Below are 922,746 nucleotides of genomic sequence, written 5' to 3' on the forward strand. Positions count from 1 at the left end.
GGCGATTAGCACTCCTCCTGTTGCTCAGGCTGCCGCGCATGAAGCGGGCAAGCCCCAATTACGTAAATCATTAAAGCTTTGGCAGATTGTCATGATGGGCTTGGCTTATCTGACGCCGATGACCGTGTTTGATACCTTTGGCATTGTGTCTGGTATCAGCAACGGCCATGTGCCGATGTCGTATCTTTTTGCTTTGGCCGGCGTGCTGTTTACGGCGATAAGCTATGGCAAATTGGTGCGCCAGTTCCCGACGGCGGGTTCGGCCTACACCTATGCACAAAAAGCCATTAATCCCCATGTGGGCTTTTTGGTGGGATGGTCATCGTTGCTGGACTATCTTTTCCTGCCGATGATTAACGTGCTGTTGGCGAAAATCTATCTCACGGCGATGTTCCCAGAGGTTCCCCAGTGGATTTGGGTGGTCGGTTTTGTGGCGATCATGACCGCGGCGAACTTGAAAAGCGTGAGTCTGGTAGCCAATTTCAATACCGTTTTTGTTTTGGTGCAGATCTCGATCATCGTGGTGTTTATCTTTTTGGTTGTGCAAGGTCTGCATAAAGGCGAGGGGGTTGGCAAAGTATGGAGCCTTCAACCATTCGTTAGCGAGAATGCGCATTTGCTGCCGATTATCACCGGCGCCACCATCGTGTGCTTCTCATTCCTCGGTTTTGATGCGGTAACGACGCTGTCAGAAGAAACCAAGGATGCAGCGAAAACGATCCCACGGGCGATATTTCTCACCGCGCTGTACGGTGGCATTATCTTTATCTCGGTATCGTTCTTTATTCAGCTGTTTTTCCCTGATATCTCAAGGTTTAAACAGCCGGATGAGGCGCTGCCAGAAATAGCTCTTTACGTGGGGGGAAAACTGTTCCAGTCAATCTTCCTGTGCACCACGTTTGTGAATACGCTGGCCTCGGGTTTGGCATCGCACGCGAGTGTTTCGCGCTTGCTGTATGTTATGGGGCGCGACAACGTGTTCCCTGAAAAGATCTTTGGCTACGTGCATCCAAAATGGCGTACGCCAGCCCTGAATGTGGTGATGGTGGGGATGGTTGCTCTATCGGCTATCTCGTTTGATCTGGTGACGGCGACCGCGCTGATAAACTTTGGTGCGCTGGTGGCATTTACGTTCGTGAATATCTCGGTGATTAGTCACTTCTATGTTCGTGAAGGGCGCAATAAAACCTGGAAGGATCGTTTCCACTTCCTGATTTTGCCGATGATTGGTGCACTTACGGTTGCCGTGCTGTGGTTGAATCTGGAGAAAAGTTCGCTAACCATGGGGCTGATTTGGGCTGCACTTGGATTTGGCTATCTGGTGTTCCTTACCCGCCGCTTCCGTAAACCGCCGCCGCAGTTCGAAAGCCAACCGCAGGCGGAATAAAGATCTAAACAGTTATGTCGGGGAGCGAAAGCTCCCCGAATTTTTTGCGAAGCTCTTTCCAATCCTTTGCTTATGCTCTGACATCCCTTTATCGCCATGCTAGTTTCCCCCTCAATAAAAAGGTCATTTAAGCAGCAAAAATAACATGGAGTTTTATACCTAAATGGATATAATTGAGCGTATGGCAAGGCTTTATCGCAGACCTATTTTTTGGATTGCGGGGTGTAAAAAAGATCTGCAGCAATTGCCTGATGAGGTGAAAGATACGATGGGCTATGCATTGTATCTTGCTCAAATCGGGCGGAAGCATCCGCAGGCAAAGCCATTGAAGGGGTTTCATGGCGCGGGAGTATTAGAGATTGTCGATGATGATGGGTGTGGAACGTATCGCGCTGTTTACTGCATTCAATTCAAGCACGCAGTTTATGTGTTGCATGCGTTTCAGAAGAAATCATCTTCTGGGATTTCGACACCGCAGACCGATATGGAAAAGGTCAAAGAACGTTTAAAAGCGGCTCAACAACATGCAAAGGAAAATCACTATGAAAAATAATCTCGAGATCGAAGCCGGTGGCGATAGCGTCTATGAAGATCTTCAGTACGCTAACGCCGAAGAGATGCAGGTAAAGGCACAGTTGGCGGCCATTATTGCTGAGCTGCTACAGGAACGCGGCCTTTCTCAAACCGAAGCCGCCGTGATGCTGGGGATGACTCAGCCAAAACTGTCTAATTTGCTGCGTGGGCAGTTTCGCGGCATTAGCGAATTTAAAATGTTGTCATGCCTGATGTGTTTGGGCGGCCAAATTAACATTCAGGTCAAAAAACCGAGGCTAAAAACAACCCGTGGGCATTTAACTGTATCAGTGAGCTAAGCACATTAATGGCCCGGATGGTTTCTTTTGCCGCGCACCATATCGGTAGCCAAATGGCGATAGCGCCAGTGCTGCTGGAATAACTCGTAGACGCAGAATGCTAATCCTAACCAGATGAGGGAGAAGCTGATCATCTTCGGCATATTGATCGGCTCACCGAAGGCGAGCACCGCCAGTAAGAATTGGAGAGATGGCTCAACATACTGCGCAAGACCAATGACCGTCAGCGAGGTGCGCTTAATCGCTGCGGCGAATAGCAGTAGAGGAGCGAAGGTGACCGGTGCCGTCAAGGCATACAGAATATAGGTTTTTGTGCCGGAGCCCGCCAGAATGCTGCCGCCTGTGGCATGTAACCAAAAGGTGATGGCAATCGCGAGCGGTAGCATCCACAGGGTTTCTAACGTGAGTGCGGTCATGATGTCGTAGCGAATAAACTTACGCACTAACCCATAGAATGCAAACGTACTGCCCATTGCCAAAGCGAGAAGCGGAACGTGACCTAGTAAAATGACCTGATAGGCCAAACCCGTGATGGCAAGCGCCACTGCGATGCGCTGAAAGCGGCTGAGTTTGTCGTGTAGAAAAATAACGCCTAACGCGATAGAAAACAGTGGATTGGTGAAATAGCCAAGGCTGGCATCAAGTACCAGATTGTGGGTGAGCGCATAGATAAACGTGGTCCACGAGACGCTCATGATCAAGCCGCCTAATAGGCAACAGAACAGAGAACGTTTATCTTGCCAAACCTGTTGCCACGTCGTTCGGTTTTTAAATAGCAGACGTAGCAAAAGTAGCAAAGGAATAGACCAAAACAGGCGTTGCGCCAGCAACTCAAGCACGTTGGCATCTGGCAGCATCTTATAAAAAAGCGGTGTAATGCCCCACAAAATAAACGCGAGAACGGCCAAGACTGGCCCGTTTTTCAGCCACATATTTACGACCTGTTTTGAATAAAATCTATACCCAGCATGCTTCAAACTGCAATTGTTGGTCGCGCTTATTCATCCTAAGCACTAACTGGCTCGCCTCAATGCAACTCGAATTATTTTGGGTATGTGTATTGTAAAATAAAGAAAATGCGCCTTCGCTACCTACTTTAACCGTTGGTAAGAAAACCGAGGGTGATGTAGCTCACCCTCAATGATAAATCTTATGAATATTAACCGACTAACTGCTTTGCATATTCATACAGTTCTTTAAGCTGGGCCAATTTCTCTGGGTTTTCTTCATGGCGGTTATACAGCTCTTCCAACTGATGAATATAGGTTTGAACACGTTCAGGCGTTAGTGCTGCTTGGCGATGCAGTTGCCAGCGACGTTGTTCATCATCGGTAAGCGTCGCTGGGAAGTTACGTGCGCGATAGCGGAACAGTAAAGGTAGAACGCGTTTATCGTTAAACGTCAGGTCGAGAGCCGGAAGATTTTGCGGCAGGGTTTCTCTAATAATTTGCATTGCCGTTCGGTCTGCATCGCTAAAGAAACCATCATACAGCTGGGCGTCAACGTCTTCTGATGCTTTGAAAGGCTCGGCTTCTGCAAATACCGCGACAACTTTGTCTCGCAGCTCGGGATGGCTACGCAAAAGCTGTAAGTTATCCATGCAACGTTGACGATCGAGCCCTAATCGTTCGGCATTTTCAGGGCGCAGGGTCTGATCAGGCGCAAGAACCGGACATTTGTTGATATGCACCAGTTTGAGAGGAACGGGAGACGCGGTGCCAAGTTCGCTGCGGCGTGTATAGAGGCGTTCGCGCAGGGCATCGGTATCCAGATCTAACAGCGGAGACATATCGCCAGCCAGATCGCACATGATCACCGCATTTTTATTGTCAGGATGCCATGCCAGCGGCGCAACTAAGCTGGTGTTGCCGCGCAGAGCGCCAAACATGCCAGAAATATGCACCAGCGGTTTCATGTTGGCGATATCAATCAGCGCTGAAACTTTGTGTTTATTTCTGAGTTGGAATAAGTAATCAAACAGCTTGGGCTGGGCTTGTTTCACCAACTTGGCCAGCGCGATGGTGGCATAAACGTCGGCCATGGCGTCATGGGCATTTTCATGCTCGATGCCGTTGGCTTTTGACAAATGTTCTAGCTTAAAACTCGGTAAACCTTCATCGTTTTCCGGCCAGTTGATCCCTTCAGGGCGCAGCGCGTAGCAAGTGCGTAAAACATCGAGCAAATCCCAGCGTGAATTGCCGTTTTGCCAGCTGTATCCGTAAGGATCATAAAAGTTACGATAAAAGATATTGCGGCTGACTTCATCATCAAAACGAATATTGTTGTAGCCCATAATGCAGGTGCCGGGCACGCTAAACATCTGATTTATTTGCCGTGCAAACTCGGCCTCGCTAACCCCACGCTCTAAAGCCACCTGAGGCGTGATGCCTGTGATCATGACGGCTTCTGGCTGAGGAAGATAATCATCAGCAGGGCGACAATAGATCACCAAAGGTTCTTCAATGATGTTGAAATCAGCGTCTGTCCGCACGCCAGCAAACTGGGCAGGGCGATCTAGTGCCGGATGTTGACCAAGGGTTTCGTAGTCGTGGATGAGGAACGTGGGCGCGGCCTTGCTCAAAATAACATCTCTTATCAGAAAACAAAGTAGCGACTAGTGTAACCGCGAAATTGACGAAACCCAAAGGCTGGGACAAAACACGCGAGAAACATCGCATTAATTATTTATCTGGTTTCGCTAACCGGCGTTTGTTATTTAATTTTTTTTACGATATTGAGTACACTTAGCAAAGATAGGTATTTTCATGCGTTGTTATCCTTAAGGTATTCGCTGTGCGTCTCAATAGAGCAATTTCCCCCCCCCTCGAACATGTGATTTATGGTCACTACAAAGCCATCCACGGTATCCGTATGGCGATTGCGTTTGTCATCACCTTCTTGGCGATTCGCTTATTGCACGTACCCGAAGCCACGTGGCCGCTGATCACGATGGTGGTGGTGATGGGGCCGATTTCGTTTTGGGGAAACGTTATCACCCGCGCGCTGCAGCGCATTATGGGGACGGTTTTTGGTGCTGCCTCGGGGTTGGTTGCACTCTATCTTGAAGTCTTTTCGATGCCGTTGATGCTGGTGTGGTGCGCGGTCGTCATGTTTGTGTGCGGCGTGCTGGCATTAGGTAAACGGCCCTATATGGGGCTTTTGATCGGGATTACGCTGGCCGTGGTTTGCGGCGCGGGCCCTGGTGATATGAATACCGCCTTGTGGCGAAGCGGCGATGTGATTATTGGTTCGTTATTAGCCCTGCTTTTTACGTCGATATTCACCCAAAAAGCGTTTGTCCACTGGCGCCTAATGATGAGCAAAGAGCTTAAAAACATGAGCAGTTTTTACAGCGCTCACATATCTCCAAACGTGTTAGAACGGCCTCATTTAACCAATAAGCACCAGCAAATCCTGAATGAACTCGTCAAAGTACGGACGCTGATTTCACCGTGTGTGCGAGAAACGCGCATCGATAAAGATGTATTTGATGCCATTCAGGTGATGAGTCGTAATTTAGTTTCCACGCTTGAGCTTTTAACGGATGCCTATTGGGCAACCCGTGAAAGCCATTTCATTATGTTGAATGCGACAAAGCTGCGTGAATTTCAGAAACTGTCGGTCAATACGCTGAATGCGCTTTCCAATGCACTGCTCAGTGGAAGCATTGAAGCAAACTTGAGCGATCTGCCTGAAATGGTTGCGGTGTCCGGTGAGCTTAAAGCTTTAATGGAAAACGCCAAAGCAGCTGAAAATATTGAAGCCCCCATCTATGGTTATGTTTGGCTTAATATTGAACTGGCGAAACAGCTTGATGAGCTTAAAGATTTGATCGGTATGGTGTTAAGAAAATAATTTGATTATCCCCCCTGATAGGGGGGATCACTATACGTTATGGCTTAACGTTATGACTTATTTGCTGCCTGCTTTGCGGCATCGATCCAACCATCAAACGTGGCCTGATGTGCTTTAATCCAGCCGTTTACATGGCGCTCAATATCCGCTTCGGAGTTTTCACCCTGATGCATACGCAGGTTTTGCGCATTCACGTCAGCAATTGGCAATTTCATTTCAGCAAACAGTTTTGCCGCCGCAGGGTTTTTCTCGGCGAAGGTTTTGTTAGCCACGATCTGCATGTTGTTAACTGGGAAACCGTAGTTAGCGCCGTTTGGTAGCTTGGTATCAACATCTTTCAGGCTGCCCGGTAAGGCTGAGAACGGCACCTGTAGCCAAACAACATCACGTCCCGGTTTGAGCACGTCACTCACCCAATATGGCGTCCATGTGTAGTAAAACACCGGTTTGCCTTCTTTAAAGCGGGTCATGGTGTCGGCAATCAGCGCGGAATAGTTACCTTGATTGTGTTCAACCGTGTCATTCAAACCATAGGCTTTGAGCTGATAGTTGATAGACGCTTCACATCCCCAGCCCGGCGTACAACCGGCTAGGTCGGCTTTGCCGTCGTTGTTGGTATCAAACAGCTTGGCAATTTTGGGATCTTTCAACTGCTCAATATTGGTGATGTGATACTGATCGGCGGTTTTCTTATCGATCAAATATCCTTGCGCCGCGCCCGTTACGTACTGGCCTTCACGGTAGAATTTTTTATCACCGCCTGCACCGTTGTACATATCAGAATGAAGCTGATCCCAATTCACCGCGAGGAAGGTGGCATCACCGGCCGCAACGGAGGTATACGCAACGTTGTAATCCACTTCTTTGGTTGGCTGAACGTCATAGCCTAGTTTTGCTAGCGCCTTGCTCACTAGTTGGGTCTGGAAAGTCTCTTCGGCAATACTGCTCTGAATTGGCTGTACAGACACGCCTTTGCCCGGCAATTCTGCTGCCTGAGTGGAGAAGGAGATGGAAAGTGTGCCGAACGCCAAAGCAGTGACGGCAAGCATAGAGGCGATTCGTTGTTGAGTTTGGTTATGTTGTTTTGTTTGTGATGTCATGAATATTCCTGTTGGTTTTATCCCTGTTATTTTTGGCGTAGTGCCAGCTATGCAGGGTATAGATGGGAAATAGGGCTATCCGCGCTCTTCTCAGACGATGAAAAAAACCGAATAGAAGTTCGATATGCGCCTCCCCCAGCAAGAGGGAGGCTAAGAAGTGTTAACCGCGTTTAACAAAAATACGTGCGACTAAGCCTATTGGACCTGTCATATACCAACCCTGTGCGCCACGGCTGCGACGATCGCGGCCAACGGACTGGGTTAAGCGGTCGAGGATAATCGCTAGAATCACGATACCAACCCCACCGATGGAAGCCAGACCCATATCGAGTCGGCCGATACCGCGCAGTACCATCTGGCCTAAACCACCCACGGCAATCATCGAGGCGATAACCACCATCGACAGCGCCAGCATCAGTGTCTGGTTAACACCGGCCATGATGGTTGGCATTGCCAGCGGTAACTGCACTTTAAACAGCATTTGGCGTGGGCTTGAACCGAATGACTCAGCGGCCTCAATCAAATCAGCCGGAACCTGCTGAATACCCAAGCTGGTTAAACGCACAATCGGCGGTAGCGCAAAGATAATGGTGACGACGACGCCCGGCACGTTACCGATACCAAACAGCATCACGATAGGTACCAAATAGACGAATGCTGGCGTGGTTTGCATAGCATCCAGTAACGGTCTTATCACTCGCGCCGCACCTTTACTGCGTGCCAGCCAGATCCCTAAGGGCAGGCCGATGAGCATGCAGAAAAACAGCGATGTCAGTACCAGTGCAAGCGTCACCATTGCCTGCGACCAAGCGCCGATCGCGCCGATGGCGATGAGGCCAATCAAGGTCGCAGCTCCCATGCCAAACCCTGCGCACTGCCATGCAATTAAGGCGAAGACCAAAATCGCGATAGGTGCGGGCATGCCCAGCAAGATGTTTTGAAATCCGCTGAGGACGAAGTCCACCGGCATGCGAATGCCTTGAAAAACAGGGCGGCCGTGGCTGACCAACCAGTCGATACCATGCGTGACCCACGTATCGAAAGGCACCCAGGTATGATGGAACGGATCCATCAGATTAAAGTGTTCTGGCTCGGGCGCGGGGGCGCTGCTGAGCCAGTCGCTGCCTTGAGCGGCATGATTGCTTGCGGCATCAGTCGTGGCCGGTGATGAAGACCATGCGTCTGCGCCTTGCGATGCGGATGATGCGCTGGCGGCTGATTCTGCGGGTTCTGTTGCCCATGGATTACTCGTTGCGTCACTCATTGGCTAGGGCCCTCTTTGTCCAGTGCTTGTAATAGCGTACCTTTATTGATAATGCCGATAAAAATACCGTCAGCGGATGTCACCGGTACACCACATGGTGATTGGGCAACCTGCGAAATTAATTCGTTGAGCGAGGTATCTGCATCAACGGCTTCGGGAGCTGACAGCAGGGCAGAATCTAAAGACTGACCTTGAGAGAGCGCTTGTTTTAATGATTCAACAGAAACAATACCAATATATTTTTGGCCTCGTTCTACGACATAGCCATAATCATGATCTTCATCCTGCAATAATTTCAATGCAGCACGAGGTCCGAATCCCGGCGTTTTTCGAATCAATGAAAGATGTCTACGGCGAGCAATATCTTTCGCACTAAAGACTTGGCTAATATCAACGCCTTTGAAGAAAGTCTTAACATAATCATTGGCCGGATTATTCAATATTTCTTCAGGTGTCCCAACCTGTATAACTTCACCACCTTGCATAATGGCAATACGGTCACCAATACGCATAGCTTCGTCTAAGTCATGTGAAATAAATACAATGGTTCTTTGTTGCTGAGACTGAAGTCTAATTAGTTCATCCTGCATTTCCGTACGAATTAAAGGGTCTAATGCGGAGAATGCTTCATCCATTAATAGAATATCAGGGTTAATGGCCATTGCGCGGGCTAAACCAACGCGCTGACGCATACCGCCGGATAGTTCATCGGGATATGAGTTGGCGTGATTTTCTAATCCAACCTGACGCAAGGCATCCAAGGCTTTCTGATGACGCTCAGCCTGAGGCACTCCCGATAGCTCCAGCCCAAAGGCGGTATTATCGAGTACGTTCAAATGTGGCATGAGTGCAAATGATTGAAAAACCATACTGATTTTACTACGACGGATATTACGCAGTTTCTCTTCTGAAACTTGTGCAATATCTTCGCCGTCAATCATGACTTGGCCACGGGTCGGTTTAATCAGACGATTGAGAAGGCGTACCATGGTGGACTTGCCGGAACCTGAGAGTCCCATGATGACAAATATCTCGCCTTCTTCAATGGCCAGACTGGCATTTTTAACGCCAACGGTCAGACCTGTTTTTTCAAATATTTGGTCTTTATGCAGACCTGATTCAATAAGTTTAAATGCGCGGTCGGGATGTTCTCCGAATATTTTATAAAGGTTCTTAATTTCTATTTTAATAGTCATGCAATAATAGAGTGTCCTATATATAATGAGAAATAGTTCACAGATTATTTAAATCAAATAATCCAAATATTATGAGCGAAATCGTTTAATACCCTAACATAATGAGATGATGAGACAACCCCTAAATGCAGATTAATGCCGTAATTGGGGTTTACATAAGCATAAATATTCGTTATGGTAAAATGCTGCTGCGCTTTCGACCTAATTTTAATATCGACTGATTTTTAAGTTATTTGTGCTGTTAGGCCCCTTCAACGAAGCGTAATTATTCTGCTGAATATTCATAATTAAAATCATATTATTTGTTAAGAATGCTCCTAATATTTCTTGGCTTTAATCTATTTATGTAAACATTATTATCAACTGCTATTCCACCTGCATGACAGAATATCAGGCTGATTTTTGATGGTGAATATGAGAAAATAGGCCTCTGTTTCTTTCTGTATCGAGCATCAATGGCGCTTTCTTCCGCAACTAAAAATCAAATTACTCAATGGTATAAAGCCCTTTCTGAGCATATCCCTGATTTTATCCCACGTCCTCAGCAGCGCACGATGATTGCGGAAGTCGCGAAAACGCTAGCCGGTGATGACGCTCGTCATTTGGCCATTGAAGCGCCAACGGGCGTCGGTAAAACGCTGTCGTATTTGATCCCTGGAATTGCGATTAGCCGCGATCAAGAGAAACCGTTGGTGGTGAGTACGGCCAACGTGGCTTTGCAGGATCAGATATACAGTAAAGATCTTCCGCTGCTGCGCAAAATCATCCCTGATTTAAAGTTTACCGCGGCTTTTGGCCGTGGCCGTTATATCTGCCCGCGTAATTTAGCCGCGATGGCGAGCGCTGAAGGTATGCAGGGCGATCTGAAACTGTTTATTGAAGATGATCTACAGCCCAGCAGCGCGGAAGAAAAAGCGCTATGTCAAAAAATCAGCAAGCAGCTTAGCGGTTATCGTTGGGATGGCTTGCGCGATCATCTTGATGAGAATATTGATGATGCACTGTGGGCGAAATTAAGCACCGATCGTGCGAACTGCTTAGCGCGCAACTGTATGTATTTTCGTGAGTGTCCTTTCTTTATTGCTCGTCGCGAAATCGAGAGCGCTGACGCAGTGGTGGCAAATCATGCGTTAGTTATGGCTGCGTTGGAGAATGAGTCGGTTCTCCCTAATGCCAAAGATTTGCTGTTGGTGCTAGATGAAGGTCATCACTTACCCGATGTGGCGCGGGATGCGTTAGAAATCGATGGCGAGATCACCGCTATTTTTGTTAACAGTCAGGTGGAAGGGATCGCGCGGCACATTGAGCAGTGCGGCGCACAGTACAGCCCTAAAAATCGTCCGAAGCTGATGGATAGCGAGCGCCTGAAAGCCCATTGTGAAGAGATGCGGCAGCTAACCACGGATTTTGACCGCATGGCGTCATCACTGCTTCCCGTAGGCAGCAGTGAGCCAAACTATCGTTTCGAAATGGGCGTATTGCCTGAACCGATGGTCGATATTGCCGTCCGTTTATATAAATTGACGGACGGGCTGCGCGGCTTGGCTGAATTCATGATGAATGATTTGCAGGAGAAAACCGGCAGTCACGACATTATGCGATTGCACAAGGCCATATTGCAGATGAGCCGTAGTTTCAGCTACCTAGAAGCGATGACGAAGCTGTGGCGTTTGGCGGCAATGGAGAAAGCCTCCAATGCGCCAATTTCAAAATGGCTAACGCGTGACGTATTCGACAATGTGCAGCACATCTATATGCATTGCGTTGGGATCCGTGTCTGCGATCAGCTCGAGAAAATGCTTTGGCGAAAAATTCCTCATGCCATCGTCACTTCGGCCACGCTGCGATCCCTGAATAGCTTTAACCGAATCAGCGAACTCTCGGGATTAAATGAAAAAGCGGGCGATCGTTTTGTCGCGTTGGATTCCCCGTTTAACCATCCAGAACAAGGGCGTTTGGTGATCCCGCAGATGACGCTTGAACCTGCGATGGCACAGGAGGCGGAGCATTTACGCCAAATGGCACACTTTTTCCGCCATGAATGGGAAAGTGGAAAACATACCGGCATGCTGGTGCTGTTTGCCAGTCAAAGAGCGATGCACACGTTCCTTAGCTTCGTGCCTGCATTACGTCTAGGATTGTTGGTTCAAGGCGACCAACCGCGTTATCGCTTGGTTGAAGAACATTGCCGTCGCGTGCGTAAGGGCCAGCAAAGCGCCTTAGTCGGGCTACAGTCATTTGCTGAAGGTCTAGATCTTAAAGGTGAATTGCTTACTCAGGTACATATCCACAAAGTCGCCTTCCCGCCCATTGATAGCCCAGTGATCCTCACCGAAGGCGAATGGCTGAAAACGCTGAAGCGCTATCCGTTCGAAGTGCAGAGCTTACCTGGTGCGTCGTTCACGTTGATCCAGCAGGTTGGCCGCTTGATCCGAAGCCATGAGTGCAAAGGTGAGATCATTATTTATGATCGACGCTTGCTGAGCAAAAGCTATGGTGCGCGTTTGCTAGGCGCATTGCCGGTATTCCCGATCGAACAGCGCCCAATGCCCGAGGGCGAACTCCCCGAAATTCCTGTACAGAAGAGCGATAAAAAATCAGCAAATGGCTCGCGTGGCAAGCGCGGTGCTCGACGCCGAAGCTAAGGTTAGCGACAAGTACAATTGTCAGGGTAAATAATGCCACGTACTATCCATCATATGACGCAAATGTGAATTGGATGAGTACGAGGTGTTGCCGTGGATTATGCACAAATTATTAAAGAAGTAGGGCGAGGGAAGAATCACGCGCGTGATATCAGTGCTGAGCTAGCTGAGACGTTGTTTAGCGATATGCTGGCTGGCCGTATCCCTGAGTTGGAGCTAGGTGGCATCCTGATTGCTTTGCGTATTAAAGGTGAATCTGAGCAAGAGATGCTCGGTTTTTATCGTGCGATGCAGCAGCATTCCGCCAATATTACGCTGCCTACTGATATGCCAATGCCCATTGTGATCCCAAGCTATAACGGTGCTCGCAAGCAAGCCAACCTAACCCCGTTGTTAGCTATATTGCTGGCAAGGGAAGGTGTTCCCGTTTTGGTGCATGGTGTTAGCCAAGATCCAGGCCGGGTGACCAGCGCTGAAATATTCCAAGAACTGGGCATTACACCGACCCGCGATCTGCAAAGCATCGATTGGAAAACCGGTAAACCGGTTTTTATCTGTCTCGAAGATTTAGCCCCAGAGATGCACCAAGTGCTGTCATTACGATGGCGCATGGGCGTTCGCAATAGCGCACATACCCTCATTAAGATGATTAACCCTTTTGCCGGTGACGCTTTACGCCTGGCTAGCGTTTCTCACCCTGAATATATCCAGAGAATGGCGGGGTTATTCAATCAAACATTATCGACCGCGCTTCTATTGCATGGAACGGAAGGTGAGGCGTATGCAAACCCGTTACGTTGTCCGCAGATGCATTTATGCCGTGAAGGGGAAATGAGTACGCTAGTGACGCGTGAAATGGGAGAGGGGGATAAGCCAGAATTAGCTGAAACAAAAAGCATAGAGGAAACCGTGCGCTGGACGAAAAGCTGCCTTAGTGGTGATATTCAAATCCCGTTGAGCATTAGATTACAGCTTGAGGCTTGCTTGAGCGTGGTCGGCGTTAAGGGGATGTAATCGTTTTTATTTGCTCAAGATGAGCCGATATTTTAAGCATATTAAACGCCTATCTGTAGGCGTTTTCTGTTCATAAAATACATAGGAAAATGATAACTAACATAAATAAAAATAAAACATAGCTATATTTTATAGAATAAAATCTATGTGATGTTGATTTTTAAGGTGTTTTAACTGATTTTTTTATGTTTAATTAGATTTATATTTTAAATTTTTAAGATCGCAATCTGCGTAGTATCTATAAAAAAGGTTATCCAGTATCCTTTTTTTTAGAAAAATCCTATTTTATTAATCTTTAATTACACATAACAAAATGTGAATTTCATTGCAACATTATGACTACAATACACCACGAAAATCTTGATTCTGTGATCGATAATTCAAAGCCTGCATTCCAGTCTCCTTTCCTCCGTGATGATGAAATTGATTTGATTGAATGGTTACTTATCGTAATTAAATCATATAAAACAGTTTTAATTATAACGTTATGTTTTGGTTTAATGGGGTATGGCATTGCTAAAATTTTGCCGCAAAAGTGGACGAGTGATGCGGTTGTTGTTGCCCCGCAAACTCAGGAACTGACCTCACTGGATGAACTAAAGCCACAGCTTGCTGTTTTAGGCATCGATTTTAGCGTGGGTGAAAAAGAGCTGTTAAGCCTCTTCGTGCGTGATTTTGATTCTCAGATTTTGCGTCGCGAATACCTTGTGACAACCGATTTTTATAAGCGACTGATCGAGAAAGTCGGCCCTAATGATGAATTGGCTAAACGCCAGATACTTGACAGTTTGGCGACCAAATCCTTTACCTCTTTCAGCAGCGAACTGAGTAAAACCCCCTCGGACACGACTTATTCTTACAATAAACTGTCGTTTACCGCAGATACTAGTGAAGATGCACAGAAAACGCTGGAAGGCTTTATCTCAGTCGTTAATGCTTCGGTGGAAAAACATATCGTCGGTAAGATCCAGCGCCTCATCGATATTAATCTGAGCAGTGAAGAAGCAAAATATGATATGGCCCTTGCACGTTTAAAAAATGCTCAGGAAGTGAGTATTAATCGTCTTGGGTATTCGTTGTCTATTGCTGATGCGGCCGGCGTGAAACGTCCGCTGTATAGCAATGGCACTGCCATTAAAGATGACCCTGATTTTTCTATTGCGTTGGGCTCCGATGGCTTAAAACGTAAGCTGGAAATTGAGAAATCGATTACCGATCTGGCTCAGTTAAACTCCGGTTTGCAAGACAGCAAGATGATTATCAACAAGCTGCGTGAGCTAAAGTTAGCGGATCTCAATTTCACTGCATACAAGTACATGATGACACCTAATGAGCCAGTGAAGAAAGACAGCCCTAAAACAGCGCTGATTGTCTTGTTGGCACTTATTTTAGGTGTGATAACTTCGGTTGGTTTGGTGACTGTCCGCCATGTGATAAAAAGCCGCAAATAGCGTGTGTATTCATTTGATTTCTTAATAGTTTGGTAGAAATATCAGCTGTCAGAAATATAAAAAACGGGCCATACGGCCCGTTTTTTATTGGTTATTCGCGACTAAAGTCACTGATACTTATTGGGTGCTACGACGTTTGCGAATGAACATCCAACCCAGTCCTAGAATAACGAACCAGAGCGGCGTCACCATCAATGCCTGACGCGTATCAGCTTCCAGCGTGAGTAACACGATAACAAACGCAAAGAAAGCAAGACACACCCAGCACATCAGCTTGCCAAAAGGCATTTTGTAGATCGATTTTTCATGCAGGTGAGGACGCTGTTTACGGTAAACCATGTATGAGCACAGAATGATTGACCAAACAAACATGAACAAGATGGCTGATACCGTGGTGACCATTGTGAAGACGGTGACAACGTTAGGGATTAAGTAGATAAGTACCACGCCGCCCAACAGGCACACGCAGGAGAACGTTAAGCCTGAAGATGGCACTGCGCGCTTAGACAGCAAAGCAAAGCGTTTAGGCGCCACGCCATCCTGCGCTAAGCCATAAAGCATACGGCTCGTTGAAAAGACGCCGCTGTTGGCGGAGGAGGCCGCAGAGGTAAGCACCACGAAGTTAATGATGCTGGCCGCGGCAGGTAAACCCGCTAATACAAACAGTTCAACGAACGGGCTTTTATCTGGAACTACAGAGCTCCACGGCGTGACTGACATGATCATGATGAGAGCAAATACGTAGAACATGATGATGCGGATCGGAATTGAGTTAATGGCTCGCGGTAGTGATTTCTCAGGATCTTTCGTTTCTGCCGCCGTGGTTCCTACCAGCTCAATACCGACAAAGGCGAACACCGCTATTTGGAAGCCCGCGAAGAAACCACTTAGGCCTTTCGGGAACCAGCCACCGTCGTTCCACAGATTACTAAATGAAGCCACGCTGCCGGTCGGTGATTCAAAGTGCATTAACACCATGCCTAGCCCGATCAAAATCAGCGCAACGATGGCCACGATTTTAATCATCGCAAACCAGAACTCCATTTCGCCGAACATTTTAACCGTTGCCAGATTCAGGCCTAACAGCAAAAGCACCACGGCAAGCGAGGCGACCCAATCAGAAAGCCCAGGGAACCAAAACTGCGCATAGGCCGTTATCGCGACGACGTCGGCGATGCCTGTAACAACCCAGCAGAACCAGTATGTCCAACCGGTAAAATATCCAGCCCATGGGCCGAGTAAATCGGCAGCAAAGTCGCTAAAGGATTTATATTCAAGATTGGATAACAGCAGCTCGCCCATCGCGCGCATCACGAAGAACAACATAAAGCCGATGATCATGTAGACGAAAATGATCGAAGGGCCTGCAAGGCTGATTGTTTTGCCGGATCCCATAAACAGGCCGGTACCGATAGCACCACCAATAGCAATGAGTTGAATATGACGGTTGGTGAGATTACGCCGGAGATGCTCTTCCCCTTTTGCGGGGCTCGCGGCCTCAACTTTTACCTGCTCTACCATTTTGTCTCTTCCTTTTACCTGTCTGTAAGTTGCATGCCTTTTGCTAATGCTTCGCAGATGATGAGCTGCGGTGTAGTACATCATTTTGGGCATGTAGTTTTAGGCATAGGCTCTGATGGCCTTTATCTATACCCGCCATACTTCAAGTGCGCCATCACTGACTTGAGTAAGCTCATGGGGATGAGCCCACTCACCGCCTCACTGCAACTCGAATTATTTTGGGTATATAAATGCATTGCGAAAGAGAACGACTCATTCGCAGGGCATCAAAGATATTAGGGAAGAAAATAAGAATTGAATACAAATAGATTAACTTAATGTTAATTTTTTGTTTTTTATCGATCTCGATCCACAGTGATTTGTGATGTATTTCAAGACTCGCCAGATAAAACATCCGTCAGATCACAAAATCACCGCAATAATCATTCGGCTACAAGTAGGGATTACAGAATATTGTGAAGGTGCCGATGAGGCGAAGCAGAGGGTTTGCGGGCATAAAAAAACGCAACCGAAGTCGCGTTTTATTTGGCATTTAGGACAATCAGGTGTTTGTGCGTCTGGATTAGCTATGTGCCGGGTTGGTCAATACTCGGCGAGCTTCACGATAACGGCCTTTCCAGTAGCTATCATTCAGGCTTGAAATAGTCACACCGCTGCTGGTGGAAGCATGAACAAATTGATCATTACCTAAATAGATACCGACATGGCGTCCCGTTGAGCCTGCACGGAACAGCACTAAGTCACCGATACGCAGCTTGGTACGCTGAATTTGGCGGCCAGTATCTTGTTGTTCTGACGTAGAGCGGGGCAGATCCAAACCAAATTGTTCACGGAAAGTACGTTGAACAAATGCTGAACAGTCAATGCCACGTTTGCTGTCGCCACCGAGGCGATAACGTACACCTTTCCAGGTTGCGTATTGATCCATAATTTTGGATTTAATATCCACATTACGAACCATTGCTTCAAATTCATCCTGAGAAGCTTGAAGTAAAAGACCATCTTTGTCTTTAACTGCATGCGTATCAGTTTGTGCGTATCTATCAGATGAAGAATGGTTTGCACTACATGCCGACAGAAGTACTGCGGCGGCGATAGCAGGAGCTAATCGCAAGATATATCTCAGAATCGGTTGAGACTTGACCATTGTAGAAGATTTTCCTTTTTGTCCTTAACGACGGAGTCGCTATCTATAAATGCCATTCAAGAGACTAATAATAGGATCCACATGTGACAATGTTTACACATGAAATCTGTGCGGTGGAGCACACTTTTATCGCTATTATTCTCAAAAACTCAGAATCTATGCACAAACGTTGAAAGATTACCGGATCGAAATAGGTTTGGCGAGGCTTTTTGTTCATTTTAAAGAATAAGAAGCTGCTGTAATAATATGTAATATTTAAAGATTATTAAAAAAGATGTATGAGCAATGGAAAGATGAAAAGAAAGCTAGGTTGGTATAGGAATTATCTGAATGAGAACTTATGCAGTATCTAATTTATCCCCCTTAATCGCTTATGCGGATTCAGGGGGATGCAGTGGATTATTGCGGACGATACTTGCCGGGCATATGCCGGTCTAACAAGTTCAATAAGGCATCTGATGCGGGGGTGAGGAGCCACCAGCTTAGGCCAACCAGCACGACGCTGAGGGAGCCGACGGCGATATCACTGAACCAATGCGCACCAATCATGATGCGGGGTAAAATAAACACCACGAAAATCGCCAGCGCAATAATGAAAGAGCGAAGCGTAAAATAACGCAGCATGAATACGGCAAAAATAATCAGCATCATGCCATGGTCACCAGGGAAACTATCGCTTGAGCTATCTTTGGTGTTAATCCCAGTCAGCTCGCCCACCCGATGAATATCAGGGAAGTAGTTAGTTGGGCTAGCACGTTTAACGGGAAGAAAGTGACCTAGCTGATTTAAAACTACCGCCGTTAGCAAGATTACTACGCCTAAAATCAGCATCCGGCGTTTGCCGTAACCATCTTGTTTAACGAAAAATGAAAGATACAGCAGCCCCATACACAGCAGCGCTATAGCATCGAACGCACGATTATTGGTATAGGCGACTAAATAGAGAAAGGCGCGGTTGGTGACCAAGTGATCGTTAAAAAAGAAAAAGATCGACGAGTCTATCGGGAACCAAAATCCGTGATTTGGAGCTAAATACCAAGAAAAGAATAAAGCGATGCCAAGAAGATTACACAAAATAATCCACGGCAGATTACGACGAGTCATGTGCTAAGCCTAACCTGTAAAAATGAAAATATGTGTTTAAGAAGCTGTTTTAATACGTGCTTTTAAGAGCGCACTTTGTAATGTGTTCCAGTCGGTTTCTGCGTCATGAATTAACTCGATGCGACTGTCCAGCGGGGTGGTCTGCTGTGTTTCAATATGGAAATCAGCACCTTGTCGATTAACGATCAACGTTCCTTCTGGTATCCGCAAGCTTCCTTTCACGCGTACAACCGGTGCGAGACGTACCCATTCCAGTAAAGCGACAGTGTCGAAACAGGTATCTGAGTTAAATACCCATCCGCAGCTAAAATAGCCTTGTCCCTGATTCAGCGAGCGACGCCAGTTTTGTCCTTCAGGCAAGCGCAGAGCGGCGATGCCAGATGCCGGTGCTTTACCATGGTGGTGATGTTTCGCATTGGGTAACTCGACGACGTTTTCACGTGCGCTATCGAGCAATGCCACATCAAGCTGTCCATGCTGCGTTGATACCAAACGGCGTCCTGAACCTGCTTGTTGATACCAGTCGTCGAGCTTGTTGCGATCGTTGTCGCTATAGGTATCGTCTTTATTCGCCACAATGATATCCGCAGCGGCGAGTTGATCGCGGAAATTCTCGTTGCTGGTGTATTTGTCATCGCTAAGCTGGCGGGCATCAAGCACACAAAGCGTGGCCTTTAGCTCAAGCCAAGCTTGATAGGTATCTGATGTCAGCAGGTTTAGGATTTGTTTTGGATGTCCAAGCCCCGTGGGTTCAATCAGCAAGCGATCGGGTTTGGCTTGCTGCAACAGCATATTCAATCCAACCTGCATCGGTAGGCCGTTAACGCAGCACATACATCCACCGGGGATCTCTTTTAACACGGCTCCAGTATCGGCCAGCAGTGCGCCATCGATGCCAATTTCACCAAATTCGTTGACCAAAACAGCCCATTTTTCATTCTCGGATTTGTTTGCTAATAAGTGGCGTAGCGTGGTGGTTTTACCGCTACCCAAAAATCCAGTGATAAGATTTACTTTAGTCATTTAACGCCCCGATTTACCTGCTTTTCGACCAGAATATTACCATAATTACACACTATCTCAGGGGAGAGAAAGTGCTGCAAGGTTAAACCAAAGTTAAACAAAAAAGAAAATGACGACAAAATATTCGCTTCCATTATCTGCTTTGAGCCTGCCTGTTTAGCCTTATTAAACGCTAATAATTTTCTCTATAGCATAGTTACCTGCTGTATATCGCCTGAACGGCATTTTTTCTTAAGGTTTCCTGTTTTGCTGCCGTTGTGTTTTTCACAGACTGCTACCTTTAAATCACGCTCTATGCACAGGATTTGCATGGATTGATGTATTTACCGGCTAGCGTTTATTTGTGTGAAAATCCAAGAGGTGACCATGAATAAGGTTTGGTTATCAATGCTTTTCGCTGTCGGCTTGGGATTGCCATTGTTCGCTGGATTGATGCCTGAAGCTCAGGCTGGAAATACGGGGGTCATTCGTTTTGTTGGCTCGATTGTTGAAGATGCCTGTGACGTTGGCGTTGACAAGAATCATATAAAAACTCGCTGTGATAACGGTGGACGAACCGCAACGGTCAGCCGCCCAATTAGCCAAATAGGTACGGCACCCGTCGATCTCCCTATTTCAGTGGGAACCAGTCAATTAAATTGGATCAATTCCAAACATACTCTAGGTGTGTTAACGATCAATTATCATTAGATTTCTTTGCTCATTCTTTTCTCAAAATTTTATACGTTGGTGGATGCAAATGGGGTTTGGATTATGGTTATCCAGACCCCGTTGTTGATGTATTTTGCCAAGCTCATTTTTCTGCTGTGATATAATCAGACCAAATTAGGCAAGTGCTCCTATCATTTGGGGATTTGGTCTGGCCAATCGGTAAGCTAGACGATATTCGCCCACCTTATCGGTATAAAAGGTAGCAATATGAGATTGTATCAAGAAGTGGGCAATACTCTGCGTGAACTGATTGCGCAAGGAGAGTACCCAATTGGCGAGCGTTTACCGCCTGAGCGTGATATTGCGGAACAATTTAGCGTTAGCCGCAGCGTTGTTCGTGAAGCACTTATCATGCTCGAACTTGAAAAGCTGATTGATGTTCGTAAAGGTTCCGGCGTGTATGTTGTTGCTTTGCCGCAAAGTCAGCGACGAGCCGCGGTGACCGATCTCGATGAAAACACCTATGGTCCTTTTGAATTGCTTCAGGCAAGGCAGTTGCTGGAAAGTGAGATTGCAGCGTTTGCGGCAGTCCAAGCAACCAAAGCTGACATCATGAAGATGCGAAAAGCGATTGAACAAGAACGCCAGTCATTGTCATTAGGCACGGTTGATGAAAGTGCCGATGAGCTCTTCCATTGCCTACTGGCGCAGTCGACGCAAAACAGCGTGTTAGCCAGCATGGTTCACGACGCCTGGCAGGCAAGAAAACATAATCCAATGTGGAGTGGGCTGCACGTGCATACCAGCGATTTCAGCTACCGTTGGAACTGGTTGGACGATCACCAAAAAATTCTGCATGCCGTTTTACGTCGTGATGCCAAATCCGCAAAACAGGCGATGTGGCAGCATTTGGAAAACGTAAAAACGAAGCTGCTGGAAATCTCCGATCCAGAAGATCCAAGTTTCGATGGTTTTTTATTTGAATCAACGCCGGTGTTACAGAGCGAGTAAGCATTATACTTTTGTCAGTGCATTGGTGCGCTAATTGCTCGTTAGCAGCCCCGGTTCATCGTGAGCCTGTGCGGTAACTTCCTATATTGCGCAATAGATTAGCTATTTATGGTTGTTTTTCGACATAATAAAAATAATATCCGTCGTGAACTGCCGGTAATTGATATATGACACAGCTTTTTCGCACAGCGAGTTTCCGCCCTGTAGCAAGACTTTTTGTCTCTCTACTGGTCGTCATTTTAATTCTTATTATCGCCGTGTTGACTATTTCATGGCAGATTTCGCGTGGAATGGAGCGTGATATTGAGCAACGCTTACAGCGTGCGATATTGCAATTTGATGCGACGTTACAAAATGCGGAGACCGCTGCGAATGCGGTGCATGATTATTTAGGTAAGGCCTGTAACACTGAAACGCAGGACGCATTACGTTATCAGGTTACCGTTGTTCCAGATATCCGTACAGTTAATCTGGCTACTGGCGATAATGTTTACTGTTCATCTCTGGCGGGAAAATATTCCACTGGGGTAAGCACCAGTAAATACGTTAATGGGATGCTGTTGATGCTGAACGGTAATCCGGTCACGCCTAACCGCTCGCTTATTGCATTTCGCAAATCTTACGGAGAGCACAGCGTTTTAGTGGGTGTTGATGGCTATTATCTAAAAAATGTTTTGGAACTGCTGCAAACACCGACGGAAATCCATCTATTAGTCGGCACCAGTTGGATGGACAGTACAGGTCATGCGTCTGATAAGAAATTCCAACCCAATGGCACAAGCTATTTTCAGACATCAACGCGTTTTCCTTACACGGTTGCGACAGAAATTCCCACCAGCACCCATTGGGAATATGTCTGGGAGTACTCCTCCGGCAGCATTATTTTATTCCCACTCTTAGCCGCCTTATTGGGATTCATAACCTATCGTACAATGGGCCGCGTGAATTCACCTTTATCCGAGTTGAAAAGCGGGTTAAGGAATCATGAGTTTATTCCGTTTATTCAGCCTGTGGTCAGCGGTAATACCAACGACCTCACGGGGTGTGAAGTGCTCATGCGCTGGCGTCATCCGCAGATGGGGATGATTGCGCCTAACCAGTTTATTCCTTTAGCCGAAGAATCAGGGCTCATCGTGCCGATGACTCAAGATTTAATGGCGCAGGTGAGGGACTATTTTGCGCCGTTAGCGGAGCGTCTTCCTTACAACTTCCATTTCGGAATCAATATTAGCGCGAGCCATTTTAAAGATCTCAGTCTGGTTGAGGATTGCCGCCAATTTCTTGCCGCTTTTAAAGGGTATAAAATTCAGCTGGTATTAGAACTGACCGAGCGCCAGCTCATTGTGCCAAGCGAAATGACGTACCGCATATTCCATGAGTTACACGAGCTTGGCGTGCTCATTGCGTTAGACGATTTTGGCACCGGCCACTCAAGCTTGGCTTATCTGCGCGAATTCCATATTGATATTCTTAAGATTGACCAGAGCTTTATCCGCATGATCGGGTCAGATGCGTTATCAGGACATATCGTAGATAACGTGATTGATTTAGCTAAACGCCTGCAAATGGTAACGGTAGCAGAAGGGGTGGAAACACCGGAACAGGCGGAACATCTTAAGCAATATAACCTTGATTTTTTGCAGGGGTATTTATTCGGGTGGCCAGAAGAACTCAAGGTTTTTAGCGATAAGTGGCTGTTGTAGATAGCTTTAATATATCGATTGTATTATCAGATTAAATTTACAATATTGGCTATCCCATGTGGGATAGCCAATCGACATGAATTATTTAACCAGTGCTGCGCAGGTGTTAGCCGCGCCATTTTTCACGAGTGCTAAATAAGCATGGGTGACGGCTTCGACAAACGTAGCTTGTTTTGGCAACTCATCACCAAATACCGCTTTGATACCCAACAATGCCTGAACGCGGGCTTCGCCTTCTTGGCTTTCAGCAACCACCGCCTTTAATGTTTCCACCATAGGATCATGAATATCAATATCTTGTTGATGATCGTCTACGCCGCCGACATAACGCATCCAACCCGCCACACCCAGCGCCAAACACGGGAAAGCGCTATCGTGAGCGAGGTGCCAACGAATGGAGTCCAGCATACGCTGAGGCAGTTTCTGGGTGCCATCCATCGCAATTTGCCAAGTGCGATGTTTCAGTGATGGATTACTGTAGCGCTCGATCAGACGGTCGGCATACTGGCCTAAATCAACGCCGGTTACGCGTAGCGTCGGTGCCTGTTCTTGCAGCATCAAACGATGTGCCGCGGTGCGATAGGCCTGATCTTCCATGCAATCATTAATGTGCTGATAGCCAGCCAGATATCCCAGATATGCGAGGAATGAATGGCTACCGTTAAGCATGCGCAGCTTCATTTCTTCATAAGGCAGTACGTCACTTACTAGCTCTGCGCCAGCGATTTCCCACTGCGGGCGACCCGCAACAAAATTGTCTTCCACAACCCACTGAATGAAAGGTTCGCAAGCGATGCCGCAAGGATCTTCCACGCCAACGGCTTGAGCAACCTCAGCCAGTGTTTCCTCCGTGGCGGCCGGTACAATGCGGTCAACCATAGTGCTTGGGAAGGTGACGTTGGCTTCAATCCAAGCCGCCAGATTTTCATCGCGCGCTTTGGCCAATCCGAGAACCGCGTTTTTAACCACGTGACCGTTTTCAGGGATGTTGTCGCAAGATAAAACGGTAAACGGTGCAAGGTTGCGTTCATGGCGTAAACGTAAAGCTTCCACAATCACACCAGGCGCCGAAGTTGGTGCCAGCGGAGTGGCTAAGTCGCGTTGGATCAAGGCGTTATTGAGATCCAATTTTCCGCTGCCGGGTTCAATGCAGTAGCCTTTTTCCGTGACGGTCAACGACACAATGGCGACCTGCGGCTCTGCCATTTTCTCAATAACAGCCTGAATGCCATCGATTTCTGAGTGCAGCGATTCATGCACTGAACCAACCACCACGGCCTGATTATGCTCAGCGCCTTTTTCCAATACGGTGTACAGATGATTTTGCTCGCGCAGCTGTTCAATCAGCTTTTCGCCGCCGAACAGGTTAACTTCACAATAACCCCAATCTCCGCCTTGCTGATTAAGCACTCGGTCAGTCAGCAATGCCTGATGGGCACGATGAAAAGCACCAAAACCGAGGTGAACGATACGGCTTTTTAAGAGGCTACGGTCATAAGTGGGCTGTTTTACACCGTCTGGCAAAGAATGGTTGGCTAGGTTTTTCATGCTGAACTCCATTGAGAAGATGAACGTGGCAGACGGGAAAAAGTCTGTCAGCATCAGAACGGTAAAGCAAAAGATGTTAGACCACTTTGTCTCGTTAATGCTCACGGCATAAAAATGCGTTTATGGCCTGAGAATTAATGCGGTCTGACATCTTCTAAGATCACTAAAGTGGCTTGCAGTCTAAAGTCATATGACAGAAAATGAAATTGGTTAGTCCAAAATTCTAAAATATTCGTGAAGTGGATCAACCAATAGTGGATTGGGTTTTGACAGAAAACCAGCAAAGAGTAAGGTAAAAGCTAAATGATATCTGTGGTATTTGGTATAACAGCTTGAGTTTTTCGCTCACTATTTTGCTGGAAACATCGAGAAATTGCTGCCAAAGCTGTCACAGAAGAATTCCCTTAATCATGATAAATCGTATTTTCACCCGCAGAAGGTAGAGACAGATGGAACAAACTTGGCGTTGGTATGGCCCGAACGATCCGGTTTCTTTGGATGATATTCGTCAGGCAGGCGCAACCGGTGTGGTCACCGCATTGCACCATATTCCTAACGGAGAAGTTTGGACAGTTGAAGAAATTGAGAAGCGTAAGGCTATCTTGGCGGCAAAAGGGCTGACATGGTCCGTGGTTGAAAGCGTTCCGGTTCACGAAGAGATCAAAACGCACACCGGCAACTATCAGCAGCACATCGACAACTACAAACTGTCTCTGCAAAATCTCGCGGCCTGCGGCATCGATACGGTTTGCTACAACTTTATGCCCGTTCTGGATTGGACGCGTACCGATCTTGAATACGAATTGCCAGATGGCTCTAAAGCGCTGCGTTTCGATCAAATTGCGTTTGCGGCTTTTGAACTGCATATTTTAAAACGCCCAAATGCAGAAGCGGATTACACGGCGGAAGAACAAGCTCAGGCTAAAGCCTATTTTGACGCCATGAGCGAAGCCGATATTGCTAAGTTAACTGGCAACATCATTGCGGGTCTACCCGGTGCGGAAGAGGGCTACACGCTGGATCAATTCCGCGCTCGTTTAGCCGAGTACGACGGCATTGATAAGGCTAAGCTGCGTGAGCACATGGGTTACTTCTTGAAAGAGATCGTACCCGTTGCCGAAGCGTGCGGCTTGAAGCTAGCGGTTCATCCTGATGATCCACCGCGTCCAATTCTGGGGCTGCCACGCATTGTTTCAACTATCGAAGATATGCAATGGCTGAAAGAAACCGTCGATAGCATCTACAACGGCTTCACCATGTGTACCGGTTCATACGGCGTTCGCGGCGATAACGATCTGGTTAAGATGATTGAAACCTTCGGCGATCGTATTCATTTCACGCATTTACGTTCTACCTGCCGTGAGCAGAACCCGAAAACCTTCCACGAAGGCGCGCATTTGCAGGGTGATGTAGACATGTATTCCGTGGTGAAAGCGATTCTGACCGAAGAGCAACGTCGCCAGAAAGCAGGGGATATGCGCCCAATTCCTATGCGTCCCGATCATGGTCACCAAATGCTAGACGATCTGAAGAAGAAAACTAACCCTGGCTATTCTGCGATTGGCCGCTTGAAAGGCTTAGCTGAAGTGCGCGGCGTTGAACTTGCGCTTAAGCGTGCGCTGTTCCCTGAAATGAAATAGTCATCGCGTACTATATTGCTGAAGATAAGTTGCTGAAGATAAAAAAGGGACGCCATCGCGTCCCTTTTTGCTGTTTGGTGTGCAGAACCGTAATCAGTCCGCACGGCCCATAAAGCGACGTTCTTCAATATGGATGCGAATTTTTTCACCGCTGCTCAGATATTCAGGAACCTGAATTGTTAAGCCGGTGCTCATTACCGCAGGTTTGGTACGTGCGCTGGCAGAACCGCCTTTGATGCTTGGGCTGGTTTCAACGATTTCCATATCAACGGTCTGTGGCAGCTCAAGTGCTAACACCTGACCATCCATGGTTAATACCTGAATGCCAGGCATTCCACCTTCAGGAATAAACAGCAGTTCTTCTTCGATCTGATCTTTTTTGAAGGTATATGGCGTGTAGTCTTCGTTGTCCATAAAGACGTATTCGTCCCGTCAATATACGAGAAGTTAACCTGACGACGGCTCAGAGAGATCTCTTCCAGAATGTCATCGCCTTTAAAACGTTCTTCAACTTTCAGACCGGTACGGATATCGGAGAAACGCATTTTGTACAGCGTGCTCGCGCCACGAGCGCTTGGGCTTTGTACATCGATATCGCGAACCAGCAGCAGTTTGCCGTTTAAAGTGACCGCCATACCGCGTTTAATTTCGTTAGCTCTTGGCATAAAAAAACCTTGTTAATGAGTTTGCAAATTCAGTCTTTAGCGTGTGGCGACACGTTACCCGCGCGGCGTTTTCTAGGCAAGAGGGGAAGGTAAAAAAGCAGATAAATTTGACGCAAAAAGCCGGAGCGGGCGCTCCGGCATCACAGTTTTTGACGAGTTATTGATAAACGGGTAACAAGTTCATCAGTGACAGAATATGTGCCACGGCGTTAATCAAACCAAAGGCAATAATAAACAGAATCATTGCTGAACCGCCCGGTGCGCGATAGGTCGCCTGCGGGAAACGCTTACGGCTTGCTCGCGCCATCATCGCTGGCACGATGACGGCCCAAATGGTGGCGGCTAAACCCGCAAAGCCGATGGCATAAAGGAAGCCGTCTGGGAATGCCAGTGCGCCAATCGTTGGCGGTACGAAGGTGACCAATGCGGCTTTGGTGCGGCCAGCGCGGCTATCATCATACTTGAAGAAGTCAGAGATAAAGTCGAACAGCCCCAAGGAAACACCCAAGAACGAACTCGCCAACGCCATATAAGAGAACGCGTTAAGCAGCTGGTTGACAATGCTGCTGCTAGCAACGCTGCCCATCTGTTTTAGCAAACTACCAATGTTGCCGCCTTCTGCGATGATCTGCTGGAATGCCGCGCGGGTAATGTTCCCTTGGATCACATACTGCCAGAAGATGTAGATCGTCAGCGCGATAAGCGTACCGATAAACAGACTGCGAACCACTGACTTAGCGTCTTTATGGTAATACTTCACCAGCCCCGGAACGTTACCGTGGTAGCCAAAGGACGTTAGCAGGTAAGGAAGCGAAGCCAGCGCATAGGGCAGATAATTCGGCTTGTCTTCACCGGTATTAAACAGAACCGCGGGATCGACATGGGTGAACATATCACCGGTCGAAAGCAAGAAGGTAATCACCATGCCGCCAATCAGAATGGTGCTTAAGCGGTCAACCGCACGCGTCGATAACCAGACGATAAAGGCCACGACAATGGCGAATACCAAGCCTGCTGCGGTTTGTCCTACGCCAAAATAGGGTTCCAGCGTGTGGGTGATGATTGAGCCACCCGCTGAAATATAGGCATAGGTCAGAATATAGAGAACGAAGGTAATGGAAAGCCCGTTCAACGAGTTCCAGCCTTTGCCTAGCAGATCGCCCACCATAGTGTGGAAGCTCGCACCGGCCGGATAATTGAGATTGGCTTCTAAAATCATTAGGCCAGAGATATACATGCAGGCCCAGGTATAGATCAGCAGCAGGACGGAACCGGTAAACCAAACCCCAGCGGTGACGACCGGAATAGAAAACATCCCCGCACCGACGGCGGTTCCGGCAATAATCATCGCGCCCCCAAGGACTGACGGGCGGCGTATCGTTTGAGTCAAGGTATTCTCCATCGTCATGCTGTGCTCCTGATTAGCGGCATGCTAATTCTTATGTACTAGCGCAATGGTACATGTTGTTTGGTGAGAAGTAAACAGAGTAATGACGAGTGAGGTAAAAGAATTTGCCAGATTTTGTGCGAGAAAGTCGCGCTGAGGCAGAAAGTTACGCGTTTAACCGAAGAATGATGCCGATTTATCGGTGCTTTTGCTGCGAGCTTTTACAGCAGAAAAGATGAAAACCCTGTATAAGTGGAGAGCGGATTTTCCGCTCGCTGACTCTGTCGCAGCTCATTTCAGACAGCCCACCGGAGTACTTCCATGGACTGCCGTTCCGATTGCGGAGCTTGTTGTATTGCTCCCTCGATTTCTAGCCCGATCCCCGGCATGCCTAACGGCAAACCCGCTAATACGCGCTGTGTTCAGTTGGATGATGACATGCGCTGCAAAATTTTTTTATCACCGCTCAGGCCCGCCGTGTGTGGCGGACTTCAGGCCGCTGCGGATATGTGTTTTAGTCATCGAGATCAAGCCTTGAGCTATTTAATTCAGCTTGAAATAGCCACTGCGCCTTGATGCTGGTTCCCGCACATTAAGTTTTCGCGGTTTATGCTATGTTCAAAAATCGCGACTTAAGGGACGGATTAGATCTCAGCATGAAACGTATAGACAGAATTTGCCAGGAATTAGAACGCTTAACATTGGGTCTGAACCAGACCGATTTGCAAAACGACGTTGCTTTCACCGCTGAAAGTATTGGTTTTAATCTTGGCCTCGCGCGTAATTCAGTCAGTAAAGATCTTAACCAACTGTGGAGTGAGCAACGGGTCATTAAGGTGAAAACCCGTCCGGTTTATTTCCTCCATCGTGAGGTGGTAGAAACACTCATTGGCCATGTGCTACCGGACCATCTCACCGAGGTTCGTTTTGTCAGCGAATTATTGCCAAGTGAAGACCCACTTATCGCCAGCGACCCTTTTACCGCACTGATTGGTTACGACCGCAGCCTGAAACTGGCGGTAGAAAAAGGGAAGGCCGCGGTACTCTATCCCAGCGGGTTACATGTTTTGCTGACCGGCCCGTCCGGCGTAGGGAAAACCTATTTTGCCGAGCTGATGCATCAGTTTGCCTGCCAGCAAAGCGGCAATAACGCACTGCCGATGGTCTATTTCAACTGTGCTGAATATGCGCACAACCCCGAGCTCCTCTCTTCTCATCTTTTTGGTCATCGGCAGGGCGCTTTTACCGGCGCAACCAGCGATAAAACAGGGCTTATCGAGCAGGCTGACGGTGGCTATCTGCTGCTGGATGAAATTCATCGCCTTCCTTATGAAGGACAAGAAAAGCTGTTTGCCCTGTTAGATAAAGGTGAGTTTCGAGCGTTGGGTTCGAGTCATAAGGCGCGCGCGGTGAGTGTGCGCTTAATCTGCGCCACCACGGAGCCCGTGAATTCCACATTGCTACGCACTTTCCAGCGTCGTATTCAGGTCAGCGTCGATCTTCCCGCCTTACGTGAACGTTCAATGGAAGAGCAAATTGAGCTGATTACCGGATTCTTGCATCAGGAAAGTCGAAAAATTAGCCGCACCATTCGGGTAGATAAAGCGCTGCTGCTGTGGCTGCTAGAAAAACCGTTGGAAGGCAATATTGGCCAGTTGAAAAGCGACATCCAGTTCTTGTGCGCTCAGGGCTGGGCGGCCGGCATGGGGCAGCAACACGATGTGCTGACCTTGGACAAAAAGCTGGTAGAGCAATCGGTGATGCCGACTGCGGATCAACGCTTGCTGGTCGATAGTATATTTGGTCAACAACAATGGCTGGATATCAGCGCAGATACTTTGTCCGCGCTTAAACCCTCGTTAGGTGCTGCCGTTGGGCAAGAAGACAGCGACCTGTTTTACCGTTTTCTGACGCGTGAATATGTCAACCTACGCAACAGCAACGTGCCGCCGCAGGAAACGCTGGCTATCCTCAAAAACAAGCTGCGCTCGATATTTGAATATGGTTTGTACAGTCGTGACACTGCGACGGTCGGCTACAGCGGGCAGCTTGAGCAGCGTTTAGCGTTGCTGATTGGCTACGTTGAGCAGGTAGTTGGGTTTACGCTGCCAGAAAACATGGTTAACCATCTGCGTAAGCACTTCCTCACCTTGCTGAGCTATGTCCAGCGCGGTTTGATTCCTCAGCTTTACTCTTCAAGCCTGATATTGGATCACTGCAAAGACGAATACAATAACGCGATGCAGCTTTGCCGTCGCATCGATGAAATATTTAATATTCAATGTCCTGCGACCGAAGTGGTGTATCTATGCATGTTCCTGAAAGAGTGTCGCCAACACCGCTGTGAAATTGACGATAGCCCCGAGCTTGGCGTTATTTTTATTGCCCACGGTGCTACGACGGCCACCAGTATGGCGCAGTATGTTAATCAGGTTTTAGAGCGTGAACTGCTGACCGCGATTGATATGCCGTTCGAGCAGTCAGTGCATGACACCTTGGAAGTGCTTACCAACCTGATCCGCAGCCGTGGCTACCGGCGCGTGATTCTGATGGTCGATATTGGTTCGCTGGTTCATTTTGGCAGCGCCATCAGCAAATTGTTCCAGTTCGAAGTATTGCTGTTGCCAAACATGACGCTTACTAGCCTGTTGGAGATTGGTCTGGATCTGACCTATGAATCTAGCGATTTTGCCGCGCTGAATGCGCTAATGCAGGAGAAACAAATTCCGTGCCATTGGTGCTCGCCCGAACAAGCCGGTGCGGGGAAAGTGCTGGTGGTGTCCTGCATTACTGGTATGGGAACCGCAGAGAAAATCCATAAGGTACTGTCAGAGAGTTTTGGTGAACTGATGGCGCAGGATACGCGCTTATTAATTCTGGATTACAACGAAGTTCGAAGCCTAGACCGTATTCAGCAGGTTCTCGCTCCCCATGAACGGCTGGTGGGCATTGTGGGGACGTTCCAACCGGGATTGCCGGACATTCCCTTTATCTCGCTGGAAGAGATGTTTTCAGAGCAAGGCCCCGAGCTGCTGCTTAGCTTATTAAACCCCGACCTCAGCACTCAGGAACGTCGCTTAGAAGTTGAACGTAGCTCAATGCGGTTTATCAGCGCGTTAACGCTCGAAAGTATTATTAATCAGATTTCGGTTCTGAACCCTCGGCGCATTTTGCAGGAAATGGAGAGCGTCTTACAGCGGATCTGTCAGGCCTCAGACCTCAAACCGAGCCGACAAGTGACACTACGCTTCCTTATCCACTGTTGTTGCATGGTGGAGCGTATCGTTATTAGCCGTAAACCGTTACAGATGGCGCTGGAAACTCAGCAAGATATTGATGCTGCCGCGATGAGTGTCATCAAACAGGCGTTTGCCCCCATTGAGGAGGCCTATGCCATTCGTTTATCTGACGCAGAATTCATTTATATTTACGAGCTTCTCTACCGCTAGCCCGCATTCCACGAGCTTTCTCTGCATACCTCCTCGATAAAAAACGCGCCGTGACACAATGCTGGCACGGGCGTTGCAATACCCGTCATAGAAACCTTTTATTTCTTTGACTGAATGCCAGGAGGCTCATTTTGTCTACCACCGCTTCACATTCCCTACCACAGATTTTACTGCTCACTCACGGTGGCTGGGGCAGCCAGCTTTGCGCCAGTCTACGAATGGTTACCGGAGATATTCAAGGCGTGGCCGAAATTGCGCTCATGCCAGTAGATACCTTTAGCGAGTTTTTTCAGCGCGTTGAACAAGCCGTGATCGCCATGCCGAAAGGATCGTTGATCCTGACCGATTTTATCGGTGGAACCACGTCAAACGTGGCGGCTCGGCTGAGCGTGGATTATCCAATCGGCGTGATTTGCGGCCTGAATGCGTCGCTGTTGCTACAGGCTTTAGAGCTGCGCGAAACCGGTTTGTTGACCGATGTAATCGAAGAGCTGGTCGAGGCTGGGCGCGACAGTTGCCTCGACGTGGTGGCGCATATCAATAGCCTTCAGAACAACGCATAACCCATCAAATCCGAAATATAAAACCGAATAACGAAAAGGAAAATCACATGGCTAGCATCGTTTTATGTCGTATCGACAGTCGTTTAATTCATGGTCAGGTTGTTACTAAGTGGGTTGGGCAATCTCAAGCAAACCGTATTGCGGTGGTCAGCGACGAACTGGACGCCGATCCGTTTATGAAAAATATCTATCTGATGGCGGCACCGCCAAGCATCAAAGTGGATTGCTACAGCAACAGCAGTTTTGCCGCCGCGTGGAAAGAGAATCAGCTGGGCGAAGGTAAAGTACTGGTGCTGTTCCCATCGCTGACGGCGGTACAAGACGCCGTGCATCAAGGCTTTGATGTACAAAATATTCAGGTGGGTGGGTTAGGCGGAGGCCCGAGCCGCAAAGCCGTTTTCCAAAACATTACGCTAGACGATAAAGACGTGGGCATTTTGGGCGACCTGAAAGATCACGGCATTAAGGTGTTCTTCCAAACCATTCCAGAAGATAAACCGCAGTCGCTAGAAGACATTCTAAAAAAATACTAATCGTCTTTGAGTACCAACGTTGAGTGCCAACTTTGACTGTTGACCATTGATTTTGACCAGAGGAAATCACTATGGATACCTTGTTTATTGCTATCAGCATGGGGCTGTATTACTGGTTTGCCCGTTTACGTCTTGGGTACACCTTTTCCGGCATGCTGGTTCAGCCGATTGTTATTGCTGTGTTCGTTGGGGTGATTTTGGGCGATATGCAAACCTCAATGATTATTGGGGCGGGCATGCAGCTGGTTTATCTCGGCGTGACCTCAACGCCGGGTGGTAATGTGCCTTCCGATCCGGCACTTGCTGCGTGTATCGCGATCCCGATTGCCGTTCAGGCCCACATGGAGCCTAACTTAGCTATCGCGCTGGCGATTCCGTTTGGCGTGATTGGGGTCTTCCTCGACCAGCTACGTCGCACGCTGAATGCTGCATGGGTACACATGGCGGATAAATACGCCGAAGAGGCCAATACCGGCGGCATTATGCGCTGTGCCTTCTTATATCCGGCGCTTCTGGGATTAGTACTTCGTTTCCCAGTGGTGTTTGGTGCCAACTATTTCGGCCAGAGCGTGGTCGAGAAGTTCCTCGCCCTGATGCCGCATTGGTTAACGCACTCCTTTGAAATTATGGGCGGCATTCTGCCCGCGCTCGGTTTTGCCATCACCATCATGGTGATTGGTAAGAAAAGCCTGCTGCCTTGGTTCATCGGTGGTTTCTTCGCGGTGCTTTATCTCAAAGTCGACATCATGGCGATGGCTATTTTCGGCACCTGCGTGGCGTTTTTGGTGAAAGGTTTAGCAAAGAATGAAGGAGCATCATCATGAGTGAATCAACCCCAGATATCATGCAGCACGAATTAGTGGAGCGTGCCCGCCAGAGTTCGGCGCTCACCAAAGGCGATATCACCAAAGCGTGGTTTATTTATTGGCTGGGTGCTGAGGTTTCCAGCTCCTATGAACGTCTACAAAGCCTGATTTTCTGCGCCTCGATGACACCGATTATCAAAAAGCTCTATCCCGAAAAAGAAGAGAGAGCCGAAGCGTTGAAGCGCCATTTGAACTTCTTTAACACCGAACAAACGTTTGGTGCGGTGATCCAAGGCGTTGCCATCGCCATGGAAGAACAGAAAACGCGCGGTGAACCCATTTCTGATGCATCGATCACCGGGATCAAAACGGGATTGATGGGGCCACTGGCAGGTATCGGTGACTCGGTAATTTGGGCGGCGGTAATGCCTTTGCTCATCGCGATCTTCATTCCATTTGCTGCCAAAGGAAGCGCATTCGGCGGGATCTTGCCGCTGGTGCTTTACACCGGTATTACGCTGGCGGTCAGCTACGGGCTGGTACACAAAGGCTATACCCTTGGGCGCGATTCCATCATCACCTTGCTACAAGGCGGGCGAATCAAAGAGCTGATTTACGGTGCCAACGTGCTGGGGTTAATCATGATGGGCGCGCTATCGGCAAGCTACGTCAAGATAACGTCACCGCTCAAAATCAGCGCGCTTGAAGGGTCTGAAATTGTTGTGCAGCAGATATTAGATTCCATCGCGCCTGGGCTTTTGCCGTTGGCCGCGGTGTTCTCTATCTACTTCTATCTCACCAAAAAAGGCCCGCGCTATACCACGATTTTGCTTTCGGTGGTGGTGATTAGCGTGGTGTGTTCGCTGCTTGGTGTGCTGTAAGGAGAGTTGCAATGAGTCAAAATATTTACCAACGCCTAGGGCTAAAACGTGTGATTAACGCCTGCGGAAAAATGACTATTCTGGGCGTTTCAGCGGTATCACCTGAAGTGATGGCCGCCACGGCTGAGGCCGCAGGGGCGTTTGTGGAAATTGATGCGCTGGTCGATCGCACCGGCGAGCTGGTGTCAGAACACACCGGCGCGCAGGATAGCTATATAACCTCTTGCGCGTCGGCGGGGATTGCCATTGCGGTGGCGGCGGTTATCACGCGCGGTGAACCAGACCGCGTAGCGATGATGCCGGACAGCTCCGGCATGGCCAACGAAATTCTCATCCTGCGCGGTCATAACATTGATTATGGCGCGCCAATCACCAGCGCCATTCGTTTGGGTGGCGGGCGCATTGTTGAAGTGGGGCAGAGTAATTTGGCTGCGCGCTGGCAGCTTGAGAAAGCGGTCAGCGAACGTACCGCCGCACTGCTGTTTGTGAAATCTCACCACAGCGTACAAAAAGGCATGCTTACGCTTGAGGATTTTGTGGCGGTCGCTAAACAGTTCCAACTGCCACTCATTGTTGACGCCGCCGCCGAAGAAGATTTGCGCCAATACGTAGCTCGTGGCGCTGATATGGTGATTTACAGCGGAGCCAAAGCGTTCAATGCGCCAACGTCAGGCTTTATCACTGGCGGGCGTGAGTGGATCCGTTGCTGCAAAGCTCAGCATCACGGAATTGCGCGAGCGATGAAAATCGGCAAAGAAAACATGGTCGGCTTGGTGAAAGCGCTGGAGCTTTATGGCGAAGGTATCGCCAATATGATGCCAGAAAAACTGGCATCCACGGTTGATGCGATCTCGGCACTGCGCGGATTTAGCGCGGAGATTGAACAAGATGAAGCGGGGCGTGAGATTTGGCGCGTTCAGGTGCGTGTTCACCCTGACATTTTGGGTATAGATGCGCGGCAGGTTGAAGCGATGCTACGAACCGGTGACATCGCTATCTACACGCGTCGATACTTCCTGCATCAAGGTGTTTTCAGTATCGATCCCCGCACATTAGATCATCATGATTTAACCACGATCGTTGAAAGACTGGCACAGATCGCCGGTGAACAGGAAAAGCATTATGCAAAGCATTAATTTTTACCAAGGGCGCGTAGCCATCAACGTGTTGGCTAAAAATATTGAAAATGCGCGAGCGGTGTATGACGCCGCCGAAGGACATGCGGTCATTGGCGTGTTGTCGGCACAGTTCGACAATGTGGCGCAGGGCATTGAAGAGGTTAAACGCTGGCAGTTGCAGGTGCCTTCGATTTCAGTGGGATTGGGGGCGGGCGATCCTGCTCAATTTTATAAAGCCGCGATGATTGCCGCCGAGACCGGTGCCGCGCATGTTAACCAAACCTTCACCGGATGCGGTTTCGCCGCAGGCGCGCTGGCTCAGGCTGGGCAGTCGCATACGCATATCAATGCGCTAGTGAGTCCGACGGGAAAGATAGGGCAGGTACAAATTTCAACCGGCGAGCGCAGTGCCAAAGGTGACAAAGCCATTGTTTCCTGCGATAGCGCGGTGAATATGATGTTGGACATGGGCGCGCACGCGGCGAAGTTTTTCCCTATGGGCGGGGAGCGTAGCTTAGCTGAACTAAAAGTCTTGGCGGAAAGCGCGGCACGTAACGGCATGACGCTGATAGAACCGACGGGCGGCATTGATTTGGATAACTTTGGGGTTATTTTACAAACCTGTTTGCAGGCTGGTATGCCGCGAGTGATGCCACACGTCTATACCTCGATTATCGACCCACAAAGTGGTGAGACACGGCCAGAAGATATCAAACAACTGATGGATATGATCAAAGCCATTGTGTAGATAACGCAGTAATACACCGAAACGCTGGGATCTTATTTCCAGCGTTTTTGTTCCTATAGATCGTATTCCTATCAACCGTAGAGATTACGCTTCTTTGATTTTCCACATGCAGGCCACGCCCGCAATCAACAAAACCAGCGACACAAAAAATACGGCGTAATAGTTCCAGAATTCCGCAATAAAACCAGCCACAGAACCTGCAAATATCCAGCCGGTACGCCCCGCAGTAGTGAATAAAGTGGTGGCTGAACCTGCCTGACCGGGCATTAAATCCTGAAAATACAGCATGCCAATTCCGGCCAAAATACCGATAAAAACGGCATTGAGGAGTTGCAACGCCAGCAGTGCCCACGGCGCGGTTAAGAACAATAGGCCAGCATAAAAAGCCAAGCCTGCGGCGAGTGCAACCATCATCAAAAAGCGTTTACCGAAGCGCTTCGCATAATAGCCCGCGATGAGCATGGTCGGAATTTCTAAGCCTGCGGCGGTGCCCATCATCACGCCAGCTAATTTGTCCGGCAGATGCAGTTCATGAATGATGTACAACGGCATATTGATGAGATACATGCTGTTGCAGGTCCACATCAACGTACAGGCAGCAAAGAGCAACAGGGTGTCGCGACGATTGCGGCGCGGCGCATCCAGCACTTCAGTTGTGCGCACCACTGTTTTTGGCATTGAAGGCAGGGTGTACCACACAATCAAACCGCAGACTAAAAACGTCGCCATCGCCGCCATATACATAAACGGAAAGCCAAAACCGAGCGCTAGCGCGAACGAAATCGGTGGCCCAATCACCCACGCTAGAGAGACTTGCGCACGCAAAATTGAGCTGAACATCACCGCTTCTTTACCGGTTTTATCTGCGTATTCACGAGCCAGAGCAAACATCTGCGGGTTGGCGGTGGAGCCAAAACTGGTGAGCATGACGCCGACGACGAGCAATAAATAGTAGTTACGGTTATAGGCAAACAATAGACAGCCAGCGGCACCAAGGATGCAGCACAATAAAATCAGCTTTTTGCGATCGCCAGAGCGGTCTGAACGAGCGGCGAGAAACTGACTAACGATGATCCCAATCACCGCGCTGCCGGTATAAAACAACCCAACCATGAACGGGCTTTTAACCACTTCGGTGGAGAGAAACAGGCTGAGCGTTGGTGTTTGTAATGCGCCAGCAATACCGGTCAAAAAAGCCACAATCAAGAATGAGGTGGAGGTTAAATCGGGCAGACGGCGGAGTGCGGTCGAATACATGCGCATAGGTTTATCAGGGATCAGTCAGAGGTGAACGGAGAACTTCAGGGCGGGCATGTTACGCTCGAATGTTAAAAATGAAAAGCTGTTTCAGCCTCTCGAATGTAAGAAAGTCATACAAAAGATAGGGAATAGATTATGCACAATAATAAATGGATAGCAGGCTGAAAATAGTTTGCGAAGGGCATTCCACTATTTTTCCTTGGTTCTGACTTTTATCCGTAAAACGCAATAATGGCGGGAAGTATAAACACGGAGAAAGAAGGATGAATTCACTTATTTTGTGGCTACGATGTAGCTACATTTATGGTTATAAAACACTCAGTTCATGGAGCGAAGTTATGACCAAAAGTGATGTAGTAAGAGCCAGAGTTTCCCCTGCGGTTAAAGTGGCCGCCATGGAGAATGCCAGCGCGTTAGGAACCGATCTTTCAACGATCATCCGGTTATTAGTTAATCAGATAGCCGTGACCGGGCGAAGTACCTGCGGAATTGCTTAAGCCTAATGCAAAAACGCTGAAGGCGATCCGCGATCTGGAAGCCGGTATCGGTGTGACTCGGGCCAGCGATATTGATGAATTAAAGGCAGATCTCGGCTGGTAGCGAGTTGAGAAATCATGATGCAAGGATTGCTGTTTAATCGAAAAACGGGGCCGAAGCCCCGTTGGTGATATGGCTAAAGTACAGCGTTAGAAGCTATGCGCCAGCCGGTACCGCATGGGCGGTGTTAGTGAGCGCAGGCCCCTGATATTTTTCGATCTCAACCTGTGCCATTTGGCCGCAGTTACCTTGCGCCAAGCTGGATGAGCCAATATCAAATGTCAGGCAGTTCACGTTGCCGTTTTTACACAGCGATCCTGGTGTTGCAGGATCGGCCGGATCGAACCATGCCCCTTCGCTGATACGAATCACGCCCTGACGCACATCTTCAGTGACCACGGCGCCCACCAAGATCTGACCGCGATCGTTAAAGGCACGCACTAAATCACCGTTGCTGATGCCACGAGTTTTAGCATCAATTGGGTGGATTAGAATGGCTTCACGATCGGCAACTGCATATTTTTTACGCAGCGGCGTATTGTCTAGCTGAGAGTGCAGGCGGTTGATCGGATGAGCGGTATTCAGAGACAGCGGATATTTTGCGGCTTCAGGCCCTTTATACCATTCATGCGGCGGCATCCACGTTGGAATACCTTTGCAATCTTCATAACCCATTTTCTCAATGGCGTCAGAGTAGATTTCGATTTTACCGGACGGTGTACCTAATGGATTTAACAGTGGGTTTTCGCGATAGTCAGCGAAGCGTACCCATTGTTTATTCTCTTCTGGCACAGGGAAGCGAACATAGTTGTTTGATTCCCAGAACATATCAAACGGCGGCAATGCCACACGAGCTGCGCGAGCCTGCGTTTTCATGTCGTCATACATGCTTTTCAGCCACTGAGTTTCGTCTTTGCCTTCGGTAAAGGCATCCTGAACCCCGAGTTTTTCTGACAAACCTGCAAAAATATCGAAATCGCTACGTGATTCGAATTGCGGTGGTACGCACTGATGCATTGGGAAGACATACAGCTGAGAATAGTCACCGCCCATTTCCAGATCGTTTCGTTCGTAGCTGGTGGTGGTTGGGAATACGATATCCGCGTGTTTGGCCGTTGCCGTCCAATAGGGTTCGTTGACCACAATGGTTTCAGGTTTTTGGAAAGCTTTGACTAGCGCGTTTGTATCTTGATGCTGGTGGAAGGTGTTACCGCCCGCGACGTAAACCATTTTCACATCAGGATAGGTAACCTGAGCGCCATTAAAATTAATGGTTTTGCCTGGATTCATTAAACATTCGGCAATACGCGCAACGGGAATTGGCGTAGGCGTATTTTTCGGTGAGTTACCGGCGGAAATGCCCGCCAAGATCCCACCTTTAGCCGTAGGACTGCCGCCTGAAGAGTAGTGATAGCTAAAGCCAAAACCACCGCCCGGCAGACCAATTTGCCCCAACATGGCGGCAACGGTCACTAGCATCCAGTGTTGCTGTTCGCCGTGATGCTGACGTTGAATACCCCAGCCACCCATAATCATGGTGCGATTCTTCGCCATATCACGCGCTAGCTGGCGAAGTACGTCGGCATCAACGCCGCTAACCTCGGCTGCCCAGTTGGCGTCTTTGACGATGCCATCGTCCTGACCCATAAGATAAGCTTCGAATTTATCAAAGCCAACGGTATAGGTTTTCAGGAAATCAGGGTTATGCAGTTTTTCTGTCAGCAGTGTGTGCGCAATACCAATCAGCATGGCGGTATCGGTGTACGGACGCGGTGCGATCCACTGAGCATTCACGAATTTCGCACTGTCGTTATGTACGGGATCGATGCTGATGATCCGTGTCCCTTTTTTCTTCAGCGCCTCAAAGCCAGTTTGGCCAACGTGATCGGGAACGTTCCAGCTATTTTTTAATGTGATCATCGGGTTACATCCCCACAGAATCACTAGCTGGCTATTCTCGATAACGTTTGGCCATGCGGTTTGTTGTTCATAAACTTCCATTGAACCCACCACATGAGACATGATGACCTGCGCGGCGCCGGTCGAGTAGTCACCCGCATAGCCTAAGAAGCCGCCGCTTAGATTCATCATACGCTGAAGCAGTGTACGGCTATTGTGGAGCATACCCACGCTCTTCCAACCGTAAGAACCAGCATAAATAGACTGTGGGCCATGCTCCTTTTGCAGGCGTGCAATTTGATCGCTCACCAGCGTCAGAGCTTTATCCCAGCTCACGCGTACCCATTCGTCACGGCCGCGCAGTTCTGGTTGGCTATTGGCAGGGCCGCCTTCTAGCCAGCCTTTACGTACCATCGGGTACTTAATACGGTTTTCCGCATGCACCTGATAGGGCGCCATGGTAATGAGCTCATTCGGGTACGGATCGTCACTAATGGCTTTAACATCCACCATTTTGCCGTCTTTCACGATAGCTTCGAAAGCGCCCCAGTGTGCAGCGGTGAGTATGCCGGTCTGTGCCTGACGCAGCGCCGTAAACTGTGGCAACGCTTGGCTGATGGCCTGTGCTAATGCTGACTTAGGCCATAAACCTGCCAGCAATGGCACGCTCAATACCGCACCTGCGCCGGTCAGAAAGCGACGACGGCTGACTTGAAGCGGTTTCTGTTCGAAATCGCTAACGTTTTCAACGTGGGAGTTCAGATTTTTTTTCATTGTTATGGCTCCTTAAATCTTGTTCGACTGATTGGCAGGCATATCGCTGGCGTGTTTCTGAACGTATTGAGTCAGAACGCGCAGTTGTTCCTGCGTCAGAGAAGTACGTGGAGCCATACCTTTGACCACACCGATCCACTGGTTGGCGTTGAAGCGATCAAGCGCCGTTAAACCATGACAACCGGTACAGTTGGCAGACATCATGTCGGAGGCGTAATGCCAAATTTTTTGTTGGTCATCAACCAGCTGTTTTTTCGGCAACCAAACCTGCAATGAAACCTGATGCCAAACCAGCCCAGTTTCGGCGTCTTTAACCGTGCTTAAGGTTTTCAGCTGTTTGCGTGCATCTTCGCCCACTAACACGCTAAGGATACGCTTGCCTTGTGCGGCATAGAACACTTCCGCCACACCGTCTTGCTGCCAACCGGCAACGTCAGCTAATACGCGATCGCCTTGACGTTTCACCACTTTCACTTCGGTGGATGGCATCAAGTTACCTGCGTTGTGCTGGGTTTCGTCGGCGCTCAAGTAGAACGGTTCGGTAGCGATGGTGTACAGCGTAGTAGCACTGTCTGGCGTTTTCGCTGCGGCGTTGGCCAATTCGCTGGCACCGGCGGCGGCTAATCCGCTCATATCTGGCAGGATATGGGCAACACCTTTGTGGCAATCGATACAGGTTTCACCATTTTTGATGGCTACCGGATGCTGCTGACGCGCTTCTGGTTTCTGTGCGATAACGTCCATCGCGTCGTAGCTGTGGCACGAACGGCAGGTTGCGGAATCATTTTTCTTCAACGTATCCCACACGCTTTGCGCCATAGCGAGTTTATGCGCCTCATATTTTTCAGGCGTATCGATTTTACCGGTCACTTCGCCATACACGTCTTTCAATGCGGCAACTTTGGTGAGCAGGTAATCGATAGGTTGGTGTGGAACGTGGCAGTCAGCGCATTCGGCGCGGATGCCTTTGGTGTTCTGGAAGTGAATACTGCCCTGATATTCGGCGAGAGGCTGTTCCATGGTGTGACATGAAATGCAGAATGCTGTGTCACTGGTTTTATGCATAACGGTGGCGGTTCCTGCCAGCAGGGCTGCACCGATGATGATCCCCAACAACAAAAGCCACAGCCAGGCTCTGCTCCGGCGCTTGCCGGGAGTCTGATATCGATTGCTCATAGTTTATTCCATATAATTATTAATATAGTTTTCTTGCCATATTATTCCTGAATCGAATGAATTGATTATTTTCAATGCTATAGGATTCAAAAACTTGGTAAGTATAGAAAATTTTTGAACTAATTACCTATAAAGAAGTAGCAAAATTAAAAGCTTTTTTTATCGAGTTTGGGTTGCTGGTGATGTTTATATGAACGGTTTGCAGTCAGTAACACATTTCGTTAACAGCAAGCGGCGCACTACGGGTACATTGAGGGTGATAAATACCGCTATGATTAAACTGAATCTCTTGAATTGTTTGCGAATGTCATTTGAGCGGTAGGTTCCGGCATTGGCTGTTTGAAATCCTCAAAGGTTGAATTAATGAAGAATTTTGACTCCGCAACACTCATCTCCCAGCTACAACGTTCGCAGGCTCAGTTGGAAAATATCCGCCACGAATTTCATGCCAATCCAGAGTTGGGCTTTCACGAAACGAATACCTCTAGCAAGGTGTCTGAGTTGCTCAATCAATGGGGCTATGAAGTTGTTACGGGCGTCGGCGGAACCGGCATTGTTGCGAGTTTAACCCGAGGAACGGGAACAAAATCCATCGGCTTACGCGCAGACATGGATGCATTGCCGATTCATGAAGCCAGCGGGGTGAAATATCAGAGTGCCTGTTCAGGAAAAATGCACGCCTGCGGTCATGACGGTCATACGTCCATGCTGCTGGGTGCGGCGCAGTGGTTGGCGAGCGATAGCGCAAACTTCAACGGTACCGTTCGTTTGATTTTTCAGCCTTCTGAAGAAGATATGCGCGGCGCGCAGGCGATGATTGACGATGGGTTGTTCACACGATTCCCCATCGATGCCGTTTACGGTATGCATAATATGCCTGGGTACCCACAAGGGCATATGGCGTTTAAAGAAGGCGCGACGATGGCCGCGGTGGATAGCTTAACTATCACCCTGACAGGTAAAGGCAGTCATGGCTCAACGCCTGAAAAAAGCATTGATCCGATCGTTGCTGGAGCATCATTAGTGATGGCATTGCAAACTATCGTTTCACGGAATATTGCCGCGCAGGATCAGGCTGTGGTTAGCGTGGGAGCTTTTCAGGCCGGTGACGCAGGAAACGTGATCCCGCAGGAAGCGGTGTTGAGATTAAGCATTCGTTCCACTGATGAAGACGTGCGTAAAAATGTGCTGCAACGGATTCGAACCATTACCGAAGCGCAGGCCGTATGTTATGGCGTAACGGCATCCATCGAAAGCGCGGTGGCGGGCGTGGTGTTGATGAACACGCCGCATGAAACCGCGTTTGCCAAGCAGGTGGCGGTTGAGCTACTCGGCAGCGAGAAGGTTGTGGATATGCCTAACACGTTTATGGGCAGTGAGGATTTTGCGTTTATGCTCAAACATAAGCCCGGCTGTTATTGCATTATTGGCAACGGTGATTCGCCGATGCTGCATCACCCACAGTACGATTTTGACGACCGCAATCTGAGCGTGGGCGCAGCATACTGGGTGGCACTGACCCAATCTTATTTGGCATAACGGCGTGAATGAGTTGAGGTAGTTTGCCTACCTCAACTGACTATCTTTACTGCCTCGACGGTTGTATCCGCTGGCGGCCTGCTGCTTTTTGTCGATTTCCGCCTGACAGTTCACGCAAAGCTGTACTCCCGGCAGCGCCTTGCGCCGTGCTTCTGGGATTTCTGCGCCGCACTCTTCACAAAAATGAGCGCTTTCGCCGTGGCTCAGTTGGCTACGTGCACGCGCAACGGCGTCATCAACCGTAGCGTCAATTTGATCCTGAACTGCCCCATCATTTGCCCAACCACTGGCCATTATTCACCTCCGGTTATTTTTTAGGCTACATAAGTATAGATGGGGGTTTAAGACTCAGGATCAACCACGGCTTAAAAACTCAGCGTTGCAGATGTCATAATGAAATTCATATCCTTTAAATTGGCATGTTTTTCTAAGCTATGGCCAACGTCGAAATAGGCATAGGCGAATTTAAATTGCAGCCATTTTTCAGGCGTCCATTGGGTTGAAATCTGATACTGATTGCCAATAAAGCGGCTGCCTTGTGTGCTGTTTTTAACCGGTTTCATTGGGCCAAGATAAAATCCGTCCTGCTTTTGCTCTCGCCACATCGCATCCCAGCTAAGATCAACAGAGATCGTATCCGTTGGCGTTAGCGTGACTGACGGATGAATATCGATCAGGTTAGCCGGAGCCACCAATCCGTTTTCGGTCAAATAAGGCAATTTAGGGTACATGGCATTGAAGGTATTTAGTTCGCCGTCGTGCGGATTTTTGTCGCCGCTCGCTATCCCAATTTTGCCGCCGAAACGTGGCCGCCATATCCATGTAGACGCGGTATAGCCCGCATGCGCTGATGCGGACCACGCTTGAATCGTGTGTGATGCGCCATTAGGTGAAAACTCACCAAATTGATACGCGGCCTCATTATCCCAATCAAATCCCGCCGCAGCGCCGAAAATTCGGCTGCCAACGGTATAGCGGCGTTCACTGCCGCTGCCCTGCGTGTAGGTGGAATCGTTGCTTTCGAAGCCAAAGGTGTAGAGATCGATAGAAGAGGCGAGTGGGGCTACCGGCGTTGTGGCATATAGCCCCCAGATTTTTTGGCTATTGTCGGTGTCATCATCAAAACTGCCTTTTTTGATGTTCACCGGATGGCCAATAAATGCATCTACGCGATTTTTGGGTGTTGCCCAACTGGCGCGAACCGCATCGAACGAGCGACGCACGTTTGCTCCGTCACGCGTTCCCATCAAATGCAGTGAGCCGAGGGGGATCTCTTGCCGTCCCACCCGCAGCGTACCTAGACCCGCGTCGGTAGGTAATTTTAAATCGATGTATCCTTGCCCGACATAGGCGTGATCGTCATCCGTTGGCTTGCGTCCCTGATCGCGCGGCGTGGCAATCGACGAGCCAAGCTGAACATAGGTTGATAAATAACGGCCATAGTCGAGTTTGGAACCCAGCAGAAAACGCTGCATGAAGGTGCTATCTCGCCCTCCGCCATGGGCGGCCAGATCGCGTTGATCGCTCCATTCGTAGCGTTCACGCAGCGAGCCGTCGAAGGAAAGCGTCGCATTGTCAGTTAATGCGATCTGCTTCCATGCTGGTGATTCTTCGGCATGCAGATAAGGTGAGTGGACAATCGTTGTTAGCATCGTTGTTGCAACCAATGCCGGGAACCATCGATAAGATCGAAATTGATAAGAGTGTTGTTTATTAGATTGTGGCATGGGGATCGCTTGCTGAGGTCGCGATGCCAAATCAAGTTGGCATCGCGATAAGATAAAAATTATTTGGTGTCTTGATGGATTTCCGCAATATAGCCGCCAGGGAATTGCACCACGGCGCTAGCTCGTTTTTCGCCTGCGACCGACTGCCATAGGATTTTTGCACCGCTGGCCGTTGCTTTGCCGAGGGTTTCACTCAGATTAGCGACGCCATAGCCGGTACGTTCCTGCCCGAATGGATAGTTCAAATGTCCATCGGTGACAAAGATGCGGGTTTTTCCGAAGGCCGAGGACAAATTAACCACGCGAATAGCGCTATTTTTCTCACCGCCAATTACGGTAGCGCTTTGCTGTGAATCATCGACGACTTTGCCATTAGAGAATTTCTGATAGCTTTTAATAAAATCATCAACGCGATAGCGTGAAAGATAAATACGGTTTTCAGGAATAAAGCTCAGTGGCTGATAGTTAGGTGCTTTGGTATGCCAATACAGTTGCATATTGACGCCGCCCGGCCACTGAACAACAGCGTCACGACCAATAGGATCGTTAAATGGCTCTACGATTACGTCGGCTCCGGCTTTTTTGGCGCTCGCTATCGCGGCATCCATATCAGTGACTAAGAAACCATTACGTTCGTTGCCAAACGGATAAGGTACTGGTGTTTGAAAATCAAATACGGAAAAGCTTCCCGATGGCGTTAAGATCAACTGAGAATAGGTTTTGCTCGGCGTAGGGGTGACATCCGCTAAGACGCCCTGGGTCGCGCTTCCACCAAAAGTTTTCAGAATACTGTCGACGAAAGTATCCATTTTTCCCGGCTCAGCATAGACGTGGGTGGTGTCGTATTGCGGGCCTACGCCGATATCCGCCGCCCAACTGGCCGGAGATAAAGTCACTGTTAATGCCGAAGCGACGGCGAAGTAGATAGAAATACGCGCGGTTTGATTCATTTCAGTCCCCTTAATATTAAATGTTTGATGCTACCGGTTGAGTGCACTGCCGATGAACTGTTTATAAAATGCATATTACGGAGAAGTGAAATGAAGGATAGACAGTAATTTTTAACGTTTAATTAAAAATAACTAGGGTAAAATAGAGTTGTAATTAACGAGGTTAAAGAGTGGGCGCTGGCAGAATAGTTGAAAATAACCACGACTCGGGATTTAGCAGAATGACGGTCTAGGAATAGTTCTAAAAAGTATTTTTTTTATTTTGAAATTTTAATTTTATTAATGGCTTAGTGGTTCTAATTTCATTTGATAATAGGAGGGGAAGCGCCTTTCTCATCAAGCATAATTTTAGTGCTGCATTGCGATCTGCGTGAGTTGGCTAATATTTTGCGTTTGGGGGCTATTGGGATATGGATATATGCAGTTTGTAACGTCATCAATAATATGATGACGTTACAAATATAGACAGTTAAATACCGCGATTATTTCTCGTGCCGTTGACGCAGATTATTAATCACTGCGCTTAGGTCCAGATCTTGATCCTGTAGCAATACCATCAGGTGATATATCAGGTCTGAAGCTTCATTCACTAATTCGTCGCGGTCGTGCACCGTGGCGGCTAACGCGGTTTCCACGCCTTCTTCTCCCACCTTCTGCGCGATACGCTTGGTGCCGCTGGCGTATAGGCTCGCGGTATAAGAGCTTTTCGGATCGGCATTTTTACGCTCTGCCAGCAACTGTTCTAACTGGAACAAAAATGCCCAGTCGGAGGCGGCAGGAGAGAAACAGCTGCTAGTCCCTTTGTGACAGGTTGGGCCCTGAGGCTCCGCCAGCACCAGCAACGTATCGTTATCGCAGTCAGGCGTGATGCTGACAACGCTGAGGAAATGGCCTGAGCTTTCGCCTTTGGTCCACAGGCGCTGTTTGGTACGCGAGTAAAATGTTACGTGGCGGCTACGATTGGTTTCATCGAGTGCTTCGGGCGTCATATAGCCCAGCATCAGCACTTCGCCGGATACCGCATGTTGAACGATCGCAGGCATCAGGTTATCGACTTTGTTCCAATCTAATTGTTCTTTTTGTTGTTCAGATAAAAAGGATTCTTTTAACACAAGCGGATCTCCACACCTTGTTGCGACAGATAACGTTTCAAATCGCCAATATTGATAATTTGTTTGTGGAACACCGAGGCGGCCAGCGCGCCATCAACGTCGGCGTCGCGAAATGCTTCAAGGAAGTGCTCTGGTGTACCCGCACCGCCGGAGGCGATCAGCGGCACATGACATACGTCGCGGATCAGTTTTAGCTGGCGCAGATCGTAGCCGTTGCGCACGCCGTCTTGGTTCATCATGTTTAACACGATCTCACCGGCACCACGCTTTTGCACTTCTTTAACCCAATCAACCGTTTGCCACGTGGTGGCTTTGGTACGCTGCTCGTCACCGGTGAATTGATACACCTGATAGCTGTCGCTTTCGACATCAAACCATGTGTCGATCCCCACCACGATGCACTGCACGCCGAAGCGGTCGGCGAGTCGAGAAATTAAATCAGGATCGGCCAGCGCAGGGGAGTTGATGGAAATTTTATCGGCGCCAAAGGTTAAGATTTGCGAAGCATCTTCAATGCTTTTGATCCCGCCAGCGACGCAGAAGGGAATATCAATCACTTCTGCTACGCGTGATACCCAGCTTTTATCCACGACGCGCCCATCGGACGACGCGGTGATGTCATAAAATACCAGCTCATCGGCACCTTCCTGCGCGTAGCGCTGAGCCAGCGGTACGATATCGCCGATAATTTCGTGGTTACGAAACTGAACGCCTTTGACCACTTGGCCATCGCGTACGTCCAGACAAGGAATTATGCGTTTTGCCAACATGCGATAGCCTCTTTCACGGTGAATTTTCCTTCCAGCAGGGCGCGCCCCACAATAACGCCTTGAACGCCGCTGCCGCGCAGAGCTGCAATATCTTCTAGGCTACCAATGCCGCCGGATGACTGAAACGCTACCTGCGGATAACGCGCACACACTTCTTGATACAGCGCCACGTTGGAGCCGCTGAGCGTGCCATCGCGCGAAATATCGGTGCAAAGCACATGCTTGAGGCCATAAGGCAGAAACTCATCGACGATTTGTTCAAGCGTGACGCCGGAATCTTCCTGCCAGCCGCTAACCGCAATATTTTTGCTGCCGTCAGCCGCGATGCGCACGTCGAGCGCCAGAACCAGCGCATCGGCACCAAAACGGGTAAACCACTGTTTCACGACATCAGGTTGACGCACCGCCGTTGAGCCGATGACAACGCGTGCAGCGCCCGCTTCAAGCAGCGCCGCAACGTCGTCTTCACTGCGAATGCCACCACCGACCTGCACGGGAACGGAAACACCGGCCAGCAGTTTGCGCAGCAATGGGATCTGGCGCGCTGCCGGATCTTTGGCACCGGTTAAATCAACCAAGTGCAGAACTTCACCGCCTTGTTGCTGATAATCTTGCAGGCGCGGTAACGGATCATTGCCATAATCACGTTGCTGGCCGTAATCGCCCTGATGCAGACGCACTACTTTTCCGTCGATAAGATCTAATGCGGGAATAATCATTGGCGTGCTGCTCCTTAAAGTGACAATTCCAGAAAGTTTTTTAACAGCTGAGCACCGGCTGCGCCGGAGCGTTCAGGGTGGAATTGCACACCGAAGAAATTGTCTTTTTGCACCGCAGCGCTAAATGGCGCGCCGTAGTTCGCTTGCGCGATGGTGTTTTCGCATACGGGATAGGCATAACCATGCACAAAATAGAAATAGGCACCGTCTTCCAGCCCTTGGAACAGGCGATGACCGGCGAGAGCGGACACTTGGTTCCAACCCATGTGCGGCAAAGGCAGCCCATAATCTTTCATGGTTTCGACGGGAGTATCGATAATGCCTAATGTGTCGGTATTGCCTTCATCGCTGCGGCTAGCCAGCAGTTGCATGCCGAGGCAGATCCCCAAAACGGGCTGAGTACAGGCTTTGATCAGCTCAATCAGATTGCGTTCACGCAGCTGTTGCATGGCGGCTTGTGACGTTCCCACTCCGGGAAGGAATAGCTTATCAGCGGTGAGGACCACATCGGGTTCACGGCTGATTTTTGGCTCATAGCCTAGCCGCTGAATCGCATATTTCACCGAGGATAAGTTGGCACAGCCGGTATCCAGAATCACAACGTTAGTGTCGGCCATCATAAAACCCCTTTCGAACTTGGCAGGGTATCGCCCTCAACGCGAATGGCCTGACGCAGCGTGCGGCCAAAGACTTTAAATAAGCTCTCTACGCGGTGGTGATCGTTTTTCCCTTTGGTTTTCAAGTGCAGCGTGATCCCCATGGCATAGGCCAGAGATTGGAAAAAGTGCTCAACCATTTCGGTGCTGAGATCGCCTACCCGCTGGTGGGTAAACTCGGCCTTATAAACCAGATAAGGGCGGCCAGAGATATCCAGCGCGCAGCGCGCCAAACATTCATCCATCGGCAGCACAAAGCCAAAACGGGAAATGCCACGTTTATCGCCTAGCGCTTTTTTCAACGCTTCGCCTAAGGCCAGCGCGGTATCTTCCACGGTGTGGTGATCGTCGATATACAGATCGCCTTTCACCTCGATGTTCATGCGGAAGCCGCCGTGAGTGGCAATTTGATCGAGCATGTGATCAAAGAAGCCGACGCCGGTACGAATGTGGCTTTCACCTTCACGATCGAGCCACACGTCGACGTTGATTGCGGTTTCACGCGTAACGCGGTTCACCTGCACATGGCGGTCGCGTTTAGTCAACTCTTCGGCGATCTGTGCCCAACCGCTATTTTCGGCGTTGTAGCGAATGCCTGTGATGCCCATATTTTCAGCCAGCTGAACGTCTGTTTCACGGTCGCCAATGACGCGTGAGGCTGCATAGTCCATCACTTCAGGATTCAGATACGACTGCACCAGCTCGGTTTTTGGCTTACGGCAGGTGCAGTTGTCGGCGGGCAGATGTGGACAAATCAGCACGTCATCAAAGACCACGCCTTGTGAGGTGAAAATTTGCATCATCAAGTTATGCGGGCCGTCAAAATCGGCCTGCGGAAAACTGGCTGTGCCTAAACCGTCTTGATTGGTGATCATCACCAAACGATAACCGGCCTGCTGTAGTTTCAGCAGGGCAGGAATAACGGCAGGTTCAAACGCCAATTTGTCCATGCGGTCGACCTGAAAATCAACCGGTGGCTCGCTAATTAGGGTTCCATCACGGTCGATAAAAAGAAACTTCTGGCTCACACGGCCTCCTTGCTGAATTCTTTAGCGGCTACGGCATTGGGAAAAGCGCGCAGGGCTGCAATCACTTGGTTGTTTTCTGCCTGGGTGCCTATGGTGATCCTTAAGCAGTTAGACAGGCTAGGTTGTTTGCTTTGATCTCGTAAGATAATGCCTTGATCCCAGAGCGATTTAAACACCGCCGCGGCGGCAGAACAGCGAAAGACTAAATAGTTGCCTTCGCCGGGATAAACGGCTTCGACGCAGTCGCATTCGGTTAGGGCTTTTACCAGCAGTGCGCGGTTTTCTAGAATGGTTTGCACCCGCTGGCGCATCGCTGCCACACCGTCTGGAGAGAGCGCCTGTGCGGCGATATCGGCAACCGGCGTTGAAAGAGGATAAGGTGCAATCACTTTCAACAGCAGGGTGATCATTTCAGGGCTGCCGAGCGTGAAGCCACAGCGCAAACCTGCTAAAGCAAACGCTTTAGACAGGGTACGTAATACGACCATGTGCGGGAACTCAGTCAGCCAAGGCACCAGCGTTGCGTACGGCGCGAATTCGATATAGGCCTCATCAACGGCCACGATAGCTTTTCCTGCGGCCAGCTCTAACAGCTGGCGTAAATCGGTTGGGCTAAGCAAGTTGCCGGTTGGGTTATTAGGGCTACAGACGTAAATCAACTTCACGCCAGCCAGATTTTGTTCAATGGCCGGTAAATCCAACTGCCAGTCTTCACGAAGTGCAACCGTGCGGCGTTCAACGCCAAAGGTTTCAGCGCTTACGCCGTACATACCGTATGTCGGCGGGCAATACAGCACCGCATCCTGACCCGGTTCACAGAATGCACGGATCAGAAGCTCAATGCCTTCATCGGCGCCACGGCTGACTAAAACCTGATCGGCGTTGACGCCCGCGTAGGACGCATAGTTATTAATCACGGCCTGTGGCTGACATTCTGGATAACGGTTAAAGGTATCGGTACTGAGCTGATAAGCCGTGCCAATCGGATATTCGTTGGCGTTTAACCACACGTCGCCTTTACCGCCCAGACGGCGAGCAGACTGATAAGGCACTAATTTGCGCACGTTGGCGCGGGCCAATTCATCAATGCTGGAGCTCATTAGTTTTTCTCCTTCTGCTGAGACTGGAGCGCAGCAACGCGCAGGGTGACGGCATTTTTGTGGGCGGTGAGTAACTCTGCCGCCGCCATCGCTTCAATCACCGGCGCTAAGCCAAGTAGGCCATCGGCGCTAATTTGTTGAACGGTCATGCGTTTTTGAAAATCAGCTAAACCGAGGCTGGAGTAGGTGGCGGTGTAGCCGTAGGTTGGCAGCACGTGGTTAGTTCCAGACGCGTAGTCGCCCGCCGATTCTGGCGACCAGTCGCCAAGGAACACGGAACCTGCGCTGGTGATTTGGTCGATCCACTGGCGCGGCTCGCGAGTCTGGATAATCAAGTGTTCAGGGCCATAGCGATTGCTGATATCGATACACTCCGCTAATGACGAAGTGACAATCAAACGGCTTGAGTCCAGCGCCTGACGGGCGATGTCGGCACGTGACAGGGTTGCCAGCTGTGCTTCCACTTCAACGGCGACGCGTTTAGCAATTTCGGCATTGGGCGTGAGCAAAATCACCTGTGAATCAGGGCCGTGTTCGGCCTGAGACAGCAAATCAGCTGCGATAAATGCCGGAGTCGCTTTTTCATCGGCGATGACCAGAACTTCAGAAGGCCCCGCGGGCATGTCGATGGCCGCGCCGTCGATGCTTTGACTTACCTGACGTTTGGCTTCGGTGACGTAAGCATTGCCCGGCCCAAAAATTTTATCCACTTTAGGGATAGACTCGCTGCCGAAAGCCAGTGCAGCAATAGCCTGAGCGCCGCCGACCTGAAACACTTCGGTGATGCCACACAGCGAGGCAGCGTAGAGGATTTCGTCGGCAATCGGCGGTGGCGAACACAAGACTACGCGTTGACAGCCGGCGACGCGCGCCGGAATACCGAGCATTAATACGGTGGATAGCAGCGGTGCAGTACCGCCGGGAATGTATAAACCGACCGACGCCAGCGGACGGGTGACCTGCTGGCAACGTACACCAGGCTGCGTTTCGATATCAACCGCAGGCAAGATCTGGGCAACGTGGAATTTTTCGATGTTCTTGGCGGCCTGCTGCATCGCCGCTTTGATCTCTTCGCCTAAACGGGAGGCCGCTTGATCGATATCGCGCACGCTGACGCGCAACGTGGCGATATCCACTTTATCGAATTTGGCGCTTAGCTCACGTAGAGCTACATCGCCGCCGGATTTAACCTGTTGCAGAATATTGGCCACGCTGGCGCTAATGGCGTCAGACGCGGCGACCGCTGGACGTTGCAATAGCGCTTGTTGCTGCTGCGCATCGCATTCGTTCCAGAAAGTGATGTTGTTAAAGTTGGTTTTCTTATCAGCAGCAATCATCGCTATTACTCCATCATTTTTTCGATTGGCAGAACCAGAATCGAGCTAGCACCCAGAGATTTCAGCTTTTCCATGGTTTCCCAGAACAGGGTTTCACTGCTCACCATGTGCATGGCGACACGGTTTTGGTCACCGGCCAGCGGCAGTAATGTTGGACGTTCAGCCCCCGGCAACAGCTGAATAATTTGTTCCAGCTTGTCGCTTGGCGCGTGCAGCATGATGTATTTAGATTCGCGAGCTTGAATAACGCCTTGAATACGGGTCATCAGTTTGTCGATGAGTTCTTGTTTTGCGGCTGGCATTTCGCCATCGCGTTGGATCAGGCAGGCCTTGGAACGATAAATCACCTCAACTTCGCGCAGACCATTGGCTTCTAAGGTTGCGCCGGTAGACACCAAATCGCAGATCGCATCGGAAAGGCCAGCGCGCGGTGCGACTTCCACCGAGCCGTTCAGCAAGCATGATTTAAAGCGGATATTTTGTTTATCGAGATATTGCTTAAGCAGGTGTGGATAGGAAGTTGCGATGCGGGAATCTTGTAAACACTGCGGACCGTCGTAAGGAACGTCTAACGGCATCGCCAATGATAAACGACAGCTGCCGAAATCCAAGCGACGCAGCGTGAAGTAGCGCGGATCTTCGCCCTGAGCGCGGCGGCTCAACAGCTCTTCTTCCAAAACGTTCTCGCCAATGATGCCCAAATCAACAACGCCATCCATCACTAATCCAGGGATATCGTCATCGCGAACGCGCAGAATATCGATAGGCATGTTTTCAGCGAATGCGATCAAGCGTTGCTGCTGAAGATTAATTTTAATGCCGCAGCGCGCCAGAAGTTCCTGAGAGTCTTCGCTCAGGCGACCGGATTTTTGCATGGCGATACGTAAACGAGTTTTGTCTAACATGTGGCTTCCCTTAATAATTTTTAAATTCTGTGATGTCATTTAGCGATCTTTGGGCAACAAAAAAGCCCTCGGAAGATAATCTTCCGAGGGCTCTCTTTTGCGTTCTGCGCCACTGGAAGATTGTTAACCGTCTTCCAGCACTCATCGGCCTGTCAGACTAGTCAGGATGATGGTGATGATGGTGGCTGAACTGAACGCGAGTAAGCATTTTTTGTAATCCAATAATTTGGCAGACACGATTGTCTGCGTTAACTGTAAATTAACCTAAACCAAATGCAGGGGGGATGGCAACCCCTTTTTTGTGGTCATTTTTTGTTTTATCTATTGTTGGCACAGAGCGAGAAAAGTTTAATATTTCGTTTTTGTTTCATTTACCCAGCATGATTGATTATTACTGACAATACTTTACTGCACGATATAGCGTGGAAATTGTATAAACAGAGAGAGTGGCGTAGCCTGATTTATATGAATAAATTGTTTTCCATGCATAATTCATCGAAATAAATAGTGCGATCAGATCGCAGGTCATGCGCATTGAGAGGGCCGTAATGAAAAAAATATCAATAGTAGGACTTGGTTGGGTTGGTATGCCGTTGGCCCTATCTTTGCTGGGGCGCGGCTATCAGGTGGTTGGCAGTAAAACCACGTCCGACGGCGTTGAGGCTGCACGGATGAGCGGGATCGAATGTTATCCGTTGGTGATGACGCCTGAACTTGAGTGCGAGCAAGACGATCTCGAACAGTTGCTCGATGCCGATGCGTTAGTGATTACGTTGCCGGCCAGCCGTAAGCCAGAAGAGGGCGAGCGCTATTTGCATGCGGTTCAGCTTTTGGTGGATAGCGCTTTGGCGCACAACGTTCCACGGATTATCTTCCTCAGTTCTACCTCGGTTTATGGCGATGCCGTTGGCACCGTGAACGAACGCTCTGAGCTGCAACCCAATACCAGCGCTGGCCGTACGTTAGCTGAGTTAGAAACGTGGCTGCACGATTTGCCAAATACCTCGGTTGATATTTTACGCTTGGCAGGATTGGTTGGCGCAGGGCGTAATCCGGGGCGTTTTCTTGCGGGGAAAACAGGCATTTCTGGTGCCAACAGCGGCGTGAATTTGGTGCATCAGGACGATGTGATTGCGGCTATTCAAATGCTGCTCAAACTGCCGCAGGGTGGGCATGTTTATAACCTGTGTGCGCCGATCCATCCGACTAAAGCTGAGTTTTATCCGCCTCTAGCGCGGGCTTTAGGACTGGAGCCACCGCAGTTTGCCGATGAAGATAAGCCTTCGCAGGGAAAACTCGTGGATGGTAGCTTAATCAGCAAAGAATTAGGCTTCGAGTATCAGTATTCGAATCCGACGTTGATGCCATTGAATTGATATGCGCTTCACGTAAAAAAGCCTGTCATTTGACAGGCTTTTTGTTGCAGAACTCAGCGTGTTTATTAGGCGCTAACGCTGCCCCACATATCGTATTCATCAACGTTTTCGATGGTGACGTTAACCACGTCGCCGATCTTCAACGTGGTTTCACCGTTGAGGTAAACCGCACCGTCGATTTCAGGTGCATCAGCCATGCTGCGGCCAATAGCGCCTTCTTCGTCCACTTCATCAATGATAACGGGAAGGGTTAGGCCAATTTTGTCTTTCAGACGCTGGGCTGAAATTTGCTGCTGAAGCTGCATAAAGCGGTGGAAACGTTCTTCCTTCACTTCCTCCGGCACTTGGTCAGCCAATTCATTGGCGGTGGCACCTTCAACTGGGCTGAATTTGAAACAGCCAACGCGGTCGAGTTTCGCTTCAGTCAGGAAATCGAGCAGCATCTGGAAGTCTTCTTCGGTTTCACCTGGGAATCCAACGATAAACGTCGAGCGCAACGTGAGCTGCGGGCAAATTTCGCGCCAGCGTTTAATGCGCTCAAGGGTGCGTTCTACTGCGCCAGGGCGCTTCATCAGTTTCAGGATTTTTGGACTGGCGTGCTGAAGCGGGATATCCAGATACGGCAACACTTTGCCTTCTGCCATCAATGGAATAACGTCATCAACGTGCGGGTAGGGATAAACGTAATGTAAGCGAACCCAAACCCCGAGTGAAGAAAGCTGCTCGCACAGGCCGATCATGCTCGTTTTCACCGGCTGTCCGTTCCAGAATCCGGTGCGGTGTTTGACGTCAACGCCGTAGGCTGACGTATCCTGCGAAATAACCAGCAGCTCTTTGACGCCCGCATCAACCAAACGTTTTGCCTCATCCAATACGGAACCAATTGGACGGCTGTCCAGATCGCCGCGCATGGATGGAATGATGCAGAACGTGCAACGATGATTGCAGCCTTCGGATATTTTCAGGTAAGCGTAATGTTTAGGCGTGAGTTTGACACCCTGTTCTGGCACCAGACTGGTAAACGGATTATGCGTTGGTTTTGGCACATACTGGTGTACGTGTTCAAGTACGGCTTCGTAGCTGTGTGGACCAGTGATTTCCAAGACTTTAGGGTGAACTTCGCGGATCTGGTTCTCTTTTGCCCCTAAACAGCCGGTAACAATCACTTTGCCATTTTCGTTGAGCGCTTCACCGATAGCCTCTAACGATTCTTGCACGGCGCTGTCGATAAAACCGCAGGTGTTCACGATAACGAGCTCGGCGTCGTCGTAGCGGGGGACTACATCATAACCTTCGGTGCGCAGTTCGGTCAGAATACGTTCGGAGTCTACTAGGTTTTTCGGGCAGCCCAGAGACACAAAACCAATACGCGGTTGGTGCATATATTACGCTCACAAAATGTTCAAAGAAGAAAAACGGCTGCGATTTTACACGGGAATTTATTTTGCCTCTAGTTTTTATCATGATGGGTGCTTAGGCTAGATAAATTCGTCGTGATGTTGTCCGACATTTGGCGGCAGAGTGACCGATTTTTAAGGATGCATAGATGGTAATGCTCGAAACTCAAAGACTAATCATGCGGCAAATAAATGAATCAGACTGGGCGTTTTTCAGCGATCTTTACCGTGATCAGGAAGCCATGGCGCTGATTGCCGACACGCAAACAGAACAGCAGATTTTGGCTGCTTTCGAGAGCCGCTTACCTGAATGGCGCAAAGAACTGCCCCAATGGTTGTGTTTGGTCATGATTGATCGGGACTCGGGTCAGCGAGTGGGATTAACCGGCTTTGTTTCCGAATGGATGCCACATCGTATAGCTGAAGTCGGTTTTATCATTTCTCCTAGATTTCAGCGCCAAGGCTATGGCAAAGAATCTCTCACTGCGCTTATTGATTTTGCATTTTCACAATGCGGCTATCACAAGCTAAAAGCGGTGGTGACTTCAGGTAATGACGCATCGCGGGGATTGCTCATGCGCAGCGGCTTTCAGCAGGAAGGCTGCTTAAGACAGAATTATTTTCTACAGGGAAAATGGCATGATGACTGGGTTTTCGGCTTGTTGGCCGAGGAATATAGCAGGGGCTAACCCCTGCTATATCTTGATTCGATTAAAAAATTATCCTTAGTGTATGACTTGATTTTTTGGACAACCCAGCACGAAGCCAATACGCGATTGGTGCATGTATTACGCTCACAAAATGTTCAAAGAATCATCGCGGCTGCGATTTATACGGGAATTTATTTTGTCTCTAGTTTTTATCATTGTGAGGAGGCATCACTGGAGTTAAATTCAAGACTTGGTCGGTATTATTATTTTTATTTGGATTGCTATGCAGTTTCATTGCTTGCCGCAATGCGCTTGGTGTGAGGACAAAATGTTGAGCAAAACGGGCGCTAAAACGTGAGGCGCAGCTGTATCCTCCCTGAAATGCGATTTCTCCAATGCTGTGTGTACTGCTTTGTAGTTCATATAGCGCTTTTCCCATACGAACGCTTTCGAGAATGGAGCGAAAACCTTGATTTTCGGCTGCCAAACGTCGCCTCAGCGTTGAACTCCCTAAATGTAATTGCTGAGCAACATCATTAACGCTCCAGCTACGAGCGGGATCTCTGAGTAAAACCTGCTGTACTTGAGCTGTGAGAGGATCATTTCTATTCCGAAATAATATTTCGCCATGCCCAGAAAGTGATAATGCTAATAATACGCCGTAAAGCTGGTGCTGTTGGAGCTGCATTGGAGTGCCAGCTTGTAACGTATTTAATAGCCCCTGCCACATCAGTTGAATATTGCCATCAAAGGGAATACACAATTGGCTCATGCTGGGCTCTAATGTTGCAGGGGAGTACAATTGTCTAAATTTACGCAGCAGGAGTTCGGGGACATATATCATGTCTGAAATATATAATCCTTGCCGTGGTGTATTGGCGATGCTTATCTCAGCCCCAGCAGGGAACAGAATGAGCGAATGAGGGGTCGCTATTTCAACGTGATCCCCCCATTGCACTGTTTTGCTGCCGACACGAACATGACACAACGCAGGTGTGAATAAAGTGATTCTATGTAAGCTATGAGCGCAGCGTGCGATTATTTCTTGGTTAGTTAATCGTTGTTCAGTGTGGCTGATTGCATACATATTATCGCCCGTAGTTTGGAGTAAGTTCCGCGCGAGCTAAGACGTTTTCATTCAGCATGAAACCCACTAAAGCGCCGCTGGATTGGTTATCAATCGGTAATTTATCAGTTTTCAATGCCCAGATGGTAAAACGGTAGTCGTGTGGTTTATCGCCCGCTGGCGGGCAAGCACCGCCGAATCCGGCATAACCAAAATCATTGCGGCCTTGAACTGCGCCAGTCGGCATGTTTTTGCCATTTTGAGCTCCAGCATTAGCGGGTAAACTTCGAATATTGGCTGGAATATTTGCTACAGTCCAATGCCACCAACCACTGCTAGTTGGAGCATCAGGGTCGTATGCCGTAATGGCAAAACTCTTTGTGCCAATGGGAGGATTCGTCCAGGATAGTTGCGGTGATGTATTCTTTCCATCACAGCCAAAGCCTTTATATATCTGCGATAGTTTTAATGAATTGCCGTTCTGCATATCAGCACTGTGTAAAGTAAAGGTCTGGGCATATGCGCTTAAAGATGAAACTGTTAGCGCTATAGCTAAAATAGTTTTGTTCATTTTATGTCTCCCGTGGTTTGTATGAATACAATAACCAAAGAGAAAGACGTGAATTATGCAGAAACGCTCTGATCATATGCAGGAATGTGCATTAGGTACGATAAGCACAAAGATTTACACATTACTCATTTTTGAACAATGAATAGCAGGGGCTAACCCCTGCTATGATTCGATTTATTATTCAGCTAATTTCCTTTTCACAAATAGCTGAACGCAAAGAAGAAGCACCAATATTCCGGCGATAACCAGCAAATGCTCGATGCGGAAATGATCGGCAAGCGGGCCGAACAGCACCATACCCAGCGGCAAAGCGCAGCAGTTGGCGACCTGCACCAAGCTGAAAATTCTACCGTGCATTTCGGGTATCACTTTCTCCTGTAGCAGAGAAGTCACCGGCGCGTTAAAGCACGGCATGGTGATCCCTATCAGGAAATTAAAAGCCAGATAAATGCTGAATAGGGGCGCACAGCCCAGTGCGATCATGAAAAAACCATAGGCACCGCCAGCGAATAAGGTGGTGCGTAGGCGACTGGAAAATCCTCCCCACATCGCAATCAATATCCCGCCCGCAATAGCGCCGCTGCTAAAGGCCATTTCATTGATGGCTAATCGCCATGCCTCTGGGCCAAACGAACGGCTGACCATCAGGGGCGTCATAAATGCCGCAGGACTTATCAAGATCATCATGGCGATCAAGAACATAATCAGATAGCGGATAAACGGGTTTTGTCGCAGATAGTGGAAACCTTCACCGATAGCCTTGATGGTTGATTTATCGTCAAGATTGTCGTTTGTGAGTTTGGCGAGCTTTAACATCGACATCAACGCTAAGCCAATTGCGGCGGTAATGATGTCGGCGAAGAAGATTTTCTCGATAGAGAAATAAGCATACAGAACGCCACTGGCCGCTGGTGCAATCAGCATATTCAACGAACTTAAGGTGCTGTTGATTCCATTTATTTTTATCAAACGGTCCTTCGGCACCAACTGAGGAATGATCGCATTCACGGTTGGAGTTTGAATTCCCGTACCAAAGGAACGAACGGCCAATACGGCAAAGATCAGCCATAGCGGCTTGTATCCTAAGATAAATGAAACAGCCAGCAGCAGCGTCACCAGCGCGATAACCGCATCTGAAATCATGCTGACATACTTGCGGTTATAGCGGTCTACCCACACTCCGGCAAACAGCGAAATAATGAGCTGAGGTAAAAAACCGCACAGCGTCGAAATGGTGATCATCAGCCCTGAGGAGGTGGTCAGCGTGATATACCAAATAATGGCGTATTGCACGATGGATGAGCCAAGCAGAGTTACTGTTTGGGCTGAGAGGAAAAGGGTGATGTCCTTTTTCCAATGAAGTTGTTGCGTCATGGTATTGATACTCAAGTTTTTTCGATAAAAAAGCCGGTTCGCACTGCTGGCGGCCCGGCTTAAAGATTGTCTATTTCAACAATCCGTCACGGATGTTTTGCAACATCAAGGCCACAGATAAAGCGTGGCAAGAGACATAAACCCTTAATTTCAGCTAGCAGAAAGCGACGTAACTAAACGACAGATAACCTGCTGGCTGATGAAGAGTTTAAGCAGCGGATGGCTGCTGATTAGGCTCCGAACAACGCTTCATCTTTCGATTGCGCGGAGCTTCGTCTGGTGACGGACTTTTTGAAGTAGGTACAAACCATGAAAACACTCGATACCAAGAGATAAATTCTCTTTAGATTAGGTGCGAATTATATCTTCGGAATATGGTTTGGGCAAATCGTGGCCTTTTGATGGCTACTCGAGGCTGAGAATATCGCCGGTATTCAGTGGTTGGGCGTTTAACCAGAGGCGACCCCAGCCACCGGTACAGTGGCAGCCATAAATGAGGTTGATTTTTTGCTGTTGGAAATAGCGTCGGGTGCGGAGCATCTCTGGCAAACCAGCGCTGCGTAAATGCAGACCGCCGATAACGGCGCTGACTTTTTCTTCACCGGCGATCTGCTTGGCATAGTCAATGATATCGCAGATGCCTGAATGCGAGCAGCCCACAATAATCACTAAACCTTGGCTTCCACGCCAGATCAAACAGCTATCGTCTCTGACATAGTCAGTTTCATAACCCGTATTATTTTCAATTAAGCCGAAGCGTTTATTGGGATTGCTGCGGGGGATCTCTCCGGCAAAAATAAAGCGCGTGCCGATATTCACCTGTTGGCGTGAAAGCTGAAAGGGGAAATGGGTTTGCAGCTGCGTTTTGTTATTTTCAGGAGATATCTTTTTTATTTTAATGGCGCGAGAGCCAATGAATCCCCCCGCGTAGCGAGTGAGAAACACATCGGGGTGACAAATGACCTCTGGCTTGTGCGGTGTGTAAGGGATCAGAAAGGGGAGTCCACCAAAGTGATCGTAATGCCCGTGTGAAAGTACCACGGAAGAGGTGGTGCTTAAATCTATTCCTAAGCGTTGTGCGTTATGGCAAAAACGCTGATCCTGCCCCGTATCAAATAGTATCCGTTGTTCGCCATCGTCCAGCCATAAACTTAATCCTACGCCGCTGTTTAAATTAGCGTGACGAGTGTGATTTTCTAGCAGAACCGTAATCTTAAGCGACATCTGTTATTTGTCCGCACAGTTGATAACGACTCACCAAACTAGATGTGAATCAGGCAGCCGTTTTCTTCGAGCTGAGCCAGCCGCGCCGGATAGTGGCTAAATGAATTCCAACGCAGATCGAGTCGTTTAAGATTCTTGAGCGTATAGATACTGTCTGGTAACGACGTGAGATTGTTTGCCCGCAGATCCAGCGTTTGTAGCTGGGTAAGAGCGGCAATACTTTCTGGTAATTCAGACAGGCTATTAAATCTGAAATTAAGATCCTGCAAACGGCTTAATTGCGTTAGGGCATCCGGAATCGATTTAATGCGGTTACCCGATATATTTAGCACGCGTAGCTGAGTGAGCTGATTGATTTGGTCTGGGAACTGGCTGAGATGATTGTTCATTAAGTGCAGTTCTTTGAGATTGGTCAGCTCACCAATCTTTTCAGCAAACAACGCTATTTTATTATTGTATAAGCGCAGCTCTTCTAAGGCGTGCATGGAAAAAATGGTTTCAGGGATGCGGGTGAGATGGTTATCCGTAATATTCAGGTAGCGCAGATTATGTAACGCTGACAACGTTGCTGGAATATCGTTGAGCTGGTTATTGCTTAAATAGAGATAGACCAATTCAGTTAACTGCCCGAGCGTGCTGGGCAATTCAGATAACTTATTATGTCCGAGGTCGAGCATTTCCAGTGCGCGAAGCTGCCCAATAGAGTCAGGAATATGTGCGATTTGATTACAGGATATATTGAGCACCTGTAGCTTCGTTAAGCTGTCAATTTGCTCGGGATAGTGACGCAGCTGGTTGTTATAGACGCTAAGCCCCGTCAGCCCTTCATCCAATTTAATATTATCAATCTGCTCAAGTTGTTGATTATCAAGATTGAGAAACCGCGCGTTAGGCTGTTCAGTCGATGTTATTGAGCGTTGGTGTAATAGCATAGGGATGAATCCAATGAGTGAGGCTGGCAGAGGAGAACACTGTAGCCAGTTTGCCTCGCGATGGAAAGAAAAGGGGAGCAAAACTGAGGGTTCACAAGGATAAAATAAATCCGATGGCGTGTTGATAAACAGTGAGTTGGCGCACGTTGTTACGATGAATAGCTTCTCATAATGCCACTAACCATCATGTTACTTACGTTGACGAACTCGGGAAGAATAATGGAACCATTACATGCGGTTTGGGTCACTGTTGGGTTGTTTGTTCTCACCTTTTTTAATCCGGGCGCGAACCTTTTTGTGGTGGTTCAGACGAGCCTATCTTCTGGGCGACGTGCGGGTGTGCATACAGGATTAGGCGTGGCGCTGGGCGATGCGATTTATTCGGGTCTTGGCCTGTTTGGTATGGTGGCCTTGATGACCCAGTTTGAAAGCCTGTTCTCAATCATCAAAATAGCAGGCGGTGTGTATCTGCTCTGGTACGCTTACGGCGTTGTCAAAAATCAAAATGATATACAAATTGGCGCGTTGCATACGCTGGTTCCCGGCGAAGGTGCGGTATTTTTCCGCCGTGGACTGATTACCGATCTTTCTAACCCACAAACTGTGCTGTTTTTTATCAGTATTTTCTCAGTAACGCTGAGCGCTGAAACGCCGACTTGGGCTAAGTTATTAACGTGGTTTGGCATTGTGATGAGTTCGGTCATTTGGCGTATTTTCCTCAGTCAGGCTTTTTCTCTCTCGGTGGTACGCCGTGGTTATTCCCGCATCCAACGCGTAATTAGCAAAGTGATCGGTGCCGTTGTCGGGGCGTTTGCGTTGCGCCTGATTTACGAAGGTGGCCGCGAGCTTAGCCGTTAACGCGAGCTAGCCGTTAAATAGCATCACAGGGATAAGCCGCAACGCCTATTGATATTTCAACTATGCTGTTATTGGGCGAAAGACAGATATGTTGCGGGATGATAAGTATGACTAATTCACTTTGGGAGTGAGGTTGCTGCTTATTGGTATCGATCGCGGCTTAGGTCACTAAGACGATCGTTTTTTTGAGTTGTATGCAAAATTGTTAGATTTATGGTGGGTTATTTAATCAAATAATCAACATTTTGTGCGATCCGTCACACTTACGTAGTTATAAACGTCTAGCGATTGTTTTCCTCCCTAATCAGTAAGTTACCCGTAACAATTCATTTTATTCACGCCAAAACTGCCATTTCCAAACGTAGCGTAACGTAAATAAATGTTTCATAACAACACATTCAGCAAGGAAATGGTGTTAAATAACTGATAATATTTTGTAGATGGGCGATGTCATGGCAAATGAAAAATCTGGAAGCTCAAGAAGAGATTTCCTTCTAAAAACAATAACATTAGTACCCGCAGTGGCTATCGGTGGAACAGGTATTGGCTCACTGGCTGCTCCGATGGTTGCGCATGCAGCCGAACCTAAAACGCCGGAAAAGCATACGGCGCGTGATTACACTCCTACCTTTTTTACTCCTGAAGAATATGCGTTTGTGCAAGCGGCCGCTGCACGCCTGATCCCGAATGACGATCGCGGCCCCGGCGCGCTAGAAGCAGGCGTGCCTGAATTCATCGATCGCCAAATGAATACCCCGTATGCCACCGGTTCGCAGTGGTATATGCAGGGGCCATTCAACCCTGATGCGGAACATGACTTTGGTTATCAGCTGCCGTTAACGCCGCAGCAGATTTATCGCTTAGGCGTAGCCGAAGCCAATGATTACGCCAAAAAACAGGCGGGCAAAATCTTTGCTGAATTACCGCAGGACAAACAGGACGATCTGTTAAGCCAAATGGAAGGTGGAAAAGCGGAATTTACTCAGGTTCCGGCCAAGATCTTCTTCTCTTTCTTACTGCAAAATACCCGTGAAGGTTTCTTTAGCGATCCTATCCATGGCGGTAACCAAGGCATGGTCGGCTGGACGTTAATTAACTTCCCCGGCGCACGTGCAGATTTTATGGACTGGGTAGAGCGCGGTGAACGTTATCCGTTCCCTCCGGTGTCTATTCGCGGAGAAAGAGGATAAATCATGGCGAATGCAATGAAGAAAGTTGATGCGGTAGTGGTGGGATTCGGCTGGGCGGGTTCCATTATGGCGAAAGAACTCACCGAAGCCGGTTTAAATGTGGTGGTGCTAGAGCGTGGCCCGCATCGCGATACTTATCCTGATGGTGCCTATCCACAGGTGATTGATGAATTAACCTACAACACGCGCCGCAAGCTATTTCAGGATTTGTCCAAAAGCACCGTAACCATTCGCCATAACGTCTCTCAAACCGCGTTGCCTTATCGTCAGTTAGCGGCGTTCTTGCCAGGAACGGGTACCGGTGGGGCGGGTCTGCACTGGTCTGGGGTGCATTTCCGTATTGACCCGATGGAATTGCGCATGCGCAGCCATTATGAAGAACGCTATGGCAAAAATTTCATTCCTGAAGGGATGACGATTCAGGATTTCGGCGTTACCTATGAAGAGCTTGAACCGTATTTTGATAAGGCTGAGAAAGTCTTTGGTACGTCAGGTACGCCGTGGAGCGTGAAGGGGAAAGTGATTGGTCAGGGCAAAGGGGGAAATCCGTTTGCGCCAGATCGCTCTGACAATTTCCCGTTACCGGCTCAGAAACGCACCTTCTCTGCACAGATGTTTGCTCAAGCCGCGGAGTCTGTGGGCTATCATCCTTATGACCTGCCTTCGGCAAACACCTCAGGCCCGTACACCAATACCTACGGCGCTCAGATGGGGCCATGTAACTTCTGCGGATTCTGTAGTGGTTACGCATGCTACATGTACTCCAAAGCGTCGCCAAACGTTAACGTGTGGCCTGCTTTACGCCAGGAGCCTAAATTCGAGCTGCGCACCAACTCACATGTGCTGCGCGTTAATCTGACCGATGATAAAAAGCGCGCCACTGGTGTGACCTATGTGGATGCGCAAGGACGTCAGGTTGAGCAACCTGCTGATTTGGTTATTTTGGCTGCATTCCAATTCCATAACGTGCATCTGATGCTGCTGTCTGGCATTGGTCAGCCTTACAACCCAATCACCAATGAAGGGGTGGTTGGGCGTAACTTTGCTTACCAGAATATTTCGACCATTAAGGCCTTCTTCAATAAAGATATTTTCACTAATACCTTTATTGGTGCCGGTGGTGCCGGTGTTGGCGTGGATGACTTTAACGCGGATAACTTTGATCACGCCAAATATGGTTTCGTCGGTGGATCGCCGTTCTGGGTGAACCAAGCGGGGACTAAACCGATTTCAGGTTTGCCAACTCGCCCAGGAACTCCAGCGTGGGGAAGTAAATGGAAAGCCGAAGTCGCTGACGTTTATCCGCATCATGTCTCTATGGATGCGCATGGCGCGCACCAGTCTTATCGTGCTAACTATTTGGATTTAGACCCTAATTACAAAGATGTTTATGGTCAGCCACTGCTGCGCATGACGTTCGACTGGCAGGCAAATGACATCAAAATGTCGCAGTTTATGCATGGACGTATGCATAAAATCGCCGAAGCCATGAACCCAACGGTGATTAGCGGTTCGCCTAAAAGTGAAGGGACGCATTTCGATACCACCGTCTACCAAACCACGCATATGAACGGTGGGGCGATTATGGGCGACGATCCGAAAACCAGCGCCATCAACCGCTATCTGCAAAGTTGGGATGTGCCAAACGTATTTGTACCGGGAGCATCGGCATTCCCGCAGGGCTTGGGCTACAACCCGACCGGAACCTTGGCGGCTCTGACTTACTGGTCTGCTCGTGCTATTCGCGAACAGTATTTGAAAAATCCAGGACCGTTGGTGCAGGCTTAAGGAAACCAGAACATGAAAAAAATACTCTCAGTGCTGGTATTTGGCGTGTTTAGCATGAGCGCATTGGCTCAGGAAATGAGCGGCGCAGATTTGATTAAACGCGGTGAATATCTGGCTCGCGCCGGAGACTGCGTGGCCTGCCATACCAGCAAAGGTGGAACCCCGTTCGCGGGTGGATTACCGATGGCAACGCCAATCGGCACGATTTACAGCACCAACATCACGCCGGATAAGAGGAACGGCATTGGTGAATACTCTTTTGAGGACTTTGACCAAGCGGTGCGCCACGGCGTGGCGAAGAACGGCAGTACGCTATATCCGGCGATGCCATATCCTTCTTATGCGGTAGTGACCGAACCGGACATGCGCGCGCTTTATGCGTATTTCATGCAGGGCGTAAAACCGGTCGATCAGGCAAACAAAGACAGCGATATTCCTTGGCCGCTGTCGATGCGCTGGCCGTTATCTATCTGGCGCGGGATGTTTGCGCCAGATGTGCAGGATTTCAAACCCGCACAGGGTGAAGATCCGGTGCTAGCGCGTGGTCGCTATCTGGTGGAAGGTTTAGGTCACTGCGGTGCTTGCCATACGCCACGCAGTATCACCATGCAAGAAAAAGCGCTTAACAACGCCGAAGGTGATGTTTACCTCTCCGGCAGTGCACCGATTGATGGCTGGATTGCTTCAAATCTGCGCGGCGATAACAAAGATGGCTTAGGCAGCTGGAGTGAAAAAGATCTGACTGAGTTCCTGCGAACAGGGCGAAACGATCGTACCGCCGTGTTTGGCGGCATGACCGATGTCGTTGAACATAGTTTGCAGTACTTAACGCCTGAAGATGCCACGGCAATTGCGCGGTATCTGAAGTCGCTACCGGCAAAAGATAAAGATCAGCCAGCCTTTAAAGAAGACAAAACCGTCGCTAATGCGCTGTGGAAGGGCGATGACAGCAAAAAAGGTGCGGCGGTGTATGTTGATAACTGCGCGGCTTGTCACCGAACTGACGGTAGCGGCTACACGCGTTTCTTCCCTGAACTGCGTGGCAATCCGGTGGTGATGACCGATGATGCTACTTCGCTTATCCATGTAGTGTTAACCGGGAATACGCTACCGGGCGTGAAAGGGGCTCCATCCTCGATCACGATGCCTGCATTTGGCTGGCGCTTGAACGATCAGCAGGTGGCTGATGTGGTCAACTTTATTCGTACCAGTTGGGGAAATAAAGCCCCTGAAATTACGGCTAAAGACGTTGCCAAAGTGCGCGAGGATAAGGACATCATTCCCGATCCGAAACTGCTAGGCAGTCCTGAAATTGAAAAATTACAGGTCACACAGCAATAGCAATCAACCCCGGCGAGCCCGGGGTTTTTTGTCTGTCGTTATCAAGTAGCCTTGAATTGCTGCAAACTTGACCTAGCACAGCACAATGATTAAGCAAAAAATTGATTAGCGAGTTTGTGAGGTTGGATTATATTTAAAGGGTTAATAATCTAGGGTTTATTCTTTAAGTTAAAGCCGTTATGGTTCCAAGCAGGGGATAAACGCCCTTTGCGAAGGTAAAGATTAATTTTTATTTATCTGAATGGATACGCTGGCATCATCATGAAGAAAATCGCACTCAGTACGTTAATCAAAAAAATCACTCTCGGGGCAGGCCTGACGTTAATGGCAATCCCGATGACCTATGCGGATGAGGCTGCTCCGGCGGCCCCACAAGTCAATGCCAAAGCCTATGTGCTGATGGATTACGACAGCGGGAAAATCCTCACCGAGGCCAACGCCGATGAGCGTTTGGATCCCGCCAGCCTGACAAAGATCATGGCGAGCTATGTGATCGGTCAGTCTATTAAGGCCGGTAAAATCACACCTAACGATATGGTTGTGGTGGGTAAAGATGCTTGGGCGACGGGCAACCCCGTTTTACGCGGATCGTCGCTGATGTTCCTTAAGCCCGGCGATCGGGTTCCCGTTTCTGAACTGAATAAAGGCGTGGTTATTCAGTCGGGCAACGACGCCAGTATTGCGCTGGCCGACTATGTTGCTGGCAGTCAGGATGCGTTCGTTAGCCTGATGAACAAATACGTTGAAGCTTGGGGACTGAAAAACACCTCATTCAAAACGGTTCACGGGTTAGATTCTGAAGGGCAATACAGCTCGGCGCGCGATATGGCATTAATCAGCCAACGTCTGATTGCTGATGTGCCGGATGAGTATGCGTTGCACAAAGAAAAAGAGTTCACCTTTAATAAGATCCGTCAGATTAACCGCAACCGTCTGCTATGGGATAGCAGCCTGAACGTGGATGGCATTAAAACTGGGTTTACCTCAGGTGCTGGCCATAACTTAGTCTCGTCGGCGACCGATGGCCCAATGCGGTTGATCTCGGTCGTGCTTGGTGCACCAACGGATCGAATTCGTTTCGAAGAGAGTAAAAAACTGCTGACGTGGGGCTTCCGTTTTTATGAAACCGTCACACCAATTAAAGTCGGGCAGGCATTTACTACTGAAAAAGTGTGGTTTGGTGATAAGAGCGAAGTGGAACTGGGCGTTGATAAAAACGCCGGTGTCACTATCCCACGCGGGCAGCTGAAAAACCTGAAGGCCAGCTTCACCCTGAATCAACCTCAGTTGGAAGCACCATTAGCGAAAGGGCAAGTGGTAGGGACGATTGATTTCCAATTAAACGGCAAAACCATTGAGCAGCGTCCGCTGGTGGTGCTTAACGAAGTGAAAGAAGCGGGCTTCTTTGGCCGCATCATCGACTTTGTCATGATGAAAATTCATCAGCTCTTCGGCTCGTGGTTTGGCTAATTCATCCAGATATCAGCGTGCAACATGCACGCTGATTCATGCTTTATGCAATTCTCTTCGCAAGTCTTCATTGCAGTATGAAATACCGCTTTTCTCGCTGAAAAATCATCGTTAGCTTGGCTGCGGGTGCTTAGGGCTGTCTGCTTTATACCCTTCATATTTCAAGCGGCATTTTTGTTGGCCGCTTTCGTTCACCCGAATCACTTACTTGAGTAAGCTCATCGGGATTCACTCATTTGCCGCCTCAATGCCGCTCGAACTATTTTGGGTATATGCACTAGCTGAAAGCAGATAGAAAAAAGCCCCACCCGACTATAAATCGAAGTGAGGCTCAATCTTGTGGTGTTAGCATCAGTCACTAAGCACCCATACTATGCATCTATATTAAGCGCTCATATTAAGCGCTCATATTAAGCGCTCATAATAAGCACTTATAGAATGTGCAAAAATCAGCCGCAGGTTAGAACCTTGAGTGCCAAACCACCGCGTGAGGTTTCACGGTATTTGGCATTCATATCTTTGCCTGTTTCGTACATGGTTTCGATAACCTTATCTAAGCAAACGCGTGGGTCGCTGGTACGGCGCATTGCCATACGAGAAGCGTTAACCGCTTTCACGGCGGCGATAGCGTTACGTTCGATACAAGGTACCTGAACCTGTCCAGCAACGGGATCACAGGTTAAACCCAGATTGTGTTCCATAGCGATTTCAGCGGCCATACAAACCTGCGCAGGGCTTCCGCCCATCAGCTCAGTCAGACCCGCCGCAGCCATTGAACAGGCAACCCCAACTTCACCTTGGCACCCAACTTCAGCACCGGAGATCGACGCATTCATTTTGTACAGTGCGCCAATAACGCCAGAGGCTAAGAAGTAACGGGAGTACGAGTTGGTATTAACTTCACGAATGAATTTATCGTAGTAGGCTAATACCGCAGGAATAATCCCGCATGCGCCGTTGGTTGGTGCAGTAACCACTCGACCACCCGCCGCATTCTCTTCGTTAACGGCAAAGGCGTACATGTTGATCCAGTCAACAACGGCCATTGGGTCAACGCTCATTTTATCGTGAGTCACCAGCATGCGACGCAGCGCAGATGCACGGCGTGGAACGCGCAATGGCCCCGGCAAAATGCCTTCGGTATTCATGCCGCGCTCGATGCCGCTGCGCATAACATCCCAAACGCGAGTGAAGTGGGCTTCGATCTCTTCTTTGCTGTGCAAAGCGAGTTCGTTTTGCATCACCAAACCAGACAGAGACAGACCGGAAGTTTTGCAATGTTCCTGCAAATCCGCGGCGCTCTTGAATGGATAAGGAACCTGCACTTCGTTTTCAGACTGCTTACCAAAGTTTTCTTCGTCAACGATGAAGCCGCCGCCGATAGAGTAATAAGTTTTGCTATGAACGACGGTGTCGCCAGCCAGCGCAGTAATACGCATGCCGTTTTCGTGCAGCGACAGGTTGTCTTGGTGGAAATTCATGCTGGTTTCCAGCGGGAAATCCACTTCGTGCTGGCCTTTGGCCAACAACAGGCGTCCACGTTGTTCGACGTCTTTAATAAAACCGGGGATCATATCGATATCAACGCTGTCAGGCATATTGCCCGCCAAGCCCATAATGATAGCGAGATCGGTGTGGTGACCTTTACCGGTGAGTGAAAGTGAACCGTAAACGTCAACAACTACGCGGGTGACATCGTTCAGGATGCCTTTTTCAATTAAATCGTCAGAGAATTCTTTACCGGCTTTCATTGGGCCCACGGTGTGGGAGCTGGATGGGCCAATGCCAATTTTATAAATATCAAATACGCTAATCATGTCGCCTCCGTACGTTAAACAGGGCTATATCCTTCGTACTTGAAGCTGCTACCGTGCTGCAATTCCAATTACTGTGGATATAAAGAATGGTGCTGCCAGAGAAGGGGAGTGATACGGCCAGCGCAAGAGAAGAAGTGCGCTGGCCGGTAGAACATTAACTCTTACAGCGATTAACCGAACAGGGTGTACAGGATTGCAGAGATTGCAATCAGACCCATGATGACCACGAATACGTTGCTGATGTGGCCGCTGTATTTACGCATCGCTGGAACTTTATGGATAGCGTACATTGGCATCAGGAACAGGATCATCGCGATAACTGGGCCACCCAGGGTTTCGATCATACCCAGAATGCTTGGGTTCAGCGTTGCAACAGCCCAAGTGGTCAGCAGCATGAACAGCGCAGTGATTTTGTTCAGTTTGCTGGTTTCAATCGTTTTGCCTTTGCCGCGCAGAGACTTGATAACCATACCGTTGAAGCCTTCACGAGCACCCAGATAGTGACCGAGGAAGGATTTAGTGATCGCGATGAAGGCAATAACTGGCGCCATGTATGCGATAACTGGAGTATTAAAGTGGTTAGCCAAGTAAGACAGAATAGAGATGTTCTGTGCTTTTGCTTCAGCCAGATCCGCAGGGGACAGGCTCAGTACGCAGCTGAACACGAAGAACATAACGGTCAGAACCATCATGATGTGTGCGTAAGCTAGGATCTTAGAACACTTCTTCTCAGCGTCTACACCGTACTCTTCACGTTTCGCCACGGCGAATGCAGAGATGATTGGTGAGTGGTTGAAAGAGAACACCATAACCGGAATAACCAGCCACAGAGTCATCCACAGGCCGCTGCCGTTCATTGACTGAGTCATTGCCGCAGTTTCGAAGATAGCACCGTTCCAGTTAGGGATCAGGTACAGAGCCAGCATCATCAGTACCGCAACAAACGGGAATACCAAGATGCTCATTGCTTTAACGATGAACTGCTCACCCAAACGAACGATAGTCATCAGACCCAGAATCAGGATCAGAGACAGAATGGCGCGTGGCGGTGAAGACATACCCAACTGGTGAGTAATGAAGCTATCAACGGTGTTGGTGATTGCTACGCTATATACCAACAAAATTGGATAGATGGCGAAGAAGTACAGCAGGGTAATCAGTTTACCTGCGCCAACGCCAAAGTGTTCTTCTACAACTTCAGTGATGTCTTCGCCTGGATTTTTACCAGACAGCACGAAACGGGTCAGACCGCGGTGCGCAAAGAAAGTCATAGGGAAAGCGATGATTGCCATGATGATCAGTGGAATTAAACCACCGACGCCGGCGTTGATTGGCAGGAACAGTACGCCTGCACCAATCGCTGTGCCGTACAGGCCCAGCATCCACATGGTATCTGACTTGCGCCAGGCCGTTGCGGAACCAGAAGTAGAAGTAATAGTACTAGTCTGAGTAGTGTCCATAGGGTCTCCAAAGTGAACACGTTTAAAACAGTTTCTTATCAAAACAATTCTTTGTTCAGTCGTGATGTTCTACGAAAGAACTTTATTCAATTCAACGTACTGCGTGTGTTGCTAATTACCTGGTTATAAAAATGGATTCATTCCATTAAATAAAGCGGCTGCACTATACAACAGTGTATAAAAACAACTGTGTATAAAAGGAACGCATAAAGCTTACTTTTTCATGGAGCTTGCTTTGTCCTGCTCAGCCAAAATAAAAAAAGCGAACAAATAATAGTCCGTTCATAAAATGCTCTTTTTAATTGTTGGTGAGTTGCAGCTGTTTTCGGCGGGAAAGATATATTTTTACAGTTAAAACGTCCGTGATCCGGCTCTCAATTGCGATATTCACTCGATTTTATCGCGTTTTTTCTGATTTTTAGGCTAAAATAAACACACAAAATTAACATGGAAATTCATGCTAATTAACAGCATTAGGAAAAATAGTAAAAATTCGTTTCTTATATGAAATAAAAAACACGATTTAACTGAATTCCAAAAAACAAAGATTCTTATCACTTTGGTTATAGTCAACATGTGTATTATAAGTGATGATATTTTAACTTACTGTTTTACATGGACTTATGTAAGTTGGTTTATTGTTTTTTGTATGACGAAAATATATGCGTTTCAAACAATAAATTAGATTGAAAATGATTATTCCTTGAGCGCAACTAATAAACAATATTCACCTTGGAGAATGAAATTGGCCATTAAGTATGATTAATTAACTTATTGGTGAGAAAGGAAATGATGAATAGGGGAGAAAAAATTGGTAAATAAACAACCGAAGATAAGGATGAAATGACTACAGCCTCAATTATATTGAAACTGTAGTTCATAAATAGGATTATCAAAGTGATAATGATTATTAAATAGCGGCTAGCACAAAAGTTGTACGTTTTTTAGGATCAAGAACTGGCAAATTTCCGTTCTCGGCGCTTGATCGGTGATCAGCGTGGAAAACTCGGAAAGCGGGGCAATCCAGGCTGGTTTTATCTCACCAAATTTACTGGCATCCGCGATCAGCACCGAGCGGCGTGCGCGCTGAATGGCTTTTTGCTTAAGGGCTATTTCGTCGAGGTTGAAGCAGGTTGCGCCCTGTTTCTGGGTGATGCCAGCAGCGGAAATAAAGGCCAGCGTTGGGCAAAGGTTGTCCAACTCACTGCAAATCCCATTAGGAACGAAAATAGCGCTGTCTGGATTAAATGAGCCACCGCACAAGATCACCCGGCAGTTTGGCTTGGTACGCAATGCCATGAACGTGTTTAATGAGTAGCAGACGCCGGTAAAACTCAGCGATTCATCAAGAGCATCAATGATAAAAGGAACCGTGGTGCCGCAGTCGAAGAAGACCACGTCATCTTCTTGCACCAGCTGCGCAGCCAGCGTGCCGATGTGACGTTTTTCTTTGACTCGTTTTTCCTGCTGATCGGTGACGAAGTAGCGAGCGCTTTGATGGATTTTGGGGTCTAGCACCACGTAGCCACCCAGCAAAACCACGTCGCTGCTTTGTGAGGCTAAATCGCGGCGCACCGTCATTTCGGAGACGTTAAGTAACTCGGCGGCATCTTTGAGATGTAGTTTATCTGTTCGTTTGAGCGCCTGTGACAAGCGGTTAATACGATCGTAACGCCGGGTTTCCATAGTTTCTCTCAGTAAAGTGACCGGTACTTAAGCCGGGCAAGAATAATCGGGATGCCTTTTCCCATGAGATTCCGGATAAGGAACAACGTTCCAACGTGATGTTGGATGAGATAAATGCGACTACTTTCAACGAATTCAATCGTTCGCGAGGCCTTTCATCTTACCTCCGTGCCTGCCGAGGCGCAAACTCGTGATTAAGTCAATGTAGTCGAGTAAATACAAAAAAGCCCGCAAAACGGGCTTATCATCTCATTGCGCTTATTGTCTTACCCAGCCTCGTCGAATCGGCAAAGCAAAACTAAAGGTATAAATCTGGTGTAAGCGGCTCACGATGGTTCGGCCGATCATGCCCCAAAGCAGCTGTGTTACCGCGCAGCTCATTAGCCCCACGAGTAACCCGCCAACCATATCCAGCGGCCAATGCACGCCGAGATAGACGCGGGACCAAGCAATGCATACGCCTAATGCGAGTAAAATTACGCCGAATAACAGATGGTGATACCAGAACAAGAACGCCAGTGCGAAGGTAAAGATGCCGGTACCATGATCGCTTGGGAATGAGTTGTCTGGTGCGTGCGGGATAAATTGATAGCCGATACCATCAACAAACGGTCGAGCATGTGGAAATATCATGCCAATGATACGTGAGGCGAGTAGGGCAAAAATCAGGGCAAAGGTGGCTTTGGTTGCAAGAGTGCGGTTCTCGTCCATTGCCTTGCGTGGCCCCCATAGCCAGAAACTCACGATCAGTATTGGCACAATGGCGATCAAATCGTTGGCAAAAAACTTGGCTAACGCAATCAGCCAAGCGGGAGAGTTTGGTGTCGCGTTCACAAGCATAAAGAACGCTTGGTTAAACTGTTCCATATAACGTCTTACTCTTCTAACAAACCCAAAATAGGCATCTCAATGAAATAGCAGCTATTTTATCGAGTGACGCCCTATCAAAGCCGAGCAGTAAGGCCACATTGGCCCACATAAGTGACGGCAAAAGAGCGCATACAATAAAAGTCAGCTTCGCGGGAGTAAAGGCCAGTAATCTGAAAATTAGCAAAAAGTGTGGTATTCAGAATTTAAAGCAAAAAATGACGCGTCACCCCATATCGTTACCTTAACAATCACAGCTTAAGGGAACATTAAGGAGCGACGCACCATTCGTTTTGTATCGTTGTTTGTGAATGATTGTTTGTGAATGATTGTTTATGAATGATGGCTTGTGAGCGACTAGTAGGCTCTTGCCGGTGTAGTTGGGAACATCAACCCGATAGCCATAGCGCTAAGTGCAGGGAATAACGCCATCACAAACCAAGGCAGACCGGCAAGCGTCAGGCTATGGCGAGTGGCTTCCATTAGCTCGCCGATGATTGGGCTGCCAACTAAAACCGCAAAGCCACCGCTCAACGCCAGCGCTTGATAATAGGGCGCTGTATCATTGCCATTGGCGAAATAGTTCACGAGACGCTGGGTTGTGGGCACAACCAGGATTTGTCCACAGTTAATGAGGAATACAAACATCAACAGCGGCAAGTAGCCATGCCAGCCGGTGGTCTGATGGCGTATCGCGATAAATGCCATATAGATGAAGGCGAGCGACAGGGTCGAAAATCCCATCACCAAGAGCTGACTTTCTTTTCTGTTCGTAAAGCTGCGTAGGCCTTTCTGGACCAGCATTGAAATCAACACGGAAAACGCAAATAGCAGGCCAATGTATTCACTCTCACCCCCCAAATGACGCAGCGTCAGTGGAAGGGCCAAAAATAGCTGGCTGTAGCTGAGCAAATAGCTGCTGTAGGCTAATGCAAACACCAAGAAGCGGCGATTTTGTAACACGTTTTGCCATGCGCCTTTTTGCTTCGGCAACGCAGGGTAATAGAAACTCGCCGGGAGCTTTTGCGCTAACCAAATCATGGCGGCGACAAACACGAAAACGCCGCCCCATGCGAGGGTATGAAAACCAAGGCCGATTAACCAAAAGCCCAGTAATGGCCCTACGATAGCGCCTAGTTCACCCGCGATAGCCACGGAATTACCAAGTTCGACGACTTTGTCTGATTTCAGCTTATGGTCGCCTTCGCCCGCTTCATTCATTAGCAGACTTTTAGCTGGCGCAAACAACGCACCGCCAATACCCGTGAGTAATACCCCAGCGATGAGCAGGTTGGGCTGATTAGCGAATGCTAAGCACAAAAAACCACTCGCCTGTGTTAAACACCCGAGCAGCAAAAGATTTTTCCCACCGATAGTGTGGGCGAGTTGATCGTTCTTCATATACATCAGCTGCTGGGCAAAAAAGCGCAGCCCAACCACAAATCCGATGACCTCTCCAGATAAGCGCAGCGAGTCATGCATAAACAGCACAAGGAAAGGGATAACAAGATAAAACGCACCGCTGAACAGCGACTGACTCATGATCAGATCGCGTGAGCTTGCATACAGAGGAATTGAGACAATTTTATTTTGAGTCTTCATAGCATTACCAATAATGAGTGAAAGTCCATTAGGCACCACCTTGATAGAAGATGGCCTCAACCCGACTCATCATGAGAGCGGCTTTAAAATCACTGCGGGTTCAAATCTGCCTCGGTGCAAAAGCAATGAGTGCGACGATCTGAATAACAGAATACGTTTAGGATATAGCGAGTTGCTTAAGCCAACATTAAGGGAGAACGACTCAGTAGAGGGGAGATTCATGTAGGCTGATAGTTGACGGCACGAACGTGCTAGCTGTATTGGTGCCAGCTAGCACTTTGAATATTTTAACAATCAGTCGATTAAGGTTTCAGTTGAACGGCCTTCATACTCATTGTAATAGTCGACTTTGATTTTCCCATTTTTATGATTTTCAGGAAGAGCCAGCTTCTGTGCTGGATATAAATTCTTATTCGTCTTAATCCACGCGCATGTATCATCGTTGTTGGGATCGGCGCAGTAACCGACTCTGGATATCTTCAAATGAAAATTCCCGTCATTAATAATCTGGTTAGCACGGCTATCTAACGATAGTTTTATCGTTGGTTTGGAAGGGGGAACATGAACCACCACGCCCCACACCAAATCAATACCCACTTCGGTTTTCAGTTTATCGGTGTCTACTTTTGCTTCCCCATCTTTGGCGGGAAGAGACTCAATATATAAGCGATACACTTTTTCAGTGACCGGTAAATTCATTGTCACTAAGCGAATATTATGTTTTTGCCCGGCGGCCAGAACAAACTTTGACGGTGAAACGATGATGCTTTCAACGCTGCTAATACTTTCTGCGACTTCATTTTCCTGCTTAGTGGCAGGGTTTAATACCTGTTTTACGCTGGTTTGGATAAAACGCACGTCTTCTGTTTTGGATGTCACCGTTACCAGCGTCACCCCTTGTGGGGTAACGATAGCGCTCATCGGTGAAACATCAATATTTGACCAAGCAGGTACAGATACCAAAATAAATAGGCTTGTCGCCCAAGTTTTAATTTTAATATTCATCGGCATTTTCATCGTTGTATAAAATTATTACCACAGACTCGGCGTGAACACGACGCGGATCTTGCCGGTATAATGGCCGTTAGTTTTATCAACAATATTAAATGCCGGCGTAGTAATTTGCAGCGGCGTGGGCACACACAGCACCACATTGGAAATATTACTGGCCAAGCGAACGGCGCGAATATCGTCGGTATTTATATTAGGTAATGTATAGGTAGTACCGTTGACTACATCCTGAAAGCTATTACTTTCTGGGAAATACATTTTCACACCATAATCAATGCGGTTACTAACTTCATTACGATTGCCAATATCGTTATAAACGGAGAATTTACCACTCTGTCTTCCTTCAGGATTTTCTGGGTATTCTGGCGGTTCTGAAAGCTGTACCTGAAAACTGCGGCTGTTTGAGCCATAGCCGTCATATAAACACATATCCAGCGAAGTGCTACCGCTTAATCTACCTAAGATCTGCCGATCGCCACCGGGCAGGGGGCGTAAATTCAGATCGACGTGCGGTTGGGCGTCTTTTCCTTGGCCTGCACCAAATTCAGGGAAATAAATGGCCTGATTACTAACATCACTCATATTTAAAGCAAGTTTTGCATTCCAGTTACCCAGCGTTTTATAAGGGGTCCATTGTTTTAAATACAATTCCAAACTGGCTTCCCATATGCCGCCAAAGGGTATTTTTTTTAATTCTGCTTGTGTGATATATGCAGTGAATGCGGTACCATCGGATTTATACTTGATGCCACCACTAACTGTGCAACTAAGGTTTGCTGTGGTAGGAAATGGTAGGTAAAACGAATCTACATCAGTACAATAAATGGTTTGTGAATAACTATCCGTATGGTAGCTTGTCACGTTTAGCACAACGCTTAGCTTACTGCGTTTTTCAGTAAACCGTAGAGGTATGGAGCCCTTACCTGATCCTGAACCGTTGGACACTGTGGTGCATGATCCATTTTTAGGATCTGAACTCGATTTACATACTAGTGTATTTAATCCCCATAAGCTGGGGCTATCAGAATTATGACCACCACTTTCACCTGTCCATATATTAATTTGAGATGGGGCAGACTGCTTATCAAAATATTCTGTAATTTGAGTCTCTCGTCCTGTCGGTTGCTCAATATCGGCATGAGCACATTGCGAAATAATTAACGTAGAAGTTAAAAATAAAAGAGCGGTAACTATATTTTTTAGTCCATTATTCATCATTTATTTTCCTTCGCTCATATTAGCCGCAATATTGTTGTCTGCATTTTTATCGTGCAGGCCGTGAAGCTGGGCAACACTTTGTAATTCTTCTGGCAACGAAGCCAGCGTGGTTATTTCACAGGTGGTATCACCGACAAAGCGAATGACATCGCGTTTCGCCTTAACATTGACCTTGCACTGATAAATCTGGTGCTGGCTAAGCAGGTAAAGTGCATCGGCCTTTTTATTCATTTCAGCGGTAAAGCTGCCGTCGGCGGTGGACGCGTACATGCTGGCATTCAGCACCACGCCATAAGGAAGTGGCTTGCCTTCATGGCTGAACATTCTGCCTGCAAACGTATAGTGCGATTCCATTTTCACTTCGCGCACTTTCAGTTTACCCGGCAGCATAAACAGATTCTGTTTGCCTGAGCCGCTGGTGATCACCGCCGTACTGCCGCCTCTGGCCAGTTCGCTTTCCTCAACGGACACTTGGCTCATATTGAATCCGGATATTGGGAACAGTGCTTTCGAACCCGAGGCCATTTCAGCAAAACCGCCGCCGCCCACTGAGACATTCACTTTGGCATCCTGATCGTCATCATCCACACCGTCGGCAATTTTCACGGCCACGGCGGCGGATGGCATGCCACTGCCGCCCGGTCCCCAATATATGCCCGAGCGCGCAATCGCAAAGGAAGAGTTCCATGTGCCGCTAACGGAGGTGTTGTGCTTGTTTTCCTGATTGTCATAGCTGTCGGACAACGTAATGCTGGCATCGCCGTATTGGCCATCGGTTTTGCCATGCACTGAGCCGTTCACGTAGTCCGTGTTGGTGCCGCCAAGATCGATACCCAATTCCCGATTGTTGTTTTCACCCCAGTCCCAATTTTTGCTGGCGGTATATAACAGCTGATCGTCACCGGTTTTGCTGGTGCGATAGTCGGCGCTGAGCGAGGAGTTGGTTTGTGGCTGAGCTCGGTCAGTGTTGTTATTACGAGTTAAGGTAAACCCAATATAAATTCCGTTATCATCGTCATTGCCATCACCGCTCACGCGCTTATAGCCCCCAACGCGGGTGCTGATCATCAGACCGCTGAAGGAATCGGAGCGGTTGAGGCTGATCTGATAGGTATTACTGGTGCTGTTGTTTTGGGTATTGCGAATCATGTTGTCTTCAAACGGTACCGAGGTGTCGTAATAGTCGCTGACACGCGCGGTTTCGTTGTACGTCCACGCCAGCGACGCTGTCCAACCCCCGATAGGTACGGCGAAGTTGGCGGTCATTGAGGTGTAGCAGCCAATATCGACATAATCATCAACGCTATCGCCTGAGCAGGTGCTGGCATGGGCGTCATTGCGATAAAAGCTTAAAGAGAAACCATCGTTGTAGCTGATTTGCTGAACGTTTCCGTGTGAGCCATCGTTGCCATAGAAGTAGTTGCCCTGAATAGACAAATTGCCATCAATAAAACCGGTGGCAAACGTATGATCCCACTCCAATCCGCCCTCGGCATAGCTATCCGATGCCACCTTGGCAATGCCGACCGTCGCCACGAAGTTCTGCGGCAGCGGAGCCTTAAAGCCAGTCTGCACCACCTGATGGGTTGGGGGATCGGCAGAATCATCATCTCCCGAATCGCCTGATGAAAAGAGTTGGCGTTTGGCGGTTTGACCAACTTGCAGGAACCACTGCACCGTGCCATCACCGATACCGCCGCTGCGGGTAAACGGCTGATCTTCGGTACGCACTAAGTTATTGTCTTCGTAAATTTTTAGGGTGACCTGATAACTGCCCGTCGGGAAGTTGCTGGTATCCAGATTATTCGAACCGTTAGGGAGATAAAACGTCCCGAGCAGCTGATTGCCACGATAGGCGTCCACACGCGATTTCGTCGACAGCAGCACGGTAATCGGGGAGCCTTTCCCGGCTTCGGCCTGATTTAGATAGCTTAAAGATGTCCCTACACGTGCACCGGAAATCGCGCCCAGCGGCAGCATGGTAAAGTTAATATTGCCGCCTAAATTGCTCGACAAATCTCGGCTGTCCATCCGGCCAGCCTGCACATAGTGGCGCTTGCCGAGGCTATAGCGATAATAGGCATCGTCAACGTTGATGTTTTTTGAATCAACGCCGCTGCTAGAATACGAGGCCAGCGACCAGTCAAAACCGATATATCCGTCAGTCAGCAGGCCTAATGCGCCTGAGCCTTGCAATGACAGCGATTTATAATCTTTATCACCCACCACGTTTAGCATTTGCTGGTGAATAAAGGCGCTTTCTGTTTGCGTGGTTGGGCTGAAATAAAGCTCTTTGCCGTTCGATACGGGCAATATCAACGGATCGACAAAAACATTTATCTTGGATTCATTTTCATCATAAATAAGATCTATATCTTTGCTTTTAATATACCCACAGCCGGGTGCGTTATTATTACTGGAACAAGATAAATCACCATGACGGGGTAAAGGAGAAGATAATTTTTTTAATAGTTCTTGATAGCGTACATCATCGCTCTTGATCGGAAGGTTTAATGCCTTTAAAACTTCGGATGGATTGGAAAATTGTATGGTTTCAAAATTAACGTTGGCTTCAAAAATACCAACGGATTGCCCAAGCAATGAAACGTCAAGAAATAACTTTTGTCCGGTGACTAATTCTTCAAAACCGGCAGGAACGGTGATTGAAGCCATCAAAGATAATGTCATGGGTAATAAAAACAGGGCGCCAAGGTAAATTTTTATTTTCTTTTGACCCATGGAGTTTCACCTCGAACAACGAAAAAACGATTGCTATAAAAACAGCAATAATCAAAATGGAAAACGCAAAATAACCATTGCAGATAAAAATATCTGCAATGGTTTTAATGATTAGAATATATTTATCATACTGCTGGAGGAGTAGGAGCAGTCGTTGGTTGAGTTAATACAATACCCACCACGCCGGTATAATTACCAGCTGGTAGTTCTTGGCCTTGGTTCTTCTGAGTGAATCTCAATTCTTGCTCGATAGAACCTGTGCCAATTGTAGTTTCTCCTCCAGGGAAGAGAACGTCTTTTGTCATTGTAAAGCCCGCAGTAGTTACCTCTTTGTCCACGCCACCGTAAGTTACTTTGATTCCAACGGTATTAGCACTGCCTGCACGGTCATAAAGCAAAACATCATTTGCCAGTCTAATATTAACGTCTTTGTAGGCGTTAGACCAAATTTTGGTTTGCATTGCATATGGCGCCAGACCATGGCCAGTGCCAGGAATATATTGCATTAACACTGATGCTGGCAGCGGCTGAGCATCGCTGAGGGTCATATCCAGAGATGGATCGACGTTCGCATTAATAGTAATATCTTTCTGAACCGCCATCGCATTCAGAGAAAAACCCATGATAGCAATAGCCACAGCTTTCATAGCAAAGTTCATATAATGTCCTTAATATTAATTAAATAACCGAGTGAAAACTATCACTCTATTGTTATTACTTTCATAGGCGGCAAAAGCCACTTACAAGTAATTTAGTGTTAACCATGAAGATTATAACTGTCGTTCAAGCGTTGTTTGAGTAATGGTAGAGATGTATTTTATTTTCACCGTACTTCCCGGTGAAATAGATTGGGCTTCCGCACCTTGCAGTAATAGCGTTTTCCCTGGGTAAACGGTTCTGGCATCCTTAGTCCATTTACAATTATTGTTGTCACTGCTGGATTTACATACGCCCACTTCGCTTAATTTAATATGCACATTGCCGTTATTAACCAATTGGCGACCAACGGGCATATAAGAAATATCTTCCACCGGTTTCACAGGCGGAACAATGACTAATGCTCCCCATGTGATGTTGACGCCAATTTTAGTTTTTTGAGCATCATTAGGATTAGGCTCCTCATCGAGATTACTCACGGGGTCAAAATAGACGCGATACGCTTGTTCGCTTTCTGGCGGAACCATATTAACTAATCTGACGATTCGGGTAGTGCCTGCGCTTAAGCCAAATTTAGCGGGAGTGACTACGAGGCTTTCACCGGCAATAAGATCGCGCTCTTTTTCTTCCTTAGTACCCGGATTTTCAATGGTTTTTACTGTTACTTTAATAAAATCCATTTCTTTAGAAGCCGAGATTATTTTAATTTGCGCACCGCCTTGCTGATTAGTGGTAACGCTAATGGGATAAACACTGAATGCAGCTGATGCTATTCCAGAAAACAATGTTGAACATAATGCTAGGCTGGAGCTTAACGCGAGTTTTTCCAATGAATTTATATTCATACCTGATCTTCCATGACTTATAACCAAGGTCTTTTGATTAAGAATTATTTTATATGTGCAGATTGGTTTCTAAATATTCGTCTATCTGTTTCTTAATTTATGGATATGCATAGTACGCTAAAAAAAACACAAAAAAAAGAGTCGGAAAATTATTTTTTTATAAAATTCATATAGCGTATGAGATTGGTGTGTGATGTTTGTTTAAATGATCTTTTAAATAATTTTCATATAAAACAATGTATTGTGTTTTTTCTTTGAAAGAATAGATATCGAATTTTTCGGATTTTGTCGCCATAAAATTAATTTTAGTTAATTAAAAAGTTAGTTTTATTTAACTAAATTCAAGATGTAAGCGATCATTTTAATGAATGTATGATTGCTGAAATATTATTGTTTCTCTATGATTTTATCAAAAATTATATTTTTTGGAGTTTTGTTTAATCTATGTGTTAATATTATATGATGATCACTATCTCTGTGATTATTTAATTATTGGGCTGGGATTATTCTACATGCTGTTATTCATTAACTCTGTTCGAGGTGTTCCGGTGCAAAGTGTGCCTACTTCATGGTCATTTTAATGTCGCTATGTCCGAGAATTCTTTGCAGTACCAGAATTTTTCCCCCATTCATCATGAAGTGCGCTGCAAAGGTATGGCGCAAAACGTGAGTCAGTTGGCCACGGGGGAGGGTGATGCTAGTTTGCTCAATTAATGCCATAAAACTGAAATACAGATCATCAAACAGCTTGTCTCGTTTTAGTGCGTCCACCTCGTTATAGAGAGATTGGCTTATGGGAACGCTGCGGTTCTTTTTGCCTTGAGTTCTGGTGTAAGTGGTTTTGAATGGTGGCGGCTAATCGGTGCAATGGGGATGACAAAGAACTGGCGATGGTCTGGATCGCAGAAATGACCATGCAACTGATTGTGAAGCTGGATGAATACGACGAACAAGAACACCGAAGAGTGTTAGGGCCGTGCCAGTGAGTTGAATGTGCTATGTAATAAATCGATAGGGAGTATGAGGCTAGAGGTGCTTTTTGATAAATGGACTAATGAACTACAAAAGAAAATTGGCCCACAGTTTCCTGATGTGCGTTTCCGTACAGCAAGCTGTAGCAGCACATTGCTGCAGGTGACAGATACAAAAGACGAAACAGAATACCAATCTATCCAGTCGTAATCCAAGAAGTTTGATAGAACGGCCGGTGGATGCACTGGTTTGGTGATTCTAAGCAATGTTTTAAGTTTTACATATCATCTGGAACTTGATGATGCCCTTATATAAAATATGCTTGGTAGCGATGTACTACCGACAGATTAAAAATATATAGGGAAAGTATGAAAACTAATAAGATTCTTTTATCGATATCTCTTGCTGGAATTTTGACTGGTTGCGTTCAAAATGTTTCTCGTCCTGTGGGAACTTTAGTGGAGGTTGTTAAACCAGCTGTCGGGCAGACTGCTACGGCATATATGGGAAATCCAATAATCAAGTCTGCAACGGGGATAAAAACTGATGTTTTGGAGCTAGGGGCCGCTAATGGGGCTATGTCATCTATTGCTGCAGGCACTTACTGTAATGTAGGTAATGGAGTATACCGTAACTATCAGAACCAACAGGCTGTGGCTTTAAAAAATATTTATGGTCAAGTTGGCGGTTATGTCGACTACGTGAGCTATAACTCTGCGAAAAACGAAATCTCACCACCAAATGGAACATCTTATACATCTGCTGAAATATCTATAAAACGGGTATCAGATGGGCTGTGTAGAGTAGATAATTCGCTCGTAAAAACAATCGAGTATAATGGTAACGCTAGCGGGGTGATGAAGTTTACTTACCGTGAGTTCGCTAACGATATGGCTCGTGCGGCTTTTACCACTGATTTTTCCGTAGATTCCAAAGTCAGCGATGTTGTTACTTACAAAGGTGCTAAGTTTAAGGTAAATAACGCGGATAACTCGTCTATTTCGTATACAGTGATATCTGGTTTTGATGAGTCAACTAATTTCTAAACGAAGTCACAGCAGTACTCATAATGGGTTTTAATGTTGTGCATGGCTATGCCGCATGAAATCGCATGATCGTTTTAGGATCCGCTTTACTGAGGCCCGCCAGAACTGGCGGGCTTTTGCTTATATCATGCAACTGCATGAAAAATGATAGATCAAGCGGGTAGGCGTGGTGGGGCTATGATTGCGCGCAAATACATATAAGATAAATTTATGCTTTGTGATTCCTGCCCCACAATTTCTCAGTGCTTTTCTATACCTTGTTTAACCTGTGTTTATAAAAATAAGGTCATTGAGAAATGAAGTTGAGAAGTGTTAACGTTACGAACTTTCGTTCTATAGTAAATGGTAAGATAAACCTTAAAGACTACACATCGTTAATTGGACCAAACAATAGTGGGAAGTCATCTTTTGTAAAATCAATAGAATTATTTTTAAACCAATCTATGCCTCTCATTGAGGAGTTTAGTGAAGCAGAGCCTGAAGTCATCGAAACTCATGGTATTGAGATTAAAAAAAGAATTTTTAATAATATAATTATCGAGGGCGTATTTAAGGATATTGAGGATTGGGAGAGAAGAAAATCTGGCGTATCAGGAATAATATTTAATAACGAAATAAAATTAAGGGAAACAATTAGCGCACAACATGATCCATCGACCAATAAAATTTCCATGTCAAAAATGTATGAGGCATACGTAAGACGAGAGGTATTTACAGGACTAGATGAAAGTAAACTAGCAGAGTGCTCTGAAGAAATTAAGGTTATTGTGAGACGTGAGGGGTTTAATGGAACTAATTTCAAAACCAAGGTAAACATTAATATAATTAAAGAAAAAATAAAAGAAGAACTACCTGACTTATTCGCATATGGAGACTGGGAATGGAGTTCTGAAAACTTTGGTATAGATGCAGCTTTGAAGCAAGCAATACCGAATGCCTTAGTTATTCCAGCATTGACATCAATTGATGATGCATTGAAAAGTACACAATCATCTATTTTTGGAAAGCTTTTAAGTAAATTAATAATGCCAAAAGTGAAAGCTTGCCAGCATTACCATGATGTTACATCTTCATTTTCAAGTCTAGTTGAGCAACTCAAAAGTGATGAGTCAATTGAAGGTTTACGTGAGTTGCGTAATGATATAACGAATCGTATCTCTGAGATTATCGATGCAAAACTTATCCTTGGTTTACAGGAGCCTGAATATGAAAAAATAATGGGGGGTATTGTTGAATTGCGTCTTGATGATGGTAAAGAAACACCTGTATCTTTACAAGGTCATGGCTTACAGCGATCATTAATATTTACCTTGTTGGAGGTAATCGCGAAGCATGATGCTAAATCAGCAGAAGACGATGAAGAGTGTCGTTCTACAGTTTTGCTATATGAAGAACCAGAGTTGTTTATACATCCACACTTGATGCGTAAATTAAAATCAGTGTTGAGTAATGTCTCATCATCATCGCAATGGCAAGTTATAATTACTACTCATTCTCCATTTTTAATTAATGTTGCAGATGATCCTTGCTCTTTAGTTGTACTAAAAAAAGAAAATGGAGTTCCTCCCGTTGTAGCTCAACTAGATGATGACCCATTTGTAGGTGAGGAAAAAACTCGATTGAGGGCTGCGTTAGATTATCACCCATCAGTTTGTGAAGCCTTTTTTTTGCAAAAAGAAGTGTTCTAGTTGAAGGAGCCACTGAAGTAGCAATGTTTTCGGAGGCGAAAAAGCTTGTAGATATTTTTAGTGTGGTTAACAGTTTACATAAAGAAACCACAGTTGTTTCTTGTGGCGGGAAATGGACCATTACTGCGATCGCTAAGGTGATGAATGAGTTATCATTACCATATAAAGTTATTCATGACAGGGATTTGAAGAATTTAGATTCTAATAATCCTCAGCCTGAATCGGCTATACATCCATATAATGCAAATAAAGTAATTTCTAATGCGGTAGGTAATGCAGCTAATATCTTTGTAGTTGCCGATACGATGGAAGATATTTTATGGCCAGAAGGAAGGCCAAATCATTCTTCGGATAAGCCTTATAAGGCATGGGTTGAGCTTAAGAAGATTATAAAATCTATCGAAGGTGAAAATGATCCCGCTAATAAAGCAATCCTCTTAGCTAAGTACCAAAAACTGGGGGATATAGTAAGGTTCGCATATAATTAAATTTTAGTTACATTAATAACGTAAATGTTGGCTCTGAGGAAATAATATGAACCAACATTTACAATTATTGTTAATTAGCTAGTAATTGATACCGATATGTCCCGATCATCAACATTCAACCGATAATCTTCAAACCTCACAACCTCTTCCCCCACCCACGAATTTAATTCCAGCATCTGCCGCTGCAGCGGTATTAACTCATTGCGCACAAATACCTTACTGGCTTTGCCAACGTCGTAAAAGCCGCCCGTGTTGTTGGGGATAACCCCCATCATTTGCGGCGGAACGCGGTGCGCAGCCAGCATGTCGTCACGGTTGACGTTCTTGATGTTTAGGAATTCATCTTTTGCGGCCACTTCACTGAGTGGGATGATCTTAATGCTGTCTTTTTTCCCGCTGGGCGAATACATAAAAAAATTACGGAAATTGTCGGGTCCTTTCGACTGCTTTAGAACGTTATAACCAATGTACGAACATCAATTGCGGCCATACGTTTATCACTCATGAAACGTTTGTCGGTTCGATTATGATTCCGGGCAAAGTGATTGAAGCGCAGGCACATGCAAAGGGGCAACAACCGAGCCTATCGTTCTAAAGCGTTAAAATTATTTTTGAAGGGAACCGCCGCATTGGCGGTTTTTTTTATATCTGGGGAGTAGTGATTTTTCTCTGCTGCCACTTTGCTGCCATTAGTCTAAAAAGTCACTTTTAAGATATTGTTTTATATAGACTTAAATTTCAGGCAATAAAAAACCCGGTAGTCTTGAACCTAAGAAGGCGGGACTATCGGGCTCCTCAATATGGGGAACATCAAAGAAAAGCAGTGGCACTAATTAAGACTTTGTCGCGGATAGAAAGTTTCAGGCAAAGTGAAAAAAATCACAGTTTTTTTCTTTTTGCCTGAATTTTAAGGCTTTATTATCCGCCGATGCCGGGCCATATGATGACGATCAGTGTCCCCGCGAGCGTGAGCAGTACGTTGGCTATCGCGTATGTGCCTGCATAGCCCAGCGCTGGGATGTTACTGCGTGAGGCATCGCTGATGATTTCCATCGCTGGCGCACAGGTTCTGGCACCCATAATGGCACCAAACAGCAGGGCGCGGTTCATACGCAGCACGTAGGCACCAAACAGGAAGCAGATAACAACGGGCAGCAAACTGACTACTAAGCCGGAGAGCAGCATTTGCCCACCGATTTGTCCTAAACCGTGGTTCATGCCTGCGCCAGCGCTCAGGCCAACACCGGCCATAAACACCATCAAACCAAACTCTTTCACCATGTTCAGCGCCCCTTGCGGGATATAGCCGAAAGTAGGGTGGTTGGCACGTAGGAAACCCAGCATGATGCCAGAGAACAGCAATCCAGCGGCGTTACCGATGCCAAAGGAGAAATTGCTGAATTTGAAGGTAATCAAACCAATCATCAAGCCAATAATAAAGAAGGCACAGAAGGCCAGAAGATCGGTCACCTGACTGTGGATGGAAATAAACCCGATGCGTTCTGCCACGCTTTTGACGCGGCGCGCATCGCCGCTGACCTGTAGCACATCGCCTTTGTTGAGCACGATGTTGTCATCGATAGGCATTTCAATCTGGCTGCGAATTACGCGGTTCAGGAAGCAGCCGTGGTCAGTCAGTTTGATTTGGCTGAGGCGTTTGCCCACTGCATTGTTGTTTTTGACCACGATTTCTTCGGTCACGATACGCATATCCAGCAAATCGCGGTCGAATACTTCTTTCCCATTACGGAAACTTGGGTCTAAACGGGCATGAGCATCAGGGTAGCCGACCAGCGAAATCTCATCACCGACCTGTAAAACCGCGTCGCCGTCTGGCGTGGCCAAGATGCCGTTGCGGCGGATACGTTCGATGTAACAGCCGGTTTGGCGATAGATGCCCAACTCGCGCAGGTTTTTGCCGTCAGCCCAAGAAACCAGCTCAGGGCCAACGCGGTAGGCGCGAATCACCGGCAGGAAAACTTTGCGTTGTACTTCATTATCTAAACCGCGTTCACGCGCAATCTGCTGCGCCGATGTTGGCAGATCCTGATGCTGGAGCTTTGGCAAATAGCGTGCGCCAAAAATCAGGCTGACTAAACCGATGAGGTAGGTCAGCGCATAGCCGAGGCTGAGATTGTCTTGCAGGTGGGGAAGGTTAGGGTTGTTAGCCAGAGTTTGGCGCAGCGTATCGCCCGCACCAACCAGCACCGGCGTGGAGGTCATTGAACCCGCCAACATCCCGGCGGTTAAACCAATATCCCAATGGAAAAGTTTGCCAAAGCCCAGCGCCATCACTAATGCACTGCCAACCATCACGAGGGCCAGCATGAGATAGTTTTTTCCATCGCGGAAAAAGATAGAGAAGAAATTGGGACCGGCTTCTACGCCCACACAGAATATAAACAGCATAAAGCCGAGATTCAGGGCTTCCGTGTTGATGGCAAAATGTTGTTGTCCGAGAAGAAGAGAGACAACTAAAACGCCAATGGAGTTACCGAGTTGAACAGAACCCAGACGTAATTTACCGAGGCATAGCCCCAGCGCCAAGACAACGAACAACAGCAGGATGTAATTTCCTGTTAACAAATTTGCGACATCAATGTTCACGGCGAATAACTTATCGTTAACTAGCTTGCGCTTGATATGATTGACTATTGGAGATACATTCAACCATACAAAATAATAAATTTCATCTTTAACTCGGTTATCCCCAGTAATAGATGAAACCCCAATACGAACGGTGTATTGGCAGCTATTTTAGACGCGACTTGTGTGTTCGGCCAACAAAAAGCCGAAACACGTGGGAATGCGTCTTTTGCACGTTATCACGCTAGGGAATGCGTGGGCTCACAGGACTATTTGTTTCGCCAAGGGCGGTGAAAATGGGTGATTGCTGTGGGCGTATTGAATATCGCTTCTAAGGAAAGAGGGATTTTTGATGACAATGTATCGGCGTTGGTTGGGCGCGATGGTTGCTTTTGTCTTGGTCTGCTTGCTCTTCATGGTGTTAAAGCCGTGGGTTCACGCAGACGGCCCCAATATTGTAATGAAAGGTGAAATCAGCCTGCTTTGGTTTGTTATTCCAGGATTTATCGCGAGCTATGCTTCTGTGAGCGGCCGCATTTTTTATCCTTTTCTTGGCACCCTTTGTGCCGTGCTGGTTTCAACATTGATTCACTTGCTTTATGGAACAGAGCTCCGTAACGGATTACAGATGTTTGCGTATGGAACCAGCGCGCTTTTCTGGTCAACGTCAGGCGCGTTTCTTTATTGGTTTGTTGCGCTCGCCTGGCAGAAGAAGCGCTCGATTCGCGTTGAGCGCTATCGCTAGAAGTACATAACATTCTGTTCTGAGAGATAAAAAAAGGGCATCCAAGTTGGATGCCCTTTTTTCTAAGCAAAAACGATTACTGGAACAGTGCCAGATTTTCTTTGGCATAGGCTTCAAAATCAGTGCAGCCGCCAATGTGTTTCTGATCGATGAAAATCTGTGGAACGGTTTCAACAGGTTTACCGACGGTTTTTTCCAGATCGGCCTTAGTGATACCTTCTGCGTGGATATCAATATAACGGAAGTTGAAATCATCGCGTTCTTCGGTCAGTTTTTCAGCCAACTCTTTAGCACGGACACAATACGGGCAGCCCGGACGCCCAAAAATTACTGCAAACATGAGAACTCCTTGATGGATTTGAGCTTATTCACTAAATCTTGATAATGTTTAGCGCCGACTCACTTTAACTGTGTTTACTATGCCTGCTACGGCAGTTAAAAAAAAGTAGGATTTGCCTGTTACTTTGATAAATTTTGCCTATTTAGGGAGTGCGCATGAAGGCTTTAGGTGATTTACCTAAACCTGTTCTAATCTGTGAAGCGCTGGGAATGGTGCTGCTGGTGGTAGCCTATCTCAGTATTCACGATTATATTCATCTACCCGATCTGCTCGCGACACCGTTCGCAGCGGTCATCATGATTTTTGCCGGTGTTGCGTTGATGATACCGGCTGCCGTGGCGCTGATTTGGAGTTTGACGCACAGCAAAACACCGCTGTTTAGCTTAACGTCAAAGCCAGATGCGTCGGCGGCAAAACCTGAAACAAAATCTGAGGAGCATAAAAATGACGCCAACCATTGATCTTCTGTGTTCACATCGATCTGTCCGTGCGTTTACGCCACAGCCTATCGGTGACGCAGAGCGGGAGGCAATTTTTGCTGCGGCACGTGCAACGTCTAGCTCCAGCTTCCTCCAGTGCAGCTCGATTATTCGTATCACCGATCCTTCGCTGCGTGAGCAACTGGTTGAGCTAACCGGAGGCCAACAGCATGTGGCCGATGCCGCTGAATTCTGGGTTTTCTGCGCTGATTTCAATCGCCATAAAGAAATTTTCCCCCAAGCGGAATTAGGTCTGGCCGAGCAGCTGCTGTTAGGCACCGTTGATACTTCGTTAATGGCGCAAAACGCCTTTACCGCGGCAGAATCGCTGGGGCTGGGCGGGGTTTATATTGGTGGGCTGCGCAATAATATTGAGGAAGTCACCCAGCTATTAAAGTTGCCGCAAAACGTGCTGCCGCTGATGGGATTGTGCCTTGGATATCCGGCGACCAACCCCGCGCAAAAGCCGCGTTTACCTGAGGCGATGGTGGTGCATGAAAACTACTATCAGCCACTCGACCGTGAACTTTTGGCGCAGTACGACGCCCATATTTGCGCCTATTATCAAAGCCGTGGAAGCAACACACGCAGTGATACTTGGAGCGAGCAGATTAAGCGCACGCTGGCGAAAGAGAGCCGTCCGTTTATGCTGGAATATCTGCATAAACAAGGTTGGATCCTGAGATAGTTTGCCTACTGGCTTAAGAGGTTGGCCGTGAATATCGTCATACTTTCCCGTGATGGTTCCCTGTATTCATGTAAACGCTTGAAAGAGGCGGCGCAGCAGCGTGGTCACAACATTGATATTGTTGATCCGCTTTCGTGCTATATGAACATCAACTGCGCAGCACCCAGCGTGCATGAAAAAGGGCGCCAGTTGGAACGCTATGACGCGGTGATACCGCGCATTGGATCGGCGATTACCTTTTACGGCACGGCGGTTTTACGACAGTTTGAAATGCTGGGCAGTTTTCCGCTAAACAACGCCGCTTCGATTGCCAAAGCCCGCGATAAGCTGCACTCATTGCAGTTGTTGGCTCAGCAGGGCATCGATCTGCCTATCACGGGATTCGCGCATCGTCCTGACGATACCAGCGATTTGATTGAAATGGTCGGTGGTGCTCCGCTGGTGGTTAAGCTGGTTGAAGGCACGCAGGGGATCGGCGTGGTGCCTGCCGAGACGCGTCAGGCTGCGGAAAGTGTCATTGATGCTTTTCGTGGTTTGAATGCGCACATTCTGGTGCAGGAATATATCAAAGAGGCCCAGGGCGCAGACATTCGCTGTTTGGTAATCGGCAAGCGGGTGGTGGCGGCCATTGAACGACAGGCTAAACCGGGTGAGTTTCGTTCGAACCTGCATCGCGGCGGTACCGCCAAACGGGTGGCTATCACTGAACAAGAACGCGAGGTGGCGCTGAAAGCCGTTGCCATGCTGGGGTTATGCGTGGCGGGCGTTGATATTCTACGCTCTGCGCGTGGCCCGTTGGTGATGGAGGTTAATGCCTCGCCGGGGTTGGAAGGCATTGAAACCACCACGGGGAAAGATATTGCAGGTATGATGATCGATTACATTGAACGCACGATTGCGCGCAAAAAGCACTAAACCTGCACAAACTGATTGGTTGCAGGCTGATAGTGATATCCTGCCTGCGCCAATCGTTCCTGTAATCCACTCATCGAAATATCATAACGGCGGGCTAAATCCTCTAAGGACGGGCACTCATCGCGGAGTTTCATGTTGACGATGCTCATCAGCATCAATGGGTCCATGGTGGCATAGCGCGTCAGCGACATTGTGTACTCCTCTTTCCGCCAAGATTGATGAATTAATTGTCTTTGAGCATAGATAAAACGGGCAATTTTCCGTAAGCTATGCCCCTTTTCTACGTCTGTGCTTATTATCTCCTGTTTTATCATTTTTGTAAGGTAGGCCACTATGGATTCGCTAATCGTCCCGGATCTGGATCTTTTACGACGCTGGCTGGATCAACTGGGCATCACCTTTTTTGAGTGTGACTCCTGCCAAGCGCTACATCTGCCGCATATGCAGAATTTTGACGGTGTATTTGACGCTAAAGTCGATATGATCGATCAAACGATTTTGTTCAGTGCGCTGGCTGAAATACGCCCGACCTCGCTGATCCCCTTGGTTGCCGATCTCAGTCAAATGAACGCCAGCACCTTGGCAGTGAAAGTCTTTGTTGATATTCAGGATGACAATTTACCGAAGCTGATCGCGTGCCTTTCATTGAACGGCAGCGTCGGCGTGACGCTTGAGCAGTTTGCTGAGTTCATGAAACAGGGCGAAGAACAGCTTTCGATGATCATGATGGAGACGCGCGCCAATGGCATGTTGTTTCTCGGCGAAGGCGAAGAAAGCGACGCCGATTACGACCCAAACGCCATGAGCGGGCCTCTGCTACATTAGTGATAACGCGCCTGACAGTCACTGCGCTGACATGGTTCAACGGCACCTTTATGGTGCCGTTAGTTTTTGTATAAAAACCTCATAAATATTCTGCAAACCAATCAATCTCCCCGATATCTGACGCCATTAGCGGCTTGAATGGCGCACGACATAGATGCTATTGCATAGAAAATCGATAATTGACGTTTTTTCCACCGCTCAGTGGCTGGATAGGCCATCAGCAGTTATGCTTGATTTGCAGCGTACAGCCCAGATTTTCCTCATATTATTACTCGACATTTAAATGAAGAAATAACCGCTTTTTCTGATTTTATATGCATAACGATCTGCTGTCGCATGCCATCACTGCTGGTAAACGGGCTAGTGCGCGCCGTTTCTACATTATTTGGAGGGATTGACGATGATCAACGGGCATAAAAAATGGCTGGTAGGCGCTATCTCTGGGGCTTTAATGGCTACAGCGGCAACGGCCGCCGATCAGAAAACGCTGCATATCTATAACTGGTCTGACTATATTGCACCAGACACCTTGGCGAATTTCACCAAAGAAACCGGTATCAAGGTGGTTTACGACGTGTTTGATTCCAACGAAGTGCTGGAAGGCAAACTGATGGCTGGTAGCACCGGTTTTGATTTGGTTGTTCCTTCCGCCAGTTTCCTCGAGCGTCAGGTTGGCGCGGGCGTATTTAAACCCTTAGACAAAAGCCAGTTGAGTAACTACAAAAACCTCGATCCTGAGCTGCTAAAGCTGGTGGCTAAGCACGACCCAGACAATAAATATGCGATTCCGTACACCTTTGCGACCACCGGCATTGGCTATAACGTTGAAAAAGTGAAAGCGGCGTTAGGCAAAGATGCACCGGTGAATAGCTGGGATCTGGTGTTGAAGCCTGAGAATCTGGAGAAACTAAAAAGCTGCGGCGTTTCTTTCCTTGATGCCCCCGCTGAAATTTATGCCACCGTACTGAACTACATTGGCAAAGATCCTAACAGTTCAGACGCCAACGACTACAACGGCGCGGCGAACGACCTGCTGTTAAAACTTCGTCCAAATATTCGTTATTTCCACTCCTCTCAGTACATCAACGACTTAGCCAACGGTGACATTTGCGTCGCGGTCGGTTGGTCTGGCGACGTGATGCAGGCCGCTAACCGTGCCAAAGAAGCTAAAAACGGCGTGGATATTGCCTACAGCATTCCGAAAGAAGGTGCTCTGATCTTCTTCGATGTGTTTGCGATGCCCGCTGACGCGAAAAATACCCCTGAGGCGTATCAGTTCCTCAACTACTTATTACGCCCTGAAGTGATCGCGAATATCAGCAACCACGTTTATTACGCTAACGCCAATAAAGCGGCGACGCCGCTGGTAAATCCAGAAGTGCGGGATAATCCGGGAATTTATCCTCCGCCGGACGTGAGAGCCAAAATGTTCACGCTGAAAGTGCAATCGCCAAAAATTGACCGCGTGATCACCCGAGCTTGGACCAAAGTGAAAACCGGAAAATAAATCAGCGAAACAGTTACGTAGATAAATAATGTGGCTACGCTGAATACACAGGCAGAGAAAACCTCTTTGCCTGTGTGCTTTTACACTGCTCATTGAGCGGTATGTGTCGATGCAGCCGGGTCTGTATCAGGTACGAGAGCGAGGACGTCCCGAATGAATGATATTATTCCCCGTCAGGCACCTAAGGTGCATAAAGCGTTTACGCCGCTGTTGGAAATTCGCAATCTCAGTAAAACCTTTGACGGGCAGCTCGCCGTCGATGACGTCAATCTCACGATTTATAAAGGCGAAATTTTTGCGCTGCTCGGCGCATCCGGCTGTGGAAAATCCACCTTGCTACGCATGCTGGCCGGTTTTGAAATGCCCACCAGCGGGCAAATTGTGCTTGATGGGCAGGATTTAGCCCATGTGCCTCCCTATCAACGCCCAATCAATATGATGTTCCAGTCTTATGCGCTTTTCCCCCATATGAGCGTGGAGCAAAACATTGCTTTCGGTTTGAAGCAAGATCGCTTGAGCCGCGGCGAAATCAGCCAGCGCGTGGAAGAAATGTTGTCGCTGGTGCATATGCAAGAATATGCGAAACGTAAGCCACATCAGCTATCAGGCGGGCAGCGCCAGCGTGTTGCATTGGCGCGCAGTTTGGCCAAACGGCCAAAATTGCTGCTGCTGGATGAGCCTATGGGAGCATTAGATAAAAAGCTGCGTGAGCGCATGCAGTTGGAAGTGGCCGACATCTTAGAACGCGTGGGCGTAACCTGCGTGATGGTGACGCACGATCAGGAAGAGGCGATGACGATGGCGGGGCGCATTGCCATTATGAATCGCGGTAAATTCGTGCAAATCGGTGAGCCTGAAGAGATTTATGAGCACCCTAATAGCCGCTACAGCGCCGAGTTTATCGGTTCGGTTAACGTCTTTGACGGCATCCTAAAAGAACAGTTAGACGATGCGTTGCTGATCCAAAGCCCCGGCTTGTTGAATCCACTTAAAGTGGATCTCGATGCCGCCGTGGTTGAGGGCGTTCCGGTGCAGATTGCTTTGCGCCCAGAGAAAATTCTGCTGTGCGAAGAACCGCCGGAAGACGGCTGCAACTATGCAACGGGAGAAGTGGTGCACATTGCCTATCTCGGTGATTTGTCTATTTATCACGTCAAGCTGCTCAGCGGGCAAATGATAAGCGCCCAGTTACAGAACGGGCACCGTTTCCGTAAAGGCATGCCAACCTGGGGCGACCAAATCAAGCTGTGTTGGGATGCAGATAGCTGCGTGGTGCTCACCGTCTGAGGAGATAGCGATGTCTACACTGTTTACAAGTCGCAGCGATCGCCCTCCGGTTCAACGGGTGGGAAAATTCACTGCGTGGCTCTACCGTTTACGCGGGGTGCATGGCCGTAAACTGGTTATTGCCTTGCCCTATCTATGGCTGATCTGCCTATTTTTACTGCCGTTCCTGACGGTGTTTAAAATCAGTCTGGCCGAAATGGCACGTGCGATCCCGCCGTTTACCGATCTAATGACTTGGGCGGATGACAAGCTGGATATTGCGCTGAACTTTGCCAACTATTTTCAGCTTTTTGACGATCCGCTTTATGTGGATGCTTATCTTCAATCGCTGCAAATCGCCGCTGTCTCAACGATATGCTGTTTAATCATTGGCTATCCGCTGGCGTGGGCGGTGGCGCACAGCAGTTCATCGACGCGCAATATTTTGCTGCTGCTGGTGATCTTACCGTCTTGGACGTCTTTTTTGATTCGCGTGTATGCATGGATGGGCATACTCAAAGAGAACGGCGTGCTGAATAACGTTTTGCTGTGGCTCGGGGTTATCGATCATCCGTTGATTATTCTGCACACCAACACGGCGGTGTATATCGGCGTGGTGTACTCCTATCTGCCTTTTATGGTGCTGCCTATTTACACCGCGCTGACGCGTATTGATTACTCGCTGGTGGAAGCCGCGTTGGATCTTGGCGCTAGACCAATAAAAACCTTCTTTAAAATCATTGTTCCTTTGACCAAAGGCGGAATTATCGCCGGTTCTATGTTGGTGTTTATCCCCGCCGTGGGTGAGTTTGTGATCCCTGAATTATTAGGCGGGCCGGACAGCATCATGATTGGGCGCGTGCTGTGGCAGGAGTTCTTTAACAATCGCGATTGGCCCGTGGCTTCAGCGGTGGCGATCTTGATGTTGTTACTGTTGATCGTGCCGATCATGTTGTTCCACAAATATCAGAATAAAGAACTGGGGGCACACTGATGAATACTTTACCGGTTGTGCGCTCGCCGTGGCGTATTGTGATTTTAGTGGTGTGCTTTTTCTTCCTGTACGCGCCGATGCTGCTGTTGGTTATCTACTCCTTCAACAGCTCTAAGCTGGTAACCGTGTGGGCAGGGTGGTCAACGCGTTGGTATAGCGTGCTATTCCATGATTCGGTGATGATTAGCGCAGTGGGATTAAGCCTCACCAGTGCCGCTGCGGCGGCTACGATGGCGACCATTCTGGGCACCATGGCGGCGGTAGTGATGGTGCGTTTTGGCCGCTTTCGTGGCTCTAACGGGTTTGCATTCATGCTGACAGCGCCGCTGGTTATGCCCGATGTCATTACCGGGCTCTCGCTGCTGCTGCTGTTTGTGGCAATGGGACACCTGATCGGCTGGCCCGCAGAGCGCGGTATGCTGACCATCTGGATGGCGCATGTGACCTTTTGTACGGCCTATGTCACCGTGGTGGTCAGCTCCCGTTTGCGTGAGCTGGATAAATCGTTGGAAGAGGCGGCGATGGATCTGGGCGCTACGCCGCTGAAAGTGTTCTTTGTGATCACCATTCCTATGATTGCCCCTGCGCTGGTTTCTGGCTGGCTGTTGGCATTTACGCTGTCGCTCGACGATTTGGTTATCGCCAGTTTTGTCGCGGGGCCGGGCTCAACGACGTTGCCGATGCTGGTGTTTGCCAGCGTGCGCATGGGCGTTAACCCAGAAATTAACGCGCTGGCCAGTATTATCCTGCTGGTGGTTGGGGTGATTGGCCTGATTGCATGGTGGTTTATGGCGAGAGCGGAAAAGCAGCGGTTGAAAGAGATCAGAAAAGCCGCAGGTGGCTAACGGTGGCTATCTCTCTTATCTCAACTGACTGAATCACTGAGTGTGTGAATAAATAGGGTGTGTAACACGTTAATTTGAAACATAAAGATCATAAACCGCTAGCCTGAACAACATAATTTGTCCTATCATGAGTTTTTCAGGCTAGCTTATGGAATAAGATGTCAGAAATACTGCGTAACCGGCATGAAATGCTGAGGAAATGGGCTTTGGCCCCGGTACCTGTATTAATTGCCGGCACGGCAATGATCGGTATTCATACGCTTGGATTTTTGCTGTTACTCCATGAGTTGGGCTTTGACGGTTTAAGCGCGTTTATTTCAGATAGCGTACAAAATTGGGATTCCATGCTGCTTTGTATCGCAAGTATTGCGGTGCTGAGTATTGAAATTGCCTGTGGGCTTGCCGTCATTCAGGGAAAAAACTGGGGACGCTGGGGGTATTTGGGCTGCCAGATTACGGTGATAGGCTATATGTTGCTGGCCTCCCTTGGCTGGTTCCATCCTGAAATGTTCAGCGTTAACGGAGAAACCGGCGGTGAAATTTTCGCTGAGCTGGTGCGTTCAAAAATTCCTGAGCTTATGATTTTAGCCCTGCTGTTTGTCCCCCTTGCTAGCCGTCGTTACTTTGGATTGCAAAACCGCCGTAGGTAAAGTCAGCGCGTTATTTACCGTCTGTGTTTCGCCTGAACCTATGCCTTTATGCTACAATCCGCGCCGCCGTAACCCCATCTTTTCTTATTCAATAGAGTCTTTGTAATATGCACTGTGCCCTGTATCAGTCGGGAACCTGTCGCTCTTGTCAGTGGCTTGAAACGCCATATGCCCAACAAATTACCCAAAAACAGCAGCAGCTAGAAGCGCTGATGTCTGCCTTGCCGGTCGGGCGTTGGCTACCGGTTGTTAGCAGTGCAGAACAGGCATTTCGGAATAAAGCTAAGATGGTTGTCAGCGGCAGCGTAGAACGCCCGCTGTTAGGTATGCTGCATCGTGATGGAACCGCGGTTGATTTATGCGAATGCCCGCTCTATCCCGACGCTTTTGCCGCGGTGTTCGATACGCTCAAAGTATTTATCGCCCGCGCCGGATTAACGCCTTACAACGTTGAGCGTAAACGCGGTGAGCTAAAATATTTACTGCTCACCGAAAGCCAGAAGAATGGCCAACTTATGCTGCGCTTTGTATTGCGTTCGGAAACTAAGTTGGCACAGCTGCGTCAGGCATTGCCTTGGTTGCAGCAGCAACTGCCTCAGCTCGCGGTGATCACGGTTAATATTCAACCGGTGCATATGGCTATTTTGGAAGGGGAGACGGAGATATTTCTCACCGAACAGCAGGCGCTGGAAGAGTCGTTTAACCAAATCCCGCTGTATATTCGCCCGCAGAGTTTTTTCCAAACCAATCCTCAGGTTGCCGCGGCGCTGTATGCCACCGCGCGTGACTGGGTGCGTGAGCTGAATATCGGCAGCATGTGGGATCTGTTCTGTGGCGTGGGGGGCTTTGGCTTGCACTGCGCAACGCCAGAGATGAAACTCACCGGCATTGAAATTAGTGCGGAAGCCATCGCCTGTGCTACGCGTTCTGCGCAGCAAATTGGCCTGCACAACGTCCAATTCGCCGCACTGGATTCAACGCGCTTTGCCACCGCCGAAGGCGAAGTGCCTGAACTGGTATTAGTCAATCCGCCGCGTCGGGGAATCGGTGCCGAGCTTTGCGCTTATCTCAGCACCATGGCTCCGCAATACATTCTCTACTCAAGCTGCAATGCGCAGACTATGGCTGTAGATATTGCGCGCTTGGAAAATTACCGCATCGAACAAGTACAGCTCTTCGATATGTTCCCACATACGGCACATTACGAAGTATTAACTCTGCTGGTTCGTCAGGATCGGTAGCTGATTTTCTCCAGATCGAGCAAGGCTTTTTTGATCGGTAATCCGCCTGAATAACCGGTCAAAGAGAGATCTTTGCCGAGCACGCGATGGCAGGGAATAAGAATCGAAATGGGGTTTCTTCCCACTGCGCCGCCCACGGCACGCACGGCTTTCGGATTGTTTAACGCATTAGCAATGACCGAATAGTGGCTGATGGTGCCGTATGGGATGGTAAGTAATGCCTTCCATACCGATTGCTGAAACGCCGTACCAACGGGCGCGAGCGGCAGGTTATCAAAGCGTATTTTTTCCCCCGCAAAATAGGCATCTAAACAGTCGCGAATTTGGCGGTTGATGCTGAAATCCCCATCCTCAATCCACTCGGAAGGGCAGATCTTTTCTTCAATCTCATTAGGTAGCCACAGCTGGCGCAGCCCTTGTTCATCCGAAACTAATCTGAGCATGCCAACGGGCGAGGAATAAAGTGCGTGGTACATGAAGTCTCCCTGAGTTTGGTTTAGTCCACGTTGATTGGGCTAAGGTAGCAAAACGCAGCCAGGGAGGGTATTACCATGAAGGATAAGGGATAAAATTCAGAATTTCATTAAACCCTCTCCCGAGGCGGGAGAGGGAATTTTATTTATTGCGGGAACCACTGGTCGTTGATTTTTTTGTACGTGCCATTGGCTTTGATGTCGTCCAGCGCTTTATTGAGCTGTGCCAGTAGAGCGGTATTTTCAGGACGAACGGCAATCCCTAAGCCGGTACCGAAATATTGTGCATCGGTCACGTGATCGCCCACCGCGGCGAGATTAGGATTGCTTTTTAGCCATTCATTGACGACCGCAGTATCGCCAAATACGCCGTCCAAGCGGCCACTTTTCAGATCCAGAATCGCGTTCTGATAGCTGTCGTAGGCGACGGTTTTAATTTCAGGATGCTTATCCTGCAAGTATTTCTGATGGGTGGTGCCATTTTCCATCCCTACGCGCAGGCCTTTCATATCGGCGAAGGTTTTATATTTGCCTTTGTCCGCAATGATAATGGCGGAGTTAGCGTAATAGGGCTGGGTAAAGGTGACCTGCTTTTGGCGCTCCGGCGTGATATCCATGCCAGAAATAACGGCGTCATAGCGTTTGAATTTCAGCGCAGGGATCAGGCTGTCGAAGGCCTGATTGGTGAATGTGCAGGTCGCCTGCATCTGTTTGCACAGCGCCTTGGCCAAATCCATGTCAAAGCCAACGATCTGGTTGTTTGAATCCATGGATTCAAACGGTGGATAGGTGGCAGAAGAGGCAAAGCGGATCGTTTCCGCTGCGGTGGCGGTAAAGCTCATTCCTGCCAGTAATGCACAAACCATCAGCTTTTTCATCGTAAAACTCCTGTCTGAAATAGTATCTTTAGGCGACCGTCTTTATTTTGAGGTGTTCGCACGAACGGAACGATGTTTGTGCGGAATGACGGCTAAGTGAACAGAATTGACTTTGCCATTAAGTGAATTTATATGCAATATATTTGGTTAAATATTTATCGTGTGTTTTTTATAGACACAAAAAAGCCAGCGCGATGGCTGGCTTTTAGTAGGTATTCTAAATGATTAGGTTAGTTTCTGCGTTCGAAGGCCAGTGCACGGCGTTCAACCATACGCATAATTAACGTAAGTAAACCATTTACGCACAGGTAAATCACGCCCGCTGCGCCGAACACCATAACGTCGTAAGTACGGCCATACATCTGCTGGCTGTAACCCATCACTTCCATCAACGTGATGGTGTATGCCAAAGAGGTACTTTTAAAAATTAACACCACTTCGTTGGAATAGGACGACAGTGCGCGTTTAAACGCGAACGGCAGCAAAATACGTAGCGTCTGGCTGCGTGACATGCCGAGGGCTTCGCAGGATTGCCACTGACCGGATGGAATCGCCTTCACCGCGCCGTAGAACAGCTGAGTGGTATACGCCGCGCTGTTCAGCGCCAAGGCAACCATGGCGCACAGCCAAGGCTGCGATAGCATATTCCACAGCCATGGTGTTTGCTTTATCCAGTCAAACTGGCCAGGGCCATAGTAGATCAAGAAGATTTGCACCAGCAGCGGAGTACCGGTAAACAGCGTGATATAGCCCTGCACGAGCTGAGTCAGTACGATAGGGCGCAGGGTCAGCACGATGGTGAACAGCAAAGCCAGCACCAAAGCCACCAACAGGGAAACCACGGTTAACGTTAGGCTGGTTGGCAACCCTTGAATGATATCGGGAATGTACTCAAACATTAGGCGTTCCCCCGCTCAAAGCGCGTGGTACGCAGTTCGATTCGCTTCAGAATATATTGGCTGAAAAGGGTAATAATCAAATAAATCGCTGCGGCAACCATATACCACGTAAACGGCTCTTGAGTTCGGGTGGCAATACTTTTGGTTTGCAACATTAAGTCATTCACACTGATCAATGAAACCAGAGCGGTATCTTTCAGCAGTACCAGCCATTGGTTACCCAGTCCCGGCAGCGCATGACGCCACATCTGCGGCATGACCAAACGGAAGAAAATGGCGCTTTGGCTTAATCCTAATGCCTGACCGGCTTCACGCTGGCCTTCAGGAACGGCTTTCAGTGCGCCACGCAGGGTCTGAGAGGCATAGGCCGCATACAACATCGCCAGCGCAATAACGCCGCAAATGAAGGGGCTCACCTCAAAGTTTTCGATATTCAGCTGGATTGGGATCTGGATAAAGCCCAGATTCAGATTAAAACCGTCTGAAAGCACCATCAGCAACTGCGCTGAACCAAAATAGATAAACAGCACGACGAGAATTTCAGGGAGTCCGCGCACCAGCGTGACCCATGCGGTACCCAGCCAAGCCACCGGTTTAACCTGTGACGATTCCCATACGGCGAAAATCATGGCTAATATCAGCCCAAGAACTAATGCACAAAGCGCGAGGCCAACGGTCATACCCGCCGCGCTTAATAAAGGTTGAAATTCAATCATTGCTTGGAGCCTATCCCATCAGGCGCGATACACGCCTAAATGATACTTTTTATTACGCCTACAAAGATAGGCACTATACCCGTCATCTTTCAAACTGCAGGTGCGTTGGCTGCTCTCGTTCACCCGAATCACTTACTTATGTAAGCTCATCGGGATTCTCTCGTTTGCCGCCTTCCTGCATCTTGAAATCTATCGGGTATATTCTCTGAACCCGTGGATTGCCTGCAGCACTAAATACCTACGCGATATTACTGCTGGAACCATTTGCTATAGATGGTTTTATAGGTACCGTCTTGCTTCAACTGGTTCAGCGCGGTGTTAAATTGATTCAACAGCTCCGCGTTGTTCTGGTGCACTGCAATGCCCAGACCGGTGCCGAAGTAGTTAGGATCGGTCACTTTGTCGCCCACGGCGGACAAGGTCGCATTCTGCTTCAGCCATTCGTTCACTACCGCAGTGTCACCGAATACCGCATCCAGACGGCCATTTTTCAGATCCAGAATGGCGTTTTGGTAGCTGTCATAAGGAACTGGTGTAATTTCAGGATGTTTTTCCTGTAGGTATTTCTGGTGAGTTGAACCGTTTTGCATGCCAACGCGTTTACCTTTCAGCGCAGCGATGTCGGCAACTTTGCCTTTCTCCGCGATGAACAGCGCAGAGTTGTCATAGTATGGCGCGGTGAACGCAACCTGCTTCTGACGCTCTGGGGTGATATCCATGCCGGAAATCACCGCATCGATACGTTTGAATTTCAGGCTTGGGATCAGGCTATCGAAAGACTGATTGGTGAACGTACAGGTCGCTTTCATCTGTTTACAGATGGCATTGGCCAGATCGATATCAAAGCCCTGCATCTGGTTATTGGCGTCCATGAATTCAAATGGAGGATAAGAAGCTTCGGCAGCAAAACGAATGGTTTCCGCCGCTGATGCAGAGACGCTGATACCGGCTAATACTGTGGCAATTATGATTTTTTTCATCGCAGACTCCAACTTCTGTTAGCTAATAGTTTGGTCAAAAACGACCCTGTTAACGTGTCAATCTAGCCATTAGTGAGACAGGTAACCGGCAAACGCTTCGGTTTGCGGGTGAGCAAAATGACTGGCGTCACCGTGCTCAATCACTCTACCTTGTTCCATATACACCACGCGGCTAGCGGTTTTACGTGCCACTTCCACTTCGTGAGTCACGATAACCTGTGTGATGCCGGTTTCAGACAGCTCGCGAATAATGCTAACGATCTGAGCGGTAATTTCAGGGTCTAGTGCCGCCGTCGGTTCGTCGAACAGTAAAACCTGAGGTTCCATCATCAGAGCACGAGCGATAGCCACGCGCTGCTGTTGACCGCCAGAAAGATGCAGCGGGAAACGATCCACATAGTCTGTTAGACGCAGGCGTTGCAGCAATTTTTGCGCACGTTCCACGGCCTGAGCTTTGCTCAGCCCCAAGACTTTGCACGGTGCTTCAATCAGGTTTTGCATCACGGTCAGATGTGGCCACAGATTGTATTGCTGGAACACCATCCCGACGTTACGACGCAGCTCGCGGATCTGTTTTTCACCCGGCGTTTGGCTGAAATCGAACTGATTACCCGCAATAGAAAGTTGTCCGGAACGCGGCATCTCCAGCAGGTTTAATACCCGCAGCAGAGAGCTTTTACCTGCACCGCTCGGCCCCAGTAATACCAAGGTTTCGCCCGCAGGACATTCCAGTGTGATGTCGAACAGCGCTTGATGTGCGCCGTAAAAGCAATTAATGCCGTTTATTTGAATACTCATGCGCGTTTACTGAATAGCCATTGATAGGGCAAATGTTAACTTCCACAGAATACTTATGCAATCTTTGTGCGTTAAAATTTATTACCGCACCCCTTAATCGCTTAAGATTAGCACAATATCACCTTTTTACTGGAAAACTGGCACATTTGCCCAGCCTCGACTAAATCCTCTTGGCTGAATGCATACAAAGTGAATGAATAAGAGACTGCATTAGGTTTTATTTATGCGGCGCACTTCATTCAGTGACTGGCTAAGGTAGTCCAAAAAGGTTTTGAACAGCAGTGTCTGCCCGCGTTTAGACTCATACAAAGCGTGAATTGAGTGAGGTTCGTTAGTCCACTCGGGTAAAACATGCACAAGCGCACCGGAATCAATATGATCTAAGCAGATAAAACGCGGCAAACAGGTAATGCCGACACCATTGATTGCCGCATAAACCACCGCACGCATGTTATTGGTGATCAGGCGAGGAGCGACAGTGAGCGTCATTTTTTCTTTATGCACATTAATGAGACGCCATTGACGGCTATTGTCATCACTTTTTTTGATTATTGTTGCATGCTGTGCGAGCTCTGAAACATCGTTCGGCATGCCAAAACGCGCAATATAATCTGGGCTACACACTAATATTTGGTGCTCAATGCACAGGGGTTTGACGTGCAGGCTCGAATCGCGCAACGGGAGTGGCTCTGGGCGAATGGCAATATCAATGCCTTCCGTCGTTAAATCAACGTCTCGATTCATGGCTAACAGCTCAATTTCCACGTCGGGATATTTTTGAATGAATCGACACACGACCGGAGCCATAAATTCTTCCGTCATCATCACCGGCGCGGCGATTTTAAGCTTGCCGCTTGGGTAGGCCAATGCGTTGCTCACCAAATCCTCGGCAATTTGCGCCTGCTGCACGGCCAGACGGCACTGTTCAGCAAACTTTAGCCCCAAATCCGTGACGTTAAAGCGCCGAGTCGAGCGCTGCAATAGACGAACGCCAAGACTCTCCTCCAGCGCTGCAATACGGCGACTCAGCAAGGACTTTGATACGCCGAGCGCTTTAGCCGCGGCGGTATAGCCCTGATGATCGACGGCATGAACGAAGTACAGCATATCGTTGAGATCGCATTTCATTTTATTGTCTCGTTTTTGCAACAATGTTTCCGAAAATTAGATATTTCGCTCTGTAATTGCAACCATTAATCTAGCAGCAGTTAATTTTTCTTCAAAAAACGCATTTTTTGAAAACAGAATATCTTTAGGAATCTGAATGAAACTACTGCATATCGATTCAAGCCCATTTACTACCCAATCGACTTCGCGCGTGCTGAGCGCCGCTATCGTGACCCAGTTGCAGGAAAAACACCGCATTCAATCCGTCATCTACCGTGATGTCGGGCTCACACCGCCGCCGCATTTAACCGAAGCCGTATTCAACGCGATGCGAAATGGCGTCGAGGGATGCAGCGACGCGGTGATTCACGCGGTACAGGCCGCCAATCAGGCTATTGAAGAGCTGAAAATGTGCGATGCGCTGGTGATTGGCGCTCCCATGTTTAATCACTCCATTGTGACTAATCTCAAATCTTGGATTGATCAGGTTTGTCAGGCGGGAAAAACCTTTGCTTTTACCTCACAGGGAGCACAAGGGTTGATTGCAGATAAGCCGGTATTTATTGCTTCCACGCGAGGTGGCATCTACGCCGACGATGCTCACCGAGCTATGGATTTTCAGGAACCTTATTTAGTTTCGGCGCTGTCTTTGATGGGGCTAAAAAACGTCAAAATTATTCGCGCCGAGGGCGTTGATAAAACGCATCCGGGACGTTCTGAAGCACAGCGCGTGGCGTTGGAAGAGATAAAAAACACCGTTTGTATTGATTAAGACCGCATTCAAAAGGGAGAGAATAATGACAACACAACAATACGACCATCTCATTGTGACCGATCTGGTGAATTGGATTGAAAGCCATATCGACGACAAATTGTTAATTGATGATGTTTCACGCCAGTCGGGTTATTCCAAGTGGCATATTCAGCGTAAATTTAAAGCCGTCACCGGTAAAACCATTGCCAGTTATATTCGCAACCGCAAGCTCACACGTGCGGCGCTGGCGCTGCGCAAAACCGATCGTCGGGTGTTAGATATTGCCTTGTCCTGCGGATTTGATAATCAACAGACGTTTACCCGCATGTTCCGTAAACGCTTTGGTATTGCGCCAGGGTCATATCGCGCAAGTGCTGATGCCTCTGCTCAGAATTTCATCTATCCAATCTAAATAAGTTAAACGTAAAGAAAACAATCATTCGAACCACGATGATTTTTGCAGGCGAGCTCGGTTATTCATAACAGCGTTCTCTCTCCCAAACATAATTTCGCTATTATCTCGGTTATTGTTGTGACTTAGATGATGACTGCGCAAGCTAAAGGGAGAGTCGGCATGGAACCACTGAAAGAGAAGAATGTTGTTTTAAAATCTGTACCTCAGCCACAGGTATTTCCAGATGCTCAGCAGGTCGAGCTTCTGGATGAAACCCTTCAGCTTCGTCGAGATCGCGTGTTGGCGCGCATGAAAGCGTCTGGACATGATTATCTGGTGATTTATGCCGATAAAGAACACGGGGCTAATTTCGAATATCTGACGGGGTTTATTCCTCGATTTGAAGAAGCGTTATTAGTGCTCGCTGCGTCAGGAAAGGCATTTTTATTGTTGGGCAATGAAAACATGAAAATGTCCCAGCATGCGCGAATTGCCAATCAGGCCATCTGCGTACCTCATTTCTCGCTGCCTAATCAGCCGATGGATAACCCGATGACGTTGGCTCAGGCGCTGAAAGATACTGGAATTCATCACGCGTCCTCGGTGGGCATTGTGGGTTGGAAAATGTTCACCAGCCCAACAGAAAATAACGAACAGATTTTTGATCTGCCTTATTTCATGATGAATGCTATTCAGCGCGTCGTTTCTCCTCAAGCTAAGATTTGCAACGCGACGCATTTATTTATTGGCGGAGACAGCGGGGCGCGAGTCATCAATTCGGCCAACGAAATTGCCCATTACGAATATGGCGCAAATTTAGCCTCAACCTGTATGTTGCAGGCGATGAACGCGGTAGAACTGAATAAAACAGAAAAAGAGATTGGGCATTATCTCACGGCGGGCGGGCAGCCAAATAACGTGGTGACGATTGCCGCATTCGGTCAGCGGTTTAAAAATGCGCGTTTATATCCGGGTGAGAATCGTATTACGTTGTCAGATCATGCCTCGTTGACAACCAGCTACAAAGGCGGTTTATCCAGCCGTGGCGGTTACGTTGCTCATGATCAACATGATTTGCCGCCTGACCAACAGAATTACCTCAGCGCCGTGGCAAAACCTTATTACCGCGCCGTTGTTGCATGGCTTGAATATATCGCGATTGGCGTAACAGGGAATGATATTTATCAGTGCATTGAGACTGTGCTGCCTAAAGCGCAATACGGCTGGCACCTGAATCCAGGCCATCTGGTTGCCGATGAAGAGTGGATGAGTTCGCCGATCTATTCGGGTTCACAGGCTAAAATACACAGCGGTATGCTGCTGCAAATTGATATTATTCCCTCGGTTGCGGGCTACGCCGGTGCCAGCGCCGAAGAGTGTGTGGCTATTGCTGATGCCGAACTGCGCGAGCAGATTGCATGTGAATACCCTCAGGTTTGGCAGCGTACTCAACAACGCAGAGCCTATATTATTGAGCATCTCAACATTGCATTAGGTGAAGATATTCTACCGTTGTCCAATTTGGTGGGCTATTTACGGCCTTATTTGCTGAATAAAGAAATGAGCCTTTGCTGCGAGTGATGAAAACGCGTGAGGGCGGAATATTTCAGCCCTCACGCATTCATTTATTTCACCTTCACCGCGGTACCACTCACGCTAACCATTAACATGCTGCCGTCTTTTCCAACGGTTTCGTAATCAATATCAATACCAACGACCGCATTGGCGCCGAGTGATTTGGCTTGGTCATTCATTTCAGCAAAGGCTATTTCTCGTGCTTTGCGCAGCTCTTTTTCATAAGCGCCAGAACGGCCACCGACAATATCGCGAATGCCAGCGAAGAAATCTTTGAAAATATTGGCGCCGAGGATAGCCTCTCCGGTGACAACGCCGCAGTAGTCAACGATAGTAAGGCCTTCAAGGGATGGAGTTGTGCTATTGCGCATGGCATTGTTCCTTTAATATTGAATTACTGAATGATGGAGTTTAAGACATGCCAAAACGGATTGGGTTCGCAGCGATGGCAATATTGTTGGCAATCGGCTTAGTTGGGTGCCAAAACGCGCCGTCGCAGCATCAGCTGGTCAATCGAGGCACCTATCTGGTTGAAGATCGTCATCAGGCTCAGGGCGTCGATCAGCGCATCCGGTTTTTAGTGCTGCACTACACGGCGGAAGACTTTCATTCATCGCTTAAAACCCTGACCGATGAACACGTGAGCGCGCATTATCTGGTGCCGGCGCATCCGCCTGCGGAGAACGGTAAATACGTGGTGTGGCAGCTAGTACCTGAATCGCAGCGGGCATGGCATGCGGGAGCCAGTTCTTGGCGTGGACGGACGAGCCTGAACGACACATCGATTGGTATCGAAATCGTGAACAAAGGCTACCAGCAAGGCATGTTAGGCAAGATTTGGGTGCCTTATACGCCGCAGCAAATTGAGTTGGTGACCGCCCTAAGTAAAGACATAGTGCAACGTTACGCAATTGCGCCACAAAACGTGGTGGGGCATATGGATATCGCGCCACAGCGCAAGCTCGATCCGGGACCGCTGTTTCCGTGGCGGCAATTGGCTGAACAGGGTATTGGCGCATGGCCGGATCAAAACAGGGTAGATTATTATTTGGCGGGCAGGGCGAAAACGGCACCGGTCGATGTGTTAACACTACAGAAGAAGCTGGCTGCTTACGGCTATGATATCGCCCCAAGCGGCAACAATGATTCAGCGTCGCGCAACGCGATCGCCGCGTTTCAAATGCACTTCAGACCCGCAAACTATCAGGGCGAGCCGGATGCTGAAACCGAGGCGATGGTTGATGCGCTAATCGAAAAATACGGCAGCGTGGATCAATGACGATCGCGGTTTTGCAGACGGCCGTGATCTTTCAGCCAATGCGCAGTGCGAATAATGCCTTCATCAATGGAAATAATCGGATGATAGCCTAATTCAAGCTGCGCACGCGTGGTGTCGAGCGTCATATCGAAGTTGAGTTTTGCTACGCCATAGTGCGTTAGCGCAGGCTCTTTGGGGCTGTTGGCACCAATTTTTTCCATTCCGCGTGCCATCATATCCAGCATAGGATAAGGGATTGAGCGAATTTTGCATTTCACGCCCAGCTCGTCGATTAGATGCTGCAACAAGGTGTGCAGATGACGTGGCTGATGGTTTGAGATATTAAACGTTCTGCCCGAAGGTGTGCTTTCGATCTGCGTTGCCAACCACATGGCATGCACCGCATTTTCTTCATAGGTCATATCCACTAACGCATCGCCGCCGCGTGGCAGCAGCAGGGTGCCGTGCTTGCGCATTGCGTTAAGCAAGCGCGGTAGCAACACTTTGTCGTGCGGGCCAAACAGTCCTTGTGGACGCAGAATGGTGAAATGCGTTTGCGGATTAGATAATGCCAAGTTTTGGATAACGTCTTCACCGGCCGCTTTGCTGCGGGCGTAGTAATTGGCATAGCGGTTCGGCACAAAATCTTCTTTGATGTCACGATGGTGGCGATAATCAAAATAGACTGCGGGCGAGGAAATATGAATAAAGTTGCGAACGCCGTAGGCGGCGGCCCATTCGCCAAGGCGGCGGGTTGAGCGCACGTTGGCTTTCTCAAAGAGTTCTTCGGAGCCCCACGGAGAGGTAAAACCATCGCAATGCCACAGCGTATCCACATCGTTCAACATGGCCTTGGCCTGTGATGACACAAGATTGGTGAGATCGGCATGAATAAATTCCGCGCCCATTTTTTTCAATAGGTCGCCCATGGCCTGATTTTGTCCAGTAGCGCGAACGCTAATCCCTTTCTGACGTAAATATTCAACCGCATTACGTCCGAGACCGCTAGTTGCACCGGTCACCAACACTTTCATAACTTATCCGAATCCGCAGTGTGCCTAGGTTAATAGGCGTTTTATGGCTGATGTCAGCCAGCTAGTTCATTGCCCTTACTCAAAGGGAAAGGGCGCTCTCATTGCTAATTTGACCGCTTCTAGCAACAAGGGTGCCATTCTTCCGTGAATTTACTCTACATGCAATCAGATTACGGAGAGAGAGCGTAACAATTGTTTAGTTGCTCACAGGGTACGCGTTTTATGATAGATACGAGCCGTTGCCTCAGCAGGACTTATTATGCCAAGCCACGCTGAGGCAAGGTTAACTATCGCTGCTTATTTTCACGATCGTAGGCTTCGGCAAGCTTGGTTATTTTTTTGCTCATGCCTCGGAAAATAAATAGATGAGCGGGCATCATGGCAAACCAATACAACAGGCCGCTGAATCCTGCGGGATGCCACCACGCACGCACATCAAGAACGCGCTTGTCACCTTTGTCTTCAATGGTGAAGGTGAGTCGCCCAAGGCCGGGGGCTTTCATGCCAAACATCATGGCTAACTGGCGCAGGGGTTTTACCGTAATCACCTTCCAGCCGTCGACCAAATCGCCCAGCGCGAGAGAATCGCTATCAGGTCGGCCATAGACCACTTTATTGCCGATCATATCGTCCATTCTGGCGCGGATCGCCCAGAGAATATTGGCATAAAAATAGCCCTCTTTGCCGCCGATCTGCTGAACCACGTGCCATAAAGCCTCAGGTGAGGCACTGGTTTCTTGCTCATATCCGGCGTGCTTTGGATAGAAACCGTAGCCCGGCCGCCAGCGCTCGCGGGCTTCAGGATCGTAACCCCAGTCAGCGGAGTTCACGACTTCGGCCTCTTTATCCAACGTGTCTTGTACCGCCCGATCGAATTTGATCAGCGTTTGGGGAATGAGTCGCTCAATGGCGGTGCTGTGCGCGGGAAGATCGTGTTTCAAGCCTTCGATTAACGCACGGGAAATCGTGGTGGGAACCGACGTGATCATACTGAGGAAATAGACAGAAACCCAACGGGTTGGGATTGGCAGCGGGATCATCCAACGCTTTTTGCCGCTCAAGGCAATGAACCGTTCAAACATCGTTTGATAGCTGATGTATTCAGGGCCTGCGACGTCAAACACGCGGTTGCCGATGGCGGGATGATTGAGTAACTCGGTGAGATAGGTCAGTAGATTCTCAAGGGCTATCGGCGATGTTTTTGAACGTACCCAGCGAGGTGGCGTAAGAATCGGCAGGTTATAAACCATATCGCGCATCACTTCAAAAGCGGCGGAGCCCGGGCCGATGATGATGCTTGCCCGCAGTTCGGTCACCGGAATTCCGCTGGCGCGAAGTGCGTCACCGGTTTCTTTACGTGCCACTAAATGGCGTGATGAATCGCCGTTGGGCTGAAGGGCACCGAGAAAAATGATTTGTTTAACGCCTGAATCGCGCAGTGCTTCGCAGGTATTTTTGGCCGCATTAATTTCACCGGTCACGAAATCATGGCTATCACCCATGCCGTGAACCAGATAATAAACGACATCAATATCAGTCACGGCTGCGGGCAGAGTTTCTGGTTTATGAAGATCGACGTACTGGCATTCGACGCGTGGCCAAGCCTGCTCACGTAGCCAGTCAATTCGGCGTGCGGCGGCTCTGACTGAGTGGCCTTCTTCAACTAATTTGGGGATCAGGTGTTGCCCGATATAGCCGCTGGCACCCAGCACTAAAATCCTTTGTGGGGTCATAGTTAAACCTAAGCAGATGAGAATATATTTTATTATTTTAGGATGATGCCCGCATCGCTGTGATAAGCGTGCGGGCTATGACTTATATTAGCCGTAAATAGCCTTGCTGGCTGTGGTGCTGCTCTGAGTATTAATAGATTGTTTAAACTCTTTCCATAAGGAAACCAGTTTTTCTAGATCTGAACGTGACACGTCAAGATGGGTCACAATACGCGTAACCGGACCTGCGCTCATCAGCACGCCGCGCTCTTTCATCCATCCGCCTAATTGAGCGGCTTCATGCGCAGGGACTTTGAGGAACAGCATGTTAGTTTGTGCTCCTGGCGCCATGACTTCGACACCAATCGCACTGAGCGCATTGGCCAACCACTGCGCGTTATCATGGTCTTCGCGCAGACGTTCAACGTTGTTGAGCAACGCATAGCGTGCCGCTTCGGCCAATATACCGGCCTGACGCATGCCGCCGCCGACCATTTTGCGCCAGCGGCGCGCTTGCTTGATGTATTCAGCGCTGCCGCACAACAGCGAACCAATCGGCGCGCCCAGTCCTTTGGAGAGGCAAATAGTTAGCGTGTCGCAGTACTGTGTCAGCGTCGATAGCGGTACGTTAAGCGCCACTGCGGCATTCATAATACGAGCGCCGTCAACGTGCAGCGCAAGGCCTTTCTCACGCGTGAATACCCACGCCTGTTGCAGGTAGTCGAGCGGTAAAACTTTGCCGTTATGGGTGTTTTCGATGCACAGCAGCTTGGTGCGCGCAAAATGAACATCATCGGGTTTGATAACGCTGGCGACGACGTCGAGCGGCAACGTGCCATCGGCTGCGGCGTCGATAGGCTGTGGCTGGATACTGCCGAGAACCGCAGCGCCACCGGCCTCAAACAGATAGTTATGCGCCTTTTGCCCAACGATATACTCTTCGCCACGTTGGCAATGTGTCAGCAGCGCCACCAAATTTGCTTGTGTACCCGTTGGCAAAAACAGTGCGGCTTCTTTACCGCTAAGCTCGGCGGCTTCTTGTTCAAGCAGGTTAACGCTGGGATCGTCACCATAAACATCATCGCCGACTTCGGCGCGAGACATGGCTAAACGCATGGCGTCACTTGGACGGGTAACGGTATCACTACGAAGATCGATCACGTACTGCTCCTTAATCCCTTGGTTTTGCGCTGGCTGACGCTTGGCTTCAACGTGGGGTGTAGATTATTAAGTGATTAGAATAGGATTTTTATAAACCTTATTCTTTGTAGCATGCGCGTTTGTAGACTCAAAACTGAAAATGGCAGATAGCGAATGATCTGCGGCGATGACCGCAAATTAGATGAAAAAAGGCGCAGAATTTCTGCGCCGGATGAGTGAGTTCGAAAGTGAAGAACGCGAGGGGTTAGCGTAGCCAGTTGGTTTTGGCTAACTCCACCACTTCGTCCCCACGACCGTTGATAATGGCGCGTAGCATATAAAGGCTGAAGCCTTTTGCCTGTTCAAATTTAATCTGCGGCGGCATCGCCAACTCTTGCTTGGCAGTAACCACGTCGACGACGACCGGGCCGTCGTGGGCGAAAGCTTCAGCCAGCGCGCTGTTTAGCTCAGAGGCTTTTTCTACCCGAATGCCCTTAATTCCCGCGGCGTTCGCAATGGCGGCAAAGTCGGGATTATGCAGGTCGGTACCATCGGTGAGATAGCCACCGGCCTTCATTTCCATCGCCACAAATCCCAACACGCTATTGTTGAAAATAACGATTTTGACCGGCAATTTTTGCTGAGCCAGCGTGAGGAAATCGCCCATTAGCATGGTAAACCCACCGTCACCGCATAGGGCGATAACCTGACGATCGGGGTGGCTTCCCTGTGCGCCTAGGGCCTGTGGCATCGCATTAGCCATGGAGCCGTGGTTAAACGAGCCCAGCAACCGGCGTTTGCCGTTCATTTTGAGATAGCGCGCAGCCCATACGGTTGGCGTGCCGACGTCGCAGGTAAAGATGGCATCTTCGCTGGCCAGTTCGCTGATTTGCTGCGCCAAATATTGTGGATGAATTGGCTGGTCGTCGTTGGACGTCGCCAGTGCATCCAGATCTTTACGCGCCTTGTGGTAGTGCTCTAACGCTTGGTCCAAGAACTGGCGATCGCTGCGGGTTTCAAGCTTAGGCAGCAGCGCTTGGAGCGTTGATTTCACATCGCCGAGCAACGGTAAATTGACCGCGCAGTGCGAACCGATACTGGCTGCATTAGTGTCCACCTGCACGATGGTGGCGTTAGTCGGGTAAAATGCACGATACGGGAACTGGGTGCCGAGCAAAATCAATGTATCGGCGTTCATCATGGCATGGTAGCCGGAGGAAAAGCCGATAAGCCCAGTCATCCCAACGTCATACGGATTATCCCATTCCACGTGCTCTTTACCGCGCAGCGCGTGAACAATCGGCGCTTTTATCTTTTCAGCAAACTGGATCAGCTCGTCGTGGGCGCCTTCACAGCCGCTGCCGCACAGTAGAGTGATTTTTTTGCCGCTTTCCAGAATGTTTTTAAAGGCTTCCAGCTCACTTTCCGGTGGCAAAACGCGAGGCAGCAAAGGCGTGTGCCAAACGGGGTTGGCATCTTCCGGTGCAGGGCGCAGCGCCACATCACCCGGTAGCACAATGACCGAAACGCCTTTCTTAAGAATGGCCTGACGCATCGCCACTTCAAGCGCCTGAGGAAGCTGTTCTGGGTTGGAAATGAGTTCACAGTAATGGCTGCATTCACGAAACAGTTCTTGTGGATGGGTTTCTTGAAAATAGCCGCTGCCGATTTCACTGGAAGGGATGTGCGCCGCGATGGCGAGTACCGGAACGTGGTTGCGGTGACAATCAAATAGGCCATTGATCAGATGAAGGTTGCCCGGCCCACAGGAACCCGCGCAGACGGCGAGCTGTCCGGTGAGCTGTGCTTCGGCACCTGCGGCGAAAGCCGCAACCTCTTCATGGCGCGTGCCAATCCAACGTATGGTTCCCATTCTTAATAGGCTATCACTGAGGCCGTTTAAGGAGTCGCCGGTGACGCCCCAAATACGTTTTACGCCAGCCTGATCGAGTGTTTTAGCGACTAGGGCTGCAACAGTTTGCTTCATGAACACCTCCCTTGAATGAATTCAGGTAGCTCGCTCATTGATGCTTTCAGTGAGCGAGTGAAAGTCACGGCGCTGTCGGCAATGCCGAGTGCATTGTCTGCCATCGAGAACACCACTATACATTTTGTATTATAAATATTGTAGAAATGTTATAGCAATGAGGCATTACTGAAAGATATTGGAGACAGGGAGGTAGGAAAGTAAGCGGGCCATCTGTTGATGAAAAAACAGAACGACCCGGCTGATTAGGCAAAAACGTTAGGCAATAACCACATCACTATTTAGCTGGCAAGAGCAGGCGAGTACATACCCTTGTGCGATTTCGTCTGGCGTCAGCGTCATGGTGCTGCTGGTGGTGTAATCACCGCTAAGAATGCGGGTTTTACAGCAACCACAAACCCCTGCACGGCAGGCTGCCTGAATCGGAAGCTTGTTTTGTTCCATCGCGAACAGCAGCGTTGCGCCCACCGGTGCATGATAGGTGTGCAACGGCGTGTTGGTGGTGAGCTTGAGCGTTGCGCCATCGGCGTCGTTATCGGCCACCACTTGGAACTGTTCTTGATAGAAGTTTTGTGCAGGAACACCCAGATCGAGGGCGAGCTGTTTTACCGCTTTCATGTAAGGCGCAGGGCCGCAGGTCATCACGGTGCGGCTGGCAATATCAGGGCAAATCTGTTCCAGCGTTTCACGCGTAATTCTGCCGGTGAGAAACTCAGGGCTCGCGTCGCTTTCAGCCATGAGCGTTAGCTTCAGCTGTGAATAACTCGCATCGAGATCGCGCCACTCATTGGCAAAAATCACGTCGCGTGGGGTACGCACATTGAAAATGACCTGCACATGGACTTCTGGGCGATTCGCCAATAGCCAGCGGGTCATAGACATGATTGGCGTAACGCCACAGCCAGCGGCAAGCATCAGGTAGCGATCGGCAGGTGCATTGGCGCAGGTAAATTCGCCTTGCGCATCGGAGAGCCACAGCTGTTGCCCCGGATGAACTTCCTGTGTCAGCCAGCGCGAGCCTTCGCCGTCGGGTAAGCAACGCACGCTGATCGTAATGAATTTACTTTGCCCCGGAGACGAAGAGAGCGTGTAAGCGCGCAGCGTTTCTTCGCTATCACGAATGCTCACCAGCGCATATTGCCCCGGGTGATAACGGTAGAAATCGTGGCAAATAAGAGAAATTGTCCAGACGTCCGGCGTTTCCTGATGAATGGAATGCACCTGCATCTGATTAGGGCAGAGGGGAGTTGGCATTGTCATCATGTTTTCTCAATTCGAAAGCCGCAGACCCGAAGGGCTGCGGCTTTAAGGTGACATCAAGTGCGATTACGCGCCCAGAATTTCGGTCATATCCGCTTCAACCGTAGAGATGGAACGCATGCCGAATTTTTCATTCAGAATGGCCAGCAGGTTGTCGGTCAAGAAGCCCGGAGCCGTTGGGCCGGTGTAGATATTCTTCACACCCAGAGACAGTAAGGTCAGCAGGATCACGATAGCTTTCTGCTCGAACCAAGACAGAACCAAGCTCAGCGGCAAATCATTCACGCCACAGCCTAATGTTTCAGCCAGTTTCACCGCGAGCATGATTGCGCCGTAGGCATCGTTACACTGACCGACATCCAGCAAGCGTGGCAAGCCTTCCAGAGTACCGAAGTCCAGCTTGTTGAAACGATATTTACCGCAGGCTAAGGTCAAGATCAGGCAGTCTTGAGGCACGGCGCGAGCGAAATCGGTGAAGTAGCTACGTTCAGCGCGGCTACCGTCACAGCCACCAACCAAGAAGACGTGGCGCAGTTTTTTCTGTGACACTAAATCGATGACGGTATCTGCCGCGTTCAGCAAGGTCTGGCGACCAAAACCGACGGTGATCATGTGTTCGATTTCGTTGTATGGGAAGCCTTCGCACACCTGAGCCTGAGCGATGATCTGGCTGAAATCGTCACCTTCTAAATGACGCGCGCCTGGCCAGCCAACGATGCTACGGGTCCAAATACGGTCGGTGTAGTTACCGACGTTGGGATCGATGATGCAGTTAGAGGTCATCAAAATTGGGCCAGGGAACTTAGCGAATTCGGTTTGCTGGTTCTGCCAACCGCTGCCGTAGTTACCAACCAAATGTTTGAATTTTTTCAGTTCAGGGTAGCCGTGTGCGGGTAACATTTCACCGTGGGTATAGACGTTTACGCCGGTCCCTTCGGTTTGTTCCAGCAGCATACGCAGGTCTTTCAGGTCGTGGCCTGAAATCAGAATGGCTTTGCCTGCAACAGGGCGAACGTTAACGGAGGTTGGCGTTGGGTGACCGTAAGCGTCGGTTTCACCTTTGTCCAGAATTGCCATCACGTTGAAGTTCATTTTGCCGATGCCCATGGCATTATTCAGCAGGGTATCAACGTCGCGTGGCTGAGTACCTAACCATGCCATATAGGCGTGGAATTCAGCATAGATATCATCGCTGTACTGGCCGAGAACGTGGGCGTGTTCCATATAGGCCGCCGCACCTTTCAAACCATACAGGTTTAGCATACGCAGGCCGTGAACGTCGTCGCCGATTTCTGCTTTATCGTTGTTGAGCGCGAATTCTTCAGCCTGTTTGCGCAGCGTGGCAAGGTCGGAACCCGCCAGTTGCAGGTCAGCTAATGGATGATCAACCTGTGCGTTCGCGTCAACTGCGCGGCAGGCCACCATCAGCGCATCGCGCATTTCCAACGCTTCACGTGCATAGCCGACGATACGTTCGGAATCGAAGTTAACGTTAGTCAGCGTAGAGAAGAAGGCGCGAGGCACGAAGTTATCAATGTTGTGGTCGATAATGCCCAGCTCGCGCGCTTTCAGTGCCCATGCAGACAGGCCTTGTAATGCTGCAACCAGCAGGTCTTGTAGGTCAGACGTTTCAGCAGTTTTGCCACACATACCTTGGGCGAAAGAACAGCCATTACCCGCAGGCGTTCGGATGGTTTGTTCACATTGGACACAGTACATTCTGGGCTTCCTTTTAAAGTTGCATTTATTATGCTCGTTTTAAGAGTAGTCCCGTCCAGTGAGGTAAAAAAGGAATTTTTGAGGCAACCTTAGCTTTGTTTGATGTAGCGCAAATTAAGTTGTAAGTGAGAATTATTCAGAGGAAAAAGACTAAAACTTTTTAGGTATGTCATGAGGTTATTGGCCCCATGACATACTTTTTACGGCGGGAATTATGAGGAGAAAACGGCCATCAGAACCGGCGCGATCAGGCTTAAGGCAAAGCCATGAACGATGGCGGCAGGCACTAATTCTAAGCCACCGCTGCGTTGTAGAACCGGCAGCGTGAAGTCCATAGAGGTCGCACCGCACAGGCCTAACGCGGATGAGCGGCTGCGCTGTACCAGCGTTGGGATCATCATAATGGCAAATAATTCACGGGCCAGATCGTTAAAGAAGGCCGCGCTGCCGATCACCGGGCCAAAGGCGTCGGTCATCATGATCCCTGAAAGAGAGTACCAGCCGTAGGCAGACGCAATGGCTAACCCCGTTTTTATCGGCAGACCCAGCAATAGGGCCGCGATAGCACCGCCGACCAACGCGCTCACACACACCAGCACGGCGATAATCATGCCGCGGCGGTTAAGAATGATTTGTTTGAGTGACATGCCGCTATTACGCAGCTGCAACCCGACCAGCAACAGCAGGAAGATCAGCGCATATTCGCTGCCGTGAGAGGCGTAGCTGAGCCATGACCACTGCGTTAAGCCGAGCGCAAAACCACCGACCACCACGCCGCACAGCTTGAGTGACTCCAACGCCATGTGGAGACGTGAAGGGAGCTCTTCCTGTTTATGAGGCACAACCCAAGGGCGCTTTTTTTCCAGTAGCAGTAATGCAATAAGATTGGCAGCGATGATGCAAATAAAGAATACCGAAGCATACTGAAAAATAAGCCACAGATTTTCACTGAGGTTGTCGAGAAAGGCGAGGCTGATGCCCATAAAAAACAGAATGACGTAAACCATCCAGCTAAGCAGACGGTTGATTAATACCACTAAGCTCTTCTGGCGTAGAGGGATTAGGTAGCCGAGCAGAAGCGGCACCAAGATAATGAGCAGTCCCGAGTACATGGAAAACCTAAATTGCGGAGAATAATGGCGATACGCTACCCAAAAGGGTTTGGTGAGTAAAGCTTGGCAGATGAATTGATAAAACAAGCCGAATGGTTTGGCGTTTTACTCTTCACGATCTGAATAGGCAGAAGAAAATCGGGCATCACATCTCAGTGAGTGCTTGACCAGACAGCGTTTTTTTTTCATCCTCAGATGAATGCATCCGTAAGGGAGAGTATCAATGTATCTAGAACGGATCGAAATTGTCGGATTCAGAGGGATAAACCGACTCTCTTTGACGCTGGATGAGAATACGGTTCTCATCGGCGAAAATGCGTGGGGGAAATCCAGCCTTTTGGATGCGCTGACGCTGTGTCTGTCGCCCAACGCCGATCTCTATCACTTCGAATCGCAAGACTTCTATTTTCCTCCCGGTGATGAAGGCGCAAAAGAGCGCTATCTACAAATTATCTTTGTATTTTGTGAATCGGATGTGGGGCACCACAACGCACCCCGTTATCGACCACTTTCGTCGCTATGGCAAAATGGTGACGACCGTTTTCAACGCATCTATTTTCGTCAGGAAGGCGAGCTGTGTGACGATGGCACGGTGTGTACGTGGCGTTCTTTTCTCGATCAAAATGGCGAGCCGCTGCAACTGCATCACGTCGATAAACTGGCGCGTGAGATTGTTCGATTACATCCGGTACTGCGCCTGCGCGATGCGCGCTTTATTCGCCGACTGCGGCCCAACGTATTGGCAGAACGCCAGATCCCCGATCAGACTGAAGTGGCTCAGCAGCTTGACGATCTGACGCGTGAAATGGTGCGTAATCCGCAGAAGCTGAGCAACAGTGAACTGCGCCAGGGCTTGAATGCCATGCAACAACTGCTGGAGCACTATTTCGCCGAACAGGGGCAGCAGCCACAGAATTCGCGTCGCCGCAGGCGTCATAGTGACGAAGTTCACGGGCGTCAGGCGTGGCGCTCGCTCGAAAATATGAACCAAATGGTGGCTGAGTCCGGTAGCCGAAACATGCGGTTGATTTTGCTCGGGCTATTTTCAACGCTTTTGCAGGCTAAAGGCGCGATCACGCTCGATCCTCATGCGCGCCCGCTGTTGCTGGTGGAAGACCCTGAAACTCGTCTGCATCCGATCATGCTGTCGGTGGCGTGGGGTCTGCTCAATCAGCTGCCGCTGCAAAAAATCACCACCACTAACTCTGGCGAATTGCTTTCATTGGTTCCGGTTGATCGCGTATGTCGTTTGGTGCGCCAGTCAAACCGCGTGGCAACCTATCGTATTGGCCCGCAGGGGATGTCACCTGAAGATAGCCGACGGATTGCCTTCCATATTCGATTTAATCGGGCATCGACGCTGTTTGCTCGTTGCTGGCTGTTGGTGGAGGGCGAGACAGAAGTTTGGTTGCTCAATGAGCTCGCGCGTCAGTGCGGCTACCATTTCGAAACGGAAGGGATCAAAGTTATTGAGTTTGCCCAGTGCGGTATTCGTCCGCTGGTGAAATTTGCGCGCCATATGGGACTCGAGTGGCACGTGCTGGTGGACGGCGACGATGCGGGGCGTAAGTATGCCGCTGCGGTACGTGCGCTGACCGAGCATGCCAAGGAGAACGAACGCGATCGTCTGACCGCATTACCTGCGCCGGATATGGAGCATTACATGTATCGTGAGGGGTTTGCGTCGGTGTATCACGATATCGCGGGCTTGCCGAGCAACGTGCCGCTGTCAGCGCGTAAGGTGATTACTAAAGCGATACATCGCTCATCTAAACCTGACTTAGCCATTTCTGTGGCGGCACAGGCTGAAGTTTGGGGTAGAGACTCTGTGCCTGCGCTTATCAAAGGGATGTTTTCACGGGTGATTTGGTTGGCACGCGGTAGGGCGGAATAGCTAAGGCAGAGTAGCTAAGGCGGAGTAACACGATACCCGCCATTCATCTTAAGAATGGCGGATTCTGAGCAAGGTTTAGCGACTCAGCGCAGCGTGAGATGCCGCTTCTAGGTCGTCCAGCAACTGGTAACGGCGACGGTATTCTGCCCGTTTTTTGCTGGCGATCTCTTCCAACGATTTTCGGGCAATGGTTAATGGCAGGCGGAAATAACCTTCCTGCGTTGTTTCTGCGCCGATTGAGAGCCAGAAGCTGTCGTAATCTGACATCATCTTGCTGCTTTTCTTTTTGTTGTAGCGCCAGTTTTTATAAATATGGGTGTCATTGCCCACGGCTAATATCTGTTCGCATCCCACGCTGTTGGCAAATAAGCAAAGTGCCTGCATCAAAAGGCGCTTAGGGAATAAACCATGACATTCTTTGGTGGCCGTTTGAATAAGCTCATGCGGGACCGAACGTTTTGGCCCTTGTAATCCACCGACGAATAGCGTTTTTTTACCTAAATAGGTGAGCAAGGTAAAGGTGCATTCAGAAAGCATGGTGCCTTCATCGTTATAAAATAATAACGACAGCTCGCCTTCTTTATTCAGACTATCAATTGGGCTGATCCCGATGCGGAATAACTGGCCATTTTTTCCCGTTATTTCACACAGATAATACGGTTTGGCATTATATATTTTGCGCAAAACGCTTTGCGGCAGCGCATCATCTATCATCTGGTAATGCTCGCCAATCGCTTTGACGGTATCTTGGTGTTTGAAATGAACATTCAGATAGGGATGATGAAGCTTACACGGCAGGCGTGGCTGAGCTAGGAGCACATCCTGACAGCTTGGAATAGCCGCAATATTGTCCAGCAGCTTTATCGTCGTGAGCGGGGCTAACAGCGTTCTAAGCGCAAATTTCGCACGGTAATTTTTCGCATGCCAAAGACGTCCCGGCTTTAAGTCTCCTTTTACGAGAGAATTAAAGAGTTGGAAACCCGTCATGGATGAATCTGCTGTGCGTTCGACGCTGATTTGAGACATACGATATACCTGATAGAACGTTGGTGTATTTAATTTCTATCAAGTAGTTAAACAGGCTAAACCTCAACGGCAATTAAATCAGCGTGCTAGGTGAACGTATTTTAAATAATTATTTTACTGTCGTTGATGATTTATTTAGTGAATGGGCGAGTTGAGCGAGAAAATAACAATTAATGTTAATTATTAGACGGTTAATTAATCATAAGCGGAAGGACAGCACGTGGCCCTTGAAAAAAAAGGAAACGCCACTATCTATCAAAGAGGAAAAGAGCGTATTGCCATGATGGCGAGTGCTATAAAAACAATGCCAGCGCGGGGCTGGCATGGGGCTAAAGTGGTTCTTTCGAGCAGCGTAATGAGGACGTTAGGCCGTCATTTCTACTTCGATGGGAACGATGGCGTCGGCGTGGTTGCCCTTAGGACCTTCTTGCACATTAAATTGGACTTGTTGCCCAGCTTTCAGTGTGCGGTAACCTTCCATCTGAATTGAAGAATAGTGAGCGAAAATGTCTTCGCCGCCATTCACAGGACAGATAAAGCCAAAACCTTTAGCATTATTGAACCATTTAACGGTACCCGTCTCCATGCTTATACAACCCTCGCCATGCTGTGATAAGAGATTTGTACGATTGACCTAGAGTCATCGGCAAAGCTCGTTACGTATGTTATGAGATAAGATTGATGCCCTTCATTCTTCGAACCGTGGGTCTTGGTTGATGCGAAACCTCGGTTGAGTGCGAGGGCAGATACAGGACGTGTTCTTAAGATGTTCGGTTAACGCGCCACAGCGTGGTGCTGAACAGCTTAGGAACGCCCCCTACGGGTGCCGAAAAGATCTGTTAACTAAGGAATAATTCTCGATAGTTTGAAACAGAGACTTATCGGTCGAAATGGCATCGATTTGTATGAATCGCAGCCAGTTTACAAATTTACACTCTAGTGTATGCCGCTAGTTCGTCAAGCAATGGCTATTTTTAACACAGTGCATTGTGATGAAAGTTTGAAGCAGATAACGCTATTTAGATGAATTGGGTGAAATTTAATCACTTAATGCAACGCAAATAACACAACTGTGAAGATTTGTGTCACAGTTAAGTCACTAGCAAGAAAGACATGTGGTTATGCGATGGTGGTCTGTATCGCATGACTGTTAACAGAGAATGGGCAGGACATGGCAAACCAAAACGACTGGCTGAATTTCGAACAATTAGCCGACAGCAAACAAATCGATGAGGTAAAACCGCCGTCAATGTATAAAGTTATACTTAACAATGATGACTACACACCGATGGAATTTGTGATTGACGTCCTGCAAAAGTTTTTTTCATATGATATTGAACGTGCAACGCAGTTGATGCTTACTGTGCATTATAAAGGAAAAGCGATTTGCGGTGTTTTCACCGCTGAGGTGGCGGAAACAAAAGTCGCTCACGTCAATCGGTATGCGCGGGAGAACGAGCATCCACTGTTGTGTACGTTAGAAAAGGCCGGTTAACGGCCGCTTAAATGGGGGAGGTGCCTATGCTCAATCAAGAACTGGAACTCAGTCTCAACATGGCGTTCGCCAGAGCGCGCGAGCATCGCCATGAGTTTATGACCGTGGAGCACCTGCTGCTGGCACTGCTTAGTAACCCTGCTGCGCGTGAAGCGCTTGAGGCTTGCTCTGTTGATCTAGCCGCTTTGCGTCAAGAACTCGAAACCTTTATTGAACAAACCACACCCACGTTACCTAACGGTGAAGCCGAACGTGATACTCAGCCTACGCTGAGTTTCCAACGCGTTCTGCAGCGTGCTGTTTTCCATGTTCAGTCCTCAGGCCGCAATGAAGTTAGCGGCGCCAACGTACTGGTCGCGATCTTCAGCGAGCAAGAGTCTCAGGCTGCGTATTTGTTGCGTAAGCACGACGTGAGCCGCTTGGACATCGTGAACTTCATCTCGCATGGCACACGCAAAGACGAAACTGGACAGGCACCAAATGCCGAAAATCCAGCACCGGAAGAGCCTGCTAGCGGTGAAGATCGCATGGAGAACTTCACCACGAACTTAAACCAGCTTGCACGCGTCGGCGGTATCGATCCGTTGATAGGCCGCGATAAAGAGCTGGAGCGTGCGATTCAGGTGTTGTGCCGTCGTCGTAAAAACAACCCACTATTGGTTGGGGAGTCCGGCGTCGGTAAAACCGCGATTGCGGAAGGGCTTGCTTGGCGAATTGTGCAGGGCGACGTGCCTGAGGTGATGGCGGACTGCACCCTGTATTCACTGGATATTGGTTCATTGCTGGCGGGCACAAAATACCGCGGCGACTTTGAGAAGCGCTTTAAAGCGTTGCTCAAACAGCTTGAGCAAGATACCGATAGCATCCTGTTCATCGATGAAATTCATACCATCATCGGTGCGGGCGCAGCGTCTGGTGGGCAGGTTGATGCGGCTAACCTGATCAAACCGCTGCTGTCTAGCGGCAAGATCCGCGTGATCGGATCGACGACCTATCAAGAGTTCAGCAATATCTTTGAAAAGGATCGTGCCTTGGCGCGTCGTTTCCAGAAGATCGATATTACTGAGCCAACCCCAGATGAAACGGTACAGATTCTTAATGGTCTAAAACCTAAATATGAAGCTCACCATGACGTGCGCTATACCGCGAAAGCGATTCGTGCGGCGGTTGAGCTGTCGGTTAAATACATCAATGACCGTCATTTGCCAGATAAAGCCATTGACGTTATTGATGAAGCGGGCGCTCGTAGCCGTTTAATGCCGGTGAGCAAGCGTAAGAAAACCGTCAACGTTGCTGATATTGAATCTGTGGTTGCTCGCATTGCGCGCATTCCAGAGAAAACCGTATCAGCCAGCGATCGTGATGTGCTGAAAAGCTTGGGCGATCGCCTGAAAATGTTGGTGTTTGGACAGGATAAAGCCATCAGCGCGCTGACCGAAGCCATCAAAATGAGTCGTGCCGGTTTAGGTCAAGATCATAAGCCAGTCGGTTCGTTCTTGTTTGCTGGCCCAACTGGCGTAGGTAAAACCGAAGTCACCGTTCAATTGGCGAAAGCCTTGGATATTGAACTGCTGCGTTTTGATATGTCCGAATATATGGAACGTCATACCGTTAGCCGTTTGATTGGTGCGCCTCCGGGATACGTCGGTTTTGATCAGGGTGGTCTACTGACGGATGCGGTGATCAAACATCCTCATGCGGTTCTGCTGCTGGATGAAATTGAAAAAGCGCATCCGGACGTCTTCAACCTGTTGTTACAGGTGATGGACAACGGCACCTTAACGGATAATAACGGCCGTAAAGCCGATTTCCGTAACGTGATTTTGGTGATGACGACCAACGCCGGTGTGCGTGAAACTCAGCGTAAATCAATTGGTTTTGCGCAGCAGGATAACAGCACCGATGCAATGGAAGAGATCAAGAAGGTGTTTACGCCAGAGTTCCGTAACCGTCTGGACAACATCATTTGGTTCAACCATCTGTCGACTGACATTATTCAGCAGGTGGTGGATAAGTTCATCGTTGAACTGCAGGCTCAGCTAGATGCTAAAGGCGTTTCGTTGGAAGTGAGCGAAGCAGCGCGTTTGTGGCTGGCAGAGAAAGGCTACGATCACGCGATGGGCGCTCGTCCTATGGTACGTGTGGTGCAGGAAAATCTGAAAAAACCGTTGGCGAACGAACTCCTGTTTGGTTCGCTGGTGGATGGTGGCTCTGTCACCGTGGATTTGAGCGAAGATAAGCAGCAGTTAACGTATGAATTTTGTAGCGCACAGAAGCGTAAAGCTGAAGACGCCCTGCATTAACCGAAGTTAAAGAAGCAAAAGAAAAGAGCGCCAAAAGGCGCTCTTTTTTATGGCTGAAATTTAAGTTTTTCAGCTAACTCTCAGTGATATTCATGTGTCTCGTCAGACCGTCATATCACCGCGAGTATAATTTATGCCGCAGATGCGTGAACGCAGGTGCGCAGGGTGAGCCTATCAGCGGCTACGGAAGACAATGCGGCCTTTGCTCAGGTCGTACGGGGTCAGCTCTACAGTGACTTTGTCGCCCGTCAGAATGCGGATGTAGTTTTTACGCATTTTACCGGAGATGTGAGCGGTAACGACGTGTCCGTTTTCTAATTCAACGCGGAACATCGTGTTTGGTAACGTATCAAGTACGGTACCTTGCATTTCAATATTGTCTTCTTTGGCCATCGAATCCTCTAGGTATGAGTACCATATTTTTTAATCGGCAAGATAATGCCGAAAAACCCCGATTATGTAAAGGAGTGTCGGTGGTTCTTCATCCATTACGGGCAATTTTGATGGGGTTTTATCGCAAACTCGCGTGAAATAATAGTTTGGGGTTTCCAGCAGGTGGGATTAATTACCTTATTCTGGTCAATCCGTAAGTGGTGTAAATAATCACTGCGCGGGATATTACGCGCACCTAACGACTCAGTGTGCGCGTTAAGCACCTGACAGTCAATTAATGTTCCCCCAAACGACACAAAATGCTCACAAAACGCAATTAGAGCCGTTTTGGAGGCGTTTGTGGCGCGGCTGAACATCGACTCGCCGCAAAAGAGAGAACCTTGTAACACGCCATACAGGCCGCCTACCAGCCGATCTTCCTGCCAGACCTCAACGGAGTGCGCATGGCCTAGTTCATGCAACTTCCAATAAGCTTGCTGTACGTCCTCACCAATCCATGTGCCTTCTTCGCGTTGATCGGCGCATTCACGAATAACATCGGCAAACGCCTGATTAATCGTGACGACAAAATCGGGCTTACGTAAAAATTTCGCCATGCTACGGCTGATGTGCAACTCATGGGGGAATAAAACCGCACGTGGATCGGGCGACCACCAGAGGATGATATCCCCTGGCGTGAACCATGGGAATATCCCCGCACCGTAGGCGGCAAGTAGACGGGCAGGACGTAAATCCCCGCCAATGGCCAGTAACCCGTTCGGTTCACGCAGTGCGAGATCCGTTGGGGGAAATAGCGTTGATTGCCGATCCAGTTGCATGATGCGCATCAAAATATCCCAATCTGAATGAAAAACATCATAGGCCTTGTTAATGATTACCCGTATTAACTATAGCCGCTGGCACAGTTGATAATATCGGCCTTTTTCTTCCAGAAGTTTAGCGTGATGACCTTGTTCGACGATCTGACCATTTTCCATCACGCAGACCCGATCCATTTTATCTAAGCCTTGCAGGCGGTGAGTAATTAAGATCAGCGTTTTGTGTTGGCAGTGCTGCATGATCAGCTCAAGAATTTGCTTCTCTGTGTCAGCGTCTAAGCCTTCAGTAGGTTCATCCAATAGCAGCAGCGGGGAGCGATGCAGTAGCGCGCGGGCAATACCTAAGCGACGCTGTTCGCCGCCTGAAAGCGGTCGGCCGCCGTCACCGAGCCATGCATTTAGACCAGTGTCTTCTAACAATTTACCTAAGCCAACCTGTTCCAATACGGTTTTTAATTCCAGATCGGTCGCTTGGTCATTGGCGATTTTTAAATTATCACGCAGCGTTGAGCTGAAAACATGTACACGCTGGCTGACGACGCCAGTGGCTTGTCGCAGCGTTGCTTCATCAAAGGCAGGCAGCGGCATGTCATTTAGACGAATTTCGCCCTGAGAGCAGTCCCATGCGCGAGTTATCAGCTGTAACAGCGTTGATTTACCACAGCCGGTACGTCCGAGCAGGGCGATTTTCTCTCCGGGCTGTACAGAAAGGGAAATGTCGTTAAGCACTGAAACCGGCTGGTTCGGATAGCTGAAACTAACGTGGTCAATGTTAACGGCAATCTGTTCGCTCAGTGCGGGGCCTGATAGAGGGAATGTGACCTCGGGCTTTTGGTCGATCATCTGCGCTACGCGGGTTGCTGATGCTGTGACCTGTCCCAAATGCTGGAAGGCGCCGGCAACCGGTGCTAAGGCTTCAAACGCGGCCAGTGAGGAGAAGACAAACAGCGCTATCAGCGCCCCCGGCTGAGCATAGTGCCCAACGCCTCCGGCGGCGAGCCAGAGCATTAAGGTAAACGTGAGCCCCGATGCCAAAATCATCAAAGCCTGTGCAGCACCGGTTAAAGACGCTTGTCTCTGCTGTTGCTGTTGCCACTGGCGTTCTTTGGCATCCAGCGCCTGACGGAAACGGTCAGCCGCGCCGTAGATGGCGAGTTCTGCTTGTCCTGCGACCCACGTAATCAATAGGGTGCGGTAGTCGGCACGGAGTTCAGTTAACGCAATCCCTACGGGCTTTCCTGCTTGATAAAAACCCAGCGGCAAGCAAAACAGCAACAGCAACATGATGCCGCCCAGCGTGATTGCCAATGTAGGATCGAACCACGATAAACCAGCCGTAACGACCACGATCACCACGATGGCGCTAATCAGCGGAGATATCACGCGGAGATAGAGATGATCGAGGGTGTCTACATCGGCAACCAAACGGTTGAGTAACTCGGCCTGACGAAAACGCGCAATGGCTCCCGGCGACAGCGGCAGTATTTTACTGAAGGTAAATACGCGCAGATGGGAAAGCACGCGAAACGTTGCATCATGGCTGACAACGCGCTCGGCGTAGCGTCCTGCGGTACGGATAATCGCCGCGCCGCGGACACCCGCAGCGGGCAGCATATAGTTAAACGTCATCAGCCCCGCAAGACCAGCCAGCGCTGAGGCCGCAAGGAACCAGCCTGAAAGCATCAATAGTCCAATGCTGGCGAGAAGGGTAACGATAGCCAGAACCACGCCCAGTGAAATGAGGAACCAGTGGCGACGATAGAGTGCTAAAAACGGCAAAAGTACGCGCATGGTTATAGCTCCTTACTACGGGTTGCAAGCAGATCGGCAAAGGGCCCTTTTTGCTGGCTGAGTTCGGCATAAGCGCCGCGCTGAACCAGCTTGCCATTATCCATCACCCAAATTTGGTCGTAGGTACTCACATCGTCTAGCTGATGAGTCACCATCAGCGTGGTTTGTTGATGGGAGGCCTCAGACAGTGCCTGCATGACAAGCTGCTCGCTGTGTGCATCCAAACTGGCAGTGGGTTCATCCAACAACAAGAGGCGGCATGGACGAAGCAAGGCACGCGCCACGGCAACACGCTGTGCTTGGCCGACCGAAAGGCGAGCAGCACCCTCACCGATTTCTGTATCAACGCCAGCGTTTAGCAGGGGTAAAAACTCGGTGACATGCGTACGTTCTAATGCGGTGGTTAGCTGTGTCTCAGTGGCATGAGGAGCGCCGAGCAGCACATTGGCGCGCAGCGTGGTTTCAGGCAGATTGGGGTTTTGCCCAACCCAGCCGAGGAGCTGACGCCAGCTCGCAGGCGTTAATTCACGTAGCTCTTTCCCATCAACCAACAGGGAGCCGCGATAGGGCAGGAAGCCGAGCAAGACGTTAATCAACGAACTTTTCCCTGCGCCGCTAAAGCCTACCAGCGCAATTCTCTGTCCTGCATCAATGCTGAACGTCAGTGGTCCAGCCAGCACTTTTCCCTGTGGAGATAATACTTCTAGCTCTGAAGCGACAATGCTAACGGAATGCGTGCCCGTTAACTGTTCTTGGCCTTGGCCCTGCGTTGGGCTTTCCGCGTCTTCTGCTAAGAAAGTCACCAGAGATTCAGCCGCGCCCACCGCCTGCGCTTTCGCGTGGTAAAAAGTGCCCAAATCACGCAGCGGTTGGAAGAATTCTGGCGCCAAAATAAGCACCAGAAAACCAGCAAAAAGCGTCACGCTGGTGCCATAGCTACCAAAATTGAGTTCACCCAGATAAGAAAAACCAAAATAGACCGCCACTACGGCGATTGAAATGGAGGTAAAGAACTCCAGCACCGCAGAGGAAAGAAATGCCATACGTAGCACTTCCATCGTGCGGCTGCGGAAATCTTCCGACGAACGACGGATATTGTCGGTTTCAGCGGCGGCGCGATTAAACAGACGCAGCGTATCTAATCCGCGCAAGCGATCGAGGAAGTTGCCGCTTAAGCGTCCTAATGCCAAGAAGTTCCGGCGGTTAGCATCGGCGGCACCCATGCCAACTAGTGCCATAAACAGCGGGATCAGCGGCGCGGTGACCAGCAAGATCATGCCTGCGGCCCAGTTTATCGGGAATACGGTGATCAGAATCAACAGCGGGATTAGGGTGGCCAGATACATCTGCGGCAGATAGCGGGAATAAAACTCCTGCATGTCTTCAATTTGTTCAAGAATTAGCGTTGCCCAATGCCCGGCTGGTTTTCCTTGTATCCATGCAGGGCCGAGTTCATCAAGCCGATTGAGCACCAAGTGTCTGATTTGCACCCGCACGACTTGGCCACACTTAAAACCAACGCGTTCACGCAGCCAGCTTAAGGCCGAACGTAGCACAATGGCGGCAATCAGTAAGCCGAAAGGCAGCAGGAGAGATTGGCGCGGTACCTGCTCAATAATTAAATCATGCAGCAGTTTCGCCAAGATCCACGACTGAGCGACGATCAGAAGTCCGGATATCAAACCGAGGATCATAGAGATTCGAAGCCAACGGCGGGCCAGCGAACTGCGCTGTTTGAGCCATTGGGTTAATTCGCGTTGTCTGTTTTTATTCATGTGTTGCGATGGTTTCTAAAGCAGATGAAGCGTCGAAAAGAGTGCTGATGACCGGCCTATTTTATCTTTACTCACCGGTTCACGCGTAAGCGCTGATATTACAACGGCCTGCGGGGACATGAAACCAAAGGAAGGTAAATTCTGTTAACAACTGTGGGGGAGTTCAGATAACAAGTGACGATTTGAGTATAAACAGGTGAAAAAATACGGTGGCAACACGATGGTTACTAAAAAATAAGGGCCACCGAAGCAGCCCATATGATTTAAATCGAGATTGATTTATTGATTGGCGGCAGACAGCCCATCCAAATAACGCTCGGCATCAAGCGCCGCCATACAGCCGGTGCCCGCTGAGGTAATGGCCTGACGATAGATATGGTCCATGACGTCACCCGCGGCGAAAACGCCGGGAATGCTGGTTTGGGTGGCGTTGCCGCTCAGGCCAGATTGAACCTTGATATAGTCATTTTCCAGCGCGAGCTGACCTTCAAAAATAGCCGTGTTTGGCTTGTGGCCGATAGCCACAAACAAGCCTGTTACGTTCAGTTCTTCAACGATATCGCTGTCGGTCGCTTTTAAACGTAATCCGTTTACGCCCATGGCATCGCCTTGAACTTCATCCAGCGTGCGGTTGGTGTGCAGCACAATGTTGCCGCTCGCAACTTTGTCCATCATGCGTCCAATCAAGATTTTTTCGGCGCGGAATGTATCACGGCGATGTATCAAGTGAACCTTAGAGGCGATATTAGACAAATAAAGCGCTTCTTCAACTGCGGTATTACCGCCGCCGATCACCGCCACTTCTTGCTGGCGGTAGAAGAAACCATCGCAGGTTGCACAGGCGGACACGCCACGGCCTTTGAACTCTTCTTCAGAAGGCAGGCCGAGATATTGTGCGGAAGCGCCGGTTGCAATAATCAGTGCGTCACAGGTGTATTCCTGAGAATCGCCAAACAGGCGGAATGGACGATTCTGCAAATCGACACGCTGAATGTGGTCAAAAATAATCTCGGTATTAAATTTGGCCGCGTGTTCATGCATACGCTCCATCAGCAGAGGGCCGGTGAGCCCTTCGGGATCGCCAGGCCAGTTTTCGACTTCTGTCGTGGTGGTGAGCTGACCGCCTTTTTCAACGCCGGTAATTAATACAGGGTTCAAGTTAGCGCGTGCCGCGTAGACCGCCGCTGTATATCCCGCAGGGCCTGAGCCCAAGATCAGGAGTTTGCTGTGTTTGACTGTGCCCATGAATTCCTCTTTTCCAATTTTACCGGACAATAACTCGATTGTAGGGAAGTTAGCGCCTGAAAAAAAGTGTGCAAAAAAAATGTTATCAATTTGTTTGATAGTAGCTAGCTATCGATTAGTAAAAATCATGGCAGCAGATAATTTTTTTTAAACCTATTCCGATAACATTCTTGCCGAGAAAGCCCCCTAATAGCGCTTCTTAGCGACGCTTATTCGTCTGTTTTGACGGTTTATTTTGTTGTCGCCTCGAAAGCCTTCTTTAGAATAGTTGGCATGTTCGTCTGATTTTGCTTCTTTTGCTTTGACAATCGCCTGTGCATTTGCGAAAACATGGATGTAGGGAAGAACTTGTCTTTGGTTTTTGTGGCTTGAAAGGCATTTAGCAGAATTTTTATCTGCTTGAAGGCAACAAATAGCCTATTGACCTAAAACAGCGCTTTCTTCCCCTGATGTAATAAATACCGTGTATACGAAAAGAAATGTGTAGTGCTTAGATTGGCTTCAATGAGTGACGTTAGGGATCGTGGTCTTACGATATAACCTCTATGTGCATTGATTTGGAATCAGAGCAAAGCAATTATGCGAGCCCTCGCATGTGAATTAAGTGCAATCTGCGAAAACAGATGAAGTTGAAACCTAGCTTCGGCGGATTTATCCGGTTGTTTTCGTCATCATAAGCAATGGGAATTGCTGATTGACTGCAGGCATGGGGTTTTCGTTTGGGACAAATCCTTAACAAATTGAACTTGTTGAGGGGATGGCGAGCAGGGAAGGATATAAGAGAGACAATAAGATGGCAGACAATAAAAAGCGCCCCGGTAAAGATCTCGACCGTATCGACCGTAACATCCTGAATGAGTTGCAGAAGGATGGACGTATTTCGAACGTTGAGCTTTCAAAGCGAGTTGGTTTATCACCAACTCCATGTTTAGAACGTGTGCGTCGCCTTGAGCGTCAGGGCTTTATTCAAGGCTACACTGCGTTATTGAACCCGCACTATCTGGATGCATCCTTACTGGTATTTGTAGAAATTACCTTGAACCGTGGAGCGCCAGATGTGTTTGAACAGTTCAATACAGCTGTTCAGAAACTGGAAGAAATTCAGGAGTGTCATCTGGTTTCAGGTGATTTCGACTATCTGTTGAAAACACGTGTGCCTGACATGTCCGCTTATCGTAAATTGCTTGGTGAAACCCTGTTACGCCTGCCTGGCGTTAATGACACCCGTACCTACGTGGTTATGGAAGAAGTCAAACAGAGCAATCGCTTGGTTATCAAAACACGATAACGGTAGCAGGTGCAAAACCTGATTAATTTGGTTACACTCCTGTGTATCTATACAGTTTCAACGCCGAGGGTAGACTCTCTCGGCGTTGTTATTGGTATGAGTTTTACTGAAATATAATATTACGTGGCAATGCGTTGTTCTAAAGCGGCAATAGGCAATAATAGTGCTATGGTGAAAAACAGGAACCTGGAGAGCCTTTCTTGAGCCAGGAATACACAGAAGAGAAGGACGTTACTCTCAAACGAATGAGCAGTGGACGTCGGTTATACGAGGCGTTACTCATCGTAGTAGCGTTGTTTTCTATTTATCTTATGGTTTCGTTGCTGAGTTTTGACCCCTCGGATCCGAGTTGGTCACAAACGGCATGGCACGAACCGATCAATAATATCGGCGGCGGCGCAGGAGCATGGCTGGCTGATACCTTATTCTTCGTTTTCGGAGTGATGGGCTACGCCATTCCTCCCGTCATTATCGTTTTGTGCTGGTTTGCGTATCGCAAACGCGACGATAGTGGCTATGTCGATTATTTCTCTATTTCGCTCAAGCTTATCGGTATGTTGGCATTGGTGCTGGCATCGTGTGGCTTAGCGTCGCTGAACGTCGACGACCTTTACTATTTCGCCTCAGGCGGCGTGATTGGTAGCCTTCTCGCGAATGGCGTTATTCCTTTGCTGGGTAGCGTTGGCGGAACACTGCTTTTATTGGGCGTTTGGGCGGTAGGTTTGACGCTGTTTACCGGCTGGTCTTGGCTGACGATTGCTGAAAAAATCGGTGGTGTTCTTCTCGGCGGCATGACGTTTATGAGTAATCGTTCTCGCCGCGATCGGGATGATGACTACGACTATGAAGAAGATAGCCGAGAAGTCGTTGCAGCCGAGCGTGAACGTTCAGAAGGTGAGGGCGCAGATGATGATGTCTTGCTTAATACCTCCGCCGCTGAAGACGATGACGATATTCTCTTGGCTAAACCAGTCAAACAGCCTGTTGAAACGCCTGTTGCTGATGTAGATGCAGAAGACGACGATCCTTTATTGGGTAAACTCCGTCCATTGCACGAAGCTGAGAGCTCGCTGAATGATGTGGCTCAGCCCGCAGTTACACCTACGATGGCTCCAACTGCCGCGGTTTCTGCCGTTGGGGCAGCGGTTGCCGCCGCTCAGCCGGTGGTTTCTGCTGCAACTCAGCCGATGACTTTCAGTGCCTCAGAGCCAGAACCTGTGGCGGAAATCAAGCCGAGCATGCCTCCGCTTTATTCCTTTGAAGTGCCCGAAGATAGACCGTCTAACGTGGCCAATCATTCATCGCGCCCAACGCGCTCTGCTTGGGATGATGAAGGTCCACGAATTGGCAGTTTTGAGCCTGAAACGCCTGCATCACAAACAGGAACATCTTCATCGGGAATGAATTTCTCGGCCTCGCATTTTGATCGCGATGAGTCGCCTGCGACGCCATACATTAATCCTGGCCTATCGTCAGATGCGGTTCCGTTTGGCGCGGCCTCGCGTAACGATGTTGTTCCTGCAACCGTATCAACGGCCGCTGCCGCGGGCTCAATGTTTATGCCTGCGTTTAGCGCAACCGAAGACAGCAGCTTGCAGGTGAAACAGGGTGTCGGACCTGAACTGCCACGTCCGAATCCTGTACGTATTCCGACACGCCGTGAGTTAGCCTCTTTAGGCATTAAACTTCCTTCACAGCGAATGGCAGAAGAACAGGCGAAGAAAGAAGCTGAAGCCCAGCGCCTGCAAATGGAAGCCTCTCCAGAGCCGGAGCAGAATACTGCACAGCCGATGGATGAGGAAAGCCTTGCCCTGCGTCAGGCGTTTGCAGAACGACAGCAGCAGCGCTACGGTGAGCAACAGTATGCGCATCAGGCAGAAGATGAGCAGGCCGCTGAAATGGCGCGGTTGCAGAGCGAGTTTTCTGCTCAGCAACAGCAGCGTTATCAGTCACAACCTGTCGCAGATGACAATTCATCAGCGTTAAGCGGCGTTACCGCTTCGCGCAATGACCTGATGGATTTCTCTCCGGCGAAGGCCTTGAGCGAAGCTGCGTCTTCCAACCATAATGCTTTCAGCTTTACCCCTGTTTCAGACTTAGTGGACGATGGCCCTTCTGAACCGCTATTCACTATTACCCCTGAGCAGGAAGAGAGCGCAGCGCGTGACGACGATGCTTATGATGTTCCGTTTGGTCGCTATGATGAACCAGAGCAACCTGCGCAGTATGCACCGCGTCAGCAAGATCCACGTTTTGCACCGGTGCAACAGCAGCCATCTGCGCCGCAAGCGCCTCAGCCTCAATATAGTCAGCATAATAGCCAGCCAGCGCAGAGCGTGCATCAAACTGCCGCGCCACAGTATGCGGCTCCAACTGCCCCAGTGCAGCAGCCAGCAGTGACCCAACAGCCAGCAGGCCAGCACCCAGCGATGGATGGTTTGATTCATCCATTCTTGATGCGTGGTCATGAGCAGCCGCTGGAAAAACCAACTACGCCGTTGCCAACGTTGGATCTGCTCACCGAGCCTCCTGCCAACTCCGAGCCGGTTGATATGTTTGCGCTAGAGCAGGTGGGGAATCTGGTTGAATCACGTTTGGCGGATTATCGCGTTAAAGCCGAAGTGGTCGGGATTTCGCCGGGCCCAGTGATCACCCGTTTTGAGTTAGATTTGGCACCAGGCGTTAAAGCGGCGCGAATCTCTAACCTGTCGCGTGACTTGGCGCGTTCACTGTCTGCGGTTGCCGTGCGCGTGGTGGAAGTTATCCCGGGTAAACCTTACGTTGGATTGGAGTTGCCAAACAAGCATCGCCAAACGGTTTATCTGCGAGAAGTTTTGGACTGCACCAAGTTCCGTGAAAGTCCTTCCCCACTGACCATCGTGCTGGGTAAAGATATTGCTGGTCAGCCAGTGATTGCCGATCTGGCAAAAATGCCTCACCTGTTGGTGGCCGGTACTACTGGTTCCGGTAAATCGGTTGGTGTGAATGCCATGATCCTCAGCATGTTGTATAAGGCGACGCCGGATGAAGTTCGCTTCATCATGATTGACCCTAAAATGCTGGAGCTTTCGGTTTACGAAGGTATTCCACATCTGCTGACCGAAGTAGTCACCGACATGAAAGACGCAGCCAATGCGCTACGTTGGTGTGTGGGTGAGATGGAACGTCGTTATAAGCTGATGTCGGCATTAGGCGTGCGTAACCTTGCGGGCTACAACGAACGAGTTGAACAGGCCATTGCTATGGGGCGCCCAATTCCAGATCCGTTCTGGAAGCCGGGTGACAGCATGGATATGACGCCACCGGTATTGGAAAAACTGCCTTATATCGTGGTGTTGGTGGATGAGTTTGCGGATCTGATGATGGCCGTCGGCAAGAAAGTGGAAGAGCTGATTGCACGTTTGGCCCAAAAGGCTCGTGCGGCAGGTATCCATTTGGTGCTGGCGACTCAGCGTCCATCGGTTGACGTTATCACCGGCTTGATTAAGGCGAACATTCCAACACGTATCGCGTTTACCGTTTCGAGCAAAATCGACTCCCGTACTATCCTTGACCAAGGCGGTGCGGAATCGTTGCTAGGGATGGGGGATATGCTGTATATGCCGCCTAACTCGTCAATGCCGGTTCGTGTGCACGGCGCATTCGTTCGCGATGAGGAAGTGCATGCGGTGGTTCAGGATTGGAAAGCGCGTGGACGCCCACAGTACATTGATAGCATCCTGAGCTCTTCTGAAGAGGGTGAAGGTGGATTTGGGATGGATAGCGACGAAGAACTCGATCCGCTATTTGACCAAGCCGTTGCTTTCGTGGTGGATAAGCGCCGAGCGTCAATTTCAGGCGTTCAACGCCAGTTCCGTATCGGATACAACCGTGCTGCGCGTATCGTTGAGCAAATGGAAGCTCAGGGGATCGTCAGCTCACCGGGCAATAATGGCAACCGTGAAGTATTGGCACCGCCATCGCATGATATGTAATTTTGTCATTGCATAATGTCATGTTTACGGGCGGTGATTTCACCGCCCGTTTTATTTATCGATGAGATGCAAAAATAGACGAGTGTCTGTCAGCGAAAAGATGTGTAAATCACCGTCATTCAGAATGTTACCGATGATAACTCCATGTCTATTGGCTAAAGTTAGCGTATTATATTGTTCAATATAAAGCGTGGTGTAGCGGCTAGCGTGCCGTTGACCAGATGATAAAAATCAGCCGAGGTTATCTGTTTTTGCAGCTAACCATGACCGACAAAAGGTGTAGAAAATAATGAAAAAGCTGTTATTAGCGTGCTGTTTAATGACTGGTTTTGCATCGACCGCCGCGCTGGCGACGCCAAGCAGCGATTTGCAGACTCGCCTGAATAAGGTCAACAGTTTCCATTCAAGCTTTACTCAAACCGTAACAACGGCCGACGGCGCTGCGGTACAGCAGGGTGAAGGTGAATTATGGGTCAAACGTCCTAACCTGTTCAACTGGCACATGACCTCTCCCGATGAAAGCGTTTTAGTGTCCGATGGCAAAACTCTGTGGTTCTATAACCCGTTCGTTGAGCAGGTAACCGCGACTTGGCTAGATAGCGCGACCAGCAATACGCCATTTATGCTGATTACACGTAACGATGCGAAAGAGTGGAATCAGTACAATGTGAAACAAACCGGTGATACGTTTGATCTGACGCCGAAAAGCCAGAAAAATAATCTGAAGAAATTTACGATTAGCGTATCGCCAACGGGCACCATCAATAGCTTTACCGCCGTTGAACAAGACGGGCAAAGCAGCGCTTATAAACTGAAAAGCCAGCAAAGCGGCGTGGTTGATGCCAGCAAATTCCAGTTCACACCGCCTAAAGGCGTGACGGTGGACGATCAACGCCAATAGCCAAACAAAATAGATGAATGGGAAAAGCCAGTGAGTAATCTGTCCCTCGACTTCTCGCAGAATGAATTTCAACCACTGGCCGCGCGTATGCGGCCAGAAACATTGAAGCAGTATATCGGACAGCGTCATTTGCTGGCTGAGGGCAAGCCTCTGCCGCGTGCGATTGAGGCCGGACATCTGCATTCAATGATTTTGTGGGGGCCGCCAGGGACAGGGAAAACCACGCTGGCTGAGCTGATTGGTCGCTATGGCAACGCCGACGTTGAGCGTATTTCGGCAGTCACTTCTGGGATCAAAGAGATCCGCGAAGCGATTGAACGAGCGCGTAATAATCGTGATGCGGGCCGCCGAACCATCCTATTCGTAGATGAAGTTCACCGCTTTAACAAAAGTCAGCAAGACGCTTTCCTTCCGCACATCGAAGACGGCACCATTACGTTCATTGGTGCTACTACGGAAAACCCTTCATTTGAGCTCAATTCTGCGTTGCTTTCACGCGCCAGAGTCTACCTGCTCAAGGCGCTAACCAGCGAAGATATCGTTGAAGTGCTCAATCAAGCGATGGCCGATAAAGATCGCGGATACGGCGGACAAAATATTGTTTTGCCTGATGACACGCGAGATATGATCGCCGAGCTGGTGGGTGGCGATGCCCGCCGAGCGTTGAATACGTTAGAAATGATGGCGGATATGGCGGAAGTGGACGCCAGCGGTCATCGTGTTTTAACTGCCAATCTGCTGAAGGAAGTGTCAGGTGAGCGCAGCGCGCGTTTTGATAATAAAGGCGATCGTTTTTACGACCTGATTTCGGCGCTGCATAAATCAGTGCGTGGCTCGTCACCGGATGCCGCGTTGTACTGGTATGCGCGTATTATCACCGCCGGTGGCGATCCGCTTTACGTTGCACGACGTTTGCTGGCGATTGCCTCAGAAGATGTGGGCAACGCCGACCCGCGCGGCATGCAGGTTGCGATTTCAGCATGGGACTGTTTTACCCGTGTAGGGCCTGCAGAAGGCGAGCGTGCGATTGCACAAGCCATTGTCTACTTAGCCTGTGCACCGAAAAGTAACGCCGTATATACCGCGTTTAAAGCCGCGGTGCGTGATGCCAAAGAGCGTCCTGACTATGATGTTCCCGATCATTTGCGTAATGCACCAACCAAACTCATGAAGGAAATGGGGCTGGGGGCTGAGTATCGTTATGCGCATGATGAAACCAATGCTTACGCTGCGGGTGAAGTGTACTTCCCGCCTGAAATGTCACAAACCCGATATTATGTGCCTACTAACCGTGGTTTAGAGGGCAAAATTGGTGAAAAACTGGCATGGTTGGCTGAGCAGGATCAAAATAGCCCGACAAAACGCTACCGCTAATATTCCCATTGCGGTAAGGTTATCCCTGATAAAATACGCTTTACATTGAGCGCCTTGTGCTCAATGTATTGCTCATTATAACTCCCTCAATATAATCACAGGATTAGCATGCTAGATCCCAATCTACTGCGTAATGAGCTAGACGCAGTCGCCGAAAAGCTGGCTCGTCGAGGCTTTAAACTGGATGTTGACACTTTGCGTCAGCAGGAAGAACGCCGCAAAGTGCTGCAAGTTGAAACTGAAAGCCTGCAAGCAGAGCGTAACTCGCGATCCAAATCCATCGGTGCGGCTAAAGCGCGTGGGGAAGATATTGAGCCACTGCGTCTTGAAGTCAACGAATTGGGCGAAAAGCTGGATGCGGCCAAGTCCGAGCTGGATCAGTTGCTAAATGATATCCGCGATTTGGCGTTGTCCATTCCTAACATGCCAGATGATTCTGTGCCGGTAGGTAGAGACGAAAACGACAATCTGGAAGTTAGCCGCTGGGGCGAGCCTCGTCAGTATGATTTCGAAGTTCGCGATCACGTGACTCTGGGCGAAATGACTGGCGGGCTGGATTTTGCTGCCGCAGTTAAATTGACCGGTGCGCGTTTCGTGGTGATGAAAGGCCAAATGGCGCGTATGCACCGTGCATTGGCTCAGTTCATGCTTGATCTGCACACCGAACAGCATGGTTACCTCGAAACTTACGTTCCTTACTTGGTTAACCATGACACGCTGTACGGTACGGGTCAGTTGCCTAAATTCGGTGGCGATCTGTTCCACACGCGCCCACTGGAAGAAGAAGCCGATTCCAGCAGCTATGCGCTGATCCCAACGGCAGAAGTTCCCGTTACCAACTTGGTGCGTGGCGAAATTCTGGAAGAAGAATCTCTGCCGCTGAAAATGACTGCACATACGCCATGTTTCCGCTCTGAAGCGGGTTCTTATGGTCGTGATACACGCGGTCTGATCCGTATGCACCAGTTTGATAAAGTTGAGCTGGTTCAGATTGTTCGCCCAGAAGATTCAATGGATGCTCTGGAAGAACTGACTGGTCACGCCGAGAAAGTGTTGCAGCTGCTGAATCTGCCATACCGCAAAGTGCTGTTGTGCACCGGTGATATGGGCTTTGGCTCAAGCAAAACCTACGATTTGGAAGTTTGGGTTCCTGCGCAGAACACTTACCGCGAAATCTCTTCATGTTCAAACATGTGGGACTTCCAAGCACGTCGTATGCAGGCTCGCTGCCGTAACAAGACCGACAAAAAACCACGTTTGGTGCATACACTGAACGGTTCTGGTTTAGCTGTGGGTCGTACTCTGGTTGCTGTATTAGAAAACTATCAGCAAGCTGATGGTCGCATTCAGGTACCAGAAGTTCTGCGTCCGTATATGAACGGTTTAGAATATATTGGTTAATTCCTAATATGTTTAATAAAAGCGCCTACGGGCGCTTTTTTCATTTATAAACTCAAATATAAATTCAGATCCTATTTTTAATATTGTTGCGGCTGTATTAATTCAGTTTAAAAGTATTTAAGTTGACTGATAGCTATTCTCAATCGTAAGTTTTTGATTTTGATAAGTTGCTAATTGCATCACATAAACCGCTTGCGGCCTGCTTGCGCGTGCCTTTATTGACATCAAACAATATGAGTTACTCCCAAAGAAGTATTATCCATTTGAGAAAGTGGACGCTGATATTTAATGACCTTCCATTCCATATCATTTCATTCTAATTAATTGCGAGTTGACTATTTTCCTTAGTGTTTTGAGCACACGCTGGATGTTCAATTACGTAATAGGCCACTTTCTTTTTTGCTGACTAAAAAACGCTGACTTTTGTCTGCGCTTTTGCGGTCACATTTTTGATTTTGAAAGCAAACTGAGTGGGTATTGTATGAAAAATACGAAAGAGACAGGCTTATTGTCTGCGCAGGTAAGCCGCCGCAAACTGGTAAAATCCAGTGCCATTGGCGGTTTAGTTGCGGCAAGCGGTGGATTATCTTTGCCATTTGCCCGCAAGGCAGTAGCCCAATCAAACACAGCATCTGCTAACACCAATGAAAAAGTTATCTGGAGCGCATGCACCGTAAACTGCGGCAGCCGTTGCCCATTACGCATGCACGTTGTGGATGGCGAAATTAAGTATGTTGAAACCGACAATACCGGTGATGATAACTACGAAGGTCTGCATCAGGTACGTGCCTGCCTGCGTGGACGATCAATGCGTCGTCGCGTTTATAACGCCGACCGTTTGAAATATCCGATGAAGCGCGTTGGCGCACGCGGTGAAGGCAAGTTCAAGCGTATTAGCTGGGAAGAAGCCTTCGATACCATCGCGGCGAGCATGCAGCACATCATCAAAGATTATGGCAATGAAGCCATTTACCTCAACTATGGCACAGGGACGCTGGGCGGCACCATGACTCGCTCATGGCCACCAGGATCAACGCTGATTGCCCGTCTGATGAACTGCTGCGGTGGCTATCTGAATCATTATGGCGACTACAGCACGGCGCAAATAGCCGAAGGGTTAAATTACACCTACGGTGGTTGGGCCGATGGCAACAGCCCGTCGGATATTGAAAACAGCAAACTAGTGGTGCTGTTTGGTAATAACCCTGGCGAAACGCGAATGAGCGGCGGCGGGGTGACTTACTATCTGGAACAGGCGCGTCAGAAATCTGATGCGCGGATGATCATCATCGATCCACGTTATAACGATACGGGCGCTGGCCGTGAAGATGAGTGGGTACCGATTCGTCCAGGCACTGATGCGGCGTTGGCCTCGGCGCTAGCCTATGTGATGATCAAAGAAGATTTAGTTGATCAGCCATTCCTCGATAAATATTGCGTTGGCTATGATGAAAAAACCATGCCAGCCGGTGCGCCAGCCAACGGTCACTACAAAGCCTACATCCTAGGTGAAGGTGCCGATGGCATTGCTAAAACGCCTGCGTGGGCTTCAGCGATCACCGGCATTCCAGCCGATAAAATTATTAAACTCGGTCGTGAAATCGGTGCCGCAAAACCTGCGTATATCTCACAAGGCTGGGGGCCACAGCGCCACTCAAACGGTGAATTAGCCTCACGCGCTATTTCTATGCTGGCAATCCTGACGGGTAACGTCGGAATCAACGGCGGAAATAGCGGTGCGCGCGAAGGCTCCTACTCGCTTGATTTCGTGCGTATGCCAACGTTTGAAAACCCGATTCAGACCAGTATTTCTATGTTCTTATGGACCGATGCCATTGTGCGCGGCCCTGAAATGACGGCGAAACGCGATGGTGTGCGTGGCAAAGATAAGCTGGATGTGCCGATCAAAATGATCTGGAACTACGCAGGCAACTGCTTGGTAAACCAGCACTCTGAAATCAACCGCACGCATGAAATTCTGCAAGACGATAAGCAGTGCGAAATGATTGTGGTGATCGATAACCACATGACCGCCTCGGCGAAGTATGCCGATATTTTATTGCCAGACTGTACGGCATCAGAGCAGATAGATTTTTGCTTGGATGCGTCTGCGGGCAACATGTCATACGTTATTTTTGCCGATCAGGTGATTAAGCCTCGTTTTGAATGCAAAAACATTTACGAGATGACCAGTGAATTGGCGAAGCGCATGGGCGTGGAGGCGCAGTTCACCGAAGGACGCAATCAGGAAGAGTGGCTACGTCATCTGTACAAACAGTCTCAGCAAGCCATGCCGGGCCTGCCGTCGTTTGAAGAGTTCCGTCAACAAGGAATCTATAAGCAGCGCGATCCTGAAGGGCACCATGTGGCCTACAAAGCGTTCCGTGAAGATCCGGCTGCTAATCCGTTAACCACACCATCAGGCAAAATCGAGATTTACTCTGCGCAATTGGCTGAAAAGGCGGCGACATGGGAATTAGCCAAGGATGATGTTATCGATCCTCTGCCAATCTACAGCGCCGGTTTTGAAAGCTATGAAGATCCGATGGTTGAGAAATTCCCTCTGCAACTGACGGGGTTCCACTACAAAGCGCGTGCGCATTCTACCTATGGCAACGTTGATCTGTTGAAAGCCGCATGTCGTCAAGAGATGTGGATTAACCCGATGGATGCGAAAAAACGCGGCATCACCAACGGCGATATCGTGCGTATTTTCAACGATCGCGGTGAAGTTCGTATCAACGCTAAGGTGACACCTCGCATGATGCCGGGCGTTGTCGCACTGGGTGAGGGGGCATGGTATAGCCCTGACGCAAACCGCGTCGATCATGCAGGCTCAATCAACGTGCTGACTACCCAGCGCCCATCGCCGCTGGCGAAAGGGAATCCGTCACATTCGAATCTTGTTCAAGTCACCAAGGCATAAGGAGTAGCTGATGACAACGCAATACGGCTTTTATATCGACTCTAGTCGTTGCACCGGCTGCAAAACCTGCGAGCTGGCCTGCAAAGATTTTAAAAATTTAACGCCTGATGTGAGTTTCCGCCGCATTTATGAATATGCCGGTGGTGATTGGCAAGAGGATAACGGTGTTTATCACCAAAACGTGTTTGCTTATTACCTGTCAATTTCGTGTAACCACTGTAGCGATCCGGCTTGTACCAAGGTGTGTCCAAGCGGTGCGATGCATAAGCGCGAGAAAGATGGCTTTGTGGTCGTCAACGAAGAAGTGTGCATCGGTTGTCGTTATTGCCATATGGCCTGTCCGTATGGCGCTCCTCAATACAATGAGGAGAAAGGGCATATGACCAAGTGTGATGGCTGCTACGAGCGAGTAGAAGCCGGTAAAAAACCGATCTGCGTTGAGTCTTGCCCGCTGCGTGCGCTGGACTTAGCGCCTATCGAGGAGCTACGTGCCAAATACGGTGATTTAGCTGAAATTGCGCCGCTTCCAGCTGCGCACTTTACGAAGCCGAATATCGTATTAAAACCTAACGCCAACAGCCGTCCGGTCGGAGATACCACCGGTTATCTGGCAAATCCGAAGGAGGTCTGAGATGGGTATGGGATGGCATGAATGGCCGTTAATGATTTTTACGGTCTTAGGGCAGTGTGTTGTCGGTGGCTTCATTGTGCTGGCGCTGGCATTAATATCTGGACGTTTAGATAACGATCGCACGCGACGCGTTCATCTGAGTATGTTTTTTCTCTGGGTACTGATGGGGATCGGCTTTATCGCCTCGGTGATGCATTTGGGCTCGCCAATGAGGGCGTTCAATTCGCTTAATCGTATCGGTGAATCCGCTCTGAGTAACGAAATTGCCAGTGGCTCGGTATTTTTTGCCGTTGGCGGTATCTACTGGCTTTTGGCGGTATTAAACAAAATGCCTGCAGCGCTGGGTAAGCTTTGGCTTGCTGTGACCATGGTGTTAGGCCTGTTATTTGTTTACGCCATGTGCCGTGTGTACCAGATCGATACCGTACCTACGTGGCATAACGGCTACACCACGCTGGGCTTCGTACTGACGATGTTTATCGGTGGGCCATTGCTGGGCTTCTTGCTGCTGAGAGCTGCCGGAGTGTGCGGCTGTGCAATGCGTATTTTGCCCGTTGTTAGCGTGTTGGCAGTGCTTATCAGCGTTGCCTCTGTAGCGATGCAGGGTTTTGGCTTGGCTGAGATTCATAGCTCAGTCCAACAGGCTTCTGCGCTTATTCCATCGTTTGGTGCGTTGCTGGCATGGCGTTTGGCGCTGCTAGTGCTTGGACTAGGCTGCTGGATTTGCCCAATGATCAAAGGCAGAGCCCCATCTGTTGCCTGGCTGGTGATTGGTTTCTTACTGGTTGTCGCCGGTGAGCTGATTGGTCGCGGCATGTTCTACGGTTTACATATGACCGTGGGTATGGCAATCGCAGGATAAATGCGATTATCGCGGAGTGGGGCTCAGATCGAGCCCCACTATCCGTCAACTCACATCGGCTATGTTATTAGCACTGTTATTCGCATCGCGACAAAATTGATTTGGTATCCTCATGCTACAACCACAACAGCTTCAAGATATTGCCATTTCGGCCCGCTCGCTAGGGGCGCTTTTTTATTACTCCCCAGAAAGTGAAGCCTGTACGCCGCTGGTGGAAATCTTTACTTCATCTGAATGGTGTAGTGAATGGCCGTATGGCTCGGAAGTACAGTTAACGGAATGTATGGCTCAGTTGACGACTGCGACGAATGAATCTCTGGAAGATGCGTACCAGCGTTTGTTTATCGGGCCACATGCGCTACCGGCTCCCCCTTGGGGCTCGGTTTATCTGGATAAAGAGAGCGTTCTCTTTGGTGATTCAACGCTGGCGCTACGTCAGTGGATGCGCCAGCATCATATTGAAGGGCAGAGCGAGCAAAAGGAGCCGGAAGATCAGTTTGGTTTAATGCTGATGATGGCTGCATGGCTTGCTGAGACACAGCCTCAGGCGCTCGGCGAGTTTTTATCTGTTCACCTGTTGCCATGGAGCTCACGCTATTTGACGCTCATGATACAGGACGCTCAACATCCGTTTTATCAAGGGTTAGCAGAGCTTGCGATGTTAACTTTGGCAAGTTGGCAGCAACAGTTAGCGATTATGCCTGCCGCGTGTGAGCTTTATCGCTAATGAGTGAGCAAAAGGATCAAGACTACTACCGCGCTTGGATGTCTCATCGTACCGTTAGCCGCCGCGGGCTTTTCCGTGGCTTGCTAGGGGCCGGTAAACAGGCTCAGTTGCAGGTTGCACAAGAAACGGTGCAACGCGCTGTGGGTCGGCCGCCGCAGGCGGTAGCGGAAAGTCTTTTTCTGGCATTATGTACAGCATGTGGGGAGTGCGTGGGTGCATGTCCCTACGGCTTAATTGAAATTAAAGATGGTGCGGCGGCCGTACAGATTGATTTTTCATCCTGTGATACCGCTAAGTGCAACTATTGTACTGCGGCGTGCAAAACGGGAGCGCTGTCTCCGTTAATTCCTTCAGATACGGCATTAAGGCCAGTTGTCGCCAAAGGCTGCATTGGGCGAGGAAATGATGACTGCCGTTTGTGTGTTCGTGCGTGTCCTTCACAGGCGATAAAGTTTGACGAAGCCGACCAGCCAAGCTTTGACGAGGCCCGCTGTGACGGCTGCGGCCAGTGTAAAACGGCCTGTTATCATGGACATATTTTGCTGGTAGCAGGAAGTCCAAAATTAGCCAGTTTGTCAGAAAAATAAATTTCTCCGCCTAAGTATTAACAAATCGTGCTATGTCTAATCTATGGGCGATTGACTTTTAATTCACCAGTGGCATGATGCCGCCACTTCTCAATGCGGTTCGGTTTTAAATTCACATGTTTTCATACTCTCGCCCAGTGCTTTTATTGCTCTGCGGGCTCCTGCTGCTGACCGTTGCTATGGCGGTTTTAAATACTTTAGTTCCATTGTGGCTGAGCCATGAGCAGTTACCGACTTGGCAAGTCGGTCTGGTGAGTTCCTCATATTTTATGGGGAATCTGGTAGGGACGCTGGTTGCTGGTTCAGTAATCATGCATTCAGGATTTAACCGAAGCTATCATTATGCCTGTGCTATTTTTGCTATTTCGACCGCTGCACTGAGCTTTTCAACCGATATCTGGAGCTGGCTGGCCCTGCGTTTCCTTGCGGGCGTTGGCTGTGCGATGGTGTGGGTGATTGTTGAAAGCGCATTACTGCGTAGTGGAACGAACGCGAATCGTAGCCAACTGCTGGCTGCTTACATGACGGTTTACTATTTGGGCACCGTGCTGGGGCAACTGATGCTGGGCGCTGTGCCGACCGCGGTATTGCAGGTGCTGCCATGGGCAACGTCGCTGATGGTATTGGCTATGCTGCCGCTGCTGTTTGCGCGTTTTACTCGGCCAGAAGCACATACCTCGGTACCGATGTGGGCGATGTTGCGTCGTCGTAGCGCACGCCTAGGTATTCACGGCTGTATTATTTCAGGTGCGGTACTGGGTTCTTTATATGGTCTGTTACCGTTATATCTGGCCCATAAAGGTATGAGCGATGCGAATGTCGGGCTTTGGATGGCATTGCTGGTCAGCGCTGGCATCATGGGGCAATGGCCGGTTGGTCGCTTAGCCGATCGCTTTGGGCGTTTGGCGGTCCTGCGCGTGCAGGTGAGTTTGGTCATTCTCGGCAGCATGGCAATGCTGGGCAACTACGGCATTGTGCCAGCTTTATTTACGCTGGGATGTGCGGGATTCACGCTGTATCCGGTGGCTATGTCTTGGGCATGTGAAACTGCGGCTGCGCATGAATTAGTCGCGATGAATCAGGCTTTACTGATGAGCTATACGATTGGGAGCCTTGCTGGCCCGGCGACGGTTGCCGCGTTGATGCAGCAATACTCTGATAACGTACTGTTTTTGATGATTGCGGGGATCGCGTTGGTGTATCTACTGATGCTGATGAAAAAGACCGATCATCATCATGCACTGCCTGCTGCATGAGTTTTTAGTAGCCATAAACAAACCATAAAAAAACGCCCGAGATGGGCGTTTTTTGTATCTGTACTGTAGGCCTGCAATTAGTGCATGCGGCTTCCAGCTTGGATGCGAGAGCCCAGCATATTCTGGCTGGTTGCTTGCATCAGATGCTCACGGCAGTTATTCATCTCTAACCAACCTTCAATTTGCTGGTGCAGCGTGTTCATCTCGGCTTGCGTTCCCGCAGAGAGCACGATAATCAGGCTAACTTCACTGCCATTTTGCAGCATAACCGGTTTATCGCACTTCAGCACTGATGCTTCTCCGCGTTTACTGATTACCCCGTTTTCAGGCTGGGCAAACACCAGTAATACACCTTCGCTAACCACGAAATCCTGTTTATCCTGTTTAAGCGCATCGATGATATGCAGCGGGTAGCTTGCATTCACCTTGCTTTCGCTAATCAGCGGTTGGCAGGCTAAATGGATCGCGTGGCGCCAGCTCAGTGGCTGGTGGCAGTACTGCCAGCGTTGGTCGAGAATTGCATCAATTGACATAAAACCTCCGGTAACATTGCACCTGTAAATGGGGCGCCTGAAAAATTAAATAAAGGCTATCCATAGTGTTTATTTGATTCATCCACCTCTGGTGTTTGCAGCAATGTGCAGGCACAAGTCAGTATGAAAAAAAGTATTCACAACTCCGCAATAGACTGAAATTAAAAGCCTATCATTTAAGACCTATCGTTTGCGGGTGTATGGGCAGTGTATCGGGGCAAATCAGGGAAGTCACTGCTTAGAAGAAAGTCTAATAATCCACCCCATCTCATCACATTACTTAAATTCTGTTAGGAATATTAGGAAAATAATTTAGTCAGGCGCTTATTGGGTAGTATAAAATTCTGAATGTTAAATATTCATAAAAAATGACTACTAAGGCGGTTTGTGCTTATTTCTTCGTAATTATATTCAGTGGGGGATATTTCAAATAATAATAAATATCAATATGAAGGAGGGGAGGGAGTATTTCGGCTGAAAACCAAAAGAAATTATCACGGACGGAATAATTATTTGGGCTGGTATTTTTACCAGCCCAAAAGACATAAATCATTAATACATGACTTTATGCCCATAACTTTCGAGAATGTTTTTTACGCGTTCCATGGTTTCGTGAGTAGGTGGTTTTACACCACCTAATTTGTATTCCTCACCCATGGCTTCCCATTTGTGTTTACCTAGCTCGTGGTAAGGCAAGAGTTCGATCTTCTCAACATTCTTCGTGTCTTTCGTGAAGTCGCCTAGCAAGTGGGCAGAAGCATCATCATCTGACCAACCTGGCACAACCACATATCGGATCCACGTCTTTTGGTTACGCTTTGCCAAATAGCGAGCAAATTCCAGCGTGCGATGATTTGAAACCCCTACCAGATTCTGGTGAATATCATCGTTCATCTGTTTGAGATCTAGCATGACGAGATCGGTAACGTCGAGCAGTTCGTCAATGACTGGGTCATAGCGACGTACAAAGCCGTTAGTGTCTAAACAGGTATGAATGCCTTCTTCTTTGCACGCACGGAACCAGTCACGCACAAACTCAGCCTAAAGGACAGCTTCACCGCCGGATGCGGTTACGCCGCCGCCTGAAGCATTCATGAAGTGACGATAGGTCACGACGTCCTTCATCAAATCTTCAACGGTAATCTCAGTACCGCCATGTGTATCCCAAGTATCTCGGTTATGGCAATACAGGCAGCGCATAAGGCAGCCTTGGAAGAAGGTGATAAAGCGGATACCTGGGCCATCTACGGTACCGCAGGATTCAAAAGAGTGGATGCGACCTTTGAGTGACATTGCGGGGTTTTCTCCAAAATTGACTGATCAATAGCAGTCTAAAAAGGCAATGATATCGACAGCGAACATCAATAACTTGCTGATAACTGTTTTGCCTGATGTCCATCGGCATGCATGTTTTGAGTATAGGGCGAGCTATAGCAACCCGGCAAAACAGTTAAAGGGTGTCGTTTTATCACTGGGTTATTTTCGTAAAGCTGTTCGCTTAGCGAAACGACCCAATCATTATCTCATACTTAATAAAAAGGCCCCACCTAAGTGGAGCCTTTATTTTATGCCATTTTAAGCTGGCAGGTAATTACATGGACTGAGTGAAAGTACGAGTAATTACGTCCTGCTGCTGTTCTTTGGTCAAAGAGTTGAAGCGTACAGCGTAGCCAGATACACGGATGGTCAGCTGAGGATATTTCTCAGGGTTTTCCATCGCGTCTAACAGCATTTCGCGGTTCATAACGTTAACGTTCAGGTGTTGACCACCTTCGATGCTAGCTTCGTGGTGGAAATAACCATCCATCAGGCCAGCCAAGTTAGCTTTACGAACTTCGTCGTCTTTACCCAGAGCGTTAGGAACGATAGAGAAGGTATAAGAAATACCATCTTTAGCGTAAGCAAACGGCAGTTTAGCAACGGAGGTCAGAGAGGCTACAGCACCTTTCTGGTCACGGCCGTGCATTGGGTTAGCACCTGGACCGAATGGAGCGCCTGCGCGACGACCATCTGGGGTGTTACCCGTTTTCTTACCATAAACCACGTTAGAGGTGATGGTCAGAACAGACTGAGTAGGAACTGCGTTGCGGTAAGTAGTCAGTTTCTGAATTTTCTTCATGAAACGTTCTACCAGGTCACAAGCGATATCATCGACGCGTGGGTCGTTGTTACCAAACTGCGGGTATTCACCTTCGATGTCGAAGTCGATAGCCAGGCCATCTTCGTCACGGATAGTAGAAACTTTCGCATATTTGATTGCAGACAGGGAGTCAGCAGCAACAGACAGACCTGCGATACCACATGCCATAGTACGATATACGTCACGGTCATGCAGAGCCATCAGGGATGCTTCGTAGCTGTACTTGTCATGCATGTAATGGATGGTGTTCAGCGCGGTCACATACTGCTTAGCCAGCCAATCCATGAAGTGGTCCATACGTTCCATGACTTTGTCATAGTCCAGTACGGTATCCATCATTGGAGCTTCTTTCGGGCCAACCTGCATTTTCAGTTTTTCATCAACGCCGCCGTTGATTGCGTACAGCATGGTTTTAGCCAAGTTTGCACGAGCACCGAAGAACTGCATTTGCTTACCAACAATCATTGGGCTTACGCAGCAAGCAATTGCGTAGTCATCATTGTTGAAGTCAGGGCGCATCAGGTCATCGTTCTCATACTGTACAGATGAGGTATCGATGGAAACTTTAGCCGCAAATTTCTTGAACGCCAGAGGCAGTTTTTCAGACCACAGGATGGTCATGTTTGGCTCTGGAGATGGACCCATGGTGTACAGGGTGTTCAGGAAACGGAAGCTGTTTTTGGTAACCAGAGTACGACCGTCCAGACCCATACCAGCCAGGGATTCTGTTGCCCAGATTGGGTCACCAGAGAACAGTTCATCATATTCTGGAGTACGCAGGAAGCGAACCATACGCAGTTTCATAACCAGATGGTCAATCAGTTCCTGAGCTTCTTCTTCAGTCAGTTTGCCTTCTTGCAGGTCACGTTCGATGTAGATATCCAGGAAGCTGGATACACGACCGAAGGACATTGCAGCACCGTTCTGAGATTTAACCGCAGCCAGGTAGCCGAAGTAAGTCCACTGTACAGCTTCTTTTGCGTTTTTAGCTGGAGCAGAGATATCGCAGCCATATTTGGCAGCCATTTCTTTGATCTGGCCCAGAGCGCGATGCTGGTCAGCAATTTCTTCACGCAGACGAATAGTCGCTTCCAGATCTTCACCGTTTTCCAGTTTGGTCTGCAGTGATTGGAACTGAGCGTATTTGTCTTTCATCAGGAAGTCGATACCGTAAACGGCGATACGACGATAGTCACCGATGATACGGCCACGGCCATACGCATCTGGCAGACCAGTCAGAACACCAGATTTACGGCAGTTCAGGATGTCTTTGGTGTAAACGTCAAACACGCCCTGGTTGTGAGTTTTACGGTATTCGGTGAAGATTTTCTTGATCATTGGATCAAGTTCACGACCGTAAACTTTACATGAACCTTCAACCATCTTGATGCCGCCGAACGGAATCAGAGCACGTTTCAGAGGCGCATCAGTTTGCAGACCAACGATTTGTTCCAGGTCTTTGCTGATGTAGCCAGCATCATGAGAGGTGATGGTTGCAGCTACGTTGGTATCGAAATCAACCGGCGCATGGGTACGGTTTTCAATTTTGATACCGTCCATGACTTTATCCCACAGGTTGGTCGTCGCTTGAGTAGCGCCAGCCAGGAAGGATTCGTCACCTTCATATGGGGTGTAGTTTTTCTGGATGAAATCACGAACGTTGACTTCATTCTGCCAGTCGCCTTTAGTGAAACCTTCCCATGCGGCTGCTTGTTTTTCATTAAGCTCGGACATTTAACACCTACCTTCTAGTGTGGATTTCTTTGTAAACCCGGCGCTGTGGTAAAGCACGTAATTAGTGCTTATCGCCACCGCGCAGATAAATAACCCAGTATGTCAGACCAACCAGTAAGCCACCGCCGATGATGTTCCCAATCGTGACAGGGATCAGGTTATCGGTAATAAAGTGACTAACGGTCAAGTTTGAGAACTGTTCTGGTGCAGCACCAATGGCTTGCCAAAACTCCGGCGCTGCGAAATTCTTAATCACAATCCCTAATGGGATCATGAACATATTTGCAATGCTATGTTCAAAACCGCTCGCCACAAACATGGCCACCGGTAAAACCATTGCAAACATTTTGTCCATCAGGCTACGGCCGGAATAGCTCATCCAAACTGCGAGACAAACCATCAAGTTGGCCAAGATCCCCAGGCAAACGGCTTCAACAAACGTATGATGCAATTTGTGATCGGCTGTTTGCAGCACATTGAGACCCCATGCGCCATTCGCTGTCATGTGTTCGCCGGCAAACCACATCAGTGCCACAAAGAAAAGTGCACCAATCAGGTTACCAACATAAACATTTAACCAGTTGAGGCCTAACTGTCTCCAGGTAATGCGCCCACTGGCCTTGGCAACGACAATTAATACGGTTGAAGTAAACAGGTCAGCCCCGCAAACCACAACAAGCATCAGGCCAAGAGAGAAACAGATACCACCAACCAGCTTGGCAAAGCCAAAAGGTACACCAGCAGTGCCGGTTGTCGCGGTAATGTAGAAAACGAAAGCAATAGAAATGAAGACACCAGCCGTGATCGCTAAATAAAAAGTCTTCAGCGGGTGCTTAGTGGCTTTATAAACGCCAGCATCTTCGGCCACTTTGGCCATTGCTGCTGGTAGTAGTAGATCAAAGGGGTTGTCAGCTTTCACACTAACTCTCTCTTAATATTAATCAGCGTTGAGATACTAACAAAGCAGTATACGGCAAAAATTGATCTGGATCATGATGCGCAGAACTAGCCTACCCAAAATACCCCTAAAAACAGTAAGTTAAATAATAAACTTGTTGAATTCAAAAGGAAAAATATTTTTTAATTTTTACACGCTAAGTTGAATGAGCACGCTAACAGATAGTGTAAAAGGTAAATAAATAACTTAATAATTCGATCAAATTGAATATATTATTTTGCAATGCCAGCAATAAGATCACTTATATACAACAATTAAATTACATATAAATGACGACTTCATATATCAGTACATATAGTAGAAGAGCTCATCGGCCAAACTTACCGTGCAAAGACATACGGGTATGATAGTCGTTGTGCCTTTTTTACTGTGATGATAAGTGCGTTTGGAGGAAAGGAACCGACAAATTTGCGTATTTATTGGTCGAGAACATCTGCACCGGTATACGCGTGCAGATGTTCGCTTAGAGCAATGAGCCTATTATTTAGACCAATAACGGCGTTTTGCGGCCTGAAGTTTTTGATACGCCTGTAGCAGCGCTTGATGCGCAGGGAGGGCTTTCAAATCGTCGTCAATCGCAGGAAGACCATAGAAACGTTCTTCTCCGGCGATAATCGCCGAAGCGGCTTCGAGGGTTTCTGCGCCATACATGCGGCTGAATGCCTGATAGTACTGCGCAGGATCGCGTTCTTCTTCCATGCTTAATAGCAGCAAGGTTTGCAGACAGCGGTAGAAGTTGGCGCGTTCTGGGCTGAATACTGAGGCATTGAAATCCTGAGTCCATTCGGTCCATGTCAGCGCTTGCTCTAAATCTCCGCCCGCTAATGCCAACATCGCCTTCAATTCGCCCACGCGCAGGGTATACCAGCCGTTGTCTTTACCGGTTGCGATACCGAGCAGTTCGCGTACACGGGTGAAATCGTCAAGGCCTTCGTCATCGAGCTGTTCGATGATCTGTAAATACTCTTCTTTCGTCAGATTGGACGCTGGCAACTGAAGTAGCTGAGTACGTAAGTGCGCGCCCATGCTGTTGTTGGCTAACAGCAAATCTTCGGCAGGATAGATATCGGACATGCCCGGAACGATGATGCGGCAGGCATAAACATCAAGATGTTCATAATCTGCAATGTAAACTTCTTTATCTTCTTGTTCGAAGATACTCATTAAAGTGCTGAACTCTTCCTCGGTGGTACCTTTAAACGACCAATCGGCAAAGTCATAATCGGCGTCTTGCTTAAACATATCCCAAGAAATTAGACCGCTTGAATCGATGAAGTGGGTTTCAAGGTTGGCATGCTCGCCGACTTCTTCGTCATCAAAGGTAGGGGCGGTAAAGACATCGAGATCTTTCAGGCTGCGGCCTTGCAGCAGCTCAGTCACTGTACGCTCTAATGCGACGCCAAAGTCCGGATGGGCGCCGAAAGAGGCAAAACAGGTGCCGTTGGCTGGGTTGAATAGCACAACGCAGATAACTGGATATTGACCACCGAGCGAAGCATCGTAGGACAGAATAGGGAAGCCTTCCTGCTCTAATTTTGCAATAGCTTCAACCACTTCTGGATAGCGGTTTAAAACCTCGGCAGGAATTTCTGGCAGGCTGATGGATTCTGCAATGATTCGGTTTTTTACGTAACGTTCGAAAACTTCAGACAAACCTTGTACGCGTGCTTCGTTGCGGGTGTTGCCCGCAGACATGCCGTTTGAAACGTACAGGTTGCCAATGATATTCATTGGGATGTAGACAGTTTGCTGATCGGACTGGCGGGTAAACGGCAGCGCGCAGATACCGCGATCGACATTACCGGATTGCAGATCGATAAGATCCTGCGCGCCTACATCACCTTCAGGGTTGTAAAATGCGTGCAAACGCTCATCTAAGATGCCTTCAGGCAGGCTGTCGTCGGCAGGAACAGGGAACCACTTCTCATTTGGATAGTGAACGAAGTCCCCTTGCGCAATTTCACGGCCAAGGTAGAAATCAGCAAAGAAATAGTTGGTCGACAAGCGCTCAAAATATTCACCCAGCGCCGAGGCCAGCGCAGCTTTTTTGCTGGCGCCTTTGCCGTTAGTAAAACAAAGCGGGCAATCACGGTCGCGGATGTGTACAGACCAAACATGTGGAACAGGGTTTAGCCAAGAGGCTTCTTCAATATTGAACCCAAGATCGGTCAATTGCTGTTGGAAGCGTGCAATGGAATCTTCCAGCGCGGCATCTTTGCCGGGAATATAGGTCTGCGTCATTTGAGTCACTTGTTAGCTGCAAAAAACGGCATGATACGTTTTTTTAGCCTATTCCTCCATGAATTCCATATCCATAGGGAATGTCACATTTTTTTATGGATATAAAAGATAATTCATGCAGTTATCTAATAGGAGAAATCGAATGAAGTTGGTCAAAGTAAGTTTGCTAGCGCTGTTGGTTTCAGGATTTAGTGGCGCGGCTTTTGCGTTGCCTAATGTCACCATTTTGGCAACGGGCGGGACTATTGCCGGGGGCGGTGACTCAGCAACAAAATCAAATTATACCGCCGGGAAAGTGGGCGTAGAGTCTTTGGTTGATGCAGTGCCTCAGCTGAAAGATATCGCTAACATCAAAGGTGAGCAGGTAGTCAGCATCGGTTCGCAGGATATGAATGACGATGTATGGCTAAAACTTGCCAAAAAAATCAACGCTGACTGTAACAAAACCGATGGATTCGTGATTACTCACGGCACGGATACCATGGAAGAAACGGCTTACTTCCTCGATTTAACCGTAAAATGCGATAAGCCTGTGGTCATGGTTGGCGCGATGCGTCCATCAACAGCCATGAGCGCCGACGGTCCATTCAACCTGTATAACGCCGTTGTCACCGCTGCCGATCCGGCTTCTGCCAAACGTGGTGTGCTGGTGGCGATGAACGATACCGTGCTGGATGGTCGTGATGTGACTAAAACAAACACCACCGGCGTGCAAACATTCCAAGCGGTTAACTACGGCCCATTGGGATACATTCACAATGGCAAAGTGGACTATCAACGCTCGCCTGAGCGCAAACACACCACGCAAACACCATTTGACGTAAGCAAGTTAACCTCATTGCCAAAAGTTGGCATTGTGTATAACTACGCTAACGCGTCGGATCTGCCTGCTAAGGCACTGCTTGAAGCAGGATATCAAGGGATTGTGAGTGCGGGTGTTGGCAACGGCAATCTGTACAAATCTATCTTTGATACTTTAGCTACAGCGGCGCATAACGGCGTAGCCGTGGTGCGTTCATCACGCGTTCCTTCTGGCTCAACCACGGAAGACGCTGAAATTGATGACGTGAAATATGGCTTTGTAGCGTCAGGCACGCTCAATCCGCAAAAAGCACGCGTCTTGCTTCAATTGGCTCTGACACAAACTAAAGATCCAAAACAGATCCAGCAGATGTTTAATCAGTACTAAGTTCTATCTAAAAGGGGGAGCACTCTGGCTCCCCCTTTGTCTTATTCGTCACTTAAGGCCAATGGACATCCATTCAAAAGTCATCCCTCGCTCTAAAACGCATAGCCTCCAATAAGGTGCGGCTGGCTCACGTGTGTTAGTGGCAATGGATACTTAGGAGAGGTCTAGAATAACAGTCGGGTAAACTAAAAATAAACACAAAAAAGAATGAAAGTTTTTTGGTCTTACACCGATGCAGAACTTTATTTTTAAAACGCCTATAGTGGCTTGGTAACGCAGGGTTTATCGCGTTGGGGACAGTCACCAATAACCGTTGCAGCCTGAGCGTGTGAATGATAAAACCAAATGATAAAGTAAATTAGATGTGAATAAATTCGATATCAATGTGGGCTGTTCATCCTTATGGATGCGTTTGCCGACATGTAACCAATTGACTAAATATAGCGAAGAGCGGTGAGGCGAAATGACACAGGTGTACAATTTTAGTGCTGGCCCAGCAATGATGCCGGTAGAGGTATTGCGTCGTGCTGAACAAGAACTGTGTAACTGGAATGGCCTAGGCACTTCGGTCATGGAAATCAGCCACCGCGGCAAAGAGTTTATGCAGGTCGCGGCGCAGGCTGAACAAGATTTACGCTCTCTGCTGAAGGTTCCTGAGAACTACAAAATTCTATTCTGTCATGGCGGTGCGCGTGCGCAATTTGCCGCAGTTCCGTTAAATCTGCTCGGTGATAACAACTCAGCCGACTATATGGACGGCGGATACTGGGCGCATAGCGCTATCAATGAAGCGCAGAAATACTGCACGCCGAATATTGTTGATATAAAGACCACTGACGACAATGGCCTGCAAGCGATCAAACCAATGCGTGATTGGGCGCTGAGTGATAATGCTGCCTATGTGCACTACTGTCCTAACGAAACTATCGATGGTATTGCTATCGATGAAGAGCCAGATTTTGGCGATAAAATCGTTGTTGCCGATCTCTCTTCCACCATTCTTTCTCGCCCAATTGATGTTAGCCGCTATGGCGTGATTTATGCTGGCGCGCAAAAAAATATCGGCCCAGCGGGGATCACCGTGGTGATTGTACGTGAAGACTTACTGGGCAAAGCGCGTCAAGAACTGCCATCGATTCTCGATTACACCGTTTTGGCTGAAAACGATTCTATGTTCAATACACCACCGACCTTTGCATGGTATCTCTCAGGCATGGTATTTAAATGGCTGAAAGAGCAGGGCGGCTTGGTTGAGATGGAAAAACGAAATAAAGCCAAAGCCGATCTTCTCTATAGTGCTATCGATCGCAGTGATTTTTATCGTAACGGCGTTGCACTACAAAATCGTTCACGTATGAACGTACCGTTCCAGATGGCAAATCCTGCATTAGATCCGTTGTTCTTACAGGAAGCGAAAGCAATTGGCTTAGTTGCTTTGAAAGGCCACCGCGTGGCGGGTGGTATGAGAGCGTCTATTTATAATGCGATGTCGATTGACGGTGTTAAAGCACTCACCGACTTTATGGCTGATTTTGAACGCCGCCATGGCTAATTAGGCTGCATTGGTTTAAACCCCGGCATGCCGGGGTTTTTTGTTTGTGTATAAGAAAGATGACAGCCGTCACGAAAAACGGTACAACAATGTAATGATTTATTTGCAGTGATGGGATTCGCTGCATTAACTGAAAATTTGGAGTGAGTTTGATGCTAGATTCCCTGACTTTACAACCTATTGCACATTTTTCCGGTGAGATAAATTTACCCGGTTCTAAGAGCGTGTCTAACCGTGCGTTACTGCTTTCGGCTTTGGCGAGTGGAACGACATGTTTACATAATTTGCTTGATAGCGATGATGTTCGCCATATGCTGACTGCGTTGAAACAGCTGGGCATTCATTTTCAATTATCCGACGGTCATACCCGCTGCGAAATTACCGGTAACGCGGGCGCTTTGAAAGCGCATAGTGCGCTTGAGCTATTTTTAGGTAACGCGGGAACGGCCATGCGCCCACTGGCGGCCGCGTTATGTTTGGGGGATGGGGATGTGATCCTCACCGGCGAACCGAGAATGAAAGAGCGTCCGATTGGGCATCTGGTTGATGCGTTGCGTCAAGGTGGAGCCCAGATCGACTATCTGGAACAAGAAAACTACCCGCCTCTGCGCCTGCGCGGTGGATATACCGGCGGTGATATTGAGGTTGATGGTTCGGTTTCCAGCCAGTTTTTGACTGCGTTATTGATGATGGCGCCGCTGGCGGCACAGGACACCGTTATCTCCATTAAAGGGGATTTGGTTTCAAAACCCTATATCGATATTACGTTGGCGTTGATGCGCAGCTTTGGCGTTAGCGTTGAGAACGATAATTATCAGGTCTTCCGTATTGCTGGTGGCCAACACTATGTTTCCCCTGGAGATTATCTGGTTGAAGGGGATGCTTCGTCTGCATCCTATTTCCTCGCCGCGGCTGCGATTAAAGGTGGCACGGTGCGTGTCACCGGAATTGGTAAAAACAGCGTGCAAGGGGATATTCGCTTCGCAGATGTGCTGGAAAAAATGGGGGCAAAAATCACCTGGGGTGATGATTTTATCGAATGCTCACGAGGTGAACTGCATGGTATTGATATGGATATGAATCATATTCCTGATGCGGCCATGACCATTGCCACCACTGCGCTATTTGCCGATGCGCCAACCACCATCCGTAACATCTATAACTGGCGTGTAAAAGAGACCGATCGCTTATCCGCGATGGCCACTGAGTTGCGCAAAGTGGGAGCCGAAGTGGAAGAGGGCAATGATTTTATCCGCGTAGTACCTCCTGCACATCTGAAAGCCGCTGAGATTGGTACCTATAACGATCATCGTATGGCGATGTGCTTCTCATTGGTCGCGCTGTCGGATACGCCGGTAACGATCCTCGATCCTAAGTGTACGGCAAAAACCTTCCCAGACTATTTCCAGCAGTTCGCTCGGTTAAGCCAGTAGTCCGAATCCTAAAAAGGGCCTACGTATGTGGGTCCTTTCTTTTTATCGTTATGCCATATAAAGCCACCGCAACCGATTAACTAGGATTTTTCGCGTCTCATTGCATCGCTTTCGCCTAAACTATGGAACACGCGTGTGACTGTGGGTGCGAGTTTTTCCAGCAACCAGCATCGTTGAGGGTAACAGTGAGACGTTGATCGGCGTATAATGCGCGCCGTTCGATGTGTGTGTCCTGCTATGGTGAACCTGCCTAAATATAACAAATATATCGTCGCGCCATAGCAGAGCACACCCAAGTCTTCGTAGGCAAAGTCTATGCGGGCAGTTGTTTCCCCCAGAAAGGAGAGAAAAATGACGGCAATAGCTCCGGTAATTACCGTTGACGGGCCGAGTGGTGCGGGTAAAGGGACTTTGTGTAAAGCGTTGGCTGAATCTTTGGGTTGGTGTCTTTTAGACTCCGGCGCGATTTATCGCGTTCTTGCCCTGGCTGCGTTGCATCGTCAAGTCGATATTACGTCTGAAGAGGCTCTGGTGCCATTGGCTGCGCATCTTGACGTGCGTTTCGTTGCGCAGGATGGGCAGTTACAGGTCATCCTTGAAGGCGAAGATGTGAGCAATGAAATTCGCACTGAATCAGTGGGTAGCACCGCGTCTCAGGCCGCTGCGTTTCCGCGAGTAAGAGAAGCGTTGCTGCGTCGTCAGCGCGCGTTCCGTGAGTTCCCTGGTCTTATCGCCGACGGTCGTGATATGGGCACCGTGGTTTTTCCTGATGCGCCGGTTAAGATTTTTCTTGATGCTAGCTCTGAGGAGCGTGCTCGTCGACGCATGCTTCAGTTGCAGGAGAAGGGCTTTAGTGTTAACTTTGAACGCCTTTTGGACGAAATAAAAGAACGCGACTATCGCGATCGTAATCGTTCGGTGGCACCGCTTGTTCCTGCGCAGGATGCGCTCATGCTGGATTCAACCCAGATGTCTATCGAACAAGTGATTGAAAAAGCACTGGCTTATGCCAAGCAGACATTACAACTTTCTGCCGAGTAGGGCGGAAAGGAAAGCTTACCGTTAAAGGTACGCCGATAGCCATAATGTTAAACTACATTATGGCTATTGTTGTTATTGATAAATTTGTTCAGCTAATATTGCTGAACGATGTATAATATTACCCTCCCTGCCGCTATGGATTGTCGCGGGGCATGTTAAACAACCCCATCTAGCAGGATGCCTGATGGACGTTAAAATAAAGAACCCTGAAGATTATCAATATGACTGAATCTTTTGCTCAACTCTTTGAAGAATCCTTAAAAACAATCGAAACCCGCCCGGGTTCCATCGTTCGTGGCGTTGTTGTTGCTATCGACAAAGATATCGTACTGGTTGACGCCGGTCTGAAATCTGAGTCTGCAATCCCAGCAGAACAGTTCAAAAACGCACAGGGCGAACTGGAAATTCAGGTAGGCGACGAAGTTGATGTTGCTCTGGATGCAGTTGAAGACGGCTTCGGTGAAACTCAGCTGTCCCGTGAGAAAGCTAAGCGTCATGAAGCTTGGATCACGTTGGAAAAAGCTTACGAAGAAGCTGCAACTGTTACCGGCGTTATCAACGGTAAAGTTAAGGGTGGCTTCACTGTCGAGCTGAACGGTATCCGTGCATTCCTGCCAGGTTCTCTGGTAGACGTTCGTCCGGTACGTGACACTCTGCACCTCGAAGGCAAAGAGCTTGAGTTTAAAGTCATTAAGCTGGACCAGAAACGCAACAACGTTGTTGTTTCTCGTCGTGCCGTTATCGAATCTGAGAACAGCGCAGAACGCGATCAGCTGCTGGAAAACCTGCAAGAAGGTATGGAAGTTAAGGGTATCGTTAAGAACCTGACTGACTACGGCGCATTCGTTGATCTGGGCGGTGTTGACGGCCTGCTGCACATCACTGATATGGCTTGGAAACGCGTTAAGCACCCAAGCGAAATCGTGAATGTGGGCGACGAAATCACTGTTAAAGTGCTGAAGTTCGACCGCGAACGTACTCGTGTATCTCTGGGCCTGAAACAGCTGGGCGAAGATCCATGGGTAGCTATTGCTAAGCGTTATCCAGAAGGTACCAAACTGACTGGTCGCGTGACTAACCTGACTGATTACGGCTGCTTCGTAGAAATCGAAGAAGGCGTTGAAGGTCTGGTTCACGTTTCCGAAATGGATTGGACCAACAAAAACATCCACCCATCCAAAGTTGTTAACGTTGGTGATGTTGTGGAAGTTATGGTTCTGGATATCGACGAAGAACGTCGTCGTATCTCCCTGGGTCTGAAGCAGTGTAAATCTAACCCATGGCAGCTGTTCGCAGAAACCCACAACAAGGGCGACCGCGTTGAAGGTAAAATCAAGTCTATCACTGACTTCGGTATCTTCATCGGCCTGGACGGTGGCATCGATGGCCTGGTTCACCTGTCTGACATCTCCTGGAACGTTGCAGGCGAAGAAGCAGTTCGTGAATACAAGAAAGGCGACGAAATCGCAGCAGTTGTTCTGCAGGTTGATGCAGAGCGCGAGCGTATCTCCCTTGGCGTTAAACAACTGGCAGAAGATCCATTCAACAACTACATCTCTATGAATAAGAAAGGTGTAATTGTTACTGGTAAAGTAACTGCAGTTGACGCTAAAGGTGCTACAGTTGAATTAGCTGATGGCGTAGAAGGCTATCTGCGTGCTTCTGAAGCTTCCCGTGACCGCGTTGAAGATGCCACTCTGGTTCTGAACGTAGGCGACGAAGTTGAAGCTAAATTCACTGGCGTAGACCGCAAGAATCGCGTTGTAAGCCTGTCTGTACGTGCTAAAGACGAAGCTGATGAGAAAGATGCAATCGCTGTTGTTAACAACAAGCAGGAAGATGCACCTAACTTCTCTAACGCTATGGCTGAAGCATTCAAGGCAGCTAAAGGCGAATAATGATGAGGGCGGTTTCGGCCGCCCTGTAACGGTAGTTAAGCTGCAAAGTGCGTTCCCCAATGAGGGGAAATAGCTTGGAGGAAATATGACCAAGTCCGAACTTATTGAAAGACTTGCTAGCCAGCAACCACACCTGCCTGCGAAGGCGGTTGAGGATGCAGTGAAAGAAATGCTTGAGCATATGGCAACAACGCTTGCTGACGGTGAACGCATTGAGATCCGTGGATTCGGCAGTTTTTCACTTCACTACCGTGCGCCTCGCGTCGGTCGTAATCCTAAAACTGGTGATAAAGTGGAACTGGAAGGTAAATACGTTCCCCATTTTAAACCTGGTAAAGAACTACGTGACCGGGCGAACATCTACGCTTAAGCAACCTGCTTAGAGTCTAAAACGGCACCTTCGGGTGCCGTTTTCATATCTAAAATCCACTCTAGAATCGCTCACATAATTAATGTTCTTTTGATGAAACTTGCGATGCCAGTCGCGATAAAAAGTTTGGTCAAACTCTGTTGCTACGTTTCCTTTCAATCCCTTATGCATTGCTCAATGTAAGCCGTTTTTACTTTCACTAATTTAGGCCAACATCCTGTATCTGCTCAGAGAGAGGCGTTACAGGTGAGAATGAGATGGGATGAAGGTATGCACTGTGCAGCGTTAGGCTGCTTGCCGTTACTATTTCTTCCTAGCGTTCCTACAAAATATTTTGCCTATGGCATTCTGCCTGTTGCGTTGCTGCTCCTTTGCATGTGTTCTGGGCAATTTCGAAAAATTGCATTTGTGATACTGGGACTCGCATGGGGGATTATTTGTGCGCAGCGTGTATTAGCGCCTTTGGACTATGATATCTCCCGCCCCGTCAACATAACGGGATACGTCGTTAGCGCGGCGCTTGGTACTGTATCGCCTCAGGACAAGGTAACGTTTCGTGTCTTTACGGTGAATGGCCAAGATGTAAAAGATAGATTCGATATCACCTTATATTGGAACTCAGAGCGTTATTCATTTTGCTCTGGGCAGCGGTGGGCGCTAACCGCGCGCTTGCGTCCTGTTCATGGGCGTCTTAATCAGGGCGGGTACGATGCACAACGAGCATCGGTGAGTCATCATGTTGTTTTGCAAGGCATGCCGACGGCTTATCAACGACTGTCGAGTGGATGTGATTGGCGACAACAGATTATAAGCAGATCGGTAACAGCGATACCGGACTCATCCTCCAAAGCCATTATTGTCGCATTGGCTTTTGGTGAGAGAGGGCTACTTACGCGTGAACAGAATTCGCTATTTCGCATAAATGGTTTGTCTCATTTGCTCGCCATTTCGGGGCTGCACATCGCGTTGGCTGCGATGCTGGGCTGGTGTGTCGCAAGGGCGATACAGCTCTGTTTTCCTCTCCGCTGGATTAATCCTTATTTTCCAATGGCAATGATGATGGGCGTTGGCTGGGGTTATGTATGGCTTGCAGGCGCCAATCCTCCGGCTATTCGCGTTGGCGTTGCGATGATGCTTATCTCTGCATATGGCGTTTGGGGCAAATTTATCCCACCCAAGAAATATCTGCTGAATGTGGCCTGTCTTATGGTGGTTTGGGACCCGCTTGTATTGCTGTCTGACAGCTTTTGGCTATCTGTGATTGCAGTTTCCTGCCTTCTGTTTTGGTATTGGCTTGCACCATTGCCCTCATCGTTACAAATACAAAAACGATTCTTTTGGTTGAGGTTATTACATCTGCAATTTGGCATTGCTTTGTGCCTCATGCCCGTACAAATTTATTTATTTCATGGCATCAGCGGCAGTGCGCTGTGGGCCAACTTTTTTGCTGTTCCCTTGGTGACTTATCTTGTTGTACCGCTGATTTTAGTCGGCATAGGTACCTCTTGGTGGAGTGACCCACTAGGCGCATGGCACACGGCAGGGCATCTGCTAGATGTGATGCAATGGGGATTATCGAGTGGGCCTGTGTTCTGGGTAGATAGTAGTGCCGCTGGCCTCTGGATAAGCCTAAGCCTCCTGACACTGTTTGTTATTGGCTTTTCATTTTCTAAGGTAGGGTTGCCGCTTTGGTGTGTTGTTCAGGCGGTGATTTATCTTTGGATATCCGGTGCTAAAAAAAGTGATGATATTGAGTTGCGTGTTCACATGCTGGATGTGGGACATGGGCTGGCGGTGCTTATCGAACGTCGTGGCAATGCCATTTTGTATGATACGGGTAATAAATGGGACGGTGGCGATATTGCTACCAGTGAAATTATTCCCTACCTACATTGGCATGGACTGAAACTGGATGGCATGGTGATTAGCCATAGCGACTCAGACCACAGCGGCGGGCGATATTCTCTCAGTCATGCGTTTCCATTAGCGTGGGTGCGAAGCCCAGATCCTCGCGATTTTTCCTGCCATATCGGCAGCGATTGGGTCTGGCAAGGCGTGCGTTTTACCGTGCTTTGGCCACCTCGCCAGATTGCCGTTCCGAAAAATAATGATTCTTGTGTTGTCATGGTTGCAGTGGGGGAGCGCAAAATGCTGCTCACTGGAGATATAGAAACTGAAGTTGAAACCCAACTGGTACAGCGCTGGAAAAAGCAGCTTAATGCCGATGTCTTGCAGGTGCCTCATCATGGCAGCAATACCTCATCGAGTAGTTTGTTGCTGCGTAGGGTTAAGCCAAATGAGGCGATAAGTTCTTCTGCACGATTTTCTCCATGGCATTTTCCTTCACCAAAAGTGACTGCGCGTTATCGTGTTCAAAGTATTCATTGGCATGATACTGCACATGCCGGAGAGGTTATAATGACGGCAAAAACAGATAATTGGCGAATAAATGAACTAAAAACGCAATTAAATCCACGTTGGTATCACGGTTGGTTTGGCGTAAGGAGCCATAATGAGTAAAATGATCCGCTATTTCATCCTGAGCTGGTTAACTAAATGCTGAATGACAAAGATCTTTCGACCTGGCAAACATTTCGTCGCTTATGGCCATCGATCTCTCCTTTCAAGGCAGGCCTGATTGTTGCCTCAGTCGCACTCGTAATTAACGCGGGTAGTGATGCCTACATGCTCTCCTTGTTAAAGCCATTATTGGATGATGGTTTTGGCAAGACAGGGTCCGATATTCTGAAATGGATGCCATTCGTCGTTATTGGATTAATGATCGTGCGCGGGATTTCTGGTTTCATCTCCAGCTACTGCGTCTCTTGGGTGGCGGGCAAGGTGGTGATGAATATGCGTCGTCGCTTGTTCAGCCATATGATGGGCATGCCGGTTTCCTTCTTTGACCAACAATCGACCGGAACGCTGCTATCGCGAATCACCTATGACTCTGAGCAGGTTGCTTCTTCGTCATCAGATGCATTGATTACGGTTGTGCGTGAAGGTGCTTCGATTATTGCCCTGTTCTGCATGATGTTTTATTACAGCTGGCAGCTATCTCTGATTCTGATTGTTATTGCCCCGGTGGTTTCAATCGCTATTCGCATGGTGTCGAAGCGTTTTCGTAACATCAGTAAGAATATGCAAAATACGATGGGCACATTGACCACTAGCGCTGAACAGATGCTAAAAGGTCATAAAGAAGTGCTGATCTTTGGTGGTCAGGAAGTTGAAAGCAAGCGTTTTGACAAAACCAGCAACTGGATGCGTCAGCAGAATATGAAGATGGTCGCTGCGTCTTCGGTGTCAGACCCTATTATTCAGTTGATCGCCTCTTTTGCACTGGCGTTTGTGCTGTATGCGGCAAGTGTTCCATCGGTAATGGAAACTCTGACGGCCGGTACGATCACCGTAGTGTTCTCTTCAATGATTGCATTGATGCGCCCACTGAAGTCCCTGACTAACGTCAACGCCAAATTCCAACGCGGTATGGCGGCATGCCAAACGCTGTTTGCTATTTTGGATCTCGAGCAGGAAAAAGACACCGGTAAGCTGGAAGTTAAGCGTGCTAAAGGCGATGTTGAGTTCCGTAATGTCACGTTCAGCTATAACAGCAAAAGTTCACCTGCGCTGAAAAACGTCAGCTTTACCATTCCTGCCAATAAAACGGTGGCTTTAGTAGGACGTTCAGGTTCAGGTAAATCAACGATTGCGAATCTGTTGACGCGTTTTTATGACATCCAAGAGGGCGAGATCCTGCTGGATGGGCATGACCTACGCGAATATACGCTGAGTTCTCTACGTAATCAGGTTGGTTTGGTTTCGCAAAATGTTCACTTATTCAACGATACTATTGCGAACAACATCGCCTATGCGCGTAATGAAGTTTACAGCCGTGAACAAATTGAAGAAGCGGCTCGCATGGCATATGCCATGGACTTCATTGATAAAATGGATAACGGTTTAGACACCGTCATTGGCGAAAACGGCGTGCTGCTGTCAGGTGGACAGCGCCAGCGTATTGCCATTGCTCGTGCGTTGCTACGCGATAGTCCGGTTCTTATTTTGGATGAAGCCACGTCTGCGTTAGATACCGAATCTGAACGTGCGATTCAGTCTGCGCTGGATGAATTACAGAAAAACCGTACTTCGTTGGTTATTGCTCACCGTTTATCAACTATCGAAAAAGCCGATGAAATTATCGTTGTTGAAGATGGTTATATCGCTGAGCGTGGCGATCATGCAACGCTCTTGGCGAAGAATGGGGCATATGCTCAGCTGCATAGGTTGCAATTCGGGCAATGATTGAGCGTATCTGGTCTGGGCAATCGCCTTTATACCTGCTCCTGCTACCGCTCTCTTGGCTGTATGGCCTAGTGAGCGGTATCCGCCAGTTTTGTTATCGAATGGGTTGGCTAAAAAGCTGGAAAGCGCCTTGCCCTGTGGTTGTAGTTGGTAACTTAACTGCGGGCGGCAACGGTAAAACCCCCGTGGTTATTTGGCTGGTTGAACAGTTACAGACCCGTGGTTTTCGCGTGGGCGTCGTGTCGCGCGGCTATGGTGGGCGCTCAGATCATTACCCTCTACTATTGAATAATGAAACGTCAACGGCGCAAGCAGGAGACGAACCGGTTCTCATCTATCAGCGAACGGGGGCTTCAGTTGCCGTTGCTCCTAAGCGTAGCGATGCGGTAAAAGCCTTGCTTCAGCATGCGGCAGTAGATGTCATTATCACCGACGATGGTCTACAGCATTATGCGCTGGCGCGTGACGTTGAACTGGTTGTCGTAGATGGTGTTCGCCGCTTTGGTAATGGTTGGTGGTTACCGGCAGGGCCAATGCGAGAGAGAGTAGGGCGTTTGCGCCGCGTTGATGCCGTTATCACTAACGGTGGAAAGGCAGCGGCTGGTGAAATCCCCATGACGTTGGCGGGGCGTATTTTAGTGAATGTTCATACTGGTGAACGCCGTGCAGCCGATAGTTTAGCCCCAGCTGTTGCAATGGCAGGAATAGGGCATCCCCCTCGCTTTTTTGCCACGCTGAGTCAATTGGGTGCGCCAGTGATCAATACCGTCGCGTTTGCCGATCACCAAGAATATGACCAGCAGACATTAAGCGCGTTGACACCGGAAGGACAGCCGCTGTTAATGACAGAAAAAGACGCCGTAAAATGCCGTAAATTTGCGCAGTCTAATTGGTGGTATCTGCCCGTCAATGCAGAAATTCCGGCTGAACAAGGGAATGAATTGTTAGCAAAAATTACGAGTTTGATTAAAACTAATCTTTAATTTTCAAATGCTAACAAATAAATCTGCTGCTTTTATCTTCGGATGCATATAGTTTTGCGTTTAAATACTTCCGTAGCGTCATTTTTTTTAAAAGAAAGACTTGCTCATCAATCACCTTTATGAGTAAATGACTGCGGCCTGTGATATAGACCTATTTATGCACGACATGAGATAAAGCAGTTCCTCCTTAAGACGTTATCTTCCGATTCCGCTTGTTAGACGAACCACCTTCTTAGTGCCATCCATAAGTAATCTTTCTGAGCTCGGCCCCTACGCCTTAGGGCAAATTTTTTAAGTGATATCAGTTATAAAGGTAATACAAATGACTAAGAAGACCGGTCAGGTAAAATGGTTTAACGAAAGCAAAGGCTTCGGTTTTATCGAACAGCACGACGGCGGTAAAGATGTATTCGTACATTTCTCTGCTATCGCTAGCGAAGGTTTCAAAACTCTGGCCGAAGGCCAGCGTGTAGAATACACCATTCAGGACAGCCCGCGCGGGCCGGCTGCTGCGAATGTTGTTGCTCTGTAAGATTACAGAGAACTTGTTTTGATACTGAACTGATCGTTATCGCAGTAAGCTAGCCCCAAAGGTGTTAGCACGTTCTGCGGAGTCAGTAACAAGACCAGAAAGCCCGCCATTGGCGGGCTTTTGTTTTTAATAATCCGCTCGAAGAGGTTCTTAACGATAACTTGAATATGAGCTACACATCCTAATCTGAACTAGAATTTAGAGGGATGTAAATATAAGGTAAAAAATATGACACTGAAAATGGGTCTCGTAAAATGGTACAGCCAGTCTGAAGGCTTCGGTATTATCTCTCCACTGGATGGTGGAAATGATATCTACGTTAATCGTTCAGGCATTGCTAATTCACGCAAAAAATTACTGACAGAAGGTCAGCGCGTTGAATTCTCAACTTACCTAGGTAGTCGCGGTCTCACCGCAGAAGACGTCATCGCCTACTGATGACATCGTATCAGCCAGCGTTATTCCCTACGCATCTTCACGCTGGCTGAACTGTTTTCCCTTCCTTGCTGCAACTCAATAAGCTTTGCGTATAATCATCTTTCCGGCTTTCTCATCATGAGGTTCGTCTGGCTACGATGGCTGAAATATCCCTACCTTTAAGTGCGCTTAGAAACCTGCATCTTCATGCTCAAGGTTTAGATAAAACGCGCAGACGAAAAGCAACGCCCCTTGATGCGATCGCGTGTATACGTCAAATGAGTTTGCTACAAATTGATACGATCAACGTTGTCGCTCGCAGTCCCTATCTGGTGCTGTTTTCTCGTTTGGGTTTGTATTCCGAGCAGTGGCTAGATGAGGCTTTACGCAACGGTGATATTTTTGAATATTGGGCGCATGAGGCATGTTTTATCCCAAAAGAGGATTACCGGCTGGTTCGCCCGCAGATGATGGCACCGGAAAATATGGGATGGAAGTATTCCCCAGAGTGGCATCAGAAGCACCAAGATGACATTAACAAACTTCTCACACAGATCCGCCATAACGGACCGGTTAAAGCTACTGATTTTAGCGCGAAGAATAAAAAGACCAGTGGGTGGTGGGAGTGGAAACCCGAGAAACGACATCTGGAAACGCTGTTTTCCTGTGGTCAGCTGATGGTGAAAGAGCGAGTTAATTTTCACCGCGTTTACGACTTGCCGGAACGCGTTATGCCAGAGTGGAATGACGATGTGCACGGCATTAGCCCTGCGCTTGCTCAGCAACAAATGATGGCCAATAGCGCACGCAGCTTAGGTGCATTTAAAGCGCAATGGCTAGCCGATTATTATCGCCTGAAGAAAATTGATATCAAAAAGACGATACATAATATGTTGGATAACCAAGAGATAATTGCGGTGCGTGAACGGGAAACCCAAGAGCATTTCTACATTCATCATAGCCTTGCGCATTTATTAGAAAAGGCACAAAACAATGAAATAAAAGCAACGCATACCACGCTGCTTTCTCCTTTTGATCCTGTTGTTTGGGATCGAAGACGTGCATCTGAATTATTTGGTTTTGATTACCGCTTAGAATGTTATACCCCTGAAGCCAAAAGAATTTTTGGCTACTTTTCGCTACCGATACTTCAACGTGGTGCTTTAGTTGGCCGGATCGATGCCAAAATGCATCGTAAAGAAAAGGTACTAGAACTGAAATCGTGTCATCAAGAAAAACATGTACGCTTTACGGAGAAAAAGAGGGCTGAGTTGAAAGCCGCTATTACTCTTTTTGCGATTTGGCAGCAGGCGACCGAGGTTAAAATCCAGCAGCAGCCAGATGATTGGCGCCGTTATTGGGGTGACGGTTGGTTGCTGGATGGTGTATTACAACAGGGCTAAATATCAAAAAGGGCAATGGTTGTTTCCATTGCCCTTTAGCCAATCAGTTACTGTAATTGGCGAACATCGCGATGATTTTATGCAGCAGTTTCATATGTATCTTACTTTCTATGTTTTGCAGGAAATTGTGATGTGTATCACGTTTGATAATTTACTCCTCCGCCAAACCAACTGCAACATGTTTTATTTATGAGTGCTTGATGTTAATGAAAAGAAAAATCGGCACTGGGCCGATTTTACTTATTTACTTAGACAGATCAAAACGATCTTTAGTTTTTCAGCGCGGCATGAATCGACTGAATGATTGGTTGATAACCCGTGCAGCGGCAAATGTTGCCTTCAAGCGCATCCATAAGTTGCTCATCGCTGGGGCTGGGATGCTTAGCCAGCAATGCCGACGTGCTAACAAGAACGCCAGGTGTACAGAAGCCACACTGCACGCCGCCATGCTCAATAAATGCACTTTGAAGCTTTTGAGTCATAGGATCGTCACGTAATCCTTCGAGTGTGGTAATGTCGGCACCGTCGCATTGCTCAGCTAAAACTAAACAAGAGCAAACGGCGTTTCCATCCATAATAACGGTACAAGCGCCGCACTCACCAACGGCACATCCTTCCTTTGTTGCCGTTAAGCTCAGCTTATCTCGCACGAAATCGAGCAGGCGCATTTGCCCTGTTACCTGCGCATCAATCAGCTTGCCGTTTACCTTCACTTTGATATTGCTCATCATCAACTCCTTATGCCAGCTCTGATTGATAGAGAGAATCGGTGGCTTCCACCATCATGTCGCGGAACATATTAATAAACACAGGTTGTTTGTAGGCGGCAGACCAGCGCTTGCCGATAGCGGCATAAATCAGCTTTTCTAACAGCTGGCTGGCGAGATCGATTGTTTCCTGCGTGAGTCGGTGGCCCAGTAAACAGCGTTCGATATCGAGAAGCCGCTGAGGTTTGCTAAACAACGCGCCATCGACTAAACGGCAATAGTTCACTATTCCATCTGCGTCACAAGCAATTAGGCAGGTTAGGCTCTGACGAGTGATGTTCAGCGCATTTCTACGCCCCAATTGGTGATAGAAAGCGTGTGGCCTTGGGTTTGGCGGCGGTGGCAATATGACCTTAGTCATCAGCTCATTAGGCTTACGTTGTGTTTTATATCCTGATTGTAGGAACTCGCACAGCGGCATGCGGCGTGCGCCATCAAGCGACTGCAGCTCAATTTGGGCATCATAGATAATTGAGGGAGGCAATGAATCACCACAAGGTGCGGCGTTAACCATATTGCCGCCGATAGTGGCGCGGTTACGAATTTGGTTTGAGCCCACCGTTTTACATGCTTGAGCGAGCAGGGGATAACGCTCTCTAACCAACTCGTGCTCAACGATACGGTTAAATGTCACCGCAGCACCAATGACGACCGCTCCGTTATCTTCGGTAATCTGTGTAAGTTCAGGTATGCGCGATATATCAATGAGGTTCATGGCCTTGGTCTGCAAACGCCCTTGAACAATAACATCGGTGCCGCCAGCAATAATGCTAACGTCATCCTGAGCGAGCAAGGTTAACGCTTCTGGTAGCGTTTTGGCTCTTGTCACCGTGACATCAGTTAAACGTAAAACCTGTTTTTTGTTATCGGTTTCAACCATTAACTCACTTTGTCTGGCTGGCTTTTTGAGGTTATAGCCTAAAATAACCTGCTCAAGAGTCAGCGGTAGCTTGTTGAAACGTGTGTTCAAGGCAAAGCTAAGGGCGTTGTTAATGGCCGCTGCGGCTAATTCAGTGGCGGGTTCACCGATGCCTTTCGCGCCCAGAGGGCCTGCCTGATCGGGATTTTCTACACCGATAATAGTAATTTCAGGAATATCTTTAATGGTTGGCAGTAGATAGGTATCAAAGTTTTCTGACTTTACCTGTCCGTTTTCAATGTTGAAGTCTTCAAGTAACGCATAGCCAAATCCCTGAGCAATCCCTCCGCTGACCTGCCCATTGAAACCCACCGGATTAATAATATGGCCCACATCGTGTGCCGCCGTAACGTGGAGAAGATCCGTTTTCCCTGTGCTGGTATTGACCCGAACCTCGGCAATTTGACAGCCATAAACCCAAGTGAAATAAGGGCTGCCGGTTCCTTTTTCCTCGTCCCAGTGAATTGGTGGTGGTACAAACCAGCCATATTCGGTCAGGCTCACGCTAGCCCATTTGGTTTTGTTGACGGCTGTTTTGAAGTCTATCGCTTGTGATGGGTTGTTTTTGTTGCTGATAAACCCGTTTTGCCACAGCGTATTATCTAATTCTTTTGTGCCCAGCGCGTCGCCCACAACGCCTAAAATGCGTTGCTTAATTTTAACCGCTGCGTCAAGGATCGCGCCGCCGCCGACGAGCGTGCCACGTGTTGCGGCGGTAGATCCACCGTCGCCAATCACGGAGGTCGGTGGTTCGCTAAACATTATTTCGGACAGTGGGATGCCAAAAGCCTCTGCAGCGATAAGCGACATGGTGGTCTGCAGCCCTTGGCCATTCTCTGATACGGAAGTTGCAATGTTGACACTGCCGTCTTCGTTCACCTGCACCAGTGCGGTTGATGTATCGACACCTTCGGCACCAATAGAGCATCCGCGGTAGCTGAGGGCAAGGCCAATGCCATAGCGATAGACGCCGCTTTGTTGATTGAGTTGAGCATAATGCTGGCGCTTGCTATCAAACTCAGCTGAGGTAACCGCTTTGCTTAAAACCTCAAGGGCGGAGACGGTATGCTTGTCAAAAACTTGTCCTGTGATTGATGCATCACCTTGTTTTAATGCGTTAATCTGGCGAATTTCGACGGGAGATATCTTTAAATATTCGGCGATTTCGTCCATTAACGATTCGTTGGCATATACCACCTGCGGTGAGCCAAAACCTCTCATGGCAGAGGTATAGCTGTTGTTGGTGTATACGCCGGTCACATCGATACGAATATTAGGGATGCGATAAGGCCCAGCAGCCTGAACCGAGCTTCTCCAGGTAACGAAAGGCGTTGAAGCTGCATACCCTCCGCTGTCGGCGAGGATATCGACCTTCATGGCTAAGATCTGGCCCGAATCATCCAGCCCGACCTTATATTTCATTTTATAGGGATGGCGCTTGCAGCTTTCTAAAATTGAGTGCTCGCGGGTATAACAAAATTTAACCGGTCTGCCCGTTAGCGTTGTTAGTAGCGCAGAGCGGCAGGCAAGATGATCGATAATATCGTCTTTACCACCAAATGAGCCGCCCATCACCGCGCGTTTAATATTGATATGTCCCTGTGGGCAACCCATAAATCTTGCGACAAAGCTGCGTACACGGTGTGGATTTTGGATTGAGCCGGAGATAATTAAATGACGTTCAGTGGGATCGAGCCAGGTAAGCACCACTTCAGGCTCAATGTAAGCATGTTCTTGAAAACCAACTTCATATTCGCGCTCGAGAATATGTGCGCTGGCTGAGAATCCCGCGGAGATGTCGCCTTTAATCGTGTGGTGATACGCCGCGATGTTATTCCCTCTTTCCGGATGAATAAGCCGCGCATCGGGTTCTAGCGCATGCTCAACGTCGGTAATGGGCGCGTAAGGGGTATAAGAAATATGAATTTTGTCTGCTGCCAGACAGGCGGCTTCGTAGGTTTCTGCGGCGATAGCCGCAATTACGTCACCGTGAAAAACGACTTCATCTTTAATAATAGGGAGGTAGTCTTTCACCATGATGCCAACGACGGGTTCGCCGGGGATATCTTGATATGTTGCGATCTTGACGACGCCTGGAATCGCTAATGCTTCACTAAGATCGAGTTTATCAATTTTGCCTGCGGCAATATCGGCATAGCGGCACACGCCATACAACATTCCGGGTAGGGTTATGTCATTGCCGTAGACGGCTGTTCCAGTGACTTTTGCCAGTCCATCAACGCGACGGATTGATGATGAGGTGCTTGGCGCACTCATGGGTATCTCCTTACGTATTACGTAACGCTATTACGAACCAGATTGTTATGGCTGGTCATCAGAGTTAGCAGTGATTAAAAGTAATGAAAAGTGGCGAGTTTGAGGGGGCAATGCTCGACGCTATCCATGGCTGATTGAATTAGATTCAACACTTGTGCCACAACGGAAAAACGGACCATCGGTGCGCCTAATATGTGATTTGTCTCGCATAACAGCGGGATGATTGCGGTGAGTTGGTATGGTTTTTGAACAGTTTGGATTTCTGTGTTTCTAGAGAGAAAACGACCCAAACCCAAACAAACGTCATAATGAGATGTTGGGTTATCAATCTGATAGATAGAGCGGTTCATTAAACGGTTTTTAGCCGTATGGTCATACAAGCCGTGATAATTTTGCTGTTGCGGGTTATCCTTACATCATGCTTTTTCGCTGATACAAGAACTCGTTTAGGAACAATCATGGATCATCGTTTACTCGAAATTATTGCTTGCCCCGTCTGTAATGGAAAACTCTACTTCAATAAAGAAAATCAGGAATTAGTGTGCAAAGCGGATCGCTTAGGTTATCCGTTGCGTGACGGTATTCCAGTATTACTCGAGAATGAAGCCCGCCAACTTCCAGTGGATGAGAAATAATCTGATGAGTTTTATTGCTATTATTCCTGCTCGCTACTCTTCAACACGCCTACTGGGCAAGCCTTTAGCCGATATTGGCGGCAAGCCGATGGTTGTGCATGTTATGGAAAGAGCGCTGGAGTCTGGCGCTGCACGCGTCATTGTGGCTACCGATCATGAAGATGTTAAGCAAGCTGTAGAAGCCGCAGGTGGGGAAGTTTGCATGACGCGAGCGGATCATCATTCTGGCACCGAGCGTTTGGCCGAAGTGATTGAGAAATGTGGCTTTGCAGACGATGAAATCATTGTCAATATTCAAGGTGATGAGCCACTGATCCCGCCGGCAATTATCCGTCAGGTGGCGCAAAACTTGGCCGGTAGTGAAGCGGGTATGGCCACGTTGGCGGTGCCGATTACTACGAGTGAAGAAGCGTTTAATCCAAATGCGGTAAAAGTCGTTTGTGATAAAAATGGCTATGCGCTCTATTTCTCTCGCGCCACAATTCCTTGGGATCGCGATCGCTTTGCGGTATCTCGTGATGAAATCGGTAATGTTTTCCTGCGTCACATTGGTATTTACGCTTATCGTGCTGGTTTTATTCGCCGTTATGTTACTTGGGCACCTAGCGATCTTGAGCAGATTGAAATGCTCGAGCAGCTGCGAGTGCTTTGGTACGGTGAAAAAATTCATGTGGATGTTGCACAAACCGCGCCAAGCCCAGGCGTTGACACCATTGAAGATTTGGAAACAGTTCGCGCTATTTTTGCAGCAGCGCAATAGGCTGATTTATCGCCAGACGTTTATGTTTAAATTAAGAGCGTGCAAGTGCACGCTCTTTTGATCTAGTCGAATACAATACCTTGATAAATCCGCCATGATGACTTTCTATCTGGTGAAAAAAGGTACCGCGCAATGCAGCAAAACCTGTATCACAACATGGATCATTTAAAAGCCGAACTTAGCGTTGTTCTTGGTGAGTCAATTGGCCGCTTAGAACAGATCAGTGAACAGCCGTATGCCAGCCTTTTTGCCCTTTATAATCAGCAGGGCACGCCTTTACCCTTAGTGGCTAAAACCTTTTTATGCCAAGGAATTGCCCAACAGGAAGCGTACAAGCTGTCGATGCTTGCCCGACAGGGCGATATCCGCTTACCGACGGTTTATGGCGTTCTTACCACCCATCAGTCCCCATTCAAAGAAGTATTATTAATTGAGCGATTGCGCGGTGTTTCTGTTGAAGCGCCGACACGAACGCCGCAGCGCTGGTCGTGCTTAAAAGACCAAATTGCAGAAGGGATCCTCTCTTGGCATCGCATTGATAGCCACGGTTGTGTGGGTAACGTTGACAGCGTACAGGAAAATCGCTGGCCCGCTTGGTACGCACAGCGCTTGGAGGTCATCTGGGCCACGCTTGGCAATATGCCTACGTCTGACTTAAGCATTGAAGCTCGCCGTATTTTGTTTCGTAGTAAAGAGCAGTTGCCTGAGCTGTTTGCGGGCTTTGACGATAGCTGCGTGCTGGTTCATGGCAACTTAACGCTAAGAAGCATGTTAAAAGATCCCAAAAGCGATCAGCTACTTGCCATGCTGAACCCTGGAATGATGCTCTGGGCTCCGCGTGAGTATGATCTATTCCGTCTGAGCGAAGATGGTATGGCGACCGAATTGCTTCACTCCTATTTGCAGAAAGCCCCCGTGAGCGAGGATTTCATGGTACGCCGCTGGCTATATGTTCTGTGGGAGTCAATTGGGCGTTATTTACATACTGGCGTGGTAGATCGTCCGGTTGTGGAACGCGCTGCTCAGCAACTGCTCCCTTGGTTGGGTTAACTGTGGGCTGTATTTGAGCATGAAAACCAGCAGTCCATATCGGGTTGCTGGTTAATTATCAATCACTATGAGAGGTGATAATCTGATAATGATACAAACCGCTACCACTTTGATATTTTCGCTGATCTAATAACCTCCCTGTTTTATTCCTCTATGATGCGTTCGCCCGCTAATTTTGCTGAAATATAACGTCTTATTAAGTATCAAATGTGATACCGCCCGCAATTATTTCGTTTATCTCCCTATTTTACCTTCAATAAATAAAAGTTCGCATGCTCTGTGCATAGTTGGCATGTGCGCAAATAACTGATGTGTTCTATCAACTCTAAAACTATTTGCGCTGATGAAAACTCTGTACATCCGTAAATAGGGGAGCAAGGGCTCTCGAATCGTAGCTGGTTAACCCACCATTTAGCCGAGCCGTAAGGAGTGATGTGTCCATGAGCGTCATAAATCCGCATCTAAAAATAGAACACAGTAAAGGTATACCGCTAGACGATGCCGTCGAGCGCAGGCTGCCGATTGCACAGCTGTTTACCTTAGGTCTGCAGCACGTTCTTGTCATGTATGCTGGTGCCGTTGCCGTGCCTCTGGTTATCGGGGGCAGCTTAGGTTTACCCAAAGACCAAATCGCTTTTTTAATTAGCTCAGACCTTTTCTGCTGTGGCGTAGTGACGCTGTTGCAGTGTTTGGGGATTGGTCGTTTTGCTGGTATCCGGCTTCCCGTGATTATGTCTGTTACATTCGCTGCGGTAACACCGATGCTGGCGATTGGCGCAGATCCTAATATCGGGCTGACAGGGATCTTCGGCGCTACAATCGCGTCAGGTATTATTGCCACGTTACTCGTTCCCGTGATCGGGCGGCTGATGCCACTGTTTCCGACGGTGGTTACCGGTGTGGTTATCACCTCTATCGGCATTAGCATTATGCAGGTGGGTATTGATTGGGCCGCCGGTGGAAAAGGGAATCCTGATTACGGCAGCCCAATATATATTGGAACCTCGCTGTTAGTGCTGGTTTTTATTCTGCTAGTCACTCGTTTTGCCAAAGGTTTTCTGTGTAATATTTCCGTGCTGCTCGGTATTCTTTTTGGTTTTGCCATTGCTTATTCTATGGGGAAAGTGAATTTCGCGGGATTAGATAACGCCGCGTGGTTTGCTCCTATAAAGCCGTTTGCGTTTGGTATGCCTACATTTGAACCTGTCAGTATTCTTACGCTCACCATTATCATGTTGATCACCTTCATTGAATCGATGGGGATGTTTCTTGCCCTTGGCGATATTGTGGGAAGGCCAACTAAACAAGCAGATATTATTCGTGGTTTACGGGTTGATGGAATTGGTACCGTTATTGGCGGGCTATTTAATAGTTTTCCCCATACGTCTTTTTCACAAAACGTGGGCTTGGTTAGCGTAACCGGTATTTCCAGCCGCTGGGTTTGTGTTATGTCGGGCGGAATTTTAATTCTGTTCGGCTTGATCCCTAAAATGGCACTTATCGTTGCCTCTATTCCACAGTTTGTGTTGGGTGGTGCTGGTATTGTGATGTTTGGGATGGTGCTGGCAACGGGGATCCGTATTCTTTCACGCGCTAACTACAGCACCAATCGCTACAACCTTTATATTGTCGCCATCAGCATTGGTATCGGCATGATACCTACAGTGTCACATGATTTCTTTAGCCAACTGCCAGCGGCAATTCAGCCGTTGCTTCATAGCGGTATTTTATTAGCTACCGTGTGTGCGGTAAGCCTCAATCTCTATTTCAATGGCTATCATCCCGATAAAGAGTCAGATAGCGAAAAAGATGAAAATGAAATTGCAGAGGAAGTCGCTGAATAAATAGTGAATAAACAGATTTAACGGGGATGTAGAACATGGAGAGGGGCCATTTTCTACATACCATCAAATGAAATATCAAAATAATACTCGCAGATAGAGGGAGTTATTGTGAAAGCGATTAATCATATAGAAAATTATTTACAGGAGAGTCAAACCTCCCCTCAAAAAAAGCCAATGTTGACCCTGTCGATGAGATACTGCCGCTTGGACAAATGCTAGTTTACGGTTTTCAGCACGTATTGGTGATGTATGCCGGTGCCATTGCGGTTCCTTTAATTATTGGTAAAGCCGTTGGGTTTACGCCAGAGCAAATTATATTTTTAATTAGTACCGATCTCTTTATATGCGGCTGCGGCACGATCCTACAATCAATAGGCTTATTTAATATTATTGGTAGCAAACTCCCAATTGTTCAAGGGTGTACCTTTGCTGCGCTGATTCCGATGACGCTGATCGGCCAGCAGTATGGCATTGGTGGTATTTCAGGCGCGGTTATTGTCGCTGGGATATTCACGCTATTGTGCGCTCCCTTTGTATGTAAGCTAGTCCGCTTTTTCCCTAAAGCGGTTATGGGCACGATAGTGACGCTCATTGGCCTGTCGATCCTGCCGGTTGCCGGGGGATGGATCGGCGGTGGCGATTTGGATGCCGTAAGTTTCGGCAGCTATGGTTCGCTATTGATGGCCTTATTCACACTGGGCGTCGTGATGCTAATTTACACCTTCGGCAAGGGCATGCTGAAGAATGTGGCTGTGTTGGTGGGAATTATCATTGGTACGTTGGGATATTACTTCATGGGGAAACTCGACCTTTCCCAAGTGGCATCGACCAGTTGGATGACCTTCCCTTATCCGATGCGTTTTGCGGTTCCTGAATTTCATCTCTTTCCCGCGGTGCTGATGTGTATGGTGATGGTGGTGGTGATGGTAGAAACCATGTCATCGATGATGGCCATGGGGGAAATCGTTGATCGCCCAGCAGATCAAAAAACCTTAAAACGTGGCCTATACGCTTGCGGGTCTGCAACGTTGTTTGGTGGTTTTTTCAATATGTTCCCCTATGCGGCCTTTGCCCAAAACGTAGGGCTTGTCAGTATGACCGGTGTTCGTAGCCGTTTCATTGTTGGAGTGGCTGGCTGCATTCTTATCACCCTTGGCCTGTTCCCTAAACTCGCGGCTTTTGTTGTGGCTGTGCCGAAGCCGGTGCTTGGTGGGGCGGGGATCGTCATGTTTGGCATGGTTGCCGTGTCAGGCATTCGGACGCTATGACAGGTTGATTATCGTAATAACAATAATGGGATGGTTGTGGCGTTAACGCTCGGTCTTGGCATGTTACCGGTGATGGTTCCGCAGTTATTTCAACAAATGCCACAGGCCGCAGAGATGTTCTTACATAGCGGGATTACCATTGGTACCGTTGTGGCAATAGGCGCTAATTTGATTCTGAATGGCCGCGATAGACAAGCCAAAATCCCTGGGTGCAAAGAGTGCGAGCTGCAAGAGGTCAATGAAAATAGTATGGCCGCTCGAGAGGTCTTTAGCACGACGCGCGAATATATCGCTATGCGGAGGAAGAGACAAAATGCACAAAAGAACGCTGCTCTTTAAGAATGCGGAATTACTCGTCACGATGGATGACGAGCGACGAGAAATTAGAGGTGGTTGCCTGCTGGTGGAGGGAAATCGCATCGTTGCCGTTGGCGGTGACGAGCTTTGCGCTGCACCGGCAGATGAAGAGATAGACCTGCGTGGGCATATCGTTATTCCAGGACTGATCAACACGCATCACCATATGTTTCAGTCTTTGACGCGAGTGATACCTGATGCGCAAGATGGAGAGCTGTTTGACTGGCTAAATAATCTCTATCCCATTTGGGCGGGGCTCACCCCAGAGATGATCCGAATTTCGACCCAAACCGCGATGGCAGAATTGATGCTTTCTGGATGCACCACCTCCAGCGATCATCTCTACGTTTATCCCAACGGTTGTCGTTTAGACGACAGCATCGATGGCGCTCGCGAAATCGGCATGCGTTTCCATGCTTGCCGTGGAAGCATGAGCGTAGGGCGTAGTAAGGGGGGCTTACCTCCAGATGAATTGGTCGAAAATGAGCAGGCAATTTTAGAAGACTCATTGCGTTTAATTCATAGTTATCACGATGCCCAGCGCTATAGCATGCTGCGTATCGCGTTGGCACCTTGCTCGCCTTTCTCCGTTAGCCGAGAGTTGATGGTGAAAACAGCGCAGATGGCGCGCGAACAGGGTGTGTCACTTCATACCCATCTGGCTGAAAATGACAGCGATGTGAGCTACAGCCAGACGCATTTTGGTATGACGCCAGCGCAGTACGCCGAAGATTTAGGATGGGTCGGAAGCGATGTTTGGCATGCACACTGCGTCAAACTGGATCGCGCAGGGATTTCGTTGTTTGCGAGAACCGGAACCGGTGTGGCGCATTGCCCATGTTCAAATATGAGATTGGCATCGGGTATCGCGCCTATTCGTGCGATGCTTGATGAAGGCGTCTCTGTTGGCCTTGGCGTTGACGGTTCAGCATCTAACGATGCAGGTAACATGATTGCAGAAACGCGGCAGGCAATGCTGTTACAGCGGGTTGGCTTCGGCCCCGATGCGATGAATGCAAGACAGGCTTTAGAGATTGCGACGAGAGGCGGGGCGAAAGTACTTAACCGAGATGATATTGGCTATTTAGCCACGGGTATGGCCGCCGATTTTGTCGCATTTGATCTCAATACCTTGAATCTTGCGGGTGCCAAACACGATCCGCTGGCGGCGTTAGTTTTCTGTACGCCAGGGAACGTGGCTTTCAGCGTGATTAACGGGCAGGTTGTTATCCGTGAAGGGGTATTGCAGACCATTGACTTACCTTCGGTTGTGCAACAACACAATCGCTTGGCATGCTTGTTAGTGAACCGGCATCGGCTGTAATTGATACCATCTTCAGCGGCGTCTTTGTCTAAGCCAAGCATGGCAGAGACAATAGACGCCGATGGGTATCAGTAAAAGAGCAACTGCCGCAGCGATCAGTGCCATCACGGTGTTTAGCCCCGTCGTCCATCCGAGTACAAATCCCAACGCGCTAATAGCATTGAGCGGATTGAAGCTGACCGACATATTTTCAGCTTTAGAAAGCAAGTCGAGTAAAACCACCTGCATTTCAAATACGATAATTGCCGTAAAAAGGCTGATCAGTCGGAGTTTCATTTTTCATCCTTTGTCGTGATGATTGCCTGCCACCAACTCCCCAACGTTTCATACCATGCCCGTTCGCTATGACCAAGATAAAGCGATGAAGGTAGCCAGCGTTCCCAAGGATTTAACGGCGACGAAATCGCTAATTGATTGGCCGGAACCGGGATCGGATTAAGCCCCTCAGCCTTAAAGAAGCGTAATGCGCGAGTCAAATGGTTTGCCGACGTGACCAGTAATATTTTCTGTTTGTCTGTAATTTTAGCCACCTCTCTAGCCTCTTGTTGCGTATCGCGCGGCTTATCAAGCACAATAATTTTATCGGCTGGAACGCCTAAACTTTCAGCCACGGTGGCGGCAACGCGTGCGCTGCTCATCGGATTGCCAATGGCCGCAGCGCCGGTGAAAATAATCTTGGCATTGGGATTCATTTCTAGCTGGCGGATCCCTTCAGTGACGCGTGGCAAACTGTTGCTGATTAGGTTCGAGCTCGGTGCCCAGTCAGGATTAAAAGTATAACCGCCACCGAGTACCACAATGTAATCTGCATTGCTGGTTTGGTTTAATGTTGGATAGCCGTTTTCAAACGGAGCCAATAATCGATCGGCGACGGGTTGCAGACTTAACAGCAGGATCCCGAGCCAACCGAGTGAAATACAGATTTTTCCTAGTCGTGACCAGCGCGTCCAGCAGATAAAAATCAGGCCTACCGCGACGATCAGCAGCAACAGAGGAAGGGGCAAAAGTAGCCCGCCGATAAACTTTTTTAGCGTAAACAGCATGAATCAGGTGCCTTTCTGAATGAAAAAACGACATCTAGATAGAATATGTGGCCGATAAGATTCATTCTAAGCCAGCCTGTGTCAAAATAGCAGGTTTAAAGCGTCCCTCACGGGGAGATTTTTCTGGTGGTGCGCTGTGCAAATATTCAGGAGCCGACATATTCATGAGTCGAGGTACGCAAGATCGTAATTTTGACAATATCGCTGAAAAATTTGCGCGCAACATTTACGGCACGACCAAAGGAAAAATCCGTCAGGCAGTGTTATGGCAGGATCTGGAACAATTGCTGAAGCAGCTTCCGCAAAGATCCTTACACATTCTTGATGCAGGCGGTGGGCTTGGGCAGGTATCCTGTGAGCTTGCCGCACGCGGTCATCAGATCACGCTGTGTGACATCTCGGGTGAAATGCTCAAGCGTGCGCAGGCCTATGCTGAAGAGAAAGGTGTGATCCAACACATGCGTTTTGTGCAAAGTCCTGCGCAAGAGATGCATCAGCATTTAGAACAGCCGGTTGATCTGATATTGTTCCATGCGGTTTTGGAATGGGTTGCTGAACCTCAAGAAACGCTGGCATCTTTGATAAAGTGTTTAACGCCCGGCGGCGCATTGTCGTTAATGTTCTATAACTACAATGGTCTGTTAATGCGAAACGTGATCATTGGCAATACGGCATACGTCAATCAAGGGATGCAAAAACGTAAGACACGCACGTTGTCACCTGATCACCCGTTGGATCCACAAAAGGTGTACGGCTGGCTTGAAGACATTGGGCTGACAATTTCCGGTAAAACGGGCGTGCGGGTATTCCATGATTACCTACGAGACAAGACGCAACAAATTGAGGCTTTTGATGATCTATTAGCGCTGGAGCAGCGTTATTGTCGTCAGGAGCCTTTTGTGAGTTTGGGGCGCTACATCCATGTGATGGCGCACAAACCCGACACGAAGGACCAACTATGAGTGATTTCTCCCAGACTGTACCGGAGCTGGTTGCCTGGGCGCGGAAAAATGACTTTTCAATTTCACTTCCAACCGAACGTTTGGCGTTCATTTTGGCTATTGCCACTTTGAACAGCGAACGACTAGACGGTGAGATGAGTGAAGGTGAACTGATCGATGCATTCCGACACGTCAGCAAAGCTTTTGAACAAACACATGAAACGGTAGCCATCCGTGCCAACAATGCGATTAACGATCTCGTTAAGCAGCGCCTGCTAAACCGCTTTACCAGCGAGTTAGCCGACGGAAATGCGATCTACCGGTTAACGCCGTTAGGCATTGGCATTACGGACTACTACATTCGTCAGCGAGAGTTCTCAACGCTGCGCCTATCTATGCAGCTGTCAATCGTAGCGCAAGAGCTACGTAGCGCAGCCGAAGCGGCAGAAGAGGGTGGTGATGAGTATCATTGGCATCGTAATGTGTTTGCCCCGCTGAAATACTCTGTTGCTGAGATTTTCGACAGTATCGATTTAACCCAGCGCATCATGGATGAGCAGCAGCAGGGCGTAAAAGCGGATATCGCGGCGTTGCTGAATAAAGATTGGCGTGCAGCCATCACAAGCTGTGAAGTCTTGCTCTCGGAAACCTCGGGCACCTTGCGTGAACTACAGGATACGCTGGAGGCGGCGGGCGACAAGCTGCAGGCAAACCTGTTGCGTATTCAAGATGCTAACCTGAATAATCCGGATTTGGCGTTTGTTGATAAACTGGTGTTTGATCTACAAAACAAGCTAGACCGCATCATCAGTTGGGGCCAGTTGACCATCGATCTGTGGATTGGCTACGACAGACACGTGCATAAATTTATCCGTACCGCGATAGATATGGATAAAAATAGAGTCTTTGCCCAGCGTTTACGCCAGTCAGTTCAGAACTACTTCGATAACCCTTGGGCACTGACCATCGCCAATGCCGATCGTCTATTCGATATGCGTGATGAAGAGCTGGCCTTGCTGAATGAAGAGGTCACCGGAGAACTGCCTCCAGATATGGAGTACGAAGAGTTTTCTGAGATCCGTGAGCAGTTGGCGGCGATGATTGAACAAGAGCTGAAGATTTATCAAAAAGAACAGCGTCCATTGGATTTAGGCGCGGTTTTGCGCGAATACCTAACCCAGTATCCGCGCCAACGTCATTTCGATTTGGCAAGAATTTTGGTCGACCAAGCGGTCCGCTTAGGTGTGGCTGAAGCTGATTTCACCGGATTACCTGCTCAATGGCAGGCAATCAATGATTACGGAGCCAAGGTACAGGCCCATGTCATCGACAAATACTGAAAATATGATGCCAGCTAAACTGGCGCTAGCGGTGTTTAACCCGCTATTCCCTGCACTGGATAGTCAGCTGCGTTCCGGCCGTCACATCGGCATTGATGAGCTAGATAACCATGCTTTCCTGATGGATTTTCAGGACGAGCTTGAATTATTTTATAGCCGTTACAACGTTGAGCTCATCCGCGCCCCTGAAGGTTTCTTCTACCTGAGGCCGCGTTCGACCACCTTGATCCCACGTTCGGTACTGTCCGAACTGGACATGATGGTCGGGAAAATCCTGTGTTATCTCTACCTTAGCCCTGAGCGTTTGGCGCATGAAGGCATTTTCAGCCAGCAGGAACTCTATGACGAGTTACTGTCTTTGGCCGATGAAAATAAGCTGCTGAAATATGTTAACCAGCGCTCAACCGGTTCGGATCTTGACCGCCAGAAACTGCAAGAGAAGGTGCGTACCTCGTTAAATCGTCTTCGCCGCTTGGGCATGGTCTATTTCATGGGTAACGACAGCACGAAATTCCGCATCACCGAAGCGGTGTTCCGCTTTGGTGCTGATGTGCGTAGCGGTGACGATCCTCGTGAATCCCAGTTGAGAATGATCCGTGACGGTGAAGCAATGCCGTTAGAAAACACGTTGTCACTGAATGATGAAAACGAAGAAAACGAATCCAGTGCAGACGGTAGCGCGGACAACGCGGAGGATGAACAGGAATGATTGAACGCGGAAAGTTTCGCTCGCTAACATTGGTTAACTGGAACGGTTTCTTTGCCCGAACTTTTGATCTGGATGAACTAGTTACAACGCTGTCCGGCGGTAACGGTGCGGGTAAATCCACCACCATGGCGGCGTTTGTTACGGCGCTTATCCCAGACTTAACGCTGCTGCATTTTCGTAATACGACGGAAGCTGGTGCAACGTCAGGGTCACGAGACAAAGGCTTACACGGAAAGCTACGCGCTGGCGTCTGTTATGCCACGCTTGACGTGGTTAACTCACGCCATCAGCGTGTGTTAGTCGGCGTTCGCCTGCAACAGGTTGCTGGGCGCGATCGAAAAGTGGATATCAAACTGTTCACTATTCAAGGCTTACCAACGTCATTCCAGCCAACGGAAATCCTAACGCAAACCGTGGGTGAGCGTCAGGCTCGTGTGCTGCCGTTAAACGAACTGAAAGAGCGCGTAGAAGCCATTGAAGGCGTGCAGTTCAAACAGTTTAACTCGATTACCGACTATCACTCCTTGATGTTTGATTTGGGTGTGATCCCGCGTCGTTTGCGTTCGGCATCGGATCGCAGCAAGTTTTATCGCCTGATTGAAGCGTCGCTTTACGGTGGTATTTCCAGTGCGATTACCCGTTCCCTGCGTGACTATTTGCTGCCAGAAAACAGCGGGGTACGTAAAGCTTTCCAAGATATGGAAGCGGCTTTGCGCGAAAACCGCATGACGCTGGAAGCGATTCGCGTCACGCAATCTGACCGCGATCTGTTCAAACATCTGATCACCGAAGCAACATCTTATGTTTCTGCTGACTATATGCGCCATGCTAATGAGCGACGCATACATCTCGATCAGGCACTGTTGCTACGCCGTGAATTGCTGGGCGGCCGTAAACAGCTGCTGGCCGAGCAGTATCGCCACGTGGAAATGTCGCGTGAGTTAGCTGAGCAAAGCGGGTCGGAATCCGATCTCGAAACCGATTATCAGGCGGCAAGCGATCATTTAAATCTGGTGCAAACGGCAATGCGCCAGCAGGAAAAGATCGAACGTTATCAGAGCGATCTGGAAGAGCTGACCTACCGTTTAGAAGAACAGAATGAAGTGGTGGCTGAAGCGAGCGATCTGCATGCAGATTATGAAGCCCGTTCAGAAGCCGCGGAAGCCGAAGTTGATGAACTAAAAAGTCAGTTGGCCGATTACCAGCAAGCCTTGGACGTTCAGCAAACCCGCGCAATTCAATACCAGCAAGCGCTACAGGCGCTAGAGCGCGCACGCCAAGTGTGTCAGTTGCCAGACCTCAATGCGGATAACAGCGAAGAGTGGCTAGAAACATTCAGTGCGCGTGAGCAGGAAGCGACTGAAATTCTGATGCAGCTTGAGCAGAAAATGAATGTGGCCAGCGCAGCGCATTCACAGTTCGAAAATGCTTATCAGTTGGTGGTTAAGCTGGTGGGTGAAGTTAGCCGGAGTGAAGCATGGCAGGCGGGGCGTGATTTATTGCGCGACTGGTCTTCACTTCAGCATCAGTCAGAACGCGTGCAGCCGTTACGCATGCGTTTGGCCGAGCTGGAGCAGCGTTTGCGTTCGCAGCAAGATGCCGAGCGTTTGTTGCAAGACTTCTGCAAACGCACCGGGCAGCAGTATCAACCAGAAGAACTGGATGATGCGCAGCGCGAAATGGAAGAACGCATTGAAACGCTGACGATTGATGTGGCTGAAGCCAGCGAGCGCCGTATGGTGCTGCGCCAAGAGCTTGAGCAAATCACGGCGAAAGCGAAAGATTTGACCACGAAAGCCCCCGTGTGGCTTGCGGCTCAGGAAGCGCTGAGTCAGCTGAGCGAACAGTGTGGCGAAGAGCTGTCAGACAGCCGTCAGGTCACTGAACAGATGCAGCAATTGCTGGAGCGTGAACGTGAATCTACCGTTGAACGCGACGAAGTTGCTCATCAAAAACGTGAAATTGAAAGCCAAATCGAGCGTTTAAGCCAGCCAAGCGGTGCCGAGGATGGGCGTCTGATTGCCTTGGCCGAACGTTTTGGCGGCGTGCTGCTGTCTGAGATCTACGATGACGTCACCATCGACGATGCGCCGTATTTCTCGGCGTTATATGGCCCAGCACGACACGCTATTGTTGTTCCCGATCTTTCCTTGGTTCGCGAGCATCTGGCGGGGCTAGAAGACTGTCCAGAAGATCTCTATCTGATCGAAGGTGATCCGCAGTCGTTTGATGACAGCGTATTTGCCGCCGATGAACTGGAACGTGCCGTGGTGGTGAAAACCGCCGATCGTCAATGGCGTTATTCTCGCTTCCCTGAGGTGCCGCTGTTTGGTCGCGCTGCACGTGAAAGCCGTTTAGAAACGCTGTATGCACAGCGCGATGAGCTGGCTGAGCGTTATGCGAACCTGTCATTTGATGTGCAGAAAACCCAGCGTTTACATCAAGCGTTCAGCCGCTTCATTGGTAATCACTTAGCGGTGGCGTTTGAGCAGGATCCAGAGGCTGAATTACGTCAAATCAACAGCCGTCGTACTGAGATTGAGCGCGAGTTCAATAATCAGGATAACGTGACGCAACAGCAGCGCCAGCAGCTGTCACAGGCCAAAGAAAGCGTCGCGCTGTTGCATAAGCTCACGCCGCATATCGGTTTACTGGCTGATGAAACCTTACAAGATCGTGTCGAAGAGATCCGTGAAGAGCTGGAAGAGGCGCAGGAAGCTGCGCGCTATCTGCAACAGCACGGCACCAGTCTGGCTAAGCTAGAACCCATGCTGTCCGTATTGCAAAGCGATCCAGAACAGCATGAACAGTTACGTCAAGATTATCAGCAGGCTCAGCAGAATCAGCGAACGGCGAAACAACAGGCGTTTGCGCTAACGGAAGTGGTGCAACGTCGCGCACACTTCAGCTATAGCGACTCCGCTGGCATGCTGACGGAGAACTCCGATCTCAACGATAAACTGCGTCAGCGTTTAGAACATGCTGAGGCCGATCGCAGCCGGACGCGTGAACAGCTTCGTCAACAGCAGGCACAGCTGGCCCAGTATCATCAGGTTTTAGCCTCGCTGAAAAGCTCGTTTGAAGCTAAACGTGACATGCTCAAAGAGCTGTCGCAAGAATTACAAGATATCGGTGTTCAGGCCGATCCTAATGCGGAAGAGCGTGCACGTATCCGTCGCGATGAGTTGCACACTGCGCTAAGCAACAACCGTGCGCGTCGCAATCAGCTTGAAAAACAGATCATGTTCTGTGAATCTGAAATGGATAATCTGCAAAAACGCCTGCGTAAGGTAGAGCGCGATTACCATCAGATCCGTGAACAAGTTACCACCGCGAAAGCGGGCTGGTGTGCGGTAATGCGTTTGGTGAAAGACAACGGCGTTGAACGTCGTCTGCATCGCCGTGAGCTTGCCTATATGGACGCGGATGAATTGCGTTCTATGTCGGATAAGGCATTGGGCGCGTTACGACTGGCCGTGGCGGACAACGAACATCTGCGTGATGTGCTGCGTCTGTCAGAAGATCCTAAACGCCCAGAGCGTAAAATTCAGTTCTACATTGCCGTTTACCAGCATCTGCGCGAACGTATTCGTCAGGATATTATCCGCAGCGACGATCCTGTCGATGCCATCGAACAGATGGAAATTGAGCTGGCGCGTTTGACCGAAGAACTGACATCACGCGAACAAAAACTGGCAATCAGTTCGAAGAGCGTGGCGAACATTATTCGCAAAACCATTCAGCGTGAACAAAACCGTATTCGTATGCTCAACCAAGGCCTACAGACGGTGGCCTTCGGGCAGGTGAATAGCGTGCGTTTGAATGTTAACGTGCGTGAAGCGCATTCAACGCTGTTGACGGTATTGTCAGAGCAGCAAGAGCAGCATCAGGATCTGTTTAACAGCAATCGACTGACGTTCTCTGAAGCGTTAGCAAAACTGTATCAGCGTCTTAATCCACAGATTGATATGGGGCAGCGTACACCGCAAACCATCGGTGAAGAGCTGCTGGACTATCGTAATTACCTTGAAATGGAAGTTGAGGTTAACCGTGGCTCAGACGGTTGGCTGCGTGCGGAAAGTGGGGCGCTGTCAACGGGGGAAGCTATCGGTACCGGTATGTCCATTCTGGTCATGGTGGTTCAGAGCTGGGAAGAAGAATCTCGCCGCCTGCGCGGTAAAGATATTTCGCCTTGCCGACTGCTATTCCTTGATGAAGCCGCGCGTCTGGATGCGAAATCTATCGCGACGTTGTTCGAGCTGTGTGAACGTCTGGAAATGCAGCTAATTATTGCGGCACCAGAAAACATCAGCCCAGAAAAAGGCACCACCTATAAACTGGTGCGTAAAGTGTTCAATAACACTGAACATGTTCATGTGGTGGGATTGAGAGGCTTTGCTCCTGAGAAAAGTCCTATAGAATCAGTCGCTCAAGAAGAATCTGAGACATAACTTCTTGTAAATTCCGCATACTGAAATCATTATTAACGCAAACGGCCTTCATATAAGGCCGTTTTTTTTGGCAGAATATAGCCAGTGACGTATCATCATATAATTAACGTGCAATGTCTGGGTTGTTGACGCACCAACCGACAGTGAAACGGCAAAATGTCATTTCTATTTGTATAATTAAGCTAAGGTTCCGAAATTCGGTGCCTATGAGCTAACTAGGGAGCAAGGGATGGTGCTGAATAACAGATTCCGTCTAAGCCATATGGTTGTCGGTGGTTCAATAGCAATGAGTGCATTGGCGCTGAGCATCCTGCCAGCCTATGCCGAAGTTGCTAAGCAACCCGTGGTTTCAGTGGCGACCATGAGTGTACCGCAATCGCGTTCGGCGCTGTTGTCGCAGCTTCCGCAGGGCGTTTCACTGCGTTATTTGAATCAACTTTCTTCGCTCTACGCCGCTAACCACATGCAGCCAATGTGGCAAGATCGTACAGCCGTTCAGCAATTTCAACAGCAGCTCGCTGAAGTCGCACTCTCTGGCGTTCAGCCTCAGTTTACCCAATGGGTTCAGGCGCTGACTAATCCCGATGTCAGTGGCATGGCGCGTGACGCTGTTTTATCTGATGCGATGCTGGGCTATCTGCAGTTTGTCTCCGGCGTGAGCGCAACCAAAGGCAGTTGGCTATATAGCTCGGTGCCTTATGCGATGGCAGAACCATCGACAACGCTGGTGAATAACTGGCAGTTGTCGATCCGCGATGGCCGCTTAAATACTTTTGTTAAATCGTTAGAACCTGCGCATCCTCAGTATGCTGCGATGCATAAAGCGCTGAAAAATCTGTTAGCGGATGCGCGACCTTGGCCTGTAGTCAGCGACGGACCGAGTTTAAAACCGGGTGACCTGAGCGCGGATATGCCAGCGCTGCGTGAAGTGTTGCAGCGTACAGGAATGTTGGAAGGCGATTCCAGCGTGAAGCCAACACCGGTGCCTGATGCACAGCCGTTACAATCTCCGGCGAGTCAGGATCCTAATGCGGTGATCAGCCCATCAACCACCGCAGTGACTGATTTAACCAAGCAACAACCATCGCCAGAGGCGGAGCCAGCAAAAGCGTCATCCGTTTCGGTGATCGATAACCGCTATACGCCTGAGCTCGTTGAAGCCGTAAAACGCTTCCAGCAGTGGCAAGGGTTAGCCAGCGATGGGGTGATTGGCAAACGCACACGTGAGTGGCTGAATGTATCTCCACAAACGCGAGCTACATTGCTGGCGTTGAATATTCAACGCTTACGCATTTTGCCGGGAGAAGTGAATACCGGCATCATGGTCAATATTCCTAACTACTCGTTGATTTATTACCAGAATGGCGCAGAAGTGCTTTCATCGCGAGTGATTGTAGGGCGACCAACGCGTAAAACACCGCTGATGAATAGCGAACTGAATAACGTGGTGGTTAATCCGCCGTGGAATGTGCCAACCACGTTAATTCGTGAAGATATCATACCGAAGGCCATGCACGATCCAGGCTATTTCGAGCGCCACGGCTATCGCCTGTTTTCTGGGTGGAGCAACGATGCCGAAGTCGTCAATCCTTATATGATCGACTGGGCGTCTGTGTCGCCGCGTAATTTCCCGTATCGAATTCAGCAAGCGCCGGGAGCGAATAATTCGCTAGGTCGATATAAATTTAATATGCCAAGCCAAGATGCTATCTATCTGCATGACACGCCAAACCACGGATTATTTGAAAAAGATATTCGTGCACTGAGTTCAGGCTGTGTTCGTGTTAATAAAGCTTCGACGCTGGCAAATATGCTACTTCAAGATGCGGGTTGGAATGATGCGCGGGTTTCGTCTGCGCTGAAAGAGGGGAATACGAAATATGTACCGATACGTCACCGTATTCCTGTTCGTCTCTATTATCTGACAGCATGGGTTTCTGAAGACGGCAAGCCGCAGTTCCGCACAGATATTTACAATTATGATGACACTGTACGTTCAGGGGCCAAAATCGCTGCGCAAGCTGAGCGGCTTTTTCAACTGTAGCAAGCAGTTAGCAAAACCGTAGTTTTTGTAATGTTGTAAATAATAGCCATAAAAATCTGTGATAACCCGCCAACCTTGGCGGGTAGCGGGTTGACTCGATCTTCCATGGCGGTTATGGTGCCTGACGGTGCGCTTTGGTGCGTGATTTTCAGACATTTTGCCGAGTACAACTTATCTCATGGATCCAATTAATATTCATCGTCGCAAGTGGTTGGCTTTAGGTGGCGCTGCTATGGGAATGGCAATGCTGCCAGGGCAAGCGTTAGCAACGCTTTCTACACCACGACCTCGTATTTTATTACTTAATAATTTAAATACCGGCGAACAACTTAAGGCTGAGTTCTTCGACGGTAAAAACTATATTCAGGAAGAATTAGTTCGCCTGAATCATTTATTCCGCGACTATCGTGCAAATAAAGTAAAAAGCATTGACCCTCGCTTATTCGATCAAATTTTTCGTTTGCAGGCGATGATCGGCACACGTAAACCGATTCAACTTATTTCCGGCTATCGTTCCCCGCGGACTAATAATGAATTGCGCGAGCGTGGCAGCGGCGTGGCAAAACATAGCTACCATACGCTTGGACAGGCAATGGATTTCCATATTGAAGGTGTTCAGCTAGCCAATATTCGTAAAGCTGCATTGAAAATGCGAGCGGGTGGCGTTGGATATTACCCGCGCAGTAATTTCGTACATATTGACACCGGCCCCGTTAGAAATTGGTAATAGCGCTTTAAGACGGTATTATTGGGTAGTCAAAGAGATCCTGAACGTCGGCCTTTGCCGGCGTTTTTTATATTGGGGCAAACATGAAATATAAAATCATTCCCGTCACCGCATTCCAACAGAATTGTACTGTTTTATGGTGTGAGGACACGCTTCAGGCCGCGATCGTCGATCCGGGCGGCGAAGCAGCAAAAATTCAGCGTGAAGTTGAAGCGCTGGGTTTAACGGTGACTCAAATTCTGCTGACCCACGGGCATTTAGACCACGTGGGAGCTGCTGGCAACTTAGCGAAAAGCTTAAATGTGCCGATCTATGGCCCTCAGGAAGAAGATCAGTTTTGGCTGGAAGGGCTGCCTGCTCAGAGCAAAATGTTTGGCCTCAGTGATTGCGACCCCTTAGAGCCTACCCGTTGGCTAAACGACGGCGATACTTTGCAGGTGGGTAATGAGACGTTGCAGGTTTTCCATTGCCCGGGTCATACACCAGGCCATGTGATTTTCTTTAATGAGAAATCACGCTTGGCGCAGGTTGGCGATGTGTTATTCAGCGGCGGTGTCGGGCGTAGCGATTTTCCCCGTGGCGACCATCAGGCATTGATTAACTCAATTAAAACTAAACTGTGGCCACTGGGCAATGATGTTGCGTTTATTCCAGGTCACGGCCCAATGTCGACCTTTGGTCAGGAGCGCCAGACTAACCCATTTGTTCGCGATGAGCCTGCGGTTTGGTAACGTTGTTGAGAATGCTATTTACAGTATAAAAAAGGAGCCTTTCGGCTCCTTTTATCGTTTCAATATGCGTGCTATTTCAATACGGCGACGATGGCTTCACACAGCGGTGCCATATTGTCAGGCGTCATTCCGGCTACGTTGACGCGGCCAGAATTCACGGCATAAACGCCGAATTCATCGCGCAGGCGGATCACCTGATCTTTAGTGAGCCCACTGAATGAGAACATGCCGTTCTGCTTGATGATGAAGCTGAAGTCTTGCTCAGCGCCTTTTTCCTGCAGTGTGTTAACGAACAACTGACGCATACGTTGAATGCGTTGACGCATATCAGTGAGTTCTTGTTCCCAAATAGTACGCAGGGCTTCATTACCCAGAATAGTAGCTACCACAGAACCACCGTGCGCTGGTGGGTTGGAGTAGTTAGCGCGGATAGTCGCTTTAATCTGGCTGAATGCTTTATCGGCGGTTTCACTGTCAGCGGCAACTAATGTGCAAGCACCAACGCGTTCGTTGTAAAGACCGAAGTTTTTGGAATATGAACTCGCAACCAGCAATTCATCATGCTTAGCCGCAAAAATACGCAGGCCTTGAGCATCTTCTTCTAAACCGTTGGCAAAACCTTGGTAAGCGAAGTCAAACAGCGGCAACCAGCCTTTAGCAACAGACATTTCAGCCAGTGCTTCCCATTGTTCTGGCGTAGGGTCAATACCGGTTGGATTATGGCAGCAACCGTGGAATAGAACCACATCACCGGCTTCTGCTTGCTCTAAGCTGCTCTGGAGGGCTGCAAAGTCTAACTGATGATTTGCCGCGTCGTAGTAATCATATTCGCGTACTTCCAGCCCTGCGGCGTTAAATACGCTTTTATGGTTAGGCCAGCTAGGGTTGCTCACCCATACGCGCTTTGCTGGGGTTTTATTGGCAATAAAATCAGCGGCCACACGCAGAGCACCAGTCCCACCTGGGGTTTGAGCTGCATGAGCCCGTTTGTCCTGAATGATTGGGCTTTCTTTACCAAACAGTAATTCCAGCGTGCAGGTCGCGAAAGCAGGAATACCATCGATGCTCAGATAGTTTTTCGTGGTTTCGTTTTCCAGCAGATACTGCTCAGCTTTTTTAACGCTGGTCAGAACCGGTGTTTTACCTGTTTCATCTTTATAGACGCCAATACCTAAGTTGATTTTGTTGGTACGGGCATCGGCACGGAATAAATCGGCAAGACCTAAAATCGGATCCGCTGGTGCGGCTGGGATATTTTCAAACATGTAAGAGCTTCCATGTGTGGGATTGAGCCAGAGAACCATCAGGTTACCGCTACGCCGCGAGCTTGCCAACCGTTTGCCACAAAAAGAATACAAAGTTGTTACCTGAATGCTTCAATGCCGATAAAAGCACCAAAAATAAGAAGAAAACAAGAAAATCAGGTAGGAAATAGGGCGATAGAACACGGACTAAAAGAAGGGGATAAATCATCAGCGATACGTGGCACTAAATCCTAGACAACAAAAAGCAGAGCCGAAGCTCTGCCTTTGATCCTATTCTGCTACAACCGCAAGGTTGCCGTCAGATTAGAACTGGTATACCAGACCAACTGCTACGATATCGTCAGTGCCGATGCCGTTAGCTTTGGTGAATTCGTTGTCATCCAGCAGGTTGATTTTGTAATCAACATAGGTAGACATGTTTTTGTTGAAGTAGTAAGTCGCGCCGACATCAACATATTTAACCAGATCTTTGTCACCAGACAGATTGGTGTTCAGGTCTTTACCTTTTGACTGCAGGTAAGATACGGATGGACGCAGACCGAAGTCGAACTGGTACTGTGCAACAACTTCGAAGTTCTGAGTTTTGTTTGCAATACCGTCATCACCGTATGGAGTCATGTTGCGAGTTTCTGCATACATAGCTGCCAGGTATACGTTGTTAGCGTCGTATTTCAGACCAGCGGTCCATGCGTCAGCTTTATCGCCACCAGCAACGTTACCGTTAGCTACGCGACCACGAGTAACTTGCTCGTTGGTACGGTCAGAAGATGCGTATGCTGCACCAGCGCTGATACCCATGCCGAAGTCATAAGTCGTTGACAGACCCCAACCGTCGCCATTCTGGCTCTGGAATGCACGAGAGTTGTTAGACAGTTTGCTACCGTCCCACTCGCCAGTTGCTTCGTTGAAGTTATTACCGTCGTTTTTACCCTGATACTGAACAGCGAAGTTCCAGCCATCAACCAGACCGAAGAAGTTGTTGTTACGGTAGGTAGCAACACCGTTAGCACGGCCAGTCATGTAGTTGTCAGTGATGGTGTAAGTATCACCACCGAATTCTGGCAGCATATCGGTCCATGCTTCAACGTCGTACAGTACGCCGTAGTTACGACCGTAGTCGATAGAACCTGCATCACCGAATTTCAGACCAGCAAAGCCCAGACGGGTTGCGTTTTTAGAAGAACCGTTGCCTTCGGTGTTGTTTACTTTGATGTTGTATTCCCACTGACCGTAACCAGCCAGTTGGTCAGAGATCTGAGTTTCGCCTTTGAAGCCGAAACGAGCGTAAGACTGGTCGCCGTCTGCAGATTTATCATCAGAGAAGTAGTGCAGACCGTCAACTTTACCGTACAGATCCAGCTTGTTACCGTCTTTGTTATAGATTTCAGCTGCGTTTGCTGCACCGGCTGCTAACAGCGCTGGGATCACTACTGCAAGAATATTGCGTTTCATCATTGTTACCCTCTAAAGGAGTTATTTTTTTTTGACACCTGCCACTGCCTAATTTAATTCTGCGCGGAACTATTTCATCACTTACGGAACTAAAAGAGAAAGTATGGTGTCTTCCTGTGTCTGCATCGCAGTGTTCCATTCACTAGAGCGATAATCTACATCGAAAATGATACAAAACTATAATTCGAGTAACAGAACGCAATAATGTGTTTCAAAATGTAAAATTTTGGGAACTTTGTGACAGGGGTCTAAGTTTAAAAAAGAGAGGGGCCAGCATTGCCGGCCCCTTTTTTGTGAACAAAACGTTGAGATGTTGTTTTATTACTTAATTAGAAGGTTGCGTTTCTTGGGGTGCGTGGGAACGGGATCACGTCACGAACGTTTTGTACGCCGGTTACATAGGCGATTAAACGTTCAAATCCAAGGCCAAAACCAGAGTGAGGCACGGTGCCGTAACGACGAAGATCGCGATACCACCAATAGTCTTCTTTGTTCAGGCCCATTTCTTCTAAACGTGCATCCAGAACGTCTAAACGCTCTTCACGCTGAGAACCACCGATGATTTCGCCAATACCTGGCGCCAACACATCCATTGCAGCAACGGTTTTGCCATCTTCGTTCATACGCATGTAGAACGCTTTAATGTCTTTTGGATAGTTTTTCACTACCACCGGTGCTTTAAAGTGCTGTTCAGCCAAATAACGTTCATGCTCAGAAGACAGGTCGACGCCCCAGTAGACTGGGTTTTCGAAGGTCTTGCCGCACTTAAGCAGAATATCCACCGCGTCGGTGTAATCCACCTGTGCAAAGTCGGAGGTAACAAAACGCTTCAGGCGATCGATGGCGTCTTTATCTACGCGCTGAGCGAAGAACTCCATATCATCGGCACGTTCATCAAGAACGGCTTGGAAGACGTATTTCAACATGCCTTCGGCAACGCCTGCGATATCGTCGAGATCCGCAAATGCAACTTCAGGCTCAACCATCCAGAATTCAGCCAGATGGCGGCTGGTGTTCGAGTTTTCTGCGCGGAACGTTGGGCCAAAAGTATACACCTTAGACAGTGCACAGGCGTAGGTTTCGCCGTTCAGCTGGCCGGATACGGTCAGAAACGCTTCACGACCAAAGAAGTCTTCACCAAAATCGACTTTACCTTCGTCAGTGCGCGGCAGGTTTTCCATATCCAACGTTGAAACGCGGAACATTTCGCCAGCGCCTTCGGTATCAGAAGCGGTAATCAGCGGGGTAGAAACCCAGAAATAACCGTTTTCATGGAAGTAACGATGAATAGCCTGCGCTAGCGTATGACGAACGCGAGCAACTGCACCGATAAGGTTGGTGCGTGGACGCAGGTGAGCAACTTCGCGCAGATATTCGATGCTGTGGCGTTTTGCCGCCATTGGATAAGTGTCTGGATCTTCAACCCAACCTACGACTTTAACTTCGGTGGCTTGAATCTCGAAGCTCTGACCTTCACCCGGCGATGCGACCACTTTACCGGTGACTTCCAGAGAACAACCCGTTGTCAGGCGCAAAACATCACTTTCATAATTCGGCAGAGAATTATTAACGACGGCCTGTAACGGATTAAAGCAGGAGCCGTCATAAACGGCGAGGAAGGAGATACCAGCTTTAGAATCCCTCCGGGTACGTACCCAACCGCGCACGGTGACTTCAGTGTCTACCGCGGCACGACCTTGCAGTACGTCGACTACAGGCACTACGCTCATAGATTTCTCTCTTTTATTGATCTTGGATGATAAATAACCTACAGCCCAGATAATACGGGCATGTTGCTATGTTACTTGTCACGCAAACAGACACAAGAAGAAATCGCAGCCAAATCGCAAGAACTTGATGAGATATTGGGAGATTGAATGAAAAAAAGAAGAATAATCGATTTTAGCAGTCAAAATTGGCGTTTTTTAGGCAAAAAAAGAGGGCGTTGCATACGCCCTCATAATATTTTTTACGTTAACGATTAAGCCAAGCAATTTAACTGGCTTTTTTTACCAGCGGTAAATCAAAGGCTTTGCGCAGCGCTTTAACGAAAGCTTTGTCATGACAAATAGTTTTACCCGGGCTATCAGACAATTTGGCAACGGGCTTACCGTTGCACTCCACCAGCTTAATGACAATATTTAGCGGTTTGACCTGTGGAATATCGCAGGTTAAACGTGTGCCGATACCAAAACCAAGATTAATGCGGTTATGGAAATGACGATAGAGCTCCAAGGCTTTTTCGAGATCGAGGTTATCGGAGAACACCAGCGTTTTTGTCATCGGATCAATACCCAGTTTCTGGTAATGAGCGATGGCTTTCTCTCCCCATTCCATCGGTTCACCGGAATCATGGCGCAGCCCCTGATAGCGATTAGCAAACTGCGGGCCAAAATCGCGTAGGAAAGCATCCATCGTGATGCAATCGGTCAGGGCAATGCCAAGCTGATCGGGATATTCATCTAACCACGCTTGAAGGGCCGCTCGCTGGCTATTCGCTAATACCGGGCAAATCTGCTGGTGGGCTTGGAACCACTCATGAGCCTGAGTCCCCATCGGTGCAAGACTCAGCTGCTGGGCAAACTTATAGTTGCTGGTTCCCACTAAATGGGGGAAATCCGTTTTCAACGTTTCAATAATGGCACGCTGAACATCGTGTGAGAAACGGCGGCGGGTGCCGAAATCCATCAGCTTAAAGCCAGAAAGATCGATATCTGCGCTCAGTTGCTTAAATGAATCGAGTTTCTTACGCAGCTGCGCCACGGCCATTTCTGGCGTTGCCAGCGGTGAACGATCGCGGTGTACCACCTCACTGATAACAGCGAGCAGCGGCACTTCCCACATAATCACTTCACGCCAAGGGCCAGTAATGCGGATATTGAGATGGCCGTCTTCGTCACGGATATCGACCTGTTGCGGGTTAAAGCGAAAATCGCGCAACCAGTCTAGATAATCTTTTTTGAAGAAAGGCAGAGTGCTGAGATAGTTATATTCTTCATCGGTTAACGCAAGATTGCCCATTAAAGCAACCTGCTGAATAATTTCGTTGGCATAACTGCCCAGTAACTCGTCGCCACGGCAACGGAATTCAGCCGCTACGGAGAGATTGCGGTAACGATGATACACCGCCTGCTGCATATGCAACTTATAGGCGTCAGTATCCAATAATGAAGTTAATATCGGGGAAGCATGTTGAGTCATGGCGCGTTACTGCATCCTCGTCAGGGATATTCCACGTTCGGGATAGTCGGCAAAGTTGGAGGAGTATACCTAGTTTATCCCGAGATTGAAGCCTCATAACACCATATGGCATGTGATAGGTCGAGGATTAAACGTGCCATTTGCATTAGCACCGATTAAGTTACTGTGCAATTGTACAATATTCATACTTTGAACTTAATCGCGTTTCCTAAACAAATATCACGTATTTTTATCGTTAGCATCAAAGCTAATGAATCCACTCGGTGAATAAAAACTGACTTGGTTTTTACCACGTTTCTTCGAATAGTAGAGTGCTTCATCGGCTTGCTTGATAGAGTGGTTAATATTTTGATAGTCATCAAGACGCGCTAATCCACAGCTAATGGTAAACCCCACGCTAGGCTTATTTGGAATGGCAATGCGCAGCATTTCAGTACGATGGCGCACCGCATCAATAATTTTCATCGATTGCTGCATATCTTCATATTTAATTAAAATCGCGAACTCTTCCCCACCGTAGCGGCAATAAACCGTACTTTTCGGCAGCGACTGTTGCAGCATTTGGCTAAAGGCGATAAGCGCCAAGTCCCCAACGTCATGGCCATAACGGTCGTTCAATCTTTTAAAATTATCAATATCGATAAGGCAGAAGGCGAGAGGGTAGTCTTTCTCGGTAATTTGGCTGCACTGATTGAAGAATTTACGACGATTATAAATATTGGTCAGAGGATCGGTTGAAGAAGCTTCGAGTAGCTCATTGATAAGCTCCTGTTTTTCATTTTCTAGCAGATGCTTTTCTATTTGATTTTGGCGTAGCTGATTAATGGCATCGGATATCGCCGACAGCTCACCGGTCATGATTGAATTATCTGGCGATATCTCAAGATCGCCCTGAGATAACTTCATGATATTTTTATTGGTGAGCGTCAGCCACAGGCTAATTTTGGATGAAAAAACCAAAATCGGCATAACGATATAGAGCGCGAGCAGCCAGCACAGTGAAATCATGCCGTAAAGCTGAACTCGGCTGATGCTTATTTTCTTCTCTAACTCATGTAGCTCAAGGGCATAGCTGTTATTCACAAAGATAGCGGAAGCTTTATCAATGCTGATGATGTAGCGGTAGAAACCGTCAAACGCATTCGATGATCGACTTTGCATTACGCTGGTAAGGTCGGTGGTTAGATGCCGCATACTTTCTTTACTGAGCTTGTTTAATAGCTGTTCAATATTGGCCGATGGGTGTGCTCCACCCGGCGCGGTTGCAATAATAAAATCTACCCGCGAACGTAATGAGTCCAACACGCCAATCAACTCTATCGAACGTAGATAAGATTGATTGCGCTTCACGTCATCCGTTTTTATGTCGACTAACTGATCAATAAGCTCCGTTGCGGTTAACGTTAAGCGGTTATTCAAGCGAACACTTTCGATAAATTTGTAGGAGTGCGTGTCAGATAGCGTGGTGTTATAGACGTATAAGAAATAGAGCTTATTGAGCTCAGTAATAAAATAGTTACTCCTCAAATCGAGCTGAGCCTGCATCATCGGACCTGCAGCCGATAGTTCTTGATTGTCGTTGGCCGTGAGTCTGTAGACGAGAGACTTTGCCTGATTAAACATCGCATGGGTCTGTTGTTCTAATTCTGTCGCCGATTTGTCAGCAGGGGGGGAGAACCAGCGCTGCGGAGTTGAGTCTGACCTGTTTTTCTGCTGCAAGAATCTCATCTTGTGTAATGGAATCGCTGATAAAACTGATGCGCTTTAAGCGATGAACTAACAGTGCAGATTGGAAAACTTCAGTGAGCTCGCGCAGTCGTTTTACTTTGTAGAGGTTTTGCTGGTTTTGAGCGAAATCGACGTGTGCTTTATGCAATGAGCTATAGATAAAAATACCAAAAAAGAACACCAACGCCGTGGTGAAAATGTAGATAAGGTTTTTTAGCTTCATGCACGCTGTTTTCTGGTTTTAGAACTTCGAGGAGCTCATTGAATATATTACTGTCCGCTAAAGCGGGCGTAATGAACAAGAAACGTCAAACGATAAGGTAACTCTGATCATTATGTCAGAATATCGCCACTCAGAGTAAGTATTTAGGACTGAGAATAATCTTGCTCCATTATAGCGAATGTTTAGCTAGCCTTTATCCTTTATGGTTTCAATGCTGGGTTGTACACGCTTTTGATTGGGCTTTACTCTGGAAACTTCTGATGACACTTGCGTGAATAACAGGCAAACGCACCGGAGTTTCTAGGCAGAGCTTCGGTTTTTCGATCGGTGTGATACAGTTTAGTTAATGGTTGGTTAGGGTGCTGATTTTTAGTCAGTGGCTATTCAGCAATGGCGCGGTCTACCGCGATACCGCCTTCCTACAGCTTGAATTATTTAGGGCACATATTTTCGGCGAATCCTATAAGGGTATTTATGACACAACAACCTCAAGCCAAGTATCGTCACGACTATCAGGCGCCAGATTATACGATCACCGATCTGGCTCTGGATTTTGATTTGGACGCAGAGGTAACCACGGTTACCGCAGTCAGTCAGGTTAAGCGTCAAGGCGCTTCGCAGGCACCTCTTATCCTCAACGGTGAAGATCTCACCCTGAAGAGTGTTAGCGTGAATGATGCCCCTTGGGAGCATTACCGCGAATCTGAGAATCAGCTCATTCTGGAAAATCTGCCGGAAGCATTCACCTTGACGATTGTGAATGAAATTCATCCGGCGAAAAACAGTGCCTTGGAAGGACTTTATCTTTCCGGTGATGCGCTGTGTACCCAGTGTGAAGCCGAAGGTTTCCGCCATATCACCTATTATCTGGATCGCCCAGATGTTCTGGCTCGCTTCCGCACGCGCATCGTGGCGGATAAAGCGCGTTATCCGTTCCTGCTGTCTAACGGAAACCGTATTGCACAGGGGGAGCTACAGGATGGGCGTCACTGGGTGCAATGGGAAGACCCGTTCCCAAAACCAAGCTATTTGTTTGCGCTGGTAGCCGGTGATTTTGACGTTCTGCGTGACAGCTTTACAACGCAAAGCGGCCGTGACGTTGCACTAGAGCTCTACGTTGACCGCGGTAATCTGGATCGCGCAGGCTGGGCGATGACATCGCTAAAAAATGCAATGAAGTGGGACGAAACCCGCTTTGGCCTAGAGTACGATCTCGACATCTATATGGTTGTGGCCGTCGACTTCTTTAATATGGGCGCGATGGAAAACAAAGGTCTGAACATTTTCAACTCGAAATATGTTCTGGCTAAAGCGGAAACCGCGACTGACAAAGATTATCTGGGCATTGAAGCCGTTATTGGACATGAGTATTTCCATAACTGGACCGGTAACCGTGTCACCTGCCGCGACTGGTTCCAGCTCAGTTTGAAAGAAGGTTTAACCGTTTTCCGCGATCAAGAATTCAGCTCGGATTTAGGCTCCCGCGCGGTAAACCGTATTGATAACGTCCGTGTGATGCGCGGTGCGCAGTTTGCAGAAGATGCCAGCCCAATGGCGCACCCAATTCGTCCTGATAAAGTTATCGAGATGAATAACTTCTATACGCTAACCGTATATGAGAAGGGTTCTGAAGTTATTCGAATGATGCATACGCTGTTAGGCGAAGAAAACTTCCAGAAAGGCATGAAGCTCTATTTTGAACGTCATGACGGAAGTGCAGCGACCTGTGATGATTTTGTTCAGGCGATGGAGGATGCTTCAGGCGTTGATCTGACATTGTTCCGTCGTTGGTATAGTCAGGCTGGTACGCCAGAGCTGAGCGTGCGTGATGAGTATGATGCTGAGCATCAGCAATATCGTCTCTACGTGACGCAGCAAACGCCGCCGACCTCCGAACAAGCCGATAAGCTGCCGTTGCATATTCCGTTGGATATCGAGCTTTACGATCCGCAGGGTAACGTGATCCCGTTGATGATTGACGGCGAGTCAGTGAGTAACGTGCTTAATGTGACGGAATCTGAGCAAAGCTTCGCGTTTGATAACGTTCCGCATAAGCCAATTCCTTCTTTATTACGTGAGTTCTCGGCGCCGGTAAAATTAGAGTATCCGTATAGCGACCAGCAGCTGAGCTTCTTGATGCAGCATGCGCGCAATAATTTCTCGCGTTGGGATGCGGCTCAAATGCTGTTGGCAAAATATGTGCGCCTCAACGTTGCGAAATTCCAGCAGAATCAGCCTTTGTCGCTGCCAATGCATGTTGTTGATGCGTTCCGTGCGGTGCTATTGGATGAAACCTTGGATCCGGCACTGGCGGCACAAATTCTGACGCTGCCATCTGAAAATGAAATGGCTGAGCTGTTTAGCATCATCGATCCTGAAGCGATCGGTGCGGTGCACGCGGCTATCACGCGTCTGCTGGCGAAAGAAATGGCGGATGAATGGCTGGCGGTTTACAACAATAACCGCACGCCTGAATATCGCATCGATCATGCTGATATTGCCAAACGTTCGCTGCGTAATGTCTGCCTGCGCTATTTAGCCTTTGGCGAAGACGTGGTGCTGGCCGATGAATTAGTGGTGCGTCAGTATGAAAATGCGAACAACATGACCGATTCGTTAGCCGCGCTGTCGGCTGCCGTTGGCGCTGAGTTGCCGTGCCGCGACCGCCTGATGGCTGAGTTTGACGAACGCTGGCATCAAGATGGTCTGGTGATGGACAAGTGGTTCATGCTGCAAGCGACTAGCCCGTCTGCGCTGGTTTTGGACAATGTAAAAGCGCTGCTTAAACACCGTTCATTTACGCTGAGCAATCCTAACCGTATTCGCTCGCTGGTGGGCGCATTTGCACGGGCTAATCCGTCAGCATTCCACGCTGCGGATGGTTCAGGCTATGCGTTCTTAACCGAGATCTTGAAAGATCTGAATACCCGTAACCCACAGGTTGCGGCACGCATGATCGAACCATTGATTCGCTTGAAACGCTATGACGAAAGCCGTCAGGCTCTGATGCGTAAATCGTTGGAAGAACTGAAAGGATTAGAAAACCTGTCAGGCGATCTGTTTGAGAAGATCACCAAAGCGCTCAATGCATAACGATTAACCTAAAGCACTAAACTGAAGCCCCGCAGCATCTATTGCGGGGCTTTTTTTATTCATGGTTGGCCGCATGTTCTTTGGTGGCGAGAGATACCCCTCTGCGCTGAATGGCGGCATAAAATGTGGTGAGTGACTCTTCTAGGCGTTCTGCCAGAGCCGCCTCCAGCGTGGCTTCCCGTGAGGCGTAATCAATCTGTAGGCCGGTTGCAAAAACACCATGTAATACCTCTTGCGCTTTTAACGCGCTGAGTACGGGTTTGAGCGCGTAGTCCAAGGCTAAAAAGTGATTGGACGATCCTGCGGTAGCAAGCGGAAGCACCACTTTGTGTTCAAGTGCTCGTTCGGGAAGCAGGTCTAGAATACTTTTCAAGGCTCCAGAATAAGCGGCCTTATAAACCGGTGTCGCGACCAGAAGACCGTCTGCTCGGCTCAAGGCGTGGTTCAACGCCAGTATTTGTGGGCTATTAAAATTGGCGAATAAGAGATCTTCAGCCACGAAATCTTGCAGGCTAAAATGCACGATTTCTACGTTATGACGAGCGAGCCAGCGGTGAGCAACCGCCAGTAGTGCGGAAGAACGTGATGGCTGTTTTGGGCTACCAGCCAGCGAAACAATAACCATAGAAGGCTCCAATTAAGCGTAAATGGAATGTTAAATCTAAATTCCATTTCACCCTAACAGTCAAAATAAGTTATTAAAAATTTCTTTTTATTCTTTTAAGTTCAAAAATTTTATATAGGCAATCGGATATCTTGCCGCTATCTCAAAACCTAAACGTCACTAAATGCCTATAAATGAGTGGGTAAGGGTAATCGTTTGCGCTGAATGCGTTCTTTTTGTCTTTAATCAATTCCAATCTGTTGAAAGATACCGGATAATACCGCCCCGACTTGCCACCGGGACTCAGGAGATACCATGCTTTACCCCTTCGTTAGAAAGGCACTTTTCCAGCTCGATCCAGAGCGCGCGCACGAATTCACATTTAAGCAGCTTCGCCGTATTACGGGCACTCCGCTGGAGTTTCTGGTTCGTCAGTCAGTGGCTTCTAAGCCGGTAACATGCATGGGATTATCTTTCAAAAATCCGCTCGGCCTTGCCACGGGTTTAGACAAAGATGGTGAATGTATTGATGCGTTAGGCGCAATGGGATTTGGTTTTATCGAAGTTGGCACCGTAACGCCTCGCGCTCAATCGGGTAATGATAAGCCACGTTTATTCCGTCTTGTTGAAGCTGAAGGCTTAATTAACCGCATGGGGTTTAATAACCATGGGGTCGATAATCTGGTCGAGAACGTCAAAAAATCTCATTTTGGCGGCGTGTTAGGGATCAATATTGGCAAGAATAAAGATACGCCGGTTGAGCAGGGTAAAGACGATTATTTAATCTGCATGGAAAAGGTTTACTCCTATGCCGGTTACATTGCGATAAATATCTCCTCACCAAATACGCCGGGTTTAAGAACCTTGCAATATGGTGAAGCATTAGACGATCTATTAACGGCGATAAAAGCAAAGCAGATCGAGCTACAACAGAAACATCATAAATATGTTCCTATTGCGGTGAAGATCGCGCCGGATCTTTCTCATGAGGAATTGATTCAGGTCGCCGATAGTTTAGTTCGCCATAATATAGATGGGGTTATTGCCACGAATACCACGTTAGATCGTAAATTAGTTAACGGGTTTAATTATTGCGATCAGACGGGTGGACTTAGCGGACGTCCTTTACAGCTGCACAGTACGGAAATTGTGCGCCAGCTATCTAAAGAGTTGCAGGGGCGCTTACCGATCATTGGTGTTGGCGGGATCGACTCCGTCATTGCAGCCAGAGAAAAAATAGATGCCGGTGCTTCATTGGTTCAAATCTATTCAGGTTTTATCTTTAAAGGACCAGGTCTGATTAAAGATATCGTTAACTACATCTAATTATTTACCTGCCTATTTGCCCCGGGGGTTTATTTCTTCTTCGGGGTAGTCTATATTTCAACCGTTCTGCCAATTAATTGCCCAAACGAATCACGCTAATTTAAGCAAAGCATGATTTGGCCGTATTAATGATATGGGCAACAGTCGAATCACGATCCTGATGGTCGATGCAGAAGAGGGATGTTATGAATATAAAACCGGGCGATAACTGGCGCTGGTATTTTGATGAGGAACACGATCGTTTGATGTTGGATTTAGCCAACGGAATGATCTTTCGATCCCGCTTTGCGGCCAAAATGCTGACGCCAGATGCTTTTGAAGAATGCTCATTTTGTGTTGATGATGCAGCGCTCTATTACCAGTTTGAAGAACGAAGCCGTCAGACGGGATTAAAAAAAGAACAACGTGCAGAATTAATATTAAATGCGCTAGTTGCGCAGCGTTTTCTGAAACCGCTGATGCCAAAAAGTTGGCATTTTGCTCCACAGTCTTGTTCGGTAAGTCCGGCTTTGGGCGAAGTGGTTGCCGTGCAGGTTTCTAATACTGCCGAGCAGGCGCGTTTACTGGTGGTTGAGTCTGGAGATAGTGCCAGTTTATGTCTTTTAGCCCAGCCTTATTTGCAGCTGGCAGGCAAAGCCATGCAGCTTGGCGACGCAATTAAAGTGATGCACGACAGATTAATTGCCCTACAGCCATCCGCTGACGCTGAAGATATTTTGGCCTATGCCGTTTAATATATGCGGGCAGTAAATATCCCGCATATATCCATTATTAGAACAATAGCTATTATAGAACGACGACGATTAAGCTAATTTGATATCGCTTTTGGGAATGCAGCTACAGCTAAGAATGAGACCATTCTCGCCCACGGCGCTTTTCTTTAGCGGTGTAACTTCCCCTTCGTTTAGCGTTAATTTGCAAGAACCGCATAATCCTGCTCGGCAAGAATAGGGAATTCTGATCCCTTGAGCTTCCAGCTGCTCTAACAGAATCTGCTGGTTATTGCCGGTAAATACCTGCCCTTGATATTCAATTTTGACGCTTTTTTCGCCTGAATCTGGTACTGATAGAGATTCGTTTGTTTCTCCAGCGGAATAAAGGCGAGGAGGGCGAACGCTGAGTATTTCAACGCTATCCCCTTGGCGAATAACCCCACCGCTGCGTGCGATCATATTCATACCGAAATCCACATCGCCATTGTCTGCGGTGCGGAATGACTGCAAGGTTTTTAGCGGTTCACCTGCGGGGTGTTTACGGCCACGGTCGGTGCTCACGGTGGTAAGAATACAGCGGCTGCATGGTTTGACTAAATCAAAAATAATCTCGCCGATGCGGATAACCTGCCAGCTATCTTCATCAAAAGCCTGAGCTCCGCTAACGACAATATTCGGTCGAAACTGTTCAATACGAATGGCGCTTGGGCTGCGCTGCTGTAAATTCTGAAACGACGCTTCATTAATTAATAAAAAAGGGTAGCCGTCAGCAAACGTAAGCGGAATTTCTGGATGACGTTTTACGCGCCGGCTGAGCTCATCGCCTAGCCAACGAAGCTGAACGTCGCGCTTAAAATAGCGGCTAAGCCATACGTTTATCTGAGTCGGCGCAACCAGCGCGGTAAAATGATTGCCCCAAACTTCGGTAGGTTGTTGCTCATTAATAAAGTCACGCCATAACACCATAATACTTTCACCGTCTGGCGCGGTGAGAGCAATACCGTTTGGTAATAAAGACGGTGTGAATGTCACCATCTGTGGATTTTGGCGAGCGGTAATAAAGGTGCCGTCAGTTTCAGTTATCATCAACGCACGATCGAATGCTAAACCACTTGGCAAAACCTGAGCCTGTGAAAGCTGTAAGCCACGCATGGATTTTATCGGATGAACATACAGCTTTGATAACGTGATCATTTCAGCACTTCCTCGTTCCGTCGTTTTTAAAAGAATTTCAGCCGATCACTTTATGATACCTCGTTCATATTGAACAGATAGCGCAGCGTTTTCTTTTATGGGTACAGAACTATCGGTAGGTGTAGATGCGGTGGGGAAGAGATGCAGTGCCGATCGATAGATCTGCGACCGGCACTTAACGGTGAGTATTAACGCGCAATATAGGACTAGATAGGACTTAGTTCATCCCTAAGCGAACAAGATCGGTCGGAACGTAACGATCGCTGAGGTTATCAATATCCACGCATTTTGAACGACGGATTTGCGCTGAGGACAGGTTGTCACCGTGAATCGCGGTAATTACACCAATCTCACCGGTACCACTCACCATGACGCGGCTGCCAACTTTAATAGCGTTGCGGTTGCGATCGTATGTCATCACGCTTTCTTGGGTCATCTTCAGCTCCTCCTTCATCGTATATCATCGGTACATCATGAATTCGGCGTGAGATTTTAAAATTGTCATTTTGCAAAAAAAATGACTTTGATCAAATTTTTTATCACATATATATCTATGAAATCGTTAACTATAATTATTAATTGTGCTTATTTTGAACATTTTTAACAGAAAAGGAAAGATTGAAAATCACGCGTTAGGCAGCGCGTAAAAACAGGCTAAAAAGCGGGGCTGGCAAAAAGATAAAATGAAGGATGGCGGTTTTTCATAGAAAAGTATCAAATGTAGGGTCGTACAGGTTAAAATAGCTAATTAACTTACTGATATTCATTTGTCAGAACCTAGCAAACGGTGTGACTTGCTGCTTAGTTATAATGCATGGAGTTGCATAATCATTTGATTATTAAGCTTTTTCTGGCTTTTAGTCTCCGTAAATTCTCTTTAGTGATAGTGAAAACATGAAATCTCTGTTTGCCAGCACCGCGCGCGGTCTAGAAGAACTGTTAAAAAATGAACTCGAAGCCCTCGGTGCGCACTCCTGTCAAATTGTTCAAGGCGGTGTGCATTTCCAAGGGGATGATCGTTTGCTCTATCAGAGCCTGCTCTGGAGCCGTTTAGCTTCGCGCATTTTGATGCCGCTGAATGAATTTAAAGTCTATAGCGATCTGGATCTGTACCTTGGTGTACAGGCAATCGACTGGACTTCTATTTTTGGCGTCGATAAAACCTTTGCCGTGCATTTTACCGGCACCAACGAAGAAATTCGCAATAGTCAATATGGCGCGTTGAAAGTCAAAGATGCGATTGTGGATAGCTTCACGCGCAAAATTGATGCGCGTCCAACCGTTGCTAAACAAACGCCAGATATCCGCATTAACGTTTTCCTACAGCGCGAAACGGCCAGCGTGGCGTTGGATCTCAGCGGCGAAGGCCTGCATCAGCGTGGCTACCGCGACCTCACCGGTGCGGCACCGCTTAAAGAAACGTTGGCCTCGGCCATTGTGCTGCGTTCGGGCTGGAAAGTCGGCACTCCGATGGTCGACCCAATGTGTGGTTCCGGTACGTTGCTGATTGAAGCTGCAATGATGGCTTCCGATCACGCGCCGGGGCTGACCCGTCAGCACTGGGGCTTCACCGCTTGGAATGGCCATAACCCTGAATTGTGGCGTGAACTGATGTCGGAAGCACAGGTGCGTGCTCGCCGTGGTCTGCAAGAACAGGAAGGTCAGTCACGTTTCTTCGGTTCAGATAACGATCGCCGCGTGATTGAAATGGCACGAGCAAACGCCCGTCGTGCTGGCGTTTCCGAGCTGATTACGTTCAACGTAGCCGATGTAAGCAACCTGAAAAACCCGCTGCCAGAAGGCCCCACCGGTACCGTTCTGAGCAACCCGCCATACGGTGAACGCTTAGAAAGCGAACCTGCTCTGATTGCGCTGCACAATGCGTTAGGTCGCATCATGAAAGGCGCATTTGGCGGTTGGCAGCTCTCTTTATTCAGTGCATCTCCAGAACTACTGAGCTGCTTACAGCTGCGTGCCGAGCGCCAATTTAAGGCGAAGAACGGCCCGCTGGACTGTGTGCAGAAAAACTATCAGCTTGCAGAGAACCCGCTGGGTGCGCCAGCAGGTCAAATTGCTGAGGATTATGCCAACCGTCTGCGTAAGAATCTGAAGAAGCTTGATAAGTGGGCGAAGCAAGAAGGCATTGAATGCTACCGCGTTTATGATGCCGATCTGCCAGAATACAACGTTGCTGTCGATCGCTATGCCGACAAAGTGGTCGTGCAGGAATATGCGCCGCCGAAAACCGTTGATGCGCAAAAAGCACGTCAGCGTCTGTTTGACGTGATTAACGCTACGCAGTCGGTAATGAATTTACCGTCTAACAGCTTGATCTTAAAAACCCGTGAACGCCAGAAAGGCAAAAGTCAGTATGAAAAACTGGCACAAAAAGAAGAGTTCATGCTGGTTAAAGAGTACAACGCTGAGCTGTGGGTTAACTTAACGGACTATTTAGATACTGGGCTGTTCCTTGACCACCGTATTGCCCGCCGCATGCTGGGCGAAATGTGTAACGGTAAGGACTTCCTGAACCTGTTTGCTTATACCGGTACGGCTAGCGTTCATGCAGGGTTAGGCGGCGCACGTTCAACCACCACGGTGGATATGTCGCGTACTTACCTTGAGTGGGCAGAGAAAAACCTGCGTGCCAATGGGCTAACAGGACGTCAGCATCGTTTGGTTCAGGCTGACTGTTTATCTTATTTACATAACAGCGATGAACAATACGATGTGATCTTTATTGATCCACCGACGTTCTCGAATTCAAAACGTATGGAAGCCACGTTTGATGTGCAGCGCGATCATATTGATATTATGCGCAACCTTAAGCGTATGCTGCGTCGTCGCGGCACCATTATGTTCTCCAACAACAAGCGTGGATTTAAAATGGATCTTGAAGCGCTCGGCGCATTAGGTCTGGAAGCGAAAGAAATTACCGCTCAGACGTTGTCTCAGGACTTTGCCCGTAACCGTCAGATCCATAACTGCTGGCTGATCCGTCATGCTGGCGAGGAAAAGTAAGATATGTCGTTAATTAGTCTTTCCGGTGCATGGATTTCATTTAGTGATGCGCCGTTGCTCGATAACACCGAATTACACATCGAGCCAAATGAACGTGTTTGTCTGGTAGGCCGTAATGGTGCAGGCAAATCAACCTTGCTGAAAGTTCTGGGCAAAGAGTTACCACTGGATGATGGACGTATCATCTATGAGCAAGATTTAGTGGTTTCGCGTTTGCAGCAAGATCCGCCGCGTAATATCGGTGGAACGGTTTTTGATTTTGTCTCAGAAGGCGTTGCCGAGCAGGCTCAGCATCTGAAGGCTTATCATGATTTGCTGAAAAAGGTCGAATCCGATCCTAGCGAACAGAACCTGAATAAGCTTTCTGCACTGCAGGAGATCTTGGATCATCAAGGCCTATGGCGTATTGATAGCCGTATCAGCGACGTGCTGACCAAGCTGGGTTTGAACGCCGATACCGACTTGTCTGCGCTGTCGGGTGGTTGGCTGCGTAAAGCGGCTTTGGCTCGTGCGCTGGTATGTGAACCTGATGTGCTGTTGCTGGATGAACCAACGAACCACTTGGACATTGAAACGATCACGTGGCTGGAAGATTTCCTGAAGGAATTTACCGGCAGCATCGTCTTTATTTCCCATGACCGTTCATTTATTCGCAGCATGGCGACCCGCATCGTCGATCTGGATCGCGGTAAGCTGGTTTCTTGGCCGGGCAACTATGACGCTTATTTAATTGCGAAAGAAGAAGCGCTGCGCGTTGAAGAAATGCAAAACGCCGAATTCGATCGCAAGTTAGCGCAGGAAGAAGTCTGGATCCGCCAAGGGATCAAGGCGCGTCGTACCCGTAACGAAGGCCGTGTTCGCGCATTGAAAGCAATGCGTAACGAGCATGCCGAGCGCCGTAGTGTGCAAGGCAATGCCAAGATGCAGGTTGAAGAGTCTCTGCGCTCCGGCAAAATTGTCTTTGAGATGGAGAATGTTAATTACAGCGTGGCCGGCAAAACGCTGGTGCGTGATTTTAGCGTTCAGGTTAACCGTGGCGATAAGATCGCGCTGGTTGGGCCAAACGGCTGTGGTAAAACCACACTGCTGAAACTGATGCTGGGCCAATTGCAGCCAGACAGCGGGAAAGTGCGTTGCGGGACTAAGCTAGAAATTGCGTACTTTGATCAGCATCGCGCAGAGTTAGATCCGGATAAAACCGTGATGGATAACTTGGCAGAAGGTAAGCAAGAAGTCATGGTAAACGGTCGTCCACGCCATGTTTTAGGGTATTTGCAGGACTTCCTGTTCCATCCTAAACGCGCGATGACGCCAGTACGCGCCTTGTCAGGCGGTGAACGTAACCGTCTATTGCTCGCTAAGCTATTCCTGAAGCCAAGCAATTTACTCATCCTCGATGAACCGACCAACGATTTAGATATCGAAACATTGGAATTGTTGGAAGAGCTGGTCGATGGTTATCAAGGCACGGTTATGCTGGTTAGCCACGATCGTCAATTCGTCGATAACTCCGTGACTGATTGCTGGATCTTTGAAGGTAACGGCGTGATCAACAGCTACGTGGGTGGTTATTACGACGCGCACAAGCAAAAAGCCGATATGCGTTCTTTCAGCCAACAAGCCGCGTCTAAACCTCAGGCGAGTGCAAGTGCTCCTAAAGCTGAAGTAAAAAAGCGCAGCAATAAGATGAGCTATAATTTGCTACGTGAATTAGAGCAGCTTCCTGCCCGTCTTGAAGAGCTGGAAACCGAGCTGACGGCTTGGCAGGAAAAAGTGGCTAAACCTGACTTCTTCAACCAATCCCATGAAGAAACTCAGAACGTTCTGCAAAAGATGGCGGAAGTCGAGCAGCAGCTTGAAACGGCGTTTGAGCGTTGGGAAGAGCTAGAAGCAATGAAGAATGCTTAATCGATCTGCCTAAGACGGAATCAAGCCTGACTAACGCGGAGTGAAGTGTTGTGTCAGGCTTTTTTATGCATTTTATGTAGCAACCGAATAGTGGGAAGAAATCATGTGTTCTAAACATCATCTGGATTCAGAAAACAAAATATTATGCCCGCAATGTGACATGCTGGTGGAGCTGCCCGTATTGCCAGAGGGCTCTAAAAGTAGCTGTCCTCGTTGTCATACGACCTTAATGGTGAAGTGGCGAGAGCCGCGTCGTCAGCCCGTGCTATACGCCATCTGTGCGCTGTTTATGCTGGTGCTGGCCAACCTGTTTCCCTTTGTTAACATGTCCGTTGCAGGCATCCGCAATGCCATTACCCTGATTCAGATCCCGCAGGTGTTGGTTTCAGAAGACTATGCCAGCATGGCGTCGCTGTTTATGATTTTCGTTCAGTTGGTTCCTGCGTTTTGTATGGTTTCGATTATTCTGCTTAATTTGCGGGTACCGATGCCGAGAGAACTTAAGGTCATGATGGCGAAGATCCTCTTCAAATGCCGCTCGTGGTGCATGGTTGAAATCTTCTTAGCGGGGGTGTTGGTCAGCTTCGTGAAGCTGATGGCCTACGGTGACGTCGGTGTGGGTACCAGTTTCCTGCCTTATTGCCTATTTTGCGTTCTGCAGGTGCGCGTATTCCAAGTGATCGATAAACGACTTCTGTGGAGTGATATTGCGCCCGCGCCGCAGCATCCAGAAAATTTACGCGTTGGCCTGACCGGTCTTCAGCAAGGGCTGCGCTCTTGCTCATGCTGTTCGGCTATTCTACCCGCCGATCAGTTGTTGTGCCCGCGCTGTCATAGTAAGGGGCATGTACGTCGCCGTAACAGCTTGCAATGGACGATGTCCTTACTCATCACGGCAATTATGCTGTATATCCCCGCAAACGTTTTGCCCATTATGGTGACGCAAGCGTTGGGCACCAAGCTGACTTCAACGATTATGGCCGGGGTTATTTTGCTATGGGGCGAAGGCTCATATCCGGTCGCTATGGTTATTTTTATCGCCAGTATTATGGTTCCCACGCTGAAAATATTAGCGATAGGGTGGCTATGCTGGGATGCCAAATATGCCACTCGCGGTGACAGCGAGCGTATGCATTTTGTTTATGAAATTGTGGAATTTGTGGGGCGCTGGTCAATGATTGACGTATTTGTTATCGCGGTGCTTTCTGCGTTAGTAAATATGGGGCAATTGATGAGCATTTACCCTGATATTGGAGCGTTACTTTTTGCGATGGTGGTAATTATTACCATGATCTCAGCGATGACATTTGATCCTAGATTGATCTGGGATCGGGAACGTGGCTTAACGTACAAGGAGCCTCAAAGTGAATGAGCAAGAAACTGGCGTAGCTAAGGTTGAAAAAATCAAACGCTGGTCCCCTGTCTGGATTGTCCCTATCGTCACGGCACTGATCGGTGCATGGGTGATTTTTTATCATTTTAGCCATCAAGGACCGGAAGTGACGTTGATTACCTCTAGCGCAGAAGGGCTAGAAGGTGGAAAAACGGCGATCAAAAGCCGTAGCGTTGACGTGGGCATGGTGGAAACTGTCACGTTAAATGAGGATTTGACGCAGGTTATCGTCAAAGCACGTTTGAATTCAGGAATGGAAAAGCTCCTGCGCAAAGACAGCGTGTTCTGGGTGGTAAAACCACAGATTGGCCGTGAAGGTATTTCTGGGCTTGGAACGTTGCTCTCAGGGGCTTACATTGAGCTACAGCCGGGCTCAAATAAAGAGGATCGCGACGAGTTCAATTTGCTTGATCAGCCGCCGTTAGCGCCACCGGATGCGAAAGGGATCCGTGTAACGTTAAACAGCGAGCAGGCTGGGCAGCTTAGCCCTGGCGATCCCGTATTGTTCCGTGGTTTACGCGTAGGCTCCGTTGAAACTAGCCAGTTTGATCCGAAAAACCGCCAAATTCACTATCAGATCTTCATCTCTGCGCCATATGACACCTTGGTCACAGACAATGTGCGCTTCTGGATCGACAGCGGTGTTGCATTCGATATGTCTGCTCAGGGCATGCGTGTGGAAATGGGCTCATTAACCACGCTGTTTAGCGGTGGCGTAAGCTTTGATGTGCCACAAGGCTGGTCAGTCGGCAAGCCTGCGGCCAATCAGTCTCAGTTTGCTCTGTTTGATAACCAGCGAAGCATTCAGGAATCTCTCTATACCGAACATAAAAGTGTGCTGATGTTCTTTAGTGATTCTATTCGTGGTCTGCAAGCAGGGGCTCCGGTTGAATTCCGCGGTATTCGTTTAGGTACGGTGGCTGAAGCACCTTACTTTGTGACGGGTCTAAGCCAGAAACTGGACTCCGATTATCAGATTCCGGTCTTGGTCAATATCGAGCCGGGACGTATTCAGCAAAAATTGGGTGATAACTTTAACGTTGAGCAACACCTGTTCTCCGGCGTAGGGGAAGGTTTACGTGCATCGCTGAAATCGGCCAACTTGCTAACTGGCTCGCTGTATATTGATTTGGACTTCTATCCACAGGCTAAGCCGTGGAAAGGACCGCGTAAAATTGATGGCTGGCCGGTGGTGCCTACGGTGAGCGGTGGCTTGGCGCAGTTGCAACAGAAACTGACTGCGACACTCGACAAAATCAACTCGTTACCTATCGAGCCAATGATTAATGAAGCGACTAATACCTTGAAAGCCAGCCAGAAAACGATGGCAGAAACGCAGAAAACGTTGGATGCGTTGAATAAACTGGTTTCAAGTAAAGAGGCGCAGGCATTGCCAGCGGATATGCAGAAAACGCTAACTGAGCTGAATCGCAGTGTGAAAGGCTTCCAGCCTGGTTCGCCAGCCTATAACAATATGGTCGGTGACATGCAGCGCTTGGATCAGGTGTTACGTGAGCTACAGCCGGTACTGCGCACGCTAAATGAGAAGAGCAACTCGCTGGTATTTGAAGCGCCAGCTGGCAAAGATCCGCAGCCTAAGAGGACAAAATAATGAAAATCTGGATGCTGGGAGCGGCTGCGTTATTGCTGAGTGCATGCAGCGGCCAACCACAGAAAAGTTACTATCAGCTGCCTGTTCCCGTGGCTAGCACGGCGGTGGTGCAAGCGCCCGTTAACAGCGACACACATCAGCTATGGCTTGAGCGTGTGAACGTGGCGGACTTTCTGAGCGCCCTTGGCGTGGTTTATCAAACTAACGATGTGCAGTTTGTCACCGCCGGGAATAATCTTTGGGCAAGCCCGCTGGAACAACAGCTCCAACAAACGATGGTCGCGAATTTGAGTGTGGCGATGTCGGGTTGGATTGTTTCATCTCAGCCGCTGGGTAATGCTCAAGATACGCTAAATATTAGCGTGACAGGCTTCCATGGTCGCTATGATGGCAAGGCCGTTATCAGCGGTGAATGGATATTAACGCGTAATGGTCAACTGACTAAGCGAGCGTTCAACCTAGTGCTTCCTGTGCCGCAGGACGGCTATGATGCGTTGGTGAAGACGCTCGCGGAAGGCTGGCAACAGGAAGCGCAGCAGATCGCACGTCAGGTTCAGTAATACGCTAGGCTAAAAGTGTCTAAATAAACCCCGGTCAGAGCCAATATCGCTGACCGGGGTTTTCTTTATGTAGAACAGATGATTGTGACATATCGCGTTAAATACTGTTGTGCGGCGACGTCTTGTCGCTCACATTTGTGACACTGGTATGAATTTTGCGCATTGACCCTCAGGCTAAAAGCGGCTATTGATTATGTGTGATGGCGAAAAATCCATCACTGTTTTCTTTCCAGCAGAACTGAAAATGAGGGAAACGAGGCATGAAGAGACAAAAACGCGACCGCCTAGAACGGGCTCAATCACGTGGGTATCAGGCTGGTATTATCGGGCGCTCAAAGGAGTTTTGCCCATATCAATCGGTAGATGCAAGGTCACATTGGTTGGGAGGCTGGCGGCAGGCCATGGAAGACAGGTCGGTAATGGCCTGATGGTCATCGCTATCAATTCGGATTAGCAATAAAAACCTCTGTTCGCGCAGAGGTTTTTATTCAGTAGAACAGCTAGTTTATGAATATATACAAGATTCATTTATAATTTATATATAAATTAATCTCCTATGTTTTTAATTCTCAGTTAAATTAGGCTTTATTTTTTATAACCTATCAGATAATGTATTATTGAATGAATTATTATTGGAATATGAATTCATTCCATGGACGAATAATTTGGTTTTTCATATCTTAAATTATTATTAATTTAATGAATTGTATTATGCCAAAAATGGAGTTTGCTATTTGGAGTTATTGGGATGTTTGAACATCAGGATAGTTTAAAATCATTAAGGAAGTTTGACCTAAATTTATTAACGGTCTTCGAAGCTGTTTATTTTTATAAGAGCGTTAGTAAAGCCGCTGATATTTTAGGTATGACATCTCCAGCGGTAAGCCAGAGTATCCAAAGACTCAGACAGTACTTTCCAGACCCTCTATTCATCAGGGATGGAAAGGGGATATCTGCGACGGTTTTTGCTGATAGCATGCATGAGAACATAAAGGGAAGCTTAAATGGCATCATTGATATTTTTGCAGATAAGGGAGATAGCATCAGGAATCTGGTGATCTGGAGCGACCCTCACCTCGCTCAGCTATTGATACCAGATGTCTGCAACCACCTTATGTCGTCGGCCAAGATTAAGTGCCGAATCGCTCATAATCTGTTGCCTGAGGATCCTATCGAAGTAGAACATGCGTTGCTATACCATAAAGCAGACATCATTTTTGATATTGTCCCAATCTATAACTCGGCTATAGAATCTGAGCTAATTTATAGTGAGGATATTGTGATGGTTTGTGGTAAAAACCATCCAAGAATCAGTGGTGGCGTGGCGGGTGGCCGCATAATGGATGAACGTTATACAACAATTACTAAAAATAGAAAAAAAATTAATGAATTCAGAACAAAAATAGATACCCTCTTAGGAAGTAAAAGAACGGTGTCATTTGCATCGCCTTCTTTGATTACGGCTTTAGCCGTGATTGAAAAAACAAATGACGTCGGTTTTTTCCCTGAGTCAATGTATGAAAAATTTAAAGATATATATAATCTGAAGCGTCTAGATTGCGAGGTTGATTTAGGGACTTATGAAATCTATATGTCTTACAGTAAAAAGGCACAGCAGGATAAGGCGTTATTAGATCTCATTAATAAAGTTAAAGAGGTCTTGATTACGAATAACACCGTTGTTCATCGTTAGATAACGAAATGTCTCTTATTTAGAAAACAAAAAGCGCAGCAAGTTGCTGCGCTTTTATTATTCATTCATGGCAAGAGCCACAGATCCTAACGCATTAGAATGCGCTGGTATCTTTGAATAAACCTACTTTCAGATCAGATGCGTTATAGATCACCTGACCATCAACTAATACTTCACCATCAGCAATACCCATGATTAAACGACGGTTGATAACGCGTTTAAAATGAATACGGTAGGTGACTTTTTTCGCAGTAGGCAGAACCTGACCGGTAAATTTCACTTCACCCACGCCAAGTGCACGTCCTTTGCCTTCGCCGCCTAACCAGCCAAGGTAGAAGCCGACCAGCTGCCACATCGCATCTAAGCCTAAACATCCTGGCATCACGGGATCGCCAACGAAATGGCAACCAAAGAACCATAGGTCAGGATTGATATCCAGCTCAGCTTCTACATAGCCTTTATTGTAGTTACCGCCGTCTTCGGTCATTTTCACGACACGATCCATCATCAGCATATTGCCTGACGGCAGTGGTGGCCCACCAGCGCCGAACAGTTCACCGCGTCCAGACGCTTCAAGGTCTTCTTTAGTATAAGATTCGCGTTTATCTACCATAATTCTTGTAAGCCTTATTTTAATGAAGGGTGCATGTTAGCTAACACGTGTACGCTGAACAAGTCCGATCAGCCATGGTTGAACCAGTTTAGCCAGCGTAGTGGCCAAGGCAATTGGCGCTTATCCATTGGGCTGATAGCGGCAATTCGATCTTGTATTGCACCGATGAGGCTAGGCCCCGTCTCACTACGGTATACTACGCCGGTCAGAATTGGCAGTGCATCTTCTGCATTCTCGACGGCCCAAAGATGGAAGGTTCCAGCTTTAACCGCTTCGATAACTTCTGCACTTAAGCATAAATGACGAGCGTTGGTTGCCGGAATAATCACGCCCTGAGAGCCCGTTAAGCCACGACGCTGACAGGCTTCAAAGAAGCCTTCAATCTTCTCATTAACGCCGCCAATAGGCTGTACGTGTCCAAATTGGTCCACGGAGCCGGTGACTGCGATCTGTTGATTGATTGGCGCAAGAGAAAGTGCGCTGACCAATGCACAAAGCTCGGCAAGTGAAGCGCTGTCGCCGTCAACTTCACCATAAGATTGCTCGAAAACAATAGACGCAGAGAAGGGGAGCTGTTGCTCTAAATCTAATTCAGAAATCAGGAAGGCTTGCATAATCATCATGCCCTTGGCATGAAGATTCCCGCCCAGCTCCGCTTTGCGTTCTACGTCCGTAAATTCGCCATCGCCCAGATGCACCGCGCAGGTAATGCGCGAAGGCTCGCCAAACATCAGTGGGTGGCCTGGGTATTCTAATACCGACAAGCCGTTGATTTGGCCAATGACCTCACCCTCGGTTTCTATCAGGATTTGGCCTAGCTCAATTTCATCATGCATGCGTTCGGCAAGATAACCCTCACGCCAGCGGCGAGAGGCGATCGTTTCATTGAGGGCTTGGGCATCAATAACCTCGTTGCTATGCAACGCGGCTTCACGCAGCGTGCGTGCAATGAGCGTTGGGCTAAGCGGCAACGTGCCTTGATCGCCAATGGCTCGGATGGCCGTATTAACGAGGATTGGCCATGCATCTTCCGCAATGGGGGGAAGCTGATATTCGTTGGCAATGGTAGTCACCAATGAGCACCAACGCTGCATATCTTCGGTATCTACCAATGACATATCGGCTTCAAACTCACCGTAAATTGAGTTGAAGCATAAGTCAGGTTCCATATCCTGGAAATCAGCTAATCCTTCACGGTCGCTGACCAGAATGACCTTAAGATCGATTGGCATATCCGGAATGTGAACTGGCAGAGGCTTATTCTCATCAGGTGAGAACCATTTGAATTTTCTGCCGAGAACGATTTGTTTCAATCGCAGCCAAAGCAGCGGTTGAGCAAGCATAGTTCGCAACGACAGGATTAACACACCGCCGTTTGCTTTATGGACCATGCCTGGTTCAAGGGTGATTTTCCCATTGGATTGACGAACCGTGCCAAACAGCTGCTCACCTTCGTACCAGTCGGCAAAAAGTGACGTTGTGGTGGCTGCAAAATTCGCCTGAGGATTATCAGCTGGCATGATGCTGACATGCATACCATCGATGTGATATTGGCTGCCTCGCAAGGTGAGCTCCGGTAATAACTCTCCGGTCGCACGATGCAGGATTGCCAAATACTCATAGGTCTCCTCTGCCTTCAGGATCATAAAAGGTGAAGGCGATTGCGGATGACAGAAATGGGCCAAGCTGTTTTCCAAGCGTGGCTGATATTCTGAGAACGTCAGCGCAGGCTGTTGTGCCGCCGCAGAGAAAACAGACTGATAAGGTGTCGTATCGGGCAGTAGCGATTGCCAGTCGAGTCGATAATTGCTCAAAGTCGTCAATTTTATTGTCAGTAGGAAAACCGCAATTATACAAGATTCCACCGCCCTGCACAGGAAACAACGGCAGAAGAGTTAAAAGGAAGTGATTTCGAGGCAGCGCTGGATAAAAAACAATCAATAATAAAATATGAAATATCTGCAAAACTAAAAAAAGTTGTTATTCTTATGGGAAGTTACCGTGTCACTGGCAGATATCTCAATGAAATACCAACAGCTTGAAAATCTGGAAAGTGGGTGGAAGTGGAAATACTTGGTGAAGAAACACCGAGAAGGCGAAGCGATCACCCGTTATCTAGAAACTAGTATGGCCCAGCAGGCTGTTGATCTGCTGCTAAAGCTTGAGAGTGAGCCTGTTAATGTTCACGAGTGGATCAGGGAACACATGAATCCCGATCTGCAAAACAAGATGAAACAAACCATCCGTGCGCGGCGAAAGCGTCATTTCAACGCCGAGCACATGCATACGCGCAAGAAATCTATCGATTTAGAATATTTGGTTTGGCAACGTTTGGCTGGGCTTGCTCATCGGCGCGGCAGTACGCTATCTGAAACCATCGTTCAGCTCATTGAAGATGCAGAACGCAAAGAACAGTATGCCAACCAGATGTCATCGCTGAAGAAGGATTTGCAGTCATTTTTGGGTAAGCCCTCGGAATAACACCGATTTCACCCTTAGCTCCTGCCAATCGTGATTGCTACGCACAATGACCGCTAAGTTCAATGGTCAATAAGTACAATAACCAATAAATAAAACGCATAAAAAAAGCCTCGCAATGCGAGGCTTTTTGATTAAAGGACCAACGAGTTAACTTAAGCCTGTGGCTGAGTTACTACGTCTTTGATGCCTTTAACTTCGATTTCTACGCGACGGTCTGGAGCCAGGCAGTCGATCAGAGCTGCGCGAGCTTTAACGTTGTCACAGGTAGAACCAGTAACTGGGTCAGCTTTGCCCATGCCACGTGCAGAGATTTTGTCTGCAGGGATACCTTTAGATACCAGGTAATCTACAACGCTCTGTGCGCGCTGTTCAGACAGTTTCTGGTTGTATTGCTCAGAACCGATACGGTCGGTGTAACCCAGAACAACAACAGAACCGTCTTTAGGATCCAAGTTGCTCAGCTGAGAATACATCTGATCCAGAGCCTGCTGGCCTTGTGGTTTCAGAGTTGCTTTGTTGAAGTTGAACAGAACGTCAGACTTCAAAGTGAAACGCTTGGTTTCAACAACTGGAGCTGGAGCTGGTGCTGGAGCAACAACTGGAGCAGCTTCATCCTGACCGAAACGGTAGGTAACACCTACGCTCAGCAGGGTGTTGTCTGGACGTGCAGCAGTTTCGTTAGCATCACCAATGTTGCTTACGAACTGATAGTCAAGACGGGTAGCCCAGTCTTTGTTCAGTGCGTATTCAACACCGATTGCAGCCAGTGGAGAAACACCGGTGTCGTGGCTGTCGATGTAACGGTTGCCGTTCTGGTTTGCAGAACCGTCAGCACGCCATACCATACCACCCAGACGAGTGTAGATGTCCAGATCGTCAGCAATTGGGTAGCTCAGTTTAGCTGCCAGCTGAACGCCTTGAGATTTGAAAGCACCGTTGTTAGTACCACGGTATTCCATACGACCTAACCAGTCGTAGCCCATTTCAAAGCCCAGATATGGGTTTGCTTGGTAACCGAAGAACGCACCGCCGCCTAACTGGTCAGGACGAACGTTGGTGCTACCGAAATGGTTGATGCTGTTGTCGTAGTAGTGGGACCAGCCCAGTTTACCACCAACATACCAAGTATCATCTTTAGGTGCTGCTTGCGCTACGGTAGCGAAACCAGCGAGTGCCACTGCTAATGCGATAGCTGTCTTTTTCATTTTGCGCCTCGTTATCATCCAAATAGGCCAAAGAGCTAGATTGCTACAATTAGCCCTTGGTTAAAATCCTTTGCTAGGTTTTCGCTCGATTAAATACTGTGCCAATTTTCTCGGCGTTATAGAGCAACCTTCGCGATAACAAGTCTACAACGAGATTAGAAACTTACAAGTACGATGTGATATAGCTCAACAAAAAAACCGTTAATGTGTACACTTCGTTTAACGTTTTGTTCAAAAAATAAACGTCGTTTTTTTCACAAAAAAGAGCAGTAATGTAGGCGCAATGCGGGTTTCTGCTATAAAATTAAATAATTAGCAGTGAAAAAATAGTGCTGATAAGATTTCTCTTAAATTTACTTAATGAAACAATTTGGACTGAATTTTTAGCAAGTTTCGTTGTCCTTGGTCTGGATCCGAATTCAGATCGGGTTGCATCACCAGTCCAAAACACTCTCCATCTTGCGCAGCCTTTCTTAACCTTGCGCGTTCATTTTGAGTTAACGGCGGCAGCCAACCCAATACAACACTATAGTTGCCGCTGCGTAGTGCGCATTCCATTGCATAGATAGATTCAACAGGCTCGATTTGATTGAGCTGCATAACCTTACTTGCAGGTAAACCTGAATCGGCCAGCCATTGTTTGCTCAGTCTATGCTGCGGGTTCAACCAGAGTAACCAGCGAGATTGCTTACCGAGCTGACGCAGTAACGGAAGCAAAAGCAGAGACAACATAGGCTGATGTTCGCTATAGACCAATTCACTGATGACGCCAGCATAGGCATTCCCTTGCTCTTCAGTTTCGTGATGCGCTGACGGGCTTAAAAATGATGAGCGGTCGGTGTAATGATGCAGTGACTGTGTGCGCATGATATGTTCTCGCTGTGTGTACTGTATGAATATACAGTACATGGGTGATCGGCAGAGATCAACCTATTTTTTACAATGCTCTTCGCAAATCTGCGATGAAAACGAGCTAAAACTAACTTTCAGTTTGGATGCTTTTCGGTAATTCGCTATGTTCTTAATTCACTGTTATTACTAAATAAAGTAACTATTAGTATTGTGAATGCATATCAAGGGAGTTACATATGAAAGGATTATTGACTGAAAGGGCTGCCGTTGCGTATGAAGTTTTTTCATCGCTCGGAGCGGTGACTTTACGCTCGCAGTTTGGGGGATTTGGCGTATGGCTAGATAAAACTATGTTCGGGGTTGTCTCTGATGGGGAGTTATATCTACGTGCGCATGATGAACTGAAATCCCGCTTTCTAACGTATGGCATGAAGGCGTTCATTTATACCAAACGAGGGATCCCAGTGCGTTTAAGCTATTACCGCGTTGAACATGGCATGTGGGATGACCCCGCCTTTTTGCAGCATCTCGCGAATGCCTCATTAGAACAGTCAGTGATGCTTAAACGGTCATTGCGGGCGGCGGAAAGTACGGGTCTACGATCGCTGCCGAATATTAATAATATGATGGAGCGGCTGTTAGGCAAGATCGGTATTACAAGCCCCGAACAGCTGATTAGCCTAGGTGAAACAGAGGTCTTTATTCGGCTTAAGAAGATGAATGCCAATCTGCACAACCGCTTGCTCTTCGATTTGGCGGGGGCGGTAAGGAAATGCCATGAAGCCGCGCTCTCATATCAGGTACGAGCCACGTTAGATGAATGGTTGAAACAAAATACCTATCGCTGGCAAAAAAAATAGTGTGGTTTATACGATAACAGGGAGCCAAGACAAGGCTCCCGTCAGAGTAGTAAAAAGTGTCAGAAAAGAGCGGTTAGGCACAGATTAGGCTGGAATAAGTTCACGCTTAAGCTGCATCAGTTCAGGTAACACGCCCATCATCAGGCTTATCTGCTGCACTACAAGCTGTTCGGCGTTATCAGACGGAGAGGCATACGCTTCCAGTCGCTGCTTAAGGCTCTGTATAGCCACTTCGGTACGTTCAGCAATGCTATCGTCATAGTTGAGAGCATCGTCCATATAGCACGCGGCATCATCAAGCATGCTCAGCACTTCACCGTTATCCAATTTTTCCCGATGTGCACCTAATGCTGAGATATAGCTAAGCAGCGTATGGTTGAGACACAGCAGACGGAAAGCGGACTCTTGCGTTTGAGCATTGTTTTTCGGTTCTGCGGACATGTTCGAAATTACAGATGCCAGCTCCGCATCGCAGTTATGTGCGTCACGTCGTGCAATTCGATAATCTAACGCGTTGGATTTACCTTGATGATATTGCACCAGAATAGCGTCAAGATAGCGGCAGTCAGCGTTAAGGGTCTTTTGCACCACCGCAGGCAATGCGCGGAATTTCCAGTCAGGCCAGATAAAGGTCACCGCCGCCCATGCGATAGCACATCCCACCAGCGTGTCGAAAACTCTCGGCCCTGCAACTTCAAAGCCTTCGCCCAAGAGGTTAAAGCACAACAATACCAACAGCGTGATGAACATGGTGGCGTGCGCGTATTGCACATTACGAAACGCAAAGAACAGCACGCCGCTTATTACGATCAGCAGCATTTGGCCGTCGAGTGATGGCACAAAATAGAGGATCGGTAATCCCAATAACACCCCCGCCAGCGTACCAATGATACGCAGCGCTAATCTTCGCTTGGTGGCGTTGTAGTTAGGCTGGCAAACGAACAAGCTAGTCAGCAGGATCCAATAGCCGTGATTTAAACCGGTAAATTGAATAAATCCGTAGCCTACGCCTAAGACTATCGACATACGTACCGCGTGGCGGAAGAGGGCGGATTGCGGCGTGAGATGACGGCTGATCCGAAGCTTCATGTCATTCCAACCGCTGATGCGATCGTCAGACAGAGTATTTTCTTCTTCCCGTTCGGCAGCCAAAGACTGTTCAGATTCAATATTAGCCAGCTGAGCATCTATCGCTTTGAGATTCAGCAACAGATTAAACAACGACTTCACCAAAATATGCTGATGGCCGTGCTGCGTGGCAATGCGTTGCAGCGTTGCTTCTAAATGAGTAAAGACCCGTTCAAAGCGTAAATCATGCTGATATTTCTGCTGAAGCAGAATGGATTGTGATAGCTGCGAACAGGCGCGTGCTTGCAGCATCAAAAGACGCTGGAAGCGGAACAACACGTCGCTATAGCGGAACATCTCGCTGAGCTGTTGGTATTGAAAATGTGAAGAGCTGGCACGTTCGTGAATATCTTGCGCGACAAAATAGTAATGCAGGGTACGGCGTGTACCGCGCTGGCCTCGGTCGCCTTTTAAACGCGTGAGCAAAGACGCTTTAGTCTGGTTCAGCGTGGTAACCAAATTACTGTTAGCCATCGCCACATCAATCAGCGGCTGATTGAAGTTGCCTTCCTGATCGGGATCGAACAAATTGGATTTTGCATCAAGATAAACGGCCAGTTGACCATAGCTACGCGCTAAAGCCTCTTGCAACGGGCGGATAGGGAAAATCAGATGACCCAGCAGCGTTAAGACGTTGTACCACACCGCACCAACCACCAAGAGCAACGGCTGCTGATACCAAATGTGATACATCGAGGTACCCAGCATGGTGTAAATCGCGATCAGCAGCGCGCCGAATGCGATAGTCGCATAGCGTTGCCCTAACGCTCCCAGCAAAATAAACCCGATGGTGGACGCCATCAAACCGATGGCAAAGAACCACGGATAAGGGAATAAAATTTCAATCGAAGCGGATGCAACGAAAAAGCAGGTTAAGGTAATGGCTAAATTACGCAGCCGCCCAACCAGTCGATCATCAAGATCGGCTAAGGCCGCAGCCACAACGCCAAGCGTTAGTGGGATTGTTAACCGCGGCTCACCGATAAACCACGGAAACCCTGCCGCTCCAGCCAGCGCAATAAAAATACGAAAGTTATAAAGCAGGGCGCTGCTGTACGCATAACGCCTTAAACCAGGTGCAAAAGAGAGCACGTTGTGACCCTTTATTTAAAACGACGACTCGCATTGGCGATACGCATCTGCTGCGCGACTTCAACGGGCACGACACGGCGACCCACTGGCCATAATGCAATAGCAGCAATTTTAAAGTTGGCAATGCCAACTGGAATTCCAATGATAGTGACGCACTGCACGATACCCGCGGCAATATGCGACAAGCACAGCCACCAGCCGAAGAGAATAAACCAGACAATATTCAGCAAGGTTCCACCGGTAGAAAGCAGCGCGTTTTTGCGGTCTGGATATAAGTCATCCACATGAACGGCTTCATTACCAAACGGCAGCAGAGAAAGTTTGGTGATTTCCCAGCATGAGCGGGTTAAGGGCAGCGTGAAAATTAAAACAACGCTGACTGCCGTTGCTAATAACCACCCCAAAGTCGTGAAAAAACCACCCAGAACAAAATTAAGAATATTAAGTACAGTTCTCATAGATCTTTACCTAAATAGCATTATTAACAATACACATTTTACCGCGCAGTTTACCTTGTTTTGGCTTTCTCTGATATTCATCTGCTATACCCACAGCGTAAAAGAGGGAAAATTCATAAAGATAAGTCCCATAACGCAGGTTCTAGGTATGTTACTGGAACACAGGTAAACTATAGTGATACTGAAGAACGAAAATACAGTGGCGAAACAATGGAACTGAGAGCAACCAAAATGGGCCAACATCTGGCTCAGCATCCTTATAACCGTGTCAGATTGCTGAATGCGGGCGTTGAGGTGAGCGGCGATCGCCATGAGTACCTTATTCCGTTTAACCAGTTGGTCGCTATTCATTGCAAACGAGGCATTGTGTGGGGCGAACTCGAGTTTGAACTGCCTGAAGCCAAAGTGGTGCGTTTGCACGGCACCGACTGGCAAGAGACGCAGCGTTTTTATCACCACCTACAGCAAAGCTGGCAGGCGTGGAGCGATGAAATGGCGCAAATCAGCGCCGACGTGCTTTCTGCACAGGTCACCGAGCTGGAACAGCTTAATCAGCAAGACCGCTGGCTCAAGCGCAGCGAACTCACTGATATTTGCACCATGATTAAGGGCTGTTTCGAAGCCATCCCTTTGCCGCAGCAGCGCCTTGAAGAGTTTGATAGCTGTCGTGAACGCTACCGCTATTGCCTTAAGTGGCTGAACTACGGTCTAAAAATGGTTGATGAACGTAATCAGCAATGGACCACGCGCATGCTGTCAGAGCACGCCGAGTTCTTTGAGCAGGTAGAAAGCCAGCCGTTGAATTCTTCTCAGGCTCAGGCCGTGGTGAACGGTGAAAACGGCGTTCTGGTGCTCGCTGGCGCCGGTAGCGGAAAAACATCCGTGCTGGTGGCGCGCGCCGGATGGCTATTGCTGCGCAAAGAAGCCATGCCAGAACAGATCCTGCTGCTCGCCTTTGGGCGTAAAGCCGCAGAGGAGATGAACGATCGTATCAAAGAGCGGTTGCATACGGCAGATATTCAGGCCAAAACCTTCCATGCGTTAGCGCTGCAAATTATCAATCACAGCGGCAAGAAAACGATCAATATCAGTAAGCTTGAAGGCGATGCTCAGGCTCGGCAAAAGCTGTTGGTGAAAACGTGGCAGCAAGAGTGTGCGGCGAAAAAAGCGCAGGCTAAGGGCTGGCGCCAATGGTTAACCGAAGATCTGGATTGGCGGGTCGAAGAGGAAAACTACTGGCAAGACAAAAAAGCTCGCGATGCGCTTAGCCCTTAAACTGGAACGTTGGGTAGGGCTAATGCGTGAGCATGGCGGCTCGCAGGCTCAGATGATTGAAGATGCGCCGGAAGAGATTCGTGATTTATTCCAAAAGCGCATTCGCCTAATGGCTCCGTTGCTCAAAGCTTGGAAAGCGGCACTAAAAGAGGAAGGTGCAGTAGATTTCCCTGGGCTGATACAGCAGGCGATCGCCGTGCTGGATAAAGGGCGATTTATTAGCCCGTGGAAGCACATTCTGGTCGATGAGTTTCAGGATATCTCGCCGCAGCGTGCGAAGCTGCTTGAGGCACTGCGTAAGCAAAACTCACGCACAAACCTGTTTGCCGTCGGAGATGATTGGCAGGCTATCTATCGTTTCAGCGGCGCAGAACTTACGCTTACCACCGCGTTTACCCAGCATTTTGGCGACAGCGATCGGCGCGAGCTTGATACCACGTATCGCTTTAACCGCAGGCTTGGCGAGATCGCCAACGGTTTTATCCAGCAAAACCCCCACCAGCTACGTAAAGCGCTAAATAGCCTGTCTGAAGGGCCGAAGAAAGCGGTGACGATCCTGCCGCAAGAACGATTGGAAGATTTGCTAAACAAGCTCAGCGGCTACGTAAAACCTGAAGAGCGCATCCTGATTCTGGCGCGTTACCGCTACCTTAAACCGGATGTTTTAGATAAAGCCGCCACTCGTTGGCCTAAACTCAACATTGAATTCACGACTATTCACGCCAGCAAAGGACAGCAGGCTGACTATGTGATTATTTTAGGCTTACAAGAGGGCAAAGATGGCTTCCCAGCCACCACGGGGGAATCGGTTATCGAACAGGTTCTATTGCCACAGAGCGAAGACTTCCCAGACGCTGAGGAACGCAGGCTGCTTTATGTCGCGCTAACGCGAGCGCGCCATCAGGTATGGTTGATGCAGGATGTCGATAAACCGTCGGTGTTTGTTGACCAGCTCAAACGACTGGGCGCAGCGGTACAGCGCAAGCCATAAAAAATGGGGACTTCAGTCCCCATTTTTGCCTCTTTTCCCAGATTTACTTCAAACGCTCAGCTAAGTAGCGCTGATAGTCGGGGATCGCGATCTCGACTTCTTCTTTGAACATCGGAGAACTAATCAGGAAATCGGCCGTAGAACGGTTATTAGCGACGGGAATATTCCAAACCGTCGCCAAGCGCAGCAACGCTTTGACGTCGGGATCGTGCGGAACCGCATTGAGAGGATCCCAGAAGAAAATCAGCATATCGATTTTTCCTTCTGAAATCAGAGAACCCACCTGCTGATCGCCGCCCATTGGGCCACTTAGCATGCTGTTCACAGGGATGCCGGTTGCACGCTGGATAAGATTACCCGTGGTGCCGGTAGCAGAAAGCTGATGCTCAGCCAGCTGATCGCGGTTCGCCTGCACCCAGCTCAGCAGCGCCTGTTTGCAGTGATCGTGAGCAACAAGCGCGATGTGTTTTTTCTTAGCAATAGTGCGAGTGGTGAGTTCCATGTCTAGACCTTTAGCCAATCATATGAATTCACACACAATACAATAAGGTTGCTGACCATAATCAGACTAGACGCAAAAAAATAGGCTGCCTGATGATTAATTCATCATTTTTGTGTTTTTTTAACCAATGCAGGCAGAGCGGCTGAGGCGTCGGAGAGGTTATAGCGCTCCATCGCCTGTTCATAGTTTGCTAACAGCGGCTGGCTGATATGCAAAACATCAGATTTGTATTCCACCGGATTACCCCGGTTATTCAACAAATCGAAGCTGAGGCTTTTCTCAAACGCGCGAACGTCATGCTCGTTAAGCAGCTTGGGAATTTTGATGCTGATTGAGGTGTAGTCTCGTACATCAAATACCACCACTAAAGGTACCGAGGTAAACATTTGCTGGTGCTGGCCCGCAGGAGGAACCATTTTCTCGACGCGGAACAATATTTGATGAACACCGCCGTTGAGCTCTAGGCTATCGGCGCTTTTAAATAGGGCACTCGGCAACGGCTGACCATCGACGGCCAGAAGTTCGACTTCTGAGCTAAACTTTAAGGTAGTAGCAAAAACGGACTGGCTGAGCAAAAATAGCAACGCACCTGTCTGTAAAACGCGATATCTCATGAAACCCTCAACTATAGACTGTGCGAAGGACATTGTTCAGTAGCCAGCATGGTGTGTCAAAGTATTTTGTTATTAATACTTACTTACATGTTAGCCGATGAATATCAAATATACCCACAACCACGACTCACTTAGGCTAAGCAAAGTGATAAGAATGAACCGTTTCGCGCACTCTTTGTATTTGCCACTTATGGAGCCAGCATGACCGAACAACAGATTAAATCCATTCTGCAACAGGTAAAGCACATAGCGTTAGTCGGTGCGAGCGATAAGCCACATCGCGCAAGTTATGGGGTGATGGCCTATCTGCTTGAACAAGGCTATCAAGTCACGCCCGTCAGCCCTAAATTGGCAGGGCAAGACCTGCTAGGCCAAAAAGTGTATGCCACCTTGGCTGAAATTCCGCACCCAATTGATATGGTTGATGTATTTAGAAATTCAGAGGCGGCTTACGGCGTAGCGGAGGAGGCTATTGCGGTTAACGCGAAGGTGCTGTGGCTCCAGCTTGGCGTCATCAATGAACAGGCTGAAAAACTGGCAACAGAGGCCGGATTACAGGTTGTGATGGATCGCTGCCCTAAAATTGATATCCCGCGCTTTGGATTAGAAAAGGCGTAAAACATAGACAAAAAAGCCCAGAATACTGTAACAGCGTTTACTTCAGCTCGATTTTAGGGGGAGCACACCGATGGGGTCGTAGCGGCGTAAGCCGCCGTAGCGCCCCGCGGTGTGGTAGACCCGTGTATCTCGAGCTTTTAATGAACGATGTTATAGAATTCTGGGCTTTTAAATAAAAGAATTCAGAACGTTAGTTTCTCAGCCGTGGTGCCTGCAACTGGTGGCGGATTGATTCGGCCAAATCATCCATAGAAGGCTGTTCAGGATGGGCATCGCTGTTTTCACCATCAAGCTGCGCTTCAGCCAAATAGGTATGCACCGCTTCACCATCATCATTCTCCATCACAACGTGATACCACGGCATATGACGCAAATGTTCATTTGCGGCTAGCTCGTCGGCGTCGGGTGCGACTTCGAGTGAATATTCAGGGTCAATATCTACCACCACGCCCAATGAGCCTAACAGTTTGTGGCGTACCTGCTGTCCGATGCCAAATTTGCTGGTAATCATAATGACCTCCTGAGAAACCGTTGCTCTTTCCCCTGTTATTGCGGGTCGCACCAACAGGGTTTACCTATAAATATGTGGGCGGAGACGAACGTTTCAACCTTATCCATGGTATTTGCCACTGCCTGAAACCGTTCATGGCAGCGACAATCGCTTTTTGATTAACCGACTACACGACAAGCAAAGCCTTTCAGATACAGACCTTCAGGGTAAGACGCGATAACCGGATGGTCGGCTGCCTGACGGTACTGCTCTATAAATTGTACATCACGTCCAGCATCTATGGCGGCATCGGCTAAAATTTTCTGGAACAATTCTATTGGCATGAGTCCTGAACAAGAGAAGCTCAGCAAGATGCCGCCGCTGTTCAGCAAGTTCATCGCCAACATATTGATATCTTTATAGCCACGGCATGCGCCCGCCAGCTGACTTTTGTTTTCGACAAACTTCGGCGGGTCCATGATGATAAGGTCAAATTTACGGCCTTCATCGCGGTATTTGCGCAGCAGTTGGAAAACGTCGTCACGGACGAACTCAGCCATACTCAAATCTAGCTGGTTGAGCTCGACGTTTTGGCGCGCCACGTCTAATGCCGCCTGTGAAGTATCTACGCTGATCACGTGCTCACAGCCGCCCATTAGTGCAGATACTGCGAATGCGCCGGTGTAAGAGAAACAGTTCAGCACTTTGGCGTTGGCTGAAAAACGACGCGCCGCGAGTCGGCTATCGCGCTGATCGAGGTAAAAGCCAGTTTTATGGCCTTCTTTAATATCAACCAAAATCTGCATGCCGTGTTCACGGATAGGCAGTAAGGCTGGTGGTTCATCGCCCAGCACTAAACCTTGTGCCAGCGGTAAACCTTCTTTTTTACGCACCGCAACGTCTGAACGATCGTAGATAGAACACTCTGGATAGCAATGCTGCAGCGCGGCTAACAGATTAGCACGCTGGTATTCTGCGCCTGCTGAAAGCAATTGCAGGACGATGAAATTTTGGAATCGGTCGATGGTAATGCCCGGCATGCCATCAGACTCACCGGCGATCAGACGATAACCTGTTAAATCATCGCGCTCGGCCAGCCATGTGCGCCATTGCTGAGCGGTTTGCAGGCGATTGATGAAAAAGTCACGATCCACGGCTTCCTGCTGATCAAATGTCCAAACACGCGCACGGATTTGAGACTGAGGTGAAAAAGCGGCGCGGGCCAGCCATTTTCCCTGAAAATCGCAAACGTCGATGGTTTCACCTGAAGCAGCATTACCCTCAACGCGGGTCACTGCACCGGAGAATACCCATGGATGGCGGCGGAGTAAGGACTTTTCGCGTCCTTTGGCAAGAAATAAACGTGCGGTCATGTTAGTTTTCTATGATCAATGATGAATCAGACAAATAAGGTGCGACATTGTCCGGTTATGGGACAAGAAAAGCAAATACCCAAATCATTCGGAGCTTAGGGAGGCAATATGTCAAAAGTCAGTATGGCGGCGTATGTCGCAGGCAGCGTGCAGGGCGTGGGCTTTCGCTATAACACGCAGCGTCAGGCACGGGCGCTCAATCTCACTGGTTACGCCTACAACATGAATGATGGACGAGTGGAAGTGGTGGTAGAAGGTGAGGCTGACGCGGTAGAGCAGCTGATTGAGTGGATAAAGCAGGGCGGTCCACGCGGTGCCCGAGTCGATCAGGTACTCACAGAACCGCGTCCGCTACAGAATTTCAGCCAGTTTAAAATCAAATACTGATTAAATGCATTTCACCGGTTTCGGCAAACCCGCAAGCTTGGTGGCTTGTTTTGCTGGGCCCTTAGGAAATAGGCGATATAAATAGCGGCTATTTCCTTTCTCTTCGCCATACTTTTGAGTCATGGCTTTTACCAGCATGCGAATGGCCGGTGACGTATTGAACTCCATATAGAACTCACGTACAAAACGCACCACTTCCCAGTGGGCTTCGCTCAGCTCAATACCTTCTTCCATCGCCAGCAAAGGCACCAGCTCTTCGCTCCAATCGCTACTGTTCAGTAAGTAACCCTGCGCATCCGTCTCAATCTGGCGGCCAGCAAATTCTAACATTGGGAATGTATCTCTTATCGACAAATCAGCGGCTATTGTAACTCAAGGAGCGGCAGTGCAGCAAAATGAGCAACCTGAGAGGGGAGAAGCAGCGTTTAAACCTACCGTGCAGAAACAAGAAAGCCCCGCTTTTGGCGGGGCACATTTTATTGGGTAAAACATGTTGTTGGGTAAAACCGTTCTACATATTCAGCTGGGCTGAATTAGTTACTGCGTGCGAAACCCAAAATGCTCAACAGGCTGATGAACAGGTTATACAGGGACACATACAGGCCAACGGTGGCGCGGATGTAGTTGGTTTCGCCGCCATGAATAATGTTGCTGGTTTCCCACAGGATGGCACCCGTAGAGAACAGGATAAACAGCGCACTGATTGCCAGCGACAGCGCAGGGATCTGTAAGAACAGATTAGCAATCACGGCAACCAGTAAAATAACAAAACCTGCCATCATCATTCCGGACAGGAATGACATATCTTTGCGCGTAGTCAGCACGTAGGCCGAGCAGCAGAAGAACACCGCCGCCGTACCACCCAGCGCCAGCATAATCAGATCGCCTGCACCGCTTGCGATAAAGGAACTTAAAATCGGGCCAAGGGTATACCCCATGAACCCAGTCAGCGCGAACACCGCCAAAATACCGGCAGGGCGATCGGCTAAACGATAGGTTAAGAACATCAGGCCATAGAAACCAACCAGCATCAACAGCAGACCCGGAGCAGGCAACATCAGCACCGTGCTAGCCGTGGCGGTTAATGCGGAGAACGCCAGCGTCAGTGCCAGCAGAAAATAAGTATTGCGCAACACTTTATGCGTGCTCAGCAGAGAGTCGCGCGAAGATGAGCTGGAAACAACAATACGGTCCATAGAATTTTTCTCTTGTGTAATGAATCGATCGGAAAATTATTGATCTAGAGCAAAATAATAGAGAGGACAGCGCATACACGAAAGGCGTTTTACCCTTCTTTACTTTGATTACCGAGGGAAACTATCTAACAGAAAGGTGCGATAACGTTGATGTTTTCATCAGTACGCTGAAAAATAAAACAAACAAACTAATAATTGGTGATTTTATCGGCATTCGATCATTCTCGTGCTTTACAAGAAATTCGTGTGCCGTTATAGTTCGTCCCGTTGCGGAGGAGTGGCTGAGTGGTTTAAGGCAGCGGTCTTGAAAACCGTCGAGTGTAACAGCTCCTAGAGTTCGAATCTCTACTCCTCCGCCAAAATTCGAAGGCCACGCTTTTAAGCGTGGCCTTTTTGCTTTGGTATTTTGCCAACCCCAAATGTGTTATCTCACGAGGGAAATCCCCTTAGCGAAATACATTCGCCTGTGTGGCATGGGCGATGTACTCAATGGCTTCCTGAGCACGCACGCTGTTTCCTTCTTTATCCAGCGGCGGTGAATAGACCGCAACCGCATATTTCCCCGGCACAACGGCAAAAATTCCACCGCCAACGCCACTTTTAGCTGGGATCCCCACGTTATACAGCCATTGGCCTGAACCGTCGTATAGTCCCGCAATCGCCATTTCAGCCAGAATCTTTGGCACGTTCTCTTCAGCGATCAGACGTTTACCGCTATAAGGTGATTGGCCATGATTAGCAATCGTCGCGCCCATTTTCGCTAAGTCGAGGGTGGAGGCATCTACGGAACATTGGCGGGTATAAAGATCCACGGCTTCACGCGGATTGCTATACAGCCGACCGTATGACTGCATCAGCAAGGCGAGAGCCTGATTATGCTGATTGGTTTCTGATTCAGACTGATAAACTTCTTGGTTAACGTGCAGTTGGTTGTCGGCAAAGGCATTCAGATTACCGATAATCTGTTGCCATTTTGCGTCAGGGGTCTTGGCGTTAAGCAAACTCACCGAGCTAATGGCACCCGCATTCACCAGCGGATTCTGCGGACGCTCTGGGCGCAGCTCAACGGCTAAGCCTGAATTAAAGGGAAGTCCAGTGGCATTCGCACCCAGCTTATTCAGCGTCTGTTTTTGCCCTTGTTGCTCCATCACCAGCGCCAGAGTAAAGACCTTGGTGAGCGATTCGAGGGGGAAAAGAGCATCTTTATTGCCAGCGGAAAATATTTTCCCATCAACGGTGGCGATGACGATAGCGTAATTATCAGGGCTATACTTCGCCAAGGCGGGAATGTAATCCGCCACATCTCCGCGTTTATCATTCTTAAATTGCGTGTAGGCATTTTGCACGATGGCTGAATAGTCAGTGGTTGACGATTCAGGACTCGGTGCCGTTTTGGCGTAGCTATTTCCCATCAAACACGCGGCAACAAACAGGGCCGCGACAAACTTGGTATTGACCAGAACGGTCGTTTTTATAAGCGTCTTCATATCAGTTTCCTAGCGTGATGAACTGCTGTGAGGCGGTAAGGCAGGAAAAGGGAAACATGCACCGCGGCATGTCTCCCTACAGATAGTGATGGTGGCAACGGGAATGTTATTTAGCTTCAGCTTCAATAATGAATTGCTCTGAAGGTTCGTTATCATCCACCATGCTGTCGAGGCTCCTCGCGGTTCCGCGGCAGCCTTCACCGTAATGTTCACCTTCCCAACGGCCCACCAGCGCAGCACCCACGGCATTACTCATCACGTTAGTGGCTGAACGGCCCATATCAAGGAAAGGATCGACGCCCATCAGCAGAATCAAGCCCGCTTCAGGAATATTAAACTGGCTCAGCGTGGCAGCGATAACCACCAGCGAGGCTCTTGGAACACCTGCCATGCCTTTGGATGTCAGCATTAAGATCAGCAGCATGGTAATTTGCTCGCCCATACCCAGATGGATATTGCAGGCTTGCGCAATAAAGATAACGGCAAACGAACAGTAGGCCATTGAACCAACAAGGTTAAACGAATACCCAATCGGCAAGACGAAGCTGGCAATTTTGTTGCTGACGCCAAATTTTTCCAACGCTTCTAACGTACCCGGGAAGGCGGCCTCGGAACTTGAGGTGGTGAACGCCAGCAGGGCAGGCTCAGAAATACCTTTGATCAGTCGCAGGGTACAGCGGCCAATCAGCAATACTGAACAGCCAATCAGGATCACCCACAGGCCTGCCAGCGTGAAGTAAAACTCGCCCATGAAGATCCCGGCGCTCACTAACACTCCAAGACCACGCTCAGAGATCATCGCGGAGATGGCGGCAAAGACCGTCAGAGGCGCGAAAAGCATCACGTAGCCGGTGAGTTTCAGCATCAAATGCGCTAGCGAATCCAGCACGGATACGATTGGCTTGGCTTTATCGCCGATGGCGGAAAGGCTGATCCCCATAAAGATAGAGAACACCACGATCTGTAGAATTTCATTACGCGCCATCGCGTCAACGATGCTGGTTGGGATCGCGTGAGCAATGAACACTTTGGCCGAGAACGGTACTGGCTCAATGCCGTCAACGGCACCTGCGCCCGCTGCGACAAAGTTGATACCATCGCCAGGTCTTAACAGATTCACCACAACCAGACCCAGTAAAATGGAGATGAACGCGGCGCAGATGAACAAAAATAGAGTCTTAGAAAAAACACGTCCTAAGGTTTTGGCATCGCCCATTTTCGCGATCCCGACCACCAGCGTTGAAATGATTAACGGAGCAATAATCATTTTGATTAAACGCAGGAAAATATCAGTAAAAATAGAGATCTCGGAGGCGTAAGACTTAGCGAATTCTTGGCTACAGAACTCGTTTATTAAAAAACCAGCAATAACACCTATTATCAGACCCAATATGATCATTGTGGTTAGGTTTTTCGATTTCATAATGATTCCATTTATAAGTAGGGTAGTATCATTTCTCTAACGTTATTGAATAACGGAGCTGATGTTGTGCTTCATTGAATGAAATTTTTACCCACGGCATGTTTGTGTATTAAATACTTCCTCTTTATTGCCAAGTCATCATTACCAAGTTATAGGCAAAGTTGTGTCGTAAAGTGATGGTGCTAAAAATGCCGTAAAGAAAAACAGTACTTTCAGGTTAGAACGGTGCAAAGCACAGCGAACGACGGAGCGTTTTGCACCGTGTATTTCATGTTGATATTTAAAAAACTAAACAGCGAATTCGAGTTTTAACAGCGGCGCGTGCTGCTGAGCGCCATAAACATCGGTATCGCCCACCGAGCCAGACACAATGCCACGAGGCATCACGACTTTAACGGCGTTCGCGGGGTCGAACCACACGATGCGGTGAACTGATTTTGGATCTATTTTATAAATCTGAGCAATCAGCTCTTTTTTAAATTGTCCTGATTCTTTGATGTGGGAATATATTTTTTTATCCTTAAATAAAATATCCAATACTAATTCATAAGGACCCGCATTTTTAGATCTGACCACATGAGCCAAATCTAGAATTGATTGTTTCATGCGATCGCTCCTTCAGGCGTCACGTTTTCTAAACGGAACTTAAATTTAATCTCTGGGGTATATTCCATTAAATGATAAATGGAGAATTCATACACCACGCCGCCTTTAATATCCGACGGAGAGAATGGGAATGCCAAATTACCCGCGGTTGCAATTCGACCGTTATAGCCATAATGCAACAGGGTAGAGCGGGCAAGAGAGCAAATACTGTCGGCCATCGCCTGAGTTGGCGCAACGACGTCGAGTAAAATCCCCAGTTCATAAGAGGTGGTATCCGCCTCAGGCTCCATTTCACCCATCACGCCATTTTTGCCATAAAGATGGAAATTCAGCTTCACGGCATCAGGTGCGATGCTCAAGTTCTTCTCTACGCTCTGACGCACTTCCACCAAGATATCGTCAATGTTGGCAATCATGATCGGATCGCGCGTCCCTGCAATACTGAGCGTACGGTAGCCCACTGGGCGAGCGCCTTCCAGTTTCACGGTGTAAGGCGTTTCTTCATGCACCGAACCGGTCACACGGACTTGGCCATTTCCGGCATCCTTAAACTGACAGGCTTTCAGATTCAGCACACCACCTGGGCCCGGCAAGAAATAAGGGTCAGATTTCTCATAGAGCGTATGCGCTGCCGCAGATGTCTCAGTAAACTGACGCTTTTTGTTGAATGCTTTCAGGGTAAAACCGCTTTCGTCCAGAATGCCCATCGCGCAATCAGAACCTGACCCCGGCGTGGCCGCAATGGCCGCACACTCCAGTATTTTGCCGCAGTGCAGCGCCAAACCTTCGTCGAATCCCTGCATGATCGGCAGAGCCGCAAAGCAGGCGGGATCGTAGGCTCGGCCACCTAACACCACCTGAGCACCCGCCGCCAGCGCTTCTTGGAACGGTTCGATACCCATTTGCGCCACGATATAAGTGGTTGCATCGATGGCTTCGTGGGTCAGTTCAGGAACAAAATCCAGCGCGGTAATTTTTCCCGCGTCCAGCGCAGCGTGAACGACCGCCTTATCCACGTCGGCAGGGATCACCGCCATGGTAAATTCGAGCGCTTCCTCTTTGGCTATCTCAAGAATGATTTGGCGACACCACTCCAGATGCGGCGCGGCACCGGAACCTCCGGCGGTACCAATCACCACCGGAATATTGTGCTGAACACCGGCAGTGATCATATAGCGCAAATCACGCTTGACCCCTGCGCGGTCGGTGAAGGCTTTGCCTGCGCCGAGATAATGCGGGCCCGGATCGGAAGAACCCGCATCAACGGCGATCAAATCGGGAGATTCCTCCATCGCCAACATGAAGCTTTCTTCTGGAAACCCGTATCCCAGAATGGCGGTTGGCGACAAGATCTTAAACGTTTTAGACATGTTAGTTCGCCTTTGCATTCAACTGAGCGAGAGTACGAGACATCTCGTTAAACGCGATATTCATCCCTTCATCAAAGCCCATACCCGGCTTGATCAGCATGCGCATTGGACGTGAGGCGATGGCAACGTGCACGCAGGTGCGGGCGCTAACGTCGGTTTCGTTACAGGTACCGCCCTGATACGCTTCCATGCCTTTTTTATTGCAGTAAAGAACGGCGTCGACGATGTTATGGATACTGCCCAGATCCGGCGTTTTAATCTGAACCATATGGCAGCTGCCTGCGTCGGTAAAATCGATGATGTCTTGATAGGTATTGCACCATTCGTCGGCGACGATTTTGACCTTAGAACCCAGCTTTTTGAGATGATGGGTGATCTCGGTTAACAGGCGGATCTGATCGGGTTTATTACCGGCATCAACCGGACCTTCAATGTACAGTTCCAGATCGCCCGCTTGTTCTTGCAGACTGGCGATATATTCCGCGCAGCGGATCGGATCTTTATCAAAAATCAGACCGATGGTGCCGTAAACGTCAATATGCAGGTTCGGTTTATAGTTAGGATCGACGCGTAGATCGGCAATGCGTTTTGCCAGCCAGCTCACATACTCGCGCAGCTTCTCACCGTTACGGCCCAGTTTTTCATCGACGTTGTTAATCAAGCCGTGTGGCAGCACATCGACGCCTTTCACAATCATTTTGTCGACGGCGATGTAGCGATCGTCACCGCTTTGGCCAAACAGAGGGATAGATTCAGCGATAACCGGCAGATGCCATTCGTCACAGACCACTTCGGCTTTTAAACGTCCGGTGGCTAACGCGGTTGCGTCCAGCAACGCCTGTGACAGACCGTAGCGGATCGCCGTATGCAGCTGTTTGCCTTCAATGGTGACTTCGTCGAAGAAACGGGCGTTAAGCAAAAACTCATCCACGCTGCGGCCTTCAAGCAGCGGCTTAATGTGTTTTTCCAAGAAAGGAACAAAATTCGCCGCCACAAACAGCGGATCGCGACCGCCTGCGCCAGAGTATTGCACCGCCGCGCAGTCACCCACGGCCACCGCGCCGTTTTCTAAAATTAATTGGATAGAAACGCATTCACCGGCCTGACGAATCGAGGTAAACCCTGGCGTGACCGGCTTCCCTTTATAGATAAACCCATCTAACTGAGCGCCATTTTTAATCGCCTGCTGATCGTCAAAATAGAAGGATGAATTACCAGCGGTGAAGAGTGCGTGTTTGATTTTCATTATGGTCTTCCTATTAATTTGCTATGGGATACAGCGTTAATATCATCAATGATCATTTGGAAAGAGGGCTCGCGGCCTTCTTCCTTGGCGCGTTCGGCAACAAAATCGTGGTGCAGCGTCAAGACATCACTAGGCAGCGGCACAGAACCCGGATCGAATACGCGGATTGCCCCGTTGTTGTCGCGGATCGGCAGCATTTTTCCTGAGTTACAGGTTGCTGGCGCAAACGGCACATCGAGTACACCGGCTTCAAAGGCGCGTACCGTGCCGATCGCGATGTCACCGTTGCCCAACTCCAGCACTTTGTTCATCACGGCGCGTACTTCACGCTTAATCAGCTCCACTTCGCGATCGACTTCTAGGCACGGCGGGAATTTCTGATCGCGAACCATGTTCAGCATTTGATTCGAGGCGCGTAACCCTTGACCATTGGCCTCCGCGGTTGGGATGCCATAGGCCTCGTGCGGGCTCTTAGTAATCACCTTGGTGGCACCAGCCATTCCAGCAACCGCTGCGCCCCAAGAGATAACCGCGAATGCGCGGGACTCATCTTCAGGGAAACCGCCCATCCACTGATGGAAAACGGTGCTCAGCTCATAGTTTTCATAGCCGTTAGCACGGAAATATTCATGAGACAGATCGCGCAGCGACTTAATGGCGGCAATGTCTTGCACGATATTGCCAACCTGACCGTAGCCGACGGTAATAGAGCGAACGCCTTGCTCCAGCGCGAGCAGACCTTCAATGATGGCCACCGCATGGGAAACAAACGGCGGGATCAGCGTGCCGGTCAGTGGGCCGAACGGCTCGCGGTTGATCCGAATACCGTGCTCTTCATACACGCCGATCAAGCGGTCACAGTACTGCCAATCCCGGATGGATTTTTCGAGCGTCACGCGTTTCGCATAGGGAATGTTGTAGGAAATGCCGCCGCCTTCGTAGCTGGTAAATCCGCTGGCCATGGCGATCTCGGCTAACAGGCGAGCGTCGGGCGTGCCGTGACGGATCTGTAGCGGCTTGTCGAGCGATTCGGTAATGCCGCGGCAGGCTTTTACTCCGTGGTTAACGACCGGCAGACCGTTAAGCTTCGAGGTTCCTGCTTCAATGGATTTCTGAATGCCGATGGCGGCTTCTTCATAACGATTCAGACGGGTATAGGCATCAATGGTGGTTGGCAGCAGATCGCAGTCTTTTTGCAGCGTTTTAAGCAGCGCAATATGCTCTTCAATTAACGCCACTCCCGCACGTGGCTGGCTGAGCGTAATACCTTGGCTATCGGCTTCAAACAGCGCCTTGGCGAAGTTTTTTGATTCAGGGATCGTTTGCTGATATTTGACGCAGTCCTCAAATTTCTCAACATCCTTTCCGGTATGCCAGGTTTGTAAAACACCGGCACGCTCGGTCATAAAATCGTCTAACGTAATTTTTTTGTTTCGAAGTTCCATCATGACTCCAATTTCTATTTGTTCAAAATTTGAACGCTAGTCTGAGCGGCAGCTTTAGGAAAGCGGCGAGCGACATTGGCGAGTAGCGGAAGTAAACCCTGTGTATCTCGGTAATATTCAAACTGACTTGGCAGCAGCACTTGTTTGCCGTCATCGTCCAGATCGTGATATTTCAACCAGTGGTGAATATCGAAATCATTGGCGCGTGATAGCCAGCCGCCGGTGCCGATCACTTTTCTAATCGGATTGAGATCTCGGCCCACTTGGAGGTCGACATTTCCGGCGCAGGTGCAAACCTGTACTTTTTTACCCGCGTGGCGTTCAGCGGCGTAACCCACGCAGATCCCCGCCAGCAGTTGATCAAAGACGCGTTCTTCATCGGTGCGCGGCAGATACCCTGGATGCGCCACCAGATGTTTTAGGTAGTGATGAAAGGCCGCAATTTTGCTTTCTTGATGAGAAAAATAATGCGCAATCAGCGGTGCTCCGGTTTCACCCGCCGTGATAGCCGACACGCGCATCCCCAGATCGCCCTCCACCGTGCGTTTGACGATGGGTTCAGGTAATCCATGCATCACGGTGTCTGGTGCCAGACTGTTCTGGTTAGCCGAGTAAATATCTGTCGTGGCGCCCCCCATATCGATAAGCATGAAGGTTTCCCATCCCACGACATGGCGGCGGATTTGCTCCACCAGCTCGAACACGGAGTAGGGGGTCGGCAACGGTTCTTCACCAGTTTGCTCAACAATGACGTCTAAGCCTTTTCCCTTCACAATTTTATGCAGGAAAATATCGCAAATAGCGCTGCGAGCACCCAACGGGCTCGGGTTATCCAGACTCGGCAAAACGTTATCGACGATGGTTAAATCTTTATCGCCGAGCAGATCTTGAACCTCATCTTGTAGGTCGCGATTACCCGCATAAATAATGGCGCAGTCGAGATTAGATTTGGCCAACAGCTTGGCGTTGGCTAAACCATGGGAACAGTCACCGCCGTCGGTGCCTCCGGTAAACAGCAAAATATCGGGCGGCGTGGCTTCTAAAGCGCGCAGATCCGCTTTGTTCAGGTTATAAGCAAAATGCTGCGAAACCTTTGCTCCGGCAGAATGCGCCGTGACCTTCGCCGATTCTAGCGTGATGCTGGGCACCAGACCGATGGCAGCAACGGCTAGCCCACCTTTGGCTGACGAGGAATAATCAAGTTTGATTTTTCCCGATGCCAAGAGAGGACGAGCATCATCAACGTTGAGGATTTTATTCAGAACGGTAAAAAATCCTTCAGCCAGATGGTGCGGTGTTGTTGGGGATAATGCGCAGTTCTTGACTTCAATATGGTCATTATCTCCCACCTCGAACACTGCTCCTTTCGTCCAGGTGGAGCCGATGTCGATAGAGACGTTGATCATTGCACGCCCTCTGCCACGCGCTCGTTTTGCATTACGGGCTCAATGTCTTTTCTCATCAGCGAGCAGACCAGCTCGAGATCCGTATCGGGTGCGAAGACTCGGTTAAAGCCCATGCCTTTGAACTTGGCTTCGATGTCGCAAAAATCATGTTTGCCGATAACCAAATTGCCGCCCACGTAGAGCAGAATGTCGCCGATGCCGCGCTCAATGCAGTTTTCCCGCATGCCAATGCAGTCCACTTCACCGTGCCCATAAATAGAGGAAACGACGATAGCCTGTGCGCCGGTTTCAATGGCTGCGTCAATGTATTCATCTTGGCTAACCATTACGCCGAGATTAATGACGTTGAAATCGTGCATGGTGAATACGCGATCTAATACTTTGTTACCAACAGCATGGCAATCAGCACCGATGACGCCAATAACAATTGTTGGATTTTGCATGTTAATAAGCCCTCTATTTAGATAACGGTCCATATTTAGCTTGGTGACTGGAAAGTTAATGCCATGATCAGAATCATGACTAAAACCAACCAGAGGTTATTTTTGTGACATGCTGCATATAAAGTGTTGGCGATAACGCGACGATAAAAATGTAAAAATATCGCTGAATATTTGTTCATCTCAATGTGCTTTTTGCGCTGATTAAACACAATTGATATCTCGTCAGGAGTTCTTGAAAAATAAATAACTTATTGTATGAAAATAACTTAATGTCAAAAAAATCGTTAACAAACATGTTGTTACAGTGGTTTTGTTTTTAATTAAAATAAATAAAACCCACCAGCTTGATAAATTATTCTCTAATTTGTGATCTACTTAGTGTTTATTGAAATGTGACCCTTGTCATAGTTATTGGATATTTTTATAAATTAAAAAAGAAGAGAGAGAACAATCTAAGAATAAACTCACTGCTGATGAATAAATAAATTCATCTAACATCGATGCGACGCGTTGAAATATTCACTCAGCTATACTGAGTGACAATTAGTGCGAAATGAATAACGAGTTTAAATATCATCTCAATAGTCTATTTTATCTTGTAAATAATTGAGGTGCGTTAAGGTATTATTTAGGAATCGTCGCTAATGAACGCCACCGGCAACGGTTTTTACGATATGAATTTTCGGATAGCTTTCTGCTATTTTTCGCTCCTGCAATGCACTGACGATTTTGTCGATATCATGCTTACGCCGATCGCAGAGCAGGCCAACGACGCTTCCGCTGTGGGCGACATTCAAACCATAAATCCCCCAGTGTTCGACCAGATCGCGCAGGCGGTTAAACTCGGGCTTGGGCAATAAAGCCTCACTGGCGATCGCGCTAAGGGTAGTCGCTTCACCCAGGCGGTAGTAACAGCGGCGATGGTTCGCAAGGTGAAATTGAATCAGGGCATTTTCTAAATTCTGTGCCTGATTAAGTAACAGCGACCGGCGATCTCTGCGGTGAAACTCTTCGGTGATAATGCGCTGCGGGCTTTCTAATAGCACAATATCCAGCGTGGGCAGCCACAGGAAATGCCGCTGGGTTTGCGCCGTCTGATGGTCAAAAAGCGTTAGGTTTTTAAAGATGGTGCTGTCCGTAGGCTCGATGGCCACGCAAAGCGCGGCCAGCTGTTCGGCGCTCAGCGCGTGGTTAAGCAAACGCGCGGTAGCCACTGCCGTGGCGGCAATATCCGCGGTGCTGCTGGCTAGGCCTTTGGCTACCGGAATGGTTGAGTCAAACTCAATGCGCATACTTTCGGCAAGCCGTGGGGATTCACCGAAATAGGACAACACCTGCAAAAGCATTTGTCGCATTCGCGGGCGCTCGTGTGGGCTCGGTTTCCCTTCATTCACGTAAACGGTGCTATACCAGTTGATAGGGCAGGAGATCAGCTTTTCTCCTCCCTCCATCCATCCCTGTAGCAGTTCACCACATGAGGCCGGACAGGATGCTTCAGCCATAAATCACACCTTAATGCCGATGTTTAAACGTCTTCCCTTGGCTATATCGCCTGCAGCAACAACTCTTGGCTGATATCAACCTGACTGGAAGCAAATGACAGCATTTCGCTGAGATTGACCACTTGGCCAATGACCAACAGCGCAGGCGCGTGTAGATTCTTACGCTGAATTTCATCCTTAAGCGTGGTTAAAGTGCCTTTCGCCATCTGCTGTTTCTGCTGGCTGGCATACATCACAGCCGCCGCAGGCGTATCGGGGGATTTACCCGCATCGATCAACAGCTGGCAGATCTCCTCTTGTCGGGTCATACCCATAAGCACAATCAACGTGCCTTCCAGCTGTGCCAAAGCCTGCCAATTTTGCGGTTCGTTGCCTTGGCACATATGGCCTGTCACCACGTGAAAACTGGAGGCGTAATCACGGTGCGTAACGGGAATACCCGCATAGGCTAATCCGCCAATCGCTGAGCTGATCCCCGGAATAATTTCGAAGGGGATGCCACACTGAGCGAGGCTCTCGGCTTCCTCGCCGCCGCGACCAAATACATACGGATCACCCCCTTTGAGGCGAACAACGTTTTTTCCCATTAAGGCATGATCAATGAGGATTTGATTAATGTTCTCTTGAGGAACCGGATGATTGTTAGGTTTTTTCCCAACGTTAATAATTTGACAATTTGGTGCAGCCTGCGCAATCAGATCAAGATTAACGAGACGATCGTGAACAATAACCTGAGCCTCTCGAATAGCAATTAATCCTTTAACTGTGATGAGCGATGCATCTCCTGGTCCAGCGCCAACTAGTAAAACTTTTCCTTTCCTCATTAGGCAAACCTTTATGGCTAAAACTTATGACTGAAGTTTTGGGTAATGAAAATAACCACGCTATATATAATTATATAAATTCTCATGGGTCTTTCAGATGCGACGCTATTATTAATGACTCGGAAAAATATATGTTTGACGCCGCTCGCAATATTTAATCATTTTACGGAATGATCTCTTTATATTATTTGATGTTCTCGCAGTTTGTTTATATCTCATTGAAGTTTATAGCTAATTTATTTAGGTTTCATTTAATTTTTGAATTCTTATGAGTAAAGTAATTACTTTGAAAATGAGGTATTTAAATCTGCAATGTTCTTGGCTATGTTTTTGTTTTATAAATTTTGATTTTTTGTGTTGATTAATGAACTTTAATTATTATTAAGATGCTGGTCACAAAAAAAACGAATTGCTATGTTTGGTAATATGAAAGTGTGTATTTTAACTATCGAGAGTTTGATAACGATGAATATGCAGTAAATTCTGTTTCTAATATATTGCGCTGTAAAATTACTAGCGTATGGTCGCGTATTTTTTAAATACGACCACGGTTGTCATCTTTTATTTACATCGTCAATCGAATACGTGCGTTTTTGCGCAATAAACCGAGCGCGTAAACCCAAAATTTTGCAGCTAATTTTTCGAAATCAAATGTGAGAAACACAAAGCCTATAAATGAGCCAGTGGTGTTTGTTCACCGTGATAAGCCGAGGGTATTCAATGATGGAGTGGCATAAGCGAAAAAACGTGCGCAAGGGTTACACCACCGGGTCATGCGCAACGGCGGCGGCACGCATCGCAGCTTTAATGATCCTGCGCCAGCAGATTATTGAACAGATTTCGCTTACCACCTCGGCTGGCATCACGCTGTTTTTACCGGTCGAGCACCCGCTGATCGAAGGACAGCAGGCCACCGCGGCCATATGCACCAACGGTGGTAATGATATTGATGCCACTCACAACATGCTGATCTATGCACGAGTCAGTTTGAACAACAGCGGTGTTATTACGATTGACGGCGGTGAAGGGATTGGACGCATCACTCGCGCAGGGTTAGGGCTACATGTAGGAACCGCCGCCATGCATAAAACATCGCGCCAAGCGATTGAATCAGCGGTTCGTGACGTTATTGGCTCTGCTCGCGGTGCCGATGTTGTCATTTTTGCTCCAGAAGGAGAAAAACGCGCGTGCAAAACCTACAACGCACGTTTGGGGATCGAAGGTGGAATTTCCATTATCGGCACGCGTGATAGCGTTAATCCGATGTCGGCGGAGAGCTGGAAACGCGCCTTGGCGATTGAGCTGGAAACAAAGCGAACGCTGGGCTTAGAGCAAATCATTTTAGCTCCCGGCAACAGTTTAACGCTGAGCAGCGATGAAGAACGCTTGGTTGAAGAAAACCTGAGCATCAGTGCAGATCACGCGGCGGCGATGAGCAACTTTGTTGGCTACATGCTGCAAGAGTGCGTGCGGCTCGGCTTTCGTCATGTGGTTCTGGTCGGCGATGCAGGAAAACTGGTCAAAATTGCCGCCGGTATTTTTCATACCCATAGCCACGTTGCGGATTGCCAACGGGAAGTGCTGATTGCCAATCTGGCATTGCTCGGTGCGCCGTTTGAAATGCTGTATGCGGTGGAGCAGTGCACCACTACAGAGACCGCTATCGACCTGATTATTGAGCGTGGCTGGCAATCCGTTTTTGAATTAATAGCCAAAAAAATCTGTCAGCGCATCAATGAGATGTTGCGGTTTTCCCATAACCGGCCGGTATGCGACGCCGTCTTATTTTCCTTGGATAACCATTTTCTCGGCGCCAATCGCCCCATCAATGACATTTTGGCGGACTTCACTCGGCTTTCCCCATCAGGTGTTACGGCATGAGATCACACGAGGAGTGGTGTTGATGAAAGACGAATTATTTAAGCGCGAGTGCGGTGTGCCAATGACAAAAGAGGCGGTGAGATTACTCGCCTTAGAAAGGTTGGCTCTGGATAAGGCTCAGCGCTTTGTTGATGTGGGCGCGGGAACCGGCAGCATCAGTTTAGAAGCCGCGCTGCGTTACCCCGATCTCGACGTCATCGCCATTGAACGTAACGTGGATGCACTCGATCTGATTGCGAATAACAGCCAACGCTTTGGCTGCGGCAATCTGCGCATTTTGGCTGGTACTGCGCCCATGGCATTAAACGAGAGGGTTGATGCCGTTTTCATTGGCGGCAGCGGCGGAATGCTGCGAGAGCTGATTGACTGGGCGCTGGAGCGGTTAACGCCGGATGGCCGTTTAGTGATGAGCTTCATTTTATTAGAAAACCTCTCCCAGACCCTCGCGTATTTGCAGCAGTGCTCGGTCGTAGACCTTGATTGCTGTGAGATCCAGGTGAATACGCTCACGCCGCTGGGGCAGGGCCACTATTTCAAACCGAATAATTTCTCTTACCTCATTTCTTGCCGCAAGGAGAAGGGCTGTGCCTGAACGTTTTGATACCCAAAAAGTGTGGTTTGTTGGTGCCGGACCCGGTGATAAATCGCTGATAACTCTAAAAGGCTACCGACTTTTGCAACAGGCTCAGGTGGTGATTTATGCCGGTTCTCTGATCAATACCGAACTGTTGGAATATTGCCCAGCAGACGCACAATGCCACGACAGCGCGGGGCTCACCTTAGAACAGATAACCCAGCTGATGCTGGCGGGCGTTAACGACGGAAAACTGGTGGTTCGTTTACAGACCGGCGATCTCTCTTTGTACGGCTCCATTCGCGAACAGGGAGAAGTGCTCAGTCAACACGGTGTCGGCTTTGTCTCAGTGCCGGGCGTCAGCTCATTCTTGGGCGCAGCCGCTCAGCTTGGCGTGGAATATACCGTTCCTGAGATCGCACAAAGCCTGATTATCACGCGCATCGAAGGGCGCACACCGATGCCGCCGAAAGAAACGTTACAGGCCTTTGCGCGTCATCAAACGTCGATGGCCATTTTCCTGTCCGTGCAAAACATCAGCGGGGTGGTGAGCCAGCTGTTTGCCGGAGGTTATCCCCTTGATACGCCGGTGGCGGTGGTCTACAAAGCCACTTGGCCAGACAGCCAAACCGTGCGCGGCACGCTGGCCGATATCTCAGAGAAGGTGACTCACGCAGGGATTGGCAAAACGGCGCTCATATTGGTCGGCGCTTTTCTCGGTGACCAGTTCCACTATTCAAAACTCTACGACGCCGATTTCAGCCACGAATATCGTCAGGCTTAACAGCATGATCCCCATGATGACAGGAGTAACAACCGCATGTTGAGCGTAATAGGGATAGGCCCCGGCAGCGAAGCCATGATGACCCAAGAGGCCATCGCCGCCTTGCAAGAGGCCGATATCGTGGTGGGGTACAAAACCTACACCCATTTAGTCAAAAAATGGACTGCCGACAAAGAGGTGATCAAAACCGGCATGTGCAAAGAGATCGAACGCTGCCAGATAGCCATCGATCTTGCCGAGCAGGGAAAAAATGTTGCCATGGTATGCAGCGGTGATGCCGGTATTTACGGCATGGCGGGGTTGATTTTGGAACTGGTCAGCAAGCAACGCCGCAATGTCCAAGTGCGCGTGGTTTCCGGCATCACGGCCAGCATTGCCAGTGCGGCGCTGCTCGGAGCACCGTTGATGCATGATTTTTGTCACATCAGCCTCAGTGATTTGCTGACGCCGTGGACGGTGATTGAGAAACGCATTATCGCCGCAGCGCAGGCCGATTTTGTCATCTGTTTCTATAACCCACGCAGTCGCGGACGTGAGGGGCATCTTGCCAAGGCTTTTGAGCTGATGACGCCTTGGAAAGCGGAAACTACGCCGGTGGGAGTTGTTAAGGCGGCAGGACGGAAAAAACAGGAAAAGTGGGTCACCACCTTTAGCCAAATGGATTTCTCACAGGTGGATATGACCAGTCTGGTGATCGTTGGCAATCAATCAACCTATCTGAGTGATGGTTTGATGATTACGCCACGCGGGTACGTGATTTAGCGCGATACGGGCTGTGACGAAAATGAGTAACCACCTGCTAATCAAGGACATTTTCCATGAAACCAATATCTGTGGTGTGGTATCGCTGCGCCGAAACATATCAGCACCCAATCGCACACCCACACCTGCGAGCGTCGCTGAGCAACAGCTGTGCGGCGGTGGCGTTATGAGCGGCAAGCTATACGCCATCGGCGTTGGACCCGGCGCCAGCGATCTGATCACCGTTCGCGGCGCACGAACGTTGGCACAGCTCGATGTGCTTTACACCCCGGCAGGGAAAGCCGATGCGCAGAGTTTAGCGCACCGCATCGTTGCCGAGTACCTCTCCCCAAACACCGAAATACGCACCTATCACTTCTTGATGAAGGCTGAACAGGCGCGAAAAGAAGCCGTTTGGGATCGGGTGGCAGACGCCATGCAACGCGAAGTGGCGCAGGGCAAACAGGTTGGTTTCATCACGCTGGGCGACGCCATGCTGTTTAGTACTTGGGTATCACTGCTGGCGCGCATCGGCCATCAACCGTGGCTGGAAATTATTCCCGGTGTGACGTCCTTCGCCGCGATTGCCGCCAGCAGCGCGATGCCGCTGGCGATGGAAAATCAAACGCTGACCGTGCTGTCGTGCACGTCGCCAGAAAGCGAGCTGGAACAGGCTTTACGCACCCATGACTGCGCGGTGCTGATGAAGGTGTATGGGCGTTTCGCAACGATACGTTCTTTACTCGGGCGAATGGGGTTACTCGACCACGCCATCATGATGTCTGATGCCACGTTGCCCACCCAGCAGTGCTGGTATCACCTTGATGAGTGCGACAGACAGCTCGAACTGCCTTATTTTTCAACCATTTTAGTGAATAAAAATTGGAATGCTTCGAGGTAAGTCATGCAAAAGAGCTTAGAGAAATTTTCACTCACCGGCTTTGTCATTGCGGTGTTGTTGATTCTAGCGCCTCAAGAGGCGTTTGCGATGCACATCATGGAAGGCTTTCTACCGCCGATGTGGGCCATCGGCTGGTGGCTGATCTTCCTGCCATTTTTAGGCGCTGGAATTGTTCGGCTACGCCATATTGTGCAGCAAGACAGTAACCAAAAGGTCCTGTTGGCGTTGTGCTGCGCCTTCATCTTTGTGCTGTCGGCGCTAAAAATTCCGTCGGTCACGGGAAGCTGCTCGCATCCAACCGGCGTTGCGCTGGCTGTCATCCTGTTTGGCCCGTCGGTGGTTGCCGTGATGGGCGCCATTGTTCTGCTGTTCCAAGCGCTGATGCTGGCACACGGCGGAGTCACCACGCTGGGCGCAAACGCCATGTCGATGGCGGTGATTGGTCCGATGGTGGGATATCTCATCTGGCGAATTTCGTGCAAGGCAGGGCTGCGTAAAGACGTCGGGGTTTTCCTCTGTGCCTTCTTTGCCGATCTGGTGACCTACGCGGTGACCTCAGTACAGCTCGGCGTCGCGTTCCCCGATCCACAGCTGGGTATGACAGCGGCCATCGTGAAATTTATGGGGATCTTCTGCCTCACGCAGATACCAATTGCCATCGCAGAAGGCCTGTTAACCGTTCTTATCTATGACCAGTTGGTGAAAAGACGTTTAGTCCACGCATGGAGTTTCTCACAATGAAAAGAACATACATCTTAATCGCGTTGGTGATTGCGCTCTTTGTTATGCCTTTTTTTATCGACCACGGTGGGGAATATGGCGGTTCAGACGATCAGGCCGAAGCGCAAATCTTACAGATTGCTCCGCACTATCAGCCTTGGTTTGAGTCGATTTACGAACCCGCCAGCGGCGAGATCGAAAGCCTGCTTTTCACCTTACAAGGGTGTCTGGGGACGGCGGTGATCTTCTACGTCTTGGGCTATTACCGTCGTGGCCGCAACGAAAATGCTGAATCTTGAAACGCTGAGCTATCAAAGCCGCTGGTGTCATAAAGATCCGCGCATCAAGTTCGCGATGTACGTGGTGTTTATGACGCTAGCGATGGTTTTACCACCGTTAGGGCAATTTGCTGTGCTGTGTGGGCTCACCATTCTGACCTGCTATTTATTGCATATCAGCGTGCTCCGCTACCTCAAGTGGCTGCTGATCCCGATTGGATTTCTGAGCGTTGGCGTACTCGCCATTGTGCTCACGGGCACGCAACGCCCAGAAACGCTGCTGTGGGGATATCCCATCGCAGGTTACTGGTGGGGAATCGATGCCTTAGGCATACAGACCGCTAACCAAACGTTCTGGCGCAGCCTCGCATCATTGGCCGCCACCTTTTGGTTCATGCTGAACATGCCGTTTGAACAGCTCATTAAGCTGCTGAAGTTTTGTCGCGTACCGCATCTGCTGATCGAGCAAATACTGCTGACGTGGCGATTCATTTTCATCTTTGTTGAAGAGGCGGTGGCAATCCACAACGCGCAGGCGCTGCGCTTTGGCTACTGTTCGCTGGGGAACAGCTATCGCTCGTTAGCCATGCTGGTTTCGATGCTGTTTTCTCGCGTGCTGAGCCGCTACCAGCAAATGTCTGTGGCGCTTGAGCTCAAGCTTTATCAGGGTGATTTTCATCTATGAGTATGCAAACGGGCACCAAACCAAACATCGACGGCGGATTAGCCACGCGCACGCTGTGTTTTAGCTATCAAGATAAGCCGGTTTTAAAGCACCTGACGTTAGATTTCAGCCACTTCAACGTTACCGGCATTATCGGCGCGAACGGCAGTGGAAAATCAACGCTGTTTATGAATCTCTCGGGTATCTATCAGCCCCAAGAGGGCGAGGTGTGGTGGGACGATGAACCGTTGGTCTACAGCAAAAAAGGTCTGCGGGCGCTGCGCCAAAGCGTGGTGACGGTATTTCAAGATCCCGACCAGCAGATTTTTTACAGCGATGTCGAAAATGATATCGCCTTCAGCCTGCGTAACCTGGGGATTGAAGAGGCGGAGATTAAGCGCCGTACCGACTGGGCTTTGCGCTTGGTTGATGCCCAACATTTCCGTCACACGCCGGTGCAGTGCTTGAGCTTCGGCCAGAAAAAAAGGGTGGCGATTGCCGGTGCGCTGGTTATGCAATCCGACTATCTGTTACTGGATGAGCCGACTGCCGGACTCGATCCGTCGGGGCGACGCAAGATGCTGGCGATCATTGAGCAGATCGTGGCGCAAGGCAAACGCATCATTATTTCGAGTCACGATATCGATCTTATCTACCAAATCTGCGACGGACTGTATCTGTTGTCGAATGGCGAAGTGCTGAGTTCGGGGTCACCGCAGGAGGTTTTAGTGAATAAAACGCTGCTGGAAAGTGCCGGTTTAGAACAGCCTTGGCTGGTGAAACTGCACTGTGAGGCGGGTTTGCCGCTGTGCAAAACTGAACAGGAAATGATCGCGGTGCTGCGGCACTGGAAGGGGAAAGAAGAATGAGCATTTCGTTAATGGTTCAAGGCACCGCCTCTGACGTAGGAAAGAGCGTTTTAGTCGCCGGATTTTGCCGTATTTTTATGCAGGATGGTTATCGCTGTAAGCCTTTCAAATCACAGAATATGGCGTTGAACTCAGGGATCACCGCGCAGGGCGATGAAATGGGGCGAGCGCAGATTTTTCAGGCGCAGGCGGCGGGCGTTGCGCCCGATGTGCGCATGAATCCGGTGCTGCTCAAGCCGACGAGCGATCGCAAAGCGCAGGTCATTGTGATGGGAAAAGTGGCCTGCCATATGGATGCCGCGGAATACCATCACTATAAACCTCAGCTACAACAGCAGGTTAAAACCGTCTATCAACAGCTGGCGAGTGAATCCGACATCATGGTGCTGGAAGGTGCGGGTAGCCCTGCAGAGATTAATCTGCGCGATCGAGACATCGTGAATATGGGCATGGCTGAGGCCGCTGGCGCGCCGGTATTGCTGGTGGCGGATATCGATCGCGGCGGGGTATTTGCTTCTATCTATGGCACCTTAGCGTTGCTCAAACCCGAGGAAAGGGCGCGGATCATTGGCGTCATCATCAACAAATTTCGCGGTGATATTGCGCTGTTGCGGCCTGGAATCAAGCAGATTGAAGCGCTGACTCAGGTTCCGGTTCTGGGCGTTCTGCCGTGGCTATCGCTGGATCTGGAAGATGAAGACGGAGTGGCGCTACAGGTCGGAAAATATTCCTCCGCCAAAGCAGCCGATCTGGACGTGGTGGTGATTCAGTTTCCACATATCGCCAACTTCACCGATTTTAATCCGCTCTCGGTGCAGCCGGATGTGCGTCTGCGCTACGCCGTCGATCCGCAGGAAATTATGGGCGCGGATCTGATTATCTTGCCGGGCAGTAAAAATACGCTCGGCGATCTTAGCTGGCTAAGAGCACGCAGGCTGGATCGTGCGATTACAAAAGCCCACGGCGCAGGCGCCGCAATCATGGGGATCTGTGGCGGTTATCAAATGCTGGGTAATCAGATCTTCGATGAAGTGGAGTCCGGCCTAAGTCACATGTGCGGATTAGGCTTGCTGGATGTGGATACCTGTTTTGAACCGAGTAAAAAAACTGCGCAGGTGGCGGGCGTTTCAGGCTCACACCTCAACGGCCTGTTAGCTCAGTGCTGTGACCAACCTCTGACGGGTTACGAAATCCATATGGGGGTTTCTACTCTGGGTGAAAATGCCCGTCCGTTTGCGCATATGCAGGTTAAGAATGGCCAAGCGGAAGCGTGGTTCGACGGCGCGCTAAACCACGATGGCAGCGTAGCGGGCAGCTATTTGCATGGCTTGTTTGATCAAAATCGGTTCACCCGATCTTTACTCAATCAACTGAGGCAGAAAAAAGGTCTGGAGCCGCTAGACGATAAAAACTTCGACTATTCGCGCCATAAAGAAACGCAGTTTGACGCGCTGGCTTCCAACATGCGCGTGCATTTGGATATCGACCGTATCTACGCCTTGATGCGCCAGCATCAGGAACCACAGCGATGAGGCCGATTCACGGGAGCTATATCCAATGACGCTGACGATGTTCTGGGCCACGGTGCAATTTATTACCCGCCTGCCGGTACCAAGTCGCTGGGCCGAGGGGGCTGATTTTCAGCAATACGGGCGTGGTGTTCCTGCATTTCCTATCGTGGGGTTGATGGTGGGGATGCTGGCCGCTGGGGTTTCACTGGCTATTAGCCAGTCAGGCGGAGGGATTTTTATTGGCGCGTTGGGCTACGTGTTTGCGTTGACGCCGCTGACCGGTGGTTTTCATCTGGATGGATTAGCCGATACCTGCGACGGCATTTTCTCTGCCCGCCAGCGCGAGCGGATGCTGGAAATTATGCGAGATAGCCGCCTTGGCACCTACGGTGGCCTCGCCCTGATTTTCTGCGTGGTCACGAAAACGCTGGCGGTGGTGTCGCTTTCCCATTTGTCTCCATGGCTGTTATTTGGCTTTTTAAGCTGCGCCTGCGTGGCGGGGCGAACCGCGATGGTGCTGGTGATGTATGGACAGCGCTACGCCCGCCAAGGTGACGGCATGGGCAACATCTATATCGGTAAAATATCGCGTTTTGAGGCGGCGACGACGTTAGTCATCGGCTGCTTGCTGGTGGGGATGTTGGGCGGTCGTCAGGCGCTGGCGGCGCTGGTCATCACTTTCGCGGCTATTTATGCGCTGGCGCGTTATTTCCGCCATCACCTCGGCGGGCAAACCGGAGACACGCTGGGCGCGGCAGAAGAGATGGGCGAAATGATTTTCCTTTTAGCACTGCTTTGGGTTTAGCACCACCACAACACCGGATAATAACCTGCGCCTTATGCGCCACCATAACGAGAAAAAGCATGAACACATTGGACTCTATTATTCAAAGGATCCGTCCCTTAGATCAGGAGAAAATGGTGCAGGCTGCGGAATTTGTGGATGCGTTAGCCAAACCACCGGGAAGTTTGGGGCGCTTGGAACAGCTTGCGATTCAGCTGTCAGGCATGTCGGGGATTGCGGATTTAGCCAATCTCAACAAAGAGATTATCGTGATGTGCGCCGATCACGGCGTGTTTGATGAAGGGGTTGCCGTCACGCCTAAAAATGTCACGGCGATCCAGGCTCGAAACATGCAAAAGGGGCTCACCGGCGTCTGTGCGCTGGCCAAAAATAGCAATACGCACGTGCTGCCGGTTGATATTGGTATTGATGCCGAGCCGATCGCCAATCTGCGTTCGCTGAAGCTGGCGCGTGGCTGTGGGAATATCGCTCGCGGGCCCGCGATGAGCTACCCGCAGGCAGAGCAGTTGCTGATTGCCAGCGCTAATCTGGTGCAAGAGCGCGTGGCACAGGGGATATCAGTTTTTGGCGTCGGTGAGTTAGGCATTGCGAATACCACGCCCGCGTCGGCCATGATCAGCGTGCTGACCGATACCGATCCTCATGACGTCGTCGGTATCGGCGCGAACCTTCCTTTGGCGCGGGTGGCACATAAAGAAAGCGTGGTGCGGCGCGCCATCGAGGTCAACCAACCGAATGCACATGATGCCGTAGACGTGCTGGCTAAAGTCGGTGGTTTTGATCTGGTGGGTATGACCGGCGTGATCCTCGGAGCCGCCGCCGCGGGTGTGCCCGTTGTGCTGGATGGCTTCCTCTCTTATGCGTCAGCGCTGGCCGCGTACCGTCTGGCACCACAGGTACGAGATTACTGTATTCCCTCGCATTTTTCGGCGGAAAAAGGGGCGGCGGTGGCGCTTTCGCATCTTGACCTTATTCCGTATTTATATCTGGAGCTGCGCTTGGGAGAAGGCAGCGGTGCCGCGATGGCCATGTCGGTGATTAGCGCCGCCTGCGCCATGTATTGCGATATGGGGCAGCAAACGAGCAGTGGTTTTAGTTTACCGCCGTCGCCGTTACGTGACTGATTTTTTAATTATGAATTAATGGGTGTATCAACATGCGCTGTAAAATTCCTAAGACCGATCTATTAGTGACGTTTGAAGCCGTGGCACAGTATGAAAGCTACACGCGTGCGGCAGAGAAATTAGCGTTAACGCAGAGTGCGGTATTCCGTCAAATAACCGCCTTAGAAGAATTTCTTAACGTGTCTTTATTCCATCATGTGCGTAAACGTATTTTTCTTAACGACGCAGGCCGTTATTATCTCGACCTCGTCAGAGATACGTTAGAACAGATGGAACGCGATACGCAAAGTATTATGTCCTATCAATCTACGCAACAGATTTTGGAATTAGCGGTCACACCAACGTTTAGCACACACTGGCTGATCCCTAACCTGAGTGACTTTCATGAAAATAATCCGGAGATAGTGCTTAATTTAATTGCGCTAACCACACCCGCCGATTTTTTAAATCTACGCTATGACGCTGTGATTATGCGCGAAGACTTCTGTAGCCCTTGGGCTGAAAATGAACATTTATTTGAAGAGGAGTTAGTTCCAGTCTGTAGCCGAATGCTGTGGCGTGACGATAAAGAGGTGATGCGTGCGGATCAGTTACTGGATGAATTCACGTTGTTACACCAGACTACACGGCTGGATTCGTGGCACGACTGGTTTGCGTTATCCGGAGTGAGCAGCCCGCAGGTACGCATGGGGCCGCGCTTTGACCTACTCTCGATGCTGATTTCTGCGGTACGTTCCAATTTAGGCGTTGCGCTGCTGCCGCGCTTTGCAATTCATAAAGATCTTGAAAACGGCGATATGGTGATCCCTTGCGATTTACCCATGAGTACCGGAAACCACTTTATTTTAACTTATAAAGAAGGCAAGCGAGGATTACGCAGTTTGCAGAAATTTAGCCGCTGGGTGCATGAAAAATCGAATGACGAGGAATTAAAAAGAACAGGTGTTCACAGTTAAGCATCATATGTTGAAAATTGAACAATTGATTTTTAATTTAATAAAATAATAATTGGAATTGTTTTTATATTTTCAATTTTCAAACAATCTATTATTTGTTGCGCCCCATGGTTAGCAAGAACCTCTTGCGACTATTTTTTTAATTTATTGAGTAAAAATAATGCATAAAAATGATTTTTTTTACCAAGAGATATTTCCTCTTTCTGATGATAAAACTGAGTATTACCTCCTTACCGATAAATACGTGTCTACTTTTACGATTGATGGCAAGGAAGTGCTTAAAATAGAACCTGAGGCGTTAACGCTGGTTTCGCAACAGGCGTTTCATGATGCATCCTTTTTCTTACGCCCTGCGCATCAACAACAGGTCGCGGCTATTCTGCAAGATCCGCAGGCCAGCGAAAACGATAAATATGTGGCGTTACAGCTCCTGCGCAATTCGGAGATCTCGGCGAAAGGCATTTTGCCCAACTGCCAAGACACGGGAACCTCAACGATTGTTGCCAAGAAGGGCCAGTATGTTTGGACCGATACCGACGACGTTGAAGCGCTATCACGCGGTATTTTTAATACCTTCCGCCAAGACAATCTGCGCTATTCACAAAATGCGGCGTTGGATATGTACAACGAAGTGAATACCGCCACCAACCTGCCCGGACAAATTGATATTTTTGCCACCACCGGCGCGCAGTATTCATTTTTGTTCGTGAATAAAGGCGGCGGTTCAGCCAACAAAGCTGCGCTGTATCAGGAAACCAAAGCCATTCTTGAGCCGGAAAAACTCACCGCGTTTTTAATCGAAAAAATGAAAAGCTTGGGTACAGCGGCTTGCCCGCCGTATCACATTGCTTTTGTGATTGGTGGTTTGTCGGCGGAACAAACGTTAAAAACCGCTAAGTTGGCCTCAACCAAATATTTCGATGCGCTGCCGGTGAGCGGCAATGAGTACGGTCAGGCATTTCGCGATACGCATCTAGAACAGAGCTTGCTTGAGGCCTCCCGCGAGTTTGGTTTAGGAGCACAGTTTGGCGGCAAATATTTCGCGCATGATGTGCGCGTTATTCGTCTGCCGCGCCACGGTGGATCGTGCCCGATTGGCATGGCTATTTCATGTTCGTCAGATCGTAATATCAAAGCCAAAATCAACAAGCAGGGCATCTGGCTTGAGAAGTTAGAACGCCATCCTGAGCGCTACATTCCGCAGGCGATGCGCCAGCATCAAGAAGGGCAGGTGGTCGATATTGACCTAAATCGCCCGATGGCAGAGATCCAGCAAGAACTTTCGCGCTATCCGGTGTCGACGCGCGTGTCGCTCAACGGGCCGCTGATTGTGGCGCGTGACATTGTGCATGCCAAGCTTAAAGAACGCTTAGAGCAGGGCGAGCCGCTGCCGCAATATATAAAAGATCATCCTGTGTATTACGCAGGACCCGCCAAAAAACCAGACGAACATGTCTCAGGCTCGATGGGGCCGACCACCGGTGGGCGCATGGATAGCTACGTGGAGCTTTTCCAATCTCACGGCGGAAGCTTAGTGATGCTCGCCAAAGGTAATCGTAGCCAGCAGGTTACCGACGCCTGCGCACGGCATGGAGGCTTCTATCTGGGCAGTATCGGTGGTTCGGCGGCGATACTGGCACAGGAATACATTGAAAGCCTTGAGTGCCTTGAATACCCCGAGCTGGGCATGGAAGCGGTATGGAAAATGAATGTCAAAAACTTCCCTGCGTTTATTTTGGTGGATGACAAGGGCCATTCATTCTTCGACCAAATTCAGATGAAGGCATGCACAGGCTGTCAAAAATAGCCAATAGGAGCATTGTCATGAGTGAAGAACGCTATCAACAACGTCAACAGCAGCTCAAAGAGCGCGTTGAACAGCGGGTTGCGGCAGCCACGAAACGCTGCGGGATCGTAATTGTGTTTACCGGCAATGGCAAAGGTAAAACCTCTGCGGCTTTCGGTACGGCGGCACGGGCAATCGGTCACGGTATGAAGGTCGGCGTGGTGCAATTTATCAAGGGGGAGTGGGAGAGCGGCGAACGTAATCTTCTCGAACGCGCCGGGGCTGAGTTTCATATTATGGCCACCGGTTTTACCTGGGATACTCAAGACAAATTGTCAGATACGCGAGCGGCGGTAACGGCGTGGGAGCAGGGTAAGCGCATGCTGGCGGACCCTGCCTATGGGCTGGTTATCTTAGATGAACTGACCTATATGCTCACCTATGGCTATTTGGCATTGGATGAGGTGTTAACCGCGCTTGAAAATCGACCCGCTCAGCAAAATGTGGTGATCACGGGAAGAGCCTGTCACCGAGATCTCATTGCGTTGGCAGACACGGTGAGTGAACTACGACCGGTTAAACACGCCTTTGATAGCGGCATTCAGGCACAGGCGGGTATTGATTGGTAACGCTCGTCGAAATAACAAGGGCCACGCCACAGGGTGTGGCCTTTCTCTTGCTCTCTGAATAATTTCCCAATAAAAGCCATTAATCTGCACCATCCAAGTCACCAACAGTGCCTCTTCGCAAAAAAGAAATGATGAAATTTCCCCTCGCTTTGGCTAGACAGTGACTATAGTCAATGTATGCCTAGGCAATAAAGCAAGCAATTGGTTTGCTATCTCAGTGCAAGACCGTATTGCTTAAGCTTTTCTTATAGTGTTGTTTATCTCTAAGAACTTTCTAAATAGGATTAAATTTTGTTTTTTCTGGATGAAAAAAATAAATCCCTAACGGTTTGTGTTGTTAATGTTATGTGATTTATGCATGTAATTTATAAGGTTATTGATTTTTTTATTAAAAATCAATGGCATGACTAGTTATGATTAAAATTGAAGATAGATTATGACGATCAATTGAGCGATTTTGATTGGCTGTGATTGGTGTTGACGATCAATAGATCAGATTTGATCGAAATTGATTATCGAAATACCCATTGATAGAATGGGTGAATAATCTATCTTGTTAATGCGGTGTTGAGTGAATGCTTTGCTGAAGCACCCTGCTTGGGGGACATCATGGATGACGTATTCTTGTTCAGTCGCTCGCACTTCATGCAGTCGGCTATTGCGAGCATCACTGGATGCCGTACAGCGACACCTCGAACCAGCCCAAACTTCAAGTTTCAAAATCCCATACAAACTGCCGTAGCGGTTCTGATCATTCGGCCTAAACTACTGCTAATTGATACGGTGCTAACGTGCGCCGCTGATGTCCAGTATTTACTCCAGCGTTTGGCCGATGAAAGCTACCGCAGCCGTATCGTTCTGATCGTTGACAATAAAGACGCTCAGATAGCACATCGCTATCCGCTAGATTTCCCAGAGCTTAATATCGCGTGCATCGGCGACCTACAAGCGCTCTCCTACATCATTCAGAGCACTTCGCGTGGCTATTTAGTGAATACGCTGTCTTCGCAAATTTATCTTGGCTTGCAAAAGCATATCTCCAATAAATTTGCGGCGTTGTTGATGGACTGGGATGCTGTTTGTTCGCAGGCGAAAGATAAGGGCAACGGCTACAAAAATATCTTAAACCGACGCTCTTATCTCAAGAAGAAGCTAGGACTCAAGAACAAAACCGAGATTGACCTGCTGATTGGTATGTTAAAAGAGCCGAACAGCACCTCTGACGCCGCTTCCCAGCTGCATCAGAGCATCTAATAGCACGCTCCTGCGCGCCGTGTCAGTCCAACAGCCTGACATATTTAGCCTTGCCTTCTGCGAGGCTTTTTTATGTCTTAAAAACTATCGCCGCCTATTTTTTGATCTTTATTTTATCCCGCGAGCGAATGCACTTTATTGACTTTAAAGCTCAATATGCCAAACATATCGGTAAGTTCGCTATATGGGGCTGTATACAGCGAAAGGTTATATAAATGACTTATTACTCGTTTATTAAATTGGTATATACACTATCAGCGATAAACGGAGGAATATACTTTCGAGTTGTATATTTCAGATTATCCGCAATACCTGCAAGAAAACTCCTATTTTTAAACGTACTTTAAATGGAGAGTGATTATTTATCAGCGCTTAGAATGGGGGGCTAAAACATCCATATTATATGGACATATTGGTCGTCATTATCCGGTTTAAACAAAATAATAAACGTCTTTTGCCCGCTTGAATTGACGCTGTTCATTTGGGTTTTATATTTCAAACGCAAAGTTTCCAGTGTGGTTTGATAGTCATTTATTGGTTTATTCCATAGAGGAAATATCTTATTTTTTCATTCCGATAAATGACTAGGATTAAGCCGTGAATAAGGTGCCTTAAACCCTTGCAGCGCAAGGGTTATTGCTTTTTCACGTAAGAAATATCTTACATTTCAACTAGATGATCTACGTCACAAAACGATCTTTTCGTTACATTCTGTAACAGTTAAGTATTTCTTAATAATCTATAAAACTTCTTAAACTCCCCCATTGAGTATTTGCTTACTCATCTTTCCTCATGAATTAAATATGTACTAGAGATACTCAATATCGCCAATCGATGAACGTTTTGACTACGCCGTTTATTCGCAATTAACCCACCTGTATACGGTGCTTTAATTTAAGGCAGGGAATGTTTGTCACGACTGGCAGTTATCCTTAATTTTCAGTTGTAAGGGACAGTAAATGGCTTCATCAAGTTTCCAAAATGAAGTACCCAAGGCTCGCGTAAATATCAAATTGGATTTACATACCGGTGGAGCACAGAAGAAAGTTGAACTGCCGCTGAAATTACTGGTAATGGGCGACTATAGCAACGGTAAAGAACAACGTCCACTTTCCGAACGCAGCAAAATCGATATTAATAAAAATAACTTCAATAGCGTACTGGGTGAATTCCAGCCAAGCATTAAAATGGCGGTGCCAGATACTTTGGCCGGTGACGGCACAGATACTGCGGTATCTCTGACCTTCAACGATATGAAAGATTTTGAACCTGAACAGGTCGCTCGCCAGATCCCTCAGCTACGTGCACTGCTCGCCATGCGTAATCTGTTACGCGATCTCAAATCAAACCTGCTCGACAACGCCACCTTCCGCCGTGAACTCGAAAATATTCTCAAAGACGACGCTTTGAGCGATGAACTGCGTGCGGAATTGGCGGCATTGGCGCCGCAAGACTGTTAATCACCGGGTTGGATAAGAGAAGGAAATGCTGATGTCTGTACAGGAAAAAAATGCGCAGGGTAATGCTACCGCTGTGCTGGAAAATGAAGCACCTATCATGCAGGGCGTTTATGTGTCACTGTTTGAAAAAATCAATCTCAGCCCGGTTTCATCGCTGACCGGTATTGAAATCTTCCAAAATAACGAAGGGCTGGCAGAAACTTCCGCCGACGAGCGTGTTACCGCCGCCGTGAGCGTGTTTTTAGATCTGCTGAAACAGTCGGCACAAAAAGTCGAAAAACTGGATAAAACCCTGCTGGATGGCCACATTGCCGCATTGGATGCTCAGATTAGCAGCCAATTAGATGCCGTGATGCACCACCCTGATTTTCAGCGCGTGGAATCCACGTGGCGTGGCGTTAAATCCCTGATTGACCAAACTGATTTCCGCCAAAACGTTCGCATTGAGCTGCTGGACGTGAGCAAAGATCATTTGGCTCAGGATTTTGAAGACGCGCCAGAAATTGCCCAAAGCGGCCTGTATTCCCATACCTACATTCAGGAATACGACACCCCAGGCGGTGAGCCTATTGCCGCCACTATCTCAAACTATGAGTTTGGCCGTGGCCCGCAGGATATCGCTTTGCTGCGTAATATCTCCAAAGTGGCTGCTGCCGCGCATATGCCGTTCATTGGTTCTGTTGGCCCTGCGTTCTTCGGCAAAGACACTATGGAAGAAGTGGCTGCTATCAAAGATATCGGCAACTACTTTGACCGTGCTGAGTACCTGAAGTGGAAATCGTTCCGTGAGAGCGACGATGCACGCTACATCGGTTTAACCATGCCGCGCGTATTAGGCCGCTTGCCATATGGTCCAGACACTATCCCTGTGCGTAGTTTTAACTACGTGGAAGAGGTGAAGGGCCCAGATCACGAGAAATATCTGTGGACTAACGCCTCGTTTGCTTTCGCCGCCAACATGGTGAAAAGCTTCATCAACAACGGTTGGTGTGTGCAAATTCGTGGCCCACAGGCCGGTGGTGCCGTTACCGATCTGCCGATTCATCTTTACGATTTGGGCACCGGTAATCAGGTGAAAATCCCGTCTGAAGTGATGATCCCTGAAACCCGCGAGTTTGAATTCGCTAACTTGGGCTTCATCCCGCTGTCGTACTACAAAAACCGCGACTACGCGTGCTTCTTCTCGGCGAACTCCACGCAGAAACCGGCGCTGTATGAAACCCACGACGCCACGGCTAACAGCCGTATCAACGCGCGTCTGCCGTACATCTTCCTGTTATCGCGTATTGCGCACTATCTGAAACTGATCCAGCGCGAAAATATCGGTACCACCAAAGACCGCCGTCTGCTGGAGCTGGAACTGAATAACTGGATCCGTGGGCTGGTGACTGAAATGACCGATCCGGCTGATGACTTACAGGCGTCACATCCACTGCGCGATGCCAAAGTGACCGTTGAAGACATCGAAGATAACCCAGGTTTCTTCCGCGTGAAGCTGTTTGCGGTTCCGCATTTCCAAGTGGAAGGCATGGATGTGAACCTGTCTCTGGTTTCGCAGATGCCTAAAGCCAAAGCCTAATCGGGACCGAGCGCAAAGATGAAAATTGACCGTCCGTTATGGGCTGCTGGGACATTGCTGTCTCCGCAGCAGTTCCAACAGCAGGCGCGCTGGGAGGCGTACACCAATGAGTGTATCGCTCATCTGGCACTGGTTCACCCTTGGGGGATCTTGGCTGCTGAGTTTGACAAGGACGCATTACGGCTGGGCAAACTGAAAGCGGATCGCATTAGCGTCCGCTTTCAGGACGGTACGCTGCTCGACAGTGAACGGGCAGATCTGTTGCCACCTGCGCTGGATTTAGCGCAGGTGTTACCTGCCGACGCACAAAGTGCCACGCTGTTGCTGGCGCTGCCGCTGGAACATGCCAACGGCGGTAACTGCCTACCGACGGATGCCAAAGCCGATCGTCCCATTCGCTATCGTCAGGATTGGGCGTCAGTGCAGGACATTTTTGGTAACGATACCGAGTCCATTGCGGTGGCGCGTTATGCGCTTACGCTGCGTTTGGAAGGGGATGAAAACGGTGACTACCTAACCTGTCCCGCGGTGCGTTTAGTGCGCGACGTGCAGGGCGTTTGGGGTGTCGATCCGCAGTTTGTTCCACCGCTGCTTCAGTTCGGTGCGCACGCTGCGTTGGTGAGCTATTTGGATCGTTTATTGACCCAATTACATGCCAAACGCACGCGTCTGATGGGAATGCGCCGTGAAAGTAATCAGCGCATGGCCGATTTTGCCGTCGCCGATGTGTCGTTGTTTTGGCTGCTGAATGCGCTGAACAGCTATCAGCCGGTGCTGAATGATTTCCTCACCCATCCGGCGCTGCATCCCGAGCTGGTTTATCGCGAATTAGTGAAGCTGGCCGGTGCGTTGCTCACTTTTTCATTAGAGCACGATATGGATGCCATTCCGGCCTATGACCACGCGCGTTTAAGCTCAGTATTCCCGCCGTTGTTCAGCCTGATTAGCACGCTGTTAGAAGCCAGCTTGCCGTCACGCGTGATCGCCCTCGAACTGGAAAAGGTCCGTCCGAACCAGTGGCAGGCTGCGTTAAACGACGCTCGTCTGCGCGAAGAGGCGGATTTCTATCTTTCGGTTCGCTCAGCGTTACCGGCTCATCTGCTGCAAACCCAGTTCCCACTGCTGTGCAAAGTGGGCGCGCCGGATGACGTCAATAATTTGATCAACGTTGCCCTCAACGGCGTTCCGCTCATTCCACTCAGCCATGTCCCTGCTGCCATTCCGCTACGTCTGGAAAATCAGTATTTCGCTTTGGATCTCAAACATCCAACGGCGACGGCGATGTTGGCCTCTGGCGTGTGTGCGTTTTACGTACCGGGAACCTTATCGGATGTGCAACTTGAACTGTATGCGGTGCTGAGAGCATGAGTAAAAAGAGCGTGATTGATATCGACGAGCTGCTGCAAGACACGTGGCTGCTGGTGGTCCAACTGCGCCAAGGGATTCCGGTCGAGCATGGCCAAACCCTTTGGCAGCATTGCACGAAAAATATCGAACGTACCGAACAGACTTTGAAAGAAGCGGGCATGCATCAGAGTGCTATCGATCATATTCGTTACGCCCAGTGTGCTTTGCTGGATGAAACGGTGTTAGGGCGTCCCCAAGACGATGGCTACTCTGCCTGGCACGCGATGCCGTTGCAGGCCCACTTCTTTCAAACCTTACAGGCCGGTGAACTGCTTTATCAACGCATGCGCGAAGTGCTGCGTGAGCCCGCGCCAAACATGGCCGTGCTGACCTGTTTTCACCGTGTGCTGATGCTGGGATTTCGTGGCGTCTACGGCGAAAACGATACGCCGGAGCGCCAACAGTTGGTGGCTGAACTTAGCCAGCGCGTAGCGCCGCTGGACGTTGATCAAAGCGCACCGCTGCTGGTAAACGCTGCGGCTTCGCGACGTTATCGCTGGCTGCATTCGCGTTGGGTTCATGTTGTTGCGGCGGTAGTGATTCTGGCCGGTGTTTGGTGGGGCTTCCATAGCTATCTCACAACGCTGGTTACCACGCTGCTACCCGCCAAGCCATAAAGGGACGATGACATGAGCACCACCTATAAGCGCGCCCTATGGGCATGGGGCGGATTGCTCGCGCTGTTACTGTGTCTGGTTTGGTTGCCGCTGACGCTGTTGGGGCAAATTATCGCCATCGTAATGGTTTTACTGGTGGTGGTTATCGGTTGGCGGCGCGCAGGGCGTGTGAATGCCCATGTGATGGAGGCCACCGCTGATTTACCGCCTGAGCATTTCCGTCATCCGGTGGTGGTGGTGTGCGGCGACGGCGTTGATGCGCTGTTTGGCCTCGCCAACGTAAGAGAAACGCCGCAGGGCTGTTATCTGCGTTTACCGCCTGATCTTCGCTTGGTGGATTTTGTTGATTCTATGCTGGCGCAGCGTGCTGGTTGGAGTGAACAAATCAGCATCTTGCGGGTGATTAACCCACAGCAGCAAAGCGATACCGCCGTGCTCGCGGGGCAAATGCGTGAGCTCTGTTATCAGGTTTCACGCGTCAGCAAGCTGTGTGGCCGAGATACGCCGGTGCTGTTCACCAGCTATTTGGCTATCGCCAACGCCCATCAGCCCGATGAACTGTGGTTTGAGTGGCTGGCAGGGCAGGCGGAAAACAGCGTCGGCATTGGCCGTTCGGCACCGCGCGCGCTGGCTGACTGGCTTGTGGCGAATCGTAGCGATGAAGGTGACGCGCTGCGCGCTGAACGCTTCCAGTGTGCGGTCACGGTCAAAAGCTGGCGCGAATGGATGGCTGAATTTGTGTTGCCACACTGCCAGCGTCAGGAACATTCGGCTCCGGCCTGTCGACCGGTAGCGATTGCACTATCGCCGGTCGCGGCGCTGCCTGCATCAGCGGGTAATCACTCGCTGTGGCAGCAGTGGTTAGCAAGTAAAACCACGCTTGGCGATGGGGCGAATAGCGAAACGGTAAACGCTGAAACGAGCTCTGTGCTGGCTTTTCCCGATCGCTTACTCCGCCTGTTGCCTCAGCAGTCGGGGTTTACTCCGCTGCGCCGGACGCAGGCATGGGGCATTGGGCTATTTACGCTGGCAGCGATTGCGGCCTTAGGCAGCTCCGCGTGGCATAACCGCCAGCTTTTGCGGCAGGTAAGTGACGATATCCAGCGCTACAACGCGATTCGCATGACCGACTACGTGGCGAAAAAGCACGCGGTTGACGTGCTGATCCAAGACGAAGTGCTGTTGGATAACAACTATCGACAGGGTGTTCCGCTGCGCATGGGGTTAGGGCTGTATCCGGGTGAGCGCTTGCGCCAGCCGTTACTGGCGACGATTGCTACCTATTTGCCACCGCCACCGGAAAAAGTGCAGGAAAAAGCCAAGGTGGTGATCCCCAAAGCGGTGCGCTTAGACAGCCTGTCGCTGTTTGATACCAACAGCGCGAAGCTAAAAGCGGGTTCCACCAAGGTGTTGGTCAGTGCGCTAGTCGACATCAAAGCGCAGCCGGGCTGGCTGATTGTGATCGCCGGACATACCGATTCCACCGGTAATCCGCAGCGCAATGTCACGCTCTCCCAAGCACGCGCCGAAGCGGTACGCGATTGGATGCGCAGCATGGGGGATATTCCGATGACCTGTTTCGCGGTGCAGGGATATGGCGCAAGTCAGCCTATCGCCAGCAATGAAACCGACGTTGGCCGAGCGGCTAATCGACGGGTAGATATTCGTCTGGTGCCAGAGGCGGGAGCCTGCAAGCTGCCCGCCAAGGCATCAGATTTTTAACCAGCCGCCAGTGTGGCGGCTTACAACAGCGTACTTATCAGTACCCCAAGTGCCGATAAGTACCTCCCCAGTAACAAGGAGTTTTACATGGCAATTCCAGCATATCTGTGGCTGAAAGACGACGGCGGCGCAGACATTAAAGGTTCAGTAGACGTACAAAAACGTGAAGGCAGCATCGAAATGGTCGCGCTGGAACACTCTCTGTACATCCCTACCGACAACAACACCGGCAAACTGACCGGTACTCGTATCCATACTCCTCTGGTATTCACCAAAGAGGTGGACGCATCTAGCCCTTATCTCTACAAAGCCGTGACTTCTGGCCAGACCCTGAAGTCTGCCGAAATCAAATGGTACAAGATCGATGACGCGGGTCAAGAAGTGGAATACTTCAACACCAAGCTCGAAAACGTCAAAGTCGTGAAAGTCGCGCCAAAAATGTGGGATATCAAAGACCCATCGAAAGAAAAACACAACCATCTGGAAGAGATTGAGTTCCGTTACGAGAAGATCACTTGGACCTTCAAAGACGGCAACATCATTCATTCTGACTCTTGGAATGAGCGCGCTTCAGCGTAATACCTCAGGCAGGCGAGAAATCGTCTGCCTTTTCGTTTTTCTGCTCAGCGCCAAAACGGCCTTGTTCGGACGCTGAGCACAACAACAAACTGATTTAAAACAATTTAATTTGATGACCTTATGGGCCTTGGCTTCCAAGTATGGAAAACGGCTATGGGCGGTAGCGTGCCTAATAAGGCAATGGGCATAAACGGGAGAGAGAATGTAATGGGAAATAATTCAGCAAGCTTACTGCGTCGGTTAAATCCATATTGTGCTCAGGCGCTTGCCGCCGCCGCCACCTTATGCCAAACCCGCGCCCATGCGGAAATCACGGTAGAACACTGGCTGCTCAAGCTGTTAGAGCAGGGCGAAGGCGACATTACGGTGATCGCTCGCCGTTACGAATGGGACATGGACGGCCTATGGCAGGGGTTGCTGAATCATTTAGAAAGTCTTCCGCATACCATTCAGGGAAAACCACAGCTCTCTGACAAGCTCCAACAGCTGATCAAAAATGCGTGGCTAGATGCATCGTTGCAGGAAAATACCGACGCCGTGCGCTCCTCTCATCTGCTCGCCGCGCTGATTAATAAGCCTAATTTACTGGCGACGGACGCCGTTTGGCCGTTGCTGAGTATCAGCACCACGCAGCTTTCTCGTTTGCTGCCACTGTTAGATGCCCAGTCGGAAGAACGCCCTGAGCTGCAAACTGGATTGCAGCACTCGCAGCATCATTCTGAACATTATTCTGAAGCGCAGCCGACGCCGAATGCCGAATCGGCCTCGGGTCAACCCAACGCCAGCGGCGTTTCGCCGATGCAGGAAGCGCATCTGGCGGTGCTCAACAAATTCACCCTCGACGTCACCGAAAAAGCTCGTTCGGGCGGTATCGACCCGGTATTTGGGCGTGATATGGAAATTCGCCAGATGGTCGATATTCTTTCCCGCCGCCGCAAAAATAACCCGATTCTGGTGGGCGAACCCGGCGTGGGTAAAACCGCGCTGGTGGAAGGTTTAGCGCTGCGTATTGCCGAAGGCAATGTGCCAGACAGCTTAAAAACCGTGAGTGTACGCACGCTGGATCTCGGTTTGCTACAGGCGGGTGCGGGCGTGAAAGGTGAATTCGAACAACGGCTGAAAAACGTCATTGAAGCAGTACAGCAAGCGCCCGAACCGGTGCTGCTGTTTATTGACGAAGCGCACACCATTATCGGCGCGGGCAATCAGGCCGGTGGCGCAGATGCCGCTAACCTGCTGAAACCGGCGCTGGCTCGTGGTGAACTGCGCACCATTGCGGCCACTACCTGGTCTGAATACAAACAATATTTCGAGCGCGACGCCGCGCTAGAACGCCGTTTCCAGATGGTCAAAGTGGACGAGCCCGACGATGAGATGGCGTGCCTGATGCTGCGCGGTTTAAAAGAGCGATACGCAACCCATCACGGCGTGCATATTCAAGATGCGGCGGTGAAAGCGGCGGTCACGCTGTCGCGCCGTTATATCACCGGACGACAACTGCCGGACAAAGGCGTCGATTTACTGGATACCGCCAGCGCCCGCGTGCGTATGAGCTTGGATACCGTGCCTGAACAGCTCACCCAGATTAACGCCCAGTTAGCGTCGCTGGAGATGGAAAAACTGGCTATCGAGCAAGATTTAGTGCTCAGCAGCGGCGCCGACAGTGAACGACTTGGCACGATTGAAAAACTGAGCGCTGAATTGCTCAGCCAACAGGCGCAGCTCGATGCCCAATATCAGCAAGAGCGCGAGCTTACCCAAACGCTGCTGGAAGTGCGCCAAGATCTCAGCCGCCAGTCCGAACGCGCCGCTATTCAACAGCAACTGAGCGAAATTCAGGGCAATCAGCCGCTGCTTTCTCTCGACGTTGACGTGCGCACCGTGGCGAACGTGATCGCCGACTGGACGGGCGTGCCGCTGGGCAGCTTGTTGAAAGATGAACAAACCAGCCTGCTACAGCTGGAAGATCAGCTGGGCGAACGCGTTATCGGCCAACCGGCTGCGCTAGGCGCGCTGGCGCAGCGGTTACGCGCCGCAAAAACCGGTTTAACCTCGGAGAACGGCCCGCTCGGCGTATTCCTGTTGGTTGGCCCGAGCGGCGTGGGCAAAACCGAGAGCGCATTGGCGCTGGCCGATGACCTGTTCGGCGGCGAAAAATCCCTGATCACGATTAATATGTCCGAGTATCAAGAGGCGCACACAGTTTCCCAGCTTAAGGGCTCACCTCCGGGCTACGTGGGCTATGGTCAGGGCGGGATTTTGACCGAGGCGGTGCGCAAGCGACCGTACAGCGTGGTGCTGCTCGACGAAGTTGAGAAGGCGCATCGCGACGTTTTAAACCTGTTCTATCAGGTATTCGACCGTGGCTTTATGCGCGACGGCGAAGGGCGTGAGATCGACTTCCGCAATACTGTCATTTTAATGACCGCCAACTTGGGCAGCGATGAGCTGATGGCGCTGTTAGAACAACAGCCAGAGGCCTCGGACGGCATGCTGCAAGAGCTGCTGCGTCCGATCCTACGCGATCATTTCCAGCCTGCCTTACTCGCCCGTTTCCAGACTTTGATTTATCGCCCGCTAGACGCCGTGGCGCTCCGCCGCATTGTGTCCATCAAATTAGGGCAGGTGGCGAAGCGTCTTCAGCGACATTACGGGCTAACCTGCCACATCGAAGAGAGCCTGATGGACACGCTGGTCGAGGCCTGTCTGCTGCCGGATACCGGCGCGCGCAACATCGACAGCCTGCTTAACCAGCAGATCTTACCGGTGCTTTCTCAGCAGCTATTACAGCGTTTAGCGCAGCAGCGAAAACCGAACAGCCTGACATTGGGTTACAACGACGAAGACGGCATTACGCTGGATTTTGGTGAAAAAGAGAGCGGTGACGAAGATCGCGGTGATGAACTGAACGCTGACAAAAAGAATGCTAACTCAGACGGCGAGATAACCGCCGAAGCGAGGGTGACATGTTAAATACTGCGGCTCAACTGATGTTTGACCACAGCCACCATGTGCTGAAGGTCTGGGACAATACGGCTCCGCTGGACGTGTTGGCGTTCACTGGCGAAGAGCATCTCAGCCAGCCTTATCGCTACACCATTGAATTCACCAGCTCGGCCAAAGACATCCAGCCCGCGCAGATGCTGATGCAGGACGCCATATTCACTCTGAACGCCACGCCGAATGCGCTGGCCTCTTTAGGTGCCGCGTTGTCGATGACGCCGCCGGTTATGCAGGCGCTGCGCACGGTGCACGGGGTGATCCAGCGCTTCAAGCGTTTGTCGACTTCACGCGATGAAAGCCGCTATGAAGTCACTTTGGTTCCGCGTTTGGCGCTGCTGGCGAAAAGCCATCAGCACGCGATTTACCAAAACCTCTCGGTGCCGGAGATCGTGGAAAAGATCCTGCGCGATCGCCACGGTTTCAAAGGGCAAGATTTCCTGTTCACGCTGGCGCACACCTATCCAAAACGTGAACTGGTGATGCAGTACGGCGAAAACGATCTGCAATTTATCAGCCGCCTGCTGGCCGAAATCGGCATCTGGTTCCGCTTCACCGCCGACCCTAAACTCAATATCGACGTCGTGGAATTCTATGACGATCAACAGCATTACCAGTTTGGCACCAGCCTGCCGCTGCGTAATCCGTCGGGCATGAATGACGTCGGCGTTGAATCGGTGTGGGGCTTAACCAGCGCTCATCAGGTGGTCGAAAACCGCGTCACCACCCGAGACTACAACTATCGCCAAGCCCAATCGTGGATGGATGGCGACGTTGACGTTACCCGCGGCGACAAAACCACCTACGGCGAAGCCTATCACTATGCGGATAATTATCTGGCGGCGGGCGACAAAAACAGCCCACAGTCTGAGTCAGAGAGCGGTGCGTTCTATGCGCGCCTGCGTCATGAACGCTATCTGAATCAACAAACCCTGCTGCACGGTTTCACCACTTCGGCGGCGCTGTCGCCGGGGCAGGAGCTCAAAGTGGATGGCGATGCGCCCGAGGCGTTCCGCCAAGGTGCGGTGATCGTGGCTATCAGCAGCAAAGCGCGCCGTGACCAAAGCTACGAAGTTGAATTCACCGCCATCCCGTATTCTGAAAACGTCTGTTTCCGCCCAGAACCTAGCGCCAAGCCAGTGATGGCGGGCACCATTCCGGCTCGCGTCACCAGCACCGTGGTGAATGACACCTACAGCCACATCGACAAAGATGGTCGCTACCGCGTGTCGTTTGATTTTGACCGCGACGAGTGGCAGGCCGGATGTGAAAGCCTATGGGTACGCCAAGCGCGGCCGTATGCCGGTGACACCTACGGTCTACATGCACCGCTGCTGGCGGGCACTGAAGTGGCGATTGCGTTCGAGGAGGGCAACCCCGACCGACCGTACATCGCCTACGCGCTGCACGACTCCAAACACGGCGACCACGTCACGCTGCAAAACTACAAACGCAACGTGCTGCGCACTCCCGCTAACAACAAACTGCGCCTCGACGACGAACGCGGCAAAGAGCACATCAAACTCAGCACCGAATACGGCGGCAAAACCCAGCTCAACCTCGGCCATTTGGTTGACAGCCAAAAACAACAGCGCGGCGAAGGCTTCGAACTGCGCACCGACGACTGGGGCGCGATAAGGGCGGGCAAGGGGATTTTCATCAGCGCCGACGGCCAGCCAAAGGCGGGTGGGAAGGTGTTGGAGATGGATCAGGCGGTAAGCTTGATCAAGGGAGCCATAAGCCAAATGACGGATTGGGGAACCATCACCCAGTCCCATCACAATTTGCAGCCTGAAAGCGAGAGTTTAAAAAACTATCTGACACAAGCAACGCAGCTAACCGGTGCGGCACTTCTGATGAGTGCACCACAGGGAATAGGTGCCGTCAGCCCAGAAACCGTGATGTTACAAAGCGGCAAAGCGCTCTATCTGCAAAGCCAAGGAGAGATAAACTTAGCGAGCGCACAGCGTATTTCTGCAAATTCAAGTCAGGCAATATCGCTATTGGCTCAGCAGGAAGGTATGCGTTTAGTTTCAGGTAAAGGCGCATTAACCATTGAATCCCATGCTGATACGATGGCCTTAACCGCACTGAAAGACGTTACCATACAGTCGGTGCAAGGGCATCTACAGTTGACTGCAAAAAACGGTATCACTATTGGCTGCGGCGGGGCTTATATTCGTTTAACGCCACAGGGTGAGATTGAGATTCACGGGCCAAGCCGTTTAAGTTTGAAAGGTACACACGTTTGGGATACGCCTGCAAGTGAGGATTTTCCTCTACCCGAGCTCCCTCAATCGGTGTGCAAAGAGTGTTTGAAAAAGGCACAGGAAGAAGCTGCCGGATTTGTATTGCGTCAATAGAAGGAACGAAAACGTGAGTGAAAAACGCCAGCTTTGGCTGTCTCAAATCGAAAAAGTGTGTACGACGACGGATTTAAACTATATCGATATTCTTGTCGATCAGGCTGCTTGGCAGCAGCCCATAGTCTCGTCCTTGCAGCGTATGCAACCAGAAATAAAATGGTTTTCGTTATTCGATGATACGCCCGAAGAGGGGCTGCTTGAACAAGCCCCTTTGCTTATGCGTGTTCAACTGGATATATGGCAGCATAAAGCATGGCTGTCTGAGCTAATGGAACATTTCTCTGGAACCCCAAGACTGTTAATGCTGGTTTCACCACTCTCTTTTGATCTGCTGTGCGAGCACTTGAAAAAAATATCCGTCGCTAAATGGGGGGAACAATTTGGCCTGTTGCGTTTTTATGATACCCGCGTATTTCCTCTTTTAGCAACGGATGTTTTTAATCTTGAACAAAAGAAACGGCTAACGGATATTGCCCTTTTTTGGAGCTGGATGGATAGGGATAAATCACCGGTTTGGCTGGCTGGCAGTTTTAATCCAGAAGTGAATTTTGTCATGAGTGATTTTGAGATATCTCTGGATGATAATCAGTTTGAGAGAATTGCCTGTATGAGTGATGCCGAAAATATTGCCAGCTCAGAACGGTTTCGCAATAACGCCTTTTCCAAGGAACATAATTTCTCCCATTACTATCGTGTGGCAGTGCGCATAACCGAACAAGGTTTTCTTGGCGATATTGCTGACTTTATCGAGCAGCACCATTTAGAGTGCTAATACTCACTCATCTTTATAACAAGGACGTCATAAAATGAAAAAAACGATAGTGGTAAGAAATTTGGTCATGCTTGTCACATTATTAACCTCAGGGACGGTGGTTTCTGGTGAAAGCTCCAGTGGCGCAAATTTAACCGGAGTGAACCATACCCAAAAGGGAATTAGCAGTTTTATGGTCAATGATTATAGGGGGCAAATGGGCGGGTATAGCTGTTGTATAATGCTTCCTGATCAATGGCGGCCGGGTCTAAAAGTAGAAGTTAAATGGGTGTCAGACCCCAATCCCAACGAGAAACTACCACCACTGGGTACTGATGAATACAGAACCTCTTACGCGAAACATGCTGCTAATTATAAAAATCATAGTGAGGTAGTAGATATACCTAAATATAACCAAGCATGTGATTTAGTTATTCATTTTTTACCTTGCGATCAAGTTAAAGCAACGGCGATATGTTCCGTATATGGTAGAGAGGACTACCCAATAAAAGAACCATTGAATATGCCGGAGCCGAAAAAATGTCCGAGATAAATATCATGCGTACCATTATGACTATTTATTAAAATGTGGAGTAAATAACCATAATGGTGCTAATCCAAATAGGAGAGGGTGATGAATAAAACATTAAGGAATTGCGGTGGCATGCTGGTGCTGTTGACGCTATTGACGGCCGGTTGCTCATTCGCCAGTGACGATGATATGACTGGTGGGAATTTAAGGGGAGTGAATCATACAAAACAAGGGGTAACTCGATTTTCAGTAAATGGTTACGGCGGTTTTGTTGGGGGAAATACATGTTGTGTTTTGTTACCTAATAAATGGAATCCGGGTATGAGTGCGGTGGTTAAATGGAGTGTAGATCCAAAACCATATGAACGATTACCGCCTTTAGGAACGGACGAGTATAGGAAGGCTTATGCGGAGCATGCATCGCGTTATACAAGTCATAGTGCGATGGTTCAGATACCGAAATATGGCGAGAAAAGGTGTGGTCTAACAGTGCATTTTTTGCCCTGTAATAACGTTAAAGTCACAACATCATGCTGGGGATATGGTAGCCCCGAATACCCAATAAAAGAACCTTTAAATATGTCGGAGCCAAAAACATGTCTGAGATAAATGCCGTGAGTGCCATTATGACTATTTATTAAAGTGTGAAGTAAATAGCTATAATGGTACTAATCCAAACAGGAGAGGGTGATGAATAAAACATTAAGGAATTGCGGTGGTGTACTGATGCTGCTGGCTCTGTTGACGACAGGATTTACTGCAGCAGCGAGAGATGGAGCCTCTAGTGGAGCAAATTTAACCGGTGCGAATCACACTCAAAAAGAGATCACTAGTTTTACGGCAAATGGATATAGAGGGCAAGTGGGAGGCTATACCTGCTGTGTTATGCTGCCAGATAAATGGGTGTCTGGAATGAAGGTAAATATTGAATGGAAATCAGCTTCTAAAAATATACATTCATTTCCTGGCTATGCTGATGAGAAAAAATATAAAGAATGGGAAAAGAGTGTAAAGGATGATTATGTATTTCATTCTGCGGTAGTGAATATTCCTAGATATGATAATGATAGCTGTGGATTAACTGTGCATTTTTTACCCTGCAACAAAGTTAAAGCAACGACATCCTGCTGGGCAGATGGAAATAAAAACAATCCAATAAAAGAGCCATTGAATATGCCGGAGCCAAAAACATGTCCGAGATAAATACTGTTGGTGCCATTATGACTATTTATTAAAGTGTGAAGTAAATAACCATAATGATGCTAATCCAAACAGGAGAGGGTAATGAATAAAATATTAAGGAATTGCGGTGGTGTACTGATGCTGCTGGCTCTGTTGACGACAGGATTTACTGCAGCTGCGAGAGATGGAGCTTCTAGTGGAGCAAATTTAACCGGTGTGAACCACACTCAAAAAGAGATCACTAGTTTTACGGTAAATGGATATAGAGGGCAAGTGGGAGGCTATACCTGCTGTGTTATGCTCCAAGACAAATGGGTATCTGGAATGAAGGTAAATATAGAATGGAAATCAGCCTCTAAAAATACGCATTCGTTTCCTGGCTATGCTGATGAGAGAAAATATAAAGAATGGGAAAAGAGTGTAAAGGATGATTATGTATTTCATTCTGCAGTAGTAGATATTCCTAAATATAGCAAAGCGTGTGATTTGGTTATTCATTTTCTACCCTGCGATCAAGTCAAAGCTACTGCGGCATGTTCTGTTTACGGTAGAGGTGACTACCCAATAAAAGAACCATTAAATATGCCGGAGCCGAAAACATGTCAATAACAACTAATAAAAGCTCAGTCTGTGCTCCACCATTATTCCCTTCAGTAGGACGATTTCCGACGTCTAAACTTCAAGTTGAAGAAAACTATAATAAGCAAAAAAAAGAAGAAAATCGTTTTTTACTTCAATGCAGTGAGTCTGCAGGAAAAAAAACAGGCTTCACCTGCAGCCAAAGCTTGCATGTCAGCCTATTTTTTGATGGTACAGGGAATAATGATAAAAACGATAGTGAGAAGAAAGATGACAAGATCCCACATCCCACAAATATAGCGAAGCTTTTCCATGCATCGTTGTTAGCCGAAGATGCAAAGTTAAAAGGTTATTTCTCCTATTATATGCCGGGGGTTGGCACGCCATTTCCAGATATTGGAGAGATGGACTATAGCGGTGATGGTTTAAAGTATGCTTCTGGTGGAGAAGACCGAATTAATTGGGCATTACTGCAGCTAGTCCATGCACTTTCGATTTCGTTAGGTGATGCGCCTTTAGCTGCGGAAAAAATGAAAACAACGATTGCTGATATGCGTGCCCATTGGCCGCTTACCGGTGAGGTGAATCGTCGTAACGCGTTTAATAATTTGCTAGAGCCCCTTCGTAGCAAGATCGATACAGCAAATCCTAAAATATTGGCGATTAAACTTTTCGTCTATGGCTTTTCTCGCGGAGCGGCGGAGGCGCGCACCTTTGTAAACTGGCTAAGCGAAATGTTTACAACTCCGAAGGGCGCTGAACTGCCGGAGCAAACTATTTTAGGATTGCCGCTTAGCATTGAGTTTCTCGGTATTTTGGATACCGTACCCTCAGTAGGTATTGCGCACGTTGCGCCTTTTGCCGCAGGCCATATGGGCTGGGCGGATGGCACTCAGCAATTGCCTGATGAAAAAAAATATCCTGACTATGTGAAATGCTGCCAGCACTTCGTGGCCGCCCATGAGCAGCGCTTAAGCTTCCCCCTCGATACAATCCGCAGGCCAAATGGCACATACCCGAGCTATGCAAAAGAGGTTATATACCCGGGTATGCACTCGGATATCGGCGGCGGATATCCTAAGGGAGATCAGGGTAAGGCGACAGGCGGGGATGGTGAATTGCTATCGCAAATTATATTGCATGATATGTATGCGGCCGCTTTTGACTCAGGGGCACCTCTATCAGTCCCAGAGAATCTTATCCCTGAGGGGATTAAGTCTAAGTCGCCGTCGTTCGCAATGTCATCTGACTCACTTATTGAGTTTCATGTATCTCCAATATTAGTTGGGCGGTTCAACGCATGGCGTGAAACTATCCTTTCTGAAAAAGAAACGCAGCAGAGTGGTGAAACTAAGACGGCAGTGGGCTATAAGCCTCATCTATTAAGCCATTCACTTGAAACCAAGATTGAGGAGCAGATGGGGTGGATCACCGCGTGGCGTATTGGGCGTTATGCACGTGGTAGCTACCAAGTGCAGGGCTTTTATACAAATGCCACGCAGTGGGATGCTGAGACGCAAAAACGGAAGAAAGACGAATATGACGAGGCAGTAAGCGAAATCAAGCAATCTAGACAGACCAAGCGAAAAGATTCAAACGACTCTATCCCAACCGCAGGTATAAACAAGCAGGGTATTCCAGAGTTTGAACCCACTTTGGATAAGCAGCAGCTACGCGAAGCCGCCCGTGAGTTTGAACACGATTATTACGATTGGAATCGTGAGCAAAATAGCGTGGCACAGGTGATCCTCGATACGATCCCAAAATATGCCATATACCTTATTAACAGCGATGATGAGCAAGTTGAATACGACGAGATGAAAAAGGCTGGCGAGGGGTTATATTCCAAATTATTTATCGATCGACTGGGAAGCGTGACCAAAGATCCGCAAATGGCCTTGGTTTGTGCGCTATATGATGAGCAAATTCATGATTCCCGCGCGTGGTTTATGCATTCTACTTTAAATTCCCGAGAGCCTTGGGCAGGCTATTTTCGCTATCGCATGATCTACAGCGGTAATGAAAACAATAAAGATCTGTCTCTGATTGCCGTTGCAGGCCAAGTTGTTGGTGCGGCAACGTTGGTCGGTGGCGTGATTTATACGGTGAAGCAGAAAAACGTGCAGAACGTGCTCGGTGGCGTGGCGGGAACCATCGGCGTGATGTCGGCAGAGTATAAAATTGTTGATTTAGCGACGGGATTAGATGTGCCACTGCTCCCGAATGCGATGGATCTGCTTGCGCCGACCAAGAATATTGGTGCACTTGTCAGCAGCCAAAAACAGCAGGCGATAGGCGCTCAGCACAATCAGAGAATGGATTATCTGAGTAGCTATCTCGGCATTGATGAACCCAGTGATGTGACTAAAGTGGCATAGGGGGTTGAAATGAAAAAGGTGATTCGTGTGGGTGACACCTTGAAAGAATATGGTGGCAAAGTGACGGGCGGCAGTTATAACGCCTTCGGCAAGCCGATATCCTGCGTGGGTGACAGCGCGGTATGTAATAAACATGGTGCAACCCGCATTGCTCAAGGCGCATCGGGCAGCACGATTAATGGAAAGGCCGTAGCGTTGGACGGCCACCGTTGCGAATGTGGTTGTACGCTGGTTAGCTCGTTGGCTCAGATGGATATTGCACCATGAAATTTCCGCCAGAATACCCCGATTATATCACCCCTGGGCCTATTCGTTGGCGACGATGGGGCATATTGCTCGCTGCTATTTGGTTAATCGGTTCGTTTCTGGCACTACTTCTACGTTCAACAGAGCAAGCTCCCTCCGGTTTGGCCTTTTGGTTTTTCATCATAGGTTTTCCTTCGTTATTTTGGGCACTTGCACTTGCTATCCGCTACCTACTGCTACAGATTGGATTGAAGAATCGCAGCAGCTATCAGCAGGTTGTTGAACAAGAGCAAAATGATTGGTGGCAAGAACGTTCTTTAGGTATTGCCATTGAAAAGGTTTACTTAATAGGCCCTTTAGGTGACGAGCAATCGTTATATTCAGGAATAATGACAGGAGGAACACCTGCTCCCAATAATCCCACGTTGTTATCTCTACGCTACCCACTGTTATTAAATATGCCCACGGTACGAGAACAGGGTTTAGCACATCATTTGGCTCAGCAGTTAATTAATAGTCCAGAAATAAAATCACGATGGCAAAGCCTTGCTTATATTAGCTGGTTTGGCGATGAGGCAAGTTTCCAGATATTTATTGAAACAATAAAGTCTGCGGTCAATAACATTTCATTTATACGATTAGATTTAAAGTGCATTGATGATATGGACCACGTTATTGATGTTTTCCAGCAGAGTATCGATGCTAATAAATGGATGCTTTGCGCAGGCACTTATAGTTTATCTCAATCTGCTGACGCTATTCCTGCGGGAGAGGCCGGTTTTGCTTGGATAGCGAGCCAAGCAGGAAACGCCCTTTTGCATCGTGCTGAGGAAATCGACGTTGCATCGGATGTAGAATCTGGTATGGCTGCTCGTCATCTAGAACGCTATGCCCATTTGGATGACATGCCTGAATGTTGCCTCGCGATGGACCAGAAAAGTATGGCTGAATTTCAGCCTGGAGGATGGTCGGCCATTGAACATATTCTTGCCCCTTATTGGGGGGCGCTAGGTGAAATATCTCCTTATATAGCGATATCAATGTCGCTTCTTCACACGCTAGATACGCAGCAGCCTTGTGGCTGGATGAGTCAGTGTACAGAAAATAAAATGGTTATTGGAGTGACCGTTCCTCATGGCAACCGATAAAAAGATAATCCGAGTTCGTTGGTGCGTTTAGTTATAGGTTATTTAATCGTTATTTTCCTATTGGTGCTTATTGGCGTCCTTCTATATTTATTTGTTGGACCCTACTTTAAATTTCCAGAATTATCTTTGCCAACGTTATTATTATGGGGCGTAGGGTGCTGGTTTATACTGAGCTGGTTTTGTCCTTTGTTTATTTTTATTTGGGATAGGCTTGCCCGTTCACGTGTTTTGTCAGATATAAAAACGAAAAAAAATGTAGAGACAAAAAAAAGAAGGTGCTTGGGTACAACTTATCACCCACCTCCGCGCCCGCCACGGCCTCCTATGGCGCAATAAAATTCGTATCCTACTAGTCGTTGGGGAAAACGCGGCGGCGGAAGCTATCGCGCCGGGGTTAACCACTCAGCACTGGCTGGAGGGGCAGGGCACATTATTGCTGTGGGGCGGTGGTGTGCAGGCGGAGCCGGATGAGGCGTGGTTGTTGGGGCTGCGTAAGCTGCGCCGTCGCCGTCCGTTGGATGGCGTGGTGTGGGTGATGAATGAACAGCAGAGCGCACAGGCTGGCGTTATCGATCAGGGCTGTCGTCAGTTGCAAAAACGTGGGCAGATTTTAAAGCAGCAGGCACCGGTTTATCTGTGGCAGGTGTGTGACAGCGCGTGGCAGCAGGATGACCGTATTACCCAGCCTGTAGGGTGTTTGTTCCCCGAGAAAAACTCGCCCGAGAAGTTAGCCGCCAGTTTGCAGAAGCTGGTCGCGCCGCTGCGTCAGCGCGGTATGACGCAGGTGTTGTTGAAAAACAGCCATGACTTTTTATTACGTCTGGCAAATCGTTTAGAGCGTAAGGGCATTGTCCATTGGCAGCAGGCGTTAACGCCGATGCTGCGCGAATATGCGACGGCGCTGTCGCTGCGTGGGCTGATGTTTAGTTTGCCGCTGGCGGCGAAATCTGGCGTTGCTCAGCATGGCTGGTTGCCGGATGCGGCGTGGCAGGGCGTGTTGAACGATCGCGCAGTGCGCGGTCGTCGGGTCGGGTTCTCTTGGGAGCAGAGCGCTTATTATGCCGTGATGGCGCTGGCGCTGCTGTGGTTCGCGGGCAGTATCCTGTCGTTTTTCACCAACCGTTCACAGATTGCCACGGTGCGCGATCAGGTTGATTTGCTGAATAAATCCAATGCTAAACCGATGGAACAGCTGGTTGCGCTACAGCTGTTTGGTAATACGCTCGGCCAGTTACAGTATCGGGCTGCGCATACGGTGCCGTGGTATCAACAGTTTGGATTAAGCCAAAATGACGCGCTAGAAAGCGCGTTGTGGCCGCACTATGATGCGGCGAGTCTGCGGTTGATCCGCGGGCAGGCCGCCGACGAGCTGCATCGTAACCTCAGTGAAATGGCTGCGCTGCCGCCCGATAGTCCTAAGCGTGCCAAGCTGGCACGTGCCGGATACGACAGCCTGAAAGCCTATTTGATGATGGCGAATCCAGACAAAGCCGACGCCGAATTTCTTACCCGCGTGCTGAGCGCCAATGAGCCTACGCGCACCGGCGTTGCCCCCGGTCTGTGGCAGGGAATGGCGCCAAGCCTGTGGACGTTTTATGCCGAAAATCTGCCCGCTCATCCTGAGTGGCGCATTAAGCCTGATACCGCACTGGTGGCGCAGGTTCGGCAGGTATTGCTCAATCAGATTGGGCAGCGTAACGCCGAAGCCACGCTGTATCAGAACATGTTGCAGTCCGTCGCGCAAAACTACGCGGATATGGGGCTAGCGCAGATGGTGGGTGATACCGATGCGCAGTTGCTGTTTACCACTGAGCAGGTGGTGCCGGGGATGTTTACGCGTCAGGCGTGGGACGGTCAGGTGCAGAAAGCCATCGATGATGCGGTGTCGTCGCGCCGTGAAGAGATCGACTGGGTGCTGAGCGATAACAAACATCCTGCCTCGGCGGATGTCTCTCCTGACGCGCTCAAAGCGCGCCTTACCGAGCATTACTTCACCGATTTTAGCGGTGCGTGGTTGGATTTCTTAAACAGCCTGCACTGGAAGAAAGCACAGAATTTATCTGATGTGACCGACCAACTTACCCTGATGAGCGATGTACGCCAGTCGCCGCTGATCGCGTTGCTGAATACGTTGGCCTATCAGGGACAAACCGGACAGCGCGGCGAAGCGCTATCGGATTCGTTGATGAAATCGGCGCAAAACCTGCTGCATAAAGAGAAAACGCCGGTAATCGATCAGCGCGTCAGCGGGCCAACAGGGCCGCTGGATAGCACCTTCGGGCCTTTGCTCTCGCTGATGGGCAAGGGCACCACCACGAACGGCGTGATGAATGCCGATAGTTCGCTGAGCCTGCAAACCTTTTTAACTCGCGTTACGCGGGTGCGGTTGAAGCTGCAACAGGTGGCGAACGCGTCCGATCCGCAGCAGATGACTCAGCAAATGGCACAGACGGTGTTTCAAGGTAAAACGGTCGATCTGACGGAAACGCAGGATTACGGCAGCCTGATGGCGGCCAGTCTGGGCGAAGAGTGGAGCGGCTTTGGCCGTGAAATGTTTGTGCAGCCGCTGACTCAGGCGTGGCAAACGGTGCTGCAACCTTCTGCCGCCAGCTTAAATACCCAGTGGCAAACCTCGATTGTGGCGAACTGGAACAGCGCTTTTGCTGGGCGCTATCCGTTTGCCAGCAGCGGCAATGACGCTTCGCTGCCGATGCTCGGCCAGTTTATTCGCGCTAATTCAGGGCGAATTGAACAGTTCCTCACGCGCCAGCTAGCGGGCGTGCTGCACAAAGAGGGCAACACGTGGGTACCGGATCAAATCAACAGTCAGGGGCTTCAGTTTAATCCTGAGTTTTTACAGGCTATCAACCAGCTAAGCCAACTGGCAGACGTGCTGTTCACCGACGGCAGCCAAGGCGTGCACTTTGAGCTGCGCGCCCAGCCTGCGCGCAACGTGGTAGAAACTAATCTGGCGATCGACGGTCAACGCCTGCGCTATTTCAACCAGATGGAAAGCTGGCAGAGCTTTAACTGGCCGGGGGCCACCTACCAGCCAGGCGTGATGCTGACGTGGACCAGCGTTAACGGCGGCGCTCGCCTGTTCGGCGACTATCAGGGCAGTTGGGGGCTAATCCATTGGCTAGAAAAAGCCAAAGTCACCAAGCTGGACGAAAGCAGCTACCGCTTAGCGCTGGATACGCCGGATGGCCTAACGCTCTCGTGGATCCTGCGTACCCAACTGGGCAGCGGCCCATTAGCGCTGCTGAAACTGCGCGGGTTTAGCCTGCCGAGCAAAATTTTCGTGGTGAATGCGGGCGCGTCAGAGGCGATGGTCAGTAATAACAGCGCGTTGGAGGATGAATAATGCTACAGGGATTAATCGCAGCCAGCATGAACGGGCGCGATGCTTTGGCATTGGCGGGCGAGCAGGTGGCGCTGTGGGACAAATGGCTGTTACCGATTAGCGCTGATGCGCCAGCGGGGGAAGACCCGGGCTACGACGATGATTTTCAGCGCATGCGCGAAGAGGTTAACCGCCTGTCGGGGGCTGACACCGATCTTATCTGTCAGTTAGCCGAAAAGCTGCTGACTACCGCGTGCAAAGACGTGCGGGTGGCAACCTATTACCTTTGGGCACGCCTGCATCGCGATGGAGAAACCGGGCTTGCCGATGGCTTAACGCTGCTGGCGGGCGTGGTGTCTCGCTTTAGCGATACGGTGCTGCCGCTGCGTGCGCATAGCCGCAAGGTGGCGATGGAATGGCTGACCAGCAGCAAAGTGCTGGATAGCCTGTCGCGTTATCCCGAAGTGGTGAAAGCCGATGTGGAGCGCACGGTGGCCGCGTTGGCGCTGTTGGACAGCGCAATGCAGGTGTGGCCAGAGGAGGAGCGTCCTTCGCTCGGCGGACTTTATTCGGCGCTGGATGCACGTTTAGCGCAGGCGGGCGGTCTAGATGCGGTGGTGCCGCAGAACAGCGCGCCAGCGGGGCAAAAGGAAGAAGCCGGTTCAACAATGGGCTTACCTACCCTCAAGCAGATCCAATCAGGACGTGATTTGCTCGATCAGGCACGGGAGCTGGCGCGTTACCTGCGCGATCAGCCGCAGGGCTGGCTGTCGAGCAGTCGGCTGATGAAAAGCCTGCGTTGGGATACGGTGCATCAGTTGCCGCCGCAGGATGCCTCGGGCAATACGCGTTTAACGCCGCCGCGGGCGGACAATCGCGCCCAGCTTAAACGTCTGTATATGCAGCAGAGTTGGAATGAGCTGCTGGAACAGGTTGAGCGTATGTATGCCGAAGGCGTGAATCATTTTTGGCTCGATTTGCAGTGGTATGCCTGCCAAAGCCTGAGCAAACAAGGCCATCCTTATGACGCGTGGGCCGATATCGTGAAGCGCGATTTGGGCATGTTCTTAGAGCGTTTGCCGGGGTTGGAAGAGATGACCTACAACGACGGCACGCCGTTTGCCGACGAGGTGACGCGCGACTGGATTGCTCAGCATGTGAGCGGCAATCAAGAGCAGTGGGCTGCGCCACCGGCGTCGACTCAGCCGCAGGGCGATGACGACGTGTTAGCGCTGGAAGGTGAAGCGCTGGCGCAGGCCGATAGCGATGGCGTTGAAGCCGCGCTGACGTGGCTAAGCACCCGCTCGGGCATTCATACCCCGCGCAATCGCTGGCTGCTGCGGTTGCTGATGGCGCGCATTGCCGAGCAGTACGGCAAAAATGAGATGGCGCTGCATCTGTTAACCGAGCTGGATATCAATCCGTCCCAGCTGACGCTAGCGGAATGGGAGCCTGCGCTGAGTTTCGAAGTAAAAGCTCGCCTGCTGAAACTGCTGCGCTTGAAATCGCAGCGTAACGATAGCGATAAAGCGGCGCTGGCGCGGCGTATGGAAACCTTGTTAGCCGGACTGGTGAACATCGATCCGGTGAGAGCCGCCGTGCTGTGTGGCTGATGTTGCCGCAGATTATTGCCTGATTTTGGTTTTACCTCCCCCGATTTTTTAACCTTTCTCATGAGAACACAATTCGCATGGATGACTTAACTCTGCGCTATTTTGAAGCAGAAATGCGCTATCTGCGTGAAGCAGGTAAAGAATTTGCCGAAGCGCATCCTGACCGCGCGGCCATGCTTAATCTGGATAAGGTGGGCGCACGCGATCCCTACGTGGAACGTCTGTTTGAAGGTTTTGCCTTCTTGATGGGGCGACTGCGCGAAAAGCTGGATGATGACTTGCCCGAACTCACCGAAGGATTAGTGAGTCTGCTGTGGCCGCATTATTTGCGCACCATCCCGTCGCTTTCCATCGTGGAGCTCTCGCCGGACTGGTCGCAGATGAAACACAGCGAGCGCGTGGCTCGTGGTTTTGAGGTGATGTCGCAGCCGGTGGGGCAGCAGAAAACCCGCTGTCGCTATAGCACCACGCAGGATCTCGATCTGCTGCCGTTAAATTTGTCTAAGGTGGGGCTGAGCACTGAGCCGGATGGTCGTTCGGTGATCCGTTTTCGCTTTGAATGCAGTGAGCTGGCCGACTGGGCGCAAATCGATCTTAGCCGCCTGCCGCTGTATTTGAACGCGGATAGTCCGGTGGCGAGCGCCCTGCATCAGGCGTTAACGCTGCAAACGCAGGCCATGTATCTGCGCTTACCGGAACGGCCTGATCGCCAGCGCATCGACGGCTACTTTTCGCCGCTGGGATTTGGCGAGCAGGACGGTCTGTGGCCAAAAGGAGAAAGTGCTTTTAGCGGCTATCAGCTGCTGTTGGAGTTTTTTACCTTACGGCAGAAATTCATGTTTGTCGGTTTGAACGGGCTGGAGCAGCTTGAACTGCCCGCCGCACTGCCGTGGTTTGAAATTGAGGTGGTGCTGAGCGAGCTGTGGCCATACGACATGCCGTTTGACGCTGAAAATCTGCGTTTGCACTGTGTTCCCGTGATTAATCTTTTCCCGCTAGAGGCCGATCCGCTGCGCCTTTCGCCGTTGGAAACCGATTACCTACTGCGCCCGATGCGCTTGCAGGATGGGCATACCGAGATCTATTCGGTCGACAGCGTCGTCTCTTCGAAACATACCGGACACCAAACCTACGTGCCTTTCAGTAGCTTCCGGCATAAAGGCGGCATGATGCGTTACGACGCGCCGGAGCGCTATTTCCATACGCGGGTGAAACGCGGTGCTTCTGGGCTGCACGATACGTGGCTGATCCTCGGCGGCGAAGCGTTCGACAGCGATAAGCTGCTGGCCGAAGAAAACCTGTCGCTGAGCCTGACCGGCACCAACGGTCAACTGCCGCGTAAGGCGCTGCAAAGCACGCTGCTGGATACCGTAGTTCAATCGACGCAAACCAAACTGTCGGTGCGTAATTTGTGCGCGCCAACCATGCCGTGCTATCCGCCGACGCGTGACCGTTTCCACTGGCGAGTATTAAGCCATCTGGGTTCGAATTTCCTGCCGATGATGGATAACGCCGAAGTGTTGCGCGGCACGCTTTCGCTGTATGACTGGACGGGCGACGAGCTTAACCGCCGTCGCTTAGCGGCGATTGTTGACGTGAAACATCATCTGATCCAGCGCTTTGAGAAGGGCTTTTTGCTGCGCGGCGTGGACATTGAAGTCACGCTGGATAGCAACGGTTTTTCCGGTGAGGGGGATATCAGCCTGTTTGGTGAAATGCTCAGCCGCTTCTTTGCGCTGTATGCCGATATTCATCTGTTCAACCAGCTTACGTTGATACTGCAACCTTCAGGGAAATGTCTGCAATGGAAAGAGAATCACAGTCAGCGCATTCCGGGCTAATAGCGGCACTGCAAGGGCGCATGTCGGAGGTTAACGTCTATCGCTTTTGCCAACTGCTGGAGCGGGTGGCACCGGAAAGACCGGCGTTGGGCAGTACCGCCAGCCCGCATGACGATCCGGTGCGTTTTCGTCCTCATCCCGGTATGGGATTTCCCGTTAGTGAGCTGAAATCACTGGAAAGTGACGAGTTTCGCCCAGAGCGTCCACCGACGGTGCGCACTACGTTTCTAGGGTTATACGGCGTTGATTCACCGCTGCCGACCTCATACCTCGACGATATTGCGCAAAGGCGAGAAGGGCATGAGGCGCTGGAAGCGTTTCTGGATATTTTTAACCACCGTATCTTTACCCAGTTTTATCGTATTTGGCGCAAGTATTCCTATCCGGCCACGTTTCAAAGCGGCGGCACGGATGAAACCTCGCAGTGCTTATTGGGGCTGATTGGTTTAGGGATCCCCGGCACCTCTTCGCATATTGCCACGCCGGTATCGCGTTTTTTGGCGCTGCTGAGCGTAATGCGTTTACCCACACGCACCGCCGAAGGGGTGATGGCGTTAGTGAGGTTATTGGCACCGAACACCACGGCGGTGGTTACGCCGCACGATCGCCAGCAAATTGTGCTCAAACAGCCTGCCGGATTGGGGCAAGCACAGCGGGTTAATTTGTCGCAACGTGCCGTATTGGGTGCGACGGGAACGGATGTGAATACCCACTGTTGCTCACGCTGCACACCGCCGATTTGACCGAGGCGAAGGGCTGGCTGCCGAGTGGTCAACTGCATACCGACCTGATGGTTTTACTGCGCGTTTATCTGGGATGGCGCTGCAATGCGCGGCTGAAACTGGTGCTGCCGACCGCCATGTTGCCGCCGCCGGTATTAGGTAAAACGCCGGTTCAGCTCGGTTTAACCGGCTTGCTCGGTCTGCATGCCGCAGCTCCTGCGGCCTTAGCGCTACCCAACGAGATCACGGTTAACTTGGGGCATTATCAAGGATTACAGCCGAATACGGCGAACAGAGAGGTTAAGCATGTCAATTTTCGCTTCTAAGCCCCGTACATTACAGGCGGCAGCGATGGCGTTGTCCGTATTGGTATTGGCGGGCTGTGGCCTGACGCAGAGCGTAGCAGACGGCACGGCGTCGGTGACCAAATCGATATTTTATAAGCAGATCAAAACGCTGCATCTGGATTTCAGCGCCCGCGAGGCGCTTAACACCGACGCCAACGACATGAGCGCGCTGTCGGTGCCTACGCTGGTGCGGGTTTATCAACTGCGCGATAGCAAAGCGTTCGAACAGCTGGATTACCAAAGCCTGCTGGTGGACGGCGATGCAAGCCTGAAGGCGGATTTGCTCAGCGAACGTGAAGTGGTGGTGAAACCCGGCACCGGTGCGTCGCTGAATATGCCGATGGAAAAAGAAGCCAAGTTTGTGGCGGTCGTTGGGCTTTTCCGTATGCCTGATATGCAGAAAAATAGCTGGCGGTTGGTTATCGACCGCGAAGATTTGCTGCCTGACGATTCTCGGATTATTGAGCTGAGAAATAACGCGCTTAGCCTTAAACCGGTGAAGGACTAGACCATGACGTCTCAAAACCCTTCATTGTATGAAATGCTGACGCTGAACTTTGGCGGCGAGCTGGATTTGCAACGGGTGAACGAACGCGATCGGGTGATTTTATCGGTGCTCGATAACATGCAGCGCATCCTGAATAGCCGCGCTGGCACTTTGGCGCATCTGCCCGACTATGGTCTGCCCGATATGAGCCAGATCTTGCAAGGTATGCCGGGATCGGCGCATGGGCTGCTGTCGCTGTTGTCGGCGACGTTATTGAAGTATGAACCGCGCCTTGAAAGCCTGTCGATTACGCTGCTTCCCCAAACGCGCAGCGGCCATCTGGAATACACCCTTGAGGCTCAGCTCAAAGAGCTGGGTCTGGTGCGCTTCGGCACGGAGTTTGCGCCTGAGGGAAAAGTGTTGGTGCGCCATCTCAAACAGCAACAGTTTGTTTCCGCTTAGTTTTTCTTTCTTTTTACGGAGCTTCACCTACGCATGGCTTCTTTCTCCGAACAACATTTACGTACCGGCGGCGATCCGCGCACCCTGAGCGAATTTACCGCCCTGCGCGATGAGCTGAATAAGCTTACGCACCCCGCACGTCCTGACGTCGATTGGCAAAAAGTGGAACAGCTGTGTTTGGGGCTGTTTCGTCAAAACGGGGTTGAGCTGCAAACTACCGCGTATTACACGCTGGCACGCGCACATCGCGCAGGATTGGCGGGCATTGAAGAGGGGCTGGTGCTTGTCGATGGTCTGCTGACGCATCAGTGGCCGGTATTTTGGCCTGCGCAAACGCACGCGCGCATGGAAATTCTTGGCTGGCTCGCCACGCGCCTGCAACAGTTACTGCGCGGCTATGTGTTTAAATACGGTGACTTGCCGATTATTTATCGCACTGAAACGCTGCTGGAACACTTGGGCGAAGTGCTGGCGCGTCTGGAGCTGAAGCATCTGAGCCAGCTAGATGGTTTGTATCATCTAATGCATAACACCGCGCTTCGGCTGGAAAGTCTGGATGGTGATAATACGATTCAGGGCGGCAGCACGCTGGCGGCGCGCCCGTCGATGTCGATAGCCGGGCCTGAGATGCAGGATGATTCACCGCTGGTGTATGTGGTTCAAGCCGAAGCAAAACCGGTGATTATGCGGGTGGAAAACAGCGCGACCGGCATTCAGAAAAGTCATTGGGTTGGTTTTGCGGCGGGATTAATTTGCATGGCGCTGGTGGGCGGTGCAGGTCTGTGGGGCTGGAATACGTGGCATCAGGAGCCCGTGCGCAATGTGCTGTTGGCCACGGTCGAACCGTTGCCGCAGCCGTTATCACCCGCGCAGATGAATACGCTGCGAACCGAGAAAGCCGACAAGCTGCCAACGTTGACCAATGACATGGTGGCGGCAACGCAAAAGCAGTTGGAAAATATGAATTCATTACCTGCACTTTGGTCGCTGAACTATGCCTCTCAACTGGTTAAGCAGGCGCAAACGCTGTGGCCGCAGACGCCAGCGGTCGATCAGCTGGCCGCCGGTTGGCTGCTCAATTTGAATGCGCAGGCAGCCGCCAGTGATACGTTGGGTGATTGGCATATGGCACAAAGCCGTCTGCAACTGCTCGCCAATAAGCTCAATGGATTAGACGAGCAGCGCGGGAAATATATGACCGTTTCTGAGCTGAAATCATCTATTTTTGCCATTCAACAGCCGCTGGTGAAATCACCGCCGCTGGAAGAACTGCTGCGCCAACTGTCTGAACAGCAAAACGCCGGAAAAGTCTCTCCGGCGCTGGTTCGGCAGATCGACAATCGTTTTAAGCAGCTGCAAAGCCGCTATATGTTATTGATGATGGAACCGAGATCGTTATAAGTTCAGCGGGCTACATCTTATTTCAGGCGTAGCCCGCGGTTTTACTCTTCTGTGAGCGCCGCTGGCGCTCTTTCAATTACCATCGTCTGGCTCTGACTCAGATTGATGCCCGCCGCTCTTAGCCTTTTCAAAATCTCATACAATAAATCACTCTTCGTACCGCTCACCACGCGAGGGCTCGCCACATAGCCCGTGACGCTGAGCACAATACCGTTGGGCCCTAACTCCTTGAAGCTCACCGACGGTGCGGGCGCGGGCTGTATGGCAACATGCTGATGATAGGCGTCGAGCAGGAGAGCGCGTGTTTGTTCAGGATCGATATCCAGCGGGAAGGTGAGCGCAATTGTCACTACGCCCTGCGCATTACCCATGGTGGCATTGCGAACGTTTTGCGAAATGAGCTGTGAGTTGGGCACAATCACGGTGGAACGATCGCTGAGCTGGATTTCAGTCGCACGGACGTTGATACGGCGAATATCGCCCTCAACGCCGCTGATGCTGATTAAATCGCCGACTTTGACCGGACGCTCGGTCAGCAAAATCAGGCCGGAGATAAAGTTTTTCACAATCTCTTGCAGGCCAAAACCGATCCCAACCGAGAGGGCGCTGACGATCCACGCCAGCTTGTTCCACTCAATGCCGAGTGTGGAGAGCGTGAGTAAGATAATCAGCACGTAGCCGACGTTGGTAAACAGCGTTACCAGCGAGGCTCGCATGCCGCGATCCATCATGGTTTTTGGCAGGAAGTCGTTATCCAACCAACGGCGTGCGGTGCGCAGAATGTACCAGCCAATGACTAAGCACAGCACGGCATTTAGGGCGTGCGCAGGAATGATCGTGAAGCCGCCTAGCCCTTTGCCGCGCCAGATTTCGATCACTTTTTGTAGCAGGGCGAGCGGGGTGGTGGAGCCATAGGTTCCGCTCAGCAGCGCGATAACCGCAAACAGTACCAACACCGTTTTGCCCACCGCGGCGAACAATGTCGCGGCTAACGAAAGATGGCGATCGCTGAGGCTGAGCGTACTTTTGAGTATTTTTCCTGAGTGGTTGCTGGGCGTAAATACGCTTTCGCAGAGGTCGGTCATCAGGTGAATCAGCAGGTATAAACAGGCCAAAACCAGCCATACCCAGATCAGCTCATAAGTCAGAAAACGAGCCAGCAGAATGTAGCCGGTGAGCAGGGAGATAATAATGGCAAACGAGGTGGCGCTGATCGCCAGATGGATAAATCCAGCCAGCGCCGAGCGTGCGCTAACCTGCTCGTTATTGGTGTTTCGTCCATGGCGTAGTCGGGTAACGCGCACCGCCATGAAAATCGCAATCAGTGCCACCAACAGTGACAATAATCCGCTGCAAAAAACCGTGGCGGCGATGCTGGCACCGACCAAATTATTGAGCTGTTCAAGAATGCTGAAAATGAAAACGGCGGTGGCAATTAGCGTTGGAAAAGGCGCTAAGGCTTTGGCGGCGTTATCGGAGATGTTGGGCAGTCGCCAAGAAGGATGGCGATTGGAGAGTAATGCATTACCCAGTCCGGCAATCAGGCTGGAGAAGACGGTGAGCCGTACCAGCGTTTGTGCAAATTCAACCAGCATCGGCGAGGTGTCGGGCAGGCGAATGAGCAGATAGCAGAGAAAATGGGCGCTGGTGCCGAGCATGACGGCGGTGAGCACGGTGGTACTGAAGGCGAGAACGCTGCGGCGTAGGCGTCCTTCGGGCAGCCAGCGCTGCATCATGGCGCTGACCGGTTTATCTAGCACCGTATGGCTGAATACGCCAAAGGCCAGCGCCAGCAAGAGATAAAATACCGATCCAGCTTTCCAGCCGGGTTGCCAGGCGTTATCCCACGCGTCGCTGAGCTGTTGATTAAAATCGCTGAATTTATCCAGATCGTGATTCTGGGAATTGAGTACTGGGGACCAAAAACTTTGCCCCAGAATGGTGCCTGAGTTAAGGGCGATTTGAGATTTTAGCGCTGAGCGACGCAGGTTATTAATTTGGGTAGAGAGATTGGCAGCATTGGTTTTTACCGCATTAATTTGCTCAATTTGCTTATCTAGCTGGGTTTTGGTGCGGTTTAGCGACGTTCTTTGCTGGGTGACTTCCGGTGTTTCATCGGCGGCTTTGGGGCCGAGTACGTCGAGCTGGGCCTGAATCTGTGCGATTTCAGGGGTGAGTTCGGCGGCCTTGGCATCGGCCTCTTCGGCCAGCTGTAGCGTCTCGCTGTTGAGCTGGCCGAGTAATTTTTCGTGCTGGGCGTTGGCAACCTGTTGCTTGATGGTATCGAGTCTTTTCTGCAACACGCCGCTATCGACTTGCGTACTCGCTGTCACCTGTTGCGTGCTACCGTTCGCGGCATGACTCATGAGCGGCGTGGCGAGCAACATCATCAACAGTGCGTAGGTTTTTAGCATCTTCAGCATGTACAAAGGATCTCGCTTAGGCATTTTTATGATAACTATTCGTTAATTATAGGGAAAATAGTAGGCGTTTTGTGAATCATTTTGTGAACCTGTTTACATGTGAGGAAAGAACGAGGAGGAGCCAGCGGCAGCGAAGAGAGACTTTACTGCCGCGATTGGCTTAGGATTTGCTCGGTGTGGCTTCGGCCCTGTACCCGCCGCCGAGAGATTTGGTGAGGTTGATATCTGCGTCGATCCAACGACCGTGTAGTTCGATCAGCTTGGATTGTTCTGCTAACAAAGGAAGCTTAGCCTTGGCCACGTTAACGCCGCTGATTAAGCCTGCTTGAAAACGCATTTGGGTGAGTGACCAGATTTTTTGATCACCGGCGACGACTTCGGTTTGATGTGCGCTTTGATCTGAAATCGTTTGTATCTGGGTAATCCCTTTCGTGACGTCTGTAACGGCATTCACCACCGCTTTGTTGTAGCTGGCAATGTTCAGATTGCTGTTGCTTTGTACGATGCTGAGATTGGCGTTAAGCCGTCCGCCATCAAAAATAGGCAGCGTTAAACCGAATATGCCCCCCATTTGCTGTGCGGAACCCCGGAACAGGTCGCTGAGATGCAGCGCATCGTTTTGCAAGAATCCCATTAGGTTGATTTCCGGATAGAACGCGGCTTTGGCGGCATCCACTTGGCTCAGTGATGCGTCGATATACCAGTGCGCAGCCTGCAAATCGGGGCGACGAGCCAGCAGTTCGTAGCTTAAATTTTGTGGCATGGTGCTTATCACGTCGGGTAACGGTACCGTTTTAAGCGCAGGTAACGGCGTTTTTAGCCCGATAAGCGCCTGTAAGTTCGCCCGTAACAAGAGCAGATTGCCGCGCGATGCGTCGATTTGCTCATCGATTTTGGTGAACTGCGTTTCCGTTTCTGTTTGTTCGAGCGAGGAGATAATGCCTTCGTTGTAGAGCTTGCGATCCGTATCGGCAATGATCGCCTCTTGCGCTTTGACCTCAATCAGGATGTCCTGCAATGCCTTAACGGTTTGAATATCCCAGTAGATTTGGGTTACGGCGGAGGACACCAGCAGTTCACTTTCGGCCAGTTCCGCCTGTCGTGCTTTGTAAACGCCGAGCGCCGATTCTACCTGAGCGCGGTTTTTCCCCCATAAATCCAGATCGTAGCTGGCCTGCAAACCGAAGGTGCCGTTGGTATACCACGGCCCCGTGGTGCCCGCAGCCGGATCGTCAAGGGCAAAAGGCCCCATCACACCTTCAGCCGACATTTTCTGACGCTCAACGTCGGCGCCGAAATTCACGATAGGTAAATCATCGGCGCGCGCCCGCTCGGTCTGTGCTTTGGCGATTTCAACACGCTGGCGAACCACGGCAAGGCTCGGTGAGTCGGCCAGCGCTTGTTCAACCAGCTAGTTGAGCTGTGGATTATGATAATTTTGCCACCAGTGGTTTCCCGGCCATGCGCGAAGCGCGCCGGCGGGCGCATCGTTGATGTGTATTTGGCTGAGATCGGTTTGTGGCAACGGTGTTTTATTGGAATGGATCATCGCGCAGCCGCCGGTCGCTAAAGATAAGGCGATAAGCAAACTAGAGCGTAATCGTTTTTTGTTATGACGAGTCGAATAACTTTTTTATTGGCTTTATTCATGGCTTTGCTTGAATTAATAATAAATCAAAAATTCATTATTATTAGGGTGAAGTAGTGAGTGCGCGAACATTAAAGGCTTTTCTTATTTTTGTTTTATGCAGTTGTGCTGATGCGAGTTATTTCTTATGAAAATTAAATGTAGTGTTTATAATTAATTTGAATTAATAATTCATTCCGGTATTTCATGTTTATTATGAATGACTTTTTCTTTTATTTAATAAATTAACTCTATTATTAATACATTTTTAACCTAGCAAGGACATGGTGCTACTCGGCTATAAAATGCGTTTTCTTTGAATATTTTTGGTTGTGTGCTGATTTTTCATCCATGCTTAGAGTTCGGCCTTTTTTGGGGATGACTCACGATGAAAAAAACCACGCTGTTTCAGTTCTTTCACTGGTATTACCCTGACGGTGGGAAATTATGGCCAGAGGTGGCTGATAAGGCTGAGTATCTCTCTACGCTGGGAATAAGCCACGTCTGGCTTCCTCCGGCGTATAAGGGCGCCAGCGGCGGCTACTCGGTGGGGTATGATTCTTACGATCTCTTCGATCTTGGTGAATTCGACCAGAAAGGGAGCGTGCCAACCAAATACGGTGATAGAGCGGGATTAGAGCATGCGGCGCAGTGTTTGCAATCGCACGGGCTACAGGTGCTGTTTGATGCCGTGCTAAACCACAAATTGGGTGCGGATGAGAAAGAGCGCGTGCACGTGCGCCGCGTTGAAGAACACGACCGCAATGATATCGACGATAGCGCTTTTGAAGCATTAGCCTATACCCGTTTCGTATTTCCCGGGCGGCAGGGAAAATACTCTGAGTTTGTTTGGGATTATCGCTGCTTTAGCGGCGTTGACTATATTGAAGATCCGAATGAAAACGGCATTTTTAAAATCATGAACGATTTCGGCGAAGATGGCTGGAACGATGATGTTGATAAAGAAAATGGTAATTATGATTATCTGATGGGCGCCGATATTGAATTTCGTAATGAGGCCGTTAACGAGGAATTAAAATTCTGGGGGCGTTGGTTATTGGATTCTGTGCCCTGCGATGGATTTCGTTTAGATGCGGTGAAGCATATTCCCGCGTGGTTTTATTCCCAATGGCTAGATCATCTGCGTGAGCATTCTGGCCGTGAGTTGTTTACCGTGGCGGAATATTGGTCGCCGGAGGTTTCAGCGTTGCAGAACTATCTGCATGAAACAGAAAACAAACTGATGCTGTTTGATTCCGTGCTGCATACCAAATTTCATCATGCGTCTAAATCGGGCAGTGATTACGATCTTTCTACGCTGTTTGCTGACACGCTGGTGGCAATTGCGCCTGAGAATACGGTCACGCTGGTGGCAAACCATGACACTCAGCCGTTGCAGTCGCTGGAAGCACCGGTGGAACCGTGGTTTAAGCCATTGGCGTATGCGTTAATTCTGCTGCGGGAGCAGGGTGTGCCCTGCGTTTTTTATCCCGACCTGTTTGGTGCCACCTATACCGATAAAGGCGATGACGGAGAGGATTATGAAATTATCATGCCTGTTATCCCTGAGCTTGAAAAACTGATTGAGGCCCGTCAGCGTTTTGCCAACGGCGCGCAGCATGATTATTTCGATACACCGCAGTGCGTGGCCTTTGTGCGTGATGGCACCGAAGAAGCGCCGGGCTGTGTGGTTGTCATGACCAACGGCGATGTGGCGTCTAAGCATGTGCAACTCACTGAGGGTTTGGCGGGGCGTCGCTTCTATGATTTCCTCGGCAACCATGCGGATGTGGTTACCGCAGGCGATGATGCTAGCGCTGAGTTCCCCGTGTCGGCGGGGAGCGTCAGCGTTTGGGTTCTAGAACAGTAAACGAAAGCCTTAAAAAGCCACGTCGACCACCAGCGTATCGTTGTAAGTGCCTGCTGGTGGTGTGTTCTGGTTAGGAAATATTTTAGCCGTGTAATTATAGGTTTTGGTCATGGTATCCGTGCTGGTGGTGGTAGCCGAGGCACTGCCCCAGCGCTGGCTGCCGACCGAACCCCAGCGGTTATTGGTGGTTGATTGGTAGATATCGTAGCTTAGTAAATTTGTCGTTCCACTGTTGGTGTAGGACATATTGCGCACGCCGCCGCTGGAGTTTTGTCCATCGTTAATTCCTACGGTATATGTGGCTCCCTTGGTACAAACCAACGTAACAATACCGGGCTGGGTGCTAAAGCTACCCGCCACCGGCGCGCTGCCAAAGTTGATGTCTGGCGCGGTGATGGTCGCGCAGTCGTTAGTTACGTTTAGCGATATAGGGATGACTAACGTGTCACTACCGGTGTCGTTATCGTTACAGAGGACCAATATGCCAGCAGTGCAGATATTCCACGTGACGGTGAGTGTAATACTGGTTGCGTAGGAGCCTGCTGCAACTGATTGAGGAACGGTGCTCAACGTGAATGGCAGTGAGTATTGTTTATTGGCGAGTAATCCCAAGAACGTTGAGCTGGGAATAGATTTCGAATCTGCGACTTTCATTTCTGTGGCCGTTGTGCAGGTTTGACTTGTACATGTCAACTGGACAGGGATTGTATCGGTCGTGCTGCTGGTGAGGATTGCGCGTGAGTTGCTGGCGGTGGTGGCACTGGTATAAGCGATGATGATTGAACCCGGAGCTGCGATGGCAAGAACGATAGGGCAGCTTATCTGGATATTGAAGGTTTGAGACTGGGGCGTAGTATTCACGACGACTGAGCTGACAGTCCCATAGTTTATCAAGATCGGCTTGGTGAGTGTGCACGCGTGAGTGGTAGCCGCGCTGGCTGAAAACGAGAGGAATACCCCTGCGAGCAGAATAATAACGACGACAAAAAAAGCTCTCATTTTAGTTGTTCTCCGCAGTAGCGCTAAGTTGGCAGGTTAATGGCCCATAGGTACTTAACTTTTGTGAGTGAGTGTCGGGCAGGCTGAAATTGACGGTGCAGCTTTGTCCATTGGGCGTGCGTATGCGCAAGGTGTTTTGGTGCTCCAAATTTTCCAAATAGGCCAATCCGTCCCAGCCGACATAGGCATCCGGTTTTCCCTGCTGTGATACGGTACTCGACAGAGGAATAGCGGCGCCGGTTTGATCGTGCAAGATCACGCTGGCAGCGCGTCGTTCGCGTACCGGGAAATGCACTACGTAGCCACTGTTTCGGCGCACGGAAATGCGCTGTTCCGTGGTATCGGCGTAAATATCAGCTGGCAGACTTAGGGTATCAATGCTGAATTTAGACGGATAAAACGAGGAAACACCCGGCACCAGCATGTATCCCTGACGGTTAGTAGTGCCTTTAGGCTGGTTTTCAAAATTAACCCCAATATTGGGATAGCCATCGGTGCTGACGATGACAAAGGAGTCGTTGATCTGGTTAGCCGTCAGCAGCGTGTTGTCCATATACACCAACGCCCCCATCATCTCCCCCCCATTGGGTGTAATTATTCGACGGGCCATAAACGCCGCCCTGTAGCTGAACATGTTCGTTACGCCAGCCGAGTGTGGCCTGCTGATAATTGCTTTGCTGTGATTGATTGGCATAGGCCAAATTCCACTTAAATCCGCCATCGCTTGGCATCGCGTGGTCATAGGTGACGGTTTGCTGATTTTCTCCCGTCGCGCTGCGCTGCGCGGTGACGCTCACGTTGTCAAAGGTGCTGAATGGAATTTGAATAGACAGCGCTAATGCCCAATCTTGCTGTGAGGGATCGCGGCTGGCTGACACGTAAACGGTGCTATTGCCCCATAAACTTTTATTCCACGACAGGTTGAGCAACCGGGTTCGGTCGCCCGCGAAACTTTGGATATCGAAATAGGCCAAACCAAAACTGCCGAGTTGGTCTAGCGAAATTGCCGCAGAGTATTGATCGCTGCTTTTGCTGAGTGAATAAGAGGACTGATTGGAATTGCTCTGTGGCACATCATAGAGTGCGAGATTGCCAAAGTTTTTATCGCGGCGACTGTGCTGGGTGCCTATGTTGAAGCGTGAATTGCTGTATTGATATCCCCAGTCATACTGATTTCCGCGCTTGCCATACATGGTGCTAGTGGTTGCCGAGGTATTAAGCACGCCCAGATAGCCGAGTTTAATCACTGAACCGAGCCCGCCGAGAGCTAACTCTGACGCACCTTCCGCGTGGGATTCCAGCGTGAGGTAATCGTTGATGCCGTAACGATAGGAACCGCTGGCGGCGGCGTTTCCATAGGAGAAGTCTTTTTCACCATAATCACGACGTATTGCGCCAAGCGACAGGGACGCATCTGATAGTCCCGGTTTCAGTAAGGTGCTGGCGACGTAAAAAGGCTGAGTGGTGGAGACGCGTCGCCCTAGCGCATCGGTAGTGACTAACACCGCTTCTCCCGCGCCGTTAACGTAGGGCAAGTTAGTGAGCGTAAATGGCCCCGGCTCAAGGTTAGTGCTGGCCGATTGGTAACCGTTAATGAAGAGATCGGCCGTGGTGGGGACCGCCGTTTGCCCGTTAAAAGCAGGAAGCGGGTAGGTAATGATATCAGGGCGAACGGAGAAATCTCGCCCGATGGTGACGCCGCCTAACCGTACACTGTTGCTCCAACTGAGTGCTCCGGTGATTAAATCACCCACTTGCCAACTGAAAGCGTGCGCTTCGTTGACCCCGCTTAACGTGGTGTCGTAGCGACGAAAACCATCATCAATATCGCCGCTGTTACCGCCAAAGCTTTTGCGTAATATGCCCGTGCTGGACAGCGTTGCCTCAGGAGTAAAAATACGAAATTCGTTCCACGCTGACGAAAGGGTGGATTCGCCCTGAGTATGGCTGGTGTAAACGTCATAGTTGAATAGCGCACCGCTACCGGCAACGGCTTGAGTTTGTTGATTCGGATTGCCGGTGAATACCGATTGATTAGGTAGCCAGCCAGTGGGGACTTGAAGTAGCAGGCGCTGACCTTCGCTGTCATAGCGCGTGTCGATGTCTGTGTCGGCGGTTAAATCGGTTTCAGGGGCAGGGAATTTATCTGCTGGCAGGCCAAGACCAATGAGCTCTGACGAAGAAATGTAAAAATGGCCGTTGCGCAGTGTGACAGCAGCCAGTTTGCCAGTATCGAAACGGTTAATTACTAAGGCTAAACGAAAATGCTGCTCTTGATTGACGATGCTGGCCGTGGGCGGTGGCGGCAGCTCACTGCTACCTGATTCGCCCAGTGCGATACCAGGCAAACTTAATGTGACCATAAGCGGCACAGCGTGGCTGCGCCAAACCCTGATGGCTTTCACGACGATATCTTAACGGGCTGGGCGGCTATTGCGCCGGACCAGACTGCCAGATCTTGCTGTCGCTATTTACCTCGGCCTTTAGGGTTTCACCACGAGAGACTCCGGCCGGTAATGGCCATGTTCGATAGGAGCCGGGGAGGACGTAACCTAATAGTCCATCGGCTACCATTCTGCCGTTAATCGATACTTTGCTTAGACGCGCGTGAACCGTACCGCGGTTAGTGACTTCAATGGCTGGATGACCGTTATGCGTCGTCATTTTCCAGCTAAGCTGGCTTTGATTAAGGTGTACCGGCTCTGCCGCATTGCGCTGGAAATTAATGCCGTCGCCATATACAAATAAAGGCAGCGAATAGCGCATTAAAAGCGACACGCCTGCCTGTGACCCCGTGGAGCGTTCGGCAGGGGGAACTTCATCAATCAGAATACGGAACGCTTGTTCTTGCCCAGCCGGCGTTGGGGATTGGCGGATCAGTCTGATTAACTGTTTTTTCCCCGCTTCGATATTAACAATGGGCGGGCTTGCAACAACGTCTTGCTGGCTTCGATAGTTTTCTTCTCCCGCAACCTGCTTCCAACCCAGAACTCTAATTTGCATCGTGGCGGCCGTGGCGCCTTTATTTTCTAGCCATAGCTCAGTGGCATTATCGTTGGCACCTAAGGCGGGATCGATCGGCCAGATCAGCATATTTGTGGCAGCGTTGGCATTTATTGTCGCGACGGCGCCTAATAACGTGCTACCTAGAATAATGCAAAGATGACGCGTGGAGCGATGCAGGTTGCTCATTATTATCTCCTTGATTTACCAAGTGAGCGTCACCGTTAATGTATCGGTGTAGCTCCCTGAAGGGCTAAAGCCGTTAAGTTGTAATACGCCGTAAATCGGCAAAATAATGTTGTTATTGGAACTGGATATATTGAGCGGAACGTTTTGATTCACGATGATTTCATTGGTGTGCGCCGCATCGGTATAAATACGATAGGGTAGTTGCAAGCTATTTCCGCTCTGCATCACATTGCGCACCGTTGTGAAATTAGAGCCCCCATTAATCGCCATATTTAGCGTTACGCCGGGAGTACATGCCAGCGTTAGCGAGGTATTTTGGACAAAAGTACCGTTAACACCGCCGGTACCCGTACCAGGGTAGGTACCAAAACTTAGCGTGCCAAATAAGCTCCCCGTTCCCAAAACGGCGCACCCCGCCGTGATGGTAGCCTGTGCTTTAAACTGCGCAGTGATGATGGCGTTGGCGCTCTCCAAAGTGAGCCCCCACAGCAAAACCACCGCTAAAAGCGGCTGAAGCGCTATTTTTAATGCGCACCACTCTCGCTTTTTCACGGTAAATTAATAAGTAATGGTAATGTTTAAAGTGTCGGCATAAGCACCGGCTAATACGTTGGTGTTGTCTGCGACGCCAACGATTTTCCCCCATAGGGCATAGCTGCTGGTGTTTCCACTGGTGCTTACCGCGGTTAATGTGGCACCGTTGGCTAGCGCCGTGGTCATGGCTGATGTGCCATAAACGCTGTAGGCAATACCTTGCGTGGTGGCGGTTGGGCTGATCAAATAACGTCCCGGTGTTCCTACGGTGCCATAAACCGTGGTAGGGGCTGCGTTAAGGCTGCTGGTGAGTGCGACGGTATAGCTGGCGCCTGCCGTACATTGCACGTTAAATGTATTGCCGCCGGTGCCTCCGCCGGAAAATGTGGCCGACAAGGTGTCAAAGGTGGCGACGGATGTGCCAAAGTTCAAAGAGCCGAAGTTAACACCTGTCTGTGCAGGTGAGCCGTTAACCAAACAGCCGTTGGTGAGTGTTAACGTTACGGCAACGGTACCCGTTGTGGTAACTGCCATAGCCGGTGTGGCAAACAGCCCAGCGCCAGCTGCAATTGCGAAAATAAACCGTAGCTTCATCGTCCATCCCTCATGGTAAGTAGACAACTAAACAGCAATTAATTTCCGACTGGTGAAATGCGCAAAGAAAGCAGAAGCTTCAATAATTCTTATATTTCAGTCTTATGTTACAAATGTAGTCTAAGTGATAAAAAATCACCACTAGTATGTGACAAAACATAATTTACTGTTATTCAGGGATAAAACGATGAAAATGAGAAAAATTCTTGTTTTCTGAGCGTGACGGCCAAAAGAGGAAAAATAAGCAGTAAAGATTCATTAACGAAAGAGGGAATAAAGCTATCCAGCGAGGTTTTTTGTATTATCAATTAAAATTGATAATTTGCAGAAATATTTTCGGGGGAGTAGCATTGTTATACACATTAGTGGTCATGCCTGATGGGCAAATAGCTTATGCAATCCTTTCATGCTTTTCTTAAAAACAAATCTCAATTCATGGCAGCGTTTTGGTCGATAATGATTATTATCTGTGAAACCTCCATCGCGCTATACATCATTCGAAATATTTGATTACCGCACAACCGCCATACGGCGCATGATGACAGTTGAGTTAAAACGATCTATAGATTAGTTTAAATTCACTGTCGTTGTTTTCTGCGCGGGGGAGGTTAACGTGTTAACTCGAAAACTACTAGAATCGCAAGACTATGCTAAAACCTACTCAGCATTAGAAAACCTGTTCTGGACGCCAGCACAGCTGAATGCGTCTTTGAATCATGTGATCGAGAGCTGCCCTGAAGGGCAGGGGATTTGGGTCTTTGGTTATGGTTCACTAATTTGGAATCCGTTGCTTGAATTTGCCGAGGTGCAGCCCGCGTTCTTAAAAGGGTGGCAGCGTGATTTTAATATTCGCCTTCTGGCTGGACGAGGCTCTGAATGTACTCCAGGACGAATGCTGGGTTTAAAACCGGGCGGTGAGACGCGTGGATTAGCATTTCGCTTATCAGATGAAAATGCGCGTAGTGAACTGCAGGTGCTCTGGACGCGTGAGATGCTAGCGGGTGTTTACAGCCCGCAGTGGTGCTCATTGACTCTGGCTGACGGTCGAGAAGTAAAAGGCATTACCTTTATTACCGACCCTGAGCATCCGCTTTATGAGTCTTGTTCGGCGTTGAACACCGTAGCGGCGCTGATTTCTCAGGCAAGTGGCGTACTAGGCACCAACGCTGAGTATTTATTCTCACTAGACTCCGCGCTAGAGCAGCGCAGCATGCCCGATCACAACATCACGGAGCTGGCGCGCTGTGTACGCCAAATTCAGCAAACCAAGCCACTGTGATAAGCGATGTTTATTTCTTAATCGTTTCGTAAACCTAGGCGGACAGCAGATGCCCGCCTAGGGATTGTGTGATGATTGACGCAAGGGCCACGGAAGAGAATAATCACCGCCGTTGGGTCGTTAGCTCAGTTGGTAGAGCAGTTGACTCTTAATCAATTGGTCGGCGGTTCGAACCCGCCACGACCCACCAACAAATTCAATGAGTTACATCACTTCTTTCAGTTCCGCCATCTCCCCTTGTGTCGTATTTGTGCCGTAAACGCCAAAAACAACGTCGATCTGCTTAGCGTGTTCCGTTAGATGATTCGGTGACAGGTGTGCATATCTGCGAACCATTTCTACAGACTCCCACCCACCCATTTCTTGTAGTGCAGAGATAGGAACGCCAGACTGAACTAACCAACTTGCCCATGTGTGCCGGAGGTCGTGAAAACGAAAGTCTTCTATGCCAGCTCGCTTGAGTGCCGATCGCCATGCCTTATTGCTATCGACTCTCATTTTGCGTAACTTCGGAGCAACTTCACCGTTAGGTCGAATGCATGAGTCCTCATGTACGAATACCCACCGGTGATGCTTACCAATCTGACCGCGAAGAACAGAGCAGGCTGTGTCGTTGAGTGCCACCCCAATTGCTCGGCCTGCTTTTGCGTCTTCTGGATGTATCCACGCCATTTTTCTCTGCATATCTATCTGCGACCATTCCATATTGATGATATTGGAGCGGCGTAGACCAGTAGCCAAAGCGAAAATTACAACGCTGCGGAAATGCCCTGGCAATTCATCGAGAAGACGACGAGCTTCATCTTTAGTCAGCCAACGAATTCGACGGCCGCGCGGTGACTTGGCCTTTACTACTGGAACCGAATTTAGCCATCCCCATTCATTAGCTGCTATACGAAGTAGAGAGCGCATGAATGCCTGATGAGAATAGATAGTAGATTGCGTTACCGGTTTTGATTTGTATTCAGGAACCGGCTTTCCATCTCTCATCAGGCGGTCACGTAGCTTCTCCCATCTAGCTCGGTGAGACCGATTCTCCATTTTCGATAAGGTGGCCTGTATACGGTCGTTAGTTATTTCTCCGATCGGAACGCCGCGAAAGTGAAGAAGAAAGAAGCCGATCTTTGATTTATCGGCATCTAGCGATCGCTTATGTGACTTTTCATTCAGCCAGCGTAAACAGGCTTCTTCAAATAGCTTAACTGGCGCTTCACCCAGCTTCTCAGTTCGCCACATCTCAGCCTTTAGTTTGTCGTGCAACTCCTTTGCTTGCCGCTTGTCCGTTGTCCCAAGAGACTGTCTAATTCTCTTCCCACTAGGCGTAAAGAAGTCACAGTGGTAGACACCGTTTCTTTGTTTGATTGACATACAAGACCCTCATCCTGTTCGCCAACCGCATTCACGGCTTGATTGTTGATCCGTGGGCGAACTGATTCAATACAATCTGATTTCAATAGGCGGTAATCGCCACTCTTTCCATTTCTGCCGGTTCGCCCGGCACGCAACCTGCCAGACTTAACCCATGCATAACCTGTGCTCAAACTAATCTTGAGGAATGCGCAGGCCTCCTCGAGCGTAAATATTTCCTCGTTCATCATTTATCCTTATCCGTCACTTTCATGCAGTAGCAAGACAGCACCATCCACGGCTTAAATCTGCCGCATAGTGGCGCTATCTTTGCTGAATGCTTATCGAGTAACTGGCGGTATGTTTGAGAATTGTTTTTTGCTGCGGAGTTCTGTGAGAAGGGCTCTTGCTACATTGCGGATCGCGTTGTCTTGTTCTGCTGTCATGTCATGCCGCTTTCACTCCAGTCATAATGCCGCTGCCGATTGCGATCAGTTCGTCGCGTGATACGGTAGTAAATTGGCAACGTGGTTTGATGAATGGCCGCCAGATGAATAGCAGACTGCCTTTGCTGTTTCCGTTTTTACCGGGCTTGCCGGTGCCAGCGTTGATGAATGACAACCGGCCACCAGTGATTAGACGGACTTCATCAACAGACTCCAGCGCCAGAGAAAACCAACCGGTAGATGTATCGGCAGGGAGCAACATCACAATCGGCTGACTTTGTGCTTTGCACTGCTCTGCTGCCTTTTCTACCCACGGAGTGATGGCGGAGTAGGGTGGATTGCACCAGATAGCGCCGTAGCTTACCCACTCGCTATTCAATGCATCATCGCGCTCTGTCAGATATCTGGCACACAAGGTGTTTCCGTGGTCTGCTGCCGCGTCGAGATAGAAACCAAACTCAGCATCAAGCGCGGCGAATACCTCTATCGGCGTCTGCCACCGGTCCTTGTGCTCAAGTGGCGTATTGCTAGCAAATTCACTCATGCAACCCCCTCCGCTGACTCTTAGCCCATTGCTCCTTCTCCCAATCCTCTCTGCAATCACTGTCACAGAAGCACCCATTCAAAAGAGGGTGATCGCAGTTGTAGCATCGCCCAATAAATTGCAGACTTGGTTTTCTGTTCATCAATGCAATGTCGCGCTCTAACTGCTCAAGGTTAGAGGCGTTGTCGATATCATCTGGCATAAATCCTCCGGCAATAAAAAAGCCGCTGGTTAGCGGCTGTTAATCTTGAGTAACTGGATGAGTTATCGGATCAGTGATGTCTGTTTTCGCCATCTATTTCTGCTCCTGTGCTGTAGGCGCTTTAACGAAACACATCCAATGTGTATTTGCGCGCTTTCCGACCGGATGCCCGAACGCCGGCTTATGCTCAGTTAGTGCCAAAATTTGGCTTACGGTAATTTGTGTTTCATTCCATTTAAAAATCAATGTGCCGTGGCCACGCAGCACACGAAAGGCTTCGTGAAATCCCGCTTCTAAATCATCGCGCCATGTTTCTTTGTTAAGCACGCCGTACTTTTTGCGCTGCCAGCCGTTTTCACCGGCGCGCACTAGATGCGGTGGATCAAAGACAACCATGTTGAATGACTCATCAGCGAACGGCAAATGACGAAAGTCAGCGATCATATCTGGCTTAATTTCAAGATTGCGTCCGTCGCAAAGCGTGTGGCTTTCACTGCGAATATCACAAAACATCACATCAGGGTTTTGCTTATCGAACCAGAACATGCGGGAGCCGCAGCACATGTCTAAAATCGTCTTAGCCATGTTGTTCGCTCTCCTGTGCTGGGGCTGCGCGGTCTAAACGTTCAATTTCAGCGAGAATGAGAGCTCCGGCTTTAACTAAATCTCGGCGTGGGTTTGATGGTTTCCACCAAACAGGAGACCAAGGCCATGCTTCCGGCTCTGGAGCATCAGTCCAGTCAATGGACGAATTGGGCTGACAATATTCACCTGCATAATCAGCAACATTCTGCGCATAACCCGCCGCTGCTAAAGCGAGCTGGAAATCGTTATACTTATCGTCATGTTCCGGCGTCCATCCTTCCTCGCTGATTTGACGCTGACGCTCTGCAATAATGTCGTTTGCTGCTAACTTGTAAGGCTCGCTTACAGGTTGTGCTGAGACAGAATGCAGTGAGCGAATTCCCTCCGCTATTTCTGATAATGTCGTTGAATACTCGAGCTGTGCATTATTCCCGAACTCAAACGAGCCAGTTTCTGGATCGCTCTGACCGTGTTCGTTATCGTATGCATCGCGCTGATTCTCGACCCATTTAGCCGCCGCAATTATTCCATCACGATAAAATGAAATTGTTGGTTTTGGCTGTTTAGGTTGTGCGGGTGCTGAAACCTCAAGGTCTGAAATAATGTCAATCACAGAACTTAATCGAATAGCCATTGCCGAGGCTTTTTGAGTCGGAACTGGAAGCTCTTTTAATATCCAATTCAAGATTCTGTTTAGTATTTCCACTTGCTGACTCAAATCTACAAGTTCAGGCTGTTTAGGTAATACCGGTGCTGCATAGAGCGGAATGATGTTTCTGGCTTGACCTTCATCAATAGCCCAATCTGGAGGCGCCTCTCGCTCAATGATGCGATTAAAGTCCTGTGGACCCTCACATGTAATGTATGACGCCCACTCATAATCCCAAGCCACAGGATTCTTAGCTGCTTGCTCGTATGCCAGAAGCTGTCGAGCCATGACGCACTCTATTTCATCCGAGTCTTCTGGATATGAACCGATGATTTCTTTTAAGGTTTCAATTGTTAACTTAGTCATTGCTCTGCTCCAGCTTGATGATCGGTAGGTGTTTTGCTGCGCTGCGTACGCGATCAATATCTTCTTGCGGGTATCCCCATGTATTAGTGCCGTCGCCACGCGGCATCCCTAAATACCACTCATCAATCTGTGTGCCTTTTGAAATGTAATCACGCATCATTTCGACCAGCCCTCGCAGCGTTCCACCGTGAGAGAACCCACGCCATTTGTTTGAAAAAGACGTGCGATGCGTATAGATCAGCGTCCCTGTTCTGGCGTCGAAGAAGTAAATTTTTCCGTCTGGCGAACGGTGCATAAAGGCGACGCGCTCAGTATTTCCATCAAAAAAGAATCTGCGACCACATGAAGCAATAATCGAGATAAGGTGATTGGCGTGCTTAAGGCGCTCGTCTTTGCTGTTACTGTCCATGCGCTTACTCCCAAGTAATTCCAGCTTTAACCAGTGATCGACAGTGCTTAATGATGCCTGCGCGCGTGATGTTTCCGCCTAGGCGGAACGGTGAATAAAACGGGGATTCGTCTACTTGATTACCCGAACCCCAGCCGGCGGCATCATGACTTCGCAATTTTCAATTTCGATGCAGCTTTTGATTTTTTTCTCTAACAGCTCAGTTGTTAACTTAGTCATTGCTCTGCTCCTCATACCAGTTAGCCCACGCAATACCATCATCACATTCAATTACACCGTCCGCGCCGCAATCCAAGCACTGGCATTTGTCTTCTGCATATAGCAATTCTGGGTTGCCGTAAGTGGTTGTGACTTCAATATTGCTTTTGCCGCATAAGTCACATTCAAGCCAATTTATGATTAGCTTTTTCTCTTTGCTGTTACTGTGCATCATTAATCCCCTTGCGAAGCTGGTCGGCGTACCACACGGTTCCTTTATGGAACTCCTTGTTATGTTTGATATCCATGCTCACAGTGTCTTTGAACAGTTCTGCATACATATCGACACCTTTTGCCATCCACTCACGGGTGAATGCGTCGGTGGCTGGGGTTTCAGGAATGCAGTCACATGCATCAAAATATGTTTCGTTTTTGTCATCCCATGCCCAGCAATCAGCTTTTATAAATTTATTTAACGCTGCATTCTCAGCCACCACATCAGCCAGCTTCTTCTCCAGCGCATCACGCTGCTGAACTACTGATTCGTAGGTCTGAATTGGTAGGTTGTTCATGAATATCTCCTATGCGGCCATACTTAGCGCAGAAATAGCCGCGTCGATATCAACGTCAGGCTTTAGTCGGTAGATAGTTCCACCAAGATTCACATTCCCCCATGGCTCTGCGTCCAGATATGCTCTAATGCGGCCAATGTGGTTGTATTGGATGTGAGTGGATTCAAGAAAATTTCGCCATGTGTAATATGGCTCGTGATAATTCAGCGTCACCCCGCCAGTAGCACCGCCGCCCAATAGCTTGCCGCCCACTGAGTTAAGCGCTCTGTGGAATTCGGTGATGTTATTGTCGGGGTGCTGGCTGAGGACGCGCAGGATGCTCTGCGGCGTCATGATTGTTACCTGCTAGAAAGGAATGTCGTCATCGAAGTCCATTGGAGGTTCATTGCTTTGTGGCTGAGCTGCTGGAGTGCTCTGAGGGCGAGCCGCTGGCAGTAAGCCGCCGCTGAACTGATTACCCTGTGCCTGACCGCCGCCCATAGGCGCACCGCCACCTTGACGTCCACCCAGCATCTGCATGGTGCCGCCAACGTTTACAACAATCTCAGTGGTGTATTTTTCAACACCAGCCTGATCTGTCCACTTACGAGTCTGCAAAGCACCTTCGATATAAACCTGATAACCTTTACGCAGATATTCACCAGCAACCTCAGCCAGCTTTCCGAATAGCACTACGCGATGCCACTCAGTTTTTTCCTTCTGCTCGCCAGTCTGTTTGTCACGCCAGCTCTCTGATGTGGCCAGCGTGATGTTTGCCACTGCGCCTCCGTTCGGCATGTATCGAACGGTCGGGTCATCTCCCAAATTTCCAACAAGAATTACCTTATTTACGCCTCTACTTGCCATTTATGCCGCCTTTTTTAGCTCTGTAGCACGATGCTTAAAAACATCTACACATTTGGTTTGATGCTCTGCTGATGATGCAAGGGCATTCCATGTGGTTTTGTATATCCCTTGTAGCTCTGCCGCGCTTTGGCAGTCGGTAGCCTGTGCCGTGAAATCAGCTAGAATCTGGTCTAGCGTCTGCGGAGATGGGTTGTGAACCTGACTATCAGGATCTTGAGCTGTTTCCTCGGTCGGTATGCAGAACGCTTGGAATGCAGCGTATTTGTATGCGATAGACATGGCCTTGTTCGTCGCTTTGTCTCCGCTATCCATAGCTTCGCCATACGTGGTTACCGTGTGCTTTGAGTCATCCTCAATAGCTACAAAGTCGAATTCAGCTTTAACTACTACATAAAAGAGAACACCGCCTTTAGCTGTAGTGCGCTCGGTTACTGTGCGCTCGATGATTCTTGGAAGGATTACCAGACCATGTTTAACAAGGGCAGGGGATAGTGCGTTGTAAACATCATCAATTCCTCGGAACTGAAAACCTTGTTGCTGGTTACGCTTGTCTTTTGAAATCCCGACTTCTGACATATCCTTTGCTACGGCTGAGATTGCCTTATAAACAGCGCTCATGGTCACCTCGTATTATTCGTTGTTCCTGCTGGCCAGTGCGGTGATCTGCCACCGCTTCTAGTTGAGCAATCTGGTCGTTCATAACCGGAATCATCTCGGCTGATTGCATCCACTGGATTAGCAGTTGTTCCAGTGGGTCTATTGTTTCGTTCATGCTGCCACCTGCTTTTCGCTAACGCTGTAGCCGAGCTCGTTCAAGTATTCGAAAACGGCCGCCATATCGAGTTGAGTCATGATCTCTTTCGTATCTGTTTCACCGAAGAGAGCGGCATTTTCAGCAATCACTCGCATTTCTCCTGCTCGGTCACCGCATCTGGTGGTGACATTGCTGCATAAAAATTGAAGTTTCATGGTCTACCTTCCTGTCTCAATATATCGACTAGTTTGTCTAACCAGCTTTTACGAGGTGGTGGGGTGAAGCTGGCAGAGGTAAGGCGGTTAGATGGGTGATGCTGGATTTTTAACAAATAGTTGGTAGAGCAGCCCGATGCGGACTGCCCAGCAAGTGCAAGTTGCATATGGGCTATTCCTTGAATTTGATTAGTAGTTGATGCTGATTGCGGTGATGTTGCCTTTGGCTATTTCCGTGATGCACAGCTTGGCGCATTCTTCCGGCACACCTGCGGCGATAAGGTCTTGTAGTGCTTTGTTGTTTATTGTTTTGCGGTGTTCTTTATCAGCTGCGCGGCGAGCTTCTTCATCCTTGATGCGCTTCTCTTCAGCTAATCGAGCCTGCTCCTTCTGCTCGTTTTCACGCTTAATTCGCTCGGCTTCTTCGTGGGCCTTTCGTTGCTCTTCGGCAATGGCTTGCTGTTTGTCACGCTCGGCCTTTTCAGCGGCTTCTTTCTTCTCACGTTCGGCTCGCTGCTCCGCTTCGATGCGGTCGCGCTCTGCTTTTTCTGCCAGCTCTTTGGCTTCACGTTCGGCACGCTCCTTAGCTAATGTCGCTTCGCGCTCTCTGGCTGCTGCCGCTTCGATTTCACGCTTTGCAGCTTCGTCTGCTTCGCGCCGTGCTTTCTCTTCGGCCTCACGCTTAATACGTTCTTCATGCTCGCGTTTGGCCTGCTCGGCTTTCTGTCGTGCTTCTTCGCGCTCACGGTCTATCTTCTCGTTCATGAGTAAAGCCATTTCATGATCGGATTCAATCTTCGCCGCCAAAGCCGCGGCGCGTTCCGCTGTAATTTTGGCATCCAGCTCTAACGCCTCATCCCACATAGCGTTGAACTCTTTTTCTTTCTGCTCAGCCTCCCAGTCCGTCACAGGCTTACGAATCTCAACCGCAAGTTCGTCCAGTGAATCCCTAACCTTTTTACGGCTGGCATCGACAAGAGCAGGGCGCTTCTTCATTTCTGCAACTAACTTCTTACCAGCCTCGTCAATAGCTGTCTTAGTGCTACGGACATTCGCCGCCATGCTGATGTATGCACGGCGTCCCTTGGCTGTATTCAGGTCACCAACTACAGAAGATGCTTTTTCACGGATGTCTTTAATTAACCCTTCAATGAATTCGTCATTGATAAAAGCAGCCTCGAGTTCAGCCGGTACGCTCGGCAGAGTGACTAATGCAATTTCGTTCTTTTCCTCGCTCACTGGCGATCTCCTTTGTTGGTTTCATTGCAAAACGCCTACGCTTTGCGATGAATTGCAGGTATAAAAAAGCCCCTAACGAGAGGGGCAAATCAAACTCCGTGCGGATACGTATTCGCTCGCCAGCGTTACAGGCTACATAGCTCACCCCGTTATCTATCTGCCTATCATCGTATTGAGCGGGCAGGTGACGCTAAGAGAATTGCTCACAGCAGATACTCAGTGAATACCTGCGATGTGCATTACTCGCCACGGGCTTTTAGCATTGCGTCGGCAATGAAATAGGAATCTCCTGCTAACTCTTTGTACTGTGGTGATTCTGGGCCACCACCAAATGAATGGCCGTCATATCTGCGCACAATGGATGCCATTGCTTTAGCAGCGAAGTAATCACGCATTGTCATGCCTTCAATCGGGTAATTGTGTTCGCTTCCTGCAACTGGAAATGCCGGTCCCCCGTTATCACCTTTCATATCTATCTCCATTCTTGGTATAAAAAAGACCGCTAGGCGGCCTGTTAAATGCGGGTAGCGGTACGCAGGTTTTCATACACCTCACCGGCTACCACACGGTCACGGCCTAACGGCAATGCTGCGAAGTACTCATAAGCCGCAGTGACTGTCTTTTGATGCAACTGAAGCAACTCTTCTTTCATCTGCTTCAATTCTTCTTCTGTCTTATCCATCTCATTCCCCTTGTTCACCCAATAAAAAAGGCCGCCTTAGCGACCTGTGATTGTTTGTTGCCTGCTTTTATCCACATCAGGCGAGGTGGTTCCTAACTTTCCACAGTCAAGGAAAGCTGATACGTTGGTTATTCCACAGTCAATTAAAGGAATTAAAAGATGTCAGCCGTTACAGTCGATTTACTAATAAAGGAATTAAGCGCAAGAGTTGATGAGCTTGAAGCTAACAATACGGCTTTAAAGCATGCATTTACCGCTACTTTTTCATGCCTTCCCGCCGAGGTCACTCAGCAGACAAGAGAAATTCTACGTGAATGGTATGAACTCTCTGTAAAAGGCGCTCCGGCTTCTGTTGTTGACTCTTTTGATAAGAGCCGAAAAGAGATTGAAACCGTTGTTGGTTCTCTGAAATAGCCATTAAATCTTCTAAGAACTGGCCAGCTAACTTCTTGACCAGTTCATCACGTTCCTCGCTCATACCTACCTCTCTAAATTAAGGGAATGCTCTTCCCGCGAATCTTCTGGCGCCCCTTTATCTGCGCCAATAATGAGTGCCTGTACTGTCTTAACCACCTCAGACGGCAGTGGTTCGTGCCATTCCCCAACAGCAAAAAAAACGTGTAATCTTTCATCACCCCAACAGTACAAAGGATTTTAACGATGAAAGACTTTAAACAAGACCATATGCCACCACGTATGCAGCCGAAGCCTCAACCGAAGCCTCAGCCAAAACCAGAAGGTGGCAAATAGCTGAATCAGAGGAAAAATGGACAGAGAAGAACTGCTTTACAGAATTGAGTATTCATACAACTTCGAACACCTATTTAGTTCACTAACTTGGCGAATTGATAAGCTTATTTCGCTAATTCTTCTCATCCTCGGTTCGGCTGTTTTTTCAGGAGTCCAAGGTGCGTTTTGGTATGGCTTGGCTGTCGCTGTTCTGACTGCAATTCAAATGACATATCAGTTTGCTAAATCATCAGAACATTCATCTCGCCAAAGTAGAGAGTATTTGAAGCTCTTAACGCTGGAGAGCAGATATTCAGATGATGAGTTACTAGATAAGCTTGTAGAGTTAGAAGACAACGACCTAAGACCGTGGCTGATCCTTTCAGATATTGCATTGGTTAGAACAAATATCAGAAAGGGTTACGATGAAGACCAAGACCCGAACTTATCTCGGACGAAACGTTTTATTGCATGGTTTGCCGGAGATAACCCTCACCGGTAAATTGTTTAAGTGAACACAATGACCTGTAGAGATATAGTCCCTAATCACGCTATTCCCCGCCCAACACCTAAACCACCTAAGCCTAAAGGTTAGTAAAACGGGGTAGGAGACTACCTCGCGGTGATATTTTCACTCTTACGGTGACCTGCTGCGTATAATGAGGCAGGCAATGAAGTCCGGTAGTTGCAACCTGTAGCTGCTGCAATCATCCGTTCTTTTTCTCGTATCGCATGGCGCTTAGCCCTGCATCGTTCTCTTGCATTCATAAGAACCTCCATTTGTCCGGCACAGGCCGCTATATAAACGACCTGTAACTGACATTTTTCACACTAAACACCTTCTCGGCATAAAGTGGTAAAGCATCAGATTGTTAAAGAGCTGGCGGCTTCCGGTGATCTGGTGTGCTGCCGTGTTGATGTGGTTAAGATTACCTGCGGGTAATTTCATTGTCTATACCTGTGGGTAAATATTTTGGGTAAACAAAATTACCTCACTGAAAAGTAAGGTAATTTATTTTTTAGAAATTATTGAGGGAGTTCTGAAGCGTCTATGTATCGTGATGATTTTACAATTGCGGCAACATATGAGATCTGAGAAACATCTGTATGACGCATAGTTATTGGTGCATGTGATTGATTTACACTTACAAATTGGTAATAGCCATCTCTATCATAGCCTATTTTTTTTATCATGTTATGGCCGCTTGAAGTTCGGATGAATACTTCATCTCCAGCGTAAATGGTGCGACTTGGCTCAACAACAACAAATTCACCTGAATTTATTCGAGGGAACATGCTGTCTCCACGAACCTTTACAGCAAATGCTTTTGGGTCATCACTATAAATTCGGAGCCAGCCAGAAAGTTGCTCCATCATTTCTATTGAACCATCCACACCCAAAACGGCCTCCCCAATGACCTCAACAATTCCATTTTTTATACTGCCAGAGAACTCAATCTCCTCATTGTAGCTCATAGGGATATTTGTGTTAGACACAAGGTCATCCATCCATCCAGTTGGCAGCTTTAGCTTTGACTCGATGGTTTCTACCATTTCCTCCCCTATACGCTTTCTTCCTTTTTTGTCTTCAGGATAAAGCATTCTAGATACATAGCTTGGATCCACGCCTATCTCATTGGCCAGCGCGGAAGCTTTCCCATTAAATCTTTCATCTCGCAGCTGACGAAGTCGCTGCCTTCTAATCTCGAATTTATCCATCACTAAATTCTACTAAATGTTACCCGCTGGTAAATGACCTGCGGGTATTGCTTAATTGTATACCTGCGGGTAAACTAAATTTCGTATAGATAATCGGAGGCATGAAATGGAAGAACTACGCATTTACCTAAATGCAATGTCTTCGGATGAACAGCGACTCTTCGCTGAAAGATGTGGAACAACAATTGGGTACCTCCGCAAGGCTTTAAGTCGCAATCACGAATTAGGCGCTGCCTTGTGCGTGTTAATTGAAACAGCTAGCGACGGATCGGTAACTAGAAAACATCTTCATCCGCAGGACTGGACTCAAATTTGGCCTGAGTTAATGGCCGCTTAAGCAACACCGCTCTTTAAACAATCTGATCTCTCACCCTATGCCGAAAAGGCGTTTGGTGAAAACCCTAACCACCTAACCGGTGGTGTAACTATTTATTCAACAAAGGAAGTATCACAAATGGAACATGCAAAAACACGCAACAACTCACAAGAGATTGAAGTTCGTATCAGGGGGCTAATAAGCCGATTAGGTTTAGCTACCGTCGCTAAGGGTATGGGGCTGGATAAGTCTCAAATCAGCAGGATGCAGACAGGGAAGCAATGCTTTGTGGAGAGGGTGGCTAAGTTCTTGGAGGTCATCGGGTTCTGCAAAGAGGACTCGATCTTATCAATTGCAGGTGATGAAGCCGCTGAGATAGCGAAGTCACTACGAATGCTGAGCATGATTATCAACTCAGAAAAGAAAAAGTCGCCAACTGCGGGAACAGCTGACGACTCTCAGATCACTATGAATTTTTAAATACTGGATCAATTTACAGGAGTAATTATGCACCTAGAAGAACTTAAGTTGCAAACCACTGAAGTAAAAAAAATGTCTATACCTGAAGGTTTCAGGCTTGGAGGATGGGTTTATATCCTTAGCAACGAGCATATGCCCGGAATCTATAAAGTGGGAATGACCACAAATAGCCCAGCAATAAGAGCGAAAGAACTCTCATCCTCTACCGGAGTTCCTTCTGCATTCAAAGTTGAAGCCTCATTCCATTGCGATAACCCATCATTTTCTGAACGAGAAATTCACGCAGCTCTTAGCGGTTGTCGGGTTAATTCATCAAGAGAATTCTTTAGCATCGAACTTAAAGAACTCAAGGAGATTTGCGAGCAATCGTGCCAAGTCAGAGCTAATGAGCCAGTTGAATACATGGCAATGAACTATGACGTCATCTCATTTGAGCGACTCGCTGACCTCAATATTTTTGAATTGATTGAGGATACCGGATTGAACGTTTTTGGCGACCGGCTCGCTATCGCTGAACGTTTGATTCGGATAGGAGCAGAGAGAGTTTTTGAGATGAATGGCATGTATTGCTCAATGGTATTCCATGAGGGAGAGGGTTTCCTGATCCAAAACGCGGAATATCAATACGTGATGGCGCAACAGGAAGCAGAGCTGACTGCGGAGAAATGAGATGGGAGTTGTCAGAAAGGTAGATTTTAACGCAAAAGTATTGATACCAGATAAGTCAGGGGGGCGTATGGCTGACCTGTCCAATGGGTACACAAAGGTCGCCAACGAGATTCAACAGCTAAAACCACGCCTCAGAATGTCAGGTAGGGAATGGCAATGTTTCGAGGCGGTGATCTGGCTCACCTACGGATGGAATAAGAAACAGGACAGGGTGACGAACACCGTAATCGCCGAGCTGACAGGTTTGAGCGACACGCATGTATCGGACGCTATCAGGGCTTTAGCAGAGAGGAAAATTATCTTTAGCCAGAAGCAGGGAATGATGAAACTTGTTGGGGTAAACACTGAATTATCTGGCTGGATTTTAGACAAACCGGAAACGGGAAGAAAATTCCCGAAAACGGGAAAATCCTTCCCAGAATCAGGAAAAAGGTTCCCGAAAACGGTAGACACCCAATACAAGAACAAGAACAGTAATAAAAACCCTTCGTCCGATGATTCTCTCGAATCACCTGACAAGCCCATTTCAAAGTTTCTCTCATCTCATCCAGATGCGTTTGTTTACTCAGCTACTGGATCGAAGTGGGGGACTGAGGAAGACGATAGGGCTAGTCGCTGGATTTACGAGAAGGTCTGCGTGGTTGATGCATCAGCAAAAGAACCCAACTGGGCAGACTGGGCAAACGTAGTTCGACTGATGAGACAGCAAGATAACCGAACGCACAAAGAGATTTGTGAGTTATTCCTCTGGGCAAATCGAGATTCGTTCTGGTGCTCAAACATCCTATCCCCAGCAGCTCTGCGGAAAAAATGGGGAACCCTATCTGCCCAGATGGGCAAACCAAACCGAAGCCAACGACCAAGCGCTGATCCGGTACCACACTGGAACAGCAAAGAGTCATGGGAGGATTTCATATGACACATCGACTGATGAGTGCTATCGAAAACCGAGATGGTTCGGCGCTGGCCAGAATGTCCAACCCAGCTACACAGGCAATGCAGGGGGTTGTGAATCCTGATGCTGAAAACTTGGTTGACGCTCTGTTTCGCCAACTCAAACAGGTGTTCCCAGCGGCAAGCCAAACCAACCTGCGTAGACCTGAAGACGAGAACGCAGCAAAAAAACAGTGGATTGCTGCATTCGCTGAGAATGGAATCCGAACCAGAGAGCAGCTATCGGCTGGGATGCAACATGCCCGATCCAGTGAGTCTCCGTTCTGGCCTTCACCCGGTCAATTTATCGCATGGTGCAAGCAAGGTGTTCTGAAAGCTAACGGCTTGCCAAGTAGCGAGGAGCTGTATGGCCTAGTGATGGAGTATTGTGCTAACCGTGGATTGTATTCGTCACCCGAGTCCTATCCGTGGCCGAGCAACGCGGCGTACTGGATGGTGACAAAGCTATATTCGCAGATGCGCGGTAAGAACCAGTCGGAATCAGAACTCCGCAAGAGCTGCACTGAAGAGTTGGTAATCATGGGGCGGCGTATTGAGTCTGGTGAAGAAATACCAAAGCCAGTTGTTCAGTTGGAAAAGCTACACATTCCGATCAGCAATGAAGCTGGACTACAGAAAATTGCAGATATTCGCAAAAAGCTAAACCTTCCGCGTAGAGGTCAGCAATGAGCAAGTGTTGCATGTGTCACCAGTATCTCGAATACGGCGACGGCCTCACGTATCACGGATTCACATCATGTGAGACGCACTACGAAGGGATGGTTGATCGCGTTGATTCTTGGCGAGCGGATGCCTTTGAAACTGACACGCAAGAGCTGCATGGAGTTGATGAGCCAGAGACAACAATACAGTGGAGATAGTCATGAATAAATTAATCCTCATAGGTGCATTGCTTTTGGCTGGATGCACAGACCCAAATGAGGCTAGAAAGGTACTGCAGGACAATGGATATACCGACATCCGTATAGGCGGTTACTCATGGTTAGGTTGCAGTGAGAACGATCAGTTTTCGACTGAATTTATCGCCAAGGGGCCAACTGGCCGAGATGTTAAAGGTGTTGTTTGCTCAGGTTGGCTAAAAGGCTCAACGATACGTTTTCTCTGATGGAGATAGTCATGACAACCAGAGAGATTTTTCGTAAAGGGCAGATGGTGCCCAAAAGGCTAAGTATGGCCGTCACCCATAGGAAAGTGCAGCATAAAATTACGTTTGGTTGCGACACGATTATATGCGGTAGGACGCTGAGTCCGGCTGTTATTGGTGACGGTCCAATTTTAAATTTACCAGCGAACATTTGCAGGGTTAGACATAACAAAACAAAGCAGAAAGTATCTGTGGTTTTTTAGACATGCACTTTTCGTATTACAGCGTTGGGTTGGAGGTATCAAATGACAAGTCGTGAACAGTTTGAAGCGGCATGGGAAAAAAATAACGAATGCGAGCCTATGGATGGCTGGGAAAGTCTGCGTTGTGATGATGGTTACACGGACGAGATAATTGATGGTCAGTGGTGGGCATGGCAAGCAAGCCGCGAGGCGGTGGAAGTAGAGATGCCGCCTCAAGTTGATTGCTGCAACGTACCATTCGCCGCTCACTCATGGAATGCTTGTCTGGAAGAATCGGAAAAGCGCATTCGCGCCGCTGGCATCAAGGTTAAGGGGGAGTGATGGATAAACAGGCCTATTTCCTGATAGACCGACACCGACAGCAAAACGCAATCCAGTTCATCCAGTCACTTCCAGTTAATCCAGATTCACCCCTCGTAGTAACAATCCAAGAGCGAACCAGAACCCTAGACCAGAATGCGCGTTTGTGGGCAATGCTGAACGATATTAGCGAGCAAGTCGTTTGGCACGGTTTAACGCTCAGTAGCGAAGATTGGAAGCACATATTCACCGCATCACTCAAAGGCCAGCGTTCGGCACCGGGTATTGAGGGTGGGTTCGTTGTGCTTGGGCAATCAACTAGTCGAATGACTGTAGGTGAAATGCGTGACCTGATAGAGCTGATACAGGCGTTTGGTGCGGAGCATAACGTTAAGTTCGGTGATGATGCCATAGCCGCGATGCGCTGGGCTCAACAACACAACAGGAGTTCAGCAGCATGAGCAAACTACCTCGTAACTTCGGATGGGACAGGCACAAGCTAGCCACGCTCACATACGAAGAATTAGAAAGACTTGAAGCAGATGTGAAAGAGAACCATGAGTGCAGGAATGGGATTTATATCTACGATGCCGCGGGGAGGAAGAAACTGGATGCACTCAGTTGGGCTGTTTACTACAAGAACAAGGCTGACCGAGCTACCGACCCCGAGCCACCGGAGGCCGCATGAAGAAAACAGTTATTTCATGTGCAATCGCATACTGCATAGCAAGCACACAGAAAGAATCTTCGAAGATTGGATTATGGGAATCAGCGCCAAAAACATTTACTGACCATTACAACAGGAATGAACCATGGCGGGATAAGAAAAGAAAACCATGGAGGCGCAGATGAAGCGAACGTGGTTCACACACGAACCCATGACCACAGAAGAAGCCAATCAACTAATCGATAGATACAAAAACAACGGAGTGCAGGCCACTAAATCACTATCAGCAGACAATCGTCACTGGTTCGTTCAAGCACTTCTCCCTGAATCAAATTACCTACCTAATTCAAAAATACAGACATCCAAAATCTGGAGATAAATATGGCTAGGAGCAGAAGCAAATATAAACACAAGCATAAGTACCCAAAGAAAGAACAGGCAGCATACGTATCAACACCGATGATTAATCCCGCAACAGTAAAGACCATCATTTTCGCCATCGTGCTTTTCATCTGCTTTATCGCCGCGGTAACGCCGGAGGTGCCAATTGCTCAAGGCTAAAAAGCCGAAGCCAAAGAAATGCCCGATATGTGATAAAGAATTCATCCCTCGCAATACCATCCAAAAAACCTGCTTCTCATCATCTTGCTCTCTCGAATTTGTCCGGCGCCAAAATAAGCTCAAAGACGAACGCGAACAGCGCAAGCAAGCCAAGTTATCGCGCGCCGAAATACGTAAGCGTAAAGAGAAGCTAAAAACGGCATCAGACTGGAATAAAGAAGCCCAATCAGCAGTTAATCGGTTCATCTTCTGGCGAGATTATGGGAAGCCATGCATAGCCTGTGGAAAGCCACTTAACTATGGGGTTAGAGGTGGGGCAGTAGACGCGAGTCACTATCGGTCAAGAGGTTCGGCAAGGCATTTAAGATTTAATGTTTTCAACATCCACGCAGGATGCGTGAGATGCAACAGGGAGCTATCAGGAAACATCATTCCCTACCGCATTAACCTCATCGAGAAAATCGGCATAGAGCGCGTAGAGCGGCTAGAGCAAGACAATTCAGTAAGACGCTTCGACATCGAGTACCTGAAACGAGTGAAGTCCATCTTCACGCGGCGGGCTCGTCATTACGAAAAACTGCGAAAGAGATACTTGGAGGCAGCGTGAGAAAAATCACTTACCCATGTGAAACAGCGGCAATTTTCAATGATGTGGTTTTCGTGATCAGGCCAAACAGTGCAGAAGATTTAATGGAGGAATGTGATAAAGCAGAAACCTTTTTCCTGAACTTCTTTCCATATGCCACCCATGAAAACGTATTCGATGAAATTCGTTATAGCTTCGGCGGACTATATCTGAATTCGCTTGAAGTCTACAGGGAGTCAGCGTGATCAAACCAGAACACAACAAGCAGGCGGCAAGCATCATCAGCACCGTGTTCATGATGCCTAGCTTACGGTTCCTACGTCGATCGCTTCGGGCTCGTTATTGCTACGCATTGATACAGGGCGATCGCTATTTGGCTTTGGCTGATAAGGGGAAGCTATGAATGCCGAAATCCGAACCATACCCGACATGTTAGTCGATACATACGGTAATCAGAGCGAGCTAGCACGACGCCTACACATCAACAGAGAAACCATATCCAAATACCTCAACGACAAAGAGGCCAAGCACCACGCAATAGTGAACGGTGTATTCATGACAGCTCGTGGGGATAGTGGGAAAAACAGGTGGGGTAAGCGATGAATATCGAAAGCACAGTTAAGTTCCATTCACCGAAATCCACTCAGATCAGCGACTCCCCTCGCGCAACAGCATCAGACGCTTTAACTAACACTGATGTCATGTGCGCTTTGGGGATGGTGCAGAGTAGAGCCCCACTCGGATTTGCTGCCTTCAACGGGAAAATGAATATCAGCGAAAACGATAAAAAACGCTCGGTACAGTTGCTTACTCAATACGGACTTAAGCACTGCGATAAGGTTGCCGCCTTACGCAAGCTTGATATGAATATTAAGGTGAAGGTCGTGCAAACGCTCGCAAAGTTTGCATACAAAGACTATTGCCGCTCAGCAGCCGGAACCGAACTGTGCGATTGCTGCAAAGGTGCGCGAGTTATCAGGTCGAAGACCATGGTCATGAAACACGCCGGATGTGGGAAGACTCCTCCTAAGTATGCGGAGGAGGTTACCCATACGATGTGCCCGAAGTGCAACGGAAAGGGTGAGGTATCCGTGGCATGTTGTAAGTGCAACGGGCGCGGTGAAGCCGTTAATCGCGAAGAGACGGAGCGGCAGGGTGTGCCAGTGAAACATACCTGCAAGCAATGCTCAGGCCGTGGCTATGAACGCATCCCAACCACAAAAGCATTCAGAGCAGTATCAGTGCTTGCGCCAACACTAACCCTTGATGTGTGGAAGCGTGGAGCAAAGCCATTTTATGAAGAGCTAATTTCCCATATCGAAAAGGAGGAAAGTTTTGCTGATAGCCAACTCAAGAAAGTTACGAGCAGAATTACAGAAAGTTGAAATCCGACAACGATTGCTACTTGCAAAATGCACTAAACTAGAATAATCTAGCTCTAACACTAGAAATCCGTGAAGATGTTTAACGTGATTTCAAGAAAGGCTGGCTTAATCGCTGGCCTTTTTAGTTTTCAGCACATCACTCAGCGAAGAAGGGTAAACCGGAGCGTTTGGTGTGCTGCACAACTGCATGAGTGTTACTGGTGACGGAAACTAGCGAATAGCTCTAGAGGCCAAGGCGGTTCAACTCCGCAAGTGCTCATGACAGTTGTGGAGTGAAGAAATAAGTAAACATCGCACGCAGGGGCCATTGCCGCCTTGAGATGAAGCCCACAACCCAAACCCAAACCCAAATTCAAAGCCCTGAGTTAATAGCTCGGGGCTTATTGCATTTAGCGTCATCCAAAACCAACCAACCGCACTCACACATTCCTTGTCTGGCATGGATACGGGTGACGCTATTCCCTACACAAACACACAGCACCAGCCCTACGGGGAGGTGAGAGACTATGCGAATGGACGACCGTTACTCAAACGCATCGTACAGTAGCGCAGGTCTAGCAGCGTTCTTTGCCAGTCTGTCATTGCAGGATTGGGGCTTCATTATCGGTGTTGCCTTCAGTATCGCGCTTGGCATCCTGACATATCGTCTTAATCGGCGAGAGCAGATGAGACGCACGCAGATACTGCAAGACATACTGACGAAGACCAATACAAACAATCCATCGGCAACAGCACAAGTGCTAGCTGATTTAGGTCAGAAAGCGCCGAAGGAGATCTGATATGAACTCATCACTTCGTGCGCGAATATCCGCGGCTATCGGTGGCGGTGCCATTGCAATCGCAACGGTAATGCTAAGTGGTAAAGGCGGATTAGAGGGGCGAGAGTACGTTCCCTACAAAGATGTGGTAGGAATAATTACAGTCTGCGATGGGCATACCGCCAATGACATCATAATCAACAAGCGATATTCAGATGCGGAGTGTGATGCGCTGACTAAGGCTGACTTAGAGCGGATCGCTAAACAGGTAAATCCGAGCATCAAAGTTAAAACCACAGAAACGCAGCTCGCCGCCATCTACTCATTTTCCTACAACGTTGGGGCTAACGCCTTCATCAAGTCCACCATGCTTAAAAAGCTCAACGCCGGTGACTATGCCGGAGCATGTGATGAGCTCAAGCGATGGGTATATGCCGGTGGCAAGAAGTGGAAAGGCCTAATGAATCGGCGCGACGTTGAATATGAGGTTTGCACCTGGAGTCAGAGATGAGCAAGTTAACCACTGTATTGCTGACCCTGCTGGTATTGCTTGCTGTAGGAGTGGGTGTCCTCTGGCACAACAACGGAAAGTTGAACGAGAAAGTTAGCGATCTGGATGCAAGCCAGAAGAGCGCAGAGACGATCACTAAAAACGTCCTAACCACTGTCACTCTATTCAACCAAATCTCCGAGGCTAATCAGAATGCAAAAGCTCAGGACGCATTGGAGTCACAGAGAGCCGAGAATGGCATCAAGACTGCTGTTGCGAATGATGATTGCGCTAATCGGCTTATTCCTCCTGATGCAGTTAAGCGGCTGTGGGAGTACGCGGACGGTATACGTTCAAGCTCCGATAATCCCGCTACCTTCTAATCTGACTGCTGAAACGCCGAAACCAAAAGTCCCGAACTCAATGTCATGGGGTGGTAGCCTCCTGCTAAATGCCCGACTTTATTCAGCGTTAAAGCGGTGCAATATAGACAAAGCAGACATTCGCAAAGCTGAATTAGCCAGACAAACAAACACCCAATAGAGCCTCACTTCGGTGGGGCTTTTTTATATCTGAAGCAAACCATCCGCGCCACGCTCGGCGCAATTCTACCGTAGAACCTTTCAGGATAAGCCTTGAGGAGATCAGCAGTGGTCTGATGAACCCTCTACGGGCTGGTTCTTCCTGAGCGCAAGGTTTATCACTAAAAGGAAGTCATCATGCAATATCCAACGAATATTGTTATCGAAAATATGCCAGTTCGAAATACAGAATTTGGTACTTACAATCTTAATGATTTACACAAAGCGGCAGTGGCGGCTAAGAAGGCCAAGCTTTGGCAAAAGCCAAGTAAGTTCCTTAAAGCAGACGGTATCAAGGGTTATGTCGATGAAGTGACCAAGGAGCTAAAAAGCACCTTGGAACAAAATCAAATACTTAGAACCATTCATGGAGGCTCCGAGCGAGGTACGTGGGCGCATGAGCTTATTGCTCTCAGATACGCAGCTTGGTTATCTCCAGCATTTGAATTGAAGGTATATCAAACATTCAGAAGCGTGATATTAGGGCAGGTTAGTAAGTTTGCTCAGGCAAACCTGCTAGAGCTTAAATATCAGTCTAAAAAGCGTCGCGTGAGTACTGCCGCCAGAATAATGAACAAATGGGGTGTTGGTGGTGAGAAAAACCAATTGGAGTCTCAGCGTAAATTACTAGCTGAAGAGATTCAGGTTACGATCCCCGGTCTGCCGGAGGGAAAGCCATGATGAGTAATGAAACCTCATGTGATTTCTTCTGCTCTCGCGTGGCAGAGGCTTATTTGCTTCATCTAATGGCATTATGGCGTCGTCCAATCTACCGATATGAAACTGGGGATATTGAAGTAAGCGACTCATTCTTATGGGGTCTACTCGACGGATATCCAAAAGACCGAATGACAAGTAGCTATAGAGCAAAGTTTTACTCAAAGCTCCTGAAAAAATTTGATCCCACTCCAGCCAAAGGCGCAGTGATATGCGGCGGTAAAGTTCCAGAGCTAAGCAAGCGCGGCATAAAATATATGAACGCCTTAGTTCATGGATTTGGCGACATGCTAGAAGATATTGGCGACAGGGATGAATATGGGCTGCTAACGATACCCAAAGGTGAGCTCAATGACCAAATCTGAATACAATCGTATTGATTACATAGAAGAAGTCATGGGAAACGCATTTAAGCTTCTCGATACGGGAAGAGTGGCAGCGGCTAAGGAAATTATTCGCGCAGTAAATCTTCAATTACGAGTGCTAAAGCGCACAGGCGAAAAGCGATACGGTAATCCAAGTAAAGCGGAAGAATGAAGTCAGTTAGCACCTCTGCGAAGCGGGGCGAGTCTGGCTAACCAAATTCATTTACCGAACCAAAAGAAGCAGCAGGAGAGTATGCAAAAGAGGCTGACCGCGCTTATAGCGCCGGACGAACCTGTGAACGCATCTATGATTCCGCCGCAACAGTGAATCCTTAGATACCAACGTAATACCTTTGCAATACCGATCGTTTTGAACGATCGATAAACGATAATTGATCTATACAACCAATTTTAACCATAATCTTCATGCTGTTATCTTCGCTTTTATTTGGGGAAGGAACTCAGCGTGAAGTTTTCCAATGGTGTAAAAGCGGTATTTATATCGTTAGGTATTGGGTTGGTATGCATTATTGGTGCTTTAAACTGGGCTATAAACGGAACTATTTCTCGTGGTGGCAAGTTAGAAATGCCAAAGCCCCAAGGAAAAGAATTCAGATGCGGCGACCAAGCAACGGTGGTAACTCAAAGCCGGTTGTCTGAGATGTTGAATAGAGCGCCCCTCGGTATGTGTGTAAGTCGCATTAATGATGGTACGTTCGTCGTCAGAGAGATGGCGGTGATACAGAGATGATAAAGCCCGCCTCAAGTAGGCATAACAACATAGGTCACCGCTGGTGGCCTTTTTTATTGGAGAGCCGCCATGAATAACAAGAGCAATGGACGGACTGTAAAGCCCAAGCACCTCTTCTTACGCCCTGATACCCAAATCATTACTGATAGAAAAGGAAAGATAGTTGCGGTTATAGGCTGCCTCAAAGACATAAAACTAAATACCGGGATGCAGTCATCATTTAAAAAAGCGTTGTCCCAAAATTTTTAAGTTGGTGGCTTTGCTGACGTTATTTTATTTTCTGCTGATTTATAGATTTGACCATTCGTGCAAGGCTATTCAAAAACAATCAATGCAGGGAGTTTTATACCTTTTTACCCACGTTTTCGGAAAACGTCAGCCCGAGCAGGCAAAACGGCGTGACAGCTGCGAGAGCGCAGTTTTTACGATTTGCGCAAAAGCGCATTTACCTTTGGAGAAGTCGCCATGGCTAAACAAGATTGGGCAGCCAGGCAAAAGGAATATTTAGCCGCATTCATCAGCACTGGCGTATCACCGAAAGAATGGTGTGAAGCAAAAGAAATTAATTACACATCAGCCCGCCGGTATATCAAGAAGCCCACAAAGACTTCCGCAAAAACTGCGCAGAATAAAACTGCGCAATCTGCGCAAACACGAATGCGCAAAGCGCAGGCATCGAAAAGCGCAGCCATATTAATCAATGATGAAGACCTAAACGATCAGCAAAAACAATTTGTCATTGAATATCTAAAGGATAAACACGCCACGCAAGCCGCTTTACGCGCGGGCTATAGTCCTAAAAGCGCCTCTACACTCGGTTATCAGTTGCTACAAAAACCGCATGTTAGAGCCGCAATTGATAAGCAGCTGCGCGCCGCGGCCGAGTTATCGCTGGTTTCCGCGGCCGATGTTATCGCGCAGATGTGGCAATTAGCAACGCTCGATGCCAATGAAATTTCAGAGTTGCGCCGCGGGTGTTGCCGCCATTGCTGGGGCATTGGTCACGCTTACGAATGGACGGCCGACGAATACCGGTTGGCATGCGAGAAGGCGGAGCGTGCCGAGAAAGACGCGCCCGACTGCGCTGGCGGCCTTGATTACTTAAAGACGCGTGAACCTAATCCCGATTGCCCCGAATGCGGTGGTGAAGGTATTAGCCGCGTACACATACACGACACGCGCGAATTATCCCCGCTAGCCCGTTTGGCTTATGCCGGCGTGAAGCAAACCAAGAACGGGATCGAAGTCTTAACAATCAGCAAAGAAAAGATGCTGGAGAATATCGCCCGCGCATTAGGGGCGCTTGAATCACCGGAAGATAAGGCCATTAAACGCGCCCGCCTTGAGCGTGAAAATCTGGAAACTCAGAAGATACGCAACGAGCTTAGCCGGCCGGATGATCGATCAGGCTTCGAGGAAGATTACCAACTGCAAACGGTGAGCCCTGATGAACCAATCCCCGACGAGCCGATCCTCTAACTTAGCGCCTGTTTTAACGCCAAAGCAGGCCAATATTTATGCCTGGGGATGGCAGCCTAAAGCCCGTTTCCGCGATGCTGTTTGCGGCCGCCGCTTCGGGAAAACATTCTTAGGCAAAGCTGAAATGCGCAGAGCGGCGCGGCTGGCCGTGAAATGGGGCGTTAGTGTTGAGGATGAAATCTGGTACTGCGCGCCCACGTTTAAACAGGCTAAGCGCGTTTTCTGGCGCCGTTTAAAGCAATCAATCCCGCCGCACTGGCGCGCTGGCAAGCCGAACGAAACCGAATGCGTTATTACGCTGAAAAGCGGACATATAATGCGATGTGTTGGCCTGAACAACTACGACGACTTGCGCGGATCCGGTCTTTTCTTTGCGCTGGTCGATGAGTGGGCCGATTGTCCGTATGAAGCGTGGGAAGAAGTATTGCGCCCCATGCTTTCATCCTGTCGCTATTACGTGAACGGTGAAGAACGTCGCGGCGGCCATGCGCTACGCATCGGAACGCCGAAAGGGTTTAACCATTGTTACGATACTTGGCAAGACGGCAAAGACGGTGGTGAGCCCGATCATAAAAGCTGGCTTTATACGTCATTGGATGGCGGAAACGTACCGCCGGAAGAAATCGAAGCGGCCCGTCGCAAGATGGATCCGCGAACATTCCGGCAAGAATACGAAGCCAGTTTCGAGAACTACAAAGGCGTTGTTTATTATTGCTTCAATCGCGCGCTGAATCATACAGACGACACGATAAAGCCTGATGATGAGCTGCATATCGGGATGGACTTCAACGTCGAACATATGGCCGCCGTTGTGTACGTTCGGAAAGGCAAGAACGCGATCAGCGCCTTGGCCGAGCATATGGAGATATTCGACACGCCGGCGATGATCATAGAGCTGAAGAAGCATTATCCGAATCATAAGATTTATGTATATCCCGATGCTTCAGGTCAAAACCGAAAATCAAACAACGCCAGCCAGTCAGACTTGTCTTTGCTTGAAGACGCCGGCTTTATTGTGCGCGTTAACGATTCAAACCCTGCCGTAAAAGACCGCATCAACGCGGTTAACTCGATGTTATGTAATACCTACGATGAACGGCGCATGAAAGTTAATACCAAAAAATGCCCAATCTATACCAAGTGTTTAGAGCGCCAAATCTATAACGACGCAGGCGAGCCGGATAAAAAAGGCGGCTTCGATCATGCGGTCGATGCTGGTGGCTATACGATCATTAAACTCTTCCCACTTGGGCCTAAGAATATTTACGAAAATGATTTCATGGGGTCTGCGTACTGATGAGCAACAACAACGATGTAACCTTTACGCGGCCCGAATATCAAGCCGCATCAGAGCAATGGAAGAAAAACCGCGATGTATGCAGCGGGCCGATCGCTGTTAAAGCTGCCGGTAATGTTTATCTACCGATGTTGAGCCCGAACGATAAAACAGCGTTAAATCAACAGCGAAACGCGGACTATTTAAAGCGCGCCGTGTTTTACGGCATCGTGGGGCATACTCGGATCGGGCTTCAGGGTTTGGCATTCCGCAAGCCGCCGGCGTTAGAAATTCCCGACAAAATGGATAAGCTGAAAACTAACGCTGATGGATCTAACACTAGCATTATTCAGCAATCCCAATTCGCGCTCGAATCCGTTTTGGAAGTCGGCCGCCATGGTCTCTACGTCGATTATGCAGCCTCGGGAGAGCAGAGCATTATCGTAGCTTATCGGGCCGAGGATGTGCCGAACTGGCGCGTTGAAAATATTGGCGGCATGAATAAATATACGTTAATTGTTCTGCGCGAATGTATCGAAAAACCGGATGGATTCGGCTTCAAAGACGAAATTCAATATCGCGTTTTGTACCTTAAAGACTCCCGTTTTTTTGTCGATATTTGGACAAAAAGCAGTGAAGCTGCCGGCGCGTATTCTATTAGTTCAAAAATTGAACCTAAGCCGAAAGGAAAAACGCATTGGGACGAGATCCCGTTTACTTTTATTGGCGCTCAGAATAACGACGCCGTGATCGACGACGCGCCTTTATCGTCGTTGGTCGAAATCAACCTGGGCCATTACCGCAACTCAGCCGATTATGAAGATAGCGTTTTCTTTTGTGGGCAGGCCCAGCCTTGGGTAAGTGGCGCGGATACAGATTGGCGCGAATACATTAAGAAAAACGGCATCGCCTTTGGTTCACGTAATCCAATTATGCTACCCAAGGAAGGCTCTTGCGGCATCATGCAGGGCCAGCCGAATATGATTGTTCGCGAAGCCATGAACGATAAAGTTGATTACATGATTAAGCTTGGAGCCCGTTTGCTTGAGCAGAACGCCACGGCGAAGACTGCGACGCAATCTAGCGGCGAGCAAGCCGCGGCTACGTCAATTCTTGGCCTTTGCTGCGCTAACGTATCAGCGGCTTACACGCAGGCGCTTAAATGGTGCGCGCGTTACATGGGCCAGTCTGAAGAGAATATCAAGTATGAGCTGAATCAAGACTTCATCGCCAAGTTAGTAGATCCGCAGACCATCACGGCACTGGTTTCTGCCTGGATGAATAAAGCGCTTCCTATCGCTGATCTTATTCGACAACTGCAAAAGATGGACGTTATCGATCCTGGTAAGGATTTCAATGCAATCATGGACGAGTTAAACAGCGAAGGCCCGAACTTCATGGCCGGCGGTAGCAACGGCGCACAATAGCCAGCAAGGGTGAAACATGGCAACGGTAAACGAAAGACTTAGCGAGGAAGCAATCGCCCATACGTTGTTTGTAAGCCGTTATTCAACCGGCGTAGCGAAAAAGATGATTAAGATCCTTAATCAAAGCGATGCGGAGTTATCCGCCAAGCTTTTCGCCGCGCTGGATGAATTAGAGCCAGACAGTTTCACGGTGAAACGCCTTGAAAGCCTCTTAGGCGACGTTCGAAAGGTGAACGAAATAGCGACACAAAGCATGCTTGCTGGCTTGCAAACCGAAATCAAAGATTTTGCCAAGCATGAAGCCGGCTATCAGTTAGATTTGTTTTCATCTCTTCTGCCTGCGGAAGTGTTAGAGCGTTTCCCGTTGGCTGGCATATCGTTTGAACAGGTATACGCGGCGGCAATGTCTAAGCCGTTCCAAGGCCGCTTGCTGAAGGATTGGGCCAGTAACCTTGAGTCAGACCGCCTGAAGCGCATCACCACTGCCGTAAGTAATGGCTTTCTTCAAGGCGAAACCGTTGAAACAATTATTCGACGGGTGCGTGGTACCAAAGGGGCCGATTATAAAGACGGTGCCTTGCAGGTTAGCCGCGCCAACGCGGCAAGCATTATCAAAACAGCGGTTAACCATACGGCCGCGGAAGCGCGCGAGAAATTCGCTAAAAACAATAGCGATATTATTAAGGCGAAGCAGTGGAGCAGCACGTTAGACACGAAGACTTCGGCGCAGTGCCGGATCCGCGATCGTCTAATGTATTCACTCAAAAACAAGCCGCTCGGCCATAAAATTCCGTATCTACAAGGCCCTGGCAAAATTCATTTTTGCTGCCGCAGCAGCGAAAAGTTTGTTACTAAATCATGGCGGGAACTTGGTTTCAAAAAGGGCGAGCTAAGCGGTGCCACGCGCGCAACGATGGACGGACAGATCCCCGCCGAAACATCATATTTAGAATGGTTATCTAAGCAATCAGCATACCGGCAAGATCAGGTTCTAGGCGCTGAGCGTGGGCGGATGTATCGTGCAGGCGAAATTAAGCTTAGTGATATGTATACAGATAACGGCGAATGGCTAACGCTAGCGCAGTTAAAAGAGATAGAAACAGCCGGACGTAAGTCCGGTTTTTCTTTGGCTGATGCTAAAACGCTGCGTGATATTGAAAATGGCATGCAAGGTGTTATCGCTAACCAGTTGCATTTTCCCGATGGAACGCCAATTGAATCTGCTAAAGAAGCAGCGCAAGCGATGAGCGATGTGTTAACTAAGTTCAACCTTGCGCCGCTTTCTTCATTCAGCGAGCGAGAAGGGATGAAGGCATCTGCCGCAGGGGCTTACTTCAAGGAAAATCAGTCTATTCATATTTCAGCTTGGGCGTTAGAGCAACAACGATGGGACGAAATTCGTAAGAATGGATCTGATGTTGATTTTCTTTCTATGCTACCTATCAAACAGCTAGATATGGTTAATGTCGCAGCAGAGAAAGCCGCTAAGGGATTTGCTTTTGAATATGCAGCAAAGCAATCTGTAGCGGGTACTGTTACCCATGAAATGGGACATCACCTTTATTATTCTAATCTTGATGAGCTGGAATATCTTTCCACAAAAGCTTATCAGGCGGGCTGGTGGCGCCCCGTAAGCTACTATGCTGCAAGTAATGAGCGAGAGCTATTTGCTGAGGCCGTCGCGCTTTATATGTTGGGCGATGAGAGTGAGCATAAACGAATAAACCCGGAGCTTTTAGAATGGCTGAAGAAAAATTCCCGTACTTAAAACAGGCAACAGAGCTATACCACGCCAACCCAAGGCCAGATAACCTACTGGATGCCTTAGAAGCATTGAGCGATAAGGCAGGCGGAAATACGCCAGAAGCGCACATGATCGGGGGGTTGATTAGCGCGGCTGTGATGGATGATGTCAATAAAGACAGTTAATTAATCGAGGTTACATTATGACAGCATGCGAAATCAAAGAACGTATTGAGGCTGAAATAGGCGAGTTTATCGGTCTGAAATGCCGTGAATTGAAAGAGCAAACTGGTTTGAACGTGGTTTCAATGGAAGTTTTACCGCGCCCGATGCGCAATGACGCTGAATGGAAAGGCCCCTATGTAAGAATTACGCTAACCTAATAACAAATAATAGCGCTACGCGGGCTGCATTAGGCGAGCGCCGCTAAAGTAATGCAACTGCATAGCTTAAAATTACGCTTTGCCATAAAGCGCACAGCGAATAATAGAGTAGGTTAAAAATGGCTAAAATTGATATTTTCGTTAAAAACCTAACGCGCAATCCCGGCGGCATGGTGCGAGGTGCCGAACTTCATTACCGGATCATGAGCGGCGAAATGGTTATTCATGAAAATGTGGTATTCGGTAAAGCCGATGAGTATCACGCGATTTACATCATTGAAGGCGTTCCCATCGATAGCCTGAAGCTTTTTTACGGAAGCAATGCAGATTATGTAACGCTATCCGCAAACGAAGTTAAGGAAAGTGCAACCCGCATAAATGAATATGTAGCCGCAATGGCCGCGCCGATTTATACGCCGATCCCATGTGAGCGCGAAGAATACCAGCCGCACTAGTTAGCGGCATTACATCGAATCTTTTAAATGGCTGCCTAGGGCGGCTTTTTTTATATCTGAAGCACGGCCCCGCCTAAAAACGGGGCTTTTTTTATGGGCGAGGCCCGCAACAACTCCCGAGGGGAATGATCATGCTTTATCGCAATTTGTTTATTAAATACTACGCAGCAGCAGGAGAAGGCGAAGGCGCCGCGGGCGGCGAAGGTGGTGGCGTTGAAATTACGCCAGAAATCCAAGCGCTAATCGATCAACAGGTGGCTACTCACGTAACCGGCTTGAAATCGAAAAATAGTGAATTACTCGGCAAGCTTAAAGAGCAAGGCGATAACTTGAAGCGTTTCGACGGCATTGATCCCGATGCGGTGCGCACTATCTTGCAGCGATTTTCCGACGACGAAGAAGCCAAGCTAATCGCCAACGGACAGATCGACGAAGTATTAAATAAACGTACAGAGCGCATGCGCACTGATTCCGATAAGCAAATCAAAGCCGCAAATGACCGCGCAGATAAAGCGGAAGCGTTTTCAAACAAATTCCGTGATCGCGTTTTAGGCGATTCAATCCGCGCAGCTGCGCTGAAGGCTGGCGCAATCCCTGATGCCGTAGACGATTTAATCCTACGCGCTAAAGGGCTTTTCCAAGTTAACGAGGAAGGCGAGGCCGTAGCCGTTGATAAGGATGGTAACCAGTTATTAGGCAAGGACGGCAAAACGCCGCTTTCGCCTTTTGAATGGGCCGAATCAATGAAAGACACGGCGCCGCATTTGTGGCCGCGCGCTGAAGGTAGCGGAGCTGGCGCACACAAAAATGGCGGTGGCAATCTGAAACGCTCTGAAATGAGCCAATCGCAGAAAAACGAATTTATTCGAACTAACGGCCAGCAGGCCTATTTACGACTTCCGAAATAAGGATTTAAAGATATGACCACTACAGTAAACAGTGATCTGATTATTTATAACGATTTGGCGCAGACTTCCTATTTAGAGCGTCGCCAAGATAACTTGGATGTTTTCAATGCGTCTTCTAATGGCGCCATCGTTTTAGATAACGAAATGATTGAGGGCGATTTCAAAAAGCGCGCTTTCTACGTTCTCGGCGGCACTATCGAACATCGTGATGTTAATTCCGTTGATAAAGTAACCAACAAGAAGATCGGAGCGGGCGAAGCCGTAGGCGTGAAGGCACCATGGAAATATGGCCCTTACGCGACGACTGAAGAAGCATTCAAGCGCCGCGGGCGTGCGCTAGATGAATTCTCTTCCGTAGTTGGCACCGATGTTGCCGATGCGACGCTGGAAGGCTTTGTGAAATATGCCATTAGCGCCGCCGTTGCAGCCATTGGCGCTAATACCGATATGGTTGTTACTGCCGACATCGCAACCGATGGTAAAAAAACGCTGACCAAAGGCATGCGTAAGTACGGCGATAAATTCGGCCGTATTAGTCTTTTTGTTATGCATTCCGCTTCCTACTTTGACATTGTTGATGAGGCGATCACTAACAAGCTTTATGAAGAAGCCGGCGTGGTAGTTTATGGCGGCCTGCCTGGTACGCTGGGTAAACCGGTTCTAGTGACCGATACCGCGCCAGTCGATGTCATCTTGGGCTTGTTGCCTAACGCTATCGCGATTACCGAGTCGCAAGCACCGGGTTTCCGCTCTTTCGACATCAACGATGAAGAGAACCTGAGCGTTGGTTACCGCGCGGAAGGCACCGTGAACATTGATATGCTTGGTTATAGCTGGAATGAAACTACCGGCGGCGCTAACCCTGATTTAACCAAGATCGGCACCGCGGATAACTGGAAGAAATACGCCAAAGACAACAAAGTAACCGCAGGCGTGATGATCAAGCTGAAGGCGGCCAGCGCGGGGGAGTAACACTATCGGCGGATAAAACATCCGTCACCGCCGATGGAACTGATAGCGCTACAATTTCCCTAACGTTTACCAAAAACGGCCAGCCAGTAAGCGGGGCGGCCGTTACTTGGAAGACGACTGCGGGAACTTTGAGCACTGAATCAGGTAAGACGGGCGCAGCAGGTGGCGCTACGACTAAATTGTCGTCTAATGCCGCCGGCGCCGCAGTAGTAACGGCAACCGTTAACGGCGTTGAAGCCACGACGGAAAGCATCACCTTTAATGCGGCTAACGTTGCAGTAACTGGTGTAACGATTGATCCGGCTACTGCTGATGTGGCGATCGGTGCGAAAGTGAAATTAGCAGCAACAGTGGCGCCTACAAACGCAACCAATAAGGCCGTTAAATTCACCACGTCTGATGCGGCTATCGCTACCGTAGATGAAGCAACCGGCGAGGTTACCGGCGTTGCAGCTGGCGCGGCCGATATTACTGTTACAACTATGGATGGCAATAAAACCGCCGTCAGTAAAGTAACGGTACCGACAGCATAACTGATGCGTTTATAAACAAGGGGCTTCGGCCCCTTTTTCTTTGCAGGGGGATTAATGCTAGTCACCGATCCAACATCACCGGATTTTAATAGCTATGCATCAGCGGATGATTTGTCCAAGTACGCCGAAGGGCGCGATCTAGAGCTGCCGGAAAAAACAGAGCCGCTACTCATTAAGGCGATGGATTATCTAACCGGCTTAAACTGGCAGGGGCAGCGCACCAAAGACGATCAGCCGTTGGCGTGGCCGCGTTCTAACGTTGTCTTTGATGGTCGTTTATATCCTAAAGACAAGATCCCGCGCGAATTGGTCACCGCACAATGCATGCTCGCAATCGAAGCCAAAGAAGGTGATTTACTGGCTTCTAACCGTGAAGCCGCTATCAAGCGCGAACGCATTGAAGGCGCTATCGATACCACTTACGCGATCGCGGATGGCGAATCTTTCAAGCCGTCTTATCCGGCCGTTGATTCGATGCTGCGCGAATTCACCACTAGCACTTTTGAGGCTAACGCCATCGCGAGGCGCGCGTAATGACTACTATCGCTTTTGACGGTAAGACGCTTGCGACTGATTCGCTCGTCACATACGACGATATGCGAGCCGGCACCATAAATAAGATTGCCAATGTTGTTGGCGGGGTACTTGCCACCGCAGGGAATCAAGAAGATGGATTATTGGTCGTGCAATGGTTCAATGCAGGGCGCAAAGAAACCCGGCCGGTTTTAACAAGTTTTGTCGGTCTATTCATTCCTAATGACGGCAGCGCACCGCAGGAATTCGGTGAAAAGCTAATCCCAATGGCTATTCCTAAATTCCCTTGGGTAGCTGGTACCGGTAAAAGCTTTGCGTTAGCTGCCATGCTGGCCGGCAAGGATGCGGTAGAAGCGGTAAGAATCGCCATTCAATTAGATATTTATTCCGGCGGGGATGTGAATTGCTATGAAATGGATAAACAGCATCACTATAGCGTGGCTACATCTTTGGATTTGGATTCATGGGCTCGCAGCGCGGCGGCTGAGTCTGGAAAAATTAACTAGCTTGCTAAGGAGTTGCGGCCATGAACTACCTGAAAGCGCAGTTAAGAGCGGCCAAGTCAATCGCGAAGAATGGGAAGAAGTTTGCCCTTTGGCGTGGTGGCGGGGTCGAAAACATAGGCGGCATCGAGGTTGAAACGCCGGAAGTAAGCCTGGCGATCACCGGAATTGTGGTGCAGTACAAATTAAACGAAATCGACGGAACGCTAATTGAATCTGGCGATTTTCAAATTATAGCCACGGCCGAAACTGAAATTAAGATAGACGATTGGATCGATGTAGACGGCCGCCGCTATCGAGTTATAGCACCTAACCCCATCAAGCCGGCTGGCGTTCTCATTTTATATAAACCACAGCTAAGGGCCTAGTCATGGCAAATAGCGATCAGTTTATGGCATCTATCAATCTATTCGTTGATGGCTCGAAAAATAAGATGGACGAAGTAGTAAGGCGAACGGGGATAAAAATTCTTGCGCGCCTTGTAGATATGTCACCCGTTGGTAATCCTGAAATATGGGCCATTAATCAGACTGCGGCCCAATATAACCGCGCGGTATACGAGGCCAACGAGGCCGCTAAGCAGGATCCGGCTAATCTGACCAAAACGGGGCGACTGAAGAAGAAAGCCCGCGTTTCGGACAGTATGGATATTAAAGCGCCGGCAGGATATACCGGCGGCCGCTTCAAGGGTAATTGGCAAATAGGAATAGATCACGAACCTAGCGGAGAAACAAACCGCGTAGACGCGGGCGGATCTACAACTATGGCAACGGGGAACATGGTTTTAGAGCAATTCAAAGTAGGCATGCGTACCATTTATTTTGTGAACAACGTTCCCTATGCCTACCGGTTAGAAGTCGAAGGCCATTCACAGCAGGCACCGGAAGGAATGATCCGCGTAACCGTGAAGGATTTTCCAAGCATTTTTCGCGAAGTTATGCAGGAGGTTAACGGCTAAATGTCAACGACACTAATCACGCAGCTTTTAGAATCAAAGTTGGCCGGCGTGGCCGCGACGCTAGGCTTAGAAATCGCGATGGAAAATATCAGTTTCAAGCCTAAAGACAGCAAAGCAATTTATCTGCGCTCGCATATCTTGCCTGCTAAAACGCTTGGCATTGATATTGCCGGCGCGCTGCAAGTCTTCCGCGGCGTGTTTCAAGTGGATGTGGTAGCGCCTGCGGGCTCAGGCAAGACGAAAGCGGGAGAGGTGGCAGATAGTATCCTGAAAGCCTTTCCGGCCGGCTTGGAGCTAACCAGCGGCGAATTTACCGCATACATTGAATCGGTACCGTATCGAATGCGGCCGCTTCCTAGTGATACCCGTTATTTAATCCCCGTTAATATCGATTATCGGGCCGACACCGTTACAGGATGAAATAATCATGGCAGAAATTAAAATCAAAATTGATAGCAGCGATATTGACGCGGCGATCGCTAAGGTTTCGCATCTTCTCGAACTGGTTGAACGCCTGCCAGCTGGCTTGCTGGGTACTGGTACCGAATCGAAAGAGGTGCAATCCGAATCAGTGAAGGTTTTCATTAATGAAGCGTTTATCAATAAGAAGGCTGTTACAGCTGCCAACGTTAGCGAAGTTATCGAAAACGCGATCGCCAATAGTAAGGAATTTGAAAAGCCGAAAAATGGCGAGCCCGTCTACTATGCCCCCGCTTTCACTATTGAACAGGCGCCTTATGCTGAGGACTTGCCATTAGGGCAAAAGCAATTATCCAACGGAGATATCAATGCATTAATTCGCACTGGTATTTCAACGGCCTTACGCCCCGGCGGTTCTATCTGGCAAGCATTAAACGGTAGATAACATTCCGCACCAAGCAAAACCAAACACACCGCCATTAGGGCGGTTTTTTTATACCTAAAATTGGAGTATTCCCTATGGGCTTTGCATTGCCTAACGGCTCGCATGTTTATCTTGCTAAAACATATGCGGAAGCCGAAACCGTCACCGCAGCAACCAACGCGGCCGAAACTGTTTTCACTACTGCCGAAGCAACCAAGGCAAAAGCCGGCGATATTATTCACATCCGCTCGGCGTGGCCTGGTCTTGATGAGGTTATCGCGCGAGTTAAAGAAGCCTCTGAATCCTCTGTAACGCTCGAAGATATTAATACGTTGAACACCGGCGATTTTGCCGCTGGTGGCGGCGCAGGTAGCTTCCGAGTCATTAAGTCATGGGAGGAAATGTCTCAAATTACTGAAGTGGCTAGCTCAGGTGGTGAACAGCAGAGCATACAGCTTCAGTTCTTATCCGATACAACGCAGCGCAACGTAAACACGTTCAAAACTGCCCGCGTCCAAACATACACAATTGCCCATGATTCAAGCCTTCCGTTTTATGACCTATTGCGACAAGCGGATAGCTCGCAAGACACCTTAGCCGCTTACATGTTTGTACCGAAGGCAAAAGAGAATCGCTACTGGTCTGCTAAGGCATCCTTTAACGATATTCCTAATACTGCGGTGAACACGGTTGAAACGGTCACGGCAACGCTAAACCTTCAATCTGGTTTGACTGCCTATAAACAGGCTAGCGCTACTGCGCCAGCGAGCGCCGCCGCACCAAAAAAATAACAATGTTTATTTAATGCCAATAGCCCGCACTGACGGGCTATTCCTTCCGATATCCGAAATAATTTAATTCAATAGGAAACAATTTTCATGGCTAAAAAAGTCTGCTTCAACCCTAACCCTACCTTCTCCATTCCAGTGATGATTCCCCGTGCTGGAGATGATGATGGCGAACTGATCATTACATTCAAGAATAAACAACGCGCAGAGCTTGAATCCTTAGAAAAAGCGCTAAGCGAAAAGCTCGCCGTGCAACGTGAAGAGAATAAATTTACCAATGAGCCCACCGCGGATTATTTGATGGAAATTTGCCAAGGCTGGGAACTGCCGGAAGAGTTCAATCGCGATAATGTGATCACCCTTTTGGAAAACTACGCGCGCGCGTTTGATTCTATTTCCAGTGCCTACACCCGCGAAATGATGGCGATCCGCGAAAAAAACTAATAGCGCTTGCCGAGGCATTCTATACGCCTGAAATCCCCATAAATAACGCCTTTGGCTTTAGCCCCGATGATTACGATGATGAAATCGTGGAAATCTGGCCGGATATTGCACCCGCCTTTAACGTGTTCATATGCATGGCTACGCAATGGCGAACCGGCATGAATGGCGTTAGCGGCTTGGATTATAACTGCCTGCCGTGGCTTATGAAGGTGAAAGGCGTAGAGGATGAGGCAAGCGCGTTTAGTGATCTTAGAGTTATGGAAGCCGCCGCACTTCGGTTACTTCATAAAAACACCTGATTTAGCCCTGAAGAAACCAGACAAAAAACAATAAGGCCTCACTTCAGTGAGGTTTTTTATATGCATTTCCTGCGCATTCGCGTGCGCATATCCCAATGAGAGCTTTCCGTAGTGTGAGTCTGAGATAGGGCGGTGGATTTCATCGTTCCGCTCTCGGCCGCCCATATCTACGCGAACAGGCTCGCACCACAGAAAGGTAAATACGATGAGCGATGTTATCCCTTTAAATTATGACGGTCTCCGCATTCGCTTCAATGATGAGGGCTGGATTAACGCTACTGATGTGGCGGAAAAATTTAATAAAGAGCCAACCGCATGGCTTAGGCAGATCGACGCACTTGAATACATGTCTGCATTGAGTAAGAAGTTATTTGGTAAATCTGGCTTTCTGACAGAAATTAATGAAATCAGAGAGTTAGATACATCTTCTGCTTCGGCAAGGGCAAAGGTTCTGAGGCTAGTAAAGAGTAGTGGTCTAGTAAGTACCAAGACTGGACCTCAGGGTGGAACATGGATTCATCCAAAGTTAGCGATACGGTTCGCACGGTGGCTTTCAGTAGATTTTGAAATTTGGTGTGACGAGCAAATTGACTTAATCATTCGTGGGCAGGTAATTAGCTACACCGACAAGCAAATTATTGAACTCCTTACCCATCAAGAGGCAACTACATGGGAGAAGAGGTTTAAAGCTCCATTCTATTCAGCACTATCCAAATTAACGCGGCTTCCATATAACGGTCACATTGGCGGATGCCCTGCATTATTTGGGAAAATTACCGCTGATTGGGTGTATGGGGTAGCGCTCCCAGATGTTGTTTACGACTCTGTGAAAGGTAAAACAAACGGCCGAGAGAAAATTCACCAATTCCTTAAGCCTGAATTATTGGCCGCAGTAGAGTATCAACTGATGTCGGTGACGGCTCTTGCAAGTGGCTGTGTAGACTACAAAGATTTTGAGGCCAGATGTACCGCAGCATATGGGGTGAAAGGGCAACTTAAGCTTATTTATCCATCGTCAGCGGCATGACTCATTTAAATCTAAAAATCCAAGATGGAACGCTAATTTCACCATGGCGCTTAACCTGTTTACAAAATTAACAAGGCCTCACCTAAGTGAGGTCTTTTTTATAGGATAAATAAATTGTGAGGGCTATATGGCCGATGAAATTGGCAAGATTTCACTAGTAGCAGATACCAGTAGCCTAGAACGTGCTACCAACGAATTAGATAAATTCGCAGCTTCCGGCAATAAAGCGGCAACGGCAGCCGATAGCCTGAATGATTCAAACGCGCAAACATCGGCAAAAATAAAAGATGTAAACGCCGCGTTTGCAGCCGGTGCCGCAGTGAGAGAGCAAACCCGCCGATCTTACGAAGGAACAACGAAAGAGCTTCAAGGTTTACAGCGCGAGTTAGTCGCTATTCGTGGGCGGGTTGATCCGGTTGGCGTGGCATTCGACAACTTGGCGGCAATGTCAGACAAACTACGCGAAGGCTTGCGACAAAAGCTTATCGACCCGTCAGATTACGCCGCCAGTGTTAAAGGTATCGATAACCTAACATCAGCTTTAGAGCGATCAGTTTATGAGAGCTCAGCCGCAGGGAAAGCCGCCAAGGAAGCTGCGCAGGCTGATAAAGTCGCCACCGTGGCGAAAGAATCTTTTATTAGTCGATTGCGTGAACAAGCCGAAACGCAAGGAAAAACCAATTCCGAAATTATGGCCTATCGTGCCGCGCAGCTGGGCGCCACGAAAGAAGCCGCACCATTCATTGCAAGCCTTAAGCAGCAAGAGGACGCTTGGAAGAAAGGCACCATCTCGGCAGGACAATACCGCCAAGCAATGCGCCAACTCCCTATGCAGATAACCGACGTTGTAACGTCACTCGCATCTGGTATGCCTATCTATATGGTAGCTATACAGCAGGGTGGGCAGATTAAAGATTCTTTCGGCGGTATGGGTAATGCAGCCAAGGCTCTTATCTCTCAGTTAACACCAATGCGATTATTGGTGGGTGGGCTTGCAACTGGCGCCGTAGCATTGGCTACAGCCTACTACCAAGGCTCACAAGAAAGCCAAGAGTTCAATAAACAGCTAATCCTAACCGGAAACTATGCTGGCGTGACAACTGATCGCCTTAATGAAATGGCTAAAACGATAGCCAAATCAGGCGGAACGCAGGGCGCAGCAGCGGCGGCACTGGCTAAGGTTGCTGGTTCAGGTGCTTTCAGTTCGTCCCAGCTCGAGAGCGTTACGCGTGCAGCGCTGGCGATGGAGAAAGCCACTGGCCAATCAGTAGACGCCACGATCGAGAACTTCAAACGTTTGAAAGAAGATCCGCTTCGCGCTGCTCAAGATTTAGACAAACAATTACATTTTCTGACAGCAGCGCAGTTAGAGCAAATATCTTCACTAACTGAAGTCGGTAACATAACGCAAGCTGCACGTATCGCGATGGATGCATATTCAGATGCAATTCAAAATCGCTCAAGTGATGTTGTCGAGAACTTGGGGTTCATCGAAAGCGCGTGGAAGAATATTGGTGATGCGGCCGCATATGCTTGGGATACCGCAAAAAGAGTTGGAAGGGACTCAACGTTAGAAGAACAACTACAACGGTTACAATCAATAAGGCCAGCGGGAATCAATACTACCAGCATTGACGCTGAAATCGCCGCCGTTAAAGAAAAGATATATCAGCGTGATAGAAAGGCTGCTGGCGATAAAGCCGAAAAGGTTGAACAAGACCGGCAAAAGCGAGAGCTTTTAGCTACACAGGCCCTAAATAAGCAATACGAAACTGAGAAAGAAAAGCACCTACGGACAATAAGAGAAATAGAGAATGGCTTTGCAACAAAGGAAGCTAAAGACACCGCAATAGCACGAGAAAATGAAAAGTTCGCTGAATCCCAAGCGCGTGAGACTAAAAAGCCAGCGGCAGCAAAGACCATCACAGATGATGCCGCTACAAAGGAATTAGCGGCTAGCCAACAGCGTCTAGCTGTTTTACGTGGGCAGTCTGAAGCTACTGACAAAATGACACAGCAAGAAAGCCGCTTGCTTGAATTTAATCAGCAGATTGCAGACCTGAAAAATAAATCCATTCTAACCGCCGATCAAAAGTCTTTGCTTTCGCGTGAAAGCGAAATCCGCGCAAGCCTTCAGCTTGAAGCAAATATCGCCAAGGAGAACGCGCAGCGCGATAAAGCCGTAAAGGCTATGAAGACGATGAGCGATTACGCTAAAGAGATTGAAGAGCGTAATAAGCAAGCGGAGAAGAGTTTCGGGAAAACCACGAAGGGAACGCAGCGTGAAGCGCAAGAATCGCAGCTAAAGAAGACCTACAACAAATCACTAGAAGGCATTACCGATCCGGCTCAGCTAGAAAAATCACAGCCGAATATAACAAAGCCAAAGAGGAACTATATAAGGGATTTAGTGAGGCCGATGCTCGTGATCTGGACTTTGTTGGCGGGTTAAATCTCGGCATCGCCCAGTTTGCCGAAAATGCTCTTAATGTATTTCAGTCAACTGCACAGATAGGCCAAACCACAATGCAGGGCCTTTCAGACATGGCGACTGAAATGGCAACGACCGGCAGGGCAAATATTAAGGAGTTTGGAACATCAATCCTTAAGATGATTTTGCAGGTTATAAACCAGATGCTGGTGGCTTACGCGGTTCAGGCGGCGCTTGGATGGGCTGGCATGGGTTCCGCTTCAAAGGGGGCTGGCAATAATCCTGGCTCGGTTCCGATGGGGCTTAAATCTCTATCTAGTCACGCAGTGGGTGGATATACGGGTGATGGTGATAAGTATGAACCAGCCGGAATTGTGCATCGTGGTGAGTTTGTTTTTACAAAAGAATCAACCAGCCGGATCGGGACGGATAATCTTTATGCATTAATGCGCGGCTACGCAAATGGCGGGGCAGTTGGTGGCCCATCAATGAGTCGCGCCCCTATGTTTGGCTTAACTGGCGGCTCTGGTGCTGGTGGCGTTGCCGTTGATTTAAGCGGTATGAATATTGTCGTTCAAGGTCAGCAACAGCAACAGAACGGTAGCCCTCAGCAAAATCAGGCCATTAGCCAAGCAGCAAAAAATGAAGTGATAGCGATTGTCTCTCAGCAGCTAGATAGGGCTTTGGGTCAGTCAGGTCGCATAACAACCGCAATACAAAAAAAGGTAGGTCGATAGGCTGTTTTCTGCGTCACAAAATAAAATACAGATCAATTACTTCAATGAATAGTGGTGATAGGATGTCGCCACTTTTTAGCAAGGAATGGTAAACGTGAAAAAATCAATTGCATTAATCCTAGTTTCCGTATCACTAATGCTCTCTGGGTGCGCATCCATTGTTGGTGATAATGCGCAAAGCATAAATGTTAATAGTGATCCAAGCGGGGCGAATTTTGTAATTAAGGATGATAACGGAAAGGCTGTAAGCCAAGGAACTACCCCAGCTAGCATTTCATTGCAAAAATCAGATGGTAGTTATTTTGGCAAGAAACAATACAACATTACTTTCTCAAAAGATGGTTATTCACCAGTAACACTGCCGATAAAATCAAATGCTAATGGCTGGTATATTGCTGGTAACTTATTATTTGGTGGCTTGATAGGATGGTTTGCTGTCGATCCGTTTAATGGCGGAATGTATACGCTTAACCCAAAAGAGACAAACGCCATATTGGCTACAAAGCCTAACCCTATCGTGCAATAGGAATAATAAAAAATGAAAAAAATAATATTTTTGCTTGTCGGGGCGCTTTTGCTAAGTGGCTGCATGGCTACTCCTTCATTAACAGAAACCACCTCTGCGAATTATGGTCAATTACCAAGTGATTATAAAGAGATGATACAAAATGATATTAGCTACGCACTTAAAGATCCAGATTCAGCAAAATACGAATTCGGTGAGCCTAGAAAGGCTTATTTGCAAGGTGGGATAGCGGAAAATTTTAAAATGTATTACGGTTGGGTGATCCCTGTCTCAGTAAATGCAAAAAATAGTTATGGTGGTTATACTGGATTTAAAAAACGCTATTACATGTTTAGCAATGGGCAAATATTTGATGCAACGCTAAAATTTAATTCAGGATATGCAAAACCGATTTAATTAGTAACAGTTATAAAAAATATTAGTTACTACAGATAAATATAAGCCCACTTAGGTGGGCTTTTTGTTGCCTAAAACCTCTTCAGCCACTCTATCTAGTATCATTTTTATCTTTTCCATATCTAGCTGATCTTTATCGATTGTATCCTTACCAGAAATGGCGTCTTGAAGTATCTGGACTATCTCCGAGTTCATCGATCTGCCATTTTGCTTGGCTCTTTCTGCTATGTCATCACGTAATCCATCAGGCATCCTGACAGTAAATCTTTCAACAAAAGCTGGGTTTTCTTTATCGGTCATTTTCTTCAGCCATAATTATTTGTGCAAAATACAGTAGCATCATATTGACATCATCCACAATGACATCATAATGGTGTCAGGCATCAAAATGATGTCACACATAAAAGGAGAGGGTAAATGCAAGATGTACTTTATACCGGACGCAAGAACGATAGTTTCCAGCTTCGCTTGCCTGAACGCATGAAAGAAGAGATTCGCCGCATGGCAGAGATGGATGGTATTTCAATTAACTCTGCGATTGTGCAGCGCTTGGCTCGTTGCCTGAGAGAGGAGAGGGCGAATGGTCAGTAAAAATGGCGAAACCCCGCAGCGCGCTAACACAAACGGGGTTTCTAAGTCAGTAACCGTATGCAAGGAAACCAACATGAACAGCATACAGAACAAAGAATTAACTTTCCACAATACCAACTTCTCCTACATGGAGATGGCAGGGCAAATCTGGCTGACAGCCGCAGAAGTTGGTGAAGCGCTTGGGTACTCTGATGATAAAGCAATCCATCGTCTTTATCGCAAACATGCAGATGAATTTACAGTTAATATGACAGGGGTGGTTAAAGTGACCACCCCCGGTGGAGTACAGGATTCTAGGGTTTCTCACTTCGGGGCGCACATCTAATGGGGATGTTTTCACGCACCACGGTTGCCAAGGAGTTCCGCCGCTGGGTACTGGATATTCTGGATCGCGAAGTGGCGCAGGGGAACGTTAATCCTATCTTTAATTATGGAATGGATTTCTTTGATAAGTATCGCTGGATAGTTGGCGACAAGGCATTGAATGCGCCTTGGTTCTATTCACCAGAGATGCTTACAACAAACGGAGATTACCCGAACCCATGCGGGCGACTGCTGGCAGATATGAAGAATGCAGGTTACTCGGTTGAAGCGGCTATCTTCCAGCTAAAAGCATTGCAGCACCATTTGTGTCTTTGCTTACGCAAGATAGATCGAGTTCAACAAGCGGTAACACACTGATTTATGCGGAGACGCATAAAGAAAAACCGCCAGTGTGGAGCTGGCGGCTTACATCAACTAATGATTGGAGTCTTATATGCAACAATCAACATCAACTGCTGTAAATGTAGCAAACTATTTACCCTCTGTCGATCCTGATACTTTTCCAGTAATTGAATGGAATGGGGTTCGGGTGGTTACTACTGAGACACTGGCTGCCGGCTACGGTACAGACGAAGTAAATATCCGCAACAACCTATCTAGAAACCTCGATCGCTTCGGAGATGGTAAGCATTATTTCCTTTTAACTGGATCAGAGTTGAAGGAATTCAAGAACAGAGTAACTGACGGTTACTCTGTTGGTAAGCGAGCTAGGTCAATCACGCTGTGGACAGAGAAGGGCGCAGCGCGTATGTCAAAAATTATCGATACGGATGAAGCGTGGTGCTTCTTCGAGCGCTTGGAGGATTCGTATTTCAGACCAGCGCCCATATCAGGAATTCCGCTTACTTATGAGGAAGCTCTGGAAGATTTGCTAGCAAAGGTGAAAGAGAATCGCATTATCACTGAGCAGCGTGATCGAGCTGTAAAAGAAAAACGCTGGATTTCTGAGAAGCGTGAAGTTACCGCAATGACAACGGCATCTATCGCAGTTCGTGAGAGGAATAATCTAGCAGAGAGACTTGGTGAAGGTAAAAATTATGCGGCTATCATCCCAGTAGAGAAGAAACTGGGCAAGAAGTTCAAATGGCAGCCACTTCGTAGGTGGTGTCGTGAGAACGAGGTCACGCCGCATGATGTATACGACCCTAGATTTGGATCCGTTAAGTCGTGGCCTCGAGCCGCTTGGTTAGCGGTGTACGATGTGGATTTACGCAAGATTTTTTAATCGGCGGAAAAGTCCGCCAATGAAGAATTTAACCCGCTAAGTGCGGGTTTTTCTTAAATCCCACAGCGAATACCGCGTCAAATACAGTAATACTTGTAGTAATGGTATAGCCTTGGTTATACTCTTTACGTAAACCAAAGGTTAATTATGGAGATTGTATGAAGTACTTACGTTGCATGGCGTACCGTCAGGATGGCGTCTATGTTGCTGTTTGCTTAGATCTCTCCCTTGCCGCTCAAGCGGATACAATTCAAGAGGCGATGAGCAAGCTCGAGTCGCAAATCACTGACTTTGTAGAAGAGGCTATTTCAGAGCCCGAATTCACTATCGACCTACTGAACAAGAGAAAAGCACCAGTTTCACTATGGGTGAAATACTTTTCTGTATGGTTCCGAATGTTCTTTTCTCAAAAGAATGGGAAATTGTTCAATGAACCATGCAACATTCCATCTTAGTGGCTCACTACTATGTTTTTTGTAAAGAAACTCACGCCACTAAAATATGATGAAGTAATTTATGGATTAAGGTTGCTTGGCTTTGAGATGAAACCCAAAAAGGGAACATCTCATGAGCAATGGGTTGCGGTAAAAGAAAGAAAAAAATATGTAGTCACAGTCGACAAGCACCACTCACCCTTCTCAAGGGATCTGATAAAGTCGATGGCAAATCAATCTGGTGTTAACGCTAGAAAATTCCACGCCCTATGCCGAGGTGATGCAACACTTAGCGAGCTAGGCTTAGAAGCAAGCGAATAGATTTAAATGCTAATTCCCATAAACCTGCCTCGTGCGGGTTTTTTTACGACTGGAGAACGTCAAATGGCCTTAGAAACATTCACATGGCGAACGCAGGGACAGCCGGAAGGCTCTTTTAGTCAGCGCGTTAGAACGGTCAAGTTTGGCGATGGTTACGAGCAAGTAGCCGCCGATGGTATTAACCCAGAGCAACAAAGCTGGCCTTTAAGCTTCAGTGGCTTAGAAAGTGAAATGCTCCCGATCCTTTCCTTCGTTCGGCGCCATGTGATTAAGTCCTTTATCTGGACGCCGCCATATGGCAAACAGGGGTTATATCGCATTGCTAGTGACTCTATCAGGGCAACGCCAGTGGGCGGCAAAACAATGACGGTATCGGCTACATTCGAACAATCATACGCGCCGTAAAGCGCATCAATCGATCACAAAACAAAGGGCTATCTTCGGATAGCCTTTTTTTATGGGGTAATCATGGAAATTACTAGCGACGTTCAAAAGCTTGAACCAGGTAACCGCATTCGACTTATTGAAGTTGATGGCGAAGCATTCAACGCAGGGATCCTGCGCTTTCATAATGACACTATTCCCCATACACCGGAGGAAATCGCGGCAGCCGGCGGGGACGAGTCGAAATTAAAAGCGAAGTCGATATGGTGGCAAGGTAAAGAATATGGCGCGTGGCCGTGTGAGCTTTCCGGCCTTTCATATTCAACAGATGGAACAGCGGCAGAGCCTAAATTAACAGTAGCAAACTTAGACGGCACGATCGGCGCTATGTGCATTGCTTATCAAGATATGGTTCAAGCGAAAGTGACCGTTCACGAAACATTCAAACATTATTTAGATGCGCGCAATTTTCCAGAAGGTAATCCCGAAGCCGATCCAGAACAAGAATTTACGCAGGTTTTCTTCATCGATAGCCGAAGCGGTGAAAACGACGAACAAGTCGAATTTACGTTAAATAGCCCGATCGACTTACAAGGCCTGCGCATTCCTACCCGACAAATTCACTCGCTTTGCCAATGGGCCATGAATAACGAATACCGCACCGGTATTGGCTGCTCATATGCGGGACAAAACGGCATGTTTACCATGGACGATAAACCAACGGACGATCCCAGCCAAGATGCATGCTCAGGTTGTTTATCATCTTGTAAATTACGTTTTGGAGAAATGGCCGAATTAGATTTCGGTGGTTTTCCTGGTAGCTCTTTGATTCGGAGATAGACCAATGCAAGATAAAACGTTAGCGGCCATCATGGCCCACGCCAAACAGGCTTACCCGCTGGAGTGCTGCGGCGTAGTTGCCCAAAAATCCCGCGTAGAGCGTTATTTTCCTTGCCGCAATATCCTTCCATCGAATGAGAAAAAAAAGAAGGCCCCGAATACGGATTCATTCTGGCGCCGGAGGACTACGCCACGGCCGAAGATTGGGGAACAGTTACCGCTATTGTGCATAGCCATCCTGACGCCACCACGCAAGCATCGGAACGCGACAAAAATCTATGTGATGAAACAAAGTTGCCATGGGTTATAGCGTCATGGCCGGAAGGCGATATAAGAACGATTTACCCGCGCGGAGATCGGCCGCTCGTTGGCCGGCAATTCGATTTGGGCCATGCTGATTGCTGGTCTTTAATTCGCGATTACTTCCGCATGAATCATGAGATTGAATTGCCTAATTACAGCGTAGAGCATCATTGGTGGGAAGACGGACACGATGAAAACTTTTATCACGATTGTTGGTTTGAATGCGGCTTTCGTGAATTTGAAGGGCCGACGCGCGAAGGCGATATGGTCATGATGCAGGTACAGGCCGATAAATGGAACCATGCCGGCATTCTGGTTGAAAATGGGATGCTGTTACATCACTTATACGGCCAATTAAGCCAGCGCGTACCGTATGGCGGTTATTGGGTTGATCGCACAATGAAAGTGGTTAGATATAAGGATCTGATGTGATGAGCCAATTAAACGAAGGGCTAAAAACTATCCGACTTTACGGCGTGTTGGGTACCACGTTTGGCCGAGTACATCGGCTTGCGGTCAGAACGCCAAAAGAAGCCGTGAAGGCGCTATCAGTCGTTATCCCAGGCTTTGAAGCTTTCATGAATTCTTCTACCCAGCGCGGCATTGAATATGCCGTTTTTAAAGGAAAGAAAAATATCGGCGAAAGCGAATTAACTGATAATTCAGGAAGTCTAGAAATTCGCATCGCCCCAATTATTATTGGCAGCAAACGCGGCGGCATTTTTCAAACAGTTTTAGGCGTTGCTTTAATTGCCGTAGCTGGCTTTATGACGAGTGGCGCCGCAGTTGGCTTGCTTGGTTCTGCCGGCTTTGCCATTTCTGGCGCATGGGGTACCGCGGCGCTAGTAGGTGCGTCAATGGCAATCGGCGGCGTTATGCAGATGATAGCACCACAACCAACGGGCCTTTCAATGCGTGAGAGCCCAGATAATAAACCGTCTTACGCCTTCGGCGGGCCAGTGAATACCACGACGCAAGGCAATCCCGTTGGCGTCCTTTATACGCAAGACAATAACCGCGAAATAGGCGGTGCCATCGCTTCGGCAGGCATTTACGCTGAAGATCAGCAATAGCGTTAAAAGAATCAAATAGGCTGCCTACGGGCGGCCTTTTTTTATGCGAGGAATTATGCAATTAATCCAAGGTAACAAAGGCGGAGGCGGTAGTAGTCGCCAGCCTTCAGAATCACCAGACAGCCTACAGTCAGTTGCCCGCGCAAAGATTCTTTTAGCGCTTGCGGAAGGCGAGCTGGGCGGTACGTTGGATGGTAAGCATATCTATCTGGATGGAACGCCAATTATGAACGCAGACGGAAGCAATAATTTTCCGGGCGTTACATGGGAATATCGGCCAGGTACGCAGGCGCAGACCTATATCAAAGGGATCCCAAGCGTAGAAAATGAAATCACGATTAACACCGAATTAAAACAGTCTCAGCCGTGGATCCGCGCTATCAATAATACGCAGCTATCAGCCGTGCGCATTCGCCTTGGTTTTCCCGCGCTACAACAGCAAAAAGATAACGGTGATTTGATAGGTTATCGCGTGGAATATGAAATCGATTTGGCGACAGATGGCGGAGCCTATGAAACCGTTTTGAAAACTGCGGTAGATGGCAAAACGACGACGCTTTACGAGCGCAGCCATCGTATTAATCTACCTGCGGCTAATACCGGATGGCAAGTGCGCATTCGTCGCCTTACAGCTGATTCTACGAGTGCAAAAATCGCCAGCAAATCGACGATTGAAGCTATCGCAGAAGTGATCGACGCTAAATTACGTTATCCGAATACAGCTTTGTTATTCGTGGAGTTTGATTCCAAGCTTTTTTCCAATATCCCTAAAATTAGTTGCCGGCCAGATGGGCGCCTGATCCGTATTCCGACTAACTACGATCCAAAGATGCGCACTTATTCCGGCAGTTGGGACGGAACCTTTAAATTTGCCGTAAGCAATAACCCTGCGTGGGTTCTCTTTGATTTGATCATTGAAAAGCGTTTCGGCCTTGGCCGTCGTTTGACTATCGAGCAAGTTGATAAGTGGGAACTCTACCGCATCGCGCAATATTGCGATCAGATGGTACCGGATGGCCGAGGCGGCGATGGTGTGGAGCCGCGCCATATGTGCGATGTTTATATTCAATCGCAAGCTGACGCCTTTACCGTATTGCGCGACGTGGCCGGCATCTTCCGTGGCATGACTTCATGGATGAATAATCAGCTTTCAGTTATTGCCGATATGCCGCGCGATGTATTCCGCAACTTTACCCATGCAAATATTGTGGGAAAAATTAATTATGTAGGCGGTAGCCAACGCAATCGCGTTACCCAGGCGCTTATTAGCTGGTCAAATCCGGTAACGAATTATCAAGATGAAATCGAAGCCGTTTCAGATATGGCATTAATGCGGCGCTATAGCGTTAATCAGATTGAACTATCGGCCATTGGTTGTACGCGTCAAAGCGAAGCAAGGCGCAGTGGATTATGGGCCATTCTAACCAATAGCAAGGACGGTGCCGCCAGCTTCACGACGGGCTTAGAAGGCCAATTGCCTATGCCTGGCTATATTATTGGACTGCCGGATCAGCGCCGCTCGGGGCGCGTCTATAGCGGCCGTATTTCTTCGGTAAACGGTCGAAATATCAAGCTAGACCGCAAACCGGATGCCAAAGCCGGTGACCGCCTGCAAATCAACTTGCCTTCAGGCTCATTGCAGGCGCGCACGATAACCGCAATAAATGACGCCGTTGTAACAGTCTCAATCGCTTACACTGAAACGCCAGAGCCAGAAGCTATATGGGGTATAGAAGCTGATGATCTAGCTATTCAGCTTTATCGAGTTATCAGCATTGAAGATAACAACGACAATACTTTCAATATCTCATGCATTGAGCATGATCCAGACAAATATGCGCGCATCGATACTGGCGCAAAAATAGACGAGCGGCCGATCACGGTTATCCCGCCTGGTGTTCAGGCACCGCCGGCTAACATTCAAATCACTAGCCATTCAGTTATTAATCAAGGTATTGCAATAACCACGCTGCATGCTAGCTGGGATGCCACGGCTAACGCCGTTGCTTATGAAGCGGAATGGCGCAAGGACAATGGCAACTGGATCAGCATGCCGCGTTCTTCAGTTACTAGTTTTGATGTTGCGGGCATTTACGCTGGGCGGTACCTGGTGCGTGTTCGGGCGATCAATGCCAGTGATATATCATCCGCATGGGCCACATCGTTAGAAGTGCATTTAAAAGGCAAGGAAGGCGCACCGCCCAAGCCGTTAAACTTCAAAGCGGATCCCTTAGTCTTTGGCATAGCCTTATCATGGCTATTCCCTCAAGGCGCAGAAGATACGCTAAAAACGGAAATACAATATAACACCGCGCCAACGGAAGAAGGCGTGATGCTGTTATCTGATATTCCCTATCCCCAGCGCAGCTATCAGCAGATGGGGCTAAGTGCTGGCCAGTCATTCTTCTATCGTGCTCGATTGGTGGATAAATCGGGTAATCAGGGGGACTGGATTGATTGGCTTCTTGGTGAGTCGAGCGCTGATGTTGAATGGATAGCAGATGAAGTTAAAAAAGGCATTGAGGAGTCAGATGCATTCAAAGAGATCGACAAAAACCTAGTCGATTCGAATGCTCAGCTTCAATCCGCAGCCGATGCTGCAATACAGAATGCGCTGGCAAATGATGCCGATGTGCGCCGCTGGATGGCGCAGAACGGCGACCGTAAAGCGGAAATAACGGAAACCCGTCAGGTCATCGCTACGGAGTCGGAAGCGCGAGCGACGGCGGTTGATAAGCTAAACAGTAAAACGGACCAGACGGAGGCTGATTTAACCACGTTACGAGAAACGGTAGCGACAGATATTGAAGCTATATCAACCCAAGTTACCGGACTAACGTCTACCGTTGGCGAGAATACGGCAGCGATACAGGTTCGTGGCCAGACCATATTTAATCAAAATGGGACAGGTAGCGCGGTTTACAGCATTGGGACTGGGGTGACCTATAACGGCCAATATCATGCTGCGGGATTGTCCGTTGGTGCCGAAGTGAAAGGCGGTGTGGTAAGTACGAAAATCCTCGCCAGTGCTGATCAGTTCGCGGTATTAAACCCGGCTACTAACGGGTATACGTTGCCATTCTTCATTCAAGGTTCGCAAACCTTCATTGTTTCCGCGCTCATCCAAGATGCATCCATTGGTTCAGGTAAAATTACGAACTACTTACAATCAGATGATTATGTTGCAGGCCGTGCAGGTATGCGAATAGGCTTTAGAACAGGTTCTATTGAAATTAATGGCTCAAACTCATTGGGCATGATGAAACAAGATAATGTCACAATTAGTATTGCAAATAAATCAGGGCAATTAAAAGTCCAGCTAGGCTATTTAACAGGAGTATTCTAATGTCTGATTTTGGATTGGCTATTTATGGCGATGACGGAAATACACGGCTTAGGATAGATAAAAATACGGCAGGGCTCCTCAACTATATCGGAACCGTAAAAATAAAACACAACTCAGGGACGGGTACATCCTATAGTTTTAATCTTGGGTTTACCGCAGGGTCAACAGCATTATGCGTTCCAAGAGATGGGGTTCAGGTCGGAACTTCCTCAAGTTCATCACCTTATAATGATCAGGTTTATGCAATAACAGGATGGTCAAAGTCTGGAAATACCATCACTTTTAACGTTAGTCCCGCTGTACCAGGAATACAAGGTGGACTTCCAAATGGGTTTACCGTTGATGTTTATGAATACAACCAAGTTCCGGAAGCGCCATCAGGCCGATGGGGTCTAGCTGTGCAGGGAATGCGAGGTTATACAGAAATAAATGACACAATGAAACTAGGTTATTGTGTATATGCCCAAAAGGTTACTATATCAAATGGATGGTCGCTACCTAGCAATATACCAGGTTCGAATAAGAGAATATTTTGCTATTGGAATAACCCAGCCGCGATCGTTGAAATGGGAACGGATAATATCGTTCGGATCACCGGAGCGACTTCGTTAGAAATATATATATGTGCGTTTGCATCTGATTTTGCATTACAGTTGGATACATGGGGTCTTGCAATATGGAACGATAATAAACGGCTCGTGTTTTCCAGTAAATATGCCCCATTTAATTTAGGCGCATCCGTATCTATATCGAATGACTATAAAGATAGTGGAGTTGCTCGCCCCATGGTTCCTCTCGAGCGATCAGCAAAAACAGGAACACGCAGTGGTAGTGTCTGGACCCTATATTATATGGGGATGCAAATATCTGGTCGACAGATAAGGAGAGGTAGAGGCTCTATTGAAGGGACAATAAACACCGGAGGAGTTACATTACAGTTCCCTAATATTTCCACGCCATCAATAGTGATTGATGCAAGCGATTATTTCAAATTTTAAAGTCTGAATTATATGTTTTCTGGAGTAAATATTATGTCTTTATACGCGACAGGCACGATCACGGGCGCATTGAATGCAACCACTATTACCGGCACCGGTACAAAGTGGAGCGATGCTAAACTCGGCATTACAAATGGCTCAGTGCTGTTCATATCCTCTAATGCCGGGGTTGATGGCGTCTATCAAATTAAGCGTGTCATTAGCGATACGTCGATAGAGTTGGCCCAGCCAATCTATAAAACTTTCACTAATTCCAAATATTCGATCTTGGTGGCAGAGTCCGCCAGTACAGCGGCATGGTCTAATCAACTCGCGGCCACGCTTGGATACTATCAAGCACAAATGGACGGCTGGCAGCAGATTATGACTGGCACAGGCGATATTGCACTTACTGCGCCAGATGGCACGAAAGTCACGATTAAAAGTTTTACCGCACTTGATAATAATAAAGCAGATAAATCACCACTCGGCACCGCGGCTACCAAAAACACTCAAACCGCTACTAATGATGGCAATACGAATAATATCATGATGGTGGGCGGCTTTGGCGTTGGAGCGCAAAACCCAATAGCACTACCTCAGGATATTAGTGCAAGTAATACAAACTACCCCAACGGATTCTATGCAGCGCTCACACAGTGGGTGGGATCTCCCGCTGGGATTTCGGGTCAGGCTGTTGGTGTTATTAATTTAGGCATGCACCAGAGTGCGTCAACAACATGGCGTAGCCAGATAGCAACATCATACTCATCCCAAGGAAGGATGTTCTTCCGTGTGACGTCAGAGGGTAGTTGGAATACATGGCGTGAGTTATGGCATAGCGCAAATACAACGGTTGATTCGAGTGGATTTATCAAACAAGCCTCACCAATCATTAATATTTACCACGATGGTACATTCGGAACTAACGAGGAATCTGAAGGCGCGCAAGTTGTGCGTGAAAGTGTTGGTGTCTATAGGGTAAGTCACATCCTTGGACTGAATTCAGATAAAGCCTGGGGTGGCGTGGATGGTGGTTTTGAAACCCCCAAAGATCGCAATGGTCAGCGTTTGCTTTGGCTTGATTATGAAGTCGATGCTGATGGTTCTATTTTGGTAAAAACTTACCACCGCACCTATCCAGACGCCCCAGCATTCGCTAGAAATATCAAAGATGGATTTGAGGAAGGCGATCCCATTGATATACCGTCTGACCAGTTCGTTTCAGTTCGTGTAGAAATGCCACAAGATTCAGTCTGGAATCTAGCTCAAAAAGCAGCGCAAGAAGAAATGGCGCAAGAAGAAATTGCAGAAGAGTAATTAGGTTTGCGCCGGAGCGTATGCAAGACTCCGGCGCAGTGACAACATCAATAAGTAGCATGGCACCATCACTTGCATGGGTAACATCTGTGCTATGTCTCGATTCATGAGATGCATTTTTATTCCCTTCTTAATCATAATCTTCCCATATTTCTTCGCTGTACTCCTTCACAACCGCCTACGCCATAAATATACTGTATGCATAAACAGTATATTTTATAGGTGACATATGGGCTTTCCATCTCCAGCAGCGGACTACACAGACAAGCCAATCAGTCTGGACGAGATATTCATTAAAACACCGCACGCGACGTACTTCATGAAGTGCCCTGATTACTGTCCAAGTGCCGGTGTGCTCAAAGATGCGCTATTGGTCATCGACAGTTCTAAGCGACCGGTCCACGGAAGCGTGGTGGTCGCGTCCCTCTGCGGAGAGTTCGTATTGCGTCGGTTGCTGACAATGCCGGTGCCATGCCTAGCCAAGTTGGAAAATTATGATGATGTGACGTTTGCTGATGAAGAGACGGGATTTGAGATATTCGGTGTTGTGACGCATGTAGTCAACGATATGACGATGAGCGAGTTCGATGACAACCCGTGCATTTGAGGTGGATGGGGCATATATGGGGCAAAAAATTACCGCAAACCACCTTAGAGCACAGTAATGCTTTTCGGTACTTTGCGGTAATGCAGTGCCTAAACTCAAATACAATGTACATAACCACAGTACTGAATACCCATACATCACATTATGAATATGCAGGTTTAATCGTCTTAATTATCTGTTTTGTATCACTTCATACTAACCACTCAACTTTGCTAGGGAATATTGCCAACGGCGAGGTTGGGTGATTTATCTGGGTCTTTAAGCGAAATGCGGTGATAGTGGTAACTCATCGCGTGAGAAATACCCCAACAATTAAGTGGCAGCTTTTAATATTATAATGACTTCTCTAATTCATCATCTAGCCAATTGACATATTTGCCAACGTTCATAAATACACTGAGTTTATTTTTTATCACTATCTTATTTAATTCGTGAATGTAACTGCCGGTGTTTATTTATATATTTACTCTGTTGTTTAATTGACGTTGTGCTGCCAGCTATTACACTTGATATTAACAGCTTTTATTTTTTTACTGAGCATTATGTGAATGATGACCTTAGTTATGCCACGCATAGGGAGCGGGGCATTATCGGATTAGTATGATTGTAAGGTGTTCTTTGCATTGCTAGAATTTGAAGATAATAGTCGTAACCCATTGGGTTGGCTTCATTTCAGATTAGCATAGGTGACAATATGGGTTATAAAATCAAACAGAAGTATTTGCTAGTAGCGCTAGGTTCACTGTTTGGCGCAGCGGCTATCGCATTGATTAGTGTCTGTTTATCTGCTTTATAATTTTTAGACGACAATATTTCGCTGGTAATGAGTCCTCTGCACACGGTGGTTCGTCGAGATTACTTTCTATCGATATTCTTCATTCGAAACGGGCGTCGCTCAAAAACGCGCTAATAATGCGGAGAATCTCTCTACAGGTGAGTTGTATATAAAAAGAACGACAATCTATTTGATAGTGTGTTTTTTGCTCTCATTCAAATGAGAGGATTCCTAATTTATTTAGGTTAAAAATAGTACGATAAGTCATTCTCTATTTGATTTTTGTTCAAAAATACTATTCAGTATTTATAAATAATAATACGTTTATATTTACTTCTTAAGAGGTATGCACTTTCTTTTTTGTGTAAATAGAAAGGAGTATTAATAGGTTTTTACTTCCATATCGTTATAAATGCTTTTGTGATAATCGCTTAACGCTTTTCAATAAAGGGTATATGATATGCATCATATTCACATGTGCTGCCCATATTTTGGTTGGGCGGTAGTTAATATGAGGTTTAAAGATGCAACGCATTATTATACCAACTAACTATATTCATACACGAACCACGCCCCTGTGGACGAAAGAGACAGCCCCAGCCTCAATTTGGAAACGTCATCTGGATGCGGGAACTCGCCAAGGTGTTTATCCACGCCTATGTGTGATGCAGGGTACTATCCGTTATTATGGCTATGCTGATGAAACCAGCCCTGAAGCGATTGAAACGCTAACCATAGAGGCTGGGCAGTTTGGCGTGTTTCCGCCTGAGAAATGGCACCGGATTGAGGCTTTATCTGATGATACGGTGTTTAACGTAGATTTTTACGTTGATCCTACTATTTTATTAGAAGAGTAAGAGAGGGCGGATAATGACAGTTGAAAATGCAGTTGAGAATAAAGGTTATGCAATTGCTCTCTCTAACGAGAGTAACCAGCATAGCGTAGAGAAAACGTATCTAAAGCCGATGGCATTATACATTCCAGATGTCGCGACCGGCTTGGTGATGGAACTTATTAATAATCTCGATGATAAAAATAATAATGGTGAAGGTTTTACTCTGACGGTCACTAATAAAAATAATGGCGTGTCAGTGGATAAACATTTCCCAACGCTTGAAGATTTAAAAGATCCTGCGACTTCATCTGATGCGCTTAAAGATCTCATCAATATCGTTCGTGGCTATGACTCCGACGAAGAAACTAACGTGTGTGGTTGGTAACGATATCGGTTTGGAACAATATCATATTGTGGTTGGCATATCGGCACCTATGCTGACCAAAATATGATATTTGTTGTGCTGCAAAATTGAATTCAGTTGTAAGAGAGTCTACATATCTAACCCGATTTTAGATGATAAAATAATGACTTAACGTGCTGTTAAATATAACAGCAGTTTATAAATCAGATAAAATATACGGGATTTGATATGAAGGTTAGCTACATTAGTTACTATGAAGGTTTAGATGTTGATGGCGAAGTCATTTTTCAAGGAAATGGCTCGCATCTTGTCAGCGCGGAAAAAGAAGAGCCATCCCCGCATGAAATTTTGGCAGCGATTAATCAATATCTGATTAAAGGAGCCAAAGAAAACAATCCGGCCATTGCCAAAATTGTCATTAAAGGCTTGTTTAAACTGTAATCACGTGAGATGAAAAGACTGCGAAAGTGGTCTTTTTGCCTACAAAAAGAGCGTTATTCGTATTTATCTGGTTTATGGCTGAATCGCTTACGGCTATCATAAGAACAAAATTTGAGTGAGATTCTTATGAAGAAATATACCCTTCCTCCGTTGTTATCTATGTCGTTACCCGTATTGTTCTCTGTATTGCTACCTGCCGTTCTAGTCGGGTGTGTAAGTACGCCAGATGGTTTTGTGCGATTAGATGAGCATGAAGCCAATCAGGCCGTTATCTATCGTTACGATCCTGAAAAAGTGAATAAAGCGGCGATGGACGCCGATGCGTTGAGTTACTGCAAAGAAAATGGTTTTGATATTGCGACGCAGATCCCGCCGCTAGCCAGTTCGGTTCCAACGCTGAAACGTATGGCTTACACCTGCTCTTACGCGGTGAAAAAACGCTAATGTATTGAGCTTGCATTGGGCGTTTGCACTTTACATATACTCGCTATATAATCGTATATACAGCGATGGGGAATCGTTCAGTTTGCTCAAACCCATAGCTCATTGCTTCAGAACGTTTGTTTTCAAATTTCTAGTATGGTTTCCCGTGCCGTTTGGTGCGGGATTTTTTTTGCCTAGACGTTTTCGCTAAAAACAAAGGGTATAAAAAAGCCAGCCGTTTTTGGCGGCTGGCCATACTGTCTCTATTTTTATCGCTGTGGTTGGCTATTTCACGTCAAACATCGTCGCGTCGGTCGCCATGTTATCAATGACCGTTTTCAAATCATCTACGGTCAGCAGCTGATTTGAGTTAGATAACTGTTTGCCAGAACCTTTACGTACCACTTTCATGACCGTCTTGTTGGTTTGAGAGTCAATTAACTCACCTTCGAAGAACAAATCAGTATCCATGGTACGGTGGCCGGTGGCAGCTTGCGTTCCCGCAACAACCATCGCGATTGGGATCACTTCATAGAATTGCAATCCCTCTTTGCTGGTATCAACAGCGGTAATAGCGCCGCGGAAAATCAGCGTATTAGGACCCGGTTGTGTAACCAGCGTAGAACGCTGGGCTGCCGCCGCTTTTAGCTTGGTATTGGTATAGTTAAGCACACCATCTAATACGTTTTTGCCAATCTGCGTAGTAGGTTTAGGCTCAGGGTAATAGGTCACTGGGTTGTAAATCAGTTTGTCGTAGTGGCTGGATTTAAAACTAGGATCAACCCAGCGCATAATAGGCAAACCTGAAGATGACTTGGTTTCTGTTAGGTTTGAATAGTCTTTTAAAAAACCTGAATATTGTTCAGGTGTTGCAGTTTTGGTTGCACAGCCGGTTAGAGCCAATGCGCCGATTAAGAGCGCAGTTTTGAGATTACGAAGCGTAGCCATAGATCCTTTTCCAAATGAGAGAAGCGGCAAGCTAAGATATAGCAGAATCTCATAGGTTTACCTATAAATTGATTAGTTTTGTGGTGTTAGTTTCACTATTTTTAATCAATAAATTATTTCCAATAATGTAATTAGCTTATTTATTTATTTTTTATATAAAAAGTTAACGTTCTCAGCAATAAACCCTATAATGAACAGGAGTAATTACCTGATTCACTGTGCTAGAAAAACGATTATGTTTTTTGATTTTTTTAGGATGATAAACAAAATGATGAAAGTACGTATGATGGCGATTGTTGGGATGAGTGGTTTAATGCTGGCAGGGTGTATGTCAGGCAACACGGCTCCCGCCGCAGAAGCTACGCCGGCAAAGGGAGCGATTGGGATGCCAAATCCAGCCTCAGTGTATTGCCTAAAACTGGGAGGCAAAGAAATTAATAAAACAACGGAACTTGGCGTGAGTACAGACTGCTTATTGCCAACGGGGGAGAGAATAGATGAATGGGCACTATTCCGACGTGACCATTCCTAATTAATTCACCTGGGATATAATTTTTATTAAAAGTAATTATGTAGTTAAGCGCATTCGCTTTTTTACTAAAAATTAATGTTGATTATTAATGCCATAGCAATATGGCTGATATAATCATGAGTTGTTTTTCTTATTGAAATATTATTGTTTAAAGCGTTTTACTAAAATTTGTGCCTGAGTATGGAAATTACTGGTGTTGAATAAAAAAATTAAAGTAAATCGCCAGGATATCCTTCGCTGTCCGAGAACTGCCCGTAAGTGTGGGTGACCGCTTGTTGGCGTGAGGTTTTTCCTATTATCTGGCTCAGCTCATCCATACGCGCCTGAAGAAGGCGCTTAATTTCAGCTTCGTTATCGAGAATTTTAGCTAAAACGCGGCGCAGCTCCGCCTGCATCGCGGAGTCTACTTCGGAAATTGGCATCAGCTCGGTGGTTTTCGCCACCGCTTGCAGATATTCCAACTCCAGTTTAACGAGCGAGTCCCACTCTGAACGCTTAGCAAGTTCCAACATGCTTTCGCTGAGCGAAAGGATGTGACGGTACGCGTGTGACAAAGGCTGTATTCCGTACATTATAAGTGGTCCTGCTGAGTAGGTTGAGATTGTGGGCCGATCTGACGCCACGCATCGGCAATGTTATCTAACAGGTCCGTGACATGTTGGATTGTAACTTCATCATTATGAAGATTAGCATGTAACAGGCGTTTAACCATATAGTCATACAATGCTGATAAATTTTCTGCAAGCTCTCCGCCTTTTTCCAGATTAAGTCCTGCCTTTAAGCCATTATCAATGATGTTAATGGCTTTGGTAATTGACTGACCTTTGAGCTGCGTTTGTCCTGCCTGCATATGCAGGCGGGCGCGAACTAGGGCGCTATGCGCCCCGTCAAATAACATTACGATGAGCTGGTGAGGACTGGCGCTCATCACGCCACTCTCCAAACCAATCTCAGCGTAGGCTTGCGAGCCCGTCGCTTTATACATGTGTTGTTACCTGTGCTATGAGTTCATGGCGGTGAACTGCTGTGTTAAATATGAGCTGGTGCTGTTGAGTTTTGACATCATGGTGTCCAGCTGTACAAATTGAGCTTTGTAGCGGTCGATGGTTTCCTGAATGCTATCGCTGACGCTGTCGATACGAACGCTCAGGCGATCTAAGTTGGTATTAATGCTTTTTGTAGTTGATTCGATCACGCCGCCGGCCTTGATATAACTTTGAATTTCGCTGTGAATATTGGTTGCCATACCGCTATCTTTACCATTGCCAACAAAGAAGTTAGCTACTTGGTCTGGATGATCGGTAAAGGCTTTGGTGAGTTTGTCGCTGTCTACGGTTAATTTGCCGGTTTTACCATCGGTGGTAATCCCCAAATTGCCAAGACCTTTGAGTTCAGGGTTATCCTGAGCCGAACTCAATGCGCCTTTAATCGCTGCCTGTACGCCACGCAGGGTATTGTCACCCAACAGTGCACCGTTGGTTTTTGACTGCGCTTCACCCGTTTTTACTGGGGTGTATTTGGTCAGCGAGGTAAAGGTATCCAGCAGGGAGTTATAGCTATCTACCCAACTTTTAATTTTGTCCATCGCACCTGAGTTATCAGCGCTCAAAATCAGGTTCTGTGGCTCACCGTCTTTGGTTTTAGCTTTCAGCTCGATCGTCGTGCCCTGTGGGGCATCGGTAATGGTATTGCTACTACGCACAATTTCGGTGCCGTTCATGGTGATGATGGCGTCTTTAGCTTCTACCGTTTGCTTTATTGCCGTTGGTGAGCTTGATGGCGCGCTAGGATCAAAATCAAGCAGATCGCCCAGTTTGCTATCGCCATTCACTTTTACCGTCATCTGGTTGGCTGAACCCGTCGATGAAGAGGTTAACGCCAATTGATAGCTGTTATCGCCGACGCGAACGATACTGGCAGTGACTCCTGCTTTTGCACCATTAATAGCATCACGCATTTCCAGCAGTGAAGTTTGTCCATCACCTAAAGGAATGGTGGTGGTCTTCGGCGGGGTGCCTTGGGTTAGCTCAATGGAACGGCCGCTCGCGCCCGATGTACCGAGCTGTGCAGCTTGATCGGTAACCGTCTGCTGCGTGGTGAGGCTTTGTGCCTGTGCTAATTGCTTAACTTCAACGCTGTAGTTACCGGCAACCGCTTTAGGATTCGTCGTCACGGTAAACTGATCGTGAGTCGATGCTTTAGTCGTATTAAAGAAGTCGGCCTTAGCCAAATCCTTACTTAGGTTATCGAATTTTTCCAACGAGCTTTTTAACGTGCCATACGCCGTCAGCTGTGCTTTATAGCTGGTTTGCTGCGTGGTATAGGGCGTTAAGCGTTGCTGTTCTGCCGTAGACAGTTTGTCGAGCAGCCCGTTTAAGTCGAGACCTGAGCCGATCCCTAAAGAAGAAATAGAAGCCATCAGTATTTTCCTTATATATTTTCATGCGCTATACGCGTTATCGGCTCAGTAGGAAAAAAGTTTACAAAATAATATGAAAAAGTGATGGGACGATAGAAGACGAAAAGTGGGCCTTATTTAAGCGATTGTCGAAGCAGCGGAATTACGCAAAAAATAATTTAAAAATTTCCTAAAGGTTAGTTGGGGAGCGCCGATACCTGTGTGGACGGTGGCTGACGCCGTAGGGCAATCAGGCCCGACCCATTAACTAAGATGCGATTTTCGCAGATGATTCGTAAGGAAAGCTCACTATGGCACAAGTAATTAACACCAACAGCCTGTCTTTGATGGCACAGAACAACCTGAACAAATCTCAGTCTTCACTGGGTACCGCTATTGAGCGTCTGTCTTCTGGTCTGCGTATCAACAGCGCGAAAGACGATGCGGCGGGTCAGGCAATTTCTAACCGCTTCACCGCAAACATCAAGGGTCTGACTCAGGCTTCTCGTAACGCCAACGACGGTATCTCTCTGTCACAGACCACCGAAGGTGCTCTGAACGAAGTGAACGATAACCTGCAAAACATCCGTCGTCTGACCGTACAGGCTCAGAACGGTTCTAACTCTGATAGCGATTTGCAGTCCATCCAGGACGAAATCACTCAGCGTCTGGCTGAAGTTAACCGTATCTCTGAACAAACCGACTTCAACGGCGTTAAAGTATTAAGCGGCAACAACAAGCTGACTATTCAGGTTGGTGCTAACGATAACGAAACTATCGATATCGATCTGCAGAAAATCGATGCGTCAACGTTGAAACTGGATACCTTCAGCGTTGCAAACGGCGTTAACGTTGCAGGCGTTGGTGCTGCGGCAACTGACATTCCTAAAATGGGCGCACCATCAATTCAGGCTGATACCAATGCAGGCGCAAAAGTATCTGATGGCAAATTGTATACCACCGATGCGGGCGTAAAATTAGTTAAATCTGGTGCTGACTACTACGATGCAACCGTTGCAGCTGACGGTAAAGTAACTTGGGACTCAACGGCTAAAACCACAACTGGCGCTCCTGATTTAGCCACCGCGAAAGAAACGACTTCTGTCTCTGTTGGTGCAGCAACTCCAATCGACCTGACTAACATCCCAGCAGGCGGCACGCTGAAAAGCTATACCGATGCTAAAGGCGTTGCAGGTTACGTGATCCAAGGAACTGATGCAGACGGTAAAGCAACCTATACCGGCGCAACTGTAGATGCCGCTGGTAAAGTAACCGTAGGTAAAGCGCTGTCTACTACCCCTAAAACCACTGATCCACTGGCTGCACTGGACTCTGCGCTGTCTCAGGTTGACTCCCTGCGTTCATCTCTGGGCGCGGTACAGAACCGTTTCGATTCTGTTATCAACAACCTGAACAGCACCGTTAACAACCTGACTGCTTCCCAGTCTCGTATTCAGGATGCTGACTACGCGACCGAAGTGTCCAACATGAGCCGTGCAAACATTCTGCAGCAGGCAGGTACTTCAGTGTTGGCTCAGGCTAACCAGTCTACTCAGAACGTTCTGACTCTGCTGCGTTAATAATTCGCCAGCATGAAATAAAACAAACCCCGCGGTACGCGGGGTTTTTCACATCAACCACGTGATGAATAACTGAGCAATCTCGTCTTCCCGCAAAGGCAACGTGAGAAAAGGGGGCATTTTTGCTGACTAATCGCGCCATTGGCTTGCGCGTGAGGGTTAGATAATAGCCGGGCATCCATCAACCCGGGTTCTGTCAACGTGAGTGAATTGTATACCGCCGACGGCGTGATCGACAAAAATTCCCTGTGGCAGCGCTACGCTCCGCTAGTGCGCCATGAAGCGCTGCGTTTGCAGGTACGCCTGCCCGCCAGCGTTGAACTGGACGACCTGCTTCAAGCCGGAGGTATTGGGCTGTTGCACGCGGTCGAACGCTACGATGCCATGCAGGGGACGGCCTTTACCACCTATGCGGTTCAACGCATTCGCGGTGCGATGCTCGACGAGCTTCGCAGTCGTGATTGGGTTCCGCGCAGCGTGCGTCGAAATGCCCGTGAAGTTTCAGCGGCTATGCAGCGTGCCGAGCAGCGTCTGCATCGCGCACCAACAGAAACCGAAATAGCGCAAGAATTGGATATGCCTTTGGTGGAGTACCAGCAGATTTTGTTGGATACCAACACCAGCCATCTTTTTTCTTATGATGAGTGGCGAGAAGAGCATGGCGACAGCGCCGAACCTGTTTTCCAGCAGCATGAGGATGCCAATCCTCTCAAACAACTGTTGGAAGGCGATCTGCGCCAGCGCGTGATTACTGCGATTGAAGCATTACCGGAACGTGAAAAACTGGTTCTTACGCTTTACTACCAAGAAGAGCTGAACCTAAAGGAAATCGGTGCCGTGCTTGAGGTCGGAGAGTCTCGCGTCAGTCAGCTACATAGCCAGGCGATCAAACGCTTACGCACTAAGCTGGCTAGCCAAAGCTAATACGCCAACAGTTATTCAAAGAAATGGAAAATGTTGTCATGACGGCATCCCTACAAAAAAGACGACCATTGAGTCGCTATTTGAAAGATTTTAAACATAGTCAGTGCGATTGCTCTCATTGTGGTAAATCGCTCGATCGTATGTCTTTAGTATTTCGCGGGAAGATTCTCGATCGTGAAGTGCTGGCAGGTATGGATCAACTGATTGATGACCGAGTTTGGCAAGAGCTCGAGCAGGAAATCACCGCGCTGTGCCGTTTTTGCAGCGATGTTTACTGCCATTGTCATGCAGACTACTTCGATATTCTCGATTTTAAGCAATATTTGTTTGAGCAAACAGAAATGAGCCACAGCTCAATTCGTGAGTATATTGTGCGTTTGCGTCGTTTAGACGATATGCTGCGTGCCAATGATTTCCCCGTACAGAAGTTCTGCGGCACTGAGCAGCAGTGGGATATGATTGAGCATATCGCTGATGCGAATCAAAATAACTATCGCATTGCGCTGCGTAAGTACGATCAATATCTAAACTGGCAAAAAGAAGCGGTCTGTTAGACTGTTTGTCAGAATCAAAAAGCCATCGTTATGCGGTGGCTTTTTTGTTTTTTTATTCCATATCAATCTAACCTTATTCCGGCAAAATTTTTTATTCATCGCGATGAGTTGCTACAGTTGCGGTTATATCGGGTGAATGCGGCAAATCTGGCCTTATCCCTCCCCGTAAAGTATTAATTTTAGGCCTATCCGTTTAGGAGCTACAGTGAGCACTATTGAAGTAAAAAATCTGACAAAATCCTTTAACGGAAACACCGTGCTGCACGGTGTTGATCTGACGGTTGAAAAGGGTGAGGTGGTTGCGATTATTGGGCCAAGTGGTTCAGGCAAAACAACCCTGCTGCGCAGTATTAATTTATTAGAAGAGCCTGACGGCGGCACGATTCAAGTGGGCGACGTTACCATCCATGGCGATCAGCCGTTGGGGCGTCAGAAAGCCGCCATTCGCAAACTGCGCCAAGAAGTGGGCTTTGTATTCCAAAACTTCAACCTGTTCCCGCACCGCACGGTATTGGAAAACATTATTGAAGGACCGGTGGTGGTGAAGGGGGAAAAACGTGACGTGGTGATTGCGCGAGCGCGTGAATTGCTGGCGAAAGTCGGTTTGAAGGGCAAAGAAGATGCGTTTCCTAAACGTTTATCGGGTGGGCAGCAGCAGCGTGTTGCGATAGCGCGTGCGTTAGCCATGCAGCCGGAAGTTATCCTGTTTGATGAACCAACGTCAGCGCTCGATCCTGAGCTGGTGGGGGAAGTGCTAAGCACTATCCGTGCGCTAGCGGAAGAGAACCGCACTATGGTGATCGTGACCCACGAAATGAGCTTTGCCCGTGATGTGGCCAACCGAGCTATCTTTATGGACGAAGGCCGGATCGTTGAGCAAGGCGCGGCGAAAGAGCTGTTTGCCAATCCCCAACACCCTAGAACCAAACTGTTTTTGGAGAAGTTTTTAGGGGAGAAGTTAGCGGATGAGCCGTTGAGTTATATTTGAGTGGGGGGCTAGATTCGGTGAAGGTTTCGGCCGCCAGACGCTTATGTCACAACGGTTAAAGATTCCGCCTGCCTGTCCATATCGAGTTTCAATGCCGCATCGGTGAAGGCATACGGGCAGAGACCACCGGCGCGTGGTCTCTGCACTCTCGCGCTTTTATCCGAGACGCCATCTCCGCGCCGAGTCGGCATGCGCCATCCATGGCGCCTCCTCCTCTAACGCTAACATCCTGTTAGCGTTGCTCTTTCTCCCAAGACTTAAACTAAAAAACAGATAAAGTTTTAGTCTTTTGTCTTTTGTCTTTTGTCTTTTGTCTTTTGTCTTTTGTCTTTTGTCTTTTGTCTTTTGTCTTTTGTCTTTTGTCTTTGACCTTATCCGGCACGTTGTTCTTCAGCCGAATAGAGGAATGCAGGCTAGGATTTGCCGACCGGACGTCGGCAAAAGAGCGACGGAGGCATGGATGCCGATTGTCGCTCGTTCCGTTAAAGCCGGAATGACAAAATGAGGGAACCTGCGAAGCAGGCTGAAGAACGGTGCCAAGCCGGGTTGTTAGGGGGCGGCGATTGGCCCCCTAACACGGACGCCCGCACAATGCCTATGTGAGAAATAGTGCATTAGGCGGACGTAACTTACACCGGACGTAACTTAACACCAGACGAAACCTTAAACCGAACTAATCCTAAGCATCTCACCCTATAGTCATTAAACTCGCATTTCCCCCCGCAGCGGCGGTATTCACGCTCAGCGAACGTTCTAACAATAAACGCTCAAGCAGAATTCCTGTTTCACCGTGCGAGAAACCTTGTACGGACACAATTGCACCCGGACGTTCAGCGATTTGTTCACACAGGCTGCGTAGCTGATCGGAATCGCCGTGATAGATCACTGCATCAAACTCAACACCGTCGGCATCCCATGATTTAGCCACGTTGATCTGTTGCTGTATGGCTGCAGGCAGGCGGCGATAAAGGGTGCGCTGAACTTCGCTGTCTATCCACTGAACTCGGCTGCCGACAGCGAGCACGGCGGCTAACTGAATCAAGGCATCTTGTTCATTGCTGAATAGGCACAGCACGCGTTCACGTGGTAATAGGGCGTAGGTGTTGCGTTCGCCAGTTGGGCCTTGTAGTAGACGAACCGTGCCACCTTGTGACCAGTCACCAAACTTTTGGCAATGCTGGGCAAGCTCGGTCATTTTCTCTTGCTGTGCCCATGTTAGGAGTGCCTGATGCGCAGCCAATAGCGGTTGGCGCTGCGTTGTGTCGATGTTTTGCTCGCCGTCGTGGCGCGCCAGAGTACGGCATACGGCGTCGTTAGGACGGCTAGACAGCAGACGATAAACATACAGCGGCCCACCGGCTTTTGGCCCCGTGCCGGAGAGTTCTTCTCCGCCGAAAGGTTGCACACCGACTACGGCACCGACCATATTACGGTTGACGTACTGGTTGCCGACTTTAGCTTGCTCGGTCACTTTGATGATGGTTTCGTCAATACGAGTATGAATGCCTAATGTTAGGCCATAACCTGCCGCATTGATTTGCTCAATCAGCGCATCAAGATTCTGACGGTTATAGCGAACCACGTGGAGCACCGGCCCAAACACTTCCTGATCGAGTTCATCAAAGCTTTCAAGATCAATCAGCGTAGGTTTAACGAAGGTGCCACGCTGCCACTCTTGGCTATCTTGTGAATGGTCAAAGGCGGCCTGATAAACATCGCGCCCTTTGGCACGCATCGCCTGAATATGGCGGTCAATATTCTCTTTCGCTTCAGCGTCAATCACTGGGCCGATATCGGTTGAGAGGCGTTCAGGATTGCCCATTCGACATTCCGCCATCGCGCCACGCAGCATTTGCAGAGTGTGGTCGGCGATGTCTTCTTGGACGCACAGAATGCGTAGCGCAGAGCAACGTTGACCGGCGCTATCAAACGCCGAGGCGACGACGTCGGTAACGACCTGCTCGGTGAGTGCCGATGAGTCGACGATCATCGCATTCAAACCGCCGGTTTCTGCAATCAGCGGCGTAGTGCGACCCTGAGGATCCAAGCGGCCTGAAATATTACGCTGCAATAGGCCAGCAACCGCGGTAGAACCGGTAAACATCACGCCACGTACGCGGCTATCACCAACCAGCTTGGCACCTACGGTTTCACCTTCGCCCGGTAGTAGTTGCAGCACACCGGCAGGAACGCCCGCTTCTAACAAGATACGAACGGCCTGTGCTGCAATCAGCGGCGTTTGCTCGGCAGGTTTTGCCAATACGCTGTTACCCGCAGCTAATGCAGCGGCGACTTGTCCGGTGAAGATCGCCAGCGGGAAGTTCCATGGGCTAATACAGACCACTGGTCCCAGCGGGCGATGCGTATCATTAGCAAAATCATTGCGCACTTGTTGTGCGTAATAGCGCAAGAAATCGACGGCCTCACGCACTTCGGCAATGGCGTTGTTGAAGGTCTTCCCGGCTTCACGAGCCAATAGGCCTAACAGGCTTTGAAGCTGATCTTCCATTAAGTCTGCGGCGCGCTCTAAGACGGCGGCACGCTGGGCCGGAGGCGTTGAGAACCAGATTGGACCGGCGCTGACGGCGCTGGTCAGCGCGGCTTCCACATCGGCTTCGCTAGACGGCGTCACATACCCCACGATGTCTCGGGGTTCTGCTGGGTTAATCACGGGCTGAGGTTGTTCTTGGCTCGAGACATCCCCTTCAATGATTGGCGTGCAGCTCCACGGTGTGCTGGCGCTGCTGAGCAGTGCGCTGGAAAGCGACGCTAAACGCTGTTCGTTGGAGAGATCTAAACCGCGTGAATTGCGACGATCTTCGCCGTAAAGCCCACGCGGTGATGGAATGCGGGGATGTGGCAGCCCCACCGCGCCTTCTTTGGCCGCCATGGCTTCAACGGCGGAAACAGGATCGGCAACCAGCTCGTCTAACGGCAGCGTGGTATCGGCAATGCGGTTAACAAATGAGGTATTTGCGCCGTTTTCTAACAGGCGGCGAACCAAGTAGGCCAGCAGCGTTTCATGCGTGCCGACTGGTGCATAAATGCGGCAAGGGCGGTTGAATTTGCCGTCGGCAATTTTCCCGACGACCTGATCGTACAGCGGTTCACCCATGCCATGCAGGCATTGGAATTCGTACTGACCCGGATAGTAGTTTTGTCCTGCCAAATGATAAATGGCCGACAACGTATGGGCGTTATGCGTGGCAAACTGCGGATATATGGCGTTAGGCACGCCGAGTAGTTTGCGGGCGCAGGCCAAGTAAGACACATCGGTATACACCTTGCGGCTATAAACCGGATAGCCTTCAAGTCCATCAACCTGAGCGCGCTTAATTTCGCTATCCCAGTATGCGCCCTTCACCAAACGGATCATCAAACGGCGATGGCTGCGCTGTGCTAAATCGATCACATAGTCAATCACCGCAGGACAACGTTTTTGATAGGCCTGAATAACGAAGCCAATGCCGTTCCAACCGGCGAGGTCGGGTTCAAAGCATAAACGTTCAAGCAAATCGAGCGAGATTTCAAGGCGGTCGGCTTCTTCAGCATCGATATTAATACCAATGTCGTAACTGCGTGCCAGCAAGGTCAGAGAGAGAAGGCGAGGGTAAAGCTCGTCCATCATGCGCTCGTATTGGGCACGGCTGTAGCGTGGATGTAAGGCTGAAAGCTTGATTGAAATCCCTGGGCCTTCATAGATGCCGCGCCCGTTCGATGCCTTGCCGATGGCGTGGATCGCTTGCTGATACGAAATCATATAGCGTTGGGCATCGGCTTCGGTCAGCGCGGCCTCACCCAGCATGTCGTAAGAGTAACGGAAGCCTTTATCTTCATGCTTACGCGCATTAGCCAGCGCTTCAGCAATGGTTTCGCCCGTCACAAATTGCTCGCCCATCAAGCGCATCGCCATATCCACACCTTTGCGGATCAGCGGTTCACCGCTCTTGCCAATAATACGGTTGAGTGAGCTCGAGAGGTTAGATTCGTTGTGAGTTGCCACTAAGCGACCGGTCAGCAGTAATCCCCACGTTGCGGCATTAACAAACAGCGATGGGCTGCGACCCAGATGAGAATGCCAGTTGCCGTTGCTGATTTTGTCGCGAATAAGCGCATCGCGCGTGGCTTTATCTGGAATACGCAGTAAAGCCTCGGCTAAACACATCAGCGCCACACCTTCCTGTGACGAGAGTGAGAATTCCTGCAATAGGTTTTGCACTATTCCGGCACGGCCATTTGCACTTTTCTGATTACGCAGCTTTTCCGCAATTTTATACGCCATCTGGTGCGTTGACTGAGCAAGTTCCGGTGCCATGCGGGCCTGTTCTAGCAGCATGGAAACGGCTTCATTTTCAGGACGACGATAGGCCGCCGTGATCGCGGAACGTGAAACCGACTGCGGTAGAATTTGTTCGGCAAAATCGAGGAACGGCTGAAGAGGCTGCTCCTGAGGCGCGATAGTTTCTTCGGTGTCGTTAGAAATAGTCTCAGAAGCGGGGAGAGGAAGCTCCGGCAGGGCGCTACCGCTCTCTACTCGCTCAAGATAATTGAAAATGGCTTGTTTGATAACCCAATGCGGCGTGCGATCGATTTGCTGTGCGGCGGCTTTAATACGATCTCGAGTCGCTTCATCAAGTTTTACACCCATAGTGGTGGTGCCCATGCCGTCCTACTCCGTTTTATTTTTTTAAGGTAGAGCCTGAGCATATCCCGTTCATTATGAATGTTGCAACTTTGTGCAACCTTGTTAAATGACCTAAGTGTTCAATGTGTGAAATAGCGCAGGTTTTACGCTAACGGATAGAATGCGAACAATAAGGGCATGTCAGTTTGATGGTTGCACTATAAGATGAATAATTCATTATAATTTAAAGGGATATTTTTATGCTCAATCTGCGTTGGCGCATGCAAATGGATTTGAGTTGCAACCAGTCACCGCATAAAATGTGATGGGTGGTAAACTTTGTGTAACTTTTAGGTTAAAAAACTTGTTAATGAAACCCGCCTGTTCATAAGATGCCGACGTTTAGATTTTCCTTATTGGTTTTATTTGAGATGGGGTTCGGCCACGTCATCGTTCCGATGTGGCCGATTTTTAAAACGAAACAATTTGCATAAATAAGCCTGAGTCTTGGGCATAAATAAAATACGGAGACACCTGCATGATAAGTACACCGATGTTGGTGACCTTTTTGGTCTACATCTTGGGAATGATCGTCATTGGTTTAGTGGCTTATCGCGCCACGAATAATTTTGATGACTACATTTTGGGCGGACGCAGTTTAGGCAGCGTTGTCACGGCGCTGTCGGCAGGCGCTTCCGATATGAGCGGCTGGCTATTGATGGGGCTTCCTGGCGCGATTTATCTTTCAGGGATCTCTGAAAGCTGGATTGCGATTGGTTTAACCGTGGGGGCATATCTGAACTGGAAGCTGGTGGCAGGGCGTTTGCGCGTTCACACCGAGGCCAATAATAACGCACTGACGCTGCCGGATTATTTCACGAGTCGCTTCGAAGATACCAGCAAACTGCTGCGAGTGATCTCGGCAATTGTCATTTTGGTGTTCTTCACTATCTATTGTGCTTCCGGCATTGTGGCGGGCGCTCGCCTGTTTGAAAGCACCTTTGGAATGAGTTACGAGACAGCGTTGTGGGCCGGTGCGGCAGCAACAATTATCTATACCTTCATCGGTGGTTTCTTGGCCGTAAGCTGGACGGATACCGTTCAGGCCAGCCTGATGATTTTTGCTCTGATCTTAACCCCGGTTATCGTTATTTTAGCCGTGGGCGGTATTGATACCTCGATGTTGGTGATCGAAGCTAAAAACCCAGCAAACCTCGATATGTTCAAGGGGCTGAATCTGATCGCGATTATCTCATTAATGGGGTGGGGTCTAGGCTACTTTGGTCAGCCACATATCTTAGCGCGCTTCATGGCGGCTGATTCACACCATACTATTCGTAAAGCACGCCGGATCAGCATGACATGGATGATTCTGTGCTTAGGCGGCGCGGTTGCAGTTGGTTTCTTCGGTATTGCCTATTTTGAGAATAACCCAAGCCAAGCGGGAACCGTTTCTGAAAATGGCGAGCGTGTCTTTATCGAACTGGCGAAGATCTTATTTAACCCGTGGATTGCGGGAATATTGTTGTCGGCAATTCTTGCTGCGGTAATGAGTACGTTAAGCTGTCAGCTGTTAGTGTGTTCTAGCGCGATTACCGAAGACTTATACAAGGCTTTCTTCCGTAAAAAAGCCTCACAGCGCGAGCTGGTTTGGGTCGGACGTTTGATGGTGTTAGTCGTGGCGCTGATCGCGATTGCGTTGGCTGCAAATCCTGAAAACCGAGTTTTAGGTTTAGTGAGCTATGCTTGGGCAGGCTTTGGCGCTGCGTTTGGTCCAGTCGTTCTGATTTCGGTGATGTGGTCGAGAATGACGCGTAATGGTGCGCTGGTGGGTATGATTATCGGTGCGGCGACCGTCATTATTTGGAAACAGTATGGCTGGTTTAATTTGTACGAAATTATTCCTGGCTTTATTTTTGCCAGCGTTGCAATCGTGGTAGTGAGCCTGATGGGTAAAACACCGTCTCAAGCGATTCAAACGCGTTTTGCTGATGCAGAAGCGGAATTTAAAACCGTTTAACCATTAAGCGCTGTTGATAACGAAAGGGAATGCTTGAAAAGGCATTTCCTTTTTTATTTGGAGCAAAGCCTATTACCTTAAACTTTATCCGGCAGAATAACCTGTTTTTCAATCCGCAATTTATCCCCATCGGTTAATACGATAGTGACCTGCAGCCAGTCTCCTTGCTGAACGGGGAAGCTCATCTGGCCTAAGGCCTGCTTTTGATTTGCCATGAGCTGAATAGCACCTTTTTGCCGGGACGTACTTTCACCGTGGATGCTACGGCGAATGACATCAACATCAATATGACACAGGCACGACGTCGTGACAGACGCCATAGGTGTAAGAACATAATATTGACCATCTTGCGTAGTATCAAACCAAAGCTGGTTGGATAGCAGAGAAGCGATAAGCAATGTATGCATTTCAGGCTCCGAATAAAAAAATAAAACAGGGCTAGGCCCTGTTTTATAGAGGGAACGAGGTAACTAGTTTTGATTTACAGTTGATACGTTAAATGAGCCAACCTGATTAACGTTGGAGTACGATGCGTCGGAGTTCTGGCTGGTATAAGCATTGTTGGCAAAGCCATTTTGGCGGACCACAATCACAGCAGCATCAGCATTTTGGATGGTAGTGGCGCTGTTTGCGCCTACACTGGTTTGGATCACGGCAGTTTTGGAGAAGTTACCATTTTGGTTAGTCAAGGCGGTGCTACCTAAGAAGCTGTCTTGTTTCACTTCAGTGACGGATAGGTTGCCATTCTGGCCGGAAATCGCCTTATGTCCGCCTCCGGTTTGATCAATGTCAATCACGCTTAAATTGCCATTTTGGACTGCTGTAGCTGAGTTCAGCGCACCGTTTTGTGATACTGAGGCTTTTGACCAGAGAGCTGAGTCTTGCGCAACGTTGGAATTATTGCCTGCGCCATTTTGGTAAACTTGTACTTCACCACCGGCCCAAGCGGTTTGAGGCGTAAACTGGAAGAAATAAGGCGCGTTCGTTAATGCCATTGCATTACCCATAGCGAAGACAAAGCTTGATGCGGCGATGATTTTCCACTTATTCATGATGTTACCCCGTCGGTTATAGAATCAGATGTGTGTATCAGATAAACGATAACTAATGTTGTGTAACTCTAATGGCCATGCCTGATGCATTTTGCACAACACCGGCGGACCGGTTTGTGCCCGTTTGGTTAATTTGCGTTATATTGTTTTTCCCGCGAGAAAATATATAAGCAGAGTTACCAAAGCTGTCTTGAATGATGCTGTCATTATTCCCACTGCCGAGTTGAGCGATAACAGCGGTGTTATTGCTACTAAGCTGTGTTATATCCGCAGAATTACCTGTTCCACGCTGAGCAATTAACGCATTGTTATTGCTGCTGGACTGATTGATTCTGCCTTGGTTTCCGTTTCCTTGTTGAATAATAACCGCATGGTTATTAATTCCTTGCTGATTTGAATATGCTCTATTACTGCTGCCTATTTGATTAACTACCATGCTTTGGCTGTAATTACTGTTAATGTCACTAAACCCTGTGACTATTTCAGAGCGAGCAAAATCATTATTAGCTATCGCTAAATAAGGCGCAGTTAACAGAGTTGCTGCTAAAACAAACTTTTTCATGTTGCCGTCCTAACGTAATTCGGTCAGTAAGAAAACAAGCCAGAAATGTGCCCGTCTGATTTCCTGATGTGCTTTTCAGGAATATTCCGATTTACGATTTGAGTATGTGCGTAAGAAAAATTAAATACCTCACCTATAAGTTGTATTTTGATAAAAAAGGGTCATGAAAAAGAATTATTTCTGCCGTTTACTTATTGTTAGCAAAAGAAAATAAAAATTTTATTCTGCTGCCTGTCGGTTTGAGTAGAAAACAAGCGCTGTTTTTATGGAATGCTCGAGCCAACACACATCGCTTATGAGATCTTGCAAAACCGGTAAGCACGGCGAGCCTCGATATCAAATTCATGCGGAAGCATGATGCGCAGCCTGATGAATAATAACCTCTTAAAGATACAATCTTGATACCACTTACCTAAGGAAAATAAATGAATATATACAGAGCTAGCTAACTAAAAGTGAGTAGGGGAAGTATGAATGTCTTTTAATGTACTATTTAATAAGGTTTTTATTTTTACTTTGAATTTTACGATGAGTGATTCCGTTATTTTGAGCGTAGAACTGTGAAGGGAATATTAAGCGTTTCGAGTATTTAAATTAACCATAAGAATTATTTATAAATATCAAGAAACATTTTGAAACACAAATGGCACTTGCGCTAGATGCGCCAATGTCTAGATTGAATCATGTAATATGCCCGAAGAAAACGATGGTATATACAATTTAACTCTGTGCATCCTTAATTATTTTGTGCACTGCCTTTTACACAGCAGCGTAAATGTAGCGTGTCATCAATCTGTGTTTTATAAAACAGAGAGCGCTGCGCGTCGCATCTAGGTAGGTTGTTATTATGCTTAATGAAGCAGCGAATCAAAACTACTCATTAGTTCTCATTACTCGACCGTCTTTACAGGCGACTGCGCTACTACACCAAATTAAGTCCATGCTAGATGTAAATGCCAAAATACATAACATCAACAAATATTTAAACGATTCAGTGGACAATACATTATTTCTCTTCGATTTGATGGAAGCAGACAGGCGAACCACTGTTCTGTGGCAATCAGAACTGAGCCGCTGCCGAGAAAAAAATAGATTACTCCTCTTAAATACTCCTGATGACTATCAATATCAGGATATAGGTTCATGGCCAAATATTAGTGCTGTCTTTTATTTGTCTATGGACGAGGGCTCTTTAGTCGAGGGAATCAAAAGCGTCATTAATGGAGAATGCTATTTTAGTCAAAGTGTTGCAAGCTACCTTATTAGCCAATCTGCGCACTATCGTTATCACAGTCCAGAATCAACGGGATTAACAAATAGAGAAAAGGAAATTCTTAACAAATTACGCGTGGGTGCTTCAAATACTGAAATAGCGCGGCTTTTGTTTATCAGTGAAAATACTGTCAAAACACACCTTTATAATCTGTTTAAAAAAATCTCGGTGAAAAACCGGACACAGGCCGTTTCATGGGCTAACGATAATCTCAGGCGTTGAACGATGAAAAAAATACTTATTTTTATTCTCTTTGCCTTTTTAAGCTGCGGGGCAAAGCAGGTAACTGCGGCCGAAATTGAAGTTCCAGGTTTAATTACTGACCACACGGTAACATCCGTAGGGCATGCATTTTATCGAGATTTTAGTGATAACTGGGAAAGGGAATATCCGGGAACGCTAACCATTAGTGAAAGACCCAGTGCGCGCTGGGGAAGTTGGATCACGATCAAAATTGAACAGGATACAGTCTATCAAACCTTTTTATTTCCAAATAAACGTAGCTTTGACAAAGACGTCGCCGTGGCTATTGAGAGCGTTAGTGAGTCTTTATCACGCCGTACCATTGATAAAGCGCTACTCAACACGGGTGACTTAACCGCTGATGAGTTTTAAGGGGTACCCATGCGAGTTTCCTATATAGCATTAATCGCTTTGTTTATATCCCCCGTTTCTTGGGGGGGCAATATGGTTTTTCAGTTTGTTAATCCTAACTTTGGTGGAAACCCAAATAACGGCTCATTTTTATTAAATGAAGCCAATGCTCAAAATTCGTATAAAGATCCTAACGGCTATGATTTCGATACTTCAACGCCTTCACCGCTAGATAATTTTACCTCAGTGATTCAATCGCAACTGCTGGGAAATCTGATGGGAAATATTAGCCAAGGGAAACCTGGGCGACTAGTGACCAAGGATTTTATTGTTGATGTGAAAAATACCGATGGGCGATTAACGATGAATATTTTTGATCGCACGACGGGAAAATCCTCAACCATCGAAGTTGATGGACTCTCCAGCATTAAAACCAATTAAAACGGGATGATGAGCCATGCGCAGTTATTTATTGATCATTTCGGTACTTTTTTTAAGCGGATGTTTGACGGCACCGCCTAAGCAAGCTGCAAAACCAACGTTAATGCCGCGGGCACAAAGCTATCAGGATTTAACGCATTTGCCGGAGCCCGCAGGTAAGCTATTTGTTTCGGTTTACAATATTCAAGATGAAACGGGGCAGTTTAAACCTTACCCAGCCAGTAACTTTTCTACAGCAGTGCCACAAAGTGCAACCGCCATGCTGGTTTCAGCATTGAAAGATTCTGGGTGGTTTATTCCGTTAGAGCGTCAGGGATTGCAGAATCTGTTAAATGAGAGAAAAATTATTCGCGCTGCACAAGAAAATGGCACCGTAGCTGTAAATAACCAGCATCAGCTTTCTTCTTTAGTTGCGGCCAATGTTCTGGTTGAAGGATCGATTATTGGCTATGAAAGCAATGTGAAATCTGGAGGGGCAGGGGCTAGGTTCTTTGGTATTGGTGCCAGTACGCAATATCAGCTTGATCAGATTGCGGTTAACCTGCGCGTAGTGGATGTGAATACAGGACAGGTTTTGTCGTCAGTAAATACCAGTAAAACTATCTTGTCTTATGAAGTGCAGGCCGGCGTATTTAGATATATCGATTACCAGCGACTGCTGGAAGGTGAAATTGGCTACACCACTAATGAACCCGTTATGCTTTGCGTAATGTCAGCGATTGAAACCGGCGTTATCTACTTAGTGAATGATGGTATTAACCGCAATCTGTGGGCATTGAAAAATCCACAGGATGCGAATTCATCCGTGCTTGAACGCTATAAGAGTACGATTGTTCCTATCGCGTCGTAACATGCTCTATAGGAGCCAGCCGAATGGCTGGCTTTTTTATTTGATAATGATGTCAATGCGTTACGTTTTATAGGGCTTAGATTAAACGGTTTGCCTTCATAGTCTAATCCTTAAATTACAACATGTTGAGATTGTACAGGCTTGAAACTTTTGCCAAGCGATCCTATCCTTGGAGGCTACGAGCAAGTGGTAACAGAGAAACGTGTTCGGCGCCTCCATGTAGCGCGTGTCTTTTCGTGCCGAGTGCGTTTCATCTGTTAGCATTATGTGCTGTTTGATAGAGCTTACATAAACCTGTAGAGCGTTAGTTTAAGTTTCTTCTGGTATTGTTGGCTTAGCCCACGTTAACAGCGATCCATGCCTTTATCTAACTGCCGATGAAAACAAAACTACTCCTTATCCTATCCTGCCTCGTTGGATTCCTTATCTTCTGCTATATGATGGTTTTTGCCGTGGATAAAACTTGCGAAAGAATGCAGATTTTTACCGAAGTGTGTCAAAAAGCAGATATTTCTAAGCCGCATATCAATCCATAAAAAATAATGTGAATTTTTTCGACCAAAAAAGGCTATTAGTCAAAGATCGTATAGAATTTAACTATGCAGGTTATGTGAGTTGTTGCATAAATGGTGTCTATGTAATAGACATTAGATTAATAGACTGATTCCCAAGGTTATCTCAGAATAATCTCACTAATTTTTTCTTGAGAAAAAATGAAACTTGTGGAGAATACGTAAAAAAATTGGATACCTATTTAAATAAAGCTTATTTCTCAACACGGGACGTGTGGGAATTAGGTTTATTTTGACATGGATGTAAGAATCGTTTGTACGCGGAGAGAGTTAAGCAAGCGATCTTTTGCTTTTTATTTCATATAGAACATAGCCTGATCAAAGTGCCTATAAAAGATACGGTATTGGCAGCGGAATAAACATATCGCTGCTAATGAACCATTATTTTGATTGCTGAGGTAGTAATGTTTAAAAAATTATCGGCAGAGTTTTTTGGTACGTTCTGGCTAGTATTTGGTGGCTGTGGTAGTGCCGTATTAGCCGCAGGTTTTCCTGAGTTAGGCATTGGTTTCGCCGGTGTTGCATTGGCATTTGGCCTGACCGTTTTGACTATGGCGTATGCTGTAGGCCATATTTCTGGTGGGCATTTCAACCCTGCGGTGACTTTAGGCCTGTGGGCCGGCGGTCGTTTTAGCGCCAAAGAAGTTGTGCCATATATCGTCGCTCAAGTTATTGGTGGTATCGTTGGTGCCGCTATTCTTTATGTTATTGCAAGCGGTAAAGCGGGCTTTGATGCCACGGCTAGCGGCTTTGCATCTAATGGTTTCGGCGAGCATTCACCAGGTGGATTCTCACTGCAAGCAGCTATCGTCGCTGAAATTGTCCTGACCGCTTTCTTCTTGATCGTTATCCATGGTGTGACTGACAAACGTGCACCAGCAGGCTTTGCGCCGTTAGCGATTGGTTTAGCGTTAACCTTGATTCACCTGATCAGCATTCCGGTGACGAATACCTCGGTTAACCCAGCACGTAGTACTGCCGTTGCTATCTTCCAAGGTACCTGGGCGCTGCAACAGCTGTGGGTGTTCTGGGTAATGCCAATTATTGGTGGGATTATTGGTGGCTTGATTTATCGTCATCTGCTTGAGAAAAAAGACTAAATTTAGTTATTTCTCAAAAGAAAAGCCTGAGCATTAATTGTTCAGGCTTTTTTGTATATATAAAAGAGTGAGGGCGGGTCTTAATGTTGTTAATGTCCAAGTAAGATGAGATCTTGAGGGGCATAAGCATTAGGATCACCATTGCAAAGCACACATTTTGCCGCGCGAACTTTTTCTCTTGCCAATTTTTCATCGTTAATTGCTTTGATCACCATGACTCTGCGTGTGCCATTTTCAATAACATGAGCACCAACACGTAAGGGATTTCTGTTTCTATCATAGGCAATATTCATACTGACACTCCATCAAAAGTAAGCCATATTTCAAATGGTAGCCCCTAGAATTATGCAAATAAAGCGGCTGTTTAGTTTTATTTGTAATATGAATTAGCTCTTTAATTTTCGGATAGAATAAAACCGGAGATAGAAAATTCTTACGTGTAATTGACGGGATTTTATAAGGCTATTTAACTATTTCAGTGTTTGTTTTTTCGTCGAAACCTCTCTTTTTATCTGAAAATATAGCCTTGATAAAATGATAACCCTAAATGGTTAGCTTATTCCTTCTGAAGGTAGTTTAGGGGGCTTGGAAAGCGTATCCTTTAAAAAAGGTAAATATTTTCCTAACAAAAAATCACCTTCAGCAAATCACGCTGCCATTTTTAGGAGTGTCACCATGAATAAAACACCTCGCACGGTTACTTCCACCGAAAAAATTTGTCATAGGACGTGGTCTTCTTCAGCAGATGCATGATTACGTGAAAGATTTTGGCGATAATGCCTTCATTATCAGCGATGAATTTATTTTGCAGCGGGTGAATAACGAAGCTATCGCGGGGCTTGAACAAGCCGGATTGAAGGGCGTTAGTGAGAAATTCAATTATGAGTGTACCGAAGTTGAGATTAAACGCTTAGGCGCTTTAGCCGAGGCTCAGCAGGCCAATGTTATCGTCGGTATTGGCGGCGGTAAAACGTTAGATTCAGCAAAAGCTGTTGCTTATTACCACAAACTCCCCGTTATTTTGTTCCCAACGATTGCGTCTACCGATGCGCCTTGTACTGCTCTAGCCGTGATTTACACCGAACAAGGCGAGTTTGAGCGTTATCTATTCCTGCCACAAAATCCAGATGCCGTTATTGCCGATACCTCTATTATTGCCGCCGCGCCGGTGCGTTTCTTTGCTGCTGGCGTGGGGGATGCGTTAGCGACTTACTTTGAGGCTCGCGCCTGCTATGCGGCCGATGGCGTTAACCTTGTGTTGAAAAAACCTTCCCGTACCGGTCTAGGCTTAGCGCAGCTCTGCTATCAATTGCTGAGTGAAAACGTGGATGCGGCAATGGATGCGGTGAAAAACAAAGTCTCCACGCCCGCTTTGGAACAAACCATTGAAGCGACGATTTATCTCAGCGGCGTCGGCGCAGAAGCCGGTGGCTTAGCAGCAGCTCATGCGGTGAATAATGGTATGTCAGCGGTGCCTGATTTACATCGCGCGCAGCACGGTGAAAAAGTGGTGTTTGGCCTGCTCACGCAGCTGGTGCTGGAAAATGCACCGCGTGCAGAAATCGACGAAGTCGTGCGCATCATCAAAGTTGCTGGTTTGCCACTGACGTTGCAGGATATGGGACTGAAAACATTCGTTGAGGCTGAATGGCGCAAGGTAGCAGAAATTGCCTGCGCTGACGGTGATACCATGGGCAATATGCCAATGGAATTGACGGTGGATGATGTTTATGAAGCGATGGTTGCCGCGAACGCGCTGGCTGAACGCTACAAAAACGCATAACCAAGATTATTTATGTGAAGCGGCCTTAGGGCCGCTTTTTTGTGCGCATTACAGAAGTAATGTGCCACATTGAGATACCGATCGGGTTGTAGTGATTGTAATCATTGTGTTAACTGCGGGATAATAAATGTAGACATAAATAGTCTGTACCCGCAGTTCTCACCCTGTGAAACCGGAAAGCACCTATTCAAAAAGTACCCCTTTATAATTAGAGGGTATATTTTGGATTTAGCTCAAGAATCAACAGGCTAAAAACACGTAAGGTGGTGGTGTTTTCTTTACACAGTGAGCCGGCGAAGAACAGGCCGCGTGAGTGTGAATCTACTGAAGCTGATGTTGCAAGTGAGAAAAAAATGTCAAATAAGCCATTTCATTACCAAGATCCGTTCCCGCTGAAAAAAGACGAGACTGAATATTATCTGTTAAGTCGAGATCATGTGTCCGTTGCCGAGTTTGAAGGGCAGGAAATTTTGAAGGTTGAGCCACAGGCGCTGACTCTTCTTGCACAGCATGCTTTCCACGATGCTTCTTTCATGCTGCGTCCTGCACATCAGCAGCAAGTCGCCCAAATTTTGGACGATCCTGAAGCCAGCGAGAACGATAAATATGTTGCCCTGCAATTTCTGCGTAACTCAGAGATCGCGGCAAAAGGCATTCTGCCAACCTGTCAGGATACGGGTACGGCAATTATCGTCGGCAAAAAAGGCCAGCGAGTATGGACCGGCGGCGGTGACGAAGCGGCGCTGTCTCGCGGTGTCTACAACACTTATATCGAAGACAACCTGCGCTATTCGCAAAATGCGGCGCTGGATATGTATAAAGAAGTGAATACCGGCAGCAACCTGCCTGCACAAATTGATTTATACAGCGTCGATGGCGATGAATATAAATTCCTGTGTATTGCTAAAGGCGGCGGCTCTGCGAACAAAACCTATCTCTACCAAGAAACCAAAGCGCTATTGACGCCAGGCAAACTGAAAAACTATCTGGTGGATAAAATGCGTACTTTGGGTACGGCGGCTTGTCCTCCTTATCACGTTGCATTTGTTATCGGTGGCACATCAGCTGAGTCTACGCTGAAAACCGTCAAGCTGGCGTCGACAAAATACTATGATGGCTTGCCGACCGAAGGTAATGAGCATGGTCAGGCCTTCCGTGATATTGAGTTGGAACAAGAACTGCTGAAAGAAGCACAGAATTTGGGATTGGGTGCTCAGTTTGGTGGGAAATATTTCGCTCACGACGTGCGCGTTATTCGTTTGCCTCGCCACGGCGCATCGTGTCCAGTCGGGATGGGCGTTTCCTGCTCCGCGGATCGAAATATCAAAGCGAAGATTAATCGCGATGGTATTTGGATTGAAAAACTGGAAAGCAACCCGGGTAAATACATTCCTGAGCACCTGCGTAAAGCCGGTGAGGGCGAAGCGGTTAAGGTTGATTTGAACCGTCCGATGTCTGAAATATTGCAGCAGCTTTCTCAGTATCCGGTTTCAACTCGTCTGTCGCTGAGCGGCACTATTGTTGTTGGCCGTGATATTGCTCATGCGAAGCTGAAAGAGCGCTTAGATAACGGCGAAGACCTGCCTCAATACGTTAAAGATCATCCTATCTATTATGCGGGTCCGGCTAAGACTCCAGAAGGTTATGCATCTGGTTCTTTAGGTCCAACAACGGCTGGCCGTATGGATTCTTACGTTGATCTGCTTCAGGCTAACGGCGGCAGCATGGTGATGTTGGCAAAAGGTAACCGTAGCCAGCAAGTCACAGATGCGTGTAAGAAACACGGTGGTTTCTACCTCGGTAGCATTGGTGGTCCAGCGGCGGTTCTGGCGCAGCAGAGTATTAAGAGCCTTGAGTGTCTGGAATACCCTGAGCTGGGTATGGAAGCCATTTGGAAAATTGAAGTTGAAGATTTCCCTGCGTTTATTTTGGTTGATGACAAAGGTAATGACTTCTTCCAAGTGATCCAATCAGAGCAATGCACTCGCTGTGTGAAATAATCGATCGCTGATATAGCATCGAATAAAAAGCCCTGCTGATTACGCAGGGCTTTTTGCTATTAAACTGCTTATTATTAAACTACCTATTTTTAAACTTCGATCTTCAATAACAGGAGCTTCAATAACTGAAGCTACAATAGCTGTGAACGATCAGAATAAAATTTCTTGTAGGCAAGATAGCCCGCAATGATGGTGGAAAGACTGGCCGTTGAAAGCAGCATGAATGTCACCATGATTTGGTAGCGAATCGCTTTTACCGGATCGACTCCCGCAAAAATCAAACCCGACATCATTCCAGGAAGACTGACTAAACCAACGGTTTTAGCGGAATCAACGGTGGGGATCAGTGCTGCTTTTATACTGGCACGAATAATCGCCGCGGATGATTGCTTCGGCGTGGCTCCTAGGCTCAACATCTCTTGGACTTTCTGTTTTTCGTCGGCAAAGCGCTGACGCAGGTTGTTGTAGCATAATCCAACGGCAACCATCGCATTACCCGCAATCATGCCGGAGATGGGAATGACCTGCATAGGAGTGAACGTAATGGAGCCGCTGCCGATCAGAACGGCTAATGTGAGTGCGGTGCCGGTCACAATAGCGATGAGAGAAATTACGAAAGCATGGCTTAAACCTTTGCTGCGCTTTTTAGCGTTATAGGCCGCGTTGACGCAGATGAAAAGCACCATTAACAGCGTGAGCAGCGCGTGATCGATATTGAAAATATATTTCAGTACGTAGCCAACGATAATGAGCTGAATAATCGCACGGGTAACGCTCCAGATAATATCCTTCTCTAACCCGAGTTTTTCTTTACCGCTGATAAGCAGGGCAATGGCCACAAGGGCTAATGCCATGATTAACGATTGGTCGGTGATATTATGTTCGCTCATTGTTTGGCCTCTGGTGCTTCGTATTTTGTCATGCGCAGAAGGTTATGAGACTGGCTGATTTCGTCGCTGTTGTGGGTGACCCATAAAACGGCAATGCCGGCGCGTGTAATTAAATCATCAATCACCTGATGCACAATTTGCTTGTTTTTATCGTCTAGCGCGCTGGTTATTTCGTCTAGTAATAGGATCTCTGGCAGGTATTGGATATTGCGCAGCAAAGCAACGCGCTGTTTTTCACCGCCTGAAAGGTCATCGATTTTCTTATCTAGCGTGTGTAGCGGAAGGTCGAACTGTAGTAATCCACGCTTTATTTTTTCTAAATCAACTTTGTCGCCGCGGATTTTATAGGGAAACTGAAGATTGTCACTGACCGTGTCGCCGAACAGAACGGGGGTTTGAAAGCAATATGAGACTTGTTGGCGATACGTCTCTGGTTTTAGGGTGAGGATATTTTTACCTTTAAGGAAAATATCACCCGAAGTTGGAGGAAACAGCGAGGCGATAATTTTCAGCAGGGTGCTTTTCCCACAGCCTGAAGGGCCGGTAATAACTTTGAACTCGTTGGGCTGAAGCGTAAGAGAGAGATTATCAATAATGATCTGTTGGTCTGCGCTAAAGCAAATGTTTCGGAGCTCAAGTAGGTTCTCCGTATTATTCATTTCATCTTCCATTTTATTGAATAACCCACTCTGAGGAGTGGGTTAGTTTAACTTTTAGGTATCACTCTGTGCGCGAGTCTAGGCCTTTACCGTCCATTGAACGGTTTCACCAGCCAAGAATGGGATTAACGTATCATCGCCGCAGGGGATGGATTCTGCGATGGTAGCAGGCTCACGTACCAGTTCAATATAGCTGTCGTTAACGGGCAAGTTATAGAATGCCGGGCCATTGAGAGAGCAGAATGCTTCGAGGTGCTGTAGCGCATCTTCTTGCTCAAATACCGTAGCATAGGCCTGAAGCGCCGTTGGTGCATTGAATACACCCGCACAGCCACAGCTAGACTCTTTACGCTGCCGTGAATGAGGTGCTGAGTCTGTACCAAGGAAGAAGCGGGTGTTGCCGCTGGTCGCTGCCTTACGCAAGGCTTCTTGGTGGGTGCTGCGCTTCAATATTGGTAGGCAGAATAAATGCGGACGGATACCGCCAACCAGCATATGGTTACGGTTAAACATCAGATGCTGTGGCGTAATTGTAGCCGCGAGATACTCGTCACCTTCAGTAACAAACTCGGCGGCTTCTCGAGTGGTAATATGTTCGAAGACAATTTTTAGCTCAGGGAAGTTCTGACGTAATGGCAGCATCACCTCGTCAATGAAACGCGCCTCGCGGTCGAAAATATCAACATCATGCAGTGTGACTTCGCCATGAATGAGCAGAGGCATGCCGCTTTTCTGCATTTGTTCAAATAGCGGGTAAAGCCCTGGCACGGAGGTTACGCCATGTTTGGAATTGGTGGTTGCATTGGCAGGGTAAAGCTTAGCGGCGGTAAACACGCCGTTAGCGTGGCCAGATATTAACTCGTTGGCATCTAAGCCATCGGTTAAATAACAGGTCATCAGCGGTGTAAAGGTATGCTCTGCTGGAACAGCATCAAGAATACGTTGGCGATAGGCCTGCGCCTGAGCAATGCTGGTGATCGGCGGAACCAGATTAGGCATCACGATAGCACGGGCAAAGTGCTGGCTCGTGTGCGGCAAAACGGTTTTCAGCATTTCGTCATCGCGAAGATGGAGATGCCAGTCATCTGGGCGGCGGATCTTAAGGGCGTGCTGCATTACGGTCATTACAAGGCTCCGTCTGACAATGCTGTCATGAGTGATGTTGACGATACAGATCTTGCGAGACACATTCCAACAGGGGGATGGAAATGTGTTTTTGTGGCGGGGGATAAGGATAAGGGCAAACGGACTAAGATGCACTCGTTTGTTGTGATCTATTGATAATTCATATAATTCCAGCAGGATTTTGTGTGATAAAAAGCGTAGTCTGGCAGTAGGTTTTACATGAATTAATTCAGTGGACATAAAAAAGGAGCACCACGATGAGTGAAGTTCGTATAGTTGCAACTTTAATAGCTAAACCTGAACACAAAGCGGCTATTCACAGCGCGGTTGAGCGTGTCGTTGAGCCAAGCAGACAAGAAATGGGCAATATCCAATATGACCTCCATGAGGAGATTGGACATAAAGGAACCTATGTTTTCTTCGAGGTGTGGGCGTCACAGGAAGCGGTTGATCGTCATAATAGCACCGTTCATTTCCAGAACTTCGTAAAAGAAGTTGAGGGAAAACTGGAAACGCTCGATATTAAAGTACTACATCAGATTGCCTGATATATAAAGCTGGTGTGTTAATAACTATATATTTTGGCGTCTTTATATTAGGTGTGGAAATATAGTGTATTAGGTGCCCACTCTTTGATACAGACAGCATGGGCATAGCCAGTCTCCGGGGGCTAAGGTTTTCCTTAATGCCCATTGCATCATGCAGCCGGAGACTGTGCGGGCATAATACAGTGCGGTACTAGAAATTCTAGCCAAATTAAATTTCATCTGTAAGAAACTTATCATAGCTCAAACGATGATTAATTATTACGCTAATTAATTATAATATGTATTATTAAATGATTGAGAATGATTTTTGTTATTTGGTAAATATATTCCTACTCAATGTATCGATATAAAAAAACCCGCCATCGGCGGGTTTTTTATTTAATGCACTAGCTGATTAGTCAGTAACCGCTGGTGGCTTAGTCGCTGGAGCCGTTGCTTGGCTTACCGCAGCGTGTCCACCCGCACCGCCTTTGCTCTGCAAATCCAGAGTAGGGCGCTGCCAGTTGCTGACAGCAGGCGCAGAAGGTACATACTCTGGCGCTGGAGCTTTGGTCATTGGCGCTGATGCTACGCGCTGAGCCTTAGCTGCTACGACAACGACAGGCTTCGCCGCTACGGCTGGCTGAACAACTGGTTGTACGACTGACTCAACAACAGGTTCTTCAACTGCCGTTTCTTCAACCACTGGCGTTTCAGCCGCAGTTGCGTCAATGGTAGTTGGTTCAGCGTGAGTCTCTTCAGCCGCGTTTTCTTCAACAACAGTTTCTGCCACTGTAGTTTCTGTTACGACAGGCGCTTCAGAAATGGTTTCTTCAACCACTTCGGCTTCAACGACAACGGGTTTTTCATCTGCAACCGATTCTTCAACAACTGATGTTGTTTCTTCAACAGTAGCGGGTTCGTCATTGATGACTTGTGCAGGCGCGATGGCGTCAAACACAGCTGGAACTGCTGCCGCTGAGGTCGCAACGACCGATTCAACAACAGGCTCAGCATCTACTACAGGTGCAGCAACAGGTTCTTCAACGATGACAGGCTGTTCAGCAACATGCTCAGTCACAGACTCGTTAACCGGTGAAACAGGTGCTTGTTCAATCGGCTGTTCGATTGCGATCGGCTGAGTTTCAACTTCAACCTCAGAGATAGCCTGCTGTGCGACTGGGTAGCTAATCCACACTTTACCTGAAGCCATCTCAGGCGATGCTGCGGCGAATGCCAGCGGCATTGGTGACTGAGTTGGATAACGCTCATCACGATAACGACGACGACGTTGGCCACTCACACGCAGATGGCGAGGAGAGCGGCGTGAACGACGTGGCATACCGTTTTCACCTTGGCGGTTATCACGGAACCCTTCATCATCATTGTTTTGCTGCTGTGCTGGTTCAGCCTGTGGTGCAGTTTCTGCAACTACAGGGGCTGTGACAACGGCAGGAACGGATGCTTTAGCCAGAGCTGCTGCTGCATCGTCTTCAGCCTGAGTAGTAAAGCGAACTTTCTGAGTCAGTTGGCGACGCTGACGGCGCGGCATGTGCTGATTCTCTTCGCGGCTGTTCTCTTCAGCCTCATTCGCTACTGCGGCATCGTTGTTTTCCAGCGCTTTAACTTCCTGCTGGGCCTGACGCTTATCTTCAGTGCGACGACGTTGACGATCGTTATTGCGTGGTTCACGGCGAGGCTGCTGCTCATCACGTTGTTCAACGTTCGCTGTTTCAACGTTCACATCAGCATTAGCCGGTTGTGTTGACTGGCGACGGTTACGACGCTGGTCTTCACGGTTGCTGTTGCGGTCGTTATTACGCTCGTTGCTGCGTTCAGTACGCTCACCGCGGTCGTTACGATCGTTGTTGCGTTCGTTACGGTCGTTGTTACGGTCAGAGCGATCGTTACGATCACGGCGACCATTCTGCTGACGGCGGTTGTTGTTACGACGGTCTTGATTCTGACGGCGAGGTTCTTCAGCAGGCGCTGAAACTTCTACGGCTGGTTTTTGCTCAGGCTCAGAACCTGCAAACATGTTCTTCAGCGCAGAGAAGAAACGGCTTACCAAACCTGGCTGGGCAGGCGTTGTAGGCTGTGCAACGGTTTTAGCCGCAGGTGCTGCAACGACTGGTGCGGCTGTTTCAGCTGGAGGCGCTTCAACATCCAGTGAGAATGCCGCCAACGCAGGCTGTTCTGGGCGTTTACGCTCTAGAACCGGCTCTTCCTCGGCGGTTAGCGTTTCTGCTTCATGCAACTGAGGCAGCAGATAGCTGAGGGTGCTGGTTTCTTCACCTTTGCGCACACGAACTACGTTGTAGTGCGGAGTTTGCATCTGGTCGTTAGGAACCACGATAACTTTAACGCCGTCCTGACGTTTTTCGATGGCGCTAACAGATTCACGTTTTTCGTTCAGCAGGTAAGAGGCAACCGGCACAGGAACGATAGCGTGAACTTCATTGGTGTTCTCTTTCAGCGCTTCTTCTTCAATCAAACGCAGGATAGAGAGTGAAAGTGACTCGTTATCACGCACGGTGCCGGTGCCGTTACAGCGCGGGCAAACGTGGTGGCTTGACTCACCCAGTGATGGGCTGAGGCGTTGGCGAGACATTTCAAGCAGACCAAAGCGAGAGATGCGTCCAATCTGAATACGCGCACGGTCTTGGCGAACGGCATCACGCAGACGGTTTTCAACTTCGCGCTGATGACGAACTGGCGTCATATCGATGAAGTCGATGACAATCAGGCCACCAAGGTCACGCAGACGCAGCTGGCGAGCAATTTCATCAGCGGCTTCAAGGTTGGTGTTGAATGCGGTTTCTTCGATATCACCACCGCGTGTAGCACGAGCGGAGTTGATGTCGATAGCTGTTAGGGCTTCAGTGGAGTCAATAACAATGGAGCCGCCGGAAGGCAGGCGAACTTCACGTTGGAAAGCTGACTCAATCTGAGATTCGATTTGATAGTGACTAAACAGCGGGATTTCACCCGTATAGAGTTTAATCTTGCTGCTGAAATCAGGGCGTCCCAGCGCGGCGATATGTTGTTTGGCTAGATCGAGAATTTTTGGATTATCAATCAGGATTTCGCCAATGTCTGGGCGCAGGTAATCACGGAATGCGCGAACAATAACGTTGCTTTCCTGATGGATAAGGAACGGAGCAGGGCGGCCTTCAGCGGCTTTTTTAATGGCATCCCAATGTTTCAAACGGAATGACAGATCCCATTGCAGTGCTTCGGCTGATTTGCCAACGCCTGCGGTACGAACGATAAGGCCCATGCCGTCGGGTAACTGCAGAGAAGAAAGGGCTTCTTTCAATTCAGTGCGGTCATCACCTTCGATGCGACGAGAGATCCCGCCAGCGCGTGGGTTATTAGGCATCAGTACTAAGTAACTACCAGCAAGGCTGATAAACGTTGTTAGTGCAGCGCCTTTGTTGCCACGCTCTTCTTTATCAACCTGAACGATAACTTCCTGACCTTCGCGTAAAACATCTTTGATGTTTGGGCGACCATGTGAGGAGTAATTGTTTGGGAAATATTCGCGGGCAATTTCTTTGAGGGGGAGAAAACCATGTCGTTCAGCACCGTAATCTACAAAAGCAGCTTCCAGACTTGGCTCAATACGGGTTATTTTCCCTTTGTAAATGTTAGCTTTTTTCTGTTCGTGACCAGGGCTTTCAATATCCAGATCATACAGACGCTGTCCATCAACAAGGGCAACACGCAACTCTTCCTGCTGAGTTGCGTTAATCAACATTCTTTTCATCTTCAACTTACTCATTTTTTTTGCATTGGCAACTAAGCTGCGGGCAAAATAACGTCCTGACCGAGAGGAAGACCGATGACCCCGAGTCTTATCGCAAAGTCGTCAACCTCACGGTTGTCGCCTGCATAGGGGCGCATATTTCGGTAAGCCTATGTTTCTTAGCGAAAATACAGCTTTGTGAAACACAGCACTGTTTATCAGTCAATAATTGCAAAAATATGCAGCATTGCTGATTCCATGTTTTAGGTCAGACTGCTACCCACAGCCCGCTAATTACTTGATTTCACACTACGTCTTACGCCATTGCTGCATTTCTGTGGCATCAAGTAAACGTCAAATCCCGTCGTTTTCCCTGTCTTAATGAGAATTAACGCGGAAATCTTTGTCATTATTCCACTGCAACGGCCTCTATAGCAAGACGACTTTTACCCTTATCAAGAAGATTCTTGCAGTACTTCACAACAAGTGTGTCTGGTTGCTCGTATATTAGGCAGGATGCGGGCGCAAACGTTCTCCCAGCGCTCATAATTCTTACCATTCGCGATAATCTGCCGTTAGCTCAAAAAAGAAGTGGCATGCAGTTGAATGCCTCTTTAAAATCGCGCCCATGAATATGAATAACACCTCAGTAAAGTTAGTCACGATTGCCGCCGATGAGGCAGGGCAGCGTATTGATAATTTTTTGCGCAATCAGCTGAAAGGCGTGCCAAAAAGTATGATTTATCGCATCGTGCGTAAGGGTGAGGTGCGAATTAATAAAAAACGCATCAAGCCAGAATATAAATTACAGCCGGGTGATGAAGTTCGAATCCCGCCGGTGCGAATTGCCGAGCGAGACGAGGCTCCCGTGTCGGCGAAGCTGGACAAAGTGGCTGCGCTGAATGATTGCATCATCTTTGAAGACGATCATTTACTGGTGCTGAATAAACCATCGGGCACCGCAGTGCATGGCGGCAGTGGCTTAAGCTTTGGTGTTATCGAAGGACTGCGCGCATTACGTCCTGAAGCGCGTTTTCTTGAGCTAGTGCACCGCCTAGACCGCGAAACCTCCGGTGTATTATTGGTCGCTAAGAAGCGTTCTGCTTTGCGTGCGTTGCATGAACAACTACGCATGAAAGGGATGCAGAAAGACTACTTGGCGCTGGTTCGCGGTCAGTGGCAGTCACATTGTAAAGTCGTGCAGGCGCCGCTACTCAAAAATATTCTGCAAAGCGGCGAGCGCATTGTTCGCGTTAATGCTGAAGGTAAACCGTCTGAAACGCGCTTTAAAGTTGAAGAGCGTTTTGAGCACGCAACCTTGGTGAAGGCGAGTCCCGTGACGGGCCGAACTCACCAAATCCGCGTGCATGCGCTGCATGCTGGTCATCCGATTGCCTTCGACGATCGCTATGGCGATCGTGATTTTGATGCTGAGCTGAAGGGAACCGGCCTAGACCGCTTATTCTTGCATGCTGCCGCATTACGCTTTGAACATCCGAATACAGGCGAAACCATGCGGGTGGAAGCTCCTATGGACAAGAAATTGCGCCATTGTCTCGATGTGTTGCGTAAAACGAAAGCCAGCTAGTCGCTGCTAAATTAACGAAGCCGGATTATTCCGGCTTTTTTTATGCTTTATTTTTACCTTCAAGCAATGCGTTATAGCCAAACTTAAGCAGAATTTCGTTGAGTGCAATTAAAGGCAACCCCACTAATGCGTTAGGATCGCGGCCTTCAAGCTGGCTAAACAGCAATATACCCGCACCTTCGCACATAAAACTGCCTGCACAGTACAGCGGCATCTCGAGTTTAATATAGGCGTGGATTTCGTCATCGGTTAAGTGGCGAAAATGGACGTGAAAAGGTTCACACACTATTTCCTTTTGCATCGTATGGCTATTTAACACGCAGAGGCCGGTATAAAAGGTAATGATTTTGCCACTGGCGGCACGCAATTGTTGATGCGCATTCTCAATCGAGCCTGATTTTCCGACAATTTTCCCGTCAATAACGCAGACCTGATCGGAGCCAATAATAAAATGATTAGGGAATTTATCGGCCAGAGATTGCGCTTTTTCTTGTGCTAGACGCTGGACCAGTTCGGCCGCTGACTCGCCGTCTTTTGGGGTTTCGTCCGTGTCGGGCGCGGCGCAAATGAATTCAACGCCGAACTTTTCAAGTAAAGCTCGGCGGTAGGGCGAAGTAGACGCTAAAATTAAAGGTGACATATTTTTTCCATAAAGCATGGCGTAATTGAATCTGACATTTTAAACTGTCCGCCGCTCAGGAAGCGAATATTGGAGGGAAAGTGTGCCTACAAGGCCTTTTCCTTTGACTCTCGGTCTTTACAAAGTTAATATGCGCGCCCTATGCAAAAGGTAAAATTACCCTTGACCCTTGATGCAGTTCGTACTGCACAGAAACGATTAGATTACGTTGGTTTCTATTCGTCTGAGCAGGTAACACGAGTTGCTGAATCTGTGGTCAGTGTGGATAGCGATGTTGCCGTGTCGTTGTCATTTAATATTGATAACCAGCGGTTAGCGGTGATTACCGGCCATGCCGACGTAACGGTCACGTTATGTTGTCAGCGCTGTAATCAGACGTTCCAACAGCAGGTCCATACAACGTATTGTTTCAGCCCGGTCGCCAATGACGAGCAGGCTGAGGCATTGCCGGAAGCTTACGAGCCGATCGAAGTCAACGATTTTGGTGAAGTCGATTTGCTGGCAATGGTTGAAGATGAAATCATCCTCGCCCTGCCGGTAGTTCCGGTGCATGAATCTGAACACTGTGAAGTGTCCGACGCGGACATGGTATTTGGTAAACTACCTCCTGAGGTAGACAAGCCGAATCCATTTGCCGCATTAGCCAGTTTAAAGCGTAAGTAATCAAGGAGTAAGGTCAATGGCCGTACAACAGAACAAAAAAACCCGCTCTTGCCGTGGTATGCGTCGTTCACACGATGCGCTGACCACGACTACCGTCTCTGTTGACAAGGTTTCCGGTGAAACTCACCTGCGTCACCATGTCACTGCGGACGGTTTCTACCGCGGTCGCAAGGTTATCGTTAAGTAATACTTTTAGTATTTACAAGGCGATACTTTGACTCGTCTAACCCTCGCGTTAGATGCTATGAGCGGGGATTTCGGTCCTTGCATCACAGTGCCTGCAGCTTTGCAGGCACTGGCGTCTACTTCGTCGCTATACCTTCTAATTGTCGGACAACCCGACGCCATCGCACCTTATCTTGCTAAAGCAGCACCTGCGCTTCAACAACGTTTGCGTGTGATCCCTGCTGAATCAGTTATACCCAACGATGCTAAACTTTCGCATGCTATCCGCACCAGCAAAGGAACATCGATGCGTATCGCGCTTGATTTAGTGAAGAATGGTGAGGCTCAGGCCGTTGTCAGTGCGGGGAATACCGGTGCGCTGATGGGGCTGGCGAAATTGATGCTTAAACCGCTAGACGGTATTGAGCGTCCAGCGCTGATGACGGTGTTACCGAATCAGCAAAAGAGTAAGACGGTAGTGCTGGATTTGGGCGCTAACGTAGAAAGTACTAGCGCCATGTTAGTGCAGTTTGCCGTGATGGGTGCGGTAATGGCGGAAGAGATCGTTGGCATAAGCTCGCCACGCATCGCCCTGCTAAACATTGGTGAAGAAGAGTTTAAAGGTTTAGACAATATCCGCGAAGCCGCCGCTGTGCTCAAAAGCACGCCAGCGATTAACTATATCGGCTATCTGGAAGGCAATGATTTGCTGACAGGCAAAACAGATGTGTTGGTTTGTGACGGCTTCGTGGGTAATGTTACGTTAAAGACGATGGAAGGGGTGGTGCGTATGTTTCTATCCCTTCTCAAATCACCAGGAGAGAAGCGCAAGCGCTCTTGGTGGTTAAAATTATTGGGGCGCTTGATACAAAAAAGAATTGCTAAGCGTTTCGGTGATTTGAACCCCGACCAGTATAATGGAGCTTGTCTGGTAGGATTACGTGGCACCGTGATTAAAAGCCACGGCGCGGCGAATGAAAAAGCGTTCGCTGTCGCTATCGAACAGGCTGTGCAGGCGGTGCAAAGGCAAATTCCACAGCGAATTGCCCTGCGCCTTGAGGCGATATTACCCAAGAGTGATTGATCGTACATGTATACAAGAATTCTCGGTACGGGGAGCTACCTGCCCGTACAAGTGCGTACCAACGCCGATTTAGAAAGCATGGTTGAAACGTCTGATGAGTGGATTGTTTCCCGTACAGGCATTCGTGAACGTCGCATCGCTGCGCCGGATGAAAACGTATCAACCATGGCATTTGAAGCGGCGAAACATGCGCTTGAAATGTCTGGGCTCGATAAAAATGATATTGGCCTGATCGTTGTTGCTACCACATCGGCAACGCATGCTTTCCCAAGCGCGGCGTGTCAGGTTCAACAGATGCTGGATATCAAAGGTTGCGCGGCTTTTGACGTTGCCGCTGCTTGCGCTGGGTTTACCTACGCGCTGAGCATTGCCGATCAGTACGTTAAAAACGGCGCGGTTAAACATGCGCTGGTGATCGGCTCTGATACTTTAAGCCGTACCCTAGATCCGACCGATCGTGGCACCGTGATCCTCTTTGGTGACGGAGCGGGTGCTGTTGTACTCGGTGCATCTGAAGATGCGGGTATTCTTTCGACTCACATCCATGCTGACGGTCACTATGGCGAGTTGCTGACTCTGCCAAATCGCCAACGTTACACCGAAGATCAGGCTTATCTGACGATGGCGGGTAACGAGGTGTTTAAAGTTGCCGTAACTGAACTTGCGCATATCGTCGACGAATCTCTTGCTGCGAATAACCTTGAACGTAGCGATTTGGATTGGCTGGTTCCGCATCAGGCTAACCTGCGCATTATCAGCGCAACCGCGAAAAAATTGGGTATGACGTTAGAAAACGTGATCGTGACTCTTGATCGTCACGGCAACACGTCTGCGGCATCCGTGCCTTGCGCGTTAGATGAGGCCGTCCGTGATGGCCGCATTCAGCGTGGTCAACTGATTCTGCTGGAAGCTTTTGGTGGCGGTTTCACCTGGGGCTCTGCTTTGGTTCGTTTTTAATCGTTAAGATTTTCTGACGTTGGCATAAGTGTTGTTGCATTAGTTACGTTGTGACAACATTTAACTCGTTGGTTATAAAAAGAATATCAGGAAAACAAACATGTCTAAATTCGCAATGGTGTTTCCAGGTCAGGGTTCGCAAACCGTAGGTATGCTGGCCGATCTTGCGGCACAATTTCCGATTGTAGAGCAGACTTTTGCTGAGGCATCTGACGCGTTGGGTTACGACCTGTGGAAACTGGTTCAGGAAGGCCCTGCTGAAGAGTTGAACAAAACTTGGCAAACACAGCCTGCGTTGCTGGCGGCTTCCGTCGCGATTTATCGCGTATGGCAGCAGGAAAATGGTGCTCAGCCTGCAATGATGGCTGGCCATAGCCTCGGTGAGTATTCTGCGTTGGTCTGTGCCGGTGTTCTGGATTTCAAACAGGCTATTCGTTTAGTTGAACTGCGCGGTAAGCTGATGCAGGAAGCAGTACCTGCGGGTACTGGTGCGATGTCTGCCATTATAGGTCTGGATAACGATGCCATTGCTAAGGCCTGTGAAGAGTCTGCTCAGGGTGAAGTTGTTTCTCCTGTGAACTTTAACTCTCCTGGACAAGTTGTTATTGCGGGCAATAAAGACGCCGTTGAGCGTGCTGGTGCTGCGTGTAAAGCGGCTGGCGCCAAACGTGCGCTGCCGTTGCCTGTTAGCGTGCCGTCGCATTGTGCACTGATGAAGCCCGCTGCGGATAAGCTCGCCATTGCATTGCAGGGTATTGCTTTCAATGCGCCTCAGTTCCCCGTAGTGAACAATGTGGATGTTAAAACTGAAACCTCACCTGAGGCTATCCGTGATGCTTTGGTGCGCCAGCTGTATAGCCCAGTGCGTTGGAGTGAATCAGTCGAATTTATGGCGGGTGAGGGTATTGAGCATCTGCTGGAGGTTGGTCCGGGTAAAGTTCTGACCGGTCTAACCAAGCGTATTGTTGATACTATGACGGCAGCCGCGATTAACGACGCTGCGTCTGTATCTGCCGCGCTTGCACAATAAGAAGAGGAAAAAGATGAGCTTCGAAGGAAAAATTGCACTGGTCACCGGCGCAAGCCGTGGTATTGGCCGCGCTATTGCTGAGACTTTGGTTGCCCGTGGTGCACGCGTTATCGGCACCGCAACCAGTGATAAAGGCGCAGAAGATATTAGCGCTTATCTGGGCGAAAACGGCAAAGGTTTAAACCTGAACGTTGTTGATCCGGCTTCTATTGATGCAGTATTGAGCACCATCCGTGCTGAATTTGGCGAAATTGACATTTTGGTCAATAATGCCGGCATTACTCGTGATAACCTATTGATGCGTATGAAGGACGATGAGTGGGAGGATATCCTCGACACGAATCTGACGTCTGTATTCCGCCTGTCAAAAGCGGTTTTACGAGCTATGATGAAAAAACGCTGTGGCCGCATTATCACCATTGGCTCTGTTGTGGGTACAATGGGTAATGCAGGACAAGCAAACTACGCGGCCGCTAAAGCAGGTTTGATTGGCTTTAGTAAGTCTCTAGCACGAGAAGTTGCTTCTCGTGGCATTACCGTTAACGTCGTGGCTCCTGGTTTCATTGAGACCGATATGACACGTTCGCTAACGGAAGAGCAGCGTAAAGACATTCTGGCGCAGGTCCCAGCGAACCGCTTGGGTGAAGCAAAAGAAATCGCTAACGCTGTTGCATTTTTAGCCTCAGATGAGGCTAGCTACATCACCGGTGAGACCTTACATGTCAATGGCGGCATGTATATGATCTAAAAATCACGAAAATAATTTGCGTTTTTTGAGGGAATGACCGCAAAATAACGCAAAATCGTGGTTTGACCAGCCGGGATTTAGTTGCATCTTTTTCAACTTTCAATACACTACGAAAACCATCGCGAAAGCGAGTTTTGATAGGAAATTTAAGAGTATGAGCACTATCGAAGAACGCGTTAAGAAAATCATTATCGAACAGCTGGGTGTTAAAGAAGACGAAGTCGTGAATGCTGCTTCCTTCGTTGACGATCTGGGTGCTGATTCTCTTGACACCGTTGAACTGGTTATGGCTCTGGAAGAAGAGTTTGATACTGAGATTCCGGACGAAGAAGCAGAAAAGATCACTACTGTTCAAGCAGCAATCGACTACATCGAATCTGCGAACAAGTAATCGAACACATCTAGGCGGTCACTCGACCGCCTACGTTTTTTCCTGCTCTCATAGAGTTTCAAATTAAATTCCCTCCCTGGAGGACAAGCGTGTCTAAGCGTCGAGTTGTTGTGACCGGACTGGGCATGTTGTCTCCTGTCGGTAATACCGTAGATTCCACTTGGGATGCTATCGTAGCCGGGCAGAGTGGCATCAGCTTAATCGACCATTTCGATACTAGCGCCTATGCAACGCGTTTTGCTGGCTTAGTAAAGGATTTTAATAGTGAAGACTACATCTCGCGTAAAGATGCACGCAAGATGGATGCCTTCATTCAGTACGGAATCGCTGCCGGTATTCAGGCATTTAAAGATTCTGGGATTGAAGTGACTGAAGAAAATGCTCCACGTATCGGTGCCGCGATTGGTTCTGGTATCGGTGGGCTTGGCCTGATTGAAGAAAATCACAGTGCGCTTGTTAAAGGCGGACCGCGTAAAATCAGCCCATTCTTCGTGCCTTCAACCATTGTGAACATGGTAGCGGGTCATCTGACTATCATGTTAGGTCTGCGTGGCCCAAGCATTTCTATTGCTACGGCATGTACTTCTGGTGTGCATAACATCGGACATGCAGCTCGTATGATCGCGTATAACGACGCAGACGTCATGCTGGCAGGTGGTGCAGAAAAAGCGAGTACACCTCTGGGTGTCGGTGGCTTTGGTGCCGCACGCGCACTGTCAACGCGTAACGATAACCCGCAAGCGGCAAGCCGCCCATGGGATAAAGATCGTGACGGTTTCGTTCTCGGTGACGGTGCTGGTATTCTGGTTCTTGAAGAGTACGAGCATGCGAAAGCGCGTGGTGCAAAAATTTATGCTGAAATCGTTGGTTTCGGTATGAGTAGCGATGCTTACCACATGACTTCTCCACCGGAAAACGGTGAAGGTGCAGCACTGGCGATGGTGAATGCTCTGCGTGATGCAGGCTTGAATCCATCTCAGGTTGGCTACATCAACGCTCACGGAACGTCTACTCCGGCGGGCGACAAAGCAGAAACTCAGGCAGTGAAAAGTGTATACGGCGCAGACGCCGGTAAAGTGATGGTCAGCTCCACCAAGTCTATGACGGGCCACCTTCTGGGTGCCGCTGGTGCAGTTGAATCTATCTTTACTATTCTGACGCTGCGCGACCAAATTGTTGCGCCAACCATCAACTTGGATAACCCAGATGAAGGTTGTGATCTTGACTTTGTACCAGGCGAAGCTCGTCAGGTAAAAGGTTTGGAATATGCACTGTGTAACTCCTTCGGCTTTGGTGGCACTAACGGTTCTGTGATTTTTCGCAAGATCTAAGTCGCTTAAGTTTTGAGATGTTATCTGCATAAATCAAATGGCCCTTATGGGGCCATTTTTTTTACCTGCGCCTCTCAAAACGCTAAAATATGAGTACCGGATCGAGGCAGAACGCCTTGGTCATCGTCGGGAGTTGGTGATGTTTTGGCTTAATGGAACACCCGCAGAGGTTATTTCGCTCAGCGACCGTGGCTTGCACTATGGCGATGGTTGTTTCACCACGGCTCGTGCTGTGCAAGGGCGAATCGATGATATTCACGCTCATTTTAGCCGGATGCAGTTTGCCTGTTCGCGGTTACTGATTGAACCGGTTGATTGGACGGCTTGGCTTACAGAATTCCGTCAAGCGGCGGCTGAGACAGGGAATGGCGTAGTTAAAGCGGTTATAACTCGAGGCAGTGGTGGGCGTGGCTATTCCATTTCCGGTGCTGAAAACCCGTGTCGTATATTTTCAAATAGCGCAATCCCAGCTCAGTATGCCCAGTGGCAGAAGGATGGCGTCACGCTTGCCGTCAGTCCTATTCGCCTAGGCATTAATCCTTCTCTTGCTGGCATTAAACATCTTAACCGCCTAGAGCAGGTGCTGATTAAGGCAAAGCTTGCGCAGACGAACGCTCACGAGGCGCTGGTGCTTGACAGCGACGCTAGGCTAGTGGAATGCTGTGCGGCTAATTTATTCTGGCGAATTGGAAGACGAGTATTTACGCCAACGCTTGCCAACGCTGGCGTAGAGGGTCTAATGCGTCAGCGTATTATTCGTTTATTGGCTGAAAGCGAGTATGAATTAAGCGTTGTCTCGGCATCTTTAGACGTGCTGCGAGACGCGGAAGAAGTTTTTATATGCAATTCTTTAATGCCGCTGTTGCCGGTAAATGAAGCGGGGGAGTATCGCTTCAGCTCACGGCAATTGGCGGACTATTTATTACCACAGTGTTTACTTCCTGTGTATGAGTCATGATTTGGCGGTTGAATGAAGAAAAAACTGTTTGGACTTCTTGTTGTCTGCATTGTTGTTTTGTTAGTGGCGCTATTTTGGAGCTATCAACAAGTGCAGAAGTTTGCCCGAACGCCTTTGGCGATTACCCAAGAAACATTGTTTAAACTCCCAGCGGGCACCGGACGCGTAGCGCTAGAGGGCCTGCTAGTGAGAGATAAGCTCATTGCGCATCCCCGCTATTTCCCGTGGCTACTACAGCTTGAGCCTGAGTTGGCTAATTTTAAAGCGGGTACATATCGCATTACCCCCGGTATGACCGTGCGTGAATTTCTTGAGCTGCTTAAAAGCGGCAAAGAAGCGCAGTTCACCGTACGCTTCATTGAAGGAACGCGTTTTCAAGACTGGATGCAGGTGCTAGCGGCATCACCCAACCTGAAACATGCGTTGGCGAATAAAGATGAAAGCCAGATCGCCAAAATTTTGGGTATACCGGAAGGTCGTCCCATTGAGGGTTGGCTTTATCCCGATACGTACCATTACACCGCGGGTAATAGCGATGAGATGATACTTAAGCGGGCGTACAATCGCATGAGCAAAGAAGTTGACGAGATATGGCAAGATCGCGAGAAAAATCTGCCTTATAAGACACCAGAAGATCTAGTGACAATGGCGTCAATCATTGAAAAAGAAACCGGCGTTGGTGAAGAACGCGGCAAAGTGGCATCGGTGTTTATCAACCGCCTTCGCATTGGCATGCGTTTGCAGACCGATCCTACGGTAATTTATGGCCTTGGCAAAAACTATAACGGTAATTTGACTCGACGCGACTTACAGCAGCCAACCGCATACAATACCTACGTGATATCCGGGCTGCCGCCGACGCCAATTGCCATGCCGAGCCGTGCCTCGCTGGAGGCCGCAGCACATCCAGATAAAACGTCCTATCTGTATTTCGTGGCAGATGGGAAAGGTGGACACGTATTTACCACTAATTTACAGAGCCATAATCAAGCAGTACGCAACTATTTGCAGGTGCTAAGGGAAAAGAATGAAAAGTAAGTTCATCGTGATTGAGGGTCTGGAAGGGGCCGGTAAAACGACTGCCCGCGATACCGTAGTAGATGAGCTTCGTCAGCAGGGTATTGAGGATATTGTTTTCACCCGTGAACCGGGTGGCACGCCATTAGCTGAAAAATTGCGCGATCTGGTCAAGCAAGGTGTTGAAAACGAAAAACTGACCGATAAAGCCGAAGTGCTGATGCTTTACGCTGCACGCGTTCAGTTGGTGGATAATGTGATCAAACCGGCTTTAGCTCGCGGGGCGTGGGTGGTCGGCGATCGCCACGATCTTTCTTCTCAGGCTTACCAAGGTGGTGGACGAGGGATTGACGCCCGTCTGATGCAGTCGTTACGCGATACGGTATTGGGCGACTTTAAGCCTGACCTAACGCTATATCTGGACTTACCTCCAGCGATAGGTTTAGAGCGAGCGCGTAGCCGTGGTGCATTAGATCGTATCGAACAGGAATCGCTGGCCTTTTTCGAACGCACCAGAGCGCGCTATCTGGCCTTAGCCGAACAGGACGACAGCATTATCACCGTTGATGCTTCGCAAACCTTACCTGAGGTGACGGCTTCTATCCGCATCGCGCTTCAGGCATGGTTTAAGGATCAGGAGCAGCACGCGTGAATTGGTATCCTTGGCTGACCGCACCTTACCGTCAACTGGTTGCTCAGCACCAGAGTGGGCGCGGGCACCATGCTTTGTTGGTGCACGCGATTGCGGGCTGCGGTGATGATTCGCTGATGTATGCATTGGGGCGCTGGCTGATGTGTCAGCGGCCAAACGGTGACAAAAGCTGTGGTGAGTGCCATAGCTGTCGCTTGATGTTGGCGGGTAACCATCCTGACTGGTACGACTTACAGCCGGAAAAGGGGAAAACCAGCCTCGGCATCGAGCCTGTTCGCCAGATTATCGAGCATCTTTATGGTCATGCTCAGCAAGGCGGCGCTAAAGTGGTTCTGTTGCCGCGCGCTGAAACGCTGACAGAAGCGGCAGCCAATGCGTTGCTAAAAACGCTCGAAGAGCCACCAGAGAAAACCTATTTCTTGCTGGGCACACGTGAGCCCGCCAATTTGCTAGCCACATTACGCAGCCGCTGTTTTTACATGCACCTTGCTGTGCCTGACGAGTCATTAAGCTTACGTTGGCTTCAAAGCCAACAGCCGGGTGACGAGTTGGCTATGCGTACCGCATTACGTTTGAACGGTGGAGCGCCTGTGGCGGCTATGAGTTTGCTTGAGCCAAATAGCTGGAAACAGCGTCTTCAGCTGTGTCAGGGGTTGCAGCAAGCGATCCCTCAGCGTCAATGGATGCAGCTATTACCGCTGTTAAACCACGATAACGTGCATGATCGACTAACATGGTTATGTGCGTTGCTGCTCGATGCGATGAAGCTGCAACAGGGCGCCACCACGGCCATTGCCAACTTGGATCAACAGCCGCTGGTTTATCAATTGGCGTCGACTCAGGCAACGACGATTTTGCAGCAACAGCTAGAGCAATGGATTTTCTGCCGTCATCAGCTTCTCACTACCACAGGACTGAATCGTGAGCTCATGCTCACTCGGCAGCTTTGTCTGTGGAGTGACTCCTTTCCTCCTAGCGCGTAGCCATACCTTCGGGGTTATCTACGCGCTCCGTCATTAATATCAGGTCAAAATTTATGTACTTAGTTGACTCCCATTGCCATTTAGATGGTCTGGATTATGAAAATCTGCACAAAAGTGTCGATAGCGTTTTAGCTGATGCCAAAGCGCGCGATGTCGGTTTTGTTCTGGCCGTGGCGACGACGTTGCCGGGCTATCGCGCGATGCGTGAACAAATTGGGCAGCGCGACAACGTCGCTTTTTCCTGTGGCGTCCATCCCCTGAATCTGGACGGTGGCTATGACTATGATGAGCTGCGTCAGTTAGCGAACGTTCCTGAAGTAGTTGCGATGGGGGAAACCGGTCTGGATTATTTCTATCAGAAAGACAATATTCCTTTGCAGCAGGAGTCTTTTCGTCAGCACATCCGCATTGGTCGCGAACTGCGTAAGCCCGTGATTGTGCATACCCGTGATGCGCGACAGGATACGTTAGATATCTTGCGTGAAGAGCAGGTGAGCGAATGCGGCGGCGTGCTGCACTGCTTTACGGAAGATCAGGAAACAGCGCGTCAACTGCTTGATATGGGGTTCTATATTTCATTTTCTGGCATCGTGACTTTCCGCAATGCAGATGCGCTGCGTGAAGTGGCTCGGTATGTTCCTGTCGATCGTATGCTGGTGGAAACCGACTCGCCTTATCTTGCTCCTGTGCCTCACCGTGGTAAAGAGAACCAACCGGCCTATGTTCGCGATGTCGCTGAGTATCTTGCGGTATTAAAGGGGATGACCCCTGATGATTTAGCTCAGCAAACAACAGACAATTTCAGCCGTTTGTTCGGTGTGACGCTGCCAAAGCATGGGTAACACCTATTTATTTTATTGCTCGTAATTAATCGTTCAAGCAGGTATCTTGCTGTTCGAAAATGTTTACATGGCTATTTTATGAAACCATTTTGGTGATTTTTTTAACGCTTTTTTATCAAAAATGTTATTTAGATCTCTGTATTTATGGAAACGTGACAGCCATCAAACACCTTGCAGGGTATTTATTTTACCCTGCGTAAAAATTAAAGGAGTGCTAAGACACTTCTAGGCGTTCAGGTTCTCTTCCTGTTCGCGGCGTGACTCTCGGGCATACGAGGGCAGGCTAATAAAAGAGCACTATTTATTCAGGAGCACTCTCAACTATGTTCAAAAACGCATTCGCAAACCTGCAGAAAGTGGGTAAGTCGCTAATGCTGCCAGTTTCCGTATTGCCCATTGCAGGTATTCTGCTGGGTGTCGGTTCTGCCAACTTTAGCTGGTTACCTGCGGTAGTTTCTCATGTGATGGCTGAAGCCGGTGGCTCAGTATTCGCAAACATGCCGCTGATTTTTGCTATTGGTGTTGCGCTCGGCTTTACTAACAATGACGGCGTATCTGCGCTGGCTGCGGTGGTGGCTTACGGCATTATGGTGAAAACCATGGCTGTAGTCGCGCCTCTGGTCCTGCACATGCCTGCCGAAGAGATCGTCGCGAAGCACTTAGCCGATACCGGTGTGCTGGGTGGGATCATCGCGGGTTCTATTGCGGCCTACATGTTCAACCGTTTCTACCGCATCAAACTGCCTGAATATCTGGGCTTCTTTGCCGGTAAACGCTTTGTTCCGATCATTTCTGGTCTGGCTGCCATTTTCTTGGGCATTGTACTGTCCTTTATTTGGCCTCCGGTCGGCACCGCAATTCAAACCTTCTCACAGTGGGCGGCTTATCAAAACCCTGTTGTTGCCTTTGGCATCTACGGGCTGGTTGAGCGTTCTCTGGTTCCATTTGGTTTGCACCATATCTGGAACGTACCTTTCCAAATGCAGATCGGTGAGTTCACCAATGCGGCGGGACAGGTATTCCACGGTGACATCCCTCGCTATATGGCAGGTGACCCAACCGCAGGTAAGCTGTCTGGTGGCTTCCTGTTTAAAATGTATGGTCTGCCTGCGGCGGCGATTGCTATTTGGCACTCTGCTAAACCAGAAAACCGTGCCAAAGTCGGTGGGATTATGATTTCTGCTGCGTTGACCTCGTTCCTGACGGGTATCACCGAGCCGATTGAATTCTCCTTCATGTTCGTAGCACCAATTTTGTATGCGATTCACGCGATTCTAGCGGGTCTGGCGTTCCCAATTTGTATTCTGTTGGGCGTGCGTGACGGCACAAGTTTCTCTCATGGCCTGATCGACTTTATCGTTCTGAGCGGAAACAGCAGCAAAATCTGGCTGTTCCCGATTGTGGGTATCATCTACGGTCTGGTGTATTACACGATCTTCCGTGTGTTGATCACCAAACTGAACCTGAAAACGCCTGGTCGTGAGGATTCATCTTCCGAACAAAGCGCGCAGAGCAATGACGGTATGTCAGCTGCGCTGGTGGCTGCTTTCGGTGGTAAAGACAACATCACAAACCTTGATGCGTGTATCACTCGTCTGCGTGTGAGCGTGGCTGATGTGGCTAAAGTGGATCAGGCTGGCCTGAAGAAACTGGGTGCTGCGGGTGTGGTGGTTGCGGGTTCTGGTGTTCAGGCTATCTTCGGTACAAAATCCGATAACCTGAAAACCGATATGGATGAGTACATCCGTAATCACTAATTCTGTGATATCGCTAAGCGCGTATTAAAAAGGAGGCCATTGGCCTCCTTTGTTGTATCTGCGTTATATCAGCAATACGGTATCTTAATCGAGCAGGTGACCCATCTTTGCGGCTTTCGTCGACAGATAGCGTTCATTCTTAGGATTGCGGCCCACGATTAACGGCACGCGTTCGGTAATGTTGATACCTGCCTCTGTCAGAATTTCTACTTTCTTTGGATTGTTCGTCAGCAAACGCACTTTGTCAACGCCCAACAGTTTGAACATATCTGCGCAGAGGGTGAAATCTCGTTCGTCAGCGGCAAAGCCTAACTGATGGTTAGCTTCAACCGTATCCGCGCCTTTATCTTGTAAGGCGTAAGCGCGAATTTTGTTGAGCAGGCCAATATTGCGACCTTCTTGACGGTGATAAAGCAAGATCCCACGACCTTCTTCAGCAATGTGCTCAAGCGCCGCTTCTAGCTGAAAACCACAGTCGCAGCGTAGGCTGAATAGGGCATCGCCGGTTAAACACTCGGAGTGCACACGTGAAAGCACCGGCGTTGAGCCAGAGACATCACCATAAACTAATGCCAGATGGTCATGACCGGTGGCAATTTCTTCAAAGCCGACCATCAAAAAATCACCCCACGGTGTCGGCAGTTTTGCTTCAGCCACTCGTTTAAGCTGCATGTTGATCTCCACAACTACATCTTTTAGATACTGTCCATAACGGACATCGGTTATTGTGCGCCGCCGATGCAGGTGAGTGCAGGCACAACCGAAGTAAATCCGGTAAAACCGAATCGTTAATTGGGTTCCTATTTTGCCACAAGTCGCGTCGATACAGCAGTTTTCGCTGAAGGACACGTATTATTTGTTTCAACCGGTCAATAAAACACCGCTCGGCAATTCCTGATAGGCTTCATTGATATGGTGTTGCTACACTGAATAATCAATAGAAAGAAAGGATTAATTGATGTTACAGATTGCAAAACGTACCACTTTGGGCCTGATTGTGCTGCTGGCGATGCCGGTAAGCGTTTGGGTCTGCGGCTGGAAATGGCAGCCCGGTGATTCAGACAATGTGCTCAAAGCTCTCTTTGCAATGACTGAAACAGTGACAGCGCCATGGGGCATACTTACGTGCTTGATTCTTGGCTGCTGGTTTTTATGGTGTTTACGCTTTCGGATCAAAGCAACGATAACTTATTTATTATACTGATGGCAACGGTATTGGTGGGGCAGACGATCAAGTCAACGATAAAAGGCTGGGTGCAAGAACCGCGGCCATTTGTTTTGTGGCTGGAAAGTGAACACGGCGTTGATGCTCAGGCGTTTTATGCGCTCAAACGCGCAGAGCGTAGCAATCTTGTCACAGAACAATTGCAGCATGAAACACGGATTCCACAGTGGCTGAAAAGTCACTGGGCGTTTGAAACTGGCTTTGCTTTTCCATCAGGTCACACGATGTTTGCTGCCACGTGGGCACTGCTTGCGTTTGGCCTGCTGTTGCCGCGCCGTCATTATGTTTCAACGACGCTAATCACCGTTTGGGCAATAGGCGTGATGGGAAGCCGTCTGGTATTAGGAATGCACTGGCCTGTGGATTTAATTGTCGCAAGCCTGATTAGCTGGGCGCTTGTCACTCTTTCATGCGTGCTGGTACAGCGGTGGTGCGGTTCACTTGGTATCAGTGTGCCTGAATCTCAGGAGATCCGTGCGCGCACAGAAGAGTAAGGCTCAAGAACGCTTGAAGTTTTAGGCATTTGGCCCCATATGATCCTAATATTTATCTATTCTCCCCTGCGGTGCTTGGGTATCTCATGGGAGAATGGCATGATGTTGTTAGGGTGAGCACGCTGTTAAAACAGGGTTTTAGTGCTACGTGGGGTTTCCCTACAATATAACTAAATGATAATTTAACCATTCGGGTGCTGTTTTCTTTGGCATAATTCATCCGGTTAACCTGATTTACAGGAAGAAATGTGAAATATCTGCTGATTTTTTTGATCGTTTTAGCCATCTTTGTGCTTTCTGTCACCTTGGGTGCGCATAACGATCAGGTTGTTGCGTTCAACTATTTAATTGCTCAGGGTGAATATCGCCTATCGACGCTGCTGGCCACACTGTTTGCTGCCGGATTCATTTTGGGTTGGGTTATCTGCGGCCTGTTTTATGTCCGAGTACGCCTAGGTTTAGTGCGCGCTGAACGAAAAATTCGTCGACTGGAACAGCAGGCTGCGCCGACTGAGCCAGAAAACCTCGCGCCTTCTGCAACGCCGAAGGAATAGAGACTATGTTAGAGCTGCTGTTTCTGCTTCTTCCCGTTGCTGCCGCCTATGGTTGGTATATGGGACGCAGAAGTGCTCAGCAGGATAAGCAACAGGAAGCGAGCCGCCTTTCACGTGAATACGTGGCTGGGGTGAACTTTCTGCTTTCTAACCAGCAGGACAAAGCGGTCGACCTGTTCCTTGATATGCTCAAAGAGGACAGCAATACGGTCGAAGCGCATCTTACGTTAGGCAACTTATTCCGCTCGCGTGGCGAAGTCGACCGCGCTATCCGTATCCATCAGTCTTTGATGGAGAATGCTTCTCTGACTTTCGATCAGCGTTTGCTGGCCGTGCAGCAGCTTGGCCGTGATTATATGGCCGCCGGTTTGTACGATCGTGCAGAAGAAATGTTTAATCAGCTTATTGATGAACAAGATTTTAAAGTCTCTGCACTCCAGCAGTTGTTGATCATCCATCAAGCGACCAGCGATTGGCAAAAAGCCATCGACGTTGCTGAGAAACTGGTGAAGTTAGGCAAAGATCAGCAGCGCACTGAAATTTCGCACTTCTATTGCGAGCTGTCATTGCAGGCAATGGGCAGCGATGATTTAGACCGAGCAATGGCGCTGTTAAAAAAGGCGGCCTCTGCGGATAAGAATTGTGCACGTGTGTCGGTGATGTTTGGCCGTATTTATATTGCCAAAAATGAGCCTGCAAAAGCGGTTGAAGTGCTGTCTCAGGTATTGGAGCAAGACAAAGAGTTGGTCAGTGAAGTCTTGCCAATGATGCAGGAGTGCTACCAACAACTGAATCAGCCGGAGCAATGGGTTTCGTTTTTACGCCGCTGCGTAGAAGAGAACACCGGCGCAACCGCAGAACTGATGTTGGCTGAGGTCTTGGAACAAAACGAAGGTATCGAAGTGGCTCAGGTGTATGTGGGCCGTCAAATACAACGCCATCCAACCATGCGTACCTTCCATCGTTTGATGGATTACCATCTGGCAGAAGCCGAAGACGGTAGGGCCAAAGAAAGTTTGCAACTGCTGCGTGATATGGTGGGTGAGCAAATTCGAACCAAGCCACGCTACCGTTGCATGAAATGCGGCTTTACCGCACATACGATGTATTGGCACTGCCCGTCGTGTCGTGCGTGGTCAACCATTAAGCCGATTCGTGGGCTCGATGGTCAGTAATTCTTTAGCGTTAACATCTCTCTGCGCTAGGCACATTGTCTAACGCTGTGTACAATGCCCTCCCTGATAAAGGCCTTATTTCACTTACCGCCAGCTTCAGGGAGTCGCAATGTCCATTTCTACGCCATCTCAGGCAAATGCTATCACGTCACCGATCCTAGTCGCTCTCGATTATGCCGATAAAAATGCTGCTTTGGCATTTGTCGATAATATCGATCCGCGTGACTGTCGCCTTAAAGTCGGCAAGGAAATGTTTACCCTGTTTGGCCCGCAGTTTGTGCGCGAATTACAGCAGCGTCAGTTTGAAGTTTTTCTCGATTTAAAATTCCACGACATTCCAAATACCGCCGCCCACGCCGTAGCGGCAGCGGCCGAGCTGGGTGTTTGGATGGTTAACGTGCATGCCAGCGGTGGAGCACGCATGATGACAGCGGCCCGTGAGGCATTGCTGCCGTTTGGAAAAGATGCGCCGCTGTTGATCGCGGTGACTGTGTTAACCAGCATGGAAGCAGAGGATTTGCGCGGCATTGGGATTGAACTATCACCGGCTGATTATGCCGAGCGCTTGGCTCGGTTGACGAAAGAGTGTGGCTTAGACGGCGTGGTTTGCTCTGCGCACGAGGCAACTCGCTTGAAAGCGAGCTGCGGGCAGGCGTTTAAGCTGGTCACACCGGGCATTAGACCCGCTGGAAGCTCAGCAGGCGATCAGCGTAGGATTATGACGCCGGTTGAAGCTGCTAAAGCAGGCGTGGACTATATGGTGATTGGGCGTCCGATCACCCAATCACCAGCGCCAGCAGAAACATTGCGCGAAATATTAAAATCTTTAGCTTAAGCAGGACAGATTCCAACCATGCAAGACAAAAACAGCAGACTGGTTTATTCAACCGACATCGGGCGAATTGATGAAGAGAAGGCCGTTGTCGCACGTCCAAAAGGCGACGGCATCGTGCGCATTCAGCGCCAGACCAGCGGTCGTAAAGGCAAAGGTGTGTGTCTGATTAGCGGTTTGGATCTTGACGATACAGCCTTGCAGACCTTAGCGGCAGAACTGAAAAAGAAGTGCGGTTGCGGTGGCGCAGTGAAAGAGGGCGTGATTGAAATCCAAGGTGACAAACGGGATTTGCTGAAGCAACTGCTTGAGGCCAAAGGTCATAAAGTGAAGTTAGCAGGTGGCTGATTAGCCGCTTCGTTGTTTGAATAAAAATGGGCTGATATAAAAATCAGCCCATAGTTAAATCATATAAATCGTATTATTTGCCAACCTGATGGCCGATGATCCCACCAACAGCGGCACCACCCACGGTACCTAACGCGCTGCCATCGGTAAGAACGGCACCACCTAAGGCCCCCGCACCAGCACCAATCGCGGTATTACGGTCGCGTTTAGACCAGTTTGAACAAGCACTTAGAGAGGCAACCAGCGTCACTGCCAGTGCTGCCGCTGCAAAACGTTTCATTGTTGTATTCATCACTTACTCCTTTTAAGCTTCTGACGATTATATTTCCATATAAGTATAGGACATGGTTCGTTCAGAAAATTAGCTGTTGGTTATTGGTAATCCAGAACGTAATGCTTAATATCAGTCGCATAGGCAAAATATAATTCTGCTAACGGCCATGATGCTCATGAGACTTAGTATATTTATTTGCTAAATTCAAAATAGGTAAATATTCTTATTTTGAATTATTCCGATGAACGAATAGTGCTATCAATCCGGCTGCGCGTGCTCTCAATATCTCTCATTTAGCTAATTCCCCAGTGATTTGTAGCCAGTTTTCCCATACCCGCGATGAGCCTTGTTCAGGACAATGGCGCTATCAACGTGGGAGATAAGCGATGCTCGAAGAATTGAAACAGCAGGTGCTGGCAGCCAATTTGGCACTGCCCCAATATGGTTTGGTGACATTTACCTGGGGAAACGTCAGCGGTATCGATCGCGCTGCGGGACTGATGGTGATTAAGCCATCTGGGGTTGAATACGCCGGAATGAGCGCGGAGGATATGGTGGTAGTCGATGTGGTATCTGGCGCGGTGGTGGAGGGAAAATGGAAGCCTTCCTCGGATACAGAAACCCATCGTGGCCTCTATTTAGCGTTTGAGAATATTGGCGGAATTGTGCATACGCATTCACGCCATGCAACGATTTGGTCGCAGGCGGGGCGGGACATCCCAGCCTGGGGCACAACTCATGCGGATTACTATTACGGAAACATCCCCTGCACGCGCTTAATGACGCCTGAAGAGATTCAGTATGACTATGAATGGGAAACCGGTCAGGTGATTATTAAGACGTTCCAAGAGCGTGATATTGATGCTGAACAGATGCCTGCGGTTTTGGTGCATTCGCATGGACCTTTTGCTTGGGGTAAAGATCCTATTGATGCGGTGCATAATGCCGTTGTGCTTGAGGAAGTTGCCTATATGGGGATTTTCTCGCAGCAGCTAAGCCCTCAGTTACCGGATATGCAGCAAACGCTGCTAGATAAACACTACTTACGTAAACATGGCGCAAATGCCTATTACGGGCAGTAGCTATTTCTGATTTTCTCTCCCCCATCTCCCTCCAAAATGAGCGCTCTGGCGCTCTTTTTAATCGCTGGAACTTGGCAGTAATTAACTGATTTCATGGCTGAATAATAACATTGGTGAAGTTGTTTTAGCCTCTGCATCTGTTGCATTCCTGTTATTTCTTCTCATGGTGATTGTTCTGACGCTAATTAAAATTGCGATATAGATCACACAAGAAGGTTTTGTGCGCTGGCTCACATTGCAAGTTTATGTAAAGACGCTGACAATGTTACCGGTAACATCGACGAGGGTTTTGTATGCCAGCGTCAACAAAACACAAAATGTCTGGAGCCAGTCAATGAAAAACACACAAAAGCCCCATTACGTATATGTGGTTATGGGCGTATCGGGCAGCGGTAAATCGGCTGTCGCAAGTGCGGTGTCCCAAAAATTATCGTGTGGCTTTTTAGATGGCGATTTTTTGCACCCACGCAGCAACATTAACAAAATGTCAGAAGGGCATGCGTTGAACGACGAAGATCGTGCGCCTTGGCTGAGTGCATTGAACGACGCAGCATTTGCCATGCAACGCACCAACGATGTTTCAATTATCGTGTGCTCCGCACTGAAAAAACGCTACCGCGACCGTTTACGTGAAGGTAATGGAAATCTCTCTTTTGTGTATATGGATGGCGATTTTGATCTTATCGAATCCCGCATGAAAGCACGTAAAGGGCATTTCTTTAAACCTCAGATGTTGGTTTCCCAATTTGAGGCGCTGGAAGTGCCTGATTCAGACGAACAGGATGTTTGTGCCATTGATATTAATCAACCGCTCGACGCCGTCATTGCTGACACGTTGAAACACATCCAACAACGTTCTAATCAGGGATAATTCTGTGGATACCATGACTCTTGTCGGCACCGCTGTCGGCTCTGTACTGCTTCTCCTTTTTTTAGTGATGAAAGCGCGTCTGCATGCTTTTGTCGCGCTGATGCTGGTGTCGATTGGCGCAGGTATTTTTTCTGGTATGCCGCTGAGTAAAATTACTCAGGCTATGCAGGATGGTATGGGAGGCACGCTGGGCTTTCTGACTATCGTTGTGGCTCTTGGTGCGATGTTTGGCAAAATCCTGCATGAAACTGGGGCATTAGACCAGATCGCCGCCCATTTGCTGAAAAGCTTTGGTGAGAAACGTGCGCATTACGCGCTGGGTATTGCCGGTTTGGTGTGCGCGCTGCCATTGTTCTTTGACGTGGCGATTGTGCTGTTAATTGGTGTGGTTTTTGCCGTAGCGCGTCGTACTAACGGCAACGTGGTAAAAATGGCGATCCCACTGTTCGCCGGTGTTGCGAGTGCGGCTGCGTTCTTGCTGCCAGGACCGGTACCGATGCTGCTGGCTGCGCAGATGAATGCAGATTTTGGTTGGATGATTGCGATTGGTCTGGTGGCGGCGATTCTAGGGATGCTGCTGGCTGGCCCTCTGTTTGGTAATTTCATCAGCAAACGTGTTAGCTGGCCAATGCCAGAAGAAGAAAATGCGCCGGTATTAGACAAATCAAACATGCCGTCATTTGGCCTGAGCTTGGCATTGGTGCTTTGCCCGCTGGTCTTGGTGGGGATGAAAACCATTGGTGCCCGCTTCGTCACACCAAACACCAATTTATATGATTGGTTAGAGTTCATCGGCCATCCATTTACCGCGATCCTGATTGCCTGTCTGGTTGTTATCTACGGCTTGGCAAAACCACGCGGCATGAGCAAAGAGCAGATCATGTCCATTTGTTCTGCGGCGATTCAGCCAGCGGGTATTATCTTGCTGATGACCGGTGCGGGCGGTGTGTTTAAACAAATTCTGGTCGATTCAGGCGTTGGCCCTGCGCTGGGTGATGCATTGATTGGTGCTGGTTTGCCGATTGCCGTGGCGTGTTTTGTATTGTCAGCCGCAGTGCGCGTGATCCAAGGTTCTGCAACCGTTGCGTGTTTAACGACGGTAGGCTTAGTTTTACCCGTGACCTCTCAGCTTGGTCTGAACGGCGGTCAACTGGCGGCGCTGGCTATCTGTATTGCAGGTGGTTCGATTGTACTAAGCCACGTGAACGATGCAGGCTTCTGGTTGTTCGGTAAATTTACCGGCGCTAACGAACTGCAAACGTTGAAAACGTGGACCGTGATGGAAACTATTCTGGGCACCGTGGGTGGCGTTGTCGGAATGATCGCATTTACGCTCTTCTAAGCATCATGCGATGAAGAAGCCCACGGGAGTGATTCCGTGGGCTTTTTTTTGTCTCTATTTAACCTATCAATGTTCAATATCCATTCTGAATTAAACGAAAAATTAACAAAGTAGTGGCTGCTTAATGTGAGCTTCGGTATCCTGCTCACCTCACTTAATTATGTGATTTAAATCACGCTTTCTTGTGCGTTCAGCGCCAGAAATTTTCCAGATAGTAGAGGTAGCCATGTCTACACCAACGCCGTCAGCGGCACCATCACCCATTGTTCACCGGCGCGGAGCCGAGTTCGCGCTCGCCGTCGGTGGTTTTGGCATTGGTACCGGCGAGTTTGCCATTATGGGGTTGCTGCCGAATGTCGCAAAGGATTTGGCGATCTCAATTCCGCAGGCGGGGCACGTGATCAGCATTTATGCGCTGGGCGTGGTGATTGGTGCTCCGGTGATTGCGACTTTAGCAGCGCGGCTTTCTCGCCGGACGCTCTTGTTGCTTTTGATGGTGCTGTTTGCCGTAGGCAACATTGCCAGCGCATTGAGTTCTAGCTATGGCAATCTGATGGTGTTTCGCTTTATCAGTGGATTACCTCACGGGGCTTATTTTGGCGTAGCGTCGCTGGTGGCTGCATCGATGGCGGGCGTAGGACAACGTGCCAAAGCGGTGGGTCGCGTGATGCTAGGTCTAACGTTGGCTACGCTGCTAGGTTCACCTTTGGTAACGTGGATTGGCCAGTTAATGGGCTGGCGTGCGGCGTTTGTGATGGTGGGCGTGATTGGCGCGCTGACGGCGTTGCTCGTCATGTTATGGCTGCCAAAAGATAAGGTTGAGGAAGGTGCAAGCCCGCTACGCGAGTTGGGTGCGCTAAAACGTAAGCAGGTTTGGCTCACGCTCGGTATTGCTGCGGTAGGCTCTGGTGGCCTATTTGCTGTGTTTAGCTACATTGCGCCCACGCTTATTCATCAAACGGGCATGTCACCGTCGAGCGTGCCTCTGGTGCTGATTGTGTTTGGCGTGGGTATGATTTTAGGGAATATCTTCGGCTCCCGCTTAGCAGACCGTTCTTTGATGGGCACGATTGTTGGCGTATTGATTTGGAACGTGGTTATTCTGACGACGTTCTATTTGGTGGCGGATATTGCATGGGCCACCGTATTGGTTGTGCTGCTCACCGGCGGTAGTTTTGCTCTGGTTCCGGCCTTACAAACTCGCCTGATGGACGTTGCTGAAGATGCACAAACGCTGGCGGCGGCTTTAAATCATTCCGCTTTCAATATCGCAAATGCTTTGGGCGCGTGGCTCGGTGGTGTAAGCATTGCCGCAGGGTTTGGGTGGTCATCTACCGGCTGGGTTGGCGCGAGCTTAGCTGCCGGTGGGATATTGCTATTCTTGTGGTCATACTACTCAGATCCGGATATTAAACCTAAAAGGTCGCGCCGCAATAAAAGCATTCGTAGCATCGAACTTTAACATTATTGACTATTGGTTCGACGATGGCGAAGTGCAATAGGGTGGCAAGTCTCTGATTTTGAGCCAGACTTAGATTATGTTGTTCTGCCACAGCTTGGCAGAACCGCAACACACATTATGCTTATCGCAGTATCAATGGTGCTACGAGCTGAACAACATCAAGGAGTACTGATGAAGATCCGAGAACTCGTTTATCTTTTTGATCCGCTTTGTGGTTGGTGCTACGGTGCTTCGCCGAAAATCAGCCAACTGGTTAAGGATAGCGATTTTAACGTAACATTTCGTCCCACCGGGCTTTTTGCCCGTGAAGGTGCGCGAGACATGACGCCGGAGTTTGCCCAATATGCATGGCAAAATGATATGCGTATTGCGTCGTCAACGGGGCAGGTATTTAGCGAAGCGTATCGAGAAAATGTATTGAATCAGGGCGGCGTCTTTGATTCTTTTGCCTCGACGTTAGCAGTGATTGCCGCCAACACCATTGAGCCAGAGCGCACTGGTGATGTGCTTACGACGCTGCAAAAAGCCCGGTATGTGGATGGGCTTGATAACACCAGCAGCAAAAGCGTGGTTGAGATTCTGGAGCGGGAAGGGTTTGAGAGCGAAGCATTAGCGGTGGCTCGCCCCACCGAAGAGCTATTGCGTCGTTATGAACATTGCCTGCGTGAAACGCAAACATTGCTCGATAGACACAATATTAACGGAGTTCCTGCGTTGATCGTCGTAGGAGAACAAGGCCAGCGGCTAATTCCGGCAGCAAAACTCTTTGCGCCATACACGGAGTTAAAAGCGGAGCTGCTGCGGTACGAAGGTTTCTGAGAGGTCTTTTGTCCTGTAAGGCAGCAGTTGCAACCGATGTCTTACAGGACAATTGCGGAATTTATTGAGCGGGCGTTTGGCGTTTTTTGCGTACTACCACCACGATCGTACCTACCAATCCACTTACTAGCAGCACAATCGGTAAAATCATCAAACAGGTCATTACCTGATCTTCATGACGTTTAACAAACGGAATGTAGCTGATGGCTAATCCTACCCCGGTGACAGAGCAAACCCACAACAGCGCACTGAGCCAGTTGAATACTTGGAATCGCGCATTCTTCAAGCCAGAAATACCGGCAATGGTAGGCAAAATGGTACGAACGAAGGCTAAAAAGCGGCCGACGAGTAGAGCGACCAATCCGTGCTTATGGAACATATGATAAGCACGCTGGTGATAATGCGCGGGAAGTTGTACTAGCCATCCCTGAACCAGTTTAGTATCGCCAAGCCAACGACCTTGGATATAGCTCATCCAACATCCGAGACTCGATGCGATGACTAACACACTCAGGGTGGGGAAAAAGGGTAGTACGCCTTTGGCGATTAACGCCCCAGCTAGTAACAGCAGGCTATCACCCGGTAAAAATGCGGCAGGAAGAAGCCCATTTTCCAGTAGCAGCGTAGTGAACAAAATACCGTAAATTGCCCAAATCATTTTGGGATCGCTTAGCACACTGAAATCTTGTTCCCACAGTGCGTGTAGGATCTCTTTGATTACTTCCATTACTCTACCTTAATAACTGCGTATGCTATCCGCTCTAAAACGCTCAGCCCAAGTCTATTCATTGTAAGCTAAATGGCATGAAGTTTCGGAGATACCGCACATCAATTTATCGCTTATTGATGTTCATACTGACAAAGAGATTCTTTTTTAAATACCGCTTAGGAATGCTCAACCCCTAATGCAGGCGCATTTTACCATGTTTTTAGTATGACAAATGTAAATCTGTGGAAATAGGGTGTCGGGATGTGACTGCGATCGTAGTCGCAGATACAACAAGGCACCCAGAAGGGTGCCTTAAGATATTAGCTGTTTGAAAAACAATCGATATTAGATTTCGACGTTTTTCATCATGCGACGTACAGGGTAAATCAGTAGCGCTAGCGCCGCGGCGCAAATAATCAGCGCGATGGAGCAACGGGCAAACAGGTCTGGCAGCATATCAAGCTGGTCAGCTTTAACCTGACCGCCAATCAGGCCCGCAGCAAGGTTACCCAGCGAGCTCGCACAGAACCACAGTCCCATTACCTGACCGCGCATCTGATCGGGAGCCAGTAATGTCATGGTCGCCAGCCCGATTGGGCTTAGGCAAAGTTCACCCAGCGTTAAGAGCAGAATACTTCCCACTAGCCAGAACGGCGATACAGATTGGCTCGTGGCCAGTACATCCTGCGCGGCCAAAATCATGATGCCAAAACCTGCGGCGGCAAAAAGAATACCGATAACAAATTTCACCATGCTGCTTGGTTGCATCTGGCGACGACCCAGAGCAGGCCATAACCAGCTGAACAGCGGCGCAAGGATGATGATAAACAGGGCGTTCAGTGACTGGAACCATACCGTTGGGATTTCAAAATCACCAAACTGGCGTTGGGTGTAATCATTCGCAAACAGGTTGAATGAGGTTGGCTTTTGCTCAAACGCAGACCAGAAGAAGGCTGCAGAAACCAGCAGAATGAAGCAAACCAGCAAACGAACGCGTTCTTCCGATGCTAATCCCGCAAAGGCGAACAGATACACAAAGTACAGCGTCACGGAAGCGGCGATGACGTATACCATCACGCTGGCAATTAAGACCGGGTTAATGGGAATAACACCGTTTGCTAGCAGGCCGATCAAAACGATAGCGATCACGGCTAAGACAGAAATCCAGCGGCCAACGTTTTTGCGTTCTACAACGGCATGATTCCAGCTAGAACCCAGACCGACTTCACGATCGTAGCGGCGCATGGAAGGTACTGCGAAGAAGCGGAAAATCAGCAACGCAACCAGCATGCCTAGACCACCAATACCGAAGCCCCAATGCCAGCCTTTTTCACCCACGAGTAAACCTGTTACCAGCGGCGCAATGAATGAACCGAGGTTAATCCCCATGTAAAAGAGCGAGAATCCGCCATCGCGGCGCGTGTCGCCGTCTTTATAGAGGGTACCTACCATGACTGAGATACAGGTTTTAAATAAACCGGTTCCCAGTACGATGAGCAACAGACCCACGAAGAATAGGGTATTGCCCCAAAGCGCAGAAAGCGCGATGGCTAAATGGCCGAGTGCAATCAGAATGGAACCATACCAAACCGCGCGACGTTGGCCTAACCAGTTGTCGGCTAACCAGCCACCCGGCAGCGCCGCCAGATACATACTACCGGCGAAAATACCGACGATAGCCGAGGCTTGCTCACGTGGAATGCCCATTCCGCCTTCATAAACACTGGCGGCCATAAACAGGATAAGCAGCGGGCGGATCCCGTAAAAGGAGAAGCGTTCCCACATCTCGGTAAAGAACAAAGACCCGAGCGGATAGGGATGACCGAGGAAAGTACGGCCTTGCTGTGTTTTATCAGAGGATTGCATGTTGTATTCCCATTAACTATACGCAAAGAACGAGAGCGTATGATTGATAACTTAAAAACCTAATATTTAACTCATTGTATTTATAGTATTTATTAATGAACTGTTTGGCTTTTGCCATGTTATTCGAGTATTCATTAATAATACGGGATTTGGAAACTAACATAGATTTATAGGCGTGGTCATCTTTTTATCATCAAAATCGTTGTTTTGTGAACAGTTATTTGGGTTTTTGTAACGGAAATGAGGTGTAAAGCAGGGTAAACATCGTTAATGGTACGGTTTTTCTACTGTGAATCTCTATAGGTCGGCGCTTTTAACGACAAATGGCTTTCTTGCGGTGTATGAATTTAAGAAGGGATGTTTTGCAAAAGCGCTATTTGAAATCCTCAAATAGCGCTTTTGGATAGGACAAATTAAGCGAGCGGACAGGGGAAATTTGGCAGTATTAACGCAGAGCCTGATTACTGACGACAGAGTAACGCCCGCTGCCTAGCAGCATGATGATGATGCCACCCATGAAGTACAGCATTTCATTTTCCAGACCCCAAGCACCGACGTCGGTGAGGGTAAAGAATTTACCGGTACCCACCATCAGGGTGGCGACCAGCAGGTTAACGGCGTAAATCAGAGCCGCAGGACGTGTGAAAACCCCCAAAACCATCAGCACTGGCGTAACGATTTCGCCAATAAATACGCCATAGGCGACAAATCCAGGTAGACCCTGCGCCTGTAGCATCTCAGAAATCCAACCAACGCCGTGTTCGACTTTGGCAACGCCATGAAACAGCATCAATAGACCAAAAGTGAGACGCAGTAACAACTTGCCGCCGTCTGGGTGGTCGGTTAAACGTGTGAAAGCTTGATTCAGCGAGGTGAGCATACTTACATCCTTGGTAGAGGTGGTGCTAACGAGCACCGGAAAGTAAAATTTCTTGGCTAAACTGTATGGGTATTATCCGGTACTTCGCCCCCGCAAGTAACCGGATAACATTGATAAACAACATCAAAATAATTGATATATCACCACTTCATTTCGCCGGTATTCACCTTGGCGCTCAAATTTAGGCTTTCACCATCTTTCAGGTTAGGGTAGGCCTTTTGCATCGCGTTGATCACGCCAGCAGAGGTTTTATGGGTGTCTAGGACCTGTTCAAACTTTTTCAGATAGTCACGGCTAAATACAATCGCTGCGTCACCTTTTGGTGGTGTTCCTAAATAATGGCCAGGTACCACCGTTTGAGGGTGTAACGCTTGCATGCGATCTAACGCTTTAATCCAGTTTTCACGTGAGGCCTTTGTTTGGGTATCGGCAGTCCAAATATGTTGATTGGCTGAAACTAATACGCCACCCACCACGGCTTTGAGTGAGGGGATCCAGACATAGGTACGGTCTGGCGAGGCACTATCGAGATCTTCAATAACCAGTTTCTGGCCTTCCAACGTGATTTCATTGCCCTGAAGGACTTCTGGCGTAATGATTTTTGTTGGTGCCTGATCCTTCATTAAAGGGCCCCAATACTGAAGCTTGGCTTCTTGGGTTGCTTTAATGTGGTCAACGGTAGGCTGAGTCGCCACAATTTTAGCCTGCGGATAAGCCGCTGCTAGCGTTTGTAAGCCGAAATAGAAGTCAGGATCGCCGTGGCTGATATAAATTGTCGTCAGCGTTTTACCACTCTTCTTGATCATATTGATCAGCGCATTAGCGTCTTTTTTCTCAAATTGTGCATCAATCAGCACGGCTTCTTTATCGCCGACAATCAATTCAGAAGAGACGGGAAACAGGCTGGTCGCACCCGGGTTATAGGTTTGAAGTTCAAGGGCTTTAGCCTGTGCCGCAAAGGCGCTGGTGGTGAGAACTAACGACAAAATCAGAGATTTAACCGCGATGGATGATTGCATAAGACAAACCTTTATTATTAATGTGAATTATTACTGTTTGGAAGTATATTCAGCAATCAGTGAAAGAAATAGGCCAGAATAGTAGACATACTGTTTACCAAATCGAGCAAATCGTAGGAGAGAACACATGGATCGACTCAGTGCGATGCGGGTATTTGTTTGCGTCGTTGAGCAGGGCAGTTTGAGTCGCGCCGCAGAGAAACTGAATCTCTCGCGGGCCATGGTGTCACGCTATTTGGCAGACTTAGAGCAGTGGATTGGTGGCCGCCTGTTGCATCGAACCACGCGCAGCCAAAGCTTAACCAGCGCGGGCGAAGAAGTTCTTGTGCGCTGCAAAGCGTTGCTGTTGTTAAGCGAAGAGATTGAACAGGTGGTTGATAATAGTCAGCAGCAACCGAGAGGCTTGTTACGCATTACGAGCAGCCAGTCGCTGATACAGGCCTTTCTTACCGATGCGGTGTGTGACTACCTGACGTTCAATCCGGTTGCTCAGATTGATATATGCCGCCAAGAAAAAACGCTCAACTTGGTGGATGAACGTATCGATTTGGCGATCCGCATTACGAATCAGCTGGATCACAACCTGATAGCTCGCCGCTTGGGAACCTGTCATTCGGTACTGTGTGCGGCTCCTCGCTATTTCGAACACCATGAGCTGCCACAGAAAATTACGGATTTGAGTGAACATAACTGCCTGACGCATGAATACTACGCTCATCATCATTGGGGCTTTGTCTATCAAGGAGAATCCATCGCGGTACCGGTAAGCGGCAATTTAAGCGCTAACTGTGCAACGGTGTTAACGGCGGCAACGCTGCGTGGTTTTGGCATCAGCTTGTTGCCGCGTTATTTGGTGAATCAATTGCTCGCAGATGGGCAATTAGTTGAGATCCTGCCTGAATATCAGCCAGAAGATCTGGGAATATATGGTGTTTACACGTCGCGCCAGTTTCTGCCCGTTTCCCTACGCGCGTTCCTCGATTTCTTGGTTATTCGGTTTGCGTCGGATCCGCGTTTTGCCTGAGCCTCTTATTTGCTTAGAAGCCATGCTGTGCGCAATCATACCCAAAATAACCAGGGTAATACCGAGCAGAGAAATAGGAGAAGGCAGCGCAGCACCGAGGAAAAACATCTCGCCAAGCAGCGTAAACAAGACTTCGCCTGATTGTGTGGCCTCCACGGCGGCAAGCTGCGATGGATCATTACGCACGCGGTTGGTTGCAGCAAAGAAAAGCAGGGTGCCAATCACGCCAGAAAACAGCGCCACCAATACGGATTGCTCGACCTGCGGCGCGGAAGGAAGACCTACACGTGACCAAGCCACCAATGAAACCACCAACCAAAATGGCAGACTGGCGAGGGTCATGTTCAATACGCGTTGCAGCGTATCCACATTGTGGTGACAAATATTCATCATCTTGCGGTTGCCAAGAGGATACAAAAACGCAGCGATAACCACCGGAATGAGCCCCGCCAGCGCCTGAAATAGGCTGATATGTTCAGCCTGTTGCCACAGCATCAGTGCGATACCGAGTAAGATCAGCAGTGACCAACGTAGTCCAAACCACGGAATTTTATGCTTAGGTTCACCGCTTGCGCCCAGCCAAGGCACCAGCAACGATCCTGCAATAATGGTAATTTGCCACGTCCCCGCCACTAACCAGCCGGGACCATAGGCGCTCGCCAGCGTGACAAGTGCATAAAACAGCCTAAAGCCCAGCGTGCTCCACAGCAAATATGGGCGGATATTCTGTCGCAGATGAGCAATGCTCTGGCGTAACTGGCCGCGAAGGGCGACAAGCACCAATAGCATCGGGGCCATAAACCAAAATCGTAAACTGGCACTCCACATCCAGTCGCCGCCGCCGATTTCCATAGAACGATTGAAAATAAAAGTGAAGGCGAAGAAAAGGGATGAGATCACGCCATAGACAATAGCCTGCATGGGTAAGTCCGAATTTTTTATGTATCAGGATTGGTGAATGGCTTGTAGTAGGATAAACTTTTCACCGACTTGTGCGTTATAGCGCACGAAACAAGATTAGCATTGTGCGTTATAACGCACAACACCAATGAGAATAAATCATGACCGATCTTGCTCTTCATATTGGAAAAACGTTGCGTGAACTGCGTCAACGGCGAGGATGGAGTCTAGATAAAACGGCGCTGGCGACGGGGGTGAGCAAGGCCATGCTTGGGCAAATTGAGCGCGGCGAATCGAGTCCAACCGTCGTCACCTTGTGGCGGATCTCCAGTGGGCTACAGGCTTCCTTCAGTGAATTTCTCCCCCCGCAGTTGGTAGATGAAGAGCCTACGCTAAGCTTGCATCATGAAGATGAGGCGATTACCGCTCAAACCCAGCTTAGTTTTGATGCCCAACTGGGCTATGAAGTGCTTCTGATCACCTTGCATGCGGGGTGTATTCACAACTCATACGCGCACGAGCAAGGGGTTATTGAAGACATTCTCATGATCGATGGCGAAATAGAAGTACAGGTGAACGGCGTATGGCAGGCGGTGACAACCAGCAAGCCACTGCGCTTTGTTGCTGACCAAACGCACAGCTATCGCAATACGGGCAATCAAGCCGCTAAATTCTACAATATCGTTCATTACCCTCAATCGCGTGAGGATGAATAAGTAACCAGCAACATTTATTTATCTTTTTGTTAGCTATTTTTTAAATAACCACACGGTCTGTCGGTGGATTATTCATCAATGAATATCCATAATCGCCGCCCTATGGGGGCTGCCTCGGGTTATATGCCCGATGAGCCTGTGAGAATCTGAAAAACTAACATTGAGGAAATGAACACCATGCCAGTGTTACATAACCAAATATCCAACCAAGAATTAAAAGCCAAGATGTTGGCCGAAACTGAGCCGCGCACCACGGTTTCATTCTACAAATACTGCCGAATCGAAGAGCCACAGCTGTTTCGTGACGCTCTCTACATTGCGTTTCGTGATCTCGGTGTGTTCGGCCGTATCTACATCGCGCATGAAGGGATTAACGCACAGATTTCCGTTCCTGCAAGCCGCTACGAAGCGATGAAAAGCGCATTGTATCAGGCGCACCCTGATTTCGATGGGCTGCGAATGAACGTGGCGCTCGACGATGATGGAAAGTCCTTCTGGGTGTTACGTATGAAAGTTCGTGAGCGCATTGTTGCCGATGGTATTGACGATCCCAGCTTTAATCCTGCCAATGTGGGTCAATATCTAAAAGCGGCCGAAGTGAACGCCATGCTGGATGATCCTGATGCCGTGTTTGTGGACATGCGCAATCACTATGAGTATGAAGTTGGGCATTTCACCGATGCATTAGAAGTGCCTTCGGATACTTTCCGCGACCAGCTGCCGATGGCGGTTGATATGCTTCAGCAGGATAAAGATAAGAAAATCGTGATGTACTGCACCGGTGGGATACGCTGTGAAAAAGCCAGCGCCTATATGCTGCATAACGGGTTTAACAATGTTTATCACGTGGAAGGTGGCATCATTGAATATACCCGCCGTGCTCGAGAGCAGGGATTACCGCTGAAGTTTATAGGCAAAAATTTTGTCTTTGATGAACGTATGGGCGAACGTATCACCGATGATGTCATCTCCCAATGCCACCAGTGCGGGACGTCTTGCGATACGCACACCAACTGTCTGAATGATGGTTGCCATCTGCTATTTATTCAATGTCCGTCCTGCGCAGAAAAATTCAGCGGTTGCTGTAGTTCTGAATGCCAAGAAGAGCGAGCGTTGCCGGTTGAAGAGCAGCGGGCTCGCCGCGCTGGCCGTGAGAATGGCAATATGATTTTCAATAAGTCGCGCAGTAAGCCGCTTCGTTTGCGCATTCCTGGCAGCGACGAATAATCCGCAGAAATACTCTATCCTAAGCTTTGCCGGTGGACGAAATACCCAGTTCCCGGCAGGCTTTGCCAATAATCTCTAATGCTAACCGGATATGTCCCTGTGACAACGCGCTAAAGCCGAACAGCATCAGAGTATCCTGATTTTCTGCCAAATAGGCGTTCTCGGAACCATTGCACATGCTACCTAAGGTATCGAAACGCACGCCTTCGCGCAGGCAGCGTTCACGCAGTTGGCTAACGGTATGGGCAGATAGCGGCGTTTTTAACGTGATGTGCAGACCCGATGAGGTACCCAATAGCGTAGCTCGGGGGAATAGCGCCATTAATCCTTCACGTAACAATTTCTGGCGTGCGCCATATTCGATTTCCAGCTTGCGCAGATGGCGGTGATAACCCTGATCGTGCATAAAGTCGGCGAGGAATTGTTGATACAACCAGCTGGCACCGTGATTCCACAGGGCTTTCAGATTAAGAATTGGCGCCACTAATCGCTCTGGACACACCATAAAACCGATGCGCATGCCAGGTCCCAGCGTTTTTGAAAAACTGCTGAGATAGATAACGTTGTTAGCATTTTCCAATGATTTCAACGCCGGAAGAGGCTGTGTGCCGTAGAGAAACGTCGTATCGTAATCATCTTCAATCACGTAGGCGTTTGAGCGCCGCGACCAGTCCAACAACATTTTACGCCGCTCAAGCGGCAATGTTCCGCCCACCGGATATTGATGTGACGGTGTCACGTAAGCTAGCGCGCACTGCTGGTCTGGCAGGCCTTGGGTTTGCAACCCAAAATCATCAACCGGAATGGCGTGAATATGCGGGGTGCAGCTGCTGAACAAATTCCACGCGCCGGAATAGCAAGGGGACTCCACGGCAATATGCTCTTGCGGCGTTAATAGCGTGCGCGCAATCAGGGCTAAACCTTCTTGGACGCCGTTGGTGATGATGATGTGCTCTGCATCGGTATGAATGCCGCGCGCGTTAGCCAAGTATTTGACCAACTCTTGGCGCAATGACATCAGACCCGCAGGTGGGTGATAGCGCGTCATCAATAGATGTTTACTGCGCGAGGCTTTGTTATTCCAACTGCGCCAGCGCTGCCAGGGAAACGAGGATTCATCCGGATTACCCAAGCTGAAAAACATAGGGCTATCTACGTCAACGTAGGTGTCTGGAGCCTGAGTCTGCAAAACGCTGGGTGGATGATCTAAATCGCTTTGCGGTGTTTTAGACTCGGGAAGCTCTACGCGTGATGAAAGGATAACGTTGTATCCCACGCCTGGACGGCTGGCAATAAAGCCTTCGAGAACCAGTTTTTCATAAACGGCCGTAATGGTATTACGGGAAACCTGTAGCTTTTCTCCGAGCTCACGAATGGAAGGCAGGCGTTCGCCGTTCGTTAACACTCCGTTGTGCAGCGCCGTATGGATTTGCTGATAAATCTGTTTTTGCAGCGACAGAGAGTCGTGGCGATCGAGGTTAAACGACAGCATTCGGGATCCGGATCAAAGAGAATAAAACGCCAGTATACGTGATTCTAGCCAGCGGGATGGAGTATCCATCAATATGTTGACGCAAAATATATTACAATCAATTATTTAATTGCCACTATCAATGACCTCATTCATATTAATATTCTGAATTTAGTTGGTGGGTGGTTATCAAAAAATTCCTGCGATAATCTATAGAGAGTTACCGTATCTGGCTAGAGACAGCATCTGAAAAATGATGGGTGAGCAAGGGCTTGGATAGGCAACATGCGAACTGCCGGATCGGAAAGTGTCGATCAGGCTACATGACAACAAGGAATCACCATGTCCCGAACCGTATTAAGCGCGCAGGGTATTCGAATTGCGATTATGGCTGCGGCTCTGGTTATCGTCTTAGCCGGTGTAAGAGCCGCATCCGATATTATTGTGCCGTTTTTGCTGGCCCTGTTTTTGGCCATTATCCTTAATCCTCTGGTGACGGGGCTTATGCGGCTGCGTTTGCCACGCGCCGCGGCGGTTGGACTGGTACTGGTTATCATTATTCTGCTGCTGACGCTGATGATTGGTATGTTAGGCTCGTCGCTCAACGATTTCAGCCGAACGTTGCCGCAATATCGCGGCATGCTAGCCAGCAAGCTTGCTGCGGTTCAACATATTGCCGAGCGGTTGAATCTGAATTTTTCACCTATCGAGTTGGCTAATCATTTTGATCCCGGTGTTGTGATGAATATGGCCACGCGGATCGTCACCCAATTATCAGGGGCAATGTCGAGTTTATTTCTGCTGCTGATGACGGTCGTTTTTATGCTGATGGAAGTGCCTCATCTGCCTTACAAGCTACGAAAATCACTCTCTAATGCTGATGCGGGTATGGGAAGTATTCAGCGGGCGCTAGATGGCGTGACCCAATATTTGGCGTTGAAAACCGGTATCAGCGTTATTACCGGTGTCGTGGTTTGGCTGATGCTGCATCTGATGGGGATCCGCTTTGCCATGATGTGGGGCGTGTTGGCTTTTGTGCTGAACTATATCCCGAATATTGGTTCAGTGATTGCCGCCGTTCCACCGGTGATTCAGGCGCTGCTGTTCAATAGTTTTGGCGATGCCGTTATGGTGGCGTCAGGCTATATCATCATTAATATGGTGTTCGGCAATATCCTTGAACCCCGCGTGATGGGGCGTGGCTTGGGGCTTTCAACGCTGGTGGTGTTTTTGTCACTGATATTTTGGGGATGGCTACTTGGCCCTATTGGCATGCTGCTTTCTGTGCCATTAACTATCGTCGTGAAAATTTTGCTGGAGCTGACCCCAGTGGGATCGCGTTTTGCGGTTCTTTTAGGTGAGGGCGTTGAAGAGAAGTAGCCTGCGGCGAAGCCCTCTCTTCGCGAGAAAAGGGGGCAAGGCGGTTTTAGAAGTAAAGAAGATAAATATCTAACAAAAGCAGTAATAATGAAATAGCCAGATAAAAGATCAGATGATTTCGAACGTTGTTAATAATCACCTGAATTATTTTGTCAAACATACGTGCAACTCAAAAGTGCAGATTGAAAAAAGTATAAATTTTTATATCTAAAACCACAATCAGCAGATGATATTTCTGCTGGGTTTAACACATATATTTTTCTTGAAAATCCGGTCAAATTACCTGTCTTTTTTTGTCAATTTCTTAGCTAAAAATAGTGTCTGACAACGTCATATTCAGCATCGGTTTTAGCGTTGATTTTACATGGTTTACAGCGAACATAAGTAAAATGAAATTTAATCTAATGGCATGAATGTTAAGTTATTTTTTAATAATTACATCAAGTAATAACGTCCATAAATTACCGGAGTGAAGTGTTAGACAAAAAGTCAAAAACTTGACCAAAGTCACTAAAATGTGTAAATTAAAGATATGTAAAGGCGTCATGGAAAATAAAAAACCTGCTAAGGGAGCAGAAAATAACACGACAAAAAATAGGTAACTTTTAACGATTTCTCGTTAATGCTGCTGCATAGATCTCGCCTCACGCTGCGATCCGAAAATGGGATTAAGCCGTAATTACGGGGACGCGAAATCTATGGTGCTGCTGAGAATTAATTCAATGCACATCAAGGGTAACTATGACCGATCCTAAAGAGACTCTCGCGTCAGAAACGCGCGTGGCTAACGCACAGCCACATTCATCCCATCTTGCGTTTTGGCGCAAGAGTCAAAAGAAAAATCAAAAACCAGAAATGACCGTTGACGATATTACTATCGTCGACCGCAGCATGCTCAAGCGTGCAGTAGGCGCTGCGGCGTTGGGTAACGCCATGGAGTGGTTTGACTTTGGTGTTTACAGCTTTTTAGCTGTGACCATTGGTAAAGTCTTCTTCCCCAGCGGAAGCCCCGCAGCCCAGTTGATTGCGACCTTCGCCGCCTTTGCTGCTGCATTTTTGGTTCGCCCATTAGGCGGCATGGTGTTTGGTCCGCTCGGCGATCGCATTGGTCGCCAAAAGGTCTTGGCATTTACAATGATCATGATGGCGGTAGGCACATTCTGTATTGGTCTGATCCCAAGCTATGAAAGCATTGGTATTGCGGCTCCAATTTTGCTTCTGGTCGCTCGTTTGGTTCAGGGCTTTTCCACCGGCGGTGAGTACGGTGGTGCTGCTACGTTTATCGCCGAGTACTCAACGGATAAGCGCCGTGGCTTCATGGGAAGCTGGCTAGAGTTCGGTACATTCGGCGGTTACTTGCTAGGCGCGATGCTGGTGACGGCGCTGACGGCGATCATGCCCGAAGAAACATTGCTGGCATGGGGCTGGCGCATTCCATTCTTTATCGCGGCACCGTTGGGATTATTTGGTCTATACATTCGTTTGAAACTTGAAGAGACGCCGGCGTTCCAGAAGCATATGGAAAAACAGGAAGCCATTGAAGAAAGTAAGCCGAAGATGGGCTTGTTTGAAATGATGGGTACCTATTGGCAACAGATGCTGAAGTGTATTGGCCTCGTTCTGTTGTTCAACGTGTCTAATTATATGCTGACTTCCTATATGCCGAGCTACTTGACCGGCGTGCTGGGGCTGAGTGAGATCAGTGGCCTGATGCTGATTATGGTCGTCATGTTCATCATGATGCCAATGACGTTGCTGTGGGGCCATTGGAATGACCGTTTAGGGCGCAAACCCGTCATCATGTTTGGTGCCTTGGGGTTAATCGTGCTGGCTATTCCATCTCTGATGCTGATTGGTACGGGAAATATGTGGGCAGTATTTGCGGGTTTGATGATTTTAGGCGTGTTGCATACCTGCTTTAGCGGCACCATGCCATCTGCATTGCCTGCGCTATTTACCACGCAAACTCGTTACAGTGCTTTGGCAGTAGGCTTCAATATTTCGGTTTCATTATTTGGTGGGACGACGCCGCTGATGACGTCATGGTTGGTTTCGTCAACGGGTAACCAAATGGTTCCGGCTTATTATTTGATGGGGGCAGGCGTGATCGGTGTCGTCACCGTGCTGTTTATGCGAGAAACCGCGAGAAAGCCACTGCGTGGTTCGGCACCAGCGGTAGCGACCAAAGCGGAAGCTAAGGCGCTGATAAACAAATTACGTTTACGTCGCCAGAAAAAAGAGCAAGAGCTGGTCTTACAAAATAACGAAAGTACTGTAAATTAATGATGCTTATTAATTAATTATGATGTAAATATAAAACTATTGTTTTGTGAATTATATTATGAAAAGTAATTCCTTTTAAAAAAAGCCCGCGATGCATTCGCGGGCTTTTTTATGTCGCAGTTTTATTTTATTAAGCTAGGGGGAGGGCAGACGACATACTTAATGACATTATAGAGATAGCAGAATTCGAGCCGATTCCTTACATGCATTTTTTCGGTGATGTGTTGTTTATGCACATATACGGTTCGGCCACAGATGTTTAACTTACGTGCAATTTTGTGGTTTGGCATTTCCTCCATCCAATATTGGGTTATGGAGGCTTCACGATCTGTCAAAGCGGGATAGTTGCCAAAATATTGCTGTATGCTTTTATGCAGATCCGGCTTTTGATGTAATTCAGTAAAAACGGCAAGAAGTGACGTAAGTTTTTGTTTATTAATAATATATACATGACCATTTAATATAATAGGTTTGGTGCCATTCGGATAATCGGCATCGAGGTAAACAAATATTTTAACGTGTGAGTATTGTGAGAAAAATCTTATCAGAGAGGTGTCTTGCTCATTGATACGACAATAATCCGTCAGATTGACTAAAATAATATCAGGATTAGGTATATCTTTTTTCTCTAAAGCTTGAATCACTGAATTCACATGGTGAATATTTATACCCGCTTCTTCGGAAAAGTAACAGGATATACCCAGTCGTGTATAGAGACACTTGTCTACAACTAATGCGTTCATTCATCATCCTTGAAAATAACGTCTTATGTTTTGTGATATGGTTTATATAAACTTAACCTCTATAAGTTAGTGTTTTTAATATGTAGTTGTCAATTCTAAAATAACCATCACTGGTGATGGATTGTGCTATTAAATTATTGGCCCGCCATTTTCGCGGGCAAACAATTAAAATCGACTTATTTTGAAAGGAGACAAATCGAATGGAACAGGTTGGCCTGCCGCCTGAAGCGCAATAATCTCACCTAGTACGGTAGCAAATTTGAAGCCATGACCGCTTAAGCCAGTCACGACGCTGATCTGCGGTGAATGCGGAAGTGAGTCTAAAATGAAATCTTCATCTGGAGAAACATCATAAGTGCATACTTCACCGTGTAGACAGACGCCGACGCCGGGCAGAAATTGACGCAAAAAGCCAAATACTTCACTACCATCCTGTGTATTAGATCCAAATGGACGGCGCTGTTCGGGCGCGGTAATGGGTTGTCCACCATTATGTTTGCCTAGTTTTAGACCATCATTGTTATATGGGAAGCCATAGAACTGATCGCCTTCAGGCGTTTCAACCGTAAATGCAGGAAATTTATTGTTTTCGCTGTAGCGACCATCGGCTTGATACCAAGAGAACACTTTACGAACTGGGTTTATCGGCAACTCTGGCAGTAAGGCTTTTACCCATGTTCCGGCAGTAACAGCAACTCGACTTGCGCTAAATTCGCCCTCAGACGTGGTGATTTTTACCCCATTATCCTCAGGGGTAATTGCATCTACCTGACAGTTGAAGTGCAATTCAGCACCGGCCTCTGCGGCTTTCTCATTGAGAATACCCACGGCGAGCTCGGCTTTTAAATAACCGGCATTGGGTTCTAACAGGCCAATATAGCCATCAGGCACAGACCACTCAGGCCAGCGCTTTTGCAGCTGTTCGGCATCCATTTTCTCTACGGTCAGTCCGAACTGAGAAGCACTGTTTTCAGCATTACGCATGAATTCCGAGCTGGATGGCCCAATGTTAAGTACGCCGCTGCGGTGAAAAAGCTGTACGGCGGAAACTTCTTCTAGCTTATTCCAAAGCTCCTGTGCGCGTAGCACTAAGGGAACATACTTCTCACCTTCGCCATAGGCATGACGAATAATTCTGGTGTCGCCATGATGGCTACCATGCCGATGGGGCGGGGTGTGGCTATCTAGCATCAGAACTTTTAAGCCGGAAAGTGCAGCATAATAGCCCGCGGCGGCACCCACAGAGCCGCAACCGACAATAGCTAAATCGTATTTCATTAAGGGATCCTCCGTGTCATGGTTTTTCCATGAGTACACCAGCTTGATAACGATGAACGAATTCAGCGCAATCAATCTGGTTAAACAACATTTACGATCTATTTTACAACCTGATGATAACCTTTGCAGGTGTGCTGAGGGAAATTGAGACATAAAAAAACACCGCCTTGTGAGGGGCGGTGCTTTATTGGTGCGTTAATGTACTAATGTTTAAGGTAATCAATGTCTTGGTATTCCGAGGATTCTATCTTTTCAATTCCGGCTTCGAGGATGTCAATGAGCTGCCGTGCAACATCGGTGGTTAACCACAGGGTGCGATCCACTTCCGCTTTCTCAGGATCTTGATCGCGTGAAGAAAGATAATGCAGGCGGATCATAAGAGCATCATAGCTATCAACAGTACTGATATCCCAACCAACCACTGGGTGTGTCTGAATTACTTCATCTTTTCCGTTCATAAAGACCCCCTAAAACGTAGTGACTGTCGTGAGCTACTAACCAGGATCAATGTGTCTCATTAGATGAGCACTTTCAGTATACGCATCTAACTGTTTAAATGACGCATTTTTTGTGTGATTTGTTAAAAAATGTTTTCTGGTGATTTGTTAAACGTAGAACTGACTAGATATTGTGATCGTTTGGGATTGTCGCTGTCTCGCTGACGCCGGAATTACGTACCTCAAACTGCTCTGCAAGTTTGGCGAAGTATTCTTGCGTCTTAGTATCATATGTTTGGTTGTTGGCCTCCAATTTCAAGCTGTGGATCAATAATTGGCAGCTTTTTCCCTCAAGTCCAAAGGCTAAATAGGAAAATGCGGTTTCCAGCACGTTAATTCTACGCTGTTGATCGTGGATGAGTTCCAGTAGCTCACCAAACGTCATCGCATGTTCTGGATTGTCATTGTTCATTGATTGTTCTCCTACGGCGTATGTCCTAGAGTATGAAGACGAGTTAAACCACGGGTTTAAGTTAAGCCTAGTCCATCCTTTTATGCCAATACAATCAGATAAATGACCTAAACCCAGAGCGGGTGATGATAAAGCGTATTAAAAATGACACTTTGTCAGTTTTGTAGGATGAAAGTGGAAACACCGAAGGGATCATCCGCTATAATCGGCGTCCTGTTTTAGCTGTGTAAAAGTTCTTATGAATCGTTCGATAGAAAGCGCCGCCGAGCGCACTGAGCCTCGGGTGGTCAATATCCCCGCAGGATATTTTGGGATGGTGCTGGGCATCATCGGGATGGGATTTGCTTGGCGCTATGCGGCGACCATTTGGCCCATTTCTCCTTTCATTGGTGAAGGCTTGGTTGGACTAGCCACGTTGATCTGGCTCAGTTTGGCGTTGGCTTTTGTATATCGCCTTATACGCTACCCACAGCTAGTGATAGCAGAAATGCGTCATCCGCTGACCGGAAGTTTCGTTAGCTTATTCCCTGCCACCACAATGCTGGTTTCAATCGGCTTTGCACATTATTCGCCCACGCATCTTCTGGCTGACATCATGTTTGGGATCGGTGCCTGTGTTCAGCTGTGCTATGCCGCATGGCAAAGCGCGGGGCTGTGGAAAGGGGAGCATCCGGCCGAGGCCACGACACCGGGCTTATACTTGCCCACGGTGGCCAATAACTTTATCAGTGCCATGGCGTGTGGCGCATTGGGTTTTCACGATCTGGGCATTTTGTTCTTAGGCGCAGGGGTATTTTCGCGGTTGAGTTTGGAGCCTGCGATCTTACACCGTATGCGCAGCCATGGCGAAATGGCGAAGCCGGTGCGAACTTCGTTAGGTATTCAACTAGCTCCCGCGCTGGTGGCATGCAGTGCTTATCTCAGTGTTAATGGCGGACATACAGACTTTGTCGCCAAGATGCTGTTTGGCTATGGGCTGTTGCAGCTTATTTTTATGCTGAGGCTGATGCCGTGGTACATGAAGCAGCCTTTCAATGCTTCCTTTTGGAGTTTTTCATTCGGAATTTCGGCACTCGCAACCACGGCTCTGCATTTAAGTGTTGGCGAGCAGGATGGATTGTTTGCCGCGCTAGCGGTTCCCATGTTCGTTTTTACTAACGTTGTGATTGCTTTGCTGATGATTAAAACGGTGATTTTGCTGGTGCAAAAAAGGCTGATTCCTACGGTAGAAAGGCCTTGCTGTAAATCGCGGGAAAAGTAATTGCTATAAGAAAACAGTTGTGTGGATTGAAAGGCAAAAAAAAGCCGGGAAGCGACTCCCGGCCTACGTATTTTACTATCCGTAGGAATTGCCGATGGCTAACGGAGATGGAACGCTTAGCCTATTATCATTCAATGAATTAGGCTTATTATTGCGGCGTAAAAATATGTGTTTACACCGCGAAATAGTGTTATTCGCTAAATCCGTTATCGAACCAGTCATCGGCACTTTCCCACGTTTCTTGCAGGACTTCCTCGATGCGTTCTTTGTCGGATTTCAGTCCGCCCATAACGGTTAGCGTATTTGAGTTAGTCATTCGCACCTGCACTGCGGTATCAGGGTAGATATGATTTACTCGTTTTGAAAATTCGTGGTTTAATGCTTCCAGAGCACCGTCTGGCAGCTTGTTACGTTTATCCAAAGTCAATTCAATGCGCATGGTCGCCTCCGCATTCACAATATACTGTATATTTATACAGTCGAGATTCTGTTAACGCAATACTGTACAAGGACTATTTTTATTTTCTTTGTACTTCAACCAGTCACTTTTCTCGCAATATGCGAAGTTCTCCCAATTTGTCGGTTTATTACGCCCATCAATTTTGAACCAGAGCACGTTTTCTGATGTATTTGCTGCATACTATGAAGCGCGAATGTGACAAAACCCTAATCCGATATCCCACAGATGTGAATGTGAGAAATAACAAATAAAAGGAATATCCATGCGAAAGATTGCGGTTGCACTCAGTACGTTAGCTCTGGTTATCAGTTTAAGCCCATCGGCGCAGGCAAAAGTCTCTACAGATACGCCTCTTAATGCCGGTGTTACAGTGGCACAGTTGGCGCATCAGGCACCGATTCACTGGGTTTCAGTAACACAGATTGAGAATAGCCTACAGGGCATTCCTCCTATAGCAGTCGGTTTTGATATTGATGATACGGTGCTGTTTTCGAGCCCAGGATTTTATCGTGGGCAGAAAGAGTTCTCTCCGCAAGATCAAAGCTATCTGAAAGATCCCGCATTTTGGGAAAAAATGAATAACGGCTGGGACAGCTTCAGTATGCCTAAGCAGGTGGGGAAAGACCTGATTGCCATGCATCTCAAGCGCGGCGATAGCATCTATTTCATTACTGGCCGCAGCCCGACCAAAACAGAAACCGTGACGAATACCTTGCAAGAAGATTTCTCCATACCGGCAGCAAGCATGAACAGTGTGATCTTTGCAGGTGATCAACCGGGGCAAAACACCAAGATAAACTGGATCAAGGAAAAGCAGATTAAGGTTTATTACGGTGATTCGGATGGTGATATCACGGCGGCCCATGATGTTGGGATCCGGGGTATTCGCGTATTGCGTGCATCCAACTCAAGCTATCAGCCGTTGCCAAAAGCCGGTGCGCTGGGTGAAGAGGTTATTGTTAACTCTGAATATTAGTACTTTAGAAAAGATAATGTGATGGTTGATGAAGGTCGCTTTGACGATTGAGATTCACGGGGGCTACCGTAGGGTGGGGCGGTCCGGCAGCTAAAGCTGCTACGACCCCATCCCTACGGTTCCCCCTAATATCGGGCGTTAGAGTTCGCTATGAGTGCATGTATGGAGGTATGTTTTTAATCGACAGGCTTTTGCAGCCAAGTCAGGGTATCGACCAGATCTTCCGTTTTTTCTTCTACAACGCGCAGTGCGTCAGCCATCCCTTGGTTATAAAAATGTGCGCCGAGCTCTTTGGCAAAGAAATCCAGCAAGAACTCAGCATCAAAATCACCAACCTCAACGTCTAATTCAGCCTGTAGATATTTTTGTAATTTGTGGACCATCTGCGAGGTCTGTTCACGGCTGAAGGTGATGTCACTCATAGCGTTCCCTGCTCTTCATACACGATATCCAGTTGAATATTCATCTTTTTGAGATGGTTTCTGTATTCGTCGCTTAAACGGTAGTCTGTGATGACTCGATTAATTGCGTGAGTGGGCTGCAATGGGTTGGGATTAATTTGGCCGAACTTTGATGAATCTGTCAGCACAATGTTTTCCACGCCTTTGGCTAATACTGTGTTAGCAATATCGGCACGCATCATATCGCGACCAGTAAAGCCGGTTTCTGGATGAAAACCATCAATGCCGAGGAAGGCTTTGTTGAAATAAACCTGCTGGATGCACTGACGGGTTAATGGGCCAACCATCGTTTCACTGCGTTTTTGGTAGAGTCCACCCATCAAAATGACGTCACAATCTGTTTCTTTCAGTAGGTGCGCAATGTAGGTGCTTACGGTGACCAGCGTAACGCGTTTACGTTCAGCCAAATAACGAGCGAGAAGGGCATTGGTACTGCCGTTTTCAATAAAAATCGTTTCGCCATCGTTAACCAAAGATGCGGCATAGGCCGCCAATTTTTGTTTTAACGTGAAATTAATCATCATTCGAGCATCTACATCGTCGCTCTCTAGCGCCACGGCGTATCCATGGATGCGCTTTAGATAGTTACGTTTTTCCAAGAGATTTAGATCCTGACGGATCGTCACCTCTGAGACACCGGTATTACGCGCTAGATCGGCCACGCTAACGCGGCGTATATCGTTGACATATTGGAGAATAGCTTGCTGTCTTGAATTCATGAGTTCCTTGGCTTAACGAGCTAATATATCGGTGGCCGAAACCACCGATAGCTTTGTGCTTAATCGCCTACATCAAAGCGTATGTTCGGTACGCGCGATAATATCATCCTGAGCGTCAGGAGATAAGGCTGTAAAGAACGCTGAGTAGCCCGCCACGCGCACCACAAGATCGCGATATCGCTCTGGATGGGCTTTGGCTTCCAGCAGTGTTTCGCGTGAAACGATGTTGTACTGCACGTGCCAGCCTTTATGCACTTCAAAGAAAGTGCGTAGCATCAGCATCAGTTTTTCTCGATCGCGCGTATTTTCCAGCGTGGCCGGATTGAGTTTCTGATTCAGCAATACGCCACCTAGAATTGCGGCGGTGGGGAGTTTGCCTAAAGAGTTAAATACCGCCGTGGGCCCAAGATGATCGGTTCCCGATGCCGGGCTTGCGCCTTCCGCCAGCGGCGTTTTGGCTTTGCGTCCATCCGGCGTAGCCTGCGTGGCTGCACCAAAAGGCACGTTGGCCGAAATGGACGAGGTTCCCGCATAATAGGTGCCGCCGATCGGACCACGACCAAAACGCGTATTATGGTACTGTTTCAGTTCATCAATATAGGTCTGATAGGCACGAACCAGCAAGTTATCTACGTCATCTTCATCGTTGCCATATTTCGGCGCATTGTTCATCAGCCGCTGGCGTAACAGTTCGCCGTCTAAACCATCAAAGTCATTTTCCAGCGCTGCGGCAAGCTGTTGCTGGCCGATAACACCTTGCTCGAAGACCAACTTACGCACTGCGGCTAAGCTGTTACCGAGGTTGGCGATACCGACCTGTAGGCCAGAAACCCAGTCATATTTGGCGCCGCCTTGTTTCACGCTTTTGCCTCTTTCGATGCAATCATCAACCAGCGCAGAGCAGATAATGTCATGGGCGTTTTCTTCAAGCACGGTATCTACAACGCATTCAATTTCAATTGATTTACGGGTGTAGTAACGGATCTGCTCGTCCCACGCGTTCATAACCTGATCGAACGTTTCAAAGTTACCTTTAGATAAGGCTAACTCTTGCGGTAGAAATATCTTTTGGCTGGTGGCATCGCGGCCTTGTTCTAATGCCGCGAGCATCACTCGGGCAAAGTTGATGAAGCTCATACCGGTGCAGCGATATCCCCATTTTCCGCCAACGGCGGTTTCGATACAGCCAATAGCGGCATAATCGTAGGCATCCTGCGGCTCAACGCCCAGTTTGATAAATTCAGGGATCACAATTTCATCGTTATTAAATGCTGGCATACCAAAGCCACAACGAATGACCTGTACGCAGGCGTCCAGGAAATCATTGCTTATTCCTGCATGGTAGCGAACGCTGAGGTTCGGCTGCGTGGAGCGTAAACGTCCGCAGGATTCTAAAACGGTGTAGGACAAAGGATTGACGGCATCCTGTGGCTGACCGTTTACCAGCTTTTGGCCGCCGATGGTGACGTTTTGGTAGAGCGGACTACCGGCAGAGGCTTTGGAGTGTGAGCCTGAGCGAATTTTATTCACTTCCAACAATTTCAGCCAGCAGCCGTGCAATAACTCAATGGCAAATTCGCGGCTGATGTTTTGTTGCAGCTCCACGTCGCGGCGATACCATGGATAAAGGTATTGATCGAGACGACCAAATGAAACCGAATGTCCGTTGGATTCGATCTGTAACACTAGTTGCATGAAGTAGCAGAACTGTAGCGCTTGCCAGAAGGTTTGCGGTGGCTGATGTGCTATTAGCTCGCAGTTTTCAGCAATATGGCGCAGTTCAGCCTGACGCTCAGGTCGATTCTCTTGCTCTGCCATACTTTTCGCCAGCTCGGCGTAACGTAAAATATGATCGCTAAGGGCGCTTAGGGCGATATCAATCGACTTTAGAAACTGCTCCTTGTGCAAATCTTCCCAGTCGGTGAGCTGCAAACGGCTGCGGCGTTCGTCGACTTTATCACGCAGCCCGTCGAGTCCTTTTTCCAGCAGCAGAGGGAAATTGACTGCCAGATGGGCATCACCGGAGGTCATGTTGCCTTCTGCTTTAATGATACCGGTTGATAGCAGGGCTTTTTGTTCGTCGGTAAACATGCCGTAGCAGCGGTCTTGAACGGTTTGCCCTCGCCACCACGGGCAGATTTTATGTAATACCGCCTTATTCTCTTCTGAGACGGAGAATCCAGCGCCGGGGCGATCTGCTAACTCGTCAATTTCCTGCTCAATCCAACTGACCGTATATTCAGGAAATATTGGCGCGGCGCGTACTTCACTGGCCTGATTACCGATGATCAGCTCATCATGTTTAATCCAGATGGTGCGTTGCTGGAGATGATGGGCTAACGCCAGCGCCCTACGCACGGGCAGAGGCTTATCCTGATGCTGCTGGTACATGTCGGTGTAATGCTGTGCGCGTTCAGTACATACCGGTGGCTTAACGATGTGGATCAGCGCCTCTTTGTGTGCGCGAATACGTGGCGACAGCGAAGTTAGATCGAGTTGGGTCATGGCATTATCCTCGTAGCAGAGCGGTAAGGCCTTTGCCGCGGGCATATTGCTGCGCAAAGTCCAGTAACTCTGGGTTATCCAATGGTTTATCCGCCGCTAAATAAGGCATATCCAGTAGGCGGTATTTATTGATGCCGAGCGTGTGGTAGGGCAGAAAATGAATTTCTTTGGCACCGAGATCGTCGGCGGCAAAATCGGTGATTGTGCGAATAGACATTTCATCGGCGTTAAAATCGGGAATGAGGGGAACACGGATCGTCATATTGACGCCGTGCGCGGCGAGGCGACGGAAATTGTCCATCACGCGCTTGGCAGAACCATCAGTCCACTGTTTAAAGGAGTTGGCGTTAACGTGTTTTAAGTCGGCTAGCAAGAGATCTAGAAACTCAAGGCTTGGCTCGATGTTATGCCAAGGCACATGCAGACAAGATTCAACGGCAGTGTGAATTTGGTGGTGATGGCTACGCTGCAACAATTCGGCACAAGCTTCGGGCTGCATGAACGGCTCCCCGCCTGAAAGGGTGATCCCGCCGCCGGTGCGCTGATAAAAAGGCAAATCGCGCAGCACTGTGCCCATCACCTCATCCAGATCCAGCGCCGAACCGCACACGGACAGCGCCCCCGTTGGGCAACATGTTTCCAGACGATCTAAATCGCGCTCAGAGATCGCATGACGATCGATCGTTATGCGGCTATTCACTCGCTGAATGGCGTGCGGCACGCACTGTTCGCAGAGTTGGCACCCATCCAAGCATAATCTTGCGTCATACAGCACTTCACGGGCGCGTGAACGGCTTTCCGGGTTTTGGCACCAACGACACGCTAAAGAGCACCCTTTCAGAAACACCACGGTGCGGATCCCGGGGCCATCATGAGTCGAATAGCGCTGCAAATTAAATAGCATACGGACTCCGAAGGTATAATTTGTGTTCGTTTTCTTCTAATGAAGATTAATGCACTTTCGAATGAAAGTTGAATTGACATTGATCAACTGCTACTGCGTTTAATGCTTTATAGTGAACGCAATCAGACGTTGAGCACATTTTCGATAGGGGGAAGTGAATGGAACTGTATCTGGATACGGCCGATGTCATTGCGGTGAAAAGATTGGCGCGTGTTTTACCCTTGCAAGGGGTGACAACCAACCCGAGTATTATTGCCAAAGAGGGTAAATCTGTTTGGGAAGTGTTACCGGCTTTGCGGGATGCGCTGGGCGGTTCGGGTAAACTTTTTGCGCAGGTGATGGCTAACGATTCGGAACGCATGGTGACGGAAGCCGTTATGCTGACCGAGCGAATTTCTGGCGTGATCGTGAAAATCCCGACCACGGCAGAGGGGCTAGCAGCCATCAAACAGCTGAATACAATGAATATCGCCACGCTTGGTACCGCGGTATATGGTGCAGGCCAAGGTTTGCTGGCGGCTATGGCCGGTGCTGCCTACGTTGCTCCTTACGTTAATCGGGTCGATGCGCAGGGCGGTGATGGTATTGGCATGGTGCGCGATTTACACCAATTGCTGAAGATGCATGCGCCAAACTCCCGCGTGCTGGCGGCGAGCTTTAAAACGCCGCGTCAGGCGCTGGACTGCATGCTGGCCGGTTGTGAAGCGATCACGTTGCCGGTGGATATTGCGGAACAAATGTTGCTAAGCCCAGCGGTGCAGTCTGCGGTTGAGAAATTTGAGCAAGATTGGCAAGGTGCGTTTGGTACCAATCTGTTGGGATAATGTGTGTTGTCTACAAAGAACGGCGTCTACGGATGCCGTTTTTTTATGTCTATCGTTTGGCTCATCGAGAATAATGTGATTTTGATCTTAATTTAAAACTAAAGACCGTTAAAAATAAAACAGCGTTTTATTTGTAGGTTTTCGATCACATTTATCATCCCCATAAATGCGTATTGTCCTGCCCACGACGTTATTGGCTGATGTCATCCAACGCTGCTGTTTGGAGGTCAGTCTTTCTTATTTAATGACAGGGTGGGGTTCACATGCATATCAAACGCGCGATAGAAAAAGTACCTGGCGGTATGATGCTGGTTCCGCTATTTATTGGGGCGATTTGCCATACTTTTGCGCCCGATGCGGGCAAGTATTTTGGCTCGTTCACCAATGGCCTAGTGACAGGAACCGTGCCTATTCTGGCCGTGTGGTTTTTCTGCATGGGAGCCTCTATCAAGCTCAGCGCAACGGGCACCGTTCTGCGTAAGTCCGGCACGTTGGTGGTGACTAAGATTGCGGTTGCATGGGTGGTTGCTGCGATTGCTTCACGTGTTTTACCGGAGAACGGCGTCGAAATTGGTTTCTTTGCTGGCTTATCCACGCTGGCGCTGGTCGCCGCCATGGATATGACGAACGGCGGGTTATACGCATCGATCATGCAGCAATATGGTACCAAAGAAGAGTCAGGGGCTTTTGTCTTAATGTCTCTGGAGTCTGGGCCGTTGATGACGATGGTGATTTTGGGTACCGCAGGTATCGCGTCGTTTGAGCCTCACGTTTTCGTAGGTGCGGTCTTACCCTTCCTGATTGGCTTTGGCTTGGGGAATCTTGACCCAGAACTGCGTGACTTCTTCAGTAAAGCGGTTCAAACGCTGATTCCGTTCTTCGCTTTTGCACTGGGCAACACCATTGATTTAGGCGTGATTGCACAAACGGGATTACTGGGCATTCTGCTCGGCGTGGCCGTCATTATCATCACCGGTATACCGCTTATCTTTGCCGATAAATTAATCGGAGGCGGTGATGGTACGGCCGGTGTTGCTGCGTCCAGTTCGGCAGGCGCGGCGGTAGCAACCCCAGTGCTTATTGCTGAGATGGTGCCTGCGTTCAAACCCATCGCCCCAGCGGCGACAGCTCTGGTGGCAACCTCGGTTATCGTTACCTCAATACTGGTTCCGATCCTGACGGCAATGTGGTCTAAACGAGCGAAAAGTCTGTTAGCAATGAAGAGCATACCTCTGGCGATAAAATAGAATAAACCTCGATAAAAAAACCGGCCAACTGGCCGGTTTTGACGTTTATAAGCGTGTAATCTTCAGCATGGGCATTTACCCAATTTTCCGCCCTTGCTCGGGAAACGCGCTTCTAAACAATAGCGATGAAATTCACGCTCGGTCATGGGCGTATTTTCGGGATGATGCAGTTGCTGGTGGCGTACATAGTTCTGATAGTCCTGCACGCCAACCATCAACCGAAAGCTTTGTGCGGCTCTCCGATACATCAGTTTTACCCACTGCCACGTAGACGTCGGGTGTGATTCACCCAGCGACAGCGGCAAGCAGCGCAGGATAACCATGTTTGGCTGCGCCTGTCTTTTCCACGGCAAACCGGTTTTGATCATCATGCTCGCTTTGATATCACGTTCATCAGCCATGTGATTTTTCCTCACGCAATGCGGGTGTGGTTTCATGTACCGTTGGCTGATTGGCATTGAGCGCACGACGAATAACAAAGAAAGCTGAAAAAAGCATGGTGACGGCAACCAACATAAAGAAACCGCACAGCGCGGCGTTGATGTAGTTGTTCATCACAATAGTTTCCATATCTTTGATGGTTTTCGCCGGTGCAATCAGGGTGCCTGAATCGATGCCTGCGGAGAATCGTTTGGCCTGCGCCAAGAAACCAATACTTGGTTTTTCATGGAAAATCTTCTGCCAGCCCGCAGTCATTGAGGTAACGAATAACCAGACCGTTGGCAGAATAGTGACCCATGCGTAGCGTTGTTTTTTCATCTTGAACAGCACGACCGTGCCAAGAATTAACGCCATCGAGGCTAGCATTTGGTTACCGATACCAAACAGCGGCCAGAGCGTATTAATTCCCCCTAGCGGATCAACTACGCCTTGATAAACGAAGAAGCCCCAACCAGCCACGGCTACCGTGGTGCCTGCCAAGTTGCCAAACCAAGAACGGTTGTTGGCCAAGCTAGGAATAGCAACGCCAACCAGATCTTGCACCATAAAACGACAGGCGCGTGTACCGGCATCCACGGCGGTCAGAATGAACAGTGCTTCAAACAGAATGGCAAAGTGATACCAGAACGCCATCATGGCGCGGCTGTTGAAGACTTCCGTGATGATATGCGCCATACCAACGGCAAAGGTCGGTGCGCCCCCGGCGCGTGACAGAATGGAATTCTCACCCACGTCCTTGGCGATCATGGCCAGCGTTTCAGGGGTAACGACAAAGCCCCAGCTATTAATCACCTGTGAGGCGTTTTCAACCGTTGTGCCGATCAGCGCCGCAGGGGAGTTCATGGCGAAATAGACGCCAGGGTCGATAACCGAAGCACAGATCAATGCCATGATGGCGACGAATGATTCCATCAACATGGCACCATAGCCGATAAAGCGAATATGGCTTTCGCGCTCGATAAGTTTAGGCGTAGTGCCGCTGGAAACCAACGCATGGAAACCAGAAATGGCCCCGCAGGCAATGGTAATAAACAAGAATGGGAATAGGCTACCGGAGAATACCGGGCCAGTGCCGTCAATGAAGCGGGTGACCGCTGGCATTTTCATTTCAGGCGCAGCAAAGACAATCCCCACGGCTAAACCGGCAATTACCCCAATTTTCAGGAAGGTCGATAAATAATCGCGCGGCGCTAGCAGCAACCAAACCGGCAGCACGGAGGCAATGAAACCGTAAATGACTAACACCCACGTCAATGTGGTGCCGTGCAGAGTGAAGAACGGTCCCCAGTACGGATGCATAGCGATATCGCCGCCGTAGATAATCGCGGCCATCATCAGAACAAAGCCAATGATTGAGACTTCCGCAATTTTCCCTGGGCGCAGATAACGCATATATACGCCCATAAACAGAGCGATAGGGATTGTGGCGGCAATGGTAAACAGTCCCCATGGACTGTCAGCTAAGGCTTTAACCACCACCAGAGCTAGAGCGGACAGGATGATAATCATCACGCCTAATGCGCCGAGCATGGTGATGACGCCTGCAAAAGAGCCCAACTCTTGTTTAGCCATTTCGCCCAGCGAGCGGCCATCACGGCGAGTTGAAATAAAGAGGACTAAAAAGTCCTGCACCGCACCGGCCAGCATGACGCCAACTAAAATCCAAATCGTGCCGGGTAAAAAGCCCATTTGTGCTGCCAAAATGGGGCCGACTAACGGACCTGCTCCCGCTATCGCGGCAAAGTGATGCCCAAACAGCACCCACTTGTTGGTTGGCACGTAGTCCAAACCATCGTTGTGGCGCTCGGCGGGCGTTAAGCGACGATCGTCGAGTTCAAACACTTTTTCAGCGATGAAAAGACTGTAAAAACGATAGGCGATGCTGTAACAGGCGATAGCGGCTATCACCAGCCACACCGCGTTAATATGTTCACCACGGCTCAGCGCTAGCATGCCAAAAGCATAAGCGCCGATTAACGCCACCAATAGCCAAATCAGGCCGGATCGGACGTTCTTCATTGTACGGCTCCTTCGTATAGGGGGAGAGGTATCGATTTCTTGTTGTAAGAGAGGTTTGGAGACTAGGCTCGCATGGTTAAATAAAGGTTAAAAACTGGGCTTTGTCATGTTGATGATTCGAGTAGGCGATAGAAGTGTGAAGGGCGTCTGATTTGTAATGATTACGTTGAAAAACAACTCAAATTTGTGAGGGAGTGATACATATCGCCCAAGGAATAAACATAAAAATTGATGTGCATCAATTTTGGTATGACCAAATGACCTGTCGTGTTATTCTTTGCTTAGAAAATTGAATTAACCTGAGTGAACCATACGTAAAATAAGGGTATTGGATATTTACCGTTAATTAACTATTGGTTTACATTTTTTACCAAGGGAGAAAGCTTTGAGCGCATCTAAGAAAAAAATCGTGATTGTCGGCGGTGGTGCGGGCGGTCTCGAGCTGGCAACCAGTCTGGGCCATAAACTCGGTCGCAAAGACAAAGCGGAAATCATTCTGATTGACCGCAACCATAGCCACTTGTGGAAACCATTGCTGCATGAAGTTGCTACCGGATCGTTGGATGACGGCGTGGATGCGCTGAGCTATTTAGCTCATGCGCGTAATCACCACTTCACTTTCCAATTAGGGTCGCTGACCAACATCGATCGCGCTGCGCAGCAGCTGACGCTGGCAGACATTCGCGACGAGCAGGGCGAAATTCTTGTACCGCAGCGCGAGCTGTCGTATGACATTTTAGTGATGGCGCTGGGCAGTACCTCGAATGATTTCGGTACGCCAGGCGTGAAAGATAACTGCATTTTCTTAGATAACCCGCATCAGGCGCGTCGTTTCCACAACGAAATGCTGAACCTGTTCCTGAAGTTCTCGGCGCAAAAAGATAAAGCGGCGAAGGTGAATATCGAATATCGCGATTGTGGGCGGCGGCGCGACCGGCGTTGAACTGTCTGCGGAGTTACATAATGCGGTTAAGCAATTGCACAGCTATGGTTTTGAAGGCCTAAGCAGCGAAGCGCTTAATGTGACGTTGGTTGAAGCAGGCGAACGAATTCTGCCTGCGTTGCCGCCACGAATCTCTGGCGCGGCACACAGCGAACTGACCAAATTAGGCGTGCGTGTTCTGACCAAAACCATGGTCACCAGCGCAGATAAAAATGGCCTCAACACCAAAGATGGCGAATTTATTCCTGCCGATCTGATGGTGTGGGCGGCGGGTATCAAAGCGCCTGATTTCATGAAAGACATCGGCGGTTTAGAAACTAACCGTATCAACCAATTAGTGGTTGAGCCAACATTGCAAACCACGCGTGACCCGAATATCTTCGCGATTGGCGACTGTGCATCATGCCCGCAGCCATCCGGTGGATTTGTTCCTCCGCGTGCTCAGGCTGCGCACCAGATGGCTTCCCGCTGCTACGCCAACATTTTGGCGCAGCTCAAAGGCGGCAACATGAAGCCTTACGTGTATAAAGACCACGGTTCACTGGTTTCTCTGTCTAAATTCAGCACCGTTGGTAGCCTGATGGGTAACCTGATGCGCGGTTCAATGATGGTGGAAGGGCGTATTGCACGTATGGTTTATATCTCGCTATACCGCATGCACCAAATCGCGCTGCATGGCTATATCAAGACTGGGCTTATGATGCTGGTGGGGGGGATCAATCGCGTGATCCGTCCGCGTTTGAAACTGCACTAATGCACTGATGAACCTATTGTTGGACATGAAACGGCTCTAGTTAGAGCCGTTTTTTTTGGCTGAAATCCAGCCCGTTTTTACTTAAGGGCAACGTTGCCGCGATAGGAACTTTCCCAAACAAGGGCTATCAACGTATTTGGTTATGTTGTCTGATTGTTGCAGTGAATATTCCTATGCAAACTATCTCCTATAAGTTAGGTGAAGCACGCACACCGAGCGAAAAGTACAAAAATTTTCGCATCGTTATGAACTCGTGACGTTCATAAACCGTGACGTTCGTAAACATCGTGTTCATCACTATTGCGTGAGTCTATTCAGGAGGAGTGCCCTGTGAATAAATCAATGTTGGCAGGTGTTGGTATCGGCGTAGCCGCGGCGTTAAGCGTTGCCGCAGTAGCAAGTTTAGACGTGTTTAGTACAGGCCCGCGCTATGCGCAGGTACTCTCAGCAACGCCGATTCACGAGTCAGTGAAGACCCCACGACAGCAGTGCCGCAACGTGACCGTGACGCATCGCCGTCCGGTACAGGATGAAAACCGAATCACGGGCTCAGTGCTTGGCGCGGTGGCCGGTGGGGTGTTAGGCCATCAGATCGGTAACGGACGCGGCAAAGATGTGGCGACCGTGGTTGGAGCGTTAGGTGGTGGTTATGCCGGTAATCAGGTTCAGGGCGCAATGCAGAACAACGACACCTATACCAGCACCCAGCAGCGCTGTTCTACCGTTTACGACAAATCGCAGAAACTGTTGGGCTACGACGTAACCTACAAAATTGGCGATCAGCAAGGTCGGGTTCGTATGGATAAAGATCCGGGCACCCAGATCCCCGTTGACCGTAACGGCCAGTTAGTACTGAATCAAAGCGTGTAAGAGTTCGATAGCGCATTCAGATAAAAAATGGGGAGCTTAGCTCCCCATTTGCATTTCGGTACTTTTAAATTTCTTCGCTAACCAAGATCAAGCCCGATGTTCAGCAAACTGGCTGAGGAGATCGGAAATAAACTCAAGGCGTGCCTTACGTTCGCTGAGGTCGATAATAAACTTCAGCTTAGTCGGGCCATCTAAACGGAAGATGTGCGGTTTTTTCTGCAACAGACCAATCAGGAACATTGGGTCAACGTGGTTCTTCTCGCCGAACTCAATGAACCCGCCTTTGTCATTGCCTTCAATACGACGAATACCGAGCTCCATCGCATCCAGACGCAGCTTGGCACTTTGCAGTAAATTGCGCGCCGCATCCGGTAATAAGCCGAAGCGGTCGATCAGTTCTACTTTTAGTTCTTCAAGCTGATCGTCATTCTTGGCGCTGGCAATGCGTTTATAGAATGACAAACGGGTGCTGACGTCTGGAATATAATCATCCGGTAGCAACACCGGCATACGTAGCTCGACGTCGGTCTGGTTGCTGGTGAGATCTTCTAACGAAGGCTCACGTCCTTCTTTTAGCGCATCAACCGCGCTTTCAAGCAGTTCCATATACAGAGAGAAACCGATGGTGGTCATCTGACCGCTTTGATCATCGCCCAACAGCTCGCCCGCACCGCGAATTTCCAGATCGTGGGTGGCTAAAGCAAAGCCCGCGCCCAGATCTTCCAGCGACGCAATGGCTTCTAAGCGTTTCTGCGCATTGGTTGACATTGCTTTTGGCGGCGGTGTCAGCAGATAAGCATAGGCCTGATGGAAAGAGCGACCCACACGCCCGCGCAGCTGATGCAGCTGTGCTAAACCAAAATGATCGGCACGCTCAATAATGATGGTGTTCGCGCTTGGAATATCGATACCGGTTTCAATAATGGTGGTGCACACCAGAACGTTGAAACGCTGATGGTGGAAGTCATTCATCACGCGTTCAAGCTCGCGTTCACGCATCTGCCCATGGCCGATGGCAATACGTGCCTCAGGCACCAGCTCGCTTAACTTTTGGGCTGCTTTTTCAATGTTTTCAACATCGTTATACAGATAATAAACCTGACCACCGCGCGTGACTTCACGCAGAATGGCTTCGCGCACCACTAAGCTGTCATATTCGCGCACAAAAGTTTTCACGGCTAAACGACGTGCTGGCGGCGTGGCAATAATCGACAAATCGCGCATTCCACTCATCGCCATGTTGAGCGTTCGAGGGATCGGCGTCGCGGTCAGCGTGAGAATATCCACGTCGGCGCGCATGGCTTTGATGCGTTCCTTCTGTCGAACGCCAAAGCGGTGCTCTTCATCCACGATCAAAAGACCTAAATCACGCCACTGTACGTCAGCCTGCAAAAGTTTATGCGTACCAATTAAAATATCGACTTTGCCATCCGCGGCATCTTGTAGCACCTGCGTTTGCTCTTTCGCGCTACGGAAGCGAGAAATCATTTCGATGCGAACCGGCCAGTTGGCGAAACGGTCACGGAAGTTGTCGTAATGTTGCTGAGCCAGCAGGGTAGTGGGTACTAATACGGCGACCTGTTTATTGTTGTGCACCGCGAGGAACGCGGCACGCATTGCCACTTCCGTTTTACCGAAGCCCACATCGCCGCACACCAAACGATCCATTGCCAGCGGTTGACACATATCGCTGAGTACGGCGTTGATCGCCATGCTCTGATCGGGCGTGGTTTCAAACGGGAAGGTTTGGCAAAACATTTGATAGGCTTCGCGATCTTGTTTGAACGCAAAACCGGGTTTAGCCGCCCGCATAGCATAAATATCCAGCAGCTCAGCCGCGACGTCGCGAACTTTTTCTGCGGCTTTTTGGCGCGCACGAGTCCACGCGTCGCTGCCTAATTTATGTAGCGGAGCGCTTTCATCTGCGCCACCGGAGTAACGGCTTAGCAGATACAGTGAGGACACTGGAACGTACAGTTTGGCATCACCGGCATAGGTTAGAATCAGGTATTCGCCCTTGATTCCACCGGCTTCCAGCGTTGTCATGCCGCCGTAGCGGCCTACGCCGTGCTCGAGATGAACGACCGGTTGGCCGATGCTCAGCTCAGCCAAGTTACGGATCAGCGTATCGGTGTTGATAGTACGGCGGTTGTCTTGGCGACGACGGCTAACGCGTTCGCCCAGCAGGTCACTTTCGCAGATCAGCGCAAGCTTAAGCTCTGGATTGATAAATCCATGCTCGCACGAGCCCTGCATAATATAGATGTTGCCTGCTTCTGCGTCTTCTATACGGGTAATCAGCTTCGGATTTATTTTGATGCGCGCCAGCAGTTCCAGCATGGTTTCGCGGCGACCTTCACTTTCTACCGAGAAAACAATGGCATCTTTGGTTTGTTCAATGAAGCGCCGCAGAAGGTCGAGCGGATTTTTGTTTTGCGCCTGAACCGTGAGCTCCGGCAACGGCTGGTAGCTGAGGTTGGTGTTCGCCGCTTTTTTATCAAGCTTGTCGGTTTTGAGCTGAACTCGTGGCCATTGTTTGAGCGAGGAAAACAGCTCATCAACGCGCAGCCAGAGTTTGTCTGGCGTCAGCAGCGGGCGCATGGGATCAACGCGGCGGTTCTCGTAGCGCTGATTCACGTCCAGCCAGAATCGATCTGCCGAGGCCTCTAATTCACCAGTATTGACTAAAAGCGTGTTGCTCGGGAAATAGCTAAACAGCGGCGGTAGCGCTTGGCTGAAGAACAGCGGCTGCCAATATTCTATCCCAGCAGGCCAGATGCCTTTACTGACCTGCTGGTAGATATGTTCGGGATCGCGACGCACCTCAAAATGCTCGCGCCATTGGCTACGAAACAGTTCGATGGCAGTTTGATCGGTTGGGAACTCGTGCGCCGGGAGTAAGTTGATGGACTCAACTTCATTAAGCGTGCGCTGCGAATCCACGTCAAATACGCGCAGGCTATCGATTTCATCGTCGAAGAAATCAATACGATAAGGCTCATCGCTACCCATCGGATAGAGATCAAGCAACGCACCACGGGTGGCAAATTCACCGTGTTCCATCACCTGATCGACGCTGCGATATCCCGCCTGTTCTAATTGGCTGCGAAGTTTGTCGCGAGACAACAACTGGCCTTTTTGCATCACCAACGCATGACCATGCAGGAATTCATGCGGGCATACGCGCTGCATCAGCGTGTTGACCGGCAGAATGAAGACGCCGCGTTTCATCGTCGGGAGTTGATATAGGCTAGACAGGCGAGCGGAGATGATGTCCTGATGCGGTGAGAAGCTGTCATAAGGCAGGGTTTCCCAGTCAGATAGGGTGGTCACCATGCGCGTCGTGAACTGTTGGATTTCGTCGCGTAGCCGCAGTGCAGATTGAATGTCCGAGGTGATCAGCACCACCGGACCCGCATGTTTTTCGGCAATCTGCGCGCATTCTAACGCGCATGCAGATCCAGTGAGCTGACCTAAAAGCCGTACATCGCCAGCTTTGGCCGGGAGCGTGTAACGCTCAGGTAACGTATATTGGTATTGTTCAGGCATAAATCGTTAGTCAGTCTCTGTCGCTCTTTTGGCGCGTAGCCCGATCAGGCACCGCAGTTCTAAGCTTTATTATCCTTTATCACTTCACTTTAGCAACTGCTGAGTGAATGCCTTGTGGTTGAAACACAAGGTTCTAGGGGAGAAGGTATGGCGTTGAGGGCGCTGAAATCGCGACAAAATGAAGTGAAAACGCATTACGTAGTTTTTTTGGGTTTCCTAAATGTTATCATCCACACTCATTTTGCCTTACCAACAGCAACCGAACGGATTTCATGTATCAACCTGTCGCGTTATTCATCGGTCTGCGTTACATGCGCGGACGAGCCTCAGACCGCTTTGGCCGGTTTGTTTCTTGGCTTTCTACTATAGGCATCACGCTCGGCGTTATGGCGTTAGTCACCGTTCTCTCGGTGATGAACGGTTTTGAGCGAGATTTAGAAAATAATATTCTTGGGCTGATGCCGCAGGCATTAGTGACGTCGACGCAAGGGTCGATCAATCCTCAACAGGTTCCTGCCGCTCAGTTTGAACATCTGGCCGGTGTCAAAAGTATCACCCCGCTGACGACCGGTAATGCGGTTCTGCAAAGCGCGCATAGCGTGGCGGTGGGCGTGATTATTGGTGTGAATCCCGACGAAAAAGATCCGCTGTCGCCTTATCTTAATGGCGCGACTCAGCAGGCTTTGCAGCCGGGCCAATACAATGTGATTTTAGGTGACCAACTGGCAGGTCAACTGGGCGTGAAGCGCGGTGAAAAGCTGCGCATTATGGTGCCTAGCGCCAGCCAGTTTACGCCGATGGGACGTATCCCTAGCCAACGCGTGTTTAACGTGGTGGGCACATTTTCTGCCAATAGCGAAGTCGACCAGTATCAAATGTTGATGAATCAGCAGGATGCTTCCCGTTTGATGCGCTACCCGTTGGGGAATATCACCGGCTGGCGTATTTATATGGATAAGCCGCTGGCGATTGATGCGCTGGTCAGCCAACCGCTGGCGAAAGGCTTGGTATGGAAAGACTGGCGCGAGCGGAAGGGCGAGTTATTCCAAGCGGTTAAGATGGAAAAAAATATGATGGGGCTGCTGCTCAGCCTGATTATCGCCGTCGCCGCGTTTAATATTATTACCTCGTTGAGTCTGCTGGTGATGGAGAAACAGGGCGAGGCCGCGATTCTGCAAACCCAAGGATTAACGCGCGCGCAGATCATGTCGGTCTTCATGGTGCAGGGCGCCAGTGCCGGTATTATCGGAGCCTTGCTCGGCGCCGTCTTGGGCGTGGTGTTTGCCAGCCAAATCAATGTTATTCCAGGGTTAGGCGAAATGTTGGCCGGTGGCAGTCTGCCGGTTGATATCAATATTCCGCAGGTGGTGCTGATTGCCGTTGTGGCAATGCTGCTCGCGCTGCTTTCTACGTTATATCCGTCGTGGCGTGCCGCCGCGGTGAATCCTGCTGAGGCTTTACGTTATGAGTAATTCTCCGTCTTTGTATAAAGAACTGTTGCAGTGCAAAGACCTGTGCAAAACCTATCACGAAGGTAAATTGCACACGGACGTATTGCGTAATGTGACCTTTGACATGCAGCCCGGCGAAATGATGGCCATTGTGGGCAGCTCAGGTTCAGGTAAAAGTACGTTGCTGCATCTGCTCGGCGGTCTGGATTCTCCGACCTCCGGTGAAGTGATTTTTAAAGGCCAATCGCTTAACGATATGTCTTCAACCGCGAAGGCTGAACTACGCAATCGTGAGCTGGGTTTCATTTACCAATTCCACCATTTGCTGCCGGATTTTAGCGCGTTAGAAAACGTGATGATGCCGCTGTTAATTGGTGGCAACAAAGGCGACGACGCCCAAGGCAAAGCGATGGACATGCTTACCGCCGTTGGCTTAGCTAAGCGTAGCCATCACCGACCTTCCGAACTGTCGGGCGGCGAGCGTCAGCGCGTAGCGATTGCGCGTGCGTTGGTAAACAACCCATCGTTGGTCTTGGCGGATGAACCGACCGGTAACCTTGATATGCGTACCGCCGACAGTATTTTTGATCTGTTAGGCGAGCTAAACGTACGTCAAGGAACGGCTTTCTTGGTGGTGACCCACGATTTGGCATTGGCAAAACGTTTGAATCGTCAGCTTGAAATGCGCGATGGCCAGCTTCAGCAAAATGTGACCCTGATGGGGGCGCAATAATGTCGGCTTCACCATTATCTCTGCTGATCGGTCTACGTTTTAGTCGTGGACGACGCCGTGGCGGCATGGTGTCTCTGATTTCGGTGATTTCTACCGTTGGTATTGCGCTCGGTGTAGCCGTTTTGATCGTTGGCCTGAGTGCTATGAATGGTTTCGAGCGCGAGCTGGATCATCGTATTCTTTCTGTTGTGCCTCACGGTGAAATTTATCCGGTAGAACAACCGTTTAACGGCTGGCCGCAGGTGCTAGAACGCGTTGAAAAAGTGAAAGGCATTGTTGCCGCAGCGCCTTATGTAGAATTCACTGGCCTTATTGAAAGCGGTACTCAGCTGGTGGCGGTACAACTGCGCGGCGTCAATCCAGAGCAAGAGAGTCGCGTAAGCGCGCTGTCGCAATACGTGCAGGGTAATGCATGGTCAACGTTTAAAGCCGGTGAGCAGCGGGTTATTCTCGGCAAAGGCGTGGCTGATGCACTGCATGTGAAGGTCGGTGATTGGGTAACCGTGATGGTGCCAAACAACGATCCACAGATGAAGCTGTTACAGCCAAAACGCATTCGCCTGCATGTTAGCGGTATTTTGCAATTGAGCGGTATGCTCGATCACAGTTTGGCGATGGTGCCGCTGGCCGATGCTCAGCAGTATCAAGACCTTGGCAACAGCGTTACCGGCATTTCCATCAAAGTAGATGATGTCTTTAACGCCGACAAACTGGTGCGCGATGCGGGTGAGGTCACTAACGCGTATGTTTATATTCGCAGTTGGAAAGGCACCTACGGTTATATGTTCCGCGACATCCAGATGATCCGCGCCATCATGTACTTGGCGATGGTTCTGGTGATCGGCGTGGCGTGTTTCAACATTGTGTCTACGCTGGTTATGGCGGTGAAAGATAAAAGTAGTGATATCGCGGTGCTAAGAACGCTGGGGGCGAAAGACCGTCTTATTCGTGCGATTTTCATCTGGTATGGCTTACTCGCGGGTATGGTCGGCAGCGTTTGTGGCGTGGTGATCGGCGTGGTGGCCTCACTCGAGCTGACTAATATTTCAAAAGTTATCGAAAAGGTGATCGGGCACCGATTGCTGTCGGGCGACATTTATCCTATCGATTTCTTGCCAACCGAGCTGCATTGGATTGACGTGGTCGAAGTGCTGGCCACGGCTATTGTGCTGAGCTTAGTCGCTAGCTGGTATCCCGCTCGTCGCGCAAGCCGTATCGATCCTGCGCGCGTACTCAGCGGCGGTCAGTAACGCGGTAGGCAATAATCAATAACGGCTTCATTCAACGACGCGCAACAAGGAGAGTTAATGTATTACGGTTTTGACATGGGCGGCACCAAAATAGAGCTGGGCGTATTTGACGCCGAGCTGAATCAGATTTGGCGTAAGCGAGTGCCTACGCCTCGTGACGATTACCATGAATTACTCAATACGCTAGCGTCGTTAACCTTTGAGGCCGATGAATTCACTGGTGCTCAGGGCAAAGTGGGGGTCGGCATTCCAGGATTACCCAACGCCGATACCGGCGAGCTATTTACGTCTAACGTGCCTGCTGCAATGGGAAAACCGCTCCCGCGCGATCTCTCGCAGCTCATCGGACGTCCCGTTCGAGTGGATAACGATGCCAACTGCTTTGCCCTTTCGGAAGCGTGGGACGAAGAGTTCCGCGCTTATCCCATCGTGCTGGGGATCATCCTTGGTACCGGCGTGGGCGGCGGATTAGTGATTAATGGTAAAACCTTGACTGGCCGTAATTATATTGCCGGTGAGTTTGGCCATTTCCGTTTGCCGGTTGATGCCTTGGATCGTATGGGCGCGGATACACCGCGTGTTGCCTGCGGGTGTGGGCAGCATGGCTGTATCGAAAAATATATTTCTGGTCGTGGTTTTGAATGGTTGTATCAGCACCGCACCGGCGAAAATCTCGGTGCCAAAGAGATTATTGAGCGCTATCGCGCGGGCGATGATAAAGCGCTGGCGCATGTGGATTGCTTTGCCGATGTGCTGGCGATGTGCTTGGGAAATCTATTTACCGTGATCGACCCGCATCTGGTGGTGCTCGGCGGTGGATTATCGAACTTCGCTGAGCTGTATCCGCTGCTGAATGAACGTGTCCCACGTGCTTTACTGCGGGTTGCTAAAGCGCCACGTATTGAACCTGCTCGCTACGGCGACGCGGGGGGCGTGCGCGGCGCTGCGTTTTTGAATTTGACCGACTAACGACGATTATTTTTTGCTGTGGTAATGAAACCAATGAGGAGCTGTGGTTATGCGTACCCGTCATCGTATATGCCGGTTTAGGAAAAACAAACGACTACGACACCAGCGTTTTCGTTCACGAATTTTCCACCGTGACACGCTGTGTCATGCGAATAATCAGGCAGGAGGGTGTATGACTAAGCCATATGTCGTGGTACTCACCGGCGCGGGGATTTCTGCCGAATCGGGGATCAGAACGTTTCGTGCCGCTGATGGGCTGTGGGAAGAGCATCGTGTTGAAGATGTGGCTACGCCAGAAGGCTACCATCGCGATCCAGAATTGGTGCAGAGCTTTTATAATGCACGCCGTCAGCAGTTACAGCAGCCAGATATTCAGCCAAATGCGGCCCATTTGGCGCTGGCAGAATTAGAGCGGCAGTTGGGCGACAACTTTGTACTAGTGACGCAAAACATCGATAACTTACATGAGCGAGCAGGAAATTCCCGCATTATCCATATGCACGGGGAATTGCTAAAAGTTCGCTGCACCCAGTCTGGGCAGGTTATCGAATGGAAAGGCGATTTAACCGTTGATGACCGCTGTCATTGCTGCCAGTTTCCTGCGCCGCTGCGTCCGCATATTGTTTGGTTTGGTGAAATGCCAATCGGTATGGATGAAATTTATGATGCTTTGGCAAAAGCCGATTACTTCATTGCGATTGGTACATCAGGGCATGTTTATCCTGCGGCAGGCTTTGTGCATGAAGCCCATTTGAATGGCGCTCATACCGTTGAACTCAATCTTGAGCCTAGCCAAGTCGAAAGTCAGTTTGACGAGAAGCATTACGGCGCAGCGAGTCAGGTGGTACCTGAATATGTCCGCGAGCTGTTAGAAGAAATTTATAAATAGTGGCTCGCGCCTTATATTTATGAAGGGTATTTTGTTCGCCATTCTTACCGAGTAAGAGTGGCGATTTTTTTGCTATTTCACCGTCCATGCTTCAGAAAATTCACGGTCTTCGAACAGTTCCATCAGGCCACTAATCTGTTTTAAGCGTAAAACCTCATCGGCATCCATTCCTAATTCTTCACTTATCCTTTCGTCATCCCAGCCTAAATGATAGAGCTCCCGAACAATATCGGACATGGCGCTGATCTGGTGTTTGCCGCGGGCACGGTTATGGCGAATGGTTGCCGCAATCAAATGTGTTTTCTCCTGTGCGCTTTCGTTGAGCATGACAACGGGGAGATAACCAAGTACTCGAGTGCGCAAAAGAGGCCGCGTGGATGCGAGTTCGCACCGATGAAACCCATCAACGATAACGTGTGTTTTATCATCCGAGGAGAGTTGACTGGTGACAATCGGCTGAGTATAGCCATCGCGCAGCAACGAGGTATATAACAAACGTTTTTCTGGTGGTGCGACGGAATTAGGGTTGTAATCATTTGAGATAACACGCTCAATGGGTTTCCAAAGTACGCAATCAATAGGTTCATTAGAAAAAGGGCTAAGCGCATGCAGTGCTAATCGGATCTTATTTAGAGTCTCAATTTGGACGGTTTCGGACATATTTTCTAATTCTATTTTTAGCTCGTTAATTAATAAATCAATCTTCATATGATGCTCCAGCATTTCCTTTTTGCCTGTATCCTTTTAGTGTAACGTTCATAGCTGTTTGGCTTATTCGGGCTAAATGATAATGATCGACACCAGTAATCATTGCGTAAAAGCACTTTGCAAATACGTCGCCATGATGGAATATCTTTAGAACCGATATCTTTTTCTTGTTCGTCGGGGATATCGTCAGGGAAACCATGGGTTTGATACCAACGTAAATAAATGGCGACCTTATTTCGATAATGCTCAGCGGTTTTTTGCGGCATGCTGTCGAGCAAGAACAGGGCATAACTGCGCCAAGTATGATTGTCGGGTTTGTGTACCTGACGGCGAGCATAGAAATCGCCTCGGCTATTGGCATAAATGCTGCCGGTATTGGCCCCAGAGACTCGCTCACAAACATGTTCCCAACATTCAGGCTCAAGCACGTGATAGAGCCACAGACCTTGCCGCTGTTCGGGGCTAAAGGGTTCACAGATCCGCATGGCATGTAACCCTACGCCAGCTTGAAACATTAGGTCATACAAGGGGTTATAGATTTTTTTTGTGGAAGAGAAATAGGTCCAGATATCGTCCGTTTTCCAGTCGTAGATAGGGTAGATATTATAGGCATGACCTGTAATGGTTCCTGTTGTCCATGGCTTGTCATCCGCAAAGCGGTTTTTACGCTTAGACGCGATGGCCCAGAAACGGGTGTATGACTCATCGGTTCGAATTCCGATCATCATGGCGCAGGGTTGCTGGTTGGAATACCAGTCAGAGAAGGCGGGCATAAATGACTCGAAGGTAATTCCGTCATAATAAAATGGGAAAAAGCTAGGGTCGGTAATAGCATCAGCCGGTGGTTGGCGGATCCAATTTGTATTTGGCGTCCAACATTGCCATTCTGGTTGAAATTGTGAAACAGAATTCCCCGTGGTAATAGGCAATGCGACCCAATAAAAATGCTCAATGACGTCCTGATATAAGCTTCGCATCTTTTCAATATGATTGATGGTGTGACTAAACTGCGCTTCCCAATCGATAAAAACAATATCGAATTTTCTTCCATTCTTTCTTGCCTGCTCTGCCGCTAAATGCAGCAATGTAGTGGAATCTTTTCCACCTGAAAAAGAAACACAAACTCGGTTGAAAGTATTGAATGTCCATTCAATACGCGCTCTTGCGGCTTTTAATACGTTAATGCCTAGAGATGTTTTCTTATTAGATAGAGCATCCATAGAAAGTAGTTTTCTAAAAAAATTGGTGCTATTGAAAGGATAGGGGAAAGAATAATACGTAAGTTATTAGTTTGATAGTGAGGTAGGGCACATATATTGATTAACTCTACATTAAAAAAATTTAATAAATAAATCATTCATATTTTAAAATAAAAAACATCTGACAAATTTATATAATCTGCCAGATGTTAGGGATGCTAAATATAACGGTGTTTAATCGCGGAAGAACCAATAACCGCTATTAATTAAAGCGGCCAAAGTGACGAGGAAGCTTGGGTCGTCAAGCGCTTCGCCCAGCATTGCTGCGTTAATCACGTATTCACGTGCTAAGGCCTGTGCCGCTGCGCTGTGCTCGGTGACAATGATCTCACCGTTGACATAACAACTGCCTGCTACGTTGATAACGCGAAGCCCACCCAGTCGTTCAAGGGATTCACCTGATTGGAGTAATTCGTAAATCTCGCCAGCCTGATAAGGCGGCTCAGGTGGTGCAATATCCAGCTCATGACGAGACTGACTGACAAACTCACCAAACCAAAGATTGAAATTATCTTGGTTCTGCAATTGGCTCATCATCATGCCACGCAGTTTTTCCAATTCGGCACTTTGCACTTCCGAAGGATTTTCGCGAAGGGCGAGATCCGGATCGCTGTAGCGCTCACTGCCCAATTCGTTCGCCAGCACAAAATCGGCAAATCCGCTGATGAGCTCACGGCTATTAGGGGCGCGGAAGCCCACCGAATAGTTCAGCGAGTTCTCTAGCGCATAGCCTTCATGTGGGAACCCTGGCGGGATATACAGAATATCGCCCGGTTCCATCTCTTCATCAATGATCGCGTCGAACGGTTCAACCTGAAGCAAATCAGGATGTGGGCTATGTTGTCTTAGCGGATGCTTTTCGCCAACACGCCACCGACGACGGCCGGTGCCTTGGATGATAAAGACGTCGTACTGATCCAAATGTGGCCCTACGCCGCCGCCCGGTACTGAGAAGGAGATCATGAGATCGTCAGTTCGCCAGTCAGGAAGCTTGCGGAATGGGCGCATTAATGCGCTGGAGGGCACGTGCCAGTGGTCGACGGCCTGCACCAGAATAGACCAATTATTTTCACCCAGATGGTCATAGCTCTCAAACGGACCGTGAGCGACCTGCCAGCGTCCGTCCTGCTGGCTAACAAGGCGACTATCAACCTCGTTTTCCATCGCAAGACCTGCTAATTCGTCGGGTGAAATGGGATCAACAAAATTCTTGAACCCACGCTTTAGGATGACCGGGCGTTTTTGCCAGTAGCGTTGCAAAAAATCATTCCAGTCGAGATCAAGTTGATAATCCATTGTTAATTCCCTGTGTATGTATCTGTTGGGATTATAACGGAAGCGCGCAGGGATTCCTCTGCCTGTTTGTCACAACTTGTACTTAAAAGAGGAATGTTTTGCTGATACGGCGCAGATAACACGCCGTATTCAGGGGAAGGGAACGGTATTGTTTAATCGACGGCGTGGGAAACCTGCTGGCGGCCAAAATGAATGCTCATTCGCGCACCGCCTAAATGACTATCAGTGATGATGGCTTCACCGTCATACTGCTGTAATAACTCATCCACTAACGCTAAGCCAAGGCCTTGCCCTGGACGCAGCGTATCAATGCGCTGGCCTCGGCGGAAGATGAGCTCACGTTTGCTCTCTGGAATGCCAGGACCATCGTCGTCAATCATGATAATCAATTCTTTATCTGTCTGCTGTGCGGTAATTTCTACGAACTCCAGACAATATTTGCAGGCGTTATCCAGCACATTTCCCATCACTTCCATAAAGTCGTTTTTTTCACCGACGAACGTCAGCTCAGGAGAAATATCTAGCGTTATATCCACACCTTTACGCTGATAAACCTTATTGAGCGCCGAACACAGGCTATCTAACAGCGGAGGCACGGAATGCAGCTCACGGTTGAGCATATTGTGTTCAGATTGCATGCTGGCGCGGTGTAAATAGTAACCAATCTGCTGTGAGATTCGGCTAATTTGCTCCAGCATAATGGGTTCAGCCTGTTCAATTTTTAAGTCTTTGCCATTACGCAACGAGCGCAGAGTACTTTGCAGCACGGCCAGCGGCGTTTTCAGACTGTGCGTTAAATCGGTTAGCGTGGTGCGATAACGGGTGTAACGTTGGCGCTCATTGTTGAGCAAAATATTGAGGTTACGCACCAACCCACGCAGTTCGCGCGGCGGATTTTCACTCAGCTGTTCTCGCTGGCCGCTTTCAAGCTCGCGTACCTGTATCAGCACCGCTTTGATCGGCTGTAAGCTCCAATATGCCGCCAGCCACAGGAGCGGTACCACGAGCAGAATATTGGCGATCAGGACATAGGTAAACCAGCCCCACACCATATCGGAATTTTGTAACTCCTGCGGGATGGTATCGACGACGACAATAGTCAGCGCCGGTAGACGTGCCGTTGCCGCGTATTGATTAACGGCAACGGAGTGGGTCATCGCATCGTCATCGTTGTCGTCATAATCTTTAAGCTGGTCTTGAACCTTTGGGTTGTCTCCCAGTACTGCGCTACTGAATACGGTACTGGAGTCCAACTCATAGAATCCCGGTTTTTCCAGCCAAGATTTTTCAATGCGTTTTTCAAGCTCAGGGACTTTACGCTGCGACCAAAGTAGGGTGCCTTTGTCGTCGTAAATCATCACCAACGTCGGTGCGTTAAGATCGAAGTTGGGGGGAGAGGTGATGGTAAGCTTGTTGTTCTCCCAGTGCGCCAGACTGAAAAACAGATTACTTTCACCGCGCAATAGGCGGAATGTGGTTTTGTCAAAACTGACCACATAGCCAACCACTGCAACCACGCCATAGGCTAATGACAGCATGAAAACTACGGCTGCAGTGGCAAGGAGAAAGCGCGTTCTTAACGAGAACGGCTGTGTTTTAAAGCGATTCCAGCGCGAAAGGTTCATTCGTTGATATCAAACCTGTAGCCTTGACCACGCACGGTTGTTATCACTTCATGGGGATATTCGTTCTGTAATTTTTTACGCAGACGTCCCATCAATACATCGATTGTATGGCTTTCGCGCAGTTCTGCATCTGGGTAAAGCTGCAACATCAGAGCGTCTTTGCTAACCACTTTGGCGTGGTTACGGATTAACGTTTCAATGATGGTGTATTCAAACGCGGTCAGTTTAATCAGATTATCGTTAACCGTCAGCTCACGGCGCGAAAGATCGATCTGGAACGGAGGCAGGGTAATCACCTGTGAGGCCAATCCGCTGTTACGACGCATGAGGGCCTGCATACGTGCAATCACCTCTTCGAGATGGAAGGGTTTGGTGACGTAATCATCAGCACCCGCCTCAAGCACGGCAACTTTGTCCTGCCAGCTTTCACGTGCGGTTAGCACTAAGATTGGCAGCTTAATTTGCTCTGAGCGCCAACGACGGATCAGGCTTAAACCATCTTCTCCCGGCAAGCCTAAATCAACAATCGCTATGTCTGGCGTTTGTTCATTAACAAAAAAATCAGCCTCTTTGGCATCTTCTGCAGCATCGACCTGATGGCCCATGTCGCGCATTTGCACAGACAGGTGATGGCGAAGCAAACCATTATCTTCAACGACCAGAATTCGCATGAAGGACTTCTCCCTAAGATGGATGCCAAGAGAAAGCGTCTCTTGGCAAGGTTAATATTCGCGTTATCTTACTAGAAAGTATAACGAAGCCCGATCTCACCGATCTGATCGTCCACTTTCCAATTATGGTAGGTATAACCAATTTCGGTCGCAAGATTTGATGTTAAGGCATAATCTGCCCCAATTCGCGCTTCGTTAAAACCGCGGCTGTCATATTCAGCGTAACGATAAGCGACATTCATACCAATTTTATCGGTAATGTGGCTCTTCACGCCAATTTCACCGGTGGCGCTGCCCCAGCTTTTATCACGCTTCTTATCCCAATCAAAATTGGTTGAAATGACGTGACCACTGGCACCGATGAGTGCATACATATCGGTGTTTGGATTAATTGGGAAATGATAGCCAAGACCCAGCAGGCTATCGCCGCTGCTACGTTGGCTGTTTCCCATTCCGTTCAGGCGCGCATCAATGAACAGATTATTTTCAAATCCGTAGCCACCGCGCAGGTAAAAGCCACCCATGGTGGTTTTGCTTTGATCTGGACGGTTTTGATGCACTAATTTATCAAAATCACTTTTGCTGGTGATACCACCAATCTGAAGGCCGCCAGCGACATAAGTGTAATCGTCGGCTTGTGCCATGCCGGTCATCGCACCGATGATGGCCATTGCGCATAAGGATTGCTTAAACATAGGTGATTCCCTCAATATTCATTGTTGCAGTGTTGCGACAACCAGTATCGAAACTATCGCCTAAACCTTTCCTCAACCATGCGCCATCAAACTTAAACGAAAACTAAACGGGAAATGAAAGGCCCCGTTTAGGGGCCTTTAGAGTATGCAGAGGGCGTGAAATAAATAGAAAAACGATTACTTCTCTTTAGGCTTAGGCAGCTCGGCGCGAATATCTTTCACCTGTGATGCGCTGACGGGTTCTGCTTGGTTTCCCCAGCCAGTGCGCACAAACGACAGCAGTTGTGCGACGTCTTCGTCACTGAGACGCCAGCCAAAATCTGGCATGGTGAGCCCAGTTGGTGCCGTTTGCGTGATCGGCATATGAGATCCTTTCAATACAATGCTAATCAGCGAAGAGGGATCTTTGCTCAGCAGTACAGGATTATGCGCGAGCGCAGGGAAGGTGTTTTCATAGCCCATACCGTCTGAACGGTGGCAGGCAGCGCAGTTATCAAGATACAGCTGCGCCCCCGGCTGCGTTGCCTTACCGCTGGTGAGTGCCTGATAGGTGGCGGGATCCTTCACCAGTTCTTTGGCGTTATCGCCCATCGGCTGCAACGATTTCAAGTAGACCGCAATTGCCTGCAAATCTTCTGCATTTAAATATTGCGTGCTGTCTTGCACCACGTAGGTCATGGAGCCAAACGCGGCGGACTTTTCCGTATGACCGGATTGCAAGAATTGGGCAATTTGTTGCTCATTCCACTGACCCAGACCGGTGACTTTATCACCGCGTAAGTTTGCCGCGTGCCAGCCTTCTAACGTACCCCCGCTGAGATATTCAGGCTCAGACTGGTCTAGCGCTTTTTCTTGGAAACCGATCCCGCGTGGAGTATGACAAGAACCACAGTGACCAAGTCCTTGAACTAAATACGCGCCTCGGTTCCATGCTGTCGTTTGCTGAGTATCAGGTTGGAATACGCCGTCATGACGGAACAGAAGATTCCAGCCAGCCAGCGGCCAGCGCATATTCAGCGGCCAAGGAATATCGCTGTCTTTGTTGGCTTGCGCCACGGGTTTCACTCCATGCTGAAAATAGAGATAGAGATCCTGCATGTCGTCTTCGTTGATTTTAACGAAGGAGGGATAGGGCATAGCCGGATAGAGATGGGTGCCATCTTTGCGGATACCTTTGCGCACCGCGTCGGAAAACTCGGCAAAGCTGTATTCGCCAATACCGTGTTTTCTATCTGGGGTGATATTGGTGGAATAGATTGCCCCGACCGGCGTTGTCATTTTTAATCCGCCAGCAAAGGGCTGCCCCCCAACGGCGGTATGGCATGCGGTACAGTCGCCCGCACGGGAAAGATATTCACCATGGGCGATTCGTTGCTCGAGTGGAACAGGGGCGGCTTGAGCATAAAATCCGGTTGCGCTCAGTAACAATATGGCCAGCTGCGTTTGTCTGATTATTTTCATGATTACTCTCCCTGTCAGGCCTGAACCAATGGGCCCGGATTGGCTAAGTATTGGGTGCGAATGGCATGTGCTGACCAATAGGCTAACGCGCCAACCAATCCGGTTGGGTTATAGGCCATATTTTGTGGGAAGGCGCTTGCACCCTGTACGAAGACGTTAGGGACGTCCCAGCTTTGCAGGTATTTATTCACCACGCTGTTGGATGGGCTATCGCCCATAATCGCGCCGCCGGTGGTGTGGGTTGACTGATAAGGGCGGACGTCATAATGACTATTCATGTCCATCACCGAGACTTTCATTTGTTTAGGATTCATCGCGGTGGCGATACCCTGCATTTTACTGGTGATGTGCTGCGTCATTTTCACTTCATTGGGCTTCCAATCAAAGGTCATGCGAAGCAGGGGCTGGCCGAAAGCATCTTTATAGTTTGGATCGAGATCTAAATAGCACTCTTTGTACGGCATGACCGAACCTTCGGAACCGATGCTCATCGAATGCAGATAGTTATCTTTGATCCCTTGTTTCCAACCTGCGCCCCACGTTGGCGTATCGGCAGGCAGTGTCATTTGCTGGATCGGACGTCCACCGGTACGCACGGCGGAGATATAAGCACCGCCGATAAACCCAAGATTGGTATGATCGAAGTTATCACTGTTGAAATCATCAATGACGGCACCCGCAGCACCAGCGCCGATAAACGGATTGAAATGGGTGTCTTTATCAAAGAAGAGCGAAATACCGCTGTTCATTTGATACGCGTAGTTTCTCCCCACCATTCCTTCACCCGTTTGTGGGTTGTACGGCTTACCAATGCCGGAAAGTAACAGCAAGCGAACGTTATGCAGCTGATAGGCGCTCAAGATAACCATATTGGCCGGTTGCTCAATTTCGCGGCCTTGGATGTCGATGTAGGTTACGCCGGTGGCTTTTTTACCACTGCTATCGAGGTTTACCTTAATAACCATGGAGTTGGTGCGTAGTTCAAAGTTTTTACGCTGGGTGAGCACAGGCAAGATGGTACTTTGCGGCGATCCTTTGGAGTACATGAAACACCCAAAGCGTTCGCAGTAACCGCAATAGTTGCATGGGCCCAATTGTACGCCATAGGGGTTGGTATACGGTTGTGAGCAGTTCGCCGCAGGAATGGCAAAAGGGTGATAACCCAGTTCTTTGGCGGCTTGGCTAAATAAGGTCCCCGAATAGAGTGATTTAAGCGGTGGAGTAGGATACTCGGAGGCTCTTGGGCCTTCAAAAGGATTACCGCCTTCGATAATTTCGCCCCGCAGGTTGCCAGATTTACCGGCGGTTCCACAGACTTTTTCGAACTTATCAAAGAAAGGCTCTAAGTCGGCATAATCAACAGGATAGTCTTGCAATAACATGCCTTGAGGAATAAATGTCTTTCCATAGCGTTCGCTGATTGTGGTGTGTAATTTTAAATCGCTCGGTAAGGCCCGCCAGTGCATGCCGTTCCAGTGAACACCTGCACCCCCAACGCCGTTACCCGGCAAGAATGAGCCAAATTGGCGGTAGGGTACGGCGTAATCGCCGGGATTATGGCGCACGGTCACCGTTTCTTTGGCCGCTTCTTGGAAAAGCTTGAGCCGAATCCCGTAGGTCAATTCATCGGCAATACGTGGATAAGCAAAGTCAGGGTAGGTATCTCGTTTTTCCCCACGTTCTAACGCGACGACGCTCAAACCCGCATCGGTCATTTCCATGCCCATAATGGCGCCGGTCCAGCCAAAACCGACAATTACCACGTCAACGGGGTCTTTTTTTATCGTTGTCATCTATGCAGTCCTCTTGCTGGAAATACTGACAGGGCCCTGTGGGTAAGGCTCATTCGGGTGATCAACCCAGTCGGTGAAGTCGGCGCGAGCGCCGGGGAATCCGATCAGTTGCCACGATGCGAGCGTCTGGTTGCCTCCGTGGATGGGGTCAGCAAAATATCCCTCTTTGGTATTTTGTAGCAGTAAATCGAACAGCATTTTGGCGGGAACGGCATCGAATGTCGGTTGGTCTTTTTCTAGGCTAGATAGCACCTGATCCTGCTGTTCCGGTTTTAGCTCGGCAAAACGATGTTGAAATTTCTGCTGGCAATAATCGTTCACCGCACCGATCCCTAAACGATAAACCTCGCGAGGAACCAATTTGGACTGATACCCCAGTTCAGGCACCGCGGCGACAAAAGGGGGATGCATATACCACAGACCGCCATGACCGAAGGGGGCTTCCATCTGTTTATCAATAAAAACCGGGACACCCTGCGATACCGCGCCTGGACCATTTGCATCGGTAGGGATTAGCCGTTCACAGGCTGCTAGCAGGAAGGCCCATTCCTCATTATTAAAATAAACAGGAACGTAGTGCTGGCTCACTCCGGGGGACTTTGCTGGTGATGCTTGGGCAGTTGTGGTGAGCGATACCACACCGGTTCCTGCCGCTGCGGCAAGTGGGATCAGCGTTAACGATTTTTTTAAGAACAGCCTTCTGGCTGGAATTGCTTCATGAGGCTTCGACATAACGGCACCTTGCTTTAAGAGATACCTGTTACCCAAGAAATGCTGTTTATTTTGATCCAGCGTTAGATTGAGTAACAGGCTGAGAAGGATGATGAAGACATTATGATAAGCATTTACCTTCCATATCATTAGCATGCTAATCATGATTTCCATTGTAAAGATGTGGAAATAAAAAACAATTAAGAAAATATTTTCATACAATTTTTTTACTTAATGCTCTCAGTAAAATAACGATCAAGGGGTGGTTGGCTAGAAAGGTGCGAGGAGAACGAGAAGAAAACGTTTGCCTAGATTGAGAGAGCAAATATGATTGTTCGATTCAGCTCTCAGTTTTATTTCAATGGTATTATTAAGGTACTACGCAATGAAAGGGTTGTTAGTCCATTCGTGTGCAAGGAAATCAAATGCAAACAGTTAATAATAACAATACTAAACTATCCGTGATGATGTTCGTGGAGTGGTTTATTTGGGGCGCATGGTTTGTGCCGCTCTGGCAGTATCTGAATAAACTCGGTTTTTCTCCTTCAGAGATAGCATGGTCATATAGCAGCACGGCGATTGCGGCAATACTGTCTCCGGTACTCGTGGGGGTTATTGCCGACCGCTATTTTGCGGCACAAAAGGTACTGGGGTGGCTGCATTTGGTGGGCGGCACGCTCATGCTGCTTTTGGCATGGCAGACGCAGTTCTCAACATTTTTTCCTCTGCTGGTGGTTTATGCTTTGACGTATATGCCAACCGTAGCGCTGACTAACAGTATCGCCTTTGCCAATATTCGTGATACTGAAAAAGACTTTCCCCGAATCCGCGTATTAGGCACCTTAGGTTGGATTGCTTCCGGCTTGGTCGTTGGTTTTATGCTGCCGCCATTGCTGGGGATGGATAACGTTTCGGATACCAATATGCCGCTGATTGTCACGGCGCTGGCTTCTGTATTGTTAGGCCTGTACAGCTTTATGCTGCCAAACACGCCGCCGAAAGTGGGTCAACGTACCGATATTAAAGATTTGCTCGGACTGAATGCGCTGAGCCTGTTGCGTGACCGATCTTTTGCGATTTTTGCGCTGTGCTCGTTTCTCTTCTGTATGCCTCTGGCTTTCTACTATCAATTTGCCAACGGTTACCTCACGCAGGTGGGCTTAGAAAATGCCACCGGCTGGATGACGCTTGGGCAGGTGTCCGAGATCTTCGCCATGCTGGCGTTGCCGTTCTTGTTAAAGCGTTATGGCATCAAAAAAGTTCTACTGCTGGGCTTCGTCACCGCGGGCATTCGCTATGTGCTGTTTATCTATGGCGGTACGGCGGATGTGCTGATGTATAGCATGCTGTTTATCGGTATTTTGCTACACGGCGTTAGCTACGACTTCTACTTTGTGACCGGCTATATCTACGTTGATAAAAAAGCGCCTGCGCATATGCGAACAGCGGCGCAGGGTTTGATCACGCTTATTTGCCAAGGTTTCGGCAGCTTTATCGGCAACTGGCTGGGAGGCCGCGCAATGACAGCCTTCCAATTACCTGAAGCTCACAACGGTATGACCTTTGACTGGTTTACCGTGTGGGGCGTTGGTGCGGCGATGGTCTTTGCCGTGATGCTGCTCTTCATTCTCTTTTTCCGCGAAAAAAACCGTGAAATCACGCAGGTTGCTATCGGAAATTAATACCGTTTTTATTTAATCTTGCGGCGACTTGGCTGTTTCCTAACGCGGTCGCCGATGAAATATTGAGGTTGTTTGCTATGAACTTACATGTATCTTCACAGGCAGAAGTGACTCTCCAACAGCGTATTCTTGGTGCGCTTTATGGCCAAATGTTGGGCGATTCACTTGGGATGCCTTCTGAGCTTTGGCCACGCTCACGCGTGCGTAGCCATTTTGGCTGGATTGACCGCTTCTTAGATGGCCCTCAGGAAAACAACGCTGCATGTTATTTCACCGCTGGACAATTCACCGATGATACCTCGATGGCACTGGCATTAGCTGACGCGCTGGTAGAGGCTAACGGAAAAGTGGTCCCTGAGCTGATTGCGAGAAACGTTATTCGTTGGGTCGATAGTTTCGATGCGTTTAATAAGAATATTTTAGGCCCAAGTTCAAAAGTGGCGCTGCGTGAACAGAAAGAAGGCAAGCCAATTAGCAGTTTAGAAAACAACGGTGTGACTAACGGCGCGGCGATGCGCGTTTCTCCTTTGGGATGCGTGCTTCCTTCGGCTCCGTTGCGTACTTTTGTTGATCAAGTATGGGAAGCCTCGAGTCCAACGCATAAATCGGATATTGCGGTAGCCGGTGCCGTGGTGATTGCATGGGCAGTCTCTAAAGCTGTTGAAGGCGCTTCGTGGGATGAAATCAAAATGGCGCTGCCTGCCGTGGCCACCTATGCGCAAGAGTTTCGACCATCAACGTTCAGCGCATCCTTGGCAGCGCGCATTGAACTGGCGCTTTCGGTGGTTTCTGGTTCTGATGGCATTGAAGACGCCAGCGAGCGCGTTTATCAATTAGTGGGGGCGGGGGTGAGTACCATCGAATCTGTTCCTGCGGCGATTGCGATGGTTGATTTGGCTCAGGGATGTCCTAACCAGTGTGCGGTGCTGTGTGCCAATCTTGGCGGTGACACTGATACCATTGGTGCTATGGCAACGGCTATTTGCGGCGCATTGAAAGGGGTTAACGCCATTAAACCTGAATGGCTGTCAACGCTGCAACAAACTAACCCTATCGATATGACGCGTTATAGCATCGCGTTCGAAAAATTCCGTGCTCAATGGCAGGACGCAAAATAATGAAACCGTGGCTGAACCAATTTTTGTATCAACGAAAGCAGGCGCAGCCCGTCATGGTGCTCGGCGCCTCGGTCATGGACGTGGTGGCGGATACCGATCGTATACCAGAAAAGGGCGGCGATCAGCCCGCCTTTGAACGCGGTGTTCATCTGGGCGGATGTGCGTTAAACATTGCGCTGGCGCTGCATCGTTTGGGCGTTAGCTGTGTACCCATGCTGCCAATTGGCGAAGGAATGTGGGCGGATCGGCTGCGGGCGGCCATGGCGAGCAAAGGCATTCATAGCCAGCTTAACGTCACCGGAGGCGACAATGGTTGGTGTTTGGCGTTGGTTGAACCCGATGGTGAGCGAACCTTTATCTCATTTGACGGTATTGAAAACCAGTGGCAGGCACAGTGGTTAGCACCGCTGACACCAACGTCGGGCTTTGTGTCCATTTCCGGCTATCAGCTTAGCGTTCCGCGTGGTGACGTTTTACTGAATTGGGTTAATGGTTTGCCGAAGGATGTGAAGGTGGTGGTAGATTTTGGCCCAAGGCTGGATCGCATTTCACCTCAGATAGTTCAGCAGCTATTGCGCCCCGGCGTTATTCTCACGTTAAATGAGCGTGAAGCCCAGATCCTTGGTATGCAAAAAGATGGCGTTGAGGCGTTTTGTCAGCAGCTTCATCAGCAAACCAAAGAGTTGGTGGTGGTCAGAATGGGAGATGCTGGCTGCTATTATCATCAAGCGGATGATGAAAAAGGCTGGGTTGATGCTTGCCTCGTCAACGTGGTTGATACGATTGGCGCCGGTGATAGTCATTGTGCTGGACTGCTGGCAGGATTGGCCTGTGGATTATCAGCCAAGGATGCATTGACGTTAGCCAACCATATTGCTGCCTATGTGGTGTCTTTCCGCGGCGGTGATTGTGCACCGACCACGGAAGAGTTAGCCGAGTTTTTCTAACCTCACGCGTTATTCAATCACTAAACGTGCTCGCTTGCCGGTCATGCTCAACATGCCGACAAGTGAGTCGATAGTAAACTTCTCGATTTTTTGATTCACCACGTCGGAAACTCTCGGGCGGGAAATATTCAATATTTCCGCGGCAGCGCTTTGTTTAAGGTTGTTAGACGCAATCCACTGGGTAATTTCAACCATCAGGGTGATCTTCATCTCTAACTCCGCGTTAATCTGGGTGAGAGATTCTGCATGTAATTGCTGGGCTTGGCTGTCAGAAAAACCAAGGTCTGCAAAAATATTGCCATCCGCTTCAGTAATATGGCGAGACTGAGTATCAATGTGGTTGTTCATGTTGTGATTACTCATGTTTAAGACTCCTTTCTTTGGTGATTTCTTTATACCGCAACATGACGATTTCATTGTCTATGCGCGAGGTCTTTTGCGTTTTCTTCGTGAAGCAATGCAGCACATAGACAGATTCGGCAAATGTTGCGACATACATGATTCGGTATTGGTTATTGTCGTTATCTATTCGAATTTCAACGACACCGGAACCTAGATCGTTTCTCGGCTTCCAATGCCGAGGCTCAAGGCCATATTGCACACGGTGAAGTTCAAACCCTGCCGTTTTTTTACTTCATCGCAGAAGGAGAGTAATGCCTTCTTAGATGTTCCCCTCCAGTCGATAGGTTTAACGCTAGGTGTTAGTTTTAAACCAGAAACTGTTATGGCAATGAAAGTCCTTTTTTGATCACACATGGTGTCGTTCCTTTGTGTATAAAATTTTATACATTTATGTATGCTTTGCAAGCAGTATTTTCAGTTGCGTATCAACATCGCTCGGCATGTCGTCGCCGAAAAAGAGTAATCCTGAGCAAATTGAATTGCTTGAGGAAATTTGATTGATGATGAAAGCCTGCGAAGCTGCACACAGTGCGATAAAGATCGAAAGGGAATTGCTAGATGAATATGCGAAGGAATTCGCAAAGAAGGAAACAAAAAAGCGCCACTCACTTGGTTGAGTTGCGCTCTGATGATGGGGCGTTAGAACTCAATCTTCGGTTGAGTACTCATACATATCACCACGGCAGTAGTTGATGCTGTACTCCAACGGTCGCAGTTCGTGATCGAGCAAGGTTTGGCGAATGACCAACATTGCCGAAGGTTCTTTGATCAGTAGCTTTTCGCGTAGTTCGTTATTCGCTAAGCAGGCGCTAATTTGGCTATAAAGCTTACCAAATTGGATCTGGCGGCTGCGCAGGTAGTCGTACAGTGAATTGCCGATTTGCTCTACGTCATCAATGGCGTTTTCAACCACGTATGAAATAGCGACGGAAACGGGGCTGTGATCCACGGTACGAATACGTTCTAGGCGGAAAACCGAACTGTTTTGTGGAATATTCAGTTTTTCGGCAACGTTGAGTGATGCTGTTACACGTTCACGCTTAATCCACACTGAACCGGGCGTCCGGCCTTGTAGATTGACCTCACCCGAAAACCCTTTAATGGTAGCGAGTGAGTAAGCCAGTGGCGACGCTGGGGTGTTTTTCACCATAGTTCCAAAACCACGGCCTCGACCGATAATATCGTCTTGTTCAAGGCATGCCAGCGCTTTACGCACCGTAATTCTGGAAATTTTTAATGCGTCAGTGAAAGCACGCTCGCTGGGTAGAAAATCGCCGGGTTTGACGATCCCTTGATCAATGGCTTCGCGGAGAGATTCATTAAATCGAAGATAGATTGGCATTGAGCCAGTTTGGGCAATATCTTGCTGTAATTTATTTAATAACTGCAGGCTATTTTCTGCGCTCATAGCATTGAACGTCCGGATTATTTGTATTGATTAAGACGGATGAGATCCTCAGTGTAGACCGTGATTTCAGATTGCAGAAGGAAAAATACGTGATTTCGTGGCAGGGGTTTATATCGAAGCACAAAATACAACAGGCTGAATGAAAACTGCCCGCAATGGCGGGCAGCTTGAAGCGGAAATGCTAATTATTTCAGCTTATCAACGAGAGTAATGGCTTCACCAATATAATTGGCTGGTGTCATGGCTTTCAGGCGCGTTTTCTCATCGTCTGGCAGAGCCAGTCCATCGATAAATGCCTGCATGCCCGCCGCGTCAACACGTTTACCGCGAGTTAACTCTTTCAGTTTTTCATACGGCTTTTCGATGCCGTAACGGCGCATCACGGTCTGAATTGGCTCGGCCAACACTTCCCAGTTGTGATCCAGCTCATCCAGAAGATGATCGCGATTCACTTCCAGCTTGCTAATCCCTTTCAGGGTGGACTGATAAGCGATTAATGCATAGCCAAGTCCAACGCCTAAGTTGCGCAGTACGGTGGAATCCGTAAGATCGCGCTGCCAGCGTGAAACCGGCAACTTAGCGGCCAAATGCCCCAGAACCGCATTCGATAGACCCAGATTACCTTCAGAGTTCTCGAAGTCGATTGGGTTGACTTTGTGCGGCATCGTTGACGAGCCTATTTCACCCGCGATGGTTTTCTGTTTGAAATGGCTAAGAGCGATATAGCCCCAAATGTCGCGGTCAAAGTCGAGCAAAATGGTGTTGAAGCGTGCGACGCAGTCAAACAGTTCTGCAATATAGTCATGCGGTTCAATTTGCGTGGTGTATGGGTTCCATTGGATCCCCAGAGACGTGACGAACTCTTCGCTGAACTGATGCCAATCGACTTCAGGGTATGCCACTACGTGGGCATTATAGTTACCCACCGCGCCGTTGATTTTGCCTAGGATATCGACATTACCCAACTGGCGGAATTGGCGTTCCATGCGGTAAGCCACGTTGGCAAATTCTTTACCGACGGTAGAAGGTGTTGCTGGCTGACCGTGGGTGCGAGAGAGCAGGGGAATATCGCGATATTCCTGAGACAGGCCAGCAATCGCGTCGATGATTTTGCGCCACTGCGGCTTAATCACTTCTTCACGCGCGGTGTTCAGCATCAATGCGTGAGACAGGTTGTTAATGTCTTCAGAGGTACAGGCAAAGTGGATGAACTCAGATACCGCTTGTAGCGCAGGAACTTCGGCGACTTTTTCTTTCAGGAAGTATTCTACGGCTTTAACGTCATGATTGGTGGTGCGCTCGATGGTTTTGATGCGCTGAGCGTCTTCTTCGCTGAATTCGGCGACAATTTTGTCAAGGAAAGCGTTTGCGTCGGCGTCAAAAGGCGGAACTTCGCGGATTTCTGCACAGGCTGCTAATTTCTGCAACCAACGTACTTCTACCTGCACACGGAACTTCAGCAGACCATATTCACTGAAAATCGGACGCAGCGCGGTGACTTTATCGCCATAGCGGCCGTCAATCGGTGACACAGCGGTCAGAGAGGATAATTCCATCGGTAGCAACTCCTGAGGGATTGAGGTGGATATTGAAAAACGTAATCAATCGGTACATCTTCCAGCGAGTCATCGCTGGGCGAACTGTATTAAACCTACAAAACCTTGTCTTTAGAACTGACAAAGCCTTGGATTAACAATGCGTGAGTAAATTTTGTGCCATCTGGAATAAACGGTTGCGCGAGAACATCAGCTGCAAGCGACCACCGCCAACCTGTTGCCACAAGATCCCAGAGCGAATACCCGCTAACAATGCAGCGCGTACTTTGGCTTGAATTAGCGGATTTTGCAGGATAGTTGGGGAACCCGTGACCTGAATACGTGGGCCTAATGGGCTTACGACGTCAACGTAAATCGAGGCTAGAGAGCTAACAATCGTTTCGGATTCGAGATCGAAATGTGCCAGCTGTCGGTCTAGAACATTGATGCGGTCAGACAGCGTTTGCATGGCGGCATTGTTGCCAAACAGCTTGCGTTCTAACACCATCAGGCTCAGACAATAACGCGTTAACTCCGCGCCAGGCCCTTGGCGGTTGGCATTTAGCACGTTTAACAGCGTTTCGAGGCCTAACTTAAGATCGCGCTCATGATCGCCGAATACGGCCAGCGTTGATGGCGGGTTAGTTTGAAGAATACTGTTCAGCGACGTTCTCATTGCGGCGTTATCGCACTGGCCTTCATGTGCCAACTGTTGAACCAGTCGAGCTGATTGACAGATACCAGCTAATGCCAAGGTGATGTCGTAGTAGTTCTTCGCCACGGAGACTCCTGTATGCGCGGGCAAGGAAAAATTAACGCAGGTTTAGCAACCCGCGTAGAAATTCAAGCGCAGATCATGCCACAAAGCAGGGCTTAAACACAGAGGCAATCGAGTCCCTTGCTGATATTTGGCTGACGTCTGCTCGATTCCCACGCCGATGGGGCAAACTTTACTCGATAACCACTTTGTTTTTGCCGCTGTGCTTCGCCGTGTAAAGCGCATTATCGGCACGATTGAGCGCTTCCTCTATTGTTGCTGTTTTTCCATCAAACAGGCTAATACCAAATGAGGCCGTGACATGAATTTTTGGCCCATGTGAGAGGAAGAATTTACGGTTACTGATGGCTAACCGGATACGCTCACAGACGTGATATGCGCGGTTGAGATCGTCATAATTGATAATAAGCGCAAACTCTTCACCGCCAAAACGGGCCACAAAATCGCCTGAACGGGTGATCAAACGAATCAGCTCAGCCACTTCAATCAAAACCTGATCGCCCGCTAAGTGCCCATAGGTATCATTAACGGATTTGAAGTTATCAATATCGATCATCACTAAACAGCAGGGCGAACGCGACTTCGATAACGCCTGCATTTGTTGCTCGAGCGCCTGTCGGTTATGCACTTTCGTCATGGGATCAAGCAACGATGCTGCGCGAACTTTAAAGAAGGCATCGACGCTGCGGCGCTTGATGGACAGGGTTTGATAACAGACCAGTAAGCAAAGAAAAGAGACAACTTGGTAGATCAAAATATCGAGTACGTGATTTTTGGTATGCAAAAACGGTAGCACAATCACTATGCGATACAGCGTGATAAAAACGATCGTTTTGAGATAGGTGCGAAAGGTATTTCGCTCCCAGACTTTCGCGATGAGCACCGGAACCAGCATCACCGCCAGTAGCAGATTATCGAGAACGAAACCGCCGGTGGTCGCGAAGTTCACTAGCCATGCGGTAATCCCTGCAATACCGCCACCAAAGAAAGTGACTAACAGCATCGGTACAATTTCGAAGCTGTAGTAAATCTCATGGGTGAAGTACATTTTACTGCGCGTGAGATAGAGCGAGATGAGTCCCGCGATCACGCCAAATAAAATGCGGCGACTCAACGATGAATGTGAATTTAATGCGTTGTGTTTGCTAAGCACGAAATAGCTCACCGACAGCGATGCGTAGGTGACACAAGCATTTATGTAGAGAACATCGAGCGACTGTAACGGATTCATCGTTTATCTCTGATTAGTATTCGTCAGAATATTCTCAGTCTAGCACGCGACTTTCAACCGTAATTTAAGAAAGGATTTATTTATAACTGTCTGAATTTTGTAAATAAGAAAGCCGGAGAACAAATAATGTGCTCCGGCTTAAGTAAGCTGCTGAAAACTTAGTCAATGATGCGTTGTTCGATAACACCGCCGCCTAAGCAGACTTCGTCGATGTAAAACACCGCAGACTGCCCTGGCGTCACCGCAGCAACAGGTTCGTCGAAGCGAACTTCAATGCGTTCATCATCAATTGGCGTGACGGTACAAGCGATATCCGGCTGGCGATAGCGAGTTTTCACCACGCAGCGGAACGGTTCACGCACGGTTTTACGATCGACCCAATGCAGCTGCTGGGCAATTAAACCATTCGAGTACAGGCTTGGGTGGTCGTGGCCTTGAGCAACGAGCAACACGTTGTTTTCAAGATCTTTCTCGACTACGTACCAAGGATCTTCACCGCCGTCTTTAGTGCCGCCGATACCGAGCCCCTTACGCTGTCCGAGAGTGTGGTACATCAGGCCTTGATGCTGGCCGATCTCTTCACCGTCAACGGTCATGATTTTACCCGGCTGTGCAGGCAAATAACGGCCAAGGAAGTCACGGAATTTACGTTCACCGATAAAGCAGATGCCGGTTGAATCTTTCTTCTTCGCGGTAGCAAGCTCTAACTGTTCGGCGATTTTGCGAACTTCCGGCTTTTCGAGCTCACCCACCGGGAACAGGCTCTGTGCCACTTGCTCATGGCTCAGCGTATACAAGAAGTAACTCTGATCTTTGTTGGTATCAACGCCGCGCAACAGCTGCGTGGTGCCGTTAATATCACGGCGGCGCACGTAGTGGCCTGTTGCAATGTAGTCAGCGCCTAAGTCTTCGGCGGCGAACTCTAAGAATGCTTTGAATTTGATCTCTTTGTTACACAGGATATCAGGGTTAGGCGTTCGGCCTGCTTTGTATTCGGCTAAGAACAGCTCAAATACGTTATCCCAATATTCAGCCGCAAAGTTAACGGTATGCAGTTCGATACCTAACTTGTCGCAAACTGCCTGAGCGTCAGCCAGATCGGTCGCCGCTGAGCAGTACTCTTCATTGTCGTCCTCTTCCCAGTTCTTCATGAACAGGCCAGCAACCTGATATCCCTGTTGTTGTAATAGGTAGGCGGATACGGAGGAATCAACGCCGCCGGACATCCCGACGATCACTTTTTTCTGGCTGTTATCTGACATGAGACTCTCACAGTCTGAGTGGAACACAAATTTAAGGGGCGGATTTTAGCACGAAAGCAGGGCGTGGAAAAAGCACTGCGCCGTATTTTCTAGACGACTGGTCTAGCGGCGCAGGCTGAAGCGATGGGCATATCGAGAACAATGCCTATTTTACAGTTGAATACTGCCTGTAAACAGAACCTTACCGGTTGGCTGTCCGGTTGGAGAACCACCACGCGGCTCAAGGCTTATGGCCAATAGGCTGCCATTAATAATCGGTTTGCCTAATGCTGAAACGGCGCTCAATGCGGTATTGCTGATAATACCGAGTGAAATAGGCTTGCCACCTTTCGGTATCGCCCACAGTTCTAAGCTGCGGTCGCTAGGAATATTCAACCCACGCGGCGGTGTTAACGTTAACGCATGGCTGTCTGGATTTAAGCTAACCTGCCAGCGCATATTATTGTCTTGAGTGGCCAGTACCGCGACTTCAGACGGTGGGGCGTAGGGTTTCACCAATGTTCTCGGTAGCAGGACTAATAACAAGCAAGCGGCGGCTAGCACGACTGCGCCTATCCAACCATGGCGTTTAAACCAGTGAGATTTAATATGTGTGACGTTGTCACGTTCACCGTCTAGCTGGCGCACAATATTTTGCCAAACATGAGCTGGAGGCTGAATCGGTTGGTACAGATCGTCAAGCGGTGCCAGGCCATTTTGCCAACGTAGCACCTGAACTTGCAGCTCAGGCGTCTTTTCCAGCCAACGCTCAAACCGTGCTCGAGGCAAACCGCGAAGCGTGCCGAGCACGTATTCGCCAGCCAGTTGTTCGAGGTGTTCAGTGCGTGGGATCATAAGCCTAAGCATCCTTTAAGTTGTTCTAGGCCACGGCGTATCCAGCTTTTTATGGTCCCCAGCGGCTGGTGGAGAAAGGCGGAAACTTCGCCATGTGACAGCCCTTGATAATAAGCCAGTACCACGGTTTGCTGCTGATCGGAGGGCAGGCCAGCTAAGCACTCTTTTAGCCGCAGATTTTGCACGCTGTCTTGAATATGCTGTAGCGGATCGTCATTAATGCCGCTATCACTCATCACCGTGTCAAATTCATCATCGGTTGGTATTTCATAGCGCGCGCTGCCGCTACGCAAACCATCGATAGCGCGATTACGGACGATATGGGTCAACCAGGTTTGCGGGCTACTGAGTCCTGGCTGATAGGTTGCCGCTTTGTGCCAGATGGTAATAAAACTCTCTTGCAGAATATCCTGCGCCCATGTGGGATTACGTAAGATTTGCACGGCAACCGAATAAAGCCTCGGCGACGTTTGGCGATACAGATCTTCAAAGGCCGCTCGGTTTCCCCGAGCAGCCTCTTGGATTAGTCGTGTTAGAGGCTCAATATCGCCATTATTCATCGTTCTACCTTGTGCAGGATTAATCTACAGAATTCGCCTGCAGCAAGTATAGACGGCTTTATTTAGGAAGGAGCACCTTGTCAATGACATCGATGACACCGTTTTTCTGATGAACGTCATATGTGCTGATGTTTGCCACGCCGCCGTTCGCGTCTTGGATCTGAATATTGTGCGGACCGTTTTGTAATAGCCAGATATCTTGTCCGTTCACGGTTTTAAGCATCGCTTTGCCATTACCTTGATGGATTTTTTTCTCCAGCGCTTTCATATCCAGAGAGCCGGGGACCACATGATATGTGAGTACAGACACCAGTTTGGCTTTGTTTTCTGGCTTTAGCAGAGTATCTACCGTGCCTGCTGGCAGGGCGGCAAAGGCTTCATTAGTCGGCGCAAAAACGGTGAAAGGGCCTTTCCCCTGCAAGGTATCGACTAAACCTGCGGCTTTGACTGCTGCCACCAAGGTGGTGTGATCTTTAGAGTTCACTGCGTTTTCGACGATGTTTTTTTGTGGATACATTGCTGCACCACCGACCATGGTAGTACCACCAGACATCATGGAGGCTTCAGACATGTTTTGTGCAAATGCAGAAGCGCCACACACCAGCAGAGAAGAGCAAAGTAAGGTACGGGTAAACATATTCATGATGCGTTCCTTATGAGTAGGGGAAAAGTCAGGCTCTGTGCCTCACATACTCATATACGGACGGGGGGATGGATTGGATGCAAAAAAATAAAATATTTTAGATTTTCTTTCGATGCCGCTCGCCATCATCAAATGCTTCATCCGGTGTCTTGCCATGGCGCAGGAGGCGACAAACGGCACCGTAAGACTTATTGGGCATCAAACTTTCGTAGGCATCACGGATAGAGCGGTAGTGGTTTCCGTTCACGCAGATGCCATTTTCTTTGCCAACGCAACGGTTATGCACGATTAGCGACTCAGAGAGAATAAGCCGATAAGTGGAAATCTCCCGCCAGGAAAAATCAATGATGTCATAAGGATGAATGCCAGCAGCGTCAGAGCGCCAACGAATGTAGTAGGGCTGATCTTCATCGTTGAGATAAACGCATTGCAGCCTTTTTGCTCCCCGCATATTGAGATGGTTGAAAAGATCGAAGCTATTCTTTTTCGACCACTGATACAGGTCACGAACGCTCCAGTTATTGACGCGAAATACGCGTCCTGCTTGTAAATGATTTCGGCCTCTGTTCGTGCGCCGTTCAAAGGTGTGGTAGCGGTAGATATGCCATGCTTTTGTTGCTTGGTAGAATAAAATTTCAAGGTGATGGGAATGGTCTTCTCCTGAGGTAAGGTTTACGCCAGTGTGTATCTGATATAGCGTCTGTAAATGTGCTAAGAAGCAGGCTTTTTTCGGTTTGCCATAACGTTCAAAATACGTGATAAAACAGACCGAAAGGTTCTCTATCGTGTCATGTTGAATAAGACTAACCTGTTTCTTTGGCATATTAAGTGAGCCTGTTTATCTTTGTATATTGGCAGCAGTTTGGTATTCGCTCGGCTTTGCTGGTTGTCAATTTATCCGTGAATGGAATTATTTTTTTAAATCGTCAAATCTGACGAGATAAATTAAAATTTATCGTTACCGATATCATGCATTAAGTTTTTCCCTAGCTATCACAATGGCAGTACGCCATTATGATAATGAGTTTCTCATATCGTCATTAATGACGAAAATATTACTTTCCATTTTTAGGATGGCGTAAGTAGATCATCCAGTAAGTAATTCCTACTAATACGCCACCACCGATAATATTACCTATAGTGACGGGGATAAGATTATCAGTAATAAAGTTATTCACGGTGAGAGCAGAAAACTGATCCGGTGTTGTATTCAGCGTTTGCCAGAATGTATCAGGTGAAAAATTGCGAATGACGATCGCCAGCGGAATAAGAAACATATTGGCAATGCTGTGCTCAAAACCGCTGGCAACAAACATGCCGATAGGCAATAAGAGAGCGGCAATTTTGTCGACCAAAGTACGTCCAGAGTAACTGAGCCATACGGCAAGACAAACCATTAGGTTACACAATATGCCGAGGCATACTGCTTCAATAAACGTATGATGCATTTTGTGATCGGCGGTCTGTAAAACGTTAAGCCCCCACTGGCCGTTGCTATTCATCGCTTGTCCTGCGAACCAGATAAGCGCGACCAGCAGCATGGCACCGACAAAGTTTCCGACGTAGACGATGATCCAGTTGGTTATTAATTGACGCCAGTTGATAAGGCCGCTGGCCTTAGCCATCACGGTAAGTACCGAAGAAGTAAAGAGATCCGCGCCACTAACGACAACCAGAATCAGCCCTAAGGCAAAGCATAATCCACCGGCCAGTTTGGTGACTCCCGTTGCGGGCGCAGGGCCCATGGTCACGGTGATGTAGAAGACAAAGGCGAGGGAAATAAATACGCCAGCGGTTAATGCGAGAAAGAATGAGAGCTCTTTCTTTTTCGTTGCTTTATATAATCCTGCTTGTTCAGCGACTTTTGCCATTTCATCCGGCAAGCGTAAATCAAATGGATTGCCTGTGCTCATAGCTAACTCCTGTCATATCATCTGATATAAAAAAGGAACGAATTGAAAGTGTGATTCTATATTCACTTTAAAACATGCACGTTGCGTACCAAAAAAACTTTATAGCGAATGTGGAATAACTATCGAGATCACAAAATTTGATTATTAAAGATGACGTAGATATATGTGGGAGTTGAGGAATAAAAAAATATCCTGTTCTGATCAAAGAATAATGTGTCATTTCTTATATTAATTTAAAAACGTATTACACTGGGGATTCAATAATCAGAATGATAACGTTGCGATATTATGAAGCCGAGCGAAACGAGTATTGTTACTAGCGTTGTTACTCCGCAAAATTTACCGTGGCAGGAGGTTGTCTCTCTGGTTACGCAGCAGTTGCTTGGCCAAACCGACAGTATTTCTGCGCTCAAAGCCTTTATCCCATTACCGCCCCCCTTTAGCCCTGTGCAATTTATCGAACTTCATCTCAACGACGGCGTTTATTATCGCTGTTTTGATGACGGCAGCGTTGAGCGTTCGGCAACGGCTTTTACGGGCAGCGTGAGCGACTGCAATTTGCACGTGGTCAAGCTTGCGGGCAGCACGCTGGTTGAGCTCAGATTTGTGCGTAATGACGGTGGGCTGTTTAGCGCTGACGATAAAGTGCTTTTTTCCTGGCTCGCGCGGCTGGTCACACCGGTCATTGAAGGCCTATTGGAGCAAGAGCGCCTGCGCGAAGAGTGCGTAAATTTAAGTCATGAACGCGATCAGTGCCAGATTTTGGTGGATACCACCAATTCTGTGTTATCGCATTTGGAAACGGATGCACTGGTGGCAGAAGTGTCGAAAGAGATCCATCGCTTTTTTGGTATTGCATCGATTGGCATGGCGTTACGCGACGCCGGTAAACAGCAAAGTTTAGTGGTATACGCCAGTGACTATTTGCTTCATCAATCTGTTACCTGTAGCCAATTTTCTCTTGAGCTGGACGGCAGCATGGTGGCGCGTTCACTGCATGAAAATCAGTCTATTCTGGTGCAAACCCATAAGCATTTAGCCGATTGGAGACAAGATCCATTGCTTCAGACATTGGCTCAAAAAGGCATGCAGGCGGCTTTTTTTCTGCCGCTATCGTTTAATCACAAGCCTCTCGGCGTTCTGATTTTAGCGCATCCAGAACCCGCGATTTTTACCCGCGATAGCTGCCAGCTTTTGGCACAGATCGCGGCTCGTATCGGCATTGCGGTAGAAAATGCCGACGCTTATGGCCAGATTACCCGCAGTAAAGATAGTCTGGCGCATGAAAATATCTGGCTCAACGAGCAAATCCAAAATAGCGATGGATTCAGCGACATTATTTACCAAAGCCAAGCCATGAGTGATGTGGTTGAGCAAATGGAAATGGTGGCAGAAAGCGACAGTACCGTATTGATTTTGGGGGAAACGGGAACCGGCAAAGAGATGGTGGCTCGCGCTATTCACAAGCTAAGCGCCAGACATAATAGCCCCATGATAAAAATGAACTGTGCGGCTGTGCCTTCCAGTCTGCTTGAAAGCGATCTGTTTGGTCATGATAAAGGCGCGTTTACCGGTGCCACCAATACCCATCTCGGGCGCTTCGAAATGGCCGAGGGGGGAACGTTATTTTTAGATGAAATCGGTGATATGCCGCTCGAACTTCAACCCAAACTGCTGCGCGTTTTGCAGGAACGGGAGATCGAACGTTTGGGGGGAAATCGCGTTATCCCTGTCAATGTGCGCGTTATTGCTGCGACCAACCGTGATTTGCAACACATGGCGGCGGAGCGTGAGTTCCGCGGCGATCTCTATTACCGGCTGAATGTGTTTCCGATTTTGTTACCCCCGCTGCGCGAAAGGCCAGACGATATTCCTTTATTAGCGAGATTTTTTACTCAAAAACTGGCTCGCCGCATGAATCGAGATATTGACAGTATTCCCGCCGAAGCCTTAGACCATTTGAGCCGATATCCTTGGCCTGGCAACGTGCGTGAGCTGGAGAACGTGATTGAAAGAGCGGTAATTTTGACCCGGCGCGGGCCGCTTAATTTGCAGCTTAATGATTTACGCATTCCCGCAACCAAAAAGCATGTGACAGATAAAATCTCCAAAATGGCGCAGATTCTGCAAACCAAAGCCCCAGAAAATGATGAAGAGGAAAGAGAGCGTATTGTTCAGGTGCTGCGTGAAACTAACGGCATTGTGGCGGGGCCACGCGGTGCGGCGGTTAAGCTGGGTATCAAACGCACCACGTTGTTATCGCGGATGCAGCGTTTAGGCATTTCTGCTCGCGAAGTATAAATTTTGGAACGGCAAATTATCTACTGTTTGGGAAGCACATTGCTGTGCTTCTTCTTCATTTTGTGATGAGGCAATTAGATATTGGCCGGTGTCTTTTTCACCATCAGATAGATGGCGGGTTCGTGAACTATTTCGGTTAACAAACGGATTAAAGTCGAACTCCATGCGGCAAAGGGTGCCGCTGCTGACTCACATAGCGGAGCAAAGGCGTTGGCGAGCATCTGAGTGTGCGTAATATCAATCGTTATCTCGCCAAAAGTCAGTAGCCCACGCATTTTACGCAGTGCGCCACCCTCAGGTAAGAGAGAAACCCAGCGCTGGTACTCTTCTAAAGAACAGGTGAGTTCGGTATTCAGACAGTCAATAACGCCCACGTGATGCCCAATCGCCAAGGAGTAGTACATCACCTGCTGCGCCTGTTCGGGGACATCGCCGCTATCGAGAAATTTTTGCCGCAGTGACCAAAAGACCACGTTATGCTGATTTGTTTTTTCTTCCCCAGTCATTACCGACCTCCCGTAGCCAGTAGGCTTTGTAGCCGATGTACGATCTCGTTTAAGCGTGGATCGTTCGCACTTTGCAGCCATTGTTCAATATTGCCAGCCACGGTGTTGGCATCACCGTTGTGTAGCAAACCGAGGAATTGATCGCTGATCTCGCGTCCTTGCCGGTAACCGGCCAAACGCCGCGCTTCACGTTCAACGAGTATTCTGAGTTCAGGCAGCGTTTGTGGCAGTAATAACGAGGCTTTCTCATCCGTTTGCTGCTGGTGGTTTACGCCTTTAAGTTTTTGATCGAGCAAACCGAGTGCGACGGCGAAGCCGTAAATCGTTGCGGCAGGCGTTGGCGGGCAACCGGGGATCCAGACGTCAATGGGAACAATCGTATCGCTGCCGCCCCAAACGCAGTATAGGTCGTGGAAAATGCCTCCGCCGCAGCCACAGGCGCCGTAGGAAATACAGATTTTAGGATCGGGCGCGGCTTCATAAGCACGTAACGCCGGAACGCGCATCGCCCGCGTGACCGCGCCGGTGAACAGAAGAATATCGGCATGGCGCGGTGAGGGAACCACTTTGATACCAAAACGTTCGGCGTCAAACAGAGGGGTGATCGCGGCGAATATTTCTATTTCGCAGCCGTTGCAGCCGCCGCAGTCGACGCGATAGACGTAGGCCGAACGTTTAATATCCCTGAGCAGGGTTTGTTTGAGCGCGGTTGCCGACTCATCCAATTGAGTCGGTTGGCTGGCTGTATGGCCTATAGGATTCGATGTTTGGCTCATTGATTTTTCTCCCCAACGTGATAACTCAGGTTCTGGTGCTCATGATGGCTGAGGTCATCTCTGCGTCGGCAGCGAGGGCAGGTTTCAAACTTAGGGCGCATTTCCTCAACGCTGGCGGCATCGACGCCAGACTGGACCAGCAACGCCATGGCATATTCCACCGATTTCAGCGGCGTGAAAGGACGGTGACAGCTGCGGCAGTTCTGGAGTTGAAAGGTTGCTTTCACATACAAATCGGGTTTGTGGGTGACCGCCATTTCAAACTCGGGCGACAGTACAATCGCTCGCGTTGGGCATACTTCTTCACATCGGCCACAAAAGATGCAGCGGCCAATAAACAATTGCCAAATGCGTTCGCCGCTCTGGAGATGAGTTTCCATCGTCAATGCGTTAGCGGGGCAGGCGACGGTGCAGGCCCCACAAGCGATGCATTGTTCTGGATCGTATTCCGGTTTGCCACGAAATCCGGGGCAAACGTCCAGCGGCTTGAACGGATATTTCACCGTTGGCTCACCGGCTTTGAGGATAGTCTTAAACAGTTTCAGCATTGTTTAACCCTCATTTCAGCGGTGAATGGTTACGTTCAACGCTATAGCGTTCAATTTCCCGATAGGAGACGGTTTTGGATTTTTTCTTACGTACGTCAACTAGGGTTACCCGATCGGTACAGGAGTAGCAGGGGTCAAGGCTACCAATGATCAGTGGAGCATCGGAAATGGTGTTTCCACGCAGCATGTAGCGCAATACCGGCCAGTTGGCGTAGGTTGCAGCGCGGCAGCGCCAGCGGAACAATTTTTGATTGTCGCCCAGCATGCTCCAATGCACGTCTTCACCGCGTGGTGCCTCGGCATAACCCAGAGCAAATTTATGTGGTTGATAGGTAAAGCCCTCGACCAGCAGATTGCCTTCGGGCAAGTTGTCTAAACCGTACTCGATCATGGCTAAAGAATCGAAAACCTCCTTCACGCGCACCATCACGCGTGAGAACACATCGCCGCCGTCGAAGGTAAATAGCGTTTTAGGTAGGTTGCCGTAATCGGCATACGGGTGGTCGAAACGCATGTCTCGCTTGAAACCGCTGCCGCGGATCAGTGGCCCAACGGGGCTGAAATCACGCGCGATTTTGCGATCTAAAATGCCTACGCCCTGTGTGCGCTGCTCAATGTTGGGCGTATTCATCAGCATATCGACTAGCTGAGTAACGTCATCGCGCATTTCGTGGACTAATTGCAGGGTTTTCATCTGCTGGGCTTTGAGAATGTCACGACGAATACCGCCAATGAGGTTTAAGCCGTAGGTTTTGCGTGCGCCGGTGAGCAGCTCCGCCATCATCATGGATTTTTCACGCACGCGGAAAAATTGCATGAATCCGGTATCAAAGCCGACAAAGTGGCTCGATAGGCCGAGGTTAAGCAGGTGGCTGTGCAGACGTTCGACTTCTAACAAAATACTGCGAATGGTATGTGCTCGAGGAGGAACCACGATACCGAGCGCGTTTTCAACCGACGTCGTGTAGGCCACGCTGTGGGTGAAGCCGCAGATTCCGCATACCCGATCGGACAGGAAGGTGACTTCGTTATACCCCATACGGGTTTCAGCCAGCTTCTCCATCCCGCGGTGCACGTAAAAAAGCCGATAGTCAGCATCGATAATCTGCTCGCCGTCGACAAACAAGCGGAAATGCCCAGGTTCGTCCGAGGTAATATGCATCGGGCCAATCGGCACAATACGGTTATCTTTGCCGCCGAGCTCATTGATGAATTCATAGGTTTCGGCATCGGTGGTTGGCATTGGGCGCTGGCGATAATCCATCGAATCTTTGCGCAGCGGATACATGCCGTCAGGCCAGTCATCGGGTAGCACTAAGCGCCGTTCATCGGGTAAACCCACCGGTATTAAACCGTACATATCGCGGATTTCACGCTCACCCCATACCGCAGCCGGAACACGAGGTGTAACCGAAGGGAACTCCAGCGTGGTCGCGCTGACCAAGGCTTTTACCGTGACCCAACATTTCTCGCCTTCTTCCATCGATAGCACGTAATAAACGGCAAAATAACCATTTAGTGAACGTTCATCGTTGCCAAATAACACCGGCAGCCAGCCGCCGAGCTGATAGTACAGATACCCCACAATCTCTGGCAGTTCGTTAGTTTTGACCGTAACGGTGAGCTGATCGGCAGTTTGCCACTCTTCGTCTAGTACGCTGTTGGGAAATTTTTCGCGCAGTTTTTTTAAATAACCCGCACCGCGCTTTTCACCCTGTTGATTGCTATTCACCACATTTAGGTAGCTCACATTACTTCTCCATGCAGGATGTTGATGCGCATTGCGCGGACGGAACACGTTGTGCAGCGACCCACGGCCAACTGAAGTTTGGGGTCTGCGTTGATGATGGATTCATGACGATGGTGGCGGCGTTTTCTAGTAGACGTGTTACCGGCTGGGGAATGTGCGTCCCCATGATCAGCATCAGCACGATCAGGATCGCCATCGGTAAGGTGGTGAACAGCCCCAGTTCGCCTTTGCTGACGGCCTCTGGGGCATCGCCAAACAGAACGCATGCCACCATGCGAACTAGGCCGCCGAGTACGATGGTCAGCAGCAACAGGATAAATACCGTGAGCCAAAGATGCCCCGCTGCCAGACCGACGACAACGGTCATAAATTCACTGATGAAGACGTTAAATGGAGGCATTCCGCCGAGTGCCAATGCGCCTCCCGCGAAGAGTACGGCGCTGAACGGCATGATTTTAAGCATGCCTTTCACCGCGTGCAGATCTCGTGTGCCGTATTTCAATAACACGTTGCCAGAACCGCAAAACAGCAGGGTTTTGGCGAGACTGTGATTTAGCGTGTGCAGCAAAGCCGCCAGCATCCCCAGCGGGCCGCCGATGCCTATAGCGACCACAATCAGCCCCATGTTTTCAACGCTGGAGTAGGCCAGTAGGCGTTTGATGTCGCGCTGAACCAGAATAAAGAACGCTGCAACGGCTACAGACAGCAAGCCAAATACGATGAGTAATCGGCTTGGGAACACGGGGCCGATAGCGGCACTGATGATGATGTAGTAACGGATGATGACTAACAGAGCGCAGTTCAGCAGCACCGCAGAAAGCAGGGCGCTGGTAGGGCTTGGCGCTTCGCTATGGGCATCTGGTAACCACGCGTGCATAGGAAATAGCCCGGTTTTGGTTCCGAAGCCAATCAGGATAAACACAAAGGCTAAATGCATCAGCGTTGGGTCTAGTTCGCTCGCGTGTTTAAGCACTTCTGTCCAGAAAATAGCGTTGTTGGCATCGGGCATAAAGCTGGCCGCATTGGCATAAACCAAAATGGTGCCAAACAGGCCGAAGGCGACGCCGACGGTACAAATGATGATGTATTTCCATGCGGCTTCCAGCGACGATCGCTGGCCGTAAATGCCCACCAGAAACGCCGAGCTTAAGGTGGTGGCTTCAATGGCGGCCCACATTAAGATGAGATTATTACTGGTGACCACCAGCAGCATGGTGAAGAGAAACAGGTGGAAGAAGCCATAGTAATTGCACAGCGTCGGGACGGAAATTTCCCCTTCGTCGACTTCATGGCGCATGTAGCCAATCGAGTAAAGCCCGGTTAAAAAGCCAATCACGCCCAGAATTGCCAAGAACAGAGCGCTGAGACTGTCGATGTGCAACCACTGATTAGCCGATAAGAGTTCGCCGTGTTCAGCGGTTATCGCGACCACCCATAGGGCGACAATTAACAGCGCGAGAATGCCAATGCTGTGTAGCGCTGTGACCACGATTCGGGCTGAATCACCCAGCAGGCGGCTGGCAAAGGTTAACAACGAGGCAATTAACGGCGTCGCCAGTAGGAGAAATAAAATCGATTCTTGATTCATCGCGTTACCCCTTCAGCGCCGTGAGTTGTTCAACGTCCAGCGTGTTGAGCGTGCGATAAATTTTGCGCGCTAGCACTGCCATCACGATCACGGCAAAAATGGCATCGGTGGCAATACCGATTTCAACTAACTCTGGTGCCCGGAATGCCAGCAGTGCGAGAGTGAGGTGAGAGCCGTTTTCCATCAGGCAGTAGCCAAATACCTGTTTGAGAATGTTGCGCTGGGTCACGATGCACAGCAGCCCCAACAGGAAGTGCCCGAGTGAAACCGCCAATGCGGGTTTCAGCGTTGCCAATAACGGACGCTGAACCGGTGCGACCACGAACCAACACAGCACCACGATAACGGCGGCAGACAGCATCAGCATCGACATACTGATGATGCTGCCGTTGGCGCAGGGATCTGACATTTTGCGGAAGGCGTAGCCCATAATGAGTGGCACCATCACCACTTTGGTCACGAATGCGCTGGTGGCCCAAAGGGCTAACTGATGCGCTTCAAGGGTTTGCGATAACGTGAAAAATATCAGCACCAGAACCAGCGACTGCAAAGCATAGAGCCAGCAGGACGCGGTAGGGCGTTTGGCTCCAATGACCAGCAGCGACGTGAGCATCATCAGCCCTGCGAGGTTATTAACGATTAATGATCCGGTCATAGTTGACTCCCTTATCCAAGCCAGGCAACGGCGATAAAACTTGAGAGCACCGACATCGCGATCAGCACCACCAGCACGATACGCATGGCCAGAGGAATCGGTGCCGCTTGGGCGACCTCTTCGCTCGGCGTGCCGGGAATGACGCGACCGAACCAGTAAATAAACCATGCAAAGCTGGCGACGGACTCGATGAGTACCAGCACCATTAATGGCGTCATGACCCAAAACTCATGCGAAAGCGCAAAGCCTGCGGCGAAAATAGGGAATTTGCTAAAGAAGCCGTTAAACGGCGGTACGCCGGTAATGGCTAAGGCGGCCACGCAGAATCCGATGCCTAACAGCGGCATTTTTTTCAGCACGCCTTTCAAACGTGGCAGCATTCGGGTACCGCAGCTGTAGCTGAGTGCTCCGGCAATCAAGAAGAACAGGCTCTTGGCAAAGGCGTGGTTGAAGATGTAAGCCACACCGCCTTCAAAGGCCAGCTTAGAGCCGAATATCGATAGCGAGAGGGCGAGGAAAATATAAGAAAGCTGAGTGATAGTTGACCAAGCCAACAGGCGCTTCATATCTTTCTGTGGCAGATACATCAGGAAGCCATAAATCAGCGTGATGGTGGCCATGACAATGCCTATCCAGCCGATAATATGCGGAACTTCTCCAGCCGAGAGGATGGCACGCGCAAAGATATAAACACCGACTTTGACCATTGATGCCGCATGTAGATAGGCACTGATAGGCGTTGGCGCTTCCATGGCATCAGGTAACCACGCCTGTAGCGGCAGCTGGGCCGATTTCCCCCAGGCGGCAAACAAGATACCGCCGAACACGATATAGCTGGCGCTGCCGTGTAGATTGGCGAGAGCGCTGAGGGCAAAAGTGCCGGTATTCAGGAACAGCGTGGCGGCAGCGAGATATAGCCCAATCGAGGCGACATGAGTGATGAGCAGCGCTTTCATGGCGGAACGCTGAGATTTTGGCGTCTGGTAATAACCAATCAATGCCCACGAACAGCCGCCCGTGATTTCGAAAAACAGCAGTTGCCCCAGAATGGTAGATGAAAGAACCAGCCCGACCATGGCACCAATGAAGATCAGCAAAAACGCATAATAGCGATTGCCTCCGTCATGCGGATGCTCTTTATTGCCGACGGTCAGATAACCCGTGGAATAAAGGCTGACCAAGAAGCCAAGAAACACGACAGCAAAAACGATAAGCGTGCTGATTCTGTCAATGGTAAAACCAAACAGCTCAACCGTGCCGTAGCTGAGTAGGGTATAGGTGACGTCGGCTTTATCATGCAGCCAATATTGCCAACCTAGTGCCAGCGTGCCTAAGGTTGCGATTAGGGCGAAGAATGTACATAGCCATTTAGCGTAACGTTTGGGCGCGCAGGCGGTGATAAGCGCGCCGATAAACGGTAGCAAAAGGGTCGTTAGAGCGATATTTTCCATCATGGTGGTAGCTCCTTATAGACCGGTTAGGTAGAACACGAAGGCTAGCGCTGCAACGCCAAAGCCAAGCCATGTCACACGGTGAGTCATCAGGAAGCGACCGCGAGCCAAACTGTTTTCAACCAGTGAGGCCAGCACGAATACCACCAGAAGTTTGATCAGCATGAGGATCAGCGCGAAGAAGAGCGCAGAGGCGCTGAGCGTGGCAGCCTTGCCAAAGGGAATAAACACCGCCAAAAACAGTTCTGCGACCACCACTTGCTTAAGGCCGATTCCCCACTTCACTAAGGCCAGTCCCGAGCCTGAATACTCGGTCAGCGGCCCTTCCTGCAATTCCTGTTCGGCTTCGGCGACGTCGAAGGGGATTTTTCCCATTTCGATGAAAGCGGTAAACCCACAGGCTAGCAGCGCCAAGAACGTTGCCGTTGGTGAGCTCCATCCCTGAGTTAAGGTGGCGCTAATGGTACCGATGTTGGTCGATCCCGCGATAAGCGCTACGACTAACAGAGCCAGAATCAACGTTGGTTCAACTAAGATCCCTAAGGTGAGTTCACGGCTGGCACCAATACCGGCGAAAGTGCTGCCGGTATCCAAACCGGAAAGCGAGAAGAAAAAGCGGAATAGTGCGAAAAGATACAGCAGAGCGATCAAGTCACCCGCGCCGCCGAAGGGCGCAGTCTGGGTGAAGACGGGGAGAGACATCGCCACCAGCAGCATGCTGCCGAGCAAAACGTAAGGCATCAGGCGGAAGATGATACCGGACTGCGCCGGACCGACTTCTTGGCGCTTAAACAGTTTGCCAAGATCGCGGTAATCCTGCCAAATTCCTGGGCCGCGACGAGATTGCATTCTGGCGCGGATCTGACGTGAGATACCGGTCATCAGCGGAGTCATGGCTAATAGGATAATCGCCTGCACTAACGCGAAGATCCCCATTGCCAGCGAGGGCGTTTCTTGCATCAACATGATTTTCTCCTCACACCGCAATTATCAAAAGTAGGATCACCAATGCGGCCACGATATAGAGGCAGTACAGCCTGAAATCGCCTCCCTGCAAATTTTGAACGCGTGAACCAAAACGGCGTACACCACGAACCAGTGGATAAATAATGCCTTCATCCCAAAAGGGTTCTGCTCGTGCGGCTCCACGGGTGGTGCTATCGAGTGCGCGCGCCAAAAGAGGGGATGGATCAAGCTGTTTACGCAGCCGATAAAGCGACATAAACATCACGCGCAGCGGTTGAGTAAAACTGCCAGCGGAGGCAGACATGGCGTCTTCCCAGCCGTAGCCGCAGGCCCAAGGATCGCCGTGGCGACGAAATTTCTGCTGTTTACCGCGTAATGCCAGATAAACCAGCAGCGGTAGCACCGGCAATGCCAGCAACAAGATGAACATGACCAATGGGGAAAGCATGGCTTGGGATGCCTGCGCGGGAACCAACAGTAATCCTTCAGATACGGTGATGGGGTGAGTGTTGACGAGCGTTGTGGCTACGCTAGAGATAATGGGCGCAACGACGCTGGCACCTGCGCCAAGCAAGATACACAGCAATGCTAAAAGCAACATGGATAGCGTCATCGGCCAAGGCACTTCGCGAGCCTGTGCGGCCTGCTCGCTGCGCGCACCGCCGCAAAAACTAATGCCGTACACTTTAACGAAACACATCGCAGCGAGTGCGCCGGTGATGGCCAGCATTACAATGGCAATCGGCGCACTTAGCCGCATGATGAAATCACCGGAATGACTCATTGAGAACAGCGATTGATAGGTATACCACTCACTGATGAAGCCGTTGAGCGGGGGAAGTGCCGAAATGGACATACAGCCGATGAGGAACGCGAGTCCTGTCCACGGCATCAGTTTGCCGAGGCCGCCCATTTTTTCCATGTCGCGGGTATGTACACGATAAATAACCGCGCCCGCCCCGAGGAACAACAGTCCTTTAAATACGGCGTGATTCAACAGATGATAGAGCGCACCGAGCAAGCCTAGCGCGGCGAGAACCGGATGCTGAGTGGCCATTCCGACCATACCAACGCCAACGCCCATTAAAATAATGCCGATATTTTCAACCGTATGCCATGCGAGGAGGCGTTTGATATCGTGCTCGGCAAGCGCATACAGCACGCCTAGCACGGAAGATACGGCACCAAACCCAAGCACCACGATCCCCCACCACAGTTCGGTGGCACCCAAAAGGTCGATACCGATCTTGATGATGCCGAAAATGCCGATTTTGACCATAACGCCAGACATCAACGCCGATGCGTGGGAAGGTGCCGCAGGGTGAGCGCGCGGCAGCCAGCTATGTAACGGCAGCATCCCAGCTTTGGCACCAAAGCCAAAAAAGCCCAGCAGAAAAACGGCCGAGGCCAGCCCTGGAGAAAGAGAAAGGCTGCGGAAAGAGGCAAAGTTAAGGCTGCCGCTTTGCTGCCACATCAGGAAGAACGCGATCATGATGAGCACGGAACCCGCGTGGGCAATAAAGAAGTAGAGCAGGCCCGCGTGAATAGATTCATCGTCCTGATCGGCGATAACCAAAAACCACGAAGCGAGTGACATCATCTCGAACAGAATGATGAAGTAAAAAGCATTGTCCATCACGACCAGCGCCACCATGGAGGCAATGAACAGATTCATGAAGAACCCCATGCTCCACGCGCCGCGCCCGCGATACTCCTCGACATAAGAAAGCGAATAGAGCCCGCACAGGGTGACTAGCAACGAAATAACCAGCACCATAAACGCTGCCAGTGGATCCATGCGAACCACGAACTCGGCAAAAGGGAAAGGACCCGCGCTAGAGAAAGTGAGCGTTGCGTTCTGCATCAATACGGGAAACGCGCTACACAGCCCGATAATACCGCCAAGCATAGCGCTGATGCCGGTGGCCCAAATCGCGATTCGCTCTTGCTTTGCGAAGAGTAAAGAAAGTACGGCGCCCACAACGTAGAGAGCAACAGACCAAAACAACAGGTGAAGAGAATCCATATTAGAGGTGCTCCTGCGGTGGAATGGCGAGCGCCAGAAGGTCAGACGCTAACTCAGAAGAGGCTTCTAAACGGCGCTGCAACAGCTGCTGCGTAATCAGTTTTTCATCAACCAAGTGCAGCGCATCAGTAGGGCAAACTTGGATACAGGCGGGACCAGACGGTGAGAAAGCACATAAGTCACATTTGACGGCAATACTACGAACGCCTGCATTCCACGCGAGAAAAGGCTCCATCGTCGGTGGGCTGACGGGAACATCGGCAAGTTCAGCCGCGCTGACGTGATATTCGAATTGATTAGGAAGATCGAGAGGATGACTGCCGAAAGGCGTAATCGCCCCGAAGGGACAGACCAGACCACATAGTTTGCAGCCGATGCACAGGCTTTCGTTTAACTCAATGGCGTCTGCGCCTTGGCTGATGGCGTTAACAGGGCATACCCGTTTACACGGCGCGTCTTCACACTGTCGGCACAGGATGGGCGCCGTTTGGTCGCCGGTACGCGTCATCGCAAGGCGGGGATGCTGCTGCAAACCCTGTTCCTTGTGCGTCTGGGCGCAGGCAGCCAGACAAGTATTACAGCCAATGCATCGCAAAGGGTCTGCAATCACAAAGCGATTCATGTTCGGTCCTCTGGTTCAGATGACAACGGTGACTAGCATGTTCAATGCATGAGCACGATCTGTGCCAAAGATAGACCTGAAAATTTTCTCTAATAAAAAGAATAGGTAACGTTTTTAGCGAGAGTTAAATAAGGTGATTTGAGCGGGGTTCGTCATTTTTATGAGTTAAAAAAACGTCAATTGTGACGAATAAGAATATCAAAAGTAAAAAGTGTGATCGCAAGCACGTCATGCCGAGAAGATAAGAAAAACCCCGCCGATGCGGGGTTTAACGCTTAATTAGTTTCTTTTTAGCTCACCGAAGGTGGTGAGAATTTCCAGCGGATATCGCTCAGGGCGTTGATAGCGCAGGATACTCTCGCGTACTAGCGGCGACCGCAGGCGGTCACTGTGGATAATTTCATCGGCGGTAAGCCACAGGCAACGATCGATATCATCGTCGTGCGGCTGCGTTTCTGGCTGTTCGGGTAAATCAATCGAGAAGGTAAAACGCAAGAAAGGCGTATTGTCTGGTGCAACCCACTGATACATCTGCAAGAGGTGCTGAGGCTGGGCGTGTATGCCCGTTTCTTCCCATAGCTCACGCACCGCAGCTTCTAGTAGGGTTTCATCGGCCTCCAAATGACCCGCAGGCTGATTCCACGTTGGCTTACCGTGTACGGTTTCTTCAACGATCAAAAAACGATCCTGAGACTGCACGACGCAGGCAACGGTCACATGAGGTTTTAGCATCAGATTTCCTTCTTCTATGAGTTAGCTATTCATGACTGATTAACCATTTCGTTATTTAGCCATGCTTTGTGGCTAGGGATATTGGATTTCTTGCCAAGCGCCGAGGGCGAGATCTTGCAACGTAATATCTCCCATGCTGTAGCGGATCAGGCGCAGGGTGGGGAAACCAATATGCGCCGTCATTCGACGCACCTGCCGGTTACGGCCTTCATAAAGCGTGACTTTCATCCATGTGGTAGGGATGGATTTACGTTCACGGATCGGTGGATTGCGCGGCCAGAGCCATTCTGGCTCCGCAACGATTTCAATCCCAGCAGGGAGTGTCATACCGTCTTTTAGCTCAAGGCCACGGCGGAATTGCTCTAGAGCGCTTTCGTCGGGTGCACCTTCAACCTGAACATAATAGACCTTACCCGTTTTTTGCCCCGGCTGGGTCAGCTGAGCCTGAAGTTTGCCGTCGTTGGTTAGCACCAGCAGACCTTCGCTGTCCCGATCGAGACGGCCGGCCGCGTAAACATCGGTCAACGGGATGAAATCTTTTAATGTAGAGCGCCCGGCTTCATCGGTGAACTGAGGCAAAACGTCGAAAGGTTTGTTGAATATGACCACTTTTCGCGGCCCACGTGGACGCTTTACAGCCGCAGCAGGACGCGAGCTGAATCGGTTAACTTTGTGATTTTTAACAGGGAATTTTGACATAGTGATTATGATAGCAGATGGTCACAACATTATAACTGAAATCGTATTCCGATTGGCGACAGACAATATTTCAAGTAATATTGACAGGTATCTTACATTGCATTAACAAAAGGCTGCATTTTTTAAAATTCATGCCTTAGCGAAATCAAACAGTTACTGTACAAAAACGAATGACCCAGGTTAATGGGTAGTGATATTTATAAACGGTATTTTATAAGTACGTGCGCTGAAGGAGAGGTTAATGGAAAGCAAAGTTGTTGTTCCGGCTGAAGGTAAGAAAATTACGGTTGATGCTCAGGGGAAACTGGTTGTTCCGCATAACCCGGTGATTCCGTTCATTGAAGGTGACGGTATCGGTGTTGACGTGACTCCAGCGATGATCAAAGTCGTTGATGCAGCCGTTAACAAAGCCTACAAAGGCGAACGCAAAATTTCTTGGATGGAAATCTACACCGGCGAGAAATCGACTCAGGTCTACGGCAAAGACGTATGGCTGCCTGAAGAGACGCTGGACCTTATTCGTGACTACCGCGTGGCTATCAAAGGCCCACTGACCACTCCGGTTGGCGGCGGTATTCGTTCTCTTAACGTTGCATTGCGCCAGCAGCTCGACCTTTACGTTTGCCTGCGCCCAGTCCGTTACTATCAGGGCACCCCAAGCCCGGTGAAACAGCCAGAATTGACCGATATGGTGATCTTCCGTGAAAACTCAGAAGACATCTACGCCGGTATCGAATGGAAAGCAGACAGCGCTGAAGCTGACAAAGTGATCAAATTCCTGCGTGATGAAATGGGCGTGAAGAAAATTCGCTTCCCTGAGCATTGCGGTATCGGTATCAAGCCTTGCTCGGAAGAGGGCACTAAGCGTTTGGTTCGCGCGGCGATTGAGTATGCGATCACCAACGACCGTGACTCTCTGACGCTGGTTCACAAAGGCAACATCATGAAGTTCACCGAAGGCGCATTCAAAGACTGGGGATACCAGTTAGCGCGTGAAGAATTCGGCGGCGAGCTGATCGACGGCGGCCCATGGGTTAAAATCAAGAATCCTAAAACCGGCAAAGACATCATCGTTAAAGATGTGATTGCGGATGCGTTCCTGCAACAGATCCTGCTGCGTCCTGCTGAATATGACGTTATCGCCTGTATGAACCTGAACGGTGACTACATCTCCGATGCGCTGGCCGCACAGGTGGGTGGTATCGGTATTGCACCGGGCGCTAACATCGGTGACGAATGCGCGCTGTTCGAAGCGACTCATGGCACCGCACCTAAGTATGCCGGTCAGGATAAAGTGAACCCAGGTTCTATTATCTTGTCCGCTGAAATGATGCTGCGCCACATGGAATGGTTCGAAGCGGCTGATTTAATTGTTAAAGGCATGGAAGGCGCAATCGCTGCCAAGACCGTAACCTATGACTTCGAACGTCAGTTAGAAGGCGCTAAGCTGCTGAAATGTTCAGAGTTTGGTGACGCGATTATTAAACATATGTAATAGCGTAAATGTAAACGGGGCCGTTAGAGCCCCGTTATTTTTTGTTAACAAGAAATCTTCCCCAAAACTCCACCAAAATTCTTCCCCAAAACCCTCCTGTGATTGGCTCTTTTATATAGAAACAACTATCCAATCTTTCCCCCGCGTGTGGCTTGAGATGTTGAATGCCTAGAATGAACCAAATACTTACTGACAACGGCATCGCGGCATACCGCAATTACATCTCTAAGGCTCATATCAATCGCGTTGCATCTGAGGCTCAGTGGGATCTCCAATCTCATGCTGTCTTTTCTTGGGTTACATGCAACATGTCATCCCAAATATCCGAAAACTTCATCGCGCATATATCTCCGATCCTTTGGCCGGTGACTAATGCTAATAGCATCCCGTTCTTGAGATAGGCTGGGTGGCGATCTGCTTGTGTGAAAATCGCCTGCCACTCCACAAGAGATAATCTCTGTCGTGAGATTTTGTTGTGGGGCTATCGGTGCAGGAGATTGTTTTGTCCCTGCTAATACCGGTTTACCCGCCTATTGCACCAACATAAAACCGCCTAAAGAAAAGGCCGGTTTTACATTGGTGTTTGATGCCGACATAGAAATATGGCAATACGTGACTGACTATCGTGGGAAGATTTGCTGGAATACACAAAACCACCAAATACAGGTGATCGATAGGCTAGGAGATATACCAAGTGATATGACAGAAAAAGTCCCGACCAGTGATTTTGATGTATGGGATGGCGCTGAATGGGTGAAGAATGCACAGGCCGAGAAAGATTTTCATGCTGATACGGCTGTGCGTGAACTCAAAGAGCGAATGAACTTTGCTACAAACACCATCAATATATTGCAGGATGCAGTGGATTTAGAGATGGCAACAGAAACAGAAGAAAGTAGTTTACTTGCATGGCGAAAATACCAAGTTCTACTCAGTAGAATGGGTATAACTAAAGCACCGTTTTTAGATTGGCCTGAGGTAATGGAGTAACTAAAACCATGGAAAATATACACCCCGCCTGTTTGACAGGGTGTTGTTGGGGGGGCTTAATATATTTTCTCTTGCCTTGGTATCTGCTGGAAGTCAATTTTGTGGTTTTTGTAATTATAAACTTTTATACCTTCAGGGTTACAATCCTCATCAGATAAATAATGGCATGATCGCAATATATTTTTACTCTCTATTCCTATCCACTCAGAGAAAAGGCCCAAGAAGCTAAGGCCGCTTCGTTCAGCAGAAATTGATTTTTTTTCGTTGCTATCAAATGATGTTATGAAGAATGGGACTTCGAAACTTTGCTTGTAAGCATCACTGTGAATCAACTCATAGTCATGTTTTATACTTTTTTTGTTGAATGATAAACCATGATCTGAAAAGTACATCATAGACCACATGCTGTTAGTATCTGTAAGCAAACTTTGAATGTTAGAAAGTAGCTTATCTGTATTTTTGATACTCTGGATATAACATGATAACTCGATGTTTCCATAGAAAATATCAAACTCGTCATTGGTCCGATGACATGTCGGAGTGTGACTTCCCATCAGATGAATGACTATTAGCTTTCCATTAACGCCTTTGTTAATATTAATAGACTCGCTTATTTTGGGTAGTAGATCAGAGTCTTGGTATTTAATTTTAGAATTATACCCCCCTTTTTTTAAGAAAAAATACTCATCTGCTTTTCTACCAATGCTTGATATAGGGCTCTCTATATCCCCTATAAAACCTTGATTGGAAATCCAGTAAGTATAAAGACCGGCTTTCTTTGCCAATGTAATTATATTGTTACTTAGATTTGGATATTGGGTCAATGAGTTAGTTAATGACGGTAAAGTTGAACTCCCAGCAGATATATAATTTAAAAAACGAACTCCATTAGTACTATCCATAAAAGGGGTGTTGTTAATTTCAAACCCATACATATGCATGTAATCTTTCCGAACACTTTCTCCTATAACAACTACGTACGTATTGTATTTGCCAGAAAACTTAACGTTTTCGAAAGTGTCAGCGTTGTTCATGTATCCTTCTAGCTTTTTTTTCTCGAGTTTAAACTCTTTTATGCTATGAAATAATTTTGACGCAAACTTCCACTCAGGAATTCCAATGTTAACTATATTGTTTCTTTTTATTATATTTTTTAGTGGACTTGCTATAGCAACGACCACTACAAAAAAATAATAAATCTTCTATATTTCTTGGGAAATGAACAATCAAGCCTGCAACACAAAAAGCATAAAGCTGCAATAAAAAATGAAAGAGTTATATATTTAATTGGAATGTTGCAGAGGAATTCTATGGATTCAATTGTGTTCGTGGAGTATAAAGAAGCGACAGTGTTGAAATTAGGTTCTCCATACAAAAAACCAACGGGTAAATAGATAATTGATATTCCAGATAAGATTATTAAAATAATTTTATTTATCACGCTTTTGGATATTATATATAATATGCTAAATGTAAAAAATACATAGATGATTTTAAAATCAAAACCATAAGCATAAGCAATATGACACAACGATATTAGTGAAAATATCGCTACATTTTTGAGTATATTATTGTTCATTTGAAACCATGCCAAAATATAAGTTAATAAAAAACAAAAAAATAGTATCTGTAATTATAATAAGCATGCAAACTATCTATTCAGTTGAATTTTGAAAAGATTAACTCTGCACTCTACATATATATTAACATTAGAAAATTTTATGTAAATACTTAAGGCGAGGTTATTAACATATTAATGTATTAATATTGGTACATTGATGGTTTACAGTTCAATATGTAAGATAGAAATGCAGCGATAACACCTTTGCATTCAAAACACGCCATCGTTATTTTCAGGCGAGGATACTACAGAGATAAACCAGAGCAGCGATAAGGTTTAGTCTTACAAAACATTTAATTCCAACCTAATCAGAACATTCCCGCCTGATCGCTGTTTATCTAATCAGTACGCTCTTTCCATAATTAAAAACTTACATTATGCTGTATGCATATACAGTAATCGTGGTTTGACGTTATGAAATTTTATCCAGTCGCGGCTTCTCTATCCGTTGTATCGCTTCCGCTCTTTGACAATCGTGTGCCAGCAGGTTTTCCGAGTCCTGCCGCTGACTACATCGACAAGCCGATCGATTTAAACGAGCTCTTAGTCGCACACCCTGCGGCTACTTACTTTCTCCGAGTGTCTGGTGAATCAATGACAGGGGCGGGCATTTTCGACGGTTCCCTGTTGTTAGTGGACTCAAGCATCAGACCCCAGCATAACGACATCATCATTGCGTGCCTTGGTGGTGAGTTCACCGTAAAGCGTTATGTCACTCGACCAAGAACGATGCTTTTAGCTGAGAACCCTGCTTATCCGCCTATCGAGCTTTATGAAGGGGAGGAGTTGGAGACGTTTGGTGTGGTTAAGTTTGTGATTAATGAGGCGCGGTGATGTTTGCCCTTGTTGATGTGAACAGCTTCTATGCCAGCTGTGAGGCGGCGTTTCGCCCCGATCTGAATGGTAAGCCAATCGTTGTGCTTTCAAATAACGACGGTTGTGTGATTGCGCTTTCTTCTGAGGCGAAAAGACTTGGAATAAAAATGGGTGAGCCTTACTTCAAGCAAAAACAATTGTTTGAGCAGTATGGCGTGCATGTTTTTAGCAGCAACTATTCCCTCTATGGTGATATGAGCCAGAGAGTGATGCGGTTGCTTGATGCGATGGCACCGCGTGTTGAAGTGTATTCGATTGATGAGGCGTTCATGGATCTTCGTGGTGTGAGCCATTGCCGTAATCTTGAAGATTTTGGGCGTGAAGTACGTGAAATCATTAAGTGGAGCACGCACCTTACAGTTGGGGTGGGCATTGCCCCGACGAAAACGCTGGCCAAGCTCGCTAATCATGCAGCGAAACAGTGGCCTAAAACCGGCGGCGTTGTCGATTTATCGAATGAGCTAAGACAGCGTAAGTTGATGGCCATCATGCCAGTAGAAGAGGTGTGGGGTGTTGGCAGGCGACTTTCCAAATCACTGAGAGCTACTGGGATTGATACGATACTAAAACTGGCCGATATGGATCTGGCCTATGTTCGTAAGAACTACACCGTTGTGCTTGAAAGAACTGTGCGGGAGCTGCGTGGAGAGTCATGTCTCGATATCGAAGAAGTCGCTCCTATCAAACAGCAAATTGTGTGCAGCCGGAGTTTCGGTGAACGTATCACTGAGTATCAGGATATGAAAGAGGCTATCTGTAGCTACGCAGAACGCGCCGCGGAGAAGCTGAGAGGTGAGCGCCAATTCTGTAAGCATGTCAGCACTTTCATCAAAACATCGCCATTCGCTGAGCGTGAGTTGTATTACAGTAATTTTGCATCCTCACGGCTAGAAACACCCACGAATGACACCCGAGATATCATCAAACACGCATTGTCATGTTTAGATAAAATTTGGCAGCCGGGCAATCGGTATCAAAAGGCGGGGATCATGCTGGGTGACTTTTACGATAACGGCGTGTCACAGCTTAATCTGTTTGATGAGTTGGGGCCAAAGCCCAACAGCGAGGCGCTGATGAAGGTTCTCGATGAGATAAACAATAAGGGTAGGGGCAAGATTTGGTTTGCGGGGCAAGGCATCCAAAAGAGCTGGCAGATGAAACGAAACATGCTTTCGCCAGCCTATACCACGCGGTTTAGCGAGTTACCTATTGCCAAGGCTCACTAGCTCATTCTGGCTGAAAGGAGACAATAAGTGTCAATATTAGATGAGGATATGTACAAATATCCAGAGCATCTGAAGAAAGAACTCGCAGCGCTCCCTTCGCGACCGGGGGTATATATTTTTCATGGTACAAGCAAGACAATGCCGCTTTATATCGGTAAAAGTGTCAATATTCGCTCTAGAGTTATGTCGCACTTCAGGAATAAAAATGAAGCAAAACTGCTTCATTTAACCACCCATATTGAGCATATTGAAATGGCTGGCGAGCTAGGGGCTCTGCTCATAGAAGCTCAGTTGATAAAGGCACAAAAACCATTATTCAACAAAAAGCTGAGACATGCTAAGCAGCTTTGTTCGCTATCGCTAAAGCGCAGCGGCGTTGAGGTTGTTTATGCTGGCGATCGTGACTTTTGGCATGAAGACCAATTATTCGGCTTATTTCCCAATAAATCGTCAGCATTAGATGCATTGAGAGCGGTAGCTGATCAGCAAAGACTTTGTTATGGCGTATTAGGTTTGGAGCGTTTGGTTCAAGGCAGTTCTTGCTTTCGTTATGCTCTTAAGCGGTGTGCCGGCGCTTGCTGCGGCAAGGAATCGCTCGAAGAACATCAGCTGCGTTTGGTGCAAGCGATGGAGAGCATGCGAGTACAGTGCTGGCCATATAATGGCAAAGTGGCTGTTGAAGAAAGTTGCGAGACTTTCACTCAGTATCACATTATTAATAACTGGTTTTACCTAGGAACAGTCGGAAGCTTGCAAGAGGCCAAATTAATCAACACTACGGCAGATTGTTTCGATAGGGACGGATACAAAATATTATGCAAACCGTTACTGAGTGGGAAGTTTAATATTATTGCTCTGGAATGAATTGAAGTTATTCACCGCTGCAATATTTTATATTTAATGCTCACTGCTGCTTACTTTGTATTGGAGTATTCATCTATGCTGGTGCAGTATTTGACTAAATTTCTGTTTCTTGAAATCTGGTCATAGCTTAATACTAGCCTTTACAGTGATTGTGTCCGGTGTCCGGGTGCTTCATGGAAAGAAGCAACATGGAACTATTGTGAGTCAGGACGTTCAGATAAGCCGTTTCTGGTGATGAATTGTATATTCAAGCAGTACCACCGGAGGCGCACGCCCCCCCCCGATTTACCTAATTCCTACTGATTAATACACCGTGATGTCTGCAATTCGCACCTCTTTGCATGAATGGGACATGGCTGGGCGGTAGGACTTTTGCTATGAGCGAGGAGCGGACGTTTGGCTTGCAACCAAAGCAATTGTGGGCTTATCAACGAGCTGCACATAAAGGCACATCAAGTTCATTATGCATAGGCTCTATCTTTCGGCACAGACTATCGTGTTAATCTCCTAAGCCAAGTATCCCAAGATTCAATACGGATAGGCGGAGTTGAATGAATTTCATAGTCATGGCGTTTTTTACTTTCTTCTAAATCGTTTACTGTTCGCCCCCCAATGACAATAGAACGAACGTATACATCTTTATTTGGATCTACTTGTTTACAAGATTTGGGCCCGACGAATGCATTATGGATTAAATCACCTGATAAAACTTTCATTCGTTTTTCATGAGCATCTTTCCGAAACGATTCATAATCCCTATAGACTAGACCAAGCCTTTTTTGGATCTGCTCTGCGGCATCTCTAACTTTATGGTTAAATGAACCGTAGTTATTCGCATTAACTAAGTTAAAGTTAGCCCCTTTCACTTCAATTAGGATGATATCCATACGCGACCTGCCTGTGAAAATTACAAAATCTACTGATCCGTCAGCTAATGGATATTCGGAAAAGCAAATATATTCATTACCACCGACGTAAGCCTCGGCAATTAAAGACAAATCACTTTTTATAACTCGCTGAATTTCTTGTTCCTTTGCACCTGACTCAATTAGCTGAGTAATTGAAGACTTGGGAATCATAGAGTTTAATATTTCGCACTTACGAGAAATGAATTCTGGTGAAGGTATATAATTTGAATCTATAAAAGGATCTCGAGCGTACCTTATTTTATCGGCTTTCTCATATATCCTCCCATTATTTATGCTGCGTTCAGAAAGCTCATCTTCATCACAACCAAGTAAGTCTAACACTTTTTCTCTTGATATTGAGAACCACTCTGTTTTTGGGTTTATGTTCACTATATCAAACGTATCAAGCTTATGTGAGTTTCTTTCGTAGTGCTCTATGAAAATGGCTGGTTGTGTAACTACCCCATGTTCATAGACTGAACTTATTATTTTTTCTACTGCATTGGTTACTGACTGTCCATCGTTTAATGCACCTAAGTCGGTTAAAAGCACAATAATATCTTTTTTGTTTATATAACATCTGACTCTGCAAATTCCACCAACTCCTGAAGTACGGTTATTGCCAAAATCGTGAACTAAATCTAAAATTTTCAATTTAAAAATATCCTTATGCTCTTTGAAATTGACTTTTAATTTAAGCTAGACGAACTTACGTTTCAACTTCATGCTTGTATGAACTAAACAACATCCGCTTCTGGCACAAAGCTGACCGTCAAGAAGATGTGGTTTGGGGATGCGGCATGCAAACCTTTTTGGGCTAGCCGAAAGCAAAGAGCAGCAGGTGAGTAATATTCGCCATTGTTGTGTTGCGTGATTTATACTAATTTGATTTTAAAGGATAAGTTATAACAACTTATTGGCGATAAAAGCATGTATATATATGAAATATTTGAAAATTTATGGTGATTTAAAATCCCAATTTTAGATGTGAAGTCATGGTTAGTGCTAGCGTCCAGTCATCATCAAACACGGTTATCAAAACCCAAAAACATGCACAGATAATCAGTGAGTTAGGAAAATGTCAAAAGGCTGCAATTCAACGATGATTTAGATAAATTATGCTATTAATCATATTGTTGCCATATCTCTGTATAAATACTGCTGCGCCACATGGAATGGTTCGAAGCGGCTGATTTAATTGTTAAAGGCATGGAAGGCGCAATCGCTGCTAAGACCGTGACCTATGACTTCGAACGTCAGTTAGAAGGCGCTAAGCTACTGAAATGTTCAGAGTTTGGTGACGCGATTATTAAGCATATGTAATAGCGTAAATGTAAACGGGGCCGTTAGAGCCCCGTTATTTTTTGTTAACAAGAAACCTTCCCCAAAACTCCACCAAAATTCTTCCCCAAAACCCTCCTGTGATTGGCTCTTATTACTTATTCAAGCAGACCTCGCCAACGTGCGGTTTTTCCTGTTTTTAAGTACATGCCTTGCAATGTCTGCCAACAGTGGGAAACTGCTCTGCCTGATATTAATTCGACTCAACAGAAGGATGAGGTTGAATTGATGGCAATAGTTCCACTTGGATTTATGAGAAGTGAAACTAACGAGCATATGAAAGAAGGCAAGCGAAAAGGGTATGGCCCCAACATGGCTGGACCGGTGACTTACGCTTGGTTTTATGAGCGAGTTAAATATGGTGGCGTCTGGGATTACAAAACTCAGAGTCGGTCACTAGAGAATTTTGGTAATTTTCATTATGGCGCCGTAGGAACTGCTGCAGGTATTCCAGATAGCATACTGCTACGTGCAGCCGGATGTGCTCAGTCGGCTATCCTAAGCCTGATGATATTCGGCTCGTTAGCGTGAAGCTAATTGCGTACCCATTTCATTGAATTAATTACGTGAGGCAGTATGCCAGCCAAGCATATACCGGTTATTAGCGACGATGAGGCGACGCAATCACAAAGGCACGGGTGCCCGCGTGAAGTAGTAACGAAATAATCTCCAAGGCATCAATGTTGGTGAGTGACATCTAGGGAAGGTGCGAACAAGTCCCTGATATGAGATCATGTTTGTCATCTGGAGCCATAGAACAGGGTTCATCATGAGTCATCAACTTACCTTCGCCGACAGTGAATTCAGCAGTAAGCGCCGTCAGACCAGAAAAGAGATTTTCTTGTCCCGCATGGAGCAGATTCTGCCATGGCAAAACATGGTGGAAGTCATCGAGCCGTTTTACCCCAAGGCTGGTAATGGCCGGCGACCTTATCCGCTGGAAACCATGCTACGCATTCACTGCATGCAGCATTGGTACAACCTGAGCGATGGCGCGATGGAAGATGCTCTGTACGAAATCGCCTCCATGCGTCTGTTTGCCCGGTTATCCCTGGATAGCGCCTTGCCGGATCGCACCACCATCATGAATTTCCGCCACCTGCTGGAGCAGCATCAACTGGCCCGCCAATTGTTCAAGACCATCAATCGCTGGCTGGCCGAAGCAGGCGTCATGATGACTCAAGGCACCTTGGTCGATGCCACCATCATTGAGGCACCCAGCTCGACCAAGAACAAAGAGCAGCAACGCGATCCGGAGATGCATCAGACCAAGAAAGGCAATCAGTGGCACTTTGGCATGAAGGCCCACATTGGTGTCGATGCCAAGAGTGGCCTGACCCACAGCCTAGTCACCACCGCGGCCAACGAGCATGACCTCAATCAGCTGGGTAATCTGCTGCATGGAGAGGAGCAATTTGTCTCAGCCGATGCCGGCTACCAAGGGGCGCCACAGCGCGAGGAGCTGGCCGAGGTGGATGTGGACTGGCTGATCGCCGAGCGCCCCGGCAAGGTAAGAACCTTGAAACAGCATCCACGCAAGAACAAAACGGCCATCAACATCGAATACATGAAAGCCAGCATCCGGGCCAAGGTGGAGCACCCATTTCGCATCATCAAGCGACAGTTCGGCTTCGTGAAAGCCAGATACAAGGGGTTGCTGAAAAACGATAACCAACTGGCGATGTTATTCACGCTGGCCAACCTGTTTCGGGCGGACCAAATGATACGTCAGTGGGAGAGATCTCACTAAAAACTGGGGATAACGCCTTAAATGGCGAAGAAACGGTCTAAATAGGCTGATTCAAGGCATTTACGGGAGAAAAAATCGGCTCAAACATGAAGAAATGAAATGACTGAGTCAGCCGAGAAGAATTTCCCCGCTTATTCGCACCTTCCCTTGTTGAAACGGCTAATCCAGTAAAAGGCGATAATTCCCGATATGACTGCCCCAGAGGTATACATACCGGAGACATAGCCTGAGAAAGATATGGGAACCGCGAAATCTGCTGCCATAAAGGCAAATACAGGGTTGAACATCATATATTCCAGCGCATTAGTGAACTGGATAAAAGCCATTACAATGGCAATCCGCATGAGGGCTTTATGATTAAGTGTTGTTGTGACCAATGACATAGCAAACGACCTATGGATGAAAGATATCCGAGTTTAACTGCTATCAATGATGTTCATTAGATGGTAAAAATGGCATTTATTATTATCATATATGGGATAATTGATGCGTCCGGTTCTTGATTTTAATACCCTGAAAGTGTTCATTACTGTGGTTGAAAATGACAGTTTTGTTGGGGCATCGAAAGCCCTTGAAATGCCGACATCAAATGTGAGTCGTTGTATTTCTCAGTTAGAAGAAAAACTGAACCTTCAGCTCATTGAGCGTAGCACCCGACATATGAAACTCACTCAGTTGGGACACCTACTCTATACCCGTGCGAAGCCATTACTGGAAGCGCTCGAGCAAACTGAGACAGAATTAACGTTGCGGCAAATGCAACTTAAGGGTCCATTACGTATCTGCATTCCCAATGAAATAGGTCCTGCATTACTAGGCTCTGCTGTTGCCGATTTCGCCTGTCAGCACCCTGACCTAGAGATAAGCTGTGTCACAAATTTATCGGGTTTGGAATCCCTGCGAGAGGATCTAGATTTAGCTATCATTGTTAGCCGTGGTCAGATGGATGACAGTGATTACATAGCGCGCCATCTGGTGACTATCCCTTGCACCATCGTTGCAGCCCCCTCCGTTATTCAGCGTTATGGCACTCCTGCTCATATCCACCAATTTGAAGAGTTGCCCTGTATAACAACGGTTAGTGCACTTAAAGGTGCTCCCTGGCAGTTTATTAATAAAAGGGGAGGTTTCGAGACGATTAAGGTTAAAGGCCATTATCGGGTAAATAGCGGGGAGATGGCAGGGCGGGCTGCGCTAGCCGGTGTTGGTTTCGCAATCCTATCGAAACAAGCCTGCCAGCCTTACCTTAACGATGGCCGGTTAATCGAGATTGAGTTTGAACAGTCGGCAGCCCCATTGCAATTGTTCGCACTTTATTCAGATCGGCGTTACTTGCCCGCGAAAACAAGAGCGCTCATTGATTTCATACATCAGAAATTGAGTGATATATCCTTAGCAACAATCAATCACGTTGCATCTGAGGATAAAATAGTTGTCACAGACACTGGTGGAGTAAAATGAAGGTATTGGTTTCGTTATTGTGAACCGGGGCGATTTGCGCGCTATCCTATCTAATCGCATGAGTTATTTCCATGTAACACCTGTGACCGGTACCAGTCTTTCAACAAATCGCGGTGGCTCAGCCGATTGAGATGTCTCGGTTGAACTGTGATAACGAGGTGGTAGGGATAGCTTGTTAATTACATGGTAGGCGAGGTATGTGATAGAAGGTTTTTCTTAAAATTAACCCTACTTAACTAAAGTATATGCTTTGTTAACATTTCCAATGTTAAATAATAATTACAGGAATTAACAGAGGATATAGCATGTCAATTACACTTCTTGAGACAACACCAAAACAGAATCGTCATTATTTTATCGCCCTAGTCATCGGGGTTATTACGGGGATCATTTCGGCATTCGTGAAATCAGGAACGGAGGACATTCTTCCTCCTCGAACCCCAGACCGAATTGCTCCTCCTGTACAGATGTTGACTGATATGGGCATTGATTGGCACTCACTTGTTTATAGTTATTCTGATCAGTTGGTGTACTGGGGAGGGAACTTTGTACATATTGTTTTTTCTATTGTCGCGACTATTTTTTATTGCGTGGTAGCAGAAGTGTTTCCTAGAATAACCATGTTACAAGGTATTGTTTTTGGTATTCTTTTTGCCGCTATCTGTCACGGTATTATGCTCCCGATTCTTGGGCTATCACCCGCGGTTATTCATCTTCCTGCAGACGAAATCATATCTGAGATCCTAGGGACCTGTTTATGGATATGGTCTGTTGAATTGCTGCGCATTGCGCTTAGAGAAAAAATGACAAAAATCTAAGCTTACGATTGAAACTTAAATAAGTCGCTTATCAGGCCACATTTTATGTGGCCTTTTTGTATTTAGCGCCAGCTAAACAGACATCCATATATTGAAGCGTATTACTTGAGGTGCTACTGGTACTTCCTTAGATACCAAGGTAATACCTTTGCAATACCGATCGTTTTGAACGATCAATAAGAGGTAATTGATCTATACAACCAATTTTAACCATACTCTTCATGCTGTTATCTTCGCTTTTATTTTGGGAAGGAACTCCGCGTGAAGTTTTCCAATGGTGTAAAAGCGATATTTATTTCGTTAGGTATTGGGTTGGTATGCATTATTGGCGCTTTAAACTGGGCCATAAACGGCTCTACTTCTAGCGGCGGTAAGCTAGAGATGCCAAGACCTCAGGGGAAGGAGTTCAGATGTGGCGACCAAGCAACGGTGGTAACTCAAAGCCGATTATTTGAGATGCTGAATAGGGCACCTGTCGGCATGTGTGTCAGCCGTGTTAATGATGATACGTTCGTTGCTAGAGAAATGGCGGTGATACAACGATGAGAAAACCCGCTAAGTGGAAGTAGCTACAATACAGAAACAGTTGGAAGGGGAAGGGACACAGCAGTGGATTAAGGTGCCGTGTCACTTATTCTAGTGCTTATTACCGGACCTTTTTATCTGGCATCATTCTCAAGAGCGTGTTGTCTTTTTGTATGTAGTGGTGAAATAACGCCGCAGCGGCATGAATTGCTATTAAGAAATAGCCTGCATTGGCGAGTGTTTCATGGATGTCTTTTATTGTTGCTTTTACTCCCCCGTCGGCTGTCACAAAAGGCGAAATAGTAAAACCGAGCAAACTCCATGATTTGCCACCATAGGCCATTAAGGCAATGCCGAGCACGGGTAACGCAAGGAAGGTTACATAAAGCGCAATATGCATGAGCTTAGCAGCGTACATTTGCCAGCATGGTGGTTGTGGAACAATATTCGGATCTTTGTATTTATGCTTCAGTCCCAAACGAAAGAACATAAGCAGCCATACAAATACACCCGCGTTGTAATGAGTTGCTCTCATAGCAAGATATGCATTGGAATCTTTGGGGAACCAACCACGTAGCTCCATAGCAGCATAGGTAACAGCAATTAAGACTAGTGTGAGCCAGTGGAGTTGTATTTGTAGCGTAGAGAATTTTGTCATCGTTATGCCCTTTGAAACCATGTGTATAAAGTTTACAAACCAAACCTTAACAAATCCTTAATAAATGAATGGATATAGGGCTTTCATAGCTGCCAACGCTCTGTTTAATTGAGATGATTATTACATTAGGAAGCTATTACCGTTTTCTATCCATAACAGGAACTAGCATAAAGGCGATACATAACAAGATGCTAATCAGCAAAAATGCATCCGAAAACGCCATTGTTTGCGCTTCTCGCATCATCATTTGACTGAGTAATTTTGTTGCCGCCAGTAATCCTGTGGCACTGTTGCTTCCACCCTGAACAAATATTGAGGCGTTGCTGGCAATAAATTCATTCACCGCTTGTGGCATAGACACCATCTTTTCACCCATTCTTAGGTAATGAAAATTAGTCCTGTTATTAAGAATGGTGCCACACAGGGCAATCCCGATGGCGCCCCCAAGATTACGCGTTAGATTGAATACACCAGATGCCAGTTTCAGCCGTTCTTTTGGAATGCCGCCTAGGGTCAATGTGACGATCGGGGCCATCGCAAACTGCTGTGAAACGCCTCTGATAGCCTGAGGTAATAACAATTCCTGCCATCCCCATTGGTGGGTTATTGGGGTGAAAAGGTACATTGAAAATGCGAATCCCCCCCCAGTCCCGCCATAAGCAACCATTGTAGGTTTATTTTTTTGCTTAAATACGAGTAAAGAGGTACCGACAGTATTTGAAAGATACCGGTAGTGCATACCGCCAGCCCAATATCTATCGCGCTGAATCCTCGTACCTGCCCTAAAAATACGGGAGTCAGATAAACCGTTGAGAAGATCCCAACGCCCCCTGCAAAGGAGAAGAAGCATCCCAACGAGAAGTTTTTATCTTTGAAGGCATAAAGATCCATTATTGGGTTCGATATCTTAAGCGTGCGTATTGCAAACAATATGGCACTTATCAATGCCATAGCAGGTGTTAGCTTGATAGTGTCGTCGTCAAGCCATCCCCATCGCGCTCCTTCTTCTAAAGAATACTCCAAGCATCCTAGCGTAACCGCGAGCAGGGCAATGCCTAAATAATCAGCTCCTTTGAGGAGTGATAGGTTTGGTTTATCAATATCAACGAGGAAAGGAATGCTCATTACCAGATATAAGCCGGGTAATATATTGATGTAGAAAAGCCAGCGCCATTCAAGGTTATCGGTAATCCATCCACCGAAAGTTGGCCCAAGCGTGGGAGACAGAGACGCCAGTGCACTAACCACCGCGGCAGCCAAACCCAACTCTCTTCCCTCATAATAAATAAAGGCCGTCGTAAAGACTAAAGGGATCATGGATGCTCCTGCCGCGCCCTGTAGAGTACGGAAGAAAATCATGCTTTGGATATTCCATGCAAGACCACAGGCGACACTCATGACGGTAAATGCCCCAGCCGATACGGTAAAAAGCCAGCGGGTAGAAAATACACGCGATAGCCAGCCGGACAGAGGGATAATAATGATCTCTGCAATCAGATAGCTGGTCTGAATCCAAGCCATTTCATCTTTGCCTGCTGAGAGGCCGCCGCCTATTTCATTGAGTGATGCAGAGACAATCTGAATATCAAGTTGAGCAATAAATAGCCCAATACACATGCTGGCAAAGGCAATATGTTTTCGCATCGCCGTATTCATCAGAGTTTCTCATTGACGTTAACGGTCACGGATAACCCTGGGCGAAGAATGCGCATCAACTCATCAGTTTTATCGAGGACAATCCGCACTGGTACACGTTGTACGATTTTGGTGAAGTTACCGGTCGCATTTTCAACGGGGATCAGGCTGAAGCTGGCTCCCGTTGCCGGAGCAAGGCTCTCGATATAACCGTGAAAAACTTTGCCATGGAGAACGTCTGCACGTATTTCCGCTTTCATACCGGGCTTCATTCCCGCAATCTGGCTTTCTTTAAAATTAGCGTCGATCCACAGTCCGCTGACCGGTACTAGCGAAACTAGCTGTGTGCCGCCAGCCACCCAACTCCCTGTACGGGCGCTACGGTTCGCCACAATGCCGTCGATAGGCGCACGAACGACGGTGTACTCCAAATTCAGTAACGCCTGCGTTAGCATCGACTGCGCTTCTTCAATGCTTGCACGCTCGGCTTTTTCTTGGGCTGATAATACGGCTAGTCGTTGTGTCTCTGCCTGGTAATCATTTGCAGCTTTGCGTTCTTTAGCGATCATTCGTTGGTAATCAAGCTGGGCGTTATCCTTAATTTGCTGAGAAATCGCAGCCGATTTTGCGAGTTGTTCATAACGTTGGCTGTCTCTTAGGCTTTTCCGAGCCTCCAGTTTTACCGCTTGCCATGTTTCACTGGCACTCTTAATAATCGATTGTTGCATCGCTAGGCTGGCATGGATATTTTCGAGTTGGGCTTTACTTCTTGCTACCTTTGCTCGTAGCTGAGCGACCACTGCGCAATAGTCACGGTTATCGAGGCGCAGAATAACATCGCCTTTTTTAACTGACTGGTTATCGCGAACGGCTATCTGGGCAATATAACCCGGCACTTTGCTTGCCACGACAGTAATATCCCCGCCGACATAGGCATCATCCGTTGACTGTATAAATCGTCCATTTGTTATCCACCATCCGAAAAGAATGGCGCCAGCCAGCAGAGAAATAATTCCCGCAATACTGACAAGGTGTCGTTTAGAAAAGGTCATCATTATTTTCTGTAGCTCAGGTTGTCTTCTTACTGTGCATCCTGATGAGGTTGCACAATCAATACAGAAAATTTAACATGTCTCTTTTAATGATTAATGCCAATAAGCTTACTTTAAATGACAATTACGCTGCAGCCAGAAACGCTCCCAGGACACCATATTATCGGGCTGGATTCAGAGCATATGAACGGAGGCACGGTTCCGTGGCATAAACACATCTATGCCCAATTGTTATATCCGGCGGAAGGGAGTGTCCGAGTGTGGGCGGGTGGAAGTGTGTGGATGGTTCATGCTAGCAGTGCATTATGGATACCTCCGCAAATGCCGCACAAGTTTGTTGCTACGGGCAATGTTCTGCTGAAAACCGTGCTGGTATCCGAAGTGCATAGCAAAACATTGGGCAGTGTTTGCTTTATGACAGGGATTACCTCTTTGCTGAGAGAGTTGCTTATTGCAATAAACCAGCTTACACATCAGCCGGATATGGCGAATAAACAGCTGCAAATTCGTTTTTCTGCTCTAGAAACCTTGATACTTCAGGAAATAAAATCTGGTGGGAAAAACTCGCTGGAACTCCCTTGGCCAAGCGATGAACGAATGCAATCTTTGTGTGAGGAGTTGCTAAATCATCAGGGATATCTGCCAACCTTAGACAGTCTGGCAGATAAAATCAGCGTCAGTAATCGAACGCTGATGCGGCTTTTTGTTAAAGAAACCGGATTGACGTTTCGTAACTGGATTCAGCAAATGCACGTCATTCGTGCGGCGTCACTTCTTGCAGAGGGATATTCTGTTATTAAAATCGCCCACCGTCTGGGCTATGCTTCTGCGGAGTCTTTCGGGAATATGTTTAAACGCAAGACGGGTTTTTCACCTGGAAAATTTAATATAATGATGAGTTAAGCTGCTGTTGCAGGGGTAGACTTAATTACCACACACTAGAAAATACAGCCAGAATGATATCATCAAAATCAGTCGATTTAGACCGCAGCTGACTTAGGCTAAAATTTGGAGAGTAACTATGAATAACGAAGTATCCCTAAAATATTATGACATTCTGGATGAGTATTCAACGGAATCAGCAAAGCCAGTGAGCGAGTCGGAGCGTGATTCCTTGGCGCATTACTTCCAGCTGCTGATCACCCGTTTAATGAATAACGAAGAAGTTAGCGAAGATACGCAGAAGGAGATGGCCGGCGAGGCGGGTATTGATGAGCAACGAATTGATGATATCGCCGAGTTTCTTAATCGATGGGGTAATGAGTAGCTCATTATCCATTGATTTTGAATAGGGCACTCATGCGTGTTGTTAAGACCGCAACGATTATCAACGCGGCCTAAACGGCACAGCGATTTACGTCTGAACGCAATATAGACATGACCATCATCAACATCACTTTTCTCTGCCCATAAGATGCTAGCGGCTTCACATTGCGCTTGGGTAGAGTTCGTGAGTGTTTAATATGCGAAAACAGCTTTTTATTGCCGTGATGAGTGTTGCTGGTGTGGCGTCTGCCGCACCCTCGATTGAGGTGGGTTTTTCTCCTGAAGGTTCAGCGCAGACGCTGGTTCTGCGTTCAATCAATCAGGCTCATTCCAGTATTGATATGATGGCCTATGAATTCCAGGCCCCAGACATTGTGGCGGCGCTTGGTAATGCCGCGGAGCGTGGTGTTCGCGTGGATGTTGTCATTGATTCACGCTGTAATCGTAAAAATGCCAAAGCGCTGGCCGCCATACAGTCGGCACTAAGCCATAGCGTTCATATGCGAATTGACAGTCATTACCACATTCAGCATGACAAGGTGATGATTATTGACGGTAGCACGCTTGAAACGGGCTCATTCAATTACACCGTCCTTGCCGAAAAAGAGAACAGTGAAAATTTAATCGTGGTTAAAGATGCGCCTGATTTAATCCGTCAGTATGAGGCGCATTTTGCTATTCGTTGGCAATTAGCGACGCCCATTGCTGGCGAACGGGGGGGTTAATCAGCGACTCACCGTTCAGCTCAATACTCCATCATCTCCCAGCCACTTTCGCAATCTTTCGCAATCAATGGACCATAAACAAATAACGTACAGTTATTGTTTATGAGATTTCATTCAGCTACCCTGAGAGCGTTGCATGTTTTAACCCAGCTTATGGAAAAGGGTGGTTGCCATGAACAACTTAAGTTGGCGCACTGCTGCGGCAACAAGCCACTATCCTAGCTGGTAACAGCGGATTTATCTTTTGAGTGAATATCTATGGATTAGAGAAGGGAATTTTATGGATTTGAATTCTATAAATAATTCTTTTTTATATTGATATTCACTAAGCTTTAAATATAAGTGATTAATAATGCATAAATTTATTACTCTTTCCGTGGTGCTGCTTCTTTCTGGATGTAGCAGCTATCAATGGGTTAAACCGGGTTCTAATGCAAATGATGCCTCCATGGCTGAAACAAAATGTGAAGCTCAGGCCTTAAGAGACTTACCTCCAGATAACGTTGTTAGTTCGACGTATACGACAAAAGATAAGAAAAATAAAACATCTGATACGAGCTATTCGGTTTCTGACGCAAATGAGTCAAAGCGCAAAGTGCTGATTAAAGATTGCATGTATAGCAAGGGCTGGTCACAGATCGAAACGCAAAGCTAACGTATTTTTAGCGGTTTTGAAAAATTGAAAAGGCCACCTAAGGTGGCCTTTTTTAAGGGCTGAAACTCTGTTTTTGAATTGGAGAAGAGCCCAGTATTGGAATCACTTAGACTTTAAGCAGTTTCACCGTAGCATCTATGTCAATCTCATCTGCAGTGAAGATCAGCGTTGTTCCTTGGAAGGTTGTGATCGCCAGTTTTTTCAGCGAGCGCGTTTCATCTGATTTAGTCGATGCTTTCGGTCTGATGCTGTTCATCAATATGCCTACAGACAGCACGGTATTTTCTTTATCAATACCGGTATCGGCGGGAACTTCTTCGCTATAAACGAGGTAAGACTTAATTGACGTTAGCTTAATTTTCTCGCCTGCGATGTAGATGTATTTGCTTTCTGGGATAACTTTTACAGAATAAGCCGACAGGCCCTTGTTATTTGTGGTGGGTTCGAATGTAACCGCCGCATCTTTTTTAATCAGCTCAGGGTTGGCGACCTTAATCACATGAAAATAACGGTTATCACCGTTTTCATCTTTGATAAATCCAAAACCTTTATCTTCAAACCACGTTGTGATCGTTCCATTCATCGCCATTACCGCCTACTTAAATTGTTTATCTACTCAGTTTTTGCAGCGCGCAGTGTAAAGCACAATGCCTGCGTAGCCTACGCCTTTCCATGATCTGCTTGAACATTCAATCGAAATGAAAAGCCCAACGGGCTTTTCAAATAGAGAAATCCATTACCACATCAAGTCATCAGGGACTTTAAAATCGGCATACGGATCTTCTTCATCCAGCTCTTCCTGACTCAGCGAACTATTCAATACGATACTGTTAGCATCACGCTGCGCAATTTTATCAGCTACGCTTGCAGGAATAATGGCGTATTCAGCATCGCTATTTCCATCCACCACTAAACGAGCAATCGCGAGACGGCCGCTAATCAGCTGTGATTGGGTCAACTTATCGACAAAAAGTTTCTTAATTAAATTATTATCAGTGAAATTAAAACCGATATCGCCTTTTGAAATATCAATTCTATTCATTTCAATAAGTTGCTTCACTTGAGCTTTGTATTCTTTCGATAGCGCTGCTTGTTTTTGCTGCTCGCTCAACTGTTTATCTCGCTCAAGCTGCGCTTTTTTATTTTCTTCCACGGCTTCTCTCGCTTCGCGAGCCTGAACGCGTGATTTTTTGGCCGTTCTTTGCACTTTGGCCATCTTTTTGCTGCTGACGAGTCCAGCTTTAAGCATCTGTTCTTGCAAGGTAAGTTTTGTCATGTTCGCATCTAAATTTTGGGGATAATAGTGAGATTATACCTGTAGTTTTTGATGTGATGCCAGATTGTCGTGGCCAATCGCTGCATTAGCTGAGTTTTTCGGCCGCTATAACGCTTGTTCCCGCCTGCCAATGGGCTGCAATAGTGAGGCTACTGATGAGCCACGCACCACCTGTGTAGTGTGTATTTATAAACGTTCTAGAAATTACTCTTATAATTAAGAATAGCGCACTGCTCGATGTCAACGAGCGTTGCTTGCTCTGTTTTTAACGACTAAAAAAGAGGACTCACTCCCAATGAAACAACAAAATGATAATGAGTTAACCGAACAGCAAAAAGAAGAGATAGATGAGTTCGCGCTACAGAGAGTTAGAGCAATGAATAGCGATGAGTTTTTATGTCAGGATATAGACGCCAAAATTCACGCGATGGGGGAGAGCGTTAAAGCCTATTTCAAGTCTCGTCTGTCATTTCATTCTAAAGTAGATAAAGAGCAGTAGTCATACTTGTGTGGGGTCGACAAAATCGATGAGTTTGATTTCAATCGGCCCACATTGCCGTCTTAGCGAGAATATTTCATATGCAATAGCGGGAACGGTTTTCCCTGACCGTCTAATTCTGAACGACCCGTTTGCGCAAATCCCATGTGCTTATAGAAGCCGACGCCTTGAAGGTTTTGCTCATTAACATCCACTTCATCTGCGCGTAATTTTTCAACGGCATAAGTAAGAAGCAGCGCCCCGATCCCTTTCCCTCTACTTTCTGCATCAACAAATAGCATCTCAATATGCGAACCATCAACGCCAATAAAACCGTGTATTGTGCCAGTTTCATCACGAGCGATAAAAACGGGTAGATTTGGTAGATAGGCATTAAGAATTAAAGGACGTAGCTCTGTGATGTCGCTTTCGGTTAAGAACAAATGTGTTGCTCGAACAGAGGATTCCCAGATGGAAACGAGGCGCTCAAATTGAGAAGCGTTAGCGGGCTCTAGGGTTAACATAATAATATTCCGATGTGCAGCCTATAAGAGATGAGTGAAGGGGACATGTATTGATTCAGCCTTGAATACGATTCATATTCGATGAATATTATCATAACCATGCCGTTTTTCGTTCTCGCCAATTTTTGAACCTAAACAGAATAAAAACAGAATGATAACTGCGTTTGAACATCCAAGACTCGTGTTCTTAGTTCTGGTAGCATGCGCGGCACTATCATTGGGGAGTAGCCATCCTTCAGCTGTACTGGGAGTACTGTGAAGGAGTCCACGTCAACAAACTTGAGGTTTATTTCCTCATGGCGTGGTCAGCCATTGCGAAAGCATAGCCAGGCGAGACTTTTGGTCGCAATACACTTTCCCAGCCGGGCGAGTCGTGTTGTTGCACCATTGGGATCCGACTCGCCCGGCCACATCATTATCATGTATCAAACAATCACCTTCTTTTTCCTTTCTGCGTTCGCCATTTATTTAGCCTGTGAGTGTTTTGTCAATGGGATCGAATGGTTTGGGCGACGGCTAAATATTGGCGCTACCGCCGTTGGATCCGTGCTTGCTGCTTTTGGTACTGCGTTGCCAGAAAGTACGGTGACCTTTATGGCCGTGGTCTTTGGCAGTACACCCGAGCAAAAAAATATTGGCGTGGGGGCCGCAATGGGAGGCCCGCTCGTGTTGGCAACGCTGGCCTATGCCATAGTTGGATTAGCGTTAATTTTTCATCATCGTCGTTCTAATCGAAAGAGCACTCAGATACGCGCCGATTATGCGCGCATGAGCCACGATCAGGCGGCATTTCTTGCCGTATTTATCGTTAAAGTTGCGTTAGGCTTAGTCGTTTTTACATTAAAACCATGGCTGGGAATTTTATTTCTGGCAGCTTATGCGCTCTATGTTTGGCGGGAAATTCGGAATAGCGATACGGCGCCCGAAGAAGAGATGATTGAACCGCTTAAAATTTGTCCCTCAGCGATTGAGCCATCACTGGGTTGGATGGTGCTGCAAATTGTTTTATCACTTATCGTTATCGCGGTTGCCTCTCATGTTTTCATTATCCAACTTGAGGAAATAGGGATCCTCATGCATTGGCCTGCGCACTTAGTGGCTTTATTTCTGAGTCCAGTGGCGACGGAGCTCCCCGAAATAATGAATGCGCTGATTTGGGTACGGCAGGGCAAAGAGCGTTTAGCTCTGGCGAATATTTCAGGCGCGATGATGATTCAAGCAACCGTTCCTAGCGCGCTAGGCTTATTTTTTACGCCATGGCTGTTTGATGGCCCACTGTTGGTTGCTGGCGCTGTTACCGTTTTGGCCATTGTTTATCTCTGGCACATTTTCCGTCGAGGTATCGCTAATGGACGTGCATTAGTCATTGTTAGCGGAGGTTATGGATTGTTTGCACTGCTAATATTTGGCTGTTTTGTGTAACGCTAGCAACTCTCTCATTATCCGCCGGGGTAAATTTAAAGCTCCGGCGGTTATATGAATTTTGCGATTAACTCTGCATAATGCCTGGGAGTCTAAAAAATAATCTTGCCTAATTTAATCTCATTTGCCCACAGTTTTTTATAGCCCCACTTGTCGTTTGCTCTACCAAGGCTAAAAATAAACTCCTTGTTTTTCTGATGGCAAAGATTACGAGCTTCATTGATATTAGCAAAGAGTAGAAGAGTTCCAACGCTAAAGTCTTTGATATCGATGTTAACACCGCCATTATGATCGTCAAAATAGATCCAATTATCGCATTCTGCTTGATAAATTAAGTCGTAAGCACAAGGCTCACCCTTATAGAGCAAGACATTTCCAAAAAGCAGTGGGCGAATAGAGGCTATAAACTTAGCCAGTTTCTCGATACTACTGCAATGATATGTACCTCCCCAGCGCATATTGAATAATTTGATGTAAATCTCACTGAGCTGTTCGCTGCTAAAGGCTGAAATGGGAACCACTTCACCGCCGCTATTGAGAAATTTGTTCATCTCAGATTGTCTTTTTTATTCGTTTTCTTAGAAAAAGAATCTTTAACAAGACATATTGATCTACGGTTTAATATTCCATAGGTATAGTTTAGAAACTGTTTTTCATGCCTAATGGAAAGTTCTTTCGATTTTGCAGGTAGAGAGCAACCGCCTAGAGTCGATGAGATGGGCAGAATAATGTTCTCAAATATAACGGGGATTTTCTTATAAGGATGGATAATCTCCCCACGTTTATCAGCAAAGAATGCACCAACGATTTTGCCATTCACTTCTTTATGAAAAAAAAGAATTTGGTTAGGTGCGCTGTCCTCCAAAACCTTTAATACTAAAGGATGACTGCATACGCTCCCGCCAAATTCACGATAAGCCTGGCAATAAATCTTATAGTTAGATGGTTTCCACCCTAATAATTTTGCTGGTAACATGTTGCGATTTTCCCAAATAACTCGGTTTACTTTTCGCAAATTTACCAATGTATTTCTCAATAGTGATTAAACCAACGCTCGTTATTAGGTTGCTTTCTACTAACCACGCTAATAGTGAGCTAGCGTTATTTCATTGTATAATTAAACTCCTATTTTCATGGGCAAGCTGATACAAAATAAAAACTGAATATGAGAAAGATATAACTCTTTTTCAATCAAGATCTTCTCGCGTTGGCCTGCCGATCTAGCTCATACTCGCTGTAGATTGGGTATCATGCTAAGTATGCGAAATGTGAATAATTTGATATGGATCATTCTTGTTTGTTGGGTCTATGTTACGGTAAGGATTCATAATGAGCATGGAGTGTTATATGAAAAAAATTATTCTAGCTACCGCCCTCGCTTTCTCAATGACGGCATTCAGTGCAACAGCGGCAGACCTGATTTCTAAAGATGAAGCTCATCATTTTAAATATGAGTATATTGGAAATGTGTCTGTAGGCGCGACTAACGGGGAAGTGGGCTCACCATCCGACCTGCATCAACGGTTATCAAAGCTAGCAGATGAAAAGGGGGGTAAATACTACGTGATTATTGCAGCTCGTGAGCATGGCCCAAACTTTGAAGCTGTAGCTGAAGTTTTCAAATAAATAAAATGAATATAAAGGCTACTTCATAGTAGCCTTTTACATAACAGCCTCGCGACGCATATCAAATCTACTGAAATTACGCCTGATAACCTATTTATTGCACTCAGATTTTCTACATATTAGCTCATTTTACTTTTCCATTGGGGAAGGCAAACATGTTCTTCTTTTGAGTAATATGCATGGAACATCCTGAAATTATGCCTGATATCTCTCAATGAGCGTGTATATCTACGCACGTTATCTTTAGGAGGAGAAATGAGTTGCGGCGTTGATCCCAGACTTTTATAACCTATCTTCAAATATTCTTAAAAAAAACTGTACAATAGCAGGACGCGAAAAACACCAGCCATAGATAATATGGATAGTAACTAAAATGTAATCAAGGTGATGGAATGCTTGAGCTATTTGATGTCAGTTACGAAGAACTGAATGGGGTTCGTTCTGATGAACTCTATCGTCTGAGAAAAAAAACGTTCAGTGACCGGTTAGGATGGGATGTTGTCTGCAACAAAGACATGGAGTTTGACGAGTTTGATAATCCTAATACACGTTACATCCTAGGTTTATATGAGGGACAGCTAGTCTGTAGCGTGCGCTTTGTTCCTTTAGATGAGCCTAATATGATTACTCACACGTTTCAGGCTTGTTTTTCGGATGTGCCTTTACCAGCCGGCGAAACAGAATCAAGCCGGTTCTTTGTGGATAAATCACGCGCGAGGGATTTGTTAGGCGAGCGATATCCGCTAAGCCAAGTGCTATTTTTAGCAATGATAAATTATGCTAGGCACTATGGCTGCAACGGTATTTACACCATCGTTAGCCGAGCCATGCTGACAATACTGAAACGTTCAGGTTGGCAAATTAAACCGCTTAAGGAAGCATATTTGAGTGAGGATGAGCGAATCTATCTGGTATACCTCCCGACGGACTCTGCCAGCCAAGCAAAAATGGCTGCCAAAATCGGTGTTTCAGTCAGTGGTATTCAGTCCCAGCTGGTTAATTGGCCAATGTCGATAGCCGTTACACCTGCATTGGTGTAATAAGATCGAGTTCAACGCCCAACCTTATTGCTTGTCGGGCGTTGCTTACTCCAAGCTTGCTCACGACGTTGCCCATATGAAATTTAACGGTGCGCACTGAAATACCCACGATCGTAGCGATTTCAGCATAGGTCTTACCCATGCTCGCCCAATAGAGCACTTCATTTTCACGCAGTGTGAAAATAGGCTTGTCTGAATCGATCTCGCTGTCTTCGCTACCAAAAGAAATCGACTGAACAAGATGATACATTTGTTCATTAATCTCAATGAGATGCATTTGGATATTACCACGCTCAGCGGCCAGCTTTTTCTCTAAATTCTCCTTCATATTGCTATCAATAATTAACGATAAAAGCGCTAGATTATTCAAATGATCGTGCAGTACGAAGGTGAATCCATTGGCAATATTATATTGTTTTGATAACGAAAAAATTTTTGAAATCTTGAGGTCTGACATCAATGTGATGTTTTCGTCCCACGCAAACGGCGAGGTACGCTTAAAGCCGGTTAAGATGACCGGATCGATATGCTGCAAATTATTAGTACGATAGAGGTTAACCCACTCATCGGGGTAGTTTGAAATGATAAGTAGTTTTGACGGATTTTTTTTATTGATGACCGTGTATGCGTATTCAGGGCTGCCTAAATGCGATAGTTTTCTATCGATGTAATCTCGGAGCGTTTCCGTTAGTATCGGATTTTCATTGAAAACAGAAAACATTTGGGCTCCTAGACGTTCAATTTCCCATGTCTGAGTGACAACATGCACTTAAGTACAGGGCGCAAAGTACTTAAGTACAACTTACAGAACTTAGCCAATGACTTATAATGCCCCGGTAAGCTGAAGATAAAAAAACCTGACCACGAGAGTCAGGTAGCTAATTCAGCCAACACCAGGGAAAAATCTCTGGACAGTGGATTTGCAAAGCCAATACTGTCCAGAGAGCCTCTACTGTAGCACCACTTAAATTTCGTTTCAAACACTCCCCATGCTGTTTCTCATTAGTGCTCAAAAAAACGCCTTATTTCAACGCCAATAAATTGAATCAGATTGTTTCCGATTTGGTATATTCACTGTTTGTTATGGTTAAATAAACGACAGCCTATAGCATTGTTTTATGCTGAAAAATACTCAATAAAATTTTACAGACACCGGTGCTTTCGTGAGACTTGAGTAATGAGCGCTGTTCGATATTCCATCTATTCGTTTCCAGATAAATGTGGCGTAGGATTACTGGTAAAAGGCATCACATAGAAAAGGTAAACTGATCGTCTTTGCTTAGTTTATACCGCGAGTGTGATATTTGGGGGCCTGCTGATTTCGTTGCTTGAAAACGTCAGCAAGCTCTAACATCAGGAACTATCAGAGGAATATGCAATGTTTCTAACGAGTTTTATCTTTGACAAAAAAGAATATGACGAAGATTTTTATAAACTGGATAAAAAAATAGAAGAGTTCTCAAAGGATATTGCTGGGTTTATTGGCATGGAATCATTTACCGACGTTCAGAGTGGCCGTCTGATAAATAACTACTATTGGGATAACCGCGAAGGTCTTGAGCTACTCATGAATAACGTTGAACATCTACGTGCCAAAGAGCAAAGTGGCAAATGGATTGCTGGTTTTCAGGTAGTTATCGCTAAAATCGAAGGCGCCCACAATGTCAATTTGGATCACCCATTGTCTGAACATCCAATGCGTTATCGTGGAGAGAAGTGAGTGAGTCATTAATGACCTGTCGATAAACGTATCTGCTGTACTTATTCACGCAGATACGTTTAAAGTACATACAGATGTGTATTACTCGTTATCTACTTTGTCACTTCCTTTTGCCACCTTTAGATTGTTCGAATGCGAGCATAACGCAATGCCCGCGATGATAAGCAGGGCACTGACCACATGGTAAGCGTGAAGCTGTACCTGCAAAAATAAAATACTAAATACCCCGCCACTCAGCGGAATGATGTGAGAGAATACTTCTCCACGCGTTGCGCCAATAGTCGAAATGCCTTTATTCCAAAGAAGATATGAGAGCCAAGATGGGAATATGATCAGATATACGAGCCCCATCAAAAATCCAGGTCTAACATAGTGGACTATGTTAGGAACTCCGTTTTCTACAATGGTGAGAACTAATATAGGAAGCAATACCACTGCACCTAATGCAGCGCTTACCGCCACAAAGGCATTCCCTTTAACTTCATATGGTTTCGTACGTAAAAATGCACAGTATACTGCCCAACTAACGGCTGATCCCATCGTCCAGAGATCTCCCTTATTTAGTCGGCTAAATAGTTCCGTATGGGCAATATCACCTTGCAGAACGAGCCAAATTACCCCCAAAGAGCTGAGTATGACTCCACTAATATTGCGTGATGATATTTTCTCTTTAAAAATAAAATAATTAATTAGTAATACTATAGATGGGGTGGTGGATAAATATATGGCGGCGTTAAGTGATGAAGTGTATTGCAGGCCAATATAAAGCGTTAATGGGAATAAAACCTGACCACAAAGTGCAAGAAATACGATAACACCAGCAGATTTCTTCATGGCAGGCCACTGTTCTTGAATTTGTCTGAAATATATTGTCAGTAGCATGATCGCAGTAAAGATCCAGCGTGCGGCAGAAAGAATAATAGGATTTTCAGTAGCGACTAATACATGGCCTACCACATAGTTTCCCCCCCAAAAACACGCAGCAAGGCTAAGCAGGAGATAAGGCATAAATGCTCCAGTAAAGTATTGGCTTATTTGTTGGTTCAAGATTACCGCCAATAAATGCTAGGATGCTAATATAAAGTTTTCATCCTTGGGTATAGGTTAAAACTATGAACTTTACATTGAGGCAACTTGAATTTTACATCGCATTAGCTGAAACCTTGCAAATATCAAAAGCGGCTAACCGTTGTCATATTTCGCAGTCCTCAATGACAGTATCTATGCGTAATCTTGAGGAAGCGCTGAACAGTCAACTGTTCATTCGTCATCCGAAAGGCGTTCAGCTAACCCAGTCAGGAGAGCGATTTCTCATACACGCGCGTAAAATTGTGATGAATAGTCATGTGGCATTGGAGGATCTACAACATCAGCCGGAAACTGCGAGTGGTACAGTGCGTATTGGTATTGCTGAAACGTTGTCGGCTTACTTGTTGCCTAATATTCTTAGCGATATAAAAAACCGCTTTCCGCTGATGGAAATTATTTTTGAAGAATCGGCTTCTCCACTTCTTGTTAGCGCGTTACGCCAAAAGCAGTTCGATTTCTGTTTACTGCTGACATCCAATATAAATCATGACGCTGATTTGCAGATCGAGACATTTATACGTTCTCAGAGAAAACTATGGACACCAATTGGCCACCCACTGCTAAGCCAGCCGATGCTGACTCTTTCTGATGTGGAAAAATACCCATTTCTACTATTGGTGACCGACGAATATGCTGAGGTATTTCAAGATTACTGGCAGAGTCGGCAGTGTGTTCCCGATGTTCATTTTCGAACGAACTCTTTCGAGGCTATCAGAAGCCTCGTCGCCCAAGGAAAAGGCGTGACTATTTTATCGGATCTGGTTTATCGACCTTGGTCTTTAGATGGACTTCGAGTTGTACGCAGAACTATTGATGACTGCATTACCTATATGGATGTTGGTGTTGTAAAAGCTAAGGCCGCTGTCCTGTCACCAGACAGCAAGCGATTAGTTGATTTTCTACGCCAAAGGATCATGCGGCTTAGCGATGGGCAATGAAACCATATCGGACAGCGAATATCAGTTTCTAAATGAGGCGTTAGTATCCTGCTGCTTTATTCGCCGCTTTAATTCTTGTGTCCATTGTAGAGCGGTTATGATCATCTGTTGCCTGCATAATGCCACCGGCGGCGCTGATCCAATCGCTGGCAGTACAACCTGATAAGATAAAAATAGCGGAAAGAAGCGTTGTTTTTAGCATGGTGAATCCCAACAAATATTGAAAATTTAGAGTAGTTGTAAAAATCCCGCTGATGATATCACTGGTTATATAAATGTATTGCTCAGATAAGATGTTTTTTATGTTTGTTTTGGATTTGTTTAAATTATTGTACTGATATTAATTTCATTAAAATTAAAACCATGCTAGCTATTAACGCGCAAAGGATAAAAGTAAGGGAGATTAACTTGCGATGATCTCGTGGGTACACGGTATCGGTTTGAATAAGAATGCTGGCCTCGAAGACGGAAGCCAGCGTTATAGTGGTAAGGCAAAATGTTAAAGTTTATCCGTAGCCTGCGATGTCTTAACCTGCGTTACGGCCTGCCATGACGCCGCCATCAATATTCCATACGTCACCCGTTACCCAAGAGGCTTTATCTGATAGCAGGAACGTGACGGTTTCAGCGATATCACGCGGCGTGCCAACGCGACCAATTGGATGAAAACTGTTGAAGCTGTCCATGACTCCGTTTACTTCGTCTTTAGGTATGAACCCCTCATAGATTGGCGTTTGCACAACCGCAGGTGATACTGCATTAACGCGGATGCCACTTGCACCTAACTCAATAGCCATATTTTTAGTTAAGGCATGTAGCCCCGCTTTTGCCATCGAATAAGCGGAAGAGGGTGTTGCACCAATCGCCTGCTGAGCCCACATCGAACCAATATTAACGATAGCGCCTTTAATATGAGCGGCTAACATGTTTTTCACGACATCACGGGTAATGAAAAATAGAGATTTATTAATGCTCATATATTTATCGTAGTCATCTTCTTCATGCTCAATAAATGGCTTAGGGAAAAAGACACCAGCGGCATTGACGAGCAGGCTGATATCTTGATGTTCTAGATTAATCACCTGCCTAACATGCTGCATTCCTTTTGTGGTCATTAGGTCAGCTACGATAACGGTCACTTTGCCTAAAGGGGCCAATGCCTGCAGTGCGGTTTCCGCTTTTGAAGGTTGGTTGCCCACTAAGACAACTTCACCACCTTGTTCCAACACAATGCGTGCTGATTCAAACCCCATACCGCTAGTGCCACCCACTACGAGAAGTTTTTTGCCTGCGAATGTTGCTGTCATCTGTGTATCTCCTAACTAATGTTGAATCGGTAAAATTTAAGTAGCAAAACCATGTGGTTGCCGTATGTCGATAGACGTAGATTGCCTGTATTTGTGCGAGTAAACGAATCATAAGAATTGATTGAACAAGAAAGAAAAACTATCTCGTATGTGACTATCGAGCTAGGATTAGCCATGGGTTTACGCTAGGTAGGAAGTTTGATGCGATCGCTTAGCCGATTAAAATGGTTACAGGCATTTGAAGCCGCTGCACGGCATGGCAGTTTTACCGGTGCGGCAAATGAATTAGGGGTGACACCTGCGGCAATTGGGCAGTCGGTTCGCTCACTAGAAGAGTGGATAGGGCGACCATTGCTGACACGTAGTCGTTTCGGTAGCGAACGATTAGCGCTGATCGGTGAAGCTCAATCGGCTTTGGATGATATTACTCAGGGGTTAGATCGGCTTGAGATTGGTCTAAATAAGCTGCGAGGAAGTGCTGCTCGTTCAGTGGTGGTGATTACCGCGTCGCAGGTGCTGGTGATGAACTGGCTAATGCCGCGCTTAAATCGTTTTTCAGAACACCATGAAACTATTGATGTACGTCTTGACGTCGCTGACAGGCTGATCGACTTAACCCATGGCGAAGCCGATATCGGTATTCGCTGCGGGCCCGGTGGATGGCCTGGCGTGGTCGCAACATGGCTAATGGATGAAGAAATGGTGGCAGTGTGCAGCCCAACGCTGGTACCTGCCGACGGTATCACTACGCTTGAGTGGTTTCTACAGCAGAAACTCATTCAAGACGATACCCCGCACCCAGGAGCAAACGCGCCGACTTGGGAGAGTGTATTAACACAGCTCGGTGAGCCAAACAGCAAACAGGGACGGTTGCATATTAACTCGACGGCGGCGGTTATTCTTGCCGCAATGGGGGGACGAGGGATCACATTAGTTCGTAAAGCGTTGGTTCAACAAGATTTAGATCTTGGACATCTAGTTCAGCTATTTCCCGAGTATGCGTGGCCGATTAACTGGTCATATTATCTGGTATGTTCTGCGGCGTCGTTGAAACGCACTGAAGTTCGCGCATTCTATGATTGGGTATTAGAAGATGTAGGAAAGGGATACAATCCCTTTGGCGCGTAAAGCTATCATGATCGTCATTGAACCGAAAACTAGCATGGCTGAAAGCCGATATATCCCCGGTAGAACTGAAAAATTTGCTGGCTAATTGGCATTTTCCACCCATATTACTCTGTATAGTCTAACTCCGTTCCTGAACTGGAGATGCGATGAGGCTACTCAGAGAGATAATGCGCAGTAGATTAGTTGGGTTTATTGTCGGACTGCTTGCAACAATTGCTTTTGGGTCGAGTTACATTGAAACGGAAGAAGAGGCTGAGAAATTTACACGTGATTAATTGTTATTCTAGTTAGAAGGCCACCAAACGGTGGCCTTTATCATTTATGCGTTCAAACATGCCACTAATACATGCTCGGAACAATGGAATGACCACAGGTGCTGTCCGCATTAGCGTCTGGGTTTTGACAGGTTTGTTCGCTATTTTGATCGTCAGTGGCTTTCTGATGATGATATCCACCAGAGCACCCAGCAAGCATCAGAATAAATAAAACAGATAAAGTCTTGCGCATAAGAACCTCAATTCTTAGTCAGTTATTGTTTATCCTGAAAGTCTAGTGCATGACAGCGTTTTGTGTAGCGTCCGTTAACCTAGCATTTTGTTGTAAACAAAGAACTGAGTATCTTTAACGTAACCTTCTTTTTCATATAAGGCCTGAGCTTTCACGTTATCAGTTGCAGTGCTGAGCATGATGAAGGCGGAATCTGTCTCTTTAGCCAATTGATCGGCGCGAGCGATCAGTTGTTGTGCAACCCCAGACTTTCTGGCTTCAGGTGCAACATACAGGTCATAAAGCAGCCAAATACGCTTCATTTCTAATGAGCAAAACAGCGGATACAGCTGTGTGAATCCAACAGGGACGCCATCTTTTTCAACAAAATAAATGACGGATTCATGATTGGTGATCCTGTCGGTCAGGAATTTCTCTGCTTTTTCAGCGGATTCAGGGACTTGATAGAATGCTCGGTAGCCTAAGTAAAGCGGAAGAATTTTCTTAACGTCTTGAAGTTGAGCCGTAAATAGTTTCATTGTGTTGTTACCTCTATATGTGTGATGAAAAGCATAGCGCTAATAAGCAATTTATGAGAGTGATAGTCAGTATGGATAATTTTGCTAAGTTTCAGGGAAGATTTTTATGTAAATAAAACTGAACATTGGCGTTCAGCGGTATCTTCGTAAAACAAAGACGGTAACGGTCGAAGACTTCAGCGCAAAAGCAGTCTTACCTGTTAATTCTACGAATAAAATACGCAGTAAATTTCCCACCAATCGTCCATAAAACATCTACGCTTGATGAGATGTAATGTGTAAAACGTTAGCGATCCTAATCTCAGACAGTATGGATGATAAAATGGTGACAGCGACAATCTTACAGAGCAAAGGTGAATCCCCAGAGACGGTTTCACTCGAACAGATCTACCGGCGTGCTGATTGGCTGATGTTTTTATTAGTCTGGGGGTTATTTGCTATTGCGCTTGGCGTGGGCTGGTATTACGAGCATACGTCTACTGCGGTAATTGCGGGGCTAATATTGGTGCTCAGTTCAACGCTGATAAAGATGCTGTTTCCAGGAAAATTAATTACCCGATTGTTTTATGCTTTTACGCTATTAGGATTCGCAGCTTTATTGATCCAATTAGGAGAGGGTGAAACAGAATTTCATTTCTCAGTTTTTGTTCTGCTGTCAGCGCTGTTAGCCTACCGAGATTATCGACCTTTGCTGATGGGCGCGCTCACCGCGGCGTTACATCATCTCCTGTTTAACTATTTACAGGAAAACGATCTCTATGGGATCGTCTGCTTTATGCATCCTGGATTTCATATGGTTATTTTTCACGCGTTATTTGTGGTGGCGCAAACGGCTATATTGATTTATATGGCGGTACACATGGCGCGTGATGCGCGCTCAGCCAGCGAAGTGGCGCAATTGGCGTCGCATATTAATCGAGAAGCGGGCTGTTTGACGTTGGATCGTGAGGAGCACCCAAGCCATTCAGCTTTCGCTCGCACTTTCAGCTCTACGCTGAAAACAATGCGTAATACGCTTGGTCAGGTGAACCACGGGATTGCGATGGTACAAGGTGGCGCAGAAAGCATTCTGCTGCAAAATTCGGCATTATCACAACGGACAGATGAACAAGCATCGGCGCTCGCAGTGGTCGCCAGTGCAATGGCACAGCTGACCTCAGTGTCTGCGCATACCAGTGAAAAAGCGCTGCTAGCACAGGAACTCGCACTGCAAGCTTCCAATGTCGCGATTCGTGGCGACGAAAATATTGCCGCAACAATTCAAACCATGGCGCAAATTAGAGAAGAGTCTGTGCGCATCAGCAATATTCTAGAAATTATTGACGGTATTGCTTTCCAAACCAATATCCTTTCACTTAATGCGTCCGTGGAGGCTGCGCGTGCCGGTGTTCATGGCAAAGGATTTTCGGTAGTGGCGACAGAGGTCAGAGTGCTGGCTCAGCGCTGTGAAAATGCGGCTAAAGAAATACGCCAATTAATCGCAGTATCTGTGAGCTGTACTCAAACCGGATCGCGGCAGGTGAGCGCCGCTGGAGTAACGATGCAGGAAGTGATGAGCTCGATTACGCATTTGTCACAGTTGGTTGATGAGTTATCGGAAATGAGCGTTCAGCAACGGGTTAGCATTGCACAAATGCATGAAAGCATTGCTCAAATTGATAACAGCGTGCAGGAAAACGTCAGCCATGTGGCTGAAACGGTGAGAGTCGCTCAACAGCAAGGGCATCAGGCGGATGCACTCAAGCAGGCGATCTCAGTATTTCGTTTGGCGTGATGTCTGGGTGTATTTCTAGGCACCCAGACGCAGCATTTATTTCTTATCCACGCCTTGTCGTAGCTGCATAATCGTAGCCAGAAGTTGAGAAAACCCCGGTGAGTCAGCAACATGCTTGTTATATAGAACGTAAAACGTGACGGGCTCGATCGGAATATCGATATCAATCTGGCGGATATGAGGACAGTGGTTTTCATTTAACAAAGAAGTAGGGACAAGGCCAATAGATTCGGTGCTTTTGATAATGCTTAAAATAGCCATAACGGAATCACTGGAGAAGATAAAATTTCGTTCTTTAAACAAGCGTGAAAGCTCAACTTGGCGTCGCATGATGTAAGGAATCGCCGAGTTTAAGCCACAAAAACGCTCGGTATATAGCTGTGTAATATCGACTTTGCCTTGGAGGCGCGGGTGTTCTGTGCTGCATACTAATGTGAGCGTTTCGGAAGAAAACTCTGTAGAAATCACAGAATGACTGGCGGTAGGGTGAAGATCGAAAATAAGATCGGCTTGGCGATTAATTAGCAGCTCGTCAACATGGGTACTTTCAGTCAGCGTGTGGTGCACGATTTCAACGTTAGGTGACTGGTGTTGTAATAAATTAATCAGTTTTGGCAGGTAGTATGTCGCCATGAACTGTGACGCATAAATAATAAACTTTCTTTTTTTAAGTGGATCAACGCGGCTATTCAAAGAGAAATCAACTAAACGCATGATTTCAGCCAGTTGCTCATGGATTTTTAAACACTCGAGAGTAGGTTGTAGCGCGTTCCCATGCCGAATAAAGAGAATATCTTGGTAGTGATTACGTATTTTTTGTAATGATTGGCTAACCGCAGAAGGTGATATGTTCAGCGTTTTTGCGGCTAAGCTCACGCTCTTACAGCTAAAAATAGCTTCAAAAACAGTGATTAAATTCAAATCTATGCTACGCACTCGTTTGAGGATTTGTTTTTCATTAATATTGCTCATTTCGTATCCCTAAACGCTCGATTTTGTGTGGGGCATAGTGATGAAGAATTTCACTCTGAATCTGTTTTTATATATGACAGATTAAATAAAACTACAAGATAAAACTAACAGATTAAATGATTTTAAGATAAAAACATAAAGGAGAGATAAGCAAAAGATAATGAAAGAAAAAGATTGTGAAGGGATGTAAATGTGTATGTTTGAATGGGGTCTTATTGTCATGCAAATAATACTATTTTTACAACCAGTAATGAATAAATAAAACACTGGTTGTAAAGAATATTAGTGCGATACCGAATGAGAAAATATATTAATGATCAGCACACCGGCAATAATAAATCCCAGCCCGATCATTGCAGGCAAATCGAGAGTTTGTTTGAACAAAACATAGTTTGCGCCCGCAATAAGTACAATCCCCAAGCAGCTCCATATCGCATAAGCAATCCCAACGGGCATAGTACGCGTTGCAATAGATAGCATATAAAATGCAACCGCATAAAGGAGTGCCATGGTAATGGTGAGTGCAGGGCGAGTAAATTCTTTGGTGTGCGGAAGAATAGATGTGGCTATGACTTCGCAAATAATAGCAAAAGCTAAAGCACCATAGGTGATCAACGCGGGAGACATCATAAATCCTTACAGATAAAAGGGACTAATACCTTGTTGCCTCTATTATACGGCAAGGATCATCGACTGAAAAATGATTCAATATGATGAAATAAAAAGGCCGGGAGTCTGTTGGCTTCGTTGATATCGAAAATGAATGCGGTCCATACAGCAAGTAAAATGACGACAAGACCGGTCATTGTGTTGATCAAGAATCGCATAAATTTTCCTGCCACGAAAATGTTGAATACACCTTACATATCTTAGCAAGGCAAGTTCAACCTATCTTCAACAATCGCCATTTTATACAGGATGTTAGTGCTGATTTTTACGAGAAAATTTCTATCCACCGTAAGGCGGCGAGATAGTCAGACTCAAGTATTTGTTGCGTAAGATGGTTCTAAATAGACGAAATTTTATGCCGTTTGCGATTGAAGCTGTAATGACAATGCGGGCAGTGCATCATTATGCTGTCTTCAATCTTGAATTCATCAAAGCGGCCTTTGTGATTGCATTCCTGACAAATAACAAACGCCTGTTTACTTTTAAATATATCGAGAACCTTAGTCATTAAGGCCATACATACCACCTTTTATAGTAGCCTGTAGCATACCATATCTACCTTTTTAGCTCTTGGTGTTTTGTTCCATAGGTTGCTTATTTTTTAGAGTAAATTTGTGCTCTGTAGGGGTAAAGTCCGAGTCTTTTAGCACGAAATGCACCAGATGAAAAATGAAGGTAATTAGAATACGTCTCATCAGAAATGGAATTCACATAAAAGAATAAATCTGAAAGCAATGTGAGCATGTCTACCCTGAAATTTTTAACAGTAAGGAAAAGGACATGAGTCTGATAAATCATCCATTGTATGACTTGAGCACCATGCCAGTGGTTCACATTAGCGCTGAGTTCATGCGCTTTTCTGGAGCCGAGTGGGTACAACAAACAGAACGACTGTTGGCGAAAAAATGTGCGTTTACATTGATTTATCCTGAGCTGCATTTCCCACTAGAAAAGAATGAAGCAAAACAGGTAGAAAATGAAGACGCGCGAGAAGCGAGAACGGTTATTGCCAAATGGCTGAGAAAACATCGAGACGAGTTTTCGACATATTGCAAAGCAATTATACTGTGTTCAGCAAACAAAGGATGTACAGATAATCTCAGGCAGGGATTAGAGCGGATGTATGGCGTATCGATCATGGAATCAACAGCAGAGCAGGCGACTCAACTCGCTAAAGAAATTATGAGCGCCAGCTAAGGGCTGAGCGCTCACCGATAGAGGTTATACATGTCAGAGGTGATTGTCAGCGAGCTTATTCAGTGGATAGAAGGCCAACTTCAACTGAGTGAGGCTATTAAGGTTGATGCTATTGCAGCGAAAAGCGGCTATTCAAAATGGTATCTACAGCGTGAGTTCAAGCAGAAAAAGGGACTCTCGATTGCGGAATATGTCCGCAAACGTCGTCTGCACGAAGCTGCAACGTTACTATGTGCCAGTGAGCTTCCAATTATTGATATCGCGCTTAAATATGGCTTTAGCTCTCAGCAGACATTTAGCCGTGTGTTCAGGGCTCACTTTGAAACATCACCTGCAAAGTTTCGTGATAAAAGACAATATCCTAACCTTGAAGAGGTGATGGAGATGAATAAACGAGACTAGCAAGAACCGCCATTACGGCGGTTTTTTTCGGTCATTAAATGAGTATGGATATACTGCTAATAATACCGATGCCAAGATTATACCTTTCCTTTATATCCACAGTGAAAAATGCTTAATGCATTGAAAAAATGATCGGCTATTGGCTAAAGAAAAGCGTTTTTAAATCATATGGTGGTGCACTACGGCACGCGTTTTATGCTTACTGCACGTGGAAATGTTTATGGATTGCACAATAAAGGGAACAATCTTATTGAGGTTTTTGCTTTATCTAATGAAAATAGGAGCATAATTATGCGAAAAATTCGTACACGAGAAAAATCCTATAGTTTACGTGTATACTTTTTTTGAACTTAATGTTTTCATTATGCTGGCGGATGTTAACGGAGGAATAATAATGTGTAACCTAATTAAATCTGAGGCCGTTGCCGTTAGGCTTCTTTTTTCATGATATCGTCCTCTATCCGCGCAAAATTTTGTCGTTATTTAAGAGGGATGCAGAGCAAAGCCGCTGTAGCCTTAATTTTTGTTCTATCAGCACAGAGCTTTCCTGTTTTTGCAGTCGAAACGCCTGTAGAATCGCCACAGCTAATTGCTGTTAAAGAACAAGAAGTTGCAAAAGTTGTTATTGGGATGATCCGCTATACTCGTTGGGCCAATTCTCCTGATCCTATCAAGCTTTGTATTGTTCCTCCGGCACGCTATGCACGCTTATTAGTCGAGGAGAAAATTGTGTTACCTAGTCGTCATGTGTCTACGCAGATCGTTGATTTTTCGCCAACGAAATTGCTCGAACAATGCGATGTGGTTTACTTCGGAGATATAAAACCTGCCGATCAAGAATTGCTCATACAAAGTATGCAAGGGAAAAGTATTTTAACCATTGCAGAAGATAATCCCGAGTGTATTAAAGGCAGCGCATTTTGTTTACGCATTGATAATTCAGGGATCGCGTTTGATCTGAACTTAGATATTTTGGCGCGCAGCAATGTACAGGTGAATCCTAACGTGCTGCTTTTGGCGAAGAAAAAGGGTAATTAGATGAATCATATTTTTGCCTCAAACGCCAATATGCCAAAACCGCGGCCAACTTTGCGCAACATGTTTCAGCGTATTCATTTGATGATTATCGCCATTACGCTGCTTATGGCGGGTATACCGCTGTCTGTATTATCCGTGTTTACGCTGAAAACCTATGCGGAGCACAATTTGCAGTTGGTCGCGTCAACGATAAGCTACACCAGCGCAGCGGCAGTGGTATTTGGTGATAAACCCGCGGCTCAGGAAGCTCTCACGCTGATTGCACGAAAAGAACAGATTTACCAGGCACGCATTTACGATCAAAAGAAAGAGCTGCTAGCCAGTTGGACTTCGCCGACCCGTTTACACATGACCATTGATGATCCTATTCGCAAATGGCTACTGCCAAAAATGGTCGTGCAGCCGGTGATGAGCGAAAACGAGGTCGTAGGTTATGTAACGCTGACCGCTGGTGGCGCGACAATGGTTAAGTTCCTCGGAAACTTAATGCTCGGGCTGCTGAGCTGTTTGGTGCTTACCGCGTTGCTATCATTTTGGCTGGTGCGCCGGATGCACACCGGAATTGTTGACGAATTGCAAAATATTGCCCATGTCGCTCGCTCGGCACGAGAAAATAGAGCGTTTTCTTTGCGCGTGAGGCCGTCACAAATCGCTGAGATTAACGAGCTCAGTCGAGGCTTCAACAGTTTGTTGCGAGAAATGGAACTACAGCAAGCAGATTTGGTGAATGAAAACGATCAGCTTTCATATAAAGCACTGCACGATCCGCTAACCTCATTACCTAACCGTTCAAACTTTATGAGCATGCTGGAAAGCATGAATACGGCGCAGGAACAAATATGTGTGATGTTCCTTGATGGGGATGGTTTTAAAGCAGTGAATGATACGTGGGGGCATGCTGCTGGCGACTATGTGTTGACCACTATTGCTGAGCGTCTGCGAATGCAAATTCGCAAGAATGATTTAGTTGCTCGTATGGGCGGAGATGAGTTTTCAATCTTATTGCGTCACATTGCGCATAAGGATGATGTTATGCAAATCATCGACAAAATTGTTAAAGCCATGCGGGAAACAATCTATTTGCCTAACGGTGAGCCAGTATTTATTTCATTGAGTATTGGCTTCACACTTTCACATGAACAGAGCACACCGGTTGAATTATTAGAGAAGGCAGATGCCGCGATGTATCACAGCAAACATAGCGGCGGTGGTTGGAGTTTCTCATAACGAGAACATTAAAAAGTAGAAATAGGGAGTAGGGAACGTGAAAAATCATATTCACTGGAAATTTATTGGCATGTTTTTAGCCATGTTTTTTTTGGCCGGCTGTCAGCATAAAGGCGGGCTTACCGCTGAACAAATTGCGGTACTAAAAGAGCAAGGCTTCCAACAAACGGAAGAAGGGTGGATGTTTGGACTGTCAGAGAAAGTTCTTTTCGGCAATAACAAGTCCAATTTAACACCTGATAGCGTTGAAACAGTGAAAAAAATGGGCAAAACACTCGCTCAGATTAATATTATGCATGCGCGTCTGAGTGGCTATACGGATAATTACGGCGATGAAAGTTATAACCAACAACTGTCGTTGAAAAGAGCCAATACCGTGGCAGATGCACTTTCTCAGGGCGGGATCCCACGAATGAATCTGACAACTCGTGGAATGGGGGAAAGTAACCCAATTGCCAGTAATAATACTAAGCAGGGCCGCTCCGAAAATAGACGCGTTGCCATCGTCATTGAGTCGCCATAAATCAATATTGACTTGGGTATCACGGATGATGCCTATTTAATTAAGCCATTCAATCCTGCGTTATTCCTCTCTATACCCGTATCTCCCGCAGTAAAATATTCGATCCGTTAACTAGTTTCATTGCGTTAATATATTCCTTGCTGATTGTTTTTTATTCAACTCTTCTTTACGTTTCAAGTGACTAAGATCACAAATTTTGACATTTGGGTCATTTTGTTGAATTATTGTTATCTAGCCGCTACGTTATTTGAGGGATTAAATAAGGATAAAAGGGCCAAAAAATGCGTAGCTTAGCGGGGAAATAGCTCTCCAATAGCGCATATTGACGGCGATTTAGGCCACGCCTATCAGGCATAAGTGACCATAGTGCGCTGCAGCGAGATGGCTTTCGCTGTGCAGCACAAAATTTAGCAAGGAAACGATAATGAGATTAAGAAGAAAGCAGGCAAAGCCGCTACACATTAACGACATTACAATTATTGATGATGAGAAATTAAAAAAAGCCATTACCGCTGCTGCACTGGGTAATGCGATGGAATGGTTTGATTTTGGTGTATATGGATTTGTGGCCTATGCACTTGGACAGGTATTTTTCCCCGGCGCAGATCCTGGCATTCAGATGATCGCTGCCCTAGCAACATTCTCCGTTCCGTTTTTAATTCGTCCTCTCGGTGGTGTTTTCTTTGGCGCATTGGGCGATAAGTTTGGCCGCCAAAAAGTTCTGTCCGTAACAATTATTATCATGGCCGTCAGTACATTCTGTATTGGTTTAATCCCTTCCTATGCCTCTATCGGCATTTGGGCTCCAATCCTGCTGCTGTTAGCCAAATTAGCGCAGGGCTTTTCTGTCGGTGGTGAATATTCTGGCGCGGCAATTTTTGTGGCCGAATATTCTCCAGATAGAAAACGTGGGTTTATGGGAAGCTGGTTGGATTTTGGTTCGATAGCTGGCTTTGTGCTTGGCGCAGGCGTTGTCGTACTTATTTCTAGCATTGTAGGGGAGCAGGACTTCCTGGATTGGGGATGGCGTATTCCATTCTTCATTGCAGCTCCGCTGGGCTTAATCGGTCTTTATCTGCGCCATGCGTTGGAAGAAACTCCGGCATTCCAACAGCATGTTGATAAAATGGAAAAAGACGATCGCAACGCGATTCAAAACCCACCTAAGACTTCATTTAGACAAATCGTTTCCCAGCATTGGAAAAGCTTATTAACGTGTGTGGGCGTGGTGATTTCAACCAACGTAACCTATTACATGCTGCTGACGTATATGCCGAGTTATTTGTCCCATAACCTGCATTACTCTGAAGACCATGGGGTGCTTATCATCATCGCTATCATGATTGGTATGCTGTTTGTGCAGCCAGTAATGGGGTTAATGAGCGACCGTTTTGGCCGTAAGCCTTTTATCATTTTCGGTAGCGTTGGATTACTGCTGTTGGCAATTCCATGCTTCAAACTGATTAACAGCGATGTCATTGGGTTAATCTTCTTAGGTTTGCTTATCCTTGCCGTATTACTCAATGCCTTCACCGGCGTTATGGCATCGACGCTACCGGCCATGTTCCCAACGCATATCCGTTACAGCGCTTTGGCAATCTCTTTCAACATCTCAGTCTTGGTGGCAGGTTTAACGCCAACAATCGCTGCGTGGTTAGTTGAGACGACAAATAATCTGTATATGCCAGCGTATTACCTCATGGTTGTCGCATTGATAGGCTTGGCTACGGGTATCTTTATGAAAGAAACCGCAAACAAGCCACTGCGTGGTGCAACGCCAGCGGCATCAGACCGTGCTGAAGCCAAAGAGTTGTTACAAGAAACGTATGACAACATTGAGCAGAAGGTGGAAGATATTAACGAGCAGATTGGGGAGTTGGAACGTCAAAAACAACGCCTTATCGATCAGCATCCGAAATTAGACTAAATTGTCTGATTGAACCAAGGGCCGCATTGCGGCCCTTTTGCATTTTATAATGCTAAGTCTTTAAATTATGTTTTTTGGATATAGTTTTCGATAAAAGTTTACAATTCAAAAACACAGCTTGAAGCAGAAGGGTATAGGCTTTTTCCTAATAACGATGAGCGTGTGGGGATAACGCTCAGTTATCAGAGGAGCCAAACGATGAATGCGAAAAGAGTTAAAATTGCACAGTCAGTAGCAAAATATGCCGTTGCACGCCATAGCTCAAGCCGCTGGAATACGGCAATGAAAATGCTTAAGGCTTCACTTTTAGCTGGCGTCAGTGCGTCAGGTAGTGATGTATAACCATCAAGACCTGCGGCGTCATGCTATTGTAGACATAATCCGAGAGCATGCCGTGCCTGTTACATCATGCTATAGGCAGACGGCTGACTCATTACATCGACGAAAACATCTTTTGCAACTGCCCAAAAATGGCTCATACCGGCTGTGTTAATGGTGTTGCCAGATAACGTCAAAACTAGCCAGCATGCGGTGGCAAAACCAATACCGCTGAATGCAAAGGCGATAATGCGATGGCCCTTTTTGCGGAATTTCACATTCAGTGAGCTGGCAATAAACATCATAAAAGTGCTCATGATTTCCCAGCGGGCTACGATCAGCCCGGTCATAACAGTACCCATGTAACCAAATCCTTACTCAATATTAAAGTGTGATGTTGATCACATTATAAATTCCATTGAACGAATGCTCCAGCAGGTTTTTCATTCAAAACACGGCACAACCGTGCCTACATAAAACCTGAGGTACTGCATCTTCGAATGAGCGTCTACGCTTAATCTAAGAATTAGGAGGAGCGCAGAATGAATGATGAGCCAAAACAAGATGAGATTGTCGATGAGAAACCCGCTGATGATTTAAAGGTCGATAACGAAGAAGAGAAGCAAGGGAAGCCGATTAATACTGATGAAGAGCGGCTACCGTCTCGTGCCGCTGCGGTTCACGAAATTATTCGCCAAGAAGGCACTAAGGAACTGGAGCGTGATGTTTGGGCGCTTCTGTGGTCGGCGGTGGCAGCGGGACTCTCGATGGGGGCTTCGCTGATGGCCAAGGGCATTTTCCATGTGAAACTTGATGGTGTTCCCGGAGCCTTTTTACTTGAGAACTTTGGTTATACCTTTGGGTTTATCATTGTCATCATGGCGCGCCAGCAACTGTTTACCGAGAATACGTTAACGGCAGTGCTCCCCGTCATGAATAAACCTAACAAAACCAATCTTATTTTGTTGATGCGGCTATGGGGATTAGTTCTCCTCGGTAATCTGGTCGGTACTGGATTGGTGGCCTATATTTTTTGGCATTTGCCGGTATTCGATGTGGAAACGCGTAAAGCATTTGTAACCATTAGTCAGCAAGTAATGAGTAATTCACCAACGGAGATGTTCGCCAACGCGGTTATCTCGGGTTGGATTATTGCCTCAATGGTATGGATGTTCCCATCAGCGGGAGCAGCCAAGATATGGGTGATTATTATCATGACATATCTGGTGGCGATAGGTGATTTAACACATATTGTGGTTGGGTCAGTTGAAATTCTTTATCTGGTGTTCTCGGGACACCTACATTGGCATGCGTTTTTATACCCGTTTGCTTTACCCACGTTGGCCGGAAATATTATTGGTGGAACTTTCATCTTTGCGTTAATCAGCCATGCGCAGATACGTAATGAACTGGATAAATCGATGAAGAAAAACGGTGGACGATAATCGGCATAGCAAGGGTAGAGTCGATTTTATATACTCAAATGTTGTATCACGCGTATTAGAAAAATACATCAAGGATAGAATGACGAATGGTTGAATTATTTAAAGCAATTGGGCTAGGGCTCGTGGTCTTGTTACCGCTGGCTAACCCGCTAACAACGGTCGCGTTATTTCTTGGCTTAGCCGGAAATATGAATCGCGAGGAGAGAAATCGCCAGTCGCTAATGGCTTCAGTCTATGTATTTGCGATCATGGTGGTGGCCTTCTACGCCGGTCAGTTAGTCATGAACACCTTCGGGATCTCTATTCCTGGCCTGCGTATCGCGGGTGGACTAATCGTGGCATTTATTGGTTTTAGGATGCTGTTTCCTCAGCAGAAAATGGAGGATCGGCCCGAGGTTGAAAGCAAAACTGAAGAGCTGGTGAAGCACCCAACGGCTAATATTGCCTTTGTTCCGTTAGCGATGCCAAGCACTGCGGGTCCAGGGACTATCGCGATGATCATCAGTTCTGCGTCCACCATCAAGCACGGTGCTGATTTCCCAGAGTGGGTATTATTGGTTGCACCGGTATTGGTATTTTTATCCGTCAGCGTCATTTTATGGGGGTGCTTGCGTAGCTCGGGCGCCATTATGAAGCTGGTTGGAAAGGGCGGCATTGACGCTATTTCCCGTCTGATGGGATTTTTATTAGTCTGCATGGGCGTTCAGTTTATCATTAACGGTATTTTAGAGATCGTGACAACATTTCACGCGATGAGCTAACAACACCGACTACTCCTCTTTTTGGCCATATCTATACTCTGCGGTATGGCCAATTTCATTCGCCGCTCGATAAATCCCCATTGTGTTCTAAAATAAAAGTAGGCAGGTTGTCCTCTTTTTACACAAAAGGAGTTAAAAATGAGCGACGGTATGAAAGATTCTCTTATTCTTCTTTCCAGAATACTGCTGATGCTGCTGTTTATTATCTTTGGCTGGTGGAAATTAGCTCATTTTGAGCTAGCTGTTTCTGCCATGCAGGGATATGGCGCACCGTTACCGTATGTTTCTGCCATTATTGCCGTTGTTATTGAGTTCTTCTTCGGCTTGGCGATTATTCTGGGGCTTTGGACTCGCCCGATCGCCGCAGTTTTTGCACTCTATGTTTTAGGAACTTCAATTATTGGTCACCCATTCTGGAAACTGAGCGGGATGGATATGGTACTTAACGAGATCAACTTCTATAAAAACATCAGTATTATTGGCGGGCTTTTATTGTTGATAGTGACAGGTGCTGGACGCTATTCCCTTGATTATCGTTTGAGCAAAAAATTGTAATACCCTACTTTTATCAACTCAACGGCCTGTTAGAAGGCCGTTTTCATATCCAAGGAATGGATTGCCTGCTCTAGGGATGAGAATTCGGATTCACCAAAAACAGCTATACCATTTTCACGTAGCAGGGAAGCCGTGACTCCCATTCCCGCGATCCGTGTACCACTGAAACTCCCATCATAAATCTGTGAACTGCCACATGAGGGACTGCCATCAGTTAGCAATGCAAAGCGGCATTGATGTTTAAGGGCCAGCTGTAGAGCAATATAAGCGCCTGCCAGATAGCCGGATGTCACATCGTGACTATCGGATTCAACCACCGTGCGCTCTCCCTGTGACGTGACGCGTATTTCCGCGCTTAGGCGCGGAGTTGGAAAACCAGCGCTGATCTCTGGACAGCAGAGAATAAGTCGTCCTTCTTCCTGCCAGCGTAGTAATGACGGAGGCATAAACGGTTTGGCACTGCCGTTATAGCGAACTGGAAAGCCCATTAGGCAGCTGCTCACTAATATTTTTGTGTGGTTTGTCATAAAAAACCTAAAAAAGGTCACTTCACGAAGAAAATTTCACGCTGTATGCAAAGCATTATTGCATGAAAAATGTTGAAAACAGACGCCTAACTGATTAATAAATAGCACTATCTGGTTGAAAATAATTCGCTTGGGCTGATTATTGTCCACTTGAACAAAAAAAACATTTTAGCGCTGGACAGCCAACGGGAAGGTCGCTAATATCTGCCCCCATTGGAAGGATGGCTGAGTGGTTTAAGGCAGCGGTCTTGAAAACCGTCGAGTGTAATAGCTCCTAGAGTTCGAATCTCTATCCTTCCGCCAAATTCGCCGACTTAGCTCAGTAGGTAGAGCAACTGACTTGTAATCAGTAGGTCACCAGTTCGATTCCGGTAGTCGGCACCATGATTCTGTAAAAAAGCCACCCAATGGGTGGCTTTTTTTCGTCTGTATGCCATGACCTATTTTCACAGGAGCGCAGGTAAAGCTCCTGTTTTGTTACCGATGGTTAATTTTTTTTGATTTTATTGAAGTATGCAGGGGAGTTAACTAAAACCCCATCAGCACCTAATTGTACGGCCTTACGATAGTCATCCAGTGTATTTATACCGAAGAAGATAATATGAGCCCCTCCTGCGCTACGAAAACATTTCATTGCCTCTTCATCCCACTCTAGCTGCGATTTGGAACGTCCTTCTCCAAGGGTATACTTTTCAACCACTTCAACATCGCGTTTTAATTCAAGCCCATACCAGCGCTCTTGAGTCACGTTTTTATCGATTTCACAGTGGTGGCTCATGGTCACGTTCGCAAGTATCGTGCGCGTTTTATCTCGGCTGACGAATCTAGCGATATCATTTGGTAGTGCATCAATATATTTTTCATCCGTGGAATAGACTCTGGTGCGGCTTAGGCTATTCGTGTTCTGTAAAACAGCAGCGAGAGCTTGAGCAAGCCTGTCTGGGTCTGCATCTGGGGATTTAATATCGATATAGAAAAATGTTTGCGGCCATTTCTTTAACACCTGTTCTAACGTCGGTATTCCAATTCCTTTGTGACGAAACGGGTAGGTGGGTTTATCAAATAAGTAGCCTGCATCAGCTTTGCTGAGCTGAGCTGCCGTGAATGATGAGACGGAACCTTGTAAATTTGTCAGGCTGTTGAGATCTGACGGCCTGTAAAGCACAAGAACCCCATCCTTGCTCATCTGAACGGTGATCCAAATGGCGTCAGCGTTGTTTTTTAATGATTGGCTAATGGCGACGATCGTATTTTCTGGCGCGTCTCCGGTTCCGCCTCGATGCGCGATAATGCTAGGATCTGCGTGAGCGAGTGTGGCCGTGCATAGCAGTAGTGCAGCGCCAATTATTTGTTTATGCATATGTTACCTTCTGTATTATAAATTAACGTTATGATTTGTTTTGTTATAGTTGCAATGTGTTATTTAACATGAAGGAATACATGCTGTTAATCAGTTAATTGACCTATAAGTTGTAAGCAAATCATTTTTGTAAATCTACACAAGGGTGTAATCGGCGGGGTTGCGAAACTGTTAATTCTACCGCCCACTATTTGTGATCCGCATCATAGTTCAGGTGTTATCTCTTTGGCTTATACACGGCCTAACGGGATAATTCGTCCAAGTGATGGTGTTAAAGCATCAGTGAACAATTATTACGTTATGGAAAAGTCGTATGTGTATTTGTGATATCAGCGTTGAAGATACTTTTATACGTTTGCCGCTATCGCCAACGGCCGCATGGATGCTCGATCGTCAGGCCACCCGTTCATTAGGCTGGCGTCGATTCCTGAAACCGAAGCGTGATCAGAAGCTGATGAGCTGGCGTTTAACACCGCTGAAAGATCGTTATGAAGTCCGATTTTCACCTAATCGGCAGCCTGAGCTGTGGATGTTTAGCGCAGAGAATGCGATACGTAAGCGTCTGTAGTCGAGCGTACGTTTAAATGCCAAACCGCACTGTTCCATCATTGCGGTTTGGCTGTGATTTTTAGATTTGTTCGATCCTGCACTTTCCTTCCTTATCTTGTTTCTTTTGATAATTTCTCTTCTTCTTCGCTGTAGGGCGCCAAGATTTCTTTCAAAATTTCCAGACGTTGTTCCGGTGTGAGGTAGAACCCACTCGGTAATTTGTTGGACGGATGTTCTTGCTGATAGCTGGCTTTCAATTCATTTAAGTATTTATAAATCTGTTTCATATTTGACCTCCTATCGCTGATAAAACCATCGTAGGATGTTTAAAGATGAACTAAAACTGAACAAAATAAATTTATTGTTCATGTTTTATATCAATATGAAATTTAGGTGATTTTTTTAAGATTTAATCGTGAGCAGGGAAGTGGATTGAAGCGCTAAACCCTCTGAAGAACTAAGGGATAACTTGTTTGCAGAAGCGGGTTCGTTATATAGTTTGCTATATAACATAACTTTAGCCTTCTATTATGAATCTCTCATTTCCTAAATTTAACCGTGCGATGGTCACTGGCGTATCGTTGCTGCTTGTTTCTTTTTCATCCTTGGCTGACCGCACCATTACCGATCAATTAGGTCGTCAGGTAACGATTCCCGATCACGTTAATCGGGTGGTCGTTCTGCAACACCAAACGCTTAACTTATTGGTTCAGCTTGATGCCACTGACGATGTGGTGGGGATTTTATCGAGCTGGAAAAAACAGCTTGGCCCAGAATTTGCGCGTTTTTCCTCTCGACTATCCACGTTGCCAATGCCAGGCGATCTGACTCAGGTCAATATTGAAAGCCTACTGGCGGAACGCCCTCAGGTTGTTTTCGTGGCTAACTATGCACCGCTGGAAATGATCAACCAGATTGAGAAAGCGGGAATACCGGTGGTGGCGGTTTCTTTACGACGTGATTCGCAAGGTGAGCAGGATAAACTGAATCCTAAGATGGGGAATGAAGAACAGTCTTATAATTTGGGGCTTCAGGACGGTATTCGTCTTATCGCAAAAGTGGTTAATCGGGAGCCGCAGGGTGAGGCATTGATTGATTACACGTTCGCTCAGCGTGAAAAAGTGGCTCAGCGCTTGAAGGATATACCTCAAAGCCAGCGGGTGCGTGTCTATATGGCAAACCCTGATTTAACCACCTATGGTTCAGGAAAATACACCGGCTTAATGATGCAACATGCAGGCGCGATGAACGTTGCGGCAGCCAGCATCAAGGGCTATAAGCAGGTTTCGATTGAACAGGTTTTGGCTTGGAACCCGCAGGTTATCTTTGTGCAGGATCGCTATCCTGACGAGATTAATAAGATCCGCCACGATCCGGCATGGCAGGGTATTGATGCGGTAAAAAATCAGCGCGTATATCTGATGCCCGAGTATGCCAAAGCGTGGGGATATCCGATGCCTGAAGCGCTAGCCATCGGGGAACTTTGGATGGCTAAGAAACTCTATCCAGCTCGTTTTAACGATATTGATATCAATAAAGCCGCGAACGATTATTACCAACGTTTTTACCGCACTTCGTGGGTTTCTGAACCGCATGCTTCCGTTGAATAACCAACGTATCAATCTGCTACTGCCGATGGCGACATTGATTGTCGCCTTCTTTTCATTAGGGCTCGGGCAATATTCAATCTCACCGATGAATGTTTGGCATGCGTTAATGTCTCCCATGCAAACGCAAGATCTGGCCGGACAAATTATCTGGACGGTGCGCATGCCGCGTATCTTGATGGCGTGCTGTGCGGGCGGGGCATTAGCGTTGTGCGGTGCCTGCTTGCAAGGTGTGTTTCATAACCCGTTGGTTGATCCGCATATTATCGGCGTGAGCTCCGGCGCCGCTTTCGGCGGCACGCTGGCGATTTTACTGGGTCTTTCGCCATTGTGGTTGATGAGCTCGACCTTTGCCTTTGGTTTGTTGGCGCTGGTGTTGGTGTATGCGATAGCGTCTACGCTGGGTAATGAAAATCGGCTGATGCTGATCCTCTCCGGCATTATTCTCAGCGGCTTTTTCTCTGCGCTGGTGAGTCTGTTGCAATATATGGCGGATACCGAAGAAAAGCTGCCGAGCATTGTGTTCTGGCTCTTGGGGAGTTTTGCCACCGCCAACTGGCACAAGCTTTTAATGATGGCTATTCCGCTCGCTTTGGCGAGTTGTTTACTGTTTCGCCTGCGCTGGCGGATCAACATTTTATCTCTTGGCGATGCGGATGCGCGCACGCTAGGCGTTTCCGTTGCGGGTTTACGGCGGTTGGTGTTATTGCTCTGCGCACTGTTGGTTGCTGCTCAGGTTGCGGTGAGCGGAGGGATCGGCTGGATAGGATTGGTGATCCCGCACCTTGCACGGTTATTAGTGGGTGCAGACCATCGACGTTTACTTCCGGCGGCATTCTGGCTCGGCGGTGGGTTTATGGTTTTGGTTGATGACGTGGCGCGCACATTGAGCGCAGCCGAAATTCCGTTGGGGATCATTACCGCATTAATTGGGGCACCGCTGTTTGCCGTGCTGTTGATTCGCTCTCGACGGAGATCGCACGGTGAATGAGATAGCGCTCAGCGTAAATGCACTTGAATTCGGCCATAAGAAAGCGTTATTTGACGCGCTGAGTTTTTGTTGTCGCCGTGGTGAAATATCGGCCATTCTTGGCGCGAATGGGCGTGGAAAAACCTCATTATTGAATACGCTGTCCGGCGTTATTCCCCCTTTGGCGGGAGAGATATCACGCAGTGCGCCGATCGGGTTTGTTGCTCAATCGTTTTCCTCCGCCTTTGCCTATCGGGTTATTGAGATCGTCTTGATGGGCAGAGTGAGTAATGTTGGCCTGCTACAACAGCCAACGGCCAAAGATGAAGGGATTGCTCGAGAAGCGTTAGACACGCTAGGGATTGCGCAATTGGCCGAACACAGCTTTCAAACGTTATCCGGTGGGCAGTGTCAACTGGTGATGATTGCCCGGGCGTTAGCCACCGGCTGTGAGATGTTGATCCTTGATGAACCGACTTCCGCCTTGGATTTATATAACCAGCAGGCGGTGTTGCGCTTGATCCACCAATTGGCGAAGCAGCGTCAAATAAGCGTATTGTTCACCACTCACGATCCGGCACATGCACAGCTGGTGGCGCAAAAATGCCTGTTGTTGCTGGATAATCAGCGGTGGGCCTATGGCGACAGCAAAGAAATGCTCACCGAGGATAATTTGCTTAAGGCCTATGGCGTAAGAGTGGAGCGGGCGGCCGTATCGTCTGACGCAGGTGTTCAGCCGGTGCTCACTCCAATTTTCGATCTTTCCGCGGATTAGCGCAGCGAAAACCCAGCGCTAACAAATTGTTGCTGAACATCGTTGGACAAGAGATATTCTGCCAGTGGCTGAGCAACGTCACTGTGCAGCGCCAGTGCATAGGTGGCGAATATATTGTCAGCATCGGGAATGGCGATCGCCGCAATATCGGCATCGTGCTGTAGCCATTGCGCATAGTGTGCGTAACCGACAAAAACATCAGCCAGACCTTGGCGAATCAGCCATGCAGAAGCGATTTCCGTTGCAGGAACCTGCAAACTGTCTTTTCCGCCCACCAGTTGTTTTGCATTCAATTTCAAATATTCGCCAGCGCCCGCATGGTGTTGTTCGACGCGATCGAAGAGTTGCCACGTATAGTCGCCCGAAGGATCGCAGCCGGGTGTAGAGGTGCCGACGATAATGTTCGGGTCGGTTAGTAAATCTAGCCAGTTTGTCGTTGGCGCTAATCTGGCACGCTGGGTGGTTAAACACAGCTTGTTGCGCAGAAATGGCATCACGCGGTGTGCCAAACCGTGATCGAGTAGCGTTTGCGGATGTTCTTGGTTGGCGGAAGCAAACAGATCCCACTCAGCACCGTTTTCAATCTGTTCACGTAGTAGTCCGGCGGGGCCAAACTGTGCATTGATGCTCACATTATGCTGCTGGCTAAACTGAGACAAAATGGGCGTCAGCGCTTTACGCAAACTGCCTGCGGCTAACACGTTTAAAGGGGGTTTATGAGTATGCACACCAATACCACGCTGATTATTTCAATTTATGCTCTGGACTGATGCGGACGTTACGGCGTGGAGCGTGGGGTGTCAATGCAGGATTCAATGCAGGATAAAACATAATAACCACGCTGGCAGGGCACCAGCGTGGTGAGAACGCATAAATTAACGCGCTAACCAACCGCCATCAACGGCAATCGTATAGCCATTGATGTAGTCTGACGCCGGCGATGCCAAGAATACCGCTGGGCCCATTAAATCTTCGGGTAATCCCCAGCGACCCGCGGGAATGCGGCCTAAAATCTCTTCGCTACGCGCTTCGTCAGCACGCAACTGCTGCGTATTGTTAGTCGCCATGTAGCCAGGGGCAATGGCGTTAACGTTAATCTGGTGCTTAGCCCATTCGTTGGCCAGCAAACGAGTCACGCCCATGACTGCGCTTTTAGAGGCGGTGTAAGACGGCACGCGAATTCCGCCTTGGAAAGAGAGCATTGAGGCGATGTTGATGATCTTGCCGCCTTTGCCCTGCGCGATAAACTGACGAGCGACGGCCTGTGACATAAAGAACACGGTTTTAATGTTCAGATTCATCACGTCGTCCCAATCTTTCTCGCTGAATTCCAGTGCATCCTGACGGCGGATAATGCCTGCGTTATTCACCAGGATATCGATGTGGCCAAACTCACTGGCGGCACGAGCGACCAGATCGGGAATAACCGATGTATCGCGCAAATCCGCAGTCAGGCTCAAGAAACGGCGGCCTAGCGCAGTCACTTGTTCAATGGTTTCAGTGGGCTCAACGATGTTGATACCAATAATATCGCAGCCAGCCTGTGCTAAACCGACGGCCATTCCCTGACCAAGACCAGTATCACAGCCTGTAACCAGCGCAACTTTACCCTGCAATGAAAATGCATCAAGAATCATGTCTTATATCCTTTGAGTGCGGCTGGCTATGACGTTGCAGCCGCAGAAATGAGTGAGCTAAGGCTTAGCGAATATCTTTAACGGCAACGTGGTCCATATCATCGAAGACCTGGTTCTCGCCAACCATGCCCCAAATAAAGGTGTATGCCTTGGTGCCGACGCCGGAATGAATGGACCAGCTCGGTGAAATGACGGCCTGTTCGTTGTGCATCACGATATGGCGGGTTTCTTGCGGCTGACCCATCATGTGGAAAACGCAGGAGTCATCATCCATGTTGAAATAGAAGTAGACTTCCATGCGGCGCTCATGGGTATGGCACGGCATGGTGTTCCACAAATTGCCTTCTTCCAACTCGGTCAGCCCCATTGAAAGCTGGCAGGTTTGCAGCACGTCAGGAACCATATATTTGTTAATAGTGCGACGGTTACTGGTTTTCGTATCGCCGAGCGTTTGCGGTGAAGCATCTGCCGGCGTGATTTTTTTAGTTGGGTAAGTGGTGTGAGCCGGTGCGCAGTTGTAATAGAACTTTGCCGGCTGGCTAGCGTTTACGCTGTTGAAGATAATATCGCGTGCGCCTTTACCGACGTATAGGGCTTCACGATGGCCGATTTCATAGCATTCGCCGTCAACGGTGATGGTACCAGGCCCGCCGATATTGATAACGCCAAGTTCGCGACGCTCTAAGAAATAGCTCACGCCGAGTTGTTTACCCACCTCAGTACCGATAGTGACGGCCTTTTGTACCGGCATAACGCCGCCAACGATGATGCGGTCAATATGGCTATACACCATAGTGTACCGATCGGCATCAAAAATGGTTTCAACTAGAAACTCGCGGCGCAGGCCCTCTGTGTCGAGCTGCTTGGCATGATCGCTATGAATGCTTTGACGGACTTCCATCTTTCACCTCGTCGATATTCGTTTGAGTGTTTGATTGGCATGAACAGTCAGGGGCTCTGCTCGTGTCGATGCAGGCATGTTAGATCCTTCTGATACGCAATTCAATTAAAAATGAAACACTGTTTTGTTTTTATGGGTTCGATGTTGTGAATTTGGCTACTGGATCACAAAGCGTGGCGTATAGGGCAGGGAGAGCTACTCATGCGCGCAGTGAAATATTTGCAGATAGAAGCGAACGACTCGATCAAAGCGAAAAGCCGATGCTCTTCGGTGTGGCAAAAAACCTAGCGTTAAATAACAGCGTAGGGGTTTTTAATATTAAACGATGCTGGAATAAAACTCGCGGATTTGTTATTTTAAGGTTTATCTTAGTGTTATGTTTAAAATAAACCCTCAATCTTCACACTCTCTCCATAATTGCCTGTTTTTTGGTTTTTCTCCTTTCGTTTATTTACTCAGCGTGTAACTACTATATATTTAGACCTATAGACTTAATTCCATCAACGCAACAACGAACACACTATTTGAGGAATCATAATTATGCGTAAATTAACTGCTTTAATGTTGGCATCATCTCTGGCTCTGGGCGCTTCAATGGCAAACGCGGCTGAAACCACCGCAACACCAACAACCCCAGCGGCTCCAGTTGCAACCAAGGCTGACGGCGCACCAATGATGATGCATCATCAGATGGGCAAACAAGGCCCGCGCCACGGCGGTATGTTTGAAGGCTTGAAGCTGACAGACCAGCAGCGTGAGCAAATGAAAACCATCGCTAAAGAGTTCCGCTCTGAGCACAAAAAGCCAATGATGGGCGAGCATTTCAAAGATATGCATAAGCTGGTTGCCAGCGATAAATTTGATGAAAGCGCAGCGCGTGCACAGATCGAAGCCAACAACAAAGAGCGCAACGATATGATGCTGGAACGCATGAAGATGGAAAACAAAATGTATAATGTTCTGACCCCAGAACAGAAAAAAGAATTTAACCAGAATTTCGAAAAACGTATCGAAAAAATGGAACAGCGTCACGCCGCAATGGTTGCCGGTGAGCAATAATTTCTAAACAGCGACCATGCAAAATATAGAGCCTCCCTTGTGGAGGCTTTTTTGTTTCTTATTATTGAGTACTTAAGATAGATATCAGTACGAAATTCCTTTCCGTGATCCAAATCTTATTTCTTCATTTTCATCGTCTATCGCAGTAATGGGGTAATGTTGCTAAAACGTTACCATCTCTTTGTGTTATCTTTAAAGATAGCCACAGCGTTATCAGGAGATTGTTTCCGGCTGATGAGCATTCGTTCTAGAACGAAACTGTATCCGAGGTGCTCAGCGCCGAGAAACACCGCTTAAAGCATGATAAGGAAGGAGAAGCTATGTCATCCGATCGTCAAAATCGTCTGAGCCAGCCACATCTTGCCCAGCAATGTCAGAAAACACTGAGTGCCCTAGATATCGAGTACCACTATTACAGTTTGCCTGAGCTAGAAAAACAGCTGGGCGATATCCGCCAACTGCCTAAATCGATGAAAGTTCTGCTGGAAAACCTGCTGCGTCACCTTGATGGTGAAAGCGTGCTGCCGGAAGATTTACAGGCGATTGTCGATTGGGTGAAAACCGGCCATGCCGACAGAGAGATAGCCTATCGACCTGCACGCGTTCTGATGCAGGATTTCACCGGCGTGCCCGCGGTAGTTGACCTTGCTGCCATGCGTGAGGCCGTGACTCGTTTGGGTGGCAACGTGGAGCAAGTTAATCCGTTATCGCCCGTAGATCTGGTTATTGACCATTCGGTGACCGTTGACCATTTTGGTAATGAGCAAGCCTTTGGTGAAAACGTTGAGTTAGAGATGGAGCGCAACCACGAGCGCTATATTTTCCTGCGCTGGGGGCAAAAAGCCTTTGACCGTTTTCGCGTGGTGCCACCGGGAACCGGTATTTGTCATCAGGTCAACCTTGAGTATTTAGGGCAGGCTGTTTGGCATGAGGAGCAAAATGGCCAGCGGGTCGCCTATCCCGATACGCTTGTCGGGACTGATTCGCACACCACCATGATTAACGGCCTTGGGGTTTTAGGCTGGGGCGTGGGCGGTATTGAAGCTGAGGCGGCCATGTTAGGGCAGCCGGTATCGATGCTGATCCCTGACGTAGTCGGCTTTAAACTCACAGGAAAACTGCGCGAAGGTATTACCGCCACGGATTTGGTGCTGACCGTTACGCAAATGCTGCGTAAACATGGCGTAGTGGGCAAATTCGTTGAGTTTTACGGTGATGGATTAGCCGATTTGCCGCTGGCTGACCGCGCAACGATCGGTAATATGTCGCCTGAGTTTGGTGCCACCTGTGGATTTTTCCCCGTTGATGAAGTGACCCTAGGCTATATGCGCCTGAGTGGGCGCAGTGAAGAACAGATCGCGCTGGTTGAAGCCTATTGCAAAGCGCAAGGTCTATGGCGTCATACCGGTGATGAACCGGTATTTACCAGTACATTATCGCTGGATATGAGCACGGTTGAGTCAAGTTTGGCTGGGCCAAAGCGCCCACAAGATCGTGTGCCGTTACCTAAGGTTCCACAGGCTTTTCAGGCGGCGACAGAGCTAGAAATCAGCAGCCAAAAAAATCGCGTGGAATTCGAAGAATTCACGTTGGCGGGAGAAAAACATCGCTTAACGCATGGCGCGGTGGTGATTGCAGCGATCACCTCATGTACCAACACCTCAAATCCAAGCGTGCTGATGGCGGCGGGTTTGTTGGCGAAAAAAGCGGTGGAGAAAGGTTTAGCGCGGCAGCCATGGGTGAAAACGTCGCTGGCACCGGGATCGAAAGTGGTGACCGATTATCTGGATGCGGCGGGTTTGACGCCTTATCTTGAACAGCTCGGCTTCAATCTGGTTGGCTATGGCTGTACTACCTGTATTGGTAACTCCGGCCCATTGCCTGAGCCAATAGAAACGGCCATTAAAGCGGGCGATCTCACCGTTGGCGCAGTACTGTCGGGTAACCGTAACTTTGAAGGGCGCATTCATCCTCTGGTAAAAACTAACTGGCTGGCATCTCCTCCGCTGGTGGTGGCCTATGCGCTGGCGGGGAATATGAACGTGAATCTCTCCGCCGATCCACTCGGCAACGACGCGCAGGGCAAACCGGTTTATTTGAAGGATATCTGGCCAAGCGGGCAGGAGATCGCCAATGCGGTTGAGATGGTTAAAACCGATATGTTCCGCAAGGAGTACGCGCAGGTCTTTGACGGTGATGCGGTATGGCAGGGGATTCAGGTGAAAGGCTCAGCCACTTATGATTGGCAGGAGGATTCCACTTACATTCGCCATCCACCATTTTTCAGCACCATGCAGGCAGAACCTGAACCGGTGAAAGATATTCACGGCGCTCGGGTGTTGGCGATGCTAGGCGACTCTGTGACCACCGACCATATTTCGCCCGCGGGTAATATCAAAGCGGAAAGTCCAGCAGGACGCTATCTGCTGGGACACGGCGTAGAGCGCAAAGATTTTAACTCTTACGGTTCACGCCGCGGCAATCATGAAGTGATGATGCGAGGGACGTTCGCCAATATTCGTATCCGTAACGAAATGGTGCCTAACGTAGAGGGCGGAGTGACGCGTCATATTCCGACCCAGCAACAGATGGCGATCTATGACGCGGCGATGAAATACCAAGAAGAGAACGTGCCGCTCGCCGTGATTGCTGGTAAAGAGTATGGCTCGGGTTCGAGCCGTGACTGGGCAGCAAAAGGCCCGCGCTTGCTGGGTGTTCGCGTGGTCATTGCAGAGTCATTTGAACGTATTCACCGTTCAAACCTGATTGGTATGGGCATTCTCCCGTTAGAATTCCCGCAGGGGGTAACGCGTAAAACGCTTAATCTGACCGGAGATGAAACGCTGGATATCAGTGGATTACAACACCTCACCACCGGACAAACGATTGACGTCACGATCACCTATGCTGATGGGCGGCGTGAAGTGGTGCCAATCCGATGCCGAATCGATACCGGAAACGAGCTGGCCTATTACCGCAACGACGGCATTTTGCACTATGTGATCAGGAAAATGCTGTGATCAGAAAAATGCTGTGATCAGGAAAATGAAGTAGAACGGTAAACATTCTACTTGCCGCGATCGTTTCTGATTGCGGCAAGTGAGAGTAGCAAAGTGCTGATATGTTTTACCGTTAGTGACACTTCTATAAAGCCATTGTTTGATATTGTGATGCTAAAGTGCGGGATTACGCTCAAATAACTCTTTTGGGGTCAGCATGACAGGCATGAAAAAAGGTACTTGGCGTCAGAATTTATATCGCAGTTTATTCGACACTCACACGGCCTTTGGTCGCAAAATGGAATTCTTTTGGATCACGATGGCTGTGGCCAGCGTCGTTCTCGTATTTATGGAGTCAGGCGATCCGAAACCGCTGCGTGTGCTGGTGGCGCGTGAGGATTTAGGACTAAAGCTAGAAGTGTTTTTTACGGCGATATTTACCCTTGAATATCTGCTCCGTTTGCTGACCACGCCTAAACCCAAAAAATACGCGTCGAGTTTTTTAGGCATTGTCGATCTGCTGACCACGCTTCCGCTCTATTGCTTGCTTCTCTTCCCTAATATGGCCGTTGAGTATGTCACGTTGCTGCGGCTGCTGCGTGTTTTAAGGGTGTTACGCATCTTCAAAATGCTGCGTTATATGGGCTCTGCGGCGCTGCTGTGGGATAGCATCGTTGGCGTGCGCAAAAAGCTATTGGTGTTCTTTACCTTTGTGATGATCCTGCTGTGTTTATTTGGCGGGGTGATGTATGTGATTGAAGGCCCTGAACACGGTTTTACCAGCCTTCCTGTGTCAGTTTATTGGGCGGTAGTCACCATGACGACGGTCGGCTATGGTGACATTACGCCCCATACACCGGCGGGACGTATTCTGGCTTCGGTGTTGATCTTGATTGGCTACTCTATTATTGCCATCCCAACTGGGGTGTTAACGGCGCATATGACCGAAGTATTGCAGCGTCGGCGCACCGTCCGTCATTGTGAACACTGCCATAAATCGGGTCATGACGATGATGCCGTGTATTGTAAGTTTTGCAGTAAACGGCTTAGCAAACAGACCCATGATTAAAACAAAAACGCACAGCCTGAGCTGTGCGTTTTGATTAGCGTTAAGTGGGGAAAACTTACTCTTTCCACAAAATATGGCAAAGCTTGTGATCTTTCTCGCGGCAAATCAGTACGCGAGCAAACACATCGGTGATGTCTTCTGATTCGCCATCGGTTAAACCAATCACCACTTCAACGAAGAAGTCAGGGTTCAAGTCGAAATCAACGTGATCTTTCCAGTCTTCGGCGGGATCAAATAACTCTGCTGCGCCGCGCTCTTCAAACTGCAGGTTAAACAGAATAACGTCAGCAGGGTCGAGGTTATCGACGGCCAGTTCAAGAAAAATGTCGTAAGCCTGATCTAAGGCTTCATCTTCGGTGAGTCGATTGTCTAAATCCATCATAAGAGTGTCCTGTACTGTCTCGTCATCAATTAGCCAAGCTATTTACAGCAATGGGCTGAAAAAGTAAAACAGTCGTTCAACAACGCGCTGCCACAGCGGACGTTTTAGCCATTCAGCGTGGTCAAGCAGGGTTGAACGGGCAATATAATCGTCTTGCACGCAGGCTAAGTCAGCGCCGAAACCGTCGTCGTCAATCACTAAAGTGATTTCAAAATTCAGCCACAGGCTACGCATATCCAGATTAACCGTGCCGACCAAACTCAGCTGACCATCGACTAATACACTCTTGGTATGCAGCAGACCGCCTTCAAACTGATAGATCTTAACGCCCGCTTCCAGCAGTTCGGTGAAGAATGAGCGGCTGGCCCAGCCCACCATCATGGAGTCGTTTTTCTTCGGTACGATGATAGAAACATCAACGCCACGCTGCGCCGCGGTGCAAATGGCATGCAGTAAATCATCGCTCGGCACGAAATAAGGCGTGGTCATGATGAGCTGTTCGCGCGCGGAATAGACCGAGGTCAGCAGCGCTTGATGGATCAGTTCATCAGGAAAGCCTGGGCCAGAAGCAATAACCTGAATGGTATGTCCTGATTCTTCTTCGAACGGCAGAGAATGATATTCCGGCTCCGGTGGCAAAATACGCTTACCGGTTTCAATTTCCCAATCACAGGAAAAAATGATGCCCATGGTCGTTGCCACGGGGCCTTCCATGCGCGCCATCACGTCAATCCATTGCCCAACACCGGCATCTTGTTTAAAGAAACGCGGGTCAACCAGATTCATGCTGCCGGTATAGGCGATAAAATTATCGATTAAAACCACTTTGCGGTGCTGACGTAAATCCATGCGGCGTAAAAAGACACGCATCAGGTTCACCTTCAGCGCTTCAACAACTTCAACGCCTGCGTTACGCATCATGGCAGGATAAGGGCTACGGAAGAAGGTGACACTGCCAGCAGAGTCGAGCAGCAATCGACAATGAACGCCGCGTCTCGCCGCCGCCATCAACGATTCGGCAACCTGATCGGCTAATCCACCGGGCTGCCAAATATAAAAGACCATCTCAATGTTGCTGCGTGCCAGTTCGATATCACGAATTAAGGCTTTGAGCGTATCGTCGCTGGTGGTCAGCAACTGTAGCTGGTTGCCCTTAACGCCCGCGATCCCCTGACGACGTTCACACAGTTGAAACAGCGGGGCGGCGACTTCGCTATTCCCTGTCGCAAAAATAGATTTACAGTTTTTAAGGTCGGCTAACCAATGCGCCGTCGATGGCCACATCGCTTTAGCGCGCTCGGCACGCCTTTTCCCTAAGTGAAGTTCTCCGAATGACAGGTAAGCGATGATCCCCACCAGTGGCAGAATATAGATGATGAGCAACCAAGCCATCGCGGAGGGAACCGCACGGCGCTTCATCAAAATGCGAAGTGTCACGCTGGCAATAAGTAACCAGTAGCCAAAAATCGTAAGCCAGCTAATTACGGTATAAAACGTTGTCATAAAGGCGAGTTGTCCTTTCGCAAAAAAGCGTTATCTCTATTGAGTTTACGCACTGTTGTTGAAAGGTAAAACCTTTTCGCGGATAAAAGTCATCGATTTAAAATTCGTATTAATTTACAGCTTGTAACATTGAGACAAAACTTTGGCTGTGATGTGCGGAGGATTTGCACCGAAGAAGGCAAATCGATTGTGTGACAAATATCACTATAGGTTTATAATGCCCGCGCACTTACCCAGAGAGACGTTTGTCATGCGACGTAGTAGAAATGAAGTAGGGCGCTGGCGCATGTTGCGTCAGGTACACCGTCGACGCAGTTGCTGGTTAGAAGGCCAATCCCGCAGAAACCGACACATCTATAGTGTTCGCCGCTTACACAAAATTCAGCATCATCGGTCATTGCTGTATTCTGTGGCTTACGAGTGGTAGAAAAAATTCAGCCCCGCATCGCGGGGCTGGAGCAAGACTTCAAACAGGATTATTTGCCCAGATAGGCATTTAACATCCAAACCTGTTTTTCCTGTTCTTTGATGTAATCGCTCATCAAAGAAGACGTCCCTTCGTCGCCGGCTTCGCTCGCCAACTCTAAAATTTCACGCTGCTGCGTCAGCAGAATGGAATAGCCCGACAGCAAACCTTTCAACGTCCCTTTATCGTCGGTCACGTTGGTATCTTCTTTAATATCCGCCGTTTTCAGATATTCGCTGAACGCGTGACGAGGCTGATAGCCCAGCGTCAGGATACGTTCGGCAAGCTCATCGACTTTCAGCAGCAGATCGTTATAGGTTTCTTCAAACTTCACGTGCAGTTCAAAGAACTGTGGTCCGGTGATATTCCAATGATAGCCGCGCACGTTCATGTACAACACTTGGTAGTTGCCGAGCAGGCTATTGAGGGCTTCTGCCAGTTTGGCAGATTGTTTGGTATCTAGACCAATGTGGGATTTTGTCGCTTTTTTCGTTGTCGCCATAATCGTGAATTCCTCATTATTCGGTGAAAGTGAAACATCCGTAATAAATCGATATCGATTTTTTGACTCTGAGCGCGGTGGAGAACGTCGCCAACATCGCGTCGGATCATCCAACCTAAAAAAACAGGCTTATATAAACAATAAGTTATCCGTGTTTCCTTGAGTTCTATCCTGCCAGAGTTGCGGTTTGAGGTCTAGGCTCCGGCAGGCATTTTTATCAATAGCTGCAATAGGCCACGAAAAAGCAGATAAAACCTAGAGATGGGCGCTGCTTTTATCAACGATTAAGCAACGTTTTTTCAGCGTTTTGTCGGTTTAATCATCATTTTTGAATCGGCTATTTGTATAACTCATAAGTACTAATTATCAGGATGTTGCGGGGCTCGAGGTTTAAGGGTAGACTGCGCAGCATCACTTGATTGTGACAGAAAAGCGCATTTAGCATTATCAATGGAATCTCCATGTAGCCCCGCTAAATGCACTTCTCTGAATTAAGGAAGGCCTGCGCAAGCAGGCCTTTTTTATATCCAGAATTTGTCTATAACGTCCTGTTTTAAAATACTTTCTTATACGGTACTACGGTAACCGCCTGATACACGCCAGCCGCGACGTAAGGATCAGCATCGGCCCATTCTTTGGCATGCTCTAAGGATTCAAACTCGGCAATGATAGCGGAACCTAAGAAACCGGCCGCACCGGGATCGTTGGAGTCGATGGCGGGAAGTGGGCCTGCGGTCAGTAGGCGTCCCTCATCACGTAAGACCTGCAAGCGAGCCAAATGGTCAGGGCGTGCGGTCATTCGCTTATCCAGCGCGTCGGGAACATCCTGAGAGAAAATGAGATATAACATAAGGCTATCCTGATTGTTGGAATAAAGAGTGTGATACAAACAACATCACGTTACGGCATCTGTACTCAGGGTGCAATAAGCCTGTTATCTTGCTGTTAAGGAGTTTGTGGGGGTGCTGTTTTAACCGTCAATCACGCGTTTTCTTTCGCTCTGGGCGCCTTTGCACATTGCACATGATTGCTATTTGCATTTAAACTTGCAGGCTCATTGAGTAAAGAACATTTGGGTTAAATCAATCCGTCAAACCAGGTTGCTAACACTTTGTCGCTGAAAACATCACCACTGAAGAAGTTTTTCCTGACGCGTCGTCTTTCATGGCCAACGACGTTGTCCATCGGGTTGCATTCAACGCTAATCGCTGGTTTGCTGTATGCCTCTGCGCAGGAAATGCTGCATATGCCCGCTGAGGAGCTGGAACCGATCAATGTGGTAATGGTTAACCCTGCGATGTTTGCCGCTCCGGCACCTGTCGCGATCCCTCAGCCAGATGCCAAACCGGAGGCTGCTCCGCCGCCACCGCCAAAAGAAGAGCCGAAGCCAGAACCTAAACCAGAGCCCGAGCCAAAACCGGAACCTAAGCCCGAGCCTAAGCCCATCATTAAGCCAAAACCGAAACCAGTGAAGAAAGAGGTTGTTAAACCTCAGCCGAAAAAAGTGGTTGAAGAGAAGCCGCGCGAAGAGACGCCAAACCGCACGGTGACGTCGCCTGAAACGTCGACCTCAAGCACATCGACGCACAGCAGCACATCGACGACGAAGGCGAGTAACAATACCGTCAGTGCGCCAGCGGTTGCTGCGGTAGCCAGTGGCCCACAGGCTTTGAGCATTGTGAAACCGATGTATCCAGCGCGTGCCTTTGCGTTAAAACAAGAAGGCAAGGTTGTGATTCGTTATGACGTTGATAGCAATGGACGAGTGACGAACGTGGAGATCATCTCCGCTGAGCCGCGCAACTTGTTTGAACGCGAAGTGAAACAGGCGCTGAAAAAGTGGCGTTTTGCGACGGGTCGTGAAGGGAAGGGATTGACCAAGACGATTATCTTCCGCATCACCGGTGATACTGAAATTCAATAACCGCGGCGAGATCAATAAAAAAGCCAGTCACATTGTGAACTGGCTTTTTTTGTAGGCTTAAATCGTGGTGAAGATCTTAATCGTCGAAGCCAACGCGGAAGTTCTCTTTGCCCGCAGGCAAGGTGCGTGACTTGTTGTCATCATCAACTGCCACGTAGGTAAAGACGGCTTCAGTGACGCAGTAACGTTGTCCAATCGGGTCAGAGGACACCTTTTTCACCCACACCTCGATATTTACAGTAATGGAACTGCGGCCAGTGCGGATACAGCGTGCGTAACAACACACCACATCGCCCACGGCGACCGGCTTCAAAAAGGTGATACCGTTAACCGCCACGGTAACAACACGTCCTTCAGCCACTTCTTTTGCCAGAATTGCGCCGCCGATGTCCATCTGCGACATAATCCAGCCACCGAAAATATCACCATTGGCGTTAGTGTCGGCTGGCATTGCCAAAGTACGAAGGACAAGCTCTCCCTCAGGGAAACGATGTTTTTCGCTCATAAATGTCAGTCTTATTCTTTTCAGTTACCACTTTCCTGAAGCAGATTGCGTTCAGGAAAAACCTTATTTGCCGAGCTTTTGTTCTTCGGTCATATGGCGGTAGATGTATACGCCGCTTAATAACGTGAAGACCAGCGTCAGTGCCGTCAGTCCAAAGACTTTAAAATCAACCCAAACGCTTTGCGGCATCCAGAACGCCACATACAGGTTAGCGATACCACAGGCCATAAAGAACAGCGCCCACGCCGCGTTCAGGCGCGACCACACAACATCTGGCAGCGAAATTTCTTTACCGAGCATGCGTTGGATCAACGGTTTTTTCAGCACGATTTGGCTTACCAGCAGCGCGATGGAGAACAGTGCGTAGATAACGGTCACTTTCCATTTGATGAACAAATCGTTATGGAATACCAGCGTCAGCGTACCGAAAATAGCCACCATCACGAAGGTGATGAGCGTCATTTTTTCCACTTTACGATATTTAAGCCAGGTCACGATTAGCGCTACCGCGGTGGCGGCGATTAACGCGCCAGAGGCCACGTAAATGTCATAAAGCTTGTAACAGACAAAAAATACTACTAGGGGCAGAAAATCTAAAAGCTGCTTCATATACCTGTCCATAAATCAGTTAACCGAGCGACTATACCCGATTCAGTGCGGTGAGGCATTAAAACCCTAACGCGTACCTGTTCTCATTATCGCGCATAATGCCGCCGAGTGGGATGCAACGGCGGCTATTTTTGCAAATACTTACAAGATGGCATAATGCTTGCTATCACCTTGATAAGTTTGTTGCTTACACGCATGATGTAGCAAGCGTGTAAAGAAGGTAAGCGACATGAAATGGAAATTTATTAACGGCTGGATGCCGGGTTTAGCCCTCTTGATGGGGTATCAGCGGGAGTGGCTGACAAGTGATATTCGTGCCGGGCTTTCGGTTGCCGCCGTGGCTTTGCCGGTGGCGATTGCCTACGCTGATTTAGCGGGCGTTGGCGCTATCGTTGGGCTCTATTCTTGCGTATTCCCAATGATTGCCTATGCGCTGTTCGGTTCGTCGCGTCAGGTTATTGTGGGGCCAGATACGGCCACCTGTGCGGTGATCGCGGCGGTTGTAACGCCGCTTGCCGCAGGTAACGCCGAGCTTCAATGGCAGTTGTGCATCATGATGACGCTGATGACCGGCGGTTGGTGTTTGATCGCCAGCCGTTTTCGGCTCGGCGCGCTGGCCGATTTGCTATCGCGGCCCATTCTCACCGGATTACTCAACGGTCTGACGATCACGATTATTGTCGATCAGTTAGGCAAAATTTTTGGCTTCCAAACCAAAGCGCGTGAGCTTATCGAACGCTTGCTGTCGCTGCCGCATGATTTACTCGGAAGCCACTGGCCAACCATGCTGTTATCACTGCTCACGCTGGTGGTGCTGATCGGCGTGAGGCGACTGCGCCCGAGTTGGCCAGCGCCGCTTATCGCGATGTGTCTGGCAATGTTGTTGGTATGGCTTTTTGAGTTGCCGCGTCATGGCATACGCACGATTGGCGGGTTCAGCGATGGTTTGCCGATTGTGCAATGGCCAAGCTTCCAGCCGGGCTTACTGCGTGACTTGGTGATCCCCTCGCTTAACCTGGCGTTGATTAGCTTTGTTAGCTTGATGCTCACCGCGCGTAGCTTTGCCGCTAAAAATGGTTATGAGGTCAACGCCGACGCCGAGTTTCGAGCGCTTGGCGTAGCCAATATCGTTTCGGGGCTATCGCAGGGTTTTGCCATCAGCGGCACCAGCTCACGAACGGCGGTGAACGATGCCAACGGCGGTAAAAGCCAGCTTGTTTCCATTGTGGCGGCGGTGGTGATTGGCGTGGTAGTTTTGTTCTTCACCTCTCCGTTGCAGTACATTCCCGTCTCGGCTCTTGGCGTGGTGTTAGTTTATGCGTCGTGGTCATTGCTGGATTTTCGCACGATCATTCAGCTGCGTCGGCGTAACCCACCGGCGTTTCGCTTGGCGCTCTTTACCTTTGCCAGCGTGATGTTAGTGGGGGTTATGCCGGGGATCGGTCTGGCCGTTTTACTCGGTCTACTCCAGTTTTTGCGCACCGTGTTTCGTCCAACGGAACAACTGCTGGGCGTGAACGAAGAGGGCATGATCCACTCGTTAGGCAACGGCGCGCAGGTTAAAGCGGTCGAAGGCGTGTTGATGTATCGGTTTAACTCGCCGCTGACCTATTTCAACGTCAGCTATTTTAAAAGACGAGTGCTCAATTTGGTTGATGGCATGCCGTTCCAGCCGCGCTGGGTGGTGATTGATGCGGTCGCCAGCTTTACCTATCCTGATATCAGCGTGATCTCGGCTATTGATGAACTGAAACGCGATTTAAAACAGCGCAACGTTAAATTGGTGTTAGCTGGTAGAAGAACTGACCTCAAACGCTGGTTCAGCGCAAACCGAGCGAAGGGCGAAGAGAAAGGGCTATTGTTTGTTTCCGATCTCTATTTGGCGCTCAAGTTTATTCAGAGTAGCGAGTGCGTAAACTGTGAGCCTTCACCGCCGAGTGAAACCAAGGTACTGGCGCTGGAAGATAAGAGCGCACGACATCAACCGCCAATAGAACCTTAAAGTATCACCATAAAAAATGGGAGCCAGTGGCTCCCATTTTGCTATCACATATTGATTACGCCGGTTGTCTCACCAACATATAAAGACGAGACAGATAGATAATCAGCATCGCAGAAACCAGATTGCTCAGCGCGCCCATAATCACCATCCCCACCGTTGGGTGCAGGGCAGAAAGCACTCCGACCAACATCAGCAATGCCAGTTTCGCCGCCAGCCACAGCATGATGGCAGGGCTAATTAAACGGACATTGGCAAACGATAGGCGGAAGCTGCTACGAATGGCTCTGATTACGCCGACCTTTTCTTCGGACATAATCATCGGCGATAACGCTAGCCCAACGGCCAATACGATACCCGGCACGATAAAGGCGGTAATACCAAGCTGAACCATCAGCGTACACAGGAACATCAGCAGTAACAGGCGTGGCAGCATCGGTGCCGAAGTACCAATCGCACGCAGAGCGCTAAGGCGTTGTCCTTGAGACACCAGCGGAATTAACGCCAACATACCGCCGAGCAGCAGCACATTACCAATCAGCGCGGAGAAACTGGCCGCAGCGGAAACTTTGAGCAGTACCATCTGCTGCTCTGGTGTCATCTGTTGCACCATTTCTTGCAGTCCCATACCAGACGTTAGCGTTCCGTCGGCACCGGCTAAAATACTCAGATCGTCTGCGCCCGGCGTGAATGCCTGATTCAGGATCACCGAAATAAACGCGGTTAACAGCGCTAACAGGCACAGCGTGCTTATCTGATGACGGAAGAAGTTAAAACTGTCACGGTACAATGTACGGGCCGTGATTGGCATGCAGGCGCTCCTTGGCATTTGCAACGACCCCCTAATTCACTGAAAACGGCTGTAGGATTGCCGCAGTATCAGGTTATTAGGGGATTTAGAATAATCAATGTGCGCCGATTGTACCCTGTTAACCGGGGAAGTGGCACCCCGTCGCTATTTTACTGGCGAATTCTTCAGCGTTTGGCGGGGTGAGCGCGGCAAGCCCATAGGCGGCGCGGGCGCGATCGCAGGCTTCGTTAGGTTCTCCAAACTCCCAAGATTGAGAAAATTCTCGGCAGGGTGAGGGGCGGTTCTCATACATAGAACACATCACGTTTTGACCAATTTCACCGCGTAAATTGATACAGCGCGGTTTTTTAGTATTGGTACCCTGCATACAGCGCATATAAGGGTTGACCTGTTCGGTCAGCGAAGCGGGCACGAGGCCTCCGGCATCATCTGCTTCAGCCCAATAAAATGAAACGCGAAAATAGCCGCAGCATGCACCACATGAGATGCAGGGATTGTGTTGTGAGATCGTTGGAATTGTTTGTCTGTTACTCATCTTGATTTCCCACCACTCCTTATGGCTTCGAACCAAAACAATCGGAATAGAAAAATTACTCCGAGGTTAATTTTACGTCAATCAACTTGGATGAGATGCGTGAGGTATGTTTATAACTCGTTAAAATTGATCCATATCAATTTACGTAAAATCATATAATTAATGCATGTTTAATACATGTCATTTTGTGAAAAACAATGTCATTGATGTGATCTGTGTTAGATCACGCATCATCCTTTTTAGTTATATTTCCGCACGCAGTGATAACCATATAAAGGGAAGGGATGATGAAAAAAATTACACTTGCGCTATGTGTGGCAGCAACGCTGGCACCATCTTTCGCTATGGCTCATCAGGCGGGTGATATTATTGTTCGTGCCGGTACCGCGACGGTACGCCCAACGGAAAGCAGTGATAACGTAATGGGACTGGGCGGATTTAAGATCGATAACGATACCCAGTTAGGATTAACGTTCAGCTACTTAATCACGGATAACATTGGTGTTGAATTGCTGGGAGCAACGCCGTTCCAGCACAAAGTAGGTTTGCAGGCGACGGGTGATATTGCATCTGCACGTCAATTGCCACCGACGTTGATGGCTCAGTGGTATTTCGGTAAAGCCGAAGACAAGCTGCGCCCTTATGTCGGTGTGGGTATCAACTACACCAATTTCTACGATGCGAAGTTTAATAACACGGGTAAAAGCATTGGATTGCATGATCTGAGCGTGGATAATTCATGGGGTGCTGCCGGTCAGGTGGGCTTAGACTATCTGGTTGATAAAGACTGGATGATCAACGCATCACTGTGGTACATGGATATTGATACCACCATCAAGTTCAGAGATGGAAATAACCAAAAGCAAAGCATTGATACACATGTTGACCCATTTGTATTCATGTTTGCCGTTGGCTATCGCTTCTAATCAGAAGTGGATATATCTAAAATAATTCAATTTGCTTGAATGGGGCTGTCAACGCGTAAGCAACTTGAAGTATGGCGGATATAGAGGCAATAAAACGGCCAGTGTTACAGACGCAGAACAGACAAAAAGTTACAGACAATAAAAAGGCGCGTTAAGCGCCTTTTTTGATCGCGAGAAGGACTTACTTTACTCGCATATCGTTTTCAACAACGCGCACACCTTTCACCGTTTTAGCGACAGAAACTGCACGGTTGGCATCAGCAGAAGAAGAAACAAAACCGCTCAGTTGAACGCGGCCTTTAAAGGTTTCAACGCTGATTTCGGTTGATTTGAGAGATTTCTCTGCCAATAGCGCAGACTTCACCTTCGTCGTAATGACGGTATCATCAATATATCCGCCGGTGCCTTCCTGTTTGGCCGTTGGCGCACAGCCTGCCAACGCAACAGAAAAAATCGCCGCTGCGCAAAAAGTGGTAATCGCTTTAACCCATTTCATCAATGTCTCTCCTTGCTGTTTATAGTTGGAATGACCGATCTAATATCTAATCTAATGATTAGCCGTCATGTCATCCGTAATCACTATAATCCATTTTTAAAAAACAGGCTTATCAATATGTAAGCATCACTAATACAAAAAAACCGTGCGGTACGAATACGGCACGGTTGTTGAGGCTAGGTTTATCTAAACGGCTAACTTAACGGCGGGTCGCGGCTTTCATCCCACTGACGAAATCATGTAACTTTTTCAGCATCACATCGGGTTGGTGCTGATTTTTCTCAATGATTTTGACAATAGCGGAGCCAGAAATTGCCCCAGCGGCACCCGCCTCAAGTGCCTCTTTTACCTGAGAAGGTTCAGAGATGCCAAAGCCTTGCAGCGCAGGAGGTGCCTTCAGTTCAGCTAACCGCGCGACCAAATGATGCAGCGGCAGCTGAGCGCGGGTTTCAGCACCGGTAACGCCAGCGCGAGAAAGCAGATAAGTGTAGCCTTGTCCCTGTGCGGAAATGCCTTGCAGCAAATCATCATCGGCGTTCGGTGGGCAGATGAAAATAGGAGCAATACCGTGGCGTAACGCAGCCTGACGGAACGGCATAGATTCTTCGATTGGCACGTCGGCAACCAGTACGGAATCCACACCAACTTCGGCGCAGCGCTGATAAAACTCGTCAATGCCGTTGTGGAACACCAAGTTGGCATACATCAGTAAACCAATTGGGATCTGCGGGTGCTTTTTACGAATTTCAGCCAGCAGTTCGAAACAGAGCGTTGGCGTTACGCCGGCCGCAAAAGCACGCAGCGTTGCATCCTGAATCGTTGGGCCGTCAGCCAGCGGATCGGAGAAGGGTATGCCCAGCTCTAACGCATCGGCACCGGCATCAATTAAGGTATTTACGATCTCCAGAGAGAGCGTGGGAGTAGGATCGCCAAGGGTAACGAAAGGAACGAAAGCACCTTCATTACGCGTTTTGAGTTCAGCGAACAGTTGTTGATAGCGTTCCATTAGATTTCTCCCCGCGCAGTCAAAATATCGTTAACGGTAAAAATGTCTTTATCGCCGCGGCCTGAAAGGTTCACCACCAGCAGTTGTTCTTTATCCGGATCTTGCTCAATCATTTTTAATGCGTGTGCCAAGGCGTGAGAAGACTCCAGCGCGGGAATAATTCCCTCTTCACGCGACAAGCGTTTGAAAGCATCCAGCGCTTCATCATCGGTAATGGACACGTAATCAGCGCGACCAATGCTGTTTAAATAAGCATGCTGTGGCCCGACGGAAGGGAAGTCTAAGCCCGCAGAGATGGAATAAGACTCTTCGATTTGGCCTTCTTCGGTCTGCATCATCGGTGACTTCATACCAAAGTAAATCCCGACTTTGCCATGCTTCAGCGGTGCGCCGTGCTGTCCGGTTTCAATGCCTAATCCACCGGGCTCAACGCCGATCAAACGCACTGATTCTTCGACGATAAAATCTGCAAACATGCCGATGGCGTTTGAACCACCGCCAACACAGGCGAGAACTGCATCAGGCAAGCGGCCTTCAAAGCCTAAAATCTGCGCCTTCGTTTCTTCCCCAATCATGCGCTGGAATTCGCGCACGATGGTTGGATATGGATGTGGGCCAGCCGCGGTGCCGAGCATGTAGTGCGCTTTGTCGTAAGAACCAGACCAGTCACGCAGCGCCTCATTACAGGCATCTTTCAGCGTAGCGGAACCGCTGGTGACAGAGATAACCTCTGCGCCCATCAAACGCATACGGAAGACGTTTGGCGATTGACGCTCAATATCTTTAGCGCCCATGTATACGCGGCATTTCAGACCGAGCAGGGCACAGGCCAGCGCAGAAGCTACGCCGTGTTGCCCAGCGCCTGTCTCGGCGATAATTTCGGTTTTGCCCATGCGCTTGGCCAACAATGCTTGGCCCAGCACTTGGTTAGTTTTATGTGCGCCGCCGTGCAGCAGGTCTTCGCGTTTCAGGTACAGTTTGGTTTTGGTGCCTTTGGTTAAGTTACGGCACAGCGTCAGTGCCGTAGGGCGACCTGCATAGTTTTTCAATAAATCGATGAACTGTGCTTGGAACTCAGGATCTTTCTGCGCGCTGACAAAGGCTTCTTCCAACTGCTTCAGTGCAGGCATCAAGATCTGGGGAACGTACATCCCGCCAAATTCGCCGAAATAGGGGTTTAGTAGTGTCATGTTATGTCCCAACCTAATTATTGATTTAATTAATAAGCGCGCAGCGTTTGAAATACGGCTTCTAGTTTTTGCTGATCTTTAATGCCGGGGGCAGTTTCTACGCCAGAGTTGAAATCAAGTCCCGCACTGCCGAGTTTCGCGGCAAGAACGCAGTTGCTGGCGTTAAGACCACCGGCGAGCATGACGTTATCCAACGTTTTCCCTGCCAACAGATTCCAACTAAAGGATTCACCGGTGCCGCCGTTGCCGTTATCGAAGACATAGCGGTCGACATGCAGCAAATTACGCGCAGGAATGTGATCGGTGATGCTGATGGCCTTCCAAATCTGGCAGTTAACCGGCAATAGCTGACGCAGTTCGCGGATATATTCCTGTGATTCATCCCCGTGAAGCTGAACGGCATGCAGCGCAAGACGCTCTACGGTGAGGCGAACCGTTTCCAGCTTGGCATTGCGGAAAACGCCGACGTATTTCAATGGCGCAGCGGCAATCACATCGCGTGCTTGAGTGATATCAACGTAGCGCGGCGAGCTGCCAACGAAAATCAAACCACCGTATACGGCTCCGGCGTTATAGGCGCTGGCAGCATCTTCAGCGCGGGTCAGGCCGCAAACCTTGTTATCTCCCAACAGCACGCGGCGTAACGCCATGCTCAAATCAGGTTCAGACATCAACGCACTGCCAATCAAGAAGCCATGAGCAAAATGGCTGAGCTCGCGGATCTGGCTGTAGGTATGGATGCCAGATTCGCTAATCACGGTCACACCTAGCGGCAAACGCGGAGCCATTTTGCGTGTGCGGTTTAAATCAATCGACAGATCGCGCAGGTCACGGTTGTTGATACCGACCACTTTGGCCTTCAAGGCGATAGCGCGTTCCAGCTCTTCCTCGTTGCTGGCTTCCGTTAATACGCCCATATTTAAGCTGTGAGCCACGGCGGCCAGATGTTGGTACTGCTCATCGTCTAAAACAGAGAGCATGAGTAAAATCGCATCGGCCTGATAATGACGAGCCAGATAGATTTGATACTCGGAAATCACAAAGTCTTTGCACAACACGGGTTGATGAACGGTGGCGCTGACCTGACGCAGGTAGTCGAAGTCGCCCTGAAAATATTTTTCGTCCGTTAACACCGAGATTGCCGAGGCAAAATCGCGGTAAAGCGTGGCGATTTCAACCGGATTAAAGTTTTCACGGATCACGCCTTTTGACGGCGAGGCTTTTTTACATTCCAGAATGAACGCGGTACGGTTGCCCGCCAGTGCGTCGTAAAACGAACGCGATGACGGCTCAATGCTCTCGCGGAAACTCTCTAGAGGCTGTCGGGATTGACGTGCTTCAACCCACACGGCTTTATCGCTAACGATGCGATTTAATACGGTTTCTTGCTTCTGTGGTGAAAGATTACCTTGCGACATACTCAGCCTCGTGCTGCCAATGCGGTCACTCGCTCAAATGCTGTCCCGCTTCTGATGGTTTCCAGTGCCAGCTGCGCGTTGTGGCGCAGATTATCCTGACCGAACAATTTCAACAGCAAAGCAACGTTTGCGGCGACTGCCGCAGCGTGCGCTGCATCACCTTTACCTTGTAATAAGCGCGCCAGAATGTCACGGTTTTCTTCTGGGGTTCCGCCTTGTAACGCATTCAGTGAATAGTTCGATAAGCCAAAATCTTGCGGGGAAAGCTGATAGCTTTCGATTTCGCCGTTGTTTAACTCAGCAACCTGCGTAGGGGCGTGAATAGCGACCTCGTCCATCCCGCCACCGTGAACCACGGCTGCATTCTTATAGCCCAACACTTTGAGCGCCTGAGCAATCGGCAACACCAATTCAGGGCTGTAAACGCCGATCAAAGCTTTAGGGGGACGCGCTGGGTTAATGAGCGGGCCGAGCACGTTAAAAATGGTGCGAGTTTTCAGCTGCTGGCGAACCGGCATTGCGTGGCGAAAGCCGGTGTGATACTGCGGCGCAAACAGGAAACAGACATTTAAGTCATCCAGCGCCTGACGTGAATCTTCGGCGCTCATATCTAAGCGAATGCCAAAGGCCTGCAATAAATCAGACGATCCTGAACGGCTAGAAACGCTGCGGTTGCCATGTTTAGCCACTTTGGCGCCACAGCTGGCCGCAACAAAAGCGCTCGCGGTAGAGATATTGATGCTGTTCGTCCCGTCGCCGCCGGTGCCTACGATATCCGCAAAGTCATAATCTGGACGTGGGAACGGCTGAGCATCGGCCAGCAGAGCGCTGGCAGCTCCTGCAATTTCTTCAGGACGCTCACCGCGCATTTTCATGCTAATCAGCGCCGCAGCCAGCTGGCTGTCTTCTAATTCACCACGCACGATAGCGGCAAACAGCTGGTGGCTCTCTTCTTGCGTCATCGACTGCGATTTAAACAGTTTTTCTAAAATAGGCTGATGCGTAAAAATGCTTGGTTTGATCAATGTGGCTTGCATGGTGTTTACTCCGTCAATTCTTTATAAGTTAGTCTTTTGATTTTGTTTGTATTTATCGTATTTAGACTAATGCCCAAGCCAACGTCTGCTCTAACAAACGAGCGCCTTGAGTGGTAAGAATGGATTCAGGGTGGAATTGGAAACCACACACGCGATCTTCGTCCTGACGAACGGCCATCACCATACCGTTAAAGGTGGCATTGACCGTTAATCCCTCCGGGATTTGGCTGCCGACCAGTGAGTGATAGCGTGCAACCGGCAGCGGAGAAGGCAAACCAGCAAACATGCCTTCGCCATCGTGTTCAACCTGCGACGCTTTGCCGTGCAGGATCTCACCCGCTTGCCCCACGTGGCCGCCGTAGGTTTCCACAATCGCTTGGTGACCCAGACAAATTCCGATGATAGGCAATTTGCCGCGCAGCTTGGTTAATAACTCAGGCATACATCCCGCCTCAGCCGGTGTGCCGGGGCCAGGAGAAAGCATCAGAACCGGATTTTCCATTTCAGCCAGTTTGCTGATAATCACATCCGCAGGAATTTGATTACGGTAAATCACTACGCGGTGGCCGCTAGAGCGCAGCTGATCGACCAAGTTGTAGGTAAATGAGTCGATATTGTCGAGCAGAAGAATGTCAGCCATTAGAACACCTCTTTCACGTGATGAGCGGTGGCGATGGCTCGCAGCACTGCACGGGCTTTATTACGGGTTTCGTCGGCCTCAGCCTGTGGAACAGAATCTAAAACAACGCCAGCACCGGCTTGAACGGTGGCAATGCCGTCTTCTACGTAGGCCGAGCGGATCACGATGCAGGTATCTAAATCACCGTGTGCGGTGAAATAGCCCACGGCGCCACCGTAGCTACCACGGCGAGTTTGTTCTGCCTGTGAAATTAATTGCATGGCGCGAATTTTTGGTGCGCCGCTCAAAGTGCCCATATTCATGCAGGCCTGATAGGCGTGCAGCACATCCAGATCTTGGCGCAGGGTGCCGACCACGCGAGAAACTAAGTGCATGACGAACGAGTAGCGGTCAACTTTGGTCAGGTCTGCGACATAGCGTGACCCCGGTTCGCAGATGCGCGCCAGATCGTTGCGTGCCAGATCGACCAGCATCAAATGTTCTGCCAGTTCTTTATGATCGGTACGCATCTCAAGCTCAATGCGGCTGTCTAAATCACGGTCTAATTCACCGTCGGCGCGGCGTCCACGTGGACGGGTGCCTGCAATCGGGTAGATTTCAATTTGGCGATTGGTCGCGTCATATTTCAACGCGCTTTCAGGTGAGGCACCGAACAGAGAAAAATCGTTATCCTGCATGAAGAACATGTACGGGCTTGGATTGCTGTGTTTCAGCGTATGGTATGCCGCCAGTGGAGAAGGGCACGGCAGGCTGAAACGGCGTGAAGGTACCACTTGGAAAATTTCGCCGATACGGATGGCCCGCTGCATTTGGCTGACAACGGCACCAAAAGCGTCGTCGCTCAAATTGCAGCTCAACTGCATATTCTCAACGCGAGGATGGGTAATTGGCGCAGCCTCTTGCGTCATCTGCTGGGTTAGCTGCTCCAAACGAGCCTGTAGACGCTGTGCTTCAGCGGCATTCTCTGTAAACACGGAGGCTTGCAGGCGAGCGCTGCGGTGTTGGTGATCGAGTACCAACAAGGTTTCAGCTAGATAGAAGCAAAAATCAGGGCAACGCTGATCGCTGTTTAGCGCCGCGAGATTTTCAAAGCCCGCCACCAAATCATAGGCGAACAGCCCCCCGATAAACATGGCCTCACGTTCCTGTTCAGGCACGATAACCAGCGTGAGCAGGGTACGCAGAGCGTCAAACACCGAGCGTGATTTCAAACGCGCATCTTCATCCTGCAAAGTATCGATGGCAGGGAAATGCAGAATGCGCTGGTTTGGGGATATTTCGTTCTCAACGTCTGCGGGCAGTGCTGCATCTAACAACGGAAGCAGGCCACGGCCGTTTTCGGTCAGCGCCTGAAGGGTGACGCTGCGGCCCATCGCGGTGATACGCAGGGCGCTATCGATAACTAACAGACTTTTCAGATCTTGTTTGTTGTCAATCTCAGCGGATTCTAACAGTAACGTTGCGGGGCGAGCGCCACACAGTAGGTGAAACAGCGCCGTTGGATCGTTACGATAGGCTGCCGTTTGCGTTAACAAGGTCAAAGTAGGTTTTGTCGAATTCATTATTATGTCCGCTTGTTCGCTAGTGGTCTTTAAAAGAGTTTTTTACTGAATTTTGGCTATAAAAAAGCCCGCAGGGTGCGGGCGGGATGTGCTGGATGTCATATCCGTAACACAGTTACTCCGCCCAACCGAATGAGTCGCGCCACCAACGTGCAGAAAGGGTCATTGCGGACACCTGCACCTGATTTACAAACTGACTGTTTAAAGAAATCTTACGCATCTCATTCACCTTAATTTTCTGTCGGTACTTTTCTGTGGATACTACAAACGTGTGGGTTAGCACCGAACCTGCGTACTAGTAAACTAGTTTCATGGTTGTGTGTCAACACCTTTTAAATGAATAAATTTCAATCATGGAAAATAAGAGAAAAGAGCGTGACATCAGTGAATGATTTAGGAATTAGGTGAATAGGTTAGCGCTAGGCTAGACATCCTAGGTATGATAGAGCCAGATACCGTAATAGGATGGCTATTTTGCAAGATACACTGCTTGAATCAGAAGATGTGACACTGTCACCTCAACCCCTGTTTGACCTGCACAGCCACACGACGGCATCTGATGGTTTACTTTCTAGCGCAGAGTTGGTGTCCCGCGCCGCAGAGATGGGCGTGACTACGTTGGCGATTACCGATCACGACACCACGGCAGGCATTCCCGCTGCGCGCCAAGCTATCGTTGAGCAAGGGCTTGAACTTGAGCTGATTGCGGGCGTGGAAATTTCAACGCTGTGGGAGAATCATGAAATCCACATTGTTGGGCTTAACGTAGATACTAACAGCGCTGAGCTACAAACGCTGCTGGGTGAACAGGTGACTCGTCGTCAGGCGCGGGCGAAAGAGATCGCGCTGCGGCTTGAGAAAGCGCGTATTCCCGGAGCGCTTGAGGGTGCCATGCGTATCGCCGATGGGGCTGAGATCACGCGCGGTCATTTTGCCCGCTATTTAGTGGAGCAAGGCTATGCAACCAACGTTGGTGGTGTTTTTAAACATTATCTTGCACGCGGTAAAACCGGTTACGCTCCGCCTCAGTGGTGTACAATTGAAGAGGCCATCGTTGCGATTCACCATGCGGGTGGACAGGCCGTGGTGGCCCATCCGGGCCGCTATCAGCTAAGCAACAAGTGGTTGAAACGGCTACTGGCCGATTTTAAAAGCTGGGGCGGCGACGCGATGGAAGTCGCACAGTGCCAGCAAGCCCCTAATGAACGTTCGCAGTTGGCCGCGTATGCGTTGCAGTTCGGGCTATTAGCTTCGCAGGGTTCTGATTTTCACCAGCCCTGCGCATGGATTGAGTTGGGCCGCAAATTGTGGCTCCCGACGGGCGTTGAGCCTGTATGGCGAGATTGGTAATTTAGGATATTCATCTTTCTGAGCTATCGACAGCGTCCTGAATAATGAGGAATTACAATGAGTCAGCTTTTTTATATTCACCCGGATAACCCTCAGCCGCGCCTGATTAATCAGTGTGTGGAAGTTCTGCGTAAGGGCGGCGTTATCGTCTATCCAACGGACTCGGGCTATGCGCTGGGTTGCATGCTGGGTGAGAAAAACGCGATGGAACGTATTTGCCGTATCCGTCAGTTAGACAGCAATCATAACTTCACCTTAGTGTGTCGCGATCTGTCTGAAATCTCGACCTATGCGTTTGTCGATAACACCGCATTTCGTCTTATCAAGAATAATACGCCGGGCAACTACACGTTTATTCTGAAGGCCACGAAAGAAGTGCCGCGTCGCTTGATGAGCGAAAAGCGTAAGACGATTGGTTTGCGCGTGCCGTCAAATCCGATCGCGCTGGACCTGCTGGCCGCACTGGGCGAGCCGTTAATGTCGACCACGCTGATGCTGCCAGGCAATGACTTTGCTGAATCCGATCCGGAAGAGATCCAAGATTCACTGGGTAAAGTGGTGGACTTGGTTATCCACGGTGGTTTCTTAGGTCAACAGCCAACCACGGTGATTGATCTGACCGAGGATTCGCCGGAAGTTGTGCGCGTTGGTGCGGGCGATCCAAAGCCATTTATGTAATACCCACAGGGATAAAATCCCTGTTGATTCCACACGCGTAAATTTGAATTCAAAAAGGAAAAAGTATGTCTCAGATGCTGACTGAGAGTGAAGAACTGGCGTCCGATCTGGTTGCCTGCCAACTGGTGATTAAGCAGATTTTAGACGTTATTGACGTGATTGCGCCTACCGAAGTGCGTGAAAAAATGGCCAGCCAGCTGAAGAGCATCGATTTTGACAAGGCCAGCATTGATCCTGTGACTAAGCGCGGCGTGCAAAAAGCGATAGCGCTGATTGAGTTGAAGTTTGCTCAGCAGGAGCAGGCACACTAAGTTTGACGGAAGACCGAGTATATAGCTCTCCACGTTCTTTTATGTTAGAGCAGTGAAGGGTTTCGAACGCCTATGAGCGCATGTGTTTCCATGAAACCGCTGGCGTAGGCGCCCGAGTGAGGCGGCTCAAGCAACGCCGCCTTGTATATAGAATCTTTTATGTGAGGGCGGTGAAAGATTTCGTCCGCCCGTGAGCATTTGCGTTTCTATGAGACGGTTGGCGTAGGCGTCCGATGAGAGTCCCGTTGCGCGGGGACTCTCAACTCGCGCGCTTTTTACCGAGTCGTTTGGCCGACCGGTCTCGGAGCGTACATCCTGTACGCCCTCAACCTGCCACCAGCATCCCTGCTGGCGGCTCTAAAATGCATTCTTTAAACATGAAAAGACAAAAGACAAAAGATATTTTTGTCTTCTTATCTTTTAAATTGTTTAAGTCTTGGTAGAAAGAGCAGTAGAAACAGGATGTTTCTACGAGGGGAGGAGGCGCCAAGGATGGCGCATGCCGACCCGGCGCGGAGATGGCGTCACGGATAAAAAGCGCGAGGATTGAAGGGGCGCGCGCTGGCGCCCCTCATCGGACGCCTTCGACTTAGTTTATATGTGAATACCGTTGCCAAGAGGCGGTCGAAACCTTACATCGTGAGTTCATAGATATCCGGTGAATATGCTTCGCCTTACACACGACTTTCATTGGTAGGCGGTCGAAACCTTACACCACAAGTACATAAGCAGCATCAGCGCACGAAGCCATTAACCGTCAGTAAACTATCTTTCCCCCACCCATATCCTCATCTCCCCCTCACCACGATTTGCCCAGCTAAACCACGGGATAAAGGTCAGCTTCTGCTGCTCTTGTTTCTCCGGCGCAGAGTCGTAGCGATATAGCGGTTGATGCGCGGCATTGTCACTCACCACACGCGTTCCCATTGTCTGAATCAGCATCTTATGGGCAAAAATGCCTTGGCCTTTGAGTAGGGTAAATGTGCTATCGATGGGTAGGGAGAGATTATGTAATTCAGCGCCGTTGTCGGCTTGTTCCAAGCAGTAAACTAATGGGCCGCGCTGGATCGCCACTTTTCCCGCTACGTGACGCAGGAGCGGATTGCCATATACGCGGCGTACCGGCATCGGCAAGACCATCTCAATGTGATCGTTATTTTGCCATTCTCGCGTGATGTGCAGATAACCACGTTTGATCGTTCCGTCGCAGGGCGCGCCGTTCAATAAAACCTGTGGGGAAGCGCACCATTCAGGCAGCCGTAACGCTAAGGCTTGGCGAACAGGCTTTGCGGTGCTGATTTTCAGGCGGACACGTTCATCCCAAGGATAGTTGCCGGTTATCGATATTTTTAGCCCATTATCCAATGTGGTTTCATTGCCAACGTATAAATTGATATATAAAGCATCGTCGCGCTGGGTGTAAATATAATGGCCGATAGAGGTTAAAATGCGCGCAATATTAGGTGGGCAGCACGCGCAGCCAAACCAGCGCTGGCGGATTGGTTTGACGTGATCGTAGATGTGGTTAAACGGAATGCTTTTCGGATGAACTTCCAACGGATTGACGTAGAAAAAATGGCGTCCATCGAGTGCCATTCCGCCGAGCACGGTATTGTAAAGTGCGCGCTCCATGACGTCGGCGTATTGGCTATCGCCCTCCATTTGCAGCATGCGGTTGGCAAACATCATCAGACCAATCGACGCACAGCTTTCGGCGTATACCGTATCGTTAGGCAAATCGTAATCGGAACTAAAGGCTTCACCGCTGCTCTGCGAGCCAATGCCTCCGGTAATGTATAGCTGGCGTTGCACCATGTTGTTCCACAGGCGTAAGCAGATTTGGCGCTTTTCTTCGTCGTGATTTAAGCGGGCCAAATGCGCAACGCCAGCCAACAAATAGACAAAACGCACTGCGTGACCAATGGCGCTTTGCTGTAGCGCCAACGGCTGATGTGCTTGGCTGTAGGCCTTGTCTTTGACCATCCACGCAGGGCCATAGGTATTCCAATAAGAGGTTTTCCCGCGTTTTTCATACTCCTCGTCGTAATAGTGTGGTGGCTGAGCGCCGCGCTGTTCAACAAAATACTGAGTGAGTTTCATATAGCGCGGATTGCCAGTCACTTCGTATAAACGCATTAAGGCCAGCTCAATTTCAGGATGCCCAGGATAGCCATGCAGTTGGTTTTCATTGGGGCCAAATACGCTATCGATATGGTCAGCCAGTCGACAAACTACGTTGAGTAGGCGACGTTTGCCCGTGGCCTGAAACCACGCCACACCGGCTTCAATCATATGCCCTGCGCAGTAGAGTTCATGGCATTCGGCAAGGTTCGTCCAGCGTTCCTGTGGTGCTTTCACGGTGAAGTAAGTATTGAGATAACCATCTTCACACTGCGCGGCTTCAATCAGTTCAATAACATGCTCGGCGGTACGCTCCAGTTCGCGATCGGACTTTTGGCACAAAGACCACGCAACGGCCTCTAGCCATTTAGCGACGTCGCTGTCTTGGAAGACCATGCCGTAAAACTCACCTTTTTCTAGCCCAGCGGCGATGCGGAAATTTTCGATAGCGTGGCTGGGCTCTGCGTCGCTGATGCGGTCGTTGAGTGCATCCCATTGGTAAGGGATCACCACGTCGCGAACCAGCCGTTGATACTGGCCTAAAAAAGGATCGTTAACGTGCACATGGTTTAAATCCAGTTCTTGAGCCTGCGCTACGGCATTTGGCATGGTATCGGACTGAACGGTTTCTAACGTACTCATATTGCAGCTCCTAAAAAGACGGGAAATGAGGCCTAGCCTGCATGGCGAAGGTGTAGATCGTGAGCAATGCGGCTCATCATTGGGTTATTGAGGCGGCAAAAACGAATGGCGAAAGCCAGCGCTAAATGGAAAAAAGCGGGTAGCAGGGTTTCGAGAGAGGTAATGCCGTTTAACGAGGCAGGCGTTTGATTCTCCATTCCAGGCTGATAGGCCACCCAGATGAACACTAAACTTAAAACACCTGCGCTGGAGGCCCACGCAAGCTTGATAAAGAACAGATTGAAAGCGAAGTTCATGCCGGAAGAGCGAATACCATTTTTCCACTCACCGTAGTCATCGGCGAAAGCCATGATGGAGAAATGCAGCGGCAGGGTGAATCCGAGAATAATCCCGTTCCCGAGGATCACCGCAAGCCACAGCGTTTGGAAGTGCGGGCCGGTTGGGATAAACCACATAATGACGGCCAGTAGCGCGAGAATGAGGTCGGTGATGTAGTACAGGCGGACGGTGTCAAACTTGCGCGACAGCGGGCTAACAATAATTGCACCAAGTATGGAAGCAACGGTGACCATGGTGAAAAAGAGCGATGCAAAGCCGGTGCTGCCTTGCAATACGTAAGTGATGAAATACATATAGCCGCCGCCACGTAGGTTAAATACGTTGATCAGCAGGAATGACATCACAAGCACCAGCAGCATTTGATCGTTATGGCGTAGCCCAGAAAGATGCTCGCGTAGGGTAAATTTCCCCATCAATGCGAGTGGGATCCGCTCTCTTACCCAGAAGAAGCAACACAGGAACATGATGACGGCTACGGCACACAGTACGCCGACGCCCAACTGATAACCTGCCGCCTGATCGCCTTGCCCCAATACCTTAACCAGCCAAGGTAATCCAACCGAAACCAGAAAACCCGCGACGCCACACAAAACAAAGCGCCATGATTGGCAGGAAATGACTTCGCTGTGGCGGGTCGTCATGGTGTTTATCAGCGCACAATAGGGCACATTAATCGCGGTGTAGCTAATGGAGAGCAAAAAATAGGTAATGAATGCCCACAGTATTTTCATGTTCATACTGACGTCTGGCACCGTAAAGGTCAGGATGCCGACAATGCCGATGGGTAAAGCAATCCAGAGCTGCCACGGACGAAAACGCCCCCAGCGACTGTGGGTTCGATCGGCGAGAATCCCCATCAGCGGGTCTGAGATGGCGTCAATCACGCGTAGGGCAATGAATAACGTACCGACCAAAGCTGGCGTCAGGCCAAAAATATCGGTGTAGAAAAAGGTGAGGAAATTCATGATGAGGCAGGTAATGACGGTGCCACCGGCATCGCCTAAGCCGTAGCCAATTTTTTCTCGGATACTCAGCGATTCATTATTATTAGTGGTAAGGTCTGCTTGATTAATGGGCGTAGCGGTCATGTTGAATCCTCGCATATTGGCGACGTAATCATGCCGAAGTGAATATATCCGTCATACTTCAAGTTGCATTTTTTGTTGGCTACGTTCGTGCCCCCGAGTAATCACTTACCTGAGTAAGCATCATCGGGATGCGTTCACTTGAAACCTCAATGCAACTCGAATTATTTTGGCTATTAATTTATTTATTCACTTTAGGGAGTTTATTATTTTTTATGTTTGATTCTGGTGTCGACGTTATTAATCTGGCATAGAGCATAGGGAGCGACAAGGGGAGGGGAAAGTATAAAAAGATGACGATTCCGACTTAATCGGAAAAGTGTGAGGGTGATCGGTTCGTCTGTTTTTAAAACGTTAAGGTAATGTCTTTGTGGGCTAGAATAAGTCAAATCTATCCACAGGAAACCGCTAATGCTTGAGGTCACCGTTGATTTTCCACTTACCGTGCAAAATGGTGGATTGTTTATTTCACGCGGCGTAGGCGCCCATCCGGCAAGGACTCTGTCCTCATGGGAACTGATTCTTGTTGAAAGCGGAACGCTGGCTATCCGCGAAGGTGATGAGGATTTTTGTGTATCGGCGGGCGAAATTCTTCTGCTGAAACCCGGGTGCCATCATGTTGGATTGGAGACATTTCCGCTTAATCTAAAATTTTATTGGCTGCATTTTGATGTCAATTTATTAGATATTAACGAAACGGCTATAAAACATGGACGTAATAGCTCCACGGCGGCGCTGTTATCTATTCCTCAGCATTGTAAGGTTCACGAACCACAATATATTATTTCTTTATTTCGCCAATTTCTTAGTGAACAGGAAAATAGAAAACAATCCCCCGCATTAGCATTAATATTATTGCTTATGCTACAACAAATATCGGCTGGGCTGCCGGACGATGCCAATATCACCCACTCAGGGGTTGCCTTAGCGTATAAGGCGCGGCAGCTGATTAAAACACAGTATCATTTGCCGATGAGCACAGCATCGTTAGCCGAGCAGCTGTTTTGTAACCCAGACTATTTGGGGCGAGTATTCCGTAAAACGTTTGGCATGACCTTAACGGAAGCGATTCATCGCCAGCGTGTAAGCAGCGCAGAGAAGTTGTTGTTAAATGATATGTGTTCATTAACCGAAGTAGCCGATCGTAGCGGATTTCATGACGTGGGCTATTTTAGGCAGATCTTCCGTAAGCAGATTGGGCTCACGCCGGTGGCCTATAAGCGCCGCTACTGTAAGGAACATATCAATTCAGATTAGCGTGTGGTCTTAGCAGGGCGAAAACGGGGTAATTTGATGATCCTGCTCACAAAATCAGGAAAACAAATTGTTAATAAAGTGTGTGATGCTATTATCGAATTGTTGAATAACTTCGACATAGAGTTTCTCATGCATTTGCACCCGCTTGATTTGTTTGCTGATTTTTCGGTAAATGACGGCGGGTTTTCTTTTTGTTGCGAGGGCGTCTTGTCGCGAAGGTTTCTATCCCAGTCACCTTGTGGAAGGTGACTGGACAGATAACAAAAACTTACTCGTAACGGCGGTAGTACACTTCCAGCTTGTTTTGCAGTTTTCCCAGCACCGTGCTGAACACCAGATAAATCAGCGCTGCTTCTACGTACAAAATCAGCGGCTCGTAAGTGACAGACACAATGCGCTGTGCCGCCAAGAACATCTCAGGGACGGTGATAACCGCAGCCAATGACGTATCTTTGATAAGCGAAATGAATGAGTTAGACAGCGGTGGCAGTGATACGAATACCGACTGTGGCAAGATCACACGGCGCATGGCCTGTGAACTGCTCATACCGATAGAATAAGAGGCTTCCCACTGACCTTTAGGCACTGAGATAATCGCACCACGGATGATTTCAGAGGTATAGGCACCCACGCTGAGCGTGAAACCAATGAGCGCCGCCGGAAACGCATCGAGGGTGATCCCCGCACTCGGTAAACCATAAAAGATTAAGAACAACTGCACTAACAGCGGTGTGCCACGAATAACCCATACGTAGAAATCAAAAATCCACTTGACCGGTTTTGGCGCATAGAGGCGAACCAATGCAGTGATGAAGCCAAGGATAATCCCGCCAATAAAAGAGAGGATTGCTAAAGGCAGCGTGAATTGCAGTCCCGCAGACAGCAGACTCCAAAACGAATCAATCATCAGCTGTAGCCAGGCAAGGCCGTGAATATAGTCAGTCAGGCTGTGTAGCCAAGCCATATGCCGTACTCCTAATACAGTAAGTCTAAAAAATAGGTCTTGAAACGATATGTCTAAAAACAGTATGCCTAAACGCGATCGTCCTAAATACGATCCTCTTAAATACAACAGCCCGCCTCATGAAGTGATACCCAGTTAAGGATTCACAGAGGCAGGCTTGTCACTATTTTGGGGATAGTGTTAAAGACGATTACTGAGAAACGTCCTGACCGAAGTAGCGTACAGAAATCGTTTTATAAGTGCCATCAGCTTTCATTTCATCCAGCGCTTTATTGACCGCTTTCACTAATTCTGGCTGATCTTTGCGCAGCAGGATCGCTGAGTTCTCGGTATTTTCATCAGTAGCGACGATTTTAACTTTCGCGTCTGGCTTATGCTTTTTGAAATCCAAGAATGACAGGTTGTCGTTTAACGTTGCCGCAGCGCGACCGCTTAACACCAGATCCAAAGATTGGTTGAATCCATCGGTTGGCACTAAATCTGCGCCGTTTTTAGTCGCCAGTTTCGAATAGTTACTGGTCAGGCTTTGAGCCGCTTTCTGGCCTTTTAAATCAGCAAAGCTTTTGATGGTGGTGTTGTCATCACGGACAACCAGCACCGCTTTAGAACCGATATAGGGCTGAGAGAAATCAAACTTGGCTTTACGCTCGTCGGTAACGCCGACTTGGTTAATGACCGCGTCATAGCGCTTGGCGCTCAAGCCCGCAATCAAACCATCCCAACGGCCTTCGACAAATTCAGGTTTAACGCCCATTTTTTCGGCTACGGCGCGAGCGACATCCACGTCAAAACCAACCAGCTTGCCGCTTTTGTCATGGTAGGTATAAGGCGCGTAGGTGCCTTCTGTTCCGAATTTCATCACGCCGGCAGACTTAATTGCCGCCAGATCATCGGCTGCTTGAGCCAGTGCAGAGGTAGCAAATAATGAGGTTGCAAGCAGAGCCAAGGTCATTTTTTTCATAGATATCCCAATGTCTTACTTTAATTATTTGTTTAAAAAAAACGCAGGTAATTGCGCTCCGTTATTGATGATGAAGCTAAACCATTGTCTGCGGTTTGCTAAATCACATTCTGCGATTATCAATAACCAAATGGAATAAAGCCTAAAAATCACGCAGTGCTTATCAGTTTAGATTAACCACCAGCCAAGCGCCGCAGAGATAACGAGAGCAGGAATAGAAAAAAGATGAAACGTCAGCCAGATGCGTTTTTCATTGGCCATGCGTAAGGCAATCAGATTGGCCATGGATCCCAGCGCAAACCCAAAACCGCCGATATTTACGGCGTACGCTAGCGTGCTGGTGGCCGGAATAAAACCCAGCAGCAAAATGGTAGCCGGTACGTTGCTGATCACCTGAGAGAGCAGAATGCCGATCGTGTAGGTGCCAAACGTTGAAAGATGCTGCATGTTTTCAGTTAGCGGTAATAGCGCGGGTAACTGAGTTAGTAATTTCACATCGATAAACATCGCCATGAAAATGAAAATAAGCGCCCAATCGACCAACAAAATGACTTTGGGAGACAAACACAGTAAGGCGACCAGCACGATTAACAGCCCGAGGTAGGGCATGCCTAAATCAACGCTAACGAGAAACACCCCATAGAGCACCGCGCAGGCCAGCAATAGCCCGCGCTTGCGGGTGCTGTTTTCGCGATCGGCTGGAGGGCGAATGGTTTTATTCGGAAAGAATATCAGCGTGAACAGCAATAGAAGAAACAGCAGCACGCCAGACAAAGGTAACATTTGCCCAATAAAGGCGCTGAACGATAGGCCGCTATGATTCCACAATAATATATTTTGTGGATTGCCAATCGGCGTCAGCAAAGAACCCACGTTAACCGCTAATGCTTCAAAGATGATTAAACGGGAAACCGGTACGGCGCTGAGTTTTTTTAAGGTGATGGTAAGCGGAACCACGATAAAAAGAGCGACATCATTGGTAAGAAACGTGGAAAGTAGCGCAGAAGCCGCAACCATAAACAGCGCTAAGGTTCGCTCATTGCTGAGACGAGCCATCATTTTTCGCCCCAGCCAATCGAAATAGCCGCTCATCTCAACGCTTTTCGTCAGTAACAGTAGCCCGAGCAGGGTGGTAATCGTGGGCCAATCAATCCAGCGAGGATAATCACGCAGCGGGGAAGAGGTAAAACAGGCCAAAACTACGCCAGCAAGCAAAAGAAATTGCAGTAAACGATCGCGCAAAACAGCGCCGAAAACGTGACGTAACGAGGTTGGCATGATGCTGTTTCTCAGTGAATTCAGGCGCTTTGTTTATACATCACGTGCAGGGGCTGAATAGTAGACAGCTGAATGTCAGTCTGGAGCCGATAGTTGGTTGGCGTGATATCGAAATGCTTGCGGAACATGTAGGTGAAATGCGACTGCGAGGCAAAGCCGTAATAGACCGCGATATCGATAATCGACTCTTCGGTATGGCGTAAACGTTTTGCTGCGCCAGACAGTTTACGTTCGCGAATGTAGCGGCCTAAGGACATGCCGGTGGTTTCACGAAAAATTTTCTGCATATGCCACAGTGAATATCCAGAGTAGCGAGCTAGCTCATCCAGATAAATATCGCGGCCTAGATGTTGCTCTATCCACTCGCTTAGCGCACATACTAGGGCAATATTGCGTTCGTTCTGCGTCATTCGTTCTCCGGTAATCGTTCTCATTAGCAACATGCCGTCTACTACATATTACGACATCATGGCGTTTACCACTATACCTCTCGCCTTTGAAGTTACAGACCGGACTGAACCACCGGCAGTTTTCTTGATTTAGCCGGTGGAAAATAGCTTACGCAGGCGTTATTTCATTGGCGGTTCGTATGGCAGGGTATCAATACGTAGGGTGCGATAATAAGCCAGTCGTTCACGAAAATAGGCGCGCAGATGTTCAGGCTGCTCACGCTCAACCAGTTCCGCGATAACCGGCATGTGATAGCGTTCTTTATACGATACGCCAGCTGCGGCTAAGTCGACATTAACTTTGTCCATCTCTTCCTGAGGAAGATCGGCTAGATTGAAACTCATATGACCTCCTGTTGCGTCGGCTTCATTATTCCAGAATGTGTCGTTTGACTCTATGGCTTATTGCCAATGAAAGCAGGGTTGTAGCGTCGAAAGCTGTCTCAGACGTGGATGCTACAGAGACAAACCAACGAAATATCAAATCTAATACTGCAATATATTTAATTATTACTGAACTGATTAAGATGATATGTGCATGAATACACAATTTAATTTCAGAATTTTCGCTGTGGTAATCAATAGTTTTTTTAATGTATTGTTCTAACTATAACCATTCATTTTAAAAGACTATTGTCGCATGACGACCAACAACACCCTTCAGGTGTATACAAGCGAATTCACAGCTGAAATTCTCTTAAGCCTTGATATATCGCCGTTTAGCGCAGAAACCCTCTCAACCTTAAGTATCGAAAGCTTAGCCATGATCCGTGAGCAAGAAGCTTATATCCACGCTCATCCTCCAGTGGAGTTTCTGGTGGAGTGTAGGTAATGGGCTACCGACCGAACATTATGGGTAAAGGTAAGGCTTTGTCCTGTGACAAAACGACAACCGGATCAAAGCTGATTGCCTCACTGCCTACCAGCCAATATAGGGTCTACGGCCATGCGGTTATCAGGGTTGGTGATAGTACGACGGTATGCCCAAAATGTGGCAAATGTGGGCGTGTCATTGAGGGCCAGCCCAACTTTATTATCATGGGTAAGATGTTGGCGGTAGATGGTGCGATTGTTCCGTGCGGCTGCCCCTCTGGCAGTAACCGGATCATTGCCCCGTTGGGGCAGTGGCTTGGCGCAGGTTTATCGCCAGCACAGCAAGCTGCAGAAAAGCAGGTCGCAAAGATAGCAGCAGATGCGACTGAACAGGCTGAGAATGAGGCAATAGAGCAAGCAAAGCGCTCAATGCCGGTGTTTGCTAAATCGCGAGAGCGTGGTGACGGAAATACCGAGGCGGGGACGGGGCCGGAGACGCACGAAAACTTTGCGACTATGGGGTATTTTCGCGCAGTGCCTTTGCCTGAACCTGAGCAACATACGCAGAGTGCGAAACGGCCCGCATCACCGCCTCCCGAACCGGAAAAACCGTGGTACAAAAAGTTATTTGGCGGAGCATCAGCCGCTGTACCAGCAGTGGCTGCGCCTGTAGCGGCTAGCACAGTGTTTCCATCAGGTTCGGCAGCGCTTGAATGGGTCGGTGGGCGTTTCATTACGGCGGGATCATGGGCTGTTCGCGCCGTGGTTCCGTTTGGTGAAATTGCCGCTGCCGGTGCGGGAGCGCCGATTGCGGTGGCTCTTCTCGGTATGATGCCTCGAACGCTTAATAGCGGTGAGCAGGATTTCATTAACCAGATGAGACTAGCTCAATTGGCAGAGTCCGGTGGCAAAGCGCCAACGCGGGTGCGTTTTCGTTGGGAGGATGATGGGCATGGGCGCTTATCCCCGAAAGGCTATCACACACCAACGGAAAGCGGTTTATCTGAAGTACCCGTGCGTGAGATGAAGCTCAACACGCAGACTGGGCTGTATGAGTTTACGACAGAGGGGGTAAAGCCGGTCACGATTTACTGGAACCCTGACAAGCTAGAACTAGATATTCCCTCGAATACGGGACATCAGGATAGCCCAAGTTTACCATCGTCCATAACGGTACTGCCGATACCGGAGAAAGTCGGAAACGATATCGAGAGTTATCCCGCGCCGACTGAGGGGGATTTTGAGGACTACATCCTTGTTTTCCTCGGGACGGATATGCCCCCAATTTATATCTACCTGAGTAAGCCTCCGGTAGAGTTTTTGGACGTGGAGCTATACAGTGACTTTAAACGTCGATCGCGACAGGGGAAATACGAGGCCGACCATATGCCTTCGGCTGCGGCTGTACGAGCTCATTTCAAACGGTTATATCCTGATGCAGACAGTGAAGATTTAGATGCATATGCTCAAGACGTGGCCTCGATAGTCGTTCCAAAAGAGGTACATCGGAAGCTGAGCGAAACTTATGGAGGCCGAAATACCGATGCACAAATTGAAGTGGACTCACGAGATTTACGTGCGGCGGTGGATCGCAATCTGGAAGCGATAAGATCTGCATTGAAAGAGCATGGCGCAACCGATGCCAAAATAGAAGCGGCAAGGACAAAAATGCACAAACTGAATGACAGAATGGGGCTCTACAAATGACAGTGAACGTCGATGCGTTGATACATAGTTTGGGAAAATCATATAGTGATTTACTTGATGCTGAACTTATTCCCTATAAAACCCCCCCAACGGGATTTTCGGGGGATCCGGATATTAGTTTGGACATGGCGAAAGAGGGCGTTTATCTGTCATTCAGACGTGATGGGCGAATTCTTAAAGAAATCACGTTGAGAATTCAGAATGATAAGGCAACTCATTGGGAGTTTCCCAATGAGTTGCCTTTCGGTCTACGGAAAGTTATGCCTATGGCTTGGGTTCATTCAACTTATGGACAACCATTACGCAGTGTTGAGCCTAAAGTTGTTATGAGGCGTGAAGTTGGTCGGGCTGATTTGTATTCTGTGGAGGGATTCTCCCCACTACTGTATATGCAGATTCGTTACGATATGGCGGACTATGTGCAAAAAATCACGTTTTTCCCGCCATCGGAATTGCGTTGGTAGATTCATTAAAGTGCCCCAGCGGGTGTATAACTCGCGGGCACTTTATACAGCAGATTATACAGGGCAATTTTGAAATATTTATGGCGATTGCTGTGTAAAAATCCAGTCATAATTTGCGGTAAAGCGCTGGGTAAGCACAACAAAATTAAGAGCCCCTCAGTGGTGCACCTGATAATAAAAAAAGCGGTAATGCATAAGCAAAACCGCTAAATTTCATCTACTAGATATTTTTATAACTTCACGCTACATGAAGTGAATTAAATTCAATCTAGATCACTCTCGGACCCTGCGTGGTGAAGGGACGCTGGCGTGGGCGGAAGAGTGAAACTAGTGCGCCAATTAAGGCGACGCTCAATACCAGCAGGTTAAAGAGCACGAAGCCTGCCATAAGCATGGCGACCATCATTACCGCCGATACGATAAGCGTCATCTGGCGCATTTTACCGCTGAGTCCCATTTGGCGAGACTTCAACGATAGGTACATTTTCCAATATTGCATCTGCCCCTGTAGAGCGCTGCGCATACGTTGAGTGCGAGTGTGTGACTGATTATTTTTCATATTTTATTAACTCCTAATGACTCGCTAACGGGCCAATTTGTGATCCACCCGTCGTTTGTTTCTTGAAAATGAGACTAAAGAGAATTCTTTCAAAACCCCAGCACCTTTAGCCTACTTTACGTGGCTGACAAAAGCTGACATCGAGAATAGGCTGTAGTTATTAAGTTATTCTTAACGCAGCATCCAGATGGCGATTTTGTTTTGGTAACTATCAGGAAATATGGTGCTATTTTGACTATATTCAAGTGACGTTGTCACCGAAGAGGGCGTCGAGTGAAGAAAAATCCTTATTATGATCCTAATAAAACCCACCATACGCCAGAGGGTTTGACCAATCCTGAGCCCAATGAGCATCGTCCTGGTGATTTAAAGCGCTGGCAAAACGAACGCAAAAAGAACCACTTGCCGCTAAAGCCTGAACAAGGGTATCGCGGGCTCGTTGAGCGCTGGTGGCAGCCGGTTGATCTTGCGCAGTCACAGGATGGCGTGTGGTGGCTGGGTCACGCTGCGATGTTGGTGAAAATGGGCAGTAAGAATATCCTGATTGATCCCGTGCTTTCCCAGCGTGCTTCGCCGCTGAACTTCTACGGACCAGAGCGAAAAACACCGTCGCCTATCGACGTTGAACAACTGCCAGATATTGATGCGGTTTTGATCTCCCATAATCATTACGACCATCTTGATAAACAGACTATCGATGCGCTGTTAAAACGTTTTCCGAAACTGATTTGTATGGTGCCGCTTGGGCTGAAACGATGGTTTATCCGTTGTGGTGCAATATACGTTCACGAACTGGATTGGTGGGAACAGCGTGCGGTTGGCGATGTGCAGATCCATTTTGTGCCCGCACGGCACTGGAGTATGAGAACTCCTTGGGATCGAAATCGTAGCCTGTGGGGCGGGTGGGTTCTCTCGCATTTAACCGATAGCTTCTATTTCGTTGGCGACAGTGGTTATGCGCCACGGCTCAAAGAGATTGGCGAACGATTAGGTCCATTTTCGTTGGCGGCGCTGCCGTTGGGCGCCTATGAACCGCGCTGGTTTATGCATTCTCAGCATATGGACCCCGCGGATTCGGTTCGCTTATTTCGTGAACTCGGCTGTCAGCGAGCTTTCGGCATGCATTGGGGCGTATTCGAGTTAGCCGATGAAGCTTTGGATGATCCTCCAGGCTGTTTACGTGCAGAAATTCAACGGCAAGGTGTTGATGTGAATCGCTATACCGCCGAGAAAATTGGCGCTTTTATTCCTTTTCCTCGTGGATAAAAAAGTATAGCGTTCGGACATTTTCACGTTTTCGTGTATAATGCCGCGTTAAAATTCAATTAATTGTTTGAATTTCAGATACATCCACAATACCCCACGACGCCTGTGAAGGCGACATTAGAGGTTGCTCAATGAGCGAAAAGTTACAGAAAGTTCTTGCCAATGCTGGTCATGGTTCACGCCGTGAAATTGAAGCCATGATTAAAGAAGGCCGTGTCAGCGTTGATGGTAAATTAGCAACGCTTGGTGACCGTGTTGAGGTTACTCCGGCTATGAAAATTCGTGTAGATGGGCGCGTTGTGTCTATCCGCGAATCAACCGAATCTGTTTGTCGCGTTTTGGCTTATTACAAGCCAGAAGGCGAGCTATGTACCCGTCGCGATCCTGAAGGTCGTCCAACGGTATTTGATCGTTTGCCAAAACTGCGCGGTTCTCGTTGGATCGCCGTAGGTCGTTTGGATATCAATACGTCTGGTTTACTGTTGTTCACCACCGATGGCGAACTGGCAAACCGTTTGATGCATCCAAGCCGTGAAGTTGAGCGTGAATATGCGGTACGTGTGTTCGGTCAGGTTGATGATGAAAAAATTCGTCAATTAAGCCGTGGCGTGCAGTTGGAAGATGGTCCTGCATCATTCAAAACTATCAGTTTCCAAGGCGGTGAAGGGATTAACCAGTGGTACAACGTGACCTTAACCGAAGGGCGTAACCGTGAGGTTCGTCGTTTGTGGGAAGCCGTTGGCGTGCAGGTGAGTCGTTTGATCCGTGTTCGTTATGGCGATCTGCCTTTGCCAAAAGGCCTGCCACGCGGCGGCTGGGCAGAGCTTCCACTTAACGACATCAACTATCTGCGCGAATTGGTTGAACTGAACGCGGAAACCGTGAGCAAGCTGCCAGTTGAGCGTGAACGTCGCCGTATGAAAGCGAATCAGATCCGCCGTGCGGTTAAACGTCATGGTCAGGGTGGCAGTGCTGCAGCTGCAGCGCCAAACCGTCGTTCTGGTTCAGCGAATAAAGGCACGTCTTCTACGCGTAGCGCAGCGGGTAATAAAGCGGCTACCAGCAAAGGAAACAAGCGCGGCTAATCACAGCGCGTTGCTGCAGCGTAGAATTGCCAAGCAAATATCAAACCGTAGCGTTAATCCGCTGCGGTTTTTTTATATCTGCGATCTGGCGCTAGCGCCAGATGAGCGTCTGGTATTAATATAGAAGGCAATCAGAGAGTTAATTCTCTTGCTCTTGCTTACCGACGACATGGACTGACCCGTAACAATGAAACTATTCCTCGCCACACTGCAGTTTATGACCCGCATTCCCGTGCCTGCCCGCTGGACAGATAATCTCGACATGAATGATTACGCCAAAGGCGTGGTCTATTTCCCGTTTGTTGGCCTGATCGTTGGCTTGCTGAGCGCGTTGGCATTTGCCGTGGTATTGCCAGTTTATGGCCCTTTGTTGGCAGCGGTTGCCGCGGTGCTGGCGACCACGTTGGTTACAGGCGCGTTTCATTTGGATGGTTTGGCCGACACCTGCGACGGGATTTTCTCGGCGCGTCCACGTGAGCGTATTCTCGAGATCATGCGCGATAGCCGTATTGGCTCGAACGGTGCTCTGGCGCTGATTTTTGTGATTTTGGCTCGGGTGGCGATTATCTATCAGCTAACGCAGACCGGACATAACGTTTACACCTTGCTGGTTGCGGCTCCGGCGCTGAGCCGCGCATTGCTGCCGGTTCTGATGTATCAGCAAAAATATGCGCGTGAAAATGGTATGGGAAACCTGTACATCGGGAAAATTGGCGGCCAGCATTACGCGATTGCGCTGATTATTGGTCTATTAATGACGCTGGGCTTTGCAAGCTGGCACGGCGGGTTGGCTGCGATCATTACTTATCTGTTTGCGCTGTTATATCGTGGTTTCATCAATAAACGTATTGGTGGGCAAACCGGTGATACCATCGGTGCGGGTAACGAACTATTCGGCCTTATCTTCCTGTTTGCGGTTATTTAAATCCACAATTTAGAGCACCGCTAATCTGAATCCAAGGAGCACTGATGGAGTTATATTTGATACGCCACGGACAGACTCAGGCCAATCTAGACGGTGTGTATTGCGGCAGCAGCGATTTGGCCCTAACGGCGCTAGGCGAGCAGCAGGCTGATGAGGTTGCGGCGCAGCTGGCGGGAATTTCGTTCGACGCGGTTTATACCAGCGGCTTACAACGCACCCATCAAACTGCGCAGAGAATACTCGGTGCCGAAGCTGAATTTGTCCAACTTACCGGATTGGACGAAATGGCATTTGGCGAGTGGGAACTTCGCCACCACAAAGAATTACAGCAAGAGGATGCTGAGCACTACGCTGCTTGGTGTGCCGATTGGCAGCGAACAGTTCCGCCGGGCGGGGAGGGATTTCGTGATTTCTCTGCAAGAGTCAGGTTGGCACTGTCTGATCTTCAGCAGAAGCATGCAGGACAGCGAGTGTTGATCGTTGCACATCAAGGTGTTATCTCGATCATCTGCACGCAACTTCTCAAACTAGAAGACCGTGCCATGTGGCATTTCCGCATCGAGCAGGGAGCGCATAGCAGAATCGATTACCGTGACGGATTCAGCGTTATTCACTGTTTAAACAATAGGGGTAATGCGCTTGCCTAATTAGCACGCCGAAGCCAGCAATGGCGGCCTCGGCGTTTAGTCATTACCAATCGATACCTTTCTGTGCTTTGATACCGGCTTCAAACGCGTGTTTCACCGGGCGAACTTCGCTTACGGTATCCGCCAGTTCTTCCAGTTCGCGATGACAGCCTCGTCCGGTAATAATCACGGATTGATGTGCTGGACGCTGTTTCAACGCCGTGAGCACCTCTTCAAGCGCGATATAGCCGTAACTCACCATGTAGGTCAGCTCATCCATGACCACCAGATCTAAACTTTCATCTTTCAGCATGCGCTTGCCGTGCTCCCAAACCGCAAGTGCAGCGGCGGTGTCCGTCTCTTTATTCTGTGTTTCCCACGTAAAACCGGTTGCCATTACCTGAAATTCAACGCCGTGCGGCTCAAGCAGATTTCGTTCACCGTTTTCCCATGTGCCTTTGATGAATTGAATCACGCTCGCGCGATGCCCATGGCCTACAGCGCGCGCTACGGTGCCAAACGCCGCCGTACTTTTACCTTTACCATTGCCGGTGAAAATCATCACGATGCCGCGAGTTTCCTGTGCGGCAGCAATACGGGCATCCACTTTTTCTTTAATACGTTGTTGGCGCTGCTGGTGGCGTTCTTCAGACATGCTTTCTCCTAACCTATTAATTTATTGTTATACGTCGGTATAAATAGCGACACCAACACGATGTGGTGGTTATTCTGCTGGGCCTGCTTTTCGCCCTGGCTGAGCATCAAAACTCATTCCCGTTTTCCGGCGACTGTCGTCACCCATCAAATAGAGATAGAGCGGCATGATATCGGCAGGCGTTTTGAGCTTCTGTGGATCTTCGTCTGGGAAAGCCGATGCGCGCATTCCGGTACGTGTCCCACCCGGATTAATGCAGTTTACCCGCAAATTGGTGTTCTTATATTCGTCAGCCAATACCTGCATCATGCCTTCGGTGGCAAATTTGGAAATGGCGTAAGAGCCCCATCCCGCACGGCCGACTTTGCCCACGCTAGAACTGGTGAAAATCAGTGAAGCCGAGGGGGCTTTTAGCAGCAACGGCAGCAGCGCCTGCGACAGCAGCAGCGAGGCGTTAACGTTAACCTGCATGACATCACAAAACTCTTGATAGTCTTGTTCCGCCAAAGGATTAATCGTGCCGAGCAAACCGGCGTTGTTTAATACACCATCTAGATAAGGGTAGGCTGAGGCTAGCTCCGCACCGAGTTTCTGATAGTCAGCTGGTTTTGCCGTTAACAGATCGAATTCAACGATGGCCGCAGGCGACAAACCAAGCTGGCGTATTTGTTCCTGCACGGCCTGAAGCTTACTCAACGTTCTACCCAGCAGAATCAGCTGCGCGCCGTGGCGAGCGTAGGTGAGCGCCGCTTCGCGGCCAATTCCGTCTCCCGCGCCGGTTACAAGAATAATGCGGTTTTGCAAAAGCTCAGGCTGTGGTTGATAGTGCATGTTGTATTTCCTCACGCCGCTTTAGCATCAAGGCTTTTCGGCTGGGTCGGCAAGTTATGACTAAATTGTTTATTTGCTGTAACTAATAGTCGCCGATCTTGACCTATTGCACGGTAGATGGTCAATGGTATTGTTCCTAGAGCGGACATTATGTGCTGAATTTACAGGGACTTTACGTATAAGCCCCTTGAAAATGACGCGTCCGCCAGTATGTTACATACTGGCGGACGCGTTACAGTGGAATAACGCTAATATAAGTAGTATCAGAAAATCTTAAACAAGGCGGTGAATGTGGAATGGTTATCCTTGTATGGCCTATTTTTGGCGAAGGTGATGACCTTTGTGATCGCAATAGGGGCACTGATTGTGTTGTTTGTCAGCCTGCGACATAAAAAGGGAGCGAGCCGCGGAGAATTACAGCTAACAGATTTAGGCGAGCAGTATCGTGATATGCAGCGCAGTATGCAGGAAGCGCGCATGGACGATAGCGCCTTAAAAGCGTGGTATAAGCAGCAGAAAAAACAGGATAAAGAGAAAGCAAAACAGCGTAAAGCCGAGGTCAAACAGGGAATTGCGGCGAAAGAAAAACCGTGCCTGTATGTGCTCGATTTTAAAGGTAGCATGGACGCCCATGAGGTGAGTTCATTACGCGAAGAAATCAGCGCCGTACTGGCTGCCGCTAAGCAGGGCGATGAAGTACTGCTGCGCTTGGAAAGCCCCGGTGGCGTGGTGCATGGCTATGGCTTAGCCGCTTCCCAGCTACAGCGTTTACGTCAGGCGGGCGTGCGATTAACCGTTGCGGTTGATAAAGTCGCCGCCAGCGGTGGTTATATGATGGCTTGTGTCGCTGACCGTATCGTTGCTGCGCCTTTTGCTATTATTGGCTCAATCGGCGTTGTGGCTCAGATCCCTAACTTCAACCGTTGGCTGAAAAAGAACGATATCGACGTGGAGCTGCATACGGCCGGAGAATTCAAACGCACACTGACGCTGTTGGGTGAGAATACCGAGCAGGGACGTGAGAAATTCCGCGAAGAGCTGAATGAAACCCATGAGCTGTTCAAAGAGTTTGTCAGCCAGCAACGTCCATCACTGGATATTAATTCCGTTGCAACCGGCGAACACTGGTATGGGATCCAAGCGAAAGAGAAAGGTTTGGTCGACTCCGTTGGTACCAGCGACGATCTGTTGATTGCTGAAATGGAAAATCATGACGTGATCGGCGTGCGTTACACCCGTCGTAAACGCATGATGGATCGCTTCACCAATAGCGCCGCGAACAGTGCCGATCGCCTGATGTTACGTTGGTGGCAACGCAGTCAGCGTTACGATATATAAGATAACATTGTTAATATTGAGTAACGTTAATGAAATTAAAATGCCCCTTTAAAGGGGCATTTTTTTAACTATTCAATTCAGAATGATGAATTAATCTTCTAAATGATATTTTTCAGATAATACATGAGCGAGGTGTTTAAACATATTAAACACGGCGGTCGTTTTGCGGGTTGGAATTCCGTCTTCGTCGAGGAAAAACTCGCCGCGGAATACTAATACGTCGCCTTTTTGCTCGACTTCGGTCGCTTCCATACCCTGCATATAATCTTCGTGCTCTTTAATGATTTGGTTTGCTTCTGCCAGTAGAGCTTCACGTTTGATTGGGGTTGTTTCACCGAACATTTTTCGTTCTCCAACAAATGACGTTGTCTATTAATAACACTGACTAATATAGTACTGCGTACTCTAGGGGTATCGCAAATAATCGCGGTGGCTTGATCTGAGTTTTGGCCGATAATTGGTAAAAATCTCCATTCCGTGCTAATTAAGTTGCGTGATGTTCTCAATCCGGTAGAGTGATGGGTTTTCTGACCTTTGGCGGAACGAAAGATTGTCGTTTTGAATAAAAGTTCCGCATGTCATAAGGTTGCGAGTGCGTTGCTCCTGTTTTTTGTGCCGCACATTGCAGCTGTGTTGAGCAGTTGAAAGCGATTTATAAAAAAATGGCTTGATCTCAGCGCGGTCTGCCGCAATATAAAAAAGAATTTTTCAATCGCTATGATAATGGCGAACAAAGGCTTCTGGAGACAGAAGGATTCATTCAGGTAAAGGTAATTATGGGTAAAGCTCTCGTAATAGTTGAGTCCCCGGCAAAAGCTAAAACGATAAATAAGTATCTGGGTAATGACTACGTGGTTAAGTCCAGCGTCGGTCATATCCGCGATTTGCCGACCAGTGGTTCAGCCAGTAAAAAGGGCGCAGCCTCCGCTGAAGATAAAGCGAAGCCTAAAGTCAAAAAGAATGAGCGTGAAGCGCTGGTTAATCGTATGGGCGTTGATCCTTATCACGGCTGGAAAGCGCAATACGAAATACTCCCAGGTAAAGAAAAGGTTGTTGCAGAGTTAAAAACATTAGCTGAAAAAGCTGACCACATTTATCTCGCAACCGACCTTGACCGCGAAGGGGAAGCCATCGCGTGGCATTTGCGTGAGGTGATTGGCGGCGACGAAAGTCGTTATAGCCGCGTGGTGTTTAACGAAATCACTAAAAACGCTATTCAGCAGGCATTTAATAAACCCGGCGAATTAAATATCGACCGTGTAAACGCACAGCAGGCGCGTCGTTTTATGGACCGCGTTGTGGGCTACATGGTTTCTCCGCTGTTGTGGAAGAAAATTGCCCGTGGTTTATCTGCCGGTCGTGTTCAGTCGGTTGCTGTACGCTTGGTTGTCGATCGTGAACGTGAGATCAAAGCGTTTGTTCCTGAAGAATATTGGGAACTGCGTGCCGATCTGAACGATAAGAATGCCGTTGCTCTGCAAATGCAGGTTACGCATCACAAAGACAAACCGTTCAAACCGGTTAATGGCGATCAAACTCAGACCGCCGTTAAGGCGCTGGAGAATGCGCATTACACGGTTTTAGATCGTGAAGATAAGCCAACCAGCAGCAAGCCTTCTGCGCCGTTTATTACTTCCACGTTGCAGCAGGCCGCAAGCACGCGTCTTGGCTTTGGCGTGAAGAAAACCATGATGATGGCCCAGCGTCTGTATGAAGCCGGTCATATCACCTATATGCGTACTGACTCCACTAACCTGAGTCAGGATGCGGTGAGCATGGTGCGTGAGTATATCGGTGAAAACTTCGGCGAACAGTATATGCCGAAAGAGCCGAATACCTACGCCAGCAAAGACAACTCACAGGAAGCGCATGAAGCGATTCGTCCTTCTGATGTGAACGTGCTGTCTGAACAGTTAAAAGACATGGAAGCAGACGCTCAGAAGCTTTATCAGCTGATCTGGCGCCAGTTTGTTTCTTGTCAGATGACACCGGCAAAATACGATTCAACCACGATTTCCGTGAAAGCGGGTGATTATACGTTGAAAGCGAAAGGCCGCACTTTGCGCTTTGATGGTTGGACTAAAGTTCTGCCTCAGCTGCGTAAAGGCGACGAAGATCGCACATTACCATTTGTCGAAATTGGCAGTGAATTGACGTTGCAGCAGCTCTTACCTAGCCAGCACTTCACCAAACCACCGGCTCGCTTTAGCGAGGCATCGTTGGTTAAAGAGTTGGAAAAACGGGGTATCGGTCGTCCTTCTACCTATGCGGCAATCATTTCAACCATTCAGGATCGTGGCTATGTGCGTGTGGACAACCGCCGTTTCTACGCTGAAAAAATGGGTGAGATTGTCACTGACCGTCTGGAAGAAAATTTCCGTGAGCTGATGAATTATGACTTCACCGCGCACATGGAAAATGGGCTCGATCAGGTTGCGAATGCCAAAGAAGATTGGAAAAACGTGCTTGATGGTTTCTTCCAAGACTTCAGCAAACAGCTTTCAGTCGCTGAAAAAGATCCAGAAGAAGGGGGTATGCGTCCGAACCAAATGGTTCTGACCAGCATTGCTTGCCCAACCTGTGAACGTCAGATGGGAATTCGTACCGCAAGCACCGGCGTTTTCTTGGGTTGTTCTGGCTATGCGCTACCGCCGAAAGAGCGTTGCAAAACCACGATCAATCTGGTGCCGGAAGCCGAAGTGCTGAACGTGCTGGAAGGCGATGATGCTGAAACCAACGCATTGCGCGCTAAGCGCCGTTGTGCTAAGTGCGGCACGGCGATGGACAGCTACCTCATCGACAATCAGCGCAAGCTGCATGTGTGTGGTAACAATCCTGCCTGTGACGGCTACGAGATTGAAGAGGGTGAGTTCCGCATCAAGGGCTATGACGGTCCGATCGTTGAGTGCGAAAAATGTGGTTCTGAAATGCACCTGAAAATGGGGCGTTTCGGTAAGTACATGGCATGTACCAACGAAGAGTGCAAGAACACCCGTAAGATCCTGCGTAACGGCGACGTAGCGCCACCGAAGGAAGATCCGGTTCCACTGCCTGAATTGCCGTGTGAAAAGTCAGACGCTTACTTCGTGCTGCGCGATGGCGCTGCGGGTGTGTTCTTAGCGGCGAATACCTTCCCTAAATCGCGTGAAACGCGTGCGCCTCTGGTGGAAGAGTTAGCTCGTTTCAAAGATCGCTTACCTGAAAAGTTGAGCTATCTGGCCGATGCACCGCAGAAAGATCCTGAAGGTAATAAGACGATGGTGCGTTTCAGTCGTAAGACTAAACAGCAATATGTCTCTTCAGAAAAAGACGGCAAAGCGACAGGTTGGACTGCATTCTTCGTTGACGGAAAATGGGTCGAAACCAAGAAATAATCTAACGCTTTTTCGCTAAAAAGTGGTTAAAACCGGTCAGGATTACTGACCGGTTTTTTATGCAAAAACCAAAATCTGTAATGCAAAATCTTGTGCATTAATTTGCATAACTATTCATCTTTGCATCAAGGCAAGCGACCTAGTTTTTTGGCTTAAAGCCTAAATGCGAATGCTATCGAGACTTTAATTAATTCCATAAATAATTCGTTATGATCTTGTTACCAGACCTATACAGATCGGCTCAAAATGATATAGTGGTTATATAAAAGCAATTTAAATGATTGTTGAGTTATTAACATTGCGGTCAATGTAGGGCAAAACGGGTTTAAATCGGCACAGAAAGCCCAAGGCTTGAGTGTAGGCCTATTGCCAAGGGGTGCTCCTATCCAGACTGCCATCGCGTTAAGTTTCAACCTAGGATGGTATTAGCTATGAAATTGCAGCAGCTTCGTTACATTGTGGAAGTGGTGAACCACAATTTAAATGTGTCATCGACCGCAGAAGGCCTATACACCTCTCAGCCGGGCATTAGTAAGCAAGTACGAATGCTAGAGGATGAATTAGGTATCCAGATTTTTTCCCGCAGTGGAAAACATCTGACGCAGGTCACGCCAGCAGGACAAGAAATTATCCGCATTGCGCGTGAAGTTTTATCCAAAGTTGATGCCATCAAAGCTGTTGCAGGGGAACATACCTATCCAGATAAAGGGTCGCTGTATGTGGCTACGACGCATACTCAGGCCCGTTATGCGCTGCCTCCGGTGATTAAAGGCTTTATCGAACGCTATCCACGCGTATCTCTGCATATGCATCAAGGCTCACCGACGCAGATAGCGGAAGCGGTTTCTAAAGGGAACGCCGATTTTGCTATCGCGACCGAAGCCCTGCATCTTTATGATGATTTGATTATGTTGCCTTGCTACCACTGGAATCGTGCCGTGGTGGTGAAGCCTGACCATCCGCTGGCTGGGAAAACCTCGATCACCATTGAAGAGCTGGCCGAGTATCCGATTGTTACCTATACCTTCGGCTTTACTGGACGTTCAGAGTTGGATACGGCCTTTAATCGTGCGGGTCTGACACCTAAGATTGTGTTTACTGCAACCGATGCCGACGTGATCAAAACCTATGTGCGTTTGGGCTTAGGGGTAGGGGTTATCGCGAATATGGCGGTCGATCCGGTTCAGGATCCGGATTTGGTTACGGTGGATACCAGCGATATCTTTACCTTTAGCACAACAAAAATCGGTTTCCGCCGCAGTACGTTCCTACGTAGCTATATGTATGATTTCATCCAACGTTTTGCTCCGCATTTGACGCGAGACGTTGTGGATACTGCGGTTGCATTGCGCTCAAATGAAGAAATTGAGGCGATGTTTAAAGATATAAAACTGCCGATCAAATAAGAATATTCTTTAACGAAAAAGGAGCCTGATGGCTCCTTTTTTATAAGCTTAATCAATCAAAGGTTATTAATTAAAATTTCCAACGCATCCATGTAAATAAGACATTTCCGTTATTGTAGGTTCCTGGGATATACGTTGTTTGAATAGAAAAACGATTATATTCAATAGAAACTAAAGGTAATACAAGCGGAATAGGGATATAGGAGTAATCATCACGAGCCGTGATGCTGGCCGTATATCCTGCACCAAAGCGCCAACCATCTCGGTCGCCAGGGATCCACATCCATTCAAAACCATAGCCGATAATAGGCTCAATTTTATTGTGAGAGTCTTTAAACGCCATGGCATACAATGAATGCCAGTTGTCATTTTCATCGTAACGATAGACGCCAAAACCCGCGCCCCATGGGCGTTCGTTATACCTGTCGGTTTTCTCTTTGTCGTACATGGCACGGTTGTGCCAAGTGTTTAGCGGCACGTACAGTTCGTAATTATCGGCATTCCATGTTTGTTTAACCTGATCGGTAAACGAGCCCCAAAAGCTGCTAGCTTGCTGCGTCTTTGAGTGTGACTCAGGTGATTCGTTGGTTGATGTTGGTGTTTGCGCAAAAACAACGGCGGGCACCAATAGCGATAGACAACCAATATACAGGCGACCTGTTTTCACTAGTTTCATTATTATTCTCGGTAATATCTTGTTTTTAATTTGGGAAGTCTTTCAGCAGAGAGGCGCGATCGAAGAATTATATCGAAGCAAATATCTTATTGTTAGGAATAAATTATATCATAGGATTGTTGGCAAAGTTGAATGAAGTATAAACAACAGGAAAAATACAGATTTTCCTGAAATGGAAATGGGCCAATAGTGGACACAAAAAACTTATCAAATTCGTATTGGTAAGCTAATGGTATTATGATCTTTCTGCTATAGAAAGCAGTGGTACTACATGGTCTTAGCCTGAGAGTTTGTTCTTTTTGTGGATTAGAGAAGGGAGGGATGCGGCGCGTCTCTGGTTTCAATCTATACCGAGACACTATCACGTCATAAAATGCGGTAGAAATGTAACAATTTTTTAGCAAACTCCCTGCTGTTACTGCAATAAATCTCCGTAGAATCGTATTATGCATCACACATTCCATTTTCGTACTCATTATTAGTTAATTTCATCGTCGGAATAGGTGACTCTCCGTCCAGAATAGCGTAAAAAGGTAGCGACGGAGGAGATGGAGAACGGCATAAATCGGTGCTTAAATAAGCAGTTTCATGCAGCAGATAATTCTGCGAGTGGCAACAGTTTTTGGCACAAATTAGCTTAGTTTTCCGCCGACCGTTTTATTTCTGTGCGACGTGTCGTTCACTGGATAAAAATGGCTTGCCATTGAATACGTAGTGTGTGATAACGCATCTGGGTAAAACGAGGTACAGTTCTGTATATGTGTGGCATTTTCAGTAAAGAAGTTCTGAGTAAAAACCATAGCGTTGACTACCACTTCTCTGCCGATTCTTATCTTAGTGCCTCAAGCAGTAACGACTCTAGTTTGTCTATCTAACGCCCTAGGGCGGTTTAAACAATCCAAAGGAAATACTCAAGATGGCTAAGATCAAAGGTCAAGTAAAGTGGTTCAACGAAGCTAAAGGTTTCGGTTTCATCACCCCGGCTGACGGCAGCAAAGACGTGTTCGTACACTTCTCTGCAATCCAGGGTAACGGTTTCAAAACTCTGGCTGAAGGTCAGCACGTTGAGTTTGAAATCCAAGATGGCCAGAAAGGCCCATCTGCAGTTAACGTAACTGCAATCTAAGACAGCGTCAGCTGTTAAAAACCCGCTTTATGCGGGTTTTTTTATGCCTGAAATTTGAGATGCGCGGCTAGGATAGGATGATTAGCCCAGAGTACTGATTACGGCCTTTGATTCCGGGATGCTCAGGTTCTCGTTCGCGCCGATGCGCATTGCGCCGAAAACTGGTATAGCGGAAATAGTGGGTTGCTTCAGGTTGATGTTCGCGAGTGCAAATTGTGCATTCAGATAGGTTATCGACATCAGCGAATCCCAGACCACGCAGTTTGGCCTGTGCAATAGCCACGAGATCTAAATGTCGGAAGCGGGGAGAGATCAACGCTGATTCATAAGGCAGCGCTTGATGAAAACGTTCGACCAACGGTTCATCCACTTCATAGCAACATGCCCCAGCGCTAGGGCCAATAGCGGCCATCCACTGTGAAATATCATCATCTTGCGCAATACGCTGTGCAACCTGTTCTAAAACGCCGTCTATGAGCCCACGCCAGCCTGCATGAGCCACTGCAATGGCTTTGCCGTCTTGGCGGCTGAAAATCACGGGTAGGCAGTCTGCGGTGAGTATCGTCAGCAAAATGTTTGGCTGGTTCGTAAAAAGTGCATCACATTCGCCGCACTCCTGATTGGGCGTTGCCACATCCATTACGCGGATCCCATGCACCTGCTTTTTTTCAGGCATTGTTTCCCGATAGGGGATTAATGCTGTTGGCATTAACGCTGTTTTGCGACCGAACCCATAACGAATATTGGGAATGTTGTGCCAACCTGAGATTGCCATACGCTGTCCTATTCGATCTTTTTCAAATTTGAGGGCCTCAGCTTAGGAGGTATTGGCGTGATAGAAAAGGGCGATAACGCTTTTAGCTGTAACGTCGACGTGCGGAGTCGGTTGCATCACTGACTGGCGTTATTTAGACTGTTGCGCTTTAACGTCTGTATGCGGGAAATCCAATGCCTTATCAGTGTCCTCTTTGCCAGCAACCGCTGGAAAAAAACGATCATCAGTGGCGTTGTGCCAATAACCACCAGTTTGATTGTGCAAAAGAGGGATACGTAAATCTGATGCCTGTTCAGCACAAACACTCCAAGCAGCCGGGAGACAGTACTGAAATGATGCAGGCACGGCGTGCATTTTTGGATCAGAACTACTATCAGCCGCTGCGTGACGCCGTTTGTCAGGCAATTAAGGCGCATATGGCGCCTCAAACCCGTCGTATTCTCGATATTGGCTGCGGAGAGGGATATTACACCTCTGAAGTGGCAAAACAGTTTAGCGAGCAGGATATTGCGGTTTTCGGTCTGGATATCGCGAAGGTTGCCATTCGCTATGCGGCGAAGCGCTATCCAACGGTGTCATTCTGTGTCGCCTCAAGCCATCGTTTGCCTTACGCCGATGCGTCGATGGATGCTGTGGTTCGAATCTACGCACCTTGCAAGGCTGAGGAGCTGGCCCGCGTTATTGCTCCAGAAGGCATTCTTGTGACAGTGTCACCGGCTCCGCGCCATCTCTACCAGCTCAAAGAGCAAGTTTATGACACGGTGCAGTTGCACGCAGAAAACACAGAGTCGTTTGAAGGGTTTACGCTCATCGATGATCAACAACTGGCGTACACCATGATGTTGCCGGGAGAGCAGGCCGCTAATTTACTGCAAATGACACCGTTTGCTTGGCGGGCAACGCCTGATGTGGCTGAAACATTGAAAAACAGAACAGAATTTGAGTGTGAAACCGATTTTGCTATTCGTGTGTATCGCCGTGATTAAGCGCTTGATTGATATAAAAAAGCCCGCATGATGCGGGCTTTTTTATAGAGGCGATTCTTAGAAGAAGGGGCCGATATGCTCATGTAAAATTGAGAAGCCTATACCGATAAGTACTACGCCGCCTAAAATCTCTGCGCGCTTGCCCAACAGTGGGCCAATAAAGCGGCCAATCATCATGCCCAAGGTCGCCATAATCATCGTTGCTAAACCAATCGCCATCGCGGTATGGAGAATATTAACCTGTAGGAAGGCTAATCCGACGCCGATAGCCATCGCATCCAAGCTGGTTGCAATCGCCGTGGTGACGAGCAGCCAAAAAACCATGACGACGCACCGGTTCTGCATTTTCATCATGATTGCCTTTCCAGCCTTCATAAACCATACGACTGCCGAGCACGAAGAGCAGGGCAAAAGCGACCCAGTGATCCCATTCCATAATGAACTTGCTGGCCAGTAAACCAATTCCCCAACCAATGAGCGGGGTAATCGCTTCTACGACACCAAAAATAAGACCAGTACGGAATGCTTCACGAAAGCGAGGTTTGTGCAGGGCGGCACCTTTACCAATTGACGCAGCGAAAGCGTCCATGGACATGCCGAAAGCGAGGATAACTGTTGCGGATAAATTCATGAAAAATACTCGGCCGGGTGTTCCATATACACGTAACCCACCCCCAACCATACGACGGAGCTACGTGTCTATGGTCTCGCCTGTCCGCGCTTAAGATGCTGATAATCAGCAAGCGGGCTGCTCGTACCACGTTCCATGCTAGGAACGAGTATGTTGACACGAGCGCGCTCAAAAACTGAATATTAATCAGCTAGAACGCCGGCTACTCCCCAAATTGACGGAGGCGATCATACTCTATTTCTTTAGAGAATAACAACGGCATATTTTACAGGGGAAATCAATGCTAATGATAATTATTATTAAATGGGTAATGACAGAGTAATAATAACGTTTTAAGTCGTAGTGAGATTCAGTACAAATAGCAGTATTAATATACTGAATCTCATTAATGGTGGGATTTGTTTGTTATTTCTGCTCAACGAAAAACTTCAAAATCAAGTCTAAATCATCCATTTTAGCGACTTGAATCAGTAGCCTACGCTTCTCTAAGTCAATAACCAGATAGCCGTCTTCTGACATGTTCATATTTTTTATGCGGCTGTATAAAATAAAAACATTACCGTAATAAAAACCGGTTTCTTTAAATAAGATTTTTGGCCAGCGAATATAAAAAACATAGATAGCGATAATAGCGAGAGTAAAGAGTAACCAAGTAGTGAAATGAGAACCATTATTAGTTATGTTTTGATAAGCAAGAATGGCTAACAATCCAACAAATATTCCACTGTCGGCTTTATTACGACGTTTTAAATTAACCTGTAAACGTGTTTTTCCGTTGCGCCTAGGCATGATGATTTCATCATAGACGGCGTAAAGAATAAACAGCAGGATAAAAGCCAACAGTGCGATATCAGTTAAAGACATGAATACTCCAAACACAAAATAAAAAAGCCGGATAGGGCGAACCCTATCCGGCTATTCATACGATTACAGACCGAGCAGACCGATCCAGTAGCCGAAGATACCGATGAAGAAGAAGCCGATAATGATCCACAGCGCGTTGACTTTCTTACGCAGCAGCCACATACAGCCGAAGGTCAGCAGCAGTGGGATCAGGCCTGGCATCAACTGGTCCAGAATGGTCTGAACCGTGGTTACCGTGGTGTGACCGGTTTGGTCAGTGATGCGGGATACCACAAGCGGAATGTTGACGTGCGTCCACTTGTTAACCAAGGCCCCCATAACAAACAGACCTAGGATCGATGCCCCCTCCGTCAGTTTCTGTAGGAAGCCACCGCCCATATCGCTAACGATATCAACACCTTTCTTATAACCGTAAGCTACGCCGTAGTAACGAACCAGCAGACGAACCAGGTTAAACAGAACGAAGAACAGGATAGGGCCCAACAGGCTACCGGTCATCGCAATACCTGCACCTAACGCTGCAAATACAGGACGTACAGTACCCCAGAAGATTGGGTCACCCACACCGGCTAACGGACCCATCAGACCGACTTTGATACCGTTAATGGCACCATCGTCGATCGGAGCGCCGTTCGCACGCTGTTCTTCCATTGCCGCTGTAACACCCAAGATAGGGGCCGCAACGTATGGATGTGTGTTGAAGAATTCTAAATGACGCTTGATTGCTTGCTTGCGCTCATCTGTATTCTCTGGATACAGGCGACGGATAACCGGCACCATGGAGAAACAGAAACCCAATGCTTGCATACGTTCAAAGTTCCAAGAACCTTGAAACAGGTTAGAGCGCAGGAATACGCCGCGCAGATCGCCTGCGGTGAGTTTCGTTTCAGTTTTTGGAGTTGCAACTGATGATGTTGTATCAACCATTTCTCTCACCCTTTCCTAGTCTAATTCGTTATCAAGGTCGTTATTGCCGGCAGCAACTTGTACAACCTGAGATTTGTTGTATTTAGGGCTGAGCTGGATATACAGAATAGCCATCATCAGACCCAGAACACCCAACGCAACCAGGTTGAAGTTAGTGAACGCAGCGGTAACGAAACCTAAATAGAAGAAAGGCATCAGGTAGCCAGCGCGCATCATGTTGATAACCATCGCATAACCAACTACGACGATCATGCCACCCGCGATAGCCAGACCAGAGGTCACGACTTCAGGGATTGCATTCAGCATGGTGTGAACAGCATCAGTACCTACAGAGATTGCAACAACAACCGCAGGGATCGCGATACGCATTGCTTGCAGAATTAACGCAGAGCAGTGCAGAACGCTAATCGCACGCAGGTCGCCACGCTCGGCCGCGCCGTCAGCCGCGTGCTGGAAGCCCACGGTGATAGTACGAACGATGATGGTCAGAACCTGACCTGCTGCTGCCAATGGAATGGCCAGTGCGATACCCGCACCAACGCTTTGCCCACCGGCGATAACCAGAATGGTGGAGATAATGGAGGCCAGTGCCGCATCGGGTGCAACAGCCGCACCGATGTTCATCCAACCCAAAGCGATCATTTCCAGCGTACCACCGATAATAATACCGGTTTTCATGTCGCCCAGAACGATACCGATCAGGGTACAAGCCACCAGTGGACGGTGAAACTGGAATTCATCAAGGATGGAACCCATCCCTGCAATACACGCAACAATAAATATCAGTACAATCTGAAGAGTTGTAATCTCCATTGCACTTCTCCTCTAACCAAAGAGCTGAGTTTAAAAACACGAACCGGCAAGTGCGCGATTCAGCGTTAGTTCATTTTATTGATTAATTCCATCATCTTCAGACGGCTATCGCTGGAGACCTTACGGACTTCCAATTCAATGCCGCGTGCATCCAGTTTTTTGAATGCTTCGATGTCTTTTTCGTCTACGGATACTGCGTTGGTGATCTGGGTTTTGCCCTGACGGAACGCCATACCACCGATGTTTACAGATGTGATGTTCACACCGTTTTCGACTAAACGCACCACGTCGGTTGGGTTAGTGAAAAGCAGCATGACACGGTCACGGCCGTAAGCTGGGTTGTTATAAACACGGATCATTTTTTCGACGTCAACCACGTGAGCAGTAACGCCTGGAGGAGCAACCTGTTTGAGCAGGGTGGAGCGAACGTGGTCAGCTGCAACTTCATCACTCACAACGATGATGCGGCTCACGTTAGTTTCTTTTGTCCAGCGAGTAGCAACTTGACCATGAATCAAACGGTCATCGATACGTGCTAAACCGATCTTCATGTGGTCTTCTGGGCCCATTGGAGCCTGAGGTGCTTTTGGCGCAGCCGGTTTTGGCTGTGGTTTAGCTGCTTCAGGTTCTTTTGCGCGCAGAGCTCGGACGCCTTCACGGCCAGTTTCCAGCGCTAATGCAACCAACTCGTCAAAGCTAGGGTCGTCGTCACGAGCCATGAATGTTTCTACCAGCATTGGAACGTTAACGCCGGTAATCACTTCATAGTGCTCTTTGTCCGTGACAATACGGCTTGCCGCATTGAAAGGACTTCCACCCCAAGTATCAACCAAGAAGATCACGCCCTTGCTGGTATCCAGATGGGTTAATCTCTCGTTGTACTTTTCAATTAACGTTTCAGCATTTTCACCGGGAACGAAATCGATGTAGGCAACGTTGCTTTGTTCGCCTAGCAGCATTTCTGCGGTTTTGAGCAATTGCTCAGCCGCTGCCCCGTGAGTGCCGATGATAATAGCAATACTCACTCGCTACCTCCTCTCTACTTGCTAGCATGCTTTTACGGTGTGAAATAACTCACTTTCTCAGCATGGAATTAAGTCAAAAAACCGTTTGTAGATACGTCCTTGTGGAGTAACTGCTCGCCAAATAATTCTTGGATCTCACTGATGAATGCTAAGTGCCTTAAGTATCAATCAGTTAGCTTCATGAATCGATTCAGGCGAAAAATCCCAAATCTTCTTTAGCGAGATTTATTTTAGTCAGTAAAAAAATAATTTATGTGACGACCATCTGCTATTAGCACATGTAAATTATAAGAAATATTTAGATGCTGGATTTGTGCGCAATATGAGTAACAGAGTATTGACAAAAAATGACAAAATGTGTGCGCTGATGCTCTTTTGGATAGCTTTATTTCTTGTTAGCATAAAGTTTCTTATTACTGTCAGGAGTATTGGGTTAAACCCACCGTATGGACCGTCCCCGACGCCCTTTAATTTCTTCGCTATTCTCTACACTATTCTTTATGCCCGGTGATGTTTTGTTCCGTGGCTTGTCTTTGCTGAATGCATGCTTTCTTAGTGATCTGCGGTTTATCGCAGGCCTTGGGAAATTAACGCGCTGTTTTAGCCAATTTTCAAACGGGCTGAAACGTCGTGCACAGCAAGATTCTGTTGCCGTTCAACAATTCTCTTTTCACATTAACGCGGAATAAAACATGGAATTCTTACTCGATCCGTCAATTTGGGTGGGTTTACTCACGCTGGTGGTTCTCGAAATTGTTCTGGGCATAGACAATCTGGTATTCATTGCAATTTTGGCAGACAAGCTACCGCCGAAGCAGCGAGACAAGGCGCGTATCATTGGCCTTTCTTTAGCGTTGCTGATGCGATTGGGGCTGTTGTCCGTCATCTCTTGGATGGTGACGCTAACCCGTCCGTTATTTAGCGTAGGTGATTTTAGCTTTTCAGGGCGAGATTTAATCTTGCTAGTCGGAGGGCTGTTCCTCCTGTTTAAAGCCACCATGGAGTTACATGAACGGCTGGAAGGGCATACCCATGAGGTAAACAACCGTGGATATGCCAGTTTCTGGTCGGTCGTGGTGCAGATCGTTATTCTTGACGCTGTGTTCTCACTGGATGCCGTAATTACGGCCGTGGGCATGGTAGATAGCCTGCCGGTGATGATGTGTGCGGTCGTGATTGCGATGGCGATTATGCTGCTGGCGTCTAAGCCGCTGACCAACTTCGTTAACGAACATCCTACCGTCGTGGTGCTATGTTTAAGCTTCCTGCTGATGATTGGTTTGAGCTTGTTGGCAGAAGGTTTCGGCCTGCATATTCCAAAAGGCTATCTGTACGCCGCGATTGGCTTCTCAATTCTTATCGAGATGTTTAACCAAATTGCGCGTCGTAACCACATCAAACATGAGCGCCGTCGCCCAATGCGCCAGCGTACTGCTGAAGCTATCATCAGCATGATGGGCGGTAAGAAAGACAAGCAAAACGGTCACCGCAGTGAAGACGTGGTCGCAACTAAAGAAGAAGAGACTTTTGCAGCCGAAGAACGCTATATGATCAGCGGCGTGTTGACGCTGGCCTCACGATCTCTGCGTACCATCATGACGCCGCGTAATGAAATTACCTGGATAGATTGCCAGCGCACGCCGCAGGAAATTCGCAGCCAACTGCTGGAAACACCGCATAGTTTGTTCCCTGTTTGCGACGGTGAGTTAGACCAGCTGATTGGCATTGTCCGCGCCAAAGATCTGCTGGTAGCGTTGGACGAAGGGATCTCCGTGGCTGAATATGCTGCGAAAAGCGCGCCGATCGTAGTGCTGGAAAGTTTAGACGTGATCAACGTGCTAGATGTATTGCGTCAGGCAAAAGGGCGCTTAGTCATCGTGAGCGACGAATTCGGTATGGTTCAAGGCTTGGTGACACCGCTAGACGTGCTAGAGGCGATTGCGGGTGAGTTCCCGGATGAAGATGAAACGCTAGATGTCATCAAACAGGAAAATGGCTGGTTAGTAAAAGGAGGCACTGACCTGCATACCTTGGAGCAAATGTTGGGCTGGGATGGCTTGGTGAGCGAGTCTTCATCAGATTGCGCTTCGGTGGCCGGTTTACTGTTGGCCCATTTTGATCAGATGCCGCAGGCAGGTGAGAAATTAGAGCTGCACGGCCTGCGTTTCCAAGTCATGGAAGTCAAAGACTACCGCATTGAGCTGATTCACATTGAGCGTATCGAAACGCCGGATGAGCACGAAGAGGAATAACAGCCGTTACTAACAATTGCTAATAACAATCGTGACTCACTACGGTTAAAACTTCCCTCCCACATGGGAGGGAAGTTTAATAGTTTCAATCAATTAATCATTCTGTTTGGGTTTAGCATATTGCTGAGCCAGCCACTGCGGAAACTCTGCAATCGGCATTGGACGCGCAAAGTAAAATCCCTGCATCGCACACACGCCTAGCTGGCGCAGATAATCAGCCTGCTGGCGAGTCTCAACCCCTTCAACGATGAGCTTCAGTTTGAGCTCTTTGCCCAACGCAACAATGCTGCCGAGCACTTTGGCATTAATGGCATCTGTACCGATGGTTGCACAGAAAGTCTTATCAATTTTCAACACGTCGGGGTGCAGGTTTTGCAGATAACTCAATGAGCTGTGACCTGTACCGAAATCATCCAGCGCTAAAGATGCGCCCATGGCGCGCAGCTGAGTCAGCTGTGCATAATCTGCGGGCTGCAATTCCGAGCGCTCGGTGAGTTCTAGCATGAGCTTTGTTATGGGATTAAATTGATACCACAGCTTATGCAGATCGCGTGCAAGCTGACCTTGAGCAAAATGTTCTGCGGCAATATTAATACTGATATAAAAATCAGGCGTCTGCGGGAACAGATGTTTATTTTGTTCTAGCGTATACAGAAGGTGGCGCGTGAGCGACTGAACTAAGCCGTGTTGTTCGGCCAGAGGAATAAAGATATCCGGTGAGATCCAGCCTTGGCGCTCATCATACCAACGCAGCAAGATCTCCACTCCGTCACATTCTCCGCTCTGGCTTTGAATTATCGGCTGGCAATAGAGCTGGAATTGTTTGCGCTGGATTGCCGAAGAGATGTGATAAGCCAAATTCATCCGATTAGCCGAAACCATAAAGACGATAATACCGGCGAGCATAAAGACTAGCAGCGAAAGTGGGATGTGCTGAGGAAGGGAGCGTAGCGCCAGTTGCCAATCTGGATCGGAAAAAACACCCACGGAATAGGCATAGCGTTCAGAATTAAGCGCGACGCTAGGCTTATCCGTGATATCTCGTGTTTGGCGAATCATCTCTTGCCCATAAATCAACGTCTGTCCTTCAACGTTGAGGGCCATGTAATTCACATAGGGTTTTTGCGGCTCAAGAATAAAGCTGGAAAGCATCGCGATATGAAACACGTGGATCATCCCGCTGTGAGGATCCGAGCGTGTTGGCACCCAAAAGAGTAGCGTAGGGCTCCCGCGTTTCACCAATAATGCTGCTTTAAGCATCAGGTTATGGCCGGGCTTAGCAAAGGTAGGAAACATCACGTCAAGCTGATAGTCGCGGTGGCCGAATAGGCTAGAACAAAAAATCACGTCGTTTTTTACCAACAAAATAGCCCTTACGGTCTGCAACTGTACTGACATGTTCAGCAAACGTGGTTGGGCCTGGGGACAACTGCTGTTGACCAGTTCGTTATGGGTTGTTGAGATTTCATTGGCTGAATTAAGCAGGCGATCGATTTGTTGTACGGCAGAAAGGGCAGCTTTATGTTGTGCGGTACGCACGGTATCAAGCTCTTGGCTGTAACGTCCACCCATGGAAATAGCAAAAGCAAACAATCCTGCTCCGGCGGCGAGCAGTAAACGGTACAAGCGATACTTTTTAATTGCCACCTTTGAGAAGCGCATCAAGCATCCTTTGACAGGAAAATCCTAGCCAACATACAGTCAATGAATTGTTCACTCTTTGCGTAAGTGTAGCTATTGAAAAGAAAATGTGGACGGATAGTAGCGTAAATATCAACTAGAGGTCGATATTGTGAAGATAATAAAACCGTTACGTGATTAAAAAGCCGCTAAATTAGGATTTATCTACGCAGAACTTACTGTTTTCTATACAGACTTAGAGAAAATTCCGAAGCAGGGAACGAGGGATTTTTAAAGAAACACATTAGCGGTTGTCATGCATTTTGCTTATTTGAGCCAAAAACCCCCTTACTTTTAGTAAGGGGGAAAATTCATTTAATGAGCGAATTGTTGGTGCAGGGCGATAATTTCGCGACCCAACTCCATCAACATGATGGCATTCATCAGGTGATCTTGCGCGTGAACCATCACCAAATGCACGGGGATTTTTCCAGTTCCCTCATCCATTTCGATCAGTTTGGTTTGTACGTGATGGGCTGAGGATAACGCCTCTTGCGCCTGCTGCATGTACGTTTCAGCCTGAGCAAAATCTTTTTCTTCACGAGCGCAGCGGATGGCTTGGAAGACTAAGCTGCGTGCATAGCCGGAGTTAGCAATGAGCTCCATGACTTCATTTTCGAGATCCATGTCTACGCCTCTTCAATCAACGCTAATGCCTGATCGAGTACCTTATCGCCTTTCATAGTGCCGTAGGCCATCATATCGATACAGGCGATTTTCTTGCCGTGCTCCTGAGCGATTTTTTCGCATTCAGGCAGCTTATAGCGGATCTGCGGGCCTAATAAAGCGACGTCAAAATCAGCTGCGCAGGTCTTATAATCGCGAACTGACTTGGCACAAATTTCCGCGTCGATACCGCGTGCTTTGGCAGACTCCAGCATTTTCTTAACCATCAAACTGGTCGACATACCAAGGTCACAAACCAACAGAATTTTTTTCATATTATTTCTCCAAATCTTCTATCAAATGCTGCATTAAAAGAGGGATAGGGCGTCCAGAGGCAACGCTACGGCCACCTTCGCGCCACAGCGCGGTTCCGCTAATGTCGAGATGTGCCCAAGGGATCTCTGGTGGGCAGAAGCGGCTAAGGAAATAAGCCGCCGACGTACTGATGGCGGCGTTGTTAGTCGGGGTGTTGCAAACATCGGCAATGGCGCTTTCAACCTGCGGCGCAAAGCGCGGGTCGAACGGCAGTGACCACACTTCGTCGTGGGTGTGCAGCCCCGCTTGAATGAGCTTGTGACTGAGTTCAGCATCTTGGCTCCATAACCCGCTGAGGTCGTAGCCTAAGGCTTTAACGACGGCACCGGTGAGCGTTGCCATATCGATGATGTACTGCGGTTGTTGATCGTCTAGCGTGAGTTTGCTGGCATAAGCAATCGCATCAGCTAACACAAGGCGTCCTTCTGCGTCGGTGTTATTAATTTCAACGCTAAGCCCTGCATAACTTGTGACAACGTCACCTGGACGCATGGCTTCTGGACCGATCATATTTTCAGCGAGTGCTAAAACGCCAATCAGGCGTACTGGCAGCTTCATTTCAGCGGCTGCCAGCAGTAATCCAAAGACGTTGGCGGCACCGCACATGTCATATTTCATGGTGTACATGCCGTCGCCGCCTTTGAGCCACAGCCCGCCGGTATCGAAGGTAATTCCCTTGCCCACATAGGCGCTGAATGGCCCGTCGGCGCGGCCTTCATAGCGGAGAACCATCAGCCGTGGCGGGTTGGCGGCGCCTTTACCCACCGCATGCAACAGGCCTAAGCCCTGGCGCTCAATCTGTGTTTCTTCCAAAATCTCACAGCGTAGCGTTCGATACGGCGCGATGACTTTCTCAATTTCGGTTACCACAAACTCAGGCGTACACGTATCGCTGGGAACGTCTGCAATACGGCGAGCGGCGATCATGCCAATAGCCGAGGCTTCAGCCTGACGACGTATTTTCTCCACTGCGGCTTGGTCTTGCGGCGAGCAGTAAAGGGAGATGTGTTTAATCCGAACCGCAGACTCGGCGCATGTTTTGAGCCCTAAATCACTCAGTTGATAATCTAGATTAAACAAGAAGATCAGCAATGAAGAGAGCATGGCGCGGTGTGCACTTTTATTGGTGTCCCACAGGCTGCAATCAACAATAAGATCGCTGCATGCCGTTTTACGTAACAGAGGGCGTAGTGCGGCGTGAAGCTTATAGGTTATCGAATCTAACCAATGATCTTCGGGGAATAAGGTGACTCGGCCAAAGGGAGCGCAGCCGTAGGCGCAGTCGGCAACGGAGTGAGCCGCGTCTTTTTGCAGAGCCGACAATAGCGAAGCATTGATTTCGGTTTGTGTTAACAGCGCGCTGCCAGCAAAGGAAATCAGGTGGCTATTTGGGCTAGCTAGAGCGTTATGCGATGCAGCGTTTATTACCTGAGACTTAATCATATTGAGGTTCTCCGATAGGTGCGCGGATCCGCGCCGCATAGTCATTCATCCATGCTTCATCGGCAGGGATATAGTGGGTGCGGTCGGATTGACGCTCGGCGAGGTAAACGGTAGGAGGAAGATCGCGCGTGGCGACGACAAATGAAAATGTTTTGATATTGGTGGATACTCCAAACTCACCCAGTTTGTTCATGCAAACGACGGACAAATCCCCCACGCGACCAAAGCGCGCCATGAGTTTGTCTTCGAGCTCAAATATCACCGAGTCGGCGGCGTCCTGTGGTGTCATTCCGCCTTCCATGCGTCGCACGATCTCGTAGCTGGTACAGCCTTTCATCAAATCTTCGCCAACGCCGGTGGCGGTTGCCGCACCAATTTGGCTATCACAATAGAATCCGGAACCAATAATAGGGGAATCGCCCAATCTGCCGCGGCGTTTCATGAATAAACCGCTGGTAGACGTTGCCACACTCATCGAACCGCGGGTATCCAGACCAATCATGCCGACGGTGTCATGGCCATCGTAGGGGCTGAGCCCTTGATCGATAGTTTCGCGACAGCGCTTGCGATAGTGTTGCATGGCGCGCTCGGTGAGCATGGTTTTTTCGGCAAATCCCTGACTGAGTGCCCATTCACGCGCACCAACGCCAACCAGCAAACTATTGAACCGTTCTCGACTCAGCGCATGCGCCACGCGAATGGGGTTGGCGATATCAACCAAATTACCCACGGCGCCGAACGCTAAGGTATCGCCATCCATGAACGCGGCGTCTAATTCAACCTCGCCGTTTTCGCTAGGCAAGCCGCCATAGCCAACGGATTTGTAAAATGGAAAATCCTCAACGTCGGCAACGGCATTGACCACGGCTTTGGCTGATCGTTCCCCCTTCGCCAGCAGAGTGCTGGCGTGTGTGATGCCTTCTAGCGCCATGCGCCATGTCGCGATCATTCCCCACATGTAAAGCTCCTAATTCTTTGTATAACAGACATAATCTATTGTTTTTCAGCAACGCAATATTGTTTATCCAGAATGCGCAGGAAGGGCAGATACAGCATGGCGCCAATCAGAAGGTTGACGATTTGCATCAAGCTGCCGCTGATATGACCGGTGACGATAAACCCGCTGATGACCGGCGGTAGAGTCCAAGGAATAAACACGCCGGTGGTAACGGCAACCATGCCGATTTTCATGGCGATGTATTGAACGGTCACCAGAACCAAGGGAACCAAATTAAACGGGATCAGCATGATCGGGTTCATGATGATAGGCAGGCCAAACAGGATCGGCTCATTGATGTTAAATACCGAGGCACCAGCACCTAATCGTGCAACCTCACGCATACTTTTGCTGCGGGCAAAGAAGAGCATGGCGATGACCAGCGAGAGCGTAGCCCCCGCGCCGCCCATCCAGACCATATCGAAAAACTGCTCGGTAATAATGTGCGGTGGTGTGACACCAGCCTGAATGGCCGCAATGTTGTCGGTTTGGTTTTCCATCCATAGTGGACGAATAATGCCGTTCACCATTGAACCGGAGTTAATCCCAACCGACCATAGAATGGTGATCGAAAGTACCGTTAGCAGCGCGCCAACATAGGAGGTGCCAAAATGGCGCACCGGCGTAGCAACTACTTGATAGATGAACTGATGAATGGTTTCGTAATGGGTGTGTTCGAAAACGATGCGAATGGCCAATACCAGTACGATCACAACCAGCGCTGGTATCAACGCCGCGAAGGACTCTTGTACCGCCGGTGGTACACCTTCCGGCATTTTGATCACCAGCTTTTTGCGCTTTAAGAAGCAAAACAGCTCGGTCCATAACAGCGAACCGATCATGGCGACAAACAGTCCTTTACTGCCGATCCACTCGGTGGGAACCACGGTAATATTGCCGAGCGCCTCTACCTTAACGAATGGCGTTAGGATGAGGAAAGATACCAGTGCCAAAATGCCGCAAGACACGCGGTCTTCTTCATAGTGTTCCGCTAGCCGATAGGCGACCAGAAAACTGATAAACAACGACATGGTTGAGAAGACGGCGTTAAACGGGATTTCAACGATGTTGCTCCACGTTGCGCCAAACATGCCGGTTATAAACTGTTGATAGCTTTGGCTGGGAAATGACGAAATGATCAGTAAAACGGAGCCGACAATGATAAATGGCATGAATGAAACGTAAGCGCCACGTATCGCACACAGATGCCGCTGCTGCGCAGCTTTAGCCGCCAGTGGCATCAGTTTCGCCTCAAGAAATCCTAAAACGTTGCTCATAGAGAACTCCGTAAATTGCTTTTTAATGATGAAGTAACGGGATCTTAATGCGGCGATTATGTGTGAATGAGGTGATGATAAAGTTGCGTTAGTTCACAATGTGACGGTTACAACAAACAAGTCTCACATGATTGGATATCATTAATTCGATTGTTAGAGGAGATCTGAAATGGAAATTAAGCTACACGCTAACGCGACAACAACTCCCAGAGTTCGACGGTATATCCAGCAGTCTGATAAGAGCGATAGGGTGCTAGCACAGGAGCTTGGTATTTCAGTGGCGACGGTGCGTCGCTGGCGGCAGCGGCAAAGCGTTGCCGATCAACATACGGCACCGAAAACGGTTCACAAGGTACTTAGACCAGAGCAAAGCATGCTGATCAACTGGCTGAGACAAAAACTGATGATCCCACTCGATGAGCTGGTCACGTTGGTTAATTCAGGGATGCAGCAAAGTGTTTCGCGCGCGGGTTTAGACCGCTATATGCGGCGTGCAGAATTAGCACACATGAACGTATTGGAGGCGCGAGAGCTGCGCGGCAAGAAAGCCGTTAAGGCCGGTATGAACGTGGGGAAGCTGCGTTTATTCTATCAGCGCGTGAGTTTGCTCCCTGAAGACGGCGGTGAACATCATATTCTGTGGGCGCAAGAGGAAGTAAGCGGCTGGATGGCAGCACGCGCTTACGCAGGCGCCTCGCCAACGCTGGTGGTGCATTGGCTGGAAGCGATGATGAAAATTACTCCAGGTGCTATACAATCTGTTGAGACTGAAAATAAGAAGCTGTTTGGCAATGAATTGTCACCCGATCATCCATTACAGCAGTGGAGCGCAGAACATGGGCTACCATTGACGCTAAGAGCAAGCGACACCGCGGATATTACGCTACGACTGGAGTGTTTCTTAAGTGAGCTCATTCCTGCCGTCGGGGATATTGGCCTTGATAGTTATTTGCAGCAGATACGCGAACAGTACAATCAGCACTGGCCACAGAAAAAACTCGGTGGTTTGACGCCGGAGGCATTTTGGCGGGAGTTTGCGCAGTAATGAGTTGCTGGGAATGAAAAAGCCCTAAGCGGTTACCAGTTTTACTGATAGCACGCTTAGGGCTTTAAGCTTATCCACGCAATCTAAACCGCATTAGATATTGCGTGAGTTTAGCGCTGGCTTAGTCACACTGAACTTTAATAGCCAAGCCGCCACGCGAAGTTTCACGATATTTCGCGTTCATATCTTTACCGGTTTCGTACATGGTTTCGATGACTTTATCCAACGAAACACGTGGTTCTGAGGTACGTTGCAGCGCCATACGTGAAGAGTTGATGGCTTTCACCGAAGCAATGGCGTTACGTTCAATGCAAGGCACTTGTACCTGACCCGCAACAGGGTCGCAGGTTAAGCCCAAGTTGTGTTCCATGCCAATTTCTGCCGCGATACACACTTGCTCGGGGCTGCCGCCCATCAATTCTGTCAGACCAGCCGCCGCCATCGAGCAGGCTACACCGACCTCACCCTGACAACCGACTTCAGCGCCGGAGATTGACGCATTCATTTTGTACAGTGCGCCAACTGCACCGGAGGCCAAGAAGTAACGCACGAAAACGTCTGGTGTAACGGGTTCGATAAAGTGGTCATAGTAGGCCAATACGGCAGGGACAATGCCACAAGCACCGTTGGTTGGCGCAGTAACGACACGGCCACCGGCGGCGTTTTCTTCGTTAACCGCTAAGGCAAACATGTTCACCCAGTCGATTACCGTCATTGGATCTTTATCGTATTTGTCGGTGGTGACGAGCATACGGCGTAACGCTGATGCACGGCGCGGTACTCGCAGTGGGCCAGGCAGAAGACCTTCGGTGTTCAAACCACGGTCGATACAAGCCTGCATGGTTGCCCACACGTCGCCAAAATAGGCATAAACTTCATCTTTAGTATGCAGGGCAAGTTCGTTTTGCATGACAAGACCGCTAATAGACAGTCCTGTTTCTTTGCAATGATCCAGCAGCTCCTGCGCAGAGTGGAACGGGTAAGGTACGGTCACGCCGCCCGCGCTATCTTTACCAAAGTGCTCTTCGTCAACGATGAAGCCGCCGCCGATAGAATAATAGGTTTTGCTATACAGCAATTTTTCGCCGGCAAATGCATGAATTTGCATGCCGTTTTCATGCAGCGATAGGTTATCGCTACGGAAGTTCATCCCGCCTTCGCGTGGGAAATCAACCTCATGCTGGCCATGAGCCAACAGCAGGCGCTGACGTTGCTCTACGTCGCGAATAAAACCCGGAATTGCATCAATATCCACGGTATCAGGCATGTTGCCTGCGAGTCCCATGATGATAGCAATATCAGTGTGATGGCCTTTACCGGTGAGGGAGAGAGAACCATATACATCGACGGAAATGCGCGTGACAGAAGGTAGCAACCCTTTATCAATCAGATCGTCGACAAACTGTTTGCCGGCTTTCATCGGGCCCACGGTATGTGAACTGGAAGGGCCGATACCGATCTTAAACATGTCGAAAACGCTAATCACGTTGGGACTCCTTAGTAGACATTGCTTTCAGAAACACGTAACCGCGCTTCGTGAAAAACTGTCTTTATATAAAAGTTATTATACCCGTCATACTTCAAGCTGCTTACGTGTTGGCTGCACCGGTTCACCCCAGTCACTTACTTGAGTAAGCTCCGGGGGACTCACAGGTTTGCCGCCTTCAAGCAACTTGAATTATTTTGGGTATAGACTGCGGAAAACGGATTTGCCACCGTTAGTCCGTGGTGTTTTTTCTGGTGCTGTTTGCTCTAACGTTCAATGCGCTTGCTGCCGTGGAAGCAGTTTCACATTATAAAATTTAATGTAAGAATTCGCATATTGCTCACGCCATGACTAAAGCGCGCCAACAATAGCCGAACTTAACCGGTGACGCACGTGCAATCCTTCAATTTATCTACAACAAACGCAAAAAAATCGATTAACCCTACATCGGGTGAGGTTTGTACGCCGATTTATGCGACAAATAACCAGCGCTTGATCGGCATTTTCCTACCTGTGAAAAGATAATCTGACGGAAATATCTGTCACTACAAACAGGCTAATTCATAGTGTCTTATCTATGATATTGCGACATATGCCAGATAAATCAAGTAATGGGCTACGAATTTACCCGTATTTACCAAGGTTTATAGGGTTTACTTTAGCGGATAACAGAAAAAAGAGAGTGATAGGGATCGAGGAATCTCTAATCCATTGAGATAAGGAGATAAACAAACCCTATTGTTGAGATATCGGATTAGTTTGATTGATGCCAAATCAAGACGCGGCTAAACGTGGGTCTGCTGAGCCAGTCGGCGAATAATAGCGGCCGTCATGCCCCAAACAAAAAAATGCTCATACCAAGATAGGTAGACTCGATGGTGATGTCCGGCACGGTGGATATCTAGCGGGTGATAGCGGGAAAGGGCGAGCGCTTCACGCAGCGGCATTTCGAAGACGGCAGAAACTTCGTCCTCACTGGCGATAGGCGTGATACTGGGAGGCAAAAGTCCAACCACGGGAGTAACCCGAAAGCCAGTGATGCTATCTACTGCCGGTAGCTGTCCGATAATGTGAACGCTCTCGGGAGGTAGCGCGATCTCTTCCTGAGCCTCGCGTAATGCCGTCGCAATCAAAGAGGCGTCGGTGGCATCAGCGGCACCTCCCGGAAAAGCCACCTGCCCAGCATGTTTACGCAGATGGCTTGAACGCTGAGTTAGCAACAGCGTCGGCTGCGGGCGATTAACGATGGGGATCAGAACCGCGGCTTGGCGCAGATTATGACCTTCATTGGTTTGGATGGGGGCCTGCAACTGAAAGCGCGCCACAAACTCGGTGAGTTCAGGAGAAAGCTGCATCATGCTGACACCTCGACGTCGCCAAGGATCGGCAATATTTTCCCCACTTTGTCGAAGGTTTCTTGGTATTCCGCATCGACCTGACTGTCAGCGACAATGCCACCGCCGGCCCAGCAATGTATCTTGCCATTCTCGGCCAACAGCGTGCGTATGGTAATGCTGGTATCCATATTCCCGCAGCAGCTCATGTAGCCAATACTGCCGCAGTAAACATTACGTCGCTGAGGCTCCAGTTCTTCAATTATCTGCATGGCGCGAATTTTAGGAGCTCCGGTAATTGAGCCGCCGGGAAAGCACGCGCGCAGCAGATCGGTCGCATCGAGATTATTCGGCAGCGTTGCGGTGATTGTGCTGACCAAATGATGTACCGCAGGGAAGGGTTCCACAACAAACAGCTCTGGAACGCGCACGCTGCCAGCCTGAGCGACGCGTCCGACATCATTGCGCATGAGATCGACAATCATCAGGTTTTCAGCCTGATCCTTGCGTGAATTTGCCAGCTTTTTAGCCTGTAATTTGTCTGCAATAGGATCGGCTAAACGTGGCAGCGTACCTTTGATCGGGCGCGTTGAGATGTTTTTTTGTTCAAGTTGCAAGAATCGCTCAGGTGATACGCTTAAAATGGCGCTTTCAGGTAAGCGCACAAACGCCGAAAACGGGGCTTTATTTTGCTCATTCAAACGTAAAAAAGCCTGCCATTCATCGCCTTGATAACTAGCGCTAAAACGCTGGGTTAAATTAATCTGATAGCAGTCACCCGCATGCAGATAATCATGAATGCGGGCAAATCGCTGGCTGTATTCTTCTTGGGTTAAATTAGCTTGCCAGGAGGAGGTTAACTGGAAGCGAGAAGGCTGCGACGTTGCTACCTGTTCGGTCAGCCATGTGAGGCGTGCTTGGGCGTTGCCGTGCACGATTAAGGTTAAGCGTTTTAATCGGTGGTCCGCAATCAGTGCCCAATCATAAATTCCCACCGCCATATCTGGCGTTGATAAATCGGCATCGGCCTGTTCAGGTAGGGTTTCGAAGCGTCGTCCAAGATCGTAACCCCATAGACCGACGGCACCGCCGCAAAACGGGGTGTCGGCTTGTTCTGACATCGTTGGAAGCAGACGCGATAATTCTGCTTGAACCAAGCGCAGCGGATCTTGCTCGCTATAACGAACATTGCCGTTTTCGGCGATGACGGTTTGATGCCCTCGGGTGGTTAAGGTGAGCAAAGGCTGGGCGACTAAGATATCAAATCGATTATGGGGATGATTAGCGCCGCCGGAATACAGCAGCATTGCCCAAGGTTGTTGCGCGAGCGGAGCAAAATAATCCAACAGGGCATCCGGTGTATAGTCTAAATCAATACGCGATAGTGCAGCAGGTGAAGAGGTTATGGCAGTCATGGACGAGAGATCACTTTTATAGGTATGCAGATATTTTGGTTCAACGTCGATGTTGATATGACAAAGATAAGACTAACATAAATTGCAGGCAAGATTAGCGGATAAATGCCCCTGCATTATCTAGGCTTGTGCGAGGTTTGCGGCTATACTCTTGCCCCCGTATTACCATTCAGCAGCAGGAGTTATTGATGAACAGCGGAATGCCAGCGTTATCACATACAGAACAGCAAGAGGCTGCCGATCGCATTCATAAACTGATGGAGCAAGGGATGAGCAGCGGCGAAGCCATTGCTTTAGTCGCAGCGGAAATCCGTGCAAACCATACTGGCGACCATATCAAAGTCTCATTTGATGATGAAGATGAAAACGAAAACGAAAGTCAAAACGAAGAATAGTCAGTAATGAAGCGGCGCGGAGAGTTTCCGCGCCCTGATGTTTTATCCTTTCACTACCACACAACCGCTGACTTGCTTGGCAAGTGCAATCGCTTTATCAATCGTCTCTTCATACGCCAACGCAACGCCTAAACGGCGGGTGCCGTCGATTTCTGGTTTGCCAAACAATCTTAACTGCGTTTGTGGTTTCAGAGCCTGTTTCACGTTTTCGAACACAACATCGTTGCTGTGCAAACGAGGCAGGATCACCGCAGAGGCGCTGGGGCCAAATTGACGAATATTACCGATAGGTAATCCAAGAAATGCGCGAACGTGCAGCGCAAATTCTGACAGATCCTGAGAAATCAGCGTCACCATGCCAGTATCGTGTGGACGCGGAGAGACTTCGCTGAAAATGACATCGTCGCCACAAACAAATAGCTCAACGCCAAATAGTCCATAGCCGCCCAGAGCCGTGACGACTTTACCTGCGATCTCCTGAGCCTTTGCGAGCGCGATGTCGCTCATCGCCTGAGGCTGCCATGATTCGCGGTAGTCGCCGTCTTGTTGGCGATGGCCAATTGGTGCACAGAAATGCAATCCATCACAGGCATTAATGGTGAGTAGGGTGATCTCAAAATCAAACTTTACCAGACCTTCAACAATCACTTTCCCTTGACCCGAACGGCCACCTGACTGGGCATATTGCCAAGCGCTGGCCATTTCATCGGCGTGGCGGATCAAGCTTTGACCTTTACCGGATGAGCTCATAACGGGTTTGATGATGCACGGCAGACCAATTTCTTGCGTAGCAGCATTGAATTCCGCTTCTGTCTCAGCAAAACGGTAGGATGATGTTGGCAGTTCCAGCGTTTCAGCCGCCAAGCGGCGGATGCCTTCGCGATTCATGGTGAGCTGGGTCGCTCGCGCACAAGGAACGACTTTTTGCCCATCATTCTCCAACGCAACCAGCATAGATGTAGCGATGGCTTCAATTTCTGGCACGATAAAATCTGGGCGTTCACGCTCGACCAGCTCTTTGAGGGCCTCTGCGTCTAGCATGTTTATCACATAGCTACGGTGGGCAACCTGCATGGCGGGCGCATCGGCATAACGGTCGACGGCGATAACCTCAATGCCTAAACGCTGGCATTCGATAGCCACTTCTTTACCTAATTCACCGGATCCTAACAGCATAACGCGAGTGGCGTGTGGGCGGAGTGCAGTTCCAATCGACAACATAATCATCATCCTATGAGCTGGTCAAAAATCGGTTGCAGTATATACGAAAACGTTTGCGTGTCAGCAATTCGATTTTATTTACAGCGTGAAAATATAGGTGCGGTTGGGATAAGTGGCCGTAAGTACGGTGAACTTGATAAGCGAGTTTACGGGTGTTCAACACGTATAGAGAGCTCATTATCTGTAATGAAAATCGATACTTTGGGATTAAACGGCTGGCTGATATAGGTATAGGACCCAAAAATACGCCGGTAAGTGCGATCTGTTGATGGCCGGTTGATTAACTAAAATTTATTTATATGATAAATATATTGTATGATAAATCTAGTTGTCGGCGGGGTAGGATCCCTACCGAGTACTGAAGGTTGAACAATTAAAACAGCAATAACCGTGCGGCAGGAGGGTTAGCGCGGTGTGGTGTAGGGGAAAGTGAACTATGAGTGCGACGTGTGTTGTTGAGACTGAAATAAAAGAAGACCACTGGTACAGAATTGCTGAGGAAATGCTAAGTCAGGCCGGAATTACAATAAACGGGACTCAGCCGCAGGATATTCGCGTCAAAAACCCAGAGTTCTTTCATCGTGTGTTGCAAGAGGGCTCTTTGGGGCTTGGTGAAAGTTATATGGACGGCTGGTGGGAATGCGATCGTTTAGATATCTTTTTCCAAATGATCCTAGCCGCTGAGTTGGATACGCATTTGCCGAAACATTTCAGCGATATCGTGCGAATTGCCTCGGCTCGTATTTTTAATTATCAAACGCGGAAACGTGCATGGATCGTGGGAAAAGAGCACTACGATTTGGGTAACGACCTGTTTAGCCGAATGCTCGATCCGTATATGCAATATTCCTGCGCTTATTGGAAAGATGCTGAAACGCTGGAGCAGGCGCAGCAGGCAAAACTGCGGATGATCTGCGAAAAACTGCAGTTGAAACCCGGAATGAGCTTATTGGACATCGGCTGTGGCTGGGGAGGACTGTCACAGTTTGCGGCGAAAGAGTACGGCGTATCGGTGAAAGGCGTGACAATTTCCGCTGAGCAGCAAAAAATGGCGCAAGAACGCTGTGCAGGCTTAGATGTCGAGATTTTGCTACAGGACTATCGCGACTTAAATGAAAAATTTGACCGTATTGTTTCTGTTGGGATGTTTGAACACGTGGGGCCGAAAAACTACCGCACCTATTTCGAAGTGGTGGCGCGTAATTTAAAACCCGACGGCCTTTTCTTGCTCCACACCATTGGTTCGAACCAGACCGATTTGAACGTTGATCCGTGGATCAATAAGTACATCTTCCCGAATGGCTGTTTGCCATCGGTGGCGCATATTGCCTCAAAAAGTGAGGATTTGTTCGTGCTGGAAGATTGGCATAATTTTGGCGTCGATTATGACCGCACATTGATGGCGTGGTTTGAGGCCTTCCAAAACAGCTGGCCGGAAATTAAAGACAACTATAGCGATCGTTTCTACCGCATGTTCACTTATTACCTTAATGCGTGTGCAGGGGCGTTTCGGGCAAGAAACATCCAACTTTGGCAAGTCCTTCTGAGTCCTAAAGGCGTGGAAGGTGGGATTCGTGTCCCTCGCTGATAATGTAATCATGAGGGTTCCGCAGTTTCGATTGTGGAACCTGAGTTTGTTATATATTCATGTAATAAAAAGACGATAGCTATGTGCTGTTTATTTCAGGCTGTTATTTCGTGTTTTTCCAGTTTGTTTTATGGACAGTGAAGTTATATTTGTGATGCATGTCGCTATTTTATTTATGAATGCTTTTGCGTATTAATAAAAAATAATGTAAGCATTTTGTATTTTTTACTGTGTTGATTAATAACAGTTTATTTTTTAGTTGCCGATTATTATATCGGCTAATATTTGTCAATATATAGAAATATAACAGACTGTACGTACAGTATTTATAAACGAACCTATTCGCCACGAAATATTTGCGCTGAGCTTCAAACTATGCGTTAATACTGACGCCTGAAATGCTAACGTAATCACATCGCTTTTGTTCGTAAAATGATTCGGTTTATATTTATGCTTATTCTTAAATGGGCGTTTAATTAACCGAGGTTAGGATACGGCTCGTTCGAGTTATGTTGGTAAGCAGGTCTACCATGCCTAATGGCAAGTAATTTTAAGTAAAGGAAAGTTAAATGAGCAAGAAAACTGGTCACGTTAAATGGTTCAACGAAAGCAAAGGATTTGGCTTCATCACTCCAGCTGATGGCTCCAAAGATGTGTTCGTCCATTTCTCTGCCATCAAGAGTGACGGCTTCAAAACTCTGGCTGAAGGCCAGCAGGTAGAATTCGCCATTCAGGACAGCCCACGTGGCCCGTCTGCGGCTGATGTTATTGCGCTGTAATTAAGCTGATACTATCATGCTGACAAAACCCGCCGCGTGCGGGTTTTTTGCATTTTAGCCTCAGAATGGATAGAAACAAGCAATGACTAATGAAAACATAACCTTCCAGCTCGCCGAACCGCAGCATCTTGCGATGTTAGCCGAAGTGGAACGCCTCGCCGCCGCACAGTTTCCCGCTGACCGACTCCCAGAATCTCTTCGCAATGCCACGCTGTCCGACGAGCGCTTGTTGCTGGCACAACAGGCACAAAGCCTGTGGGTAGCCATCCGCAATGAGAAACCTATTGGTTTTGCCATGCTTGAGGTCATCGGTGAATTTGCTCATTTAGCCGAGGTTAATGTGCTACCTGCATTTAGCCAGCGCGGAATTGGGCACTATTTAGTTGATCATGCTTTAGTTGCCGCTCGCCAGCGTGGCTTCAGCGGGGTAGGACTGACAACGTTTCTAGATTTACCTTGGAATGCGCCTTTCTATCAGAAAGTCGGCTTCACGCTGGTGGGGGATGAACAATTTCCCTTCTTAGAACGCGCGTTGTTGGAAGAACGTCACGCAGGGCTTATTCAACGTGTGGCAATGTTCTACTATTTCTAACTCTGAATATTGCTTTTAATCGTTGTCAATTTTGCAGAAAGAGATAAAAATAAATATACTGATATTATATACAGTGTTGTGGAGTGGTTTATGAGTGTTGAAATTCAGTACGTGGTAGTACATGATGGAGTAGCAAAAATGACCTTTGCCAGTAAGAAAGAAGCCGATGCTTACGATAAGATGCTGGATCTGGCTGATAACCTAGGGGAGTGGCTGGCGGATTCACCCGTTGACTTAGAAGACAGCGTTTTGGAATCGCTCAGTTTTTATCTTGCAGAGCATAAAGATCAGCTTTCATTGCTGCTGCGAGGCAACTCTCTTGAATCGCTAAAAGCAGGCGATGAAGAAAAAAGTGCACCTAAAAAGGTAAAAGTTGCGATTGATAACGCCGCCTAGTGTTTTAGTTCACATATTATTTACTTTTCTGGATCTAGAATGAAACGTGAGATAACATTTTACCGTCGTTTTGAAGCTGACATTTTGTCAGGTAAGAAAACCATCACTATCCGTGATAGTAGCGAATCTCACTTTGAGAAAGGCGAGTTGCTCAGCGTGAGCCGTTACGAAGACGGGGTCTATTTCTGCACTATCGAAGTTGAGAGTGTAACCCCCGTGTTGATGAGTGAACTGACAGAGCTTCATGCGGCGCAAGAGAATATGACACTGGACGAGCTGAAGCAGGTTATCAGCGAGATTTATCCAGGGCTTAATGAACTGTATGTGATTAGTTTCCACATACGTTAGCGCGCTTTGCCGTGTTCAGACACACAGAGCGTGCGTTCATATCATGGAATAGCCATCGGTTGCAGGGAGGATCTCTGCGCCAAAGCTAAATGAGGATTGAAAATGAACAAAATTACGTTAGGTGTGGCTGGATTGGTGTTGGCGCTTTCAATCGGTGTTGCTCAAGCGCAACAAAGCGAGCAGCGTGTGGTTAAGATTGCTAATTGTGAGCAAACCACGGCAGCTCAGCTGTCTACGATGGTGAAGAACGACTTCTTACAAAACCGGATCCCTCGCTGGACTGATGATAAAACCCTGCTGGGAACAAGTACGCCAGTCGTGTGGGTGAATCAGGATCAGATTACCCAAAAGGGAAATGACTGGGTGCTTCAGCTAACCGTGCGCGGTACCAAAGTCGACAAAAACTATACCGTTAACGTTGATTGCAAAGCTGGCAAACTCGAATATTCCCGCCCACAATAAAGCTTATTTTTTGTATTGCCCAAAACCTCTTTATTAAACTTAAAGAGGTTTTAAATTTTCTTTTTAGGAAAAACCACAAAATTCATATGTATTAGTCTTAGTTATAAATCTTATTTCTATTAAATTATTCTCGTTATTGTGCCCATTCCATGATTTTAAAATCCTAAGCGCAAAGAAACATTTTTGACTATAAAGTTTGCATCAATGAAAATCTTGAGCTAGGAATTTGACTTAGTTTGGTGTCATAGCCTGAAAATTTTGTTTATGAGGATAAAAGTGCTAACTTGTGTGTTTCTCACTTGAGAGAATATAATGTAAAATAGTTTTACGATAAAGCTTATCTTTTTGAAATTTAAGGTTTATTGAGATATCTTCTCGCTTTGCATAGTGTAATTTATCTCTCGATGTCATGGGCGTGAATGCAATCGCGCATACAAACATGTTTTATTTTACGACTAATGTGACGTTAGGTAGCTTTAGGTCGCTATTTTAATGTACAAACCCGCTGGTAGCCTGCAGGAATATTGACTATTTCTTCAGGATTGCAATTTAAGTGTTTTGAGATTAGCGAATTCTAATCTGAATGCAGTTAAATCAAGCATCATTTTATTAATAATTAGATAACAAAATGAATAATAAGCACTATAATATTTTGGGTGTTTTAGACCAGAGTGTTTCTCCTTTGGAATTAGAGATGGCATTGCAAACAGCGTTGCAATCGGCCTTCACTGAGCATGAGTTTTATTTAGACTATCAAGCACAATGCAATATTAATGGCTCATTATTAGGTGCTGAGGCTTTAGTTCGTTGGCGTCATCCTCAGCAGGGGACACTTTTACCCTATGATTTTTTGGACTCTTTAGAACGTTTTGGTTTGATGCATGCATTGAATCTTTGGATTGCTGATAATGTCTGCCAACTGTTGCAGCGTGTTCACCGCGAAATATCCCCTGATTTAATATTGTCATTCAATTTGCCATTAGCTCAACTTTACACGACGGAGTTCAGTGAACAGATTGGTAATGTTTTACAGCGCTATGATATTCCAGCAAATAGATTAGTCATTGAACTACTCGGTGATAATGATTTGTTTAGCGATCCGTTGGTCATGACGGAATTACATAAACTGCGTGCGTTAGGTTGTGGTTTGTCGGTTGATCATTTTGGAGATAACTATCAATTACTTTCCTTGCTAGCTGATTTGCCGTTAACTCAGATCAAAATTCCTGGCGAGCTGATCCATGCGATGCAAAACCCCGATGCCTGCATGTTGGTAGAGCACCTTATTTTGATCGCCAATGCGTTGAATATGAACGTTATAGCGGAGCATGTTGAAACCGAAGAGCAGTTTAAGGCGTTAGAGGCGCTAGGCTGCCCAGCGTTGCAAGGCTACTATCTTTTTAGCCCAATGAATGAAAAAAACTTTTTTATTGTATGTAAACAGCTTACCGAGATCCGCAGGTCGTATAATAATGTAGAGAGAGAAGAGTTATCTCCTATCGACTACAAGCGTTAAATATTGTCCTTTCGTGAGTTATCACGGGGATAGCGCGATTAAGTTACGATGCATCAGATTACAGGCGGTAAGCGTAGACAATGAATAAAGCACCGATTGCAGCAAAACACCCGCACTTCATGGAAATGCATGGCGATACACGAATCGATAATTACTATTGGCTGCGTGACGATGAACGCAGCAACGAAGCAGTTCTAAGCTATCTTGAAGCTGAAAACGCCTACACTCAGGCCAGCATGCGCGGTGAAGAGGAACTTCGAGAGCAACTGTTTAATGAAATGGTTGAGCGTATTCCTCAAGAAGATGAATCTGTGCCTTATCAACGCAACGGCTACCGATACCAGTCGCGATATAAACCTGAACAGGAATATGCGCTGTATGTCAGACAAAAAGCGGATGCGACTGATAACAGTGACTGGGAATTGCTTGTTGATAGCAATGAGCGCGCTCAGGGACATGATTTTTACGCTCTGGGCGGCATTGAGGTGAGTCCCGACAATCAGTTGATGGCTATCGCTGAGGATTTTCTCTCTCGCCGCCAGTATGACATTCGCATTAAACGCCTAAGCGATCACAGTTGGTATGACGAAGTTCTGGAGAATACGGCAGGGCACTTCGAGTGGACTAATGACTCCACCACGCTCTATTACGTTCGCAAACATCCTCAGACGTTGCTGCCTTATCAGGTTTATCGCCATCGTTTAGGGACATCGGTTGCTGAAGACCAACTGATCTATGAAGAATCTGACGATACTTTCTACGTTGGCCTAGAGAAGACCATCTCTAACAAATATATTCTGATTCATATTTCGAGCACCACAACCTCTGAAATTTTGATGTTGGATGCTGACGACAACAATGCGGATCCAGAAATATTTTTAGCGCGTCGTCGCGACCACGAATATAGCCTAGATCACTATCGCGATACCTTTTACATCCGGTCTAATAAAGACGGGAAAAATTTCGGCCTTTATCAATCGACCTCGAGTCAGGAACAAATCTGGCAGGCGATTATCGCCGCACGCGACGATGTCATGCTTGAAGGCTTTAGCCTATTTAAAGACTGGCTGGTGGTCGAGGAGCGTGAGCAGGGATTAACGAATCTGCGTCAGATAAATTGGCAAACCGGCGAAGAGAAACATATTCGTTTCGATGACCCAACCTATATGACTTGGCTGTCGTTTAATCCAGAACCTGATACCGCGCTGTTACGCTACGGTTATTCTTCCATGACCACGCCAAGCTCGGTATTCCAGATCAATATGGATACCGACGAGCGCACGTTGCTTAAGCAGCAAGAAGTAAAAAACTTTGATACTGGCGCATACCGCAGTGAGCGGTTATGGGTGACGGCTCATGACGGCGTGAAAGTGCCGGTTTCCATCGTTTATCGACAGGATCTCTTCAGCGCTGGGCACAACCCTGTATTGGTTTATGGCTATGGTTCCTATGGCAGCAGCATGGATCCTGCTTTCAGTGTTAGTCGCTTAAGCTTGCTCGATCGTGGATTTGTATTTGCTCTGGCCCATATTCGCGGCGGCGCGGATCTGGGGCAACAGTGGTATGAAGATGGCAAACTGCTTCACAAGCAAAATACCTTTAGTGATTTTATTAGCGTTACCCAGTATCTCGTTGATGAGAAGTATGCTGATGCCAAACAGGTGTATGCCATGGGAGGCAGCACAGGGGGGTTGCTGATGGGGGCGGTTGTGAATCAGGCTCCCCATTTGTATCACGGTATCGTAGCTCAGGTGCCATTTGTGGATGTTGTGACTACGATGCTTGATGAGTCTATTCCGCTGACCACGGGGGAATACGACGAATGGGGTAATCCTAATGATGCTGAGTATTACCACTACATCAAGCAGTACAGCCCTTATGATCAGGTGAAGGAGCAGGATTACCCGCATATGCTGGTGACTACTGGGCTACATGATTCTCAGGTGCAATACTGGGAGCCTGCGAAATGGGTGGCGAAACTGCGTGAGATGAAAACGGATGATAACCAGCTGCTACTCTATACCGATATGGATGCTGGGCATGGTGGTAAATCAGGGCGCTTCAAAGCCTATGAAGATATTGCGTTAGAATATGCCTTTATTCTGGCATTAGCCGGTATTCATCAGTAAATTTTAAGGCCTATGCTTGTGAGCGTGATATCGCTTACGGCATGGGTTTTTTGTCTTTTTCTTCTCTTCGCAAGGATCCCCAATGCCTTTTATCCAAGTAAACGACCGTCAAATGCACTATATCGATCGCGGTGAAGGTTTTGCTCTGCTTCTTGGTCATAGCTATATGTTTGACTCCAACATGTGGGCGCCACAAATCGAGGCACTGAGCCAACATTTTCGCGTGATAGCGCCCGATTTATGGGGACATGGAAAGTCAGATCCACTGCCGGAATCACGACGTTCTCTGAAAGATTTAGCTAGCGATCACTTAGCGCTCATGGATGCATTGGATATTAATGAGTTTGCTGTCGTCGGACTGTCTGTTGGCGGAATGTGGGGCGTGGAGTTAGCCGCGATGGTTCCGGAACGCGTGCGAGCGCTGGTGTTAATGGATACCTTTGTTGGATTGGAGCCTGAAGTCACATTCAAGAAATATGACGCGATGCTAAATGCGATAGATGCGGCTGGAAAAGTGCCAGCTGCGTTAGTTGAACAAATCGCGCCAATGTTTTTCCGCCGTGAGCCGCAGCCCCAGTTGTTGGAAGCATTATCTGAACACCTAAGCAATCTACCTGAATCCGTTTTACGCCAAAGTATTGTACCGCTTGGTCGCATGATCTTCGGCCGCGGCGATAGCTGCCCGTTGCTGGAAGAGCTCAAGATGCCCGCACTGGTGATTACCGGCGAACAAGATGCGCCTAGGCCGCCGTTAGAAGGCTACCTCATGGCTGAAATGTTGAATTGTAAGCAGCTAGTTGTGCCTCAGGCTGGGCATATTTGTACGCTTGAACAGCCCGAGTGGGTCAACGAAGCCTTGCTGAGTTTCCTCATGCCGATTGTTAGACGATAGGGACACTGTAATAGGCCAGTCAACGCGGGTGATTTGATACCGTGTGGTATCGTTCTACGCAGTTTAAGTAGCGCAGTACAAAATAAATGAACAACGCGCCAGCTGAGTCTGGCGCGTTATTGTTTAAGCAAAACCAATAAAGAAACCTGCAATGGTGGCACTCATTAAGTTCGAAAGGGTGGCAGCAGCCAGCGCACGCAGTCCCAACTGAGCAATTTCAGATGCACGCTGTGGTGCAATGGCAGAAAATGCGCCTACCACTACGCCAATAGAACCAAAGTTTGCAAAACCACACAGCGCAAACGAGACGATGGCAATAGTCTTAGTATCCAACATACTCCCAGCCTGTAGGTAAGGGGAGAAAATGAGATAAGCGACAAACTCGTTAATTGCTAATTTCTGTCCGATCAGGCTTCCTGCAAGCGATGCATCTCCCCAGTCGACGCCCATCAGCCATGCTAGCGGTGCTAAAATATAACCAAAGATACCTTCAAGCGTGGCATGGCCAAAGCCAAACCAGCCACCAATTCCGCCAATAATGCCGTTGATGAGTGCAATAATAGCCACAAACGCCATGACGACCGTTGCTACACCAGCGGCAATTTTCATCCCAGCAATGGCACCTGCTGCAATAGCCTCGATAAAGCTTTTGGGCGGTGTTTCAGTAAATGAAAGATTATTAAAGTCGATCTGAGAGGCTTCTGTCGCGGGGCTCAGAATACGGGCAAACAAAATGCCTCCGGGGATCGCCATCAAAGATGCAGCTAGAAGGTAATCAATTGGTACGCCTAATCCGGCATAGCCAATCATCGTCGAGCCAGCGATGGAGGCCATACCGCTACAAATGACGGTAAACAGTTCATTGCGATTTAGGCGGTCAATAAACGGTTTTACAATTGCAGGCGTTTCATTTTGTCCAAGAAAAATCGTTGTTACGGCGACGAAGGACTCGATCTTACTAATGTTAAGTGCTTTCTGAAAAATCCCGCCTAAGATGCGAATCAATATTCCCATTACACCAATATAATAAAGCAGGCTGACTAACGCGGTGATAAAAATAATCGCTGGTAAGACACGAAAGGCAAAAATAAAACCAGATCCGTCAAACAACTTATCCATTTTTGGCCCAACTAATGAGCCAAAAATAAATGCACTGCCTGCATCACTATAAAGCATGACTTTATGTATACCGAATGCGGCCTGCTCTGCTAACCATTTTCCGGGTGGGAAATAGAGCATTGCGCCGCCGATCAATATTTGTAATATTAGCGCCGCGCCAACGGTGCGAATACTAATGTTCTTTTTATTTACTGATAGCAAAAATGCAATAACTAACAGTACCACCATACCTAGAATGCTTCTCATCGTATCCATTATGAATACCTTTTATAAACGTCTTATGGTATGACTGATGTTAATAGGCAACAATGTGTTGCCTATTAAGATTAGATAGACAAAGTATTTATATACCGTATGCCAATAGCAAATTAAGTTATATTGAGAAAAACAAATTCATCTCGACAAACTTACGTAAGCCTGACGTGCTGGTGTGCGAATATGGCTTAATAATAATATTGCTTTGGATACTGTCGGTATAATACACGCCTCAAAAATGACTCATCAGCAGGGGTTAAATATACATCCGAACGCACTCTTCTACTAAGTCCCAGAACCACTTGGTATCAATGGTCATGCCAACCTTGGTATTAGGCTGTTTTCCGGTTACGCCAAGTTCATCACACACTGTACGCCCGTAGCATGGGCCGTTGTTCACATCGATTTCAACATACATATCCTGCATTTTAAAGGCGTCTGGATTGATGAGATAGCCAATGCAGGTTGCATCGTGCACGGGGCCGCCAGCCAAACCATAATTCTCATATTGTGTTTTAAGCGTAAAGCTCATGATGTCGCTGAACAATTCACCTGCCGGGCCACCCACTTTTTTCATTCTGGAAATGACATCCGCAGTACAGGTCGTCTGGTTGGTTAAATCTAACCCCATCATGACCAGCGGAACTCCGGAGGTAAATACTACGTGCGCAGCTTCTGGGTCGGCATAAATATTGAACTCAGCTGAAGGTGTGAAATTCCCTGTGCCATAGGCACCACCCATTAATACAATTTCACGAATCTTGGGCAAAATAGCGGGTTGCATACGCATCGCAACGGCAATATTGGTTAATGGACCAACGGGGACTAACGTGATGTCACCATCGCTGTTCATTAGTGTGTCAATAATATATTGAATGGCATGCTTGCTTTCGGCTTTGCGAACTAATGGTGCAAATATCGGCCCGTCCAATCCGCTCTCACCATGGATATTGTCAGCCACAATTTGCTCACGCATAATGGGCTTTGGCATACCGGCATGAATAGGGACATTAATATCCAGTTTCTGACACACGTTCAATCCATTGACGAGTGTTTTATTCAGCGTTTGGTTTCCTGCAACAATGGTTATTCCAAGTAAATCAATGGCTGGATGTCTTGCGGCTAGCATAATAGCAATTGCATCGTCATGGCCTGGATCGCAATCGAGTATGATTTTTCTTTTTTTCATTGTTATATCCTCTTTTTTATTAAAAATAATTTATTATCAATTTAATATGCTCAGGTATGTTTATTCGCAGCGTTTGAAGCATAACAATAGAAAACGTATATTAAATATGAGAAATCTCATATCGGGGGATGGCGATGAAGGAAGTCTTGGACACGAGTCTGAAACACCAACTGCTGGAGGCTACGGGCTATAGCCAAAATTTTTCTATTGATGTTGTGGGTAATACAAAGCTGTTCCATGTGCTGGCAGGTGATTTTATTGTCAAAGAAGGTCATCCTCCGAGCTATCTGTTTTACCTTGCACAGGGGAGGGCTAAGCTGTATTCAACGCTGGCGAATGGTCGCGTGTCGTTGATCGATTTCTTTGCAGCGCCTTGTTTTATTGGAGAAATTGAGCTGGTTGATATGGATCACGAGCCACGCGCCGTTCAGGCTATCGAGGCGTGTTGGTGCCTTGCTTTACCAATAAAACAGTTTCGTGCTCCGCTTTTAAATGACGCTACTTTTTTACGTAATCTTTGCGTTGCGCTCAGTAAAAAAAATTACCGCAACATTATTTCGCTGACGCAAAACCAATCATTCCCTCTGATTAATCGCTTGGCCGCGTTTATTTTATTAACTCAGCATTGTGATGTGTATCGCGAAAAGCATACTTCTGTGGCGGAGTATATGGGCGTTTCATACCGTCACCTACTGTATGTGATCGCTCAATTCACGCAGGATGGGGTGCTGATTAAGCAGAAAGCAGGATACATTATTACGAACAAAAGCGCCTTGACCGCACTAGCGCTTGAGATGGCACCAGACAGCGCATTTGATGAGTTGTAATATGTGTTGGCGAGAAACAAGAAAGGGGCCATAAGGCCCCTTTATGCATTCACATATAGCTAAATTCGTTAATTAACGAATTAGAACTGGTAAACAACACCCAGTGCTACGATGTCATCAGTGTTGATGCCAGCGTTGTTAGTGAAGCGGTTGTCATCCAGCAGGTTGATTTTGTAATCAACGTAGGTAGACATGTTTTTGTTGAAGTAGTAAGTCGCGCCGACATCAACGTATTTAACCAGATCCTGATCGCCGTAACCATTGCCGATGTCTTTACCTTTTGATTGCAGGTAAGCAACGGATGGACGCAGACCGAAGTCGAACTGGTACTGTGCTACGATTTCAATGTTCTGGGATTTGTTAGCAAAGTCGTAAACTGCATCTGCTTTGTTAGAGGAGAAATCACCGAAACGGTTAGCGTTATAAGCCTGAGTATACATAGCGGCTAAATAAACGTTGTTAGCATCGTATTTCAGACCACCGGTGTAGATGTCTGCTTTATCGCCGTGACCATAGTCTAAACGGTTCTGTTCGTTGGTACGGTCAGATGAAGAGTACGCTGCTGCTGCGCTAACGCCCCAGCCCAGATCGTAGGACAGAGACATACCGTAGCCGTCACCGTTCTGGCCTTGTACTGAACGACCATTGTTGGACTCTTCAGCGCTGTCGTTTTTGCCTTGATACTGCAGAGCAAAGTTCAGACCGTCGACCATACCGAAGAAGTCGGTGTTACGGTAGGTCAGCATGCCGTTACCGCGTTGGAACAGGAAGTTGTCCGCACCGTAGGTATCGCCACCGAACTCTGGCAGCACGTCAGTCCAAGAACCAACATCATAGATCACACCGTAGTTACGGCCGTAATCCAAAGAACCGAACTCAGCAAATTTCAAACCAGCGAAGCCAACACGGGTAAAGTTGTTGTTATCTTGGCTTTCTGCATGGTTCAGGTTTGCTTGATATTCCCACTGGCCATAGCCGGTCAGCTGGTCGTTAATCTGAGTTTCACCTTTGAAGCCGAAACGAACGTAAGACTGATCGCCGTCTGAACCGTTGTCGTCTGAGAAGTAGTGCAGTCCATCTAATTTACCGAACAGATCCAGCTTGTTGCCGTCTTTGTTGTAGATTTCTGCAGCGTTAGCTGCGCCTGCGACTAAAAGTGCAGGGATGATTACTGCCAGCAGATTACGTTTCACTATGATATTCCTTCTTAGTTTTTTGACCGGCCAAGGTCAGTTATATGTGCCACTGCTTATTTATGTTTTTTTACACTCGCTGTGTGAACTTAAGTGCGTGCCATCAGTCAAAGTTCACGACACAAGCATAGCTTAATAATATGTTTAATGCGCTATAAATAAAAAGTGCCTATGCGACGTTTATTTATTTTTTATGGTAATTAAATGTATTGAAATGTAAATGAAGCAAAGATAAATATACAAACCTGCTGCAGAGTGACCAATTTTTCCCCGAAAAAAGATACCCTTAAGTGATAATTAACCATCCGAATTTTTTTGTCTGTTTTATAAGAAATCGCTCACCACACAAATTGCAAATTACAATGAAGAATATGATGTATAATTAAATCTCATCATTGTTACTGCATTTTTTTACTGTGTCTTAAGATTCTTTTTACACCGAACCTTTATTTAAGGTTCGGTTTTTTTTATCTTTAAACTTATAAAAGTCTATATTTATCAGTGTGTTGTGTGTTTTATTTGTGCGCTTGTTTTCACTTTCTCTATTATGGAAAAAGTTGGGGAATAGGCTATAATAAGAAATTACTTGTCAAATAATGCCGTTCTTAAATCGATTTTTAGCTATTTGTGCGATTTCTCTTTACGCCCCTCATCGTTATTTCATATGTCTATTCCGATAGACGCCTCATACCGTTTTTTGGCTATTCATGCTTAAAATAATAAACAGCACATATAGTCAAGAATTAACAGATTTTGAGCGTTGCTGTTTATTAAATATGAGGTGGTGCGTTGACTGCCTTGGGTGAAAATAATCGAGCGCAGATCTGTGACTGATACGCTGATATCAATGGGGCTTATTGGCTGTTAAACGATCTATTGAAGTATCAGCAGATATATATATACGAAGCGGATGAGAAGCGAAGCACTGTCGCAATATTATTCGTGAGCAGCTGATTTTTGCCACTCATGTTTTCTGGGGAATGACCTAATTTAGGCAATAAAAAACCCGCCGTGAGCGGGTTTAAGATACGAGATACGTTTACTGATTAATCACCATCTGGATGTGCGCGTTTTGCTCTCTTTTCCGCGCGTTTCTCTGCAGGGCTCTTCAACGGTTTCTTCTTCGCATTCTTTTTGCTATCCATTCCCTTACTCATTTTGGCCTCTCTTAACCGTAGTTAGGTTGGTATGCCCGTTAACTAAAGCTCTCTACGGCCAAACTTGCAAGCGACATTTTGTATAGATAGTTCAACGCAATGATTTATATGGTTTTATTAATCGGTGTTGATGAATAGGAAAAGTATGTCAGTAAGTCGTTTATTGCATAGTTGAAAAACGTGAACATCTGGTTGTGATTTTGTTGCTGACTTCATGGCAATACGCGAAGGGAAAATGTAAGATAAAAATCAATATGCTAGCGTATTTGGCGACTTTACCTAAAAGCTTCCATCCAATCGCGAACGTCACCAATGCGCTAACCTGCGACTTATAAAAGGAATGCGACTCTATGAAAATGCTAAAGACAGCTCAATTTCATCTATCTATTATCGGCGCCGCGCTGCTACTGGGCGTTTCGTCTCAGGTATTTGCCCATGCGCATCTCACCGAACAAACTCCAGAGGCCAAAAGCCAAGTGAGTGCACCATCTGAACTGACGTTCGTCTTTAGTGAAGGTATTGAAACGGGTTTTAGCAAAGTCACGGTAGTCGGGCCTGAAAATCAACCGATTGCAACAGGCAAGTTATCCGTAGCGGGTAATGATAAAACGCATGTTTCTGTTCCTTTCACCCAGCCCTTGAACAAAGGTGAATACGCGGTGAGCTGGAACGTTGTCTCCGTCGATGGACATAAAACTAAGGGCCAGTACACCTTCTCGGTTAAATAAGGCTGATTATGAGTATCACGGCTCTCTATGTTTTATGCCGTTGGGTTCATTTTGCCAGTGCACTACAAATCTTTGGTTTAGTTCTTTTTGTCGGGTGGATCGCTCCACCCGCACTTCGTCATAGCCTAGAAAAACACACCCGAGTGCTATTGGGGACCAGTTTAGTGTTTTGCGCCGTGAGCTCTTGGCTTATGGTGACGTTACAAGCAGGTCAAATGGGCGATGGCTGGCAAGATGCTTTCAGTCCAGAAACTTGGCTTGCCGTTATGCAAACGACATTTGGCGAAGCTTGGTGGTTACAACTGATATTTTCCTCTCTGCTGCTGGTAACACCTTTATTTGCACCAAAGATTCGCCGCTTTTTATTTATCTTTTTTGCAGCATCATTGCTAATGACTTTAGCTCGCACAGGGCATGCATCGGCGGAGCAGGGCATCAGCGGTATAGCGCACCGGCTTAATAATGGTATTCACCTGCTGAGCGCTGGCTTTTGGTTTGGTGGTTTGCTGCCGTTCTGGCTTTCCATACGACAGCTTTCAGGCACGGTGAAAGCCTTTGCGATGCAAGCGGTGATACGTTATTCACGTTGGGGACACCTTGCGGTGGTTCTGGTTATCGTCACCGGAATAGGCAATGCGGCTTGGATTTTAGGGCGCTGGCCGCTGGCGTTCGACTCCATTTATCAGCGCGGGTTGTGGCTGAAGATCTTGTTGGTGGCAGTGATGATTGGTATTGCGCTGTATAACCGTTATTGCGTGGTGCGGAGCATGGGCCAAAATCGACAGAGGGCATTAACGCTATTGGCGAGTAATGCAGTTTTTGAATGGATATTGGGTCTATTGGCACTGCTTGCGGTGAGTTTTTTCGCAACTCAGCCACCTATTTAGAATAAGATAACGGCAGTTTATGATTGGACGATAGTGGAACTTCGTGATGAAAAAAGTGTATTACTGACAGGATTATTGACGCTGGCTGGTGGTTTTTTATCTACGGATGTATTAGCGGCACGTACCGTGGAGACGGTGAGTAAAGCGCAATTCGGTAGCCAGTGGGCCTTTGTGAAAGAGGAAGTGCAGCTGCAGTGTACGAAAAATCAGGCGCTGTTTGTCATCAATGCAAGCACGCTGGCGCAGTATCCTTTAGATGAGAAGGCCAATAGCTTGGTGAAAGCTAAAAAAATGGCGGCATTACCGTTAGAAACGATTTTGCTAGACGATCCGAATCATCCGGGGCAAAAGATGAGCGTAACGCCTTTTATTGAGCACGCACGTCAATTGTGTCAGTAGTTTGCATGGAATGTTGCACGTATAAGTAACGACAAGAGGCGGCGTAAAGCCGCTTCTTTGTTTTATGGTCTGAGTAAGGTGGCACTTGCCAGAGTACCACCGGAAGTGATTTATGCAGCGGCTGGCATACCGCATAGTTTGGTTAAACTTCGAGCGCCAACCATAACGGTGGCAACGTAGGATTGACGGCGGGTCACAACTTCCACCGCGATGAGTTTATCTCGATATTTAATATGGTAAGTAGAAGGCCATCCTTGACGGGCAAGGCCATAGGCTTTGGCATGCTGATCGATCGCTGCATGCGCGACAACGAGGTGAGAGAAGTTTGTATCGCCTTTAATGATTCGCTTCATAGAGGCTCCGTAATACATAAATCCGTCAAAATATTTGTCTGTCAGCACTGAGCTGACCTCTTTGTTATAGCACCAATATCAATAACATTGCAGTATGACTTTTTTGTGACACGATCGAGATCGGCTTATCTTATTTCAATTGTTTAAAAAATAATCACATTGTTCGTGAGCCGTTCGCAAGTAGCCAATCGGCAGTGTATCGAACGATCGTTTAGCGTGGCTGGAAAGATCCTTTAATGAACTAAAACAATGAATACACGGGGTGAAGTGCTAGGCTGGGATAAAGTATTCATATAACGAGGAGATGTTATGACACCGATATTTACGCTGACGCTAGCTCCTTCACTCGATAGTTCTACCACAACGGCCAAACTCTATCCTGATGGCAAATTACGTTGTTCAGAGCCGGTTTATGAACCCGGTGGTGGTGGCATCAATGTGGCTCGCGCTATCGCCCACCTTGGTGGTGAGGCCAGTGCCATCTTTCCCGCAGGTGGCCCAATGGGGCAGCATCTTGCCGAACTACTTGAGCAAGAACAGGTGGCTATTCAAACGGTGACAACGCAGGCATGGACTCGACAAAACATGCACGTGCATACCGAGATCACCGGAGAGCAGTATCGCTTTGTCATGCCTGGGGCGAAATTGACGCCACAGGAATTCGATCGTTTACGCGGCTGCGTACTGGGTATTCCCGAGGGCTCCATTCTAGTCATTAGCGGCAGTTTGCCCGAAGGTGTGACCACCGAAGAACTGCAGATACTGTTGCGTCAGGCACAAAAGAAACATATCCAATGTGTTCTTGATAGTTCTGGCCGTGCTTTGATGGCTGGCTTAGAAGTGGGTAATTTGCTGCTAGTAAAACCGAATCAAAAAGAGCTGTCTGAGCTCAGTGGCAAAGATTTACTGGCAGAGCCCAGCGCCGTGCTTGAGGCGGCACAGTCTATTGTTGCGGCAGGAAAGTCAAAATATGTCGTGGTTTCGTTAGGTGCTCAGGGTGCGATAGCGGTTGGACGGCATAACTGGGTTCAGGTTGTGCCACCGCCGGTAAAAATGAAAAGCACCGTTGGAGCGGGCGACAGCATGGTAGGTGCCATGGTACTTAAATTGTCACAGCAGGCTGATTTACTGGATATGGTGCGGTATGGCGTCGCGGCGGGGAGTGCTGCAACCCTAAACAAAGGAACTCGTCTTTGCCAGCAGAATGATGTGAGCGCGCTTTATGACTATCTCTGTCAGCAACAAACGCCGCTTAATGATTTATAAATATAGCTTCGAATCACTACCCATCCGAACGATGGGTAGAACCGTTAGTCCATCACCGTTTTATACAGAATCAGTAATGCACCGATCGCACCTTCGAAAGTTGATCTCATCACAAAGCCGGACATGAACAAGAACAACCCACAACCAACTATCATCCAAAAATAAAATTGCTTAATCATGACTTCTACATCCTTACTTTCCGGCATGATTCTAACATATTCATATGATGAATGTTTAATTGGTTAGATATCACTTTTCTAATTCAGGTTCTTGGAACGCCAATGACTCGCTTCTGAATTTAGTTCAGGGCTGCTTAAGGATGCTGCGATTGATGAGCAAAACACCGCTATTTGTTGGTTTTGTTAGGGCAATTAAACAGTTGCGTATAACTTCTAAAAAATATTTTTATATTATTGCAACTATTTTACGGTAATTGACATTTCAAACTATTAAAATAGTGGCCTACGGAATATTCAGCTGATGTAAATCAAGTTTATCTTTCTCTTTAATTTGTATTCTTAAGGTGAATAATAAATGGAGGTTACATATGCTTAGGAATAGAGCATGGGTAGGCGGGATAGCATTGTTGCTTGCCCTGCATGCGCCAGTATACGCCGCTAACAAGGGCACAATTCGTTTCGTAGGTTCGATTGTAGAGTCAACCTGTGACATTACACCAAAAGGCAAAGGTTTCCATTCATCCTGCTACAGAGATGGTGATTACCTAGAGCGTGCCCACAGCGTGTTAAAAAGCGGTGATAAAGTCAGTTTGCCCACTAATGTGGCTGATGTTCATTTGAAACCCATCGATGGTCATCCTAATCTTGGACATCTAGTGATTAACTATCACTAAAGGCGCTTTTGCCGAGTGTTTCCATGATTCGATTTGTCATGGGAACACTCTCCCCATCCTTTAAGACTTTTCTCCTTGAGGCTTTTTATTAAAGTCGGGATAGTGCGTGATACCGATCACACTAACGGCAACACGTTAGCTATTCATGCAGTGTATGATCTCTGCCAACAGAGGGGAATTGACCAATGAGAACCATATTAACTGCCGCGATTTTATTCGCGTTGGCTGGATGTAGTAGTCCTGAATCAATTACGGCAAATAAACATCAGGTCATGGATTTAAAAATAAGCCGAGCTGCGGGTATTTATTCTCAGTGCCTAAATAAAAAATGGTCTGATATTAATCCTGCCACACGTTATTATAATATTAATAACACGCATACCATTGCTAGCTATTTAGATGGGCAAGGCGAGATGGCATCGGCAAAAATTCAAACGATAAGCGACAATCAGGCTGATGTAGAAATCTATCTAACATCGCGCGGCAACAGCCAGCAAGCCCTACTGGAAGCGGCTAAAGCCTGCGTTTGACGTTCATTGATGAATCCGTGCTAGCCTAGAAAATGTCGTTCAATCGCGTTATAGATAACCAAAAGAACAAATATGACGAGAGCTGATAATAGAGTTTTAACTATTATTGATTTTCTCTTTGGCCATAATAAAAAAACGATAAGACCCGTGATAATCAAAGTGGCGGGGTAAAAGTAAAATAGGCTGAACCATATAATAACGATATAGTCGTGGAGCATCATTTTATCTCGATTACCTTGCCGTATAAGCGGCAAGGCAATGCTATTCTTTAGCTAAAGAATTTACTTTTCAACATATCTAATCCTGCACTAACCAATGAGTTTCCTTGTGGGATCTCACCGTTAGGTGACAGGCCATCAACCAATTTAGGTAAATAGGTTGCCAACAGCTGTGATGCGCTGTCGGTGTTAATACCGAGAGAGCTTGCAAGCGCGGTGATGGATTCAACACTAAACACATTCTCGACTTGTTGGCCAGAAATAGGTTGGTTGCTGCCATTGCTAATCCATGACTCAACAATACTGCCAAGTCCTTGGCTTTGGAATTTTTCAACTAACGCAGCAATACCACCTTGCTGCTCTACCCAAGCTAAGATAGCTTGAACGTGATCGCCGTTTTCACCTTGGCTACCTAAAATGCCGCCCAGATTATCTAATAATCCCATGATGTAACTCCAAATTCGATAAATAATAAGGAAACTTAATACTTCGTTGGGACAGTATACCGTGCATGGCCTTGAAGCCAATGGCTAAAGTATGGCTAAGAATCGATGAATAGGATGATATTTAACCGATAAAATGACTTTCGGATCAATCTTAAAACGCTGGTTAATTTAAGCAAAAAAAGGCGATGGGTTTGAATAATGCTCATTCTTCTCCTAGGCTTATAGAACACAATAGCTACAAGGAAAGAGAAAATGAAATTTACAAAATCAGCTGTTATGGGAATCGCCGCACTGACGACGGCTTTAGCATTATCTGCCTGTAGTACTTACGATCGTGCGGCAAGTTACGTTACCGAACCTGTAGTTAAAGATGTTAAAGTTGGTATGACTAAACAACAGGTTGTTGATATTGCTGGCCAGCCAGCAACCAGCATTACCATGGTTAATGCCCGTGGTACCTGTAGCACTTATCTGATTAGTGGAACAGATAAAAAGCCGCAAAACTATTTTGTTAGTTTTGATGATACCGGAAAGGTTCTCAATAAGGGCTACCAGTCTTGCTCTGAATATGACACCAATCCACAAAAATAAATCTCGATGATGTTAATAAATTCGCGTTTTCAGGCGGCCTTTTAGGCCGCTTTATTTTGCATATTAACTACTTGGTTGTTTTCTGTGCTCTAGCTCACGCTTTAATTGACATAAATTTCAAATCTCACTAAGCTCCACTTCAACACTGATAGCCAATATCTGTGCGTAAGCGTTCACGTCATCCAACGCATTTAATCCTGTTTGTTATTTATGCAGGGGAGAAGGCGTTTCTTTTTGGCTTTCTCCTTGCTTTTGGAGTTAGCACTTGTATGTCTCAATCTCATTTTATTAGCACCCCCAAAGCAAATCATGCGCTGTTTCCTTTGACGTCAGCCGTTTTTCTTACTTATCTCACGGTAGGATTACCTTTACCGGTTATTCCCTTATATGTGCATAACCAATTAGGGATGAGTAATACCATGGTGGGGATCGCCGTGGGAATGCAGTTTCTTGCAACGGTACTTACTCGCGGTTATGCGGGGCGGCTTGCGGATCAGCAGGGAGCAAAACGCTCCACGCTTCAAGGCATGTTGGCCTGTTCATTGGCGGGCGTTGCTTATCTATTGGCGGCATTACTGCCGGTTGATGCTATGACCAAATTTATCATTCTTTTGGCTGGTCGTTTAGTATTAGGCTTTGGTGAAAGCCAGCTGTTAACCGGAAATTTAACCTGGGGTTTGGGCCTATTAGGACCATCTCGCTCTGGTAAAGTGATGTCATGGACGGGCATGGCCATTTACGGTGCTCTGGCGGCAGGTGCGCCGCTTGGCTTACTGTTAAATCAACATTGGGGATTTGCCGCATTAGGCATTTCTACGCTTATTTTACCGCTTGTTGCTATTTTGATTAATTTCAAAGTAAAGCCTGTCGCGCCTCATGCGGGGCAGCGTATTCCTATGTGGCGGATGCTGGGTAAAATTTGGCAACCGGGCGTGGCTCTTGCGCTGCAAGGAGTCGGTTTTGCGGTAATTGGCACGTTCATTTCACTATTATTTAGCGCTCACGGTTGGGCGCATGCAGGATTGGCACTCACCAGCTTCGGGCTCTCTTTTGTTTTAATGCGAGTATTGTTTGGTCAGTTGCCAGACCGAATGGGGGGAATGAAGGTCGCTATTGCATCGCTGGTGGTTGAAACCATTGGGCTGGTTTTGATTTATTTAGCAAGCACCTCCATTGTGGCTCTTATTGGCGCAGCCTTAACGGGAGCAGGGTGCTCACTCATGTTCCCTGCATTGGGTGTTGAAGTTGTGAAAAGGGTACCGGTTCATGTACGTGGTACGGCGATGGGCGGATATGCTGCTTTTCAGGATGTTTCTTACGCTATCGCAGGGCCGCTGACCGGTGTTCTGGCAACTACGCTGGGCTATTCGTCGGTATTTGCCGTGGGAGCCGCATGCTCGGCGCTGGGTATTATCGTCATTCTGCTCTTCTTGCGACCAGTTGCATCACAGCAAGTTGAGTCTTAAGGGATAAAAAATCAAGGCCTCGAATGAGGCCTTGATTCTAGAGATAAATTGAGTTTGGAATAGAGCCACCAGTAGGTGTTATCCCGTCCCGCCATTTGGGTGGGTTTCCGCCGGGTAAGCCATCGAGGTGGCCGACATTGTGCTTGAAGCAACAACCAACACTAATGAAATCAACTTCTTCATTTGACTCCTTCATGACCTGCGGTTTAAGTACCATAACGCGATGCTTCAATGCGAAGCGTGATCGGGTTCACCCTCTGAGTAAATGGTTAGAATTCAGTTATTAATTCATTGTTATTAAGCGTAATTATTCGCTTTACAATTTTGGCACGTGAAAATGACGCATCTAATGGCGGCTGAAAACGAAGTATCTTAGATATTCTGCTAAGCTTAATAGGATTAAATTTATCAACGATATCAATTGTGCTCGCCAATTTAGGTTGGGCATTGGCTATTGGAGGTCTAAATGGGTTTGCTAAGTTTCGTTAAAGATGCGGGAGAAAAACTTTGGGATGCGGTGAGTGGAAACCGTGATGACAAACTCAAAGAGCATATCAATAAGCTTGGTTTACCAGGAGCCGATAAGGTTGACGTAAAAGTTGCCGATGATGGTACCGCAACGGTGTCAGGCGAGGGCGTGAGTCAGGAACTGAAAGAGAAGATCTTGGTTGCGATTGGTAACGTCGCGGGGATCAGCAAAGTAGACGATCAGCTCGCGGCTGCGCAGTCTGGTGTTGAAAGCCATTTTTATACGGTCAAAACAGGTGATACGCTTAGTGCGATTGCCAAAGCACAGTATGGCAACGCCAATGACTACATGCGTATTTTTGAAGCCAATAAACCGATGCTGTCGCATCCAGATAAAATCTATCCCGGGCAGACGCTAATTATTCCACAAAAATAATTGGGTCATCGGTTCATAAAGTGTTTATAAGCCGCTTATGCGGCTTTTTTTGCGCCACATGTTATCCATGAAATGCCATTTTATCCCTCGCCGATATGCGTTATGTCGTTGTCTTGCTATTATCGAGCAACAAAAAATAACGAGGCCTATCGGATGAAAAAGATTCTTACCCTATGTTTGAGTTCGCTATTATTGGCAGGGTGCGCAAGCAACGAGGGGCAATCGCCGTTTAAGAGCTATTTCTCCTGCGATATCCCTGCGGCGAGTCACTATCCTACCATCGAGTCTACGTCGGATTTACTCGTAAATATGCGCAAGCTGGGTGTTGATGCGGAACGTAAAAACGTTGTGGCGGCACAGTGGGAACAGCAAACCACAGATGCCAATGAGAAAGCGAAAATTGAGTCCTGCAGCAGTGAAATACGTCAAGCATCCGTACAGATCGTTCAACCACAGGTTAATCGAGTTCAACAGGTGACGACAGATCCCGCTCAGTTAACCGCGCTTAATGACGTCCATACCAAATGGCTGGCCTATATGAATTCCATTACGTTAAAAGGCACCGATGCCTCTTTAGCTAAAGCGTTCAATAATGCGGCTGATAAGCTTGAGAGTATGTGAGATTAGCTTCGGATTTTGTTTAAAAAAAGCACCTAAATAGAATTTAGGTGCTTAACAGATATGTTTGATTTAGCTTAGAAGTCGTAACGCAGACGAACCAAGTTCAGGTCACTTTTATTGTCTGTGGTATTAGTGAATACATGTTCGACGTCGATCTGGAAACCATAGTCAAACTTGGTAGAAATACCCAGCGTCTGATGGTTGCTCTGATAATCACGACCGGTGTTAAATTTCAGACGGTCACCAGCATAATAAGGTGTGATATTTTTCACCAGATATTGGCTGATTGGGAAAGTGTAACCCGCATAATATTCAACGCCGTAGCCATTTCCAGCAAAGTAATCATGACGATTTTTAACACCGGTCATCAAGAAATTACGATACCAACCGGCAGATGCTGCCAGAGTCCAATTGTCAGGTTTCCAGCTTAAACCAGAACCCAGCAACTGCTGACCATTATCATTTTTGCCACTATCCGCACCGTTATTTTGTTTGATGCTTTGTTGAATATAGCTGTACGCGGTACCCCACGTTAATTCATCGGTGATGTGGTAATCCACACCCAGTGCGCCGCCGCCTTTACGTTGATAGCGCAGCGGGTTGCCGTTATTTACGCCGGCAGGGTGGGAATCATCATGTAAAACACCGCCTACATATAGATCAACGGGCCCAAAGGTATTTTTATACTGGACCAGATTGTAGCTGCGGTATGAGCCGTCGTAGTTGCCGTTATAACCGTTACCTGGAGCCTGAGCCTGCATATCGAAGTCCCAGATATCCGTTTTAGCGCCTACAACGGTGTAGTAGATACTATTTTGCTTACCGTAGGTTAGAGTACCCCACGTTGCGCTTTTCAAACCTCCGAACAACATGCGACGGTCAGTGTTTGCTGCGCCATCTGCATAATGATTATCCCAGTTAAATAGTGCTGGAACATTCACTCCCAGTTCGTAGTAACCAATCAGGCTAACATCGTCGAACAGGTAATAATCAGCGGAGAAACGGAAACGCGTTCCGCCGTCATAACCGTTGCGCTTATAAGAGCCTTTATCGCTGTTACCCATTTCATCAATAAACTGCGGACGAATACTACCGCCAACCTGAAACTTCAAACGGCTAAGTGGATCGCCAGCCTGAGGATCTTGCTCTAACAGCGTGATTTCTGCGAGCGAGGAGAAAGACGCACAACCCAATGCCACAGCTAATACAATTTTTTTCGCCACATGATGTTTAATCATTTTTTATCCCTGACGTATCAACGAATGTTTAATTTACACTCGCAATTGTTTTATAAGTAAAATAATGGAAATACATAAAGTCTGATATATGTCGCAGCCACTAAATGCGATGTGCATTCAACTATATAGCGCAATAAATTGCAACAATAGTCACGTGTTTAAACTAAATAATTGGAACTGAAGTTTTAATTTTGCTGAAAATTAATGCAAGTTTCAAACTGCCGCATTAATTTCGCTCAATCCTAATACAAGAAGGGCAATAATCCAACTAGATTAGGTGTCGTTGGTGAATGGAAGTTGAGCAAAAATTAGAAAATAATAACGGATCTGAATTAGTACATCCTTGCAGTGCTGCTGAGTTATTATCACGTTGTGCAATGGTCATTTGACGGAATTGCTGGAAAGCAGAAAAGATGTTTTTAAATTGGATTTAATACACTCAATAATACTTATTAGCTCTAGTTTTTAGATTCGATTTATGCGAAAGCTTAAAACGCATTAAAGTTAATATATTTAAATAACTAAGGTAATAAACAACGCGGCTCCTAGAAGTCATATCAGAAAATATGTATCTCTCGCTTAAAGCTATTTATTCTTGTTGTAAATTTCACTGCTGTTTTCGTACTTGCTATCAATACTTTTTAGCAAGAAATACTTATATATCGCTCTCTACACTTACTTTACATGATAGTGAAACGTAGCGAGCTTTACTTTTATTACTCTAAATAAAAAGAGACCTGATACGATTCCTGTATCAGGTCTAGGGTAATGGCTCTTGGGAGAGAGCCGTGCGCTAAAAGTTGGCATTAATGCAGGCTTGGATTGCCTTGCTATTTAAGAGTAGTCGACGGTATTTTTTTTGCCAGTTTTTAGCAAATTATGCTGTAGAAGAGAGTTGTTGCAAATGTTAAGTCTTTCTTTTGCTGGGGGATGCGTTTGTGCGAGAGATTACACCATTACTAAAGTCTTGCTCTATCTATGTCTATGACTTCTCGTTAAGCGTAGCGTTTGTTGAGTCGGAGAGTGGGGTTGACGGCGTGAAAAATGAGGTTATCTGAAACTTGAGTCAATTATAGATTAAAAAAACACCGCCAATTGGCGGTGTTTGTGGTTAAGTTTATGGCGCTAGCGAAGGGGGATCGCGGTACCCCAGCTTTGCCATTTATCCGGCGCATTATCATTAAGTAGGTAATGCGTATTTGGTTGAGCCTGCGGGGCAAGCGGAGTGGTGGGTGGCGTTGCAAAGGCGATGCCGCCGCGAATAAATTGCTGGAATGTGCCCGTTTTGACCATTCCGCCCGTTAACCCAAACTCTACGTTGTAGCCTGAAGCAAGCCAGAATACTGAGTTTTCACGCACCAGCTTTTGGTATTTCTTGCTAATACGTAGCGCTACGTGCACGCGGTCAGACATTGAACCCAGATACAGGCCCGTCACGGTACCCACTTCGATGCCTCGGAAAAGAACCGGAGTGCCAATTTGTAGCGATCCCGTTTCTGGTGCATCGACAATCACGCTCAGCCCATCGAGATAGCGTGAATCTGCGATCGAGGCTTGTTGTAGCTCGAAAGTACGCATGGTGCGGCCATGGCCCGGTTCTAAGTTGATATAGGGCTGTAGCAATGTCTCTAAGTTACTGACGCCAGTGGCAGAAATCTCAGGGGTGACGATAGAGAAGCGCGTTCCTTGACGTGCAAAAGAGTCTACATATTCTGGGTAAAGCACCGCTTTCGCTAACACTTCGTTGCGTTCATTGGAGAGTTTTAGCGATTCAACCTGCCCAATATCGATGCCGAGGTAGCGAATTGGCATGCCAGCAGAGAGTTTTGACGCATCGTAAGTACGTAAGGTGATCTGGCTACCAATGGCTCGGGCAGCCGTTTCTGAAGCATAGAGCTCAAGCTTCTGCCCCTTGGTAACGCTTACGCCTTCTATGTTGTCAAAGCTAACAGCGCCTTTGATTGCGCGATCCAGCGGAGAGGCCTGAATCGTCAAGCCGCTGCCGTTGAGCTGTACTTTAGCTCCACCTTCCGCCCAGAAAATAGTCTGCGGTGTCAGCAGTTTTCGGTAGGCTGGTTGAATATACACATCGACTTCAAACTCATTGGATTTCGGCCGAACATCCACAATTTCGCCAACTTGGAATTTGCGATACAGCACAACTGAGCCTGCTTGTATGTCAGGTAAGGTTTCTGCGCGCAAAGTCAGGGTTGATGGAGGAAGATTACCGGTGATGCCTTGTTCCGCGTGTTCGCTGTTTTGATACAGCGGGTACTTATCCTTGGGATCGCCTTTGCTGCCTGGGATCACGCGAATACCGCCATCTAACCATTCTTGTGCGCTTGCACCGAGCACTTGAACACCGTCAACGCCAAACTTAACGTCAAGACGGCTGTTGACCACAAACTTGCTGTCGGCATGAATACGGCTGCGATACTGCGGTTCAATAGCAACGTCGAAGACAACCGCGTTGTCTTTCAGAACGCGGCTAAGAACTTGGCCAATTTTAATCCCGTTCATGCTGATAGGCTGCCCAACGTCCACGCCATAGCTTTGCGATGCGCTGAGTGATAGCTTAAGGATATTGGGCTGTTGCAGCAGCGACTCGGCGCTTGGCAACACGGCGAAATGGTTTTGTGGTTCACCTTCGCCGGGAAGCAGTTCAAATACGTTGCCCGTGAGAAGCTGGCTCAGTTTGGCATTATCCAAGCTGAGGCGAGGGCTGGTCATTTTAATACGCGTCCCGCTGCGCATCAGATCGACGATGCTAGGGTCAATCGTTAATTCACCGGTGACTTTGCTGTCTTTCTCCAGCGTCATTTTGGTGAGCGTACCGACCTGTAACCCTTGGTAGATAAGCGGCGTTCTGTCCGCGGTTAGGCCATCACCGTTGGGTAAATCTAAACCGATGACAACGCCGCGCTGGCTGTGGGCCAGATCGGGGTAGAGCGTGTAGTTGTGGTTGGCGACGGCCTGCTTGCCACCCTGCGGTGAGTCAAAGGCAATCGCACCATTCACTAACGCGGCCATGCTTTCCATCTGTACCGAAATGCCGTCTAGGGCAAAATCGCCTTTGAAACCAGAGACATTCCAGAAACGGCTGTTATCTTTCACCAAATTAGCAAAGCGCTTATCGATTAACACATCGATGCTTACGCCTTGCTGGTTTTCGGCAATCGTAAAATCATAGACTTTACCTACCGGGATTTTACGGTAATAAACGAGGGAGCCGGTGCTTAAAGATCCCAGATCGGGAGCAAACAAGTGGATTAGCAGTTCACCGGTATTAAGACGAAACTTAGGCTGAGTATCCAGTGCGACGAAATGTTGGCTAGGTTTACCCGTACCCGGCATCATCCCAATGTAGTTGCCGCCGACTAGCGCGTCTAATCCAGAGATCCCCGCCAGCGATGCTTTAGGCGTGACAAGCCAAAACTGGGTGCCATCACGCAGCGCGTCTTTCATATCGCTTTTAATGCTCACGCTGACTTCAATTTTATTGAGGTCATTGCTCAGCGCTATCTTTTGGACCGTCCCAACCTCAACGCCTTGATAGCGTACCGGCGTGCGGCCAGCGACCAAGCCTGCCGCCGATTGGAAATCGATAATGACAGTATCGCCACGCTCTTGCATCGTGGAGTAAATCAGCCAGCCTGCGATCAGAAGGGCGATAAAAGGTAATAACCAAAACGGTGAGATACGACGTTTACGTCGTAGCGTCGCGTTAGTCGGTGTATTCGGCGTTTCCTGTTGCATGAGCATCCCAAATCAGTCGGCTGTCTAACCATTCTACGGCAAGGATGGTTAGGAATACGGCGGCGCCAAAATAGAAGGCCGCCGGTCCCATTGTAAAAGAAAGTAGCTGGTCACGATTAACCAACGACATCATTAACGCGATGACAAAAAGATCGAGCATCGACCAGCGGCCAATCCACGTCACTAAGCGTAGTAGACGCATGCGTGTTTTTAGGCTGTGCTGGGTTTTAAATTGAATGCTGATCAACAAGAACAGCATCACGATGACTTTCGTGAAAGGCACTAAAATACTGGCAATAAATACGATTGCCGCAATAGGAATATTGCCTGACGTTGCTAAAGAAACCACGCCAGAAAAAATAGTGTCTTCCATCCGTACACCGTTCACGTACAAAATCGAAATCGGCAGCATATTAGCCGGGAAGAGCATCACGATTGCGGCAATGAGCGCGGCCCATGTTTTTTGCAGGCTGTACGGCTGACGAGCATGCAGCGTCGTATGGCAGCGCGGACAGCGGCCTCGTGTATCAGGCAGCCCCGTGTAATGACAGGCACAGCAGAGTTTCATTTCATACGGTGACGTTTTGGGCTGAGTACGTGGATAGAAACGCTCCCACAGCTGATTCAAATTGAGATGAATCAACGTGACCAGAGTGAGCAGCGTCATCATCACGTAGGCAAAGAAAGCGTTTCCCACGTTGATATCCGCGTATTCCTGAACCTTTATGCAGGCTACGCCCATGCCGATAAGGTAGATATCGAGCATGATCCACTCTTTTAATCTGTCTAGCATCAATAAGACCGGGCGCAGATTCATCCCCAGTTTATGCCCGAACCGCAGATAGAGAATGGAGAGTGGCAGCGTCAGCGGGGCACCTACGGTACAAAATGCCACCATGCTGGCCGTGACCGGATCGCCTTGGATCGCCATTTGCCAAATGCCTTCAATCAGGCTGGCGTAAATTGTCGTTCCCAGCAGGCGGATTTGAATCAGCGGTTCATTTAAGGCAAATGGCATCAGGAGCAAAATTGCGATGGACAGCGCGGTTAAGCGCGTCATTGACCAATCCCGCCCAGAGCAAATTTTGGCACAGCAACGTGGACAATATGCGGTATGGTTTTTATCCAACTCAGGAAGTTGGAAAACGTAGTCGCATTCGTGACATCGTTTGATGTGTTGTTCTGGTAGCGCGGTTATTCGAGTGATATTCATTCAGAAACGCAGGATGGATGGCGCAAGGGGTGAAAGTATCGCATTGATGGCCTTAAAACAGAATGGTTGTTATCAAAATGTAGGTCGAACTCATGTAAAGATACAATGTGTAACGAGTTAATGTGTAGTGATGTTGGATAGGCCTTGTGTGATAACGCATTTAATGCTTATTTTATGTGACGTATTCGAGCCTTATGGCTACCGCCCAGTAACAAGATAACGAGATTTACATGAGTAAAAAAGAGTTTTATACCGATTTAGCGCGTGATTTAGCTGCCCTCAGCAGCGGCGAATATAACTTTATCGCAACATTATCTAACGCAAGTGCGCTAATTTATGAGCGATTAGAGGATGTTAACTGGGTCGGATTCTATTTGGTTGATGGAAATACGCTGGTACTTGCGCCTTTCCAAGGGAAATTAGCCTGTGTGCGAATTCCTGTTGGTAAAGGTGTATGTGGTACTGCGTTTGCCAAAAATGAGATCCAACGCGTTGCCGATGTGCACGCTTTTGCCGGTCATATTGCCTGTGACGCAGCCAGTAATGCTGAAATTGTGCTACCTATTGAGGTGAACGGACAAGTTATTGGGGTTTTAGATATCGATAGCACAGTTTATGACCGATTCGATGAAGAAGATGAAAATGGTTTAAAATCAGTGGTTTCCGCTCTTTCTGAACACTTGAAAGAGTGCGACAGCACAAAATTTGTGACATTTGCATAAGGTTGTCGTGCGTATGGCGTGGCTTTTGGCGGTAGCGCCATTATAATGTCGCCTGTTCATGCCATCGCTGGTTGGCAAACCCGTTGTAATCAGGAAATTTCATGGAAAATCAACCCAAGTTGAATAGTAGTAAAGAAGTCATTGCATTTTTAGCCCAGCGTTTCCCGCAGTGCTTTAGCGCAGAGGGCGAAGCACGTCCGTTGAAAATCGGTATCTTTCAGGATCTGGTTGAGCGGATGCAGGGAGATGAAAACGGACTGAGCAAGACTCAGCTACGTTCAGCGCTCCGTCTGTACACCTCAAGCTGGCGTTATCTGCACGGCGTGAAAGTGGGTGCGGAACGAGTCGATCTTGACGGTAATTCGTGTGGTGTGCTGGAAGAGCAGCATGTGGAACACGCTCGTCAACAGTTAGAAGAAGCCAAAGCGCGAGTTCAAGCACAACGTGCAGAACAGCAGGCGAAAAAACGTGAGGCAGGGGAAACGACTGAGAATCGTCGCCCACGTCCAGCGGGTAAAAAACCTGCTGCACGTCGTACCGATGCTGCTAACGGCGATAAAGAAGCGCGTAAACCACGCACTCCTCGTCCGCAACAGGATCGCACGCCTCGCGCGAACACAGAATCAGCTAAACCGCGTGCTGTGCCGGTGACTGACATTACTAAACTGACCGTAGGTCAGGGCGTAAAAGTCAGCGCAGGTAAAAGTGCGATGGACGCTTCCGTATTGGAAATCACCAAAGATGGTGTACGCGTTCAGCTTTCTAACGGTCTGGCGATGATTGTGCGCGCAGAACACTTGCAGTTCTGATACGGAGGCCAGCCAAGGCATGAACAAATTTTTCAGGGTATCAGCGATAGCCCTGGCGTTATTCGCTGGTGCCAGCTTTGCGGCTGATAATGTTGCTTACAACATTAATCAGTTACCGCAGTTGCACCAAGAGCCGCAGCACGCGACCGTCAGTGAACGGGTGACGTCACGTTTTACGCGCTCTCATTATCGTCAGTTCGATTTGAACGATGATTTTTCTAAAAAGATCTTTGCTCGCTACCTCAATATGTTGGACTACAACCATAACGTGTTGTTGGCCTCTGACGTTGCGCAGTTCAAAGACCGTGAGACGGCGCTGGATGATGAGTTAAAATCCGGCCAATTAGATACCGCCTATGCGCTGTTTAATTTGGCTCAAAAACGTCGCTTCGAACGCTACGAATATGCACTCTCTTTGCTGAAATCCCCGATGACTTTCGACGGCAACGACACCATTGATGTCGACCGTAGTAAATCACCGTGGCCAACCAGCACGGAAGAGTTGAATAAGCTTTGGACCGCCAAAGTTAAATACGATGAATTGAACCTGAAACTGGCCGGTAAAGATTGGCCAGAGATTCAAAAAATCCTGACCAAACGCTATCAGTTTGCGATTAAACGCCTCACCCAAAGCAAAAGTGAAGACGTTTTCCAACTGTTCATGAATGCGTTTGCGCACGAGATTGATCCCCATACCAACTATCTGTCTCCGCGTAACACCGAGCAATTCAATACCGAAATGAGCCTGTCTCTGGAAGGTATTGGCGCCGTGCTACAGCAGACCGAAGACGATTACACCCAGATTAACTCAATGGTTGCCGGTGGACCTGCGGCGAAGAGTAAATCTCTCAAGGTTGGCGATCGCATCGTTGGCGTTGGACAGCCGGGTAAACCGATGGTGGATGTGATTGGCTGGCGTCTTGATGACGTGGTTGAGCTGATCAAGGGGCCAAAAGGCAGCAAAGTTCGTTTGGAAATTCTGCCAGCAGGCAAGGGGACCAAAACACGCACTATCACGTTAACCCGTGAACGGATCCGCTTGGAAGATCGCGCGGTGAAAATGAGCGTGAAAACCGTCGATGGCAAGAAAGTCGGGGTTCTGGATATTCCTGGCTTCTACGTCGGTCTGACCGACGACGTCAAAGTACAGCTGCAGAAGCTAGAAAAACAGAACGTGAGCAGCGTGATTATCGATCTGCGCAGCAACGGCGGCGGTGCGTTAACCGAAGCAGTATCGCTTTCTGGCCTGTTTATTCCTAGCGGTCCTGTTGTTCAGGTACGTGATAATAACGGTAAAATTCGTGAAGATGCGGACACCGACGGCGTTGTTTACTACAAAGGCCCGCTGGTCGTTCTGGTTGATCGCTTCAGTGCGTCAGCGTCTGAAATCTTCGCGGCGGCTATGCAGGATTACGATCGCGCGCTGATCGTCGGTGAACCCACCTTCGGTAAAGGTACCGTGCAGCAATATCGTTCGGTAAACCGTATTTACGATCAGATGCTGCGTCCTGAATGGCCGGAGCTGGGCTCGGTTCAATACACTATCCAGAAGTTTTACCGCATTAACGGCGGTAGTACGCAGCGCAAAGGCGTGACGCCGGATATTATTATGCCGACGGGGCTGGAGTCGATTGATACTGGCGAAAGCTTTGAAGACAACGCCTTGCCTTGGGATAGCATCAAAGCAGCTACCTACGATAAAGCAGGTGACGTGCAGAAGTTTGATCCGGTGCTGTTAGCCGATCACAACCAGCGCATCGCTTCGAATCCTGAGTTCCAATACATTGAGCAAGACATTGCTCACTATAAAGCACTCAAAGATCGTAAAAATATCGTCTCTCTTAACTATGCTCAGCGTGAGAAAGAGAATAAAGATGATGATGCAACGCGCCTGAAACGCATTAATGAACGCCTGAAAGTTGCGGGTAAAAAGCCAATTAAATCACTTGATGATTTGCCAAAAGATTATCAAGAGCCAGATCCTTACTTGGATGAAACGGTAAAAATTGCGCTTGATCTTGCTCAGCAAATGCAGGGCAGCTCAAAATAAGCGAGCACGGCAACAGTAAAAAGAGCGAGAAATCGCTCTTTTTTTATGCCCGTTGCCTTGGCGATATGGTGAGTAAATAGTCAATTATGTGATTTTTAGTACGTCAAATTGTAAAGTTATGTTTCTTTAGTGTGTTATTGCTTAACACCACTTGAATCCCGCGCAGATGGCCTTACGATCTATACACTAAATCATTCGAGTTGCATGAAAGCGGCAAACAGTTCTTATCAACAGACAATAGCTGTTAGCGCTTCTGCCACTTGAAGTAAAACGAGTATATGCATCGCATAATGCGTGCTCCATAAATGAGGATTAATAAATAACATGATGCGTATCGCTTTGTTCCTGCTAACCAACCTGGCTGTCATGCTGGTGTTTGGTGTGGTGTTAAGCCTGACAGGGATCCAGTCCAGCAGCGTGCAAGGGCTGATGGTGATGGCACTGCTGTTCGGCTTTGGTGGTTCTATTGTTTCGTTGTTGATGTCTAAGTGGATGGCTTTGCGTTCGGTTGGGGGAGAGGTTATCGAGCAACCGCGCAATGAGACTGAGCGTTGGTTGGTTGAAACCGTTCGTCGTCAGTCTCAGCAGGCAGGCATTGATATGCCGCAGGTGGCGATTTACCACGCACCGGATATGAACGCATTTGCAACGGGGGCGCGTCGTAATGCGTCACTGGTTGCGGTGAGCACCGGTTTGCTGCAAAACATGAGCCGTGATGAGGCTGAAGCCGTGCTTGCGCATGAAATCAGCCACGTGGCTAATGGCGACATGGTCACCATGACGCTGGTTCAGGGCGTAGTGAACACCTTCGTCATCTTTATCTCGCGCCTGATCGCTCAGGTGGCCGCCGGATTCTTGTCAGGCAACCGTGATGAAGGTGAAAGCAGCAGCGGCAATCCAATGATTTATTTCGCGGTATCCATGGTATTGGAAATCGTGTTCGGTATTCTGGCGAGCATTATTACCATGTGGTTCTCACGCTATCGTGAGTTCCGTGCAGATGCGGGTTCAGCTAATCTAGTGGGGCGTGAGAAAATGATCGCAGCGCTACAGCGCTTGAAAACCAGCTATGAGCCGCAGGAAGAAGGGAGCATGATGGCATTTTGCATCAATGGTCGTAATAAATCATTTAGCGAACTGTTCCTGTCACATCCGCCGTTAGATAAGCGTATTGAAGCCTTACGTACCGGCCAATATCTGAAGTAATTTAGATTTGCCATCGACGGCAGAGATAGCACGTTACATATAAAAAGGAGCCATATGGCTCCTTTTTACTATCCGAAAAACCTGATATCACCGTGCAACGCGCAGGCCACCTTCGGCTCCGCGTGGAGAGAACACCACTTGCCATAGCTGGATATCTCGAGCGCGGAAAGCCCCCGCGCAAGCATTGAGATAATAGCTAAACATGCGGAAGAAGCGTTGAGAATAGTTATGCTCGATCTTCGGCCAATTCTGCACGAAGCGTTCATACCAAGCCATTAGCGTGCGGTCGTAATCAGCCCCAATATTGTGCCAGTCTTCCATCACGAATTTACCTTCACTGGTGGTTGCGATGTGCTTAATTGAAGGGAGGCAGCCATTAGGGAAGATATATTTATTGATCCAAGGATCTACATTCATATTGGTTTCGTTTGCGCCAATGGTATGCAGCAAGAAAAGACCATCAGGTTTTAAATTACGCGCCACCACGTTGAAGTAGGTTTGATAGTTCTTTGGCCCAACATGCTCGAACATGCCCACTGACACAATGCGATCGTACTGTGAGTTAAGGTCGCGATAGTCTTGTAGCAAAATTTGCACGTCTAAATCTTTACAACGTTCCTGTGCCATTTTCTGTTGTTCTGCTGAAATGGTGACGCCGTGAACGGATACGCCGTAGTTCTTCGCTGCATAAGCTGCCAAACCGCCCCAGCCACAGCCGATATCCAGCAAGGTCATACCAGGCCGCAGTTGAAGCTTTTCGCAGATCAGTTTTAGCTTAGCCTCCTGAGCTTGTTTTAGCGTCGTCGCATCTTTCCAGTAAGCACAGGAATATTGCATGTAGGGATCAAGCATTAGGCTGAATAGGTCGTTGCCTAAGTCGTAGTGTTCTTTGCCGACGATCCACGCACGTTTTTTCGATTGAAGATTGGTAAGACGCGCCGCGGCGACACGCAAGGTGTCTTTGATGTGGTGTGGCAGCTGATTCTCAAGCCCAGCTCGCAGCACCTTCTGAAAGAAAATATCTAAGCGGTCGCACTCCCACCAGCCGTCCATATAGCTCTCACCTAAACCGAGTGAGCCTTCTTGCAAAACGCGCTTGAAAAAGTGTGGATTTTTAACGCGAATATCAAAAGGGCGCGAGCCATTAACCTCGATATCTGCCGACTGCAACATTTCACTGGCAATTCGATACCATTGACTGTTTTGCACGCTTAGATCTTCTATACACGATGAACTCATAGTTTCTCCATGAACCAAATTCTTCATAAAACTGACCTGCTAGAGAGCGTTGGCAATCTAAAGGCGCACGAGTACCAACGGATAATCCGCGGTGTTTAACCCGACTTAGAAAAATGGAAAACTGAGGAAACCCATGCGTTTAGCAGGGACTCATCCTTAAGAAAAAATGTGATGTGATCCGCACATCGGAAAGTAAAAGTTACTTACTAGCAGAATAATTGTAAAAGCAACCTTCGCAGTATAGGACGCAGCGGTGAGAGACTCAAGTATGAATCTACACCGCTGCTCAATGGCTTAGCCTAAAGGAGACAAAAATAAATTAATGCTGTGACAGGTGTTTTTTGCTGGATTCATTTACCGTTAGTGACTCATTAGTTAACTTCTTTGTGACGCTGTCACTTTTGAGCCAATAACCGATTGCCACTAATACCACCGTGCCCGCCATGATGGCGGTTGTGGCCAATAATGCAGACTCGACGAAAACGGATACCAGCAGGCTTGCCAAGAAACAGATGCCTAGCTGTAGCGTGTTCTGCAGTGCGGCCGCTTTACCACTGCTTTCTGGGAATGGGGTTAACGCATTGGCAACCACGATAGGGTAAATCGCACCGTTTGCCATGGCCATAATGCAGAAAGGGACTAACAGGGCAAAGAGTCCCGGTGAGCTCAGCAGCGCCATCGCGAACATTCCAACCATGCTCAGGCTGTATACCACTAAAAGCCAAGGTAGCATCAAGTTTCCGCCGATACGGCTCAGCAGCGCGCGGCAGCCATAGCCGCCAATCAAGAATGCGATAGTCTGTGGCACATAGCTTAGGCCAATGTCATTCGGGCCATAGCCCATATCGCCTAAAATGAACGGTGAACCGGTTAGCCAGGCAAAGAAACCGGCAGAGCACGCCGCAAAGATCATCACGTTGCCAGAGAAAATATTTGAGCGCATCAGTTGGAAAAAGCTGATGTTCTCTTTTGGCTGGTTTTCTGTGGGTTTCCGACGCTCATCTTTGAGCATGAGGGTTGGGATCAACAGAAGCAAAGAGATACCAAACAGCACGGCAAAGATAGCCTGCCATTCTAAATGGTTAAGCAACCACGCACCTAATAGCGGAGCAAGGGCTGGGGACAATGCCACCAGCGGCATGATAGTGGCGAACACACGATTGGCAACGCCTTTGCTGTAGCGGTCGATAACCAGTGCTTGCCACGTCACGGCGGCAGAACACACCCCAATCGCCTGCACAAAGCGCAGCACGAGAAGTTCGGTAGTGGTATCCACCCACAGCATGCCCAAGCAGCCAAGACTAAACAGAGTTAAGCCCATGGCTAAAACCGGCTTACGTCCGATGCGATCGGACAGTGGCCCCCATACCAGCTGCGCGAAGGCAAAACCAGCAAGGAAAATGCTGAGGCTTGCGCTGATAGCACCCGCAGAAGCATTGAGATCCTGCTGCATGGCACCAAAAGCAGGAAGATACATATCAGTGGCCAGATATCCCAGCATGCTCAATCCGGCCAGATAGAACATGAAAAATGATGAAGTTCGCATTATTTTGACTCGTTATATATTTGTTGCAGAATGAATGTGTGACGCGTGGAGTGTAGCGATCTCTCTAATTACTTGTGAAACGCTAATATTTGCTATCATGGATGAAAATTTTTGAAAGCAAGAAAAGTGAGGTAGCGCACATGTGGTCGGAATACTCATTAGAGGTTGTTGATGCAGTTGCTAGGACGGGAAGTTTTAGCGCCGCAGCGCAAGAACTGCACCGTGTGCCGTCTGCCGTGAGTTATACGGTACGCCAATTGGAAACATGGCTGGCGGTGTCACTGTTTGAACGACGTCATCGAGATGTTGAACTCACCGAAGCTGGCGCATTTTTTGTTGATGAAGCGCGAACTATTATCAAAAAAATGAATTCCACCCGTCGTCAATGCCAGCAGGTGGCAAATGGCTGGCGTGGGCAGCTAAATGTTGCAGTCGATCGCATCGTAAATCCCCGTCGAAGCCGCCAATTAGTTGTCGATTTTTACCGCCATTTCCCTGATATGGAATTAATGATCCATCCCGAAGTGTTCAACGGCGTATGGGATGCCTTAGTTGCCGGACGTGTAGAGGTAGCGATAGGGGCGACGCGAGCGGTTCCTGCCGGAGGACGTTTTTCTTTTCGCGATATGGGATTTCTACGTTGGCACTGTCTGGTGAGCCCCGATCACCCGCTGGCAAAACTGGAAGGCGAGTTAAGCGACGACAAAATTCGTCCTTTTCCCGCCTTGTGCATTGAAGACACCTCACGAGATCTGCCTAAGCGCGATACATGGCTATTAGACAACCAGCGCCGCTTGGTGGTGCCTGATTGGCAGTCTGCCTGTGATTGTCTAGAGAATGGACTTTGCGTTGGTCTGATGCCTGCACACATGGCGGAACCACTGGTGCATTCGGGTAAGCTGAAGATCTTGCAGTTGGCTCAGCCGTTTCCGGATAGCGCTTGCTGTGTCACTTGGGAAGACCATACCCGTTCACCGGCCATTGATTGGTTACTAGATTACTTAGGTGATACTGAAACGATGAATCAAGAGTGGCTCAGCCCTGAATAGGGTTAGAGCATGATGATTTGGCCGTTTGGTGGAACATCGTCTTCGTCGTGTGTCACTAGCAGGGTGGCAATATTCGCCTGTTGCAGTTCGCCAAATACCCATTGGCGAAACTGTTGTCGCAGCGATTTATCAAGCTTGGAAAAAGGTTCATCCAAGGCCACGGCGCGAGGGCGAGAAAGCAGGGTGCGCAACAAACTGATTCTGGCACGCTGACCGCCAGATAATTCATCAGGATAACGAGACGAAAACTCAGCCATGTCAATTTTCCCCAACGCCTGCGTGACCAGCTGATGCTGTTTTTCTTTGCCGATGTTTTCAGGTAAGGCGAAAAGCAGGTTTTGTGTAACGTTTAGGTGGGGAAACAATAAATCATCTTGGAATAACAGCCCGATTTTTCGCTGATAAGCCGGAAGTTCAGTCACCTCGTGATTATCAATCAGTACTTTTCCCTGCGTTGATAGAGGAGCATGAGCATGTCCCGCCATCGCCAGCAATAAGCTCGATTTCCCGCAGCCGCTTGGCCCCATCAGCGTCAGTATTTGGCCGCCTTCGACGCGGGTATTCAACGCTGAAGTTAGCGGCGTGCCATGCAGCAAAACTTGAAATTGCTCAAACGCTAAAACCGTCACAGTTTTTTGTTCCTTGTCAGTATGAATGGCAGAAATAGCGCGATACCGTAAACCAAAAGCGGAATGAACGTTTGCCACAAAGCGGCAACGGCAGCCATGCGGCGATCGATACCGGATGCATAGGCAACGGTTTCCGTTGCTAGCGTGGGGAAGCGCCCAGCGCCCAAGCCTAGCGTGGGTAAATATAATCCCATGCTAACCGCAAAACCTAGCGCTACGGAAAGCGCCAGTGGTTTATTCAACAAACGGATCTTAATACGCCAGAAACACGCCCAGGGCGACTTCCCAAGAGATTGTGCGGTGTAGATCAGCCGCGAATCGAAAGTCTGCCACGCGCCGCTGAGGCTAAGAAAATAGTACGGAACGACAAACACCATATGGGCAAAGATCACGCTGGGCAGCAGACCAATCACATCCAACCAAGCGGCCATGTGCTGCAAGCCGAAAATCAGGCTGATTTGTGGAATCAACAGAGGGGCGAGCAGAAGCCATAAATTTGTATTTCTACGCGTATAAAACTGCCATTCTAAAAACCCAACGCACAGCACTAAGCTCAATAGGTTTGCCATACAGGCAATCAGCAGACTATTTATAATCGGCGCACTAAGCTGATGAATGCTGGTAAGCCAATAATCATAGGTCCACTGTAGCGGAAAAGAAGATGAGAAAGGCCAACGCCACGCAACCGACCAAACGAAGAGTACCGTATACGCGCCTAGCGTTAATAGAATGCCAATCACCCAGAGCGGGGTAAGGGGTATACGCCACGTATTACGTCTTCGTCCATAAGCGTTGCGGCAATATTTCAGCCAGATTTTTTCAACACAACGCCATGCAACAAAGCAAACTAACGTGATAACAATAAGCAGCAGCGTGCCAGCGGCAGCGAGAGATTGATGCCGCATGGATGGTTCACTGATCCATTGCCAAACTAACAACGCCAAGGTGGTTGGCTGCTGGGGTCCCAATAGAATGGCAATATCCACGGCGGATAGGCCAAAGGCAAGTACGCAAAACAGCGGTAGACGCAGAGCCACCAGTATTTGCGGGACTAACAGCGACCACCAGACTTTCTCACTGTGGTAACCCAATGCGTTACCCGCCTGTATTTGGCGGACGACATCGATTCGGCCCGCGATATTAAACGCCATCAAAAATAAAAAAGGCGTCTCTTTGATCACCAGTAAAAGAATTAAGGACAGGGCATAAGGGTCATTGACGATCGTCCAATCTGGCGGGCGCACAAAACTCGTCAGTGCTGGGGATATAATCCTGAGCAGCCAGCCTGAAGGGGATAACAGCAGTATGAGGCCGGTTGCCAGCGCAATATGCGGCATGGCCAAAATCGCGCTTGAAATAGCCCGAGCAGTGCCGCTGGCGCGCTGTATAACCTGTCCGCAAAGCGCTAATGCCAACCAAAGTGATATTAACGTTGCGGCAATTGCGCTCCATAAGCTTAGGCCAACCGAGCGCACTAACCCCGGCCATTGGAATAAAAGCGCCCACGGCTGGGTGAATGTATTGAGCGTGGAAATGTCAGACAGTGGCTGAGTCAGCGCCAAGAGCGCCGCCAATATTGGCAACGCTCCTGCTAAGAACAGCACAACGGGGAACAGCGCTAAAAGATAAGGGCTGTTCTTCATCACTTAGCGGCGATAATCCAGATATGGGCCATCGGCAACGGAGCGACGTTCCACGAGTTTTGGATGCACTTCAATCGTTTGGGAATCTTCACGCTTGCTCACGATACGGTCTAGGAGCATGTCAAAGGCCATTGAGCCCAAACGCTCTTTCGGCTGGTGGATGGTGGTCAACGCTGGCGAGAAGTAGCGAGCGTTGCGCACGTTATCATAACCGATCACCGATATATCCTGCGGTACGCGCAAGCCCATCTCATCGGCGGCGCAAATTGCGCCCATCGCCATGATGTCGCCGCCCACAAACACTGCGGTTGGGCGATTTTTTTGCGACAGGATCTGATGCATCGCTTTGTAACCGGATTCTGGTTCGAAATCGCCTTCTACCATCCACTCATCGCGGGCAGGAATATTGGCTTCTTGCAGGGCTTTCAGGAAGCCACGTAGGCGACCGCCGCCGGTGTTACGAGAAAGCTGACCGGTAATCGCGCCAATATCACGATGTCCACGTTCAATTAAATAGCGACCAGCTAAATAGCCACCTTCGAACGCATTATCCTGAATGGCATCCGTAAAATCACTGCGTTGCGTTCCCCAGTCCATCACTACCATTGGAATATTGCGGTAGTCCTCAAGGGTTTGCAGCAGGTTCTCTGGGTATTCAGAACACATCACTAACAATCCATCGACGCGTTTTTGCGCCAGCATCGCTAAATAAGCTTTTTGCTTTTCAGGATTATTGTGAGAGTTACATAGAATGAGCGTATAGCCTTGGCTGTAACAGGCGTTTTCAACGGCCTCAATCACCTCAGCAAAATAGGGCGCCTCGCTGGACGTCGCCAGCAAGCCGATCGATTTGGTGTGGTTAACTTTCAGGCTACGGGCGACGGCGCTGGGGGAGTAGTGCAATTCTTTAATCGCTTCCCAAACAGCGGTCTTGGTCTCTTCTGCGACAAAACGCGTCTTATTAATAACGTGAGACACTGTCGTGGTTGAAACGCCCGCGCGTTTTGCCACATCTTTAATCGTTGCCATGAAACAGATGACTCCTAAGCTAATGTAACTATGACATAGCTATTGTGTTAATCGTTTGCTTACGTACATCAAAATACACTGATTACAATCGCATCAAAGAGAGGAATATGCGGATATATCAAGCGCCAGCCTATTCTTTTACGTTATGAAAGCTGATACGTAGCAGTAAACCGTAAATTTTGGCCTATAAAATGCAAAAGGGGAAGTCAAAATTGTGTGTTAACAGAAAGAATAATCGAAAGTTTTACTGCGTGCGATCCCATTTAAGGTATGTGAAAATGATTTCACACACTTTCTGCAAGTGTTTATGTATAATCAAAATTGATCTGATAACGAAATGCGGGAGAAGAAGAAATGGAAACCGATCTGAAATATTCTCTAATGACAACGGTCGCAGCACTGGCTGTGATTGTTATCTTTAGTTTTGTTGCTGCGCTACATTGATTTATCGCTAAGTTTTCTATCGATAGCCGTTAACATGGCTAAAACAAAAGGCGGTCAATTGACCGCCTTTTTCATGTACGTCACTCAGCAAACTTATGCCAGGTTTTTCGCCACGAATTCCCAGTTTACCAGAGCCCAGAAGTTCTCCAGATACTTAGGACGCGCATTGCGATAGTCGATGTAGTAGGCGTGTTCCCAAACGTCCACGGTCAGCAGTGGTTTGTCACCGTTGGTCAGTGGAGTTGCAGCGTTTGAGGTGTTTACAATCGCCAAAGAACCGTCTGCTTTTTTAACCAGCCAAGTCCAACCAGAACCGAAGTTACCGATGGCAGATTTAGTCAGTTCTTCTTTGAAAGCATCAAATGAACCAAACGCTTTGTTAATGGCTTCAGCCACGGCGCCAGTTGGTGCGTTGCCACCTTTTGGTGACAGGCAATGCCAGTAGAAGGTGTGGTTCCAAACCTGAGCGGCGTTGTTGAAGATACCGCCAGTAGAGGTCTTGATGATCTCTTCCAGTGATTTACCTTCGAATTCAGTGCCTTTTATCAGGTTGTTCAGGTTTACCACATAGGTATTGTGGTGCTTACCGTAATGGTATTCCAAGGTTTCTGCGGAGATGTGCGGTTCCAGTGCGTTTTTTTCGTATGGTAATGCAGGTAATTCAAAAGACATTGCTCTCTCCTATTATTGCTCTATTTTGCAATGAAACAGTTACACGTAAGTGTTTTATGTTTCATGCATCACACCAACGTTAATGTCAGTGAGCGGGTTTTTAAATTTGAAACGATCTTGTTGATCTCTTGTTATGGGGATCGATTTTAGCAAGTTTTGAATCTAATAACAGGCAAAATTTTTGTTTTTGGTTATCAATTGGCGATTTGTGCACCATTCGTTCAAAACGGTGACAGAAGGAAAATAAGGGGAGGGGATAATACCAAGATGGAGTAGATCTAAATGATAGGGATTATCACAAAATGCAATTAATCCCTATCATGAATCGGTTTAATCGTGACCTTCTGTTATTAACGAATCGTTTTTGGCGTCATTACGCGGCGAGCGCCAACGTAGTGCCCTTGCCAATAATCATTATCTAAATAGCTGATTCGAATTTGTTCGCCGGTGCGAGGTGACTGAATGAATTTGCCTTCACCCATATAAACACCCACGTGATCGGCGGCACCACGATTATTAATACAGAAGAAGACTAAGTCGCCTTTTTGTAACTCTGTTTTTTTCACCGGAGCCGCATCGCGCAGATGATACATTTCATTGGCAGTACGAGGGATCTTAATGCTGAGCAAATCCTGATAGGCGTAATAAACCAATCCGCTGCAGTCAAAACCAGTGCTTGGTGATGCGCCACCCCAGCGGTACGGTTTTCCTACCTGATTCATCAGCTTGTTCATGGCCGTTTGTTTGGCATGCTGATAGCGTTTTTTATGCTGAGGGCTTAGACGAATCGGTTTGCCATCAACAATTTCAATATTGTTTTGATTCAGCTTGAGTTTGGCTAATTCGCCTTTGCTGCTTCTACCATGGCTATTCAATTCACCGCGCTGGCGGCCATAGGTTTTTTTATTGTTAACGCGAGCCAGCGTAGCGGTGGAGTGCGTACCGTTTTTCTTGGCGCTAGATTTTGCTTTCGGCTTAGAAATAGAGGCGAGTACGGCTTTATCTATTTTTTTGCTATTCGCTTTATTGCGCGCCACTTCTCTATTTTTGGCAAACTTAGTGGCGAGAGCGCTAGGTTTAGCTGTTGCTGATTTTTTAGTCGTTTTGCTTTTTTGTTCTAACGATTTTTTATTTTTTGCCGTCGTCGTAGACGTCGCTGTTTTTTCTTTTTTGCTGGTGGCGGGTTTTCGTTTTTTACGATCGGCAGCTTCGCTACTCGTCGCATGCGACTTTCGCTGATCGGCAACGACTTTATGCCCCGGAGAGGCATTCGCTGCATTAGCAAATAGCTGTGTAAACAGCAGAACAAAGAGCGCGATATATAGACGCATCGATAGGTTCCAGGCTTTGTCCCAAGCAAAAAACATGGCAAACAGTATTAAATAAACAGCCGTAACAAAACAGCATTCATTTCTGCTATTTATATTCTCTTTGTGACTAAATGTTACGATGATTGAATCAGATGCTGTTTTATTCGAAAAACGCTGTAAATCTGATCATGTGCAAAACGGATATAGCATAGCACGTTTTTAGATTAAACTGAGCTTACGCTGTGACGGGGTGTTGAAATTCAGATAATAGCCACATAAAAGATGGCGTTTTTTTCTCAGAGCGACACTCGGTAGAATCCAGTACAATAATTCGATATGCACTTGCATGCTGTAGGCATAACACTGGCTAGAGGAAGTAAACTAAAATGACAATGACCACCATTGAAAAAATTCAGCACCAACTGGCTGAAAACCCGATTATTTTGTACATGAAAGGCTCACCTAAACTGCCAAGCTGTGGCTTCTCTGCGCAAGCAGTTCAGGCATTGTCAGCCTGTGGTGAACGTTTTGCCTATGTTGATATTCTGCAAAACCCAGATATTCGTGCTGAACTGCCAAAATATGCGAACTGGCCAACGTTCCCGCAGCTGTGGGTAGAAGGCGAGCTGGTTGGCGGCTGTGACATCATCATTGAGATGTACCGTGCTGGCGAACTGCAGCAGCTGATTAAAGAGACTGCGGCGAAGCATCCTGCACAGGAAGAACAGTAATCGTTGATGATTATTGTGAGCAAAATAAAGGCGCCTAAGGGCGCCTTTATTATTTATCGCGTTAACTTATAAACAAAAAATTTTACACAGGCTCGATATGCAGCAAGCAAGAGAGGCGGATTATTCGGTGGCTTCTTCTGGTGCAGGCGTTGGCAATGGCCATCCACCCATACGTTTCCAGCGGTTTACCAACTCACAAAACAGCGTTGCGGTTTGCTCTGTATCATACAGCGCAGAGTGAGCCTGAGTGCTATCAAAAGGAATATTGGCGGCGATACAGGCTTTCGCAAGCACGGTTTGTCCTAATACCAAACCGCTTAGAGCGGCAGTATCAAAGGTGGCAAACGGATGGAAAGGGTTACGTTTTAACCCGGCACGTTCTGCCGCGGCCATGACGAATGAATGATCGAAGTGCGCATTATGCGCAACGATAACCGCACGATTGCACTCCTGATCTTTAATGCCTTTGCGAACCGCTTTGAAAATAGCATGCAGGGCTTCGTATTCGCTGACCGCGCCCCGTAATGGATTTTCAGGATCGATGCCGTTGAATGCTAGAGCTTCTGGAACAAGAACGGAGCCAACAAAAGGCTCAACGTGGAAATGCAGTGTTTCGTGTGGCTCTAACCATCCATCGTCAGTCATGCGTAACGTGACTGCCGCAATTTCAAGTAGCGCGTTGGTGTTGGCATCAAAACCCGCAGTTTCGACATCAATGACAACAGGATAGAACCCGCGAAAGCGCGCGCTCAGCGTATTAAGATTGGTGGTTTCAGCCATGTTCAACTTCTGGTCTATGGAATGCAGCGCGCATTATGGCAAATTTTTTTGCAGTTTGCAGTCAGCAAACGTGGGGAGACTCTCATTCAGGTAAAACATAAAAAAGCGAACGGCTATGCGTTCGCTGTATTTTTAAACAAAACAGTCAGGTTTTATCCTAGGGGGGGCGAGGTTAGTTCCCCAAGCCTGCATCTGCCTGTTTGTTTTCGATCAGTTCGATTTTGTAGCCATCTGGATCTTCAACAAAAGCGATAATAGTGCTTCCGCCTTTAACTGGGCCAGCTTCACGCGTGACTTTGCCACCCGCTTTGCGGATGTTTTCACAGGTTGCCGCAACATCATCAACGCCTAATGCCAAATGGCCAAATGCGGTGCCCATGTCGTAGCTTTCTACGCCCCAGTTGTAGGTCAGTTCGATAACAGAACCCACGCTTTCATCACTGTAACCCACGAACGCGAGAGAGTATTTATACTCTTCGTTTTCGCTGGTACGCAGCAGACGCATGCCTAAAACGTTGGTATAGAAGTCGATTGAGCGTTGCAGATGACCAACACGCAGCATGGTATGAAGTAAACGCATAATTTCCCTCTGAAATTAGAATGGCCTTGATGACAAGGCTTCGCTATCAAGAATAACGACAGGATGTAGACACATTGTAACAGCCTACTTTCAGCGATCAATAAAAGCCCCAGATTAATCACCGCCGCTGTAAATAAAAAACCCTCTGACAGAGTGGAGGCGGTCAGAGGGTTGGTAGTTATTATGCCAAGATATTACAGCTACAGCGTTGGATAATCGGTATAGCCTTTAGCATCACCACCGTAGAAGGTTTCTGGATGTGGTGTATTCAGCGGGGCCTTTTTCTCTAAACGCTTAACCAAGTCAGGGTTGGCGATAAAGTTACGACCAAAAGCAACCGCGTCAATAAGACCTTGGTTCAGCAGCGTTTCGGCTTTTTCAGCGGTATAGCCGCCTGAACCGATAATAACACCGCTAAACTGTTTGCGAACCGCCTGACGGAATGCCTCAGAATAAGGTTTGCCGCCCGCCCAATCAGGCTCAGAAATATGCAGGTAAGCAATTTTGCGTTGGTTAAGTTGACCGATCAGGTAAAGCGCGGCTTCTTCTTGATCTTCACCATTGTCCAGACCATTGAACGGGCCCAATGGTGAAATACGGATCCCAACGCGACCTGCGCCTGATTCGGCAATTGCAGCGTCAACCACTTCCAACGTTAAACGTGCACGATTTTCAATGTTGCCACCATATTGGTCGGTACGGTGGTTAGACGCCGGTGACATGAACTGATGTAATAAATAGCCATGAGCAGCGTGCAGTTCAACCAGATCGAAACCGGCTTGGCTTGCAAGGCTTACCGCATGGCGGAAATCGTTAACGATGCCTGGGATTTCACTGGTTTCTAAAGCGCGAGGTTCTGAACAAGGCACGCGTACCCAGTGACCATTTTCATCACGTACCGTGGTGCGGGTATCGGCGGCGATAGCAGAAGGTGCAACCGGAGCCTGTTGATTTGGCTGGAGGCTATTATGAGAAATACGGCCTACGTGCCACAGCTGAACGGCGATATGCCCGCCATGCTGATGAACGCCAGACACAATTTTTTTCCATGCTGCGAACTGCTCTGGTGTATGTAATCCTGGAGCACCCGCATAGCCTTTGGCTTGGAATGAAACCTGAGTGGCTTCAGTAATGATCAAACCTGCGCCTGCGCGCTGGTTGTAATATTCACCCATCAGCGGGGTGGGAATATCACCCGGTTCTGTGCTGCGCAGACGCGTCAGCGGAGCCATGAAAACGCGATTAGGTAAAGTAACGTCACCAACGGTGACCGGTGTGAATAACTTTTCGATTTTCATAGTCAATCCTGTTGCAGTTGTTGCGCATTATCTTGCGCCACGAAGTTTAGGTTTGCTCGTTAGACGTGGGTAAAACGTGACAGCGAGGCTTGGGCAAAGACTAATAGACCAGTTGGTCTAAGTCAATACAAGCGAAGATAGTTTGTGAAGAAATAATTTTAAATGCAGTAATTATAGGCAGTTATAGATAACAATACGCCCACGGACAGCGCGTTGCTGTCCGTGAGAAAGAGGGATCGGTAGAGGATTGTGGCTTGTAGCTTAGTAAGCGGCAGTGAATTGCTGCTTAATAAATTGTGGCTGTTCTATTTCATTCAGAATGGCAACGGCAAGATCCTCGACGGAAATATTAGCAGGCGCATCGCCGTTCATCAGTAATGAGGTTGTACCCAAACGGAAATTACCGGTGCGTTGACCCGGTGCCAGCATCGCCGCAGGGGATAATACCGTCCAATCCAGCGGGCTACCTGCACGTAATGCGTCACGCAGCTCGCGAGCACCTTGCGCGCCGGGGCGGATCTCAGCGGGGAACTGTGGTGTGTCGATTAGCTCAACGCCTGGTGCAACTTCAAGACTACCCGCGCCACCGACGACCAAGAAACGTTTCACACCTGATTTTTCGACCGCTTTCAAAATAGCATTGCTACCTTTAACAAAGTTGGCGTACAAATCGGGATCGGTCCAGCCGGGGTTAAAGGCACTGATCACGGCATCGACGCCTTTCAGCGTTTGTGCCAGCCAATCAATGTCGGTCACATCGCCAAGTGCAATATGCAGATGGCTGTTGGTGGGTAAATCTTTGGTATGACGAGCGATAGCGGTCACTTCATGACCCCGTGCCAACGCTTCGTTAACAGCCACACGACCCACAAAACCTGTTGCACCGATAATAGCGAGTTTCATCATTCATTCCTTTTTCAACATTGGTTGCGATATTGGTTGCGATAGAGAAACTTTAATCCTTAACAGCATGGCTGATAAGTGGCATATTGCCACTAACTTCTTTAAGTAAAACTTCAAGATGAAAGGCGTGATTCGATGGATAAACTTAATCGCATGGCCGTATTTGCCGTTGTCGTCGCGGAAGGTTCATTGAGCGCGGCGGGGCGACGTTTAGGCATGAGCGCTTCCGCCGTGAGCCAACACATGCGAACGCTGGAGCAAGATCTCGGGGTAACGCTGCTGCATCGTTCTACGCGAAAACTCACGCTTACCGACGCGGGTGCGGCATTTTATCCTGGCTGCAAAGCCATGCTGCATGAAGCGAGTCAGGCAGAGCAACGATTGGCCGAAATGCGCGATACGCTGGTGGGTGAGTTGCGCATTGCCACAACGATAGGGCTTGGCGGCGCGCCGCTTGCTCAGGCACTTGCCCCGTTATTGCTTGCTCATCCTAAGCTGAGTCTGCGGATCTTAGCCAACGATGAAATTATCAATTTAATTGAGGTTCGCGCTGATATTGCTTTGCGGGTCAATCGACAATTGGATGATGCTTCTTATATTGCTCATCCGTTAGCAACCTGGCCGATGGTGTTATGTGCATCGCCGCGTTATCTAAATCGCAGCGGGATACCGGAATCGCCGCATGAATTGACGCAGCATCAATGGTTGATCAATACCAACGATGCGATCCCTGCCTCAATCACCTTACAAAAACGCAGCGGGGAGATGTGCAAAATTCAGTTGCCCGATATCGCCACCGGCAGTAGCAGTATGAATGTGTTACGTGCATTCACCTTGGAAGGATTAGGAATATCTGTGCAGCCGTTGTATGAAATCAGCCATGAACTGCAAAGAGGCGATCTGGTGATGTTATTACCAGAATGGCGGCCAACGCCGCTTAAGCTGCACGCGCTAACGCTTGAGCGAGTGCATACAGAAAAGAGCCGACAGGCCATGCTCTGCTTGCGTAATTTCTTCCAGACATATAAAGATACAGAATATTAACCGCAAATGGATTTGCTCAGTTCCTTGTTTGCGTCTTCACTTAAGAGGGTAAGCAGGAGGTATATCATGGCCCAGCAGCTTGAATTTTTTAATATTCCCAGCCCGTGTCGTGGTATATGTCAGGCGGATGAGCGGGGTTATTGTCGTGGCTGTATGCGTAGCCGAGAAGAACGGTTTGGCTGGATGAAACTGAGCGATCCACAAAAACGTGATGTGCTGCGTTTGTGCCGCCAACGCTTTTTACGTCAGCGGCGCAACGATAATGTCGATCAGATTAACCCACCGGAGCAACCATCGTTGTTCTGAGTGCTCAAGGCTTGCTTGTCACTGACGGAACCACGCTTTGCTGTAGCTGCGATAAAGAACAATATAAGCGCCACACCAGACCGGCTAAATCACGGCCGCTTTGGTCAGGATGGCGAGAGAGCACATCGCTGATCCTTAACAGTTCGGCTAAGGTTCCATCGAGCGATTCATGCTGAACGCCTTTCTCCGTCATAATCCCTTTTAAGCAGTGAATACAAACGTCGCGAACCGCTGACAGCGGATCGGAGCGCGTCTGCCATTCACGCAGTTGCCAAACAATGTGGCTACAGTTGAGTAAGACTACGCCCCAACGCAGTACCCAAACACGCGACAGTTCATCTTTGCTTTGATTGAGCTGGCTGATGCGATGATAAATCCGTGACTCGAACTGACTTTCATCCTGTTGAGGGCGACGGCTTATCTGATCCATGAAATCTAGGCGTAGAGCACGAATAATTCGGCGGCTTTTGCGTTTATCAGAGCTTGGACGCAAAATCTGAAACGCCACGGCGGCCAGCAAAACACCACAAATCTTCGCGACGTTATCGTTGACGAAGCTGCCGTAATCATATTCAGGCGGGTTGGTCACCAGCAAAAACGATCCCATAAAGACAATCACTTGTCCCCACAGCGCCGCGGTTTTTGGGTTTTGCAACTTGAGGAGCTGCATAGTGAGTAACACAGGCAATAAGAAGGCACAGAATACCCAGAAATCATCGATTTGAATCATCAAACCAAATTTTGCTAAGTAGCAGCCAATGGACAGCAGCACCATCGCTTTAAATAAGGTGGTTAGGCTGGTCATCGGGGAGGCGGAGGTGGAATACAGCACACAGGTTATTGCCGTAATGGTCAATGCGCCTGCGCCTTCATCCCATTGGGTGTTCATCCAGAACGCGCAGCCGATGATGATAACCACGAAGGTGCGTAGCGCGTTATAGGCGGACTCCATGCTATCCGTGTGCCGCGCGATGCTGTGAACCTTTGGCGGTGAAAAACTATCTTCTGGCGTTGAGTTTTCGACGTGGCGTATCCAGCGGCTACCTTGCAGATAAAGCCAGCAGAAATAGCGAAGACGCAGATAGAATGTGCGTAGCCGATAGTCACTTGGATCCTGTGGGTAAATGCGGCTGAGAATTTTGGCTAAGCGATATTTATTTGTCTCAGGATCCTGCAGTTCTTTTATGATGTCTTGTAATACGTCTTGCAAGACCTCTGGGCGATCGGGCCAATTCACTAACATCCGACGAATGCTGGAAATTACGCTGGTTAACCGCAGTTGCCGGTGTAGCAGAAAGTTAAGCACATTGTTACGGCTACGCAGTCGATGATTACTCCAGAAAGCCTGAATACGGAGAATATTCATGGTCAGGATTTGGCCAATTAATCCTTCGTGCGATGCGCGCATTTCCGGCGTGGTTTCTGGATGCCACAGCATGGCAGCGTGTTCGAGTAGGCGCTGATGCATGCGGCGCAGTGACGTTAGCAGGTTCGTTCCGTCTGAAGTGCTCGGCAGGATCATCATCATAAACGCGCCGCACAGCAAACCGGTGATGACCTCACAGACACGCGCTTGCGCAATATCAAAAATTTGCATGCTGTCGGTAGATTCAGCCGTTGAGAAGGCAATGATGGCCGCGGTATAACCCGCTAAAGCAAAAGCATAGGCGACGTTATTTTGATAATGATTCGAGACATAGGTGCATACTGCAATCCAGGCCGCGATATAAAAGGTAAACAGCCAAGGGTCATTAAGGCATTGTCCGGCAATCAGAACCGACGCCGCCGCGCCAAGCAAACTCCCAGCGATACGACCAATACTTTTACTGATAACTCCGCCAACGGTGGGAAAACTGACCACGGCGGCAGACGTAAACGCCCAATAGGGCTCATCCAGATCCAATAAAAAAGCGACCCAGAGCGCCAAACACATTGCGATAGCGTTGCGCAGCGCGTAACGCCATTGTCCTGCGTTGGCTTTTGCCCACGGGGTATTACGCCAATCTAGCCAAGATAAATTCACAAGACTGTCCTGTTAATGGCTGCGAACAGAAATTGTGCAGGTGGTTCCCGCAACCAGCAAAACATCTTTAGGAACATTCTCAAGCTTAATTCGGATCGGTACCCGTTGAGCCAAGCGAACCCAAGGTACGTTCGGTTTTACATTAAGCAGCATATTATCGCTGCTTTCGACGCTTTGGTCATAAATTGCGCGACCAATACTTTCTACGCGTCCCTGTAATGGAATATTTCCGTTATACAGAGTTATATCCACGTTATTTCCGATGTTTATATGTTTGAGTTTAGTTTCTTCGAAATAACCCATCACATAAAACGAATTAATATCAATAAGAGCTACGAGCGGTGAGCCAATAGAGGCATAATTTCCCACGCGGGTTTGTAAATTAGTTATAAACCCGCTGACCGGAGCATAAATATTTGTGTGGTGTAAATTCCACTGCGCCTGTTCCAAATTAGATTGCGCGGATTTATAATTAGCTTTCATTGCCTGCGCATTCAGTTGTGCTTCGTCGAGATCTTCTGCAGAGATAACGTTGCGCGGTAGGTTGCTACGGCGAGTCGCTTCATGGTTGGCTTTGGCCAGATCTGACTCCGCTTTGGCCATGGCGGCATTGGCATTACTTAGGGCAATTTCGAACGGCGTCGGGTCTAGGGCAAATAACAGTTCACCCTGTTTTACCTGTTGGTTATCGCTGATATTTACTTTAATTATTTTTCCCGATACTTCTGGTGTAATATTGACGAGCTCGGCACGGACTTTACCATCTCGAGTCCAAGGTGATTGCATATAATAATTCCAAGCCCACCAGCCAGCGGTGATTGCAATTGCACAAACTATAACCGTTGAGAAGTAGCGTAATGTGTTCTGTTTCATATTATTTTACCAACTGGTTAATAGCCAAAGACTGGTGCTTACACAGATGACGAAAATTGACAAATCCATTAGCGTCGGATGCCAAATATCGCCAGAGTAAATCACATCGCGAAATAAACGATGAATAAGCAACCAGAAAACAATACCGAGTAAAACAGCTTTAAAAATAGGCGGAAAATAGAGCGACGCGCCTAATATCAGATCTGGCAACGGCGAACCTTGCGATGATGAAAGGATGTCCATGTTTACCACTCCCGATCCATTAAGAGATTTATAGGTAACATAGTTGTTAATTGTCCATAAGCATAGATTATTTTCTGGGGAATATAGATATACATTTGAAATTTTTACGATTGAGAACCAAACTAGTAGCTACTCTGGGTGAGTATCTTAGCATGCTAATTATAAGGAGAGTAAATTGGAATCGACACTAGGCTCGGATTTAGCACGATTAGTTCGTGTATGGAGAGCGTTAATTGACCAGCGTTTGAAGCCGCTTGAATTGACACAAACGCATTGGGTCACTCTATACAATATTAATCGTTTGCCGCCGGAGCAGTCTCAGATCCAACTGGCTAAAGCTATCGGCATTGAGCAGCCTTCGTTAGTTCGCACGTTGGACCAGCTTGAAGAGAAGGGCTTAATTACACGCCATACCTGTGCAAACGATCGCCGCGCTAAACGCATTAAGTTGACGGAAGAAGCTGCACCAATTATCAAGGAAGTTAATGACGTTATCACGATGACTCGTGGTGAGATCTTATCTGGCATTTCGCCAGAAGAAGTGACACTGCTGACTAGCTTAGTTGAGCGTCTGGAACAAAACATAATTCACTTACAAAACAAATAATTATAATTATTTTTTATTACTAACAGCAAACCCAAAAAAAACCGGAGGCATTGCCTCCGGTTTCGTGATCTCGTTTAGCTAAGCAATTCAGGCTTAGTTAGTCGCTGAGACGCTGACGCTGCTGCCGCTAGACAGCAACATGACGCGCTGACCCACTGCAAACGGTTTGCTGCCGTTTTTCTGCACCACGGCAATCGTTTTGCCATCGTCTTTGCGAACCACTAACTGCACGCCATCGGTACGGTTAACGGCACCTTCAATACTGTTACCGGCTAAACCACCCGCAACTGCGCCAGCCGCTGTTGCCAAGCTACGACCTGTACCGCCACCCACGGTGTTCCCTAAGAAACCACCTAAGACCGCGCCACCGATAGAGCCAATGACGTTGCTATCGTTGCCTGCCTGAATACGAACCGGCTGAATTGACACGATGCTACCGTAAGTAACCTGCTGAACTTCTTTAGCCTGACCCGCAGTATAAACGTCACCAGATAATGTGCTGGTGTTAGCACAACCAGCCAATGAAGCGCCGGCAAGAGCGATAACAATAAGACGCTTAATCATAACAATGTTCCTTCCATTCTAGCCTTCTACGCGCGGGCTTGTTTTTTTGCCTGTCGTTACGGCTGTGTGTTTACTCTAAAAGGTTGGCTATAAACAAACTGTTGCCTATACCAATGCCTGTATCGCTGTAGCATACAGATGATTGACTCAACCAACAATAAACGACCGTTTAAGTTTTGTCGGTTTAAATAATCACCAACTCTATGACTATTTTACTGCATTTTGACAGTCGACGAATCGTTCGCGAAGAAAATATTACGTCAAGAAAGGTCAGTAATGTTTATGATATTGACACGGAAATTAGATAAATCCGGTTCCGTTTAGTGTTTTAAGAGGCTAATTTCAACTAACGAAAATAAATAAGGACGATGAAATGAGATCGGGACGGTACATTGGCGTGATGTCAGGAACCAGCCTTGACGGGATCGACGTTGTCATTGCCGCTATTGATGAGCGGATGGTTGCACAGCAAAGCAGATATTCTCATCCGATACCCATGGCCGTAAAAGAATCCATTTTAGGCATGTGCCAAGGGCAGGCGGTGACGCTCGCGCAGGTCGGTGAATTAGACCGACAAATGGGGAGCCTCTATGCAGAGGCGATTAACCAGTTATTAAAGCAAGCTTCGCTCACGCCGCAAGACATTACGGCCATTGGCTGCCACGGGCAAACCGTTTGGCATCAGCCCGAAGGCGAGAATCCTTTTACCATGCAGTTAGGCGACAATAACCGCGTGGCCGCACTCACGGCAATTACAACCGTTGGCGATTTTCGCCGTCGTGACATGGCTTATGGTGGGCAGGGCGCGCCGTTAGTGCCCGCGTTCCACCATGCACTACTCACACATCCGGTAGAGCGACGCATGGTGCTTAATATTGGCGGCATTGCCAATCTTTCCCTGCTTTTACCGGGGTTACCGGTTAGAGGATTTGATACCGGCCCCGGCAATATGCTGCTAGATGCTTGGATTTGGCGTAATCACGGCAAGGCTTATGACGAAGATGCAGCGTGGGCAAAACAAGGTTCGGTGAATCAGCCATTACTAAAACATCTTTTGGCGGCGCCTTATTTTGCGCGTCCGGCACCGAAAAGCACGGGGCGAGAGCTGTTTAATTTAGGATGGCTGGAACAGCAACTGGCTCAATTCCCACCGATTGCTGCCGTAGATGTACAGGCAACTCTGGTGGAACTCACCGCAATCAGCATTTGCGATCAGGTTCAACTGGCGGGCGGCTGTGAACGCTTGTTGGTATGCGGCGGCGGGGCGAGAAACCCGCTTATTATGAGCCGTATGGCGGCGTTGCTGGCGGGAACTGAAGTTTGTAGTACTGACGCCTATGGCGTGAGCGGCGATGATATGGAGGCGTTGGCCTTTGCATGGCTGGCTTACCGTACTTTGTCCGGTTTACCCGGTAACTTGCCTTCCGTCACCGGAGCTTCGCAGGAAACCGTTCTTGGCGCTATCTATCCGGCCAATCACGCTATTTGATTTTGTTATCCAATTTAAAAATACAATGGGAGAACGTTCATGTTCAAATCTATCTGCGCCGCAGGTGCGATTTTATTACTGGCAGGCTGTCAGACCGCGCATAAAGAAGCTGCACCTGAGGCGTTGAGCTACCAGTGTGGCACCACGTCGTTGACCGTAACCGTGGATAACCAAAAGGATCAGGTCAGTTTCATCATGGATGGCAACCAATTGACGTTGCCTCAGGTCGTTTCTGCTTCCGGTGCGCGCTACAGCAACGGCAAGTACACCTTCTGGTCTAAAGGCAATACCGCGTTTATCGAACGCAACGATCAAATCATTATTAACGACTGTGTGCTGAAATCTTAATCCTTTCTGGGGCTGCCTCAGCGGCCCCAACCGTCTTATCCCTTGCGTATGATGACTGTCCCTATAACATGCGGTGTACTGTCACCGCCTGTCTGCAAATTTCCTAGTGTTATAAAAAACCACTTTTAATTCAGTGTAATAGATAACTTCTGCCGTCTTCAGATTGAGAGGCGGTTTACGCGTAGGCCTCCTTTCTCCCTCAATAATGGCTAATGTAGCGACAACGATAGCCGTGAGTGAATTGAGATTATCCCGCCACGGGAGCAGAATAGCGTTCTGGACTTGTGACGGACTGCTGAATATGAGTGAAAACAACGAGTTTGATGTTGCCGATCTGCGTCGTGAATATGTACGCGGTGGACTGCGCCGAAGCGATCTGACGGACGATCCGCTGGAGATGTTTGAGCGTTGGTTGAAACAAGCCTGTGAGGCACGCTTAGCCGATCCCACGGCCATGTGCGTGGCGACGGTAGACAAAAATGGCCAACCGTATCAGCGTATTGTGTTACTCAAGCATTTTGACCAGCAAGGAATGGTGTTCTACACCAATCTGGGCAGCCGCAAGGCGCAACAGCTGGAAGAAAACCCGCATATAAGCCTACATTTCCCGTGGCATATGCTCGATCGCCAAGTCAGCGTATTAGGCACGGCAGAAAAGCTATCGACGTTAGAAGTGATGAAATATTTCCACAGTCGGCCGAAAGACAGCCAAATCGCAGCGTGGGTATCTCACCAATCATCGCGCATTTCGACGCGTGGCATCTTGGAAGGCAAGTTCCTCGAGCTGAAACAGAAATTCTTACAAGGTGAAATTCCATTGCCGAGCTTCTGGGGCGGATACCGCGTAAAAATTAACTCGATGGAGTTCTGGCAGGGGCGAGAAAATCGCTTACACGACCGTTTTATTTATCAACGCCAAGGCGATGCGTGGGAAATTGACCGGTTGGCGCCTTAATCAGCGAAAAACACCAGTTAAATCTAGCGCGATGGGCGTGACCCCTTTATTCTATAGGGCTTATCACCCGCACGAACTATCACTCGTATGGAACGCGCGGTAGTAAATTAAAATCTAATGGAGTCTTTAATGGCGAGCAGCAACCTGATTAAACAACTGCAAGAGCGGGGCCTCATTGCCCAGGTAACGGATGAAGAAGCGTTGGCAGAGCGACTGGCGCAAGGGCCACTAGCACTGTATTGCGGTTTCGATCCGACCGCTGACAGCTTGCACTTGGGCCATCTGGTTCCGTTGCTGTGCTTGAAACGTTTCCAGCTAGAAGGCCACAAACCTGTTGCTTTGGTTGGCGGCGCGACTGGACTTATCGGTGACCCAAGCTTTAAAGCCACCGAGCGTAAACTGAATACGCAGGATACCGTGCACGAGTGGGTAGATAAAATCCGCCATCAGGTTGCACCGTTCCTCGACTTCGACTGTGGCGAAAACAGCGCGATTGCAGCCAACAACTACGATTGGTTCGGCAATATGAACGTGCTGACCTTCCTGCGTGATATCGGTAAACACTTCTCTGTTAATCAGATGATCAACAAAGAAGCGGTAAAACAGCGCTTGAACCGTGATGATGTCGGTATCTCGTTCACCGAGTTCTCCTACAACCTGCTGCAAGGTTACGACTTTGCGAGCCTGAATGAACTGCACGGCGTAGAACTGCAAATCGGTGGTTCTGACCAGTGGGGGAACATCACTTCAGGTATCGATTTAACTCGTCGTCTGCATCAGAAACAGGTTTGGGGCTTAACCGTTCCGTTGATCACCAAAGCTGATGGCACCAAATTCGGTAAAACCGAAGGTGGCGCAGTGTGGCTGGATCCGAAGAAAACCAGCCCATACAAATTCTACCAATTCTGGATCAACACCGCCGATGCGGACGTGTATCGCTTCCTGAAATTCTTCACCTTTATGGATCTGAAGGAAATCGACGCGCTGGAAGAAGAAGACAAAAACAGCGGCAAAGCGCCGCGTGCACAATACGTGCTGGCTGAGCTGGTGACCCGTATGGTTCACGGCGAAGAAGGATTAGCCGCTGCAAAACGTATTACTCAGAGCCTGTTCTCTGGTGCATTGAGCGAAATGACCGAAGCTGACTTTGCTCAGCTGGCGCAGGACGGTATGCCAATGGTTGAACTGGCGCGTGATGCTGATTTACAGCAGGCGCTGGTGGATTCCGAGCTACAGCCTTCTCGTGGTCAGGCGCGTAAAACTATCGCGTCGAATGCAATTACCATCAATGGTGAAAAACAGTCTGATCCGGAATATACCTTCAGCGATGCTGACCGTCTGTTCGGACGCTTTACTTTATTGCGTCGCGGTAAAAAGAATTACTGCCTGATTTGCTGGAAATAAGCCACGGATGCAATAAAAGGGGGACTCAGGTCCCCCTTATTTTCCCCTTAATATGAATAACCCGCTGTCGAGAGCGACAGTGAAGTAGGTCGCATCCATGAAAAATATCCTATCTATTCAATCTCATGTGGTTTTTGGTCATGCAGGAAACAGCGCAGCTGAGTTTCCTATGCGTCGTATGGGCGTAAATGTCTGGCCACTGAACACCGTTCAGTTTTCAAATCATACCCAGTACGGTCACTGGACTGGCTGTGTGATGCCAGCCAATCATTTGACGGAAATTGTGCAGGGAATTGCAGACATCGATCAGCTGAAAAACTGCGATGCCGTATTGAGTGGGTATATTGGTTCGCCAGAACAGGGCGGACATATTTTGGATATTGTACGCAAGGTCAAAGCAGCTAACCCAAATGCTTGGTATTTCTGCGACCCAGTGATGGGGCACCCAGAAAAAGGGTGTATCGTTGCGCCGGGCGTAGCGGAGTTCTTTGCGCGTGATGCCGTCGCCAGCAGTGATATTATGGCACCTAACTTGTTGGAGCTGGAACAGCTGACCGGACATACCATTAACAGCGTAGAAGAAGCGCTGGTTTCTGCTCGTAGCGTCATTGTTCGCGGGCCGAAAGTGGTACTGGTCAAACATTTGTCCTACGCCGGTTATCACAAAGATCGTTTTGAAATGATCTTAGTTACCGCCGATGAAGCATGGCATATCAGCCGTCCGCTGGTCGATTTTGGCGCTCGTCAGCCGGTTGGCGTGGGTGATTTAACCAGTGGTTTGCTGCTGGTGAACATGCTGAAAGGCGAACCGCTGAAGAAAGCCTTAGAACATGTGACCGCAGCAGTCTATGAAGTGATGCTGACCACCAAAGAAATGGGCGAATATGAGCTGCAAGTTGTAGCCGCTCAGGATCTGATCGCTCAGCCGGTGCACCAGTTTGCAGCCGTTGCGCTGTAAAAAATAGCTGAATATTGCGTTACAAAATTAATCCCCCTGCGGCCAAACATGGCGGCAAGGGGATTTTTTATTTGCCTAAAATTAGAATGGTTTGGTTGGCAAATATTTCCCGTCAAAGGTGATCACTGCGCGTGAACCACCGTCAGGATCTTCCACTTTCTTAATATCCAGCTTGAAGTTGATGGCGCTGATGATGCCATCGCCGAACTGTTCGTGTACCAGTGCTTTCAACGTGGTGCCATAAACCTGCAGCATTTCGTAGAAACGATAAATGGTTGGATCGGTTGGGATGCCCTGAGGGATAGAACCGCGCAATGGTATCGCCTGTAGCAACAAAGCGGCATCTTCTGACAGCTCGAGCTGTTTTACGATTTTTTGTGCGGCATGTTCCGGCAATGGATGCTGGCCTAATAAGGCTGCGGTGACGAAGGCAATACTCATATCCGTACCGTCGGCCAGATCCTGCCAAGATAAGTTCTTCGCCATTTTGGCCATAATAATGGTTTCGGTAAGGGCGATACGTGCGTTTTGAGTCGTTAGTGTTTGAGTCATAATTTTCTCCGAAATAGTGAATGAATTAGGCAGCGTTAGCCGCGCGGTGTGATGCTAAGGCGCATGCGTAAGGGTTTTCGCTCAGAGAAACGAATTGTTTACTTTCCCCCACAAGGGTCAGCATTTCTCCGCTCTCAATGTCATAGACCCAGCCGTGCAGGTTGAGTCGTTCTTGCTCGATGGCGACCGCCACCGAAGGATGTGTTTTTAGGTTGGAAAGTTGTGCCACAACGTTAGCCTGCACCATGCCATTCAAGCTCTCGGCTTCGGACGCATAGAAACGGGTTGCATTGACCAGTTTGGCAGCATCGGCATGTTTCAGCCATTGAGACACCATCGGCATGTGGTCTAAACAAATACCTTGGTTAATTGCCGTCATGGCTCCGCAGTCGGAATGTCCGCAGATTACAATATCGGTTACGCCTAAAGCGGCTACCGCGTACTCGACGCTAGCTGAAACCCCGCCGACTTCTGGGCCGTAGGAGGGAACCAGATTACCCGCGTTGCGAATAACGAAAAGATTGCCTGGCTCCTGCTGAGTCAGGAATTCCGGCACAACACGGCTGTCGGAACAGGTAATGAACAGGACGCTTGGGCTCTGGCTATTCGCCAGATCTTTGAACAGCTTGGTACGCTGCGGGAAGCATTCCTGCTGAAATTTTAAAAAGCCTTTGATGATGTTCTGCATGATATTTTCCTGCGTGCTAAAACGTGCAGCAAGAATGCGGTTATTTCTCTATAATGTCTAAGTGCCATTTTTTATACTTTGTATAATTTTTTTGAATAGTAGGTGTTATGTTCCTTCGCAATCTCCGTGCTCTTCTTTCCGTTGTTAAACATCGAAATTTCACCCGAGCGTCGGAAGAGGTCTGTCTTTCTCAACCCGCGCTCTCGCAAAAAATTAAGCAGTTAGAGGAGCAATTGGGCGTCGCTTTGCTCGACCGTTCACACCGGATCGTGCGTCCAACCGACGTGGGAGAGGTCTACCTTGAACACGCGCGTCGGGCGCTGAATGAGCTAGAAATGGGGTATCGAGCGATCCATGATGTGCAGGATTTAAGCCGAGGAAGTTTACGAGTTGGCTTTACGCCCACGTTTAGCGCCTATTTGATCGGCCCGTTGTTTAAACGCTTTTATCAGCTATATCCCAACATTAAGCTGCATCTGCGTGAGCTCTCGCAGGAGCAGTTAGAAAAAGACTTGCAGGAAAATGAGTTGGATCTCGGCTTGGCGTTTGTTTCTCCCCACGCTGAGCATATCGATTATCATCCTCTATTTTCTGAAGTACTGGCCGTGGCCGTGGGGGAAAATAGCCCGCTATACAGCAAAGAAAAAATGACGCTGGATGAGATCTCGGCGGTGCCGATGGCGCTATTGAGTCAGGACTTCGCCACGCGCGCCTACATTGACCACTATTTTGACCAGCATCAGCTAAAACCGCATTTGGCCATTGAAGCCAACTCCATTAGTACGATTCTGGATCTGGTTAAAAGCAGCGAATTAGTCTCTGTGTTACCTCAGGCTATCATTGAAAAACAAGCTGAAATGCACGCCATCAGTTTGGTGCCCTCGTTACCCGAGCGCACGGCAGCCTTATTGCTGCATAAAACACATTATATCAGCGCGGCAAGCCATGCCTTTAAGTCACTTATGAACGACGAATTTATGCAGGATAAGATTGATTAGAAATGAAAAAGGCCCATTAAGGGCGTTTTTCAGGGTAGGTAACATGGGCTTTCAGCGGTGCAATGCGGGTTTGCGCGGCACGCAAGACCACTGAAAGCCATAATAAACTACCCTACTGTGGACACTGTGTGGACACTCTGGGAGTCAACACCACCACGTAGCGGATTGAGTGAAATAGCATCCTGAAGATACTCCGGGGCAAAGTGTGCATAGACCATTGTCTGCTCTATCCGTGAATGCCCCAGTATTCTCTGCAAGGTGATGATACTCCCGCCGTTAATCATAAAGTGGGTAGCAAAACTGTGACGCAATGCGTGTTTTCGCGAGGCGACATTCAGCGGGACACTTGATGCCCCTCAGCAGGACGGGAAAATGGCCTGGCTGGTCACGTTTACGCTGGCAGAACATATCAGTGTGCAGGAAAAGCGGGAAGCCCGGGCAACAGGCAAAACGTCAGCCAAAAAACAGACGGCCGGTAATGCGGGACAGCCTGGTGGCCAGAGTGCCGGGGAAGATGAAGAAAAACTGACGTGGTTTGAACAACGGGTGCTGAAACCCGTCAATGATGCTTTGGGTTAATGATGAAACCAGTTAAACGCCTGTACCTTTCAACGGATGAAGTTCACCTGGCGGATGCCAGCCTGGTACTGGAGCTGAACAGCTGCGGCCGGGGATTTATCACTGCACAGACACCCACGGATTACACCGGGAAACTGGTGCGACTGGATGTGGGATACTCCGATCTTCTTTTGCGCTGGTTTACCGGCTACGTGGAACGCGCACAACCTGCCGAAAACGGTTTTCAGCGCCTGTTTGTGCGCGAACTGGTCGGCGTATTTGAGAGGATGTGGTCATGTTCATTTCAGCATCCCACTTTGTGCAAGGTAGCCAGCTGGCTGGAGGAAAACAGCGGCATTGTGGTCAGTGTGCCGGATGCCCCTTACACCGATAAACCGATCCCCCATTTCACCCATAACGGCACGGGTTATCAGCTGCTGAATAATCTGGGCAGGGCGTTCAGTATCCCGGATTACATCTGGTACCAGCTGCCGGATGGTTCCCTGTATGTGGGCGGTGCGGAAAAAGCGATGTTTGCCGGTCGTCCGGTCGATATCCCGGCAGAGTTCAGCCAGGGGGCGGCTGGCGGTAATTCCATGACGTTGCCAGTGATCCAGAGTCTGCGGCCGGGTGTGGAGCTGAACGGGGAGCGCGTGACCAAAGTTCATCTGACCAATGACACAATGGTTGTCATCTGGACACCCAGAAACCGCGCAACTGGTCAGCCATTACAGAAAACACCGGCACAGCGCCAGATTGAAAGCCATTACCCGGAACTGACTTCCGGGCTGCATCTGCCAAAGCTGGCCAGAGTGGTGGCACCCAGCGAGGCCGTGAAAAGTGGTAATTTTGCCGATCCGTTCCGGCCGCGCTATGCCGTTGATGTGCAGCTGCTTGACGCAGACGGCAACCCGGATAACCAGACGCCTGTTTATTCTGCGGTGCCGCTGCCGGTACCTATGGCCGGTAATGATTCTGGTATGTTCCAGTTTCCGCCTGAAGGGACGCTGGTTGAAGTTGCATTTACCGGAGGACGCCCGGATAAACCGTTTATCCGGCAGACATTACCGGATGGCACCAGTCTGCCGGATGTTAAACCCGGTGAGCAGCTGCAACAACAGCGGGCGGAAGTGTCGCAACGAGTTACCCAGGCGGGCGACTGGGTGAGGCAGACAGATCAGACCATCAGTGAGACATCGATGGCGCGTACGGTCAAAGCCGATACGGAACGGCGTGAGCTGGTCAGCCGTGAAACCACGGTCAAAGCCACCGATAAGACCATGGTACTGGGTACCGCCACCCTGATGGCCGGAGCCATACAGCATGTCAGTGCCGGCGATTATAGCCAGGCTGTGAAGGGCAACAGGCTGGCCAGTATTGGGGGGAATGACGAAACCGATATTACCGGCAAACAATCCACGAAAGTGGCCGGTGCCGGTGCCGGTGCCGTGGATGTTGATGTGGGGGGAACCCTGACTGAAAAGATTGCTGCATTACGTAAATCTGTGGCATCGGGCGGCCAGCAGATTATGGGACCAACCGTCCATATTGGCAGTGAGAGCGTGAACACGCTGACCATGATGCTGGACACCATTGATTTACTGGCAGAGCTGGCGCAGCAGTGTGCGAGCCATTCACACCCCAGCGTTGGTACGCCAACCAATGCCGGCGCATTCACACAGACGGCGGAGAAGGCCGGACAGACCCGAAGTAAGTACCAGAAAATAATCGCCTGACCATCCCATCAGCCCGCGCATAATGCGGGCTTTTTTGTGCCCATTCCCAGACCTCACCAGACGCATTCTGAGCGCCGCAATTATCTGCACCCGTTCATCCCAACCTGATTAACTTCAGAAGCGCAGCAAGGCGCTGACGCAGCCTGCCGCGACGAAATAACGGCGGAAGTGACGAAAACGGTGCTACACCGCACCCGCCTGCGGTTTTCGTGTTGAGAATGATTTCAGTTTTCCCGGTGGTACAAAACACATCGCCAGACCGCGCCAGCGCTGGGGCTTTGGCGGTACTTCGCCAACTGAAATGTGTGAAACAGATTTCAAGGATTTCAGTTTTTGTGCGATGACCGGCTGTGGGTGAACAATGCCGATGCCGGGTTTCATGCGGGGTTAACAGCGATTACGTGACTTATTACGTAACGGTCACAGCGAGATCAGGTCAGTGCGTGGAAGTGTCCAGGCCTTAACTGACGTGCTCTTGCGCGGAATAGCAGTGAAATGCGGAACTGAAATACTTTGCACAGCATGAACCATCGCCATACCTGCATTAACGTATACGCTCCAGTGTTCAAGTCATTAACAGATAGATATACAAAATCACCAACAAATCAGGGCGATTTCTGACCGATTCTGATTTTTTCAAAAATTGAGGGGGCCATCGGAAAACCGTCACAACCGTCACAAGATTTAAAAATAGTATCTATCTATATGATATATATAAGTAAATAGTAGTATTGAAAACCATCAAAAAACTATCACAACAGCATCACAGTGTGACGGTCTTAAATCATCACAACTCTGTTTTATAACTTACTGAATTTATTGGGTGTGACGGTTTTCCGATGACCGCATCAAATTACTGCAATTAGGCATTTTGGGTGTAAGGCTAAGGAGATGTTAAGGTAGTAAGTGCTACTTATTATAAATTAATAACATTCTAAATGTTGCATATAAAATAATTAATCTTCTCATTATGTCAATGTGCTTGGAGGTAGATTGGGAAATTTTATTTTCTTCGTTGTACAGGACATCATTTATGCTATAAGTAACAGTTTGATGTGATTTATAGAGGCTTGTATGAATAATCTAGATGCAAAAATTGCGGGTTTAGGGTTTCTTCAGTCAATTATATCTAGAATGGCATCTAATTCTTTTTATATTAAAGGTTGGGATTTGACTATATTTATAGGGGTTATTGCTTTAAAGAAAGATGTCACCCATTATGGAAGCGCTATTTTTTGGGCGTTGATAGTAACTTCAATTTCTTTTTTCCTTCTTGACGCTTATTACTTACAGCAAGAAAGAATATTCAGAAAAGTGTATAATATTTTGTCTGAAAAGAAATTCGATGATGAAGGTGTCAACTTTTTTAGGGTTAACCCGACGCAATACAAAGAATTAGAAAATGTTGAGACGTTGAAATATACGGAATCACTATTTTCCAGAACTATTCTGTCATTCCACATACCATTATTTGTGATTATTATTGCTTTTTTTGCAATGTCTTAGTAAAGGATTATGATATGCTTTATGCGCTCGACTTTGATATTAATAACAATTCATTTTTGATTACAGATTCCAAGTATAATCAAGAATTGGATCCTAAGTTGAAATTGGAAAATCCTGTATTGAAAATTACCAATGCCACAACTAAAAAAAATGGTGGCGAATTGATTGGTGAGGTGGACTATGATGATTTTATTGAAAATTGGTTTCCTAAAACTAATGCTCATGTTTTTATATCACATAGTCATCAAGATAAACAAAAAGCAGTTGCTTTGGCAAACTTCTTATATAAGAAGTTTGGCATAAAATCCTTTATAGACTCAGAGGTTTGGGGGTATTTAGATGATGCCATGTTGGAGCTGAATAAGAAGTTTAACCCTATTGAAGGTAAAGAAAATACCTATCAATATGAGGAATGTAACAAGCTGGCTGGTAGCCTTAATTTGATATTATCATCTGCGTTAATAAAAATGATTGATTCTGCAGACTCTCTTTTCTTTATTAATACTGCAAATTCGGTTAATGATGTGAAAGATGGGTTTAAAACAAGCTCGCCATGGATATTTACTGAAATATTACTGAGTTCTATGCTAGAGAAAAAACCTCACGCCAGACGTCCAAAATTGATGTTGGAATCAGCGTCATCCGATATAGTGTTTGATAGTATAGTCGGTACTGAGGTTAGAAAAAGTGTACGTTTTTCATTTCCGCTTGGTATGGATCATATGCATAAAGTAACATCAGAAATGTTGGAAAAAATACGAGATAGAGCGAAATCTATTCCATGTCAAATTAAACTTGAAAATGGACACTGCGATATCACTCCAAAATTTACTAATAGTGATATATTCAGAAATCTAGATGCTATTTATAACGTAGCTGTTCGCAAGAGCTAACCTAGCTCGCATATTTTAATATTTGTAAGTGGTAAGCGCCCAGATAAACTGGGCGTTTACTCTTAGTTTATTTGAGGTAGGAAATAATACCAGTAACGGCGGCTACGGCGGCAAGTAAAATAGTGCAGAATGCAAAAGTCTGATTGCGTAACTCTTTCTGCATTGTTGTACGTAAATCTGAAATATCAGATTTAGTTGCAAAATTTTCGGAGCGGGTAGTTAAGGTTGCGATGTTAACGCGGATTTCCGTAACGTCCTCTTCAAGTTTTTTTACTCTTTGCTCTAAATCTTCAGCCATTCCGCCACCTCTACTACCACCGCCAAAAGGAGTGATTTTGGGCAATTCTCTTTCTCGGTATGAGTCAAGATTGACCACTGTCTCTTCCTTAAGTTTATCACGCATCCTCTCGAGCCTCTTTATTTTTGTTATCAATCCAGTTCAGTACCGAACGAGCACGATAGAGATTTAGATAGCCACAGTTCATACAATGAGTGGGGAAATAAGTTTTATGTAGGATGTCACTGAATTTATCTGAACCCAATGTTATTGGTGTGACAAAAGTGCGGACTATCTTGTCGAATGATTTGCTTTTTTCGTCATCTGGTAAAAAGATAAGTAGTTTTCTGGGAGTGCACTTCTTATCAGAACGCCACTTTCTGGGACAGCAAACTTTTCATGGCGGCACATCTGACACTTTTGCTCAATTCCTTTCGATGCGAGATATTCTGCAAAAAGCTCTGGTGTGACCTTTTTCAGCCGTTCTTGAAACTCGTCTACTGGGTTACTGTTTTTTTTTATTATGCTCTTTTAGTTGTTGTTCTGCTTGTGACTGAGCATAAAGCAAGATTAAAAAATCTTTCAATTCCTGTTCTGAAGGATAGGGGATTTCCATGATTGAAACTCTCTTCTATGTTCGTAAAAATCCCGCTAGTGCGGGATTTTAGTTACTGATGTGGTCGTTACGTGGGCGTTTGTTGAAATAAATCCTTTTATTTCATTGTGTTAAGTGAAAAAAATAAGCCTGCGTAAGGGCCTTTTGGGCAATGCGGATAAAGATTACTTCAAACCTTCAGCCGTCAGCGCAGCGTCAACGGCAGGGCGAGCAGCCACGCGTGCAACATAGCTGACAATGTTTGGATAGGCTGGCAGATCGAAATGCAAAGCTTTAGCCCAGCCTAACACGGTGAACAGATAGGCATCGGCGACGCTAAAGCGCGCGCCCAGCAGATAGCTTTGATTGCTCAGTACACCATTGAGGTAGGCGAACTGCTGTTCCAGTTTCTGACGTGCGATGGCTTTATATTCTTCAGGAGTTTTCGGGTTAAACAGCGGGCTAAAGCCTTTGTGTAACTCGGTCGCAATATAGTTCAGCCACTCAATTGCATGATAGCGAGCCAGTGAGCCAGCCGGTGCGATCAGGTTACGGTCTGGCACCTTGTCAGCCAGATATTGCACAATGGCAACGCCTTCGGTTAACAGGCTTCCGTCATCTAACTGCAGGGCAGGTACTTGGCCTTTTGGGTTAATCTTCAGGAAGTCTTCACCGTGCTCGGTCTTTTTAGTGGCAAGATCGACGCGCTCAATCGTAAAGTCTAGCCCAGCCTCACGCAGAACAATGTGCGGAGAGAGAGAACAAGCTCCGGCTTTGTAAAACAGTTTCATCAAACACTCCTTAGACGATCCTGAGACATTGATATCCCCGAGAGGGGTATCGATATACCTAGCGAGAAACCATATTACGGCGACAATGAATAATTGTCAGTGACTGGTTTATGTATTTTTGTGGATGCTCGCAGATAAAAAAAAGCGCCCATGAGGGCGCTTTTCATCATCATAACCTGAAGTGATTAAGCGGTCGCAGCTTCGCGAGCGGCTTCTTCATCGCTGCTCTGAGTCATACGATTCAGTTTAGGCGCGGTCAGCATCATCAGTACGGCGATAACAGCCGTAACGATACCAATCTGCATAAACACGTGGCTGTAGATAGCTAGTGACGCATGAGCGTCTGGTACGTCAGAAGGAACAGCGGTCAGCGCAGCAACTTTACCTGCAATCAGCGCAGCGGCAGCGGTAGTCAGGAACCAAGAGCCCATGATGAAGCCCATCAGACGCTGTGGAACCAACTGTGCAACCATTGCCAGACCCAGGCCAGAAATCATCAGCTCACCGATACTTTGCAGCGCGTAGCTCAGGATCAGCCAGTTTACAGACATGATACCTTGCTCGTTAGCGAAGGTTGCGCCCCATGGCAGCACTAAGAATGCGCCAGAACACAGAACCATACCGATAGCGAACTTGTGCGGCATTGGCAGACGGTCACCCATCTTGTTATACACCGCAGCCAGAATTGGGCTTGCGACCATGATCCAGAATGGGTTCAGTGCCTGATACTGCTCTGGCTCAAACGCGATACCCAGAATAGAGTGCTCAACGTTGTGAATTGCGAAGAAGTTCAGAGACGTTGGCATCTGGCTGTACAGAACGAAGAAGACAACGGCTTCCAGCATCAGCAGGAAAGCAACGATCATCTTGCGACGAGCAGAGCCGTGCAGGGAGAAAGTCTCTTTAGCGAATACCAGAACGATACCCAGAGAAATCACTGCCAGCGCCCAACGAGCAACGGTTTGGTTGTGCAGAAGCCAGTAAGAAACACAAATCAGCGCCACGATACCCACTAAGGTCATCAGCAGCTTATTAAATTTCAGAGGCTCAAAGTCAGGTTTAGAACCTTGGTTCTTAACCCAACGACGGCACATCATGAAGTTAACCAGCGTGATCAGCATACCCACAACGCTCAGTGAGAATGCGACGTTCCAGCCATACTTTGCGGCCAACCAAGGGGTTGCCAGCATAGAGAAGAAGGAACCGATGTTGATGGACATATAGTACATAGTAAATGCACCGTCCAAACGCGGATCGTTTTTCTCATAGCAAGTTGACAGCAGAGAAGATGGGTTGGCTTTGAACAAGCCGTTACCTACGGCGATAGTTGCCATACCTGCGTAGACCCACGTGATGTCGTGGCCTGAGAAGGCAACCAAGGCATAACCTACGGCGAGGACTAATGCACCGAGCACGATAACGCGTTTGGCACCAAGAACTTTATCGCCTAACCAGCCACCGATAGCAACGAAGCCATAGACCAGTGCGCTGAAGGAAGAGAACAGGGTGATCGAGTCAGCCTCGGTCATTCCAAGCATTTTGACCAGATAAACGGCCATGATGCCCTGAAGGCCGTAGTAACCAAAACGTTCCCATAGTTCGATGGAGAAAATCAGGTAGAAAGCTCTAGGCTGTTTAAAGGCGTTTAGGCTAACGCTCTCATCGGCCTTATTACTGTTGTTGTTTGCGGTTGACACAAATACCTCGAATTTTTTCATACCCCATCAGTGACAGGGAAACAAAGAGTGATGCGGGGAGCATCCTTTTGCATTGTTATAAGTGGGAAGATCGAGGGTTAATGTTCACTATATGATGCAGTCTGACAATACCTATGAAATATTCTGTTACATAAACACTATGCAGAACATCCGCGAGTTGTTACAAATGTTATGCAGAGTGAAGCATTGTGTTTTCGCTCTTTCCCAAATTAATGTTTTGATTAAATCCTAATCAGAGCGCTTTGCGTTATATATTCTTCTATTGTAAAGATATCCAGTGTGATCGACTGCTTTCTATAAAAATGCCATTGTAATAATAATGCATAACCGTTTATGTGCATAATTATCCAAAAAATTCACATTTTGTATGAAAATGGTTATTTTCCGTGACCTGATAAATGTGATCTATTTCAAAAAAATGACAACGAAAACCCTTGATCTCCGCGCTGTGACGCCTTTTCACACTTATTGTGAAAAACAGCGAACGCGATCACGGTTGATGAGGGTTTTATAGAAAGATATTTGAAACGGATGGAAGGAACGTGGTGTTAATAATGCGCAAGATATGCCTGCGCATTATGTCTCAGTTTGACTAGGATTCGGGATAAACTTTCTCTTTAAACTCACACAGATCTTCGATGATGCATGAGCCACAGCGCGGTTTGCGCGCGATACAGGTGTAACGGCCGTGCAAAATTAACCAGTGATGACAATCAAGCTTAAACTCTTTCGGGACGACTTTTAACAGCTTGGCTTCGACTTCATCAACGTTTTTTCCCGGAGCAAAACCGGTACGGTTACACACGCGAAATATATGCGTATCTACGGCAATTGTTGGCCAACCAAAGGCGGTATTGAGCACCACGTTGGCTGTTTTGCGACCAACACCGGGCAGAGCTTCAAGTGCCGCACGGTTTTCTGGCACTTCACCATTATGCTCATCGAGCAGGATCCGGCAGGTCTTAACGATATTTTCTGCTTTGCTATTATACAAACCAATAGTTTTGATGTACTGCTTGATGCCATCAACGCCCAGCTCAAGCAGCGCCGCTGGAGTATTTGCCACCGGATATAACAACGCCGTTGCTTTGTTTACGCTCACATCGGTAGCCTGCGCCGATAGCAGCACGGAAATCAGCAACTCGAAATTTGAGCTGTAGGCCAGTTCAGTGGTGGGATGAGGATTATTCTCTTGTAGCCGCTTGAGGATCAGCGTGCGCTTTTCCTGATTCATAATGCTCGTTCACTTCCATTATCGAGAGTCGGAGCAACCGTTTGACGCGCTGCCTGACGTGCTTTCATTTTCTGATCAATAACATACTTCAGCGCCAACAAAAATCCTAGGCCCAAGAATGCACCGGGTGGCAGCATCGCCAGTAGGAATGGCGTATCAGTGTGGAAGATTTCAATGCGTAACGATTTAGCCCAAGACCCCAACAACAAATCGGCACCGTCAAACAACGTACCGTTACCGCAGATTTCACGTAGCGAACCCAATACGAACAGCGCGCAGGTTGCGCCCAGCCCCATGGCTAAACCATCGATCGCCGAAAGCCCTACCGGATTTTTCGCCGCGTAAGCTTCAGCGCGACCAATCACGATACAGTTGGTCACGATCAGCGGGATGAAAATCCCCAGTGACTGATAAAGCCCAAAGGCGTAGGCGTTGATCAGCATTTGCACAGTGCTCACCACCGAGGCGATGATCATCACATAAATTGGAATACGGATCTCGTGCGGAACCCAGCGGCGCAGGGCAGAAACGGCGCTGTTGGTGAAAACTAGCACTAATGTGGTTGCCAACCCCAGACCCAGCGCGTTGGTTGCGGTGGATGACACCGCCAACAAAGGGCACAAACCGAGCAGCTGAACCAGCGCAGAGTTATTCTTCCACAGGCCATTTGCCAGCAGCGTTTTGGCTTCACTCATCAGTTACTTTCTCCTGCGGTTATTTGGCAACGTGGCATGGATTCAATACGCTCGCGGTTTTCCTGTAAGAAAACGGCCGTATGGCGTACTTCATTAACGACTGCGCGTGGCGTAATGGTGGCACCGGTAAACTGATCAAACATGCCGCCGTCTTTTTTCACAAACCAGCGTGGGTCATTATCACCGTGAACGGTTTGATTGCGGAAGCTGTTAATCCAGTCAGAAATTCGGGCATCAATTTTATCCCCAAGACCGGGCGTTTCATGGTGCTCTAAAACGCGAACGCCCAACACCTTACCGGAAAAGTCAGCGGCAACCAGCAATTGAATCGCACCGGAATAGCCATCGGGCGCTGTGGACTCCACTGCGGCAGCCACCGGTACGCCATCTTTCCGCGCCAGATATAAATGGTGCGGGGCAGCAGACCCAAGACGCTTATCCGTGACAACGTAACATTCATGTTGAAGCTCGTTGTTATACATTTCGGTTGGCAGAACCTGATCAAACAATTGTTTCTGTTGCAGTTCGGCCTGATGAGCAATGGTGTCTTTGGTTAATTCATTCACCACCGCCGTCAGACCTGTGGCTAATACGGCAAACAACGCAAGCGTGGTGCCATGGCGGCGCATAGTAGAAAGCATAGCGATTCCTTAGCGATGTCCGTAAGCGCGTGGCTTGGTGTAGTGGTCGATCAACGGTACGGTGATATTAGCCAGCAGCACGGCGAAGGCCACGCCGTCTGGATAGCCCCCGTAGGTGCGGATAATCCACACCAAGGCACCAATCAAACCACCGAAAATCAAACGCCCACGCGGCGTGGTAGATGCCGTCACCGGATCGGTTGCGATAAAGAATGCGCCCAGCATGGTTGCGCCGGAGAACAGTTCTAACATCGGCGGCACTGCGCTTTCGGGAGAGAAATAACCACCGAGAGCCGAGCATGCCGCTAAGGCCACAATGAAACTCATGGGGATCTGCCAGTGGATCACGCCGCGCAGCAGTAACACGATGCCACCCAGCAAGAAACCGGCGTTAACCCACTGCCAGCCTAAACCGGCAAATTCACCCTGATAAATTGGCTGACGCAGAATTTCTGCCACGTCATGGCCGGAGCGAAGACTGGTTTTAAAGCTGTCTAATGGCGTGGCTTGGCTGATGCCATCGGCGGTTTGAATCAGCTGATGAATAACCGTGCCGTCAGCGGTATGCCCGCTAAAAATAAGCAGCAGAGTATCATTCACATTCAGCGGTGCGCTCATCAGGCTCTCTGGCGGCAGCCACGTGGTCATCTGCACGGGGAACGAAATCAGTAGAACGACATAGCCAATCATCGCTGGGTTAAACGGGTTTTGCCCCAAACCACCGTACAGCTGTTTGGCAATCACGATGGCGAATACCGTGCCTAATACCACCATCCACCAAGGTGCGAGCGGTGGCAGACTGATCCCCAACAGCAACGCCGTCAGCAGGGCGGAGTTATCACCCAAAGTTTTGGCTACGTTTCGATGACGCAGGCGTAAAACCAGCGCCTCGGTCAGCAGCGCTGTCACAATGGCCAACGCACACTGGATCAGGTTGCCATAGCCAAAGAAATAGGCTTGAGCCGCGATGCCAGGAATACAGGCAAAAATTACCCACAGCATGATGCGCTGGGTCGATTGCTGATTATGAGTAAAGGGTGAGCTGGCGATTCTAAAAGCCATTTATTCCTCGTTAACCGCGGCGGATTTCTGCGCGGCCTGTTTCGCTTTTACACGGGCAATGGCGGCTGCAACAGCGGCCTTGCGTGGGTCTTGTGGGGCATCAACGTCTTCGTTAGAAGGGGCTGATACCGTATCGGTTTCTTGCGCTTGAGCAGCTTTTTTAGCTTTAGCACGCGCAATCGCCGCGGCCACCGCGGCTTTACGCGGATCGACATCGACGGTCGTTTCCGTTTGAACCACGGAAGATGCGGCACTCTCTAGCGACGTCGCTTTTTTCGCCTTGGCTCGTGCGATAGCGGCCGCAACGGCGGCTTTGCGTGGATCTTCAGCAACGTCAGTAGGAACTACGATATTCTCATCGGTCGTTGCAGCACCTTCAGCGGCATTCGCCTGCGCAGCTTTTTTGGCTTTAACGCGAGCGAGCGCGGCGGCAACGGCTGCCTTACGCGGATCGGCTTCGGATTCAGGTTGAGAAACATTTTCCTGCTTACGCTCGCGAGCTAAGGCTTTGCGTGCCTCACGCGCTGCGCGAATGCTGTTATCTTCCTGATCGTTGTTAAACGGATGAATTGAGCTGATACCGTTTTGCTGCTCTTGACGCTGTTTAACACGTGCCACTGCGGCCTGTACCGCACTTTGGTCGCTTTCAGTCACTTTTACCGCAGCCTGTTTATGGCGCAGTTCTCGAGCGGCTTTTTCACGTTCTAAACGCGCCTGACGGGCTTCGAAACGCTCTTTTGCCTGAGCGGCTCGCGCAGCTTCCTGATCGGCGGCTTTAATTTCTGCCTTCTCTTGGCGATAGTACTGCACCAGCGGAATGCTGCTTGGGCAAACGTAGGCGCAGGCGCCACATTCTATGCAGTCGAACAGGTGATGCTGGCGTGCTTTCTCATGCTCTTGACCACGGCTAAACCAATAAAGCTGCTGTGGCAAAAGACCGGCAGGACAGGCATCGGCGCATTGGCTACAGCGAATGCAGGCCTGCTCTTCGTTGGCTTCATCAAACTCATTTTTTGACGGTGCTAAAATGCAGTTACTGATTTTAACAATCGGCACATTGAGATAGGCGAGGGTAAAGCCCATCAGTGGCCCACCCATAATCACCATTGGCGAGCGGTTCTGAGCTTCAAATTCACCGGCCTGCAAAAGATGTTTAACCGGCGTGCCTAGCCGAGCCCACACGTTGCCCGGTTTTTTCATTAATTCACCGGTGAGCGTGACGACGCGTTCAATCAACGGCTCACCGTCGATAATGGCGCGCTTGATCGCATACACCGTTCCAACGTTTTGCATCAAAACGCCGATAGACGCGGAGTGTTTGCCAAAAGGCACTTCCATCCCTGTGAGGATTTTGGTGAGCTGTTTGGCACCGCCGGAAGGATATTTAGTTGGGATCACCCGCAGTTTGATATCGTCGTGGCCTTGCAATGCGAGCTTCAGCGCCGCAATGGCTTCCGGCTTGTTATCTTCAATACCAATCAGCGTTCGCTGGGGTGACAAAATATGGCGCAAAATTTCACAGCCGGTGATGATTTCAGCGGCATGTTCACGCATCAGACGATCGTCGGCGGTGATATAAGGCTCGCACTCGGCGGCGTTGATAATCAGCGTTTCAACTTTGCCGTAGCCGCCTTCTAATTTGTTCCCGGTCGGGAAGCCCGCACCGCCTAAGCCTGCAATACCTGCCTGATGGATAAGCTCAGTGAGGGCTAACGGTGACTCTGCGCGGTAATCCGCCACCGGATGCAACTCTCCCCAGCGGTCTTGATTATCGGGAATGAGGGTAACACAGGTTTCGCGCAGGCCCGACGGGTGCGCGGTGATCTGAGGCGAGATGGCGCTAATCACACCTGAAGTGGAAGCGTGAACCGGCAGCATGCGGCCCGTGCCGCGTGTGAGCGGCTGACCTTTCATGACGTGCTGGCCGACCTTGACTAACAGTTCACCTTCCGGCCCGATATGTTGCTGAACGGGAATAATCAACATTGGCGGCAGCGAAACGTGGCGCAGCGGAACGTGGCTGGACGGGTGCTTCATTTCAGGCGGATGAATGCCGCCTTTGAAGTCCCACAACTTGTCTTTTTTCAGCGCTGCAAACAAATTAAACATGGTGTTCCACTTCGCGTTCATTTACGGAAATTGTTCTGACTGGAATGGTGTTTAGATCCCATTTCCAGTTTGCCGTGGTGGTCGGCACAGGCACTAACGTGATGCAGTCGGTTGGGCATGGTGCGACGCACAGATTACAACCGGTGCACAGATCGCTAACCACCGTATGCATAGCGCGCGTTGCGCCCACGATGGCATCAACGGGGCAGGCTTGAATGCATTTCGTACAGCCAATGCAGTTCTCTTCATCAATAAGCGCCACCTGACGTACCGGCTCCGACTGGGCGGCTTCGCCGTCTAAAGGCTGAGGGTCTACCGCCAGCAGTTCGGCGATCTTCAACATCACCTGCTCGCCGCCAGGGGCACATCGGTTAATTTTTTCGCTACCGCCAGAAACGGCTTCGGCGTAAGGGCGACAGCCTGGGTAGCCGCATTGGCCACATTGGCTTTGCGGTAGAATGGCGTCGATCTGTTCAACGATAGGGTCAGCATCAACTTTAAAACGACGCGCGGCAAAGCCGAGCACGATACCAGAAACCAGCGCGATAGCGCCGACGGCACAAATAGCAATCCACAACGACGACATTAGAATTTCACCAACCCGGTAAAGCCCATAAACGCAAGGGACATCAGTCCGGCGGTAATCAGTGCAATAGAAGAACCGCGGAACGGTGCGGGAACGTCAGCCACGGCTAAGCGTTCACGAATTGCGGCAAACAGAACCATCACCAGCGAGAAGCCTGCGGCGGCGCTAAAACCATAAACAGCGGACTGCATAAAGTTATGCGACTGATTGACGTTAAGCAGCGCCACGCCAAGTACGGCGCAGTTGGTGGTAATCAACGGCAGGAAGATACCGAGCAGTCGATACAGCGCAGGGCTCGTTTTACGCACCACCAACTCGGTGAACTGCACCACAACGGCGATCACTAAGATAAAGGTTAAGGTACGTAAATATCCTAGCGCCAGCGGCACCAGAATGAATTCGTTAACTGCCCAAGCGCAAACCGAGGCGAGGGTGAGTACAAAGGTGGTTGCCAGCCCCATACCAATGGCCGTTTCCAGCTTTTTAGATACGCCCATGAAGGGACATAAGCCGAGAAACTTAACTAAAACAAAGTTATTGACCAGAACGGTACCGACCAGTAACAGCAAATAATCGGTCATCAACTAAACCTAGCAAGAAAACAGTAGACGAAGAAAAACCGCCGTATTATCGGGATTTAGTCGCCGGACGACAACAGATCAAGTACAAGGTTATTCGATTTATTGCGAATTAACTCGAATGAGGGAGTACTGAACGCCGATAAAAACAGCCTGTTACGGCTCAATAAACGTGTCTCGCACGCGGCTTGAGCGCTTGATATAAGGAACAAAAATAGCGGCAGCCAACAGCGGCATCACCATGTTACGTACCGCCGCAGCGTCGGTAACCGGAGAAAACGCAAAGGATTTCAACGCTAAAAGCACCATCACCAGCAGCCATAAAATGAAAAACTTAGGGAAGCGGCGAGAGCGTTTGCCAAAAAGATAAAGATTAAACAGCGTGAAGGCCCAGATGATCACGGTAATCGCAAACGATAGCATCCACTGGCTGGAGAAAGTGGGGCTATGCGAAAGCAACTGACTGCGACTAGCGGGCTGTATGATCGTCATCAAAAAGATAATCAACATCAGACTTGACGACAGCAAGGAGACAATCATGTAAGCCAGCGGCGCAACGAGCCAGCCACCAATCCGTTTTGTTTTCATATTGCCACCTTCTTTCGACATGCCTTCAGCATAGCCGTCACGTTAAATCCAAATTTCAGCGTTACGCATCATACAGGCTAATTGAAACGCTATCATCGATATCGTGCTGCCGAGCCGTCAACGGGTCACGGCATGCACGAAATGACGATAATTTATTCGATGTTACGGCGTAACTTCGTTATTCCTTTAATTCAGCCCGACGATATTTCCATCATTATCGATATCAATATGGCGGTAGGCGGGTAAGGTACTCAGCCCCGGCATGGTCATAATATTACCGGCATACACGCGAATAAAACCGGCACCCGCCGACACTTTCAGATCGGTGACAGGCAGCACGAAATCACGCGGCACGTTTTTCAGGGCCGGATCGGCACTGATTGAGAGCGGCGTTTTTGCCATGCACAGCGGTAGATGACCAAATCCCGCCAGCTCAAGCTGCTGCAAGGTGGCCTGCGCCGCTGGGGTGAGTTCAGCCCGTAACGCGCCGTAGCCATTTTTTGCCAGCGTCTGTAATTTATCCGCCAGAGACATGTCATCAGGATAAAGCAATGACACATCGCCGCCGGTGCGGCAGGCCGCGGTCACACATTCAGCGAGCTGAGCCGTGCCTTTGCCGCCCGCAGAGAACGCATCGCTGATTTCAACGCCGAAAGCGCCGTGTTCCATCGCGAATTGGCGAATGAAGTCGAGCTCTTCCGCGCTGTCTTCTGGGAAGTGATTGAGAGCTACGACCACCGGCAATCCATAACGGGACGCGTTGCTAATATGCCACGCCAAATTGCTCGCGCCTTCGGTCAGTAACGGCAGGTTGGCGTGCTTAACTTCTTCCGGCAAAGACTGTCCCGGTTTCATATTAAACTTACCGCTGTTGGCTTTTAAACTGCGCAGCGTAGCGACTAAAACAACGCAAGAAGGTTTAATCCCCGACTGGCGACACTTGATATTAAAGAATTTCTCCATGCCCATATCGGAACCAAAGCCCGCTTCGGTGACCACATAATCGGCCAGTTGTAGAGCGAGACGATCGGCAAGCACCGAAGAGTTGCCATGGGCGATATTAGCAAACGGGCCTGCATGGATGAGCACCGGCGTGTTTTCGCTGGTTTGCATCAGGGTTGGGTGAATGGCCTCTTTCATTAACACGGTCATTGCGCCCGCCACTTCCAGATCTTCGGTGGTAATGGCGTGACCCTGTAACGTATAGGCTAAAATAATGCGGCCAATGCGCTGGCGCATATCGGCCAAACTCTCAGACAGCGCCAAGATCGCCATCAGCTCCGATGCCGCGGTGATATCAAAGCCGTCGTGACGTGGAACGCCGTTATTATTGCCGCCCACACCAATATCAATGCTGCGAAGCGCCCGATCGTTATGGTCGATCACGCGTTTCCACAGGATATGTTCGGGATCGATATCGAGACGTTTTAATCCGGTATGTTCATTAAACTTATCGCCCAAGCGTTGTTCATGGAACAAACGAGCATCCAGCGCTGCCGCTGCCAAATTATGTGCCGCGGTGATGGCATGAATATCGCCGGTGAGATGCAGATTAAGCTGCTCCATGGGCAGAACTTGCGCTACGCCGCCACCGGCCGCGCCGCCTTTAACCCCGAATACAGGTCCAAGGCTCGGCTGACGAATACAGGCCAGTGCTTTTTTACCAATAAAGTTTAACCCTTGGCTTAAACCGATGGTGGTGACGGTTTTACCTTCACCGAGCGGCGTTGGCGTAATGCTGGAAACCAACACGAGCTGGCCAGTACCTTGCTCAGGTTTAATTGCCTTGATATCTATTTTTGCTGCGTAATGGCCATAGGGGATTAAATGGGGCGTTGGGATCCCCAGTTGTTCAGCGATCTGGGCGATGGGTTTTAACTGAGGAGCATGCATCTGTTCGGAGAGGGACGTCATGGGGTCGTGATCCTTGCAAAAACAGGTAAAGGCAAACAGGTTAATGGCGACGATTATAGGCTATCGGGCAGTACACTCAATGGAGAATACCGCCCGACACTTATTTTTCGCGCGTAATATTTCATACTACGCAAACGTTTACTCTGCGAGAAATCAATTTTGTGGCAGTAGATATTTACCCAGTGTCACCAGAAGAACCGCAACGATAATGACGCACAGCGCCAGCCATTCGGTTGACGACAGCGTTTCACCGCCTAAGCCGGTACCTAACAATACGGCGACCACCGGATTCACATAGGCGTAGCTGGTGGCAACGGCGGGGCGAACGTTACGAATCAAAAACATATATGCGCTAATCGCGATCAACGATCCGAAAATCGCCAGATAACTTACCGCCAGAATCCCTTGCAGGCTTGGCATCTGCGTCATACGTTCACCGGCGATGGCGCTGGCAATCAGTAACACGATTCCCGCGGTGAGCATTTCAACCGCACCGGCCATCAGTCCTGCCGGTAATTCAACGCGAGAGCCCCACACCGAGCCGAACGCCCATGTCATTGAGCCCGCTAAAATAAGCAGCGCCATCCATGGATTACCGCTTAAATGTCCGCCGCTGTTGAGTAAAATAATGCCACACAGACCGATCGCGATGCCGAGCCATTCTAGCCAACGAGTCGGCATTCCGTACATTCGGCTAAAGCACAGGGTGAAAAGGGGAACGGTGGCAACCATAACAGCAGCAATTCCCGAGGGAACATCCTGATGTTCGGCCACGGTCACCGCGCCGTTACCGGCGGCAAGCAGCAAAATACCGATGATTGCCGCGTTTAATAGCGGACGACCGCTCGGCATTTTATGCCCGCGCAGACGTAGAAACGTGAGCATCACCAGACCTGCGCAGAGAAAACGCACGCCCGCCATCATCAACGGCGGCCAACTTTCCACGCCAAGACGAATAACAAAGTAGGTTGAACCCCAAATAATATACAGGGCAAATAATGAGCCAATAAGCGGGAGAAAGGTGGCAGCACGAGAGCGCATAGTAGGCATTTTCCTTGGCAAAAATAAGCAGCCAGTAAACGCTAAAATGGGCGGAGTAAGTACTCTTTTCTCATGCTTTTTGCTTATTAATAAAATGAATTTAAAGGGAATTAGCTATAAGGCTGCGGCAATCGGGTTTATTGCCGAAAGATAACAAAAAAACATGCTCATTTAAGCAGCAGATTTTAAGGTGAAACCGCATCCAAATGAATAGCCGATGATCTCTGGCAATATAATGCGGTTAACAATTTTTATTGAACGTAACGCCAAATTTCTTTAGGGACGCAGCCCACATCATATAAGCGGCCGCCGCTGGCTAATTCCGCACGACGATGATCGGCAGCGCGATACATATTAATAATTTCCTCATCCTCGACGAGGGAGTAATTAAGATGATCAAAGAGTTTTTCTAAGCTTTCCAGCGTGCTAACTCTGCGGAACTTGAGCAGATAATCATTTACGTTCATTTATATGTTCATCAACAGGAAGGATTACAGAAGAGTTGCCAGTATATGTAGTGAAAACTATCTGTCTAGTACAATATTAGTGATATGTGTTACATAATCAAAAAAAGGGTATATTTTAAAAAGTAACATGATGATCTTCTGTCCAATATATCGACGGCGACAGCGCCCAGATAATTGACTGCTAATTAAATGTGGTGAAATACTTTCAAACAGAATGAAGCATTCCATTCGACAAGAGCTGTTTTTATATTTGCGATTGTTGCTTGTGCAGCACTTTAGTTACGTTAGAAGATAAAAAAATGACAGCGACAGTTATAACCACTGTGCTGTCATTTTATATTGGGTGATAGGCTACTTGCGGTTCAGCATGTAATACATTTCATTCCAGCGGATCTCATTTTTAAATGCAGGCAGCGTGGTGGCATTATCAATGAGTAAGAACTCGATATTGTGCATTTCCGCATATAAACGCAGATATTCGACGTCTAGCGCTTGGGTAAACACCGTATGATGCGCGCCGCCGGCCAAAATCCATGCTTCAGCAGCGGTGGCTAATGATGGTTGGGCTTTCCAGATCGCGCGAGCGACAGGCAGCTTGGGTAAATCACGCGGTTGTTCAACGGTGTCGACGCAGTTAACCAAGAGGCGGAACCGATCGCCTAAATCAATTAAGCTGGCATTCAGCGCCGCGCCCGCTGGGGTGGAAAAGAGCAAGCGAGCCGGGTCGTCTTTACCGCCTATGCCGAGATGCTGAACATCCAGCAACGGTTTTTCCTCTTTGGCTATCGACGGGCAGACTTCCAGCATATGCGATCCTACTACCAGATCGTTTCCTGGCTGGAAATTGTAGGTGTAGTCTTCCATGAAGGACGTACCGCCTTTCAGACCTGCCGCCATCACTTTCATAATGCGCAGTAGGGCGGCGGTTTTCCAATCGCCTTCAGCGCCGAAACCATAGCCTTTCTGCATCAATCGTTGGCAGGCTAAGCCGGGCAGTTGTTTGAGTCCATATAGGTTTTCGAATGTGGTGGTGAAGGCATGGAAACCGCCTTGCTGAAGGAAGCGTTCAATGCCTAACTCAAGGCGTGCGGCCTCCAGTAGGTTTTCGCGTTTTGCTCCGCCGTTTTTCACCGCGTCGGTCAGGATATAGCTGGCTTCATACTCTTCCACCAGCTCGTTGATATCGCCGTGGCTGACTTCGTTGACCACCTGTTCCAAATCGCCCAGCGCATAGCCGTTCACGCTATAACCAAATTGAATTTGAGCGCTGACTTTGTTTCCTTCTGTCACCGCCACTTCACGCATGTTATCGCCAAAACGCGCCACTTTCAGATGTTGGCTCTCATATTTTGCGGCGCAAACGCGCATCCAACGAGCGATACCTTCTTGTGCCTGTCGATCTTCCCAATGTCCGGCAACCACGCTGTGCTGCTGGCGCATGCATGCACCGATAAAGCCGAACTCGCGGCCACCGTGTGCAGTTTGGTTAAGATTCATGAAGTCCATGTCCATGCTGTCCCATGGGATTTGGGCATTAAACTGGGTGTGGAATTGCAGCAGTGGTTTTTCTAGGCGGCGTAGGCCGTTGATCCACATTTTGGCTGGCGAAAACGTGTGCAGCCAAACCAGCAGGCCAAGGCAGTTATCCTGATAGTTCGCATCGCGGCACAATGCGGTAATTTCATCCGGCGTGGTGGCTAACGGTTTTTGCACCAGTTTGACCGGCAAGCCCGATTGATTCAGATGGGCGACGACTTTTTCAGCCTGTTCTTTAACTTGTTGCAGGGTACGCTGGCCGTATAAATGCTGGCTACCGATAACGAACCAAACTTCGTTTTGTTGGAACTGTTGCATGATGACTCCGTAAATTCTAAATGGAATTAATGTTTGACGGCGGCGTAGCAGGGCTCAGCGCTCTGACACCACTGCTGATAACGTTCATAAAGCTGTTGGAAACGCGCCACGCGTTCGGGGTTAGGCTGTAATGTGCGTTCAACTTGGCTGGCCATGTTCTGCTGGGCGGTGGCAATATTGGGATAGGTACCTGCGGCAACGGCGGCAAAGATCGCGGCGCCTAATGCGCAGCACTGATCGGAGGCAACGATTTGTACCGGGCGATTCATCACATCGCAGCACACCTGCATGATCACCGGTGATTTACGTGCGATCCCGCCGAGTGTTAGGACGTTTTCCACCGGCACGCCCTGATGTTCAAAGCATTCCATAATGGCGCGTGCGCCGAAGGCCGTCGCGGCAATAAATCCGCCGAATAGCGCTGGTGCATCGGTTCCTAAATTAAGATCGGCGATCACGCCTTTCAGACGCTGATTGGCAAAAGGCGTGCGGCGGCCGTTGAACCAGTCTAAAACGACGGGCAGGTGATCAAGATGTGGTGCTTTGGCCCACTCTTCGGTGAGCGTCGGCAACAAGTTTTTTATGGTGTTTGCTAGCTGTGGTTCCAATTCTGGATGCTGTTTGGCGACCTGTTGCAGCGGCCAAGTTAACAAACGGCTGAACCAAGCATACATATCGCCAAACGCCGACTGACCCGCCTCTAACCCGACATAGCCTGGGATCACGCTGCCATCTACCTGTCCACAAATACCGGCAATGGTGCGATCGCCGATTAACTGTTGTTCGGCAATCAGAATGTCGCAGGTAGATGTGCCAATTACTTTCACCAACGTATACGGCTGCGCGCCCGCACCAACTGCGCCCATATGGCAGTCAAATGCGCCGCCGGAGAGAACAACGTCGATAGAGAGGCCTAAACGCTGCGCCCATTCATCGCTTAATTTTCCCACTGGAAGATCGGCGGTGTAGGTTTCGCTAAACAGAGGTTGTTGCAGTTTTTCGCCTAGACAAGGATCGAGCGCTTCGAGGAATTCGCGTGGCGCAACACCGCCCCATGATGGATGCCAAAGGGCTTTGTGTCCGGTGCTGCAACGTCCGCGTTTTAACTGATGCGGCTGTTGTTTTCCACACAATAGCGCGGGTATCCAGTCACAGAGTTCAATCCAAGAGGCTGCGGACTGGCGTACTGCGCTATCTTGACGACTGATATGCAAAATTTTCGCCCAAAACCACTCAGACGAGTAGACGCCGCCGATATAGCGCGTGTAGTCAGGAAACGCGCCGCTGCGGCATAGTTGGTTGATTTCTTCGGCTTCTTCGATGGCGGTATGGTCTTTCCACAACACAAACATCGCGTTGGGGTTATTGGCAAATTCTGGCAGTAACGCGAGCACATCGCCGTCATCATTAATCGGCGCTGGCGTTGAGCCGGTGGAATCGACGCCGATCCCGACCACCGCAGCGCGTTGTTCCGCACTCATTCTTGCTACCACGGCTTTGATCGCTTTTTCGAGCGATTCAATATAGTCGAGCGGATGGTGGCGAAATTGGTTGGCGGGCGCATCGCAAAACAGTCCTTGTTTCCAGCGCGGATAGTAGACGACTTCGGTATCTAACTCCTGACCGGTCACACAATCCACGGCGAGCGAACGCACCGAGTCACTACCAAAATCCAGCCCGATTGCAATGGGGTTCACGCGCATTCCCTATCTCCTGTTATATAGATTTCACTGCTAACCAACATAGAAAATAGGCCCCCTTTAGTGTGAGGATGGCTTAGCTACATGTATGTATTTTTCAGCTACGACTTGCTTTTATGTGACTCGCGTCAAAAGTTTTGATTGTTATTGAATTGCTAAATATATGCACAAAATGGCTGTATTTTTCTGGTGTGATTTTGCTCTCTATTTGTTCTTTAATTAGCCGCTACAACTTAGCCCGTCCTACACAACGACCTTACATTGCAGCGTGATATCAATATGTTTGGTATCTGCTGCGCTAAACCCCCTAAATTCGTACACCTAGCTTTGCGTCGTTAAACAGCATGGTCTGTATGACAAATCTGCTACATAAGAATGACGAAATTGGAGAGTTAGAAATATGCATAAATTCACTAAGGCTTTGGCTGCCATTGGACTGGCTGCCGTTATGTCACAATCCGCTATGGCCGAGAATATGAAACTCGGTTTCTTGGTTAAGCAACCGGAAGAACCTTGGTTCCAAACGGAATGGGCATTTGCCGATAAAGCCGGAAAGGATTTGGGATTCGACGTGATTAAAATTGCCGTTCCTGACGGAGAGAAAACGTTAAACGCGATTGATAGCCTCGCCGCTAGCGGTGCCAAAGGCTTTGTCATTTGTACTCCCGATCCCAAGTTAGGCCCTGCGATTATCGCTAAGGCGCGTAGCTACGATTTAAAAGTCATCGCGGTCGACGATCAGTTTGTGAATGCCAAAGGCAAGCCGATGGAAAATGTGCCATTGGTGATGATGGCGGCCAGTGAAATTGGCGCGCGCCAAGGGCAAGAGCTGTGGAAAGAGATGAACAAGCGCGGCTGGAAAGTCGATGAAACTGGAGTGATGGCAATTACCGCCGATGAACTGGATACCGCACGTCGCCGTACCACAGGCTCAATGGATGCATTAAAAGCGGCGGGCTTCCCTGAAAAACAAATCTATAAGGTGCCGACCAAGTCGAATGATATTCCCGGCGCGTTTGACGCGGCCAACTCCATGTTAGTTCAGTATCCGAAAGTCAAAAACTGGCTGATCGTTGGCATGAATGACAACACCGTTCTTGGCGGCGTGCGCGCAACGGAAGGCCAAGGATTTAAAGCCGATAACGTGATCGGTATTGGTATCAACGGCGTGGATGCGGTTAGCGAACTTTCTAAAGCCAACCCAACGGGCTTCTACGGTTCTCTGTTACCAAGCCCCGATATCCATGGCTACAAGAGCATACAGATGCTGAATGATTGGGTGACAAAAGATGTCGAGCCAGCCAAGTTCACGGCGGTGACCGACGTGGTGCTGATCACGCGTGATAACTTCAAAGAAGAGCTGAAAAAGAAAGGGTTATAGCGGCAGTCTTCATTTTAAAGTGAAACGGATCTCGTACTTCGAGGACGAGATCCTATCAATTCATGACTTTAGCCGCCTGTTGCTTTGGTCGCAGGCTGGCAAGGAGAGGGTTTATGACCTCCAACGTACCCTATTTGGAATTCCGTCATATCGGGAAAACATTTCCTGGGGTGAAGGCGCTGGATGACATCAGTTTTAGCTGCCAAGCCGGCCAGATCCATGCCCTGATGGGCGAAAACGGCGCGGGGAAATCGACGTTACTGAAGATTCTCAGCGGCAGCTATACGCCGACGCAGGGTGAAATTGTGCTTAAAGGCGAGTCGGTTCAGTTCAATAAAACCACCGATGCGCTGGATGCTGGCGTGGCCATTATTTATCAAGAGCTGCATTTAGTGCCTGAAATGACGGTGGCTGAAAATATTTATCTGGGCCAGTTACCGGCTAAAAAAGGCTTCGTGAATAATTCACTGCTGAATTATGAAAGCCGTTTGCAGCTTGAACATTTAGGGTTGGATATTGATCCGCAAACGCCGCTGAAATATCTCTCCATCGGCCAGTGGCAGATGGTTGAAATCGCTAAGGCGCTGGCACGCAATGCCAAAGTGATTGCTTTTGATGAGCCCACCAGCTCGCTGTCGTCGCGGGAAATAGAACAGCTGTTTCGTGTGATCCGCGAACTTCGGGCAGAAGGGCGCGTGATTATTTATGTGTCGCATCGTATGGAAGAGATTTTCGCATTGAGCGATGCCATTACGGTGTTTAAAGACGGTAAATATGTAAAAACGTTTGACGACATGCAGCAGGTCAATCATGAGTCGCTCGTGCAGGCCATGGTGGGACGTGATTTGGGTGATGTCTATGGCTATCAGCCACGTGAACATGGGGCGGTTCGCTTAGATGTTGAAGAGGTGTTGGCGCCGGGCGTTAAGCAACCTGTTTCGTTGCAGGTGAAACAAGGCGAAATTGTTGGGCTCTTTGGCTTGGTGGGGGCAGGTCGTAGCGAACTGATGAAAGCACTGTTTGGCGGCACCAAAATCACGCAGGGAAAAGTGCTGTTGGACGGGCGTGATATGCAGGTGCGCAGCCCGATAGATTCAATACGCCAAGGCATGATGCTCTGCCCTGAAGATCGCAAAGCCGACGGGATTATTCCCGTTCACTCGGTGCGCGAGAATATTAACATCAGCGCACGACGCAATACGTTAACCGCAGGCTGCCTGATTAATCAGCAGTGGGAAGTGAATAATGCGGATCAACGTATCAGTGCGCTAAACATCAAAACCCCCAGTCCAGAACAGCTGATTATGAATCTCTCCGGTGGTAACCAGCAGAAAGCCATTTTGGGACGTTGGTTGTCGGAAGACATGAAAGTCATTTTATTGGATGAGCCAACGCGCGGCATCGACGTGGGCGCTAAACACGAAATCTATCAGGTGATCTATCAGCTGGCCGAGCAGGGTATTGCCGTGCTGTTTGCGTCGAGTGATTTGCCGGAGGTCCTTGGCCTTGCCGATCGCATTGTTGTCATGCGTGAGGGCGCGATTTCTGGCGAATTACTGCGTGAAAACGCCAGCGAAGCCAAAGCGCTGGCGCTCGCCATGCCCGGTATATCCACTTCCTCTCATGCGGCCTGAAAAATCTAGGAGCAGAATTATGTCGAGTGTCACGTCTACGCCGGCGACGGTTAAAGCAGGAAAAAAGGGGCTTCACCTCAGTCGCATTTGGGATAGTTATGGCATGTTAGTGGTGTTTGCCGCGCTATTTATTGCCTGTTTGATTTTTGTGCCTAATTTTGGCTCATTTATCAATATGAAAGGACTTGGGCTGGCTATCTCCATGTCGGGAATGGTGGCCTGTGGGATGCTGTTTTGCTTAGCGTCGGGTGACTTTGACCTGTCGGTTGCCTCGGTTATTGCCTGTGCGGGGGTCACGACGGCCGTCGTCATCAACATGACTGAAAGCCTGTGGATCGGTATTTTTGCAGGTTTATTGCTGGGCGCGCTATGTGGCTTGGTTAACGGTTTTGTTATTGCGCGTTTAAAAATCAACGCGCTGATCACTACGCTAGCCACGATGCAGATTGTGCGCGGCTTAGCCTACATTATTTCAGATGGTAAAGCGGTGGGTATCGAAGACGAACGCTTTTTCGAATTGGGCTATGCCAACTGGCTAGGACTACCGGCTCCGATTTGGATCACCGTTATCTGTTTTATTCTGTTCGGTTTCTTGCTGAATAGAACCACTTTTGGGCGAAATACCTTAGCAATTGGCGGTAACGAAGAGGCCGCTCGTCTAGCGGGGGTTCCGGTGGTGCGTACCAAAATTATTATCTTCGTGTTGTCGGGGTTGGTATCGGCGGCGGCAGGGATCATTTTGGCTTCGCGTATGACCAGCGGCCAGCCAATGACGTCCATTGGTTACGAGCTGATTGTGATCTCGGCCTGCGTGCTGGGGGGCGTATCGCTTAAAGGTGGGATTGGCAAAATATCTTATGTCATCGCGGGCGTGTTGATTTTGGGTACGGTGGAAAATGCGATGAATTTGCTGAATATTTCACCATTCTCTCAGTACGTGGTGCGCGGAGTTATTTTGCTGGCTGCGGTAATTTTTGACCGTTACAAACAGCTATCCAAGAAAAGTCTGGCTTAGTCCTAAAGGGGAAAAATTTACGGCTTAAACGTGAGCTTAAATAGGATGAGTCCTGATTGTTAAGTTTAAATTATAGATAATTATTTATCTGCTTCACATTTTTACAGCAATTATGAGCAGCGTTTTCGCTGCTCTGTAAACTGGGCTGGTGGTTTACTAAAGGATGGGAGGGACGATGTATCAACGTTTAACGCAGGACCCACAACCAAACCCCTTATTGCCGGGATACAGTTTTAACGCTTATTTGGTCGCAGGATTAACACCGATTATTGCCGATGGACCATTAGACTTCTTTATTGATCGCCCTGAGGGCATGAAAGGCTATATCCTCAATTTGACGATCAAAGGTGAAGGCCGCATTTTTAGCGGCAAAGAGGGAGAAGAAACCTTATACAGCAAACCGGGAGAGTTGCTGTTATTTCCACCGAAAGCCAGCCACTTTTATGGACGCTCATCAGAAAGCGATTGTTGGTATCACCGGTGGGTTTATTTTCGTCCACGTGCTTATTGGGCCGATTGGTTGGAATGGCATAGCCAAGTTAATGGCGTAGGGCACATGGTATTGCCTGAGAATACGTTACTGGAATTTGATCGTTTGTTTGCCAATATTGAGCAAACACACAAATCGGGCCGTCGCTTTGCTGAAGAGCTGGCAATGAATTTGCTTGAGCGGTTGCTGCTGCGTGCGATGGAAGAAGATCCGCAGGCACCTCAGCGCATTATGGATGCACGCATTATTGAAGCCTGCCAGTTTATTACCGGCAATTTGGCCGATGAGCTGCGCATTGAAGACGTTGCTAAACACGTGTGCTTATCTCCGTCGCGCCTTGCGCATCTTTTCCGTGAACAGGTTGGGGTGAATATTCTGCGCTGGCGTGAAGATCAGCGGGTTATCCGCGCCAAGCTCCTGCTGCAAACCACTCAAGAACCCATTGCGACCATTGGCCGCGTGGTGGGCTACGACGATCAGCTCTATTTTTCACGCGTATTCCGTAAGCGCGTTGGCGTTAGCCCGAGCGATTATCGCCGCCGCAATCATGAAGTTAATGATTCCTCATCGATGAGCGCGGGAGAGCGCCGCCAGAGCGAAAGGCAGAGTACGTTACTGAGAGTGTAGGTAAGTGACGGTGTCACTTTTTTTGTTTTTCCGATCATAAACTTCTGCTGTTTTTTGCTCACCAACATTCTGATTTTATTCCGCTATGCGAGTGCCGTAGTTGCGGTGCTCGCATAGCGGAGTTGTTGTCTAATAAGTATCCGCCTAAGCAAGATCGCACTGCGTCCCCTTGCTCCTTGTCCTAAAACAGGCTATCAAATAGCACTATCTTAATATTTCGATAACAATGTATAAGTTGAAAAGATGATCTAATGTCATCTCTTACTCTTTTGATTGCTAGGGCAGCGAGGTTTTGTATGGCGGATTCAATTCGTGTTGGGCTGATCGGCTATGGCTTTGCCGGTAAAACGTTCCATGCACCGCTGATTGCTGGCACGCCGGGTTTAACACTAGCGGCGGTTTCAAGCAGCGATGCTGAAAAAGTGCGCGCTGATTGGCCGGGAATGACGGTGGTTGGCGAGCCGGGACAGCTTTTTTCCGATCCCAATATTGATATGGTGGTTATCCCAACGCCTAACATTACGCATTATCCTCTCGCAAAGCAGGCGCTGCTGGCGGGTAAACATGTGGTGGTGGATAAGCCTTTCACGGTCAATCTACAGGAAGCACGTGAGCTAGACATGCTGGCTAAGCAGCAAAAACGGCTGCTGTCGGTGTTTCATAACCGCCGTTGGGACAGTGACTTTCTTACGGTGAAAACGCTGCTGGCGGAAGGCGCGCTGGGTGATGTGGTGCAGTTTGAATCACATTACGATCGTTTTCGTCTGGAGGTCCGTGACCGCTGGCGCGAGAAAGTGGGCGCAGGCAGCGGGATCTGGTTTGATCTTGGCTCACACTTGCTCGATCAAGCCTTACAGCTGTTTGGCAAACCTCAAAGCTTGTTGGCGGATCTGGCAGCGATGCGGCCAAACTCGCAGACCACAGACTATTTCCACGCCATTTTGTATTACTCCGATAAGCGCGTCATTTTGCACGGGAGCATGGTTACGGCCGCTGAAACGCCGCGTTATGTGGTTCATGGCACGAAAGGCAGCTACATCAAACATGGATTAGATCCGCAAGAGGATCGCTTGAAGGCCGGTGAGCGTCCACCGCAGGCGGATTGGGGTTATGACATGCGTGATGGTGTGTTAACGCTGGTACAAGACGACATTATGGCCGAGCAGTCGTTGCTGACTATTCCGGGCAACTATCCGGCGTATTATGCCGGTATTCGTGATGCGATTAACGGTGACGGTGATAATCCCGTACCGGCTTGCGAGGCGATAACCGTAATGGAGCTGCTGGAATTGGGGCAAGAGTCGTCGCTTCAACAAAGAGCATTACCGTTACCCGCTTAACATGATGTCGTTGTCTCTGCGTTGATACGTCTTGCTGATACTTTTCGTTGATACTTTTCGTTGAAGTCATGGCGAGTAGTCTCAAATAAGCCTTCTTTCGTATATTTATAGAATCACAGAAAGAAGGCTTTGTTTTTTATTCGACCTTATATACAGGCACTTTTTTGGTAAGGGATGTTGAGTTATGTCTTGGCTGCAACGTTTGCGGATTGATAAGTTTTTACTGGTTCTGATTTGCGTGGTGATTCTGGCATCGTTGTTCCCTTGTGAAGGGATCTACAAAACGGTCTTCGAACATCTCACCACGGCGGCGATTGCGTTGCTGTTCTTTATGCACGGTGCCAAGCTTTCACGTGAAGCCATCGTTTCTGGGATGGGCCATTGGAAACTGCATTTAGTGGTTTTTCTCAGTACGTTTGCGCTTTTCCCTCTGCTCGGGTTAGCGCTCAACGTGGTGGTACCTAATCTTTTGAGCCCCGCGCTCTATCTCGGTTTCCTTTATTTGTGTGCTTTGCCTGCCACCGTTCAGTCGGCGATTGCTTATACCTCGATGGCGGGTGGAAACGTTGCCGCCGCTATCTGTAGTGCATCGGCGTCCAGTATTCTGGGTGTGTTCCTTTCGCCACTGCTGGTGGGATTGCTGATGCACACGCAGGGCGGCGAAACCGATACGCTGCATGCGATTGGCGCGATCATCCTGCAACTGATGGTTCCTTTTGTGGTGGGGCATTTATCTCGCCCGCTGATTGCCAAATGGGTCGAGCGTCATCGTAAGCTGATTAATATTACTGACCGGTCTTCGATTTTATTGGTGGTTTATACCGCATTCAGCGAAGCCGTTATTGAAGGTATCTGGCACCAGATTGACGCTTGGTCGCTGCTGTCTATCGTTGTCTGCTCCACCGTGCTGCTAGCCATTGTGTTGGTCATCAATACCTTTGCGGCGCGTTGGTTGGGGTTCAATACCGCAGATGAAATTACCATTGTGTTCTGCGGTTCTAAAAAGAGCTTGGCGAACGGCATCCCGATGGCAAACGTACTTTTCCCTGCCTCGGCGGTAGGCATGATGGTTCTCCCATTGATGATTTTCCACCAAATTCAGCTGATGGTGTGCGCGGTATTAGCGCAAAGGTATGTGAATCGTGGGAAGAAGGTGGCTGAGGAGCAGGTGAAGGAATAGGGGGGTGTGAGCATGTGGGTTTTGTGTAAGGTTTTGTCCGCCTAAAATACCGAGTCTTGCATATACATCGTGCAGGCGTCCGTGTTAGGGGGCCAATCGCCGCCCCCTAACAACCCGGCTTGGCACCGTTCTTCAGCCTGCTTCGCAGGTTCCCTCATCTCGTCATTCCGGCTTTAACGGAACGAGCGACAATCGGCATCCATGCCTCCGTCGCTCTTTTGCCGACGTCCAGTCGGCAAATCCTAGCCTTCATTCCTCAATTCGGCTGAAGAATAACGTGCCGAAAAAGGTCAAACCCAAAAGATAACAGACAAAAACTTTATCTGTTTTTTAGTTTAAGTGTTGGGAGAAAGAGCAACGCTAACAGGATGTTAGCGTTAGGGGAGGAGGCGCCAAGGATGGCGCATGCCGACCCGGCGCGGAGATGGCGTCTCGGATAAAAGCGCGAGGATTGAAGGGGCGCGCGCTGGCGCCCCTCATCGTACGCCTTCGATTTAGCTATATGTGATAGCCGTTATTGATAGGCGGACGAAACCTTTCACCTTTCTTCGACTACCGACGAATCACGACCCTATTTTCTTCTCACGCAGAGCGCGTTTCTCTTCTTCAGAAATAAACGCCATCTCCAATCCATTGATCTGGGCGGTGCGGATTTCTTCTGGCGTTAACCCTGCGGCAGGTGCGGCGACGTTATATTCATGCGCCAGCTCAATGCCTTCTACTGCCGGATCGTCAGTGTTAATGGAGGCCAGAATGCCGTGACGTAGGAAGGTTTTCAGCGGGTGATTTTCCAGTGAAGCTACGGTGCTGGTTTGAATATTGGACGTCAGGCAGGATTCCATCCCGATGCGGTTTTTAGCTAAATAATCCAGCAGCTTGGTATCTTCGACCGCTTTAACACCGTGGCCGATGCGTTCTGCACCTAGTTCATGAATGGCTTGCCAGATGCTTTCAGGGCCAGCCGCTTCGCCCGCGTGAACCGTAATATGTAAACCTGCGTCGCGTGCGCGGTTGAAGTGGTTTAGGAATAAAGAGCCAGGGAAGCCCAGTTCGTCACCAGCCAAATCCAATGCGGTGATGCCTTCACGACAGGCCAGCAGGGCATCTAGTTCTTTTAAGCAGGCGCTTTCGCCAAATGTACGGCTCATGATGCCGATGAGGCGAGTTTCAACGCCAAAATCGCGAACACCGGCGCGCACGCCGTCGATTACCGCTTCAACGACACCTTGTACCGGCAACTGGTGTTTCATCGCCATGTAATACGGCGAGAAACGCAGTTCGGCATAGTCGATACCGGCACGTAATGCATCTTCCACGTTTTCGTAGGCAACACGGCGGCAGGCGTCGAGAGAACCTAAAACGGCAACGCCCCAATCCAGTTTCTGTAAAAAGCTGACTAAGTCTGGCGCGGTATCGGTGATTTGTACGTGAGGGCGCAGGGCTTCCAGCTCTTCGGCAGGCAGTGCCAGATTGAACTGGCGACCCAGTTCCAGAATAGTTTGCGGACGAATGTTACCGTCAAGATGACGATGGATATCGGTCAGAGGAAGGCGGGTGTCAATCATGATATGCACTCTCAGTTATTCTGGATAAAGTGCGTAACAGTATAAAAACAATACACTGCAAATTACCAGTGAGTTGCATAAAAATGTGATCATAATCACAAATAATGAGTATTAGTCTCAATTTTACGGGTAACTGTATAAATACACAGTATCAATCAAATGCTAAAAAATAGGCATGGCTATTGTGAGATACGCGGTTAATCCTCGAACAGCTTTTCGATGGATTTGGTTGGGTAGAAAGCGAGTTTGCGTTATTGCCCGTGAGAGCAATAAACCCAAGTTTCAGGCAGAACTGCTTTGCTTTCTCATTGAGTGCATCGACAAACATGCCGTGAACGTCCACGGCGAGCGATGCTCGATAGACCACTTGCATCCCCGTCACTGAGCTGCAACGGGGATGTATAGACTGGCTATTTAACTAGCTTTTTTAAAGCAGAAATCAGTTTTTGCACGCCTAATTCCACTTTGCTGCGTGGGCAGCCAACGTTGAGGCGAACAAAGCCACGGCCTTCTTCACCGTAGGTAAAGCCAGGCATAATCGCCACTTTTTCCTCATCGATGAGTACGCGCTGAAGCTCTTGGTCATCCACGCCCAGAACGCGCAGGTCGATCCATGCCAGATATGTTGCCTGTGGGATCTTCCATGCCAATTGTGGGAAGGCTTGGTTTAGCTCAGTGGCGACGTATTCTAGATTGGATTGCAGATATGTGCGCAGTTCGTCTAGCCACGACTGACCTTCACGATAGGCAGCGATATGCGCTGCAACGGCAAGTACCGCCGGAGAAGAAAGGCCATCTTTGCTTTTAAGCTGCAAGAAATAAGCGTCACGAGTGGCCGGATCGTTAATAAAACCATAGGCGCCGGTTAACGCAGGGATATTGAAGGACTTGGAGGCGGAGGTCAGCAATGCCCACGGTGTTTTGCCAACTTCATTCCACGGAAGGTGCTGACGATCGCCCCACGTCATATCCATGTGGATTTCGTCACTGATGACCTTCACGTCATGGCGCTCACACAGCTCGGCCATGATTTCCAGCTCGGCACGTGTCCAGACTTTACCCGTTGGGTTTTGCGGGCTGCATAGCAACAGTACTTTAGTTTGTGGGCGAGCCAGCAGCGCTTCTAAGTGAGCCATGTCGCAGAACCATTCACCCTCAGATTGCTTCATCGGGCAGGCCAGCAATTGGCGCTGATTACCAAGCACCACTTTATAGAAAGCATCGTAGGCGGGTGTATGGGTGACAACGCATTCACCGGGCTGAGTCCACAGGCGAATCAGCTGTGCCACCATATAGATCACGGAAGGACCATAAACGGCGGTATCGGTATCTATAGCGCTGTTAAAACGCTTAGCGTACCAGTGACGCAGTGCGCCGAGGAAATCTTCGTGCTGCCAGCGGCTGTAGCCGAGCACGCCGTGCGCAATGCGTTTTTCCAGTGCCTGCGTAATGCAAGGGGCGGTTGCAAAATCCATATCGGAAATGGTGAACGGCAGCAGATCGTTAACACCAAAACGATCGCCAATATAATCCCACTGGGTACACCATGTGCCGTGACGGTCAACAGTCTTAGAAAAATCAAACATATTTCATTCGCCTTAATTTGATATTTGCTCGAATGAGAAATAAAGCGGGGCGCTAAGCGCCCCAAATGTATGGTCAAACAAGGTTATACGCTTGGCTGAGCTATTAGGTAGTCTAATTCATCTTTGACCGACTGTACCTGTGGCCCGATAACAACCTGTAAATTATGCTCATTGACATGCACCACGCCAATAGCACGTAGGTTTTTCAGCGTTGCGTCATCAACCAGCTTCATGTCTTTCACTGAAAGACGCAGGCGGGTAATACAGTTGTCGAGGGACACGATATTATCCGCGCCGCCGAGTGCAACCAAAATCCCCGGGGTGTCATAGCCTGATTTGCTTGAAGACGCCGCTTTCGCTGATTTTTCGCTGGTGGTGCTGTTATCAATATCGCGACCCGGCGTTTTGATATTGAAGCGGGTGATAGCGAAACGGAAGATAGCGTAGTAGGCAACGAACCATACCGCGGCAACCACAGGAACCATATACCATTTGGTTTGTAGACCGTGCAGAACGCCAAACACCACGAAGTCGATGATGTTGCCGTCGGTGTTACCGATAGTCACGCCGAGCACGGACATGATGGTGAAGCCCAAGCCAGTCAGGATGGCGTGGATCAGGTACAAGAACGGCGCAACAAACAGGAACAGGAATTCAAGCGGTTCAGTGGTACCACCAACAACACAGGCAACCACGCCAGAAATCAGCAGGCCTTTAATTTTATGGCGGTTTTCAGGACGCGCACAGTGGTACATCGCTAACGCTGCACCCGGTAAACCACCTAAGAAGGCGGGCATTTTACCCTGAGACAGGAACTGCGTTGCGCTTTCTGAGAAGCCGTGAGTGGTAGGGCAAGAAAGCTGCGCTTGGAAGATGGTCAGTGCACCGCTAACGGAGTGACCGCAAACGTCCATGGTGCCGCCCGCTTCGGTAAAGCGAATAATGGCAACCAGAATGTGCTGTAAACCAAACGGTAACAGCAGACGCTCAACGGTACCGAAGATCATCGGACCAAATGCGCCAGCGCTATGGATAAGGCGACCAAGGCCATTAATGCCCATCGCGAACCACGGCCAGATCAATGGCACCAGCAGACCAAGCAGGCCTAAAACCAGCAGGGTGATAATTGGAACGAAGCGCGTACCGCCGAAGAACGAAAGCGCATCCGGCAGACGAATAGTGCTAAAGCGTTCATGCAGTAAGAACACCACAATCCCGACGATAATCGCACCCAAAATACCGGTATCAATAGACTGAATACCCAGCACGGTTTGAATGTTATTGGCTTTCAGCACCAGAGGATCAACGCTTGGCAAGATCCCTTTCGTCGTCAGATAGAAGTTGGTGGCCAGATTGAATACGGTAAAACCTACGAATCCGGCAAACGCCGCAACGCCTTTGTTATCGCGTGCCATACCCAGAGGGATAGCAACGGCGAACATCACCGGCAGGAAGCTGAAACCGAAGGAGCCGATTTTGCTCATCCAAGTGAACAGTAATTGAAGCGGGGTATTATCCAGCACTGGCAATAACGTTAAAACATCGCGGCTGCTCAGCGAGCTACCAATTCCCAGCATAATGCCGCAGAAAGAGAGCAGCGCCACGGGCAGCATAAAGGTCTTACCAAGGCTTTGGAAAAACTCCCATAGCGTAATTTTTTGTTTGGTCTGGGTGGGCATGGTAACTCCTGATGGAAAGATCCTTGGAGAGGATCGCTATTTCTAATAAAAATTATCAATTCATCTTCGTCTTTCTGGTAAAAGAAGATAAAACGTTTTACCAAACAAAACCATTTGCCGGATCACAGTTCTAAAAATCAGTGTTAATGTGAATTATGCGAGATTGGATTAAATGTTTTACTAAAAAATACGCTAAAATAACCTACGAAAATGAATACCCTATGCTATCGACAAGTGAATAATTAACGGCATGAACCCGAAAAAGATCACCATAACCGACGTTGCCCAGCACGCTGGCGTATCAGTTACTACCGTTTCTCTGGTCCTCAGCGGCAAGGGGCGTATTTCTGATAAAACCTGTCATCGTGTTAACTCAGCGATTGAAACTCTTGGTTATGTACGCAACCAACAGGCAGCGATGCTGCGCGGAAGCGTGTCTAATGTGATCGGGCTTATCGTTAGTGACATTAGCGAGCCGTTTTATGCTGAAGTTGCGGCAGGAATTAGTGAAATCTTGGAAGCGCAGGGGAAGGTGCTATTTCTCACGCAGTGTGGAAAAAACGGTCTACATCTGGCTCGTTGCCTTGATAGCCTGAGTGGTTACGGCGTTGACGGCATTATTGTAGGTAGTGGTCGTTTTCTTAGTGATGAGATGAAACAGAAAGCGCGAGAAATGCGTTTGCCGCTGGTGTGTGCCGCACGGGCCAGCGAATTCGATGATATCGACGTTATTCGCCCGGATAACTCGCAGGCGGCAAAGATGGCCACAGAATATTTAATTAAACATGGTCATCGCCAGATTGCCTATCTCGGTGGAGAAAGTAGCTCCCTTACGCGCGCTGAACGCTTAGGTGGGTTTTGCGGAACCTTGATCCAATATGGTCTGCCGTTCAAATCGGAATGGGTTGTCGAGTGCGACTGTAAGCAACAGGACGCGGCGGAGGCGACCAAAAACCTGCTTAACCATCACCCTAAAATCACGGCAATCTTGTGCCATAAGGCGTCTATTGCCATGGGCGCATACTTTGGCGTAATCGGCATGGGTAATAGCGTGGGTAAAGACGAGAACGAAAGCTACTATTCGCGTCAGGTAGCATTAATTGGTTTTGGGGATGTGCCGGAAGCAGAGCTGACCGATCCACCGTTAACCTTCATCAGTAGCTCCGCACGTGAAATAGGCTATAGCGCGGCGAACCGCATGCTACAGCGTATTGATGCGCCCGACGAACAGGTCCAACACATTATTTTGCCACCCAAGCTAATAGCCAGAGGCTCGGCATAATCCTTTCTGAACTGGTTTAAAAAAAACGGCCCCGAAAGGGGCCGCTTAATGTTCACATCGTGCTTAAACGCTGAATCAATTCCCCGCAGGGGCTTCGCTCTGATCTTGCATACCACCTAAAATTCCAAACAGGCCAACAAACTGAGCCAGCGGCATTTTGGTGCCATTCAAATCAACCTGACCATCGGCATAGCTGAAATTGCTCGAAATCACATTGTCTTTCTGCGTTGTCAGCTTAAACATCTGGCCCATGGCTGAAATGCCTTGAACCTGTTGTCCTGCTAAACGTTTCGCATCTTCGGCGTTATAACCTTCTAATTCCGCTGCCTGAGAAGCCAACTGGGTCGCCATCGGCATGGAGATAGCCAGTTTTGCGTCCAGCTTTTTGATTGACCGCAACATCAACGGCTCGCCGGTAGTTTCTGCCTGCGGTTGAGGGTTAGCAAGGTTGAGATCCAAGCTGAACTGACTTTCACCCTGAGCGGTTTTCCAGCTCAGCGGTTGAATATTTAGCGTTGGGCTTCCAGCAAGCAGGGCAGGCATATTCTTTTCAACCAGCGCGGCTAATTCTTGCTGATAGACATCAGGATCAACGTCGTCGCCCTGTGCCAGTTGGCGGTTGATGAAATCATTGTACTGGAAGGTAAACGCTTTCAATCCTTTCCCGTCTACGCCGTTGAATTTCAACGTTAAGGCACCTTGACCGAAATCTTTGCCGCTGATTTTCAGCGCATCAAGCGTGTAGTTCAGCACGCCATTAAGATTCTTATCATCTTCGCCGACGTTCGCGTCTAGCTTGAAGCCATCAAGCACGGCAGACTCTTTGCCATCAACAGACACCGACAGGTGCTTGGCATTCATTTTTTGCGAGCCGATATTCAGGTCAAACTTGCCGCGGTGGCTATCGCTTTCCATCGTGAAGCCTTGCAGAGTGATTTGCTCTTGCTGGCTCATTTCATTTGGTGCAGAGATCACTACGTTATCGCTGTTCATGTCGAATTTCAGCGTGGAAAGATCTTTGGCGACGTCTGCGTTAATCACTGCGCCGTCAAATTTCACTGAAATTTTGTCTTTCGCGTAGTCGACAGGGATCAGCGTAATTTTCGACTGCGTATCGCCGTTGTAAGCGATGCGTGTATCTGCATCTACCAGCGATTTACCCTTAGTAGCATCAAACAATGCTTTTACCGCTGGCGTGTTTTCTAATTCGGTATGTACTGACGCCATGCTTGGCACAAAGTTGAAGTTTTTGAGCTGTGCCAGCGGGAATGGACCGTGGGTAATGGTTTCTTTCAACACAATCTGTTCACCGGCTTTAAGGCTTGGCTCGCCTTTAAAGGTTGGATCGTTTTGCAGAATATAGCGAACGTCGGTAGAGAACAGATGGCGATTGTAGTCTTCGTAGCTGAGTTTTAACCCTGCTTTAGGGAAATAGTTGTTGATCTGGCTATTAACGTTCTCAACCTCAGTCGTCATTCGTTGCTCAATGAGCTTCCCGGTATACCAAGAGGCTCCGGTCCAGGCTGCGCCTAACACAACAATGACCGCAACCGCGACAGCTGATTTTTTCATATTGAGTTCTTCCTTAAGCCTTAAATGTGCTGCCGCGAGGGAAATGCCTCAAAAGCGGCGTGTCGAACAAATGATGATAGACGTATAACAAAAAAACGCCCGTAGGCGCTTTTCATTGTGGATGTAAACCCATTCAATGTAAACCAAGCCCATTCGCAAATACTTATCTGAATTTGCAGGGGAAAGGGATGCTTCCACCAAGGTTTATATTAGGTTTATTTTCACAGCATAAATCAGAGCTCGTTAAATACGCGAGCTAATTGGCCATGGCCTTGAACCTGCACTGGCGACTCACTGGCTGGCAGATAACAGGATTCTCCTGGAACCAGCACGATACGCTGTTCGCCTTTAATCAGCGTCGCTTCACCGGTAACACAGAACAGAATCGCCGCGCTTTCTTGGGCTAACGACTGTGGCACTTCGGTCAGGGTATGCACGGCAAAGGCAAAGTCTTCGACTGGAATAGGGAAGCGAGTTTCATGCCCGTGCACAACCGGGGCGGTCAGCAGCGTGTTAGCAGGCTTAGCAATAAACTTCACGTTGGCTAACAGTTCTGGCACATCGATGTATTTTGGCGTTAGGCCTGCACGTAGAACGTTGTCTGAGTTCGCCATGATTTCCAAGCCGACTCCATCCAAATATGCATGCGGAGTTTCTGCATACAGGAACATACTTTGGCCAGGCTCAAGCTCAACGGTATTTAGCAGCAACGGCGAGAACAGGCCACTATCGTCTGGATAAAAGCGCGCAATGCCGCGTATTGTATCCCATGCTGGCCCTTGCTGGTGGTTTAGCGCTTCGGCAAGCACGCTTAAGGCATGCGCTTTTTGCTCACCGTCCATACTCAGCAAATTACCAAATAACACCGATAAATGCTGTGCGTCTGGCGATTGAATAAACTTCGCAATATCAGGATGCGCGCTGGCTACGGGCTGTAATAGCTGAGCAATTTCGGCAAATTCACGGAAGCCGTTCATCGCTTTGAAAGGCGTTAACGCATAAACCAGCTCGGGCTTGTGGTTAGGATCTTTGTAATTACGGTTTGCGGCATTGATCGCAATACCCGCAGACTCTTCACGCGCAAAACCTTCTTCTGCGGCATGTTTGCTTGGGTGAACTTGAATCGATAACGGCTGTGCTGCGCACAGGACTTTGAATAAGAATGGCAACTCGCCAAAACGTTTCGCAACGGCGCTGCCTAGATTCCCAGTGAGATCTTTGGCGATCTCATCGCGTAATGACACCTTATTGCCGTTTTTATCCAAAACTTTAGAGCTGCTGAGCGGATGAGCCCCCATCCACAATTCAGCCATAGGTTTGTTATCTGGATTCGAGAAGCCATACAGCTTGCTCAGTGCATCGTGACTGCCCCAAGCATAGTTTTGTACGGCATTAATCATCTTTTGCATTGGTATCAACCTAAAGTGAAGTTAAAGCGAAACGTGAATATGAATAATAAAGCTATTGCGCTAAGTAAACAGGAGAGGGCCTATCTGATGCAAGGATATTGATGTAAGAAATTCGTTTAGCTCTCACATTCTAACTGGTTGATATCCCGCTATACTCATTGGATTAATGATTAACTCATCGGAATCATGCTTTTATTCTCAAGGAGAAAATATGACAGCTATGCGTGTTGAAAGAGACTCAATGGGCGATATTGATGTTCCTCAAGCGCGACTTTGGGGCGCGCAAACGCAACGTTCTTTGGAGCATTTCCGTATTTCGGTGGAGAAAATGCCTCAGGCATTAATTGACGCTTTGGCATTAGTAAAAAAAGCCGCTGCGCAGGTTAATCTTGATTTAGGTCTTCTGAGCGAGGATAAAGCCGACGCTATTATGCAGGCGGCTCAAGAGGTCATTGACGGCTTTCGCTATCAAGAGTTTCCGCTGGCCGTATGGCAAACGGGATCGGGAACGCAAAGCAACATGAATATGAATGAAGTTTTGGCTAATCGCGCCAGTGAGTTACTTGGCGGTGAGCGCGGAAATGAACGTAAAGTTCATCCTAATGACGATGTGAATAAAAGCCAAAGCTCAAACGATGTTTTCCCTACGGCGATGCACGTTGCCGCCGTGCAAGCGATTCGCCTCCAGCTTCTGCCGCAAATAGACGTTCTGATACAAACTCTGCAAGATAAATCAGAGCAATTTAGCGACATAGTCAAAATTGGTCGCACGCATTTACAGGATGCGACACCCCTAACGTTGGGGCAGGAAATTTCTGGCTGGGTCGCTATGTTGGCGCACAGTAAAAATCATATTGAACATAGCTTGGCGCATCTTTATGAATTGGCACTGGGGGGAACGGCGGTAGGAACAGGTCTGAATACCCATCCTGAATATGCGGTTCGTGTGGCTAAAACGATTGCTCAACTGAGCGGTAGCGATTTTATCTCGGCACCGAATAAATTCGAAGCCTTAGCGAGCTGTGACGCTCTGGTTCAATCTCATGGCGCATTGAAGGGTTTGGCCGCATCAATGATGAAAATCGCTAACGATGTAAGATGGTTAGCATCCGGCCCGCGTTGTGGGATTGGGGAAATTTTAATTCCTGAAAATGAACCTGGCAGCTCAATTATGCCGGGTAAAGTTAATCCGACTCAATGTGAAGCGGTAACTATGCTTTGTGCGCAGGTCATGGGCAACGATGTGGCGATCAATATTGGTGGCGCGTCAGGTAACTTTGAACTGAATGTTTTCCGTCCACTTGTTATCCATAACTTTTTACAGTCAATACGTCTACTGGCCGATGGAATTGAGAGCTTTAATGAGCACTGTGCACGCGGCATTGAGCCCAACCGACCTCGAATCAACCAGCTATTAAATGAGTCATTAATGTTAGTGACCGCGCTGAATACGCATATTGGCTACGATAAAGCCGCTGAAATTGCCAAAAAAGCCCATCATGAAGGGCTAACGTTAAAAGAATCAGCGCTGCTTTTGGGCTATGTCACCGAATCGCAGTTTGATGAATGGGTGAAGCCGCAAGATATGGTTGGGAGCCGCATTAAAGCGTGACGTTGTCACGCTATTCAAGCTCACGGTACAGGTGCAAACGCGGGATCAGGAGTTCGAGCTTTTTAGCTCGCGGGCGATGTTTCACATTAATATTGTCTGCGTCGTAATCATTTAAATCGCCAAGGACAGGAATAGGCGTCTCGCTAAATTCATCCGTTAATGCGATAAGCGGCATGCTACAGGGATGTTGTACCTGTTTTTGTTCTTCTTGATACCACACTCGCGCAATCGGCTGGACTTTAACCGGCCGTTTTATTTTAAGCTTAACGTCTTCCGGCAAACGCATGATGCCATCAAGTTCTTTTGCCACCATCGCCGCCCATTGCTCGCGTGAGTAGGGCGGAACAGAGCGATTGGCGGACAAACTTTTCTCTAGGCGATTAATCATCTCTTCGCGACTCATATTATTGATCACGCTTTTGTTCGCCCAGCCAAAGCGCACGGTAGAAGGATTGTGCAGCACGGTTAAGGCGCGATAGGCACTCAGCGTCAGTAAGCCTTTGAGATGCGCATGCACAAATTCAAACCGTTGCTCAGGAGGAAGGCCAGATTCAACGGCGATAATCTTCTCTAGCTGCTTCTTGAGTTGGTTAACGTCGGCAATCAGGGCGCTGGTGGATTTTACCTGCGAGTAGCTGGTGGAGAAACAGAGCGCGCCGGGCATACGAACCGCGGCTTTGCTGCTGATATGCTGCGCATGATGATGGATGAACAAGCGACGGAAGTGTTGTAAACCTGCTTCAAATGCCGCTTCCCCCGAGCAGGGGATGACGCTGATTTTTGTAATGTCATCATGCTCTTTACCTTTCTCAATATCAGGCAACAAAAATACGTTGGCCTGTAGTGGTGTCAGAGATTTTAAAACAGCATCAATTTCCACTAACCCTTGCTCAAGCTGGCGAAAACAGATGTTCATACGATCGATAACATGATTAGCAGACATGGTTTTTCCTACCATAAGTATTTAGTTACAACATACATTGTAAGTTATTGCTTAGGCGTTGTCTGTAGTCACAGTGAAACTAGAAACGATAGCGTTGCCTGTGAGAAAGTGAATAGGCTTGATAGGAAAACGGAGGGGAGCTGGCGGTAAAGAGTCAGCTGAAATCCCCGCCATGCGGGGATTGTTCATGTTGATTAAATCCGTTTGGCTTCGGGCAATTTTTTCAATGCTCGGCTAATCCACAGCGCTAAAACGAGCATCACGCTAAGAAAAATAACGATGCCGTTCCATCCATAATTGTTCCAGAACACGCCGCCGAGTGTACCGGCTACGCTGGAGCCGACATAATAACAGAATAGGTAGAGTGATGATGCTTGGCCTTTAGCGCGACGGGCGCGGCGACCAATCCAACTACTCGCCACTGAATGTGCAGCAAAGAAGCCCGCGGTAAACAGCATCATGCCAATAAAAATGGTGGTTAGCGGGGCAAAAAGCGTAATCAATAGCCCAATCAGCATAATAAAGATTGAAACGGTCAGCACCGGACCACGCCCAAATTTGCTAGTTAACGCACCGGCTTTAGGCGAACTGTATGAACCTGTCAGGTAAACCACCGATAACAGACCGACCAAAGCCTGGCTGAGAGAGTACGGCGTGCCAAGCAGGCGATAGCCAATATAGTTAAACAGCGTGACGAAACTCCCCATCAGCAGAAAACCTTCGGCAAAAAGCAGCGGAAGACCTTTGTCATGCCAATGGAGCCGGAAGTTAATGAGTAATGTTCGTGGACGAAGGGGCGTCGCTCTGAAGTGTTTCGACGCGGGTAGGATTTTCCAGAACATAAACGCCGCGGCAAGGGCAAACAAACCAATAATGGCCACTGCAATACGCCAAGAGAAGAAATCGGTCAGAACGCCGCTGACTAAACGCCCACTCATTCCTCCAATCGAGTTACCGCTGATGTACAGCCCCATGGAAAATGCCACTACGGCGGGATCGATCTCCTCGCTAAGATAAGTCATAGCGACCGCGGCAACGCCGCTCAACGACAGTCCAACCAGCGCACGCATGACTAAAATGCCGTGCCAGCTGGTCATCATTGAACAAATTAACGTGCATATTGCCGCCATCAATAACGCGGTAACCATCACCTGTTTACGTCCAATCGCATCTGATAACGGGCCGGTGAACATCAACCCAACGGCAAGCAACCCCGTAGAGACGGAAAGTGACAGGCTACTGCTGGCCGGTGAAATCCCAAAATCATGCGACAGTACGGGCAGAATAGGCTGAACGCAATAAAGCAGGGCGAAGGTTGCCAGACCCGCTGAGAACAGCGCCAGAGTGACGCGGATAAACTGCGGCTGACCACGTTCAATGTATGGAAGTTTGTTTAACGCACGGCGCGTTGGTGCTACAGGCGACACAACAGGCGAGTTTGAGGTTGAATCAATGCGAGACGGCATTGTTTCTGCCGGAGGGGTTTCCAATCTGTATCCTTACCGAAAATATCGGGTAAAACGGTTCATCAGCTCTGCTTGCCCATATTATGTGCGGCAGGTCACAACGGCTGATATAAATTCAGCATAGGTATCAGCGAATTTATTGTCTAATATATTAATAAATGAAAATAAGACGTTTAAGATATCAATTGGCCTATGCGTATAGAAATTAGACATCTCAAGTACTTTATTGCCGTTGCTGAAGAGTGCCATTTTGGGCGAGCGGCGGAGCGTTTAAATATCTCTCAGCCACCATTGAGCCAACAAATTCAGGCGCTTGAAGTGGAAGTGGGTGCTCGGCTTTTAGAACGAAACAACCGAAATGTGAGCCTCACGCAAGCGGGCGAACTCTTTCTAAAAGAGTGCTACGAAATAGTGGATCACCTTTCACAAGCGGCAGAAAACGCGGCGCGGGCGCATCGAGGTGAACTGGGTAATTTAAAGATTGGCTTTACCTCGTCCGCTCCGTTTATCAGTTTGGTGGCCAGCAGCCTATTTATTTTCCGGCAGCGCTATCCCTTGGTTCACATGCAAATGCGTGAGGTGAACACTAAGCAACAAATTGAACCGCTATTAGAAGGAAAGCTCGATATTGGCGTGATGCGCAATACGCGATTACCCGACACGCTGACGCATCAACTCTTGCTGCGCGAGCCTTTGGTTGCGGTGTTACACCAGGATCACCCGCTGGCAGCTTCTGGGCGCGAGAAATTGAAGTTTAGCGATTTGGCGAATCAGCCCTTTGTCTTTTTTTCCCGAGAAGTGGGAACCGCGCTGCATGATGAAATATTAACGCTGCTGAAAAATGCAGGTATCACTCCCTATATCACGCAAGAAGTGGGGGAAGCGATGACGATTGTCGGGTTGGTTTCCGCAGGGCTCGGCGTGTCTATTTTACCGGCGTCGTTTACACGAATTCAGGTTGATGGCGTTTGCTATAGATACTTAGACGAGGAAACGGCGTTCACGGAAGTTTGGCTCGCTTACAGTAAAACTAGGCCATTGAGCGCGCAGGCAACGGCATTGATAAATTTAATGATTGCTCAACCATAGATAAACAATCGCTGCTAAAATCGACCATTGCTGGGCTTATTTGTGCACTAAATCACATAACGAATCAAATAGTTGACGGGTTTACTCAAAACCGACACCATAGCGTTAATATTTATTTAGAAGCGCGAAAAATAAGCGGGAGTAGGTCGGTGATAGCTGAAAGCCAGCCGGGACATATTGATCAAATCAAGCAGATAAATGCTGGGGCGGTATACCGCCTTATTGATCAGCATGGCCAAATTTCCCGCATCGAACTCTCTAAGCGAGCACAGCTTGCGCCCGCCAGCATCACCAAAATTGTGCGTGAACTGCTAGAAGCACATCTAGTTCAAGAAACCGAATTTCAAGAAGTTGGAAGCCGCGGTCGTCCTGCCGTTGGTCTTATTTTAGATACCGTCGCTTGGCACTATCTCTGCGTTCGCGTGGGTCATGGTGTTATGACGCTGGCGTTGCGCGATCTCAGCAGTAAATTGGTCGCTGAAGACGATATCGAATTGCCTGCACAGGCAGATCAACCGTTACTCGAACGCATCATTAATGAAATTGACCAATTCTTTATCCGCCATCAGCATCAGCTTGAACGACTCACTGCCATTGCGATTACGCTTCCCGGATTGATTAATTCGGCGAAGGGGATGGTTCATCGCATGCCTTTTTATGATGATGTGTGTGATATGCCGCTGGGTCCCGAGCTGGAACAGCATACCGGCCTACCGGTGTTTCTTCAGCATGATATCTGCGCATGGACGATGGCGGAGTCGCTGTTCGGGGCTGGTGAAAACTGTAGAAATATGTTGCAGGTGGTTATCGATCACGATGTGGGTGCAGGTGTCATTACCGATGGTCGTTTGCTCAACGGTGGCCGACATAGCGTGGTGGAAATTGGTCATACGCAGGTCGATCCTTATGGCAAGCAGTGCTATTGCGGTAATCATGGCTGTTTGGAAACCGTGGCAGGGCTTGGGCATATTCTCGAATTAGCCGAGCAGCGGTTACCACTTTCACCATCGTCTTTGCTGCATAATGGACCGATCACGATTGATGCTATCTGTCAGGCGGCCATGCAGGGCGATCAGCTGTCGAAGGATATTATCAGCAGCGTAGGGAACAACGTGGGACGCATCCTCGCCATTATGGTAAATCTGTTTAATCCCGAGAAGATCCTGATTGGCTCTCCGCTCAATCAAGCCAGTGCAGTTCTCTTTCCCTCTATCAATGCGGCAATTCAGCAACAGTCTTTACCCTACTATGCGCAGGGACTGAGCGTTGAGGCTACGCGCTTCCGTAATAATGGCACCATGCCTGCGGCCGCATTAGTTAAAGAGGCGCTTTACAATGGTTCATTATTAGTTCAACTGTTGCAAGGCTAGCTATAACCGCACGTATTTGGCTAAATTCCTTTCTAATTCATACCCCTATTTTGGTAGAAATAACGGCACAAATAGCGGTATTTCATGAAATTGTCACCTCGATAAACAAAATATTGAGCTAACGCAAGCTGCTGCTTTAGCGCTTCGCCTAGACTTTTCATCATTCTTGATGGCGGATGGTAATTGTCGTTCCGCCAATTTTTTGGTGTTTTTTATCGGAGATTCTCCGGAGTATCATTCATGTTAAAGCGTGTTTTTGTCACAGGAACAGACACTGAAGTCGGTAAAACCGTCGTTTCTCGTGCGTTACTGCAATCCATCCATGCTTCTGGTGCTACTGCTGTAGGCTACAAGCCTATCGCCGTCGGTAGTGAAGAAACCCCGCAAGGACTGCGTAATAAAGATGCGTTAACATTGCAGGCGTCTTCTTCTATCCCATTGAATTATGATGAAGTAAACCCGATAACGTTGCAGGAAGAAATTGCTAACGCTTATACCGGTGAGCCATTGGATTACAGCCTCATGAGCCGTGGGCTTCAAAATCTGAGCGGTAAATCTGAGCACTTAGTAGTTGAGGGCACCGGAGGCTGGCGCGTCTTAATGCACGATTTACGCCCGTTATCTGAATGGGTAGTGCAAGAACAACTGCCGGTGATTTTAGTGGTCGGTATTAAGCTGGGTTGCATTAGCCACGCTATTTTGACGGCACAGGCGATTATCAATGACGGTTTGCCATTTGCCGGTTGGATTGCCAACCGTATCAACCCTGGGCTTTCGCATTATGCCGAAACGTTAGAAGCGTTACGTCAAAAATTGCCAGGGCCACAGTTGGGCGAAATTCCATACCTGTTCCGTCCTGAGGAAAAAGATCTGTCTAAATATATCGATCTCTCCCCTCTTAAATAACGCCGTCTATTTACCGTAAACTGACCCTGTCCGCAGCCAGCGCGACAGGGTTGTCGCCATCACGCAGGCCAGTAATAATCCCGGTAACAACGTATATTCTCCCGTCATTTCAAACACCATCAGCGCAGACATCACTGGCGCATGCGTGGTTGCTGCCAGCAGCGTAGCCATGCCGGTGAGCGCCATCAATAATGCGATGTGTTCGCCCGTACCCGGCCAGAGCGCAAATAGCTGTCCAACAAATGCGCCTAGCGCAGCACCAATAAACAGCGTGGGTGTAAAGACCCCACCGGGAGCCCCTGAGCCACTGCTCGCCAGTATCGCAACCAGTTTACACAGCAAAATGGCCCCAATGAGTAAAGCACCCGGCGGAGCAGACAGCAACGATTGAACCACGCTGTAGCCATTTCCCCAGACCTCGGGAAAAATGATAGATAATCCGCCGACGATCAGGCCACCAAGCGCCAGCTGTAGAGGTGGAGGGAGGCGTAGCTGTTGGAAGAAATGGCTGCTGTACTGCATCAATGAGAGAAATAGTGGTCCGGCAAACCCTGCCACGACACCCAGCAGCGCCATCAACATATACTGTACTGGCCACGGTGCGACCAGAATTTGTACCTGATACAGCGTTTCTTGCCCACCGTTAAGTAAGTTACTCATCAGTAGGGCGCTGACCGCGGCGATCACCACGGGGCCAAGCGAGGCGAGCATTAACGATCCAAAAAGGATCTCTGCAATAAATAAACTACCCGCCAAAGGTGCATGATAGGCGCTGGCCATCCCCGCGGCAGCGCCACAGGCAACCCACAGTTTCCATTCCTTTGGCGGTGTAAACAAGCGAGCAAAAACCGATGCAAACAGGGCGGCCAGCAAGATCATGGCGCCTTCGCGCCCGATAGCGCTTCCGCTAGATACCACAATGAGAGAGGCTAGGCTTTTGACAAGGCTGGCGGAAATATCTAAACGGCCATCGCCAGCGTCAAAGGCTTCCATATAATCTGTCGGGGCGGATGGTCGTTGATGCTGATATTTCTGAAACAGCCACAGTATAGAACCCGCAACCAACCCACCTAAAGCTGGCGTAAGCAAACGCCGCCATAATGGCAGTTCGGCCGCAGCGGCCACCAGACTTCCGCCACGACTGCCTAGGAATAACCATTCTAGTTTCAACATTGATTGGTGAAATAGCCAAACAACGGTGGCCGCGGCGATCCCTAAAATCATCGCAATAGCTAAGCGGCGCAGCATCAGTTGATAATGTTGCATATGAATCAGACGTTTCATGCGTGGTGAAGTCATGTTTAGCCGCGGGTTAGCAATAAAGAAGCACGTTCTGCGTCGTGCGAAGGCATAAAAGTGGTAGCAGTTTAAGGGTTTTAACCGCAGGAAGAAACTGCGCCGCAAAAATGCGGCGCTTAGGGAGGGTTAATGAATTGGATAAGGGGTATAGACGCCGTTTAGCGACTCGAGGAACGCCACAATGTCATCCACGTCTTTTTGCGGTAACGAAGTACCAACCTGATATTTCAACATCAGTTTCACCGCTTCATCCAGCGTAGGGACGTCGCCACGATGGAAATAAGGTGCCGTCAGCGCAACGTTACGCAGCGTTGGCACTTTCTGGCGGAAACGGTCACGCTCCCCCTGGGTCACATTGAGGCGGCCAATATCCGCGCTGGTCACCTTGCCGAAGGCAAAATCCTGCTTCAGTCCTAGAGGTTCGAAAGCCTGACCGCCGAGTATTTTCCCGGTATGGCAGGTGGCACATTTATTATCTTTAAACAGCTGATATCCATGCATCTGTTGGGCGGTTAGTGCTTTATCATCGCCGCGAAGATATCGGTCAAACGGGCTGTCCGGTGTGATAAGCGTTTTCTCGAATTCAGCAATCGCATCGGTGATGGTATCGCCAGTAAAGCCTTCGGGATAAACGGCCGTAAACTGTTGTTTGAGAAGGGTGTCTTGGTTAAGTTTCCCGGTGATTTCATCCCATGATTTGGATGCCATTTCAATCGGGTTAAGCGGCGGGCCACCAGCCTGTTTTTGGAGATCTGGCGCTCTGCCATCCCAAAATTGTTCAACGTTAAACACCGCGTTAAATACGGTTGGCGCGTTGATCGGGCCAACTTCACCGCCTACGCCAATGGATGTCTGTCGGCCATCAACGCCGCCAGCCCCTAACTGATGACAATGAACGCAAGCAATGGAGTTATCGCCGGATAAACGCGGATCGTGATACAAGCGGAAGCCCAATGCTACTTTATCGGCCTGAACGGGAAGGGTACGCGGCAATGGCTGAACGGGTTCATTCATTAATGCCGGCGCCATATCTTTTACGGCATAGTATTTTATGCGCTGATCTTTCACCCAGTTCAAAATACCGTCGCGCTCTTCATTATTCAGCGTTCCTGCCCAGTGCAGCGCCGTGTAGCGGGTCGGTGGCATGGTGTCGTGCTGCATGACCCATTCCACTTTAGTCATGTCTCCCTGCGGAGGGCGACTATTATTAATGAGGCTATTGCGAATAGGGGTGAGATCAAATGATTTGTAGCCAAGATTGATGTCATATTCCATCAGTTGCTTAGCAATTGGAAGTTGCGAATAAAACGGCAGCTGTGCTGACGGGGTGTGGCAGTAATCACAGCCTTTCTCACTCAGGGTTTTCAGAACTGCCGCATTTTGTGGCGAGAGTGAAGCCTGATCGGGCATCGTAATTCTTTGCTTATCATGGTAATAGACATATCCCGCCAGACCGAGATAACCAACAACACCGACAGTCACTGCAATTCCCAAAAGCTTTGTTATTTTTATCATGTTAAAACTCCATTTCAGAGCATGAAATCGGGCCGCGCCAACGCTGGGTGCACAACCCTCAGAGGGCCAAATTTTGGCCTTCCCATAGTGCGGGTTGAACATTGTTGCTTTGTTGACCATCATCAATGATAGCGGCCGGCTTCGCCTATCATTGAGATAGGAAACAGCAATCAATAAGAAATCATTTTGGCTTATACGTGACGCCGTCACATTTATAAGCGCCCGTCTTGTTCTCTCTTCTAGAGTTCACACTATTCGCCTAGAAATTCATGGTAAGGTGTTGAGCTAAATCTCTATTCGCATTTTTCCGCGAGGCAGTATGGTTGAACAGGTAGAGCAGCAATATTTACATCGAGGCATTGTGCTAACTGCTTGTATGTTAGCGACATTTATGGCCGCCATTGAGGTCACGATAGTCTCAACGGCCATGCCCACGATTATTGGCGATTTAGGCGGTTTCTCACTGTTGGGCTGGGTATTTGCTGCGTATCTTTTAACACAGGCTATTTCAATTCCGATCTATGGGCGACTTGCCGATCTTTATGGCCGTAAGCGGATGTTCTATATCGGCGCATCGCTTTTCTTACTGGGTTCCGTGCTGTGCGGTTTTTCCCATAACATGCTGTGGATGATCGTGTTTCGTGCGGTTCAAGGAATGGGCGCAGGGGCTATCACACCGATCGCATTCACTATTGTGGCTGATATCTATTCACCCGCAGAACGCCCAAAAATTCAGGGCTATCTCTCTAGCGTCTGGGGCGTATCCGCCATCGTAGGCCCGCTGATGGGGGCGTTTATTGTTCAGCATTTTAATTGGGCATTGGTTTTCTGGGTTAACGTGCCTATTGGTATTACGGCGATGTATCTTCTGTGGCGTTATTTCCCCGAAACGGTACATCCTCGGCAGCATCCTATCGATTTTGCCGGTACATGTTGGCTAACTATCGCGGTAGCTTCGTTGCTGGTTGCGCTCTTACAGGCCGATATTCTGAAGTACTGGGTGTTCCCATTATTATTGCTATTCGTCGTTGCGTCGGTTTTTTTGCTGCGACAAGAGAAAAAAGCCCCAGAACCCTTATTCCCATTAGCGCTCTGGCGAAATGACGTTATCGTCGCCGGTAATATTGGTGGGTTGATTGTCGGCGCATCCATGATGGGCGTTGCCGCATTTCTACCCACTTTTGTGCAGGGTGTAATGGGGGGAACGCCGTTAGAAGCGGGCACTACGTTAGCAATGATGTCAATCGGCTGGCCATTGGCTAGTACCCTTAGCGGGCGAATGATGTCGCTGACGTCCTACCGCACGACAGCAATGTTAGGCAGCTTTCTGCTTATCGCTGGAAGCTTAATTCTGCTCATGCAGCAGCCTGATAGCGGGTTGCTGTGGGGCAGAGTGGCTGCCTTTGTGATTGGCTGCGGCATGGGGATGACCAATACCACATTTCTGGTTTCAGTACAGAACGTCGCGCCCTCCAATATGCGAGGGATCGCCACCGCCTCAACGGTGTTTACGCGAATGTTAGGCTCTGCGTTAGGGACCGCTATTTTAGGCGCTACGCTCAATCTCAACTTAGACTGGCGCCTACCGGATATTCATGATCCGGTTCAGAAACTGATGAGTATGCATCAGAGTGGTGTGCAACCTGACGATAGCATGGTGAATCTAACCAGCCAGGTGGCGGCATCCATCCATTGGGTATTTATCGTGGCGGCAATATTGTCATTGTTTGCTTTAATCACCGCGTGGCTCATTCCAGCAAAATTAAAGCCAGACAGTGAGGTTTGTGTCGAATTTGACGGCGAGTGTTAGAGACAAAAAAGGCTGCCATATGGCAGCCGTTTCGACATAACGCTGATAATTAGTGAGCAGCCGGTGCTGGCGTACTATCGTCTTCAGCGCCGTTAGTGCGCTGATAGATGATCTTCTGCGTGTCGTTTTCGCAATGACCCACAACTTGACCACCACTTGCGTCAGCCTGATCGTTCGGTACGACATCAAGCGTAAAGCCAGATTCTGGCACGCCATTCTTGATGATTTTCTGGCTAATATCTGCTTTGACTGTTTCACAGGAAGCCTGTGCGGCCAGTGGAATAGCACTTAATAGCATGATGCTAAGCAATAATTTCTTCATGAAATATCCTCCAAGGATCCTTGCAAAAGCGTTTAAGCTTAATGCTTATGGATTAAGCGGTCGTCCGGTATTTCTATCTAAACAACGTTGGGTATTAGGTTCCCAGTACGCATTCACGTTTAAGCTTTTTTCACATGAATCTTGCAGATCGACGGCTTTATCGAACTTGTCGAACTGTTTCTCAACGCGAGTGTTAACTTTGTTACGCAGAGAACGCGTATCATCCCATTGTTCTTTCTGCTGGCGAGCATCTTCTTTCGTCAGAGAGTTATCCTGACCGCCGCTAGATCCAAAAACGCAGGTACTGCCAGATGCGCAGGAATCTGCAAGGGCAGAAGCCTGCCAGCCACCCAACACCATTGCTACGGCTAATGGCATCCAGCGAGCGGCCATTTGCAATTTATTCAGTTTCAATTCGCTATCCTCTTTTCACAATAACCGTCAACCGTCTTTCAGGCCATTATTCACGATATGAAGACACTATAGCACTCAGTCAGTTCCGCTGATAGTTTGCGAAAACGTTGGTTTCAGTACGGTTTAATGCAAAAACAGAAATTTATCGTGAAGTTACATATTTAGCCGCGATAGACAGACAGCGGGGCAAAAGACTGGCTCACCGGCATCATTTCAATCGTATTAATGTTGACGTGTGCAGGTAAAGTCGCAACCCAATACACTGCTTCGGCAATATCATCCGCGCTTAATGCATTAGCATTTTCGTATGTTTTCTCTACGCGACCTTCGTCGCCTTTAAAGCGAACGTTTGAGAACTCGGTTCCGCCGACCAATCCCGGCTCGATATCGCTAACGCGTACTTTGGTACCATGCAGGTCTGCACGTAAACCAAGACTAAATTGCTTAACAAACGCTTTTGTTGCGCCATACACATTGCCACCGGCATATGGCCAGTTAGCCGCCGTTGAGCCAATATTAATGATATGACCTACGTTACGTTCAACCATGTTAGGCAAAATAGCTCGGGTCATGTTAACCAAGCCTTTGGCGTTGGTGTCGATCATGGTGTCCCAATCATCAACGTTTGCTTTATGCGCTGGCTCTAAACCTAAGGCTAACCCGGCATTGTTAACTAAAACATCAATGTGACGTTTTTCTGCGGGAAGGCTCTCTAATGCATGCTGGATAGCCGCACGGTTGCGAACGTCGAGCTGCACGATAGTTAATGTATCGCCTAATTCGTCTTTCAATGTTTCGAGACGGCTCAAACGGCGACCGCTTGCAATCACCGTATGCCCATTTTTGATAAATTTGCGCGTTATCGCCTCACCGAACCCTGCGGTTGCTCCGGTTACAAATATATTCATACTCAATTGCCTCGTTAATTTAGCGAAAGTGCAGGCCTTTCAATCTACCAGAAGCACGCCAAATTGCCATGGTAGCGGCAGGATAATGATGAGCATCTATACTTGAAAATACGGAAAGTTCTTAGGTAGAACAGAGGGTTGTTCGATTGAGAACCGGTTATAGATTTAGTATCATCGCTACACGTATATCTACGCAATAAAACAATCGCTTTAAATAAAATGGCGATATATTATTTGCCGAAGAGCAATGTCAGCGGATGTAATTATATGTTTGTATGGAAAATACTATGAGTCTTGAGAAAAAAAGCGATACTGATGAGATTGATCTGCTTGACCTGCTAGTACAGTTATGGAAAGGAAAGAAAACAATCATTGTAAGTGTCTGTATCACAGCGATTTTAGCTATTGGTTACATAGCTGTAGCAAAAGAAAAATGGACATCAACAGCGATTATTACACCGCCACAGCTAGGCCAGTTAGCCAATTATCCCACTGCAGTGGCCGTCATTGACCCAAGTAATAGTAAAGATATTAGCAATGATGTTTTTGCTAACTTTGTGTCACGAGTTTCTGCAGAAGCCTTGAAGTTCTTACCAGAAAAGCCCTTAGACATTAAGCCAACAAACTCAGGAAGCAAGGATTCATATACTGTGAGTTTTAGCGCTGAAACGGCGAAAGATGCACAGAAATCTTTGGCTACCGTTTTAAATACCGTTAATAAACAAACCTCCAGTAGTTTTTATTCAAACGCAGAGAAAGTGTTAGAAGTCAGAATGCAGGCGATTAATACTGCATTAGATGCCCAAGTAAAAACTGCTGAGGAGAAAAAAGCTCGCCGTTTAAATGCGTTATCAGAAGCATTAAAAGTTGCTGAGGCTACAAATACCAAGAGCGTTTCGGTCAAAGAGGTAACGGGTCTTTCTGATGAAATGCTATTTATGTTGGGTGAACCTGCGCTTAAAACAATTATCGCCAATGAAACTTCTTGGCCGTTATATTTAAGCGACAGCTATTACTCCAATCGAGAGACATTACAAGCGCTGCGCGAGATTAAACTTAGCGACAGTGGTAATGATAAGTTTGAAGCATTTTCATTCTCACAACAACCATCGCTGCCAATCATTAAAGATGCACCGAAAAAATCGTTAATATTAATCTTATCCGTATTATTGGGTGGTTTAATCGGTGCGGGGATTGTATTGTGCAAGGGGCTCATTCGTAATATAAAAGAGAAGAACCCAGCAGCATAACCGCAAATTAGAATTAACTTACGAGGGCGGTACATCTGGAAAGCATGATGTATCGCCCTTGATTGTTTCTAAAGGAAGAGGATCTTGATGTTTAGCATTACACGCATAGAGAAAATGGATGACCCACATTATCAAACTGTGGATAGGCTCTATGAAGCTGCGTTCCCTTATCATGAAAAACGAGATGAAAGGGCAAAACAGGCCGCGCTTGATAATGAGAGTTATCATTTAAATGCTTGGTATTTCAATGAAATATTTGTTGGGTTTATTGGATATTGGCAGTTTAAAGATTATGCCTACATTGAACACCTAGCAATAGATCCAAGTTTGCGTTCTCAGGGATTCGGCAAAAAGGTTCTAGAACGCTTTATGGCTCAACACCCACTGACTATTTTAGAAATAGACCCTTTGACAACCGAAATTGCCAATAGGCGTTTACGTTTCTACCAAGGACTTGGCTTTGTAGAAAATAGTTATTCTCATGCACATCCGAGCTATCATTCAGAGATTAACGATCATGAATTAGTGGTGCTGAGCAGCAAAAAAGTTATTTCTAATGATCAATATGTGACATTCCTCAATGACTTACAAAACGTAGTCATGCTCTTAAAGTGAGCTCATTATATTTGCTTCTATGCTAATGCCAGCCTCTCTAAAAATGTGTGCATAATCCTAAGGCAGCTCAATCGCCTTGGGAGCATTGTCACGGTAATCGTATCTCACTCATTGCTACCCTTATTCCATTACATGAAGTTTCCTACGCATCAGGATGACTGATAGCAAAGGATAATTAATTAAATCGGGAAAATAAGGAACAGGAATGTATTCTTTAAAAAAGTGTGCGATTGCTTTATCCATTAATATGGCATTAGTTTCATCAGGGTTTACTTGCACCACATTTTTAGCAGGTAATGAGGCCACGGCAGATGGTTCCATTATTGTTGCACGCAGCGCAGATAGCGATGCATTAAAGGCGCAGCACTTTGTTATTCATCCGGCGAAACAAAATCAAATAGGAACATACAGTACTAAAGCACATAACGGTGCAAATGATTTTACCTATCGCTAATCAGGGGCGTTTACAAATCTATGACCCAAAAGATCCTAACGTTATGGGATCAAAGAACCTGATTGAATTTGCGGTAGAAAAGGGGCTTTATCAGCCTAAAACAGACGGTGAATTTAATTTTTCCAAAGCTTATACCCGAGATGATGAACGCGACCGTACATATAACGATCCGCGAGTCTGGATAATACAGAAACAGCTAAACCCATCGGTTAAGCAGGCAATGGCTGAAGGGCGCCAGTCTCCCGTTTTCCTCACACCAGAAAAGAAAGTCACGCTTGATGAAGTTAAAGCCATTCTGCGTAATCATTACCAAGGTACTAAACACGATCCGTATTCGAACGGGTTGAATGGTAAAGAAGAGTGGCGGCCAATCAGCGTTTTCAGAACGTATGAAGCGCATGTCATGCAGGTACGTCCTGAGTTACCGAAAGAAATCGGTGAAGTGACCTATGTGGGATTAGGAATGGCTGACTTAACGGCGTTTGTTCCTTACTACAGTGGATTGACATCTTTCCCAGCCAATTACGCCACCGGCTCAGATCACGCTGACAGCCAGTCAATTTACTGGAAGTATCGCAAACTACAAACGCTAGTCATGACTGATTATCCAAAACTTGCGCCGGTTGTTCAGCGAGCATATCTAGACTGGGAAGCGAAAGTTGCGAATCAACAAAAAGAGACGGAAGCGCAATATCTAAAACTGGCAAAAACCGACAAAGCCGCCGCTGATAAAATGTTGAATGATTTTAATCTTCGCGTCATAGCAGACGCAGAGAAGCTTACCGAAGATCTCACCAACGAAGTTTTCACCATCCGCACTAAAGACATTCAGTCTGACATTTTCTTCGCCAACAAAGCGAAGAAGGATTGAGGTAAAGAATAACTGAATGAAACAGCCCAGTGACCGGAATCTGGGCTGTTCGTGACCAATTCGGTCTGAATAAGATTATCGTGGCTTAGATGGTTAATTTGCTCTAAATACGCATTGGTTCGCATAATGTATATTATGTTAAATTACATTTGAATATGCCAACAGCCTTACGACGCTCACCTTAACCATAGTTCTCTAAATCTCTAATATCAGCATCTACCTACACTCTGACTTCCCAAATGTTTCCCCTACTCTAACGGGCTAAACTAACTGGTTGCGCTACGTGAAATCTGAACGTTTAGCAGTAGGATTACCGGCCAGATTTCGTCAGTCGAAACCTGTATAAAGCAGATAAAAAAGCCCAGCGTCACTTGCTAGGCTTTTTCATTTTGCGTTTTACGGCTTATCTCGTTTCAACGAAACCGTTACGACATGTCAGATAACTAAACCAATGCACATTCCAATGTGTCGAGATCGTTTGAACTGAGCAATAGCTTAATCTTCTCAATCTCTGCTTCAGGTCTGCTATAAATATTCAACGCTAAAACCCGAGCAATATCCGCGTCAGAGAACCGATACCTAATCAGTTTTGCTGGATTTCCACCAACAATGGCATACGGCGGAACATCTTTTGTCACCACGCTGCCCGCAGCAATAATGGCACCCTCGCCCACGGTAACTCCAGGCATCAACATACTGCGCATTCCTAACCAACATGCATCGCCAAGAACTGTGTCGCCTTTATGTTGATAGGTGTCGTATATGGTTTCCATAAAGGGATAGAGATTTATAAAGTCAGTCCGGTGATTGTGATTTCCACCCATTAAAATCACGCATTCTGCGGCTATACAGACATAATCGCCAATGAGCAATTTATCGATATATCCTAAAGGCGCCCAATTTTGACTAACAGCATCACCGTGCAAATAGCGAACAACTGAGCGTTCAAATCCGTCGTCCCAGTAATCGCTGTAATAACTGTGGGTGCCTTTTACGATAATATTAGGGTTAGTTACCGAGAGGTGCAAAAGCTCGGTCTTTGACCAATGTTTTTCTTTCATGACTCATCCTTTTCTTTATAAGAGCCACGGAACGATTTGATTTCGTGGCAGTAATTACTCGCTCAGATAATTACTGTCGTTAGAGATTCGAGGATGTTTCAGCAGAGGTAAATGTGGAAGTTTCATACCTGATTTCCTTACGGCAAATTCGGCAAAATGGTAGCTAACATATCGCATTGTGTAAATATTGAATCTAAACATGGGCTCACTGTAAGATAAATTTTCGTCAATGGGCCACAAATGAATATAAAAAAGCCCACAGACGTGGGCTTTCAGAATCAAAAAATCTTAACGGAACGGTGGCTCGTTAAAGGTACGCAGTTTACGTGAATGAAGCTTATCGCCTTCGGCTCTCAGCAAATCAATTGCACGGATACCAATTTGTAAATGCTCGGATATTGCGCCTTCGTAGAAATGGTTAGCTTGGCCTGGTAGCTTAATTTCACCATGTAGAGGCTTGTCCGACTAGCGTGATCCCCTGACCTGTTGATGAAATCAGGTGGTAGGCTGGCATCTGGTGTTTCTTCCACGCCAAATCGGAGGTGGTTTTCTCAGGATCTGCTGTTTCAGCGGTGATATAGCTGCCACCGGCGCAGGACAACGCTTCGTAAGGGCTATTCGGATCAAGAATTTGCTCGCATGCCCAGCTGACAAATTCATCGACATAGCGGCTGTAGTTGGTAAATAGAATATAGGGCTGAATGTGTTCGGCGGGGGTACCGGTATAGTGTTTGAGGCGTGCCAAAGAGAAATCGGTGCGCAGCGCGTCAAAGTGCGACAGTGGGAAGAAATCAGTCCCTGTTTCTAAACCATCGGTGATCCCATCGCCAATTTTGGCCAGATCCGTGGTCGGAAAATGCTGAGCTAGCCCGGCGGTCATAGTTCTATCTAAAACAAGATCAGAACCATCAATAACAAACGGATACGGCATTTCTTGTTGTGACGGTGTCACTTCAAAGCTGGCGCCATATTCGGTTTCTAGTAACGCTAACTGCTCAGCGAGATATTCTCGAAATAGCGCTGGGCGTGCAACCGTGGTGCTGTATTGGCCGGTTCGAGAAAAACGTCCGTAGGCTCGCGTTCTTAAGTGATCGCGAAATTTCCCATCCCAGCTGACGCTCAGCTGCGGGTAAGAAAACAGCCCTTTTGCCCTTTCACCCACGCCCGGCAGTTTTCCCTCATTGATATAATCGCTGATGGCGGTACGCAGTGCGGACAGCGCTGACTCATACAGTAATTCAAGTCGATCAAGTGCTTCGGATGCCGTGAGATGCATAGTCTCTTGTGATTTATTCAAAATATCCCCTTAATGACTCGAAAAGCGCAGGTTTAACAGTATGGTCTACTCGTAAATTTTTGCTTATCGCTGATATTATTCAGCGGGTTCATTATGCAGCAACCAGCGCCGCATGAGATCGGCTAATTGCTGTCTTTCGGCAGTAGTCAGTGGTTCAAGGATCTCTTTTTCATTCTGAACGTGGTGTTCTAGCGCCCGATCGATCACCTTCAGGCCCTCTTCTGTCAGCCCAATTTTGCAGCTACGTTTATCATGCGCATTCGGCTGTTTGAACACCAATCCCCGCGATTCCAACCGTTCAAGGCGCACCGACATGGCGCCGGAAGACAGCATAACGGTTTGATACAGCTCGGTTGGGGTTATCAATTCCCCGCTTCTACGCAGCGTAGCCAAAATATCAAACTCGATGGTGTCTAAACCATGTTGTTCATAAACGCCAGTGACTTTGCCTGATAACAACTGCCCCATACGCGCCATTCGGCCAATAATTCCCATCGGAGAACAGTCGAGATCTGGCCGCTCGCGTTGCCACTGCTCGATAATTTTATCTACGTGATCCTGTATCATCGCCCCTCCAATATATCTTTTTAAAAAGATACTTGTTTTATTTCTAGTTCGCTACTAACTTATCTTTCACGAAAGTAACTTTTTAAAAAGATAAATATGAACATACTCATCGCTTTTATGGTTCCGCTGCTCTGGGGAAGTACCTACGCCGTTGTCGGCTACTTCCTGCAAGACATCTCGCCGGTCTGGATTGCGGTTTTCCGCGCCCTACCTGCCGGTATTTTACTGTTGCTCATTCACCCAGCAAAGTCACCGTTAAAATGGAGCCGAATGTTTGCAATAAGCATTTGTAACATATCTCTTTTCTTTGTGCTTTTGTTTATTGCCGCCCATCGTTTGCCTGGTTCTGTTGCAGGTACATTGGGGGCAACGCTGCCGCTGATGGTTCTGTTATTGCAGTGGATTCAGGAAGGAAAAAAACCGGCATTGTCCAAGCTTGGATTGGCGGTATTAGGGCTGATTGGCGTAATGCTGCTGCTGAATCCGTCTGCCAATTTAGACATTATCGGCGTGGCTGCTGCGTTGTTAGGCACGTTATTAATGGCGCAAACGTCTTTATGGATATCGCGCTGGCCCACCAACGATCAGTTGGGTCTTGCGGCTTGGCAGCTATTTCTTGGCGGGATTATTTTGCTGCCCTTTGCATTCATGTTTGCGGGAATGCCCGCGTTGCCTACGCCAAAAACCTGGGTTGGCCTAACGTGGTTGGTGGTGTGTAATACAGCATTTGCCTACTGGTGCTGGACGCGTTCGGTAACCCTTCTTGGTCCGCATACCATGTCGATGATATCGCTGTTTAATCCTGTTACCGCCGTTTTACTTGGCTTTGTCTTTCTAAGTGAACGTCTTTCGGTTGTTCAATGGAGCGGTATTATCTTGATCTTTTTATCGATATTACTGATGAAAACGATAAAGGCCAAACCCGCGATTGCCTAACGTTGGGCACAGGCAGAGCCATTGATACCTTGCCATCATCGTCATGGCTCTATATTTATCGCCTGTAACACAAATGCCATATGAAAGTGCTATACCTTAAGAGTAGTCATTTATTCCTCTCTGAGGTGTCTTATGAATACTTTCGGCCTGACGCGCACGTTTGCAGGAATTTTAATTGTCGACTGCTGCCACTGTGCGCAATACGATCATATTGAAGAGAGCTTCCAGCTTGCGGTGCAGAAATACAGTTTTCTGGTACGGCCGGGAGAGCATATTGACGGCAAAGAGTGGGTGCGCAGAATTGAGCAGAGAAACCCACCGCAAAATGTTGATCACATGCTGAATGCGATTCTGGCCGTCATGCACTCTAACCCTGAGGTTAAACACGAGTGCGTCTACTACTGACCAATCCAACCTGTCGAGGAGCTTTATCACTAAAGCTCCTTTTGCTTATCTAGCTGGCTTTCTTAGCGGATTTTTTTCGCTAGCATCGTTGCGAAGCGCATTTTAATCCGATTGCCGTTTTCATCGACACGATGCAGTTCGCCTACGTCTTCGTTGTATTTCGCAAACTCCCAACCGCTGTAATAGTTGCGCAGTTCATCGGGTTTAAAGGTGAATGAAAACGGGACGTTGCAAGGATAATCAGGGCTATCCACTGCCGCCACAATCAGGTTGTACCCACCGATGCGCGTGCTGTCTTGCATGTTGCGAATAATGGCAGGAATTTCTGGTCGCCCAAGGAACATAAATACCACCGTTGAGAGAATGAAATCATACTCTCCACTAAAGCGATGGGTGTTTAGGTCAACCTGCGTTGCCGTAATATTTTTTAGGCCCTCAGCCTGAATAATGTCATTCAGGCTGTTGATGCTCATCGCATTTTTGTCCCACGCGGTGACGTTAAACCCTTTCAAGTTCAGATACAGCGAGTTACGGCCACGTCCGCAGCCCAGATCTAGTGCGTCGCCAACGGGGACGATCTTAGCCGCATTCAGCACTTCAGAGTGTGTAGACGTTAATTCATATTTCTTCGTGAAGTAATCGCCGTCGCGTGTCATGTGAGTTGTTTCAGAATTCATTAGCGTGCCCATATCAATTACCAGAATTAATCTGGTAATTATCCCTTATTCCACCCACAAATGCTTCCCTGCATGTCAGTGGTTTTTATCACCGGCGGTAATCAGAGCTTTACAGCATCCGGTTTTTTGGCCGTTGGACGCTTATCTCCCCCAATCGTTTCACCAAAAGGACCGGTATTAATGCTTTGAGCGCGCTGAGCTGGCGTATGATTTAAGGCCAGCAGCGGCATCACCAACTCGGCAAAACGATGCGCTTCCTCGAGGTGCGGATACCCAGACAGAATAAAATTATCGATTCCCAACGCTTGGTATTCAGCAATACGGTCGGCAACCTGCTGCGGATTTCCAACCAGCGCGGTGCCTGCGCCGCCGCGCACCAATCCCACTCCGGCCCACAGATTGGGACCAATTTTCAAACTGTCTCGAGATCCGTTATGGAGTTCACTCATGCGTTTTTGCCCCGATGAGTCCATACGGGCGAAAATTTTCTGTGCGGCGGCAATGGTTTCATCGTCCACGTGACTAATCAGTTTGTCTGCGGCAGCCCATGCTTCCTCTTCGGTTTCGCGCACAATAACGTGTAGGCGGATGCCGTATTTCAGCGTTCGTCCTTCTCGCTCAGCGCGTTGTCGCACGATAGTCAGCTTTTCCGCCACCAAATCTAGTGGCTCCCCCCACGTAAGATAGGTATCAATCTGGCTGGCTGCTACGCCGATAGCCTCAGGTGATGAGCCGCCAAAATACAGCGGAGGACCATCTTGCTGAACGGGAGGAAACAATAATTCTGCGCCTTCAACCTTAATATGCTCTCCGGTATAGTCGACCTTTTCGCCTTGCAGCAGCTTTTTGTAAACGTGCAAAAATTCATTGGTGACGTTGTAACGTTCTGCGTGATTGAGGAATATACCATCACCTTTGTTTTCAACCGGATCGCCACCGGTGACAACATTAATCAGTAGCCGACCTTCAGAAAGCCGGTCAAGCGTTGAAGCCATACGCGCAGCTAAGCTGGGTGGTTGCAATCCGGGACGCACCGCGACCAAAAAACGTAGGCGTTTCGTCATCAGTGCTAATGCCGCCGCGACAAGCCAAGAATCTTCACAGCTTTTCCCCGTTGGAATCAATACGCCGTAGTAGCCAAGATAGTCTGCCGCTACCGCAATCTGTTGTAAGTATTGAAGATCAACGGAGCGCCCCCCTTCTGCGGTACCCAAATAGCGCCCATCGCCATGAGTTGGGAGAAACCAAAAAACGTTAATGCCAGATTTATGCTGTTCGCTCATTATGCTTTTCCTTTATAACCATATTTAAAGAATATCTATTGAAATAATCTCTTCGGTTATAAAACAAAGAGCACGATACGTGCCAATTCGATTGGATTTTATTTATGATAAAAATCAATTAATTAAATCTTTCTCGCTTTCTGCAACCTGCTGCAAATGCAACAGCATAGTCACCTAGACTGCTGCATTTGCAGCAGCAAGCGGTTTGCTGCATCTCGCCGCCAGAGCATCGATGAGATATGTTCGATCGCATCACGTATTCACTTTGGAAATGAGTTATGCCGCTGCCGTCACGCTCGTCACAGCCGGTGTTGGTCGATCCCGCCTCTATCGCATTTAAAAACGTGCTGGATAAACTTGCGCCCACCGATGCCACCGTGCTGATCGTTGGGGAAACCGGAACCGGCAAAGAAGTGGTAGCCCGCTATCTACACCACCATAGCCTAAGGAACGATCAGCCTTTTTTGGCAGTTAACTGCGGTGCTTTAAGTGAGAGTCTGGCGGAAGCCGAATTATTCGGCCATGAGAAAGGCGCATTTACTGGTGCGCTAAATCGGCATCAGGGCTGGTTTGAAGCCGCTGAAGGCGGAACGTTGTTGTTGGATGAAATTGGCGAGCTTAGCCTGTCGCTTCAGGTCAAGCTCCTGCGCGTGCTGCAAGAGCGAGAAATTACCCGAGTGGGTTCGCGAACGCCGGTCCCCATTAATGTGCGGGTTATTGCGGCGACGCACGTGGATTTAGCCGATGCGATTAAAGAGCGCCGTTTTCGTGAGGATCTCTATTATCGCCTCAACGTCGCCGCTGTCACGTTGCCGCCTTTGCGCCAGCGTCCACAGGATATTCCTGCGCTGGCGCAGCATTTCTTGTCTTTATATGCCAACCGCTTAGGTCGCCCGCATCTTACCTTAGCGGAGGATACGCTTGAGGCATTAGCCGACTACCACTGGCCCGGCAATGTGCGAGAGCTCGAAAATACGTTGCACAATGCGGTACTGCTTACCCAAGAGTCGCAGATACCGCCTCATAGATTAAAGCTTATTGCGCCAAAAAGTGACAACGTAACTAATAACAACCTCACTAATGACAACGCTGCTGATGACGATGCACTTGCCCTTTTTATTCGTTCGCAGCTAGAAAAAGAGACGCCAAGGCTGTTTCAGAAAATCACTGATGCGCTGATACAGCATGCGTTCAGCATGAACAATAACAATCAGCAGCAAACCGCTGCGATGTTGGGTATCAGCCGGAATACGTTACGGACTCATCTTGCGAATCTGGGGCTGATTAAGTCACGGAAAAAAGAGCTGCTAATGTCCGGTAGCCATACGGCGTCTGAGGGCGCAATGACCGAACGTGAGTTGCGCATTGGCTATCAAAAGTTCGGGAATTTAGGCATGCTCAAAGCTCGACAAAGCCTAGAGAAAAGGTTTTCGCAACAAGGCGTCACGGTACTGTGGAGCGAGTTTCCCGCAGGCCCTCAGTTGTTGCATGCGCTGCAAAATAATGAAATCGATTTTGGTGCCACGGGTGAAGTGCCCCCAATACTGGCTCAGGCACAAAACAGTTCGCTCATCTATGTCGCCTACGAACCACCTTCTCCCCACAGCGTGGCGATGGTCGTTGCTCAAGACAGTCCGATTTATCACTGCTCAGATCTACGCGGCAAACGCATTGCGGTGAATCGCGGCTCTAACGTGCATTATCTGTTGCTGCAAATGTTGGATGAGCATGGCCTCACGCTCGACGATGTTCGTGTGAACTATACGCCACTACGATATCCACTGACTCCGTCAGACTTTCATGCTGTTGATGCGTGGATGATGTGGGATCCATTGCTGAGCGATGCACAACTTTCTGGCGATATGCGCATTATTGAAGATGGCCACGGCAAGGTACTGAATCAGCAGTTTTATCTTTCTCGCCGCGATTTTGCCCAGCGTTCAGCAGACCTGCTCAAGATTGTTTTGGATGAGCTCAAACAGACGGGGATATTTATCGCGACACATCCAGAAAACGCGGCGCAGTTATTGTCGCAAGAATTAGGCCTGCCCCAGGCTTCGCTAGCGCTGGCATTGTCTCGCCGTCAACATGAGCCACGTGCCATCAATAGAACCGTGATGCGTGATCAGCAAACCATCGCCGACCGATTCTATGCATTAGGGCTGTTGCCCAAAGCGATTAATATACGTGAGGCCGTGTGGGATGAGGGATTAGCTTAACACCCCCGCCAAATCGGGGGATGTTAAGCTGAATGAATCGCGTACCAATAACCAAGTTATACGTTGAACTGCCCCACTGCGCCGACTAAATCATTGGCCTGTGACAACAATGCGCCGGACGCCGCGGTAGACTCTTCTACTAACGCAGCATTCTGCTGCACCATGGTATCCAGATGGGTAACGGCTTTATTGATTTCATTGATACCGCGCATTTGCTCATCGGCGGCGTTGGTGATCTCTGACATTATCGTTGTGACGGCAGAAACGCTGGTCACGATATCCGTCATGGTTTCACTGGTTTGACGCACCTGCGTTGAGCCCGATGCGACGCTGCGTACCGTCGATTCAATCAGAGATTTAATCTCTTTAGCCGCTTGCGCGCTGCGCTGCGCCAAAGTGCGCACTTCACCGGCGACCACCGCAAAACCGCGCCCTTGCTCACCCGCTCGAGCCGCTTCCACGGCGGCGTTCAGCGCCAAGATGTTGGTTTGGAAAGCAATGCCGTTGATGACGCCGGTAATGTCACCAATTTTGCCGGAGGCGGTTTCAATCGATTGCATGGTGCTGATGACTTTAGCAATCGCCTCACCGCCGCGAGAGGCATCCGCAGAGGCGGAATGAACCGCGTTATTTGCCTGTTTCGCCGCGCCTGCCGACTGCGCCACCGTTGAAGAGATTTGCTCCAACGCCGCCGAAGTTTGCTGAAGATTGGCCGCTGCAGATTCGGTTCGGCTGGACAAGTCTTGGTTCCCTGATGCAATTTCATTGGCCGCAACGCGCACAGATTCACTGCTGCTACGGATGGATTTCATCACGTCGCTGAGCTTATCGATAAAGCGGTTAAACGAACCGGCAATCTGAGAAACTTCGTCTTTGCCATTGGTCGGCAAACGCTGGGTTAAATCCGCTGTGCCGGAGCTAATGGCATCCATTGCATCACGGATCTTAATCAGCGGTGTTAGCGCACGCTGGGCAATAACGCCGATAATCACTGCGGCAGCAACGATCAACACCAACAGAGTCACTAATGACGTGGTCAGCAATGAGCGCATTCCGGCCGTGGCCTCGGTTTTATCCATTGCTACCACGGTAAACCACGGTGTTCCTGCTACAGGCTGCGCTAGCAACAGTTTGGCACTGCCGTTAATGTCATATTCAATCGGTGAACGTGCATTAAGCAAACGTGACAATTCTAAGTTAGGCGCAATATTGGATAACGGCTTGAGCGTCAGCGATTCATCTGGATGCGCCATAATATTGCCAGCCGCATCGATGAGCATGCCAAAGCTATTTTCCGTTGGATGTATAGAACGCACGTTTTCAATCACGCTGTCCATGGTCACATCCCCTTCTACTACGCCTTTTAGAATGCCGTTTTCGATATGCGGTGCGGCAAACGTGACCACCATTTTCTTGGTGTTGGCGTCAACATAAGGTTCAGTAACAATAGGTTTACCGGATTTGACTGCCTGAATATACCAAGGGCGCGTGGTGGGATCATAACCTTCAGGAACGCTGTTAGGCACCGATGAAATATCGATTTTATTAGGATAACCAATATCAATCCCCATGAAGTTGCCGCCGTTGGCGGTTTGCACCATCAATGGCATAGGATCAGGAGAGGTAACATGTGGCGTAAGCGCTGAAACTAACCGGCTTTTGCTTGCCACCCAATCGGAAATTGCGCGGTTGTGGCTGGAAGAAACGGCCTCAAGCGTGCTATCAATTGCGCTATTGTTGTATTTGTTCGCAATTGAATAGTTAAGATAAGTGTTGATACAAAGAGAGCAAATAACGATGGCGGTAGAAGCTGCCAGAATACGTGAACGGATAGAGTCGAACATGATAGCTTGCCCTGATTAGAAGAGAGTTATGCCAGACTTATGTTTTTTATTGAAACAGCACACTAAATAACGGCCTGAATAAATAAAACTTGAGCTATTTACACTATAAATAAATTAAGTCCTATTTATCAGAGAGCTAAGTGATTGGCCTATTTACCTTAATGTCATTGGCCGAGGCGCTATAAATTGTGACCGATTCGCAGTATGCTAGTTGCCGAAAAGTTTCCCCTGTTTTCCTAACCTTAGTAAGTGCCATGAATCCAACTCCAGTCTCCCGTAAAACCGCATGGTTAAGAGTGGTTACGCTTGCCGTTGCCGCCTTTATTTTTAACACCACAGAATTTGTTCCCGTTGGGTTGCTCTCAGACATTGCGGCCAGTTTCTCGATGAGCACCGCGCAGGTCGGCCTGATGCTGACGATTTATGCCTGGGTTGTGGGGCTGATGTCATTGCCGTTTATGCTGATGACCAGCCAAATGGAGCGGCGCGGACTGCTGGTGAAGATCTTCATCCTGTTCATTGCCAGCCATGCGCTTTCGGTGGTGGCATGGAATTTCTGGATCCTCGTGCTTTCACGTATCGGCATTGCGCTGGCTCACGCGGTGTTTTGGTCAATTACGGCTTCGCTCGCTATTCGTTTAGCTCCGGCCGGTAAGAAAGCACAGGCGCTGAGCTTATTAGCCACGGGCACCGCCTTGGCGATGGTGCTTGGATTGCCGCTTGGCCGCGTTATCGGGCAATATTTAGGCTGGCGAACCACGTTTATGGTGATTGGCATTGTGGCGACTATGACGTTGATTTGTGTCATTAAGCTGTTACCTAAACTCCCTAGCGAGCACTCAGGCTCACTAAAAAGTATTCCAATTCTAATGAAGCGCCCCGTGTTGCTGTGTTTATATGCGCTCACCGTCGTGGTGGTCACGGCGCACTACACGGCATACAGCTATATTGAACCGTTTATTCAGAGCGTTGCGCTGATGAGTCAAGGCTTCGCCACCATGCTGTTGCTAGTACTCGGCGCGGCGGGGATCATAGGCAGCGTACTGTTTAGCATGCTAGGCAATAAGCACCCTGCTACGTTAATCATTGGTGCCATTGTGCTGCTGACGTTGAGCTTAGTCTTATTGCTTCCTGCCGCATCTAGCCCAATGTGGATTGCTTTGCTGTGTGTCGTTTGGGGTATTGCCATTATGACGATTGGCCTTGGTATGCAGGTGAAAGTTTTGGCTATGGCGCCTGATGCCACCGATGTGGCCATGTCGCTATATTCCGGTATTTTTAATATCGGCATTGGCGCAGGCGCGCTGCTAGGTAATCAGGTCAGCATTCATTTGAGCATGGCCAATATTGGCTATATCGGCGCTGTATTGGCGCTGGCTTCTCTGATGTGGTGCATCTTTATTTTCCGTCGCTATGCAGAGATCTTGGCGAAAGGTTATTAATACTTGCGGGCAAATATGGCGCAATCTTTCAATATGATAGCGCCATAGTATCTTCTTAGATTTTCATCAGTACTTAGCTCATTTTTTTAGCGCTGACTTTATGTTTGCAGCCGTACCGTAATTATTGAGTATAAAACTCTCTAGCATAGTCGCAAAACAATGATGAACTTCCTGCGTTGGATGCACATGGTCATTATAGATATATTGTGGGCGAATATTTAACCTAGGATCTTTTTCATCAAGACGATGAATATAGCCATGTTCCGTATAGGAATTGTTTGTATCATAACCAATCTCATGGGCGACCTCCGCTATCTTGTTAAAAGCAGAGAATGTATCAAAATAGAATACATTGCTTTTGGGATACGCTTTATTTAACTCATTAACTTTACTTTGCAATAATGCGTTATGGGCTACCGTTGCGTCTTTCATTATCTCTTTGTCATCAGATAGTTTTGCGCTAGGCGTAGCAGACAAATCTGGCAACCCCATAACAAGAATATTTTTAACCCCACGAGATAATATTTGTTCAATATCGTCAATTTGTTGTTCAACCACTGTCACCACATTGCTTTTATGCAGTGTGATGTAATCATTTGCGCCTAATAAGAAAATAGCTAAATCCTTATTTGACGGTGAGTAGGACTTCATTTGCTTATCTAGATTTGATAAAAAATCCCCGACAACGTTAAAGCATGAATAGCTTGCCGAGGTGCTTCCTCCCTCAGAAAAATTAATGGTTTCTTTTTTTAAAAATGAAGGGGATGAAAGAAAATCGCTCCAGACAAAACCGTTGGTAAATCGACCTTCATAATATTGACTATAGGAAGGAAAGATGTGGTGCGTTTTTTCAAACATTCTGCCTTTTGAGTCAGAGAGGCTATCGCCAAACACAATCAGCCTGTCTATATTATCTAAAGAATTTTTTGTATCGAGAGGATATAACTTGAGTATCTCCTTAGCCAGTCTAAAGGATGAAGTGGTATCTTTACTCGTTTCACACTGAGTCGCTTCCGGAACAGAAACCTTAACCGCAAGAAGTACCCCACCATTTTTCTCGCGGATAGAATATTCATTTAAGGCGCAGTCATTGTCGATATGGAGCTGCTCCTTCCATCCAGGGGATATTAATTCTGATAGTTTGGTAAAAATATCTTTAATTTCTTCAGGATCCAAATGAAGCTCATCATAGCGTGAGAGTTTGTCTATACACTGCAACGCTTCTTCCTGATGGGTAGAACAGAAAAATTCTTTAACGTCCTTCCATAAATTCGTTTCTTCAGAATGGGGATCGTGCTGGGTATTAATCACCCTTTCGGTATTTACACTAGCCGTATTAAAACTATTTCCAACATAGAGAGACATATTGCCACCTTGATCACATAAACGGCTCATTAAACTAATAACAAAGCACGTCGGTAATCAGGTTAACACCCTATCATTTTTACTTGGTTGTAAGATGAATAACTGACGTTATTACTGCTCATCAATGTCACTCGGGGTGATTCTATTTTAGCCTTCCGCAAAACCATTAATTTTTACGCGTAAGGCTTAGATTTCATTAGTGATTAGTCATCAGCGATTAGCGTGGGCTTGGCGATTTTCCTCAGCTATTTGCATCTGACATTCCAACATGGCGCATTCAACCGCCTTAGCCAGTTTCCGTAAGGCTTGGTCGACTTTATCGCTGTAAGGCAGTCCGTAATTTAATCGCAAACAATTTCGATATTTCCCCGACGCGGAGAACAGCGATCCAATGACAAACTGCACTTTGGCTTCGCTGAGTTCGAGGCTTAAACGCACGGAGTCAAAATGCTCGGGAAGCTCAATCCACATCATAAATCCGCCCTGCGGACGGCTCACGCAGATGCCACAGGGAAAGTACTCTCTCACTCGACAAGTGAATTTCTCGAGATTCTGCTGATAGTATTTACGCATGCGGCGTAGGTGGGTTTGATACCCCCCTGACTTGATAAACTCCGCAATGGCTAACTGCGGATGCGAAGCCGATGCGCCGGTGCCGGTGTATTTCATATAGACCACGCGATCAAAATAGCGCCCAGGTGCAATCCAACCAACGCGAAGCCCCGGAGCAACCGTCTTTGAGAACGAACTGCATAGCAATACGCGTCCATCGGTATCCAGCGATTTGATCGTGATAGGACGAGGATACTCAAAGGCTAAATCGCCATACACATCGTCTTCAATAATGGCGATATCGTAGCATTGCGCCAGCGACAATAGTTCCCGCTTGCGTTGCTCAGGCATGATAAATCCCAGCGGGTTATTGCAGTTAGGCACTAACATCACGGCCTTGATAGGCCACTGTTCTAACGCTAACTTCAAGGCTTCGACGCTGATACCGGTGCTTGAGTCCGTGGGAATTTCAATGACTTTTATTTTGGAACCGCGCAGCTTTTGCATAATCCCATGAAAAGCGGGTGATTCCACCGCAACGATATCGCCCTCCTGACACGCCGCGCGAATTGCCACCATCAGCGCCTCATGACAACCATGGGTAATAATGATATCAGCAGGATTTAAATGGCATCCTGAATCAATGGCCAAACGTGCCACCTGCTCGCGCAGGGCAAGAGAACCGTACACAGGATCGTAATTTAATACTCGGCTGTCTTGCGCCTGCATAAGCCGAGTCATCGCTTTCCATAACGGCGCCATTGTGGATTGGCACATATCCGGTGAGCCGCTGCCGAAAGGAATTGCATCGCTATCGGGTTCTTCATTCAGGCGATCGAGAACACATCCCCACTGCGTTATTTCAACCGGCCGCTGAGCTGGACGGCTGATCGCCGGTGCGGGCGGCGTGTGTTTGCGGGGCGTTACATAATATCCCGACCGTGGTTGCGGCGTGATGAGCTGTCTATCCTCAAGCAAATGATAGGCCTGCTGCACGGTGCTAATGCTCACGGAATGTTCATCACTCAGCGTTCGAACCGAGGGCAAGCGCTCGCCGCTTTGATATAAACCGGCTTCAATTCGTTGTGCTAATAAATCTGCGAGATGTTGATAGCGCGTCATCGTTGCCCTTTCCAATCATTGCTTGAGATCGTTATTCGCTAAAATGTTAGGCGAAAACCAGTACAGTTGGCCGCGTTTTAGACCATTCAGATCGCATAATGCGCAATCTGTATGTTAAATAATAGTTATTTTTGTATCTGTGACGTGTGCACTCTTCGCGCAATGATATTGGTATCGAAACCGCGAGGAGTTGCATGATGGGATATGACGAAAACCAAGCCAAGAAACCGTTTTTACAGTCGCCGTTTTATCTGTTTTTCATGGGGCTGTACCAACATTGGCGAACGTGGCATATGAGAAGAAAAGCCTATAGCGATTTACAACGTATGAGCGCGCAGCAGCTGAAAGATATTGGTCTATCCTGCGCGGATATTGACAATATAACCCGCCAGAGAAAATAGAGTTGAAGATCAATAAAGCCTCTCCGGTTTGCGGAGAGGCTCTTATCAACGTTTTATTTACCGCAGATAGTTAGCGACGAGTTTTCGTTTTCGGTACAGCTGCTGACTTGCGCGGCAACGTTTTCAGTAACTCGTCAGGCGTTACCGAGGCCACTACGCTACCGGCCAGCGGCATTTTCAGAATGTGATTTTTGATTTTGCCTATCACGTGCATTTCACACGGTTTGCAATCGAACTTCAGCGTCAGCACTTCATCCTGATGAATCAGCTGCATCGGTGACGCTCGCCCTTTCACACCCTGCACGCCTTTGGCCTGTTTAGGGCAAAGATTGAAGGCAAAGCGCAGGCAATGCTTGGTGATCATCACCGGAACATCACCTTTCTCTTCGTGCGCCTCATAGGCTGCATCAATCAACTGCACACCATAGCGCTGATAAAACTCGCGTGCTTTATGGTTATACACGTTAGATAAGAACGTCAGGTGCGTTTCCGGATAAACCGGCGCGGGTTCTGAAACCGCTTTGCGGCTGCCACGCGGATAGGCATGCAAACGCGCTTCCGTCAGCATATCTATGGTTTCGCGACGCAGCTGATTGAGCAAACCATTAGGCACGAAATACGCCGCTGGCAGGTTAATCTCAATGCCTTCGGAGAAATAGATACTCTGTCCTAGCTTCGCTAGACCATCGTGCAAACTGTTGAAGGCTTTCTCAGGCTGTTTGGCAATGTCAAAGAAGCCTTCCAGCGTTTGGGTAACGCTCACCCCGTCCGCCGTACTGGCCGTTAGCATCAGCTGATTTTCATTGCCGCTCAGGCGTAGTTTGACGCCAATACGACGTTCGCTAGATGTTTTCAGCAATGCCTGCTGCCAGTTATGATCCAGATTGCGGTTTAGCGGATGATGCGGACGCACATTTTTCAGCGCATCCAGCATTTCGTTTGGCCAAACGCGGAAGCTATTGGCGGCAATCTTTTCCACTTTGCTGGCGCGGAAGCCGACAATGTCACGCTTAATCAATACGTTCAGGCCATCGCCATTGGTCAGCGGCTCCGTCACGCTCACATCGACGTGATCTTTCCCAACCTTCAGCACTTCACCAATAGGCAAACCCACAAATTTCGGCGAATCAAACGCGCCGATATCCATTTGACGCTGGTTAACAAAATAGTCAGTGCTGCCACGGTGGAAGGTTTTATCCGGAGACGGGACAAAAAAGTGCTCAGTACGTCCCATCGACGCCGGAGCCAGCTCTGGCCTTGCCGTCATAATCGCATCAAGGTGCTGGCGATAATAAGCCGTAATGTTTTTCACATAGCTCATATCTTTATAGCGCCCTTCAATTTTGAATGAGCGCACGCCGGCATCAATTAATGCGATCAGGTTTTGGCTTTGATCGTTGTCTTTCATCGACAGCAGATGTTTTTCGTAAGCGACCACGCGTCCCTGATCGTCTTTGAGGGTATAAGGCAAGCGACATGCCTGCGAACAATCGCCACGGTTCGCACTGCGGCCGGTTTGCGCATGCGAAATGTAGCACTGGCCGGAATAAGCCACGCATAGCGCGCCGTGAATAAAGAATTCAACCGTGGCGTCGATGTTATCGCTGATGGCTTTGATTTGATTCAGGTTGAGCTCGCGAGCTAAAACGATTTGCGAAAAGCCAACGTCGGATAAAAATTTAGCTTTTTCAACGCTACGAATATCGGTTTGGGTGCTGGCATGCAGCTCAATCGGCGGGATATCCAATTCGAGAATACCCAGATCCTGAACAATAAGGGCATCCACGCCCGCTTCATAAAGCTGATGGATCAAACGTTCTGCCGGTTTCAGTTCATCGTCATGCAAAATAGTATTCAGTGTGACAAAAACTTTTGCCGCAAATCGATGAGCAAATCCCACCAATTCAGCGATGTCGCTGAGCGAGTTGCCTGCATTATGGCGCGCACCAAAATCTGGACCGCCGATATAAACGGCATCTGCGCCGTGTAGAATCGCCTCGCGGGCGATAGCAACATCGCGTGCGGGACTTAATAATTCAATCTTGTTTTTATGAGTAATTTTAGGCAAAACATCGCTTCGTAGCATGGATAAACCGTCTTAGTGAAAAGGCGAAAACGTGGCTATTGTAGTCAGGAATTTGCACTTCACAAGAAATCCCCGCTCACAATGTGTGATTTATTCAGCTTAAGCGCCACGAACCGCCAACCAAACGGTATGGAAACCACATTCTGGATCTTCAACGCGATGTTCTACCACGCTGAATTGGTGCTGATGAGGCAGATTTATATACTCTGTTGGACTGAGGCTGGCATGAAAAAGCGGTTTTCCACAAAATTCCCCTATCGCTTCTCCCTGATCTGGCCCGCTGGTGAACATTAATGCGGCTCTATCGGCGGCATGTGCAAGAAATACAGCAAACATCTTGCGCTGGTCAGCCTGAGACAAATGGAAAAAACTATCCCATGCAATGATTCCGTCAAAGCGCGTACCTAAATCTAATGTGCGCATGTCGTTAACCAGCCAGCGCTGCTGTGGAAAACGTTCGCGGCAACGTGTAATTTGCGCTGGAGCGCCATCGATGCCGGTGACATTGAATCCCTGCCGGATAAAGTACCCCGCGATGGGTTCTCCGGTACCACAACCAATATCCAGAATATGACCATTGGCCGGAAGTTGTGCGAGAAACCGTTCTAGCCAAGGGACTTCGCAGCGTGGCGAATCTCCCTGAGCGCCATTGCGTTGGGAATCCCAGAAGGTGGAATTTTGCTGGTATAACGGAATAATATTGTCTGCGGGAGACGTCATAACGGCCCTTACCGATGATTAATACCCATCGCGAAGTCATATGCTGTAAACAGAATCTTAAGCGAACACGTAATCTAAAATCAAAAATTAGCTAAGCATTGCTGAAATAAGGCTAAGCAACTGCTTTACATAAAGCGTTAATACTTATTACTATCCGATTACATTATTGCGTTAATTATATCTTTATCGAATTAAGTGTTTTTAAGACGGCATAAGACTAAGACAAGATAAATAACTAAACGCAATAAGTCATAACCCAATATCTAGCGTTATTTCATTTTTCATATATTCAATATGCGGGTTGCTATTGCCTAAATTTTGGATAAGAACCATAAGGAATAATATATGCCCGTGTTAACGCCTGATGAAAATAAATACCAAAATAATTCAGCGGTATTTCCAGCCAAAATAATCACCACCGAACGTGAGGCGATAGAAGCCGCCAAGCAGGTGGCGAAGTTTGCCGCAGAAGAGGCTCAGCACCGCGATCAGCAGCGCGTATTACCGCACGCGGCGCTCGACTTGTTCACGCACAGTGGCCTTGGCAGTATCACGATTCCGAAAGTATTTGGTGGGCCGCAGCTCTCCTTCGCCACCGTTGCCGAAGTTTTCCGAATTATTTCTGCCGTTGATCCGGCGTTGGGGCAAATACCGCAAAATCACTTTGGCATTCTGCAACTATTAAGTATTACGGCCACAGAAGATCAATTAAAACGATTATACGGTTCTGTTCTCGCAGGATGGCGAATTGGCAATGGCGGCCCAGAACGCGGCACAAAAGATACTTTGGATATGCGCACTCGCCTAACCAAAACCGCTGCGGGCTTAGTATTAAACGGTGAGAAATTTTATTCTACCGGTGCATTGTTTGCTCATTGGGTGGCGATTAAAGCTATTGATGATAATCAACAGCCGGTCATCACTTTTATTCCCAAACACACGGAAGGTCTGCACATCGTCGACGATTGGTCGGGTATGGGACAACGCACAACCGCCAGCGGAACCATTAAGCTGCACAACGCGTTAGTTGCTCCAGAGAATGTCATTGCCCTCGCCCCTATTTCACAGCAGCCGAATATTCAGGGCGCAGTTTCTCAGCTTATTCAAGCCGCTATCGACGCGGGTATCGCCCACGGTGCCCTAGAAGAAGCGAAATCATTTGTACGCGAACGTTCACGCCCTTGGATTGATGCCAACGTCGAACGTAACAGCGACGACCTTTACATCATTGCTGACGTCGGCCGCTTAACTATCGAACTCAATGCCGCCAATGCCCTGTTGAAACGGGCCGCGAGTATCTTGGATCAAACCCAAGCCGCGCCAATAACGGCAGAAAGTGCCGCCTATGCCTCTATTGCCGTCGCAGAAGCCAAAGTCTTAACCACGGATATTGCCCTTGCGGCCAGTGAAAAACTGTTTGAGTGGGCCGGTAGCCGCTCGACGTTGGCCGAATTTGGCTTAGATCGCCACTGGCGCAACGCCCGCACTCATACCCTGCACGATCCGGTGCGCTGGAAGTTTCACGCCATCGGTCAGTATCGCCTTAATGGCATATTTCCTGCCCGTCACTCTTGGATCTGATTCAGCCACAACAAATTCAACTACATAACAACTACATCAACAACAGGATGATTTTGCTATGACAACACAGGTTACCCCGCAAACGCCTGCGGCCAGATTAGAAACTACAGAGCAAATATTGGCGCTCACGCAACGTTTAGCCGAGGTTTTTTCCCTCGAATCGGCGCTGCGTGACCGAGAGCGACGCCTGCCTGACAGTGAACTGCATGCGCTGTTCAGCAGCGGTTTAGGGGGTATTACCGTTCCGGCTCAATTCGGCGGTGCCGATGTGTCCTGCGCCACGTTGGCACAGGTGGTAAGCCGTTTGGCTCAGGCTGACGGATCTATTGGTCAGGTGCCGCAAAATCATTTCTATGCTTTGGAAGTTTTGCGCATCAATGGCACTCAGGCGCAACAGCAACGGCTATATCAGGAAGTTTTAGACGGTGTGCATCTGGGTAATGCATTGGCTGAGTTTGGCACGCCGAATGCCCATACGCGCCGGACTCATCTGCATCGCAGCGGCGATAAATTGCTACTTTCTGGGCGTAAATTTTATGCCACCGGTGCGATTTATGCCCAGCGCATTCCGGTTCTGGCTCTGGGAGAAGACGGCAACGAAGTGCTGATTTTTTTACCTAGAGAGACTGAAGGGCTGACCATTATTGATGACTGGTCAGGTTTTGGTCAGCGCACCACCGGCAGCGGCACGGTGTTACTCAATAATTGTGAAGTTGATATTGATGACGTCGTGCCTTTCCACACCGCATTTGAGCGTCCAACCACCGTTGGCCCCTTTGCACAGCTGCTGCACGCCGCCATCGATCAAGGCATCGCCCGTGCGGCATACGAAGATATGCTGGCATTTGTGCGTGAACATGGGCGCCCGTGGATAGACTCCGGCGTGAGCGCCGCCACTGACGATCCTTTGACGCTGGAACGCATCGGGCGTATTTCCGCACGCCTAAGTGCGGGTGATGCGCTGCTGGAAATCGCCGGTTTATCGGTTGATACCGCCCAACATAACCCAACGACGGATAGCGTGGCGCAGGCCTCTATTGATGTTGCACAGGCGCGTGCTTATACCACCGAGGTGGCGCTGGCAGCCGGTAACCTCCTTTTTGAACTGGGCGGAAGCCGTTCCACGCTGCGCGAATATAATCTCGATCGCCATTGGCGCAATGCGCGTACTCATACCCTGCACGACCCTGTTCGCTGGAAATACCATGCGGTTGGCAATTTTTATCTCAATGGACAGCGCCCGCCGCGCCGAGGGACGATCTGATGAGCCAGCCGAAAAAACAGATCTTGATGAATGCCTTCAACATGAACTGCGTTGGGCATATCCATCACGGCATGTGGACGCATCCCGAAGATCGCTCGACGGATTTTAATAGCCTGAGCTATTGGCTCGATTTGGCGAAACTGCTCGAATGCGGTTTGTTTGATGGCCTGTTTATTGCCGATATCGTGGGCGTTTACGACGTATACCAACAAGGCATCGGCCTAACGGCGCGGGAGTCGATTCAACTTCCCGTGAATGATCCGATGCTGTTGGTGCCTGCGATGGCGAGCGTTACGCAACATTTGGGGTTCGGCGTTACCGCCAATCTCAGCTATGAACAGCCCTATTTGTTCGCTCGCCGGATGTCTACGCTGGATCACCTGACCCAAGGGCGCGCCGGATGGAATATTGTGACCGGTTATCTCGACAGCGCGGCGCGAGCGATGGGACAAACTCAACAGATCCCGCATGACCGCCGCTACGACATGGCTGACGAATACCTTGATGTGCTCTACCAGCTTTGGGAAGGCAGCTGGCAAGAAGATGCGTTGCTGGCCGATCGTCAAAACCGAATCTATGCAGACAGTACTAAAATTCATTCGATTCAACATCATGGTGAATTCTTCGACGTGGAAGGCTATCACCTTACCTCTCCATCACCGCAGCGCACCCCGCTACTTTATCAGGCAGGAAGTTCCAGACGTGGCATTCAATTCGCGGCTCGCCATGCGGAATGCACCTTTGTGAACGGCGCTACGCCGCAGGCCATGAAAGCTCAGGTCGATACGCTACGCCATGCTGCCGTCGCCGCGGGTCGCCGTGCAGACTCACTCAAAGTGTTCATGGGCGTGGGCGTTATTGTGGCTAAAACCGAGGCTGAAGCGAAAGAAAAGCATCAGGAGTATCTGCGCTATGCCAGCCCAGAAGCCGGATTGGCACATTTCTCCAGCTCAACCGGTATCGATTTGGCTTCGTTTGATTTGGATGAGCCTATCGTGGTGGGAAAAGTTGAGGCTATCGAATCCGTAACCAAGGCTTTCAGCGGCTGGACTAAACGTCGCCTGCTTGAACAGCACTCGCTGGGCGCACGTTATCCCGTTATTGTCGGGTCACCGTCGCAGGTCGCGGATGCGTTGCAGGTATGGATTGATGAGGCCGACGTGGATGGATTTAACCTCACGCGCATCGTTAATCCCGGCAGCTACCGCGACTTCATCGATTTAGTGGTACCTGAACTGCAATCACGCGGGGTTTACAAAACCGAGTACGCCGAAGGCGCACTGCGCCACAAACTTTTTGGCCAAGGAGCACAGCTTAATTCATTGCACCCAGCCGCTAAACGACGTTATCAACCGCAGCCGTTGCAAGCTTTTGCAGGTTAAAACAAGCATCTTAATTTTGGTATTTACAGGGGTGGGATCATGAAATTAGCGCACGTAAAACTCGGGACTTTGGCTGTTACGCTGCTGTTGAGTGTTCAGAGCGTATTCGCCGCCGCGCAGTTCGAAGGGCCGTTAAAACTAGGCACCACGGCAGCATTCGCACCGCCGCTTGAAGTGGCCGTTGCCGAAGCTAAAAAACAAGGTTTAAACGTTGAGCTTATCGAGTTCAGTGATTGGATCGCGCCCAATGTGAGCCTTGAAAATGGGGATATCGACGTTAATCTTTTCCAGCATAAGCCCTTCTTGGAAAATGCTAATCAGCAAGGCGGCTTACATTTAGTGCCTTATGCGCCCGCGATCATTAATAACGTGGGCCTATATTCGAAAAAATACAGCAAGATTTCCGATCTGCCGGTCGGTGCGAAAGTCGCTATCGCTAACGATCCGATAAACGCCGGACGCGGGTTATTGCTGTTACAGAAAGCGGGATTAATTACGCTGAAGCCTGGCGTGGATTACAAAGCGACTCAAGATGACATCATCAGCAATCCCAAGAAAATTCAGATTATAGAAATTGAAGCCGTGCAATTATCTCGTTCATTCGACGACGTGGACTTAGCTCAGGGCTATCCAAGCTATCTGCGTCAGGCTAATACGGTGGCACCGGAAAGCGCTTTACTCTTTGACGGCATTGACCATCCACAGTACATCATTCAATTCGTGATCCGTGATGGGCATCAGGCCGACCCGAGACTGCGTAAGTTTGTTGATATTTATCAGCACTCTCCGGTTGTCCGCGCCAAACTGGACGCATTTTACGGCAAGCTGTATCAGCCAGGCTGGAGCGCATAACGATGATGAATCTTTCTATGCTTCGCCTATCGGCGCTTCAACTCTCGATGTTCAACACCGCGATGCTGGCAGAAAGCCTGCGGGAGCCAGCGGTGCTAGAACAGCAAGAGATTCGAGAAACCGCAAACACGCCTGAGGTTCCCTACAATCATATTGTGTTAGCGGATCTGAATAAAACCTATGCCAACGGCGTGAATGCGCTTAAAGGCATTAATCTGACAATCCAGCGCGGTGAAATATTTGGCATTATCGGCCGCAGCGGAGCAGGAAAATCATCCCTGATTCGCACGCTAAATCGCTTAGAAAATCCCTCATCGGGAACCGTAGCGGTGAACGGTGTCAATATTGGCGCACTGAATGAAGATGAGCTGGTTGCCTTTCGACGTCGTACTGGCATGATTTTCCAGCACTTCAACTTACTTTCAGCTAAAACCGTGCGTGAAAATATCGAGCTGCCGCTCAAGGTCGCGGGCGTGAGTGCGGCGGCAAGAAAATTAAAGGTCGACAGCCTGCTGAAGTTGGTTGGCTTAGAGGCACGGCATAACGCCTATCCCGCACAGCTTTCAGGAGGACAAAAACAGCGCGTGGGTATTGCTCGAGCCTTGGTGCATGATCCTGAGATTTTGCTGTGTGATGAAGCCACTTCGGCGCTCGATCCTGAAACGACGCATTCTATTCTGGCATTGCTTAAAAGCATCAACCAAACGTTAAAACTCACGATTGTACTGATTACCCATGAGATGGAAGTGATCCGTGAAATCTGCGACCGCGTGGTCGTCCTCGAACATGGCGAAATGATTGAATCCGGCGATGTCTGGCAGGTTTTTGGTGAGCCTCAACATGAGGTCACGCAAACGTTGCTTACGCCGACGAGGCAGAATCTACCGGAAAATATCCAAGCTCAACTACATCCGCACCCCAAATCTGCGCGTGATGCGCTGTTGTTACGGCTCAGCTACAGCGGATTTGAAGCCAGTCGCCCAAACCTCAGCGCGTTGGTGAAGGCCTTAGGCCATGACGTGCAGATTATCAGCAGCTCTCTGGATGTCATCCAACAGCGCACCGTCGGCAGCGTTTTACTGACCGCTATTCCCCAATTTGGCGCAACGGCGTTGATTAACAAAGCGCAAAAAGTCGCTACCCGCGTGGAGGCATTGGGCTATGTCTATCCAGCTTGATCGTTTGTGGCAAGGATTTATCGACACGCTATTGATGGTGGGAGTTTCATCGCTGTTGGCGCTGCTGATTGGCCTTCCTCTGGCTGTTATTTTGGTGGTATGCAGCCGTAACGGGCTCTATGAAGCGCCGCGTATACAGCAGGTATTAGGCTGGTTTGTGAATCTGTTTCGCTCCGTCCCTTTCTTGATTTTGATGGTTGCGCTGATCCCTTTCACGCGGTTAATTGTGGGAACAACCTACGGCGTGTGGGCCGCCGTGGTACCGTTGACCGTGGCCGCAACGCCCTTCTTTGCGCGTATTGCCGAAGTGAGCCTGCGTGAAGTTGATCATGGTCTGGTAGAAGCTGCACAGGCGATGGGATGCAAACGGCTGCACATCATTTGGCACGTCTTGCTGCCCGAGGCATTGCCAGGCATTGTCAGTGGTTTCACCATCACGTTGGTGACCATGATCAACGCTTCCGCCATGGCCGGTGCCATCGGTGCCGGTGGACTGGGTGATTTGGCCTATCGCTACGGCTATCAGCGCTTTGACACACAGGTGATGTTTACCGTGATTGTGGCGCTGGTTGCATTGGTCACCGTGTTGCAGTTTAGCGGTGACAAACTGTCGAAGCGCTTAAATCATCGTTAGATAATTTAAGCTGCGGAAAAGCGGTGATAGCGCTCTTGAAACAGCGTTATCACCGCGCAGCTTAATACTTATTTCAAATTTGATAATCAATAACCGTAGGATCGTCAAACTGCATCACCTGCGTTTTTATTTGCGCTGGGGTTAATGCTGGATTACATAATTCAATGAGCTGCCAGACATAATCACGCTGTATCTGCCCTTTTCTCACCCCAATCCACGCGGTATTTGGCGCAAAAAGAGAGCTCGCATCCAGCGTTACCAACTGCTGATGTTCGCCCTGCTGACACGCCTGCTCTGCAAGTATCCCTACGCCAAACCCCAGTTCGACGTAGGTTTTAACCACGTCCGAATCCTGTGCGCTAAGCACAATATCGGGCGTTAGCCCCGCCGTGCTAAATGCCTGATCGATACGCGATCGCCCCGTGATGCCTTGCCGATAGGTAATTAAAGGAAATTGACTAATGTTTTCCAGCGTAATAGGCAGTTCAACCAACGGATGGGCGCGTGGAACTAAAAGTGCATGTTGCCAGTTAAACCACGGAAAAGCGGCAATGGCTGGCGACTCCGTTAAACTCTCGCTGGCAATACCGATATCCGCATCGCCGTTATGGAGCATGGTGCGAATTTCCTGCGGTGAACCTTGGTTTAGCACTAGGCGCACTTGGGGAAATCGTTGACGAAAGCTTTTCAATACCGGAGGCAAACTGTAACGCGCCTGAGTATGCGTGGTGGCGATAACGAGAATGCCTGACGATTGTTGAGTAAAATCCTCTGCAATGCGTCGAATATTGCTGGCCTCGTCTAACGTTCGTTCAACGACCGTCAGCAGCGCCTTCCCTGGTTCTGTGAGCCCCAAAATGCGCTTGCCATGGCGCACAAAAATTTCCAGCCCCAGCTCATCTTCTAACTCGCGGATATGGCGGCTTACTCCCGACTGGGAGGTATAGAGCATGCTAGCGACTTCGGTAAGGTTGAAATTGCAACGCGCAGACTCGCGGATGATCTTCAGTTGTTGGAAGTTCATGGCCTATCTTTAACCGAGAAAACATCCGCCATTTTTAAAGCGTTTTGCTGTACGGGCCAAATAATCAAAAATGGTCTGATATAGCGTATTGAACTAAGTGAGCTGCACGCTGGTATTTTCTGTTTCTCTTTTGCTCATTTTTGTCGTGAGTTCGCAAAAAAGGAAAAAAATGCCCATTAAGAGAAATTATTTAAACTTCAATTAGGCTGCACTACTGCTATTTCACGATTAGAGACAAATTATTAACCTTCAAGGTTTACATCCTGCGCTCAAAACCGCACCGCCATTGGCTTTCAGCGATGAAACTTCGACTTTATGCGGAAAATTAAATGGTTATTTTCTTTGCTAAAATTTAACACTGAAAATAATTAGCTCACAACATAACAACAAAATCATTCTTATTGAGTGACGCCGTCACATAAAAAGAACTTAATTTCGGTCACATTTCTCAAATTTAGGCCGACTTAATCGTCGAATTATCGTTTGGATCAACAACAGGGTTTATTCTCTACCCTAAAAGATGTTAAAATTGACCAATATCAATATTGCTTGGGCATTACCTATGATTCCGGAAAAGCGCGTCATTCGTCGTATCCAGTCTGGCGGTTGTGCGATCCATTGTCAGGATTGCAGCATTAGTCAGCTGTGCATTCCTTTTACTCTTAATGAGCACGAGCTGGATCAGCTTGACAATATCATTGAGCGTAAAAAACCGATTCAGAAAGGTCAGGCGCTGTTTAAAGCCGGTGACGAGCTGAAATCGCTGTATGCCATTCGCTCCGGAACCATCAAGAGCTACACCATTACCGAACAAGGTGATGAACAGATTACCGCATTCCATCTTGCGGGCGATCTGGTGGGCTTTGATGCTATCGGTACCCAGCAACATCCAAGTTTTGCTCAGGCACTCGAAACCTCCATGGTGTGCGAGATCCCATTCGAAACCTTGGACGATCTTTCTGGTAAAATGCCAAGCCTGCGTCAGCAGATGATGCGTTTGATGAGCGGTGAAATCAAAGGCGATCAGGACATGATCCTGTTGCTGTCGAAGAAAAATGCCGAAGAACGTTTGGCTGCCTTCATCTATAACCTCTCTCGCCGCTTTGCTCAGCGTGGCTTCTCGCCGCGTGAGTTCCGTTTGACCATGACGCGTGGCGACATTGGCAACTATCTGGGCCTGACCGTTGAAACCATCAGCCGCCTGCTGGGTCGTTTCCAGAAAAGTGAAATTTTAAGCGTTAAAGGCAAATACATCACCATTCAAGACGTAGACGCCCTTTCGCTGTTGGCGGGTAACCCTCGCTCAACCAACGAGTAATCCTCAGAACGTCAAGCCGGATCATTATTCTAAAAGCATTTTTTCTGATTAGTTGATCCGGTTCTCTTCCTTCCCCTACTTTGTTTGCCCATCATGGTTTACTCTTAACGAGTAAGACCTATTGTATGGTTTTGTCCTTTGGACGATAAAACAGTGCCATGCGCACATTTTTTGGGTTAGCGAGGAGGCGGTATGGCGAAGTATCAGAATCTTCTGGTGGCTATTGACCCCAATCAGGATGATCAACCGGCGTTACGTCGTGCTGTTTATCTGGTCCAACGAAACGGTGGACGCATCACCGCGTTCCTGTCTATCTATGATTTTTCCTACGAAATGACAACGCTGCTGTCGCCTGATGAGCGCACCTCTATGCGCCAAGGCGTTATCAGTCAGCGCTCGGCGTGGATCAAAGAGCAGTGCCGCTACTATTTAGAAGCTGGCGTGCCGATTGATATCAAGGTGGTTTGGCATAACCGTCCTTTTGAAGCGATTATTCAGGAAGTCATCAGCGGGAAGCACGATTTGCTGCTCAAGATGGCGCATCAGCACGATCGCTTGGAATCCGTTATTTTCACCCCGACCGATTGGCATTTATTACGTAAATGCCCTTGCCCAGTGTGGATGGTCAAAGACCAGCCATGGCCACAGCACGGTACTGCGCTGGTGGCAGTGAATCTGTCGAGCGAAGAGCCCTACCACGACCCGCTAAACATTAAATTAGTGAAGGAGTCGATCGAGCTAGCCGAGCATGTTGACCATACTTCTCTGCACTTGGTCGGAGCCTATCCGGTGACACCGATTAATATCGCCATCGAACTGCCTGACTTTGATCCGAGTATTTATAACGATGCCATTCGCGGGCAGCACTTGCTGGCGATGAAAGCGTTACGGCAGAAGTTTGGGATGAAAGAAGAATGTACGCACGTCGAAAAAGGCCTACCTGAAGAAGTGATTCCTGACGTTGCTGAACATCTGAACGCGGGCGTTGTGGTGCTTGGTACGCTGGGACGAACCGGCATATCCGCAGCATTTATTGGCAATACCGCAGAGCATGTGATCGATCATCTGAAATGTGACCTGCTGGCCATTAAACCTGATGGTTTCCAGTCGCCGGTTGAATTAGATGACGACGATGAACATGATGATGAATAACTAAATCGCTAAACGCTAGATGTAAAAAGGGCCGCAATTGCGGCCCTTGTGTTTTATTACAGGCAATTACAGCGCGCGCAGGATCGCTTCTACGCTGGCTTTCGCATCACCAAACAGCATTTGGGTATTGTCTTTGAAGAACAATGGGTTCTGAACGCCAGCATAGCCGGTGTTCATTGAGCGTTTGAACACGATAACATTCTGCGCTTTCCACACTTCCAACACCGGCATACCGGCGATTGGGCTGCGTGGATCTTCCATTGCCGCTGGGTTTACCGTGTCGTTCGCGCCAATAACCAGAACGGTATCGGTATCTGCAAAGTCGTCGTTTATCTCGTCCATTTCTAGCACGATGTCATACGGGACTTTCGCTTCTGCCAGCAATACGTTCATGTGTCCTGGCAAACGACCGGCAACAGGATGAATACCAAAGCGAACTTTTACGCCCATAGCGCGTAGCTTCGCGGTAATTTCTGCCACCGGATACTGCGCCTGAGCCACGGCCATGCCGTAGCCTGGGGTGATAATCACAGATGAAGAACCTTTCAGCTGTTCAGCCACTTCCTCAGCCGTGGTTTCACGGTACTCGCCCATTTCCTGATCTTCACCCGTTGAAGAGCCATCAGTACCAAAACCACCGGCAATAACGCTGAAGAACGAACGGTTCATCGCCTTACACATGATGTAAGACAGGATGGCACCGGAAGAACCCACCAACGCACCGGTTACGATCAGCAAATCGTTGCTGAGCATGAAGCCCGCAGCCGCTGCGGCCCAACCGGAATAGGAGTTCAGCATAGAAACCACAACCGGCATGTCTGCACCGCCAATTGAGGCCACCAAATGCCAACCAAACGCCAGCGCAATGATTGTCATCAGCAGTACGCACATAACCTGAACGCTGGTGCTACCGGTATTAACGAACCATACCATCAGCAGGAAAGAGACAACCAGCGCAGCCAAGTTCAGCTTATGACGGCTAGGCAACATCAGTGGCTTAGATGAAATCGTGCCACGCAGTTTACCAAATGCAACGATGGAACCGGTGAAGGTGACCGCACCGATGAAGATACCAAGGAACACTTCGGTCAGATGGATGTTTTCCATCACATGTTCCATAGAACCCGGCTGGTGCTCAATAAAGCTGTTAAAGCCGACCAGTACAGCGGCCAAGCCTACGAAGCTGTGCAATACGGCAACCAGCTCTGGCATTTCGGTCATTTCGACTTTCTTCGCCAGATAGACACCAATGGCACCACCGATCACCATGGCAACGATGATCCAACCAACGTTGCTGGAATCAGGGCCAAAGATGGTTGCGATCAACGCAATGGCCATCCCGACCACGCCGAAAATGTTACCCTGCTTGGACGTTTCGTGTTTAGACAGACCCGCCAGACTAAAAATAAACAGGATTGCGGCAACAATGTATGCTGCAGTAACTAATCCTCCAGACATGTGTTACCCCTTAGTTCTTGCGGAACATTTTCAGCATGCGCTGAGTCACGGTGAATCCACCAAAAATGTTAATGCTGGCAATCAGCACGGCGATAAAAGCAAAGAACGTGATCCAGCCGCCGTGGCCAATTTGCAGCACCGCCCCCACCACGATAATCCCTGAAATCGCGTTGGTTACCGACATCAATGGCGTATGCAGTGCGTGACTGACATTCCACACAACGTAATAACCGACCACGCACGAAAGCGCGAAAACGGTAAAGTGCGAAAGAAACTCTTTTGGTGCGACATTCGCCAGCCAACCAAACAGGATAATGGCGACGGCAAGAATGATATATTTTTTGAATGGAGAAGCAGGTTTCTCTGGCTCTTTAGCCGCAACAGGTTCAGCCGCTTTCGCTTTTGGCTGAGCAGAAACCTGAATCGGTGGTGCTGGCCACGTCACTTCACCGGTTTTAACGACGGTAACACCGCGAATAACGGTATCGTCGAAATCAACGTTAAGCGTGCCGTCTTTCTCTTTGCACAACAGTTTTAGCAGGTTTACCAAGTTGGTGGCATAAAGCTGAGAAGACTGGGTTGGCAACCGGCTTGGCAGATCGGTATAGCCAATGATTTTCACGCCATTTGGCGTTTCGGTTACCGTATCCGCAACGGTCAGTTCGCAGTTACCGCCGGTTTGTGCCGCCAAATCGACGATCACGCTGCCCGGTTTCATTGACTCAACCATTTCTTTGGTAATTAAACGCGGAGCCGGTTTACCCGGAATAAGCGCCGTGGTGACGATAATATCCACGTCTTTCGCCTGCGCGGCGAACAGTTCCATCTCGGCCTTTATGAACGCCGGAGACATCACTTTAGCGTAGCCATCGCCGCTGCCGGCTTCTTCCTCGAAGTCTAATTCAAGGAACTCGGCACCCATGCTTTGTACTTGCTCTTTCACTTCGGGACGCGTATCGAAGGCGCGCACTATCGCACCTAAGCTTCCTGCCGCGCCGATTGCAGCCAAACCGGCCACGCCAGCACCGATAACCATCACTTTGGCGGGAGGAACTTTACCAGCGGCGGTGATCTGCCCGGTAAAGAAGCGTCCGAACTCATGCGCGGCTTCAACAATGGCACGGTAACCCGCGATGTTTGCCATGGAGCTCAGGGCGTCGAGGGATTGGGCGCGAGAAATACGCGGCACGGAATCCATCGCCATGACGGTGACCTGACGCTCTGCCAATTTTTGTAGCAGATCTTGGTTTTGTGCAGGCCAAATGAAGCTGATCAAAGTACTGCCCGGATTCATCAGGGCAATTTCTTCATCTTCTGGCGCATTAACTTTTAAAATGACGTCAGACTGCCAAATATCTTCATAACCAACAATTTCGGCTCCAGCCTGCTGGAATGCCGCATCATCGAAGCTCGCTAATTTGCCAGCACCGTTTTCGATCGCCACGGTAAAACCCAATTTTAGTAGCTGCTCTACCGTTTTCGGCGTGGCTGCTACACGGGCTTCATTGGCCAACCGCTCTCTGGGTATACCAATACGCATAATCTTCCCTTTTCACCTGTCAATAAGATGAGCGTCATCCTGAGATAGCGATGACCGTCAGAGCCTTGCAGCTCAGTGTTTGCTATACCTTTTTTACACAGAGTAGAAACTCTTGCTACTTTAGGTATACATAGCTACCTATAACCTACTGAAAATATAACCGATGATCCACTATTCCCATACGTTTGCAGGCCATATTTAATAAAATTTATCGCTTTATGTTCAGGATTAGTAGAAAGATTGTGAAAATGGGTCTTAATATCTTGATTTCACGGTTAAAAGAGTGGGCATATATTAGCCAGATAATTGGCTTGATGCCTTTTAATCATGAACTTGAATGACGCATTAACACAAACTTAACACTTGAGTGTTATTCTGGGCGCTACGCGAATTTCTTTCGCGTAATCTAGAATGAAGCAAAAATGCGATTTGGTAACCATATCACTGAGTACGCATAAATTACTGAGGCATGACAACTTATTACATGTAATAATCTGCCCCATTATTTTTTACATACATTGTCACTACGATAAGTTGAGCATCAGCAGAAACAACTGTTAAAAGACGAAACGGTTCTGCCTGCAATACTCGTCAATGCAAAAAAGGCGTAAAGGATTTTTTATGAAGCTGAAAACCACCATTATTGCATCAGCGTTATTGTCTCTTACTGCGCTGTCTGTTCAGGCTGCACAGGAACTCACACCAGAGAAAGCCTCCGAACTGAAGCCATTTGAACGAGTAACCATCAGCGGGCGCTTTAACGCGATCAACGATGCGGCCAGCGCGGTTTCCCGTCGAGCCGATAGCATGGGCGCTGACTATTTCTATATTCAAGACATTAATAACAGCAATAACGGCGGTAACTGGCGCGTAACGGCGGATGTGTATAAGAAAGATGCCGAAACCGTGAAAGAAACGACAAACTATCGCGAATTCAACGGTGTAAAAGAACTGCCTAAGACTGAAGCTTATCTGCTACAGCCTTATGACACCGTTACCGTCAGTGGTTTCTTCCGCAGCCAGCCTGATGTGACTGACGCAATCAGCCGTGCAGCAGCCAAGAAAGGTGCCGCCTCCTACTTTATCGTTCGCCAGATTGATGCCAACAGCGGCGGCAACCAATATATTACGGCCTACATTTATAAAGCCGACACGCCGAAACGTCAGGTTCAGAGCCCAGATGCAATCCCTGCCGATTCCGACGCGGGTAAAGCCGCATTGGCTGCCGGTGGCGCAGCAGCTGCCAACGTTGAGATCCCAGGCGTAGCTTCATCAGGTACACCAAGCACTGGCGTAGGTCGTTTCTTCGAAACCCAGTCGTCTACCGGTAAGCGCTACACCGTTACGCTGCCAGACGGTACGCAAATTCAGGAAGTGAATAACACTACCGCAGCTCAAATGGTTCCATTTGACTCCGTCACCTTTACCGGTCACTTCAACAGCATGACCGATGTGTCTTCTGAAGTGGCTAAACGCGCCGCGAAGAAAGGTGCGAAGTACTACCACATTACACGTCAGTGGCAGAACAAGAGCGGCGGCAACCTCACCATTAGTGCCGATCTGTTCAAATAATAGTGCTTCACAATGTCGTAAGGGCAGCCATTGGCTGCCCTTTCTTATTTGCGTAATCATTTGCGGACTTGTGATGAAACGTATCTGAGAAAAACATCAGCTAACAATTGCATACTTTTTTGCATAAAACGCATATTCATCCATTGCACCCCCACCCCTCAACTCGTACAATCTGCGCCACTTTTACGGTTTAATGTTTTGCGGATTTGAACGCATAACCGTATTTAAACTAATCACATGTTATCAAACAGTTAATTACACTGGTTTCAGGACTTCGCATTGGATAAAAAACTCGGACTCACCGCCCTAACGGCTCTGGTACTCAGCTCTATGCTAGGGGCTGGCGTTTTTAGTCTGCCGCAAAATATGGCTGCCGTAGCCAGTCCCGCTGCATTGCTAATCGGTTGGACAATTACCGGCGTTGGCATTTTGTTCCTCGCCTTCGCGATGCTGCTACTGACCAGACTTCGCCCTGATTTAGACGGCGGTATTTTTACCTACGCCAAAGAAGGGTTCGGTGAGCTCATCGGTTTTTGCTCGGCTTGGGGATATTGGCTATGCGCGGTGATTGCGAACGTGTCATATCTGGTGATTGTATTTGCCGCCCTGAGTTTCTTCACTGATTCGGCGGGTCATACCGTCTTTGGCGATGGTAATACGTGGCAGGCTATCGTCGGTGAGTCTATTTTGCTTTGGGTCGTTCATTTCCTGATCCTGCGCGGTGTAAAAACGGCAGCGGGCATTAACCTTGCCGCAACGCTGGCTAAGCTGTTGCCGTTGGGTCTGTTTGTGGTTCTCGCCGCGATGGCGTTCAAGCTTGATACCTTTAAGATTGATTTTACCGGCATCAAACTGGGCGTTCCTGTTTGGGAACAGGTAAAAGACACGATGCTCTACACGCTATGGGTATTCATCGGCGTCGAAGGTGCGGTGGTGGTGTCTGCACGCGCTAAGCATAAGAAAGATGTTGGCTTGGCCACCATGCTGGCTGTGATTTCAGCGTTGGTGGTTTATCTGCTTATCACTCTGCTTTCACTGGGTGTGATGCCTCGCGCTGAACTGGCTGAAATCCGCAATCCATCTATGGCCGGTTTGATGGTGAATATGATGGGGCCAATCGGCGAGATTATTATTGCTGCTGGACTGATTGTATCAGTGTGCGGTGCCTATCTGAGCTGGACGATTATGGCCGCGGAAGTACCCTTCCTTGCTTCACAGCAAGGCGCGTTCCCTAAGATTTTCGGTAAGCAGAATAGTAAGGAAGCCCCAGCTTCATCGCTTTGGCTGACCAACGGTGCCGTTCAAGTTACGCTGATTATCATCTGGTTAACGGGGGCGAACTACAACAACCTGCTGACCATCGCTTCAGAGATGATTTTGGTGCCTTATTTCTTAGTCGGCGCGTTCCTATTGAAAGTGGGACGTCAGAAGCAAGACAAACGCATCATGTTTGCCGCCTACGGTGCCTGCGCTTATGGTCTATGGCTGATTTATGCATCCGGCATCACTCATTTACTGATGTCGGTGATGCTGTACGCCCCGGGTCTTCTGGTCTTTATGTTTGCCCGTCGTGGTTTAGAGAGCAAAAAAGATCTGTGTGGAATGGAGCGCATGGGTATCTTCTTGCTACTGCTTGCCACCTTCCCAGCAGCATGGTTTATGTTTGGTTAATAGGCTTGGGTAATCAGTCAGTAGAAACGCATAAAGGTGGCTCAGGCCACCTTTTCTATTTTTGGAACGCTATTTGGTTAGATTATTTTGCCGCAATAACAACGTGTAAACGCTCGTCATCTTGAGTCATGCTAACGGCATTACGACATTCAGCCTTAATCACCTTTAACTGTTCATCTTCGAGCGCATAAGGCAGCTGGATATCAAGCTCCTGCAACCCTTGGCTTTTCACCAGTTCAATCAGGCGGATAATATTGGTTTCATCGCTGACCTGTGTAGAGAGCACCTGCATAGCAAGCTGGCGGATCTGCACATTAAGGTTTTCAATCGATTTAAATTCTGAGCAGCGAGTCTGGGAACGCGTCACCATACCAAACAACGGCATGACGCCGTAGATTGCGTCTAAGAAACTCCAGTGCTTGTCACAGGAGGCTGACAGAAACCGTGTGTAATCAAAACAGAGTGTTTCTCTATCACCAACGGTCGAATGAATACCGGACATTTCCTTAGCCTCCCCTCTATAAGACAGCGACACATACGCACAAATAATAATTTAATGATTAGAAACGCAGACGTAATCGGTCACATTTATATTTTAACGTCAAAACCATAATGGCATTTTCTGAAATAGAAAACCATACGCAAAATGAAACTTAATATAATTAATATAAATATCATCATCGCCGTTTCATTATTTTATCGTCTCATTAAAAAATTAACTTAATTGTTAATTTGATTTTACATTATTAACACTTAATATATTACCTTCATAGTACCAGTGAATTGCGGATGTTATGGGTAACGCTGACAGCCCTTCTCCGAGCTGCACTGGGCGCTGGCTGCCCTTAGCCGCACTCCACTGCCCTGTTGCGTTTCTTTTTTTATAACGTGAAGTAACTACTCAGGGGATAAAATAAATTTTAAGCTCAGCGATTTTATTCAATCTAATAAAACGTTTCTTTTAATTCATCTAACTTATATTTAAGTGACGCTATACTCATCCGTCAGAATATTTTTTAAAAGTGGATATCACTAGATTCAATACCTAATGACTTCGTTCTATAAATTCTAAATCCGGATGTACAGTATTTTATTTTTGGCGGGGAATTAATCCAAATTAACTTTTTCGCAACAATGCCTCAAGCCATTCAGCAAATGCGCGTACTTTTCTTGAAAGGTGGCGGTGTGGATAAAGTAGCGACAACTTGCGGTGCGGGACTGGATAATTAGGCAACACCTCGACCAGTCGCCCACTGTCGAGATAAGGCTGTAGAAAAAAGCGCATGCCCTGTAAAAGCCCTAAGCCAGCAAGGCCTGCAACGATGTAGGCTTCAGAATTATCCATGACCAGTTTACCCGGCGGGTGAATTTCTGTCGTTCCTGTCTCTGTTTTGAATATCCACGGCATTGACTGACGACTACTGCTATTCACCCAGTTAACGGCCTGATGATGCTGTAGGTCTTCGAGGGTATCTAACCTACCGTGCGCGGCGAGATAGCCAGGGCTGGCGCAGGTGAGCATGTCAATATTGCCCAACGGGCGTGAGATATAGTCGCCATCTTCTAGCTCTCCCATTCGCAAGACGCAGTCCAAACCTTCACGAAGCATATTTCGGCGACGATCGGAGCAGCTGAGAATAATTTCGATATTGGGGTGCATACGATAAAAGTCCGGCAACTTAGGTACTACGCGCAAAGCGGCAAATGAGATCGGCATATCCACGCGTAGCTGTCCAGATAAAGGACGATCTGGCGCAAAGGATTCAAGTAAATCATCCGCCTGCGCCAATAATGGCTTGCTGCGTTGATAAAAATCTTCACCTTCGGGCGTCAGATTTATCTGGCGTGTCGTGCGCTGTAACAGGCGCACGCCGCTGTGCTGCTCTAATTGCTGCAAAGCTTTGGTCACCGCGGGACGGTGAATTTGTAGGTTTTCTGCCGCGCGGGTAAAACTGCCAGACTCAACGATCTCGATAAAAATTTTAATTAATTCAAAAAGATTAATTTGCATAGCACGCTTTATTCACTGTGAGGTCAATCGCGGAACGCGAGTATTGATAGGTTTATTGTTACATATTTAATAATAGTGATGTATCAGTATTGCTATTTTTCTCAACAATAAAACTCACTAGACTTGCCCCACTCTTAAAAACCAGTCTGAAGCGTTCTTCAGAAGGACATTGTGTTATGCAAAATAATCGTATCTGCCAAATCCTAGGTATAGAAAAACCTGTGATTCAGGGGCCGCTATCTTGGCTTACTGACGCCCGTTTAGTTGCGGCGGTCAGCAACGCTGGAGGCCTGGGTGTGTTAGGCCCCAATGCGGGTTTAACGGCTGAAACGGCGGTATCTACGCCGCATGAGACGGCTGAAAAAATGCGTGAAGAGATTAGAAAAACCAAAGCGCTGACTGAAAAACCGTTTGGCGTTAACCTGATCCCCTTACCGGAGAATGACATTTGGACGCCGCCTATCCTGCAGGTTATTAAAGAAGAAGGCGTAAAAGTCGTGGTTTATACCGCGTATGGCGAAGGCGCAGTCATCCCCGCGCTGTTTAACGAATTAAAAGCCGCCGGTATTGCGATCATCTATCGCGACCTCAACCCAACGCCAGAAAATACCCGTATTGCTGAAGCTGCCGGTGCAGATATTATTGTGGCAACCGGTTTTGATGAAGGCGGAACGTTACCCGGCAAAGCCTTAGGCACATTCTCAGTGGTACCGCTCATTGCCGATGCGGTAAAAAACGTGCCTGTTTTGGCGGCTGGCGGCATCACCGATAGCCGAACGGCTAAAGCCGCACACGCCCTTGGCGCTAGCGGCGTCTTTGCCGGTTCAGTATTTATCAGCACCGAGGAAAGCCGTGTTCCCCAGTCGATAAAAGATAAAATTATTCATTCTGACGGATTGGATATGCAGCTTTTCCGCACCCAACCCGCCTACTATCGCTCCCTGCCCGGCAAGCTGACAGAAAAACTGGTGGCGATGGATAAAGCGGGTGCCAGTAACGAAGAGATCGGTAAAGTGATGGGCGGCTTGCGCGGTTTACGAATTGGTATGCTTGAGGGTAATACCGATGAAGGTTATATCTCGCTGGGTACCGGTATCGGCAGTATCCGAGAAGTGAAAAGCGTGGCCGACGTGGTTAATGAATTAACCGTATAGACATATCACCGTTTCCCGCCGTTGATGGCGGGATCGCTGATGCTCTAAAGCAACGCGACTCCCTTATCCAATTAGTCATTCCGATACGTTTCTCTATGTGCTAACAACTGCAACAAGTGGCATAATCTGCGGCAACATTTGTATTATGCCAAAGCCACTAAACATAGGGATCGAATACATGACCAATGCCTACTCCTCCCCCGTATTGATCACTGGAGGTGCCCGCAGAATCGGGCTGGCGTTAGCGCATGCATTGTTGTCACAGGGAACCGCTGTGATTGTGGCCTATCGCAGCGAATATCCTGCGTTAGAAGGATTACGCAACGCGGGTGCGATGTGCATTCAGGGTGATTTTACCCAAACTGACGAAATCTATCGTTTTGCCGAGCAGGTTAAAGCTCACACTCCCAAACTGCGTGCGGTTATTCATAACGCCAGCGCATGGCTCGCCGAATCACCCGAGATAGCACCCGAGCAAACGCTGGCATCCATGCTGCAAATCCATGTTTATACCCCCTATCTTCTTAATCAACTCTTAGAGCCATTGCTGATTGGTCAAGGCGAAGCCGGAGCCGACATTATCCACATTACCGATTATGTGGTGGAACGCGGCAGCGCCAAACATATCGCGTATGCTGCGAGCAAAGCGGCATTGGACAATATGACCCGCTCTTTTGCGGCGAAATTGGCGCCAGAGGTTAAAGTGAATGCGGTGGCTCCCGCGCTAATCATGTTCAATGCAATGGATGATGATGAATATCGTCAAAAGGCGCTCGACAAATCATTGATGAAAATAGCACCGGGTGAGCATGAAATAGTGAATACCATTGAGTTTCTGTTGAACAGCCGGTTCGTCACTGGTCGTACTATTAGCGTGGATGGTGGGCGTCCACTGCGTTAGTTTGCAAACTTATATAAAATCGTTTTACCACGCGAAGGCATAGAAATCGTTATGAACAACATTGTATTTGTTGAAGATGATCAAGAGGTTGGGCAGCTTATTGCGGCATACCTCGGCAAGCACGACCTCGATGTCACCATCGAGCCGCGTGGTGATACGGCAATGGAAACGATTACTCGCCTTAACCCTGATTTGGTTTTGCTGGATATTATGTTGCCTGGCAAAGATGGTATGACGTTATGCCGCGATTTACGCCCCGTGTATAAAGGCCCTATCGTGCTGCTGACCTCACTCGACAGCGATATGAATCACATTTTGTCGCTCGAAATGGGCGCTAACGACTATATTCTGAAAACGACGCCGCCGGCGGTATTGCTGGCGCGTTTGCGTTTGCATTTACGCCAGCATCAACCACAGGCGATAGAAAGCGAAGCGACGCCGGTGAATACCCGTAACGGCATTCATTTTGGCCAACTGCGTATTGACCCAGTGAATCGTCAGGTCACGTTGAAAGATAAGAATATTAACCTCTCCACCTCCGATTTCGATCTGCTGTGGGAACTGGCCACCCACGCAGGCACCATTATGGATCGCGATGCCCTGCTGCTCACCCTACGCGGCGTGAGCTATGACGGCATGGATCGCAGCATCGACGTGGCGATTTCTCGCCTGCGTCGTAAACTAGATGACAACGCAATCGACCCGTTCCGTATTAAAACCGTGCGTAATAAGGGCTACCTGTTTGCGCCGAATGCGTGGGAATAATTTTCAATGAGAAAGCTTTTTGTTCAGTTTTATCTGTTGTTGTTCGTCTGCTTTCTGGTTATGGCCATGCTGGTTGGATTAGTTTATAAGGTTACCGCCGAGCGTGCCGGACGCCAATCAATGGACGATCTGATGAAAAGCTCGCTCTATCTTATCCGCAGCGAACTGCGCGAAATTCCCCCGCGCGATTGGAATAAAACTATTAATAAACTCGATTGGAATCTCTCGTTTAAATTCCATATTGAGCCATTGGGTAAACGTCAGCTCCCTTCTGATTTAGAAAAAAAACTGCGAAATGGCGAGATTGTGGCGTTGGATAGCGAGTATTCATTTATCCAACGCATCCCGCGTAGCCACTACGTTTTAGCCGTTGGCCCGATTCCCTACCTTTTCTATCTGCATGAAATGCGCCTGCTGGATTTGGCTCTGTTGCTGTTTATCGGGCTGTCTTTAGCCCTACCGGTTTTTCTCTGGATGCGCCCTCACTGGCAGGATTTATTGAAACTAGAGAATGCGGCTCAGCGTTTAGGGGAAGGTCATCTTGAAGAGCGAACGCATTTCGAGCCCACGTCGAGCCTGCATCGGCTCGGTGTGGCGTTTAATCAAATGGCCGACAATATCAACACACTCATCATCAGCAAAAAACAGCTGATAGATGGCATCGCCCACGAACTGCGCACGCCGTTGGTTCGTCTGCGCTATCGCTTGGCCATGAGTGAAAATCTGTCTGAATCAGAACAAACGGCGTTAAATCGTGATATCGCGCAGCTCGAAGGGTTGATAGACGAACTGCTGACCTACGCTCGCCTTGACCGCCCTCAGGTGGAAACGAATTTAGAAGCTATCGATCTGCCGAAATGGTTAGCCGAACGCATCGCAGATTTTCAAATGATTCATCCAGAGCATGAAATTATGCTCGATATCCCTCACGTCGGCGATTTTGGCGCGGTCGATCTGCGGCTGATGGAGCGTGTATTAGATAATTTAGTGAACAATGCCCTACGTTACAGCCAGAAAAAACTGCGCATTGGGCTGTGGCTGGATGGCGACGTTGCCTGTTTACAAATTGACGACGATGGCCCAGGGATTCCGCCAGAAGAGCGCGAAAGAGTCTTTGAACCCTTTGTTCGCTTAGATCCCAGCCGCGATCGGGCAACCGGTGGCTGTGGGCTTGGGCTCGCTATTGTGTACAGCATTGCTCAAGCCTACCAAGGCACTATTTCTGCCAGCGGTAGCTCGCTGGGCGGTGCTTCCATGCTATTTACCTGGCCACGCCGTCAGGCTGATACCGTGCCGGTTATCAATACACCAAGTGATAACCGCTTATAATTTTTATTGCCTCTATACCCCAAAATAATTGGCGTTGCCGCGCTTCTAGTTTGAAGGTATGGACGCCATTTGGAGCCTACGATGACAAACGCTTACCAGCATCTTCGCGACACGTTTACTCGCCTGTCTCGCTTCTCGCACCTTTCCGCCATTACCGGTTGGGATATGCAAACACAAATGCCTGCCGGTGGAAGCCAAGCACGAGCAGAAGCCCTCGCCGAACTAAGCGTTCTGATGCACCAAACGTTAACCGCCCCGCAGGTTGCAGACTGGATCGAACAGGCTAAAAGTGAAGATTTGAACCCAGAGCAACAGGCTAACCTCGCTGAAATTGCACGTCGCTATCAGCAGGCCGTGATCTTGCCAGAAAAATTTGTTTCCGCGAAATCATTAGCCGGTATGCAATGCGAGCACGCATGGCGTACTCAGCGTCCGAATAATGATTGGGATGGATTCGTCAAAAACTTTGCTCCGGTGGTGGAGTTAAGCCGAGAAGAAGCGCAAATCCGCGCCGAAAAAACCAATGTCAGCCGCTACGACGCGTTGCTCGACCTCTATGAACCGGGCATGACCAGCGCGCGCCTCGATACGATTTTTGCTGACGTAAAAAGCTGGCTGCCAGATTTACTAAAAAATATCGTCGAAAAACAGAAAACGGAATCCACACTCGCCGCGCAGGGCCCTTTTGCGATTGATAAACAGCGCGCTCTGGGTATAGAAATCATGCAGGTACTCGGCTTTGATTTTAATCACGGCCGATTAGACGTGAGTGCTCATCCCTTCTGCGGCGGCGTACCTGAAGATGTGCGTATTACCACACGCTATACCGAAGATGATTTTCTGAGCGCATTGCTGGGCATCGTGCATGAAACAGGCCATGCCCGATATGAGCAAAACTTGCCAAAACAGTGGGCCGGACAACCGATTGGTGAAGCACGCTCAACGGCAATTCATGAATCCCAAAGCTTATTTTTTGAAATGCAGCTGGCGCGCAGCGAGCCGTTCCTTGAGTTTTTACGTCCCTATGTGCAAAAAGCGTTCGGCGATCAACCCGCTTTTGAACAAGGTAACTTCCTGCGCATGAACCAGCGCGTTGAAGCCGGTTTTATTCGTATCGATGCCGATGAGGTTAGCTACCCTGCTCATGTCATTTTGCGTTATGAAATTGAGCGCGCGCTGGTTGAGGGCGAGATTGAGGTGCAACATATTCCAGATCTGTGGAATGAAAAAATGCAGTCTTACCTCGGTTTAAATACACAGGGTAATTTCCGTGATGGTTGTATGCAGGATATCCATTGGACCGACGGTGCCTTTGGTTATTTCCCTACGTATACTCTCGGTGCGATGTATGCCGCTCAGCTGTTCGCCTCAGCAAAAAATGCCCTGCCAGACCTTGACCAACAAATCTTGCGCGGCGATCTGTCTGCGCTTTCCGGTTGGTTACGCCAAAATATCTGGCAGCATGGCTCACGTTTCGATACTGATACGCTGATTCAAAATGCCAGCGGAGAAACACTCAACCCAAGCTTCTTCCGTCGTCATTTAGAACAGCGCTATTTAGGCTAACGCCTCACGCCCCTCAAAATCACTTGTTCCTGAGGGGCTTTTCATTTTGCTTGGCTTCTTCGTACATATTCCATTTAACGTAATAACTGCACTGTCGTTTCATGTAACATATAGTCAAAACACACAATGTATGTTGTAACTAAATTGATGTGTAATTAAACCGGAGACTTGCTCCGGCCTATTTTCACGCTTTGACGACTTCGAACATCATGATATCGCTGGTAAATGAGCTATCGGGCTGTACTTCAAAATGTTGTTTAACCTCTTCAGAAGCGCTTTCCTGTATCATTCGAATCGCGGTAACCAGCGGCTCGGGGGTACGCATGCGGCTAATCCAACTAGCAAACTCAAGATGTAGACGGTCTGACGTGACGGTTTGGATTTGCAGCCCCGCTTCGGTGAAAAACGTTAACCACTCGCCCGGCGCATAATCACGCACGTGAGACGTATCGCGCAGAATCTCCACCGTTTGCAGATGTACATCTAAAATGGAGTGACCCGGCGACACCACGTCCATAAAGATCGCCCTTCCCCCTGGTTTTAGCACGCGCTTGACCTCGCGTAATGCCTTACCAACATCGTACCAGTGATGCGCCGAATAACGGCTGATAACAATATCGAAGGATTCATTCTCGAACGGCAGCGATTCAGCAACGCCCTGCGCGGTGCTCAGATTGGTTAATCCTTTATCGCTTGCCGCCTGTTTGACTACCGCGAGCATTTTTTCTGAGAGATCGTAAGCCACAACGTCGTTAACTTGAGCTGCCACGGCAAAACTAGCATGACCGGCTCCGCAACCGAGATCGAGAACGCTCGCAAAGTCTTCACCGCTGAGCAGATGCGCAAGGCGTTTTAAATCGTTGCCCTGCGCATGTACCGCACTGCTGAGATAAGCGTTAGCCTGATCGGCAAATTGACGATCGACGGCATTATGATGACTCTGCTGACTGCTCATGCACTCTCCTGCTGTTCATGGGGTAATTAGGCATTTTTTCCACTATAGTCAGGCGTCTAGGGTGATTCAATAGCGAACTATTGAATTATTTTCATCCAGAGTACAAAGCGTTACATGCCGAAACCAATCACTCACAGCCGTTATAAACGCTATCCACTAAGATTAATCATCTATTGAATTTGAGAATAATTCAGCCGCACACACCGTTAAGAACATAGGTTTCAGCGGCCACGAAGGGTTCGGAGATGGCATATGTTTCGACGCTATGGTTTTGAACTTCTTCTGATATCCCTGATCCTGTGCGGAATCATCACGGCATGCTTCTATTTGTAGACGGGCATGCATGAAAAAAACTGAATTTCACTTCTGTTACGCAAATATTTCTCGCCGTAATCAATCATTTGGTTAAACTACAGAGTAAATGGATGACTGCAATTAGGTTCCGCTCTATGCGATTACTACGTACCGTTACGTTATGCGCTCCGGTTTTATATTGTGCCATTACCGCCCAACCTGCCGTCGCTGATGATGAGGTTCTGACCCCCGCACAGCAAATTCAGCTTTTCTATGGCAAAGATGACCGCGTCAAAATTACCAATGTGACCCACTCCCCGTGGGATGCTATTGGGCAAATCGAAACCGAGAGCGGAAATTTATGCACCGCCACGTTAATTACGTCACGTCTGGTTCTGACCGCAGGACACTGTTTATTAGCGCCGCCGGGAAAAGTTGATCCTGCGATTGCACTACGTTTTTCCTCACACAATCAGAAATGGCGCTACGAAATTACCCAGCTGCGCACGCTGGTTGACCCAAAATTAGGCAAACGGCTTAAAGCCGACGGCGAGGGATGGATTGTTCCCTCCTCCGCTGCTCAGCAAGATTATGGTTTAGTTGAAATCGAAAGCGATCGGTTACCGGCAATTGAGCCGCTGCCGTTATGGCAAGGTACAAGCAAACAGCTGACGGCGGCATTGAAGGCGAACAAGCGCTTAGTGACGCAGGCCGGATACCCGCAGGATCATCTGGATGATTTGTATAGCCATGAAAATTGCTTGGTGACGGGCTGGGCGCAAACAGGCGTGCTGAGCCATCAGTGTGATACGTTGCCTGGCGACAGCGGATCTCCGCTGCTGATGTCAACCGATACCGGCTGGCGTCTGATCGCGATTCAAAGCTCGGCGCCTGCCGCTGAGAATCGTGATTTAGCCGACAATCGCGCGGTGGCCGTCACCGCGTTCAGTGACGGCCTAAAGCGCCTGATGCAACAAAATGCTAAGCCAGAATCTGATCGATAGCCTGCATGATGCGCTTTTCTGAAATTGGGTACGGTGTACCCAATTGTTGCGCAAAATAACTCACCCGCAGCTCTTCAATCATCCAGCGAATCTCTTTCACTTCAGGCTCGTTGATGCGTGGCGGCGGTAGCTTATTCAGCATCTGCTGCCATGCCTGCTGCACCTGTTCCACTTTCAACATTTGCGCACGATCCCGATGCGGGTCAATCGCCAGTTTCTCTAAGCGTCGTTCAATCGCATGCAGGTAACGTTCTACATCCGGTAAACGTGCCGCGCCCGTTGCGGTTACAAAACCACGATAGATAAGGTTACCTACCTGATTTTTAATATCAGACAGCGCCAACGCCAGTGCTATATCGACTCTTCCCTTGAGGCGCTTATTAATACCGTTCGCCGTTGTTAGGATTTGCTCGACCTGCCGCGCAATAGAAACCACTTCATCGTTAAGCTCCGCGCGCACCTGCTCATGGAGTTGGGTAAATCCTTCTTCACTCCACGCTGGCCCACCGTGTTTGGCGATTAATGAGTCAATTCCACAGGCGATACAGTCATCAATCAAATCCAAAACTTTACCGTAAGGGTTAAAATACAGTCCTAATTTGGCTTTGTTCGGCAATTTTTCATGCAAGTATTTGATTGGAGATGGAATGTTAAGCAGTAATAAGCGGCGTGAACCCTGCCACATGGCCTGCTGCTGCTCCTGCTCGGTTTCAAAAAGACGAATAGCGACGCTATCCTTCTCATCCACCAACGCCGGAAACGCCTTCATCGAGTAGCCGCCACGCTTTTGCTCATAGCTTTGCGGAAGCGAGCCAAAGCTCCAGACATGCAAGCCTTGTTGCTCAAGTCCATCGTCAGCCACTTCGGATAGCGTCTGCTGTACCTGCCCTTTAAGCTCGGTTTTTAACGCCTCCAGCGATTTACCTTCTGCTAACGTTTTCTTTTTGTCGTCAATGACGCGGAACGTCATACGTAAATGGTCGGGAACCTGATCGAGCTGCCACTCTTCGCGTGACACTGTCACGCCGGTCATACGACGCAGTTCTCGTTCCATCGACTCGAGCAGCGGCATCTCAAGCGGTGTCGCCCGCGCCAAGAAAGCCTCGGCATAGTTCGGTGCTGGCACGAAATTGCGTCGAATCGGTTTGGGTAATGACTTAATGAGCGCAATCACCAACTCACGGCGGATCCCCGGAATTTGCCAATCGAAACCTGATTCTTCAATCTGGTTTAGGATCGCCAGTGGAATGTGTACGGTCACCCCATCGGCATCAGTACCCGGCTCAAACTGATAGGAAAGACGCAGCTTGAATGAACCTTGATGCCAGAAATTAGGATAATCGAGTGCGCTCACGCCTTGCGCACCGTCTTTAATCAGCATCGATTTTTCAAAATTGAGCAGCTCAGGCTCTTCGCGGCTGGCTTTTTTCCACCAGCTATCGAAATGACGAGCAGAAACCACATCATGACCAATGCGCTGATCGTAGAAACTAAACAACGTTTCATCATCGACCAAAATGTCGCGGCGACGCGATTTGTGTTCAAGCTCTTCCACTTCTGAGCGCAGGCGCTGATTCGCACGGAAAAAGGCATGACGCGTTTGCCAATCACCTTCCACCAGCGCATGACGAATAAACAGCTCACGACTGACCTGCGGATCGATGCTGCCATAGTTCACCTTACGCGCAGCCACAATCGGCAGCCCGTACAGCGTGACTTTTTCCGTCGCCATCACCGCACCTTGGGCTTTCTCCCAATGCGGTTCACTGTAGCTTTTCTTAATCAGGTGCTGTGCGAGTGGTTCGATCCATTCGGGATCGATACGCGCGGCGATACGCCCCCACAAACGGGAGGTTTCCACTAGCTCTGCCACCATGGTCCATTTTGGTGGTTTCTTGAATAATGCCGAGCCGGGGAAAATCGCAAATCGCGCATTGCGTGCGCCGGTGAACTCCTGTTTATCGGCATCTTTTTGGCCAATATGCGAGAGCAAACCGCTAAGCAACGAGCAGTGAATACCGCGAAAATCACCCGGTACCGAGTTAATCGGAATACGTAGCTCTTTGACGACCTGCCGGAGTTGGGTGTAAATATCCTGCCATTCACGAACGCGCAGATAATTCAGATAATCGGTTTTACACTGGCGGCGGAATTGGTTGGCAGAAAGCTCTTTTTGTTGCTCTTTTAGGTGATCCCACAGGTTCACCAGCGACATAAAATCACTCTCTTTATCAGCAAAGCGACGATGTTTTTCATCAGAGGCCTGCTTCTTCTCACTCGGGCGCTCACGCGGATCTTGAATCGACAGCCCGGCGGTGATGATCATCACTTCTCGTACCGCGCCATGTTTCTGCGACTCCAGCACCATACGCGCCAAGCGGGGATCGATAGGCAGTTGAGCCAGCTGACGGCCCATAGGCGTCAGTTGCTGGTGCCCCTGCTCAGAGGTAGTTACCGCGCCAAGCTCTTCTAGCAGACGAACGCCGTCAAGAATATTGCGTTTATCCGGTGCTTCCACAAACGGGAAAGCCGCGATATCGCCGAGTCCCAGCGACGTCATTTGTAGAATGACCGAGGCTAAGTTAGTGCGAAGAATTTCTGGATCGGTAAATTCTGGCCGTGAAAGGAAATCTTGTTCGCTGTATAGCCGAATACAGATACCTTCAGAAACACGGCCACAGCGGCCTTTGCGCTGATTCGCCGAAGCTTGAGAAATAGGTTCAATCGGCAAGCGCTGAACCTTGGTTCTAAAACTGTAGCGGCTAATACGCGCCGTTCCCGGATCGATAACATATTTTATCCCCGGAACGGTTAGCGACGTTTCTGCCACGTTGGTAGCCAGCACGATGCGGCGTCCGTGATGGCTTTGGAAAACGCGATTTTGTTCACTGGCCGATAAGCGCGCATAGAGCGGCAAAATCTCGGTATGCGGCAAGTTCAGCTTGGTCAGCGCATCGGCCGTATCGCGAATTTCGCGTTCACCGCTCATAAAGATCAGAATGTCACCGGCGCTCTCACGTCCTAGCTCATCAACGGCATCAAAAATGGCCTGAAGCTGGTCGCGGTCTACGTCGTCGGCATCATCAACGACCGGACGATAGCGCACTTCCACCGGATAGGTACGACCTGAGACTTCAATAATCGGTGCGTTATTAAAATGACGAGAGAAGCGCTGAGGATCAATCGTCGCCGACGTAATGATCACTTTCAGATCGGGACGCTTAGGCAAAAGCTGGCGCAGATAGCCGAGGATGAAATCGATATTCAGGCTACGTTCATGCGCCTCATCGATAATCAGCGTGTCATATTGCATCAGCATGCGGTCTTGCTGAATTTCAGCCAGCAAAATACCGTCTGTCATCAGCTTAACTAGCGTGGTATCACTCACCTGATCGTTGAAACGAACTTTATAACCGACTGCTCCACCAAGTGAAGTATCTAGCTCATGAGCGATACGATCGCCGACCGAACGTGCGGCCAAACGACGCGGCTGAGTATGGCCAATCAGCCCTTTAATGCCGCGTCCTAGTTCCAGACAAATTTTCGGTAGCTGGGTGGTTTTCCCCGAGCCAGTTTCACCCGCCACGATAACCACTTGGTTGTCGCGAATAGCGGCGAGGATGTCATCTTTTTTCTGGCTAACCGGTAAACTTTCGGGATAGGTAATTTTAGGACAGGCAGCACGACGCGCTTCAACGCGCTGCATAGCGTTAGCAAGATCGATAGCCAAGGTATCGGCAATAGCCTGTTGGCTCTCGGATTTTTTGACCTTTTTGGCGCCCTGTATGCGGCGCATCAGACGCTGTTTATCGCGCAGCATCAATTCATCAAGCTGCGAGGCGATGGCGCTTAGCGGGGATGTCACAATCAATATTCCTTGAAACGGATGGCGAACAACAGGTGAAAATGTAAAACCATCGTTATTTGTTGTTTTTAATAACGTCATTCTAATGACGGATTCTGTCTGTAATTGTATCACAGGCCTGCGTTTGTCAGCAGCCTGAGCCACGCATTCTCTCGTCACCGTATACGTCCCCTATTTCTTTGAATATTCCTTTGAATGTGACCCTCGCAAAATTACATTCAATAAAACTGAACAAAGGGCTCGAATTATTGCGCTATCACTGGTGGGATTTTATGAATAAAGTGTCTTCCATTCGATGGACACAACGTCCTGATATCAACAAATAGTCTGAAACAGCCTAAGCGATTAGGTCACAAGGAAATCACCATGAGCAACGTATTGGTTCTTAAATCTAGCATTCTGGCTAACTACTCTCAGTCTAACGTTCTGGCTGATTACTTTGTTGACCAATGGCGTCAGCAGCACAGCGACGACAAAATTCAGGTTCGTGACCTTGCCGCAGACCCAATTCCGGTGCTGGATGGTGAATTAGTCGGTGCACTGCGCCCTTCCGATGCGCCATTGACGCCGCGTCAGCAGGATGCATTAGAATTATCTAATACCCTGATTGAAGAGCTGCAAGCCTCTGACGTTATCGTGATTACAGCGCCAATGTACAACTTCAACATTTCTACCCAGTTGAAGAACTATTTTGACCTAGTGGCACGTGCCGGTGTGACCTTCCGATACACCGAAGCAGGCCCTGAAGGTTTGCTGAAAGGCAAAAAAGTTTATGTTCTGACCAGCCGCGGCGGTATTCATAAAGATACCAATACCGACTTGGTTACCCCTTACCTGCGCGTATTCTTGGGCTTTATTGGCCTGACTGACGTTGAGTTCGTGTTTGAAGAAGGGATCGCTTACGGCCCAGAGATGGCAACCAAAGCGCAGCAAGATGCTAAAGCACTGATCACTCAGTTGGCCACAGCATAAGTATTATCCGTATTGCTTACCCTCTAACGCCTGTGTCTGGATAACGTCGTAAGCAAGAAACAAAAAACGCGCTCTGTTTAATCAGAAGCGCGTTTTTTTATGTCTATATTTCTATAGCCAAATTGTCTGCCACCAACACTAGGGCTTTCGCAGCCACTGTCCGTTGATACCGCGGACATATTCACCAGAAGCGGCGCGTTCCACCAGCTTTTGCCCCGCCATTTTGGCGACGTCTTCCCGGCTGATATGGTTATTGTTTGCCACTTCCTGATATTTCTCGGCGCGCCCAGTATTGATTTGTTGCACCAGCGCCAGCGTTTCCTTGTCTTGTTTGATAGCCACAATGTAGCCACTCAAGGTTTCACCCACGCGGCCTTGTTGCTTGGCCTGATCGAGGGTGAGCGCAAAAACGGCGCTGCTAAACAGTAAACCGGCACCCAACAGAGCGATTAACGATTTTCTCATCGGATTCTCCTTAGAACAGCCCCGATTGGGTTTTCAATAAATTCTCGACGTCTTTATCCACTTTGATGTGAATTTCGTGTTCGATTTTGACGTTCATATTGATGGTAATCGGCTCTTTCGGCGCGGCTACCTCAATGCGGGGAATGCATCCCGTCAATGGTACACAGACTGCCGTCGCCAGTAGCCAAACCTTAAGGTTGCTCATGCTCACTCCTCGCAGGGGTTGAGAGGCTTTGCTCCAGCCACTCCTGTAAATTATCGCCAAAACGTAAACTCCGCCAAAGCTCGAAAATATTTTCTTCATGATGATAGTTAAGCACGACCTCACGGTGTGCGCTTTGCTGAGGATTCACGCCACGGATCGTCGCCGCCATGGTGAGTACCCCTAAATTACTTAAATTAACTTCGGCTCGCGAACGGCTGATCTCCATATAACGCAGCCACTCAATCGCAGCGCCCGCCGCCATATTGTTAGCGGCCATCGCGTCAGCCATATCGGGGTCAAGACGTAGCGTCAGCATAGATGCGTTATCAATCCAGCCGTTGCGAATAAGCCATTGCGCATCTTTCAGATACAACGGCAGCTCACCGTCTACCCGACCTGACATCGCAAACTGTTTTGGTTTTAGCGCTGTGAACAGCACGCTCAGATCGATATCTTTCAGTCTCAAGACCGTTGACGCCGGTTGTGGAAGGCGCAGCGCATCAAAACCGATGTGGCCTTTCAGCATATCAACACCGACGTTTGACAGCACCAACGGAGCGCGGTCGCTATAGGGATAGTAGCCCTGTAGGTCAGCCGAGATATTGCTCATTTCAAACAGGTTAGACAGATGTTTTATCCGCAGGCTAATCGGCTGTTTGGCACCTAGCTGCCATACCTCATTTTTCAGTCGATAGGCCATGATGAAATCTAATCCACTCATCTCACCGTCTTTCAGCCACATACCGGCGTTTTTCACCACCATGTGTCCGCCTGCTTCAAAGCCTTGTTCTCGCGCTGCTGAGAATGCCGCCTGAGCGTAAAAGTCACCGTCGCGCAGCGTGATATTCAGATCGGGTGATAGCAGCGGTTGGAATACCGCCGTGGATTGTTTTGCCCACCAGGCTTCACCACGCAGTCTTTCCCCATCCCAACGCCCGTTGAGCTTAATAGGGCCAATACGTTCGGCGTGAAGATCGCCTTTCAATAAAAACTGATCCGGCGCTGTTCCGGTGGCAGCAAGGTTCAAAATGGCATGTGGGAGATAACCGCCGTTCTCCAGTTCCACCTTATTGGTATCAAGCATGAAAGCACCGGTAAATTTCGGCTGTTTTTCATCTCGAATCCAAACGATCGGCTGATCGATGGTTAAGCGCGGTTTGACCACCGTCATCATGCCATAGTGGATTTTATCAAATCCGGTCGATAGCTGGTTCAGGCGGATAGTATTCCCTAGCCATTCACCACGGCCCCCCACGTCCCATTTCGCTGCCAGCGGTGGTAAATCACCGTTGCCCCAATATTGCCACTGCCACTGACCTTTATCAGGCATGAATTGCTGTGCCTGACCATCGAGGTGCAATTTGAAATTACCCCAGTAGCTGTCTTTGACTTTCATGATCGCCTGTAAACGACCGGTCACACCTTCCGCGTTGAGCTTGATGCCTGCCAGCGGCCAACGCGCTTCTTGCAGCGTGGTTTGATCGTCTAAACGTCCCCATGCTCGCAGCAGTGAACCACTATCCAGCGTTAGCAAAGGATTCAGCACGCTGCCGGTAAGTAAACCGGGGATCGATGCCGTTAAAGACAGGTTTTGACTGTTCACAAGACCGGTCACGCGAAATGCCATGCTGCTATCGATGACGCTGAGCTTACCCGGACCGAGATTCACGACCACGTTACCTTTGCCGTGATTGCCCTGCGTGAGCACGTTCATTCGCGCTTCAATTTGCGTTTGCTGGTAATTTTTATCCCAGTTAGTCAGGGTGAGATCGATACCGCCCTGCAACGGTTGCTGCGCATAAGGCCAACGCCACTGGCCTTTATTCACGTGGATTTCATGACGGCTCACCGTCCACGGCAAATCGGCCAACGGCGTTTTATCGCCCTTGGCAACAATCTTCAAATTGCCTTGTTTATTCTTCCATTCAGAAATCAGCAACAGCGGTTGTTCAACAAACGGGGTTTTGAGCTGGGCCTGCATGTTGCCACTGCGCGGCAGTGAGGCCAGATCCAACGGTATTTGCAACTCCCCATCCAGCTCTATCGGCTGATCCGTTTGAGGAACTTTTAGCGATAGTTTTTTAACCGTCAGCTTTTGTTTGTCATCGAGACGCGCATCAAGGCTAAGGCGATCGCTACGGTAACGAACCGTCTGCCCATCGGCGTTATTGACCACGCTGATGGCTCCGGCATAGTCCTGCCATGGGCTTACGATGAGATGATTTATCGCCACGTCAAACAGCGGTAAAGAGCGCTGAATTTTATCCAGCTCAAGCGGCGCAGAGGGAGTATCAGATGAAGGGAGCTTTTCCAAACACAGGGTATTGACGTCAAGCGTGTCTGCCAGCATTTGCCAGCGGCCTTGCTGATAGCGCAAACGTGCCGCAGACAGATCGCCCAAACGGCAATCCTCCGCCAGATAGCTTAACCCCGGCAGATGCAATGCACCGTTCGACCAGTACGGACGAGCGCTAAACTCCACGCGCGTTCCAGCTGGAAGCCACTGTTTTATAACCCACGGCAGCCAATGTGCCACCGTTAACCAGAGAAACGTTAATGCCAAAAATATGGCGATCAGCGCTGCAAATAACCTTTTGAGCCACTTGATCATAATTCGCCTTGCTTTTTAATAATCTGCCGCAACATATCATAATAATGGATACATCTGAACGAATCGGGCAAAATCCTAGATAAATCTAGCCGTTGTGTTGAATTTTAGTTCAGCGAAAGTGTACGTTTAGGCCATCAGTTTATTTGTCATACTAAATGTCGTTCGCTTTGTCTGTTTTGTTCATTTTTGCTATCATGATCACACTTTTCTGGTGGAGAAACCCCTATGAAGCTCGCGATTTATAGTACTAAACAGTATGACCGCAAATATCTTGAACTAGTAAATAAAGAATTCGGTTTCGAGCTGGAGTTTTTTGACTTTCTGTTAAGCCCTAAAACGGCAAAAGTGGCGCATGGCTGTGAAGCTGTGTGTATCTTTGTCAACGACGATGCGAGCCGTAAAGTACTGACCGAGCTGGCCGCGCTCGGCGTTAAAATTATCGCACTGCGTTGCGCAGGCTTTAATAACGTCGATCTTGAAGCCGCCAAAGAGCTTGGCTTAGAGGTGGTACGTGTACCGGCCTATTCACCGGAAGCCGTCGCCGAACATGCCGTAGGCTTGATGATGAGCCTTAACCGCCGCATTCATCGCGCCTATCAACGTACCCGCGACGCCAACTTCTCACTGGAAGGATTGATTGGCTTTAACATGCATAACCGCACCGCGGGCGTTATCGGCACCGGTAAAATCGGCGTGGCTACCATGCGTATCCTGAAAGGTTTCGGCATGAAACTGCTGGCCTATGACCCATACCCAAACCCACAGGCGTTGGAATTAGGCGCAGAGTATGTGGATTTGAAAACGCTGTATGAAAAATCTGACGTGATCACCCTGCACTGCCCGTTAACGCCAGAAAACCATCATCTTTTAGATGCGTCTGCGTTTGGCCAGATGAAGAACGGTGTGATGATTATCAATACCAGCCGTGGCGGCCTGATCGATTCAGATGCGGCGATTGAAGCGTTGAAGCAGCAGAAAATTGGTTCTCTGGGAATGGACGTTTATGAAAACGAACGCGATCTGTTCTTTGAAGATAAATCTAACGACGTGATCCAAGACGACGTATTCCGTCGCCTGTCGGCCTGTCATAACGTGTTGTTTACCGGACATCAGGCTTTCTTGACCGAAGAAGCGCTGACCAGTATTTCTGAAACCACGCTCAATAACATTCGCACGCTGGCCAACGGTGAGCACTGTGAAAATTTGATCACCGCGTAGTTTTTGATTTCAACGATACTAAAACAAAACCCCAGTGCAAACTGGGGTTTTCTGTTTAAGGTTGTCTATTGAAAGCTTCGCACTAAAAGTGCGATAAAACCCTCGTCGAATTTAGGCGATATGCTCCACCAGCAATGCCTGACGATAATGAGCTAAACGCTGATTAAACAGCTCACGCTGCTTGGTCGACATATTGCCACACACTTTGCTGGCATCCATCTCACGTCCCTGCGACTCCATTAAGGCAATGCTGCTGGCTAAAAAATCCATATTATTTTCGCCAAAATTGTTTCCATCATTCGTTGAAACACGCTGTGCGGTAGTCTTTACCATCTGGCACACTCCTCTTTCTGATTTTGAAAAAAGGCTAATATGCTGCGTTGACTTAGTATCCCCTACATAGGCACTAGAGACTAAACACTGCGTGCTTGTTTTTTGACCTAGGCTGTGTTGGAGATCACATTATTGCGCTCCATGATATAAATCATGTTGCCGTGGTAACCCGTCTCTTTACGTAACGTGAAGCCACATTTTTCAGCTAAGCGAACCGAACGAACATTTTCTTCATCGATGATGCAACACACCGGCGTTTTAGCACTTCATCCGCCCAGGCAAGAACGCATTTGGCGGCTTCTAACGCGTAACCTTTACCATGAAAAGAAGGAATAAACGTCCATCCCATTTCGGGATAACGTAGGCTCGGTTCAATTTCACGATGATTTTCGGCGAGGCCAATATTGCCGATGTATTGCTGTGTGCTCTTATCAAAAACGGCCCAGTAGCCATAATTGAAAAGCGCCCAGTTACCTGTATAGCGTAACAGACGTTGCCAAACTTGCTCGGGCGTTTGCGGAGAACCACCGATAAATTTCACAATCTCAGGATCTGACCACATGGCGCAAAGGTCAGGAAAATCCTCGAGCCGGTGGGTTCGTAAAACCAGTCGTTCGGTCATTAAGACCGGCGTATCCAGCACCATAACATCCTCTGTGTGTTTATTTTTCAATATCTTATTTGTGGGATATTTTCTTTTTTACTTCTGTTGATTTATAAACCGAAAGAAACGCAGCAGGCAAACAAAAACCCTATTGCCAAAGCGCTTTTGTGAAGCCAAAGAAAAATCTGCTTTCGGTAAAGTATGTATCACGCGGGGTAAACGAGTAGAATAGGCTTAGGTTTACGGTGTAAGCCGTCGATTATTCTGTAGAAATAGATAGAGGCAATACAATGAAATTTAAAACGCTATCTCTGGCATTAGGCTCGGTTTTACTTGCTGCGTGTACGACTCAGGCTCCGCAGCCGTTGCAGCAAAGCGATCTTTTGCATCGCCATTTTGTCCTGCAAAGCGTAGATGGAAAAACCATCACCGGTGCGAAAACGCGTATGGAGCCAGGGATTGAGTTTGGCGAAAAAATGCATGTTTCTGGCGCGATGTGTAACCGCTTCATGGGGCAAGGTGAGCTGAACAATAATATCTTGAAGGTAGAGAAATTAGCCTCAACTCGTATGGCGTGTATCGATCCCGCTCGTGCAGAGTTAGATCCGATCATCAGCGATGTGTTGAGCAAAGGCGCGGATATTTCTTTAGTGAAGGGCCAGCTCATCTTGAAAAATGCCAAGCATACGCTGGTTTATCAGCAACGTGATTGGATGTAATTTCGCTAATGCGTCCTGCCGGCTGGAGCCATAGCCGGCATCATCATTTGGCTATCCCAATGATTGATAATAAAAGAATAAAGCAAGATTAGTTTGCGGGACAGGCACCACGCATCAATGCAGATTCGCCACAGCGTTTGCCATCTGGTAATTGGCACATACCGACCGAACTCCCATCGAGCTGGCTTGAAAGTGCCAGAGTGCCCCCCGCCAGCGCGCAATTTTCAGCGGCCGCGTTTGACATCCCGATACGCTGATGAACGTTAGCACTGGTTGCCTGCTGTTCAGGCTCACTGCTACATCCCGAGAGCAAAATACCTACCGCAAGCGCTAAACTTAACTTTGCTATCATTTCCACTCACTCCTCTCGCCTTGTTTTATTCAAAGATTTTAATATGTTGATCAATATTGGCTAGTACTTATATTCGATAACGCTTAAGTACATTTTTCACACAGAGTTACCCGATGCCAGCTTAATTTATCCACTGAATCTCTACAAAAAGCTAATAGCACGAAAATAAGGCCGTTTAGCCTGTTTTTCCCGTAGGCTGGTTAAGATAAAATTGCTGGCTACGTAAAGCTGGGCGTACTGTGAAATAATTATTCGTTTTTACGCTTAATCGTTATGCAAAACAATAAAATTACAGCGAGAGGAACAAATGATTACTGATTTATTGCTACGCGTCGTATTAGCCGGATTTCTTGGCGGCCTCATTGGTATTGAACGTCAGCTACGTGCCAAAGAGGCAGGATTGCGCACGCATGTATTAGTCGGTATCGGCAGTGCCATGTTTATGATTGTCTCTAAGTATGGTTTTAACGACATTCTAATGGAATCACATGTTGGATTAGACCCGAGTCGTATCGCGGCTCAGGTCGTCAGCGGTATGGGCTTCCTCGGCGCAGGCACCATCATGATCCAAAAACAGGTCGTGCGCGGGTTAACGACTGCGGCCGGGCTTTGGGTTACCGCCGCTATCGGTTTGGTGATTGGCAGCGGGATGTATGAGATTGGCATCTATGGCACGCTAATGACATTAATTGTGCTCGAAGTTTTCCGTCAGTTGAGCAATCGCCTGATCGGTCATCATCACTCCATCATTATTCAGCTGGTGCCTACCAGCGTGTCCGGCATTTTATTAGCCTTACAACAAATGCGACTCAAACCGGGCTATTTAACCGTAAACCAGCACGATGCTGATACCGAACTGTGCGAAATGTCACTCGATGTAACGCTACGGCCAAAACAGGATATCAGCGAGGTCTATCAGAGATTACAGCAGGTCGAAGGCGTACATTTTATAGATATTCGCTAATAGATATCTCATCACGTGACGTTATTTCGTTCTCCAATAAGCATTTTTTAATCACCTTATTGGAGAACATGACAGAATGTAAATTAATATTAATCCTGCCCTCCTTTCTCCTATTTTTGTCATACGGCATCCATTGCGATGCCATGAAACTGACAAGCCCGCTAATTATGTTTTGCTATCATCATGCCATGATGAGACGTGGCTCGATTGTCATTGCTGCGTCCGGTGCAATATATCTTAGAGAGTTCAAGAGCAGCCTGCGCTTGCCATTTGAATGACCGACGGTATTACGTTGTGAGCAACAAAAGGTACATTTAATGATCACCACTGATGGTAATAACGCAGTGGCTTCAGTGGCTTTTCGAGCCAGTGAAGTTATCGCTATATACCCTATTACGCCAAGCTCAACCATGGCGGAACAAGCAGATTCTTGGTCAGGCGATGGACGCCGCAATATCTGGGGCGACATCCCACGCGTCGTTGAAATGCAGTCTGAAGGCGGTGCAATAGCCACCGTTCATGGCGCATTGCAAACGGGCGCTTTGGCGACATCGTTTACATCATCGCAGGGATTGCTGCTGATGATCCCCAACCTGTACAAAGTGGCAGGACAGCTTATTCCCTTCGTGCTGCACGTTGCGGCGCGAACCGTTGCAACACACGCATTGTCAATCTTTGGCGACCATTCAGACGTCATGGCGGTTCGTCAAACCGGCTGTGCGATGCTGTGCGCCAATAGCGTGCAAGAAGCACAAGACTTTGCGCTGATTTCCCATATAGCGACGCTTAACAGTCGCGTACCTTTTATTCATTTCTTTGATGGTTTCCGTACCTCTCATGAAATCAATAAAATCGTCCCGCTTTCGGACGACACCATTAAGTCATTGATGCCGCAAGACGCCATCGATGCGCACCGAGCACGCGCGTCGACGCCGGATCATCCGGTGATCCGCGGGACTTCTGCTAACCCGGATACCTATTTCCAGTCACGCGAAGCCACCAATCCTTATTATCAAGAAACCTATCAGCACGTCGCCAATGCCATGCAGGCTTTTGGCGACGTGACCGGTCGTCACTATCAGCCATTTGAATACTACGGCCATCCAGAAGCTGAACGCGTCGTAATCCTGATGGGCTCCGCTATTGGCACCTGTGAAGAAGTGGTTGATACCCTTCTCAGCCGAGATGAAAAAGTCGGTGTGCTGAAAGTGCGTTTGTTCCGCCCATTCTCTGCCGAGCATCTGCTGAAAGTGCTGCCAAGCACCGCAACACGCATTGCGGTATTGGATCGAACCAAAGAACCTGGCGCATTAGCTGAACCTCTGTATCTTGACGTAATGACGGCCTTGGCTGAATCATTTAGCCGCGGCGAGCGCAACACATTGCCTCGGGTTATCGGTGGACGTTACGGTCTATCCTCCAAGGAGTTTGGCCCCGACTGTGCATTAGCCGTATTTAACGAGCTGAAACTCGATAACCCACGTCCACGCTTTACCGTAGGGATATTTGATGATGTAACCGGGCTATCACTGCCGCTGAGCGACGAACTTCTGCCACAGCGCACACGTTTGGAAGCGCTCTTCTATGGTTTAGGCAGCGACGGTACGGTCTCCGCCACCAAGAACAACATCAAGATCATTGGTAACAGTACCCCGCTTTACGCCCAAGGCTATTTTGTTTACGACTCCAAAAAAGCCGGCGGCTTGACGGTATCTCACCTGCGCGTAAGCGATAACCCAATCAATTCAGCCTACCTGATTAGCCAAGCTGATTTCATTGGCTGTCATCAGTGGCAGTTTATTGAAAAATACCAGATGGTCGAACGTCTGAAACCGGGCGGCGTTTTCCTGATCAATACGCCTTACAGCGCCGATGAAATCTGGCATAACCTGCCTAAAGATGTGCAAGGGTTGCTGCATCAGCGTCAGGCCAAGGTATACATTATCAATGCGGCGAAAATTGCCCGTGAATGTAAACTCGGCGCCCGTATCAACACCGTTATGCAGATGGCATTCTTCCATCTGACCAACGTGCTACCGAGCGACGATGCCCTTAAACTCCTGCAAGATGCCATCACGCGCAGCTACAGCAGTAAAGGCAATGAAATCGTTGAGCGCAACTGGCAGGCACTGGCGGTTTCACGTACTGCATTAACGGCGGTTCCGCTACAGCCTATCGATGACACCAGCGCAATGCGCCCACCGGTCGTCTCCGATGAAGCGCCTGATTTTGTGAAAACCGTTACCGCCGCCATGCTGGCTGGCTTGGGCGATGCTTTACCCGTCTCGGCCTTCCCGCCAGATGGCACTTGGCCTACGGGCACCACCCGTTGGGAAAAACGCAACATCGCCGAAGAAATCCCAATTTGGGAAGCGCCGCTGTGTACCCAATGTAACCACTGCGTTGCAGCCTGTCCGCACTCTGCAATTCGTGCCAAAGTCGTTGCCCCAGATGAGATGGAAAATGCGCCTGAATCACTGAATTCGTTGGATGTGAAAGCGCGCGACATGCGTGGGCAGAAATACGTGTTGCAGGTTACGCCTGAAGACTGCACCGGTTGTAACCTGTGCGTTGAAGTGTGCCCAGCGAAAGATCGCCAGAATCCTGAGATTAAAGCGATCAACATGAAGCCGCGTTTAGAACACTTGGCCGAAGAGAAAGCCAACTTTGACTTCTTCTTAGAACTGCCAGAGATCGAACGCAGCAAGATCGAACGTATTGATATTCGAACTTCACAGCTGATTTCACCGCTGTTCGAGTACTCAGGTGCCTGTTCTGGCTGTGGTGAAACACCTTACATTAAGCTGCTCACTCAGCTGTATGGCGACCGCCTCCTGATTGCTAACGCAACGGGTTGTTCATCGATTTATGGCGGTAATTTACCAACCACGCCATACACCACTAACGCAGATGGCCGCGGCCCAGCTTGGGCCAACTCATTGTTTGAAGACAATGCGGAGTTTGGTCTTGGCTTCCGTTTAACCATCGATCAGCATCGTCAGCGCGTTAACCGTCTGTTAGACAGCTTAGCCGAGCAGCTACCGCCAGAGTTGCTTAATGAGCTTCATCAGCCCGATCTGCCGATCGAAGAGCGACGCATTCAGGTTGAAAAACTGCGTACTGAACTGCAGAAAATCGACTCAGTGGATGCTCGTCAGTTAATCACCGACGCCGATTATCTGGTTGATAAATCAGTTTGGCTCATCGGTGGTGATGGCTGGGCGTATGATATTGGCTTTGGTGGACTCGATCATGTCTTGAGCCTGACCGAAAACATTAACGTGTTGGTGCTGGATACCCAGTGCTATTCCAATACCGGCGGTCAGCAATCCAAGGCTACACCATTGGGCGCGGTGACGAAGTTTGGCGAACACGGCAAACGTAAAGCACGCAAAGATTTGGGCGTCAGCATGATGATGTATGGTCATGTATACGTTGCACAAATCTCCTTGGGTGCGCAGCTTAACCAAACGGTGAAAGCCATTCAGGAAGCTGAGGCTTATCCGGGGCCATCCCTGATCATTGCATACAGTCCATGTGAAGAGCACGGCTACGATCTGGCCTACAGCCATGAGCAAATGAAACAGCTCACCGCCACCGGATTCTGGCCGCTCTATCGCTTTGATCCACGTCGCAGTGATGAAGGCAAACTGCCGTTGGCGCTGGACTCTCGTCCGCCGTCCATCGATCTGGCCGATACCTTGCTCAAGGAACAGCGTTTCCGCCGCTTGAATACGCAAGAACCCGAAGTCGCTCAGCAGTTGTATCGTGATGCTGCTGCCGATCTGAAAAAGCGCTTTGAGTTCTTAAGTCAAATGGCAGGTAAACCTATTACCGATAGCGACGAATAAATACTCATTAGCGATTAAACTTAAAAGCGATGTCATTTTGGCATCGCTTTTTTATTACCTGTATGAAGGTGAATAAATAAGCCAGCGCCAAATTTGCTAATATTCTTATTTACTATTTCAAGGCTGAAAGGTTTCAGTCTGAAATAATTAATTATCTGTTTTGATTATCAATAACTACACACCAAATGACATTCGTGTGTCATTTTGATATCGCGACGAAACAAATCCAAAATCTATTACGATTGAAAATTGATTCAGCGCATCTTCGCTTTGTTATTGCTGTTCTTTTGAGCAATAACCATAGGGTAAATGTGATACGTTGCACAATTGGCTAATTCCTTAGCCTTCAATAAGTCATTTTCCCTAATCTTTGCATGCTATGTGCATCACCGGAACAAAACTAATAATTTTAACCGGACGTGGGTGAGGTCGTTATGAATCGATTTGTTATTGCTGATGCTAAAAACTGCATCGGTTGCCGGGCCTGTGAAGTTGCCTGTGTGATGGCACATAATCACGGCGAACATGTGCTAACCCCTGCACAATTCCAGCCAAGAATTCACGTGCTCAAACTTGAGCACAAGCACACGGCGGTGTTATGCCGTCACTGTGAAGATGCACCTTGCGCCAACGTGTGCCCTAACCACGCGATCGAAAAACGCGACAACAGCATCCAAGTCATTCAAGAGAAATGTATTGGCTGTAAAACCTGCGTTGTGGCCTGTCCCTTTGGCGCGATGGAAGTCATTACCCAGCCCGCGCCCACAGAAACATTACCTGACGGTGTTATCGCTAACGCCCACAAATGTGATCTGTGCGCAGGCGTCGCCGATTCCCCATCCTGTGTGGCCAGTTGCCCAAGCAATGCATTAAAACTGATCGACGATGAAACGCTGAATAACCTGCGTCGCCAGCGTCAGCTGCGCGCAATGATGAACGATGACTCAGGATTGCTCTTTGATGGCAGCGCCAGCAAAGTCCTTCAATCCGCAGCGCCAATTGTGATGCCTAATCGCTCAGCGAAACCGAGCAAAGTACCGCAGATGCTCAACACCCCTGCGCGTCATGATCCGGTGAAAAAACCGATTGCGATACGCAAGGCAACGTTCGTTGAAATCTACCCTACCTTTAGTGAAGAAGAAGCCAGCGGGCAAGCAAGCCGTTGTCTGTCATGCGGAAGCCACAGCGTGTGTGAATGGACATGCCCACTACACAACCGCATACCGCATTGGGTAAAACTGGTTAAAGAAGGCCGTATTTTGGAAGCCGTTGAGCTTTCGCATCAAACAAACTGTCTGCCAGAAGTGACCGGACGAGTTTGTCCGCAGGATCGTCTGTGTGAAGGTTCTTGCACGCTGGGTAAAGAGTTCGGTGCCGTTACCGTAGGCAACATCGAACGTTTTATATCGGATAAAGCGTTTGAAATGGGGTGGACGCCCGATCTTTCCTATGTGAAACCGGTAGATAAACGCGTTGCGATCGTCGGTGCAGGCCCGGCGGGATTAGGCTGTGCGGATATTCTGGCACGCAACGGGATTAAAGCCGTCGTTTATGACCGTCATCCTGAAATTGGCGGGCTGCTGACCTTTGGTATTCCTTCGTTCAAACTGGATAAATCGATTTTGGCACATCGTCGTGAAATATTTACGGCCATGGGCATTGAGTTTCAATTAAACACCGAAATCGGCCGCGACATTACGCTCAGTGAATTACTTGAGAGTTACGATGCGGTATTTGTCGGTGCAGGCACCTACCAATCAATGAAAGCCGGTTTGGAAAACGAAGACGCTGAAGGCGTATACGATGCCCTACCTTTCTTGATTGCAAATACCAAGCAGGTTATGGGATTACCGGAGCTCCCAGAAGAACCCTACATTAATATGGCAAACAAGCGCGTTGTCGTGCTGGGCGGCGGTGATACGGCCATGGACTGCGTGCGCACCTCCATTCGCCACGGTGCAGAAACGGTAACCTGCGCCTATCGTCGTGATGAAGCCAATATGCCAGGCTCGAAGAAAGAGGTTAAAAATGCTCGTGAAGAAGGCGTTGAATTCGAATTTAACGTGCAGCCGCTGAGCATTGAAATCAATGATGATGGCTGCGTGACCGGCATTCGCATGCTAAGAACCGTGATGGGTGAACCTGATGCCGCAGGACGCCGTCGACCTAAACCGGTTCCGGGCTCCGAGTTCGTTATGCCCGCCGATGCCGTGGTTATCGCCTTTGGTTTTAACCCACATAAAATGCCTTGGCTCGAAGCAGAAAATGTAAAACTGGATCAATGGGGCCGAATTGTTGCTAGCGTCGAGACGGCGATTCCTTATCAAACCAGCAATAAAAAAATATTTGCTGGTGGTGATGCCGTGCGCGGTGCAGACCTAGTTGTAACAGCCATTGCCGAGGGGAGACATGCTGCTGATGGCATTATGACGTATCTGAACGTTCCCGTTCAGCGCCCTGTTATCACTCCAGAGAATGCAGCTTAAACATACATTCTAATTATAAATAAAAGCAGACTTCGGTCTGCTTTTTTATTGCCAAAAGAGAAAATAAAGTGTGACCTACAATACAAAATAAGAAGCTAGTTATTTGCAATTGAATATAAAGCCTCATTGAATTAACTGAAAATAACCCACTAATTAATCACCATTGAAATATTCATTAACTCAATCAAGGTAACTGATGACATTTTTATTATTAATTATAGTCATCTTATTACAAATTACATTTACAGATAAATGGAACTTAATCGTTAGCATCTAATGGCTGTAATGATTAATTAAAACCTATGATTAAGTGTTTTATATTCACACGAAAAATAACAAGGATTTTATCATGAAAAGAAAAGTATTGGCGATGGTTATTCCCGCTCTGTTGGCAGCAGGCGCAGCTCACTCAGCAGAAGTTTATAATAAAGACGGCAACAAATTAGATTTGTACGGCAAAGTTGATGGCCTGCACTATTTCTCTGACGATTCGAGCAAAGATGGCGACCAATCCTACGTGCGTGTTGGCTTCAAGGGCGAAACTCAGATTACAGACCAACTGACCGGTTACGGCCAGTGGGAATATAACGTTCAGGTGAATAATACTGAAGGTAATGGCAGCGACGGCAACTTCACCCGTTTGGGCTTTGCAGGTCTGAAATTCGGTGACTATGGTTCATTCGACTACGGCCGTAACTATGGCGTGCTGTACGACGTTGAAGGCTGGACCGATATGCTGCCAGAGTTCGGGGGCGACTCGTATACTCAGGCGGATAACTTCATGACCGGTCGTGCAAACGGCGTTGCAACTTACCGTAATACTGGTTTCTTTGGTTTAGTTGATGGCCTAAACGTTGCTGTACAGTATCAAGGTAAAAACGACGGCACCAATAATGACAATGAAAAACTAAGCAATAATCCACGTGACGTTCAGCATCAGAACGGTGACGGTTATGGCTTATCGACTACCTATGACTTTGGCATGGGTATTAGCGCAGGTGCAAGCTATGCATCTTCTGACCGTACGGACCAACAAAGCAATTTGTCCACCGCTCGCGGTGACAAAGCTGATGCATGGACTGTCGGTCTGAAATATGATGCGAACAACGTCTATTTAGCGACGATGTATGCTGAAACTAACAACATGACGCCATATGGCAATGGCGATAGCAATCAGATTGCAAATAAAACGCAAAACTTTGAAGTCACGGCACAATACCAGTTCGATTTTGGTCTGCGTCCGGAAGTTTCCTACCTGCAGTCTAAAGGCAAAGATCTTTACACCGCCAACACGCAGTCTGCGGCAAACAGCATTGGCGACAAAGATCTGGTTAAATACGTTTCTGTAGGTACAACCTATTACTTCAACAAAAATATGTCTACCTATGTTGATTATAAAATCAACCTGTTGGACAACGATGATAGCTTCTACAAAGAAAATGGTATTTCTACCGATGACGTCGTTGCTGTTGGCCTCGTCTATCAGTTCTAATCTTTTTTACGTTTTATAATTCAAGCCACCTTCGGGTGGCTTTTTCTTTTCTCTTGGTTATTAACAAAAAAATCGTATGTATTCCAGATTTAAAAATACAATATTTGTATTTATTTCATAAATGAAACCAATCCATACATAAGGCTACACTTAATGGATTTTATTCATAGTCGATAAGCGCGACAATGCGAACATCAAATATGGAAATTATCGATACCGCAATGGATGCCTTACCCATATTTTAATCTCATCATAAGGCATTATATGAAAAAGCTAATTTTATCCGTACTATTCGCTACAGTGACCGCCAGTACCGCCTTCGCTGCCGACATGCAGATCCCATGGGCGGACAACAGCGGCGGTACAGAAAGCACGCATATCGCAGCCCAGAATCAAGATTTAAACTATCAACATCAAAACGTTACGAAAACCATGGAAGGCACTTGGGCAGATAACAGCGGAAGCATTTCTCAAGACGAGCAGTCTCTAACCAGCCATAAACCGGCCGTGGTTGCCGACCCTTCTTTGATGCCACATCAAGGCTAATGTTATGCCGCAGCATATATTTGCTGCGGTTTTCTTTTTTTGTACTGCCACCCCGCCTGCTAACATTCGAACTCAGAATTGATATCTTTTCGAAAACATATCGTTTCCTCATCTAAATAAAAAACATCATCAATGATAATGTGAATATAATAATTGAATGAATCCATTTGATTGTATATATTTAAAGACATATATCTAGATGAGAAAATGAAATGTACGAAGATAACGAAAAGAAACTTTATGTTATTCTTAATCGAAATCATGAAATCAGCACGTTGATGAATGCGGCCTGCCATCTTAGCTCTGGAATTACAGACTGCGCCGAAGGAAATATGTTTGATGAATATAAAAATGCCAGCAGTGGATTAAAAGCCAACTTAAGCCATTACCCTGTCGTTGTCTTGCAGGCTAAAAACAGCAGTCAACTCGCCACGGCGACTCAGAAAGCGAATGAAGCGGATATTACTTATAATTTCTTTACAAGTACAATGCTTTCCCATTCTGCTGAACAGCAGATTTCAGACACGCTAAATACTGAACTTGATAAGCTAGATTTTATTGCGATTGCATTATTTGGTGATACTGAAGCACTAAAACCGATTACCAAGAAATTTTCAGTTTATAAATAGAATTTCAAATATAAAAAGGCCTGCAAGTTTGCAGGCCTTTTTATGCTAAATATGGGTTATTTTTTAATAACGGCCTGTACTTCGACCTCAACATCTAATCCCATCACAAGATCGCAGCTAATTGCCGATCTCGCAGGGAAGCCTTGCTTGAAATAGGTGGCATAGACTTGGTTAAATTCTGCGAAGTGTTTCATGTCCGATAGCCAGACTGTCACTTTAACCACTGAATCTAAATCAGAGCCGCAGTCGCTTAATGTTTTCGCGATGCTTTGCATAATGTTTTCAGTTTGTTCCGCAACGCTGCCATAAATCGGTTTACCTTCTGCAGACATTGATACCTGTCCTGATAAGAACAGAAAGTCCCCTGCTTGTACGGCTTTAGCAAACGGAAAAGGCAATTCACTGGCAAAGCGATGAATATTTGTCGTCATTGTTTTCACCTTAAGGCAAGTTAGAAATTAAACGGTTATCGTCCCATGGAGATAAAGCACCGCTTGCCCGCTGATAATAACGCGAGGCTCTCCGTTGGCGTGGGTATGCAGTTGGCAACGTAACTGCCCTTTTCGTTTCCCGCCTTGTTGGGCGGTAAGAACACTCTTACCCATTTTTTCTGCCCAAATCGGAGCCAAACAAGTATGTGCAGAGCCGGTAACAGGATCTTCATTCACGCCAACGTTAGGGCCAAACCAACGAGAAACAAAATCAAACTCGTGGCCTGCCGCCGTAACGACCACGCCGCGCACGGGATAGTTAGCTAGCAGAGAGAAATCTGGCTCAAGGTTTTCGATATCATCAGGCGAATCCACCAGCACAATGTAATCATCCGCCTTGTAAACTTCACGAATAGGCGCCGATAGATTGAGTGCCTGAGCCATTCCATCAGGAGTCGCGACCTGAATAGGCGACTTGGCAGGAAAATCCATTGCCAAAAAATCACCGTCGCGCGTCACACTCAACACACCGCTGCGCGTTGAAAAATTCAACACACGGCTTGTTTCCTGAAAATGATTGAACAGCACCCATGCTGTGGCTAGCGTGGCATGACCGCAGAGATCAACTTCAACCAGCGGAGTAAACCAGCGAAGCTCTATCATTTCATCTTTGCGCACAAAAAATGCGGTTTCAGACAAGTTATTTTCAGTCGCAATCTGCTGCAACGTGTTGTCATCAAGCCATTCATCTAGCGGACATACCGCTGCGGGGTTACCGCCAAACGCACGCGCAGTAAAGGCATCTACCTGAAAGATTTCAATTTGCATTATTTTTTCCTCGATGATGTCTGAGATTTGGCAACATTTTGGCTCTGTCTGATCTCTTCCAGATAGTTATAGATCGTATAGCGAGTGACACCTAGCGCCTTCGCGGCCTTTTCCACTCCACCTTTCACGATAAATATGCCGCGATCCTGCATCTGACGTACAGCTTCAAGCTTAGCTTTCTTATTCATGGCACCGTTTTTCGTGCCGCTATGCTGCATAGCACCCTGAATAATTTCCGTCATCAGATATTCCATATCTGGTGGCTCTGATGACTGACTTTCAGGCTGCGTGCCCGTCGCCAAAAGTTGGGCTAAACACGCCTGAGCTGCTTCAATGCCACTCACGTCCGAGTTAACACACAAACTAGCAAACGGATGTCCCTGAGCGTCACGGTAAACTACTGTCGCACTGCGCAGCTTTTTGCCAGAGCGAGTCAACGTCTCATACCCCCCCACCACAGAAGGTTCATCGTTTGAAACGTCTTGGATTTCCTGCATCACGGCAGAAAATCCTCTGTCATTTTGCGGCCCAGCTAAAACAGAGCTACCTGTTTGATGCCCAGAAACATGTCCATTCGCAATTGCCAATATTGAGTTCTGAGGATTAGTCAGATCATGCAATACGACTTCGGTATTGCGCCCGACAACGCACCCCAGCATTTGCACTGCACTGCGTAATACTTTAACAACTAATGTACGTTCACTGATGATGGCAGGATCAGTAACATCAGAAATACAAGGATCGTTTACCGAAGTCTTCATAGAGGCTGAATACCAGATAGCGTCGAGGCGCATACAGAGAATGGAGGATACAATATCAACGAAAAATCATAATTTCAACATTATGTTGAAATTAGCCATAAAACCACCGATTAGGCTTTATGGCGTTTACGTTTAGATCGATGTAGGTAAATTTAGCTCGTTACGCTAAATGCGGCATGAAACTCAACGGTACCGACGGGAACCTGTCCTTTAAAGGACAAGGTCTGAAAATATTCAGCCGGAACCCCTGGCAAGACCAACGAATCATCGGCAACGAATCCAAAACGGCTATAGAAAGCCGGATCGCCCAGCACGACACATCCCGCAGCACCAATAGATTTCAATTCAACCAGAATTTGTTTAACCAGCGCAGAACCGATCCCTTTCCCCTGAAAATCGGGAAGGACGGAAACCGGCGCTAAACCATACCAGCCAGACTCACCACCGCTAATCGTGACTGGTGAAATAGATGCGTGGCCCACTATGTGTGGAGCACCGAGATGTTGATCATCGAGTGCCACCAGCGAAAGCGTGAGTGCGCCAGCATCTCTGAGAGCGTTAACGATCAAATGCTCGTTATGATCGGTATGTTCCGCATTTAAAAATGCACTGGCGGTTACTGATTCTATGGTCGCGATATCCTGCGGTGTTTCATGACGAAGCGTTATGGTCATTGCTATATTTCTCAGTGGTGAATTACATAAAGAATAGTTAAATTATACATTTTATTCATGATTGAGACAGTAATTTACCTTCACCATCATTGGCTATCCAATAGCTTTATTGTCTGATAAACAATGCAGCCAAGCCCTAACCCCCTTCCCACCGACAATAACTAATTCATCGAACAATAATTAACACGACAAACATTTATAAATTCAAATGATATATGGAGTGTGAATCATTTTAACCCTTAGATATCATGGCAAAATATTAATTTATTTATTCATTTCCGATCGATCAATATACAATAAACCTATACACTTACCGATGGATATTTATAGTTAGCGATAACACATATCCATCGCAAATGAATTCAATATTAATTAAGGACGGATTAATGAAAAAGATTTTAGCGTTATTTATTGTAGCAATGCTTGGAACCGCTTCGGCATCAGCAATCGCATGCCCAAAAGGCGAGCATCCCTACGGTGGCTCAGGCTCTCATCATAAAGGCGGGTATTGCGCTTAACATACATAATCCCTCATAACCGAGGGATTTTTAAGTCTATATGCCATATCGCAATGATTCTGGCTACGACACACTCATCATCTATTGAATAACTAGTGAAGCATTACGAGAAATACCCCATCACCACATTAATGGTGGATATATTTTCCTAAAAATCCATTTTCTCTTTTATAAGCTGAAAACCTGCAAATCTAAGCTTTGAGCAAAGTAAGTCTTTTCTCATACTGAGTGACATCGAATACATTTCACGAGCATCCTGATCCATACTCGCACTGTTTTCATTTAAAAACCGATATCCTTCAGCGATGTTATGATAGGCACCCGCAAGCTCATCGTATTCTTTTGGGTCTTCTTTCATTAAAAAGCTTAAAGCTTCTAGGCAACGGGCTCCTGTTATCACACCAACCAATTGACTTTGTACTACACCGTCATTTTGCACATCCTTGTCGTTAATCATAATTGCAGCATCGTCTAGAGAAATATCTTTAGGCTCTTGAGCTATACACGAACTTAAAGCCAGCGACGCCAGTAACATACTAAAAATCTTACAATTCATATATATGTGGCTACTGTGCAATTGCTATTGCGCAGATTATACCTATTTTTGTGTGCATCATTTGCTGATCATACACAAGTAAAGTCCTCACTCTTCAGCTTCTGCTATCGGCGCTTTGTAGAATAAAACTGTAAAACCCGCTGGAATTCGTCGCCGTAATCCGTACCATACACGCCACGAAGTAGAACTGGCGATAGCCGCGTAGGCTAGATGCAGTTGGCCTTGTTCATCAGGCCTGAGCCTGCCAGATCAAAAAATGATTATTGCGCGTTGGGCACTTAACCCTGCGAGCCTCATAACACCGGATACATATTCAATGTCAGAAGAACAAACCATCAACAAGAAAGAACAATACAATCTCAACAAGCTACAAAAACGCCTGCGCCGCAATGTGGGTGAAGCCATCGTCGATTACAACATGATCGAAGAAGGCGACCGTATTATGGTTTGCTTATCCGGTGGTAAAGACAGCTACACCATGCTGGAAATCCTGCGCAATCTGCAACAAAGTGCACCTATCAACTTCAGCTTGGTCGCTGTGAATCTGGATCAGAAACAGCCTGGTTTCCCCGAAGATATCCTGCCTGCTTATTTGGACAGCATCGGCGTGGAATACAAAATCGTTGAGGAAAATACCTATGGAATAGTTAAAGAAAAAATTCCAGAAGGTAAAACCACCTGCTCACTCTGCTCTCGCCTACGTCGTGGGATCCTGTACCGCACCGCGACCGAACTGGGCGCGACCAAGATTGCGTTAGGCCATCATCGTGATGACATGCTGCAAACGCTGTTCTTAAACATGTTTTACGGCGGCAAGCTGAAAGGTATGCCACCTAAATTGATGAGTGATGACGGCAAGCACATCGTTATTCGTCCGCTGGCTTACTGCCGCGAAAAAGATATTGAACGTTTTGCTGAAGCGCGCGCTTTCCCAATTATCCCGTGCAACCTGTGTGGCTCACAGCCAAACTTACAGCGTCAGGTCATCAAAGATATGCTGCGTGATTGGGATCGCCGTCATCCTGGCCGCATCGAAACCATGTTTAGCGCGATGCAGAACGTAGTACCTTCGCATCTTGCTGATATTAATCTGTTCGATTTTAAAGGTATTCAGCACGGCGGCGAAGTTGTCGACGGCGGTGATTTGGCGTTTGACCGCGAAGAGCTGCCGCTGATCCCTGTCGGATTGGCTGATGATGAAGATGCCCCAAACTTTGACAACGCGGTACGTTTGGATGTAGTTGAAGTGAAGTGATGGCAGGTTTATAAATAGTGAACGCCGCTCATGCGGCGTTTTTTTATACTTAAAATTCAATACTACGCACAATAAAAAGCCAATTTAAAGAGGTTTGTCTCTTTTGCTCGAGCTACTGTATTTATATACAGCCACCATGTAAAGGCAAAAAAAATGCCGACTAAAAGTCGGCATGTTACGAATTAAATGTGCTATGCAATAATTCAAAAAATTAGGAAGTAAGACAATATGGAGCGCAACGCCCATCGCTTGGCGTTGCATTCACCTGCGAAATGAAGTTTGCCCTACCTCTAAAGGATAAATGTTGATATGGCTCAATATCGCGGGCTGTTTTGGCTATTCATACCGATTTCTTTGATTTGCCACAAAAATTTTGCCGTGAGTATTTACAACCATTTACTACGTTTTAACCAGACCACAACGAAAACACACAACAAAACTAGCAAAAAGCAGAATGTGGCAAACGCAACCGGCGACGTACTGCCGGGAATACCCCCTAAGTTCACCCCAAACAGCCCGGTTAAAAACGTCGTTGGCAGGAAAAGCATGGCCAGCAGCGACATCGTATAGGTACGGCGGTTCATCGCATCCGCCATCAGGTTTGAAATTTCATCGGCCAGAATAGCAGTACGCGCAATGCTGCCGTCCAAGTCATCCAAGCCGCGACCAAGACGATCTGAAATGTCCTGCATGCGACGACGATCGTCATCGGTCATCCATGGCAAACGCTCGCTGGCCAAGCGGGCAAAAACATCACGCTGTGGAGCCATATAGCGACGTAGCACAATCAGCTGTTTGCGGATGAGCGCAAGCTGTCCGCGTTCAGGAACCTGTTGATCGAGCAGGTTGTCTTCAAGATCGATGATTTTGTCATGCAGGTCTTCAATGAATTCGCTGGCATGGTCAGTGAGCGCATCAGCAACCTGTACTAATAAATCGCCGCTGCTTACAGGGCCTGTGCCGTTTTGCAGATCGGTCAGTACTTCGTCAATGGCATACACTTTACGATGGCGCGTCGACACCACCAGCTTGCCCGTCATATAAAGCCGTATGACCACCAATTGATCGGGGCGTGAATCGTTATTAAAGTTAATGCTACGCAGCGTAATCATGGTGCCATCGCCCAAGCGTGTCACCCGCGGACGCATGCTTTCACCGCCCAGACACTCGCGAACGGAGTCAGGCAACAGCACAGAATTTGTCAGCCAGCGTTGAGTTTCTTGGCGCGCATAGTCCAAATGCAGCCAGCAAGGATGTTCGCAGGTCGCCTGCGTGAGATCCGTAACCGGAACGCTTCCGCCCTTACCATCGAGCTGCAAAGCATAAACAGCATCCTGAATTTTTAACTGTTCACCCGAAATGACATTAGTATCAGTCACGGCATCCTCTTTCAGTCGCAAAAAAACGATATCTAATACTAGCCTTAACGTTTTGAAATTTAAACCTTCAGGGAAATTTCACTCAACATATGGCGTAAATAAATACGCCCTTCAGATTGGCTAAAGGGCGTAGAAATAAGCATCATGATTTAAGCAGGGTCAATCACCGCGGTCGTAAGCCGCGACGTACAGCATAAGCGATTTTGCTGATCAAAAATTTCTATCTGCCACACCTGATGACGTCGACCAACGTGTACTGCCTTGCACACACCTCGCACTCGCCCTTCGCGCACCGCGCGAATGTGATTAGCATTAATTTCTAACCCAACCACCTGTTGCTTGCCCTCACTGCACAGATACCCAGCCAGTGAGCCTAGCGTTTCGGCTAATACCACGGAAGCTCCGCCGTGCAGCAGTCCAAAAGGCTGCGTCGTTCGACGATCGACCGGCATCGTCCCTTCGAGTTCATCATCACCCATGCGGGTAATTTGGATATCAAGATGACCGACCATACAATCGGCACCGGTTTGATTAAGCTGCTCAAGCGTTGCCGCACGTTTCCAAATCATCGAACAATCTCCAAAAGTGCCTGTAGAGGATGGCGTAATCCATTTCCTTCAATGCGTTTAACCTGACTGCGGCAAGAATATCCCGGAGCAAGACAGCGCTGACGCGGCAAGCGTTGCAGTGCCTGATGCCACGATAGCTCATAAATACCCAGCGAGTTAGCAAGGTTCTTACTTTCATGGCCGTAAGTTCCTGCCATTCCACAGCATCCAACGCTAACATTTTCCAAGGTAGCACCATAGCGGGCAAATATTTTCTGCCATTGTTGCGTGCTCGCAGGCAATGCCGTCGTTTCAGTACAGTGGCCGAACAAATACCATGATTCCCCAGTTTGAGGAGGTGTCTCCGGCGGCTGAGGCAATGCTTTTTGCAGCCACTCGTGAACTAACTGTACGCTGAAATCCCCACGCTGCTCACCTAAAACTTCACGATACTCATCGCGGTAGCACAGCACTAAAGCGGGATCGACCCCCACCATCGGCATCCCCAAGCGCGCAACGCGATTGAGGAAGTCTGCCGTTTTTTGTGCCGTTTTGGCAAAGCGAGTGAGAAAGCCTTTAATATGCTGCGCCTTACCATTGGGCGAGAACGGCAGCAGAACGGGCTGAAACCCTAAGCGCTCAACCAACCGGACAAAATCTGCCACGACTTGAGCATCATAGTAAGTCGTGAAGGGATCTTGCACGATCAACACATGGCGCTGGAGATCTTGCTCGCCCAGTTTTTCGAGCTGTTCCAACGTGGTTTGGTAGGCGCTGTGCCCAGCTAGTGACTGTTTAAGTGTTGGCGTCGACAGTAACGGTAAATCCACCATACCAATACGTTTTTCGCTCATAGTGCGCAACCACGGCTGGCTGAAGAAGAAGTTGAATACCTTCGGTGCCTTCGCCATCAACGGGGTATAACTTTCAACGCCTGCAACCAGATAGTCACGTACCGGCCGCAGATAACGCGTGTGATACAGCTGTAAGAATCGAGCGCGGAAGCCCGGAACATCAATTTTAATGGGGCATTGGGTTGAACAGGCTTTGCAGGCCAAACAGCCTGACATAGCGTCTTTGACCTCATGCGAGAAATCATATTCGCCTTTTTTCGCGTGCCAAGAATTACGCGTTTTTTCAATCATTCCGCGCACGGTAGATCGTTCACCCAATTTTTGCTCAAGCGTTAGCGGGTCAACCCCCTGCTCGGAAAGCAACCGCAGCCATTCACGCACCAGCGTTGCTCGACCTTTAGGTGAATGAATTCTATCGCCAGTGATTTTCATCGACGGGCACATGGGGCTGCGCACATCAAAGTTAAAGCACAGACCGTTGCCGTTGCACTCCATCGCACCGCGATATTCGGTTCGTACCTGAAGCGGAATGCGCCTGTCGAAGGTTCCACGCTTTTGGGCATCAACCTGCATCATCGGCTCATCGCAGTCGAGTGGAGAACAAATTTTTCCCGGATTTAGTCGATTGTCAGGATCAAACGCGGCTTTGATACGGCGCAGTTCGGTAAACAACGCGTCACCAAAGAATTCAGGGCTGTATTGAGCACGAAAGCCTTTACCGTGCTCTCCCCACAGCAAACCACCGTATTTGGCCGTGAGTTCAACCACTTTATCAGACAGCGTTTTCATCAGCATTTCCTGCTGAGGATCGCACATATCTAAGGCAGGTCGCACATGCAGAACGCCCGCATCAACGTGGCCAAACATGCCATAGGTTAAATTGTGGCTATCGAGCAATGCGCGAAACTCAGCAATATAATCGGCCAGATGCTGTGGTGGTACGCAAGTGTCCTCCACGAAAGGGATCGGCTTAGCCTGCCCCTTCGCATTGCCCAGTAGCCCCACCGCTTTTTTTCGCATCGCATAGATACGCTCAATACCCGAGAGATCTTCGCAAACTTGATAACCAATCACTCCGGCTTGCTGTGCCGCCATCAGCTCGTCCATGCGTTGGCATAATGAGGTAACACGCGCATCAATCAACGCCAGATCGTCACCGGCAAACTCAACGATATTGAGCCCCAGCATCTCTTTATTGGGAACATCTAAAATCATTTCGCTAACGGAGTGCCAAACAATGTCTTCACGCGCCAGATTCAAAACCCGTGAATCCACGGTTTCTACCGACAGCGCTTTCGCCTCAACCATATAAGGCGCGTTGCGTAGCGCAGAGTCGAAGGAGTCATATTTGATATTCACCAACCGCCGCACTTTCGGGAGCGGAGTAATATCGAGTTTGGCCTCGGTTACAAACGCCAGCGTCCCTTCGGAGCCGGTGATAATGCGAGTCAGGTCAAACGTTTGCATATCATCGCTAAACACGTGGCGCAAATCATAGCCGGTCAGAAAACGGTTTAGCGCGGGGAACTTATCAATAATCAGCGCACGATTATTTCGACAGGAATCCACCACTGCGCGATAGATTTTTCCTCCCAGTGAGCCACTTTGCGCAAGCTTCTCCGCCAGCTCAACCGGAACGGGAGCGGTGTCCAGAAGCTCTCCGCCCAACAACACGGTTCGCAGCCCTAATACATGGTCAGACGTTTTGCCATACACCAGTGAACCTTGCCCTGAAGCATCGGTGTTTATCATTCCGCCAAGCGTAGCGCGATTACTGGTGGAAAGTTCTGGTGCAAAAAAGTAGCCAAAAGGCTTTAAATATTGATTAAGCTGATCTTTGATAACCCCAGCTTCAACCCTTACCCAGCCTTCTTCTGGATTAACCTCCAGAATACGATTCATATGGCGGGACATATCCACTACGATACCGCGGTTTAGCGATTGTCCGTTCGTCCCGGTACCACCGCCGCGCGGAGTAAACACCAGCGAGCGATAGCGCTCTTCATCTGCTACGCGGGCAATCAATGCCACATCGGGCGTGGAACGCGGAAACAACACCGCATCCGGTAATAATTGATAAATGCTGTTGTCGGTGGCCATGGTTAGGCGTGCCGCATAGCTGGTATCCATATAGCCGGTAAAACCGTTATTTTTCAGCGATTGCAAGAAATCCAGCACCAGCTGAACAAGTCCTGGTGCCTGAGAAATTTGTGGGATCATCCGTCTCAACCCTGTCATGGTTGCTTATCAAATAAGGCTTATCAAAGCGTGCTCACATCAAAACTGTCTGCACCTACGCGCAGTGCCTGGATCTGAAAGGCAGATCCCCCCTTTTTTATTATTCATGCGCTTCGCTGAGTGGCTTAAGTATGAAGCGTGAACCTAAGAAGCTATCACAAAAAAAGCACGGCTGCCGATGTCAGTAGCAACAAAATTTACCCTTTGATAACAATGCGATTGCAACTGCGCAAAACATATCGCTAGCTAAGCGCGATGTTAGTCGAACATTCTGCTGAGCATTCACGTCTTCTCACTTTACCTATAAAAATCAGAATCTCAGTTTTCTTAATGTTTCGTTAAGGTTCGAAATGGATACTGCAACTCTGATTATTTCATTAGGTGCATTTTATGTCTTATTTCCCTAAAACCTCTGTGGAATTTTGTGCTCAGTTATTTGCAGCAGTCACGACGGTGGCATTTATCGTTCATTATTTCACCAGCAACTAAATGATATCGCCGTATGTCCTTTGCTCATCGTATTCCGCGGCTGTGAGGTATCGGCTTATTAGATTGAATCTCCACGCTTAAATAACATCCACCTGCTATGCTTTCTTACATAGTGACGCTAGGGTTTTTACCCGTGATGGGTCATCATAGGCATAGGGAACTTAATGTTCTATTTTAGGATGGATTTCAAATGTATAAACCGCAGCACAAATACGATCTCCCCCGCATCATGTTCGGGGTTCTGTTTGTATCGTTGATGATTGTCGCCTGCCTTTGGGTGGTACAACCATTTATTCTTGGATTCGCATGGGCCAGCATGATTGTTATCGCAACTTGGCCGGTGCTAATTAAATTGCAGAGTATATTTTGGGGTAAGCGCTGGATTGCAGTGTTACTCATGACATTATTACTGCTGCTACTTTTCATTATTCCTATTGCCCTCGTGATAGGCAGCCTAATTGATAATAGCGGCCCCGTTCTTGAGTGGGCATCGTCCGCGAAAAACTGGTCAATTCCCGATCTGCTTTGGTTAAAAAGCATTCCTGCCGTTGGGCACAAGCTGTATAACAGCTGGCATTCCATGCTAGCCGGTGGCGGCAGCATTATTATCGCCAAAATACAGCCCTACATTGGCCAAACCATCACGTGGTTTGTTGCTCAAGCCGCGCATGTCGGTTCATTCGTATTGCACTGTTCTCTAATGCTGTTATTCAGCGCGCTGCTCTATAGCCGCGGCGAAGATGTCGCTTTAGGTATTCGCCACTTTGCCATTCGCTTAGGCTCAGAACGTGGCGATGCGGCAGTCGTTCTTGCTGCTCAAGCTATTCGCGCTGTCGCGCTCGGTGTCGTCGTTACCGCGCTTGTTCAATCGGTTCTCGGCGGTATTGGTCTGGCGATCAGCGGAATTGGCTACGCCACGCTGCTTACCGTGCTCATGTTCATTTGTTGTTTAGCACAGCTTGGGCCGTTATTAGTGTTGGTCCCTGCCATCATCTGGTTGTATTGGAGCGGTGATACTACCTGGGGGACGGTGCTACTCGTGTGGAGTTGTGTTGTGGGTACGCTGGACAACTTCCTGCGTCCTGCGCTGATTCGCATGGGGGCTGATTTGCCGATGATACTCATTTTGTCTGGCGTTATCGGCGGCCTGTTAGCTTTCGGTATGATCGGTCTGTTTATCGGTCCGGTGGTGCTTGCCGTTTCTTATCGCTTAGTCTCTGCTTGGGTTCATGAAGCACCTGAACCGGTGAAAGACGTTGAGCAAGTCGCACGCGAATTAGATCAGCTCTAAGCAGAACCAAAACATCGATATATTATAACGGGGCTAATGGCCCCGTTTTTAATTGAGATTATTCACACCCAGAACGCTTATTTTAGATAAGCAAGCGACACAATTAAGAATATCCTTAAGTTTTTTCTTAATTTAATCATAAATAAATACTTAACTTTTTTATTTATGGTTAATTATCCAACCATTAAAGATTATTCTTAAATATGCTGACAACAAACTATCGTAATAACTAAAAATGGGTTATATAATATAACCCATTCTGATTCAGATGATTCTTAAAGACGATCTAAGCCACCATACCTATCATGTTCAGTAACTTAGATTGCTAAGTACCTCTAAAGGAGCCGCGTTGTTTAAGCGTAACTTCTTACCGAATTGCTGTGTGTAGTCTTTGCCCATCACCCTATGATGGGCTTTTTTTTTATTATTTTTCCAGCAGAATAAATCATCGAAAACATCTTAAATTTAAAAAAAAAGCGACTGTAAATAACAGTCGCTCGATTGAAGATTCGTTTAATTTATCGCCGAATCTATTTTTCCGACAAATTAATCCACGTTTGAACTACCGTATCTGGATTTAAGGATAAGCTATCAATGCCTTCATCCATCAACCGGCGGGCAAAATCTTCGTGATCTGACGGTCCTTGCCCGCAAATACCCACGTATTTCCCCTGAGCCTTAGCCGCTCTGATCGCCATAGAAAGCAGCGCCTTAACCGCTTCATTGCGCTCATCAAACAGCTCAGAAACAACACCGGAATCGCGATCCAGCCCCAGCGTAAGCTGAGTCATGTCGTTTGAGCCAATGGAGAAGCCATCGAAATGTTCAAGGAACTGGTCAGCCAGCAGAGCATTTGATGGGATTTCACACATCATGATGACCTTAAGATCGTTCTCGCCGCGTTTAAGCCCTTCCGATGCCAGCTGCTTAACTACGGCTTCGGCCTGCGCCACGGTACGAACGAACGGGATCATCACTTCAACGTTAGTCAGCCCCATATCATTACGCACACGTTTTACCGCTGCACATTCCAACGCGAAACAATCTTTAAAGCTATCTGCAACGTAGCGACCCGCGCCACGGAAGCCCAGCATTGGGTTCTCTTCATGTGGCTCATAACGCTCACCGCCGACGAGATTGGCATATTCATTAGACTTAAAGTCAGACAGGCGCACGATAACGCGTTTTGGCCAGAATGCAGCCGCCAACGTCGCGATCCCTTCCGTCAAGCGACCGATGTAAAACTCAACGGGGCTGTCATAGCCTTGCATCATCTGCTTAATCTCGGCCTGAGTCTCAGCATCTTGCTGGTCGAACTCCAGCAGCGCACGCGGATGCACGCCTATCATGCGGTTGATAATGAACTCCAAGCGCGCAAGACCTACGCCCTCGTTTGGCAGGCGAGCAAAGTCAAAGGCGCGATCCGGGTTACCAATGTTCATCATGATCTTCAGCGGCAGGTCAGGCATAGTCGAAACCTGAGAACTATGCACCGTGAAGTCCAGCATATCGCTGTAAACATAGCCGGTATCGCCTTCGGCACAGGAAACCGTGACTTTCTGACCGTCACGCAAATGTTCCGTCGCATCGCCGCAGCCCACCACCGCAGGAATACCCAGTTCACGCGCGATAATGGCCGCGTGGCAGGTACGTCCACCACGGTTGGTGACAATGGCCGATGCCTTCTTCATGATCGGTTCCCAATCGGGATCGGTCATATCCGTCACCAGCACATCACCCGGCTCAATACGGTTCATTTCACTGATATCATGGATGACTTTTACCGGACCGGCACCAATGCGATGACCGATGGCTCGGCCTTCGGTTAGCACTTCACTATGACCCGTCAGTTGGTAGCGCTCCATCACTTGCTCATTGGAACGAACGGTTTCTGGACGCGCCTGAACGATAAACAGCTTGCCGGTGTGCCCGTCTTTCGCCCATTCGATGTCCATTGGACGACCATAGTGTTGCTCAATCATCAGCGCCTGATGCGCCAACTGCTCCACCTCATGGTCGTTCAAACTAAAGCGGTTGCGGGCGTTGTCTTCAACATCTTCAATACGCACCTGTTTGCCGTGCTCTTGGCTTTCGGCATACACCATCCGGATTTTTTTCGAACCCATGGTACGACGCACAATCGCTGGTTTGCCTTTTTGCAGCGTCGGTTTGTGAACGTAAAACTCATCAGGGTTTACCGCCCCCTGCACCACCATTTCACCCAGACCGTAGGCTGAAGTAATGAAAACAACCTGATCGAAGCCAGACTCAGTATCAATAGTGAACATCACACCGGCGGCAGCTAAATCAGAACGCACCATTAGTTGCACGCCCGCAGAGAGTGCAACGCCACGGTGGTCATAGCCTTGATGTACGCGATAGGAAATAGCGCGATCGTTAAACAGCGAGGCAAACACATGCTTCACCGCGACCATCACCGCGTCGATACCTTGAACGTTGAGGAAAGTTTCTTGCTGACCGGCAAATGACGCGTCAGGCATATCTTCAGCCGTCGCGGATGAACGCACGGCAAAGGATGCATCGGCATTATCTTGTGCCAGTTGTTGATAAGCACTACGAATGTCACGCTCTAATGCTGGAGTAAATGGCGTTTCAACGACCCACTGACGGATCTGTGCGCCCGTTTTGGCCAGTTGTGTTACGTCATCAATATCTGTCTTATCCAGCAAATCATAAATGCGCTGGTTAACACCGCTTTGTTCCAGAAAATCATTGAATGCCTGTGCGGTAGTAGCAAAACCATTAGGCACCGAAACACCAAGCTCAGACAGATTGGTGATCATTTCTCCCAGAGAGGCATTCTTGCCCCCCACCCGATCAACATCGTGCATGCCGAGCTGGTTGTACCAAAGCACGTTATGCAAGTCAGGGCCATTACTAGACATCGAGACAATCCTTTTCACATTCAAAGATGGGTACAGAAAATAATTGTGGCCGTAAATCCGGCGTTTTCAGACTAGCACAATGTGGGGTTTCGCCAAGACAGGTGAATCGATCCACCTATTGGTGAATATCATGAATTTTCTTCAAACCGCACTTTTCTACTCAGGATGGCTGAAATCCGTCAGCAAAAAACCATAGAAAGCTGAAGGACAATCGGTTTGGTACAGGCAAACGATTTCCTTGGTTAATTAATCCATATACCAACAGATAAAACTGAAAAACCAGAGCCCAGAAGGCTTTGAATAGCTATTAATCAATTTTAGTGTTAGTTTACTGTGTGATTAGTCAATTTCAGTAATTAAACGCATTCAATAATTTTCATCCGTGAATGAGTTCCTGACACGTTTTTCCCTCAAACGTTATCCTTCTGGCTAATCAATCCGTCGCCAGCCGTATCTGTTTTTATCCCGTTCTATCGAGTTAGTTGTTTAAACATCACAGCAAAAGATTTTACATTTAAGGTTATTGCCATGATTTTTACCGATTTAGAGCTCCAAGATATTAAACGCTGTATGGATTTATTTTTATCGAAGCGTCGTCCCGCCGAAAACCTGCGCCATGAAAATGACCTTTCATATCGAATTACGGGCCACGACATCGACATTTTTGAGCTACATGCCTCAGACGAAGGCAAAAAAACCAAAATGGTTGAACAGCCTTCTATAAAGGTGACCTATGTAGAAGACTCCAAACAATGGACCCTCTATTGGATGCGCCCTAATGCCGAATGGCATCTCTATCAAGATGATGCAGTACCCTCTTTCAGTATTGCGATGCGTATTGTCGATCGCGATGAATTTGGCTGCTTCTTCGGTTAAAAGCATGCCGCTAAAGCATGTTTTCGCATGCTTGCAGTTTGAAATATAAAATATGTAAATAAAATGTGAGTGCGCTAGAGTAGGAACTACGTCAGAAAAGTCCCTACAGGAGCGCGGAGTGGAAAGAAGCGTATTTTATATTTCAGATGGCACGGCAATTACCGCCGAAGTTCTCGGTCACGCGGTACTGTCACAATTTCCCGTCGACATCACCTCATTTACCCTACCCTTTGTAGAAACTGAAACTCGTGCAGAAGCCGTGTGCCAGCAAATTAACGATATCTATCACCGTACCGGATCACGCCCGCTGGTGTTCTATTCCATTGTTTCGCCTAAAATTCGCGAAATTATTCACAGCAGCGAAGGATTTTGTCAGGATATCGTTCGAGCGCTGGTGGCTCCGTTGCAGGATGAGTTGGGAATGAATCCGGTTCACGTCGCCAATCTCACCCACGGTCTGACGGAACATAACCTACTAAAGTATGATGCCCGTATCGCGGCCATTGACTACACACTCGCACACGATGATGGCATTTCTCTGCGTAATCTTGATCAGGCTCAGGTTATCTTACTCGGAGTTTCTCGCTGTGGAAAAACTCCTACCAGTCTTTACCTCGCCATGCAGTTTGGTATCCGCGCCGCGAACTACCCATTTACCGCCGATGATATGGATAACCTCCAACTACCACCTGCGATTAAAGCCCATCAGCACAAGCTTTTTGGCCTAACGATAAACCCTGACCGATTAGCCGCTATTCGCGAAGGACGCCGAGAAAACAGCCGCTATGCCTCAATGCGCCAGTGCCGATTGGAGCTAGCCGAAGTTGAAGCCTTGTATCGCAAAAATCAAATCCGCTACCTCAACACCACCAATCACTCGGTCGAAGAGATTGCTACCAAGATCCTCGATACGTTGGGGTTAAGCCGACGGATGTATTAGTTCATCTATCCGATTAAAAACGCCGACGTTGACTGCTCGGCGTTCATGTCTTTACTGTTCCCATCATTAAATCTGCATTAAACAATCATTAATATACATTTAAATCAAATAGTTAATCTCAGTAGCGTAATTAATTAACTGCATACAAAGCCCATCAAGCACGATATTTTCCCCCTCACGATTTTCTACTTCCCCAATAGAGTTTCTATAAGGAACGTTGCACCATGCCAATGGATACTGGTCTCTATTTTTCCTGTCAAATCGGTGCTCTACCGATTGAGACGTTTGACGTTGCCGAATTCAACTTGAGCGAAGGGTTATCCGAGCTGTTCACGCTCACCCTCACGTTGGTCAGCACATCTGATAGCATCGATATGCAGTCACAGTTGCTACAAAGTGCCGTGTTGACCATTACCGTTGACGGCGATGTTAAGCGCATCGTCACCGGCGTCGTTACCAGCGCCGAACAGGGCGATTCCGGCTTTCGTCGCACCTATTATTATCTCACCGTCCGCCCCGCCATGTGGGTGATGACGCTTGACCAAGACAGCCGTATTTATCATCAAAAGTCCGTGCCTGACCTGCTGACCGAATTACTCAAGCAGCACTGCGTTCAGGGCAGCTGTGTGATGATGAAAGACGCCCACCCAGCGCATGAGTATGTGACACAAAAACGTGAATCAGGCTTCGAGTTCTTCACCCGTATGGCGGCCGAAGAAGGCTTTGTCTTTTGGTTTGAACCCAAAGGGTTGTGTTATAGCGACAGCTATTTAGGCATGGTAACGGGCTGTACCCTAGCCTATAACCCGCACCCAAAAGGCGCTGTTTCTGGCGATATCATTTCTCAATGGCGCTTTGGGGCACATATGCGCCCGCAAAAAACCGTGCAAAAAGACCGTAACTATCTTAACCCTGCCGACCGCTTGCAGCTCGATGGCTGGCCTAACGGCAGTGCGCGTAAACCCACTTCTTTTTCAGTTTTTGAAAGCTATGGTCGTTTTCAAAACGACGGCGAAGCAACTCCGTTAACCAAATATCGCATTGAACAACTGCAAGCCGACAGCCGCACGGGAACCGGTCAGTCAAACTGTGCTGCCTTGATGCCGGGCGAGATATTTACGCTCACCGAACACCCCGTTGCCGCCATGAATGACAAATGGCAAATCATCACCATTGAGCATCATGGAAAAATGCCTGAAGCGCTTGAGCAAGATAACGGCGAGCATCATCAGGGAACCACGCTAACGAATCATTTTCGCTTCATTCCGGGGAAAACCGATTGGCGCGCGCCCTACCGCTACAAACCTACCGCCGACGGTGACGAAGCGGCAACCGTGGTGGGGCCCGCGGGTGAAGAGATCTATGTGAATGAAGATGGCTGCATTCGCGTGCATTTTCACTGGGATCGTTATAACCCAGCGGATGAAAAAGCATCGTGTTGGATACGCGTATCGCAAGGCTGGAACGGCAGCGGCTTCGGCATGATGGCCATCCCACGCATTGGGCAAGAGGTGATCGTTTCTTACCTTAACGGCGATGTCGATCGACCTATCGTCACCGGAATGACCTACAACGCGCTCAATCATCCCCCGTATGCCTTACCCGCCAATAAAACCAAAACGGTTTTGCGCAGTAAAACCCTGAAAGGCCAAGGCTATAACGAACTCTCTTTCGAAGATACCTCCGGCAAAGAAGAACTTTATTTACGTGCTCAAAAAGACTTCCACGCACGGGTTGAAAACGACGCGCAATGGCAAATCTTACGCGACCAGCACCACAAAATAGAACGAGACCAAATCACTGAATTAACCCGCGATCGTCACGAAATTATTCAAGGGGAAATGCGCAGTAAAATCAGCGGTGATGTTTCGCTTGAAATAGGAGCAAGTCTGCAACAGCAAATCGGCAAATCGCACATCGTGAAGGCCAGTAAAGAAATTCACTACAGCGCAGGCAGCAAAGTGGTGATCGATGCAGGAACCGAGTTAACCCTCAAAGCCGGTGGAAAATTTATCACGCTCAACCCCTCGGGCATTTATATGTCTGCGGGCGTGCACATTGGCTCAGGCTCAGCGGGAAGCGGCTCTGCACTCTCCATAAAGTCTCCCCTTGAGGCGCTGAAATTAGCCGTGCCGCCACCGCTAACGCCAGCCCAGTTAGAAACGTTTGAAGCCGAAGCGCCCTATTGCGAAGAGTGTGAAAAATGCAAAGACGGCGGCTGTGGGTTTGGTGATGACGGCGGAACCGGCAACAGTGGAAATGATAACGGCGGCGCAGGCAACAACTCCGGAAGCGATAAGCATAACTCCGGCCCTGATGGCTGCTTTGGAAGCTCTGGCAATAAACCACCGCCTATTGACGATATGCTAAAACCAGGAGGCTGCTGGTAAATGAATACCGAGCGTTCATCCGAAAAAGACGTGGTTAGTGTTTCGCGCTGGATAAAAAACACCGAGGCCAGCGACTCTCGACTCTATGCCATTTTGGCCAGCACCAATGGTGGCGCAGCTCTCAAGGCCTATTACGCACTGGATGGAAAACGCACACCGCAGGGTCTTTATACCGATACGCCTTATGCCAACTGGTATCCGGTTATGCCAATGCTGGTTGAGCTGTCTCCCTATAGCCCTTTTTTAACCTGGGTAGAAGAGCATGCCACTCCTGCATGGGGTTGGCTCGCACGCTCTCCGCTTCCCGAGTCGGTGATCACCCAACATCTTGCGGGGTTAACACAGGTGTTCATGCCCAATGGGCAAGCCGTGTTCTTCCGCTATTGGGACGGGCGATACTTTAGGCAACATCTCGAATTCATCGGTGATAAATGGCATACCGTCCTCCCCGTATTTTCAGACTACTGGGTGGATGGAAACACTTTCGCCTGCTCAATCGGCAGTGACGCCGATATTCCTACCTCACCGTGGTGGCATATTCCGCCAGAACTGATCGAAAGAATGTCCGCCAAAAACCCCGAACCACAGGTCAATAATCTTCTACAAATGCTGCGCGAAGAGCATCCCATGATTTATGCGCGCTGGGCAGAACCGGTGCTGCGCCAACGTTTGAACCTGTTAATCACGCCAGAACGTCGCCAACGTGCTGATTTTATTCAACGTATCATCACTGAACTAGAAAAGGGGTAAAACGATGTCAGATGATTTTGAGGCATCCTGTGATGTATACCCATGGAGATCCATGGCAGCCTGTAAAATGTATAGGCCTGATCCGGCCAAAATAATCGCCGATGCTGAGGCTAACTATCTCAAGGTTATGGCGGATATGGGCAGCATGGTTCAAAGCTATATCGCTAATAACCAAGATCGTTTTTGGGGCAGCCTGCTGAATATGGATCAGCAGATTAAGTCTGGTGATATGACGTTAGCCACTGGCAGCGTAGACAGCAAAAGCCTACCGCTCTTTACTCAATGCTCTAAAGACGTGGAAAAAACCATTACCCTCACTCATGCATTCGAGTCGGTCAAGTTTATCCCTATTCGCAACTCGCCCTTCAAGCTTTTCAAATATAAAGGAGTTTACAGCGCGAACGATACGATCACGCCCTATCGGCTTCGCGGTGCCTTAATTCAAGATGTATCCACCACGGGTTTTACCGACTGGCACAATGCCAATCTGCAAGGCGGTGACGTCATCAGCTCTGGTCAATTTGACGAGCAAGGCAAAGCAACCGTCACCATTCCGGCCTGCGAAGCAGGCTATTACTACGTCTTAGCCGTATCCCCCGACATCCCGGATAGCCTACGAAGCTCACTGGTCACTGCCTATCAGGGCTTTGTTGATAAATGCATGACATGGCTAACAACGCAGTGGACAACCTCATTGCAAGCTGAATGGGCCAAATTTGCCAAAAATGACGGGAAAATTGATAGCGTTGAAGTGATGAGTCACGTCATCACAGGCATCTTCGGTCAGCTAAAAACCCTGTATGACACGCTGAAAAAGGTCTGGGGCTGGGTGAGTGAGTGTAATCTCACCGAGCTTGGAAAATATTTCTCCGCTGAGGGTCTTGCACAGTTCAAGGCTAAATTTGAAGCCGGTGGTAAAGAGATCGCCGATACGCTCACGTTGCTTAGTGACGAAATAATGCTCTATATCCTCGTCAACACCCTCTATTGCTATATCTCACTGTTAACACCGCAGCAAATCACCAATGCACTTGGCGAAGCCTTTGGCCAAATGCTGGTGATGAGTGCGTTGTATTTGGCCCCGCCCGGTGGATTAGCCACCCTGCTATTGGATGTGCTCGATGCAGCTAGCGGCGTCATCGCTTAGCGCCAGCACTCTCAGATAATTACGCCAATGTTTACGATTAAAACTAAGTGATAAGAAGGAACGTCTCGTGGCAAAAGGAATTGGTGCCGGCAGCAAGGTAATGAGTGATGTCAAAGACCTGCTGAAGGTAATGAAACAAGCCGTTGAAGAAAGCAAACATCTCGATGAGATAAAAAAACTCAGTGCGGCGAGTCACTTAAAAGCGACCGGGCACAGTGTGCAAAGCCCTGAACGCCTGAACAATGTGTCACTTAATCGTGATTACGCCAGCACGCATCAAATCGAGATCGAAGAAAAAGTCCCGCTCGGCGGTGACGGTGGTATCGGACCTGATGGCCATCGCTCACAGGGCAGCGGAGATACCACCACCGATGGCGATCCGGTTTCCATGATGAGCGGCGAAGAGTTATTGACGCTCGCCGACGGTACACTTCCAGGCTGGTTGCCCTTTACTTGGCAGCGTTGCTATCGCAGCAGTGCAGCAAACAGCGCCAATGATTTAGGCTTTGGCTGGCGTCATAGCCTCTCTCATTCACTCACCTTTGAAGGTGAAAAAGTCATTTGGCACGACGATGAGCATCGTACCACCACTTTCCCATTGCCTCATCCTGATGCCCCGTTAGTCGTCAACGTTGCCGGTGCGGCTAATCTTTCCATCGCCAGATTGAATGGCAATATCATCGCCAATGGCTACACCCTAACCTTCGCTAACGGGCAAGGCCAATATCAGTTTTATCGCGAAGGCGACCACGCCAAGCTCATCGGCATCAGCGATGCCTATGGCAACACGTTAACCCTGTTTTACGATAAACAGAATCGGCTGATTTCACTGTCTGATACCACGCAAGCACGCCTTAGCTTCGAATACTCGCCCTCAACGGCAACGCAAATCAGCGCCGTACATTTACAGCAAAGAGATCGCATCCAGCAAGTTTGGAACACGTTCCGCACCTTGATACGCTATGAGTACAATTCCGCAGGCGAGCTCATTGCGGCCACTAACGCCTTAGGTGAACGTGAACACTATCGCTATCGTGACGATCATGTCATCACCCAGCGTCAGCTAGCCGGTGGTGCTGAGTTTAATTGGGAATGGGCGCAGGTAGATGAACATCTGCGTTGCATACGCCAGTTTGGTAATTTCGGCCAACTCGACAACCGCTACCGCTGGAGTACCGAGCAACAGCAGGTCACCGTAACGCGCATGGACGGTAGCCAGCAGGTATACCAGCATAACGACGGCGCTCGGCTGATATACAGCAAAAGCGCAGCGGGCATTGAGCAGCACTGGCAATACAATGACACCGGGCTGTGCGTCGGTTACACCGATGGTTTGGGTCAGGTCACACGCTATTTCTACAACGATAACGGCCAACTTGTTACCAAAGCTGAACCCGGCCAAGTCATGACCCAATACCGCTGGTTAGCGGGTCATTTGTTCGAAGAGAGACGCGGTGCGCCTCCGCATCAGCAAGTATGGCGCTATGAGCGCAACCCACAAGGTGACGTGCTGAAAGCCACCGACCCCAGCGGCCTAACCACAACCTTCACCTATTACTCGCAAGGCAAAGTGGCCACCGTCACTGAACCTGACGGACAAACTCAGCAATACAGCTATGACGCACTGGGCCGCATGGTGGCTGAATCTCATTCGGGCAGCCAACGTGCATACACCTACTCCGGTCTCAATAGCCATCCTGAAACGATCCGTAGCGACCTAGGGACGGTCAGACACTATCAATACGATGCGCTAGGCAGAATGGTGTTCTGTCAGCAGGACGATGAAAAACCGCAGCGCTATGAATATAACGCCTATGGCAAAGTCACTCGCTTTATCGATGAGCAAGGCCACGAAACGCGCTATGAATATGCCGCTCCACTGCATCTGCTCACCCGCAAAATCCTGCCAAATGGCGATACCCTTGCCTATCGTTATGACAACGTGCATTTGCAGGTCAGTGAGATCACCAATGCCAAAGGCGAGCATTACCAACTGCGCTACGACGCCGACGGCAGGCTATGTGAAGAAATTGGATTTGATAATCTTAAAACTACCTATCAGCACGATGCCAACGGCCATCTGATTGAAAAACAAGAGTTCGGAAATCAGCATAATGAACCGCCGTTTATCACCGCCTACCAGCGCGATCCCAAAGGGCGATTATTGCTCAAAACCCTGCCCGATGGGCATACGGTCACCTATCAATACAACCCACAAGGCCAGTTAGTCAGCGTAGAAGAAGGCACTGCGCTGCTGTATTACGAATATGACACCGTTGGCCGACTCAGCGCCGAGCATCAGAACGGTCACACACAGCGCTATCGTTATGATGAATGTGGCAGGCTGGTTGGCACCCAGTTGCCCGATTTTCAATGGCTGGAATATCACTATCAGAACCAACAACTGGCGGAGATCACGCTCAACCAGCAACCGTTGGCGAATTTCCGTTATAACCCGCAGCAGCGCCTGAGTGAATACCATCAAGGCAACGGTCTGGTCAACCGCTATGGCTACAGCCCGCGCGGGCAGCGTAATCTGCATAAAATCTACCGCAACGAACAGCCTAACGTCGCCCTTTGGGAACAACGTTATCGCTACGCTTCGCAGGGCAATCTGCAAGAAACGGCGGGAAACGAAGCACGACACTATCAGTATGACTCGCTAAGCCGACTCAGCGCGGTTGACGCCCCCAACGGCGAGCCTGACGCCTACAACTCAGAAACTTTCCGCTGGGATGCTGCTGGAAACCCCGTGTATGGCGCGTTTCGCACCGATGCACAAAATGTGGCACCCGGAAACCGCTTGGCCCACTACAGCGGAAAACATTTCGAGTATGACCGGTTTGGTAACCTCATCAGCGAAAGCGTGGAAAAACATGCGGGGCTGTTGCTGGTTAAGCGCTTTAACTACGACTGTCAGCATCGGTTGATAAAAACCGAGATGCCCGATGGCACCATCGCTCGTTACACCTACGATGCGTTCAACCGACGCCTAAGTAAAACCGTTAACAACGTCACCACCCTATTCATCTGGCGCGGCCATCGATTAGCCGCGCAAATGGAAGGCGACCGTGAAAACTACCACAACTACATTTATCGCCCTAACAGCTTCGAACCGTTAGCGCTGACCCGCCATCACAGCTTCGAATACGACTATTATCAAGAACACCGCCACACCGACCGCGCCCTGCCAGTTAGACAAAAGCCGGAAATATACTGGTATCAAAACGACCACCTCGGCACGCCGCACTGCTTGACCGACGCCCACGGACAAGCGGTTTGGAAAAGCAATTACCTCGCCTTCGGCAGCATAAAAACCGAGGCCAACAACGGCGCCGGCATTGACAATCCCCTACGCTTTGCCGGACAGTATCACGACAGGGAAACCGGGCTCTTTTACAATCTAAACCGCTATTACGACCCCACCATGAAGCGGTATTTGACGCAGGATCCGGTTGGGTTAGCCGGTGGGTTAAATCCGTATTTGTATGTAGAAGGAAACCCCATAAGGAAGATTGACCCATTGGGGTTGTTTTCTTTGGGAAATGATCCGACTGGCGATCGTAGTCCTGAGCCTGAAATACAGAAAAAAGATAACTCTCCATTAATTCCAAAAACTAAGCAAGAAGAACAAATAGACATTTTAAGAAATGGTGGGGAAATTAGAGTAAGCAGCGTGGATGAGGCTAGAAATATACTAGATAATATGCCAGAGCTAAAACCATCAGGCAGCGGCGGTTATATTCCCGGTGATATTGATCCTCCTGGTACTTATCGAGGTGACCTTATCAACAAACAGGATCCTGAAAGTTCTAAAATTCATCCTAGAGGCCCACATATGCATACACCACACTACAATTTAACATTGAGAACATTTACTGAAAATGGTGGCACTCGTAGAAAGAAAGCTGCAATCTTTGTAGATGGTAAATAAAATGAATAGAGACGATATAGTGCACCGAATTAACTTTAGTTCAGCACATTCTGTTTGTATACATCGAGATATAATCAGCAATGAGCTAAGCGAAATCGTGAAGTCAATTTACATTGAAAATAGCGATAATGAAAAATATACAATTGCGATAGAATTTGATCCAACAGAAATGGTCGGCCAAGGTGATGGGTGGATATGGAATTCCACGCCAACAAACTTGGATAATATAGTAAAAATACTAGAAAATCATACAAATAAAAAATATCCGAGTGGGATTTTGTTATTTTCGATAATATATCAGAAGCAAGTTTTAATGAAACAGATAATAGCAAAGCATTAATTCAAGATGAAATATTCGAAAAAAAATATGATTCAGGCCATTTATTGCTACCTGATTTACTAGGATATGCTGAATGGAAAAAGATGCCTTATACTTATCGAAAAAAATATGGGTTAATTTAAATAAGCATCTCGATTAAGGTATAATTTTAAATAATCCAGTACCATTAGGTGGTAATGTAAACCATTATCACCTAAATCACCCACTATCCATAATAGCAGGGTAATGTCTCACATATGTTCAACATCAGACATGATGAGCAAATAAAATTAAGACAATGGAGAAATTAACTCCTTACATGCCCCAATGACGCTAGAATCAGCGCGAAGAGATAAGTAGTTAGATGATTTGAAGTTGTTTGATGATGGAGTTAAAGGAATTGATAAATCAGAATCTTATGCCATTTGGGAAAGAGCATCTGAGTTATATGCCAATAAAGCATCAGGAACCTCCATTGGGATATTAAACAACCCAAGCCCTACATCAATATTCAACAGAATAGAATCCCCCACTTTAATATTAAACAGCAAAACTACGAACGTAATAACTGGAGGGAAATAAATTGCATGAGTTTATAAGATTAACCAGTCAACACGTCATACACAAATCTGGTTATGAGGTTTATTCTTCTGGTCGTGATTTCATTGGCTATAAGAATGGAGAGGTAGTTTATAAAATACAAAGAGAATTAGGTCGAGACCCTGCCACAGGGCAGTTTTGTGAAATAATTTTCACATCAAGCATCTATGACATCAATGGAAATATTGTTGCATTAGATAAAAATTTAAAAAATGAAATATTGAAACAAATAGTAAAGGCAGAAATTTTTATGGATGATATAAAAATAGAGCTAATAGATTAAGTTATTAAAGATAACAATCAACCCAGAACATAATAGACACGTTCAATCGGCGCCTAAGCAAAGCCGTTACAACGTCACCACCCTTCTCATCTAGCGCGGCTATCAATTAGCCGCGCAAATGGAAGATAACCAAGAAAACTACCATAACTATATTTATCGCCCCAACAGCTTCGAACCATTGGTGATGATCTGCCATCACAGCTTCGAATACGACTATTATCAAGAATACCGCCGCATCAGCAAGTATGGCACTATGAACGCAACCCACAAGGAGACGTGCTGAAAGCCACCGACCCCAGCGGCCTGATCACAAGAATCAATATATGGTGGCAATTGACTAGACGTCCTGGAGTTTTAAGGTAAAGAGATTAAAGGTATGCTGAACATGCCTCTGGTATGGCGATTGGGATATTAAATAACCCAAGACCCACTTCTATTTTTAATTCATCAGAATTTCCTGATTTAAAACTGAATACTAATATTAAAAATACTATTACAGGAGGTAAATAATGGGTGGTTTTATTAAAATAGATGCACAGGAGGTTATGCATGAATCAGGATATCATGTATTTTCTGCTGGGCGAGAACATATTGGGTATAAAGACGACAACAAAAGTTATAGAGTTTTAAGAGAACTGGGATGGGATCCAAAAACAAAGTCAGGATATGAAAGTATTTATTCATCTGATATTTTTGATGAAATATGAAGAAAGTTGTTATTTCAAAAAAGGAAAAAGATGAAATCATATCTAGAATCGTTACTGCAGAAAAATTCATGACGAAATTTACAATAGAAGTTGTAAAATAAAAACCTGAAAGTTAGCAGGGGTAAAAAACTCCCGCTCAGTTTAATAATGGCGTAACGCCGCTATCGAAAGATCAAATTAATGCCTTACCTGAAGACCAACGACTAAAATATATACAAAATAAAACAAAAAAGGCCCTATTCCCATAGAGCCTTTTCGCTAAGATTAACTTTAGTTAATTCAATTTAGTCGCCTAAGGGCTCAATGGCGCAGAACCGTGTGCTTTGGCGCTCTTAATCCAAGCCACTGAGCCCATGATGGCGATAGCGGTCAGTAGAATATATTCCAATGACATCGCGTAAACGCCTTGGATGGCGTAAATCACCACGCTAATCACGTCAATGAGTACCCACAACAACCAGTTCTCAACGTATTTCCGTGTCATCAATACCATTGCGGCGATAGAGAGGATCAGCATCGCGGAATCCCACAGCGGGAATGCATCCGGCTGGAGTTCTGGCATCACAACGGAAAGACCTAAGAATTGCATTAGACTTATTGCAATACGAGTCAGTACCGCAAATACCGGATCGATAAAGAACGTCATCAATGCAATAGCGACGATGCACACCAACGCCAACGTTATGGCTTTATTGCGTGGCAGCCAGCGGATTTTTAAAGCGGCTTCATTAGCCTCGTTCTGACGGCTCCATGCGTACCAGCCATAGAGATTGGCTGCAAAGAAGAAAACCTGAAGCAATAAGCTTGCGTATAGCTGAATTTGGAAAAAGATTGCGGCAAATAACGTAACGTTAATTAACCCAAACAAATAGTTAATGATTTTTTCTTTACTTGCAAACCAAATACATAGCAAACCGAATATGGTACCGATAGCTTCAATCCATGAGAGCGCATAGCCGCCCTCGCCCAGCGGGATATTAACCATCACATTTGTGATACTAAAAAAATCCATTATTGCCTCCCTTCGAGACTATCTTGATACACAGTTTCTAACGCAAGAAGGATCTCGCGAGACTCACCTTGCTGTGCTGATTTTTCTTGTTGCTGGTAGTCGTTAATCCCTTCTGTCAGGCAGGCATTATGTTCGACAACCACATTCAGGATCGATGCCGTTCGCATATGGCGCAACGCGCCAACAACCATAAGCGCAGCAGTTTCCATATCAGCGGCTAAGATACCTTTATTTGACCAATAATGGTCTATTTCCTGCTCATGATCGGTATAAAAACTATCATGACTACGAACATAGCCGCAGTGGGCAGTATATTCCAACCGCTTGGCCTGCTGAACCAGTGTACTAACCAAGCTCACATCTGCGCAGGCGGGATATGCGGGTTTAACATAGGCATTACTGGTACCTTCATCGCGCACCGCCGCGTGAGCAATAACTAAATCTCCAAGGCGCATGTGGTCTTGCATCGCACCGCAGCTTCCGATACGAATTAAATTTGTCACGCCGATTTGGTTGAGTTCCTCAGCGGCAATCGCCGTCGAAGGCCCGCCCATGCCGGTTGACATCACCAGCACTTCCACTCCTAGAAACCAACCACGCAATGCGCGGTATTCTCGATGACAGCCCAACTCCTCAACGTTCTCTAAAAATTGCGCTGCGTGTTCTACACGCTTTGGATCTCCAGGCAATAATGCATAACGCGCCTGCGTCATACTTTGGCTTAACTGAATATGGGGTTGCCGCTGAGTCATAATATATCCCTATGAATCACTCGTTATTGTTCTGACTGTTTTAGTAAGCGTTGAGGATCAATAACCTGAAGTTGCTCACCGTTAATCGCAATAATATTTTTCTCGCGGAGTTCAAACAAAATGCGGTTGATGCTGCGTGGTGCAACCGCAAATTGTTCGCTCAGCTTTTGTTTATTAAATAACATCCATTTGCTGCTATCGGATCCCTGGTGTTGGAACCGTTGTAGTAAATCTAAACAAATACGTTGATGTAACGAATAAAGTGTATCCTCGCCGGCCTTTTTAGACAGTTGGTAGTATTGACGGCTAAATAACTGCAAGATTTTTTGATTAAAATAGTTATCTAGCGCCAGCCAGCTACAAAACTCCTCTCGAGTTAACGTTAGCAAGGTCACATTGCCAAGCGCTTCTACAGAACAGATATAAGGGCGTTGCTCAAATATTTCTAATTCACCCAACATATCGCCTTTGTTATACCGAGCCTGTGAGTATTTGCGTCCATCATCAGCGGTGGTGAATACATCAACCTCACCCTGTACGATCAAATGAAACTCTTCGCAAATATCTCCTTGCCGACAAACCAACTCACCCGCAGAGAATTGGTTTAATTGCCAGCAACGCAAAACTTCCAATGGACAATACTTCAGCAATGAGTAAAGCGTTTGGTCGCTTGTTACCAGCTCAATAACGCTCAGCCACTGACTGTTTTTATTCCCGTTTTTCATGGTGATAACTATATTTCCTCTCATTGACTAAAGACAGGACACATGTCCTGCAGCCGTTACTCATTGCACCGCAAACTGCCAACAACCTCTAATAATAGAATACCGTGTTGGACATTTATCCTCAGCGCGCTGAAGTTCATGTTGATGACGGATGAAACGCATTTTTCGCGGCAGCAACTCGCAAAGAAATCAGATTGTCAGCAGAACATTACGGCGTGATTTTGTCGATAAAATCGACACTCAAGCATGATAGAAATCACCATGTACACATGTACTAGTAAAAAAGTACGTCATTTGTACATAAAACGAACAACACACTCTTGATTTGTCCGTCAATTGCTTTATTGTGATCGTCATCACTTCCCGGTACTCCTGCCGTAGCGAAGAACAGATTTAGAGATGGTTATGCACAAGACCGATGAATTGCGAACCGCGCGCATCGACACCCTTGTTACGCCTGAAGAACTGGCGCAACAACTGCCTGTTGGATCGACGGTTGCAGAAAACGTGACGGCGTCACGTAAGCGAATCGAAAGAATTCTGAGTGGTGATGATAAACGCCTGCTGGTTATCGTTGGTCCCTGCTCTATCCATGATATTGATGCTGCCGTTGACTATGCTCAGCGCTTAGCCACCATGCGTGACAAATACCAAAATCGTTTGGAAATTGTCATGCGCACCTACTTTGAAAAGCCGCGCACCGTGATTGGTTGGAAGGGACTGATTTCCGATCCCGATCTCAATGGCTCATATCGGGTTAACCACGGCATTCGCTTAGCGCGTGAACTTTTGTTGAAAGTAAACGAACTGGGCGTGCCGACGGCGACCGAGTTTTTAGATATGGTGACCGGTCAATATATCGCCGATCTGATCAGCTGGGGCGCCATTGGCGCACGCACCACGGAAAGCCAAATTCACCGTGAAATGGCGTCGGCGCTTTCCTGTCCGGTAGGATTTAAAAACGGCACCGATGGCAATACGCGCATTGCGATTGATGCCATTCGAGCTGCGCGCTCTAGCCATATGTTCTTATCACCCGATAAGCATGGTCAGATGACAATTTACCAAACCAGCGGTAACCCATACGGTCATATCATCATGCGCGGGGGTAAAACGCCGAACTATCATGCCGACGATATCGCCAGCGCCTGCGACAGCTTGCGTGAGTTTGATTTGCCTGAGCATCTGGTTATCGACTTCAGCCATGGCAATTGCCAGAAGATGCACCGTCGCCAGCTGGATGTTGCGGCCAATGTTGGGCAACAAATTCGTGATGGCTCCAATGCGATAGTGGGCATCATGGCTGAAAGCTTCTTGGTTGAAGGCACCCAGAAAAACATTCCGGGGCAAGCGTTGACCTACGGCCAATCGATTACCGATCCGTGCCTAAGCTGGAAGGATACCGAAACCCTGCTTGAACTCCTTGCTGATGCGGTAAGCGCACGATTGTAGTCTGATACCGACATAAAATGCCGACCTTCGAGTCGGCTTTTTTTTAGCCATTTATTTGTATTAATTATCATTTCGTTTTGATTCAGATCATCCAAACGTAATTTCCTTGTTGATTAAATGATTATGATTATCATTTAATGTTGGCCTTTATCAAAAAGTCACCAAGGAAATTTGCGCATGAATTTGGATCTAGCGCCCTATTTCGCCGCGGAAGAAGGCATCCCTTTCCGTGACCGATGGGCCACTATGCCGTGGCGAAACCAAAAGCCAGTCGCCCCAGAAAGCGTTGACCAACACTGGCAAAGCATTCTTAACAGTCGCGTTAGCGGCAACAAGCGCCTGCTCTATCTGCATATCCCATTTTGCGCTACGCACTGCAAATTCTGCGGTTTTTATCAAAACAAACTGGAAGCAGAAGCAACCGAAGAATACTGCGACTACCTAATGCGCGAGATCGAGATGGAAGCATCCAGCCCGCTGCACCAATCATCGCCAATCCATGCCGTTTATTTTGGCGGCGGAACGCCGACCGCGCTTTCCGCCGTTCAGCTACATCGAATTATCAGCGCGTTAAAACGCCTGCTGCCGCTAGCGCCAGACTGCGAAATTACGGTTGAAGGCCGCATTCTTAATTTTGACGATGAGCGCGTCGATGCTTGTCTGGAAGCCGGTGCCAACCGTTTCTCGATCGGCATCCAAACCTTTAACACTCGCATTCGTCAGCGTATGGGCCGTCGCGCAACCCGCGAAGAAGCCGTTGCTTTCATGCGTCAGCTGGCCGAGCGCGATCGTGCCGCCGTGGTATGCGATTTGATGTTTGGTTTACCCGACCAAACCATGCAGGATTGGCAAACCGATCTTGATATCGTCAGCGATTTACCTTTAGACGGCGTCGATCTCTACGCGCTTAATCTTTTGCCATCGACCCCACTCGGCAAAGCCGTCGAAAACAAGCGCGTCACCCTACCCGATGTTACTCAGCGCAGAGACTTTTATCTGACCGGCGAAGCATTCTTAGCCGATGAAGGCTGGCGCCAGCTCAGCAATAGCCACTGGGCTCGCACCACGCGTGAACGCAATCTGTATAACCTGCTGATCAAACAAGGTGCAGACTGCTTAGCCTTTGGTAGCTGCGCAGGCGGTAACTTAAACGGTCAGTCATACATGATGGAACGTAGCCTTGAGCGCTATTACCAAAAATTGGATGAAGGCCGCAAACCGATCATGATGATGACCTCGCGCAGCGATCAGTATCGCTGGCGGCTCACCCTACAGGGCGGCATCGAAGTGGGATATTTCGATCTGGCGCGCGTTCTTGCCAACCCTGCGCCGCTGGAGCCTTTGTTGCAACAGTGGCAAACATGCGGGCTAATGACCGTTAACGGTTCTCGTTTTCGCCTCACTCCGGCTGGCCGTTTTTGGGCGAGCAATATCATGCAGGCACTACAAACGCTCGTTCCACAACTGCTAGAAACTCAGCTAACTCAACCTATTCAACTGGAGCCAACACCATGAGCCATACTTCTTCCGCACAGCAGCACGACCTAATGGCTTTTCTGAGCACTAACCCAGATGGCACAGTCGAAGATATCGCCAAGCGCTATGACGTAACGCCTCTGGACGTTATCCGCTTAATTCCCACCGCGCAGGTTTTTGATGGCGCACAGTTTGATACGGTTTGGGATGATATTACCCAGTGGGGCGATGTCACCACGCTGGTGAATAACGAAGATCTGATCCTTGAATTTCAAGGTGAATTACCGAGCGGAACTCATCGCCACGGCTTCTTTAACCTGCGCGGAAAAAAAGGCCTGAGCGGCCATATTCGCGCCACCCACTGCGTGCAAATCGCACTGGTAGAACGCCAGTTTATGAGCATGGATACCGCTTCCGTTTGGTTCATTAACGCTGCCGGTCGCGCCATGATGAAAATTTTTGTCGGCCGTGATAGCCATCGCGTACTGCTCGCCGATCAGTTAGCCGCTTTCCGCGCTTTACCAAGCAAAATGGCCGCTAAACAGGAGACTACCGCATGACACCTTGGTTAATTTTTGGTGCCGGCAGCGGCGTTGGAGCGGAATTAGTCACCTTGGGCCTGCGAGAGCAGCGCCCGCTTTTTGCACTGGTGAGAAATCCTGAGCAAGCGCAGGCATTACGCGACAAAGGCGTACAGGTTATTGAGGGCGACGCCCTCAATGCGGAAAAGGTCGAACAGGTTTGTCGTTTAGCCGGTGAACATGCCCGCGTGGTTTCAACTCTTGGTGGCCGTGAAGGTGATTATCAAGGTAATCGTCTCATCATCGACACCGCTGAACATTGCGGCCTCACGCATATGATTTTAGTCACCTCTATCGGCTGTGGTGACAGCTGGCCGACGCTGTCAGAACGTGCGAAGAAAGCCTTTGGCCAAGCCGTGCGAGAGAAATCGCTAGCGGAAAGCTGGCTGCAAACCAGCCAACTTCGTCACTGCATTTTACGCCCAGGTGGACTTTTCAATGGTGACTCAACCGGAAATGCGCAGTGTATTCAAGGCGAAGCCCACGGTTTAATTCGCCGCGCCGATGTGGCTCTGATAATTCAAAAACTCATCGATGACGAAAATTCATACGGGAAAACCTTCGCGCTGGTTGACCCGATGCTCAAACCGTAAAAAGGTTCACATTTTTTGAAAAATTATCTTGCCGTGCTATGCACATTTCATGATAATGATTCTCATTGTGATAACAATTAACATTCACTTACTTTTTGTAAGAAAGAGCGCACATGGAAAAGCCGAATATTGATCCTCAATCTGTTGACCTGTTGAGTTTATCGACCCACCAAAGCCCCACGTTTTTTACCTCGGCTGCGGCAGTGATTGATAGCCACACACTCCTAGGTGATGAAGGAAAAGTCATTATTCAGCATCAAGGAGAACAGTACCAACTGCGCCAAACAAAATCAGGCAAGCTGATCCTGACCAAATAATCAGTACATCATTCATTTTAATTTAAACATTAACTTTGCCAGCCACCCAGCCTCGTTGAGGCAAGGCAGCCAGCAACCCTGATGCTATGTTTTCGTACATACGGAGTGTTGCCCCATGTCTTGTTCCACCCGCGCCAGGCTGGCTCGTTCAACCTTTAGCCCTTCTCGCTTAAGCATTGCCGTTGCTTGTGCCCTACCGCTCTTTGCGCATGCTGAAGCCTTGGTTGATACAACCTCAGGATCGACATCGCAAGAAATTGCCTACACGGGGAATACCCCAGCCGGTGGCAAAGACAGCAAACAGCAAAACACGATGACGGTCACCGCCACGGGTAACGAACGCGACAGCTTCGAAGCGCCAATGATGGTATCCGTTCTCGAAAACAACGATCCTGAAACCCTGACCGCCAGCTCGGCGCCTGACATGCTGCGCCATATTCCAGGCGTAACCATTTCCGGTGGTAGCCGTGCAAACGGACAAGACATCAGCATGCGTGGCTACGATCGCCGTGGCGTTTTGGTTCTGGTTGATGGCGTTCGTCAAGGCACCGACACCGGCCATCTGAACGGCACGTTCCTCGATCCCGCATTGATCAAACGCGTTGAAGTGGTTCGTGGTCCTGGAGCAATGCTGTACGGCAGCGGCGCATTGGGCGGCGTGATCTCGTATGAAACCGTTGATGCCGCAGACCTACTGATGCCGGGCAAAAACACCGGTTACCGCGTATTTGGCACCGCAGGCACACAGGATCACAGCCTAGGCATGGGCGCCAGCGCCTACGGTAAAACCGATGACTTAGACGGCATCATCTCATTCAGCACCCGCGATCGCGGTAATCTGCGCATGAGCAACGGTTTTGACTCTCCTAACGATGAAACCATCAGTAACGTGCTGACCAAAGGCACGTGGACCATTGATGAAAACCAGTCATTGTCTGGCGATCTGCGTTACTACAACAACGCCGCACGCGAGCCTAAAAACCCGCAGACCGAAGACGCAGGCACCGGTAACGTCATGACCGATCGCTCCACCATTCAGCGTGATGCGCAGGCCAGCTACAGCTTAAAACCGGTTGGACAGGATTGGCTAGATGCCAAACTGACCGGCTATACATCCGAAGTCAAAATCAACGCCAGCCCAACCGGCACGTCTTATGAGAAACGTAAGCAAACCACCAACGGTGCCAAATTAGAAAACCGCAGCCGTTTGTTTGCTGACAGCTTTGCTTCTCACCTGCTGACTTACGGCACCGAAGCGTACAAGCAAAAACAAACCCCAGGCGGCGCGACCACCGGTTTCCCACAGGCTGACATCAAATTCGCCTCAGGCTGGTTACAGGATGAAATCACCCTGCGCGATCTGCCTGTCGATATCGTTGCCGGTACACGTTACGACAACTACAAAGGCAGCAGCGACGGCTACGACGACGTCAACGCTGACAAATGGTCATCCCGTGCGGCCATGACCATTAATCCAACTGATTGGCTGATGGTATTTGGTAGCTATGCGCAGGCGTTCCGCGCCCCAACCATGGGCGAGATGTATAACGACTCCCTGCACTTCCAGATGGGCCCAGGTATGGCGAACTACTGGAAGCCAAACCCGAATCTGAAGCCAGAAACGAATGAAACCCAAGAAGTTGGTTTCGGTCTGCGTTTTGATGACGTGCTGATGGCGAATGACTCCCTGAAATTCAAATCCAGCTACTTCGGCACCAAAGCCAAAGACTACATCAAAACGCAGGTCACCATGGATATGGGCTTCGTCAACGGTGGATTTGGTTGTATCGACTGTAGCACCACGTCAACCAACATCGACCGCGCCAAAATCTGGGGTTGGGATGCCGCCTTGGAATACCAAACCGATTGGTTCGGTTGGAATCTGGCCTACAACCGTACTCGCGGTAAAGATCAGAAAACCGGCGAATGGCTCGACAACATCAACCCAGACACCGTCACCAGCCAGCTGAATGTACCTATCAGCAATACTGGTTTCTCAGTGGGCTGGGTCGGCACCTTCGCCGATCGTAACAATCAGGTCAACGCGGGTACTGCACCACAGGCTGGCTATGGCGTGAATGATTTCTACGTTAGCTACAAAGGCAAAGATTCGTTCAACGGTATGACTACCAGCGTCGTGCTGGGCAACGCCTTCGACAAAGAATATTACACATCACAAGGCGTGATTCAGGACGGTATCAACGGCAAGGTACTGGTTAGCTATCAGTGGTAATGAACGCATCGCAGCGATAAAAACCTCCCCCAATTTGGGGGAGGTTTAGCACATATAAAATAGGCACTACCCGTTTGATTGATTTATTTAAGCACCCTATCCCTATAAAGGAAGAGAAGATGAAACCTGCACTATATGAGCAATACCTGACTGCCAAAGAGCAGAACAGTGGAAAATATGCCCGCGATCTGGCTGCTATCCTGAACGTGAGCGAAGCCGAATTAACTCATGCCCGCGTGGGCCATGATGCACGTCGCTTAAATGCGGATGCTCGTACTTTGCTGGCGGCGCTTGAAGCCGTGGACGAAGTTAAAGCGATTACGCGTAACGAATATGTCGTTCACGAACAGCTGGGCAGCTACGAAAACCAGCATCTGCACGGCCATGCGGGTTTGATCCTCAATCCGGGCAGCATCGATCTGCGCTTATTCTTACAGCATTGGACCAGCGCCTTTACACTGACCGAAGAGAGCCGCAACGGCGAGCGCCACTGCATTCAGTTCTTTGATGCTCAGGGCGATGCGCTGCATAAAGTCTATACCACGCCGAACACCGATATTGCCGCTTGGAACGATCTGATTGGCCGTTTTGTCAGTGATGAAAATCCTGCGTTAGAGATCGCACCAGCGTCCTCCGACGTGAAAAATAGCAACGTGGATAATCAGGTTATCGACGCTGAATGGCGCGCCATGACCGATGTTCACCAATTCTTCCAGCTGCTGGGACGCCATAATCTGTCTCGCCAGCAGGCTTTTGCCGCCGTGGGCGATGACCTCGCATATCGCGTGGATAACAGCGCGCTGACCCACCTACTGAACACCGCTAAAGCAGACCAAAACGAAATTATGGTTTTCGTCGGCAACCGTGGCTGTGTACAGATTTTCACCGGCAAAATCGAACGCGTGGTTCCACACCACGAATGGATCAATATCTTCAACTCCCGCTTCACTCTGCACTTAATCGAAACCGCGATTGCAGAAAGCTGGATCACCCGTAAACCAACCAAAGACGGTTTTGTTACCAGTCTGGAACTGTTTGCCGAAGATGGCACCCAGATCGCCCAACTGTTCGGCCAACGTACCGAAGGCCAGCCAGAACAAGAACAGTGGCGCACCCAGATTGATGGCCTGCCACGTCTGAATGGAGTTGCCGCATGACATTAGCCCGCCGCTTTGCGGCGGTGCTTTCTGCACCGCTGATGGTTGTATTCTCTCTGAACGCCGTCGCAGCCGACCGCATCGTTAGCGTCGGCGGTGACGTCACTGAAATTGTTTATGCGCTGGGCGCAGGCGATCGTCTGGTTGCCAGAGATACAACAAGTACCCTTCCCGCTGCCAAAAATCTGCCTGACGTAGGCTATATGCGCCAGCTCAACGCTGAAGGCATTCTTTCCCTAAAACCAACCATGGTGTTAGCCAGCGAACTGGCGGAGCCTTCTCTGGTGCTGCGTCAAATCGCGGATGTGGGTGTGAAAGTCGTTCCCGTCAGCGGTGAAGCCTCGCTCGACAACGTACCGCACAAAATTCAGCAGGTCGCCAGCGCACTTAATCTAGAAAAGCAAGGCGCAGCGGTCACGCAAAAATATGAGCAGCAGCTGGCCGCCGTGCCACGTACCCCGCTCAAAACTAAGGTGCTGTTTATCCTTAGCCACGGCGGCATGACGCCAATGGCGGCTGGTCAAGATACCGCTGCCGATTCAATCATCAAAGCCAGCGGCGCGCAAAACGCGATGCAAGGTTTCTCTCGCTATCGTCCACTGTCGCAAGAAGGTGTCGTGGCCAGTGCCCCGGACCTTGTTCTGATCACCAGCGATGGTTTCAAAACCTTGGGCACCGTGGATAAAGTTTGGGCGTTACCAGGTATGGCATTAACCCCTGCGGCTAAAAACAAACAGATTCTGGTGGTTGACGATATGGCGCTGCTTGGATTTAGCTTAGAGACACCGGCTGCACTAGCGGCGCTGCGTGAAGCGGCGGAGCGAGCACAGAGATGACAAAAGTATCGCCACGCATTGCATTCAGCGTACTCATCGTCCTGCTGGTGGCGCTGGGTTTAGGTTCCGCCAATTTAGGTGCCCTACGCCTTTCATTTCATACTCTGTGGGAAACACCGCTAGATGATGCGATGTGGCAGGTTTGGCTGAATATTCGTCTGCCGCGCGTTTTACTCGCCACGGTAGTCGGCATTGCGTTGGCGGTGTCCGGTGCCATCATGCAAGGCCTGTTTCGCAACCCGCTGGCCGATCCGACCTTATTAGGCATCAGCAGCGGCGCATCACTGTGCGTTGCGCTAGTGATTGTGATGCCAATGACGCTGGCACCTACGTTGGCACTTTATAGCCACATGCTGGCGGCCTTTGGCGGCAGCCTGTTTATCTCCCTGCTCATTTACGGCCTCAGCCGTGGCGGGCACGGTTCGCTGTCTCGTTTATTGTTAGCCGGTATTGCCATCAATGCGCTGTGCTTTGCCTTGGTGGGCGTTCTTAGCTACATCAGCAATGACCAGCAACTGCGTCAGTTCTCTCTCTGGAGCATGGGCAGTTTAGGGCAAGCGCAATGGGGAACGCTGCTCGCGGCCTCCTCGTTGATCATTCCTGCCAGCGTAGCGGCCCTGCTGATGGCCCGCCGCCTAAATCTTTTACAGCTTGGCGACGAAGAAGCTCATTACTTAGGGATTAACGTGCCTAAAACCAAGCGCCAGCTTCTGCTATTGAGCGCAGTCTTAGTGGGCGCAGCCGTGGCGGTCAGCGGCGTGATTGGCTTTATTGGCTTGGTGATCCCCCACTTGGTGCGTATGCGTTTAGGCGCAGACCACCGTTGGCTGCTTCCCTGCTCGGCATTGGGTGGAGCCTGTTTATTATTAACCGCAGATACGCTGGCCCGTACATTGATATCTCCAGCGGAAATGCCCGTTGGCATGCTGACCAGCTTGATCGGCGGCCCTTACTTTTTGTGGCTGATTCTACGTCAAAAGGAGTTTAGCGTTGGATAAGCAATCTGAAATCCGTCTTACCCCCGCAGCGCTACAGGCGCACAACATAAGTTACCATCTGGGTCAGCATCGGCTGATAAAGCAGGTTTCGCTCTCTTTACAGAGCGGTGAAATGGTGGCGATTATCGGCCCTAACGGCGCAGGAAAATCGACGCTGATGCGCTTGCTGACCGGTTTTTTACCACCGAGCGAAGGCCACTGTGAATTGCAGGGTCAGCCGTTGGTAGAATGGAGTCCGCGCCAGTTAGCGCGCACCCGCGCCGTTATGCGCCAGCATAGCGATCTCGCTTTTGCTTTTAGCGTGCGAGAAGTAGTTGCGATGGGCCGTTCCCCCTATCCAAACCAAGGGCGCGAAGGCGAGCACAATCAGCGTGCGGTTGAACATGTGATGGCGCAAACCGGCTGTGATGTTCTCGCTGACCGCGATTATCGCGCACTCTCCGGCGGCGAACAGCAGCGCGTTCAACTGGCTCGCGTGTTAGCCCAGCTTTGGCAGCCTGAGCCACAACCGCGTTGGCTGTTCTTAGATGAACCCACCTCGGCGCTCGATCTCTATCATCAACAGCAAACGCTGAGATTGCTGAAATCGCTGACCCGCAGCGAACCGCTCGGCGTTTGTTGTATTCTGCACGATTTAAATTTGGCCGCGCTGTACGCCGATAGAATTCTGCTACTGCACCAAGGCCAACTGGTGGCACAAGGTACACCGCAAGAGGTGTTAAACGGTGAAACGCTAACTCGTTGGTATCATGCTGATTTGGGTGTTATGCCGCATCCTGAGTGCGGGGAACCGCAGGTATACTTAAGGCGCTAGCGCGCTACATTAACCCTGCGCAGGCGACATCGCCTTCATCTGAAACCTTCATATTAGGACGGTGAAGGTTTTCGTCCGCCAATCAACAAACACGTTTCTATAAAACGGTTGGCGTAGGCGTCCGAGTAGAGGTTGCCAGCGCGCAACCTCTACACTCTCGCGCTTTTGACTGAGCCGTTTGGCCGACCGGCCTCGGAGCGTACATCCTGTACGCCCTCAACCTGCCACCAGCGTCCCTGCTGGCGGCTCTAAAATGCATTTCATCTAACACAGAAAAGACAAAATATAATCTTGTCTTATTGATTGTTTAAGTCTTGGCTGAGAGAGCCGCCGGTACAAGGATGTACCGGCGGAGTTTGGGGCGCCCTGGACGGGCGATACCAAACCGGAGTGGAGATGGCATCTCGGATAAAAGCGCGAGGATTGAAGGGCCGCGCGCTGGCGCCCCTCATCGGTCGCCTCCCCCAGCGATATTATAAAAACACAACGGCTAGCGGGCGAACGAAACCTTACACTAAATGAGCATATCGTTATGTGCTCGGGATTTTAATCCTATCGCCCTAACTCGAACACGATATCTCCAACGTCTTACCCCATTCCGGCGGCAACGCGCTTAAATCATCGAAAGCGGCATCGTCTTCATAAGGATTTAATAGCCCCTGATGCAGGCGGGTGAGCACGCTAATGTCATCCTTTTCCGCCGCTTCAATCGCATTTTGCGCCAAATAGTTGCGTAAGATCCGTTTAGGGTTTACCGATTTCATTTGCGTTTGGCGCGTTGCGTCGTCCACGCTGTCCTGTTGCAAACGTAAGCGCCACTTGCGGTGCCATGCATCAAAAGCGTCACGATCGAGGAAATCATCGCGCAGGGCCATTTGGTTTTCAGCCACTTCTACGTGGCTTAACTGGCGGAAAGTGCGCGTATAGTCCCGCCCTTCTTTGGCCATCAGGCTGAGAAGTTCGGTCAGCAAATCGTTATCTTGATTGTCTCGGCTAAAGAAACCCAGTTTCTTACGCATTTGTTCGCCAAAAGCCACCATCAGCGCAGGCTCATAAGCATCAAGTGCACCACGAATTTGGTCGGCAGTCATCAGGCCAGAAAGCGCCTGCCCCAAACGATGTAGATTCCAATAAGCCACCGCAGGCTGATTATCAAACGCATAGCGTCCCTGATAGTCAGAGTGGTTGCAGATAAAGCCGGGTTGGTAATCGTCGAGGAAGGCATAGGGGCCAAAATCAATGGTCAGTCCCAGAATCGACATATTGTCGGTATTCATCACTCCGTGTGCAAACCCTTGCGCTTGCCACAGCGCGATCAGGCGCGCCGTTCGCTCGGCGATATCACGCAGCCAAAGTACATAGCGATCTTTTTCATCAACCAGATGCGGCCAATGATGGCGAATCGCGTAATCTGCCAGCTTTCGTACTTCATCAGGCTGTTCGCGATAATAGAAGTGCTCAAAATGACCAAAACGCAGATGGCTTTCCGCGATGCGCATCAGCATGGCACCGCGTTCTGGCTGCTCACGGAAAACAGGCTGCTGGCTGGTGACAATACTCAGGGCTCTGGTCGTCGGAATGCCGAGATGGTGCAGTGCTTCGGAAGCGAGGAATTCGCGGATCACCGATCGCAATACCGCGCGGCCGTCACCCATTCTTGAATAAGGCGTTAGACCCGCACCTTTGAGATGCCAATCGTATTTGCGCCCGTCGGGTAGCTGTTGTTCGCCGAGCAAAATACCGCGACCATCGCCCAATTGCCCCGCCCACACTCCAAATTGGTGCCCACTGTAAACCTGAGCGAGAGGATTCATTCCCGGTAATAGCGCTTCTCCGCGCAAAACTGCGGCCGATTCACTGGTAAAAAAATCGGGGCTCAGACCTAAATCATCGGCTAAAGGCTGGCTGTAATACAGTAAACGCGCATCTTTAAGCGGCGTTGGCTTTAGCTCGGTATAAAAACCCGCAAGCTCATCGTGGTAGCTATTAATAAACTGAGTCATGTGCCCTCTTGTTTTCACCGCATTTGATTACAGTGTAGAGGGCATGACTCGATATAAACACCGGTACTCTGTGTGGGTATGGCGGGTTTATTTCACTTGCTGCGATAGCCACTGCTTCAGTTCACGCAGCTCAGCCTGTTGTTCAGGGAATTCCTGCGCTAGCTGTTCCACAATGGCACCAATTTCATCGCTACGATAAGCCACCTGATGCAAACGCTCGGCAAGCATTTCTAGCGGTGCGGGATTTAAGCTGTCGGTAAACATCTGTGCCCGCGTAATGAGTCCACGTTCAATGTCAAAGTGCAGTTCAACGCCGCCCCACACAAAGCGTTCATCTAACTGATGCGTGAACGATGGCGCTTGACCAAAGTTCCATGCCCAACTGCTTTGCTTTAGGAACTGCTCGCTGAAATTAGGCAAATCAGGCTCATAGCGCGGTGAAATATGTTCAGCTTCAACGCGCTCACCATAGTGTTCGAAGAATGCTTCCGCGATCGCCGTGCAGATTTTCTCATGGGTAATATCAGGCATCAATTCCACCAGATTTGCCACACGGGAACGCACTGACGTAATCCCTTTCGCCTGTAGTTTTTTCGGATCGGGATGCAGGTAATTAGCCAAACGACTTAGATCGGCATTCAGCAGCAGCGTGCCATGATGAAAACCGCGATCCATGGTTTCACGATACGCTGAACCGGAAACTTTGCGCTCGCCATCCGCGGTAGTGACCACTAAGTCATTGCGACCCGAGGCATCGGCAACAAGACCTAGACTGCGTAAGGCAGTAAGAATAATGCCGGTTGAAATTGTTTTATCGTATTCAGGCTTACCGGCCATAAAGGTAAAGCAGGTATTACCTAAATCGTGGAATACCGCGCCGCCACCGCTGCTTCGGCGGGCTAATTTCACGCCATCCTCGCTCATGCGTCGAGTATTACACTCTTTCCACGGATTTTGCGCTCGCCCAATCACCACTGTATCGTTATTGCGCCACAAAAATAACACCCGCTGCGTGGGCGCCATTTGACGAAATATGCACTCCTCCACCGCCAAATTAAACCAAGGATCATAAGAGTCTGAAATCAATAAGCGTAAAGTGGTCATCCGTCAATTCCGGTTATTCTTTGCATAGAGAATATAATAACATTTCGCCGCGCTAACTGCGGCAAGAATGGGCTATCTTGGCGTTATATCCGTATAAAAAAACGCCCAAATTAAGGGCGTTTTGAATAATTAGGATTATAACTAAAAAACTATATGACTAAAAAACTATATGACTGCAAAACTATAAGCGTCTTGCCTGCCAATAGACTTTGCGCCAATAAACATTATCTAATGAAGAACGGGTAACGCCCTTACTGGTTGAGGCGTGAATAAAGGTTTCATCGGTATCGTAAATACCCACATGTAAACCGTTTTCACCACCGCCGGTTTTGAAAAAGACCAGATCGCCCGGCATCAGTTCGTCACGGTCAACTTTCGTACCCAGCGACGTTTGTTGCTTGGTGGTACGAGGCAGCTGCATTTCAAAACGGTCGCGGAAAGTGCGATAGACAAATCCTGAGCAGTCAACGCCGTTACGCTCTAAGCCACCGTATCGATAAGGCGCACCGTGCCATTGGCGTAGCTGATCGTTCAACTGCGCCACCACGGCGATTGAATCAGATAATTTTCCGCTTGGTGGCGGCGCATTATGGCTACAGCCTGCCAACACCAAACTTGCCACTACCACTAAAAAACCAAGACGCATAATTTCCCTTTTGCTTATCTTATTTACCTAGCCATAACCTAGGTTCTTTCTCATTGGTAAATTGTACGAATTATCTACATATTTACGTGCTAAGTCAGAATTATGCAAATTTAGCGTGATTTTTTTGCTACGTCAGCGGGAATTTTAGAATATCCGCATTTATTAACTGTAAATGAGCATGTCTGTGTAATACTGACGCTAATGAAATCTGACTCAAGGTGCGCACGATGAAAAAACTGACTTTAAAAGACCTGAATGAAAGCCAGCTACAGCGAGTACAAGTAAGACAGGCTCAGGCCAGAAAAAGTTTAGATCGCCCGCTAACCAATGCCGAAAAAGGCAAAATCAAAGATGAGATGTTGAAAGAAATTGCGTTAGAGATGGATAAAGAAGCCAAGAAAGTGCGCGCTGAGAAGAAAAAGCAAAAAGTGGTTCCTAGCGATGAAACCTTTAGCTGGTCTAAAAACAACCACACGCGTGGTTTACGCTAATCTCCTTTCGATCCGGCTCCCTGCTCATGCGGGTGGGGAGTATCCTGTTTGCCGCTCGTAATTAACCAAACGCCTGCTAATATGGCGATTACGCCTGCCGTTTTAGTCCAGCTCACCGTTTCATTCAGCCAAGGTAACGCAATCGCCGCCACGTAAACCAAGGCATAGCTTAAACTTAACAGCGGATACGCTCGGCTGAGCGGTAAATAGCGCAGAGCACAAAACCAGCACACCATCGACAGCACATAGCCCAAGATCCCTAGGCTTACCACCAGCAACGGTGTCGCGTAGGCAAGAAGAAAAGTCAGCGGCTCAATCTCTAGCGACGAAATAATCGGTATATCCGCCATACCAGACTTCATCAGCACCTGCGCCACACTCACCAAAACAATGCTGCACGCGGCCCAAACATAGCCTTTTTTCATCACAGTCCACGACTCATTAGATAGATACCCAGCATAATTAACGCCACCCCACACCAATGCCGCACACCGGCTTTCTCACCAAACCAATAGTGAGCGCACAGCGTGATCAGAACAAAGTTAATACTCAGCATCGGATAGGCAATGCCCAGCGGCAGACGCTGCAACACCAGCAGCCAGAGCAGCATGGCGATGCCGAGCGAGCAACAGGCAGCGAGTAACCAGCGTAACGTTGTGGCTAAGCGTGAAGACGGTGGGCGCTGTTGCCAGCACACCACCGCTTGTTTTTGGCAAAGTTGCCCGCCGCAGGTAAAAACGCTGGCGAGCAGAAGGAGCAAGTAACTCATTATTCGCTTTTCTTGTAGAACAGCACGACGTAACGACCTCGTTGTTCAACGCTATCGGCCTTAGGTAAGCCTTCGTGATCGAGTGTTTCATCTCGAGAGAGATGGATCATCAGGCTCACGTTGCCCTCTTTGCGTGCGTTGGCTAACCATCCTGCAAATTCGTCTTTATTGATGCGATGGCCTTTGGCATCAGGATACCCCAAGCCATATCTCAACTCACCCGAATAATCAAACATCAGAATATCGCTGCGTTTGAGTTCCCACGCGAGCCCAGCGGCAATCCCTACCTCATCGCTTAATACAAAGCGACTGTTGGCTAACTGCGGCATCATGTCGTCAATAAAAGCCTGAGGGTTTTTGCTGTTCTCGATCTTCTGCGGAATCGCCTGCGCGATGAGCAAGCCTAACACCAGCGGGCATACCGCCGACCATAGCCAGTTTTTGCCGCCTCGTACCAGCGCAATCACGCCGAAGAGCGACCAGCCTGCAAAGCAAACCACGCCTATAAGGATAGTGCTTAACTCACCCTGCTCGCCGGTTCCATACAATGGCGATTCAAAGTGGCCTAACGCCATCACCGAGACGGCAGTTGCTCCCACCACGCCAAACAGGATGTTAATCACCGCGTTGACTTTAAACGTGCGCCATTGCCCTTTCGCTACCAGCTCGGAAGCATAGTGCGCCATCAGCAACGCCAGCGGTGCCATACAAGGCAAAATGTACGTCGGCAGTTTGCCTTTCGCGATGCTAAAGAACAGGAACGGCATCACCAGCCAACTGAGCAGGAAGAATCTGTCTGGATGGAAACCACGCCAGCCGTGACGAATAGCCCCCGGCAATAGCGCTAACCACGGCATCACACCGGCAACCAGCACCGGTAAATAGTACCAGAACGGCGCTTTGTGCTGAGCATCAGACTCGGCGAAACGCTGGATATGCTCAACCCAGAAGAAATAATTCCAGAAATCAGGCTCGCGCAGATAAATACTCCACGCCCACGGAGCACTCAGGATCGCAGCCACCACCACCGCGATGGGCCCAAACAAAAACAGCTCTTTAACCCGTTTCTGTTGGATCACAATCGGCAGAACGCTGATAACCGGCAACGCTAAGGCTAAGAACCCTTTGGTCATAAAGCCCATGCCACAGGCGATGCCGAGCAGTGCATAGGCACCGATTTTGGCTTTCGGCGTGGTTGCTTTTAAGGTGAGATAGAAACTCACCATCGCCGCCGACATCCACAGCGTGATCATCGGGTCAAGCACGCTATAGGTGCCAACCGCATATACCAAGAACATGCTGAAATAGATGACCGCCGCCAAAATCGCCGTGCGGCTGTTTTTCCAAATCAGCATGGCCAGCCAATAGACTAGCAGCGTGCTGAGCGCGGTACAGAATACTGAACCGAAACGCACCGCAAAGTTGTTGTCACCAAATAACCATTGGCTAATATTGTTAATCCAATACCCAGCGACTGGCTTTTCAAAATAGCGAAGCCCCAGTAAATGGGGCACGGTCCAATCGCCGCGAGCAAGCATCTCGCGACTTATTTCTGCATAACGGGTTTCATCTGGCTGCCAAAGTGGACGCCAATTCAGAGGTAACAGGTACAGCAAGGCGAACAATAAGCCGGACAGTGTTTTAATCACTCTCACAAAGACGTCTCCGCTGGGTTTTCTACAGCAGGAGCCTGACAACCGAGCCAGCCCTCCCGCCCTTCAAATGATGAACGAACGATACGTCCCGTTGGGAGCTGCGCCCTATCGTTTGGCAACAGCGCAGACAACGGGCAAAATTCGATGTTTTCGGCTTTTAATCGGATCAGTAACTGCTCAAACATGTCAGCTTTTACGATCCCTTCAACTTCGGCATGAATGGTATAGACGGGAGTCCCTTTGTCGTTTTTGATCGCATCGATGATGAAATCATTAAACTGAGCGTCGGTCGTTACCGTCCCTACCGCTTCATCGTAGGTTGGCAGCGTAACGGGGATTTGCACCGTGCCGTGTTGGCCGTTACTCAGTTGAGGAATGAACGGCTGCGTCCCTCGGCAATCGCTGTTGTAGCGCATGCCGTAGGATTGCTTCATATCGACAACGCGCTGATCGGCACGCCAGCCCGCTACCGCTGAACAATCCACCGCATAGCCTAAAATGCGCTGCATTTCCGCTAGACCGCGTTCAAACTCACGCTTGAGCCGCGCATCAGACCAGCTGCCTACGTTCTTTTGCCAGCCGTGATGATCCCAGGAGTGCAGCCCCACTTCATGCCCCGACGTCGCGGTATGACGAATGATAAGCTCGTGAGGTTTACCAATTAATTTGCCTGGCCAGCAGGTGCCGGCCAGTAAAATATCCCATCCATACAGCGAAGCGGCCTGAGAACGAAGCATCTTCCACAAAAAGCGCGGTTTCAGCAGACGCCATAAATGACGTCCCATATTGTCTGGTCCCACGCTAAAGAAAAAGCTCCCTAAGACTTCATGCTTTTGTAGCATGGTTAATAACTGCGGCACCCCATCACGGGTACCGCGAAACGTATCAACGTCAATTCTCAGGCCAACCCGTTTCATTGTGCCTCACCGCTGAGATCCACCGTACGCAGGAAGTAATCCAGCGTTTCTTCAACGGTCTGTTTCATTTCTACCGTTGGAGCCCAATTTAACAGGCGCTTAGCGTTGGTGATGCTTGGTTTACGATGCTCAACGTCCTGATAGCCTTTACCGTAGTAGCTGCTGCTTTCAATTTCTTTGAAACCGGCAAACGGCGGGAAGTGGGAACGCAGTGGATGATTTTCAAAACAATCCAACAGCATCTCACCCAGTTCACGAATGCTGGCTTCGTTATCTGGATTACCGATGTTGATAATTTGCCCGTTACAGTTGTCGTCTTTGTTCTCAATAATTCGGAACAGCGCTTCGATACCGTCGCTGATATCGGTGAAGCAGCGTTTCTGCGCACCGCCGTCCACCAGCTTAATCGGAGAACCTTCAACCAGATTCAGGATCAACTGAGTGATCGCACGAGAGCTGCCGATACGCGCCGCATTCAGGTTATCCAAACGTGGCCCCATCCAGTTAAACGGACGGAACAGCGTAAAGTTAAGCTCGTTCTTAGCACCGTAAGCCCAAATAACGCGGTCTAACAGCTGCTTAGATACCGAGTAAATCCAGCGCTGTTTGTTGATTGGGCCAACAATCAGGTTAGAAGTATCTTCATCAAAGTCTTTATCGTTGCACATGCCATACACTTCTGACGTGGATGGGAACACGATACGTTTTTGATATTTCACGCAGTCACGCACAATCTTCAGGTTTTGTTCAAAGTCTAACTCGAACACTTTCAATGGATTGCGGGTATATTCAATCGGCGTAGCAATCGCAACCAGCGGCAGGATCACGTCACATTTTTTGATGTGATATTCGATCCACTCATTGTGGATGCTGATATCGCCCTCAACGAAGTGGAAACGCGGGTTGCCGATAAAGCGCTCAATAGCATCAGAGCCGATATCCAAACCGTAGATATCAAAATTATCATCTTGCAACAGACGTTCTGTCAGATGGTTACCGATAAAGCCGTTTACGCCCAGAATCAGTACACGCGTGCGGCGTTTGATCAGGCTGTTCGGCTTATCCCACAGGCGAACTTTCGCCACAATGCCCATCTCGTTAGCCAGCTGAGAGCCCTGCGCATATAAACCGGCATCGCTTTGTCCGGTGACGATCTCCAGCGCATTTTCACCGCAGGCGATAACCAGCGGTTTAGCCGACAGCACTGTACCCGGCTTGCTGCCAGATTTGTCTTCAACCACACGGCTACGCCATACGGTGATTTTTCTATCACCTAAATAGCTGAATGCACCCGGATAAGGTTCGGTCACGGCACGAACCAAGTTGTGAATCACTGCCGCTGGTTTGCGCCAGTCAATCAGGCCATCAGCTGCGGTACGACGGCCAAAGTAAGTCGCCTGAGATTCGTCTTGAGCCGTGGTTTTCACGTCGCCATTTTTGATTAACGGTAGCTGCTGACCTAACAGAGCAACCGCCGCATCGCGAATTTTGCTGTGCAGCGTCAGTGCCGTGTCGTCGGCAGCAATATCTACCGCTAATTGCCCTGCGATATCGCCGGCATCCGCTTTACGCGTCATTTGATGCAGCGTAACGCCGGTTTGTGTTTCACCCTGTACCAGCGCCCAGTTAACCGGTGCGCGGCCACGATATTTAGGCAACAGTGAGCCATGCAGATTCCAACTACCGCGAGGCGCGATATCCAGAATGTCCTGGCACAGCATATTGCGGTAGTAGAATGAGAAAATAACGTCTGGCTTCAGCGCCTTAATGCGATCGATCCACAGCGGATGATTCACATTATCTGGTGCGTAAACAGGCAGCTCCATTTCGGCTGCAACACGCGCAACTGAACCATAGAAATGGTTCTCACCCGGTTCGTCCGTGTGGGTAAATACGGCAGAGATTTCATAACCCGCATCTTTCAGCGCTTTCAGTCCTGCACAGCCGATATCATGGTAAGCAAATACAATGGCTTTCATTACTCTTCTTCCTGTTGATCAACAGATTCATGGGTCTTCAACGCGTCTGCGGAGACAATTTTTTGCACAAAATAACGTGGACGTGCACGCACATCGTTATAGATACGTCCGATGTACTCGCCCAATAACCCCAGCCCAACGAACTGAGCACCGATAAAGGTAAACAGCACGGCAAACAGCGTGAATACCCCTTCGGCGGCCCATGTTGGTCCAAAAATCAAACGCATCGCGATAAGTAAGACCGCCAGAGTGAAGCCGGAAAGCGCAATGACGCTGCCGACAATACTCAAAAGACGCAAAGGCGTGGTGGTCAAACAGGTCACGAGGTCATACATCAGATTGATAAGCTTTAAGAAGCTGTACTTTGATTCCCCAAACTCACGCTCATCGTGGCGAACATCGATTTCAATGGTTCGACGCGCAAAGGTATTGGCCAGAATAGGAATAAAGGTGCTGCGTTCGTGGCAATGCAACATGGCTTCAATGATGGGACGGCGGTAGGCACGCAGCATACAACCGTAATCTCCCATAGATTTGCCGGTGGCTTTTTGGATCATCATATTGATCATCTTAGAGGCCGTTTTGCGGAACCACGTGTCTTTGCGTTTGGCACGAACGGTGCCCACCACGTCATAGCCCTGCTCTGCCGTTTCAACCAAGCGAGGGATCTCTTCCGGTGGATTTTGTAAATCCGCATCGAGGGTAATAATTAAATCGCCAGAAACCTGATTGAACCCCGCCATGATGGCCGAATGTTGACCATAATTACGGTTTAAAAGCACAGCAACAATATGGTTTTCTGGGATCTCAGCCGCCTGAGTTAATATTTCCGCAGAAGCATCATGGCTACCGTCATCAATCAAAATAATTTCATACGGCTTATTTAACAGTTCACATGCCGCATGGGTACGCTTAATTAAAATAGGCAAACTTTCCTGCTCGTTAAAAACAGGAATAACCACGGACACTTTTTTTATCGTGTTATCCGTACTTTTATTAACTTCACTATTACTCACTACAGGACTCCAGAATGTCAGATATTGCCTGAACGACGCGATCCACATCGCTGTCTTGCATATCAGGGAACAGAGGTAAGGTCATCAAACTCGCCGAGTTCCATTCGGTATTAGGTAAACTAAGCTCAGGGTATTTTTCCCGATAATATTTTTGGGTGTGCGCAGCGCGGAAATGCAGGCCGGTGCCGATGCCATGCTCTTTCAGCTTTTCCATCATGGTATTGCGATCGATACCGCATAAATCTTTATCCACACGCACCATAAACAGGTGCCATGCATGATGATGTGGGTATTCTGGAACGGTGAGCGGCAACAAAGGTGAACCTTGCAGCGCCTTGCTATAACGAGCAGCCAGCGCTTGGCGACGCGCATTCATCGCAGGCAGTTTTTCCAACTGAACTAACGCAATCGCCGCATTGATATCCGCTAAATTGTATTTATAGCCCGGTGCGACAACTTCGGCCTGCGGTTTGCGCCCCAGCGCTTGGCGATCGAAGGCATCCACCGCGAGCCCGTGAAACTTGAAGCAACGAACTTTATCCGCCAGTTCATCATCATCAGTGACCACCATGCCACCTTCGGCACAGGTCATATTTTTGATGGCGTGGAACGAGAAAATCGCGGTTCCCTGTGAGCCAATCATTTCATCACCAAAACGTGTGCCGACCGCATGGGCCGCATCTTCAATCAGTGGAATATTGTGTCGTGCCGCAATCTCTCTTAACGCCGTTAAATCCGCAGGAGCACCCGCATAGTGAACCGGAATAATTGCCTTGGTTTTTTCGGTAATGGCCGCTTCAATCTGAGCGGGCTGAACCATCAAGGTATCCCTGTCAACGTCAACCATCACCGGCTCTGCGCCCAGCAGAGTAATGATATTAATCGTCGACACCCATGTTTGGGATGGGGTGATCACCTCATCGCCTGCGCCAATGCCCAGCGCCATCAACGTCACGTGCATTCCGCCGGTGGCAGAGCTCACGGCAATGGCGTGTTTCGCACCAACGTACTGACTAAAAGCAGATTCGAGCTGCTGGCATTTCGGCCCTGTGGTGATCCAACCTGAACGTAATACCTCAGCAACCGCAGCGATTTCATCCTCCCCCATTGAGGGGACTGAAAATGGGAGAAACTCTTTCATCCGTTACCTTATATTTATTCTATGCCGAGGACTCAATTTGAAGCACTTAATCAAAGCTACAACAAATACCAAAGCGTGTCTTAGCGCTTGTCTATGTTAAGAATAAGTATAAAAGCTTAGATTAACATTAAGATAAACGCAGACTAAACATAGCGGATGATGGGGAAAAAGTATGGAATTGGTTGAGGGAATATTGATTTAAGTGAATTAAATCGAAAATTTAACGAAATGGTTTATTAAATATTTACTTATCCTGCTATTAATTTTCTTAACTATATTTAATATTGGGTCTAGTACCCTAAATAATAGGCGTTGCTTCACATAAGGCCTCAGACTTTGAACAATGCTTGCGCTGGCCACTACGGGGCGAGGCAGCTTCAAGTATGAAGGGTATAAACAAACCAGCGTTGCCCCTCACTCTCCAACTCACGAAAGTCTATTTCAAACAACGCAGAAAGATTTTGCACCGTCATCACGTCCTTTGCGGCCCCTTGGCTCGAAACGACGCCAGACTTGAGCATCCACACCTGCTGTGCGTGTCTCTGGGTATGATTCAAATCATGCGCACTGACGATGACACTAATCCCAAGCTGCGTCAGCTGTACGAGCAACTGATCTACCGCTGCCTGCTGGCTGATGTCCAAGCTATTCATTGGCTCATCCAGCAACAAAAGCGATGCTTGGGGATTGAGCGTTGGCCAGATTTGCAAACACACCGCGGCAATTCGCACCCTCTGCCACTCGCCACCGGAGAGATGGGTCAATGGTCGGGCAAGTTTATCACTTAAGTTGAGCGTTTCTGCCAGATAGCCGACCACGCCATCAGCAAGCTCAGCGTCACAGCCTGCGGGCTGGTGCAGCGCCAGAAACTGAAAAACAGGCATCACTGCGCTGGGTTGTTGTTGCTGATGTAGATAGGCGCGATAGCGGGCCAGCTCGGTCGCGGTGAGTTTTTCAATATCGATCTGATTAAGCATGATCGTGCCTTCACCGGGTAAGATACCGGCGATGCGCGATAGCAACGTGCTTTTACCTGCGCCATTCGGCCCAATGATGTGAATAAGCGCCCCACGATTTACCTGTGCGCTAAAAGGTAGCAAACGGCTCCCTGCGGAAACATTGTGTAGAGAAAGGCAGTTCAGCGAAAGCAGATCTCTGTTTTGGTTCATCATTAGGCTTTGACACTCCGTGGTCGTAACAGCATCCAGATAAAAACAGGTGCGCCGAGAGAAGATGTCACTACCCCAATCGGCAGCTCGGCGGAGAAAAGTGCAACACGCGCCACCACATCGGCAAACAGCAACACACCGGCACCGCCCAGCGCACAGGCAGGCAAAAGTGCACGATGATCGGTGATCCCCATCAGCCGCAGCATATGCGGTACCACTAATCCGACAAAACCAATCACGCCCGCGAGAGCAACGCTAACGCCAACTAACCAGCCAATCGCCACCACGAGTAAATTACGCCACACCACCAGTGAAAGCCCGAGCTGGCGCGCTTGGATATCGCCCAAAGACATCAGGTTTAGCACTTTGCCTTGATACAGCAGCCAAACGAATACCGGAATGAGCGCTAACACCAGCCATTTTTGACGCCAATCCACGCCGCTGAATCCGCCCATCAGCCAATACATCAGCTGGCGTAAATCTAAGCTGGAGCTAAAATAGACCGCCCACGTCATCACCGCGCTACAGGCAATACCGAGAGCAACGCCAATTAACAACAGCCGCGAATTTGTCAGCGATTTACGGTGTGCAAACACCATCAGCAAAGCGGTAATCGCCAGCGCGCCAATAATCGCACAGGTACTGAGAACCCACACGGGGAGCATACTTTGGCCGAGTAATACCGCTAATACTAGCGCCACGCCCGCGCCGTTAGAAACTCCTAAAAGCCCCGGTTCAGCCAGTGGGTTATCAAACAGCGCCTGCATCACCGCGCCGGATATTGCCAGCGCAGCACCGACGGCCATCACCGCTAGCACCCGAGGCAAACGGAGCTGCCACACGAAAAGCTGGGCACTTTCGCTTAACCACTGCGTGGGCCACATCCAGAGATCGCCCGCACACAGGCTCACCATCACCGCGAACAGCAAAAATAGCGTCAGGCACCACAATCGTCGGCGATCGTGCTGTTTCTGGCGCTGCTGTAAAAGGGAAAAATGTGAAAGTATTGGCGTGTCAGCGTTTGGCATAGGACTCATTAAAGAGATCTAATAAGAGGTTAGGTGTGGGTACAATAATAAAGCTTGGCTATTCATCGCCGTGATAAGGCTCAACAAATGTACCATCATGGCTATCTATTTCGTTAAAAAACCATACGCCATTAGGATAATCATCCAGCGTGACTAAATACATCACCCCTTCACTAAATTCTTCAACTTCAACAATTTTACCAATTCGGCGCGGGCCACCATCGGTTTTAACACTAACGAGGTCATTCACTTTCATCTATGCATTGTCTCGCGATATTTGGGTTGATGGACGTTAGATAAGAAAAAGGCCACCCGCAGGCGGCCTTTTTGTTTTGCGTATTACTCTTTCGGTGTCGCGTTCTCGACCCGGCTCTTGAGCTTCTGCCCCGGACGGAAAGTAACAACACGGCGCGCCGTAATCGGGATATCTTCCCCGGTTTTCGGGTTACGTCCCGGTCTCTGGTTTTTGTCGCGCAGATCAAAGTTACCGAAACCGGACAACTTAACCTGTTCACCATTTTCCAGAGCGCGGCGAACCTCTTCGAAAAATATTTCTACGAGGTCTTTGGCATCCCGTTTGCTAAGCCCAAGCTTCTCAAACAGGTGTTCAGACATTTCAGCTTTAGTAAGCGCCATAAGTTCAATCCCTCAAGGATGCTTGGAATCGCTGTTTTAATGCCTCTACACATTTTGCGACGGTAGCGGCAATCTCCTCTTCTTCCAGTGTACGGGTGGTATCTTGCAATACCAGACTGATAGCGAGGCTCTTATAACCCTCGGCAACACCCTTACCACGGTACACGTCAAACAAGTTTACGCCAACTACCTGATTTACGCCAACTTTCTTACACTCTGCCAAAATATCTTCTGCAGGGACATTTTCAGCCACCACAACGGCGATATCACGGCGGTTTGCAGGATAGCGTGAAACCTCGCGAGCCTGCGGAATACGGCGCTCTGCAAGGGCTTCCCACTCGATTTCAAATACCACGGTGCGACCGTTCAGATCCAGTTTACGTTCCAGATCGGGGTGAACAACACCAATGAAACCAACGCGTTTGCCTGCTAAATAAATTGCCGCACTCTGCCCCGGATGTAAGGCAGGGTTAGTTTCTGCTTTAAATTGGACGTCATCCAATTTACCGGTCAAATCTAAAATAGCTTCTAAATCACCTTTCAGATCGTAGAAATCAACAACCTGACGTTCCAAATTCCAGTGCTCTTCGTAACGGTTACCCGCGATCACACCGGCTAGCATGACATCCTGACGGATACCCAGATTAGCAGCAGTATCAGGAACAAAGCGTAGACCCGTTTCGAACAAACGTACACGAGACTGCTGACGGTTCTGATTATAGACCACCGCAGACAGCAAGCCGCTCCACAGAGACAGACGCATCGCTGACATTTCTACCGAGATTGGGCTTGGCAAAATCAGTGCTTCTTCTGCCGGGTGCAACAGCGCCTGAACCTTAGGATCAACAAAGCTATAGGTGATCGCTTCTTGATAGCCACGATCGACCAGCATGGTTTTCACACGTTTCAGCGGCAAATTCGCTTCACGGTGTGAAGTCATGATCAGGTCAGCTTTTACCGGCACATTTGGAATATTGTTGTAGCCGTAAACACGGGCCACTTCTTCCACTAAGTCTTCTTCGATTTCCATATCGAAACGCCAGCTTGGCGCGACAGCCTGCCAAGTATCATTGGCAAAGCTAACCTTACAACCTAAACGCTCAAGGATATCGGTAACCTGTGCATCTTCAACGTGATGGCCGATTAAGCGATCCAGTTTTTCACGACGCAGCGTGATCGTGGCGCGCTTAGGCAGCGTTGCTTCGTTGGTGACATCAATGACTGGGCCTGCTTGACCACCGCAGATATCAATCAGCAAACGCGTTGCACGCTCCATCGCCGCAGCCTGCAATGCCGGATCCACGCCGCGTTCGTAGCGGTGAGAAGCATCGGTATGCAGACCCTGACGGCGTGCACGACCGGTGATGGACAGCGGGTTGAAGTACGCACATTCCAGCAGAACGTCTTGCGTCTCTTCGTTCACGCCAGAGTGTTCACCACCGAAAATACCGCCCATCGCCAGCGCTTTTTGCTGATCGGCAATCACTAAGGTATCAGCCGCAAGCGTGGCTTCATTGCCGTCCAGCAGAGTCAGCTTTTCGCCCTCTTTCGCCATACGCACAACGATGCCACCTTCGAGGCGGTTCAGATCGAACGCATGCATCGGCTGGCCCAGTTCCAACAGAACATAGTTGGTCACGTCAACGACGGGGTCGATAGAACGAATACCGCAGCGACGCAGTTTTTCACGCATCCACAATGGCGTTGCGGCTTTAACGTTGATCCCTTTCACCACACGGCCCAAATAGCGTGGGCAAGCGTCGGTTGCTTCAACCGTAATTGGGAAGGTGTCATGAATTGCCGCAGGAACCGCATCCATCGCAGGTACGTTCAGAGTCAGCTTGTTCAGCACCGCAACGTCACGTGCAACGCCAATAATCCCTAAGCAGTCTGCACGGTTAGGCGTTACGCTGATTTCAATCGCGTTATCATTCAGCTTCAGGTATTCACGGATATCGGTGCCGATAGGAGCATCTGCTGGCAATTCAATGATGCCGTCGTGATCTTCGGAAATACCCAGCTCAGAGAACGAGCACAGCATCCCTTCGGAAGGCTCACCGCGCAGTTTCGCCGCTTTGATTTTAAAATCACCCGGCAATACAGCGCCAATAGTCGCCACGGCGACTTTCAGGCCTTTACGACAGTTTGGTGCGCCACAAACGATGTCTAACAGACGCTCGCCGCCCACGTTAACCTTAGTGACACGCAACTTGTCGGCGTTTGGATGTTGGCCGCACTCAACCACTTCACCCACGAAAACGCCGTTAAATTCGCCAGCTACCGGTTCTACGCCGTCAACTTCCAGACCGGCCATAGTAATTTGTTCTGATAATTCTTCGCTGCTAATGGCAGGATTTACCCACTCACGCAACCAGAGTTCACTGAATTTCATGTGATAATCCCGCCTTACTTAAACTGTTTGAGGAAACGCAGATCGTTTTCGAAGAATGCACGCAGATCGGTTACGCCATAGCGCAGCATGGTTAAACGCTCCATGCCCATCCCGAATGCGAAGCCAGAGTAAACTTCTGGATCGATACCTACGTTACGCAGCACGTTTGGATGCACCATACCGCAGCCCAAAACTTCCAGCCATTTACCGTTTTTGCCCATTACGTCAACTTCGGCGGAAGGCTCAGTGAACGGGAAGTAAGAAGGACGGAAACGAATCTGCAAGTCTTCTTCAAAGAAGTTATTCAGGAAATCGTGCAGCGTGCCTTTCAAGTTGGTAAAGCTAATATCTTTATCAACAATCAGGCCTTCCATTTGATGGAACATTGGCGTGTGGGTCTGATCGTAGTCGTTACGGTATACACGGCCCGGCGCAATGATGCGGATTGGCGGCTGCTGCTCTTTCATGGTGCGGATCTGCACACCTGAAGTCTGGGTACGCAGCAGGCGCTTAGCATCAAACCAGAAAGTATCGTGGTCTGCGCGTGCAGGGTGATGAGCAGGAATATTTAAGGCATCAAAGTTATGATAGTCATCTTCGATTTCTGGGCCGGTTTCAACGGCAAAACCCAACTCGCCAAAGAACGTTTCAATACGTTCAATAGTACGGGTCACTGGGTGAAGTCCACCGTTTTCCATACGACGTCCTGGCATAGATACATCGATGGTTTCTTCGGCCAGACGGGCATTGAGCGCTGCTAATTCCAGATCTGATTTACGGGCATTCAGAGCTTCCTGAACTTCCTGTTTAGCCTGGTTAATCACAGCACCCGCAGCGGGACGCTCTTCTGCTGGCAGTTCGCGCAGTGACGTCATCTGCAGCGTCAAATGGCCTTTCTTACCCAAATATTCAACACGCACATTATCTAGCGTGGCAATATCCTGAGCATTCTCTACGGCTGCCTTTGCTTGGGCAACCAACTCTGCGAGATGTGGCATTGCTTTCCTCTTCTTCCAGCCTGTTAGGCCCGATTGTCGATGGTGAGAGTCTCCCCTTCGCACTTGAAGTTGCTGCTATAGAAACCGCTACTTCAAATACTCAGGGGGTATACCCTTCATGTTTGACGCTGCCCTGGCGCAAGGTCACTCATTGGGGTATCGATCTTCTTAAGTGCGCTCATGAATAAACCTGAATCGGCAAATCATGTTAAAGCAAAAAAAAAGCCTCCACGAGGGAGGCTTTCAGCGCTATTTTTCGTTTCTTTTCTTACGCGCAAAGCCTCCTGAATTCAGGCGCTAAAGTAAAAAAAGAAACGGAAAATAGCAGCGTGCATGCTTGCATTACCTTAAATAAGTGAAAAAACTGATTCTATTGAAAAACTTAGCGGGCTGAATGTCAAGCCAAACACAAGTCAAACAACAAAAAGCAAAAGAGGGAGCAAGCTCCCTCTTTCATCTGATGGCTTACGCCAGAGCAGATTTCGCTTTTTCTACCAGAGCAGCAAATGCTACTTTGTCGAATACAGCGATGTCAGCCAGGATCTTACGGTCGATTTCAACAGAAGCCTTTTTCAGACCATTGATGAAACGGCTGTAAGAGATACCGTTCTGACGTGCAGCAGCGTTAATACGTGCAATCCACAGCTGACGGAACTGACGTTTACGTTGACGACGGTCACGGTAAGCGTACTGGCCTGCTTTGATTACTGCCTGGAAGGCAACACGATAGACGCGCGAACGGGCACCGTAGTAACCTTTCGCCTGCTTCATTACTTTTTTGTGACGTGCGCGTGCAATTACACCACGTTTTACGCGAGCCATATGCTCTCCTTAAGTCTTATTCTTGATTCAAAAAATGTTTACTTATGCGTACGGCAAGCACGCTACGACCAAGCCCAGATCCCCTTTGGAAACCTGACCTTTTGGACGCAGATGACGCTTACGCTTAGTAGATTTTTTGGTCAAAATATGACGCAGGTTAGCATGTTTACGCTTAAAACCACCACCGGCGGTTTTTTTGAAGCGCTTAGCAGCGCCACGCACAGTTTTAATCTTTGGCATTTCGATTTCCACTTCGCATTGTTAATTACATGAATCAGTGAGGCGAATAACACCAGCGACAGACCGAAATCCGTCGCTGGCAGTATTACTTGAGAGCCTTACTGTTTCTTCTTAGGTGCGAGCACCATGATCATCTGACGGCCTTCGATCTTCGTAGGGAAGGATTCGACTACTGCCAGTTCACTCAGATCTTCTTTCACGCGGTTAAGCACTTCCATACCGATCTGTTGGTGCGCCATTTCACGTCCACGGAAACGCAGAGTGATTTTGGCTTTATCGCCATCTTCCAGAAAGCGAACCAGGCTGCGGAGTTTTACCTGGTAGTCGCCATCGTCGGTTCCAGGTCGGAATTTGATTTCCTTAACCTGAACAATCTTTTGCTTCTTCTTCTGTTCTTTGGTGGCCCTACTCTTCTCATAGAGGAATTTGCCGTAATCCATGATTCGACAAACTGGCGGCTCGGCATTTGGGCTGATTTCTACTAAATCAACACCCGCTTCCTCAGCCTTTTCCAAAGCTTCATTCAGACTGACAATACCAATCTGCTCGCCATCAACGCCTGTTAAGCGAACCTCTTGGGCGCGAATTTCTCTGTTGATGCGATTAGGACGCGCCGGTTGAACTCTTTTTCCGCCTTTAATAACTCGATTCCTCTAATTGGTGAAGACTACGGCTGCGAATCTCTTTTTGCAGCTTTTCGATCACTTCATTTACGTCCATGGTTCCCAGGTCTTTGCCGCGGCGGGTACGAACGGCTACTTTGCCAGATTCGACCTCTTTGTCGCCACAAACCAACATGTATGGGACACGACGTAAAGTGTGTTCGCGGATTTTAAAGCCTATCTTCTCGTTTCTCAAGTCTGATTTCGCACGAATACCAGCAGCTTGCAGCTTTTTGGTTAATTCATCGACATAATCAGCCTGTGCGTCGGTGATATTCATCACCTGTACCTGTACCGGTGCGAGCCAAGTTGGGTAGAACCCAGCGTACTCTTCAGTCAGGATACCGATGAAGCGTTCCATCGAACCTAGAATAGCACGGTGAATCATCACCGGAACTAAACGTTCGTTGTTTTCACCCACGTAGGACGCGTTTAAACGGCCTGGTAACGAGAAGTCGAGCTGCACAGTACCACATTGCCATGCACGATCCAAACAGTCATGCAGAGTAAACTCAATCTTAGGTCCGTAGAAAGCACCCTCACCCGGCTGATATTCAAACGGAATGCCGTTTTCTTTCAGCGCTTCGGCCAAGTCTTCTTCCGCACGATCCCAGACTTCATCACTGCCGATACGTTTTTCTGGACGAGTAGACAGTTTCACCACAATTTTTTCAAAGCCGAAGATGCTATACATGTCGTATACCATCTTGATACAGCTGTTTACTTCATCGCGGATCTGCTCTTCGGTACAGAAAATATGCGCATCATCCTGAGTGAATCCACGCACGCGCATCAGGCCATGCAGTGAACCCGAAGGCTCATTACGATGACAGCTACCGAACTCACCCATACGCAGTGGCAAATCACGATAAGATTTCAGACCTTGGTTAAAGATCTGAACGTGACCTGGGCAGTTCATTGGTTTGATGCAGTACTCGCGGTTTTCAGAAGACGTGGTGAACATGGCATCTTTATAGTTCTCCCAGTGTCCTGTTTTTTCCCACAGTACGCGGTCCATCATGAACGGACCTTTTACTTCCTGATAATCGTATTCTTTCAGCTTCACGCGCACGAACGCTTCCAACTCACGGAAGATAGTCCAGCCGTCGTTATGCCAGAACACCATACCCGGCGCTTCTTCCTGCATATGGTACAGGTCGAGCTGCTTACCGATCTTACGGTGGTCGCGTTTTGCGGCTTCTTCCAGACGTTGCAGATAGGCATTTAACTGCTTTTTATCTGCCCACGCGGTGCCGTAGATACGCTGTAAAACGGTATTATTGCTATCGCCGCGCCAGTAGGCACCAGACGACTTCTGCAGTTTGAAATGATGGCAGAAACGCATATTCGGCACATGCGGTCCACGGCACATGTCGATATATTCTTCGTGGTGATACAGACCTGGCTGATCATCGCGACTGATATTCTCATCCAGAATCGCCACTTTATACGGTTCTTGACGTGCTTCAAAAGCGTCACGGGCTTCTTGCCAGCTCACTTTTTTCTTAATCACGTCGTAATCTTTATCTGCCAGCTCATGCATACGCTTGTCGAGCAGCTCAAGATCTTCCTGCGTCAGGGTATGGTCAAGGTCTACATCGTAGTAGAAACCGTTGTCGATCACTGGGCCAATGGCCATTTTAGTGTTCGGCCACAGCTGTTTGATCGCATGACCCAAAAGATGCGCGCAGGAATGGCGGATAATTTCCAAGCCTTCCTGATCTTTTGCGGTAATGATGGAAACACTGGCGTCTTGTGTAATCGGATCGCAAGCATCAACCAGCTCACCGTTAACGCGACCCGCAATGCAAGCTTTCGCCAAGCCAGGTCCGATGTCCATAGCAATATCCATTACGGATACAGGTTTGTCGAACTGGCGCTGACTACCGTCAGGAAGTGTAATAACAGGCATTTATATTCCTTATCTACAGTGGTGACCCACACGACAGGCCACATATAGAAAACAATTTGTATTTAAAATCATCGATTTATGGGCGCCATCCTGCTGTACTTTGCAAGATCTGTACGCAGCGTGGTACATAAAACGCTATGCACCCCTGAATACTCACACCCACTACCGCCGATATTAACACCCACAGAGAATGGGTTAAACAAAAACACGGCTACACAACGATTCTTACCTGCTCTCCCCCCGTAAAATGTTACGTTAGATCAAATAACAGACAGTTAAAGAAAAGACATTTCCAAATTTTTCAAACAGATCACATCACGTGATAGCTCACAGAGATAACGCCCCTTCAACTGCTCTTGTTCGGCCATACTTTTATTTCATTGTGATTTCATTGTGCTCGTGGAACAGGAATCGAAAACGGGCTAAACACTGATAGTCATAGATGCATAGTTATGCTGCCGAATAAATATAACTGACGGGCTATTAATCTAGATGAGGGAATAATACGGTGGAAGCTGTATATTTCTTAATCTTAAAATAAAGCGCCGGGAGGCATCCCGGCAATAAGAAATAATACAAAGAATGAATATCGATAGTAAAACATATTACGTAATCTGCATTGGCATGCAGTGGCCTAAAAATAGTATTCCTAAGATTAGAAATCAAATTAACAAAATGTGCTTATGCCAATAAAACTATTAACGGTGATTAACGGTATAGTTCAAAAGCTAGATCTTTACGTAAGTAAATCAATCACGCGAGAGTTATCATATTTATATTTTTATTTAATTTCGCATTTTTGCGCTTTTACTCTTTCAGTAAAGCCGACAATATCGACAGCACTTGGCTTATTTAGTTCATTAAAATGTTCGAATATTGTTGAGTATAAAAAAAGCAATTGGCATCAATGCAATAAAAAAGATTAAGGAAAATAAAATGAAACGCAAAGTTCTCGCAGTGGTAATACCAACATTAATGGCATTAGCAGGAACCGCCCATGCCGCCGAAATTTATAATAAAGATGGTAATAAACTCGATTTACATTTCAAGGTCGATGGCCTTCATTATATTTCAGATAACGATAATGCCGATGGCGATCATTCCTATGTTCGTGGTGGCTTCAGTGGTGAAACACAAATTACCGATATGCTGACCGGCTATGGCATGTGGGAATATCAAGCGAACCTCAACCATACTGAAGGCGAAGATAATAGAAACTTTAGCCGTTTCGGTTTTGCTGGCCTTAAATTTGGCGATTATGGCTCTTTAGACTACGGCCGTAATTCAGGGATTATGTACGACATTATGGCTTGGACTGACATGCAGCCTGAGTTCGACGGCAGCACCGTTGGCGCGGATAACTTCATGTTCCAACGTGCTGGCGGCGTATTAACCTACCATAACCGCGATTTCTTCGGCTTGGTCGATGGCCTAAACTTTGGTATTCAGTATCAAGGTAAAAATGACGATCCAACCGAAAATAAAGATGGCCGCGATGTATTAAGCCAAAATGGCGATGGCTACGGTTTATCACTCTCTTACGATCTCGGCTATGGCTTTAGCCTCGGTGGCGCCTACTTCCAATCTGACCGCACTAACGATCAGAACAGCGGCGGTAAAGGTGGTCGCTATAATGATATTATGGGCAATGGTGATAAAGCCGAAGCTTATACCGTGGGCGTGAAATACGAAAACAGTGGTTATTACGCAGCGGCAAACTATACGCAATCCTATAACGCCATTCGTTTTGGTAACTCTAACGACCATAACGAAGCCTACGGTTACGCAAACAAAGCGCAAGGCGTAGAAATGTATACCGGCTATACCTTTGACTTCGGCTTACAACCTTTCGTTGGCTGGAACTATGTTCAAGGTAAAGACTTAGGCAGCAATGGCGCATCCCGCGACTATGGCGATCAGAAATTGGTTAACTTTATCGATATCGGTGCCACCTACTTCTTTAATAAAAACATGTCTACGTATGTCGATTATAAAATTAACATGATCGACGATAACGACTTTACGCGTTCAGCGGGTATTGATACCGACGATACCGTTGCATTGGGCATTGTGTACCAGTTCTAAACACAGCAGCATGATCAATAAAGAATAACACATTCGTTATTAACGGCCTCTAGCCCAGCATTATGCTGGGCTTTTTTTATGTTATCGCGAGGAGAAATAGAATTTAAAAGCACACTGTTTTCATCACAAAAACAAAACCAGCATCCGTATACATGCAGAAAAAGCGTTGCAGAGGAAAAGCAATATCAACATCAATGCCTAGGCTTTTCTTTACTATAATAAACCACAGGTAATAAGTGGTTTTAATAAAACCTTTCGCATGTATATTCATTTTTACTGCATGATAATTGAAATAAAATCAAAATCTTTTTTAGCGATTACGTGTATAAATAAATGAACAGCACCGTTAAGTTTCGTTTTTATGTTTCAGTTTAGAACTCGATGTTTTTCTAGTCATAATTTGTTACACTAGCTCACGTTAGTTTTCGATATATCAGCACTCCTTTTATGTTCCGGCTGAGGCATTTTGCCCCATTCGTAGCAAGTTGTTTTCTTGAGTTCAATAGCCTAACTTCACAAACCAAGGTAATTAGATGTATCCAGCAGCATGGGCCTTTATAAAAACGGTGTATTTGATCGGCTCAGTCATTTCCGCATTGCTCACGTTCAAAGCCTGCGCTGATCCCTCGCTTAAAATCAGGATCTTTACCGCGATACTGATTGGGCTAACATGGCCCATGAGCTTTCCCATCGTGCTGCTATTTTGGGCATTTATGTAGGTTTGGAATACCGCTATTTATCATTGCAGCGGCGAGATAAATAATTTCGGAGCGCAATTACCTCGGTTTTATAAGATTTATCTCAGATTAGCGTTCGAACGAGAAAATAAAAAACTCGTTGGGTAGAATTAAAAAATACCTAAATGAATACTACGGAATGAATTAAGGTTTGTTATGTACGCACTCGTGATGATGGTCTGCTATCTCAACGGTCCCTGTGAAAATTTGTATCTTGGTGGTTTTGATACTGAAGAACAATGTGTGCGCGAAATGAATGTGCAGCGCATTCAACGCGGCGGATGTATCCCGCTTGAAAATGTACTGGACGATTTTTGGCAGCCAGCAACCCGCGCTGCTGACTTCCCTCGCCTATTCTAATGTGGGCCGATTTGCAGCAAAAGTTCATCTATACGCTTAATGACTAACGTGCTGGCGTGTTCCATGGTAGCTAAACTTATCTTCAAACGTTCATCATCGCCCGCCCTAAATGCCACTAATGCTTCTCGCCCTGAATGATGCACCTCAGTGTGCGGCGCTTCGAGCTGTGCAAAGCTGCTAAGGTGAGAAAACTCCCGCCCCGCATCGCCATAGAACCATTTTCCTAAGCGGCAATCTGTATGGCTGTTAACTTCTGCAACCTCATCGTGCTGCAAAATCAGTTCATACACTTTAACTTTCCAAATGACGTGATCGAGCTTAACCGTATTCAGAAACTGTTGGGTCGCAATAAAGCGAATGATTTCCTGCATGTGGGCTGAAAGCTCAATAACCTGCTGCAACATCTGGCAAGCCTGTTCCGTTGCGTGGCGAATATCATGAGTGGACTGATTATTTTCCCCAACGCTTGCGCTCACGCTTTTCGCATGCTGATTAATATCCTGAGTCAGAGCGGTTATATTTCCCGCCTGAAGTTGAATTTCCGAAGAGAGTTGTTTGATTTCTTTTGCAATCACAGAGAATCCAGCCCCTCGCCCGCCAACGTGGGCAGCCTCGATGGCTGAGTTGATCGCCAACAGATTGGTCTGTTTCGAGAGCTTATTAATGGCATCAATATTGTTATTAATTCCCTTGAGCACCGCAATCAGTTCGTCAATGTAGCCGATACTCTCACCAGAATGCTGCTCAATGAGGTTCACCAATTCAGAAAGCCGCCCCATTCCCTCGCGTGCCTGTTCATTCTTATGGTTAAGCTCATCAACCGTCACTAATTCTTGCATTAAGCTTTGGCTGGAGTGCAGCAACGAATCTCGAATAATTTCTATTGCGCCAATACCCGACAGAAAACTATGACATAGCAATTCGCCATATGACTTCTGCACGGGCTCCTGAGAGTCAATTGCCACAAGTTTCGCCGTTGTCGCCAATACGGCTGGTTTCTGCGTTAAGAGCCGTTCCTGTTTATACCCAAACCATCGCTTTAATTGCGTATACATTGCCTAAACCCTCTCCTTACCTTTGATATACCAAGCCACCTGGCATGGCAATTCAATAACACTGAGCCGAACTGCATGGCATATAGCGTTATCGGCATAAGCCACTCAAAATTTATGGTTATTATGTTTTGGTAAAAATTTTGTATTTTTTATGTGACGTATAAAGCGAGTAAAAATAAAGGGTTAATGCAATGTAAAAAATTAAAATGGAAATGAATTCCGTTTTAGTGTGGAAAAAAACGTATCCCCTTCTATGCTAAATAACGGGCCATCTGGTACCCGCACACGTATATGAATCAATCAGGAGAGAAGTTATGGGAAAATCATTCGTTCGAATCGGGATTTTTGAAGTGGAAGATGCTGAACTGTCAAAAACGCCAGATAGCCAATTGAAGAGCCACACGCTGAGTATTCCCTGCAAGTCGAATACAGACCTTTGCATGCAGTTGGACGGCTGGGATGAGCAAACTACCGTTCCTGCGCTGTTAGATGGCAAAAACGCGTTGCTATACCGCAACCATTACGATCGCCAGAGTGACGCTTGGGTCATGCGTTTTGCATAATGGGGAAGCCCTAGACAAGGATCATTCGATAACCTTGTCTAGGCGTAACAGCGAACGAGAAGAAAATTGGAAATGCAGTCCATTTTAGATAGTAGATGCCTAACGCGTTAATGCGCGTCACGCAGTTGAGAAGCATCAAGCGTAGGCAACACCGGCGGCTCAACGGGTTTGGTTTTAGCAAAGATATAATCCAGAATGGCACGCGTTGTCGGCGCTGCCGAGACACCATCTCCCCCACCATTTTCCAAAATAACGGCAATCGCGACCTTAGGGTTTGAATACGGCGCAAACGCCGTGTAGAAAATATGATCGCGCAGCTTCACGGGGATCATCTTGGCGTTATAAACCTGATCTTGTTTCAGTCCAAATACCTGAGACGTGCCTGACTTCGCCGCAATTTCATAAGGCGCAGTGTGGAAATACTTGTAGCCGGTGCCATTAGGATAGTTAGCCATACCAAACATGCCTTTTTTCACAATCCCCCAGATCGGCGATTTCGGATCGGCGACCTGCGTGTGCTCTTCTTGCTGATAGCGCTCAACGTGGTTGCCTTGTTTCATCGAATACATCAAATGCGGCGTTTTCGTTGTACCATCGTTGATAAGCGTGCTTAACGCCTTAACCATCTGAATCGGCGTTGCAGTCCAATATCCTTGCCCAATGCCCACAGAAATTGTATCGCCCTGATACCACACTTTCTTATGAACTTTCTGTTTCCACGCTCGATCGGGCAGAACGCCTTTTGCCTGTTCCATTAAATCGATGCCGGAATATTGCCCGTAGCCAAATTTGCTCAGCCATTCATGAATACGATCGATCCCCATCTCATAGGCCACCTGATAGAAAAACGTATCCGCTGATTCTTCAATCGCCTTGGTCACGTTTAACATGCCATGACCGGTTTTCAGCCAGTCTCGATAATGGCGATTGGTACCGGGAAGCACCCACGTAGGCTGACCAAAAAACGTGGTCTGCGGCGTGATAACACCGGCGAACAGCGCCGATGTAGCCATAAACGGTTTCACCGTTGATGCGGGCGGATAAATCCCTTGGGTTACACGGTTAATCAATGGCAGGTTAGGATTATCAAGCAAAGCCTGATAGGACTTATACGATATGCCGTTCACAAACGGATTCGGGTCATAGCTTGGGCTAGAAACCATCGCCAAAATACCGCCATCACGCGGATCCATCACCACCACGGCGGCGCGCTGCCCTTTCAGAAGTTTCTCAATATATTGCTGGAGAGGAAGATCTATCGTCAGATATATATTCTTTCCGGCCTGCGGCGGGGTTTCGGTGAGCTCGCGCACCACGCGGCCATGGCTATCAACCTCAACTTCCTGCGAGCCCGTGGTACCGTGCAGTTGTCTCTCGTAATAACGTTCGATCCCCTGCTTGCCGATGTCATGATCGGCCGCATAGTTTTCACCTTCACCGGCCTCATTCAAGCGTTTGGCGTCGCGGTCGTTAATCTTTGAAACATAGCCAACAACGTGTGCCAGCTCAGCGCCGTAAGGATAGTAACGCTGCTGATAACTGCTAATCGACACGCCGGGAAACTCAAATTCATTGACAGAAAAACGCGCGACTTCAACGTCGGTCAGCGCTTCTTTAAGAGGTACTTCAGCAAAACGCCGCGAGGACTTCATCGCCTCATGGAAATTGTTAATGTCATCCGGCGTTAAATCCACTATCGGCGTCAGCGCTTTGATCGTTTGGTCTAAGTTAGCGACTTTCCCCGGGATCAGTTCAATTTGATACAGCGTTTGGTTTGCAACTAAAGGCGTTCCGTTACGGTCATAAATCAACCCGCGAACCGGCGCGATGGGCAGAGTTTTAATGTCGTTGGCGTTCGAGCGAGTTTGGTACTGATCGTGCTCTTCCACCTGCAGGTGATACAGATTAAACACCAATACGCCAAATAGCAGCACAACCATCACCGCGGCAATAATGGAACGGCGGATAAACAGCGTCTCTTCAGCACTGTGATCGCGAAATGGCTCTAGCAAACGGCTCATGGCAGGCATACAGGCGCATAGCGGCCTGTCGGATTCACTCAATAATTAAAGGGACGCTAAGGCTAAACGCAATCGGAAGCGAGTGAAACCACGGTGATGCTAATGAGTCATCATCATTGTTTCAGAATGTGAATATATTCGTGAGATGTGACAAGACAAGTGCAATTAAGAGAAAAAATACCAACTGATGGGTCATACGCGTCACTGAAGTCCCATTTTAGGGGGACCACACCGATGGGGTCGTAGCGGCGTTAGCCGCCGGAGCGCCCCGCGGTGTGGTAGACCCGTGTATCTCGATCTCTTAAACCAACGTTATTACTTCCTAAAAACTAGCTAATAATCGACGATGTCGGCGCAGCAACATCTTTTGGGTTAGCACCGAAACGGTTGCTGCCTGGTTGGCTATCGAAGACGGCGAAGATAAACAGCACAAACCAGCCCACAATCGGGATAAGACCGATCAACACCCACCAGCCGCTGCGGTCGGTATCGTGCAGACGGCGAACCATCACTGCAATGGAAGGAATAATGAGCAGCAGACCATACACCACGGTCAGCACGCCTTCGCCACTCTCATTGCTCCAGCCTAATGCATCCTGTACGAACCCCAACAGAACAGTAATGATGGCGTTTATCAGTACGAACCACCAATATTCTCTACGTCTAGCGCGGTCACGAAAATTGAAATAGTTCTTCAGAACCTTAAGATACCAATCCATCGTTCTTCCTTTTATCCAGATGATCCAGAGCCATAAACCTCACCTGATTGTATTCATGCCACCAAGTGATAATTCCGTATATTGATAACAATCAATTATGTCTCGTCCCACAGATTTCAGCCAGAAATGCAGCCTAAATGAACGCAAAAAATTCCTGACCTGCGTAAAGTATGCAAAAAAGACAAAAAGTGCATACTTTGCCGGATCGGTTTGACACAAATCATGTTTGCGCTGATAGGCGTCTGCTATAAATCCCTGCGTTTTATGTCATACAAAAAATAATGGGACGATCAGGAATCCACATGTCACTAAAACCCAAAGCGCTACCCTACGCACTCGCCTTCATTTTTGGCGCACTGCCACTTCTCTCTCACGCCGACGCTCAGCCAGCCGCGCAACACACGCTTAAATTGGCGATTGGCGAAGAACCTACTGAAGGTTTTGATCCGCTACTTGGCTGGAGCCACGGAAGCTACCTGCTGTTACATAGCCCGCTGCTAAAACAAAAAGCCGATCTTAGCTGGGATAACTTGCTGACCGAAAAAGTCACCAACAGCGAGGATGGCAAAACATGGACGCTAACGCTAAAGCCGGACTTAAAATTCTCCGACGGCTCGCCGCTCACGGCCAAAGACGTCGCCTTCACCTACAACCAAGCCGCACGCGGCGGCGGTAAGATCGATATGGGCAACTTTGCTTCGGCAAAAGCCTTAGACTCACACCGCGTAGAAATTACGCTCTCTGCACCGCAAAGCACTTTCGTTAACGTATTAGGTTCACTGGGCATTGTTTCCGCAGAAAAATACGACGCTAAAACCTACGCACAAAAGCCTATCGGTGCAGGGCCTTATCGACTGGTTAGCTTTGAACCGGGTCAACAGCTGATCGTTGAAGCGAACCCGTATTACGCTGGTCACAAAAATGATTTCAATAAATTAGTTTTTGTCTTTTTAGATGAAGACAGCGCCTATGCGGCAGCGCAAAGCGGTCAGCTCGGCTTGGTACGTATTGCACCGTCGATGTCCGTTAGCGGGCAAAACGGTCTGAAGCTGTGGGTTCGACCAAGCGTAGAAAACCGTGGCATCGTATTCCCTACCACGCCAGCGGGGAAAAAAGATGCCAACGGGTATCCGATTGGCAATAACATCACCGCCGATGTCGCCATTCGTCGTGCCATCAACTACGCCATTAACCGCCAACTGCTCGCTGACCAACTGATGGAAGGCCATGCCATCCCTGCCTACAGTGCGGTTCAAGGATTACCGTGGGACAGCAACGCCGCAGCGTTTAAAGACGGTGATATTGCCAAAGCCAAACAAATTTTAGACGACGCGGGCTGGAAAGTCGGCAGTGACGGCGTGCGGGTGAAAAATGGTCTAAAAGCCGAATTAACCCTGTGGTATACCAGCGGCGACAGCACCCGCCGCGATCTGGCGCAGGCCGTTCGCTCTATGCTTCAACCGCTCGGCATTAAGATGGATTTGCAGTCCGGCAGTTGGGAAACCGTCGAACGTAATATGCACGCAAACCCAACGCTGTTTGGCTGGGGAAGCTTAGATCCGATGGAGCTGTATCACCATTACAGCAGCAAAGCGGCCGGCGTGGAGTACTACAATCCAGGCTATTACAGTAACAAGATCGTCGATCAGCACCTTCAACAAGCGCTCGATGCGCCAACGTGGCAAAAAGCAGTACCGTTCTGGCAACAGGTCGAATGGGATGGCAAAACCGGCGCGGGCGTACAAGGCGATGCGGCTTGGGCTTGGTTGCTGAACGTGCAGCATACTTACTTGGCAAACCCCTGCGTTGATTTAGGTAAAGCGGCACCTGAAATTCACGGTAGCTGGTCTGTTCTCAATAACCTGCAAGATTGGAAGTGGACGTGCCACTAAGACGTTTGACCGATCTCAGCCTGACACTTACTCGCTCACGCGGTTTGCGTCAGGCTGCTTATACCCTATTTCGTTTAGCTTGCCTGCTGACGCTGGTGTCAGCGGGCACGTTCACGCTGCTCAGTTTTTCTCCTATCGATCCCATTCGTGCCTATATCGGCAATGATTTGTTGCATGTTCCCCCGCAGCAATATCCGCTGATTGCCGCCCGTTGGGGGTTAGACCAACCGCTGTGGCTGCGCTTTTGGCACTGGTTCTCGCAGGTGCTACACGGCGATCTTGGCTATTCGATGCTGTATAACACGCCGGTAGCCGACGTAATCGGTGAACGATTCGCCACCTCTTTTGCTTTATTGGCCAGCGCGTGGCTGTTATCCGGTGTTTTAGGCATGCTGCTGGGCTTTAGCGCGGGTCGTTATCTCAACCGTTGGCCCGACCGCTTGATTTGCCGCATCAGCTATCTATTGTCATCGCTACCCACCTTTTGGGTTGGGCTTTTGCTGTTGGTTGTTTTCGCCGTCCACTGGCCGTGGTTTCCGGTCTGTTGCGCTTGGGAGCCGGGCAGCAGCGCGCAGGATGCAACGATCGTTGAACGCATCCGCCACCTAATTTTGCCAATGATTGCCCTCAGTCTGATGGGCTTAGGGCAGATCGCATTACATACCCGCGAGAAGGTCGCCGAAGTGATGCACAGCGACTTCGTGCGCTACGCTCAGGCGCAAGGTGATTCAGGTTGGTCGCTGTTACGTATTCAGGTATTTCGTCATGCATTGACGCCTGCGCTGTGTCTCCAATTTGCCTCGGTAGGTGAACTGCTCGGCGGTTCTCTGCTGGCAGAAAAAATATTCGCCTACCCCGGGCTGGGGCAAGCCACGATTGATGCGGGGCTGCGCGGAGATATTCCTTTGCTGATGGGCATCGTATTGTTCAGCACTTTATTGGTCTTTGGCGGAAATACGTTAGCCGCAATGCTATTGGCAAGAATGAACCGCATTTTGGAGCGACAATGATGCTGCATAACCCCGCTCCGTCGCTGTTACGCTTTGTGCTTTCAGCCCTTGTGCTGGTCACGCTCACGGTGTACGGAATTTCATTGCTCTCGTCGGATATTCCGTTGGATCTGCTCGCTCGCTATCAGGCGCCTAGCGCCGCGCACTGGTTTGGCACGGATAATTTGGGGCGCGATCTGTGGCTGCGCTGTTTTCAGGGGGCTTTAACTAGCCTACAAATAGGCATCGGCGCTGCGCTATGCAGCGGCATCATCGCCATGCTGGTTGCCAGCCTGACACTGCTGCATCCCGCGCTCGATCATATGCTGCGGCTGATCGTCGATACCCTGCTGTCGCTACCGCATTTGCTGTTATTAATACTCATCTGCTTTACCGTTGGCGGCGGTAAACATGGCGTTATTTTGGCCGTGGCATTAACCCATTGGCCGAAGCTGTCATTAATTCTGCGCGCCGAAGCACAGCGCATCCGCACCAGCGACTATATGACGCTTGCCCAGCGGTTGGGAAATAGCCGCGGGTATTGCTGGCGAGCCCACTATTTACCTGCTCTGGCACCTCAATGGTTTGTCGGCACGCTATTGATGTTCCCTCATGCGGTGTTACACAGCGCGGCGCTGAGCTTTCTCGGCTTCGGCCTAGCGCCGCACGAACCTTCATTAGGCATTTTGCTCTCCGACGCACTGCGTTTTCTCAGCAACGGTTGCTGGTGGCTGGCGGTGTTTCCGGGGCTAATTCTGCTGCTGATTGTATTATTGTTCGATCAATGCGCCCGAGCGATTCAACAGCTATGGCTAAGGAATCAATGATGCTGAATTTCGACAACGTGACTATCGAGAGCGCTCGCTATAGCTGGCTAGGACGTAAAAAGTGGTCACCTATCCTGAGCGATATTAATCTTACGCTACGCCGTGGTGAAATCGTCGCGCTGGTCGGCGGCAGCGGCGAAGGAAAAAGTTTATTGCTGCAAAGTGCCTTGGCCTTACTGCCGCAGAACCTACGCAAACGCGGTGATATTCGCTTAAACGGCGACGTGCTGAATGCGCAGCAATGCCAAAAGTTACGCGGTAACACTTTGTGTTACGTGCCACAGGGCGTGAGTTCTCTCAATCCGCTGCTTAACGTTGGCACTCAACTCTCTCGCAGTTTGCATCTGAGCGGCAGCCATACCTGCGCGCTGGCTCTCGAGCAGCAAATTAAACATTACCAGCTGCAAGCCGACGTTTTGCTGAAATATCCTCGCCAGCTGTCCGGCGGAATGGCCAAGCGCGTCCTTGCCTGCAACGCCGCATTGGGTGGCGCTCACTATATTTTGGCCGATGAAATCACCGCGTGGCTCGATGAGCCGCTGGCCTGTCAACTGCTGGAGCAGCTACGCGATCTGAGTGCGCAAGGCGCCGGTGTGTTATGGGTGACTCACGACTTGTCGTTAGCCGCTCGCTTCGCCGATCGTATCGTTGCCCTCAACGAAGGACGGATCAGCGACGACATCACGGTTGCCGACCTAAAAAACGGGCTCGGCAGCCCTACGCTGCAAAAGCACTGGCTCGCCCAGCCGGAACACCATCCGTTATTTACTCACATAGCCGCTGATGAGCTCACAGCCTGCCAAATGAGGCACGTTTGATGTTTCGTATTTCAGCACTCGACATAGAACAAGATAAGCGCCAGCTATGGCATAACTTTTCGCTTAACGTATCTCGCGGTGAACGGGTTGGAATTTCAGCCCCAAGCGGCTACGGGAAAACGACATTAGGGCGCGTTTTAGCTGGCTGGCAGCCTTATCAGCAAGGGAGTATTACGCTTGATGATGCGGCATTACCGCTCAGTGGATATTGCCCTGTTCAGCTCGTTCCCCAGCATCCTGAACTGACGTTCAACCCTTATCGCACCACGGGGCAAGCCTTGCGCGATGCTTGGAGCCCAGACGCAGAACAACTGGCGCGGTTTCACGTTAAAGCTGAATGGTTAACCCGCAAGCCAAACCAACTATCTGGCGGTGAACTGGCGCGTATCGCGCTGTTAAGAGCGTTAGATCCGCGCACGCGGGTATTAATTGCCGATGAGGTTACCGCGCAGCTCGATCCTCATATCCAGCGGGATATCTGGCAACAGCTGATCGTTGAATCGCAACAGCGCCCGCTGAGCATAATTATTTTTAGCCATCAGCGTGCGTTGTTGGAACAGGTTTGTACGCGGGTTGAGGTGATAGCGTAGTTATTGGGTTATGGATAAAAACACCAAAACTCGACCAATATCGTTGGCTTATACGACCGAGATACACGGGCCTAGCACACCGCGGGGCCGTTATGGAACACATCCCTGTGTTCCACCTCAAGGGCCAACGCTAAAGCGTTGTTCAACTTTGCTCATGGCAAAGTTGTCGGCGGCTTACGCCGCTACGCCCCCATCGGTGTGCTCTCCCTAAAATAAGACTCCGGTAAACAACACCATGAACCCTACAACTTATTTTTTATTCACTGGAGCCTGTGCACCGAAAACGGCGTCGGCCTGTGGGATCTGCGTGAATTTCGCAATGATGGTACGGTAGGTTTGCGCAGGCTCAAGGTCAGCAAACTGCTGCGGATAAATAAACTTGGCTAAATAATCCAATCCTACGATGTTGTAAGGATGGTTATAGAAGTTGTGGTACAAGCCATACAGATGGTTTTCCTGCACCGCTTTTATTTGATTGAAACCGTTGCGCGCTTTCAACTGGCCAAAACGTTCATCCACCTGCTGCTGCGTGACACCGTAACCGAATGGAATGGCAATGCTGTCTTTATTTTTCCAGCGAGCACCGGAAACCACGTAAACATCTGGTTTCAGGCTGATCACCTTCTCCATGGAGATTTCACCGGTTGCGCCCGGTAATAATCCAGACCCAAGGTTCTCCGCGCCAATCGCCTCAACCATTCCACCAAACCCAACGTGCGCATGGGTAAAGCAGCACGCCTCCGCCCCGCCTACGCCCGCTTTCGCTTCAACAAATACGCGTGGTTTTGGCGTGACCTTGGCGGTTATCGAGGTGATCGCCTGCAAATGCTGCTGATAAAAATCGGTGTACTCTTTCGCTTCCTGTTCGCGGTTAAGCACTTCACCTAACAGCTGAATGCTTTTAGGTGTATTGGCGATAGGCTGTAAAAAGGTATCCACGAACACCACGGGAACGTTTAACGCCGCCAGCTGCTTCAACACGCCGGTATCGGCCAGCGCAGGCTTGGCACGCAGTTGAGCTATCATTAGGTCAGGTTTACGCGCAATCACGCTTTCTAAATTCACCTCACCCTTGTCGCTAAAGCCCATATCAGGAATTTTATCTGCTTCTCCTGGCCACTTTTGGTTCAGCACCGCTAGCGTTTCAGGATCGCTTTTTTTCAGCAGGTTATTCCACGCCACTATGCGGCTAAAGGGATCGGCACGATCGAGCAGCGCCAACGTCATGATGTCACGTCCGTCCTGCACCACGATACGCTTCGGTTCATGCTGTAAGGTAATACGCTGGCCGGATGTATCGGTAATGGTCAGAGGATAGGTCGTTGCAATAACGGGGGCCGATACCGCCAGCGCGCATACCAGCGCTAACCGATTGAAAGAACGTGCCATAAAGCTCTCCTTATGTGACCAAAACGGCCAATTGGTAATGATAATAAGTTTTATTTGCACGTAAAAATAAAGAATCTTGCCCGCAATTACAAACGAAATGCTTTTCTAAGTATGAATAGGCTCGATAAAAACAAAAAAGCCGCGCTTCACAGCACGGCTTTTCGTTTTAGCATTTTCGTATTATCAGATCAGGCTGTAGACCAGCGCCGACAATGCGATCAGCCCCATAATCAACACAAAGGGATTGGTGATTGAACGGTATTTTTTCATCGCTGGCACTTTATGAATGGCATAAATGGGCAGAATGAACAGGATAACCGCAATCAGTGGCCCACTGATGGTTTCAATGATATGCAGCGCGCTTGGGTTCAAGAACGTCACCAACCACGTCACCGCAAACAGCAGCACCGCAGAAATCTTGTGAGTTACGTTGGACGACACTTTCTTACCCACGGTACGGAACGCGCCGTCAATCAAGCTGGTAGCCCCTTCGGTCACACCCAGCGAGGTTCCCAAATAGGATTTCGACATGGCTAAAATCGCCATCACCGGCCCTAAATAGGCGATTAATGGGTTGGAGAATTTATTCGCCAAGCTCGACAGCACGGTAATATTTTCATCGCGTGCCGCCAGCATTTCAGCATGGGACAGGCTCATCACGCAGCTAAAGACAAAGAACAAAATGCTGACGCAAATCATCATATAGCTATAGCGCATGATGCGCGCACAGCGACGCTCTGCGCCCTCGCCGTACAACCCTTTTTGGGTGGATGAGAACGAGGAGATGATCGGCGCATGGCTAAATGAGAACACCATCACCGGAACCGCCAGCCAGAGTGAACGCCATAGCTGAGGATCGCTCACCGACGTCTGCTGTAGGCCGGAGAAAAATGCGGACACATTCCAATACGGGATCAGATAGAGAGAAATACCCAGCAGGAACACAATCAATGGGAAAACCAAAATCCCCATTGCCGCGACAATCGTCTCTTTACCGGTGCGCAGGATCAAACTCAGCGCCGCCACTACACCTAAGCTCAACCAGATTCTGGGCGGCGGCGTAACCTGGAACTGGTTTATCAAAAAGCTATCCAGCGCATTGGTAATGGAGATGCTGTATACCAAAACTATTGGGAAAAAGGCCAGCAAATACAGCACCATGATGGCTTTGCCCGCCAAAATGCCGAAATGCTCTTCAACCACGTCGGTAATATCACCGTCGCGGCTGGAGCCTGATAATACAAAACGACTGAGTGCGCGATGCGGCAAATAGGTTAACGGATAAGCCAAAATCGCCATCAAGATCAAGACTAACGGGCCGTTCAAACCGGCGTTGATAGGTAAAAATAGCGTACCCGCGCCAACCGCCGTGGCATAAAGCCCAAACATCCAGACTGTGTCTGTTTTATTCCACTTGGACGGGCGATCTGTCGCTACCCGACCAGCATCAGGGGAAATAATACTCATTAATTCACTTACCTTCTTTGTGAAACGTGGGCCAACGCAGACATCCTGTTCTGCCCAAATGTGTCCTGCACTTTTGTAGATCGCTGTTATGAGCTGGCCAAAGGCCATATCGCGCAGGAAGCACAGAGTTCAATTCCGCATACGACACTCATTAGTTCTAAGAACGTTTAAAAACAATGAGTTATCAAATTAGCAAAACGATTGCGGAATAAGTGCGGAGAGAAGGATAAAGAATTTTGATAAAAAAGTCACAAAAGTTGAATTTTACAGCACAAAAAACCGCAGAAATCGCGGCTAGTCGCATTCATGACAAAGCCCTCAAAGCCATTGGAATCACAGCAAGGCGGCAAATAAGCGAGTCCCAATGAGCTGACATTAGTCAGTGATTATTCAGCTCATCCATGGGCTTCACCCTTCGGGCCGCAGTAAACTGCGTTCAAATCTGCTCCAGGCAGATTTGTTGGGCGAACGAGTGCAGCCAACACAGGTGTGGTTTCAATATGAAAGCCCTCAAAGCCATTGGAATCACAGCAAGGCGGCAAATGAGCGAGTCCCAATGAGCTGACATTAGTCAGTGATTTGGGCGAGTGAATGCAGCCAACACAGCTGTGGTTTCAATGGCGCAGAGGGAAGAGGGAGATGACTGTGGTTAACCTACAGCCTTATAAGGGCTAACCACAGTCAGGACATGGCCTGAGGTACTGCTTGAACGCTTTTATTGCACCATCGCGAGATACGCGGTGTTTACCTTCCACAGATAACGCGGAGCCTGCGCTGCCGGGTGTCGTTTCTGGATATGCTGATAAAACGCTTCCGGTGTCATGCTGTTAATTTTGTCGATCGCCACTTTACGATTTGGCGAGAACGTCCTCAACATGGCCCCTGCTCCGTTGGCATACGATACGATCATCGCATAGCGCATGGTCTTAGGGTTTGAGATCCCGGCTAACTGCTGATTCTGCAAGATATTGAGATAGGCGGTGCCTAAATCAATATTAACCGCAGGATCTTTTAACTCACGCGACGTGGGTTGCCCGCCTCGTCCTTTCTTACGGTAAGCATCCTTACCTGCCGTTGAAGCCTTTAACTGCATCAGCCCAATGGCATTAGATGTACTGACTGCGTGAGGATTTCCTCCTGACTCCACCTGAATAATGGCCTTTATTAAGGTTTCATCAATGCCATAGCTGTTTGAGGCCGTTCGGATATAGGTTCCAAACTCTCCATCAGGTGGCGTTCGTGCATCTAAAAAACTACCGCGAGCATTGTTGTTGACGTTTAACTTTACTGTTTGAGGCGGTGTTTGCTCTTTCGCACACCCAGCCAAAAGCAATACCGCCAACATGCAACTGATTCGTTTCTTCACCGTTGCGAGATCCTCTGCGTATGTTGGTCCGTGGTGGATGTTGCCAGAAAAAAAAGGTCTTTGGCTAGTTGATTTTTACGATTTGTTGCTCAATTCACCCTTTTACACACATTTTTCGTCTATTTATAGGCTATTATTATTCAGTTAAATGCACTAATTGAGGTACTCCATGAGTCAATCGGCTATTGCTTGCTATGTAGTGACCTTTAGTTATCCGCAGGCCGATCTTGCGGAAACAGCCAAGCTTAACAACCAACTCATGCTGGAGGGGTTTGCCACTACCGTCGCTGATTCTGACGGAATTCCCCATGAACTGGGGCCAAATAGCTATGCCATTACCAGCCTACAGGATAAAAGCGACGTTGAGCGTCTTGCTCAGGCGTTAGGGAAAGTGGCGCTAGGCCAAGAGCCCGAGGTGGAAGCCGTTTTACGCGACGACTATTTCACCCAGCTTTGGGCAACAAGGAATCCATCTAAAGGGCAGCATTAGCTGCCTATTTTATTTTAGATCAAGTAATTAACAGAAATTAGCGGTTTGCTCTTTTTTATACTTTACGTTCATCAGCGCAACGGTTACGGTCAAAATAGCATCACATAACCATGTTCACCTATATATATGCCCTAGAACATTCGAGTCCATGAATGATTTAAAGGGAAATAGACTATTCACGAACGCTACCCAACATAGTTCGAATTGCAGTGAGGCGGCAAACTTGAGTAACCCTCGATAAGCTAACTCAGCAACTTGAAATACGGCGGGTATATAGGGGGTACACCATGTGGCAAGCTGTAAGTCAGTTATTGAGCGGACATTTTGACCAAACCTTTACCATCCGCAAAAAACGTGAACTTCCTGGCGGCGAAGTGCATCAGGCGTGGTGTGTTAGCGACGGCGAGCGTCAGGTCTTTATCAAATGTGATACCCCCGACTTCCTACAAGATTTTAAGGCTGAGGCCGATCAGTTGGCGTGCTTGGCGCGCAGCCATACGGTCAAAACGCCGCAGGTTTATGGCGTTGGTGCTACGCGTGAGGCCAGTTTTTTGCTTCTGGAATATTTGCCGGTGCGTCCGCTTGATGCGCACAATGCCTATCTATTCGGTCAGCAGCTCGCACGTTTGCATCAGTGGAGCGAGCAGCCCCAGTTTGGTTTTGATTACGACAACCACCTTTCCACTTCCCCACAGCCGAATACTTGGCAGCGCCGCTGGGCTAAATTCTTTTCTGAACAGCGTATTGGCTGGCAGCTACAGCTCGCAGCGGAAAAAGGCATTCACTTTGGTGAGATCGACAGCATCGTCAGCGCCGTGGAACAACGTTTACACAACCACCAGCCGCAGCCTTCACTGCTGCACGGCGATCTCTGGCCAGCGAATATGGGGCTCAGTGCGCAAGGGCCGGTGATTTTCGATCCTGCCTGCTATTGGGGCGATCGCGAATGTGATTTGGCCATGCTGCCGCTGTTTTCGTTGCTGCCCGCCCAGATTTATGACGGCTACCAAAGCGTATGGCCTCTACCGACGACATTTATAGAACGTCAGCCCGTTTACCAGCTCTATCATCAGTTAAACATGTGCAACCTGTTCGCGGGGCCACATTTGGAAACTGCTATTCAGGCTATTGATCGCCTGTTAGAGAAAGATGTCGCTTAATATTTGTGGAAAAAGCCGCGGTTGTTCACTGCGGCTCTTTTTTTAAAATGAATCGCATTCATAGCCCTCCAAGCTTTTAATTAAGCTTTAGCCCCTCATAAAAATCAAATAATTCATCCATATGAATATTTCTAAATAAACCACAAGACGCATGAATTATTCAGGATGGAAATTATTAAGAATCGCGAAATTCATTTATTAGCAGTACTAATTTAATGAATTAATCTTTATTCTTTAATAAGAATTTCACATATAACGCACACATAAAAAACGCACAAACACTATTTATTCATAGGGTTATGGTGCTGCGCACTAAGACCATTGTAAAAAATAAAACAAATTCACGTAATACAAGCAAAAATAATCTTTCTATTTTATTTAGAAAAAAAATATATGATGCTCGCATTCAGATTTAAATTATTTAAATACTTTCATCTCATTCTTTCTCACGAGTCAACTTTAGTATGAACGTTATAAAACAGAGTCGCCTAACACATTGCGCTTTATTATCAGCCGCAATTATTAGTTCAATTGCATTTATCTCGACAGCTAATGCTTCTGGCATGAAGTTAGAAACCTCCGTGGTCATCGTCAATACCGACGATGGTGAAGGTGTGATGACACTGAAAAACACGGATGCAAAACCCGTTTTGCTCTATTCATCGGTTGAAAATTTACCCGGTGACAAAGAAGAGTCACTGGTTGTTACACCGCCTGTTGTACGCGTGAATCCTGGCGATAACCAAACCGTGCGCTTTATGCTGAAAACCCCGCCGAAAGCGGTAGAACAGTTTAAACGCGCCATTTTTGAAGGCATTCCAGCAACGGATAAGGTGTCAGACAAGCTGCAAATTACCATTCGCCAGAATGTGCCGTTGATCATTCATCCATCCAGCTTAAAAGACAACCCTGAACCATGGACGCTGCTGCAATTTAAACAAATCGGTGCTGATACCGTACAAATTACCAACAGTGGTGCCTATGTTGTCCGCATGAATTCTTCTATTGCCCTGCTGCCACAAAACGCCAGAGGCTCAATGCAGCGAGCTTATTTGCTGCCAGGTGACGTGGTGAGCGTAAAACTCAACAATGCGATCGCTGAGGGGCAAAAAGTACAAATCATTCCCGCGAATTTATACGGATATTTTGTAAAACCGTATCAAACAAGTCTGGCTTATTAACAACGGCCAAACTCTCTATAACCCAATGATCTATATTCTAATAAGGAAAAAAGAATATGATTTTACGCAATAACGCAAAATGGATGCTAATGGCTTCACCATTATTGCTTGGTTGTATATCCAATGCCATGGCCGACTCACTGGCAGGGCCAAGTGGTGAACTCACTGTTACGGGGACTTATTTACCACCGCCGTGTGACGTTACGTTGGCAAACAATGGCACTATTGATTTCGGGCGCATCCCAGCCTCCAGTTTAAACTCAACAGCTTATACGAAGTTACCAATAAAAACACTGACCAATGCAGTTACGATTAGCTGCCCTAGCATGACATCGGTAGGGATAACATCACAGGATAACAGGGTTGCCTCGGTGATCATTGATCAGACGATGCCCATGCCTAATACTATGCCTTATGGTAATGGCTACGGGCTAGATTATTTTGGTTTAGGTGTAGATAGTGCTTCAAATAAAATCGGCATCTATATGAGTCAATTTCAGAATTTAAAAGCTGATGGTGTCAGCGGGTATTTCGGCGGTAGTTTTCCTTCGACCCCATTTTCATCAACTGCCCCTCAAGGCCTTAGCCCAGCGCAGGGTTTGGGAAATACCCCGTATGGTGGTTTTATATATAACTTCTATGATAGCACCGGTACTATTCTCAGCGCAAAACTATACACCATGGATTATACCGTGAGCCCTGTCATAGCCCCTACATCCAGCCTTAATATAAGTAGAGACGTGGTACTTGATGGATCAATAACTGTCAGTTTCTATTATTTATAATTCATTTTCGATGGACTTTAAAATGATGAATATTTTTTCAAAACTTAATCAAACACACCTGCTAATTCCATTGTTATTATCGACAATACAGCCCTGCTTTGCGGCCAACGTAGGTGATACCGCTGAATTAAAAGTAACCGGTAAAATTACGCCATCCAGCTGTACGCTAACGTTAGGCACAGGGTCTTCTCTTGCAGGGGTACTAAATTATGACAATGTTAGAACCAGTGTATCAAGCGCAACTCCTACGTTTCCGTATGCAGCACTGGGCACATTGACACTGCCTAACGCCGTTACCGTAAACTGTGAAGGCGCTACGCTGATTGGCGTTACGACCACCGATAATCGTAGCGCTACCATTAGTGCAGCAGTCCCAGATGCCAAAACGTATACTAACACTGGCGCTGAGTCTGGTTATACAACTCACCTGCTCGGCCTTGGACTGGATAGCAACAATGCGACCCTCGGTGCTTATGCAGGGACTTTTATTAACCTTAAAGTCGATGGTATACCGGCGAGATTTTCTACCTGTATGGACGAGACAGTGTTTACGGGAGCAAACATTGAACAAGGTGGTGCTCTGGTTGTGGGAGCATGTCCAGCGGGTCAGTCGCATCAAGTTCTGGATACAAATAACGCCAGCCTCACGGGTAATACCTTTGTTTGGGATTACATTATTGATTCTTATACTCAGAAGTTATCAACCCTTGATCCTAATGGCTGGCATTTAGATGGTTCTGTCACGGTGCAAATTAACTATCTGTAATATTCGCCACACAGTTTCATAATTAAAAACTTTACTACGGACAGAGTTTATTTCCGTTTGACTTGAAATTAATGAGAATTTAAATGACTGTCCGATTTTTATTTAACTTAAATAAAACAACCTTCTTTTTATTATTAAGCTGCGCATCAGGAGTGACTCTGGCCGATGATGCCGTTGATTTTGACACCACCACCCTACAAGCGCGCGGACTACCATCGTCCTTAAACAAATATTTTCGTGACGGAAAGAAATTTACCCCTGGCATCACTAAAATAGTTCCGGTAATTAATGGCGTGGAAAAACCTTCCCATGCTGTCACCTTTGATGATAATGGCCAGCCCTGTTTAAGCCTTAATGATCTTACGACATTAGGCATTGTGGCCGTGAAAAATACGGACGCACAGTGTATTAACTTAATAACTACTTACCCACAGGCAACAATTACCACCGATCCCGGTAATAATAAACTGTTGTTTGTATTACCAGCTGAAGCTATTGCAGACAGTAACAATCTGGATGTCAGCCAGTATACAGCGGGCGGAACAGGGGCAATGGTTAATTACGACTTGCTGATGATGAAAAGTAATAATAAATCTGAGGGCGATAATAACAATAATGATTTAAACACCTTTCAGTCTAACACTGAAGAAGGTTTTAATTACAATGACTGGATTATACGTAGCCGACAATCTTTCAGCTCCAGTGATAATTCGCACAGTTTTGATCAGCTTTATACCTATGCACAACGGACGTTGACCGACTATAAAACCGTGATGCAGGCGGGAAAAATCAGCATTGCTAGTTCGCTATTTTCCAGTCCACAAATCTACGGCGTACAGTTTTCACCTGAAAGCGCGCTGATGAATAATAAAAACAGTGGCGCGACGGTGACGGGTATAGCCCAGAGCCAGTCGCGTGTGGAAGTTCGACAGGCCGGTGCGCTGGTCTATTCCACGCAGGTTCCGGCCGGTGCGTTTACCCTTGACCGTATCCCTACGCTGAATAACACCGCTGATCTAAACGTTAATATTATTGGGCAGGACGGCACCAACCGCAGTTTTGTTGTGCCCGCCTCTTCGTTTGCACATAGCTACACGCAGCAAGAAACCAGTTTTTCCGGCGCCATTGGTGCTATCGACAAGAGTGATAACGAAGATATTGACTCATCAGAGTTAATGACGCTGAGTATGTCTACTCCGGTTGGAAAACGGGCAATGATGAACGGTGGCGCCATGCTCGCACAAAAATACCAGAGCATGGCTGGACGGCTTAGCACAGGATTTGCCAATGGTCTAAATATCAGCGGCACTACCGTTATTTCAAACGATGCTCGCAGTCAAACCAACGGTGTGCAAGGCACTATCAATGTCAGCATGCAGGTAAGCCAGCTGGCAAATATTAACAGCTCGGTGACTCTGCAAAATGATGGGTTCCGTAGCCTGACTGATGGTGAAAACACCACTGACCCAGACACCGGAAAATATATCGGTGCGCGTTATAAATCTCAGTACAACCTAGGGCTAGGCTATCTACTTGGAGATATGGGCTCAGTTAACCTCGCTTGGTCACGGGCCACCATGTTCGATCCAGCAGAAACCACCACGCGCTGGACTGCCAGCTGGTCAAAAACGTTTGTCGGTGGAACGTCTATTTCGGTGAACGCAGAGCAGGACATAGGGAAAGACGGCGATTCACTGGTGTATGCCAACATCAGTATACCTTTTGGTACTACCCGCGTGGGCTACAACATGTCACATAACGGCGACCATACCAATCAAGGTGTGACGCTTGATCAAACCGTTAATGAACGTTTTGGTTATTCGCTCTCGGCAAATAAAGACAGCCAAGACAACGTCGGATCTTTTAGCGCCAACGTTCGTGCAATACCTAAATACTCTCAAATGAATCTTGGCTACTCGCGTTATGGCTCGGACAACAACACATACTCCGTTGCCGCCACCGGTGGCGTAGTTGCCACAAAACAGGGCGTTTTGTTCAGCCCATATCCGGTTCAAGACACCTTCGCCGTCGTACAAATCCCAGATATTAACGGCGCGGAAATTGACACCCCACAAGGCCCTGTTTGGACCAACAGTAAAGGCTACGCAGTTTCCTCAAGTATGAGTCCGTATGGTGAGTCACGCTTGACGATGGTGACAAAAAGTTTGCCGAAAAATGTAGATATTAATAACGGTATCCAGGTTGCTCATGTCGCTCGCGGCTCCGTCACTGACTATACCTTCGGTACCGTGCTGACTCGCCGCGCGCTCATCACGATTCACATGCCAGATGGAAAGCTTGCGAGTAAAGGCGACATTATTTCTGACGCAAAAGACAATTACATCACCACTGTTGCTGGAGATGGCACGGTGTTCCTGATTGACGGACAGCTTAATCAGAACCTATGGCTCAAACCACTGGGTACTGCGCGCTGCCATGTAGTCTTTAGCCTTAATAAACAACCGGATGCAGACAAACTATATGAAAGCTATGACGCACAATGTAAAAACTAATTTGCTGGTTTGCCTGCTGGTGTTATATGCAGGCGCTACCCGTGCCGGCGATTGCGACCTTACGGTTAGCCTGACACAGACTAATTTCGGTACCTTTAATCGCGGAACCTTGTCGCAGGCAGCAAATGGCTCGCAAACTGATGTTATTGGCAAAAAAAGCACGATGGTAACGGTTATTTGCCCGCGCCCTGAACGTATCGCGTTGTATTACCGTGCAGCGTCTAGTGGCGCTGGCGAAGGTTATCAGTTGGGTGATATTGCCCATGTGACGCTGGTTGCCAGCGATGCACAGGCTGACGGCAAATCTGTCGCTCTGGCTTATCACCAACAGGGAGGAAGCGCACCTGCGGGGAACGCCAACACGCTGGCAATACTGCCCAATATCGGCATCGCGCCCGTCAGTGATGAACCCATCACCCGCTTAACCCTGCAACTTACGTCAATAGCCGCGGTTAATGACATCAACCAGCATGTAAAAGAACAGAAAACGCTGAACGGTAGCGGCACACTGGAGGTCGTCAGTGAATAAATTAACACTCGGCTGCACAATAATGACGTTGATGGTCAGCAACATTGCCCTAGCCTCATCAGAGGTTCAGCTCTCCTTTACCGCCACCGCGGAGCCTCCTCCTTGCCATATTCAAAGCTCACCGCCCGTCATCGATTTTGGCAATATCCATCGTAACCAGCTGTCGGCTGATACCGCAACTCAGTTGCCTGTCAGGGCATTTGCAGGAGGGATAACGATAAGCTGCGAAGGGCCAACCAGTATCGGGCTAAGCTCGGTGGATAATAGCAGCGGTAGCGCCATTACCGTGGGTAATCTCCACTGGGATACACCCGCGACTACGATAAGTCCCACCCAGACCGATCAGCGTTTTGGGCTGGGAATGACCGCGGGAGGAAAACCTATCGGCGTGTGGAACGTGGTGTTTCATTCTGCGAAGGTGGATGGTGCGTCAGCAGATATCGGTATTGCAAATAATGGCATCCTCGATACCAGCGATACCACACCCACCATGCGTAATAACAACAAAGTCATCAGTTGGGTGATAAACAATGCTTTTGCAGTGGGAGAGATTTTTTCCATTCAGGCCGATGCTGCCGTCGCTCTCGCCCCCATTAAAGATTTAGATACCAGCAGCGAAATTGATTTCGCCGGTTCAGCCACGCTGGAAATCAAATACCTTTAAATATCATGCACAATAAAAAACTCGCCATTTGGCGAGTTTTTTATATTTAATAACGCTTGCTGTTACACCAACCCGAGCAGCTTCAAAATAAAGTACCCAATCACCGCCACGATAATTGGCAAGATGTACAGAGGGAAAAACTGGAGGAAAATGGTATGACGCGGCAACACAATGCGTTTCTCTAACGCTTCACGCGAATGCCCTTCTGCCCCTTTCATCTGTTCCAGAATCAGTTGGTCTTCAATCCCTTCGCGAATATGGCGCACCTGTCGCGACATGCGAGCCCCCGAGGCTTGCAGTGCCATCCCCACGAAAATCAGCCAGTAAATAATCCAAAACATGATATTGCCACCGGTGAATCCCTGCCCTAATACCGGCTGCGGTGAATTGAACCAGAACACATCCAGAAAGTGAGTATTAAACTTCACCATATCGATCATCACATGCACAAAATCGAGCATCACGGCATTAAGCCCTTCTTGCTTTTGGCTATGCTGATAGAGAAAGTTAAGTATCGATACCGTGGTTGAAAGCAGCGCTGGAATAAAAACTATCCAGCCGAATATCCGTTTTGCCACCGCAACCCAACCGGCTTGTTGGTAGGTCATGCCATCCCCTTAATTTGAAATACCCGTCATACTTCAAGCCTCTTGAAATATGGCGGGTATATATGCGTAATCATCGCCTTGAATAACGGCAGTTTACGTGGCTGTTTCCCTTACCGCAATCTCAACTGATTGAATTGATTGGTCAGGTTTGCTGATACTTTAGGCTAGTTTAGTATAACTGGCTTAACCAAAAGCAGCGTGAATGTTAGAGTACCCGCAGCAAATAAAGTTATGACGCTGAACATCAGTTCAGACGGTCTTAAACCACATAGATGAGGGAATGCCTGTGAGTCGCATTGAAGCCGTAATTTTCGATATGGATGGGTTACTGATAGATTCTGAACCATTGTGGACTCAAGGAGAACACGATGTGTTTTCCTCCTTAGGCATCGACGTTGAGGCGGCAGACGTTCCTGAAACCTTAGGCCTGCGCATCGATTTAGTGGTGAAGCTGTGGTATCAGCGCACGCCGTGGCAAGGCGCAAGCCAAGAAGAAGTGACAGAGCGTATTATTCGCCGCGTCATTGAGCTGGTTCGTGAAACCAAACCTCTGTTACCCGGCGTTGAACATGCGCTAAAACTCTGCCGTCAGCAGGGAATGAAAATCGGTTTAGCCTCGGCGTCTCCACTTTATATGCTCAACGAAGTGCTAGAGATGTTTAGCATCAGCCACTATTTCGACGCCGTGGTTTCGGCCGAAGCGTTGCCGTATAGCAAGCCGCATCCTGAAGTTTATCTGAACGCCGCTCAGCAACTGGGCGTCGATCCCCTCAACTGCGTAACGCTCGAAGATTCGTTCAACGGCATGATCGCCACCAAAGCCGCCCGCATGCGCTCTATTGTTGTACCCGCGCCAGAGAATATTAACGATCCTCGCTGGGCACTGGCCGATGTGAAATTAAACAATCTTAACGAGCTCACCGTGGCGAATATTCAACCGTAGTTAATGCTCAAACCCTGCGGAGCCTGCCTTAGGCTCCGTTTTATGTATATTTATACAGCAAACAACCATCTGTTACGCTGTCACCTCTTGCTTCCTGCGAAAACTCCGATATGCTGGATAAATTACCAGTACCCTCGGCGAGTTTTATCATGACGGCGGAAGGCCATCTTATTTTTTCTGTCGCTTGTACCATTTTCGCTAAAAAAGCGGAATTGACGCCTGCGCTCGCCCATGGCGACTGGTGGCATATCATACCCGGCGCGTTACTCACCTGCTTGTGGCCAGATATCGACCACCCAAAATCGGTGCTTGGCCAGCGTCTTAAGTGGCTGTCGTCGCCCATTGCCCGCATGTTTGGCCATCGCGGTTTTACACATAGCCTGCTGGCGGTTATCGGCGGTGTTTTTCTGCTGAACTGCGAAATGCCGAGCTATATGGGAATACCCGTTGATGCCATGCACGCCATGGTGATCGGATACCTAAGCCATCTGCTTGCCGATATGCTAACCCCCGCCGGTGTTCCTTTGCTGTGGCCGATTCGCTGGCGCTTCCGTCTACCGATACTCAATTCGCAGAAAGGCAATCAGCTAGAGCGGATTTTGTGCATGTCTCTTGTCGGCTATGCCCTCTATTGGGGCGGCGATTTAATGCCTTTTTACGATTTGCTCAGATATGTAAGTCATAAATTATGACGCAAATCACACTACACTGGTTATAAACCCTTCGTTTTGACTGTTTAGCACACAAACTCGATGCAAAAATTATAATAAATTCATTTTGGATATAAGCATCACGTGTATGGTGCTGTTAGCATATATAGCATTGAGTAAGACAATCACGCTTTTACGTAGGTAGCACGTCGCCCAACGAGGCTTCGGCGTCCTTAGGGCACGTAAAAACGTATAAAAACATATATTAGAAATTGGATGGAGATTGGGATGAACCTACCGCTCGTGATTAACGTGCTGGTGTTTGTGGCGCTATTATTGCTGCTGGCACAGACACGTCGTACAAAATGGAGCTTGGCTAAAAAAGTTTTAGTCGGCTTATTTATGGGGGTCCTGTTTGGTTTAGGGCTACAGCTGGTTTACGGTTCAGACAACCCAGTCCTCAAAGATTCAATCAGCTGGTTTAATATCGTCGGTAACGGCTATGTACAGCTGCTGCAAATGATCGTGATGCCGCTGGTATTAGTGTCTATCCTGAGCGCCGTGGCTAAACTGCACAATGCGTCATCGCTGGGCAAAATCAGCTTCCTTTCTATTGGTACTCTCCTCTTCACCACGATGATCGCAGCATTGGTCGGGGTGTTAGTGACCAACCTGTTTGGCTTAACGGCAGAAGGTTTGGTTCAGGGCGTGCAAGAAACCGCGCGTCTGGCCGCCATCAATACCAACTATGCCGGTAAAGTTTCAGACCTGAGTGTTCCGCAGCTGGTGCTGTCATTTATTCCTAAAAACCCGTTTGCCGACCTGACCGGTGCAAGCCCAACGTCTATTATCAGCGTGGTTATCTTTGCAGCAATCTTGGGAACCGCGGCGCTGCAACTGCTGAAAGACGATGAAGTTAAAGGTAAACGCGTTCTTACCGCTATCGATACTCTGCAATCGCTGGTCATGAAGCTGGTTCGCCAAATCATGAAGCTAACGCCATACGGCGTACTGGCGCTGATGACCAAAGTCGTTGCGGGTTCTAATATGCACGACATCGTCAAACTGGGTAGCTTCGTGGTTGCGTCCTATCTTGGCTTGGCAATCATGTTTGTGGTACACGGTTTACTGCTGTCGTTTACCGGCATTAACCCAATAAAATTCTTCCGCAAAGTCTGGCCGGTTCTGACATTCGCCTTCACCAGCCGTTCTAGCGCCGCCAGTATTCCATTAAACGTGGAAGCACAAACCCGCCGTATTGGTGTGCCTGAATCTATCGCCAGTTTCTCAGCTTCTTTCGGTGCTACGATTGGCCAGAACGGCTGTGCAGGGCTTTATCCCGCGATGTTAGCGGTGATGGTTGCACCCACCGTCGGGATTAACCCGCTCGATCCGCTGTGGATTGCAACGCTGGTCGGTATTGTCACCGTGAGTTCCGCAGGCGTTGCTGGCGTGGGCGGTGGCGCAACCTTCGCTGCGCTAATCGTTTTACCGGCGATGGGCTTACCGGTGACGTTAGTGGCGCTGCTTATCTCCGTGGAACCGCTGATTGATATGGGACGTACCGCGTTGAACGTGAATGGTTCAATGGCGGCAGGCACCATCACCAGCCAGATCCTACGTCAAACCGATAAGAGCGTATTTGATTCTGAAGAAGAAGCCGAGCTGGCGCATCAGTAATTAAGCGAGTTTAATATACGAAAAAGGGAGCCGATGGCTCCCTTTTGATATTTATCTATCGCAATAAATTAGAACGCCATTCACTAGAACGGATAGTCGTGATAACCCAGCTGTTCAGAAATATTGCGCGCTGCGGTATGCAGCATTTTAACGTATTCGTGTTTAGCATCTTCTGAGAAGCGGATTGTTGGGAACGAAATACTCAGCCCCGCAATCACCACGCCAAAGCGATCGAAAACAGGCACCGCGATGCAGCGCAGCCCTTCTTCCTGTTCTTCAATATCTTCACCAAAACCTTGCTCTTTCACCTCATCGAGCGCCGCCAGCAACGCTTCAGGGGTAAGGATAGTTTTTTCGGTGCTACGCTTGAACTCAATCTGGCTGATAATTTCTTCTGCTTCGCTACGATCGCGCCAAGCCAACAACACTTTACCAATGGCGGTGGTGTGCAGCGGATTACGGCGACCAATGCGCGAATACATACGCAGGTTATACATTGAGTCAATTTTATGAATGTAGACGATCCCATCTTCATCCAAAGCGCCAAGGTGAATAGTTTCACGGGTTAAGCGTGAAAGCTCACGCATTTCAATATCGGCACTACGAATCAAATCGACATTTTGTAGCGCATGCGCGCCCAGTTCGAACAGTTTGAGCGTCAGCGAATATTTCTCTGACTCACTCTCCTGCGAAACATAACCAAGAGACTTCATGGTTTGTAGAAAGCGATAGACGGTGCTTTTCGACATCATGACGCGCTGGGACAGTTCGGTGATGCCGATTTCGCGCTCTTCGGTGAGCGCTTGTAAAATCCCAAACACTTTAAGTACAGAAGAGACCGAGTCGGGTTGTTTATCTATATCTGTTGACATTGTATTTCTTTACCCTATCAGATGGTTAAATCGAACCTGTGTTTCATTATAAAAGGAACAGCTACCGAAATACAGCCTGTTAAACAGGTTAATCAGGTGGTTAACCGTTTCCGCACACTAGAACCTTTGTTACAAACAAAGCCAAATGTGACGGTAGTCTCAAGTGGTAATAAAAGTTATAGTTCCGCAACTGACTAATAAACTCTTAACGATTGTTGCCGAATGAAATCAACCATAAATGATGGTGTTCCACTACCTCAACGATACGGCGCAATTTTAGCCATTGCACCGGGTATCACCGTCGCGGTACTTGATGGTGCGATTGCTAACGTCGCCCTTCCCACTATTGCCCGCGATCTTAACGCCACTGCCGCAACGTCGGTGTGGATTGTTAACGCCTACCAGCTCGCCATTACCATTTCGTTGCTGTCGCTGGCGTCCTTGGGCGATATCATCGGCTACCGCAAAATTTACCTCACCGGATTACTGGTATTTAGCGTAACGTCATTGGGTTGCGCGATGTCCGATTCACTCTGGACGCTTACCCTCGCCAGGGTGTTGCAAGGCTTTGGCGCAGCGGCGGTGATGAGCGTGAACGTCGCGCTGGTGCGTTTAATCTATCCTCAGCGTTATCTCGGACGAGGAATGGGCATTAACGCATTAATCGTTGCCGTTTCTGCGGCGGCGGGGCCATCGGTCGCGGCGGCAATTCTCTCCGTCAGCAGCTGGCCATGGTTATTTGCCGTTAACGTGCCAATTGGCATTGCCGCCTTTATTTGCGGCATGAAATTTCTGCCAGAGAATCCGCCCAAAGTGGGTAAGCCAAAATTCGATGGTTACAGCGCGTTGCTTAACGCCCTCACCTTCGGCCTACTGATTTCTGCCATTAGCGGCTTTGCTCAGCGCCAAAACAACCTTCTACTGCTGGGTGAACTGGTGGTTATGCTGATTGTGGGTACCCTTTTCGTGCGCCGTCAGCTCAACCAAGAATTTCCACTGTTGCCTGTAGATCTGCTGCGTATTCCAATCTTTTCGCTCTCAGTAGGAACATCGATATGTTCATTCAGCGCGCAGATGCTGGCATTCGTTTCGTTGCCATTTTTCCTGCAAACGGTGCTTGGCAAAACGGAAGTGATGACCGGTCTTCTGCTAACACCGTGGCCTATCGCCACTATGATAATGGCCCCGATTGCTGGGCGTTTGCTTGAGCGCTTTAACGCTGGGCTACTGGGAAGTATTGGGCTGATGCTGTTTGCCATCGGGTTGCTGTCGCTGGCGCTGCTCCCTTCAAACCCAACAGACATTGATATTATCTGGCGGATGGCGCTCTGCGGTGCTGGTTTTGGTATTTTCCAATCCCCTAACAATCACACCATGATTTCTTCTGCGCCGCGCCATCGCAGCGGCGGTGCCAGTGGCATGCTAGGCACTGCGCGTCTACTGGGGCAAACCAGCGGAGCCGCGCTGGTGGCGCTGATGTTTAACCTGTTTGGCGATCTCGGTACGCATTCATCGTTACTGCTGGGTGCCCTATTTGCCCTCTGTGCCGCGATTGTCAGCAGCCTACGCATTCGTCAACCTAAGCCAGCTGCGCAGTAAAATAGACATAAAAAAGGGAACCCATCCGGGTTCCCTACCAAAATGATAAGAATCATCGCCAAACAACACAATGGGGTGCTTTGATGCTTATCAGCTCGGTTATTACTTTACTTGATAAAACCTCTCAGTTCACCGTGGCGAACGATACCCTGCAAAAGAACATCGTCATTGATGATATCGAACAGTGACAGCGTATTACCGTCTCTTTTTTCCTGATTCTTGTTATAGCGCGTTATCTCTCCCCACTCCTCAAATGCCCTTGGGTGATGCTGCTTAATAAATGCCAAAAGCGTAATCAGCGTCACCGCGCTGGCCGGCATATTGGTTACCGATCCCTTCAGATAATTGAAAATTGTATTCCGGGGCGTATTAAGCAACATAGTCAGTTCGGTCTTATCTATGTCTAAATCGTTAAAAATTCGAGTGAATTCATTCACTAAATTTGTTCCTAATAGGTTAAAAATCTGGTTTTATTATTTTATCAAACCCTTGATGATCCTGAAAGTTTTTCATCTTAACGAATCTTATCGATACAACAACTTGCCAATATCAAGAACCTCATTACCACTCATTAAAAGCAATTATTTGTACTCAACAGGAACAAAAATCATTGTTATCTTTTTGTTGAATGCAAAATAAGTATTGATAGGATTTTTATATGCACCTAAATTTCACTCTAACAGGAACAGTATAACGCCTACTTAAACACGATACCGAACATATTAATTTTTAGGTCAATCTATCTATGAATCGCAAAATAACTTTAATTGCTGCGGCTATCGCCTGTTCCATCGTTGGATCAGCACATGCCAGTTTAAGCTTAGCTGACGCACTAGGCGGTTCATCATCAGAGGCTATCGCCTTCAGACAATGGGTGCTCGACAATCATAAGATTGATAATTCCGTCTTTGATTATTCCAAGCCATCTGAAATCACATTTGTTGACTCACCGACGACCAACATAGGAAACAGCAATCAGACTGCGCATAATCTGCTAGATAACCACAACTATGATTTACAAACTTCATGGATCCCGGAGTTTGAGTCTTATGAGGCAGAAATAGCTAAGCAAACTGTCACGCAACCCGATCAAAGTTATGCGAACAAACATACCGGCACGCCGCAATATGTCGTTAACACCGATACGTCTAAACCGGTTTATTACGGTGAAACGCACCGGCCGAATACCTCGCCAGACGTTAACTATGCGAATAAACATACCGGCACGCCGCAATACGTCGTTAACACCGATACGTCTAAACCGGTTTATTACGGCGAAACACATCGGCCGAATACCTCGCCAGACGTTAACTATGCGAATAAACATACCGGTACGCCGCAATACGTCGTTAACGCCGATACGTCTAAACCGGTTTATTACGGTGAAACACATCGGCCGAATACAACCCCAGACGTTAACTATGCGAATAAACATACCGGCACGCCGCAATACGTCGTTAACACCGATACGTCTAAACCGGTTTATTACGGCGAAACACATCGGCCAAATACATCGACGACAACGGTTGTTGGCAGGAATACAACTGCCGCCCCAATCACAACAACGACGAACACTGAGTCTGATACATCACAGGATAAACAGCTCAATAAAAAACAGCTTTTCATTCTTAACACTATGGCAGACATAGCACACTACAACGCGCAGCAGTTTAATGCTGACAATATCAACATTGCTGAAAATCATCGTCATAGTGCCGAAAACAGCGCCGCGATTAGAGCAAACTCACAGCGTTTAGACTCGGTTGAGCAGCATCAGTCATCACAAGATTCACGTATTGATGAGAACAAAAAACAAGCTTCAGCAGGTGTTAGTGCCGCCTTTGCTCAGGCCAATATTCCTCAGGTAACAGAGAACCAGACATTTGCCGTGGGCGCAGGCGTTGGCGGTTATGACGATGAGAACGCAATTGCGGTGGGTGCATCGTTTCATGCCACCTCAAATAGCGTGGTTAAACTAACTGTCTCTGATGATTCGCAAGATAACGTTGGCTACGGTGCTGGCGTGTCCGTCGGCTGGTAAACAGCCATAGGTTATAATGATAAGTATGGGGGATATCTATCACCGATAAGTGGAGAGAAATGATGAAAGCACAAAAATTATTGCTGGTTGGCATCGTCGCGGGGCTGCTAGCGGGTTGCTCATCCCCAGCCGACCGCATGGCCAAATGTGAGTCTCAAGGGATCAGCAAAGACGCTTGCTATATTGCAGAGCAAAGCAGAGAAAATGCAATCAACTCGGCGGCAGAAAAACAGGCGCTAGAAAACGCGCAGAAGCAGTATGCTCAAGCAACGCATAAACCGGTGGTTAAAACTGGCTTTGGCGTAACGGTTAAGCGCGGCGCGGATGGAATTGTCACCGTTGATGGTAAGCCTGCGGCATTAGATGAAAAAAATGCCGATGCGTCGGTGTATTCACAGGGAAATTATCAGGTGATTTTTTATACCAAGGGAAAAGTGGCGCTGATGGAGAATCGTCAGTTTAAAGGCTATTTGAAATAAGCTTAAAAGCCGGATGTGATGAAAACGGCATCCGGCTACGTATTTTTACATGATTAAGCCACAGAATCAGCTTTCATAGCGGCTTGCAATATCGCGTCACGGCTGGCTAATACGCGTTCCACCGTATCCACTACGGCCTGAGTTTGTGGATCGATCTCAATATTCACTTTATCGCCCAAACGTTTCACGCCAAGCGTGGTACGTTGCAGCGTTTCTGGGATCAAATGTACGCAAAAACGGCTCTTGGTGACTTCTCCGATGGTCAAACTAATACCGTCGATACCGATAAAACCTTTATGTAATACATACTTCATCAGCTCAGGATTCGGCATTTTGAACCAAATCTGGCGATTGTTCTCTGAGGTCAGGATTTTAACGATTTCAGCGGTACAGATGATATGGCCAGACATTAAATGCCCACCGATTTCATCATTAAACTTCGCTGCTCGCTCCAGATTTACCACGCTACCTACCGTTACATCGCCCAGATTGGTGATGCGCAGCGTTTCTTTCATCAAATCGAAGCTAACCAGGTCGCCTTCCACTTTGGTCACGGTCAAACAACAACCGTTGTGAGCAACGGACGCGCCGAGCTCAAGATCGGGCAATAACTCCTGCGGAAATTTAACGATATGAGTACGAAAATTTGATTTTTCATCAATGGACACAACGGGAGCGGTGCCCTGAACAATGCCGGTAAACATAAATGATGCCTCTGCAATAATGTCTTTTCGAAAACAATTATCTAGCAGTTTGCCGCAAACCCTAGATAAAACCAAATCCAGCCGTTAAAAAACAGCCTATAACCAACTCATCAGCTACACTTTTCATTCTCTTGTGCTGTATCTGCAGGTAGAATCGTTCACTCACTGTTTATACTCATCACGTTTGACGCCGCATCGGCGATCGGATTGCTGAGTATCGCGTTACCCTCTTTAAGACTTTCCGCGAAGAGGCGTTTACTTGTCTGTTTTCTCTCTCATTTAAAATAAAAAGGTGTATACGTGCAGAAGTATTGGATAGAAGCGCGTAGCTTATTAGCTCTGGCTATTCCCGTTATCATTGCGCAGGTTTCACAAACGGCCATGGGTTTTGTTGACACCATCATGGCAGGCGGCGTTAGCGCCACAGATATGGCGGCCGTTGCCGTTGGGACCTCCATTTGGCTACCGGCTATTCTGTTTGGCCACGGTTTGCTGCTGGCTTTAACACCGGTCATTGCTCAGCTAAACGGCGCGGGTCGGCGCGATAAAATCGAGCATCAGGTACGACAAGGCTTCTGGCTGGCGTTTGGCGTGTCGGTTTTAATCATCGTAGTGCTTTATAACTCAAAACATATCATCGATATGATGCATAACATCGATCATGATTTGTCGAGCAAAGCCATTGGCTACCTGCACGCCATTATGTGGGGTGCGCCGGGGTATTTGTTCTTCCAAGTGCTGCGTAATCAGTGCGAAGGCCTATCGAAAACCAAACCGGGGATGGTCATTGGTTTCATCGGTCTGTTGGTCAACATTCCGATTAACTACATTTTCATCTATGGGAAATTAGGTGCCCCAGCGCTGGGCGGCGTCGGCTGCGGCGTGGCCACGGGCAGCGTGTATTGGGTGATGTATTTCATCATGCGTTGGTACGTTCGCCACTCATCCAGCCTGCGCGATCTGCGCCAAAAAGGCATGGAAGCACCACAGTGGGCAACGATCCATCGCTTGATCAATATCGGTATGCCGGTTGCTTTAGCGCTGTTTTTCGAAGTCACGCTGTTTGCCGTTGTCGCTTTGCTGGTGTCACCGTTGGGTATAGTTTCCGTCGCGGGTAACCAAATTGCGCTGAACTTTAGCTCGCTGATGTTTGTACTACCGATGTCTCTTGGCGTAGCGGCAACCATTCGCGTGGGTTACCGTTTGGGCGAAGGCTCGGCGGAAAATGCAAAAGTCGCGGCACGAACCAGTATTGCCGTGGGCATGTCGATGGCGGCGTGTACCGCTATTTTCACCGTTATCTTCCGCGAGCCTATTGCCCTGCTCTACAACGATAACCCTGAAGTTATCACCATGGCATCGCACCTCATGTTGCTGGCGGCAATTTATCAGATTTCCGATTCGGTACAGGTTATCGGCAGCGGCGTACTGCGTGGTTATAAAGATACCCGTTCAATTTTCTTTATTACTTTCACGGCGTACTGGATTTTGGGGCTGCCAACCGGCTATGTGCTGGCGCTGACCGACTATATTGTTCCTGCGATGGGGCCAAGCGGCTTCTGGACAGGCTTTATCATCGGCCTAACCTCGGCCGCCATTATGATGGCGCTGCGTATTCGCTGGCTACAAAATCAGCCTGCCGCGTGGATCTTACAGCGCGCTGCGCGTTAATCTCGGTTATTCAACGGCATCCTAGATGCCGTTTTTTTCACCCAGATGCGCATATCATCAGCAATCGTGTGAATTTAAGAGGAATTTTTGGCAATCCCCCTTGCCAGCCGTGTCATGTGCCGTTAATATTCGTCCCCGTTGTCTGGCACGGCTAACGTGCTAACAAAGCAGTTCAGGATGCGTCCGTAGCTCAGTTGGTTAGAGCACCACCTTGACATGGTGGGGGTCGGTGATTCGAGTTCACTCGGACGCACCATTCTTAAGAAATTCTTCGTTGCGTCCGTAGCTCAGTTGGTTAGAGCACCACCTTGACATGGTGGGGGTCGGTGATTCGAGTTCACTCGGACGCACCATTCTTAAGAGATTCTTCGATGCGTCCGTAGCTCAGTTGGTTAGAGCACCACCTTGACATGGTGGGGGTCGGTGATTCGAGTTCACTCGGACGCACCATTCAATCTCTTAGATACGCTTTACTTCCTTTCATAAAAAATCCCACAGAAGACAGCTCCCTATACACATCTACCCTCTGCGGGATTCGTTTAGAATGCTCTCAATGTCACAGAAGAGACTGTTGCATTAACCTTTATTTTGGCATCGCCCGACGTGCTAGCCGAAATGTATATGTTAATAGCACCGGCGCTTTTTTCACTGCTGCTCAGGCTTCGTAATGCTGCCGTCATAGGTGCCATAAAGGTCGTTTTCATATTCGTCATATCCATGCTGCCAAAAAAGGTGAAGCTATTCACGCTATCTTGGCAAGAGCCCTCCGTGCTGGCTTGCTGTCCTTTGTGCAACAAACTCGGCTTATCAAGCGCGACATTGAAACTCACGCCCTGCACCGAAGACATCGGCATTATCTCAATCAAAACATAGTAGCGCTGCTGTTCGTCACCAAACAGCGCAGCTGAATTTGCCAGGGGCTTCGGCAAAACAACGCGCGCATTCACTATTTTTCCGTCGTTCAAATCAGCTTGATCAAGCGTGGCGTCTAACCGTAATTCAGGCATTGCCCGTGCTTTTCCAAGCGTGAAATGAGCGGTGCTATCCCCACTTCCCGTTTGATAGCCATAATCGAAATCGCCAACTTGGATATAGTCTCCTGCACGATTGTTCTCCACGGGCCGACCATTTTCATCGACATAAAACAGGAAAGGTTCGCTTTTCCACTTATCCAGCCCTTCTTGTGGTTCGGTAGGTAAATTGTCCCGAATTTGCTTCGCTTGCCATACTTCCCATAAGCGATCGAGATTGGCGTGATGCATAAAGAAGATCGGATCAACCGGCGATAAAAAATTCCCCATAAAGCCACCGATGTCGTTATGCACTTTATTATGTGGAAAACCTTCGAGGATCCCAAATCCATGCTGGTGACTGTTACTATGATTCGGCGCGGACTCGCTGCCAAACATCTCAAACGAAGTTGGCGCTAATGCATCTAAAATGGTATCGAGCGAAACCGCATTCTGGGTTGTACAGTCGAAATTAGGCTTGGCTCTCGTTAGGTCACGTGTTTTCCCATGCGCAAAAAACATCGCATTATCCGGCTGGCCATCCCCCTCGATACCTTTCCAAAGATCGGAAGGATAAGGATAGTCACGCAGCTGTAGCTCATGTAACTGCTGGAGGGTAAATGTCCCCCACTGAGCCTCAACGGGATTGAATAGCGCCTCACGGAACTTCGTATAGCTATCAATAAACGCCTGATTTTCTGGATTAAGCACACCGTCAAAAAACGCATCAGGCACGCGTGGTTCCGCCGTCCAGTCCCAGAACGGCATCGCGAAATCGGCATCACCGCTCAATTTACGAATGATCTTTTCAAACCATCCGACATACCCGCGATGCCAGGGTAAAAACCACCAGTTGCCATGTGGGCAATCAAGCGTATGAATTAACGTATGTCGATACCAATTCAGCGGATCTGAAGGCGGTAGCTCCAGCATTGCCTTAATCCCTTTTTGATAGCTGGCGAGCATTCGCTGCCCTTCTTTGCTGCTGAGATTTACGCGGGTATAACGCCGCTTTGTTGCTGTCGGCGTAGAGGCTGAAAACACGGATTGAAACGGAAGTGCGGTTGCTAGTGTAGTGAGCGCCGTGGCAATAATTAAGCGACGACGATTAAGACTAAAAGGTGATTCACGCTTACTCATATTAAATATCCTTAACAGTAGGATTTTGAGCAAAAAGAATAATATTCTGATTTAAAAGCGATAAAAGCCATTTGCGCAAAATAACATTGCACTCAATGGTGAAAATAAGCATAGAACATTAATAAATCGCAGCAAGTGACACGAGGTGGATAGAGACTGTCGATACTTTTCAGCGTGCGTTGTCGTTTATTGCGCAACAAGTTTTTCATCAGCGCTACATTTGCGCAGCAATCGTCGTTTTTTTGACTAATCACGTTTAGATTTAGGCAAATTCGTTGTCATTTCCGACACTAAGACCGTATAATACGAAACGTCATTTCAATTGAATGGTTTCAGCCCTTGATCTGTCGCTACGCAAATTACAACTCATATATGCTTTCGCGCTTATCAATTCTTAAACGCGGAGAACACTTTTCCGCATCCATCCCTCAGCTGTCATCTATTCTTAGTAGTGTTTCTACATCCCGATTACCGACGTTCAAATTTTTAGGCAACGTTAACCTTTTAAGCAACATCGTTTTATCGGCTTCATCTCTTGCTCACGGCAATGCCTTGAGCACTCTGTTTTTTCAATCCATCACAACTTGCAGAAATTAAACTTCATGAAAAAGACCAAAATTGTATGCACCATCGGTCCTAAGACCGAATCCGAAGAAATGCTGAACAACATGCTGACCGCAGGCATGAACGTTATGCGTCTTAACTTCTCCCACGGTGATTATGAAGAGCACGGACAGCGCATCAAAAACATTCGCGCTGTTATGGAAAAAACCGGTAAGAAAGCCGCAATCCTGCTGGACACTAAAGGTCCAGAAATCCGTACTATGAAACTGGAAGGCGGCAAAGACGCTGCGCTGACCGCTGGTCAGACTTTCACTTTCACCACTGACCAGAGCGTTATCGGCAACACCAGCCGTGTTGCTGTTACCTACCCTGGCTTCGCTGCTGACCTGAAAATCGGCAACACCGTTCTGGTTGACGATGGCTTGATCGGTATGGAAGTTATCGAAGTTTCAGAAACTGAAGTGGTATGTAAAGTTCTGAACGCGGGCGATCTGGGCGAAAACAAAGGCGTTAACCTGCCAGGCGTTTCTATCCAACTGCCAGCGCTGGCTGAAAAAGACAAACGTGACCTGGTATTCGGTTGCGAGCAAGGCGTTGATTTCGTTGCGGCTTCATTCATCCGTAAACGTTCTGACGTGATGGAAATCCGTGAGCATCTGAAAGCCCACGGCGGCGAAAACATTCAGATCATTTCTAAGATCGAAAACCAGGAAGGTCTGAACAACTTCGACGAAATTCTGGAAGCTTCTGACGGCATCATGGTTGCTCGTGGTGACCTGGGCGTTGAAATCCCAGTTGAAGAAGTTATTTTCGCTCAGAAAATGATGATCGAAAAATGTAACCGTGCACGTAAAGTTGTTATCACTGCAACTCAGATGCTCGATTCCATGATCAAAAACCCACGTCCAACCCGCGCAGAAGCAGGCGACGTAGCTAACGCCATTCTGGACGGTACTGACGCAGTTATGCTGTCTGGCGAAAGTGCTAAGGGTAAATACCCTCTTGAAGCCGTTAGCATCATGGCAACCATCTGTGAGCGTACTGACCGCGTGATGCAGAGCCGTATTGATACTCTGCACGACAGCCGTAAACTGCGCATCACCGAAGCGGTTTGCCGTGGCGCTGTAGAAACTGCTGAAAAACTGGACGCTCCACTGATCGTGGTTGCGACTGCCGGTGGTAAATCTGCGAAAGCCGTTCGTAAATACTTCCCAGATGCCATGATCCTGGCTCTGACCACTAACCCAGTCACCGCTCGCCAGCTGATCCTGAGCAAAGGCGTGGTTCCTATGCTGGTTAAAGAGATCGCTTCTACTGACGATTTCTACCGTATTGGTAAAGAAGTTGCGGTTGAAAGTGGTCTGGCTCAGAAAGGCGACATCGTGGTTATGGTTTCTGGCGCACTGGTTTCCAGCGGCACAACCAACACGGCTTCCGTGCACGTTCTGTAATAGCATTTATTCTCAATATATCAAGCGCCGGTTTCCGGCGCTTTTTTTTACATTTGTACAGCATTTTTTCCTCTTGAATTCGTATTATTAATATAATTAATTTTCAAATCAAATAAGATGAATCCAATAGAAATGACCTGTTTTCTCTCCTTTTTTTAACCTTTTGGCAAAAGAAGGCGTTTCTTTGAGCGAACGATCAAAATAAAGCGATTTAGTACGAAAAATTTATTCTCTTTAGAAAATAGTTTGTGTAACACTTGTAACGCTACATGGAGATTAACTCAATCTAGAGGGTTTTATAATGAATCGTACTAAACTGGTACTGGGCGCAGTAATCCTGGCTTCTACTATGCTGGCTGGTTGTTCAAGCAATGCTAAAATCGACCAACTGTCTACTGATGTTCAGACTCTGAACACCAAAGTTGATCAGCTGAGCAACGACGTTAACGCAATGCGCGCTGACGTTCAGACTGCTAAAGACGACGCAGCACGCGCTAACCAGCGTCTGGACAACATGGCTACTAAATACAAGAAATAATATTTCTTGAGTCATGTAATAAAGGCGCACTTCGGTGCGCCTTTTTTTATCTCTCTATTTTGCACTTTCCCACCCTTCTCCTCCTCCCCACTCACCAGCTTGCGTTTAGCCCGTTTTCTTAAGCCCAGTCCAGCCCAGAACATTCCCACAACACAGCCATAAAAAAAGGACACCTTGCGGTATCCCTTTTAACTAACGTGAGGCTGCGCTCAACGCTCGCTGAGCGTTTTTACTCAGTTGCGCTAGTCGAAGTCGCCTTAGCTTGCGTAATCTTTACTGCGTTCGTTTCAGGCTCTGATTTCACTTCCTGACCATGATTCACGATCACCGGCATACCTGAACGGCGCTTCACCGCTTCGTCAAACACCAACTTATCGGTTAACTGGCTGTCAGCAAACTTCTTCGCCGCGGGTTTTAACGCAATATGCATCGTTTGTGGATCGTCTTTCTCGGTACGTGATAGCGGCTGGTGCACTTCTACATAGCGCTTGCCATCAGGTTCAACCGACACTTTCACCGGCGCATTCACAATCTGCACGCGGGTTCCTTTCGGTACGGTCTTGAATAATGCCTCAATATCGTCAGGACGCAGGCGGATGCAACCGGAGCTGACGCGCATTCCAATGCCGAAATTAGCGTTAGTGCCGTGAATCAGATAAACCCCACCCTGTGCGGATAAACGCAGGGCGAACAGCCCCATTGGGTTTTCAGGGCCCGCAGGGACCACCGCAGGCAGCGTGATGCCCTCGGCTTTGTAATGTTTGCGGATATTCGCCGTTGGCGTCCACGTTGGGTTAGCAATCGGCTGAGAAACGCTGGTTACCATTTCTGGCGTATTTCGCCCTAACTGACCAATACCAATCGGGTAGACCACCACTTTGCTCTGTCCTTTCGGATAGTAGAACAAACGCATTTCAGCCAAATTGATGACGATACCCTCACGAGGGGCATCCGGTAGCAACATCTGAGTCGGAATCGTCAGAACGGTGCCCGGTTTCGGCAAGTAAGGATCTACGCCAGGGTTAGCTTCCAACATCCCTAGCAACCCGATTTGGAAGCGCGCGGCAACATCCTCTAGCGGTTTGCCATTATTCTGTACGGTAAAGGTAGTATTTTCACCAATCAAACGGCTGTCTGGCGGCGGCAAAGGATATTCGGTTGCATTGGCGACAGACGTCCCTGCCATCCATACCGAAAGCAACATAGTTACAAGAGGTAGTGCACGCTTCATGCTTGATTCCCAGTCTTATCAGTTATCCTTCAGGACGAAGGATAATTAATTAATTGTACAAGGCTGTAGAACTGCCCGTTTTATAAACACCAGTTATACTAACAGCCAGAAAGGAAAAGGCAATTTAAATGCCAGTAAATCAATGCGTTACTAAAATACTTTTACTATATATTTCAGTTTGTTAACGGTTCCGCTGCTAATATGCACAAAAAATTAACCACCGTGAATAAGATTGATCTGTTCTTCGCTGCACACTCGTGATGTCGACTGCACAAAAAAACCGCACCTCAGTTGCCAGCAACTATAATTAATCAAGTTGCGTGACTTCTCGCCCATCCTTCTTTCACGTCCCCAATTCGGATGAGAATATTTAGGTGGAAACATTTCGGTGGAAACATGGTGCGCTGCCTATTTTTACTCATCAGCCTGTTTTTCATTGGCACCGCGAGCCACGCAGCGCCGAGTAAAACCCTTGCGCTTCCTACCACCATCAATTCCGTCTATGGCGATTTCGATGCCATGCAGCAGCGCAGGATCATTCGCGTTTTGATCCCCTACAGCAAAACCTTCTATTTTTTGGATAACCGTGGCACCCCGCGTGGGCTGATGGTTGAACTAATGCAGCAGTTTGATAAAACGCTGAATAACGGCATCAAGCCTGATAAAAAAATCCACGTCGTCATCATCCCCACCTCACGCGATAGGCTTATTCCTGATTTATTGGCCGGAAAAGGCGATCTGATTGCCGCAAACCTCACCATTACACCAGAACGCCAGCGGCAGGTTGATTTCACTATCCCATTAGCCAGCGGCGTGCGCGAAGTGGTTGTGGCCAATAAACGCCAACCGACACTCACCACGCTAGATGATTTGGCGGGGAAAAGCGTCTTTATCAATCCGTCCACCAGCTACGTACAGAGCATTGCACAGCTTAATCAACATTTAGCTCGCAACAAGCTGGCGCCGGTTGAAGTCATCAGCGCACCGGGCAATCTAGAGCCCGAAGATATTTTAGAAATGGTGAATGCGAATCTGGCGGGTTACACCGTCGTCGACCGCTATCTCGCTTTGCTCTGGCAGAAGATCTATCCCAATCTGGTCACCTATGACCAATTTGCACTGCGAAGCGATGCCAATATTGCCTTAGCCGTGCGGAAAAACTCACCGCAGCTGCTCGCCGTTCTCAATCCATTTTGTAAAGCACACAAGTTAGGTACGTCGTTTGGCAACCAGCAGGTTTATAAATACTTGCGCAACGTTAAGTGGGTAAAAAGCGCCACGTCAGAAAAAGAGATCGACAAATTCAACCAGCTCACAACTATTTTCCAAAAGTACGGGCAGGAATACAGCGTAGACTGGCTGCTGATGGTGTCGCAGGGGTATCAAGAGTCACAGCTCGACCAGCGCAAACGTAGCCACAGCGGTGCTATTGGCATCATGCAGATACTTCCCAGCACTGGAAAAGATCTTAAGGTTGGCGATATTTCGCAGGCAGAACCGAATGTGAATGCAGGAATTAAATATATTCGGTTTATGCAAGATCGCTATTTTGCCGATCAGCCGATGGATGAGCTCAATAAAATGCTCTTCACCTTTGCAGCTTACAATGCAGGCCCTGCGAAAATAGAAAGACTGAGAAAGCAGGCCAAGCTGATGGGGCTTGATCCTAACCGCTGGTTTAATAACGTGGAGCGCGTGGCGCAATTGAAAATAGGCAATGAAACGGTGCAGTACGTCAGTAATATTTTCAAATATTACGTTGCTTATACCCTCATCAAGCAGCAGCAACAGAAGAAAGAGCAGGCCGTTCCGCCTGCTCCCAGCCAACCTAGTGCTTAATAATGTACATCGTTTGGCTATAGGCCACATCTTCAGGGTTAGTAATCGGATAACCCTTTACCCAAGGCTTAATTAAGCGGCCATTGGTATATTGATAGATAGGCGCAATCGGTGCCTGATCGGCCAAAATTTGCTCGGCCTGCGCATAATCGGCGTTACGCTTGCCCGCGTCGGTTTCCTCGCTGGCCTGTTTTAACAGTTTGTCGTATCCCGGGCTGTTAAATTTAGCGATATTGCCGCTATGGGTCGACGTCAACAGCGTCAAAAACGTCGATGCTTCATTGTAGTCTCCCACCCAAGACGCACGAACTACATCAAACTTGCCGGTGTTGCGGCTATCGATATAGGTTTTCCATTCCTGATTCGTCAGTTTGACCTGTGCACCCAACGATTTTTTCCACATTGAGGCCACCGCAATCGCAATTTTCTGGTGGTTCTCTGAGGTGTTGTACAGCAAAGTGAGTTTCAGCGGCTTATTTGGCCCATAGCCCGCTGCTTTCAGCCATGCTTTCGCCTGTTTGTTGCGTTCAGCCTGCGTCATTTTCTGAATAGCCAGCGGTACAGGCTCGAATCCGGCGGTCACATCTGGCGTTAGGTGATAGGCGGGCTTCTCGCCGGTACCTAATACTTTCTCGGCAATGATCTGTCTGTCGATGGCATACGAGAGCGCTCTGCGCACGCGAGCATCATTGAGCGGTGCTTTTTGCGTATTAAAAGCGTAGTAATAGGTGCCTAGCTGGTCCGGCGTATAGACCTGTTCGGGAATGTCCTTCATTAATTTGTGGTACATGTTTTTAGGGAAGGATTCCGTGATATCAATGTCCCCTGCCAGATAGCGTTTGGTTGCCGCAGACTCTTGATTAATCGGGATAAACGTCACTTTAGTGATGACGGTATTTTTATGATCCCAATAATACGGATTAGGTTTTAACACGATTTTTTCGTTAACTACTCGCTCCTGCATGGCGTATGCGCCGTTACCCACCAAATTCTCTGGCTTAGTCCAATCGTTACCGTATCTTTCGATGGTTTTTTGCGGTACGGGGAACAGGCTAAAATTAGCCAATAGGTTGACAAAAAACGGGACGGGTTTATTCAGCTGAACCACTAGCGTATGCGAATCGGGCGCAGCAACACCCAATTTTTGCACCGGCACTTGGCCGTTAATAATACCTTCGGCATTGGCGATACCCGCCATTTGCGCAAACCAAGCAAACGGCGACAGCGTTTTAGGATTCACCAAGCGCTGCCAGCTATAGACGAAATCATAGGCCGTAACCGGATCACCGTTCGACCACTTAGCGTTCTCGCGGAGCTTAAACACATAGCGTTTGTTATCAGTCGTTTGCCAGCTCTGCGCCACGCCCGGCGTTGGCTTGCCGTCTGCGCCCTGATTAACCAGCCCTTCAAACAAATCTCGCGCCACCTGCGCCTCGGGGAGTCCCACCACCTTTGCCGGATCTAACGACGCTGGCTCATCTTTAATATGACGCACAATCTCTTGTTTTTCAGCCAAAACGGTTCCCGCAGGAACCTGCGCGGCCTGCGCAGAAACGAACCCCGAAGCAATCAATGCGGATAATGCAGTAATACGAAAAAGATGCATAAATAGAACCCTATATATCCAAAATCATTGGCACGGCCGGCAGCATTCCCTAATCCCAGACACCAATATTCCCCACGCTCGTTTATTTTTGTCGTTGCGAACGTTTTCTGAGGTCAAAAAGTGTGCCTTAATAAGAAGGTTAACAGACGGAAATTATTCAGACTTAGACCCAAATAATTGGAGTTGCACCCAGGCAGAAAGCGAGCACAGATGCAGCTTCAAGTATGACGGCGTTATTCTACTATTACGGGAAACCTGTTGCATGGGAAATGGTGTAAAACAGATCCGCCCTCGTGCCGATCGCGGCCAAATTAGCGCGACGGCGGTTACCTACGGACATTCGTTGCTCGGCGCGCCACTACTCTATTTCCCCGCCGTTCAACCTGACCGTGATACGGGGCTGATTATTGCGGGCACCCACGGCGACGAAACTACCGCAGTCATCGCCTTGTCCTGCGCATTACGCAGTCTCCAGCCGATGCAGCAACGCCACCATGTCATTTTGGCGGTCAATCCCGATGGCTGTCAGCTAGGATTACGAGCAAATTCTGCTGGGGTGGATCTCAATCGTAATTTTCCTGCGGCTAACTGGCTGCCCGGTCATAGCGTATATCGCTGGAACAGCGCCAGCAGTGAAAGAGATGTTAGGCTATCCACCGGCGACGCCGCAGGCTCTGAACCCGAAACGCAAGCGCTCTGCCAGCTGATCCACCGCTTAAAACCGGCGTGGGTCGTTTCGTTGCATGAGCCCCTTGCCTGTGTGGAGGATCCACACCAAACGCTGCTCGGGCAGCAACTTTCCGCCGATTTTGAACTGCCTTTGGTGAGTAACGTAGGATACGAAACCCCGGGCTCTTTTGGCAGCTGGTGTGCCGACCTCAGCCTGCCCTGCATTACGCTTGAGCTACCGGCGATTTCAGCCGACCTCGCCAGCGAAAAATACCTTCCGGCACTGCTGGCGTTGATCGATTACGATCTATAACCCGCGTTTTACGCAGGCACTTTAAGCTGAATACCGCCACAGCTGAAATTCAGCGCAGGGCTTGCATCCTGCGCCAGCCATGTGGGGCCATCGAAATCCACGAATTTGGCCGCGGGCGCTAGCGGCAAAGCCGCACGAATGGCGCGCGACGTGCAAATCATGCAGCCCAGCATAATCGCCATGCCCTCTTTCTGCGCCAATGAACGCAGTGCCATAGCCTCAGTCAGACCACCGGTTTTATCCAGTTTGATGTTTATCATGTCATAGCGCCCTTTCAGCGCGGCAAAATCATCGCGGGTATGGCAGCTTTCATCCGCGCAAATCGGCAACGGATGAATGAAATGAGCTAGCGCTTCATCTTGGTTAGCAGGTAAAGGCTGCTCCAGCATCACCACGCCAACGTCGGCCAGCAGCTGACAACGCGCAGCTAATCCTTCGGCCTGCCATGACTCATTAGCATCAACAATCAACGTCATCTCGGGTACAGCGGCACGGATCGCCATCAATCGTTCAGTAATAAAATGATCGTCGAGCTTGATTTTCAGCAGCGTCGCACCTTTTTGAAACAACGAAAGCGCGGTGGAAGCCATCTGTTCCGGCGATCCAATCGACACGGTCTGCGCCATCACAATGCGTTCTGGCTGTGGCACGTTGCATTGTTCCCACAGCGTGGTGTTGGTTTGCTTACACACCAGATCCCATAGCGCACAGTCAACCGCATTACGCGCCGCGCCTGCCGGTAATCTTGCTAATAACTCACGGCGATCAAGTCCGTTCTCAATAGCGGATTTCACCGAGGCAAGCTGCGCGAGCACAGAGTCCACGCTTTCGTCATAGCGCGCATAGGGCGTACATTCCCCGACGCCAATCACGCCGTCTTGATCAATTTCAACGACGACAACGTAAGCTTCTGTTCGGCTGCCCCGAGCAATTACAAAAGGGGTATGCAGAGGCCAGACTTCTGAATAAAAACGCATTGTTTTCATGCTTATTCCTTAGCGCTAATAAAAGGCAGAATGCGGATAGCTGAAGTATTAGCCAAAAACATCATAATGTTATACCCAAAATAGTTCATGTTGCATTGAGGCAGCAAATGAGCGCATCCCGATGAGCTTACTGATGTAAGTGACCCGGGTGTGCGAATGCAGCTAACAAAAATGCAGCATGAAATATGAAGGGTATACGTAGATATTTAAAATTGTTCGTATATTCAAGGCTATCGTGTTAGCGTAAACTCTAGTTCGTGTTAACTAACTGTAATAGGAAATACCATAATGACGCAGACAGTTCATTTTCAAGGCAACCCAGTACACGTAGCCGGTAAAATCCCTCAGGCAGGCGAAAAAGCCAAACCTTTCAAACTGGTAGCCAAAGACCTTTCCGATGTTGATCTGGCAAGTCTGGCTGGTAAACGTAAAATCCTGAATATCTTCCCAAGCATTGATACCGGCGTTTGCGCAGCATCAGTGCGAAAATTCAACCAGCTGGCAAGCCAGACTGATAACGCCGTTGTGCTGTGCATTTCGGCCGACCTTCCTTTCGCTCAGTCTCGCTTCTGCGGCGCTGAAGGTCTGAACAACGTCATTACGCTGTCTACCCTGCGTGGCGGCGATTTCAAACACGATTACGGTGTAGCTATTACCGATGGTCCATTGGCCGGTCTAACCGCACGTGCCGTAGTCGTTTTAGACGGCAACGACAACGTGGTTTATAGCCAGCTGGTGAACGAAATCACCGAAGAACCAAACTACGATGCGGCATTAGCTTCTCTGAAGTAATTCTGTTGCGATATTCAGTGTAGTCACTGATAGAAACAAAAACGCGGTGCTGAATTCAGCACCGCGTTTTTTTTAGTTCTCTTCTGCGTCTGGGTGGTTTTCCACGTGACGCCGACTGCTAAGGCCATACTCACGAAGTTTATTAGCAATCGCGGTATGCGATACGCCCAAGCGTTTAGCCAGCTTACGCGTGCTTGGATAGTTGCGGTACAGACGGGTCAGCACTGAACGCTCAAAGCGTTTGCAAATATCATCCAGCGAACCATCCAGTACTTCATCGCCTAGCGCCATTTCAGCTTCAAACTCCGGCAGAACAACGTCCTGTGGACGCAGTTCATATCCCTCAAGCTGGGTTAACGCACGGTAGATCGCATTCTTTAACTGACGAACGTTGCCCGGCCAGCCGTACTGGCTGAGGAACGCATTCAACTCAGGCGCCAAACGCGGTCTTGGCATCCCTTGCTCATCGGCAAAGCGCGAGACAAACAGCTCGGTCAACGGCATGATGTCCTGCGTGCGTTCACGCAACGGTGGCAGATTTAACGTCAAGACGTTAAGGCGATAATAAAGATCCTCACGGAACAATCCACGCTGCACCAGATCGATCAGGTTTTTCTGCGTCGCACAGATAACGCGAACGTCTACGCTCACTTCGTGTTCTTCACCCACGCGGCGGAACGTACCGTCGTTGAGGAAACGTAGCAGCTTGGTTTGCATGCGCGGTGACATCTCACCAATTTCATCCAGCAACACCGAACCACCGTTGGCTTGTTCAAAGAAGCCTTTTTTGCCTTCCAGCGCATTCGGATAAGCGCCCGCAGCGTGGCCAAACAGTTCGCTTTCGGCCACGTCGTCCGGCAGTGCGGCACAGTTCAACGCCAAGAAAGGCTGTTTACCGCGTGGGCTGCGCAGATGACAGGCGCGAGCCAGCACATCTTTACCGGTACCGGTATCGCCCACAATCAGCAACGGTGCGTCTAGCATGGCGAGCTTACGTGCCTGCTCGAGTACCTGACGCATTTTCGGGCTAACACCGATAATGTGTTCGAATTCGCTATCGTCATTCACCGTGAGGTTTTGCAACTGACGCCCAATGCGAACCGCCGATTTCAACACCACGACCGCCCCTACTGGCGCAGACATTTCGCCCTGCTCTTCACCCAGATAGATTGGCGTGATATCCATCAGATAATCCTGACCGCGAATAACCACTTTTTCGGCATGCGGAGCAACGGTTTCGTTCTCCAGCCAGCGTAAAAAGTTATAGCCGCCAATCAGTCCACCTGCGGTTTGATTACAGATCTTGTCTTCCGTGGTGCCAAACAGCATCAATGCCGCTTGGTTAGCTAGCTCAACCTTCCCTTTCATATCAATAGAGAAAACGGGCTCTGGCAGCGATTCTAGCAATGCCCACATCGCACGGTGTTCACGCTCTGACGGCATGTATGGCACGGTGCGAACGTCGGTGACACCGCTGATGCGGCGGATCTCTGCCATTAACTGACGGAAGACTTCGAAGTCAAGTTCATTAAAATTCAAATAGATACGACCGATGGTATCGATCTCAATCCCGCGCAAATCAATATTACGCGCTGCCAGCAGATCCAGCAGTTCTCGGGTTAAGCCGATTCGGTCTTCACAAAAAACTTCCAGGCGCATCAGTTTTGACCTTAATCTGCATATTACGGTGTGTAAAACATACGTGTAGATACACGAGAGAAAACCAATTGCCCTACATCACGCTGACTATGATTGTGATTGTACGACAACTGAAACAGTAACTGTCAGTATAAGTTGACAGATCTTTCTATTGTTATCCAGCCAGTCATTTCTGATTTACAACTTAGCTAACTATAAACTAGCGCAATGACACCTCAACAATTGTTACAACAGGCTATATAATTGTCTTCAAAGTAGGCATCATACAAATATCATCATATCTAGACAGCAGAATCTTATCACCTATTCATCACACATTTTAGATATAAATAGGGGAAGTGCAGCATATGATCATCCGACAGGCCGTCCCTGCAGACTATGATAGCATTTTGGAAATTCAGCGACTGAACACACCTGAAAATCTGGATGCTGAAAACCTCCAACAGGGATACATCGTTTCACAAATGAGCCGAGCACAGCTTGAAGCCATCAACAGCAAGCTGGGCATTTTAGTTGCCGTTGAAGGCAAAACCGTCGCTGGATTCGTCTGTATGACCGCGACCTGCGCCAAACCTCATCCCCCCGTCATTGATGCATTGCTCGAACAAACCGAAACCCATTCGCTCAATCAGCGTCCGATGACCGAACTCACTCCTTTTCTGTATGGCCCCGTATGCATCTCGCGACGTTTTCGCGGTGCTGGCGTGCTTTCCCAGCTTTTTGCCGCGGTAAAAGCGCATATGCATGGAAAATACGACGCGGGTTTGGCCTTTATCGCTGATGATAATCCGCACTCGCTGGTTGCCCACATTCAAGGACTTGGCATGAGCGATGTCACACGCTTTCACTTCGATGGAAAAGATTACCACCTTGTGGCTTTTGAGGTATAAATAACAGCTTAGATATTGTTTCAATGAGATTTTATTTAACTATACCCCAAATAATTTGCGCTGATTTATGGCGGCAAGTGAGTAAACCCGATGAGCTTATCCTCGTAAGTGATTTGGATGCACGAGCGTAGCCCATGCCAAAGCAGCTTCAAGTATGAAGGTTATAAAAGGATGGTTATCCCCCATGACAAATACCTTTTTCGTTACGGCCGACTGGCTATCAGCTCATTTGAGCGACGATGATATTCAGCTCATCGACGCACGTATGCCTCCGGCTGGACAAGAAAATCTGCGCGATATCCATGCCGAATTTATCGCTTCACATCTCCCCGGTGCGCTGTTTTTTGATATTGATGCCCTCTCCGATCACTCGAGCCCACTCCCTCACATGATGCCATCAGCTGAAAAATTCTCTGCTGATATGCAAGCGTTGGGAGTCAATCGGGAAAAACATCTGGTGGTATACGACGAAGGAAACCTGTTCTCAGCCCCGCGTGCGTGGTGGATGCTGCGCACCTTTGGCGCAAACAAGGTTTCCATTTTAGCAGGTGGTTTTCATCAATGGAAAGCACAGGGGTACGAGCTTGAAAGCGGGATGCCAACGCCTAAACCAGCCACCTTCAGCGCTCAGCTAGACCCAAGCGTGGTTAAAAACGCCAACGACGTTTTGCTGGTAACCCAAACGCACAGTGCTCAAATCGTTGACGCACGCGCGGCTGCGCGCTTTAAAGGTGAAGTCGCCGAGCCACGAGCAGGATTGCGTCAGGGTCATATTCCAGGCAGCCATAACGTGCCGTGGGGAGACTTAGTCAAAGACGGGGCATTGAAATCAAACGAAGAATTGAAAGCGATCTTTGCCGCTGCGGGCGTGAGTTTTGAACAACCGATTATCGTCAGCTGTGGCTCAGGCGTCACCGCCGCGGTGGTGGTTCTGGCGCTGACTACGTTACAGGTCAACGGCGTAGCGCTTTACGATGGTTCATGGAGCGAATGGGGAGCCAATCCCGAGTTGCCTATTGAACGCTAGTAAACGTGGGCAGAATGCAACATCATTCTCCGTTGTATTCTGCCCATAAACGCTCGAGATTTAACCCATATATCACTGTTTATCAGTATTTTTCTTCGGCGCCACGCGCTTCAACTGAGTAATCAGCTCCTTGCGGAAATCCCCCAAGCGCGGTTTGTCATTTTCCAGCCACGGCAGCGGACGGCATAGCTCCATCGCTTTAATTCCCAAGCGCGCAGTCAGTAAACCGGCACCGATGCCCTGCGCGGCACGCGCTGAAAGACGTGCGGCCAGATCCTGCGAGATCCAATCCATGCCCACTTCGCGCACCAGCTCGGAAGCACCGGCAAAGGCGATATTAAGCAGCACCAAGCGGAATAACCGGATACGGCTGAAATAGCCTAATTCAATGCCGTACAGCGCTGCAATTCGGTTAATCAGGCGGATATTTCGCCATGCGATAAACGCCATATCCACCAGCGCCAACGGGCTGACGGCGATCATAAGGGTTGATTCCGCAGCGTAGCGGCTGATTTCACGCCGAGCCTGAACGTCCAGCACCGGCTGTACCAGCTTGCAATACAGCTCAACCACTTCTCGATCGTTATGCGTTTCATGCAGCGACGCCTGCCAGCGCTGTACCGCCGGATGGCTCTGGTCTAAATTCGCCTGCTGCATCAGCTTTTCACAAAACGCCTTACCCTGCCCGATGCCGTGGCTATGCAGTAGATCGCGCGCAACATCACGCTCTTGCGCTCGTTCGCGTAAACGATACAAACGCCGCCATTCCGTGATTAACGAGCCAACGCCCGCCAATACGATCAGGCCACCGGCAACGGTTCCGCCCAACGCAATCCAATCCTGCTGAACCCAAGCCTGATGAAACCACTGCACGCCTTGGGCAATCACGCTCACGCCAAATAACGCTAAACCGGCACCGACCATGCGTCGCCATAGGCTGCGCTTTGGTTTCAGTGCCGCATTGATAATGCCTTCAGCGCGCCCTTCTTCCTGCTCTTCCGTCAAGACCTCTGGCTCGGCAGGGAGGAAATTTTCAGCGTCCTGTGGCGCAAACTGTTGGCTGGCTTTCAGCACCATTTCCGGCTCGGCCGCCAGCGGTTGGTCAAAATCAATTCTTGGTTTTATCGGTTCGCTCATCGCAGCTTATCTCCCAATAAAAACTCCATCACGCTGTCCATGCGGATATGCGGTAATGGGCTGTCCACATTCATACTTTGTGGACGGAAATCTTCAAAATGGAAACCCTGCTTCTGCCAGAATTCGTTGCTGGGCAAACGCGCTGGCACTTCACCGGGAAAAACGGTCAATGGTTTCTCATCGGCAAGACGATATCCCTTTAATGCAGGGATTTTTTGTCCGTTATGCTCAACCAAACCGCTCTGCGTCGCCTGCACCGACGCGATACCGGCGCAGTCCATGCTAATCCCTTCAAACGCCGCATTTTGCCATGCGTCCTGCACCAACTGTTGGAGCAAGGACACCAGATTGGCATGTTGATCGGCGGTGACATGGTCAGCTTTAGTAGCCGCAAACATTAGGCGATCGATGCACGGCGAAAAGAGCCGACGATACAGCGTGCGTTTGCCATAATGGAAACTCTGCATCAGCTGAGTTAACGCCAGACGCATTTCATTAAACGCCTGCGGGCCGCTATTCAACGGCTGTAAACAATCCACCAGCACAATTTGGCGATCGAAACGGACAAAGTGCTCTTTGTAGAAGCCCTTCACCACTTCGTTGCAATAATAGTTGTAGCGCGAGCGCAGCATGCCGATGTTGGAATGCTTATCGGCCTGAGCTAGTTTCGATTCCCCCATACTTTCGACCTGCGGCCAAGGGAAAAACTGCAGCGCAGGCGCACCGGCTAAGTCGCCGGGTAACACAAAACGCCCCGGCTGAATAAAGTGCTGCCCTTCTTCTTTGCAGCGCAGCAGATAGTCGGTATAGGCCTGTGAAATTGCCGCTAACTGTTTTTCGTCTGCCGGTGCCAGCGGATCGCATTGCTCACACAGCGCCAGCCATTCTGCGGCCCACTCTTTGCGCTGCCCCTGCAACAGGCCATTCATCTGGCGAGACCAGCTCAGATAGTCTTGCTCCAGCATCGGCAAGTCGAGCAGCCATTCACCGGGATAATCGACAATCTCCAGATACAGCGTCGAGGTATCTTTAAAATGGCGCAGCAGTGAATCATTACTGCGAAACTTCAGCGCCAAACGGATTTCACTCACGCCGCGCGTCGGCGTCGGCCAC

At 48.4% G+C, this 922,746-nt stretch carries 852 protein-coding genes, 7 tRNA genes, 1 other RNA gene, 27 pseudogenes, 2 riboswitches and 2 other annotated features (3 of these 891 cut by a window edge); of the genes and pseudogenes, 484 read left to right on the forward strand and 403 right to left on the reverse strand.

Translation table 11 applies throughout. The features are described from left to right. A protein-coding gene (locus DSM2777_RS12845) for an ABC transporter permease (RefSeq protein ID WP_227741598.1) crosses the window boundary here: on the forward strand, positions 1–9 show its end. Its footprint begins 213 nt before the window's first position; 9 of the gene's 222 nt are visible here — the last part of the coding sequence; the start codon falls outside the window, past its left edge; it ends in the stop codon at positions 7–9. Beyond that, a protein-coding gene (locus tag DSM2777_RS12850) for an APC family permease (RefSeq protein ID WP_025800829.1) crosses the window boundary here: on the forward strand, positions 1–1,387 show its 3' portion. It extends 2 nt beyond the left edge of the window; 1,387 of the gene's 1,389 nt are visible here — the last part of the coding sequence; its start codon straddles the left edge of the window (only 1 of its three bases is visible, at position 1); its stop codon occupies positions 1,385–1,387. Before DSM2777_RS12845 ends, DSM2777_RS12850 begins: the two co-directional genes overlap by 11 nt. Before the next feature lie 163 nt (positions 1,388–1,550). Then, on the forward strand, positions 1,551–1,940 hold the full coding sequence (locus tag DSM2777_RS12855; protein ID WP_046458079.1) for a type II toxin-antitoxin system RelE/ParE family toxin: 390 nt from the start codon (positions 1,551–1,553) through the stop codon (positions 1,938–1,940). Continuing rightward, positions 1,930–2,259, forward strand: coding sequence for a helix-turn-helix domain-containing protein (locus tag DSM2777_RS12860; RefSeq protein WP_040045807.1), 330 nt, complete (start codon positions 1,930–1,932; stop codon positions 2,257–2,259). Before DSM2777_RS12855 ends, DSM2777_RS12860 begins: the two co-directional genes overlap by 11 nt. A 5-nt stretch (positions 2,260–2,264) precedes the next feature. On the opposite strand, the gene rarD is transcribed toward DSM2777_RS12860, so the two are convergent. Further along, complete coding sequence (rarD, locus tag DSM2777_RS12865) at positions 2,265–3,191, reverse strand: EamA family transporter RarD (RefSeq protein ID WP_061554148.1); 927 nt, start codon at positions 3,189–3,191, stop codon at positions 2,265–2,267. A 227-nt stretch (positions 3,192–3,418) separates the two neighbouring features. Then, positions 3,419–4,843 (reverse strand): exodeoxyribonuclease I, encoded by a 1,425-nt coding sequence (gene sbcB / locus DSM2777_RS12870; protein ID WP_174521879.1) that lies wholly within the window; start codon positions 4,841–4,843, stop codon positions 3,419–3,421. A 209-nt stretch (positions 4,844–5,052) separates the two neighbouring features. Here sbcB and DSM2777_RS12875 point away from each other — a divergent pair, with 209 nt between their 5' ends. Continuing rightward, positions 5,053–6,114, forward strand: coding sequence for an FUSC family protein (locus DSM2777_RS12875; RefSeq protein WP_061554150.1), 1,062 nt, complete (start codon positions 5,053–5,055; stop codon positions 6,112–6,114). Positions 6,115–6,164: 50 nt separating this feature from the next. Here the strand turns inward: DSM2777_RS12875 and proX are convergent, their stop codons facing one another. The 3 genes from proX to proV form a co-directional block, all read right to left on the reverse strand. Beyond that, a complete protein-coding gene (gene proX, locus DSM2777_RS12880; RefSeq protein WP_226930023.1) occupies positions 6,165–7,163 on the reverse strand; it encodes a glycine betaine/L-proline ABC transporter substrate-binding protein ProX in 999 nt (332 codons plus the stop codon). 211 nt (positions 7,164–7,374) lie between these two features. Next, the gene (gene proW / locus DSM2777_RS12885) at positions 7,375–8,478 is read right to left on the reverse strand and encodes a glycine betaine/L-proline ABC transporter permease ProW (RefSeq protein ID WP_061554151.1); all 1,104 of its coding nucleotides are present in this window, start codon (positions 8,476–8,478) and stop codon (positions 7,375–7,377) included. Beyond that, positions 8,475–9,674, reverse strand: coding sequence for a glycine betaine/L-proline ABC transporter ATP-binding protein ProV (gene proV, locus DSM2777_RS12890; RefSeq protein ID WP_046458066.1), 1,200 nt, complete (start codon positions 9,672–9,674; stop codon positions 8,475–8,477). Before proV ends, proW begins: the two co-directional genes overlap by 4 nt. A gap of 455 nt (positions 9,675–10,129) precedes the next feature. Here proV and dinG point away from each other — a divergent pair, with 455 nt between their 5' ends. The 3 genes from dinG (at position 10,130) to wzz(fepE) (ending at position 14,784) form a co-directional block, all read left to right on the forward strand. Continuing rightward, the gene (gene dinG, locus DSM2777_RS12895) at positions 10,130–12,319 is read left to right on the forward strand and encodes an ATP-dependent DNA helicase DinG (RefSeq protein ID WP_061554152.1); all 2,190 of its coding nucleotides are present in this window, start codon (positions 10,130–10,132) and stop codon (positions 12,317–12,319) included. Positions 12,320–12,412: 93 nt separating this feature from the next. Further along, complete coding sequence (gene ybiB / locus DSM2777_RS12900; RefSeq protein ID WP_061554153.1) at positions 12,413–13,333, forward strand: DNA-binding protein YbiB; 921 nt, start codon at positions 12,413–12,415, stop codon at positions 13,331–13,333. 368 nt (positions 13,334–13,701) lie between these two features. Then, entirely contained in the window at positions 13,702–14,784 is a 1,083-nt protein-coding gene (gene wzz(fepE), locus DSM2777_RS12905; RefSeq protein WP_237087771.1) for an LPS O-antigen length regulator Wzz(fepE), read from the forward strand. A gap of 117 nt (positions 14,785–14,901) precedes the next feature. Here the strand turns inward: wzz(fepE) and cycA are convergent, their stop codons facing one another. From cycA to DSM2777_RS12925, 4 genes are all read right to left on the reverse strand, one after another. Beyond that, a complete protein-coding gene (cycA, locus tag DSM2777_RS12910; RefSeq protein ID WP_046458062.1) occupies positions 14,902–16,305 on the reverse strand; it encodes a D-serine/D-alanine/glycine transporter in 1,404 nt (467 codons plus the stop codon). 562 nt (positions 16,306–16,867) lie between these two features. Further along, entirely contained in the window at positions 16,868–17,452 is a 585-nt protein-coding gene (gene mepS / locus DSM2777_RS12915) for a bifunctional murein DD-endopeptidase/murein LD-carboxypeptidase (RefSeq protein WP_004096016.1), read from the reverse strand. A 399-nt stretch (positions 17,453–17,851) separates the two neighbouring features. Further along, positions 17,852–18,556, reverse strand: coding sequence for a phosphatase PAP2 family protein (locus tag DSM2777_RS12920; protein ID WP_061554155.1), 705 nt, complete (start codon positions 18,554–18,556; stop codon positions 17,852–17,854). 36 nt (positions 18,557–18,592) lie between these two features. After that, entirely contained in the window at positions 18,593–19,579 is a 987-nt protein-coding gene (locus tag DSM2777_RS12925; RefSeq protein WP_061554156.1) for a CobW family GTP-binding protein, read from the reverse strand. Positions 19,580–19,945: 366 nt separating this feature from the next. Here DSM2777_RS12925 and DSM2777_RS12930 point away from each other — a divergent pair, with 366 nt between their 5' ends. The 3 genes from DSM2777_RS12930 (at position 19,946) to DSM2777_RS12940 (ending at position 22,944) form a co-directional block, all read left to right on the forward strand. Next, positions 19,946–20,269 carry a hypothetical protein gene (locus DSM2777_RS12930; protein ID WP_046458059.1) on the forward strand — a complete coding sequence of 108 codons (324 nt, stop codon included), beginning with the start codon at positions 19,946–19,948 and terminating at the stop codon, positions 20,267–20,269. 228 nt (positions 20,270–20,497) lie between these two features. Further along, positions 20,498–21,241, forward strand: coding sequence for a GntR family transcriptional regulator (locus DSM2777_RS12935; RefSeq protein WP_040045819.1), 744 nt, complete (start codon positions 20,498–20,500; stop codon positions 21,239–21,241). A 167-nt stretch (positions 21,242–21,408) separates the two neighbouring features. Next, positions 21,409–22,944, forward strand: a complete 1,536-nt coding sequence (locus DSM2777_RS12940) for an EAL domain-containing protein (protein ID WP_061554157.1) — start codon at positions 21,409–21,411, stop codon at positions 22,942–22,944. An 81-nt stretch (positions 22,945–23,025) separates the two neighbouring features. On the opposite strand, the gene DSM2777_RS12945 is transcribed toward DSM2777_RS12940, so the two are convergent. After that, positions 23,026–24,492, reverse strand: a complete 1,467-nt coding sequence (locus DSM2777_RS12945; RefSeq protein WP_061554158.1) for a mannitol dehydrogenase family protein — start codon at positions 24,490–24,492, stop codon at positions 23,026–23,028. Positions 24,493–24,941: 449 nt separating this feature from the next. On the opposite strand from DSM2777_RS12945, the gene uxuA reads away from it, so the two are divergent. Next, positions 24,942–26,132: a mannonate dehydratase gene (gene uxuA, locus DSM2777_RS12950; RefSeq protein ID WP_046358803.1), complete on the forward strand. Its 1,191-nt coding sequence runs from the start codon at positions 24,942–24,944 to the stop codon at positions 26,130–26,132. A gap of 93 nt (positions 26,133–26,225) precedes the next feature. Here the strand turns inward: uxuA and yeiP are convergent. After that, positions 26,226–26,797: pseudogene (gene yeiP, locus DSM2777_RS12955) on the reverse strand (elongation factor P-like protein YeiP). Between the two features lie 157 nt (positions 26,798–26,954). Then, on the reverse strand, positions 26,955–28,205 hold the full coding sequence (mtr, locus tag DSM2777_RS12960; RefSeq protein ID WP_061554159.1) for a tryptophan permease: 1,251 nt from the start codon (positions 28,203–28,205) through the stop codon (positions 26,955–26,957). 300 nt (positions 28,206–28,505) lie between these two features. Between mtr and DSM2777_RS12965 the strand changes: the two genes are divergently transcribed. The 8 genes from DSM2777_RS12965 (at position 28,506) to dagF (ending at position 36,282) form a co-directional block, all read left to right on the forward strand. Beyond that, entirely contained in the window at positions 28,506–28,760 is a 255-nt protein-coding gene (locus tag DSM2777_RS12965) for a YkgJ family cysteine cluster protein (protein ID WP_061554160.1), read from the forward strand. 80 nt (positions 28,761–28,840) lie between these two features. After that, positions 28,841–31,633 (forward strand): transcriptional regulator DagR, encoded by a 2,793-nt coding sequence (gene dagR / locus DSM2777_RS12970; protein WP_061554161.1) that lies wholly within the window; start codon positions 28,841–28,843, stop codon positions 31,631–31,633. 131 nt (positions 31,634–31,764) lie between these two features. Further along, on the forward strand, positions 31,765–32,196 hold the full coding sequence (locus DSM2777_RS12975) for a PTS sugar transporter subunit IIA (protein ID WP_156088357.1): 432 nt from the start codon (positions 31,765–31,767) through the stop codon (positions 32,194–32,196). A 47-nt stretch (positions 32,197–32,243) separates the two neighbouring features. After that, positions 32,244–32,729: a PTS sugar transporter subunit IIB gene (locus DSM2777_RS12980; RefSeq protein WP_046458054.1), complete on the forward strand. Its 486-nt coding sequence runs from the start codon at positions 32,244–32,246 to the stop codon at positions 32,727–32,729. 71 nt (positions 32,730–32,800) lie between these two features. Further along, positions 32,801–33,553: a PTS mannose/fructose/sorbose/N-acetylgalactosamine transporter subunit IIC gene (locus DSM2777_RS12985; RefSeq protein WP_025800853.1), complete on the forward strand. Its 753-nt coding sequence runs from the start codon at positions 32,801–32,803 to the stop codon at positions 33,551–33,553. Beyond that, a complete protein-coding gene (locus tag DSM2777_RS12990; protein WP_025800854.1) occupies positions 33,550–34,416 on the forward strand; it encodes a PTS system mannose/fructose/sorbose family transporter subunit IID in 867 nt (288 codons plus the stop codon). Before DSM2777_RS12985 ends, DSM2777_RS12990 begins: the two co-directional genes overlap by 4 nt. An 11-nt stretch (positions 34,417–34,427) precedes the next feature. Continuing rightward, positions 34,428–35,552, forward strand: a complete 1,125-nt coding sequence (gene dgaE / locus DSM2777_RS12995) for a D-glucosaminate-6-phosphate ammonia lyase (RefSeq protein WP_061554163.1) — start codon at positions 34,428–34,430, stop codon at positions 35,550–35,552. After that, positions 35,539–36,282: a 2-dehydro-3-deoxy-phosphogluconate aldolase gene (gene dagF / locus DSM2777_RS13000; RefSeq protein ID WP_061554164.1), complete on the forward strand. Its 744-nt coding sequence runs from the start codon at positions 35,539–35,541 to the stop codon at positions 36,280–36,282. The genes dgaE and dagF overlap by 14 nt, the downstream gene beginning before the upstream one ends. A gap of 84 nt (positions 36,283–36,366) precedes the next feature. On the opposite strand, the gene DSM2777_RS13005 is transcribed toward dagF, so the two are convergent. Further along, the gene (locus tag DSM2777_RS13005) at positions 36,367–37,545 is read right to left on the reverse strand and encodes a sugar efflux transporter (protein WP_025800857.1); all 1,179 of its coding nucleotides are present in this window, start codon (positions 37,543–37,545) and stop codon (positions 36,367–36,369) included. Between the two features lie 335 nt (positions 37,546–37,880). Here DSM2777_RS13005 and DSM2777_RS24965 point away from each other — a divergent pair, with 335 nt between their 5' ends. Next, the gene (locus DSM2777_RS24965; protein WP_237087772.1) at positions 37,881–38,039 is read left to right on the forward strand and encodes a hypothetical protein; all 159 of its coding nucleotides are present in this window, start codon (positions 37,881–37,883) and stop codon (positions 38,037–38,039) included. A 196-nt stretch (positions 38,040–38,235) separates the two neighbouring features. Here the strand turns inward: DSM2777_RS24965 and torA are convergent, their stop codons facing one another. Both torA and DSM2777_RS13020 read right to left on the reverse strand, forming a co-directional pair. Beyond that, positions 38,236–40,752: a trimethylamine-N-oxide reductase TorA gene (gene torA, locus DSM2777_RS13015; protein ID WP_061554165.1), complete on the reverse strand. Its 2,517-nt coding sequence runs from the start codon at positions 40,750–40,752 to the stop codon at positions 38,236–38,238. Positions 40,753–40,764: 12 nt separating this feature from the next. After that, complete coding sequence (locus DSM2777_RS13020) at positions 40,765–41,928, reverse strand: NapC/NirT family cytochrome c (protein WP_061554166.1); 1,164 nt, start codon at positions 41,926–41,928, stop codon at positions 40,765–40,767. Between the two features lie 363 nt (positions 41,929–42,291). On the opposite strand from DSM2777_RS13020, the gene DSM2777_RS13025 reads away from it, so the two are divergent. Continuing rightward, entirely contained in the window at positions 42,292–43,467 is a 1,176-nt protein-coding gene (locus DSM2777_RS13025) for a M20 aminoacylase family protein (protein ID WP_061554167.1), read from the forward strand. A gap of 27 nt (positions 43,468–43,494) precedes the next feature. On the opposite strand, the gene DSM2777_RS13030 is transcribed toward DSM2777_RS13025, so the two are convergent. From DSM2777_RS13030 to hisL, 12 genes are all read right to left on the reverse strand, one after another. Further along, positions 43,495–43,761, reverse strand: coding sequence for a DksA/TraR family C4-type zinc finger protein (locus DSM2777_RS13030; RefSeq protein WP_040045834.1), 267 nt, complete (start codon positions 43,759–43,761; stop codon positions 43,495–43,497). A 71-nt stretch (positions 43,762–43,832) separates the two neighbouring features. Then, complete coding sequence (locus DSM2777_RS13035) at positions 43,833–45,119, reverse strand: alginate export family protein (protein ID WP_131019550.1); 1,287 nt, start codon at positions 45,117–45,119, stop codon at positions 43,833–43,835. A gap of 134 nt (positions 45,120–45,253) precedes the next feature. Then, positions 45,254–46,144 carry a VOC family protein gene (locus DSM2777_RS13040; RefSeq protein WP_061554169.1) on the reverse strand — a complete coding sequence of 297 codons (891 nt, stop codon included), beginning with the start codon at positions 46,142–46,144 and terminating at the stop codon, positions 45,254–45,256. A 482-nt stretch (positions 46,145–46,626) separates the two neighbouring features. Beyond that, positions 46,627–47,187 (reverse strand): bifunctional phosphoribosyl-AMP cyclohydrolase/phosphoribosyl-ATP diphosphatase HisIE, encoded by a 561-nt coding sequence (hisIE, locus tag DSM2777_RS13045; protein WP_234555993.1) that lies wholly within the window; start codon positions 47,185–47,187, stop codon positions 46,627–46,629. Between the two features lie 62 nt (positions 47,188–47,249). Beyond that, positions 47,250–48,026: an imidazole glycerol phosphate synthase subunit HisF gene (gene hisF / locus DSM2777_RS13050; RefSeq protein ID WP_061554170.1), complete on the reverse strand. Its 777-nt coding sequence runs from the start codon at positions 48,024–48,026 to the stop codon at positions 47,250–47,252. After that, entirely contained in the window at positions 48,008–48,745 is a 738-nt protein-coding gene (gene hisA, locus DSM2777_RS13055) for a 1-(5-phosphoribosyl)-5-[(5-phosphoribosylamino)methylideneamino]imidazole-4-carboxamide isomerase (RefSeq protein ID WP_046458044.1), read from the reverse strand. Before hisA ends, hisF begins: the two co-directional genes overlap by 19 nt. Before the next feature lie 14 nt (positions 48,746–48,759). Continuing rightward, the gene (gene hisH / locus DSM2777_RS13060) at positions 48,760–49,362 is read right to left on the reverse strand and encodes an imidazole glycerol phosphate synthase subunit HisH (protein WP_096386968.1); all 603 of its coding nucleotides are present in this window, start codon (positions 49,360–49,362) and stop codon (positions 48,760–48,762) included. Next, positions 49,362–50,429, reverse strand: a complete 1,068-nt coding sequence (gene hisB / locus DSM2777_RS13065; RefSeq protein WP_061554171.1) for a bifunctional histidinol-phosphatase/imidazoleglycerol-phosphate dehydratase HisB — start codon at positions 50,427–50,429, stop codon at positions 49,362–49,364. Before hisB ends, hisH begins: the two co-directional genes overlap by 1 nt. Further along, positions 50,426–51,529 carry a histidinol-phosphate transaminase gene (gene hisC / locus DSM2777_RS13070; RefSeq protein ID WP_061554172.1) on the reverse strand — a complete coding sequence of 368 codons (1,104 nt, stop codon included), beginning with the start codon at positions 51,527–51,529 and terminating at the stop codon, positions 50,426–50,428. The genes hisB and hisC overlap by 4 nt, the downstream gene beginning before the upstream one ends. Next, positions 51,529–52,866 (reverse strand): histidinol dehydrogenase, encoded by a 1,338-nt coding sequence (gene hisD, locus DSM2777_RS13075; protein WP_061554173.1) that lies wholly within the window; start codon positions 52,864–52,866, stop codon positions 51,529–51,531. Before hisD ends, hisC begins: the two co-directional genes overlap by 1 nt. Positions 52,867–52,871: 5 nt before the next feature. Further along, positions 52,872–53,771: an ATP phosphoribosyltransferase gene (gene hisG, locus DSM2777_RS13080; protein WP_004095958.1), complete on the reverse strand. Its 900-nt coding sequence runs from the start codon at positions 53,769–53,771 to the stop codon at positions 52,872–52,874. A 56-nt stretch (positions 53,772–53,827) separates the two neighbouring features. Next, positions 53,828–53,953: a sequence feature (His leader region), on the reverse strand. Next, positions 53,929–53,979 carry a his operon leader peptide gene (gene hisL, locus DSM2777_RS24475; RefSeq protein ID WP_102961614.1) on the reverse strand — a complete coding sequence of 17 codons (51 nt, stop codon included), beginning with the start codon at positions 53,977–53,979 and terminating at the stop codon, positions 53,929–53,931. It overlaps the preceding feature by 25 nt. A gap of 340 nt (positions 53,980–54,319) precedes the next feature. Here hisL and DSM2777_RS13085 point away from each other — a divergent pair, with 340 nt between their 5' ends. Then, positions 54,320–55,147, forward strand: coding sequence for an SDR family oxidoreductase (locus DSM2777_RS13085; protein ID WP_061554174.1), 828 nt, complete (start codon positions 54,320–54,322; stop codon positions 55,145–55,147). A gap of 65 nt (positions 55,148–55,212) precedes the next feature. Here the strand turns inward: DSM2777_RS13085 and rimO are convergent, their stop codons facing one another. Next, entirely contained in the window at positions 55,213–56,529 is a 1,317-nt protein-coding gene (gene rimO, locus DSM2777_RS13090; RefSeq protein ID WP_043492196.1) for a 30S ribosomal protein S12 methylthiotransferase RimO, read from the reverse strand. Between the two features lie 164 nt (positions 56,530–56,693). Here rimO and DSM2777_RS13095 point away from each other — a divergent pair, with 164 nt between their 5' ends. Next, a complete protein-coding gene (locus DSM2777_RS13095) occupies positions 56,694–57,233 on the forward strand; it encodes a GNAT family N-acetyltransferase (protein WP_061554175.1) in 540 nt (179 codons plus the stop codon). Positions 57,234–57,396: 163 nt separating this feature from the next. On the opposite strand, the gene DSM2777_RS24155 is transcribed toward DSM2777_RS13095, so the two are convergent. The 5 genes from DSM2777_RS24155 to DSM2777_RS13120 all read right to left on the reverse strand — a co-directional run bounded on the left by DSM2777_RS24155 (position 57,397) and on the right by DSM2777_RS13120 (position 62,361). Next, positions 57,397–58,281: an AraC family transcriptional regulator gene (locus tag DSM2777_RS24155; protein WP_082790878.1), complete on the reverse strand. Its 885-nt coding sequence runs from the start codon at positions 58,279–58,281 to the stop codon at positions 57,397–57,399. A gap of 1 nt (position 58,282) precedes the next feature. Then, positions 58,283–58,831 carry a kinase inhibitor gene (locus DSM2777_RS13105; protein ID WP_061554176.1) on the reverse strand — a complete coding sequence of 183 codons (549 nt, stop codon included), beginning with the start codon at positions 58,829–58,831 and terminating at the stop codon, positions 58,283–58,285. Between the two features lie 177 nt (positions 58,832–59,008). Beyond that, complete coding sequence (locus DSM2777_RS13110; RefSeq protein WP_061554177.1) at positions 59,009–60,205, reverse strand: MFS transporter; 1,197 nt, start codon at positions 60,203–60,205, stop codon at positions 59,009–59,011. A gap of 405 nt (positions 60,206–60,610) precedes the next feature. After that, positions 60,611–61,429, reverse strand: a complete 819-nt coding sequence (locus DSM2777_RS13115; RefSeq protein ID WP_061554178.1) for an MBL fold metallo-hydrolase — start codon at positions 61,427–61,429, stop codon at positions 60,611–60,613. Between the two features lie 38 nt (positions 61,430–61,467). After that, complete coding sequence (locus DSM2777_RS13120; RefSeq protein WP_061554179.1) at positions 61,468–62,361, reverse strand: leucine-rich repeat domain-containing protein; 894 nt, start codon at positions 62,359–62,361, stop codon at positions 61,468–61,470. Positions 62,362–62,580: 219 nt separating this feature from the next. Here DSM2777_RS13120 and DSM2777_RS13125 point away from each other — a divergent pair, with 219 nt between their 5' ends. From DSM2777_RS13125 to DSM2777_RS13145, 5 genes are all read left to right on the forward strand, one after another. Further along, complete coding sequence (locus tag DSM2777_RS13125) at positions 62,581–63,219, forward strand: homoserine/threonine efflux transporter (RefSeq protein ID WP_040045850.1); 639 nt, start codon at positions 62,581–62,583, stop codon at positions 63,217–63,219. Between the two features lie 452 nt (positions 63,220–63,671). Further along, a complete protein-coding gene (locus tag DSM2777_RS13130; protein ID WP_043492207.1) occupies positions 63,672–64,409 on the forward strand; it encodes a gluconate 2-dehydrogenase subunit 3 family protein in 738 nt (245 codons plus the stop codon). Between the two features lie 3 nt (positions 64,410–64,412). After that, complete coding sequence (locus DSM2777_RS13135; protein WP_061554180.1) at positions 64,413–66,197, forward strand: GMC family oxidoreductase; 1,785 nt, start codon at positions 64,413–64,415, stop codon at positions 66,195–66,197. A gap of 12 nt (positions 66,198–66,209) precedes the next feature. Further along, positions 66,210–67,538: a c-type cytochrome gene (locus DSM2777_RS13140; RefSeq protein WP_061554181.1), complete on the forward strand. Its 1,329-nt coding sequence runs from the start codon at positions 66,210–66,212 to the stop codon at positions 67,536–67,538. A gap of 261 nt (positions 67,539–67,799) precedes the next feature. Beyond that, the gene (locus tag DSM2777_RS13145) at positions 67,800–69,008 is read left to right on the forward strand and encodes a serine hydrolase (RefSeq protein ID WP_061554182.1); all 1,209 of its coding nucleotides are present in this window, start codon (positions 67,800–67,802) and stop codon (positions 69,006–69,008) included. Between the two features lie 449 nt (positions 69,009–69,457). Here DSM2777_RS13145 and DSM2777_RS13150 read toward each other — a convergent pair whose 3' ends face one another. The 11 genes and pseudogenes from DSM2777_RS13150 to DSM2777_RS13200 all read right to left on the reverse strand — a co-directional run. Next, entirely contained in the window at positions 69,458–70,825 is a 1,368-nt protein-coding gene (locus DSM2777_RS13150; RefSeq protein WP_061554183.1) for an L-serine ammonia-lyase, read from the reverse strand. 170 nt (positions 70,826–70,995) lie between these two features. Beyond that, on the reverse strand, positions 70,996–72,285 hold the full coding sequence (locus DSM2777_RS13155; protein ID WP_025800895.1) for an HAAAP family serine/threonine permease: 1,290 nt from the start codon (positions 72,283–72,285) through the stop codon (positions 70,996–70,998). Between the two features lie 921 nt (positions 72,286–73,206). Then, positions 73,207–73,971 (reverse strand): DNA-binding transcriptional repressor DeoR, encoded by a 765-nt coding sequence (gene deoR / locus DSM2777_RS13160; protein WP_040045855.1) that lies wholly within the window; start codon positions 73,969–73,971, stop codon positions 73,207–73,209. A gap of 258 nt (positions 73,972–74,229) precedes the next feature. Further along, positions 74,230–74,838 (reverse strand): undecaprenyl-diphosphate phosphatase, encoded by a 609-nt coding sequence (ybjG, locus tag DSM2777_RS13165; protein WP_061554184.1) that lies wholly within the window; start codon positions 74,836–74,838, stop codon positions 74,230–74,232. A gap of 357 nt (positions 74,839–75,195) precedes the next feature. Further along, positions 75,196–76,440 carry an MFS transporter gene (locus DSM2777_RS13170; RefSeq protein WP_061554185.1) on the reverse strand — a complete coding sequence of 415 codons (1,245 nt, stop codon included), beginning with the start codon at positions 76,438–76,440 and terminating at the stop codon, positions 75,196–75,198. Between the two features lie 294 nt (positions 76,441–76,734). Continuing rightward, positions 76,735–77,445 (reverse strand): fimbria/pilus periplasmic chaperone, encoded by a 711-nt coding sequence (locus tag DSM2777_RS13175; RefSeq protein ID WP_061554186.1) that lies wholly within the window; start codon positions 77,443–77,445, stop codon positions 76,735–76,737. Between the two features lie 27 nt (positions 77,446–77,472). After that, positions 77,473–78,669 (reverse strand): CfaE/CblD family pilus tip adhesin, encoded by a 1,197-nt coding sequence (locus tag DSM2777_RS23785; protein WP_082790880.1) that lies wholly within the window; start codon positions 78,667–78,669, stop codon positions 77,473–77,475. Continuing rightward, the gene (locus tag DSM2777_RS13185; protein ID WP_064645466.1) at positions 78,670–81,408 is read right to left on the reverse strand and encodes a TcfC E-set like domain-containing protein; all 2,739 of its coding nucleotides are present in this window, start codon (positions 81,406–81,408) and stop codon (positions 78,670–78,672) included. It lies immediately after the preceding gene. Positions 81,409–81,533: 125 nt separating this feature from the next. After that, entirely contained in the window at positions 81,534–82,067 is a 534-nt protein-coding gene (locus DSM2777_RS13190) for a CS1 type fimbrial major subunit (protein WP_061554188.1), read from the reverse strand. Positions 82,068–82,178: 111 nt separating this feature from the next. Further along, positions 82,179–82,910, reverse strand: coding sequence for a hypothetical protein (locus DSM2777_RS13195; protein WP_061554189.1), 732 nt, complete (start codon positions 82,908–82,910; stop codon positions 82,179–82,181). Between the two features lie 564 nt (positions 82,911–83,474). Further along, positions 83,475–83,756 (reverse strand): annotated as a pseudogene (locus DSM2777_RS13200) (tyrosine-type recombinase/integrase); the annotation flags it as partial. Between DSM2777_RS13200 and DSM2777_RS24680 the strand changes: the two are divergent. From DSM2777_RS24680 to DSM2777_RS13215, 4 genes are all read left to right on the forward strand, one after another. Then, complete coding sequence (locus DSM2777_RS24680) at positions 83,756–83,896, forward strand: hypothetical protein (RefSeq protein WP_167669507.1); 141 nt, start codon at positions 83,756–83,758, stop codon at positions 83,894–83,896. The pseudogene DSM2777_RS13200 and the gene DSM2777_RS24680 overlap by 1 nt on opposite strands. A 354-nt stretch (positions 83,897–84,250) precedes the next feature. After that, positions 84,251–84,928 (forward strand): hypothetical protein, encoded by a 678-nt coding sequence (locus DSM2777_RS24485; protein WP_156088359.1) that lies wholly within the window; start codon positions 84,251–84,253, stop codon positions 84,926–84,928. 296 nt (positions 84,929–85,224) lie between these two features. Continuing rightward, positions 85,225–86,616 carry an AAA family ATPase gene (locus tag DSM2777_RS13210; RefSeq protein ID WP_061554191.1) on the forward strand — a complete coding sequence of 464 codons (1,392 nt, stop codon included), beginning with the start codon at positions 85,225–85,227 and terminating at the stop codon, positions 86,614–86,616. Positions 86,617–86,639: 23 nt separating this feature from the next. Beyond that, positions 86,640–87,104, forward strand: a complete 465-nt coding sequence (locus tag DSM2777_RS13215) for a TOPRIM nucleotidyl transferase/hydrolase domain-containing protein (RefSeq protein WP_061554192.1) — start codon at positions 86,640–86,642, stop codon at positions 87,102–87,104. Between the two features lie 74 nt (positions 87,105–87,178). Here the strand turns inward: DSM2777_RS13215 and DSM2777_RS23790 are convergent. Beyond that, positions 87,179–87,553, reverse strand: a pseudogene (locus DSM2777_RS23790) (phage portal protein); the annotation flags it as partial. On the opposite strand from DSM2777_RS23790, the pseudogene DSM2777_RS24160 reads away from it, so the two are divergent. Then, positions 87,535–87,699 (forward strand): annotated as a pseudogene (locus DSM2777_RS24160) (ogr/Delta-like zinc finger family protein); the annotation flags it as partial. The pseudogenes DSM2777_RS23790 and DSM2777_RS24160 sit on opposite strands and share 19 nt — an antisense overlap. Before the next feature lie 323 nt (positions 87,700–88,022). Here DSM2777_RS24160 and DSM2777_RS13225 read toward each other — a convergent pair. Then, positions 88,023–89,711 carry an aspartate:alanine antiporter gene (locus tag DSM2777_RS13225; RefSeq protein WP_046458179.1) on the reverse strand — a complete coding sequence of 563 codons (1,689 nt, stop codon included), beginning with the start codon at positions 89,709–89,711 and terminating at the stop codon, positions 88,023–88,025. A 331-nt stretch (positions 89,712–90,042) separates the two neighbouring features. Between DSM2777_RS13225 and ybjM the strand changes: the two genes are divergently transcribed. Then, the gene (gene ybjM, locus DSM2777_RS13230) at positions 90,043–90,435 is read left to right on the forward strand and encodes an inner membrane protein YbjM (protein ID WP_046458016.1); all 393 of its coding nucleotides are present in this window, start codon (positions 90,043–90,045) and stop codon (positions 90,433–90,435) included. Between the two features lie 76 nt (positions 90,436–90,511). On the opposite strand, the gene DSM2777_RS13235 is transcribed toward ybjM, so the two are convergent. Then, positions 90,512–90,775, reverse strand: coding sequence for a GrxA family glutaredoxin (locus DSM2777_RS13235; protein WP_004095905.1), 264 nt, complete (start codon positions 90,773–90,775; stop codon positions 90,512–90,514). Positions 90,776–90,930: 155 nt separating this feature from the next. Between DSM2777_RS13235 and DSM2777_RS13240 the strand changes: the two genes are divergently transcribed. The 3 genes from DSM2777_RS13240 to rimK are packed head-to-tail and all read left to right on the forward strand — an operon-like array spanning position 90,931 to position 92,857. Next, complete coding sequence (locus DSM2777_RS13240) at positions 90,931–91,236, forward strand: DUF1418 family protein (RefSeq protein WP_061554193.1); 306 nt, start codon at positions 90,931–90,933, stop codon at positions 91,234–91,236. Then, a complete protein-coding gene (gene nfsA / locus DSM2777_RS13245) occupies positions 91,220–91,942 on the forward strand; it encodes an oxygen-insensitive NADPH nitroreductase (RefSeq protein WP_025800911.1) in 723 nt (240 codons plus the stop codon). Before DSM2777_RS13240 ends, nfsA begins: the two co-directional genes overlap by 17 nt. 27 nt (positions 91,943–91,969) lie before the next feature. Then, positions 91,970–92,857 carry a 30S ribosomal protein S6--L-glutamate ligase gene (gene rimK / locus DSM2777_RS13250; protein ID WP_061554194.1) on the forward strand — a complete coding sequence of 296 codons (888 nt, stop codon included), beginning with the start codon at positions 91,970–91,972 and terminating at the stop codon, positions 92,855–92,857. Here the strand turns inward: rimK and DSM2777_RS24970 are convergent. Then, the gene (locus tag DSM2777_RS24970; protein WP_061554195.1) at positions 92,854–93,048 is read right to left on the reverse strand and encodes a DUF4250 domain-containing protein; all 195 of its coding nucleotides are present in this window, start codon (positions 93,046–93,048) and stop codon (positions 92,854–92,856) included. The two genes, rimK and DSM2777_RS24970, sit on opposite strands and share 4 nt — an antisense overlap. Positions 93,049–93,190: 142 nt before the next feature. Between DSM2777_RS24970 and DSM2777_RS13260 the strand changes: the two genes are divergently transcribed. The 7 genes from DSM2777_RS13260 to rlmC all read left to right on the forward strand — a co-directional run bounded on the left by DSM2777_RS13260 (position 93,191) and on the right by rlmC (position 100,185). Continuing rightward, entirely contained in the window at positions 93,191–93,682 is a 492-nt protein-coding gene (locus DSM2777_RS13260) for a type III secretion system chaperone family protein (RefSeq protein ID WP_043492250.1), read from the forward strand. A 400-nt stretch (positions 93,683–94,082) separates the two neighbouring features. Further along, entirely contained in the window at positions 94,083–95,189 is a 1,107-nt protein-coding gene (gene potF, locus DSM2777_RS13265) for a spermidine/putrescine ABC transporter substrate-binding protein PotF (RefSeq protein WP_025800915.1), read from the forward strand. Between the two features lie 153 nt (positions 95,190–95,342). Beyond that, the gene (gene potG / locus DSM2777_RS13270) at positions 95,343–96,476 is read left to right on the forward strand and encodes a putrescine ABC transporter ATP-binding subunit PotG (RefSeq protein WP_040045867.1); all 1,134 of its coding nucleotides are present in this window, start codon (positions 95,343–95,345) and stop codon (positions 96,474–96,476) included. A gap of 10 nt (positions 96,477–96,486) precedes the next feature. After that, positions 96,487–97,449, forward strand: a complete 963-nt coding sequence (gene potH, locus DSM2777_RS13275; protein ID WP_046458011.1) for a putrescine ABC transporter permease PotH — start codon at positions 96,487–96,489, stop codon at positions 97,447–97,449. Further along, complete coding sequence (potI, locus tag DSM2777_RS13280; RefSeq protein ID WP_061554196.1) at positions 97,449–98,294, forward strand: putrescine ABC transporter permease PotI; 846 nt, start codon at positions 97,449–97,451, stop codon at positions 98,292–98,294. The genes potH and potI overlap by 1 nt, the downstream gene beginning before the upstream one ends. 158 nt (positions 98,295–98,452) lie before the next feature. Continuing rightward, entirely contained in the window at positions 98,453–98,944 is a 492-nt protein-coding gene (locus tag DSM2777_RS13285; protein ID WP_046458009.1) for a YbjO family protein, read from the forward strand. Positions 98,945–99,051: 107 nt separating this feature from the next. Next, the gene (gene rlmC, locus DSM2777_RS13290) at positions 99,052–100,185 is read left to right on the forward strand and encodes a 23S rRNA (uracil(747)-C(5))-methyltransferase RlmC (protein ID WP_061554197.1); all 1,134 of its coding nucleotides are present in this window, start codon (positions 99,052–99,054) and stop codon (positions 100,183–100,185) included. On the opposite strand, the gene DSM2777_RS13295 is transcribed toward rlmC, so the two are convergent. From DSM2777_RS13295 to DSM2777_RS13325, 7 genes are all read right to left on the reverse strand, one after another. Beyond that, a complete protein-coding gene (locus tag DSM2777_RS13295; protein WP_061554198.1) occupies positions 100,173–100,661 on the reverse strand; it encodes a methylated-DNA--[protein]-cysteine S-methyltransferase in 489 nt (162 codons plus the stop codon). The two genes, rlmC and DSM2777_RS13295, sit on opposite strands and share 13 nt — an antisense overlap. Before the next feature lie 143 nt (positions 100,662–100,804). Beyond that, the gene (artJ, locus tag DSM2777_RS13300; RefSeq protein WP_046358732.1) at positions 100,805–101,536 is read right to left on the reverse strand and encodes an arginine ABC transporter substrate-binding protein; all 732 of its coding nucleotides are present in this window, start codon (positions 101,534–101,536) and stop codon (positions 100,805–100,807) included. Between the two features lie 230 nt (positions 101,537–101,766). Continuing rightward, the gene (gene artM, locus DSM2777_RS13305; protein WP_025800923.1) at positions 101,767–102,435 is read right to left on the reverse strand and encodes an arginine ABC transporter permease ArtM; all 669 of its coding nucleotides are present in this window, start codon (positions 102,433–102,435) and stop codon (positions 101,767–101,769) included. Continuing rightward, entirely contained in the window at positions 102,435–103,151 is a 717-nt protein-coding gene (gene artQ / locus DSM2777_RS13310; RefSeq protein WP_025800924.1) for an arginine ABC transporter permease ArtQ, read from the reverse strand. Before artQ ends, artM begins: the two co-directional genes overlap by 1 nt. 248 nt (positions 103,152–103,399) lie before the next feature. Further along, a complete protein-coding gene (artJ, locus tag DSM2777_RS13315) occupies positions 103,400–104,131 on the reverse strand; it encodes an arginine ABC transporter substrate-binding protein (RefSeq protein ID WP_061554199.1) in 732 nt (243 codons plus the stop codon). Positions 104,132–104,200: 69 nt separating this feature from the next. Then, positions 104,201–104,929: an arginine ABC transporter ATP-binding protein ArtP gene (artP, locus tag DSM2777_RS13320; RefSeq protein ID WP_046458005.1), complete on the reverse strand. Its 729-nt coding sequence runs from the start codon at positions 104,927–104,929 to the stop codon at positions 104,201–104,203. Positions 104,930–105,139: 210 nt separating this feature from the next. Then, positions 105,140–106,057: a LysR substrate-binding domain-containing protein gene (locus tag DSM2777_RS13325; RefSeq protein WP_061554200.1), complete on the reverse strand. Its 918-nt coding sequence runs from the start codon at positions 106,055–106,057 to the stop codon at positions 105,140–105,142. Positions 106,058–106,193: 136 nt separating this feature from the next. On the opposite strand from DSM2777_RS13325, the gene DSM2777_RS13330 reads away from it, so the two are divergent. The 3 genes from DSM2777_RS13330 (at position 106,194) to DSM2777_RS13340 (ending at position 108,765) form a co-directional block, all read left to right on the forward strand. Continuing rightward, positions 106,194–106,808, forward strand: coding sequence for an FMN-dependent NADH-azoreductase (locus DSM2777_RS13330; RefSeq protein ID WP_061554201.1), 615 nt, complete (start codon positions 106,194–106,196; stop codon positions 106,806–106,808). 25 nt (positions 106,809–106,833) lie between these two features. Beyond that, positions 106,834–107,202 (forward strand): helix-turn-helix domain-containing protein, encoded by a 369-nt coding sequence (locus DSM2777_RS13335; RefSeq protein WP_040045877.1) that lies wholly within the window; start codon positions 106,834–106,836, stop codon positions 107,200–107,202. A 162-nt stretch (positions 107,203–107,364) separates the two neighbouring features. Then, positions 107,365–108,765, forward strand: coding sequence for a M24 family metallopeptidase (locus DSM2777_RS13340; RefSeq protein ID WP_061554202.1), 1,401 nt, complete (start codon positions 107,365–107,367; stop codon positions 108,763–108,765). Between the two features lie 44 nt (positions 108,766–108,809). Here DSM2777_RS13340 and DSM2777_RS13345 read toward each other — a convergent pair whose 3' ends face one another. Further along, positions 108,810–109,130 (reverse strand): heavy metal-binding domain-containing protein, encoded by a 321-nt coding sequence (locus DSM2777_RS13345; protein ID WP_025800931.1) that lies wholly within the window; start codon positions 109,128–109,130, stop codon positions 108,810–108,812. Between the two features lie 47 nt (positions 109,131–109,177). Between DSM2777_RS13345 and DSM2777_RS13350 the strand changes: the two genes are divergently transcribed. Then, positions 109,178–110,038: an N-acetylmuramoyl-L-alanine amidase gene (locus DSM2777_RS13350; protein WP_061554203.1), complete on the forward strand. Its 861-nt coding sequence runs from the start codon at positions 109,178–109,180 to the stop codon at positions 110,036–110,038. Here DSM2777_RS13350 and DSM2777_RS13355 read toward each other — a convergent pair. The 7 genes from DSM2777_RS13355 to DSM2777_RS13385 form a co-directional block, all read right to left on the reverse strand. Next, entirely contained in the window at positions 110,032–111,051 is a 1,020-nt protein-coding gene (locus DSM2777_RS13355) for an NAD-dependent epimerase/dehydratase family protein (RefSeq protein ID WP_061554204.1), read from the reverse strand. The two genes, DSM2777_RS13350 and DSM2777_RS13355, sit on opposite strands and share 7 nt — an antisense overlap. Positions 111,052–111,338: 287 nt before the next feature. Beyond that, the gene (locus DSM2777_RS13360; protein ID WP_061554205.1) at positions 111,339–112,784 is read right to left on the reverse strand and encodes a DUF2867 domain-containing protein; all 1,446 of its coding nucleotides are present in this window, start codon (positions 112,782–112,784) and stop codon (positions 111,339–111,341) included. Between the two features lie 87 nt (positions 112,785–112,871). Continuing rightward, complete coding sequence (gene ltaE, locus DSM2777_RS13365) at positions 112,872–113,879, reverse strand: low-specificity L-threonine aldolase (RefSeq protein WP_237087850.1); 1,008 nt, start codon at positions 113,877–113,879, stop codon at positions 112,872–112,874. Between the two features lie 289 nt (positions 113,880–114,168). Next, the gene (gene poxB, locus DSM2777_RS13370; protein WP_061554207.1) at positions 114,169–115,890 is read right to left on the reverse strand and encodes a ubiquinone-dependent pyruvate dehydrogenase; all 1,722 of its coding nucleotides are present in this window, start codon (positions 115,888–115,890) and stop codon (positions 114,169–114,171) included. A 258-nt stretch (positions 115,891–116,148) separates the two neighbouring features. Further along, a complete protein-coding gene (gene hcr, locus DSM2777_RS13375; protein WP_174521881.1) occupies positions 116,149–117,150 on the reverse strand; it encodes an NADH oxidoreductase in 1,002 nt (333 codons plus the stop codon). 66 nt (positions 117,151–117,216) lie between these two features. Continuing rightward, positions 117,217–118,869, reverse strand: a complete 1,653-nt coding sequence (hcp, locus tag DSM2777_RS13380) for a hydroxylamine reductase (protein WP_025800938.1) — start codon at positions 118,867–118,869, stop codon at positions 117,217–117,219. Positions 118,870–119,081: 212 nt separating this feature from the next. Beyond that, positions 119,082–119,981, reverse strand: coding sequence for a LysO family transporter (locus tag DSM2777_RS13385; RefSeq protein ID WP_040045885.1), 900 nt, complete (start codon positions 119,979–119,981; stop codon positions 119,082–119,084). 223 nt (positions 119,982–120,204) lie between these two features. Here DSM2777_RS13385 and DSM2777_RS13390 point away from each other — a divergent pair, with 223 nt between their 5' ends. Beyond that, positions 120,205–121,875 carry an ATP-dependent endonuclease gene (locus tag DSM2777_RS13390; RefSeq protein WP_061554209.1) on the forward strand — a complete coding sequence of 557 codons (1,671 nt, stop codon included), beginning with the start codon at positions 120,205–120,207 and terminating at the stop codon, positions 121,873–121,875. A 75-nt stretch (positions 121,876–121,950) separates the two neighbouring features. Here the strand turns inward: DSM2777_RS13390 and DSM2777_RS13395 are convergent, their stop codons facing one another. Then, complete coding sequence (locus DSM2777_RS13395; RefSeq protein WP_046457994.1) at positions 121,951–122,901, reverse strand: VirK/YbjX family protein; 951 nt, start codon at positions 122,899–122,901, stop codon at positions 121,951–121,953. A gap of 364 nt (positions 122,902–123,265) precedes the next feature. After that, positions 123,266–123,487, reverse strand: coding sequence for a cold shock-like protein CspD (cspD, locus tag DSM2777_RS13400; RefSeq protein WP_046457993.1), 222 nt, complete (start codon positions 123,485–123,487; stop codon positions 123,266–123,268). Between the two features lie 585 nt (positions 123,488–124,072). Here cspD and clpS point away from each other — a divergent pair. Both clpS and clpA read left to right on the forward strand, forming a co-directional pair. Continuing rightward, complete coding sequence (gene clpS, locus DSM2777_RS13405; RefSeq protein ID WP_004095820.1) at positions 124,073–124,396, forward strand: ATP-dependent Clp protease adapter ClpS; 324 nt, start codon at positions 124,073–124,075, stop codon at positions 124,394–124,396. Positions 124,397–124,422: 26 nt separating this feature from the next. After that, the gene (clpA, locus tag DSM2777_RS13410; protein WP_025800943.1) at positions 124,423–126,699 is read left to right on the forward strand and encodes an ATP-dependent Clp protease ATP-binding subunit ClpA; all 2,277 of its coding nucleotides are present in this window, start codon (positions 124,423–124,425) and stop codon (positions 126,697–126,699) included. 174 nt (positions 126,700–126,873) lie between these two features. Here the strand turns inward: clpA and infA are convergent, their stop codons facing one another. The 5 genes from infA to trxB form a co-directional block, all read right to left on the reverse strand. After that, complete coding sequence (gene infA, locus DSM2777_RS13415) at positions 126,874–127,092, reverse strand: translation initiation factor IF-1 (protein ID WP_002211347.1); 219 nt, start codon at positions 127,090–127,092, stop codon at positions 126,874–126,876. Positions 127,093–127,187: 95 nt separating this feature from the next. After that, positions 127,188–127,919, reverse strand: coding sequence for a leucyl/phenylalanyl-tRNA--protein transferase (gene aat, locus DSM2777_RS13420; protein WP_061554210.1), 732 nt, complete (start codon positions 127,917–127,919; stop codon positions 127,188–127,190). Positions 127,920–127,979: 60 nt separating this feature from the next. Continuing rightward, the gene (gene cydC, locus DSM2777_RS13425; protein WP_061554211.1) at positions 127,980–129,701 is read right to left on the reverse strand and encodes a heme ABC transporter ATP-binding protein/permease CydC; all 1,722 of its coding nucleotides are present in this window, start codon (positions 129,699–129,701) and stop codon (positions 127,980–127,982) included. A gap of 2 nt (positions 129,702–129,703) precedes the next feature. Beyond that, the gene (gene cydD / locus DSM2777_RS13430; RefSeq protein ID WP_061554212.1) at positions 129,704–131,476 is read right to left on the reverse strand and encodes a heme ABC transporter permease/ATP-binding protein CydD; all 1,773 of its coding nucleotides are present in this window, start codon (positions 131,474–131,476) and stop codon (positions 129,704–129,706) included. Between the two features lie 279 nt (positions 131,477–131,755). Beyond that, the gene (gene trxB / locus DSM2777_RS13435; RefSeq protein WP_061554213.1) at positions 131,756–132,721 is read right to left on the reverse strand and encodes a thioredoxin-disulfide reductase; all 966 of its coding nucleotides are present in this window, start codon (positions 132,719–132,721) and stop codon (positions 131,756–131,758) included. Between the two features lie 793 nt (positions 132,722–133,514). Between trxB and lrp the strand changes: the two genes are divergently transcribed. The 11 genes from lrp (at position 133,515) to DSM2777_RS13490 (ending at position 148,648) form a co-directional block, all read left to right on the forward strand. Continuing rightward, entirely contained in the window at positions 133,515–134,009 is a 495-nt protein-coding gene (gene lrp, locus DSM2777_RS13440) for a leucine-responsive transcriptional regulator Lrp (RefSeq protein ID WP_008812989.1), read from the forward strand. A gap of 200 nt (positions 134,010–134,209) precedes the next feature. Beyond that, positions 134,210–137,983 (forward strand): DNA translocase FtsK 4TM domain-containing protein, encoded by a 3,774-nt coding sequence (locus tag DSM2777_RS13445; RefSeq protein WP_061554214.1) that lies wholly within the window; start codon positions 134,210–134,212, stop codon positions 137,981–137,983. A gap of 289 nt (positions 137,984–138,272) precedes the next feature. Next, the gene (gene lolA / locus DSM2777_RS13450; RefSeq protein WP_061554215.1) at positions 138,273–138,884 is read left to right on the forward strand and encodes an outer membrane lipoprotein periplasmic chaperone LolA; all 612 of its coding nucleotides are present in this window, start codon (positions 138,273–138,275) and stop codon (positions 138,882–138,884) included. 30 nt (positions 138,885–138,914) lie between these two features. Continuing rightward, positions 138,915–140,258: a replication-associated recombination protein A gene (locus DSM2777_RS13455; protein WP_025800950.1), complete on the forward strand. Its 1,344-nt coding sequence runs from the start codon at positions 138,915–138,917 to the stop codon at positions 140,256–140,258. A 108-nt stretch (positions 140,259–140,366) separates the two neighbouring features. Beyond that, a complete protein-coding gene (gene serS, locus DSM2777_RS13460; RefSeq protein WP_046457986.1) occupies positions 140,367–141,659 on the forward strand; it encodes a serine--tRNA ligase in 1,293 nt (430 codons plus the stop codon). Between the two features lie 481 nt (positions 141,660–142,140). Further along, complete coding sequence (dmsA, locus tag DSM2777_RS13465; RefSeq protein ID WP_061554216.1) at positions 142,141–144,585, forward strand: dimethylsulfoxide reductase subunit A; 2,445 nt, start codon at positions 142,141–142,143, stop codon at positions 144,583–144,585. 10 nt (positions 144,586–144,595) lie between these two features. Then, positions 144,596–145,216, forward strand: coding sequence for a DMSO/selenate family reductase complex B subunit (locus DSM2777_RS13470; protein WP_025800953.1), 621 nt, complete (start codon positions 144,596–144,598; stop codon positions 145,214–145,216). A 1-nt stretch (position 145,217) separates the two neighbouring features. Beyond that, entirely contained in the window at positions 145,218–146,078 is an 861-nt protein-coding gene (locus tag DSM2777_RS13475) for a dimethyl sulfoxide reductase anchor subunit family protein (protein WP_061554217.1), read from the forward strand. 112 nt (positions 146,079–146,190) lie between these two features. Beyond that, positions 146,191–146,805 (forward strand): Tat proofreading chaperone DmsD, encoded by a 615-nt coding sequence (gene dmsD / locus DSM2777_RS13480; protein WP_061554218.1) that lies wholly within the window; start codon positions 146,191–146,193, stop codon positions 146,803–146,805. Continuing rightward, on the forward strand, positions 146,805–147,392 hold the full coding sequence (gene napF / locus DSM2777_RS13485; RefSeq protein WP_061554219.1) for a ferredoxin-type protein NapF: 588 nt from the start codon (positions 146,805–146,807) through the stop codon (positions 147,390–147,392). The genes dmsD and napF overlap by 1 nt, the downstream gene beginning before the upstream one ends. A 116-nt stretch (positions 147,393–147,508) precedes the next feature. Continuing rightward, positions 147,509–148,648, forward strand: a complete 1,140-nt coding sequence (locus DSM2777_RS13490) for an MFS transporter (protein WP_046457981.1) — start codon at positions 147,509–147,511, stop codon at positions 148,646–148,648. 77 nt (positions 148,649–148,725) lie between these two features. Here the strand turns inward: DSM2777_RS13490 and DSM2777_RS13495 are convergent, their stop codons facing one another. The 5 genes and pseudogenes from DSM2777_RS13495 to ycaO all read right to left on the reverse strand — a co-directional run bounded on the left by DSM2777_RS13495 (position 148,726) and on the right by ycaO (position 156,254). After that, a complete protein-coding gene (locus DSM2777_RS13495) occupies positions 148,726–149,181 on the reverse strand; it encodes a PTS sugar transporter subunit IIA (protein ID WP_046457980.1) in 456 nt (151 codons plus the stop codon). A 552-nt stretch (positions 149,182–149,733) separates the two neighbouring features. Continuing rightward, a pseudogene (gene pflA, locus DSM2777_RS13500) lies at positions 149,734–150,474 on the reverse strand (pyruvate formate lyase 1-activating protein). Positions 150,475–150,772: 298 nt separating this feature from the next. Further along, positions 150,773–153,055, reverse strand: coding sequence for a formate C-acetyltransferase (gene pflB / locus DSM2777_RS13505; protein ID WP_061554220.1), 2,283 nt, complete (start codon positions 153,053–153,055; stop codon positions 150,773–150,775). A gap of 61 nt (positions 153,056–153,116) precedes the next feature. Next, entirely contained in the window at positions 153,117–153,974 is an 858-nt protein-coding gene (focA, locus tag DSM2777_RS13510) for a formate transporter FocA (RefSeq protein WP_025800961.1), read from the reverse strand. 519 nt (positions 153,975–154,493) lie between these two features. Then, the gene (ycaO, locus tag DSM2777_RS13515) at positions 154,494–156,254 is read right to left on the reverse strand and encodes a 30S ribosomal protein S12 methylthiotransferase accessory factor YcaO (protein ID WP_046457978.1); all 1,761 of its coding nucleotides are present in this window, start codon (positions 156,252–156,254) and stop codon (positions 154,494–154,496) included. 142 nt (positions 156,255–156,396) lie between these two features. On the opposite strand from ycaO, the gene ansB reads away from it, so the two are divergent. The 12 genes from ansB to DSM2777_RS13575 all read left to right on the forward strand — a co-directional run bounded on the left by ansB (position 156,397) and on the right by DSM2777_RS13575 (position 171,377). After that, entirely contained in the window at positions 156,397–157,443 is a 1,047-nt protein-coding gene (gene ansB / locus DSM2777_RS13520; RefSeq protein WP_025800963.1) for an L-asparaginase 2, read from the forward strand. 463 nt (positions 157,444–157,906) lie between these two features. Beyond that, the gene (gene serC, locus DSM2777_RS13525) at positions 157,907–158,995 is read left to right on the forward strand and encodes a 3-phosphoserine/phosphohydroxythreonine transaminase (RefSeq protein ID WP_061554221.1); all 1,089 of its coding nucleotides are present in this window, start codon (positions 157,907–157,909) and stop codon (positions 158,993–158,995) included. A 152-nt stretch (positions 158,996–159,147) separates the two neighbouring features. Next, positions 159,148–160,428, forward strand: coding sequence for a 3-phosphoshikimate 1-carboxyvinyltransferase (gene aroA / locus DSM2777_RS13530; protein WP_061554222.1), 1,281 nt, complete (start codon positions 159,148–159,150; stop codon positions 160,426–160,428). A 351-nt stretch (positions 160,429–160,779) separates the two neighbouring features. Next, a complete protein-coding gene (gene cmk / locus DSM2777_RS13535) occupies positions 160,780–161,469 on the forward strand; it encodes a (d)CMP kinase (protein WP_061554223.1) in 690 nt (229 codons plus the stop codon). 221 nt (positions 161,470–161,690) lie between these two features. Beyond that, positions 161,691–163,367 carry a 30S ribosomal protein S1 gene (rpsA, locus tag DSM2777_RS13540; RefSeq protein ID WP_025800968.1) on the forward strand — a complete coding sequence of 559 codons (1,677 nt, stop codon included), beginning with the start codon at positions 161,691–161,693 and terminating at the stop codon, positions 163,365–163,367. Between the two features lie 85 nt (positions 163,368–163,452). Continuing rightward, on the forward strand, positions 163,453–163,737 hold the full coding sequence (ihfB, locus tag DSM2777_RS13545) for an integration host factor subunit beta (protein WP_004095742.1): 285 nt from the start codon (positions 163,453–163,455) through the stop codon (positions 163,735–163,737). Positions 163,738–163,989: 252 nt separating this feature from the next. Beyond that, positions 163,990–166,257 (forward strand): DNA internalization-related competence protein ComEC/Rec2, encoded by a 2,268-nt coding sequence (locus DSM2777_RS13550; RefSeq protein WP_237087773.1) that lies wholly within the window; start codon positions 163,990–163,992, stop codon positions 166,255–166,257. A gap of 36 nt (positions 166,258–166,293) precedes the next feature. Next, positions 166,294–168,042, forward strand: coding sequence for a lipid A ABC transporter ATP-binding protein/permease MsbA (gene msbA / locus DSM2777_RS13555; RefSeq protein ID WP_061554225.1), 1,749 nt, complete (start codon positions 166,294–166,296; stop codon positions 168,040–168,042). After that, positions 168,039–169,025, forward strand: a complete 987-nt coding sequence (lpxK, locus tag DSM2777_RS13560) for a tetraacyldisaccharide 4'-kinase (protein ID WP_061554226.1) — start codon at positions 168,039–168,041, stop codon at positions 169,023–169,025. The genes msbA and lpxK overlap by 4 nt, the downstream gene beginning before the upstream one ends. A 322-nt stretch (positions 169,026–169,347) precedes the next feature. Further along, entirely contained in the window at positions 169,348–169,557 is a 210-nt protein-coding gene (gene cspE, locus DSM2777_RS13565) for a transcription antiterminator/RNA stability regulator CspE (RefSeq protein ID WP_004095733.1), read from the forward strand. 228 nt (positions 169,558–169,785) lie between these two features. Next, entirely contained in the window at positions 169,786–169,995 is a 210-nt protein-coding gene (locus DSM2777_RS13570) for a cold-shock protein (protein ID WP_004095731.1), read from the forward strand. 137 nt (positions 169,996–170,132) lie between these two features. Continuing rightward, on the forward strand, positions 170,133–171,377 hold the full coding sequence (locus tag DSM2777_RS13575) for a winged helix-turn-helix domain-containing protein (protein WP_061554227.1): 1,245 nt from the start codon (positions 170,133–170,135) through the stop codon (positions 171,375–171,377). 269 nt (positions 171,378–171,646) lie between these two features. Here DSM2777_RS13575 and DSM2777_RS13580 read toward each other — a convergent pair whose 3' ends face one another. Together DSM2777_RS13580 and DSM2777_RS13585 are read right to left on the reverse strand one after the other, a co-directional pair. After that, on the reverse strand, positions 171,647–172,105 hold the full coding sequence (locus tag DSM2777_RS13580) for a (2Fe-2S)-binding protein (RefSeq protein ID WP_061554228.1): 459 nt from the start codon (positions 172,103–172,105) through the stop codon (positions 171,647–171,649). 10 nt (positions 172,106–172,115) lie between these two features. Then, positions 172,116–175,340, reverse strand: a complete 3,225-nt coding sequence (locus tag DSM2777_RS13585) for a molybdopterin cofactor-binding domain-containing protein (protein ID WP_061554229.1) — start codon at positions 175,338–175,340, stop codon at positions 172,116–172,118. Positions 175,341–175,798: 458 nt separating this feature from the next. Between DSM2777_RS13585 and DSM2777_RS23805 the strand changes: the two genes are divergently transcribed. The 6 genes and pseudogenes from DSM2777_RS23805 to DSM2777_RS13610 all read left to right on the forward strand — a co-directional run bounded on the left by DSM2777_RS23805 (position 175,799) and on the right by DSM2777_RS13610 (position 182,578). Further along, positions 175,799–175,975, forward strand: a complete 177-nt coding sequence (locus DSM2777_RS23805) for a Trm112 family protein (protein ID WP_071842620.1) — start codon at positions 175,799–175,801, stop codon at positions 175,973–175,975. Between the two features lie 4 nt (positions 175,976–175,979). Next, complete coding sequence (gene kdsB, locus DSM2777_RS13590; protein ID WP_061554230.1) at positions 175,980–176,735, forward strand: 3-deoxy-manno-octulosonate cytidylyltransferase; 756 nt, start codon at positions 175,980–175,982, stop codon at positions 176,733–176,735. A gap of 156 nt (positions 176,736–176,891) precedes the next feature. Next, positions 176,892–177,785, forward strand: coding sequence for a YcbJ family phosphotransferase (locus tag DSM2777_RS13595; protein ID WP_025800976.1), 894 nt, complete (start codon positions 176,892–176,894; stop codon positions 177,783–177,785). Positions 177,786–178,225: 440 nt separating this feature from the next. Continuing rightward, positions 178,226–179,629, forward strand: coding sequence for a nucleobase:cation symporter-2 family protein (locus DSM2777_RS13600; RefSeq protein WP_061554231.1), 1,404 nt, complete (start codon positions 178,226–178,228; stop codon positions 179,627–179,629). A gap of 126 nt (positions 179,630–179,755) precedes the next feature. After that, positions 179,756–181,236, forward strand: a pseudogene (locus tag DSM2777_RS13605) (uracil-xanthine permease family protein). After that, entirely contained in the window at positions 181,211–182,578 is a 1,368-nt protein-coding gene (locus DSM2777_RS13610) for an 8-oxoguanine deaminase (protein ID WP_046457965.1), read from the forward strand. Before DSM2777_RS13605 ends, DSM2777_RS13610 begins: the two are co-directional and overlap by 26 nt. A 12-nt stretch (positions 182,579–182,590) precedes the next feature. Here DSM2777_RS13610 and DSM2777_RS13615 read toward each other — a convergent pair whose 3' ends face one another. Further along, entirely contained in the window at positions 182,591–182,854 is a 264-nt protein-coding gene (locus tag DSM2777_RS13615) for a hypothetical protein (RefSeq protein ID WP_061554232.1), read from the reverse strand. Beyond that, the gene (gene elyC, locus DSM2777_RS13620) at positions 182,851–183,621 is read right to left on the reverse strand and encodes an envelope biogenesis factor ElyC (RefSeq protein ID WP_061554233.1); all 771 of its coding nucleotides are present in this window, start codon (positions 183,619–183,621) and stop codon (positions 182,851–182,853) included. Before elyC ends, DSM2777_RS13615 begins: the two co-directional genes overlap by 4 nt. 164 nt (positions 183,622–183,785) lie before the next feature. Here elyC and cmoM point away from each other — a divergent pair, with 164 nt between their 5' ends. From cmoM to DSM2777_RS13655, 7 genes are all read left to right on the forward strand, one after another. After that, positions 183,786–184,583 (forward strand): tRNA uridine 5-oxyacetic acid(34) methyltransferase CmoM, encoded by a 798-nt coding sequence (cmoM, locus tag DSM2777_RS13625; protein WP_061554234.1) that lies wholly within the window; start codon positions 183,786–183,788, stop codon positions 184,581–184,583. Continuing rightward, complete coding sequence (gene mukF / locus DSM2777_RS13630) at positions 184,580–185,902, forward strand: chromosome partition protein MukF (RefSeq protein WP_061554235.1); 1,323 nt, start codon at positions 184,580–184,582, stop codon at positions 185,900–185,902. The genes cmoM and mukF overlap by 4 nt, the downstream gene beginning before the upstream one ends. After that, positions 185,883–186,611: a chromosome partition protein MukE gene (mukE, locus tag DSM2777_RS13635; RefSeq protein ID WP_025800984.1), complete on the forward strand. Its 729-nt coding sequence runs from the start codon at positions 185,883–185,885 to the stop codon at positions 186,609–186,611. The genes mukF and mukE overlap by 20 nt, the downstream gene beginning before the upstream one ends. Then, the gene (gene mukB, locus DSM2777_RS13640; RefSeq protein ID WP_061554236.1) at positions 186,608–191,062 is read left to right on the forward strand and encodes a chromosome partition protein MukB; all 4,455 of its coding nucleotides are present in this window, start codon (positions 186,608–186,610) and stop codon (positions 191,060–191,062) included. Before mukE ends, mukB begins: the two co-directional genes overlap by 4 nt. A 229-nt stretch (positions 191,063–191,291) precedes the next feature. Continuing rightward, a complete protein-coding gene (gene ldtD, locus DSM2777_RS13645) occupies positions 191,292–193,106 on the forward strand; it encodes a L,D-transpeptidase (RefSeq protein WP_071889911.1) in 1,815 nt (604 codons plus the stop codon). Positions 193,107–193,284: 178 nt separating this feature from the next. Continuing rightward, on the forward strand, positions 193,285–193,833 hold the full coding sequence (locus DSM2777_RS13650; protein WP_025800987.1) for a peptidoglycan L,D-endopeptidase MepK: 549 nt from the start codon (positions 193,285–193,287) through the stop codon (positions 193,831–193,833). 83 nt (positions 193,834–193,916) lie between these two features. After that, entirely contained in the window at positions 193,917–194,564 is a 648-nt protein-coding gene (locus tag DSM2777_RS13655) for an MBL fold metallo-hydrolase (protein WP_061554237.1), read from the forward strand. Positions 194,565–194,635: 71 nt separating this feature from the next. On the opposite strand, the gene DSM2777_RS13660 is transcribed toward DSM2777_RS13655, so the two are convergent. From DSM2777_RS13660 to DSM2777_RS24980, 6 genes are all read right to left on the reverse strand, one after another. Then, positions 194,636–195,829: an amino acid aminotransferase gene (locus tag DSM2777_RS13660; RefSeq protein WP_061554238.1), complete on the reverse strand. Its 1,194-nt coding sequence runs from the start codon at positions 195,827–195,829 to the stop codon at positions 194,636–194,638. A 303-nt stretch (positions 195,830–196,132) separates the two neighbouring features. After that, entirely contained in the window at positions 196,133–197,284 is a 1,152-nt protein-coding gene (gene ompC / locus DSM2777_RS13665; RefSeq protein ID WP_269465574.1) for a porin OmpC, read from the reverse strand. 326 nt (positions 197,285–197,610) lie between these two features. After that, the gene (gene asnS / locus DSM2777_RS13670) at positions 197,611–199,011 is read right to left on the reverse strand and encodes an asparagine--tRNA ligase (protein ID WP_025800991.1); all 1,401 of its coding nucleotides are present in this window, start codon (positions 199,009–199,011) and stop codon (positions 197,611–197,613) included. A 265-nt stretch (positions 199,012–199,276) separates the two neighbouring features. After that, on the reverse strand, positions 199,277–200,482 hold the full coding sequence (pncB, locus tag DSM2777_RS13675; protein WP_046457959.1) for a nicotinate phosphoribosyltransferase: 1,206 nt from the start codon (positions 200,480–200,482) through the stop codon (positions 199,277–199,279). A gap of 219 nt (positions 200,483–200,701) precedes the next feature. Further along, on the reverse strand, positions 200,702–202,201 hold the full coding sequence (locus DSM2777_RS13680) for a sensor domain-containing diguanylate cyclase (RefSeq protein ID WP_237087777.1): 1,500 nt from the start codon (positions 202,199–202,201) through the stop codon (positions 200,702–200,704). Next, the gene (locus tag DSM2777_RS24980) at positions 202,143–202,433 is read right to left on the reverse strand and encodes a hypothetical protein (protein ID WP_237087778.1); all 291 of its coding nucleotides are present in this window, start codon (positions 202,431–202,433) and stop codon (positions 202,143–202,145) included. The genes DSM2777_RS13680 and DSM2777_RS24980 overlap by 59 nt, the downstream gene beginning before the upstream one ends. 474 nt (positions 202,434–202,907) lie before the next feature. On the opposite strand from DSM2777_RS24980, the gene pepN reads away from it, so the two are divergent. Further along, positions 202,908–205,526, forward strand: a complete 2,619-nt coding sequence (pepN, locus tag DSM2777_RS13685; protein ID WP_061554239.1) for an aminopeptidase N — start codon at positions 202,908–202,910, stop codon at positions 205,524–205,526. Positions 205,527–205,581: 55 nt separating this feature from the next. On the opposite strand, the gene ssuE is transcribed toward pepN, so the two are convergent. After that, the gene (gene ssuE, locus DSM2777_RS13690; RefSeq protein WP_061554240.1) at positions 205,582–206,151 is read right to left on the reverse strand and encodes an NADPH-dependent FMN reductase; all 570 of its coding nucleotides are present in this window, start codon (positions 206,149–206,151) and stop codon (positions 205,582–205,584) included. A gap of 294 nt (positions 206,152–206,445) precedes the next feature. Between ssuE and pyrD the strand changes: the two genes are divergently transcribed. Continuing rightward, on the forward strand, positions 206,446–207,456 hold the full coding sequence (gene pyrD, locus DSM2777_RS13695) for a quinone-dependent dihydroorotate dehydrogenase (RefSeq protein ID WP_061554241.1): 1,011 nt from the start codon (positions 206,446–206,448) through the stop codon (positions 207,454–207,456). 185 nt (positions 207,457–207,641) lie between these two features. Then, positions 207,642–208,190, forward strand: a complete 549-nt coding sequence (locus tag DSM2777_RS13700) for a cell division protein ZapC (protein ID WP_046457954.1) — start codon at positions 207,642–207,644, stop codon at positions 208,188–208,190. A 69-nt stretch (positions 208,191–208,259) separates the two neighbouring features. Here DSM2777_RS13700 and DSM2777_RS13705 read toward each other — a convergent pair whose 3' ends face one another. Further along, the gene (locus DSM2777_RS13705) at positions 208,260–209,363 is read right to left on the reverse strand and encodes a YcbX family protein (protein ID WP_061554242.1); all 1,104 of its coding nucleotides are present in this window, start codon (positions 209,361–209,363) and stop codon (positions 208,260–208,262) included. A gap of 217 nt (positions 209,364–209,580) precedes the next feature. Next, positions 209,581–209,784, reverse strand: a complete 204-nt coding sequence (gene ydfZ, locus DSM2777_RS13710; protein WP_046458176.1) for a putative selenium delivery protein YdfZ — start codon at positions 209,782–209,784, stop codon at positions 209,581–209,583. A 473-nt stretch (positions 209,785–210,257) separates the two neighbouring features. Here ydfZ (DSM2777_RS13710) and rlmKL point away from each other — a divergent pair, with 473 nt between their 5' ends. The 7 genes from rlmKL to DSM2777_RS13745 all read left to right on the forward strand — a co-directional run bounded on the left by rlmKL (position 210,258) and on the right by DSM2777_RS13745 (position 219,550). Further along, a complete protein-coding gene (gene rlmKL / locus DSM2777_RS13715; protein WP_061554243.1) occupies positions 210,258–212,384 on the forward strand; it encodes a bifunctional 23S rRNA (guanine(2069)-N(7))-methyltransferase RlmK/23S rRNA (guanine(2445)-N(2))-methyltransferase RlmL in 2,127 nt (708 codons plus the stop codon). 3 nt (positions 212,385–212,387) lie between these two features. After that, entirely contained in the window at positions 212,388–214,292 is a 1,905-nt protein-coding gene (locus DSM2777_RS13720) for an ABC transporter ATP-binding protein (protein ID WP_061554244.1), read from the forward strand. A 103-nt stretch (positions 214,293–214,395) separates the two neighbouring features. Next, positions 214,396–215,664, forward strand: coding sequence for a membrane integrity-associated transporter subunit PqiA (gene pqiA / locus DSM2777_RS13725; protein WP_061554245.1), 1,269 nt, complete (start codon positions 214,396–214,398; stop codon positions 215,662–215,664). Then, positions 215,657–217,297, forward strand: a complete 1,641-nt coding sequence (gene pqiB / locus DSM2777_RS13730; protein ID WP_061554246.1) for an intermembrane transport protein PqiB — start codon at positions 215,657–215,659, stop codon at positions 217,295–217,297. Before pqiA ends, pqiB begins: the two co-directional genes overlap by 8 nt. Next, positions 217,297–217,857, forward strand: coding sequence for a membrane integrity-associated transporter subunit PqiC (pqiC, locus tag DSM2777_RS13735; RefSeq protein WP_061554247.1), 561 nt, complete (start codon positions 217,297–217,299; stop codon positions 217,855–217,857). The genes pqiB and pqiC overlap by 1 nt, the downstream gene beginning before the upstream one ends. A 260-nt stretch (positions 217,858–218,117) precedes the next feature. Then, a complete protein-coding gene (gene rmf, locus DSM2777_RS13740) occupies positions 218,118–218,285 on the forward strand; it encodes a ribosome modulation factor (RefSeq protein WP_004095659.1) in 168 nt (55 codons plus the stop codon). A gap of 320 nt (positions 218,286–218,605) precedes the next feature. Further along, complete coding sequence (locus DSM2777_RS13745; RefSeq protein WP_061554248.1) at positions 218,606–219,550, forward strand: LysR family transcriptional regulator; 945 nt, start codon at positions 218,606–218,608, stop codon at positions 219,548–219,550. 94 nt (positions 219,551–219,644) lie between these two features. Here DSM2777_RS13745 and fabA read toward each other — a convergent pair whose 3' ends face one another. Next, positions 219,645–220,163: a bifunctional 3-hydroxydecanoyl-ACP dehydratase/trans-2-decenoyl-ACP isomerase gene (gene fabA, locus DSM2777_RS13750; RefSeq protein ID WP_061554249.1), complete on the reverse strand. Its 519-nt coding sequence runs from the start codon at positions 220,161–220,163 to the stop codon at positions 219,645–219,647. 68 nt (positions 220,164–220,231) lie between these two features. Further along, on the reverse strand, positions 220,232–221,977 hold the full coding sequence (locus tag DSM2777_RS13755; protein ID WP_174521882.1) for an AAA family ATPase: 1,746 nt from the start codon (positions 221,975–221,977) through the stop codon (positions 220,232–220,234). A gap of 208 nt (positions 221,978–222,185) precedes the next feature. Here DSM2777_RS13755 and matP point away from each other — a divergent pair, with 208 nt between their 5' ends. Next, complete coding sequence (gene matP / locus DSM2777_RS13760) at positions 222,186–222,644, forward strand: macrodomain Ter protein MatP (protein ID WP_040045932.1); 459 nt, start codon at positions 222,186–222,188, stop codon at positions 222,642–222,644. 152 nt (positions 222,645–222,796) lie between these two features. Here the strand turns inward: matP and ompA are convergent, their stop codons facing one another. Both ompA and sulA read right to left on the reverse strand, forming a co-directional pair. Further along, the gene (gene ompA / locus DSM2777_RS13765; protein WP_061554250.1) at positions 222,797–223,849 is read right to left on the reverse strand and encodes a porin OmpA; all 1,053 of its coding nucleotides are present in this window, start codon (positions 223,847–223,849) and stop codon (positions 222,797–222,799) included. Between the two features lie 357 nt (positions 223,850–224,206). Further along, entirely contained in the window at positions 224,207–224,716 is a 510-nt protein-coding gene (gene sulA / locus DSM2777_RS13770; protein ID WP_046457945.1) for an SOS-induced cell division inhibitor SulA, read from the reverse strand. A 221-nt stretch (positions 224,717–224,937) separates the two neighbouring features. Here sulA and DSM2777_RS13775 point away from each other — a divergent pair, with 221 nt between their 5' ends. After that, complete coding sequence (locus DSM2777_RS13775) at positions 224,938–225,561, forward strand: TfoX/Sxy family protein (RefSeq protein WP_046457944.1); 624 nt, start codon at positions 224,938–224,940, stop codon at positions 225,559–225,561. An 84-nt stretch (positions 225,562–225,645) separates the two neighbouring features. On the opposite strand, the gene yccS is transcribed toward DSM2777_RS13775, so the two are convergent. Together yccS and DSM2777_RS13785 are read right to left on the reverse strand one after the other, a co-directional pair. Continuing rightward, positions 225,646–227,781 carry a YccS family putative transporter gene (gene yccS, locus DSM2777_RS13780; protein ID WP_061554251.1) on the reverse strand — a complete coding sequence of 712 codons (2,136 nt, stop codon included), beginning with the start codon at positions 227,779–227,781 and terminating at the stop codon, positions 225,646–225,648. Between the two features lie 11 nt (positions 227,782–227,792). Continuing rightward, a complete protein-coding gene (locus DSM2777_RS13785; protein ID WP_046457942.1) occupies positions 227,793–228,239 on the reverse strand; it encodes a YccF domain-containing protein in 447 nt (148 codons plus the stop codon). Between the two features lie 210 nt (positions 228,240–228,449). On the opposite strand from DSM2777_RS13785, the pseudogene helD reads away from it, so the two are divergent. After that, positions 228,450–230,505 (forward strand): annotated as a pseudogene (helD, locus tag DSM2777_RS13790) (DNA helicase IV). A 43-nt stretch (positions 230,506–230,548) separates the two neighbouring features. Here helD and DSM2777_RS13795 read toward each other — a convergent pair. Further along, positions 230,549–231,007, reverse strand: coding sequence for a methylglyoxal synthase (locus DSM2777_RS13795; protein ID WP_046457940.1), 459 nt, complete (start codon positions 231,005–231,007; stop codon positions 230,549–230,551). 104 nt (positions 231,008–231,111) lie between these two features. Further along, the gene (locus DSM2777_RS13800) at positions 231,112–231,621 is read right to left on the reverse strand and encodes a YccT family protein (RefSeq protein ID WP_046457939.1); all 510 of its coding nucleotides are present in this window, start codon (positions 231,619–231,621) and stop codon (positions 231,112–231,114) included. Between the two features lie 201 nt (positions 231,622–231,822). On the opposite strand from DSM2777_RS13800, the gene DSM2777_RS13805 reads away from it, so the two are divergent. Further along, a complete protein-coding gene (locus DSM2777_RS13805) occupies positions 231,823–232,239 on the forward strand; it encodes a CoA-binding protein (RefSeq protein ID WP_046457938.1) in 417 nt (138 codons plus the stop codon). A gap of 190 nt (positions 232,240–232,429) precedes the next feature. Here DSM2777_RS13805 and hspQ read toward each other — a convergent pair whose 3' ends face one another. After that, complete coding sequence (hspQ, locus tag DSM2777_RS13810; protein WP_025801019.1) at positions 232,430–232,750, reverse strand: heat shock protein HspQ; 321 nt, start codon at positions 232,748–232,750, stop codon at positions 232,430–232,432. A gap of 158 nt (positions 232,751–232,908) precedes the next feature. Beyond that, positions 232,909–234,102 (reverse strand): 23S rRNA (cytosine(1962)-C(5))-methyltransferase RlmI, encoded by a 1,194-nt coding sequence (rlmI, locus tag DSM2777_RS13815; RefSeq protein ID WP_061554252.1) that lies wholly within the window; start codon positions 234,100–234,102, stop codon positions 232,909–232,911. 108 nt (positions 234,103–234,210) lie between these two features. On the opposite strand from rlmI, the gene yccX reads away from it, so the two are divergent. After that, positions 234,211–234,489, forward strand: a complete 279-nt coding sequence (yccX, locus tag DSM2777_RS13820) for an acylphosphatase (RefSeq protein WP_061554253.1) — start codon at positions 234,211–234,213, stop codon at positions 234,487–234,489. Here yccX and tusE read toward each other — a convergent pair whose 3' ends face one another. Both tusE and yccA read right to left on the reverse strand, forming a co-directional pair. Next, complete coding sequence (gene tusE / locus DSM2777_RS13825; RefSeq protein WP_046457935.1) at positions 234,490–234,819, reverse strand: sulfurtransferase TusE; 330 nt, start codon at positions 234,817–234,819, stop codon at positions 234,490–234,492. It lies immediately after the preceding gene. 203 nt (positions 234,820–235,022) lie between these two features. Then, positions 235,023–235,685, reverse strand: a complete 663-nt coding sequence (gene yccA / locus DSM2777_RS13830) for an FtsH protease modulator YccA (RefSeq protein ID WP_008813056.1) — start codon at positions 235,683–235,685, stop codon at positions 235,023–235,025. Between the two features lie 271 nt (positions 235,686–235,956). Here yccA and DSM2777_RS13835 point away from each other — a divergent pair. Beyond that, positions 235,957–236,044 (forward strand) — tRNA-Ser (locus DSM2777_RS13835). Positions 236,045–236,131: 87 nt separating this feature from the next. Here the strand turns inward: DSM2777_RS13835 and glsA are convergent. From glsA to cobA, 10 genes are all read right to left on the reverse strand, one after another. Beyond that, complete coding sequence (gene glsA, locus DSM2777_RS13840; protein WP_061554254.1) at positions 236,132–237,172, reverse strand: glutaminase A; 1,041 nt, start codon at positions 237,170–237,172, stop codon at positions 236,132–236,134. Positions 237,173–237,278: 106 nt separating this feature from the next. Then, the gene (locus DSM2777_RS13845; protein WP_046457934.1) at positions 237,279–238,595 is read right to left on the reverse strand and encodes a dicarboxylate/amino acid:cation symporter; all 1,317 of its coding nucleotides are present in this window, start codon (positions 238,593–238,595) and stop codon (positions 237,279–237,281) included. A gap of 288 nt (positions 238,596–238,883) precedes the next feature. Beyond that, complete coding sequence (locus DSM2777_RS13850) at positions 238,884–239,201, reverse strand: DUF4387 domain-containing protein (RefSeq protein ID WP_046457933.1); 318 nt, start codon at positions 239,199–239,201, stop codon at positions 238,884–238,886. Then, positions 239,198–240,571 (reverse strand): acyclic terpene utilization AtuA family protein, encoded by a 1,374-nt coding sequence (locus DSM2777_RS13855; RefSeq protein WP_061554255.1) that lies wholly within the window; start codon positions 240,569–240,571, stop codon positions 239,198–239,200. Before DSM2777_RS13855 ends, DSM2777_RS13850 begins: the two co-directional genes overlap by 4 nt. A gap of 1 nt (position 240,572) precedes the next feature. Further along, positions 240,573–241,817, reverse strand: a complete 1,245-nt coding sequence (locus DSM2777_RS13860; protein WP_061554256.1) for a methylaspartate ammonia-lyase — start codon at positions 241,815–241,817, stop codon at positions 240,573–240,575. Then, positions 241,817–243,262 (reverse strand): methylaspartate mutase subunit E, encoded by a 1,446-nt coding sequence (locus DSM2777_RS13865; protein ID WP_046457931.1) that lies wholly within the window; start codon positions 243,260–243,262, stop codon positions 241,817–241,819. The genes DSM2777_RS13860 and DSM2777_RS13865 overlap by 1 nt, the downstream gene beginning before the upstream one ends. Positions 243,263–243,276: 14 nt before the next feature. Further along, positions 243,277–244,668: a methylaspartate mutase accessory protein GlmL gene (gene glmL / locus DSM2777_RS13870; protein WP_061554257.1), complete on the reverse strand. Its 1,392-nt coding sequence runs from the start codon at positions 244,666–244,668 to the stop codon at positions 243,277–243,279. Then, entirely contained in the window at positions 244,665–245,111 is a 447-nt protein-coding gene (glmS, locus tag DSM2777_RS13875; protein ID WP_046360770.1) for a methylaspartate mutase subunit S, read from the reverse strand. The genes glmL and glmS overlap by 4 nt, the downstream gene beginning before the upstream one ends. 641 nt (positions 245,112–245,752) lie before the next feature. After that, the gene (locus DSM2777_RS13880; protein ID WP_061554258.1) at positions 245,753–246,613 is read right to left on the reverse strand and encodes a GHMP family kinase ATP-binding protein; all 861 of its coding nucleotides are present in this window, start codon (positions 246,611–246,613) and stop codon (positions 245,753–245,755) included. Positions 246,614–246,654: 41 nt separating this feature from the next. Then, positions 246,655–247,437: a uroporphyrinogen-III C-methyltransferase gene (gene cobA / locus DSM2777_RS13885; protein ID WP_061554259.1), complete on the reverse strand. Its 783-nt coding sequence runs from the start codon at positions 247,435–247,437 to the stop codon at positions 246,655–246,657. A 720-nt stretch (positions 247,438–248,157) separates the two neighbouring features. Here cobA and cbiD point away from each other — a divergent pair. The 39 genes and pseudogenes from cbiD to DSM2777_RS14075 all read left to right on the forward strand — a co-directional run bounded on the left by cbiD (position 248,158) and on the right by DSM2777_RS14075 (position 292,676). Next, entirely contained in the window at positions 248,158–249,318 is a 1,161-nt protein-coding gene (gene cbiD / locus DSM2777_RS13890; protein WP_237087779.1) for a cobalt-precorrin-5B (C(1))-methyltransferase CbiD, read from the forward strand. Positions 249,319–249,340: 22 nt separating this feature from the next. Then, the gene (locus DSM2777_RS13895) at positions 249,341–249,910 is read left to right on the forward strand and encodes a decarboxylating cobalt-precorrin-6B (C(15))-methyltransferase (RefSeq protein WP_046457926.1); all 570 of its coding nucleotides are present in this window, start codon (positions 249,341–249,343) and stop codon (positions 249,908–249,910) included. Next, positions 249,903–250,676 carry a cobalt-precorrin-4 methyltransferase gene (locus DSM2777_RS13900; RefSeq protein WP_061554261.1) on the forward strand — a complete coding sequence of 258 codons (774 nt, stop codon included), beginning with the start codon at positions 249,903–249,905 and terminating at the stop codon, positions 250,674–250,676. Before DSM2777_RS13895 ends, DSM2777_RS13900 begins: the two co-directional genes overlap by 8 nt. Positions 250,677–250,712: 36 nt before the next feature. After that, positions 250,713–251,438, forward strand: a complete 726-nt coding sequence (locus DSM2777_RS13905) for a precorrin-3B C(17)-methyltransferase (protein WP_061554262.1) — start codon at positions 250,713–250,715, stop codon at positions 251,436–251,438. A 166-nt stretch (positions 251,439–251,604) separates the two neighbouring features. Beyond that, on the forward strand, positions 251,605–252,318 hold the full coding sequence (locus tag DSM2777_RS13910) for a cobalt-factor II C(20)-methyltransferase (RefSeq protein ID WP_061555396.1): 714 nt from the start codon (positions 251,605–251,607) through the stop codon (positions 252,316–252,318). 3 nt (positions 252,319–252,321) lie between these two features. Next, on the forward strand, positions 252,322–253,059 hold the full coding sequence (gene cbiM, locus DSM2777_RS13915) for a cobalt ECF transporter S component CbiM (RefSeq protein WP_046457923.1): 738 nt from the start codon (positions 252,322–252,324) through the stop codon (positions 253,057–253,059). After that, a complete protein-coding gene (locus DSM2777_RS13920; RefSeq protein WP_046457922.1) occupies positions 253,056–253,337 on the forward strand; it encodes an energy-coupling factor ABC transporter substrate-binding protein in 282 nt (93 codons plus the stop codon). Before cbiM ends, DSM2777_RS13920 begins: the two co-directional genes overlap by 4 nt. Next, entirely contained in the window at positions 253,324–254,001 is a 678-nt protein-coding gene (locus DSM2777_RS13925) for an energy-coupling factor ABC transporter transmembrane protein (protein ID WP_061554263.1), read from the forward strand. The genes DSM2777_RS13920 and DSM2777_RS13925 overlap by 14 nt, the downstream gene beginning before the upstream one ends. 2 nt (positions 254,002–254,003) lie before the next feature. Next, complete coding sequence (locus DSM2777_RS13930; RefSeq protein ID WP_061555397.1) at positions 254,004–254,849, forward strand: ATP-binding cassette domain-containing protein; 846 nt, start codon at positions 254,004–254,006, stop codon at positions 254,847–254,849. Further along, entirely contained in the window at positions 254,846–256,381 is a 1,536-nt protein-coding gene (locus DSM2777_RS13935) for a cobyric acid synthase (protein WP_061554264.1), read from the forward strand. The genes DSM2777_RS13930 and DSM2777_RS13935 overlap by 4 nt, the downstream gene beginning before the upstream one ends. Positions 256,382–256,406: 25 nt before the next feature. Continuing rightward, positions 256,407–257,165, forward strand: a complete 759-nt coding sequence (gene cobS, locus DSM2777_RS13940; RefSeq protein ID WP_061554265.1) for an adenosylcobinamide-GDP ribazoletransferase — start codon at positions 256,407–256,409, stop codon at positions 257,163–257,165. A gap of 59 nt (positions 257,166–257,224) precedes the next feature. Next, entirely contained in the window at positions 257,225–258,289 is a 1,065-nt protein-coding gene (gene cobT, locus DSM2777_RS13945) for a nicotinate-nucleotide--dimethylbenzimidazole phosphoribosyltransferase (protein ID WP_061554266.1), read from the forward strand. 32 nt (positions 258,290–258,321) lie between these two features. Continuing rightward, on the forward strand, positions 258,322–259,245 hold the full coding sequence (locus tag DSM2777_RS13950) for a LysR family transcriptional regulator (protein WP_061554267.1): 924 nt from the start codon (positions 258,322–258,324) through the stop codon (positions 259,243–259,245). Between the two features lie 160 nt (positions 259,246–259,405). Continuing rightward, positions 259,406–261,052 (forward strand): fumarate hydratase, encoded by a 1,647-nt coding sequence (locus tag DSM2777_RS13955; RefSeq protein ID WP_061554268.1) that lies wholly within the window; start codon positions 259,406–259,408, stop codon positions 261,050–261,052. A gap of 17 nt (positions 261,053–261,069) precedes the next feature. Then, on the forward strand, positions 261,070–261,660 hold the full coding sequence (gene cobO / locus DSM2777_RS13960; protein ID WP_046457914.1) for a cob(I)yrinic acid a,c-diamide adenosyltransferase: 591 nt from the start codon (positions 261,070–261,072) through the stop codon (positions 261,658–261,660). Between the two features lie 609 nt (positions 261,661–262,269). Next, positions 262,270–262,914, forward strand: coding sequence for a hypothetical protein (locus tag DSM2777_RS13965; RefSeq protein ID WP_061554269.1), 645 nt, complete (start codon positions 262,270–262,272; stop codon positions 262,912–262,914). A gap of 959 nt (positions 262,915–263,873) precedes the next feature. After that, positions 263,874–264,374, forward strand: coding sequence for a type VI secretion system contractile sheath small subunit (gene tssB, locus DSM2777_RS13970; RefSeq protein ID WP_025802730.1), 501 nt, complete (start codon positions 263,874–263,876; stop codon positions 264,372–264,374). A 25-nt stretch (positions 264,375–264,399) separates the two neighbouring features. Then, on the forward strand, positions 264,400–265,953 hold the full coding sequence (tssC, locus tag DSM2777_RS13975; RefSeq protein WP_061554270.1) for a type VI secretion system contractile sheath large subunit: 1,554 nt from the start codon (positions 264,400–264,402) through the stop codon (positions 265,951–265,953). Between the two features lie 18 nt (positions 265,954–265,971). Then, the gene (tssK, locus tag DSM2777_RS13980; protein ID WP_061554271.1) at positions 265,972–267,321 is read left to right on the forward strand and encodes a type VI secretion system baseplate subunit TssK; all 1,350 of its coding nucleotides are present in this window, start codon (positions 265,972–265,974) and stop codon (positions 267,319–267,321) included. Next, a complete protein-coding gene (tssL, locus tag DSM2777_RS13985; protein ID WP_061554272.1) occupies positions 267,318–267,977 on the forward strand; it encodes a type VI secretion system protein TssL, short form in 660 nt (219 codons plus the stop codon). Before tssK ends, tssL begins: the two co-directional genes overlap by 4 nt. A 12-nt stretch (positions 267,978–267,989) precedes the next feature. After that, the gene (locus DSM2777_RS13990) at positions 267,990–269,699 is read left to right on the forward strand and encodes an OmpA family protein (RefSeq protein ID WP_061554273.1); all 1,710 of its coding nucleotides are present in this window, start codon (positions 267,990–267,992) and stop codon (positions 269,697–269,699) included. A gap of 87 nt (positions 269,700–269,786) precedes the next feature. Then, positions 269,787–270,278, forward strand: a complete 492-nt coding sequence (locus tag DSM2777_RS13995; RefSeq protein ID WP_025802740.1) for an Hcp family type VI secretion system effector — start codon at positions 269,787–269,789, stop codon at positions 270,276–270,278. A 207-nt stretch (positions 270,279–270,485) separates the two neighbouring features. Further along, positions 270,486–273,251: a type VI secretion system ATPase TssH gene (gene tssH / locus DSM2777_RS14000; RefSeq protein ID WP_071889913.1), complete on the forward strand. Its 2,766-nt coding sequence runs from the start codon at positions 270,486–270,488 to the stop codon at positions 273,249–273,251. After that, on the forward strand, positions 273,245–275,641 hold the full coding sequence (locus tag DSM2777_RS14005; RefSeq protein ID WP_061554274.1) for a type VI secretion system Vgr family protein: 2,397 nt from the start codon (positions 273,245–273,247) through the stop codon (positions 275,639–275,641). The genes tssH and DSM2777_RS14005 overlap by 7 nt, the downstream gene beginning before the upstream one ends. A 13-nt stretch (positions 275,642–275,654) precedes the next feature. After that, positions 275,655–276,416, forward strand: coding sequence for a DUF4123 domain-containing protein (locus DSM2777_RS14010; protein WP_061554275.1), 762 nt, complete (start codon positions 275,655–275,657; stop codon positions 276,414–276,416). A 34-nt stretch (positions 276,417–276,450) separates the two neighbouring features. Next, the gene (locus tag DSM2777_RS14015; RefSeq protein ID WP_061554276.1) at positions 276,451–276,948 is read left to right on the forward strand and encodes a DUF3304 domain-containing protein; all 498 of its coding nucleotides are present in this window, start codon (positions 276,451–276,453) and stop codon (positions 276,946–276,948) included. A gap of 81 nt (positions 276,949–277,029) precedes the next feature. Next, a complete protein-coding gene (locus DSM2777_RS23810) occupies positions 277,030–277,536 on the forward strand; it encodes a DUF3304 domain-containing protein (protein WP_071889915.1) in 507 nt (168 codons plus the stop codon). 81 nt (positions 277,537–277,617) lie between these two features. Beyond that, complete coding sequence (locus tag DSM2777_RS14020) at positions 277,618–278,130, forward strand: DUF3304 domain-containing protein (protein ID WP_061554277.1); 513 nt, start codon at positions 277,618–277,620, stop codon at positions 278,128–278,130. A gap of 81 nt (positions 278,131–278,211) precedes the next feature. Then, complete coding sequence (locus DSM2777_RS14025) at positions 278,212–278,718, forward strand: DUF3304 domain-containing protein (RefSeq protein ID WP_061554278.1); 507 nt, start codon at positions 278,212–278,214, stop codon at positions 278,716–278,718. Next, positions 278,709–281,066 carry a T6SS phospholipase effector Tle1-like catalytic domain-containing protein gene (locus tag DSM2777_RS14030; RefSeq protein WP_064645467.1) on the forward strand — a complete coding sequence of 786 codons (2,358 nt, stop codon included), beginning with the start codon at positions 278,709–278,711 and terminating at the stop codon, positions 281,064–281,066. The genes DSM2777_RS14025 and DSM2777_RS14030 overlap by 10 nt, the downstream gene beginning before the upstream one ends. A 9-nt stretch (positions 281,067–281,075) precedes the next feature. Then, positions 281,076–281,333, forward strand: a complete 258-nt coding sequence (locus DSM2777_RS14035) for a PAAR domain-containing protein (RefSeq protein WP_046457902.1) — start codon at positions 281,076–281,078, stop codon at positions 281,331–281,333. Then, positions 281,330–282,460, forward strand: a complete 1,131-nt coding sequence (locus DSM2777_RS14040; RefSeq protein ID WP_061554279.1) for a hypothetical protein — start codon at positions 281,330–281,332, stop codon at positions 282,458–282,460. The genes DSM2777_RS14035 and DSM2777_RS14040 overlap by 4 nt, the downstream gene beginning before the upstream one ends. A 292-nt stretch (positions 282,461–282,752) precedes the next feature. After that, positions 282,753–285,824, forward strand: coding sequence for an ImcF-related family protein (locus DSM2777_RS14045; protein WP_237087851.1), 3,072 nt, complete (start codon positions 282,753–282,755; stop codon positions 285,822–285,824). Next, the gene (gene tssA, locus DSM2777_RS14050) at positions 285,824–287,416 is read left to right on the forward strand and encodes a type VI secretion system protein TssA (RefSeq protein ID WP_061554280.1); all 1,593 of its coding nucleotides are present in this window, start codon (positions 285,824–285,826) and stop codon (positions 287,414–287,416) included. Before DSM2777_RS14045 ends, tssA begins: the two co-directional genes overlap by 1 nt. A gap of 77 nt (positions 287,417–287,493) precedes the next feature. Then, positions 287,494–289,257, forward strand: a complete 1,764-nt coding sequence (tssF, locus tag DSM2777_RS14055) for a type VI secretion system baseplate subunit TssF (protein ID WP_061554281.1) — start codon at positions 287,494–287,496, stop codon at positions 289,255–289,257. Positions 289,258–289,277: 20 nt separating this feature from the next. Then, positions 289,278–290,305: pseudogene (gene tssG / locus DSM2777_RS14060) on the forward strand (type VI secretion system baseplate subunit TssG). After that, entirely contained in the window at positions 290,286–290,834 is a 549-nt protein-coding gene (tssJ, locus tag DSM2777_RS14065; protein WP_061554282.1) for a type VI secretion system lipoprotein TssJ, read from the forward strand. Before tssG ends, tssJ begins: the two are co-directional and overlap by 20 nt. A 3-nt stretch (positions 290,835–290,837) precedes the next feature. Further along, positions 290,838–291,275 (forward strand): type VI secretion system baseplate subunit TssE, encoded by a 438-nt coding sequence (tssE, locus tag DSM2777_RS14070; RefSeq protein ID WP_061554283.1) that lies wholly within the window; start codon positions 290,838–290,840, stop codon positions 291,273–291,275. A gap of 33 nt (positions 291,276–291,308) precedes the next feature. Continuing rightward, positions 291,309–292,676 (forward strand): VasL domain-containing protein, encoded by a 1,368-nt coding sequence (locus tag DSM2777_RS14075; protein WP_061554284.1) that lies wholly within the window; start codon positions 291,309–291,311, stop codon positions 292,674–292,676. A gap of 41 nt (positions 292,677–292,717) precedes the next feature. On the opposite strand, the gene DSM2777_RS14080 is transcribed toward DSM2777_RS14075, so the two are convergent. The 3 genes from DSM2777_RS14080 to DSM2777_RS25175 form a co-directional block, all read right to left on the reverse strand. Continuing rightward, positions 292,718–295,099, reverse strand: a complete 2,382-nt coding sequence (locus DSM2777_RS14080; RefSeq protein WP_061554285.1) for a DUF3772 domain-containing protein — start codon at positions 295,097–295,099, stop codon at positions 292,718–292,720. 160 nt (positions 295,100–295,259) lie between these two features. Next, positions 295,260–296,471, reverse strand: coding sequence for an efflux transporter outer membrane subunit (locus DSM2777_RS14085; protein ID WP_418008397.1), 1,212 nt, complete (start codon positions 296,469–296,471; stop codon positions 295,260–295,262). Positions 296,472–296,510: 39 nt separating this feature from the next. Next, complete coding sequence (locus tag DSM2777_RS25175; protein WP_418008399.1) at positions 296,511–296,648, reverse strand: hypothetical protein; 138 nt, start codon at positions 296,646–296,648, stop codon at positions 296,511–296,513. Positions 296,649–297,114: 466 nt separating this feature from the next. On the opposite strand from DSM2777_RS25175, the gene amyA reads away from it, so the two are divergent. After that, positions 297,115–298,596: an alpha-amylase gene (gene amyA, locus DSM2777_RS14090; RefSeq protein ID WP_061554286.1), complete on the forward strand. Its 1,482-nt coding sequence runs from the start codon at positions 297,115–297,117 to the stop codon at positions 298,594–298,596. Positions 298,597–298,605: 9 nt separating this feature from the next. Here amyA and DSM2777_RS14095 read toward each other — a convergent pair whose 3' ends face one another. From DSM2777_RS14095 to DSM2777_RS14115, 5 genes and pseudogenes are all read right to left on the reverse strand, one after another. After that, a complete protein-coding gene (locus DSM2777_RS14095) occupies positions 298,606–299,595 on the reverse strand; it encodes a Csu type fimbrial protein (protein ID WP_061554287.1) in 990 nt (329 codons plus the stop codon). Between the two features lies 1 nt (position 299,596). Further along, positions 299,597–301,958, reverse strand: a pseudogene (locus DSM2777_RS14100) (fimbria/pilus outer membrane usher protein). A 67-nt stretch (positions 301,959–302,025) separates the two neighbouring features. Further along, entirely contained in the window at positions 302,026–302,787 is a 762-nt protein-coding gene (locus tag DSM2777_RS14105) for a fimbrial biogenesis chaperone (RefSeq protein ID WP_061554288.1), read from the reverse strand. 15 nt (positions 302,788–302,802) lie between these two features. Further along, positions 302,803–303,309, reverse strand: a complete 507-nt coding sequence (locus DSM2777_RS14110; RefSeq protein WP_061555399.1) for a Csu type fimbrial protein — start codon at positions 303,307–303,309, stop codon at positions 302,803–302,805. A gap of 36 nt (positions 303,310–303,345) precedes the next feature. Continuing rightward, positions 303,346–303,915 (reverse strand): spore coat protein U domain-containing protein, encoded by a 570-nt coding sequence (locus tag DSM2777_RS14115; RefSeq protein ID WP_046457888.1) that lies wholly within the window; start codon positions 303,913–303,915, stop codon positions 303,346–303,348. Positions 303,916–304,528: 613 nt separating this feature from the next. Here DSM2777_RS14115 and DSM2777_RS14120 point away from each other — a divergent pair. Both DSM2777_RS14120 and DSM2777_RS14125 read left to right on the forward strand, forming a co-directional pair. Continuing rightward, positions 304,529–305,194: a gamma-glutamylcyclotransferase gene (locus DSM2777_RS14120; protein WP_061554289.1), complete on the forward strand. Its 666-nt coding sequence runs from the start codon at positions 304,529–304,531 to the stop codon at positions 305,192–305,194. A 114-nt stretch (positions 305,195–305,308) separates the two neighbouring features. Beyond that, positions 305,309–305,384 (forward strand) — tRNA-Lys (locus DSM2777_RS14125). A 14-nt stretch (positions 305,385–305,398) separates the two neighbouring features. On the opposite strand, the gene DSM2777_RS14130 is transcribed toward DSM2777_RS14125, so the two are convergent. The 16 genes from DSM2777_RS14130 to DSM2777_RS24500 form a co-directional block, all read right to left on the reverse strand. Further along, positions 305,399–306,556: a site-specific integrase gene (locus DSM2777_RS14130; RefSeq protein WP_237087852.1), complete on the reverse strand. Its 1,158-nt coding sequence runs from the start codon at positions 306,554–306,556 to the stop codon at positions 305,399–305,401. After that, positions 306,439–306,792 carry a helix-turn-helix domain-containing protein gene (locus tag DSM2777_RS24990; protein ID WP_162270914.1) on the reverse strand — a complete coding sequence of 118 codons (354 nt, stop codon included), beginning with the start codon at positions 306,790–306,792 and terminating at the stop codon, positions 306,439–306,441. The genes DSM2777_RS14130 and DSM2777_RS24990 overlap by 118 nt, the downstream gene beginning before the upstream one ends. Before the next feature lie 196 nt (positions 306,793–306,988). Continuing rightward, entirely contained in the window at positions 306,989–307,531 is a 543-nt protein-coding gene (locus tag DSM2777_RS14135) for a phage N-6-adenine-methyltransferase (protein WP_061554291.1), read from the reverse strand. A 295-nt stretch (positions 307,532–307,826) separates the two neighbouring features. Beyond that, positions 307,827–308,318: a TRM11 family methyltransferase gene (locus DSM2777_RS14145; protein ID WP_061554293.1), complete on the reverse strand. Its 492-nt coding sequence runs from the start codon at positions 308,316–308,318 to the stop codon at positions 307,827–307,829. After that, on the reverse strand, positions 308,311–309,333 hold the full coding sequence (locus DSM2777_RS24165) for a hypothetical protein (protein ID WP_061554294.1): 1,023 nt from the start codon (positions 309,331–309,333) through the stop codon (positions 308,311–308,313). Before DSM2777_RS24165 ends, DSM2777_RS14145 begins: the two co-directional genes overlap by 8 nt. Next, complete coding sequence (locus DSM2777_RS14155; RefSeq protein WP_061554295.1) at positions 309,326–309,742, reverse strand: PQQ-binding-like beta-propeller repeat protein; 417 nt, start codon at positions 309,740–309,742, stop codon at positions 309,326–309,328. Before DSM2777_RS14155 ends, DSM2777_RS24165 begins: the two co-directional genes overlap by 8 nt. A 211-nt stretch (positions 309,743–309,953) precedes the next feature. Next, a complete protein-coding gene (locus DSM2777_RS14160) occupies positions 309,954–310,175 on the reverse strand; it encodes a hypothetical protein (protein ID WP_131390940.1) in 222 nt (73 codons plus the stop codon). Next, a complete protein-coding gene (locus DSM2777_RS14165; RefSeq protein WP_061554297.1) occupies positions 310,162–310,512 on the reverse strand; it encodes a hypothetical protein in 351 nt (116 codons plus the stop codon). The genes DSM2777_RS14160 and DSM2777_RS14165 overlap by 14 nt, the downstream gene beginning before the upstream one ends. 9 nt (positions 310,513–310,521) lie before the next feature. Beyond that, the gene (locus DSM2777_RS14170; protein WP_061554298.1) at positions 310,522–310,845 is read right to left on the reverse strand and encodes a hypothetical protein; all 324 of its coding nucleotides are present in this window, start codon (positions 310,843–310,845) and stop codon (positions 310,522–310,524) included. A gap of 12 nt (positions 310,846–310,857) precedes the next feature. Beyond that, a complete protein-coding gene (locus DSM2777_RS14175; RefSeq protein WP_061554299.1) occupies positions 310,858–311,358 on the reverse strand; it encodes a single-stranded DNA-binding protein in 501 nt (166 codons plus the stop codon). Next, positions 311,359–311,976, reverse strand: coding sequence for an ERF family protein (locus tag DSM2777_RS14180; protein WP_061554300.1), 618 nt, complete (start codon positions 311,974–311,976; stop codon positions 311,359–311,361). Continuing rightward, the gene (locus DSM2777_RS24495) at positions 311,960–312,130 is read right to left on the reverse strand and encodes a hypothetical protein (protein WP_156088366.1); all 171 of its coding nucleotides are present in this window, start codon (positions 312,128–312,130) and stop codon (positions 311,960–311,962) included. The genes DSM2777_RS14180 and DSM2777_RS24495 overlap by 17 nt, the downstream gene beginning before the upstream one ends. Continuing rightward, the gene (locus tag DSM2777_RS14185; protein ID WP_061554301.1) at positions 312,127–312,327 is read right to left on the reverse strand and encodes a hypothetical protein; all 201 of its coding nucleotides are present in this window, start codon (positions 312,325–312,327) and stop codon (positions 312,127–312,129) included. Before DSM2777_RS14185 ends, DSM2777_RS24495 begins: the two co-directional genes overlap by 4 nt. A gap of 189 nt (positions 312,328–312,516) precedes the next feature. Beyond that, positions 312,517–313,566 (reverse strand): coiled-coil domain-containing protein, encoded by a 1,050-nt coding sequence (locus DSM2777_RS14190; protein ID WP_237087782.1) that lies wholly within the window; start codon positions 313,564–313,566, stop codon positions 312,517–312,519. Positions 313,567–313,805: 239 nt separating this feature from the next. Further along, positions 313,806–314,036: a hypothetical protein gene (locus DSM2777_RS14195; protein ID WP_061554302.1), complete on the reverse strand. Its 231-nt coding sequence runs from the start codon at positions 314,034–314,036 to the stop codon at positions 313,806–313,808. Between the two features lie 44 nt (positions 314,037–314,080). Next, a complete protein-coding gene (locus DSM2777_RS24500) occupies positions 314,081–314,248 on the reverse strand; it encodes a hypothetical protein (RefSeq protein ID WP_156088367.1) in 168 nt (55 codons plus the stop codon). A 159-nt stretch (positions 314,249–314,407) separates the two neighbouring features. On the opposite strand from DSM2777_RS24500, the gene DSM2777_RS14200 reads away from it, so the two are divergent. Next, positions 314,408–314,662, forward strand: coding sequence for a hypothetical protein (locus tag DSM2777_RS14200; protein WP_061554303.1), 255 nt, complete (start codon positions 314,408–314,410; stop codon positions 314,660–314,662). A 352-nt stretch (positions 314,663–315,014) separates the two neighbouring features. After that, entirely contained in the window at positions 315,015–315,479 is a 465-nt protein-coding gene (locus DSM2777_RS14205) for a hypothetical protein (protein ID WP_061554304.1), read from the forward strand. A 524-nt stretch (positions 315,480–316,003) separates the two neighbouring features. Here the strand turns inward: DSM2777_RS14205 and DSM2777_RS14210 are convergent. Next, entirely contained in the window at positions 316,004–316,696 is a 693-nt protein-coding gene (locus DSM2777_RS14210; RefSeq protein WP_061554305.1) for a S24 family peptidase, read from the reverse strand. A gap of 106 nt (positions 316,697–316,802) precedes the next feature. Between DSM2777_RS14210 and DSM2777_RS14215 the strand changes: the two genes are divergently transcribed. From DSM2777_RS14215 to DSM2777_RS14455, 49 genes and pseudogenes are all read left to right on the forward strand, one after another. Beyond that, positions 316,803–317,033, forward strand: a complete 231-nt coding sequence (locus DSM2777_RS14215) for a transcriptional regulator (RefSeq protein WP_025796686.1) — start codon at positions 316,803–316,805, stop codon at positions 317,031–317,033. 117 nt (positions 317,034–317,150) lie between these two features. Further along, positions 317,151–317,492 (forward strand): CII family transcriptional regulator, encoded by a 342-nt coding sequence (locus DSM2777_RS14220; RefSeq protein ID WP_061554306.1) that lies wholly within the window; start codon positions 317,151–317,153, stop codon positions 317,490–317,492. A gap of 27 nt (positions 317,493–317,519) precedes the next feature. Continuing rightward, the gene (locus DSM2777_RS14225; RefSeq protein ID WP_061554307.1) at positions 317,520–318,161 is read left to right on the forward strand and encodes a GIY-YIG nuclease family protein; all 642 of its coding nucleotides are present in this window, start codon (positions 317,520–317,522) and stop codon (positions 318,159–318,161) included. A gap of 67 nt (positions 318,162–318,228) precedes the next feature. Continuing rightward, positions 318,229–319,080 carry a replication protein gene (locus DSM2777_RS14230; protein ID WP_061555401.1) on the forward strand — a complete coding sequence of 284 codons (852 nt, stop codon included), beginning with the start codon at positions 318,229–318,231 and terminating at the stop codon, positions 319,078–319,080. Further along, positions 319,077–319,784 (forward strand): replication protein P, encoded by a 708-nt coding sequence (locus DSM2777_RS14235; RefSeq protein ID WP_061554308.1) that lies wholly within the window; start codon positions 319,077–319,079, stop codon positions 319,782–319,784. The genes DSM2777_RS14230 and DSM2777_RS14235 overlap by 4 nt, the downstream gene beginning before the upstream one ends. A gap of 193 nt (positions 319,785–319,977) precedes the next feature. Further along, positions 319,978–320,220 (forward strand): hypothetical protein, encoded by a 243-nt coding sequence (locus DSM2777_RS14245; RefSeq protein ID WP_061554310.1) that lies wholly within the window; start codon positions 319,978–319,980, stop codon positions 320,218–320,220. Positions 320,221–320,504: 284 nt separating this feature from the next. Continuing rightward, a complete protein-coding gene (locus DSM2777_RS14255) occupies positions 320,505–320,783 on the forward strand; it encodes a phiTE_015 family protein (protein ID WP_061554312.1) in 279 nt (92 codons plus the stop codon). Continuing rightward, positions 320,783–321,223: a recombination protein NinB gene (locus DSM2777_RS14260; RefSeq protein ID WP_061554313.1), complete on the forward strand. Its 441-nt coding sequence runs from the start codon at positions 320,783–320,785 to the stop codon at positions 321,221–321,223. The genes DSM2777_RS14255 and DSM2777_RS14260 overlap by 1 nt, the downstream gene beginning before the upstream one ends. Then, complete coding sequence (locus tag DSM2777_RS14265) at positions 321,220–321,450, forward strand: hypothetical protein (protein WP_061554314.1); 231 nt, start codon at positions 321,220–321,222, stop codon at positions 321,448–321,450. Before DSM2777_RS14260 ends, DSM2777_RS14265 begins: the two co-directional genes overlap by 4 nt. Positions 321,451–321,810: 360 nt before the next feature. Then, positions 321,811–321,990 (forward strand): hypothetical protein, encoded by a 180-nt coding sequence (locus DSM2777_RS14275; protein ID WP_061554315.1) that lies wholly within the window; start codon positions 321,811–321,813, stop codon positions 321,988–321,990. Beyond that, positions 321,977–322,597 carry a recombination protein NinG gene (locus DSM2777_RS14280; protein ID WP_061554316.1) on the forward strand — a complete coding sequence of 207 codons (621 nt, stop codon included), beginning with the start codon at positions 321,977–321,979 and terminating at the stop codon, positions 322,595–322,597. The genes DSM2777_RS14275 and DSM2777_RS14280 overlap by 14 nt, the downstream gene beginning before the upstream one ends. Next, positions 322,594–322,821 (forward strand): hypothetical protein, encoded by a 228-nt coding sequence (locus DSM2777_RS14285; RefSeq protein ID WP_061554317.1) that lies wholly within the window; start codon positions 322,594–322,596, stop codon positions 322,819–322,821. Before DSM2777_RS14280 ends, DSM2777_RS14285 begins: the two co-directional genes overlap by 4 nt. Next, complete coding sequence (locus tag DSM2777_RS24505) at positions 322,818–322,979, forward strand: hypothetical protein (RefSeq protein ID WP_156088368.1); 162 nt, start codon at positions 322,818–322,820, stop codon at positions 322,977–322,979. The genes DSM2777_RS14285 and DSM2777_RS24505 overlap by 4 nt, the downstream gene beginning before the upstream one ends. Continuing rightward, complete coding sequence (locus tag DSM2777_RS14290; RefSeq protein WP_061554318.1) at positions 322,976–323,179, forward strand: protein ninH; 204 nt, start codon at positions 322,976–322,978, stop codon at positions 323,177–323,179. Before DSM2777_RS24505 ends, DSM2777_RS14290 begins: the two co-directional genes overlap by 4 nt. Beyond that, a complete protein-coding gene (locus DSM2777_RS14295) occupies positions 323,176–323,961 on the forward strand; it encodes an antitermination protein (RefSeq protein ID WP_061554319.1) in 786 nt (261 codons plus the stop codon). Before DSM2777_RS14290 ends, DSM2777_RS14295 begins: the two co-directional genes overlap by 4 nt. Before the next feature lie 506 nt (positions 323,962–324,467). After that, positions 324,468–324,740 carry a phage holin family protein gene (locus DSM2777_RS14300; RefSeq protein WP_061554320.1) on the forward strand — a complete coding sequence of 91 codons (273 nt, stop codon included), beginning with the start codon at positions 324,468–324,470 and terminating at the stop codon, positions 324,738–324,740. A gap of 1 nt (position 324,741) precedes the next feature. Next, positions 324,742–325,230, forward strand: coding sequence for a lysozyme (locus DSM2777_RS14305; RefSeq protein WP_061554321.1), 489 nt, complete (start codon positions 324,742–324,744; stop codon positions 325,228–325,230). Next, positions 325,227–325,592 (forward strand): hypothetical protein, encoded by a 366-nt coding sequence (locus DSM2777_RS24510; protein ID WP_061554322.1) that lies wholly within the window; start codon positions 325,227–325,229, stop codon positions 325,590–325,592. The genes DSM2777_RS14305 and DSM2777_RS24510 overlap by 4 nt, the downstream gene beginning before the upstream one ends. Further along, entirely contained in the window at positions 325,483–325,752 is a 270-nt protein-coding gene (gene lysC / locus DSM2777_RS25245) for an Rz1-like lysis system protein LysC (protein WP_428838752.1), read from the forward strand. The genes DSM2777_RS24510 and lysC overlap by 110 nt, the downstream gene beginning before the upstream one ends. Positions 325,753–325,928: 176 nt before the next feature. After that, positions 325,929–326,471, forward strand: coding sequence for a KilA-N domain-containing protein (locus DSM2777_RS14315; RefSeq protein WP_061553700.1), 543 nt, complete (start codon positions 325,929–325,931; stop codon positions 326,469–326,471). Continuing rightward, positions 326,468–326,872: a hypothetical protein gene (locus DSM2777_RS14320; RefSeq protein ID WP_061553701.1), complete on the forward strand. Its 405-nt coding sequence runs from the start codon at positions 326,468–326,470 to the stop codon at positions 326,870–326,872. The genes DSM2777_RS14315 and DSM2777_RS14320 overlap by 4 nt, the downstream gene beginning before the upstream one ends. Then, entirely contained in the window at positions 326,859–327,044 is a 186-nt protein-coding gene (locus DSM2777_RS14325) for a hypothetical protein (protein ID WP_061553980.1), read from the forward strand. The genes DSM2777_RS14320 and DSM2777_RS14325 overlap by 14 nt, the downstream gene beginning before the upstream one ends. A 98-nt stretch (positions 327,045–327,142) precedes the next feature. After that, positions 327,143–327,208: pseudogene (locus DSM2777_RS24515) on the forward strand (hypothetical protein); the annotation flags it as partial. A gap of 130 nt (positions 327,209–327,338) precedes the next feature. Continuing rightward, on the forward strand, positions 327,339–327,623 hold the full coding sequence (locus DSM2777_RS14330; protein WP_061554323.1) for a hypothetical protein: 285 nt from the start codon (positions 327,339–327,341) through the stop codon (positions 327,621–327,623). Between the two features lie 69 nt (positions 327,624–327,692). Then, positions 327,693–327,872, forward strand: a complete 180-nt coding sequence (locus DSM2777_RS14335; protein WP_061554324.1) for a hypothetical protein — start codon at positions 327,693–327,695, stop codon at positions 327,870–327,872. Positions 327,873–328,088: 216 nt separating this feature from the next. Then, positions 328,089–329,102 carry a terminase small subunit gene (locus tag DSM2777_RS14340; protein WP_061554325.1) on the forward strand — a complete coding sequence of 338 codons (1,014 nt, stop codon included), beginning with the start codon at positions 328,089–328,091 and terminating at the stop codon, positions 329,100–329,102. Then, positions 329,071–330,399, forward strand: a complete 1,329-nt coding sequence (locus DSM2777_RS14345) for a phage terminase large subunit family protein (RefSeq protein WP_061554326.1) — start codon at positions 329,071–329,073, stop codon at positions 330,397–330,399. Before DSM2777_RS14340 ends, DSM2777_RS14345 begins: the two co-directional genes overlap by 32 nt. Next, a complete protein-coding gene (locus tag DSM2777_RS14350; protein WP_061554327.1) occupies positions 330,399–331,805 on the forward strand; it encodes a DUF4055 domain-containing protein in 1,407 nt (468 codons plus the stop codon). Before DSM2777_RS14345 ends, DSM2777_RS14350 begins: the two co-directional genes overlap by 1 nt. Positions 331,806–331,821: 16 nt before the next feature. After that, positions 331,822–332,904 (forward strand): annotated as a pseudogene (locus DSM2777_RS25000) (phage minor head protein); the annotation flags it as partial. Between the two features lie 641 nt (positions 332,905–333,545). Then, positions 333,546–333,734, forward strand: a complete 189-nt coding sequence (locus tag DSM2777_RS14360) for a hypothetical protein (RefSeq protein ID WP_061554328.1) — start codon at positions 333,546–333,548, stop codon at positions 333,732–333,734. A gap of 17 nt (positions 333,735–333,751) precedes the next feature. Continuing rightward, a complete protein-coding gene (locus DSM2777_RS14365; RefSeq protein ID WP_061554329.1) occupies positions 333,752–333,931 on the forward strand; it encodes a hypothetical protein in 180 nt (59 codons plus the stop codon). A 119-nt stretch (positions 333,932–334,050) separates the two neighbouring features. Continuing rightward, on the forward strand, positions 334,051–334,386 hold the full coding sequence (locus DSM2777_RS14370) for a hypothetical protein (RefSeq protein WP_061554330.1): 336 nt from the start codon (positions 334,051–334,053) through the stop codon (positions 334,384–334,386). A 131-nt stretch (positions 334,387–334,517) separates the two neighbouring features. After that, a complete protein-coding gene (locus DSM2777_RS14375) occupies positions 334,518–335,294 on the forward strand; it encodes a hypothetical protein (protein WP_061554331.1) in 777 nt (258 codons plus the stop codon). 12 nt (positions 335,295–335,306) lie between these two features. Beyond that, positions 335,307–336,266, forward strand: a complete 960-nt coding sequence (locus tag DSM2777_RS24745) for a major capsid protein (RefSeq protein WP_061554332.1) — start codon at positions 335,307–335,309, stop codon at positions 336,264–336,266. Between the two features lie 53 nt (positions 336,267–336,319). Next, entirely contained in the window at positions 336,320–336,799 is a 480-nt protein-coding gene (locus DSM2777_RS24750) for an Ig-like domain-containing protein (protein WP_082790885.1), read from the forward strand. A gap of 54 nt (positions 336,800–336,853) precedes the next feature. After that, positions 336,854–337,333, forward strand: a complete 480-nt coding sequence (locus DSM2777_RS14390) for a DnaT-like ssDNA-binding protein (RefSeq protein WP_061554334.1) — start codon at positions 336,854–336,856, stop codon at positions 337,331–337,333. Next, positions 337,333–337,839 carry a hypothetical protein gene (locus tag DSM2777_RS14395; protein WP_061554335.1) on the forward strand — a complete coding sequence of 169 codons (507 nt, stop codon included), beginning with the start codon at positions 337,333–337,335 and terminating at the stop codon, positions 337,837–337,839. The genes DSM2777_RS14390 and DSM2777_RS14395 overlap by 1 nt, the downstream gene beginning before the upstream one ends. Before the next feature lie 20 nt (positions 337,840–337,859). Continuing rightward, positions 337,860–338,204: a hypothetical protein gene (locus tag DSM2777_RS14400; RefSeq protein ID WP_061554336.1), complete on the forward strand. Its 345-nt coding sequence runs from the start codon at positions 337,860–337,862 to the stop codon at positions 338,202–338,204. A gap of 2 nt (positions 338,205–338,206) precedes the next feature. Further along, positions 338,207–338,794, forward strand: coding sequence for a hypothetical protein (locus DSM2777_RS14405; protein WP_061554337.1), 588 nt, complete (start codon positions 338,207–338,209; stop codon positions 338,792–338,794). Further along, entirely contained in the window at positions 338,795–339,214 is a 420-nt protein-coding gene (locus DSM2777_RS14410) for a phage tail terminator-like protein (RefSeq protein ID WP_061554338.1), read from the forward strand. A gap of 7 nt (positions 339,215–339,221) precedes the next feature. Further along, a complete protein-coding gene (locus DSM2777_RS14415) occupies positions 339,222–339,659 on the forward strand; it encodes a hypothetical protein (protein ID WP_061554339.1) in 438 nt (145 codons plus the stop codon). A gap of 74 nt (positions 339,660–339,733) precedes the next feature. Continuing rightward, positions 339,734–340,429: a phage tail protein gene (locus DSM2777_RS14420; RefSeq protein ID WP_061554340.1), complete on the forward strand. Its 696-nt coding sequence runs from the start codon at positions 339,734–339,736 to the stop codon at positions 340,427–340,429. An 87-nt stretch (positions 340,430–340,516) separates the two neighbouring features. Further along, positions 340,517–340,870: a phage tail assembly chaperone gene (locus DSM2777_RS14425; protein ID WP_061554341.1), complete on the forward strand. Its 354-nt coding sequence runs from the start codon at positions 340,517–340,519 to the stop codon at positions 340,868–340,870. Positions 340,871–340,956: 86 nt separating this feature from the next. After that, a complete protein-coding gene (locus tag DSM2777_RS14430) occupies positions 340,957–341,169 on the forward strand; it encodes a DUF1799 domain-containing protein (RefSeq protein WP_335340651.1) in 213 nt (70 codons plus the stop codon). Positions 341,170–341,374: 205 nt separating this feature from the next. Next, on the forward strand, positions 341,375–342,196 hold the full coding sequence (locus tag DSM2777_RS14435; RefSeq protein ID WP_061554342.1) for a KilA-N domain-containing protein: 822 nt from the start codon (positions 341,375–341,377) through the stop codon (positions 342,194–342,196). Positions 342,197–342,323: 127 nt separating this feature from the next. Further along, the gene (locus DSM2777_RS14440; protein WP_061554343.1) at positions 342,324–344,648 is read left to right on the forward strand and encodes a phage tail length tape measure family protein; all 2,325 of its coding nucleotides are present in this window, start codon (positions 342,324–342,326) and stop codon (positions 344,646–344,648) included. Continuing rightward, entirely contained in the window at positions 344,558–345,364 is an 807-nt protein-coding gene (locus DSM2777_RS24520; protein WP_237087853.1) for a phage tail tape measure protein, read from the forward strand. Before DSM2777_RS14440 ends, DSM2777_RS24520 begins: the two co-directional genes overlap by 91 nt. Before the next feature lie 94 nt (positions 345,365–345,458). Further along, entirely contained in the window at positions 345,459–345,890 is a 432-nt protein-coding gene (locus DSM2777_RS14450; RefSeq protein ID WP_416337902.1) for an META domain-containing protein, read from the forward strand. Positions 345,891–345,902: 12 nt separating this feature from the next. After that, positions 345,903–346,286: a lipoprotein gene (locus DSM2777_RS14455; RefSeq protein WP_061554346.1), complete on the forward strand. Its 384-nt coding sequence runs from the start codon at positions 345,903–345,905 to the stop codon at positions 346,284–346,286. A 158-nt stretch (positions 346,287–346,444) separates the two neighbouring features. Here DSM2777_RS14455 and DSM2777_RS25180 read toward each other — a convergent pair. Beyond that, positions 346,445–346,586 (reverse strand): annotated as a pseudogene (locus DSM2777_RS25180) (Arc family DNA-binding protein); the annotation flags it as partial. A 117-nt stretch (positions 346,587–346,703) separates the two neighbouring features. Between DSM2777_RS25180 and DSM2777_RS14465 the strand changes: the two are divergent. The 18 genes and pseudogenes from DSM2777_RS14465 (at position 346,704) to DSM2777_RS14550 (ending at position 360,891) form a co-directional block, all read left to right on the forward strand. Then, positions 346,704–346,877 (forward strand): Arc family DNA-binding protein, encoded by a 174-nt coding sequence (locus tag DSM2777_RS14465; protein ID WP_061554348.1) that lies wholly within the window; start codon positions 346,704–346,706, stop codon positions 346,875–346,877. Beyond that, on the forward strand, positions 346,867–347,202 hold the full coding sequence (locus tag DSM2777_RS14470) for a BRO-N domain-containing protein (RefSeq protein WP_061554349.1): 336 nt from the start codon (positions 346,867–346,869) through the stop codon (positions 347,200–347,202). The genes DSM2777_RS14465 and DSM2777_RS14470 overlap by 11 nt, the downstream gene beginning before the upstream one ends. Further along, a complete protein-coding gene (locus DSM2777_RS24810) occupies positions 347,202–347,558 on the forward strand; it encodes a BRO-N domain-containing protein (protein WP_061554350.1) in 357 nt (118 codons plus the stop codon). Before DSM2777_RS14470 ends, DSM2777_RS24810 begins: the two co-directional genes overlap by 1 nt. Positions 347,559–347,634: 76 nt before the next feature. Continuing rightward, positions 347,635–348,426: an ORF6N domain-containing protein gene (locus DSM2777_RS14480; RefSeq protein WP_061554351.1), complete on the forward strand. Its 792-nt coding sequence runs from the start codon at positions 347,635–347,637 to the stop codon at positions 348,424–348,426. Positions 348,427–348,584: 158 nt separating this feature from the next. Continuing rightward, positions 348,585–348,881 (forward strand): DUF1902 domain-containing protein, encoded by a 297-nt coding sequence (locus DSM2777_RS14485; protein WP_061554352.1) that lies wholly within the window; start codon positions 348,585–348,587, stop codon positions 348,879–348,881. A 12-nt stretch (positions 348,882–348,893) separates the two neighbouring features. Beyond that, a complete protein-coding gene (locus tag DSM2777_RS14490; RefSeq protein WP_061554353.1) occupies positions 348,894–349,181 on the forward strand; it encodes a type II toxin-antitoxin system HicA family toxin in 288 nt (95 codons plus the stop codon). Positions 349,182–349,244: 63 nt separating this feature from the next. Then, positions 349,245–349,586 carry a phage tail protein gene (locus DSM2777_RS14495; protein ID WP_061554354.1) on the forward strand — a complete coding sequence of 114 codons (342 nt, stop codon included), beginning with the start codon at positions 349,245–349,247 and terminating at the stop codon, positions 349,584–349,586. Between the two features lie 63 nt (positions 349,587–349,649). Next, on the forward strand, positions 349,650–350,405 hold the full coding sequence (locus DSM2777_RS14500) for a phage minor tail protein L (protein WP_061554355.1): 756 nt from the start codon (positions 349,650–349,652) through the stop codon (positions 350,403–350,405). 4 nt (positions 350,406–350,409) lie between these two features. Then, a pseudogene (locus tag DSM2777_RS14505) lies at positions 350,410–351,140 on the forward strand (C40 family peptidase). Continuing rightward, positions 351,140–351,781 (forward strand): tail assembly protein, encoded by a 642-nt coding sequence (locus tag DSM2777_RS14510; RefSeq protein ID WP_156473626.1) that lies wholly within the window; start codon positions 351,140–351,142, stop codon positions 351,779–351,781. The pseudogene DSM2777_RS14505 and the gene DSM2777_RS14510 overlap by 1 nt, the downstream one beginning before the upstream one ends. Positions 351,782–351,836: 55 nt before the next feature. Next, positions 351,837–355,127, forward strand: coding sequence for a TipJ family phage tail tip protein (locus DSM2777_RS14515; protein WP_061554357.1), 3,291 nt, complete (start codon positions 351,837–351,839; stop codon positions 355,125–355,127). Next, the gene (locus DSM2777_RS14520; protein WP_061554358.1) at positions 355,127–356,125 is read left to right on the forward strand and encodes a DUF6453 family protein; all 999 of its coding nucleotides are present in this window, start codon (positions 355,127–355,129) and stop codon (positions 356,123–356,125) included. Before DSM2777_RS14515 ends, DSM2777_RS14520 begins: the two co-directional genes overlap by 1 nt. Before the next feature lie 33 nt (positions 356,126–356,158). Further along, entirely contained in the window at positions 356,159–357,424 is a 1,266-nt protein-coding gene (locus DSM2777_RS14525) for a pyocin knob domain-containing protein (RefSeq protein ID WP_061554359.1), read from the forward strand. Between the two features lie 229 nt (positions 357,425–357,653). Then, positions 357,654–358,031, forward strand: a complete 378-nt coding sequence (locus DSM2777_RS14530) for a HumD family translesion DNA polymerase (protein WP_061554360.1) — start codon at positions 357,654–357,656, stop codon at positions 358,029–358,031. Between the two features lie 1,299 nt (positions 358,032–359,330). Further along, positions 359,331–359,663 carry a TehB family protein gene (locus DSM2777_RS14535; protein ID WP_046459967.1) on the forward strand — a complete coding sequence of 111 codons (333 nt, stop codon included), beginning with the start codon at positions 359,331–359,333 and terminating at the stop codon, positions 359,661–359,663. A 13-nt stretch (positions 359,664–359,676) separates the two neighbouring features. Further along, positions 359,677–360,027, forward strand: a complete 351-nt coding sequence (locus DSM2777_RS14540; RefSeq protein ID WP_061554361.1) for a DUF1869 domain-containing protein — start codon at positions 359,677–359,679, stop codon at positions 360,025–360,027. A gap of 207 nt (positions 360,028–360,234) precedes the next feature. Beyond that, positions 360,235–360,447, forward strand: a complete 213-nt coding sequence (locus DSM2777_RS14545; RefSeq protein WP_061554362.1) for a hypothetical protein — start codon at positions 360,235–360,237, stop codon at positions 360,445–360,447. A gap of 126 nt (positions 360,448–360,573) precedes the next feature. Continuing rightward, positions 360,574–360,891, forward strand: coding sequence for a hypothetical protein (locus DSM2777_RS14550; RefSeq protein ID WP_061554363.1), 318 nt, complete (start codon positions 360,574–360,576; stop codon positions 360,889–360,891). 264 nt (positions 360,892–361,155) lie between these two features. On the opposite strand, the gene DSM2777_RS14555 is transcribed toward DSM2777_RS14550, so the two are convergent. Continuing rightward, positions 361,156–361,818, reverse strand: a complete 663-nt coding sequence (locus DSM2777_RS14555) for a DUF3313 domain-containing protein (protein WP_061554364.1) — start codon at positions 361,816–361,818, stop codon at positions 361,156–361,158. Positions 361,819–362,089: 271 nt separating this feature from the next. On the opposite strand from DSM2777_RS14555, the gene DSM2777_RS14560 reads away from it, so the two are divergent. Then, a complete protein-coding gene (locus DSM2777_RS14560; protein WP_046459977.1) occupies positions 362,090–362,350 on the forward strand; it encodes a putative hemolysin in 261 nt (86 codons plus the stop codon). Positions 362,351–362,559: 209 nt separating this feature from the next. Here DSM2777_RS14560 and fliT read toward each other — a convergent pair whose 3' ends face one another. From fliT to fliD, 3 genes are read right to left on the reverse strand one after another with little or no spacing between them, the layout of a single operon-like run. Further along, positions 362,560–362,922 carry a flagella biosynthesis regulatory protein FliT gene (fliT, locus tag DSM2777_RS14565; protein ID WP_061554365.1) on the reverse strand — a complete coding sequence of 121 codons (363 nt, stop codon included), beginning with the start codon at positions 362,920–362,922 and terminating at the stop codon, positions 362,560–362,562. Continuing rightward, the gene (gene fliS / locus DSM2777_RS14570) at positions 362,922–363,335 is read right to left on the reverse strand and encodes a flagellar export chaperone FliS (RefSeq protein WP_025796593.1); all 414 of its coding nucleotides are present in this window, start codon (positions 363,333–363,335) and stop codon (positions 362,922–362,924) included. Before fliS ends, fliT begins: the two co-directional genes overlap by 1 nt. 15 nt (positions 363,336–363,350) lie before the next feature. Beyond that, on the reverse strand, positions 363,351–364,769 hold the full coding sequence (gene fliD, locus DSM2777_RS14575) for a flagellar filament capping protein FliD (RefSeq protein ID WP_046459973.1): 1,419 nt from the start codon (positions 364,767–364,769) through the stop codon (positions 363,351–363,353). 290 nt (positions 364,770–365,059) lie between these two features. Here fliD and DSM2777_RS14580 point away from each other — a divergent pair, with 290 nt between their 5' ends. The 4 genes from DSM2777_RS14580 to tcyN all read left to right on the forward strand — a co-directional run bounded on the left by DSM2777_RS14580 (position 365,060) and on the right by tcyN (position 368,794). Then, positions 365,060–366,328, forward strand: a complete 1,269-nt coding sequence (locus tag DSM2777_RS14580) for a flagellin FliC (RefSeq protein WP_061554366.1) — start codon at positions 365,060–365,062, stop codon at positions 366,326–366,328. Between the two features lie 201 nt (positions 366,329–366,529). Continuing rightward, on the forward strand, positions 366,530–367,252 hold the full coding sequence (locus DSM2777_RS14585) for an RNA polymerase sigma factor FliA (RefSeq protein WP_004092872.1): 723 nt from the start codon (positions 366,530–366,532) through the stop codon (positions 367,250–367,252). A 38-nt stretch (positions 367,253–367,290) separates the two neighbouring features. Then, entirely contained in the window at positions 367,291–367,806 is a 516-nt protein-coding gene (gene fliZ, locus DSM2777_RS14590; RefSeq protein ID WP_046459975.1) for a flagella biosynthesis regulatory protein FliZ, read from the forward strand. Positions 367,807–368,011: 205 nt separating this feature from the next. Then, positions 368,012–368,794 (forward strand): L-cystine ABC transporter ATP-binding protein TcyN, encoded by a 783-nt coding sequence (gene tcyN / locus DSM2777_RS14595; protein WP_046459976.1) that lies wholly within the window; start codon positions 368,012–368,014, stop codon positions 368,792–368,794. Between the two features lie 41 nt (positions 368,795–368,835). Here the strand turns inward: tcyN and DSM2777_RS24525 are convergent, their stop codons facing one another. Together DSM2777_RS24525 and putA are read right to left on the reverse strand one after the other, a co-directional pair. Further along, on the reverse strand, positions 368,836–368,985 hold the full coding sequence (locus tag DSM2777_RS24525) for a hypothetical protein (RefSeq protein ID WP_156088351.1): 150 nt from the start codon (positions 368,983–368,985) through the stop codon (positions 368,836–368,838). Positions 368,986–369,482: 497 nt separating this feature from the next. Then, entirely contained in the window at positions 369,483–373,457 is a 3,975-nt protein-coding gene (gene putA, locus DSM2777_RS14600; RefSeq protein ID WP_061554367.1) for a trifunctional transcriptional regulator/proline dehydrogenase/L-glutamate gamma-semialdehyde dehydrogenase, read from the reverse strand. Between the two features lie 499 nt (positions 373,458–373,956). On the opposite strand from putA, the gene putP reads away from it, so the two are divergent. Then, positions 373,957–375,438: a sodium/proline symporter PutP gene (gene putP, locus DSM2777_RS14605; RefSeq protein WP_122974897.1), complete on the forward strand. Its 1,482-nt coding sequence runs from the start codon at positions 373,957–373,959 to the stop codon at positions 375,436–375,438. 77 nt (positions 375,439–375,515) lie between these two features. On the opposite strand, the gene csgC is transcribed toward putP, so the two are convergent. The 3 genes from csgC to DSM2777_RS14620 form a co-directional block, all read right to left on the reverse strand. Beyond that, the gene (gene csgC, locus DSM2777_RS14610; protein ID WP_061554368.1) at positions 375,516–375,845 is read right to left on the reverse strand and encodes a curli assembly chaperone CsgC; all 330 of its coding nucleotides are present in this window, start codon (positions 375,843–375,845) and stop codon (positions 375,516–375,518) included. Positions 375,846–375,908: 63 nt separating this feature from the next. After that, positions 375,909–376,490, reverse strand: a complete 582-nt coding sequence (locus tag DSM2777_RS14615) for a hypothetical protein (protein WP_061554369.1) — start codon at positions 376,488–376,490, stop codon at positions 375,909–375,911. Positions 376,491–376,542: 52 nt separating this feature from the next. Beyond that, entirely contained in the window at positions 376,543–377,052 is a 510-nt protein-coding gene (locus tag DSM2777_RS14620) for a curlin (RefSeq protein ID WP_061554370.1), read from the reverse strand. Between the two features lie 847 nt (positions 377,053–377,899). Between DSM2777_RS14620 and csgD the strand changes: the two genes are divergently transcribed. The 5 genes from csgD to aqpZ all read left to right on the forward strand — a co-directional run bounded on the left by csgD (position 377,900) and on the right by aqpZ (position 381,882). Further along, entirely contained in the window at positions 377,900–378,547 is a 648-nt protein-coding gene (csgD, locus tag DSM2777_RS14625; RefSeq protein ID WP_061554371.1) for a biofilm master transcriptional regulator CsgD, read from the forward strand. Between the two features lie 3 nt (positions 378,548–378,550). Beyond that, positions 378,551–378,940, forward strand: coding sequence for a curli production assembly/transport protein CsgE (gene csgE, locus DSM2777_RS14630; RefSeq protein WP_061554372.1), 390 nt, complete (start codon positions 378,551–378,553; stop codon positions 378,938–378,940). Positions 378,941–378,949: 9 nt separating this feature from the next. Continuing rightward, positions 378,950–379,360, forward strand: a complete 411-nt coding sequence (csgF, locus tag DSM2777_RS14635) for a curli production assembly/transport protein CsgF (RefSeq protein ID WP_061554373.1) — start codon at positions 378,950–378,952, stop codon at positions 379,358–379,360. 16 nt (positions 379,361–379,376) lie between these two features. Beyond that, positions 379,377–380,210, forward strand: coding sequence for a curli production assembly/transport protein CsgG (csgG, locus tag DSM2777_RS14640; protein WP_061554374.1), 834 nt, complete (start codon positions 379,377–379,379; stop codon positions 380,208–380,210). Between the two features lie 976 nt (positions 380,211–381,186). Further along, positions 381,187–381,882: an aquaporin Z gene (gene aqpZ / locus DSM2777_RS14645; protein WP_025797214.1), complete on the forward strand. Its 696-nt coding sequence runs from the start codon at positions 381,187–381,189 to the stop codon at positions 381,880–381,882. 89 nt (positions 381,883–381,971) lie between these two features. On the opposite strand, the gene ydfZ (DSM2777_RS14650) is transcribed toward aqpZ, so the two are convergent. Then, positions 381,972–382,175, reverse strand: coding sequence for a putative selenium delivery protein YdfZ (gene ydfZ / locus DSM2777_RS14650; RefSeq protein ID WP_046457438.1), 204 nt, complete (start codon positions 382,173–382,175; stop codon positions 381,972–381,974). Between the two features lie 464 nt (positions 382,176–382,639). On the opposite strand from ydfZ (DSM2777_RS14650), the gene DSM2777_RS14655 reads away from it, so the two are divergent. Both DSM2777_RS14655 and fumA read left to right on the forward strand, forming a co-directional pair. Further along, positions 382,640–383,665: a glycerol dehydrogenase gene (locus DSM2777_RS14655; protein ID WP_237087783.1), complete on the forward strand. Its 1,026-nt coding sequence runs from the start codon at positions 382,640–382,642 to the stop codon at positions 383,663–383,665. Positions 383,666–384,018: 353 nt separating this feature from the next. Next, the gene (gene fumA / locus DSM2777_RS14660; RefSeq protein ID WP_025797208.1) at positions 384,019–385,665 is read left to right on the forward strand and encodes a class I fumarate hydratase FumA; all 1,647 of its coding nucleotides are present in this window, start codon (positions 384,019–384,021) and stop codon (positions 385,663–385,665) included. A 131-nt stretch (positions 385,666–385,796) separates the two neighbouring features. On the opposite strand, the gene fetB is transcribed toward fumA, so the two are convergent. From fetB to pyrC, 3 genes are all read right to left on the reverse strand, one after another. Continuing rightward, positions 385,797–386,555, reverse strand: a complete 759-nt coding sequence (gene fetB / locus DSM2777_RS14665) for an iron efflux ABC transporter permease subunit FetB (protein ID WP_046457439.1) — start codon at positions 386,553–386,555, stop codon at positions 385,797–385,799. After that, complete coding sequence (gene fetA / locus DSM2777_RS14670) at positions 386,552–387,214, reverse strand: iron efflux ABC transporter ATP-binding subunit FetA (protein ID WP_061554375.1); 663 nt, start codon at positions 387,212–387,214, stop codon at positions 386,552–386,554. The genes fetB and fetA overlap by 4 nt, the downstream gene beginning before the upstream one ends. Before the next feature lie 78 nt (positions 387,215–387,292). Beyond that, on the reverse strand, positions 387,293–388,339 hold the full coding sequence (gene pyrC, locus DSM2777_RS14675; protein ID WP_061554376.1) for a dihydroorotase: 1,047 nt from the start codon (positions 388,337–388,339) through the stop codon (positions 387,293–387,295). Between the two features lie 257 nt (positions 388,340–388,596). Here pyrC and DSM2777_RS14680 point away from each other — a divergent pair, with 257 nt between their 5' ends. Beyond that, on the forward strand, positions 388,597–388,887 hold the full coding sequence (locus DSM2777_RS14680; protein WP_061554377.1) for a putative quinol monooxygenase: 291 nt from the start codon (positions 388,597–388,599) through the stop codon (positions 388,885–388,887). Between the two features lie 394 nt (positions 388,888–389,281). On the opposite strand, the gene rne is transcribed toward DSM2777_RS14680, so the two are convergent. Continuing rightward, positions 389,282–392,635, reverse strand: a complete 3,354-nt coding sequence (gene rne / locus DSM2777_RS14685; protein WP_061554378.1) for a ribonuclease E — start codon at positions 392,633–392,635, stop codon at positions 389,282–389,284. A 607-nt stretch (positions 392,636–393,242) separates the two neighbouring features. Here rne and rluC point away from each other — a divergent pair. Continuing rightward, positions 393,243–394,202 carry a 23S rRNA pseudouridine(955/2504/2580) synthase RluC gene (gene rluC / locus DSM2777_RS14690; RefSeq protein ID WP_061554379.1) on the forward strand — a complete coding sequence of 320 codons (960 nt, stop codon included), beginning with the start codon at positions 393,243–393,245 and terminating at the stop codon, positions 394,200–394,202. Between the two features lie 40 nt (positions 394,203–394,242). On the opposite strand, the gene DSM2777_RS14695 is transcribed toward rluC, so the two are convergent. Further along, the gene (locus DSM2777_RS14695; RefSeq protein ID WP_061554380.1) at positions 394,243–394,842 is read right to left on the reverse strand and encodes a Maf family protein; all 600 of its coding nucleotides are present in this window, start codon (positions 394,840–394,842) and stop codon (positions 394,243–394,245) included. A 141-nt stretch (positions 394,843–394,983) separates the two neighbouring features. Here DSM2777_RS14695 and yceD point away from each other — a divergent pair, with 141 nt between their 5' ends. From yceD to ptsG, 14 genes are all read left to right on the forward strand, one after another. After that, the gene (gene yceD, locus DSM2777_RS14700) at positions 394,984–395,505 is read left to right on the forward strand and encodes a 23S rRNA accumulation protein YceD (protein WP_025797194.1); all 522 of its coding nucleotides are present in this window, start codon (positions 394,984–394,986) and stop codon (positions 395,503–395,505) included. A 16-nt stretch (positions 395,506–395,521) separates the two neighbouring features. Continuing rightward, positions 395,522–395,692 (forward strand): 50S ribosomal protein L32, encoded by a 171-nt coding sequence (gene rpmF, locus DSM2777_RS14705; protein WP_004092921.1) that lies wholly within the window; start codon positions 395,522–395,524, stop codon positions 395,690–395,692. Positions 395,693–395,719: 27 nt separating this feature from the next. Beyond that, a complete protein-coding gene (gene plsX / locus DSM2777_RS14710) occupies positions 395,720–396,754 on the forward strand; it encodes a phosphate acyltransferase PlsX (RefSeq protein ID WP_071889925.1) in 1,035 nt (344 codons plus the stop codon). A 6-nt stretch (positions 396,755–396,760) separates the two neighbouring features. Further along, the gene (locus DSM2777_RS14715; RefSeq protein WP_061554381.1) at positions 396,761–397,711 is read left to right on the forward strand and encodes a beta-ketoacyl-ACP synthase III; all 951 of its coding nucleotides are present in this window, start codon (positions 396,761–396,763) and stop codon (positions 397,709–397,711) included. A gap of 100 nt (positions 397,712–397,811) precedes the next feature. Further along, positions 397,812–398,741 (forward strand): ACP S-malonyltransferase, encoded by a 930-nt coding sequence (gene fabD, locus DSM2777_RS14720; protein WP_046457446.1) that lies wholly within the window; start codon positions 397,812–397,814, stop codon positions 398,739–398,741. 13 nt (positions 398,742–398,754) lie between these two features. Further along, positions 398,755–399,489, forward strand: coding sequence for a 3-oxoacyl-ACP reductase FabG (gene fabG / locus DSM2777_RS14725; protein ID WP_040046512.1), 735 nt, complete (start codon positions 398,755–398,757; stop codon positions 399,487–399,489). A gap of 154 nt (positions 399,490–399,643) precedes the next feature. Beyond that, positions 399,644–399,880, forward strand: coding sequence for an acyl carrier protein (gene acpP / locus DSM2777_RS14730; protein ID WP_004092933.1), 237 nt, complete (start codon positions 399,644–399,646; stop codon positions 399,878–399,880). A gap of 89 nt (positions 399,881–399,969) precedes the next feature. Further along, positions 399,970–401,211, forward strand: a complete 1,242-nt coding sequence (gene fabF, locus DSM2777_RS14735; RefSeq protein WP_046457447.1) for a beta-ketoacyl-ACP synthase II — start codon at positions 399,970–399,972, stop codon at positions 401,209–401,211. Between the two features lie 139 nt (positions 401,212–401,350). Continuing rightward, positions 401,351–402,169 carry an aminodeoxychorismate lyase gene (gene pabC / locus DSM2777_RS14740; protein ID WP_061554382.1) on the forward strand — a complete coding sequence of 273 codons (819 nt, stop codon included), beginning with the start codon at positions 401,351–401,353 and terminating at the stop codon, positions 402,167–402,169. Positions 402,170–402,181: 12 nt separating this feature from the next. Next, complete coding sequence (gene mltG / locus DSM2777_RS14745; RefSeq protein ID WP_061554383.1) at positions 402,182–403,207, forward strand: endolytic transglycosylase MltG; 1,026 nt, start codon at positions 402,182–402,184, stop codon at positions 403,205–403,207. Further along, a complete protein-coding gene (gene tmk / locus DSM2777_RS14750; RefSeq protein WP_061554384.1) occupies positions 403,197–403,838 on the forward strand; it encodes a dTMP kinase in 642 nt (213 codons plus the stop codon). Before mltG ends, tmk begins: the two co-directional genes overlap by 11 nt. Further along, positions 403,835–404,821 (forward strand): DNA polymerase III subunit delta', encoded by a 987-nt coding sequence (holB, locus tag DSM2777_RS14755; protein ID WP_061554385.1) that lies wholly within the window; start codon positions 403,835–403,837, stop codon positions 404,819–404,821. The genes tmk and holB overlap by 4 nt, the downstream gene beginning before the upstream one ends. 53 nt (positions 404,822–404,874) lie before the next feature. Continuing rightward, positions 404,875–405,663: a metal-dependent hydrolase gene (locus DSM2777_RS14760; RefSeq protein WP_046457452.1), complete on the forward strand. Its 789-nt coding sequence runs from the start codon at positions 404,875–404,877 to the stop codon at positions 405,661–405,663. Between the two features lie 323 nt (positions 405,664–405,986). Beyond that, on the forward strand, positions 405,987–407,420 hold the full coding sequence (ptsG, locus tag DSM2777_RS14765) for a PTS glucose transporter subunit IIBC (protein WP_061554386.1): 1,434 nt from the start codon (positions 405,987–405,989) through the stop codon (positions 407,418–407,420). Positions 407,421–407,504: 84 nt separating this feature from the next. Here ptsG and ribA read toward each other — a convergent pair whose 3' ends face one another. Further along, complete coding sequence (ribA, locus tag DSM2777_RS14770) at positions 407,505–408,092, reverse strand: GTP cyclohydrolase II (protein WP_061554387.1); 588 nt, start codon at positions 408,090–408,092, stop codon at positions 407,505–407,507. Between the two features lie 453 nt (positions 408,093–408,545). Between ribA and pgpB the strand changes: the two genes are divergently transcribed. From pgpB to yciH, 5 genes are all read left to right on the forward strand, one after another. Further along, on the forward strand, positions 408,546–409,139 hold the full coding sequence (gene pgpB / locus DSM2777_RS14775) for a phosphatidylglycerophosphatase B (RefSeq protein ID WP_237087784.1): 594 nt from the start codon (positions 408,546–408,548) through the stop codon (positions 409,137–409,139). A gap of 248 nt (positions 409,140–409,387) precedes the next feature. Further along, a complete protein-coding gene (locus tag DSM2777_RS14780) occupies positions 409,388–409,693 on the forward strand; it encodes a LapA family protein (RefSeq protein ID WP_061554388.1) in 306 nt (101 codons plus the stop codon). 5 nt (positions 409,694–409,698) lie between these two features. Further along, positions 409,699–410,868, forward strand: coding sequence for a lipopolysaccharide assembly protein LapB (lapB, locus tag DSM2777_RS14785; protein WP_061554389.1), 1,170 nt, complete (start codon positions 409,699–409,701; stop codon positions 410,866–410,868). 109 nt (positions 410,869–410,977) lie between these two features. Further along, the gene (gene pyrF, locus DSM2777_RS14790) at positions 410,978–411,703 is read left to right on the forward strand and encodes an orotidine-5'-phosphate decarboxylase (RefSeq protein WP_061554390.1); all 726 of its coding nucleotides are present in this window, start codon (positions 410,978–410,980) and stop codon (positions 411,701–411,703) included. An 18-nt stretch (positions 411,704–411,721) separates the two neighbouring features. After that, positions 411,722–412,048 carry a stress response translation initiation inhibitor YciH gene (gene yciH, locus DSM2777_RS14795; protein WP_046457457.1) on the forward strand — a complete coding sequence of 109 codons (327 nt, stop codon included), beginning with the start codon at positions 411,722–411,724 and terminating at the stop codon, positions 412,046–412,048. A gap of 73 nt (positions 412,049–412,121) precedes the next feature. Here yciH and osmB read toward each other — a convergent pair whose 3' ends face one another. Beyond that, entirely contained in the window at positions 412,122–412,340 is a 219-nt protein-coding gene (gene osmB / locus DSM2777_RS14800) for an osmotically-inducible lipoprotein OsmB (protein WP_004092957.1), read from the reverse strand. 368 nt (positions 412,341–412,708) lie between these two features. Here osmB and araD point away from each other — a divergent pair, with 368 nt between their 5' ends. The 5 genes from araD (at position 412,709) to DSM2777_RS14825 (ending at position 417,898) form a co-directional block, all read left to right on the forward strand. After that, positions 412,709–413,404, forward strand: a complete 696-nt coding sequence (gene araD, locus DSM2777_RS14805) for an L-ribulose-5-phosphate 4-epimerase (RefSeq protein WP_061554391.1) — start codon at positions 412,709–412,711, stop codon at positions 413,402–413,404. A gap of 334 nt (positions 413,405–413,738) precedes the next feature. Further along, complete coding sequence (gene gntK, locus DSM2777_RS14810; RefSeq protein ID WP_025797156.1) at positions 413,739–414,275, forward strand: gluconokinase; 537 nt, start codon at positions 413,739–413,741, stop codon at positions 414,273–414,275. 4 nt (positions 414,276–414,279) lie between these two features. Further along, positions 414,280–415,617 carry a gluconate transporter gene (gntU, locus tag DSM2777_RS14815; protein WP_046457459.1) on the forward strand — a complete coding sequence of 446 codons (1,338 nt, stop codon included), beginning with the start codon at positions 414,280–414,282 and terminating at the stop codon, positions 415,615–415,617. A 226-nt stretch (positions 415,618–415,843) separates the two neighbouring features. Beyond that, positions 415,844–417,079, forward strand: a complete 1,236-nt coding sequence (locus DSM2777_RS14820; protein WP_061554392.1) for an MFS transporter — start codon at positions 415,844–415,846, stop codon at positions 417,077–417,079. 171 nt (positions 417,080–417,250) lie between these two features. Continuing rightward, complete coding sequence (locus DSM2777_RS14825; protein WP_061554393.1) at positions 417,251–417,898, forward strand: DsbA family protein; 648 nt, start codon at positions 417,251–417,253, stop codon at positions 417,896–417,898. 61 nt (positions 417,899–417,959) lie between these two features. Here the strand turns inward: DSM2777_RS14825 and DSM2777_RS14830 are convergent, their stop codons facing one another. The 4 genes from DSM2777_RS14830 to DSM2777_RS14845 all read right to left on the reverse strand — a co-directional run bounded on the left by DSM2777_RS14830 (position 417,960) and on the right by DSM2777_RS14845 (position 422,372). Then, a complete protein-coding gene (locus DSM2777_RS14830) occupies positions 417,960–418,625 on the reverse strand; it encodes a DedA family protein (RefSeq protein WP_025797145.1) in 666 nt (221 codons plus the stop codon). 327 nt (positions 418,626–418,952) lie between these two features. After that, a complete protein-coding gene (locus tag DSM2777_RS14835; RefSeq protein ID WP_061554394.1) occupies positions 418,953–420,473 on the reverse strand; it encodes a peptide MFS transporter in 1,521 nt (506 codons plus the stop codon). A gap of 445 nt (positions 420,474–420,918) precedes the next feature. Then, entirely contained in the window at positions 420,919–421,353 is a 435-nt protein-coding gene (locus DSM2777_RS14840) for a DoxX family protein (RefSeq protein WP_061554395.1), read from the reverse strand. Positions 421,354–421,493: 140 nt separating this feature from the next. Then, positions 421,494–422,372 carry an MBL fold metallo-hydrolase gene (locus DSM2777_RS14845; RefSeq protein ID WP_061554396.1) on the reverse strand — a complete coding sequence of 293 codons (879 nt, stop codon included), beginning with the start codon at positions 422,370–422,372 and terminating at the stop codon, positions 421,494–421,496. A 127-nt stretch (positions 422,373–422,499) separates the two neighbouring features. Between DSM2777_RS14845 and DSM2777_RS14850 the strand changes: the two genes are divergently transcribed. Continuing rightward, the gene (locus tag DSM2777_RS14850) at positions 422,500–423,396 is read left to right on the forward strand and encodes a LysR family transcriptional regulator (RefSeq protein ID WP_061554397.1); all 897 of its coding nucleotides are present in this window, start codon (positions 422,500–422,502) and stop codon (positions 423,394–423,396) included. Here the strand turns inward: DSM2777_RS14850 and DSM2777_RS14855 are convergent. Beyond that, complete coding sequence (locus DSM2777_RS14855) at positions 423,337–424,317, reverse strand: DMT family transporter (RefSeq protein WP_061554398.1); 981 nt, start codon at positions 424,315–424,317, stop codon at positions 423,337–423,339. The genes DSM2777_RS14850 and DSM2777_RS14855 overlap by 60 nt on opposite strands. Before the next feature lie 140 nt (positions 424,318–424,457). Here DSM2777_RS14855 and DSM2777_RS14860 point away from each other — a divergent pair, with 140 nt between their 5' ends. Beyond that, positions 424,458–425,012 (forward strand): helix-turn-helix domain-containing protein, encoded by a 555-nt coding sequence (locus DSM2777_RS14860; protein WP_061554399.1) that lies wholly within the window; start codon positions 424,458–424,460, stop codon positions 425,010–425,012. A gap of 177 nt (positions 425,013–425,189) precedes the next feature. After that, on the forward strand, positions 425,190–426,239 hold the full coding sequence (trhO, locus tag DSM2777_RS14865; protein WP_061554400.1) for an oxygen-dependent tRNA uridine(34) hydroxylase TrhO: 1,050 nt from the start codon (positions 425,190–425,192) through the stop codon (positions 426,237–426,239). A gap of 19 nt (positions 426,240–426,258) precedes the next feature. On the opposite strand, the gene pdxR is transcribed toward trhO, so the two are convergent. Continuing rightward, complete coding sequence (gene pdxR, locus DSM2777_RS14870; protein ID WP_046457469.1) at positions 426,259–427,731, reverse strand: MocR-like pyridoxine biosynthesis transcription factor PdxR; 1,473 nt, start codon at positions 427,729–427,731, stop codon at positions 426,259–426,261. A 321-nt stretch (positions 427,732–428,052) separates the two neighbouring features. On the opposite strand from pdxR, the gene DSM2777_RS14875 reads away from it, so the two are divergent. Beyond that, the gene (locus tag DSM2777_RS14875) at positions 428,053–429,090 is read left to right on the forward strand and encodes an AI-2E family transporter (protein WP_046457470.1); all 1,038 of its coding nucleotides are present in this window, start codon (positions 428,053–428,055) and stop codon (positions 429,088–429,090) included. 741 nt (positions 429,091–429,831) lie between these two features. Next, positions 429,832–431,373, forward strand: coding sequence for a glycine betaine/L-proline transporter ProP (proP, locus tag DSM2777_RS14880; RefSeq protein ID WP_061554401.1), 1,542 nt, complete (start codon positions 429,832–429,834; stop codon positions 431,371–431,373). 122 nt (positions 431,374–431,495) lie between these two features. Here the strand turns inward: proP (DSM2777_RS14880) and DSM2777_RS14885 are convergent, their stop codons facing one another. The 4 genes from DSM2777_RS14885 to DSM2777_RS14900 all read right to left on the reverse strand — a co-directional run bounded on the left by DSM2777_RS14885 (position 431,496) and on the right by DSM2777_RS14900 (position 434,303). Beyond that, positions 431,496–432,116 (reverse strand): LuxR C-terminal-related transcriptional regulator, encoded by a 621-nt coding sequence (locus tag DSM2777_RS14885; protein WP_061554402.1) that lies wholly within the window; start codon positions 432,114–432,116, stop codon positions 431,496–431,498. Positions 432,117–432,281: 165 nt separating this feature from the next. Beyond that, positions 432,282–433,394, reverse strand: coding sequence for an N-methyl-L-tryptophan oxidase (gene solA / locus DSM2777_RS14890; protein ID WP_061554403.1), 1,113 nt, complete (start codon positions 433,392–433,394; stop codon positions 432,282–432,284). Positions 433,395–433,597: 203 nt separating this feature from the next. After that, the gene (bssS, locus tag DSM2777_RS14895) at positions 433,598–433,852 is read right to left on the reverse strand and encodes a biofilm formation regulator BssS (protein WP_004092990.1); all 255 of its coding nucleotides are present in this window, start codon (positions 433,850–433,852) and stop codon (positions 433,598–433,600) included. Positions 433,853–434,015: 163 nt separating this feature from the next. Then, entirely contained in the window at positions 434,016–434,303 is a 288-nt protein-coding gene (locus DSM2777_RS14900; protein WP_046457474.1) for a hypothetical protein, read from the reverse strand. A gap of 238 nt (positions 434,304–434,541) precedes the next feature. On the opposite strand from DSM2777_RS14900, the gene tehA reads away from it, so the two are divergent. Further along, a complete protein-coding gene (gene tehA, locus DSM2777_RS14905; protein ID WP_061554404.1) occupies positions 434,542–435,564 on the forward strand; it encodes a dicarboxylate transporter/tellurite-resistance protein TehA in 1,023 nt (340 codons plus the stop codon). Positions 435,565–435,754: 190 nt separating this feature from the next. On the opposite strand, the gene dinI is transcribed toward tehA, so the two are convergent. After that, on the reverse strand, positions 435,755–436,003 hold the full coding sequence (gene dinI / locus DSM2777_RS14910; RefSeq protein WP_025797120.1) for a DNA damage-inducible protein I: 249 nt from the start codon (positions 436,001–436,003) through the stop codon (positions 435,755–435,757). A gap of 283 nt (positions 436,004–436,286) precedes the next feature. Between dinI and aphA the strand changes: the two genes are divergently transcribed. After that, the gene (gene aphA, locus DSM2777_RS14915; RefSeq protein ID WP_046457476.1) at positions 436,287–437,000 is read left to right on the forward strand and encodes an acid phosphatase AphA; all 714 of its coding nucleotides are present in this window, start codon (positions 436,287–436,289) and stop codon (positions 436,998–437,000) included. A 176-nt stretch (positions 437,001–437,176) separates the two neighbouring features. On the opposite strand, the gene DSM2777_RS14920 is transcribed toward aphA, so the two are convergent. The 4 genes from DSM2777_RS14920 to DSM2777_RS14935 form a co-directional block, all read right to left on the reverse strand. Next, entirely contained in the window at positions 437,177–437,422 is a 246-nt protein-coding gene (locus tag DSM2777_RS14920) for a DUF2164 domain-containing protein (protein ID WP_061554405.1), read from the reverse strand. Then, on the reverse strand, positions 437,419–438,180 hold the full coding sequence (locus tag DSM2777_RS14925; RefSeq protein WP_046457478.1) for a DeoR/GlpR family DNA-binding transcription regulator: 762 nt from the start codon (positions 438,178–438,180) through the stop codon (positions 437,419–437,421). Before DSM2777_RS14925 ends, DSM2777_RS14920 begins: the two co-directional genes overlap by 4 nt. A gap of 72 nt (positions 438,181–438,252) precedes the next feature. Beyond that, positions 438,253–440,685: a formate C-acetyltransferase/glycerol dehydratase family glycyl radical enzyme gene (locus DSM2777_RS14930; RefSeq protein ID WP_061554406.1), complete on the reverse strand. Its 2,433-nt coding sequence runs from the start codon at positions 440,683–440,685 to the stop codon at positions 438,253–438,255. Positions 440,686–440,689: 4 nt separating this feature from the next. Next, positions 440,690–441,589 (reverse strand): glycyl-radical enzyme activating protein, encoded by a 900-nt coding sequence (locus DSM2777_RS14935; protein WP_061554407.1) that lies wholly within the window; start codon positions 441,587–441,589, stop codon positions 440,690–440,692. Positions 441,590–441,747: 158 nt separating this feature from the next. Here DSM2777_RS14935 and fsa point away from each other — a divergent pair, with 158 nt between their 5' ends. Then, on the forward strand, positions 441,748–442,413 hold the full coding sequence (gene fsa, locus DSM2777_RS14940) for a fructose-6-phosphate aldolase (RefSeq protein WP_046457481.1): 666 nt from the start codon (positions 441,748–441,750) through the stop codon (positions 442,411–442,413). A 263-nt stretch (positions 442,414–442,676) separates the two neighbouring features. Beyond that, a complete protein-coding gene (gene kdgT / locus DSM2777_RS14945; protein ID WP_061554408.1) occupies positions 442,677–443,660 on the forward strand; it encodes a 2-keto-3-deoxygluconate transporter in 984 nt (327 codons plus the stop codon). 62 nt (positions 443,661–443,722) lie between these two features. On the opposite strand, the gene DSM2777_RS14950 is transcribed toward kdgT, so the two are convergent. Further along, a complete protein-coding gene (locus DSM2777_RS14950) occupies positions 443,723–444,028 on the reverse strand; it encodes a YbdD/YjiX family protein (protein WP_061555404.1) in 306 nt (101 codons plus the stop codon). Between the two features lie 25 nt (positions 444,029–444,053). Further along, positions 444,054–446,120 carry a carbon starvation CstA family protein gene (locus DSM2777_RS14955; RefSeq protein ID WP_061554409.1) on the reverse strand — a complete coding sequence of 689 codons (2,067 nt, stop codon included), beginning with the start codon at positions 446,118–446,120 and terminating at the stop codon, positions 444,054–444,056. Positions 446,121–446,505: 385 nt separating this feature from the next. Between DSM2777_RS14955 and DSM2777_RS14960 the strand changes: the two are divergent. Next, positions 446,506–447,817: pseudogene (locus tag DSM2777_RS14960) on the forward strand (NAD(P)/FAD-dependent oxidoreductase). Between the two features lie 330 nt (positions 447,818–448,147). Beyond that, positions 448,148–448,687 (forward strand): glycine zipper 2TM domain-containing protein, encoded by a 540-nt coding sequence (locus DSM2777_RS14965; RefSeq protein WP_025797099.1) that lies wholly within the window; start codon positions 448,148–448,150, stop codon positions 448,685–448,687. 87 nt (positions 448,688–448,774) lie between these two features. Here the strand turns inward: DSM2777_RS14965 and mfd are convergent, their stop codons facing one another. Then, on the reverse strand, positions 448,775–452,236 hold the full coding sequence (mfd, locus tag DSM2777_RS14970) for a transcription-repair coupling factor (RefSeq protein WP_061554410.1): 3,462 nt from the start codon (positions 452,234–452,236) through the stop codon (positions 448,775–448,777). 272 nt (positions 452,237–452,508) lie between these two features. On the opposite strand from mfd, the gene lolC reads away from it, so the two are divergent. The 5 genes from lolC to cobB are packed head-to-tail and all read left to right on the forward strand — an operon-like array spanning position 452,509 to position 457,528. Then, positions 452,509–453,708, forward strand: a complete 1,200-nt coding sequence (gene lolC, locus DSM2777_RS14975; RefSeq protein ID WP_061554411.1) for a lipoprotein-releasing ABC transporter permease subunit LolC — start codon at positions 452,509–452,511, stop codon at positions 453,706–453,708. Further along, positions 453,701–454,420 (forward strand): lipoprotein-releasing ABC transporter ATP-binding protein LolD, encoded by a 720-nt coding sequence (gene lolD, locus DSM2777_RS14980; RefSeq protein WP_046457487.1) that lies wholly within the window; start codon positions 453,701–453,703, stop codon positions 454,418–454,420. The genes lolC and lolD overlap by 8 nt, the downstream gene beginning before the upstream one ends. Further along, positions 454,420–455,670: a lipoprotein-releasing ABC transporter permease subunit LolE gene (gene lolE, locus DSM2777_RS14985; RefSeq protein WP_061554412.1), complete on the forward strand. Its 1,251-nt coding sequence runs from the start codon at positions 454,420–454,422 to the stop codon at positions 455,668–455,670. The genes lolD and lolE overlap by 1 nt, the downstream gene beginning before the upstream one ends. Positions 455,671–455,727: 57 nt before the next feature. Continuing rightward, complete coding sequence (gene nagK, locus DSM2777_RS14990) at positions 455,728–456,639, forward strand: N-acetylglucosamine kinase (RefSeq protein ID WP_061554413.1); 912 nt, start codon at positions 455,728–455,730, stop codon at positions 456,637–456,639. Between the two features lie 49 nt (positions 456,640–456,688). Then, positions 456,689–457,528 carry a Sir2 family NAD+-dependent deacetylase gene (cobB, locus tag DSM2777_RS14995; protein WP_046457490.1) on the forward strand — a complete coding sequence of 280 codons (840 nt, stop codon included), beginning with the start codon at positions 456,689–456,691 and terminating at the stop codon, positions 457,526–457,528. Positions 457,529–457,600: 72 nt separating this feature from the next. Here cobB and DSM2777_RS15000 read toward each other — a convergent pair whose 3' ends face one another. The 9 genes from DSM2777_RS15000 to DSM2777_RS15040 all read right to left on the reverse strand — a co-directional run bounded on the left by DSM2777_RS15000 (position 457,601) and on the right by DSM2777_RS15040 (position 467,768). After that, on the reverse strand, positions 457,601–458,236 hold the full coding sequence (locus DSM2777_RS15000; protein ID WP_061554414.1) for an IbrB-like domain-containing protein: 636 nt from the start codon (positions 458,234–458,236) through the stop codon (positions 457,601–457,603). Beyond that, a complete protein-coding gene (locus tag DSM2777_RS15005) occupies positions 458,233–459,456 on the reverse strand; it encodes a phosphoadenosine phosphosulfate reductase (RefSeq protein ID WP_061554415.1) in 1,224 nt (407 codons plus the stop codon). The genes DSM2777_RS15000 and DSM2777_RS15005 overlap by 4 nt, the downstream gene beginning before the upstream one ends. Before the next feature lie 213 nt (positions 459,457–459,669). Next, positions 459,670–460,791, reverse strand: a complete 1,122-nt coding sequence (locus DSM2777_RS15010; RefSeq protein ID WP_046457493.1) for a ribosomal protein uL16 3-hydroxylase — start codon at positions 460,789–460,791, stop codon at positions 459,670–459,672. 152 nt (positions 460,792–460,943) lie between these two features. Then, a complete protein-coding gene (gene phoQ / locus DSM2777_RS15015; RefSeq protein ID WP_046457494.1) occupies positions 460,944–462,416 on the reverse strand; it encodes a two-component system sensor histidine kinase PhoQ in 1,473 nt (490 codons plus the stop codon). Further along, positions 462,413–463,087: a two-component system response regulator PhoP gene (gene phoP, locus DSM2777_RS15020; RefSeq protein ID WP_040046551.1), complete on the reverse strand. Its 675-nt coding sequence runs from the start codon at positions 463,085–463,087 to the stop codon at positions 462,413–462,415. Before phoP ends, phoQ begins: the two co-directional genes overlap by 4 nt. A gap of 71 nt (positions 463,088–463,158) precedes the next feature. Beyond that, positions 463,159–463,782, reverse strand: coding sequence for a porin family protein (locus DSM2777_RS15025; protein WP_061554416.1), 624 nt, complete (start codon positions 463,780–463,782; stop codon positions 463,159–463,161). A gap of 177 nt (positions 463,783–463,959) precedes the next feature. After that, a complete protein-coding gene (locus tag DSM2777_RS15030) occupies positions 463,960–465,243 on the reverse strand; it encodes a c-type cytochrome (protein WP_061554417.1) in 1,284 nt (427 codons plus the stop codon). 14 nt (positions 465,244–465,257) lie between these two features. Then, entirely contained in the window at positions 465,258–467,036 is a 1,779-nt protein-coding gene (locus tag DSM2777_RS15035; RefSeq protein WP_061554418.1) for a GMC family oxidoreductase, read from the reverse strand. After that, a complete protein-coding gene (locus DSM2777_RS15040; RefSeq protein WP_061555405.1) occupies positions 467,037–467,768 on the reverse strand; it encodes a gluconate 2-dehydrogenase subunit 3 family protein in 732 nt (243 codons plus the stop codon). A 404-nt stretch (positions 467,769–468,172) separates the two neighbouring features. On the opposite strand from DSM2777_RS15040, the gene DSM2777_RS15045 reads away from it, so the two are divergent. The 3 genes from DSM2777_RS15045 to DSM2777_RS15055 all read left to right on the forward strand — a co-directional run bounded on the left by DSM2777_RS15045 (position 468,173) and on the right by DSM2777_RS15055 (position 471,494). Continuing rightward, complete coding sequence (locus tag DSM2777_RS15045; RefSeq protein ID WP_061554419.1) at positions 468,173–469,429, forward strand: nucleoside permease; 1,257 nt, start codon at positions 468,173–468,175, stop codon at positions 469,427–469,429. 77 nt (positions 469,430–469,506) lie between these two features. Then, a complete protein-coding gene (locus tag DSM2777_RS15050) occupies positions 469,507–470,547 on the forward strand; it encodes an ADP-ribosylglycohydrolase family protein (RefSeq protein ID WP_061554420.1) in 1,041 nt (346 codons plus the stop codon). Further along, the gene (locus tag DSM2777_RS15055; RefSeq protein WP_061554421.1) at positions 470,547–471,494 is read left to right on the forward strand and encodes a PfkB family carbohydrate kinase; all 948 of its coding nucleotides are present in this window, start codon (positions 470,547–470,549) and stop codon (positions 471,492–471,494) included. The genes DSM2777_RS15050 and DSM2777_RS15055 overlap by 1 nt, the downstream gene beginning before the upstream one ends. 9 nt (positions 471,495–471,503) lie before the next feature. Here the strand turns inward: DSM2777_RS15055 and DSM2777_RS15060 are convergent, their stop codons facing one another. From DSM2777_RS15060 to focA (DSM2777_RS15115), 12 genes are all read right to left on the reverse strand, one after another. Then, positions 471,504–471,842 carry a helix-turn-helix domain-containing protein gene (locus DSM2777_RS15060; RefSeq protein WP_061555406.1) on the reverse strand — a complete coding sequence of 113 codons (339 nt, stop codon included), beginning with the start codon at positions 471,840–471,842 and terminating at the stop codon, positions 471,504–471,506. A gap of 7 nt (positions 471,843–471,849) precedes the next feature. Further along, complete coding sequence (locus tag DSM2777_RS25005; protein ID WP_237087785.1) at positions 471,850–472,095, reverse strand: type II toxin-antitoxin system RelE/ParE family toxin; 246 nt, start codon at positions 472,093–472,095, stop codon at positions 471,850–471,852. A 447-nt stretch (positions 472,096–472,542) separates the two neighbouring features. Continuing rightward, positions 472,543–473,304 (reverse strand): GntR family transcriptional regulator, encoded by a 762-nt coding sequence (locus DSM2777_RS15070; protein ID WP_061554422.1) that lies wholly within the window; start codon positions 473,302–473,304, stop codon positions 472,543–472,545. Between the two features lie 185 nt (positions 473,305–473,489). After that, a complete protein-coding gene (gene purB, locus DSM2777_RS15075; protein WP_061554423.1) occupies positions 473,490–474,860 on the reverse strand; it encodes an adenylosuccinate lyase in 1,371 nt (456 codons plus the stop codon). A 133-nt stretch (positions 474,861–474,993) separates the two neighbouring features. After that, complete coding sequence (hflD, locus tag DSM2777_RS15080; RefSeq protein WP_040046563.1) at positions 474,994–475,620, reverse strand: high frequency lysogenization protein HflD; 627 nt, start codon at positions 475,618–475,620, stop codon at positions 474,994–474,996. A 169-nt stretch (positions 475,621–475,789) separates the two neighbouring features. Further along, on the reverse strand, positions 475,790–476,848 hold the full coding sequence (locus DSM2777_RS15085; RefSeq protein ID WP_046457502.1) for a GGDEF domain-containing protein: 1,059 nt from the start codon (positions 476,846–476,848) through the stop codon (positions 475,790–475,792). A 158-nt stretch (positions 476,849–477,006) separates the two neighbouring features. Continuing rightward, entirely contained in the window at positions 477,007–478,110 is a 1,104-nt protein-coding gene (mnmA, locus tag DSM2777_RS15090; protein WP_061554424.1) for a tRNA 2-thiouridine(34) synthase MnmA, read from the reverse strand. A 150-nt stretch (positions 478,111–478,260) separates the two neighbouring features. Beyond that, positions 478,261–478,944 carry an anti-sigma factor gene (locus tag DSM2777_RS15095; protein ID WP_061554425.1) on the reverse strand — a complete coding sequence of 228 codons (684 nt, stop codon included), beginning with the start codon at positions 478,942–478,944 and terminating at the stop codon, positions 478,261–478,263. Continuing rightward, complete coding sequence (locus DSM2777_RS15100; protein WP_046457504.1) at positions 478,941–479,504, reverse strand: RNA polymerase sigma factor; 564 nt, start codon at positions 479,502–479,504, stop codon at positions 478,941–478,943. Before DSM2777_RS15100 ends, DSM2777_RS15095 begins: the two co-directional genes overlap by 4 nt. A 58-nt stretch (positions 479,505–479,562) precedes the next feature. Then, the gene (locus tag DSM2777_RS15105) at positions 479,563–480,147 is read right to left on the reverse strand and encodes a fasciclin domain-containing protein (RefSeq protein ID WP_046457505.1); all 585 of its coding nucleotides are present in this window, start codon (positions 480,145–480,147) and stop codon (positions 479,563–479,565) included. Positions 480,148–480,244: 97 nt separating this feature from the next. After that, positions 480,245–480,970: a hypothetical protein gene (locus DSM2777_RS15110; RefSeq protein WP_061554426.1), complete on the reverse strand. Its 726-nt coding sequence runs from the start codon at positions 480,968–480,970 to the stop codon at positions 480,245–480,247. A gap of 232 nt (positions 480,971–481,202) precedes the next feature. After that, complete coding sequence (gene focA / locus DSM2777_RS15115; protein ID WP_061554427.1) at positions 481,203–482,060, reverse strand: formate transporter FocA; 858 nt, start codon at positions 482,058–482,060, stop codon at positions 481,203–481,205. 288 nt (positions 482,061–482,348) lie between these two features. Here focA (DSM2777_RS15115) and DSM2777_RS15120 point away from each other — a divergent pair, with 288 nt between their 5' ends. Continuing rightward, the gene (locus tag DSM2777_RS15120; RefSeq protein ID WP_061554428.1) at positions 482,349–484,361 is read left to right on the forward strand and encodes a sigma 54-interacting transcriptional regulator; all 2,013 of its coding nucleotides are present in this window, start codon (positions 482,349–482,351) and stop codon (positions 484,359–484,361) included. Between the two features lie 74 nt (positions 484,362–484,435). On the opposite strand, the gene DSM2777_RS15125 is transcribed toward DSM2777_RS15120, so the two are convergent. The 12 genes from DSM2777_RS15125 to rluE all read right to left on the reverse strand — a co-directional run bounded on the left by DSM2777_RS15125 (position 484,436) and on the right by rluE (position 496,680). Continuing rightward, on the reverse strand, positions 484,436–484,867 hold the full coding sequence (locus tag DSM2777_RS15125; protein ID WP_061554429.1) for a formate hydrogenlyase maturation HycH family protein: 432 nt from the start codon (positions 484,865–484,867) through the stop codon (positions 484,436–484,438). After that, positions 484,867–485,643 (reverse strand): NADH-quinone oxidoreductase subunit B family protein, encoded by a 777-nt coding sequence (locus DSM2777_RS15130; RefSeq protein ID WP_061554430.1) that lies wholly within the window; start codon positions 485,641–485,643, stop codon positions 484,867–484,869. The genes DSM2777_RS15125 and DSM2777_RS15130 overlap by 1 nt, the downstream gene beginning before the upstream one ends. Next, positions 485,640–486,191 (reverse strand): hydrogenase 4 subunit H, encoded by a 552-nt coding sequence (gene hyfH / locus DSM2777_RS15135; protein ID WP_061554431.1) that lies wholly within the window; start codon positions 486,189–486,191, stop codon positions 485,640–485,642. Before hyfH ends, DSM2777_RS15130 begins: the two co-directional genes overlap by 4 nt. 10 nt (positions 486,192–486,201) lie before the next feature. Then, positions 486,202–487,941, reverse strand: a complete 1,740-nt coding sequence (locus DSM2777_RS15140; protein WP_061554432.1) for a hydrogenase large subunit — start codon at positions 487,939–487,941, stop codon at positions 486,202–486,204. A 1-nt stretch (position 487,942) separates the two neighbouring features. Beyond that, positions 487,943–489,529, reverse strand: a complete 1,587-nt coding sequence (locus tag DSM2777_RS15145; protein ID WP_061554433.1) for a hydrogenase 4 subunit F — start codon at positions 489,527–489,529, stop codon at positions 487,943–487,945. A gap of 4 nt (positions 489,530–489,533) precedes the next feature. Next, the gene (gene hyfE, locus DSM2777_RS15150) at positions 489,534–490,184 is read right to left on the reverse strand and encodes a hydrogenase 4 membrane subunit (RefSeq protein WP_061554434.1); all 651 of its coding nucleotides are present in this window, start codon (positions 490,182–490,184) and stop codon (positions 489,534–489,536) included. Between the two features lie 11 nt (positions 490,185–490,195). Next, a complete protein-coding gene (locus DSM2777_RS15155; RefSeq protein ID WP_061555407.1) occupies positions 490,196–491,635 on the reverse strand; it encodes a hydrogenase 4 subunit D in 1,440 nt (479 codons plus the stop codon). 15 nt (positions 491,636–491,650) lie between these two features. Beyond that, positions 491,651–492,601, reverse strand: a complete 951-nt coding sequence (locus DSM2777_RS15160) for a respiratory chain complex I subunit 1 family protein (protein WP_025797020.1) — start codon at positions 492,599–492,601, stop codon at positions 491,651–491,653. Between the two features lie 10 nt (positions 492,602–492,611). Then, positions 492,612–494,627, reverse strand: a complete 2,016-nt coding sequence (hyfB, locus tag DSM2777_RS15165) for a hydrogenase 4 subunit B (protein ID WP_061554435.1) — start codon at positions 494,625–494,627, stop codon at positions 492,612–492,614. Between the two features lies 1 nt (position 494,628). Beyond that, positions 494,629–495,249: a 4Fe-4S dicluster domain-containing protein gene (locus tag DSM2777_RS15170; protein WP_061554436.1), complete on the reverse strand. Its 621-nt coding sequence runs from the start codon at positions 495,247–495,249 to the stop codon at positions 494,629–494,631. 279 nt (positions 495,250–495,528) lie between these two features. Continuing rightward, a complete protein-coding gene (locus DSM2777_RS15175) occupies positions 495,529–495,981 on the reverse strand; it encodes an NUDIX hydrolase (RefSeq protein ID WP_061554437.1) in 453 nt (150 codons plus the stop codon). A gap of 72 nt (positions 495,982–496,053) precedes the next feature. Further along, complete coding sequence (gene rluE / locus DSM2777_RS15180; protein WP_046457519.1) at positions 496,054–496,680, reverse strand: 23S rRNA pseudouridine(2457) synthase RluE; 627 nt, start codon at positions 496,678–496,680, stop codon at positions 496,054–496,056. A 241-nt stretch (positions 496,681–496,921) separates the two neighbouring features. Between rluE and icd the strand changes: the two genes are divergently transcribed. Then, complete coding sequence (gene icd / locus DSM2777_RS15185; protein WP_025797012.1) at positions 496,922–498,175, forward strand: NADP-dependent isocitrate dehydrogenase; 1,254 nt, start codon at positions 496,922–496,924, stop codon at positions 498,173–498,175. A 131-nt stretch (positions 498,176–498,306) separates the two neighbouring features. Here icd and DSM2777_RS25010 read toward each other — a convergent pair. After that, positions 498,307–498,656: pseudogene (locus DSM2777_RS25010) on the reverse strand (tyrosine-type recombinase/integrase); the annotation flags it as partial. A 185-nt stretch (positions 498,657–498,841) separates the two neighbouring features. Between DSM2777_RS25010 and DSM2777_RS25015 the strand changes: the two are divergent. Then, positions 498,842–499,165: a tail fiber assembly protein gene (locus DSM2777_RS25015; protein ID WP_237087854.1), complete on the forward strand. Its 324-nt coding sequence runs from the start codon at positions 498,842–498,844 to the stop codon at positions 499,163–499,165. 56 nt (positions 499,166–499,221) lie between these two features. Here the strand turns inward: DSM2777_RS25015 and DSM2777_RS15195 are convergent, their stop codons facing one another. Then, positions 499,222–500,199: a phosphoethanolamine transferase gene (locus DSM2777_RS15195; protein ID WP_156473627.1), complete on the reverse strand. Its 978-nt coding sequence runs from the start codon at positions 500,197–500,199 to the stop codon at positions 499,222–499,224. 1,001 nt (positions 500,200–501,200) lie between these two features. On the opposite strand from DSM2777_RS15195, the gene umuD reads away from it, so the two are divergent. Genes umuD through cho form a run of 3 tightly spaced genes read left to right on the forward strand, consistent with a single transcriptional unit; the run spans position 501,201 to position 503,752 of the window. Beyond that, positions 501,201–501,620 (forward strand): translesion error-prone DNA polymerase V autoproteolytic subunit, encoded by a 420-nt coding sequence (gene umuD / locus DSM2777_RS15200; protein WP_061554440.1) that lies wholly within the window; start codon positions 501,201–501,203, stop codon positions 501,618–501,620. Beyond that, a complete protein-coding gene (gene umuC / locus DSM2777_RS15205) occupies positions 501,620–502,888 on the forward strand; it encodes a translesion error-prone DNA polymerase V subunit UmuC (protein ID WP_061554441.1) in 1,269 nt (422 codons plus the stop codon). The genes umuD and umuC overlap by 1 nt, the downstream gene beginning before the upstream one ends. A 48-nt stretch (positions 502,889–502,936) precedes the next feature. Then, on the forward strand, positions 502,937–503,752 hold the full coding sequence (gene cho / locus DSM2777_RS15210; protein WP_061555408.1) for an excinuclease Cho: 816 nt from the start codon (positions 502,937–502,939) through the stop codon (positions 503,750–503,752). 491 nt (positions 503,753–504,243) lie between these two features. Here the strand turns inward: cho and DSM2777_RS15215 are convergent, their stop codons facing one another. After that, positions 504,244–505,314 carry a Shedu immune nuclease family protein gene (locus DSM2777_RS15215; RefSeq protein ID WP_061554442.1) on the reverse strand — a complete coding sequence of 357 codons (1,071 nt, stop codon included), beginning with the start codon at positions 505,312–505,314 and terminating at the stop codon, positions 504,244–504,246. Positions 505,315–505,815: 501 nt separating this feature from the next. On the opposite strand from DSM2777_RS15215, the pseudogene DSM2777_RS23840 reads away from it, so the two are divergent. From DSM2777_RS23840 to DSM2777_RS15225, 3 genes and pseudogenes are all read left to right on the forward strand, one after another. Further along, positions 505,816–505,983: pseudogene (locus tag DSM2777_RS23840) on the forward strand (NADP-dependent isocitrate dehydrogenase); the annotation flags it as partial. 246 nt (positions 505,984–506,229) lie between these two features. Then, entirely contained in the window at positions 506,230–506,532 is a 303-nt protein-coding gene (locus DSM2777_RS15220) for a polymorphic toxin type 44 domain-containing protein (RefSeq protein ID WP_061554443.1), read from the forward strand. Between the two features lie 238 nt (positions 506,533–506,770). Then, positions 506,771–507,751, forward strand: a complete 981-nt coding sequence (locus tag DSM2777_RS15225) for an IS5-like element IS5 family transposase (protein ID WP_000019402.1) — start codon at positions 506,771–506,773, stop codon at positions 507,749–507,751. A gap of 146 nt (positions 507,752–507,897) precedes the next feature. Here the strand turns inward: DSM2777_RS15225 and DSM2777_RS15230 are convergent. Next, a pseudogene (locus DSM2777_RS15230) lies at positions 507,898–508,134 on the reverse strand (MFS transporter); the annotation flags it as partial. Between the two features lie 103 nt (positions 508,135–508,237). On the opposite strand from DSM2777_RS15230, the gene DSM2777_RS15235 reads away from it, so the two are divergent. The 3 genes from DSM2777_RS15235 (at position 508,238) to DSM2777_RS15245 (ending at position 510,576) form a co-directional block, all read left to right on the forward strand. Continuing rightward, positions 508,238–509,212, forward strand: a complete 975-nt coding sequence (locus DSM2777_RS15235) for a LysR family transcriptional regulator (protein WP_061554445.1) — start codon at positions 508,238–508,240, stop codon at positions 509,210–509,212. A gap of 305 nt (positions 509,213–509,517) precedes the next feature. Next, positions 509,518–510,030 (forward strand): YagU family protein, encoded by a 513-nt coding sequence (locus DSM2777_RS15240; protein WP_061554446.1) that lies wholly within the window; start codon positions 509,518–509,520, stop codon positions 510,028–510,030. A gap of 261 nt (positions 510,031–510,291) precedes the next feature. Further along, entirely contained in the window at positions 510,292–510,576 is a 285-nt protein-coding gene (locus DSM2777_RS15245; RefSeq protein WP_046460005.1) for a hypothetical protein, read from the forward strand. A gap of 100 nt (positions 510,577–510,676) precedes the next feature. Here the strand turns inward: DSM2777_RS15245 and cybB are convergent, their stop codons facing one another. The 3 genes and pseudogenes from cybB to DSM2777_RS15260 all read right to left on the reverse strand — a co-directional run bounded on the left by cybB (position 510,677) and on the right by DSM2777_RS15260 (position 513,900). Continuing rightward, positions 510,677–511,213 carry a cytochrome b561 gene (gene cybB / locus DSM2777_RS15250; RefSeq protein WP_061555409.1) on the reverse strand — a complete coding sequence of 179 codons (537 nt, stop codon included), beginning with the start codon at positions 511,211–511,213 and terminating at the stop codon, positions 510,677–510,679. 136 nt (positions 511,214–511,349) lie between these two features. Continuing rightward, a pseudogene (locus tag DSM2777_RS15255) lies at positions 511,350–512,869 on the reverse strand (DHA2 family efflux MFS transporter permease subunit). After that, positions 512,869–513,900: an HlyD family secretion protein gene (locus DSM2777_RS15260; protein ID WP_061554447.1), complete on the reverse strand. Its 1,032-nt coding sequence runs from the start codon at positions 513,898–513,900 to the stop codon at positions 512,869–512,871. The pseudogene DSM2777_RS15255 and the gene DSM2777_RS15260 overlap by 1 nt, the downstream one beginning before the upstream one ends. Before the next feature lie 117 nt (positions 513,901–514,017). On the opposite strand from DSM2777_RS15260, the gene DSM2777_RS15265 reads away from it, so the two are divergent. The 4 genes from DSM2777_RS15265 (at position 514,018) to DSM2777_RS15280 (ending at position 516,546) form a co-directional block, all read left to right on the forward strand. Continuing rightward, positions 514,018–514,803, forward strand: coding sequence for a helix-turn-helix transcriptional regulator (locus DSM2777_RS15265; RefSeq protein WP_061554448.1), 786 nt, complete (start codon positions 514,018–514,020; stop codon positions 514,801–514,803). Positions 514,804–514,921: 118 nt separating this feature from the next. Then, the gene (locus DSM2777_RS15270) at positions 514,922–515,167 is read left to right on the forward strand and encodes a YmjA family protein (protein WP_061554449.1); all 246 of its coding nucleotides are present in this window, start codon (positions 514,922–514,924) and stop codon (positions 515,165–515,167) included. Positions 515,168–515,363: 196 nt separating this feature from the next. Next, entirely contained in the window at positions 515,364–515,891 is a 528-nt protein-coding gene (locus DSM2777_RS15275) for a phospholipase D family nuclease (RefSeq protein ID WP_061554450.1), read from the forward strand. 352 nt (positions 515,892–516,243) lie between these two features. Beyond that, positions 516,244–516,546 carry a lipoprotein gene (locus DSM2777_RS15280; protein WP_046460009.1) on the forward strand — a complete coding sequence of 101 codons (303 nt, stop codon included), beginning with the start codon at positions 516,244–516,246 and terminating at the stop codon, positions 516,544–516,546. A gap of 106 nt (positions 516,547–516,652) precedes the next feature. Here the strand turns inward: DSM2777_RS15280 and DSM2777_RS15285 are convergent, their stop codons facing one another. Continuing rightward, a complete protein-coding gene (locus DSM2777_RS15285) occupies positions 516,653–517,135 on the reverse strand; it encodes a cold-shock protein (RefSeq protein WP_046460010.1) in 483 nt (160 codons plus the stop codon). 147 nt (positions 517,136–517,282) lie between these two features. Next, positions 517,283–517,822 (reverse strand): DUF2058 domain-containing protein, encoded by a 540-nt coding sequence (locus DSM2777_RS15290; RefSeq protein ID WP_061554451.1) that lies wholly within the window; start codon positions 517,820–517,822, stop codon positions 517,283–517,285. 295 nt (positions 517,823–518,117) lie between these two features. On the opposite strand from DSM2777_RS15290, the gene DSM2777_RS15295 reads away from it, so the two are divergent. After that, positions 518,118–518,321, forward strand: coding sequence for a hypothetical protein (locus DSM2777_RS15295; protein WP_061554452.1), 204 nt, complete (start codon positions 518,118–518,120; stop codon positions 518,319–518,321). A 62-nt stretch (positions 518,322–518,383) separates the two neighbouring features. Here DSM2777_RS15295 and DSM2777_RS15300 read toward each other — a convergent pair whose 3' ends face one another. Further along, the gene (locus DSM2777_RS15300; RefSeq protein WP_061554453.1) at positions 518,384–518,824 is read right to left on the reverse strand and encodes an acetyltransferase; all 441 of its coding nucleotides are present in this window, start codon (positions 518,822–518,824) and stop codon (positions 518,384–518,386) included. Between the two features lie 200 nt (positions 518,825–519,024). Next, positions 519,025–519,152: riboswitch (yybP-ykoY riboswitch) on the forward strand. A gap of 92 nt (positions 519,153–519,244) precedes the next feature. On the opposite strand from DSM2777_RS15300, the gene DSM2777_RS15305 reads away from it, so the two are divergent. Further along, on the forward strand, positions 519,245–520,246 hold the full coding sequence (locus tag DSM2777_RS15305; protein ID WP_046460014.1) for a sodium:calcium antiporter: 1,002 nt from the start codon (positions 519,245–519,247) through the stop codon (positions 520,244–520,246). A gap of 92 nt (positions 520,247–520,338) precedes the next feature. Here the strand turns inward: DSM2777_RS15305 and DSM2777_RS24175 are convergent, their stop codons facing one another. Both DSM2777_RS24175 and DSM2777_RS24180 read right to left on the reverse strand, forming a co-directional pair. Next, positions 520,339–520,797 carry a GNAT family protein gene (locus DSM2777_RS24175; protein WP_061554454.1) on the reverse strand — a complete coding sequence of 153 codons (459 nt, stop codon included), beginning with the start codon at positions 520,795–520,797 and terminating at the stop codon, positions 520,339–520,341. Next, positions 520,794–521,222, reverse strand: a complete 429-nt coding sequence (locus DSM2777_RS24180; protein ID WP_061554455.1) for a GNAT family protein — start codon at positions 521,220–521,222, stop codon at positions 520,794–520,796. Before DSM2777_RS24180 ends, DSM2777_RS24175 begins: the two co-directional genes overlap by 4 nt. 371 nt (positions 521,223–521,593) lie before the next feature. Between DSM2777_RS24180 and DSM2777_RS15320 the strand changes: the two genes are divergently transcribed. Together DSM2777_RS15320 and DSM2777_RS15325 are read left to right on the forward strand one after the other, a co-directional pair. Beyond that, complete coding sequence (locus DSM2777_RS15320; protein WP_046460016.1) at positions 521,594–521,872, forward strand: YdgH/BhsA/McbA family protein; 279 nt, start codon at positions 521,594–521,596, stop codon at positions 521,870–521,872. Between the two features lie 392 nt (positions 521,873–522,264). Continuing rightward, the gene (locus DSM2777_RS15325) at positions 522,265–522,912 is read left to right on the forward strand and encodes an acyl-homoserine-lactone synthase (RefSeq protein WP_046460017.1); all 648 of its coding nucleotides are present in this window, start codon (positions 522,265–522,267) and stop codon (positions 522,910–522,912) included. Here the strand turns inward: DSM2777_RS15325 and DSM2777_RS15330 are convergent. Then, a complete protein-coding gene (locus tag DSM2777_RS15330; RefSeq protein WP_061554456.1) occupies positions 522,893–523,633 on the reverse strand; it encodes a helix-turn-helix transcriptional regulator in 741 nt (246 codons plus the stop codon). The two genes, DSM2777_RS15325 and DSM2777_RS15330, sit on opposite strands and share 20 nt — an antisense overlap. 657 nt (positions 523,634–524,290) lie before the next feature. On the opposite strand from DSM2777_RS15330, the gene DSM2777_RS15335 reads away from it, so the two are divergent. Further along, positions 524,291–524,632, forward strand: a complete 342-nt coding sequence (locus tag DSM2777_RS15335; protein WP_046460019.1) for an antibiotic biosynthesis monooxygenase family protein — start codon at positions 524,291–524,293, stop codon at positions 524,630–524,632. Between the two features lie 81 nt (positions 524,633–524,713). Here the strand turns inward: DSM2777_RS15335 and DSM2777_RS15340 are convergent, their stop codons facing one another. Continuing rightward, complete coding sequence (locus tag DSM2777_RS15340; RefSeq protein WP_061554457.1) at positions 524,714–525,640, reverse strand: DMT family transporter; 927 nt, start codon at positions 525,638–525,640, stop codon at positions 524,714–524,716. A gap of 104 nt (positions 525,641–525,744) precedes the next feature. Between DSM2777_RS15340 and DSM2777_RS15345 the strand changes: the two genes are divergently transcribed. Continuing rightward, positions 525,745–526,659: a LysR family transcriptional regulator gene (locus tag DSM2777_RS15345; protein WP_061554458.1), complete on the forward strand. Its 915-nt coding sequence runs from the start codon at positions 525,745–525,747 to the stop codon at positions 526,657–526,659. 40 nt (positions 526,660–526,699) lie between these two features. Here DSM2777_RS15345 and DSM2777_RS24695 read toward each other — a convergent pair whose 3' ends face one another. Both DSM2777_RS24695 and DSM2777_RS15350 read right to left on the reverse strand, forming a co-directional pair. Next, a complete protein-coding gene (locus DSM2777_RS24695; RefSeq protein WP_165582365.1) occupies positions 526,700–526,861 on the reverse strand; it encodes a hypothetical protein in 162 nt (53 codons plus the stop codon). A gap of 325 nt (positions 526,862–527,186) precedes the next feature. Then, entirely contained in the window at positions 527,187–527,966 is a 780-nt protein-coding gene (locus DSM2777_RS15350; protein ID WP_061554459.1) for an SDR family NAD(P)-dependent oxidoreductase, read from the reverse strand. A gap of 201 nt (positions 527,967–528,167) precedes the next feature. Here DSM2777_RS15350 and DSM2777_RS15355 point away from each other — a divergent pair, with 201 nt between their 5' ends. Further along, on the forward strand, positions 528,168–529,094 hold the full coding sequence (locus tag DSM2777_RS15355; protein WP_061554460.1) for a LysR substrate-binding domain-containing protein: 927 nt from the start codon (positions 528,168–528,170) through the stop codon (positions 529,092–529,094). Positions 529,095–529,433: 339 nt separating this feature from the next. On the opposite strand, the gene DSM2777_RS24535 is transcribed toward DSM2777_RS15355, so the two are convergent. Next, complete coding sequence (locus DSM2777_RS24535) at positions 529,434–529,601, reverse strand: hypothetical protein (protein ID WP_155273776.1); 168 nt, start codon at positions 529,599–529,601, stop codon at positions 529,434–529,436. 74 nt (positions 529,602–529,675) lie between these two features. Next, positions 529,676–530,119, reverse strand: coding sequence for a GNAT family N-acetyltransferase (locus DSM2777_RS15360; RefSeq protein WP_061554461.1), 444 nt, complete (start codon positions 530,117–530,119; stop codon positions 529,676–529,678). A gap of 322 nt (positions 530,120–530,441) precedes the next feature. Between DSM2777_RS15360 and DSM2777_RS15365 the strand changes: the two genes are divergently transcribed. Beyond that, positions 530,442–531,893 carry a methyl-accepting chemotaxis protein gene (locus DSM2777_RS15365; RefSeq protein WP_061555410.1) on the forward strand — a complete coding sequence of 484 codons (1,452 nt, stop codon included), beginning with the start codon at positions 530,442–530,444 and terminating at the stop codon, positions 531,891–531,893. 36 nt (positions 531,894–531,929) lie between these two features. On the opposite strand, the gene DSM2777_RS15370 is transcribed toward DSM2777_RS15365, so the two are convergent. Beyond that, entirely contained in the window at positions 531,930–532,865 is a 936-nt protein-coding gene (locus DSM2777_RS15370; RefSeq protein ID WP_061554462.1) for a LysR family transcriptional regulator, read from the reverse strand. A gap of 282 nt (positions 532,866–533,147) precedes the next feature. Next, the gene (locus tag DSM2777_RS15375; RefSeq protein ID WP_046460026.1) at positions 533,148–533,492 is read right to left on the reverse strand and encodes a DMT family transporter; all 345 of its coding nucleotides are present in this window, start codon (positions 533,490–533,492) and stop codon (positions 533,148–533,150) included. A gap of 822 nt (positions 533,493–534,314) precedes the next feature. Here DSM2777_RS15375 and DSM2777_RS15380 point away from each other — a divergent pair. From DSM2777_RS15380 to DSM2777_RS24700, 7 genes are all read left to right on the forward strand, one after another. Then, the gene (locus tag DSM2777_RS15380; RefSeq protein ID WP_061554463.1) at positions 534,315–534,731 is read left to right on the forward strand and encodes a hypothetical protein; all 417 of its coding nucleotides are present in this window, start codon (positions 534,315–534,317) and stop codon (positions 534,729–534,731) included. A gap of 30 nt (positions 534,732–534,761) precedes the next feature. Next, the gene (locus DSM2777_RS15385; RefSeq protein WP_061554464.1) at positions 534,762–535,133 is read left to right on the forward strand and encodes a helix-turn-helix domain-containing protein; all 372 of its coding nucleotides are present in this window, start codon (positions 534,762–534,764) and stop codon (positions 535,131–535,133) included. A gap of 492 nt (positions 535,134–535,625) precedes the next feature. After that, positions 535,626–536,171 carry a regulatory sequestration protein YfiR gene (yfiR, locus tag DSM2777_RS15390; RefSeq protein ID WP_122974940.1) on the forward strand — a complete coding sequence of 182 codons (546 nt, stop codon included), beginning with the start codon at positions 535,626–535,628 and terminating at the stop codon, positions 536,169–536,171. After that, a complete protein-coding gene (dgcN, locus tag DSM2777_RS15395) occupies positions 536,172–537,398 on the forward strand; it encodes a diguanylate cyclase DgcN/YfiN (RefSeq protein WP_234560082.1) in 1,227 nt (408 codons plus the stop codon). 70 nt (positions 537,399–537,468) lie between these two features. Continuing rightward, complete coding sequence (gene yfiB, locus DSM2777_RS15400) at positions 537,469–537,921, forward strand: outer membrane lipoprotein YfiB (protein ID WP_061555411.1); 453 nt, start codon at positions 537,469–537,471, stop codon at positions 537,919–537,921. Positions 537,922–538,345: 424 nt separating this feature from the next. Then, positions 538,346–539,848, forward strand: coding sequence for a glycine betaine/L-proline transporter ProP (proP, locus tag DSM2777_RS15405; protein ID WP_046459078.1), 1,503 nt, complete (start codon positions 538,346–538,348; stop codon positions 539,846–539,848). Between the two features lie 198 nt (positions 539,849–540,046). Next, the gene (locus tag DSM2777_RS24700; protein ID WP_165582332.1) at positions 540,047–540,190 is read left to right on the forward strand and encodes a hypothetical protein; all 144 of its coding nucleotides are present in this window, start codon (positions 540,047–540,049) and stop codon (positions 540,188–540,190) included. Between the two features lie 59 nt (positions 540,191–540,249). Here the strand turns inward: DSM2777_RS24700 and DSM2777_RS15410 are convergent, their stop codons facing one another. Beyond that, positions 540,250–540,528, reverse strand: a complete 279-nt coding sequence (locus DSM2777_RS15410) for a YjcB family protein (RefSeq protein WP_046459079.1) — start codon at positions 540,526–540,528, stop codon at positions 540,250–540,252. Positions 540,529–540,708: 180 nt separating this feature from the next. On the opposite strand from DSM2777_RS15410, the gene DSM2777_RS15415 reads away from it, so the two are divergent. The 3 genes from DSM2777_RS15415 to DSM2777_RS15425 all read left to right on the forward strand — a co-directional run bounded on the left by DSM2777_RS15415 (position 540,709) and on the right by DSM2777_RS15425 (position 542,927). Then, the gene (locus tag DSM2777_RS15415; protein ID WP_061554465.1) at positions 540,709–541,611 is read left to right on the forward strand and encodes a formate/nitrite transporter family protein; all 903 of its coding nucleotides are present in this window, start codon (positions 540,709–540,711) and stop codon (positions 541,609–541,611) included. Between the two features lie 86 nt (positions 541,612–541,697). Then, the gene (locus DSM2777_RS15420; protein WP_046459081.1) at positions 541,698–542,372 is read left to right on the forward strand and encodes a MarC family NAAT transporter; all 675 of its coding nucleotides are present in this window, start codon (positions 541,698–541,700) and stop codon (positions 542,370–542,372) included. Positions 542,373–542,510: 138 nt separating this feature from the next. Then, the gene (locus DSM2777_RS15425) at positions 542,511–542,927 is read left to right on the forward strand and encodes a DoxX family protein (RefSeq protein WP_046459082.1); all 417 of its coding nucleotides are present in this window, start codon (positions 542,511–542,513) and stop codon (positions 542,925–542,927) included. 29 nt (positions 542,928–542,956) lie between these two features. On the opposite strand, the gene DSM2777_RS15430 is transcribed toward DSM2777_RS15425, so the two are convergent. Then, positions 542,957–543,454 carry a 2-thiouracil desulfurase family protein gene (locus DSM2777_RS15430; protein WP_061554466.1) on the reverse strand — a complete coding sequence of 166 codons (498 nt, stop codon included), beginning with the start codon at positions 543,452–543,454 and terminating at the stop codon, positions 542,957–542,959. A gap of 215 nt (positions 543,455–543,669) precedes the next feature. Here DSM2777_RS15430 and DSM2777_RS15435 point away from each other — a divergent pair. Both DSM2777_RS15435 and DSM2777_RS15440 read left to right on the forward strand, forming a co-directional pair. Next, a tRNA-Ser gene (locus DSM2777_RS15435) sits at positions 543,670–543,757 on the forward strand. A 5-nt stretch (positions 543,758–543,762) separates the two neighbouring features. Continuing rightward, a tRNA-Thr gene (locus DSM2777_RS15440) sits at positions 543,763–543,838 on the forward strand. Positions 543,839–543,941: 103 nt separating this feature from the next. Here DSM2777_RS15440 and DSM2777_RS15445 read toward each other — a convergent pair. Next, complete coding sequence (locus tag DSM2777_RS15445; RefSeq protein ID WP_061554467.1) at positions 543,942–544,814, reverse strand: glycerophosphodiester phosphodiesterase family protein; 873 nt, start codon at positions 544,812–544,814, stop codon at positions 543,942–543,944. A 313-nt stretch (positions 544,815–545,127) separates the two neighbouring features. Here DSM2777_RS15445 and DSM2777_RS15450 point away from each other — a divergent pair, with 313 nt between their 5' ends. After that, positions 545,128–545,382, forward strand: a complete 255-nt coding sequence (locus DSM2777_RS15450; RefSeq protein ID WP_025796933.1) for a hypothetical protein — start codon at positions 545,128–545,130, stop codon at positions 545,380–545,382. Between the two features lie 91 nt (positions 545,383–545,473). Here DSM2777_RS15450 and DSM2777_RS24705 read toward each other — a convergent pair whose 3' ends face one another. Continuing rightward, positions 545,474–545,650: a hypothetical protein gene (locus DSM2777_RS24705; protein WP_167669511.1), complete on the reverse strand. Its 177-nt coding sequence runs from the start codon at positions 545,648–545,650 to the stop codon at positions 545,474–545,476. A gap of 243 nt (positions 545,651–545,893) precedes the next feature. On the opposite strand from DSM2777_RS24705, the gene DSM2777_RS15455 reads away from it, so the two are divergent. Genes DSM2777_RS15455 through DSM2777_RS15465 form a run of 3 tightly spaced genes read left to right on the forward strand, consistent with a single transcriptional unit; the run spans position 545,894 to position 548,715 of the window. Continuing rightward, positions 545,894–546,973 (forward strand): ABC transporter substrate-binding protein, encoded by a 1,080-nt coding sequence (locus tag DSM2777_RS15455; protein WP_061554468.1) that lies wholly within the window; start codon positions 545,894–545,896, stop codon positions 546,971–546,973. Beyond that, on the forward strand, positions 546,957–547,961 hold the full coding sequence (locus tag DSM2777_RS15460; RefSeq protein ID WP_061554469.1) for a FecCD family ABC transporter permease: 1,005 nt from the start codon (positions 546,957–546,959) through the stop codon (positions 547,959–547,961). The genes DSM2777_RS15455 and DSM2777_RS15460 overlap by 17 nt, the downstream gene beginning before the upstream one ends. Next, positions 547,954–548,715: an ABC transporter ATP-binding protein gene (locus DSM2777_RS15465; protein ID WP_061554470.1), complete on the forward strand. Its 762-nt coding sequence runs from the start codon at positions 547,954–547,956 to the stop codon at positions 548,713–548,715. Before DSM2777_RS15460 ends, DSM2777_RS15465 begins: the two co-directional genes overlap by 8 nt. On the opposite strand, the gene modA is transcribed toward DSM2777_RS15465, so the two are convergent. The 3 genes from modA to kduI form a co-directional block, all read right to left on the reverse strand. Continuing rightward, positions 548,712–549,443 carry a molybdate ABC transporter substrate-binding protein gene (gene modA, locus DSM2777_RS15470; protein ID WP_061554471.1) on the reverse strand — a complete coding sequence of 244 codons (732 nt, stop codon included), beginning with the start codon at positions 549,441–549,443 and terminating at the stop codon, positions 548,712–548,714. The genes DSM2777_RS15465 and modA overlap by 4 nt on opposite strands. Positions 549,444–549,590: 147 nt before the next feature. Next, complete coding sequence (gene kduD / locus DSM2777_RS15475) at positions 549,591–550,352, reverse strand: 2-dehydro-3-deoxy-D-gluconate 5-dehydrogenase KduD (protein ID WP_046459102.1); 762 nt, start codon at positions 550,350–550,352, stop codon at positions 549,591–549,593. 64 nt (positions 550,353–550,416) lie between these two features. Next, positions 550,417–551,253 (reverse strand): 5-dehydro-4-deoxy-D-glucuronate isomerase, encoded by an 837-nt coding sequence (gene kduI / locus DSM2777_RS15480; protein ID WP_061554472.1) that lies wholly within the window; start codon positions 551,251–551,253, stop codon positions 550,417–550,419. Positions 551,254–551,793: 540 nt separating this feature from the next. Here kduI and spy point away from each other — a divergent pair. The 3 genes from spy (at position 551,794) to DSM2777_RS15495 (ending at position 556,380) form a co-directional block, all read left to right on the forward strand. Next, positions 551,794–552,312: an ATP-independent periplasmic protein-refolding chaperone Spy gene (gene spy, locus DSM2777_RS15485; protein ID WP_046459104.1), complete on the forward strand. Its 519-nt coding sequence runs from the start codon at positions 551,794–551,796 to the stop codon at positions 552,310–552,312. Between the two features lie 320 nt (positions 552,313–552,632). Next, positions 552,633–555,332, forward strand: coding sequence for an aconitate hydratase AcnA (gene acnA / locus DSM2777_RS15490; RefSeq protein WP_082790888.1), 2,700 nt, complete (start codon positions 552,633–552,635; stop codon positions 555,330–555,332). A 196-nt stretch (positions 555,333–555,528) separates the two neighbouring features. Next, complete coding sequence (locus DSM2777_RS15495) at positions 555,529–556,380, forward strand: ion transporter (RefSeq protein WP_061554473.1); 852 nt, start codon at positions 555,529–555,531, stop codon at positions 556,378–556,380. 55 nt (positions 556,381–556,435) lie between these two features. Here DSM2777_RS15495 and DSM2777_RS15500 read toward each other — a convergent pair whose 3' ends face one another. Continuing rightward, entirely contained in the window at positions 556,436–556,759 is a 324-nt protein-coding gene (locus DSM2777_RS15500; RefSeq protein WP_035502449.1) for an HI1450 family dsDNA-mimic protein, read from the reverse strand. A gap of 45 nt (positions 556,760–556,804) precedes the next feature. Then, the gene (gene cls / locus DSM2777_RS15505; RefSeq protein ID WP_046459105.1) at positions 556,805–558,265 is read right to left on the reverse strand and encodes a cardiolipin synthase; all 1,461 of its coding nucleotides are present in this window, start codon (positions 558,263–558,265) and stop codon (positions 556,805–556,807) included. A gap of 250 nt (positions 558,266–558,515) precedes the next feature. Here cls and DSM2777_RS23860 point away from each other — a divergent pair, with 250 nt between their 5' ends. Further along, complete coding sequence (locus DSM2777_RS23860) at positions 558,516–558,692, forward strand: YciY family protein (RefSeq protein WP_071603101.1); 177 nt, start codon at positions 558,516–558,518, stop codon at positions 558,690–558,692. A gap of 49 nt (positions 558,693–558,741) precedes the next feature. On the opposite strand, the gene DSM2777_RS15510 is transcribed toward DSM2777_RS23860, so the two are convergent. After that, positions 558,742–559,233 carry a Dps family protein gene (locus DSM2777_RS15510; RefSeq protein WP_046459106.1) on the reverse strand — a complete coding sequence of 164 codons (492 nt, stop codon included), beginning with the start codon at positions 559,231–559,233 and terminating at the stop codon, positions 558,742–558,744. Between the two features lie 553 nt (positions 559,234–559,786). Further along, a complete protein-coding gene (locus DSM2777_RS15515) occupies positions 559,787–560,083 on the reverse strand; it encodes a YciI family protein (RefSeq protein ID WP_025796906.1) in 297 nt (98 codons plus the stop codon). A 396-nt stretch (positions 560,084–560,479) separates the two neighbouring features. Here DSM2777_RS15515 and DSM2777_RS15520 point away from each other — a divergent pair, with 396 nt between their 5' ends. Then, positions 560,480–561,157 carry a TonB family protein gene (locus DSM2777_RS15520; protein WP_061555414.1) on the forward strand — a complete coding sequence of 226 codons (678 nt, stop codon included), beginning with the start codon at positions 560,480–560,482 and terminating at the stop codon, positions 561,155–561,157. 76 nt (positions 561,158–561,233) lie between these two features. On the opposite strand, the gene yciA is transcribed toward DSM2777_RS15520, so the two are convergent. Next, positions 561,234–561,662 carry an acyl-CoA thioester hydrolase YciA gene (gene yciA, locus DSM2777_RS15525; protein ID WP_025796902.1) on the reverse strand — a complete coding sequence of 143 codons (429 nt, stop codon included), beginning with the start codon at positions 561,660–561,662 and terminating at the stop codon, positions 561,234–561,236. 63 nt (positions 561,663–561,725) lie between these two features. After that, entirely contained in the window at positions 561,726–562,271 is a 546-nt protein-coding gene (locus DSM2777_RS15530) for a septation protein A (RefSeq protein ID WP_046460109.1), read from the reverse strand. A 229-nt stretch (positions 562,272–562,500) separates the two neighbouring features. Between DSM2777_RS15530 and DSM2777_RS15535 the strand changes: the two genes are divergently transcribed. After that, entirely contained in the window at positions 562,501–564,273 is a 1,773-nt protein-coding gene (locus DSM2777_RS15535; protein ID WP_046460108.1) for a SulP family inorganic anion transporter, read from the forward strand. 55 nt (positions 564,274–564,328) lie between these two features. On the opposite strand, the gene DSM2777_RS15540 is transcribed toward DSM2777_RS15535, so the two are convergent. Together DSM2777_RS15540 and DSM2777_RS15545 are read right to left on the reverse strand one after the other, a co-directional pair. Continuing rightward, positions 564,329–565,081 (reverse strand): YciC family protein, encoded by a 753-nt coding sequence (locus DSM2777_RS15540; protein WP_061554474.1) that lies wholly within the window; start codon positions 565,079–565,081, stop codon positions 564,329–564,331. A gap of 118 nt (positions 565,082–565,199) precedes the next feature. Beyond that, positions 565,200–565,589 carry a YkgJ family cysteine cluster protein gene (locus DSM2777_RS15545; protein WP_174521883.1) on the reverse strand — a complete coding sequence of 130 codons (390 nt, stop codon included), beginning with the start codon at positions 565,587–565,589 and terminating at the stop codon, positions 565,200–565,202. Between the two features lie 314 nt (positions 565,590–565,903). Between DSM2777_RS15545 and ompW the strand changes: the two genes are divergently transcribed. Further along, on the forward strand, positions 565,904–566,542 hold the full coding sequence (gene ompW / locus DSM2777_RS15550) for an outer membrane protein OmpW (protein ID WP_061554476.1): 639 nt from the start codon (positions 565,904–565,906) through the stop codon (positions 566,540–566,542). A 181-nt stretch (positions 566,543–566,723) separates the two neighbouring features. On the opposite strand, the gene DSM2777_RS15555 is transcribed toward ompW, so the two are convergent. The 7 genes and pseudogenes from DSM2777_RS15555 to DSM2777_RS15585 form a co-directional block, all read right to left on the reverse strand. Then, positions 566,724–567,038: a BON domain-containing protein gene (locus DSM2777_RS15555; protein ID WP_025796889.1), complete on the reverse strand. Its 315-nt coding sequence runs from the start codon at positions 567,036–567,038 to the stop codon at positions 566,724–566,726. Positions 567,039–567,237: 199 nt separating this feature from the next. Beyond that, positions 567,238–568,044 carry a tryptophan synthase subunit alpha gene (gene trpA, locus DSM2777_RS15560; RefSeq protein WP_061554477.1) on the reverse strand — a complete coding sequence of 269 codons (807 nt, stop codon included), beginning with the start codon at positions 568,042–568,044 and terminating at the stop codon, positions 567,238–567,240. Further along, the gene (gene trpB, locus DSM2777_RS15565) at positions 568,044–569,234 is read right to left on the reverse strand and encodes a tryptophan synthase subunit beta (RefSeq protein ID WP_040044830.1); all 1,191 of its coding nucleotides are present in this window, start codon (positions 569,232–569,234) and stop codon (positions 568,044–568,046) included. The genes trpA and trpB overlap by 1 nt, the downstream gene beginning before the upstream one ends. Before the next feature lie 29 nt (positions 569,235–569,263). After that, positions 569,264–570,652: a bifunctional indole-3-glycerol-phosphate synthase TrpC/phosphoribosylanthranilate isomerase TrpF gene (gene trpCF / locus DSM2777_RS15570; RefSeq protein WP_061554478.1), complete on the reverse strand. Its 1,389-nt coding sequence runs from the start codon at positions 570,650–570,652 to the stop codon at positions 569,264–569,266. Positions 570,653–570,654: 2 nt separating this feature from the next. Next, positions 570,655–571,650 (reverse strand): annotated as a pseudogene (trpD, locus tag DSM2777_RS25185) (anthranilate phosphoribosyltransferase); the annotation flags it as partial. Between the two features lie 105 nt (positions 571,651–571,755). Continuing rightward, positions 571,756–572,329 (reverse strand): annotated as a pseudogene (locus tag DSM2777_RS25190) (glutamine amidotransferase-related protein); the annotation flags it as partial. Further along, positions 572,329–573,891, reverse strand: coding sequence for an anthranilate synthase component 1 (locus DSM2777_RS15585; protein ID WP_061554481.1), 1,563 nt, complete (start codon positions 573,889–573,891; stop codon positions 572,329–572,331). The gene DSM2777_RS15585 and the pseudogene DSM2777_RS25190, both read right to left, overlap by 1 nt. A 465-nt stretch (positions 573,892–574,356) precedes the next feature. On the opposite strand from DSM2777_RS15585, the gene rnm reads away from it, so the two are divergent. The 3 genes from rnm (at position 574,357) to DSM2777_RS15600 (ending at position 576,230) form a co-directional block, all read left to right on the forward strand. Further along, on the forward strand, positions 574,357–575,241 hold the full coding sequence (rnm, locus tag DSM2777_RS15590; protein ID WP_061554482.1) for an RNase RNM: 885 nt from the start codon (positions 574,357–574,359) through the stop codon (positions 575,239–575,241). A 57-nt stretch (positions 575,242–575,298) separates the two neighbouring features. Beyond that, on the forward strand, positions 575,299–575,919 hold the full coding sequence (locus tag DSM2777_RS15595; protein WP_025796873.1) for an L-threonylcarbamoyladenylate synthase: 621 nt from the start codon (positions 575,299–575,301) through the stop codon (positions 575,917–575,919). Positions 575,920–575,984: 65 nt separating this feature from the next. Further along, positions 575,985–576,230: a DUF2766 family protein gene (locus tag DSM2777_RS15600; protein ID WP_046460098.1), complete on the forward strand. Its 246-nt coding sequence runs from the start codon at positions 575,985–575,987 to the stop codon at positions 576,228–576,230. A gap of 765 nt (positions 576,231–576,995) precedes the next feature. Here DSM2777_RS15600 and DSM2777_RS15605 read toward each other — a convergent pair. Together DSM2777_RS15605 and DSM2777_RS15610 are read right to left on the reverse strand one after the other, a co-directional pair. Beyond that, entirely contained in the window at positions 576,996–578,960 is a 1,965-nt protein-coding gene (locus DSM2777_RS15605) for a glycoside hydrolase family 127 protein (RefSeq protein ID WP_156088347.1), read from the reverse strand. A gap of 65 nt (positions 578,961–579,025) precedes the next feature. After that, entirely contained in the window at positions 579,026–580,420 is a 1,395-nt protein-coding gene (locus DSM2777_RS15610; RefSeq protein ID WP_061554484.1) for an MFS transporter, read from the reverse strand. 408 nt (positions 580,421–580,828) lie between these two features. Between DSM2777_RS15610 and DSM2777_RS15615 the strand changes: the two genes are divergently transcribed. Beyond that, the gene (locus tag DSM2777_RS15615) at positions 580,829–581,674 is read left to right on the forward strand and encodes an AraC family transcriptional regulator (RefSeq protein WP_061554485.1); all 846 of its coding nucleotides are present in this window, start codon (positions 580,829–580,831) and stop codon (positions 581,672–581,674) included. 268 nt (positions 581,675–581,942) lie between these two features. Here DSM2777_RS15615 and DSM2777_RS15620 read toward each other — a convergent pair whose 3' ends face one another. From DSM2777_RS15620 to DSM2777_RS15640, 5 genes are all read right to left on the reverse strand, one after another. Continuing rightward, positions 581,943–582,638, reverse strand: a complete 696-nt coding sequence (locus DSM2777_RS15620; RefSeq protein WP_046456998.1) for an amino acid ABC transporter permease — start codon at positions 582,636–582,638, stop codon at positions 581,943–581,945. Between the two features lie 190 nt (positions 582,639–582,828). Next, a complete protein-coding gene (locus DSM2777_RS15625) occupies positions 582,829–583,599 on the reverse strand; it encodes an amino acid ABC transporter substrate-binding protein (protein ID WP_040044839.1) in 771 nt (256 codons plus the stop codon). A 168-nt stretch (positions 583,600–583,767) separates the two neighbouring features. Next, positions 583,768–584,877: an SLC13 family permease gene (locus tag DSM2777_RS15630; protein ID WP_061554486.1), complete on the reverse strand. Its 1,110-nt coding sequence runs from the start codon at positions 584,875–584,877 to the stop codon at positions 583,768–583,770. 20 nt (positions 584,878–584,897) lie between these two features. Beyond that, positions 584,898–585,287, reverse strand: a complete 390-nt coding sequence (locus DSM2777_RS15635; protein ID WP_025796861.1) for a helix-turn-helix domain-containing protein — start codon at positions 585,285–585,287, stop codon at positions 584,898–584,900. Between the two features lie 159 nt (positions 585,288–585,446). Beyond that, positions 585,447–585,671: a DNA polymerase III subunit theta gene (locus tag DSM2777_RS15640; protein WP_061554487.1), complete on the reverse strand. Its 225-nt coding sequence runs from the start codon at positions 585,669–585,671 to the stop codon at positions 585,447–585,449. Positions 585,672–586,157: 486 nt separating this feature from the next. Here DSM2777_RS15640 and DSM2777_RS15650 point away from each other — a divergent pair, with 486 nt between their 5' ends. Both DSM2777_RS15650 and DSM2777_RS15655 read left to right on the forward strand, forming a co-directional pair. Beyond that, positions 586,158–587,846, forward strand: a complete 1,689-nt coding sequence (locus DSM2777_RS15650) for an S-type pyocin domain-containing protein (protein ID WP_082790889.1) — start codon at positions 586,158–586,160, stop codon at positions 587,844–587,846. After that, positions 587,843–588,310, forward strand: a complete 468-nt coding sequence (locus DSM2777_RS15655) for a DUF6392 family protein (protein ID WP_061554489.1) — start codon at positions 587,843–587,845, stop codon at positions 588,308–588,310. Before DSM2777_RS15650 ends, DSM2777_RS15655 begins: the two co-directional genes overlap by 4 nt. Before the next feature lie 268 nt (positions 588,311–588,578). Here the strand turns inward: DSM2777_RS15655 and DSM2777_RS15660 are convergent, their stop codons facing one another. Continuing rightward, the gene (locus DSM2777_RS15660) at positions 588,579–588,869 is read right to left on the reverse strand and encodes a hypothetical protein (protein ID WP_061554490.1); all 291 of its coding nucleotides are present in this window, start codon (positions 588,867–588,869) and stop codon (positions 588,579–588,581) included. A gap of 273 nt (positions 588,870–589,142) precedes the next feature. On the opposite strand from DSM2777_RS15660, the gene DSM2777_RS15665 reads away from it, so the two are divergent. The 4 genes from DSM2777_RS15665 (at position 589,143) to DSM2777_RS15680 (ending at position 592,792) form a co-directional block, all read left to right on the forward strand. Beyond that, a complete protein-coding gene (locus DSM2777_RS15665; RefSeq protein WP_061554491.1) occupies positions 589,143–590,135 on the forward strand; it encodes an MBL fold metallo-hydrolase in 993 nt (330 codons plus the stop codon). A gap of 131 nt (positions 590,136–590,266) precedes the next feature. Then, positions 590,267–591,220, forward strand: coding sequence for a 23S rRNA pseudouridine(2605) synthase RluB (rluB, locus tag DSM2777_RS15670; RefSeq protein WP_025796850.1), 954 nt, complete (start codon positions 590,267–590,269; stop codon positions 591,218–591,220). A gap of 187 nt (positions 591,221–591,407) precedes the next feature. Next, the gene (gene cobS / locus DSM2777_RS15675; RefSeq protein ID WP_046457006.1) at positions 591,408–592,145 is read left to right on the forward strand and encodes an adenosylcobinamide-GDP ribazoletransferase; all 738 of its coding nucleotides are present in this window, start codon (positions 591,408–591,410) and stop codon (positions 592,143–592,145) included. A gap of 44 nt (positions 592,146–592,189) precedes the next feature. Further along, the gene (locus DSM2777_RS15680) at positions 592,190–592,792 is read left to right on the forward strand and encodes an adenosylcobalamin/alpha-ribazole phosphatase (protein ID WP_061554492.1); all 603 of its coding nucleotides are present in this window, start codon (positions 592,190–592,192) and stop codon (positions 592,790–592,792) included. A gap of 43 nt (positions 592,793–592,835) precedes the next feature. Here the strand turns inward: DSM2777_RS15680 and cobO (DSM2777_RS15685) are convergent, their stop codons facing one another. Together cobO (DSM2777_RS15685) and DSM2777_RS15690 are read right to left on the reverse strand one after the other, a co-directional pair. Continuing rightward, on the reverse strand, positions 592,836–593,426 hold the full coding sequence (cobO, locus tag DSM2777_RS15685) for a cob(I)yrinic acid a,c-diamide adenosyltransferase (RefSeq protein ID WP_061554493.1): 591 nt from the start codon (positions 593,424–593,426) through the stop codon (positions 592,836–592,838). Positions 593,427–593,495: 69 nt separating this feature from the next. Beyond that, a complete protein-coding gene (locus DSM2777_RS15690) occupies positions 593,496–594,257 on the reverse strand; it encodes a YciK family oxidoreductase (protein ID WP_061554494.1) in 762 nt (253 codons plus the stop codon). Between the two features lie 291 nt (positions 594,258–594,548). Here DSM2777_RS15690 and sohB point away from each other — a divergent pair, with 291 nt between their 5' ends. After that, complete coding sequence (gene sohB, locus DSM2777_RS15695) at positions 594,549–595,595, forward strand: protease SohB (protein ID WP_040044848.1); 1,047 nt, start codon at positions 594,549–594,551, stop codon at positions 595,593–595,595. 90 nt (positions 595,596–595,685) lie between these two features. Here sohB and DSM2777_RS15700 read toward each other — a convergent pair whose 3' ends face one another. Continuing rightward, positions 595,686–595,937: a YciN family protein gene (locus tag DSM2777_RS15700; RefSeq protein WP_004094879.1), complete on the reverse strand. Its 252-nt coding sequence runs from the start codon at positions 595,935–595,937 to the stop codon at positions 595,686–595,688. A 434-nt stretch (positions 595,938–596,371) separates the two neighbouring features. Here DSM2777_RS15700 and topA point away from each other — a divergent pair, with 434 nt between their 5' ends. Both topA and cysB read left to right on the forward strand, forming a co-directional pair. Then, positions 596,372–598,969: a type I DNA topoisomerase gene (gene topA / locus DSM2777_RS15705; RefSeq protein WP_025796836.1), complete on the forward strand. Its 2,598-nt coding sequence runs from the start codon at positions 596,372–596,374 to the stop codon at positions 598,967–598,969. A gap of 431 nt (positions 598,970–599,400) precedes the next feature. Beyond that, positions 599,401–600,375: an HTH-type transcriptional regulator CysB gene (cysB, locus tag DSM2777_RS15710; RefSeq protein WP_025796834.1), complete on the forward strand. Its 975-nt coding sequence runs from the start codon at positions 599,401–599,403 to the stop codon at positions 600,373–600,375. A 70-nt stretch (positions 600,376–600,445) separates the two neighbouring features. Here the strand turns inward: cysB and pagP are convergent, their stop codons facing one another. Then, the gene (gene pagP / locus DSM2777_RS15715) at positions 600,446–601,051 is read right to left on the reverse strand and encodes a lipid IV(A) palmitoyltransferase PagP (protein WP_061554495.1); all 606 of its coding nucleotides are present in this window, start codon (positions 601,049–601,051) and stop codon (positions 600,446–600,448) included. Between the two features lie 758 nt (positions 601,052–601,809). On the opposite strand from pagP, the gene DSM2777_RS23865 reads away from it, so the two are divergent. Next, positions 601,810–601,926, forward strand: coding sequence for a DUF2627 domain-containing protein (locus tag DSM2777_RS23865; RefSeq protein ID WP_071842629.1), 117 nt, complete (start codon positions 601,810–601,812; stop codon positions 601,924–601,926). Between the two features lie 41 nt (positions 601,927–601,967). Further along, entirely contained in the window at positions 601,968–602,177 is a 210-nt protein-coding gene (gene cspE, locus DSM2777_RS15720) for a transcription antiterminator/RNA stability regulator CspE (RefSeq protein ID WP_004094893.1), read from the forward strand. A 67-nt stretch (positions 602,178–602,244) separates the two neighbouring features. Here cspE (DSM2777_RS15720) and DSM2777_RS15725 read toward each other — a convergent pair whose 3' ends face one another. After that, the gene (locus tag DSM2777_RS15725; protein ID WP_061554496.1) at positions 602,245–602,952 is read right to left on the reverse strand and encodes a purine nucleoside phosphorylase YfiH/LACC1 family protein; all 708 of its coding nucleotides are present in this window, start codon (positions 602,950–602,952) and stop codon (positions 602,245–602,247) included. Between the two features lie 173 nt (positions 602,953–603,125). Between DSM2777_RS15725 and rlmA the strand changes: the two genes are divergently transcribed. Then, positions 603,126–603,938 carry a 23S rRNA (guanine(745)-N(1))-methyltransferase gene (gene rlmA / locus DSM2777_RS15730; RefSeq protein WP_061554497.1) on the forward strand — a complete coding sequence of 271 codons (813 nt, stop codon included), beginning with the start codon at positions 603,126–603,128 and terminating at the stop codon, positions 603,936–603,938. A 57-nt stretch (positions 603,939–603,995) separates the two neighbouring features. On the opposite strand, the pseudogene mntP reads toward rlmA, so the two are convergent. From mntP to manX, 5 genes and pseudogenes are all read right to left on the reverse strand, one after another. Then, a pseudogene (mntP, locus tag DSM2777_RS15735) lies at positions 603,996–604,569 on the reverse strand (manganese efflux pump MntP). Positions 604,570–604,576: 7 nt separating this feature from the next. Further along, positions 604,577–604,794: riboswitch (yybP-ykoY riboswitch) on the reverse strand. A 180-nt stretch (positions 604,795–604,974) separates the two neighbouring features. After that, a complete protein-coding gene (locus DSM2777_RS15740; protein WP_040044853.1) occupies positions 604,975–605,433 on the reverse strand; it encodes a DUF986 family protein in 459 nt (152 codons plus the stop codon). 63 nt (positions 605,434–605,496) lie between these two features. Further along, positions 605,497–606,360 carry a PTS mannose transporter subunit IID gene (locus tag DSM2777_RS15745; RefSeq protein ID WP_025796822.1) on the reverse strand — a complete coding sequence of 288 codons (864 nt, stop codon included), beginning with the start codon at positions 606,358–606,360 and terminating at the stop codon, positions 605,497–605,499. Between the two features lie 15 nt (positions 606,361–606,375). Continuing rightward, the gene (locus DSM2777_RS15750) at positions 606,376–607,173 is read right to left on the reverse strand and encodes a PTS mannose/fructose/sorbose transporter subunit IIC (RefSeq protein ID WP_008813635.1); all 798 of its coding nucleotides are present in this window, start codon (positions 607,171–607,173) and stop codon (positions 606,376–606,378) included. Between the two features lie 65 nt (positions 607,174–607,238). Further along, positions 607,239–608,198 carry a PTS mannose transporter subunit IIAB gene (gene manX / locus DSM2777_RS15755; protein ID WP_061554498.1) on the reverse strand — a complete coding sequence of 320 codons (960 nt, stop codon included), beginning with the start codon at positions 608,196–608,198 and terminating at the stop codon, positions 607,239–607,241. Positions 608,199–608,890: 692 nt separating this feature from the next. Here manX and DSM2777_RS15765 point away from each other — a divergent pair. After that, positions 608,891–610,450: a TerC family protein gene (locus DSM2777_RS15765; protein WP_046457014.1), complete on the forward strand. Its 1,560-nt coding sequence runs from the start codon at positions 608,891–608,893 to the stop codon at positions 610,448–610,450. Between the two features lie 93 nt (positions 610,451–610,543). Here DSM2777_RS15765 and DSM2777_RS15770 read toward each other — a convergent pair whose 3' ends face one another. The 6 genes from DSM2777_RS15770 to celB form a co-directional block, all read right to left on the reverse strand. Then, positions 610,544–612,112, reverse strand: a complete 1,569-nt coding sequence (locus DSM2777_RS15770) for an EAL domain-containing protein (protein WP_061554499.1) — start codon at positions 612,110–612,112, stop codon at positions 610,544–610,546. Between the two features lie 333 nt (positions 612,113–612,445). After that, on the reverse strand, positions 612,446–612,757 hold the full coding sequence (locus DSM2777_RS15775) for a PTS lactose/cellobiose transporter subunit IIA (protein ID WP_046457016.1): 312 nt from the start codon (positions 612,755–612,757) through the stop codon (positions 612,446–612,448). Between the two features lie 2 nt (positions 612,758–612,759). Beyond that, positions 612,760–613,071 carry a PTS sugar transporter subunit IIB gene (locus DSM2777_RS15780; RefSeq protein ID WP_040044857.1) on the reverse strand — a complete coding sequence of 104 codons (312 nt, stop codon included), beginning with the start codon at positions 613,069–613,071 and terminating at the stop codon, positions 612,760–612,762. A 1-nt stretch (position 613,072) separates the two neighbouring features. After that, complete coding sequence (locus DSM2777_RS15785; protein WP_061554500.1) at positions 613,073–614,554, reverse strand: M17 family metallopeptidase; 1,482 nt, start codon at positions 614,552–614,554, stop codon at positions 613,073–613,075. Next, positions 614,547–615,512 carry a glycosylasparaginase gene (locus DSM2777_RS15790; protein ID WP_046457018.1) on the reverse strand — a complete coding sequence of 322 codons (966 nt, stop codon included), beginning with the start codon at positions 615,510–615,512 and terminating at the stop codon, positions 614,547–614,549. The genes DSM2777_RS15785 and DSM2777_RS15790 overlap by 8 nt, the downstream gene beginning before the upstream one ends. Positions 615,513–615,547: 35 nt before the next feature. After that, a complete protein-coding gene (gene celB, locus DSM2777_RS15795) occupies positions 615,548–616,828 on the reverse strand; it encodes a PTS cellobiose transporter subunit IIC (RefSeq protein WP_061554501.1) in 1,281 nt (426 codons plus the stop codon). Positions 616,829–616,997: 169 nt separating this feature from the next. Here celB and DSM2777_RS15800 point away from each other — a divergent pair, with 169 nt between their 5' ends. Beyond that, positions 616,998–617,873 carry a hypothetical protein gene (locus tag DSM2777_RS15800; protein WP_061554502.1) on the forward strand — a complete coding sequence of 292 codons (876 nt, stop codon included), beginning with the start codon at positions 616,998–617,000 and terminating at the stop codon, positions 617,871–617,873. Positions 617,874–617,994: 121 nt separating this feature from the next. On the opposite strand, the gene sdaA is transcribed toward DSM2777_RS15800, so the two are convergent. The 3 genes from sdaA to pabB form a co-directional block, all read right to left on the reverse strand. Beyond that, the gene (gene sdaA / locus DSM2777_RS15805; protein ID WP_025796805.1) at positions 617,995–619,359 is read right to left on the reverse strand and encodes an L-serine ammonia-lyase; all 1,365 of its coding nucleotides are present in this window, start codon (positions 619,357–619,359) and stop codon (positions 617,995–617,997) included. 785 nt (positions 619,360–620,144) lie between these two features. Continuing rightward, positions 620,145–620,717, reverse strand: coding sequence for a CoA pyrophosphatase (locus DSM2777_RS15810; protein ID WP_046457020.1), 573 nt, complete (start codon positions 620,715–620,717; stop codon positions 620,145–620,147). Next, positions 620,714–622,108 carry an aminodeoxychorismate synthase component 1 gene (pabB, locus tag DSM2777_RS15815; RefSeq protein WP_061554503.1) on the reverse strand — a complete coding sequence of 465 codons (1,395 nt, stop codon included), beginning with the start codon at positions 622,106–622,108 and terminating at the stop codon, positions 620,714–620,716. The genes DSM2777_RS15810 and pabB overlap by 4 nt, the downstream gene beginning before the upstream one ends. 188 nt (positions 622,109–622,296) lie before the next feature. On the opposite strand from pabB, the gene DSM2777_RS15820 reads away from it, so the two are divergent. Beyond that, the gene (locus tag DSM2777_RS15820; RefSeq protein WP_046457022.1) at positions 622,297–622,503 is read left to right on the forward strand and encodes a YoaH family protein; all 207 of its coding nucleotides are present in this window, start codon (positions 622,297–622,299) and stop codon (positions 622,501–622,503) included. Positions 622,504–622,545: 42 nt separating this feature from the next. On the opposite strand, the gene purT is transcribed toward DSM2777_RS15820, so the two are convergent. Then, positions 622,546–623,724, reverse strand: a complete 1,179-nt coding sequence (purT, locus tag DSM2777_RS15825) for a formate-dependent phosphoribosylglycinamide formyltransferase (protein ID WP_046457023.1) — start codon at positions 623,722–623,724, stop codon at positions 622,546–622,548. A gap of 436 nt (positions 623,725–624,160) precedes the next feature. Here purT and cfa (DSM2777_RS15830) point away from each other — a divergent pair, with 436 nt between their 5' ends. From cfa (DSM2777_RS15830) to DSM2777_RS15870, 9 genes are all read left to right on the forward strand, one after another. Beyond that, positions 624,161–625,312: a cyclopropane fatty acyl phospholipid synthase gene (gene cfa, locus DSM2777_RS15830; protein WP_046457024.1), complete on the forward strand. Its 1,152-nt coding sequence runs from the start codon at positions 624,161–624,163 to the stop codon at positions 625,310–625,312. 569 nt (positions 625,313–625,881) lie between these two features. Beyond that, a complete protein-coding gene (gene cspE, locus DSM2777_RS15835; RefSeq protein WP_004094959.1) occupies positions 625,882–626,091 on the forward strand; it encodes a transcription antiterminator/RNA stability regulator CspE in 210 nt (69 codons plus the stop codon). A gap of 82 nt (positions 626,092–626,173) precedes the next feature. After that, complete coding sequence (locus DSM2777_RS15840) at positions 626,174–626,683, forward strand: GNAT family N-acetyltransferase (RefSeq protein ID WP_046457025.1); 510 nt, start codon at positions 626,174–626,176, stop codon at positions 626,681–626,683. A gap of 90 nt (positions 626,684–626,773) precedes the next feature. Then, positions 626,774–627,079, forward strand: coding sequence for a YebG family protein (locus tag DSM2777_RS15845; protein ID WP_061554504.1), 306 nt, complete (start codon positions 626,774–626,776; stop codon positions 627,077–627,079). Between the two features lie 39 nt (positions 627,080–627,118). Next, positions 627,119–627,427: a N(4)-acetylcytidine aminohydrolase gene (gene yqfB / locus DSM2777_RS15850; protein WP_040044868.1), complete on the forward strand. Its 309-nt coding sequence runs from the start codon at positions 627,119–627,121 to the stop codon at positions 627,425–627,427. A gap of 102 nt (positions 627,428–627,529) precedes the next feature. Then, entirely contained in the window at positions 627,530–627,889 is a 360-nt protein-coding gene (gene yebF / locus DSM2777_RS15855; protein WP_061554505.1) for a protein YebF, read from the forward strand. Between the two features lie 628 nt (positions 627,890–628,517). Then, a complete protein-coding gene (locus tag DSM2777_RS15860; RefSeq protein ID WP_046457028.1) occupies positions 628,518–629,405 on the forward strand; it encodes an EAL domain-containing protein in 888 nt (295 codons plus the stop codon). A gap of 80 nt (positions 629,406–629,485) precedes the next feature. Further along, complete coding sequence (locus DSM2777_RS15865; RefSeq protein ID WP_061554506.1) at positions 629,486–631,534, forward strand: S9 family peptidase; 2,049 nt, start codon at positions 629,486–629,488, stop codon at positions 631,532–631,534. An 82-nt stretch (positions 631,535–631,616) separates the two neighbouring features. Beyond that, a complete protein-coding gene (locus DSM2777_RS15870; RefSeq protein ID WP_061554507.1) occupies positions 631,617–632,426 on the forward strand; it encodes an alpha/beta fold hydrolase in 810 nt (269 codons plus the stop codon). A gap of 123 nt (positions 632,427–632,549) precedes the next feature. On the opposite strand, the gene DSM2777_RS15875 is transcribed toward DSM2777_RS15870, so the two are convergent. Both DSM2777_RS15875 and rihB read right to left on the reverse strand, forming a co-directional pair. Further along, positions 632,550–633,800, reverse strand: a complete 1,251-nt coding sequence (locus DSM2777_RS15875; RefSeq protein WP_061554508.1) for a NupC/NupG family nucleoside CNT transporter — start codon at positions 633,798–633,800, stop codon at positions 632,550–632,552. Positions 633,801–634,056: 256 nt separating this feature from the next. Continuing rightward, positions 634,057–634,989: a ribosylpyrimidine nucleosidase gene (gene rihB / locus DSM2777_RS15880; RefSeq protein ID WP_061554509.1), complete on the reverse strand. Its 933-nt coding sequence runs from the start codon at positions 634,987–634,989 to the stop codon at positions 634,057–634,059. A 134-nt stretch (positions 634,990–635,123) separates the two neighbouring features. Here rihB and yeiL point away from each other — a divergent pair, with 134 nt between their 5' ends. Then, positions 635,124–635,816, forward strand: a complete 693-nt coding sequence (gene yeiL / locus DSM2777_RS15885) for a transcriptional regulator YeiL (protein ID WP_061554510.1) — start codon at positions 635,124–635,126, stop codon at positions 635,814–635,816. A gap of 80 nt (positions 635,817–635,896) precedes the next feature. Here yeiL and ompC (DSM2777_RS15890) read toward each other — a convergent pair whose 3' ends face one another. Continuing rightward, positions 635,897–637,009 carry a porin OmpC gene (gene ompC / locus DSM2777_RS15890; RefSeq protein WP_061554511.1) on the reverse strand — a complete coding sequence of 371 codons (1,113 nt, stop codon included), beginning with the start codon at positions 637,007–637,009 and terminating at the stop codon, positions 635,897–635,899. A gap of 1,507 nt (positions 637,010–638,516) precedes the next feature. Between ompC (DSM2777_RS15890) and copC the strand changes: the two genes are divergently transcribed. The 3 genes from copC to DSM2777_RS15905 are packed head-to-tail and all read left to right on the forward strand — an operon-like array spanning position 638,517 to position 640,180. Continuing rightward, positions 638,517–638,894: a copper homeostasis periplasmic binding protein CopC gene (copC, locus tag DSM2777_RS15895; RefSeq protein ID WP_061554512.1), complete on the forward strand. Its 378-nt coding sequence runs from the start codon at positions 638,517–638,519 to the stop codon at positions 638,892–638,894. An 8-nt stretch (positions 638,895–638,902) separates the two neighbouring features. After that, positions 638,903–639,781, forward strand: a complete 879-nt coding sequence (copD, locus tag DSM2777_RS15900; RefSeq protein ID WP_061554513.1) for a copper homeostasis membrane protein CopD — start codon at positions 638,903–638,905, stop codon at positions 639,779–639,781. A 33-nt stretch (positions 639,782–639,814) separates the two neighbouring features. Further along, on the forward strand, positions 639,815–640,180 hold the full coding sequence (locus tag DSM2777_RS15905; RefSeq protein WP_418008481.1) for a YebY family protein: 366 nt from the start codon (positions 639,815–639,817) through the stop codon (positions 640,178–640,180). Positions 640,181–640,290: 110 nt separating this feature from the next. On the opposite strand, the gene DSM2777_RS15910 is transcribed toward DSM2777_RS15905, so the two are convergent. Then, a complete protein-coding gene (locus DSM2777_RS15910) occupies positions 640,291–640,533 on the reverse strand; it encodes a DUF4060 family protein (protein WP_008813610.1) in 243 nt (80 codons plus the stop codon). Positions 640,534–640,842: 309 nt separating this feature from the next. Here DSM2777_RS15910 and pfkB point away from each other — a divergent pair, with 309 nt between their 5' ends. From pfkB to DSM2777_RS15925, 3 genes are all read left to right on the forward strand, one after another. Further along, entirely contained in the window at positions 640,843–641,799 is a 957-nt protein-coding gene (gene pfkB, locus DSM2777_RS15915; RefSeq protein WP_061554514.1) for a 6-phosphofructokinase II, read from the forward strand. Between the two features lie 547 nt (positions 641,800–642,346). Continuing rightward, the gene (locus DSM2777_RS15920; protein WP_046457038.1) at positions 642,347–642,652 is read left to right on the forward strand and encodes a type 1 fimbrial protein; all 306 of its coding nucleotides are present in this window, start codon (positions 642,347–642,349) and stop codon (positions 642,650–642,652) included. 185 nt (positions 642,653–642,837) lie between these two features. Then, positions 642,838–643,182 carry a hypothetical protein gene (locus DSM2777_RS15925; RefSeq protein WP_046457039.1) on the forward strand — a complete coding sequence of 115 codons (345 nt, stop codon included), beginning with the start codon at positions 642,838–642,840 and terminating at the stop codon, positions 643,180–643,182. A 268-nt stretch (positions 643,183–643,450) separates the two neighbouring features. On the opposite strand, the gene DSM2777_RS15935 is transcribed toward DSM2777_RS15925, so the two are convergent. Beyond that, a complete protein-coding gene (locus DSM2777_RS15935) occupies positions 643,451–643,846 on the reverse strand; it encodes a YidB family protein (protein ID WP_061554516.1) in 396 nt (131 codons plus the stop codon). A gap of 252 nt (positions 643,847–644,098) precedes the next feature. Here DSM2777_RS15935 and osmE point away from each other — a divergent pair, with 252 nt between their 5' ends. The 4 genes from osmE to DSM2777_RS15955 all read left to right on the forward strand — a co-directional run bounded on the left by osmE (position 644,099) and on the right by DSM2777_RS15955 (position 647,428). Continuing rightward, a complete protein-coding gene (gene osmE, locus DSM2777_RS15940) occupies positions 644,099–644,437 on the forward strand; it encodes an osmotically-inducible lipoprotein OsmE (protein WP_061554517.1) in 339 nt (112 codons plus the stop codon). 269 nt (positions 644,438–644,706) lie between these two features. Continuing rightward, positions 644,707–645,903 carry an MFS transporter gene (locus tag DSM2777_RS15945; RefSeq protein ID WP_061554518.1) on the forward strand — a complete coding sequence of 399 codons (1,197 nt, stop codon included), beginning with the start codon at positions 644,707–644,709 and terminating at the stop codon, positions 645,901–645,903. Between the two features lie 466 nt (positions 645,904–646,369). Next, positions 646,370–646,807: a peptidoglycan-binding protein LysM gene (gene lysM / locus DSM2777_RS15950; protein ID WP_061554519.1), complete on the forward strand. Its 438-nt coding sequence runs from the start codon at positions 646,370–646,372 to the stop codon at positions 646,805–646,807. A gap of 153 nt (positions 646,808–646,960) precedes the next feature. After that, positions 646,961–647,428, forward strand: coding sequence for a hypothetical protein (locus DSM2777_RS15955; protein WP_061554520.1), 468 nt, complete (start codon positions 646,961–646,963; stop codon positions 647,426–647,428). A gap of 74 nt (positions 647,429–647,502) precedes the next feature. On the opposite strand, the gene DSM2777_RS15960 is transcribed toward DSM2777_RS15955, so the two are convergent. From DSM2777_RS15960 to yebS, 3 genes are all read right to left on the reverse strand, one after another. Beyond that, on the reverse strand, positions 647,503–648,651 hold the full coding sequence (locus DSM2777_RS15960; RefSeq protein ID WP_025801083.1) for a porin: 1,149 nt from the start codon (positions 648,649–648,651) through the stop codon (positions 647,503–647,505). A 1,140-nt stretch (positions 648,652–649,791) separates the two neighbouring features. Continuing rightward, on the reverse strand, positions 649,792–652,422 hold the full coding sequence (locus DSM2777_RS15965) for a PqiB family protein (RefSeq protein WP_046457044.1): 2,631 nt from the start codon (positions 652,420–652,422) through the stop codon (positions 649,792–649,794). Further along, positions 652,391–653,635, reverse strand: coding sequence for a membrane integrity lipid transport subunit YebS (gene yebS / locus DSM2777_RS15970; protein ID WP_061554521.1), 1,245 nt, complete (start codon positions 653,633–653,635; stop codon positions 652,391–652,393). The genes DSM2777_RS15965 and yebS overlap by 32 nt, the downstream gene beginning before the upstream one ends. Positions 653,636–653,865: 230 nt before the next feature. On the opposite strand from yebS, the gene DSM2777_RS15975 reads away from it, so the two are divergent. The 4 genes from DSM2777_RS15975 (at position 653,866) to htpX (ending at position 658,422) form a co-directional block, all read left to right on the forward strand. Next, on the forward strand, positions 653,866–654,357 hold the full coding sequence (locus DSM2777_RS15975; RefSeq protein WP_046457045.1) for a GAF domain-containing protein: 492 nt from the start codon (positions 653,866–653,868) through the stop codon (positions 654,355–654,357). A gap of 101 nt (positions 654,358–654,458) precedes the next feature. Continuing rightward, complete coding sequence (gene proQ, locus DSM2777_RS15980) at positions 654,459–655,166, forward strand: RNA chaperone ProQ (RefSeq protein ID WP_025801078.1); 708 nt, start codon at positions 654,459–654,461, stop codon at positions 655,164–655,166. 19 nt (positions 655,167–655,185) lie between these two features. Then, a complete protein-coding gene (prc, locus tag DSM2777_RS15985) occupies positions 655,186–657,216 on the forward strand; it encodes a carboxy terminal-processing peptidase (protein WP_046457046.1) in 2,031 nt (676 codons plus the stop codon). Between the two features lie 324 nt (positions 657,217–657,540). Next, positions 657,541–658,422: a protease HtpX gene (htpX, locus tag DSM2777_RS15990; RefSeq protein ID WP_008813588.1), complete on the forward strand. Its 882-nt coding sequence runs from the start codon at positions 657,541–657,543 to the stop codon at positions 658,420–658,422. Between the two features lie 87 nt (positions 658,423–658,509). Here the strand turns inward: htpX and cfa (DSM2777_RS15995) are convergent, their stop codons facing one another. Together cfa (DSM2777_RS15995) and punC are read right to left on the reverse strand one after the other, a co-directional pair. Then, positions 658,510–659,661: a cyclopropane fatty acyl phospholipid synthase gene (cfa, locus tag DSM2777_RS15995; protein ID WP_040044889.1), complete on the reverse strand. Its 1,152-nt coding sequence runs from the start codon at positions 659,659–659,661 to the stop codon at positions 658,510–658,512. A gap of 319 nt (positions 659,662–659,980) precedes the next feature. After that, positions 659,981–661,207 carry a purine nucleoside transporter PunC gene (gene punC, locus DSM2777_RS16000; RefSeq protein ID WP_061554522.1) on the reverse strand — a complete coding sequence of 409 codons (1,227 nt, stop codon included), beginning with the start codon at positions 661,205–661,207 and terminating at the stop codon, positions 659,981–659,983. Between the two features lie 140 nt (positions 661,208–661,347). Between punC and punR the strand changes: the two genes are divergently transcribed. Continuing rightward, positions 661,348–662,256, forward strand: a complete 909-nt coding sequence (punR, locus tag DSM2777_RS16005; protein WP_043493387.1) for a DNA-binding transcriptional activator PunR — start codon at positions 661,348–661,350, stop codon at positions 662,254–662,256. Between the two features lie 2 nt (positions 662,257–662,258). Here the strand turns inward: punR and DSM2777_RS16010 are convergent, their stop codons facing one another. Genes DSM2777_RS16010 through purR form a run of 3 tightly spaced genes read right to left on the reverse strand, consistent with a single transcriptional unit; the run spans position 662,259 to position 665,557 of the window. Then, complete coding sequence (locus DSM2777_RS16010; protein WP_061554523.1) at positions 662,259–662,885, reverse strand: ATP-binding cassette domain-containing protein; 627 nt, start codon at positions 662,883–662,885, stop codon at positions 662,259–662,261. Further along, complete coding sequence (locus DSM2777_RS16015; RefSeq protein ID WP_061554524.1) at positions 662,882–664,528, reverse strand: ABC transporter permease; 1,647 nt, start codon at positions 664,526–664,528, stop codon at positions 662,882–662,884. Before DSM2777_RS16015 ends, DSM2777_RS16010 begins: the two co-directional genes overlap by 4 nt. A 3-nt stretch (positions 664,529–664,531) precedes the next feature. Continuing rightward, positions 664,532–665,557, reverse strand: coding sequence for an HTH-type transcriptional repressor PurR (gene purR, locus DSM2777_RS16020; RefSeq protein ID WP_025801071.1), 1,026 nt, complete (start codon positions 665,555–665,557; stop codon positions 664,532–664,534). Positions 665,558–665,911: 354 nt separating this feature from the next. Between purR and cydH the strand changes: the two genes are divergently transcribed. Beyond that, positions 665,912–666,001 carry a cytochrome bd-I oxidase subunit CydH gene (gene cydH / locus DSM2777_RS24540; RefSeq protein WP_020303734.1) on the forward strand — a complete coding sequence of 30 codons (90 nt, stop codon included), beginning with the start codon at positions 665,912–665,914 and terminating at the stop codon, positions 665,999–666,001. Positions 666,002–666,094: 93 nt separating this feature from the next. Here the strand turns inward: cydH and sodB are convergent, their stop codons facing one another. Both sodB and DSM2777_RS16030 read right to left on the reverse strand, forming a co-directional pair. Next, positions 666,095–666,673 (reverse strand): superoxide dismutase [Fe], encoded by a 579-nt coding sequence (sodB, locus tag DSM2777_RS16025; protein WP_025801070.1) that lies wholly within the window; start codon positions 666,671–666,673, stop codon positions 666,095–666,097. A gap of 350 nt (positions 666,674–667,023) precedes the next feature. Further along, entirely contained in the window at positions 667,024–668,004 is a 981-nt protein-coding gene (locus tag DSM2777_RS16030; protein ID WP_061554525.1) for a C40 family peptidase, read from the reverse strand. Between the two features lie 371 nt (positions 668,005–668,375). On the opposite strand from DSM2777_RS16030, the gene DSM2777_RS16035 reads away from it, so the two are divergent. Continuing rightward, complete coding sequence (locus DSM2777_RS16035) at positions 668,376–668,714, forward strand: Grx4 family monothiol glutaredoxin (protein ID WP_418009415.1); 339 nt, start codon at positions 668,376–668,378, stop codon at positions 668,712–668,714. A 120-nt stretch (positions 668,715–668,834) separates the two neighbouring features. On the opposite strand, the gene rnt is transcribed toward DSM2777_RS16035, so the two are convergent. The 4 genes from rnt to DSM2777_RS16055 form a co-directional block, all read right to left on the reverse strand. Then, on the reverse strand, positions 668,835–669,494 hold the full coding sequence (rnt, locus tag DSM2777_RS16040; RefSeq protein ID WP_061554527.1) for a ribonuclease T: 660 nt from the start codon (positions 669,492–669,494) through the stop codon (positions 668,835–668,837). 172 nt (positions 669,495–669,666) lie between these two features. Further along, the gene (gene gloA, locus DSM2777_RS16045) at positions 669,667–670,074 is read right to left on the reverse strand and encodes a lactoylglutathione lyase (protein ID WP_046457053.1); all 408 of its coding nucleotides are present in this window, start codon (positions 670,072–670,074) and stop codon (positions 669,667–669,669) included. A gap of 200 nt (positions 670,075–670,274) precedes the next feature. Beyond that, a complete protein-coding gene (gene nemA, locus DSM2777_RS16050; protein WP_061554528.1) occupies positions 670,275–671,372 on the reverse strand; it encodes an alkene reductase in 1,098 nt (365 codons plus the stop codon). A 261-nt stretch (positions 671,373–671,633) separates the two neighbouring features. Continuing rightward, positions 671,634–672,275, reverse strand: a complete 642-nt coding sequence (locus tag DSM2777_RS16055) for an NAD(P)-dependent oxidoreductase (RefSeq protein ID WP_046457055.1) — start codon at positions 672,273–672,275, stop codon at positions 671,634–671,636. Between the two features lie 135 nt (positions 672,276–672,410). Between DSM2777_RS16055 and DSM2777_RS16060 the strand changes: the two genes are divergently transcribed. Together DSM2777_RS16060 and DSM2777_RS16065 are read left to right on the forward strand one after the other, a co-directional pair. Next, positions 672,411–673,319 carry a LysR family transcriptional regulator gene (locus DSM2777_RS16060; protein ID WP_061554529.1) on the forward strand — a complete coding sequence of 303 codons (909 nt, stop codon included), beginning with the start codon at positions 672,411–672,413 and terminating at the stop codon, positions 673,317–673,319. A gap of 66 nt (positions 673,320–673,385) precedes the next feature. Further along, positions 673,386–673,625, forward strand: coding sequence for a DUF1289 domain-containing protein (locus DSM2777_RS16065; RefSeq protein WP_061554530.1), 240 nt, complete (start codon positions 673,386–673,388; stop codon positions 673,623–673,625). 4 nt (positions 673,626–673,629) lie between these two features. Here the strand turns inward: DSM2777_RS16065 and DSM2777_RS16070 are convergent, their stop codons facing one another. From DSM2777_RS16070 to DSM2777_RS16080, 3 genes are read right to left on the reverse strand one after another with little or no spacing between them, the layout of a single operon-like run. Continuing rightward, positions 673,630–675,648 (reverse strand): FUSC family protein, encoded by a 2,019-nt coding sequence (locus DSM2777_RS16070; RefSeq protein ID WP_061554531.1) that lies wholly within the window; start codon positions 675,646–675,648, stop codon positions 673,630–673,632. Positions 675,649–675,660: 12 nt separating this feature from the next. Continuing rightward, entirely contained in the window at positions 675,661–676,521 is an 861-nt protein-coding gene (locus tag DSM2777_RS16075; RefSeq protein ID WP_046457059.1) for an efflux RND transporter periplasmic adaptor subunit, read from the reverse strand. A gap of 6 nt (positions 676,522–676,527) precedes the next feature. After that, positions 676,528–676,764, reverse strand: coding sequence for a DUF1656 domain-containing protein (locus DSM2777_RS16080; RefSeq protein ID WP_046457060.1), 237 nt, complete (start codon positions 676,762–676,764; stop codon positions 676,528–676,530). Positions 676,765–676,939: 175 nt separating this feature from the next. Here DSM2777_RS16080 and slyA point away from each other — a divergent pair, with 175 nt between their 5' ends. Beyond that, complete coding sequence (slyA, locus tag DSM2777_RS16085) at positions 676,940–677,371, forward strand: transcriptional regulator SlyA (protein ID WP_025801059.1); 432 nt, start codon at positions 676,940–676,942, stop codon at positions 677,369–677,371. Positions 677,372–677,464: 93 nt separating this feature from the next. Here slyA and DSM2777_RS16090 read toward each other — a convergent pair whose 3' ends face one another. Continuing rightward, on the reverse strand, positions 677,465–677,935 hold the full coding sequence (locus DSM2777_RS16090) for an outer membrane lipoprotein (protein ID WP_025801058.1): 471 nt from the start codon (positions 677,933–677,935) through the stop codon (positions 677,465–677,467). Between the two features lie 373 nt (positions 677,936–678,308). Between DSM2777_RS16090 and anmK the strand changes: the two genes are divergently transcribed. From anmK to pdxY, 5 genes are all read left to right on the forward strand, one after another. Next, positions 678,309–679,424, forward strand: a complete 1,116-nt coding sequence (anmK, locus tag DSM2777_RS16095) for an anhydro-N-acetylmuramic acid kinase (RefSeq protein WP_046457061.1) — start codon at positions 678,309–678,311, stop codon at positions 679,422–679,424. Between the two features lie 39 nt (positions 679,425–679,463). Beyond that, the gene (locus DSM2777_RS16100) at positions 679,464–679,772 is read left to right on the forward strand and encodes an MliC family protein (protein WP_061554532.1); all 309 of its coding nucleotides are present in this window, start codon (positions 679,464–679,466) and stop codon (positions 679,770–679,772) included. Between the two features lie 301 nt (positions 679,773–680,073). After that, the gene (gene pdxH / locus DSM2777_RS16105) at positions 680,074–680,727 is read left to right on the forward strand and encodes a pyridoxamine 5'-phosphate oxidase (protein WP_040044902.1); all 654 of its coding nucleotides are present in this window, start codon (positions 680,074–680,076) and stop codon (positions 680,725–680,727) included. 129 nt (positions 680,728–680,856) lie between these two features. Continuing rightward, positions 680,857–682,131, forward strand: coding sequence for a tyrosine--tRNA ligase (tyrS, locus tag DSM2777_RS16110; RefSeq protein WP_061554533.1), 1,275 nt, complete (start codon positions 680,857–680,859; stop codon positions 682,129–682,131). A 97-nt stretch (positions 682,132–682,228) separates the two neighbouring features. Then, positions 682,229–683,089, forward strand: coding sequence for a pyridoxal kinase PdxY (pdxY, locus tag DSM2777_RS16115; RefSeq protein WP_061554534.1), 861 nt, complete (start codon positions 682,229–682,231; stop codon positions 683,087–683,089). An 81-nt stretch (positions 683,090–683,170) separates the two neighbouring features. Here pdxY and cynS read toward each other — a convergent pair whose 3' ends face one another. Beyond that, entirely contained in the window at positions 683,171–683,641 is a 471-nt protein-coding gene (cynS, locus tag DSM2777_RS16120) for a cyanase (RefSeq protein WP_046457064.1), read from the reverse strand. A 25-nt stretch (positions 683,642–683,666) separates the two neighbouring features. Then, positions 683,667–684,329, reverse strand: coding sequence for a carbonic anhydrase (locus tag DSM2777_RS16125; protein WP_061554535.1), 663 nt, complete (start codon positions 684,327–684,329; stop codon positions 683,667–683,669). A 107-nt stretch (positions 684,330–684,436) separates the two neighbouring features. On the opposite strand from DSM2777_RS16125, the gene cynR reads away from it, so the two are divergent. Beyond that, the gene (gene cynR / locus DSM2777_RS16130; RefSeq protein ID WP_061554536.1) at positions 684,437–685,327 is read left to right on the forward strand and encodes a transcriptional regulator CynR; all 891 of its coding nucleotides are present in this window, start codon (positions 684,437–684,439) and stop codon (positions 685,325–685,327) included. Positions 685,328–685,434: 107 nt separating this feature from the next. On the opposite strand, the pseudogene DSM2777_RS23870 reads toward cynR, so the two are convergent. Further along, positions 685,435–685,647, reverse strand: a pseudogene (locus tag DSM2777_RS23870) (tyrosine-type recombinase/integrase); the annotation flags it as partial. Here DSM2777_RS23870 and DSM2777_RS16135 point away from each other — a divergent pair. Together DSM2777_RS16135 and DSM2777_RS16140 are read left to right on the forward strand one after the other, a co-directional pair. After that, positions 685,646–685,906, forward strand: a pseudogene (locus tag DSM2777_RS16135) (baseplate complex protein); the annotation flags it as partial. The pseudogenes DSM2777_RS23870 and DSM2777_RS16135 sit on opposite strands and share 2 nt — an antisense overlap. Next, positions 685,906–687,621 carry a hypothetical protein gene (locus DSM2777_RS16140; RefSeq protein ID WP_174521856.1) on the forward strand — a complete coding sequence of 572 codons (1,716 nt, stop codon included), beginning with the start codon at positions 685,906–685,908 and terminating at the stop codon, positions 687,619–687,621. The pseudogene DSM2777_RS16135 and the gene DSM2777_RS16140, both read left to right, overlap by 1 nt. A gap of 183 nt (positions 687,622–687,804) precedes the next feature. Here DSM2777_RS16140 and DSM2777_RS16145 read toward each other — a convergent pair whose 3' ends face one another. Continuing rightward, on the reverse strand, positions 687,805–688,002 hold the full coding sequence (locus DSM2777_RS16145; protein ID WP_061554537.1) for a hypothetical protein: 198 nt from the start codon (positions 688,000–688,002) through the stop codon (positions 687,805–687,807). Between the two features lie 693 nt (positions 688,003–688,695). Here DSM2777_RS16145 and DSM2777_RS16150 point away from each other — a divergent pair. Together DSM2777_RS16150 and DSM2777_RS16155 are read left to right on the forward strand one after the other, a co-directional pair. Beyond that, a complete protein-coding gene (locus DSM2777_RS16150; protein WP_061554538.1) occupies positions 688,696–689,127 on the forward strand; it encodes a hypothetical protein in 432 nt (143 codons plus the stop codon). A 14-nt stretch (positions 689,128–689,141) separates the two neighbouring features. Continuing rightward, complete coding sequence (locus DSM2777_RS16155) at positions 689,142–690,020, forward strand: TIR domain-containing protein (RefSeq protein WP_061554539.1); 879 nt, start codon at positions 689,142–689,144, stop codon at positions 690,018–690,020. 67 nt (positions 690,021–690,087) lie between these two features. Here the strand turns inward: DSM2777_RS16155 and DSM2777_RS16160 are convergent, their stop codons facing one another. The 16 genes from DSM2777_RS16160 to DSM2777_RS16235 all read right to left on the reverse strand — a co-directional run bounded on the left by DSM2777_RS16160 (position 690,088) and on the right by DSM2777_RS16235 (position 707,873). Next, positions 690,088–690,423, reverse strand: a complete 336-nt coding sequence (locus DSM2777_RS16160; RefSeq protein ID WP_061554540.1) for a hypothetical protein — start codon at positions 690,421–690,423, stop codon at positions 690,088–690,090. 654 nt (positions 690,424–691,077) lie between these two features. Further along, positions 691,078–691,683, reverse strand: coding sequence for a glutathione transferase GstA (gene gstA / locus DSM2777_RS16165; protein WP_061554541.1), 606 nt, complete (start codon positions 691,681–691,683; stop codon positions 691,078–691,080). Positions 691,684–691,868: 185 nt separating this feature from the next. Beyond that, entirely contained in the window at positions 691,869–693,380 is a 1,512-nt protein-coding gene (gene dtpA / locus DSM2777_RS16170; RefSeq protein ID WP_046457073.1) for a dipeptide/tripeptide permease DtpA, read from the reverse strand. Positions 693,381–693,993: 613 nt separating this feature from the next. Next, positions 693,994–694,635, reverse strand: a complete 642-nt coding sequence (gene nth, locus DSM2777_RS16175) for an endonuclease III (protein ID WP_025801047.1) — start codon at positions 694,633–694,635, stop codon at positions 693,994–693,996. Continuing rightward, a complete protein-coding gene (locus DSM2777_RS16180) occupies positions 694,632–695,330 on the reverse strand; it encodes an electron transport complex subunit E (protein WP_043493259.1) in 699 nt (232 codons plus the stop codon). The genes nth and DSM2777_RS16180 overlap by 4 nt, the downstream gene beginning before the upstream one ends. After that, positions 695,330–695,971 (reverse strand): electron transport complex subunit RsxG, encoded by a 642-nt coding sequence (gene rsxG, locus DSM2777_RS16185; RefSeq protein WP_043493258.1) that lies wholly within the window; start codon positions 695,969–695,971, stop codon positions 695,330–695,332. Before rsxG ends, DSM2777_RS16180 begins: the two co-directional genes overlap by 1 nt. Before the next feature lie 9 nt (positions 695,972–695,980). Beyond that, complete coding sequence (gene rsxD / locus DSM2777_RS16190; protein ID WP_061554542.1) at positions 695,981–697,033, reverse strand: electron transport complex subunit RsxD; 1,053 nt, start codon at positions 697,031–697,033, stop codon at positions 695,981–695,983. Then, the gene (gene rsxC / locus DSM2777_RS16195) at positions 697,034–699,142 is read right to left on the reverse strand and encodes an electron transport complex subunit RsxC (protein ID WP_061554543.1); all 2,109 of its coding nucleotides are present in this window, start codon (positions 699,140–699,142) and stop codon (positions 697,034–697,036) included. It lies immediately after the preceding gene. Then, positions 699,135–699,728, reverse strand: coding sequence for an electron transport complex subunit RsxB (gene rsxB, locus DSM2777_RS16200; protein WP_046449298.1), 594 nt, complete (start codon positions 699,726–699,728; stop codon positions 699,135–699,137). The genes rsxC and rsxB overlap by 8 nt, the downstream gene beginning before the upstream one ends. After that, positions 699,728–700,309, reverse strand: a complete 582-nt coding sequence (rsxA, locus tag DSM2777_RS16205; protein ID WP_025801041.1) for an electron transport complex subunit RsxA — start codon at positions 700,307–700,309, stop codon at positions 699,728–699,730. Before rsxA ends, rsxB begins: the two co-directional genes overlap by 1 nt. A 153-nt stretch (positions 700,310–700,462) precedes the next feature. Then, a complete protein-coding gene (locus DSM2777_RS16210; protein WP_040044911.1) occupies positions 700,463–700,894 on the reverse strand; it encodes a DUF2569 domain-containing protein in 432 nt (143 codons plus the stop codon). 186 nt (positions 700,895–701,080) lie between these two features. After that, the gene (locus DSM2777_RS16215; RefSeq protein ID WP_061554544.1) at positions 701,081–702,808 is read right to left on the reverse strand and encodes a formate--tetrahydrofolate ligase; all 1,728 of its coding nucleotides are present in this window, start codon (positions 702,806–702,808) and stop codon (positions 701,081–701,083) included. Between the two features lie 153 nt (positions 702,809–702,961). Next, positions 702,962–703,849 carry a drug/metabolite exporter YedA gene (gene yedA, locus DSM2777_RS16220; protein ID WP_061554545.1) on the reverse strand — a complete coding sequence of 296 codons (888 nt, stop codon included), beginning with the start codon at positions 703,847–703,849 and terminating at the stop codon, positions 702,962–702,964. A gap of 251 nt (positions 703,850–704,100) precedes the next feature. Further along, complete coding sequence (gene ydgT, locus DSM2777_RS16225; protein WP_046460076.1) at positions 704,101–704,316, reverse strand: transcription modulator YdgT; 216 nt, start codon at positions 704,314–704,316, stop codon at positions 704,101–704,103. Between the two features lie 351 nt (positions 704,317–704,667). Beyond that, positions 704,668–706,170 carry an L-arabinose isomerase gene (gene araA, locus DSM2777_RS16230; RefSeq protein ID WP_061554546.1) on the reverse strand — a complete coding sequence of 501 codons (1,503 nt, stop codon included), beginning with the start codon at positions 706,168–706,170 and terminating at the stop codon, positions 704,668–704,670. Positions 706,171–706,196: 26 nt separating this feature from the next. Continuing rightward, positions 706,197–707,873, reverse strand: a complete 1,677-nt coding sequence (locus tag DSM2777_RS16235; protein WP_061554547.1) for a ribulokinase — start codon at positions 707,871–707,873, stop codon at positions 706,197–706,199. A 397-nt stretch (positions 707,874–708,270) separates the two neighbouring features. On the opposite strand from DSM2777_RS16235, the gene DSM2777_RS16240 reads away from it, so the two are divergent. From DSM2777_RS16240 to DSM2777_RS16265, 6 genes are all read left to right on the forward strand, one after another. Further along, entirely contained in the window at positions 708,271–709,251 is a 981-nt protein-coding gene (locus tag DSM2777_RS16240; protein ID WP_025801034.1) for an arabinose ABC transporter substrate-binding protein, read from the forward strand. A 113-nt stretch (positions 709,252–709,364) separates the two neighbouring features. Beyond that, positions 709,365–710,885, forward strand: a complete 1,521-nt coding sequence (gene araG / locus DSM2777_RS16245) for an L-arabinose ABC transporter ATP-binding protein AraG (protein WP_046460073.1) — start codon at positions 709,365–709,367, stop codon at positions 710,883–710,885. Between the two features lie 19 nt (positions 710,886–710,904). Further along, positions 710,905–711,900, forward strand: coding sequence for an L-arabinose ABC transporter permease AraH (araH, locus tag DSM2777_RS16250; RefSeq protein WP_061554548.1), 996 nt, complete (start codon positions 710,905–710,907; stop codon positions 711,898–711,900). 175 nt (positions 711,901–712,075) lie between these two features. After that, positions 712,076–713,017 carry an arabinose operon transcriptional regulator AraC gene (gene araC, locus DSM2777_RS16255; protein WP_046460071.1) on the forward strand — a complete coding sequence of 314 codons (942 nt, stop codon included), beginning with the start codon at positions 712,076–712,078 and terminating at the stop codon, positions 713,015–713,017. 296 nt (positions 713,018–713,313) lie between these two features. After that, positions 713,314–714,357 carry an oxidoreductase gene (locus tag DSM2777_RS16260; RefSeq protein WP_061554549.1) on the forward strand — a complete coding sequence of 348 codons (1,044 nt, stop codon included), beginning with the start codon at positions 713,314–713,316 and terminating at the stop codon, positions 714,355–714,357. A 184-nt stretch (positions 714,358–714,541) separates the two neighbouring features. Beyond that, positions 714,542–715,537: a bile acid:sodium symporter family protein gene (locus DSM2777_RS16265; RefSeq protein ID WP_061554550.1), complete on the forward strand. Its 996-nt coding sequence runs from the start codon at positions 714,542–714,544 to the stop codon at positions 715,535–715,537. A 563-nt stretch (positions 715,538–716,100) separates the two neighbouring features. On the opposite strand, the gene add is transcribed toward DSM2777_RS16265, so the two are convergent. The 4 genes and pseudogenes from add to malX form a co-directional block, all read right to left on the reverse strand. Then, on the reverse strand, positions 716,101–717,102 hold the full coding sequence (gene add / locus DSM2777_RS16270) for an adenosine deaminase (protein WP_061554551.1): 1,002 nt from the start codon (positions 717,100–717,102) through the stop codon (positions 716,101–716,103). Positions 717,103–717,299: 197 nt separating this feature from the next. Further along, positions 717,300–717,475: pseudogene (locus tag DSM2777_RS23875) on the reverse strand (N-acetyltransferase); the annotation flags it as partial. A 37-nt stretch (positions 717,476–717,512) separates the two neighbouring features. Then, positions 717,513–718,688 carry a MalY/PatB family protein gene (locus tag DSM2777_RS16275; RefSeq protein WP_061554552.1) on the reverse strand — a complete coding sequence of 392 codons (1,176 nt, stop codon included), beginning with the start codon at positions 718,686–718,688 and terminating at the stop codon, positions 717,513–717,515. Between the two features lie 83 nt (positions 718,689–718,771). Further along, positions 718,772–720,367 carry a maltose/glucose-specific PTS transporter subunit IIBC gene (gene malX / locus DSM2777_RS16280; RefSeq protein ID WP_061554553.1) on the reverse strand — a complete coding sequence of 532 codons (1,596 nt, stop codon included), beginning with the start codon at positions 720,365–720,367 and terminating at the stop codon, positions 718,772–718,774. Positions 720,368–720,617: 250 nt separating this feature from the next. Between malX and malI the strand changes: the two genes are divergently transcribed. Further along, complete coding sequence (gene malI, locus DSM2777_RS16285; RefSeq protein ID WP_046459471.1) at positions 720,618–721,649, forward strand: Mal regulon transcriptional regulator MalI; 1,032 nt, start codon at positions 720,618–720,620, stop codon at positions 721,647–721,649. Positions 721,650–721,724: 75 nt separating this feature from the next. Here the strand turns inward: malI and DSM2777_RS16290 are convergent, their stop codons facing one another. Then, a complete protein-coding gene (locus DSM2777_RS16290; RefSeq protein WP_061554554.1) occupies positions 721,725–723,221 on the reverse strand; it encodes a YdgA family protein in 1,497 nt (498 codons plus the stop codon). Between the two features lie 233 nt (positions 723,222–723,454). Further along, positions 723,455–724,630: a mannose-6-phosphate isomerase gene (gene manA / locus DSM2777_RS16295; protein WP_061554555.1), complete on the reverse strand. Its 1,176-nt coding sequence runs from the start codon at positions 724,628–724,630 to the stop codon at positions 723,455–723,457. 211 nt (positions 724,631–724,841) lie between these two features. Here manA and fumC point away from each other — a divergent pair, with 211 nt between their 5' ends. Continuing rightward, complete coding sequence (gene fumC / locus DSM2777_RS16300; protein WP_061554556.1) at positions 724,842–726,242, forward strand: class II fumarate hydratase; 1,401 nt, start codon at positions 724,842–724,844, stop codon at positions 726,240–726,242. 10 nt (positions 726,243–726,252) lie between these two features. On the opposite strand, the gene tus is transcribed toward fumC, so the two are convergent. Both tus and DSM2777_RS16310 read right to left on the reverse strand, forming a co-directional pair. Further along, positions 726,253–727,185, reverse strand: a complete 933-nt coding sequence (gene tus / locus DSM2777_RS16305) for a DNA replication terminus site-binding protein (protein WP_061554557.1) — start codon at positions 727,183–727,185, stop codon at positions 726,253–726,255. 194 nt (positions 727,186–727,379) lie between these two features. Further along, on the reverse strand, positions 727,380–728,651 hold the full coding sequence (locus tag DSM2777_RS16310; RefSeq protein ID WP_122974949.1) for an MFS transporter: 1,272 nt from the start codon (positions 728,649–728,651) through the stop codon (positions 727,380–727,382). Between the two features lie 192 nt (positions 728,652–728,843). On the opposite strand from DSM2777_RS16310, the gene DSM2777_RS16315 reads away from it, so the two are divergent. The 3 genes from DSM2777_RS16315 (at position 728,844) to bioD (ending at position 732,016) form a co-directional block, all read left to right on the forward strand. Beyond that, positions 728,844–729,740: a LysR family transcriptional regulator gene (locus DSM2777_RS16315; RefSeq protein ID WP_061554558.1), complete on the forward strand. Its 897-nt coding sequence runs from the start codon at positions 728,844–728,846 to the stop codon at positions 729,738–729,740. Between the two features lie 149 nt (positions 729,741–729,889). Next, positions 729,890–731,110 carry a sugar metabolism global transcriptional regulator Mlc gene (mlc, locus tag DSM2777_RS16320; protein ID WP_046459478.1) on the forward strand — a complete coding sequence of 407 codons (1,221 nt, stop codon included), beginning with the start codon at positions 729,890–729,892 and terminating at the stop codon, positions 731,108–731,110. 240 nt (positions 731,111–731,350) lie between these two features. After that, on the forward strand, positions 731,351–732,016 hold the full coding sequence (gene bioD / locus DSM2777_RS16325; protein ID WP_040044930.1) for a dethiobiotin synthase: 666 nt from the start codon (positions 731,351–731,353) through the stop codon (positions 732,014–732,016). A 6-nt stretch (positions 732,017–732,022) separates the two neighbouring features. Here the strand turns inward: bioD and clcB are convergent, their stop codons facing one another. Together clcB and DSM2777_RS16335 are read right to left on the reverse strand one after the other, a co-directional pair. Continuing rightward, positions 732,023–733,300, reverse strand: a complete 1,278-nt coding sequence (gene clcB, locus DSM2777_RS16330) for a voltage-gated ClC-type chloride channel ClcB (RefSeq protein ID WP_061554559.1) — start codon at positions 733,298–733,300, stop codon at positions 732,023–732,025. Positions 733,301–733,441: 141 nt separating this feature from the next. Further along, positions 733,442–734,830: a cytochrome-c peroxidase gene (locus DSM2777_RS16335; protein ID WP_061555418.1), complete on the reverse strand. Its 1,389-nt coding sequence runs from the start codon at positions 734,828–734,830 to the stop codon at positions 733,442–733,444. A 319-nt stretch (positions 734,831–735,149) separates the two neighbouring features. Between DSM2777_RS16335 and DSM2777_RS16340 the strand changes: the two genes are divergently transcribed. Beyond that, complete coding sequence (locus DSM2777_RS16340) at positions 735,150–736,640, forward strand: MDR family MFS transporter (RefSeq protein WP_061554560.1); 1,491 nt, start codon at positions 735,150–735,152, stop codon at positions 736,638–736,640. 49 nt (positions 736,641–736,689) lie between these two features. Here DSM2777_RS16340 and DSM2777_RS16345 read toward each other — a convergent pair whose 3' ends face one another. The 3 genes from DSM2777_RS16345 to ydfG form a co-directional block, all read right to left on the reverse strand. After that, positions 736,690–736,962, reverse strand: coding sequence for a DUF1161 domain-containing protein (locus DSM2777_RS16345; protein WP_040044934.1), 273 nt, complete (start codon positions 736,960–736,962; stop codon positions 736,690–736,692). A 45-nt stretch (positions 736,963–737,007) separates the two neighbouring features. After that, the gene (locus DSM2777_RS16350) at positions 737,008–737,355 is read right to left on the reverse strand and encodes a DUF1283 family protein (protein ID WP_174521885.1); all 348 of its coding nucleotides are present in this window, start codon (positions 737,353–737,355) and stop codon (positions 737,008–737,010) included. A gap of 182 nt (positions 737,356–737,537) precedes the next feature. After that, positions 737,538–738,284: a bifunctional NADP-dependent 3-hydroxy acid dehydrogenase/3-hydroxypropionate dehydrogenase YdfG gene (gene ydfG / locus DSM2777_RS16355; protein ID WP_061554561.1), complete on the reverse strand. Its 747-nt coding sequence runs from the start codon at positions 738,282–738,284 to the stop codon at positions 737,538–737,540. 287 nt (positions 738,285–738,571) lie between these two features. Here ydfG and wzzB point away from each other — a divergent pair, with 287 nt between their 5' ends. The 3 genes and pseudogenes from wzzB (at position 738,572) to DSM2777_RS16370 (ending at position 741,474) form a co-directional block, all read left to right on the forward strand. Beyond that, positions 738,572–739,534 carry an LPS O-antigen chain length determinant protein WzzB gene (gene wzzB, locus DSM2777_RS16360; protein WP_061554562.1) on the forward strand — a complete coding sequence of 321 codons (963 nt, stop codon included), beginning with the start codon at positions 738,572–738,574 and terminating at the stop codon, positions 739,532–739,534. Between the two features lie 87 nt (positions 739,535–739,621). Continuing rightward, positions 739,622–740,149, forward strand: a complete 528-nt coding sequence (locus tag DSM2777_RS16365) for a GNAT family N-acetyltransferase (protein WP_061554563.1) — start codon at positions 739,622–739,624, stop codon at positions 740,147–740,149. A 205-nt stretch (positions 740,150–740,354) separates the two neighbouring features. Beyond that, positions 740,355–741,474, forward strand: a pseudogene (locus tag DSM2777_RS16370) (C69 family dipeptidase). A 443-nt stretch (positions 741,475–741,917) separates the two neighbouring features. Here DSM2777_RS16370 and DSM2777_RS16375 read toward each other — a convergent pair. The 3 genes and pseudogenes from DSM2777_RS16375 to DSM2777_RS16385 all read right to left on the reverse strand — a co-directional run bounded on the left by DSM2777_RS16375 (position 741,918) and on the right by DSM2777_RS16385 (position 744,399). After that, positions 741,918–742,535, reverse strand: coding sequence for a CatB-related O-acetyltransferase (locus tag DSM2777_RS16375; protein WP_061554564.1), 618 nt, complete (start codon positions 742,533–742,535; stop codon positions 741,918–741,920). 288 nt (positions 742,536–742,823) lie between these two features. Then, positions 742,824–743,832 (reverse strand): annotated as a pseudogene (locus DSM2777_RS16380) (AMP nucleosidase). 75 nt (positions 743,833–743,907) lie between these two features. Next, the gene (locus DSM2777_RS16385; RefSeq protein WP_061554565.1) at positions 743,908–744,399 is read right to left on the reverse strand and encodes a MarR family winged helix-turn-helix transcriptional regulator; all 492 of its coding nucleotides are present in this window, start codon (positions 744,397–744,399) and stop codon (positions 743,908–743,910) included. A gap of 96 nt (positions 744,400–744,495) precedes the next feature. Between DSM2777_RS16385 and DSM2777_RS16390 the strand changes: the two genes are divergently transcribed. Both DSM2777_RS16390 and DSM2777_RS16395 read left to right on the forward strand, forming a co-directional pair. Beyond that, positions 744,496–745,335 carry a DMT family transporter gene (locus DSM2777_RS16390; protein WP_061554566.1) on the forward strand — a complete coding sequence of 280 codons (840 nt, stop codon included), beginning with the start codon at positions 744,496–744,498 and terminating at the stop codon, positions 745,333–745,335. A gap of 132 nt (positions 745,336–745,467) precedes the next feature. Beyond that, the gene (locus DSM2777_RS16395) at positions 745,468–745,740 is read left to right on the forward strand and encodes a hypothetical protein (RefSeq protein WP_061554567.1); all 273 of its coding nucleotides are present in this window, start codon (positions 745,468–745,470) and stop codon (positions 745,738–745,740) included. Positions 745,741–745,802: 62 nt separating this feature from the next. On the opposite strand, the gene tehB is transcribed toward DSM2777_RS16395, so the two are convergent. Together tehB and ssuD are read right to left on the reverse strand one after the other, a co-directional pair. Beyond that, positions 745,803–746,417, reverse strand: a complete 615-nt coding sequence (tehB, locus tag DSM2777_RS16400; protein ID WP_227719236.1) for a tellurite resistance methyltransferase TehB — start codon at positions 746,415–746,417, stop codon at positions 745,803–745,805. Positions 746,418–746,518: 101 nt separating this feature from the next. Further along, entirely contained in the window at positions 746,519–747,700 is a 1,182-nt protein-coding gene (ssuD, locus tag DSM2777_RS16405) for an FMNH2-dependent alkanesulfonate monooxygenase (RefSeq protein ID WP_061554568.1), read from the reverse strand. A gap of 278 nt (positions 747,701–747,978) precedes the next feature. Between ssuD and DSM2777_RS16410 the strand changes: the two genes are divergently transcribed. Further along, complete coding sequence (locus DSM2777_RS16410; protein WP_061554569.1) at positions 747,979–749,919, forward strand: sigma-54-dependent Fis family transcriptional regulator; 1,941 nt, start codon at positions 747,979–747,981, stop codon at positions 749,917–749,919. Between the two features lie 56 nt (positions 749,920–749,975). Here DSM2777_RS16410 and DSM2777_RS16415 read toward each other — a convergent pair whose 3' ends face one another. After that, positions 749,976–751,763, reverse strand: a complete 1,788-nt coding sequence (locus tag DSM2777_RS16415) for a methyl-accepting chemotaxis protein (protein WP_061554570.1) — start codon at positions 751,761–751,763, stop codon at positions 749,976–749,978. 254 nt (positions 751,764–752,017) lie between these two features. On the opposite strand from DSM2777_RS16415, the gene DSM2777_RS16420 reads away from it, so the two are divergent. Further along, positions 752,018–753,205 (forward strand): sugar transporter, encoded by a 1,188-nt coding sequence (locus DSM2777_RS16420; protein WP_061554571.1) that lies wholly within the window; start codon positions 752,018–752,020, stop codon positions 753,203–753,205. Between the two features lie 78 nt (positions 753,206–753,283). Here DSM2777_RS16420 and DSM2777_RS16425 read toward each other — a convergent pair whose 3' ends face one another. Then, entirely contained in the window at positions 753,284–754,570 is a 1,287-nt protein-coding gene (locus DSM2777_RS16425) for a type III secretion system effector (protein WP_061554572.1), read from the reverse strand. A 210-nt stretch (positions 754,571–754,780) separates the two neighbouring features. After that, entirely contained in the window at positions 754,781–756,244 is a 1,464-nt protein-coding gene (locus tag DSM2777_RS16430; RefSeq protein WP_061554573.1) for an aminotransferase-like domain-containing protein, read from the reverse strand. A 194-nt stretch (positions 756,245–756,438) separates the two neighbouring features. On the opposite strand from DSM2777_RS16430, the gene DSM2777_RS16435 reads away from it, so the two are divergent. Continuing rightward, complete coding sequence (locus tag DSM2777_RS16435; RefSeq protein WP_227742362.1) at positions 756,439–756,645, forward strand: DUF1127 domain-containing protein; 207 nt, start codon at positions 756,439–756,441, stop codon at positions 756,643–756,645. A gap of 70 nt (positions 756,646–756,715) precedes the next feature. Here the strand turns inward: DSM2777_RS16435 and DSM2777_RS16440 are convergent, their stop codons facing one another. Together DSM2777_RS16440 and DSM2777_RS16445 are read right to left on the reverse strand one after the other, a co-directional pair. Beyond that, the gene (locus tag DSM2777_RS16440) at positions 756,716–758,731 is read right to left on the reverse strand and encodes a peptidase U32 family protein (protein WP_061554575.1); all 2,016 of its coding nucleotides are present in this window, start codon (positions 758,729–758,731) and stop codon (positions 756,716–756,718) included. Positions 758,732–758,830: 99 nt separating this feature from the next. Next, positions 758,831–759,451 (reverse strand): class I SAM-dependent methyltransferase, encoded by a 621-nt coding sequence (locus DSM2777_RS16445; RefSeq protein WP_061554576.1) that lies wholly within the window; start codon positions 759,449–759,451, stop codon positions 758,831–758,833. 345 nt (positions 759,452–759,796) lie between these two features. On the opposite strand from DSM2777_RS16445, the gene DSM2777_RS16450 reads away from it, so the two are divergent. The 6 genes from DSM2777_RS16450 to DSM2777_RS16475 are packed head-to-tail and all read left to right on the forward strand — an operon-like array spanning position 759,797 to position 766,342. Then, positions 759,797–761,032, forward strand: coding sequence for an SfnB family sulfur acquisition oxidoreductase (locus DSM2777_RS16450; protein ID WP_061554577.1), 1,236 nt, complete (start codon positions 759,797–759,799; stop codon positions 761,030–761,032). Between the two features lie 58 nt (positions 761,033–761,090). After that, complete coding sequence (locus DSM2777_RS16455; RefSeq protein WP_061554578.1) at positions 761,091–762,296, forward strand: SfnB family sulfur acquisition oxidoreductase; 1,206 nt, start codon at positions 761,091–761,093, stop codon at positions 762,294–762,296. Beyond that, positions 762,296–763,678, forward strand: coding sequence for an LLM class flavin-dependent oxidoreductase (locus DSM2777_RS16460; protein WP_061554579.1), 1,383 nt, complete (start codon positions 762,296–762,298; stop codon positions 763,676–763,678). The genes DSM2777_RS16455 and DSM2777_RS16460 overlap by 1 nt, the downstream gene beginning before the upstream one ends. Before the next feature lie 39 nt (positions 763,679–763,717). Continuing rightward, positions 763,718–764,530: a MetQ/NlpA family ABC transporter substrate-binding protein gene (locus DSM2777_RS16465; RefSeq protein ID WP_061554580.1), complete on the forward strand. Its 813-nt coding sequence runs from the start codon at positions 763,718–763,720 to the stop codon at positions 764,528–764,530. A 2-nt stretch (positions 764,531–764,532) separates the two neighbouring features. Beyond that, the gene (locus tag DSM2777_RS16470) at positions 764,533–765,708 is read left to right on the forward strand and encodes a methionine ABC transporter ATP-binding protein (protein ID WP_237087786.1); all 1,176 of its coding nucleotides are present in this window, start codon (positions 764,533–764,535) and stop codon (positions 765,706–765,708) included. Then, positions 765,692–766,342 (forward strand): methionine ABC transporter permease, encoded by a 651-nt coding sequence (locus DSM2777_RS16475; RefSeq protein WP_040044957.1) that lies wholly within the window; start codon positions 765,692–765,694, stop codon positions 766,340–766,342. The genes DSM2777_RS16470 and DSM2777_RS16475 overlap by 17 nt, the downstream gene beginning before the upstream one ends. Positions 766,343–766,415: 73 nt before the next feature. Here DSM2777_RS16475 and cbl read toward each other — a convergent pair whose 3' ends face one another. Continuing rightward, positions 766,416–767,366 (reverse strand): HTH-type transcriptional regulator Cbl, encoded by a 951-nt coding sequence (gene cbl / locus DSM2777_RS16480; RefSeq protein WP_061554581.1) that lies wholly within the window; start codon positions 767,364–767,366, stop codon positions 766,416–766,418. A 562-nt stretch (positions 767,367–767,928) separates the two neighbouring features. Here cbl and DSM2777_RS16485 point away from each other — a divergent pair. Together DSM2777_RS16485 and uspE are read left to right on the forward strand one after the other, a co-directional pair. After that, entirely contained in the window at positions 767,929–768,684 is a 756-nt protein-coding gene (locus DSM2777_RS16485; protein WP_038502821.1) for an FNR family transcription factor, read from the forward strand. Between the two features lie 192 nt (positions 768,685–768,876). After that, on the forward strand, positions 768,877–769,836 hold the full coding sequence (uspE, locus tag DSM2777_RS16490; RefSeq protein ID WP_046459508.1) for a universal stress protein UspE: 960 nt from the start codon (positions 768,877–768,879) through the stop codon (positions 769,834–769,836). A gap of 66 nt (positions 769,837–769,902) precedes the next feature. On the opposite strand, the gene pntB is transcribed toward uspE, so the two are convergent. Further along, a complete protein-coding gene (pntB, locus tag DSM2777_RS16495) occupies positions 769,903–771,294 on the reverse strand; it encodes a Re/Si-specific NAD(P)(+) transhydrogenase subunit beta (protein ID WP_061554582.1) in 1,392 nt (463 codons plus the stop codon). Between the two features lie 10 nt (positions 771,295–771,304). Beyond that, positions 771,305–772,834: a Re/Si-specific NAD(P)(+) transhydrogenase subunit alpha gene (gene pntA, locus DSM2777_RS16500; RefSeq protein ID WP_025801338.1), complete on the reverse strand. Its 1,530-nt coding sequence runs from the start codon at positions 772,832–772,834 to the stop codon at positions 771,305–771,307. 621 nt (positions 772,835–773,455) lie between these two features. Here pntA and ydgH point away from each other — a divergent pair. Further along, a complete protein-coding gene (gene ydgH / locus DSM2777_RS16505; protein ID WP_061554583.1) occupies positions 773,456–774,406 on the forward strand; it encodes a DUF1471 family protein YdgH in 951 nt (316 codons plus the stop codon). A gap of 279 nt (positions 774,407–774,685) precedes the next feature. Next, positions 774,686–776,077 (forward strand): amino acid permease, encoded by a 1,392-nt coding sequence (locus DSM2777_RS16510; protein ID WP_025801336.1) that lies wholly within the window; start codon positions 774,686–774,688, stop codon positions 776,075–776,077. An 82-nt stretch (positions 776,078–776,159) separates the two neighbouring features. On the opposite strand, the gene DSM2777_RS16515 is transcribed toward DSM2777_RS16510, so the two are convergent. Next, a complete protein-coding gene (locus DSM2777_RS16515) occupies positions 776,160–776,579 on the reverse strand; it encodes a hypothetical protein (protein ID WP_046459512.1) in 420 nt (139 codons plus the stop codon). Between the two features lie 615 nt (positions 776,580–777,194). Beyond that, the gene (locus DSM2777_RS16520; RefSeq protein ID WP_061554584.1) at positions 777,195–778,088 is read right to left on the reverse strand and encodes a LysR family transcriptional regulator; all 894 of its coding nucleotides are present in this window, start codon (positions 778,086–778,088) and stop codon (positions 777,195–777,197) included. Positions 778,089–778,264: 176 nt separating this feature from the next. Here DSM2777_RS16520 and DSM2777_RS16525 point away from each other — a divergent pair, with 176 nt between their 5' ends. The 5 genes from DSM2777_RS16525 (at position 778,265) to DSM2777_RS16545 (ending at position 783,803) form a co-directional block, all read left to right on the forward strand. Then, positions 778,265–779,242, forward strand: a complete 978-nt coding sequence (locus DSM2777_RS16525; RefSeq protein WP_061554585.1) for an NAD(P)H-dependent flavin oxidoreductase — start codon at positions 778,265–778,267, stop codon at positions 779,240–779,242. 178 nt (positions 779,243–779,420) lie between these two features. Then, on the forward strand, positions 779,421–780,143 hold the full coding sequence (folM, locus tag DSM2777_RS16530; protein ID WP_061554586.1) for a dihydromonapterin reductase: 723 nt from the start codon (positions 779,421–779,423) through the stop codon (positions 780,141–780,143). Between the two features lie 51 nt (positions 780,144–780,194). Beyond that, entirely contained in the window at positions 780,195–780,908 is a 714-nt protein-coding gene (rstA, locus tag DSM2777_RS16535; protein ID WP_043493189.1) for a two-component system response regulator RstA, read from the forward strand. 6 nt (positions 780,909–780,914) lie between these two features. Next, entirely contained in the window at positions 780,915–782,237 is a 1,323-nt protein-coding gene (gene rstB / locus DSM2777_RS16540; RefSeq protein WP_061554587.1) for a two-component system sensor histidine kinase RstB, read from the forward strand. An 81-nt stretch (positions 782,238–782,318) separates the two neighbouring features. After that, the gene (locus DSM2777_RS16545; protein ID WP_061554588.1) at positions 782,319–783,803 is read left to right on the forward strand and encodes a carboxypeptidase M32; all 1,485 of its coding nucleotides are present in this window, start codon (positions 782,319–782,321) and stop codon (positions 783,801–783,803) included. A 184-nt stretch (positions 783,804–783,987) separates the two neighbouring features. Here DSM2777_RS16545 and DSM2777_RS16550 read toward each other — a convergent pair whose 3' ends face one another. Then, positions 783,988–784,758, reverse strand: a complete 771-nt coding sequence (locus tag DSM2777_RS16550) for a class I SAM-dependent methyltransferase (RefSeq protein ID WP_061554589.1) — start codon at positions 784,756–784,758, stop codon at positions 783,988–783,990. Positions 784,759–785,010: 252 nt separating this feature from the next. Here DSM2777_RS16550 and ydgU point away from each other — a divergent pair, with 252 nt between their 5' ends. Both ydgU and DSM2777_RS16555 read left to right on the forward strand, forming a co-directional pair. Next, a complete protein-coding gene (gene ydgU, locus DSM2777_RS25250; protein ID WP_455550929.1) occupies positions 785,011–785,091 on the forward strand; it encodes a small membrane protein YdgU in 81 nt (26 codons plus the stop codon). Between the two features lie 116 nt (positions 785,092–785,207). After that, on the forward strand, positions 785,208–786,056 hold the full coding sequence (locus DSM2777_RS16555) for a trypsin-like serine peptidase (RefSeq protein ID WP_061554590.1): 849 nt from the start codon (positions 785,208–785,210) through the stop codon (positions 786,054–786,056). Here DSM2777_RS16555 and hrpA read toward each other — a convergent pair. Beyond that, the gene (gene hrpA / locus DSM2777_RS16560; RefSeq protein ID WP_071889928.1) at positions 786,034–789,921 is read right to left on the reverse strand and encodes an ATP-dependent RNA helicase HrpA; all 3,888 of its coding nucleotides are present in this window, start codon (positions 789,919–789,921) and stop codon (positions 786,034–786,036) included. The genes DSM2777_RS16555 and hrpA overlap by 23 nt on opposite strands. A 366-nt stretch (positions 789,922–790,287) precedes the next feature. Between hrpA and DSM2777_RS16565 the strand changes: the two genes are divergently transcribed. Further along, positions 790,288–790,893 (forward strand): FMN-dependent NADH-azoreductase, encoded by a 606-nt coding sequence (locus tag DSM2777_RS16565; RefSeq protein ID WP_046459519.1) that lies wholly within the window; start codon positions 790,288–790,290, stop codon positions 790,891–790,893. A 138-nt stretch (positions 790,894–791,031) separates the two neighbouring features. Here DSM2777_RS16565 and DSM2777_RS16570 read toward each other — a convergent pair whose 3' ends face one another. The 3 genes from DSM2777_RS16570 to DSM2777_RS16580 are packed head-to-tail and all read right to left on the reverse strand — an operon-like array spanning position 791,032 to position 794,174. Further along, positions 791,032–791,358, reverse strand: a complete 327-nt coding sequence (locus tag DSM2777_RS16570) for a YdbL family probable chaperone protein (protein WP_025801326.1) — start codon at positions 791,356–791,358, stop codon at positions 791,032–791,034. Between the two features lie 10 nt (positions 791,359–791,368). After that, positions 791,369–791,563 (reverse strand): YnbE family lipoprotein, encoded by a 195-nt coding sequence (locus DSM2777_RS16575; RefSeq protein WP_025801325.1) that lies wholly within the window; start codon positions 791,561–791,563, stop codon positions 791,369–791,371. After that, positions 791,550–794,174, reverse strand: a complete 2,625-nt coding sequence (locus DSM2777_RS16580) for a YdbH family protein (protein WP_061554591.1) — start codon at positions 794,172–794,174, stop codon at positions 791,550–791,552. The genes DSM2777_RS16575 and DSM2777_RS16580 overlap by 14 nt, the downstream gene beginning before the upstream one ends. Before the next feature lie 225 nt (positions 794,175–794,399). Between DSM2777_RS16580 and DSM2777_RS16585 the strand changes: the two genes are divergently transcribed. Beyond that, entirely contained in the window at positions 794,400–795,392 is a 993-nt protein-coding gene (locus DSM2777_RS16585; RefSeq protein WP_061554592.1) for a 2-hydroxyacid dehydrogenase, read from the forward strand. Positions 795,393–795,503: 111 nt separating this feature from the next. On the opposite strand, the gene DSM2777_RS16590 is transcribed toward DSM2777_RS16585, so the two are convergent. Then, positions 795,504–795,725: a glycogen synthase gene (locus DSM2777_RS16590; RefSeq protein WP_025801322.1), complete on the reverse strand. Its 222-nt coding sequence runs from the start codon at positions 795,723–795,725 to the stop codon at positions 795,504–795,506. 205 nt (positions 795,726–795,930) lie between these two features. After that, positions 795,931–796,371 carry a GNAT family N-acetyltransferase gene (locus DSM2777_RS16595; RefSeq protein WP_418008518.1) on the reverse strand — a complete coding sequence of 147 codons (441 nt, stop codon included), beginning with the start codon at positions 796,369–796,371 and terminating at the stop codon, positions 795,931–795,933. 248 nt (positions 796,372–796,619) lie between these two features. Here DSM2777_RS16595 and DSM2777_RS16600 point away from each other — a divergent pair, with 248 nt between their 5' ends. Continuing rightward, the gene (locus DSM2777_RS16600) at positions 796,620–797,048 is read left to right on the forward strand and encodes an META domain-containing protein (protein WP_061554593.1); all 429 of its coding nucleotides are present in this window, start codon (positions 796,620–796,622) and stop codon (positions 797,046–797,048) included. 88 nt (positions 797,049–797,136) lie between these two features. Here DSM2777_RS16600 and DSM2777_RS16605 read toward each other — a convergent pair whose 3' ends face one another. Beyond that, positions 797,137–797,400 carry a putative hemolysin gene (locus tag DSM2777_RS16605; RefSeq protein ID WP_025801319.1) on the reverse strand — a complete coding sequence of 88 codons (264 nt, stop codon included), beginning with the start codon at positions 797,398–797,400 and terminating at the stop codon, positions 797,137–797,139. Between the two features lie 307 nt (positions 797,401–797,707). On the opposite strand from DSM2777_RS16605, the gene DSM2777_RS16610 reads away from it, so the two are divergent. The 6 genes from DSM2777_RS16610 to DSM2777_RS16635 all read left to right on the forward strand — a co-directional run bounded on the left by DSM2777_RS16610 (position 797,708) and on the right by DSM2777_RS16635 (position 807,368). After that, positions 797,708–798,364 (forward strand): MgtC/SapB family protein, encoded by a 657-nt coding sequence (locus DSM2777_RS16610; RefSeq protein ID WP_061554594.1) that lies wholly within the window; start codon positions 797,708–797,710, stop codon positions 798,362–798,364. Positions 798,365–798,681: 317 nt separating this feature from the next. Further along, complete coding sequence (gene nifJ, locus DSM2777_RS16615; protein WP_061554595.1) at positions 798,682–802,215, forward strand: pyruvate:ferredoxin (flavodoxin) oxidoreductase; 3,534 nt, start codon at positions 798,682–798,684, stop codon at positions 802,213–802,215. Between the two features lie 434 nt (positions 802,216–802,649). Then, complete coding sequence (gene aegA / locus DSM2777_RS16620) at positions 802,650–804,701, forward strand: formate-dependent uric acid utilization protein AegA (protein ID WP_061554596.1); 2,052 nt, start codon at positions 802,650–802,652, stop codon at positions 804,699–804,701. 349 nt (positions 804,702–805,050) lie between these two features. Next, the gene (ompC, locus tag DSM2777_RS16625) at positions 805,051–806,193 is read left to right on the forward strand and encodes a porin OmpC (protein WP_046459526.1); all 1,143 of its coding nucleotides are present in this window, start codon (positions 805,051–805,053) and stop codon (positions 806,191–806,193) included. Positions 806,194–806,457: 264 nt separating this feature from the next. Further along, positions 806,458–806,739 (forward strand): hypothetical protein, encoded by a 282-nt coding sequence (locus DSM2777_RS16630; protein ID WP_046459527.1) that lies wholly within the window; start codon positions 806,458–806,460, stop codon positions 806,737–806,739. 212 nt (positions 806,740–806,951) lie between these two features. Further along, entirely contained in the window at positions 806,952–807,368 is a 417-nt protein-coding gene (locus tag DSM2777_RS16635) for a DUF2000 domain-containing protein (protein WP_061554597.1), read from the forward strand. A 56-nt stretch (positions 807,369–807,424) separates the two neighbouring features. On the opposite strand, the gene DSM2777_RS16640 is transcribed toward DSM2777_RS16635, so the two are convergent. From DSM2777_RS16640 to DSM2777_RS16655, 4 genes are all read right to left on the reverse strand, one after another. After that, on the reverse strand, positions 807,425–807,799 hold the full coding sequence (locus tag DSM2777_RS16640; protein ID WP_046459529.1) for a RidA family protein: 375 nt from the start codon (positions 807,797–807,799) through the stop codon (positions 807,425–807,427). 27 nt (positions 807,800–807,826) lie between these two features. Then, a complete protein-coding gene (locus tag DSM2777_RS16645; protein WP_061554598.1) occupies positions 807,827–808,627 on the reverse strand; it encodes a PhzF family phenazine biosynthesis protein in 801 nt (266 codons plus the stop codon). Beyond that, positions 808,627–809,388, reverse strand: coding sequence for a helix-turn-helix transcriptional regulator (locus tag DSM2777_RS16650; protein WP_061554599.1), 762 nt, complete (start codon positions 809,386–809,388; stop codon positions 808,627–808,629). Before DSM2777_RS16650 ends, DSM2777_RS16645 begins: the two co-directional genes overlap by 1 nt. A 152-nt stretch (positions 809,389–809,540) precedes the next feature. Further along, positions 809,541–810,062 (reverse strand): GNAT family N-acetyltransferase, encoded by a 522-nt coding sequence (locus DSM2777_RS16655; RefSeq protein ID WP_061554600.1) that lies wholly within the window; start codon positions 810,060–810,062, stop codon positions 809,541–809,543. A gap of 386 nt (positions 810,063–810,448) precedes the next feature. On the opposite strand from DSM2777_RS16655, the gene DSM2777_RS25090 reads away from it, so the two are divergent. After that, positions 810,449–810,580, forward strand: coding sequence for a hypothetical protein (locus DSM2777_RS25090; protein WP_257724758.1), 132 nt, complete (start codon positions 810,449–810,451; stop codon positions 810,578–810,580). 148 nt (positions 810,581–810,728) lie between these two features. Here DSM2777_RS25090 and DSM2777_RS16660 read toward each other — a convergent pair whose 3' ends face one another. Continuing rightward, positions 810,729–811,115, reverse strand: a complete 387-nt coding sequence (locus tag DSM2777_RS16660; RefSeq protein ID WP_061554601.1) for a hypothetical protein — start codon at positions 811,113–811,115, stop codon at positions 810,729–810,731. A 106-nt stretch (positions 811,116–811,221) separates the two neighbouring features. Between DSM2777_RS16660 and DSM2777_RS25120 the strand changes: the two are divergent. Beyond that, positions 811,222–811,314, forward strand: a pseudogene (locus tag DSM2777_RS25120) (site-specific integrase); the annotation flags it as partial. 138 nt (positions 811,315–811,452) lie between these two features. Further along, positions 811,453–812,391, forward strand: a complete 939-nt coding sequence (gene ttcA / locus DSM2777_RS16665) for a tRNA 2-thiocytidine(32) synthetase TtcA (RefSeq protein WP_046459534.1) — start codon at positions 811,453–811,455, stop codon at positions 812,389–812,391. A gap of 386 nt (positions 812,392–812,777) precedes the next feature. On the opposite strand, the gene zntB is transcribed toward ttcA, so the two are convergent. The 3 genes from zntB to ydiJ form a co-directional block, all read right to left on the reverse strand. Further along, a complete protein-coding gene (gene zntB, locus DSM2777_RS16670) occupies positions 812,778–813,785 on the reverse strand; it encodes a zinc transporter ZntB (RefSeq protein WP_418009418.1) in 1,008 nt (335 codons plus the stop codon). Between the two features lie 134 nt (positions 813,786–813,919). Next, the gene (gene menI, locus DSM2777_RS16675) at positions 813,920–814,339 is read right to left on the reverse strand and encodes a 1,4-dihydroxy-2-naphthoyl-CoA hydrolase (RefSeq protein ID WP_046459535.1); all 420 of its coding nucleotides are present in this window, start codon (positions 814,337–814,339) and stop codon (positions 813,920–813,922) included. Continuing rightward, the gene (gene ydiJ / locus DSM2777_RS16680; protein WP_061554603.1) at positions 814,336–817,392 is read right to left on the reverse strand and encodes a D-2-hydroxyglutarate dehydrogenase YdiJ; all 3,057 of its coding nucleotides are present in this window, start codon (positions 817,390–817,392) and stop codon (positions 814,336–814,338) included. Before ydiJ ends, menI begins: the two co-directional genes overlap by 4 nt. A 697-nt stretch (positions 817,393–818,089) precedes the next feature. Between ydiJ and ydiK the strand changes: the two genes are divergently transcribed. Together ydiK and rprA are read left to right on the forward strand one after the other, a co-directional pair. Beyond that, entirely contained in the window at positions 818,090–819,190 is a 1,101-nt protein-coding gene (gene ydiK, locus DSM2777_RS16685) for an AI-2E family transporter YdiK (RefSeq protein ID WP_046459537.1), read from the forward strand. A 301-nt stretch (positions 819,191–819,491) separates the two neighbouring features. Continuing rightward, positions 819,492–819,614: antisense sRNA RprA (rprA, locus tag DSM2777_RS16690), an RNA gene on the forward strand. Between the two features lie 106 nt (positions 819,615–819,720). Here the strand turns inward: rprA and ppsA are convergent. Next, the gene (gene ppsA, locus DSM2777_RS16695; RefSeq protein WP_061554604.1) at positions 819,721–822,096 is read right to left on the reverse strand and encodes a phosphoenolpyruvate synthase; all 2,376 of its coding nucleotides are present in this window, start codon (positions 822,094–822,096) and stop codon (positions 819,721–819,723) included. A gap of 528 nt (positions 822,097–822,624) precedes the next feature. Between ppsA and DSM2777_RS16700 the strand changes: the two genes are divergently transcribed. The 9 genes from DSM2777_RS16700 (at position 822,625) to DSM2777_RS16740 (ending at position 834,042) form a co-directional block, all read left to right on the forward strand. Continuing rightward, positions 822,625–822,972: a DUF3024 domain-containing protein gene (locus DSM2777_RS16700; RefSeq protein ID WP_061554605.1), complete on the forward strand. Its 348-nt coding sequence runs from the start codon at positions 822,625–822,627 to the stop codon at positions 822,970–822,972. Positions 822,973–823,090: 118 nt separating this feature from the next. Next, a complete protein-coding gene (gene ppsR, locus DSM2777_RS16705; RefSeq protein ID WP_046459540.1) occupies positions 823,091–823,912 on the forward strand; it encodes a posphoenolpyruvate synthetase regulatory kinase/phosphorylase PpsR in 822 nt (273 codons plus the stop codon). Between the two features lie 224 nt (positions 823,913–824,136). Further along, entirely contained in the window at positions 824,137–826,302 is a 2,166-nt protein-coding gene (locus tag DSM2777_RS16710; protein WP_071889930.1) for a type VI secretion system Vgr family protein, read from the forward strand. Beyond that, positions 826,303–827,052, forward strand: coding sequence for a DUF4123 domain-containing protein (locus DSM2777_RS16715; RefSeq protein WP_061554606.1), 750 nt, complete (start codon positions 826,303–826,305; stop codon positions 827,050–827,052). A gap of 52 nt (positions 827,053–827,104) precedes the next feature. Further along, positions 827,105–828,199, forward strand: coding sequence for a hypothetical protein (locus tag DSM2777_RS16720; protein ID WP_061554607.1), 1,095 nt, complete (start codon positions 827,105–827,107; stop codon positions 828,197–828,199). A gap of 67 nt (positions 828,200–828,266) precedes the next feature. Beyond that, positions 828,267–832,133: an RHS repeat-associated core domain-containing protein gene (locus DSM2777_RS16725; protein ID WP_061554608.1), complete on the forward strand. Its 3,867-nt coding sequence runs from the start codon at positions 828,267–828,269 to the stop codon at positions 832,131–832,133. Between the two features lies 1 nt (position 832,134). Next, positions 832,135–832,473, forward strand: coding sequence for a hypothetical protein (locus tag DSM2777_RS16730; protein WP_061554609.1), 339 nt, complete (start codon positions 832,135–832,137; stop codon positions 832,471–832,473). Positions 832,474–833,035: 562 nt separating this feature from the next. Continuing rightward, the gene (locus DSM2777_RS16735; protein ID WP_061554610.1) at positions 833,036–833,335 is read left to right on the forward strand and encodes a hypothetical protein; all 300 of its coding nucleotides are present in this window, start codon (positions 833,036–833,038) and stop codon (positions 833,333–833,335) included. 509 nt (positions 833,336–833,844) lie between these two features. Beyond that, positions 833,845–834,042, forward strand: a complete 198-nt coding sequence (locus DSM2777_RS16740) for a hypothetical protein (protein WP_061554611.1) — start codon at positions 833,845–833,847, stop codon at positions 834,040–834,042. A 292-nt stretch (positions 834,043–834,334) separates the two neighbouring features. On the opposite strand, the gene pnuC is transcribed toward DSM2777_RS16740, so the two are convergent. From pnuC to DSM2777_RS16755, 3 genes are read right to left on the reverse strand one after another with little or no spacing between them, the layout of a single operon-like run. After that, on the reverse strand, positions 834,335–835,054 hold the full coding sequence (pnuC, locus tag DSM2777_RS16745) for a nicotinamide riboside transporter PnuC (protein ID WP_061554612.1): 720 nt from the start codon (positions 835,052–835,054) through the stop codon (positions 834,335–834,337). Next, positions 835,054–835,806 carry a nucleoside phosphorylase gene (locus tag DSM2777_RS16750; protein ID WP_061554613.1) on the reverse strand — a complete coding sequence of 251 codons (753 nt, stop codon included), beginning with the start codon at positions 835,804–835,806 and terminating at the stop codon, positions 835,054–835,056. The genes pnuC and DSM2777_RS16750 overlap by 1 nt, the downstream gene beginning before the upstream one ends. A 23-nt stretch (positions 835,807–835,829) precedes the next feature. Next, the gene (locus tag DSM2777_RS16755) at positions 835,830–836,531 is read right to left on the reverse strand and encodes a Crp/Fnr family transcriptional regulator (protein WP_061554614.1); all 702 of its coding nucleotides are present in this window, start codon (positions 836,529–836,531) and stop codon (positions 835,830–835,832) included. A 405-nt stretch (positions 836,532–836,936) separates the two neighbouring features. On the opposite strand from DSM2777_RS16755, the gene DSM2777_RS16760 reads away from it, so the two are divergent. From DSM2777_RS16760 to DSM2777_RS16805, 10 genes are all read left to right on the forward strand, one after another. After that, complete coding sequence (locus tag DSM2777_RS16760; RefSeq protein WP_025801292.1) at positions 836,937–837,983, forward strand: 3-deoxy-7-phosphoheptulonate synthase; 1,047 nt, start codon at positions 836,937–836,939, stop codon at positions 837,981–837,983. Positions 837,984–838,160: 177 nt separating this feature from the next. Continuing rightward, positions 838,161–839,498, forward strand: coding sequence for a heme anaerobic degradation radical SAM methyltransferase ChuW/HutW (gene hutW / locus DSM2777_RS16765; RefSeq protein WP_061554615.1), 1,338 nt, complete (start codon positions 838,161–838,163; stop codon positions 839,496–839,498). Then, complete coding sequence (gene hutX, locus DSM2777_RS16770) at positions 839,495–840,019, forward strand: heme utilization cystosolic carrier protein HutX (RefSeq protein WP_061554616.1); 525 nt, start codon at positions 839,495–839,497, stop codon at positions 840,017–840,019. The genes hutW and hutX overlap by 4 nt, the downstream gene beginning before the upstream one ends. Continuing rightward, positions 840,016–840,633: an SDR family oxidoreductase gene (locus DSM2777_RS16775; RefSeq protein WP_061554617.1), complete on the forward strand. Its 618-nt coding sequence runs from the start codon at positions 840,016–840,018 to the stop codon at positions 840,631–840,633. Before hutX ends, DSM2777_RS16775 begins: the two co-directional genes overlap by 4 nt. A 113-nt stretch (positions 840,634–840,746) precedes the next feature. Beyond that, on the forward strand, positions 840,747–840,950 hold the full coding sequence (hemP, locus tag DSM2777_RS16780; protein WP_025801288.1) for a hemin uptake protein HemP: 204 nt from the start codon (positions 840,747–840,749) through the stop codon (positions 840,948–840,950). A gap of 115 nt (positions 840,951–841,065) precedes the next feature. Continuing rightward, positions 841,066–843,183 (forward strand): TonB-dependent hemoglobin/transferrin/lactoferrin family receptor, encoded by a 2,118-nt coding sequence (locus tag DSM2777_RS16785; RefSeq protein WP_052439890.1) that lies wholly within the window; start codon positions 841,066–841,068, stop codon positions 843,181–843,183. A gap of 119 nt (positions 843,184–843,302) precedes the next feature. Beyond that, positions 843,303–844,340, forward strand: a complete 1,038-nt coding sequence (locus DSM2777_RS16790; protein WP_061554618.1) for a hemin-degrading factor — start codon at positions 843,303–843,305, stop codon at positions 844,338–844,340. Next, positions 844,337–845,176, forward strand: a complete 840-nt coding sequence (locus DSM2777_RS16795) for a heme/hemin ABC transporter substrate-binding protein (protein WP_046459550.1) — start codon at positions 844,337–844,339, stop codon at positions 845,174–845,176. Before DSM2777_RS16790 ends, DSM2777_RS16795 begins: the two co-directional genes overlap by 4 nt. Continuing rightward, the gene (locus DSM2777_RS16800; protein WP_061554619.1) at positions 845,173–846,174 is read left to right on the forward strand and encodes a FecCD family ABC transporter permease; all 1,002 of its coding nucleotides are present in this window, start codon (positions 845,173–845,175) and stop codon (positions 846,172–846,174) included. The genes DSM2777_RS16795 and DSM2777_RS16800 overlap by 4 nt, the downstream gene beginning before the upstream one ends. Further along, positions 846,167–846,988: a heme ABC transporter ATP-binding protein gene (locus DSM2777_RS16805; RefSeq protein WP_061554620.1), complete on the forward strand. Its 822-nt coding sequence runs from the start codon at positions 846,167–846,169 to the stop codon at positions 846,986–846,988. Before DSM2777_RS16800 ends, DSM2777_RS16805 begins: the two co-directional genes overlap by 8 nt. Positions 846,989–847,548: 560 nt before the next feature. Here DSM2777_RS16805 and DSM2777_RS16810 read toward each other — a convergent pair. From DSM2777_RS16810 to DSM2777_RS16820, 3 genes are all read right to left on the reverse strand, one after another. Then, complete coding sequence (locus tag DSM2777_RS16810; protein ID WP_061554621.1) at positions 847,549–848,991, reverse strand: protein adenylyltransferase SelO; 1,443 nt, start codon at positions 848,989–848,991, stop codon at positions 847,549–847,551. 87 nt (positions 848,992–849,078) lie between these two features. Further along, positions 849,079–850,095 carry a lipoate--protein ligase A gene (locus tag DSM2777_RS16815; RefSeq protein WP_061554622.1) on the reverse strand — a complete coding sequence of 339 codons (1,017 nt, stop codon included), beginning with the start codon at positions 850,093–850,095 and terminating at the stop codon, positions 849,079–849,081. 181 nt (positions 850,096–850,276) lie between these two features. Then, complete coding sequence (locus tag DSM2777_RS16820) at positions 850,277–850,741, reverse strand: C40 family peptidase (RefSeq protein ID WP_025801280.1); 465 nt, start codon at positions 850,739–850,741, stop codon at positions 850,277–850,279. Positions 850,742–850,968: 227 nt separating this feature from the next. On the opposite strand from DSM2777_RS16820, the gene DSM2777_RS16825 reads away from it, so the two are divergent. Beyond that, positions 850,969–851,232, forward strand: coding sequence for a YjbD family protein (locus tag DSM2777_RS16825; RefSeq protein ID WP_046449406.1), 264 nt, complete (start codon positions 850,969–850,971; stop codon positions 851,230–851,232). On the opposite strand, the gene arnF is transcribed toward DSM2777_RS16825, so the two are convergent. The 18 genes from arnF to thrS all read right to left on the reverse strand — a co-directional run bounded on the left by arnF (position 851,229) and on the right by thrS (position 868,568). Further along, entirely contained in the window at positions 851,229–851,657 is a 429-nt protein-coding gene (gene arnF / locus DSM2777_RS16830) for a 4-amino-4-deoxy-L-arabinose-phosphoundecaprenol flippase subunit ArnF (protein ID WP_046459555.1), read from the reverse strand. The two genes, DSM2777_RS16825 and arnF, sit on opposite strands and share 4 nt — an antisense overlap. Next, positions 851,657–852,004 carry a 4-amino-4-deoxy-L-arabinose-phosphoundecaprenol flippase subunit ArnE gene (arnE, locus tag DSM2777_RS16835; RefSeq protein ID WP_025801277.1) on the reverse strand — a complete coding sequence of 116 codons (348 nt, stop codon included), beginning with the start codon at positions 852,002–852,004 and terminating at the stop codon, positions 851,657–851,659. The genes arnF and arnE overlap by 1 nt, the downstream gene beginning before the upstream one ends. Then, positions 852,001–853,647, reverse strand: coding sequence for a lipid IV(A) 4-amino-4-deoxy-L-arabinosyltransferase (gene arnT / locus DSM2777_RS16840; RefSeq protein WP_470381984.1), 1,647 nt, complete (start codon positions 853,645–853,647; stop codon positions 852,001–852,003). The genes arnE and arnT overlap by 4 nt, the downstream gene beginning before the upstream one ends. 5 nt (positions 853,648–853,652) lie before the next feature. Further along, a complete protein-coding gene (arnD, locus tag DSM2777_RS16845; protein ID WP_061554624.1) occupies positions 853,653–854,573 on the reverse strand; it encodes a 4-deoxy-4-formamido-L-arabinose-phosphoundecaprenol deformylase in 921 nt (306 codons plus the stop codon). After that, on the reverse strand, positions 854,570–856,552 hold the full coding sequence (gene arnA, locus DSM2777_RS16850) for a bifunctional UDP-4-amino-4-deoxy-L-arabinose formyltransferase/UDP-glucuronic acid oxidase ArnA (protein WP_061554625.1): 1,983 nt from the start codon (positions 856,550–856,552) through the stop codon (positions 854,570–854,572). The genes arnD and arnA overlap by 4 nt, the downstream gene beginning before the upstream one ends. Beyond that, positions 856,552–857,568: an undecaprenyl-phosphate 4-deoxy-4-formamido-L-arabinose transferase gene (arnC, locus tag DSM2777_RS16855; protein ID WP_046459559.1), complete on the reverse strand. Its 1,017-nt coding sequence runs from the start codon at positions 857,566–857,568 to the stop codon at positions 856,552–856,554. Before arnC ends, arnA begins: the two co-directional genes overlap by 1 nt. Then, positions 857,561–858,709 carry a UDP-4-amino-4-deoxy-L-arabinose aminotransferase gene (gene arnB / locus DSM2777_RS16860; protein WP_046459560.1) on the reverse strand — a complete coding sequence of 383 codons (1,149 nt, stop codon included), beginning with the start codon at positions 858,707–858,709 and terminating at the stop codon, positions 857,561–857,563. The genes arnC and arnB overlap by 8 nt, the downstream gene beginning before the upstream one ends. Before the next feature lie 377 nt (positions 858,710–859,086). Further along, a complete protein-coding gene (gene btuD, locus DSM2777_RS16865) occupies positions 859,087–859,881 on the reverse strand; it encodes a vitamin B12 ABC transporter ATP-binding protein BtuD (protein ID WP_227742359.1) in 795 nt (264 codons plus the stop codon). Next, positions 859,881–860,906, reverse strand: coding sequence for a vitamin B12 ABC transporter permease BtuC (btuC, locus tag DSM2777_RS16870; RefSeq protein ID WP_061554626.1), 1,026 nt, complete (start codon positions 860,904–860,906; stop codon positions 859,881–859,883). Before btuC ends, btuD begins: the two co-directional genes overlap by 1 nt. 58 nt (positions 860,907–860,964) lie before the next feature. Beyond that, on the reverse strand, positions 860,965–861,162 hold the full coding sequence (gene dsrB, locus DSM2777_RS16875; protein ID WP_025801269.1) for a protein DsrB: 198 nt from the start codon (positions 861,160–861,162) through the stop codon (positions 860,965–860,967). An 83-nt stretch (positions 861,163–861,245) separates the two neighbouring features. Beyond that, a complete protein-coding gene (gene ihfA, locus DSM2777_RS16880) occupies positions 861,246–861,542 on the reverse strand; it encodes an integration host factor subunit alpha (RefSeq protein WP_004089944.1) in 297 nt (98 codons plus the stop codon). A gap of 4 nt (positions 861,543–861,546) precedes the next feature. Next, positions 861,547–863,934: a phenylalanine--tRNA ligase subunit beta gene (gene pheT, locus DSM2777_RS16885; RefSeq protein ID WP_046459562.1), complete on the reverse strand. Its 2,388-nt coding sequence runs from the start codon at positions 863,932–863,934 to the stop codon at positions 861,547–861,549. A 14-nt stretch (positions 863,935–863,948) separates the two neighbouring features. Further along, positions 863,949–864,932 (reverse strand): phenylalanine--tRNA ligase subunit alpha, encoded by a 984-nt coding sequence (gene pheS / locus DSM2777_RS16890; RefSeq protein ID WP_061554627.1) that lies wholly within the window; start codon positions 864,930–864,932, stop codon positions 863,949–863,951. A 215-nt stretch (positions 864,933–865,147) separates the two neighbouring features. After that, positions 865,148–865,272: a sequence feature (Phe leader region), on the reverse strand. Then, a complete protein-coding gene (gene pheM, locus DSM2777_RS24550) occupies positions 865,223–865,267 on the reverse strand; it encodes a pheST operon leader peptide PheM (protein WP_121626058.1) in 45 nt (14 codons plus the stop codon). It overlaps the preceding feature by 45 nt. A 125-nt stretch (positions 865,273–865,397) precedes the next feature. Further along, positions 865,398–865,754: a 50S ribosomal protein L20 gene (gene rplT, locus DSM2777_RS16895; RefSeq protein WP_004089950.1), complete on the reverse strand. Its 357-nt coding sequence runs from the start codon at positions 865,752–865,754 to the stop codon at positions 865,398–865,400. A gap of 42 nt (positions 865,755–865,796) precedes the next feature. Further along, positions 865,797–865,994, reverse strand: a complete 198-nt coding sequence (gene rpmI / locus DSM2777_RS16900; RefSeq protein WP_004089951.1) for a 50S ribosomal protein L35 — start codon at positions 865,992–865,994, stop codon at positions 865,797–865,799. Positions 865,995–866,092: 98 nt separating this feature from the next. Then, complete coding sequence (gene infC, locus DSM2777_RS16905; protein ID WP_071889932.1) at positions 866,093–866,635, reverse strand: translation initiation factor IF-3; 543 nt, start codon at positions 866,633–866,635, stop codon at positions 866,093–866,095. Then, the gene (gene thrS, locus DSM2777_RS16910) at positions 866,631–868,568 is read right to left on the reverse strand and encodes a threonine--tRNA ligase (protein WP_040045013.1); all 1,938 of its coding nucleotides are present in this window, start codon (positions 868,566–868,568) and stop codon (positions 866,631–866,633) included. The genes infC and thrS overlap by 5 nt, the downstream gene beginning before the upstream one ends. Positions 868,569–869,504: 936 nt before the next feature. On the opposite strand from thrS, the gene ompC (DSM2777_RS16915) reads away from it, so the two are divergent. The 3 genes from ompC (DSM2777_RS16915) to DSM2777_RS16920 all read left to right on the forward strand — a co-directional run bounded on the left by ompC (DSM2777_RS16915) (position 869,505) and on the right by DSM2777_RS16920 (position 871,750). Beyond that, on the forward strand, positions 869,505–870,653 hold the full coding sequence (ompC, locus tag DSM2777_RS16915) for a porin OmpC (protein WP_046459563.1): 1,149 nt from the start codon (positions 869,505–869,507) through the stop codon (positions 870,651–870,653). A gap of 533 nt (positions 870,654–871,186) precedes the next feature. After that, complete coding sequence (locus DSM2777_RS23880; protein ID WP_071842625.1) at positions 871,187–871,372, forward strand: GhoT/OrtT family toxin; 186 nt, start codon at positions 871,187–871,189, stop codon at positions 871,370–871,372. Positions 871,373–871,546: 174 nt separating this feature from the next. Then, positions 871,547–871,750 carry a DUF1482 family protein gene (locus DSM2777_RS16920; RefSeq protein ID WP_025801261.1) on the forward strand — a complete coding sequence of 68 codons (204 nt, stop codon included), beginning with the start codon at positions 871,547–871,549 and terminating at the stop codon, positions 871,748–871,750. Here the strand turns inward: DSM2777_RS16920 and DSM2777_RS16925 are convergent. Then, positions 871,747–872,805 (reverse strand): methyl-accepting chemotaxis protein, encoded by a 1,059-nt coding sequence (locus DSM2777_RS16925; RefSeq protein ID WP_061554629.1) that lies wholly within the window; start codon positions 872,803–872,805, stop codon positions 871,747–871,749. The two genes, DSM2777_RS16920 and DSM2777_RS16925, sit on opposite strands and share 4 nt — an antisense overlap. A gap of 314 nt (positions 872,806–873,119) precedes the next feature. On the opposite strand from DSM2777_RS16925, the gene DSM2777_RS16930 reads away from it, so the two are divergent. After that, entirely contained in the window at positions 873,120–873,368 is a 249-nt protein-coding gene (locus DSM2777_RS16930; RefSeq protein WP_025801259.1) for a DUF1480 family protein, read from the forward strand. Positions 873,369–873,475: 107 nt separating this feature from the next. On the opposite strand, the gene mrdA is transcribed toward DSM2777_RS16930, so the two are convergent. Beyond that, positions 873,476–875,389 carry a peptidoglycan DD-transpeptidase MrdA gene (gene mrdA, locus DSM2777_RS16935; protein ID WP_061555422.1) on the reverse strand — a complete coding sequence of 638 codons (1,914 nt, stop codon included), beginning with the start codon at positions 875,387–875,389 and terminating at the stop codon, positions 873,476–873,478. A gap of 329 nt (positions 875,390–875,718) precedes the next feature. Further along, positions 875,719–876,108, reverse strand: a complete 390-nt coding sequence (locus tag DSM2777_RS16940; protein ID WP_061554630.1) for a DUF805 domain-containing protein — start codon at positions 876,106–876,108, stop codon at positions 875,719–875,721. Positions 876,109–876,410: 302 nt separating this feature from the next. Between DSM2777_RS16940 and DSM2777_RS16945 the strand changes: the two genes are divergently transcribed. Genes DSM2777_RS16945 through DSM2777_RS16965 form a run of 5 tightly spaced genes read left to right on the forward strand, consistent with a single transcriptional unit; the run spans position 876,411 to position 881,224 of the window. Continuing rightward, positions 876,411–878,000: an ABC transporter substrate-binding protein gene (locus DSM2777_RS16945; RefSeq protein WP_061554631.1), complete on the forward strand. Its 1,590-nt coding sequence runs from the start codon at positions 876,411–876,413 to the stop codon at positions 877,998–878,000. Positions 878,001–878,044: 44 nt separating this feature from the next. Further along, positions 878,045–879,010: an ABC transporter permease gene (locus DSM2777_RS16950; protein ID WP_061555423.1), complete on the forward strand. Its 966-nt coding sequence runs from the start codon at positions 878,045–878,047 to the stop codon at positions 879,008–879,010. After that, a complete protein-coding gene (locus tag DSM2777_RS16955; protein WP_061555424.1) occupies positions 879,010–879,816 on the forward strand; it encodes an ABC transporter permease in 807 nt (268 codons plus the stop codon). Before DSM2777_RS16950 ends, DSM2777_RS16955 begins: the two co-directional genes overlap by 1 nt. Continuing rightward, positions 879,816–880,634, forward strand: a complete 819-nt coding sequence (locus DSM2777_RS16960; RefSeq protein ID WP_061554632.1) for an ATP-binding cassette domain-containing protein — start codon at positions 879,816–879,818, stop codon at positions 880,632–880,634. The genes DSM2777_RS16955 and DSM2777_RS16960 overlap by 1 nt, the downstream gene beginning before the upstream one ends. After that, the gene (locus tag DSM2777_RS16965; RefSeq protein ID WP_061554633.1) at positions 880,634–881,224 is read left to right on the forward strand and encodes an ATP-binding cassette domain-containing protein; all 591 of its coding nucleotides are present in this window, start codon (positions 880,634–880,636) and stop codon (positions 881,222–881,224) included. Before DSM2777_RS16960 ends, DSM2777_RS16965 begins: the two co-directional genes overlap by 1 nt. 249 nt (positions 881,225–881,473) lie before the next feature. On the opposite strand, the gene DSM2777_RS16970 is transcribed toward DSM2777_RS16965, so the two are convergent. From DSM2777_RS16970 to DSM2777_RS16980, 3 genes are all read right to left on the reverse strand, one after another. Next, positions 881,474–882,613, reverse strand: coding sequence for an ABC transporter substrate-binding protein (locus tag DSM2777_RS16970; RefSeq protein WP_061554634.1), 1,140 nt, complete (start codon positions 882,611–882,613; stop codon positions 881,474–881,476). Positions 882,614–882,796: 183 nt separating this feature from the next. Next, positions 882,797–884,080, reverse strand: a complete 1,284-nt coding sequence (locus DSM2777_RS16975; protein ID WP_061554635.1) for an SLC5/6 family protein — start codon at positions 884,078–884,080, stop codon at positions 882,797–882,799. Positions 884,081–884,795: 715 nt separating this feature from the next. Then, positions 884,796–885,446, reverse strand: coding sequence for a transglycosylase SLT domain-containing protein (locus DSM2777_RS16980; RefSeq protein ID WP_046459571.1), 651 nt, complete (start codon positions 885,444–885,446; stop codon positions 884,796–884,798). A gap of 169 nt (positions 885,447–885,615) precedes the next feature. On the opposite strand from DSM2777_RS16980, the gene ghoS reads away from it, so the two are divergent. The 8 genes from ghoS (at position 885,616) to DSM2777_RS17020 (ending at position 893,534) form a co-directional block, all read left to right on the forward strand. After that, positions 885,616–885,936: a type V toxin-antitoxin system endoribonuclease antitoxin GhoS gene (gene ghoS / locus DSM2777_RS16985; RefSeq protein WP_061554636.1), complete on the forward strand. Its 321-nt coding sequence runs from the start codon at positions 885,616–885,618 to the stop codon at positions 885,934–885,936. A 287-nt stretch (positions 885,937–886,223) separates the two neighbouring features. Then, positions 886,224–887,096, forward strand: a complete 873-nt coding sequence (locus DSM2777_RS16990) for a fructosamine kinase family protein (RefSeq protein ID WP_061554637.1) — start codon at positions 886,224–886,226, stop codon at positions 887,094–887,096. 464 nt (positions 887,097–887,560) lie between these two features. Continuing rightward, the gene (locus DSM2777_RS16995; RefSeq protein ID WP_071889933.1) at positions 887,561–888,277 is read left to right on the forward strand and encodes a fimbria/pilus chaperone family protein; all 717 of its coding nucleotides are present in this window, start codon (positions 887,561–887,563) and stop codon (positions 888,275–888,277) included. A 56-nt stretch (positions 888,278–888,333) separates the two neighbouring features. After that, positions 888,334–889,062, forward strand: a complete 729-nt coding sequence (locus tag DSM2777_RS17000; protein WP_061554639.1) for a DUF1120 domain-containing protein — start codon at positions 888,334–888,336, stop codon at positions 889,060–889,062. A 22-nt stretch (positions 889,063–889,084) separates the two neighbouring features. Continuing rightward, the gene (locus DSM2777_RS17005) at positions 889,085–889,828 is read left to right on the forward strand and encodes a DUF1120 domain-containing protein (protein ID WP_061554640.1); all 744 of its coding nucleotides are present in this window, start codon (positions 889,085–889,087) and stop codon (positions 889,826–889,828) included. An 83-nt stretch (positions 889,829–889,911) separates the two neighbouring features. Beyond that, positions 889,912–892,341 (forward strand): fimbria/pilus outer membrane usher protein, encoded by a 2,430-nt coding sequence (locus DSM2777_RS17010; RefSeq protein WP_061554641.1) that lies wholly within the window; start codon positions 889,912–889,914, stop codon positions 892,339–892,341. Beyond that, positions 892,319–892,870 carry a DUF1120 domain-containing protein gene (locus tag DSM2777_RS17015; protein ID WP_061554642.1) on the forward strand — a complete coding sequence of 184 codons (552 nt, stop codon included), beginning with the start codon at positions 892,319–892,321 and terminating at the stop codon, positions 892,868–892,870. Before DSM2777_RS17010 ends, DSM2777_RS17015 begins: the two co-directional genes overlap by 23 nt. Beyond that, positions 892,863–893,534 carry a DUF1120 domain-containing protein gene (locus DSM2777_RS17020; protein WP_156088338.1) on the forward strand — a complete coding sequence of 224 codons (672 nt, stop codon included), beginning with the start codon at positions 892,863–892,865 and terminating at the stop codon, positions 893,532–893,534. Before DSM2777_RS17015 ends, DSM2777_RS17020 begins: the two co-directional genes overlap by 8 nt. Before the next feature lie 62 nt (positions 893,535–893,596). On the opposite strand, the gene DSM2777_RS17025 is transcribed toward DSM2777_RS17020, so the two are convergent. Beyond that, the gene (locus DSM2777_RS17025) at positions 893,597–894,142 is read right to left on the reverse strand and encodes a YniB family protein (protein ID WP_046459579.1); all 546 of its coding nucleotides are present in this window, start codon (positions 894,140–894,142) and stop codon (positions 893,597–893,599) included. A gap of 280 nt (positions 894,143–894,422) precedes the next feature. Here DSM2777_RS17025 and hxpB point away from each other — a divergent pair, with 280 nt between their 5' ends. The 3 genes from hxpB to DSM2777_RS17040 all read left to right on the forward strand — a co-directional run bounded on the left by hxpB (position 894,423) and on the right by DSM2777_RS17040 (position 897,415). Then, complete coding sequence (gene hxpB / locus DSM2777_RS17030; protein ID WP_061554644.1) at positions 894,423–895,085, forward strand: hexitol phosphatase HxpB; 663 nt, start codon at positions 894,423–894,425, stop codon at positions 895,083–895,085. Positions 895,086–895,234: 149 nt separating this feature from the next. Then, positions 895,235–895,777, forward strand: coding sequence for a metal-dependent hydrolase (locus tag DSM2777_RS17035; RefSeq protein WP_061554645.1), 543 nt, complete (start codon positions 895,235–895,237; stop codon positions 895,775–895,777). Positions 895,778–896,023: 246 nt separating this feature from the next. Then, entirely contained in the window at positions 896,024–897,415 is a 1,392-nt protein-coding gene (locus DSM2777_RS17040) for an L-cystine transporter (RefSeq protein ID WP_046459582.1), read from the forward strand. 83 nt (positions 897,416–897,498) lie between these two features. Here DSM2777_RS17040 and kdgR read toward each other — a convergent pair whose 3' ends face one another. Beyond that, positions 897,499–898,287 (reverse strand): DNA-binding transcriptional regulator KdgR, encoded by a 789-nt coding sequence (gene kdgR, locus DSM2777_RS17045; protein WP_061554646.1) that lies wholly within the window; start codon positions 898,285–898,287, stop codon positions 897,499–897,501. A gap of 222 nt (positions 898,288–898,509) precedes the next feature. Between kdgR and DSM2777_RS17050 the strand changes: the two genes are divergently transcribed. Further along, positions 898,510–899,886: an MFS transporter gene (locus tag DSM2777_RS17050; RefSeq protein WP_061554647.1), complete on the forward strand. Its 1,377-nt coding sequence runs from the start codon at positions 898,510–898,512 to the stop codon at positions 899,884–899,886. 107 nt (positions 899,887–899,993) lie between these two features. On the opposite strand, the gene DSM2777_RS17055 is transcribed toward DSM2777_RS17050, so the two are convergent. After that, a complete protein-coding gene (locus DSM2777_RS17055; protein WP_040045030.1) occupies positions 899,994–900,323 on the reverse strand; it encodes a hypothetical protein in 330 nt (109 codons plus the stop codon). Between the two features lie 308 nt (positions 900,324–900,631). Between DSM2777_RS17055 and DSM2777_RS17060 the strand changes: the two genes are divergently transcribed. Further along, on the forward strand, positions 900,632–901,927 hold the full coding sequence (locus DSM2777_RS17060) for a YadA C-terminal domain-containing protein (protein WP_061554648.1): 1,296 nt from the start codon (positions 900,632–900,634) through the stop codon (positions 901,925–901,927). Positions 901,928–901,989: 62 nt separating this feature from the next. Continuing rightward, positions 901,990–902,406 (forward strand): hypothetical protein, encoded by a 417-nt coding sequence (locus DSM2777_RS17065; RefSeq protein WP_061554649.1) that lies wholly within the window; start codon positions 901,990–901,992, stop codon positions 902,404–902,406. Positions 902,407–902,459: 53 nt separating this feature from the next. On the opposite strand, the gene DSM2777_RS17070 is transcribed toward DSM2777_RS17065, so the two are convergent. Then, positions 902,460–903,110 carry a riboflavin synthase gene (locus DSM2777_RS17070; protein ID WP_061554650.1) on the reverse strand — a complete coding sequence of 217 codons (651 nt, stop codon included), beginning with the start codon at positions 903,108–903,110 and terminating at the stop codon, positions 902,460–902,462. Positions 903,111–903,410: 300 nt separating this feature from the next. Between DSM2777_RS17070 and DSM2777_RS17075 the strand changes: the two genes are divergently transcribed. The 4 genes from DSM2777_RS17075 (at position 903,411) to DSM2777_RS17090 (ending at position 905,231) form a co-directional block, all read left to right on the forward strand. Next, complete coding sequence (locus tag DSM2777_RS17075; RefSeq protein WP_061554651.1) at positions 903,411–904,781, forward strand: MATE family efflux transporter; 1,371 nt, start codon at positions 903,411–903,413, stop codon at positions 904,779–904,781. A gap of 179 nt (positions 904,782–904,960) precedes the next feature. Next, positions 904,961–905,037 (forward strand) — tRNA-Val (locus DSM2777_RS17080). A gap of 20 nt (positions 905,038–905,057) precedes the next feature. Then, a tRNA-Val gene (locus DSM2777_RS17085) sits at positions 905,058–905,134 on the forward strand. 20 nt (positions 905,135–905,154) lie between these two features. Continuing rightward, positions 905,155–905,231: transfer RNA gene (locus tag DSM2777_RS17090), tRNA-Val, on the forward strand. Positions 905,232–905,320: 89 nt separating this feature from the next. Here DSM2777_RS17090 and DSM2777_RS17095 read toward each other — a convergent pair. Then, entirely contained in the window at positions 905,321–906,931 is a 1,611-nt protein-coding gene (locus DSM2777_RS17095; RefSeq protein ID WP_061554652.1) for a tyrosinase family protein, read from the reverse strand. A 602-nt stretch (positions 906,932–907,533) separates the two neighbouring features. Here DSM2777_RS17095 and pykF point away from each other — a divergent pair. Together pykF and DSM2777_RS17105 are read left to right on the forward strand one after the other, a co-directional pair. Beyond that, a complete protein-coding gene (pykF, locus tag DSM2777_RS17100; protein ID WP_025801234.1) occupies positions 907,534–908,946 on the forward strand; it encodes a pyruvate kinase PykF in 1,413 nt (470 codons plus the stop codon). Between the two features lie 301 nt (positions 908,947–909,247). Further along, a complete protein-coding gene (locus DSM2777_RS17105; RefSeq protein WP_025801233.1) occupies positions 909,248–909,484 on the forward strand; it encodes a major outer membrane lipoprotein in 237 nt (78 codons plus the stop codon). 229 nt (positions 909,485–909,713) lie between these two features. On the opposite strand, the gene DSM2777_RS17110 is transcribed toward DSM2777_RS17105, so the two are convergent. Continuing rightward, positions 909,714–910,715 (reverse strand): L,D-transpeptidase family protein, encoded by a 1,002-nt coding sequence (locus tag DSM2777_RS17110; protein WP_061554653.1) that lies wholly within the window; start codon positions 910,713–910,715, stop codon positions 909,714–909,716. Positions 910,716–911,111: 396 nt separating this feature from the next. On the opposite strand from DSM2777_RS17110, the gene DSM2777_RS17115 reads away from it, so the two are divergent. After that, a complete protein-coding gene (locus DSM2777_RS17115; RefSeq protein WP_061554654.1) occupies positions 911,112–912,554 on the forward strand; it encodes an MltF family protein in 1,443 nt (480 codons plus the stop codon). Here DSM2777_RS17115 and DSM2777_RS17120 read toward each other — a convergent pair. Further along, the gene (locus DSM2777_RS17120; protein ID WP_061554655.1) at positions 912,544–914,160 is read right to left on the reverse strand and encodes a peptide ABC transporter substrate-binding protein; all 1,617 of its coding nucleotides are present in this window, start codon (positions 914,158–914,160) and stop codon (positions 912,544–912,546) included. The genes DSM2777_RS17115 and DSM2777_RS17120 overlap by 11 nt on opposite strands. Positions 914,161–914,422: 262 nt before the next feature. Between DSM2777_RS17120 and mpaA the strand changes: the two genes are divergently transcribed. After that, complete coding sequence (mpaA, locus tag DSM2777_RS17125) at positions 914,423–915,142, forward strand: murein tripeptide amidase MpaA (RefSeq protein ID WP_040045037.1); 720 nt, start codon at positions 914,423–914,425, stop codon at positions 915,140–915,142. 8 nt (positions 915,143–915,150) lie between these two features. Here mpaA and ycjG read toward each other — a convergent pair whose 3' ends face one another. Continuing rightward, a complete protein-coding gene (gene ycjG / locus DSM2777_RS17130) occupies positions 915,151–916,128 on the reverse strand; it encodes an L-Ala-D/L-Glu epimerase (protein WP_061554656.1) in 978 nt (325 codons plus the stop codon). Positions 916,129–916,416: 288 nt separating this feature from the next. Here ycjG and tpx point away from each other — a divergent pair, with 288 nt between their 5' ends. Next, a complete protein-coding gene (gene tpx, locus DSM2777_RS17135; RefSeq protein WP_040045039.1) occupies positions 916,417–916,920 on the forward strand; it encodes a thiol peroxidase in 504 nt (167 codons plus the stop codon). Positions 916,921–916,992: 72 nt separating this feature from the next. On the opposite strand, the gene tyrR is transcribed toward tpx, so the two are convergent. Beyond that, positions 916,993–918,579, reverse strand: coding sequence for a transcriptional regulator TyrR (gene tyrR / locus DSM2777_RS17140; RefSeq protein WP_061554657.1), 1,587 nt, complete (start codon positions 918,577–918,579; stop codon positions 916,993–916,995). A 347-nt stretch (positions 918,580–918,926) separates the two neighbouring features. Between tyrR and DSM2777_RS17145 the strand changes: the two genes are divergently transcribed. Both DSM2777_RS17145 and sseA read left to right on the forward strand, forming a co-directional pair. Then, the gene (locus DSM2777_RS17145) at positions 918,927–919,469 is read left to right on the forward strand and encodes a GNAT family N-acetyltransferase (protein ID WP_061554658.1); all 543 of its coding nucleotides are present in this window, start codon (positions 918,927–918,929) and stop codon (positions 919,467–919,469) included. Positions 919,470–919,653: 184 nt separating this feature from the next. Next, positions 919,654–920,496: a 3-mercaptopyruvate sulfurtransferase gene (gene sseA / locus DSM2777_RS17150; RefSeq protein WP_061554659.1), complete on the forward strand. Its 843-nt coding sequence runs from the start codon at positions 919,654–919,656 to the stop codon at positions 920,494–920,496. Positions 920,497–920,568: 72 nt separating this feature from the next. On the opposite strand, the gene DSM2777_RS17155 is transcribed toward sseA, so the two are convergent. Beyond that, the gene (locus tag DSM2777_RS17155) at positions 920,569–921,633 is read right to left on the reverse strand and encodes a YcjF family protein (RefSeq protein ID WP_061554660.1); all 1,065 of its coding nucleotides are present in this window, start codon (positions 921,631–921,633) and stop codon (positions 920,569–920,571) included. Next, positions 921,630–922,746: the 3' portion of a YcjX family GTP-binding protein gene (locus DSM2777_RS17160; RefSeq protein WP_043493089.1), read on the reverse strand. Its footprint extends 281 nt past the window's final position; 1,117 of the gene's 1,398 nt are visible here — the last part of the coding sequence; its start codon lies beyond the right edge, outside the window; the stop codon is at positions 921,630–921,632. The genes DSM2777_RS17155 and DSM2777_RS17160 overlap by 4 nt, the downstream gene beginning before the upstream one ends.

Origin of the sequence: Obesumbacterium proteus, from assembly GCF_001586165.1 — a bacterium.
Lineage (GTDB): Bacteria > Pseudomonadota > Gammaproteobacteria > Enterobacterales > Enterobacteriaceae > Hafnia > Hafnia protea.

What these genes read in the sequence shown, in the direction of transcription:
- cls (WP_046459105.1), bottom strand. Translation starts at nt 558,265, where the DNA reads ATGACAACGTTTTATACCGTAATTAGCTGGCTTACGATTTTTGGCTAC.
- hisC (WP_061554172.1), bottom strand. Translation starts at nt 51,529, where the DNA reads ATGAGCTCCAGCATTGATGAATTGGCCCGCGCCAACGTGCGCAAATTA.
- DSM2777_RS15460 (WP_061554469.1), top strand. Translation starts at nt 546,957, where the DNA reads ATGCTTCCGTTGAATAACCAACGTATCAATCTGCTACTGCCGATGGCG.
- ydgH (WP_061554583.1), top strand. Translation starts at nt 773,456, where the DNA reads ATGAAGCTGAAAACCACCATTATTGCATCAGCGTTATTGTCTCTTACT.
- DSM2777_RS14225 (WP_061554307.1), top strand. Translation starts at nt 317,520, where the DNA reads ATGCACCTAGAAGAACTTAAGTTGCAAACCACTGAAGTAAAAAAAATG.
- DSM2777_RS23880 (WP_071842625.1), top strand. Translation starts at nt 871,187, where the DNA reads ATGTATCCAGCAGCATGGGCCTTTATAAAAACGGTGTATTTGATCGGC.
- DSM2777_RS13775 (WP_046457944.1), top strand. Translation starts at nt 224,938, where the DNA reads ATGAAAGGATTATTGACTGAAAGGGCTGCCGTTGCGTATGAAGTTTTT.
- DSM2777_RS16145 (WP_061554537.1), bottom strand. Translation starts at nt 688,002, where the DNA reads ATGAAACCCGGCATCGGCATTGTTCACCCACAGCCGGTCATCGCACAA.
- cobT (WP_061554266.1), top strand. Translation starts at nt 257,225, where the DNA reads ATGAACACATTGGACTCTATTATTCAAAGGATCCGTCCCTTAGATCAG.
- DSM2777_RS14005 (WP_061554274.1), top strand. Translation starts at nt 273,245, where the DNA reads ATGTTAAATACTGCGGCTCAACTGATGTTTGACCACAGCCACCATGTG.
- pabB (WP_061554503.1), bottom strand. Translation starts at nt 622,108, where the DNA reads ATGACTGCCATAACCTCTTCACCTGCTGCACTATCGCGTATTGATTTA.
- DSM2777_RS17120 (WP_061554655.1), bottom strand. Translation starts at nt 914,160, where the DNA reads ATGCATCTTTTTCGTATTACTGCATTATCCGCATTGATTGCTTCGGGG.
- DSM2777_RS13005 (WP_025800857.1), bottom strand. Translation starts at nt 37,545, where the DNA reads ATGCGCATGTATTCGACCGCACTCCGCCGTCTGCCCGATTTAACCTCC.
- DSM2777_RS13575 (WP_061554227.1), top strand. Translation starts at nt 170,133, where the DNA reads ATGGCTGAAATATCCCTACCTTTAAGTGCGCTTAGAAACCTGCATCTT.
- phoQ (WP_046457494.1), bottom strand. Translation starts at nt 462,416, where the DNA reads ATGAACCTTTCGCGCTGGAATCGCTTTAAAACACAGCCGTTCTCGTTA.
- lolC (WP_061554411.1), top strand. Translation starts at nt 452,509, where the DNA reads ATGTATCAACCTGTCGCGTTATTCATCGGTCTGCGTTACATGCGCGGA.
- DSM2777_RS13295 (WP_061554198.1), bottom strand. Translation starts at nt 100,661, where the DNA reads ATGTACCACGCACTTTATTCCTCGCCCGTTGGCATGCTCAGATTAGTT.
- DSM2777_RS16265 (WP_061554550.1), top strand. Translation starts at nt 714,542, where the DNA reads ATGTCTTGGCTGCAACGTTTGCGGATTGATAAGTTTTTACTGGTTCTG.
- DSM2777_RS14925 (WP_046457478.1), bottom strand. Translation starts at nt 438,180, where the DNA reads ATGAATTCAAGACAGCAAGCTATTCTCCAATATGTCAACGATATACGC.
- arnD (WP_061554624.1), bottom strand. Translation starts at nt 854,573, where the DNA reads ATGAAACGGGTTGGCCTGAGAATTGACGTTGATACGTTTCGCGGTACC.
- umuD (WP_061554440.1), top strand. Translation starts at nt 501,201, where the DNA reads ATGAAATTTTATCCAGTCGCGGCTTCTCTATCCGTTGTATCGCTTCCG.
- DSM2777_RS16215 (WP_061554544.1), bottom strand. Translation starts at nt 702,808, where the DNA reads ATGACGTCCCTCTCCGAACAGATGCATGCTCCTCAGTTAAAACCCATC.
- DSM2777_RS16755 (WP_061554614.1), bottom strand. Translation starts at nt 836,531, where the DNA reads ATGAAAAACGGGAATAAAAACAGTCAGTGGCTGAGCGTTATTGAGCTG.
- sodB (WP_025801070.1), bottom strand. Translation starts at nt 666,673, where the DNA reads ATGTCTTTTGAATTACCTGCATTACCATACGAAAAAAACGCACTGGAA.
- DSM2777_RS15745 (WP_025796822.1), bottom strand. Translation starts at nt 606,360, where the DNA reads ATGGTTGATACAACATCATCAGTTGCAACTCCAAAAACTGAAACGAAA.
- DSM2777_RS13595 (WP_025800976.1), top strand. Translation starts at nt 176,892, where the DNA reads ATGGATCATTTAAAAGCCGAACTTAGCGTTGTTCTTGGTGAGTCAATT.
- DSM2777_RS15330 (WP_061554456.1), bottom strand. Translation starts at nt 523,633, where the DNA reads ATGTTTTCTGTTTTCAATGAAAATCCGATACTAACGGAAACGCTCCGA.
- DSM2777_RS14305 (WP_061554321.1), top strand. Translation starts at nt 324,742, where the DNA reads ATGAACTCATCACTTCGTGCGCGAATATCCGCGGCTATCGGTGGCGGT.
- DSM2777_RS15800 (WP_061554502.1), top strand. Translation starts at nt 616,998, where the DNA reads ATGGAAATTAAGCTACACGCTAACGCGACAACAACTCCCAGAGTTCGA.
- DSM2777_RS16395 (WP_061554567.1), top strand. Translation starts at nt 745,468, where the DNA reads ATGAATACTTTCGGCCTGACGCGCACGTTTGCAGGAATTTTAATTGTC.
- DSM2777_RS14245 (WP_061554310.1), top strand. Translation starts at nt 319,978, where the DNA reads ATGAATAAATTAATCCTCATAGGTGCATTGCTTTTGGCTGGATGCACA.
- DSM2777_RS15045 (WP_061554419.1), top strand. Translation starts at nt 468,173, where the DNA reads ATGCAAACAGTTAATAATAACAATACTAAACTATCCGTGATGATGTTC.
- DSM2777_RS15875 (WP_061554508.1), bottom strand. Translation starts at nt 633,800, where the DNA reads ATGGATACGATGAGAAGCATTCTAGGTATGGTGGTACTGTTAGTTATT.
- DSM2777_RS13325 (WP_061554200.1), bottom strand. Translation starts at nt 106,057, where the DNA reads ATGAAATGCGATCTCAACGATATGCTGTACTTCGTTCATGCCGTCGAT.
- lolA (WP_061554215.1), top strand. Translation starts at nt 138,273, where the DNA reads ATGAAAAAGCTGTTATTAGCGTGCTGTTTAATGACTGGTTTTGCATCG.
- DSM2777_RS14390 (WP_061554334.1), top strand. Translation starts at nt 336,854, where the DNA reads ATGCTAGTCACCGATCCAACATCACCGGATTTTAATAGCTATGCATCA.
- DSM2777_RS14375 (WP_061554331.1), top strand. Translation starts at nt 334,518, where the DNA reads ATGCTTTATCGCAATTTGTTTATTAAATACTACGCAGCAGCAGGAGAA.
- sulA (WP_046457945.1), bottom strand. Translation starts at nt 224,716, where the DNA reads ATGCGCACACAGTCACTGCATCATTACACCGACCGCTCATCATTTTTA.
- DSM2777_RS14855 (WP_061554398.1), bottom strand. Translation starts at nt 424,317, where the DNA reads ATGCAGGCTATTGTCTATGGCGTGATCTCATCCCTTTTCTTCGCCTTC.
- yceD (WP_025797194.1), top strand. Translation starts at nt 394,984, where the DNA reads ATGCAAAAGGTAAAATTACCCTTGACCCTTGATGCAGTTCGTACTGCA.
- DSM2777_RS15365 (WP_061555410.1), top strand. Translation starts at nt 530,442, where the DNA reads ATGGTGACAGCGACAATCTTACAGAGCAAAGGTGAATCCCCAGAGACG.
- DSM2777_RS16545 (WP_061554588.1), top strand. Translation starts at nt 782,319, where the DNA reads ATGACAAACGCTTACCAGCATCTTCGCGACACGTTTACTCGCCTGTCT.
- DSM2777_RS14850 (WP_061554397.1), top strand. Translation starts at nt 422,500, where the DNA reads ATGGATCGACTCAGTGCGATGCGGGTATTTGTTTGCGTCGTTGAGCAG.
- DSM2777_RS13110 (WP_061554177.1), bottom strand. Translation starts at nt 60,205, where the DNA reads ATGACGCAACAACTTCATTGGAAAAAGGACATCACCCTTTTCCTCTCA.
- DSM2777_RS14435 (WP_061554342.1), top strand. Translation starts at nt 341,375, where the DNA reads ATGAGCGATGTTATCCCTTTAAATTATGACGGTCTCCGCATTCGCTTC.
- rlmI (WP_061554252.1), bottom strand. Translation starts at nt 234,102, where the DNA reads ATGACCGCACGTTTATTTCTTGCCAAAGGACGCGAAAAGTCCTTACTC.
- DSM2777_RS15740 (WP_040044853.1), bottom strand. Translation starts at nt 605,433, where the DNA reads ATGTCTTTAACTGATATCGCACTGTTGGCTTTTATCCTGCTGTTTATT.
- DSM2777_RS15945 (WP_061554518.1), top strand. Translation starts at nt 644,707, where the DNA reads ATGTCTCAATCTCATTTTATTAGCACCCCCAAAGCAAATCATGCGCTG.
- DSM2777_RS15260 (WP_061554447.1), bottom strand. Translation starts at nt 513,900, where the DNA reads ATGACCTTTTCTAAACGACACCTTGTCAGTATTGCGGGAATTATTTCT.
- acnA (WP_082790888.1), top strand. Translation starts at nt 552,633, where the DNA reads ATGTCATCCGATCGTCAAAATCGTCTGAGCCAGCCACATCTTGCCCAG.
- cobS (WP_046457006.1), top strand. Translation starts at nt 591,408, where the DNA reads ATGAAACTATTCCTCGCCACACTGCAGTTTATGACCCGCATTCCCGTG.
- DSM2777_RS13395 (WP_046457994.1), bottom strand. Translation starts at nt 122,901, where the DNA reads ATGTCTCAAATCAGCGTCGAACGCACAGCAGATTCATCCATGACGGGT.
- lapB (WP_061554389.1), top strand. Translation starts at nt 409,699, where the DNA reads ATGTTAGAGCTGCTGTTTCTGCTTCTTCCCGTTGCTGCCGCCTATGGT.
- DSM2777_RS14490 (WP_061554353.1), top strand. Translation starts at nt 348,894, where the DNA reads ATGTTTTTTGTAAAGAAACTCACGCCACTAAAATATGATGAAGTAATT.
- yedA (WP_061554545.1), bottom strand. Translation starts at nt 703,849, where the DNA reads ATGCGCTCTCGTGCTGCCACCTTTCTCCCGCTTATTGGCTCATTATTT.
- DSM2777_RS16065 (WP_061554530.1), top strand. Translation starts at nt 673,386, where the DNA reads ATGGCCCAGCAGCTTGAATTTTTTAATATTCCCAGCCCGTGTCGTGGT.
- ptsG (WP_061554386.1), top strand. Translation starts at nt 405,987, where the DNA reads ATGTTCAAAAACGCATTCGCAAACCTGCAGAAAGTGGGTAAGTCGCTA.
- rstB (WP_061554587.1), top strand. Translation starts at nt 780,915, where the DNA reads ATGAGAAAGCTTTTTGTTCAGTTTTATCTGTTGTTGTTCGTCTGCTTT.
- DSM2777_RS16315 (WP_061554558.1), top strand. Translation starts at nt 728,844, where the DNA reads ATGCGTATAGAAATTAGACATCTCAAGTACTTTATTGCCGTTGCTGAA.
- aroA (WP_061554222.1), top strand. Translation starts at nt 159,148, where the DNA reads ATGCTAGATTCCCTGACTTTACAACCTATTGCACATTTTTCCGGTGAG.
- DSM2777_RS15585 (WP_061554481.1), bottom strand. Translation starts at nt 573,891, where the DNA reads ATGAATTCGACAAAACCTACTTTGACCTTGTTAACGCAAACGGCAGCC.
- DSM2777_RS24535 (WP_155273776.1), bottom strand. Translation starts at nt 529,601, where the DNA reads ATGCGCAAGACTTTATCTGTTTTATTTATTCTGATGCTTGCTGGGTGC.
- DSM2777_RS24745 (WP_061554332.1), top strand. Translation starts at nt 335,307, where the DNA reads ATGACCACTACAGTAAACAGTGATCTGATTATTTATAACGATTTGGCG.
- deoR (WP_040045855.1), bottom strand. Translation starts at nt 73,971, where the DNA reads ATGGAAACCCGGCGTTACGATCGTATTAACCGCTTGTCACAGGCGCTC.
- DSM2777_RS13130 (WP_043492207.1), top strand. Translation starts at nt 63,672, where the DNA reads ATGGCAAATGAAAAATCTGGAAGCTCAAGAAGAGATTTCCTTCTAAAA.
- DSM2777_RS15600 (WP_046460098.1), top strand. Translation starts at nt 575,985, where the DNA reads ATGTCTCAGATGCTGACTGAGAGTGAAGAACTGGCGTCCGATCTGGTT.
- DSM2777_RS24980 (WP_237087778.1), bottom strand. Translation starts at nt 202,433, where the DNA reads ATGAAGCTAAAAAACCTTATCTACATTTTCACCACGGCGTTGGTGTTC.
- DSM2777_RS12860 (WP_040045807.1), top strand. Translation starts at nt 1,930, where the DNA reads ATGAAAAATAATCTCGAGATCGAAGCCGGTGGCGATAGCGTCTATGAA.
- cmk (WP_061554223.1), top strand. Translation starts at nt 160,780, where the DNA reads ATGACGGCAATAGCTCCGGTAATTACCGTTGACGGGCCGAGTGGTGCG.
- dagR (WP_061554161.1), top strand. Translation starts at nt 28,841, where the DNA reads ATGAAACGTATAGACAGAATTTGCCAGGAATTAGAACGCTTAACATTG.
- rsxB (WP_046449298.1), bottom strand. Translation starts at nt 699,728, where the DNA reads ATGTCGTCGTTGTGGATTGCTATTTGTGCCGTCGGCGCTATCGCGCTG.
- csgG (WP_061554374.1), top strand. Translation starts at nt 379,377, where the DNA reads ATGCGCAGTTATTTATTGATCATTTCGGTACTTTTTTTAAGCGGATGT.
- DSM2777_RS15050 (WP_061554420.1), top strand. Translation starts at nt 469,507, where the DNA reads ATGAACTTACATGTATCTTCACAGGCAGAAGTGACTCTCCAACAGCGT.
- putP (WP_122974897.1), top strand. Translation starts at nt 373,957, where the DNA reads ATGATAAGTACACCGATGTTGGTGACCTTTTTGGTCTACATCTTGGGA.
- DSM2777_RS17065 (WP_061554649.1), top strand. Translation starts at nt 901,990, where the DNA reads ATGAAAGCACAAAAATTATTGCTGGTTGGCATCGTCGCGGGGCTGCTA.
- DSM2777_RS13025 (WP_061554167.1), top strand. Translation starts at nt 42,292, where the DNA reads ATGAAGAATTTTGACTCCGCAACACTCATCTCCCAGCTACAACGTTCG.
- DSM2777_RS15515 (WP_025796906.1), bottom strand. Translation starts at nt 560,083, where the DNA reads ATGTTATATCTCATTTTCTCTCAGGATGTTCCCGACGCGCTGGATAAG.
- DSM2777_RS15145 (WP_061554433.1), bottom strand. Translation starts at nt 489,529, where the DNA reads ATGAATCAAGAATCGATTTTATTTCTCCTACTGGCGACGCCGTTAATT.
- DSM2777_RS24705 (WP_167669511.1), bottom strand. Translation starts at nt 545,650, where the DNA reads ATGAAACAGATTTATAAATACTTAAATGAATTGAAAGCCAGCTATCAG.
- DSM2777_RS16605 (WP_025801319.1), bottom strand. Translation starts at nt 797,400, where the DNA reads ATGATAGCAAAGTTAAGTTTAGCGCTTGCGGTAGGTATTTTGCTCTCG.
- mpaA (WP_040045037.1), top strand. Translation starts at nt 914,423, where the DNA reads ATGGGAAATGGTGTAAAACAGATCCGCCCTCGTGCCGATCGCGGCCAA.
- araC (WP_046460071.1), top strand. Translation starts at nt 712,076, where the DNA reads ATGTATCAACGTTTAACGCAGGACCCACAACCAAACCCCTTATTGCCG.
- DSM2777_RS15305 (WP_046460014.1), top strand. Translation starts at nt 519,245, where the DNA reads ATGTATCAAACAATCACCTTCTTTTTCCTTTCTGCGTTCGCCATTTAT.
- DSM2777_RS15635 (WP_025796861.1), bottom strand. Translation starts at nt 585,287, where the DNA reads ATGACGCAGAACGAACGCAATATTGCCCTAGTATGTGCGCTAAGCGAG.
- DSM2777_RS16960 (WP_061554632.1), top strand. Translation starts at nt 879,816, where the DNA reads ATGCTGAATTTCGACAACGTGACTATCGAGAGCGCTCGCTATAGCTGG.
- DSM2777_RS14335 (WP_061554324.1), top strand. Translation starts at nt 327,693, where the DNA reads ATGAATAACAAGAGCAATGGACGGACTGTAAAGCCCAAGCACCTCTTC.
- rihB (WP_061554509.1), bottom strand. Translation starts at nt 634,989, where the DNA reads ATGAAAAAAAGAAAAATCATACTCGATTGCGATCCAGGCCATGACGAT.
- DSM2777_RS16590 (WP_025801322.1), bottom strand. Translation starts at nt 795,725, where the DNA reads ATGGTAAAGACTACCGCACAGCGTGTTTCAACGAATGATGGAAACAAT.
- DSM2777_RS13335 (WP_040045877.1), top strand. Translation starts at nt 106,834, where the DNA reads ATGACAACACAACAATACGACCATCTCATTGTGACCGATCTGGTGAAT.
- DSM2777_RS14340 (WP_061554325.1), top strand. Translation starts at nt 328,089, where the DNA reads ATGGCTAAACAAGATTGGGCAGCCAGGCAAAAGGAATATTTAGCCGCA.
- DSM2777_RS13350 (WP_061554203.1), top strand. Translation starts at nt 109,178, where the DNA reads ATGCCAAAACGGATTGGGTTCGCAGCGATGGCAATATTGTTGGCAATC.
- osmE (WP_061554517.1), top strand. Translation starts at nt 644,099, where the DNA reads ATGAAATTTACAAAATCAGCTGTTATGGGAATCGCCGCACTGACGACG.
- DSM2777_RS25090 (WP_257724758.1), top strand. Translation starts at nt 810,449, where the DNA reads ATGAAAAAGATTTTAGCGTTATTTATTGTAGCAATGCTTGGAACCGCT.
- DSM2777_RS16375 (WP_061554564.1), bottom strand. Translation starts at nt 742,535, where the DNA reads ATGAAAGAAAAACATTGGTCAAAGACCGAGCTTTTGCACCTCTCGGTA.
- DSM2777_RS15085 (WP_046457502.1), bottom strand. Translation starts at nt 476,848, where the DNA reads ATGAATCCGTTACAGTCGCTCGATGTTCTCTACATAAATGCTTGTGTC.
- DSM2777_RS14615 (WP_061554369.1), bottom strand. Translation starts at nt 376,490, where the DNA reads ATGAATAAGTGGAAAATCATCGCCGCATCAAGCTTTGTCTTCGCTATG.
- DSM2777_RS16140 (WP_174521856.1), top strand. Translation starts at nt 685,906, where the DNA reads ATGATGAAACCAGTTAAACGCCTGTACCTTTCAACGGATGAAGTTCAC.
- DSM2777_RS12940 (WP_061554157.1), top strand. Translation starts at nt 21,409, where the DNA reads ATGACACAGCTTTTTCGCACAGCGAGTTTCCGCCCTGTAGCAAGACTT.
- DSM2777_RS13195 (WP_061554189.1), bottom strand. Translation starts at nt 82,910, where the DNA reads ATGAATATAAATTCATTGGAAAAACTCGCGTTAAGCTCCAGCCTAGCA.
- DSM2777_RS13745 (WP_061554248.1), top strand. Translation starts at nt 218,606, where the DNA reads ATGTTTGAACATCAGGATAGTTTAAAATCATTAAGGAAGTTTGACCTA.
- DSM2777_RS14020 (WP_061554277.1), top strand. Translation starts at nt 277,618, where the DNA reads ATGAATAAAACATTAAGGAATTGCGGTGGTGTACTGATGCTGCTGGCT.
- aphA (WP_046457476.1), top strand. Translation starts at nt 436,287, where the DNA reads ATGCGAAAGATTGCGGTTGCACTCAGTACGTTAGCTCTGGTTATCAGT.
- hcp (WP_025800938.1), bottom strand. Translation starts at nt 118,869, where the DNA reads ATGTACTGTGTCCAATGTGAACAAACCATCCGAACGCCTGCGGGTAAT.
- DSM2777_RS15495 (WP_061554473.1), top strand. Translation starts at nt 555,529, where the DNA reads ATGACAGGCATGAAAAAAGGTACTTGGCGTCAGAATTTATATCGCAGT.
- DSM2777_RS13390 (WP_061554209.1), top strand. Translation starts at nt 120,205, where the DNA reads ATGTATCTAGAACGGATCGAAATTGTCGGATTCAGAGGGATAAACCGA.
- hisF (WP_061554170.1), bottom strand. Translation starts at nt 48,026, where the DNA reads ATGTTGGCAAAACGCATAATTCCTTGTCTGGACGTACGCGATGGCCAA.
- DSM2777_RS14015 (WP_061554276.1), top strand. Translation starts at nt 276,451, where the DNA reads ATGAAAAAAACGATAGTGGTAAGAAATTTGGTCATGCTTGTCACATTA.
- DSM2777_RS16365 (WP_061554563.1), top strand. Translation starts at nt 739,622, where the DNA reads ATGTTTAGCATTACACGCATAGAGAAAATGGATGACCCACATTATCAA.
- DSM2777_RS24175 (WP_061554454.1), bottom strand. Translation starts at nt 520,797, where the DNA reads ATGAACAAATTTCTCAATAGCGGCGGTGAAGTGGTTCCCATTTCAGCC.
- fetB (WP_046457439.1), bottom strand. Translation starts at nt 386,555, where the DNA reads ATGAGCGAACATAATATCACCGACCAATCGTTAATCATGGCATTAGCC.
- DSM2777_RS13570 (WP_004095731.1), top strand. Translation starts at nt 169,786, where the DNA reads ATGACACTGAAAATGGGTCTCGTAAAATGGTACAGCCAGTCTGAAGGC.
- DSM2777_RS16210 (WP_040044911.1), bottom strand. Translation starts at nt 700,894, where the DNA reads ATGAAAACAAAACGGATTGGTGGCTGGCTCGTTGCGCCGCTGGCTTAC.
- DSM2777_RS17010 (WP_061554641.1), top strand. Translation starts at nt 889,912, where the DNA reads ATGACTGTCCGATTTTTATTTAACTTAAATAAAACAACCTTCTTTTTA.
- DSM2777_RS15240 (WP_061554446.1), top strand. Translation starts at nt 509,518, where the DNA reads ATGTCAATTACACTTCTTGAGACAACACCAAAACAGAATCGTCATTAT.
- DSM2777_RS14155 (WP_061554295.1), bottom strand. Translation starts at nt 309,742, where the DNA reads ATGGACAGTAACAGCAAAGACGAGCGCCTTAAGCACGCCAATCACCTT.
- DSM2777_RS16790 (WP_061554618.1), top strand. Translation starts at nt 843,303, where the DNA reads ATGAAACCTGCACTATATGAGCAATACCTGACTGCCAAAGAGCAGAAC.
- DSM2777_RS13085 (WP_061554174.1), top strand. Translation starts at nt 54,320, where the DNA reads ATGAAAAAAATATCAATAGTAGGACTTGGTTGGGTTGGTATGCCGTTG.
- ydfZ (WP_046457438.1), bottom strand. Translation starts at nt 382,175, where the DNA reads ATGAATATTGCCTATGATAGAAACAGAAATCCCTTACGTGTTGGTGCT.
- clpS (WP_004095820.1), top strand. Translation starts at nt 124,073, where the DNA reads ATGGCAAACCAAAACGACTGGCTGAATTTCGAACAATTAGCCGACAGC.
- DSM2777_RS13330 (WP_061554201.1), top strand. Translation starts at nt 106,194, where the DNA reads ATGAAACTACTGCATATCGATTCAAGCCCATTTACTACCCAATCGACT.
- pheT (WP_046459562.1), bottom strand. Translation starts at nt 863,934, where the DNA reads ATGAAATTCAGTGAACTCTGGTTGCGTGAGTGGGTAAATCCTGCCATT.
- cmoM (WP_061554234.1), top strand. Translation starts at nt 183,786, where the DNA reads ATGAGTCGAGGTACGCAAGATCGTAATTTTGACAATATCGCTGAAAAA.
- DSM2777_RS15220 (WP_061554443.1), top strand. Translation starts at nt 506,230, where the DNA reads ATGGCAATAGTTCCACTTGGATTTATGAGAAGTGAAACTAACGAGCAT.
- proW (WP_061554151.1), bottom strand. Translation starts at nt 8,478, where the DNA reads ATGAGTGACGCAACGAGTAATCCATGGGCAACAGAACCCGCAGAATCA.
- ydgU (WP_455550929.1), top strand. Translation starts at nt 785,011, where the DNA reads ATGTTTCGACGCTATGGTTTTGAACTTCTTCTGATATCCCTGATCCTG.
- putA (WP_061554367.1), bottom strand. Translation starts at nt 373,457, where the DNA reads ATGGGCACCACCACTATGGGTGTAAAACTTGATGAAGCGACTCGAGAT.
- DSM2777_RS17040 (WP_046459582.1), top strand. Translation starts at nt 896,024, where the DNA reads ATGAACCTACCGCTCGTGATTAACGTGCTGGTGTTTGTGGCGCTATTA.
- ltaE (WP_237087850.1), bottom strand. Translation starts at nt 113,879, where the DNA reads ATGCGTTTAGCCATGTCTCGCGCCGAAGTCGGCGATGATGTTTATGGT.
- cobB (WP_046457490.1), top strand. Translation starts at nt 456,689, where the DNA reads ATGCGTACCCGTCATCGTATATGCCGGTTTAGGAAAAACAAACGACTA.
- DSM2777_RS13660 (WP_061554238.1), bottom strand. Translation starts at nt 195,829, where the DNA reads ATGTTTGAAAATATCCCAGCCGCACCAGCGGATCCGATTTTAGGTCTT.
- DSM2777_RS14825 (WP_061554393.1), top strand. Translation starts at nt 417,251, where the DNA reads ATGAAGATCCGAGAACTCGTTTATCTTTTTGATCCGCTTTGTGGTTGG.
- dsrB (WP_025801269.1), bottom strand. Translation starts at nt 861,162, where the DNA reads ATGAAAGTGAATGACCTCGTTAGTGTTAAAACCGATGGTGGCCCGCGC.
- acpP (WP_004092933.1), top strand. Translation starts at nt 399,644, where the DNA reads ATGAGCACTATCGAAGAACGCGTTAAGAAAATCATTATCGAACAGCTG.
- DSM2777_RS14170 (WP_061554298.1), bottom strand. Translation starts at nt 310,845, where the DNA reads ATGACGCCGCAGAGCATCCTGCGCGTCCTCAGCCAGCACCCCGACAAT.
- DSM2777_RS16335 (WP_061555418.1), bottom strand. Translation starts at nt 734,830, where the DNA reads ATGATAAAAATAACAAAGCTTTTGGGAATTGCAGTGACTGTCGGTGTT.
- DSM2777_RS13615 (WP_061554232.1), bottom strand. Translation starts at nt 182,854, where the DNA reads ATGAAACTCCGACTGATCAGCCTTTTTACGGCAATTATCGTATTTGAA.
- DSM2777_RS13175 (WP_061554186.1), bottom strand. Translation starts at nt 77,445, where the DNA reads ATGAATATTAAAATTAAAACTTGGGCGACAAGCCTATTTATTTTGGTA.
- fumC (WP_061554556.1), top strand. Translation starts at nt 724,842, where the DNA reads ATGACAGCTATGCGTGTTGAAAGAGACTCAATGGGCGATATTGATGTT.
- DSM2777_RS14180 (WP_061554300.1), bottom strand. Translation starts at nt 311,976, where the DNA reads ATGAGCGCTGTTTATAAGGCAATCTCAGCCGTAGCAAAGGATATGTCA.
- DSM2777_RS16920 (WP_025801261.1), top strand. Translation starts at nt 871,547, where the DNA reads ATGTACGCACTCGTGATGATGGTCTGCTATCTCAACGGTCCCTGTGAA.
- purB (WP_061554423.1), bottom strand. Translation starts at nt 474,860, where the DNA reads ATGGAATTATCCTCTCTGACCGCTGTGTCACCGATTGACGGCCGCTAT.
- DSM2777_RS16640 (WP_046459529.1), bottom strand. Translation starts at nt 807,799, where the DNA reads ATGACGACAAATATTCATCGCTTTGCCAGTGAATTGCCTTTTCCGTTT.
- DSM2777_RS13795 (WP_046457940.1), bottom strand. Translation starts at nt 231,007, where the DNA reads ATGGAACTCACCACTCGCACTATTGCTAAGAAAAAACACATCGCGCTT.
- potI (WP_061554196.1), top strand. Translation starts at nt 97,449, where the DNA reads ATGAATACTTTACCGGTTGTGCGCTCGCCGTGGCGTATTGTGATTTTA.
- lrp (WP_008812989.1), top strand. Translation starts at nt 133,515, where the DNA reads ATGGCAGACAATAAAAAGCGCCCCGGTAAAGATCTCGACCGTATCGAC.
- DSM2777_RS12985 (WP_025800853.1), top strand. Translation starts at nt 32,801, where the DNA reads ATGGATACCTTGTTTATTGCTATCAGCATGGGGCTGTATTACTGGTTT.
- DSM2777_RS14405 (WP_061554337.1), top strand. Translation starts at nt 338,207, where the DNA reads ATGGCAAATAGCGATCAGTTTATGGCATCTATCAATCTATTCGTTGAT.
- nfsA (WP_025800911.1), top strand. Translation starts at nt 91,220, where the DNA reads ATGACGCCAACCATTGATCTTCTGTGTTCACATCGATCTGTCCGTGCG.
- DSM2777_RS14135 (WP_061554291.1), bottom strand. Translation starts at nt 307,531, where the DNA reads ATGAGTGAATTTGCTAGCAATACGCCACTTGAGCACAAGGACCGGTGG.
- proP (WP_061554401.1), top strand. Translation starts at nt 429,832, where the DNA reads ATGACCGATCCTAAAGAGACTCTCGCGTCAGAAACGCGCGTGGCTAAC.
- DSM2777_RS13150 (WP_061554183.1), bottom strand. Translation starts at nt 70,825, where the DNA reads ATGATTAGCGTATTTGATATTTATAAAATTGGCATTGGCCCATCCAGC.
- DSM2777_RS15840 (WP_046457025.1), top strand. Translation starts at nt 626,174, where the DNA reads ATGACTAATGAAAACATAACCTTCCAGCTCGCCGAACCGCAGCATCTT.
- mukB (WP_061554236.1), top strand. Translation starts at nt 186,608, where the DNA reads ATGATTGAACGCGGAAAGTTTCGCTCGCTAACATTGGTTAACTGGAAC.
- rsxA (WP_025801041.1), bottom strand. Translation starts at nt 700,309, where the DNA reads ATGACCGATTATTTGCTGTTACTGGTCGGTACCGTTCTGGTCAATAAC.
- pagP (WP_061554495.1), bottom strand. Translation starts at nt 601,051, where the DNA reads ATGAAACTAGTGAAAACAGGTCGCCTGTATATTGGTTGTCTATCGCTA.
- hspQ (WP_025801019.1), bottom strand. Translation starts at nt 232,750, where the DNA reads ATGATTACCAGCAAATTTGGCATCGGACAGCAGGTACGCCACAAACTG.
- tehA (WP_061554404.1), top strand. Translation starts at nt 434,542, where the DNA reads ATGAATCGTTCGATAGAAAGCGCCGCCGAGCGCACTGAGCCTCGGGTG.
- DSM2777_RS16100 (WP_061554532.1), top strand. Translation starts at nt 679,464, where the DNA reads ATGTTCAAATCTATCTGCGCCGCAGGTGCGATTTTATTACTGGCAGGC.
- hutX (WP_061554616.1), top strand. Translation starts at nt 839,495, where the DNA reads ATGAGCCATACTTCTTCCGCACAGCAGCACGACCTAATGGCTTTTCTG.
- gntK (WP_025797156.1), top strand. Translation starts at nt 413,739, where the DNA reads ATGAAAAACACACAAAAGCCCCATTACGTATATGTGGTTATGGGCGTA.
- rlmKL (WP_061554243.1), top strand. Translation starts at nt 210,258, where the DNA reads ATGAAATCTCTGTTTGCCAGCACCGCGCGCGGTCTAGAAGAACTGTTA.
- yeiL (WP_061554510.1), top strand. Translation starts at nt 635,124, where the DNA reads ATGAAGGAAGTCTTGGACACGAGTCTGAAACACCAACTGCTGGAGGCT.
- DSM2777_RS13930 (WP_061555397.1), top strand. Translation starts at nt 254,004, where the DNA reads ATGCAAACGGGCACCAAACCAAACATCGACGGCGGATTAGCCACGCGC.
- DSM2777_RS12925 (WP_061554156.1), bottom strand. Translation starts at nt 19,579, where the DNA reads ATGACTAAAGTAAATCTTATCACTGGATTTTTGGGTAGCGGTAAAACC.
- DSM2777_RS16435 (WP_227742362.1), top strand. Translation starts at nt 756,439, where the DNA reads ATGATGGGATATGACGAAAACCAAGCCAAGAAACCGTTTTTACAGTCG.
- torA (WP_061554165.1), bottom strand. Translation starts at nt 40,752, where the DNA reads ATGAAAAAAAATCTGAACTCCCACGTTGAAAACGTTAGCGATTTCGAA.
- DSM2777_RS16630 (WP_046459527.1), top strand. Translation starts at nt 806,458, where the DNA reads ATGAAAAAGCTAATTTTATCCGTACTATTCGCTACAGTGACCGCCAGT.
- pqiA (WP_061554245.1), top strand. Translation starts at nt 214,396, where the DNA reads ATGTGTTCTAAACATCATCTGGATTCAGAAAACAAAATATTATGCCCG.
- ycjG (WP_061554656.1), bottom strand. Translation starts at nt 916,128, where the DNA reads ATGAAAACAATGCGTTTTTATTCAGAAGTCTGGCCTCTGCATACCCCT.
- ydgT (WP_046460076.1), bottom strand. Translation starts at nt 704,316, where the DNA reads ATGAACGTAAATGATTATCTGCTCAAGTTCCGCAGAGTTAGCACGCTG.
- DSM2777_RS12980 (WP_046458054.1), top strand. Translation starts at nt 32,244, where the DNA reads ATGGCTAGCATCGTTTTATGTCGTATCGACAGTCGTTTAATTCATGGT.
- DSM2777_RS15610 (WP_061554484.1), bottom strand. Translation starts at nt 580,420, where the DNA reads ATGACCGCTACGCCCATTAATCAAGCAGACCTTACCACTAATAATAAT.
- DSM2777_RS16945 (WP_061554631.1), top strand. Translation starts at nt 876,411, where the DNA reads ATGTCACTAAAACCCAAAGCGCTACCCTACGCACTCGCCTTCATTTTT.
- DSM2777_RS24155 (WP_082790878.1), bottom strand. Translation starts at nt 58,281, where the DNA reads ATGTATGCAATCAGCCACACTGAACAACGATTAACTAACCAAGAAATA.
- DSM2777_RS14695 (WP_061554380.1), bottom strand. Translation starts at nt 394,842, where the DNA reads ATGTCACCTTTAATTTTAGCGTCTACTTCGCCCTACCGCCGAGCTTTA.
- ssuD (WP_061554568.1), bottom strand. Translation starts at nt 747,700, where the DNA reads ATGAGCGAACAGCATAAATCTGGCATTAACGTTTTTTGGTTTCTCCCA.
- DSM2777_RS25175 (WP_418008399.1), bottom strand. Translation starts at nt 296,648, where the DNA reads ATGATCCATTCCAATAAAACACCGTTGCCACAAACCGATCTCAGCCAA.
- DSM2777_RS13990 (WP_061554273.1), top strand. Translation starts at nt 267,990, where the DNA reads ATGAGCACCACCTATAAGCGCGCCCTATGGGCATGGGGCGGATTGCTC.
- DSM2777_RS16460 (WP_061554579.1), top strand. Translation starts at nt 762,296, where the DNA reads ATGAGCCAGCCGAAAAAACAGATCTTGATGAATGCCTTCAACATGAAC.
- DSM2777_RS16700 (WP_061554605.1), top strand. Translation starts at nt 822,625, where the DNA reads ATGATTTTTACCGATTTAGAGCTCCAAGATATTAAACGCTGTATGGAT.
- DSM2777_RS14370 (WP_061554330.1), top strand. Translation starts at nt 334,051, where the DNA reads ATGGCTAAAATTGATATTTTCGTTAAAAACCTAACGCGCAATCCCGGC.
- aat (WP_061554210.1), bottom strand. Translation starts at nt 127,919, where the DNA reads ATGCGCATCATGCAACTGGATCGGCAATCAACGCTATTTCCCCCAACG.
- cfa (WP_040044889.1), bottom strand. Translation starts at nt 659,661, where the DNA reads ATGAGTTCATCGTGTATAGAAGATCTAAGCGTGCAAAACAGTCAATGG.
- DSM2777_RS16800 (WP_061554619.1), top strand. Translation starts at nt 845,173, where the DNA reads ATGACAAAAGTATCGCCACGCATTGCATTCAGCGTACTCATCGTCCTG.
- DSM2777_RS14550 (WP_061554363.1), top strand. Translation starts at nt 360,574, where the DNA reads ATGAAGAAATATACCCTTCCTCCGTTGTTATCTATGTCGTTACCCGTA.
- ansB (WP_025800963.1), top strand. Translation starts at nt 156,397, where the DNA reads ATGAAGTTGGTCAAAGTAAGTTTGCTAGCGCTGTTGGTTTCAGGATTT.
- DSM2777_RS16125 (WP_061554535.1), bottom strand. Translation starts at nt 684,329, where the DNA reads ATGCAGAACATCATCAAAGGCTTTTTAAAATTTCAGCAGGAATGCTTC.
- mtr (WP_061554159.1), bottom strand. Translation starts at nt 28,205, where the DNA reads ATGACGATGGAGAATACCTTGACTCAAACGATACGCCGCCCGTCAGTC.
- DSM2777_RS16450 (WP_061554577.1), top strand. Translation starts at nt 759,797, where the DNA reads ATGCCCGTGTTAACGCCTGATGAAAATAAATACCAAAATAATTCAGCG.
- DSM2777_RS13340 (WP_061554202.1), top strand. Translation starts at nt 107,365, where the DNA reads ATGGAACCACTGAAAGAGAAGAATGTTGTTTTAAAATCTGTACCTCAG.
- copC (WP_061554512.1), top strand. Translation starts at nt 638,517, where the DNA reads ATGAAAATGCTAAAGACAGCTCAATTTCATCTATCTATTATCGGCGCC.
- DSM2777_RS14030 (WP_064645467.1), top strand. Translation starts at nt 278,709, where the DNA reads ATGTCAATAACAACTAATAAAAGCTCAGTCTGTGCTCCACCATTATTC.
- DSM2777_RS13355 (WP_061554204.1), bottom strand. Translation starts at nt 111,051, where the DNA reads ATGAAAGTGTTGGTGACCGGTGCAACTAGCGGTCTCGGACGTAATGCG.
- cobO (WP_061554493.1), bottom strand. Translation starts at nt 593,426, where the DNA reads ATGTCTGAAGAACGCCACCAGCAGCGCCAACAACGTATTAAAGAAAAA.
- DSM2777_RS15605 (WP_156088347.1), bottom strand. Translation starts at nt 578,960, where the DNA reads ATGCCAAATGCCGTAGCGCAGGCTCAAGAACTGGATTTAAACCATGTG.
- DSM2777_RS14080 (WP_061554285.1), bottom strand. Translation starts at nt 295,099, where the DNA reads ATGCTGAAGATGCTAAAAACCTACGCACTGTTGATGATGTTGCTCGCC.
- DSM2777_RS16455 (WP_061554578.1), top strand. Translation starts at nt 761,091, where the DNA reads ATGACAACACAGGTTACCCCGCAAACGCCTGCGGCCAGATTAGAAACT.
- ompC (WP_269465574.1), bottom strand. Translation starts at nt 197,284, where the DNA reads ATGATGAAACGCAATATTCTTGCAGTAGTGATCCCAGCGCTGTTAGCA.
- proQ (WP_025801078.1), top strand. Translation starts at nt 654,459, where the DNA reads ATGGAAAATCAACCCAAGTTGAATAGTAGTAAAGAAGTCATTGCATTT.
- DSM2777_RS16180 (WP_043493259.1), bottom strand. Translation starts at nt 695,330, where the DNA reads ATGAGTGAAGCCAAAACGCTGCTGGCAAATGGCCTGTGGAAGAATAAC.
- DSM2777_RS16635 (WP_061554597.1), top strand. Translation starts at nt 806,952, where the DNA reads ATGTACGAAGATAACGAAAAGAAACTTTATGTTATTCTTAATCGAAAT.
- bssS (WP_004092990.1), bottom strand. Translation starts at nt 433,852, where the DNA reads ATGAACGGAAAAGATGAAGTAATTCAGACACACCCAGTGGTTGGTTGG.
- DSM2777_RS14860 (WP_061554399.1), top strand. Translation starts at nt 424,458, where the DNA reads ATGACCGATCTTGCTCTTCATATTGGAAAAACGTTGCGTGAACTGCGT.
- DSM2777_RS16660 (WP_061554601.1), bottom strand. Translation starts at nt 811,115, where the DNA reads ATGTTACTGGCGTCGCTGGCTTTAAGTTCGTGTATAGCTCAAGAGCCT.
- DSM2777_RS16150 (WP_061554538.1), top strand. Translation starts at nt 688,696, where the DNA reads ATGAATAATCTAGATGCAAAAATTGCGGGTTTAGGGTTTCTTCAGTCA.
- DSM2777_RS13190 (WP_061554188.1), bottom strand. Translation starts at nt 82,067, where the DNA reads ATGAACTTTGCTATGAAAGCTGTGGCTATTGCTATCATGGGTTTTTCT.
- uspE (WP_046459508.1), top strand. Translation starts at nt 768,877, where the DNA reads ATGGCGAAGTATCAGAATCTTCTGGTGGCTATTGACCCCAATCAGGAT.
- DSM2777_RS17035 (WP_061554645.1), top strand. Translation starts at nt 895,235, where the DNA reads ATGACGGCGGAAGGCCATCTTATTTTTTCTGTCGCTTGTACCATTTTC.
- clpA (WP_025800943.1), top strand. Translation starts at nt 124,423, where the DNA reads ATGCTCAATCAAGAACTGGAACTCAGTCTCAACATGGCGTTCGCCAGA.
- DSM2777_RS13700 (WP_046457954.1), top strand. Translation starts at nt 207,642, where the DNA reads ATGAATATAAAACCGGGCGATAACTGGCGCTGGTATTTTGATGAGGAA.
- DSM2777_RS16515 (WP_046459512.1), bottom strand. Translation starts at nt 776,579, where the DNA reads ATGTCCGGTATTCATTCGACCGTTGGTGATAGAGAAACACTCTGTTTT.
- DSM2777_RS15275 (WP_061554450.1), top strand. Translation starts at nt 515,364, where the DNA reads ATGCGAAAACAGCTTTTTATTGCCGTGATGAGTGTTGCTGGTGTGGCG.
- DSM2777_RS16750 (WP_061554613.1), bottom strand. Translation starts at nt 835,806, where the DNA reads ATGACTCAGCGGCAACCCCATATTCAGTTAAGCCAAAGTATGACGCAG.
- btuD (WP_227742359.1), bottom strand. Translation starts at nt 859,881, where the DNA reads ATGATGAACCAAAACAGAGATCTGCTTTCGCTGAACTGCCTTTCTCTA.
- DSM2777_RS13215 (WP_061554192.1), top strand. Translation starts at nt 86,640, where the DNA reads ATGTTTTCGGAGGCGAAAAAGCTTGTAGATATTTTTAGTGTGGTTAAC.
- DSM2777_RS16075 (WP_046457059.1), bottom strand. Translation starts at nt 676,521, where the DNA reads ATGAAACAGAACACATTACGCTACTTCTCAACGGTTATAGTTTGTGCA.
- DSM2777_RS15445 (WP_061554467.1), bottom strand. Translation starts at nt 544,814, where the DNA reads ATGCATAAACAAATAATTGGCGCTGCACTACTGCTATGCACGGCCACA.
- DSM2777_RS14510 (WP_156473626.1), top strand. Translation starts at nt 351,140, where the DNA reads ATGAGCCAATTAAACGAAGGGCTAAAAACTATCCGACTTTACGGCGTG.
- DSM2777_RS13285 (WP_046458009.1), top strand. Translation starts at nt 98,453, where the DNA reads ATGTCAGAAATACTGCGTAACCGGCATGAAATGCTGAGGAAATGGGCT.
- DSM2777_RS15955 (WP_061554520.1), top strand. Translation starts at nt 646,961, where the DNA reads ATGAAAAAGATTCTTACCCTATGTTTGAGTTCGCTATTATTGGCAGGG.
- DSM2777_RS14840 (WP_061554395.1), bottom strand. Translation starts at nt 421,353, where the DNA reads ATGCTCACCTCGCTGAATCAAGCTTTCACACGTTTAACCGACCACCCA.
- yqfB (WP_040044868.1), top strand. Translation starts at nt 627,119, where the DNA reads ATGAAACGTGAGATAACATTTTACCGTCGTTTTGAAGCTGACATTTTG.
- DSM2777_RS13035 (WP_131019550.1), bottom strand. Translation starts at nt 45,119, where the DNA reads ATGCTAACAACGATTGTCCACTCACCTTATCTGCATGCCGAAGAATCA.
- DSM2777_RS13360 (WP_061554205.1), bottom strand. Translation starts at nt 112,784, where the DNA reads ATGACCCCACAAAGGATTTTAGTGCTGGGTGCCAGCGGCTATATCGGG.
- DSM2777_RS15655 (WP_061554489.1), top strand. Translation starts at nt 587,843, where the DNA reads ATGACAGTGAACGTCGATGCGTTGATACATAGTTTGGGAAAATCATAT.
- hisIE (WP_234555993.1), bottom strand. Translation starts at nt 47,187, where the DNA reads ATGCCTGCGATCGTTCAACATGCGGTATCCGGCGAAGTGCTGATGCTG.
- DSM2777_RS14900 (WP_046457474.1), bottom strand. Translation starts at nt 434,303, where the DNA reads ATGAACAATGACAATCCAGAACATGCGATGACGTTTGGTGAGCTACTG.
- umuC (WP_061554441.1), top strand. Translation starts at nt 501,620, where the DNA reads ATGTTTGCCCTTGTTGATGTGAACAGCTTCTATGCCAGCTGTGAGGCG.
- ydfG (WP_061554561.1), bottom strand. Translation starts at nt 738,284, where the DNA reads ATGAATATATTTGTAACCGGAGCAACCGCAGGGTTCGGTGAGGCGATA.
- DSM2777_RS16080 (WP_046457060.1), bottom strand. Translation starts at nt 676,764, where the DNA reads ATGGACATCCTTTCATCATCGCAAGGTTCGCCGTTGCCAGATCTGATA.
- DSM2777_RS15975 (WP_046457045.1), top strand. Translation starts at nt 653,866, where the DNA reads ATGAGTAAAAAAGAGTTTTATACCGATTTAGCGCGTGATTTAGCTGCC.
- pdxH (WP_040044902.1), top strand. Translation starts at nt 680,074, where the DNA reads ATGAGTGAAAACAACGAGTTTGATGTTGCCGATCTGCGTCGTGAATAT.
- bioD (WP_040044930.1), top strand. Translation starts at nt 731,351, where the DNA reads ATGTTAAAGCGTGTTTTTGTCACAGGAACAGACACTGAAGTCGGTAAA.
- DSM2777_RS13490 (WP_046457981.1), top strand. Translation starts at nt 147,509, where the DNA reads ATGTTTTCATACTCTCGCCCAGTGCTTTTATTGCTCTGCGGGCTCCTG.
- DSM2777_RS14025 (WP_061554278.1), top strand. Translation starts at nt 278,212, where the DNA reads ATGAATAAAATATTAAGGAATTGCGGTGGTGTACTGATGCTGCTGGCT.
- rpmF (WP_004092921.1), top strand. Translation starts at nt 395,522, where the DNA reads ATGGCCGTACAACAGAACAAAAAAACCCGCTCTTGCCGTGGTATGCGT.
- DSM2777_RS13115 (WP_061554178.1), bottom strand. Translation starts at nt 61,429, where the DNA reads ATGTCGCTTAAGATTACGGTTCTGCTAGAAAATCACACTCGTCACGCT.
- DSM2777_RS13020 (WP_061554166.1), bottom strand. Translation starts at nt 41,928, where the DNA reads ATGAGCAATCGATATCAGACTCCCGGCAAGCGCCGGAGCAGAGCCTGG.
- clcB (WP_061554559.1), bottom strand. Translation starts at nt 733,300, where the DNA reads ATGAAACGTCTGATTCATATGCAACATTATCAACTGATGCTGCGCCGC.
- DSM2777_RS13920 (WP_046457922.1), top strand. Translation starts at nt 253,056, where the DNA reads ATGAAAAGAACATACATCTTAATCGCGTTGGTGATTGCGCTCTTTGTT.
- artM (WP_025800923.1), bottom strand. Translation starts at nt 102,435, where the DNA reads ATGTTTGAGTACATTCCCGATATCATTCAAGGGTTGCCAACCAGCCTA.
- DSM2777_RS14300 (WP_061554320.1), top strand. Translation starts at nt 324,468, where the DNA reads ATGCGAATGGACGACCGTTACTCAAACGCATCGTACAGTAGCGCAGGT.
- DSM2777_RS13845 (WP_046457934.1), bottom strand. Translation starts at nt 238,595, where the DNA reads ATGAAATCGAAAAACCTAACCACAATGATCATATTGGGTCTGATAATA.
- DSM2777_RS17110 (WP_061554653.1), bottom strand. Translation starts at nt 910,715, where the DNA reads ATGAAGCGTGCACTACCTCTTGTAACTATGTTGCTTTCGGTATGGATG.
- DSM2777_RS16795 (WP_046459550.1), top strand. Translation starts at nt 844,337, where the DNA reads ATGACATTAGCCCGCCGCTTTGCGGCGGTGCTTTCTGCACCGCTGATG.
- DSM2777_RS15340 (WP_061554457.1), bottom strand. Translation starts at nt 525,640, where the DNA reads ATGCCTTATCTCCTGCTTAGCCTTGCTGCGTGTTTTTGGGGGGGAAAC.
- DSM2777_RS12945 (WP_061554158.1), bottom strand. Translation starts at nt 24,492, where the DNA reads ATGAAAAACCTAGCCAACCATTCTTTGCCAGACGGTGTAAAACAGCCC.
- cysB (WP_025796834.1), top strand. Translation starts at nt 599,401, where the DNA reads ATGAAATTGCAGCAGCTTCGTTACATTGTGGAAGTGGTGAACCACAAT.
- DSM2777_RS13935 (WP_061554264.1), top strand. Translation starts at nt 254,846, where the DNA reads ATGAGCATTTCGTTAATGGTTCAAGGCACCGCCTCTGACGTAGGAAAG.
- trpA (WP_061554477.1), bottom strand. Translation starts at nt 568,044, where the DNA reads ATGGAACGCTATCAACAACTGTTCGCTGAACTCAAAACGCGTAATGAA.
- tssA (WP_061554280.1), top strand. Translation starts at nt 285,824, where the DNA reads ATGCTACAGGGATTAATCGCAGCCAGCATGAACGGGCGCGATGCTTTG.
- DSM2777_RS17155 (WP_061554660.1), bottom strand. Translation starts at nt 921,633, where the DNA reads ATGAGCGAACCGATAAAACCAAGAATTGATTTTGACCAACCGCTGGCG.
- punR (WP_043493387.1), top strand. Translation starts at nt 661,348, where the DNA reads ATGTGGTCGGAATACTCATTAGAGGTTGTTGATGCAGTTGCTAGGACG.
- DSM2777_RS16465 (WP_061554580.1), top strand. Translation starts at nt 763,718, where the DNA reads ATGAAATTAGCGCACGTAAAACTCGGGACTTTGGCTGTTACGCTGCTG.
- DSM2777_RS15355 (WP_061554460.1), top strand. Translation starts at nt 528,168, where the DNA reads ATGCGATCGCTTAGCCGATTAAAATGGTTACAGGCATTTGAAGCCGCT.
- DSM2777_RS17025 (WP_046459579.1), bottom strand. Translation starts at nt 894,142, where the DNA reads ATGACCTACCAACAAGCCGGTTGGGTTGCGGTGGCAAAACGGATATTC.
- DSM2777_RS15700 (WP_004094879.1), bottom strand. Translation starts at nt 595,937, where the DNA reads ATGTTCGGTGAAACAACCCCAATCAAACGTGAAGCTCTACTGGCAGAA.
- DSM2777_RS16720 (WP_061554607.1), top strand. Translation starts at nt 827,105, where the DNA reads ATGGCAGCCTGTAAAATGTATAGGCCTGATCCGGCCAAAATAATCGCC.
- DSM2777_RS14255 (WP_061554312.1), top strand. Translation starts at nt 320,505, where the DNA reads ATGACAAGTCGTGAACAGTTTGAAGCGGCATGGGAAAAAAATAACGAA.
- proX (WP_226930023.1), bottom strand. Translation starts at nt 7,163, where the DNA reads ATGCTTGCCGTCACTGCTTTGGCGTTCGGCACACTTTCCATCTCCTTC.
- DSM2777_RS12920 (WP_061554155.1), bottom strand. Translation starts at nt 18,556, where the DNA reads ATGACTCGTCGTAATCTGCCGTGGATTATTTTGTGTAATCTTCTTGGC.
- DSM2777_RS16600 (WP_061554593.1), top strand. Translation starts at nt 796,620, where the DNA reads ATGAAATTTAAAACGCTATCTCTGGCATTAGGCTCGGTTTTACTTGCT.
- dmsA (WP_061554216.1), top strand. Translation starts at nt 142,141, where the DNA reads ATGAAAAATACGAAAGAGACAGGCTTATTGTCTGCGCAGGTAAGCCGC.
- DSM2777_RS16240 (WP_025801034.1), top strand. Translation starts at nt 708,271, where the DNA reads ATGCATAAATTCACTAAGGCTTTGGCTGCCATTGGACTGGCTGCCGTT.
- asnS (WP_025800991.1), bottom strand. Translation starts at nt 199,011, where the DNA reads ATGAGCGTAGTGCCTGTAGTCGACGTACTGCAAGGTCGTGCCGCGGTA.
- DSM2777_RS14495 (WP_061554354.1), top strand. Translation starts at nt 349,245, where the DNA reads ATGGCCTTAGAAACATTCACATGGCGAACGCAGGGACAGCCGGAAGGC.
- DSM2777_RS15160 (WP_025797020.1), bottom strand. Translation starts at nt 492,601, where the DNA reads ATGTTGATGCAAGAAACGCCCTCGCTGGCAATGGGGATCTTCGCGTTA.
- mepS (WP_004096016.1), bottom strand. Translation starts at nt 17,452, where the DNA reads ATGGTCAAGTCTCAACCGATTCTGAGATATATCTTGCGATTAGCTCCT.
- tssJ (WP_061554282.1), top strand. Translation starts at nt 290,286, where the DNA reads ATGTCAATTTTCGCTTCTAAGCCCCGTACATTACAGGCGGCAGCGATG.
- DSM2777_RS15055 (WP_061554421.1), top strand. Translation starts at nt 470,547, where the DNA reads ATGAAACCGTGGCTGAACCAATTTTTGTATCAACGAAAGCAGGCGCAG.
- DSM2777_RS24500 (WP_156088367.1), bottom strand. Translation starts at nt 314,248, where the DNA reads ATGGATAAGACAGAAGAAGAATTGAAGCAGATGAAAGAAGAGTTGCTT.
- DSM2777_RS12990 (WP_025800854.1), top strand. Translation starts at nt 33,550, where the DNA reads ATGAGTGAATCAACCCCAGATATCATGCAGCACGAATTAGTGGAGCGT.
- solA (WP_061554403.1), bottom strand. Translation starts at nt 433,394, where the DNA reads ATGAAATACGATTTAGCTATTGTCGGTTGCGGCTCTGTGGGTGCCGCC.
- cspE (WP_004094959.1), top strand. Translation starts at nt 625,882, where the DNA reads ATGAGCAAGAAAACTGGTCACGTTAAATGGTTCAACGAAAGCAAAGGA.
- DSM2777_RS14955 (WP_061554409.1), bottom strand. Translation starts at nt 446,120, where the DNA reads ATGAAGAACGTCCGATCCGGCCTGATTTGGCTATTGGTGGCGTTAATC.
- DSM2777_RS16555 (WP_061554590.1), top strand. Translation starts at nt 785,208, where the DNA reads ATGCGATTACTACGTACCGTTACGTTATGCGCTCCGGTTTTATATTGT.
- artJ (WP_061554199.1), bottom strand. Translation starts at nt 104,131, where the DNA reads ATGAAAAAAATCATAATTGCCACAGTATTAGCCGGTATCAGCGTCTCT.
- ydiJ (WP_061554603.1), bottom strand. Translation starts at nt 817,392, where the DNA reads ATGATCCCACAAATTTCTCAGGCACCAGGACTTGTTCAGCTGGTGCTG.
- DSM2777_RS13995 (WP_025802740.1), top strand. Translation starts at nt 269,787, where the DNA reads ATGGCAATTCCAGCATATCTGTGGCTGAAAGACGACGGCGGCGCAGAC.
- DSM2777_RS16055 (WP_046457055.1), bottom strand. Translation starts at nt 672,275, where the DNA reads ATGAAACTCGCTATTATCGGTGCAACAGGTTTTGTGGGTCGTGTGGCT.
- rlmC (WP_061554197.1), top strand. Translation starts at nt 99,052, where the DNA reads ATGCACTGTGCCCTGTATCAGTCGGGAACCTGTCGCTCTTGTCAGTGG.
- DSM2777_RS15070 (WP_061554422.1), bottom strand. Translation starts at nt 473,304, where the DNA reads ATGAGCGCAGAAAATAGCCTGCAGTTATTAAATAAATTACAGCAAGAT.
- rluB (WP_025796850.1), top strand. Translation starts at nt 590,267, where the DNA reads ATGAGCGAAAAGTTACAGAAAGTTCTTGCCAATGCTGGTCATGGTTCA.
- DSM2777_RS13650 (WP_025800987.1), top strand. Translation starts at nt 193,285, where the DNA reads ATGGATCCAATTAATATTCATCGTCGCAAGTGGTTGGCTTTAGGTGGC.
- rluE (WP_046457519.1), bottom strand. Translation starts at nt 496,680, where the DNA reads ATGTCAAAATTCCCTGTTAAAAATCACAAAGTTAACCGATTCAGCTCG.
- DSM2777_RS15265 (WP_061554448.1), top strand. Translation starts at nt 514,018, where the DNA reads ATGACAATTACGCTGCAGCCAGAAACGCTCCCAGGACACCATATTATC.
- htpX (WP_008813588.1), top strand. Translation starts at nt 657,541, where the DNA reads ATGATGCGTATCGCTTTGTTCCTGCTAACCAACCTGGCTGTCATGCTG.
- DSM2777_RS13140 (WP_061554181.1), top strand. Translation starts at nt 66,210, where the DNA reads ATGAAAAAAATACTCTCAGTGCTGGTATTTGGCGTGTTTAGCATGAGC.
- tehB (WP_227719236.1), bottom strand. Translation starts at nt 746,417, where the DNA reads ATGAATTCTGAAACAACTCACATGACACGCGACGGCGATTACTTCACG.
- lolE (WP_061554412.1), top strand. Translation starts at nt 454,420, where the DNA reads ATGTCGGCTTCACCATTATCTCTGCTGATCGGTCTACGTTTTAGTCGT.
- DSM2777_RS15535 (WP_046460108.1), top strand. Translation starts at nt 562,501, where the DNA reads ATGAAATGGAAATTTATTAACGGCTGGATGCCGGGTTTAGCCCTCTTG.
- hisG (WP_004095958.1), bottom strand. Translation starts at nt 53,771, where the DNA reads ATGTTAGACAAAACTCGTTTACGTATCGCCATGCAAAAATCCGGTCGC.
- DSM2777_RS15510 (WP_046459106.1), bottom strand. Translation starts at nt 559,233, where the DNA reads ATGGCGACAACGAAAAAAGCGACAAAATCCCACATTGGTCTAGATACC.
- tssC (WP_061554270.1), top strand. Translation starts at nt 264,400, where the DNA reads ATGCTGATGTCTGTACAGGAAAAAAATGCGCAGGGTAATGCTACCGCT.
- DSM2777_RS15660 (WP_061554490.1), bottom strand. Translation starts at nt 588,869, where the DNA reads ATGAAAAATAATCAGTCACACACTCGCACTCAACGTATGCGCAGCGCT.
- DSM2777_RS13210 (WP_061554191.1), top strand. Translation starts at nt 85,225, where the DNA reads ATGAAGTTGAGAAGTGTTAACGTTACGAACTTTCGTTCTATAGTAAAT.
- hyfH (WP_061554431.1), bottom strand. Translation starts at nt 486,191, where the DNA reads ATGCTGAAACTGTTTAAGACTATCCTCAAAGCCGGTGAGCCAACGGTG.
- DSM2777_RS13855 (WP_061554255.1), bottom strand. Translation starts at nt 240,571, where the DNA reads ATGTCTAAAACGTTTAAGATCTTGTCGCCAACCGCCATTCTGGGATAC.
- DSM2777_RS15385 (WP_061554464.1), top strand. Translation starts at nt 534,762, where the DNA reads ATGTCAGAGGTGATTGTCAGCGAGCTTATTCAGTGGATAGAAGGCCAA.
- fliT (WP_061554365.1), bottom strand. Translation starts at nt 362,922, where the DNA reads ATGTACGGAATACAGCCTTTGTCACACGCGTACCGTCACATCCTTTCG.
- yfiB (WP_061555411.1), top strand. Translation starts at nt 537,469, where the DNA reads ATGTTTTTAGCCATGTTTTTTTTGGCCGGCTGTCAGCATAAAGGCGGG.
- tssF (WP_061554281.1), top strand. Translation starts at nt 287,494, where the DNA reads ATGGATGACTTAACTCTGCGCTATTTTGAAGCAGAAATGCGCTATCTG.
- DSM2777_RS16645 (WP_061554598.1), bottom strand. Translation starts at nt 808,627, where the DNA reads ATGCAAATTGAAATCTTTCAGGTAGATGCCTTTACTGCGCGTGCGTTT.
- yccX (WP_061554253.1), top strand. Translation starts at nt 234,211, where the DNA reads ATGTCAAAAGTCAGTATGGCGGCGTATGTCGCAGGCAGCGTGCAGGGC.
- DSM2777_RS14485 (WP_061554352.1), top strand. Translation starts at nt 348,585, where the DNA reads ATGAAGTACTTACGTTGCATGGCGTACCGTCAGGATGGCGTCTATGTT.
- DSM2777_RS15130 (WP_061554430.1), bottom strand. Translation starts at nt 485,643, where the DNA reads ATGAGCCAAACATCGAATCCTATAGGCCATACAGCCAGCCAACCGACT.
- araA (WP_061554546.1), bottom strand. Translation starts at nt 706,170, where the DNA reads ATGCAACAGTTCCAACAAAACGAAGTTTGGTTCGTTATCGGTAGCCAG.
- DSM2777_RS16975 (WP_061554635.1), bottom strand. Translation starts at nt 884,080, where the DNA reads ATGAGTATTATTTCCCCTGATGCTGGTCGGGTAGCGACAGATCGCCCG.
- DSM2777_RS16940 (WP_061554630.1), bottom strand. Translation starts at nt 876,108, where the DNA reads ATGGATTGGTATCTTAAGGTTCTGAAGAACTATTTCAATTTTCGTGAC.
- DSM2777_RS15195 (WP_156473627.1), bottom strand. Translation starts at nt 500,199, where the DNA reads ATGAACAACGCTGACACTTTCGAAAACGTTAAGTTTTCTGGCAAATAC.
- purR (WP_025801071.1), bottom strand. Translation starts at nt 665,557, where the DNA reads ATGGCAACGATTAAAGATGTGGCAAAACGCGCGGGCGTTTCAACCACG.
- DSM2777_RS24495 (WP_156088366.1), bottom strand. Translation starts at nt 312,130, where the DNA reads ATGAACGAAACAATAGACCCACTGGAACAACTGCTAATCCAGTGGATG.
- sseA (WP_061554659.1), top strand. Translation starts at nt 919,654, where the DNA reads ATGACAAATACCTTTTTCGTTACGGCCGACTGGCTATCAGCTCATTTG.
- DSM2777_RS14580 (WP_061554366.1), top strand. Translation starts at nt 365,060, where the DNA reads ATGGCACAAGTAATTAACACCAACAGCCTGTCTTTGATGGCACAGAAC.
- DSM2777_RS13720 (WP_061554244.1), top strand. Translation starts at nt 212,388, where the DNA reads ATGTCGTTAATTAGTCTTTCCGGTGCATGGATTTCATTTAGTGATGCG.
- DSM2777_RS15100 (WP_046457504.1), bottom strand. Translation starts at nt 479,504, where the DNA reads ATGAATAATGGCGATATTGAGCCTCTAACACGACTAATCCAAGAGGCT.
- DSM2777_RS14275 (WP_061554315.1), top strand. Translation starts at nt 321,811, where the DNA reads ATGGCTAGGAGCAGAAGCAAATATAAACACAAGCATAAGTACCCAAAG.
- DSM2777_RS15555 (WP_025796889.1), bottom strand. Translation starts at nt 567,038, where the DNA reads ATGAAATGGGTTAAAGCGATTACCACTTTTTGCGCAGCGGCGATTTTT.
- kduD (WP_046459102.1), bottom strand. Translation starts at nt 550,352, where the DNA reads ATGATTCTTGATGCATTTTCATTGCAGGGTAAAGTTGCGCTGGTTACA.
- mukE (WP_025800984.1), top strand. Translation starts at nt 185,883, where the DNA reads ATGTCATCGACAAATACTGAAAATATGATGCCAGCTAAACTGGCGCTA.
- dinG (WP_061554152.1), top strand. Translation starts at nt 10,130, where the DNA reads ATGGCGCTTTCTTCCGCAACTAAAAATCAAATTACTCAATGGTATAAA.
- tpx (WP_040045039.1), top strand. Translation starts at nt 916,417, where the DNA reads ATGACGCAGACAGTTCATTTTCAAGGCAACCCAGTACACGTAGCCGGT.
- topA (WP_025796836.1), top strand. Translation starts at nt 596,372, where the DNA reads ATGGGTAAAGCTCTCGTAATAGTTGAGTCCCCGGCAAAAGCTAAAACG.
- DSM2777_RS13805 (WP_046457938.1), top strand. Translation starts at nt 231,823, where the DNA reads ATGACCGAACAACAGATTAAATCCATTCTGCAACAGGTAAAGCACATA.
- DSM2777_RS17115 (WP_061554654.1), top strand. Translation starts at nt 911,112, where the DNA reads ATGGTGCGCTGCCTATTTTTACTCATCAGCCTGTTTTTCATTGGCACC.
- DSM2777_RS14105 (WP_061554288.1), bottom strand. Translation starts at nt 302,787, where the DNA reads ATGAGCAACCTGCATCGCTCCACGCGTCATCTTTGCATTATTCTAGGT.
- DSM2777_RS24695 (WP_165582365.1), bottom strand. Translation starts at nt 526,861, where the DNA reads ATGCTAAAAACAACGCTTCTTTCCGCTATTTTTATCTTATCAGGTTGT.
- pykF (WP_025801234.1), top strand. Translation starts at nt 907,534, where the DNA reads ATGAAAAAGACCAAAATTGTATGCACCATCGGTCCTAAGACCGAATCC.
- dgaE (WP_061554163.1), top strand. Translation starts at nt 34,428, where the DNA reads ATGAGTCAAAATATTTACCAACGCCTAGGGCTAAAACGTGTGATTAAC.
- prc (WP_046457046.1), top strand. Translation starts at nt 655,186, where the DNA reads ATGAACAAATTTTTCAGGGTATCAGCGATAGCCCTGGCGTTATTCGCT.
- fumA (WP_025797208.1), top strand. Translation starts at nt 384,019, where the DNA reads ATGTCAAATAAGCCATTTCATTACCAAGATCCGTTCCCGCTGAAAAAA.
- DSM2777_RS15105 (WP_046457505.1), bottom strand. Translation starts at nt 480,147, where the DNA reads ATGAATATGTTTACCCGTACCTTACTTTGCTCTTCTCTGCTGGTGTGT.
- DSM2777_RS12965 (WP_061554160.1), top strand. Translation starts at nt 28,506, where the DNA reads ATGGACTGCCGTTCCGATTGCGGAGCTTGTTGTATTGCTCCCTCGATT.
- DSM2777_RS16390 (WP_061554566.1), top strand. Translation starts at nt 744,496, where the DNA reads ATGAACATACTCATCGCTTTTATGGTTCCGCTGCTCTGGGGAAGTACC.
- DSM2777_RS24510 (WP_061554322.1), top strand. Translation starts at nt 325,227, where the DNA reads ATGAGCAAGTTAACCACTGTATTGCTGACCCTGCTGGTATTGCTTGCT.
- DSM2777_RS17005 (WP_061554640.1), top strand. Translation starts at nt 889,085, where the DNA reads ATGATGAATATTTTTTCAAAACTTAATCAAACACACCTGCTAATTCCA.
- cbl (WP_061554581.1), bottom strand. Translation starts at nt 767,366, where the DNA reads ATGAACTTCCAACAACTGAAGATCATCCGCGAGTCTGCGCGTTGCAAT.
- DSM2777_RS16740 (WP_061554611.1), top strand. Translation starts at nt 833,845, where the DNA reads ATGGGTGGTTTTATTAAAATAGATGCACAGGAGGTTATGCATGAATCA.
- DSM2777_RS15750 (WP_008813635.1), bottom strand. Translation starts at nt 607,173, where the DNA reads ATGGAGATTACAACTCTTCAGATTGTACTGATATTTATTGTTGCGTGT.
- nemA (WP_061554528.1), bottom strand. Translation starts at nt 671,372, where the DNA reads ATGAAAATCGAAAAGTTATTCACACCGGTCACCGTTGGTGACGTTACT.
- purT (WP_046457023.1), bottom strand. Translation starts at nt 623,724, where the DNA reads ATGTTGTCGATTGGAACTGCACTCCGCCCACACGCCACTCGCGTTATG.
- mrdA (WP_061555422.1), bottom strand. Translation starts at nt 875,389, where the DNA reads ATGAGCCGTTTGCTAGAGCCATTTCGCGATCACAGTGCTGAAGAGACG.
- DSM2777_RS24970 (WP_061554195.1), bottom strand. Translation starts at nt 93,048, where the DNA reads ATGTCGCTGACGCGCTATGCCACCATGGACCCATTGATGCTGATGAGC.
- kdgR (WP_061554646.1), bottom strand. Translation starts at nt 898,287, where the DNA reads ATGTCAACAGATATAGATAAACAACCCGACTCGGTCTCTTCTGTACTT.
- DSM2777_RS15870 (WP_061554507.1), top strand. Translation starts at nt 631,617, where the DNA reads ATGCCTTTTATCCAAGTAAACGACCGTCAAATGCACTATATCGATCGC.
- aqpZ (WP_025797214.1), top strand. Translation starts at nt 381,187, where the DNA reads ATGTTTAAAAAATTATCGGCAGAGTTTTTTGGTACGTTCTGGCTAGTA.
- DSM2777_RS14095 (WP_061554287.1), bottom strand. Translation starts at nt 299,595, where the DNA reads ATGAGAGCTTTTTTTGTCGTCGTTATTATTCTGCTCGCAGGGGTATTC.
- DSM2777_RS13105 (WP_061554176.1), bottom strand. Translation starts at nt 58,831, where the DNA reads ATGAACAAAACTATTTTAGCTATAGCGCTAACAGTTTCATCTTTAAGC.
- rnm (WP_061554482.1), top strand. Translation starts at nt 574,357, where the DNA reads ATGGCTATTTTGCAAGATACACTGCTTGAATCAGAAGATGTGACACTG.
- DSM2777_RS12930 (WP_046458059.1), top strand. Translation starts at nt 19,946, where the DNA reads ATGAATAAGGTTTGGTTATCAATGCTTTTCGCTGTCGGCTTGGGATTG.
- DSM2777_RS14535 (WP_046459967.1), top strand. Translation starts at nt 359,331, where the DNA reads ATGCAACGCATTATTATACCAACTAACTATATTCATACACGAACCACG.
- DSM2777_RS15120 (WP_061554428.1), top strand. Translation starts at nt 482,349, where the DNA reads ATGAAGCCGAGCGAAACGAGTATTGTTACTAGCGTTGTTACTCCGCAA.
- DSM2777_RS15785 (WP_061554500.1), bottom strand. Translation starts at nt 614,554, where the DNA reads ATGATTAAGTCTCAGGTAATAAACGCTGCATCGCATAACGCTCTAGCT.
- DSM2777_RS15595 (WP_025796873.1), top strand. Translation starts at nt 575,299, where the DNA reads ATGAGTCAGCTTTTTTATATTCACCCGGATAACCCTCAGCCGCGCCTG.
- DSM2777_RS14555 (WP_061554364.1), bottom strand. Translation starts at nt 361,818, where the DNA reads ATGGCTACGCTTCGTAATCTCAAAACTGCGCTCTTAATCGGCGCATTG.
- DSM2777_RS16775 (WP_061554617.1), top strand. Translation starts at nt 840,016, where the DNA reads ATGACACCTTGGTTAATTTTTGGTGCCGGCAGCGGCGTTGGAGCGGAA.
- DSM2777_RS14470 (WP_061554349.1), top strand. Translation starts at nt 346,867, where the DNA reads ATGGTCAGTAAAAATGGCGAAACCCCGCAGCGCGCTAACACAAACGGG.
- nth (WP_025801047.1), bottom strand. Translation starts at nt 694,635, where the DNA reads ATGAATCAGGAAAAGCGCACGCTGATCCTCAAGCGGCTACAAGAGAAT.
- DSM2777_RS15725 (WP_061554496.1), bottom strand. Translation starts at nt 602,952, where the DNA reads ATGGCAATCTCAGGTTGGCACAACATTCCCAATATTCGTTATGGGTTC.
- DSM2777_RS13925 (WP_061554263.1), top strand. Translation starts at nt 253,324, where the DNA reads ATGCTGAATCTTGAAACGCTGAGCTATCAAAGCCGCTGGTGTCATAAA.
- DSM2777_RS14200 (WP_061554303.1), top strand. Translation starts at nt 314,408, where the DNA reads ATGTCAGCCGTTACAGTCGATTTACTAATAAAGGAATTAAGCGCAAGA.
- DSM2777_RS16090 (WP_025801058.1), bottom strand. Translation starts at nt 677,935, where the DNA reads ATGATTAAGCGTCTTATTGTTATCGCTCTTGCCGGCGCTTCATTGGCT.
- tssE (WP_061554283.1), top strand. Translation starts at nt 290,838, where the DNA reads ATGACGTCTCAAAACCCTTCATTGTATGAAATGCTGACGCTGAACTTT.
- DSM2777_RS16235 (WP_061554547.1), bottom strand. Translation starts at nt 707,873, where the DNA reads ATGCGCGTGAACCCCATTGCAATCGGGCTGGATTTTGGTAGTGACTCG.
- DSM2777_RS16820 (WP_025801280.1), bottom strand. Translation starts at nt 850,741, where the DNA reads ATGCGTCTTGGTTTTTTAGTGGTAGTGGCAAGTTTGGTGTTGGCAGGC.
- pyrF (WP_061554390.1), top strand. Translation starts at nt 410,978, where the DNA reads ATGTCCATTTCTACGCCATCTCAGGCAAATGCTATCACGTCACCGATC.
- DSM2777_RS15420 (WP_046459081.1), top strand. Translation starts at nt 541,698, where the DNA reads ATGGTTGAATTATTTAAAGCAATTGGGCTAGGGCTCGTGGTCTTGTTA.
- hyfB (WP_061554435.1), bottom strand. Translation starts at nt 494,627, where the DNA reads ATGGATTCTCTTCACCTGTTGTTTTGGTCTGTTGCTCTCTACGTTGTG.
- DSM2777_RS14265 (WP_061554314.1), top strand. Translation starts at nt 321,220, where the DNA reads ATGAGCAAACTACCTCGTAACTTCGGATGGGACAGGCACAAGCTAGCC.
- DSM2777_RS14920 (WP_061554405.1), bottom strand. Translation starts at nt 437,422, where the DNA reads ATGAGTGACATCACCTTCAGCCGTGAACAGACCTCGCAGATGGTCCAC.
- DSM2777_RS14035 (WP_046457902.1), top strand. Translation starts at nt 281,076, where the DNA reads ATGAAAAAGGTGATTCGTGTGGGTGACACCTTGAAAGAATATGGTGGC.
- DSM2777_RS14760 (WP_046457452.1), top strand. Translation starts at nt 404,875, where the DNA reads ATGTACTTAGTTGACTCCCATTGCCATTTAGATGGTCTGGATTATGAA.
- DSM2777_RS24700 (WP_165582332.1), top strand. Translation starts at nt 540,047, where the DNA reads ATGAATGCGAAAAGAGTTAAAATTGCACAGTCAGTAGCAAAATATGCC.
- DSM2777_RS24165 (WP_061554294.1), bottom strand. Translation starts at nt 309,333, where the DNA reads ATGACTAAGTTAACAATTGAAACCTTAAAAGAAATCATCGGTTCATAT.
- DSM2777_RS14415 (WP_061554339.1), top strand. Translation starts at nt 339,222, where the DNA reads ATGGCAGAAATTAAAATCAAAATTGATAGCAGCGATATTGACGCGGCG.
- DSM2777_RS14545 (WP_061554362.1), top strand. Translation starts at nt 360,235, where the DNA reads ATGAAGGTTAGCTACATTAGTTACTATGAAGGTTTAGATGTTGATGGC.
- DSM2777_RS14350 (WP_061554327.1), top strand. Translation starts at nt 330,399, where the DNA reads ATGAGCAACAACAACGATGTAACCTTTACGCGGCCCGAATATCAAGCC.
- DSM2777_RS14530 (WP_061554360.1), top strand. Translation starts at nt 357,654, where the DNA reads ATGGGCTTTCCATCTCCAGCAGCGGACTACACAGACAAGCCAATCAGT.
- dinI (WP_025797120.1), bottom strand. Translation starts at nt 436,003, where the DNA reads ATGCGCATTGAATTGACTTTGGATAAACGTAACAAGCTGCCAGACGGT.
- DSM2777_RS14420 (WP_061554340.1), top strand. Translation starts at nt 339,734, where the DNA reads ATGGGCTTTGCATTGCCTAACGGCTCGCATGTTTATCTTGCTAAAACA.
- hisD (WP_061554173.1), bottom strand. Translation starts at nt 52,866, where the DNA reads ATGATTGCTGCTGATAAGAAAACCAACTTTAACAACATCACTTTCTGG.
- DSM2777_RS16345 (WP_040044934.1), bottom strand. Translation starts at nt 736,962, where the DNA reads ATGAAGAAATTATTGCTTAGCATCATGCTATTAAGTGCTATTCCACTG.
- uxuA (WP_046358803.1), top strand. Translation starts at nt 24,942, where the DNA reads ATGGAACAAACTTGGCGTTGGTATGGCCCGAACGATCCGGTTTCTTTG.
- DSM2777_RS14040 (WP_061554279.1), top strand. Translation starts at nt 281,330, where the DNA reads ATGAAATTTCCGCCAGAATACCCCGATTATATCACCCCTGGGCCTATT.
- DSM2777_RS16015 (WP_061554524.1), bottom strand. Translation starts at nt 664,528, where the DNA reads ATGAAGAACAGCCCTTATCTTTTAGCGCTGTTCCCCGTTGTGCTGTTC.
- ompW (WP_061554476.1), top strand. Translation starts at nt 565,904, where the DNA reads ATGAAAAAAATTACACTTGCGCTATGTGTGGCAGCAACGCTGGCACCA.
- DSM2777_RS16475 (WP_040044957.1), top strand. Translation starts at nt 765,692, where the DNA reads ATGTCTATCCAGCTTGATCGTTTGTGGCAAGGATTTATCGACACGCTA.
- DSM2777_RS15540 (WP_061554474.1), bottom strand. Translation starts at nt 565,081, where the DNA reads ATGCCAATCACGGCCCGTACATTGTACCGTGACAGTTTTAACTTCTTC.
- DSM2777_RS14220 (WP_061554306.1), top strand. Translation starts at nt 317,151, where the DNA reads ATGGAACATGCAAAAACACGCAACAACTCACAAGAGATTGAAGTTCGT.
- DSM2777_RS15415 (WP_061554465.1), top strand. Translation starts at nt 540,709, where the DNA reads ATGAATGATGAGCCAAAACAAGATGAGATTGTCGATGAGAAACCCGCT.
- pfkB (WP_061554514.1), top strand. Translation starts at nt 640,843, where the DNA reads ATGACACCGATATTTACGCTGACGCTAGCTCCTTCACTCGATAGTTCT.
- DSM2777_RS14875 (WP_046457470.1), top strand. Translation starts at nt 428,053, where the DNA reads ATGTCCCGAACCGTATTAAGCGCGCAGGGTATTCGAATTGCGATTATG.
- DSM2777_RS14845 (WP_061554396.1), bottom strand. Translation starts at nt 422,372, where the DNA reads ATGCAATCATCCATCGCGGTTAAATCTCTGATTTTGTCGTTAGTTCTC.
- DSM2777_RS13585 (WP_061554229.1), bottom strand. Translation starts at nt 175,340, where the DNA reads ATGAGTGCGCCAAGCACCTCATCATCAATCCGTCGCGTTGATGGACTG.
- DSM2777_RS14175 (WP_061554299.1), bottom strand. Translation starts at nt 311,358, where the DNA reads ATGGCAAGTAGAGGCGTAAATAAGGTAATTCTTGTTGGAAATTTGGGA.
- rplT (WP_004089950.1), bottom strand. Translation starts at nt 865,754, where the DNA reads ATGGCTCGCGTAAAACGTGGTGTAATTGCACGCGCACGTCACAAAAAA.
- DSM2777_RS14820 (WP_061554392.1), top strand. Translation starts at nt 415,844, where the DNA reads ATGTCTACACCAACGCCGTCAGCGGCACCATCACCCATTGTTCACCGG.
- arnF (WP_046459555.1), bottom strand. Translation starts at nt 851,657, where the DNA reads ATGAAAAAAGGCTATGTTTGGGCCGCGTGCAGCATTGTTTTGGTGAGT.
- DSM2777_RS13705 (WP_061554242.1), bottom strand. Translation starts at nt 209,363, where the DNA reads ATGATCACGTTATCAAAGCTGTATGTTCATCCGATAAAATCCATGCGT.
- DSM2777_RS15410 (WP_046459079.1), bottom strand. Translation starts at nt 540,528, where the DNA reads ATGGGTACTGTTATGACCGGGCTGATCGTAGCCCGCTGGGAAATCATG.
- cho (WP_061555408.1), top strand. Translation starts at nt 502,937, where the DNA reads ATGTACAAATATCCAGAGCATCTGAAGAAAGAACTCGCAGCGCTCCCT.
- cfa (WP_046457024.1), top strand. Translation starts at nt 624,161, where the DNA reads ATGAGTGCGACGTGTGTTGTTGAGACTGAAATAAAAGAAGACCACTGG.
- DSM2777_RS14395 (WP_061554335.1), top strand. Translation starts at nt 337,333, where the DNA reads ATGACTACTATCGCTTTTGACGGTAAGACGCTTGCGACTGATTCGCTC.
- DSM2777_RS14835 (WP_061554394.1), bottom strand. Translation starts at nt 420,473, where the DNA reads ATGCAATCCTCTGATAAAACACAGCAAGGCCGTACTTTCCTCGGTCAT.
- DSM2777_RS14295 (WP_061554319.1), top strand. Translation starts at nt 323,176, where the DNA reads ATGAATATCGAAAGCACAGTTAAGTTCCATTCACCGAAATCCACTCAG.
- potH (WP_046458011.1), top strand. Translation starts at nt 96,487, where the DNA reads ATGTCTACACTGTTTACAAGTCGCAGCGATCGCCCTCCGGTTCAACGG.
- rluC (WP_061554379.1), top strand. Translation starts at nt 393,243, where the DNA reads ATGAATATGAATAACACCTCAGTAAAGTTAGTCACGATTGCCGCCGAT.
- mnmA (WP_061554424.1), bottom strand. Translation starts at nt 478,110, where the DNA reads ATGTCAGATAACAGCCAGAAAAAAGTGATCGTCGGGATGTCCGGCGGC.
- rlmA (WP_061554497.1), top strand. Translation starts at nt 603,126, where the DNA reads ATGCCTTATCAGTGTCCTCTTTGCCAGCAACCGCTGGAAAAAAACGAT.
- fliZ (WP_046459975.1), top strand. Translation starts at nt 367,291, where the DNA reads ATGACGGCATCCCTACAAAAAAGACGACCATTGAGTCGCTATTTGAAA.
- DSM2777_RS15455 (WP_061554468.1), top strand. Translation starts at nt 545,894, where the DNA reads ATGAATCTCTCATTTCCTAAATTTAACCGTGCGATGGTCACTGGCGTA.
- arnB (WP_046459560.1), bottom strand. Translation starts at nt 858,709, where the DNA reads ATGAAAGAGTTTCTCCCATTTTCAGTCCCCTCAATGGGGGAGGATGAA.
- pntB (WP_061554582.1), bottom strand. Translation starts at nt 771,294, where the DNA reads ATGTCTGGAGGATTAGTTACTGCAGCATACATTGTTGCCGCAATCCTG.
- DSM2777_RS16955 (WP_061555424.1), top strand. Translation starts at nt 879,010, where the DNA reads ATGCTGCATAACCCCGCTCCGTCGCTGTTACGCTTTGTGCTTTCAGCC.
- DSM2777_RS24525 (WP_156088351.1), bottom strand. Translation starts at nt 368,985, where the DNA reads ATGCCGACTCGGCGCGGAGATGGCGTCTCGGATAAAAGCGCGAGAGTG.
- DSM2777_RS24485 (WP_156088359.1), top strand. Translation starts at nt 84,251, where the DNA reads ATGAAAACTAATAAGATTCTTTTATCGATATCTCTTGCTGGAATTTTG.
- rarD (WP_061554148.1), bottom strand. Translation starts at nt 3,191, where the DNA reads ATGTGGCTGAAAAACGGGCCAGTCTTGGCCGTTCTCGCGTTTATTTTG.
- DSM2777_RS13950 (WP_061554267.1), top strand. Translation starts at nt 258,322, where the DNA reads ATGCGCTGTAAAATTCCTAAGACCGATCTATTAGTGACGTTTGAAGCC.
- DSM2777_RS15780 (WP_040044857.1), bottom strand. Translation starts at nt 613,071, where the DNA reads ATGAAAAAAATTCTGTTGGTTTGTGACCTTGGTATGTCGACCAGTTTG.
- DSM2777_RS14525 (WP_061554359.1), top strand. Translation starts at nt 356,159, where the DNA reads ATGTCTTTATACGCGACAGGCACGATCACGGGCGCATTGAATGCAACC.
- DSM2777_RS15125 (WP_061554429.1), bottom strand. Translation starts at nt 484,867, where the DNA reads ATGACTGGGGAAGAAAAAACAAATCAGCATAACGTGGTCTTTTGGTCA.
- DSM2777_RS16730 (WP_061554609.1), top strand. Translation starts at nt 832,135, where the DNA reads ATGAATAGAGACGATATAGTGCACCGAATTAACTTTAGTTCAGCACAT.
- matP (WP_040045932.1), top strand. Translation starts at nt 222,186, where the DNA reads ATGAAATACCAACAGCTTGAAAATCTGGAAAGTGGGTGGAAGTGGAAA.
- ssuE (WP_061554240.1), bottom strand. Translation starts at nt 206,151, where the DNA reads ATGGTTATTGTTTCGCTGGCTGGTAGCCCAAAACAGCCATCACGTTCT.
- ppsA (WP_061554604.1), bottom strand. Translation starts at nt 822,096, where the DNA reads ATGTCTAGTAATGGCCCTGACTTGCATAACGTGCTTTGGTACAACCAG.
- DSM2777_RS15155 (WP_061555407.1), bottom strand. Translation starts at nt 491,635, where the DNA reads ATGGAAAATATCGCTCTAACGACCCTTTTGCTACCGTTTATCGGCGCG.
- DSM2777_RS15000 (WP_061554414.1), bottom strand. Translation starts at nt 458,236, where the DNA reads ATGAAGATTGATTTATTAATTAACGAGCTAAAAATAGAATTAGAAAAT.
- ompC (WP_046459526.1), top strand. Translation starts at nt 805,051, where the DNA reads ATGAAAAGAAAAGTATTGGCGATGGTTATTCCCGCTCTGTTGGCAGCA.
- DSM2777_RS16060 (WP_061554529.1), top strand. Translation starts at nt 672,411, where the DNA reads ATGGATAAACTTAATCGCATGGCCGTATTTGCCGTTGTCGTCGCGGAA.
- hemP (WP_025801288.1), top strand. Translation starts at nt 840,747, where the DNA reads ATGGAAAAGCCGAATATTGATCCTCAATCTGTTGACCTGTTGAGTTTA.
- tusE (WP_046457935.1), bottom strand. Translation starts at nt 234,819, where the DNA reads ATGTTAGAATTTGCTGGCCGCCAGATTGAGACGGATGCGCAGGGTTAC.
- DSM2777_RS13470 (WP_025800953.1), top strand. Translation starts at nt 144,596, where the DNA reads ATGACAACGCAATACGGCTTTTATATCGACTCTAGTCGTTGCACCGGC.
- DSM2777_RS14400 (WP_061554336.1), top strand. Translation starts at nt 337,860, where the DNA reads ATGAACTACCTGAAAGCGCAGTTAAGAGCGGCCAAGTCAATCGCGAAG.
- DSM2777_RS15010 (WP_046457493.1), bottom strand. Translation starts at nt 460,791, where the DNA reads ATGGATTATCAACTTGATCTCGACTGGAATGATTTTTTGCAACGCTAC.
- pyrC (WP_061554376.1), bottom strand. Translation starts at nt 388,339, where the DNA reads ATGACCGTAATGCAGCACGCCCTTAAGATCCGCCGCCCAGATGACTGG.
- DSM2777_RS16155 (WP_061554539.1), top strand. Translation starts at nt 689,142, where the DNA reads ATGCTTTATGCGCTCGACTTTGATATTAATAACAATTCATTTTTGATT.
- DSM2777_RS13030 (WP_040045834.1), bottom strand. Translation starts at nt 43,761, where the DNA reads ATGGCCAGTGGTTGGGCAAATGATGGGGCAGTTCAGGATCAAATTGAC.
- DSM2777_RS15520 (WP_061555414.1), top strand. Translation starts at nt 560,480, where the DNA reads ATGCCCGCTGAGGAGCTGGAACCGATCAATGTGGTAATGGTTAACCCT.
- hutW (WP_061554615.1), top strand. Translation starts at nt 838,161, where the DNA reads ATGAATTTGGATCTAGCGCCCTATTTCGCCGCGGAAGAAGGCATCCCT.
- cbiD (WP_237087779.1), top strand. Translation starts at nt 248,158, where the DNA reads ATGATGGAGTGGCATAAGCGAAAAAACGTGCGCAAGGGTTACACCACC.
- DSM2777_RS13955 (WP_061554268.1), top strand. Translation starts at nt 259,406, where the DNA reads ATGCATAAAAATGATTTTTTTTACCAAGAGATATTTCCTCTTTCTGAT.
- add (WP_061554551.1), bottom strand. Translation starts at nt 717,102, where the DNA reads ATGATTGACACCCGCCTTCCTCTGACCGATATCCATCGTCATCTTGAC.
- serS (WP_046457986.1), top strand. Translation starts at nt 140,367, where the DNA reads ATGCTAGATCCCAATCTACTGCGTAATGAGCTAGACGCAGTCGCCGAA.
- artJ (WP_046358732.1), bottom strand. Translation starts at nt 101,536, where the DNA reads ATGAAAAAGCTGATGGTTTGTGCATTACTGGCAGGAATGAGCTTTACC.
- DSM2777_RS15920 (WP_046457038.1), top strand. Translation starts at nt 642,347, where the DNA reads ATGCTTAGGAATAGAGCATGGGTAGGCGGGATAGCATTGTTGCTTGCC.
- malI (WP_046459471.1), top strand. Translation starts at nt 720,618, where the DNA reads ATGAACCCGAAAAAGATCACCATAACCGACGTTGCCCAGCACGCTGGC.
- hisH (WP_096386968.1), bottom strand. Translation starts at nt 49,362, where the DNA reads ATGGCCGACACTAACGTTGTGATTCTGGATACCGGCTGTGCCAACTTA.
- DSM2777_RS15690 (WP_061554494.1), bottom strand. Translation starts at nt 594,257, where the DNA reads ATGCACTATCAACCACAGCCTGAGCTTTTGCAAAACCGCATTATTCTT.
- DSM2777_RS17095 (WP_061554652.1), bottom strand. Translation starts at nt 906,931, where the DNA reads ATGAGTAAGCGTGAATCACCTTTTAGTCTTAATCGTCGTCGCTTAATT.
- DSM2777_RS16275 (WP_061554552.1), bottom strand. Translation starts at nt 718,688, where the DNA reads ATGTTTGATTTTTCTAAGACTGTTGACCGTCACGGCACATGGTGTACC.
- DSM2777_RS13145 (WP_061554182.1), top strand. Translation starts at nt 67,800, where the DNA reads ATGAAGAAAATCGCACTCAGTACGTTAATCAAAAAAATCACTCTCGGG.
- fabD (WP_046457446.1), top strand. Translation starts at nt 397,812, where the DNA reads ATGTCTAAATTCGCAATGGTGTTTCCAGGTCAGGGTTCGCAAACCGTA.
- cynS (WP_046457064.1), bottom strand. Translation starts at nt 683,641, where the DNA reads ATGACTCAAACACTAACGACTCAAAACGCACGTATCGCCCTTACCGAA.
- DSM2777_RS23860 (WP_071603101.1), top strand. Translation starts at nt 558,516, where the DNA reads ATGCGACGTAGTAGAAATGAAGTAGGGCGCTGGCGCATGTTGCGTCAG.
- DSM2777_RS14320 (WP_061553701.1), top strand. Translation starts at nt 326,468, where the DNA reads ATGATGAGTAATGAAACCTCATGTGATTTCTTCTGCTCTCGCGTGGCA.
- cycA (WP_046458062.1), bottom strand. Translation starts at nt 16,305, where the DNA reads ATGGTAGAGCAGGTAAAAGTTGAGGCCGCGAGCCCCGCAAAAGGGGAA.
- infA (WP_002211347.1), bottom strand. Translation starts at nt 127,092, where the DNA reads ATGGCCAAAGAAGACAATATTGAAATGCAAGGTACCGTACTTGATACG.
- trxB (WP_061554213.1), bottom strand. Translation starts at nt 132,721, where the DNA reads ATGGGCACAGTCAAACACAGCAAACTCCTGATCTTGGGCTCAGGCCCT.
- DSM2777_RS15630 (WP_061554486.1), bottom strand. Translation starts at nt 584,877, where the DNA reads ATGCCAACCTCGTTACGTCACGTTTTCGGCGCTGTTTTGCGCGATCGT.
- gstA (WP_061554541.1), bottom strand. Translation starts at nt 691,683, where the DNA reads ATGAAACTGTTTTACAAAGCCGGAGCTTGTTCTCTCTCTCCGCACATT.
- DSM2777_RS14715 (WP_061554381.1), top strand. Translation starts at nt 396,761, where the DNA reads ATGTATACAAGAATTCTCGGTACGGGGAGCTACCTGCCCGTACAAGTG.
- yebF (WP_061554505.1), top strand. Translation starts at nt 627,530, where the DNA reads ATGAACAAAATTACGTTAGGTGTGGCTGGATTGGTGTTGGCGCTTTCA.
- DSM2777_RS24180 (WP_061554455.1), bottom strand. Translation starts at nt 521,222, where the DNA reads ATGTTACCAGCAAAATTATTAGGGTGGAAACCATCTAACTATAAGATT.
- DSM2777_RS15860 (WP_046457028.1), top strand. Translation starts at nt 628,518, where the DNA reads ATGAATAATAAGCACTATAATATTTTGGGTGTTTTAGACCAGAGTGTT.
- DSM2777_RS16995 (WP_071889933.1), top strand. Translation starts at nt 887,561, where the DNA reads ATGAACGTTATAAAACAGAGTCGCCTAACACATTGCGCTTTATTATCA.
- ycaO (WP_046457978.1), bottom strand. Translation starts at nt 156,254, where the DNA reads ATGACGCAGACCTATATTCCCGGCAAAGATGCCGCGCTGGAAGATTCC.
- DSM2777_RS14325 (WP_061553980.1), top strand. Translation starts at nt 326,859, where the DNA reads ATGACCAAATCTGAATACAATCGTATTGATTACATAGAAGAAGTCATG.
- fliS (WP_025796593.1), bottom strand. Translation starts at nt 363,335, where the DNA reads ATGTATAAAGCGACGGGCTCGCAAGCCTACGCTGAGATTGGTTTGGAG.
- DSM2777_RS12855 (WP_046458079.1), top strand. Translation starts at nt 1,551, where the DNA reads ATGGATATAATTGAGCGTATGGCAAGGCTTTATCGCAGACCTATTTTT.
- rstA (WP_043493189.1), top strand. Translation starts at nt 780,195, where the DNA reads ATGAACAACATTGTATTTGTTGAAGATGATCAAGAGGTTGGGCAGCTT.
- cobO (WP_046457914.1), top strand. Translation starts at nt 261,070, where the DNA reads ATGAGTGAAGAACGCTATCAACAACGTCAACAGCAGCTCAAAGAGCGC.
- tyrR (WP_061554657.1), bottom strand. Translation starts at nt 918,579, where the DNA reads ATGCGCCTGGAAGTTTTTTGTGAAGACCGAATCGGCTTAACCCGAGAA.
- rsxD (WP_061554542.1), bottom strand. Translation starts at nt 697,033, where the DNA reads ATGGCTTTTAGAATCGCCAGCTCACCCTTTACTCATAATCAGCAATCG.
- DSM2777_RS17070 (WP_061554650.1), bottom strand. Translation starts at nt 903,110, where the DNA reads ATGTTTACCGGCATTGTTCAGGGCACCGCTCCCGTTGTGTCCATTGAT.
- anmK (WP_046457061.1), top strand. Translation starts at nt 678,309, where the DNA reads ATGAGATCGGGACGGTACATTGGCGTGATGTCAGGAACCAGCCTTGAC.
- DSM2777_RS16785 (WP_052439890.1), top strand. Translation starts at nt 841,066, where the DNA reads ATGTCTTGTTCCACCCGCGCCAGGCTGGCTCGTTCAACCTTTAGCCCT.
- tssB (WP_025802730.1), top strand. Translation starts at nt 263,874, where the DNA reads ATGGCTTCATCAAGTTTCCAAAATGAAGTACCCAAGGCTCGCGTAAAT.
- tssL (WP_061554272.1), top strand. Translation starts at nt 267,318, where the DNA reads ATGAGTAAAAAGAGCGTGATTGATATCGACGAGCTGCTGCAAGACACG.
- DSM2777_RS15530 (WP_046460109.1), bottom strand. Translation starts at nt 562,271, where the DNA reads ATGAAGCAGCTTTTAGATTTTCTGCCCCTAGTAGTATTTTTTGTCTGT.
- pepN (WP_061554239.1), top strand. Translation starts at nt 202,908, where the DNA reads ATGACACAACAACCTCAAGCCAAGTATCGTCACGACTATCAGGCGCCA.
- DSM2777_RS14365 (WP_061554329.1), top strand. Translation starts at nt 333,752, where the DNA reads ATGACAGCATGCGAAATCAAAGAACGTATTGAGGCTGAAATAGGCGAG.
- DSM2777_RS14440 (WP_061554343.1), top strand. Translation starts at nt 342,324, where the DNA reads ATGGCCGATGAAATTGGCAAGATTTCACTAGTAGCAGATACCAGTAGC.
- yebS (WP_061554521.1), bottom strand. Translation starts at nt 653,635, where the DNA reads ATGAATATCACTCGAATAACCGCGCTACCAGAACAACACATCAAACGA.
- DSM2777_RS14115 (WP_046457888.1), bottom strand. Translation starts at nt 303,915, where the DNA reads ATGAAGCTACGGTTTATTTTCGCAATTGCAGCTGGCGCTGGGCTGTTT.
- DSM2777_RS16595 (WP_418008518.1), bottom strand. Translation starts at nt 796,371, where the DNA reads ATGGTGCTGGATACGCCGGTCTTAATGACCGAACGACTGGTTTTACGA.
- DSM2777_RS15345 (WP_061554458.1), top strand. Translation starts at nt 525,745, where the DNA reads ATGAACTTTACATTGAGGCAACTTGAATTTTACATCGCATTAGCTGAA.
- DSM2777_RS14680 (WP_061554377.1), top strand. Translation starts at nt 388,597, where the DNA reads ATGAGTGAAGTTCGTATAGTTGCAACTTTAATAGCTAAACCTGAACAC.
- tssK (WP_061554271.1), top strand. Translation starts at nt 265,972, where the DNA reads ATGAAAATTGACCGTCCGTTATGGGCTGCTGGGACATTGCTGTCTCCG.
- DSM2777_RS13850 (WP_046457933.1), bottom strand. Translation starts at nt 239,201, where the DNA reads ATGAAACAATCAATTCTAGATTTGGCTCATGTGGTCAGATCTAAAAAT.
- pyrD (WP_061554241.1), top strand. Translation starts at nt 206,446, where the DNA reads ATGCTTTACCCCTTCGTTAGAAAGGCACTTTTCCAGCTCGATCCAGAG.
- DSM2777_RS15620 (WP_046456998.1), bottom strand. Translation starts at nt 582,638, where the DNA reads ATGGCTTGGCTACACAGCCTGACTGACTATATTCACGGCCTTGCCTGG.
- rimO (WP_043492196.1), bottom strand. Translation starts at nt 56,529, where the DNA reads ATGCACCAACCGCGTATTGGTTTTGTGTCTCTGGGCTGCCCGAAAAAC.
- DSM2777_RS15810 (WP_046457020.1), bottom strand. Translation starts at nt 620,717, where the DNA reads ATGATGCAGCTTTCTCCTGAACTCACCGAGTTTGTGGCGCGCTTTCAG.
- DSM2777_RS13385 (WP_040045885.1), bottom strand. Translation starts at nt 119,981, where the DNA reads ATGTACTCGGGACTGCTCATTATCTTGGTGCCGCTTCTGCTCGGCTAC.
- DSM2777_RS14165 (WP_061554297.1), bottom strand. Translation starts at nt 310,512, where the DNA reads ATGAACAACCTACCAATTCAGACCTACGAATCAGTAGTTCAGCAGCGT.
- DSM2777_RS17000 (WP_061554639.1), top strand. Translation starts at nt 888,334, where the DNA reads ATGATTTTACGCAATAACGCAAAATGGATGCTAATGGCTTCACCATTA.
- DSM2777_RS16930 (WP_025801259.1), top strand. Translation starts at nt 873,120, where the DNA reads ATGGGAAAATCATTCGTTCGAATCGGGATTTTTGAAGTGGAAGATGCT.
- DSM2777_RS14935 (WP_061554407.1), bottom strand. Translation starts at nt 441,589, where the DNA reads ATGCTATTTAATTTGCAGCGCTATTCGACTCATGATGGCCCCGGGATC.
- aegA (WP_061554596.1), top strand. Translation starts at nt 802,650, where the DNA reads ATGAATCGATTTGTTATTGCTGATGCTAAAAACTGCATCGGTTGCCGG.
- DSM2777_RS14145 (WP_061554293.1), bottom strand. Translation starts at nt 308,318, where the DNA reads ATGGCTAAGACGATTTTAGACATGTGCTGCGGCTCCCGCATGTTCTGG.
- DSM2777_RS15765 (WP_046457014.1), top strand. Translation starts at nt 608,891, where the DNA reads ATGGAATTCTTACTCGATCCGTCAATTTGGGTGGGTTTACTCACGCTG.
- ompA (WP_061554250.1), bottom strand. Translation starts at nt 223,849, where the DNA reads ATGAAAAAGACAGCTATCGCATTAGCAGTGGCACTCGCTGGTTTCGCT.
- kdgT (WP_061554408.1), top strand. Translation starts at nt 442,677, where the DNA reads ATGCATATCAAACGCGCGATAGAAAAAGTACCTGGCGGTATGATGCTG.
- napF (WP_061554219.1), top strand. Translation starts at nt 146,805, where the DNA reads ATGAGTGAGCAAAAGGATCAAGACTACTACCGCGCTTGGATGTCTCAT.
- DSM2777_RS16260 (WP_061554549.1), top strand. Translation starts at nt 713,314, where the DNA reads ATGGCGGATTCAATTCGTGTTGGGCTGATCGGCTATGGCTTTGCCGGT.
- fliD (WP_046459973.1), bottom strand. Translation starts at nt 364,769, where the DNA reads ATGGCTTCTATTTCTTCTTTAGGGATCGGCTCAGGTCTCGACTTAAAC.
- arnA (WP_061554625.1), bottom strand. Translation starts at nt 856,552, where the DNA reads ATGAAAGCCATTGTATTTGCTTACCATGATATCGGCTGTGCAGGACTG.
- yfiR (WP_122974940.1), top strand. Translation starts at nt 535,626, where the DNA reads ATGCAGAGCAAAGCCGCTGTAGCCTTAATTTTTGTTCTATCAGCACAG.
- DSM2777_RS14540 (WP_061554361.1), top strand. Translation starts at nt 359,677, where the DNA reads ATGACAGTTGAAAATGCAGTTGAGAATAAAGGTTATGCAATTGCTCTC.
- rne (WP_061554378.1), bottom strand. Translation starts at nt 392,635, where the DNA reads ATGAAAAGAATGTTGATTAACGCAACTCAGCAGGAAGAGTTGCGTGTT.
- DSM2777_RS14290 (WP_061554318.1), top strand. Translation starts at nt 322,976, where the DNA reads ATGAATGCCGAAATCCGAACCATACCCGACATGTTAGTCGATACATAC.
- DSM2777_RS13185 (WP_064645466.1), bottom strand. Translation starts at nt 81,408, where the DNA reads ATGGGTCAAAAGAAAATAAAAATTTACCTTGGCGCCCTGTTTTTATTA.
- nifJ (WP_061554595.1), top strand. Translation starts at nt 798,682, where the DNA reads ATGATCACCACTGATGGTAATAACGCAGTGGCTTCAGTGGCTTTTCGA.
- cydC (WP_061554211.1), bottom strand. Translation starts at nt 129,701, where the DNA reads ATGCGCGTACTTTTGCCGTTTTTAGCACTCTATCGTCGCCACTGGTTC.
- DSM2777_RS14410 (WP_061554338.1), top strand. Translation starts at nt 338,795, where the DNA reads ATGTCAACGACACTAATCACGCAGCTTTTAGAATCAAAGTTGGCCGGC.
- fsa (WP_046457481.1), top strand. Translation starts at nt 441,748, where the DNA reads ATGGAACTGTATCTGGATACGGCCGATGTCATTGCGGTGAAAAGATTG.
- cspD (WP_046457993.1), bottom strand. Translation starts at nt 123,487, where the DNA reads ATGGAGACGGGTACCGTTAAATGGTTCAATAATGCTAAAGGTTTTGGC.
- DSM2777_RS15270 (WP_061554449.1), top strand. Translation starts at nt 514,922, where the DNA reads ATGAATAACGAAGTATCCCTAAAATATTATGACATTCTGGATGAGTAT.
- DSM2777_RS13905 (WP_061554262.1), top strand. Translation starts at nt 250,713, where the DNA reads ATGTTGAGCGTAATAGGGATAGGCCCCGGCAGCGAAGCCATGATGACC.
- DSM2777_RS15110 (WP_061554426.1), bottom strand. Translation starts at nt 480,970, where the DNA reads ATGCCAAAGAAACAGGTTAGTCTTATTCAACATGACACGATAGAGAAC.
- ttcA (WP_046459534.1), top strand. Translation starts at nt 811,453, where the DNA reads ATGTCAGAAGAACAAACCATCAACAAGAAAGAACAATACAATCTCAAC.
- DSM2777_RS13240 (WP_061554193.1), top strand. Translation starts at nt 90,931, where the DNA reads ATGAAGGCTTTAGGTGATTTACCTAAACCTGTTCTAATCTGTGAAGCG.
- DSM2777_RS14345 (WP_061554326.1), top strand. Translation starts at nt 329,071, where the DNA reads ATGAACCAATCCCCGACGAGCCGATCCTCTAACTTAGCGCCTGTTTTA.
- ompC (WP_046459563.1), top strand. Translation starts at nt 869,505, where the DNA reads ATGAAACGCAAAGTTCTCGCAGTGGTAATACCAACATTAATGGCATTA.
- ybjM (WP_046458016.1), top strand. Translation starts at nt 90,043, where the DNA reads ATGACAATGTATCGGCGTTGGTTGGGCGCGATGGTTGCTTTTGTCTTG.
- csgD (WP_061554371.1), top strand. Translation starts at nt 377,900, where the DNA reads ATGCTTAATGAAGCAGCGAATCAAAACTACTCATTAGTTCTCATTACT.
- DSM2777_RS16565 (WP_046459519.1), top strand. Translation starts at nt 790,288, where the DNA reads ATGAGCAACGTATTGGTTCTTAAATCTAGCATTCTGGCTAACTACTCT.
- dmsD (WP_061554218.1), top strand. Translation starts at nt 146,191, where the DNA reads ATGCTACAACCACAACAGCTTCAAGATATTGCCATTTCGGCCCGCTCG.
- DSM2777_RS16760 (WP_025801292.1), top strand. Translation starts at nt 836,937, where the DNA reads ATGCACAAGACCGATGAATTGCGAACCGCGCGCATCGACACCCTTGTT.
- tyrS (WP_061554533.1), top strand. Translation starts at nt 680,857, where the DNA reads ATGGCGAGCAGCAACCTGATTAAACAACTGCAAGAGCGGGGCCTCATT.
- DSM2777_RS15335 (WP_046460019.1), top strand. Translation starts at nt 524,291, where the DNA reads ATGTTTCTAACGAGTTTTATCTTTGACAAAAAAGAATATGACGAAGAT.
- DSM2777_RS15170 (WP_061554436.1), bottom strand. Translation starts at nt 495,249, where the DNA reads ATGAATCGCTTTGTGATTGCAGACCCTTTGCGATGCATTGGCTGTAAT.
- DSM2777_RS16290 (WP_061554554.1), bottom strand. Translation starts at nt 723,221, where the DNA reads ATGAAAAAATCAGCTGTCGCGGTTGCGGTCATTGTTGTGTTAGGCGCA.
- DSM2777_RS13580 (WP_061554228.1), bottom strand. Translation starts at nt 172,105, where the DNA reads ATGAGCAATATCAAAGTGAAGGTAAACGGCAAGCTGATTGATGCGCAG.
- nagK (WP_061554413.1), top strand. Translation starts at nt 455,728, where the DNA reads ATGTATTACGGTTTTGACATGGGCGGCACCAAAATAGAGCTGGGCGTA.
- csgF (WP_061554373.1), top strand. Translation starts at nt 378,950, where the DNA reads ATGCGAGTTTCCTATATAGCATTAATCGCTTTGTTTATATCCCCCGTT.
- pdxY (WP_061554534.1), top strand. Translation starts at nt 682,229, where the DNA reads ATGAAAAATATCCTATCTATTCAATCTCATGTGGTTTTTGGTCATGCA.
- DSM2777_RS14950 (WP_061555404.1), bottom strand. Translation starts at nt 444,028, where the DNA reads ATGATCAAAACCGGTTTGCCGTGGAAAAGACAGGCGCAGCCAAACATG.
- DSM2777_RS15425 (WP_046459082.1), top strand. Translation starts at nt 542,511, where the DNA reads ATGAGCGACGGTATGAAAGATTCTCTTATTCTTCTTTCCAGAATACTG.
- DSM2777_RS14075 (WP_061554284.1), top strand. Translation starts at nt 291,309, where the DNA reads ATGGCTTCTTTCTCCGAACAACATTTACGTACCGGCGGCGATCCGCGC.
- ihfA (WP_004089944.1), bottom strand. Translation starts at nt 861,542, where the DNA reads ATGGCGCTTACTAAAGCTGAAATGTCTGAACACCTGTTTGAGAAGCTT.
- DSM2777_RS16035 (WP_418009415.1), top strand. Translation starts at nt 668,376, where the DNA reads ATGACCACCATTGAAAAAATTCAGCACCAACTGGCTGAAAACCCGATT.
- DSM2777_RS13550 (WP_237087773.1), top strand. Translation starts at nt 163,990, where the DNA reads ATGAGATGGGATGAAGGTATGCACTGTGCAGCGTTAGGCTGCTTGCCG.
- DSM2777_RS16825 (WP_046449406.1), top strand. Translation starts at nt 850,969, where the DNA reads ATGAAAAAACTGACTTTAAAAGACCTGAATGAAAGCCAGCTACAGCGA.
- DSM2777_RS15910 (WP_008813610.1), bottom strand. Translation starts at nt 640,533, where the DNA reads ATGAAGCGAATCATTAAAGGCGATACAAACTTCTCTCACCTCGTTGTC.
- folM (WP_061554586.1), top strand. Translation starts at nt 779,421, where the DNA reads ATGACCAATGCCTACTCCTCCCCCGTATTGATCACTGGAGGTGCCCGC.
- DSM2777_RS16425 (WP_061554572.1), bottom strand. Translation starts at nt 754,570, where the DNA reads ATGTCTCTCTATGTTGGAAATAGTTTTAATACGGCTAGTGTAAATACC.
- mukF (WP_061554235.1), top strand. Translation starts at nt 184,580, where the DNA reads ATGAGTGATTTCTCCCAGACTGTACCGGAGCTGGTTGCCTGGGCGCGG.
- DSM2777_RS15375 (WP_046460026.1), bottom strand. Translation starts at nt 533,492, where the DNA reads ATGTCTCCCGCGTTGATCACCTATGGTGCTTTAGCTTTTGCTATTATT.
- DSM2777_RS14235 (WP_061554308.1), top strand. Translation starts at nt 319,077, where the DNA reads ATGACACATCGACTGATGAGTGCTATCGAAAACCGAGATGGTTCGGCG.
- trpCF (WP_061554478.1), bottom strand. Translation starts at nt 570,652, where the DNA reads ATGTCGCAAGGTAATCTTTCACCACAGAAGCAAGAAACCGTATTAAAT.
- DSM2777_RS13865 (WP_046457931.1), bottom strand. Translation starts at nt 243,262, where the DNA reads ATGGAACTTCGAAACAAAAAAATTACGTTAGACGATTTTATGACCGAG.
- hyfE (WP_061554434.1), bottom strand. Translation starts at nt 490,184, where the DNA reads ATGACCGGATCATTAATCGTTAATAACCTCGCAGGGCTGATGATGCTC.
- DSM2777_RS15925 (WP_046457039.1), top strand. Translation starts at nt 642,838, where the DNA reads ATGAGAACCATATTAACTGCCGCGATTTTATTCGCGTTGGCTGGATGT.
- celB (WP_061554501.1), bottom strand. Translation starts at nt 616,828, where the DNA reads ATGAGCAACGTTTTAGGATTTCTTGAGGCGAAACTGATGCCACTGGCG.
- DSM2777_RS15320 (WP_046460016.1), top strand. Translation starts at nt 521,594, where the DNA reads ATGAAAAAAATTATTCTAGCTACCGCCCTCGCTTTCTCAATGACGGCA.
- cspE (WP_004094893.1), top strand. Translation starts at nt 601,968, where the DNA reads ATGGCTAAGATCAAAGGTCAAGTAAAGTGGTTCAACGAAGCTAAAGGT.
- DSM2777_RS14195 (WP_061554302.1), bottom strand. Translation starts at nt 314,036, where the DNA reads ATGAAAGGTGATAACGGGGGACCGGCATTTCCAGTTGCAGGAAGCGAA.
- glmS (WP_046360770.1), bottom strand. Translation starts at nt 245,111, where the DNA reads ATGCAAAATCCAACAATTGTTATTGGCGTCATCGGTGCTGATTGCCAT.
- ghoS (WP_061554636.1), top strand. Translation starts at nt 885,616, where the DNA reads ATGAGTCAATCGGCTATTGCTTGCTATGTAGTGACCTTTAGTTATCCG.
- DSM2777_RS13610 (WP_046457965.1), top strand. Translation starts at nt 181,211, where the DNA reads ATGCACAAAAGAACGCTGCTCTTTAAGAATGCGGAATTACTCGTCACG.
- rpsA (WP_025800968.1), top strand. Translation starts at nt 161,691, where the DNA reads ATGACTGAATCTTTTGCTCAACTCTTTGAAGAATCCTTAAAAACAATC.
- DSM2777_RS15280 (WP_046460009.1), top strand. Translation starts at nt 516,244, where the DNA reads ATGCATAAATTTATTACTCTTTCCGTGGTGCTGCTTCTTTCTGGATGT.
- DSM2777_RS16610 (WP_061554594.1), top strand. Translation starts at nt 797,708, where the DNA reads ATGATTACTGATTTATTGCTACGCGTCGTATTAGCCGGATTTCTTGGC.
- DSM2777_RS16990 (WP_061554637.1), top strand. Translation starts at nt 886,224, where the DNA reads ATGTGGCAAGCTGTAAGTCAGTTATTGAGCGGACATTTTGACCAAACC.
- cynR (WP_061554536.1), top strand. Translation starts at nt 684,437, where the DNA reads ATGTTCCTTCGCAATCTCCGTGCTCTTCTTTCCGTTGTTAAACATCGA.
- DSM2777_RS14500 (WP_061554355.1), top strand. Translation starts at nt 349,650, where the DNA reads ATGGAAATTACTAGCGACGTTCAAAAGCTTGAACCAGGTAACCGCATT.
- DSM2777_RS15625 (WP_040044839.1), bottom strand. Translation starts at nt 583,599, where the DNA reads ATGAAAAAAATGACCTTGGCTCTGCTTGCAACCTCATTATTTGCTACC.
- DSM2777_RS15650 (WP_082790889.1), top strand. Translation starts at nt 586,158, where the DNA reads ATGGGCTACCGACCGAACATTATGGGTAAAGGTAAGGCTTTGTCCTGT.
- cydD (WP_061554212.1), bottom strand. Translation starts at nt 131,476, where the DNA reads ATGAATAAAAACAGACAACGCGAATTAACCCAATGGCTCAAACAGCGC.
- DSM2777_RS13040 (WP_061554169.1), bottom strand. Translation starts at nt 46,144, where the DNA reads ATGAATCAAACCGCGCGTATTTCTATCTACTTCGCCGTCGCTTCGGCA.
- rsxG (WP_043493258.1), bottom strand. Translation starts at nt 695,971, where the DNA reads ATGCTTTCTACTATGCGCCGCCATGGCACCACGCTTGCGTTGTTTGCC.
- menI (WP_046459535.1), bottom strand. Translation starts at nt 814,339, where the DNA reads ATGATTTGGAAACGTGCGGCAACGCTTGAGCAGCTTAATCAAACCGGT.
- DSM2777_RS15300 (WP_061554453.1), bottom strand. Translation starts at nt 518,824, where the DNA reads ATGTTAACCCTAGAGCCCGCTAACGCTTCTCAATTTGAGCGCCTCGTT.
- copD (WP_061554513.1), top strand. Translation starts at nt 638,903, where the DNA reads ATGAGTATCACGGCTCTCTATGTTTTATGCCGTTGGGTTCATTTTGCC.
- csgC (WP_061554368.1), bottom strand. Translation starts at nt 375,845, where the DNA reads ATGCATACATTGCTTATCGCTTCTCTGCTATCCAACCAGCTTTGGTTT.
- trpB (WP_040044830.1), bottom strand. Translation starts at nt 569,234, where the DNA reads ATGACACTACTAAACCCCTATTTCGGCGAATTTGGCGGGATGTACGTT.
- DSM2777_RS13655 (WP_061554237.1), top strand. Translation starts at nt 193,917, where the DNA reads ATGAAATATAAAATCATTCCCGTCACCGCATTCCAACAGAATTGTACT.
- lysM (WP_061554519.1), top strand. Translation starts at nt 646,370, where the DNA reads ATGGGTTTGCTAAGTTTCGTTAAAGATGCGGGAGAAAAACTTTGGGAT.
- rsxC (WP_061554543.1), bottom strand. Translation starts at nt 699,142, where the DNA reads ATGTTTAATTTGTTTGCAGCGCTGAAAAAAGACAAGTTGTGGGACTTC.
- DSM2777_RS17105 (WP_025801233.1), top strand. Translation starts at nt 909,248, where the DNA reads ATGAATCGTACTAAACTGGTACTGGGCGCAGTAATCCTGGCTTCTACT.
- DSM2777_RS15820 (WP_046457022.1), top strand. Translation starts at nt 622,297, where the DNA reads ATGAACAGCGGAATGCCAGCGTTATCACATACAGAACAGCAAGAGGCT.
- artQ (WP_025800924.1), bottom strand. Translation starts at nt 103,151, where the DNA reads ATGATTGAATTTCAACCTTTATTAAGCGCGGCGGGTATGACCGTTGGC.
- DSM2777_RS14465 (WP_061554348.1), top strand. Translation starts at nt 346,704, where the DNA reads ATGCAAGATGTACTTTATACCGGACGCAAGAACGATAGTTTCCAGCTT.
- DSM2777_RS15615 (WP_061554485.1), top strand. Translation starts at nt 580,829, where the DNA reads ATGCTTGAGGTCACCGTTGATTTTCCACTTACCGTGCAAAATGGTGGA.
- DSM2777_RS15290 (WP_061554451.1), bottom strand. Translation starts at nt 517,822, where the DNA reads ATGACAAAACTTACCTTGCAAGAACAGATGCTTAAAGCTGGACTCGTC.
- DSM2777_RS13170 (WP_061554185.1), bottom strand. Translation starts at nt 76,440, where the DNA reads ATGAAGACTCAAAATAAAATTGTCTCAATTCCTCTGTATGCAAGCTCA.
- DSM2777_RS15025 (WP_061554416.1), bottom strand. Translation starts at nt 463,782, where the DNA reads ATGTTTAAGCAATCCTTATGCGCAATGGCCATCATCGGTGCGATGACC.
- DSM2777_RS16520 (WP_061554584.1), bottom strand. Translation starts at nt 778,088, where the DNA reads ATGCAAATTAATCTTTTTGAATTAATTAAAATTTTTATCGAGATCGTT.
- cobS (WP_061554265.1), top strand. Translation starts at nt 256,407, where the DNA reads ATGACGCTGACGATGTTCTGGGCCACGGTGCAATTTATTACCCGCCTG.
- cbiM (WP_046457923.1), top strand. Translation starts at nt 252,322, where the DNA reads ATGCAAAAGAGCTTAGAGAAATTTTCACTCACCGGCTTTGTCATTGCG.
- trhO (WP_061554400.1), top strand. Translation starts at nt 425,190, where the DNA reads ATGCCAGTGTTACATAACCAAATATCCAACCAAGAATTAAAAGCCAAG.
- dagF (WP_061554164.1), top strand. Translation starts at nt 35,539, where the DNA reads ATGCAAAGCATTAATTTTTACCAAGGGCGCGTAGCCATCAACGTGTTG.
- pdxR (WP_046457469.1), bottom strand. Translation starts at nt 427,731, where the DNA reads ATGCTGTCGTTTAACCTCGATCGCCACGACTCTCTGTCGCTGCAAAAA.
- DSM2777_RS14230 (WP_061555401.1), top strand. Translation starts at nt 318,229, where the DNA reads ATGGCTGACCTGTCCAATGGGTACACAAAGGTCGCCAACGAGATTCAA.
- fabA (WP_061554249.1), bottom strand. Translation starts at nt 220,163, where the DNA reads ATGGTAGATAAACGCGAATCTTATACTAAAGAAGACCTTGAAGCGTCT.
- mltG (WP_061554383.1), top strand. Translation starts at nt 402,182, where the DNA reads ATGAAGAAAAAACTGTTTGGACTTCTTGTTGTCTGCATTGTTGTTTTG.
- DSM2777_RS13475 (WP_061554217.1), top strand. Translation starts at nt 145,218, where the DNA reads ATGGGTATGGGATGGCATGAATGGCCGTTAATGATTTTTACGGTCTTA.
- rpmI (WP_004089951.1), bottom strand. Translation starts at nt 865,994, where the DNA reads ATGCCAAAGATTAAAACTGTGCGTGGCGCTGCTAAGCGCTTCAAAAAA.
- poxB (WP_061554207.1), bottom strand. Translation starts at nt 115,890, where the DNA reads ATGAAGCAAACTGTTGCAGCCCTAGTCGCTAAAACACTCGATCAGGCT.
- yccA (WP_008813056.1), bottom strand. Translation starts at nt 235,685, where the DNA reads ATGGACCGTATTGTTGTTTCCAGCTCATCTTCGCGCGACTCTCTGCTG.
- DSM2777_RS17050 (WP_061554647.1), top strand. Translation starts at nt 898,510, where the DNA reads ATGAAATCAACCATAAATGATGGTGTTCCACTACCTCAACGATACGGC.
- DSM2777_RS16715 (WP_061554606.1), top strand. Translation starts at nt 826,303, where the DNA reads ATGAATACCGAGCGTTCATCCGAAAAAGACGTGGTTAGTGTTTCGCGC.
- DSM2777_RS16585 (WP_061554592.1), top strand. Translation starts at nt 794,400, where the DNA reads ATGAAGCTCGCGATTTATAGTACTAAACAGTATGACCGCAAATATCTT.
- DSM2777_RS15380 (WP_061554463.1), top strand. Translation starts at nt 534,315, where the DNA reads ATGAGTCTGATAAATCATCCATTGTATGACTTGAGCACCATGCCAGTG.
- DSM2777_RS15040 (WP_061555405.1), bottom strand. Translation starts at nt 467,768, where the DNA reads ATGTCGAAGCCTCATGAAGCAATTCCAGCCAGAAGGCTGTTCTTAAAA.
- DSM2777_RS15325 (WP_046460017.1), top strand. Translation starts at nt 522,265, where the DNA reads ATGCTTGAGCTATTTGATGTCAGTTACGAAGAACTGAATGGGGTTCGT.
- phoP (WP_040046551.1), bottom strand. Translation starts at nt 463,087, where the DNA reads ATGCGAATTCTGGTCGTTGAAGATAATGGTTTGCTTCGCCATCACCTG.
- pabC (WP_061554382.1), top strand. Translation starts at nt 401,351, where the DNA reads ATGTTTTGGCTTAATGGAACACCCGCAGAGGTTATTTCGCTCAGCGAC.
- DSM2777_RS15095 (WP_061554425.1), bottom strand. Translation starts at nt 478,944, where the DNA reads ATGATCCCACGCACTGAACACCTCGAACAACTGGCTGGCGAATACGTG.
- DSM2777_RS15035 (WP_061554418.1), bottom strand. Translation starts at nt 467,036, where the DNA reads ATGACAACGATAAAAAAAGACCCCGTTGACGTGGTAATTGTCGGTTTT.
- DSM2777_RS13800 (WP_046457939.1), bottom strand. Translation starts at nt 231,621, where the DNA reads ATGAGATATCGCGTTTTACAGACAGGTGCGTTGCTATTTTTGCTCAGC.
- DSM2777_RS15235 (WP_061554445.1), top strand. Translation starts at nt 508,238, where the DNA reads ATGCGTCCGGTTCTTGATTTTAATACCCTGAAAGTGTTCATTACTGTG.
- DSM2777_RS15060 (WP_061555406.1), bottom strand. Translation starts at nt 471,842, where the DNA reads ATGAACAACCACATTGATACTCAGTCTCGCCATATTACTGAAGCGGAT.
- DSM2777_RS15845 (WP_061554504.1), top strand. Translation starts at nt 626,774, where the DNA reads ATGAGTGTTGAAATTCAGTACGTGGTAGTACATGATGGAGTAGCAAAA.
- DSM2777_RS23810 (WP_071889915.1), top strand. Translation starts at nt 277,030, where the DNA reads ATGAATAAAACATTAAGGAATTGCGGTGGCATGCTGGTGCTGTTGACG.
- DSM2777_RS15770 (WP_061554499.1), bottom strand. Translation starts at nt 612,112, where the DNA reads ATGCGCTTCTCAAAGGTGGCAATTAAAAAGTATCGCTTGTACCGTTTA.
- DSM2777_RS14520 (WP_061554358.1), top strand. Translation starts at nt 355,127, where the DNA reads ATGTCTGATTTTGGATTGGCTATTTATGGCGATGACGGAAATACACGG.
- focA (WP_061554427.1), bottom strand. Translation starts at nt 482,060, where the DNA reads ATGAGCACAGGCAATCCATTTGATTTACGCTTGCCGGATGAAATGGCA.
- DSM2777_RS15225 (WP_000019402.1), top strand. Translation starts at nt 506,771, where the DNA reads ATGAGTCATCAACTTACCTTCGCCGACAGTGAATTCAGCAGTAAGCGC.
- DSM2777_RS14160 (WP_131390940.1), bottom strand. Translation starts at nt 310,175, where the DNA reads ATGATGCACAGTAACAGCAAAGAGAAAAAGCTAATCATAAATTGGCTT.
- DSM2777_RS13125 (WP_040045850.1), top strand. Translation starts at nt 62,581, where the DNA reads ATGGAACCATTACATGCGGTTTGGGTCACTGTTGGGTTGTTTGTTCTC.
- DSM2777_RS14620 (WP_061554370.1), bottom strand. Translation starts at nt 377,052, where the DNA reads ATGAAAAAGTTTGTTTTAGCAGCAACTCTGTTAACTGCGCCTTATTTA.
- DSM2777_RS13495 (WP_046457980.1), bottom strand. Translation starts at nt 149,181, where the DNA reads ATGTCAATTGATGCAATTCTCGACCAACGCTGGCAGTACTGCCACCAG.
- icd (WP_025797012.1), top strand. Translation starts at nt 496,922, where the DNA reads ATGGAAAGCAAAGTTGTTGTTCCGGCTGAAGGTAAGAAAATTACGGTT.
- DSM2777_RS16815 (WP_061554622.1), bottom strand. Translation starts at nt 850,095, where the DNA reads ATGACCACTTTACGCTTATTGATTTCAGACTCTTATGATCCTTGGTTT.
- fabG (WP_040046512.1), top strand. Translation starts at nt 398,755, where the DNA reads ATGAGCTTCGAAGGAAAAATTGCACTGGTCACCGGCGCAAGCCGTGGT.
- DSM2777_RS14315 (WP_061553700.1), top strand. Translation starts at nt 325,929, where the DNA reads ATGCAATATCCAACGAATATTGTTATCGAAAATATGCCAGTTCGAAAT.
- DSM2777_RS15790 (WP_046457018.1), bottom strand. Translation starts at nt 615,512, where the DNA reads ATGTGGGGAATGATCGCGACATGGCGCATGGCGCTAGAAGGCATCACA.
- DSM2777_RS14185 (WP_061554301.1), bottom strand. Translation starts at nt 312,327, where the DNA reads ATGAAACTTCAATTTTTATGCAGCAATGTCACCACCAGATGCGGTGAC.
- rmf (WP_004095659.1), top strand. Translation starts at nt 218,118, where the DNA reads ATGAAGAGACAAAAACGCGACCGCCTAGAACGGGCTCAATCACGTGGG.
- ribA (WP_061554387.1), bottom strand. Translation starts at nt 408,092, where the DNA reads ATGCAGCTTAAACGAGTGGCTGAAGCAAAACTGCCGACACCGTGGGGT.
- DSM2777_RS16430 (WP_061554573.1), bottom strand. Translation starts at nt 756,244, where the DNA reads ATGACGCGCTATCAACATCTCGCAGATTTATTAGCACAACGAATTGAA.
- DSM2777_RS16385 (WP_061554565.1), bottom strand. Translation starts at nt 744,399, where the DNA reads ATGATACAGGATCACGTAGATAAAATTATCGAGCAGTGGCAACGCGAG.
- amyA (WP_061554286.1), top strand. Translation starts at nt 297,115, where the DNA reads ATGAAAAAAACCACGCTGTTTCAGTTCTTTCACTGGTATTACCCTGAC.
- araG (WP_046460073.1), top strand. Translation starts at nt 709,365, where the DNA reads ATGACCTCCAACGTACCCTATTTGGAATTCCGTCATATCGGGAAAACA.
- spy (WP_046459104.1), top strand. Translation starts at nt 551,794, where the DNA reads ATGCGTAAATTAACTGCTTTAATGTTGGCATCATCTCTGGCTCTGGGC.
- araD (WP_061554391.1), top strand. Translation starts at nt 412,709, where the DNA reads ATGCTCGAAGAATTGAAACAGCAGGTGCTGGCAGCCAATTTGGCACTG.
- osmB (WP_004092957.1), bottom strand. Translation starts at nt 412,340, where the DNA reads ATGAATACAACAATGAAACGTTTTGCAGCGGCAGCACTGGCAGTGACG.
- DSM2777_RS13260 (WP_043492250.1), top strand. Translation starts at nt 93,191, where the DNA reads ATGGATTCGCTAATCGTCCCGGATCTGGATCTTTTACGACGCTGGCTG.
- DSM2777_RS16030 (WP_061554525.1), bottom strand. Translation starts at nt 668,004, where the DNA reads ATGCGTCTATATATCGCGCTCTTTGTTCTGCTGTTTACACAGCTATTT.
- punC (WP_061554522.1), bottom strand. Translation starts at nt 661,207, where the DNA reads ATGCGAACTTCATCATTTTTCATGTTCTATCTGGCCGGATTGAGCATG.
- cybB (WP_061555409.1), bottom strand. Translation starts at nt 511,213, where the DNA reads ATGACAAAATTCTCTACGCTACAAATACAACTCCACTGGCTCACACTA.
- pflB (WP_061554220.1), bottom strand. Translation starts at nt 153,055, where the DNA reads ATGTCCGAGCTTAATGAAAAACAAGCAGCCGCATGGGAAGGTTTCACT.
- ybjG (WP_061554184.1), bottom strand. Translation starts at nt 74,838, where the DNA reads ATGGAACAGTTTAACCAAGCGTTCTTTATGCTTGTGAACGCGACACCA.
- DSM2777_RS23805 (WP_071842620.1), top strand. Translation starts at nt 175,799, where the DNA reads ATGGATCATCGTTTACTCGAAATTATTGCTTGCCCCGTCTGTAATGGA.
- DSM2777_RS12935 (WP_040045819.1), top strand. Translation starts at nt 20,498, where the DNA reads ATGAGATTGTATCAAGAAGTGGGCAATACTCTGCGTGAACTGATTGCG.
- DSM2777_RS14205 (WP_061554304.1), top strand. Translation starts at nt 315,015, where the DNA reads ATGGACAGAGAAGAACTGCTTTACAGAATTGAGTATTCATACAACTTC.
- DSM2777_RS13135 (WP_061554180.1), top strand. Translation starts at nt 64,413, where the DNA reads ATGGCGAATGCAATGAAGAAAGTTGATGCGGTAGTGGTGGGATTCGGC.
- csgE (WP_061554372.1), top strand. Translation starts at nt 378,551, where the DNA reads ATGAAAAAAATACTTATTTTTATTCTCTTTGCCTTTTTAAGCTGCGGG.
- pnuC (WP_061554612.1), bottom strand. Translation starts at nt 835,054, where the DNA reads ATGGATTTTTTTAGTATCACAAATGTGATGGTTAATATCCCGCTGGGC.
- DSM2777_RS16470 (WP_237087786.1), top strand. Translation starts at nt 764,533, where the DNA reads ATGATGAATCTTTCTATGCTTCGCCTATCGGCGCTTCAACTCTCGATG.
- manA (WP_061554555.1), bottom strand. Translation starts at nt 724,630, where the DNA reads ATGCAAAAGATGATTAATGCCGTACAAAACTATGCTTGGGGCAGTCAC.
- yciA (WP_025796902.1), bottom strand. Translation starts at nt 561,662, where the DNA reads ATGAGCGAAAAACATCGTTTCCCTGAGGGAGAGCTTGTCCTTCGTACT.
- hcr (WP_174521881.1), bottom strand. Translation starts at nt 117,150, where the DNA reads ATGACAATGCCAACTCCCCTCTGCCCTAATCAGATGCAGGTGCATTCC.
- DSM2777_RS15935 (WP_061554516.1), bottom strand. Translation starts at nt 643,846, where the DNA reads ATGGGATTATTAGATAATCTGGGCGGCATTTTAGGTAGCCAAGGTGAA.
- DSM2777_RS15030 (WP_061554417.1), bottom strand. Translation starts at nt 465,243, where the DNA reads ATGAAAATAATCAGACAAACGCAGCTGGCCATATTGTTACTGAGCGCA.
- DSM2777_RS16965 (WP_061554633.1), top strand. Translation starts at nt 880,634, where the DNA reads ATGTTTCGTATTTCAGCACTCGACATAGAACAAGATAAGCGCCAGCTA.
- tssH (WP_071889913.1), top strand. Translation starts at nt 270,486, where the DNA reads ATGGGAAATAATTCAGCAAGCTTACTGCGTCGGTTAAATCCATATTGT.
- DSM2777_RS13895 (WP_046457926.1), top strand. Translation starts at nt 249,341, where the DNA reads ATGAAAGACGAATTATTTAAGCGCGAGTGCGGTGTGCCAATGACAAAA.
- rnt (WP_061554527.1), bottom strand. Translation starts at nt 669,494, where the DNA reads ATGGCTGAAACCACCAATCTTAATACGCTGAGCGCGCGCTTTCGCGGG.
- DSM2777_RS16160 (WP_061554540.1), bottom strand. Translation starts at nt 690,423, where the DNA reads ATGCGTGATAAACTTAAGGAAGAGACAGTGGTCAATCTTGACTCATAC.
- cydH (WP_020303734.1), top strand. Translation starts at nt 665,912, where the DNA reads ATGGAAACCGATCTGAAATATTCTCTAATGACAACGGTCGCAGCACTG.
- msbA (WP_061554225.1), top strand. Translation starts at nt 166,294, where the DNA reads ATGCTGAATGACAAAGATCTTTCGACCTGGCAAACATTTCGTCGCTTA.
- hxpB (WP_061554644.1), top strand. Translation starts at nt 894,423, where the DNA reads ATGCCTGTGAGTCGCATTGAAGCCGTAATTTTCGATATGGATGGGTTA.
- DSM2777_RS14260 (WP_061554313.1), top strand. Translation starts at nt 320,783, where the DNA reads ATGGATAAACAGGCCTATTTCCTGATAGACCGACACCGACAGCAAAAC.
- DSM2777_RS24990 (WP_162270914.1), bottom strand. Translation starts at nt 306,792, where the DNA reads ATGATGAACGAGGAAATATTTACGCTCGAGGAGGCCTGCGCATTCCTC.
- DSM2777_RS14425 (WP_061554341.1), top strand. Translation starts at nt 340,517, where the DNA reads ATGGCTAAAAAAGTCTGCTTCAACCCTAACCCTACCTTCTCCATTCCA.
- DSM2777_RS17015 (WP_061554642.1), top strand. Translation starts at nt 892,319, where the DNA reads ATGACGCACAATGTAAAAACTAATTTGCTGGTTTGCCTGCTGGTGTTA.
- DSM2777_RS13155 (WP_025800895.1), bottom strand. Translation starts at nt 72,285, where the DNA reads ATGGACACTACTCAGACTAGTACTATTACTTCTACTTCTGGTTCCGCA.
- glsA (WP_061554254.1), bottom strand. Translation starts at nt 237,172, where the DNA reads ATGAAGACGCTTATAAAAACGACCGTTCTGGTCAATACCAAGTTTGTC.
- pntA (WP_025801338.1), bottom strand. Translation starts at nt 772,834, where the DNA reads ATGCGTATTGGTATACCCAGAGAGCGGTTGGCCAATGAAGCCCGTGTA.
- lpxK (WP_061554226.1), top strand. Translation starts at nt 168,039, where the DNA reads ATGATTGAGCGTATCTGGTCTGGGCAATCGCCTTTATACCTGCTCCTG.
- DSM2777_RS15360 (WP_061554461.1), bottom strand. Translation starts at nt 530,119, where the DNA reads ATGAAACTATTTACGGCTCAACTTCAAGACGTTAAGAAAATTCTTCCG.
- DSM2777_RS16550 (WP_061554589.1), bottom strand. Translation starts at nt 784,758, where the DNA reads ATGAGCAGTCAGCAGAGTCATCATAATGCCGTCGATCGTCAATTTGCC.
- DSM2777_RS14210 (WP_061554305.1), bottom strand. Translation starts at nt 316,696, where the DNA reads ATGGATAAATTCGAGATTAGAAGGCAGCGACTTCGTCAGCTGCGAGAT.
- araH (WP_061554548.1), top strand. Translation starts at nt 710,905, where the DNA reads ATGTCGAGTGTCACGTCTACGCCGGCGACGGTTAAAGCAGGAAAAAAG.
- DSM2777_RS15175 (WP_061554437.1), bottom strand. Translation starts at nt 495,981, where the DNA reads ATGCTAAAACCTCATGTGACCGTTGCCTGCGTCGTGCAGTCTCAGGAT.
- DSM2777_RS16440 (WP_061554575.1), bottom strand. Translation starts at nt 758,731, where the DNA reads ATGCTACGAAGCGATGTTTTGCCTAAAATTACTCATAAAAACAAGATT.
- DSM2777_RS15285 (WP_046460010.1), bottom strand. Translation starts at nt 517,135, where the DNA reads ATGGCGATGAATGGAACGATCACAACGTGGTTTGAAGATAAAGGTTTT.
- DSM2777_RS16310 (WP_122974949.1), bottom strand. Translation starts at nt 728,651, where the DNA reads ATGCCGTCTCGCATTGATTCAACCTCAAACTCGCCTGTTGTGTCGCCT.
- DSM2777_RS14215 (WP_025796686.1), top strand. Translation starts at nt 316,803, where the DNA reads ATGGAAGAACTACGCATTTACCTAAATGCAATGTCTTCGGATGAACAG.
- artP (WP_046458005.1), bottom strand. Translation starts at nt 104,929, where the DNA reads ATGAGTATTCAAATAAACGGCATTAATTGCTTTTACGGCGCACATCAA.
- DSM2777_RS24810 (WP_061554350.1), top strand. Translation starts at nt 347,202, where the DNA reads ATGGGGATGTTTTCACGCACCACGGTTGCCAAGGAGTTCCGCCGCTGG.
- DSM2777_RS15350 (WP_061554459.1), bottom strand. Translation starts at nt 527,966, where the DNA reads ATGACAGCAACATTCGCAGGCAAAAAACTTCTCGTAGTGGGTGGCACT.
- DSM2777_RS13860 (WP_061554256.1), bottom strand. Translation starts at nt 241,817, where the DNA reads ATGAAAATCAAACACGCACTCTTCACCGCTGGTAATTCATCCTTCTAT.
- pheS (WP_061554627.1), bottom strand. Translation starts at nt 864,932, where the DNA reads ATGCCACATCTCGCAGAGTTGGTTGCCCAAGCAAAGGCAGCCGTAGAG.
- thrS (WP_040045013.1), bottom strand. Translation starts at nt 868,568, where the DNA reads ATGCCTGTTATTACACTTCCTGACGGTAGTCAGCGCCAGTTCGACAAA.
- DSM2777_RS13600 (WP_061554231.1), top strand. Translation starts at nt 178,226, where the DNA reads ATGAGCGTCATAAATCCGCATCTAAAAATAGAACACAGTAAAGGTATA.
- DSM2777_RS13235 (WP_004095905.1), bottom strand. Translation starts at nt 90,775, where the DNA reads ATGTTTGCAGTAATTTTTGGGCGTCCGGGCTGCCCGTATTGTGTCCGT.
- kduI (WP_061554472.1), bottom strand. Translation starts at nt 551,253, where the DNA reads ATGGAAGTCCGTCAAAGCATTCATAGCGATCATGCCAAGCAGCTCGAC.
- DSM2777_RS16525 (WP_061554585.1), top strand. Translation starts at nt 778,265, where the DNA reads ATGCAAAATAATCGTATCTGCCAAATCCTAGGTATAGAAAAACCTGTG.
- yciH (WP_046457457.1), top strand. Translation starts at nt 411,722, where the DNA reads ATGCAAGACAAAAACAGCAGACTGGTTTATTCAACCGACATCGGGCGA.
- kdsB (WP_061554230.1), top strand. Translation starts at nt 175,980, where the DNA reads ATGAGTTTTATTGCTATTATTCCTGCTCGCTACTCTTCAACACGCCTA.
- DSM2777_RS16410 (WP_061554569.1), top strand. Translation starts at nt 747,979, where the DNA reads ATGCCGCTGCCGTCACGCTCGTCACAGCCGGTGTTGGTCGATCCCGCC.
- btuC (WP_061554626.1), bottom strand. Translation starts at nt 860,906, where the DNA reads ATGCCAAACGCTGACACGCCAATACTTTCACATTTTTCCCTTTTACAG.
- proP (WP_046459078.1), top strand. Translation starts at nt 538,346, where the DNA reads ATGAGATTAAGAAGAAAGCAGGCAAAGCCGCTACACATTAACGACATT.
- elyC (WP_061554233.1), bottom strand. Translation starts at nt 183,621, where the DNA reads ATGCTGTTTACGCTAAAAAAGTTTATCGGCGGGCTACTTTTGCCCCTT.
- DSM2777_RS13965 (WP_061554269.1), top strand. Translation starts at nt 262,270, where the DNA reads ATGGATGACGTATTCTTGTTCAGTCGCTCGCACTTCATGCAGTCGGCT.
- serC (WP_061554221.1), top strand. Translation starts at nt 157,907, where the DNA reads ATGACACAGGTGTACAATTTTAGTGCTGGCCCAGCAATGATGCCGGTA.
- DSM2777_RS14480 (WP_061554351.1), top strand. Translation starts at nt 347,635, where the DNA reads ATGCAACAATCAACATCAACTGCTGTAAATGTAGCAAACTATTTACCC.
- DSM2777_RS16650 (WP_061554599.1), bottom strand. Translation starts at nt 809,388, where the DNA reads ATGAAGACTTCGGTAAACGATCCTTGTATTTCTGATGTTACTGATCCT.
- DSM2777_RS15005 (WP_061554415.1), bottom strand. Translation starts at nt 459,456, where the DNA reads ATGGATGCTCTATCTAATAAGAAAACATCTCTAGGCATTAACGTATTA.
- DSM2777_RS15775 (WP_046457016.1), bottom strand. Translation starts at nt 612,757, where the DNA reads ATGGATCTCGAAAATGAAGTCATGGAGCTCATTGCTAACTCCGGCTAT.
- ldtD (WP_071889911.1), top strand. Translation starts at nt 191,292, where the DNA reads ATGGTGCTGAATAACAGATTCCGTCTAAGCCATATGGTTGTCGGTGGT.
- pncB (WP_046457959.1), bottom strand. Translation starts at nt 200,482, where the DNA reads ATGACTCAACATGCTTCCCCGATATTAACTTCATTATTGGATACTGAC.
- DSM2777_RS17145 (WP_061554658.1), top strand. Translation starts at nt 918,927, where the DNA reads ATGATCATCCGACAGGCCGTCCCTGCAGACTATGATAGCATTTTGGAA.
- malX (WP_061554553.1), bottom strand. Translation starts at nt 720,367, where the DNA reads ATGCCCACCCAGACCAAACAAAAAATTACGCTATGGGAGTTTTTCCAA.
- DSM2777_RS16925 (WP_061554629.1), bottom strand. Translation starts at nt 872,805, where the DNA reads ATGTATACGCAATTAAAGCGATGGTTTGGGTATAAACAGGAACGGCTC.
- DSM2777_RS24680 (WP_167669507.1), top strand. Translation starts at nt 83,756, where the DNA reads ATGGTGGCGGCTAATCGGTGCAATGGGGATGACAAAGAACTGGCGATG.
- fetA (WP_061554375.1), bottom strand. Translation starts at nt 387,214, where the DNA reads ATGAATAATACGGAGAACCTACTTGAGCTCCGAAACATTTGCTTTAGC.
- DSM2777_RS16810 (WP_061554621.1), bottom strand. Translation starts at nt 848,991, where the DNA reads ATGACTCAGTTTATTAATAGCTACCACGATGAGCTTGCGGGTTTTTAT.
- dgcN (WP_234560082.1), top strand. Translation starts at nt 536,172, where the DNA reads ATGAATCATATTTTTGCCTCAAACGCCAATATGCCAAAACCGCGGCCA.
- DSM2777_RS17060 (WP_061554648.1), top strand. Translation starts at nt 900,632, where the DNA reads ATGAATCGCAAAATAACTTTAATTGCTGCGGCTATCGCCTGTTCCATC.
- proV (WP_046458066.1), bottom strand. Translation starts at nt 9,674, where the DNA reads ATGACTATTAAAATAGAAATTAAGAACCTTTATAAAATATTCGGAGAA.
- DSM2777_RS13095 (WP_061554175.1), top strand. Translation starts at nt 56,694, where the DNA reads ATGGTAATGCTCGAAACTCAAAGACTAATCATGCGGCAAATAAATGAA.
- DSM2777_RS13910 (WP_061555396.1), top strand. Translation starts at nt 251,605, where the DNA reads ATGAGCGGCAAGCTATACGCCATCGGCGTTGGACCCGGCGCCAGCGAT.
- DSM2777_RS14930 (WP_061554406.1), bottom strand. Translation starts at nt 440,685, where the DNA reads ATGACCCAACTCGATCTAACTTCGCTGTCGCCACGTATTCGCGCACAC.
- DSM2777_RS16420 (WP_061554571.1), top strand. Translation starts at nt 752,018, where the DNA reads ATGAATCCAACTCCAGTCTCCCGTAAAACCGCATGGTTAAGAGTGGTT.
- DSM2777_RS16350 (WP_174521885.1), bottom strand. Translation starts at nt 737,355, where the DNA reads ATGGCCGCTCGCTGGATGCCATTAGCCGTAGCAATGGTGTTGGGTGGC.
- DSM2777_RS15965 (WP_046457044.1), bottom strand. Translation starts at nt 652,422, where the DNA reads ATGCAACAGGAAACGCCGAATACACCGACTAACGCGACGCTACGACGT.
- mfd (WP_061554410.1), bottom strand. Translation starts at nt 452,236, where the DNA reads ATGCCTGAACAATACCAATATACGTTACCTGAGCGTTACACGCTCCCG.
- glmL (WP_061554257.1), bottom strand. Translation starts at nt 244,668, where the DNA reads ATGATCAACGTCTCTATCGACATCGGCTCCACCTGGACGAAAGGAGCA.
- DSM2777_RS15640 (WP_061554487.1), bottom strand. Translation starts at nt 585,671, where the DNA reads ATGAGTTTCAATCTAGCCGATCTTCCTCAGGAAGAGATGGACAAAGTT.
- DSM2777_RS14360 (WP_061554328.1), top strand. Translation starts at nt 333,546, where the DNA reads ATGGCTGAAGAAAAATTCCCGTACTTAAAACAGGCAACAGAGCTATAC.
- lolD (WP_046457487.1), top strand. Translation starts at nt 453,701, where the DNA reads ATGAGTAATTCTCCGTCTTTGTATAAAGAACTGTTGCAGTGCAAAGAC.
- DSM2777_RS24965 (WP_237087772.1), top strand. Translation starts at nt 37,881, where the DNA reads ATGACCAAAAGTGATGTAGTAAGAGCCAGAGTTTCCCCTGCGGTTAAA.
- ihfB (WP_004095742.1), top strand. Translation starts at nt 163,453, where the DNA reads ATGACCAAGTCCGAACTTATTGAAAGACTTGCTAGCCAGCAACCACAC.
- DSM2777_RS16485 (WP_038502821.1), top strand. Translation starts at nt 767,929, where the DNA reads ATGATTCCGGAAAAGCGCGTCATTCGTCGTATCCAGTCTGGCGGTTGT.
- tmk (WP_061554384.1), top strand. Translation starts at nt 403,197, where the DNA reads ATGAAAAGTAAGTTCATCGTGATTGAGGGTCTGGAAGGGGCCGGTAAA.
- DSM2777_RS16655 (WP_061554600.1), bottom strand. Translation starts at nt 810,062, where the DNA reads ATGACCATAACGCTTCGTCATGAAACACCGCAGGATATCGCGACCATA.
- DSM2777_RS15680 (WP_061554492.1), top strand. Translation starts at nt 592,190, where the DNA reads ATGGAGTTATATTTGATACGCCACGGACAGACTCAGGCCAATCTAGAC.
- DSM2777_RS13120 (WP_061554179.1), bottom strand. Translation starts at nt 62,361, where the DNA reads ATGCTATTACACCAACGCTCAATAACATCGACTGAACAGCCTAACGCG.
- DSM2777_RS16580 (WP_061554591.1), bottom strand. Translation starts at nt 794,174, where the DNA reads ATGATCAAGTGGCTCAAAAGGTTATTTGCAGCGCTGATCGCCATATTT.
- hisA (WP_046458044.1), bottom strand. Translation starts at nt 48,745, where the DNA reads ATGATTATTCCCGCATTAGATCTTATCGACGGAAAAGTAGTGCGTCTG.
- DSM2777_RS14885 (WP_061554402.1), bottom strand. Translation starts at nt 432,116, where the DNA reads ATGAACGCATTAGTTGTAGACAAGTGTCTCTATACACGACTGGGTATA.
- DSM2777_RS15295 (WP_061554452.1), top strand. Translation starts at nt 518,118, where the DNA reads ATGAAACAACAAAATGATAATGAGTTAACCGAACAGCAAAAAGAAGAG.
- cobA (WP_061554259.1), bottom strand. Translation starts at nt 247,437, where the DNA reads ATGAGGAAAGGAAAAGTTTTACTAGTTGGCGCTGGACCAGGAGATGCA.
- potG (WP_040045867.1), top strand. Translation starts at nt 95,343, where the DNA reads ATGAATGATATTATTCCCCGTCAGGCACCTAAGGTGCATAAAGCGTTT.
- DSM2777_RS16575 (WP_025801325.1), bottom strand. Translation starts at nt 791,563, where the DNA reads ATGAGCAACCTTAAGGTTTGGCTACTGGCGACGGCAGTCTGTGTACCA.
- DSM2777_RS15370 (WP_061554462.1), bottom strand. Translation starts at nt 532,865, where the DNA reads ATGAGCAATATTAATGAAAAACAAATCCTCAAACGAGTGCGTAGCATA.
- DSM2777_RS14515 (WP_061554357.1), top strand. Translation starts at nt 351,837, where the DNA reads ATGCAATTAATCCAAGGTAACAAAGGCGGAGGCGGTAGTAGTCGCCAG.
- wzzB (WP_061554562.1), top strand. Translation starts at nt 738,572, where the DNA reads ATGAGTCTTGAGAAAAAAAGCGATACTGATGAGATTGATCTGCTTGAC.
- DSM2777_RS23785 (WP_082790880.1), bottom strand. Translation starts at nt 78,669, where the DNA reads ATGATGAATAATGGACTAAAAAATATAGTTACCGCTCTTTTATTTTTA.
- tus (WP_061554557.1), bottom strand. Translation starts at nt 727,185, where the DNA reads ATGTCTGCTAATCATGTTATCGATCGTATGAACATCTGTTTTCGCCAG.
- DSM2777_RS15430 (WP_061554466.1), bottom strand. Translation starts at nt 543,454, where the DNA reads ATGACAAACCACACAAAAATATTAGTGAGCAGCTGCCTAATGGGCTTT.
- DSM2777_RS16445 (WP_061554576.1), bottom strand. Translation starts at nt 759,451, where the DNA reads ATGACGTCTCCCGCAGACAATATTATTCCGTTATACCAGCAAAATTCC.
- DSM2777_RS14560 (WP_046459977.1), top strand. Translation starts at nt 362,090, where the DNA reads ATGAAAGTACGTATGATGGCGATTGTTGGGATGAGTGGTTTAATGCTG.
- gloA (WP_046457053.1), bottom strand. Translation starts at nt 670,074, where the DNA reads ATGCGTTTACTTCATACCATGCTGCGTGTTGGTCATCTGCAACGCTCA.
- DSM2777_RS16710 (WP_071889930.1), top strand. Translation starts at nt 824,137, where the DNA reads ATGCCAATGGATACTGGTCTCTATTTTTCCTGTCAAATCGGTGCTCTA.
- DSM2777_RS13880 (WP_061554258.1), bottom strand. Translation starts at nt 246,613, where the DNA reads ATGGCTGAAGCATCCTGTCCGGCCTCATGTGGTGAACTGCTACAGGGA.
- DSM2777_RS15450 (WP_025796933.1), top strand. Translation starts at nt 545,128, where the DNA reads ATGTGTATTTGTGATATCAGCGTTGAAGATACTTTTATACGTTTGCCG.
- DSM2777_RS13345 (WP_025800931.1), bottom strand. Translation starts at nt 109,130, where the DNA reads ATGCGCAATAGCACAACTCCATCCCTTGAAGGCCTTACTATCGTTGAC.
- DSM2777_RS15865 (WP_061554506.1), top strand. Translation starts at nt 629,486, where the DNA reads ATGAATAAAGCACCGATTGCAGCAAAACACCCGCACTTCATGGAAATG.
- DSM2777_RS13785 (WP_046457942.1), bottom strand. Translation starts at nt 228,239, where the DNA reads ATGAGAACTGTACTTAATATTCTTAATTTTGTTCTGGGTGGTTTTTTC.
- DSM2777_RS16415 (WP_061554570.1), bottom strand. Translation starts at nt 751,763, where the DNA reads ATGTTCGACTCTATCCGTTCACGTATTCTGGCAGCTTCTACCGCCATC.
- DSM2777_RS14830 (WP_025797145.1), bottom strand. Translation starts at nt 418,625, where the DNA reads ATGGAAGTAATCAAAGAGATCCTACACGCACTGTGGGAACAAGATTTC.
- ydiK (WP_046459537.1), top strand. Translation starts at nt 818,090, where the DNA reads ATGTATAAACCGCAGCACAAATACGATCTCCCCCGCATCATGTTCGGG.
- DSM2777_RS15500 (WP_035502449.1), bottom strand. Translation starts at nt 556,759, where the DNA reads ATGGATTTAGACAATCGACTCACCGAAGATGAAGCCTTAGATCAGGCT.
- DSM2777_RS16340 (WP_061554560.1), top strand. Translation starts at nt 735,150, where the DNA reads ATGGTTGAACAGGTAGAGCAGCAATATTTACATCGAGGCATTGTGCTA.
- DSM2777_RS16970 (WP_061554634.1), bottom strand. Translation starts at nt 882,613, where the DNA reads ATGGCACGTTCTTTCAATCGGTTAGCGCTGGTATGCGCGCTGGCGGTA.
- potF (WP_025800915.1), top strand. Translation starts at nt 94,083, where the DNA reads ATGATCAACGGGCATAAAAAATGGCTGGTAGGCGCTATCTCTGGGGCT.
- DSM2777_RS14455 (WP_061554346.1), top strand. Translation starts at nt 345,903, where the DNA reads ATGAAAAAAATAATATTTTTGCTTGTCGGGGCGCTTTTGCTAAGTGGC.
- cspE (WP_004095733.1), top strand. Translation starts at nt 169,348, where the DNA reads ATGACTAAGAAGACCGGTCAGGTAAAATGGTTTAACGAAAGCAAAGGC.
- DSM2777_RS16570 (WP_025801326.1), bottom strand. Translation starts at nt 791,358, where the DNA reads ATGAGAAAATCGTTAATCGCTCTGTTGGGTGCCGGTTTACTGTTTAGC.
- DSM2777_RS23865 (WP_071842629.1), top strand. Translation starts at nt 601,810, where the DNA reads ATGTGTGGCATTTTCAGTAAAGAAGTTCTGAGTAAAAACCATAGCGTT.
- pqiC (WP_061554247.1), top strand. Translation starts at nt 217,297, where the DNA reads ATGAAAATCTGGATGCTGGGAGCGGCTGCGTTATTGCTGAGTGCATGC.